The 920,663-nt window shown below is 64.4% G+C and carries 826 protein-coding genes, 10 tRNA genes, 1 other RNA gene, 16 pseudogenes and 1 riboswitch; of the genes and pseudogenes, 345 read left to right on the top strand and 508 right to left on the bottom strand.

What is annotated here, in order from left to right; translation table 11 throughout:
- The coding region (locus U5760_RS00005; RefSeq protein WP_322008701.1) for a class I SAM-dependent methyltransferase at positions 1–274 on the top strand (274 nt) is incomplete at its 5' end.
- Between the two features lie 311 nt (positions 275–585).
- Here the strand turns inward: U5760_RS00005 and U5760_RS00010 are convergent.
- The 5 genes from U5760_RS00010 to U5760_RS00030 are packed head-to-tail and all read right to left on the bottom strand — an operon-like array spanning position 586 to position 4,723.
- Positions 586–1,341, bottom strand: a complete 756-nt coding sequence (locus tag U5760_RS00010) for a cyclase family protein (RefSeq protein WP_322008702.1) — start codon at positions 1,339–1,341, stop codon at positions 586–588.
- A gap of 5 nt (positions 1,342–1,346) precedes the next feature.
- On the bottom strand, positions 1,347–1,724 hold the full coding sequence (locus tag U5760_RS00015; RefSeq protein ID WP_322008703.1) for a cupin domain-containing protein: 378 nt from the start codon (positions 1,722–1,724) through the stop codon (positions 1,347–1,349).
- Complete coding sequence (locus U5760_RS00020) at positions 1,721–2,398, bottom strand: 4-hydroxythreonine-4-phosphate dehydrogenase (protein WP_322008705.1); 678 nt, start codon at positions 2,396–2,398, stop codon at positions 1,721–1,723. Before U5760_RS00020 ends, U5760_RS00015 begins: the two co-directional genes overlap by 4 nt.
- A gap of 1 nt (position 2,399) precedes the next feature.
- The gene (pdxA, locus tag U5760_RS00025) at positions 2,400–3,425 is read right to left on the bottom strand and encodes a 4-hydroxythreonine-4-phosphate dehydrogenase PdxA (protein WP_322008706.1); all 1,026 of its coding nucleotides are present in this window, start codon (positions 3,423–3,425) and stop codon (positions 2,400–2,402) included.
- The gene (locus U5760_RS00030) at positions 3,422–4,723 is read right to left on the bottom strand and encodes a four-carbon acid sugar kinase family protein (protein WP_322008707.1); all 1,302 of its coding nucleotides are present in this window, start codon (positions 4,721–4,723) and stop codon (positions 3,422–3,424) included. Before U5760_RS00030 ends, pdxA begins: the two co-directional genes overlap by 4 nt.
- Here U5760_RS00030 and U5760_RS00035 point away from each other — a divergent pair.
- Positions 4,722–6,095, top strand: a complete 1,374-nt coding sequence (locus U5760_RS00035; RefSeq protein ID WP_322008709.1) for a PLP-dependent aminotransferase family protein — start codon at positions 4,722–4,724, stop codon at positions 6,093–6,095. The genes U5760_RS00030 and U5760_RS00035 overlap by 2 nt on opposite strands.
- Positions 6,096–6,113: 18 nt before the next feature.
- Here the strand turns inward: U5760_RS00035 and U5760_RS00040 are convergent, their stop codons facing one another.
- Positions 6,114–7,070, bottom strand: a complete 957-nt coding sequence (locus U5760_RS00040) for an AraC family transcriptional regulator (RefSeq protein WP_322008711.1) — start codon at positions 7,068–7,070, stop codon at positions 6,114–6,116.
- Between the two features lie 105 nt (positions 7,071–7,175).
- Here U5760_RS00040 and U5760_RS00045 point away from each other — a divergent pair, with 105 nt between their 5' ends.
- Positions 7,176–8,243: an aldo/keto reductase gene (locus U5760_RS00045; RefSeq protein ID WP_322008712.1), complete on the top strand. Its 1,068-nt coding sequence runs from the start codon at positions 7,176–7,178 to the stop codon at positions 8,241–8,243.
- Between the two features lie 219 nt (positions 8,244–8,462).
- On the opposite strand, the gene U5760_RS00050 is transcribed toward U5760_RS00045, so the two are convergent.
- Entirely contained in the window at positions 8,463–10,202 is a 1,740-nt protein-coding gene (locus U5760_RS00050) for a penicillin-binding protein 2 (RefSeq protein WP_322008713.1), read from the bottom strand.
- A 686-nt stretch (positions 10,203–10,888) separates the two neighbouring features.
- Between U5760_RS00050 and glcD the strand changes: the two genes are divergently transcribed.
- The 8 genes from glcD (at position 10,889) to U5760_RS00090 (ending at position 22,497) form a co-directional block, all read left to right on the top strand.
- Positions 10,889–12,388 (top strand): glycolate oxidase subunit GlcD, encoded by a 1,500-nt coding sequence (gene glcD / locus U5760_RS00055; RefSeq protein WP_322008715.1) that lies wholly within the window; start codon positions 10,889–10,891, stop codon positions 12,386–12,388.
- Between the two features lies 1 nt (position 12,389).
- Positions 12,390–13,457 (top strand): glycolate oxidase subunit GlcE, encoded by a 1,068-nt coding sequence (gene glcE / locus U5760_RS00060; protein WP_322008717.1) that lies wholly within the window; start codon positions 12,390–12,392, stop codon positions 13,455–13,457.
- 19 nt (positions 13,458–13,476) lie between these two features.
- Positions 13,477–14,712, top strand: a complete 1,236-nt coding sequence (gene glcF, locus U5760_RS00065) for a glycolate oxidase subunit GlcF (protein WP_322008718.1) — start codon at positions 13,477–13,479, stop codon at positions 14,710–14,712.
- Between the two features lie 220 nt (positions 14,713–14,932).
- Entirely contained in the window at positions 14,933–16,570 is a 1,638-nt protein-coding gene (locus tag U5760_RS00070; protein WP_322008719.1) for an L-lactate permease, read from the top strand.
- Between the two features lie 487 nt (positions 16,571–17,057).
- Positions 17,058–17,945: a 2-hydroxy-3-oxopropionate reductase gene (locus U5760_RS00075; protein WP_322008720.1), complete on the top strand. Its 888-nt coding sequence runs from the start codon at positions 17,058–17,060 to the stop codon at positions 17,943–17,945.
- A gap of 40 nt (positions 17,946–17,985) precedes the next feature.
- Positions 17,986–19,302 (top strand): glycerate kinase, encoded by a 1,317-nt coding sequence (locus tag U5760_RS00080; RefSeq protein ID WP_322008722.1) that lies wholly within the window; start codon positions 17,986–17,988, stop codon positions 19,300–19,302.
- Complete coding sequence (pyk, locus tag U5760_RS00085) at positions 19,299–20,762, top strand: pyruvate kinase (protein WP_322008723.1); 1,464 nt, start codon at positions 19,299–19,301, stop codon at positions 20,760–20,762. Before U5760_RS00080 ends, pyk begins: the two co-directional genes overlap by 4 nt.
- 919 nt (positions 20,763–21,681) lie before the next feature.
- On the top strand, positions 21,682–22,497 hold the full coding sequence (locus U5760_RS00090) for a hydroxyethylthiazole kinase (RefSeq protein WP_322008724.1): 816 nt from the start codon (positions 21,682–21,684) through the stop codon (positions 22,495–22,497).
- Between the two features lie 46 nt (positions 22,498–22,543).
- Here the strand turns inward: U5760_RS00090 and U5760_RS00095 are convergent, their stop codons facing one another.
- Entirely contained in the window at positions 22,544–23,473 is a 930-nt protein-coding gene (locus tag U5760_RS00095) for a LysR family transcriptional regulator (RefSeq protein ID WP_322008725.1), read from the bottom strand.
- Positions 23,474–23,544: 71 nt separating this feature from the next.
- Positions 23,545–24,489, bottom strand: a complete 945-nt coding sequence (locus U5760_RS00100; RefSeq protein WP_322008726.1) for an NAD(P)-dependent oxidoreductase — start codon at positions 24,487–24,489, stop codon at positions 23,545–23,547.
- A gap of 373 nt (positions 24,490–24,862) precedes the next feature.
- Between U5760_RS00100 and U5760_RS00105 the strand changes: the two genes are divergently transcribed.
- Positions 24,863–25,147, top strand: a complete 285-nt coding sequence (locus U5760_RS00105; RefSeq protein WP_322008727.1) for a LysR family transcriptional regulator — start codon at positions 24,863–24,865, stop codon at positions 25,145–25,147.
- A gap of 77 nt (positions 25,148–25,224) precedes the next feature.
- On the opposite strand, the gene ccsB is transcribed toward U5760_RS00105, so the two are convergent.
- The gene (gene ccsB, locus U5760_RS00110; RefSeq protein ID WP_415914010.1) at positions 25,225–26,445 is read right to left on the bottom strand and encodes a c-type cytochrome biogenesis protein CcsB; all 1,221 of its coding nucleotides are present in this window, start codon (positions 26,443–26,445) and stop codon (positions 25,225–25,227) included.
- 570 nt (positions 26,446–27,015) lie between these two features.
- On the opposite strand from ccsB, the gene U5760_RS00115 reads away from it, so the two are divergent.
- From U5760_RS00115 to U5760_RS00150, 8 genes are all read left to right on the top strand, one after another.
- Complete coding sequence (locus tag U5760_RS00115; protein WP_322008728.1) at positions 27,016–27,738, top strand: gluconate 2-dehydrogenase subunit 3 family protein; 723 nt, start codon at positions 27,016–27,018, stop codon at positions 27,736–27,738.
- Between the two features lie 10 nt (positions 27,739–27,748).
- Positions 27,749–29,527 (top strand): GMC family oxidoreductase, encoded by a 1,779-nt coding sequence (locus U5760_RS00120; protein ID WP_322008729.1) that lies wholly within the window; start codon positions 27,749–27,751, stop codon positions 29,525–29,527.
- 11 nt (positions 29,528–29,538) lie between these two features.
- Positions 29,539–30,948: a cytochrome c gene (locus U5760_RS00125; RefSeq protein ID WP_322008730.1), complete on the top strand. Its 1,410-nt coding sequence runs from the start codon at positions 29,539–29,541 to the stop codon at positions 30,946–30,948.
- A gap of 182 nt (positions 30,949–31,130) precedes the next feature.
- Positions 31,131–31,283: a hypothetical protein gene (locus U5760_RS00130; protein WP_322008731.1), complete on the top strand. Its 153-nt coding sequence runs from the start codon at positions 31,131–31,133 to the stop codon at positions 31,281–31,283.
- Positions 31,284–31,288: 5 nt separating this feature from the next.
- Positions 31,289–32,392, top strand: coding sequence for a cyclopropane fatty acyl phospholipid synthase (gene cfa / locus U5760_RS00135; RefSeq protein ID WP_322008732.1), 1,104 nt, complete (start codon positions 31,289–31,291; stop codon positions 32,390–32,392).
- A 288-nt stretch (positions 32,393–32,680) separates the two neighbouring features.
- On the top strand, positions 32,681–33,220 hold the full coding sequence (locus U5760_RS00140; protein ID WP_322008733.1) for a heme-binding protein: 540 nt from the start codon (positions 32,681–32,683) through the stop codon (positions 33,218–33,220).
- A 57-nt stretch (positions 33,221–33,277) separates the two neighbouring features.
- Entirely contained in the window at positions 33,278–33,682 is a 405-nt protein-coding gene (locus U5760_RS00145; RefSeq protein ID WP_322008734.1) for a CidA/LrgA family protein, read from the top strand.
- A complete protein-coding gene (locus U5760_RS00150; RefSeq protein ID WP_322008735.1) occupies positions 33,679–34,398 on the top strand; it encodes an LrgB family protein in 720 nt (239 codons plus the stop codon). The genes U5760_RS00145 and U5760_RS00150 overlap by 4 nt, the downstream gene beginning before the upstream one ends.
- 280 nt (positions 34,399–34,678) lie before the next feature.
- Here the strand turns inward: U5760_RS00150 and U5760_RS00155 are convergent, their stop codons facing one another.
- A complete protein-coding gene (locus U5760_RS00155) occupies positions 34,679–36,055 on the bottom strand; it encodes an FAD-binding oxidoreductase (protein ID WP_322008736.1) in 1,377 nt (458 codons plus the stop codon).
- Between the two features lie 197 nt (positions 36,056–36,252).
- Between U5760_RS00155 and U5760_RS00160 the strand changes: the two genes are divergently transcribed.
- On the top strand, positions 36,253–36,951 hold the full coding sequence (locus tag U5760_RS00160) for a TetR/AcrR family transcriptional regulator (RefSeq protein WP_322008737.1): 699 nt from the start codon (positions 36,253–36,255) through the stop codon (positions 36,949–36,951).
- A 177-nt stretch (positions 36,952–37,128) separates the two neighbouring features.
- Here U5760_RS00160 and U5760_RS00165 read toward each other — a convergent pair.
- Positions 37,129–37,263 (bottom strand): annotated as a pseudogene (locus U5760_RS00165) (IS110 family transposase); the annotation flags it as partial.
- Between the two features lie 4 nt (positions 37,264–37,267).
- Between U5760_RS00165 and U5760_RS00170 the strand changes: the two are divergent.
- Positions 37,268–37,402, top strand: coding sequence for an alpha-hydroxy-acid oxidizing protein (locus U5760_RS00170; RefSeq protein WP_415914011.1), 135 nt, complete (start codon positions 37,268–37,270; stop codon positions 37,400–37,402).
- Between the two features lie 134 nt (positions 37,403–37,536).
- On the opposite strand, the gene U5760_RS00175 is transcribed toward U5760_RS00170, so the two are convergent.
- Complete coding sequence (locus U5760_RS00175) at positions 37,537–38,502, bottom strand: AraC family transcriptional regulator (protein WP_322008738.1); 966 nt, start codon at positions 38,500–38,502, stop codon at positions 37,537–37,539.
- A gap of 93 nt (positions 38,503–38,595) precedes the next feature.
- Between U5760_RS00175 and U5760_RS00180 the strand changes: the two genes are divergently transcribed.
- On the top strand, positions 38,596–39,630 hold the full coding sequence (locus tag U5760_RS00180; RefSeq protein WP_322008739.1) for an SDR family NAD(P)-dependent oxidoreductase: 1,035 nt from the start codon (positions 38,596–38,598) through the stop codon (positions 39,628–39,630).
- Between the two features lie 91 nt (positions 39,631–39,721).
- Here the strand turns inward: U5760_RS00180 and U5760_RS00185 are convergent, their stop codons facing one another.
- From U5760_RS00185 to U5760_RS00205, 5 genes and pseudogenes are all read right to left on the bottom strand, one after another.
- The gene (locus U5760_RS00185) at positions 39,722–40,720 is read right to left on the bottom strand and encodes an aldo/keto reductase (RefSeq protein WP_322008740.1); all 999 of its coding nucleotides are present in this window, start codon (positions 40,718–40,720) and stop codon (positions 39,722–39,724) included.
- A gap of 97 nt (positions 40,721–40,817) precedes the next feature.
- Positions 40,818–40,934, bottom strand: a pseudogene (locus tag U5760_RS00190) (alkene reductase); the annotation flags it as partial.
- A 72-nt stretch (positions 40,935–41,006) separates the two neighbouring features.
- Complete coding sequence (gene dkgB / locus U5760_RS00195; RefSeq protein WP_322008741.1) at positions 41,007–41,813, bottom strand: 2,5-didehydrogluconate reductase DkgB; 807 nt, start codon at positions 41,811–41,813, stop codon at positions 41,007–41,009.
- A 113-nt stretch (positions 41,814–41,926) separates the two neighbouring features.
- The gene (locus tag U5760_RS00200; protein ID WP_322008743.1) at positions 41,927–43,183 is read right to left on the bottom strand and encodes an MFS transporter; all 1,257 of its coding nucleotides are present in this window, start codon (positions 43,181–43,183) and stop codon (positions 41,927–41,929) included.
- Complete coding sequence (locus tag U5760_RS00205) at positions 43,180–43,317, bottom strand: hypothetical protein (RefSeq protein ID WP_322008744.1); 138 nt, start codon at positions 43,315–43,317, stop codon at positions 43,180–43,182. Before U5760_RS00205 ends, U5760_RS00200 begins: the two co-directional genes overlap by 4 nt.
- 103 nt (positions 43,318–43,420) lie before the next feature.
- Between U5760_RS00205 and U5760_RS00210 the strand changes: the two genes are divergently transcribed.
- From U5760_RS00210 to U5760_RS00235, 6 genes and pseudogenes are all read left to right on the top strand, one after another.
- Positions 43,421–44,323 carry a LysR family transcriptional regulator gene (locus tag U5760_RS00210; RefSeq protein ID WP_322008745.1) on the top strand — a complete coding sequence of 301 codons (903 nt, stop codon included), beginning with the start codon at positions 43,421–43,423 and terminating at the stop codon, positions 44,321–44,323.
- An 84-nt stretch (positions 44,324–44,407) separates the two neighbouring features.
- Positions 44,408–44,524: pseudogene (locus U5760_RS00215) on the top strand (DUF2274 domain-containing protein); the annotation flags it as partial.
- A 53-nt stretch (positions 44,525–44,577) separates the two neighbouring features.
- A complete protein-coding gene (locus U5760_RS00220; protein ID WP_322008748.1) occupies positions 44,578–45,237 on the top strand; it encodes a TetR/AcrR family transcriptional regulator in 660 nt (219 codons plus the stop codon).
- A gap of 85 nt (positions 45,238–45,322) precedes the next feature.
- Positions 45,323–46,063 carry a 3-oxoacyl-ACP reductase family protein gene (locus U5760_RS00225; protein WP_322008749.1) on the top strand — a complete coding sequence of 247 codons (741 nt, stop codon included), beginning with the start codon at positions 45,323–45,325 and terminating at the stop codon, positions 46,061–46,063.
- Between the two features lie 150 nt (positions 46,064–46,213).
- Entirely contained in the window at positions 46,214–46,990 is a 777-nt protein-coding gene (locus U5760_RS00230; RefSeq protein WP_322008750.1) for an alpha/beta hydrolase, read from the top strand.
- A 16-nt stretch (positions 46,991–47,006) separates the two neighbouring features.
- Positions 47,007–47,804 (top strand): SDR family oxidoreductase, encoded by a 798-nt coding sequence (locus U5760_RS00235; protein WP_322008751.1) that lies wholly within the window; start codon positions 47,007–47,009, stop codon positions 47,802–47,804.
- 437 nt (positions 47,805–48,241) lie between these two features.
- Here the strand turns inward: U5760_RS00235 and U5760_RS00240 are convergent, their stop codons facing one another.
- The 4 genes from U5760_RS00240 to U5760_RS00255 form a co-directional block, all read right to left on the bottom strand.
- On the bottom strand, positions 48,242–49,375 hold the full coding sequence (locus tag U5760_RS00240) for an NADH oxidase (RefSeq protein WP_322008752.1): 1,134 nt from the start codon (positions 49,373–49,375) through the stop codon (positions 48,242–48,244).
- Between the two features lie 6 nt (positions 49,376–49,381).
- Complete coding sequence (locus U5760_RS00245) at positions 49,382–49,873, bottom strand: acyl-CoA thioesterase (RefSeq protein WP_415914012.1); 492 nt, start codon at positions 49,871–49,873, stop codon at positions 49,382–49,384.
- A 55-nt stretch (positions 49,874–49,928) separates the two neighbouring features.
- Complete coding sequence (locus tag U5760_RS00250) at positions 49,929–51,266, bottom strand: MFS transporter (RefSeq protein WP_322008754.1); 1,338 nt, start codon at positions 51,264–51,266, stop codon at positions 49,929–49,931.
- A gap of 203 nt (positions 51,267–51,469) precedes the next feature.
- Positions 51,470–52,384, bottom strand: coding sequence for a LysR family transcriptional regulator (locus U5760_RS00255; protein ID WP_322008756.1), 915 nt, complete (start codon positions 52,382–52,384; stop codon positions 51,470–51,472).
- Positions 52,385–52,605: 221 nt separating this feature from the next.
- On the opposite strand from U5760_RS00255, the gene U5760_RS00260 reads away from it, so the two are divergent.
- The 9 genes from U5760_RS00260 to U5760_RS00300 all read left to right on the top strand — a co-directional run bounded on the left by U5760_RS00260 (position 52,606) and on the right by U5760_RS00300 (position 64,054).
- Positions 52,606–53,538 (top strand): 3-keto-5-aminohexanoate cleavage protein, encoded by a 933-nt coding sequence (locus U5760_RS00260; RefSeq protein WP_322008757.1) that lies wholly within the window; start codon positions 52,606–52,608, stop codon positions 53,536–53,538.
- A gap of 81 nt (positions 53,539–53,619) precedes the next feature.
- Positions 53,620–55,827, top strand: a complete 2,208-nt coding sequence (locus tag U5760_RS00265) for a thiamine pyrophosphate-dependent enzyme (RefSeq protein ID WP_322008758.1) — start codon at positions 53,620–53,622, stop codon at positions 55,825–55,827.
- Positions 55,828–55,931: 104 nt separating this feature from the next.
- Positions 55,932–57,206: a pyruvate dehydrogenase complex dihydrolipoamide acetyltransferase gene (locus U5760_RS00270; RefSeq protein ID WP_322008759.1), complete on the top strand. Its 1,275-nt coding sequence runs from the start codon at positions 55,932–55,934 to the stop codon at positions 57,204–57,206.
- Between the two features lie 10 nt (positions 57,207–57,216).
- A complete protein-coding gene (lpdA, locus tag U5760_RS00275; protein WP_322008760.1) occupies positions 57,217–58,620 on the top strand; it encodes a dihydrolipoyl dehydrogenase in 1,404 nt (467 codons plus the stop codon).
- 32 nt (positions 58,621–58,652) lie between these two features.
- Positions 58,653–59,393 carry an SDR family NAD(P)-dependent oxidoreductase gene (locus tag U5760_RS00280; protein WP_322008761.1) on the top strand — a complete coding sequence of 247 codons (741 nt, stop codon included), beginning with the start codon at positions 58,653–58,655 and terminating at the stop codon, positions 59,391–59,393.
- Complete coding sequence (locus tag U5760_RS00285) at positions 59,321–60,256, top strand: shikimate dehydrogenase (protein ID WP_322008762.1); 936 nt, start codon at positions 59,321–59,323, stop codon at positions 60,254–60,256. The genes U5760_RS00280 and U5760_RS00285 overlap by 73 nt, the downstream gene beginning before the upstream one ends.
- 282 nt (positions 60,257–60,538) lie before the next feature.
- Positions 60,539–61,132 (top strand): 2'-5' RNA ligase family protein, encoded by a 594-nt coding sequence (locus U5760_RS00290; RefSeq protein ID WP_322008763.1) that lies wholly within the window; start codon positions 60,539–60,541, stop codon positions 61,130–61,132.
- A gap of 187 nt (positions 61,133–61,319) precedes the next feature.
- Positions 61,320–63,038: an NAD-dependent malic enzyme gene (locus U5760_RS00295; protein ID WP_322008764.1), complete on the top strand. Its 1,719-nt coding sequence runs from the start codon at positions 61,320–61,322 to the stop codon at positions 63,036–63,038.
- Positions 63,039–63,109: 71 nt separating this feature from the next.
- On the top strand, positions 63,110–64,054 hold the full coding sequence (locus U5760_RS00300; RefSeq protein WP_322008765.1) for an AEC family transporter: 945 nt from the start codon (positions 63,110–63,112) through the stop codon (positions 64,052–64,054).
- A 48-nt stretch (positions 64,055–64,102) separates the two neighbouring features.
- On the opposite strand, the gene U5760_RS00305 is transcribed toward U5760_RS00300, so the two are convergent.
- From U5760_RS00305 to U5760_RS00320, 4 genes are all read right to left on the bottom strand, one after another.
- Complete coding sequence (locus U5760_RS00305; protein ID WP_322008766.1) at positions 64,103–65,095, bottom strand: sugar-binding protein; 993 nt, start codon at positions 65,093–65,095, stop codon at positions 64,103–64,105.
- Between the two features lie 167 nt (positions 65,096–65,262).
- Entirely contained in the window at positions 65,263–66,288 is a 1,026-nt protein-coding gene (locus U5760_RS00310; protein ID WP_322008767.1) for an ABC transporter permease, read from the bottom strand.
- 38 nt (positions 66,289–66,326) lie between these two features.
- Positions 66,327–67,067 (bottom strand): ATP-binding cassette domain-containing protein, encoded by a 741-nt coding sequence (locus U5760_RS00315; protein WP_322008768.1) that lies wholly within the window; start codon positions 67,065–67,067, stop codon positions 66,327–66,329.
- Between the two features lie 359 nt (positions 67,068–67,426).
- A complete protein-coding gene (locus tag U5760_RS00320; protein ID WP_322008769.1) occupies positions 67,427–67,900 on the bottom strand; it encodes an Lrp/AsnC family transcriptional regulator in 474 nt (157 codons plus the stop codon).
- A gap of 242 nt (positions 67,901–68,142) precedes the next feature.
- On the opposite strand from U5760_RS00320, the gene U5760_RS00325 reads away from it, so the two are divergent.
- The 12 genes from U5760_RS00325 to U5760_RS00380 all read left to right on the top strand — a co-directional run bounded on the left by U5760_RS00325 (position 68,143) and on the right by U5760_RS00380 (position 80,188).
- The gene (locus U5760_RS00325) at positions 68,143–69,528 is read left to right on the top strand and encodes an amino acid permease (RefSeq protein ID WP_322008770.1); all 1,386 of its coding nucleotides are present in this window, start codon (positions 68,143–68,145) and stop codon (positions 69,526–69,528) included.
- Between the two features lie 70 nt (positions 69,529–69,598).
- On the top strand, positions 69,599–70,795 hold the full coding sequence (locus U5760_RS00330; RefSeq protein ID WP_322008772.1) for an amino acid aminotransferase: 1,197 nt from the start codon (positions 69,599–69,601) through the stop codon (positions 70,793–70,795).
- A gap of 239 nt (positions 70,796–71,034) precedes the next feature.
- Positions 71,035–71,436 carry a DnaJ family domain-containing protein gene (locus U5760_RS00335; protein WP_322008774.1) on the top strand — a complete coding sequence of 134 codons (402 nt, stop codon included), beginning with the start codon at positions 71,035–71,037 and terminating at the stop codon, positions 71,434–71,436.
- 80 nt (positions 71,437–71,516) lie between these two features.
- Positions 71,517–72,131, top strand: coding sequence for a tRNA adenosine(34) deaminase TadA (tadA, locus tag U5760_RS00340; RefSeq protein WP_322009972.1), 615 nt, complete (start codon positions 71,517–71,519; stop codon positions 72,129–72,131).
- A complete protein-coding gene (gene ldcA / locus U5760_RS00345) occupies positions 72,128–73,054 on the top strand; it encodes a muramoyltetrapeptide carboxypeptidase (protein WP_322008776.1) in 927 nt (308 codons plus the stop codon). The genes tadA and ldcA overlap by 4 nt, the downstream gene beginning before the upstream one ends.
- A gap of 305 nt (positions 73,055–73,359) precedes the next feature.
- Entirely contained in the window at positions 73,360–74,082 is a 723-nt protein-coding gene (locus tag U5760_RS00350) for a GntR family transcriptional regulator (RefSeq protein WP_322008777.1), read from the top strand.
- Positions 74,083–74,393: 311 nt separating this feature from the next.
- Positions 74,394–75,899 carry an NCS1 family nucleobase:cation symporter-1 gene (locus U5760_RS00355; RefSeq protein ID WP_322008779.1) on the top strand — a complete coding sequence of 502 codons (1,506 nt, stop codon included), beginning with the start codon at positions 74,394–74,396 and terminating at the stop codon, positions 75,897–75,899.
- A 34-nt stretch (positions 75,900–75,933) separates the two neighbouring features.
- Positions 75,934–76,785 carry an aspartate/glutamate racemase family protein gene (locus U5760_RS00360; RefSeq protein WP_322008781.1) on the top strand — a complete coding sequence of 284 codons (852 nt, stop codon included), beginning with the start codon at positions 75,934–75,936 and terminating at the stop codon, positions 76,783–76,785.
- 277 nt (positions 76,786–77,062) lie between these two features.
- Complete coding sequence (puuE, locus tag U5760_RS00365; protein ID WP_322008782.1) at positions 77,063–78,022, top strand: allantoinase PuuE; 960 nt, start codon at positions 77,063–77,065, stop codon at positions 78,020–78,022.
- Positions 78,019–78,540 carry a 2-oxo-4-hydroxy-4-carboxy-5-ureidoimidazoline decarboxylase gene (uraD, locus tag U5760_RS00370; RefSeq protein ID WP_322008784.1) on the top strand — a complete coding sequence of 174 codons (522 nt, stop codon included), beginning with the start codon at positions 78,019–78,021 and terminating at the stop codon, positions 78,538–78,540. The genes puuE and uraD overlap by 4 nt, the downstream gene beginning before the upstream one ends.
- A gap of 95 nt (positions 78,541–78,635) precedes the next feature.
- Entirely contained in the window at positions 78,636–79,646 is a 1,011-nt protein-coding gene (gene alc, locus U5760_RS00375; RefSeq protein WP_322008785.1) for an allantoicase, read from the top strand.
- 17 nt (positions 79,647–79,663) lie between these two features.
- The gene (locus U5760_RS00380; RefSeq protein WP_322008786.1) at positions 79,664–80,188 is read left to right on the top strand and encodes an ureidoglycolate lyase; all 525 of its coding nucleotides are present in this window, start codon (positions 79,664–79,666) and stop codon (positions 80,186–80,188) included.
- 318 nt (positions 80,189–80,506) lie between these two features.
- Here the strand turns inward: U5760_RS00380 and U5760_RS00385 are convergent, their stop codons facing one another.
- The 3 genes from U5760_RS00385 to uraH all read right to left on the bottom strand — a co-directional run bounded on the left by U5760_RS00385 (position 80,507) and on the right by uraH (position 82,614).
- A complete protein-coding gene (locus U5760_RS00385) occupies positions 80,507–80,686 on the bottom strand; it encodes a hypothetical protein (protein WP_322008789.1) in 180 nt (59 codons plus the stop codon).
- 212 nt (positions 80,687–80,898) lie between these two features.
- A complete protein-coding gene (locus tag U5760_RS00390; protein ID WP_322008791.1) occupies positions 80,899–82,092 on the bottom strand; it encodes a urate hydroxylase PuuD in 1,194 nt (397 codons plus the stop codon).
- Positions 82,093–82,260: 168 nt separating this feature from the next.
- Positions 82,261–82,614: a hydroxyisourate hydrolase gene (gene uraH, locus U5760_RS00395; RefSeq protein WP_322008792.1), complete on the bottom strand. Its 354-nt coding sequence runs from the start codon at positions 82,612–82,614 to the stop codon at positions 82,261–82,263.
- Positions 82,615–83,213: 599 nt separating this feature from the next.
- On the opposite strand from uraH, the gene U5760_RS00400 reads away from it, so the two are divergent.
- Positions 83,214–84,599, top strand: coding sequence for an 8-oxoguanine deaminase (locus U5760_RS00400; protein ID WP_322008793.1), 1,386 nt, complete (start codon positions 83,214–83,216; stop codon positions 84,597–84,599).
- Positions 84,600–84,668: 69 nt separating this feature from the next.
- Here the strand turns inward: U5760_RS00400 and U5760_RS00405 are convergent, their stop codons facing one another.
- Complete coding sequence (locus tag U5760_RS00405; RefSeq protein WP_322008794.1) at positions 84,669–85,601, bottom strand: LysR substrate-binding domain-containing protein; 933 nt, start codon at positions 85,599–85,601, stop codon at positions 84,669–84,671.
- A 273-nt stretch (positions 85,602–85,874) separates the two neighbouring features.
- On the opposite strand from U5760_RS00405, the gene U5760_RS00410 reads away from it, so the two are divergent.
- The 4 genes from U5760_RS00410 (at position 85,875) to U5760_RS00425 (ending at position 90,975) form a co-directional block, all read left to right on the top strand.
- Positions 85,875–87,509 carry an ABC transporter ATP-binding protein gene (locus U5760_RS00410; RefSeq protein WP_322008795.1) on the top strand — a complete coding sequence of 545 codons (1,635 nt, stop codon included), beginning with the start codon at positions 85,875–85,877 and terminating at the stop codon, positions 87,507–87,509.
- Positions 87,510–87,651: 142 nt separating this feature from the next.
- On the top strand, positions 87,652–88,758 hold the full coding sequence (locus tag U5760_RS00415; RefSeq protein WP_322008796.1) for an ABC transporter permease: 1,107 nt from the start codon (positions 87,652–87,654) through the stop codon (positions 88,756–88,758).
- A gap of 38 nt (positions 88,759–88,796) precedes the next feature.
- Positions 88,797–89,726: an ABC transporter permease gene (locus U5760_RS00420; RefSeq protein WP_322008797.1), complete on the top strand. Its 930-nt coding sequence runs from the start codon at positions 88,797–88,799 to the stop codon at positions 89,724–89,726.
- Positions 89,727–89,889: 163 nt separating this feature from the next.
- Positions 89,890–90,975: a BMP family ABC transporter substrate-binding protein gene (locus U5760_RS00425; RefSeq protein WP_322008798.1), complete on the top strand. Its 1,086-nt coding sequence runs from the start codon at positions 89,890–89,892 to the stop codon at positions 90,973–90,975.
- A gap of 151 nt (positions 90,976–91,126) precedes the next feature.
- On the opposite strand, the gene U5760_RS00430 is transcribed toward U5760_RS00425, so the two are convergent.
- Complete coding sequence (locus U5760_RS00430; protein ID WP_322008800.1) at positions 91,127–91,336, bottom strand: dodecin; 210 nt, start codon at positions 91,334–91,336, stop codon at positions 91,127–91,129.
- Between the two features lie 146 nt (positions 91,337–91,482).
- Here U5760_RS00430 and U5760_RS00435 point away from each other — a divergent pair, with 146 nt between their 5' ends.
- From U5760_RS00435 to U5760_RS00455, 5 genes are all read left to right on the top strand, one after another.
- Positions 91,483–92,400: an NAD(P)-dependent oxidoreductase gene (locus U5760_RS00435; protein WP_322008802.1), complete on the top strand. Its 918-nt coding sequence runs from the start codon at positions 91,483–91,485 to the stop codon at positions 92,398–92,400.
- Between the two features lie 169 nt (positions 92,401–92,569).
- Positions 92,570–94,162 (top strand): ABC-F family ATPase, encoded by a 1,593-nt coding sequence (locus tag U5760_RS00440; RefSeq protein ID WP_322008804.1) that lies wholly within the window; start codon positions 92,570–92,572, stop codon positions 94,160–94,162.
- 186 nt (positions 94,163–94,348) lie between these two features.
- Entirely contained in the window at positions 94,349–95,782 is a 1,434-nt protein-coding gene (locus tag U5760_RS00445) for an aldehyde dehydrogenase family protein (protein ID WP_322008806.1), read from the top strand.
- A 165-nt stretch (positions 95,783–95,947) separates the two neighbouring features.
- Complete coding sequence (locus tag U5760_RS00450) at positions 95,948–97,138, top strand: nitronate monooxygenase family protein (RefSeq protein WP_322008808.1); 1,191 nt, start codon at positions 95,948–95,950, stop codon at positions 97,136–97,138.
- An 84-nt stretch (positions 97,139–97,222) separates the two neighbouring features.
- The gene (locus U5760_RS00455; RefSeq protein WP_322008810.1) at positions 97,223–97,879 is read left to right on the top strand and encodes an OmpW/AlkL family protein; all 657 of its coding nucleotides are present in this window, start codon (positions 97,223–97,225) and stop codon (positions 97,877–97,879) included.
- Between the two features lie 86 nt (positions 97,880–97,965).
- Here U5760_RS00455 and U5760_RS00460 read toward each other — a convergent pair whose 3' ends face one another.
- Positions 97,966–98,169: a DUF1289 domain-containing protein gene (locus U5760_RS00460; protein ID WP_322008812.1), complete on the bottom strand. Its 204-nt coding sequence runs from the start codon at positions 98,167–98,169 to the stop codon at positions 97,966–97,968.
- Between the two features lie 542 nt (positions 98,170–98,711).
- Here U5760_RS00460 and U5760_RS00465 point away from each other — a divergent pair.
- The 4 genes from U5760_RS00465 (at position 98,712) to U5760_RS00480 (ending at position 102,819) form a co-directional block, all read left to right on the top strand.
- Positions 98,712–99,812, top strand: coding sequence for a polyamine ABC transporter substrate-binding protein (locus U5760_RS00465; RefSeq protein ID WP_322008813.1), 1,101 nt, complete (start codon positions 98,712–98,714; stop codon positions 99,810–99,812).
- 102 nt (positions 99,813–99,914) lie between these two features.
- Entirely contained in the window at positions 99,915–101,075 is a 1,161-nt protein-coding gene (locus U5760_RS00470) for an ABC transporter ATP-binding protein (protein ID WP_415914013.1), read from the top strand.
- Entirely contained in the window at positions 101,072–102,004 is a 933-nt protein-coding gene (locus tag U5760_RS00475) for an ABC transporter permease subunit (RefSeq protein ID WP_322008814.1), read from the top strand. The genes U5760_RS00470 and U5760_RS00475 overlap by 4 nt, the downstream gene beginning before the upstream one ends.
- A complete protein-coding gene (locus U5760_RS00480; protein ID WP_322008816.1) occupies positions 102,001–102,819 on the top strand; it encodes an ABC transporter permease subunit in 819 nt (272 codons plus the stop codon). Before U5760_RS00475 ends, U5760_RS00480 begins: the two co-directional genes overlap by 4 nt.
- A 78-nt stretch (positions 102,820–102,897) precedes the next feature.
- Here U5760_RS00480 and U5760_RS00485 read toward each other — a convergent pair whose 3' ends face one another.
- Positions 102,898–104,316 (bottom strand): methyl-accepting chemotaxis protein, encoded by a 1,419-nt coding sequence (locus tag U5760_RS00485; RefSeq protein WP_322008817.1) that lies wholly within the window; start codon positions 104,314–104,316, stop codon positions 102,898–102,900.
- Between the two features lie 200 nt (positions 104,317–104,516).
- On the opposite strand from U5760_RS00485, the gene U5760_RS00490 reads away from it, so the two are divergent.
- Positions 104,517–104,669, top strand: a complete 153-nt coding sequence (locus U5760_RS00490) for a hypothetical protein (RefSeq protein WP_322010049.1) — start codon at positions 104,517–104,519, stop codon at positions 104,667–104,669.
- A gap of 96 nt (positions 104,670–104,765) precedes the next feature.
- On the top strand, positions 104,766–105,533 hold the full coding sequence (locus U5760_RS00495; RefSeq protein ID WP_322008818.1) for a class I SAM-dependent methyltransferase: 768 nt from the start codon (positions 104,766–104,768) through the stop codon (positions 105,531–105,533).
- Here U5760_RS00495 and U5760_RS00500 read toward each other — a convergent pair.
- The 4 genes from U5760_RS00500 to U5760_RS00515 form a co-directional block, all read right to left on the bottom strand.
- Positions 105,530–107,011: an NAD(P)/FAD-dependent oxidoreductase gene (locus U5760_RS00500; RefSeq protein WP_322008819.1), complete on the bottom strand. Its 1,482-nt coding sequence runs from the start codon at positions 107,009–107,011 to the stop codon at positions 105,530–105,532. The genes U5760_RS00495 and U5760_RS00500 overlap by 4 nt on opposite strands.
- A 147-nt stretch (positions 107,012–107,158) precedes the next feature.
- Positions 107,159–108,352, bottom strand: a complete 1,194-nt coding sequence (locus tag U5760_RS00505) for a tetratricopeptide repeat protein (protein ID WP_322008820.1) — start codon at positions 108,350–108,352, stop codon at positions 107,159–107,161.
- A 125-nt stretch (positions 108,353–108,477) separates the two neighbouring features.
- A complete protein-coding gene (locus U5760_RS00510; RefSeq protein WP_322008821.1) occupies positions 108,478–109,158 on the bottom strand; it encodes a PspA/IM30 family protein in 681 nt (226 codons plus the stop codon).
- Positions 109,159–109,464: 306 nt separating this feature from the next.
- Positions 109,465–110,145 carry a hypothetical protein gene (locus U5760_RS00515; protein WP_322008822.1) on the bottom strand — a complete coding sequence of 227 codons (681 nt, stop codon included), beginning with the start codon at positions 110,143–110,145 and terminating at the stop codon, positions 109,465–109,467.
- A gap of 599 nt (positions 110,146–110,744) precedes the next feature.
- On the opposite strand from U5760_RS00515, the gene U5760_RS00520 reads away from it, so the two are divergent.
- Positions 110,745–113,261, top strand: coding sequence for a penicillin-binding protein 1A (locus U5760_RS00520; protein ID WP_322008824.1), 2,517 nt, complete (start codon positions 110,745–110,747; stop codon positions 113,259–113,261).
- A 143-nt stretch (positions 113,262–113,404) separates the two neighbouring features.
- Here the strand turns inward: U5760_RS00520 and U5760_RS00525 are convergent, their stop codons facing one another.
- The 4 genes from U5760_RS00525 to U5760_RS00540 form a co-directional block, all read right to left on the bottom strand.
- Positions 113,405–114,013: a 2-hydroxychromene-2-carboxylate isomerase gene (locus tag U5760_RS00525; RefSeq protein WP_322008825.1), complete on the bottom strand. Its 609-nt coding sequence runs from the start codon at positions 114,011–114,013 to the stop codon at positions 113,405–113,407.
- Positions 114,014–114,117: 104 nt separating this feature from the next.
- Positions 114,118–115,674 (bottom strand): efflux transporter outer membrane subunit, encoded by a 1,557-nt coding sequence (locus tag U5760_RS00530; RefSeq protein ID WP_322008827.1) that lies wholly within the window; start codon positions 115,672–115,674, stop codon positions 114,118–114,120.
- Positions 115,671–118,808 carry an efflux RND transporter permease subunit gene (locus tag U5760_RS00535; RefSeq protein ID WP_322008829.1) on the bottom strand — a complete coding sequence of 1,046 codons (3,138 nt, stop codon included), beginning with the start codon at positions 118,806–118,808 and terminating at the stop codon, positions 115,671–115,673. The genes U5760_RS00530 and U5760_RS00535 overlap by 4 nt, the downstream gene beginning before the upstream one ends.
- Positions 118,805–119,938 (bottom strand): efflux RND transporter periplasmic adaptor subunit, encoded by a 1,134-nt coding sequence (locus U5760_RS00540; protein WP_322009973.1) that lies wholly within the window; start codon positions 119,936–119,938, stop codon positions 118,805–118,807. Before U5760_RS00540 ends, U5760_RS00535 begins: the two co-directional genes overlap by 4 nt.
- A 234-nt stretch (positions 119,939–120,172) precedes the next feature.
- Here U5760_RS00540 and U5760_RS00545 point away from each other — a divergent pair, with 234 nt between their 5' ends.
- Positions 120,173–120,790 carry a TetR/AcrR family transcriptional regulator gene (locus U5760_RS00545; protein ID WP_322008831.1) on the top strand — a complete coding sequence of 206 codons (618 nt, stop codon included), beginning with the start codon at positions 120,173–120,175 and terminating at the stop codon, positions 120,788–120,790.
- A 19-nt stretch (positions 120,791–120,809) separates the two neighbouring features.
- On the opposite strand, the gene U5760_RS00550 is transcribed toward U5760_RS00545, so the two are convergent.
- The 5 genes from U5760_RS00550 to U5760_RS00570 form a co-directional block, all read right to left on the bottom strand.
- Positions 120,810–121,040, bottom strand: a complete 231-nt coding sequence (locus tag U5760_RS00550; protein WP_322008833.1) for a DUF2795 domain-containing protein — start codon at positions 121,038–121,040, stop codon at positions 120,810–120,812.
- A gap of 99 nt (positions 121,041–121,139) precedes the next feature.
- On the bottom strand, positions 121,140–121,400 hold the full coding sequence (locus tag U5760_RS00555) for a hypothetical protein (protein ID WP_322008835.1): 261 nt from the start codon (positions 121,398–121,400) through the stop codon (positions 121,140–121,142).
- A 341-nt stretch (positions 121,401–121,741) separates the two neighbouring features.
- Entirely contained in the window at positions 121,742–123,487 is a 1,746-nt protein-coding gene (locus tag U5760_RS00560; protein WP_322008836.1) for a ClcB-like voltage-gated chloride channel protein, read from the bottom strand.
- Between the two features lie 190 nt (positions 123,488–123,677).
- Positions 123,678–124,427 carry a glutathione S-transferase gene (locus U5760_RS00565; RefSeq protein WP_322008837.1) on the bottom strand — a complete coding sequence of 250 codons (750 nt, stop codon included), beginning with the start codon at positions 124,425–124,427 and terminating at the stop codon, positions 123,678–123,680.
- A gap of 231 nt (positions 124,428–124,658) precedes the next feature.
- A complete protein-coding gene (locus tag U5760_RS00570) occupies positions 124,659–125,759 on the bottom strand; it encodes a YeiH family protein (RefSeq protein ID WP_322008839.1) in 1,101 nt (366 codons plus the stop codon).
- A gap of 134 nt (positions 125,760–125,893) precedes the next feature.
- On the opposite strand from U5760_RS00570, the gene U5760_RS00575 reads away from it, so the two are divergent.
- The 8 genes from U5760_RS00575 to U5760_RS00610 all read left to right on the top strand — a co-directional run bounded on the left by U5760_RS00575 (position 125,894) and on the right by U5760_RS00610 (position 133,604).
- Complete coding sequence (locus tag U5760_RS00575) at positions 125,894–126,826, top strand: LysR family transcriptional regulator (RefSeq protein WP_322008840.1); 933 nt, start codon at positions 125,894–125,896, stop codon at positions 126,824–126,826.
- Between the two features lie 192 nt (positions 126,827–127,018).
- The gene (locus U5760_RS00580; RefSeq protein WP_322008842.1) at positions 127,019–127,792 is read left to right on the top strand and encodes a sugar phosphate isomerase/epimerase; all 774 of its coding nucleotides are present in this window, start codon (positions 127,019–127,021) and stop codon (positions 127,790–127,792) included.
- Positions 127,793–127,850: 58 nt separating this feature from the next.
- The gene (locus tag U5760_RS00585) at positions 127,851–128,834 is read left to right on the top strand and encodes a sugar kinase (RefSeq protein WP_322008844.1); all 984 of its coding nucleotides are present in this window, start codon (positions 127,851–127,853) and stop codon (positions 128,832–128,834) included.
- A 66-nt stretch (positions 128,835–128,900) separates the two neighbouring features.
- Positions 128,901–130,205, top strand: coding sequence for an MFS transporter (locus U5760_RS00590; RefSeq protein ID WP_322008845.1), 1,305 nt, complete (start codon positions 128,901–128,903; stop codon positions 130,203–130,205).
- On the top strand, positions 130,202–131,167 hold the full coding sequence (locus U5760_RS00595; protein ID WP_322008847.1) for a D-glycerate dehydrogenase: 966 nt from the start codon (positions 130,202–130,204) through the stop codon (positions 131,165–131,167). Before U5760_RS00590 ends, U5760_RS00595 begins: the two co-directional genes overlap by 4 nt.
- Positions 131,164–132,234: a LacI family DNA-binding transcriptional regulator gene (locus U5760_RS00600; protein ID WP_322008849.1), complete on the top strand. Its 1,071-nt coding sequence runs from the start codon at positions 131,164–131,166 to the stop codon at positions 132,232–132,234. Before U5760_RS00595 ends, U5760_RS00600 begins: the two co-directional genes overlap by 4 nt.
- Before the next feature lie 137 nt (positions 132,235–132,371).
- On the top strand, positions 132,372–133,184 hold the full coding sequence (locus tag U5760_RS00605) for a YhfC family intramembrane metalloprotease (RefSeq protein WP_322008851.1): 813 nt from the start codon (positions 132,372–132,374) through the stop codon (positions 133,182–133,184).
- A 54-nt stretch (positions 133,185–133,238) separates the two neighbouring features.
- Entirely contained in the window at positions 133,239–133,604 is a 366-nt protein-coding gene (locus U5760_RS00610) for a DUF3022 domain-containing protein (protein ID WP_322008852.1), read from the top strand.
- 56 nt (positions 133,605–133,660) lie between these two features.
- Here U5760_RS00610 and U5760_RS00615 read toward each other — a convergent pair whose 3' ends face one another.
- A complete protein-coding gene (locus U5760_RS00615) occupies positions 133,661–134,095 on the bottom strand; it encodes a PGDYG domain-containing protein (protein ID WP_322008853.1) in 435 nt (144 codons plus the stop codon).
- 187 nt (positions 134,096–134,282) lie between these two features.
- Positions 134,283–134,813 (bottom strand): Spy/CpxP family protein refolding chaperone, encoded by a 531-nt coding sequence (locus tag U5760_RS00620; protein ID WP_322008855.1) that lies wholly within the window; start codon positions 134,811–134,813, stop codon positions 134,283–134,285.
- Between the two features lie 230 nt (positions 134,814–135,043).
- Here U5760_RS00620 and U5760_RS00625 point away from each other — a divergent pair, with 230 nt between their 5' ends.
- Positions 135,044–135,520 (top strand): Lrp/AsnC family transcriptional regulator, encoded by a 477-nt coding sequence (locus U5760_RS00625; protein ID WP_322008858.1) that lies wholly within the window; start codon positions 135,044–135,046, stop codon positions 135,518–135,520.
- A gap of 177 nt (positions 135,521–135,697) precedes the next feature.
- Entirely contained in the window at positions 135,698–136,810 is a 1,113-nt protein-coding gene (locus tag U5760_RS00630) for a saccharopine dehydrogenase family protein (protein WP_322008860.1), read from the top strand.
- 35 nt (positions 136,811–136,845) lie between these two features.
- Here U5760_RS00630 and U5760_RS00635 read toward each other — a convergent pair whose 3' ends face one another.
- On the bottom strand, positions 136,846–137,439 hold the full coding sequence (locus U5760_RS00635; RefSeq protein ID WP_322008862.1) for an ATP-binding protein: 594 nt from the start codon (positions 137,437–137,439) through the stop codon (positions 136,846–136,848).
- Positions 137,440–137,445: 6 nt separating this feature from the next.
- Entirely contained in the window at positions 137,446–137,586 is a 141-nt protein-coding gene (cydX, locus tag U5760_RS00640) for a cytochrome bd-I oxidase subunit CydX (RefSeq protein ID WP_322009974.1), read from the bottom strand.
- A gap of 274 nt (positions 137,587–137,860) precedes the next feature.
- On the opposite strand from cydX, the gene U5760_RS00645 reads away from it, so the two are divergent.
- The 11 genes from U5760_RS00645 to U5760_RS00695 all read left to right on the top strand — a co-directional run bounded on the left by U5760_RS00645 (position 137,861) and on the right by U5760_RS00695 (position 154,572).
- A complete protein-coding gene (locus tag U5760_RS00645; protein ID WP_322008863.1) occupies positions 137,861–138,307 on the top strand; it encodes a hypothetical protein in 447 nt (148 codons plus the stop codon).
- A 154-nt stretch (positions 138,308–138,461) separates the two neighbouring features.
- Complete coding sequence (gene corA / locus U5760_RS00650) at positions 138,462–139,439, top strand: magnesium/cobalt transporter CorA (protein WP_322008865.1); 978 nt, start codon at positions 138,462–138,464, stop codon at positions 139,437–139,439.
- Positions 139,440–139,845: 406 nt separating this feature from the next.
- Positions 139,846–141,540, top strand: a complete 1,695-nt coding sequence (locus U5760_RS00655) for a sugar ABC transporter ATP-binding protein (RefSeq protein ID WP_322008867.1) — start codon at positions 139,846–139,848, stop codon at positions 141,538–141,540.
- Positions 141,537–142,589, top strand: a complete 1,053-nt coding sequence (locus tag U5760_RS00660; protein ID WP_322008869.1) for an ABC transporter permease — start codon at positions 141,537–141,539, stop codon at positions 142,587–142,589. Before U5760_RS00655 ends, U5760_RS00660 begins: the two co-directional genes overlap by 4 nt.
- A gap of 163 nt (positions 142,590–142,752) precedes the next feature.
- A complete protein-coding gene (locus U5760_RS00665) occupies positions 142,753–143,793 on the top strand; it encodes a LacI family DNA-binding transcriptional regulator (protein ID WP_322008871.1) in 1,041 nt (346 codons plus the stop codon).
- Between the two features lie 227 nt (positions 143,794–144,020).
- Positions 144,021–145,859 carry a methyl-accepting chemotaxis protein gene (locus U5760_RS00670; RefSeq protein WP_322008873.1) on the top strand — a complete coding sequence of 613 codons (1,839 nt, stop codon included), beginning with the start codon at positions 144,021–144,023 and terminating at the stop codon, positions 145,857–145,859.
- Between the two features lie 363 nt (positions 145,860–146,222).
- A complete protein-coding gene (locus tag U5760_RS00675) occupies positions 146,223–146,984 on the top strand; it encodes a hydratase (protein WP_322008875.1) in 762 nt (253 codons plus the stop codon).
- Positions 146,985–147,614: 630 nt separating this feature from the next.
- Positions 147,615–149,537 (top strand): PrkA family serine protein kinase, encoded by a 1,923-nt coding sequence (locus tag U5760_RS00680; RefSeq protein ID WP_322008877.1) that lies wholly within the window; start codon positions 147,615–147,617, stop codon positions 149,535–149,537.
- A 189-nt stretch (positions 149,538–149,726) separates the two neighbouring features.
- Positions 149,727–150,995 carry a YeaH/YhbH family protein gene (locus U5760_RS00685; protein ID WP_322008879.1) on the top strand — a complete coding sequence of 423 codons (1,269 nt, stop codon included), beginning with the start codon at positions 149,727–149,729 and terminating at the stop codon, positions 150,993–150,995.
- Positions 150,992–152,704: a SpoVR family protein gene (locus tag U5760_RS00690; RefSeq protein ID WP_322008881.1), complete on the top strand. Its 1,713-nt coding sequence runs from the start codon at positions 150,992–150,994 to the stop codon at positions 152,702–152,704. The genes U5760_RS00685 and U5760_RS00690 overlap by 4 nt, the downstream gene beginning before the upstream one ends.
- 191 nt (positions 152,705–152,895) lie before the next feature.
- The gene (locus U5760_RS00695) at positions 152,896–154,572 is read left to right on the top strand and encodes a SulP family inorganic anion transporter (RefSeq protein WP_322008883.1); all 1,677 of its coding nucleotides are present in this window, start codon (positions 152,896–152,898) and stop codon (positions 154,570–154,572) included.
- Positions 154,573–154,620: 48 nt separating this feature from the next.
- On the opposite strand, the gene U5760_RS00700 is transcribed toward U5760_RS00695, so the two are convergent.
- Positions 154,621–155,190: a nucleotidyltransferase family protein gene (locus U5760_RS00700; RefSeq protein WP_322008884.1), complete on the bottom strand. Its 570-nt coding sequence runs from the start codon at positions 155,188–155,190 to the stop codon at positions 154,621–154,623.
- Between the two features lie 228 nt (positions 155,191–155,418).
- Here U5760_RS00700 and U5760_RS00705 point away from each other — a divergent pair, with 228 nt between their 5' ends.
- The 7 genes from U5760_RS00705 to U5760_RS00735 all read left to right on the top strand — a co-directional run bounded on the left by U5760_RS00705 (position 155,419) and on the right by U5760_RS00735 (position 163,127).
- Positions 155,419–156,831, top strand: coding sequence for a GH1 family beta-glucosidase (locus U5760_RS00705; protein WP_322008885.1), 1,413 nt, complete (start codon positions 155,419–155,421; stop codon positions 156,829–156,831).
- A 107-nt stretch (positions 156,832–156,938) separates the two neighbouring features.
- On the top strand, positions 156,939–158,180 hold the full coding sequence (locus U5760_RS00710; RefSeq protein WP_322008887.1) for an ABC transporter substrate-binding protein: 1,242 nt from the start codon (positions 156,939–156,941) through the stop codon (positions 158,178–158,180).
- A gap of 8 nt (positions 158,181–158,188) precedes the next feature.
- A complete protein-coding gene (locus tag U5760_RS00715; protein ID WP_322008889.1) occupies positions 158,189–159,124 on the top strand; it encodes a sugar ABC transporter permease in 936 nt (311 codons plus the stop codon).
- The gene (locus U5760_RS00720) at positions 159,121–160,047 is read left to right on the top strand and encodes a carbohydrate ABC transporter permease (RefSeq protein WP_322008891.1); all 927 of its coding nucleotides are present in this window, start codon (positions 159,121–159,123) and stop codon (positions 160,045–160,047) included. The genes U5760_RS00715 and U5760_RS00720 overlap by 4 nt, the downstream gene beginning before the upstream one ends.
- Before the next feature lie 4 nt (positions 160,048–160,051).
- On the top strand, positions 160,052–161,167 hold the full coding sequence (locus U5760_RS00725) for an ABC transporter ATP-binding protein (RefSeq protein ID WP_322008894.1): 1,116 nt from the start codon (positions 160,052–160,054) through the stop codon (positions 161,165–161,167).
- Positions 161,168–161,244: 77 nt separating this feature from the next.
- Positions 161,245–162,261 (top strand): substrate-binding domain-containing protein, encoded by a 1,017-nt coding sequence (locus tag U5760_RS00730; protein ID WP_322008895.1) that lies wholly within the window; start codon positions 161,245–161,247, stop codon positions 162,259–162,261.
- Positions 162,262–162,377: 116 nt separating this feature from the next.
- Entirely contained in the window at positions 162,378–163,127 is a 750-nt protein-coding gene (locus tag U5760_RS00735) for an IclR family transcriptional regulator (protein WP_322008896.1), read from the top strand.
- 37 nt (positions 163,128–163,164) lie between these two features.
- On the opposite strand, the gene U5760_RS00740 is transcribed toward U5760_RS00735, so the two are convergent.
- From U5760_RS00740 to U5760_RS00750, 3 genes are read right to left on the bottom strand one after another with little or no spacing between them, the layout of a single operon-like run.
- Entirely contained in the window at positions 163,165–164,016 is an 852-nt protein-coding gene (locus tag U5760_RS00740) for a citryl-CoA lyase (RefSeq protein WP_322008897.1), read from the bottom strand.
- 2 nt (positions 164,017–164,018) lie between these two features.
- Entirely contained in the window at positions 164,019–165,215 is a 1,197-nt protein-coding gene (locus tag U5760_RS00745; protein WP_322008898.1) for a CoA transferase, read from the bottom strand.
- 29 nt (positions 165,216–165,244) lie between these two features.
- Positions 165,245–166,681 carry an MFS transporter gene (locus tag U5760_RS00750; RefSeq protein ID WP_322008899.1) on the bottom strand — a complete coding sequence of 479 codons (1,437 nt, stop codon included), beginning with the start codon at positions 166,679–166,681 and terminating at the stop codon, positions 165,245–165,247.
- Between the two features lie 388 nt (positions 166,682–167,069).
- On the opposite strand from U5760_RS00750, the gene U5760_RS00755 reads away from it, so the two are divergent.
- Positions 167,070–167,954, top strand: coding sequence for a DUF2092 domain-containing protein (locus tag U5760_RS00755; RefSeq protein WP_322008900.1), 885 nt, complete (start codon positions 167,070–167,072; stop codon positions 167,952–167,954).
- A 280-nt stretch (positions 167,955–168,234) separates the two neighbouring features.
- Here the strand turns inward: U5760_RS00755 and U5760_RS00760 are convergent, their stop codons facing one another.
- Positions 168,235–169,416, bottom strand: coding sequence for an ABC transporter substrate-binding protein (locus tag U5760_RS00760; RefSeq protein ID WP_415914034.1), 1,182 nt, complete (start codon positions 169,414–169,416; stop codon positions 168,235–168,237).
- A 411-nt stretch (positions 169,417–169,827) separates the two neighbouring features.
- On the opposite strand from U5760_RS00760, the gene U5760_RS00765 reads away from it, so the two are divergent.
- The 3 genes from U5760_RS00765 to U5760_RS00775 are packed head-to-tail and all read left to right on the top strand — an operon-like array spanning position 169,828 to position 173,323.
- On the top strand, positions 169,828–171,651 hold the full coding sequence (locus U5760_RS00765; protein ID WP_322008902.1) for an ABC transporter permease: 1,824 nt from the start codon (positions 169,828–169,830) through the stop codon (positions 171,649–171,651).
- A gap of 11 nt (positions 171,652–171,662) precedes the next feature.
- On the top strand, positions 171,663–172,529 hold the full coding sequence (locus tag U5760_RS00770) for an ABC transporter ATP-binding protein (protein WP_322008904.1): 867 nt from the start codon (positions 171,663–171,665) through the stop codon (positions 172,527–172,529).
- Entirely contained in the window at positions 172,526–173,323 is a 798-nt protein-coding gene (locus U5760_RS00775; protein ID WP_322008906.1) for an ABC transporter ATP-binding protein, read from the top strand. Before U5760_RS00770 ends, U5760_RS00775 begins: the two co-directional genes overlap by 4 nt.
- A 78-nt stretch (positions 173,324–173,401) precedes the next feature.
- Here the strand turns inward: U5760_RS00775 and U5760_RS00780 are convergent, their stop codons facing one another.
- Entirely contained in the window at positions 173,402–174,226 is an 825-nt protein-coding gene (locus U5760_RS00780) for a VOC family protein (RefSeq protein ID WP_322008908.1), read from the bottom strand.
- Positions 174,227–174,555: 329 nt separating this feature from the next.
- On the opposite strand from U5760_RS00780, the gene U5760_RS00785 reads away from it, so the two are divergent.
- The 6 genes from U5760_RS00785 (at position 174,556) to U5760_RS00810 (ending at position 180,831) form a co-directional block, all read left to right on the top strand.
- Positions 174,556–175,572, top strand: a complete 1,017-nt coding sequence (locus U5760_RS00785) for a sulfonate ABC transporter substrate-binding protein (RefSeq protein ID WP_322008910.1) — start codon at positions 174,556–174,558, stop codon at positions 175,570–175,572.
- Between the two features lie 415 nt (positions 175,573–175,987).
- Positions 175,988–176,455, top strand: a complete 468-nt coding sequence (locus tag U5760_RS00790) for a rhodanese-like domain-containing protein (RefSeq protein ID WP_322008912.1) — start codon at positions 175,988–175,990, stop codon at positions 176,453–176,455.
- Positions 176,456–176,512: 57 nt separating this feature from the next.
- Positions 176,513–177,466 carry a serine O-acetyltransferase EpsC gene (epsC, locus tag U5760_RS00795; protein WP_322008914.1) on the top strand — a complete coding sequence of 318 codons (954 nt, stop codon included), beginning with the start codon at positions 176,513–176,515 and terminating at the stop codon, positions 177,464–177,466.
- Positions 177,463–177,726, top strand: coding sequence for a helix-turn-helix transcriptional regulator (locus U5760_RS00800; RefSeq protein WP_322008916.1), 264 nt, complete (start codon positions 177,463–177,465; stop codon positions 177,724–177,726). The genes epsC and U5760_RS00800 overlap by 4 nt, the downstream gene beginning before the upstream one ends.
- A 158-nt stretch (positions 177,727–177,884) precedes the next feature.
- Positions 177,885–178,817, top strand: coding sequence for a family 2A encapsulin nanocompartment shell protein (locus U5760_RS00805; RefSeq protein WP_322008918.1), 933 nt, complete (start codon positions 177,885–177,887; stop codon positions 178,815–178,817).
- Positions 178,792–180,831, top strand: coding sequence for a family 2A encapsulin nanocompartment cargo protein cysteine desulfurase (locus U5760_RS00810; protein WP_322008919.1), 2,040 nt, complete (start codon positions 178,792–178,794; stop codon positions 180,829–180,831). Before U5760_RS00805 ends, U5760_RS00810 begins: the two co-directional genes overlap by 26 nt.
- Before the next feature lie 51 nt (positions 180,832–180,882).
- Here U5760_RS00810 and U5760_RS00815 read toward each other — a convergent pair whose 3' ends face one another.
- From U5760_RS00815 to U5760_RS00835, 5 genes are read right to left on the bottom strand one after another with little or no spacing between them, the layout of a single operon-like run.
- A complete protein-coding gene (locus U5760_RS00815) occupies positions 180,883–181,167 on the bottom strand; it encodes a DUF971 domain-containing protein (protein WP_322008920.1) in 285 nt (94 codons plus the stop codon).
- Positions 181,164–182,186, bottom strand: a complete 1,023-nt coding sequence (locus U5760_RS00820; protein WP_322008922.1) for a HEAT repeat domain-containing protein — start codon at positions 182,184–182,186, stop codon at positions 181,164–181,166. Before U5760_RS00820 ends, U5760_RS00815 begins: the two co-directional genes overlap by 4 nt.
- A gap of 17 nt (positions 182,187–182,203) precedes the next feature.
- Entirely contained in the window at positions 182,204–182,449 is a 246-nt protein-coding gene (locus U5760_RS00825; protein WP_028225101.1) for a ferredoxin family protein, read from the bottom strand.
- A 32-nt stretch (positions 182,450–182,481) separates the two neighbouring features.
- Positions 182,482–184,239, bottom strand: a complete 1,758-nt coding sequence (locus tag U5760_RS00830; protein WP_322008924.1) for a fumarate reductase/succinate dehydrogenase flavoprotein subunit — start codon at positions 184,237–184,239, stop codon at positions 182,482–182,484.
- Complete coding sequence (locus U5760_RS00835) at positions 184,236–185,018, bottom strand: GntR family transcriptional regulator (RefSeq protein WP_322008926.1); 783 nt, start codon at positions 185,016–185,018, stop codon at positions 184,236–184,238. Before U5760_RS00835 ends, U5760_RS00830 begins: the two co-directional genes overlap by 4 nt.
- A 254-nt stretch (positions 185,019–185,272) precedes the next feature.
- Between U5760_RS00835 and U5760_RS00840 the strand changes: the two genes are divergently transcribed.
- From U5760_RS00840 to U5760_RS00850, 3 genes are all read left to right on the top strand, one after another.
- Positions 185,273–185,563 carry a co-chaperone GroES gene (locus U5760_RS00840; RefSeq protein ID WP_322008927.1) on the top strand — a complete coding sequence of 97 codons (291 nt, stop codon included), beginning with the start codon at positions 185,273–185,275 and terminating at the stop codon, positions 185,561–185,563.
- A gap of 30 nt (positions 185,564–185,593) precedes the next feature.
- Positions 185,594–187,228, top strand: coding sequence for a chaperonin GroEL (gene groL, locus U5760_RS00845; protein WP_322008930.1), 1,635 nt, complete (start codon positions 185,594–185,596; stop codon positions 187,226–187,228).
- Between the two features lie 356 nt (positions 187,229–187,584).
- Positions 187,585–188,187 carry a hypothetical protein gene (locus tag U5760_RS00850; protein WP_322008932.1) on the top strand — a complete coding sequence of 201 codons (603 nt, stop codon included), beginning with the start codon at positions 187,585–187,587 and terminating at the stop codon, positions 188,185–188,187.
- Between the two features lie 47 nt (positions 188,188–188,234).
- Here U5760_RS00850 and U5760_RS00855 read toward each other — a convergent pair whose 3' ends face one another.
- From U5760_RS00855 to U5760_RS00865, 3 genes are all read right to left on the bottom strand, one after another.
- Complete coding sequence (locus U5760_RS00855; RefSeq protein WP_322008934.1) at positions 188,235–189,191, bottom strand: AraC family transcriptional regulator; 957 nt, start codon at positions 189,189–189,191, stop codon at positions 188,235–188,237.
- Between the two features lie 460 nt (positions 189,192–189,651).
- A complete protein-coding gene (locus U5760_RS00860; protein WP_322008935.1) occupies positions 189,652–189,981 on the bottom strand; it encodes a DUF2282 domain-containing protein in 330 nt (109 codons plus the stop codon).
- A gap of 223 nt (positions 189,982–190,204) precedes the next feature.
- Positions 190,205–190,819 carry a helix-turn-helix domain-containing protein gene (locus U5760_RS00865; RefSeq protein WP_322008938.1) on the bottom strand — a complete coding sequence of 205 codons (615 nt, stop codon included), beginning with the start codon at positions 190,817–190,819 and terminating at the stop codon, positions 190,205–190,207.
- Positions 190,820–190,938: 119 nt separating this feature from the next.
- Here U5760_RS00865 and U5760_RS00870 point away from each other — a divergent pair, with 119 nt between their 5' ends.
- A complete protein-coding gene (locus U5760_RS00870) occupies positions 190,939–191,427 on the top strand; it encodes a nuclear transport factor 2 family protein (protein WP_322008940.1) in 489 nt (162 codons plus the stop codon).
- 56 nt (positions 191,428–191,483) lie between these two features.
- On the opposite strand, the gene U5760_RS00875 is transcribed toward U5760_RS00870, so the two are convergent.
- Positions 191,484–192,137 carry a glutathione S-transferase family protein gene (locus U5760_RS00875; RefSeq protein WP_322008941.1) on the bottom strand — a complete coding sequence of 218 codons (654 nt, stop codon included), beginning with the start codon at positions 192,135–192,137 and terminating at the stop codon, positions 191,484–191,486.
- A gap of 78 nt (positions 192,138–192,215) precedes the next feature.
- Here U5760_RS00875 and U5760_RS00880 point away from each other — a divergent pair, with 78 nt between their 5' ends.
- Positions 192,216–193,151, top strand: coding sequence for a LysR substrate-binding domain-containing protein (locus U5760_RS00880; protein WP_322008943.1), 936 nt, complete (start codon positions 192,216–192,218; stop codon positions 193,149–193,151).
- 74 nt (positions 193,152–193,225) lie between these two features.
- On the opposite strand, the gene U5760_RS00885 is transcribed toward U5760_RS00880, so the two are convergent.
- From U5760_RS00885 to U5760_RS00910, 5 genes and pseudogenes are all read right to left on the bottom strand, one after another.
- Positions 193,226–194,530 carry an MFS transporter gene (locus tag U5760_RS00885; RefSeq protein ID WP_322008945.1) on the bottom strand — a complete coding sequence of 435 codons (1,305 nt, stop codon included), beginning with the start codon at positions 194,528–194,530 and terminating at the stop codon, positions 193,226–193,228.
- 46 nt (positions 194,531–194,576) lie between these two features.
- Positions 194,577–195,688: pseudogene (locus U5760_RS31605) on the bottom strand (CMD domain-containing protein).
- 80 nt (positions 195,689–195,768) lie between these two features.
- Positions 195,769–197,238 (bottom strand): NAD(P)/FAD-dependent oxidoreductase, encoded by a 1,470-nt coding sequence (locus U5760_RS00900; protein WP_322008951.1) that lies wholly within the window; start codon positions 197,236–197,238, stop codon positions 195,769–195,771.
- Positions 197,238–198,215, bottom strand: a complete 978-nt coding sequence (locus U5760_RS00905; protein WP_322008954.1) for a LysR family transcriptional regulator — start codon at positions 198,213–198,215, stop codon at positions 197,238–197,240. Before U5760_RS00905 ends, U5760_RS00900 begins: the two co-directional genes overlap by 1 nt.
- A gap of 611 nt (positions 198,216–198,826) precedes the next feature.
- Positions 198,827–200,074: a dipeptidyl aminopeptidase gene (locus tag U5760_RS00910; protein ID WP_322008956.1), complete on the bottom strand. Its 1,248-nt coding sequence runs from the start codon at positions 200,072–200,074 to the stop codon at positions 198,827–198,829.
- A 298-nt stretch (positions 200,075–200,372) separates the two neighbouring features.
- Here U5760_RS00910 and U5760_RS00915 point away from each other — a divergent pair, with 298 nt between their 5' ends.
- A complete protein-coding gene (locus tag U5760_RS00915; protein WP_322008958.1) occupies positions 200,373–200,921 on the top strand; it encodes a TetR/AcrR family transcriptional regulator in 549 nt (182 codons plus the stop codon).
- 97 nt (positions 200,922–201,018) lie between these two features.
- Here U5760_RS00915 and U5760_RS00920 read toward each other — a convergent pair whose 3' ends face one another.
- The 4 genes from U5760_RS00920 to U5760_RS00935 all read right to left on the bottom strand — a co-directional run bounded on the left by U5760_RS00920 (position 201,019) and on the right by U5760_RS00935 (position 204,749).
- A complete protein-coding gene (locus U5760_RS00920) occupies positions 201,019–201,342 on the bottom strand; it encodes a DUF4148 domain-containing protein (protein WP_322009975.1) in 324 nt (107 codons plus the stop codon).
- A gap of 76 nt (positions 201,343–201,418) precedes the next feature.
- On the bottom strand, positions 201,419–202,507 hold the full coding sequence (locus U5760_RS00925; RefSeq protein ID WP_322008960.1) for a porin: 1,089 nt from the start codon (positions 202,505–202,507) through the stop codon (positions 201,419–201,421).
- A 202-nt stretch (positions 202,508–202,709) separates the two neighbouring features.
- Positions 202,710–203,240: a DUF1097 domain-containing protein gene (locus tag U5760_RS00930; RefSeq protein ID WP_322008962.1), complete on the bottom strand. Its 531-nt coding sequence runs from the start codon at positions 203,238–203,240 to the stop codon at positions 202,710–202,712.
- A 177-nt stretch (positions 203,241–203,417) separates the two neighbouring features.
- The gene (locus U5760_RS00935) at positions 203,418–204,749 is read right to left on the bottom strand and encodes an alpha/beta hydrolase family protein (RefSeq protein WP_322008963.1); all 1,332 of its coding nucleotides are present in this window, start codon (positions 204,747–204,749) and stop codon (positions 203,418–203,420) included.
- 339 nt (positions 204,750–205,088) lie between these two features.
- Here U5760_RS00935 and U5760_RS00940 point away from each other — a divergent pair, with 339 nt between their 5' ends.
- The 3 genes from U5760_RS00940 (at position 205,089) to U5760_RS00950 (ending at position 209,168) form a co-directional block, all read left to right on the top strand.
- Positions 205,089–205,796, top strand: coding sequence for a TetR/AcrR family transcriptional regulator (locus tag U5760_RS00940; protein ID WP_322008965.1), 708 nt, complete (start codon positions 205,089–205,091; stop codon positions 205,794–205,796).
- Between the two features lie 159 nt (positions 205,797–205,955).
- Positions 205,956–207,140, top strand: a complete 1,185-nt coding sequence (locus U5760_RS00945) for a thiolase family protein (RefSeq protein ID WP_322008967.1) — start codon at positions 205,956–205,958, stop codon at positions 207,138–207,140.
- A gap of 147 nt (positions 207,141–207,287) precedes the next feature.
- Positions 207,288–209,168, top strand: a complete 1,881-nt coding sequence (locus U5760_RS00950) for an AMP-binding protein (RefSeq protein ID WP_322008969.1) — start codon at positions 207,288–207,290, stop codon at positions 209,166–209,168.
- 74 nt (positions 209,169–209,242) lie between these two features.
- Here U5760_RS00950 and U5760_RS00955 read toward each other — a convergent pair whose 3' ends face one another.
- Together U5760_RS00955 and U5760_RS00960 are read right to left on the bottom strand one after the other, a co-directional pair.
- A complete protein-coding gene (locus tag U5760_RS00955) occupies positions 209,243–210,118 on the bottom strand; it encodes an SDR family oxidoreductase (RefSeq protein ID WP_322008971.1) in 876 nt (291 codons plus the stop codon).
- A 403-nt stretch (positions 210,119–210,521) separates the two neighbouring features.
- Complete coding sequence (locus tag U5760_RS00960; RefSeq protein WP_322008972.1) at positions 210,522–211,736, bottom strand: CoA transferase; 1,215 nt, start codon at positions 211,734–211,736, stop codon at positions 210,522–210,524.
- A gap of 356 nt (positions 211,737–212,092) precedes the next feature.
- Here U5760_RS00960 and U5760_RS00965 point away from each other — a divergent pair, with 356 nt between their 5' ends.
- Positions 212,093–212,530 carry a thioesterase family protein gene (locus U5760_RS00965; protein WP_322009976.1) on the top strand — a complete coding sequence of 146 codons (438 nt, stop codon included), beginning with the start codon at positions 212,093–212,095 and terminating at the stop codon, positions 212,528–212,530.
- Between the two features lie 27 nt (positions 212,531–212,557).
- Here U5760_RS00965 and U5760_RS00970 read toward each other — a convergent pair whose 3' ends face one another.
- The 3 genes from U5760_RS00970 to U5760_RS00980 all read right to left on the bottom strand — a co-directional run bounded on the left by U5760_RS00970 (position 212,558) and on the right by U5760_RS00980 (position 215,158).
- Positions 212,558–212,875 (bottom strand): YnfA family protein, encoded by a 318-nt coding sequence (locus U5760_RS00970; protein WP_322009978.1) that lies wholly within the window; start codon positions 212,873–212,875, stop codon positions 212,558–212,560.
- A 206-nt stretch (positions 212,876–213,081) separates the two neighbouring features.
- Complete coding sequence (gene phnX / locus U5760_RS00975; protein ID WP_322008974.1) at positions 213,082–213,885, bottom strand: phosphonoacetaldehyde hydrolase; 804 nt, start codon at positions 213,883–213,885, stop codon at positions 213,082–213,084.
- A 112-nt stretch (positions 213,886–213,997) separates the two neighbouring features.
- Positions 213,998–215,158: a 2-aminoethylphosphonate--pyruvate transaminase gene (locus U5760_RS00980; protein WP_322008975.1), complete on the bottom strand. Its 1,161-nt coding sequence runs from the start codon at positions 215,156–215,158 to the stop codon at positions 213,998–214,000.
- Positions 215,159–215,276: 118 nt separating this feature from the next.
- Here U5760_RS00980 and U5760_RS00985 point away from each other — a divergent pair, with 118 nt between their 5' ends.
- Positions 215,277–216,134: a LysR substrate-binding domain-containing protein gene (locus tag U5760_RS00985; protein ID WP_322008976.1), complete on the top strand. Its 858-nt coding sequence runs from the start codon at positions 215,277–215,279 to the stop codon at positions 216,132–216,134.
- A 56-nt stretch (positions 216,135–216,190) separates the two neighbouring features.
- Here the strand turns inward: U5760_RS00985 and U5760_RS00990 are convergent, their stop codons facing one another.
- Positions 216,191–216,412, bottom strand: coding sequence for a hypothetical protein (locus U5760_RS00990; protein WP_322008978.1), 222 nt, complete (start codon positions 216,410–216,412; stop codon positions 216,191–216,193).
- A 249-nt stretch (positions 216,413–216,661) separates the two neighbouring features.
- On the opposite strand from U5760_RS00990, the gene U5760_RS00995 reads away from it, so the two are divergent.
- Positions 216,662–217,321: a phosphoribosyltransferase gene (locus U5760_RS00995; protein ID WP_322008980.1), complete on the top strand. Its 660-nt coding sequence runs from the start codon at positions 216,662–216,664 to the stop codon at positions 217,319–217,321.
- Positions 217,322–217,397: 76 nt separating this feature from the next.
- Here the strand turns inward: U5760_RS00995 and U5760_RS01000 are convergent, their stop codons facing one another.
- On the bottom strand, positions 217,398–217,694 hold the full coding sequence (locus U5760_RS01000) for a YciI-like protein (RefSeq protein WP_322008982.1): 297 nt from the start codon (positions 217,692–217,694) through the stop codon (positions 217,398–217,400).
- A 231-nt stretch (positions 217,695–217,925) separates the two neighbouring features.
- Here U5760_RS01000 and U5760_RS01005 point away from each other — a divergent pair, with 231 nt between their 5' ends.
- The 3 genes from U5760_RS01005 (at position 217,926) to U5760_RS01015 (ending at position 219,727) form a co-directional block, all read left to right on the top strand.
- Positions 217,926–218,240 (top strand): PsiF family protein, encoded by a 315-nt coding sequence (locus U5760_RS01005; protein WP_322008984.1) that lies wholly within the window; start codon positions 217,926–217,928, stop codon positions 218,238–218,240.
- A gap of 235 nt (positions 218,241–218,475) precedes the next feature.
- Positions 218,476–218,943 (top strand): hypothetical protein, encoded by a 468-nt coding sequence (locus U5760_RS01010; protein ID WP_322008985.1) that lies wholly within the window; start codon positions 218,476–218,478, stop codon positions 218,941–218,943.
- A gap of 196 nt (positions 218,944–219,139) precedes the next feature.
- Positions 219,140–219,727: a YSC84-related protein gene (locus tag U5760_RS01015; protein WP_322008986.1), complete on the top strand. Its 588-nt coding sequence runs from the start codon at positions 219,140–219,142 to the stop codon at positions 219,725–219,727.
- Positions 219,728–219,768: 41 nt separating this feature from the next.
- On the opposite strand, the gene U5760_RS01020 is transcribed toward U5760_RS01015, so the two are convergent.
- The 10 genes from U5760_RS01020 to mltG form a co-directional block, all read right to left on the bottom strand.
- On the bottom strand, positions 219,769–220,836 hold the full coding sequence (locus tag U5760_RS01020) for a glycosyltransferase family 4 protein (protein WP_322008987.1): 1,068 nt from the start codon (positions 220,834–220,836) through the stop codon (positions 219,769–219,771).
- 272 nt (positions 220,837–221,108) lie between these two features.
- Positions 221,109–222,275 carry an AAA family ATPase gene (locus U5760_RS01025; RefSeq protein WP_322008989.1) on the bottom strand — a complete coding sequence of 389 codons (1,167 nt, stop codon included), beginning with the start codon at positions 222,273–222,275 and terminating at the stop codon, positions 221,109–221,111.
- 118 nt (positions 222,276–222,393) lie between these two features.
- Positions 222,394–223,800, bottom strand: a complete 1,407-nt coding sequence (gene otsA / locus U5760_RS01030; protein WP_322008990.1) for an alpha,alpha-trehalose-phosphate synthase (UDP-forming) — start codon at positions 223,798–223,800, stop codon at positions 222,394–222,396.
- 173 nt (positions 223,801–223,973) lie between these two features.
- Positions 223,974–224,330, bottom strand: a complete 357-nt coding sequence (locus tag U5760_RS01035; protein WP_322008991.1) for a Rap1a/Tai family immunity protein — start codon at positions 224,328–224,330, stop codon at positions 223,974–223,976.
- A 123-nt stretch (positions 224,331–224,453) separates the two neighbouring features.
- Positions 224,454–225,206, bottom strand: coding sequence for an ankyrin repeat domain-containing protein (locus U5760_RS01040; RefSeq protein ID WP_415914014.1), 753 nt, complete (start codon positions 225,204–225,206; stop codon positions 224,454–224,456).
- 67 nt (positions 225,207–225,273) lie between these two features.
- Positions 225,274–226,059, bottom strand: coding sequence for a TatD family hydrolase (locus tag U5760_RS01045; RefSeq protein ID WP_322008993.1), 786 nt, complete (start codon positions 226,057–226,059; stop codon positions 225,274–225,276).
- 16 nt (positions 226,060–226,075) lie between these two features.
- Positions 226,076–226,591, bottom strand: a complete 516-nt coding sequence (locus U5760_RS01050) for an N-acetyltransferase family protein (RefSeq protein ID WP_322008994.1) — start codon at positions 226,589–226,591, stop codon at positions 226,076–226,078.
- A 124-nt stretch (positions 226,592–226,715) separates the two neighbouring features.
- Entirely contained in the window at positions 226,716–227,756 is a 1,041-nt protein-coding gene (locus U5760_RS01055) for a DNA polymerase III subunit delta' (protein WP_322008996.1), read from the bottom strand.
- Between the two features lie 86 nt (positions 227,757–227,842).
- Positions 227,843–228,463, bottom strand: a complete 621-nt coding sequence (gene tmk, locus U5760_RS01060; protein ID WP_322008997.1) for a dTMP kinase — start codon at positions 228,461–228,463, stop codon at positions 227,843–227,845.
- Positions 228,464–229,474: an endolytic transglycosylase MltG gene (gene mltG, locus U5760_RS01065; RefSeq protein ID WP_322008998.1), complete on the bottom strand. Its 1,011-nt coding sequence runs from the start codon at positions 229,472–229,474 to the stop codon at positions 228,464–228,466.
- Positions 229,475–229,551: 77 nt separating this feature from the next.
- On the opposite strand from mltG, the gene U5760_RS01070 reads away from it, so the two are divergent.
- Positions 229,552–230,571 (top strand): folate-binding protein, encoded by a 1,020-nt coding sequence (locus U5760_RS01070; protein ID WP_322009000.1) that lies wholly within the window; start codon positions 229,552–229,554, stop codon positions 230,569–230,571.
- A 66-nt stretch (positions 230,572–230,637) separates the two neighbouring features.
- A complete protein-coding gene (locus U5760_RS01075) occupies positions 230,638–231,468 on the top strand; it encodes an NRDE family protein (protein WP_322009001.1) in 831 nt (276 codons plus the stop codon).
- Positions 231,469–231,484: 16 nt separating this feature from the next.
- On the opposite strand, the gene U5760_RS01080 is transcribed toward U5760_RS01075, so the two are convergent.
- The 6 genes from U5760_RS01080 to U5760_RS01105 all read right to left on the bottom strand — a co-directional run bounded on the left by U5760_RS01080 (position 231,485) and on the right by U5760_RS01105 (position 236,945).
- Positions 231,485–232,450, bottom strand: a complete 966-nt coding sequence (locus U5760_RS01080) for an alpha/beta hydrolase (protein WP_322009002.1) — start codon at positions 232,448–232,450, stop codon at positions 231,485–231,487.
- 11 nt (positions 232,451–232,461) lie between these two features.
- Entirely contained in the window at positions 232,462–233,340 is an 879-nt protein-coding gene (locus tag U5760_RS01085; protein ID WP_322009003.1) for an SDR family oxidoreductase, read from the bottom strand.
- 77 nt (positions 233,341–233,417) lie between these two features.
- Entirely contained in the window at positions 233,418–234,416 is a 999-nt protein-coding gene (locus U5760_RS01090) for an NADP-dependent oxidoreductase (protein ID WP_322009980.1), read from the bottom strand.
- 83 nt (positions 234,417–234,499) lie between these two features.
- Positions 234,500–234,946 (bottom strand): PaaI family thioesterase, encoded by a 447-nt coding sequence (locus U5760_RS01095; protein WP_322009981.1) that lies wholly within the window; start codon positions 234,944–234,946, stop codon positions 234,500–234,502.
- Between the two features lie 120 nt (positions 234,947–235,066).
- Positions 235,067–235,369 carry a Dabb family protein gene (locus U5760_RS01100; RefSeq protein WP_322009982.1) on the bottom strand — a complete coding sequence of 101 codons (303 nt, stop codon included), beginning with the start codon at positions 235,367–235,369 and terminating at the stop codon, positions 235,067–235,069.
- A 64-nt stretch (positions 235,370–235,433) separates the two neighbouring features.
- A complete protein-coding gene (locus U5760_RS01105) occupies positions 235,434–236,945 on the bottom strand; it encodes a PLP-dependent aminotransferase family protein (RefSeq protein ID WP_322009004.1) in 1,512 nt (503 codons plus the stop codon).
- A gap of 316 nt (positions 236,946–237,261) precedes the next feature.
- Here U5760_RS01105 and U5760_RS01110 point away from each other — a divergent pair, with 316 nt between their 5' ends.
- Positions 237,262–237,558, top strand: a complete 297-nt coding sequence (locus U5760_RS01110) for a hypothetical protein (RefSeq protein WP_322009005.1) — start codon at positions 237,262–237,264, stop codon at positions 237,556–237,558.
- A gap of 43 nt (positions 237,559–237,601) precedes the next feature.
- Here the strand turns inward: U5760_RS01110 and U5760_RS01115 are convergent, their stop codons facing one another.
- The 4 genes from U5760_RS01115 to U5760_RS01130 form a co-directional block, all read right to left on the bottom strand.
- The gene (locus U5760_RS01115) at positions 237,602–238,780 is read right to left on the bottom strand and encodes an acetyl-CoA C-acyltransferase (RefSeq protein ID WP_322009006.1); all 1,179 of its coding nucleotides are present in this window, start codon (positions 238,778–238,780) and stop codon (positions 237,602–237,604) included.
- A gap of 108 nt (positions 238,781–238,888) precedes the next feature.
- Positions 238,889–239,524, bottom strand: coding sequence for a bifunctional nicotinamidase/pyrazinamidase (gene pncA / locus U5760_RS01120; protein ID WP_322009008.1), 636 nt, complete (start codon positions 239,522–239,524; stop codon positions 238,889–238,891).
- 49 nt (positions 239,525–239,573) lie between these two features.
- Positions 239,574–241,655 (bottom strand): 3-hydroxyacyl-CoA dehydrogenase NAD-binding domain-containing protein, encoded by a 2,082-nt coding sequence (locus U5760_RS01125; RefSeq protein WP_322009010.1) that lies wholly within the window; start codon positions 241,653–241,655, stop codon positions 239,574–239,576.
- A 256-nt stretch (positions 241,656–241,911) separates the two neighbouring features.
- On the bottom strand, positions 241,912–243,600 hold the full coding sequence (locus U5760_RS01130; RefSeq protein WP_322009011.1) for a 3-(methylthio)propionyl-CoA ligase: 1,689 nt from the start codon (positions 243,598–243,600) through the stop codon (positions 241,912–241,914).
- A gap of 153 nt (positions 243,601–243,753) precedes the next feature.
- On the opposite strand from U5760_RS01130, the gene U5760_RS01135 reads away from it, so the two are divergent.
- From U5760_RS01135 to U5760_RS01155, 5 genes are all read left to right on the top strand, one after another.
- Positions 243,754–245,364: a protein adenylyltransferase SelO gene (locus U5760_RS01135; RefSeq protein WP_322009013.1), complete on the top strand. Its 1,611-nt coding sequence runs from the start codon at positions 243,754–243,756 to the stop codon at positions 245,362–245,364.
- A 119-nt stretch (positions 245,365–245,483) separates the two neighbouring features.
- On the top strand, positions 245,484–245,903 hold the full coding sequence (gene msrB / locus U5760_RS01140; protein WP_322009015.1) for a peptide-methionine (R)-S-oxide reductase MsrB: 420 nt from the start codon (positions 245,484–245,486) through the stop codon (positions 245,901–245,903).
- A 112-nt stretch (positions 245,904–246,015) separates the two neighbouring features.
- Positions 246,016–246,549 carry a septation protein A gene (locus U5760_RS01145; protein ID WP_322009016.1) on the top strand — a complete coding sequence of 178 codons (534 nt, stop codon included), beginning with the start codon at positions 246,016–246,018 and terminating at the stop codon, positions 246,547–246,549.
- Positions 246,546–246,857 (top strand): BolA family protein, encoded by a 312-nt coding sequence (locus U5760_RS01150; protein WP_322009017.1) that lies wholly within the window; start codon positions 246,546–246,548, stop codon positions 246,855–246,857. The genes U5760_RS01145 and U5760_RS01150 overlap by 4 nt, the downstream gene beginning before the upstream one ends.
- A 62-nt stretch (positions 246,858–246,919) precedes the next feature.
- Positions 246,920–247,699 (top strand): peptidylprolyl isomerase, encoded by a 780-nt coding sequence (locus tag U5760_RS01155; protein WP_322009018.1) that lies wholly within the window; start codon positions 246,920–246,922, stop codon positions 247,697–247,699.
- An 89-nt stretch (positions 247,700–247,788) separates the two neighbouring features.
- On the opposite strand, the gene U5760_RS01160 is transcribed toward U5760_RS01155, so the two are convergent.
- Together U5760_RS01160 and purL are read right to left on the bottom strand one after the other, a co-directional pair.
- Positions 247,789–248,913 carry a Fic family protein gene (locus tag U5760_RS01160; RefSeq protein WP_322009019.1) on the bottom strand — a complete coding sequence of 375 codons (1,125 nt, stop codon included), beginning with the start codon at positions 248,911–248,913 and terminating at the stop codon, positions 247,789–247,791.
- Positions 248,914–249,080: 167 nt separating this feature from the next.
- Positions 249,081–253,157 carry a phosphoribosylformylglycinamidine synthase gene (gene purL, locus U5760_RS01165; protein WP_322009020.1) on the bottom strand — a complete coding sequence of 1,359 codons (4,077 nt, stop codon included), beginning with the start codon at positions 253,155–253,157 and terminating at the stop codon, positions 249,081–249,083.
- Between the two features lie 408 nt (positions 253,158–253,565).
- On the opposite strand from purL, the gene U5760_RS01170 reads away from it, so the two are divergent.
- The 3 genes from U5760_RS01170 to pgi all read left to right on the top strand — a co-directional run bounded on the left by U5760_RS01170 (position 253,566) and on the right by pgi (position 258,488).
- Complete coding sequence (locus U5760_RS01170) at positions 253,566–254,861, top strand: NAD(P)/FAD-dependent oxidoreductase (RefSeq protein WP_322009021.1); 1,296 nt, start codon at positions 253,566–253,568, stop codon at positions 254,859–254,861.
- 132 nt (positions 254,862–254,993) lie between these two features.
- Positions 254,994–256,616 (top strand): NAD(P)H-hydrate dehydratase, encoded by a 1,623-nt coding sequence (locus U5760_RS01175; RefSeq protein WP_322009022.1) that lies wholly within the window; start codon positions 254,994–254,996, stop codon positions 256,614–256,616.
- A gap of 252 nt (positions 256,617–256,868) precedes the next feature.
- Complete coding sequence (gene pgi / locus U5760_RS01180; RefSeq protein WP_322009024.1) at positions 256,869–258,488, top strand: glucose-6-phosphate isomerase; 1,620 nt, start codon at positions 256,869–256,871, stop codon at positions 258,486–258,488.
- Between the two features lie 47 nt (positions 258,489–258,535).
- On the opposite strand, the gene U5760_RS01185 is transcribed toward pgi, so the two are convergent.
- Positions 258,536–259,258 (bottom strand): ABC transporter ATP-binding protein, encoded by a 723-nt coding sequence (locus U5760_RS01185; RefSeq protein WP_415914015.1) that lies wholly within the window; start codon positions 259,256–259,258, stop codon positions 258,536–258,538.
- 6 nt (positions 259,259–259,264) lie between these two features.
- Here U5760_RS01185 and U5760_RS01190 point away from each other — a divergent pair, with 6 nt between their 5' ends.
- Together U5760_RS01190 and U5760_RS01195 are read left to right on the top strand one after the other, a co-directional pair.
- On the top strand, positions 259,265–259,978 hold the full coding sequence (locus U5760_RS01190; protein ID WP_322009027.1) for an arylesterase: 714 nt from the start codon (positions 259,265–259,267) through the stop codon (positions 259,976–259,978).
- 153 nt (positions 259,979–260,131) lie between these two features.
- Positions 260,132–260,479 carry a hypothetical protein gene (locus U5760_RS01195; RefSeq protein WP_322009028.1) on the top strand — a complete coding sequence of 116 codons (348 nt, stop codon included), beginning with the start codon at positions 260,132–260,134 and terminating at the stop codon, positions 260,477–260,479.
- A gap of 131 nt (positions 260,480–260,610) precedes the next feature.
- Here U5760_RS01195 and U5760_RS01200 read toward each other — a convergent pair whose 3' ends face one another.
- From U5760_RS01200 to tig, 8 genes are all read right to left on the bottom strand, one after another.
- A complete protein-coding gene (locus tag U5760_RS01200; protein ID WP_322009029.1) occupies positions 260,611–262,554 on the bottom strand; it encodes a SurA N-terminal domain-containing protein in 1,944 nt (647 codons plus the stop codon).
- 111 nt (positions 262,555–262,665) lie between these two features.
- Positions 262,666–262,742, bottom strand: a tRNA-Asp gene (locus U5760_RS01205).
- Positions 262,743–262,806: 64 nt separating this feature from the next.
- Positions 262,807–262,882: transfer RNA gene (locus tag U5760_RS01210), tRNA-Val, on the bottom strand.
- A 109-nt stretch (positions 262,883–262,991) separates the two neighbouring features.
- Positions 262,992–263,318: an HU family DNA-binding protein gene (locus U5760_RS01215; RefSeq protein ID WP_322009984.1), complete on the bottom strand. Its 327-nt coding sequence runs from the start codon at positions 263,316–263,318 to the stop codon at positions 262,992–262,994.
- Between the two features lie 233 nt (positions 263,319–263,551).
- The gene (gene lon / locus U5760_RS01220; RefSeq protein ID WP_322009030.1) at positions 263,552–265,981 is read right to left on the bottom strand and encodes an endopeptidase La; all 2,430 of its coding nucleotides are present in this window, start codon (positions 265,979–265,981) and stop codon (positions 263,552–263,554) included.
- 196 nt (positions 265,982–266,177) lie between these two features.
- Positions 266,178–267,449, bottom strand: coding sequence for an ATP-dependent Clp protease ATP-binding subunit ClpX (clpX, locus tag U5760_RS01225; RefSeq protein WP_322009032.1), 1,272 nt, complete (start codon positions 267,447–267,449; stop codon positions 266,178–266,180).
- A 272-nt stretch (positions 267,450–267,721) separates the two neighbouring features.
- A complete protein-coding gene (clpP, locus tag U5760_RS01230; RefSeq protein WP_322009034.1) occupies positions 267,722–268,375 on the bottom strand; it encodes an ATP-dependent Clp endopeptidase proteolytic subunit ClpP in 654 nt (217 codons plus the stop codon).
- A 161-nt stretch (positions 268,376–268,536) separates the two neighbouring features.
- Positions 268,537–269,883, bottom strand: coding sequence for a trigger factor (gene tig / locus U5760_RS01235; RefSeq protein ID WP_322009036.1), 1,347 nt, complete (start codon positions 269,881–269,883; stop codon positions 268,537–268,539).
- A gap of 664 nt (positions 269,884–270,547) precedes the next feature.
- Between tig and U5760_RS01240 the strand changes: the two genes are divergently transcribed.
- Both U5760_RS01240 and U5760_RS01245 read left to right on the top strand, forming a co-directional pair.
- Positions 270,548–271,696: a glycerate kinase gene (locus tag U5760_RS01240; protein WP_322009037.1), complete on the top strand. Its 1,149-nt coding sequence runs from the start codon at positions 270,548–270,550 to the stop codon at positions 271,694–271,696.
- A 168-nt stretch (positions 271,697–271,864) separates the two neighbouring features.
- Entirely contained in the window at positions 271,865–272,311 is a 447-nt protein-coding gene (locus U5760_RS01245) for a MarR family winged helix-turn-helix transcriptional regulator (RefSeq protein ID WP_322009039.1), read from the top strand.
- Between the two features lie 172 nt (positions 272,312–272,483).
- Here U5760_RS01245 and U5760_RS01250 read toward each other — a convergent pair.
- A tRNA-Leu gene (locus tag U5760_RS01250) sits at positions 272,484–272,570 on the bottom strand.
- A gap of 299 nt (positions 272,571–272,869) precedes the next feature.
- On the opposite strand from U5760_RS01250, the gene U5760_RS01255 reads away from it, so the two are divergent.
- A complete protein-coding gene (locus U5760_RS01255; protein ID WP_322009041.1) occupies positions 272,870–273,703 on the top strand; it encodes a squalene/phytoene synthase family protein in 834 nt (277 codons plus the stop codon).
- Positions 273,704–273,767: 64 nt separating this feature from the next.
- On the opposite strand, the gene U5760_RS01260 is transcribed toward U5760_RS01255, so the two are convergent.
- The 3 genes from U5760_RS01260 to U5760_RS01270 form a co-directional block, all read right to left on the bottom strand.
- The gene (locus U5760_RS01260; RefSeq protein ID WP_322009042.1) at positions 273,768–274,988 is read right to left on the bottom strand and encodes a DUF1501 domain-containing protein; all 1,221 of its coding nucleotides are present in this window, start codon (positions 274,986–274,988) and stop codon (positions 273,768–273,770) included.
- A 58-nt stretch (positions 274,989–275,046) separates the two neighbouring features.
- Complete coding sequence (locus U5760_RS01265; RefSeq protein WP_415914035.1) at positions 275,047–276,573, bottom strand: DUF1800 domain-containing protein; 1,527 nt, start codon at positions 276,571–276,573, stop codon at positions 275,047–275,049.
- A 234-nt stretch (positions 276,574–276,807) separates the two neighbouring features.
- The gene (locus U5760_RS01270; RefSeq protein ID WP_415914016.1) at positions 276,808–277,149 is read right to left on the bottom strand and encodes a hypothetical protein; all 342 of its coding nucleotides are present in this window, start codon (positions 277,147–277,149) and stop codon (positions 276,808–276,810) included.
- A gap of 236 nt (positions 277,150–277,385) precedes the next feature.
- Here U5760_RS01270 and ompR point away from each other — a divergent pair, with 236 nt between their 5' ends.
- The 3 genes from ompR to U5760_RS01285 all read left to right on the top strand — a co-directional run bounded on the left by ompR (position 277,386) and on the right by U5760_RS01285 (position 280,187).
- Entirely contained in the window at positions 277,386–278,120 is a 735-nt protein-coding gene (ompR, locus tag U5760_RS01275) for a two-component system response regulator OmpR (RefSeq protein WP_027814652.1), read from the top strand.
- Positions 278,121–278,162: 42 nt separating this feature from the next.
- The gene (locus tag U5760_RS01280) at positions 278,163–279,512 is read left to right on the top strand and encodes an ATP-binding protein (RefSeq protein ID WP_322009048.1); all 1,350 of its coding nucleotides are present in this window, start codon (positions 278,163–278,165) and stop codon (positions 279,510–279,512) included.
- Between the two features lie 126 nt (positions 279,513–279,638).
- On the top strand, positions 279,639–280,187 hold the full coding sequence (locus U5760_RS01285; protein WP_322009049.1) for a peroxiredoxin: 549 nt from the start codon (positions 279,639–279,641) through the stop codon (positions 280,185–280,187).
- Here the strand turns inward: U5760_RS01285 and U5760_RS01290 are convergent.
- From U5760_RS01290 to ispD, 3 genes are all read right to left on the bottom strand, one after another.
- On the bottom strand, positions 280,184–281,347 hold the full coding sequence (locus U5760_RS01290; protein ID WP_322009050.1) for an acyltransferase: 1,164 nt from the start codon (positions 281,345–281,347) through the stop codon (positions 280,184–280,186). The two genes, U5760_RS01285 and U5760_RS01290, sit on opposite strands and share 4 nt — an antisense overlap.
- Before the next feature lie 207 nt (positions 281,348–281,554).
- Positions 281,555–282,034 (bottom strand): 2-C-methyl-D-erythritol 2,4-cyclodiphosphate synthase, encoded by a 480-nt coding sequence (ispF, locus tag U5760_RS01295; RefSeq protein WP_322009051.1) that lies wholly within the window; start codon positions 282,032–282,034, stop codon positions 281,555–281,557.
- 51 nt (positions 282,035–282,085) lie between these two features.
- Positions 282,086–282,799, bottom strand: coding sequence for a 2-C-methyl-D-erythritol 4-phosphate cytidylyltransferase (ispD, locus tag U5760_RS01300; protein WP_322009053.1), 714 nt, complete (start codon positions 282,797–282,799; stop codon positions 282,086–282,088).
- Between the two features lie 296 nt (positions 282,800–283,095).
- Here ispD and mfd point away from each other — a divergent pair, with 296 nt between their 5' ends.
- From mfd to mscL, 4 genes are all read left to right on the top strand, one after another.
- Complete coding sequence (gene mfd, locus U5760_RS01305) at positions 283,096–286,569, top strand: transcription-repair coupling factor (protein WP_322009055.1); 3,474 nt, start codon at positions 283,096–283,098, stop codon at positions 286,567–286,569.
- A 242-nt stretch (positions 286,570–286,811) separates the two neighbouring features.
- Positions 286,812–288,044, top strand: coding sequence for an acetylornithine deacetylase (argE, locus tag U5760_RS01310; protein WP_322009057.1), 1,233 nt, complete (start codon positions 286,812–286,814; stop codon positions 288,042–288,044).
- 63 nt (positions 288,045–288,107) lie between these two features.
- Complete coding sequence (locus U5760_RS01315) at positions 288,108–289,118, top strand: threonine/serine dehydratase (protein ID WP_322009059.1); 1,011 nt, start codon at positions 288,108–288,110, stop codon at positions 289,116–289,118.
- 155 nt (positions 289,119–289,273) lie between these two features.
- Positions 289,274–289,720 (top strand): large conductance mechanosensitive channel protein MscL, encoded by a 447-nt coding sequence (gene mscL, locus U5760_RS01320; RefSeq protein WP_322009060.1) that lies wholly within the window; start codon positions 289,274–289,276, stop codon positions 289,718–289,720.
- A gap of 82 nt (positions 289,721–289,802) precedes the next feature.
- Here mscL and U5760_RS01325 read toward each other — a convergent pair whose 3' ends face one another.
- The 3 genes from U5760_RS01325 to U5760_RS01335 form a co-directional block, all read right to left on the bottom strand.
- Positions 289,803–291,782: a response regulator gene (locus U5760_RS01325; protein ID WP_322009062.1), complete on the bottom strand. Its 1,980-nt coding sequence runs from the start codon at positions 291,780–291,782 to the stop codon at positions 289,803–289,805.
- Positions 291,783–291,855: 73 nt separating this feature from the next.
- Entirely contained in the window at positions 291,856–292,329 is a 474-nt protein-coding gene (locus tag U5760_RS01330) for a response regulator (protein WP_322009064.1), read from the bottom strand.
- Between the two features lie 71 nt (positions 292,330–292,400).
- Positions 292,401–294,095 carry a sensor histidine kinase gene (locus U5760_RS01335; protein WP_322009066.1) on the bottom strand — a complete coding sequence of 565 codons (1,695 nt, stop codon included), beginning with the start codon at positions 294,093–294,095 and terminating at the stop codon, positions 292,401–292,403.
- 382 nt (positions 294,096–294,477) lie between these two features.
- Between U5760_RS01335 and U5760_RS01340 the strand changes: the two genes are divergently transcribed.
- Positions 294,478–294,975: a hypothetical protein gene (locus U5760_RS01340; RefSeq protein WP_322009068.1), complete on the top strand. Its 498-nt coding sequence runs from the start codon at positions 294,478–294,480 to the stop codon at positions 294,973–294,975.
- A 40-nt stretch (positions 294,976–295,015) separates the two neighbouring features.
- On the opposite strand, the gene U5760_RS01345 is transcribed toward U5760_RS01340, so the two are convergent.
- Positions 295,016–297,490 carry an AsmA family protein gene (locus U5760_RS01345; RefSeq protein ID WP_322009070.1) on the bottom strand — a complete coding sequence of 825 codons (2,475 nt, stop codon included), beginning with the start codon at positions 297,488–297,490 and terminating at the stop codon, positions 295,016–295,018.
- Between the two features lie 179 nt (positions 297,491–297,669).
- On the opposite strand from U5760_RS01345, the gene U5760_RS01350 reads away from it, so the two are divergent.
- A complete protein-coding gene (locus U5760_RS01350; protein WP_322009072.1) occupies positions 297,670–298,437 on the top strand; it encodes an ATP-binding cassette domain-containing protein in 768 nt (255 codons plus the stop codon).
- Complete coding sequence (locus tag U5760_RS01355; protein WP_322009073.1) at positions 298,434–299,264, top strand: ABC transporter permease; 831 nt, start codon at positions 298,434–298,436, stop codon at positions 299,262–299,264. The genes U5760_RS01350 and U5760_RS01355 overlap by 4 nt, the downstream gene beginning before the upstream one ends.
- Before the next feature lie 22 nt (positions 299,265–299,286).
- On the opposite strand, the gene U5760_RS01360 is transcribed toward U5760_RS01355, so the two are convergent.
- Together U5760_RS01360 and ligD are read right to left on the bottom strand one after the other, a co-directional pair.
- Positions 299,287–299,856, bottom strand: a complete 570-nt coding sequence (locus U5760_RS01360; protein WP_322009074.1) for a DUF6013 family protein — start codon at positions 299,854–299,856, stop codon at positions 299,287–299,289.
- A 214-nt stretch (positions 299,857–300,070) separates the two neighbouring features.
- Positions 300,071–301,045, bottom strand: a complete 975-nt coding sequence (gene ligD, locus U5760_RS01365) for a non-homologous end-joining DNA ligase (protein WP_415914017.1) — start codon at positions 301,043–301,045, stop codon at positions 300,071–300,073.
- Positions 301,046–301,450: 405 nt separating this feature from the next.
- On the opposite strand from ligD, the gene serB reads away from it, so the two are divergent.
- Positions 301,451–302,290 carry a phosphoserine phosphatase SerB gene (gene serB, locus U5760_RS01370; RefSeq protein ID WP_322009076.1) on the top strand — a complete coding sequence of 280 codons (840 nt, stop codon included), beginning with the start codon at positions 301,451–301,453 and terminating at the stop codon, positions 302,288–302,290.
- A 46-nt stretch (positions 302,291–302,336) separates the two neighbouring features.
- Here the strand turns inward: serB and U5760_RS01375 are convergent, their stop codons facing one another.
- The 4 genes from U5760_RS01375 to rimO form a co-directional block, all read right to left on the bottom strand.
- A complete protein-coding gene (locus U5760_RS01375) occupies positions 302,337–303,521 on the bottom strand; it encodes a cystathionine beta-lyase (protein ID WP_322009077.1) in 1,185 nt (394 codons plus the stop codon).
- Between the two features lie 8 nt (positions 303,522–303,529).
- On the bottom strand, positions 303,530–304,144 hold the full coding sequence (locus tag U5760_RS01380) for a hypothetical protein (protein WP_415914018.1): 615 nt from the start codon (positions 304,142–304,144) through the stop codon (positions 303,530–303,532).
- A gap of 68 nt (positions 304,145–304,212) precedes the next feature.
- The gene (locus tag U5760_RS01385; protein WP_322009079.1) at positions 304,213–305,139 is read right to left on the bottom strand and encodes a sugar kinase; all 927 of its coding nucleotides are present in this window, start codon (positions 305,137–305,139) and stop codon (positions 304,213–304,215) included.
- Positions 305,140–305,144: 5 nt separating this feature from the next.
- On the bottom strand, positions 305,145–306,482 hold the full coding sequence (gene rimO, locus U5760_RS01390; RefSeq protein WP_322009987.1) for a 30S ribosomal protein S12 methylthiotransferase RimO: 1,338 nt from the start codon (positions 306,480–306,482) through the stop codon (positions 305,145–305,147).
- A gap of 164 nt (positions 306,483–306,646) precedes the next feature.
- On the opposite strand from rimO, the gene U5760_RS01395 reads away from it, so the two are divergent.
- Positions 306,647–306,877, top strand: coding sequence for a transcriptional regulator (locus U5760_RS01395; RefSeq protein WP_322009082.1), 231 nt, complete (start codon positions 306,647–306,649; stop codon positions 306,875–306,877).
- A gap of 86 nt (positions 306,878–306,963) precedes the next feature.
- Here U5760_RS01395 and phaR read toward each other — a convergent pair whose 3' ends face one another.
- From phaR to U5760_RS01425, 6 genes are all read right to left on the bottom strand, one after another.
- The gene (gene phaR, locus U5760_RS01400; RefSeq protein WP_322009083.1) at positions 306,964–307,542 is read right to left on the bottom strand and encodes a polyhydroxyalkanoate synthesis repressor PhaR; all 579 of its coding nucleotides are present in this window, start codon (positions 307,540–307,542) and stop codon (positions 306,964–306,966) included.
- A 146-nt stretch (positions 307,543–307,688) separates the two neighbouring features.
- Entirely contained in the window at positions 307,689–308,429 is a 741-nt protein-coding gene (locus tag U5760_RS01405; RefSeq protein WP_322009084.1) for a 3-ketoacyl-ACP reductase, read from the bottom strand.
- A 202-nt stretch (positions 308,430–308,631) separates the two neighbouring features.
- The gene (locus tag U5760_RS01410) at positions 308,632–309,813 is read right to left on the bottom strand and encodes an acetyl-CoA C-acetyltransferase (protein ID WP_322009085.1); all 1,182 of its coding nucleotides are present in this window, start codon (positions 309,811–309,813) and stop codon (positions 308,632–308,634) included.
- Between the two features lie 80 nt (positions 309,814–309,893).
- Positions 309,894–311,804 carry a class I poly(R)-hydroxyalkanoic acid synthase gene (phaC, locus tag U5760_RS01415; RefSeq protein ID WP_322009087.1) on the bottom strand — a complete coding sequence of 637 codons (1,911 nt, stop codon included), beginning with the start codon at positions 311,802–311,804 and terminating at the stop codon, positions 309,894–309,896.
- 401 nt (positions 311,805–312,205) lie between these two features.
- Complete coding sequence (gene pgeF, locus U5760_RS01420) at positions 312,206–313,066, bottom strand: peptidoglycan editing factor PgeF (RefSeq protein ID WP_322009089.1); 861 nt, start codon at positions 313,064–313,066, stop codon at positions 312,206–312,208.
- A complete protein-coding gene (locus U5760_RS01425; protein WP_322009090.1) occupies positions 313,063–314,322 on the bottom strand; it encodes an RluA family pseudouridine synthase in 1,260 nt (419 codons plus the stop codon). The genes pgeF and U5760_RS01425 overlap by 4 nt, the downstream gene beginning before the upstream one ends.
- Positions 314,323–314,371: 49 nt before the next feature.
- Here U5760_RS01425 and U5760_RS01430 point away from each other — a divergent pair, with 49 nt between their 5' ends.
- Positions 314,372–315,289 (top strand): outer membrane protein assembly factor BamD, encoded by a 918-nt coding sequence (locus tag U5760_RS01430; RefSeq protein ID WP_415914019.1) that lies wholly within the window; start codon positions 314,372–314,374, stop codon positions 315,287–315,289.
- A 122-nt stretch (positions 315,290–315,411) separates the two neighbouring features.
- Here U5760_RS01430 and rlmD read toward each other — a convergent pair whose 3' ends face one another.
- The gene (gene rlmD, locus U5760_RS01435) at positions 315,412–316,716 is read right to left on the bottom strand and encodes a 23S rRNA (uracil(1939)-C(5))-methyltransferase RlmD (protein ID WP_415914036.1); all 1,305 of its coding nucleotides are present in this window, start codon (positions 316,714–316,716) and stop codon (positions 315,412–315,414) included.
- Between the two features lie 376 nt (positions 316,717–317,092).
- Here rlmD and U5760_RS01440 point away from each other — a divergent pair, with 376 nt between their 5' ends.
- From U5760_RS01440 to U5760_RS01450, 3 genes are all read left to right on the top strand, one after another.
- Positions 317,093–317,299, top strand: a complete 207-nt coding sequence (locus U5760_RS01440) for a hypothetical protein (protein ID WP_322009093.1) — start codon at positions 317,093–317,095, stop codon at positions 317,297–317,299.
- A 75-nt stretch (positions 317,300–317,374) separates the two neighbouring features.
- Entirely contained in the window at positions 317,375–317,665 is a 291-nt protein-coding gene (gene bamE, locus U5760_RS01445) for an outer membrane protein assembly factor BamE domain-containing protein (protein WP_322009095.1), read from the top strand.
- 96 nt (positions 317,666–317,761) lie between these two features.
- Positions 317,762–318,631: an endonuclease/exonuclease/phosphatase family protein gene (locus U5760_RS01450; RefSeq protein ID WP_322009096.1), complete on the top strand. Its 870-nt coding sequence runs from the start codon at positions 317,762–317,764 to the stop codon at positions 318,629–318,631.
- 18 nt (positions 318,632–318,649) lie between these two features.
- Here the strand turns inward: U5760_RS01450 and U5760_RS01455 are convergent, their stop codons facing one another.
- Genes U5760_RS01455 through surE form a run of 5 tightly spaced genes read right to left on the bottom strand, consistent with a single transcriptional unit; the run spans position 318,650 to position 323,364 of the window.
- Positions 318,650–319,426, bottom strand: a complete 777-nt coding sequence (locus U5760_RS01455) for a 3'-5' exonuclease (RefSeq protein WP_322009097.1) — start codon at positions 319,424–319,426, stop codon at positions 318,650–318,652.
- A gap of 27 nt (positions 319,427–319,453) precedes the next feature.
- Complete coding sequence (gene rpoS, locus U5760_RS01460) at positions 319,454–320,536, bottom strand: RNA polymerase sigma factor RpoS (RefSeq protein WP_322009099.1); 1,083 nt, start codon at positions 320,534–320,536, stop codon at positions 319,454–319,456.
- A gap of 13 nt (positions 320,537–320,549) precedes the next feature.
- Positions 320,550–321,455 (bottom strand): peptidoglycan DD-metalloendopeptidase family protein, encoded by a 906-nt coding sequence (locus U5760_RS01465; RefSeq protein ID WP_322009100.1) that lies wholly within the window; start codon positions 321,453–321,455, stop codon positions 320,550–320,552.
- 5 nt (positions 321,456–321,460) lie between these two features.
- Positions 321,461–322,606: a protein-L-isoaspartate(D-aspartate) O-methyltransferase gene (locus tag U5760_RS01470; RefSeq protein ID WP_322009990.1), complete on the bottom strand. Its 1,146-nt coding sequence runs from the start codon at positions 322,604–322,606 to the stop codon at positions 321,461–321,463.
- Positions 322,603–323,364, bottom strand: coding sequence for a 5'/3'-nucleotidase SurE (gene surE / locus U5760_RS01475; RefSeq protein WP_322009101.1), 762 nt, complete (start codon positions 323,362–323,364; stop codon positions 322,603–322,605). Before surE ends, U5760_RS01470 begins: the two co-directional genes overlap by 4 nt.
- A gap of 249 nt (positions 323,365–323,613) precedes the next feature.
- Here surE and U5760_RS01480 point away from each other — a divergent pair, with 249 nt between their 5' ends.
- Entirely contained in the window at positions 323,614–324,585 is a 972-nt protein-coding gene (locus tag U5760_RS01480; protein ID WP_322009102.1) for an NADPH:quinone oxidoreductase family protein, read from the top strand.
- Between the two features lie 52 nt (positions 324,586–324,637).
- Here U5760_RS01480 and U5760_RS01485 read toward each other — a convergent pair whose 3' ends face one another.
- The 8 genes from U5760_RS01485 to ffs all read right to left on the bottom strand — a co-directional run bounded on the left by U5760_RS01485 (position 324,638) and on the right by ffs (position 332,704).
- Positions 324,638–325,462, bottom strand: a complete 825-nt coding sequence (locus tag U5760_RS01485; RefSeq protein WP_322009104.1) for an ABC transporter permease — start codon at positions 325,460–325,462, stop codon at positions 324,638–324,640.
- Positions 325,463–325,506: 44 nt separating this feature from the next.
- A complete protein-coding gene (locus U5760_RS01490; protein WP_322009105.1) occupies positions 325,507–326,319 on the bottom strand; it encodes an ABC transporter ATP-binding protein in 813 nt (270 codons plus the stop codon).
- Positions 326,320–326,406: 87 nt separating this feature from the next.
- The gene (locus U5760_RS01495) at positions 326,407–327,447 is read right to left on the bottom strand and encodes an ABC transporter substrate-binding protein (protein WP_322009107.1); all 1,041 of its coding nucleotides are present in this window, start codon (positions 327,445–327,447) and stop codon (positions 326,407–326,409) included.
- 59 nt (positions 327,448–327,506) lie between these two features.
- Positions 327,507–328,745, bottom strand: a complete 1,239-nt coding sequence (locus tag U5760_RS01500) for a CaiB/BaiF CoA-transferase family protein (protein ID WP_322009108.1) — start codon at positions 328,743–328,745, stop codon at positions 327,507–327,509.
- 128 nt (positions 328,746–328,873) lie between these two features.
- Positions 328,874–329,470, bottom strand: a complete 597-nt coding sequence (gene recR / locus U5760_RS01505; protein ID WP_322009109.1) for a recombination mediator RecR — start codon at positions 329,468–329,470, stop codon at positions 328,874–328,876.
- Positions 329,471–329,585: 115 nt separating this feature from the next.
- Positions 329,586–329,912, bottom strand: coding sequence for a YbaB/EbfC family nucleoid-associated protein (locus U5760_RS01510; RefSeq protein WP_028224769.1), 327 nt, complete (start codon positions 329,910–329,912; stop codon positions 329,586–329,588).
- 78 nt (positions 329,913–329,990) lie between these two features.
- Positions 329,991–332,375 carry a DNA polymerase III subunit gamma/tau gene (gene dnaX, locus U5760_RS01515; protein WP_322009111.1) on the bottom strand — a complete coding sequence of 795 codons (2,385 nt, stop codon included), beginning with the start codon at positions 332,373–332,375 and terminating at the stop codon, positions 329,991–329,993.
- 230 nt (positions 332,376–332,605) lie between these two features.
- An RNA gene (gene ffs, locus U5760_RS01520) (signal recognition particle sRNA small type) lies at positions 332,606–332,704 on the bottom strand.
- A 398-nt stretch (positions 332,705–333,102) separates the two neighbouring features.
- Here ffs and trxA point away from each other — a divergent pair.
- The 8 genes from trxA to U5760_RS01560 all read left to right on the top strand — a co-directional run bounded on the left by trxA (position 333,103) and on the right by U5760_RS01560 (position 341,994).
- A complete protein-coding gene (trxA, locus tag U5760_RS01525) occupies positions 333,103–333,429 on the top strand; it encodes a thioredoxin TrxA (protein ID WP_027797264.1) in 327 nt (108 codons plus the stop codon).
- Between the two features lie 300 nt (positions 333,430–333,729).
- Complete coding sequence (gene rho / locus U5760_RS01530; RefSeq protein WP_233863391.1) at positions 333,730–334,992, top strand: transcription termination factor Rho; 1,263 nt, start codon at positions 333,730–333,732, stop codon at positions 334,990–334,992.
- A gap of 158 nt (positions 334,993–335,150) precedes the next feature.
- Entirely contained in the window at positions 335,151–335,681 is a 531-nt protein-coding gene (locus tag U5760_RS01535; protein WP_322009115.1) for a MerR family transcriptional regulator, read from the top strand.
- Complete coding sequence (locus U5760_RS01540) at positions 335,678–337,252, top strand: MFS transporter (RefSeq protein WP_322009117.1); 1,575 nt, start codon at positions 335,678–335,680, stop codon at positions 337,250–337,252. The genes U5760_RS01535 and U5760_RS01540 overlap by 4 nt, the downstream gene beginning before the upstream one ends.
- Before the next feature lie 32 nt (positions 337,253–337,284).
- Positions 337,285–338,136 carry a M90 family metallopeptidase gene (locus tag U5760_RS01545; RefSeq protein ID WP_322009120.1) on the top strand — a complete coding sequence of 284 codons (852 nt, stop codon included), beginning with the start codon at positions 337,285–337,287 and terminating at the stop codon, positions 338,134–338,136.
- A gap of 170 nt (positions 338,137–338,306) precedes the next feature.
- Complete coding sequence (locus tag U5760_RS01550; RefSeq protein ID WP_028224764.1) at positions 338,307–338,570, top strand: type B 50S ribosomal protein L31; 264 nt, start codon at positions 338,307–338,309, stop codon at positions 338,568–338,570.
- 288 nt (positions 338,571–338,858) lie between these two features.
- The gene (locus U5760_RS01555) at positions 338,859–340,613 is read left to right on the top strand and encodes a glycosyltransferase family 39 protein (protein WP_322009122.1); all 1,755 of its coding nucleotides are present in this window, start codon (positions 338,859–338,861) and stop codon (positions 340,611–340,613) included.
- A gap of 19 nt (positions 340,614–340,632) precedes the next feature.
- On the top strand, positions 340,633–341,994 hold the full coding sequence (locus tag U5760_RS01560) for an MATE family efflux transporter (protein ID WP_322009991.1): 1,362 nt from the start codon (positions 340,633–340,635) through the stop codon (positions 341,992–341,994).
- A gap of 21 nt (positions 341,995–342,015) precedes the next feature.
- On the opposite strand, the gene U5760_RS01565 is transcribed toward U5760_RS01560, so the two are convergent.
- The 5 genes from U5760_RS01565 to U5760_RS01585 form a co-directional block, all read right to left on the bottom strand.
- Entirely contained in the window at positions 342,016–342,207 is a 192-nt protein-coding gene (locus U5760_RS01565) for a hypothetical protein (RefSeq protein WP_415914020.1), read from the bottom strand.
- Between the two features lie 3 nt (positions 342,208–342,210).
- Positions 342,211–343,332 (bottom strand): acetoin dehydrogenase dihydrolipoyllysine-residue acetyltransferase subunit, encoded by a 1,122-nt coding sequence (locus tag U5760_RS01570; RefSeq protein WP_322009124.1) that lies wholly within the window; start codon positions 343,330–343,332, stop codon positions 342,211–342,213.
- Between the two features lie 4 nt (positions 343,333–343,336).
- Positions 343,337–344,341: an alpha-ketoacid dehydrogenase subunit beta gene (locus U5760_RS01575; RefSeq protein WP_322009126.1), complete on the bottom strand. Its 1,005-nt coding sequence runs from the start codon at positions 344,339–344,341 to the stop codon at positions 343,337–343,339.
- Positions 344,342–344,388: 47 nt separating this feature from the next.
- A complete protein-coding gene (locus U5760_RS01580) occupies positions 344,389–345,372 on the bottom strand; it encodes a thiamine pyrophosphate-dependent dehydrogenase E1 component subunit alpha (RefSeq protein ID WP_322009128.1) in 984 nt (327 codons plus the stop codon).
- A gap of 178 nt (positions 345,373–345,550) precedes the next feature.
- On the bottom strand, positions 345,551–346,609 hold the full coding sequence (locus U5760_RS01585; RefSeq protein WP_322009130.1) for an ATP-NAD kinase family protein: 1,059 nt from the start codon (positions 346,607–346,609) through the stop codon (positions 345,551–345,553).
- A 461-nt stretch (positions 346,610–347,070) separates the two neighbouring features.
- Here U5760_RS01585 and U5760_RS01590 point away from each other — a divergent pair, with 461 nt between their 5' ends.
- From U5760_RS01590 to U5760_RS01600, 3 genes are all read left to right on the top strand, one after another.
- Entirely contained in the window at positions 347,071–349,035 is a 1,965-nt protein-coding gene (locus U5760_RS01590) for a sigma-54-dependent Fis family transcriptional regulator (RefSeq protein WP_322009131.1), read from the top strand.
- 317 nt (positions 349,036–349,352) lie between these two features.
- Positions 349,353–349,937: a helix-hairpin-helix domain-containing protein gene (locus tag U5760_RS01595; RefSeq protein WP_322009133.1), complete on the top strand. Its 585-nt coding sequence runs from the start codon at positions 349,353–349,355 to the stop codon at positions 349,935–349,937.
- A 57-nt stretch (positions 349,938–349,994) separates the two neighbouring features.
- Entirely contained in the window at positions 349,995–350,429 is a 435-nt protein-coding gene (locus U5760_RS01600; protein WP_322009135.1) for a YidB family protein, read from the top strand.
- Between the two features lie 116 nt (positions 350,430–350,545).
- On the opposite strand, the gene clpB is transcribed toward U5760_RS01600, so the two are convergent.
- Together clpB and U5760_RS01610 are read right to left on the bottom strand one after the other, a co-directional pair.
- On the bottom strand, positions 350,546–353,143 hold the full coding sequence (clpB, locus tag U5760_RS01605) for an ATP-dependent chaperone ClpB (protein ID WP_322009136.1): 2,598 nt from the start codon (positions 353,141–353,143) through the stop codon (positions 350,546–350,548).
- A gap of 115 nt (positions 353,144–353,258) precedes the next feature.
- Positions 353,259–353,768 carry an Rrf2 family transcriptional regulator gene (locus U5760_RS01610; RefSeq protein ID WP_322009137.1) on the bottom strand — a complete coding sequence of 170 codons (510 nt, stop codon included), beginning with the start codon at positions 353,766–353,768 and terminating at the stop codon, positions 353,259–353,261.
- 141 nt (positions 353,769–353,909) lie between these two features.
- On the opposite strand from U5760_RS01610, the gene U5760_RS01615 reads away from it, so the two are divergent.
- The gene (locus tag U5760_RS01615; RefSeq protein WP_322009138.1) at positions 353,910–354,452 is read left to right on the top strand and encodes a group III truncated hemoglobin; all 543 of its coding nucleotides are present in this window, start codon (positions 353,910–353,912) and stop codon (positions 354,450–354,452) included.
- A gap of 118 nt (positions 354,453–354,570) precedes the next feature.
- On the opposite strand, the gene U5760_RS01620 is transcribed toward U5760_RS01615, so the two are convergent.
- The 8 genes from U5760_RS01620 to U5760_RS01655 all read right to left on the bottom strand — a co-directional run bounded on the left by U5760_RS01620 (position 354,571) and on the right by U5760_RS01655 (position 362,733).
- Positions 354,571–355,926, bottom strand: coding sequence for a HipA domain-containing protein (locus tag U5760_RS01620; RefSeq protein WP_322009140.1), 1,356 nt, complete (start codon positions 355,924–355,926; stop codon positions 354,571–354,573).
- Positions 355,926–356,225 carry a helix-turn-helix domain-containing protein gene (locus tag U5760_RS01625; protein ID WP_322009141.1) on the bottom strand — a complete coding sequence of 100 codons (300 nt, stop codon included), beginning with the start codon at positions 356,223–356,225 and terminating at the stop codon, positions 355,926–355,928. Before U5760_RS01625 ends, U5760_RS01620 begins: the two co-directional genes overlap by 1 nt.
- Before the next feature lie 203 nt (positions 356,226–356,428).
- A complete protein-coding gene (locus U5760_RS01630; protein ID WP_322009142.1) occupies positions 356,429–356,911 on the bottom strand; it encodes a molybdenum cofactor biosynthesis protein MoaE in 483 nt (160 codons plus the stop codon).
- Positions 356,912–356,931: 20 nt separating this feature from the next.
- Positions 356,932–357,189 carry a molybdopterin converting factor subunit 1 gene (gene moaD / locus U5760_RS01635; RefSeq protein ID WP_322009144.1) on the bottom strand — a complete coding sequence of 86 codons (258 nt, stop codon included), beginning with the start codon at positions 357,187–357,189 and terminating at the stop codon, positions 356,932–356,934.
- 10 nt (positions 357,190–357,199) lie between these two features.
- Positions 357,200–358,450 carry a gephyrin-like molybdotransferase Glp gene (gene glp, locus U5760_RS01640; protein ID WP_322009992.1) on the bottom strand — a complete coding sequence of 417 codons (1,251 nt, stop codon included), beginning with the start codon at positions 358,448–358,450 and terminating at the stop codon, positions 357,200–357,202.
- A gap of 189 nt (positions 358,451–358,639) precedes the next feature.
- Entirely contained in the window at positions 358,640–360,091 is a 1,452-nt protein-coding gene (gene thrC / locus U5760_RS01645; protein WP_322009146.1) for a threonine synthase, read from the bottom strand.
- A 21-nt stretch (positions 360,092–360,112) separates the two neighbouring features.
- Entirely contained in the window at positions 360,113–361,444 is a 1,332-nt protein-coding gene (locus tag U5760_RS01650) for a homoserine dehydrogenase (protein WP_322009148.1), read from the bottom strand.
- Between the two features lie 41 nt (positions 361,445–361,485).
- The gene (locus U5760_RS01655) at positions 361,486–362,733 is read right to left on the bottom strand and encodes a pyridoxal phosphate-dependent aminotransferase (RefSeq protein WP_322009995.1); all 1,248 of its coding nucleotides are present in this window, start codon (positions 362,731–362,733) and stop codon (positions 361,486–361,488) included.
- Positions 362,734–363,155: 422 nt separating this feature from the next.
- Between U5760_RS01655 and U5760_RS01660 the strand changes: the two genes are divergently transcribed.
- From U5760_RS01660 to U5760_RS01720, 13 genes are all read left to right on the top strand, one after another.
- The gene (locus tag U5760_RS01660; protein ID WP_322009150.1) at positions 363,156–363,530 is read left to right on the top strand and encodes an Mth938-like domain-containing protein; all 375 of its coding nucleotides are present in this window, start codon (positions 363,156–363,158) and stop codon (positions 363,528–363,530) included.
- A gap of 163 nt (positions 363,531–363,693) precedes the next feature.
- The gene (locus tag U5760_RS01665) at positions 363,694–365,388 is read left to right on the top strand and encodes a glycosyltransferase family 39 protein (protein WP_322009152.1); all 1,695 of its coding nucleotides are present in this window, start codon (positions 363,694–363,696) and stop codon (positions 365,386–365,388) included.
- Between the two features lie 154 nt (positions 365,389–365,542).
- Positions 365,543–365,914, top strand: coding sequence for an EamA family transporter (locus U5760_RS01670; RefSeq protein WP_322009154.1), 372 nt, complete (start codon positions 365,543–365,545; stop codon positions 365,912–365,914).
- Between the two features lie 120 nt (positions 365,915–366,034).
- Positions 366,035–367,189: a DegT/DnrJ/EryC1/StrS aminotransferase family protein gene (locus tag U5760_RS01675; protein WP_322009156.1), complete on the top strand. Its 1,155-nt coding sequence runs from the start codon at positions 366,035–366,037 to the stop codon at positions 367,187–367,189.
- 63 nt (positions 367,190–367,252) lie between these two features.
- A complete protein-coding gene (locus U5760_RS01680) occupies positions 367,253–368,311 on the top strand; it encodes a glycosyltransferase (protein WP_322009157.1) in 1,059 nt (352 codons plus the stop codon).
- Complete coding sequence (locus U5760_RS01685) at positions 368,308–369,273, top strand: formyltransferase (protein ID WP_322009159.1); 966 nt, start codon at positions 368,308–368,310, stop codon at positions 369,271–369,273. Before U5760_RS01680 ends, U5760_RS01685 begins: the two co-directional genes overlap by 4 nt.
- Positions 369,270–370,316 carry a bifunctional UDP-4-keto-pentose/UDP-xylose synthase gene (locus U5760_RS01690; protein ID WP_322009160.1) on the top strand — a complete coding sequence of 349 codons (1,047 nt, stop codon included), beginning with the start codon at positions 369,270–369,272 and terminating at the stop codon, positions 370,314–370,316. Before U5760_RS01685 ends, U5760_RS01690 begins: the two co-directional genes overlap by 4 nt.
- A 25-nt stretch (positions 370,317–370,341) precedes the next feature.
- Complete coding sequence (locus U5760_RS01695; RefSeq protein ID WP_322009161.1) at positions 370,342–371,238, top strand: polysaccharide deacetylase family protein; 897 nt, start codon at positions 370,342–370,344, stop codon at positions 371,236–371,238.
- A gap of 160 nt (positions 371,239–371,398) precedes the next feature.
- Positions 371,399–371,860 (top strand): peroxiredoxin, encoded by a 462-nt coding sequence (locus U5760_RS01700; protein WP_322009162.1) that lies wholly within the window; start codon positions 371,399–371,401, stop codon positions 371,858–371,860.
- A gap of 81 nt (positions 371,861–371,941) precedes the next feature.
- Positions 371,942–372,133: a hypothetical protein gene (locus tag U5760_RS01705; RefSeq protein ID WP_322009164.1), complete on the top strand. Its 192-nt coding sequence runs from the start codon at positions 371,942–371,944 to the stop codon at positions 372,131–372,133.
- A 105-nt stretch (positions 372,134–372,238) separates the two neighbouring features.
- Entirely contained in the window at positions 372,239–374,065 is a 1,827-nt protein-coding gene (locus U5760_RS01710; RefSeq protein WP_322009165.1) for a PhoH family protein, read from the top strand.
- A 220-nt stretch (positions 374,066–374,285) separates the two neighbouring features.
- On the top strand, positions 374,286–375,455 hold the full coding sequence (locus tag U5760_RS01715; RefSeq protein WP_322009167.1) for a C40 family peptidase: 1,170 nt from the start codon (positions 374,286–374,288) through the stop codon (positions 375,453–375,455).
- 125 nt (positions 375,456–375,580) lie between these two features.
- Entirely contained in the window at positions 375,581–376,384 is an 804-nt protein-coding gene (locus tag U5760_RS01720; protein WP_322009168.1) for an SDR family oxidoreductase, read from the top strand.
- Positions 376,385–376,441: 57 nt separating this feature from the next.
- Here the strand turns inward: U5760_RS01720 and U5760_RS01725 are convergent, their stop codons facing one another.
- The 10 genes from U5760_RS01725 to U5760_RS01770 all read right to left on the bottom strand — a co-directional run bounded on the left by U5760_RS01725 (position 376,442) and on the right by U5760_RS01770 (position 384,246).
- Complete coding sequence (locus U5760_RS01725) at positions 376,442–377,452, bottom strand: inorganic phosphate transporter (protein WP_322009169.1); 1,011 nt, start codon at positions 377,450–377,452, stop codon at positions 376,442–376,444.
- A gap of 10 nt (positions 377,453–377,462) precedes the next feature.
- Positions 377,463–378,089: a DUF47 domain-containing protein gene (locus U5760_RS01730; protein WP_322009170.1), complete on the bottom strand. Its 627-nt coding sequence runs from the start codon at positions 378,087–378,089 to the stop codon at positions 377,463–377,465.
- A 180-nt stretch (positions 378,090–378,269) separates the two neighbouring features.
- A complete protein-coding gene (locus U5760_RS01735) occupies positions 378,270–379,655 on the bottom strand; it encodes a replicative DNA helicase (RefSeq protein ID WP_322009171.1) in 1,386 nt (461 codons plus the stop codon).
- Positions 379,656–379,832: 177 nt separating this feature from the next.
- Positions 379,833–380,285, bottom strand: a complete 453-nt coding sequence (gene rplI / locus U5760_RS01740; RefSeq protein WP_322009172.1) for a 50S ribosomal protein L9 — start codon at positions 380,283–380,285, stop codon at positions 379,833–379,835.
- 27 nt (positions 380,286–380,312) lie between these two features.
- Positions 380,313–380,588 (bottom strand): 30S ribosomal protein S18, encoded by a 276-nt coding sequence (rpsR, locus tag U5760_RS01745; RefSeq protein WP_322009173.1) that lies wholly within the window; start codon positions 380,586–380,588, stop codon positions 380,313–380,315.
- A gap of 2 nt (positions 380,589–380,590) precedes the next feature.
- Positions 380,591–380,890: a primosomal replication protein N gene (gene priB, locus U5760_RS01750; protein WP_322009174.1), complete on the bottom strand. Its 300-nt coding sequence runs from the start codon at positions 380,888–380,890 to the stop codon at positions 380,591–380,593.
- A gap of 45 nt (positions 380,891–380,935) precedes the next feature.
- Positions 380,936–381,307 (bottom strand): 30S ribosomal protein S6, encoded by a 372-nt coding sequence (gene rpsF / locus U5760_RS01755; protein WP_028224726.1) that lies wholly within the window; start codon positions 381,305–381,307, stop codon positions 380,936–380,938.
- Between the two features lie 182 nt (positions 381,308–381,489).
- On the bottom strand, positions 381,490–382,413 hold the full coding sequence (locus U5760_RS01760; RefSeq protein ID WP_322009175.1) for an anti-sigma factor family protein: 924 nt from the start codon (positions 382,411–382,413) through the stop codon (positions 381,490–381,492).
- Complete coding sequence (locus U5760_RS01765; RefSeq protein ID WP_415914021.1) at positions 382,410–383,171, bottom strand: RNA polymerase sigma factor; 762 nt, start codon at positions 383,169–383,171, stop codon at positions 382,410–382,412. Before U5760_RS01765 ends, U5760_RS01760 begins: the two co-directional genes overlap by 4 nt.
- Positions 383,172–383,331: 160 nt before the next feature.
- Positions 383,332–384,246 carry a substrate binding domain-containing protein gene (locus U5760_RS01770; protein WP_322009176.1) on the bottom strand — a complete coding sequence of 305 codons (915 nt, stop codon included), beginning with the start codon at positions 384,244–384,246 and terminating at the stop codon, positions 383,332–383,334.
- A 205-nt stretch (positions 384,247–384,451) separates the two neighbouring features.
- Here U5760_RS01770 and gcl point away from each other — a divergent pair, with 205 nt between their 5' ends.
- The 4 genes from gcl (at position 384,452) to lysM (ending at position 389,185) form a co-directional block, all read left to right on the top strand.
- On the top strand, positions 384,452–386,236 hold the full coding sequence (gene gcl, locus U5760_RS01775; protein ID WP_322009177.1) for a glyoxylate carboligase: 1,785 nt from the start codon (positions 384,452–384,454) through the stop codon (positions 386,234–386,236).
- A 134-nt stretch (positions 386,237–386,370) separates the two neighbouring features.
- Positions 386,371–387,168, top strand: a complete 798-nt coding sequence (gene hyi / locus U5760_RS01780; RefSeq protein WP_322009179.1) for a hydroxypyruvate isomerase — start codon at positions 386,371–386,373, stop codon at positions 387,166–387,168.
- Between the two features lie 48 nt (positions 387,169–387,216).
- Positions 387,217–388,125 carry a 2-hydroxy-3-oxopropionate reductase gene (locus tag U5760_RS01785; RefSeq protein ID WP_322009180.1) on the top strand — a complete coding sequence of 303 codons (909 nt, stop codon included), beginning with the start codon at positions 387,217–387,219 and terminating at the stop codon, positions 388,123–388,125.
- A gap of 553 nt (positions 388,126–388,678) precedes the next feature.
- Positions 388,679–389,185 (top strand): peptidoglycan-binding protein LysM, encoded by a 507-nt coding sequence (lysM, locus tag U5760_RS01790; RefSeq protein WP_322009182.1) that lies wholly within the window; start codon positions 388,679–388,681, stop codon positions 389,183–389,185.
- Positions 389,186–389,293: 108 nt separating this feature from the next.
- Here the strand turns inward: lysM and U5760_RS01795 are convergent, their stop codons facing one another.
- From U5760_RS01795 to U5760_RS01820, 6 genes are all read right to left on the bottom strand, one after another.
- Positions 389,294–390,328: an asparaginase gene (locus U5760_RS01795; protein WP_322009183.1), complete on the bottom strand. Its 1,035-nt coding sequence runs from the start codon at positions 390,326–390,328 to the stop codon at positions 389,294–389,296.
- Positions 390,329–390,416: 88 nt separating this feature from the next.
- Positions 390,417–391,343 (bottom strand): CysB family HTH-type transcriptional regulator, encoded by a 927-nt coding sequence (locus U5760_RS01800; protein WP_322009184.1) that lies wholly within the window; start codon positions 391,341–391,343, stop codon positions 390,417–390,419.
- Positions 391,344–391,394: 51 nt separating this feature from the next.
- Positions 391,395–392,459, bottom strand: coding sequence for a sulfate ABC transporter ATP-binding protein (locus tag U5760_RS01805; protein ID WP_322009186.1), 1,065 nt, complete (start codon positions 392,457–392,459; stop codon positions 391,395–391,397).
- Positions 392,460–392,493: 34 nt separating this feature from the next.
- Positions 392,494–393,483, bottom strand: coding sequence for a sulfate ABC transporter permease subunit CysW (gene cysW / locus U5760_RS01810; RefSeq protein ID WP_322009187.1), 990 nt, complete (start codon positions 393,481–393,483; stop codon positions 392,494–392,496).
- Positions 393,480–394,391, bottom strand: coding sequence for a sulfate ABC transporter permease subunit CysT (gene cysT, locus U5760_RS01815; protein ID WP_322009189.1), 912 nt, complete (start codon positions 394,389–394,391; stop codon positions 393,480–393,482). The genes cysW and cysT overlap by 4 nt, the downstream gene beginning before the upstream one ends.
- 95 nt (positions 394,392–394,486) lie before the next feature.
- Positions 394,487–395,533 carry a sulfate ABC transporter substrate-binding protein gene (locus U5760_RS01820; protein ID WP_322009190.1) on the bottom strand — a complete coding sequence of 349 codons (1,047 nt, stop codon included), beginning with the start codon at positions 395,531–395,533 and terminating at the stop codon, positions 394,487–394,489.
- Positions 395,534–395,804: 271 nt separating this feature from the next.
- On the opposite strand from U5760_RS01820, the gene lexA reads away from it, so the two are divergent.
- From lexA to U5760_RS01835, 3 genes are all read left to right on the top strand, one after another.
- The gene (lexA, locus tag U5760_RS01825; RefSeq protein ID WP_322009191.1) at positions 395,805–396,455 is read left to right on the top strand and encodes a transcriptional repressor LexA; all 651 of its coding nucleotides are present in this window, start codon (positions 395,805–395,807) and stop codon (positions 396,453–396,455) included.
- A 33-nt stretch (positions 396,456–396,488) separates the two neighbouring features.
- Positions 396,489–396,869, top strand: coding sequence for a hypothetical protein (locus tag U5760_RS01830; protein WP_322009193.1), 381 nt, complete (start codon positions 396,489–396,491; stop codon positions 396,867–396,869).
- Between the two features lie 83 nt (positions 396,870–396,952).
- Positions 396,953–397,627, top strand: coding sequence for a DUF2939 domain-containing protein (locus tag U5760_RS01835; protein WP_322009194.1), 675 nt, complete (start codon positions 396,953–396,955; stop codon positions 397,625–397,627).
- A gap of 45 nt (positions 397,628–397,672) precedes the next feature.
- Here the strand turns inward: U5760_RS01835 and U5760_RS01840 are convergent, their stop codons facing one another.
- Positions 397,673–398,146, bottom strand: coding sequence for a universal stress protein (locus tag U5760_RS01840; RefSeq protein ID WP_322009195.1), 474 nt, complete (start codon positions 398,144–398,146; stop codon positions 397,673–397,675).
- Between the two features lie 288 nt (positions 398,147–398,434).
- Here U5760_RS01840 and nodI point away from each other — a divergent pair, with 288 nt between their 5' ends.
- Both nodI and U5760_RS01850 read left to right on the top strand, forming a co-directional pair.
- Positions 398,435–399,349 carry a nodulation factor ABC transporter ATP-binding protein NodI gene (gene nodI, locus U5760_RS01845; RefSeq protein WP_322009197.1) on the top strand — a complete coding sequence of 305 codons (915 nt, stop codon included), beginning with the start codon at positions 398,435–398,437 and terminating at the stop codon, positions 399,347–399,349.
- A 113-nt stretch (positions 399,350–399,462) separates the two neighbouring features.
- Entirely contained in the window at positions 399,463–400,299 is an 837-nt protein-coding gene (locus U5760_RS01850) for an ABC transporter permease (RefSeq protein ID WP_322009998.1), read from the top strand.
- A 33-nt stretch (positions 400,300–400,332) separates the two neighbouring features.
- On the opposite strand, the gene U5760_RS01855 is transcribed toward U5760_RS01850, so the two are convergent.
- From U5760_RS01855 to U5760_RS01865, 3 genes are all read right to left on the bottom strand, one after another.
- The gene (locus U5760_RS01855; protein ID WP_322009198.1) at positions 400,333–400,755 is read right to left on the bottom strand and encodes a hypothetical protein; all 423 of its coding nucleotides are present in this window, start codon (positions 400,753–400,755) and stop codon (positions 400,333–400,335) included.
- Between the two features lie 152 nt (positions 400,756–400,907).
- Positions 400,908–401,969 carry a permease gene (locus U5760_RS01860; protein WP_322009200.1) on the bottom strand — a complete coding sequence of 354 codons (1,062 nt, stop codon included), beginning with the start codon at positions 401,967–401,969 and terminating at the stop codon, positions 400,908–400,910.
- 288 nt (positions 401,970–402,257) lie between these two features.
- Positions 402,258–403,310 carry an NADP(H)-dependent aldo-keto reductase gene (locus U5760_RS01865; RefSeq protein WP_322009202.1) on the bottom strand — a complete coding sequence of 351 codons (1,053 nt, stop codon included), beginning with the start codon at positions 403,308–403,310 and terminating at the stop codon, positions 402,258–402,260.
- 343 nt (positions 403,311–403,653) lie between these two features.
- On the opposite strand from U5760_RS01865, the gene U5760_RS01870 reads away from it, so the two are divergent.
- Complete coding sequence (locus U5760_RS01870) at positions 403,654–403,866, top strand: hypothetical protein (RefSeq protein ID WP_322009203.1); 213 nt, start codon at positions 403,654–403,656, stop codon at positions 403,864–403,866.
- A 908-nt stretch (positions 403,867–404,774) separates the two neighbouring features.
- Here the strand turns inward: U5760_RS01870 and U5760_RS01875 are convergent.
- The 42 genes from U5760_RS01875 to U5760_RS02080 form a co-directional block, all read right to left on the bottom strand.
- Complete coding sequence (locus tag U5760_RS01875; RefSeq protein WP_322009204.1) at positions 404,775–405,302, bottom strand: hypothetical protein; 528 nt, start codon at positions 405,300–405,302, stop codon at positions 404,775–404,777.
- Positions 405,299–406,336, bottom strand: coding sequence for a hypothetical protein (locus U5760_RS01880; RefSeq protein ID WP_322009205.1), 1,038 nt, complete (start codon positions 406,334–406,336; stop codon positions 405,299–405,301). Before U5760_RS01880 ends, U5760_RS01875 begins: the two co-directional genes overlap by 4 nt.
- 422 nt (positions 406,337–406,758) lie before the next feature.
- Positions 406,759–407,184 (bottom strand): SOS response-associated peptidase family protein, encoded by a 426-nt coding sequence (locus tag U5760_RS01885; RefSeq protein WP_322009207.1) that lies wholly within the window; start codon positions 407,182–407,184, stop codon positions 406,759–406,761.
- 77 nt (positions 407,185–407,261) lie between these two features.
- Positions 407,262–408,314, bottom strand: coding sequence for a contractile injection system protein, VgrG/Pvc8 family (locus U5760_RS01890; RefSeq protein WP_322009209.1), 1,053 nt, complete (start codon positions 408,312–408,314; stop codon positions 407,262–407,264).
- Positions 408,311–408,532, bottom strand: coding sequence for a tail protein X (locus U5760_RS01895; protein WP_322009210.1), 222 nt, complete (start codon positions 408,530–408,532; stop codon positions 408,311–408,313). The genes U5760_RS01890 and U5760_RS01895 overlap by 4 nt, the downstream gene beginning before the upstream one ends.
- A complete protein-coding gene (locus U5760_RS01900) occupies positions 408,532–409,491 on the bottom strand; it encodes a phage tail protein (RefSeq protein ID WP_322009211.1) in 960 nt (319 codons plus the stop codon). The genes U5760_RS01895 and U5760_RS01900 overlap by 1 nt, the downstream gene beginning before the upstream one ends.
- Before the next feature lie 3 nt (positions 409,492–409,494).
- The gene (locus U5760_RS01905; protein ID WP_322009212.1) at positions 409,495–411,612 is read right to left on the bottom strand and encodes a hypothetical protein; all 2,118 of its coding nucleotides are present in this window, start codon (positions 411,610–411,612) and stop codon (positions 409,495–409,497) included.
- A 133-nt stretch (positions 411,613–411,745) separates the two neighbouring features.
- Complete coding sequence (locus U5760_RS01910) at positions 411,746–412,057, bottom strand: phage tail assembly protein (protein WP_322009213.1); 312 nt, start codon at positions 412,055–412,057, stop codon at positions 411,746–411,748.
- A gap of 58 nt (positions 412,058–412,115) precedes the next feature.
- Positions 412,116–412,622 (bottom strand): phage major tail tube protein, encoded by a 507-nt coding sequence (locus tag U5760_RS01915; RefSeq protein ID WP_322009214.1) that lies wholly within the window; start codon positions 412,620–412,622, stop codon positions 412,116–412,118.
- 5 nt (positions 412,623–412,627) lie between these two features.
- Positions 412,628–414,085, bottom strand: a complete 1,458-nt coding sequence (locus U5760_RS01920) for a phage tail sheath subtilisin-like domain-containing protein (protein WP_322009215.1) — start codon at positions 414,083–414,085, stop codon at positions 412,628–412,630.
- Positions 414,086–414,214: 129 nt separating this feature from the next.
- Positions 414,215–414,757 (bottom strand): hypothetical protein, encoded by a 543-nt coding sequence (locus U5760_RS01925; protein WP_322009217.1) that lies wholly within the window; start codon positions 414,755–414,757, stop codon positions 414,215–414,217.
- Positions 414,754–415,179 (bottom strand): hypothetical protein, encoded by a 426-nt coding sequence (locus U5760_RS01930; RefSeq protein ID WP_322009218.1) that lies wholly within the window; start codon positions 415,177–415,179, stop codon positions 414,754–414,756. The genes U5760_RS01925 and U5760_RS01930 overlap by 4 nt, the downstream gene beginning before the upstream one ends.
- Before the next feature lie 155 nt (positions 415,180–415,334).
- A complete protein-coding gene (locus U5760_RS01935) occupies positions 415,335–415,874 on the bottom strand; it encodes a gp53-like domain-containing protein (RefSeq protein WP_322009219.1) in 540 nt (179 codons plus the stop codon).
- Positions 415,875–415,886: 12 nt separating this feature from the next.
- A complete protein-coding gene (locus tag U5760_RS01940; protein WP_322009221.1) occupies positions 415,887–417,455 on the bottom strand; it encodes a gp53-like domain-containing protein in 1,569 nt (522 codons plus the stop codon).
- Positions 417,455–418,030 carry a phage tail protein I gene (locus U5760_RS01945; RefSeq protein WP_322009222.1) on the bottom strand — a complete coding sequence of 192 codons (576 nt, stop codon included), beginning with the start codon at positions 418,028–418,030 and terminating at the stop codon, positions 417,455–417,457. Before U5760_RS01945 ends, U5760_RS01940 begins: the two co-directional genes overlap by 1 nt.
- Complete coding sequence (locus tag U5760_RS01950; RefSeq protein ID WP_322009224.1) at positions 418,030–418,941, bottom strand: baseplate J/gp47 family protein; 912 nt, start codon at positions 418,939–418,941, stop codon at positions 418,030–418,032. The genes U5760_RS01945 and U5760_RS01950 overlap by 1 nt, the downstream gene beginning before the upstream one ends.
- Positions 418,941–419,279 (bottom strand): GPW/gp25 family protein, encoded by a 339-nt coding sequence (locus U5760_RS01955; protein ID WP_322009225.1) that lies wholly within the window; start codon positions 419,277–419,279, stop codon positions 418,941–418,943. The genes U5760_RS01950 and U5760_RS01955 overlap by 1 nt, the downstream gene beginning before the upstream one ends.
- Before the next feature lie 51 nt (positions 419,280–419,330).
- A complete protein-coding gene (locus U5760_RS01960; RefSeq protein WP_322009226.1) occupies positions 419,331–420,002 on the bottom strand; it encodes a phage baseplate assembly protein V in 672 nt (223 codons plus the stop codon).
- The gene (locus U5760_RS01965) at positions 420,002–420,583 is read right to left on the bottom strand and encodes a hypothetical protein (protein WP_322009227.1); all 582 of its coding nucleotides are present in this window, start codon (positions 420,581–420,583) and stop codon (positions 420,002–420,004) included. The genes U5760_RS01960 and U5760_RS01965 overlap by 1 nt, the downstream gene beginning before the upstream one ends.
- On the bottom strand, positions 420,565–421,128 hold the full coding sequence (locus tag U5760_RS01970; RefSeq protein ID WP_322009228.1) for a hypothetical protein: 564 nt from the start codon (positions 421,126–421,128) through the stop codon (positions 420,565–420,567). The genes U5760_RS01965 and U5760_RS01970 overlap by 19 nt, the downstream gene beginning before the upstream one ends.
- A complete protein-coding gene (locus U5760_RS01975; RefSeq protein WP_322009229.1) occupies positions 421,125–421,445 on the bottom strand; it encodes a hypothetical protein in 321 nt (106 codons plus the stop codon). Before U5760_RS01975 ends, U5760_RS01970 begins: the two co-directional genes overlap by 4 nt.
- Positions 421,445–421,630 carry a hypothetical protein gene (locus tag U5760_RS01980; RefSeq protein WP_322009231.1) on the bottom strand — a complete coding sequence of 62 codons (186 nt, stop codon included), beginning with the start codon at positions 421,628–421,630 and terminating at the stop codon, positions 421,445–421,447. Before U5760_RS01980 ends, U5760_RS01975 begins: the two co-directional genes overlap by 1 nt.
- Positions 421,631–421,697: 67 nt before the next feature.
- The gene (locus U5760_RS01985) at positions 421,698–423,617 is read right to left on the bottom strand and encodes a phage major capsid protein (RefSeq protein ID WP_322009232.1); all 1,920 of its coding nucleotides are present in this window, start codon (positions 423,615–423,617) and stop codon (positions 421,698–421,700) included.
- 5 nt (positions 423,618–423,622) lie between these two features.
- Positions 423,623–425,200 carry a phage portal protein gene (locus tag U5760_RS01990; protein ID WP_322009233.1) on the bottom strand — a complete coding sequence of 526 codons (1,578 nt, stop codon included), beginning with the start codon at positions 425,198–425,200 and terminating at the stop codon, positions 423,623–423,625.
- Positions 425,200–425,733, bottom strand: a complete 534-nt coding sequence (locus U5760_RS01995; RefSeq protein WP_322009234.1) for a hypothetical protein — start codon at positions 425,731–425,733, stop codon at positions 425,200–425,202. The genes U5760_RS01990 and U5760_RS01995 overlap by 1 nt, the downstream gene beginning before the upstream one ends.
- 3 nt (positions 425,734–425,736) lie before the next feature.
- On the bottom strand, positions 425,737–427,773 hold the full coding sequence (locus U5760_RS02000; protein WP_322009236.1) for a phage terminase large subunit family protein: 2,037 nt from the start codon (positions 427,771–427,773) through the stop codon (positions 425,737–425,739).
- Complete coding sequence (locus U5760_RS02005) at positions 427,773–427,985, bottom strand: hypothetical protein (protein ID WP_322009237.1); 213 nt, start codon at positions 427,983–427,985, stop codon at positions 427,773–427,775. The genes U5760_RS02000 and U5760_RS02005 overlap by 1 nt, the downstream gene beginning before the upstream one ends.
- On the bottom strand, positions 427,985–428,278 hold the full coding sequence (locus tag U5760_RS02010; RefSeq protein WP_322009239.1) for a hypothetical protein: 294 nt from the start codon (positions 428,276–428,278) through the stop codon (positions 427,985–427,987). The genes U5760_RS02005 and U5760_RS02010 overlap by 1 nt, the downstream gene beginning before the upstream one ends.
- On the bottom strand, positions 428,275–428,796 hold the full coding sequence (locus U5760_RS02015) for a terminase small subunit (RefSeq protein ID WP_322009240.1): 522 nt from the start codon (positions 428,794–428,796) through the stop codon (positions 428,275–428,277). The genes U5760_RS02010 and U5760_RS02015 overlap by 4 nt, the downstream gene beginning before the upstream one ends.
- Before the next feature lie 354 nt (positions 428,797–429,150).
- Positions 429,151–429,642, bottom strand: a complete 492-nt coding sequence (locus U5760_RS02020) for a hypothetical protein (protein ID WP_322009241.1) — start codon at positions 429,640–429,642, stop codon at positions 429,151–429,153.
- Positions 429,639–429,875: a hypothetical protein gene (locus tag U5760_RS02025; RefSeq protein ID WP_322009243.1), complete on the bottom strand. Its 237-nt coding sequence runs from the start codon at positions 429,873–429,875 to the stop codon at positions 429,639–429,641. Before U5760_RS02025 ends, U5760_RS02020 begins: the two co-directional genes overlap by 4 nt.
- 117 nt (positions 429,876–429,992) lie before the next feature.
- Positions 429,993–430,505, bottom strand: a complete 513-nt coding sequence (locus U5760_RS02030; protein ID WP_322009244.1) for a glycoside hydrolase family 104 protein — start codon at positions 430,503–430,505, stop codon at positions 429,993–429,995.
- A 253-nt stretch (positions 430,506–430,758) separates the two neighbouring features.
- Complete coding sequence (locus U5760_RS02035; RefSeq protein WP_322009245.1) at positions 430,759–431,082, bottom strand: hypothetical protein; 324 nt, start codon at positions 431,080–431,082, stop codon at positions 430,759–430,761.
- Complete coding sequence (locus U5760_RS02040) at positions 431,075–431,455, bottom strand: hypothetical protein (RefSeq protein ID WP_322009247.1); 381 nt, start codon at positions 431,453–431,455, stop codon at positions 431,075–431,077. Before U5760_RS02040 ends, U5760_RS02035 begins: the two co-directional genes overlap by 8 nt.
- A gap of 9 nt (positions 431,456–431,464) precedes the next feature.
- A complete protein-coding gene (locus U5760_RS02045; protein ID WP_322009248.1) occupies positions 431,465–431,776 on the bottom strand; it encodes a hypothetical protein in 312 nt (103 codons plus the stop codon).
- A complete protein-coding gene (locus tag U5760_RS02050; RefSeq protein ID WP_322009249.1) occupies positions 431,773–432,105 on the bottom strand; it encodes a hypothetical protein in 333 nt (110 codons plus the stop codon). The genes U5760_RS02045 and U5760_RS02050 overlap by 4 nt, the downstream gene beginning before the upstream one ends.
- Entirely contained in the window at positions 432,102–432,539 is a 438-nt protein-coding gene (locus tag U5760_RS02055; protein ID WP_322009999.1) for a nuclease domain-containing protein, read from the bottom strand. Before U5760_RS02055 ends, U5760_RS02050 begins: the two co-directional genes overlap by 4 nt.
- Before the next feature lie 14 nt (positions 432,540–432,553).
- The gene (locus U5760_RS02060) at positions 432,554–433,114 is read right to left on the bottom strand and encodes a hypothetical protein (RefSeq protein ID WP_322009250.1); all 561 of its coding nucleotides are present in this window, start codon (positions 433,112–433,114) and stop codon (positions 432,554–432,556) included.
- Positions 433,089–433,643, bottom strand: coding sequence for a hypothetical protein (locus U5760_RS02065; RefSeq protein WP_322009251.1), 555 nt, complete (start codon positions 433,641–433,643; stop codon positions 433,089–433,091). The genes U5760_RS02060 and U5760_RS02065 overlap by 26 nt, the downstream gene beginning before the upstream one ends.
- Before the next feature lie 169 nt (positions 433,644–433,812).
- Positions 433,813–434,898, bottom strand: coding sequence for a helix-turn-helix domain-containing protein (locus U5760_RS02070; protein ID WP_322009252.1), 1,086 nt, complete (start codon positions 434,896–434,898; stop codon positions 433,813–433,815).
- A gap of 13 nt (positions 434,899–434,911) precedes the next feature.
- Complete coding sequence (locus U5760_RS02075; protein ID WP_322009253.1) at positions 434,912–435,097, bottom strand: hypothetical protein; 186 nt, start codon at positions 435,095–435,097, stop codon at positions 434,912–434,914.
- A 182-nt stretch (positions 435,098–435,279) separates the two neighbouring features.
- The gene (locus U5760_RS02080) at positions 435,280–435,591 is read right to left on the bottom strand and encodes a hypothetical protein (protein ID WP_322009255.1); all 312 of its coding nucleotides are present in this window, start codon (positions 435,589–435,591) and stop codon (positions 435,280–435,282) included.
- An 88-nt stretch (positions 435,592–435,679) separates the two neighbouring features.
- Here U5760_RS02080 and U5760_RS02085 point away from each other — a divergent pair, with 88 nt between their 5' ends.
- Entirely contained in the window at positions 435,680–435,931 is a 252-nt protein-coding gene (locus tag U5760_RS02085) for a hypothetical protein (protein ID WP_322009257.1), read from the top strand.
- 10 nt (positions 435,932–435,941) lie between these two features.
- Here the strand turns inward: U5760_RS02085 and U5760_RS02090 are convergent, their stop codons facing one another.
- Positions 435,942–436,262 (bottom strand): MarR family transcriptional regulator, encoded by a 321-nt coding sequence (locus tag U5760_RS02090; RefSeq protein WP_322009258.1) that lies wholly within the window; start codon positions 436,260–436,262, stop codon positions 435,942–435,944.
- Between the two features lie 179 nt (positions 436,263–436,441).
- On the opposite strand from U5760_RS02090, the gene U5760_RS02095 reads away from it, so the two are divergent.
- From U5760_RS02095 to U5760_RS02120, 6 genes are all read left to right on the top strand, one after another.
- Complete coding sequence (locus U5760_RS02095; RefSeq protein WP_322009260.1) at positions 436,442–436,669, top strand: hypothetical protein; 228 nt, start codon at positions 436,442–436,444, stop codon at positions 436,667–436,669.
- Between the two features lie 260 nt (positions 436,670–436,929).
- Positions 436,930–437,085, top strand: a complete 156-nt coding sequence (locus U5760_RS02100; protein WP_322009261.1) for a hypothetical protein — start codon at positions 436,930–436,932, stop codon at positions 437,083–437,085.
- A gap of 259 nt (positions 437,086–437,344) precedes the next feature.
- Entirely contained in the window at positions 437,345–437,743 is a 399-nt protein-coding gene (locus U5760_RS02105) for a hypothetical protein (protein ID WP_322009263.1), read from the top strand.
- Positions 437,744–438,831: 1,088 nt separating this feature from the next.
- Positions 438,832–439,200, top strand: a complete 369-nt coding sequence (locus U5760_RS02110; protein WP_322009264.1) for a LysR family transcriptional regulator — start codon at positions 438,832–438,834, stop codon at positions 439,198–439,200.
- A gap of 387 nt (positions 439,201–439,587) precedes the next feature.
- Positions 439,588–439,755, top strand: coding sequence for a hypothetical protein (locus tag U5760_RS02115; protein ID WP_322009266.1), 168 nt, complete (start codon positions 439,588–439,590; stop codon positions 439,753–439,755).
- 131 nt (positions 439,756–439,886) lie between these two features.
- Complete coding sequence (locus U5760_RS02120) at positions 439,887–440,051, top strand: hypothetical protein (RefSeq protein WP_322009267.1); 165 nt, start codon at positions 439,887–439,889, stop codon at positions 440,049–440,051.
- A gap of 126 nt (positions 440,052–440,177) precedes the next feature.
- On the opposite strand, the gene U5760_RS02125 is transcribed toward U5760_RS02120, so the two are convergent.
- A complete protein-coding gene (locus U5760_RS02125; RefSeq protein WP_322009269.1) occupies positions 440,178–440,726 on the bottom strand; it encodes a hypothetical protein in 549 nt (182 codons plus the stop codon).
- Here U5760_RS02125 and U5760_RS02130 point away from each other — a divergent pair.
- Together U5760_RS02130 and U5760_RS02135 are read left to right on the top strand one after the other, a co-directional pair.
- Positions 440,725–441,045, top strand: a complete 321-nt coding sequence (locus U5760_RS02130) for a hypothetical protein (RefSeq protein ID WP_322010051.1) — start codon at positions 440,725–440,727, stop codon at positions 441,043–441,045. The genes U5760_RS02125 and U5760_RS02130 overlap by 2 nt on opposite strands.
- Before the next feature lie 263 nt (positions 441,046–441,308).
- Complete coding sequence (locus tag U5760_RS02135; RefSeq protein WP_322009270.1) at positions 441,309–442,001, top strand: hypothetical protein; 693 nt, start codon at positions 441,309–441,311, stop codon at positions 441,999–442,001.
- Between the two features lie 19 nt (positions 442,002–442,020).
- Here the strand turns inward: U5760_RS02135 and U5760_RS02140 are convergent, their stop codons facing one another.
- Together U5760_RS02140 and U5760_RS02145 are read right to left on the bottom strand one after the other, a co-directional pair.
- A complete protein-coding gene (locus U5760_RS02140; RefSeq protein ID WP_322009271.1) occupies positions 442,021–442,260 on the bottom strand; it encodes a hypothetical protein in 240 nt (79 codons plus the stop codon).
- Positions 442,261–442,446: 186 nt separating this feature from the next.
- Positions 442,447–442,764 (bottom strand): hypothetical protein, encoded by a 318-nt coding sequence (locus tag U5760_RS02145; RefSeq protein WP_322009273.1) that lies wholly within the window; start codon positions 442,762–442,764, stop codon positions 442,447–442,449.
- A 168-nt stretch (positions 442,765–442,932) separates the two neighbouring features.
- On the opposite strand from U5760_RS02145, the gene U5760_RS02150 reads away from it, so the two are divergent.
- Both U5760_RS02150 and U5760_RS02155 read left to right on the top strand, forming a co-directional pair.
- Positions 442,933–443,148: a DUF4224 domain-containing protein gene (locus tag U5760_RS02150; protein WP_322010001.1), complete on the top strand. Its 216-nt coding sequence runs from the start codon at positions 442,933–442,935 to the stop codon at positions 443,146–443,148.
- A complete protein-coding gene (locus tag U5760_RS02155; protein ID WP_322009275.1) occupies positions 443,120–444,316 on the top strand; it encodes a hypothetical protein in 1,197 nt (398 codons plus the stop codon). Before U5760_RS02150 ends, U5760_RS02155 begins: the two co-directional genes overlap by 29 nt.
- A gap of 235 nt (positions 444,317–444,551) precedes the next feature.
- On the opposite strand, the gene U5760_RS02160 is transcribed toward U5760_RS02155, so the two are convergent.
- From U5760_RS02160 to dusA, 3 genes are all read right to left on the bottom strand, one after another.
- A complete protein-coding gene (locus U5760_RS02160; RefSeq protein ID WP_322009276.1) occupies positions 444,552–445,259 on the bottom strand; it encodes a hypothetical protein in 708 nt (235 codons plus the stop codon).
- A gap of 147 nt (positions 445,260–445,406) precedes the next feature.
- A tRNA-His gene (locus U5760_RS02165) sits at positions 445,407–445,482 on the bottom strand.
- Between the two features lie 94 nt (positions 445,483–445,576).
- Entirely contained in the window at positions 445,577–446,635 is a 1,059-nt protein-coding gene (gene dusA, locus U5760_RS02170) for a tRNA dihydrouridine(20/20a) synthase DusA (protein WP_322009277.1), read from the bottom strand.
- 393 nt (positions 446,636–447,028) lie between these two features.
- Here dusA and U5760_RS02175 point away from each other — a divergent pair, with 393 nt between their 5' ends.
- On the top strand, positions 447,029–447,301 hold the full coding sequence (locus U5760_RS02175; protein ID WP_322009279.1) for a hypothetical protein: 273 nt from the start codon (positions 447,029–447,031) through the stop codon (positions 447,299–447,301).
- Positions 447,302–447,430: 129 nt separating this feature from the next.
- Here the strand turns inward: U5760_RS02175 and U5760_RS02180 are convergent, their stop codons facing one another.
- Positions 447,431–447,676 carry a hypothetical protein gene (locus U5760_RS02180; protein ID WP_322009280.1) on the bottom strand — a complete coding sequence of 82 codons (246 nt, stop codon included), beginning with the start codon at positions 447,674–447,676 and terminating at the stop codon, positions 447,431–447,433.
- 275 nt (positions 447,677–447,951) lie between these two features.
- Between U5760_RS02180 and U5760_RS02185 the strand changes: the two are divergent.
- A pseudogene (locus U5760_RS02185) lies at positions 447,952–448,143 on the top strand (RcnB family protein); the annotation flags it as partial.
- A 55-nt stretch (positions 448,144–448,198) separates the two neighbouring features.
- Here the strand turns inward: U5760_RS02185 and U5760_RS02190 are convergent.
- Positions 448,199–448,582, bottom strand: coding sequence for a hypothetical protein (locus U5760_RS02190; RefSeq protein ID WP_322009285.1), 384 nt, complete (start codon positions 448,580–448,582; stop codon positions 448,199–448,201).
- Positions 448,583–448,654: 72 nt separating this feature from the next.
- Between U5760_RS02190 and U5760_RS02195 the strand changes: the two genes are divergently transcribed.
- Positions 448,655–448,915, top strand: coding sequence for a hypothetical protein (locus tag U5760_RS02195; RefSeq protein ID WP_322009287.1), 261 nt, complete (start codon positions 448,655–448,657; stop codon positions 448,913–448,915).
- A 32-nt stretch (positions 448,916–448,947) separates the two neighbouring features.
- Here U5760_RS02195 and U5760_RS02200 read toward each other — a convergent pair whose 3' ends face one another.
- Genes U5760_RS02200 through ssuD form a run of 5 tightly spaced genes read right to left on the bottom strand, consistent with a single transcriptional unit; the run spans position 448,948 to position 452,482 of the window.
- The gene (locus U5760_RS02200; RefSeq protein ID WP_322009288.1) at positions 448,948–449,187 is read right to left on the bottom strand and encodes a hypothetical protein; all 240 of its coding nucleotides are present in this window, start codon (positions 449,185–449,187) and stop codon (positions 448,948–448,950) included.
- Between the two features lie 51 nt (positions 449,188–449,238).
- Positions 449,239–449,454 (bottom strand): TOBE domain-containing protein, encoded by a 216-nt coding sequence (locus tag U5760_RS02205; RefSeq protein WP_028229590.1) that lies wholly within the window; start codon positions 449,452–449,454, stop codon positions 449,239–449,241.
- Between the two features lie 45 nt (positions 449,455–449,499).
- The gene (locus U5760_RS02210) at positions 449,500–450,450 is read right to left on the bottom strand and encodes an ATP-binding cassette domain-containing protein (protein WP_322009289.1); all 951 of its coding nucleotides are present in this window, start codon (positions 450,448–450,450) and stop codon (positions 449,500–449,502) included.
- Positions 450,447–451,286: an aliphatic sulfonate ABC transporter permease SsuC gene (gene ssuC, locus U5760_RS02215; protein WP_322009290.1), complete on the bottom strand. Its 840-nt coding sequence runs from the start codon at positions 451,284–451,286 to the stop codon at positions 450,447–450,449. The genes U5760_RS02210 and ssuC overlap by 4 nt, the downstream gene beginning before the upstream one ends.
- Positions 451,287–451,324: 38 nt before the next feature.
- Positions 451,325–452,482: an FMNH2-dependent alkanesulfonate monooxygenase gene (ssuD, locus tag U5760_RS02220; protein ID WP_322009292.1), complete on the bottom strand. Its 1,158-nt coding sequence runs from the start codon at positions 452,480–452,482 to the stop codon at positions 451,325–451,327.
- A 346-nt stretch (positions 452,483–452,828) separates the two neighbouring features.
- Here ssuD and U5760_RS02225 point away from each other — a divergent pair, with 346 nt between their 5' ends.
- Positions 452,829–453,254 carry a hypothetical protein gene (locus U5760_RS02225; protein WP_322009293.1) on the top strand — a complete coding sequence of 142 codons (426 nt, stop codon included), beginning with the start codon at positions 452,829–452,831 and terminating at the stop codon, positions 453,252–453,254.
- Positions 453,255–453,306: 52 nt separating this feature from the next.
- Here U5760_RS02225 and U5760_RS02230 read toward each other — a convergent pair whose 3' ends face one another.
- From U5760_RS02230 to U5760_RS02240, 3 genes are all read right to left on the bottom strand, one after another.
- The gene (locus U5760_RS02230) at positions 453,307–454,464 is read right to left on the bottom strand and encodes an enoyl-CoA hydratase/isomerase family protein (protein ID WP_322009294.1); all 1,158 of its coding nucleotides are present in this window, start codon (positions 454,462–454,464) and stop codon (positions 453,307–453,309) included.
- 97 nt (positions 454,465–454,561) lie between these two features.
- Positions 454,562–455,236, bottom strand: a complete 675-nt coding sequence (locus U5760_RS02235) for a TetR/AcrR family transcriptional regulator (protein WP_322009295.1) — start codon at positions 455,234–455,236, stop codon at positions 454,562–454,564.
- A gap of 102 nt (positions 455,237–455,338) precedes the next feature.
- Complete coding sequence (locus U5760_RS02240; RefSeq protein WP_322009296.1) at positions 455,339–455,623, bottom strand: DUF1488 domain-containing protein; 285 nt, start codon at positions 455,621–455,623, stop codon at positions 455,339–455,341.
- 239 nt (positions 455,624–455,862) lie between these two features.
- Here U5760_RS02240 and U5760_RS02245 point away from each other — a divergent pair, with 239 nt between their 5' ends.
- Positions 455,863–456,078 carry a hypothetical protein gene (locus U5760_RS02245; RefSeq protein WP_322009298.1) on the top strand — a complete coding sequence of 72 codons (216 nt, stop codon included), beginning with the start codon at positions 455,863–455,865 and terminating at the stop codon, positions 456,076–456,078.
- Positions 456,079–456,110: 32 nt separating this feature from the next.
- Here the strand turns inward: U5760_RS02245 and U5760_RS02250 are convergent, their stop codons facing one another.
- Positions 456,111–456,443, bottom strand: coding sequence for a DMT family transporter (locus U5760_RS02250; RefSeq protein ID WP_415914037.1), 333 nt, complete (start codon positions 456,441–456,443; stop codon positions 456,111–456,113).
- A gap of 10 nt (positions 456,444–456,453) precedes the next feature.
- Positions 456,454–456,951 (bottom strand): heme-degrading domain-containing protein, encoded by a 498-nt coding sequence (locus U5760_RS02255; RefSeq protein WP_322009302.1) that lies wholly within the window; start codon positions 456,949–456,951, stop codon positions 456,454–456,456.
- A gap of 194 nt (positions 456,952–457,145) precedes the next feature.
- Here U5760_RS02255 and U5760_RS02260 point away from each other — a divergent pair.
- From U5760_RS02260 to U5760_RS02270, 3 genes are all read left to right on the top strand, one after another.
- Positions 457,146–457,222: transfer RNA gene (locus U5760_RS02260), tRNA-Met, on the top strand.
- A gap of 344 nt (positions 457,223–457,566) precedes the next feature.
- A complete protein-coding gene (locus tag U5760_RS02265; RefSeq protein ID WP_322009303.1) occupies positions 457,567–458,013 on the top strand; it encodes a hypothetical protein in 447 nt (148 codons plus the stop codon).
- 288 nt (positions 458,014–458,301) lie between these two features.
- Positions 458,302–458,865, top strand: coding sequence for a hypothetical protein (locus tag U5760_RS02270; RefSeq protein ID WP_322009304.1), 564 nt, complete (start codon positions 458,302–458,304; stop codon positions 458,863–458,865).
- Between the two features lie 209 nt (positions 458,866–459,074).
- On the opposite strand, the gene U5760_RS02275 is transcribed toward U5760_RS02270, so the two are convergent.
- Entirely contained in the window at positions 459,075–459,269 is a 195-nt protein-coding gene (locus tag U5760_RS02275; RefSeq protein WP_322009305.1) for a hypothetical protein, read from the bottom strand.
- Positions 459,270–459,841: 572 nt separating this feature from the next.
- On the opposite strand from U5760_RS02275, the gene U5760_RS02280 reads away from it, so the two are divergent.
- The 10 genes from U5760_RS02280 (at position 459,842) to U5760_RS02325 (ending at position 468,601) form a co-directional block, all read left to right on the top strand.
- A complete protein-coding gene (locus U5760_RS02280; RefSeq protein ID WP_322009306.1) occupies positions 459,842–460,399 on the top strand; it encodes a PAAR domain-containing protein in 558 nt (185 codons plus the stop codon).
- Positions 460,400–460,518: 119 nt separating this feature from the next.
- Positions 460,519–461,418 (top strand): glycine zipper family protein, encoded by a 900-nt coding sequence (locus U5760_RS02285; RefSeq protein ID WP_322009308.1) that lies wholly within the window; start codon positions 460,519–460,521, stop codon positions 461,416–461,418.
- A gap of 12 nt (positions 461,419–461,430) precedes the next feature.
- Positions 461,431–462,123: a hypothetical protein gene (locus U5760_RS02290; protein ID WP_322009309.1), complete on the top strand. Its 693-nt coding sequence runs from the start codon at positions 461,431–461,433 to the stop codon at positions 462,121–462,123.
- A gap of 75 nt (positions 462,124–462,198) precedes the next feature.
- Positions 462,199–462,948, top strand: coding sequence for a lysozyme inhibitor LprI family protein (locus tag U5760_RS02295; RefSeq protein ID WP_322010004.1), 750 nt, complete (start codon positions 462,199–462,201; stop codon positions 462,946–462,948).
- Between the two features lie 451 nt (positions 462,949–463,399).
- On the top strand, positions 463,400–463,945 hold the full coding sequence (locus U5760_RS02300) for an NUDIX hydrolase (protein ID WP_028229579.1): 546 nt from the start codon (positions 463,400–463,402) through the stop codon (positions 463,943–463,945).
- 14 nt (positions 463,946–463,959) lie between these two features.
- The gene (aat, locus tag U5760_RS02305; protein ID WP_322009310.1) at positions 463,960–464,712 is read left to right on the top strand and encodes a leucyl/phenylalanyl-tRNA--protein transferase; all 753 of its coding nucleotides are present in this window, start codon (positions 463,960–463,962) and stop codon (positions 464,710–464,712) included.
- Positions 464,713–464,898: 186 nt separating this feature from the next.
- Positions 464,899–465,687: an arginyltransferase gene (locus U5760_RS02310; RefSeq protein WP_322009312.1), complete on the top strand. Its 789-nt coding sequence runs from the start codon at positions 464,899–464,901 to the stop codon at positions 465,685–465,687.
- A 144-nt stretch (positions 465,688–465,831) separates the two neighbouring features.
- On the top strand, positions 465,832–466,866 hold the full coding sequence (locus tag U5760_RS02315; RefSeq protein ID WP_322009313.1) for a quinone-dependent dihydroorotate dehydrogenase: 1,035 nt from the start codon (positions 465,832–465,834) through the stop codon (positions 466,864–466,866).
- Positions 466,867–466,947: 81 nt separating this feature from the next.
- Positions 466,948–467,751 (top strand): cystine ABC transporter substrate-binding protein, encoded by an 804-nt coding sequence (locus U5760_RS02320; protein ID WP_322009315.1) that lies wholly within the window; start codon positions 466,948–466,950, stop codon positions 467,749–467,751.
- 190 nt (positions 467,752–467,941) lie between these two features.
- Positions 467,942–468,601, top strand: coding sequence for an amino acid ABC transporter permease (locus U5760_RS02325; RefSeq protein WP_322009317.1), 660 nt, complete (start codon positions 467,942–467,944; stop codon positions 468,599–468,601).
- A gap of 29 nt (positions 468,602–468,630) precedes the next feature.
- Here U5760_RS02325 and U5760_RS02330 read toward each other — a convergent pair whose 3' ends face one another.
- The 3 genes from U5760_RS02330 to U5760_RS02340 form a co-directional block, all read right to left on the bottom strand.
- Positions 468,631–469,608, bottom strand: coding sequence for a Gfo/Idh/MocA family oxidoreductase (locus tag U5760_RS02330; protein WP_322009319.1), 978 nt, complete (start codon positions 469,606–469,608; stop codon positions 468,631–468,633).
- Positions 469,609–469,724: 116 nt separating this feature from the next.
- Positions 469,725–470,447, bottom strand: coding sequence for a FadR/GntR family transcriptional regulator (locus tag U5760_RS02335; RefSeq protein WP_322009320.1), 723 nt, complete (start codon positions 470,445–470,447; stop codon positions 469,725–469,727).
- 384 nt (positions 470,448–470,831) lie between these two features.
- A complete protein-coding gene (locus U5760_RS02340) occupies positions 470,832–472,439 on the bottom strand; it encodes a mannose-1-phosphate guanylyltransferase/mannose-6-phosphate isomerase (protein ID WP_322009321.1) in 1,608 nt (535 codons plus the stop codon).
- Between the two features lie 759 nt (positions 472,440–473,198).
- Between U5760_RS02340 and U5760_RS02345 the strand changes: the two genes are divergently transcribed.
- Complete coding sequence (locus U5760_RS02345) at positions 473,199–473,933, top strand: Crp/Fnr family transcriptional regulator (RefSeq protein ID WP_322009322.1); 735 nt, start codon at positions 473,199–473,201, stop codon at positions 473,931–473,933.
- A 612-nt stretch (positions 473,934–474,545) separates the two neighbouring features.
- On the opposite strand, the gene rpiA is transcribed toward U5760_RS02345, so the two are convergent.
- The 4 genes from rpiA to rnr form a co-directional block, all read right to left on the bottom strand.
- Positions 474,546–475,241 carry a ribose-5-phosphate isomerase RpiA gene (gene rpiA, locus U5760_RS02350; RefSeq protein ID WP_322009324.1) on the bottom strand — a complete coding sequence of 232 codons (696 nt, stop codon included), beginning with the start codon at positions 475,239–475,241 and terminating at the stop codon, positions 474,546–474,548.
- A 97-nt stretch (positions 475,242–475,338) separates the two neighbouring features.
- A complete protein-coding gene (locus U5760_RS02355) occupies positions 475,339–476,211 on the bottom strand; it encodes an N-acetylmuramoyl-L-alanine amidase (protein ID WP_415914022.1) in 873 nt (290 codons plus the stop codon).
- A 41-nt stretch (positions 476,212–476,252) separates the two neighbouring features.
- On the bottom strand, positions 476,253–476,996 hold the full coding sequence (gene rlmB, locus U5760_RS02360) for a 23S rRNA (guanosine(2251)-2'-O)-methyltransferase RlmB (RefSeq protein WP_322009326.1): 744 nt from the start codon (positions 476,994–476,996) through the stop codon (positions 476,253–476,255).
- 173 nt (positions 476,997–477,169) lie between these two features.
- Positions 477,170–479,665, bottom strand: coding sequence for a ribonuclease R (rnr, locus tag U5760_RS02365; protein ID WP_415914038.1), 2,496 nt, complete (start codon positions 479,663–479,665; stop codon positions 477,170–477,172).
- Between the two features lie 386 nt (positions 479,666–480,051).
- Between rnr and U5760_RS02370 the strand changes: the two genes are divergently transcribed.
- Positions 480,052–480,138, top strand: a tRNA-Leu gene (locus U5760_RS02370).
- A 186-nt stretch (positions 480,139–480,324) separates the two neighbouring features.
- On the opposite strand, the gene U5760_RS02375 is transcribed toward U5760_RS02370, so the two are convergent.
- The 4 genes from U5760_RS02375 to U5760_RS02390 form a co-directional block, all read right to left on the bottom strand.
- A complete protein-coding gene (locus U5760_RS02375; RefSeq protein WP_322009329.1) occupies positions 480,325–481,461 on the bottom strand; it encodes a DUF2827 domain-containing protein in 1,137 nt (378 codons plus the stop codon).
- Positions 481,449–482,612 carry a DUF2827 domain-containing protein gene (locus U5760_RS02380; protein ID WP_322009331.1) on the bottom strand — a complete coding sequence of 388 codons (1,164 nt, stop codon included), beginning with the start codon at positions 482,610–482,612 and terminating at the stop codon, positions 481,449–481,451. The genes U5760_RS02375 and U5760_RS02380 overlap by 13 nt, the downstream gene beginning before the upstream one ends.
- Positions 482,602–483,744 carry a DUF2827 family protein gene (locus U5760_RS02385; protein WP_322009332.1) on the bottom strand — a complete coding sequence of 381 codons (1,143 nt, stop codon included), beginning with the start codon at positions 483,742–483,744 and terminating at the stop codon, positions 482,602–482,604. Before U5760_RS02385 ends, U5760_RS02380 begins: the two co-directional genes overlap by 11 nt.
- 79 nt (positions 483,745–483,823) lie before the next feature.
- Entirely contained in the window at positions 483,824–485,197 is a 1,374-nt protein-coding gene (locus tag U5760_RS02390; RefSeq protein ID WP_322010007.1) for a YadA family autotransporter adhesin, read from the bottom strand.
- A 67-nt stretch (positions 485,198–485,264) separates the two neighbouring features.
- On the opposite strand from U5760_RS02390, the gene U5760_RS02395 reads away from it, so the two are divergent.
- Positions 485,265–487,397 (top strand): hypothetical protein, encoded by a 2,133-nt coding sequence (locus U5760_RS02395; RefSeq protein WP_322009333.1) that lies wholly within the window; start codon positions 485,265–485,267, stop codon positions 487,395–487,397.
- Here the strand turns inward: U5760_RS02395 and U5760_RS02400 are convergent.
- Positions 487,391–487,642: pseudogene (locus U5760_RS02400) on the bottom strand (hypothetical protein); the annotation flags it as partial. The gene U5760_RS02395 and the pseudogene U5760_RS02400 overlap by 7 nt on opposite strands.
- Here U5760_RS02400 and U5760_RS02405 point away from each other — a divergent pair.
- Positions 487,539–487,796, top strand: coding sequence for a hypothetical protein (locus U5760_RS02405; RefSeq protein ID WP_322009335.1), 258 nt, complete (start codon positions 487,539–487,541; stop codon positions 487,794–487,796). The pseudogene U5760_RS02400 and the gene U5760_RS02405 sit on opposite strands and share 104 nt — an antisense overlap.
- 242 nt (positions 487,797–488,038) lie before the next feature.
- Here U5760_RS02405 and U5760_RS02415 read toward each other — a convergent pair.
- The 8 genes and pseudogenes from U5760_RS02415 to U5760_RS02450 form a co-directional block, all read right to left on the bottom strand.
- Positions 488,039–488,941: pseudogene (locus U5760_RS02415) on the bottom strand (ESPR-type extended signal peptide-containing protein); the annotation flags it as partial.
- A gap of 722 nt (positions 488,942–489,663) precedes the next feature.
- Positions 489,664–490,509, bottom strand: coding sequence for an EAL domain-containing protein (locus U5760_RS02420; protein WP_322009338.1), 846 nt, complete (start codon positions 490,507–490,509; stop codon positions 489,664–489,666).
- 457 nt (positions 490,510–490,966) lie between these two features.
- Positions 490,967–491,710: a Crp/Fnr family transcriptional regulator gene (locus U5760_RS02425; RefSeq protein WP_322009339.1), complete on the bottom strand. Its 744-nt coding sequence runs from the start codon at positions 491,708–491,710 to the stop codon at positions 490,967–490,969.
- 786 nt (positions 491,711–492,496) lie between these two features.
- Entirely contained in the window at positions 492,497–493,888 is a 1,392-nt protein-coding gene (locus tag U5760_RS02430; protein ID WP_322009340.1) for a DUF1254 domain-containing protein, read from the bottom strand.
- On the bottom strand, positions 493,885–494,922 hold the full coding sequence (locus tag U5760_RS02435; protein WP_322009342.1) for a DUF1254 domain-containing protein: 1,038 nt from the start codon (positions 494,920–494,922) through the stop codon (positions 493,885–493,887). The genes U5760_RS02430 and U5760_RS02435 overlap by 4 nt, the downstream gene beginning before the upstream one ends.
- Positions 494,923–495,081: 159 nt before the next feature.
- The gene (locus U5760_RS02440) at positions 495,082–496,107 is read right to left on the bottom strand and encodes a transporter (RefSeq protein ID WP_322009344.1); all 1,026 of its coding nucleotides are present in this window, start codon (positions 496,105–496,107) and stop codon (positions 495,082–495,084) included.
- Between the two features lie 70 nt (positions 496,108–496,177).
- Positions 496,178–497,179, bottom strand: a complete 1,002-nt coding sequence (locus U5760_RS02445; RefSeq protein ID WP_322009345.1) for a transporter substrate-binding domain-containing protein — start codon at positions 497,177–497,179, stop codon at positions 496,178–496,180.
- 94 nt (positions 497,180–497,273) lie between these two features.
- The gene (locus U5760_RS02450; RefSeq protein WP_322009347.1) at positions 497,274–498,701 is read right to left on the bottom strand and encodes a DUF2252 domain-containing protein; all 1,428 of its coding nucleotides are present in this window, start codon (positions 498,699–498,701) and stop codon (positions 497,274–497,276) included.
- A gap of 160 nt (positions 498,702–498,861) precedes the next feature.
- On the opposite strand from U5760_RS02450, the gene U5760_RS02455 reads away from it, so the two are divergent.
- Positions 498,862–499,551: a Crp/Fnr family transcriptional regulator gene (locus U5760_RS02455; RefSeq protein ID WP_322009348.1), complete on the top strand. Its 690-nt coding sequence runs from the start codon at positions 498,862–498,864 to the stop codon at positions 499,549–499,551.
- Positions 499,552–499,701: 150 nt separating this feature from the next.
- Here U5760_RS02455 and U5760_RS02460 read toward each other — a convergent pair whose 3' ends face one another.
- A complete protein-coding gene (locus U5760_RS02460; protein ID WP_322009350.1) occupies positions 499,702–500,397 on the bottom strand; it encodes a DUF4410 domain-containing protein in 696 nt (231 codons plus the stop codon).
- A gap of 230 nt (positions 500,398–500,627) precedes the next feature.
- On the opposite strand from U5760_RS02460, the gene U5760_RS02465 reads away from it, so the two are divergent.
- The 3 genes and pseudogenes from U5760_RS02465 to U5760_RS31610 all read left to right on the top strand — a co-directional run.
- Positions 500,628–501,269 carry a TetR/AcrR family transcriptional regulator gene (locus U5760_RS02465; protein WP_322009351.1) on the top strand — a complete coding sequence of 214 codons (642 nt, stop codon included), beginning with the start codon at positions 500,628–500,630 and terminating at the stop codon, positions 501,267–501,269.
- Between the two features lie 196 nt (positions 501,270–501,465).
- Positions 501,466–501,552: transfer RNA gene (locus U5760_RS02470), tRNA-Leu, on the top strand.
- Positions 501,553–501,627: 75 nt separating this feature from the next.
- A pseudogene (locus tag U5760_RS31610) lies at positions 501,628–501,720 on the top strand (S26 family signal peptidase); the annotation flags it as partial.
- Positions 501,721–501,765: 45 nt separating this feature from the next.
- Here U5760_RS31610 and U5760_RS02475 read toward each other — a convergent pair.
- The 5 genes from U5760_RS02475 to U5760_RS02495 all read right to left on the bottom strand — a co-directional run bounded on the left by U5760_RS02475 (position 501,766) and on the right by U5760_RS02495 (position 505,981).
- Complete coding sequence (locus tag U5760_RS02475; RefSeq protein ID WP_322009353.1) at positions 501,766–502,500, bottom strand: SDR family oxidoreductase; 735 nt, start codon at positions 502,498–502,500, stop codon at positions 501,766–501,768.
- Between the two features lie 46 nt (positions 502,501–502,546).
- Entirely contained in the window at positions 502,547–503,032 is a 486-nt protein-coding gene (locus U5760_RS02480) for a RidA family protein (protein WP_322009355.1), read from the bottom strand.
- Between the two features lie 100 nt (positions 503,033–503,132).
- On the bottom strand, positions 503,133–503,927 hold the full coding sequence (locus tag U5760_RS02485; protein ID WP_322009356.1) for a 2-keto-4-pentenoate hydratase: 795 nt from the start codon (positions 503,925–503,927) through the stop codon (positions 503,133–503,135).
- Between the two features lie 115 nt (positions 503,928–504,042).
- The gene (locus tag U5760_RS02490) at positions 504,043–504,822 is read right to left on the bottom strand and encodes a PhzF family phenazine biosynthesis protein (protein WP_322009358.1); all 780 of its coding nucleotides are present in this window, start codon (positions 504,820–504,822) and stop codon (positions 504,043–504,045) included.
- Positions 504,823–504,988: 166 nt separating this feature from the next.
- The gene (locus U5760_RS02495; protein ID WP_322009360.1) at positions 504,989–505,981 is read right to left on the bottom strand and encodes an aldo/keto reductase; all 993 of its coding nucleotides are present in this window, start codon (positions 505,979–505,981) and stop codon (positions 504,989–504,991) included.
- Between the two features lie 364 nt (positions 505,982–506,345).
- On the opposite strand from U5760_RS02495, the gene U5760_RS02500 reads away from it, so the two are divergent.
- Both U5760_RS02500 and U5760_RS02505 read left to right on the top strand, forming a co-directional pair.
- The gene (locus U5760_RS02500; RefSeq protein ID WP_322009362.1) at positions 506,346–507,485 is read left to right on the top strand and encodes a branched-chain amino acid ABC transporter substrate-binding protein; all 1,140 of its coding nucleotides are present in this window, start codon (positions 506,346–506,348) and stop codon (positions 507,483–507,485) included.
- Between the two features lie 15 nt (positions 507,486–507,500).
- Positions 507,501–507,866, top strand: coding sequence for a RidA family protein (locus U5760_RS02505; protein ID WP_322009364.1), 366 nt, complete (start codon positions 507,501–507,503; stop codon positions 507,864–507,866).
- A 21-nt stretch (positions 507,867–507,887) separates the two neighbouring features.
- On the opposite strand, the gene U5760_RS02510 is transcribed toward U5760_RS02505, so the two are convergent.
- On the bottom strand, positions 507,888–508,640 hold the full coding sequence (locus tag U5760_RS02510) for a transcriptional regulator (protein ID WP_322009365.1): 753 nt from the start codon (positions 508,638–508,640) through the stop codon (positions 507,888–507,890).
- Between the two features lie 106 nt (positions 508,641–508,746).
- Here U5760_RS02510 and U5760_RS02515 point away from each other — a divergent pair, with 106 nt between their 5' ends.
- Complete coding sequence (locus tag U5760_RS02515) at positions 508,747–509,214, top strand: Lrp/AsnC family transcriptional regulator (protein ID WP_322009366.1); 468 nt, start codon at positions 508,747–508,749, stop codon at positions 509,212–509,214.
- A gap of 22 nt (positions 509,215–509,236) precedes the next feature.
- Here the strand turns inward: U5760_RS02515 and U5760_RS02520 are convergent, their stop codons facing one another.
- The 6 genes from U5760_RS02520 to U5760_RS02545 all read right to left on the bottom strand — a co-directional run bounded on the left by U5760_RS02520 (position 509,237) and on the right by U5760_RS02545 (position 517,022).
- Complete coding sequence (locus U5760_RS02520; protein WP_322009368.1) at positions 509,237–509,992, bottom strand: SDR family NAD(P)-dependent oxidoreductase; 756 nt, start codon at positions 509,990–509,992, stop codon at positions 509,237–509,239.
- A gap of 28 nt (positions 509,993–510,020) precedes the next feature.
- Entirely contained in the window at positions 510,021–513,551 is a 3,531-nt protein-coding gene (locus tag U5760_RS02525) for an indolepyruvate ferredoxin oxidoreductase family protein (protein WP_322009370.1), read from the bottom strand.
- A gap of 262 nt (positions 513,552–513,813) precedes the next feature.
- Positions 513,814–514,452 (bottom strand): YitT family protein, encoded by a 639-nt coding sequence (locus U5760_RS02530; RefSeq protein WP_322009371.1) that lies wholly within the window; start codon positions 514,450–514,452, stop codon positions 513,814–513,816.
- A 100-nt stretch (positions 514,453–514,552) separates the two neighbouring features.
- Positions 514,553–515,260 (bottom strand): glutamine amidotransferase, encoded by a 708-nt coding sequence (locus tag U5760_RS02535; RefSeq protein WP_322010008.1) that lies wholly within the window; start codon positions 515,258–515,260, stop codon positions 514,553–514,555.
- 110 nt (positions 515,261–515,370) lie between these two features.
- Positions 515,371–515,988 (bottom strand): NAD(P)-dependent oxidoreductase, encoded by a 618-nt coding sequence (locus tag U5760_RS02540; RefSeq protein WP_322009372.1) that lies wholly within the window; start codon positions 515,986–515,988, stop codon positions 515,371–515,373.
- Between the two features lie 290 nt (positions 515,989–516,278).
- Positions 516,279–517,022 carry a helix-turn-helix transcriptional regulator gene (locus U5760_RS02545; RefSeq protein ID WP_322009374.1) on the bottom strand — a complete coding sequence of 248 codons (744 nt, stop codon included), beginning with the start codon at positions 517,020–517,022 and terminating at the stop codon, positions 516,279–516,281.
- 376 nt (positions 517,023–517,398) lie between these two features.
- Between U5760_RS02545 and U5760_RS02550 the strand changes: the two genes are divergently transcribed.
- Both U5760_RS02550 and iaaH read left to right on the top strand, forming a co-directional pair.
- Positions 517,399–518,430, top strand: a complete 1,032-nt coding sequence (locus U5760_RS02550; RefSeq protein WP_322009375.1) for a porin — start codon at positions 517,399–517,401, stop codon at positions 518,428–518,430.
- 67 nt (positions 518,431–518,497) lie between these two features.
- A complete protein-coding gene (gene iaaH, locus U5760_RS02555; RefSeq protein WP_322009377.1) occupies positions 518,498–519,880 on the top strand; it encodes an indoleacetamide hydrolase in 1,383 nt (460 codons plus the stop codon).
- A 58-nt stretch (positions 519,881–519,938) separates the two neighbouring features.
- Here the strand turns inward: iaaH and U5760_RS02560 are convergent, their stop codons facing one another.
- The 15 genes from U5760_RS02560 to U5760_RS02630 all read right to left on the bottom strand — a co-directional run bounded on the left by U5760_RS02560 (position 519,939) and on the right by U5760_RS02630 (position 535,632).
- Positions 519,939–520,550 (bottom strand): TetR/AcrR family transcriptional regulator, encoded by a 612-nt coding sequence (locus U5760_RS02560; RefSeq protein WP_322009378.1) that lies wholly within the window; start codon positions 520,548–520,550, stop codon positions 519,939–519,941.
- Positions 520,551–520,661: 111 nt separating this feature from the next.
- The gene (locus U5760_RS02565) at positions 520,662–522,119 is read right to left on the bottom strand and encodes an amidase family protein (RefSeq protein ID WP_322009380.1); all 1,458 of its coding nucleotides are present in this window, start codon (positions 522,117–522,119) and stop codon (positions 520,662–520,664) included.
- A gap of 61 nt (positions 522,120–522,180) precedes the next feature.
- A complete protein-coding gene (locus U5760_RS02570) occupies positions 522,181–522,843 on the bottom strand; it encodes an O-methyltransferase (RefSeq protein ID WP_322009382.1) in 663 nt (220 codons plus the stop codon).
- A gap of 172 nt (positions 522,844–523,015) precedes the next feature.
- Positions 523,016–523,834 (bottom strand): inositol monophosphatase family protein, encoded by an 819-nt coding sequence (locus tag U5760_RS02575; RefSeq protein WP_322009383.1) that lies wholly within the window; start codon positions 523,832–523,834, stop codon positions 523,016–523,018.
- 215 nt (positions 523,835–524,049) lie between these two features.
- A complete protein-coding gene (locus tag U5760_RS02580; RefSeq protein ID WP_322009385.1) occupies positions 524,050–524,943 on the bottom strand; it encodes a dihydrodipicolinate synthase family protein in 894 nt (297 codons plus the stop codon).
- 39 nt (positions 524,944–524,982) lie between these two features.
- Positions 524,983–525,765 carry an aldolase gene (locus tag U5760_RS02585; protein ID WP_322009386.1) on the bottom strand — a complete coding sequence of 261 codons (783 nt, stop codon included), beginning with the start codon at positions 525,763–525,765 and terminating at the stop codon, positions 524,983–524,985.
- A 37-nt stretch (positions 525,766–525,802) separates the two neighbouring features.
- The gene (locus U5760_RS02590) at positions 525,803–526,441 is read right to left on the bottom strand and encodes an NADPH-dependent F420 reductase (protein ID WP_322009387.1); all 639 of its coding nucleotides are present in this window, start codon (positions 526,439–526,441) and stop codon (positions 525,803–525,805) included.
- 470 nt (positions 526,442–526,911) lie between these two features.
- A complete protein-coding gene (locus U5760_RS02595) occupies positions 526,912–528,486 on the bottom strand; it encodes a TolC family protein (RefSeq protein WP_322009388.1) in 1,575 nt (524 codons plus the stop codon).
- A complete protein-coding gene (locus U5760_RS02600) occupies positions 528,473–530,530 on the bottom strand; it encodes an FUSC family protein (RefSeq protein ID WP_322009390.1) in 2,058 nt (685 codons plus the stop codon). Before U5760_RS02600 ends, U5760_RS02595 begins: the two co-directional genes overlap by 14 nt.
- Positions 530,511–531,563, bottom strand: a complete 1,053-nt coding sequence (gene mdtN, locus U5760_RS02605) for a multidrug transporter subunit MdtN (protein ID WP_322009392.1) — start codon at positions 531,561–531,563, stop codon at positions 530,511–530,513. The genes U5760_RS02600 and mdtN overlap by 20 nt, the downstream gene beginning before the upstream one ends.
- Before the next feature lies 1 nt (position 531,564).
- A complete protein-coding gene (locus U5760_RS02610) occupies positions 531,565–531,852 on the bottom strand; it encodes a hypothetical protein (RefSeq protein ID WP_322009394.1) in 288 nt (95 codons plus the stop codon).
- 561 nt (positions 531,853–532,413) lie between these two features.
- Positions 532,414–532,710, bottom strand: a complete 297-nt coding sequence (locus U5760_RS02615) for a hypothetical protein (RefSeq protein WP_322009396.1) — start codon at positions 532,708–532,710, stop codon at positions 532,414–532,416.
- A gap of 128 nt (positions 532,711–532,838) precedes the next feature.
- Positions 532,839–534,239, bottom strand: a complete 1,401-nt coding sequence (locus tag U5760_RS02620) for a caspase family protein (protein ID WP_322009398.1) — start codon at positions 534,237–534,239, stop codon at positions 532,839–532,841.
- Positions 534,236–534,976, bottom strand: coding sequence for a hypothetical protein (locus tag U5760_RS02625; protein ID WP_322009399.1), 741 nt, complete (start codon positions 534,974–534,976; stop codon positions 534,236–534,238). Before U5760_RS02625 ends, U5760_RS02620 begins: the two co-directional genes overlap by 4 nt.
- On the bottom strand, positions 534,973–535,632 hold the full coding sequence (locus U5760_RS02630) for a hypothetical protein (protein ID WP_322009401.1): 660 nt from the start codon (positions 535,630–535,632) through the stop codon (positions 534,973–534,975). Before U5760_RS02630 ends, U5760_RS02625 begins: the two co-directional genes overlap by 4 nt.
- 371 nt (positions 535,633–536,003) lie before the next feature.
- Here U5760_RS02630 and U5760_RS02635 point away from each other — a divergent pair, with 371 nt between their 5' ends.
- The 3 genes from U5760_RS02635 (at position 536,004) to U5760_RS02645 (ending at position 539,198) form a co-directional block, all read left to right on the top strand.
- Positions 536,004–537,311: a hypothetical protein gene (locus U5760_RS02635; protein ID WP_322009402.1), complete on the top strand. Its 1,308-nt coding sequence runs from the start codon at positions 536,004–536,006 to the stop codon at positions 537,309–537,311.
- Positions 537,312–537,407: 96 nt separating this feature from the next.
- The gene (locus U5760_RS02640; protein ID WP_322009403.1) at positions 537,408–538,361 is read left to right on the top strand and encodes a hypothetical protein; all 954 of its coding nucleotides are present in this window, start codon (positions 537,408–537,410) and stop codon (positions 538,359–538,361) included.
- Between the two features lie 72 nt (positions 538,362–538,433).
- The gene (locus U5760_RS02645; protein ID WP_322009404.1) at positions 538,434–539,198 is read left to right on the top strand and encodes a hypothetical protein; all 765 of its coding nucleotides are present in this window, start codon (positions 538,434–538,436) and stop codon (positions 539,196–539,198) included.
- Positions 539,199–539,216: 18 nt separating this feature from the next.
- On the opposite strand, the gene U5760_RS02650 is transcribed toward U5760_RS02645, so the two are convergent.
- The 11 genes from U5760_RS02650 to U5760_RS02700 all read right to left on the bottom strand — a co-directional run bounded on the left by U5760_RS02650 (position 539,217) and on the right by U5760_RS02700 (position 552,600).
- Positions 539,217–540,866: a SulP family inorganic anion transporter gene (locus tag U5760_RS02650; RefSeq protein ID WP_322009405.1), complete on the bottom strand. Its 1,650-nt coding sequence runs from the start codon at positions 540,864–540,866 to the stop codon at positions 539,217–539,219.
- Complete coding sequence (locus U5760_RS02655; RefSeq protein ID WP_322009407.1) at positions 540,863–541,291, bottom strand: hypothetical protein; 429 nt, start codon at positions 541,289–541,291, stop codon at positions 540,863–540,865. Before U5760_RS02655 ends, U5760_RS02650 begins: the two co-directional genes overlap by 4 nt.
- Positions 541,288–542,712 (bottom strand): caspase family protein, encoded by a 1,425-nt coding sequence (locus U5760_RS02660; RefSeq protein ID WP_322009408.1) that lies wholly within the window; start codon positions 542,710–542,712, stop codon positions 541,288–541,290. Before U5760_RS02660 ends, U5760_RS02655 begins: the two co-directional genes overlap by 4 nt.
- Before the next feature lie 8 nt (positions 542,713–542,720).
- Positions 542,721–543,548, bottom strand: coding sequence for a thioredoxin fold domain-containing protein (locus tag U5760_RS02665; protein WP_322009410.1), 828 nt, complete (start codon positions 543,546–543,548; stop codon positions 542,721–542,723).
- 345 nt (positions 543,549–543,893) lie between these two features.
- Positions 543,894–544,757, bottom strand: coding sequence for a hypothetical protein (locus tag U5760_RS02670; RefSeq protein ID WP_322009412.1), 864 nt, complete (start codon positions 544,755–544,757; stop codon positions 543,894–543,896).
- A 67-nt stretch (positions 544,758–544,824) separates the two neighbouring features.
- Entirely contained in the window at positions 544,825–546,549 is a 1,725-nt protein-coding gene (locus U5760_RS02675) for a hypothetical protein (protein WP_322009413.1), read from the bottom strand.
- A gap of 6 nt (positions 546,550–546,555) precedes the next feature.
- Complete coding sequence (locus U5760_RS02680) at positions 546,556–548,310, bottom strand: OmpA family protein (protein WP_322009414.1); 1,755 nt, start codon at positions 548,308–548,310, stop codon at positions 546,556–546,558.
- 660 nt (positions 548,311–548,970) lie between these two features.
- Positions 548,971–549,639 carry a hypothetical protein gene (locus tag U5760_RS02685; protein ID WP_322009415.1) on the bottom strand — a complete coding sequence of 223 codons (669 nt, stop codon included), beginning with the start codon at positions 549,637–549,639 and terminating at the stop codon, positions 548,971–548,973.
- Positions 549,640–549,661: 22 nt separating this feature from the next.
- Positions 549,662–550,723 carry a CAP domain-containing protein gene (locus U5760_RS02690; protein WP_322009416.1) on the bottom strand — a complete coding sequence of 354 codons (1,062 nt, stop codon included), beginning with the start codon at positions 550,721–550,723 and terminating at the stop codon, positions 549,662–549,664.
- 510 nt (positions 550,724–551,233) lie between these two features.
- Entirely contained in the window at positions 551,234–551,917 is a 684-nt protein-coding gene (locus U5760_RS02695) for a hypothetical protein (protein ID WP_322009417.1), read from the bottom strand.
- A gap of 65 nt (positions 551,918–551,982) precedes the next feature.
- Positions 551,983–552,600, bottom strand: coding sequence for a hypothetical protein (locus U5760_RS02700; RefSeq protein WP_322009418.1), 618 nt, complete (start codon positions 552,598–552,600; stop codon positions 551,983–551,985).
- A 176-nt stretch (positions 552,601–552,776) separates the two neighbouring features.
- On the opposite strand from U5760_RS02700, the gene U5760_RS02705 reads away from it, so the two are divergent.
- Positions 552,777–554,126: a caspase family protein gene (locus U5760_RS02705; RefSeq protein WP_322009419.1), complete on the top strand. Its 1,350-nt coding sequence runs from the start codon at positions 552,777–552,779 to the stop codon at positions 554,124–554,126.
- A 13-nt stretch (positions 554,127–554,139) separates the two neighbouring features.
- Here U5760_RS02705 and oxlT read toward each other — a convergent pair whose 3' ends face one another.
- From oxlT to U5760_RS02745, 8 genes are all read right to left on the bottom strand, one after another.
- Positions 554,140–555,480: an oxalate/formate MFS antiporter gene (gene oxlT, locus U5760_RS02710; protein ID WP_415914023.1), complete on the bottom strand. Its 1,341-nt coding sequence runs from the start codon at positions 555,478–555,480 to the stop codon at positions 554,140–554,142.
- Positions 555,481–555,507: 27 nt separating this feature from the next.
- Positions 555,508–556,899 carry an NAD(P)(+) transhydrogenase (Re/Si-specific) subunit beta gene (locus tag U5760_RS02715; RefSeq protein WP_322009421.1) on the bottom strand — a complete coding sequence of 464 codons (1,392 nt, stop codon included), beginning with the start codon at positions 556,897–556,899 and terminating at the stop codon, positions 555,508–555,510.
- A gap of 12 nt (positions 556,900–556,911) precedes the next feature.
- A complete protein-coding gene (locus tag U5760_RS02720; protein ID WP_322009423.1) occupies positions 556,912–558,489 on the bottom strand; it encodes a Re/Si-specific NAD(P)(+) transhydrogenase subunit alpha in 1,578 nt (525 codons plus the stop codon).
- Between the two features lie 214 nt (positions 558,490–558,703).
- Complete coding sequence (locus U5760_RS02725; protein ID WP_322009425.1) at positions 558,704–558,949, bottom strand: hypothetical protein; 246 nt, start codon at positions 558,947–558,949, stop codon at positions 558,704–558,706.
- Positions 558,950–558,968: 19 nt separating this feature from the next.
- Positions 558,969–559,403, bottom strand: a complete 435-nt coding sequence (locus tag U5760_RS02730) for a PAS domain-containing protein (protein ID WP_322009427.1) — start codon at positions 559,401–559,403, stop codon at positions 558,969–558,971.
- A 102-nt stretch (positions 559,404–559,505) separates the two neighbouring features.
- On the bottom strand, positions 559,506–560,756 hold the full coding sequence (frc, locus tag U5760_RS02735; RefSeq protein WP_322009429.1) for a formyl-CoA transferase: 1,251 nt from the start codon (positions 560,754–560,756) through the stop codon (positions 559,506–559,508).
- 67 nt (positions 560,757–560,823) lie between these two features.
- A complete protein-coding gene (oxc, locus tag U5760_RS02740) occupies positions 560,824–562,569 on the bottom strand; it encodes an oxalyl-CoA decarboxylase (RefSeq protein WP_322009431.1) in 1,746 nt (581 codons plus the stop codon).
- Between the two features lie 276 nt (positions 562,570–562,845).
- On the bottom strand, positions 562,846–563,571 hold the full coding sequence (locus U5760_RS02745; RefSeq protein ID WP_322009433.1) for a GntR family transcriptional regulator: 726 nt from the start codon (positions 563,569–563,571) through the stop codon (positions 562,846–562,848).
- 237 nt (positions 563,572–563,808) lie between these two features.
- Here U5760_RS02745 and U5760_RS02750 point away from each other — a divergent pair, with 237 nt between their 5' ends.
- On the top strand, positions 563,809–564,189 hold the full coding sequence (locus U5760_RS02750) for a hypothetical protein (RefSeq protein ID WP_322009434.1): 381 nt from the start codon (positions 563,809–563,811) through the stop codon (positions 564,187–564,189).
- A 113-nt stretch (positions 564,190–564,302) separates the two neighbouring features.
- Here the strand turns inward: U5760_RS02750 and U5760_RS02755 are convergent, their stop codons facing one another.
- Together U5760_RS02755 and U5760_RS02760 are read right to left on the bottom strand one after the other, a co-directional pair.
- The gene (locus U5760_RS02755) at positions 564,303–566,078 is read right to left on the bottom strand and encodes a long-chain fatty acid--CoA ligase (protein WP_322009435.1); all 1,776 of its coding nucleotides are present in this window, start codon (positions 566,076–566,078) and stop codon (positions 564,303–564,305) included.
- A 103-nt stretch (positions 566,079–566,181) separates the two neighbouring features.
- Entirely contained in the window at positions 566,182–566,955 is a 774-nt protein-coding gene (locus U5760_RS02760; protein ID WP_322009436.1) for an SDR family oxidoreductase, read from the bottom strand.
- A gap of 488 nt (positions 566,956–567,443) precedes the next feature.
- Between U5760_RS02760 and U5760_RS02765 the strand changes: the two genes are divergently transcribed.
- Together U5760_RS02765 and U5760_RS02770 are read left to right on the top strand one after the other, a co-directional pair.
- Positions 567,444–568,661, top strand: coding sequence for an MFS transporter (locus U5760_RS02765; RefSeq protein ID WP_322009437.1), 1,218 nt, complete (start codon positions 567,444–567,446; stop codon positions 568,659–568,661).
- Positions 568,662–568,877: 216 nt separating this feature from the next.
- Positions 568,878–570,662, top strand: coding sequence for an AMP-binding protein (locus tag U5760_RS02770; RefSeq protein ID WP_322009439.1), 1,785 nt, complete (start codon positions 568,878–568,880; stop codon positions 570,660–570,662).
- Here the strand turns inward: U5760_RS02770 and U5760_RS02775 are convergent.
- From U5760_RS02775 to U5760_RS02795, 5 genes are read right to left on the bottom strand one after another with little or no spacing between them, the layout of a single operon-like run.
- Positions 570,640–571,035 (bottom strand): hypothetical protein, encoded by a 396-nt coding sequence (locus U5760_RS02775; protein WP_322009441.1) that lies wholly within the window; start codon positions 571,033–571,035, stop codon positions 570,640–570,642. The genes U5760_RS02770 and U5760_RS02775 overlap by 23 nt on opposite strands.
- Before the next feature lie 20 nt (positions 571,036–571,055).
- Positions 571,056–572,684, bottom strand: a complete 1,629-nt coding sequence (locus U5760_RS02780; RefSeq protein ID WP_322009442.1) for an FAD-binding oxidoreductase — start codon at positions 572,682–572,684, stop codon at positions 571,056–571,058.
- Positions 572,678–573,589 carry an anti-sigma factor gene (locus U5760_RS02785; protein ID WP_322009444.1) on the bottom strand — a complete coding sequence of 304 codons (912 nt, stop codon included), beginning with the start codon at positions 573,587–573,589 and terminating at the stop codon, positions 572,678–572,680. Before U5760_RS02785 ends, U5760_RS02780 begins: the two co-directional genes overlap by 7 nt.
- A complete protein-coding gene (locus U5760_RS02790) occupies positions 573,586–574,128 on the bottom strand; it encodes a sigma-70 family RNA polymerase sigma factor (RefSeq protein WP_322009446.1) in 543 nt (180 codons plus the stop codon). The genes U5760_RS02785 and U5760_RS02790 overlap by 4 nt, the downstream gene beginning before the upstream one ends.
- 12 nt (positions 574,129–574,140) lie before the next feature.
- Positions 574,141–574,281 (bottom strand): hypothetical protein, encoded by a 141-nt coding sequence (locus U5760_RS02795; protein ID WP_322009448.1) that lies wholly within the window; start codon positions 574,279–574,281, stop codon positions 574,141–574,143.
- Between the two features lie 532 nt (positions 574,282–574,813).
- On the opposite strand from U5760_RS02795, the gene hfq reads away from it, so the two are divergent.
- The 3 genes from hfq to U5760_RS02810 all read left to right on the top strand — a co-directional run bounded on the left by hfq (position 574,814) and on the right by U5760_RS02810 (position 577,031).
- A complete protein-coding gene (gene hfq / locus U5760_RS02800; protein ID WP_322009449.1) occupies positions 574,814–575,299 on the top strand; it encodes an RNA chaperone Hfq in 486 nt (161 codons plus the stop codon).
- A 173-nt stretch (positions 575,300–575,472) separates the two neighbouring features.
- Positions 575,473–575,658, top strand: a complete 186-nt coding sequence (locus U5760_RS02805; protein WP_322009450.1) for a hypothetical protein — start codon at positions 575,473–575,475, stop codon at positions 575,656–575,658.
- Positions 575,659–575,837: 179 nt separating this feature from the next.
- Positions 575,838–577,031 carry a low temperature requirement protein A gene (locus tag U5760_RS02810; protein WP_322009452.1) on the top strand — a complete coding sequence of 398 codons (1,194 nt, stop codon included), beginning with the start codon at positions 575,838–575,840 and terminating at the stop codon, positions 577,029–577,031.
- Positions 577,032–577,272: 241 nt separating this feature from the next.
- On the opposite strand, the gene U5760_RS02815 is transcribed toward U5760_RS02810, so the two are convergent.
- The 14 genes from U5760_RS02815 to U5760_RS02880 form a co-directional block, all read right to left on the bottom strand.
- Entirely contained in the window at positions 577,273–578,010 is a 738-nt protein-coding gene (locus U5760_RS02815) for a DUF2968 domain-containing protein (RefSeq protein ID WP_322009453.1), read from the bottom strand.
- A gap of 48 nt (positions 578,011–578,058) precedes the next feature.
- On the bottom strand, positions 578,059–579,450 hold the full coding sequence (locus U5760_RS02820; protein ID WP_322009455.1) for a sigma-54 dependent transcriptional regulator: 1,392 nt from the start codon (positions 579,448–579,450) through the stop codon (positions 578,059–578,061).
- Positions 579,451–579,459: 9 nt separating this feature from the next.
- The gene (locus tag U5760_RS02825; protein ID WP_322009456.1) at positions 579,460–581,304 is read right to left on the bottom strand and encodes a TadG family pilus assembly protein; all 1,845 of its coding nucleotides are present in this window, start codon (positions 581,302–581,304) and stop codon (positions 579,460–579,462) included.
- A gap of 1 nt (position 581,305) precedes the next feature.
- Positions 581,306–581,698, bottom strand: coding sequence for a DUF3613 domain-containing protein (locus tag U5760_RS02830; RefSeq protein WP_322009458.1), 393 nt, complete (start codon positions 581,696–581,698; stop codon positions 581,306–581,308).
- 32 nt (positions 581,699–581,730) lie between these two features.
- The gene (locus tag U5760_RS02835) at positions 581,731–582,618 is read right to left on the bottom strand and encodes a pilus assembly protein (RefSeq protein ID WP_415914024.1); all 888 of its coding nucleotides are present in this window, start codon (positions 582,616–582,618) and stop codon (positions 581,731–581,733) included.
- A 32-nt stretch (positions 582,619–582,650) separates the two neighbouring features.
- Entirely contained in the window at positions 582,651–583,769 is a 1,119-nt protein-coding gene (locus U5760_RS02840; RefSeq protein WP_322009460.1) for a type II secretion system F family protein, read from the bottom strand.
- Entirely contained in the window at positions 583,766–584,845 is a 1,080-nt protein-coding gene (locus U5760_RS02845; RefSeq protein WP_322009461.1) for a type II secretion system F family protein, read from the bottom strand. Before U5760_RS02845 ends, U5760_RS02840 begins: the two co-directional genes overlap by 4 nt.
- Complete coding sequence (locus U5760_RS02850) at positions 584,838–586,172, bottom strand: CpaF family protein (RefSeq protein ID WP_322009463.1); 1,335 nt, start codon at positions 586,170–586,172, stop codon at positions 584,838–584,840. The genes U5760_RS02845 and U5760_RS02850 overlap by 8 nt, the downstream gene beginning before the upstream one ends.
- 3 nt (positions 586,173–586,175) lie before the next feature.
- Entirely contained in the window at positions 586,176–587,402 is a 1,227-nt protein-coding gene (locus U5760_RS02855) for a fimbrial protein (RefSeq protein WP_322009465.1), read from the bottom strand.
- A 45-nt stretch (positions 587,403–587,447) separates the two neighbouring features.
- On the bottom strand, positions 587,448–588,737 hold the full coding sequence (locus U5760_RS02860) for a type II and III secretion system protein family protein (RefSeq protein WP_322010010.1): 1,290 nt from the start codon (positions 588,735–588,737) through the stop codon (positions 587,448–587,450).
- Positions 588,738–588,881: 144 nt separating this feature from the next.
- Positions 588,882–589,817, bottom strand: a complete 936-nt coding sequence (cpaB, locus tag U5760_RS02865) for a Flp pilus assembly protein CpaB (protein ID WP_322009466.1) — start codon at positions 589,815–589,817, stop codon at positions 588,882–588,884.
- Between the two features lie 62 nt (positions 589,818–589,879).
- Positions 589,880–590,359 carry a TadE/TadG family type IV pilus assembly protein gene (locus U5760_RS02870; RefSeq protein ID WP_322009467.1) on the bottom strand — a complete coding sequence of 160 codons (480 nt, stop codon included), beginning with the start codon at positions 590,357–590,359 and terminating at the stop codon, positions 589,880–589,882.
- Positions 590,356–590,859, bottom strand: a complete 504-nt coding sequence (locus U5760_RS02875; RefSeq protein ID WP_322009468.1) for a prepilin peptidase — start codon at positions 590,857–590,859, stop codon at positions 590,356–590,358. Before U5760_RS02875 ends, U5760_RS02870 begins: the two co-directional genes overlap by 4 nt.
- Before the next feature lie 103 nt (positions 590,860–590,962).
- On the bottom strand, positions 590,963–591,142 hold the full coding sequence (locus U5760_RS02880; RefSeq protein ID WP_322009470.1) for a Flp family type IVb pilin: 180 nt from the start codon (positions 591,140–591,142) through the stop codon (positions 590,963–590,965).
- Between the two features lie 591 nt (positions 591,143–591,733).
- Between U5760_RS02880 and U5760_RS02885 the strand changes: the two genes are divergently transcribed.
- The 4 genes from U5760_RS02885 (at position 591,734) to U5760_RS02900 (ending at position 597,504) form a co-directional block, all read left to right on the top strand.
- Positions 591,734–593,371 carry a collagen-like triple helix repeat-containing protein gene (locus U5760_RS02885; RefSeq protein ID WP_322009471.1) on the top strand — a complete coding sequence of 546 codons (1,638 nt, stop codon included), beginning with the start codon at positions 591,734–591,736 and terminating at the stop codon, positions 593,369–593,371.
- A gap of 38 nt (positions 593,372–593,409) precedes the next feature.
- Positions 593,410–594,897 carry a collagen-like triple helix repeat-containing protein gene (locus U5760_RS02890; protein WP_322009472.1) on the top strand — a complete coding sequence of 496 codons (1,488 nt, stop codon included), beginning with the start codon at positions 593,410–593,412 and terminating at the stop codon, positions 594,895–594,897.
- 247 nt (positions 594,898–595,144) lie between these two features.
- On the top strand, positions 595,145–596,845 hold the full coding sequence (locus U5760_RS02895; protein WP_322009473.1) for a ShlB/FhaC/HecB family hemolysin secretion/activation protein: 1,701 nt from the start codon (positions 595,145–595,147) through the stop codon (positions 596,843–596,845).
- Between the two features lie 173 nt (positions 596,846–597,018).
- Positions 597,019–597,504, top strand: coding sequence for a DUF2147 domain-containing protein (locus U5760_RS02900; RefSeq protein WP_322009475.1), 486 nt, complete (start codon positions 597,019–597,021; stop codon positions 597,502–597,504).
- A gap of 164 nt (positions 597,505–597,668) precedes the next feature.
- On the opposite strand, the gene U5760_RS02905 is transcribed toward U5760_RS02900, so the two are convergent.
- From U5760_RS02905 to typA, 7 genes are all read right to left on the bottom strand, one after another.
- Entirely contained in the window at positions 597,669–598,148 is a 480-nt protein-coding gene (locus U5760_RS02905) for a transposase (protein WP_322009476.1), read from the bottom strand.
- Positions 598,149–598,293: 145 nt separating this feature from the next.
- A complete protein-coding gene (gene zapE, locus U5760_RS02910; RefSeq protein WP_322009477.1) occupies positions 598,294–599,391 on the bottom strand; it encodes a cell division protein ZapE in 1,098 nt (365 codons plus the stop codon).
- Positions 599,392–599,508: 117 nt separating this feature from the next.
- Positions 599,509–600,939: a dihydrolipoyl dehydrogenase gene (gene lpdA / locus U5760_RS02915; RefSeq protein WP_322009479.1), complete on the bottom strand. Its 1,431-nt coding sequence runs from the start codon at positions 600,937–600,939 to the stop codon at positions 599,509–599,511.
- Between the two features lie 113 nt (positions 600,940–601,052).
- The gene (gene odhB, locus U5760_RS02920; protein WP_322009481.1) at positions 601,053–602,330 is read right to left on the bottom strand and encodes a 2-oxoglutarate dehydrogenase complex dihydrolipoyllysine-residue succinyltransferase; all 1,278 of its coding nucleotides are present in this window, start codon (positions 602,328–602,330) and stop codon (positions 601,053–601,055) included.
- A 106-nt stretch (positions 602,331–602,436) separates the two neighbouring features.
- Positions 602,437–605,301, bottom strand: a complete 2,865-nt coding sequence (locus tag U5760_RS02925; protein ID WP_322009482.1) for a 2-oxoglutarate dehydrogenase E1 component — start codon at positions 605,299–605,301, stop codon at positions 602,437–602,439.
- Positions 605,302–605,490: 189 nt separating this feature from the next.
- Positions 605,491–605,616 carry a hypothetical protein gene (locus U5760_RS02930; RefSeq protein ID WP_322009483.1) on the bottom strand — a complete coding sequence of 42 codons (126 nt, stop codon included), beginning with the start codon at positions 605,614–605,616 and terminating at the stop codon, positions 605,491–605,493.
- 34 nt (positions 605,617–605,650) lie between these two features.
- A complete protein-coding gene (gene typA, locus U5760_RS02935) occupies positions 605,651–607,477 on the bottom strand; it encodes a translational GTPase TypA (RefSeq protein WP_322009484.1) in 1,827 nt (608 codons plus the stop codon).
- Between the two features lie 367 nt (positions 607,478–607,844).
- Here typA and U5760_RS02940 point away from each other — a divergent pair, with 367 nt between their 5' ends.
- The 4 genes from U5760_RS02940 (at position 607,845) to U5760_RS02955 (ending at position 612,939) form a co-directional block, all read left to right on the top strand.
- Entirely contained in the window at positions 607,845–608,339 is a 495-nt protein-coding gene (locus U5760_RS02940) for a MarR family winged helix-turn-helix transcriptional regulator (protein WP_322009485.1), read from the top strand.
- 86 nt (positions 608,340–608,425) lie between these two features.
- Positions 608,426–610,015: an efflux transporter outer membrane subunit gene (locus U5760_RS02945; RefSeq protein WP_322009487.1), complete on the top strand. Its 1,590-nt coding sequence runs from the start codon at positions 608,426–608,428 to the stop codon at positions 610,013–610,015.
- Between the two features lie 73 nt (positions 610,016–610,088).
- Entirely contained in the window at positions 610,089–611,342 is a 1,254-nt protein-coding gene (locus U5760_RS02950; protein WP_322009488.1) for an EmrA/EmrK family multidrug efflux transporter periplasmic adaptor subunit, read from the top strand.
- A 34-nt stretch (positions 611,343–611,376) separates the two neighbouring features.
- The gene (locus tag U5760_RS02955) at positions 611,377–612,939 is read left to right on the top strand and encodes a DHA2 family efflux MFS transporter permease subunit (RefSeq protein ID WP_322009490.1); all 1,563 of its coding nucleotides are present in this window, start codon (positions 611,377–611,379) and stop codon (positions 612,937–612,939) included.
- A 114-nt stretch (positions 612,940–613,053) separates the two neighbouring features.
- Here U5760_RS02955 and truB read toward each other — a convergent pair whose 3' ends face one another.
- From truB to U5760_RS03000, 9 genes are all read right to left on the bottom strand, one after another.
- Positions 613,054–614,034 (bottom strand): tRNA pseudouridine(55) synthase TruB, encoded by a 981-nt coding sequence (gene truB, locus U5760_RS02960; RefSeq protein ID WP_322009492.1) that lies wholly within the window; start codon positions 614,032–614,034, stop codon positions 613,054–613,056.
- Between the two features lie 105 nt (positions 614,035–614,139).
- The gene (gene rbfA / locus U5760_RS02965; RefSeq protein WP_028227181.1) at positions 614,140–614,514 is read right to left on the bottom strand and encodes a 30S ribosome-binding factor RbfA; all 375 of its coding nucleotides are present in this window, start codon (positions 614,512–614,514) and stop codon (positions 614,140–614,142) included.
- Positions 614,515–614,596: 82 nt separating this feature from the next.
- Positions 614,597–617,560, bottom strand: a complete 2,964-nt coding sequence (gene infB / locus U5760_RS02970) for a translation initiation factor IF-2 (RefSeq protein WP_322009494.1) — start codon at positions 617,558–617,560, stop codon at positions 614,597–614,599.
- Positions 617,561–617,714: 154 nt separating this feature from the next.
- Positions 617,715–619,190 (bottom strand): transcription termination factor NusA, encoded by a 1,476-nt coding sequence (gene nusA, locus U5760_RS02975; RefSeq protein WP_322009496.1) that lies wholly within the window; start codon positions 619,188–619,190, stop codon positions 617,715–617,717.
- Positions 619,187–619,645 carry a ribosome maturation factor RimP gene (rimP, locus tag U5760_RS02980; protein ID WP_028212162.1) on the bottom strand — a complete coding sequence of 153 codons (459 nt, stop codon included), beginning with the start codon at positions 619,643–619,645 and terminating at the stop codon, positions 619,187–619,189. The genes nusA and rimP overlap by 4 nt, the downstream gene beginning before the upstream one ends.
- A gap of 500 nt (positions 619,646–620,145) precedes the next feature.
- Positions 620,146–621,954, bottom strand: a complete 1,809-nt coding sequence (rluB, locus tag U5760_RS02985) for a 23S rRNA pseudouridine(2605) synthase RluB (protein WP_322009497.1) — start codon at positions 621,952–621,954, stop codon at positions 620,146–620,148.
- 144 nt (positions 621,955–622,098) lie between these two features.
- Positions 622,099–623,178: an SMC-Scp complex subunit ScpB gene (gene scpB, locus U5760_RS02990; RefSeq protein ID WP_322009498.1), complete on the bottom strand. Its 1,080-nt coding sequence runs from the start codon at positions 623,176–623,178 to the stop codon at positions 622,099–622,101.
- Positions 623,179–623,477: 299 nt separating this feature from the next.
- A complete protein-coding gene (locus U5760_RS02995) occupies positions 623,478–624,737 on the bottom strand; it encodes a pyridoxal phosphate-dependent aminotransferase (protein WP_322009499.1) in 1,260 nt (419 codons plus the stop codon).
- Between the two features lie 105 nt (positions 624,738–624,842).
- Complete coding sequence (locus U5760_RS03000; protein WP_322009500.1) at positions 624,843–625,745, bottom strand: LysR family transcriptional regulator; 903 nt, start codon at positions 625,743–625,745, stop codon at positions 624,843–624,845.
- A 432-nt stretch (positions 625,746–626,177) separates the two neighbouring features.
- Here U5760_RS03000 and U5760_RS03005 point away from each other — a divergent pair.
- Positions 626,178–626,573 (top strand): annotated as a pseudogene (locus tag U5760_RS03005) (transposase); the annotation flags it as partial.
- An 871-nt stretch (positions 626,574–627,444) separates the two neighbouring features.
- Here U5760_RS03005 and U5760_RS03010 read toward each other — a convergent pair.
- Entirely contained in the window at positions 627,445–627,759 is a 315-nt protein-coding gene (locus U5760_RS03010) for a hypothetical protein (RefSeq protein ID WP_322009501.1), read from the bottom strand.
- Positions 627,760–627,997: 238 nt separating this feature from the next.
- Here U5760_RS03010 and U5760_RS03015 point away from each other — a divergent pair, with 238 nt between their 5' ends.
- The 3 genes from U5760_RS03015 (at position 627,998) to U5760_RS03025 (ending at position 629,748) form a co-directional block, all read left to right on the top strand.
- Positions 627,998–628,801 (top strand): YdcF family protein, encoded by an 804-nt coding sequence (locus U5760_RS03015; protein WP_322009502.1) that lies wholly within the window; start codon positions 627,998–628,000, stop codon positions 628,799–628,801.
- A gap of 160 nt (positions 628,802–628,961) precedes the next feature.
- A complete protein-coding gene (locus U5760_RS03020) occupies positions 628,962–629,186 on the top strand; it encodes a hypothetical protein (RefSeq protein ID WP_322009503.1) in 225 nt (74 codons plus the stop codon).
- Positions 629,187–629,487: 301 nt separating this feature from the next.
- Positions 629,488–629,748 carry a DNA-binding protein gene (locus U5760_RS03025; RefSeq protein WP_322009504.1) on the top strand — a complete coding sequence of 87 codons (261 nt, stop codon included), beginning with the start codon at positions 629,488–629,490 and terminating at the stop codon, positions 629,746–629,748.
- A gap of 101 nt (positions 629,749–629,849) precedes the next feature.
- Here U5760_RS03025 and arfB read toward each other — a convergent pair whose 3' ends face one another.
- Entirely contained in the window at positions 629,850–630,254 is a 405-nt protein-coding gene (gene arfB / locus U5760_RS03030; RefSeq protein WP_322009505.1) for an alternative ribosome rescue aminoacyl-tRNA hydrolase ArfB, read from the bottom strand.
- Between the two features lie 173 nt (positions 630,255–630,427).
- Between arfB and U5760_RS03035 the strand changes: the two genes are divergently transcribed.
- Positions 630,428–631,069 carry a VC0807 family protein gene (locus U5760_RS03035; RefSeq protein WP_322009506.1) on the top strand — a complete coding sequence of 214 codons (642 nt, stop codon included), beginning with the start codon at positions 630,428–630,430 and terminating at the stop codon, positions 631,067–631,069.
- A 151-nt stretch (positions 631,070–631,220) separates the two neighbouring features.
- Positions 631,221–633,551 (top strand): FUSC family protein, encoded by a 2,331-nt coding sequence (locus tag U5760_RS03040; RefSeq protein ID WP_322009507.1) that lies wholly within the window; start codon positions 631,221–631,223, stop codon positions 633,549–633,551.
- A 28-nt stretch (positions 633,552–633,579) separates the two neighbouring features.
- On the opposite strand, the gene U5760_RS03045 is transcribed toward U5760_RS03040, so the two are convergent.
- A complete protein-coding gene (locus tag U5760_RS03045) occupies positions 633,580–633,774 on the bottom strand; it encodes a hypothetical protein (RefSeq protein ID WP_322009508.1) in 195 nt (64 codons plus the stop codon).
- A gap of 76 nt (positions 633,775–633,850) precedes the next feature.
- A complete protein-coding gene (locus U5760_RS03050; protein WP_322009509.1) occupies positions 633,851–634,318 on the bottom strand; it encodes an Lrp/AsnC family transcriptional regulator in 468 nt (155 codons plus the stop codon).
- Positions 634,319–634,444: 126 nt separating this feature from the next.
- Between U5760_RS03050 and U5760_RS03055 the strand changes: the two genes are divergently transcribed.
- Complete coding sequence (locus tag U5760_RS03055; protein WP_322009510.1) at positions 634,445–635,092, top strand: cysteine dioxygenase family protein; 648 nt, start codon at positions 634,445–634,447, stop codon at positions 635,090–635,092.
- On the opposite strand, the gene U5760_RS03060 is transcribed toward U5760_RS03055, so the two are convergent.
- The 5 genes from U5760_RS03060 to U5760_RS03080 all read right to left on the bottom strand — a co-directional run bounded on the left by U5760_RS03060 (position 635,089) and on the right by U5760_RS03080 (position 640,085).
- Complete coding sequence (locus U5760_RS03060; protein WP_415914025.1) at positions 635,089–637,623, bottom strand: mechanosensitive ion channel domain-containing protein; 2,535 nt, start codon at positions 637,621–637,623, stop codon at positions 635,089–635,091. The two genes, U5760_RS03055 and U5760_RS03060, sit on opposite strands and share 4 nt — an antisense overlap.
- Before the next feature lie 151 nt (positions 637,624–637,774).
- The gene (locus U5760_RS03065; protein ID WP_322009511.1) at positions 637,775–638,419 is read right to left on the bottom strand and encodes an NAD(P)-dependent oxidoreductase; all 645 of its coding nucleotides are present in this window, start codon (positions 638,417–638,419) and stop codon (positions 637,775–637,777) included.
- A 140-nt stretch (positions 638,420–638,559) separates the two neighbouring features.
- Entirely contained in the window at positions 638,560–639,018 is a 459-nt protein-coding gene (locus U5760_RS03070) for an Rrf2 family transcriptional regulator (protein WP_322009512.1), read from the bottom strand.
- A gap of 78 nt (positions 639,019–639,096) precedes the next feature.
- Positions 639,097–639,567, bottom strand: a complete 471-nt coding sequence (locus U5760_RS03075) for a hypothetical protein (protein ID WP_322009513.1) — start codon at positions 639,565–639,567, stop codon at positions 639,097–639,099.
- A gap of 2 nt (positions 639,568–639,569) precedes the next feature.
- Positions 639,570–640,085: a GNAT family N-acetyltransferase gene (locus U5760_RS03080; RefSeq protein WP_322009514.1), complete on the bottom strand. Its 516-nt coding sequence runs from the start codon at positions 640,083–640,085 to the stop codon at positions 639,570–639,572.
- 59 nt (positions 640,086–640,144) lie between these two features.
- On the opposite strand from U5760_RS03080, the gene U5760_RS03085 reads away from it, so the two are divergent.
- Complete coding sequence (locus tag U5760_RS03085; RefSeq protein ID WP_322009515.1) at positions 640,145–640,726, top strand: DJ-1/PfpI family protein; 582 nt, start codon at positions 640,145–640,147, stop codon at positions 640,724–640,726.
- Between the two features lie 137 nt (positions 640,727–640,863).
- Entirely contained in the window at positions 640,864–641,193 is a 330-nt protein-coding gene (locus U5760_RS03090; RefSeq protein WP_322009516.1) for a hypothetical protein, read from the top strand.
- A 30-nt stretch (positions 641,194–641,223) separates the two neighbouring features.
- Here U5760_RS03090 and U5760_RS03095 read toward each other — a convergent pair whose 3' ends face one another.
- Positions 641,224–642,963, bottom strand: a complete 1,740-nt coding sequence (locus U5760_RS03095; protein ID WP_322009517.1) for a sensor histidine kinase — start codon at positions 642,961–642,963, stop codon at positions 641,224–641,226.
- Positions 642,964–643,379: 416 nt separating this feature from the next.
- On the opposite strand from U5760_RS03095, the gene U5760_RS03100 reads away from it, so the two are divergent.
- Positions 643,380–644,582: an ammonium transporter gene (locus U5760_RS03100; RefSeq protein WP_322009518.1), complete on the top strand. Its 1,203-nt coding sequence runs from the start codon at positions 643,380–643,382 to the stop codon at positions 644,580–644,582.
- Between the two features lie 69 nt (positions 644,583–644,651).
- On the opposite strand, the gene U5760_RS03105 is transcribed toward U5760_RS03100, so the two are convergent.
- Positions 644,652–645,590, bottom strand: coding sequence for a LysR substrate-binding domain-containing protein (locus tag U5760_RS03105; RefSeq protein WP_322009519.1), 939 nt, complete (start codon positions 645,588–645,590; stop codon positions 644,652–644,654).
- A gap of 102 nt (positions 645,591–645,692) precedes the next feature.
- Here U5760_RS03105 and U5760_RS03110 point away from each other — a divergent pair, with 102 nt between their 5' ends.
- The gene (locus U5760_RS03110; RefSeq protein ID WP_322010012.1) at positions 645,693–646,634 is read left to right on the top strand and encodes an NAD(P)-dependent oxidoreductase; all 942 of its coding nucleotides are present in this window, start codon (positions 645,693–645,695) and stop codon (positions 646,632–646,634) included.
- 95 nt (positions 646,635–646,729) lie between these two features.
- Here U5760_RS03110 and tssJ read toward each other — a convergent pair whose 3' ends face one another.
- From tssJ to tssB, 13 genes are all read right to left on the bottom strand, one after another.
- Positions 646,730–647,260: a type VI secretion system lipoprotein TssJ gene (gene tssJ / locus U5760_RS03115; RefSeq protein ID WP_322009520.1), complete on the bottom strand. Its 531-nt coding sequence runs from the start codon at positions 647,258–647,260 to the stop codon at positions 646,730–646,732.
- Positions 647,260–648,390, bottom strand: a complete 1,131-nt coding sequence (tssG, locus tag U5760_RS03120; RefSeq protein WP_322009522.1) for a type VI secretion system baseplate subunit TssG — start codon at positions 648,388–648,390, stop codon at positions 647,260–647,262. Before tssG ends, tssJ begins: the two co-directional genes overlap by 1 nt.
- Entirely contained in the window at positions 648,387–650,201 is a 1,815-nt protein-coding gene (gene tssF, locus U5760_RS03125) for a type VI secretion system baseplate subunit TssF (RefSeq protein ID WP_322009523.1), read from the bottom strand. Before tssF ends, tssG begins: the two co-directional genes overlap by 4 nt.
- Before the next feature lie 9 nt (positions 650,202–650,210).
- On the bottom strand, positions 650,211–651,806 hold the full coding sequence (gene tssA, locus U5760_RS03130; RefSeq protein WP_322009525.1) for a type VI secretion system protein TssA: 1,596 nt from the start codon (positions 651,804–651,806) through the stop codon (positions 650,211–650,213).
- Positions 651,803–655,390, bottom strand: a complete 3,588-nt coding sequence (locus U5760_RS03135; protein WP_322009527.1) for an ImcF-related family protein — start codon at positions 655,388–655,390, stop codon at positions 651,803–651,805. The genes tssA and U5760_RS03135 overlap by 4 nt, the downstream gene beginning before the upstream one ends.
- Positions 655,387–656,625, bottom strand: a complete 1,239-nt coding sequence (locus U5760_RS03140; RefSeq protein WP_322009528.1) for a hypothetical protein — start codon at positions 656,623–656,625, stop codon at positions 655,387–655,389. The genes U5760_RS03135 and U5760_RS03140 overlap by 4 nt, the downstream gene beginning before the upstream one ends.
- On the bottom strand, positions 656,625–656,885 hold the full coding sequence (locus tag U5760_RS03145; RefSeq protein WP_322009529.1) for a PAAR domain-containing protein: 261 nt from the start codon (positions 656,883–656,885) through the stop codon (positions 656,625–656,627). Before U5760_RS03145 ends, U5760_RS03140 begins: the two co-directional genes overlap by 1 nt.
- A 50-nt stretch (positions 656,886–656,935) precedes the next feature.
- The gene (locus U5760_RS03150) at positions 656,936–657,733 is read right to left on the bottom strand and encodes a hypothetical protein (RefSeq protein WP_322009530.1); all 798 of its coding nucleotides are present in this window, start codon (positions 657,731–657,733) and stop codon (positions 656,936–656,938) included.
- Positions 657,734–657,838: 105 nt separating this feature from the next.
- Positions 657,839–658,729 carry a tetratricopeptide repeat protein gene (locus tag U5760_RS03155; protein WP_322009531.1) on the bottom strand — a complete coding sequence of 297 codons (891 nt, stop codon included), beginning with the start codon at positions 658,727–658,729 and terminating at the stop codon, positions 657,839–657,841.
- Positions 658,726–661,419, bottom strand: a complete 2,694-nt coding sequence (locus tag U5760_RS03160; protein WP_322009532.1) for a chitinase — start codon at positions 661,417–661,419, stop codon at positions 658,726–658,728. The genes U5760_RS03155 and U5760_RS03160 overlap by 4 nt, the downstream gene beginning before the upstream one ends.
- Before the next feature lie 8 nt (positions 661,420–661,427).
- Positions 661,428–663,767: a type VI secretion system tip protein VgrG gene (locus U5760_RS03165; protein ID WP_322009533.1), complete on the bottom strand. Its 2,340-nt coding sequence runs from the start codon at positions 663,765–663,767 to the stop codon at positions 661,428–661,430.
- 95 nt (positions 663,768–663,862) lie between these two features.
- Entirely contained in the window at positions 663,863–665,398 is a 1,536-nt protein-coding gene (gene tssC, locus U5760_RS03170; protein ID WP_322009534.1) for a type VI secretion system contractile sheath large subunit, read from the bottom strand.
- Positions 665,399–665,465: 67 nt separating this feature from the next.
- Positions 665,466–665,978, bottom strand: a complete 513-nt coding sequence (gene tssB, locus U5760_RS03175; protein WP_322009535.1) for a type VI secretion system contractile sheath small subunit — start codon at positions 665,976–665,978, stop codon at positions 665,466–665,468.
- 588 nt (positions 665,979–666,566) lie between these two features.
- Here tssB and tssK point away from each other — a divergent pair.
- From tssK to U5760_RS03225, 10 genes are all read left to right on the top strand, one after another.
- Complete coding sequence (gene tssK, locus U5760_RS03180) at positions 666,567–667,916, top strand: type VI secretion system baseplate subunit TssK (protein WP_322009536.1); 1,350 nt, start codon at positions 666,567–666,569, stop codon at positions 667,914–667,916.
- 5 nt (positions 667,917–667,921) lie between these two features.
- The gene (locus tag U5760_RS03185; protein ID WP_415914026.1) at positions 667,922–668,644 is read left to right on the top strand and encodes a DotU family type IV/VI secretion system protein; all 723 of its coding nucleotides are present in this window, start codon (positions 667,922–667,924) and stop codon (positions 668,642–668,644) included.
- Between the two features lie 140 nt (positions 668,645–668,784).
- The gene (locus U5760_RS03190) at positions 668,785–670,458 is read left to right on the top strand and encodes an OmpA family protein (protein WP_322010014.1); all 1,674 of its coding nucleotides are present in this window, start codon (positions 668,785–668,787) and stop codon (positions 670,456–670,458) included.
- A 94-nt stretch (positions 670,459–670,552) separates the two neighbouring features.
- Positions 670,553–671,038 carry an Hcp family type VI secretion system effector gene (locus U5760_RS03195; protein WP_322009537.1) on the top strand — a complete coding sequence of 162 codons (486 nt, stop codon included), beginning with the start codon at positions 670,553–670,555 and terminating at the stop codon, positions 671,036–671,038.
- A gap of 150 nt (positions 671,039–671,188) precedes the next feature.
- The gene (tssH, locus tag U5760_RS03200; RefSeq protein ID WP_322009539.1) at positions 671,189–673,951 is read left to right on the top strand and encodes a type VI secretion system ATPase TssH; all 2,763 of its coding nucleotides are present in this window, start codon (positions 671,189–671,191) and stop codon (positions 673,949–673,951) included.
- Between the two features lie 11 nt (positions 673,952–673,962).
- A complete protein-coding gene (tssE, locus tag U5760_RS03205; protein ID WP_322009540.1) occupies positions 673,963–674,394 on the top strand; it encodes a type VI secretion system baseplate subunit TssE in 432 nt (143 codons plus the stop codon).
- A 494-nt stretch (positions 674,395–674,888) separates the two neighbouring features.
- The gene (locus U5760_RS03210; protein ID WP_322009543.1) at positions 674,889–675,725 is read left to right on the top strand and encodes an IclR family transcriptional regulator; all 837 of its coding nucleotides are present in this window, start codon (positions 674,889–674,891) and stop codon (positions 675,723–675,725) included.
- A gap of 460 nt (positions 675,726–676,185) precedes the next feature.
- On the top strand, positions 676,186–677,544 hold the full coding sequence (locus U5760_RS03215; RefSeq protein WP_322009545.1) for an MdtA/MuxA family multidrug efflux RND transporter periplasmic adaptor subunit: 1,359 nt from the start codon (positions 676,186–676,188) through the stop codon (positions 677,542–677,544).
- 6 nt (positions 677,545–677,550) lie between these two features.
- Positions 677,551–680,676, top strand: a complete 3,126-nt coding sequence (locus tag U5760_RS03220; protein WP_322009547.1) for an MdtB/MuxB family multidrug efflux RND transporter permease subunit — start codon at positions 677,551–677,553, stop codon at positions 680,674–680,676.
- Between the two features lie 4 nt (positions 680,677–680,680).
- Positions 680,681–683,989, top strand: a complete 3,309-nt coding sequence (locus U5760_RS03225) for an efflux RND transporter permease subunit (protein ID WP_322009549.1) — start codon at positions 680,681–680,683, stop codon at positions 683,987–683,989.
- A gap of 19 nt (positions 683,990–684,008) precedes the next feature.
- On the opposite strand, the gene U5760_RS03230 is transcribed toward U5760_RS03225, so the two are convergent.
- The 3 genes from U5760_RS03230 to U5760_RS03240 form a co-directional block, all read right to left on the bottom strand.
- On the bottom strand, positions 684,009–684,476 hold the full coding sequence (locus U5760_RS03230) for a hypothetical protein (protein ID WP_322009551.1): 468 nt from the start codon (positions 684,474–684,476) through the stop codon (positions 684,009–684,011).
- A gap of 129 nt (positions 684,477–684,605) precedes the next feature.
- Positions 684,606–685,181, bottom strand: coding sequence for a peroxiredoxin (locus tag U5760_RS03235; RefSeq protein WP_322009553.1), 576 nt, complete (start codon positions 685,179–685,181; stop codon positions 684,606–684,608).
- A 137-nt stretch (positions 685,182–685,318) separates the two neighbouring features.
- Complete coding sequence (locus U5760_RS03240) at positions 685,319–686,638, bottom strand: EAL and HDOD domain-containing protein (protein ID WP_322009554.1); 1,320 nt, start codon at positions 686,636–686,638, stop codon at positions 685,319–685,321.
- A gap of 370 nt (positions 686,639–687,008) precedes the next feature.
- Here U5760_RS03240 and U5760_RS03245 point away from each other — a divergent pair, with 370 nt between their 5' ends.
- Both U5760_RS03245 and U5760_RS03250 read left to right on the top strand, forming a co-directional pair.
- Positions 687,009–688,982 carry a sensor domain-containing phosphodiesterase gene (locus tag U5760_RS03245; RefSeq protein ID WP_322009556.1) on the top strand — a complete coding sequence of 658 codons (1,974 nt, stop codon included), beginning with the start codon at positions 687,009–687,011 and terminating at the stop codon, positions 688,980–688,982.
- A gap of 48 nt (positions 688,983–689,030) precedes the next feature.
- Positions 689,031–690,476, top strand: a complete 1,446-nt coding sequence (locus tag U5760_RS03250) for an HDOD domain-containing protein (RefSeq protein ID WP_322010015.1) — start codon at positions 689,031–689,033, stop codon at positions 690,474–690,476.
- A gap of 114 nt (positions 690,477–690,590) precedes the next feature.
- Here the strand turns inward: U5760_RS03250 and U5760_RS03255 are convergent, their stop codons facing one another.
- The 14 genes from U5760_RS03255 to U5760_RS03320 all read right to left on the bottom strand — a co-directional run bounded on the left by U5760_RS03255 (position 690,591) and on the right by U5760_RS03320 (position 705,571).
- Positions 690,591–691,910 (bottom strand): EAL and HDOD domain-containing protein, encoded by a 1,320-nt coding sequence (locus U5760_RS03255; RefSeq protein ID WP_322009558.1) that lies wholly within the window; start codon positions 691,908–691,910, stop codon positions 690,591–690,593.
- A gap of 324 nt (positions 691,911–692,234) precedes the next feature.
- The gene (locus tag U5760_RS03260) at positions 692,235–693,029 is read right to left on the bottom strand and encodes an ABC transporter substrate-binding protein (RefSeq protein WP_322009560.1); all 795 of its coding nucleotides are present in this window, start codon (positions 693,027–693,029) and stop codon (positions 692,235–692,237) included.
- A gap of 295 nt (positions 693,030–693,324) precedes the next feature.
- Complete coding sequence (astE, locus tag U5760_RS03265) at positions 693,325–694,365, bottom strand: succinylglutamate desuccinylase (RefSeq protein WP_322009562.1); 1,041 nt, start codon at positions 694,363–694,365, stop codon at positions 693,325–693,327.
- Positions 694,349–695,689, bottom strand: a complete 1,341-nt coding sequence (gene astB / locus U5760_RS03270) for an N-succinylarginine dihydrolase (protein WP_322009563.1) — start codon at positions 695,687–695,689, stop codon at positions 694,349–694,351. Before astB ends, astE begins: the two co-directional genes overlap by 17 nt.
- A gap of 14 nt (positions 695,690–695,703) precedes the next feature.
- A complete protein-coding gene (gene astD, locus U5760_RS03275) occupies positions 695,704–697,167 on the bottom strand; it encodes a succinylglutamate-semialdehyde dehydrogenase (RefSeq protein WP_322009564.1) in 1,464 nt (487 codons plus the stop codon).
- A 14-nt stretch (positions 697,168–697,181) separates the two neighbouring features.
- Positions 697,182–698,219 carry an arginine N-succinyltransferase gene (gene astA / locus U5760_RS03280; protein WP_322009565.1) on the bottom strand — a complete coding sequence of 346 codons (1,038 nt, stop codon included), beginning with the start codon at positions 698,217–698,219 and terminating at the stop codon, positions 697,182–697,184.
- Positions 698,216–699,316 (bottom strand): arginine/ornithine succinyltransferase subunit alpha, encoded by a 1,101-nt coding sequence (gene aruF, locus U5760_RS03285; RefSeq protein ID WP_322009566.1) that lies wholly within the window; start codon positions 699,314–699,316, stop codon positions 698,216–698,218. Before aruF ends, astA begins: the two co-directional genes overlap by 4 nt.
- A gap of 36 nt (positions 699,317–699,352) precedes the next feature.
- Positions 699,353–700,567, bottom strand: a complete 1,215-nt coding sequence (locus U5760_RS03290; protein WP_322009567.1) for an aspartate aminotransferase family protein — start codon at positions 700,565–700,567, stop codon at positions 699,353–699,355.
- A 233-nt stretch (positions 700,568–700,800) separates the two neighbouring features.
- The gene (locus tag U5760_RS03295) at positions 700,801–701,772 is read right to left on the bottom strand and encodes a GlxA family transcriptional regulator (protein WP_322010016.1); all 972 of its coding nucleotides are present in this window, start codon (positions 701,770–701,772) and stop codon (positions 700,801–700,803) included.
- A 216-nt stretch (positions 701,773–701,988) separates the two neighbouring features.
- On the bottom strand, positions 701,989–702,792 hold the full coding sequence (locus U5760_RS03300; RefSeq protein WP_322009568.1) for an ABC transporter ATP-binding protein: 804 nt from the start codon (positions 702,790–702,792) through the stop codon (positions 701,989–701,991).
- Positions 702,793–702,845: 53 nt separating this feature from the next.
- Positions 702,846–703,559 carry an ABC transporter permease gene (locus tag U5760_RS03305; protein ID WP_322009569.1) on the bottom strand — a complete coding sequence of 238 codons (714 nt, stop codon included), beginning with the start codon at positions 703,557–703,559 and terminating at the stop codon, positions 702,846–702,848.
- A 19-nt stretch (positions 703,560–703,578) separates the two neighbouring features.
- The gene (locus U5760_RS03310) at positions 703,579–704,268 is read right to left on the bottom strand and encodes a histidine ABC transporter permease HisQ (RefSeq protein WP_322009570.1); all 690 of its coding nucleotides are present in this window, start codon (positions 704,266–704,268) and stop codon (positions 703,579–703,581) included.
- 319 nt (positions 704,269–704,587) lie between these two features.
- A complete protein-coding gene (locus U5760_RS03315) occupies positions 704,588–705,346 on the bottom strand; it encodes a CbtA family protein (protein WP_322009571.1) in 759 nt (252 codons plus the stop codon).
- A gap of 12 nt (positions 705,347–705,358) precedes the next feature.
- On the bottom strand, positions 705,359–705,571 hold the full coding sequence (locus U5760_RS03320; RefSeq protein WP_322009573.1) for a CbtB domain-containing protein: 213 nt from the start codon (positions 705,569–705,571) through the stop codon (positions 705,359–705,361).
- A 63-nt stretch (positions 705,572–705,634) separates the two neighbouring features.
- Positions 705,635–705,745: riboswitch (cobalamin riboswitch) on the bottom strand.
- A gap of 89 nt (positions 705,746–705,834) precedes the next feature.
- On the opposite strand from U5760_RS03320, the gene U5760_RS03325 reads away from it, so the two are divergent.
- From U5760_RS03325 to U5760_RS03335, 3 genes are all read left to right on the top strand, one after another.
- Positions 705,835–706,449, top strand: a complete 615-nt coding sequence (locus U5760_RS03325) for a histidine phosphatase family protein (protein ID WP_322009575.1) — start codon at positions 705,835–705,837, stop codon at positions 706,447–706,449.
- A gap of 111 nt (positions 706,450–706,560) precedes the next feature.
- Positions 706,561–706,848: an AbrB/MazE/SpoVT family DNA-binding domain-containing protein gene (locus U5760_RS03330; RefSeq protein ID WP_322009576.1), complete on the top strand. Its 288-nt coding sequence runs from the start codon at positions 706,561–706,563 to the stop codon at positions 706,846–706,848.
- Between the two features lie 6 nt (positions 706,849–706,854).
- The gene (locus U5760_RS03335) at positions 706,855–707,193 is read left to right on the top strand and encodes a type II toxin-antitoxin system PemK/MazF family toxin (protein ID WP_322009578.1); all 339 of its coding nucleotides are present in this window, start codon (positions 706,855–706,857) and stop codon (positions 707,191–707,193) included.
- Positions 707,194–707,203: 10 nt separating this feature from the next.
- On the opposite strand, the gene U5760_RS03340 is transcribed toward U5760_RS03335, so the two are convergent.
- The 6 genes from U5760_RS03340 to hpnI form a co-directional block, all read right to left on the bottom strand.
- Complete coding sequence (locus U5760_RS03340) at positions 707,204–708,238, bottom strand: patatin-like phospholipase family protein (protein WP_322009580.1); 1,035 nt, start codon at positions 708,236–708,238, stop codon at positions 707,204–707,206.
- A gap of 38 nt (positions 708,239–708,276) precedes the next feature.
- Positions 708,277–708,798, bottom strand: coding sequence for a hypothetical protein (locus tag U5760_RS03345; protein ID WP_415914039.1), 522 nt, complete (start codon positions 708,796–708,798; stop codon positions 708,277–708,279).
- Positions 708,799–708,942: 144 nt separating this feature from the next.
- Complete coding sequence (locus tag U5760_RS03350; protein WP_322009583.1) at positions 708,943–709,998, bottom strand: lysylphosphatidylglycerol synthase domain-containing protein; 1,056 nt, start codon at positions 709,996–709,998, stop codon at positions 708,943–708,945.
- Positions 709,995–710,918 carry a hopanoid biosynthesis-associated protein HpnK gene (hpnK, locus tag U5760_RS03355; RefSeq protein ID WP_322009585.1) on the bottom strand — a complete coding sequence of 308 codons (924 nt, stop codon included), beginning with the start codon at positions 710,916–710,918 and terminating at the stop codon, positions 709,995–709,997. Before hpnK ends, U5760_RS03350 begins: the two co-directional genes overlap by 4 nt.
- Positions 710,918–712,339 carry a hopanoid biosynthesis associated radical SAM protein HpnJ gene (hpnJ, locus tag U5760_RS03360; protein WP_322009586.1) on the bottom strand — a complete coding sequence of 474 codons (1,422 nt, stop codon included), beginning with the start codon at positions 712,337–712,339 and terminating at the stop codon, positions 710,918–710,920. The genes hpnK and hpnJ overlap by 1 nt, the downstream gene beginning before the upstream one ends.
- A 105-nt stretch (positions 712,340–712,444) precedes the next feature.
- Positions 712,445–713,764: a bacteriohopanetetrol glucosamine biosynthesis glycosyltransferase HpnI gene (hpnI, locus tag U5760_RS03365; RefSeq protein WP_322009587.1), complete on the bottom strand. Its 1,320-nt coding sequence runs from the start codon at positions 713,762–713,764 to the stop codon at positions 712,445–712,447.
- A gap of 695 nt (positions 713,765–714,459) precedes the next feature.
- Between hpnI and U5760_RS03370 the strand changes: the two genes are divergently transcribed.
- A complete protein-coding gene (locus tag U5760_RS03370; RefSeq protein ID WP_322009588.1) occupies positions 714,460–715,455 on the top strand; it encodes an LLM class flavin-dependent oxidoreductase in 996 nt (331 codons plus the stop codon).
- An 89-nt stretch (positions 715,456–715,544) separates the two neighbouring features.
- Here U5760_RS03370 and U5760_RS03375 read toward each other — a convergent pair whose 3' ends face one another.
- Entirely contained in the window at positions 715,545–716,573 is a 1,029-nt protein-coding gene (locus tag U5760_RS03375; RefSeq protein WP_322009589.1) for an alpha/beta hydrolase, read from the bottom strand.
- A 333-nt stretch (positions 716,574–716,906) separates the two neighbouring features.
- Between U5760_RS03375 and glgC the strand changes: the two genes are divergently transcribed.
- The 5 genes from glgC (at position 716,907) to U5760_RS03400 (ending at position 722,979) form a co-directional block, all read left to right on the top strand.
- A complete protein-coding gene (glgC, locus tag U5760_RS03380; protein WP_322009590.1) occupies positions 716,907–718,172 on the top strand; it encodes a glucose-1-phosphate adenylyltransferase in 1,266 nt (421 codons plus the stop codon).
- A gap of 132 nt (positions 718,173–718,304) precedes the next feature.
- Positions 718,305–719,777: a glycogen synthase GlgA gene (gene glgA / locus U5760_RS03385; RefSeq protein ID WP_322009592.1), complete on the top strand. Its 1,473-nt coding sequence runs from the start codon at positions 718,305–718,307 to the stop codon at positions 719,775–719,777.
- 246 nt (positions 719,778–720,023) lie between these two features.
- Positions 720,024–720,887, top strand: coding sequence for a pyridoxal kinase PdxY (gene pdxY, locus U5760_RS03390; protein WP_322009593.1), 864 nt, complete (start codon positions 720,024–720,026; stop codon positions 720,885–720,887).
- Between the two features lie 157 nt (positions 720,888–721,044).
- Complete coding sequence (locus tag U5760_RS03395; RefSeq protein ID WP_322009594.1) at positions 721,045–721,506, top strand: hypothetical protein; 462 nt, start codon at positions 721,045–721,047, stop codon at positions 721,504–721,506.
- Positions 721,507–721,794: 288 nt separating this feature from the next.
- On the top strand, positions 721,795–722,979 hold the full coding sequence (locus tag U5760_RS03400; protein ID WP_322010017.1) for a branched-chain amino acid ABC transporter substrate-binding protein: 1,185 nt from the start codon (positions 721,795–721,797) through the stop codon (positions 722,977–722,979).
- Here U5760_RS03400 and U5760_RS03405 read toward each other — a convergent pair.
- On the bottom strand, positions 722,976–724,952 hold the full coding sequence (locus U5760_RS03405) for a DUF3857 domain-containing transglutaminase family protein (protein WP_415914040.1): 1,977 nt from the start codon (positions 724,950–724,952) through the stop codon (positions 722,976–722,978). The genes U5760_RS03400 and U5760_RS03405 overlap by 4 nt on opposite strands.
- Before the next feature lie 108 nt (positions 724,953–725,060).
- Positions 725,061–726,308 (bottom strand): aminotransferase class I/II-fold pyridoxal phosphate-dependent enzyme, encoded by a 1,248-nt coding sequence (locus tag U5760_RS03410; RefSeq protein ID WP_322009596.1) that lies wholly within the window; start codon positions 726,306–726,308, stop codon positions 725,061–725,063.
- Positions 726,309–726,466: 158 nt separating this feature from the next.
- Between U5760_RS03410 and U5760_RS03415 the strand changes: the two genes are divergently transcribed.
- Complete coding sequence (locus U5760_RS03415; RefSeq protein ID WP_322009598.1) at positions 726,467–727,336, top strand: LysR substrate-binding domain-containing protein; 870 nt, start codon at positions 726,467–726,469, stop codon at positions 727,334–727,336.
- A 9-nt stretch (positions 727,337–727,345) separates the two neighbouring features.
- Here the strand turns inward: U5760_RS03415 and U5760_RS03420 are convergent, their stop codons facing one another.
- The 4 genes from U5760_RS03420 to U5760_RS03435 all read right to left on the bottom strand — a co-directional run bounded on the left by U5760_RS03420 (position 727,346) and on the right by U5760_RS03435 (position 731,558).
- The gene (locus U5760_RS03420; protein ID WP_322009599.1) at positions 727,346–728,002 is read right to left on the bottom strand and encodes a hypothetical protein; all 657 of its coding nucleotides are present in this window, start codon (positions 728,000–728,002) and stop codon (positions 727,346–727,348) included.
- A 252-nt stretch (positions 728,003–728,254) separates the two neighbouring features.
- On the bottom strand, positions 728,255–728,950 hold the full coding sequence (hutC, locus tag U5760_RS03425) for a histidine utilization repressor (RefSeq protein WP_322009600.1): 696 nt from the start codon (positions 728,948–728,950) through the stop codon (positions 728,255–728,257).
- Positions 728,951–728,975: 25 nt separating this feature from the next.
- Positions 728,976–730,520: a histidine ammonia-lyase gene (gene hutH / locus U5760_RS03430; RefSeq protein WP_322010020.1), complete on the bottom strand. Its 1,545-nt coding sequence runs from the start codon at positions 730,518–730,520 to the stop codon at positions 728,976–728,978.
- 120 nt (positions 730,521–730,640) lie between these two features.
- On the bottom strand, positions 730,641–731,558 hold the full coding sequence (locus U5760_RS03435) for a LysR substrate-binding domain-containing protein (RefSeq protein ID WP_322009602.1): 918 nt from the start codon (positions 731,556–731,558) through the stop codon (positions 730,641–730,643).
- Positions 731,559–731,658: 100 nt separating this feature from the next.
- On the opposite strand from U5760_RS03435, the gene U5760_RS03440 reads away from it, so the two are divergent.
- Both U5760_RS03440 and U5760_RS03445 read left to right on the top strand, forming a co-directional pair.
- On the top strand, positions 731,659–732,582 hold the full coding sequence (locus U5760_RS03440; protein WP_322009603.1) for an NAD-dependent epimerase/dehydratase family protein: 924 nt from the start codon (positions 731,659–731,661) through the stop codon (positions 732,580–732,582).
- A gap of 114 nt (positions 732,583–732,696) precedes the next feature.
- Positions 732,697–732,879 (top strand): hypothetical protein, encoded by a 183-nt coding sequence (locus U5760_RS03445; RefSeq protein ID WP_322009604.1) that lies wholly within the window; start codon positions 732,697–732,699, stop codon positions 732,877–732,879.
- A gap of 242 nt (positions 732,880–733,121) precedes the next feature.
- Here U5760_RS03445 and U5760_RS03450 read toward each other — a convergent pair whose 3' ends face one another.
- Complete coding sequence (locus U5760_RS03450) at positions 733,122–734,513, bottom strand: NCS2 family permease (protein WP_322009605.1); 1,392 nt, start codon at positions 734,511–734,513, stop codon at positions 733,122–733,124.
- Between the two features lie 424 nt (positions 734,514–734,937).
- Between U5760_RS03450 and U5760_RS03455 the strand changes: the two genes are divergently transcribed.
- Both U5760_RS03455 and U5760_RS03460 read left to right on the top strand, forming a co-directional pair.
- On the top strand, positions 734,938–735,957 hold the full coding sequence (locus U5760_RS03455) for a PRC-barrel domain-containing protein (protein ID WP_322009607.1): 1,020 nt from the start codon (positions 734,938–734,940) through the stop codon (positions 735,955–735,957).
- A gap of 20 nt (positions 735,958–735,977) precedes the next feature.
- Positions 735,978–737,213, top strand: coding sequence for an MFS transporter (locus U5760_RS03460; RefSeq protein WP_415914027.1), 1,236 nt, complete (start codon positions 735,978–735,980; stop codon positions 737,211–737,213).
- Positions 737,214–737,400: 187 nt separating this feature from the next.
- Here the strand turns inward: U5760_RS03460 and U5760_RS03465 are convergent, their stop codons facing one another.
- Entirely contained in the window at positions 737,401–737,874 is a 474-nt protein-coding gene (locus tag U5760_RS03465) for a DUF3331 domain-containing protein (protein ID WP_322009609.1), read from the bottom strand.
- A gap of 74 nt (positions 737,875–737,948) precedes the next feature.
- Between U5760_RS03465 and U5760_RS03470 the strand changes: the two genes are divergently transcribed.
- On the top strand, positions 737,949–738,110 hold the full coding sequence (locus U5760_RS03470; RefSeq protein WP_322009610.1) for a hypothetical protein: 162 nt from the start codon (positions 737,949–737,951) through the stop codon (positions 738,108–738,110).
- Positions 738,111–738,608: 498 nt separating this feature from the next.
- Here U5760_RS03470 and U5760_RS03475 read toward each other — a convergent pair whose 3' ends face one another.
- Complete coding sequence (locus U5760_RS03475; RefSeq protein WP_322009611.1) at positions 738,609–739,502, bottom strand: LysR family transcriptional regulator ArgP; 894 nt, start codon at positions 739,500–739,502, stop codon at positions 738,609–738,611.
- A 134-nt stretch (positions 739,503–739,636) separates the two neighbouring features.
- Here U5760_RS03475 and U5760_RS03480 point away from each other — a divergent pair, with 134 nt between their 5' ends.
- Entirely contained in the window at positions 739,637–740,254 is a 618-nt protein-coding gene (locus U5760_RS03480) for a LysE/ArgO family amino acid transporter (RefSeq protein ID WP_322009612.1), read from the top strand.
- Between the two features lie 48 nt (positions 740,255–740,302).
- Here the strand turns inward: U5760_RS03480 and U5760_RS03485 are convergent, their stop codons facing one another.
- The 5 genes from U5760_RS03485 to wecB all read right to left on the bottom strand — a co-directional run bounded on the left by U5760_RS03485 (position 740,303) and on the right by wecB (position 749,698).
- Positions 740,303–741,223 carry a hypothetical protein gene (locus tag U5760_RS03485; protein ID WP_322009613.1) on the bottom strand — a complete coding sequence of 307 codons (921 nt, stop codon included), beginning with the start codon at positions 741,221–741,223 and terminating at the stop codon, positions 740,303–740,305.
- Between the two features lie 24 nt (positions 741,224–741,247).
- Positions 741,248–743,800 carry an NfrA family protein gene (locus U5760_RS03490; protein WP_322009615.1) on the bottom strand — a complete coding sequence of 851 codons (2,553 nt, stop codon included), beginning with the start codon at positions 743,798–743,800 and terminating at the stop codon, positions 741,248–741,250.
- The gene (locus U5760_RS03495) at positions 743,797–745,974 is read right to left on the bottom strand and encodes a glycosyl transferase family protein (RefSeq protein ID WP_322009617.1); all 2,178 of its coding nucleotides are present in this window, start codon (positions 745,972–745,974) and stop codon (positions 743,797–743,799) included. Before U5760_RS03495 ends, U5760_RS03490 begins: the two co-directional genes overlap by 4 nt.
- A gap of 2 nt (positions 745,975–745,976) precedes the next feature.
- Positions 745,977–748,301: a cellulose biosynthesis cyclic di-GMP-binding regulatory protein BcsB gene (locus U5760_RS03500; RefSeq protein WP_322009618.1), complete on the bottom strand. Its 2,325-nt coding sequence runs from the start codon at positions 748,299–748,301 to the stop codon at positions 745,977–745,979.
- Between the two features lie 188 nt (positions 748,302–748,489).
- Entirely contained in the window at positions 748,490–749,698 is a 1,209-nt protein-coding gene (gene wecB / locus U5760_RS03505) for a non-hydrolyzing UDP-N-acetylglucosamine 2-epimerase (protein ID WP_322010022.1), read from the bottom strand.
- Between the two features lie 462 nt (positions 749,699–750,160).
- Between wecB and U5760_RS03510 the strand changes: the two are divergent.
- Together U5760_RS03510 and U5760_RS03515 are read left to right on the top strand one after the other, a co-directional pair.
- Positions 750,161–751,228 (top strand): annotated as a pseudogene (locus tag U5760_RS03510) (hypothetical protein).
- A 34-nt stretch (positions 751,229–751,262) separates the two neighbouring features.
- Positions 751,263–751,472, top strand: a pseudogene (locus U5760_RS03515) (hypothetical protein); the annotation flags it as partial.
- Between the two features lie 160 nt (positions 751,473–751,632).
- Here U5760_RS03515 and U5760_RS03520 read toward each other — a convergent pair.
- Complete coding sequence (locus U5760_RS03520; RefSeq protein ID WP_322009620.1) at positions 751,633–753,006, bottom strand: MFS transporter; 1,374 nt, start codon at positions 753,004–753,006, stop codon at positions 751,633–751,635.
- Positions 753,007–753,060: 54 nt separating this feature from the next.
- On the bottom strand, positions 753,061–755,400 hold the full coding sequence (locus U5760_RS03525; RefSeq protein WP_322009621.1) for a cytochrome P450/oxidoreductase: 2,340 nt from the start codon (positions 755,398–755,400) through the stop codon (positions 753,061–753,063).
- 126 nt (positions 755,401–755,526) lie between these two features.
- On the opposite strand from U5760_RS03525, the gene U5760_RS03530 reads away from it, so the two are divergent.
- Complete coding sequence (locus U5760_RS03530) at positions 755,527–756,489, top strand: IclR family transcriptional regulator (protein ID WP_322009622.1); 963 nt, start codon at positions 755,527–755,529, stop codon at positions 756,487–756,489.
- On the opposite strand, the gene U5760_RS03535 is transcribed toward U5760_RS03530, so the two are convergent.
- Both U5760_RS03535 and U5760_RS03540 read right to left on the bottom strand, forming a co-directional pair.
- Entirely contained in the window at positions 756,486–757,811 is a 1,326-nt protein-coding gene (locus U5760_RS03535) for a cytochrome-c peroxidase (RefSeq protein WP_322009624.1), read from the bottom strand. The two genes, U5760_RS03530 and U5760_RS03535, sit on opposite strands and share 4 nt — an antisense overlap.
- 2 nt (positions 757,812–757,813) lie before the next feature.
- Positions 757,814–759,094 carry an alkaline phosphatase family protein gene (locus tag U5760_RS03540; protein WP_322009625.1) on the bottom strand — a complete coding sequence of 427 codons (1,281 nt, stop codon included), beginning with the start codon at positions 759,092–759,094 and terminating at the stop codon, positions 757,814–757,816.
- A gap of 323 nt (positions 759,095–759,417) precedes the next feature.
- Between U5760_RS03540 and U5760_RS03545 the strand changes: the two genes are divergently transcribed.
- On the top strand, positions 759,418–760,851 hold the full coding sequence (locus U5760_RS03545; RefSeq protein WP_322010024.1) for an NYN domain-containing protein: 1,434 nt from the start codon (positions 759,418–759,420) through the stop codon (positions 760,849–760,851).
- Between the two features lie 327 nt (positions 760,852–761,178).
- On the opposite strand, the pseudogene U5760_RS03550 reads toward U5760_RS03545, so the two are convergent.
- The 7 genes and pseudogenes from U5760_RS03550 to U5760_RS03580 form a co-directional block, all read right to left on the bottom strand.
- Positions 761,179–761,436, bottom strand: a pseudogene (locus tag U5760_RS03550) (hypothetical protein); the annotation flags it as partial.
- Positions 761,437–761,491: 55 nt separating this feature from the next.
- On the bottom strand, positions 761,492–762,604 hold the full coding sequence (locus tag U5760_RS03555; RefSeq protein WP_322009627.1) for a porin: 1,113 nt from the start codon (positions 762,602–762,604) through the stop codon (positions 761,492–761,494).
- Positions 762,605–762,753: 149 nt separating this feature from the next.
- Positions 762,754–763,845, bottom strand: coding sequence for a hypothetical protein (locus tag U5760_RS03560; RefSeq protein WP_322009629.1), 1,092 nt, complete (start codon positions 763,843–763,845; stop codon positions 762,754–762,756).
- A gap of 53 nt (positions 763,846–763,898) precedes the next feature.
- Positions 763,899–765,158, bottom strand: a complete 1,260-nt coding sequence (locus U5760_RS03565) for an MFS transporter (protein WP_322009631.1) — start codon at positions 765,156–765,158, stop codon at positions 763,899–763,901.
- Positions 765,159–765,218: 60 nt separating this feature from the next.
- Entirely contained in the window at positions 765,219–766,379 is a 1,161-nt protein-coding gene (locus tag U5760_RS03570) for a DUF5624 domain-containing protein (protein WP_322009632.1), read from the bottom strand.
- 24 nt (positions 766,380–766,403) lie between these two features.
- On the bottom strand, positions 766,404–767,291 hold the full coding sequence (locus tag U5760_RS03575) for an amidohydrolase family protein (protein WP_322009633.1): 888 nt from the start codon (positions 767,289–767,291) through the stop codon (positions 766,404–766,406).
- Positions 767,292–767,317: 26 nt separating this feature from the next.
- Positions 767,318–768,097: an HpcH/HpaI aldolase family protein gene (locus U5760_RS03580; protein ID WP_322009635.1), complete on the bottom strand. Its 780-nt coding sequence runs from the start codon at positions 768,095–768,097 to the stop codon at positions 767,318–767,320.
- Between the two features lie 84 nt (positions 768,098–768,181).
- Here U5760_RS03580 and U5760_RS03585 point away from each other — a divergent pair, with 84 nt between their 5' ends.
- Positions 768,182–769,084, top strand: a complete 903-nt coding sequence (locus U5760_RS03585; RefSeq protein WP_322009636.1) for a LysR family transcriptional regulator — start codon at positions 768,182–768,184, stop codon at positions 769,082–769,084.
- A 33-nt stretch (positions 769,085–769,117) separates the two neighbouring features.
- Here U5760_RS03585 and U5760_RS03590 read toward each other — a convergent pair whose 3' ends face one another.
- From U5760_RS03590 to U5760_RS03605, 4 genes are all read right to left on the bottom strand, one after another.
- Positions 769,118–771,316: a cation:proton antiporter gene (locus U5760_RS03590; RefSeq protein ID WP_322009637.1), complete on the bottom strand. Its 2,199-nt coding sequence runs from the start codon at positions 771,314–771,316 to the stop codon at positions 769,118–769,120.
- Between the two features lie 136 nt (positions 771,317–771,452).
- Positions 771,453–772,040 (bottom strand): LutC/YkgG family protein, encoded by a 588-nt coding sequence (locus U5760_RS03595; protein WP_322009640.1) that lies wholly within the window; start codon positions 772,038–772,040, stop codon positions 771,453–771,455.
- Positions 772,027–773,421: a lactate utilization protein B gene (locus U5760_RS03600; RefSeq protein WP_322009642.1), complete on the bottom strand. Its 1,395-nt coding sequence runs from the start codon at positions 773,419–773,421 to the stop codon at positions 772,027–772,029. The genes U5760_RS03595 and U5760_RS03600 overlap by 14 nt, the downstream gene beginning before the upstream one ends.
- On the bottom strand, positions 773,418–774,161 hold the full coding sequence (locus tag U5760_RS03605; protein WP_322009644.1) for a (Fe-S)-binding protein: 744 nt from the start codon (positions 774,159–774,161) through the stop codon (positions 773,418–773,420). Before U5760_RS03605 ends, U5760_RS03600 begins: the two co-directional genes overlap by 4 nt.
- 83 nt (positions 774,162–774,244) lie before the next feature.
- Here U5760_RS03605 and U5760_RS03610 point away from each other — a divergent pair.
- Both U5760_RS03610 and crcB read left to right on the top strand, forming a co-directional pair.
- A pseudogene (locus U5760_RS03610) lies at positions 774,245–774,349 on the top strand (aldehyde dehydrogenase family protein); the annotation flags it as partial.
- Between the two features lie 104 nt (positions 774,350–774,453).
- Entirely contained in the window at positions 774,454–774,834 is a 381-nt protein-coding gene (gene crcB / locus U5760_RS03615) for a fluoride efflux transporter CrcB (protein WP_322009645.1), read from the top strand.
- Positions 774,835–774,904: 70 nt separating this feature from the next.
- Here crcB and cfa (U5760_RS03620) read toward each other — a convergent pair whose 3' ends face one another.
- A complete protein-coding gene (gene cfa, locus U5760_RS03620) occupies positions 774,905–776,074 on the bottom strand; it encodes a cyclopropane fatty acyl phospholipid synthase (RefSeq protein WP_322009647.1) in 1,170 nt (389 codons plus the stop codon).
- Positions 776,075–776,248: 174 nt separating this feature from the next.
- On the opposite strand from cfa (U5760_RS03620), the gene U5760_RS03625 reads away from it, so the two are divergent.
- Complete coding sequence (locus tag U5760_RS03625) at positions 776,249–776,665, top strand: HIT family protein (protein ID WP_322009648.1); 417 nt, start codon at positions 776,249–776,251, stop codon at positions 776,663–776,665.
- 52 nt (positions 776,666–776,717) lie between these two features.
- Here the strand turns inward: U5760_RS03625 and U5760_RS03630 are convergent, their stop codons facing one another.
- Positions 776,718–777,389, bottom strand: coding sequence for a nitroreductase family protein (locus U5760_RS03630; protein WP_322009650.1), 672 nt, complete (start codon positions 777,387–777,389; stop codon positions 776,718–776,720).
- Between the two features lie 100 nt (positions 777,390–777,489).
- Positions 777,490–778,659, bottom strand: a complete 1,170-nt coding sequence (locus U5760_RS03635; protein WP_322009652.1) for a porin — start codon at positions 778,657–778,659, stop codon at positions 777,490–777,492.
- A gap of 193 nt (positions 778,660–778,852) precedes the next feature.
- On the opposite strand from U5760_RS03635, the gene U5760_RS03640 reads away from it, so the two are divergent.
- Positions 778,853–778,943: transfer RNA gene (locus U5760_RS03640), tRNA-Ser, on the top strand.
- A gap of 6 nt (positions 778,944–778,949) precedes the next feature.
- On the opposite strand, the gene U5760_RS03645 is transcribed toward U5760_RS03640, so the two are convergent.
- The 4 genes from U5760_RS03645 to acs form a co-directional block, all read right to left on the bottom strand.
- A complete protein-coding gene (locus U5760_RS03645; RefSeq protein WP_322009653.1) occupies positions 778,950–779,381 on the bottom strand; it encodes a hypothetical protein in 432 nt (143 codons plus the stop codon).
- 81 nt (positions 779,382–779,462) lie between these two features.
- Positions 779,463–781,481 carry a sodium:solute symporter family protein gene (locus U5760_RS03650; protein ID WP_322009654.1) on the bottom strand — a complete coding sequence of 673 codons (2,019 nt, stop codon included), beginning with the start codon at positions 781,479–781,481 and terminating at the stop codon, positions 779,463–779,465.
- Positions 781,478–781,843, bottom strand: a complete 366-nt coding sequence (locus tag U5760_RS03655; RefSeq protein ID WP_322009656.1) for a DUF4212 domain-containing protein — start codon at positions 781,841–781,843, stop codon at positions 781,478–781,480. The genes U5760_RS03650 and U5760_RS03655 overlap by 4 nt, the downstream gene beginning before the upstream one ends.
- A 153-nt stretch (positions 781,844–781,996) precedes the next feature.
- Positions 781,997–783,979: an acetate--CoA ligase gene (gene acs, locus U5760_RS03660; RefSeq protein ID WP_322009658.1), complete on the bottom strand. Its 1,983-nt coding sequence runs from the start codon at positions 783,977–783,979 to the stop codon at positions 781,997–781,999.
- 427 nt (positions 783,980–784,406) lie between these two features.
- Between acs and U5760_RS03665 the strand changes: the two genes are divergently transcribed.
- The 9 genes from U5760_RS03665 to U5760_RS03705 all read left to right on the top strand — a co-directional run bounded on the left by U5760_RS03665 (position 784,407) and on the right by U5760_RS03705 (position 792,072).
- Complete coding sequence (locus U5760_RS03665) at positions 784,407–785,297, top strand: DMT family transporter (RefSeq protein WP_322009660.1); 891 nt, start codon at positions 784,407–784,409, stop codon at positions 785,295–785,297.
- A 274-nt stretch (positions 785,298–785,571) separates the two neighbouring features.
- Positions 785,572–786,162, top strand: a complete 591-nt coding sequence (locus U5760_RS03670) for a TIGR00645 family protein (protein WP_322009661.1) — start codon at positions 785,572–785,574, stop codon at positions 786,160–786,162.
- Between the two features lie 71 nt (positions 786,163–786,233).
- Positions 786,234–787,757 (top strand): fumarate hydratase, encoded by a 1,524-nt coding sequence (locus tag U5760_RS03675; protein ID WP_322009662.1) that lies wholly within the window; start codon positions 786,234–786,236, stop codon positions 787,755–787,757.
- Between the two features lie 213 nt (positions 787,758–787,970).
- Positions 787,971–788,450: a bacterioferritin gene (gene bfr / locus U5760_RS03680; RefSeq protein WP_028228813.1), complete on the top strand. Its 480-nt coding sequence runs from the start codon at positions 787,971–787,973 to the stop codon at positions 788,448–788,450.
- An 85-nt stretch (positions 788,451–788,535) separates the two neighbouring features.
- Positions 788,536–789,405, top strand: coding sequence for a glutamate racemase (gene murI / locus U5760_RS03685; RefSeq protein ID WP_322009665.1), 870 nt, complete (start codon positions 788,536–788,538; stop codon positions 789,403–789,405).
- A gap of 237 nt (positions 789,406–789,642) precedes the next feature.
- Complete coding sequence (locus U5760_RS03690) at positions 789,643–789,894, top strand: bacterioferritin-associated ferredoxin (protein ID WP_322009666.1); 252 nt, start codon at positions 789,643–789,645, stop codon at positions 789,892–789,894.
- A gap of 242 nt (positions 789,895–790,136) precedes the next feature.
- On the top strand, positions 790,137–790,868 hold the full coding sequence (locus U5760_RS03695; protein ID WP_322009668.1) for an energy transducer TonB: 732 nt from the start codon (positions 790,137–790,139) through the stop codon (positions 790,866–790,868).
- 50 nt (positions 790,869–790,918) lie between these two features.
- Entirely contained in the window at positions 790,919–791,638 is a 720-nt protein-coding gene (locus U5760_RS03700; RefSeq protein ID WP_322009669.1) for a MotA/TolQ/ExbB proton channel family protein, read from the top strand.
- A 14-nt stretch (positions 791,639–791,652) separates the two neighbouring features.
- A complete protein-coding gene (locus tag U5760_RS03705; RefSeq protein WP_322009671.1) occupies positions 791,653–792,072 on the top strand; it encodes a biopolymer transporter ExbD in 420 nt (139 codons plus the stop codon).
- Positions 792,073–792,435: 363 nt separating this feature from the next.
- On the opposite strand, the gene U5760_RS03710 is transcribed toward U5760_RS03705, so the two are convergent.
- Positions 792,436–793,479: a LysR family transcriptional regulator gene (locus U5760_RS03710; RefSeq protein WP_322009673.1), complete on the bottom strand. Its 1,044-nt coding sequence runs from the start codon at positions 793,477–793,479 to the stop codon at positions 792,436–792,438.
- A gap of 122 nt (positions 793,480–793,601) precedes the next feature.
- Here U5760_RS03710 and U5760_RS03715 point away from each other — a divergent pair, with 122 nt between their 5' ends.
- The 4 genes from U5760_RS03715 to hemP all read left to right on the top strand — a co-directional run bounded on the left by U5760_RS03715 (position 793,602) and on the right by hemP (position 796,006).
- Positions 793,602–794,483, top strand: a complete 882-nt coding sequence (locus U5760_RS03715; protein ID WP_322009674.1) for a pirin family protein — start codon at positions 793,602–793,604, stop codon at positions 794,481–794,483.
- A 162-nt stretch (positions 794,484–794,645) separates the two neighbouring features.
- Entirely contained in the window at positions 794,646–795,044 is a 399-nt protein-coding gene (locus tag U5760_RS03720; RefSeq protein WP_322009675.1) for an OsmC family protein, read from the top strand.
- A gap of 35 nt (positions 795,045–795,079) precedes the next feature.
- The gene (locus U5760_RS03725) at positions 795,080–795,562 is read left to right on the top strand and encodes an SRPBCC family protein (protein ID WP_322009676.1); all 483 of its coding nucleotides are present in this window, start codon (positions 795,080–795,082) and stop codon (positions 795,560–795,562) included.
- Between the two features lie 147 nt (positions 795,563–795,709).
- Complete coding sequence (gene hemP, locus U5760_RS03730) at positions 795,710–796,006, top strand: hemin uptake protein HemP (protein WP_322009677.1); 297 nt, start codon at positions 795,710–795,712, stop codon at positions 796,004–796,006.
- A gap of 338 nt (positions 796,007–796,344) precedes the next feature.
- Here hemP and U5760_RS03735 read toward each other — a convergent pair whose 3' ends face one another.
- The 6 genes from U5760_RS03735 to uvrB form a co-directional block, all read right to left on the bottom strand.
- Positions 796,345–796,758: a GlcG/HbpS family heme-binding protein gene (locus tag U5760_RS03735; RefSeq protein ID WP_322009678.1), complete on the bottom strand. Its 414-nt coding sequence runs from the start codon at positions 796,756–796,758 to the stop codon at positions 796,345–796,347.
- Positions 796,759–796,788: 30 nt separating this feature from the next.
- Complete coding sequence (locus tag U5760_RS03740; RefSeq protein ID WP_322009679.1) at positions 796,789–798,216, bottom strand: 4Fe-4S binding protein; 1,428 nt, start codon at positions 798,214–798,216, stop codon at positions 796,789–796,791.
- Entirely contained in the window at positions 798,213–799,058 is an 846-nt protein-coding gene (locus U5760_RS03745) for an FTR1 family protein (protein WP_322009681.1), read from the bottom strand. The genes U5760_RS03740 and U5760_RS03745 overlap by 4 nt, the downstream gene beginning before the upstream one ends.
- Positions 799,059–799,140: 82 nt before the next feature.
- Complete coding sequence (locus U5760_RS03750; RefSeq protein WP_415914041.1) at positions 799,141–799,470, bottom strand: cupredoxin domain-containing protein; 330 nt, start codon at positions 799,468–799,470, stop codon at positions 799,141–799,143.
- 91 nt (positions 799,471–799,561) lie between these two features.
- On the bottom strand, positions 799,562–800,110 hold the full coding sequence (locus U5760_RS03755; protein ID WP_322009684.1) for an iron transporter: 549 nt from the start codon (positions 800,108–800,110) through the stop codon (positions 799,562–799,564).
- A 330-nt stretch (positions 800,111–800,440) separates the two neighbouring features.
- Entirely contained in the window at positions 800,441–802,522 is a 2,082-nt protein-coding gene (uvrB, locus tag U5760_RS03760; protein ID WP_322009685.1) for an excinuclease ABC subunit UvrB, read from the bottom strand.
- A 342-nt stretch (positions 802,523–802,864) separates the two neighbouring features.
- On the opposite strand from uvrB, the gene U5760_RS03765 reads away from it, so the two are divergent.
- Positions 802,865–804,064, top strand: a complete 1,200-nt coding sequence (locus tag U5760_RS03765) for an amino acid aminotransferase (RefSeq protein ID WP_322009686.1) — start codon at positions 802,865–802,867, stop codon at positions 804,062–804,064.
- Positions 804,065–804,200: 136 nt separating this feature from the next.
- Here the strand turns inward: U5760_RS03765 and U5760_RS03770 are convergent, their stop codons facing one another.
- Both U5760_RS03770 and U5760_RS03775 read right to left on the bottom strand, forming a co-directional pair.
- Positions 804,201–805,472: a patatin-like phospholipase family protein gene (locus tag U5760_RS03770; RefSeq protein WP_322009687.1), complete on the bottom strand. Its 1,272-nt coding sequence runs from the start codon at positions 805,470–805,472 to the stop codon at positions 804,201–804,203.
- Between the two features lie 15 nt (positions 805,473–805,487).
- Positions 805,488–806,291 (bottom strand): 3-hydroxybutyrate dehydrogenase, encoded by an 804-nt coding sequence (locus U5760_RS03775; protein WP_322009689.1) that lies wholly within the window; start codon positions 806,289–806,291, stop codon positions 805,488–805,490.
- A gap of 205 nt (positions 806,292–806,496) precedes the next feature.
- Here U5760_RS03775 and U5760_RS03780 point away from each other — a divergent pair, with 205 nt between their 5' ends.
- Positions 806,497–807,468: an aldo/keto reductase gene (locus tag U5760_RS03780; protein ID WP_322009690.1), complete on the top strand. Its 972-nt coding sequence runs from the start codon at positions 806,497–806,499 to the stop codon at positions 807,466–807,468.
- 201 nt (positions 807,469–807,669) lie between these two features.
- Positions 807,670–808,515 (top strand): 23S rRNA (adenine(2030)-N(6))-methyltransferase RlmJ, encoded by an 846-nt coding sequence (locus tag U5760_RS03785; RefSeq protein WP_322009691.1) that lies wholly within the window; start codon positions 807,670–807,672, stop codon positions 808,513–808,515.
- Positions 808,516–808,551: 36 nt separating this feature from the next.
- On the opposite strand, the gene U5760_RS03790 is transcribed toward U5760_RS03785, so the two are convergent.
- The 3 genes from U5760_RS03790 to cueR all read right to left on the bottom strand — a co-directional run bounded on the left by U5760_RS03790 (position 808,552) and on the right by cueR (position 809,981).
- Positions 808,552–808,908 (bottom strand): hypothetical protein, encoded by a 357-nt coding sequence (locus tag U5760_RS03790; RefSeq protein WP_322009692.1) that lies wholly within the window; start codon positions 808,906–808,908, stop codon positions 808,552–808,554.
- Positions 808,909–809,119: 211 nt separating this feature from the next.
- Positions 809,120–809,266: a DUF3563 family protein gene (locus U5760_RS03795; RefSeq protein WP_322009693.1), complete on the bottom strand. Its 147-nt coding sequence runs from the start codon at positions 809,264–809,266 to the stop codon at positions 809,120–809,122.
- Positions 809,267–809,555: 289 nt separating this feature from the next.
- Entirely contained in the window at positions 809,556–809,981 is a 426-nt protein-coding gene (gene cueR / locus U5760_RS03800; RefSeq protein WP_322009695.1) for a Cu(I)-responsive transcriptional regulator, read from the bottom strand.
- A gap of 167 nt (positions 809,982–810,148) precedes the next feature.
- Here cueR and U5760_RS03805 point away from each other — a divergent pair, with 167 nt between their 5' ends.
- Both U5760_RS03805 and U5760_RS03810 read left to right on the top strand, forming a co-directional pair.
- Positions 810,149–810,376, top strand: coding sequence for a heavy-metal-associated domain-containing protein (locus tag U5760_RS03805; RefSeq protein ID WP_322009696.1), 228 nt, complete (start codon positions 810,149–810,151; stop codon positions 810,374–810,376).
- A gap of 11 nt (positions 810,377–810,387) precedes the next feature.
- On the top strand, positions 810,388–811,305 hold the full coding sequence (locus U5760_RS03810; RefSeq protein ID WP_322009697.1) for an SDR family oxidoreductase: 918 nt from the start codon (positions 810,388–810,390) through the stop codon (positions 811,303–811,305).
- A gap of 33 nt (positions 811,306–811,338) precedes the next feature.
- Here the strand turns inward: U5760_RS03810 and U5760_RS03815 are convergent, their stop codons facing one another.
- From U5760_RS03815 to imuA, 3 genes are read right to left on the bottom strand one after another with little or no spacing between them, the layout of a single operon-like run.
- Positions 811,339–814,863 (bottom strand): error-prone DNA polymerase, encoded by a 3,525-nt coding sequence (locus U5760_RS03815; protein ID WP_322009698.1) that lies wholly within the window; start codon positions 814,861–814,863, stop codon positions 811,339–811,341.
- 10 nt (positions 814,864–814,873) lie between these two features.
- Positions 814,874–816,517 (bottom strand): DNA polymerase Y family protein, encoded by a 1,644-nt coding sequence (locus U5760_RS03820; protein ID WP_322009699.1) that lies wholly within the window; start codon positions 816,515–816,517, stop codon positions 814,874–814,876.
- Complete coding sequence (imuA, locus tag U5760_RS03825; protein ID WP_322009700.1) at positions 816,426–817,259, bottom strand: translesion DNA synthesis-associated protein ImuA; 834 nt, start codon at positions 817,257–817,259, stop codon at positions 816,426–816,428. Before imuA ends, U5760_RS03820 begins: the two co-directional genes overlap by 92 nt.
- A 330-nt stretch (positions 817,260–817,589) precedes the next feature.
- Between imuA and U5760_RS03830 the strand changes: the two genes are divergently transcribed.
- Entirely contained in the window at positions 817,590–820,961 is a 3,372-nt protein-coding gene (locus U5760_RS03830; RefSeq protein ID WP_322009702.1) for an autotransporter outer membrane beta-barrel domain-containing protein, read from the top strand.
- Between the two features lie 147 nt (positions 820,962–821,108).
- Here the strand turns inward: U5760_RS03830 and U5760_RS03835 are convergent, their stop codons facing one another.
- A complete protein-coding gene (locus tag U5760_RS03835; RefSeq protein ID WP_322009704.1) occupies positions 821,109–821,762 on the bottom strand; it encodes an NUDIX hydrolase in 654 nt (217 codons plus the stop codon).
- Positions 821,763–822,171: 409 nt separating this feature from the next.
- On the opposite strand from U5760_RS03835, the gene nadC reads away from it, so the two are divergent.
- The 3 genes from nadC to U5760_RS03850 all read left to right on the top strand — a co-directional run bounded on the left by nadC (position 822,172) and on the right by U5760_RS03850 (position 826,296).
- On the top strand, positions 822,172–823,008 hold the full coding sequence (gene nadC / locus U5760_RS03840; RefSeq protein WP_322009705.1) for a carboxylating nicotinate-nucleotide diphosphorylase: 837 nt from the start codon (positions 822,172–822,174) through the stop codon (positions 823,006–823,008).
- A 5-nt stretch (positions 823,009–823,013) separates the two neighbouring features.
- Positions 823,014–824,819 carry a phosphonate metabolism protein/1,5-bisphosphokinase (PRPP-forming) PhnN gene (phnN, locus tag U5760_RS03845; protein ID WP_322009707.1) on the top strand — a complete coding sequence of 602 codons (1,806 nt, stop codon included), beginning with the start codon at positions 823,014–823,016 and terminating at the stop codon, positions 824,817–824,819.
- 112 nt (positions 824,820–824,931) lie between these two features.
- Positions 824,932–826,296, top strand: a complete 1,365-nt coding sequence (locus U5760_RS03850) for an MFS transporter (RefSeq protein WP_322009709.1) — start codon at positions 824,932–824,934, stop codon at positions 826,294–826,296.
- A 418-nt stretch (positions 826,297–826,714) separates the two neighbouring features.
- On the opposite strand, the gene U5760_RS03855 is transcribed toward U5760_RS03850, so the two are convergent.
- Together U5760_RS03855 and U5760_RS03860 are read right to left on the bottom strand one after the other, a co-directional pair.
- Positions 826,715–827,158 carry a DUF3761 domain-containing protein gene (locus U5760_RS03855; RefSeq protein ID WP_322010026.1) on the bottom strand — a complete coding sequence of 148 codons (444 nt, stop codon included), beginning with the start codon at positions 827,156–827,158 and terminating at the stop codon, positions 826,715–826,717.
- A 59-nt stretch (positions 827,159–827,217) separates the two neighbouring features.
- The gene (locus tag U5760_RS03860; RefSeq protein WP_322009710.1) at positions 827,218–827,355 is read right to left on the bottom strand and encodes an HHHH-motif protein; all 138 of its coding nucleotides are present in this window, start codon (positions 827,353–827,355) and stop codon (positions 827,218–827,220) included.
- Positions 827,356–828,100: 745 nt separating this feature from the next.
- Between U5760_RS03860 and U5760_RS03865 the strand changes: the two are divergent.
- Positions 828,101–828,833, top strand: a pseudogene (locus U5760_RS03865) (transposase); the annotation flags it as partial.
- A gap of 387 nt (positions 828,834–829,220) precedes the next feature.
- Positions 829,221–829,967 carry a response regulator transcription factor gene (locus U5760_RS03870; protein WP_322009712.1) on the top strand — a complete coding sequence of 249 codons (747 nt, stop codon included), beginning with the start codon at positions 829,221–829,223 and terminating at the stop codon, positions 829,965–829,967.
- 182 nt (positions 829,968–830,149) lie between these two features.
- Here the strand turns inward: U5760_RS03870 and U5760_RS03875 are convergent, their stop codons facing one another.
- The 8 genes and pseudogenes from U5760_RS03875 to U5760_RS03905 form a co-directional block, all read right to left on the bottom strand.
- Entirely contained in the window at positions 830,150–830,365 is a 216-nt protein-coding gene (locus tag U5760_RS03875) for a DUF2827 family protein (protein ID WP_322009713.1), read from the bottom strand.
- Positions 830,366–830,509: 144 nt separating this feature from the next.
- The gene (locus U5760_RS03880; RefSeq protein WP_322009714.1) at positions 830,510–832,327 is read right to left on the bottom strand and encodes a tetratricopeptide repeat protein; all 1,818 of its coding nucleotides are present in this window, start codon (positions 832,325–832,327) and stop codon (positions 830,510–830,512) included.
- 184 nt (positions 832,328–832,511) lie between these two features.
- Complete coding sequence (locus tag U5760_RS03885; protein ID WP_322010028.1) at positions 832,512–832,961, bottom strand: DUF4019 domain-containing protein; 450 nt, start codon at positions 832,959–832,961, stop codon at positions 832,512–832,514.
- A 281-nt stretch (positions 832,962–833,242) separates the two neighbouring features.
- Positions 833,243–833,836 carry a hypothetical protein gene (locus U5760_RS03890; RefSeq protein ID WP_322009715.1) on the bottom strand — a complete coding sequence of 198 codons (594 nt, stop codon included), beginning with the start codon at positions 833,834–833,836 and terminating at the stop codon, positions 833,243–833,245.
- A gap of 105 nt (positions 833,837–833,941) precedes the next feature.
- Complete coding sequence (locus U5760_RS03895; RefSeq protein WP_322009716.1) at positions 833,942–834,634, bottom strand: OmpA family protein; 693 nt, start codon at positions 834,632–834,634, stop codon at positions 833,942–833,944.
- A gap of 101 nt (positions 834,635–834,735) precedes the next feature.
- Positions 834,736–837,597: pseudogene (locus U5760_RS03900) on the bottom strand (YadA-like family protein); the annotation flags it as partial.
- Positions 837,598–837,717: 120 nt separating this feature from the next.
- Positions 837,718–838,137: pseudogene (locus U5760_RS31615) on the bottom strand (ESPR domain-containing protein); the annotation flags it as partial.
- Between the two features lie 230 nt (positions 838,138–838,367).
- A complete protein-coding gene (locus U5760_RS03905; protein ID WP_322009718.1) occupies positions 838,368–839,117 on the bottom strand; it encodes an EAL domain-containing protein in 750 nt (249 codons plus the stop codon).
- Between the two features lie 937 nt (positions 839,118–840,054).
- Between U5760_RS03905 and U5760_RS03910 the strand changes: the two genes are divergently transcribed.
- A complete protein-coding gene (locus tag U5760_RS03910) occupies positions 840,055–841,056 on the top strand; it encodes a MerR family transcriptional regulator (RefSeq protein ID WP_322009719.1) in 1,002 nt (333 codons plus the stop codon).
- A 231-nt stretch (positions 841,057–841,287) separates the two neighbouring features.
- Positions 841,288–842,253: a MerR family transcriptional regulator gene (locus U5760_RS03915; RefSeq protein WP_322009720.1), complete on the top strand. Its 966-nt coding sequence runs from the start codon at positions 841,288–841,290 to the stop codon at positions 842,251–842,253.
- 168 nt (positions 842,254–842,421) lie between these two features.
- Here U5760_RS03915 and U5760_RS03920 read toward each other — a convergent pair whose 3' ends face one another.
- The 3 genes from U5760_RS03920 to U5760_RS03930 form a co-directional block, all read right to left on the bottom strand.
- Positions 842,422–844,254 (bottom strand): ShlB/FhaC/HecB family hemolysin secretion/activation protein, encoded by a 1,833-nt coding sequence (locus U5760_RS03920; protein WP_322009721.1) that lies wholly within the window; start codon positions 844,252–844,254, stop codon positions 842,422–842,424.
- Positions 844,254–845,765 (bottom strand): hypothetical protein, encoded by a 1,512-nt coding sequence (locus tag U5760_RS03925; protein ID WP_322009722.1) that lies wholly within the window; start codon positions 845,763–845,765, stop codon positions 844,254–844,256. Before U5760_RS03925 ends, U5760_RS03920 begins: the two co-directional genes overlap by 1 nt.
- Positions 845,766–846,909: 1,144 nt before the next feature.
- Positions 846,910–847,554: a hypothetical protein gene (locus U5760_RS03930; protein WP_415914028.1), complete on the bottom strand. Its 645-nt coding sequence runs from the start codon at positions 847,552–847,554 to the stop codon at positions 846,910–846,912.
- A 402-nt stretch (positions 847,555–847,956) separates the two neighbouring features.
- Between U5760_RS03930 and U5760_RS03935 the strand changes: the two genes are divergently transcribed.
- The 3 genes from U5760_RS03935 (at position 847,957) to U5760_RS03945 (ending at position 848,887) form a co-directional block, all read left to right on the top strand.
- Positions 847,957–848,340, top strand: coding sequence for a glycoside hydrolase family 73 protein (locus U5760_RS03935; protein ID WP_322009723.1), 384 nt, complete (start codon positions 847,957–847,959; stop codon positions 848,338–848,340).
- Positions 848,337–848,510 carry a hypothetical protein gene (locus tag U5760_RS03940; protein ID WP_322009724.1) on the top strand — a complete coding sequence of 58 codons (174 nt, stop codon included), beginning with the start codon at positions 848,337–848,339 and terminating at the stop codon, positions 848,508–848,510. The genes U5760_RS03935 and U5760_RS03940 overlap by 4 nt, the downstream gene beginning before the upstream one ends.
- Before the next feature lie 149 nt (positions 848,511–848,659).
- Positions 848,660–848,887 carry a hypothetical protein gene (locus U5760_RS03945; protein WP_322009725.1) on the top strand — a complete coding sequence of 76 codons (228 nt, stop codon included), beginning with the start codon at positions 848,660–848,662 and terminating at the stop codon, positions 848,885–848,887.
- A 16-nt stretch (positions 848,888–848,903) separates the two neighbouring features.
- Here U5760_RS03945 and U5760_RS03950 read toward each other — a convergent pair whose 3' ends face one another.
- From U5760_RS03950 to U5760_RS03965, 4 genes are all read right to left on the bottom strand, one after another.
- Complete coding sequence (locus tag U5760_RS03950; RefSeq protein WP_322009726.1) at positions 848,904–849,947, bottom strand: class I SAM-dependent methyltransferase; 1,044 nt, start codon at positions 849,945–849,947, stop codon at positions 848,904–848,906.
- A 310-nt stretch (positions 849,948–850,257) separates the two neighbouring features.
- On the bottom strand, positions 850,258–851,130 hold the full coding sequence (locus U5760_RS03955; protein WP_322009727.1) for a hypothetical protein: 873 nt from the start codon (positions 851,128–851,130) through the stop codon (positions 850,258–850,260).
- Between the two features lie 54 nt (positions 851,131–851,184).
- The gene (locus tag U5760_RS03960; RefSeq protein ID WP_322009729.1) at positions 851,185–851,772 is read right to left on the bottom strand and encodes a recombinase family protein; all 588 of its coding nucleotides are present in this window, start codon (positions 851,770–851,772) and stop codon (positions 851,185–851,187) included.
- Between the two features lie 1,758 nt (positions 851,773–853,530).
- Positions 853,531–854,997, bottom strand: a complete 1,467-nt coding sequence (locus tag U5760_RS03965; RefSeq protein ID WP_322009730.1) for a DUF6538 domain-containing protein — start codon at positions 854,995–854,997, stop codon at positions 853,531–853,533.
- A gap of 280 nt (positions 854,998–855,277) precedes the next feature.
- On the opposite strand from U5760_RS03965, the gene U5760_RS03970 reads away from it, so the two are divergent.
- Together U5760_RS03970 and U5760_RS03975 are read left to right on the top strand one after the other, a co-directional pair.
- Positions 855,278–856,516, top strand: a complete 1,239-nt coding sequence (locus tag U5760_RS03970; RefSeq protein WP_322009731.1) for a tyrosine-type recombinase/integrase — start codon at positions 855,278–855,280, stop codon at positions 856,514–856,516.
- A 3-nt stretch (positions 856,517–856,519) separates the two neighbouring features.
- Positions 856,520–857,122, top strand: a complete 603-nt coding sequence (locus U5760_RS03975; RefSeq protein ID WP_322009732.1) for a hypothetical protein — start codon at positions 856,520–856,522, stop codon at positions 857,120–857,122.
- Positions 857,123–857,192: 70 nt separating this feature from the next.
- On the opposite strand, the gene U5760_RS03980 is transcribed toward U5760_RS03975, so the two are convergent.
- The 3 genes from U5760_RS03980 to U5760_RS03990 are packed head-to-tail and all read right to left on the bottom strand — an operon-like array spanning position 857,193 to position 858,968.
- A complete protein-coding gene (locus tag U5760_RS03980) occupies positions 857,193–857,771 on the bottom strand; it encodes a hypothetical protein (RefSeq protein ID WP_322009733.1) in 579 nt (192 codons plus the stop codon).
- A gap of 24 nt (positions 857,772–857,795) precedes the next feature.
- Positions 857,796–858,710, bottom strand: coding sequence for a hypothetical protein (locus tag U5760_RS03985; RefSeq protein WP_322009734.1), 915 nt, complete (start codon positions 858,708–858,710; stop codon positions 857,796–857,798).
- A 60-nt stretch (positions 858,711–858,770) separates the two neighbouring features.
- Positions 858,771–858,968 carry a hypothetical protein gene (locus U5760_RS03990; RefSeq protein WP_322009737.1) on the bottom strand — a complete coding sequence of 66 codons (198 nt, stop codon included), beginning with the start codon at positions 858,966–858,968 and terminating at the stop codon, positions 858,771–858,773.
- A 260-nt stretch (positions 858,969–859,228) separates the two neighbouring features.
- Between U5760_RS03990 and U5760_RS03995 the strand changes: the two genes are divergently transcribed.
- Complete coding sequence (locus U5760_RS03995; protein ID WP_322009738.1) at positions 859,229–859,798, top strand: recombinase family protein; 570 nt, start codon at positions 859,229–859,231, stop codon at positions 859,796–859,798.
- Positions 859,799–860,078: 280 nt separating this feature from the next.
- Positions 860,079–861,308: a phospholipase D family protein gene (locus U5760_RS04000; RefSeq protein ID WP_322009739.1), complete on the top strand. Its 1,230-nt coding sequence runs from the start codon at positions 860,079–860,081 to the stop codon at positions 861,306–861,308.
- A gap of 599 nt (positions 861,309–861,907) precedes the next feature.
- Here the strand turns inward: U5760_RS04000 and U5760_RS31620 are convergent.
- The 4 genes from U5760_RS31620 to U5760_RS31625 all read right to left on the bottom strand — a co-directional run bounded on the left by U5760_RS31620 (position 861,908) and on the right by U5760_RS31625 (position 866,037).
- Positions 861,908–863,038: a uracil-DNA glycosylase family protein gene (locus U5760_RS31620; RefSeq protein ID WP_415914029.1), complete on the bottom strand. Its 1,131-nt coding sequence runs from the start codon at positions 863,036–863,038 to the stop codon at positions 861,908–861,910.
- The gene (locus U5760_RS04015) at positions 863,035–863,742 is read right to left on the bottom strand and encodes a hypothetical protein (protein ID WP_322009740.1); all 708 of its coding nucleotides are present in this window, start codon (positions 863,740–863,742) and stop codon (positions 863,035–863,037) included. Before U5760_RS04015 ends, U5760_RS31620 begins: the two co-directional genes overlap by 4 nt.
- On the bottom strand, positions 863,739–864,632 hold the full coding sequence (locus U5760_RS04020) for a nucleoside triphosphate pyrophosphohydrolase family protein (RefSeq protein ID WP_322009742.1): 894 nt from the start codon (positions 864,630–864,632) through the stop codon (positions 863,739–863,741). The genes U5760_RS04015 and U5760_RS04020 overlap by 4 nt, the downstream gene beginning before the upstream one ends.
- Before the next feature lie 709 nt (positions 864,633–865,341).
- On the bottom strand, positions 865,342–866,037 hold the full coding sequence (locus U5760_RS31625) for a GNAT family N-acetyltransferase (RefSeq protein ID WP_415914042.1): 696 nt from the start codon (positions 866,035–866,037) through the stop codon (positions 865,342–865,344).
- A gap of 128 nt (positions 866,038–866,165) precedes the next feature.
- On the opposite strand from U5760_RS31625, the gene U5760_RS04025 reads away from it, so the two are divergent.
- A complete protein-coding gene (locus U5760_RS04025) occupies positions 866,166–867,143 on the top strand; it encodes a hypothetical protein (RefSeq protein ID WP_322009744.1) in 978 nt (325 codons plus the stop codon).
- 292 nt (positions 867,144–867,435) lie between these two features.
- Here the strand turns inward: U5760_RS04025 and U5760_RS04030 are convergent, their stop codons facing one another.
- The gene (locus U5760_RS04030; RefSeq protein ID WP_322009746.1) at positions 867,436–868,074 is read right to left on the bottom strand and encodes a hypothetical protein; all 639 of its coding nucleotides are present in this window, start codon (positions 868,072–868,074) and stop codon (positions 867,436–867,438) included.
- Positions 868,064–868,942, bottom strand: coding sequence for a hypothetical protein (locus tag U5760_RS04035; RefSeq protein ID WP_322009748.1), 879 nt, complete (start codon positions 868,940–868,942; stop codon positions 868,064–868,066). The genes U5760_RS04030 and U5760_RS04035 overlap by 11 nt, the downstream gene beginning before the upstream one ends.
- A 782-nt stretch (positions 868,943–869,724) precedes the next feature.
- Between U5760_RS04035 and U5760_RS04040 the strand changes: the two genes are divergently transcribed.
- Both U5760_RS04040 and U5760_RS04045 read left to right on the top strand, forming a co-directional pair.
- On the top strand, positions 869,725–870,018 hold the full coding sequence (locus U5760_RS04040; protein WP_322009749.1) for a hypothetical protein: 294 nt from the start codon (positions 869,725–869,727) through the stop codon (positions 870,016–870,018).
- Positions 870,019–870,020: 2 nt separating this feature from the next.
- Positions 870,021–870,686 (top strand): hypothetical protein, encoded by a 666-nt coding sequence (locus U5760_RS04045; protein WP_322009750.1) that lies wholly within the window; start codon positions 870,021–870,023, stop codon positions 870,684–870,686.
- A gap of 53 nt (positions 870,687–870,739) precedes the next feature.
- Here the strand turns inward: U5760_RS04045 and U5760_RS04050 are convergent, their stop codons facing one another.
- Positions 870,740–871,132, bottom strand: coding sequence for a helix-turn-helix transcriptional regulator (locus U5760_RS04050; protein ID WP_322009752.1), 393 nt, complete (start codon positions 871,130–871,132; stop codon positions 870,740–870,742).
- A 143-nt stretch (positions 871,133–871,275) separates the two neighbouring features.
- On the opposite strand from U5760_RS04050, the gene U5760_RS04055 reads away from it, so the two are divergent.
- Entirely contained in the window at positions 871,276–871,941 is a 666-nt protein-coding gene (locus tag U5760_RS04055; RefSeq protein WP_322009754.1) for a hypothetical protein, read from the top strand.
- 113 nt (positions 871,942–872,054) lie between these two features.
- Here the strand turns inward: U5760_RS04055 and U5760_RS04060 are convergent, their stop codons facing one another.
- The 5 genes from U5760_RS04060 to U5760_RS04080 form a co-directional block, all read right to left on the bottom strand.
- On the bottom strand, positions 872,055–873,119 hold the full coding sequence (locus U5760_RS04060; RefSeq protein ID WP_322009756.1) for a phage/plasmid replication protein, II/X family: 1,065 nt from the start codon (positions 873,117–873,119) through the stop codon (positions 872,055–872,057).
- Between the two features lie 263 nt (positions 873,120–873,382).
- On the bottom strand, positions 873,383–874,396 hold the full coding sequence (locus U5760_RS04065) for a helix-turn-helix domain-containing protein (protein ID WP_322009758.1): 1,014 nt from the start codon (positions 874,394–874,396) through the stop codon (positions 873,383–873,385).
- Positions 874,393–874,689 (bottom strand): helix-turn-helix domain-containing protein, encoded by a 297-nt coding sequence (locus U5760_RS04070; protein ID WP_322009759.1) that lies wholly within the window; start codon positions 874,687–874,689, stop codon positions 874,393–874,395. The genes U5760_RS04065 and U5760_RS04070 overlap by 4 nt, the downstream gene beginning before the upstream one ends.
- Before the next feature lie 195 nt (positions 874,690–874,884).
- Positions 874,885–876,036, bottom strand: a complete 1,152-nt coding sequence (locus U5760_RS04075) for a transcriptional regulator domain-containing protein (RefSeq protein WP_322009761.1) — start codon at positions 876,034–876,036, stop codon at positions 874,885–874,887.
- 110 nt (positions 876,037–876,146) lie between these two features.
- Positions 876,147–876,223: transfer RNA gene (locus U5760_RS04080), tRNA-Pro, on the bottom strand.
- Between the two features lie 139 nt (positions 876,224–876,362).
- Between U5760_RS04080 and sixA the strand changes: the two genes are divergently transcribed.
- Positions 876,363–876,827, top strand: coding sequence for a phosphohistidine phosphatase SixA (gene sixA / locus U5760_RS04085; RefSeq protein WP_322009762.1), 465 nt, complete (start codon positions 876,363–876,365; stop codon positions 876,825–876,827).
- Positions 876,828–877,066: 239 nt separating this feature from the next.
- The gene (locus U5760_RS04090; protein WP_322009764.1) at positions 877,067–877,885 is read left to right on the top strand and encodes a GNAT family N-acetyltransferase; all 819 of its coding nucleotides are present in this window, start codon (positions 877,067–877,069) and stop codon (positions 877,883–877,885) included.
- A 126-nt stretch (positions 877,886–878,011) separates the two neighbouring features.
- On the opposite strand, the gene ppx is transcribed toward U5760_RS04090, so the two are convergent.
- On the bottom strand, positions 878,012–879,592 hold the full coding sequence (gene ppx, locus U5760_RS04095; protein ID WP_322009765.1) for an exopolyphosphatase: 1,581 nt from the start codon (positions 879,590–879,592) through the stop codon (positions 878,012–878,014).
- A gap of 202 nt (positions 879,593–879,794) precedes the next feature.
- Here ppx and ppk1 point away from each other — a divergent pair, with 202 nt between their 5' ends.
- Positions 879,795–881,858, top strand: a complete 2,064-nt coding sequence (gene ppk1, locus U5760_RS04100; RefSeq protein WP_322009768.1) for a polyphosphate kinase 1 — start codon at positions 879,795–879,797, stop codon at positions 881,856–881,858.
- A gap of 137 nt (positions 881,859–881,995) precedes the next feature.
- Here ppk1 and phoR read toward each other — a convergent pair whose 3' ends face one another.
- The 11 genes from phoR to U5760_RS04155 all read right to left on the bottom strand — a co-directional run bounded on the left by phoR (position 881,996) and on the right by U5760_RS04155 (position 894,453).
- Positions 881,996–883,309 carry a phosphate regulon sensor histidine kinase PhoR gene (phoR, locus tag U5760_RS04105; RefSeq protein ID WP_322009771.1) on the bottom strand — a complete coding sequence of 438 codons (1,314 nt, stop codon included), beginning with the start codon at positions 883,307–883,309 and terminating at the stop codon, positions 881,996–881,998.
- Between the two features lie 146 nt (positions 883,310–883,455).
- Complete coding sequence (phoB, locus tag U5760_RS04110) at positions 883,456–884,157, bottom strand: phosphate regulon transcriptional regulator PhoB (RefSeq protein WP_027795211.1); 702 nt, start codon at positions 884,155–884,157, stop codon at positions 883,456–883,458.
- Between the two features lie 30 nt (positions 884,158–884,187).
- Entirely contained in the window at positions 884,188–884,892 is a 705-nt protein-coding gene (gene phoU / locus U5760_RS04115) for a phosphate signaling complex protein PhoU (RefSeq protein ID WP_322009773.1), read from the bottom strand.
- A 19-nt stretch (positions 884,893–884,911) separates the two neighbouring features.
- Positions 884,912–885,760, bottom strand: a complete 849-nt coding sequence (gene pstB / locus U5760_RS04120) for a phosphate ABC transporter ATP-binding protein PstB (protein ID WP_322009775.1) — start codon at positions 885,758–885,760, stop codon at positions 884,912–884,914.
- 15 nt (positions 885,761–885,775) lie between these two features.
- Positions 885,776–886,657: a phosphate ABC transporter permease PstA gene (gene pstA, locus U5760_RS04125; protein WP_415914043.1), complete on the bottom strand. Its 882-nt coding sequence runs from the start codon at positions 886,655–886,657 to the stop codon at positions 885,776–885,778.
- Between the two features lie 11 nt (positions 886,658–886,668).
- Positions 886,669–887,655, bottom strand: coding sequence for a phosphate ABC transporter permease PstC (gene pstC, locus U5760_RS04130; RefSeq protein WP_322009777.1), 987 nt, complete (start codon positions 887,653–887,655; stop codon positions 886,669–886,671).
- A gap of 188 nt (positions 887,656–887,843) precedes the next feature.
- Positions 887,844–888,875, bottom strand: a complete 1,032-nt coding sequence (gene pstS / locus U5760_RS04135) for a phosphate ABC transporter substrate-binding protein PstS (protein WP_322009779.1) — start codon at positions 888,873–888,875, stop codon at positions 887,844–887,846.
- A 359-nt stretch (positions 888,876–889,234) separates the two neighbouring features.
- Complete coding sequence (glmM, locus tag U5760_RS04140) at positions 889,235–890,584, bottom strand: phosphoglucosamine mutase (RefSeq protein ID WP_322009781.1); 1,350 nt, start codon at positions 890,582–890,584, stop codon at positions 889,235–889,237.
- Between the two features lie 40 nt (positions 890,585–890,624).
- Positions 890,625–891,446 (bottom strand): dihydropteroate synthase, encoded by an 822-nt coding sequence (folP, locus tag U5760_RS04145; RefSeq protein ID WP_322010033.1) that lies wholly within the window; start codon positions 891,444–891,446, stop codon positions 890,625–890,627.
- A 246-nt stretch (positions 891,447–891,692) separates the two neighbouring features.
- Positions 891,693–893,582 carry an ATP-dependent zinc metalloprotease FtsH gene (gene ftsH / locus U5760_RS04150; RefSeq protein ID WP_322009783.1) on the bottom strand — a complete coding sequence of 630 codons (1,890 nt, stop codon included), beginning with the start codon at positions 893,580–893,582 and terminating at the stop codon, positions 891,693–891,695.
- A 208-nt stretch (positions 893,583–893,790) separates the two neighbouring features.
- Entirely contained in the window at positions 893,791–894,453 is a 663-nt protein-coding gene (locus tag U5760_RS04155; RefSeq protein ID WP_322009785.1) for an RlmE family RNA methyltransferase, read from the bottom strand.
- Positions 894,454–894,695: 242 nt separating this feature from the next.
- Between U5760_RS04155 and U5760_RS04160 the strand changes: the two genes are divergently transcribed.
- Positions 894,696–895,241: a YhbY family RNA-binding protein gene (locus U5760_RS04160; RefSeq protein ID WP_322009786.1), complete on the top strand. Its 546-nt coding sequence runs from the start codon at positions 894,696–894,698 to the stop codon at positions 895,239–895,241.
- A gap of 124 nt (positions 895,242–895,365) precedes the next feature.
- Here the strand turns inward: U5760_RS04160 and U5760_RS04165 are convergent, their stop codons facing one another.
- The 6 genes from U5760_RS04165 to gloB form a co-directional block, all read right to left on the bottom strand.
- The gene (locus U5760_RS04165) at positions 895,366–895,818 is read right to left on the bottom strand and encodes a DUF4149 domain-containing protein (protein WP_322010035.1); all 453 of its coding nucleotides are present in this window, start codon (positions 895,816–895,818) and stop codon (positions 895,366–895,368) included.
- Positions 895,819–895,897: 79 nt separating this feature from the next.
- The gene (gene greA, locus U5760_RS04170) at positions 895,898–896,374 is read right to left on the bottom strand and encodes a transcription elongation factor GreA (RefSeq protein ID WP_322009787.1); all 477 of its coding nucleotides are present in this window, start codon (positions 896,372–896,374) and stop codon (positions 895,898–895,900) included.
- Positions 896,375–896,593: 219 nt separating this feature from the next.
- Positions 896,594–899,848 carry a carbamoyl-phosphate synthase large subunit gene (gene carB, locus U5760_RS04175; RefSeq protein ID WP_322009788.1) on the bottom strand — a complete coding sequence of 1,085 codons (3,255 nt, stop codon included), beginning with the start codon at positions 899,846–899,848 and terminating at the stop codon, positions 896,594–896,596.
- Between the two features lie 190 nt (positions 899,849–900,038).
- Entirely contained in the window at positions 900,039–901,199 is a 1,161-nt protein-coding gene (carA, locus tag U5760_RS04180) for a glutamine-hydrolyzing carbamoyl-phosphate synthase small subunit (protein WP_322009790.1), read from the bottom strand.
- A 505-nt stretch (positions 901,200–901,704) separates the two neighbouring features.
- Positions 901,705–903,360, bottom strand: coding sequence for a transglycosylase SLT domain-containing protein (locus tag U5760_RS04185; RefSeq protein ID WP_322009791.1), 1,656 nt, complete (start codon positions 903,358–903,360; stop codon positions 901,705–901,707).
- Between the two features lie 208 nt (positions 903,361–903,568).
- Positions 903,569–904,399: a hydroxyacylglutathione hydrolase gene (gloB, locus tag U5760_RS04190; protein WP_322009792.1), complete on the bottom strand. Its 831-nt coding sequence runs from the start codon at positions 904,397–904,399 to the stop codon at positions 903,569–903,571.
- 21 nt (positions 904,400–904,420) lie between these two features.
- On the opposite strand from gloB, the gene U5760_RS04195 reads away from it, so the two are divergent.
- The 5 genes from U5760_RS04195 to U5760_RS04215 all read left to right on the top strand — a co-directional run bounded on the left by U5760_RS04195 (position 904,421) and on the right by U5760_RS04215 (position 908,118).
- Positions 904,421–905,266, top strand: coding sequence for a class I SAM-dependent methyltransferase (locus tag U5760_RS04195; protein ID WP_322009793.1), 846 nt, complete (start codon positions 904,421–904,423; stop codon positions 905,264–905,266).
- Positions 905,263–905,712 (top strand): ribonuclease HI, encoded by a 450-nt coding sequence (gene rnhA, locus U5760_RS04200; RefSeq protein ID WP_322009794.1) that lies wholly within the window; start codon positions 905,263–905,265, stop codon positions 905,710–905,712. The genes U5760_RS04195 and rnhA overlap by 4 nt, the downstream gene beginning before the upstream one ends.
- Before the next feature lie 48 nt (positions 905,713–905,760).
- On the top strand, positions 905,761–906,507 hold the full coding sequence (gene dnaQ, locus U5760_RS04205; RefSeq protein ID WP_322009797.1) for a DNA polymerase III subunit epsilon: 747 nt from the start codon (positions 905,761–905,763) through the stop codon (positions 906,505–906,507).
- A gap of 48 nt (positions 906,508–906,555) precedes the next feature.
- Positions 906,556–906,630, top strand: a tRNA-Val gene (locus U5760_RS04210).
- Between the two features lie 483 nt (positions 906,631–907,113).
- Positions 907,114–908,118 (top strand): DUF4062 domain-containing protein, encoded by a 1,005-nt coding sequence (locus tag U5760_RS04215; RefSeq protein ID WP_322009798.1) that lies wholly within the window; start codon positions 907,114–907,116, stop codon positions 908,116–908,118.
- An 850-nt stretch (positions 908,119–908,968) separates the two neighbouring features.
- Here U5760_RS04215 and U5760_RS04220 read toward each other — a convergent pair.
- Positions 908,969–910,219: a hypothetical protein gene (locus U5760_RS04220; protein ID WP_322009799.1), complete on the bottom strand. Its 1,251-nt coding sequence runs from the start codon at positions 910,217–910,219 to the stop codon at positions 908,969–908,971.
- 323 nt (positions 910,220–910,542) lie between these two features.
- Between U5760_RS04220 and U5760_RS04225 the strand changes: the two genes are divergently transcribed.
- A complete protein-coding gene (locus U5760_RS04225; protein ID WP_322009800.1) occupies positions 910,543–911,424 on the top strand; it encodes a hypothetical protein in 882 nt (293 codons plus the stop codon).
- A 67-nt stretch (positions 911,425–911,491) separates the two neighbouring features.
- Here U5760_RS04225 and U5760_RS04230 read toward each other — a convergent pair whose 3' ends face one another.
- The 5 genes from U5760_RS04230 to U5760_RS04250 all read right to left on the bottom strand — a co-directional run bounded on the left by U5760_RS04230 (position 911,492) and on the right by U5760_RS04250 (position 915,459).
- Positions 911,492–912,070, bottom strand: a complete 579-nt coding sequence (locus U5760_RS04230; protein ID WP_322009801.1) for a site-specific integrase — start codon at positions 912,068–912,070, stop codon at positions 911,492–911,494.
- A 172-nt stretch (positions 912,071–912,242) separates the two neighbouring features.
- The gene (locus U5760_RS04235; protein ID WP_322009802.1) at positions 912,243–912,485 is read right to left on the bottom strand and encodes a hypothetical protein; all 243 of its coding nucleotides are present in this window, start codon (positions 912,483–912,485) and stop codon (positions 912,243–912,245) included.
- A gap of 211 nt (positions 912,486–912,696) precedes the next feature.
- Positions 912,697–913,158, bottom strand: coding sequence for a DUF2214 family protein (locus U5760_RS04240; RefSeq protein ID WP_322009804.1), 462 nt, complete (start codon positions 913,156–913,158; stop codon positions 912,697–912,699).
- A 104-nt stretch (positions 913,159–913,262) separates the two neighbouring features.
- Positions 913,263–914,162, bottom strand: a complete 900-nt coding sequence (locus U5760_RS04245) for a hypothetical protein (RefSeq protein ID WP_322009805.1) — start codon at positions 914,160–914,162, stop codon at positions 913,263–913,265.
- Positions 914,163–914,394: 232 nt separating this feature from the next.
- Positions 914,395–915,459, bottom strand: a complete 1,065-nt coding sequence (locus U5760_RS04250; RefSeq protein WP_322009806.1) for a glycosyltransferase family 4 protein — start codon at positions 915,457–915,459, stop codon at positions 914,395–914,397.
- A gap of 763 nt (positions 915,460–916,222) precedes the next feature.
- On the opposite strand from U5760_RS04250, the gene U5760_RS04255 reads away from it, so the two are divergent.
- On the top strand, positions 916,223–918,058 hold the full coding sequence (locus tag U5760_RS04255) for an ABC transporter ATP-binding protein (protein ID WP_322009808.1): 1,836 nt from the start codon (positions 916,223–916,225) through the stop codon (positions 918,056–918,058).
- A 102-nt stretch (positions 918,059–918,160) separates the two neighbouring features.
- Here U5760_RS04255 and otsA (U5760_RS04260) read toward each other — a convergent pair whose 3' ends face one another.
- Together otsA (U5760_RS04260) and otsB are read right to left on the bottom strand one after the other, a co-directional pair.
- On the bottom strand, positions 918,161–919,609 hold the full coding sequence (otsA, locus tag U5760_RS04260) for an alpha,alpha-trehalose-phosphate synthase (UDP-forming) (protein ID WP_322009810.1): 1,449 nt from the start codon (positions 919,607–919,609) through the stop codon (positions 918,161–918,163).
- Between the two features lie 97 nt (positions 919,610–919,706).
- A complete protein-coding gene (otsB, locus tag U5760_RS04265; RefSeq protein WP_322009812.1) occupies positions 919,707–920,456 on the bottom strand; it encodes a trehalose-phosphatase in 750 nt (249 codons plus the stop codon).
- Positions 920,457–920,663: the final 207 nt, after the last annotated feature.

A 920,663-nucleotide genomic window follows, 5' to 3' on the forward strand; every position in this document is an offset into this window, starting at 1 on the left:
GGCGGTTGACGTGGAGAGCCTGCGCCGTCACTATGCGCACACGCTCGACATCTGGGCCGAGAACTTCGAGGCGCGCGCCGAGGAAGCAAAAAAGCTCGTGGACGACGAGAAGTTCCGCATCTGGCGCGTGTATCTGGCGGGTTGCGCCTACGCGTTCGAGCACGACGACGTCTCGATCTACCAGATCGTCTGCCGCAAGGCCGGACGCAGTGCGACAACGCTGCCGTGGTCGCGCGGTTATATGTACAGAGAACGCCCGCAATCAGGCATGTGAAGTTTCGGGCAACGTCGGGACGAGCCAGTATCGGGGCCGTTTCGTTGTTGCCTGGAAGGGTACCGTGCTGCCGTGCTCTATGGTGTGGAGGTGCGCCTGGATACTGCGTCCGAGGCGCCGGAGATCGACCGATCTGGGCTCCTGTGTTGCCGGTTGCCTGTCCCGGCAACAGATCGGGGGCACTACCCCGCAGTTTTGGCTGGCCATACTCCGGCGCTGATCTCGATCGCAATGCGCACCTTATCGCTGCCCGCAGGGGCGCACGAAGCTTGATCCCCATCCCGTCGGCCGACACCTGACGGCAATTGCTGCTACGGCACGATCGCAAAGACACGGGCTGGAAATCCTGACCCCCGCTTCGGCTTGGGCCATGTCGCAATGATGAGCGCGCCGGCTTCGGGTAGCTCACCAAGATTTGCCATCATTTCGATCTGCCAGCGGTCCTGCGCGAGCACATAGCGCTCGAGTGAACCCTCGCCGCGACTGATTGCTACGCCGCCGTCGGTGTCCAGTGTTTCGTGTCCGCAGGCGATCGCACCACGTTCCTCGAAGATGAAACGGAGTGCGTCCAGCGTCCAGCCGGGAAAGTGGGCCACGCCTTGCGCATCACAGTTCATCATGCGTGCCTTGTCGGGCCAACGCGACGACCATCCGCTGCACTTCGCGACGAACGCACCGGCCGGTATGGTTCCGTGGCGCGCTTCCCAATCCCATACGTCCTCCATCGACAGGCAATAGTCGGGATTCCTCATCACCTGATCGCGAATGTCGACGACTGCGAGCGGTAGCACCATTTCGGTCACCGGGATCTCGTCGAGGTAACGCTTGCCGGCTATGAAATGAGCACCCGGATCGACGTGCGTGCCCCATTGACCGACGAAGCTGTAGCGGTGCGCGAGGAACCCCTGACCTGAGATCCCTTTGCGGGGCGCGTGGTCGTACAGCACCGTGCGGTGCTCGGGTTCGAAGAACGCCGAATGCGGGATCGATTCGTCGAACGCATGGGTCAGGTCGATGAAGCGGCACTCGCGCAGCGTGTTCGCGAGTGCCCAAAGATCCAGCGCCATTCCGTTCAGATCCTCTCGAGGTTCGTGCGCGTGCGCTCGTTGACGACGTTCCCCGTGTTGACGGTCGTCTTCGGTTCGAGCAGCAGACAGTGCACTTCGTCGGAGACGGCTTCCGGGCAGTGCTCGATGCCTTTGGGCATGATCAGGTACTCGCCTTCGTTGATCGTTACGTCGCCGCCATTTTCGGCGTGCATTTTCATCCGCAGCGTACCCTTTACCACGAGGAAGAGTTCGTCCTCGTTCTCGTGATGGTGCCAGTTGAACGTGCCGCTGAACTTCGCGAACTTGATCTGCGACTCGTTGATGTCACCGCCGATCTTCGGCGACCAGTATTCAGAAATGCCAGCGAACGCCGACGCAATATTAACTTTGTTGATGATCATGCCGTTACTCCTTCGATCTGGAAAATGGTGTTGACCTGGGCTGGCAAGAGCCGGTCAACGAACGCGCCCTGGAAAATCGCGCTGCCGACGGTAAACCCCCATACTTTTGCGTCAATCATAGCCTTTACCCGAGCTTCGCGATCGATGCTTCCGGCCGCGATGACCGGCACATTGACGGAGTCTGCAACCCGTCGCGCCAACTCCGCCGGATCGCCTTCGCCCGCGAAACGGTAGGCGAGGAGGTCGAGGCCATGCACGCCCGGTAACGACGCGATGCGGCGCGCGTCCTCGACGATTTCGTCCATCGTGCCTTGAAGCACGGTGGGGTGGCCGACGGTATGTCCCGCAAATGGGAAATACCGGACATCGGAGCCGCGCAGCAACGTCAGAGCATCCTCGACGTGGCGTCCCCCCAGCAGAAAATCGACGCCGATATCCAGCGCGGCCCGGATCGATTCCCGCTCTGTTTCCCGGCTTGTCGCAACGACCTCGAGCATGACCTTGCGTCCGTCCGCGCGGATGCGCTGCGCGAGCTGTTTGAGCGCGGCCACGGGCAGCCCGATGTCCTTGAACCCGACGTAATGGACGGGACTGTCGCGCAAGCTGTCGTACGCGGCAAGCGCGTCCGCGACAGTCGCGTCGTTTTCGGTCAACATGAAAATAAAATGGGACACGTCAGGCTCCGGTATGGAAGGGGTGATTCGCCCGCGAGCGGACGAACTGGTGGGCGGTCTGTAGTGCGACCTGAAGGCTGGCGGGATCCGCGATCCCCTTGCCGGCGATGTCGAATGCGGTGCCGTGGTCGGGGCTCGTACGGACGAAAGGCAGGCCGACCGTGATGTTCACGCCGTCCTCTACGCCGGCAAGCTTCACTGGTATGAGCCCCTGCTCGTGGTACTGCGCGACCACGATGTCAAAACGGCCGCGGCGCGCGTTCATGAATACGGTGTCGCCGGGCCACGGACCGCTTGCGTCGATTCCTTCCTGTTGCGCCAGCCGGATTGCCGGCGCAATGATGTCGAGATCCTCGCGGCCGAACAGGCCGCCTTCGCCCGCGTGAGGGTTCAGCCCGGCTACGGCCACGCGCGGCTGTGCGATGCCGAGTTCCGTCATCGCTCGATGCGCGAGCCGGATGATGCGCAGCTCACTCTCGATGGAGAGCCTGGCGATGGCGTCCAGCATCGAGCAGTGGACCGTGACGAGAATCGTGCGCAGTGTCGGGTTGACGAGCATCATCGCGTAATCGCACGTGCCGGACAGGTCGGCGAGCATTTCGGTGTGCCCAGGATAAGGCACGTGTGCAGCGGCAAGCGCTTCCTTGTGAATGGGAGCGGTGCAGATGCCGGCAATGTCCTGCTTGACCGCGAGCCTGATCGCAGTCTCGATCGCGCCGAACGCGGCTGCTCCAGCGCAGGCGCTGACAGTTCCGAGGGGAAGGTCTTCGGGCAAAGGGACAGCGTCCGGTATGCGCAATACGTCGAGCACGCCGGGCCGCGGTTCCACGTCCATGACAGATTCGACTTCGCGGACGTCGAGTGACAGGCCCAGTGCTGTCACGGTCCGCTGCAACACGCCGATGTCGCCGATCACGAACGACGGATAGTCTTTAATGAAACCCGTATTGGCGAATGTCTTGACGACGACTTCCGGGCCGATACCCGCAGCGTCGCCCATTGTGACTGCGACCAGCTTCTGTTTCATGACTTTGCTCCAGTCAAGGCGTCGATGCAGGTCAACAGCGCGTTATCGTCGCCGAACCCGCCTGCCTTGGTAATCATGGGAAAGGTGTCAACGGAGGTCTGGACCTCGACGAGCGGCACGCCGGGCAAGACTTCGCGGCAAACACGCAGCGACCTGACCGGCAGTGCGTCGACGATGCGGCGGGCGGTTTCGCCGCCCGTGGCTACGAGTCCATTGCAGGCGCCGCTGCGTATCAGATTTGCCGCCTGCATCACAAGATCGCGCAGCGCGGCCTGCGATATTGCGTGTTCGGGCAGGCGCGTATTGCTCGTCGCCAGTACGTTGATGCGGCGCTGTGTGCGGGCGACGTAGAGCTGAAGGCGCGAACGCGGATTCATGCTGCCGACGACCAGCCACGGGCGTGTAGCGGCAGGGGCTGCGTGGTCGTCCACGACCTTCGCAGCGGGCACCGGGAGCGAACGGGCAAGCGCCCTCAAGAGTCCGGTCGAGCCTGCCCACAACAGGTCGTCTCTTGTCGCGAAGCTGTCGACGAGCGCGTCGAGATCGGCTTCGATGCGTGCATCGACGACAACGGCATCGTGCGTGTCGAACAGTTCTCGGGCATGAGTTGCATCGCGCGCGACCTCGACCGAGATGCCGTATGCGTGGAACAAGGCCGGAATGCTGGACTCGCGTACCGGCAGCGTGGGATCCAGCCCAAACGCGGTCTCGTGGACCGGCACGTCGTCGACGTAGACGCACCCGCCTTCGGTGGTGCGGCCCGCAGAAGGAAAGGCCGGCACGACCAGCAGCTTGCGCCGGGCCGATGCAGCACGCGCTGTGAGACAGTCGCGTGCGACCCGGCCGCGCAGCGTCGAATCAAACTGGATCACGAGCAGATCGGCCTCTCGCCACATGGATGCTGCGGTCGCGACGAGGTCGCCTTCGGGCGCATCCGGCTTTTCTCGCGTATCGGTGTCGAGGCTCACGACTGCCGCGCTGGCCGTCACGTCGGGTTGCATCAGCACGGCGGTATTCCAGCCGCGCTCGGCAAAGCAGGCAGTGCCGTCGAGGGCGCTCGTGAAGTCGTCAGTGATGATGCGGATGCGCATATTTTGTCCTGTGCTATCTTTGGTTCTGCAATTTTGGCGTTTATGATGTTTTTTTGAAGAACCAAAACAGGGGCATTTGAGGGAATCTATGGTTGCGAACCCGTCGTTCAGGCAGCCAATCCCCGCGCTGGTCGATCTAGAACTCGACCGGCGCCGGGGCGGCCCGGTGTTCAGGCAGATCGCAGGGCAACTGCGCAGCAGGATCATGAGCGGCGCGCTGCCACGCGGCACGAGGCTGCCACCCACCCGTGATCTCGCGGCCCAGCTGGAGGTGGCGCGTAATTGTGTGGTCGATGCTTACGACGAACTGATTGCCGACGGACTTCTGGAGGGCCGGGGCCGTCACGGAACCTTCGTTACGTCAGGCGCTTTTGCTGTTCCAGCCCAGAAGCATCGACAGACAGGGATGCCCGCGGTGTTGCAACGCCTGCCAGGTGACAGGGATCATGTGCCCGTGCAGGACGGTGTGGAACTCGACTGGCGGCCCGGTCAGGCCAACGCGCGAACCCTGCCGCTGGAGGTATGGCGTAACGCGTGCCGGGAGGCAGGGAGGCATCTGCCGCCGCAGGGGTACGGCGACCCGCGCGGCGAGCCGAGTCTACGGCATGCCATCGTGGCATGGCTGCGCGAGCACCGCTCGGTGCGCGTCGATCCTGACCAGATTGTGGTGACGCACGGCACCGGTCATGCGCTTCATCTGGTCGCGCAGGCGCTGCTGAACAAGGGCGACCTGTGCGCGACGGAAGACCCCGGCTATGCCGGCGCGGCGCTGGCTTTCAACCGGGCGAATGCGTCGCTGCGGTATGTTCCGGTCGACGACGAGGGCATCTGCGTAAAGCGGATCGTCAATCCGGATCACTCACCACTTCTGCTGCACGTGACGCCGACGCATCAATATCCGATGGGCGGACGTCTGTCGGGGCCTCGCCGCAGGACGCTGATCGAACTGGCGCGCACGCACGGGATACTGATTCTCGAAAACGAGTATGACTGCGAGTTCCACTATGCCGGGACTAATCACCCGCCTATTTTCGCTAGCGCGCCGGAAAGCACGCTACTGCTGAGCACGTTCGGGAAAGCGGTGAGCCCATCGCTGCGGCTCGGATTTATTGCGGCACCTACGGCAGCCGCACGGGCGCTGGCCGGTCTGGTCGAAGGTGAGCGCGGGCATGTTTCATGGCCGGTCCAGAAGATCGTCGAGATGCTGCTTGTGTCAGGCGAACTCGACCGCCATTTACGACGTCTCCGACGACATTATGGTGCGATGCGCGATGCGATCCGGCAGCGACTGCGGCGCTACTCCGACGTGGTCATCCTGCGCGGAGACGAAGGCGGACTGCATGTTGTCATTGCAGGAAAGAGTCGTCCGTTCGACAGGGCATTGCGGCAGGCGTTGAGGTCACGAGGTATTCTGCTCGATGATGTCGGAGATTTTGCGACGCTGAAGCGGGACGCGTGCGGCTTCCTGTTTGGATATGGGCATATGGACCAGGAGACGCTGCAACGGTCGCTTGATGAGCTCGAAGGCTGTATCCAGTGGGTGGGGCGCAATCTCCCCCGGCACCAGGGCAACTCATGAATCACGCAATTGAATCAGCTAATTGTCTGCTCCCGTGGTGGACGTATCGCTCCCGCCAACTTTGTGTTCTGCACGGAAATGGCCCGGGCTTTGTCCCGTGGTTCGCTTGAACGCAAGACTGAATGCACTGCTTGAGCCATAGCCCACGCTTTCGGCAATCTGTGCAAGGCTCTTGTGTCCTTCCCTCAGTCTGGCGCTTGCCAGTGTCATCCGCCAGCGGAGCAGGTATTCAAGCGGCGGCAGACCGACCAGTGCCTTGAAGCGTTGCATGAAGGTGGTACGCGACATGGCCGTCGCGGCCGCAAGTTCTTCGATCCTCCAGGGTCGTGCCGGATCGCTATGCATCAGACATAGCGTTGCTCCAATCTGGGGATCGGTGAGCGCCCGGAGCCAGCTTGCTGGCTGGGACGACGCGGCTTCCAGGTGGGTACGAAGACTCTGTACAAGGACGAGGTTGGCAATACTTCCTGCGGTGATGGCGGTGCCTGGCTGAACGGCTTGCGTTTCCGCCGCGAGGAGTTCAAGGATGGCGCGCAACGATCTGCTGCGCTGTGAGGCAACGGGAAGATGAATCAATGGCGGCAGCTGCCTCAACAACATGTCGCTGGTCGTGTCGTCGAATTCGAATCGACCGCCTACCGCGATGAGCTGTTCGCCGCTATTGCCGAATCGCACCACACCGTCGGAATCCTTATGCGTATCAAAAATTCGCCGGCCATCCTGGCAGGGCTGGTCGGGGTCCGATGCCGAGCAATAAGACTGGCCGCTGGTCAGAAGGTAAAAGTCTCCTTCCTCAAGCTTTATGCGCTCCGACGCCCCCTCGACCCACAACCAGAATGAGCCCCTCAGCACGCCGCCAAACTTGACGTGCCGGTAAGGTGGAAAGCGCATTGCCCAACCGCCTCGCGCCTCCAGTCTTGCCGAGAGGGAGCTCTGTACGCGCAGAAGAGATAACACGTCGGAAAGTGGATCCATCGCGATTCCGTACTATGTATAGTAAATTCGGATCTTTCGATTATAGATAATCCGGATCAACGATGTCATCCTGAGTACCTTGCAAACGTTCTTCAGGGTGATCCAGTGAAATATGCACAACTTGGGCGCACCGGCGTTTTCGTCTCCCGGGTATGTCTGGGTGCGATGACTTTTGGTGGTGCGGACAACGTAGCCGGTAACGCAATCGGCCGGTTGTCGCAGCCGGAAACAGACGCAATCGTCGGGGCAGCACTCGATGCCGGCGTCAATTTCATCGACACCGCCGATGTCTATGGACTGGGTGGTTCCGAGACACTGCTGGGCAATTCCCTCAAAGGGCGGCGCGATCAGGTCGTTCTGGCGACGAAACTCCATGCCCGGGTGGGGCCGGGTGCCAATCAGGCCGGTCAGTCGCGCCTGCATCTCATCGATGCACTCGAAGGGAGTCTGAAACGGCTCCAGACAGATCACATTGACCTGTATCAGCTTCACAGCTTCGATCCGCTGACCCCGCTGGATGAAGTGTTGCGTGCTCTTGACGACGTCGTGCGTCAGGGCAAGGTACGTTATATCGGTTGCTCCAATTTTGCGGCCTGGCACCTCGCCAAAGCGCTTGGAATCTCGGATCGGGACCGGTTGTCCAGATTCGTCTCGGTGCAGGCCTATTATTCCCTTGCTGGCCGGGACATTGAGCACGAACTCATTCCGGCAGCCACGGATGGAAATATTGGCCTCCTCTGTTGGAGCCCGCTGGCAGGAGGACTCCTGTCCGGCAAGTTCCATCGTGATGGCGTCGCGGACAAGACATCCCGGCGGGCGCTCATTGACTTCCCGCCGGTCGATGTGCCAAAGGTTTTCGACATTGTCGATGTGTTGAAGGCGATTGCCGGCCGCCATGGGGTGAGCCCCGCGCAGGTGGCGCTTGCGTGGCTGCTTGCCAGGCCAGCCGTAACCAGCGTGATTGTCGGGATCAAGCGGCCCGAGCAGTTGACGGATAATCTCATGGCGCTTGACCTGTCACTGAGGGCCGAAGATCTGGCCGAACTCGACGAGGTGAGCCGACAACCGCCGATGTACCCGGGCTGGATGTTTACCTACAACGCAAAGAGCAGGCTCCCGCTCGGCTATCCGTCCAATGGCCCGGAATGGAAGTTGGGCGAGCGGCCGGTCTAGCGATGGTTATATTCATGCGTCGGACGTGACGGGTCTTTCAGGTATGACTGAGGGATGGGTGATCGCCGACGTGTACGAGCGAGACGCGGGTCCATAGAGTCGTCGCCAGCGTCTCCGATGACCTGGGCATTAACGAACCCTCGGCAAATGCCGCAGTGTGCCCGAGCTGGGCTGTGCTGTGGGTACCGCTGCGGCCCCAGTGCTTGAGTTAGGCCAATTTCACGAGTTCGGCTTGTCAGCCCACGCGCCGGGTTTGGCCTCGATACCTTCGTCTGGCTCGATGTTCAGTTCCTGCATGGCTTGTTGTGCAATGCGCGCGAAAGGCGGCCCGGAAACGTCACCCCCAAAGTGCCTCGCACCCTGCGGCCTGTTGATCGATACCGCGACGACTAACCGCGGATTGCGGATGGGTACGATACCCACGAACGAAGCACGATACTCGCTATGGTTATAGCCGTGTGGTGTGGCCGTGTAGGCCGTGCCGGTCTTTCCTCCCGCGCTGTATCCAGAAAGTTGAACCAGCGGGGCCGTGCCGCCCTTGCGGGTGACGGTCTCGAGCATCTGCCGGATAGCATCGGCTGTTTGGGGAGAAAACACGCATGCTTTGTCCACGGATGGGGTGCTGCCTTTCAACAGGGTCAACGGGAGCATGCAGCCATCGTCTGAGAAGACGGTATAGGCTTGCGCGAGCTGAAGAAGCGAAGCAGAAATGCCGTATCCATAAGACATGGTCGCCTGCTCGACGCGCCGCCAGCGTTGCCACGGCCTCAAGATGCCGGTGCCCGCACCCGGAAATACCAGCTTCGGCTGCTGCCCGAAACCGAGCGCGTGGAACATCTCCCACATCTGTCTGGGCTGCATGGTCAGTGCAATCTTGGTTGCACCGATGTTGCTCGACTTCTGTATGACGCCTGCCACTGTCAACGTACCGAAATTTGCGTCGTCGGTGATTCGCGCGCCATCCAGAACAAGCTGGCGATTCGTCTCCACCAGGGATGTTGGCGTTACACGATGCAGATCGAGGGCGAGCGCCACCGTGAAGGGTTTCATGATGGAACCCGGCTCGAACACGTCCGTGACGGCGACGTTGCGAATGCGCGACCCGGTCATGGTTGCCCGGTCGTTCGGATCGAAACTGGGGTAGTTGGCCAAAGCCAGAATCTCGCCCGTGCGACCGTCAACGACGATAGCCGAGCCGGATTCCGCATGCGTCTCGTCCACGGTCTGCCGAAGGGCGGAATACGCGCTGTACTGAATCTTGCTGTCGATCGTGATCTGCACCGTCGTTCCCCAACGCGGCACCTCCACATAGCCGAGATCCCGCACGAGATGTCCGAAGCGGTCCTGTATGACGAGCTTCGATCCGTCTACTGCGCCCAGAAGCTTCTCTTCCGAGAGTTCGAGGCCATCTTCGCCCGCGCCATCGATACCGGTAAATCCGATGAGAGGGGCCGCGATATCTCCCTCAGGATAATAGCGGCGGAACTCGGGCGACTCGTGGATCCCTTCAACGTGCAGTGCTTCGATGGCATCGGCAGTGGCGTCGGGAAGCTGATGCTTGAGATAGACGAAGCTCGAAGTTCTCGCCACACGGGATTCGATCTGACCTGGCGTGACCCCCAGTCGCTGCGCAAGCATTGCGAAGGCCTCCTGATTTTGGGGGGGTAGCCGCATTTCCTTCGGATCCGCCCACACTGCTTTTACCGGAACGCTTGTCGCGAGAATCAAACCTTGTCGGTCCACGATCTGTCCGCGCGCAGCATGCACGACGACGACATGCTCCGTGCGGACGTCTCCCTGTTTCACGTAGAAAGCGTTGTCGTAGACCTGTATCCAGAACGCTCTTGCAATGCAGGAAAAGAACGCGATGGAAATAAGGACCATGACGATGGTTGAGCGATCCATCGTGCGCCGTGCTTTGATGAGCGGGCTTCGGTTGAAGGTAATGAGGTTTCGCATCCGATATTCGACCGGATCGGGCTACTTATAAGGCGGATTTGGGGGTATCACACCTCTCGGCGAAAGACGCTGAGAAGCCGGGCAGCGGAGATTGCATCCGCTCTCCTGATGGAAGCAGTCTGGACTGGCGAAATGCTCGCTCCTTCTGTTTTGTGAATATAGGGTTCGCGCATCCGGCAGCAAAGTCCAATCGGGCAAAGGTCATTTGCGCGAAAGGACGTATCGATTGACTGCCGTCCGGTGTGTGCCTTCGGTTATCCACGTTGCCCATGCAAACACCTGTGCAACGCGAGTCGGATCCCGATGAGGCTGTCAATGACGATTGGAAATCGTCAATGGAAAGTCCGCGATCGTGCTAATCGCGAACCTTGTGGGCACGCTACTCCCCAACGTGCAAAACACATTTGCATTGAGGGGAGGGCTGGCTGGGAGGGCCGCCAGATTGGCCGTTGCGCCCTTCGAGTGGGCTGGTTGGGGTTTCCACTTGATTCTCCACTGAGATGACGATGCCTACTATCCCGGTCAAGTGGCCGACCAATAGGCCATTCGACCGAACCAGGCAGACAAGGCCGTCGAATCACGACGGCACTGCACGTCGTCCGGTATGGAGGAGACGCAATGACACGACACATCCCACTTTCGAGCGGCATACAGGCGCGGGCTCGCTGGACGGCGGAGCCCACGCGATGAGCTATCTCTACGACGAACGGATCGACGGACCGTTACCGCCTGTCGACAAGGCCGCGCTTGTGGCGGCGCTGCGCGCGATGATTCCCGACATGGAGCTGTTGCACGCCCAGGAGGACTTGCGGCCGTTCGAATGCGATGGTCTCTCGGCTTACCGCTGCACGCCGCAGGTCGTCGCGTTGCCCGAGCGCGTGGAGCAGATCGAGGCGCTGCTGAAGTACGCACACGAGCACGGCGTGCCCATCGTCGCGCGCGGTGCCGGGACGGGCCTCTCGGGTGGCGCGATGCCGCTCGAACGCGGCATCCTGCTCGTGATGGCGCGCTTCAACCGCATTCTCGACATCGACGTGAACGGGCTGACCGCACGCGTGCAGCCCGGCGTGCGCAATCTTGCCATTTCGCAGGCCGCCGCGCCGCACGGGCTGTATTACGCGCCCGACCCGTCGTCGCAGATCGCGTGCTCGATCGGCGGCAACGTGGCAGAGAATGCGGGCGGCGTCCACTGCCTGAAGTACGGGCTGACGGTCCACAACATCGTCAAGGTCGAGCTGCTGACGATCGACGGCGAGCGGTTGACGCTCGGCGGGGACGCGCTCGATGCACCGGGCTTCGACCTGCTCGCGTTGATTACGGGCTCGGAAGGCATGCTCGGCATCGTGACCGAAGTGACGGTCAAGCTGTTGCCGAAGGTCCAGGCAGCGAAGGTGCTGCTCGCGAGCTTCGGCGACGTCGGGCGCGCGGGTGCAGCGGTCGCGAAGATCATCGGAGAAGGGATCATTCCCGGCGGCCTGGAGATGATGGACAACCTCGCGATACGCGCCGCGGAGGATTTCGTGAAGGCTGGCTATCCGGTCGACGCTGACGCGATCCTGCTTTGCGAACTCGACGGTTCACAAAGCGATGTCGACGAGGACGTCGCCCGTGTCGACGCCATCCTGCGCGAGGCCGGAGCGACCGACGTGCGCGTTGCGCGTGACGAGGCGGAGCGCCAGAAGTTCTGGGCGGGACGCAAGAACGCCTTTCCGGCCGTGGGCCGCATCTCACCTGATTACTACTGCATGGACGGTACGATTCCGCGCCGTGAATTGCCGCGCGTGCTTCGGGGCATCGCGGATCTTGCAGCGGAGTACGGCCTGCGCGTGGCCAATGTCTTTCACGCGGGCGACGGCAACATGCATCCGCTCATCCTGTTCGACGCCAATGTGCCTGGCGAAATGGACCGGGCCGAAGCGCTCGGCGGACGCATCCTGGAGCTGTGCGTGGCGGTCGGCGGCAGCATCACGGGTGAACACGGCGTAGGCCGGGAAAAGATCAATCAGATGTGCGCGCAGTTCAATCGCGACGAGCTGCGCTTTTTCCATGCGGTCAAGGCGGCGTTCGACCCGGGCGGCCTGCTCAACCCCGGCAAGAACATCCCGACCCTGCACCGCTGCGCCGAATTCGGCGCAATGCACGTGCATCACGGCAGGCTGCCATTTCCCGAACTGGAGCGTTTCTGATATGCAACGCGAATTTCAGACCCAGGACCATAGCGCCGCGCTAATCGAGCAGGTGCGCGAGGCCGTTGCTACGAAAGCACCGCTCTTCATTCGCGGCGGCGCCAGCAAACCGTTTCCCGGCCGGCGAGTTGATGCGAATTCCATCGATACGCGCGCACATCGCGGCATCGTGAACTACGATCCGACCGAACTCGTCGTCACGGTGCGTGCGGGCACGCCGGTCGCCGAGCTCGACGAAGTGCTCGATGCGGCGGGCCAGATGTTGCCGTGTGAGCCGGCCGCGTTCGACGGTGCCGCGACAATCGGCGGGGTGGTCGCGACAGGGCTGGCTGGTCCGCGCAGGCCATGGGCCGGCTCGGTGCGCGACTTCGTGCTCGGCTGCCGTGTGATCACGGGGGAAGGAAGGCATCTGCGCTTCGGCGGCGAGGTAATGAAGAACGTCGCTGGCTATGATGTTTCGCGGCTAATGACGGGCAGCTACGGATGTCTCGGACTACTGACAGAAGTGTCGTTGAAAGTCCTGCCCAAAGCGCGCGCGATGTGCCACGTCGAGATAGATATGCCAGCCGCGGACGCGCTGGTCGTTCTGTCGACGTGGCGTCGCGAGGGTTTGCCGATCTCCGGCGCGTGTCACGACGGCGCGACGTTGCATCTGCGTTTCGAAGGTGGCGAGGACTCGGTGCGCACGGCGTACGCCCGCGTCGGCGGTACCCGGGTCGACGGGATGTTCTGGCGCGCATTGCGCGAGCAGCGTCTGCCGTTCTTCGATGATCCGCGCCCGCTGTGGCGCCTGTCCGTGCCGCCTGCCGCGCCACTGAGCACGCTGCCCGGTGCCTGCCTGCTCGACTGGGGCGGTGCCCAGCGCTGGCTCAAGAGCGACGCGCCAGCGCCGGTCGTGCGGGCGTTCGCGCAGCAGCTAGGGGGCCATGCGACAGCGCTTTCGGCCATCGCAGTGGACGAGCCGTTTCACCCGCTGCCGCCGGCGCTGCTGCGTTATCACCGTGCGCTCAAGCAGCAGCTTGATCCACACGCGATCTTCAACCCGGGCCGCCTTTACGCGGACTTCTGAACGTCGACGCCATTTCGCCATGCAAACCAATCTGAGTCCCGAAGCCAGGACGCTCGCGCGCGCCGACGAAGCAGAGGCGATCCTCCGCTCGTGTGTGCACTGCGGTTTCTGTAACGCAACTTGCCCTACGTACCAGCTGCTCGGCAACGAGCTCGACGGTCCGCGAGGACGGATTTATTTGATCAAGCAAGTGCTCGAAGGCGAGCCGGTCACCGCGAGCACGCAACTGCATCTGGACCGCTGCCTGAGCTGCCGCAACTGCGAAACGACGTGTCCGTCGGGCGTGAAGTACCACACGCTGCTCGACATCGGACGCGCGGAGGTCGAGCAGCGCATCGCGCGGCCCACGAAGGAGCGCCTGCTGCGCGATGGTCTGAGGCACGTGGTGCCGCGTCCGGCGGTGTTTGCCTCGGCACTGAAGGCGGGGCGCGTGCTCAAGCCGCTCCTGCCCGAAGCGGTTCGTCAGAAGATACCCGCGCCTCAGCCCAGGGCGAAAGCGCGTCCACTCGCTCGGCACGCCCGGCGCATCGTGCTGCTCGAAGGCTGCGTGCAGCCCTCGCTTTCCCCCAACACGAACGCTGCGGCGGCGCGTGTGCTCGACAGGCTCGGCATCAGCGCGACCGTCGTGAAGCAGGCCGGATGTTGCGGCGCGAACGACTATCACCTCGGCGCGCACGAAGCGGGGCTGAACCGGGCGCGTCGCAACATCGACGCGTGGTGGCCCGCGATCGAAGCGGGCGCCGAGGCGATCGTGATTCCGGCCAGCGGCTGCGGCGCATTCGTCAAGGAATATGGCGATCTGCTCAGGCACGATCCCGCCTACGGGCAGAAGGCGGAGCGCGTAAGCGCACTCGCACGCGATCTGGTCGAGGTGCTGGCCGCCGAGCCGCTCGACGTGCTGAGCGCGCGGGCAGAGCATACGCCGCGGCGCATCGCGTTTCATTGCCCGTGCACGCTCCAGCATGCGCAAAAGCTTGGGGGCGCGGTCGAGGCCGTGCTGCGCCGGCTCGGTTTCGACCTGACCGCCGTCGCTGACGCTCATCTGTGTTGCGGCTCAGCGGGTACGTATTCCATCACGCAGCCGGATCTCGCGCGCAGGTTGCGGGACAACAAGCTAGACGCACTGGAGGCAGGGCGGCCCGACGCCATTGTGACGGCGAATATCGGATGCCAGACCCATCTTAACGGTGGCGGACGCAAGCCGGTGCAGCACTGGATCGAACTCGTGGAAGCGGCGCTCGGCGATGCAGCCTGATCCGCGGCGGTTCGCGGCCGCCGCCTCGAAGCAGCCTGTAAAAAGATGCCTCTGCGTGGGTTTGCGGTGCGCGTCCGGAATTCGAGCGCAGCCCACACCGTAAGGGCGGCAACCCACATTCGCACGCGGGGCTTAACCGGCGGCCTCGTCCCGCGTTCCTGTTCGTCATGGCCGCCCAATTACCACGTATGGCGCCGCAGGCATGGGCCCAGGAGACAACATGAATCCGGCAGTAGCTATACCCGCGGGTGCGCTTTTCGCACAGCCGCTCACTCCCGTTGCGCACTCGCTACTCTGGTCGTTTCTGGTGGCCGCCGCGCCGGTAGCCGTTGCGCTCGTCATGCTCGGCGTGCTTCGGCGCCCAGCGTGGCAGGCTTCGCTCGCTGGCCTGATTAGCGGACTTGCGATCGCGATCGGCGTCTGGGGCATGCCCGCCGGACTTGCCTTGAACGCCGTCGCGGCCGGCATGGCGCTCGCGCTGCTGCCGGTCATGTGGATCGTCTTCACCGCGCTTTTGCTCTACAACATTGCAGTGAAGTCGGGACGCTTCGATCAGTTTCGCCAGTGGATGCTCGACCATCTGCCCGACGATCGCCGCCTCGTGCTGCTCGTGGTCGCATTCTCGTTCGGCTGCCTGCTCGAAGGGATCTCCGGCTTCGGTACGCCCGTCGCGATCACGAGCGCGCTGCTCGTCGGCCTCGGCTTTCCGGCGCTCGAGGCGCTCACCTTCACGTTGATCTTCAACACGGCCCCCGTGGCATTCGGTGCGCTTGGCGTGCCGATCACGGTGCTCGGTGCGGTGACGTCGCTGCCCGCCAGCACGCTCGCCGCAATGGTCGGGCGGCAACTGCCGTTCTTCGCGTTCCTGCTGCCGTTTTACGTGGTGTCGGTCTACAGCGGCGTGCGCTCGATTCCGAAGCTCTGGCCCGCACTCGTCGTCTCGGGCGGCAGCTTTGCGCTCACGCAGTTCGTCACCTCTAACTATCTCGGGTACCAGTTGACGGACGTGCTTTCGTCACTGACCTCGCTGATCGTGACCATTGCCTTCCTCAAGGTCTGGCGGCCCGAGCACGATCCCGCGTTTGCGATGTCGCGCCCCACGCCCGCGCACGGCGCCTCGCGCGTCGGTTATGGCGGCTGGATGCCGTGGATTGTCGTGTCGGTTGTTGTGATCGTGTGGGTCCACGCGCAGATCGCCTCGCTAGGCGACGTGAAGGTCCAGTGGCCGGGTCTGCACAACGCCGTGTTCGTCACGCTCTATCACAAGCCGTATGCGGCCGTGTGGGACTTCCAGCCGCTCGGCACCGGTACGGCAATCCTTGGCGCGGCCATTATCACGTCCCTCTGGACGCGCGTGGGCGTGACGGACTTCTTCGGCTGCGTCGCCAGGACCTGGCGGCAGACGCGTATCGCGATCGCGACCGTCATGATGATCGTCGGCCTCGCCTATCTGCTCAACTACTCGGGTATGAGCTACACGCTCGGCATGGGCGTCGCATCGACCGGCGCACTGTTCCCGCTCGTTTCCGCGTCCCTCGGCTGGGTGGCGGTGTTCCTCTCGGGCAGCGACACGTCGGGCAATGCGCTGTTCGGCAACCTCCAGGTGGTGGCTGCGCGCCAGCTCGGTCTGGATCCCGTCTTGATGGCGGCGACCAACTCGTCGGGTGGTGTGATGGGCAAGATGATTTCGCCGCAGAACATCGCGACCGGTGTGTCGACTACGGAACTGAAGGGCCAGGAAGGGGTGGTCTTCGCCCGGACCTTCTGGCACAGCGCTCTGCTTACGCTGCTGCTGGGCGTGCTGGTCATCCTCCAGCAGCACGTTCTGACGTGGATGATTCCGGCACTTCCGCACTGATTGGCCGCAGGACTGGAAATATGTCGTCGAGTGGAATCGCCAGTGATGAAGGGTCGTTATTAATTAAACAGGATTGCGAAATTAAAATTTACCTGGCGGCGATGCCCGTTTCATCTTATGGCGATTCGTGAAGTACGAGAACACCCAATAAAGGAAATCAGTATTGCGAAGGAGGGCGCGCACGACGCCGTGCCTTTGAGGATGGGGCGGAAGCGGGATTTAACCCGTGAAATCAGGGTTTTCCTGCGATGGTCTTGCTGGCCGACTTTTCTTACCTTTGCCGAAAAAATTTCACGTACGGCAAATGTGATCGGAGAGGTTCCAGCCAGTGCATTCTGTGACCGAACTCAACGAATTCGAGGAACTGGCAGAAAAGCCGGAGCACGCCCCGACGGCGATCAGCGCCCTGAGCGCGCTCGACTGAGCGCACGGCAGACGCCCCCCCGACACGGCAACGCACTGAAAAGACTTAACGGAGAAACGCAAGATGGCAAAGATTGGTTTTATCGGCCTCGGCATCATGGGCGCGCACATGGCGCGCAACCTTCTGAAGGGCGGCCACACGCTCACCGTGAACGGCAAGTACCCGGTGCCGGAGGACCTGCGCACGCAGACGACCGTGGTCGCCGATTCGACGGCCGTGGCGCAGGCCGCCGACATCATCATCCTGATGGTGCCGGACACGCCTGACGTCCAGAACGTGCTCTTCGCCGACGACGGCGTGGCCAAGGGCCTCTCGGCCGGCAAGCTCGTGATCGACATGAGTTCGATCTCGCCGCTGGAAACGCAGCAGTTCGCGAAGAAGATCAACGAACTCGGCTGCGACTACCTCGACGCGCCGGTCTCGGGCGGCGAAGTCGGCGCGCGCGAGGCGACGCTCTCGATCATGGTCGGCGGCCCGCAGAAGGCATTCGATCTCGCGAAGCCGCTGTTCGACCTGATGGGCAAGAACATCTCGCTCGTGGGCGAGAACGGCGCGGGCCAGACGACGAAGGTCGCGAACCAGATCATCGTCGCGCTGAACATCGAAGCCGTGGCTGAAGCGCTGCTGTTCGCGGCCCGTTCGGGTGCCGATCCGGATCGCGTGCGCAAGGCTTTGATGGGCGGCTTCGCTTCGTCGCGCATTCTCGAAGTGCACGGCGAGCGCATGACGAAGCGCACGTTCAACCCGGGCTTCCGTATCGAGCTGCACCAGAAGGATCTGAACCTGGCGCTCGACGGCGCGCGCAAGCTGGGCATCGCATTGCCGCATACGGCGAGCGCGCAGCAGCTCTTCAGCGTGTGCGCGGCGAACGGCGGCAAGGCGTGGGACCACTCGGCCCTGATCCGCGCGCTGGAAATCATGGCGAACTTCGAGATCGCGCAGAAGAATTAAGCCGGATCCCTCCTGGCAGAAAGGATTGAGTGTGAGTCTCATGGACGCATCAAAGCCCTGGAGTATCGAGCCGCGCGCATTCCTGCGCGCCATGTTCGACGCGGCTGTGGCCGCCGCGCAGCCGTCGTGCCACATCGGATCGTTCCTGCCGCCGAAGCCTGCCGGTAGCACCATCGTGATCGGCGCAGGCAAGGCATCGGCGTCGATGGCGCGCGCCTTCGAGCGCGCATGGAACGGCGAGCTGACCGGTCTCGTCGTGACGCGCTACGGCTATGCAGTGCCCTGCGAGCAGATCGCAATCGTCGAGGCGGCGCATCCCGTGCCGGACGAGGCCGGCAGGCGGGCGGCGGAAGACATCGTGCAACTCGTCTCCGGGCTTGAGGCCGACGATCTCGTGATCTGCCTGATGTCCGGCGGCGCGTCGTCGCTGCTCGCGCTTCCGCTCGATCCGCTCACGCTCGAAGACAAGCAGCGAATCAACCGGTCGCTGCTGGAATGCGGCGCGACGATCGGCGAGATGAACTGCGTCCGGCGGCATCTTTCGGCGGTCAAGGGGGGCCGGCTCGCCGCGCTATGCCATCCGGCGAAGGTCGTCACGTTCCTGATTTCCGACGTGCCCGGCGATGCGCCAGGCGATATCGGCTCGGGACCGACTATCGCAGACCCGACGACGTGCCACGACGCGCTGGACATCGTCCGCCGCTATCGGGTCGACTTGCCCGAGGCGGCGCGGCGGCTGCTCGAAAGCGGCGCCGGAGAAACGGTCAAGCCCGGCGATCCGCTGATTGCCGCCGCCACGCATCACATCGTCGCGGCGCCGCAGCTCGCGCTCGAGGCGGCGGCTGGCGTTGCCGGCGCGGCGGGCGTGCCTTGCCACATCCTGAGCGACCGGATCGAGGGCGAGGCGCGCGACGTCGGCAAGGTCATGGCGGGTCTCGCGCTGCAGGTCGCCCGTCGCGACGAGCCTTTTACCGCGCCCTGCGTGCTGCTGTCGGGCGGCGAGACGACCGTGTCCGTCAAGGGCAGCGGGCGCGGCGGACGCAACGTCGAGTTCCTGCTTTCACTCGGCATCGCGCTGAACGGCGAGTGCGGCGTCTACGCCATCGCGTGTGACACCGACGGCGTAGACGGCCAGGAGGACATCGCCGGCGCGCTGCTCGCGCCGGATACGCTCGCGCGGGCATGGGCGCTCGGGATCAACCCGCGGGCCAGCCTCGACGACAACGACGGCCACGGATTCTTCGGCGCGCTGGGCGACGCCGTCGTGTGCGGGCCGACATTGACGAATGTAAATGACTTCCGGGCGATTCTCGTGCTGCCGCGGGACGCTCATTGCAAACAGGAGAATGGGATATGAAGCGCGACCGCAACGCCAAGATCATCGCGACGCTCGGGCCGGCCAGCTCGGACCCGGCGATCATCCGCCGGATGTTCGAAACGGGCGTCGACGTGTTCAGGCTGAATTTCAGCCACGGCTCGCACGACGATCATCAACGGCGTCTGGAGGAGATTCGCCGCATGGAGGCGGAATATGGCCGACCGGTTGGCGTGCTGCTCGACCTGCAGGGACCGAAGCTTCGTCTCGGGACATTCGAAGGCGGCAGCGCGCAGCTCGCCACCGGCGCGCGGTTTCGTCTCGAGCTCGATGCGACGCCCGGCAACGTGCGGCGTGCGCCGCTTCCGCACCCCGAAATCTTCCGCGCGATCGGCAACGGTTCCGAGCTGCTGCTGGACGACGGCAAGCTTCGTCTGCGCGTCGAGGAGGCCGGCGAGGACTTCGCGGAAACCGTCGTGATGGTCGGCGGCCGCATTTCCGATCGCAAGGGTGTGAACGTACCGGGATCGAGATTGCCGATCTCGCCGCTCACGCTTAAGGATCGCGCGGACCTCGCGTTCGGGCTCGACCTCGGCGTGGACTGGGTCGCGCTGTCGTTCGTGCAGACCGCAGAGGACATCGACGAGGCGCGCGCACTCATCGGCGATCGCGCGTGGATCATGGCGAAGCTGGAAAAGCCGCTCGCGATCGACCACCTCGAGCAGATCGTCCAGCGCGCCGATGGGATCATGGTGGCGCGTGGCGACCTCGGCGTGGAATTGCCGGCGGAGCAGATTCCCGAGCTGCAGCGGCGCATCGTGCGTGAGTGCCGGCGCGTGGGCAAGGTGGTCGTGGTCGCGACGCAGATGCTGGAGTCGATGACAAATTCGCCGGTGCCCACGAGGGCCGAAACGTCCGACGTCGCATGCGCGATCTACGAAGGCGCCGACGCCGTGATGCTGTCCGCGGAATCGGCGAGCGGAAACTTTCCGGTCGAAGCGGTCGCCACGATGAACCGCATCGTCGAGCGTGTCGAGTGCGATCCTGCGTATCGCGAGCAGATCGACGCGTCGCACGCGCGCGCGGAGGCTACCGTTGCCGATGCGATCTGCTGCGCGTTGCGAAAGGCGGTCCAGCTGATCGAGCCTGCCGTCACCGTTACCTATACGAGTTCGGGATTCACGAGTCTGCGCGCCGCGCGCGAGCGCGTGGCGACGCGCATCGTTGCACTGACGCCGTCGCAAACGGTGGCGCGGCGGCTGGCGCTCGTTTGGGGCGTCCATGCGGTGCCGTTCATCGAGGCGTCCAACGTGGACGAGATGATCGGCGTGGCGTGCCGGACGGCCGGGCAGGAGGGGTTGGCCCGTGAAGGCGATCTCGTGGCCATCGCGGCCGGATTGCCCTTTGGGGAATCGGGCACGACGAATTTGCTGCAGATCGCGCGCATGGCCGGTCCCAGCGCTTCCGCCACGGGAACGAGCGACGACTGGGTGGCCTGGTGAGGGCTTGCGGTGGGGATCCGGATTGAGGCAGCCACTCCTTCCCGGTCTTCACGTGCTTCCCGCAGCATGGGGTGTCGTCATGCCTTTACGACCTGTGAGCATCCGCTCAGCAGGTTAGGTGATACGGGTTGTATGTGAAACGACGGTCCGGCAAAAGGAGTTTTACTGAAAGGGGATTGCGTGGGCGTCACGTTTGACATCGCGTCCTGAAACGAACCGAAAAGGCGACGGTAGCGGCTGGCGCGATCGGCCTCGCACAGCGACGAATCATAGCCAGGCTCTTTGCACCGTTGCGAGAAAATGGCTGCCCTTGATGGTCAGACGGAGCTTCGTCCCCTCGGCGCGAACGAATCCAGCCTTTTGCAATGCGATGACGTCGGGCGATGCCGAATCGGTTTCCACCTGGATCGACGACAAAAACAGGACGATGCCGAATCGGTTTCCACCTGGATCGACGACAAAAACAGGAGCGCGGCGATTTCATGAAGACTCAAGGTCGTATTGAAACGAGTGGGAGCTTGCTTCTCTAACTGCCTGGATGCGTTGTTCATAAAACACTACGGAGTGGGTCGAGCCGATTGACCAGAACCGCTTGAATGGATGAGGGGCCATACGGGCGTACTGTCTGGCGCGAGTTCAACAGGAATATCCTGCGAAGAAGGTACGGCAGCAATCAGAAAACAGGAAGGATCAGAGCGGGAAATGTGTCTTGCAAAAAAGGGGCATCCGACCAGAAGGGATGCGTGCAATTATCGAAAACGTTCAAGGGCCGTTGCACCTTGCTTAGCAGGGCCAACCGGTGCCGATGCAGGTTGATTTCACCGGCAAACCAGTCAGTCGTTCGTGAACCCGATGAGCGGCACTGCAAGCGCGCAGCGGCGAACTCAAGTGAAAGATTTCCGGTAACCCGATCGCGATCATGCAAACTATTTCGTGGAATGATGCATTTGTGCGAGAAGAATTCGCAGTGCTAAGACGCAGCCGGCCGTTTGTCTACGGCTTGACCAATTATGTGGCTGCCAGCTTGAGCGCCAACGTTTTGCTTGCGGTTGGCGCAGCACCGGCCATAGGCGCAGCGCTTGACTGGCCATCGTGTTTTGCTGCGGGAGCCGGCGCGGTATGGATCAACGGCGCCGCGCTGATCTGTTGCCGGCCGGAAACGTTGCGGTTAGCGGCTCGCTCGGCGCGGGATGCGCACCGACCCTGGGTGCTCGACCCGGTTGCATTCGGGGCGGGGAGCCCTGTCTACGACGAAGCGCTTCGCGCGTTGCTCGAATTTGGACCGGCGGTCATCCGGGGCAATGCAAGTGAACTGATTTCGCTGGCCGGTGGGCCCGGGGCCGGCAAGGGCGTCGACACGGCAGCGCGTTCGATTGACGCCGTGCCGTACATCAGGCAGCTGGCGCGGGACACGGGCGCTGTGGTCGCAGTCAGCGGCGACGTGGACTATGTCACGAACGGTGATGTCGTCAGCAGGATCGAAGGCGGCGACGTTCGCCTCACGCGCGTGACCGGAGCGGGGTGCAGTCTCGGTGCATTCATTGCCGCACTGCTTGCACAGTCGCATTCGGCGTTGAACGCCGCGTGTGCTGCTCACGCGATCTTCGCGCTTGCGGCACAGCAGGCCGCAAGCGTACGCGGCACAGGCAGTTTTGCGGTCGCTTTCGTGGACGCACTTTCGGAACTTGAGTCGGAATGGCCCGGTGCGGCAGCAGGAGAATCGCTCGATGCCTGAAAGGCGCGTCGCTGCTGTGCTGCTTTCTGCCAGAGAACGGCTGGTCTCAGGTCTGCCACTCGCTGTCGCGTTCGAACAGTTCGGCGTAAAAGTCGAGAAACGCTCTCACTTTCGACGATACCGTCTTCTTTCGGGGGTACACGCCCCAGATCGCGGGATCGGTTCGGGTGGCCTGGGCTTCCCAATCGGGTAGCAGTTGTACCAGCGATCCGGCGCGCAGCGCCGGGCCGATCGCCCACACCGGCAGCAGGGCGACGCCGCAGCCGGCGACGGCGAGATCGAGAATGGCCTCGGTGTCGTCGGCGCGCAGGCGTCCGTGCAGCCTGATTTCGATTTCCTTTTCCCGCTTGCCCGCTTGCGAGCGTTTGACGAGCAGCCACGATTCGTCACCGGCCAGCGCAAAGCGGATCGCAGGATGGGCTTCCAGTGCGGCGGGCGACGACGGCGTGCCGTGCCGCGCGACGTGATCCGGGCTCGCACAGACGACGCGCTTGTGGTTCGCCAGCCGGCGTGCCATCAACTGCGAATCCGGCAGCACGCCGATGCGAACGGCGACATCGATGCCGGTATCGACGAAGTTGAGGATTTCGTCCGTCACGACAGCGTCCACGTCAATGTGCGGATACTGCTCCATGAACGCGGGCAGATGCGCGACGATATGACGGCGTCCGAACGAGGTGGGCATGGTGACACGCAGCAGGCCCTGCGGCGAGGCGTTGAGCGACGACGTGGCGGTGCGCGCGTCGTCGAGCATCTGGATGGCGGCCGTGCCCTGCTCGCGAAACACGCGTCCTCCTTCGGTCAGGATGAGCCCGCGTGTCGAGCGGTTGAAGAGGGCGATACCGAGGTCGCGCTCGAGTTCGGCAATATGGCGCGAGACCGTCGAGGTCTTGACCTGCAACAGGTCGGCGGCCTTGTTGAAGCTGCCGAGGTCGGCGGCGTAAAGGAAGGCGCGCACAGCTGCGAAGTAGTCCATATAAAGAGGTCCGGGGTTGGCCGTTCTACTCGTGAGCGTCCGTCTGGCGGCATGGCGGATGCGTGTCCATTCTAGCGGCTGGCGTCGCCGGCCTCGAGTCCCGCGCTGAATTCGGCGAGCTTGCCGAGCGCCGACCAGTCGAGCCCGCTCCAGCCGAGCGCGGAGACGGTGACGAGACGATCGTGCACGATGCTCGTGACCGGCATGGGCGCGGCGACGTTTTCCGCTTCGGCGAGCGCGAGACGCAGGTCCTTGATCGCGAGCGGCACGGTCATGCCTGGCGGCGAATAGCGGCGCTCGACGATCTTGCCGCCGTATGTCTTGTGAACCTTGCCGTCGAATAGCGATTCGGTGAAGACCGAAAAGGCCAGCTTCGGATCGATCCCTGCCTTGCGCACGAACGTCAGCACCTCACCCATGCTTTGCAGCGTCGCGGCGGTCAGCGCGTTTCCCGCGAGCTTGAGCGTGCTGGCAAGACCGGGATCTTCGCCGATGTTGAAGACCTTCTGGCCCAGCCGCTCGAGGACGGGCAGGCAGCATTGCTGGTCTTCGCTGTCGCCGGACATGAGGACGAACACCTTGCGGGCAGCGGCGAGATCGGGGTTGCCGAGTATGGGGGCGGCCACATAACCTTGTCCGAGGGTGCCATGAAGATGAGCGGCTTCACGTGACGCATGCGGGCTGATGGTGCTCATCGACACGTGAACCGCACTCGTGCGCAGCACTTCGGAGAGCCGCTCCGCGACGTCCAGTGCTGCGGTGTCGTCGGGCAGTATGCTCAGCACCACACTGCAGTCGGCAAGCGCGCTCCATCCGCTGGCGATTTGCGCACCCGAAGCTCGCAGCGCGTCCATTCGGGCTGCGTCGCGGTCGTACACGACGGTCGGAAACCCGTCCTCGATGAGGTTACGTGCGAAGGCCGTGCCCATCCGGCCGAGTCCGATGACGCCAATCCGAACCGGCGTCGCGGTTGCGGGCGAAGGTGCCGCGACGGCGGCTGGAGAAGAGGTATTCACAGGCGTGCTCCGGAAGTGGCAGACAGCCCCGGCACATCATTCGGCATGGGTGGCGTGGCATCTGCGGCGTGGCGATAGTGAGCCCAAGGATAGACGCCTGCTACGCGTGACAGAATGCCCACATAAAGAATTGAGTTTTGCAGAATGGGCTATGCCATCGCGTGCCTGACGAGAGACCCCGCAGAGCAAATCAGAATTGCACAAAGGGGTTTGCGCGTTGGCGGTGCGCCTGGCAGCATCCCCGAAGGCCGCGCGACGCGACATGCCGGACTCCCGGATCGTCGTCCATTTTCTGATGTGCGGAGACGCGAGACGCCGAAAAGCGGGCATAAGCCGGCATTTGCCATGTGAGAGTAGGGAGAGGACGAGGGTAATGAACTATTACGCAGCAATTCGCGCATTTCTCGTCACTTCGGAAGTGGGAAGTTTCAACATTGCAGCGAAGAAACTGTCGATCAAGGCGTCCACGGTTTCGCGCTATATTTCAGGCCTCGAGAGGGACGTTGGCGGTACGCTCTTCGACCGGTCGACGCATGGCGTCGTTCTCACGGAACGAGGCGTCGCATTCAGGGGGGTTGTACAGATCGCTGTAAAGGAACTCGATGAGGCGCGCAATGCCGTTTCGGCCTTGCGCAAGCGCGAAGCGGTGTCGAGTTAACACCCTGGCTGCCATAGAAGGGCGATGACACTGCCGACGCCCCGGGCGGGAGGGCGGGCAGCGTCGCGATGCGCCCTTCAAAGCTTCCCGTAGCTGTGCAGTCCCGACAGGAACAGATTCACGCCGAGGAACGCGAACGTGGTCACCACGAGGCCCGTCAGCGCCCACCAGGCGGAGACGGTGCCGCGCAGGCCCTTCACAAGCCGCACGTGCAGCCAGGCCGCGTAATTGAGCCAGACGATCAGCGCCCAGGTCTCCTTCGGATCCCAGCTCCAGTAGCCACCCCAGGCTTCGGCGGCCCACAGCGCGCCGAGGATTGTCGCGATTGTGAAGAACGCGAAGCCGACTGCGATCGATTTGTACATGACGTCGTCGAGCACGTCGAATGCCGGCAGGCTGTCGGCGAGCAGGCCGTGCGATTTCAGCAGGTACGCGACGCCGACCATGGCCGACAACGCAAAGCTGCCGTAGCCGATGAAGTTGGCGGGCACATGCAGTTTCATCCACCAGCTTTGCAATGCGGGGACGAGGGGCTGGATCTGTTGCGCATCGCGTGCGACCGAGTACCACATCATGAAACCGACCGCAGCCGCTATCACCAGTAGTACGAATGCACCGAGTGAATAGGTTCGGTACAACCCTTCGTAATGCAGATAAAGCAGCGAGGTAATCAGGCAAAACAGCACGAACACTTCGTACAGGTTCGAGACCGGAATATGGCCGACGTCCGGGCCGATCAGATAGGACTCGTACCAGCGGACCATCAACCCGGTGAAGCCCATCAGCACCGCTGCCCAGGACAGCTTCCGGCCGATTGCACCGCCAGCCTCCGAACGGCTCAGCATACCGATCCAGTAGAACATCGTCGCGAGCACGAATAATGCACTCATCCAGAGAATGGCGGACTGGCTCGACAACAGATACTTCAGGAAGAACGTCGAGTCTGCGCGTCCCAGATCGCCGCGGTAGAGCCGGATCGCCAGCAGCGATAGCCCGGCGATGGCGGCCATCAAGGCTCTTGACGGCTTCCAGCGCCAGCCGAGCGTGACGAACACGGGTACGGCGCCGACCATCACCGCACGATCATAGCTGTTCATATGTGCCCAATAATGCGCGAGTGCAAAGCCGGCGCCCATGAGGAGTGCGAGTGCGAATAGCCAGTCGACGACGGTCAGACGCCGCAGGAAAGGGCGGTCGTCAGAGCGCCAGCCCGTTGCGGTGTCGTGCTGGCCGGCGTCGTAGGTGGCGGCAACGGAGCGGTGCGCGCCCGTGCCCATGGAGATTCGGGTTGAGTTCATCGGTTCACCGATCGGGTCGTTCAGGGAGTGGGAAGGGCGTGATCAGTTCGGGTGCGCTCATGTCGGCGTCGTGCACGCTGCGGGCAACGGGAAGATGGCATGGCGTCGGGCATTCAGGACTCCTTACGTCGCGGGTTGAGGCAGCGGGCGATGATGCGTGGCGAATCGCGGACGGCGAGGGGGATAGGCCGCCGCCATCCGTCGCGGCAAAAAGCCACGCTGCGCCGGCTCAATGTTTCGGTACGCTAGCCGGATCAATTGCCGCGCGGTATTTCGTTATATTGCTGGCGGTTCCAGTTTGGTACCCCCATTTCTGCAAATCTCATTTCGCCTGATCGGCATTCTTTCGCCGCTGCGCGCCCGCTACATTTCAGTCGCCGTCTCCCATTTGATGTAACCCATCCCGCCTGTCGGTCGAGAACGGCCAGGCGTCTGATGGCCCGCGGGCCGCACACCGAAAACGGACCGTGCGCCTGCAGGGCCGCCGGCACGCTGGCTGTTGACGGTTTCCATGCGTGACCCCGCGGCCGCTCTGTGCAACCCGAATCACGAAAATAGAAGGAATGCGCCATGAGTCAGGAACCCACACCCTCTTCACGCCGAGGTTTTATCAAGGGCTCACTCGGAGCCGCCGCCTCTGCGGTTGTGTTCATGAAGAACATACCCACGTCGCCGTTTCCGGAAGCCCATGCAGCCGAGGCGAAGGACGAGCCGGTCTACGAGCCGACCTATTTCACGGCCGCCGAATGGACGTTCATTCACGCTGCCGTCGACCGTCTGATTCCGTCCAACGAAGATGGCCCCGGCGCGATCGATCTGCACGTCCCTGAATTCATCGACCGTCAGATGGAAACCGACTACGGTCACGGCGCGCGCTGGTATCTCCAGGGACCGTTCCATCCTGACTCGGATTTCACGCTCGGCTACCAGATGAAGTATTCGCCGCGCGACATGTACCGCGTCGCCATCGCCGGGATCGATTCCTGGTGCCGCAGCCAGCACGGCAACGTGTTCGCCGCGCTGGCCGGCGGTACTCAGGACCGCGTGCTCGCGCAGCTTCAGAAGGCTGAGATCACGTTGCCGGACATGAAGACCAACGAATTCTTCATCCAGCTGCTCGCCAATACGAAGGAGGGTTACTTTGCCGATCCCATGTATGGCGGTAATCGCGGAATGGGGGCGTGGAAGATGATCGGCTTCCCCGGCGCGCGCGCCGATTTCATGGACTGGGTCAAACAGTACGGCAGGGTTTATCCGCTGCCGCCCGTCTCCATTCAGGGCGAAAAGGCATAAGGAGCAGGCGATGACCAAAACGATGAAACCCACTGATGTCGTCGTCATCGGGCTCGGCTGGACCGGCTCGATTCTCAGCATGGAACTCGCGAACGAAGGTCTGGAAGTGGTCGCGCTCGAACGCGGGCAGAATCGCGACACGTCCCCCGACTACACCTATCCGAAGGCTGTCGACGAACTGAAATACGGCATTCGTGGCGAGCTGTTCCGGCGCCTGTCGCTCGAAACCGTTACCGTGCGGCACCAGATGAGCGACACCGCCGTGCCGTACCGGCAATACAACGCCTTCCTGCTGCCCGACAACGTCGGCGGAGCGGGCGTGCACTGGAACGGCCAGCTCTATCGTCCTTCGCCTGAAGACGTCAAGTTCTACTCCCACAACGTCGAGCGCTACGGAAAATCGTTCCTCCCCGCCGACATGACGATTCAGGACTACGACGTCACCTACGACGAGCTGGAGCCGTATTTCGACCGCTTCGAGTATCTGAACGGTGCATCGGGCCAGGCGGGCAACCTGGAGGGCAAGCCGCTGCCGGGCGGCAATCCTTTCGAGGGTCGCCGCTCGCGCGCGTACCCGACGCCGCCCGTCGCCGACCAGTACGGCGCGAAGCTCTTTGCCGACGCCGCCCGCCAGCTTGGCTATCATCCATTCCCCCAACCCTGCGCCAACTGTTCGGAGCCCTACACGAACTTCTACGGTGTGCGCCTCGGGCCCTGCAACCTGTGCGGCTTCTGCGAACGGTTTGGCTGCTTCCTCTACTCGAAGGGTTCGCCGCAGACGACGATCCTCCCCGCGCTCTTCAAAAAACCGAACTTCGAGCTGCGTACGCAGAGCCATGTGGTGAAGATCAATACGGATTCGACAGGTAAGCGTGCAACTGGCGTTACCTATGTCGACGGTGCCGGCAACCAGGTGTTCCAGCCCGCCGAACTCGTCATTCTGTCTTCGTTCCAGCACAACAATGTGCGGATGATGCTGCTCTCCGGTATTGGCAAGCCGTACGATCCCGTTACCGGCAAGGGCGTGATCGGCAAGAACTTTGCCTATCAGATGATGAGCGCGACGTCGGTGTTCTATGACAAGGACGTGCCGATCAATCCGTTCATCGGCGCGGGCGCGGGCGGCTCGCAGATCGTCGACGAATTCAACTCCGACCACTTCGACCACGGCCCGCACGGCTTCGTCGGCGGCGCGTACATCATCGGCGGCCAGACGGGCGGGCGCCCGATCCAGCAGCTTGTGGTGCCGCACGGCACGCCGAGTTGGGGCGCGGGATGGAAACGCGCGGCGAAAGACCACTACCTGCACACGACGAGCGTTGTCACGCACGGCTCCGTGATGTCGTATCGCGACGCCTATCTCGATCTCGATCCGACCTATCGCGATTCGCTCGGCATGCCGCTGTTGCGTATGACCTTCGACTGGCACGACAACGAATACAAAATGTCGCGCTACGTGACCGACCGCGCGCTGGAGATCGTCGACAAGATGAATCCGAAGTCGCATTCGACGCTGATCCGCCAGCGCGGCGACCACTTCAACGTGCGCGAATACCAGACTACGCACACCACGGGCGGGGTGATCACGGGTGCAGATCCGCAGTCGAGTGCACTGAACCGCTACCTGCAGAGCTGGGACGTCCCCAACCTGTTCGTGATGGGCGCCTCGGCGTTTCCGCAGAACTTCGGCTACAACCCGACCGGCATGGTTGGCGCGCTTGCATTCTATGCGGCCGACGCGATCAAGAACCAATATCTGAAGCGCCCCGGCGCGCTCGTTCACGCTTGAGGGGACAAACGATGCAAACCACAGTGCGAATCCGCAACGTGATCGCGTGTCTGGTTGTGCTGGCGATCATTGTCGTTGCATGTGTGTGGGTCATCGCCGAAGTTTTCGGCAGCCGCGGCGGCGATCCCGCCTTCGAGCAAGATGGCGCCATCGGTGCGGCTGACACGGCTCTCATCAAACACGGCGCCTATCTCGCCACGCTCGGCGACTGCGCGGCCTGTCACACCGCGAAGAACGGCAAGCCGTTTGCGGGTGGCCTCGCCATCGCGACGCCGATCGGCAATGTTTATACGACCAACATCACGCCGGACCCGGCGACCGGCATCGGCAGCTATACGCTCAACGATTTCGAGCGTGCATTACGGAGCGGGATACGCCGGGACGGCGACCCGATGTACCCGGCGATGCCGTATCCGTCGTATGCGCATGTGAGCAACGATGACGTGCGCGCACTCTACGCCTATTTCATGCATGGGGTGGAGCCCGTGAACGCGCCGGACCGCGCGCCCGATATTCCGTGGCCGATGTCGATGCGCTGGCCGCTCACCTACTGGCGCTGGGTGTTTGCGCCGAAGGTACAGCCGCCTGTTGCCGCCATTGCAGGCACGGTGGACGTAGCGGACGCAACGCCCGCGGTGCCGGCCGGCGACGCGGCGATGCTCGAACGCGGGCGTTATCTGGTCGAAGGCCTCGCGCATTGCGGCAGCTGCCATACGCCGCGCGGCGTCGGCATGCAGGAGAAAGCGCTTGGCGATGCCGACGGCCCGGACTATCTGGCTGGCGGCCTGATCGACCATCACGTGGCGAACGATCTGCGCGGCGGCGACCTGACGGGCCTGGGACGCTGGAGCGAGGCCGACATTGTCGAGTTCCTGCGCACCGGCCGCAATGCCCAGACAGCTGCGTTCGGTGGAATGCGCGACGTGGTCGAACACAGCACGCAGCATATGAGCGACACCGATCTGCTCGCGATCGCAACCTATCTGAAGTCGCTGCCGGACAATCAGTCGGATGAGCATTACCGGTACGCGGCCGCCGCGGGAGACGCACTCGCGAAAGGCGATGTGAGTTCGCGCGGGGCGATCGACTACCTCAATAGTTGCGCGGCCTGCCATCTGTCGTCGGGCAAGGGCTATCGCGACACGTTTCCGGCGCTGGCCGGCAATCCGGTCGTGAACGCCAGGGATCCGACGTCGCTGATCAACATCGTGCTGAATGGAAGCGCCGAGGTGGGAACGAACCGCGTGCCGACCCAGTTCACGATGCCGCCTTTCGGCGACCGGCTGACTGATTCGGACGTGGCCGACGTGGTGACTTTCATCCGGTCGAGCTGGGGCAACCAGGCCGGGCCTGTCGACGCGAGCGAAGTGGCGAAAATCCGGTCCCAGACGAAAGCGGCCGCCGTCTCGCGTCCACAATAAACCGTGTGGGGCGGGCGCACCGCGCCGGCCCCGCGTCGAGGAGCCAGGGATGAAACAGCGATTGCTTTTCAATGTTGATGCGTTGCCGCGCAGTCTGCCGTTTCTGCCGCTCGACGTCGGTGTCAGGACCGGCAGTTCTATGCGATCACGTTCAGCTTTTTCGTCGTCTTACAGCGCGCCTGGTGAAAGCGGAATTCGCGCGGGGCGATCTGGTGCGCGCCGACGTCCCGGAGCAAGGTGGTGCCGGTGAAGCATTGAACACCCGCGTATCCGGCCATGAACGACGATGCCAGTCGGACATCGTTGCGGCGGGAATCAACCAGGAGATCACTTGAGAACCATGCATTCGAACGCGGCGGCAACGGAAAACAAGGCGGCCAGGTCGTCGGCCCATCGCTTCGTCGAGGAGTTGCTGGAAACCGCCGACGTGCGGCTTGACGGAACGCGCCCCTGGGACATAAGGCTTCGGCAGCCTGGCGTCCCCGAAACCGTTCTGGCGAGAGGAAATCTGGGGTTTGGCGAGGCGTACATGGACGGGCAATGGGAGTGCGAGCAACTCGACGGGTTCTTCGCGCGGGTGCTCGCTGCACGACTCGACGAGAAAGTGCCCGCGTCAAAGCTCGTCTGGCACGCGCTGCGTTCGCGCTGGACCAACCGGCAGACGACGCGGCGTGCCTGGCAGGTGGGGCAAGCTCACTATGACATCGGCAACGATTTCTACCGCGCGATGCTCGATGCCCGCATGACCTATACGTGCGGATACTGGGGCGACGGCGCCAGGACGCTCGACGAGGCGCAGGAGCACAAGCTCGACCTGATTTGCCGGAAGCTCGGCCTGCGGCCTGGAATGCGCCTTCTCGATATTGGCTGCGGCTGGGGAAGCCTGATGGGCTATGCGGCCGAGCACTACGGCGTGTCGTGCGTGGGCGTCACGATCTCGAAGGAGCAGGCCGAGCTCGGTGCCCAGCGCTACGCGGGACTGCCGGTCGAATTCCGGCTGATGGATTATCGCAGCCTGAACGAAACGTTCGACCGGATCGCCAGTGTCGGTATGTTCGAGCATGTCGGCGGGCACAACTACCGCGCCTACATGGACGTCGCGCAGCGCTGCCTGAGCGACGACGGTCTGTTCCTGCTGCACACCATCGGCAAGAACCGCCGCGGCACGCCGCCCGACCCGTGGATCGACCGTTACATTTTTCCGAACGGCGAGATTCCCGCGCTGACCGAGGTGACGGATGCCGTCGAAGGTGTATTTGTCGTCGAGGATCTGCACAACTTCGGCGCCGACTACGATCGAACGCTCATGGCCTGGTATCAGAACTTCGAAGCTGCGTGGCCTCAATTCGCCAGCTGCATGGGAGAGCGCTTTCGGCGCATGTGGCGTTATTACCTGCTGTCGTGTGCAGGCGGTTTCCGTGCGCGTGAGATCCAGCTTTGGTAATGGGTGCTGTCGAAGCGGGGCATGCAGGGCGGATACCGCCGTCCGTGACGGCATGCCCCCGTGGCTGCACGCTTGATATCCCGCTCCGCTCGCCGCACTCCCCAACCTGCAAAACTGAATTCTGGTCAGGGGAGTTCCGGCCGGATTGCTCCCTCGCCTATGCTGTGATTCACCGTTGCGCAACGAAGTGGGGCGGGGCACAGGTCAGGCAATGGAATGTAGCCCGCTGTTTCCCGCGTGCTGCTTTTCGCATCGATTCGCATCACGAATTCACATCAGGAAGCCGACATGAAACAGTCAGCACGAACCGTACGCGACACGTCGTCGCTGCGTGGCTTGATCGCCGCGCTTGCCCTATGCGCAGGGATCGGAGGCAGTGCCTTCTTGACCGCGTTGCCCGCGCGGGCGGACGAAGTCGCCACCCCCACAACGCTGACGCTCGCGACTGCGCAACGCGTGATTGCGGCCGCGCAGCGCAAGGCGGTGGAACTCGGTGCACCGTGCGCGATCGCGGTCGTCGATCCGGCGGGCTATCTGGTCGCGTTCACGCGGATGGATGCGTCGCCGATGCTGGCGTCGGTCGAGCTCGCACCGCGCAAGGCCCGTACGGCAGCGCTATTCGGCAAGCCGACGCAGCAGCTCGAACAGGCGATCCACGACGGGCGGACCGCCGCCGTAACCTCCGGTTTCGTGCAGATGTCGGGTGGCGTTCCACTCGTCGTCGACGGCCACGAAATCGGCGCGATTGGCGTCAGTTCCGCGCGTCCCGACTGGGATATCGACATTGCTACAAGCGCCGCAGCAGTTGCCGGCCCGGCATCGCACTAAGCGGTCGCTCCGGTTGCCTGTTCAAGACCCGTACATTCAGGATATCGAATCATGCCGTTGGCCCTGACCCTGCTCGTCGGCGCGCAGCTCGCCGGTGAGGTGCTTCGCAGAGTGCTGCATCTTCCGTTGCCTGGCCCCGTCATCGGCATGTTCGTGCTCGCGGTGGCGCTTGTCGCCGCATCACGACGGCGTGGCGCGGATTCTGTTGCGTCGCCGTCCACACTCGACAACACGGCGTCGACGCTGATTTCGAACATGGGGCTTCTTTTCGTTCCGGCTGGCGTCGGCATCATTTCCGAACTCAACCTGCTGCGCCAGGAATGGCTGCCGATCGTGGCGGGGCTCGTTGTGTCGACGGTGCTCGGCCTCGTCGTGACGGGTGTCGTCATGCACCGCGTCACGCGCCGTGCGGAACTGCGTCAGGCCGCAGCCCTCGCCAACGCTTCGACGGAGACACGATGATGCTGCGCACCATCTGGACCCCGCTCGCGCCGACTCCGCTGCTGTGGCTCGCGGTGACGCTCATTGCATTCGTGCTTGGCCAGGCGATTCAGCGCGCCTGCCGACGCTCGCCGCTTGCCAACCCGGTTCTGATCGCAATCGTGTTGATCGTGTTGACGTTGCGTGTGACCGGAACGCCGTACGAAGAGTATTTTGCCGGCGCGCAATTCATCAACTTCCTGCTCGGACCGGCAACCGTCGCGCTCGCCGTACCGCTTGCCTCCAATCTGGACAACATCCGCCGCAGCCTGAGGGGGCTGGGATTCGCACTGCTGGCGGGCTCGCTGACGTCCACGGTGAGCGGCGTGGCCGTCGTGTGGTTCATGGGTGGCGGCCGCGATGTCGCGCTGTCGATGGCGCCCAAGTCGGTGACGACGCCGATTGCGATCGCGATCTCCCAGGAAGTGGGCGGCGTGCCCGCGCTGACTGCCGCGCTTGCCATAGCTGGCGGCATCGTCGCAGCGGTCGTCGGGCAGACCGTGCTGCGATGGTTTCGCGTCGACGACTGGCGCTCCCACGGGCTTGCGGCGGGCGTGGCCGGCGCAGGCGTCGCGGCCGCGCAGGTTGCGCCGCTGAGTGGTCTCGCCGCCGCTTTCGCGGCAATCGGTATCGGGCTGAACGGTCTCGTAACGGCAATTGTTGTGCCGCTGCTCGCTGTATGGTGTCCGTTTAAATGATTCGGGCGGAGGCCGACAAGACTCTCACGTAATCGTACCCGATCGATCTGCTCATGTCGTGCCGCCGAGCGCGATCAACTGGATGTGCCGGTTCCTGAGCTTACGCATCAAGATGCCCGTGGGGGGAATGCGTTTGCATGCCGTTCTCCCGACGGGTCAGTTGGCCACGAAAAACAGCTTCGCGTTTGTGCCGAAGTATTTGACCGTGGCGCCCTTGATCAGTCGAATACTTCGCGTTGTTATGTCTCTTTGATTGAACGTGGCGTGTGGTGCGCCTGCGCTAGATTTCGTGTCGGCCCGAAGCCCGTTCGCGCATGAGCGTTAGATGCACGCCGATGTCGCGGATAGGCCGCGGTGGGATATAGCTGGCCGTACCCTGAACCAGAAAGTCGTCCGTCAATTCGCTGCGCTGACCGTTCGCGAGTTCCGCGATCAGCATCCCTGCGGCGGTGTGCCGGACAATGCCCGAGCCGTTGCAGCAGGCTGCGGCATAGACGTTGTCGCTGATCTGGCCGAAGGCGGGTGCGTGGTTGTGCGAAACGGCAAGCCAGCCCATCCAGAAGTGTTCGATGTCAAGCGTGCCGCCGAGGTGTGCGAAGCGACGCGCGAGCAGTTCGGTGTGCTTGACGCGGGCCGCATCGCGACGCGCCTCGTTGGTGGTGAGCGATGGCGAATAGTCGAAGCCCTGACGGATCAGCAACCGCTTGTCTGCGGTGAGACGAAGCGTTGAGCCGGCCACGCCATGCGCCGGCGTGATGCCCCAGCTTTCGTCTGCGCCAAGTCTTGCGTGCTGTTCGGATGTCAGCGGCTGCGTGAGGCTCGCGAAGAGCAGCACTGGGATCTGCCTGTCCCGAAAGACGCCAAAGGACGGCGCGAACGCATTGACGGCGAGGATGAGCTTGCCGAACCGGATCCGGCCGGCGGTGGTGCGCACAAACGGCGAAGGTCCGTCAAATTCGACCTCTATTACCGGCGAATTTTCGAACAGTTCGACCTCGGGCGGCAGACTATCCGCAAGACCACGCACGAGCGCCGCCGGATTCATCAGGCAGGTCCCCGGCGTGTAGATAGCCGAGTGGTAGTAGCGCGTGCCTAAACGGTTTTCGAGTTCGTCACGAGTGAGCGGTTCGAACGCTTCGCCCCACGCGCGCAGGTTCGCGGCATAGATGTCGAGCACCTTGCTTGCGATCTCACCCGTTACCGCAGCGTGATAGCGGCCGCGCCGCTCCCAGTCGCATGCGATCCGATGGTCCTGGATGAGTCGCTCGAGCTCGGCAAGCGCAAAGCGTCCGACGCGGATGGCGCGGCGGCCCTGCTCTACGGACGCCGCCGCATTTGAGGGTGTGTGCGGCAGGTCGATAGCGAATCCCGAGTTGCGCCCCGAGGCGTTTTCGCCCACCACGCCGCTCTCGACCACGGCGATCGACTCACCCGACCGAAGCGCAGCCAGCCTGCGCGCGGCTGCCAGTCCCGCATATCCAGCCCCGATGACCACCCAGTCGAACTCCTGTTCGCCAACGAGTGACGGCCGCGGCAAACGTCCCGGCAACAAGGCGCTCCAGCCATTGGTGTGGTCGTCGTTCGGGAGGCGGTCAATCAGGCGGCGCATGTCAGGTCCGGATGAGGTGTCAGGAGACCGCGATGTGGCGGCGGGCACCTGAACTATACACAAAAAATAAATTATTATTGTTTGTTTTGTGCCTGACTCGAAGGGAGGGCGGTGGCAGGCCGATTCGAGTGCAAAAGGGGGGGCACTACCGGGTGGCGAGGCATCGGTCTCTGTGCCCGCGGAGGTATTGCGAATAACGGAGAAGTATTTATTATTATTTTCGTGTGACTGAACAGGCGATAACCATGGAATCACCCGCGCAACCAGCGCGTACGCGAACTCCGCAGAGCGAACGCATTGAAGCGACGCAGCGCAAGATCATCGAATCGGCACAGAGGCTGCTACGTGAAGAAGGCTTCAAAAGCGCGACGCTGCAAAAAATCGCACGCGGGGCCAACGTCTCACTTGGCGCCTTGCAGCATCATTTCGAAAGTCGGGACGCGCTGATGGAGCATCTGGTCGACGAAGCCATGGCGCCCTTGAGTGACCACGGTGGCGTCTGGCCGGATCCTGCGCTTCCACTGCGCGAGCGAGCAGAAGCATTCGTGCTGCAGGCATGGAAACATATCTTCGGCTCACCCCGTTACCTCACGGCATGGAGTCTGTACTTCGGCTGCAAGTCCACGCCATCGATTTTCAGCGGGATTGATGCCAGGCGTGCGAGTGAAGACGGGAAGTTCTTTTCAATGTTTCTGGCGGCGTTTCCCGAACTCGAGAAACATCATCCGCATCCGAAAGGATTCACGGCGTCGGTGTTTTCCACGCTACGCGGTCTGGGGGTATTCGAGTTGTTCGATGTCTCTTCGACGGAAAAGCACGACGAGCTTCAGGCTCTCATAGAGACAATTGTTCGTGCCTGTTTGCCGAGTCCCGCTAACGTTCCTGCGGTGAAGTCGAAAGCGCGCCAACCGCGCCAGCCGCGTAAGGTCGTGACGCTGGACTAGCGTTCCGCGATGCTGGCCGCCCAGCCTGCCGTTCGCGATTGCTGTACGTGGTCAGTCGATTGGCGGCTACGCATTTGCAAACGGCCGTTGCCGGCAAGTCGCGCTAACGGCCGGAGTGGGTCGAGGTTGTGTGGAAACACAGAACGCAGATTTCATGTGCAAAAAATCTGTTTTGACGACTATAGACCCGCGTTGCGTTTTCGCAGTCAAGCCTCTAAGGCTGTTGATCTGCATCGTACGAAACTTCACCCGTTGCTGGCGCATGCAATGTGACGCCAGCATCGCCTGTTGCATTTCGGTCTTCACCGCCACTGGTATGTACGCAGCGGCAATTGCGGGGCAGCGGGGCGTTGAGCATGCAATCGCGCTGCTACGCGACGAAATCGATCGGAACATGGCAATGATTGGAGCAACCTCGATCGAGGAGATCGATTTTGACATCCGGGTCTAGCTCGTATGTGGAGCGGCACCGCGTATTCACCCAACAAACGTTCGCGGAGGGATCGTCGCGGTCAGACCCAAAGAGGATCCGTACCAATGTGGATCTCCAGCGAGCGCACACTATCGATCAAACTGGCCGACTCATCATGCGGGTATTTCATCCGGGGAGGGCGGATTCGCTGCCTTATCGGTGGTGGTCCTCGATGCGTTCCGGTAGCGTGCCGGCGAAATTCCGGTCACCCGCCTGAACGCGTTGCTGAAGGCACTCTCCGAGCTATATCCCAGATGATTGGCCAATACGGATACTCTCGTTCTTTCCGTGCGGAGCGCGCGTTGGGCTAACAGCATGCGCCACTGCGTCAGATATGTGAGTGGTCCAATGCCGGCCACTGACTTGAAATGCACTGCGAAGCTCGTGCGGGACATCGCCGCCGCTTTTGCCAGTTCGTCGAGGTTCCAGCATCGTCCAGGATCTTGATGCATCAATGACATTGCGGGAGCCAGCCGCCTGTCACTGATAGCTCGCAACCAGCCGCACGGCAGCGATTCAGAAGTTTGAAGGTGAGCGCGCAGAATCTGGACAAAGAGCAGTTGTGCAAGCTGGGCAGAGACCAGCGCTGCCCCAGGCTGTCTTTCCTTTCGCTCATGAACCAGTTGACCGAGGAGCCACGTCAGAACGGTCGCCTCTTTTGCCGCCGCACGGATGTGGATGACGGGAGGCAGCACGTTGGCGAGGCGTTCTCCGTAGGTTGGGTCTAGCCTGACATGACCTCCTATCTGGACGCAGTCATCTCCTTCGCCGAGAGAAGCGACTTTGTCAAACTTGCCTGCAAACAGACCGGCTGCATCCTGAGGCACGGCCGTCAGGTCCGCGGCCAACACAAATGGCTGTTTGATTGTGAGCAGAAAGACGTCACCTTCTTCCACGTGAAGAGGCACTGCATTCCCGTCGATGCGCAGCCAGCAATGGCCTTTCACCAACGCGAAGAATTTCAGGTAGTCGGGCCGGGGAAAGCGGATTGCCCACGGTCCGCCCGCAGAGAAACCACCTGAGACAACGGGTTGCGCGTCGGCCAGCCGCAGGAAATCCGATAGGGGATCGCCTTCCATCTTGAACGTTCGCGAAAGTTTTTCGAATTATAGAGCATGCAGAGTTCGCAGGAGATTCTCTAAACTGTTGTAACTCAATCAACGATAGACACGATGATGCCTGGCCCTCAACAACCAATCGGTTCCGGCTTCGGAGCTGCATCAACGACGCAGGATGTCATTGCCGGCATCGACCTGCATGGAAAGACTGCCATTGTTACCGGAGGCTACGCCGGTCTCGGATTAGAGACGACCCGGATATTGGCGGCGGCAGGCGCAGAGGTCATTGTTCCGGCGCGTGATCTGCGAAAAGCCGAAGACGCTTTAAGGGGCGTCACAGGGGTCCAGATTGACGAGGTGGACCTGATCCACCCTGAATCCATTGCGGGTTTTGCCGGGCGATTTCTGGCTTCCGGTCGCCCGTTGCACATGCTCATTAACAGCGCGGGCATCATGGCTTTGCCAACACTCACCCTTGATTCACGGGGCTTTGAGTACCATTTTGCGACTAATCATCTCGGGCACTTTCAGTTGACCACAGCGCTGTTGCCGGCGTTGCGAGCGGCGAACGGTGCCCGGGTCGTTTCTGTATCGGCCCGGGCGCATCAGGTGTCCGACGTTGTCTTTGACGATCCGTTTTTCCAGCATCGCGAGTACCGCCCGATGTTGGGGTATGGGCAGTCGAAAACGGCGAATATCCTGTTCGCGGTTGGACTGGATGGACGGGAAGCCAGCAACGGCGTGCGCGCTTTCTCGTTGCATCCCGGCAGCATTGTCAGTACCGGCCTCGGTCGTAATTTGACGAAGGAGCAGCGCATTGCCTTTGGCGTTATCGATGCTGCAGGCAACCCTGTCCTGGATCCACAACGGCAACTCAAGACCGTTGAACAGGGCGCCGCTACTCAGGTTTGGTGTGCGACGAGCCCACAGCTCGCGGGTATTGGCGGCGTCTATTGCGAGAACGTGGAGATTGCCCGCGTGATACCTCCCGAGAAAGGCGCTGCGCTGGGTGGCGACAACCCGGCAAGGGAGTCCGGCGTGATGCCTTATGCCGTCGATCCTGCATCAGCCGACCGCTTATGGACACTAAGCGAGCGACTACTTTTCGACGGCGGGGTAAAGACGAATTGGGGCTTCATGTTCCATTGACCCTGCCTCGTTTCGTACACGCTAACCATTGCTGCTCGTCGATCGTTCGACGGAGACGCTAACGCTTTCCACGTTCGCCTGTCCTCGGGATTCATTGCTGCGGCGTCGGCGCGTTCGGGCTGATGACGCCTGCCGATTTCAGTTCGGTCCACAGCGCGGCGGGTATGGGGCTACGGGCGAGCGCGAGATTTTCCGAAATACGCGCCGGGCGGCTCGCACCGGGAATGACGCCGGCCACTGCGGGATGCGCGAGGGAAAACGCCAGCGCGACCGCGCGAATATCCACCCCGAAGCGCGCGCAGATCGCCTTGATCCGCTCGACGCGCGCGAGCATTTCTGCCGGCGCCTTCTGGTACTCGTAATAGGAACCTCCGGCGAGCACGCCCGAATTGTAAGGACCTCCAACTACGATCCCGAGCCCGCGCCGGGCCGCCGCCGGCATCAACTTTTCGAGCGCACTCGCATGGTCGAGCAGGGTGTAACGGCCGGCGAGCAGGAAGCCGTCCGGATCGGCGCGATCGAGCGCGAGCTCGCACGGTTCGACGCGGTTCACGCCGAGTCCCCATCCCTTGATTACACCTTCTTCGCGCAGGCGCGTCAGTGCCTTGGCCGCGCCCGACATGGCCGTGTCGAATACGTCGCGCCAGGCTTCGCCGTGGAAGTCCACCGCCGGATCGTGAATCCAGACATAGTCGAGATAGTCCGTACGCAAGCGCTTGAGGCTGTCCTCGATCGAACGCAGTGTGCCGTCTTCGCTATAGTCGTAGACGATGCGGTTCGGCAACCCGTGTTCGAACAGGCCGCCTTTTTCGCCCAGATCGCGCGCCGTGGTGGATTCGACCTCGTCCAGAATGAGGCGGCCCACTTTGGTGCCAAGAACATACTCGTTGCGCGGATAGTGTGCGAGCGCCTCGCCGAGGCGCAATTCCGCGAGGCCAGCGCCATAGAGCGGCGCACCGTCGAAGTATCGGATGCCGCTATCCCAGGCGGCCTGAACGGTGGCAATGGCTTCTTGATCCGGGATGTTGCGATACATGTTGCCGAGCGGAGCGGTTCCAAAGCCGATCCGCGAGGGAATGGTGATACGCATGAGTGTTCCTTTCAATGTTGGACTGGAGAGGCGTCGCGTATCTGCGGCAGACGCAGAGGTGCCGCAGAGGTGCCGCAGCGGTGCATATGCACGCCGCTCAGGCGGCAGCCGCGGTGCCGTCGAGCACAGGGTAGTCGGTGAGGCCTTTCGCGCCGCCGCCGAACAGCGTTTCGCGCTGGTGTTGCGCGAGCGGCGCACCGGCGCGCAGACGCTGCTATTTCCTGTTCGGGTTCGCGGCGCCTATGCCGCGAACGTTCAAAATGGGCCTCCAGGTTTCAGTCGCGCTTCAATCCCATTGAGCGGCGAGACCCTCGGGGCTCACTTCGCGGCCATTGCGTTCGAGCGCAGCGATATCGGCCATGTCCTCGTCGGTCAGTTGCAGCGTCTGGGCGAGCAGGTTGCTCGCGAGGTTTTCGCGCTTCGTGGACGACGGAATCACCGAGTATCCGAGGCGCAGTGCCCAGGCGAGCGCCACCTGGGCCGGTGTCGCGTGGCGCCGTTCAGCGATCGCACGAATGACCGGGTCGCCGAGCACCTTGCCGTAGGCGAGGGTCATGTACGACGTGACGTGAATGCCTTCCTGCTGGAGGAAGCCCACGAGCTTGCGGCCTTGCAGATACGGGCTCAGTTCGATCTGGTTGGTCGCGATGTTCTCCCTGCCGACCACGGCGATCGCCTGCTTCGTCAGCTCGATGTTGAAGTTCGACACGCCGATCTGCTTCGTGAGGCCTTGCGACTTCGCTTCGGCGAGCGCGCTCATGAATTCCTCGAGCGAGACGCCGTTGTTGGGCGCGGGCCAGTGGATCAGCGTGAGATCGACTGCGTCGGTGCGCAGTTTCTTGAGGCTGTCCTTGAGGCTCGGGATCAGCTTGTCGCGCGAGTAGTTGTCGACCCAGATCTTCGTGGTCAGGAACAGGTCCTTGCGCGCGACGCCCGAAGCGGCGATCGCTTCGCCCACTTCGGCCTCGTTGCCGTAGATCTGTGCGGTGTCGATCGCACGGTAGCCGACTTCGAGGCCATTGCGCACCGAGTCGATGACGACCTGGCCTTGCAGGCGGAAGGTTCCGAGGCCGAATGCGGGAATGTTGCTCATGAGGTTCTCCGGGGCAGTGAGGGGCATGCGATGTCGATGAAGGCATTGTGCCCATTTCGATCCATGCCAAAAACAGGGATAAATGCGAAATACAATTGAATCTAAATCAAATATCAAACCTTGCCCGGCGGAAGATCGCGTGCCGGACTGTCGGGGCCACGTTCGGGCTGCTGGCGCTGCAGGGCCATTTGCACGAACACGAACGCGAGACCGGAAGCGGCGATCAGGGCGCCGACGATGGGCACCGCGGCATAGCCGAAGCCTGCTGAAATTGCCGCCCCGCCAGCAGCCGCACCCACGGCATTACCGAGATTGAAGGCGCCCACGTTGACGGAGGAGGCCAGCCCCGGCGCTTCGGAAGCCGCCCGCATGACGCGCATCTGCAAGGGCGGCACGACGGCGAAGGTGGCGATGCCCCAGACCACGACGGCAATCGCAGTGCCGAGGTGATGCTTCGCGAGCAGCGGGAACGCAAGCATGATGGCGACGAGCAGGATCAGGAAGACGATCAGGCTGCCGTTGAGCGAGCGGTCCGCGAGCCGGCCGCCCGCCACGTTGCCAATCGAAAAGCCCACGCCCACGAGCACGAGCATGGCCGTCACGAACGAGGGCGACGCGCCGGCGAGGTGCTCGAGTGTCGGCGCGATATAGGTGTAGAGCGTGAACATCGCGCCGGCGCCGAGCACAGTCGTGGCCATCGCCATCAGCACGACGGGGCGGGTGAGCACCTTCAACTCGCCACGCACGTGCGGCACCTTTCCGGCTTCGCCCTTCGGCAGCGCTACGCGCAGGATCAGCATCGTGACGACCCCGAGCGCCGCGGTCGCGGCGAACGACATGCGCCAGCCGATCGTCTGGCCGAGCCATGTCGCGGCGGGCACACCGCCGATGTTCGCGATCGTCAGCCCCATGAACATGGTGGCGACCGCGCTGGCCTGCTTGTGACGGGGCACGACGCTCGCCGCGACGAGCGAGCCGAGGCCGAAGAACGCGCCGTGATTGAGGCTCGTGACGAGGCGCGCGAGCAGGAGCGTCGTGTAGTTCGACGAGACTGCCGAAAGCAGGTTGCCGACGGTGAAGATGCTCATGAGCGCAATGAGCGCCGTTCTGCGCGACCAGCGCGAGAAGGCGAGCGTCATCAGCGGCGCGCCGACCATCACGCCAATCGCGTAGGTGGTGATCAGCATGCCGGCGGTCGGGATGGAGACGTGCACGCCTTCGGCGATGACGGGCAGCAACCCCATCGGCGAAAATTCCGTCGTGCCGATGCTGAACGCGCCGATGGCGAGCGCCAGCAATGAAAGCCATGCGCTACTGGATTGATCCTGCTGATCCTGCTGATCCGGCTTCGATAATTGAGCCTGGTTCATGCTGTTTGCTCCGTCATGTCTTGATGGAAATGGGGAAGGACTTCACTGGCGATTTCGCTGAACGTCTCGTTTACGAACTCCGTCGTACCGATGGCAAAAGCGCTGATGGTGAGCGCGAGGAGAGCGAGGGGCATGGTATCCGGTCCTGGCTTCGAAGAAGACGGGACGAAGTGTGCGCCCTTTACTTTTGATTAAAAACTAGCCTATAAACGAATATGTTTTGATTTGAAATCAAAAATGAAAATCACGTTAGATGAGCTGCAAGCCTTTGTGAGCGTGGTCGACAGCGGCTCCATCACGGCCGCTGCGCAACAACTCGGCCTCACGATTTCGGCTACGAGCCGGACCTTGGGAAGACTGGAGGAGAAGCTCAAGACCACGCTGCTGCGCCGCACGACACGCCGTCTGGAGTTGACCGAGGAGGGACGGGCATTTCTGAACGACGCGCGGGCGATCATCGCTTCGGTGGAGGGTGCGGAAGAGCAGATGGCCGCGCGCCGCGAGCGGCCATCGGGCCGGCTGCGCGTGGATGCGGCCACACCGTTCATGCTCCATGTGATCGTGCCTCTCGTGAAGGGTTACCGGGAGCGCTATCCTCAGGTCGAGCTGGAACTCAATAGCAATGAAGGGATCATCGATCTGCTGGAACGGCGCACGGATGTGGCCATCCGGATCGGCGCGCTGAAGGACTCCACGCTGCACAGCAAGCCCGTGGGCCGCAGCCGCGTGCGCATTCTCGCGAGCCCCGCGTATCTGGAAGCCCATGGGCACCCCAGGCGCGTTGAGGACCTCGCGAAACATGCATTGCTTGGGTTCAATCAGCCGGAGGCGCTCAATGTCTGGCCGATATCGGGGCCGGACAATGAGCCGTATCGCATCACACCAACCATCTGGTCGTCGAGCGGCGAGACGTTGCGCCAACTCGCTCTGGCGGGCGCCGGCATCGTGTGCCTTTCCGACTTCATGACGGCGCACGACCGGCGCGACGGGGCCCTCGTGCAGCTTTTCACGCGCCAGACCCAGGATGTCCAGCAGCCGATCAATGCGGTTTACTACCGCAATACCGCCATCTCGGCGCGCATTGCCTCGTTTGTCGATCATCTGATCGAGGCGGTGCGCGGGACAGAGTTCGAGCGCTAGCGGGCGACTTGCTGAAGGGGCGCAATCCGTATGTGATCTATTTGTCGCGCCAGGCGCTCGACATCTTCGTTACGCTGCACGCCTGCGGTGCTGATCCCGCATATGTTGGAGGCGTTCATGGCGGGTGATCGGGGATTCCGGAGGGACACGGGGGAGGGCGGGCGACATTCCCCTCGGGCGTCGGCACTGCAAGCGCGCTGAGGATCGCAGGAGAAATCTATACTCGGGCCGGCATCGAACCGACATACTTTGCCATGGGGATTGCAAGACAGGTTCTGGTCGCCATAATGATGGTTATTGACACATCAATCCATAACCATCATTATGACGCAATGGTCAGACCGCGTGAATTCGATCGTGAAACCGCCCTTGAGAAAGCTCGACTCGTTTTTTGGGCTAAGGGCTATGCTGCCACGTCCACCGATGACCTCGTAAAAGCCATGGGCATAGGACGCCAGAGCCTTTACAACACGTTTGGCGACAAGTGGACGTTATATGTAGAGGCCCTCGCCGATTACCAGCAAGGTTCTACATCGTCTCACGCGCGGCGTTTGCAGGCTCCCGCCTCTGCGCTGCAAGGCCTCCGGGACATGCTAGAAGGTCTTGCGGTCGATGACGACGCGTTGCGAACGCTAGGCTGCATGGGGGTGGGCTCTGTGTGCGAGTTTGGTTCGGCCGAACCTCAGTTGTCGGAATTACGTGCGAAAAGCGCGATTTACCTGCACTCGCGGCTGGTCAAGAGAATTCGCGAAGCACAGGCGACAGGCGAGATCGATTCAACCTTGAGCGCGAGTGAGGCGGCCAACTACATGATGATGAGCATGACGGGTATTCAGGTCGCTGCTCGCAGCGGAGCAAAGGTGGCTGAGCTGCGTCGGCTTGCCCGTTTCGCGGTGGATCGCCTGAAAGCGTAGCCGTTGTTTCCCCTGGATGGCGTCGTCACGCACGGCGCTTTTTTATTGCCAGTTATTGACTAATCATTCCATAACAAGGATTGCCATGGGTAGCGATGCCAGCGGTAACGGAAAAGTTGCACTCGTCTTCGGTGGCTCCCGAGGGATTGGTGCAGCGGCGGTACGCCGATTGGCGTGTGACGGTTTCGTCGTAGGCTTCACCTACGTATCGCGGCCCGACAGTGCGCAGGAGGTTGTCGATGCCGTGGCGGCTGCCCGCGGCCAGGCCTACGCTGTGCAAGCCGACAGTGCCGATGCTGCTGCCATCCAGATGGCCGTGGAGAAGGTGGTCGCGCAATTCGGGCGACTCGATGTCGTGGTGGTCAATGCGGGCATTCTGCGCGTGGGTACGATCGATACCTTCACGCTGGCCGATTTCGATCAAGTGCTGCAGGTGAATGTACGCGGTGTCTACGTGGCGATTCAGGCAGCCGTGGCACGGATGAGCGAAAACGGCCGCGTGATTACTATTGGTAGCAATACCGCCGTACGCCCCTTAACGCCGATCGGCACGGTCTACGGCACGAGCAAAGCCGCGGTGGCCGCCATGGTGAAAGGCCTCGCGTTGGAACTGGCTGCGCGCGGCATACGCGTCAACAACATCCAGCCCGGCCCTATCGAAACAGACATGACGGCCGAGCACATCGAGCACATCAAAGGCATGGTGCCGCTAGGCGAGGTGGGCCAACCTGACGACATCGCCGAACTGGTCTCCTATCTGGCCGGCCCGACTTCGCGTTACATGACCGGTTCGAGCCTCACCATCGATGGCGGCATGACGCTCTAGCCGGTTCAAGCAGTATCGTGGTGGGCGAATGAAAGCGTACGCAGCTCTGCAAATCACAGCGTCTTCTTAAGGACTACGTAGACTTACATGTGGGCAGCGCAACAGCGCCGTTGTTCATATGCTCTTTGTCGCGCTGTAGGAGCGTCCTATATGAATCTCGGTAAATTTCTGGCGGCAAGCATGATTGGCGGTGCGGTAATGGCGGGTGGTGGAGCTGCGGCGGATACGCAGACTCAGCCTGTTCACTTGCACAACATCGTTCTCGTCCATGGTGCGTGGGCGGATGGATCGAGCTGGGACAAGATCATCCCGCTGCTGGAAAAGAAGGGTTTTCATGTTACCGCGGTGCATCTCCCGTTCACGACGCTTGAGGCTGATGCGGCCGCCGTAAAGCGTGCTGTCGCCCTGGAGGACGGTCCGGTTCTCCTTGTCGGGCACTCTTACGGTGGAGCCGTCATCACCGAGGCCGGAAATGATCCGAAGGTGGCCGCACTGGTTTATGTCGCGGCGTTCGCGCCGGATGTCGGTCAGTCCGCGGGCGATCTCAACGGCAGCGTTCCTCCGACCCGGGGAGCGAAGGAGTTCCGCCCCGACGCCAATGGATATCTGAAGCTGACGGACAAAGGCATCGCGGAGGATTTCGCACAGGACCTTTCGACGCCTGAGAAGAAGATCCTTGCGGCCACGCAAGGTCAGACCAGCGGGCCGAACGAACTCGGTGCCAAGGTCTCTGCGGCTGCGTGGAAAGAGAAACCGACGTTCTATATCGTGGCCGATCAGGATCGGATGATTTCGCCGGATCTGGAAAAGATAATGGCAGCACAGATGCATGCGAAGACTATTCACATTGCCTCAAGCCATGTCCCCATGCTCTCTCATCCTGCGGAGGTAGCCGCGTTCATTTCCGAAGCCGCGGGCGGCAATTAAATTGGGAGTTTTCGAAGTGACCAAGATTGCTTTCATAACCGGGGCTTCTGGCGGTGTTGGACAAGCGGCAACCAGGCTCTTTCTCGATCGCGGTTGGACTGTGGTTGCAACTGCACGCGATATGGACTCGCTGGGGGCATTGGGAAAGTCTTCGCGACTGACCCCCCTGCGCCTTGACGTCACTGACCATCGCTCCGTTCAAGAGGCAGTTGGCGAAGCGATTGCGCGGCATGGCTGTGTTGATGTGCTGGTCAACAACGCCGGGTTTAGTGTCTCAGGTCCGCTTGAAGGCGTCAGCGACGAGGCCATGCGGCGCGTCTTCGATACCAACTTTTTCGGGGCCGCGGCGTTGATCCGTGAAGTTCTTCCCTACATGCGAGAGCGAAGAAGCGGGACGATTGTCAATGTGACCTCGCTTGCTGGACGTGTTGGGATTCCTTACCTTTCGGCATACTGTGCAACCAAATTTGCCATGGAAGGGCTCACCGAATCCCTGGCGCACGAATTGTCCCGCTTCGAGTTGCGGGTGAAGCTTGTCGAGCCTGGTGGAATCAGGACGAAGTTCCACAGCGAATGGTTCGAGCCTCCGGCGTACCAGCCGGAAGTGTCTCAGGTGAAGGCCATCATGGAAGCCGGCATCCGGAAGGCGGCCCCACCTGAAGGCGTCGCCGCTGCGATCTATCGAGCAGCGACTGACAACAGCGCGCGCATACGCTATGCCGCCAACGGCGCTGGTCCTCTTCTTTCTTTGCGTAAATTGCTTTCGGATGGCGCGATGCAGGTACTTCTGCGCCGAACGCTATTGAAGGGATGAATGGTTCGCGCGGCGATCTTTGCGTCGAGCACCACCATGAAAGTCAGTTTTCTCGAAGTTCTCGAAGCCAGGGGTGGGCTGAACAACTCGAGATCGCCGGGTGGCCGGTTCCACGCCCAGGCACGGGCCAGGTGCTCGTCAAGGTGGCGGCCTCTGGCGTGATTTAACATGGCGTAGGCATGCGCAACGGCATGTATTCGGTATGATTGAAGCGGATTGATGATAGGTCGGCGCTCCGCAAATTGTCCTGAATCGCGCGTCAACAAAGGGCGTGTTTTTTGACGGTAAAAGCGACGGCATAGGTCCATGCCGATCACTGCAAATTCCTTTAACCATGCGGGCTTGCGAGACCTGTTGATGATCAGTCTGCAAAAAACTCGCCGATATCGCCGTCCGACGATTATGCGCAACCCGATGCGGCACCGAAGTCTGCCGACTCAGGCATTGGGTTCCAGCAGATACTTGTCACCCGTTGCCCGTCTCGCGAATCGGCGAATGGTATCCGGTTCGATCAGTTGCGTAAGCGAGATCCGTTCACTGTAATGACTTGCGAACGTCGACGAGAGCTCGCTGACAACGCGCTCACGCATGCTTGCTGCAATGGCTGCGCCAAAGCTTTGAATCCGCCAGGTCATCAACCATCCCCCGACGCCCCATGCCATCCCGAACCGACGGTTGATCGTAGTGGGCCGGGCGTCGAGCGTTCCGTATAGATAGACCTGTTTGTGTGTCGACGATCCGTAGCGGTCGTAACGCGGCATGTTGCGAACAGTGACGGCATCCATGGCGATGAGCAGCTTTTCGGCCATGTCGCCACCGCCGATGGCGTCGAACGCGAGGGTCGCTCCCGTGGCGTCGATCGCATCGACCAATGCCTTGTCGAAGTCCGCAGCGCTGCTGTCGAGCACGTATTGGGCGCCGAGATCGCGCAGTGTCCGGACTTGTGATTCGTTGCGAACGATATTGACCAAAGGGATGTCGTCCGCAGCGCAAAGCTTGACCAGCATCTGCCCGAGGCTCGAGGCCGCAGCGGTATGAATAATGGCACGATGCCCTTCCGTGCGCATCGTTTGCAGCATCGCAAGCGCGGTCAGCGGATTGATGAACGCTGACGCGCCGGTTTCTGCTTTCATGCCGACAGGTAGAACCATCACTGACGAAGGATCGGCAAGCCTGTACTGCGCGTAAGTTCCCGTCGTGCTGCGCAACGCCACCGTCCGGCCCAGCAGGTGATGTGCGCCTACCCCGGTCGCAACCACCAGGCCCGCGCCTTCATTGCCGATGGGAAGCGAAAGGCCAAGGCGCGCTGTAACCGCCGGCAGTTTGTCGGCTGGAACCGTCGCGGTCGTCACAGCCCCTCTTGACGTGTGGCTCACTTCCAGCGTCGACAGATCGGCGGGGCCGAGGAGCGAGATGATGTCCGACGGATTGACCGGCGCAGCCTGGATTTGCACCACGATTTCTTCGGCCGACGGCACAGGGACCGCGACCTCTTCAAGCGAGAGCTGGAGTTGCCCTTCCGGGGTGATTAACGAGCGCAGTTCTTGCGCGCTTGCAGGTATTGTGTGCATATCGGTTCAATTCCGTGCGTCAGTGGCGTTGTCTTTTGCGAGGATTAAAGCTCGCAGTGAGTCCGGCAGCGGCACCCGGCTACCGCTGTCGTTTCTCATCCAGATGCAGATGGCGCTGCCGCGACCTACGATGCCGTGACTCCACACGGAAAACGCCATCCTGAAGCTTGTGCTGCGTATCCAGTCGACTTTTGCGGCAACCAGCACGCTATCTTCAAGGCCCAGAGGCCTGTCGTAGCTGAAGCTCACTTCGCGGATCACGGGACCGGGCCGATCGATACCAAATGGAAACTCCCCGAGCTCGCGAAAATAATGGTTGCGCGCTTCTTCGCACCATAATAAATGCGTACGGTGATTCACATGACCAAACGCATCGATGTCGTCCCAACGTACCTCGAATGGTTTGACGCACGACCACCCATCTTCGACACCATGTTGCCGGGCCAATGAATCGAGGTCGGTGTCGCTACCTTCGGCAGCGGCGATTGCTGGTTTCATGACTTCCTCGGAGACCTTGCTTGCGTCGTTTATCGTTGCGATGGATTGCCTGCCATCACGCCTGGCGCTGCCCGTTGACCACCAGCGAGGCTGGCGCCGCCGCCGCGCCGGTAGGGTCGGCGATCTGGTTCAACTCGATGCCGCGGGTTTCGCGGATCAACAATGCGCCTGCGCATGCCATCGCACCCAATGCCACCACGTAGGCCATGTAGACCCACGACAGGCCAATCGAGGTGAGCCAGGTGTTCAGATAGGGGGCCGTTCCGCCAAACACGGCTGCGGACAGCGAGGTGACGAAACCGACGCCTCTCGCCCGGGCGTGAGTCGGCACCTGTTCGGAGACCAGCGCCGCGTACACGGCGGAGCTGAATCCCCAGATACACAGGCCAATGGTTTGCGCGACGAAAAGGGTCCAGGGGGCGGAGCTGAGCAGCTTTGAAATCGGGAAAGTCGAGACCATGACGCCGATACCGAACAGCATCGTGATCGCTTTCCGTCCGATGCGATCCGATAGCCACCCGCAGAAGGGCAACCAGAACAGGCAGATGATCTGCGCCCCCAGGCTCGCCAGATAAGCCGACGATGCCTCCATTCCCTTGCTTGAAATAGCGAGCGTCGGGGCGAACGTGACCCATGTGTAGTAGAAGGCGTTGCCAGCGGCCGCGCACATCACGATGTTCCTGGCCACGATCAACGAACCGGCCATGGAAAGCTTCGTCGCTTGCCGGTTCGTGTGTCGCGTCGTCGAGGCTTCGAAAACTTCGGTCTCCACAGCATTTCTGCGGAGGACCAGCACGTATAGACCCAGAAAAGCACCGAAGGCAAAACCCATGCGCCAGCCATACGACTGCATGGCTGCATTGCCGAGCAGGCTTGACAGCGCGCCCGCGAGCGCCGTCGCGGCCATCACGCCCAGGGTTGCACTGACGAAAATGGCGCTCGACCACAGCCCACGTTTCGATGCGGGCGCAATTTCAGCAACGTACGTATATGAAACGCCCGATTCGCCGCCATGGGCGAGTCCCTGAACCAATCGGCAAATCAGCAGGATGAACGATGCCGCACTGCCAATCGACGAATAGGTGGGAATCAGCGCGATTGCAAGACCCGATGCGAACAGCAGACCCATCGTGATGAAGAGAGTCTGCCTGCGTCCGAGGCGGTCGCCGAAGGTCCCGAACAACCACCCGCCAACGGGGCGGGCCACGAAGCCGACGGCAAACACGGCAAGCGTCATCAGTAGCGCCGAAACCTTGTCCTTTGCCTGAAATAGATTGATCGAAAGGTAATAGGAAAAGGAGCCGTAGAGCGTCCAGTCGAACCATTCGAGTGCATTGCCGATGGCAGCCGCGCGTAAAGAGCGGGCCCGCGTGGCGCGGTTCATTGTCTCCATTCCGCTTTCCGTTTTTGTGAGGTTGGATATCACGCTCTGCCAGGCAGAGCAGCCATTCGCAGTCGGCTTTCACCGTTTCCGGTCATTTCGCCGGCCAGTAACGGGAGCTAGTGTCGTGCGCTCACAGAGGGAGAACAAGGCGCAGATTTTGACCGATCAATCTGATTTTCCGATTGATTGTCCTGAAGGGCTCGGGCCGCGCCTTAGTCTCGGGACACGGGAAAGGTGCTGTACAGCCGCGCGAGCTTGACCAGCAGCGTATTGAGCTGGGCAATGATGGGCCGGCTGTCGTCGCGCCGCCACACCAGCGCGGACGAGATCGGCGGCAGATTGATTTCGGCAAAGGTGATGCCTGGGGTAGCGTAATAGCTGGCGGCCCGCCGGGTCAGCATCATCAGGCCCTGTCGGGAAGAGACGGCTGTCATGGCCTCGCGCAGCGTGCGAACCACCGGGCCGTCGCCGATCGGCGCGCCCAAAGGCGTGTGACGCGGCAAATGGAAATCCTGCCATTCCTGATTGACCACACCGGGCACCATTCGCACGAGCCGCTCGCCTGCCAGCGCCTCTCCGTCGACAAATTCGTGGCCGGCGAGGGGGTGATCGTTTGGCAGGCACAGCATGCGGCGATCTTCCATGAGCACAGGACCGTGGGCCAGACCGGGGGCGCCCAGCGGCAGCCGGCAGACCGCCACATCGACCTCTCCGCGAACGAGCGCCTGGAAATGGTCAAGGAATGACAGCTCGACGAATTCGAGTTCGATACGCTGGAACGTGGCCGCAAATTCGGCAACCAGCGGTCGATGCAACTCGTAAAGGCCGCCCCCCAGGAAGCCAAACTTCAGCTTGCGTTGTTCGCCGGCCGCGAGGCGCTTGCAGTCGCGAACGGTGGTCTTGATCGACATGAACGCGGACTCCGCGCCGTCCCTTAGCGCCTCGCCCAGCGGCGTCAAGGACACGCGCCGGCTGGTGCGTTCGAACAACTGGCCGCCGATCGACTTTTCGAGGTTGCGTATCGCTTCCGATACGGATGATTGCCCTATGAAAAGGCGCTCTGCCGCCCGCCCGAAGTGCAATTCCTGAGCGAGTACGAAAAAGCATTCCAACTGGCGAAAGTCCATGGCGTCGCTCCCTCGGCGGATGGATCTGTCCAATGCGGTGCACGCAGAACGCGAAGGCGTTTGTCCAGATCGATCTTGAATTCCGATCGATTCTACGCGAACTGCCCGTTGTTTGACATGGGCTGAAAACGCACACTACGCCTCGTCAGGAAGCGCTGATCGCGCCAACCGGGATCGTTCCGCGCGTCGCGCAACACAGTACAAAGATTTCAGAGACAACCATGAAACCAACGCCCAACGTCATCATTTCGTGTGCGATCACCGGATCGATTCACACGCCCTCCATGTCGCCGTACCTCCCCGTGACCCCCGATGAAATCGCGCGCTCCGCAATCGAGGCTAGCAAGGCAGGCGCGGCGATTGTCCACCTGCATGTGCGTCGTCCTGAAGACGGTTACCCGGTTCAGGATGTCGGCCTGTTTCGCGAGGTCGTCACGCAGATTCGCGAGGGTTGCGACGCGATTATCAATCTGACGACGGGCGGTGCATCGTTCATGACGATCGACGAGCGTCTCGAACCGGCGGTGCAGATTCAACCCGAACTGGCCTCGCTCAACATGGGTTCGATCAGCATCAACCTGTCGCCGATGCTGCGGCGCGACCGCGAATTCCGTTTCGAGTGGGAACGACGCTATCTGGAAGATTCGGCAGGCATGGTGTTCAAGAATTCGTTCAAGGACATCGAGCACATCCTGCGCCGGTGCAGCGATCACGGCACGCGCTTCGAATTCGAGTGCTACGACATCGGGCATCTTTACAACCTGGCATATTTCGTTGAGCGCCAGATCATCAAGCCGCCGTTCTTTGTGCAGAGTGTGTTTGGCCTGTTGGGTGGAATAGGCGCGCACCCGGAAGACGTCGCCCACATGTACCGCACCGCACAGCGTCTCTTCGGCAGCGATCTGGTCTGGTCGGTGCTGGGTGCGGGCAAAGGGCAGATGCGCCTCGCTGCGTTCTCGGCACTGAACGGCGGCAACGTGCGCGTCGGCCTCGAGGACTCGCTGTGGGTGGGCCCCGGGCGTCTCGCCGAGTCGAACGCAGCCCAGGTCACGCAGGTCCGCGGTCTGCTGGATGGGCTTGCGCTGCCGATCGCATCGCCGCAGCAGGCGCGGGAGCGTCTCGCCCTCAAGGGTGCCGACACACTGGCAATTTAGGCGCGTGTCCGCGTCGGCGATGTCATTTTCCCGGCGCCGCTGCGCGCGCGGGCACCACGTTTTCCGAACAAAGGTATTCCCATGTCCGAACACATAGCCTTGCGGCCGGCGGCCGACTGGGTCGAGCTTCGCACGTCCGCTGAAGACTGGTCGAGCGCGGATCCCGCGTTGCTCGGCACGCTGCTGGCCCATCTGCATCTGATCCGCGGTTTTGAGGAAGCGGTCCTGGAACTGGCCGCAGAGGGACTCGTGCACGGTCCCGCGCACTCGAGCATCGGTCAGGAGGGCGGCGCGGCTGGCTCGATTGTGGCGCTCGGTGCGGCTGACCAGGTCAACGGTTCTCACCGCGGTCATCATCAGTTTCTCTCGAAGGCGCTGGTCTACCTGGCACCGGACGGCATCGATCCGCTGTCGCCTTTCCCGGCATCGATCGATGCGCTGCTGCAGCGAACGCTCGCCGAGATTCTCGGTTTGTACCAGGGCTTCTGCAAGGGACGCGGCGGCTCCATGCACCTGCAGTGGAGCGAGGCCGGCGCACTGGGCACCAACGCGATCGTTGGTGGAGGCGTGCCGCTCGCTGCCGGCTCGGCGTGGGCGAACCGGCACGCGGGAACCGATGCGGTCGCGGTCACCTATTTCGGCGATGGCGCGGTCAACATCGGTTCGGTACTGGAAACGATGAACCTTGCCGCTGCATGGAAACTGCCGCTCTGTTTCTTCATCGAGAACAACCGTTACGCGGTGTCCACCAGCGTCGAAGAATCGACCGGCGAACCGCGACTGTCTGCGCGCGGGCTGGGCTTCAACATTCCCAGCTGGAAGGTTGACGGTATGGATCCGCTGGCCGTCTATCTGGCCATGCAGGAGGCGGTGGCGCATATGCGCGCGGGCCACGGCCCGACCATCGTCGAGGCCGAGGTATATCGCTTCTTCCATCAGAACGGGCCGTTCCCCGGCAGCGCGTTTGGCTATCGCAGCAAGGAAGAAGAGCAGCAGTGGCGGCAGCGCGATCCAATCGATCTGACTGCGCGGCACATGATCGAGCGTGGGCTGATCACGAGCGAGCAGGTCGACGCGCTGCGCGAGCGCGTGCGGACGTCGACCCGTGCAGCCATCGCGGCGCTCACGGAAACCGATCCGGAGAGCGGGGGCAACAAGCGTAACAAGCTTAACAAGCGCCGCATCCGGCCCGATCTCTGGCCGTCGCCGGACTTTCGCGACGTTGGGCTGCGCGGCGACCTGAAAGAATTTGACGGACTGCGCTACGAAGAGGAAGCGAGCTACGCCGGCACCCTGGAGACGCGCAAGTTCGTCGATGTGGTTGCCGACGTCATGGGGCGCCGGATGGCGACGGACGATCGCATTGTCGTCATGGGCGAGGACGTGCACCGTCTGAAGGGCGGCACCAACGGCGCCACGAGAGGATTGCGCGACCGCTTTCCGGATCGGGTGCTGGGAACGCCGATCAGCGAGAACGCCTTCGTTGGCCTCGGCGGCGGTATGGCGCTCGATGGTCGTTTCCGTCCGGTCGTGGAATTCATGTATCCGGACTTCATGTGGGTCGCGGCCGACCAGGTCTTCAACCAGATCGGTAAGGCACGTCATATGTTCGGCGGCGAAAGCGACGTGCCGCTTGTGTTGCGTACCAAGGTCGCGATGGGAACCGGCTACGGTTCGCAGCATTCGATGGACCCCGCTGGCATCTTCGCCACGAGTCCGGGCTGGCGCATCGTGGCGCCTTCCACGCCGTTCGACTACGTCGGCCTGATGAACTCGGCGCTTGCGTGCCGCGATCCGGTGCTCGTGATCGAGCACGTCGATCTGTACAACTCGTCCGGCCCGGCTCCGACCGAAGATTTCGACTATCACCTGCCGGTCGGCAAGGCGGCAATCCGTCGTACGGGTTCGGCGGTGACCGTGATTACGTATCTATCGATGGTGGCGCACACCCTGGAAGCGGTGAGTGCGACGAGCATCGACGCGGAGGTGATCGATCTGCGTTGGCTCGACCGCGCGAGCCTGGACTGGGACACGATCGAAGCGAGTATCCGCAAGACCGGCAGTGTGCTGATTGTCGAGCAGGGCGCGCGTGGCACGTCCTACGGCGCATGGCTTGCCGACGAGATCCAGCGACGCTCGTTCGACTGGCTCGATCAACCGGTGCAGCGGGTGACGGGTGCTGAGGCCTCGCCGAGTATTTCGAAAGTGCTCGAACGGGCCGCTGCGGCGCGTACCGAGGAAGTCATCGAAGGTCTGCGGCATGCGTTGCAGCAGACGGGCACCGCGTGACGTCAACATTTTGGATTGCGAATCAAAAATTATTATGGACATCATCATGACGAGTACTCACGGCGCTGTGGCTTGCCGCAGTGTGCGAGCGAGGAGAGCCTGACATGGCAACGATTCTGCGCATGCCGGAAGTCGCGGCCAATGCGACGCACGCGACATTGGTCAACTGGCTCAAGCGCGAAGGCGATCCGGTGCGTGAGGGAGAAGGGCTCGCCGAAATCGAAACCGACAAGGCGATTGTCGAGCTCGAGGCCGAAGCCGCCGGCACGATGGGCGCACAGCTCGTTGCCGCAGGCTCGGAAGTCGAGGTAGGCGCGACGGTGGGCGTTCTGCTCGCGGTTGGCGAGAACGCGCAGGATGCCGAGACACTGCTCGCTGCGAGCGAACCCACTCATGCGGCAGCAGGCACACCCGCCGAGGCCGCTGCTTCAGGTGCGGCCACTACGCGGGTTAAATCCGCTCAGGCTACCGGCGAAAGGGTGTTTTCCAGTCCGCTCGCGCGACGTATCGCGGCGGAGCGTGGCATTGCGCTGGCGGGCTTGCGCGGCAGTGGGCCGAATGGACGTATTGTGCGACGCGATGTCGAGCAGGCGCAAAGCGACGTGCCGGTGTCCGCATCGGCTCTTGCAGCCTCTGCGGCATCGAACGTCACCCCCGCACCAATGGAGTCTGCTGCAACACAGGTTGCTGTCGCCGCGGCCGGTTACACGGAAGTCCCTCACAGTGGCATGCGCAAAACCATTGCGCGACGCCTGAGCGAAAGCAAGTCGACCATCCCGCATTTCTACCTGAACGCGGCGTGCCGTATGGATGCACTGCTCGCGCTACGCAGTCAGATCAATGGGTCGTCGTCGCGCCGGATTTCGATCAACGATTTCATCGTGCGCGCGGTGGCAGTCGCATTGCAGGACGTTCCTGAAGCCAACGTCGGCTGGACCGATACAGCCATGCGTCGCTATGCGCATGCAGACGTCGCTGTGGCAGTTGCCACCGGAACGGGTCTGATGACGCCCATCGTACGCGACGCCGCCCGCAAGACGCTGGCAACGATCAGCGCCGAAATCGAGGACCTCGCGGAACGTGCCCGGGCCGGTCGTCTTTTGCCGGCCGACTACCAGGGCGGGAGCTTCAGTATCAGCAATCTGGGCATGTATGGCGTCACGGAGTTCAGCGCCATCATCAACCCGCCCCAGGCGGCGATTCTTGCCGTTGGTGCGTGCGAGGAGCAAGCCGTCGTGCAGGACGGCGCCGTGGTCGTGGCCCAGGTCATGCGCTGCACGCTGTCAGTGGATCACCGCGCAATTGACGGCGCGCTGGCGGCGCAATGGCTTGCGGCGTTCCGCCGCCGGATTGAGAACCCGCTCACGTTGCTCGTCTGAGGTCACGTCCATGAATGAATCGAGTTTCGATCTGGTTATTGTCGGTGGCGGCCCGGGTGGATACGTGGCGGCGATCCGCGGCGCTCAGCTCGGCATGAGAACGGCGCTCGTCGAGAAGGCGGAACTGGGCGGCGTATGCCTGAACTGGGGGTGCATTCCGACCAAGGCACTGCTGCGTTCTGCCCAGGTGCTGCGGCTCGCGCGCGAAGCAGACCACTATGGCGTCACGCTATCGGACGTACGTGCGGATCTGCCAGCGATGGTGCGCCGCTCCCGTGAGGCTGCCTTGAAGCTTAATCGCGGCGTCGCGCATCTGATGAAGAAAAACGGCGTGACTGTGTTCGCAGGGCGCGGGCGACTGGAAGGGAAGGGCACGCTGGAAGTGGCCGCGCAGGATGGCAAGCGCCTCGTCCTTCGCGCCAACCATATCGTGCTGGCAACTGGCGCCCGTGCGAGGGCGTTGCCGGGCATCGTCCCCGACGGCCTTACCGTCTGGACCTATCGCGACGCGCTGCTGGCGCCGGTGGTGCCGAATCGCATGTTGATCGTCGGGGCCGGGGCGATTGGCGTGGAGTTCGCCAGTTTCTACCGCGCCGTTGGCGTCGAGGTCACGCTGGTGGAGATGGCTGGCCGGATCCTGCCGGCGGAGGACGAGGAAGTCTCGCAGGCGATGGAGCGCGCGCTGGCTCGCGAAAGCATGGCAATTCGTACCGGCGTATCGGTCGGCGGGATGTCGCGTGTTGGGAATTGCTGGCGAGTCCAGCTCAATCGTGCGTCGGATGGCACGAGCGAGCAGATCGAGGTCGATGTCGTGCTGGTTGCGGCCGGCATCGTCGGCAACGTCGAAGATCTTGGGCTCGAGAACACGGCCGTGAAAGTCGAGCGCACCCACATCGTGACGGACGGACTGGGGCGTACCGGCGAACCTGGCGTGTATGCCATCGGTGACGTCGCGGGTCCGCCGTGGCTCGCACACAAGGCGAGTCATGAAGGTGTCGCATGTATCGAGGCCATTGCCGGGCTTGACGCGCATGCACTCGACCCCGCGCGGATTCCTGCCTGCACCTATAGCCATCCGCAGGTTGCGAGCGTCGGGCTGACGGAAGCGCAGGCCCGCGCACAGGGGCACACGGTCAAGGTCGGCCGGTTTCCGTTCACGGGTAACGGCAAGGCGGTTGCCATGGGCGCGGCCGACGGGTTCGTCAAGGTCGTGTTCGATGACGCGACCGGCGAAATGCTCGGTGCCCACATGATCGGCGACGAGGTGACGGAGATGATCCAGGGTTACGCGATCGCGCGCACCCTGGAGACGACCGAAGCCGAGCTGCAGGCCTCCGTGTTTCCTCATCCCACCATGTCCGAAGCGATGCACGAGGCGGTGCTGGCCGCCTGGTCGCGGGCGATTCATATCTGACGCCGACTTACTTTCCATGCAGGAACCCAATCATGTACGACTTCCAGGGACGCACGCTGCTTTTGACGGGAGCAAACGGTGGCATCGGCCGCGCGATCGCCACGATTTTCCATCAATACGGCGCCAATATGGTGCTCGCCGATATGGACGAACCGGGCCTGCGTCATTTCGCTGACGCGCTCGATCCTGGCGGACAAGGCGTGGCGACGCTGCGTATGGACGCCGCTATCCCCGACGACTCCGGCCGCGCGGTCGACTTGGCCGTCGAGCGCTTTGGAGGCATCGATTTTCTCGTGCCGTCGGCGGGGCTCTACGAAGCCCGGCCGTTTCGCGAGATGCAGGACTCGCAGTGGCGCCGCACGCTGTCGATCAATCTCGATGGCGTGTTCTATCTATGCCAGCGCGCGCTGGGCGCATTGCGCCCGGACAGTGCGATCGTCAACCTGACCTCGGTTGCCGCGCATCGCGGCGCTTACTACAACGCACACTATTCGGCGTCGAAAGGCGGTCTCCTGTCGCTCACGCGCAGCCTCGCGCGCGAGCTCGGACCGACGACGCGCGTCAACGCGGTATCGCCAGGCATCATCGAAACGCCCATGACGGCAGACCTGATTCGCACGCGCGGCACCGACTCCATTGAACAGACGCCGCTCAAGCGACTCGGCCAACCCGAAGAGATCGCTTCGGTCGTCGCGTTTCTGTGCAGTTCCGCTGCCAGTTTTATGACCGGCGAAGTGCTGCACGTGAATGGCGGCCTCTACATGGCGGGCTGACGCTGCCGATCGACTTGACTCAAACTGTTAATCAGGAATTCTCCATGCCGATTACCGGCCTGACCCAGATCGTCGGCATCATTGCCGATCCGGTGGCGCACGTTCGCACGCCACAGATGTTCAACGCCGCGGCGCAGCACATGAGCCTGCCCGCCGTGTGCGTGCCGTTTCACGTACCGCCCCCGCAGCTGGGCGTGTGGCTCACGGCCTGCGCCGGTCTTCGTAACCTGTCCGGAATAGTCGTCACGATTCCGCACAAGGAAGCGGTCCTGCCGTTTTGCGATGTCGTCACGGACATTGCACGCATGGTGGGATCGGTCAATGTGGTGCGTCGCGAGCACGATACCCGTCGCTGGATCGGCGGCAACTTTGACGGACAGGGTTTCGTTGCCGGCGTGAAAGCACAGGGCCATACGCTTGCCGGCAAGCGCGTACTGCAGATCGGCGCAGGCGGTGCCGGAAAATCGATGGCCTACAGCATCCTGGCCGAAGGCGCTGCTGAACTCGTGATCGCCAACCGGGCGACAGAAAAGGCGGTCGCGTTGGCTGCGCAGTTGAAGAGGGCCATGCCGGAGGCGTCGGTTCGACCCGGCGAGGCCGACCCGCGCGGCTTCGATGTCGTGGTGAACGCAACCTCGGTCGGCTTGACGGACGACTCGAAGCCGCTCGACGCGAACAGGCTGGACGCGGGTACGCTGGTTTGCGAGGCCGTGGTCCGCGAAGGCGGCACGGCGCTGCTCAAGGCAGCGGCCGAACGCGGCTGCCTGGTACACCGGGGCGAATGGATGTTGCGCGGTCAGATCGTCGAAATCGGCCGTTTCCTGGGATTCGAACTGGACGCGTCGTTGATCGGCGATGTGTAGCGTGCGACGGGGGGCATCGGTTTTCTTCAGCGTGTCGTTAGAGTCGTGCGATTCGACTTGAACATGCCGGACATCGTGCGTGGTCCGATCGTGACGCCGTTTATCTGTGCGATTATCGTGCTATCGATGCACGGTAGTTATCGTGACATTGTCTATCGCGAACGCGCCTGCGGCTGAGCGGCTCATCGATCAGAGTCATCCTGGACTGCGTGGCGAACAAAACGTTATTGAACATTCGGCGGAACATCGAGCGTGCCTGCGCCGATTGACTGATACGCTGCCGTGACCCAACTTACGCTACCCGGCATTGAAGTAACTCAGCGGGCCTGGGCACGGGCTCTGGAGCATCACGTCTTTTTTGCCGTGATGCCCGATCCGGGCACGGCGGCTCGCATCGCCCGGACGGCCGGCGGCTTGCGCGCCGAACTGCAGATCGAGACCTCGATGCTGCCCGCCGGGCGTTGGCATATTTCGCTGCAAAGCCTGAACGATTTTGCGCGTATGCCCGAGGGTGCCGTCGAGCAGGCATGTGCTGCGGCAGCGACGATCGATTTGCCGCCGTTCGATGTGACGTTTGACCAGATCGTGAGCTTCAAGGGGAAACCGGGCAATTCTCCCTGGGTGTTGAAAGGCAGCGCGGCACTTGGGGATTTGATCGACTTGCGACAACGACTCCGGCATGCCCTCGCAAGGAAAGGTCTGCGTGTTTCGGGCGAGGCTTTTACGCCCCATCTCACGCTGCTCTACGACAGGCGCAGATTCGGTGTGCGCGAGATCGAACCGGTCATCTGGACCGTACGCGAGTTCGTGTTGATCGACAGCTGGGTCGGCAAGAAACGCTACGACATAAAAGGGCGCTGGCCGCTGAAGCGCTGACGCCTTTTTCACCATGGGCACCGACGAACGCCCCCAAACGGTTTTCCGCCTACACTGGTGACGGTCATTCATCCAGCGATTCAGGCGCCCCTTCGTCGCTCCCTCTCCGAGACCAGCCAGACGCGCAACCCGGCCTGCGGGGAGGGCGCGTGGAGAAGGGTCGCCGCCATTTTTGCGGAGATTCCCAATGTCCAGTCAATCGGCGACCGAGGCAGACGCAGCATTTCTCGAAGTCACGCAGTCGGGTTACGAATTGCTTGCTGATCCGCTCCTGAACAAAGGGACGGCGTTCAGCGAGATCGAGCGCGACGAGTTCGATCTGCACGGGCTCCTCCCGCCCAATATTGGCACCCTCGAAGAGCAGGTGTCGCGCCGTCTTCAGGTACTGCGCGGCCTCGCTTCCGATCTGGAGCGTTACGCGTTCCTGCGCGAATTGCAGGACACCAACGAGACGCTCTTCTTTGCCTTGCTGGTGCAGAACCTCGAAGAACTGCTGCCGATCGTCTATACGCCCACCGTGGGCGCCGGCTGCCAGCAGTTCAGCCGCCTGTATCGCAAGCCGAGGGGGCTGTTCCTGAGCTTGCCGCACAAGAAGCGGATCGCGTCGATTCTCGCCCATCCGCGCTTCGACAAGGTCGAAGCCATCGTGGTGACCGACGGCGAACGCATTCTCGGCCTCGGCGATCAGGGCGCGGGCGGCATGGGCATCCCCATCGGCAAGCTCGCGCTCTACACGGGCTGCGGCGGCCTGCATCCCGCCACCACGCTGCCCATCATGCTCGACGTCGGCACGGACAATCCGGACTGCCTGAGCGATCCGCTCTACATCGGCTGGCGTCATGAGCGGGTACGCGGCGACGAGTACGACGAATTCATCGAAGCGTTCGTGAGCGCCGTCGTGAAGCGCTGGCCGCACGTTTTGCTGCAGTGGGAGGACTTCGCCAAGAACAATGCGACGCGTCTGCTCGAACGCTATCGCGATCGTTTGTGTACGTTCAATGACGATGTGCAGGGCACCGCGGCGGTCGCCACCGGCACGCTGCTCTCGGCCATCAATGTGACGGGCGTGCCGCTTTCGCAGCAGCGGATTGCGGTGATGGGGGCGGGCTCGGCGGGCTGCGGGATTGCGAGCCTGATTCGCCAGGCCATGATCGAGGACGGGCTGCCCGAGAGCGAAGCGGCCACGCGCTTTTTCATGGTGGACCGGGACGGCTTGCTGGTCGAAGGAATGGACGGCATTGCGTCGTTCCAGCAACCCTTCCTGCAACAGAAAGCCGCTGTGGGCGGCTGGACGCTCGACCATCCGGACCGGATCGCGCTGCTGGATGTCGTGCGCAACGCGAAACCTACGGTGCTGATCGGCGTGTCGGGGCAGGCGGGGGCGTTCTCCGAGGCCGTGGTGCGCGCGATGGCCCAGCAGAACCCGCGCCCTGTGATCTTTCCGCTGTCGAATCCCACCTCGCGCGCCGAGGCCACGCCTACGGACCTCGAGGCCTGGAGCGAGGGCCGCGCCGTGATCGGCACGGGCAGTCCCTTTCCGGCGCTGGAGCGTCATGGCGCGCGCTTCAAGGTCGATCAGACCAATAACTCGTACATCTTCCCGGGCGTCGGACTGGGCGCCATCGCCGTCAAGGCGTCGCGCGTGACCGACTCGATGTTCATGGCGGCGGCGCGCGCGCTCGCGGCGGCTTCGCCGGCGCGGACCGATCCCGGCAAGAATCTGCTGCCGCCGGTCACGGCGCTGCGCGACGTTTCGGTGACGGTCGCGCTGGCGGTTGCGCTGCAGGCGCACAAGGAAGGGCTCACGAAGGGGGTGAGCACCGACCAGATCGAAAGCCGGATCCGCGGCCATGTCTGGGCGCCGCACTACGTGCCCTACAAACGGGAGAAGGGCCGCACTGCATAGGAGGCGGCGGCCGGCAGTGAGGAGCGGTTGCAGGCACAGTCAACAGGCAGTTAAAAACCGGGAGTGCTAACGTGCTCGACACCATCCTGAACGGGCTGTTGCCGGTCGCGTTCGTCATCGTGCTGGGCTGGCTTTCGGCGCGCATGGGCGTGCTCAAGCACGACGATGCCGGCGTGATGGCAACGCTCGTGATCCGCTTCGCGCTGCCGTTCGCGCTCTTCGAAGGCGCGGTCAAAACCTCGCCGGAGAAGCTCCACAACGTGGGCTTCGCGCTGTGTTTGACCTTTGGGTTGATGGGCGCCTATCTGATCGCGCTCGCGGTGGGCCGTTTCGTGTTCCGGCATGACCTGCGCACCGCCACCATGCAGGCGCTGGTGTGCGCGTTTCCGGATATGGCTTACTTCGGCGCGCCGGTTCTCGCCGCCGTGTTTGGGCCGGAGGGTTTCCTCGCCGTGCTGGTGGGCAACCTGATCACGAGCATCTTCATGCTGCCGTTGACCATCGTGCTGACCCAGATCGGCGGGACCGACGAAGCGGGCAGCGACAAACCCGACGTCTGGCGCGTCTTTGGCCAGAGCCTGTTGCGCGCGGTCCTCAATCCGATCGTCTGGCTGCCGGTCTCGGGCATGGTGCTGAGCTTTTGCCACGTTACCTTGCCGGGCCCGGTGCTGTTGTCGGTCGATCTGGTTGCCAAGGCTGCCGGCGGTACTTCGTTGTTCGCGCTCGGACTCATGCTGTACGGCGAGCGCTTCATGCTGAACGCCAACGTTCTCACCAATCTGGCCATCAAGAACGTTCTGCAGCCGGCCTTGATGGCGCTTGGCGTCGTGCTGTTCGGCCTGAAGGGCGCGCCGGCCCATCAGGTCGTGATTACCGGCGCGGTGCCCACTGCGACCGCCGCCGCGATGTTCGCGCTCAAGACCAAAACCTATACCGCCGACGCCACCGCAACGATCCTCATCAGCACGATTCTGGGTGTCGCCATCGAGGGGCTACTCATCGCGTATTTCTTCTGAGGCCCGTGGAGCGCCGGGCAGGGGAAGTCCCCGTCCCGGCGCCGTGCTTCAATGCTTGAGGCAGGTATCGGCGTTCTTCCACGTGCAGGTATCCAGCCCGGTATGGATTACCGGCGGAACCGACTTGCCTTCCGCCAGATCGCGCATGACCATTGCGGCCCGATAGCCCATTTCTTCCGGCCGTTGTCCGACGAGCACATTGACCTTGTGGTCCTTGAGCGCCTGTAACTCGGGCCCCAGCGTATCGGCCGAGACGATCACGAATTTGCCGCTCTGGATCTTGTCCATGATCGGCGCGACCACCTGCGAGTAGGCCTCGGGCGCGAACAGCGGCCAGCCGCCTTCCAGCACGAAGGCGTCGAGCCCGGTGGGGTTGGCCGTCAGCGTGTCCTGCATCATCTGGTTCGCCCTGGCGGCGTCGTCGTTCACGTAGAGCGGACAGGCGCCGAGTTCGTGCCAGCCGTTTTCGCCGTTGAGCTTCGCGATGCCTTTTTTGCCCGCGAGCACGTCGCGGGTGCCCTGGGCGCGCTGGTTGATGTTTTCGGCCGCGGGGTTGCCCATCACGAGGCAGATGTTGCCGCCCCTGGGCAGCAGCAGTTTCAGCTGCTCGCCCAGCTTCGCGCCCAGTTCGTAGTTGTCGGTGCCGACATAGGTCTTGCGCAGCGACGCGTCCTTGGGCAACAGATCGGCATCGGCGGTGATGACCGGGATCTTCGCGGCGCGGCGGCGCAGCACTTCGGCCACGGCCGGCGCGTTCGAGGGCGAGATCGCCATGGCGGCGACGCCCTTGGTCAGCAGGTCGTCGATGATCTGCACTTCGGCGCTTTCGTCGGCGGCCGTGGCGGGACCCGTGTAGTAGCAGGTGTAGCCCTCTTTGTTGAGCTCCTTGTTCGCCCGCTCGCAGCCCTGATGCATGAGGTCGAAGTAGGGGTTGTCCAGACCCTTCACGACGAGCGCCAGGGTCTTGTCGGCTGCGATAGCCGATGAGGCCAGCACGGCGAGCGTGCCGATCGCAGCAATGTACATCCACGTTTTCTTCATGGCTTTCTCCTGTCTTTCTGCTGTTGGTACCGGGTTGGCGGCACCGGTGTCTCCCCGCCTGATTTGTGTAGTTATCCATATGAACACTTCGCAAACACGCCGCGAATACCTCGGGCGCCTGTCTGCGGCGCTTTGCCCTGCCTGTCTTCGTGTTGCCCGAAGACTTCTCAGTCTCCCTGCCGCGCGCCGCCCAGCCGGTTGAACAGCACCGCGACGATGATGAACGTGCCCACGAGCGTGCCCTGCCAGAACGAATCGACGCCGAGCAAGATCAGGCTGTTGCGGATGACCTCGATGAGCGCCGCGCCCACCACGGTGCCGAACGTGCTGCCCACGCCGCCCACGAGGTTGGTGCCGCCGATCACGGTGGCGGCGATCACGCGCAGTTCGTCGCCGGTGCCGAGGCCCGTCGTGACGGCGCCGAGCCAGCCGACCTCGAGCATGGCCGCAACGCCCGCCATGAGGCCGCAGAGCACGTACACGGAGCAGATCACGCGCCGCACCGGCACGCCGGTGAGCCTCGCGGCGGTGCGGTTGCCGCCGACCGCGAACACATAGCGGCCCCAGCGCGTCCAGCGGAACGCAAACCAGAAGATCACGGCGAGGACGATCAGAAACCACACCGGATTGGCGAGGCCGAAGGTCGCGCCGCCGCCGAGCGCGAGGAGCTTGCTGCCGTCCGGGCCGAAGTCGAAGATCGTGCGGCTGCCGGAGATCACGAGCGCGAGGCTGCGGCCCACGCTCAGCATGCCGAGCGTCACGACGAAGGGCTGCATGTCCAGATACGCGATCAGGACGCCATTGACGAGCCCGACGAGTCCTGCGGCGAGCAGCCCCATGCCGATGCCGGCCCAGATCGGGTAACCCGCGTTCATGACCACCGACAGCACGATGCCGCTGATGCCGATGGTCGAGCCGACCGAAATGTCGATGCCGCCCGTGACGATCACGGCCATCATGCCGAGCGCGACGATGGCCACGAAGGCGAAGTTGCGCGTGACGTTGAAGAGATTCTGCGAGGTCGCGAAACTCGTGGTCACGATGGAGAGCAGGACGCAGGCGACGATGGTGGCGAGCACGACCCAGAACACCTGGCTCGCCGCGAGCTCCGTCCAGAAGGTGTGGGTCTTCAGGGTGGCGGTGTCGTCGAGCAGGGTCGAGAGGGGAGAAGGCCTTTCCGGCGGCTCGTTCAATTGGATGGCTCCCGTGCGGGGCTGGCTCAGGTTGCGGCTCAGGCAGCGGATATGGCTCCGGTAATGAGGCCCGTCACTTCCTCCGGCGAGGAGGCGCTGGTTTTCTTGTCCGCCACCTTGCGCCCGCGCCGCATGACGACCACGCGGTCGGCCACGTCGAAGACATCGGGCATGCGGTGGCTGATGAGAATCACCGCGACGCCGTGTTCGGACAGACGCTTGATGAGATCGAGTACCTGGGCCACCTGGCGCACGCTGATCGCGGCGGTCGGTTCGTCCATGATGACGAGCCGCGCTTCGGACAGCCGCGTGCGGGCGATCGCCACGGCCTGCCGCTGGCCCCCCGACATCTGCCGGACGAGGTCGCGCGGGCGCGTTTCGGATTTCAGTTCCTTGAAGAGTTCGCCCGCGCGCCGGTACATGGATGCGTGATCGAGAATACGGAAAGGCCCGAAGCCGATGCGGGGTTCGCGGCCGAGAAAGACGTTCGCGGCGGCCGTGAGGTTGTCGCAGAGCGCGAGATCTTGGTAGACGACTTCGATGCCTTGCGCGCGCGCATCGACCGGCTTGCCGAAGTGCACTGGCTTGCCGTCGATGAGGATGTCGCCGTGCGAAGGCGGGAAGTTGCCGGCGATGATTTTCGCGAGCGTCGATTTTCCGGCGCCGTTGTCGCCCATGAGGCCCACCACCTGGCCCGGTTCCAGACTCAGCGTCACGTCGGTCAGGGCGTGGATGGCACCGAAGTGCCGGGAAATGCCTCTGAGCTCCAGAAGACTCATGGTCCGACTCTGACGCGCGCAACAACGCGCAATAGACAGCCAAACAGACAACCAGGCAGATCGCCAGATAGACAGGCTAATTAGCTGATTTTTATAGCACAGCGGCGTCGTTTGGCAAGGCTTCCGGGGGGGCGGACTTCAGGGGGTACGTACATTACCTGGCTCGGACCGCTGATGCCGGGCGGGAGCCGGCGCCGCCGCGTGCCGGACGAGGACGCGGTAAAATAATCAAGCCGTTGTCTGAAAAAGAGATTTTCGTGCTGTTGAAGATTACGCGGGACAGGCGCCGTGCGCTAACGCCTGCGGCCGTCCCGGCCCCCCTCGCGCGCTGCGCTCCGTCTTTGTCGTCGTGCTGCCGTTCACGCTTCCAGCGGCATCGCACTCGTCCCCTTGAGTTCGTCGAGGCACACGATCGATTGCACGCTGTTCACGCCCGGCGCGCGCATCAGCGTATCGAGCAGGAATTCGGAGAGGGCCTTGAGGTCGCGCGCCACCACCTTGAGCACGTAGTCGATATCCCCGGTCACGGAGTAGCACTCCTGCACCTGCGGCAGCTTCGCCACGAGTTCCTTGAACTTCACGAGTTCGCGCATGTGGCCGCGCTCCATCGTCACCTGAATGAACGCCACCACGCCGAAACCGAGGCTGCCGGCGTCGAGCCGCGTCTCGTAGCGGCGGATCACGCCGAGTTCCTCGAGCCGCCGGTGCCGCCGCAAGGTCTGCGCAGGGGAGAGCTTGATGGTTTCGGCCAGTTCGAGGTTCGAGGCCCGGCCGTTTTCCTGCAGTGCGGCAAGCAGACGCAGATCGATGGGGTCGAGAGCGGAAATCTGCACTTTCGTTTCCTCGATGAGGGTAAATGCGAAACAGGATTGTACGAATCAGGGTTTGCCAGCGTACCAGATGAAATCATATTTTTCGACTCCGGCGATACACTGGGCGCACCCCGGAAGGCTGTCCGCCCCCGGGAGCGTGCCGTCCGGCCCACCGGTGCCGTTCGTTGCACGCGCAATTTTATTTCGCGGGACCGGCTGGTTGCATGAACCGGCCCCACGGTAAAGAGAAGACAGGAAGAGACATGGTTTCAAACGATAAAAGTGGTCAGCTCCGGCGCGGTCTAAAGAATCGCCACATCCAGCTGATCGCGCTTGGCGGCGCGATCGGCACGGGCCTTTTCCTCGGCATCGCCCAGACGATCCAGACGGCCGGGCCTGCCGTGCTGCTCGGCTACGGCATTGCGGGCATCATCGCGTTCTTCATCATGCGCCAGCTTGGCGAAATGGTCGTGGACGAGCCCGTGGCCGGTTCGTTCAGCCACTTCGCCGACAAATACTTCGGCCCCTTCGCCGGCTTTCTCTCGGGCTGGAACTACTGGGTGCTGTATATCCTCGTGAGCATGGCGGAGCTTTCCGCCGTCGGCATCTATATGCACTACTGGTGGCCGGGCCTGCCCACCTGGGTGTCGGCACTCGTGTTCTTCGTCATCATCAACGGCATCAATCTCGCGAGCGTCAAGTCGTATGGCGAGCTGGAGTTCTGGTTCGCGATCATCAAGGTGCTCGCGATCGTGGGCATGATCGTGTTCGGCGCCTGGCTGCTCGTTTCGGGCCATGCCGGCCCCGAGGCCAGCGTCGCCAACCTGTGGCAGCACGGCGGCTTCTTCCCGCACGGCGTTTCCGGTCTTGTGATGGCGATGGCGGTCGTGATGTTCTCGTTCGGCGGCCTGGAGCTCGTCGGCATCACCGCCGCGGAAGCCGACGATCCCGCGCACACCATCCCGCGCGCAACCAACCAGGTCATCTACCGCATCCTGATCTTCTACGTGGGCGCGCTCGGCGTGCTGCTCTCGCTCTATCCGTGGCAGAAGGTGGCGACCGGCGGCAGCCCGTTCGTGCTGATCTTCCACGCGATGAACAGCGACATCGTCGCCAATGTGCTGAACCTCGTCGTGCTCACGGCCGCGCTCTCCGTGTACAACAGCGGTGTGTACTGCAACAGCCGCATGCTCTACGGTCTCGCGCAGCAGGGCAATGCGCCGAAATCGCTGCTCAAGGTGAACCGCCGCGGCATTCCGCTCGTGGCGCTCGGCGTGTCGGCGTTCTCGACGCTCGTGTGCGTGGTGGTCAACTACTTCATGCCGGGCAAGGCGTTCGAGCTGCTGATGGGGCTCGTGGTGTCGGCGCTCATCATCAACTGGGCGATGATCAGCCTCATCCATCTGAAGTTCCGCCGCGACAAGGCGCTGGCCAACCAGCCGACGTTGTTCCGCAGCCTCGGCTATCCGCTCACGAATTATCTGTGTCTCGCGTTCCTTGCTGGCGTTCTCGTTGTAATGTATCTCACGCCGGACCTGCGCCTTTCCGTGTATCTGATCCCCGTGTGGCTCGGCGTGCTGGGTCTCGCTTACCGGATGTGGCGGCGCAACGCGGCGCCTGCGCTGCAACGCGGCATCCCGGTGCGCTGAGCGCTTCGGCCCGGCGGCTCGCCTCGCGGGCCGCCCGGATTCGTCCTGAACCGTCTATATCGCAAACATCATGTTCGAACACATCGACGCCTATCCCGGCGACCCGATCCTCTCGCTCAACGAGAACTTCCAGAAGGATCCGCGCCAGAACAAGGTCAATCTGAGCATCGGCATCTATTTCGACGACGACGGCCGCCTGCCGGTCATGCAGGCCGTGCACGCCGCCGAAGCCGCGCTTCTCGACGAACCGGGTGCGAAGCCGTATCTGCCGATGGCGGGCTTCGCGCAGTATCGGGACGCGGTGCAGGCGCTGGTGTTCGGCGCCGAATGCCCGTCGCGCGCGGCGGCCCGCATTGCGACCGTGCAGACGCTGGGCGGCTCGGGCGCGCTCAAGGTGGGCGCCGACTTCATCAAGCGCTATTTCCCGACGAGCCAGGTGTGGGTGAGCGATCCGACGTGGGAAAACCACCGCTTCATCTTCGAGCGCGCGGGCTTCACGGTGAACACCTACCCGTACTACGACGAGGCGACGGGCGGTCTGAAGTTCGAGGCCATGCTCTCGGCCATCGACGCGCTGCCGGCGAAGAGCGTGGTGCTGCTGCACGCGTGCTGCCATAACCCGACGGGCGTCGATCTGGACGAGGCCCAGTGGACCCAGCTGATCGACGTGCTGCAAAAGCGCGATCTGCTGCCGTTCGTCGACATGGCCTATCAGGGCTTCGGCGCGGGCCTCGACGCCGACGCGTTCGCCGTGCGCGAGATTGCCCGGCGCGGCGTGCCGGCGCTGGTGGCGAACTCGTTCTCGAAGAACTTCTCGCTCTATGGCGAGCGTTGCGGCGGTCTGCACGTGATCTGCGAAGACGCCGCGGCGGCCGACCGCGTGCTCGGCCAGCTCACGGGCGCGGTGCGCTCGAACTACAGCAATCCGCCGACGCACGGCGCGAAGATCGTCACGCGCGTGCTGAACACGCCGGCGCTGAAGGCTTCGTGGGAGGCCGAACTCGCGGCCATGTGCAAGCGCATCGCGCGTATGCGCGTCGCGATTCACGACGGCCTGCGCGCGCACGTGAGCGGCGAGGCGCTGGAGCGCTACGTGCGCCAGCGCGGCATGTTCACGTACACGGGGCTGTCCGTGGAGCAGGTCGAGGCGCTGCGCGAAACGCACGGCGTGTACATCCTGCGCTCGGGACGCATGTGCGTGGCGGGGCTCAACGAGAAGAACGTGGGGGCCGTGGTGGAGGCGATTGCCAAAGTGCTCGCGCATTAAGTCTCGTATCCCGCTTCGCATCCCGCTTCGTATCCCGCCTCGTTGCGGGCCGGGCAGGGGGCATTCCCTGGCGGCCCGCAACACGTCCAGCCGGGCGATTCCACGTTTGCGCAATGCATCCAGCATTCATTCGAGCGTCTGTCAAGCCGTTGGGAACCGATGACCCACACGACAGACGCGGACGGTCTTCCAGGTCTTGCCCTGATAGAATGCGTGGGCCGCAACGTAGTGGATTGCCGATGAAATTGCTTGATGCCCTCGTCGAACAACGGATTGCCGCCGCCGCCAAGCGGGGCGACTTTGCCGATCTGCCGGGCGCCGGAGTGCCCCAGGAACTCGACGACGACCTGCTCGTGCCCGAAGAAGTGCGGGTGGCGAACCGCATCCTGAAGAACGCCGGGTTCGTGCCGCCCGCGCTGGAACAACTGCGCGCGCTGGGCGACCTCGAAAAAGAGCTCGCCCAGGTGAGCGACAAGGCCGCCCAATGCCGCCTGCGCGCGCGTCTGCTCGCGCTCGACATGGCGCTCGAGTCGCTGCGGGGCGGTCCGATGGTGGTGCCGCACGAATACCGCCGCCGGATCGCCGAGCGGCTTTGCGAACGCGCGGCCGTCGAAGAGGCCGCCGGCGCGGGACCGCAGTGAGCGCGCCCGATACACCCGTCTCGTTCGCAACCTCTGCTGCTGCCGCCGAAGGCGAGCCGGTTCCGGCGCCGCCCGAAACTCTGCAAGAAAGCCAGCCGGTCCCGCCGCTTTCCAATCCCGATCCTGTTACCGAACGCGACCGCCATTTCATGCGCCTCGCGCAGGCCGCCGCCGAAGAAGCGCGCGCAGCCGGCGAGGTGCCGGTGGGCGCCGTGCTCGTGCGTGGCGACGAGGTGATCGCGACGGGCTTCAACCACCCGATCGGCGGGCACGATCCTTCCGCGCACGCGGAAATGGCGGCACTGCGCGCGGCCGCGCAGAGGTTGGGAAACTACCGCTTGCCCGGCTGCGAACTCTATGTGACCCTGGAACCGTGCCTGATGTGCGCCGGCGCGATCATGCATGCGCGGATCGCCCGCGTGGTGTACGGCGCGCACGACCCGAAAACGGGTGCGTGCGGCAGCGTGGTCGATGCGTTCGCGAACCCTCAGCTCAATCATCACACGAGTGTCGTGGGTGGCGTGCTCGAGACCGAATGCGGGGACGCGCTGCGTGCGTTCTTCTCGGAACGGCGCCGCGCGAGTCGCGCACGGCGCGCGCTGGCGCAAGAGCAGGCGCAGGCAGCATCAGGTGAGGCGCAGCCGGAGCAGGACACGGCGGGCGGCGAGGACGACATACCGGCACCATCGACATGAGCATGCATCGCACCATCGAACTGATTGCGCCGTCGGGTTATCCGCAAGATCCGGAGGCTGTCCATCGGGCGCTCGCGCGCCTGCACGCCGAAGGGCATCGCGTCGAAGGCATCCAGGCGACCGAGCGGCGCTACCAGCGTTTCGCGGGCACGGACGGCCAGCGCGCGGCCGAGCTCAACCGGCTCGCGGATCCGTCGCGCGATCTGCCCGATATCGTGCTGGCGGTGCGCGGCGGCTACGGCGCCGTGCGCATCCTCCACGGGCTCGACTACGACGGCTTGCAGCGCCGGCTGGCCGGCCAGCCGGTGGCCTTTTGCGGGCACAGCGATTTCACGGCGATCCAGCTCGCGCTCCTGGCGCGCGCGGGGCTGATCACCTTCGGCGGCCCAATGCTCGTGAGCGATTTCGGCGCCGAGGCGCTGAGCAGCTTCACGATGCATCACTTCTGGGACACGCTGTCGAAGCCCGAATTCACGCTCAAGGTGAACGCACCGCAGGTCCACGCCGTGGACGTGTCGGGCACGCTCTGGGGCGGCAATCTCGCCGTGCTGACCTCGCTGATCGGCACGCCGTACCTGCCGCCGGTGCAGGGGGGCATCCTGTTCGTCGAGGACGTCAACGAGCAACCCTTTCGCATCGAGCGGATGATTTACCAGCTGCATCTCTCGGGCATCCTCGCGCAGCAGCAGGCGCTCGTGCTGGGCGACTTCTCGGGTGGCAAGCCATACGAATCCGACAATGGTTACGACCTCAAGGAGATGGTGGAGCAGGTGCGCTCGGTGATCGGCATTCCGGTGATCACGGGTCTGCCGTTCGGACATATTCCGGATATGGCGACGCTGCCCGTGGGGGCGCCGGCGCAGCTGCACGCTACGGCGCATGGCTTCGAGCTGGCCGTGAGCGGCTACCCGCATCCTGGTTGAGCGGAAACACCGCAAGCGCCTTCGGGCGCTTTTTTTGCGGGTTAATATGCAACTAACGGCCTGTTTCGACTAGTGGCCACACATGCAAAGAGGGGAGCGCAGTCGATAAATTGTTGACAATATTTCGGTCCAATCCGGGGCATGCGTTCACCATGAATGTGCGTTGTTCCCCGTAATAAAGCGGGACTCACCGTATAGGAGCATGTTGAGGCAGGCGGAACCTGGGTAATTTCCCGAGGTTCGTCGATAAAATTGTTGACAATCTTTATGTCCAATCTAGGATACCGACCATAAAGGCAAGAGACATGCAGAAGATCGAAACCGAAGCCGGGACGACTGGCGCCAAGCCCGAGGCGATCGCCGCGCGCATACGCGCCGCGATTCTGGAACACCGCCTCCCGCCCGGCGCCAAGCTGACCGAAGCGCAGTTATGCGAAGTGTTCGGTGTGAAGCGAGGGCCGATACGCCAGGCACTGGCGCTTCTCGCGACCGACCACCTCGTCGACCTGGAGCCGAACCGTGGCGCATTCGTTGCAAGCCCATCGCTTCAGGAAGTGCACGAGGTGTTCGAAATGCGCCGGATCATCGAGCTGGCGGTCGTCGATCGCATCTGCACGGCGCAGCACGGCAACCGGCGGCTCAAGAGCATCGGCGAGTCGATCCGGCGCGAGCGCAAGGCGTTCGAAGGGCGCGATTTCCCGACGTGGATTCGCCTCTCCGGCGAGTTCCATACGGCGCTCGCCGCGCTCACCGGCAACACGGTGTTGTGCAATTGTCTGAACGGACTGGTGGCGCGTTCGACGCTCATTTCGGCGCTCTATGAGTCGCCAGGGCGCAGCCCCTGCTCGTTCGACGACCATGAGGCGATCCTCACGGCGCTCGAAAACGGGCAGGCGAGGGAAGCCGCGGAGCTGATGGTGCGGCACCTGCAGGGCGTCGAGCTGCGCATGCTCGACCGGCCGGCCGGCGCTTCGGTGGATCTGCAGGAGGTGTTCGGCCTGCGCGAAGCGGCGGCGCCGGCGCGCTAGCGCGGGCGGTCTGCGGGCCGTGCCGGGGCCGGCACGATGGGTGGGGCGGGACAGAATTGCAGTGACGCGCGGCGCGCGCCCGGTGGGCGCCGCCTCGCGGAATCAGGGATGAAGAGGGCCGCGCACGCGAGTGCGCAAGGGCTATGGCGGTACGGCGGAACAGGGCGCGCGCAAGCGGCGACCGGCGCCGGATCCGGAAGTCCTGGGCCATCCGGCAGGCTGCGCGGCAGCCGCACGTGGGTGTGCGGCTGCCGCGCCCAAGGGGTTCGAGTGTCTTTTCCCGTCGGCGTATTCATCCCAAGGAGCGGATCATGGCTCAGTTCAGCGCATCACCCGGCAGTCCCGCAGTACCCGGCTTCGAGTCCGCAGAGGGCGGCGAAGAGGAAAGCTTCCACCTGCCGTCCGGCTACAGCGACAGGCTTTACAACGCCGACCTCGCGCCGTTGCGCGAGCAGACCTGGGGCGCGTACAACATCTTCGCGTTCTGGATGTCCGACGTGCACAGCGTCGGCGGCTATGTGTTCGCAGGCAGTCTTTTTGCCCTCGGCCTCACGAGCTGGCAGGTGCTGATCGCGCTGCTGGTGGGCATCTCGATCGTCAACGTGCTCTGCAACCTCATTGCGCGCCCCAGCCAGCGTCACGGCGTGCCGTATCCGGTTGCCTGCCGCGCCACGTTCGGCGTGCTGGGCGCCAACATTCCCGCCGTGATCCGCGGCCTGATCGCGGTGGCGTGGTACGGCATCCAGACCTATCTCGCGTCGAGCGCGCTCGTGATCGTCGTGCTCAAGTTCTTCCCCGAGCTCATGCCCTACGCGGACGTGCACAGGCACGGCATGTTCGGCCTTTCCACCATCGGCTGGGCAGGCTTCATGACGCTCTGGGTGCTGCAGGCCTTCGTGTTCTGGAACGGCATGGAGACCATCAAGAAGTTCATCGACTTCGCGGGTCCGGCCGTGTATGTCGTGATGTTCGCGCTGGCGGGTTATATGGTGTATCGCGCGGGCTGGCAGAACATCGGCCTCAATCTCGGCGGCGTGAAGTATCACGGTGCGGAAGTGATCCCGGTCATGATTACGGCGATCTCGCTCGTGGTGTCGTACTTCTCGGGACCGATGCTCAATTTCGGCGACTTCTCGCGTTACGGCAAGTCGCTCAGGAGCGTGCATCGCGGTAACTTCTGGGGCCTGCCGGTCAACTTCCTCGCGTTCTCGCTGGTGACGGTCATCACGACCTCGGCCACGCTGCCTGTGTTCGGACAACTGATTACCGATCCGGTCGAAACGGTGGGCCGCATCGACCATCCGACCGCCGTGATCCTCGGGGCGCTCACGTTCACCATCGCCACCATCGGCATCAACATCGTCGCGAACTTCGTTTCTCCGGCATTCGACTTTTCGAACGTGGCGCCGCGCCTGATCAGCTGGCGCGCGGGCGGCATGCTCGCGGCGGTCGCCTCGATCTTCATCACGCCGTGGAACCTCTTCAACAACCCGGCCGTGATTCACTACACGCTCGACGTGCTCGGCGCCTTTATCGGGCCTTTGTACGGTGTCCTGACGGTTGACTTTTATCTCGTCAAGCGCGGCTGCCTCGCCGTGGACGATCTCTATACCGTGTCGCCCTCGGGCGCCTACTGGTATCGCGACGGCGTGAACCGCCGTGCCGTGATGGCGCTCCTGCCTGCCGCCGTCATCGCGATTCTCTGCGTGATGACGCCGGCGCTCTCGGGTGCCGCGAACTTCTCGTGGTTCATCGGCGCGGCGCTCGGCGCACTGTTTTACCGCGCGCTCACGCTCGGCCAACGCGCCCGCGCGTAAGACCGGGATGCACCCGAAACAAGCTGGAGGAGACATGCGTATCAAGCTGATCAACCCGAACACGACCCAGCGGATGACCGCCGCGATGGGCCAGTGCGCGCGCGCCGTGGTCGCCGCGGGGACGGAAGTGGTGGCGGTGAGCCCGACCATGGGGCCGCCGTCGATCGAGGGCTACTACGACGAGGCGCTGGCGACGCCTGGCCTGCTCGCCGAAGTGGAAGCGGGCGAGCGCGAGGGCTTCGACGGTTACGTGATTGCGTGCTTTGGCGACCCGGGCCTGTACGCCGCGCGCGAGCTTGCGCGGGGGCCCGTGATCGGCATCGCCGAGGCGGCCATGCATGCGGCGAGCGTGCTGGCGCCGGGCTTCTCGGTGGTGACGACGCTCTCGCGCACCCGCGCGATGGCGTGGCATCTGGCCGAGCGCTACGGCATGACGCGCTTTTGCCGCAACGTGCGGGCCATCGACGTGGCCGTGCTCGAACTCGACGAACCGGGCTCGGCCGCGCGCCGCGCGATCGTCGAGGAATGCCGTCGCGCGCTCGAAGAAGACGGGGCGGATGCGATCGTGCTCGGCTGCGCGGGTATGACGAGCCTGTGCGCGCAGGTGGAGGACGCACTGGCCGTGCCGGTGGTGGACGGCGTGACGGCGGCCGTGAAATGGGTGGAGGCGCTCGTGACGCTGCGCCTTGCCACCGCCAAGCGCGGCGACTTCGCGCGCCCGCTCGCGAAGCGCTACGACGGCGACTTCGCGCGATTTAGTCCGGGCGTCGCCACGCCGGGCGTCGCTACGCCGGGCGTCGCTACGCCGGGCGTCGATACACCGGGCGTCGATACACCGGGCATCACCGACTCCCCGCCGCCCGCGCGCCCGCTGCGCTACGGGTAAACACCCAACCTTGAGGAATCGCGTCAAGCGCGGTGCGGCGGTCCTCATACATCGCGCTTGACCCGCACTATCTGAGCGTGCATATGGGCGCGCCGAAGCGATTTCGCTACACTGATCCGGTCCTGAAAGCGGGCGGCCACGCCGTCCCGCCGCACCCGTGAACCGCGCTCGCGGCACGTCCGATGCCCCCGCTTTCCGTCGATTCACTGGTTTGTCGATTCGCCGGATTCCCGCTCGATTGACGCTTACCCACCACTTTTCGATTGATTCGTCCAGCATGGCACTCGATCCCCAATATCCTCGCGATCTGACTGGTTATGGCCGGCATCCGGTGCAGGCCAACTGGCCGGGCCAGGCCCGCGTCGCGGTGCAGTTCGTGCTCAACTACGAAGAGGGCGGCGAAAACTGCGTGCTGCACGGCGACCGTGCATCCGAGCAGTTCCTCTCCGAGATCGTCGGCGCCGCGGCCTACCCGGCGCGCCACATGAGCATGGAGTCGATTTACGAGTACGGCTCGCGCGTCGGCGTGTGGCGCATCCTGCGCGAGTTCGAGAAGCGCGGCCTGCCGCTCACGGTGTTCGGCGTCGGCATGGCGATCGAGCGCCATCCCGAAGCGGCCCGCGCATTCGTCGAGCTCGGCCACGAGATCGCATGCCACGGCTACCGCTGGATCCACTACCAGGACGCGACGCCCGAACTCGAAGCCGAGCATATGAAGCTCGGCATGGAAGCGATCGAGCGCGTCACGGGCGTGCGGCCGCTCGGCTGGTACACCGGCCGCGACAGCCCGAACACGCACCGCCTCGTCGCGGAGCACGGCGGCTTCCTCTACGACTCCGACTACTACGGCGACGACCTGCCGTTCTGGATGGACGTGGAAGTCACGGGCGGCAAGACCACGCCGCAACTGATCGTGCCGTACACGCTCGACACGAACGACATGCGCTTCGCCACGCCCCAGGGCTTCAACACGGCGGACCACTTCTTCACCTACCTGAGCGACGCATTCGACGTGCTCTACGAAGAAGGCGACGAAGCGCCGAAGATGCTCTCGATCGGCATGCACTGCCGCCTGCTCGGCCGCCCGGGGCGCTTTCGCGCGCTGCAGCGTTTCCTCGATCACATCGAACAACACGATCGCGTGTGGATCACCCGCCGCGTGGACATCGCGCGTCACTGGCGCGAGCATCATCCCTATCAACCGCAACAGAACGATCACCGCGGGGCCGCCGCATGAAGGCAATGCACTACACCCTCGAACAGCTGAACAACGCCTCGACCGAAGCCTTCGTGGCGGCGCTTTCGGGCATTTTCGAACACTCGCCCTGGGTGGCCGAGGCGGCCGCGGGCCAGCGTCCGTATGCGAGCATCGAGGTGCTGCATCGCACGATGTCGGGCGCGGTGGAGAGCGCAGGCGAAGCGAAGCAGCTCGCCCTCATCAACGCTCACCCGGAGCTCGCGGGCAAGGCGGCGGTGCGCGGCGAGCTGACCATCGAATCGACGCGCGAGCAAAGCGGCGCGGGTCTGAACCTCTGCACGCAGGAAGAGTTCGACAAACTGCAGTCGCTGAACCACGCCTATCGCGAGAAGTTCGGTTTTCCGTTCATCCTGGCCGTGCGCGGCTATGATCGACACGGCATCATCGCGAACTTCGAATCGCGCGTGAGCAACAGCCGCCCGGACGAACTGCGCGCGAGCCTCGACCAGATTTACCGCATTGCCCGTTTCAGGCTCGACGAACTGATCGACGCATGACACGGCGCCGGCCCGCGCAAGCGCATGCGGGCGCGGCGCTTTTCCGTATCACCGGCAGCACCGAACCGACACGACAGACACGAAGGAAGACAAAGATGGCACTCCCGACTCTCGACCCCAACGCACCTGAATTCACGCGCCGCTACGTGAACCTCGCGGACCCGCGGCTGGGCGCGCAGGCACTCGAGGCGAGCGACGACTTCTTCGCCCCGAAGGATCGCATGCTCAATCCGGAGCCGGCCGTCTTCATCCCGGGCAAGTACGACGATCACGGCAAGTGGATGGACGGCTGGGAGACGCGCCGCAAGCGCACGACGGGCTACGACTGGTGCGTCGTCAAGCTCGCGCGCCCGGGCGTCATCAAGGGCCTCGACCTCGACACGAGCCACTTCACGGGCAATTTCCCGCCGGCCGCCTCGGTGGAGGGCGCCTATGTGCCGGAAGGCGCGCCGGGCGCTTCGACGCAGTGGACCGAGATCGTTCCCTCGACCTCGCTGCAGGGCAACAGCCACCACTACGTCGAAGTGACGAGCACGCAGCCCTACACGCACCTGCGCGTGAACATCTATCCCGATGGCGGCATTGCGCGTCTGCGCGTCTATGGCCAGCCGCAGGTGGACTGGAAGGGCGCGAGCCGCACCGAACTCTTCGACCTCGCGGCGATGGAAAACGGCGCCTACCTCGTTGCGGCGAACAACCAGCACTTCGGTGTCGCTTCGAACATCCTGATGCCGGGCCGCGGCGTGAACATGGGCGACGGCTGGGAAACGCGCCGCCGCCGCGAGCCGGGCAACGACTGGGCGATCATCGCGCTGGCACAGCCGGGCGTCATCAAGAAGATCGAAGTCGATACGGCGCACTTCAAGGGCAACTATCCGGATCGCTGCTCGATCCAGGCCGCGCGCGTGACGGGCGGCACGGACAGCTCGCTCATCACCCAGGCGATGTTCTGGCCGGTGCTGCTCGGCGAACAGAAGCTGCAGATGGACAACCAGCACTACTTCGAAAGCGAGCTGGCCGCGCTGGGCCCGGTCACGCACGTGCGCCTGAACATCATCCCGGACGGCGGCGTGTCGCGCCTGCGTCTGTGGGGCACGCTCGCTTGAGCGTCGGCGAGGCCATCATGAGCGATACCCGAACCACGCTTTCCATCGAGCCGCTCACGCGCGAGGCGTTCGCGCCGTTCGGCGACGTGATCGAGCTCGAAGGGGCGAAGCAGATTCCGATCAACCTCGGCACGACGATCCGTTATCACGATCTCGCGAACGTGGACGTGACCGACGAGAGCGGGCGCACGCTCGTCAATCTGTTCCGCGGGCAGCCGCGCGTGCTGCCGTTCGAAGTGAAGATGCTCGAGCGCCATCCGCTCGGCAGCCAGGCGTTCGTGCCGCTGAACGACCGGCCGTATCTGGTGGTCGTGGCGCCGGCCGGCGATCTGGACGTCGCGAAGATCCGTGCCTTCGTCACGCGGGGCTGGCAGGGCGTGAACTACGCGAAGGGCGTCTGGCACCATCCGCTGATCGCGCTCGACGAGGTGAGCGACTTCATCGTCGTCGATCGCGGCGGCGAGGGGCTCAACCTCAACGAGCAGGATCTGCCGGAATCGCTTTGGCTGACCGAAGAGGCGATGCGCGCGGCGCAGGGCTGAAGCTTCACGCCCGGCATATCGGGCCTTTCTCTTATCGAGCCACGACCGAAGGTCGTGGCTTTTTTGCTTCTGGACGCCGGGTGCTTATTGCCAGAATTGGGCGAGTCGACTGGCGATCGCGACGCCTTGCGCCGAGCCTTGCCGGGCGACCGCGGGGCGGCGCGAAGTCCATCGTCTGCGAGCCGATCGCTTCGAGGCACGGCTCGTCGGGCGTTACGACGAGCACGCGGGTTCCGGCTGCCATGAGTGCGTCGGCCTGTGCGGTGACGCGAGCAGTCATGCGCTGTCCGGCCGGGCCGGGCGGGTGGAAGCTGACGATCAGCACGGCGTCGAACCGGCCGACAAGGTCTGGGTCGCGACGATCGCGCCCGCCGAGGTGCCGAGCAAGAAGTCCGCATCCCGCAACGAGACTCCCGACTGCGCGAGGCCGCTCATGAGTCCGCATTGCCAGGCCACGGCGAGCGGGCCGTCTCCGCTGAGTACGAATGCTTTCGACAACTGAACCTCCCAGAGAAAGGGTTTTCAACCGGTCTTCCGGACTCCCGATCTTTTCACTCTATCGCTTCGAGGGTGGCCGCAATCGCACGCCGTGCAGGGTTGCGAACCGCGTCGTGCAACAAAAAGGCCCGGAGCACATTGTGCTCCGGGCCTCCTGTTTGCAGCTCCGACTTCAAGCGGCATGCGACGAATCCGCTGCATGCCGTAAGCAGTTATTGCTTCGCACCGCCGTCGAACCAGGCCGCGATCTTCTGCCGCTCTTCGTCCGTCATGTGCGTGACGTTGCCAAGCGGCATCGCTTTCAGCTGCACGGCCTGCTGATAGATGCGCTGGGCGTTCTGCGAGATCTCGTCGGGCGTATCGAGCATCACGCCGGCCGGCGCCGCGCCCATGAGCGTCGGGTGTGCCGAGTGGCACGCCGCGCAGCGGGCCTGCAGGATCGGCTGGATGTCGCCGACCTTGATGGTCGGGGCGTTCGCGGCTTCGGCCTGCGGCACGACCGGGCGCGGCAGCGTCCAGACGAGCGCGACGAACATCAGCGCCACGCCGCCGAGCGGCAGGTACCACAGCACGTGGCCGCGGTGGCGCATCACGAAGAACTGGCGAATCAGCGCGCCGGCCAGCATGATCACGACAAGGATCGCCCAGTTGTACTCGTGGGCATAGGTCATCGCATAGTGGTTCGACAGCATCGCGAACACCACCGGCAGCGTGAAGTAGGTGTTGTGCACCGAACGCTGCTTGCCGCGCTTGCCGTAGATCGGGTTCGGCTCCTGGCCCTTGAGCATCGCGTCGACCATCTTGCGCTGGCCGGGGATGATGACGAAGAACACGTTGGCCGACATGATCGTCGCGAGCATGCCGCCCATGATCAGGTACGCGGCGCGGCCCGAGAAAATGTGGCAGGCGAGGTACGCGGCGACCACCACATAGAGGCCCACGCAGATGCCGAGCAGCTTGTCGTTCGTGCCGAGCAGACGGCACAGCGAGTCATAGACGATCCAGCCCGCGGCGAGGAAGCCGATGGCCGAGAACACCGCGACGACCGGGCCCATGTCGAGCACGCTCTTGTCGATCAGATAGGTGTTCGGTGCGAACAGGTAGAGCACCGTGAAGAGCGACGCGCCGGAGAGCCACGTGGTGTACGAGGGCCACTTCGACCAGTGCAGGTCTTCGGGCATTTCGGGCGGCGCGACGGTGTACTTCTGCATGTTGTAGAAGCCGCCGCCGTGCACGTGCCAGAGCTCCCCGAACACGCCGCGGCGGCGCTGGTTCGGGTCCGTCGGCGGTTTGAGGCTGTTGTCGAGCGCGACGAAATAGAACGATTCGCCGATCCAGGCGATGGCTGCGATGACGTGGAACCAGCGCAATGCGAGGTTCAGCCAGTCGGTGATAAAGCCTTCCATGAAACTCCTCCACTCCTGATTCGTTGCGCGCATGGCGCCTGTGGCGCTACGCGCGGACTGCGGGGGCCGGCGCCTCGTCGAAGAGAAGCGCCGCCGGGCCTGAAAGTCCGGGAATTATTGTTGGTTTGCGGGTGCTGCCGGGCCGGGTTGCCGGACGCCGTGACCCGATCAGCTGCCGCGGTACGTGCTGTACGACCACGGCGAGACCAGCAGCGGCACGTGGTAATGCGCAGCCGTGTCCGCAATGCCGAAGCGCAGCACCACGCGATCGACGAAGCGCGGTTCGGGCACTTTCGTGCCGAGCGCGGCGAAGTAATCGCCCGCGTGGAACACGAGTTCGTACTCGCCCGTGGCGAGCGCCGCGCCGTCGAGCAGGGGCTCGTCGCAGCGGCCGTCGTGGTTCGTCGTGACGGTTTTCAGCGCACGGCGCGTATCGCCCGAGAGCGCGAAGAGTTCGACCTTGATGCCGTTGCCGGGACGGCCGTTGGCGGTGTCGAGCACATGGGTGGTGAGCTTGCCCATTCGCAGTTTCCTTGTGTCTTGCTTGTGATAAAAGCGCGAAATTTCAGCGGTAGCCCGATCCCATGAAGCATGGCGGCGGATCGAGGCTCCACATCAGCAGTGGCTACATACCCGTCGGCGGATCGAAGCGAGCGCCGTGACCGCATTTTAAGAACGATCGGGGCACAAGCGGGCGACCGATAGGAAAGATAATGCCCGCAGCATGAGAGCCTTGCCGCAGCGCCGTTTCAAGGCGCTTTCCGCTACCGCCGGCCGCTTCCGGGGGCGGGTTCGCCCTGGTTCCCTCGCGCCGGAAAGCGGTTTTTCCCATCGTACCGGCGCCAAAATCAGACCTTTATATTGGCGTACTGAATCCGGGTATCGCAGGCGCATGAATTGCCAGCGTAATTTTGACCGCAGAAGGTAACGGACATGCGCAGCACGTGCTGCGCGTCCCGAAGACGGCGGTCATGCCGGGTAACCGGGCCAGCGGCGTCCATGCCATGGACGCGTCGGCACCGGGGCATCCCGACGGGCCGGCGTGTGCGGCACGGACGTCTGATTCACACGCCGCCGGCAGCCACCTTGCGCCGCGGCACGATTTTGGAGCGAACAGACACATGCAACGCACACTCGAGACTAGCCGCGGCAGGACGCTGCTGGTGAAGCATGCCGATGTGCTGGTGACGATGGACGGCGCGCGGCGCGAGATCCGCGGCGGTGGCCTCTATGTGGAGGGCAACCGCATTGTCGCCGTGGGCACGGCCGAGGAACTGCCCGCCACCGCCGACGAAGTGCTCGACATGAGCGGGCATCTGGTGATGCCGGGGCTCGTCAACACGCACCATCACATGTACCAGAGCCTCACGCGCGCCGTGCCGGCCGCGCAGGACGCTGAGCTCTTCGGCTGGCTCACGAATCTCTACAAGGTCTGGGCGAATCTCACGCCGGAGATGATCGAGGTCTCGACGCTCACGGCGATGGCGGAACTGCTGCTCTCGGGTTGCACGACTTCGAGCGACCACCTTTACATCTATCCGAACGGCAGCCGGCTCGACGACAGCATCCGCGCCGCGCAGCAGATCGGCATGCGCTTTCACGCGGCCCGGGGCAGCATGAGCGTGGGGCAGAAGGACGGCGGACTGCCGCCCGATTCGGTGGTCGAAAACGAAGACGCGATCCTCGCCGACACCCAGCGTCTCATCGAGACCTACCACGACGAGGGCCGTTACGCGATGCTGCGCGTCGTGGTGGCGCCGTGCTCGCCGTTCTCGGTGAGCCGCGACCTGATGCGCGAGTCGGCGACGCTCGCCCGGCACTACGGCGTGTCGATGCACACGCACCTGGCCGAGAACGTCAACGACATCGCCTACAGCCGCGAGAAGTTCGGCATGACGCCGGCCGAATACGCCGAAGACCTGGGCTGGGTGGGGCGCGACGTCTGGCATGCGCACTGCGTTCAGCTCGACGAGCACGGCATCGGTCTTTTCGGGCGCACCGGCACGGGCGTCGCGCATTGCCCGTGCTCGAACATGCGGCTCGCGTCCGGCATCGCGCCCGTCAAGAAGATGCGTCTGGCCGGCGTGCCGGTGGGTTTGGGCGTCGACGGCTCGGCGTCGAACGACGGCGCGCAGATGGTGGCCGAAGCGCGCCAGGCCATGCTGCTCGCGCGCGTGGGTTTCGGCCCCGATGCGATGACGGCGCGCGAGGCGCTGGAGATCGCGACGCTCGGCGGCGCGCAGGTGCTGGGCCGCGACGATATCGGCGCGCTCGCACCGGGCATGGCGGCGGACTTCGTCGCGTTCGATCTGCGCCAGCCTTCGTTCGCGGGCGGTCTGCACGACCCCGTGGCGGCGCTCGTGTTCTGCGCGCCGTCGCAGGTCGCGCTATCGGTGATCGACGGGCGGATCGTGGCGAAGGAGGGCGTGCTGCAGACGGTGGAGCTCGGCCCGGTCATCGAGCGGCACAACCGGCTCGCGGGGCAGCTTGTGCAGTCGGCGCGCTGAGTGAAAAGGGATAGCGCCTGAAAAAGCGACCGGGGGCCTTGCCGCCCGGTCGCCCGTGACGCAGGAAGATCAGGGTTTGTCGATCAGCGTCCTGGTCGCTTCGGCGACGAGGCCGCGCAACCAGCGTACTTCGTCCGAGTAATGACAACGTTCATGCCACAGCTGGTAGTACTGCATCGGCGGGAAATCGAGCGGCGCGGGCACGACCGTGAGCGGCAGAAAGCGCGCATAGTGGTCGGCGAAGAGGCGCGTGGTCGTGAACACGAGGTCCGACTTGATGAGCACGTAGGGCGCGAGATTGAAGTACGGCAGCGTGACGACCACATGGCGCTTGAGGCGCTCGCGCGCGAGATGCACGTCGATGGCGCCGCGCTGGCCGACCGAGTAGGGCGTGGGCGCGAGGTGCGGCGCGTTGAGATACTGGTCGAGCGTGAGCCCGCCGCGCTTGGCGAACGGGTGCGTGTTGCTCATCAGGCAGACGATCTGGTCGACGAACAGGTTCGAGAGGTGCAGTTGTTCGGGCGGCTCGGGCCAGTTGCCGATGACGATGTCGAGCTTGCCTTCTTCGAGCGCGAGCTCGTAGTCGAAAGCCGGGCCGAGCGAATGGAACTCGAGCGTGGCGTTGGGCGCGGCCTGGCGAAAGCGCTCGACCACGGTCGGCACGAACAGGACGTTCAGATAGTCGGGGCAGCCGATCCGGTAGCAGCGGATGGAGGTCGCGGGGTCGAAATTGTGCTGCTGGAAGCGAATCCGCTCGATCTCGCGCAGCGCGTTCTGCACCGGTTCGAGCAGGCGCAGGCCGTATTCGGTGGGCACCATGCCGGACTTGCCGCGCACGAGCAGCGGGTCGCCGGTGATATCGCGCAGGCGGCGCAGCGCCGCGCTGATGGCCGGTTGCGACTGGTTGAGCTTGACGGCGGCGCGCGTCACGCTGCGCTCCATCAAGAGGGTGTGCAAGACGCGCAATAAGTACGTGTCGATCGCCTCGCGTTGCTGACTCATGAACTCTCCGGATTATATGTTCTGGCTGATCGTTGGGCTTTGTGGGTATATGGTTTTTAATATGAATGAAAAAGTCCGTCAAGGGAGGCTTTCCCGAGAAGGCCGGTGGCGCGCCGTCTGCAGGGATTTTTGTCGGCTCGACTCCCACGCGGCTAACGGGTATTGTCACCCCCGCGCGGTGGCGCCCAGCGGTGGACCGAAGCCTGAAGCGGCTTCGCGGGCATAGAACACGTATCAGCGATAGCGTAATAACGTACTACGGGCGGAGCCTCCATGGGCGAATCTTCTACAGGGCAAACGGCGCGGCAGACGGCGGGCATGGGCGGCGCCGTACCGCGTCTTGCGCTCTCGGGCATCACGAAGCAGTATCCCGCCGTGCGCGCGAACGACGACGTCACGCTGACGGTCCTGCCCGGCGAGATCCATGCCTTGCTCGGCGAGAACGGCGCGGGCAAGAGCACCCTCATGAAGATCGTGTATGGCGCGGTGCGGCCCGACGCCGGCGAGATCCGCTGGGAGGGGCAGCGCGTGGAGATCGCGAGCCCGGCCGCCGCGCGCAAGCTCGGCATCGGCATGGTGTTCCAGCACTTCTCCCTCTTCGAAACGCTGACCGTGGGCGAGAACATCGCGCTCTCGCTCGACGAGCCGTTCGATCTCAAGACGCTCGCGAAGCGCATCCGCGAAGTGTCGTCGCAGTACGGGCTCGACGTCGATCCGCAGCGTCATGTGCATAGCCTCACGGTGGGCGAGCGCCAGCGCGTGGAGATCGTGCGCTGCCTCTTGCAGAACCCGCGCCTGCTCATCATGGACGAGCCCACTTCGGTGCTCACGCCGCAGGCCGTGCGCAAGCTTTTCGGCACGCTGCGCCGGCTGGCCGCCGAAGGCTGCAGCATTCTCTATATCAGCCACAAGCTCGACGAGATCCAGGAGCTCTGCGACACGGCGACCGTGCTGCGCGGCGGCAAGGTGACCGGCAACGTGATTCCGCGCGACGAGACGCACGCTTCGCTCGCGCGCCTGATGGTGGGCCACGAGCTGCCCGACTACACGCGCCGCACCCATACGCCGGGCGACGTGCTGCTCGAAGTGAAGCATCTCTCGATGCCGAGCGACGATCCGTTCGGCACCTCGCTCTCCGACGTCTCGTTCGGCGTGCACGCGGGCGAGATTCTCGGCATTGCGGGAGTCTCGGGCAACGGCCAGGCGGAACTGCTCGCGGCGCTGTCCGGCGAGGCACAGGTCGCGCGTCACGGCGTGGCGGCCGACGCCGTGACGATCTGCGGCAAGACCGCCGGGCGGCTTTCCGCCGGCGCGCGGCGCAAGCTGGGTTTCGCGTTCGTGCCCGAGGAGCGCCTCGGTCGCGGTGCGGTGCCGGCCATGTCGCTTTCGGAGAACGCGCTCCTGACCGCGTATCGCGATGGCATGGTGCGCTCGGGCTGGCTCAGGACCGGCGCGATGCGCGCCTTTGCCGAGCGCTGCATCGGTGCCTTCGACGTGCGCTGCGGCGGCCCCGATGCGCTGGCTCAAAGCCTCTCGGGCGGCAACCTGCAGAAGTTCATCGTCGGACGCGAGATCCTGCAGGCGCCCAGGGTGCTCGTGGTCGCGCAGCCCACCTGGGGCGTCGATGTCGGTGCGGCCGCATTTATCCGGCAGCAACTGCTCGATCTTTCGGCGCGCGGCGTGGCGATTCTCGTGATCTCCGAGGAGCTCGAAGAGCTCTTCGACATCTGTGACCGCATCGCGGTGCTCGCGGGCGGGCGGCTCTCGCCCGCGCGCCTCACCGGCGAGACCAACGCCGAGGAGATTGGCCGCTGGATGGCGGGCCTCTTCGGCGACCGCGGGGGCCAAGCCGGCGACGGCGCGCCTCCCGCGGAACCGGCGGCGCCCGGCCCCGCGGCCCACGTGTGACGCGCGGCGAACGCAACCGCCACGGGGTGCGCTAACAGGCATCATGCAGGCGCCGTTTAGTCAAGCATTCAGGCACTCAGGCGCGACAGGCCGCAACGAACCGGCAGCACCGAACAACGATACCCGCACCGACCTCATCACCATGATCTTTCCGTATCGACTCGAAGCCCGCACGGCGCCGTCCCGCACGGTGCGCATCGCCGTGCCGCTGATTGCCGCGCTGCTCACGCTCGCAATCGGCTTCCTGATCTTCGGCCTCGTCGGGCGCGATCCCGCGCAGGCCATGTACGCGTTCTTCGTCGAGCCGCTTTCGACCGTCAACGGCTGGTCGGAGCTGCTGCTCAAGGCGTCGCCGCTGTGCCTCATCGCGCTCGGCCTCGCGGCCGGCTATCGCGCGAACGTCTGGAACATCGGCGCGGAAGGGCAGATGGTGCTGGGCGGCATTGCGGCGAGCGGCGTGGCGATCTACTTCGACCAGTCCACGGGCGGGTGGATCCTGTTCCTGATGATGCTCGCGGGCGTGCTGGGCGGCATGGCCTGGGCCGCGATTCCGGCGTGGCTCAAGAGCCGCTTCAACACGAACGAAATCCTCACGAGCCTGATGCTCACCTACGTCGCCACGCAGTTGCTGATCTGGCTCGTGAGCGGCCCGTGGCGCGACCCGAACGGGATGAATTTTCCGCTCTCCGAAATGTTCGGCGGCGACGCGCTCTATCCGACCTTCGGCGGCGACTGGCGCATCCACTGGCTGCGCGGCACACGCCTGAACGCGTCGATTTTCCTTACCGTCGCGGCCGTGCCGCTCGTCTGGCTCTTCATGCGCCGCAGCTTCGCGGGCTACCGCATGAGCGTGGGCGGGCTCGCGCCGCTCGCTGCGCGCTACGCGGGCTTCTCGGAGAAGAAGACGATCTGGATCTCGCTGCTGCTCTCCGGCGGCCTCGCGGGTCTCGCGGGCATGGGCGAGATCGCCGGTCCGATCGGCCAGCTCCAGGCCACATGGTCGCCGGGCTACGGCTTCACGGCGATCATCGTCGTGTTCGTGGGGCGGCTGCATCCGTTCGGGATCGTGCTCGCAAGCCTCCTGATGGCGCTCCTGTACCTCGGCGGCGAAGCGGTGCAGACCTCGCTGCAACTGCCGCAGGCGCTCTCGGGCGTGTTCCAGGGCTTGCTGCTCTTCTGCCTGCTGGGCGCCGATCTCTTCGTGAATTACCGCGTGCGCCGCCGCCATCGCGTTGCGGCGGGCCACTGACTTCTGCTTCAGGCACAACACATTCAGGCATAACGGACATGGATATCCAGCAAGCCGGTTCGCTCGCCTCGAGCGCCGTCACCGCCGCCATCCCGCTCATGTTCGCGGGCGTGGGCGAACTCGTCACCGAGAAGTCGGGCGTGCTCAATCTCGGCGTGGAAGGGATGATGCTGATGGGCGCCGTCACCGGCTACGCGGCGACGACCATCACGGGCAATCCGTGGCTCGGCCTGCTCGCGGGGATCGCGGCCGGCATGGCGATGGCGCTGCTGTTCGGCTTCCTCACGCTCACGATGCTCGCCAACCAGGTCGCCACGGGCCTTTCGCTCACGATCTTCGGCGTGGGTCTCTCGGCTTACGTGGGCAAGCCGTATACGTCGGCCGCCACCTCGGCGACCATTGCGGCGTGGCCGGTTCCGGGGCTCTCGCAACTGCCCGTGCTCGGCCCGGCGCTCTTTAACAACACGCCTGTCGATTACCTCGCGTTCGTCATGTTCGCCGTGGTCGGCTGGTTTCTCTACCGCACGCGTGCCGGGCTCGTGCTGCGCTCGGTGGGCGAGTCGCCGCAGGTTGCGCACTCGGTGGGCTTTCCGGTGATCGGCGTGCGCTATGGCGCGACGCTGTTCGGCGGCGCGATGTCGGGGCTGGCCGGCGCGTACTACTCGATCGTGCAGCTGCACCTCTGGCAGGAGCAGATCACGGCCGGGCGCGGCTGGATCGCGCTGGCGCTCGTGGTGTTCGCGACGTGGCGCCCGGGGCGCCTGCTGATCGGCGCGCTCCTGTTCGGTGCGGTCACGGGCTTGCAGTTCTACGCGCAGGCCGTGGGCGTGCCGGTGCCGACGCAGTTCCTCGCCATGCTGCCGTATGTCGCCACCGTCGTCGTGCTCGTGCTGATCTCGCGCAACCCGAACACGATCCGCCTGAATGCGCCGGCCTCGCTCGGCAAACCGTTCTTTGGGGCCGCCTAGGTGGGGCCGCCTGGATGAGCCCCTTGGATGACCCCCTGTTTGGAGGAGCCGCCCATAAGCGGCCCTCCATGTGCACCTGACCGACCACGAGGCGGGCCCGCAGGGACCTGCCGAAACGCCGTTGAAGAATCGCACCATTCCCATTCACGACAGGAGATCCACGATGCAAAAAACCATCCTGACCGCCTTCGCCGTTGCCGCCGCGTGCGCTTCGGCCGCGCTCGTCGCGCCGGCGCAGGCCGCCGACGTGCCGGGTGTCGCGTTCGTCTATCTCGGCAATCCGGGCGATGCCGGCTGGACCTATGCGCACGATCAGGGCTCCAAGATGGCCGAGGCGAAGTTCGGCGACAAGATCAAGATCACGCGTATCGAGAACGTGCCCGAATCGGCCGACTCCGAACGCGTGTTCCGCGATCTGGCGAGCAAGGGCAACAAGATCATCTTCGGTTCGAGCTTCGGCTATCAGGACTTCGAACTGAAGGTCGCGAAGGACTTCCCGGATACGGTGTTCCTGCACGCGACCGGCTACAAGAAGGCGCCGAACTTCGGCACCTATGACGTGCGCATGTACCAGGGCGCGTACCTCGCGGGCGTCGCGGCGGGTTATGCGACGAAGACCAACACGCTCGGCTTCGTGGCCTCGGTGCCGATTCCCGAGGTGGTGCGCAACATCAACGCGTACACGCTCGGCGCGCGTTCGGTGAATCCGAAGGTCCACACCAAGGTCATCTGGATCAACAGCTGGTTCGATCCGGGCAAGGAAAAGCAGGCGGCCGAAACGCTGATCGGGCAGGGCGCCGACGTGCTGCTGCAGAACACCGACTCCAGCGCGACGCTCGCAACGGCCGAAGAAAAGCACGTGCACGCATTCGGCTGGGATTCGAACATGCAGAAGTTCGGCCCGCACGCGCATCTGGGCTCGGTCGAGGCGAACTGGGGCGTGTATTACGTCGCCGCGATCCAGCAGGTGCTGGACGGCAAGTGGAAGAACGATCCGGTGTGGTGGGGCATCCCGCAAAAGGCCGTCGATCTGGGCGACGTGAACACGTCCGAGCTGCCCGCCGACGCCGTGAAGGCCGTCTCCGCGAAGCGCGACGCGATCGCGAGCGGCAAGTGGGATGTCTTCACGGGCCCGATCAAGGATCAGACGGGCGCCGTGAAGGTGCCGGCCGGCAAGACGCTGACCGACCCGGAACTGCAACGCCTGAACTGGTACGTGGAAGGCGTGGACGGCTCGCTGCCGAAATAAGCACGCGAACGTTCCTGCGCGCGGCCGGCCGGGAAGGCGGCGCGGCGCGCAGCAAGCGGCCGCGCGGAAGCCTTCGGGCCCGCGCGGCCGTTTGCGTTTCCCGAGTTCCGATTATGGCGGTGCGGCGGCGATGACCCAAACCGCCGCGCACTCAATCGTCGATACGCAGGCCGACCTTGATCGTCACCTGCCAGCGCGTGATCTGGTCCTCCTCGATCAGGCCGCGTGTTTCCGTGACCTCGAACCAGTGCAGGTTCCGCAGCGTTTTCGACGCGCGCGCGATGGCGCAGCGAATGGCGTCGTCGCTCGATATCGTGGACGATCCGGTGAGTTCGATCTGCTTGTACACGTGGTCGCTCATGGCGCGGTCTCCTCTCGATCGGCAGGCGGGAATTCGGCTGATTAGCGGGGCCTTCAACTGTGCATCAGTCGAGTATAGGCAATCGCGGGCCGGTATCATGGCGCTCCCTGCCGCCCGTGCGGCGGTAAGCGTTATGGAGACGACGAATGACGGAGAGCCGGAAACTGGGATTTTGCGGGCCGGGGCTGATGGGCGGGCCGATGATCCGCCATCTGCTGCGCGCCGGCCACGCGGTGCGCGTGTGGAACCGCACGCGCGAGAAGGCCGAGGCGCTGGTCGCCGACGGCGCGCAGGTTGCGGCCACGCCGCGCGAGCTGGCGCAGAGCGCCGACATCGTGCTGCTGTGCGTCGCCGATGCGGCGGCGGTCGAGTCCGTGGTGTTCGGTGAAGAGGGATTGCTCGACGAGCGTGCCGCCGCGGCCCGGCCGCCGCGCGTGCGCTGCATCGTCGATCATTCGAGCATTCCTCCCGACGCTACGCGCGCGCTTGCCCAACGGGCGGCGGCGCTCGGTGTCGGCTGGGTCGATGCGCCGGTTTCGGGCGGCGTGGGCGGCGCGCAGGCGGGCACGCTCGCGATCATGGCGGGCGGCGCCGCTGCGGACGTCGCCGCCGTCGCGCCGATCCTCGCGGCGTACGCCGCGCGCGTCACGCACATGGGCGCCGTGGGCGCGGGGCAGACCACCAAGCTGTGCAATCAGGCGATCGTCACGGCGACGGTCGCCGCCATCGCCGAGGCGGTGAGCCTCGCGCGCCGCAGCGGCATCGACGCCGCGAAGCTGCCCGAGGCGCTCGCCGGCGGCTGGGCCGACTCGGTGTTGCTGCGTACCTTTGTGCCGCGCATGACGCAGGACGGACTCGCGCCCATCGGCGCGCTCAAGACCTTTCAGAAAGATGTCGATACGGTCGCGGCCGCCGCGCAGCAGACCGGCACGCCCATGCCGGTTTCGGGCACGGTCCAGCAGCTCTTGCGGCTGGGTGCGGCGATGGGATTCGCTCAGGCCGATCTTTCAGGGTTCATCGACGTGCTGCAGACTGCACGTAGCGGTCAACCGGACGGCGCGTAAGCCCGGAGAAATACCCCCTTGCTCGTTCAAGGCTGGTCTCGGCGGGCCCCACGATCCGTCCCCAACCGCACCTGCGGGCTGCCTCCGCCGTCGTCTGGCGCTCGCCCGCGAACTGACATAACCTGATAAAATTACAGGTTTTTCTCCGATCCATTTTCCGGGACGCGCTGTGCTCTCTACCGCCAACATCACCATGCAATTCGGGCCGAAGCCCTTGTTCGAGAACATCTCGGTCAAATTCGGCGAAGGCAACCGCTATGGCCTGATCGGCGCGAACGGTTGCGGCAAGTCCACGTTCATGAAGATCCTGGGCGGCGACCTCGAACAGTCGTCGGGCAACGTCATCCTCGAACCGAACGTGCGTCTGGGCAAGCTGCGCCAGGACCAGTTCGCCTATGAGGACGTGCGCGTGCTCGACGTCGTCATGATGGGCCACACGGAAATGTGGGCCGCGATGACCGAGCGCGACGCCATCTACGCGAACCCCGAGGCCACCGACGACGACTACATGAAAGCCGCCGACCTCGAAACGAAGTTCGCGGAATACGACGGCTACACGGCCGAAGCGCGCGCGGGCGAACTGCTGCTCGGCATCGGCATCGGCACCGAATTCCATCAGGGCCCGATGAACGCCGTGGCGCCGGGCTGGAAGCTGCGCGTGCTGCTCGCGCAGGCGCTGTTCTCGAAGCCGGACGTGCTGCTGCTCGACGAACCGACCAACAACCTCGACATCAACTCGATCCGCTGGCTGGAAGATATTCTTAACGAGTACAACTCGACGATGATTATCATCTCCCACGATCGACACTTCCTGAACCAGGTCTGCACGCACATGGCGGACATGGACTACGGCACGCTGAAGGTCTACCCGGGCAACTACGACGACTACATGCTCGCTTCGGCGCAGGCGCGCGAGCGCCAGGCCGCGGCCAACGCCAAGGCGAAGGAGCGCGTGGCCGACCTGCAGGACTTCGTGCGCCGCTTCTCGGCGAACAAGTCGAAGGCGCGCCAGGCGACCAGCCGCCTGAAGATGATCGACAAGATCAAGATCGAGGAATTCAAGCCTTCGTCGCGCCAGAACCCGTTCATCCGCTTCGAGTTCGAGAAGAAGCTGCACAACATCGTCGTGGTGGCCGAAGAGATCACGAAGACGTACGAGCGCAAGATTTTCAATAAATTCAGCATCAGCGTGCAGCCGGGCGAGCGCATCGCGATCATCGGCGAGAACGGCGCGGGCAAGACCACGCTGCTGCGTTCGCTGCTGGGCAATCTGGCGGTCGACAACGGTTCGGTGAAGTGGGCCGAGAACGCGAACATCGGCTACATGCCGCAGGACACTTACGAAGAATTTCCGGCCGACGTCACGCTGATGGACTGGATCGACCAGTACCGCCAGGAAGGCGACGACGAGCAGTCGGTGCGCGGCACGCTGGGCCGTCTGCTCTTCAATGCCGACGACATCCGCAAGTCGGTGAAGGTGCTCTCCGGCGGCGAGAAGGGCCGCATGATCTGGGGCAAGCTGATGCTGGGCCGCCACAACGTCCTGCTGATGGACGAGCCGACCAACCACATGGACATGGAGTCGATCGAGTCGCTGCAGATCGCGCTGGAGAAGTTCGATGGCACGCTGATTTTCGTCTCGCACGACCGGGAGTTCGTGAACGGCCTGGCGAACCGCATCATCGAAGTGAAGACCGATGGGACGATCAACGACTACAGCGGCAATTACGAGGACTTCCTCGCGAGCCAGGGGTTGCATTGAGCCTCGGTTGACCGGTAGCGGGTCATGAAGCGAAAGACGGGCGGCGCAGATGCGTCGCCCGTTTTGTTTTTGCACGCCCGGTTGTGCCTTACGCTTACGTCAACCACGCTAGAATGCAGGATCCCGACAGCGCCGGCGCGCTGAGGCACAGAACACGAAGCTTGGCACGAGACAGGAGGAACACGCATGAAACACTACGAGCAGCTTTACATCAACGGCCAGTGGGTCGCGCCTTCGGGCAAGGGCACGATCGACGTCTACGATTCGGGCACCGAGGCCGTCATGGGCCGCATCCCCGAAGGCAACGAAGCCGATGCCGAAGCGGCCATCGCCGCCGCGCGCGCCGCCTTCGACCGCTGGGCCGCCACGCCCGCGGCCGAACGCGGTGCGTATCTGCAAAAGATCACCGACAACCTCAAGGTCCGCACCGACGAACTCGCGCAACTGATCGCGGGCGAAGTGGGCATGCCGCTCAAGCTCGCCCGCGCCATCCAGGTGGGCGGCCCGGTGTACAACTGGGGCGCCTATGCGAAGCTCGCGAGCGAGTTCCAGTACGAGGAGCGCGTGGGCAATTCGCTCGTCGTGCGCGAGCCGGTGGGCGTGGTCGCCGCGATCACGCCGTGGAACTACCCCCTCAACCAGATCACGCTCAAGGTCGCCGCGGCACTCGCGGCCGGCTGCACCGTCGTGCTCAAGCCTTCCGAGATCGCGCCGCTCAACGCGTTCGTGCTGGCCGAAGCGATTCACGAAGCGGGGCTGCCCGCTGGCGTGTTCAATCTCGTGAGCGGCTACGGCCCGGTGGTGGGCGAACTCATGGCGCGTCATCCCGAGATCGATATGGTGTCGTTCACGGGCTCGACGCGCGCGGGCAAGCGCGTGTCCGAGGTGGCCGCCGCGACAGTCAAGCGCGTGGCGCTGGAGTTGGGCGGCAAGTCGGCCTCGGTGGTGCTCGACGACGCCGACTTCGCAGCTGCCGTGAAGGGCACCGTAGGCGCATGCTTTCTGAACTCGGGGCAGACCTGCTCGGCGCATACGCGCATGATCGTGCCGGAGTCGCGCTACGAGGAAGCGCGCGCACTCGCGAAGGAAGCCGCCGAAGCCTACACGGTGGGCGACCCGCGCGACGAGAAAACGAAGCTCGGCCCGCTTGCCTCGGCCGTGCAGCAGCAGCGCGTGCAGCACTATATCGAACGCGGCATTGCCGACGGCGCCGAACTCGTGACGGGCGGCACCGGCCTGCCCGAAGGCATCTCGAAGGGCTTCTTCGTGAAGCCGACCGTGTTCGGCCGCGTGCCGCGCGATGCAGCCATTGCGCAGGAGGAAATCTTCGGGCCGGTCCTCACGATCATCACGGCGAAGGACGAGGACGACGCGGTCGCCATCGCCAACGATTCGCTCTATGGGCTCGGCGGCGCCGTCTGGGCCGGCAGCGACGAGCGCGCGATGCGCGTGGCGCGCCGCATCCGCACGGGCCAGATCGACATCAACGGGGGCACGTGGAACATGGCCGCGCCGTTCGGCGGCTTCAAGCAGTCGGGCCACGGCCGCGAAAACGGCACGTACGGGCTCGAAGAGTACCTCGAGTACAAGTCGATGCAGTTCAAGCCGCCGAAGGCCTGAGTCACTATCGCGCACGGCGAAGCGAAGACCATCGCGCGCCGTGTTGATCGACATCATGAATGCGGATGCCTTTGCGGGCGTCCGCATTTTTTATTGATATAAGACAAGACCCTCCGCGGGAGCCGCGCGACCATTGTCGTTTTCTTATCGACAACGCGGCTCACCATGTTTCCTACCCATTCGTTCGCGCCACTTGTGATTCGAGGCCGCCGGCTCCTGCCCGTCGTACAGGGCGGCATGGGCGTCGGCATCTCGGCGCATCGCCTTGCGGGCAGCGTTGCCCGGGAAGGTGCGCTCGGCACCCTTGCCAGCATCGACCTGCGCCACCATCACACCGATCTGCTCGCCGAATGCCGCAGTCATCCCGGCCACGACACGCTGGAGCGCGTGAATCTCATCGCACTGGGCCGCGAGATCGCGGCGGCGCGCAAGCTGAGCGGCGGCAACGGCATGATCGCGGTCAACGTCATGAAGGCGGTCAGCGCGCACGCCGATTACGTGCGTGCGGCCTGCGAGCACGGCGCTGACGCGATCGTGATGGGCGCGGGCCTGCCGCTCGATTTGCCCGATCTCACGCAAGGCGTGGAGATCGCGCTGATCCCGATTCTCTCTGACGCACGCGGCGTGGCCCTCGTGCTCAAGAAGTGGATGAAGAAGGGGCGCCTGCCCGATGCCATCGTGATCGAGCATCCCGCCTACGCGGGCGGCCACCTGGGCGTGACCGACATCGCGGACATGGGCAACGCGCGCTTTTCGTTCGAGGCCGTGCTCGAAGAACTGAATGGCACCTATGCGTCGCTCGGCATTACCCGCGCCGACGTTCCGCTGATCGTGGCAGGCGGCATCAACAGTCACGCGGCCGTGCGTCGGTGGCTCGAAGCGGGTGCCGACGGCGTGCAGGCGGGCACGCCGTTCGCCGTGACGGAAGAGGGCGACGCGCATCCGAACTTCAAGCGTGTCCTCGCCGACGCGAAGCCGGAAGACATCGTCGAATTCGTGAGCGTGACGGGGCTGCCCGCACGCGCGGTCAGGACGCCTTGGCTCGAGCGCTATCTGCGCAACGAGTCGCGCGTGCGCGCGAAGATCGGCTCGCTCAAGCTGCCTTGCCCCACCGGGCTCGAATGCCTCTCGATGTGCGGCCTGCGCGACGGCATCGAGAAGTTCGGCCACTTCTGCATCGACACGCGTCTTGCGGCGGCGTTGCGCGGCGACGTGGTGAACGGGCTGTTCTTTCGCGGCCGCGAAGCGTTGCCGTTCGGCAACGCCATCCGCAGCGTGAGGGATCTTCTGGAGCTGCTTTTGACGGGTATTGCGCGACCCGCGGTCGCACACCGCGCGGCGTTTGCGCTGGCTTGATCGCCGTCAACGCTGCGAGCTATCCCCATCTCGATAATTGATCAGTCTTACTAACGAGACGCAACATAAAACGGGGATATCGCCATGCTACGCAAGATCAAGACTATCGCGGCGGCCGCCGCCCTCGTGCTGGGCGCGGCCTTCGCGGCGGCGCCGGCCAGCGCAGCCGGCGCACCATCGGTCACGCCCGACAGCGGCATTTACGCCGGCGACTGGCTCGTGCGGCTGCGCGCGATCAGCATCATGCCGCAGGTCGGTTCGAACGGCACGCTCAACGTGCTCAACGCCGGCGTCAACAACACCGTCGTGCCGGAGCTCGACTTCACCTATATGGCCACCGACAGCATCGGCGTCGAGCTGATACTCGGCACGTCGCGCAACCAGGTCACCTCGAGCATCGGGGCGCTGGGCGGTGTCGGCGTGCTGCCGCCCACGCTGCTGCTGCAATATCACTTCAACCACGCGGGCAAGGTGCGTCCGTATGTCGGCGCGGGCGTGAACTATACGCTCTTCTACAACAACGGCCTGCACGCGGGCGATGCACCCGTCTCGATCGACAACCACAGCTGGGGGCCGGCGCTGCAGGCCGGCATCGACGTGGACGTGGCGAAGAACGTGTTCGTCAACGCGGACATCAAGAAGATCTGGATGCGCACCGGCGCCTCGCTCAACGGCTCGTCGATCGGGACGCTTTACATCGATCCGCTGATCGTGGGCGTGGGCGTCGGCATGCGCTTCTGAGGCACGAACCGCGGAACGGTCGCCGGACGCAGACAAGCGCGGGTTCTTTGCGAACCGGCGCTTTTTTCATTGAGAGCGGGAGCGCGTCAGGCGCGGTCTTTCTGGAAGCGCATGGCCGTGCCTTCGCGCTCGATGCGCGCCCAGACCGCGCGCTTTTCCTCGTCGCTCAGGAAGACCCAGTTGGAGACTTCCATGGCCGTGCGGCCGCAGCCTTTGCAGACTTCGTCGAAGAGCGTCGAGCAGACGCCGATGCAGGGGCTGTCGGGGAGGTCGTGAAGGTTGGATGCCATCGAAAGTGCCTTGGGCGCGGCGGCGGGCAGGGTGCCCGGCCGGTTCGCGGATAGAAACCCCGCTATGGTAGCCGATTCCGTCGGCCGACCCTGGACATCCCCACTGGCGGTGCTGGAAGTCTGGCCGGCGCTCGCTCGCGCGTGCCATGCGTGGCGCATGAGCCCGGATGCGGCGGCAGTCACGGCGATTTGAAAGGGAGCGTGCGGCACTGGCGGCACGTCCTTGTCCGGCTTGCCGCAGACGGATGCCGTGGCGTGCGTAGGACCTGCGCCGGCGCGCGTGTCGCCCGAAAACGGCATGTCGGGTTTTTTTGGTGGACACGCGCGCAGAACCGGCTAAAATTGCGCGCGATTTATTGTCGCTATAGGACGGCTGGACGACGCCCGCGCCCCGCGGCTGTTCCGTTTGTGCTACAGGCCGGCGTTTTTTTTGTCGTCCGACATGTTTGATGGTAGGTTTCGTAAAGTTTGGGGGAGCCGCGCAGCGCGCGGCATATCGCAAGGCAGGCGGCCGGCAGGAACCGGCCCGGACGGAGAACGGAATGAAAAGACAGGTGGTGACACGACTGGCTGCGCTGGCGCTGTGCGCCGCGCCGTGGTTGACGGCGGTGGCGAAAGATACGCAACTGAACGTATACAACTGGTCCGACTACATCGCCACCGACACGATTCCGAACTTCCAGAAGCAAACCGGCATCAAGGTCAAGTACGACAACTACGACAGCGACGACACGCTGCAGGCCAAGCTCCTCGCGGGCAATTCGGGCTATGACATCGTCGTACCGACCAGCAACTACGCGGGCAAGCAGATCGCCGCCGGCATCTTCGCGCCGCTCGACAAATCGAAGCTTCCCAACCTCAAGTACCTCGATCCGCAACTGATGTCGCTGATCGCCGGCGCGGATCCGGGCAACAAGTTCGTGGTGCCCTGGGCCTACGGCACGACCGGTCTCGCCTATAACGTGACGAAGGCGCAGCAACTGCTGGGCAAGGACGTGCCGCTCGACAACTGGGACGTCCTCTTCAAGCCCGAGTACCTCTCGAAACTGAAGGCCTGCGGCGTTTCGGTGCTCGACGCGCCGGACCAGATGTTCGCCGCCGCGCTGCATTACATGGGCCGTGACCCGATGTCGACCAATCCGGACGACTATCGTGCCGCGCTCACGATGATGAAGAAGATCCGCCCGTACATCACGCAGTTCAACTCGTCGGGCTACATCAACGACCTCGCAGGCGGCGACATCTGCTTCGCCTACGGCTGGTCGGGCGACGTCGTGATCGCCAAGCATCGCGCGATCGACGCGAAGAAGCCTTACAAGATCGAGTACTACATCCCGAAGGGCGGGGCGCCGATCTGGTTCGACGTGATGGCGATTCCGAAGGATGCGCAGCACAAGGAAGCCGCGCTCGAGTGGATCAACTACATCGAGACGCCGCAGGTCCACGCCGCGATCACGAACGCCGTCTATTACCCGAGCGCCAACGCGGAAGCGCGCAAGTACGTGAACAAGGACATCGCGAACGACCCGGCCGTCTATCCGCCGCCCGAGGTCCTGAAGACGTTGTTCCTGCTCAAGCCGCTGCCGCCTGAGATCCAGCGCCTGCAGACGCGCCTGTGGACCGAATTCAAATCGGGCCGCTAAAGCGAAACGGTGCGCAACCCATGTGTTACCCGAGCCCCCGGCAGCTTGCCGGGGGCTTTGTTCGTCAACTCCGTCCAATGACCTGGCAGGGCAGAGAGAATCATGAGTGACCAGTCGAGCGCACCGGCGGCCGCCGGCGTGCTGCCTTCGGGCTTTACCGCTGCGGATCCCGCCGCGGACAACTTCGTGCAGGTCGTCGACGTCGTCAAGAAGTTCGGCGAAACGGCGGCCGTCAAGGGCGTCAACCTGTCGGTGAGGAAGGGCGAGCTGTTCGCGCTGCTCGGCAGCTCGGGCTGCGGCAAGTCCACGTTGCTGCGCATGCTGGCCGGCCTCGAGAGCATCACGTCGGGCAAGATCCTGATCGACGGCGAGGACCTCGCCACGTTGCCGCCGTATCGTCGGCCGGTCAACATGATGTTCCAGTCCTATGCGCTTTTCCCGCACATGACGGTCGAATCGAACGTCGGTTTCGGGCTGCGCCAGGAAGGCGTGAAGAAGGGCGAACTGCAGGAGCGCGTGGCCGCGGCGCTCGAACTCGTGCAGATGTCGCGTTACGCGAAGCGCAAGCCGCACCAGCTCTCGGGCGGCCAGCAGCAGCGCGTCGCGCTGGCCCGCTCGCTCGTCAAGCGGCCCAAGCTGCTGCTGCTCGACGAGCCGATGTCGGCACTCGACAAGCAGATTCGCCAGCGCACGCAGATCGAGCTCGTCAACATTCTCGACAAGGTCGGCGTCACCTGCATCATGGTCACGCACGACCAGGAAGAGGCGATGACGATGGCCGGGCGCCTCGCCGTAATGAGCGAAGGCGAGATCGTCCAGCTCGGCACCCCCAACGAGGTGTACGAGTACCCGAACAGCCGGTTTTCGGCGGAGTTCATCGGCTCGACCAATCTCTTCGATGGCGCCGTGGTCGAGGACGAGCCCGATCACGTCTACGTGGAGTCGCCGGACCTGTCCGTGCGCCTTTACGTGAGCCACGGCATCAGCGGCCCGCTCGGCATGCCGGTCACGATCTCGGTGCGCCCGGAGCGCATCGCGCTCACGCGCAAGCCGCCCGAGGGCGCCTTCAACTGGGGGCACGGCGTGGTCATGAACGTGGCCTACATGGGCGGTTACTCGCTTTATCACGTCAAGCTCGACTCGGGCAAGACCGTGGTCGCGAACGTTTCGAGCCTCGCGATTTCCGAAATCGATTCGCCGGCCTGGGGCGACGAAGTCTACGTGCGCTGGAGCGCCTCGGCCGGCGTGGTGCTGACGTCATGAGCGCGACGCTGAAGAAAATCGTCAACTGGCCGGTCGCGCGCTTCAACCTGACCGGCCGCACGGCCGTGGTGGCGGGGCCGTTCTTCTGGCTGGTGCTGTTCTTCCTCGTGCCCTTCATCCTCGTGGTGAAGATCAGCTTCGCGGACCAGCAGCTCGGCATTCCGCCGTACACGGAGCTCACCTCGCTCGCCGACGGCGTGCTGCACGTCTCGCTCGATCTCTCGCACTACGCGTTCCTGTTCCAGGACAGCCTGTACTTCGCCACCTATGTGAATTCGGTGGAAGTGGCGGCGATCTCGACGCTCCTGTGCCTCCTGATCGGCTATCCAATGGCGTATTACATCGCGCGCTCGAACCCGGCCACGCGCAACATCCTCATGATGGGGGTGATGCTGCCGTTCTGGACGTCGTTCCTGATTCGCGTGTATGCGTGGATCGGCATCCTCAAGAACAACGGACTGCTGAATAATTTCCTGATGTCGATCGGGGTGATACACACGCCCATCGAGCTTTATCACACGAACACGGCCGTCTATATCGGCATGGTCTATTCGTACCTGCCGTTTCTCGTGATGCCGCTCTACGCGCACCTCGTGAAGATGGACCTCACGCTGCTCGAAGCCGCCTACGACCTCGGCGCGAAGCCGTGGCGCGCGTTTCTCGAGATCACGCTGCCGCTGTCGAAGAACGGCATTATCGCGGGCTGCCTGCTGGTGTTCATTCCGGCGGTGGGCGAGTACGTGATCCCTGAACTGCTGGGCGGCGCGGATACGCTGATGATCGGCCGCGTCATGTGGAACGAGTTCTTCGACAACGCCGACTGGCCGATGGCGTCCGCCGTGACCTGCGCGATGGTGCTGCTGCTGCTCGTGCCGATGGCGCTGTTCCAGCACTTCCAGGCGAAGGAACTGGAGGGCCGCGGACGATGAAACCCAATCGCGTTCTGCAGTTCATCGCACTGGGCCTGGGCTTTGCGTTCCTCTATATCCCGATCGTCAGCCTGGTCGTGTATTCGTTCAACGAGTCGCAACTCGTGACGGTGTGGACGCGTTTTTCGACGAAGTGGTATCAGGCGCTCTCCACCGACGACGAACTCATCACGGCGGCGTGGCTCTCGCTGCGCATCGGGCTGATGACGGCGTTCGCCTCGGTGGTGATCGGCACGTGGGCGGGTTACGTGCTCGCGCGCATGGGGCGCTTTCGCGGCTTCGCGCTCTATACGGGCATGATCAACGCGCCGCTCGTGATCCCCGAAGTGATTCAGGGCATTTCGCTGCTGCTGCTCTTCGTGGAAATGGGTAAGCTGCTCGGCTGGCCCGCGGGGCGCGGCGTGTTTACGATCTGGATCGGCCACGTGATGCTCTGTATCTCGTACGTGGCGATCATCGTGCAGTCGCGCGTGCGCGACCTCAATCCGTCGCTCGAAGAGGCTGCGCTCGACCTCGGCGCCACCCCGCTCAAGGTGTTTTTCACGATCACGCTGCCGCTCATTTCGCAGGCGCTGGCTGCCGGCTGGCTGCTGTCGTTCACGCTCTCGATCGACGACCTCGTGCTCTCCGCGTTCCTCTCGGGCCCCGGCTCGACGACGCTGCCGCTCGTGGTGTTCTCGCGCGTGCGCCTCGGCCTGAATCCGGAGATGAACGCGCTCGCAACGCTCTTCATTCTCGTGGTGACGATAGGCGTGATCTTCGGCAACTACTTCATGCAGCGCGCCGAGCGCAGGCGCATGGCCATGGCGGTCTGAGCCTCGGCGCCCACAACCTCGCCATACGGCGCGCGGGCAGAGTCTGCCGCGCGCCGTTCGTTTTTTCGCGTGGGCTTGTCAGAGGCGATAACCCATGCGGAAACCGCCCCAATGCCGACCGTTGACGAAGATGGGCGCGGAGGCGTCCTTCATCATCGCAAAGTGGCCGCCGCCCATGTCGCGGCGGTAGGTTTGCAGCAGGAACGGCTTCGTATGCGAGCCGGCGCCCACGCCGGTGCGGTCGCCGAACAGGCGGCGGTTGCGGCAGTTCGCTGCATTCCAGACCGGGTCGTTGCCCTGCGGCTGCGAAAACTTGCGGTTGTGCGTGGGGATGTAGCCGCGCGGATCGATCGCCACGCAGAACGCCACGCGTTCGTCGAAAGCCAGCAGCGGCTCCAGGATCGCCGGCAGCACGCGGTCGGTGAACGCGGTGAAGCGTGTGACGTGCTGCTGCGGGTGTGTGTCCGGCACCGGCACATAGGTGCTGTCGAACAGATCCGCTTCGCTAAGATCGCCGCGCGCAAGCCCCGCTTCGAAGAGCTTGCCGACCTGGGCGGCGGCGCGCTGCACGGCTTCGATGAAACGCGTGTCCCCGGTTTCGACGCCCGTTGCGGCCGAAAGCTCGATCAGCGTTTCCGATACATCGAGTAGTCGTCCTAACTGATCCTTTGCCTGCGCGAAGTTGCGGCTCGAATCCTCGACGCCATCCGCCATTTCCTTTACCTGCGCTTCGAGCCCGTCGCACTTCGCCTCGATCTCGCCGGTGAGCTGGGCGATCTGCCCGGCGTGTTCGTCGAGTTGCGTGATGGCGGCGCCCGTGCTTTGCACGGCCTCGCCGATCGTATGCGTGCTGGCGCGCACGCGATGCGCGCGCTCGGTGTTCACCGCGCCCTCGACGATCAACTGCTCCGTCTGCTTCGTGAGTTGGGCGAGCGTCTGTTCGATCTGCCCGGTGGCCTGTGCCGTTTTCGCGGAGAGGTTCTTGACCTCGGCGGCCACGACCGCGAAGCTCTTGCCCGACTCGCCTGCGCGCGCGGCTTCGATGGCGGCGTTCAGGGCGAGCAGCTGGGTTTGACGCGCGATCTGCGAAATCTCCTCGGAGACTTTGGAGACGTGAGCCAGCGCGCTCTTGAGCGCGCCGATCTGGCTTTCGATGACCGTGACGCCTTCCACCAGGCCGTGAATGTCGGCAAGCGAGGCGTCGATAGTTTGCTGAGACGACTGCACGGTGGCCGCCGTGCCGGTGCTGACTTCGCGCATCGCGCGCGCCGCGGCGGCGATCTGGTGATTGCCGGCCAGCGTATGGGCGGCCGATTCGCGCAACGCGTGACAGACGGCGGCCTGGTGCTGGACGCGCGCGGCGACTTCGTCGACGTGGCCGGACACATCGCAGATTTCAATGCCCAGGCGGCCGGCCTGGGTGGCAATGTCGCCGACGATTCCAGCCGATCTGCCTGCACGGCGAGGGCCGCGCAGGCGCAAACGCAAACGTGACATCGGGTGTCTCCTACCATGGGACGCGATCGATCGTGCGCGCCGCGGCTCATTGCTGCACCGCGCGGCGGGCCGACCAAGGCCGGGCCCGGTCGTGCAAGCGAACGCCGGGCTCTCAGGGTTGTTAACGGCCTGTAATGTGCGGACTTGAGCGTGAACCGGCCTTGAGGGGCTATGATCGTGGCGCGGGCCGGACGAGGGTGATGAGGGCCCGCTATGGGAGCACGATGATCGAAGGCATGCTGGGCGAGAGCGCCGTAGCGGGGCTCTGGCAACAACTGGTGCTGCTCTGGGAGCTGATCGTGATGGTCTGCCGCTTTCTGTGGGCACTGCTGCGGTTGCTCGGAGGCGGCTAGCGATGTGTAGCGGGTTGCGGGGCGCCGCGCGCGCGTGCGCGTAGTCGAACAGGAACCTCATGCGCGAACGCAGGGGCTTCAGGCAAAGGGAAAACGATGACCGACGATTCCACCCGCCGCTTCACCGACCGGGTTGCAGACTACGTGAAGTACCGCCCGACTTATCCGCGCGAAGTGACGACCTTCGTGCATGCCGAGTGCGGCATCGGCCCGTCGGCGCGGGTGGCCGACATCGGCGCGGGCACCGGGTTGAGTGCGAAACTCTTTCTCGATGCGGGCCATCCCGTTGTGGCCGTCGAACCCAACGATGCGATGCGCGCCGCCGCCGACCAGTGGCTCGCGTCCTACCCGGGCTATCGCAGCGTGGCGGGCACGGCGGAAGCGACGACGCTCGATACCGCGAGCGTCGATCTCGTGACGGCGGCACAGGCGTTCCACTGGTTCGACAAGGCCGCCACGCGCCGCGAGTTCGCGCGTATCCTCAAGCCGCGCGGGCAGATCGTCCTGTTCTGGAACAGCCGGCTGCTGGAGGGGTCGCCCTTTCTCGCGGGCTATGAAGCGCTGCTGCAACGCTATTGCCCGGAATATGCGAGCGTCGCCGAGAGCTATCCGGACGACGCCGGCATGGCTGACTGGTTCGGCGAAGGCTACGAGCGCAAGAGCGTTTTTGCGAATGCGCAACTGCTGGATTATGCGGGCCTGGAAGGGCGGCTGATGTCCACGTCGTATGCGCCGAAGGCGGGCGACCCCCGTCACGCGCCGATGCTGGCCGCGCTGCGGGTGCTATTCGACGAAACGCAGGAGCAAGGTCGCGTGAACTTCGCCTACGAGACGCGTGTGTATGCGGGGCGGCCGGAACGCTAACCCCCAAACTCATAATCACTTTCCCGCACGCGGCGCGTTCTGCGCCGGAAATCGAAGGTGAATCCGGGCCACAGCGACGTATTCTTGCCGTGCCGCGTCTGATACCAGCTATGGCATCCCGACTGCCAGACGGTGCGTGCAAACCGCTCCTGCAGGGCCGCATTGAATGCACGCTGCACCTCGGCCCGCACGCGCATCGTGCGTGCGCCCCGGCGCTGCAATGCGCGGATGCAGTCGGCGATGTAGCGTATCTGCGACTCGATCATGTAGATCATCGAGTTGTGGCCGAGCCCCGTGTTCGGGCCGACGATCAGAAACAGGTTCGGAAAACCCGCGATGGTGGCGCCCAGATACGCCTCGGGGCCGTCGCGCCGCCAGGCTGTGCCCAGGTCCGCGCCGCCCACGCCGGTCACGCGAAAGGGCGTATCGACGTCGTTGACCTGGAAGCCGGTGCCGCAGATGAGCGCGTCGAACTTGCGATGCGCGCCGTCGGCCGTGACGATACCGTCGGCAACCACTTCGCGGATCGCGTCGGTGACGAGCTCGACGTTGGGCTGCGCCATCGCCGGATAGTAGTCGGACGAGAGCAGCACGCGCTTGCAGCCCAGCAGGTAGTCGGGCGTGAGCTTCGCACGCAGGACGGGGTCCGGCACCTTGCGCGCGAGATAACCACGCGCGAATTTCATGGGCTGCTTGAGAAGCCGCAGATCGACGGCAAAACCGAGCGCCCGCACTTCGTGCTGGCAATACACCGCCGTGCGCGCCATACGCTGGGCGAGCGGCACGCGCCGGTAAAGCGCGCGCTTGCGTGCGTCGATGGCGTGGTCGCGGCGCGGCATGATCCACGGCGCGGTGCGCTGGAATACCGCAAGCTGCGCAACAAGAGGCTGGATGTGCGGCACGAACTGGATCGAGCTCGCACCCGTGCCGATCACGCCGACACGCTTGCCCGCGAGGTCGTAGTCGTGGTCCCAGCGTGCCGAGTGGAAGAGCGTCCCTTCGAAGCGTTCGAGTCCCGGCAGATCGGGCAGGGACGGGCGCGAGAGCGCGCCGTTCGCCGCGATCAGCAGATCGGCGGCAATCGTGTGCGAGACGCCATCGCGCTCGATCTCGATGTGCCAGACGCTGTGCGGTTCATCGAAGCGCGCGGCAATCACGCGCGACCGATATTCGATGAAGCGCTCGACGTCGTACTTGCGCGCACAATGGCACAGGTAATCGAGGATCTCGCATTGGGGTGCGAAGGCACGTGTCCAGTTCGGGTTCGGCTCGAAAGAAAATGAGTAGAGGTGCGAAGGAATATCGCAGGCCGCGCCAGGATAGGCGTTATCGCGCCAGGTGCCGCCGAGATCCGCGGCGGCCTCGTAGATCGTGAACGAATCGAGACCCATGCGTCGCAGACGGATCGCCATGCCGATCCCGGCGAAGCCGCTGCCGACGATCGCGATGCGCGGCGAGGGGCCGGTAGGTAAAGCCATGTGAAATTCCTTGGGGCGCCGGTGTTCTTTGCATGGCCATGCGCCCGGACGAAAACGGGCTCCGCGAGGGAGCCCGTCGTGACGGTTATCCGTGGCTGCCGCCCGGCGGCGATTCGGTGTTATCCGCCACGACCGCGTGCCGCGCGCTTACGAATTGCTCCAGTCGTCGGAGCTGTCGTTGCTGCCCATATCGACGCCGCCACCGCCGGAACCGTCGTCCCAGTTGTTGGAGCCCTGGCCGAAGTCCACTCCGCCGTCGTTGTTGCCGTTGCCGCCGTCGCGCGGAACGCGGCGGCCATCGTCGTCCACATACACGTCGCGTTCGATCACGCGGTCGCGGCCCTGGTTCAGCGCTTCGCCCAGCAGCACGCCGGTCAGGAGGCCGCCCATGCCGCCCATCATGCCGCCGCCGCCTTGCTGCACGACGACCTGCGGCGGCTGTTGCGGCGGATACGGCATCTGCTGCTGACGGCCGAAAGCGGCATCGGCCTCGCGGGCGTAGGGCGAGTCGCTACCGTACGGCGACGCGGCCGGAGCCGGCTGCGCGTTCGGATCGGGACGGCCCTCGGCGCGCGCCTTGAGGCTTGCGAACTGGCGCTCCAGATCCTCGACCTGGTACGGTGCGACCGGGTTCGCACTGTTCGACAGCGTTTCCACGAGGCTGCGCAACTGCGTTTCGAGCCCTTCGACTTCTTTTTCGAGCGCTTCGTGGCCCGGCGCGGTCGAGAGCTTCACGTCGAGCTTGAGCGAGCGCACGCCGTTGAGCAGTTCGGTGGCGCGCTTGAGCTGGTCGCGGCGGTCGTCGCCGGCCTTTGCGTCTTCGGAGGACTTCGCGCGGCGCAGCGTCCAGCGCAGCACGAGCGCGATACCCACCAGCACGATCGCAATGGCGATCCATGCCCCCATGCCCGGACCGCGGTGCTCGGCCACCGGCGCCGGCGCGGCTTGCTGCCCTTGCTGTGCGAACGGATTGCCGGCGCTGCCGGTGGCGACGGCGCCTGTACCCGCACCCGTGCGCGTGGCGTCGGCGCGAATCTTCGCCTCAACGCGCGCGAAGTTCTGCGGCGTCGTGAAGTGGATTTGCGGATCGAGCGATTTCGCTTGCTCGACCTGGGTGAGCGCGTCGGCGTAGCGGCCTTCGCGGTTGAGCACCTGCGCATAGAGATAGTGCGCATGCGCGTTGTTCGGGTGCGCCTGCAGGACCTCGACGAGGCCGGCATCCGCGCGTTGCCAGTCGCCTTGCGACATGGCGGATTCGATCTGCTGGGCGCTCGGCACCGCGAAGGCGGCGCCGCTCACGAACGCGAGCGAAGCGAAGGCAGCGACGAGAAACTTTTTCATGTTGCAGCCGGGCGGTTTGACGCCCGTCTCCATGACGATCGGGATGAGGATACGGCGTCTCGCGTGGGCCGCGCACCGGCATGCGCGCGGCAAGGCGAGGCGCCGTCTCCGGACACCCCGGCGCGTTACTGCGCCGGCGTGTTCAACTGCTTTTTCAGGGCTTCGAGGCGGTCGTCCACCGAGGGGCCCTTGTTCAGCGCGGCGAGCTTGTCGTCGAGCGCCTTGCCGCTCGACGTGTCCGCCGAGTTCAGGCGCGCGTCCGAGCGTGCGTTCGACAGCGCGACCTTGTCTTCGAGCTTCTGGAAGTCGGCCGAGAGATTCTTGCCGCCGATGCCGCCGAGCGCGGTGGCCGCGACGTCCTTGGCCTGGGCGATCTGCTGCTTGGCCTGCAGGATGTTCGAGCGCGCGTTGAGGTCGTTGCGGCGCTGGCGCATGTCGTCGATCTGCTGCTTAAGCTGATCGACCGACGGTTCGAGCTTCGCGAGTTCGGTGGCCAGCGCGTCGCGTTCGGCTTCGGCCGTAGCCTGCGCGCCGAGCGCTTCGCGTGCGAGCGCTTCGTCGCCCGATTGCAGCGCGCGCTTCGCGCCGTCTTCGTACTTCTTCGCCTTGTCGGCGGCCACGTCGCGCTTGCTTTGCTGCGTCGCGACCTGTGCCTGGATTTCGACGAGCGAGTTCTCCGCTTTCGCGATGCTGTCGTCGAGCTCGCGCACGATCTGGCGGGCGTCGCGCGACGGATCCTGGACCGAATCGGCGGCATCGTTCAAGAGGCCCTTGAGCGTGCGCGAAACAGAGTCAAAAAGCGACATGAATTCCTCCGTGAATTGAGATCGGCCGTCATGGGCCGAGGTGCGCGCATGCGCGTCCCGTGTGGTGGGCGTCGTGCCCGTTGCGCTTATCGCATGGGCCGCGCATGCAGCGCGCAAATCGGGGCGCCAGGTAGCGTTTGCAAGTGGGCAATCGAAACTTTGCGGCGATTGCCTCATGCCGGTTGCCCCTGGCCCGCAAGCGCCGCGGGGCGCTATTGCTCGCGGATATTACACCACGGGGTCGCTTAAAAGGGACTTAAAGGTCCGCTGGCTCGCCCGCGCGCCTGCGGCACGTCGCGGCAGGTACTACGCGAACTTGCCGTCTTCGGGGGCACCCCCGTTGTGGCCGTCGTGGCGCGCATCGGCGTCGCCATGCGGATGCGTCGCGCGCGCGAACGACGCGCCGTTGCCGAGCGATTGCAGCGGCGTTTCGTCTTCGAGTTGGGCGGCGGGGGAAAGGGCGCCTGCGTCCGCCTCGTTCGTTTCAGCAGCAAGACGGGCAACGGCCTGGGCGATTTCGCGTGCGGCGTTGCCCAGATGCGGGTCGGCGGTATGCGTTGCGGGCAGCGCTTCGCCATTTGCGCGGGGCGCGTCTGTGTTCTGAAGCGCGGCGTCACGTTGAACATCGCTTGCGTCTGCGGTGGCGTCCTGGCCCTCCTGCGCGTCAAGCAAGGTGCCATCCTCTTGCTCGGCGGCTTCGGTGTCGGCGAGTGGCGCGGGAGCGGCGCGCAGCGCACTCGCGCGGCCGTTGCGCAGCGGTTTCGCCGCGCGGCGCAGGACCTGGGCGAGCGCATCGGGCTCGCGCGGGGCGTTCAGCCGGTCCACGATGCTCGCGGCCTTCACCTGGTCGCTCGTCGCGCTGAAGGCGATCACGGCGCGGCGCATCAGTTCGCTGACGCTGATGCCGAGTCCGTCGGCCGTAGCCGAGATCGCGCGCTTTTGCGCGGGCGTGACGAAAACGACGATGCGTTCGCTGGGCTTGTTCATGATCGGCTGGCCGTGGGGTCGGCAACGGGTGACCTCGGGTCCCGTCCCGGCGGCGGCTCGCTTGCCGCTCGCGCGGCCGTTGCGTGACAGCCGCGTGTCGCCCGGGCGGGGCGTACAGCAGTCTGTCCATCATACGGCGTCGGGTGGGATGCGCAACGGCTAGGTGTCCGCGCCGCACCATGCGGCGGCGCAAGAATATGCTGGCGATCCGGCCGTATCGTCCGCTTTCCGGCAAGCCTTGCGGCACGACGCCGATACCTTCTGCGAAGAACGCCGCAATTGACGCAAAGAGGCGCCTTTTGTGCGGTAAACGGCGTTCGCGCGCATCCGGAAAGCCTCCTGCAAGACCTCTTCGAGGAAATTTTTACAAAAAAACCTCATCCCGCAGCGCGTGGATTTATTTAGAATGCGCTGTTACATTGCGCGATGGTGCGCCGCACTGCGCGCCGCGCGGCCGGACGGGGGCGTTGCCGGCTGCGTTGCGACAGCCGGTGCGAGCCGCCTCGCCGCATTGGCGCCATGACGCCATGACCACGATCCTTGCGCGCGACGCGTCGCGTGCAGCCGGGCGCGCGCATAACGCGTCAATCATTCCAGTCATGCCTATCATCAAACGACCGCCTTCCCCGCATTACCCGAGCAACGATCGGGAGCCTTCCTTCAACAACGGATCCCCGCGCGGACCGGAACAGCCGGAGCGGCAGACCACGTCCCGTGGCGGCAACGGGCGTCGGCGCTCGATCTTCGGTTCCATCGCGCTGTGGTTCTTCGGCCTGATCGCGACGCTCATCGTCGTCGGCGCGCTGATCGTGGGTTACGCGCTCGTCGTGATGGGGCCGCAACTGCCTTCGCTCGACGCGCTCACCAACTATCAGCCGAAGGTGCCGCTGCGCATCTACACCGCCGATCACGTGCTGATCGGCGAGTTCGGCGAGGAACGCCGGCAGCTGGTGCGCTTCCAGGACATTCCGGACGTGCAGAAGAAGGCCGTGCTCGCCATCGAGGACTACCGCTTCTACGAACACGGCGGCGTGGACTTCGTGGGCATCCTGCGCGCGGGTTTTGCGGACCTGATGCACGGCGGCGCCTCGCAGGGCGCGAGCACGATCACGATGCAGGTGGCGCGCAACTTCTTCCTGTCGAGCGAGAAGACCTACACGCGCAAGATCTACGAAATGCTGCTCGCGTACAAGATCGAGCGCGCGCTCACGAAGGACCAGATCCTCGAGCTGTACATGAACCAGATCTATCTGGGCGAGCGGGCCTATGGCTTTTCGGCGGCGGCGCGCGTGTACTTCGGCAAGGATCTGAAGGACATCACGCTCGCGCAGGCCGCGATGCTCGCGGGGCTGCCGAAGGCGCCGTCCGCGTATAACCCCATCGTCAACCCGCATCGCGCGAAGATCCGCCAGGAGTACATCCTCAAGCGCATGCTGGATCTCGGCTACATCAACCAGGCGCAGTACGACGAGGCGATCAAGGAGCCGATCCAGACCCGGACGGCGGACAACCAGTACAGCGTGCACGCCGAGTACGTGGCCGAAATGGTGCGTCAGATGATGTACGCGCAGTACAAGGACGAAACCTACACGCGCGGCCTGACGGTCACGACCACGATCGATTCCGCCGATCAGGAAGCCGCGTATCTCGCGGTGCGCAAGGGCGTGATGGACTACGAGCGCCGCCACGGCTATCGCGGGCCGGAAGGCTTCGTGCAACTGCCCGCGGACGGCGACGACCGCGATCAGGCGATCGAGGACGCGCTCACCGACCATCCCGACAACGGCGAAATCGTCGCGGCCGTCGTCACCGATGCGAATCCGAAGGAAGTCAAGGCGCAACTGCTCGACGGCACGACGGTGTCGATCGCCGGCGACGGACTGCGCTTCGCGGCGGCCGGTCTTTCGCCGCGTGCGACCCAGGCGCTGCGCATTCGCGTGGGCTCGATCGTGCGTGTGTTCCCCGACGACAAGGGCACCTGGCAGATCACGCAGCTGCCGCAGGTGGAGGGCGCGCTCGTGTCGCTCACGCCGCAGGACGGCGCGATTCGCGCGCTGATCGGCGGCTTCGACTTCAACAAGAACAAGTTCAATCACGTCACCCAGGCCTGGCGCCAGCCGGGTTCGAGCTTCAAGCCGTTCATCTATTCGGCCTCGCTCGAAAAGGGCCTCGGACCGGCGACGATCATCAACGACGCGCCGCTGTACTTCCCGCCCAGCATGCCGGGCGGCGATGCGTGGGAGCCGAAGGACGACGATCAGCCCGAGGGCCCGATGCCGATGCGCACGGCGCTCATGAAGTCGAAGAACCTCGTTTCGATCCGCATCCTCTCGTACATCGGCACCAAGTACGCGCAGGACTACGTGACGCAGCGCTTCGGCTTCGACGCGGACAAGACGCCGCCGTATCTGCCGATGGCGCTGGGCGCGGGTCTCGTCACGCCGCTGCAGTCGGCGGGCGGTTACTCGGTATTTGCGAACGGCGGCTATCGCATCAATCCGTATCTGATCGCCGAAGTGGACGATGCGCGCGGCCAGCCGGTCCTGCGTGCGCAGCCGCTCGTCGCGGGCCAGAACGCGCCGCAGGCGATCTCGCCGCGCAACGCGTACATCATGAACAGCCTGCTGCATTCGGTGGCCACGGGCGGTACGGGCGCGGGCACCAACGTCCTGCATCGCGACGACCTGCAGGGCAAGACCGGTACGACCAACGACGCCAAGGACGGCTGGTTCGCCGGCTATCAGCGCTCGCTCGTCGCGGTGGCGTGGATGGGCTACGACCAGCCGAAGAGCCTCGGCAGCCGCGAATTCGGTGCGCAGCTCGCGCTGCCGATCTGGGTGGAGTACATGCAGCACGCGCTGCGCGGCGTGCCGCAGCAGGAGCCGGCCGTGCCCGACGGCATCACGACCATCGACGGCGAGCTGTACTACAGCGACATGACGCCGGGCAACGGCTTCGTCTCCAGCATCGGCCTCGATTCGGCGAGCCCGGCGGGCGGCGCCAGCGACGCAAGCGATGCGGTGGGCGGCGTGGGGCCGGGCGGGATGACGCCGCCCGACGTGACGTCGAGCGAGAAGCAGCAGATCATGAACCTGTTCGAGACGAACAAGCCCTGATATTGCGTAGCGGTTTCGCGGTTTAACGGCACGGCGCGTTCCAGTGGACGCGCCGTGTTTTTTTGTACGCTGGAAATTGGATCCCGGAATCGTTCGGAATCCGATGTATTTGGCGTAATGGCTGCGCAGAGTCCAGCGACGGTTCAGGTGGGGCCGTTTGCGCGCGCTGCTTCGAGCGCGTCCTCCAGGCGGTCATTGCCCCAGTACATGGCGTCGCCGACGAAGAAGGTTGGCGCGCCGAAAATTCCACGGGCCTGGGCTTCCCGCGTGGCTTCGCGCAGCCGCTGGCGATTGGGTTCGCCGAGAGCGGCATCGATAGTGTGCCGTGCCGGCAAGCCCAGGCGTTCGAGCACGTCGCTCACGGCTTCTTCGCTATCTATCTCGCGGTCCTCGCCGTAGTTGCGGACCATGATCGCGCGGCACCAGTCGTGCTGCCAGGGCTCGCCCTCGCCGAGCACGGCAATGCGCGTGGCCAGCACCGCGCGGCGCGGGAACACCGTGGGCCGGCGCCACGACAGGCCGTATTTGCGGCACTGGCGCTCCATGTCCTGCATCACATAGGCGCCTTTTTCCTTTTGCACGACGAAGGGCGGTCCTTCCCAACCCAGCGCTTCGAGAATCGGTCCGAGCAGGAAGGGGCGCCACGCAACGGCGACGCCCGCGCGTTGCGCGGCTGCCTCGATGCGCATGACGCTCAGGTAGCTGTAGTTGCTGGCGAGGTCGAACCAGAATTCGAGGGCAGGTGAGGACATGGTGCTCGCTCGGTCCCGTGCAAGGCGGTCGGCCCGGAATGGGCGCGGCGGCTTCGATCATACTGCGCGATTCGAAGCGCCGCTGCTTGGGGGCTACCTTGGGGTTAGTTCGAAGCCTGCGATGTCGACTGCACGCGAGGTGCCGCCGCGGCCGCATCGTCTGCGGTCGGCGGATTGCCCATCGCCTGGAACAGCGCTGCCGTATCGGAAAGCCGCTGCCCGCGATAGCGAATCTCGTCGAGCCGCGCGTTGCGCCATTGCTGCTCGCTCTGCCGCACCGCGTAGTACGGCACGGCGCCGAGCCGGTAGCGCGCGTTGGTGTCGTCGTACACGCCCTGGGCAGTGCGCGCGGAAAGGCTCGACGAATCGAGCGCCTGCGCGTCGTGTTCGAGCGAAGCCAGCTGGTCGGCTACGTTCTGGAACGCTGCGAGCACCGTCTGGCGATACGAGGCATTGGCCGCGTCGTATGACTGCAGCGCTGCGCGCCGCTGCGCGACGAGTTCCCCGCCGTGGAAGATCGGCTGGGTGAGCGACGCGCCGATGGCCCACAGCGCGCCCGCGCCCGAAGTCGCGACCGGCCACGAGAACCCGCCCTGGCCGAGCCCCGCCGAAAGCGTGATGCTCGGGAACATCTGCGCCGTCGCCGCGCCCACGGCCGCGGCGGCGGCCTTGAGCGTCGCGTCGGCGGCCTCGATGTCGGGGCGCGATTTCAGCAGGTCGGAAGGCACCACCACCGGCACCTGCGCGGGCAGTGTCAGGCTCGCGAGGTCGAGATCGGGCGGCGCGGCGTCGGGCGTGCGGCCCAGCAACACGGCAAGCGCGTGGCGCGTCGTGCTCAGTTGCTGGCGCAAGACCGGCAGGTTGGTGGCAATCGACGCCGCGCTTTGCTGCGCGTTCAGCAGGTCGGTGTGCGAGACGGCGCCGAGCGCGTAGCGCTTCGCCATCTCGTCGGCCTGCGCGTTGGCGAGCGCGACGAGTTGCTCCGTCGTATCGACTTGCGCGTGCAGCGTGGCCGCACCGATGGCGGCCGTCACGATGTTCGCCGCGAGCGCACGTTGCGCCGCCTCGAACTGGAAGGCCTGCACGTCCACGCGCGAGGCGGCCGCGGCATTGTTCAGGCGCGAGGCGCCGAACAGGTCGAACGAGTAGCGCACTTCGACGAGGCCTGCGAAAACGTCGTACTGGACCTTGTCGACGCCCAGCGACGGGATGCCGGGGCCGCGCTGGCGCTGCGCGGTGCCGAGCGCATCGACGGTGGGCAGCATCGAGCTGCCGATCTGGCCGCGCAACTGCTCGCGGGCGGCCTGCAGGCTGTGGTCGGCGGCGGCGAGGTTGGGGCTGTTGCGCAGGCCTTCCGCAACGAGCGCGTTCAGCGCGTCGGAGTGATACAGCGCCCACCACTGCGGTACCGGCTTCGCCCCCACGACGAACTGTTGCGCGACGCCTTGCGCCGCAACGGTCTGCGCCGGCTGAGCTGCGGCGCCGTAGTGGGCGGGTTGCGGCATCGCAGGCGCTTCGCCGCTCGGGCCCCACGCGCAGCCGCCAAGGCCCAGCGTGGCAAATGCGGCGACCCATGCGAAGGCAAGCGTGCGCGGCGCCGCTCGCACCGGGGCAAAGGCGTTTCGTTCGATCGGCCTCGCGGATCCGTTCGTCCTGCTCATGATGCATTCTCCGCATGGGAGCCGGCGTTGCCCGGTTCGTCGGTTTCGCTGCTGCGCACGCGGAACGCCATCGCGTAGAGCGCGGGCAGATAGAACAGCGTGAGCACGGTGGCGCTCGTGATGCCGCCCATGAGCGCCGTGGCCATCGGTCCGAAGAAGTTCGAGCGCAAGAGCGGAATCAGCGCGAGCACCGCGGCCGCGGCCGTGAGCGTGATGGGCCGGAAGCGCCGCACCGTTGCGCCTACGATCGCGTCGAAGCGCTTGTGCCCCTCGCGAATGTCGTGCTCGATCTGGTCCACGAGTATCACCGAGTTGCGCATGATGATGCCGAACATCGCAATCACGCCGAGCATCGCCACGAAACCGAACGGCTCGTGAAAGAGCAGCAGCGCGAGCACCACGCCGATCAGGCCAAGCGGCGCGGTCAGCACCACCATCATCGTGCGCGAGAGGCTTTGCAGCTGGATCATCAGGAGCGTGAGCACCGCGACCACGAGTATCGGCAGTTGCACGAAGATCGAAGCCTGCCCCTTCTCGCTTTCCTCGACCGAGCCGCCCACTTCGATGCGATAGCCCGTGGGTAGCGACGCGCGAATCGACTCCAGCTTTTTCTGCACGCCATGCGTCACGTCGATGCCCTGTGCGCCGGCCTTCACGTCCGACTGCACGGTGATGGTGGGCTGCCGGTCGCGCGACCAGATGACGCCGTATTCGAGGTCGTTCACGAGATGGCCGAGCGAGCCGAGCGGCACGGGTCCGTTGGGCGTGGGCATTGCCATCGTCAGCAGGTGCGCGGGATCGACGCGTTCCGCGGGCGGCGCGCGCAGATCGACGCTGATGAGCTTGTCGCGCTCGCGATACTGCGTGACGGTGTAGCCCGAGAGCGTCATCTGCAGGAAGTTGGCGACGTCCTCCGAAGAGACGTTCAGCGCGCGCGCCTTCTGCTGGTCGATCTCGAAGCGCAGCGAGCGCTCGGCGGGCTCGTCCCAGTCGAAGTTGACGTTCTCGGTGCGCGGGTCGTCGCGCATCGTCGCGGCCACGCGCTCGGCGATGCTGCGCACCGTGGCGATGTCGTCGCCGCTCACGCGGAACTGCACGGGATAACCCACGGGCGGCCCGTTCTCGAGACGCGAGAGGCGCGTGCGGATCGCCGGGAAATCGTTGCGCAGTTTCGTTTCGAGCCACGTAGCGAGCTTTTCGCGGTCCTTCACCGACTTCGCCGTGATGACGAACTGCGCGAAGTTGGGCTGCTGCAGTTGCTGATCGAGCGGCAGATAGAAGCGCGGCGCCCCGGTGCCCACGAAGTCGATCGAATGATCGATCTCGGGGCGCCCCTTGAGCGCGATTTCAAGCTGCTTCGCCTGGCGCAGCGTGGCATCGAACGAGGCGCCTTCGGGCAGGCGCACGTCGACCAGCAGTTCGGGCCGGTCGGAGCTCGGGAAGAACTGCTGGGGCACGAGCGTGAAGCCGAGCAGGGCGACCACGAACAACCCGATGGTGAGCGCGAGCACGATCAGATGGCGCTCGATGCACCAGCCGATCCAGCGGCGCAGGCGGTGATAGAAGCGGGTGTCGTAGATGTCGTGCTCGTGGCCGTCCGGCTCGTGTTCGGCGCGCTTGCGCTCGGGCAGCAGGCGGTAGCCGAGCAGCGGGATCAGCACCACGGCCGCGAACCACGAGGCGATCAGCGCAATCGCGGAGACCTGGAAGATCGAGCGCGTGTATTCGCCCGTGCTCGATTTCGCGAGCACAATGGGCAGGAAGCCCGCAACGGTCACGAGCGTGCCCGTGAGCATGGGGAACGCCGTGCTGGTGTACGCAAAGGCCGCGGCGCGCGTGCGATCCCAGCCCTGGGCGAGCTTCACGGCCATCATTTCGACGGAGATGATGGCGTCGTCCACGAGCAGGCCGAGCGCGAGCACGAGCGTACCGAGCGAGACCTTGTGCAGCCCGATGTCGAAGAGATACATCACGAGCGAGGTGACGGCCAGCACGATCGGGATCGTGATGACCACCACCATGCCGGTGCGCACGCCGAGCGAGACGAGACTCACGAGCAGCACGATGCCCACCGCTTCGGCCACGGCTTCGACGAAGTCGTCCACCGAATGCGAGACCGCGTTCGGCATGCTCGACACCTCGACGAGCTTCAGGCCCGCGGGCAGGCCGGCGCGCAACTGCGCCACGCGCGCATCGAGCGCCTTGCCGAGGCGAATCACGTCGCCGCCGGGTTGCATGGTGATGCCGATGCCGAGCGCTGCCTTGCCGTCGTAGCGCATCTGCGTGGCGGGCGGGTCGTCGTAGCCGCGCCGGATCGTGGCGATATCGCCGAGGCGAAAGGTGCGGTCGTTCACGCGGATCAGCGTATCGGCCAGCGCCTGAACATCCTTGAACTGGCCGCTCGGGCGCACGAATACGCGGTCGTCGGATGTGGTCAGCGTGCCGGCGGGCGAGACGCTGTTCTGCGCGCCGATCACCTGGCCGAGCTGCGTGGGCGAGATGCCGAGGCGCGTGAGCTGCGTGTTCGGGATCTCGATGTAGATGTGCTGGTTCGGGTCGCCGAAATAATCGACCTTGCCGACATCGGGCACGCGCAGCAGTTCTTCGCGCAGGTTGTCGGCGTAGTCGTGCAGCTGGGCGGGCGAAAAGCCGTCGCCTTCGAGTGTGTAGATGTTGGTGTAGACGTCGCCGAACTCGTCGTTGAAGAACGGCCCTTGCACGCCGGGCGGCAGCGTGGCGGCGATGTCGCCCACCTTCTTGCGCACCTGGTACCACGTGGGCTGCACTTCGCTCACGGGCGCCGAGTCCTTCATCGTGAAGAACACGAGCGACTCGCCGGGCCGCGAATAGCTGCGCAGGAAATCGATATAGGGCGTTTCCTGGAGCTTGCGGCCGATGCGCGTGGTCACCTCGTCCTCGACCTGGCGCGCGCTCGCGCCGGGCCAGAAGGTCTGGATCACCATCACCCGGAAGGTGAAGGGAGGATCTTCGGACTGCGAAAGACGTGTATAGGAGAGGGCGCCGAAGATCGTCGCGAGCGCGATCAGGAAGATCACCAGCGCCTGATGCCGCAACGCCCACGCCGACAGGTTGAAGCGCCCCTCTTCGTGATCGGAGCCTGGGACGTGGCTCATGACGCGAAGTCCTCGGGATGGAGCGGGGGCACCGGATGCACCTTCTCGCCGGCGGTGACGGTATGCACGCCCTGCACGACGATGCGCTCGTTGTCGGCAAGGCCGCCCGTCACGGTGATCGTGCGCGCGTCGTAGCGCGAGACCGAAACGCGGCGCAGCTGCAGCACGTTGTCCGGCTGGTGAACGATCCAGAGCGCGGGCGCGTTGCCGTCGTGGAAGAGCGCCGTGGCCGGAATCGTGAATGCGCCGCCCTCGGCGGGATGGTTCGCCGCGATCGAGACGTTGGCGGTCATGCCGAGGCGCACGCTGGCGTCCGGATCGGCGAGCGTGAGCTTCACGCGCCAGGTGCGGCTTTGCGGATCGGCGGCGGCCGCGAGTTCGCGCACCTGCGCCGTGTAGGTCTTGCCGGGCTGGGCGGGCAGGCTCACCTGGGCGTTCTGGCCGATGGCCAGGCCTGCGATGGCCGCTTCGGGCAGATCGCACACCACATCGACGGCACCCGACCACGCGAGCTGATAGACAGGCTGGCCGGACTGCACGTTCTGGCCGGTATCGGCGTTTTCGGCGGTGATGACGCCCGCGTGATCGGCCACGAGCTGGGTATAGCGGCGCTGGTCCTGCGCGAGAGCGAGTTGCTGCTGGGCCTGATCGCGCTGCGAAAGCGCGGAAGCGTACGCGTTTTGCGTCTGCTCGAATTGCGCGCGGGCGATCAGGTTGGCGGCGGCCTGAGCCGTATCGCGGTCGAGCTGCTGTTTCGCGAACGTGTAGTTGTGCTGGGCCGCTTCGAGCTGCGCGGCGGCGCTGGCCGCGTTCTTGTCGAAATCGGACGGATCGAGCTTCGCGACCACCTGGCCGGGTTTGACGGTGTCGCCCAGGCGCACGTCGCGCTCGACGATCTTGCCGGCCACGCGGAACGAGAGCGGGGTGGAGTAACGCGCTTCGATATCGCCGGGGTAGACGGCGCGCGCGCCGTCGCCATCGGGGTGCACGATCAGGGAGACGACCGGACGCGGCGCTTCGGGCGGCGCGGCCTCCTTGCCGCAGGCGGCGAGGACAGCGATGCTGCACAGGGAAACGAGACCGGCGAGGCGGCGCCAGCGCCCCGATGACCCACTGGACTGCCGACGCATCTTGCCCGACGCGCCACGACCGCAACGATTCACATGGACCTCGACTTGCCAGGCATGCACGCCAGGTGCTGGAAGTGACGCGCGGCATGCCGGCCTGACGCGGCGCCGCAAGGCCCGGCTCGCGCTGACCCGCCTGGGCATCGATTGCTGCAGATGATGTCGTGAATTCTAATACAGTACTGTATCTGGATGCAAAATTGAATTCGAGGAATGTTTCAGTGCTAGACTCCCGCCATGAACCGTATCCGACTGACCCGCGAGCAGAGCCGTGACCAGACGCGCGAGCGTCTGCTGGACGCCGCGCACGCCATGTTCATGAAAAAGGGCTTCGTGGGCGCGAGCGTGGAGGACATCGCGCTCGCGGCGGGTTATACGCGCGGGGCGTTCTATTCGAACTTCGGCAGCAAGGCGGAACTGCTCGTCGAGCTGCTGCGGCGCGACCACGAGGCGATGCAGGCGGACCTGCGGGCGATCTTCGAGGCCGAGATTTCGCGCGAGGAGATGGAAGCGCGCGTGACGGGCTACTACAGCCGCATGGCGCTCGACAACAAGACGTTTCTGCTGTGGGTGGAGGCGAAGCTGCTGGCCGCCCGCGACGCGCGTTTTCGCACGCGCTTCAATGCCTTCATGAAGGAAAAACGCGACCAGCTGGCCGCGTATATCGAGGAATATTCTGCGCGTACCGGCACGCCCATGCCGCTCGAACCGGACCAGCTTGTGATCGGCCTGATCGGATTGTGCGACGGTGTGCAGTTTCTCGCCACAGCCGATCCGCAGCACATCACGCCCACCGTCGTGGAGGCGGTGCTGGGCCGCTTCTTTGCGCGGGTGGTGTTCGGGCGCGACAGTTGAACCGCTCGCGCGGCGTTCGTCAGGCGCCAAGCCCGGGACCGTAGTTGCTGCCGATCAGCTTCGTGACCGAGGCGACATCGTGATAGTCCTGCTCCGGCATGCCGTCGAGTATCGCCAGCACCTCGTTGCTCGCGCCGGCGCTGCGCGCGGCGTCCACGAGATCGTCCTTGTTGGCGGGCCAGCGCACTTCGCGCAGGACGTCGGCGAATTGCAGGTCGATGGGTTCGTCGGGAATACGGGAAGCGGGCATGCAGAGTGTCCTTTGCGCAGCGAACGGCGCCGCCATGGCGTCGCGACACCAGCATAGCCAATCCCGGCAATCCGCCGCGGCTGTGTGTCCGCGCGCGGCTCAGGTCTGCAGGTGCAGCTCCGGCGTCATCGTCTTGTCGAGCTGCCGGGACTTGGGCAGCGTGAGGTATTCCCAATGCTGCGCGCCGCTTGCGGCGGAGACGGGCACGTCGGGGGCAGGCGGAGCGACGGGGGCGTCGTTGAGGTGTTGCTGCAATGCAATATTCGCGGCAACGACCGGGGTTTCCTGCGCCGTGTGCACGGGCGCGGCGAAGCACGACGCCGAGAGCAGCACGGTGGTCATCACTGTCGAGGTTTTCATCGCTCGACCTCCTCTCTCATGCGGCCCGTGGACCGCAGCAAGCGCCGTGCCGTGCCCGGGCGGGCGCTGCGCGGCGGCCGCGCCGTCCGCGTCCGGACCGCGCGCCGCATCGTGTCGTTCGGGTGCAGGCGACCGAAAGCTGCCGGTGCGTGCGAAAGACGAATGCGAGGATTCCATAATGGCAGCAAATGCCGGAACGCGTACAGAACGCGCGAAAATTTTTGTTTCGGCGTGTTTCTAGTGGTTCTGACGGGCGGCGATCGGGTTTCCGGTTCTGACGGCGCCGGCGTCAGGCGCCCGGCAGCACAGCACAGCACAGCACAGCGCCTCGCGCCGCCGCGCTAGCGGTCGGGCGTCATGCGCTGATAGGCGTCGAGCAGCGAGGTCTTGTACACCACGCCCGCGAGCGTCGGCTGCTGCGCGCTCTCGATCACGGGCAGACGCTCGCCGCGAAACGCCATGAAGTGCTGCAGGCCCGCCGCGAGCGACATATCGGGCGTGAGCGTATGGAACGGCATCTGCACGTAGTCGGCGGCGCGCTTGTTCGTGGTGTCGCGCTTTTGCAGCAGGTCCGAGGTGATGTCCGCGAGCGAGACGGCGCCGAGGAAGTGCCCCGCATCGTCGGTGACGTACAGGTACTTCACCGGGTATTCGAGGAAGACGCGCGTCATCTCGGGCACCGTGGCGTCGGCGCGCACGACGGTGTCGGCGGGGCGGATCAAGGCGCGCATCTGCGTCGCGCGCAGCCGCATGCGCTCCTCTTCTTCGCGATTGCGCTGCAAGGTGATTTCGTACATCGAGGCCTTGCCCGTCGCGCGCGCCACGAAGTACGCGACCACGCACGAAAGCATGAGCGGCAGCACGACCGGATAGCTGAGCGTCATCTCGAAGATCATGAGGATCGCCATCAGCGGCGCCTGGGTCGCGCCCGCGAGGAAGGCGCCCATGCCCACCATCGCGTAGGCGAAGGGTGCCGAGGTGCCGTGCGGCCACAGCGCATGCACGCCCTGGCCGAACAGGCAGCCGAGCACGGCGCCCATGAAGAGCGTCGGCGTGAACACGCCACCCACGGCCCCGGAGCCCACCGTTGCCGCGGTGGCGAGGAGCTTGAAGACGAGCACGGTGGCGAGCGCGGTCCAGGTCCACGGCGAATGGAGGATCGAGTTGACGACGCTATAGCCGTTGCCCCACACCTCGGGCGTCCAGACCGAGAGGACGCCGCACACGAGGCCGCCCGCCGCGAGCTTGACCGGCAGCGGCAGTTTCACGCGCGCGAAGCCCGATTTCGTGATGTCGAGAAGGCCCAGGAACTGCGGCGCGAGCAGCCCGCACAGGAGGCCGAGCGCAACGAAGAGCAGAACCTCCGGGCCCGCGACCGGCGGAAACACGGGCATTTCGTAGGGCGGCCGGTAGCCCGCGAACTCGCGCATGGTGATGTTGGCGACCACGGACGACACGACGATCGGCCCAAAGCTCTCCATCACGATCGAGCCGAGCACGATTTCGGTGACGAAAAAGGCCCCCGCAATCGGCGCGTTGTAGGCCGAGGTGATACCGGCCGCCGCGCCGCACGCGACGAGCAGGCGCAGGCGCTGCGGATCGAAGTGGCCCCAGCGGCCGATCAGCGAAGCGGCCAGCGCGGCGAGTTGCACCATCGGGCCTTCGCGGCCGATCGAGCCGCCGCTCGCGATCGTGAAGAGCGAGGAGACGCTGCGCCAGAGGCTCTTGCCGACCGGCATCACGCCGTCGCCGATCGCGACGGCCTCGACATAGTCGGTGTGGATCGGGCGGTTGCCGTCGCCCGGTGCCTTGCGTTTGGCGAACAGCAGCAGGCATCCCGCGACGAAGCCGCCCGCCGCCGGCAGCCAGATGCGCGTGTGCCACGGCAGGCTGCGCGCCATCTCCACGAAGCTGCCCTCGTAGCCGACGAAGAGGATCTGCAGCAGCGCGATGCCTTTGCGGAACAGCACGGTCGCAAACGCGCCCGCCACGCCGACGATGACCGACCACACGAGCATCGTGTGCGCGTCTGAGAGACGAAAGAGGTCGCGGGCGCGAGTGCGCAGTTTCAGCAGGAATGACAGCACGGCGGGCAGTCTGTGAGTGGGAATGAGCGGCGCCGTGCGCAAGCATAGCATTGCGCGCGGCGAGGAAAAGACACGGCGAAGGGGGACCGCTCGGCGCGCCGGTTCGCGACGCTCGCCGGGACGGCCGCCGTGCGGACCGGAAGCCGAGGCGGAACCAGAAGCGGAACCGGGGTTGGGCCGTATGCGCGGCTCAGCGCGCGGTTTTGTCGAGTTCCGGGTAGTGCCGGAAGATGCCGGTTTCGTTGAACGGCAGGCGGCGCGGCGAGGCGAGATACGCGGCGATGTGTGGGCGCACGGCCACGGCATCGTGCAGCGCCACGATATTGGGGTAGCGCTCCGCGAGCGGCTTCGTCGCCTTGGGGAACGCATAGCGCAGCCCTTCGACGATCTGGAAGATCGACAGGTCGACGCAGGTGAGCGCGTTGCCGACCATATGCTTCGGGCCTGCCGGATTCTGTGCGAGCACGCGCTCGAAGTAGCCGAGGAACTTCGGCATGCGGTGCGCGAGGAAGTCGGCGGCGCGCGCTTTCGCTTCGGCCTTCTGGTCTTCGTAGTAGAGGCCGCTCGCGATCGGGTGATGCGTGTCGTGGACCTCGGTCACGAGATCGGCGATCGTCAGTTGCAGGCCGTTCGCCACGTACCTCAAGCCCTCGTCGCGCGGCGCGAGCCCGAGCTTCGGCGCGAGGTAGAACAGGATGTTGGCCGTCTGCGGCACGATCAGATCGCCGTCCTTGAGAAACGGCGGCGCAAAGGGCGGCACGGACTGCGGATGCGGCGTGCTGCGGCTCTCGAGCAGCGCCATCATCGCGCCGATGCCCTGTCCATCGGCCTTCGCCCCGCGCGCCACGTCGACATAGGGAGCCTGCGCTTCCTCCAGCGCCAGCCGCACGAATTCGCCCCGGCCCTGCAGGCCGTCCCAGTAATACAGTTCGTATGCCATCGGTTGCCCCTTTGCCATGACGGACGCGGCCCGCGGACCGGGCCGCACGCAACAGTATCGCGCGCATCCCGCGCGCCTGTTGAAGACGTGCCAGGCCGCGCGGGCCAGCGAAAACGCAAAAAGCCCCGCGCGCGGCGGGGCGAGGCGCCGGCATGGCCGGCGCTCCAGGGCGGGATCGAGGCGGGGCGGGCATGCGCGCCGTGGGTCCGATGGGAATGCCGCGAAGCGAAGTCAGGCGAAGAGACGTTCGACGGCCCAGGTGATCGCCAGCCCGCCGCCGATCAGCCACACATAGAGGATGAACCCCGTGGTGAGCGCGCGCGGCCCGGCCTGGCGGATCTGCGAGATGCGGGTTTCGATGCCCAGCGCCGTCATGGCCATCGTGAGCGCGAAGGTGTCGAGCAGATTGACCGTCTGCGTGACCGGAGCCGGCAGCATATGCAGCGAATTCACCACCACGAGCGCGAGGAAGCCGAGCGCGAACCAGGGCACCGCGATCTTGCGTGCGCCTCCGTGGCCGATGTGGCCACTGTTGCTGGCGTGGCCATGCTGAGCGCTCGCGCTGCGCGCCGGGCGGTGGAGCCACACGCCGAGCACGAGCAGCACCGGCACGAGCAGCATCACGCGCGTCATCTTGACGATGGTGGCGATATGCGTGGCTTCCGGGCTCACGTTGCTTGCCGCGCCGACGACCTGCGCGACTTCGTGGATCGTGCCGCCGAAGAAGAGGCCGGCGCCGAGCGTATCGAGATGGAGCCAGCCCGCGCGATAGAGCACCGGGTAGAGGAACATCGAGAGCGTGCCGAACAGCACGACGCTGCCCACGGCCATGGCGCTCTTGTGCGGCTTCGACTGCAGCGTCGATTCGAAGGCGAGCACGGCGGCCGCGCCGCAGATCGCGCTGCCGGCAGCCGTGAGCAGGGCCGTGTCGCGGTCGAGCTTCATGATCTTCATGCCGGCCCAGGTGCCGATGGCAAGCGTGCTCACCACGATCACGACCGATTCGACGAGCCCCGGCACGCCCACCTGGGCGATTTCCTGAAGGCTCACGCGCAGGCCGAAGAAGGCCACGGCGATGCGCAGGAGCTTGCGCGCGGAGAAGTTGACGCCCGCCGCCCAGCTTTCGGGCATGCCGTCGCGCAGCGCATTGCCGTAGACCGCCCCGGCGACGATGCCGACGATGAGCGGGCTCAGGCCCAGGTTGGCAATGGCGGGCACGGCCGCGAGCCGCGTGACGGCGGCGGCGAACAGTGCGACGAACAGGATGCCGTTGAGCTGGCCGATTGTGGAAGGCGGTTGATGCGCAAGGGTCGTTGACGATGAGCTGGACATGATCGCCTTTTTGAGTCGCGTGAATCTGCGGGAATCGGGTAACGAACGAATGTGCTAATCCTAATTTACATATATCGATATGAAAAATCGCGATTTGTGACGTAATATATAAGTTGAGCCGATAATTGACAGTCATGACCCCGGAACAACTGATAACATTCGCCGCCGTCGCCGATCACCGCAACATCAGCCGGGCGGCCGAATCCCTGCACCTCTCGCAACCCGCGGTGTCGGGCCAGTTGCGCCTCTTGCAGGAGGAATTCGGCGAGGCGCTCTACCAGCGCGACGGCCGCGGCGTGCGCCTCACGCCCACCGGGGAGCAACTGGCCGCCTACGCCGCGCGGCTGCGCGACAGCTGGCGCGACGCCTATGCGTTTCGTGACGCGCTGCGCGGTCTCGAGCACGGCACGCTGCGCATCGGCGCGAGCACGACGCCGGCGAGCTATCGGCTGCCGTATCTCGTGGCCGCGTTTCATCGGCGCTATCCGGACGTGAAGCTCGAAACCACGAGCGGCAATACGTCGGATGTCGTCGGCATGCTCGGGGTGCTCGATATCGCGCTGGTCGAAGGGCCGGTGGGCGAGCAGTTGCCGCCCGACACCGTGGTCCGGCCTTGGCACGAGGACGAAATCGTGGCGATCATGCCGCGCGCGCATCCGCTCGCTGTCCGGCTTGCTGGCCAGCGTGGCGTCGAGGGCGGGGTGGCGGGAGAACGCGTGACGCTCGCGGCGCTCGGCGAATATCCGCTCGTGCTGCGCGAGGACGGCTCGGGCGTGCGTCAGCTGGTCGAGCGTGCGTTCGCGCGCGCGGGGGCGCCCATGCGCGTGGCGCTTGAGATCGCGGGCGTGGAGGGCGTGAAGGAGGCCGTGCGGGCGGGCATGGGCATCGGTTTCGTTTCGGCCATGTCGATGCGCCATGAAGACGGAGCGCTGTGCCAGGTCGGTATCGGGCCTGAGCCGCTTGCGCGGCGTTTCTCGATTCTCGTGCCGCATGCGGGCGCAGCCTCGCGTGTCGCGCAACGTTTTTTCGAGTTGTGTCTGGCCGAACCTGACGCGGGCGGCCATTAAGGGCAATCGCGTAGGGACCGACCCAGGGCTTACCACGATAGCGTGGCCAGACCGAACAGCGCACTATCCGCGCATTGATCGGGCGCCCAGGCGCTTTTTTTCGGGCCGGAAATGGAACCGGTTCCAAAAGGCGGCGATGCCCGGCAGTAATGGGACAAAGCAGGACAAAGCGGACAAAGCAGGACGAAGACAATGGCAGAAGTAGCAATCGTGGCGAGTGCGTTTGGCGTAGAGGCGATCCGGCGCGACGGTCACGCGGCATGGATCGTCGCGGCGGCCCAGTCGGGCGCGGCGGCATTCGAAGTGCGGCGCGAGTTGATGGACGACGCGTCGCCCGCCACGCTGCATGCGCTCGGCGCGGCCATCGCGGGGGCGGGGCTGTGGCCTGTGTGGTCCACGCCGGACACGCTTTACGACGCCCGGGGCACGCTCGACGAAGCCGCTCTGCGCGATGCCGTCGACTGCGGCCGCCTGCTGGGTGCGCGCTTCGTGAAACTGCAACTGGGCGGCTTTTCGGGCGATCCGCAGGTCGAGCGCCTGAACGCGGTGCTGGCCGAAACCGGCGAGGCGGAAAGCCCGTTGCGTGTGGTCGTCGAGAACGGCCAGCTCGAAGCGGGCGGCTCGCTCGCGCAGTTCGTCGCGCTTTTCGGTGTGTTGCGCGAAACGGCGGGATCCCGCACCCCGATCGGCATGACGTTCGACATCGGCAACTGGCAGTGGCCGGGCGAGCCGCCGCTGCTCGCTGCGGCGGCACTGGCGCCGTACGTCGAGTACATCCACTGCAAGGCAGTGGCGGGCGAAGGCGCGCGCCGCTACGCGATCGCCCCGGTCGCCGACGATCCGCTGTGCCGCGCCGCCCTCGCGTTGCTGCCGCCCCATGTGCCGCGCGGCATCGAGTTTCCCTTCGATCCCGCGTGCGCCGGCGCCGATGCCGCGCACTATGTCGCCTGGCTCGCCGGCGCCTGAGGCTGAGCGCGCAACCGTCCATGACCTATCCTCAAGACCCGAATCAGGAATGCCTCCCATGACCGAATCTCTCGACGTCGTAACCTACGGCGAAGCGATGGCGATGTTCGTCGCCACCGAGACCGGCCCGCTCGCGCAGGTCGCGCACTTTACGAAGCGCGCGGCCGGCGCGGAACTGAACGTCGCGACGGGCCTCGCGCGCCTCGGCTTCAAGGTGGGCTGGATGAGCCGCGTGGGCGCCGATTCGTTCGGCCAGTTCGTGCGCGACGTGCTCGCACAGGAGGGCATCGACGCGCGCTGCGTGAGCACCGACGAGCGTTTTCCCACGGGCTTTCAGCTCAAGTCGAAAAACGACGACGGCAGCGACCCCGCCATCGAGTACTTCCGGCGCGGCTCGGCGGCAAGCCGGCTCTCGCCGTACGATTTCGAGCGCGACTACGTGACCGGTGCACGGCATTTGCACCTGAGCGGGGTGGCTCCTGCGATCTCGTCCACCTCGCGCGAGCTCGCGTTCAAGCTCGCACGGGAAATGCGCGCGGCAGGGCGCACGATCACCTTCGATCCGAACCTGCGCCCCACGCTGTGGAACTCGCGCGAGGAAATGGTGACGACGCTCAACGAACTCGCCACTTACGCCGACTGGGTGCTGCCGGGCGTGAGCGAGGGCCTCGTGCTGACCGGTTCCGACGACCCCGCGAGCATCGCGAGCTTCTACCTCGCACGCGGGGCGCGCGGCGTGGTCGTGAAGCTCGGTGCGCAGGGTGCCTACTACGCTACGAGCGAGGGCGGGCAGGGCGTCGTGAAAGCGCAGCCGGTGGCGCGCGTGGTGGATACGGTGGGCGCGGGCGACGGCTTTGCCGTGGGCGTGATCTCCGCGTTGCTCGAAGGCCGCACGCTTGCGCGGGCTGTCGAGCGCGGCAACCGCATCGGCGCGCTGGCCGTGCAGGTGATCGGCGACTCCGAAGGGCTGCCGAAGCGCGCGCAACTCGATGCCCTCGAAGCGCAGGACGTACGCACAAACGTAGACGCAGACGCGGCCTGAGCCGCGCGGGTAACTCACCCATCAGGACGGCGGCGCGACCACGCCGCCTCTCGAAAGGAGACAACGATGACCTCAACCTCGCTCGCTCCCCGCCGCTGGTGGGCGATCATGCCGATCGTGTTCATCACGTACAGCCTCGCGTATCTGGACCGCGCGAATTACGGCTTTGCGTCGGCGGCCGGCATCAACCGCGATCTCGGCATCAGCCCGGGGCTCTCGTCGCTGATCGGCGCGCTGTTCTTCCTCGGCTACTTCTTCTTCCAGATTCCGGGCGCGGTCTATGCCGAGCGCCGCAGCGTGCGCAAGCTCGTGTTCATGAGCCTGCTCCTCTGGGGCGGCTGCGCGGCGCTCACGGGTGTCGTCACCAACGTCCCTTCGCTCATGGCGATCCGCTTCGTGCTGGGCGTGGTCGAGGCTGCCGTCATGCCGGCCATGCTCATCTTCATCAGTCACTGGTTCACGAAGCGCGAGCGCTCGCGCGCGAACACGTTCCTCATTCTCGGCAATCCGGTGACGGTGCTGTGGATGTCGGTGGTCTCGGGCTATCTCGTGCACGCGTATGGCTGGCGCCCTATGTTCATCGCCGAAGGCGTGCCGGCCGTGGTGTGGGCCGTCTGCTGGTGGTGCCTCGTGCGCGACCGGCCCGCCGACGTGAGCTGGCTCTCCGAACAGGAGAAGCGCGATCTCGACGTCGCCATGCGAGCCGAGCAGGCCGGCATCAAGCCCATGCGCAACTACGCCGAGGCGTTTCGCACGCCGGCCGTGATGCTGCTCGCGGCGCAGTACTTCTGCTGGAGCATCGGCGTGTACGGCTTCGTGCTGTGGCTGCCTTCGATCGTGAAGAACGGTTCGTCGCTCGGCATGGTCGAAACGGGCTGGCTCTCGGCGCTGCCGTATCTCGCGGCGACCCTGGCGATGCTCGGCGTCTCCTGGGCCGCGGACAAATTCGACGCGCGCCGCGCGTTCGTGTGGCCTTCGCTGCTGATCGGCGCGCTTGCATTCGCGTGTTCCTATGCGCTGGGGTCCACGCACTTCTGGATCTCGTACGCGCTGCTGGTCGTGGCGGGCGCCGCCATGTATGCGCCGTATGGCCCGTTCTTCGCGATCGTGCCGGAACTGCTGCCGAAGAACGTCTCGGGCGGCGCGATGGCGCTCATCAACGCGATGGGCGCGCTCGGCTCGTTCGTGGGCTCGTACGTGGTCGGTTATCTCAATGGCGCGACGGGCTCGCCTGCGGCATCCTATGCGTTCATGAGCGCAGCGCTGCTGGTCGCGGTCGGGCTCACGTTTGCGGTGAAGCCGCGGCGCGGGAATGCAGAGAGCTCGGGCGACTTCACGGCGACGCCGCTGCACGGAAAATCACGGACATGACACACAGAATCGTTGCTTACAAGACTTTGCCCGCCGACGTGGCGCACTATCTGCGCGAACACGCCGAGCTCGTTTTCGTCGATTCCGACACGCCGGGCGCGCTCGCCGCGGCGCTCGCCGATGCCGACGGCGCCATCGGCGCGAGCGTGAAGATCACGCCCGCGATGCTCGAAGGCTCGCGCGTGAAGGCGCTCTCGACGATCTCGGTGGGCTACGACCAGTTCGACGTGGCCGACCTCACGCGGCGCGGCATCGTGCTCGCGCATACGCCCGACGTGCTCACCGAATCGACGGCCGACACGGTGTTCGCGCTCATTCTCGCGAGCGCCCGCCGCGTGGTCGAACTGGCCGACTGGGTCAAGGCAGGCCGCTGGAAGGCGAGCATCGGCCCGGCGCAATACGGCGTGGACGTGCAGGGCAAGACGCTCGGCATCGTCGGGCTCGGGCGCATCGGCGGTGCGGTCGCGCGGCGCGCGGCGCTCGGCTTCGGCATGAAGGTGCTCTACACGAACCGCAGTCCGAACCCGGACGCGGAGCGCGACTACGGCGCCCGCCGCGTGGAACTGGACGCACTGCTTGCCGCCTCGGACTTCGTGTGCCTGCAGGTGCCGCTCACGCCGCAAACGCGCCATCTGATCGGCGCGCAGCAGCTCGCGCAGATGAAGAAGAGCGCGATCCTCATCAATGCCTCGCGCGGCGCGACCGTCGACGAACCGGCACTGATCGCGGCGCTCGAAGCGGGCACGATCCGCGGCGCGGGTCTCGACGTGTTCGAGCGCGAGCCCGTCGACGTGGACTCGCCGCTCCTGCGCATGCCCAACGTCGTGGCGCTGCCGCATATCGGCTCGGCCACTGAGGAGACGCGCCACGCCATGGCGCGCTGCGCCGCCGAAAACCTCGTGGCCGCGCTTGACGGGACGCTCGATCGCAACATCGTCAACCGCGAGGTGCTCGCGCGATGAGCGCCGGTACAGATACGGGCCCAGGCATCGGCGCGCGCCGCGCGACCATCAGCGACGTCGCGCGCGAGGCGGGCACGGGCAAGACCAGCATTTCGCGTTATCTGAACGGCGAACTGTCGGTGCTCTCGCCGGATTTGCGCGCGCGCATCGAAGCCGCCATCAAACGGCTCGACTACCGGCCCAACCAGATGGCGCGCGGCCTGAAACGCGGCCGCAACCGCCTGATCGGCCTGCTGATCGCCGACCTCGCGAATCCGTATTCGGTCGAGGTCCTGCAGGGCGTGGAAGCGGCTTGCCATGCGCTCGGCTACATGCCGCTCATCTGCCACGCGGCGAACGAAGTCGATATGGAGCGGCGCTATCTGCAACTGCTCACGACTTATCGCGTGGAAGGAGTGATCGTCAACGCGCTCGGCGTGCGCGAGGCGATGCTCAAGCCCGTGGGCAGCGGCGGCATTCCGGCCGTGCTGATCGACCGTAGCGTGGATGGGCTCGATGCCGACGTCGTCGGGCTCGACAACGGTGCGGCCGCGCGTCTGGCGGTCGCGCATCTGCTCGCGCGGGGCTACGACGATATTGCGTTCGTCGTGCAGCCGTTCGAACAGGTGAGCTCGCGGCGCGAACGCGAGGCGGCGTTTCGCGAGGCGCTGGGCGCGGCGCCTGACGTGCGCAGCACGACGCGCGTGCTCGACCTCCACGACGACGAAGCAACCGAGGCGGCGCTCGCCGCGCTCGACACGCATCTGCAAGACGCCGCGCGGCGCGGCGCACGCAGCGCGCTCTTCGCGGCGAACGCGCCGGTGGCGCTGCGCCTCTCGCTGCATCTGAAGGCGCGCTTCGGCGCGCAGTGGCAGCAGCGCGTGGCGCTCATCGCCATCGACGACCCCGAGTGGGCCGAGCTTGCGGGCATTACGACGATCCGCCAGCCCACGCGTGAAATCGGCTACCGCGCCGTGGAGTTCCTGCACGAGCGGATCGAAGGCGCGGCCGTGGCGGCGCGCTCGGCGGCGTTCGAAGGCGAACTCGTGGCGCGCGAATCCACGCGCGGCACGGCGGGCGCCGACTGAGACTCCGAGACGCCACCCGCCGGGGACCACGGGCCGCATCCGTCGGCTGAGCCCCGGGGCTGCGCGCCGGCCCCGATATCTGCGATGATTCGGGCTGCGGCGCGCGGTGGTGCGCGCCGGATGGCATAAGGACCCCCATGACCGTAGCCCCGATCACGCTGCTTTGCCTCTCGCTCGCGACGCTCTTCGTCGCCGCCTTGCCCGTGCTGGTGTACCGGCGGCTGCGCCGGCCCTATGCGCTCGACTGGCGCGACACGGTCTCGGGCATCGCGGTGTTCGCGCTATTCGCGACGGTGATCGAGCGCGCGCTCAACGGCTATATCCTGCACGACAACCCCGATACGGCCGGCGCGCTGCTGGCCAATCCGCTCGCATTCGTGGCCTACGGGGCGCTCGCGGCCGGCGTATGCGAGGAAGTGGGGCGCTACATCGCGATGCGGATGATCGCCCGCCGCACCAACCGCGCCACCACGGCGCCGGCGGACAGCGCGGGGCTCGGCTACGGCATCGGCCACGGCGGCGCGGAGGCGTGGCTCGTGGGCGTGCTCGTGCAACTGCAATGGATCGTGTTCGCCGTGCTCGCCAATCGCGGCGAACTGGACGAACATCTCTCGAATCTCTCGATGGAAGGGGTGTTGCGCGTTCATCTGATTCTCGCCAACATCTCGCCGCTGCTGGCCGGCGTGTTCGCGATCGAGCGCACCGCGGCGTTCGTGTTCCAGATCGGCTTTTCCGTGCTGATGTGGCGCGGCGTGCGGGCCGGATGGAGGGGTATCCTGCCGCTTGCGGTGGTGCTGCACGCGCTGAGCGACGTGCCCGCCGCCCTGTTCCAGGCGGGCCTGCTGCCCCTCTTGGCCGTGGACGGCACCTATGCCGTGGGCGCGGTCGTGCTCGCTGTCGTGCTTTGGCGCGTGTGCCGGCCGAAGCGCGTCGCGGCGCCGGCCGCGTGATCCGACGTTTGCGGATACCGGCCCGCGCCTTTTCTCACTCTTTCACTGGCATCGATGGAAGCCTACTTGTTTGAATGCGCGAGCCCCGATTTCGGGGAGCTCGCCCGCGTGATCGCCGATCTGTTCCCCGAGCAGACGCGCTTTGCCCAGCAGGCCGACGAAAACGGCGCGCCGCTGCTGGTCGTGCATTGGGTGGCGATGCGCTTCGCCTCGGTCGCGCGCCGCATGACCTTGACGATTGCGATTGCGCCTGCCGCGCTCGCCCGTTATCGCGCGTTGCCTGCGCGGCATCGCGCTCGCAGTTTCGCCGTGCTGCGCGCGTATGTGGAAGCCACCCTTGGTTCGCTCGAAGAGCAGCACGCCAAGGGCGAAAGCGTGGAGCGGGACGTGACGCTGGCGCTGGACGAAGAATTCGCCTGAATCCGTCGCCCGTCTGCCGTCCGTCTGCCGCCTGAATCGGCTGAGTCGCCGGAAGGTCAGTCGGCGAGCCGGTAGACCTTCGCGAACCGCTCGGCCTTCGTGATGCCATAGTCGCCGGGCGCGTACTGCATGACCCAGTCTCCCGCCGCGCCCGTGAGGCGGTCCCCGCCGGCCGATCGCACGATCGTGAACGGCGCGTCCATGTGCCTTGCCAGCACCACGCTGGGACGGTTGCGGTAGGCGCCGGACTCGCCGTGCGCGAGCGCGGCATCGGCGGGAAAGTACTTCGCATCGAAACGTTCGCGCGAGACCACCCAGCGCTCGCCGGTGGCGCCCGTGATGATCGCGTCGCCCTGCGCGTAGCGGTTCGGGCCTTCGAGGCTCATCAGCTCGCCGGGCGCGGCGGCAAAGACCACGCTCACGGTTTCGTCCTTGACGAAGCGTTGAGCGGCCGGGTCGGTACGCAGGTCGAGTTGGGTCAGTTCGATCATGATGGCGGCAGCGGACCTGCTGCAAAAACGTGTTCCAGAAAGAGCGACGGCCGGGCAATCGTGCCCGGCCGTCGCGCGGTCCGCAAGGGTACCTTGATTCAGGCCGCATTGCACGCCTGGCGGCGCGCTTCGCGGAGGCGAGGCCGACGCGGTTGCCCGCGCGCCTCTGGATTGTACTGCAGCGCCTTTACTGCGCAGCCGGGGCGCTAGCCGCTGCGGCGTCGCTGGCCGGTGCGGCCTTCGGCTTCATCTTGTGCTTCGGATGCGCAGCGCCCTTGCCGGCCGGCGGCTGGCCGTGGCGGAAGGTCTTGTCGGCCTGTGCCTTCTGGTCGGCCGAGAAGCTGTTGTAGAGCGGCTCGAACGCCGTCACGAGCTTCTGCATGTCGTCCGCGTGAGCCTGCGAGAGCTGTGCGTACTGCTTCATGTCGTCGAGCGCGTTACGCGTGCTTTCGCCTTCGGCGCGCTGCTTGTACAGGTCGGCCATGGTCTGGCCGTTGCTGCGCATCTGGTCGGCGAAGGTCTTCCACAGCGACTCCTGGTCGGCCGTGATCTTCAGCGCCGAGTGCAGGTAGTTGATGCGTTCCTCGACGCGCTGCTCGTGCTGGGCGGCGCGTGCCTCGACGGCTGCCGACGACGGCTGGGCCGAGGAAGCGGCAGTTTGCGCGAAGGCGCCGCTCATCGACAGTGCGGCGGCAAGGACGACGAAAGCTTTCTTCATTGTTGCTCCTTGGATCGTTTCGTAGCGGTAGGGCGCAATGCCGTATCGATTGCAGCCGATATTAGTACCACGATACCGGGCCATTGCGGCCGTTGTGCGACAACTGCTTACAAGTGAAACGCCCGGAAACCGTTGGAAATGGACCGCAATGAAGACGGATGGGGCGCCCCCAGGGTCGCGCCGCGGGGCGATAATGGCGCCATTTTCACGCACCGTGAGACGTTCCATCGATGAGACCTCCGCGCCTCGACCAGCTCGACGACCTCGACCGCAGCCTCGTTGCGCTGCTCCAGGAGAACGCGCGCGAAAGCGTCGCGAACCTCGCCCGGCGCCTCGGCGTCGCACGCACCACGGTGCTCGCGCGCATTGCGCGGCTCGAGCGTTCGCAGGTGATCGCCGGATATGGCGTGCGTCTGGGGCAGGACGTGCTCGATGCGAGCCTGCAGGCATGGGTCGGGCTCATCATCGCGCCCAGGCACGGGCCCGACGTGCAAAAGCGGCTCGGCAAGCTGCCCGAGGTGCAACTGCTCTGCGCCGTGAGCGGCGAGTACGACTATGTCGCCTGGGTGCGCGCGGAAACGCCCGACCGCCTGAACGACCTGCTCGACCAGATTGGCGGCATGCCGGGTGTCGAGCGCACCACGACCTCCATCGTGCTTGCCCGCAAGATCGATCGCGGCTCGGTCATGGGCCAGGGCGTCGCGTGATGGGTTCCGGGTCGCCTGTCGAACCGGATGCGACATTTCGACGAACTGCATCGTCAAAACGTCGAATTCTGTGGTCGGAACGCAGCATTTTGTGCCTATGAACCGTATTGGCACCTCCCTAGACTTGGGGTCAGCGGGCGCCGCACGCCCAGGACCCCAGAACACAGGAGATGCAAAATGAAAGTCGCGATTGCCGGCGCCGGCCTCATCGGCCACACCATTGCACACATGCTGCGCGAAACCGGGGACTACGAAGTCGCCGCCTTCGACCGCGATCCGAAGGCGCTCGACAAGATCGCCGCGGACGGCATTCGCGTCGAGCGCGTCGATTCGGCCGATGCCGCGGCCCTGCGCGGCGCGCTTTCGGGCTACGACGCCCTCGTCAACGCACTGCCGTATTACCTCGCCGTGAACGTTGCGTCCGCAGCGAAGGGCGCGGGCGTGCATTACTTCGACCTTACCGAAGACGTGCGCGCCACGCACGCGATCCGCACGCTCGCCGAGGGCGCCGAGCACGTTTTCATGCCGCAATGCGGCCTCGCGCCCGGTTTCATCGGCATCGCGGCGCACGCGCTGGCGAGCCGCTTCACCGAGATTCGCGACGTCAAGATGCGCGTGGGCGCGCTGCCGCAGTTTCCCACCAACGCACTCAAGTACAACCTCACGTGGAGTGTGGACGGCCTCATCAACGAGTACTGCCAGCCGTGCGAGGCGATCCGCGACGGCCGCACGCAGTGGGTGCAGCCGCTCGAAGGCCTCGAGCACTTCTCGCTCGACGGCGTGGAGTACGAGGCGTTCAATACCTCGGGCGGCCTCGGCACGCTGTGCGAGACGCTGGCCGGTCAGGTGGAGTCGCTCGACTACAAGTCGGTGCGCTATCCGGGCCATCGCGACCTGATGCAGTTCCTGCTCGAAGACCTGCGCCTCGCCACCGACCGCGACACGCTCAAGTCGATCATGCGCCGTTCGGTGCCGGCCACCGAGCAGGACGTCGTGCTCATTTTCATGACCGTGACCGGCATGCGCGACGGCCAGCTCGTGCAGGAAGTGTTCACGCGCAAGATTTTCGCGAAGACCGTGTGCGGCGTGCCGATGAGCGCGATTCAGATCACCACGGCGGGCGCGATGTGCGCGGTGCTGGACATGTTCCGCGAGAAGCAGCTGCCGCAGAAGGGTTTCGTGCGCCAGGAGCAGGTGTCGCTCGATCAGTTCCTCGCGAACCGTTTCGGTCAGGTCTACGAAGGCGCGACGCTCGATGCGCGTGCTTTCGCTCAGGCTGCCGCGGTCTGAGTGTTGCAGGGCCGGGGGAAGGGCTGCGCCGCCGCTCAGGCCGGCGGCTTTTCCCCCGCGAGGCGCGCCAATAGCGCGTCGAAGTCAGCCTCGGCGGGCGCCGTGTTGTCGAACACGACGACGCCCTCGAGTGCCTCGGCCGTGGGCGTGAAGCGGCGCTGCCGGTAGTCGTCCCAATGCGCGAGCTTGTACGCGTCGCCCGGATGGGCGCGCGCGACGATACGGCTTTTCGCAGCCTCCTCCGAAGTCGCTACCCAGACCACCGTCAATGCCACGTCGGGCGAGATGGCGAGCCACGCGCGGTCGAAGAGCCGCCGCTCGCGGATCTCGCGCGAGAGCGGCGCGACCGCGATGACGCTCACGCCCAGTTCGAGGTTTTCGCGCGCGGTGTCGATGAGCCCGAGGTATTCGGGGTCGCGCAGGTGCTGAAGGAAGAGGGGGCTGTCGCGATCGTTGGGGTCCTGCGTGAGCGCGGCCATGGCGGCGGCGCCGGTGCGCCCGTACAGGGTGTCCTTGTCGAGCAGGCAGAAGGGTTCGCCGGTGGCGCGGCTCAGGGGGCCGAGCAGGCGCTTCGCGACCGTGGTCTTGCCGGTGCCGGCATGGCCGCACAAAAAGACGAGCCGCTTCACGTCGCGTTATGCGCGGCGTCCGGGCTGTGCGCCGGCCTGGTCACTCTGGCCGTTCGCGACCTTGCCGTTCGCATCGAGCCACATGGCGTTGATGATGCCGAAGCCGAGCGCCACGCCGATGCCTAGAATCCACGAGAAGTACCACATTGCCTTCGTCTCCCGGTTCGGTCCCATGCGGAATTGCCGATAGCGGCATCCAGGCGGCACAGCAGGGCAAGCCGCCGCCGCATCTCCCGTGAAGCATATACCATCGGCAGTGGCCGCGGCGAACCGGCGGCGAGCGCCGGGCACCATGCGTATGATGAGCGCACGGTGCCCGGGCAACGAGCGGACCGCAAACGGACCGCTAACGGACCACAAACGGACCGCAGACCGACCCTGGACTGACCAACAGAGACCGATACCCACAGGGGAAGCGCCCATGCCATCGCGCGTGTTCCATGCCTCGCTCAAGATGCTCGCCTTCGCGGCATGCGCTGTGCTCGCCTTCGCGCTGGCCGGTTGCGCGCAGGAGCCGCCCACGCCTGTGCCGTTCAAGCCGGTTCCGCCCGAGCGCATCCTGATGCCTCTGTACACGCAGCCGGCCCCGGGCCTCGTGGCCGTCGATGTGCGGCGCGAGCGCGGCGCGGATGTGATCGTGCGGTTTCGCGACGCGCCGGTTTATATCGATGGCCAGCATGTGACCGATCTGATGAACGGCGAGCACGTGGTGTTCTATCTGAGCCCGGGGGTGCACCGGATCGGCGTCACGACGCAGTTCGATCCCGTGGTGGAACTGCGGTTCATGGTCGATCCGCGCTATACGAACCGTGCGAGCGTCGCGTTCGACAAGGACCATCGCATCCAGATTCGCCGGGTGGCGCAGTGACGGTTGCGCGCCTCGCGGATACTGCGGCTTGTCGGGCGACGGAACCTGCGCCGTTCCACGCGGTCAATTCCGCGCACGAACCGGGGCCCTGCATCGGCGGGCCTGAACCATTGCAAGGCAGGCGGGCCGCGCCCGCCGCCAGGACGAAATCACCATGCTGATCAATTGCGCCGCGTATCAGGGCGGCAGGAAACTGGGCGACGTCGCGGTCGAGGACATCAGCGACTATCTGGCCAAACCCGAGTGCTTCGTGTGGGTCGCGCTCAAGGACCCCGACGCGGCCGAAATGGCCGCGATGCAGGAAGAGTTCGACCTGCATGCGCTCGCGATCGAAGACGTCATGAACGGCGACCAGCGGCCGAAGATCGAGGAGTACGGCGATACCCTCTTTGCCGTGCTCCACACCATCGAGACCGGCGACGACGGCGAGCTGGTGATGGGCCAGGTCAACGTGTTCGCGGGGCGCAACTTCGTGCTCTCGGTGCGTCATCGTACGCAGCAGGGCTTCCAGGAGGTGCGCGCGCGCTGCGAACGCGAGCCGGAGCTGCTCAAGGAGGGCGCGGGTTTCGTGCTCTATGCGCTCATCGACAGCGTGGTGGACCGCTACATGCCCGTGCTCGACGTGCTCGCGGGCGAGATCGAGGAGCTCGAAGACCGCATCTTCGAGAAGCACGGCGCCGCAGCCTCGCGCGCGATCATCGAGGATCTCTATTCGCTCAAGCGCCGGCTCGTGATTCTCCAGCATCACGTCTCGCCGCTCGTGGAGGCCGTGGGCAAGCTCGTGGGCGGGCGCATCCCGCAGATCTGCCTCGGCATGCAGGCGTATTTCCGCGACGTCTACGATCACCTCGTGCGCGTGTCCAACGTGATCGAGGCGCGCCGCGAAATGATCGTCACGGCGATCCAGGTGAACCTCGGCATGATCTCGCTCGCCGAGAGCGAGGTGACCAAGCGCCTCGGTTCGTTTGCCGCGCTCTTCGCGGTCCCCACCATGATCGCGGGCATCTACGGGATGAACTTTCAGGAGATTCCGGAGCTGCATTACCGCTACGGCTATCCGGTCTGTCTCGGCGTGATGGCGGTCATCGACGTGGTCCTGTTCTTCCTGTTCCGCCGCGCGGGCTGGCTCTGAGCGAGGCGGCGCCCGGCGCGCGATGCGCTGTGCATTGCAGCAGCGGGTTGCGTTGACAGTGCGGCGGCGCTCCCACCAGAATGGGTTATCGCAAACGTTTGCACGACGGCCGGACAGCGGGCCACCCGCAATGCCGCGCCCGGGAGTGCTGCGGAGACCGCGCGGGAAGCCGGCCTGGGGGCCCATTTGGCCCGCCCAATGAAGTAGCCGCTCAAGAAATGCGTCGCGTGGCCGTTATTCGTATGGTGAAGGTGAGAAGAGCGCCGCAGCCGGTGGATCGGGACCTCCGCAGCGCCGCAGACCTCGCTGCCAAGCCGTAAAGGCCGGCGCCGCGGACCCGGCTGGCACGTGCGTTGCGTGAGCCGGCTGGCACCCGCCGCGCACGGCCAGGCCCAACAGGATCGTGATGGATGCAATTGCCCCCGACGTAACGTCCGCTGCCCACGAGGTGCTTGCGGTCGCGGGCGTCGGCAAAACCTACGAGCAGCCGGTGCTCGCCGACGTCAGCCTCGCCCTCCATGCTGGCGAGGTGCTGGCGCTCACGGGCGAAAACGGCGCGGGCAAGAGCACGCTCTCGAAGATCATCGGGGGGCTCGCCGATCCCAGCGCCGGCACCATGACGCTGATGGGTCGTCCCTATGCGCCGGCCAGCCGGCGCGAGGCCGAGGCGCTTGGCGTACGCATGGTGATGCAGGAGCTGAACCTGCTGCCGACGCTCTCGGTGGCGGAAAACCTGTTTCTCAATCATTTGCCGCGGGCAGGCGGGTGGCGTCCGGGCTGGATCGACCGCCGGCGCCTGCGCGAAGACGCGCGCGCGGCCATGGCGCAGGTGGGGCTGGAGGCGATCGATCCCGATACGCCGGTGGGCGAGCTCGGCATCGGTCATCAGCAACTCGTCGAAATCGCGCGCAACCTGATCGGCGAAACCCGCGTGCTGATTCTCGACGAACCCACGGCCATGCTGACGGGCCGCGAAGTCGAGCTGCTGTTCGAGCAGATCGCGCGCTTGCAGGCGCGCGGCGTGGCGCTCGTGTACATCTCGCACCGGCTCGAAGAGCTGGAGCGCATCGCGCAGCGCGTGGCGGTGCTGCGCGACGGGCGCCTCGTGCGCGTGGACGCGATGGCGAACCTCACGCCCGAGCGCATCGTCGCCCTGATGGTGGGCCGGGAGCTCGGCGAGCAGATCGATCTGGGCGAGCGCCGCATCGGCGCGCCGCTCCTGAAGGTGGACGGACTCGGCCGGGCGAGCGCCGTGCGCGACGTTTCGTTCGAGGTGCGCGCGGGCGAGATCTTCGGCATCTCGGGGCTGATCGGCGCCGGGCGCACCGAGCTGATGCGGCTCATCTACGGCGCCGACCCGAAGGATCGCGGCAGCGTCGCACTCGCGCCGCAGCCGGGCGCGGCCCCGGTGCCCGTGAAGATCGATGCGCCGACCGACGCCGTGCGCCTCGGCATCGCGCTCATCACCGAAGACCGCAAGGGCGAAGGGCTGCTGCTGCCGCAGCCGGTCGCCGCGAACGTCACGCTCGGCAATGTCGGCGCCGTGTCGCGCTACGGCGTGATCGACGCGGGCCGCGAGAACGCGCTCGCGCGCGAGCAGATCGAGACGCTGCGCATCCGCACGGCGGGTCCTGGCCAGGCCGTGGGCGAGCTGTCGGGCGGCAACCAGCAAAAGGTCGTGATCGGCCGCTGGCTCGCGCGCGGCGTGAGCCGCGAGGTGCGCGTGCTGCTCTTCGACGAGCCCACGCGCGGCATCGACGTCGGCGCGCGCTTCGAAATTTATGCGCTCATGGGGGCGCTCGCGCGCGAAGGCCGTGCGCTCGTCGTGGTGTCGAGCGATCTGCGCGAACTGATGCTGATCTGCGACCGCATCGGCGTGATGTCGGCGGGGCGCATGACGGCGATCTTCGAGCGCGGCGCGTGGACGCAGGATGCGCTGCTGGGCGCCGCCTTCGCAGGCTACCGCGCCGAGGACGCGCTGCTCGCCGACGCGGCGGATCTGCCCGACGACGACGGCGTGCCGGGTGGCGTGGCGGCGCACACGGTTCACGCTGCGCAACCGCGCCAGCCGGACGACCCACGAGGGAGCGCGAGGCCATGACGAACCAACCGTTGCGCGGGCAACCGGCCGGACCGGACTCGTCGGAGGCAAGAAGCGGCGATCCTGCAGGCGCGGCGTCGGCGTCGGCCGGCCGACCGGCGGGCACGCGCTTCGGCTTCTCGAACTATCTGGGCCTCGCACTCGCGCTCGTGGCGATGATCGTGCTGTTCTCGATCCTGAGTTCGCACTTTCTCACCTACGACACGTTCAGCACGATCGCCAACCAGATTCCCGATCTCGTCGTGATGGCCGTGGGCATGACCTTCGTGCTGATCATCGCGGGCATCGATCTGTCGGTCGGCTCGGTGCTGGCGCTGGGCGCCTCGGTGGTGAGCGTGGCTTCGCTCAAGTGGGGCTGGGGCGCACTGCCGGCCGCGCTCGTCGGGCTCGTGGCGGCGGCCGCGACCGGCACGCTCACGGGCGCCGTGACGGTCGGCTGGCGCATTCCGTCGTTCATCGTCTCGCTGGGCGTGCTCGAAGCTGCGCGCGGGCTCGCCTACCAGATGACGAACTCGCGCACGGCCTATATCGGCGACGCGTTCGACTTTCTCTCGAACCCGATCGCCTTCGGCATTTCGCCCGCGTTCCTGATCGCGGTGGCCGTGATGGTGATCGCGCAGCTCGTGCTCACGCGCACGGTGTTCGGCCGGTATCTGATCGGCATCGGCACGAACGAGGAAGCGGTGCGGCTCGCGGGCGTCGATCCGCGGCCGTACAAGGTGATCGTGTTCGCGCTCATGGGCGCGCTCTCGGGCCTCGCGGCGCTCTTTCAGATCTCGCGGCTCGAAGCGGCGGATCCGAACGCGGGCGACGGGCTCGAGCTTCAGGTGATCGCGGCCGTGGTGATCGGCGGCACGAGCCTGATGGGCGGCAGGGGTTCGGTGATCAGCACGTTCTTCGGCGTGTTGATCATTTCGGTGCTCGCGGCGGGGCTCGCGCAGATCGGCGCGAACGAGCCCACCAAGCGCATCATCACCGGCGCCGTGATCGTGGTGGCGGTCGTGCTGGACACGTACCGCAGCCGCAGGGGTGGCCGGCGCAGGACATAAAACAATCGATTGAGGGCGCGGACCGCCACGGGGGCGGGACGTCGAGGGCTTTGGCCGCGTCGCGGCATCCGCCGTGACCTGGCGGGTGCGGGTGGGTGCCGGGCGGGTACGACCAGGCGGTGTGGCTGGAACAAGCAGTGAACCAGGCAGGAGCAACAGAAAAATGGCGACGATCAAGGATGTGGCAGCCGTGGCGGGGGTGTCGTTCACGACGGTGTCGCATGTGGTCAACAACTCGCGGCCCGTTTCGGCCGACGTGCGGGCGAAGGTCGAGCGCGCGATCCGCGAACTGAACTACGTGCCTTCGGCCGTGGCGCGTTCGCTCAAGGCGCGTGCGACGGCGACCGTCGGGCTGCTCATGCCCAACGGCACGAATCCGTACTTCGCGGAACTGGCGCGCGGGGTGGAAGACGGCTGCGCGAAGAAGGGCTATTGCGTGTTCTTCTGCAACTCCGACGACGACCCCATCAAGCAGCGCAGCTACCTGCGGGTGCTGCAGGAAAAGCGCATCGACGGGCTGATCGTGGCGTCGGCGGGCGAGGACGCGGTATTGGCCGAGACGCTTGCCGACGCGCGCGAGCCGCTCGTGGTGGTGGACCGCAACATCGAGGGGCTGACCGCCGACCTCGTGCAGATCGACCACGAGCGCGGCGCGTGGCTCGCCACGCGGCACCTGATCGAGCTCGGGCATTCGCGCATCGGCTGCATCACGGGTCCGGTCTCGACGGCGGTGAGCGCGATGCGCGTGCATGGCTTCCTGCGCGCGATGGCCGAGCGCGGCATCGAGATCGCGCCGGGCGCGATCGTGGAGAGCGACTTCTCGGGCACGGGCGGCTATCGCGCCGCCGCGCAACTGCTCGACGGCGTGCGGCCGACGGCGATCTTCGCGTGCAACGACATGATGGGGATCGGCGCGCTGCGTGCGGCCGCCGAACGGGGCCTTTCGGTGCCGGGCGACTTCTCGGTGATCGGCTTCGACGACATCGAGTTCGGCCATTTCACGTGGCCGACGCTTTCGACCGTGGGGCAGTCGGTGCGCGCACTGGGCGAGATGGCGGCGCTCACCCTGATCGAGCGGATTTCCGGCGCGCTGCCGGCCACCCCGGGCCCGGGGCGCCGTCGCGTGATGGCGCCGCGGCTCATCGCGCGCGAGTCCACGGCGGTGCTTGCCGACGCGGCCGGCATGCGTTCGCTCGCGGCCTGACGAGGCCCTTCTTCCTGACCGGCAAGCGGGCGCCTGCGCGGGCGCAGGCTTGCCGGATTCCAATCAAGGCGTCGGCGTTTTGTAATTATTGCCGCCGCGATCTGCCCTTATCCTCAGACAGTTTACTTTTTTCAAGTCTCTCAAAACGTTTGCCGTAAACAATATTTAGAGCTTCGGCTCGAATACGGGCGGTTGGGCTACCGCCATAACGGCACGACGGGAGGGGCATGAACAAAGGCATCAGCATCAAGGCGCGCATCGGAATCACGATGGCATTTCTGGCGGCGCTCGTCGCAATCATCAGTGCTCTGGGGCTGCTCGGCCTCAAGCGAGCCAACGAAGCGTACCTCGACACCTACGCCAACCAGATGCCCAGCGCGCGGGACATCAACATGGCCGAACTCTTCGCCGCCCGCGAGCGCCTCGCGCTCGATCGCGCGGGCTACGAGATCGGCACGCCCGATGCCGCACCGACCCTCGAGCGCGCGCGGGCGATGCGGGCCATTTCCGACAGTTGGTGGAAGAAGTATCTCGACCTGCCGCGCGGTACGGATGAAGACCGGCTCGCCCAGGACGTCGCGGCGCGACGCGACGCGCTGCATCAGGCCGCCGACGCGTTCGCGGCCACCGTGGCGGCCGGCGACCAGACGAAGCTGATCGACGGCGCAAAGGCCATGCAGGTCAATTACGACACGCTCGCCAAGGCCGACGAGGCGCTCGACACGTTGCAGAGCGAGCAGGCCCGACAGGGCTACGAAGCTGCGCAGGCGGCCCACGACGAGCTGCGCATCGCCAGCGTCGTGGCGCTCCTCGTGGGCATCGGCGCGGCGGTGTTTTCGTTTTTCACGCTGCGCCGCGCCATTGCCGAGCCGCTCGGCGAAGCGCTCGGGCATTTCGACGCGATTGCGGCCGGCGACCTGCGCCGTTCGGTGAACGTGAACCGCCGCGACGAAATGGGCGATCTGCTCAATGGCGTCGCGAAGATGCAGCGCAGCCTGATCGACACGGTGCGGGCGGTACGCGAAGGCACCGAGTCGATCGCCACGGCCACGCGCCAGATCGCGGCGGGCAACATCGATCTTTCGTCGCGCACGGAAGAGCAGGCTTCGGCGCTGCAGGAAACGGCGTCGAGCATGGAGCAGCTGACCGGCACCGTGAAGCAGAACGCCGACAACGCCCGCCAGGCGAGCGCGCTCGCGGCAAACGCTTCGGAGATCGCCAACAAGGGCAACACCGTCGTGAGCCAGGTGGTGGGCACGATGGGCGACATCAACCAGAGCTCGGCGAAGATTGCCGAAATCATCACGATCATCGAAGGCATTGCGTTCCAGACCAACATCCTCGCGCTCAACGCGGCCGTGGAAGCGGCGCGGGCGGGCGAGGAGGGGCGCGGCTTCGCCGTGGTGGCGGGCGAGGTGCGCAGCCTCGCGCAGCGCTCCTCGGCGGCGGCCAAGGAGATCAAGGCGCTCATCGACACCTCGGTCGAGCGCGTGCAGACGGGCTCGGCGCTCGTGGACGAAGCCGGCCGCACGATGGGCGAGATCATCGCGGCGGTGCAGCGCGTGACCGACATCATGGGCGAGATCGCGGCTGCCTCGCAGGAGCAGTCGGGCGGCATCGACCAGGTGGCGCGCGCCGTCACGCAGATGGACGAAGTGACGCAGCAGAACGCGGCGCTGGTGGAAGAGGCCGCCGCCGCGGCGCAGTCGCTCGAAGACCAGGCGAGCCGGCTGCGTACCGCCGTCGCGGTGTTCAGTATCGACGACGTCGGCTCGGGGGCTTTCGCAGCGGGCTTCGGCGCGCCGGCCAAACCGGCGGCGGGGGCGCCGCGGAGCGCGCCTGCGGCTCGCGCGGCCATACCGGCCGCTGCAGTCTCCTCAGCGGCCGCACCGGCGGCTGCGAAGCCGGCGGCATCCGCCGCACCGACCGCTGCGGCGGCGACAAAACCGGCTTCGCGCCCGGCCGTCCGGTCGGCCACGCGTGCCACGGCGACCGCCCCGGTTGCGGCAGCGCCTGTAGCGGCGTCAGCCGCGGCCGGCGGCAACGACGACTGGGAAACGTTCTAGGCCATTGCCCGGACTATCCAGGCCGGCTGCCTTGCGGCTGGCTGACATCAGGCCGGGCTGCCTCCTCGCAACGCCGCTGCATCGCAGCGGCGTTTTTCATTGGCCGCGTGGTAGCGCGCACGCCAGGGCATCGCGGTTACGGTACATTGGCGGGTGGTGTCACGAGCGCCGCCATTGTGCCAAGGTACACTGCGCGCTCTAGCGTCCGCCGCCAGGGCCGTCCTGCCCGCCATGCACCGGGACGGGGCTGCCGGCGGGAAGACGTCCAGATCCGGAATACGGCCGATAACCACCGATATAGCGACCGCTCGCCGCGCCTCGAACCAGCCCGGGCCGCGCGGGACAGCACAAGAGGACCCAGACATGACGCATGACGATCTCGCGCAACGCCTCGTGAATGCGCGCCGCCGGCATCAGCTGATCGAGACGGTGGCGCCCGAGCGCCTGCCGCCCGACGCCGCCACGGCCTACGCCATCCAGCAGGCCGTGATCGCGGGCCTCGGCACCACCACGGGCGGCTGGAAGGTGGGCGCCAAGGCGCCGGGCGGCCCGACCTCGGGCGCGCCGATTCCCGCGCCGGTGATTCATGCGTCGCCCGCGCGACTCGAGCGCCATGCTTTCTTTCGCGTGCTGGTCGAACTGGAGATCGCGTTCCGTTTCGCCGAGCCGATCCCGCCGCGCGCCGATGCCTACGCCCGCGACGAAGTGCTCGCGCGAGTGGGGCAGATCCTGCCGACCATCGAGATCGTCGATAGCCGCTTTGCCGAATGGCCCAACGTCGCGCCGCTCGCGCAGCTTGCCGACGCGCAGAACAACGGCGCACTGGTGACGGGCCACGCGCTGCCCTACAGCGCGCTGGCGCGCTCGCTGGACTTCGTGGCGCCCGAGCTCGAATTGACCTTCGACGGCGTGTCGCTCGTGCCTGAAGCGCCGGGCAATCCGGCAGGCGATCCGCGCGAACTGCTGGTGTGGTTCGTCAACCATTGCGCGGCCATGGGTATCACCATCGAACCCGGCTGGACCGTGACGACAGGCACCTACGTGGGCGCGCACCGGATCGACAAGCCGGGTGTTTTGCGCGGGCATATCGACGGGCTGGGCGAGGTGGAGATCGAGTTCGTCTGAAGCGTGCGGCGCGCGGGACGCGCCGCAATCGGGACGTGAGACCGGAAGCCGTCGGCGCTGTGCGCGACGGCTTTTTTCATGGCTCGCCGGCGCGCGCTCGATACCTGTTCGAACTGTCGTGCGCGAAGGTTTCGCCCAGCGGGAAAACCACTATGCCATCAGGGGCGACGCGCACGCGCAAATGCGCGGCAACTCACCGACATCGGTACATTCGACGCGTAACAATGGCAAAAAATAGAGAGTGACGCGCGAAGACAACAACGCGGTGCAACGAGGCGTTATGGGGTGGCGTGTGCGCGGCGGGAGCCGGTATCGAGCGCTTGTTCGATGTGCTCGTTCGATGAAGAGGCGGCCTGCCTGCCCGAGCGTCGGCAAGCGGTGCAAACCTGGCCGAACCGGATGCCTGCGCGGGCACTTGAGAACGCGTGGCCGGTCTGAATCTTGCGCATGCCGGGAAGATCATTGTAAGGCGTAAATCGGTGCCCCTCCAAGCCCGAATTTTCCTCACGCATCCGGCGCGATTTCTCTGTGAAAAAAAATTCAAAAGGGTTTAGGATGAATTCGAGCGATGTCGTTTTCCGATGAGCGCGCCGCGCACGACATCGGTCGCAGATCTAGCGAGGAGGTAGCATGGATATCTACAGCAGCTTCGCGAACCGCTTCGAAAAAACGCGAGAGGAAGAATTCTCGCTTGAGGAGTATCTCGCGCTCTGCAAAGAAGATCCCAGTGCGTACGCCACGGCTGGCGAACGCATGCTGACGGCAATCGGCGAACCCGAACAGATCGATACCCGTAACGATCCCCGCCTGTCGCGCATCTTTGCGAACAAGGTCATCAAGGTGTATCCGGCGTTCCGCGAGTTCTACGGGATGGAAGAAGTGATCGAGCAGGTGGTCGCGTATTTCCGCCACGCGGCACAGGGCCTCGAAGAAAAGAAGCAGATCCTCTATCTCCTCGGTCCGGTGGGCGGCGGCAAGTCCTCCATCGCCGAGCGTCTGAAGCAACTCATGGAGCGCGTGCCGTTCTATGCGATCAAGGGATCGCCCGTGAACGAGTCGCCGCTCGGCCTCTTCGATTATGACGAAGACGGCCCCATCCTCGAAGAACAATACGGCATACCGCGCCGCTATCTGAGGAGCATTCTGAGCCCGTGGGCCGTCAAGCGCCTGCACGAATACAACGGTGACATCCGCAAGTTCCGCGTGGTGCGCCGCTATCCGTCGATCCTGCGCCAGATCGGCATCGCGAAGACGGAGCCTGGCGACGAGAACAATCAGGACATCTCGTCGCTCGTCGGCAAGGTCGATATCCGCAAGCTCGAGCAATACGCCCAGGACGACGCCGACGCGTACAGCTACTCCGGCGGCCTGTGTCTCGCGAATCAGGGCCTGCTCGAATTCGTCGAAATGTTCAAGGCGCCGATCAAGGTGCTGCACCCGTTGCTCACGGCCACCCAGGAAGGTAACTTCAAGGGCACCGAAGGATTCGGTGCGATTCCGTTCAACGGCATCATCCTCGCGCACTCGAACGAGTCGGAGTGGAAGGCATTCCGCAATAACCGCAACAATGAGGCGCTGCTCGACCGTATTTTTGTGGTGAAGGTGCCGTATTGCCTGCGCTACTCGGAAGAGATGAAGATCTACGAGAAGCTCCTGCGCAACTCGTCGCTGGCCGACGCCGTGTGCGCACCGGGCACGCTCAAGATGATGGCGCAGATGTCGGTGCTGACGCGTCTGCAGGAGCCGGAGAATTCCAGTCTCTTTTCGAAGATGCAGGTGTACGACGGCGAAAACCTCAAGGACACCGATCCGAAAGCCAAGTCGTACCAGGAGTACCGCGACTTCGCCGGCGTCGACGAAGGCATGAACGGGGTCTCCACGCGCTTCGCGTTCAAGATCCTCTCGCGCGTGTTCAACTTCGACTCCACCGAAGTGGCCGCGAATCCGGTGCATCTCATGTACGTGCTCGAACAACAGATCGAGCGCGAGCAGTTCCCGCCGGAAACCGAGCAGAAGTACCTCTCGTTCGTGAAGGACGTGCTTGCGTCGCGTTATGCCGAGTTCATCGGCAAGGAGATCCAGACCGCCTACCTCGAGTCGTATTCGGAATACGGGCAGAACATTTTCGACCGCTACGTGACCTACGCCGACTTCTGGATTCAGGACCAGGAGTTCCGCGACCACGACACGGGCGAAAGCTTCGACCGCGCGGCGCTCAACGCCGAGCTGGAGAAGATCGAGAAGCCCGCGGGCATCAGCAACCCCAAGGACTTCCGCAACGAGATCGTCAACTTCGTGCTGCGCGCGCGCGCGGCCAACGCGGGCAAGAACCCCGCGTGGATCAGTTACGAGAAGCTGCGCGTGGTGATCGAAAAGAAGATGTTCTCGAATACGGAAGAACTTTTGCCGGTCATCTCGTTCAATGCGAAAGGATCGGCGGAAGAGCAGCGCAAGCATGAAGACTTCGTTAACCGCATGGTGGCGAAGGGGTATACGCCCAAGCAGGTCCGGTTGCTGTGCGACTGGTATCTGCGTGTGCGCAAGTCGTCGTAAGTGGCCGTGTGACGTCATGAACGACGAGGCTTTACCGTCCGCTCGCACCGCCGCCCCGACAGCACGGCGGCGCGGGCTGACTTCCGGCGGGGCGCGAACCGCATGGCCGTAAGCGCGAAGAAGACGGCCGGCGCGAGCGCGTAGTCACGAGGCGCCTCGCCCATTCGAAACTGGAGCGGGAGACTGGATGTGCTTCATCAAATCATCGACCGCAGGCTGGCCGGCAAGAACAAGAGCATTGCAAATCGCGAGCGCTTCCTGCGCCGCGTAAAGAACTATATTCGTCACGCCGTCTCGGAGGCGGTGCGTGACCGCAGCATCAAGGACATACAGAACAACCAGAGCATCACGATCCCCCGCAAGGACATTGCCGAGCCGTCGTTTCGCCACGGCCAGGGCGGCCGGCGCGAGATGGTCCACCCGGGCAACGAGGACTACATCCGCGGCGACCGCATTGCGCGTCCGCAAGGCGGCGGAGGCGGGGGCGGCAGCCAGGCGAGCAACGAGGGCGAAGGTCAGGACGACTTCGTGTTCGAGCTCTCCCGCGAAGAATTCATGCAGTACTTCTTCGACGACCTCGAACTGCCCCGTCTCGTGAAAACCCATCTGATGGCCGTGCCGACGTGGAAAAGCATCCGCGCGGGCTGGGCCGCGGAGGGCACACCCAACAACATCGACGTCGTGCGCTCGCTGAGAAGCGCGCTCGGGCGCCGTATCGCGCTCGGTGCGCCGCTCGTCAACGAGCTGCACGATCTCGAGGAGCAACTGGAGGTGCTCAAGGCCGACCCGGCTGACCGGCGCCAGGAAATCCAGTTGCTCGAAGAGCAGATCCATCACCTGAAGGGCCGCATCTGGCGCATCCCCTTTATCGACCCGTTCGACCTGCGTTACGTGAACCGCGTGAAGCAGCCGCAGCCGTCGAGCCAGGCCGTGATGTTCTGCCTGATGGACGTTTCGGGTTCGATGGACGAGCAGCGCAAGGACCTCTCCAAGCGCTTCTTCATCCTGCTCTACCTGTTCCTCAAGCGCAATTACGAGCGCATCGAGGTGGTGTTCATCCGCCACCACACGCGCGCCGAGGAAGTGGACGAAGACACCTTCTTCCATTCCACGGAGAGCGGCGGCACGGTCGTTTCCAGCGCGCTGGAACTGATGAAACAGGTGATCGAGGACCGTTATTCGCCGACCGACTGGAATATCTACGGCGCCCAGGCCTCGGACGGCGACAACTGGACCGACGACTCGCCGAAATGCCGCAAAATCCTCGCGGATGACATACTGACGAAGGTGCGCTATTTTGCGTATATCCAGGTGACGCCGGAGGAGCAAAACCTCTGGCTCGAATATGCGCAACTGGCGCTCACCGAACCGCATCTGGCGATGAAGAAAGTCGACACCGCGGCGGACATCTACCCGGTTTTCCGGGAGCTTTTCGAAAAGCAGGTGGAACGATCATGACGACACGCCACCTGCACAACGAGGCGCGCGGCTACCAGCCGGAGCGCCGGAAGACCGGCGGTCGCGAAAAAGGGCACCATGGCGTGAAGGAGGACGCCGTCCAGCCCGCCGCCGGAGAACGGGGTCATGTTGCCGAGCCCGGCCGGGAGACAGAGCCTGGGTTTCGCAAGCCTTGGGAAGCTCATATGAACGTAGCCGACAGACGACCGCTGCCGTGCCCATCCGACTGGACCTTCGAGCTGATCGAGGAGTACGACACGCACATTTCCCATGTTGCAGAGCAATATGAACTGGACGTCTATCCGATCCAGCTTGAGCTGATCAGCGCCGAGCAGATGATGGACGCCTACGCATCGGTGGGCATGCCGGTGAACTATCGCCACTGGTCGTTCGGCAAGCACTTCCTCTCGACCGAGAAGAGCTATCGCCGGGGCCAGATGGGGCTCGCGTACGAGATCGTCATCAATTCGAATCCCTGTATCGCGTACCTCATGGAAGAGAACACGATGACGATGCAGGCGCTCGTCATCGCGCACGCGGCCTATGGGCACAACTCGTTCTTCAAGGGCAACTACCTGTTCCGCCTCTGGACGGACGCCCACGCGATCATCGACTACCTCGTTTATGCGAAGAACTACATCGCCGAGTGCGAGGAGCGTTACGGGCTCGACCGCGTGGAGGAATTGCTCGACTCGTGCCATGCGCTGATGAACTACGGCGTGGACCGCTACAAGCGGCCGCAGAAGCTGTCGCTGGAGCGCGAGGCCGCAATGCGCCGCGAGCGCGAGGCCTATCTGCAGTCGCAGGTCAACGAGCTCTGGCGCACGCTGCCCGCGCGGCACCAGCCGCTCGCGGAAGAGGTGGAAGAGCGTTTCCCGCCCGAGCCGCAGGAAAATCTGCTGTATTTCGCCGAGAAGAACGCGCCGCTCCTGCAGCCGTGGGAGCGTGAAGTCATCCGCATCGTGCGCAAGATTGGTCAGTACTTCTATCCGCAACGGCAGACCCAGGTGATGAACGAGGGCTGGGCCACCTTCTGGCATTACACGCTGCTCAATACGCTCTATGCGCAGGGCAAGCTGGAAGACGGCTTCATGATGGAGTTCCTGCACTCGCACAGCAACGTGGTCTATCAGCCGCCGGTGACGAAGCACTACTACAGCGGCATCAACCCGTATGCGCTGGGCTTTTCGATGATGAGCGACATTCGCCGCATCTGCGAGAACCCCACCGACGAAGACCGCAAGTGGTTCCCGGAACTCGCCGGCAGTCCGTGGCTGAAGGCGCTGCACTATGCGATGCGCAACTTCAAGGACGAGAGCTTCGTGGCGCAGTATCTGTCGCCGCATCTGATCCGCGAAATGCGGCTCTTTTCGGTGCTCGACGACGACATGCGCGACGCGCTGGAAGTCTCGGCGATCCACGACGAGAGCGGCTATCAGTACGTGCGCCAGGCGCTTTCGCGGCAATACGACATGCACCACCGCGAGCCGAATATCCAGGTGTGGTCGGTCAACACGCGCGGCGACCGCAGCCTCACGCTGCGTCATTTCATGAGCGACAACCGGCATCTCTCGGGCGACACGGACGAAGTGCTGCGCCACATGGCGCGGCTGTGGCAGTTCGACGTGTATCTGGAGAGCGTCGATGAGAACGGCACCGTGCGCAAGCGCTACGAGTGCCGGTATATGCCGCCGCCCGTGAGAGTGTAGCGATACGCGCCGCTGTTTGGAGGCCAGCCTGCGGGCTGGCCTTTTTCATTGCATGCGCAGATATCCGAGGTCGATATCCGGTGCGGATATGGGGCCGCGGAGTTCGCGAGCGCGCAACCCGCGCTACCATACGCGCTTATCGAAACCCGGGCAGGAGCACAAGCGGATGCAGGCATTGAAAGGAAGGCGTTATGGCATTTGAACCGTTCAAGGGAGTCCGTCCGCTCACGCGGGCCTCGGCGCTGCGCGATTCACTGGCGGGCGTGATGCTCGCCTCGATGAACGTGCCGCAATTGCTGGGTTATGCGCGCATTGCGGGCATGCCCGCCGTCACCGGCCTCTATGCCGGCTTTCTGCCACTGGTTGCGTTCGCATTCTTCGGCGCTTCGCGGCATCTCGTCGTGGCCGCCGATTCGGCCACGGCCACCATCTTCGCGAGCCGTCTTTCGACGATGGCCGCGCCCGGCAGCGCGCAATACGTCGCCCTCGCGGGCATGACCGCGCTCCTGACCGCATTGATCCTGCTGATAGCGCGAGTGTTCCGTCTGGGCTTTCTCGCCGACTTCCTCTCGCGCACGGTGCTGGTGGGGTTTCTCACGGGCGTGGGCGTGCAGGTGGGCATTGCGATGCTCGGCGACATGCTGGGTGTCACGGTGTCTTCGCGCAGGACCGTCGTGCAGCTGGGGCAGATCGTGAAGCAGGTGCCGCACATCCAGTGGCCCACGTTTGCGATCGCCGCGGCGGTGGTCGCGGTCATTCTCGTCTTCAAGCACTACCGGCCGCGTTGGCCCGTGCCGCTCGTGACCGTGGTCGCGGGCATCGCGTTCAGCGCCTCGCTGAATTTCGCTGCGCACGGCATATCGATCATGGGGCCGGTGGAGGGGGGCCTGCCGCCGTTCAGTTTCCCTGCTGTGGGCTGGTTCCAGGTGGTGGATCTGCTTCAGGTGGCGGCGTCGTGCTTCGTCATCATCGTCGCCCAGAGCGCCGCAACGAGCCGCGCGTTTGCGCAGCAGTATCGCGAGCGCACCGACGACGATGCGAACCTGCTGGGCCTCGCGGCGGCCAACGTCGCCGCGGGCCTGAGCGGCGCTTTCGTCGTGAACGGCAGTCCCACCCAGACGGCGATGGCCGATTCGGCGGGCGCACGCAGCCAGTTCGCACAACTCGTATTCGCAGGCGTGGTGCTGCTCGTGCTGCTGTTCGCGAGCCGCTGGCTTCAGTATCTGCCGCACTGCGTGCTGGCCGCCATCGTCTTCACGATTGCGGTGGGGCTCGTGCATATCGGGCAACTGATCGACATCCGCAAGGAAAGCCGCGGCGAATTTCGCCTCGCCGTGACGACGGCCGTCGCCGTGGTGGTGATCGGCGTGGAGAACGGCATTCTGATTGCGATCGGGCTCTCGCTGCTGCGTCACGTGCGTCACAGCTACCGGCCGCACACCATGGTGCTCGTGCCCAATGCACAAGGGCGCTGGCTGCCGGAGACCTCGCAGCCGGGCATGCAGACGGCGCCGGGTTTGATCGTCTATCGCTTCGGCGCCGATCTCTTCTATGCGAACGATCACTTGTTCGTCGACGAAGTGAAACTGCTGATCGACAGTGCGCCTACGCCGGTGCGATGCCTGGTCGTGGATGCGACGGCGATTACCGATCTCGACTATTCGGCCGGGCGTTCAGTGAACGATCTGTGCGAGACGCTGGAGCAGCGGGGAATCAAGGTGGTGTTCGGGCGCGTGAATCGCTATCTGCATGCCGATATGGACCGGCATGGGATTACGCCCGTAGTGGGGGCGGGGAATATTTATCCGACCTTGCATGAGGCGCTGGCTGCGGCGCGGCCGGATCTGAACATTCACGCGGAGACTTGAGGGGGAGGGGCCGGGCAGGCGGGCTTCGCGTGACGCTTCGCCTCGTCCCTACCAGGATTCCCGCACAAGATGGGGCCATTCCCGTTGCCAGCGACCGGTTTTCTCCAGGTACACGTGCGGGATGGGTAGCCGCCTGTTGGGTCTCAGACGCCCGTCGAACAGATCCTGCAAGCCGAAGGGCGCATAGACTTCAACGCTTGCGTCTCGGCGCCGTACACCGACGGCAACGGTTGCACACGGAAACCGGTCGATTCCATCCGTGGCGCGGGTCACTGCGCCGAACGGAATGCCAAACTTCTCCTGATACCAGAGCGGAACGCGGGCCTGGTTGCGAACCTGAACTTCGACGGGCAGATCGGCAAAGAGCCTTCTGGCTTTGTCGATCACGGCGTCTTCCGCTTCCCAGGAAGTATCCGGGGCGTGGTAGAAAAAGTCGTAGTCCTGAATACCTGCATGGATATCGCGCCCTGCAACATGGTTCCATACCGACTGTGCCACGCAACCCGCGGTGAGCCACCAGTCTTCACAGCCGAGTGCCGCTGCCCGATCGAGAATCAGCGTGTTCCAGCGATTCTTTTGGACGATCTGCACGAGGTCGTGTTCCAGCGTGTGGCTCATTCGGTCGCAGGCGCCAGGGGATGAATTGAGGGAGCAGGGACTATAGCAGGCAGCCCGCGGTCTCACGTCCCATTCAATCGCCTTTCACCCGATACCCCCAGACAAACCCTGATTGTCCAGCCGATTTCACGACTGCTATCGTGCGCCAGAAGCCAGTGGAAGCGCTTCCACTCATCCGGGACCGGCACCCCGCATGTGCCCCGGATCCTTATTCGCGCAGGAGCTCCCGTGACTTACGACACCGCAGCCTCGCCGCAATCCGCCGCCCCCGCCACGCTCGACGACGACCCGTTCACGCCGCCCGAGGATTCATCGCTCTGGCGTCGCGACTTCCTGCTCGGCGCGGCCACCGCCTCTTACCAGATCGAAGGCGCCGTTCACGAAGACGGCCGGCTGTCTTCGATCTGGGACACCTTCAGCGCAACGCCCGGCAAGGTGCTCGCGGGCGACACGGGCGCCGTGGCCTGCGACCACTATCACCGCTGGGCGAGCGATCTCGACCTGCTGGAGAGCCTGAATTTCGAGGCCTATCGTTTTTCGATCGCATGGCCGCGTGTGATGGACGCGTCGGGCCGCCCGAACGCCAGAGGCATCGCGTTCTACCGCACCCTGTTGGAGCGCCTGAAGGAGAAAGGCATCCGCACCTTCGCCACGCTCTACCACTGGGATCTGCCGCAGCACCTGGAAGATCGCGGCGGCTGGCTCAACCGCGACACGGCCTACCGCTTCGCCGACTACGCCGACCTCATGAGCCGCGAGCTCAAAGGTCTCGTCGACGGCTGGATGACGCTCAACGAACCGTGGTGTTCCGCGTATCTCGGCTACGGCAACGGCCATCACGCGCCGGGCCTCGCGAACCCGCGCTACGCCACCCAGGCGATGCATCATCTGCTGCTCGCGCACGGCCTCGCGATTCCCGTGCTGCGCGCGAACGATCCCGGCTCGGCCAAGGGCATTGTCGCGAACGTGGGCCGCGGCACGCCGAATTCGTCTTCGGACGCCGACGTGCGCGCGGCTCATCTGTTCGAGGTGCAGCACAACGCCTGGATTCTCGATCCGCTCCTCAAGGGCGCGTATCCGCAGGACCTGTTCGAACTCTGGCCGGGCACCGAGCCGCTCGTGCTCGAGGGCGATCTGCGCACGATCGCCGCACCGCTCGATTTCCTCGGCATCAACTACTATTTCCGTACCAACGTGAAGAGCGACGGCGGGCACGGTTTCGTCGAGGTGCCGCTCGAAGGCGTCGAGCGCACGCAGATGGGCTGGGAGGTCCACCCCGACGGTCTGCGCGATCTGCTGATCGGTTTTCATCGCGAGTACGCGGGCCTGCCGCCCATCTACATCACCGAAAACGGCATGGCGTCGAACGACCGCGTGATCGACGGCGAGGTGGACGACAGCCAGCGCATCGCGTTCCTGAAGCGCCATCTGGCCGCCGTGGATGCGGCGATCAAGGCGGGCGTGGACGTGCGCGGCTATTTCGTCTGGTCGCTGCTCGACAATTTCGAATGGGCGTTCGGCTATGAGCGGCGCTTCGGCGTCGTGCACGTCGATTACGACACGCAACAGCGCACGCCCAAGCGCAGCGCCGAACTGCTCGCGCGTTTCATCGCGAGCCGGCGCGAACGCGGCGCGGCATAACCCCCGCGCGCCGCGCGCCCTTCCGTCGAGGCGTGCAATGCGCCTCGCAGCGGCAACGTAGTGTGTTCGCTCATGCAGAACAACCCGGAACGACCGGAGGAGACGCAATGAAGCACAACGTACCTGTCCTGCGCGGTGTCGTCGCCGCGCTGACGCTGGCCGGCGCAGTGGCGGCCCACGCCGATGCCCCGTTGAAGGCCAACGTGATTCACTGGTGGACCTCGGGCGGTGAATCGGCCGCCATCAAGCAGTTCGCGCTCGCCTACGACCAGGCGGGCGGCCAGTGGGTCGACAATGCCATTGCGGGGGCCGACCAGGCGCGCTCCACGGCGCTCAACCGCATCGTCGGCGGCGATCCGCCCACCGCCGCGCAGTTCAATACGTCCAAGCAGTTTCACGATCTCATCGACCAGGGACTCCTGAACAATGTCGATGCGGTCGCGGCAAAGGAGAACTGGAACGGCATTTTCCCCGAGTCGATTCTCACGTCGATCAAGGTGAACGGGCACTTCTATGCGGCGCCCGTCGATATCCACATGCAGGACTGGTTCTTCTACTCGAAGCCGGCTTTCGCGAAGGCCGGCATCAAGGGTGAACCGCAGAATTTCGACGAACTCTTCGCGGACCTCGACAAGCTCAAGGCGGCCGGACTGATTCCGCTCGCGCTGGGCGGCCAGCCGTGGCAGGAGAAGATCACGTTCGACGCGATCTTCGCCGACATGGACCGCGACCTGTACATGAAGGTCTATCGCGACCGCGACGTGAACGCCGTCAATTCGCCGGCGTTCCGCAACGTGCTGGTCACCTTCAAGCGGCTGCACAATTATGTCGATCCCGGCTCGCCCGGGCGCAACTGGAACGACGCCACGGCACTCGTGATCACGGGCAAGGCCGGCATGCAGATCATGGGCGACTGGGCCAAGGGCGAGTTCTCGGCGGCGAAGCAGGTCGCTGGCAAGGACTTCGGCTGCTTCCCGGGCTTCGGTCCGAAGTCGCCCTACATGGTGGCGGGCGATGTGTTCGTCTTTCCGAAGACCGACAATCCGGAGCAGATCAAGGCGCAGCAGTTGCTGGCGACCGTGATGACCTCGCCGCCGGCGCAGGCGGCCTTCAACCAGCGCAAGGGTGCGATTCCGATTCGTCCGGACGTCGACCCCTCGGGCTTCGATATCTGCGCGAAGGAGGGCATGACGATCATGAAGGACAAGTCGCGGCAACTGCCTAACCCGGAAATGCTGATCTCGCCTGACGTGCAGGGCGCGCTGCAGGACGTCATCACGAACTTCTGGAACAAGAACCAGTCGGTCGAAGACGCGCAGAAGGCCTTTGCCACGGCGATCAAGAGCTAGGCGGAATCATGTACGCGCTCAAGCTGCATTCCGCGCGGCGCCAGGCGAAGACGCTTTCGCCTGCGCGGCGCCGTCTTTCGCTCGCCGCGTGGATTGCGCTTCTGCCCATGGCCGCGACAGTCGTGTTCGCGTACCTGGGCACGATACTCTGGACCGCGCGCGTTTCGATGAGCTTTTCGCGCTCGCTGCCGTCCAATACCTACGCCGGCGTGACGCAATATGTGCGTCTCTTCGAGAACGACCGCTGGATCGTTTCGCTGCAAAATCTCGCGATCTACGGCGTCTGCTTCATCGTCGCCTGTCTTGCGATCGGGCTGCTGCTCGCGATCTTCATCGATCAGCGCGTCGCGGCCGAGGGGGCGCTGCGCACGGTGTTCCTGTATCCGTATGCCATGTCGTTCGTGGCCACGGGGCTCGTGTGGCAGTGGATCCTCAACCCCGAACTGGGCGTGCAGGCCGTGCTGCAGCATCTCGGCTTCGCGAACGCGCGCTTCGACTGGATCGTCTCGCAGCGCTTCGCGATCTATACGCTCGTGATCGCGACGGTCTGGCAAGCGTCAGGCCTCGTGATGGCGCTGATGCTCGCGGGGCTGCGCAGCATCGACGACGAAATCTGGAAAGCAGCCCGGCTCGACGGCATTCCGCGCTGGCGCGTCTATGCGAGCATTGTGGTGCCGATGCTCAGGACGTCGGTGTCCACGGCGTTCGTGCTGCTCTTCGTGATGGTGGTGAAGCTCTACGACGCCGTGGTCGCGATGACCCAGGGCGGCCCCGGCACGGCGAGCGAAGTGCCCGCAAAGTTCATCATGGACTACCTCTTCAATCGCGCCAATATCGGGCTGGCTTCCGCGGCGTCGATCGTGCTGCTGGCCACGGTGCTCGCGATTCTCGCGCCGTTTTTCTACGCACGCAGCCGTGCGGCCCTGAAGGAGGCCCGCCGATGAGCACGCCTTCCGATACGCTGAACGCGCCGCCGCCGGCGCGGCGCAGCCACGCGCAGCGCCCGAAGCGGCGCGCGCGCTTCACGCCTGCGCGCCTCGGCGTGTATGCGTTTCTCTTCACGGCGGCGCTGTTTTTCCTCTTGCCGCTTTACGTGATGCTCGTGACTTCGGTGAAGCCGATGGCCGAGATCCGCCTCGGCAACCTGCTCGCGTTGCCCGTGCATTTCACGTTCGCGCCGTGGCGCGACGCCTGGGCTTCCGCCTGCACGGGGCTGGATTGCGAGGGCATCCGCGTGGGCTTCTGGAACTCGGTGCGCATCGTCGTGCCCAGCACGTTCCTCTCGATTGCCGTGGGTGCCGTGAACGGCTACGCGCTGTCGTTCTGGCGGCCGCGCGGCGCGGGGCTGCTCTTCGCGATCCTGCTTGCCGGCGCATTCATTCCCGTGCAGGTGATGGTCTATCCGCTCGTGCGCGTGCTGGCCTTCGTGCATCTCTTCAGCTCGCTGCCCGGCATCGTCGTGATCCACACGATCTTCGGCATGCCCGTCATGACGCTCCTGTTCCGCAACTACTATGCGTCGCTGCCGCAGGAGTTGTTCAAGGCCGCCCGCATCGACGGAGGCGGCTTCTGGCGCATCTTCCTTCAGCTGATGCTGCCGATGTCGGTGCCCATCGTCGTGGTCGCGATCATCATGCAGGTCACGGGTATCTGGAACGACTTCATACTCGGCCTCGTGTTCGCCGGTGCGAAGAACCTGCCGATGACGGTGCAACTGAACAACATCATCAACACGACCACGGGCGAGCGGCTTTACAACGTGAATATGGCGGCCACCATCCTCACGTCGCTCGTGCCGCTCGCCATCTACTTCGTTTCGGGACGCTGGTTCGTGCGCGGTATCGCGTCCGGTGCGGTCAAGGGATAGGGCTATGTCGAATCTAGCGAACGTGGCGGTGCGCAACCTGCGCATCGAACTGGGTGCCAATACCGTGATCGAGGACCTCGATCTCGACGTGCGCGCCGGCGAATTCGTGGTGCTGCTCGGCCCCTCGGGCTGCGGGAAATCGACCCTCCTGCACAGCATCGCGGGACTCATCGACGTGGCCGACGGCAGCATCGAGATCGGCGGCGAAGACATGACCTGGGCCGACCCCAAGGACCGCGGCATCGCGCTCGTGTTTCAGTCCTATGCGCTCTATCCGACCATGAATGTCGAGCGCAATCTGTCTTTCGCGTTGCGCATCAACGGCACGCCGAAGGCCGAGATCGAGCGCCGCGTGAAGCGCGCGGCCGACATGCTGCAACTCGGTCCGCTGCTCGCGCGCAAGCCGGCCCAGCTCTCCGGCGGCCAGCGCCAGCGTGTGGCGATCGGGCGGGCGCTGGTGCGCGAGGCGGACGTGTTTCTCTTCGACGAACCGCTTTCGAATCTCGACGCCAAGTTGCGCACCGAACTGCGCCGCGAGCTCAAGCAACTGCATCAGCGTCTGGGCGCGACGATGATCTACGTGACGCACGACCAGGTGGAAGCCATGACGCTCGCCACGCGCATGGCGGTCATGAAGGGCGGGGTGATCCAGCAGTTCGGCACGCCTGCCGAAGTCTATGCGCGGCCCGACAACCTGTTTGTCGCGACCTTCCTCGGCACGCCGCCGATGAACCTGCTGCGCGGCACGCTCGCGGCCGACGAGGGCAAGCTGTGGTTTCGCACGCCGCATCTCGCCGTGGACGTGACGCAGTATGCGTTTCGCGGGGCGCCGGATCTCGCCCGGCCGTGCGTGCTGGGCGTGCGGCCCGAGGACGTGCGCGCCGCCCAGAACGGCACAGCGCGCGATGGCAGCCACGGCGGCGATGGGTCCTGGCAGGCGCGTCTCACCCTGATCGAGCCGATGGGTAATCACCGTGTTTTATGGCTCGATTATCATGGCACGCAAATCGCATCGATCGATCAGGACAAGACGCCGCTCGTGAGCGGCGCCCCCGTGCCGTTCAGCTTCGCGGACGCGCACGTTTCGCTCTTCGACGAGGAGACCGGCACGCGGCTTTAAGCGTGCCGAAGCCACCCATCACGCGCAGACATGAAGCGCGAACCTGAGCCACGGGTGCAAACGGAGAGGGATACAACTTGGCGACCCTGAAAGACGTGGCAGCACTGGCCGGTGTGGGCCTTTCGACCGCTTCGCGCGCGATCTCGGGCAAGGGGCCGGTATCGGCCGAGGCGGCGGCGCGCGTGCAGGCCGCGATCGAGCAGCTCGGCTTCAGGCCGTCGTCGATTGGCCGCGCGATGGCTACGCAGTCGCTCGGCATCATCGGCATTTTCGTGCCGACCTTTTTTGGTTCGTACTACGGAACGATCCTCAAGGAAACCGATACGGAACTGCGCGCCGTGCGCCGCCATGTGGTGGTGGCGACGGGCTGCGGCGAGGCTTCGCCGCGCGAGCAGGCGATCGAGGCCGTGCGCTTTCTGATCGGCCGCGATTGCGACGGGGTGGTGGTGATCAGCCACGATCTGCACGACGAAGACCTCGCGATGCTGCATGGCTTGCATCCGCGCATGGCGTTCCTGAACCGCGCCTTCGGCCAGTTGCCCGAAGCCTCGTTTTGCGCCGATCACGTCAATGGCGGTGCGCTGGCTGCCCGCACGCTCGTCGAGCACGGGCATCGCGAGATCGCGGTGATAGGCGGCCCGGCTTCGTCTTCGGACAACGTGGCGCGTCTCGAAGGCTTCTTTGCCGAGCTTGCGCGCCACGGCATCGCGCGAAACAAGGTGACGCACATCGAATCGGACTTTTCGCCCGAGGGCGGCTATGCGGCCACGCAAACGCTGCTCGATACGAAACGGCGCTTCACGGGCCTTTTCTGCGCGAACGACACGATGGCCATGAGCGCGCTCGCGCGGCTGCAGCAGGCCGGCATTGCGGTGCCGCGCGACGTTTCGGTGGTCGGCTACGACGACGACTATTCGGCCGCCTACATGGCGCCTTCGCTCACCTCGGTCCATATTCCCACGGCCGAGCTTACGCGCAACGCGGTGCGCTGGCTCATCAATCAGTGCTACGGCACGAACTGGTCGATCGAACGGGTCTTCCCGGTGAGTGTCACGATGCGCGCGTCGGTGGCGCAGGCGCGGGCAAGCCAATAGCCTTCGATACCAGATAAAGCGCATTCGACGGGACGCACACGGCGTCATCGAAGCTGGGACCCGCGCAGGACATCGCGTAAAATCCAGGCTTGATCTCCTGCTTCCGAATGTTCGACATGTCCGCGGAAAATCCGGTCCGTAAAGAAGAAGGCGTTGCTGTCATCGATCGCGCGTGTGCGATCCTGTTCGCCTTTCGTCCCGAAGACGGCGCGCTTACGCTCGCCGAGCTTGCGGCGCGCACAGGCCTCTACAAGAGCACGCTCTTGCGGCTCGCGGGCGCATTGATTCAGCACCGGCTGCTGCTGCGCCTCGACGACGGCCGCTATCAACTCGGTCCCGCGACTTTCATGCTGGGCGCGCTCTATCAGCGCAGCCTCAATCTGGGCGATATCCTCCTGCCCATCATGCGCGAGCTCGTGCAGGCGAGCGGCGAGAGCGTCTCGTTCTACGTGCGCGAGAACGCGGTTCGCGTGTGCCTGCATCGTGTGGATTCGAGTCACGTGGTGCGCCATCACGTGCGCGAGGGCGACGTGCTGCCGCTGGAAACGGGATCGGGCGGCCGGGCGCTGCTGGCATTCAGTGGGGAGCCCGGCGAGGCGTTCGAGCGGATCCGGCGCGACTACTACTGCATGTCGATCGGCGAGCGCGACCGCGAGACTGCGGGCGTTTCCGTGCCGGTGTTCGGTGTTCGCGACACATTGCGCGGTGTGCTGACGCTCGCAGGCCCGAGTTCGCGCATCGATCAGGCATTCGTCGAACAGCATCTGAACACTTTGTTCGACTGCGCCGCGCGCGCTACCGATGCGCTAGGCGGCGACTCGCGCGCGCTGCGCGACGCGAAGCGGCAGCACGAAGCGCGGGCGTAAAGAGAGAGCCCGATGGGGTGGGGTGAAGCGCGACGTGTCAGTCGTGCTCCAGATGCCGTTCGGGCGAGCCCGTGTAGGCATAGGGAATCTGGCGCGGCATCGGCCCCTTGTTGCGCTCGTGGCGGCCACGCTGCTCCCACGCATGCGCCAGGATGCCCACGGCGCGCGAGAGGCAGAATACCCCGCGCGCGAGCTCCGGCGCGAAGCCCAGTTCCGCGTAAATCACGGCCGTCACGCCGTCGATATTCATCGGTACCGGCTTGTCCTTGCGCTGCTTGAGAAGCGCTTCCACGCCGCGTGCGATGCGCGCGTATTGTCCTTCGATCACACCGGCCGCGACCTGGTCGTCGACGAGCGCGAGAAGCCGTCCCGCACGCGGATCGACGGGGTGAAAGCGATGGCCGAAGCCGGGCAGGTATTTGCCGTGGTGCGCGACGAACGTGTCGACGCCGGCTTCGACGGCCGCTTCGAGCGTCTCGCCCGTCTCGATGCGCGCGGCAATCGAAGCGTAGAGTTCGACGGCCTGCTGGCCCGCGCCGCCATGCACGTCGTCGAGCGCGTTGAGTGCCGAAGCCATCGCGCCGTTGAGCGGCAAACCACAACTCGTGGCGATGCGCGAGATCGCAATCGAAGGCGCATGCGGACCGTGATCCACCGAGGCGACGAGCGCGGCTTCGAGCAGCGACGCTTGCCCATCGTTGGGCAACTCGCCGCGCAGCATCAGCCAGATCATCTGCGGGAAGCTCACGCGGCCGATCAGTTCCTGGATCGGATAGCCCCGGACCTTGATCGAGCCCGGGTGAATATCGATGATCGAGGTGCTCCAGTAGTCGGCGCAGAGCGCGGCGAGGTTCGCGGAGTTCGCGGGATTCGTGTTATTGGCGGGCATGGTCAGATGACTCCCTCTTCATGGAGCGCATCGATCTGCGCCTGGTTGTAGCCGAGCTGGGCCAGCGTTTCACGCGTGTGCGCGCCGAGCGTGGGAGCCGGGGTGGCGGGGGCGGCATCGGCATCCGAGATGCGCAGTCCCGCGCGCGTCACGCGCTGCGGCGCTTCGCCGGCATTGCCGTCGAATGTGCGCACGAAGCGGCGCGAGGCCAGATGCGGATGCGCCAGCACCTGCGGCACCGAGAGCACACGGCCCACGGGCACGCCGCGTTCCAGCAGGCGGGTTTCCCAGTGCTGCGCGCTATCGGAGGCGAGTGCGGCCTCGATCTCGGCCTTCAGCGCCGCGCGATGCTGCTTGCGGCTATGACGTGCCGCATAGCGCTCGTCTTTGGGCAAGTCGGGGCGGCCGATCACGTCGCACAGACTCTCGAACTGTCGCGTTTCGTTCGCCGCGATGTTCAGGAGACCGTCACCGGTGCGGAACGTGCCCGAAGGCGCGGCCGTGAAGTTTTCGTTGCCCATGGGCGTGGGCTCTACGCCGGCGTTCAGATAGTTCGACACGACCCAGCCCATGGTGGCGAGCGTCGCTTCGAGCATCGAGACATCGAGCTTGCGGCCGCGTCCGTTCGCGCGGGCGTCCACCAGCGCCGCGCAAATGCCGAGTGCCGCGGTCAGGCCGCCGACCGTATCGGAAACGGGATAGCCCACGCGCAACGGTGCGCTTTCGGCGTCGCCCGTCACGCTCATCACGCCGGCCATGCCCTGGATGATCTGGTCGTAGGCCGGGCGGCGAGACAATTCGCCATCCTCACCAAATCCCGAGATGGCGCAATAGACAAGCCGGGGATTGACTGCGGATAGCGAGTCGTAACCCAGCCCCAGACGATCCATCACGCCGGGGCGGAAGTTCTCCACCAGCACGTCGGCGTCTTTCACGAGATCGAGCAGGATCGCCTTGCCGCGAGGGTCCTTGAGGTTCAGCGTGATCGAGCGCTTGCCTGCGTTCACGGCAACGAAGGAGGCGCCCATGTTGCGCGCGGCGGCGTCCTTGTCGGCGCCCAGGCGCCGCGCGAGATCGCCGCCTTCGGGGTGCTCGACCTTGGTGACCTCGGCGCCGAAGAGCGCGAGTTGATAGGCGCAGAACGGGCCTGCGAGCACATTGGACAGATCCAGCACGCGAACGCCTTCGAGGGGCAGCATCGTGACTCCAGCCATACGGTAACCATCAATCAGTGAGAAATTTCGTCGAGCGGCCGGTTATTGGTGCGCGGGCCGAAGAAGCCGATTGCACCCATCACCATGACCATCGCGCCGCTGATGAGCGCGAACACGCCGGGCACGCCGAAATGGCGCAGCGCGAACGCGATCATGAAACCCGAGAACATTGCGGAAAGCCGCGACATCGAATAGACGAAGCCGACTGCGGTGGCACGTATGCGCGTCGGGAACAGCTCGACCTGGTAGGCGTGGTAGCCGACCGAAAGCAGCGTGCCGCCGATCGTGATCAGCACGCCTAATATCATCAGCATGGCGGGCGAGGTTTGCATGGCGAAGAGCGAGCCGAATACGGCAATGCCGAGCGCCGAGAGCACGATGAGCGTCTTGCGCTCGATGCGGTCGGCAATGGCCATGCCGAAGAGCGGCCCGAACGGATTGGAAGCCGCGATCACGAACGAATAGAGCAGGCTGTGCGTGATCGTCACGCCCTTGGAGACGAGGAGCGTGGGCACCCACGAGGCAAAGCCGTAGAAACCGATGGACTGGAACAGGTTGAACACGAGCAGCGTGATCGTGCGGCTGCGATAGGCAGGCTGCCAGATCTCAGCAAAGCGCGCTTTTTCGGCCCGCTGCGGCGCGGTGCTCACGACGGCGGGCGGCAGCGGCCGGCCCGACTGCTTTTCGACCTTCGCTTCGAGTTTCGCGAGTACGCGCGTGGCGCGTTCGAGCTCGCCGCGCTGCGCGAGCCAGCGCACGCTTTCCGGCACCTGGCGGCGGATCGCCCAGGCGATCAGCGCGCCCGCCGCGCCGAACATCACGACCCAGCGCCAGCCGTCGAAGCCGAGCGGCGCGCGCGGCACGAACCACCACGCCAGCAGCGCGACCACCGGCACGGCCGAATACTGCACGAGATGCACGAACGCGAAAGCGCGGCCGCGCATGTGCTTGGGCACGATCTCGCTCACATAGGTGTCGATGGTCACGAGCTCGATCCCCACGCCGATGCCGGCAATCAGGCGCCACAAATTGATGCCGCCCGCACTGGTCTGCAACGCCATGATGAAGGTGGCGGCGGAGTACCAGAGAAGAGACGCTGTGAACATCGTGCGGCGGCCGTAACGGTCGGCGAGGCGCGTGAGAAAGAACGTGCCGATGAAGAGCCCCGCGAACGACGCCGCGACAAAGGCGCCGAGCCCGGAGAAGCCGAAAAACGAGGCGGTGGTGGTGGAGTAGAGACCGCTCTTGACGAGCCCCGGACCGACGTACGCCGTGAAGAACAGATCGTAGAACTCGAACCAGCCGCCCGTGGCGAGCAGCAGTACGAGCATCCAGACCGTACGCGTGGCGGGCAACCGGTCGATGCGGGCGTTGATCAACGCGGCGGTCGTCGCCGCGGCGGCATCGTCTCGGGGCGGTTCGTGTGGCGCATCGACCGGCAGGCTGGACATGTCTCCTCCTGAACTGCGTGGTGGTAGGTCTATCAGGTCTTTTGAGCGTTCTATCCAATAGAACGACGTTCTATAAATCTGAGTCGATGATAACGTAGAGCGGTACGGAGCACGCCAGGGGTTTGTACCGAGCGAGGGTCGTTCAGCCTGCTGCGGCTCACCATCCGCGCTATTGAATCTCAGCTGGCAACGCATTGCCGATATGGCGCGCATTTAGGAGACAGGGCGAGAAACGGGCTGGTAATCTCATCGGTACACGGTGCGCTGTGGCTTCATCGGGCGCTGCGTCACCCCGGTTGCTCCCGGGCGGGTGAGAAGCACGTGCCCGCGGCCTCGCGCCGGCAATGCCCGGTTTGCGCTGCCTGAGGGCCTCTTCCAAGGAGAAGATGTGAATAAAAGAATCTTCCCTGTTGCGCTCGCCGCCGCTGTATCCGCGGCGATCGTGCTTGCGGGCTGCGCGCACCCCGAAGGGGCCGGACACGAGCAGGCGCAGTCGAACGTGCCGTCACCGCTCGCCGATCTGGAAGGCGCGGCCAGCGACACGGCGGCGGCCAGTGCGCCGTCCGCCGCATCGGAGGCTCCTGCGCCCGCCGTCGATCCCCAGGCGAGCGCGGCGCTCGACGCCATGGCGTCCTATCTGCGGACGTTGCGCAGCTTCGAAGTGGATGCGGATACGTCCACCGACGTCGTGCTCGACAACGGCCAGAACGCCGCGCTGGTACGGCACACGCTACTCGAGGTAAGACGTCCCGACCGCCTGCGCGGCGAGATCGCGGGCAACGGCAACGTGCGCGGCATCGTGTACGACGGCCATTACTTCACGGTTTTCAACCAGAAGAAAGGCTATTACTCGCGCAACGACGCGCCACCTACGCTGGACGACCTCACCCGCGAACTGGCCAATACCTGGCACATCGAATTGCCGCTCGCCGATTTGTTCTACTGGGGCTACGGCAAGGAGGACAACCTCGCGCTCACGTCCGCGCGGGTGCTGGGGGTGGAGAAGATAGGCGCGCGCTGGTGCACGCATTATGCGTATCAACAGCCGGGCCTCGACTGGGAGCTCTGGATCGAGCAGGGCGACAGGCCGTTGCCGTGCCGCACGATCATGACCGATACGACCCAGACTACGCGTCCGCGTCACGATGTGACTTATCACTGGAAGCTGGGGGTGGTGTTTCCCGCTTCGACCTTCGCGTTCCATCCAGAGGCAGGCGAGAAAGCCATCGAGATGAAGCCGGCCGAGAAGCCACCGTCCGAGGAGACGGATTAGACGAGGCGTTTGGCATGGTCGGATGCCCACCGTGCGAGATTGACACGTTTTGCCTGAGCGAGCCGCAACCGGGCGCACTTGCACACCACTGCCACAGGCTCGTGTGCATGACGGAGAAGGAGAGCGGCGCCGCGCGGTCAGGCTACGGCCGCTATGAATGGCGCAGCGCCGATGGGCTGATTTCGGCGCTCACGATCACGATCGAGGAAATGCGTGTGCTCGACCGTGCGATCGCGGCGCCGATGCTGGCGTGTGTGCGCCGCCGGCTAAGCGAAGTACCTTATTGCTTCGACGCCACGGCCTGTGTGCTGTCGAGCAGCGCCCACTGTCCATTGCGCACGACCAGGTTGATGCTCTTCACCCCGTCGATGCGGCGCGTACGCGGATCGAACGACGCTTTGCCGAACACCACGGTCGGAATGTCGTGCAGCCTCGGCAGCGCATCGTGCACGCCCTGGCGCGTCGCGCCGCCCGTGCGCAGTGCGTCGGCGGCGATGATCACGGCATCGTAAGCATAGGCGTTGAAGGCGTCCGGGTCGCGATGATATTTCGCCCGGAAGCCCTGCACGAAGCGTTGCACTTCGGGGCGCGGCTCGCCGGGGAAGAAGCTGGTGTTCGTCGTGACGCCGTTGACCGAGTCGCCGCCTAGTTCGAGGAACTTGGGCGAGTACACGGAACTGGCCGCGACCACGGGCAGGTTCAGACCGCTTTCGTGCGCCTGCCGCACGATCTGCGCGCCGTCGGCGTAGTAGGAGATGAGAACCAGCGCGTCCGGGTGCGCATCGCGCACGCGCACGAGGGTGGCGCGGAAGTCCTTGTCGGTGGGTTGATAGCCTTCGGCGGCTACCACCTGCACTCCACGCTCGCTCGCCGCCCTGGCGAAGACGTCCTTGCTCGCGCGGCCCCAATCGGTGTTCTGATACAGCACGGCCACGTGCCGCAAGCCCTGCTTGACCGCGAGGTCGGCGAGCAGCGGCTGCGCGTCGGCCTGGCTGACCGAGGGACTCCAGATATAGTCGCCGCCTTTGGTGAAGTCGGGGTGCGAGTTCGTGAAGCCCAACTGCACGAGACCGGCGCGCTGATAGATCGGCGAGGCCGCCATCGAAGCGGGACTGGAAAAGTCGCCGAGCTCGATCAGCACGCGCGGATCGGCCACGAACTTCTGAGCAATCGTTACGGCCTGGCGCGGATCGCTCTGGCTGTCTTCGAAGATATACCGCAGCGGGTGGCCGTTGATGCCGCCGTCCGCGTTGATCTGGTCGAGCGCCAGATCGAAGCCGGCCTGCCATTGCGCGCCATATTGCGCATTCGGGCCGGTGAGCGGACCGCTCACGCCGAAGTAAACCGGATCGCCGGTTGCAGGGGCGGCGTTGGCTGCGCCGCTGAAGGCCAGCAGCGCGGCTGCGCCGAACGACAGCGCGAAGGTAGCGAGACGCCCGAGCGCGCGGCGGCGATGTGCCATGGAAAGTGAGTGTTTCATCGCGGTGTGTCCCTTGGGGAGCCTGAGTACGGAATTGGCGAAGAGTCTCCCCGGCATGCCTCACCGGCACAACGAATCGATTCAGATATCGATATGCGCGCCTCGCCACGCCCATGAACTCGATACATCGGGCGATCTCTCCAGACAGGGTATGCCGAGGGCATTGCCGAAAACGGAATAAGCAATCCACGCTTGAGAGCAAAAGCTTTGACGCGTTTCTTGGTTGGTCCGCTTCTTTGCCACGTGATTAGATCGCAGCACTTCAATCCCACTTCAATCCATTACGCGGAATCAGGCATGTCGAATTCGTTGGAAACGGCGGGGCGGAGCAGGCGCTCCCGCGCTCCGCGTGCAGTGATCGCCGCGCTTGCTTACTGGAGCTGACACCACGCCATGAGTGCCTGGCTCGACTACACCATCAACGGCCTGATCGTCGGCAACATCTATGCGTTGCTGGCCGTCGGTCTCGCGCTGATCTTCGGCGTTTCGCACCTCATCAACTTCGCGCACGGCTCCGTGTACATGGTCGGCGCATTCCTCGGCTGGCTGTGTCTCACGCGGCTCGGGCTGCCGTTTCCGCTCGCGCTCGTCGTGACCGTGGCGGGTTGCGCGTTGCTCGGCGTCGTCATCGAGCGCGTCGGCCTGCGACCGCTGCAGGGTGCCGCACGCATTGCGCCGCTGCTCGCCACCATCGGCATCAGCTTCGTGCTGGACCAGCTTGCGCAGCTCGTCTTCGGCCCCGATCCGCGTCCGGTGCCTTCGCCGCTGCCCGACTGGACCTTCGCCCTCGGCGGCGCGACCATCGGTTCGCTCGACGTGTTGATTGCCGCCATTGGCGTGGGCGCCGCGGCCGTGCTGTACGCGTTCCTGCGCTTTAGCCGCCTCGGCTGGGCCGTGCGGGCGACGGCGCAGGACCGCGACGCCGCCCAGCAGATGGGCGTGGACGTGAACGCCGTGAACCGCGTGGTATTCGCCATCGCCTGCGGCCTGGGCGGACTGAGCGGGCTCCTCGTCGGCATGTACTACAACAGCATCGATCCGGCGATGGGCTTCCAGGCCACGCTCAAGGGTGTGGTGGCGCTTCTCATCGGCGGCCTTGGCAATGTGCCCGGCGCGATTGCGGGCAGCCTGCTGCTCGGGCTCGTGGAAAGCTACGGCGTGGCGATCTTCGGCACCAGCTATCGCGATCTCTTCGCCTTCGTGCTGCTGCTCGCCTTTCTCGTCTGGCGGCCCAATGGGCTTTTCAGCGCCAATCGCCGCCTGCCGCCGGAGCCGCTCACGGGTACCTTCGTGTCCAACCGCAAGGCGCTGGCAATACCGCGCCCCGTCGTTGTCGCGCTGGGCGGTATCGCAGTTCTGCTGCCGTTCGTCATCACTTCGGACTACGTATTGCAGACGCTCACCAACGCGTGGATCTTTGGTCTGCTGGCCTTGAGCCTCACGCTCGTAGCGGGCACGGTGGGCCAGATCTCGCTCGGCCACGCCGCGCTGCTCCTGATCGGGGCTTATGGGTCGGCGTTGCTTTCCACGCATTTTGGCTGGTCGCCCGCACTCACCATCGTGCTGGCCGGCTTCATCACGGCCGCGCTCGGCACGCTGCTCGTCTATCCGTCGTTCCGGCTGCGCGGTCACTATGTCTCGATCGCGACGCTCGGCATCGGCGAGATCGTCGGCCTCGTGGTGCTCAACTGGGATAGCCTCACGCGCGGACCGGTGGGCATTTCGGGCATCGCACCGCTATCGCTCTTCGGCTGGACGCTCGGCAGCGCGCGTTCGGTGTACGGGTTCACACTCGCTGTCCTGATCGTTATGGCGCTCCTGCAGGTGAGGCTCCTGCGCTCGCACCTGGGCCGCACGTGGCGCGCCGTGCGCGAGGACGACGTGGCGGCGCGCGCCTATGGGGTGCGGCCCAACCGTTACAAGGCGCTCGCCTTCGCGTGCGGCGGCTTTGCCGCGGGCATCGGCGGGGGCATCGCCGCGCATCTTTACAGCTATATCAACTACCAGACCTTCGATTCGCAGGTGTCGATCCTCGGTCTCACGATGGTGATCCTGGGCGGCCTCGGCAACGTGGCCGGTGCGATCGTCGGCGCGACGGCGCTCGTCAGCCTGCCCGAGCTGTTCCGTTTCGCGGCCGAATACCGCATGCTCGTCTACGGCGTCGTGCTGTTGCTGCTCGTGCGGTTCCGCCCGCAAGGTCTGTTCGGTTCCGTTTGAGGTCTGCCGCCATGTCTACGATAGCTTCTCTTGCGCCCGAAGTGCTCTTCGATGTGCGTAACGTGACGCGCCGCTTCGACGGACTGACCGCCGTCGACGGCGTGAGTTTTTCGATTTTGCGCGGCGAATGCGTGAGCGTGATCGGTCCGAACGGCGCCGGCAAATCGACGCTCTTCAATCTGCTTGCGGGCGCCGACATGCCCGATGAGGGCGTGGTCCGCTTCGACGGCGAGGACGTTACGGGTTTCGCGCCCGAGACCCTCGCCGCACGCGGCATCGCGCGCACGTTCCAGCACGGCCGCGTGTTCGGCAATCTGAGCGTGCTCGACAACGTGCTGATGGGTGCCCATGCCCGTCTGCGCGTCGCGCGCAAAGGCTGGCCCGTGATCGGCGCGGTGGCCGAGGTGATGCGCGCGCTCGTTCAGCCGCCTTCGGTGCGCCACGAAGAAGCCGCGCTGCGCGAGCGGGCGCTCGCCACGATCGTGCGCTTCGGCGAGCGGCTCACCCCGCGTATCGACGCCGCCGCGCACAGCCTTTCGTATGCCAACCGGCGCCGCGTGGAAATCGCACGCGCGCTCATGCTGGAGCCGCGCATCCTGCTGCTCGACGAACCGACGGCCGGCATGAACGAATCGGAGACGGCCGAGATGCTGGCGTTGCTCGTCGAGCTCAAGCGCGATGGGCTCACCTTGCTGCTCATCGAGCACAAGCTCGACCTCGTGATGGCGCTTTCGGACCGCGTGCTGGTTCTCGACGAAGGGCGCGTGATCGCCTCGGGCCTGCCTGGCGAAGTACGGCGCGATCCGGCCGTGATCGAAGCCTATCTCGGCCATCGCGAAGTGGGCACCGACGATCTCGCCCGGGCGGTGAGCGTATGAGCCGCGCCCAGGTCATTCCGCTTTTCGACCCTGCCGCCCGCGAGGACCGCACCATGACATCGCCGCTGCTCGGTCTCGAGGGCATCGACACGTACTATGGCCAGAGCCAGGTTCATTTCGGCGTGACGCTCGACGTGCCGCGCGGCGAGATCGTCTGCCTGCTGGGCGGCAACGCCAGTGGCAAATCGACGGCCATGAAGGTGATCCTTGGATTGCACAAGCCGCGCGCGGGCAGCGTGAGCTTCGACGGCGCGCGGATCGACGGCCTCGCCACGGCGCAGATCGTGCGGCGCGGCGTGGCGTCCGTGCCGGAAGCGCGCCGCCTCTTCGGCGACATGAGTGTGCGCGAGAACCTGCTGATGGGTGCGTTCACGCGGCGCGACCGCGAAGGCATTGATGAGGATTACGAACGCATGCTCGCACTCTTTCCGCGCGTGAAGGAACGCTTGCATCAGCGCGCGGGCACGCTCTCGGGCGGCGAACAGCAGATGCTGGCGATGGCGCGAGCCTTGATGAGCCGCCCGAAGCTCGTGTGCATGGACGAACCCACCATGGGGTTGTCGCCGCTTTACGTGGACAAGGTGCTCGAACTGATCCGCACGATCAACGGGCAGGGCGTGACGTTCTTCATGGTGGAGCAGAACGCGAGCCTCGCGCTGCAGATCGCGCATCGCGGCTACGTGCTGCAGACGGGGCGTGTGGTGCTATCGGGCGAGGCGGGCGCCTTGCTTGCCGACGAGCGGATTCGCGACGCGTATCTGGGCGGCCCGCTTGCGGGGCAAACGGCTTCGTAATGGGCGTGGGCCGCGGGCCGCGTGCCGCTCGCAGGCACGCATCGCTCGCGAAGCGTGCCGTGTTCCTGCGAGCCGTGCCTACTGCCGCACGAGTTCGAGCGCAGCCTGGTGCGTGAGCCCGAGCGGCAGAGACCGGGCATTGGCCGCATGAGCGGTGACGAGCGAAACGCCGACCACGCCTTCGCCGCGTGCGCGCAGTGCGGCACGCAGACCGGCTGCGAGCGAGCCGGCGGCCTCGTGCTCCTGCGATTCGGCCCCTGCGCGCGGCGAGAGCAGGACGATCGTCGCGCTGCCGAGCGTAAAAGTCGCAAGGCTCACATCCTTTCCCGCCAGCGACGCAACATGCACGTCGAACGCGGTGCCGAAGAGGGCACGATAGCGGCGCACGCTCGCGTCCAGATCGTTCACGGCAAGCGTCACGGTGGCGATGCCTTTGGCGCCGTTCGCGTGATGCCGCACGTCTCCCTCGGCCACGCGCAGAAAGCGCGGCGTGAGATCCCCGCACAGAAACGGCAGATCCTTCGAGGGCGGCAGGCCAAGCTGCCATTCGATGCGTGTGCCGTCGGGACGCGTGCGCCCGCCGGGGATCGGCCCTTCGTAGCTGAGTCCGCGCGCCACGGCGGTTTCGACGATCTTGCCGACCGACGAGGGCAGCAGCGCGAAATCCACGAAGCCGTCGCCCACGCGATGGTCCTGGTCCCACCATTTATGCTCGCGGGCGTCGCGCAGAAAGGCGATGAGTTCGAAGTAGCTGCCGTCTTCGAAGCCGATCAGCGCGTTATGGGTCGCGCCGTCGGCGTGCGTGCCGCCGCGCTGGACCGTGAAGCCCAGTTCGCTGAAGTTCGCGATGGCTTCGTCGAGTTGCCGCACGCGGATGACGACGTGATCGATGGACAGGGACATGCAGACACTCCTCCGTTGAAGGCGACCGGACTCTCGGGATATCGGGGACCGTGGGAATCATTCTAGGGACAGGCCACGCGGCCGCGAACCAAGTGTTTCGCATATTGTTATAGGCGCATCGGCACGCGTGTGCGAGGGCGCTGCCGGTGTGCCAGCGCGCATGCGGCATGCCCATATGCACGCTGCCGCGATCGATAGCAGAAACGATTCTTTGACGGGGCCTGAGCCATTGCGCATGATGCGCACTCACTCAGGCGTCGAAGCGGGCGTTATAGCAGTCACGCTTGCGCAGGCGCAGCGCTTTCGCAACTTGTCAGGACATCTGCCCTATGTCTCACTCCGAATCGAAGCCCAGTGGCGCGCGTGAGAGCCGCCGCTCACTCCTCAAGATCGCCGCGGGCCTTGGCGCCGGCACTGCCTTGCGCAGCTTCGGCGCCCTCGGCGTAGCGCTCGGCGCGAGCCGCGCCGCGCAGGCGGAAACCGGCAAGGTGCTGCGCATCGGGTACCAGAAATACGGCAATTTCATCGTTCTCAAGGCGCGCGGAACACTCGAAAAGCGTCTCGCCCCGCTGGGTTTTTCGGTGCAATGGCTCGAGTTTCCGGCAGGCCCGCAACTGCTCGAAGGCGTGAACGCGGGCGCAGTGGATATCGGCGTGGTGGGCGAAACGCCGCCGGTATTCGCGCAGGCGGGCGGCGTGGACTTCGTCTATATCGCCGCGGAGCCGGACGCGCCGCGCGGCGAGGCGCTCATCGTGCCCAAGGACTCGCCGGTGCGCTCGATTGCCGATCTGCGCGGCAAGAAGGTGGCCGTCACCCGGGGCTCGAACGCGAACTATCTGCTCGTCAAGGCGCTGGAGCACGGCAAGGTCGCCTACAACGAGATCCAGCCCGCGTACCTGGTGCCGGCCGATGCGCGTGCCGCGTTTGCCAACGGCAGCGTCGACGCCTGGTCGATCTGGGATCCGTACCTCGCTGCCGCTGAGCGTCAGCTCGGTGCGCGCGTGCTCACGAACGGTGAAGGCATCGTGCGCAATGTCGAATATTATGTGGCGCGCCGTTCGTTCGCGGCCGACCATGCCGATGTGGTGCATGCCGTGCTCGGCGAACTGCAGCAGCTCGACGGTTGGGCCGAGCACAACGTGCCGGCCGTGGCCGCACAGCTCGCGCCGCTCACCGGGCTCGACACGGGCACGCTCGAACTCGCGCTGGGGCGCATGGGCTACGGCGTGCTGCCCGTGGACGCAGAACGCTTTGCCTATCAGCAGCAGATTGCCGACACGCTTTACGACATCAAGCTGATTCCGAAGAAGCTCGTCGTGACCGATGCGCGCTGGCAAACCGCGTGAGTCAAGGGCGGCCCCATGCGCCGCCCGGTTCGGGCGAGAGCCAAAAAAATGCCCCGACGCATGCCTGCGCCGGGGCTAACCCAATTCAGAGTGTCTCAAGAGAAGACCGATCGATCGTATCGGCCCGGGCCGCGAACGACAAACAATCGATTCGTATAACGTAATAAATAGCGCGCTTCGATTCTCCCGATCACCCCGCCATTCAATCCTCAGATCATTTCGCTGCTTTACCGCGTTTTCTTCGCAGTTCTCCGCTCATTTGCATAGCAGTTTTTATTGGTTGGTCTGCCGGCGTCTCAATCGCATAGTGGACTCCTGCCGTCTATAGACACCACCGGACACGACCGGACATCCTCAGACGGCAATGGGCGGCAACGCACAAGGAGGCGTCCGTCCCGCACACAAGGAGGCGCTTATGGCAGTCGAAACACTGGAAAAGCCGCTTCACGCGGATCTCGAAGCGGCCCACGAAGCCGCGCAGACAGCGGGCTTGCCCTACGCGGGCAGCGTGACGCCGCAGCAGGCGTGGGCGCTTCATCGCGCCGGCGATGCCGTGCTGGTCGATGTGCGCACGGCGGAGGAGCGCCGCTTCGTGGGGCACGTGCCCGACACGCTGCACGTAGCCTGGGCGACCGGGACGAGCTTCACGCGCAACCCGCGCTTCGTGCGCGAGCTGGAAGCGAAAACCGGCAAGGACGCCGTGCTGGTGCTGCTGTGCCGCAGCGGCAACCGCTCGGCCCAGGCCGCCGAGGCCGCGACGAAGGCGGGCTTCACGCATGTCTTCAACGTGAGCGAGGGCTTTGAAGGCGAACTCAACGAAGCCGGTCAGCGCGGTGCGCAGAACGGCTGGCGCTTTCATGGTCTGCCCTGGATCCAGGATTAGACGCCGCACGAAACAGCGCGGCCCGGCCGCGCGCAACAACACAAGGAGTGCCTTGGCGTGACGGTATTTCAGGTAACGGAAATCGTCGATGCGTTGCAGACGGTGCGCCAGCAGTGGCGCGAGGTGCAGCGTCGCTCGCTCGAACCGGGCGGTCGCGATCTGCCGGCGCGCGAAGCGCTGGCGTCGATCGTCGAAACGCTCAAAGGGGTGCTCTTTCCCATGCGGCTCGGGCCGCCGGATCTGCGTCAGGAAAGCGAAAACTTCTACGTCGGCCACGCGCTCGATGCCGCGTTGCATGCCTTGCTCACGCAAGCGCGACTGGAGTTGCGCTACAAGGCGCGCCGCGCGGAGCCGGATCCGCTCGAGATCGACGAGCGGGCCGCCGCGGCGGTGCACGAGTTCGCCCGGCGCCTGCCGGCCATCCGGTCGCTCCTCGATAGCGACGTGCTCGCCGCATTCGACGGCGATCCGGCTGCGGGCAGCGTGGACGAAGTCCTGCTGTGCTATCCCGGCGTGCTCGCAATGATCCACCATCGGCTGGGTCACGAACTCTACCGGCTGGGGCTGCCGCTGCTCGCACGGATCATCTCGGAGCTCGCCCATGCGGCTACCGGCATCGATATTCATCCGGGCGCGCAGATTGGCGGTGCGTTTTTCATCGACCACGGCACCGGTGTCGTGATCGGCGAAACCGCTGTGATCGGCGAGCGCGTGCGCGTCTATCAGGCCGTGACGCTCGGCGCGAAGCGCTTTCCGCGCGATGCGGCCGGCAAGCTCGAAAAGGGACTGCCACGCCATCCGATCGTCGAGGACGACGTAGTGATCTACGCGGGCGCCACCATACTCGGGCGCGTGACGCTCGGGCGCGGCGCCGTGATCGGCGGCAACGTCTGGCTCACCGGGAGCGTGCCGCCCGGCGCGCATGTCACCCAGGCGATCTCGCGCCACGACACGCGTACGCCGCAACCGGCCCGGCCGCTCGCCAGCGCCGCTGCGAGCGTGCCGCCATGAGCGCGATCGTGCGGGAGTTCGGCGCGAACGTGCGCCGGCTGCGGGAGTCGCACGGCTGGTCGCAGGAGCGGCTCGCGGAGCACGCGGGCCTGAACCGTACCTACGTGGGCGAGATCGAGCGAGGCACCGTCATTGCCTCCATCGTCACGGTCGAGAAGCTGGCGCGCGCGCTCGGCGTCAGCCTGCCCGACCTGCTGGCCGGGGCCATCACGCTGCCGGCCGGCACGCTCGCGTACCACCCGGCGCCGGCGCATTCCTGATCTTTCCGTTTTGCTTGTCCAGCCCACGCCCGCAAGGGTCGGCGGCGAGATGCGCCTTGATGCCTATAGCCGGTTGAGGCAAGCAAGACGGATTCCGATAATCACTTCTCGTCATAAGCAATGCTGTTTTTGTTCTAAGCCACCGGAGCCCTTCATCCATGTCCACGAATTCGGGCAGCCAGACGGCGCTCGGCGATAACGCCGCGCGTCAGTTGGCGAACGCCACCAAGACCGTCCCGCAGCTTTCCACGATCACGCCGCGCTGGCTCACGCATCTGTTGCAGTGGGTGCCTGTCGAAGCGGGCATTTACCGGCTCAATCGCGTGAAGGACCCCGAAGCCGTGCGCGCGACCTGCACGGCGCGCGAAGACGAAGGGACCTTGCCTACCACCTTCGTGCCTTACGAGGAGCAGCCGCGCGAGTATTTCCTGAACGCGGTCAGCACGGTGCTCGACGTGCACACGCGTATTTCGGACCTGTACAGCAGCCCGCACGATCAGATCAAGGAACAGCTGCGCCTCACGATCGAGACGATCAAGGAGCTGCAGGAAAGCCAGCTCATCAACAATCCCGACTACGGCCTGCTCGCCAACGTCGAGGAAGAACAGCGCATTTTCCCGCTCACGGGTGCGCCCACGCCCGACGATCTCGACGAACTGCTTACCAAGGTCTGGAAGGAGCCGGCGTTTTTCCTCTCGCATCCGCTCGGCATCGCCGCGTTCGCGCGCGAATGCACGCGCCGGGGCGTGCCGCCGCCCACGGTCAGCCTGTTCGGCTCGCAATTCATCACGTGGCGCGGCATTCCGCTGATTCCCTCGGACAAGGTGCCCGTGGCGGACGGCAAGACCAAGTTCCTGCTCCTGCGCGTGGGCGACAAGCGCCAGGGCGTAGTGGGCCTCTACCAGCCGGGCGTGGCGGGCGAGCAGGGTCCGGGGCTGTCGGTGCGCTTCATGGGTATCAACAATCAGGCGATCGCGTCGTATCTGATCTCGCTGTATTGCTCGCTTGCCGTCCATTCGCCGGACGCGCTCGCGGTCCTCGATGACGTGGAAATCGGCAAGTACCATGACTATGCAGACACCTACCGGTAATCTTCCGGGCGCGGCCGCCGCGCCTCCGTTGCCCTCCTTACCGGCCGGTCTGCCCGATCCCGCACAGCTCGCGCGGCTGGCCAACGAGTTCTTCGGCGCGCCGCCCGGCGGGGCCGGAGCGCCTGGACTTTCGGCGGGCAGCGGCGCGGTGGGAGGCGTGGCCTCGGCGTTGCCGGCTGCCGCGCCGGTTCTCGCCTCGGCGAGCAATCCGGCGCCGGCGGGCTCGCCGCTGGCAGGGCCGGGCGGCACGGGCACCGGCGTGCCGGGTCTTTCGCTGCCGCAGGGTTACGTGCCCGGCGCCAACCTGCTGCCGGGCGCACCTACGCACGTGCTTTCGCTCGGCAACCGCGCGCCCGCGCTGGCGCCGCATGCGGCTGCGCAGAATGGCTTGCCCGATCAGGCCGTATCCGTGCTGCCGGCGCTCGAGCCGCGCGTGGGCGGCGCAGCCCTTGGCGTGCCGCAGGCGAACGATCTGGGAGCGGCCACGGCGCGACCGGCGGGCTCCGCCGGCCAGTTCTATTTTCTCGACGAGGCGCAGCGCAGCGCCTCGCCGGCTCTCGCGCATGCGGGCTCCCCCTATGTTGCGCCCGCAACGGTCGTCGATCCGCGCGCGTTTGGCCTGCCTGCCGAAGACGACCTGCGCGACCTGCTGCCGCTACAGCGTCCGGGGCGTCCGGGCATGGGCGAGGACGGCCAGCGCAGCGCGGCCGCTTCGCACTACGTGCTGGACGAGGCACGCGCCGCCGCGCACCCGCGGGAGCACACGCGTGAAGCACCGTTCGCCGCGGTGCAGGCGCCCTTCGACGTGAACGCCGTGCGGCGCGACTTTCCGATCCTCTCGGAACGCGTCAATGGCAAGCCGCTCGTCTGGCTCGACAACGCGGCGACGACGCACAAGCCGCGTGCGGTGATCGAGCGTCTCGCATACTTCTACGAACACGAGAACTCGAATATCCATCGCGCGGCGCACACGCTCGCGGGTCGGGCGACGGATGCCTACGAGCATGCGCGCGAGACCGTGCAGCGCTTCATCGGCGCGGCCTCGCCCGAGGAAATCGTGTTCGTGCGCGGCACGACGGAAGCGATCAACCTGATCGCGAAGTCGTGGGGCGAGGAGAACGTGGGCGAGGGCGACGAGATCGTCGTCTCGCATCTGGAGCACCACGCCAACATCGTGCCGTGGCAGCAGCTCGCGGCGCGCAAGGGCGCGACGCTGCGCGTGATTCCCGTCGACGAGTCCGGGCAGGTTCGCCTCGACGAATGCCGCAAGCTCTTTAATGCGCGCACGAAGATCGCGGCGGTCACGCAGGTGTCGAATGCGCTCGGCACGGTGGTGCCGGTTGCGCAGATCGTGCAGATGGCGCATGCCGTGGGCGCGAAGGCACTCGTGGACGGCGCGCAGTCGATCTCGCACATGCGTGTGGACGTGCAGGCGCTCGACGCCGACTTCTTCGTCTTCTCGGGTCACAAGATTTATGGGCCGACGGGCATCGGCGTCGTGTACGGCAAGCGCGCCGTGCTGGAGACGATGCCGCCCTGGCAGGGCGGCGGCAACATGATTGCCGACGTCACGTTCGAGCGCACGCTGTTCCAGCCGCCGCCTGCGCGCTTCGAGGCAGGCACGGGCAATATCGCCGACGCGGTGGGGCTTGGCGCCGCGCTCGACTACGTGAACCGCATCGGAATCGAGAACATCGCGCGCTACGAGCACGATCTGCTCGCCTACGCGACGAGCGTGCTCGCGCCGGTGCCGGGTGTGCGTATAATCGGGACTGCTGACGATAAGGCGAGTGTGCTGTCGTTCGTGCTGCGCGGTTATCAGACCGAGGAAGTCGGCCGGGCGCTCAGCGAAGAGGGGATTGCCGTGCGTTCGGGCCATCACTGCGCACAACCTATCCTGCGCCGTTTCGGGCTGGAGGCAACGGTACGCCCGTCGCTGGCGTTCTACAACACCTGCGACGAAGTGGATGCGCTGGTGGCCATCGTTCGGCGACTCGCGGCACGGCGCGGTTGAACGGGTCGGGTGAAAGCGACCGGCGGCTGCAAGGCCTAGCCGGTCGCTTTTTTATGCCTGAGGCGCAGTGAAGGCTGCGAACCATGCCCAGGGGAAGATGCCGCGGTCGTGTCCGTCGCTGAAGACCAACTGCACGCCGTAGCCCATCGACGCCACCGCGTTGACTTCGACATCCGCCGGCACCTCCACCGGCGCGTCGGTCAGGCGCAAGCGTCGGCAACCGGCGCACGGGCAGGCGCGCCGCAGATCGGCATGAGCAAGCCGCTGAATCGTGCCATCGGGCCACACGAGCGTCAGCCGGCCCGGCGCGTTCTGGATCTCGACGGGAACGTTCACGCTGTATTGTGTCCCAACTGTTGCAGTGCGATGCGCACGGCCTTGCGCACTTCGGGGTCGCGATCTTCGAGTGCGGCCTGCAACGGCGCGATCGCATCGGCCGATCCTAGTTCGCCCAGCGCGAGTGCCGCCTCCTTGCGCAGATTGCTGATCGCGTGCGTGAGAAGCACGATCAGCGCGCCGGTTGCCGCCCGATTGCCGATACGTCCAAGCGCGCGGGCAGCGCGCAGCCGTACCTGCCAGTAGTCGTCCGCGAGCGCGGCGACGAGCGCCTCGCTCGCTTGCGGCACGCGCAGTTTGCCGAGCGTCGTGGCCGCTTCTTCGCGCACCTGCCAGTCGGCGTCGCGCAGTGCATGCAGCAGCGCTGTGACCACTTGCGTATCGTCAGACGAGGCGAAGCCCAGCGCGCCTGTCGCCGCGCGGCGTACGTCCGCGTGCGGGTCTTCCGCGGCCAGCGCGGCGAGCGGGGCGAGCGCGCGGGCCTCCTTGAGCCAGCCGAGCACGGCAACGGCTTCGAGCCGCACCTCGGCGTCGGGGTCGGCTAGCGCCAGCAGCGCCGGCTCGAGCGCGGTCGCGTCGCGCAATTCGCGCAGCCCGCGCAGTACCGCGCGGCGCACGAACGGTTCGGGGCGCGTCGCCCATCGCCGCAGCACCGGCGCGCACGCACCTTCCTTGAGTTGAGAAAGGGCGTCGGCCGCGGCTTCGCGCACCGATGGGTCGTCATCTAGCAGTGCAGAACAAAGTGCTTCTACGACGTCGTCCTGTTCCCAAGCGGCAAGCACGACAGCCGCTTCGCGGCGCACCTCGGCAGAAGGATCGTGGCGAAGTGCTGCAATCAGCACGGGTAACAGCGCCGGGTCTTCGAGGTCGCCCAGGTCGATCACCGCAATACGGCGCACGGTGGCGTCGTCGGAGGCGAGGCGAGCTAGCGCGGCTTGCGCCTCAACGGGTAAATCCGTGGCCCAGTCGCGGGATGCGTCGGCAACGGCACGAGGTAACGAAACGGAGATATCGGTCATGACAGGCTGGCCCGGCTCTAGCGTAGCAGGTAGGGAATCTCGACCTTGACCGCGCCCGTGGGGCAGTCGCGTTCGCAGGGCATGCAGTACCAGCATTCGTCGAACTGCATATAGGCCTTGCCCTTCGACGTGTCGATGGCCAGCAGGTCGAGCGGACAGACATCCACGCAGACCGTGCAGCCTTTATCCGCAATGCAGCGCTCTTCGTCGATGGTGACCGGCGCGCTGCTGCGCTGGAAAATTTCGTGGGGGGTGAAGGACATGATGTTTTTCTCCGGGTTGCCTCAGTGCGGTCTCAGTGCGCCGCCTCATGCACGGGCGCGCGCTCGTCGGCGCTCTCGCGGCGTATGCGCATGCGGGCGTAGGCGCCCATTTCGTCGCCCGAAACCGGCACGACATACGGCTCGACGGGACGCTTTTCGCTCGTCATGCGGCCCTGCGCGTCCTTGCGCAGATGTGTATGGCAGAACCACTGGTTATCGTCGCGCTCGGGGTAGTCCACGCGATGGTGATACAGGCCCCAGCGGCTTTCGGTGCGAAAAAGCGAGGCCCGCGCGGCCATTTCCGCGCAATCGCGGATGTGGCGCACTTCCGCCGCGCGCATGAGTTCGTGCGGGTTGCTGGCCTTGATGTTGCCGATGTCTTCCGCAATCGCTTCGAACCGTTCGAGGCCGATCTCCATCTTGCGCGTGACCTTGGGCGGCTGAAGATAATCGTTCACCATACGGCGCAGCTTGTATTCGACCTGGGCGGGCGCGAGGCCATGCTCGCGTTCGAGCGGCGCGTAAATGCGCGCGCGCTCCGCCTGGATCTGTGCCGGGTCGAGCGGCGCATGCTCGCGGCCCGCGACATAGTCGGCTGCGTTCTGGCCTGCGAACCAGCCGTAGGTGAACGCGCCGAGCATGTAGTTGTGCGGCACGGCGGCCATGTCGCCCGCGGCGTACAGCCCCGGGACCGTGGTCTGCGCGCGGGCATCCACATACACGCCCGAGGCGCTATGGCCGCTGCAAAAACCGATTTCGGAAATATGCATCTCGACCATGCGCGTGCGGTAGTCGGTGCCGCGTCCCGCATGAAAGCGGCCGCGGCTGGGGCGCTCGTTCGTGTGCAGGATCTCTTCGATGGTCTGGATCGTTTCCTCGGCGAGATGATCGAGCTTGAGAAAGACGGGACCGTTGCCGCTTTGCAGCTCGCGGTAGAACTCCCACATCATCTGCCCGCTCCAGTAGTCGCATTCGATGAAGCGCTCGCCCTTGCCGTTGGCCGTATAGCCGCCGAGCGGTCCCGTGACGTACGCGCACGCGGGCCCGTTGTAGTCCTTGATGAGCGGATTGATCTGGAAGCACTCCAGGTTGGCGAGGGCCGCACCCGCGTGATACGCCATTGCGTAACCGTCTCCGGCGTTCGTCGGGTTCTCGTAGGTGCCCATCAGGTAGCCCGAGGCGGGCAGGCCCAGCCGTCCGGCCGCGCCGCAGCACAGAATCACTGCCTTGGCGCGCACCACCACGAACTGCGCCGTGCGGCAATCGAAGCCGAGCACGCCGCACACGGCACCCTGAGCGTCGGTGAGCAGACGCGTGGTGACCACGCGATTAGTGATGCCGATGCGCGCGCGTTTGAGCTGCCGGTAGAGGATCTTCTTGATGTCGTGGCCTTCGGGCATGGGCAGCACGTAAGCGCCCATGTGATGGACTTTCTTCACGGCATAGTCGCCGTTGCCGTCCTTTTCGAACTTCACGCCCCAGCGGTCGAGCTGCTCGATGGTCGTGTAGCTGTGGCTGGCATACGCGTAGATCGCCTCCTGATCGACGATGCCGTCGTTGGCCACCGTAATCTCGCGCGTGTACTGCTCGGGCGTGGCGTGGCCCGGGATCACGGCGTTGTTCAGTCCGTCCATGCCCATGGAGATCGCGCCGCTGCGCTTGACGTTGGCTTTCTCCAGCAGCAGGACATTCAGCGCGGGATTGCGTTCTTTGGCCTTGATCGCGGCCATCGGGCCGGCCGTGCCGCCGCCCACCACTACGATGTCGTAGTCGAGTACTTCGATATTCATCGGGCGCTCCCCGGTTGAGTGCGCGCGCGAGCGCGCGACTTCGCGCGGTCCACGCGCAGGCGGTACTGGAACGCGTCGCCGCGAAAGTACAGGTATTCGTAGTCGACCGGTGCGCCGTGCGCATCGTGTGTCGTACGCTCGATGCGCAGCACCGGGCTGCCTTCTTCCACGCGCAGGGCATCGACTATGTCGTCGTCGGCCAGGATCGCGTCGATCGAGACGTCGGCGTGGCCGAGCGGCACGCCGCAGTCGTTTTCGAGTATCAGGAAGATGTCGCGCGTGGCCAGATCCGCATTGGCGAGACGCTTGCCCAGCACCTCGGGTACCCAGGTGATTTCGAGCGAGACCGGCTCGCGATTGAGCAGGCGCACGCGATGGATTTCGGCCACGCTCGCGCCTTCGGGCACGTCGAGCTTGCTGGCGATATGCCGGTTGGCCTTGACCATGCGGAAGTGCCGCAACTGGTTGGCGATTTCGTAGCCCATCGACGACATCGCCTCCGCGAACCCCTGCAGCGACGTTACGTTCTGGAACGCTTTCGGCTTCGAAACGAAGGTCCCCTTGCCGTGCAGCTTGAACAGGAGTCCTTCCTTCTGTAAATCTCCCAGCGCCTGACGCACGGTGATGCGGCTCACGTCGAACATCGCGCACAGTTCGTGTTCGGAAGGCATCTGGCTGTGCGGCGCATAGGTGCCGTCGAGAATGCGCGTGCGCAGCGTTTCCTTGATCTGCACGTAGAGCGGCTGGGGAGAGAGTGCGACGAGACTGGAGGCCGGCATGATCGACTTGTTATGACAAGATGGGCTCAGTCTAGACACACGGGCGCGGGCGGCCAACGAAGGAATTCTGCTAACGATCTTCCGCGAACGGGACTGCCTCGCAGGCGCGGCATGCTTTCCCTGCAATCGTTCATAACCTTGTGCGTATCCGTTATTGGAACGGCGTGCGGGGGATTTTTATACTGGACTTCGATCAGCACTCGTTCCCGGCGAGTGCCAACGTTCCCGTTCATTCTTTGCAGAGGAAAACGTACATGAGTCTTCGTCCCTTGCACGATCGCGTGATCGTCAAACGGCTCGACCAGGAAACCCAGACCGCTTCGGGCATCGTGCTGCCCGGCAGCGCCGCGGAAAAACCGGACCAGGGCGAGGTGCTCGCCGTCGGCCCGGGCCGGCGCGACAACGAGGGCCGGCGCATCGCGCTGGACCTCGCCGTGGGCGACCGTGTGCTGTTCGGCAAGTACGCCGGCCAGACCGTGAAGGTCGACAACACCGAACTGCTCGTGCTGCGCGAAGAAGACATCGTCGCAGTCGTCAACGTTTAAAGGCTTGAAGGCCTAAAGGAGCATTCCGATATGGCAGCGAAGGACATCGTATTCGGCGAAGTAAATCGCGCGAAACTGATCGAAGGCGTGAACGTACTGGCCGACGCGGTCAAGGTCACGCTCGGGCCCAAGGGCCGCAATGTCGTGATCGAGCGCAGCTTCGGCGCGCCCGTGGTGACCAAGGACGGCGTCTCGGTTGCCAAGGAGATCGAACTGGCCGACAAGCTGCAGAACATCGGCGCGCAGCTCGTGAAGGAAGTCGCCTCGAAGACGAGCGACACGGCCGGCGACGGCACGACCACCGCCACGGTGCTGGCCCAGGCGATCGTGCGGGAAGGGCAGAAGTACGTGGCGGCCGGATTGAACCCGCTCGACCTCAAGCGCGGCATCGACCGGGCGGTGCTCGCCGCCGTGGAGGAGCTCAAGAAGATCAGCAAGCCGACCACCACGAGCAAGGAAATCGCGCAGGTCGCGACGATTTCGGCGAACGGCGAGGAATCGATTGGCCAGCGCATTGCCGAGGCGATCGATCGCGTGGGCAAGGAAGGCGTGATCACGGTGGAAGACGGCAAGTCGCTTGCCGACGAACTCGACGTGGTGGAGGGCCTGCAGTTCGATCGCGGCTATCTTTCGCCGTACTTCGTGAACAACGCGGATCGCCAGGTGGCGGTGCTCGACAACCCGTACATCCTGCTGCACGACAAGAAGGTGTCGAACATTCGCGACCTGCTGCCGGTGCTCGAGCAGGTGGCCAAGGCCGGGCGCCCGCTGCTCATCATCGCCGAGGATGTCGAAGGCGAAGCGCTCGCTACGCTCGTCGTCAACAACATTCGCGGCATCCTCAAGACCGTCGCCGTGAAAGCGCCGGGCTTCGGCGACCGCCGCAAGGCGCTGCTCGAAGACATCGCCATCCTCACGGGTGGCCAGGTCATTGCCGAGGAAACCGGCCTGACGCTGGAGAAGGCCACGCTGAGCGAACTGGGTCAAGCCAAGCGCGTCGAGGTGGGCAAGGAAAACACCACCGTGATCGACGGCGCCGGCAACAAGGCGAGCATCGAGGCTCGCGTGAAGCAGATTCGCGTGCAGATCGAGGACGCGACGTCCGACTACGACCGCGAGAAGCTCCAGGAGCGGGTGGCGAAGCTGGCCGGCGGCGTGGCCGTGATCAAGGTGGGCGGCGCAACCGAGATCGAAGTGAAAGAGAAGAAGGACCGCGTGGACGACGCGCTCCACGCCACGCGCGCGGCCGTGGAAGAGGGCATCGTAGCGGGCGGCGGCGTGGCGCTCATCCGCGTGAAGCAGGCGATTCGCGACGTGAAGGGCAAAAACGCCGATCAGGACGCCGGCATCAAGATCGTGCTGCGCGCGCTGGAAGAGCCGCTGCGCCAGATCGTCGCGAACGCGGGCGAAGAAGCGAGCGTGGTGGTGGCGAAGGTGGCGGAGGGCTCGGGCAACTTCGGCTATAACGCGGCGACCGGCGAATACGGCGATCTGGTCGAATCGGGTGTGCTCGACCCAACCAAGGTCACGCGCACGGCGCTGCAGAACGCGGCTTCGGTTGCCGGGCTTCTGCTGACGACCGACGCGACCGTGCACGAATCGCCGAAGGCCGCCGCGCCCGCGGTGCCGGCCGGTGGCCCGGGCGGAGCGGAGTTGGGGTTCTGAGGCGGGGCTGAAGCGCCGCTCTTCGATCCGCTTCGATCCTGAAACTGAAACGGTCCCTCGGGCCATGGGTGCCCGCCGCGCCTCGGAAGAGGTGCGGCGGGCATTTTGGTTACGGCACGTTACGACGCCGCTTCGCCGTCTCTGGCCGTGTGCGCGGCCTTACCGCCTTGATTTCCGTCGTACCGATCCGGTTTTTCGCGGTTTTCCGCGACGCGGCCAGCCGGTGAAATCCGTTCCATGAACTAGAATTTGCTTCAAGGGCCGGAGGTACGTCTCCAGCTTTCGCTGCACGGGCTCGAAGTGGCGTCGGCAACGATCTTGTGGACGGCGGCGGATGAGCTATCGAGGTGAGCATTGTGAGAACGCATAAGTTGTGCCGGTTAGCGCTCGTCGTGATGGCGTTGTGCGCCAGCACGGCCGCTACCGCGGGCCGAGGCGGCTGGTTTCATGGCGGTGGTGGCTATGGCGGCGGTTACGGCGGCGGCTATGCCGGTGTGAATCACAGCAGCGGCTGGAGCAGCGGCAACTGGAACGGCGGCTACCATGGCGGCGGCTGGTACCACGGTGGGTACTATCACGGCGGCTATTACCACGGCGGTTATTACGGCTGGTATCGCGGCGGCTACTATCGTGGCTGGTATGGCGGGTACGGCTCCGTGGGCATTGGTTTCTACTTTGGCCCGGGATTCATCTACGGCTATCCGTTCTACCCCTACTACCTGCCGTCTTATTACGCCAGCGTGTACTACCCGTATGTGTCCGCCGATCTGTCGCAGCCTGCCCAGTACATCGAGCAAGGACAGGTCGACGCCGGCGCAAACACCGATATGTACGACCCGGGTAACGCTCCGCAAATGGCCTACTGGTATTACTGCAACACGCCGCAGGGCTACTACCCCTATGTGCGTAGCTGCCCCGGTGGATGGCAGAAGGTGCCCGCGCGGCCACCGGATAGTTGAGTGACGTCGGGGCTGCCGCGCGGTGTGCTATCGCAGTCTGAACCGAGCTAATCCGAAGTCCTGCTTCCGGCCATTGCCGCCCCTCTGCGCCGCCCCTGCTCACGTGCGAACACCGCCGGCGTGCATCCCACATGACGGTGAAACCGCCTCGTGAAGTGACTCTGGTCGGCAAACCCCGTTATCAACGCGATTTCGGCGAGCGGCAGGTCGGTGTCGGCGATCAGCGTCTGCGCTCGCCGGATACGGCACTCCTCCACGAAGCTGATGGCCGTCACGCCCATCGTGCGCTTGAACAGGCGGCTAAAGTGAAACCGGCTCACGTTCACGACGGCGGCCAGATCCTCCAGACAGATAGGCCGATCGAGATTCTCTTCGATGAACTCCGTCAAGCGCGCCACTTCGCGTTTGCCAAGGGGACAATCGAGCGCGGACCCGGCCGCCCCGAAGCCGTTATAGCTTCGAAGCAGGTGAGCCGCGAGCGCGGTCGATATCGAATCGACGATCAGCATTTGTGCGGCATGCACGTTCTGGTCCATCTCGGTGAGGAGCGCCTGCGCCAGGTGCTCGATCACGGGGTCACGCACGAGAAAGACATTGCGGATCTCCACCGGGACACGATGCTCCCCAAGCTGTTCCGCCGCCTCGTTCACGAGTGAAGGCGGGATGCGCAGCCGCACGGAGTGTCCCGAATTGCCTTCCCAGATCGAATCGTGGCCCGCGGGCATGATGTACGACGTGCCGGCCACCACAACACCGTTGTGAACGGCCCCGGCCCGCTTTTGAACGAGCCTGGCGTGGCCCGAGGGGCAGTAGCAGACAAGGTGATGGTCGAGTCCCGGGTAACGCTCGGCGCAGTCGAAATAGGGACGATGGACGTCCACGGTCACGCCATTCCAGCCGCGGCCGCGACTCGTGGCGATGGGTTGTTGTGGCCGCGCATGCAGGATCTCCTCGATGGAAATCCATTGTGCCCGCTGGCGCGGCGCCAGATCGCTCTCAGCCATTGCGACGTCCCCGCGCGGCCGCGCAGGATGGCGAGCGCCAAGCCTTGACGGGTGATGCCAGATAGGGGTTCATCGATGCCTCCGTTCGGCGCGAGGCAAGCTCGCCCGGCGACGTTCGTGTTGCGACGTCGCCTAGTGTGGCACAACTGTTTGAGCGCGGTTGGCCGGACGGCCGGGGAGGGATCCCGGGCCTTCGGTGGGGTCCAGAGGACGGGACGGGTGACTTAAGGGAAACGTCGACGGAGCTCAATGAGGCCCGTCATGACCAGCAGTGCAAGTGCCATGAAGTGTGCTGCGAAGGTGGTGCAAGGCCGGGAACCCGCAGCATGGCTGAAGCGGGCGCCGAATCCGGCCGTCGCCTCCTTTTAAAGACCAGCCACGGATGCGCGGCACGCCACCAGTCTGGCCCCCGGCGAGTGCCGCCAGGGTCCGGACGCGAACCGGCGATGAAGCGTTGGCGTCAAGCCTTGGGCGTCAGACTGCCGGGGCCTTTCGGCGTGGAAATGGTCGTGCAGGTTCCCTTGGGCACGAGCTTGAACGAGTTGCCCTGGTAATCCACGGTGCTGGTGCCGGCGCAGGTGGTGCCCGCACCCGCGTAGCAATCGTTTTGCCCTTTCAGTGCCGTGCCGAAGCACGGCTCGACCTTGCCGGCCTTGACGAGTGCGGTGTGCTCCGCCTGAATCTTCTTCTGGGCTTCCGTGAATTCCTGCGCACTCGCCGTCGTGGCAGCGAGGGTGAGCGCGGTGGCGAATGCGCCTGCCACGAGGGTGGCCAGGGTTTGATCGGACATGCGGGTTCTCCGGTTCAAGAGCGAGCAGCGATCTTCGAGGGGATCGCGATTAGGGCACTACGCCTTCACTACGCAGTCAGGATACGGAACCGGACCCCGCGCAAGCTTGCACGGACTTGCTCGATTTGGTCAGAGATTGCGCCGTTCGTGCCGGGCAGGCGTATCGCGCTCACGCCCGCCATTTCGCCGGAAACGGTGCAATTCAGCTTGAACCGGCCTTTCGTCACGCTTTCGGCCGAGTCCCCGCCGTCACGGCGTCCCAGGTGCGCTTGACGAGGCGCTGCACGTCGGCCTTGAAAGCCTTTTCGTCTTCCGCGCTATCGATGAGCAGCGCCGACTCGCACACCATACGGCCGATCATGCGCGCCGCCAGCGGCACGTTCTTCGCCGCCGCGCTGCCGCGTTCGGCCTGCGCCTGCAGCGCCGCGGTCAGCAGGCCAAACGTGCTCGCTTCCTCGATGTCGCGCGAGCGCTCCGCGCCCAGCACGGCCACGGCCGTTTCCAGCACGAGGTGCCGATAGGCCGGTTCAGAACAGACGTCGAGAAACGCCGCAATGCCCGCGCCCACCCGCTGCGATGGCGACGCGGCCGCCGAAGCGGCGCGTACGCGTGCAGTGGCCTCGGCCTGCAGCGCGACGACCAGCGCATCGAGCAACTCCGGCTTGCCGGAAAAATGATGGTAGAAGGCCCCGCGCGTCACGCGCGCCTTTTGCGCGATCGCCTCGAGACTGACCTGCTGATAGCCCTGCGCAGTGAACAGTTCCCGCGCGGCGTCCAGCAGCGCTTCGCGAGTGGCATCGGCATATTCGGCACGACGGGTCTTGAAGGCTTCAGTCATGAGAATAGAAGAGGTTGACTTTTCACAGACGCATCGTAGTATACATACACAATGTATGTGAAAGTCATTGTGTATGTCGTCGTGTTCGTGGTTTCAACCAACCCTGATGAGGTCATTCCATGACGGATTCCAGCCGCCCCGAATCGAAGTACATTCCTCCCACTGACGAGCAGCTACACGCCGCGCAGGACGTCGTGCGCCGCTTCGCACAGCGATGGCATCGCCCGGTTGCAGACGAGTTGCGCGATCTGATGCATCCCGATACGCAGAACCTGATTCCGCCCATGACCGTACCGGCCAATCGCGAAGGCGTCGTCGAGCATTTTCGGCAGATCTTGCAGCAGTTGCCGGATCTCAGGCTCGAGGTGATCCGCTGGGCGCCGACCGACGACGCGGTGCTGGTCGAATGGCGCGCGCACGCGAGCGTTGCGGGCGAGCCGCTCGAGTGGCAAGGCGTCGATCGCCTCAACATCCGAGGTAATCGCACGTACCAGGCGCAGGTGTATTGGGACACGCGCCGGCTGGCAGAGGATATTGCCGGCGCCATGCGGCGCGCGCAGGAACGGGCCGCTGCGCAGGGTTCGGAGCCGGTTGCGGGAGGGCACTGAACGGCGGGTTGGCGCCGGCTGCGGCATGTTCGGGATCGGGCCGCAGCCGGCCCGCGTCAGCACGCGAACGTTATCCCCTCGCGACCGAGCGCCCGCTGGACAGCCGGCCGCGCAAGAACGCGCCGCGCCGAAGCAGTCCAGCCCTCGTACGCCTCATCCATCGGCAAGCCGATGAGCTTTCCCCAACGATAAAGCACGAAGAGAAACGGGTCGACGATGCTATATCCGTACGGCAACGCATAGGGCCGCTCGTCTGCGAACATACGCCCGATCTGCGCAAACGCTGCCTCGATGGTGCGTTTTCCTTGCGCAGAGACGGCGGGATGCAACGACTCGTCGGCCGCGTAGCGGCCAGGGCGCCACAAGGCACCGAAGCCTGCGCCATGCACCCACCCCGCAAGCCAGGCAATCCATTCGTTGCAGCGGGCCTCGTCGAGCGGATCGGGCGGCAACATGTTCAGCGTTCGGCTCGGGTGTCGCGCAATCAACGTCATGATCGCCGGCAACTCGGTCAAGACACGGGCCTCGCCGGGAATCGCCAGCGCCGGCACGCGACCTTTCGGGTTGATCTCGAGATACTCGGGCCGGAGATGAGCGCCTTCGGGTATCGGCACCGCCACGAGTTCAAAGGGCACGCCCGTTTCTTCAAGCGCGATATGCACGGCCAGCGAACAGGCGCCGGGGGAAAAGTAGAGACGATAAGTGTTCATGCCGCCAGTCTAGAGAGACGTCCGGCACCGCTCAAACGATATATTGTGATCGCGCTGCATTAGTGATACTAATGCCTGATGGCTACTTCACGACTTCCTCCGCTTCAGACGCTGCGCGTATTCGAGGCAGCCGTACGGCTACGCAGCTTTACACGTGCCGCCGACGAACTCGCGCTCACGCAGGGTGCGGTGAGTCAGCACGTGCGTGCGCTCGAAGCCCAGCTCGAGATCGCACTCTTTTCCCGGGGCCGAACAGGCGTCGAGCCGACTGCGCAGGCGCTGGCACTCGCGTTGCAGGTTCGTCAGGGCCTCAGGGTTCTGGAGCGCGCATTCGGATTGCCTTCCGTCCGGGAGGTGCGGGCCACCCGGTTGCAAAACGAGACTATCACGCTCGTCGTCAGTACCTTGCCGGCGGTTGCTCTACGCTGGCTCGCGCCGCGGCTGCCGCGCTTTCATGCCCGGCACCCGGAGATCAGGATCGACTTGCGTATGAGCGTGCAGCTTGCGCGACTGGACAGTCGCGATCGTGTCGATGTCGCATTGCGCTATGGCCCGGGCCACTGGCCTGGGCTGAGCAGCGAAAAGCTCATGGATGAAGAGGTTTTTCCCGTTGCCAGCCCCGCCTATCGCGATGGGCGGCTTCCGCGGCGGCTTGCCGACCTTGCGCGATGCACGTTGCTCGTGCAGACGGCCCAGCCCTGGGAGCCGTGGTTTCAGGCCGCAGCGCTGGCGCTGGAAGTGCCCGACGATGCCCCGGTGTTCGACGACATGAACCGCATGCTCGATGCGGCTGCGGACGGCGCCGGCATTGCGCTTGCGCGGCGCTCTCTGGTCGAAGCGGAACTGGCGGACGGACGCTTGATCCGGCTCTGGCGACGCAGCATTGTCGACGTGCATGCCTATTACCTCGTGTGGCGCGCCGAGAGCAAAAAGAGGGCCGCCATCGAGACGTTTCGCGCATGGTTGCGGCGCGAAGCGGCCGCCTCGGTGCGGGGCGGCATGCCGAGCTATTGATGCGGCAAGGAACCTGGGCGCGGGTCGCCAAATAGCCAAGCGCCCCGCATGTTTCGAACGCGTGGCGCCTGCCTTCACCCCGCGCTTTGCGCAGGGTTCGCACTACGCTGCCGGAAGTGACCCGGCTTCAGCGCCATGACGGCCACGAGGCTGAGCGCGATCCCGATCATCACATAGAGCACCGGTGCGAGCGGCGAGCCCGTGAGCGCGATGAGCCAGGTTACGAAGGTCTGCGCAAAGCCGCCAAAGATCAGGACAACGACATTGTTGACTACGGCCAGCGACGTCGCACGCGAGCGCCTGGGAAACATTTCGGCAAGCGTCGTGCAATAGACGCCGAGGAACGTCGCGCTCAGCACGCCGATCACGATCTGCGTCACCAGCAGCCGGGGAACGGAGGGCGCCGCGACGACCCACGCATAGAGCGGATAGATCGCAACCAGGTAGGCGCCCAGCGAGGCGACCAGCAGCGTCTTGCGATCATGGCGGTCCGATAGCGCGCCGGCGATCGGCGTGACGATCAGCATGACGCCGGCCGCGATCATCTGCACCATGAAGCTTTCCGAAACGGGCAGCTTGAGAACCTGCTTCGCGTAAGTGACGGTATAGCCGAACGTGACGTAGAACGACACGGTGCTCGCCACCACCATGCCCATACCGATCAGATAGTCGGACAGTCCGCGCTTGACGGTACCTGCATCCGCCGCGAGGGTTCGCGGCGCCGCGTGGATGCGCGCATAGGTTTCGCGCGCGTGGCGGCGCAGATAAACGGTCAGCGGCGCGATGAGCAGGCCCACCGCGAACGGAATGCGCCATGCCCCCGCGAGTTGCTGCTCGGGCGTGAACGCCTGCGTGACCAGCATGCCTAGCGCGGCGCCGAGCATCGTCGACATCAGTTGGCCGCTCATCTGCCACGATCCGTAGAAGCCCGAACGATTGGGCGGCGCCAGTTCGATCAGGAAGGCCGTCGAAGTGCCGAATTCGCCGCCGATCGAGAAACCTTGCAGCAGTCGGGCAACGAGCATCAGAAGCGGTGCGGCGAGACCGGCCGTGGCGTAGGTCGGCGCGAACGTCATGATCGCGGCGGCCAGCGCCATGATGCCCATACCGAGCGTCATGGCCGCCTTGCGGCCGTAGGTGTCGCCGTAGAGGCCGAGCAGCACGCCGCCCACAGGGCGCATGAAGAAACCCGCGCCGAACAGGGCCGTGGTGAGCAGGATCGCGTTCAGATCCGCGCCCGCGGCGCCGTGCGTCGTCGGGAAGAACAGCTTACTGATGATCGGCGTCATCGCTGCGAAGATGGTGAAATCGAACCACTCCATCGCGTTGGCCAGCACGGCAGCCGCGATGACGGGCTTGACGCCAGGTTGAGTGCCCATGGGCTATCCCCGGGTATGGGTTGAAAGACGGTCCGTCATGGCTCGGTCAGGTGGCGGACGTGGGCTCGGGAAATACGGGTTCGCCGAGATTGAGCATCAGCCGGTTCGCCCACGCGAAAATCGCAATCGAGTGGATCAGGTCGAGTATTTCGGCATCGGTCAGGCCGGCCTCGCGCAGCGCAAGCAGATGGTCTGCCTGGATGTCGTTAGGCGACTCGGTCAACGCAACCGAGAACTGTGCAATCGCCTGCTCGCGTTGTGTCGTGCCCGCATTGCGCGGATCGGCGAACACCTGCCGGATGACGTCGTTACGTTTGGCAAGCTGCTCGAAGCGCTGGGCGTGCACCGATGCGCAATACACGCAGCCGTTGAGCCGCGACACGACCGTGGTCGAGAGTTCGCGCTCCGAGCGCGGCAGGCCGCCGGGTGCGTACATGATCGCGTTGAATGCGGCAGAGCGCTGCTGCAGGATTTCGGGCTGGTGAACGAGAAACAGATAGTAGTCCGAGACTTTCGCCTTGGGGTGACTCTCTTCGAGGACGGCGATCTGCGCGGCCGTGGCCTGGTCGAGTTCGACCACGTCGAGCCACGCGTCCCATTCCAGCGATTCGTTCGTGAAGCCATGCGAGCGGATGATGTCGGTCACGATGCACGCTCCAGTTGCTTGAGGGCTTGCAGACCCGCGACGAGGCGCGTCTGGTACGACAGAAAAGCAATCAGCTGGGCGAGCGCGACGACGGCGGGCGTCGACAGACCGGCCGCGGGTAGCGTCTGCAATGCGGCCTTGTCGCCGGCAACCGGATTCTCGATCAGCGTGCGCGTGAACATGAGAATCGCGCGCAGGCGCGGTGTAGAGAGGTCGTCGGGCGTGCCGGTTTCCACGGTGGCGAGCGTTGGTGCATCGACTTCGTGCGCGGCCAGTTCGGCGCGGTAGTGGGCGGCGAGCGTCGGGGAGGGCGTGAGGCGGCTCGCGTAGAGCGCGACGAGCAGCCTTTCCACCAGTGTGAGGTCGTCGCTGGTGGCGTCGAACAGCGCGTCGTAGCTGCCCTGGGTTGCTTCCGCGACCTTGGCGCGCTGGTGCCGCAAGGCATGCGTGGCCGAGCCGGGCGCGAGGCTGGCGACGCGATCAATGATGTCGTGGTCGGTGTCGTATGTCATGGTCGATTCCGGAAAACTCCAGATGGCCGGGGCGGCATGCCGCTGCCCCGGCGCGTTTTCGTGCAGAACGCGTTACGCAGTCATTGCGCCTGGCGCTCGGCGAGTGCCGGGGGCGGAGGAGCGGGCGTCCATTCGTTCCCTTCGACTTCAGGTTCGGCGAAGGCCGCCATGTTGGCGTAATGCAATTCGATGTCCTCACGATAGAACGTCGCGGCAAGCCCCTGTGCCAGCCGCTTCGCGCCGTCGCTGACGGCCGGGATGTCGCCCGAGAGCGCGCCGTGCGAGAGCGTGGCCGGCGCACAAAAGCAATGGATGCGTTCGAGCCCCGGACATGCACCGGGCGTCTTCTCCTGGAACTCGAAGACGGGGCCGAGGTCGGGCGAATCGGCAAGTTCGAGGTCTTCGTCGCCTGCGGGCGGCGCGTAGCGGTCTTTCCAGACGCGGATGTGAGGGGCGAACGGCGCGAATTCGGGGCGGCTGGCGAGATCGATCCGGAAGCCCGTGGCGAACACGAGGAAGTCCAGCACGAAGACACCTTTCGGTGTGCTGACGTGCAGTTCGTCGTCCACGGGTTCGATCCCGGTAATGGGCGCACCGAGGTTGAAGCGGGCGTTGGGGTGGCGCGACACGCGCAGCGTGCTGCCGCGCGGCGGCGGTACCTGCTGCACGTTGATGTAATGGCGGATCTGCCACTTCCAGTCGTCGGAGAGCGCGACGTGGCCGTGCGTGAGGCCCGGATTGCCCGCCCCCTTGCCTTTGTTGATGCGGGGAATATCCGTGCGGCGGATCAGCAGATCGACCGAGGCGGCACCGGCTTCGAGCGCAGTCGCCGCACTGTCCATCGCCGAAGCCCCCGCACCGACCACGCCCACGCGCTTGCCGCGCAGCGTGCCGTAGTCCATCGCATCGGACGAGTGTGCGTAGAAGCGGCGCGGCAAGTCGCGCACGAATGCGGGTAGGGAAGGGCCGCCCAGGCCGTCGCGGCCCGTCGCAAGGATCACGTGGCGGGCATGGACGGTCTCGTCGCCGCTGGCGCTCGTGACCGAGAGCGCGACGCTGCCGTCCGCACGCGGCGTGATCGCGGTAATCCGGTGTTCGTTGCGCACGTCGATAGCCAGCACGTCGCGATACCAGCGCAGATAGTCCATCCATTGCAGGCGTGGAATCTTGTCGAGCGCGTCCCACGCCTCCTTGCCGAACTGCGCTTCGAACCACGCGCGGAACGTGAGCGCGGGCAGGCCGAGTGCCGGGCCGGTCAGCTGCTTCGGAGAACGTAGTGTTTCCATGCGTGCCGTGGTGGCCCACGGCCCCTCGAAACCGCGCGGCGACTGATCGTAGATCACGGCGTCGATGCCCAGGTGGCCGAGCGCGGCGGCCACCGCCAGTCCAGCCATGCCGCCGCCTACGATCGCCACGCTCACGACGGGGCGGCCTTCGAGCGTGCGTTCGGGTATCCAGCGTTTCGCCGGCAGTTCGAGCCACGCGAGATCCTCGCGCAGGCGGGCTTCGAGCGCGGCGAGACCCGCGAAAGAGGGCGTGGTGGCGTTCATCAGGGCAGAGATTCCTTGGCGGCGGGCAGATCGCCATACAACGATTGCAGGACCTGGGCGTGCTCGGCGCTCGCGCGCAGCGCGAAATCGGGAAGCATGGCACGGGCTGCGTCGGCGAGTGCGTCGATGAGCGTCGCGGCTACGGGGGGCAGCGCGACGGCGTCGCGCGAGATCACGCCGAAGAAATACGGAATGTCGGCGTCGATCGGGCGGATCGCGACGTCGCTGAGCGGCAGACCGTAAGCCGTGACCGGTTCGAGCACCGAAATGCCGAGGCCGGCGCGAACCAGGGTGAGCGCATTCATCGACGAATTCGTTTCGATCAGGCCGGCAGGCGTGACCTCTGCCAGTGCGAGCGCGTGGTCGAGCCGGCGGCGCAGGCGGTAGGGGTTTTGCATCGTGACGATGCGCCGGCCGTCGCAGGCCGACAGCGGCAGCCGGTCATGGCGCGCGAGCGGATCGTCCGCGCGCAGCGCCGCCACACACGCCGATTGCCCGATCCAGTGCACGACCACGCCGCGGTGTTCGAGCGGCAGGCTCGCCACGCCGATGTCGGCCGCGCCGCTGAGCACGGCATGTACCACCTGTTCCGGCGGCACGCTGCGCAGCTGGATCGTCTGCGTGGCCGCGGCGAGACGCGTGTGGGCAAGCGCGGCGGGCACGAGCCCGGCGGCGAGCGCAGAGGTCGCGACAATGCGCAGCGGCCGGCTTTGGCCGCGCCCGATTTCGCCGGCGCGCTTGCGGATCTGGTGCAGACCGGCCAGCATCGGCTCGACGTCCTCGTAGAGCAGGATGCCCTGCTCGGTGGGCGTGACGCGTGGGCCGTTGCGCGCGAAGAGCGGATACCCGACCTCGGTTTCGAGCTCCTGGATCAGCCGCGTGATCGCGGGCTGCGAGCGTTCCAGCAGGCGGCCGGCGGCCGTGACGCTGCCGGTCGTGATCACTGCGGCAAAGGCTTCGAGTTGGCGGAGTTCCATCTTTCGGGCTGCGGTCGGGTGATCTCAGAATGCGGAAATCACATTCTCATTGATTAAGAATGTGATTTAAAAATAATGAATGTATATATCGATATTCCAGGGCGCCGAAAGGAGGGGTTTGCCCTGGTCGTAATGACGATTGCCCAGGCGCGCCGACCGGCTTGCGCCAGAGGCGCCGATGAGCGGGTTTGCGTCGCACGAATCGACTGCTCTGCCGGGCCTCATGGTTCGGCCGCGGCATCCCCATAATGGCGTTCGTCATTTTTCATATTTCCGCCAGGCAAGGAGGAGCCCGCATGACCGAGCAGCGCTTTGGACGTTCCCGACGGGATTTCATGTGGGTCGCGGTGACCGCGGCGAGCACCGCTTCGCTGCCGTGGCTCGGGGCCGGCGAAGCGCATGCGCGGGGCGCAACGTCCGCGGCGAGTTGTCGGATAGGCTCGAGTAGCGAGCGTTCCGGTTTAGGGAGCGGGACGGACTTCACCTCAGGCTGTGATCCACGGCATCAACGGTGCGATGTTGAGCGCATTATCAAGTGCCTGGTGATGCGATTGCGTCCATGAAAGACCGGCAAGTTCGCAAACCCACGTCCTCTCCGGTGCGCCCGCTCGTCACATTCCCAACGTGTCATCCAGCCAGTCGAACATACGCGCATTGGCGAGGCGGCCGGCCCCGACCTCGCAATGAGCACCCGCGCCCTCCTCATTGGTGAAGGTCATCAGCGTCTTCTGGCACGTGAGGTGGTCGTAAAGCTGCTGAGGCTGCCCCTTGAAGAACAGGTCGTCCTCGGCATCGCAGACGAGGGTCGGGCAGCGGATTTGTTCGGCGATTCCGCCTGCCAACGTATAGTCGAGCGTCTTGCCGATGTATTCACTGGGCGTTGCGGCGCCAAAGCACCACATGCCATGCGTAATCGCCCAGCGCGATACCGGTGACGCCGCCATGGCCGCTTCCATCGCCCGGTCTACCTGCGGCACAGGGCCGGCCCTCAATGCGCTCAACAGCGCGTCCCGCCCAGCCTCGGGCATGCGGCTCACGTGGGGCGCGCCGTAATCGTAAAGGCCGTCGTTGGCGATGACGGCGGCAATGCGATGTTCGAAGGCAGCCGCGCGGGGTGCGAGATAGCCACCGAGGCTTTCGCCGCGAAGCGCGATGCGAGACGGATCGACACCGGGCAGTGTCAGCGCGAAATCGACCACCGGCGTGACGACGTTCTCCCAATCATGCCGGAAGACCCGCCCCTCCCTGTGCAGGGGGCCGCACTGGCCAGGACCATCGAAGCACAGCACGTGATATCCGCGCTCCACCGCTGCCCGTGCTCCGCTCCAGTGCAGTTCTTCGGCGGAGCCGTCGAAGCCGCTATGCATGATCAGCAGCGGCCGCACGCCGTCGCCGGCGTAGTGAAAATAGCCGGGCAACGTGGTGCCTTCATAGGGGATGTCCACCGGCTTGATCGCGGGATCGTGCAGTGCCGCTGCCGACCGGTAGCAGGCGACCGAACGTTCCCAGGCACGGTTGACACGGGGATCCTGCGGATTGGCATGCAGGAAGAATTCCGAGGAGCGGTAATAGTTGCAGGCGCGCAAGTAGCTGTCGCGAGCGCTGATCCGACGGCCCCTGGCGAACTGGCGATCGCCCTCTGCGGCGATGCGATCCGCCATGGCGTTCCAGGCGTCATACCAGCTATCGTAGTCGCCCGCCGTGATACGGGCGCTGACCGCCATGACTTCCCCAAACGAGCCGCCGCCGTACTCGTCGGCGCCGAACATGCGCACGGTCTCGAACCAGAACTGTTCATCGCCGGGGAACAGGAAGGCGGAAGCTTTCGCGGGCGGGTTCAAGACTGCTTGAGTGGTCACGACGATTTCCTTAAAAAATTTACGGGCTAATCGGGAGGGCAAATTCCGTCCATTCGCTCATTTGCGCGCAAGGCCAATGCGGAGCCTCTGGTGCAGCCGGGGCGGCAGCAGCCCCGGCGACGAACCGGCCTGCCTGCAATAACCGAAATTCGAACGCCCGAGCTAAAGCAACTAAATGCACTTTTGCACACCTCTAGACAAAAAGCAACTTGATTTGCTTTAATGGCGCATGACTGAGACTTCACAAAAGCGGCCCAGAGGGCGCAGCACACGGGTCAAGAATGCGGTGTTTGACGCAGTGGAAGCACTGTTGATCGAACGGCATGGCGAGATTCCGTCGATGCTTGAGATTGCGGAACGGGCTGAGGTCAACAAGACCAGCTTGTACAGACGCTGGGGAGATATCCGGAACCTGATGGCCGATGTCGCCGTCGATCGCTTGATCCGCGAAGAGCCGATTCCGACCGGCGGATCGGTGCGTGAGAATCTGGTGACCTGGGCCATGTCGATCGCGCACTCATTGAGCAATCAGCATTCGCTGTCGTTGCTGCGTGTCATGGCGATGACACCGCAGGTTTCGGCGCAAGAACGGGACATCATGAGGACTCCCATTGGACGGCGCCTGGAAGAACTGGATCAAATGCTCGATGTAGGGCGACAGTTGGGCGAGGTCGTGCCCAGTTCCGATCTGATTGTTGAAATCGTGCTGGCACCGCTCTATATGCAAGCCCTGTTTACCGGCTCAATACAGACGATGGAAAGTACGACCCGACGCGTGGATCGAGCATTCCTGCTAGCCAGTATTGATGCTGCGCCGGATTGCCCGCGCAATGGGTCGATTGATTGAGCGAATCGGTTGCGCGGGCAGGCGAACATCTCTACCGGGTCGGGCAGGGCGGCACGAATGCCAATCGGATGTGCGCCGATAACCCAATCGATAAGGACTACCTGGTGCCGGATGTTTTCGCGGCGTTTTGCAGATTTTGCGGGTAATTGGGATCGTTGAGGGCAGGTTGATATCCCGAGTCTTCGAGCCGCTTGAGTTCGGCATTCTTTTTGGCACGAGCTTGCTTTCGTTCGGCCTTGCGCTGTGCCTTCAACTCGGCCTTCGTGGGGCTGCTTGCGGAAGATGCCGCGGACGCCGGCGCGATTCCGGCCGGCAAGGTCGATGTTGACTGTGTTTGCGCAGCGGCAAAGTCGGAAATGAATGGTGCGAGCGCGAAAGTGAGTACGGCACAAACAGCACATCCAAAGCGGGGTGTGAGCATGGTAGCGTAGAGGAAAGTAATGGATCTTGAGGCAGCACGGGATGTCATCGGCGATGACAACACCGTTTCGGCGGCCCTAGAACAAGTGTCGAATGCCAACGCTGGCGCCAAAGGTTTTGCCGGCAGGATCGTTCAACGCGTTATTGATGGACAGGCCGATATCCATGCCGCCGTGGTTGTTCACGAGACCGAGCTGACCGTACAGCGTGGTGGTTTTGGACAACAGGTATTGAATGCTGGATGACGTCAGGAACGTGTGATTGTCCGGATTCCTTTCGTCGCGAACCTCGTAGACGGCCGCATCCACGATCAATGAAGGCATGAAAGCGTAGATGAGCCCCGCTCCGTAGACGTAAGCATCGAATGAATTTTGTACGTTGTACGAATTGAAAATGGCTTTAAGGGTGAGTTTGCCGAACTTGTAGCTCACGCCGAGCTCGCGTCCAACGAACGAAATGGTACTGGGCGGGATTGCACTGGCTTCCGGGCCGCCAGGGTTGCCGTTGTAGTAGGCCGCCGTCACCAGGAGCGATTTGTAGTGGTATTTGATGCTGCCCGAGTACTGCCTGCCGGCCTGAAAATCGCCGGCTTCTCCGCCCGGTGCGAACATGACACTTGCCTGCCAGCCCGCGATTTCCGGGCTCATATACGTAATGGCATTCGAATTGTATTGACCCGTGATACCCACAAGGGCGGCGGAAATATTCACACCTCCGCCAAAGTTCGCATTTGAGCGTGGATCGGTATAAAACTGCGCGATGGCGAACGGTGAGTATTGAAGGCCGGCTTTGATCGTTCCATACCCGGTGGACAAGCCGACGTTGGCCAGTCGCCCGAAGGCATTGCCGTTCGAATTGCGGAACGTGCCGTTGGCCAGACTGATGCCGCTGTCGAGAACAAAGGTGGCTGCCATGCCGCCGCCCAGATCTTCAGACCCGCTCATGCCAAACTGCGTGGACTGTTGCCCGGAGTCGTTGAACGACGTCTCGCTTCCGCCATTTCGGCCCGTGGACGTATTCAGTGACTTGTTGGTATAAAGGATGGAAGCGTCGAGGATGCCGAAGAGGCTGACGCTGCTTTGGGCATAGGCGTTTTGCCCTGCGGCCAGCGTGCATATTCCGGTAATGGCGAACACTATGAGTCGCCTTTGACCCGTTTTCAACATCAGGTTTGTCTCCTTTCAGGTAGTGAATCACTTATCCATACGCAGCGTTCGTTCGCTGGTGGCCCGTGATCCGCAGCCGGGCTCCAGTTCGGAGGAAGTCGAATGAATAAATTTATTATTAGTATTCCGATGTAACAGGCTCGAAATGGCTTCTGCAACGAAATTGTTGCCCTGGTTATTGGCTGCGACTGAATCGGATCGATTACTCCTTGGCTGAACCCAATCGCACGCGTTGCGTCAGATGCGCAATCCATCCCGCAAGAACGCCGACAGTAGTGGCGACGACGAGCGAGGAAAGCGACAGGTAGGTCGGGCCTACGTGGCTGGCGAGAAAAGCAATCAGTCCGAGGAATGTTGCAAGAACGTTGTTGAGGGGCCGTGCCGCGCGCACCGAGACGATGATGACGGTCGAGAGGAAGACGGCGAGCGGCAACGCGAGCAGGTGGATCTTGGGAATCAACCATTCCACGCCGAGGGTCGCTGCCATTCCAAGCGCGGTACCCAATACAAAATTGATCCAGCTCGCGATGACTTTACGCCAGCTCATCTCGCTTGTATGAAGGACAACCCATCCAAGAAGCATTGTCCAAACCGGCAACTTTGCCTTGTAGCAAACAACTGAAGCGATTGCCGCGATGACTCCGGACACCAGTGCGTGAAGCAGCAAGCCGGAGTGGGAATGGGTGGTGCGTGAAGGACTCTCGTTCTGCACCAACGTGCGTTGCATGTTCATTTTCGCCTCCTGTTTGTTTAGAAATGCTAATGATTATGGCGTTGGTTTTTGATGCGAAAATGTGCCTTCCTGAGCGCAACTGAAGCAGCCCGCGCCGCTTCAGTCGTCAGGCGGCTATCAACAAAGCGTCAATTCATTTTTCGAAACGAACGATTATGCTATCGATGCCGCGGCGGTTCATCCCAATGTCTCGTCAAGCCAGTCAAACATGCGTGCGTACGCCAGCCGGCTTGCGCCTTCCTCGCAATGGGCGCCTGCACCCTCGGTCGCGGTGAAGCGGATCAGCGTTTTCGGGCATGTCAGATGCTCGTAGAGCATTTGCGGCTGACCCTTGAAGAAGATATCGCTCTCTGCGTCGCAGATCAGGGTGGGGCAGCTGATCTTCTCGGCGATGCCGCCCCGAAGGTTGTAGTCGAGGGACTTGGCGACAAATTCGCGCGGCGTTTTTGCGCCCAGGGACCACATGCCCTGGGCGTAAGCCCACCGCGCCTCCGGGGACTTCTCCGCCGTGGCGGCCAGTATTGCGTCGATTTCCGGCGCTTGCTGTGCCCTCAACTGCTTCTCGAAGTCTGGCCACTTTTGCGCCGGTACGCGTGCCCGGGTCGGTCCCGCAAAATCGTAAAGACCATCATTGGCGATCAGCGCGGCCAGACGTTTTTCGAAAGCAGCCGCCCGTGGGGCCAGCAGGCCGCCGAGACTTTCGCCCATCAGGGCAATCCGCTTCGGATCGACGCCGGGCAGTTTGAGCGTGAAGTCGACGACCGGGGTCACGACCTTGTCCCAGTCGGGACGGAACACGAGGCCTTCGCGATGGATCGGACCGTATTGTCCGGGGCCATCGAACGTCAAGACGTTGTAGCCGCGCTCCACGGCGGCGCGCGCGCCGTCCATATGCATCTCTTCGGCGGAGCCGTCAAAACCCGAATGCAGGATCAAGGTCGGGCGCAGACCCGGTGCAGCGGTCCGATGGAAATAGCCCGGTAGCGTCGTATGCTCATAGGGGATTTCCACGGGTTCGATTGGCAACTCGTATAGCCTGGCGGCCTGCTTGTAGGAGTCGACCGATAAACGATATGCGCGCATGATTCGCGGATCGTCGCCGGATGGACCGTGCAGAAAAAATTCGGAAGTCCGGTAGTAGGTCGAGGCGCGTAGATAGCTGTCGCGGGCGCTGACCTTGTGGCCGCGAGCGAGTTGTGCCGCCGCCTCTTTGCTGACGCGATCCGCTACCGTGTTCCACTCGACGTACCAGCTGTCATAGTCGCCCGGCGTGATACGCGATGCGGTGCTCAACACCTCGCCGAACAGGGCACCGCCATACTCGGCAGCGCCGAAAACGCGTTGCGTCTCGAACCAGAATTGCGAATCGTCCGGAAACAGCAGGCGAGGCGAGTGGGCCGTTTCTGGACGAGCCAGGTCCGGGGCACGCGCGCCAGGTTCTGCGGCGAGCAAGCCGTTGACATAAGTTAGTCCAAGTGATCCAAAGGCGAGGAATAGGCGGCGCTTCATGTGCAAAGATTCTCCGGGCTGTTGCCAGCCTTGTATGTCGTGAGCCCTATGGTCTATCGCGGACTCACCAACAATTTATTCAATGAAAAGATGACAGCGTCAATATAAGATCGTCAGATGGTGCGTGGCAAGGCGTATTCGACTCGGTGTTTTCCCCTGTCTTGCCGACCGTCGGCGACCTTGTCCTATCCATTCGCCCTAGGGGCGGAGGTATCGATTGCCTTCGCGGGTGGGCAAACTGCGGGGTAAAATATCCGCGCGGCCACGTTTAAATTCTCGGCGCCCGCATTCCCCGGGCGCCAGATCGAAAATCAGCGACAAGTTTTTTACGGTGACAACATGTCTTCACTTCCAGCCGAATTGACACCCACCAAGAAGAGCTCGTGGCATCACGGCAATCTTCGGGAGGAAATGGTTCGGCGTGGCCTCGAGCTGCTCGAGCTACGAGGCGCGACCGACCTGTCTTTGCGCGAGGTAGCCCGTCTTGCCGGTGTGTCGCAGACGGCGCCCACCCACCATTTTGGGGACAAGGAGGGGTTGCTCGCGGCGATCGCGTCAGAAGGCTTCCGGAAATTGATGGCCGAACGGCTTGGCGCCCTGAAGGATGGCTTGACGAAGGAAGAGCGGCTGCGCGTGGTGATGCGGGCCTATGTCAGCTTTGCGCTTCGGCACCCTGAGCTTTTCCACTTGATGTTCGGGCCGCGGATTGCGGACAAAAGAAAGCATGCCGAGCTGATGGACGCCAGCGTCGCTTCGTTCCAGTTCCTGAGTCATACGATCGCCGAGTTCCTGGCCGATCAGGTGGACCAGGAGCGACCACCCAGGTTTTCGGCTATCGCGGTCTGGTCGGGTATGCACGGCCTCGCGACTTTGCTGACGGACCGGGAAAGTGGCTTTTGCCAGGTGCCGGACGAGTTGGTAGAGGACGTCTGCCAGACGGTCTCCAGCGTGTTATTGGGGGGATTGCTCGCACCGCACGCCAGCGCGGCCGGGAAGGCGGTGCCGAAGAAAGCACGCCGGCGTACTGCGAAGCAAGACAAGATCTGAGCCGGGCAAACCCGCTCTCGTACGGCAACAAATCCATCGAAGCAGCCCGCCAGAGTGCGGGCTTTTTTTGTAATCGGCGCACGTGCGTATTCTGTTGACGCTATAACTTGACGTTGTCATAATCAACTCTCCCCACGGGGCTTGAGGCGCAGCCATCGAATGCCCGCAGCGGCACGAGCCGCAATTTCCCGCCGTCAGGAGACAAGAATGACCGACGTAGTAGTCGCGGGCTTCGCCCGCTCGCCGTTTCACTTTGCTCGCAAGGGCGCGCTTGCCGATGTTCGGCCGGACGACCTTGGTGCGAGCGTTGTTTCGGCATTGCTTCAGCGAACCGGAATCGCACCGGCGTCGATCGAGGACCTCGTCATGGGGTGCTCGTATCCGGAAGCCCAGCAAGGGCACAACGTCGCCCGAATCATCGGCTTTCTGGCGGGGTTCGGCACGGCTGTCCCGGGCGTCACGATCAACCGGTTTTGCGGCTCGTCCATGTCGGCGGTTCATTATGCGGCGGGCCAGATCGCGCTCGGCCTCGGCGAAGCGTTTATCTGCGGCGGTGTCGAATCGATGAGCAGTGTCCCGCAAGGCGGCTTCAATCGCTCGCCGAATCCGAAGCTTCAAGGCGACTTTCCGGCTGCCTACTTCCCGATGGGCATTACGGCCGAGAACGTGGCGCGCGAATTCGGTGTGAGCCGGCAGGATCAGGAGGAACTGGCCGTTCTCTCGCACGCCAGGGCCTCGCAAGCGCGGTCGACAGGTCGCTTTGTCGACGAAATCGTTCCCATCGAGACCGCTAACGGACTCGTATCGGAAGATGGTTGCATCCGCCCCGGCACGAACGCGGAAGCGCTTGCCGGTCTGAAGCCGGCATTCATGGAAGAGGGGAGTGTGACGGCCGGCACGTCGTCGCCCTTGACCGACGGCGCATCGGCAACCCTGATTTGCAGCGCCAGGTTCGCGGCCGGTCATGGACTGGTGCCGCTCGCCAAGATCCGGAGTGCAGCCGTTGCGTCGTGTGATCCTGCGTTGATGGGCATCGGTCCGATTCCCGCCACCCGAAAGGCGCTGGCACGCGCCGGTCTTGCGGCGAGGGATCTCGACATCGTCGAGATCAACGAGGCGTTTGCGAGCCAGGCGCTGGCATCCATTCGCGAGCTCGACCTCGATCTGGATACCGTCAATATCGATGGCGGGGGGCTCGCGATCGGTCACCCGCTCGGCGCGACGGGTGCGCGGATCGTCGGAAAGGCCGCGTCGTTACTCCAGCGTCATGGCGGACGCTTCGCGCTCGCTACGCAGTGCATCGGGGGTGGCCAGGGTATCGCCACCCTCCTTGAGGCAGTGTGACCGGAAAGCGCGGTTTCTCCGTCGCGGGTTGGAGCCAGTCGAAGCCGGCGAGCAACAAGTTGATCGTCGGGCAGCAACGCGTGTATGCGCGTCTGGCGACCGGGGCGGGGCCGAATAATCAACATCGGAGACACATCAGGAACGTCTATGTCTTCTGAGCACACTCATTTTGCCGACCTTCCGTTCCGGGACGCCGGCTTTCGCGAACCCTCCGTCATCGTCGAAAGGCGCGAGCCTGGCGTCCTGCTGTTGCGCTCGGGTCATACTTTAACCGGGCGTCCCGCCTGTACCGTCGACTGGCTTGCGCACTGGATCGAAAAGCGTCCGCATGCACCGATGCTCGTCGAACGTGACGGGTCCGGTGCGTGGCAGACCATGACTTGCATGCAGGTATGGGAAGCCGTTCAGTCGATCGCCACGTCATTGCTTTGGGCGGGCGCGTCGCGGGAACGCCCGGTTGCGATCCTGTCTGAAAACTCGACAGAACAGGCTTTGTTGACGTGGGGCGCGCTTTACGCGGGCGTGCCCGTGGCGCCCATCTCGCCGAATTTCGCGCTGATGGGCGGCGACTACGGCCGTTTGCGCAACGCAGTGAGTCTTGTCAAACCCTACATCGTTTTTGTGCAGGATGCCGAACGGTTATTCGGCGCTCTGGCGGCTCTTGACGTGCCGCCTGAACGAACGGTGGCCGTCAGGAAGGCCCGGCCCGGCATGGTCCAGTTCGCCGACTGGGCGAAACAGACACCGGATCCGGATCTCGCCGCGAAGCATGCTGCGCTCACCCCCGATATGCCGGCGAAGTATATGTTTACGTCGGGATCTACGGGTATTCCGAAAGCCGTTGTGATCACGCGAGGCATGATGGTCGCCGCCCAGGAAATGACGGCTCATGTCTTCGAGCAGCCTTCGCAGACGCAGCCGGCCTATCTGGAATGGCTGCCGTGGCATCACGTCATGGGCGGCAACATCGTATTGAGCCGCGTGCTACGGTATGGCGCAACCCTCTATATCGACGAAGGGCGCCCGCTACCGGGCCGGTTCGACGCGACACGTGCGAACCTGCTCGATGTGGCGCCATCCAGTTACTTCAATGTGCCGGCCGGACTCGCGATGCTCATTGCCGAGCTGGAGCGCGATGAAGCGTTTGCCCGACACTTCTTTTCGCGGCTGGCGTATGTCTACTACGGCGGCGCGGTGCTGTCGCGAGAACTCTACGATCGCTTTCAGAAAATCGCAGTCACGATCACGGGCGCGCGCGTCATTCTCACATCCGCATTCGGTGCGACCGAGACGGCAGGCCCCGCGGTGACGCAGTACTGGGGGGTGGACGACGTCGGCTGCATTGGCCTGCCGCTGCCGGGCGTCGAATTGAAACTGGTCGAGGACAAGAACACGCCCGGCCGGTATGAGATGCGTATTCGCGGCGATAACATCCTTCGGGAATATCTGGACGCGCCTGAGCAGACGAAGCAGGCATTTGACGAAGAGGGGTTTTATCTCCTGGGCGATGCCGTTCGCTTTGTGGACCCGGAGCGGCCTGCGGCGGGTTTGCGATTCGCCGGTCGATTCGCAGAGGACTTCAAGTTGGCGAATGGTACCTGGGTACGAACCGCGGCACTGCGTGCGCGTGTTCTCGATGCGTGCGGTCCGCTGCTCAAGGAAGCGGTTATCGCGCACGACGGCGAGAACACCATCGGTGCAATGGCGTGGCTTGACCTCGCTGGATGCCGCAAGTTTCTGGGTTCGTCGGCCGATGTCGAGATGGAAGCCTTGTGCCGGAATGCAACGGTGCTCGCTGAGCTCGCACGTCGACTGGAAGCCGTCAATGCCGGTCAGACCGGTGCGTCGATGCGGGTTGAACAGTTAGGGTTACTGACCGATCCCCCTTCGATGCAGGCCGGCGAGGTGACGGACAAGGGCAATCTGAACCAGCGTGCCGTGATTGAACGCCGGGCGAGGGACGTCGAGCAACTGTTCAGTAGCCGGGATGGTTTGCGCGTGATCCCGCTCGGAAAGGTCGCGCAGTAAGGGGAAGGGCGCTGCTCTGCGCCTTGCCGTTCCGCCAGGTTGGGGAACGGCAAGGCGGCACAGATGACCGAAGATCAGGCCGTGCGTGCGGCGCGGTCGCGATCGTTGAGTTCGCGGATCGAATCGCGTGCCTGGGCCCAGTCTTCGTCGGTCCAGTCTTTGAAGTGATAGAAGTTGCCGCCGGTGGCGAGACTGTTTGCGCCGTCGATCGTCAACGTCTGCCCCGTCAGCCATTCGCAGCCGTCCGCCATCAGGAACGTCGCGAGATTCTGGAGTTCGTGCATTTCACCGGCACGACCCATCGGGCTGCTGCCTTCGGTACGGCCAGCGTCGGGGCGGCCCGGGTAAAGGCGCTTGCTCATGCCGTCGGTCGGGAAAACGCCCGGAGCGATGGCGTTCAGGCGAATGCCATAACGTCCCCATTCGACGGCAAGCGACCGGGTCATCACATTGACGCCGGCCTTGGACATCGAGGACGGCACGACGAACGGTCCACCGTTGAAGACCCACGTCACGAGAATGGACACGACACTGCCGCGATGACCACCGCTGATCCAGCGCTTGCCGACCGACTGGGTCACGTAGAACGTGCCGTGCAGGACGATGTTCGCAATGGCATCGAATCCTCGCGACGAGAGATCCTCGGTCCGGCTGACGAAGTTCCCGGCGGCGTTGTTGACGAGACCGGTCAGCGGGCCGTCTTGCCAGATGGCTTCCACCATATCGTCCACGGCTTGCGCACTGCGAATGTCGATGTCGTGATACTTGACGGTCCCGCCGTATTGACTCATCAGCTCATTGGCGGTCTCGGCCAGGACCGATTCGCGTCGTCCGCAGATGTAGACATCTGCGCCGAGCTGCAGGTATTTGGCGCTGATTTTCTTGCCCAACCCCGAGCCGCCACCGGTCACGAGGATCCGCTTTCCCTTCAACAAATCGCTTTGAAACATCTGCTATCTCCTTCGCCCTAAACGGGCCATGTCTTCGGTGCTTGTGCGCCGCTATTCGTATGTATCCACTTCGCTGCGATGCCAATGTAGGCATCGTAGCGAACCTCAACCGTCAAACTTTACATCGTCATGTTACTTGGGGATACTGGTTCACGCAACAGGTAAGCCGCGCCAGATAACGCCGAAGCGGTGAAACCCCCGCAGCAGCTTCGGGCGTCATGCTGAAGCCGGTACAGGCCGTGGCGCTATAAGTGAAGGAAACGCGAAGGAGGGTGCGCGGTGGGGTCGAACTTGGTGAGTGCGAAGGTCGTGAGGGGGAATTTCACTAACCCATCAAGCAGGTCATCGCCCAAGCCCCAAAGCCGGCATCCAGCTTTGGGAGCTTTTCTCTGGCATGACGCAATCAGGGTTGTCGAGCAATACGTGTAACGCCGAGTCGATCGAGATCCTCGATGTCTGCATCGCTGTATCCCGCCTCGCGCAGCACCTCCGCACTGTGTTCGCCGAGTCGCGGCGCGGGAGCGGTTTTGCCCGGAGGCGTACCCGACCAGGTCGTGGGCATACCGAGTGAGAGCATCCGGCCTTCGGTCGGGTGCTCTTCCTCACTGATGAAGCCGGTGGCGCGCAGATGAGGATCCACCAGGAGATCATCGAGCGAACGAACGGTTTGATGGGGGATGCCGGCTTCGTCGAGCAACGCCTGCCACTCGGTGGTGGTTCGCGTAGGCATGATGCCGGCAATCCATCCGTACACCTCACGGATGTTGCGCGAACGGGCTTGCTGACTCGAGAAGCGCGGATCCTGCTCGAATTGCTCAGGATGGCCGACCAGGCGGAAGAATTCGCGCCAATGCCTGTCGTTGTAAATGAGAACGCACAAATAGCCGTCCGACGTTCGGAAAGGGCGCCGATAGAGGAGGCGGTCGTATCCTACCGGCCCCTGCTCAGGCTCGAACGTACGTCCTGCCATGTGATCGGCGAGGATGAAGTGCGCCGCACTTTCGAACATCGACACTTCGACTTGTTGCCCGAGCCCGGTTTTCTCACGAGCGAACAGTGCCCCGTTGACCGCGTAGACGACGTGATAGGCCGTGAGGCGATCGACCAGCGTAATGGGCGTATAGCTTGGCTCGGTCGCACCATACTGCTGCATCAACCAGGGAATGCCCGTTGCGCCCTGAATCAGTTCGTCGTAGGCGGGCAGGTCCGCATAGGGACCACGGCTATCGTAGCCCGAGGCACTGACGTAGATGATCCGCTTGTTGACCTCGGCGAGTGCGGCATAGTCGAGCGAAAGGCGTTTCATGGCCGCAGCCCGCACATTGGTAATCAGGACATCGGCATTGGCCGCGAGACGTAGCAGCGCGTCGCGCCCCTGGGGATGCTTGAGGTCCAGCACCACGCTTTTCTTGCCACGATTGTTGTGCAGGAAAACGTGTCCCATGCCCGCGTGCTTCGTGACGCCAGCGTTGCGGGCATTGTCGCCCTCGGGGGCCTCGATCTTGATGACGTCGGCACCGAGCTCCGCTAGCGTCAATGTCGCTAGTGGACCCAGCACGACCGAAGTCAGGTCGAGTATTCGTACGCCCGCCAAGGGGCCTTGATTCGATTGGGTCATGTAGTGGTTCCTGCAGACAGTGTCAACATTCAGGCGTGTTTTACTACCGCGCCGGAGTTATTGCGAACTAAACTTGACGATGTCATCTTACTCAAGCCAATTCGGGCCTGCAAGCCTCGATGTGAGGACAAGATGGACGTACAGGCGATGCCTCCAGGTCGAAGACGGCAGAGTGCCGTCCGTGCCCGGTCGCGCTACATCCGGGCCGAGCGGTCCTGTTGCGCGATATGGTCCGATGGTGCGTTACATCAAGACAGGCAATGTACGAACTACTTTGATACGGCAGATACGAGAGGCGGAGTGTGCCTGACGATTAACCATTCACAGCTAAGGTTGCTTGTGTTCCTTTATTTTACATAATACAAATTAGCAAAGTTTTTGACCAGTATTACTACTCCACGCATCTCACGGTGCGCGTCACCGACATCAACGGGGCCAATCACCTCGCCAACGATTCGATGATCTCGATGATTTCGGAGGCGCGTGCGCGCTTTCTGTTCGACGCCGGCGTCGAGGACATGAAAGAGGCCCATACGAGCATCATCGTCACGGACCTCGCCACGACTTACCGCGCCGAGGCCTATGCGCGCGACCAGCTTACCTTCGAAGTCGGCATCATGGACTTCAACAAATACGGCGGCGACATCATTTTCCGCATCACGCGCCCCGCCGACGGCGCCCTGATCGCCATGGCCAAATCCGGCTTCGTGTTCTTCGACTACGAGTCCAAAAAAGTCGTGCCGATGCCCGCAGCGTTCTGCGCGAAATTCCCCAACGTCAATACGGCGGCTTGAGCGGCACCTCGATCGCTGCCTTTGCGGCTAACGCGGCTGGAAGGCGATCAGCGCCATGCCGGCCAGCGTGAAAGCCATCCCGGCCCAGTCCCATGCGCTGGGCCGCACCGCCTCCACGGCCCAGAGCCAGAGTAGCGCCACGCACACATAAACGCCGCCGTAGGCCGCGTAGGTGCGCCCTGCCGCGCTCGGATGCAGCGTGAGCAGCCATGCGAACACTGCGAGCGAACAGGCTGCGGGAACGAGCCACCACACGCTCGCGCCTTCGCGCAGCCAGCGGTACGGCAAATAACAGCCGACGATTTCGGCCAGCGCCGTGGCCACGAACAGCAGGAACGTCTTCATCATGCGGTGAGGTCGCGAGGTGGCGATCGGGCCGCTCATGGTACCTCAGCGCACCGCACGCAACACGCCGATGCGCATGCACCGGCATTCGGGCTGCACTTCGGGCTGCCACTCCGGGCCGCACAAAAAGAGAAAGCGCGCCTCGCGTGAACCGCGAAGGCGCGCCGTCAAGCTACGACTCCATTGCGCGTATAACGCCGCCCTGCTTACGGACGCTCGCCGCGCGCGAGCCGGTTTTCGATCTCGCTCACCACGGGCAACAGATCGGCCACGCTGTCGATCACGTAGTGAGCGCCCGCGGCACGCAGGCGCTCCACGGCCGCTTCGCGGCGGCGCGTATATTCGTCCAGCGTCAGCGCATGCACTTCTTCTTCCGTCATGCCGAACGCGTTGCCGCTCACGGCCACGCCCACGGCCCACGTGCCGCCGTTCAGGCCTTCTTCGATGCCGACTTCGGTGTCGTCGACCTTGATCGCATCACGCGCGCGCCACACGCCGAGCTGCGGCAGCGTGCGATAGATCATGTACGGCGACGGCCGGCCTTCGGGCGTGTCGCCGGTGCACACGATGCTGTCCGCCTCGAAGCCCTGGGCCGCGGCGCCCGGCACGATCTGCTCGATGATCTCGCGCGTGTAGCCCGTGGTCGAGCCGATGCGCACGCCGTCGGCGCGCAGCGCGGCGGTCACGGCGGCCACGCCCGGAATCACGTCGCTGTACTGCGCGGCGACCGCGACGTTCTTCGGCACGAAGACGTCGTACACGGCGTCGATGTCGGCGTCGCCCGGCACGTGGCCGTAGCGCGCTTCCCATGCCTTCGCGACGCGCGGCAGCGCCATCAGCGCCGCGATGTGCGGGCGCTTGGCCATGCCCATCGGGCCGCGCGCCTCGTCGATCGAGATCGGCACGCCGAACTCGTCGAAGGTCTCGACAAAGGCGCCCATCGGCGCACGCGAACCGTAGTCCACCACGGTTCCGGCCCAGTCGAAGATCACTGCCTTAACGTGTTTCATTGCCGTATGTCCTGCGAAAGTTCTGCGTAGAGAGGTTCTTGCCTGAGATTCGCGCTTTTGCCGCGCTTTTGCCGCGCTGTCGTCGTGCTTTTTGCCGCGCCGTTGTCGTGCTTCAAGCCGCGAGCGCTTCGCGCGCGTCGAGCGAGGTCGCTTCGGGCGCGCCGCTCGCCACGCCCAGGGTGCGCAGCGCCGTGCCGCACGCTTGCACCACGCGCTGCATCACCGTTTCGTCGAGGGCCCCGATGCAGCCGATGCGGAAGCTCTCGACCGTGGTCAGTTTGCCCGGGTAGATGATGAAGCCCTGAGATTTCATGAGTTCGTAAAAGCGCTCGAAACTGAAGGCCGGGTCGGCCGGCGAGAAGAACGTCACGATGATGGGAGAGCGCCAAACCTCGGTGAGCAGCGGCTCGAAACCGAGCGAGCGCATGCCGGCCACCAGCACGTCGCGATTGCGGGCATAGCGCGCGAGCCGCCCCGGCTGGCCGCCTTCGAGCGTATGCAGGCGCAGCGCTTCGATGAACGCGGCCACCGTGTGCGTGGGCGGCGTGAAGCGCCACTGGCCCGTGCGGTTCATCACGTCCCATTGATCGTGCACGTCGAGCGAGAGCGAATGGCTGTTGCCCTTCGCCGCGCGCAGCACCTCTTTTTTCGCGATCACGAAGCCGAAGCCCGGCACGCCTTCGATGCACTTGTTGGCCGACGAAACGAACGCGTCGCACGGCAGCTTGCGCACGTCGAGCGGCACGGCGCCGAATGCGCTCATCGAGTCGATCAGAAGGCGTCGGCCGAGACGCGCCGTCACGGCCGCGATCTCTTCGATCGGATTCAGAATGCCGGAACTGGTCTCGCAGTGGACCACCACGACGTGCGTGATGTCGGCGTGGGCGGCCAGGATGCGCTCGATGTCGGCGGCGCGCGGCGGCAGATAGTCGCCGGTGTCGTGCACGGTGTGGCGGCGGCCCAGGTAGCGCAGCGTCGTGGCGATGCGCTTGCCGTAGGCGCCGTTGGCCAGCACCAGAACGTGGCCGTCGCGCGGCACGAAGCTGCCGAGCATCGCTTCCACGCAGTAGCTGCCGCTGCCTTGCAGCGGCACGCAGTCGTAGTTGCCCTCGGTGTCGCCGGCGATCGCCAGCAGGCCGCGGCGCAGCTGCGCGGTCATGGCGCGGAAATCGCCGTCCCACGAACCCCAGTCGCGCAGCATCGCTTCCTTGGTGGAGGCGGCCGTGGTGAGCGGTCCGGGGGTCAGCAGGTACGGTTCGGCGGGGGTGGTCATGCGGCGACTCCAGTCGGCGTTCAGCATCGAATGCCGACACGGTACCCCACGGCGGTGCATCGGTAAAATCGATATAATCGATGTCGATATAAGTTCAACTTATCGGAGCCGGATCGCCATGCAGTACGCCCAGTTACGCGCTTTTCACGCCGTCGCCGAGCACGGCGGTTTCTCGCGCGCCGCCCAGGCGCTCTCGCTCACGCAGCCCGCCGTCTCGGATCACGTGAAGCGCCTCGAGCAGGATTTCGGGGTCAAGCTCTTCGAGCGCGCGCCGCGCGGGGTGGAGCTGACCGAGCTCGGGCGGCGGCTCTTTGCCGTCACGCGGCAGATGGTGAGCTGCGAGCGCGACGCCCGGCGGCTACTGGAAGCAGCGGGCGCGCTGGAATCGGGCGAGCTTTCGCTGATCGCCGACGCGCCCGACCTCGCCATCAAGCTGGTCGGCATGTTCCGGCGCCGCTATCCTGGGGTGGTGGTGAAGCTCTCGATCGCGAACGCGACCGAGTGCATGCGCCGCGTGCTGTCGAGCGAGGTGGACGCGGCGATCACGGCGGCGCGTCAGGTGCATAGCCGACTGCAGACGCGCGTGCTGCGCGAGGAGCCGCTCGTCGCGGTGGTGCCCGCCGACAGCCCCGCCGCGAAAAAGCGCCGGATGACCTACGAGGAGCTGGTGCGCGAGCCGATGGTGTTCCGCGAAGCGCAGTCGGTCACGCAGCAACTGCTGGAAGCGGAGCTCGTGAGAAAAGGCCTGCAGGTGCAGCCCGTGCTCTACGTGGACGGCCGCGAGGCGCTGCAGACGGCCATCGCGCAGGGCGTGGGCGTCGGTGTGATCGCGTATGCCGAATTCGGCGAGTCGCGCCGCATCCGCATGATCCCGCTCGCGGATTGTCAGGTACGCATGGTGGAATCGCTCACGCGGCTCGCGGACACGTCGTCGTCGAACCTGCTCGACGCCCTCTTCGCCACCGAACTCGATTGAACCAGGACCGGCCGGTCAGCGCCCGCGGACCATCGCGCGGTCCCGGAGCTCAGACCTCAGGTCACGACGATATCCGTGCCCACGGCATGCAGCAGGTCGCGCAGCGCTTCGGCCTCTTCCATGCGCGCGCCGCGGCGCAGGTGAATGCGCACCGCCTGACCGGCAATGCCGTCCACCGGCCTCGACAGCCATAACTCGATCGCGAGCCCCAATCCATCGGGACGGTCGATGGCGACCGGTTCGACGACGCGCGGCTTGAAACAGGCGGATTCGGACATGGCTGGACCTCGTCGGCAGGCAGTGGCAAATTGTCGGCGGCTGTCGGCAGTGTCGGCAGTGACCTCTGCGATCAGCCCTGCCATCGTAACCACGCGAGGCCGCGGCACCAAACGACGAATACGCGTTAGCAAATAACGGCGCACGCGAGCGCGTCGCCGCAAGAATCGTTGGCATCCCTCTTTTTTTTCGCACGCGAGGCCCCGTGCCGCGTGGCACACTGACTGGATCGTTCCGTCTGGGAGCCGGTTGTGGAGCGCCCCTTCACCGATCGCCGCGAAGCAGGCCGCATGCTGGCCGGGCGTCTCGCCGCCTACGCCGGGCGGCGCGACGTGGTCGTGCTCGCGCTGCCGCGCGGGGGCGTGCCGGTTGCGTTCGAGGTGGCGACGGCGCTCGACGTGCCGCTCGACGTACTGCCGGTGTGCAAGCTCGGCACGCCGTGGCAGCCTGAACTCGCCATGGGCGCGCTGTCCTCGAACGGCGCGCAGTTCGTGGACGAAGCGCTGATACGCGAAGCGGGCGTGAGCGCCGGGCAGCTGCAAAGTGCGATTGCCACGGCGCGCATCGAACTGGGGCGCCGCGAAATACGGTATCGCGGCGAGCGGGCTCCGGTCCCGGTAGCGGGCCGCGTCACGCTGGTAATCGACGACGGCATGGCGACGGGGGCGTCGCTGAAGGCCGCGGCGCGTGCACTCGCCACGCTCGGCCCTGCGCGCATCGTCGCGGCATTGCCGGTGGCGCCCGTCGACGCGCGCGCCCGGCTGGGCAGCGCCGTGGACGAGGTCGTCTGCGTGCTCGCCCCCCAGCATTTCTACAGCGTTGGCCAGTTCTACTTCGACTTCGAGCAGGTGAGCGACGAGACAGTGCGCGCGTTGCTCGACAAGGCGGCCGATCATCCCGGCGCCGGCTGAGACCCGCTTCGCTGCACTGTCACGCCGCCGCCGCACGCCGATACCCCACGCCGGTGCCATAAATCGGCGCCGCAAATCATCGCACCGGGTTCGCCGCGCCCTCTCCCACCACCGTCTGCCAGGACCGCACGCGCCAGCTGCGCACGAGCCCCGCCGTAACGTAGGGATTCGCGCGGGCAAACGCCTCGGCGGCGGCGGGCGTGTCGCCCTGGAACAGCAGCAGCGCGCTATCGACGGGATCGGCCACAGCGCCCGCGAGCAGCAGTTCGCCCCGCTCCACCGCCGCCCACGCGAGCGCGAGATGCGCGCCGCGGTGCCCGGCGCGGCGTTCGAGGTAGTCCTCGGCGAGTTCGTACATCAAGAGCCAATGCATCGCGTTCTCCTGAACATTGCCGCCTGGACCCGGACGGCCCGGGCCACGCAGCGATTTAACACATTCTGCAACACGCGCGGTCAACCGCGGCCACTGCTGCCCCGTTTTCAGGGAGGCTTTGCCATAATGGTCGCGGCTGCGGCCACGACAGGCAGCCGGGGCGAAATGCCCGGACAGGGGCGGCCCGCTCGCACGACCACCAACAACGTCGATATCCCATGGGAGTCACCGATGAAGATGCAATCCGTTATTGCTGCAATCGTGCTGGGCGGCGTGCTGGCCGCACCGGCGTTTGCCCAGACCGCCGCGCCGGCTGCGGCGCCGAACAGCCAGCAGCAGAAGATGAAGGCGTGCAACGCGCAGGCCGCCGACAAGAAAGGCGATGACCGCAAGGCCTTCATGAAGCAGTGTCTTTCGGCGTCGGGCGCTCCGGCACCGGCCATGACGCAGCAGGAACGGATGAAGGCGTGCAACGCGCAGGCCGCTGACAAGAAGGGCGACGACCGCAAGGCCTTCATGAAGCAGTGTCTTTCGACGAAGAGCTAAACACCGGTTCTCCCTCGCAAGGCGCGCGGCGGCTCAGCCTGCCGCGCGCTTTTTTCATGCCCGCGGGGTTCTACCGGGCTGCGCGTTTTCCCCTGCCTTCACGGTCCGCACCCTTCAGGCCCGGCGTTTTTCTCCTATGATGGCTGCAACGGCAGCCCCGCCCAAGACGACATAACGCATACGCCATCGGGTTGCCGGTTGACGTTGATGCCAATGGCATCGAACGGAGGCGCAGATGGCATGGAGACACAAGAACCGCTGGTTTCGCCGCTGGCTGCTGGTGATCGTGTTCTGGCTGGTGCCGGTGATGATCGTCGCCGTGCGCGAGATCCAGGAGGAGATGGCCTATAACCGCGCAGACCTCCAGCGGGCGCTGACCACGTGGACCTTCACCGACGCCGAACGCGACGCCGGCGCGCCATTGCGCTGCCAGGGCACGCCCGAAGCGGCCCGCGCGGCGGGCTGCCCGGCCGACGTACTGGGCCAGAATGCCGCACGCTGGCAGGCGGCGCGCGACGAATACGCCATGCGCCGCAGCACTCTCTTCGGCTATCTCTGGCACGCGTTCGTGGGTTACTGGGTCGTCCCGGCGCTGACGCTTCTTGCCATCGGCATCGTGCTCGGCGGCGTGAAACGCGCGCTGCGGCGCCCGCCCGCGCAATCCGCGCCCAAGCCGGCGCCGAAACCCGTGCCGGAACGTTGATACCGCAACGCAACATTCCGGTCTACTGAAGACGACACCTGTGCCGGGAGACCCGCGCGGGCACCGCCTGCCCGGGCGCCGGGCGCTGCGCGCGTTCGACCAACCGTCTGATTTAACTATGCTATAACCGCCTCAGCCCGCATCGCCGGAACCCCGGCATTCGCGGCGCGTTTCCGGTCACCACACGGAGAAGAAGATGCAAAAATACGGCTTCATTCTGAAGGCCACCGTCGCCATTGCTCTCGCCAGCGCCGCACTCGCGGGTTGTACCACCACCGGCAATCAGCTACCCACCGCCGCCACCAACGACTCGCGCCGCCAGTCGATCGACGCGGGCGTGGACGGCACGCTCTCGCGCCTGTTCCAGACGGTTCCAGGCTCGCGTGAGCTGGTCGGCAAGGCGCGCGGCATACTCGTGTTCCCGTCGGTCGTGCAGGCGGGTATCGTGGTCGGCGGCGAGCACGGCGACGGCTCGCTGCGCGTAGGCGGCAGCACGGTCGGCTACTACAGCACCACCTCGGCTTCGGTGGGCGCCACGCTCGGCGTGCAGTCCAAGTCGGTCGTGTATCTCTTCATGACCCAGGACGCGCTCGACACATTCCGCAATTCGAATGGCTGGTCGGCGGGCGGCGACGCTTCGGTCGCGCTCGTGAAGGTCGGCGCGAACGGCAGCATCGATACGACCACGGCCACCAAGCCCGTGGAAGTGTTCGTGCTCACCAACAGCGGCCTGATCGGCGATCTCTCGCTCGGCGGCACCAAGATCACGCGCCTCGACCTGTAAGCGGGCCCCGCCCTGAGGCGGCACGTTTGCGAGCGCTCAGCTCAGCTCGTGGACGTGTCGATCACCTTGAAGCGCGAGCGCTTGTTCGCGCGGATGACGCTCTGATACGCCTCCACGTATTGCTGCGCCATGCGGCGCGACGTGAAGCGCTCCTCGAAGCGGCGCCGCACACCGGCGCGCGGCACGCGCGCGAGGCGGTTCACCGCGGCCACGGCACCGATTTCGTCCTCGACGATAAAGCCCGTCACCCCCTCGTCCACCACTTCCGGCACCGCACCGCGATTGAACGCGATCACCGGCGTGCCGCACGCCATCGCCTCGATCATGACGAGGCCGAAGGGCTCCGGCCAGTCGATCGGAAACAGCAGCGCATGTGCGCCCGAGAGAAATTCGGCCTTCTGGGCATCCGAAATTTCGCCGACGAATTCGACGCCGGGCAGCGCGAAGAGCGGCTTGATCTCGCGCTCGAAATACTCGCGGTCGGCCTCGTCCACCTTGGCCGCAATGCGAATGGGCAAGCTGCAACGCTGGGCGATGCGAATCGCCGTATCCACGCGTTTTTCCGGCGAAATGCGGCCGAGGAATGCAAGATAGCGCGGCTCGACGGGCTGCGGCGTATACAGCGCTTCGGGCAAGCCGTGATAGACCGTGCTGAGCCATCTGGCCTGCGGCATGGGCTGGCGCTGCGCATTCGAAATGGAGATGACGGGCGCCGTGTTGAAGGTATCGAAGACCGGCTGCTGCTCGGGCAGATCGAGACGGCCGTGCAGGGTCGTGACGAACGGCGTGTCCTGGCGCTTGAACACCGAGAACGAGTAGTAGTCCATATGGAAATGCAGCACGTCGAACTGGTCGGCCTGGCGGCGCACCATCTCCATGAGCAGCATGTGCGGCGCGATGCGGTCGCGAATGGCGGGGTCGAGCCGCAACGCCCTCGGCCACACCGGTTCGAGCTTTGCCCGCGTGACCGAGTCGCCGCTCGCGAACAGCGTGACCTCGTGGCCGAGATCCACCAGCGCTTCCGTGATGTACGACACCGCGCGTTCCGTGCCGCCGTAGAGCTTGGGCGGTACCGACTCGGTCAGCGGGGCGATCTGCGCAATTCTCATGGGAGTCTCCGGGAAGCTGGGCGGGTGCGCTTCGGGGGCTGCGCCCGCCTTGACGTCCGATCTATGTCAGCCTTGATTGTAAGGCAATGCGAAGACGGGTCGCACGGCCCTCATGTCCTGTCATGACGGCCCGTCTGCACAAGCTTGCACAGTCTTGGGTTTGCAATTCGCATGCCCGCGCCGTCGCGCCGGGCCATTCGAGACGCTTCGGAACGACCTATATCTGGAACGACCTGTAGTCAGCATACGGCCAGCACGTGGTCAGCACACGTTCAGCGCGCGGGCCACTTCCACGGCGGCACGTCCAGCGCGTCGGCGTCGGCGAGCGCGGTGGCGCCCAGCTTGCGCTCGAGCACGATCGACTGGCTTTTCGCCTCGCGCTCCAGCGCCGCGACGAGACGCGTCGCATGCGAGACCACGAGCACCTGCGAATGCTGCGACGCCCGCGCGATGAGCCGCGCGAGCGACGGCAGCAGATCGGGATGCAAACTCGTTTCCGGTTCGTCGAGCACGAGCAGCGCGGGCGGGCGTGGGCTCAGGAGCGCCGCCGCGAGCAGCAGATAGCGCAGCGTGCCGTCCGAAAGCTCCGCGCCGCGCAGCGGCCGCAGCAGCCCTTCCTGGCGCAAGGCCACCTCGAAGCGCCCTTCGTGATTGACGATCTCCACGCGCGCGCCCGGAAAGGCGTCGGCGACGGCCGTATCGAGCGCGGCGCCGTCGCCGATCTCGCGGATGGTCTGCAGCGCCGCGGCGAGGTTCGCGCCGTCGTCGGCGAGCACCGGCGTATGCGTGCCGATCTGCACCTGGCGCGCGGGAGCAAGCTCGTCGGTGCGGAAATGGTCGTAGAAGCGCCACGAACGGATCTGCTCGCGCACGGCGATCATCTCCGGCGCGCTGCGCGGGTCGGCGAACTCGGTCATCATGCTGTCGAAACTCGCCACGGGCTGCGCAAGCGTCGTCCAATCGGCGCCGTCGCCGCGGATGCGGATCATCGGCCCCTGCCGGTCGACGAGCAGCGCCGAAGGCCGCAACAGCGGCCCGCTCCAGATGCATTCGCGCTTGATCACCGGGTCGAGCGAAAACTGCGAGGTCGAAGACGGCAGCGGCAGCCCGAGGTCGATCGCGTAGCCGAACGCGTCGCCGGCGAAGCCGAGGCGCAGACTCACGGCATCCTTGCGCACCGTTCCCTGCACCGGCATCGCACCCTCGAGCACCGCGCGCGAGAAGCGCTCGGGGCCCGCCCAGAGCGTCGACTGCAGGCCGCCTTCGCGCGCGAGCGACGTGATCACGCCACCGCGCGCGGTAAGCGCAAGCAGGCGCAGCGCGCGATAGAGGTTCGATTTGCCGCTGCCGTTGGGCCCGGTGATGACGTTGAGCGGCCCGAGCGGCACGATCAGTTCGCGCAGCGAGCGGTAGTTGGCAATGGCGAGCGTGGTGAGCATGAAGCGACGAGGCAAGCAATTTCTGGCGGCGCGATCGCTGGATCATAGCAATCGCGCGCCGCCCTGCGCGTTTCGCTGCGCGACATGGGGCCCTCCCGCCCCCTCGCTTCAGCTCCGCTCAGTGCGCTCGCGGCACGTTGCCCAGGTCGCGCAGGAAGGTATCGCGCCAGACGCCGAGATCGTTGCGCCGCAGCGCCTCCATGTTGGTCTCGTAGCGGGCCTGGCGTTCGGGGAGCGGCATCGAGAGCGCCTGCTGGAGCGCTTCCGACATGCCCGCCGCGTCGTGCGGGTTCACGAGCACGGCGCCTGAGAGTTCGGCGGCTGCGCCCGCGAAGATCGAGAGCACGAGCACGCCCGGGTCGGCGGGATTCTGTGCCGCCACATATTCCTTCGCGACGAGATTCATGCCGTCGTGCAGCGGCGTGACGTAACCCACCTGCGACTCGCGAAAGAGCGACATCAGCTTCCAGCGGTCGTACTGCTGGCTCAGGTAGCGAATGGGCGTGTAGTCGAGGCCCGAGTAGCGCCCGTTGATGCGGCCGGCCTCGCGCTCCAGTTCCTCGCGGATCTGCTTGTAGCTCGCCACGTCCGAGCGCGTGGGCGGCGCGATCTGCACGAGCGTGACCTTGCCGCGCCACTCGGGCGAATGCTCGAGCAATTGCTCGAACGCATGGAAGCGCTCGACGAGCCCCTTCGAATAATCGAGCCGGTCCACGCTCATGATGAGCTTGCGCCCTTCCAGGCTCTGCTTGAGGTCGAGCACGTGCTGGCGGCTCTCGTAGCGCGCGGCCTGCTCGGCGATCTCGTCCGGAAACACGCCGATCCGGTACACGCCCGTGCGCAGCTTGCGGCCATAGGCTTCGATCCCGGTGTTTCCCGTGTCGCCCACGGGGCCGGTGATCTTGCCGCGCGCTTCGCGCACCACGTAGTCGTGAAAGGCCTGCTCGTCGTTGCGCGTCTGGAAACCCAGCAGGTCGTAGCAGCACAGCGACTTCACGAGTTCCTCGTGCGGCGGAATGGTCTGCAGCACTTGCGGCGAGGGAAACGGAATGTGCAGAAAGAAGCCGATGCGGTTCGTCACGCCTTCGGAGCGCAAGGCTTCGGCGAACGGAATCAGGTGATAGTCGTGGACCCAGATGTTGTCGTCGGGCTCGATCAGCTTGACGAGCTTGTGCGCGAGCCACGCGTTCACGCGGCGATAGCCTGCGTACTCGTCGCGCTCGTAGCGCGCGAGATCGTTGCGATAGTGGAAAACCGGCCAGAGCGTGGCGTTCGAAAAGCCTCGGTAATACTGGTCGTAGTCCTTGCGTGTGAGGCCGACGGTCGCGAACGTGACCGGGCCGTCTTCGACGAGCGAAGGCCCCGCGTTCGCCACCGTTTCGCTCACGACGTCGCCGCTCCAGCCGAACCAGACGCCGCCCGCATCCCTGAGCGCGCCGAACACACCCACAGCGAGCCCGCCTGCGGAGCCCTTCGTTTCCGTGGGCGTGGCCACGCGGTTCGACACGACGATCAATCTGCCCATCCGGGCCCCCTCGCACGTGATGCCCCCGCGCTTTGCGGGCGCCATTCCGGGCACAAGTCTGTGATGCCCTCTCCACAGACCCTAGCACGGAGCGTGCCGCAAGACCGACGGGCACCGCCGCGGACACCCGAGGCCGGCTTGCCGGCCGCGCCGGCGGGCCGCCCCGAAGGCGATCAGCTACCCGACTTGCAGGGGAATGCCTTGCCGAGGCCGAGCGAAATGGCCGTGCTGGCGTTGTAGCCCGCGACGTTCGGGTTATCGGCGATGTACTTGCGCACCGCGTCGGTCAGTTGCGCCGAGCGCGCGTCCGGCGGCAGGCAGAAGTACTGGCCCACGCGCGGCCCGGTCGTGCCGCCGATCGCATCGATCGTGTTGAACACCCCGTCGGCGGCACCTTCGATATAGGCCGCGCAAGCACTGCGCGACGCCACGTCGGTCTTCGTGCACAGCCGGTTCAGATCGCTCGCCGAGAAGGCAAATGCCGATAGCGGCAGGACGAGCGCACCGGCGCAAATCAGAGCCCGCAGCATGGTTCTCCTTGATTCGTTACGTGTGGGGCGGCGCCGGATCGCACTCGTTGTTCAGCTGGCAAACCACCGGGTTGCACGCTTGCGGCGCCGCAGCCGCCAGTCGGTCCGCTGGCGGCAATCCCGTTATTTTGCACCGTTTTGCGGAGCGGCCGTATTGTCGGACTGGCCGGACTGGCTGCCCGACTGCGCCATGCGCGCCGAGAGGCCCTTGATCGCATCGGGCGCCTTGTACTGTTTGGCGAAAGCGAGTGCGTTCATGCCGATCTGGTTCTTCGCGTTGATGTCGGCGCCGTTGTCGAGCAGGAGCTTGAGCGTCGAGATGTGGTCGCCGCGCGCGGCCATCATGAGCGGCGTCGTGCCGTTGGGCGACTGCGCATCCACATACGCCGAGTAGCCGAGCAGCAGCTTCGCGACATCGTCGTTGCCGTTGGCGGCCGCGTAGTGCAGCGGCGTCCAGCCCTTCTTGTTCACTTCCGCGCCCTTCGTGATGAGCAGCTTCACGAGATCCATGTCGCCGTTGAGCGAGGCCAGCATCAGCGCGTTTTCGCCGGCGCTGTCTTCGGCGCCGATCTTCGTCTTCGGGTTGTCGAGCAGCACTGCCGCCACCTTGTCGGACTTCTCGCGCGCGGCCAGCACGAGGAGCGGCATGCCCTTGTCGTCGGTGGCGTTCGGGTCCATGCCGTCGGCGATATCTTTGGCGACGGCCTTGTCGTCGTCGAACTTGACGGACTTCACGAGCGAATCGATCGACGCAGCGTGCACCGGCGCCGTGGTCAGCCATGCCGCGCTCAGGCCGAACGCGAGGGCGGCGGTCATGCGCCGCACGGACGCGGCACGGACGGTGGAGACGGTGGGCGTAAGCGTTTTGAAGTTCATGTCAAGCCTTAGAATTTCTCAGTATCTTGTTGATAATAAACAACATCGGCAGCACCGCGCCACCCATTCAGACTGCTGCGGGGATCTTGAAGAGCCGGAAGAAGTTCTGCGTGGTGGCCTCGCCGAGTTCGGCGTCGGCGAGCCCGCGCTGCTGCGCAATGTATCTTCCGACATGGCTCACATACGCAGGTTCATTGGGTTTGCCCCGAAAAGGCACCGGCGCCAGGTACGGCGAGTCCGTTTCGATCAACAAACGCTCGATGGGCACGCGGCGCGCGACGTCCTGTACCTCGGTCGCGCTCTTGAAGGTGACGATGCCCGAGAGCGAGATGTAGAAGTTCTGCGCCAGCGCGCGCTCGGCGATCGGCCAGGGTTCCGTGAAGCAGTGCATCACGCCGCCGGGCACGCCCGCGCGCTCCTCTTCCATGAGGCGCAGCGTGTCGTCGGACGCCGCGCGCGTGTGGACGATCAGCGGTTTCATCGTGGCGTGCGCCGCGCGGATATGGGTGCGAAAGCGCTCGCGCTGCCACTCCATGTCGGCAATCGTGCGCTCGCCCAGCCGGTAATAATCGAGCCCCGTTTCGCCGATCGCCACCACCTTGGGATGCGCGGCCAGCTCCACCAGTTCGGCGAGACCCGGCTCTTTCACGTCCTCGTGGTCGGGGTGCACGCCGACCGAGGCATACACGTTCTCGAAGCGGTTCGCGATGTCGAGCACCGAAGGCAGCGTCTCCAGATCCACCGAGACGCACAGCGCGTGCGTGACGGCGTTCGAGCGCATGTTTTCCAGCACCTGCGGCAGACGGTCGGCGAGACCTTCGAAATTGATGTGGCAATGCGAATCGACGAACATGGGCGGCCCTGCGGGTTCAGACGGCGGCAAGCGCGGTGTCGAGCCGCTTGCCGAGGATGATGAGATCGCGCTCGACGCCGTCGAGCACGGCCACGCGCGGGAGCGTTCCCCACGCCGTGAAGCCGAAGCGCTGGAAGAGCCGCATGCTCGGCGCGTTGTGGCCGAACACGAAGCCTAGCACCGTATGGATGTCGAGCCCCGGCGCGGCTTCGAGGGCGGCGGCGAGCAACTGGGCGCCGAGTCCCTTGCCGCGCGCGGCCTCGTCGAGATAGATGCTGACTTCCGAGGTATGGCGGTAGGCCGGGCGCCCGTAGAAGTCGGAGAAGCTTAGCCAGGCGATCACGCGCCCCGCCTCTTCGACCACCCACAGCGGCCGCGTGGCGGGCCCGTGCGCCTGGAACCACGCGAGGCGGCTTTCCACGCTGATGGGGTCGAGATCGGCCGTGACCTGGCGCGAAGCCACGGTCGAGTTGTAGATGGCGACGATGGCGGCCAGATCGTCGAGGGTGGCGTCGCGGAAAGCAAGACTCATGGTGCGGGATATCGGCTGGGGCTCGCCGTGGCGCGGCGAGCCGGGTCGGTCATCGATGGATCGGTCAGACGGGATCCATCAGTCAGTCGGTGGGCGCCCAGTCGGGTGGCGCCCAGGTGAACAATCAGGCGAACAATTCACGATAGCCCAGAAACAGTTCCTCGAATACGAGGCGGGCATTGAGCGGATGGTTCTCCACGGCGCGCTGGCGCGTCACGGTCTTCATATAGCGCGCGAGCGCCGGCGCATCGAGCTTCGCCGCGCAGCGGGCGAGCCCGGCGGCCGCCTGCGGGAAATAGCGCGGCCGGCCGGCGGTGCGCTCGGCGAGCAGGTCGTACACCCAGCGCTGCAGCCAGCCGAGCACGAGCGGCACCGGCAGCTTCTGCAGCGTCTCGCCGCAGGCGAAGGCGTCGCAGCCGGCGCCCGCCGCGAGCTGGGCGAGCGTCCAGTCGCGCAGGGTGCGGTTTTCGTCGTGGGCGAGCGCGAGCGCCGCGAGCGGCGCGCCACCGGCTTCCGCGAGCAGGCTCTGCGCGTCGGCCACGCCTTGCGAGCCGAGCCAGGCCTGCGCGGCTTGCGGGGCGGGCGTCGCCATCGGCCACTGGCGGCAGCGGCTGATGATGGTGGGCAGCAGCCGGTCGATGCGCGCCGAGACCAGCACGAACACGACGCTGGCGGGCGGCTCTTCGAGCGTCTTCAGGAGCGCGTTGGCGGCGGCCACGTTGAGCGCTTCGGCCGGATACAGCACGACCACGCGCAAGCCGCCGCGGTGCGAACCCACGCCCGCAAAGTCCAGCAGCGCGCGCACCTGTTCGATGCGGATCTCCTTGCTGGGCGTGCGGGTCTTTTTGCCTTCGTCGCCCTCGCCCTTTTCTGCGGCCTTGTCGCCCTCGTCGGGCGCAACCGGGCCGACTTCGGCGGCCAGCGCCTCCGGCACGACGATGCGGTAGTCGGGGTGATTGCCCTGGGCGAACCAGTGGCAGGCGGGGCACGTGCCGCAGGGCTCGCCGTTAGCCTTGGGCGACTCGCACAGCAACCCCTGGGCCAGATGCTGGGCGAAGCGCAGCTTGCCGATCCCGGCCTGGCCGTGCAGCAGCAGCGCGTGCGGCCAGTGGCCGCGCAATTGCTGAAGGCGCTCCCAGTCGCCGGTCTGCCACGGATAGATCATTTTTAAATCAACCAGTTAGCCGAGATTTTTTGAACAGGACGCGAGCTTCGCCCGACATCATAAGAGCAGCAAATAAATGTTGAAAATCAGAGCGCTACGATCACATTTTCAAGTCGTTTGCGAATTTCGTCGATGCTCTGCGTCGAATCGACGATGGCAAAGCGATACGGCGCCTCTTCCGCCCGACGCAGGTATTCGGTGCGCGTGCGCGTGAAAAACGCGTCGGTTTCGCTCTCGAAGCGATCCGGCTCGCGCGCCGCGCCGCGCCGCTCGCTCGCCGTATCGGGCGCAATGTCGAACAGCACCGTCAGGTCGGGCTGGAAGCCGCCCTGCACCCAGCGCTCGAGCGTTTCGAGCTTGTCGCGCGGCAGGCCCCGGCCGCCGCCCTGGTAGGCGAAGGTCGCGTCGGTGAAGCGGTCGGAGAGCACCCAGTCGCCGCGCGCGAGCGCCGGTTCGATCACCTGGGCCAGATGCTCGCGGCGCGCCGCGAACATCAGGAGCGCCTCGGTTTCGAGGTCCATGGGCTGGTGCAGCAGGACCTCGCGCAGCGACTCGCCAAGCGGCGTGCCGCCCGGCTCCCGCGTCATGACGACCGAGCGCCCGGTGGCGGCCAGTTTGTCCGCGAGCCGGTCGCGAAACCAGGCGAGATGCGTGGTCTTGCCCGCACCGTCTATGCCCTCGAACGTGATGAATCGGCCCCGCGCCATTTACTGCCCCCGAATGTATTTGTCGACGGCCTTGTTATGGTCGACGAGATTGTCCGAAAAAACGCTGCTGCCATCGCCGCGCGCCACGAAGTACAGCGCGCCGGTCGACGCCGGATTCAGCGCCGCCTGCAGCGAGGCGGCGCCCGGCAGCGCGATGGGCGTCGGCGGCAGGCCGAGGCGCAGGTAGGTATTGTAAAGAGTGTCGGTCTGCAGATCGCGCTTGTGCAGGCGCCCCTCGTAGCCGTCGCCGAGACCGTAGATCACGGCGGGATCGGTCTGCAGCGGCATGCCCACGCGCAGCCGGTTGGCGAACACCGCCGCTACGAGCGGCCGGTCGCCCGCCTTGCCGGTCTCTTTCTCGACGAGCGAGGCGAGCGTAAGCGCCTCGTACGGCGACTTGAGCGGCAGGCCCGGCGTGCGCGCGGCCCAGGCCTCGGCGAGGCGCACCTGCATCAGGCGGTAGGCGCGGCGGTACACGTCCAGGTCGCTCGTGTCCTTGTCGAACAGATAGGTGTCGGGGAAGAACAGGCCTTCGGCATTGTCCATGGGCGCGGGCGGCGCGCCGATGGCGGCGAGCAGCTGGGCGTCGGTCATGCCGGCGCTGTCGTGGCGCAGGGCCGCGTTGGCGTCGAGCTCGGCGCGCATGTGCCTGAAGGTCCAGCCTTCGATGATGGTCGCGACGTATTCGTTGACGTCGCCCAGCGCCATCTTCTGCAGCACCTCGTAAGGCGTGATGCCCTGCTTGAACTCGTAGTTGCCCGATTTCAGCTGGCTTTGCAGGCCGAGCACGCGCGTCATCAACACGAACAACTCGCTCTGTACCGGCACGCCGCCGCGGCGCAGCTGCGTGGTGACGCTGCGCACCGAGCTGTGCGGCTTGATGGTGACGTCGAGCTGCGCCGACGCGAGCTGGACAGGCGTAGCGGCCCAATGCCAGATGCCGCCCACGGCGGCTGCGCCAAGCACGGCGAGCGCGGCGCCGGCAACAAGGCATTTCTTCAGGAGGGACATGAAAACACGGCTGAGGTTGACCTCATATAATAACTGCTTGCCCTCGCTAAAGTCAGGATTGACTGTTCCCCGAATCCATGAACTCCCCCCTCGATTCCGCCGCCGCCGTTGCCGAGCGCCCCGCCGCTGAAGATTTCGAAGCCGTGCTCAAGGGCGGCGCCTACGCGATCCTGCCGCAGTTCGGCGTGATCGACGCCACGGGCGACGATGCTGCAAGTTTCCTGCACAGCCAGCTCACCAACGACATCCAGCATCTGGACGTGACCGGCGCGCGCCTGGCGGGCTACTGCTCCGCGAAGGGGCGCCTGCTGGCGTCGTTCCTCGCGTGGAAGACCGGCGAGACGATCCGCCTGCTGATCTCGAAGGACGTGCAGGCGAGCGTGCAGAAGCGGCTCTCGATGTTCGTGCTGCGCGCGAAAGCGAAGCTCGTGGACGACAGCGAGAAGCTGCTCGTGGTGGGCCTCGCCGGCGACGTGCGCGGCGCGCTGGCCGCCGGATTCGATGCGCTGCCCGACGGCGTGCACGTGAAAGTGGACGATCCCGCCGGCACGCTGATCCGCCTGCCCGATGCGGCCGGGCGCCTGCGCTATCTGTGGGTGGGTCCGAAGGAAGCCGTCGAAGCGCGCCTCACTGCGCTCGCGGGCAAGCTCACGCGTGTTTCGCCCGCGGTGTGGGACTGGCTCGACATCCGCGCGGGCGAGCCGCGCATCACCCAGCCGGTTTCGGAGCAGTTCGTGCCGCAGATGGTGAACTACGACGTGCTGGGCGGTGTGAACTTCAAGAAAGGCTGCTATCCGGGGCAGGAGATTGTCGCGCGCAGCCAGTATCGCGGCACGATCAAGCGCCGCACGGCGCTGGCGAGCGTGTCGACCGGGCTCGACGCCGCGCACGCGGGCGCCGAGCTCTTTCACTCCGACGATCCCGGCCAGCCCTGCGGCATGATCGTCAACGCGGCGGCCGCGCCCGACGGCGGCGCCGATCTGCTCGCCGAAATCAAGCTGGCCGCCCTGGAATCGGGCAGCGTGCATCTGGGCAACGCTGAGGGCCCCGCCCTGCGCTTCCTGCCGCTGCCCTACGCGCTGCCCGCCGAGGTCTGACGCGTTGGCCAGTTATGTCCCGCACGCCCGCGTCACGCGGCGCGCCTTGTTCGGGCGGTCTGCGCCATGTGCCTGATCGTCTTCGACTGGCGCCCGCAGGCCACGAACGGTGCGCTCTTCACGCTCGCCGCGAATCGCGACGAGTTCCTGCGCCGCACCGCCGAGCCGCTGCACTGGTGGCAGTCGGCGCCGGACGTGCTCGCCGGGCGCGATCTCGTCGGCGGGGGCACCTGGCTCGGCCTCACGCGCGGCGGCCGTTTCGCGGCGCTCACGAACTATCGCGCGCCCCACGAAATGCGTCCCGATGCGCCCACGCGCGGCACGCTCGTGTCGGCCTGGCTCACGGGCGGCGACGGCATTGCCGATACGCCCCTGCGTTATCTCGCGCAGGTTGCCCGCCACGGCAGCCTCTATAACGGTTTCAATCTGGTGGTGGGCGACTGGACCCGGCGCGAACTGGCCTGGTACTGCAATCGCGGCGATCTCGCGCCGGCGCTGCTGCCCGAAGGCACGCACGGCATCTCGAATGCCGTACTCGACACGCCCTGGCCGAAGCTCGTGCGCAAGCGCGCGGAGCTGGCCGAACTGGCCGGCCACGCGGCCCCCCTCGACCGGCTCGTGACGATGATGCGCGACCCGCAGATCGCCCGCGACGACGAACTCCCCGCCACCGGCATTTCGCTCGAGCGCGAACGCGCCTTGTCGGCGGCGTTCATCGAAACGCCCGACTACGGCACGCGCGGGACCACGGCGCTGCGCGCGAGCGTGCGCGGCGAAGCCATCGAGGTGGAAGCGGTCGAGCGCAGCGACGACAACGGATCGCACCGCATCGTGCGACCCGGCGACTTCGAGCGCCGCGAGACTTTCCTGGTCCGTCCCCAGGCTGCGCCGGGCTGAGCGGCCTGCCCTCGCCTCAAGCGTCGTCGATGCCGAACGCTTCGCGCAGTGCCTGCGCCGCGTCGGCCTGCGCGCGCCGCGCGTCTTCGACGAATCCGCCCATCTTGAAGAACTCGTGAATCATGCCCGCGTAGCGCACCAGCGTCACCGCGTTGCCCGCGTCGCGCAACTTGCGCGCGTAGGCCTCGCCCTCGTCCACGAGCGGATCGTATTCGGCCACGCCGATCCACGCCGGCGCGAGTCCGGCGAAGTCCGGCGCATCGCGCTTGCCGTCGAGCGGCGCGAAACGCCAGTCGTCGCGATCGCTCGCGTCGCGCACATAGAGGTTGAAGAACCACTGGATCGTCTTCGCCGTCAGCAGATACCCTTCGGCGAGCCTTGCATGCGAAGGCGTGTCCTGATGGCCGCAGGTGCCCGGGTAGATCAGCAGTTGCAGCACCGGCGCGATGCCGGCCTCGCGCGCCAGCACGGCGCACACGGCGGCGAGCGTGCCACCCGCGCTGTCGCCGCCCACCGCGAGGCGTGCCGGGTCGATCGCGTAGTCGGATGCGTGCGCGTGCAACCAGGTATACGCATCGAACGCGTCGTGCACGGCGGTCGGGAAGCGGTGCTCGGGGGCGAGCCGATAGTCCACCGAAAGCACGGCGCAGCGCGCGTCGCGCGCGAACATGCGGCATAGCGCGTCGTGCGTATCGACGCTGCCCAGCGTGAAGCCGCCGCCGTGGAAATACACGAGTGCCGGCAGCGGTTCGGCCCAGTGCGGTTCCGCCGGGCAATAAAGGCGCGCGCGGATGGCGGAGCCGTCGCGCACGGGCACCGCGATATCCTCCACCGAGAACATCGGCGCCGAGGCAATCTCCAGCACCGAGGCACTCTTCTCGTACGAGGCGCGCGCTTCCTGCGGCGTGAGCGCGTAATACGGCGGCCGGTCCGCGCGGGCCACCATATCGAGCACCAGCGCAATCTTTGCGTTGAGCGTCATGGCGGCGCGCGTCAGCTGGCCGGTTTCACTTCGGGCTTCAGCGAAAGCGGATCGGTGGGGTTGCGCAATGTTTCGATGTCCTCATGACGCAGCTTCACCGATGCGAGAATCTGCGGGTGCGTGAGGATATAGAAGCGGCCTTCGCGGATGGCATCGAAGGTCTGTTCGGCCACGTCCTCGGGCGTGAGGCGGCCCGAGCGCACCGCACGCTGTATCTGCAGGTCGGCGGCCTGTTGCGAGCGCGTGGGCGGCGCGTCGTTGCGCAGATCGTCGGGACGGCTGCGCTCCGCGTTGGCGATGCCTGTGGGCACGAACGCCGGACACAGCACCGAGCAGCCCACGCTCGCACCCACGCTCTTGAGGTCGTGATAAAGCGTTTCGGTGAGCGACACCACGGCATGTTTCGACGCGTTATAGACGGCCATCGCCGGCGGCGAAAGCAGTCCCGCCACGGAAGCCGTGTTGACGATATGCGCGGGCTCGCCCTGCGCCAGCATGGCGGGCGTAAAGGCACGCACGCCATTGGCGACGCCCATCACGTTGACGCTGAACACCCACTCCCAGTCCTTCGCGCTGCTTTCCCACACGAAGCCGCCCGTGCCCACGCCCGCGTTGTTGAAGAGCAGATGCACTTTGCCCCAGGTGTCGAGCGCAGCCTTCGCGAGCGCGTCTACCTGCGTGGCGTCGCGCACGTCGGTCGGCACGCCGATCGCTTCGGCGCCGGCCGCGCGCAGCGCGGCGACGGTTTCGTCGAGAAGGTTTTTATCGACATCGGCGAGCACGAGCTTCATGCCGAGCGTTGCGGCCTTGTGGGCGAACGCGCGGCCAAAGCCGCTCGCCGCACCCGTGATGACGGCCACGCGGCCGTCGAACTGGAACGGATCGGGCATTGCGTATCCTGCGAAGGGAGTGTTGAAGAAAACGGGCCGGCGCGATGTGTGTGCGGGCACCGGCCCGGAGTACGGACTCAGATCAGCTTGACGAGCTGCTTGCCGAAATTCTGCCCCTTGAGCATGCCGAGGAATGCAGCCGGCGCGCTTTCGAGGCCCTCGGCCACGGTCTCGCGATACACGAGCTGCTTTTGCGCGACGAGCGTGCCGAGTTCCGCGAGCGCCTGCGGCCACACCTCCATGTGCTCGCTGACGATGAAGCCTTGCACGAGCAGGCGCTGCGTGAGCATCAAGCCCGGGTAGCGGAGCGGCTGGGGCTTGCCGTCGTAACTCGCGATCATGCCGCACAACGCAATGCGGCCGAAGGCGTTCATGCGCGCGAGCGTCGCGTCGAGCACCTCGCCGCCCACGTTTTCGAAGTAGCCATCCACGCCGTCGGGCGTCGCGGCCTTGAGGTCCTGATAGAGATTGCCGGCCTTGTAGTCGACGCAGGCATCGAAGCCGAGCGTTTCGACGACGTAGCGGCACTTCTCCTCACCGCCCGCAATGCCCACCGCCCGGCAGCCCGCACGCTTCGCGAGCTGGCCGACCACGCTGCCGACCGCCCCGCTCGCGGCGCTCACGACCACCGTTTCGCCGGCCTTCGGCGCGATGATGCGGTTCAGGCCGTACCAGGCTGTCACGCCTGGCATGCCCACGGGGCCGAGGTAGGCGGAAAGCGGCACATGCGTGGTATCGACGACATGCAGGCCGGTGCCGTCCGAGGTGCCGAAGTCCTGCCACCCGAACATGCCCACCACCTTGTCGCCCACCTTGAACTTCGGGTTGAGCGACTCGACCACCTCGCCCACTGTGCCGCCGATCATCACCTCGTCGAGCGGCTGCGGCACCGCATACGACTTGCTCTCGTTCATGCGGCCGCGCATGTACGGATCGAGCGAGAGGAAATGATTGCGCACGCGCAATTGCCCTTGCGCAAGCGGCGCGAGCGGCGTCTCGACGAGACGGAAGTTATCGACGCTCGCGGCCCCTTCCGGGCGGGATACGAGCAGGATCTGACGATTGGTCTGGGCCATCGGGGTTTGGGTCATGGCGTTCGCTCTGCGGCACCAGGGCCGCCGTGGTGGTAACGGACGAGGCAGGAACGGCGCGCCGGGCTTTAGCCGTCGCTCGGTCCCGGCTTCGCGGTGGGATCGCTGCGCAGCCGCTGGTGCGCCACGTCGCGCCCCACGGCCAGCCGCTTCATGTATTTGAACGTGCCGAGTGCCTTCGCGACGAAGTGGCCTTCGCTGTCGCGGACCTCGCCTTCGCAGTAGGCCATCGTGGTCGAGCGGGTCAGCACGCGTCCGTACGCGCGCAACTCGCCGCGGCCCGGCTGCATGAAATTCACTTTCATCTCTACGGTGACGACGCCCATGCCGTCGCCGGCCACGCTGCGCGCGGCCATGGCGAGGGCGATGTCGGAGAGCGTCATGGTCACGCCGCCGTGCGCGATGCCCCACGTGTTCAGGTGGCGCGCCTCGAGCGGCAACGCCACTTCGCTCGCGCCGTCGCGCGCGCGCACGAGTTGCGCGCCGAGATGGTCGGTAAACGGGCTTTCGACGATGTCGAGCGGCAAATCGCCGGGCGCCTTGCCGGGCTTGTCACCAGGCTCGTCACCGGGCTTGTCCGTATCGGCGCCGGCCGGGGGGAGCGCGTCCGTCTTCTGGTCAGCCATGTCGCCCGCTCAGATCACGTAGTCGACGCACTGGCGCCCTTCCGTCACGGCCTTCGCGAACTGCTTCACGACGAGGTGATCGGGATGGTCCTGATAGGCGTCGAGTGCGGCCTTGTCGGCAAAGTCGGAGACGAGCGCGATGTCGAACGTCGAAGCAAGACCCGGTTCGGCGAGGCCCACTTCGAGGTGCAGCGTGCCGGGCACGAGATCGCGGCAACCTTCGAGCAGCGCCTTGAATTTCACGAGGTTTTCTTCGCGGGTCGCACCCTCGGCCGATTCCTTGAGCTTCCACATCACGATATGACGAATCAACGTATTCACCTTTTCAGTCTGCATGAACGAAGTGCGGCGCGGCAGTCGGGCGCGCCGGCCATCGTCATGATACCCGCGTGGCCTGTTGCGCGAGAGGCGCCCCCGCCTCGCCCGCCCGTGCCAGATCGCATGCGAGCGCGCCGATGCGCAGCACGGCTTCGTCGGCCGTATGCGGCTCCGGGCCCGGACAGCTCACGCGAATGAAATGATCGAAGCGCCCGGCATTCGAAAACACCGTGCCGGGCATGATGCGGATGCCTTCGGCGAGCGCCGCGTCGAAGAGCGCCAGCGAGCCAACGTGCCGCGGCAGCTCGATCCAGAACGCGAGACCGCCCTGCGGCGGCGTGAAGCGCGTGCCTGCGGGAAACGCCGCGGCAATGACCTGCGCCATGCGCTCGCGCTGGGCGCGCAGCTTCTCGCGCAGACGCCGCAGATGGCGCTCGTGCGCCTGGGTCTGCAGATACTCGGCCAGCACGGCCTGGGAGAGCGGCTCGTTAAGGCGCGTCTGTGCGAATTTGAGCATCGCGATGCGCGCGTGCCAGCGACCGCCGCTCATCCAGCCCACGCGCATGCCGGGGGCGAGCGTCTTGTTGAACGAGGTGCAGTGAATCACGGTGCCGTCGGTGTCCCAGGCCTTGATGGCCTGCGGCGGCGCTTCGCCTTCCACGAGTTCGCGGTACGGATCGTCCTCGATCAGGGCGACGCCCGCCTGCGCGCAGAGCTCGACGATGCGCGCTTTGTGCGCGTCGGGCATGACACAGCCCAGCGGATTCTGCAGATGCGGGACGACCACGACGGCCTTTAGCTGCGGATGCTGGCGCAGGGCGAATTCGAGCGCCTCGACCGAAAGGCCGGTGCTCGGGCTGGCCGGAATTTCGAGCGCACGCAGGCCGAGGCTTTCGAGCACCTGCAGCAGGCCATAAAAACAGGGAGATTCCACGGCGATCGTATCGCCCGGCTGCGCAACCGCGCGCAGGGCGAGGTTCACGGCTTCGGTGCCGCCGTGCGTCATGGCGATGTCGTCGGCCGAAAGCGACATACCCGCGGCAAGCGCCCGGCGCACGATCACCGAGCGCAAGGCCGGATCGCCTCGCTCGTGCCCGGGAGCCGTGAGCAGGCCGGGCTGGCGGCGCAGCACGCGCAGCGCAATCTTCTGCAGTTCGGAGCCGGGAAACAAGGCTTCCGACGCGGTCACGCCGGCAAGATTGAGGGCGCCGGGCACCTGCTGCCAGCGCGCGACGATGGCCGAGATGGCCGTATGGATGCCGACGAAACGGGCGTCGGGCGGCGTGCTCTGCCAATCGGGTTCCGCCACGGGCGGCAGCGCGGGTGCGAGGCGCACGCGCGGCGCAATCGGCGCGCAGACGAAATAGCCTGCGCGCGGCCGCGCGACGATCAGGGCTTCCCGTTCAAGCACGCGATAGGTTTCGATGGCGGTCGCGAGGCTCACCTCGTGCTGTCGCATGAACGCACGCATGGACGGCATGCGATCGCCGGGCCGCAATGCGCCCTTTTCGATGGAGAGCCGGTAATGCGCGGCCAGGCGCCGGTAGAGGGACTGTTGGGGAGCGGTCATCGCCCGATCATGCCGCATGCGGCCGGCGCCGCGACAGATACACTTGCCGCGCAGAAGCACCGGTACAGCCGCCACAAATGCGCTGCTGTTGCGGTACGCCTCGCGCGCGGCTGGGTCTGCCGGGCGGTGGCCTGCGTCAATAAGCTTGGGGCACGACGACATCCATTCGACTCCAGGTCCCGATATGCTCGACACGCTTCGCTCCAGGTCCCGCTTGACACCCAGCTTGACGCCTCACCCGCCGGCACCGCCTGCCTGCGGCCACGGCACGCTTGCACCAGGTCAAAGCTGCCCGGTCATCGTGCGACGGGGCACGATGATCGTCGCACTCGAAGGCGATGTGCTCGTCACCTACCGCGAGGACGCGCTCGCCTGGCTGGCCGATTCGACGCCCGAACGCGCCTTCGTGATTGCCGAGGCGGAAATGCGGGCGATCGAGCATCGCGGCGTACTGTTCGTCAGTGCTGCGTGTGGGTCGCGCGTGCGCTACGCGGTGCTGCCGCCCGCGCCCGGAGGCATCGCGCTCGCAGCCGCAGCGTTGCTGCCCCGCTGGCTGGCACGGTTGATCCCCGGCGCGCGGCGCCCGGCAGACGATCGCACCGAGGCACGATAGCGCCCGCGCCGCGCCGTGCGGCATCGCAAGGCCCAGCCCGCGCTCAGACGATCTCGAACAGGCCCGCTGCGCCCTGGCCGCCGCCGATGCACATCGTCACCACGACGAGCTTCGCGCCGCGCCGCTTGCCTTCGATGAGCGCATGGCCCGTGAGGCGCGCGCCCGACACGCCATAGGGATGGCCCACGGCGATCGCGCCGCCGCTCACGTTCAGGCGGTCGGCCGGGATGCCCAGCTTGTCGCGGCAATACAGGACCTGCACCGCGAACGCTTCGTTCAGCTCCCACAGGTCGATGTCCTCGACCTTCAGGCCCGCCTGCTTGAGCAGCTTCGGCACGGCGAATACCGGGCCGATGCCCATTTCGTCGGGCTCGCAGCCGGCCACCGCAAAGCCGCGGAAAATCCCCAGCGGCGTGAGGCCTTCGCGCTCGGCGACTTTCGCGTTCATCACCACGCACGCGCTCGCGCCATCCGAGAACTGGCTCGCATTGCCCGCCGTAATCACGCCGCCCGGCAGCGCCGTGCGGATCTTCGAAACGCCTTCGAGCGTCGTGTCGGCACGGATGCCTTCGTCGGCGGCAATCGTGACTTCCTTCGTCACCAGCTGGCCGCTCGCCTTGTCGGCGACGCCCGCGAGCACCGTCATCGGCACGATTTCGGCGTTGAAAAGCCCCGCCGCCTGCGCCGCGGCCGCGCGCAGTTGCGATTGCACGCCGTACTCGTCCTGACGCTCCTTCGAAATCTCGTAGCGCTTCGCCACGTTTTCGGCCGTCTGCAGCATGCTCCAGTAGATCTCTGGCTTGTTCTGCTTGAGCCAGCCTTCGTACACCATGTGGCGATTCATCTCGTTCTGCACGCACGAGATCGACTCCACGCCGCCCGCGACAAACACGTCGCCCTCGCCCGCGATCACGCGTTGCGCGGCGAGCGCAATCGTCTGGAGTCCGGACGAACAGAAGCGGTTCACCGTCATGCCCGGCACCGAAACCGGCAGGCCCGCGCGCAGCGCGATCTGGCGGGCGATGTTGCCGCCCGTCGCGCCTTCGGGGTTGGCGCAGCCCATGACCACGTCTTCGACGCGAGCCGGGTCGATGCCGGCGCGCTCGACGGCGGCCTTCGTAACATGGCCGCCGAGCGTCGCGCCATGGGTCATGTTGAAGGCGCCCTTCCAGGACTTCGCGAGGCCCGTGCGGGCGGTCGATACGATTACGGCGTCGGTCATGCTTATCTCCTGTCGGTCTGACTCAGCGCGTGTGCGCCTTGTCCGATCCCATACGAATGTGTTGATCTTGCGGGATAGTCTGAAATGGACGGACTCTACGAAAGACGCTCATGCGGTGCCGCGCAGCACCTCGGCCGACTGCGCGCGCTTCACGCCCGCGGCGTGCAGCTGTTCCCAGGCGGCGGCGAGCGAGCCGTTCAGGTCGATGGCGCGCGAAGCGTCCTCGATCAGCACCGCCTCGAACCCGGCCGCGCGTGCGTCGAGCGCGGACCACGCCACGCAGTAGTCGGTCGCAAGGCCACAGCAGTACACGCGCTTCGTGCCGGTATCGCGGAGATAGCCGGCGAGCCCGGTCGGCGTCGTGCGGTCGGCTTCGAGAAACGCCGAGTAGCTGTCTACGTCCACGTGATGGCCCTTGCGAATGATGGCGCGCGCCTGCGGCACGTGCAGATCGCGATGCAGTTCGGCGCCTGCCGTGCCCTGCACGCAATGCGTGGGCCACAGCACCTGCTCGCCGTACGGCAGCGCAATCGTCTCGAACGGCTGGCGGCCCGCATGATTCGCCGCAAACGAAACGTGCTGCGCCGGGTGCCAGTCCTGCGTGAGCACCGCATGGCTGAAGTCCTGCGCGAGCCGGTTGGCCACCGGCACGACCTCGTCGCCGTGCGCGACGGCCAGCGCCCCGCCCGGCATGAAGTCGTACTGCAGGTCGATCAGCAACAGCACGTCGTCTGCGCTTCTCATGATGTCCGTTCCTTGCTTGAGCGATGCTGATGCGCCTCGCGTCAGCGACTCAGTTGAAGGTGCCGCCCGTTTCCGCGCGCTCCGTGAGCGACGGCGCAATTGCCCAGGCGTCGCCGTTGGGTTGCGCCGCGTAGCCGCGCATCGCGCGCGCCACGTTGTAGAGGCCCACCGTGTCCGCGTAGAGCATCGGGCCGCCGCGCCACAGCGGGAAGCCGTAGCCGGTCAGATAAACCATGTCGATGTCCGACGCCTTCGAGGCAATGCCCTCTTCGAGGATCTTCGCGCCTTCGTTCACGAGCGCGTACACGAGGCGCTCGACGATCTCCTGGTCGCTGATCTTGCGGCGCGCAATGCCCGCTTCCTTCGAGTACGCGACGATCATCTCGTCCACGAGCGCCGAAGGCAGTGCACTGCGCTCGCCCGCCTTGTAGTCGTACCAGCCCGCGCCGGTTTTCTGGCCGTAGCGGCCGGACTCGCACAGGCGGTCGGCGATCTTCGAGTACTTCATGTCCGGCTTTTCCTGATAGCGGCGCTTGCGGATCGCCCAGCCGATATCGTTGCCCGCGAGGTCGCTCATGCGGAACGGGCCCATGGCGAAGCCGAACTTCTCGATCGCGCGGTCCACCTGCGCGGGCAGCGCGCCTTCTTCGAGCATATAGAGCGCCTGGCGCACGTACTGCTCGATCATGCGGTTGCCGATGAAGCCGTCGCACACGCCCGACACCACGGCCGTCTTGCGGATTTTCTTCGCGACCTGCATGACGGTGGCGAGCACGTCCTTGGCCGTGTCCTTGCCGCGCACGACTTCGAGCAGCTTCATGACGTTGGCAGGACTAAAGAAGTGCATGCCCACCACGTCCTGCGGACGCTTCGTGAAGGCGGCGATCTTGTCCACGTCGAGTGTCGAGGTGTTCGAGGCGAGGATCGCACCGGGTTTCGCGACCTCGTCGAGGCGCTTGAACACCTGCTCCTTCACGCCCAGCTCTTCGAACACGGCTTCGATGATGAGGTCGGCCTGCTTGAGGTCGTCATAGGAGAGCGTCGGGCGGATCAGCGCCATGCGCGCTTCGAGCTTCTCGGCCGTGAGCTTGCCCTTCTTGACCTGGGCTTCGTAGTTCTTGCGGATCGTCGCGAGGCCGCGGTCGAGCGCGTCCTGCTTCGTTTCGAGCAGCGTGACCGGCAGGCCTGCGTTGAGGAAGTTCATCGTGATGCCGCCGCCCATCGTGCCCGCGCCGATCACGGCCACTTGCTGGATGTCGCGCGTGGGCGTGCTCGAAGGCACATCGGGGATCTTGCTCGCGGCGCGCTCGCCGAAGAACGCATGGCGCAGCGCATGGCTTTCCGGCGTCTGCACGAGTTCGACGAAACATTCGCGCTCGTATGCGAGACCTTTATCGAAACCTTCCTTCACACCGGCCGCCACGGCATCGACGCACTTCAGCGGCGCCGGATAGTTCTTCGACATCGCGCCCACGGTGTTGCGCGCGAACTGCAGGTAGCCTTCGGCATTCGGATGCTCGATCTTGCGATTGCGCACGAGCGGATGCGGGCCCGGCTTGTCGGCAGCCTTGCGTGCGAAGGCAATGGCTTCCTCGAGCAGATCGCCTTGTGCGATGGCATCGAAAAGACCCGTGCCGGCCAGCTTCTCCGAGAGCACCGGCGCGCCGGTCACGATCATGTTGAGCGCGGGCTCGAGGCCGAGCGCGCGCGGCAGGCGCTGCGTGCCGCCGGCGCCGGGCAGGATGCCGAGCTTCACTTCGGGCAGCGCGATCTGCGCCCCCGGTGCGGCGACGCGGTAGTGGGCGCCGAGCGCGAGCTCGAGGCCGCCGCCCATCGCGACGCTGTGAATGGCCGCGACCACGGGCTTGGCGCTCTTCTCGACTTCGCTGATGACGGTGTGGAGCGTGGGCTCCTGGGTCGCCTTCGGCGTGTTGAATTCGGTGATGTCGGCGCCGCCGGAGAAGGCCTTGCCGGCGCCCGTGATGACGACGGCCGTGACGGCCGGATCCTGCGCGGCGCGGGCGATGCCTTCGACGATCCCGGTCCGGGTGGCATGCCCCAGGCCGTTGACGGGCGGATTGTTGAGCGTGATGACGGCGACGCCGTCGCGAGTCGTGTAGTCCACTGCCATTTGCCTGCCTCCATACTTTCGGGCCGCGTTGTGCGTCGCCGGCTTCATTGTCCGACAATCCCGGTCAGCAGGCAGAATACACAAAAAAGAACGTTCGTTCCATTTTTTTCGACGATTTCCCCGGATCGGCGGGCCTGGGGTTTTCACGGTCGCGCGGCAACGCGTATCGGAGTGGCAAGGAAAAACGCAGCCCAAACGCTGCGTTCATGTGATGCGCCGCCCGTGCGTGCCTGCTGTGTGTGCGTGTAGTGCGCGCTCAGGCCGGGTCGTGTCCCGCCGGCGCGTTCATGGGGCAGGATGCCTCGGCGGCGAGCGCCGTCGGCAGGACGTAATCGTGGAACTGCTCGCGCAGCTTGAGCTTTTGCAGCTTGCCTGTCGCCGTGTGCGGCAGCGATTCGACGAACACGACGTCGTCGGGTTGCCACCACTTCGCGACCTTGCCCACGTAGAAAGCCAGCAGTGCCTCGCGCGTGACTTCGGCGCCCGGTTTTTTCACCGCGACGATGAGCGGCCGCTCGGTCCAGCGCGGGTGCGCGCAGGCGATGCACGCCGCCTCCGCAATCGCCGGGTGCGCCACCGCGACGTTCTCCAGATCGATGGAGCTGATCCACTCACCGCCCGACTTGATCACGTCCTTGCTGCGGTCGGTGATGTGCAGGAAGCCGTCGGGATCGATGGTGGCCACGTCGCCGGTCGGGAACCAGCCATCCACGAGCGGCGTGCCGCTCTCCTGCCGGAAATAGTGCTCGATGACCCACGGCCCGCGCACGTGCAGATCGCCGAACGCGACTCCATCCCAGGGCAATGCCTGCCCATCGGGCCCGACGATCTTCATATCGACGCCGAAAATCACGCGTCCCTGCTTTTCCAGCAGCGCGCGCCGGGCGTCGGGCGGCCGCTGCGACTGCTCCCAGTTCAGCTTCGCGAGCGTGCCGAGCGGCGACATTTCCGTCATGCCCCACGCGTGGATCACGTGCACGCCGTAGTCGTCCTCGAAGGCGCGCAGCATGGCGGGCGGACACGCCGATCCGCCGATCACCGTCCGCTCGAGCGTGGAAAAACGCACGCCGGCCTCGCGCAGATGAGCGAGCAGACCGAGCCACACGGTGGGCACGCCGGCCGAGCAGGTCACGCCCTCGTTTTCCATCAACTCGTAGAGCGACTTGCCGTCGAGATCCTTGCCCGGCAGCACGAGCTTCGTGCCGTTAAGCGGCGCCGCATGCGGCAGGCCCCAGGCATTCACATGAAACATGGGCACGACAGGCAGGATCGCATCGCGCGATGAGAGTCCCATCGCGTCGGGCAGCGACGCGCCGTAGGCGTGCAGCACCGAAGAGCGGTGCGTGTAGAGCGCGCCCTTCGGATTGCCGGTCGTGCCGGAGGTGTAGCAGAGATTCGAGGCGCTGCGCTCGTCGAGCACCGGCCAGGCGTACTGGCCGTTCTGCGCGTCGAGCAGCGTCTCGTAGCAGAGCACCGGCGTGCGCATGTCGGGCCGGTGCGATTCGGCGGCAAGCGCGATCCAGCCGCGCACGTTCGGGCACTGCGGCGCAAGCACATCGACGAGCGGCGCGAACGTGAGGTCGAAGAGGACGTACTGGTCGTCGGCGTGATTGATGATCCAGGCGATCTGTTCGGGAAAGAGCCGCGGATTGATCGTGTGGCACACGGCGCCGAAACCGGTCACGCCGTAGTACGCCTCCAGATGCCGGTAGCCGTTCCAGGCCAGCGTGCCGATGCGCTCGCCTGGCGCAACACCCAGCGCGATCAGCGCCTGGGCCAGTTGCTTCGAGCGGGTTTCGCACTCGCGGTAGGTATAACGATGAAGGTCGCCTTCGATGCGGCGCGACACGATCTGCGTGTCGCCGTGATAACGCGCCGCATGCGCGATCAGCGACGACACGTTGAGCGGCACGTCCATCATCTGTCCCAGCAGCGGCGCAGTCATCGTGGGGGGTCTCCTCGCGCGGAATGTCTGTTCTAATGCCTGTTTTCGATCGATCCGGCGACCGCTCCGGCCCGCCCGGCCAAAGCCCCGGCGGGTGTCCAGCACGCCGGCTGGCGCGGATTTACAATATCGGCTATTCAACAGGCGCTCAATATGTCGTTTTCACCAGGCCTAACCGACCCCACGGCGGACTCCGCCGCCTTGCACGAGGCCGCCGGCGGCCCGCTCGCCAATCTCGAACGCGCGCTCACCGCCGCGCGCGAAGACGCGTTCTCCTCGCTCGGCACTACGTTTCTCACGCGCCTGCCGGCGGCGCCGCTGCCCGATCCTTACCTCGTCGGCTTGTCTGCCGACACGGCCGCGCTGCTCGGCATCGATCCCGCGCTGGCCGCCGATCCCGCGTTCTCTGCCGCGTTTGCCGCGTTCTTCGCGGGCAACGCCACGCGTGAACGCTCGCCCGCCGTCATGTCGTATGCCTCGGTCTATTCGGGCCACCAGTTCGGCGTGTGGGCCGGCCAGCTGGGCGACGGCCGCGCGCTCGGTCTCGGCGAGCTGGAACACGCGGGACGACGCAACGAGCTTCAGCTCAAGGGCGCGGGGCGCACGCCCTACTCGCGCATGGGCGATGGCCGCGCGGTGCTGCGCTCGTCGATCCGCGAGTTCCTGTGTTCGGAGGCCATGCACCACCTCGGCATTCCGACCACGCGCGCGCTTGCGGTAGTCGGCTCGGATCAGCCGGTGCGGCGTGAAGAGATCGAGACGGCCGCGGTCGTCTCGCGCGTTTCGCCCAGCTTCGTGCGCTTCGGCCACTTCGAGCATTTCTACGCGAACGACAACGTCGCCGCGCTGCAGGCGCTCGCCGATCACGTGATCGGCCGCTTCTACCCGCATCTGCGCGAAGCCGACGATCCGTATCTGGCGCTGCTCGACGAAGCGGTGCGCAGCACGGCGGCGCTCATGGTCGAATGGCAGGCCGTGGGCTTCTGCCACGGCGTGATGAACACGGACAACATGTCGATCCTCGGCCTCACGATCGACTATGGCCCGTTCGGCTTCATCGACGGCTTCGACGCCAATCACATCTGCAACCATTCGGATACGCAGGGCCGCTACGCGTACCGCATGCAGCCGCAGATCGCGTACTGGAATCTGTTCTGTCTCGCGCAGGCGCTGCTGCCGCTCTTCGGCCTGCAGCGCGAGGAAGCGGACGAGAAGACCCGCGGCGAGCGCGCGGTGGCCGACGCGCAAGCCGTGCTCGAACGCTTCAAGGGGCATTTCGCCCCGGCGCTCGAAGCGCGCATGCGCGCGAAGCTGGGTCTCGAAACAGCGCGCGAAGGCGACGATGCCCTGTCGAACCGCCTCTTCGAAGTCATGCACGCGAACCGCGCCGATTTCACGCTGACGTTCCGCCATCTTGCCGGCCTCTCGAAACACGACGCCCGGCACGATGCGCCGGTGCGCGACCTGTTCCTCGACCGCGCCGCCTTCGACGCCTGGGCGAACGACTATCGTGCTCGCCTTCAGCAAGAGCCGCGCGACGATGCAGCGCGCGCCGCGGCGATGAATCGCGTGAATCCGAAATTCGTGCTGCGCAACCACCTCGCGCAAACGGCGATCGAGCGCGCCGCGCAGAAAGATTTCAGCGAAGTGGAGCGTCTCGCGCGCGTGCTTGCGCGCCCGTTCGACGAACAGCCCGAGCATGCGGCCTATGCGGCGCTGCCGCCCGACTGGGCGAGCTCGCTGGAAGTGAGCTGCTCCTCGTGACGCTCCGTGGCCGCCCGATCGTTGTGTTGTCCCGCATCGGCGCGGCCCTCTTCCCCACTCGCGCCTCCGAAGCGACCGACTTCGGAGGACACCCCCGGGACCACTACAGGAACCCCACCATGAGCCAGGACGATCACAACTCCCCCGACTACCCCGGTCACAAGGACGATGCCGAGTGGCGCAAGCAGCTCTCGGAAGGCGAATACCAGGTGACGCGCCATGCGGCCACCGAGCGCGCCTTCACGGGCCGCTACTGGGACCACTGGGACCGCGGCGTGTACGACTGCGTATGCTGCGGCGCGCCGCTCTTCGAATCGGACACGAAATTCGACGCCGGCTGCGGCTGGCCGAGCTACTTTCGCCCGATCAACGGCGAAGTGATCGAGGAGCGCACCGACCGCACGCACGGCATGCTGCGCATCGAAGTGCGCTGCAAGAATTGCGGCGCGCATCTCGGCCACGTGTTCGAGGACGGCCCGGCGCCGACCGGACTTCGGTATTGCATCAATTCGGCTGCGCTACAATTCGAGCCCAAGTGAGTGCGGGACGTCGCGGGCGCGGCGCTCCGTTTTGGGGCCGCTCCCGGCGTCGCCTCTGCGATCACCGCGGTGACCGCCGCGGCAGCTCTTTTTGCAAATATTCAGGCCGATAATGAAATTCCTGTTTGATCTGTTTCCGATCATCCTGTTCTTCGTTGCCTTCAAGCTGTGGGGCATCTATACGGCCACGGCCGTGGCGATCGTCGCCACGCTCGTGCAGATCGCGTGGGTGGCGTTCCGCCATCGCAAGGTCGATCCCATGCTGTGGCTGTCGCTTGGCATCGTCGTCGTGTTCGGCGGCGCCACGCTCGTGCTGCACGACGAAACCTTCATCAAGTGGAAACCCACCGTGCTCTACTGGGCCTTCGCGGTGGCGCTGCTCGGCGCGCAGCTCGGCTTCAACAAGAACCTCATCGAAGCGATGATGGGCAAGCAGATCACGCTGCCGCACCGCATCTGGACGCAGCTGAACCTCATCTGGGCGATCTTCTTCGTGCTGCTCGGCCTCGTGAACCTGTTCGTCGCGTTCCACTTCTCCACCGACGCATGGGTCGATTTCAAGCTGTTCGGCGCAACGGGCATCCTCGTGGTGTTCATCGTCGGGCAGAGCCTGTGGCTTTCGCGTTACATCAAGGAAGAGGAATGAGCGACGCCTTCCTGAACGCAAGCCCCGCCGGGCGCATGGCGCTGATCGAATCGCGCCTGAATGCAGCGCTCGCGCCGGTGGCCTCGATCTCGGTACGCGACGACAGCGCCCAGCACGCAGGCCATGCCGGCGCGGCTGCGGGCGGTCATTACAGCGTAACGATCGTGGCCGCGGCGTTCGCGGGGAAAGCCCGCGTGGCAAGGCATCGCATGGTGTATGATGCGCTGGCCGAAGCGATGCAGCGCGGCATTCACGCACTTGCGATCACGGCGCTCACGCCCGAAGAAGCCGCAGCGCTGCCCCGGTAGCCCACTTTCCAGTTAGCCCTTTTTAGTTGCCCTTTGGGTTTGCTCCCTGTTAGGACTTTCCGATGACCTTGAAGAAGACCCGTCTCTGGGTGTTGCTGGCTGCGTGCGCGGCGGCTCCCGCATTCGCGCAGAACATCGCCGTCGTGAACGGCACGCCGATTCCCAAAGCACGCGCCGACGCGCTGATCGACCAGCTCGTCCGTCAAGGCCAGCAGGACTCGCCGCAGCTCCAGCAAGCGGTGCGCGAAGAGCTCGTGAACCGCGAAATCCTCATGCAGGAAGCGATTCGCGAAGGCATTCCGAACCAGCCTGACGTGAAGGCGCAGATCGCCGTGGCCCAGCAGACGGTCGTGCTGCGCGCGCTGATCGACAACTTCGTGAAGAACAACCAGCCGACCGACGCCGAAGTCAAGGCGCGCTACGACCAGTTGACGAAGGACGCAGGCGGCAACGAGTACCACCTGCACCACATCCTCGTGGACAACGAGCAGGAAGCGAAGGACCTGATCGCCAAGATCAAGGCCGGTGCGAGCTTCGAGGACATCGCGAAGCAGTACTCGAAGGACCCGGGTTCGGCGAAGAACGGCGGCGACCTCGACTGGTCGGATCCGAAGGCTTACGTGCCGGAATTCGCCGATGCGGCCACGCATCTGCAGAAAGGCCAGATGACCGATACGCCGGTGCACACGCAGTTCGGCTGGCACATCATCCGCGTGGACGACATCCGCCCGGTCACGCCGCCGCCGCTCGAGCAGGTGCGTCAGCAGATCGTCCAGCAGATCCAGCAGGAAAAGCTGCAGGCGTTCGAAGAGAATCTGCGCAAGCAGGCGAAGATCCAGTAACGCGCGTTGCGTGTGGCCGGGATGAAAGACCCCGCGCTCTTGAAAGGCGCGGGGTTTTTTCATGGTGCGGCCGGTTTCACGAGAGGCCGCTACTTCGGCAGATCGTTCAGCTCGTAGCTGGTACTTCGCCCTCCACCTTCCGTTTTTCGCAGCACACCGCGCACAAGCAAATCGTTGATGTCGCGCAACGCGGTATCAGGCGAACATTTGGCAATGGCGGCCCATTTGCTGCTGGTGAGTTTGCCGTCAAAACCATCGAGCATCCTGTTGAGCAGCTTCACCTGCCGTTCGTTGAACGACATCGTGGCCCAGTGATTCCAGAAGCGCGCTTTGGTCAGCACTGCATCGAGCGTGAGCTGCGCGTGATCGACCGCGCGATGCAGCACATCGAGGAACCAGAGCAGCCATTCGGTGACATCCAGCGCCCCCCTCTGCGTTCGTTCCAGGATGTCGTAGTAGGCTTTGCGCTCCCGCTGGATTTGCGCCGACAGGCTATAGAAACGCTGCTGGCTGCCGTCCGCGCGTGCGAGCAGCAAATCGCCGATCGCTCGGGCAATCCGGCCGTTGCCATCGTCGAACGGATGCAGCGTGACGAACCACAGATGGCCAAGGCCGGCCCTGATCAACGGCGGTTCTTCAGGCGGACCATTGACCCAGTCGAGAAAGCGGCTGGTTTCCCCTTCTAGCCAGGTCGCGGGCGGCGCCTCGAAATGGACGCGCTGGCGCCCGAAGGGCCCCGACACGACCTGCATGGGCCCGCGCGCATCGTTGCGCCAGGCGCCCACGTCGATACGCGACAGACCCGAGTAGCCTGTCGGGAACAACGCAGCGTGCCAGCCGAACAGGCGCTCCCGCGTGACCGGCAACGGGCTGTTGAACGTGGCATCGAGCACCATCTCGACGACGCCTTCAACGTGGCGATCGACCGGCGCCAATGCGCCGATATCCACGCCGAGGCGCCTAGCAATCGACGAGCGGACCGACTGGATATTGAGGTGTTCCCCTTCGATCTCGCTGGTTTTGACGACGTCGTCCGTCAGGGCTGCGAAACTGGCCTGATCGCGAAGCGCCATGCCGACATCGGCCAGCCGCCCCATCAACATCCCCTGGGCACGACTGGCTTCGGCCATCGGTTCAGCCAGACTGGCCAGATCGAAGCGCCAGGCCGGCCAATCGCTGGCCTGCCAGATGTAGGTGTAATCTCCGCTATTCATGCGGAGATTATGACCCGCATTCTCCGCATGGACAAGTTATTCTCCGCATATTTTGCGGAGAATAGTGGCGCTATTCCCCGCATGACCTTCCTGTACCGGAGCTTGGACAACAAAAAGCCGACCCGCAGGTCGGCTTCTTCTACCTCGCGCTCATAGCGAGCCGGGCCTTACCCCACCCACTTGCGCGCATTGCGGAACGCCTGCATCCACGGACTCGCCTCGCCCCACGCCTCGGGGTGCCAGCTCATCGTCACCGTGCGCTGCACGCGCTCCGTGTGCGGCATCAGCACTGTGAAGCGGCCGTCCGGCGTCGTGACCGACGTGATGCCTTGCGGCGAGCCGTTCGGGTTGAACGGGTAGGCTTCGGTCGCCTGACCGCGGTGATCGACGAAACGCATCGCCACGGCTACCTTCGAGGCGTCGCCCTGCTGCGAGAAGTCCGCAAAGCCTTCGCCGTGCGCGACCGCCACCGGAATGCGCGAACCTTCCATGCCGGCGAAGAAGATCGACGGCGAGCTCTGCACTTCCACGAGCGAGAAACGCGCTTCGAACTGCTCGGACTTGTTGCGCGTGAACTTCGGCCAGGCGTCGGCGCCCGGGATCATCGAGGCGAGGCTCGACATCATCTGGCAGCCGTTGCAGATACCGAGCGCGAAAGTGTCCTGGCGCGCGAAGAAGGCCGCGAACATGTCCGCAAGCTTCGCGTTGAAGCGGATCGTCTTGGCCCAGCCTTCGCCCGCGCCCAGCACGTCACCGTACGAGAAGCCGCCGCAGGCCACCGCGCCCGCGAAGTCGGCCAGCGTGGCGCGGCCTTCCAGCAGGTCGCTCATGTGCACGTCGTGCGCGTCGAAACCGGCGCGGTCGAACGCATACGCCGTCTCCAGATGCGAGTTCACGCCCTGCTCGCGCAGGATCGCCACGCGCGGACGCTTGCCGGTCGAGACGAACGGCGCGGCGATGTCGTCGGCCGGGTCGAACGTGAGGTGCGGCTGCATGCCGGGGTCGGCGGCGTCGAGCAGCGCGTCGTATTCGGCATCGGCGCACGCCGGGTTGTCGCGCAGGCGCGCGATGCGCCAGCTCACTTCGCTCCACACGCGTTGCAGTTCGCTGCGCGGCGCTTCATAGATGCGTTTGGCGTCGCGATAGATTTCGATCGCGTCGCGGTTGTTCAACTGGCCGATCACGTGCGAGCACGCCGACAGGCCATGCTCGCGCAGCACGGCGAACACGGCGTCGCGCTGTTGCGCCGGCACCTGGATCACGGCGCCGAGCTCTTCGGAGAAGAGCCCGCGCAGCGTGCGGTCTTCGCGGCGGCCGCTCGTCTGCTTTGCCCAGTCCTTCGCGTCGCCGTAATCGGACTCGTGGTCGGCGTCGAGCGTGAGCATGTCCACGTTCAGCGAGACGCCCGTGTGGCCCGCAAACGCCATTTCGCACACCGTCGCCCACAGGCCGCCGTCCGAGCGGTCGTGGTAGGCGAGCAGTTGCTCGTTCGCGTTCAGTTGCTGGATCGCCGTGAAGAACTGCTTGAGGTCCTCGGCGCTGTCGACGTCGGGCACTGCATCGCCCACCTGCTGCGTGACCTGCGCGAAGATGCTGCCGCCGAGGCGGTTCTTGCCGCGGCCCAGGTCGATCGCGATCAGCACCGTTTCACCCGCTTCGTCCGGGCGGCGCAGTTGCGGCGTGAGATGGCGGCGCACGTCTTCGACCGGCGCAAACGCCGAGATGATGAGCGACACCGGCGCGACCACTTCCTTCGCCACACCCGCGTCGTTCCACTTCGTGCGCATCGAGAGCGAATCCTTGCCCACCGGAATGCCGATGCCAAGCGCCGGGCACAGCTCCATGCCGATCGCCTTCACGGTGTCGTACAGCGCGGCGTCCTCGCCGGGCGCGCCGCACGCGGCCATCCAGTTCGCCGAGAGCTTGAGCTTGTCGAGCGAGAGAATCGGCGCCGATGCGATGTTCGTGATCGCCTCGCCCACGGCCATGCGGCCCGATGCGGGCGCATCGATCACGGCGAGCGGCGTGCGCTCGGCCATCGTCATCGCTTCGCCCTTGTAGCCGGCGTAGTCGAGCGTGGTGATCGCGCAGTCCGCCACCGGCACCTGCCACGGGCCCACCATCTGGTCGCGCACGCTCGTGCCGCCCACCGAACGGTCGCCGATCGTGATGAGGAAGGACTTGCTGCCGACAGTCGGATTGCGCAGCACGCGCTTCGCGACTTCGTCGAAAGCGACGCCGGTCACGTCCACGGGTACGAGCGGCGTGCTGGTGTGCGTGACGTCGCGGTGCATGCGCGGCGGCTTGCCGAGCAGGATGTCCATCGGCATGTCGACGGGCTGATGGCCGCCGTTCGCGGCGAGCGCCTTTTCGTCGGTGTCGACGAGCTTCAGTTCGCGCTCGGCCGTCGCGACGCCGACCACGGCGAACGGGCAGCGCTCGCGCGCGCAGATCGCTTCGAACATCGGCAGATCGGCCGGCGCGATCGCGAGAACATAGCGCTCCTGCGATTCGTTCGACCAGATCTCGCGCGGCGAAAGCCCCGACTCTTCGAGCTGGACCTTGCGCAGTTCGAAGCGCGCGCCCTTGTTTGCGCCGTCGACGAGTTCGGGGAACGCGTTCGAGAGGCCGCCCGCGCCCACGTCGTGAATGCTCAGGATCGGGTTGCCTTCGCCCAGCTGCCAGCACGCGTTGATGACTTCCTGCGCGCGGCGCTCGATTTCGGGGTTGCCGCGCTGTACCGAGTCGAAGTCGAGCTCGGCCGTATTGGTGCCGGTGGCCATCGAGCTCGCCGCCCCGCCGCCCATGCCGATGCGCATGCCCGGGCCGCCGATCTGGATCAGCAGCGAGCCTTCGGGCAGGTCGTTCTTGTGCGTATGCTGCGCGCTGATATTGCCGATGCCGCCCGCGATCATGATCGGCTTGTGGTAGCCGCGCACGGTACCGGCCACGTTCTGCTCGTAGGTGCGAAAATAGCCGCCGAGGTTCGGGCGGCCGAATTCGTTATTGAACGCGGCGCCGCCCAGCGGGCCGTCGATCATGATCTGCAGCGGCGAGGCGATGCGGTCGGGGCGGCCGTAGGCGTCGCCCGTCTGCGCCGGATTGCGGTGCGCGAGCGGCGTGGCGGCGTCGCGGGCGTTTTCCCAGCTTTCGCGCGCATCGGGCAGTTCGAGATTGGAGACCGTGAAGCCCGTGAGACCAGCTTTCGGACGCGCGCCGCGGCCCGTTGCGCCTTCGTCGCGGATTTCGCCGCCCGAGCCCGTCGCGGCGCCGGCGAACGGCGAGATCGCGGTCGGGTGGTTGTGCGTCTCCACCTTCATCAGCGTGTGCGTGAGTTCGGTGTGGCGGCCGTATTGCTCAGCGGGCGCATCGGCCGCGCCGGACTTGCGCGGAAACCAGCGCTCGGCGACCGCGCCTTCCATGATCGCGGAATTGTCCGAGTACGCGACGATCGTGCCCTGCGGGTTCAGCTTTTCGGTGTTGCGGATCATCGCGAAGAGCGAGAGATCCTGCTCCTTGCCGTCGATGGTCCACGTCGCGTTGAAGATCTTGTGGCGGCAGTGCTCGCTGTTGGCCTGGGCGAACATCATCAGCTCGACGTCCGTCGGGTTGCGCTCGAGCTTCGTGAAAGCGTTCACGAGGTAGTCGATTTCGTCGTCGGCGAGTGCGAGGCCGAGTTCGCCATTGGCCGTCTCCAGCGCCGCGCGGCCGTGGCCGAGCACGTCCACCGTCTGCATGGGCCGCGCCGGCAGTTCGTCGAAGAGATGCAGCGCGGTGTCGCGCGAGGCCGCCACGCTTTCGGTCATGCGGTCGTGCAGCGCCGCCGCGACGGCCGCATGCGCTTCGTCGGAGAGCGTCTTCTTGCCGCCCAGCAGCCCCGACTTCAGCACGACCGTGTATTCGACGCCGCGCTCGATGCGGCGCACGTGTTCGAGGCCGCAGTGACGGGCGATGTCGGTCGCCTTGCTCGCCCACGGCGACACCGTGCCAAAGCGCGGCACGACGAGGAACGTCGCCGCGCTGCCGCGCTCCTGCGGGGCCGCGAACGGCGCGCCGTAGTGCATGAGCGCTTCGATCTTCGCGCTGTCCTCAGCGGTGAGCGGCGTGGCCGAATTGACGAAATGCAGATACTGCCCATGGACGCCGACGATGTTGGCGTCGATACGCTGAAGCGTTTCGAGGAGGCGGGTCTGACGGAAGTCGGAGAGGGCCGAAGCACCGGGGAAACACGAGAAGTGGGCCATGGACTGGGGCGTTGCGTCGAAGTTGCGCGAAGTTGCGTCGCGAAGTTACGTCGCCGGGTTGCGTCGGGCAAAGCGCCTCGCGCGGCGGCAATCGCGAACGAGGCGATGCGTCGCGCGCGGGAGCGACGTCAGGCGTAAGGGAGACCGCGATTATAACCCGGAAGGGCCGCTGCGGCCGACCCTGAGGGCCGCTTTCCGGCCCTGGGCAACGGCTTGCCCGCCGCGCGAGCGGCCGTTTTAGCCGCCGCGCGCATGGCGAGGCGCCCCTTTTGGCTGCTATCATTGCGCGTTTCACCCGATCGGCGCGCGGCTCCAGAAAACGGAACCGGAAAGGCGCGCCGCACGCCCCACCCCGGCACGGCGCCTTTTCCTGCATTGGCGCGCCGCCTGCCTGCAGATCGTATCGTCATGGATGTCATCGTCATTGGCGGCGGAATCGCCGGCGTCGCCACCGCCTACCAGCTGCGCGCGGCGGGCCATCGTGTCTGCGTCGTCGAGCGCCACGCCACGGTCGCGCAAGGCGCCACCTACGGCCATAGCGGCATCGCGCTGCCTACCCCACTCGACGTCTGGTTCGGCCCCACCTTCCTGCGCGACGGCCGCCAGTCCTCGGGCGGCGTGATCTGCAAGACGGGTTTTGGCGGTCAGGCGCGCGCGTTCGTCAAGCGCCTCGGCGCCCTGCACGGCGCCGAGGCCTTCGAAGCCCGCTACGCCCTGCTGCGCCCGCTGATCGAGTCGGCGGAAAATCTGCTCGTCGACGCCGAAGGCCGCTTCCAGCTCGAATACGAGCAGCGCGAGGGCCTGCTGTACCTCGTGCGCGGCAACGACGAATGGGCGCTCACGCAGCCGGCGCTCGAACTGCTGCGCCGCTTCGAGGTGCCGCATCACGCGATGAGCGCCGCCGAGTGCAGCGCGGTCGAACCGAATCTGCCGGCCGATCCGCCGTTCGCGGGCGGCGTGCGCTTTACGGCCGGGCGCGTGGCGAACTGCCCGCTGTTCGTCAAGCAGCTCAAGCAGGTACTCGATGCGCAGGGCGGCGTGCAGTTCCAGACCGGCCGGGAAGTGAGCGCGATCCGTCTGGAAAGCGGCCGCGCGGCCGTCGAGCTCGCGCGGCGTCTGCCCGAAGAGGCGCGCTCGCGCGACGTGGAGGTGATTTCCGGCGACGCCGTGGTGGTCGCCGCGGGCGCGCAAACGCCGAGCCTTCTCGCCTCGCACGGCATCAAGCTGCCGCTCTATCCGTTGCGCCTGCATACGCTGAACGCACCCGTCGCGCACGAGGAGTGCGTGCCGCACCACACGATCGTCGATGCGGCGAAGCGCATCGCGATCACACGCATGAACCACCGGCTACGCATTTCGGGCGGCGCGGTGCTGCTGCGCGCGCGCCAGGTGGACGAGCCGCTGCCCGAGGCGCTCACCGAAGACGCGCTCGCGCTCCTCGGCGAAGCCTCGCGCGACTGGGCGCCGGGCGCGGCGCGCATTTCGGCCGCGCTCGCCTGGGAAGGCATGAAGCTGCTCTCGGCCGATGGTCTGCCCACGGTCGGCAACGCCGGGCATCCGCGGCTTTTCGTCAACGCGGGCCATGGGCCGGCGGGCTGGGCGCTCGCGCTCGGCACCGGGCGGCTCGTCGCGCAGCAGGTCTCGGGCGAGATGCCCGATCTCCCGGCCGAAACCGTCGAGGCGCTGCGGCCCGATCGCGGCTAGTCGCGGGCGCGGGCGGTCCGCGGTTCTGCCGGCGGGTCTCGTCCTTTGCCTGGCTGCGGGCGCGCGAGCCGCACCCCTGCGCGTGACGGCTCGGGTATCGTTGCACTATCGATACCCTGCTTCGCTGTCGCCATGCCCGATACGCCGCTTCCCGTTTCCTCCGGCCTGCCCGTTCTCTTCACGCCCCACGACCGGGCCGTGCCGCTCCTGACGGTCGCAGAACTGCGCACCGCCGAAACCGCCGCGCAAGCCGTCCTGCCGCCCCATACGCTGATGGCGCGCGCAGGCGCCGCCGCCGCGCGCTTCCTGCTCGAACAGATCGCCCATGCGCCCTCGCCGGCTTGTGCACGCCCCGTCTGGCTCGTGGCCGGTCCGGGCAACAACGGCGGCGACGCGCTTGTCATCGCCACCGAACTGCATCGGGCCGGCGTGCCCGTCGAAGTCTGCATGCCGGTCGAGGTCAAGGCCGCCGATGCGCGCTGGGCGCTGGAGCAAGCCCGCGCGGCAGGCGTACCGGTCGGCGTTGCTCCGCCGGGCACATTCGACGGCTACGGCTGGCTCGTGGACGGCATGTTCGGCATCGGCCTCGCCCGAGGGCTCGAAGGCGTATTCGCCGATCTCGCGCTGCGCCTCTCGGCGCGTGCCCAGCGCGACGGCCACGTGCTGGCGCTCGACGTGCCGAGCGGCCTCGACAGCGATACCGGCAACGTCGTAGGTACGGGCCCCGCCGTGCGGGCGACGCACACGGTCGCGTTCATCGCGGCCAAGCCCGGCCTGTACACGGGAGCAGGTCGCGATTACGCAGGGACGGTGAGCGTCGCGCCTATCGACCTCGGAGCGGGCCTGGAAGCGGACCCCGAAGCGGATCTTGAAGCCGGCATCGACGCCGCTACCGATTCCCAGCCCGTCCGGCTCAACGCACCCGCACTCTTCGCCGCGTCGCTGCCCGCGCGGGCCTTCGCAACGCACAAAGGCACCTACGGCACGCTGGCCGTGATCGGCGGCGACATGGGCATGTGCGGCGCGCCGATCCTCGCGGCGCGCGCCGCGCTGCTGACGGGCGCGGGCAAGGTCCACGTGGGATTCCTCGGCAGCGACGCGCCGCCCTACGATCCGCCGCATCCGGAACTGATGCTGCATGCTGCGGGCAGGCTCGCGCTCGACGCGCTCGATGCCGTGGCGGCGGGCTGCGGAATGGGCGGCAGTGCCTCGGCGCGCAATCTCGTCGACCAGATCCTGCAACTGGAAACGCCCGTCCTGCTCGACGCCGATGCGCTCAATCTCGTCGCCCGCGACGAGGCGCTCGCAGCACGCGTATCCGCGCGCCGCACGCCCTGTGTGATCACTCCGCATCCGCTGGAAGCTGCGCGTCTCCTCGGCACCGACACGGCCACGGTGCAGCACGACCGCCTTGCCGCCGCACGCGCGCTCGCGGCGCGCTTCGCGGCGGTAGCGGTGCTCAAAGGCAGTGGCACGGTCATTGCGGCGCCGGACGGCCGCGTCGTAGTCAACCCGACCGGCAACGCGGGCCTCGCCACCGGCGGCACCGGCGACGTGCTCGGGGGCATGATCGGCGCCCTGCTCGCGCAGCGCCTGCCGCCGTTCGAGGCGGCACTGGCGGGCGTCTGGCTGCACGGCCTTGCCGCCGACACGCTGTGCGCCGAAGGCACTGGTCCCGCGGGCCTCACGGCGGGAGAACTGGCACCCACTGTCCGGCGGCTGATGAACCGCTTGTTCTATCCGCCGCATGCCTGACGATACCGCACGGCCGTGCGCTGGAGCCGTGCGCGGGATACGGCAGCCGATTAATTGCAGCCGATAAAGCGCGCGATCGGGCGCCGCGCATCGGCACAACGGCTCGCGCAGGTCCGCACGAGACCGCTATACTGATTCACCGCGCGGCCCGTAATGCAACGGACGCGGGTGCGCCTCCCTGCGGCACGTGCCGGCCTTCGAAGGCCTCGGCACGTCCGCTGTCTTTCATGCGTTCTTCCCCGCCAGACGAACATGACGAATCCCCTCCCTGCATGGTCCGCCCTAGAGGCGCATTACGAACAGATCCGCAACGAACGCCTGCGTGACTGGTTCGCGCCCGCCAACGACCCGGCACCCACTCGCGCCGAACGCTACACGTTCGCGGGCGGCGGCCTCGCGGCCGACTTCTCGAAGAACCGCATCAACGACGCCACGCTGAAGCTGCTCGTGCAGCTCGCGCGCGAAGCGGGTGTCGAGGCGCGCCGCGACGCGATGTTCGCAGGCGAGATCGTCAATCCGACCGAAGGCCGCGCGGCGCTGCACACGGCGCTGCGCGCGAGCGAACCGGACGCGCCCTTCCATGCGCAGATCGTCGCCGAAAAAGCGAAGATGGCGAAATTCGCCGACGCCGTGCGCAGCGGCGCCTGGACCGGCTATACGGGCAAGCGCATCCGGCACGTGGTGAACATCGGCATCGGCGGCTCGGATCTGGGACCGAAGATGGTCGTGCACGCGCTCGATCATCTCGCGACGCCTGAGATCACGTCGCACTTCGTTTCCAACGTCGATGGCGCGGATCTGTGGCGCGTCATCAAGGACATCGACCCGGAGGAGACGCTCGCGATCATCGTCTCCAAGACCTTCACGACGCTCGAAACCATGACGAACGCACGCTCCATGCGCGACTGGTTCGTCAAGCACGGCTGCCCCGAAGCGGCGCTCGCGAAGCACTTCGTGGGTGTGTCGGCGAATCCCGCCGAGGTCGTGAAGTTCGGCATCGCCAAGGACAACGTGTTCGAGATGTGGGACTGGGTGGGCGGCCGCTATTCGCTGTGGTCGGCCGTGGGCCTCTCGATCATGATCGCGATCGGACCGCAGCAGTTCGACGAACTGCTCGCCGGTGCGCACGACATGGACAAGCACTTCCGCGAGGCGCCGCTCGAAAAGAATCTGCCGGTGCTGCTCGGCATGATCGGCATCTGGTATCGCAACTTCTTCGGCTCGCAGAGCTATCTGGTCGCGCCGTATTCGGAAGCGCTCCACTATCTGCCCTCGTACCTGCAGCAGCTCGAAATGGAGAGCAACGGCAAGTCGGCGCGGCTCGACGGCCAGTTCGTCGATTACCCCACTGCCGCCGTCACCTGGGGCGAGCCGGGCACCAACGGCCAGCACGCGTTCTTCCAGATGCTGCACCAGGGCCCGACGATCGTGCCGATCGACTTTATCGCCGTGCTCACGCCCGAGCATCCGCTCGGCGACCATCAGTCCAAGCTGCTCGCGAACTGCTTCGCGCAAAGCGAGGCGCTGATGCTCGGCCGCACCGAGGAAGAGGCGCGCAAGGTGGCGGGTCCGGACAAGCCCGAGCTCGTTGCGCACCTGGTGTTCCCCGGCAACCGCCCGACCACGACGCTACTCGTCGACGCGCTCACGGCGCGTTCGCTCGGCGCGCTGATCGCGCTCTACGAGCACAAGGTGCTGGTGCAGGCTTCGGTGTGGGACATCAATCCGTTCGATCAGTGGGGCGTCGAGCTCGGCAAGATACTCGGCAAGGTGGTCGAAGCCGATCTCACGGCCACGCCGGGCGACGTCAAGCAGCACGATTCGTCGACGGCCGCGCTGATCGCGCGGGCGCGTGCCGTGCTCAAGCGCTGAGGTAAGGGGGCATGACGGCGTGCGCCCGATGCGCACGCCTTGTCGGCCTAGCGCCCCGCTTCCACCTGACCGGGCACGGCGTCGCCGTGCATGACGCGGCGCCCCGCCTCGATCGTCACGACGGTGTCGCAACGGCGCGCGAGGTCGATGTCGTGCGTGACCAGCACGAGGGTCGCGCCGGTCGCGCGATTCATCTCGAACATCAGGTCGATGACCGCGCGGCCCGTGGCCGCGTCGAGACTGCCGGTGGGTTCGTCGGCGAAGAGGATCGAGGGCCGCGTGACGAACGCGCGGGCGAGCGCCACGCGCTGCTGCTCGCCGCCGGAGAGCAGCTTCGGATAGTGGCTCGTGCGCTGGCCCAGCCCCACGCGTTCGAGCAGCGCGCGCGAACGCGTGAACGCCTCGCGCGCGGACATGCCGCCCTGCAATTCGAGCGGCAGCGCGACGTTTTCGAGTGCAGTCAGATGCGGCATCAACTGAAACGACTGGAACACGAAGCCCACCGCGCCGTTGCGTAATGCCGCGCGCTGATCCTCGGCCATCCCGGTCAGCTCCTGGCCCAGTAGCCGAACCGAGCCCGCGCTTGCGCTGTCCAACCCCGCGAGCAGCCCGAGCAGCGTGGATTTACCCGAGCCCGAGGCGCCGATGATCGCGACACTGCTGCCGGCCGTGACGGTGAGGTCGATACCGTCGAGAATGGTGAGTTCGCCGGTGGCGTCGGTGACGCGCTTGCTCAACCCCCGTACTTCGATGACTGGATCGCTATTCATTCGCACATGATCAAGCACAGGTTAACCGTCAAGGCGCTTCGCGGCGCACCGTCCGCCGCACGCATGCTGCTTGCCGCGTCATTCGTGGCGGGACTCGCGCTCCTGTCCGCCGCGGGTCGCGCCGCCAACCCACCCGCCAATGCTCCCGACGCCGCGAAACCGCTGATCGTGGTGCTGGGCGACAGCCTTTCCGCCGAATACGGCCTGCCGCGCGACACAGGCTGGGTCGCGCTGATGCGCCAAAGGCTCGCGAGTGAGCGAATCGATTATAGCGTCGCGAACGCGAGCATCAGCGGTGACACCACGAGCGGCGGCCTCGCGCGCCTGCCGCTCGTGATGCAGCGCCTGAAGCCTTCGATCGTGATCGTCGAGCTGGGCGCCAACGACGCGCTGCGCGGCGTGCCGCTCGCCACCACCGACAGCAATCTGCGCGCCATCGTCGCCGCCATCCGCAAGGGCAATGCGCGGCCAATGCTGGTGGGCATGTACGTGCCGCCCAATTACGGCCCCGACTACACGCAGAAGTTCCACGGTCTCTACGGCCAGCTTTCGAAGGAGCTGGACGTGCCGTTGGTGCCGTTCCTGCTCGCCGGCCTCGCCGACAAACCCGAGCTTTTCCAGTCCGACCAGATGCATCCCACCGAGCAGGCACAGTCTTTGCTGCTCGATAACGTATGGCCGACGCTCAAGCCGCTGCTTGCCAGCGGCGCCAGGCACTGACCGGTATCGGCGCAGTCTGGCACCCACCCGCCCACGCTGACGGTTGCGCGAAAACGCCCCGGCAGCCGGGGCGCGAGCGGCCGGCCATCGATTGCTCGCTGGACAAGCGGCATTCGTCCTGTTCCGACCGACCCTGACTGGAGGGAGAAAAGCGTGAAATATTTACCTCTTATTCTCGTAACGGCAGCACTGGGCGCCTGCGCCAACCAGCCGATACCGAACGGCGCGCAGTCCGTCGGCACGAGCCAGCAACCGCCGGCGGCCGTTGCGCAGTGCATTTCGCAGAAGTGGGCCGATCGCTCGCAGCAACAGGTCGTATCGCAAACGATGCTTGCGAACGATCAGGCGATGGACGTCTATGTGCCGGGCCAGCAGCCGCCTAACGGTGCTGCGGCGGTCATCCGGCCGGCCTGGTCCGCCAACAGCAAGACCTGGGTGGGTTTCCGCTCCGGAGGCGGTGCAGGCGGCGACGCCACGAGCGATATCAGCGCCTGCCTCTAGAACCCTGCTGGTTTGCCGGGCGCAGTTCCGCGCCTTTTGTGCGTCTTGCGTTTCTCACTCAACGCGCCATCAAGCAAAAAAGCCCCGCGAAATTTCGCGGGGCTTTTTTGCTGCTGCGTCAGAACCGGGGGTTATTGCCCGTCCGGATCGCCGGACTGTCCGGCCGGACCGAGCGAGCCGTAATACTTCACCTTCGAGCGATCGCGCAGCGCATCGAGATACGCCTGCAACTGCGACTGCCCGCCCACCTGTGCGAGCTGCTGCTGCGCGGCGGCGAGGCGCGTGCCATCGACAGCGAGGCCGTTCGTGACCGAATTCACGCGATAGATCGCGTAGCCGTCGTTGCCCAGATCCACGCCGACGTACGCCGGCAGCTTCTGCGCATCGGCCTTGAAGACGGCCGAGAGCGCGGCGGGCGGCAGCCCCTGGGCATCGTTGCGCGAGACCTTGAGCGCCGACGAGAAACCGTCCGTCGCCTTCGACTTCTGCAGCTCGGCCAGCTTCGCCTCGCCTTCCTTCTTCGCGAGATCGGCGGCCTGCTGCGCCACCACCTTCTGACGCACGGCGTCCTTGACTGCGGCAAACGCCGGCGTCGCCGCGGGCTGGTAGCTGGTGACGTGCGCCGAGATCAACGTGCTGTTGCCGACATCGATTGCCTGGGTGTTGTTGTGCTGGTTCACCGAGTCGTTCGCGAACACGGCGTCGAGGAACTTCTGGTTGTTCAGCGGGCTGTCAGGCGGCAACGTGGCATTCGGCTTCGGCGTGACGGTGGCCGTCTGGATCGTCAGCTTGTACTTGTCGGCGGCGGGCTGCAGGCTCTTCGACTGCTCATAGACGAGCGAGGAAAAACCGTCGGCGTCGTCGGCGAGCAGCTTCGCGGCCTGCTGCGTCTTCACGTCGTTCAGGATCGAAGCCTTCACGTCGTCGAAGGGTTTCGTCACCGCCGGCTTGATGTCCGTGAGCTCGACGATGTGATAGCCGAAGTCCGACTGGATCACGTCGCTGATTTCGTCCTTCTTGAGCTTGAACACGGCGTCGTCGAACGCCGAGCCGCCCGCGATCATGCCGCGGCCGAAGTAGCCGAGGTCGCCGCCCTTCGCTGCCGAACCCGGATCCTGCGATTCCTTCTGCGCGATCTGTGCGAACTGATCCGGATGCGCCTTCACTTCGGCGAGGATCGACGCGGCCTTCTGCTTCGCCGCATCGCGGTCGGCCGCGCTGGCGTCCTTCGGCACAGCGATCAGGATGTGGCTCGCGCGCACTTCTTCGTCGGTGCGGTACTTCGCGATGTTGTCGTTGTAGTACTGCTTGAGATCGGCATCGCCCGGCTGCACGCCGGCCGCGACCGTGGCCGCCGACAGCACCAGATACTGGATCTGCGCCGTGGCAGGCGTCGCGAAGTCGCTCTTGTGCGCGTCGTAATAAGCCTGCAGTTGCGCGTCGGTCGGCTGGACCTTCGCCGCATAGTCGGTCGTGCGGAATGCGAGACCCTGCACTTCGCGCTGCTGCTCGGAGAGCGACATGAGTTGCTGCGCGAGCGACTTCGGCGTGAACGCGCTGCCGATCACGGCGCTCGGCAACTGCTGCATCGCGAGGCTGTAGCGCACGCGCTCGTCGTACTGCTCGGGCGTCATGCCCTGCATCGCGAGCAGCTGCTTGTAGCGGTCGAGGTCCATCGTGCCGTCGGGCTTGCGCAGCGACGAGATCACGGGATCGGCCAGCAGCGTGCGGCGCACGGCGTCGTCCGATGCCGTGAGATGCAGACGCTGCGTTTCGTCGACGAGCACGCGCTGCTGGATCAGGCCGTCGAGGATGTCCTTGCGGTGCTGCGGGGTATCGAAGAGACTGGCGTCGAAGTTCGCCCCCATGATCTGGCGGGCCTGGTCGAGCTGCTGACGCGCTGCGCCGTCGTACTCGACGCGGGTGATCTTGTGGCCGTTGACGCTGGCGACGTTCGCACTTTCGTCGAAAAAGCCGCGGAAACCTTGTATGCCGACGAAGCCGAGCCCTGGCAGCACCACCAGGAGCAGCATGAACATCATCAGGCGTTTGTGATTGCGGAAAAAGTCGAGCATGCTTGAAAGAGCAAGAAGAGCGCCTAAAAACGGAACGCCCGATATTACCTCAGCAGACAATAAAAAAGGCGAACCGCAGTTTGCCTTCGGTTCGCCTTCCTGAACGGATCCTGGCGGAGCGGACGGGGCTCGAACCCGCGACCCCCGGCGTGACAGGCCGGTATTCTAACCAACTGAACTACCGCTCCGTGCGGTGACTTGCTGCGTGCGCTGCCGGTGCTTGTCGCAACCTGCGAACGCCGAACCGGAAACTGGTGGGTGCTGAGAGGCTCGAACTCCCGACCTACGCCTTGTAAGGGCGCCGCTCTACCAACTGAGCTAAGCACCCAGCTTCACGATTCCTGTACTGCTCCTGCTGTACTACCTGCTTTTCAGCATTCCCGCCGGCCCGCGCATCCCGGTTTTTCTACCCGGGCGCTGCTCAACCAGCGAGCCCGCTAGTTTAGCGCATCTTTGAGCGCTTTACCAGGCCTGAATTTCGGGACCTTGGCTGCCTTGATCTTGATCGCATCTCCCGTGCGCGGATTGCGGCCCGTGCGTGCCGTGCGCTTGCCGACGGCGAACGTGCCGAAGCCGACCAGCGTGACCGATCCTCCCTTCTTGAGCGTGCCCTTGACGCCGCCGATCACGGCATCGAGTGCGCGCCCCGCGGCCGCTTTCGAGATGTCGGCCTGCTGCGCGATGTGGTCGATCAATTCCGTTTTATTCATTCCAGCCCCCGAGAATGTGTTTGGGCAATCGTTATGGCGCTGCTTGCGCCGGATAGTGGAACAGACAGAAACAAACAGGAACAGACAGCCCGGCAGGACGCCGGGCCCCGCTCATTTAACGAGGCCGAAACCACGGTGTCAAGCGGGATTCAGCCTGATTGGGCGGGGCTTTCGAGGGAAGCTTCAGTACCGTCACGCAAGGTCGGCACGCAGCGGCAAGGCATAAAAAAACCCGCGGGCAAAGCCGCGGGTTTTCGGGGTGTCCGGCTGATCCGGAGACAGCAACTTCAGTGCTTGACCACTTCGGTCGTCGCGCCGGCGTCCTTCGACTCGGCCACGGGCGCCTTGGCGTCCTCGGCCTTCACTTCTTCTTCCGGCAGGGCCTGCGGCACCCGTTCGAGCGCGAGTTCGAGCACCTTGTCGATCCAGCGGACCGGCACGATTTCGATCGCGTTCTTCACGTTGTCGGGAATCTCGGCGAGATCCTTGACGTTCTCTTCAGGAATCAGCACGAGCTTGATGCCGCCGCGATGCGCCGCGAGCAGCTTCTCCTTCAGGCCGCCGATCGGCAGCACTTCGCCGCGCAGCGTGATCTCGCCCGTCATCGCGACATCGGCGCGCACCGGAATGCCCGTGAGCACGGACACCAGCGCCGTCGTCATCGCGATACCGGCGGACGGACCGTCCTTCGGCGTCGCGCCTTCGGGCACGTGAATGTGGATGTCCTGCTTCTCGAACGCCTCGTCCTTGACACCGAGGCGACGCGAACGCGAGCGCACCACCGAACGTGCCGCTTCGACCGACTCCTTCATCACGTCGCCGAGCGAACCCGTGCGGATCACATTGCCCTTGCCGGGCATGACCGCCGCTTCGATCGTGAGCAGATCGCCGCCCACTTCCGTCCACGCGAGACCCGTGACCTGGCCGATCTGGTTTTCCTTCGCGGCCAGACCGAAGTCGAACTTGCGCACGCCGAGGAAGGTGTCGAGGTTGCCGCTGTCCACCGTGACGGCCTTGTCGGCCTTCTTCAGCAGCAGCATCTTCACGACCTTGCGGCAGATCTTCGACACTTCGCGCTCGAGCGAACGCACGCCCGCTTCACGCGTGTAGTAGCGAATGATGTCGCGGATCGCGCCTTCGGTCACCTCGATCTCGCCTTGCTTCAGACCGTTGTTCTTCTTCTGCTTGGGCAGAAGATAACGCTGCGCAATGCTGACCTTCTCGTCTTCCGTATAGCCCGAGAGGCGGATCACTTCCATCCGGTCGAGCAGCGGCGGCGGAATGTTCAGCGAGTTCGACGTGGCGACGAACATCACATCGGAGAGGTCGAAATCGACTTCGATGTAGTGGTCGGCGAACGTGTGGTTCTGTTCCGGATCGAGCACTTCGAGCAGCGCCGACGACGGATCGCCGCGGAAATCCATGCCCATCTTGTCGACTTCGTCGAGCAGGAAGAGCGGATTGCGCACGCCGACCTTCGTGAGGCTCTGCAGGATCTTGCCCGGCATCGAACCGATATACGTGCGACGGTGGCCACGAATCTCGGCCTCGTCACGCACGCCGCCCAGCGCCATACGCACGAACTTGCGGTTCGTTGCGCGCGCAATCGACTGCCCGAGCGAGGTCTTGCCGACGCCGGGGGGCCCGACGAGGCACAGGATCGGCGCCTTCACCTTGTCCACGCGCTGTTGCACCGCGAGATACTCGAGAATGCGTTCCTTCACCTTCTCGAGACCATAGTGGTCCTCGTCGAGCACGGCTTCGGCGTTCGAGAGGTCGTTGTTGACCTTGCTCTTCTTGCGCCACGGCAGGCCAATCAGCGTGTCGATGTAGTTGCGCACGACAGTGGCTTCGGCCGACATCGGCGACATCAGCTTGAGCTTCTTGAGCTCGGCGTCGGCCTTCTTCTTGGCTTCCTTGGGCATGCGCGCGGCGGTGATGCGCTTCTCGAGCTCTTCGAGATCGGCACCCTCTTCGCCTTCGCCCAGTTCCTTCTGGATGGCCTTGACCTGCTCGTTCAGGTAGTACTCGCGCTGGCTCTTTTCCATCTGGCGCTTCACGCGGCCGCGAATGCGCTTCTCCACCTGGAGAATATCGATTTCGGCTTCGAGTTGGGCGAGCAGATGCTCCAGACGCTCCACGACCGGGAACATCTCGAGGATGTGCTGCTTCTGGTCGAGCTTGAGCGGCAGGTGCGCGGCGATGGTATCGGCAAGACGACCGGCCTCGTCGATGCCCGACAGCGAGGTCAGGATCTCCGGCGGGATCTTCTTGTTCAGCTTCACGTACTGATCGAACTGCGAGACGATCGCGCGGCGCAGCGCTTCGGTTTCGGCGCCGTCGGCGTGATCGGGTTCGAGCGGCAGCACTTCGCACGAAAACTGCGTTTCCTGCTCTTCGATCGAGAGGGTTTTCGCGCGCTGGAGGCCCTCGACGAGCACCTTTACCGTGCCGTCGGGCAGCTTGAGCATTTGCAGGATGTTTGCAACGCATCCCACTTCGTACATATCTTTATCGGTCGGCTCATCCTTGGCGGCAGTCTTTTGCGCGACGAGCATGATGTGCTTGCCGCCTTCCATTGCCGCTTCGAGGGCCTTGATCGATTTCGGTCGGCCCACGAAAAGGGGAATCACCATATGCGGGAAGACTACGACGTCTCGCAGCGGCAGCAGCGGGAGCGTGGTGCGTTCCGGCGGAAGGAGTTGGGTTCCTGACATTTCATTTCCCCATGAGTGGAATCAGTTCGTTCGGTAAGTGAGGCCTGAAAAAGCGATTACAAGCCTCTCGCGTGTGGGAAAAGTTCAGTGACTCCAAAATAGTGCGCCATCGACCACAAGATAAACGAAACGAAAAAGCCGTTCATCCCATTGTATGAACGGCTTTTTCCTGGAACTCTTTAGCCGATCACCACCATCAGTTCGACCCTGCAACCTTGGGAGCGTCTTCGTAGATCAGGAGCGGCTTGCCGTCTCCATCGATCACGTTGTCGTCGATGATTACCTTGCTAACGCCTTTCATTGTCGGCAGTTCGTACATCACGTCGAGCAGCGCCTGCTCCAGGATCGAGCGCAGACCTCGTGCCCCGGTCTTGCGGCGGATCGCCTTGCGGGCGATGGCCTGCAGCGCGGCCGGGCGGATCTCCAGTTCCACGCGCTCCATGTTGAAGAGCTTGTGGTACTGCTTGATGAGCGCATTCTTCGGCTCGACCAGAATCTTCATGAGCGCGACCTCGTCGAGCTTGCCGAGCGTCGCGACCACCGGCAGACGGCCGATCAGTTCCGGAATCAGGCCGAACTTGATCAGGTCTTCCGGCTCCGTCTCGCGCAGCACTTCGCCCGCGTCGCGCTCCTGCTTGCTCTTCACGCTCGCGCCGAAGCCGATACCGGTCTTTTCGGTACGGTCGGTAATGACCTTTTCAAGGCCGTCGAAGGCGCCGCCGCAGATGAACAGGATGTTGGTCGTATCGACCTGGATGAAGTCCTGGTTCGGGTGCTTGCGGCCGCCCTGGGGCGGGACCGAGGCCATCGTGCCCTCGATCAGCTTCAGGAGCGCCTGCTGCACGCCCTCGCCGGACACGTCGCGCGTGATCGACGGGTTGTCCGACTTGCGGCTGATCTTGTCGATTTCGTCGATATAAACGATGCCGCGCTGCGCCTTGTCGACTTCGTAGTTGCAGTTCTGGAGCAGCTTCTGGATGATGTTCTCGACGTCTTCGCCCACGTAGCCGGCTTCGGTCAGCGTGGTGGCGTCGGCGATCACGAACGGCACGTTCAGCAGGCGTGCGAGCGTCTGCGCGAGCAGGGTCTTGCCCGAGCCGGTGGGCCCGATCAGCAGGATGTTGCTCTTGGAGAGCTCGATGTCGTCCTTCTTGTCGAGATGCTTGAGGCGCTTGTAGTGGTTGTACACCGCCACGGCGAGGATCTTCTTCGCGCGCTCCTGGCCGATCACGTATTGATCGAGGATGTCGCGAATCTCCTGCGGGCTCGGCAGGTCCGAGCGCGACAGCGCCGCATCGACGCCGGCGCCCGCGGCCTCGTCGCGAATGATCTCGTTGCACAGGTCGATGCATTCATCGCAGATGAACACCGACGGCCCCGCAATCAGTTTCTTCACTTCATGCTGGCTTTTGCCGCAAAACGAGCAATACAACAGCTTTTCGCTGTTAGAACCTTTCTTGTCCGCCATGGATAGATGAGCCTCCGGACACTCTGTTACATGATACGCCGTTTCCCCCGGCCACGCCGGGCGGGGGGCGCATGAACCGCTTGCTGTGACGGCGTGTGGGCCGCAGGCTGCGAGCGCGTATGCCGATTATTCCACACGGTCCGCGCGGCGGCGCCAATCCCTTTTTGTACGGGGGCGAAAACCTGCCCCGTTATTGCGGGCGGCGCCGGGTAACGCTGCAAAAGCCGCTAAAAAAGCAGCTACAACAGCGCTACAACGCTACGCGGGCCGGATCAGGGACGCTTGTGCAGCACCTGGTCCACGAGACCGTACGCCTGGGCGTCATCGCTGGACATGAAGTTGTCGCGGTCGGTGTCCCGCGCAATGCGCTCGACCGGCTGGCCCGTGTGGTGCGCGAGCAGCTGGTTCAGGCGCTCCTTCAGATACAGGATTTCGCGAGCCTGGATTTCGATGTCCGACGCCTGGCCACGTGCGCCGCCGAGCGGCTGGTGGATCATGACACGCGAGTTCGGCAGCGCGAAACGCTTGTCCTTCGCGCCCGACGCCAGCAGGAAGGCGCCCATGCTGGCCGCGAGGCCCATGCAAAGGGTCGAAACATCTGGCTTGATGAACTGCATCGTGTCGTAAATCGCCATGCCGGCCGACACCGAGCCGCCCGGGCTGTTGATGTACAGGCTGATGTCCTTGTCCGGATTTTCGCTTTCGAGGAACAGCAACTGGGCAACGACGAGGTTCGCGGTCTGGTCGTTCACTTCGCCGACCAGGAACACCACGCGCTCTTTCAGGAGGCGCGAGTAGATGTCATACGAGCGCTCGCCGCGACCGCTCGTCTCCACGACGATCGGCACGAGCCCGAGCGCCTGCGGGTCGAAGTCCCGCGAAGCCTGGGAAGTCAACGTATCCAGCGATTGAGCGCGAATGGTCATGCGGTGCATCCTTGTCTGGAAAAGTTATTCTGTTCAACCGGTATGGCGACGGACCGTGCGCAAATCAACCACACGGCGAGCATGGCTAAATTGCGTAGATACAAAAACGGCGTGCTTGCCGCCGGTCGCCCCGACAGCCTGCACGCCGAAGCACAGCAGCCTTAAGCCTGAGCCGTTGCGCTTGCCAGTTCCTCGAAGCTCACCAGCTTGTCCGTCACCTTGGCCTTGCCGAGCACGAAGTCGACGACGTTCGATTCGACGACGAAGGCTTCCATTTCAGCGAGGCGTTGCTGGTTCGAATAATACCAGCGCACGACTTCCTTCGGGTCTTCGTAGCTTTTCGCGAATTCGTCCACTTCGGCGCGGATCTGCTCGGGCTTCGCTTCGAGGCCGTTCGACTTCACGAGCTCGGCCAGCACGAGGCCCAGCTTCACGCGGCGCTCGGCTTGCTCCTTGAACATTTCGGCCGGGATCGGCGCGTCCTTGGCGTTCGGCACGCCGCGCTGCGCGAGGTCCGCACGCGCCATTTCGACGAGGCGCTGCTGGTCCTGTTCGACGAGTGCGTTGGGCACGTCGAGTTCGGCGATTTTCAGGAGCGCGTCCATGACCTGGTTCTTGACGATGGCCTGGGTGCGGCGCTTGGCTTCGCGCTCGAGGTTTTCCTTGATCTCGGCGCGCATCTTGTCGAGGTCGCCGTCGGCGATGCCGAGCGACTTCGCGAATTCCGCGTCGATTTCCGGCAGGTGCGGCCACTCGATCTTCTGCATCGTGATCGTGAACTTCGCGGTCTTGCCGGCGACGTCCTTGCCGTGATAGTCCTCGGGGAACTGAAGGTCGAACTCGCGCGACTCGCCCTGCTTCAGGCCCGTTGCCGCGGTTTCGAATTCCGGCAGCATGCGGCCTTCGCCCAGCACGAACGCGAAACCTTCGGCGCTGCCGCCCGGGAATGCCACGTCGTCGATCTTGCCGACGAAGTCGACCGTCACGCGATCACCGCTCTTCGCTGCCGTGTCGGCGCCGCCGTCACCGTGCTCGCCCGCTTCGCCGCGTGCGTGGAAGTGCACGCGCTGCTTGCGCAGGATGTCGAGCGTACGGTCGATTTCGGCTTCCGTGATGCTCGTGGTCGTGCGCTCGATTTCGGCCGTCGCCACGTCGCCGAGCGTCACTTCCGGATAGACCTCGAAGGTCGCGTCGAATGCGTAGTCGCCTTCCGCGGCGTCGGCCTTCGGCGCGAAGCTCGGCTGGCCGGCCACGCGCAGGTTCTCGGCGCGGCTGATGTCGAAGAATTCCTTGCCGACCTTGTCGCTCAGCACTTCGGCTTCCACCTGGCCCGAGTACTGCTGCGTGACCATCTTGAGCGGCACCTTGCCCGGGCGGAAACCCGGCATGCGCACGTTCTTCGCGAGTTGACGGATGCGCGAATCCACTTCTTTCTGCACGGCATCCTTCGGCAGGGAAATCGTCACGCGGCGTTCGAGCTTGCCGAGGTTTTCAACAACGTTAGCCATGGCTTCAATCGTCCTAAAATTTGTTCGAGCGAATCAGTAATCTTTGCTGTGCCGCGGCCCGCCACCCACTGGGGATGGCGGCTTGGGCGCCCTGCTTTTGTCCCGGCGGCACCTGCGCACGTGCATCTCTCGCGGCGCCGCTTGCAGGCGCTCACAGGTGCACAGGCTATGTGCGCCCTTCGCCGGCAACGCCCGCGCCGCCTGTCTGGCGCCGCCCCGGCAAGCTCGCGCCCGCCGGTGATGCGCTCCGGAACCTGGCTGCCCGACCCGATTCCCGTGTAACTCACGGAGAGCGTTCGGACGGTTTGCGACGCGGTTCTGTCAAAAGAGCCGGGTATTTTAGCAAACTATTTCCGCCACCAACGGGATTTGCCATGCGGGTTCGCCCGAAATGGCCCAAATCCGTCCGGAAGCCGCGCCAAAACTGCGATTTTGCGGCGCAATATGCAGACCTGCTGCATGGCTGCACCGGGCAGCCAGCTCGCCGTGCGCCCCCGCTCCCGCAGGGCTCCGTGCGGCGCCGCCATGCGCCCGTCCGATCCGGGCTATCGCAGGCCGGGTATCCAGCCAGCCCCGCGGGACTGTTAAGCTTACGGGCGAGCCGGACGCCCCGCCGGCCTCAGCCGACGCCCGAGACACGTCAACCCTTGCCAGCAGAGACACCATGCCTAACCCGTCATCCGACGCACCTGTCGTCGTCATTGCTCCCGATTCTTTCAAAGGCTCGCTCAGTGCGGATGGGGTCGCCGCCGCGATAGCCGAAGGCATCCGCCGCGCCCGCCCGGACGCACAGATCCGCACCTGCCCGATGGCCGACGGCGGCGAAGGCACGCTCGACGCCATGCTTTCCGTGGGCGGCGAGCGCCGCGTCATGACCGTGCGCGGCGCCGCGGGACCGACGCGCGAAGCGGCGCTCGGCGTCCTGCACGACGGCAGCGCCATCGTCGAAACGGCCGAGATCGTCGGCATCACCGACCCGGTGGGCATGGGCGTGCCGGTGGCCGAGCGCAGTACCCTCGGCATGGGCGAGGCGATCCGCGCCCTGCTCGACGAAGGCGTGCGGCGCTTTTACGTCGCGCTCGGCGGCAGCAGCACCAACGACGCCGGCGCGGGCCTGCTGGTGGGTCTTGGCATGCGGCTCTTCGATGCCGACGGTCAGGCGATCGCCCCGACCCCCGAGGCACTCGCACGCGTGGCGCGCGTAGACGTGTCGGGGCTCGACGCGCGTCTCGCGCAAGCTTCGTTCGTCGGCATGTCCGACGTCGATAACCCGCTCACCGGCGAGCATGGCGCGACGGCCGTGTTCGGCCCGCAAAAAGGCGTGACGCCGGAACAGGTCGCGCCCATCGACGCCGCGCTCGCGCGCTTTGCCGATCTCATCGAAGCCGCACTGGAGCGGCGCGTGCGCGACGAAGCCGGATCGGGCGCCGCGGGCGGACTCGGTTTCGCGCTGCGCATGCTGGGCGCGAGCTTCGAGCCGGGCGCGGAAGTAGTGGCGCGCCAGATCGGCCTCGACGAAGCACTCGCCGAGGCGAACTGGCTCATCACCGGCGAAGGCCGCTCGGATGTGCAGACGCTGCACGGCAAGGCACCCTTCATCGCCTGCCGTCACGCCCAGGCGGCCGGGGTGCCGGCCACGCTGCTCTCGGGCGCCGTCGATCCGGCTGCGCTGCCGCGTCTGTCGGAGCATTTCAGCGGATGCTTCTCGCCTGCACCCGGCCCGATCACGCTCGACACGGCGATCCGCGATGCCGCGAAGCTACTCGCCAACGAAGCCGAACAGCTCACGCGGCTGCGCTTCGGTTCGCGCTAACGCAGCCCAACGGCAAGCACTTCGCCTTCCTACTTAAGCGATTAAAAGATGTGCGCGCCACGTTCACGCGTGGCGCGCTATGCGCTATGCGTTGACCCGCGCGCCGGTTGCGGCAACAATCACATCACGCGCGATACCTCGCGCCATCTTCACGCGACCAGGACGACCATGAAGGCAAGCAAAGCCGGACTCGAGCAGTTTCTGACCTATCGGCTCCATGTCCTGAACAAGCTCTCCGAACGGGGCAGCACGGAACGCTACCAGGCGAAGCTCGGCATTACGCTGCCCGAGGCGCGCCTCATTGCGGCGGTGGGCGCGTTCGGCCCGTTCTCGGTGATGGAGCTCGCCCGCCACGCGAATCTCGACAAGAGCCAGGCCAGCCGCGCGGCCGAGGCGCTGATGCGCCGCGGTCTCATGCAGCGCAACGCGAGCGAGGACGATGGACGCCTCGTACTCGTTTCGCTCACACCGGAAGGGCGTGCGCTCTACCGCAAGGTGATGCCCGTGGCCCGCAAATGGAACACGGACTTCTTCTCCTGCCTCGACGACAAGGAGCGCGAAACGTTGCGTCGCGCGCTCGACAAGGTCATCGAGGCGGCGCAAGAGGACATGTAAGCGAGTGCGCGCACCGTGCGTCTTCGACGCGCGGATGCGCGCACAGGTCGGAGGAAACCGATCGCGCCTGCGTGCATATGCACGAGTCGGGCGGGGAGTACTGCGCGCGAACCGATCCAACGCAAAAAGGGCCACGTACCTGACGGCACGTGGCCCTTCGTTTTTTTGCTAGTGGTGCGTGAGGCCGGACTCGAACCGGCACACCCTTGCGGGCGTCAGGACCTAAACCTGGTGCGTCTACCAATTTCGCCACTCACGCGAATCTTTCGCCTGGCCGGCAGGACCGCTGCGATGTCGCGTGCGAGTCAACCTGCTGCAAACCTGCGGCGCCCGCCGTCATTTTCCCTCACCGTACCTCGCCGGCAACGCCAGCAGGCAAGCCCGGAAGCGCCAAGCGCGAGATTCTAACCGATTGCCCGGCGCTTGTCTGCATGTGCGCGTGCGGCATTTCCATGCACGATGCTAGAATCGCGCGTCTGCCGCCGCGGCGCTCGCCACCACCCTTTTCAGGCAATGGCGCAAGACCGCGCGGACGCACCTCCCCACCCTCCGAACGCCGTGAACTTCGACGATTACTGCCTGCAAAAGGCGGCCCCGCCCGGATCCAGTACTTACTACGCGCTGCGCCAGGCAAGCGCGAAACAGCAGCCGCTTCTGGCCGCGCTCTTCGCCCTGCGCCGCGAGCTCGAAGAAACCGCGAAGGAAACGAGCGACCCCACGGTGGGCCGCACGAAGCTCGCCTGGTGGCAGAAGGAACTGGCCGCACTCGCCGAGGGAAAAGCGGCCCACCCCGTCACCCAGGCGCTCGCGCATCATCTGGACGACGTGAAAGCCGCATACCCGGCGCTCCAGGCCTTGCTCGCCGGCTACGAGATGGATTTCGAGCAGGCACGCTACCTCGACTATCCGAATCTGCGGCGCTATATCGAAGGCGTGGGCGGCACGTTCGCCACGCTGGTGGCGCGCGTGAGCGCGCGCGATCCGCAAACCGCCGCCGCGTGGGCCGCGCCGCTCGGCAATGCCCTCGTCCTCGCGCAGTTCGTGCCGGAGATCGGCAACGATGCACGCCATGGCCGCATCTATATTCCGATCGACGAACTGCAGCGCTACAACGTCACGGCCGCCGACCTGATCAACCGCCGCTATAGCGACGCTTTCACAGAACTGATGCAGTTCCAGACGGCGCGCGCCCGCGAAGCCGTGGAGGCGGCGCTGGCCGCCATCCCCGCCGGGGAGCGTCGCGGCCAGGGCCCGTTGCGCGCGCTGGCCGCGCTATCGCTCGCGCTTCTTGCCGAAGTCGAACGCGAGCAGTTCCAGGTCCTGCACCAGCAGATCGTACTCACGCCGATCCGCAAGCTCTGGATTGCCTGGCGCGCCGCGCGGCGCAGCTAAATCGCCTCGGACTTGCGCAGGCGCGCCGGGCGACACACGTGCCGCCAACGTCGCGTAGCGCGGATCACGCCCGCAGGATCGGCAACGGCTGGAAGCGGCCCTGCAGCACCGTTTGCGCGTCGAGTCCCCACCACGGTCCCAGCACCGTCGCGTAGATCTCCCGGAAGTCGACGCCCACCGGCAGATTGCCGTTGCCGTCCAGACGCGCGAGTTGCGGTGCCTGGCCATAGAGCCCACCCGCCACGCGTCCGCCCGCCACGAAGTGAACCGACGCCGTGCCGTGGTCGGTGCCCTGGCTCTGGTTTTCGCGCACGCGGCGGCCGAACTCGGCATAGGTGACGATCATCGTGCGGTCCCAGCGACCGAGCTCGCCAAGCGCGTCGCGCAGCGCGACCATGCCGGCCGAAAACTGGCGCAGCAGATCCGCGTGGCGGCCGGGCTGGTTCTGGTGCGTATCGAAGCCGTTGAGCGTGAGACGAATCACCGCCACGCCCCTGCCCGGCACCGGCTTGCCTTGCGCCGTGTCGTTCGAGGCGAGCGCCTGCATCGCCGTCTTGATCGACGAGCCGAACGCACCCGGCGGAAACGCCGTCTTCAGCGCGTACTGGCCGGGACGCGGACGCAGATCGTCGGCCGCGTGCACGATGTCGTTTTCGACGTCGAGAATGTGCGCGAGCGCGGGGTTGCGCTCCTTGAGCGAGACCGGCGTGACGAGCCGCGAGGCACGCGCGAACTGCGCCGGATTGACGAGCGCGATCGCGCGCGCGCCATTTGCCATCGGCCCCATCTCGGCGCTGCCGAGCACCAGACCGTCTGCGGCGAAGCCTCTCGGCACCGGCACACTCGCGAAAGCGCGCGTCAGCCATCCTTCGCGCAAGTATTGATCAGAGCGCGAAGCCGTATCCCAGATCTCGATCGAGCGGAAGTGCGAGAGGTTGGGCTGCGGGTACGTGACACCCTGCACGATCGCGAGCTGCTGCGCGCGCCACATCGGCAGGAGTGGCGCGAGCGACGGATGCAGCGCGGTGCGTTCGTCGAGCTGGATCGCCTGGTCGCGACGCACGCCGATGTTCGCGCGATAGCTGGAGTAAAGCGGATCCGCGAACGGCACGACGGTATTCAGGCCGTCGTTGCCCCCCTTCAGTTCGATGAGGATCAGCAGATTGTCGTAGCCCGTGGCCCCCGCGCCATGCGCTGCCGGCTCGCTCTCGGCGCGCACGGCGCCCGGCAGCCAGAGCGACGTGCCCGCCACTGCCGCCGCCGCCAGAAACTCGCGTCGTTTCATGCTCTGCCTCGCTCCTCGTCGCGGCGGCACGCGCCGCCCGGTTCTTCGAATCGCATTTTCATTTGAGCTGGTACACCGGATCCATAAGCAGTGCTTCGAGATAGGCGCTGGCGTTGCTGCCCGCCGCGATCGCATCGACCGGCGCGAGCGGCAGCACCGCGTGCTGCATCTGCAACTGAGCTGAAAGGCCCGGCGTTGCGTCGGCGCTCACGCCGAAGCGAGACAGCCAGCCGTCGAGATCGAAATGCATGCCGCCTTGCGCCATGGGCGGATTTCTGGGCGGCGGCATCGCAGCAGCTGCCTTCGTCATGGCGCCGCGCTTCGGCGGCCGCGCCGCTTCGGTCGCGCGAAAGAGCTGCTCGACGAACTGCTTGCGCGCGAGCAAGGTCGAGCTGTTGATCCATGCCGTGCCGCCGGGCCAACCCTTCACGTTCGGCGGATAGAAGAGGTTCTCGCCAAGCGATGCGGCCGTCCGTGCGAAGGGCATCGTATCGCCATAAGAGACATTGAAGCGCCGCACCGTGCCCACGACGAATTCGACCGGCGAGCTCACCAGCACGCCGCGATTGTCTTCGTCCCAGAAGGCGGGCGTGAGCAGCAGCGCGCGCATGCCTGCGCGGATGTCGTAACCGCTCGCGCGGAACTGTTCGGCGACGGGTTCGATCTGCGCCTCGTCGGGCGTCGGCGAAACGAACTCGCGCCAGAGCCTGGCGCTCACGAAGCGGGCGGTCTGCGGCGCCTGCAGCAGGATGTCGAGCACTTCGTCGCCGTCGAAAGTCCCGCTCTTGCCGAGCACCGTTTTTTCGCCGCCGTCGTGCTGCTCGGAGCGCCACACGTAGTGCTGCGTATCCGGATCGACGCCCCAGCCCGTGTACGCGCGCGCGGCTTCGGTGACGTCGCGCTGCGTGTACTGCCCTTCGCCCATCGTGAAGAGCTCCATCACCTCGCGCGCGAAGTTCTCGTTGGGCTTGCCCTTGCGATTGCTCGCGCCGTCGAGATAGAGCAGCATCGCCGGATCTTTGGCGAGCGCATGCAGCATCGCACCGAAATTGCCGAGCGCTTCGCTTCTGAGCAGCGCGTTCTGGTTGGCCATCAGCTGCGGCTCGGACACCTTGTCCTGCCCCGACGTGAAGTGGTTGTGCCAGAAGAGCGTCATGCGCTCCGTGAGCGGCGACGGCGTGACCAGCATTTCGCGCAGCCACCAGGCGCGCAGCTCGTCGTAGTGCTGGCCGCGCAGGCGGTCCGCGTCACGGCGCTGATCCGGCGTCAATGCGGCACGCTCGGCGCGGGTGGGCAGCGCTTCGGCGGTCCATGCCGGGAGCGGCGTGAGCGCGACGCCGCGCTTCGTGTCGAGCACCCGGTCGACGGCCTCGCCGCGCGTGAGGCCCACGTAGGGCATGACGTCCGACGCGGCCGGGGCGAAGCCGGTGCGCAAAAGCAGATGACGGGCGTCGTCGGGATCGAGCAGTTCGTCTTCGCCCGGCGCAGCGGGCTTGCCGTGATGCGCGGGCTGGGGTTCGCCGGCGCTCGCACGCAACGGCAACGCGCTCGCGACCAACGCACTCACCGCCGCCCGACTCGCCATCGACCCGGGCGGACTTCCGGGCTGCCCCCTGAGCGGATTCATATCGCCTCGAACTGGAGTGAGGACGCAAGTCGCCAGGCGGCTTGCGCAGTTTGAATGTATCGGCTTAACGGCCGATCCGGAACGATTGTTGACGACGCAATTGCTACGGATTTTTTCAGTTGAGACGAAGTGTTTCGCGCACCGTGTTACGCGCACCGCAAGTGCAGACGCGGCACGCGCCGTGCGCGGCGATCAACGCTTGTACAGTTCGCGTACGGCGTCTTCGATGTGCTGGCGCAAAAGGCGCCGCTCTTCGGGCGTCATGTGGCCGTCGCGGCGGCGCTGGTCGAGATCCGGCGGCACGGCGGACGTGCGCATGCTGAGATCGGAGGCGGTGGTGTCGGGGGGATCGCTGCGGAAGCGGTGTGCGGGCGGCTTGTAGCCCGGGGGATGCGAAGGCGGTCGGGGGTTGTCGAGGCGGTCCGGCGAGGGCTGGGCCCGGGCAGCAGGCACGTTCAATGCCGCCACGACGCCACTGGCCAGCGCCAGTGCAATCATGGTGTGGCGCATTGTCGGCCTGACCCCTCCCTTCATTTTGTTCCCTTCGTGACGCGGCAAACGGCTACCTCGAAAACAGATACGGACCCGCCCCGGACGCGGGTGGCGATTTAACGATTTAAAAGTCGGTTGAAGTATCTACCGAACGGCCGCATTCAGTAAAGCAGTCTATCTGCCGGGACTTGCGGCCGTGCCACGGCACCGGTAAATTTTGTAACTGACTGTAACCTGATAATTGGTGCAAACTCGCACCCCTATCCAATCGCGATAAGATGCCAGGCATGGAAACCAAAAACCCCTCGAAAATCCTCGTAGTCGACGACGATCCGCGCCTGCGCGACCTGCTGCGGCGCTATCTCGGCGAGCAAGGTTTCAACGTGTACGTTGCGGAAAACGCTCCTGCCATGAACAAGCTGTGGGTGCGGGAACGTTTCGACCTGCTCGTGCTCGACCTGATGCTGCCCGGCGAGGACGGCCTCTCCATCTGCCGCCGTCTGCGCGGCAGCAACGACCGCACGCCGATCATCATGCTCACGGCGAAGGGCGAGGACGTGGACCGCATCGTGGGCCTCGAGATGGGTGCCGACGACTATCTGCCCAAGCCGTTCAATCCGCGCGAGCTCGTCGCGCGCATCCACGCGGTGCTGCGCCGCCAGGCACCTTCGGAGCTGCCCGGCGCGCCGTCCGAAACCACCGAGGTGTTCGAGTTCGGCGAATTCGCGCTGAACCTCGCCACGCGCACGCTCACCAAGGCCGGCCAGGAAATTCCGCTCACTACGGGCGAGTTCTCGGTGCTCAAGGTGTTCGCGCGCCATCCGCGCCAGCCGCTCTCGCGCGAAAAACTCATGGAGCTCGCGCGCGGCCGCGAGTATGAAGTGTTCGACCGCAGTCTCGACGTGCAGATTTCGCGTCTGCGCAAGCTGATCGAGCCGGATCCGGGCAGCCCGCGTTTCATCCAGACGGTCTGGGGCCTCGGCTACGTGTTCATCCCGGACGGCGCAGCCTGATCCGGCGGGATGTCTGCCATACCTCAGTCGACAGGAAGGGTTATGCGGATTGACCGGCGTGTGCTGACGCTTGCGTTCGGCGACCTGTTCTGGCGCACCTTCCTGCTGATCGCGCTCCTGATCGCGGTCAGCCTTGCGGCCTGGTTCCAGAGCTTTCGCGTGATTGAGCGCGAACCGCGCGCGCAGCGCGTGGCGCTTCAGCTCGTGGCCGTCGTCAAACTCACGCGCACCGCCCTGCTCTATTCCGATCCCGACCTGCGCCGCGCGCTGCTCCAGGATCTCGAGAGCAACGAAGGCGTGCGCGTGTATCCGCGCGAAACCACCGACAAGTACAAGCTCCAGCCCGACGAATCGCTCAATCGTCTGATCGAGCACGACATCCGCGGGCGCCTCGGCGACGACACCGTGATCGCGCAGTCGGTCAACGATATTCCGGGCGTGTGGATCAGCTTCAAGATCGACGACGACGATTACTGGGTCGCACTCGACCGCGACCAGCTCGACAACGTCACGGGCCTGCAATGGGTCGGATGGGGCATTTCCGCGCTCGCGCTATCGCTCTTCGGCGCGGCGTTCATCACGAGCCTCGTGAACCGGCCGTTCGCGCGGCTTGCCATGTCGGCGCGCATGGTCGGCTCCGGCCAGTCGCCCGCGAAGCTGCCCGAAAGCGGCATGGGCGTGGCCGCCGAAACCAACCGCAGCTTCAACCAGATGGTGCGCGACCTGGAGCAGTTGGAAGCCGACCGCGCGCTGATGCTGGCCGGCATTTCCCACGATCTGCGCACGCCGCTCGCGCGCCTGCGGCTGGAGACGGAGATGAGCCCGTCCGACCAGGCAACGAAGGACGCGATGATCGACGACATCGAGCAGATGGACATGATCATCGGCCGCTTCCTCGATTACGCGCGGCCCGTCCAGCGCAGCCCTGAGCGCGTCGACCTTTCCGTGATCGCGGGCGAAATGGCCGCGCGCATGGCGAGCGAAGACGGCGTGCGGCTCATCACGCGGCTCGCGCCGACGGCCGTGATCGAGGCCGACGACACCGACATGCGCCGCGTGGTGGGCAACCTGATCGAGAACGCGCGCAAGTATGGCGCGAGCGCCTCGGACGGCATTCCGCACATCATGCTGGAGACGCGCGTTTCGCACTCGCGCGTGGAGCTTTCGGTGGTGGACGAAGGCCCCGGCATTCCCGAGGACCAGCTCGCGCTCGTCACGCGGCCGTTCTATCGCGTGGACAGCGCGCGCACCCAGGCGAACGGCACCGGCCTCGGCATGGCCATCGTGCAGCGGCTCGTGGGCCGCTATCGGGGCGCCCTGCGCCTGCGCAACCGCCTGCCCGGCCCGGGGCTCGAAGTGACGATCGAGTTTCCGCTCGCCAAGGGCGCCTGACTTCCTTCGACTTTTGCTCGCTTGCCGCAGGCGCATGCTCGCAGCGCGCGGGCGTCGCGCCTGTCACAATCGGCTTCATCGGAGCCACCCGCACGCCACCCGCACTCAAGGTCAAGGAGCTGCCGCATGAAAACCGTGGGCGACCAACTCGAAGCCTTCACCGTCAACGCGGCGAAGCCCGGCTTCAACGACCCCGAGGAAAACGGCGAATCGGCCTTCCTCGAAATCACCGAGCAGACCTTCTCCACGAAGTGGAAGGTCATCTACTTCTATCCGATGGACTTCACGACCGTGTGCCCGACCGAAATCGTCGGCTTCGCGCGGCTGCAGAAGGAATTCGAGGACCGCGACACCGTGCTGATGGGCGGCAGTTGCGACAACGAATACGTGAAGCTCGCCTGGCGGCGCGAGAACCGGGAGCTTTCACGGCTGAACCACTACTCGTTCGGCGACGTGAAGGGCGAACTGATCGACCAGCTCGGCGTGCGCGACAAGGAGGCCGGCGTCGCGCTGCGCGCTACCTTCGTCGTCGATCCGGACAATACGATTCAGCACGTTTCGGTGGATAACCTCAACGTCGGGCGCAGCCCAGACGAAATCCTGCGCGTGCTCGATGCGCTGCAAACCGGCGCGATGTGCCCGAGCGGGCGCACGATCGGCGGTGTGACGCTCTAGCGCTCGGCGACGGCCGGAAGAGGCTCGGCGCCGGCAGCCGCCCGCAGCGGCATGCGCTGGCGGATCGCCGCTTCCAGCGGGCGCTTCCACTCCAGCACGCGTTTTTCGAGCAGCTGCCACGACAGATGAGCGAGCAGCAACGCGAGCGCGAACTGCAGGACCAGCGGCAACACGGCATCGGCCAGCGGCGGCAAGCCGAGGCGCGCATAGAGCGCGGGATCCACGCCGAGCTTCGCCGGCACGAGGTTGTGAAACAGATAAAAGCCGTAGCTGATCGTGCCCAGCCCGACCAGCGGACGCACCTCGAGCAGTGCCACGAGACCCGATTGCGGGTGGCGCACGATCCACAGCAATGCAGCGCCGAGCGCAAGCGAAAGCGCGATGTCGAGCACGCCCGGCAAGATCGAGGCCTCCTCCTCCACGCACGCCGCGCAATGCGAGCGCGCCAGCGCGCAGGCGGCCAGCACGCCAACGCTCGCCACGATCCAGAGCGTGCTCCCCGTGGCGCGCATCAACGGCACCCGCGCTCCCGCGATCGCCATTGCACCGCCCAGCGCAATCAATGCGAAATTCCACGGCGAGAACGCATAGACGAGCGGCTCGCTCGCCTCGTGCAGATAGAGCCCGCAGTGCACGAGCGCCGCGGTGACGATAACCGCCGCGCAGAGCGCGAGATGCCGCGAAGCGCGCGTGAACAGCAGCGCGAAAGGGGCCACCAGATAGAACTGCTGCTCGACGGCGAGACTCCAGAAATGCGAGACCGTGCCCGGCCATCGATCGTGCACGACACCGATCCAGTAATTGGAGAGGAATGCGAAGTGCCACACAAGACCAAGATCGACTTCGCGTTGATAAAACAGGGTGTGCGCAATGGTCAGCGCGATCAGCAGAAGATAGTAGACCGGCAGGATACGCAGCGCGCGCTTGACGAAGAACACGCAGAGCGCGGCATCCCTGCGCGCCGCGCCCGCCTCCAGCCGCAAACGACTGCGATGCAGTTCGCCGACGATCAGATAGCCGCTGATCAGAAAGAACAACCACACGCCCAACTGGCCCACGTCCACGGCATCGACGTGAGCCTTGTGCGACAGGAACACCAGCAGCACTGCCAGCGCCCGGAGCCCATCGAGGCCTTTCACCCGCCTTTCGCTCGCCGTCATGACCCTTCCCGCGTTACTCCACCAGGCCAGTATGGGCAAAAAAAAGCGGAAATAAATCGGCAAGAAAAAAATGGCCGCCGATTGTCGATACTTGTCGATGCAATCGCCGACCATCCGGGTTGCGGGCATGCGCCCTGCCCCCGCTTAGCTTCTATATGCCAATGCACGCCAACCCGCACCAACGCGCATGCGTAAATTACGGGTGGATTACGCGCGCAGCAGCAAAACGGCGGCCTGCGCCTCGATCCCTTCGCCGCGGCCCAGGTAGCCGAGCTTCTCGTTGGTTTTCGCCTTTACGTTCACGCGCTCGAGCGGCAGGCCCAGATCTTCCGCGATCGTCGCGCGCATCGCCTCGATGTGCGGCGCGAGCTTCGGCGCCTGGGCGATCACGGTGCTGTCGACGTTGACGAGCGAAAACCCCGCCTCCTTCACGCGGCGCAGGCACTCGCGCAGCAACACGCGACTGTTGGCGCCGTAGAACTGCTTGTCGGTGTCCGGGAAATGGCGGCCGATGTCGCCCAGCGCCGCAGCGCCGAAGAGCGCATCGGTGATGGCATGCAGCAGCACGTCGGCATCCGAGTGCCCGAGCAGCCCGCGCTCGTACGGCACGGTCACGCCGCCGATCACGAGCGGGCGTCCCGGCACCAGTGCGTGCACGTCGTAGCCTTGTCCGATTCTGATATCCATGAGTGGGTCTTCCGTATTGAAAGGGGGCGCGCCTCAAAGGGCGCGCGATAGTCAGCTCGCCGCGTAGCTGCCGAGGATCGCCTCGGCGAGCGCGAAGTCTTCGGGATACGTCACCTTGAAGTTGCGCAGGCTGCCCTGCACGAGACGCGGCGCGTGGCCGAGCCATTCGATCGCGCTCGCTTCGTCGGTGAGGTCGTGGCCGTCCTGTTGCGCGCGCTCGATGGCGGTGCGCAGCATGCCGACGCGGAACATCTGCGGCGTCTGGGCCTGCCACAAGCCATCGCGCGCCTCGGTGCGGGCGATGTGTGCGGGGCCGTCGCCGGGCGCCATGCGCTTGAGCGTGTCTGCCACGGGCAGCGCCATGATGCCGCCCACGGGGTCGTCCTTGAGCGATTCCACGAGCGTGCGGATCAGCGCGGGCGTGATGCCGGGGCGCGCGGCGTCGTGCACGAGCACCCAGTCTTCGTCGCGCGCGCCGAACTCGGCCAGCGCGGCGAGGCCGTTGTACACCGACGCCTGGCGCGAGGCGCCGCCGCAGCGGCGCACGGCAAAGCGCAGACCGCTGAAGCGGCGCGCGTCGAAATGGCCGTCGTCGGGGGCGATCACCACGAGCGTCTGCGTGAATTCGCTGCAGGCGTCGAAGGCGGCCAGCGTATAGTGCAGGAGGTCGCGGCCCGCGACGGTTCGATATTGTTTCGGCATGGCCGAGCCCGAACGGCTGCCGGTTCCGGCGCACGGAATCAGGGCGAAGAGGCGTGGAGTCACGGTGGTGCTTGCCGCAGAAGTCAAAGTAAAGGACGGATTTTATAATAGGTCCTTTGTCCGCACGGCAGACCGCCGCAGCGGCGCCCGGCACCGAGCCGCTCTCGCCCGCCCGCAAGGGGCGTCCAGAGCCCGCCCGGAGCCGGTGCGCCGTGCCGGCTGAGCCGCCGCGCGGTTGCCGATGTTTTGTCCGGTGCGCCTGTGCGCGCCGGGCGGACCCGCCGGATTCGCGCCTGGAATCCGGCACGCTCGGGAGTCCGGGCCGCACGCCAGGTCCAAATCAGGCCAACCTGTAGCCTATGTCCGATATCGCCGCATCCCAGCAGTCACCGTCTCCGTCTCCCGTCGCCGTCGTCAAGCCGGGGCAGCGCTTCGCGTTCGACGGCACGCACGGTTCGTCCGACGCGCTCCTGATCGCCCGCTACCGCGAGGCGTCGCGCGAGCGCGCGCCGCTTCTGGCCGTGATCTGCGCGAGCGCCGTCGATGCGCAGCGTCTCGCGCAGGAGATCCCGTTCTTCGCGCCCGAGGCGCGCGTGCGCCTCCTGCCGGACTGGGAGACGCTGCCGTACGACACCTTCTCGCCGCACCAGGATCTCGTCTCCGAACGGCTCGCCACATTGCACGATCTCGGCGAAGGCCGCTGCGACATCCTGCTGGTGCCGGCCACGACGGCGCTCTACCGCATGCCGCCGGCCTCGTTTCTCGCGGCCTACACGTTCTCGTTTTCGCAAGGCGAGCGCCTCGACGAAGCGAAGCTCAAGGCGCAGCTAACGCTGGCCGGCTACGAGCACGTGAGCCAGGTCGTGCGGCCCGGCGAATACTGCGTGCGCGGCTCGCTGATCGACCTGTTCCCGATGGGCTCGCCGCTGCCCTACCGGCTCGACCTGTTCGACGACCAGGTCGATTCGATCCGCGCGTTCGATCCGGACAGCCAGCGCAGCCTCTACCCCGTGAAGGACATCCGTCTGCTGCCGGGCCGCGAATTCCCGTTCGACGAAGCGTCGCGCACGGCCTTTCGCAGCCGCTGGCGCGAGGTGTTCGAGGGCGACCCGAGCCGCGCGACGATCTACAAGGACATCGGCAGCGGCGTGCCGTCGGCCGGTATCGAGTATTACCTGCCGCTTTTTTTCGAAGAGACCGCCACGCTCTTCCACTACCTGCCGGAGAACGCGCAGCTGGTGTTTTCGGGCGACCTCGACGCCGCGATCCGCCGCTTCTCGGCCGATACGAAGCAGCGCTACAACTTCCTCTCGCACGACCGCGAGCGCCCGATCCTCGAGCCGCAGCGCCTGTTCCTGAGCGAAGACGACTTCTTCACGCTCGCCAAGCCCTTCGCGCGCCTCGTGCTGCCCACGACCGGCGCGGGCGGCTGGGCCACGGCGCTGCCGAATCTCGCGATCGACCGCCACGCCGACGAGCCGCTCGCGGCGCTGCGCGACTATCTGGCCACCACGAAAAACCGCGTGCTGTTCGCGGTCGAATCGGCGGGCCGCCGCGAGACCATCGCACAACTGCTCGCCGATAACGGCTTGCGGCCGACCTCATCGGACAGCTACGAAGACTGGCTCACCTCCGACGAGCGCTTCGCGCTGGGCGTCGCCCCGCTTTCCACGGGCTTCTCGCTGCCGGCCGAGGCACTGGCCGTCATCACCGAGACGGAGCTGTACGGCCCGCTCGCGCGCCGCGCCGGACGCCGCCGCCAGGAACAGGCGAGCAACGTCGATTCGATGGTGCGCGATCTCTCGGAGCTCAAGGTCGGGGACCCGGTCGTGCACACGCAGCACGGCATCGGCCGCTATCACGGCCTCGTCACGATGGATCTGGGCGAAGGCGACACCGAGTTCCTGCACCTCGAATACGCGAGCGGCAGCAAGCTCTACGTGCCGGTCTCGCAACTGCACGTGATCTCGCGCTACAGCGGCGCCGACCCGGACAGCGCGCCGCTGCACGCGCTCGGCTCGGGCCAGTGGGAAAAGGCGCGCCGCAAGGCCGCGCAGCAGATCCGCGACACCGCAGCCGAACTGCTCAACCTCTACGCGCGCCGCGCCGCGCGCGAAGGCCACGCGTTCAAGCTCGATCCGCGCGACTACGTGAAGTTCGCCGAGAGCTTCGGCTTCGAGGAAACGCCCGACCAGGCCGCCGCCATCGCCGCCGTGATCGGCGACATGACGAGCGGCAAGCCGATGGACCGCCTCGTCTGCGGCGACGTGGGCTTCGGCAAGACCGAGGTGGCCTTGCGCGCGGCCTTCATCGCCGTGATGGGCGGCAAGCAGGTGGCGATCCTCTCGCCCACCACGCTGCTCGCCGAACAGCACACGCAAACCTTCACCGACCGCTTCGCCGACTGGCCCGTGCGCATTGCAGAGCTGTCGCGCTTCAAGTCGGCGAAGGAAGTGAGTGCGGCGATCCAGCAGATCAACGACGGCAGCGTCGATATCGTGATCGGCACGCACAAGCTGCTGTCCTCGGACGTGCAGTTCAAGCGGCTCGGGCTCGTCATCATCGACGAGGAACACCGCTTTGGCGTGCGTCAGAAGGAGGCGTTGAAGGCGCTGCGCGCGGAAGTCGACGTGCTCACGCTCACGGCCACGCCGATTCCCCGCACGCTCGGCATGGCGCTGGAAGGTCTGCGCGATTTTTCGGTGATCGCCACCGCGCCGCAGAAGCGGCTCGCGATCAAGACCTTCGTGCGCCGCGAGGAAGACAGCGTGATCCGCGAGGCGATGCTGCGCGAACTCAAGCGCGGCGGCCAGGTGTACTTCCTGCACAACGAAGTGGAGACGATCGAGAATCGCCGCGCGATGCTCGAAGCGCTCGTGCCCGAGGCGCGCATTGCGGTCGCGCACGGCCAGATGCACGAGCGCGAGCTCGAGGCCGTGATGCGCGATTTCGTGGCGCAGCGCGCGAACGTGCTGCTCTGTACCACGATCATCGAAACCGGCATCGACGTGCCGACCGCGAACACGATCCTCATCCACCGCGCCGACAAGTTCGGGCTCGCGCAGTTGCACCAGTTGCGCGGGCGGGTGGGCCGCTCGCACCACCAGGCCTATGCCTATCTGCTCGTGCACGATCCGCAGGGACTCACGAAGCAGGCGCAGCGGCGGCTCGAAGCGATCCAGCAGATGGAAGAGCTGGGCTCGGGCTTCTATCTCGCGATGCACGACCTCGAAATCCGCGGCACGGGCGAAGTGCTCGGCGACAAGCAGTCGGGCGAAATCCAGGAAATCGGCTTCCAGCTTTACACCGACATGCTGGCCGACGCGGTGAAGGCACTCAAGGAAGGCCGCGAACCCGATCTGAACGCGCCGCTCGCGGCGACCACCGAGATCAATCTGCACGCGCCCGCGATCCTGCCCGCCGACTACTGCGGCGACGTGCAGGAACGCCTGTCGCTCTACAAGCGCCTCGCGAACTGCGAGCACGACGATTCGATCGACGGTATTCAGGAAGAGCTGATCGACCGCTTCGGCAAGATGCCGCCGCAGGCGCACGCGCTGATCGAGACGCACCGTCTGCGCCTCGCCGCGAAACCGCTCGGGATCACGAAGATCGACGCCGGCGAAGCGGTGATCGGGCTGCAGTTCGTGCCGAATCCGCCCATCGACGCCATGCGCATCATCGAGATGGTGCAGAAGCACAAGCACATCAAGCTCGCGGGCCAGGACAAGCTGCGCATCGAAACGCGCAGCCCGGACCTCGCGGTGCGCGTGGCGACGGTCAAGGAAACGCTGCGGGCGCTCGGCGCACCGGCGCGCACCGCTGCACGATGAGGGTGAGCTGGCCGGCAATCCGCGAGGAGCGCCGGCCAGCGGCGCACTGAATCCCCCCGGCCGCGAGCTCGACCACGTATTCACGCCATGGCGCCGCTCGCGCGCGCCATGGCGGCAACCCCGCCGCCCGTGCAGATGCCGCAGCGCACAATCGTGCCGCGAATAGGGGCACTTGCGGGTACTTTTAGCCGGATTCATTCTTTTTGGGTACTATTGGGACTCTGGCACGCTGGAGTCCTCAAATGTCTGTCGCCGCTGAAACAGCGCAAACCACGCAGTCGTCTTCGTCTTCCTCCGCCTCCCCCATTTCGCTTCCCTGGGTCACCCGCCTCGTGTCGATGGACACGGTCAGCCGTCATCCGAATCTCGGCCTCATCGAGACCGTGCGTGACGAGTTGCGCGCGCGCGGCGTCGAATCGACGCTGACCTACGGCCACGACGGCAAGTGGGCCAACCTGTTCGCCACCCTGCCCGCGCACGACGGCGAAACGAACGGCGGCATCGTGCTCTCGGGCCACACCGACGTCGTGCCGGTCGACGGCCAGAAGTGGGACAGCGATCCGTTCAAGCCCGAAGTGCGCGACGGCCTGCTGTATGGCCGCGGCACCTGCGACATGAAGGGTTTTATCGGCGCCGCGCTCGCGCTCGTGCCCGAGATGCAGCGCACGAAGCTCGCGAAGCCGATCCATTTCGCGCTCTCGTTCGACGAAGAAGTGGGATGCGCGGGTGCGCCGCTCATGATCGAAGAGCTCGTGAAACGCGGCGTGAGGCCGGAAGGCTGCATCGTGGGCGAGCCCACGAGCATGCGCCCCATCGTGGCCCACAAGGGCATCAACGCTTACCAGTGTTGCGTGCGCGGGCACGCGGCGCATTCGTCGCTCACGCCGCGCGGCCTGAACGCGATCGAATACGCAGCGCGGCTCATCTGCTACATCCGCGACATGGCCGACGAGTTCCGCGCACAAGGCCCGTTCGACGAACTCTATGACGTGCCGTTCACGACCGCGCAAGCCAGCACGATCGAAGGCGGCAACGCGATCAACACGGTGCCCGCGGAATGCCGCTTCATCTTCGAGTTCCGCAATCTGCCGTCGCTCGATCCCGAGACCATCTTCGCGCGCATCGAGCGTTATGCACGCGACACGCTCTTGCCGAAGATGCAGCGCGAGCACGCCGCCGCCGCGATCGAGTTCACGAAGATCGCCGCGGCGCCGGGCCTCGATGCCGCCGAACAGGCCGCGATCACCCAGCTCGTGCGCACGCTCACGGCCGATCAGGCGCAGCGCAAGGTGGCCTACGGCACCGAGGCGGGACTCTTCGCGCGCGCCGGCATTCCTAGCGTGGTGTGCGGCCCCGGCGACATCGAGCAGGCGCACAAGGCGAACGAATTCGTCTCGCTCGCGCAGCTCGCTGCCTGCGAAGGCTTCCTGCACAAGCTGATACACGGCATGTCGGTCGAAGCGCTCGCACGCTAGTCGCGCCACGTCGCCTCGCGAATTCGTCACGCAGATTCGTACACCACCGCGCCCGCGCACCCCATGTCCACCGGCACACCGCTTCCCACCGACCACACGATCGATGGCGAAGCCATCCCCACGCTCGACGACATCGCTACGCAGCACTTCGCGCTCACGCCGTGGGTGCTGCGCACGCCTGTGTTCGAGCGCAACGATCTGCCCTCGCTGGAGGGCACGCTCGTCAACTTCAAGTTCGAACTGTTGCAGGCAAGCGGCAGCTTCAAGGTGCGCGGGGCGTTCACGCATCTGCTCGCACTCGACGCCGCGCAGCGTAGTGCGGGCGTGACCTGCGTCTCGGGCGGCAACCACGCCATTGCGGTCTCGTATGCGGCAATGCGCCTTGGCATCAGCGCGAAGGTCGTGCTGTTTCGCACGGCGAGCGCGGCGCGCGTGGCGCAATGCCGGCGCTTCGGCGCGGAAATCGTCGCGGCCGGCAACAGCAGCGAGGCGTTCGACATCGTGCGGCGCATCGAGGCCGAGGAAGGCCGCTATTTCGTGCATCCGTTCAACGGCTATCGCACGGTGCTCGGCACGGCCACGCTCGGCTACGAGTGGGCCACTCAGGCGCCCGACCTCGACGCGGTGATCCTGCCGATCGGCGGCGGCGGCCTCGCCGCGGGCGTTTCGACCGCGCTGCGTCTCGCCAATCCGCGCGTGCGCGTGTACGGCGTCGAGCCCGAAGGCGCCGATGCGATGAGCCGCAGCTTTGCCGCCAACCATACGGTGCGCATCAGCCACATGCATTCGATCGCCGACTCGCTGATGGCGCCGCACACGGAGCAATACAGCTACGAACTGTGCCGGCGTCATATCGACCGGATCGTCACCGTATCGGACGACGACCTGCGCGGTGCCATGCGCATGCTCTTCGATCAGTTGAAGCTGGCCGTGGAGCCCGCCTGCGCGACGGCCACGGCGGGCCTGCTGGGGCCGCTGCGCGACACGTTGCAGGGCCGGCGCGTGGGCGTCCTGTTGTGCGGGACGAACACCGATCCCGCAAGCCTCGCCGGGCAACTCCTGCACGCGCCCTGAAGCGCGCCGGCGTCCCGGCGCAGCCCTGACGCACGGCGCCTCGCACCGCGCACAGAGTCAGGAAATGTCAAATTCCTACCGCATCGCGAAAGCGTTCGCTATCATTGCGCCATTGATTCACTGTATCCCACCCGCCACTCTCGGAGAGCCCGCCCATGAGCATGATCAAGGAGTTCAAGGAATTCGCCGTCAAAGGCAATGTGATGGACCTCGCCGTCGGTGTGATCATCGGCGGGGCGTTTTCCAACATCGTCAACTCGGTGGTGAAAGACCTGATCATGCCGGTCATCGGCGTCATCACGGGTGGGCTCGACTTCTCGAACAAGTTCATCCGCCTCGGTGACATTCCGCCGAGCTTCAAGGGCAACCCCGATTCGTACAAGGACCTGCAGACGGCCGGCGTGGCCGCGTTCGGCTACGGCTCGTTCATCACGGTGGCGATCAACTTCGTCATCCTCGCGTTCATCATCTTTCTGATGGTGAAGTTCATCAACAAGCTGCGCCAGCCGGCCGAAGCCGCTCCGGCGGAACCGGCGCCCACGCCGGAAGACGTGATCCTGCTGCGCGAAATCCGCGATTCGCTCAAGAACAATCCGCGCTGAACGTCCGCTCGCGACGGCACGCGCGAAAGCCCGCGCAGGCATGACGCCTGCGCGGGCTTTTTTCATTCCGGGAGGTGACGCCTCAAAACGCGGGACGCTCCGCCGCGCGCGTGACCGTGGCGTCGTCGATCAGCCGCTCGAGGTGCTCGAAGTTGATGGGCTTCGTGAGGTGCGCCGTGAAGCCCGCTTCGAGGCACCGGCGCACGTCGTCGTCGGTGCCGAAACCCGTAAGGGCGATGGCCGGCGCCGCCGAGTGCTTGCGAAATGCATGAATGAAGTCGATGCCGGTGCCGTCCGGCAGGCCGATGTCGCTCACCACGAGATCGAAGCGAATTTGCGCGGCGAGCGCGAGCGCATCGGCCACACTCGTTGCCACCGCAACTTCGTGCCCGAGCCCGCGTATGAGCTGCGACATGACCTCGGCCGTGTCCTCGTGATCCTCGATCAGCAAAATGCCGAGCGCGCCGGCCAGGTGCGGGCTGTCCTGATCGGCGGGCACGTGGGCGCCCGGTGCCGGCGTGGCCGTGGGCAGCACGATCGAGAACGTCGCGCCGCAATGCGTGCCGGGGCTCTTCGCCGTCACAGTGCCGCCGTGCACTTCGGTGAGCGCCTTGGTCACCGCGAGGCCGAGGCCGAGGCCGCCGAACTGCCGCGTCATGTTGTGGCTGCCCTGCTCGAAAGCGTTGAAGAGCTTGCCGATCTGCTCGGGCGCGATGCCGATGCCGGTGTCTTCCACTTCGATCAGCACGTGCATGCGCTCGTCGCGCGTGCGCACATAGATGTGGCCGCCGTCCGGCGTGAACTTCGCGGCGTTGCGCACGAGATTCCAGAACATCTGCTGCAGGCGGGCGCGATCACCGCGCACGTAGTGATGCTGAGCGCGCAGCTCGACATGCACGTCCTGCTGCTTCACCTGAATTTCGCTGTGAAAGAGCTCGAGCACGGCGTCGATGACCTCGTGCACGTCCACCGTATCGAGCGCGAGGCTCAGCTTGCCGTTCGCCACGCGCGTGAGATCGAGCAGATCGTCGATCAGGCGTGCTTCGAGCTCGATGTTGCGGCGGATCATCAGCACGCCCGCGCGCGCGGCTTCGGGCAGATCGGGAATCTGCTCGAGGAGCCGCGTGCCGGCCAGCACCGGTGTGAGCGGCGTGCGCAGTTCGTGCGAGAGCATCGCGAGGAAGCGGTCCTTCGCACGGTTGGCTTCTTCCGCGGTCTGACGCGCGGCCTGCTCGGAAGCCAGCAGACGTTCGCGCTCTTCGGTCGATTCGCGCTGCGCGTGAATGTCGGTGCAACTGCCGAACCACTTGTTCACGCCGCCGCGCGGATTGCGCATCGCAACGATACGGACATCGAACCAACGATACGCGCCGTCGTGGCGGCGAATGCGCAGTTCGTGACGGTAGTCGGTGGCGCCGCTCCCCACGGCCTTCAGCCAGCTGCGGCGGATGTCCTCGCGGTCGTCGGGATGCACGGCGTCGAGCCACGCGAGACCGTGCGAGTAGCGCGAATCGAGTCCCGTGTATTCGAGCCACTGCTTCGAGAGGAAGTCGCAGTTGCCGTCCGCACCGCAAGTGAGCACGAGGTGCGGCAGCGCCTCGGAAAGCGTGCGGTAGTGCTCCTCGCGATCGCGCAGCAGGAGCGATTCGTCGGAGGCGCGCTGCAGCGCGACCTGGCCGAGCACGCGCGCGACGGCTTCGGGCAGGTAGTCGAGATAATCGCCGGATTTCGGCACCACGTCGGAGACGCCTGCGCGCAGCGCGGCGATCACGCGCGATTCGTCGGTGAAACCCGTCACGAGTATCGCCGGCACGCGCACGTCCTGCGAGCGCAGGCGGCGGAAAAAATCGAGACCTGTTTCCGCCCCGTCGAGCTGATAGTCGAGCACGAGCACGTCCGGCGTCTGCAGCGCGAGCAGTGCGCCCGCCTCGCCTACGCTCGTGCAGGTGTCCACGCGCGCGCCGGCGCGGGTCAGCGATTTGCGCGCGAGCCGCAGGATGCCGTCGTCGTCGTCGACGACCAGCACGTGCGCGCCCTCCAGCAGGGTGACTTCGTCGTTCATGCGCGGGGCAGTCCTCCGGGCGTCGAGACGCGCGGTATGGGTCGTTTCGATGGTTTCATCGGTTTGCGGGGCGTTACGAGCCGGTGTAGCGGTGCCCCGGCGGCAGTTTGACCACCTGCAGGAAAAAGCCGAGCCGCCGCACAGCCTCGATGAACGCATCGTACTCGACGGGCTTCGTGATATAGACGTTGCAGCCCAGTTCGTAGCAGCGTTCGATCTCGCGCGGATCGTCGGTGGTGGTGAGCACGATCACCGGCACCGACGCCGTGGCCGGATCGGCCTTCAGGCGGCGCAGCACCTCGAACCCGTCCACGCGCGGCATGCGCAGGTCCAGCAGCACGACGAAATTCGCGAGATCCTCGCGCGCGGGAACATCCGGCATCGCGGCGCCCGGCGGCCCGAAAAAATAATCGAGCGCCTGCTGCCCGTCCGAAAACCGTACGAAACCGTTCGAAATGCCCGAACGCCGCAAATTGCGCTCGACCAGCGTGGCATGTCCATCATCGTCTTCGATCAGCACAATGCTGACCCGTTCCCCGTTTGTCATTTCACCTCTCCAAGGGGTGTCGGCTTCTCTCCGGCTTCTCTCCGACTTATCACTGGCGTGCACGGCCGCGTTCATGCTGCCCGCAAGGGTTGTTCAGGCAGCGCGACGAAGAACGTCGAGCCGCTCCCTTCGACCGATTCCACCCACACCCGCCCGCCGTGCCGTTCCGCGATGCGCCGGGCCAGCACGAGGCCGATGCCCTCGCCGCCTTCGCGGCCCGGGTTGCCCTCGCGGGCCGCCTTGGCACCCGTGCTGGCGTCGTGCAGGCGCTGAAACGCATGGAACAGCTTCGGCAGATAGGCCGCGGGTATGCCAACGCCATTGTCGCGCACATAGTAGGTCCGCGTACGGGGCTCCGCCGCCCCGCCCGCGCGGACGGCGGGCGTCGCCAGCAGGCCCTCGTCGCCCGTGTTGCAGTCCCCCTCTGCTGCCTCGAGCGCGCCGATCTCGACGTGCCCCGGGCGCGACGGATCGAGATGCTGCAGGGCGTTATCGACCAGATTGCCGAAAATCTGCTCGATGGCGGCCGGATCGCCCCAGGCGGGCGGCAGCTCGCCCACGTCGATGCGCGCCGCATTCAGCGCGCGGCCCGATTCGAGGCCGGTGAGCACCCGCTCGACGATGCGCCCCATATTCACGCGCTGCCAGCGATATTCGAGCCGCCCGACGCGCGAGATGCGCAGCAGCGCGTCGATGATGGCCGCCGCGCGCCCGACCGCCTGGCGCAGGAATTGCAGCGATTCGTTGACGTCGCCGTCGAGCAGCTCGGTCATGCGGCGATGCTCGTCGGCGGGCAGGCCCGCGGAGTCGATCTGCGCGCGAAGATCATCGCACGAGACCTGGAGCTCTTTCGAAAAGCCCTGCAAATTCACGAGCGGCGAGCGCAGGTCGTGCGAGACGCTGTAGATGAACATCTCGTTGTCCTGAGTCTCCTGGCGCAGATGCTCGTTGGCGCCGGAAAGGTCGGCCGCGCGCGCCTGCAACTGGCGTTTGAGCGCGGCCTGCTCGCGTTCCGCGTCGCGCAGGCGCGTGCTCGTCTGATACAGGACAGCGTCGAGCGCGGCGATTTCGTCGTCGCCCGAGAGCGGCGGCGCAAGCTTCACGCCTTCGCCGAGCCGACGCGCATTGTCGCCGAGCGCCGCGAGCCGGCCTCCCACGTTGCGCGCAAAGACGGTGGCGGCCGCGCCCCACACCAGCATCGAACCGACCACCGCGGCGATCAGCGCGTCCTGCTGGCGCTCGCGCGTGAAGCTCGACGACGCCGTGCGCCGCGCATCGAGCCGCGTTTCCTCTTCGATGAATTCGGCCAGCTCGCTGCGCACGGTCTCGATCTCGGGCGGCAGCACGGCGGCGCCGGCGCGCGCCCAGGCGATGCTGCGGCCGGCGCGCAGCGCGTCGGCGACATCGCCCGCCTGGGCCCGCCAGGCGTAGGCGGCCGCGCGCATATGATCGACGCGCGCGAGCTGCGCCGGGTTATCGGCCACCATGCGCGACAGCAGCGCGATGCGGTCCGCAAACTCGGTCCAGACCGCATGGCGATCGATGAAGGACGGGTCTTCGAGCGCAATGCCGGTGCGCACCCGCGCGGATTCGCGCAGGAGCGGATCGACGAGGCTCGAAGCCTGCCAGAGGATCTGCTTGCTGCTTTCGGCGCTGCGCGCCGCACGCGAGGCGGCCTCCTGCGTATCGAACACGACGCCTAGCAGCACGAGTTCGATGACGCTGGGAATCGCAATCAGCAGCAACCCCTTGGTGAACAGTTTCATGACGGGTCTGGCGGTGGGCGGGTCGGGCCGGCGCGGGTAGCCCGCGCGACGCAGGGCGGCCGCAGGCACCAGAGCCCGAATATTATCGACGCGAAATTCCGGGATGACAACGGATGTGGCGCCACTCACAGATGGGCGAGAAAAGCCCGTTTTTTTATGAACGATGCCCCCACCGTGCGAGCCGTCGGGTCTATTATTGATACGGAGACAAAGAACAGGAAGAAAGAGCGCCGGGATACCTACATGAGAGCGCGGCGAGCGGTCCAGCACAGTGAACGCAGGATCCGGTGAGGGTGAAGGCCAGGTTCGAATCCTCGTGAATCCTGCAAGACCCTATGCTATAAAGGATCGACGTGCGGCGCGCAAAACCGGGAGTGGTCGCATGGGACAGCTGCGTTTTTTGCAATCCTTTTTCAGGCGAGTTTTTATGTCCTTCCCGAAAAAGCGTAAACGTTCCAGGGCGGACGCGGACGAGTCTTTCCTCGCCGTGCTCAGCCACTTCAAGCCATTCGGTCAGCTCGACACCAAGATTGCGCGCGCTCGCGCGCAGGACGAGCCGGTGCTCTACGCCCATGTCCTGCCGGGACTCGACGTCCTCCTGTGCAGCGTGCGCGGCGCACAGCCGCCCTATCCTGCTACGAGCGAGTTGCGGCGGCGTTGCATCGAATCCATTGCGCATGCGCTCGAACAGCCTATCGAAGGTCTGGAGAACGGCGGCTACTGGTACGAGGCGGACGGCTTCGGTTTTCTCGTGTTCGCCAGCCGGGCGCGCGGGCGCATCCTGCCCGAATTCGGCGCGGTCCGGTCCACCCTCTCCTCGCGCCGCGTGACGCGTCGCCAGGATGCCGCGGGGGACACCGCCCCGCGTTCGCTGCGCTAGTTCACAACGCTAATTCGCGGCATTAGCGCGGGCGAGCGCCTCAGCTTCCCTTGTAAAGCGTCGAAAGGTCCGTCTGCGCCGCAGGCGGGCGGACCGTTTTGCTCCCCGTTCCGGTTCCGGTACTGCCCGTCTTGTCCGTCCTGGTCGCCGCCGGTTTTGCCGCTTCGGGGCTCGCGCGCATCTTCTGACCGGGCGGCGGCGCCACCGGATGCTCGCGCATCTGCGCCATGAGCTCGGCACACGGCAGCGGCTTGTTGTTGCTCGGCGCGATGAGCGGAATCAGGGCCGCAAACGGATTGATGAGACCGAGCCCCACCATCGCCCCGCCGCGCAGCGCGAGCGCCGTCGCATCCACGCCCACGTGCGGATTCTTGAAGGTGCCCTTCGCGTAGAGCGGCGAGCGCAGCGAAAACACCCGGAAGCCCTTGGTGTGCGGGTGGATCTTCAGATCCAGCGACTCGTCGCGCAGGTCGATCGGTCCGTCGATGTCGATCACGGCATCGTTGGTATCGAGCGCGAAGACGCGCGGATCGAGCACGCCGTTGGTCGCGACGAAATCGGCGGCGGCGCAGTTGATCTCCACGTCGCGGCTGCCGAACAGCTTTTCGTACACCACGTTCGCCACGTTCAGCCCCGCCGCCTCCATCAGCAGACGGCTGATCGTGCCCTGCGTGACGAGCGCTTTCACCTCGCCGTTCGAGGTGGCCGCGAGCGCGGCCGGCGAATTGCCGGTCGCCGAGAGCGACGCGTCGCCATTGACCTCGCCGAGCGCCGACTGCATCGTCTGGAAGTTCGGGAACAGCTGCTTGAGCTTCAGATGACGCGCCTCGACCGTGCCGCGGGCCTTGAGCGGCACGCCGCTGCCGTCGAGCGTGAGACGCGTGGCGAGCGTGCCGCCCGCCACGCCGAAGCGCAGCGGATCGAGTGCCAGCACGCCATCGGTCATCACCACGTGCGTGTAGAGATCCGAGATCGGCAGGCTGCCCTGCTTGACGATGTGCCGGCCCGTGAACGTCACGTCGGCGTCGATGGCGCTCCAGCGGTCGGTGCGAAACGGCTCGACTGGAATCACGCGGTCGGCCGGCTGCTTCACCGTGTCGCCGCGCTTCGCCTTGCTCGACGAACTGTCCGCGCCGACGATCGGCGCGAGATCGGAAAATTGCAGCAGGTTCGAAACCAGATCGCCCTTGAGCAGCGGACGCGGCGCGCGCTGCACATAGGCGAGCGTGCCGTTCAGGTCCGAACCGCCGACGCGGCCCGTGAAATTCTCATAGCGAAACTCGCTAGCGCCGGGATGGAATGCGCCCACGAAGCGGCCTTCCGTCGCATACGGAGGGGTCTCGGGCAAGGTCACGCCGGTCAGGTTGTAGAGGTGGGCCATGCTTGCGCCCTGCAGCCACAGGCGCAGATCGACGGCGGCCAGATGGGCGGGGTCCGTGAGCGTGCCGACCAGGGCGATATGCATGTCGCCCGCGCGCACGTCGGCCTGAACCGGGAACGGGCGCCGCGGGTCCTGCAGCGCGAGGACGCCGCCCAGCTTGCCGGTGCCCGATACGGGCGTTTTGTTGTACGTGCCCTTCAGCGTCCAGCCGATGGCGTAGAAAGGCTCGCCCGGTGAGCCTGCCGGCTGCGCTCCGCTGGCCGCGGTGGCAGTGACAGCAGTGGCCGTCGTCGCCGTGGAGGACCCCGTCGCGGCGCTGCCCGCCTCGCTCGCTGCGCCGGTTTGGCTGGCCGCATCGCCTGTGCTGGATCCACTGGCCCCACTAGCCGCACTGGCAGCGCTCACGGCTGCCGCTTCCGAAGCCTGTTGCGCCTGTGCCTGCTGGGCGAGTCGCCGCGCGCCGGCCGCGCCGATCACCTGCGCCGAGCCGCTGCGCGACGCCGCCTCCTGCTGCTGCATCACCGCGCCAATCGGAATGCCGTGCCCGAGCAGATCGACGGCAATCTGCACGTCGGTCTTCGTCTGCTGATCGCTCACGGCGAGATTGCCCTTCGCGAAGGTGATGTCGTGCAGATCGAGTTTCCACGTGGACGGCCCGCTCGACGCAGGCAGCTTGAAGGTCCAGTTGTTGCGCCCGTCCGCGAGCCGCTCGACGTCCACAGACGGATTCACGAGATTGATGGCCGGAATGACGATGTCGCGGGCGATGAGCGGCAAGACCATGACTTCGAAGTCGATCTCGTCGAGCGTGGCGAAATGCGGCGCCTTCGCCCAGTCCGGATTGGCCACCTCGATCTGCGTGGCGGAGAAGCGCGGCCAGGGCACCCACGCGCGCCAGCCGGTCTCGCCCGCCGGCGCACGCCAGCCGACCTTCAGGTCGCCTTCGATGGCGAACGGCCGGCCGATGGCCTCGCTGACTTTCTCGTTGACCCAGGGCTTCGCGCGATTCCAGTCGAAGGTGAGGATGAAAACCGCGAGCGCCGCAGCCAGGACAACCACAAGCAGCGCGAGCCATGCGAAGATCCTGGCGAGCGTGCGGCCCGTGCTGCGAGCCTTGGGTTGCGGTGACGTCATACGCTCTCCCTGTTTCTGCGTTGTTCTTGTCAGACCTGACGGCAGCAGCCAGCGTGCCCGCTCCCGTTTTATTGCAGCCGCTATCATGCCGCAACGCAGCATGCGGGTGGGTGCTTTGTTTGCCAACCGCTTGCCACCCGTTTAACGCCCGTTTGCGCCCCTTCGTTTGCCATTCTTCGATGACCCCATCCACTGATTCGAGCCAGCAGGACAAACACAGCGCAACCAGCCGCACGCCGCTCGTCGAAGCCCGCCAGATTCAGCGCCGTGACGTCGAGCGCGGCCAGTATCTGCTCCATCCCGCCGACTTCGCGCTTTATACGGGCGAGCGCGCCGTGCTGACCGGGCCGTCCGGCTCGGGCAAGAGCGTGTTCCTGCGCGCGCTCGCCCTGCTCGATCCGCTCGATGGCGGCGAAGTGCTGTGGCGCGGCAACGCGGTCGCGCGCCAGAGCATTCCGCGCTTTCGTCGTCATATCGCTTACCTGCGGCAGCGGCCCGCGCTCATCGACGGCAGCGTGGAAGACAATCTGCGCTATCCGTATTCGCTCGCGGTCTATCGCGACGCGGCTTTCGATGCGACGCGCGCCGTCGCGCTCCTCGAAGCCGCGGGCAGGCCGGCAAACTTCCTCGAACGTCAAGCCTCGGAGCTGTCCGGCGGCGAAGCGCAGATCGTCGCACTCGTGCGCGTGCTTCAACTCGACCCCGACGCCCTGCTGCTCGACGAGCCCACCGCCTCGCTCGACCCCGACTCCGCCCGCGCCGTCGAAGCCCTGGTTAGCGGCTGGTTCGGGCACGCCCGCACGGCACGCGCCACGGTCTGGGTTTCGCACGATCCCGCCCAGGCGGCGCGCGTGGGCAACCGGCATCTCACGATGAAAGCCGGCGTGCTCGACGCCGGCGCCGAGACCTTGTCAATTTCGCCCCCCGCTACCGGAGCGTTTCGATGAATGCCGCCCTCCAGAACCTGGGCCTCGGCGACGTGGCGATCGCGGCGCTGCTCGTCTTCGTGAACGGCGCCGTCTCCGTGCTGCTCAAGCTCGATCTCGAACGCAAGCTCGCGTGGGCCGCGGTGCGCACCGTGGTCCAGTTGCTCGCAATCGGCTATGTGCTCGGCTGGGTATTCGCGTTCGACCGCTGGTACGTCGTCCTGGCGCTCATGGCGCTGATGACGCTGATCGCCGGCATCGCCGGTTCGGACCGCGGCGAGCGCACCTATACGGGACAGCGCATCGACAGCATCGTCTCGATCTGGGTAAGCGCGTGGCTCGTGGCTGCCGTGGGGCTCTTCGCCGTGATCCGCATTCGCCCGTGGTACGAGCCGCAGTATGCGATCCCGATCCTCGGCATGATTCTCGGCAATACGCTGACCGGCGTTTCGCTTGGCGTCGAGCGGATGATGCAGGAGCTCACGGCGCGGCGCGATCGCGTGGACAGCGCGCTGGCGCTCGGCGCGACGCGCTGGGAAGCGGCCCAGGCGCCCGCGCGCGAGGCCGTGCGCGCCGGCATGATTCCGACGCTCAACCAGATGGCCGTGGTGGGGGTGGTGAGCCTGCCCGGCATGATGACGGGCCAGGTGCTCGCGGGCCAGTCGCCGTTGCAGGCCGTGCGCTATCAGATCGTGATCATGTTCCTGATCGCCGCTTCGTCGGCGCTCGGCACCGTGGGCGCGGTTTTGCTCGCGTACCGGCGCGTGTTCTCGGCCGAGCATCGCTTCCTCGCCGCGCGCCTCATCGAGCGAAGCGCGGGAGCGAAGAAACGCACGGCGTGGCGCTAGCCGCTCAAAGGCGAGTGGCCGGCTAACGCTGCGCGGAGATCGAGAGCTGGGTGCCGTCGCCCAGCGTGACCAGCTTGGCCGTGCCGTTGGTCGGCATCGAGAAGCGCACGACCTGGCTGTACGAGACCGCGTCGGGACAGGTAAGCGTTGCGCCGCCGCTCGCCACGCTGCGCTTGCCGCGCGGCGCCTGGGCGCGGAAGCTCAACTGGACGTTGGCCGTGCCGTGCTCGTCGACGATGGGGGCGAGGCGTAGCTGCGTTTCCCGCACCATCGCGCCATTCGCGTCGAGCGGCAGCGAGGCGTTGTCCGGGCAACCGTCGGGCGCCGGCACGGCGCCGCCGGGCGGCGTGGTGCGCCAGGTGAAGTCGTCGGTGTCGCCCGAGCGCAGCGTGCGCGTTTCCGTGGCATTGCCGTACTGTTTCGACGTGACCCGCACGGTGTAGCGGATCGGCCCGTCGGTGGCCGCTTGCGATGTCACCTTGATCGGCGTGGTCGCCAGCGCGGGGAGTGCAAGCGCACACGAGGCGGCGAGAGCGGCACTGATGAGCGCCGCGTGAACGCGGCGCGCGTGGCGTAAGCGGCGGCAATGCATGCGTCACCTCCTGACGGGAGCCGCCGGGCGCTGCGAAGCGTGGCGCGAGGCGATGGGTCTGTAGCTAGTCTAGCTCGCCGGGCGGCGCCGTGCGCCGAAGGTTCGCACCCCGCCGACCAGGTTTTATCCCGCTTGCCACGACACCGCTTTTGCAGGCGCAGCAGCGCGGCGGGCCGCGCCTCGGGGCCACGCTTCGGGACCACACCTCGCGCCGCTATCTGCCCCGCTCCTCCAGCCCGATCGTCAACCCGGCCGTCACGCGCTGCTTCGACTCCGCGTAACCGGCCCAGGGATCGAAGCTCGCGAGGGCCGCAAAGCGCTCGTCGATGTTGTGCAGCGTCCACTGCGCGCCACCCGTGGTGGCGCCGAGTTCATCCCAGGCGATCGGCACCGACACGCCCATCCCCGCTCGCGCGCGCACCCCATAAGCGACTGCCGTGCTGGCGCCGCGCGCATTGCGCAGGTAATCGACGAAGATGCGCTTCTTGCGATGCTCGGGTCCCATGTGCGCCGTGATCTGGGTGGGCACGCTCGCGGCCAGATGCTGCGCCACGGCGCGCGCGAACGCTTTCGCGTCCTCCCAGCCGGCGTCGGGCACGAGCGGCACGACGACATGCAACCCCTTGCCGCCGCTCGTCTTGCAAAACGATGCGAGCCCGAGCTCGCGCAGCAAGTCGCGCGTCATCTCGGCGGCCTCGATCATGCGGTCCCAGCCGAGCGCCGGGTCGGGGTCGAGATCGAACACGACGCGGTCGGGCTGTTCGATGTCCGCCACCTGCGCATTCCATGTATGGAGTTCGACGACGTCCCGCTGCGCGGCGCCGATCAACGCCTCGAGCGTATCGATCGTGATGAGCGGAGGGTGGCCCGGATCGAGGCCCTCGTGCTGGGTCACACCCGGAATCGGCGCGCGGCCGTTGTGGCGCTGGAAGAACATCTCGCCGGCAATGCCTCGCGGCGCACGCACGAGCGAAACCGGCCGCCCGTGCAGATGCGGCAGCAGCCAGCGCGCCGCGCGCTCGTAATAGCGCACGACATCGAGCTTGTGGATGCCGCTGGCGGGATCGATGACCCGCCGGGGACTCGTGATCGAAATGCCGGCGATTTCGGCATCGACGCCGGGGTCGGCGACCTGCCGGGTCGAGCGCGGCTTGCGCGCTGTGGCCGCCCCGCGTGGCGAGGGCGCCACCGATGCCGCCCGGGGCGCAGCGGCCGGATCCCCTGCCGTTTGCCGCGCGCGGCGCGGCACTCTTACGGAGCTCGAGTGTTGGGGTTTGGGAGCGTCCTCCATACCGGTTCCCCTCGCGCGATGAGGCGCACGTGACGCGCCGCGCGACGCGAGTCGCGGCGCGTGCGGTTGACGGCATGCGGCAGCCGCCCCCCGTCGGACTGCCGCGCGAGCTTTCATTGTGCAACGAACGCAAGCTTTCGTCGCGTCAAGGTGCGCAGAGGGGCGGATCGCAGCGTCCCGCCAAGGCACAACAGGAAGCCGGATGCCCCGGGCGCCCGGCCGGAGACGCGCTGCGAGCAGTTACAATGTCCGGATTTGCCGCGCATCCGGGCGCGGCGCCTACGCCCGCTGTCCAGCCACGACATGAACCTCGTCATCCAGAGCCCCGCCCCGCTGCCTGCCGTCCACCACAAGCCGCTGCTCGCGCTCGCGCGCGGCAGCCGCCTCACGCCGCTCGACGATTACGCCCTGCGCATCGACGACGCCGCACCGGGCCAGCGCGCCGACCTCGACGTGTATTGCGGCACGCACCGGCTGGACTATGCGTTCGTCGAAGCGGGCCGCACGCTCGCCGACTTCGGCCTCGTTGCGATGGACATGGATTCGACGCTCATCACGATCGAATGCATCGACGAAATCGCCGACTTCTGCGGCCTCAAGGCCGAGGTCGCGGCGATCACCGAAGCGTCGATGCGCGGCGAGATCAAGGACTTCAACGAGAGCCTCACGCGCCGCGTGGCGCTGCTCAAGGGACTCGACGCGAGCGCGCTCGAACGCGTGTATGAAGAGCGCCTGCAACTCTCGCCGGGCGCCGGGCAGATGCTGGCGGGGGCGAAGGCGGCGGGCCTGAAGACGCTGCTCGTCTCCGGCGGCTTCACGTTCTTCACCGAGCGCCTCAAGGCGCGCCTCGGGCTCGACTACACCCACGCGAATACGCTCGAAATCGTCGACGGCAAGCTCACGGGACGCGTGAGCGGCGAGATCGTCAATGCCGACGTCAAGGCGCGCACGCTCGTACAAACGTGCGCGCAGCTCGGTATCGAGCCGCGCCGCGCGATTGCAATGGGCGACGGCTCGAACGATCTGAAGATGATGGCCGAAGCCGGCCTTTCGGTGGCCTTCCGGGCGAAGCCGGTGGTGCGCGAAGCCGCGAGCGTGGCGTTCAATTTCGTCGGGCTCGACGGCTTGCTGCGGCTGTTCTGACCGGCTGGCGCGCCGGGTCGGGCCTCCCGCCCCGGTGCCCGGAGTATCAGGCGAGCGTCGCGAGCGCCTGCTCGATGTCGGCGCGCAGGTCGGCCTCGTCTTCGAGACCCACGTAGAAGCGCACCAGCGTGCCGCGATGCGTCCAGCGCGACGCCGTGCGCATCGAGTCGACGTGGTAAGGCATCACGAGGCTGTTTGCCCCGCCCCAGCTCCAGCCGAGCGCGAAAAGCTCGAGCGATTCGCAGAACGTATCGATCTGCTCCGGGCTGTAGCGCTCGTGGAACACCACCGAAAAAAGGCCGCCCGCGCCCGTGAAATCGCGCTGGAATTCGGCGTGACCTGGGCAATCCTCGAATGCCGGGTGCAGCATAGCCGCGATCTCGCCGCGCGTCTTGAGCCAGCTCGCGAGCGCAAACGCGCTGCGGTCGTGCGCTTCGAAGCGCGCCTTCATGCTCGGCAGTGCGCGCAGCACGAGCGAGCAGTCGTCCGCCGAGACGCCGATACCGAGACGCATGCGCGCCTGCTTGAGCTTCAGATACACCTCGCGGTCGCGCGTGATGGTCGCGCCCATCAGCACGTCGCTGCCGCCGGACTGATATTTCGTGAGCGCCTGCACCGAGATATCGACGCCATGTTCGAACGGCTTGAACGCGATACCGGCCGAATACGTGTTGTCGATCGCCGTCACCACGTTGCGCGCACGCGCCGCCGCCGTGATCGCCCCCACGTCGGGCACTTCCATCGTGACGGAGCCCGGCGCTTCGATCCAGATCAGCCGGGTGTTGGGCTGGATCAGCGAGGCAATGCCGGCGCCGATCAGCGGATCGTAGTAGCGTGCCGTCACGCCGAAGTCGCGCGCGAGCCAGTCGCCGTGATCGCGGTTCGGCGAATAGGCGTTGTCGGGAATCAGCACATCGTCGCCCGCTTTCACGAGGCCGAAATACACGTTCGAAATCGCCGAGAGCCCCGAGGGCTGCAGCAGCACATGCTCGCCGCCTTCTATCGCCGCGAGCCGCTGGGCCAGCATTGCGGAGGTCGGCGTCGCGTGCAGGCCGTAGCGCCATTGCGCGTCGTTGCGCCAGTCGAGCGCGCGCAGTGTCGCCAGATCGGGAAAGACCACGGTCGAGGCACGCGTGACGGGCGCGGCAAAGGACTCGAAACCCGGCGTGATCTCGCCTTCCGGATGGAGAATGCGCGTCTGCAACGCGCGGCTGGAGTCGGTTTTCTTCATTTGGGAGGCTATTGACCGGTAGTGAGGTTGCTGACGCCGCCCACGGGCTGGGCGCCCGCGGGAGCCGAAGAAGCCGCGCCCGAATCGGCAGGCGCAGCAGCGGCAGCGGTCGGGGCAGGCACCGGCTGCCCGGCCGCAAGCGGCTTCAGTTCGAAATCGACCGGGTTCGAGTCGTCCACTTCCATGCGCTCGCCCGAAACCGTGCCGTCGGGGGAGAACGTCCCCACCCAGTTGCCGGTGATGTGCGTGCCGTCGTTCGACTCCTCGCCTTCGAGTGTCGTGCCCTCGCGGTCGCCCGCGATCAGGATGACCTCGCCCGTGTCAGTGAACTGATACTCGCCGTGGACGCCGGTCGGGTCGTCGGTCTTCGGTCCGAGTCGCATCACGATCTGCCGCTTGCCGAGCATGCCCACGTAGCGCGGAAACTGCGCGAATTCGGGGTTCGGCTTGAGCGGCAATTGTATCGACGGCGGCGCGGCCAGTTCCTTCACGGGATCGACCGCGTTCTGCGCGCGCGCCGACAAAGGCAACGTCAACGCGAACGCCGCCACGGCAAGCGCGCCGGCCATCTTGCGCGGGCCGCGCGAAGCGGCAATCCATTGCTTCAAGATCGAGTTTTTCATCGGTTTCCTGACTTCACCTTCGAATGAGCCGTGCGCCGGACGGCAAGCTGCTGGGTGGCCCCTTACCCTTACGTAGCCAGCAGGGCTTCGACCGCCTCGCGACGCGGAATCGGTGCGACGGCGCCAAAGCCCAGCGTCGAGAGCGCCGCCGCCGCATTCGCGTAACGCGCCGCAGCGAACGGATCGTCGCCCGACACGAGGCGGGCAATGAACGCGCCGCCGAAGCAATCGCCCGCGCCGGTTGCATCGACCGCCGCGACCACGCGGCCCGGCACGAGGCGCCGCTCGTCCGCAGTCGCCACGTACGCGCCCTCCTTGCCGAGCTTCAACGCCACCACGCGCGGCCCGTGCGCAAGCAGCCAGTCGACGATCGCATCGCGATCGTCCAGCCCCGTCAGCACCGTCACGTCGTCCCAGCTGGGCAGACAGATGTCGGTGGCACGCAGCACTTCGCTCATCACGGCTCGCGCGCGCGGCAACGGCCAGAGCTTGAGCCGCAGGTTGGTATCGAAGCTGACCTGGCCGCCGCCCGCATGCACGAGGTCGATCGCGGCGAACGCCGCATCGCAGGCCGTGTTGCTGATCGCGACGCTGATGCCGGACAGATGCAGCACGCGCGCCGCCGCAAGCGCTTCGCGCGGCAAATCGCGCGGTGTGTAGCGGCTTGCCGCCGAGCCGGCGCGCAAATAGTCGAATACGTGGCCGTTCGGGCCATGCGAGACGAAATAGACGCCGGTGGGCGCCGCTGCGTCGAGCCGCACAGTGGACGTATCGACGCCCTCGCGCGCCCACAGATCGAGCAGGAGGTGCCCGAACGGGTCGTCGCCGACAGCGGAGACGAAACCCGTGCGCACGCCCTGGCGCGCGGCGGCAAGGCAGAAGTTCGACGTATCGCCGCCGAAGCCTTGCAGGTACTCGGGTTTATCTCGGGATGCCTGATTGAATTCGACCATCGCCTCGCCGAACGCGAGAACCTGCGGTGCGGCTTCGCTCATGCCGCTCAGACCTCGCCCCAGAGATCGTGCCCGTCTGCGCCGGTGATCTTCACCGAGACGAAGTCGCCGACCTTGTAGCGCTTCGACGCCCTGGTCGCCGGCGCGACATAGACGACACCGTCGATTTCGGGCGCATCGGCGGCGGTGCGGCCGATACCGCCGTCGACGTTGATTTCGTCGATCAGCACCTTGAGCGTCTTGCCGACCTTGCGCTGGATGCGCTTCGCCGACACGGCTTCGGCCACCTCCATGAAGCGCGCGCGGCGCTCCTCGCGCACTTCGTCGGGCAACGCGCCATCGAGTTCGTTGGCGCTCGCGCCTTCCACGGGCGAATAGGCGAAGCAGCCCACGCGGTCGAGTTCGGCCTCGCGGATGAAATCGAGCAGCGTTTCGAACTGCTCTTCCGTTTCGCCCGGAAAGCCTGCGATGAAGGTGCTGCGGATCGTGAGATCCGGGCACATCGCGCGCCAGGCCTGCACGCGCTCGAGCACCTTCTCCGCATTCGCGGGGCGCTTCATGCGCTTGAGCACTTCGGGATGCGCGTGCTGGAACGGCACGTCGAGATACGGCAGCACGTGGCCCTTGAACGGGCCTTCGGCCATCAGCGGAATGACTTCATCGACGCTCGGATACGGATACACGTAATGCAGACGCACCCAGGCGCCGTACTGCGCAGCCAGTTCGCCCAGCGCGCCGACGAGATCGGTCATGCGCGTCTTGAGCGGGCGGCCGTTCCAGAAGCCGGTGCGGTACTTCACGTCCACGCCGTAGGCGCTCGTGTCCTGCGAGATCACGAGCAGTTCTTTGACGCCCGACTTGAAGAGGTTTTCGGCCTCGAGCATCACCTCGGCGACGGGGCGCGAAACGAGATCGCCACGCATCGACGGGATAATGCAGAACGTGCAGCGGTGGTTGCAGCCTTCGGAAATCTTCAGGTACGCGTAGTGGCGCGGCGTGAGTTTCACGCCCGCGGGCGGTACGAGATCGACGAACGGATCGTGCGGCTTGGGCAGATGGGTGTGGACCACCTGCATGACTTCGCCGACCGCATGCGGACCGGTCACGGCCAGCACCTTGGGATGAACTTCCTCGATGAGGTTCGAGCCGCTCGCGCTCTGCTTCGCCCCCAGACAACCCGTGACGATCACCTTGCCGTTCTCGCTCAGGGCTTCGCCGATGGCGTCGAGACTTTCCTGCACCGCTTCGTCGATGAAACCGCAGGTGTTGACCACGACCAGATCGGCGCCGTCATAGGTGCCGGAGATTTCGTAACCCTCCGCGCGCAGTTGCGTAATGATCTGCTCGGAGTCGACGAGCGCCTTCGGGCAGCCGAGGGAAACCATCCCCACACGCGGAGCAGGATTGCGGGAGGTCGTTGATTCAACAGGGTTTTTCACGTGTACGTCCGGATGTGGGGCGCAAGGCGGTCGATGCGCCGCGCGAGGATCAAGCCAATCCTCTATTTTACCCGGATGTCATATGGAACGGCGCTGCTTAGGTGCGCAGCATGGAAAAGTCGGGCCGAATCAAGGATTTGCAGACGGCGATCCTTGATCGAGATCATTTCAAGATCGGACTCGTGCAAAGCGCCTTTGCAGCGCTACCGGGCTTTTGGACGCTCCATGTGCACGCTGCAAGACTGGGACAGGACCAGCGCCAGCCGACGGGCGCCGCACAAACCCTGTTGCGCGTAGCGGTACGCTATCCGAAAGCGTTGCGCGACCTCAAGATGGCCTGAGCGCTCTACCCGGACGCGTTGGCGCGAGGCGCGCGCACGGCAAATGCACTGCCGGCGTGGCCGCTATTCCACCGCGTCCGCCCCGCTCACTTCTTCTCGTCTTCGCTCTCGGGCGTGCCCTGCGCGGGCGGTTTGAACGGGAAGCTGCTGAACATCGACTTCGCCTGGTTCTGCATCTGCTCCTGCATCTGCACGAACATGTTCTTCGACTGCTCGATGTAGCTCGTCATCATGCCCTGCATCATGGGCGCCTGCATGTTCATGAACTGCGACCAGACCTCGGGGTTCATCGCGTTGCCTTCATAGAGGCTCTTCGACTGATCCGCGAGCTTGTTCTGGATGTCGATGAATGCCTGGATGTTCTTTTCCAGGTAAGCCCCCATCATCCCCTGCATCGCATGACCATAGAAGCGAATGATCTGCGACAGCATCGACGAAGAGAACATCGGCAGCCCGCCGCTTTCTTCTTCCAGGATGATCTGCAACAGGATGCTGCGCGTCAGATCCTCGTTGGTCTTCGCGTCGATGACCTTGAATTCCTCCTGATCGAGCACGAGCTGCTTCACATCGGTCAACGTGATGTAGGTGCTCGTCTCCGTGTCGTACAGCCGACGGTTCGGATATTTCTTGATCAGTCGTTCGGCGGTTTTCTTTGTAGTCGTCATGTGTCGCCCTTGTTCGCCCGGCTACGCCTCGCGTGCCGGTCTAGCCCGGATGCGGCGCCTGCCCCGGTGTGCAGCGAGGCGCCTGGTCCGTATGGATCCCTGCGGTGCCGCGCGCTCCCGAAACCCCGGGCGCGCGGCGCGCCGGATCAGCCCATGTGCAACCCGCCGTTCAGCGAGAAGTCCGCACCGGTTGCAAAGCCCGATTCGTCGGAGGCGAGCCATGCGACGATCGAGGCGATTTCCTCGGGCGCGCCGAGGCGCCGCACCGGAATGGTCGCCACGATCTTCTCCAGTACGTCCGGGCGGATCGACTTCACCATGTCCGTGCCGATGTAGCCCGGCGAAACGGTATTGACCGTCACGCCCTTGGTGGCCACTTCCTGCGCGAGCGCCATCGTGAAGCCGTGGATGCCTGCCTTGGCCGTCGAGTAGTTGGTCTGCCCGAACTGGCCTTTCTGTCCGTTCACCGACGAGATGTTGATGATGCGGCCCCAGCCGCGCTCGACCATGCCGTCGATCACCTGTTTCGTCACGTTGAAGAGGCTCGTGAGGTTCGTGTCGATCACGGCCGTCCAGTCCTCGCGCGTCATCTTGCGAAACACCACGTCGCGCGTGATGCCCGCGTTGTTGACGAGCACCTCGACCTCGCCCACCTCGGCCTTGACCTTGTCGAAGGCCTGACGCGTCGAATCCCAGTCGCCGACGTTGCCTTCCGAGGCCACGAAGTCGAAACCGAGCGCCTTCTGATCTTCCAGCCACTTCGCACGGCGCGGCGAGTTCGGGCCGCAGCCGGCTACCACGATGAAGCCCTGCTTCGCGAGGCGCTGGCAAATCCCGGTGCCGATGCCCCCCATGCCGCCCGTTACATACGCAATACGCTGTGACATAAACCCAACTCCATTATCGTTTTCCGGGGCGCCCAACGACGGCCCCGGCCTCGCCCTTCCTCTGTCCCGCTCATCGATCGCGCTCAAGCATGCTCAAGCACAATCAAGCACGGGACCGGTGCCGCCCACGCCTGTCATGCGGTGCGCGGCACCGAAGCCGGCCGCCTTGAAACCACCCAGGCGGCCGGCTCCGTTCGCTACCTCAGGCGCGCTCGACTGCGAGCGCCACGCCCATGCCGCCGCCGATACACAGCGAGGCCAGGCCCTTCTTCGCATCGCGCTTCTGCATCTCGTACAGCAGCGTGACGAGCACGCGGCAACCCGACGCGCCGATCGGGTGACCGATGGCGATCGCGCCGCCGTTCACGTTGATCTTCGACGTGTCCCAGCCCATCTGCTTGTTCACGGCGAGCGCCTGCGCGGCAAAGGCCTCGTTGATCTCCATGAGATCGAGGTCCTGCGGCGTCCAGCCTGCGCGCTCGAGGCAGCGCTTCGATGCCGGCACCGGGCCCATGCCCATGATCTTCGGATCGAGACCCGCGTTCGAGTACGCCTTGATGCGCGCGAGCGGCTTCAGGCCCAGCTCCTCGGCCTTCTTCGCCGACATGACCACCACCGCAGCCGCGCCGTCGTTCAGGCCCGAGGCGTTCGCCGCCGTCACCGTGCCTTCCTTGTTGAACGCCGGCTTCAGGCCCGCGAGCGATTCCGCCGTCACACCGTGGCGCACGAACTCGTCGGTCTTGAACTGGAGCGGCTCACCCTTCTTCTGCGGAATCGCAACCGGCACGATTTCGTCGTCGAAGCGGCCTGCCTTTTGCGCGGCTTCCGCCTTGTTCTGCGAGAGTGCCGCGAACGCGTCCTGCTCTTCGCGCGTGATGCCGAATTCCTTCGCGACGTTTTCCGCCGTCACGCCCATGTGGTACTGGTTGTAGACGTCCCACAGGCCGTCCACGATCATGGTGTCGACGAGCTTCGCGTCGCCCATGCGGAAGCCGTCGCGCGAGCCCGGCAGCACGTGCGGCGATGCGCTCATGTTCTCCTGGCCGCCCGCCACGACGATCTCGGCGTCGCCCGCGATGATCGCGTTGGCGGCGAGCATCACGGCCTTCAGGCCCGAGCCGCACACCTTGTTGATCGTCATCGCCGGAACCGAAGCGGGCAAGCCCGCCTTGATGGCCGCCTGGCGCGCCACGTTCTGGCCCGAGCCGGCCGTCAGCACCTGACCCATGATCACTTCGCTCACCTGCTCGGGCTTGATGCCCGCGCGCGCGAGCGCTTCCTTGATCACTACCGCGCCCAGTTCGGGAGCCGGAATCTTCGCGAGCGAGCCGCCGAATTTGCCCACTGCCGTGCGTGCGGCCGATACGATCACAATGTCAGTCATTTCCAGTTCCTCCGGCCAGCAGAACGTCGCGAGAGACGCCGGCCCGTCAAGTTAAAAACCATTCCCGCAGCGGTGCGCTTTTAATCGCGCTGCTGCACGTAACGTCCCGGCGCCGGTTCGATCTCCGGAAACTCCGCCGATCCGGCCTGCGCACGCGGCTTGACCTTCTTGCCGCCATACTGATCGAGCCATTCGGCCCACGTCGGCCACCAGCTGCCGGGTTTCTCCTGCGCCTGCCCAAACCATTGTTGCGCATCGGCCGGCAGGTGCTTCGCGTCGGTTTCGATGCTCCAGAAACTGCGCTTGTTCTTCGAAGCCGGATTGATCACGCCCGCGATATGCCCCGACGCGCCCAGCACGAAGCGCAGCGGCCCCGAGAGCAGCGGCACCGAGGCGTACGCCGTGCGCCACGGCACGATGTGATCGTCGCGCGAACCGTAGATGAAAGTCGGCACGTCGATGCGCGAGAGATCCACCTCCTCGCCGCACACGGTGAGCGCACCAGGCTCGCGCAGCTTGTTCTCGAGGTAGGTATTGCGCAGATACCACGTGTAGGCCGGGCCGGGGAAGCTCGTCGAATCGCTGTTCCAGAACAGCAGGTCGAACGGCGCCGGCGTGCGGCCCTTGAGATAGTTATCGACGACGTAATTCCAGACCAGATCGTTGGGGCGCAGGAACGAGAACGTGTTGGCGAACTCCACGCCGTGCATGAGGCCCGGCTTCGTGCCGTTCTTGCCGCCGATGGTCTGCTCGCGCATCTGCACGTGCGCCTCGTCGACGAACACGTCGAGCACGCCCGTATCCGCGAAGTCGAGCATCGCGGTGAGCAGCGTCATCGACGACGCCGGATGCTCGCCGCGCGCTGCCGCGACCGCAAGCGCCGTGGCCAGCATCGTGCCGCCGATGCAAAAGCCGAGCGTGTTGATCTGCTCGCGGCCGCTGATGCTGCGCACGACCTCGATGGCCTTGAGCACGCCGTCTTCGATGTAGTCGTCCCACGTCTTGTCGACGATCGATGCGTCGCCGTTGTGCCAGGAGACGAGAAACACCTGCTGCCCCTGCTCGAGCGCGTAGGCGACGAGCGAATTCTCGGGTTGCAGGTCGAGGATGTAGAACTTGTTGATGCAGGGCGGCACGATCAGGAGCGGCCGCTCGCGCACGCTCGTCGTGCGCGGCTTGTACTGGATCAACTGGAACAGTTCGTTCTCGAACACGACCGAGCCTTCGGTCGTCGCAAGATTGCGGCCCACCACGAAGCGCGATTCGTCGGTCTGCGAGATCTTGCCGCGCGTGAGGTCGCCCAGCAGATTCATCACGCCCTGGCGCAGGCTTTCGCCGTGCGTTTCGAGCAAGGTGTTCTGGGCGTCCGGATTGAGCGCGAGGAAATTGCTGGGCGAGGCCGCGGCCGTCCACTGCTGCACGGCGAAGCGAATGCGCTCGCGGGTTTTCGGATCGGCGTTGATCGAGTCGGCAAGTTCGTGCAGGTAACGCGCGTTGAGCAGATACCATGCGGCCGTGAATGCGTAGGCCGGCGTGGCCTTCCATGCGTCCGAGCTGAAACGGCGGTCCTTCAGTTCAGGCGCCTGCGGCGTGGTGTCCGACGCCTGGCGCAACAAATCGAGCGCCTCGCGCGAATAGTCGGCCTGAAGTTGCTGCAGACGCGAGGGTTCGATCGAAGCCGCCGGCAGGCGAAACGCCTCGAACGGCGACGCCACACCGGCAGGCGCGCCGAAAGCGCCATGCAGACCACCACCGGGACCACCGGCGCCGTTAGCAGCGACGCCCGCTTGCGGCCACCAGCCGTTCTGAAACGGCGCCTGCCGGGCCGCAGCCTGCTGGGCTTGCTGCGCAGCATTCATGGCATTGCGCCAGGCCTGGGTCCACGCTTCGAGTATCTGCTGCATTCCGGCGGCATCCGGAGTGAATTGCTGCGCACCGCTAGTTGAAGCGCCCGTGCCCGGGGAATTCGTGGAACGTTCAGATGCCGTCATGCCTGCTTTTGACCGATATGCCCCGAAGGACTGGTTGAGAGGCAGGTGGTACGCAGACATGGCGCGCGTCGCGCCTCGTCACGTCCTGTCCCGTAGGTGAAGGACATTCTTGCTCCCCACTGCGAAGCATGTCAATGCTTGTGCCCGATTTTGCCGCACTGCGATAATTTTTTTATTATCGTTTTCCCGATGTGGGTTATCGCCCGACTTCCGCGTAAAAAGCGAGGCGCCGCACGATGGGTTAAAAAGCATCGTGCGGCCAAGCGGTTGCAATGCAATGCGGCGAGCCAGCACGCAATCGGCATTCGTTCGCGTACTGCGTTTCCCGGCGCTTGATGCGTTGCAGCAAAACGGCCGGGAAACTGTCGGAGGCGCAGCAAAAATGCGCTGATTGAAACGCGTCAGGGTTCGAGCCAGATGAGTGCCGCCATGCGGCCCGTCACATGATCGCGCCGGTACGAATAGAACTGCTCGCGCTGCGTGTAGGTGCACTGATCGCCGCCGCTGATGCGCGTGACGCCGAGCGCCGCAAGCCGCAAACGGGCGAGCGCGCCCAGATCGGCGAAGTACTTGCCGGGCGCCTCCGGGCGCGCGACGAACGCAGCGGCCGTCGCCTCGCGTTGTGCCCCTTCGACATGGGCCGCGTGATTCATGAAGGCGTCACGCACGTCTGCCCCCACTTCGAAGGCCGTCGGCCCGATCGCCGGACCGAGGTACGCGTGCAGATCCTGCGGCGCGCATACGGCCAGCGCGGCCACGCGTTCGGTCGTGCGCTCGATGACACCGGCGGCCAGCCCGCGCCAGCCCGCATGGGCCGCGCCCACTGCGCGGCCGGCGTCGTCGCACAGCAGCACGGGCATGCAGTCGGCCACCATCACCGTGCAGGCAATGCCGGGGCGATCCGTCACGCTCGCGTCGGCGGCAAGCGGCTCGCCCGCGCGGGCGGCGGCGAGCGCCGCCCCGGCCTCGACCACACCGGCGCCGTGGACCTGCTTGAGCCAGGCCGCCGGCACGCCGGCATAGGCGAGAAGCCGTGCCCGGTTCGCCTCGACATCGTCGAGTTCGTCGCCCGAAAGCCGGCCGAGATTGAGGCCGCCCGGCAGATCGTGCCCCTCCCCGCCTTCAACTTCGGCCTGCCAGCGGCCAAAAGGCGGAGCGCTCACGCCGCCGTTGCGCGTCGTGACGATGGCCCGGACCCTGGCCGGTGCCTGCCAGTCGGGATGCAGCAGATCCGAAGAAGTCAGTTCAACGGTGGTGCTCATGCGCGGCGGTCCTCGCTGTCGCTATCGTCGTCGTCCTCTTCGTCATCTTCGTCGCTGCCGATCACGAAACCTTCGTCCGTGTAGGCGCTGTCGAAGACCTCGTCGTCGAAGCCGTGTTCGTCCTCGTCTTCCGGGCCGAAGCCGAGCGCTGCGATCAGCGCATCCATGTCGTCGGGCACCTCGGCGCGCCACTGCATCGCGCGGCCCGTCACCGGGTGGATGAGGCCGAGCCGCCAGGCGTGCAGCGCCTGCCGCGCGAAGCCGTCCGGCAGCGCGGCAACCGAACGCCTTCCGCGCGCGTGGCCATACACCGGGTCGCCGAGCAGCGGATGACCGACGGCCGCACAATGCACGCGAATCTGGTGCGTGCGCCCCGTCTCCAGATCGCAATGGATCGCGCTGATGGGCTGGTTGTGCCAGAGCGTCTTGTCGATGCGACGGAAGTGCGTGCGCGCGGGCTTGCCTGCCGCGCCCTTCACTACCGCCATGCGCGTGCGCTCGCGCGGATCGCGGCCGATCGGCGCGTCGATGGTGCCCTTGTCGGGCGTGTTGCCCCACACGAGCGCCAGATAGCGGCGCTTGACGGTGCGAGCCTGCAACTGGCGCACGAGATCGGTCTGCGCTTCGAGCGTGCGCGCGACGACCATCAGCCCCGAAGTCTCCTTGTCGAGCCGGTGCACGATACCCGCGCGCGGCAGGCCCGCGGCCGCCTCGCCGTAGCGGTGCAACAGGCCGTTGAGGATCGTCCCGCTCCAGTTGCCCGCGGCCGGATGCACGACGAGCCCGGCAGGCTTGTTGATGACGAGAATCGCCTCGTCCTCGTAAATGACGTCGAGCGGCACCGGCTCGGGCGTGAACGCCAGCTGCTCGGGCAGCAGATCGGGCACGAGCTCGATCGTGGCGCCGAGCGGCACCGGCTGGCGCACCTTGGCGCTCGCACCATCCACGCGCACGCGCTGCGCCTCGATCCAGCCCTGCAGGCGGCTGCGTGAGAATTCGGGAAAGACCTTGGCGAGCACCTTGTCGAGCCGCTCGCCGGCGAGCTCGTCGGGCACCTGGACGCGGCGCGGCGCTTCGGCGCCCCGCTCGCGGCCGGCGCTCGCGCTGCCGGCGGGGGCCGCGAGCGCGTCCGCGCCGAGGTCGTCGTCGAGCGCCTCGCCGGACGCTGCGTCATCGGGCACTTCGCCCAGGCTATAATGGTCGATGCTGTTTTGGGCGCCGGGGGCGCCGCCTCCCGGAAGAACTGAACGGGTCATTGAGTCTGGGTCGAACTGGGACCTGAAGCTGAACTGGAAAATGCGAGCCTTGAACACGATTACGAAACTGGCCCAACACGCGATGGCCCGGCACACGGAAGCGCGATCGCCCGAACTGGCCGAATCGGCCGATTCGGCCGCATCGGCAATACTCAGCAAGATCGGCAACGTGATCCGCATCGCCGCCTGCGGCGCCGCGCTCGCCGTAGTGGCGGCCTGCCACGGCCTGCCGGAAAAAACCGACGAAACGGCAACGTGGAACAACAACAAATTATATACGGAGGCTCAGGACGCGCTCTCCGCCGGTGACTGGAGCAAGTGCGCGAAGTACTTCGAATCGCTCGAGGGCCGCGACCCGTTCGGTCACTTCGCGCAGCAGGCGCAGATCAACGTGGCCTACTGCGACTGGAAGGACAGCGAGAACGACGCCGCCGACCAGGCCATCGACCGCTTCATCCAGCTGCACCCGGATCACCCGGACATTTCCTATGCCTATTACCTCAAGGGCATGATCCACTTCAACGACGACCTGGGCCTCTTCGGCCGCTTCTCGGGTCAGGACATGAGCGAGCGCGATCCGAAGTCGCTGCGCGAGTCCTATGACGCGTTCAAGGTCGTGGTGGACAAGTATCCGCAGAGCAAGTACGCGCCGGACGCCGCGCAGCGCATGCGCTACATCGTGAACGCGCTGGCTTCGCACGAAGTTCACGCCGCCGACTACTACTACCGCCGCGGCGCCTACGTGGCCGCGATCAATCGCGCGCAGCTCGCGATCACCGAGTACAAGAGCGCGCCGGCGATCGAAGACGCGCTGCACATCATGATCCTGTCGTACCAGAAGCTCGATCAGCCGCAGCTCGCCGACGACACGCGCCGCGTGCTCGCCGCGACCTTCCCGGACAGCCCGTACATTACGGGCCGTGCACGCGCGGGCAAGGACAACAAATCGTGGTGGCAGCTCTGGTAAGCCCTCGGCGCCGAGCTGGCCCAGGCGCAGAAAAGACAAAGCCCCGCATCCTGCGGGGCTTTTTTTCGCCTGAACCCGGCACCCGGCACCCGGCGCACGCACGCGCGCCGGTCGCGATGGACTCAGTCGCGCTCGAACAGCGCAATCGACTCCACGTGGGACGTGTGCGGGAACATGTTCACGACGCCCGCTCCCTTCAGCCGATAGCCGGCCTCGTGCACGAGCAGGCCCGCATCGCGCGCAAGCGTCGAGGGATTGCACGACACGTACACGATGCGCCTCGGCAACGGGCCTTCGCCGCTTTGCGCGATATCCGCGAGCGCTTTCGACACGGCGAGCGCCCCTTCACGCGGCGGATCGACGAGAAACTTGTCGAAAGCGCCGAGCGCGCGCATATCGTCGGCGCTCACTTCGAACAGGTTGCGGCAGGCGAAGGATGTATGGCCATCCACCCCGTTCGCGCGGGCATTCTCGAGCGCGCGCGCCGTCAACGTTTCGCTGCCTTCGATGCCCACCACCTCGCGTGCGAGACGCGCGAGCGGCAGCGTGAAGTTGCCGATGCCGCAAAAGAGGTCGAGCACGCGATCGCCCGGCTCCGGCGCGAGCAGGCGCAGCGCACGGCCCACCAGCACGCGATTGATCTGATGATTGACCTGGGTAAAGTCCGTCGGCTTGAACGGCATCCGGATATCGAACTCCGGCAGCGTGTAGTCCAACTGCGCATCGAGCGGGTAAAACGGAAACACCGTGTCCGGGCCTTTCGGCTGGAGCCAGAACTGCACGTTGTGCGCATCGGCGAAGGTGCGCAGCAGCGCTTCGTCGGCGGCGGTGAGCGGTTCCAGGATGCGCAGCACGAGCGCGGTCACGCTCGCGCCTACGGCGAGCTCGATCTGCGGCATGCGATCGCGGATCGACAGGCCTTCGACCAGCTCGCGCAGCGGCACGAGCATCGCCGAGACGTGCGGCGGCAGCACTTCGCAACTCGTCATGTCGGCGACGTAGCTGCTCTTGCGCTCGTGAAAGCCGACCAGCACCCCGCCCTTTTTCGGCACGTTGCGCACGGTCAGGCGCGCGCGGTAGCGATAGCCCCAGGACGGGCCGTGAATGGGCCGGAACAGCGTTTCGGCGCGCACCTTCGCAAGATGCGCGAGATTGTCTTCGAGCACGCGCTGCTTGACGGCGATCTGCGCGCGCACGTCCAGATGCTGCATCGAGCAGCCGCCGCAGGTGCCGAAAAACTTGCACTGCGGTTTCGTGCGGATCACGCTCTCGCGCAACACGTCCACCACCTGGGCCTGCTCGAAGCTCGGCTTTCGGCGGTAGCTCGAATAAGTGACACGCTCGCCGGGCAGCGCGCCCTCGACGAAGATCACCTTGCCCGGCTCGCCCGTTTCGGTGACGGTGCGGCCGACGCCGCGCGCCTCCATATCGAGCGACTCGATCTCCAGAATCGGGGCATGAAGCACCGACGCGTCGGCGGCGGCGCGCCGCTCGGCCCGGCGCTCGCGCTTGCTGCGCTTCGCGGGGACGGCCGCGGCGGGCGCGGCTTCTACGGGTTCGGCTTGAGGGTCGGGGGCGGCTTGAGACACCAGCGGATTCCTGACAGACGGTGAGTGAAAATTGGGCGAAGGCGAGATTGTAGACGAAGTCGGCGCCCGCGCCCGGCACGAGAGGGCCGCCGCCATGCCGCGAGCTGCCGGCCCAGAATTACTTTAGTACCAGTCCGATCCTCTTCGCCTACCTCGGTCACTACGATAGGACATGTCTGGCCGCACGCCTGAACCGAACCGAGGATCGCAGATCATGACCAGTATTATTTCGCTTCAACTCCTTCCGATCGTGCTGATCCTGTTTGGCGGCGTCGTCGCACTGATGGCACCGGCAATCGAATCGCTCGCGTCGCCGTGCGTCGCTCACCGGCACAAGATCATGCTGGTGTTCGGCGGTCTTGCCGCTCCGCTTGCGGTCATGGGTTTGCTGCTGCTCGCTGTTCACGTACTACTCGATTGACCCAATACTCGATTAACCCAATGGATTTGGCGTGCCTGATGTAGAGACAATCTGTCTTTCACCATCAGGAATCGAATGAGCAAGCCAACTCTCTGCGCCATCGCCGCGGCCGCGCTTTTAGGCCTCGCCGCCTGCGCTTCGTCCGTCAAGCCCGAAAGTATCATTAGCCAGGTCTCGCGCGGCATGACGCAGCAAGAGGTCGTGCGACGCATCGGGCCGCCGGACGGCGAATACACCTACGCAGGCAACAACTGCTTCCAGTATGCGTTGGGGGACAACAACGGTACGCGTTTTGCCGTGTTTTTCGATGCCGATCAGCGCGTCACTTCCGCGGCGCGCGGGTCCTGCCCCGGCATGCCGCGCTGATGCCTTTCAGGCCTTGCAGCCGTCAGGGCACGAGCGACGGGTAGATCCGCTTTCGGCTACATTGCAACCCTGTCGGCTGTGCTTCGGGAGTCGCCCGTGAAATTGCTGAGCTGGAACGTGCAATGGGGCCGCAGCGCTGCGGGAGCGGTCGATCTGGCGCGCACTGTGCGCGAAGCGCGGCACCTTGCCGACTTCGACGTGCTCTGTCTGCAGGAAATCACGCGGGGCTTCGCGGAGCTGCCGGGCGCCCCCGGCGACGATCAGTTCGCCGAACTGGCGGCGCTTCTGCCTGGCTATACCGTGATCGAAGCCATCGGCGCCGATCTTCCGGCAGCGCCCGGCGCACCCGTCGCACCCGGCGCGCGGCGGCGCCAGTTCGGCAACGCCATCGCAACGCGTCTTCCCGTCGCCCAGGTATTCCGGCACACGCTGCCCTGGCCCGCCGATCCCGCCGCGCCTTCCATGCAGCGGGTCGCCCTGGAAGCCGTGATCGGCGCGTCAAGCAACGCGCTACGCGTGCTGGTCACGCATCTGGAATTCTATTCGGTGAAGCAGCGGCTCGCCCAGGTCGACGACCTGCGGCGGCTCCAGCAGGAGGCGGCAGCCCACGCAGCATCGCCTGCTCCGGGAGAACGAGGCAACGGTCCGTTTGCGCCGACGGGGCGCCCGGCAAGCGCAATTCTGTGTGGGGACTTCAACAGCGCGTGGGGTAGCGAGGCCTACGAGCGCATGCTCGAACCCATCGACGGCAGCCCGGCATTCGTCGATGCGTGGACGGCGTTGCACCCGGGCGCAACGCCGCCGCCGACGGCCGGTGTCTACGACACGGAACAATGGTCGTCCGGACCGATCACGTGCGATTTCGTGTTCGTCACCGAGGATCTGCGCGGACGTCTCAAACGCTGCGAGATCGACGGCGCAACCGAGGCGTCCGACCATCAGCCCATCGTGCTGGAACTGGACTGATCCACCCCGAGCGATCGCTCACGCACCGAAGGCGGCGAGATACTCGGCCCAATGCGGCGCCGGCTCCATTGCAAGCGCGTTCTTCACGTGCGCGATTTCGTCTTCGTATTCGCGCTCGGAAAAACCGCCGCGCATCATCTGAAACCGGCAATACAGCAGGTAGGTGTTGACCACGTCGGTTTCGCAGTAGTTGCGGATTTCCTCGATCCGCCCTTCCTGGAAAGCGCTCCACACCTGGCCGCCGTCCATCCCGAGCTTGCCCGGAAAACCGCACAGCTTCGCGAGCGCGTCGAGCGGCGCGTTCGCGCGCGCCTGATACATCGCCAGCACGTCCATCAGGTCGGTGTGACGCGAGTGATAGCGGCTGATGTAGTTGTTCCACTTGAAGTCGCGGTCGTCTTCGCCGAGGTCCCAGTAGCGCGACGCGCGGATGCCGTGCACGAGCGCGCGGTAGTGCAGCACCGGCAGGTCGAAGCCGCCGCCGTTCCAGGAAACCAGTTGCGGCGTGTACTTTTCGATCGTGCGGTAGAACGACTGGATCAGCGCGGCCTCGCCGTCCTCGGGCGTGCCGAGCGAGCGCACGCGAAAGCCTTGGCCGTCGCGAAACACGCACGAAATGGCAGCGACGCGCTGCAAATGGTGCGGCAGGAAATCGCTGCCGGTTTTCTCGCGGCGCGCGGCGAACGCGTGTTCGGCCACTTCGGCGTCGGTCAGCGAAGCGGGAAGCGTGTCGAGACGGCGAATGCCGTCGACATCGGGAATCGTCTCGATGTCGAATACGAGGACAGGTGTCATTCAGGCTGCAAGTCGGAACTGCGGAATTTAGAGGACGGCGTCCTTACGCACGCCGTTGGAAGCGAAGAAGCGCTTGAGCCGCACGAGAGCTTCCTGCTGGATCTGGCGCACGCGCTCGCGGGTCAGGCCCATTTCGTCGGCCAGTTCTTCGAGCGTCGCCGGCTCGATATGGTTCAGCCCGAAGCGGCGCTCGATCACGTGGCGATGCTTGTCCGAGAGACGCCCGAGCCACGCGCGCGTGAGCGTCTCGAGCTCGCGGTGCTGCACTTCGGCGTCCGGCGACTGGCTCTGCTCGTCCGAGAGCAGATCGAGCAGGCTGCTCGCGGGATCGAGGTCGAGCGGCGCGTCGAGCGACGCCGTATGTTCGTTGAGCGCGAGGATGTCGGTGACTTCCTCGGTGGTCTTGCCGGTGAGATAGGCGATATCGTCGATGCTCGCGTCGCGCCGCTCGGAAGCCGAATCGGCATTCAGCGAGTTCTTTTCGAGATGACGCTTCGCGCGCAGCACCTGGTTCAGCTCGCGGATCACGTGTACCGGCAGGCGCACCGTGCGTGCCTGGTTCATGATCGCGCGCTCGATGCTCTGACGGATCCACCAGGTGGCATAGGTCGAGAAACGGAAGCCGCGCCCCGGATCGAACTTCTCGATCGCGTGCATGAGGCCGAGATTGCCCTCTTCGATCAGGTCGAGCAGCGGCACGCCGCGATTCAGGTAGCCCTTCGCGATGCTGACCACGAGCCGCAGATTGCGCTCGATCATGACCTGGCGCGCCTCGAACTCGCCCGCCTTCGCAAGACGCGAGTAACGCTGCTCTTCTTCGACCGTGAGCAGCGGCTTCACGCTGATCCGGTTCAGATAATGCTGGATAGTGTCGGCCGTGAGCTCGGCCTGCAGGATCGCGCGGAAGTCGTCGGCGTCCGGAGCCGGTTCGGCGGCCTCGCGCGTGCCGCCCTCTTCGTCCGAGGCGGCTTCCCGTTCGTCGAAATCGCGGCCGTTCTCGTTCTCGGACTGCGCCTCGTCGTCGGCCGACGCAGCGCCGTCCTCGACCGAAACCGGGGCGGCTTGGCTGTCAGACTCGGTTTGCTGCAGACGGCGCTTCGATTTCGGCATGGTCGGCTCGCTATTATTGCGGCGGCAAGTACTTCAGTGGGTCGACGGGCTTGCCCTGACGGCGAACTTCGAAATGCAGCATCACACGGTCCGAATCACTATTTCCCATTTCGGCGATCTTCTGACCTTTGGTGACCGCATCCCCTTCTTTTACCATCAAAGCTCGGTTGTGTGCATACGCTGTCAAAAACGTGGCGTCATGTTTGATGATAATGAGATTGCCGTATCCGCGCAGCCCATTTCCGGCATAAACCACGCGCCCGTCTCCTGCCGCCTTGACAGGATCGCCCGCCGCGCCGCCGATATCGATGCCCTTGCTCTTCGTATCGTCGAAACCGGCGAGCACCGGGCCGCGCACCGGCCACGCCAGCGCGATGCTGCCCGCGGGCGCCGCGCTGTCGCTCGCGCCTGCCTGCGGTTGCGGCGGCGGTGGCACAACTGCGGCGGCGCCTGCGCCCGAACCGATCATCGACGGCATAGCCGCAGCCGTGCCCGGCGGCACGCTCGTCACATTGCCGCCCGGCACCGGCGCGGTCACGACACCCGGCGTGGAGCCGGCGACGTTCGCACCCGGGGGCGCCACGCGCAGCAACTGATCCACCTCAATCTGATTCGGATTGGTGAGATTGTTCCACGTCGCGATGTCGCGATAGTTCTGGCCGTTTTCGAGCGCAATTCTGTACAACGTGTCGCCCGGTTTCACCCGGTAGTATCCCGGAGGCGGCGGTCCGAGCGGCACGGCGGGCTGCGCGGCGGCGGTAGTGCCGGCCGGCGGCGCGGTGCGGTCGACGACAGGCGCCTGATCGAGCCGCGTCGCGCAGGCCGTCAACAGACAAAGCGCGATGACAGAGGCGCTGCGCTGGGCTACGGTCAGGTCGGCTTTCGGGCGGTTTCTTTGCATCGCGCGCAACATACTCATCGTTTTCAGATCACTCCGGATTTTAAAGGGACAAAGAAAACGCGATCAAGCCGCGACTCCCGCCACTGCGCCGGGCCCGTGCGCTCGACGAGCGTGAGCACCTGGACCGTATCGCTGCCGGCCGACGCGACCGGCGCCACGAGCCGCCCGCCGATGGCGAGCTGTTCGAGCAGCGCCTGCGGCACGTCGAAGCCCGCGGCCGCGATCACGATCGCGTCGAATGGCGCCGCCGACGGCAATCCGAGCCGTCCGTCGCCATAGTGCAGGCGAATATTCGGGATGCGCAGCGGGCGCAGATTCGTCTTCGCCCGCTCGTACAGCGGCTTGATGCGTTCAATCGAATACACATCGCGCGCAATGCGGCTCAGCACCGCGGCCTGATAGCCGCAACCCGTGCCGATCTCGAGCACGCGATCCAGCGTGCGGCCCGCGCCTGCGAGCTCGAGCATGCGGGCCACCACCGAGGGTTTCGAGATGGTCTGCTGATGACCGATCGGCAGCGCCGCATCTTCGTAGGCCTGGGTTGCGAGACCCGGATCGACGAACATGTGGCGCGGCACGCCCGCGAGTGCCTGGAGCACGCGCGGATCGGCAATGCCGTTTGCACGCACGCGTTCGACCATGCGTTCGCGAACCCGTTCCGAAGTCAGCGCAAGTGCGCTGTTCAACGGCACGGCGGGGGCGCCGGTTGCCGGTGCCGCGCCGGGACGCGTCAAGACGGCCGGGCGCGCGGCGCCAGCGCGATTCGTGGGAAGGGGAAGCGGCGAGGCGGATCGGGGAGCGGTGTCGCTGCGGCGCACGCTGCCCGCGCGCGCGGGCGATGCCGCGGCGCTCTTCATCGGCCCCTTCATCGGCTCCTTCGCGGGTCCCTTCGCTGGCCCCGCTGCGGGTCCTTTCGTCGAGCCCTTGGCAACGCCCTTCGCCTCGGCAGCCTGCACTGCCTGGCTCACACGCGTCGGCATCGGCTTCGCCGCGGCGCCCCCCGCGGCGCCACTTTTAGCGCTCGCGGGGGGCATCGTCGGCGCGGCCACGCTTTTCACCGCCGCAGGTTTGGACGCGCCCGCGCCCGATGGCCGCGCGTCGCGACGGCGCGGCTCGCGAACGAGATCCGCGAGTCCAAGCGGAAAACGCCGGGTGCGCTCGCCCGTCATGAAGCGCTGCCGCCCTGACGCACCCATTCGTGCGTCTTCGGCAACATCTGCGTATGGGTCAGATCGAGTTGCAGCGGCGTGATCGACACGTGGCCGTGCGATACCGCGTGAAAATCCGTGCCCTCGCTCGCGTCGCGCGCGCTGCCCGAGGGGCCGATCCAGTAGATCGGCTCGCCGCGCGGGTCAGTCTGCCGGATCACCGGCTGCGAGGGATGGCGCTTGCCGAGGCGCGTCACGCGCCACTCGCCGAGTTCGTCGTACGGCAAGTTCGGAATGTTGACGTTCAGCAACGGATGCCCCGGCAACGGATGCGCGAGGTAATGCGCGACGATGTCGGCCGCAACGCGCGCGGCGGAATCGAGGTGCGCCCAGTCCTTGTCCACGAGCGAGAACGCGATGGCCGGGACGCCGAACATGATGCCTTCCGTAGCGGCCGCCACGGTGCCCGAGTAGAGCGTGTCCTCGCCCATGTTCTGGCCGTTGTTGATGCCGGAAACCACGAGGTCGGGCCGGTGTTCCAGCATGCCGGTGAGCGCAATGTGCACCGAGTCGGTGGGCGTGCCGTTCACGTAGTGAAACCCGGTGGTCTTCGAGCGCTGCACCGACAGCGGCCGCCACAGCGTGAGCGAGTTCGATGCGCCGCTGCAGTTCTGCTCCGGCGCCATCACCGTGACCTCGCCGAGCGGCTGGAGCGCTTCGTAGAGGGCTGCGAGCCCTGGGGCGAGATAACCGTCGTCGTTGCTGAGTAGTATTCGCATCGGTCGATTGTAACCGAGGAAAGAAGGCAGGCGAACGACAGGCCGGCGCGCCCTGCACGAGCGTCCCGCACCGCGTCGCCGACCTTGCTGCGCGGGCGTTTGCGCCACTCACGCCGGCTCTCGAAAGCCCGCTTCGATACCCATTTTGGCCCTTGCGAATAAACGCACGGTCGTTCGCATTCGGGCGATTTGCCGTACACTGTCAGCTGCTCCCGATTCCATGAACGACGCGAAAGACAAGGAGACACGATGCGCGCCATTCGCTGCAACCAGTACGGTCCACCCGATTCGCTCACGCTCGAAGATCTGCCCGATCTCGTGCCCGGTCCCGGCCAGGTCGTGATCGACGTGAAAGCCGCCGCCGTCAATTTCCCCGACGTGCTGATCATCGAGAACAAGTACCAGGTGAAGCCGCCGCTGCCTTTCACGCCGGGCGCCGAAGTCGCGGGTGTCGTGCGGGCGGCCGGCGATGGCGTGAAGCTCGCGCCGGGCACGCGTGTCGTCGCGTACGTCGGTCAGGGTGGCTTCGCCGAGCAGGCGATCGCCGGTGCCGACGCGTGCGTGCCGCTGCCCGAAGGCGCGGATTTCGCCACGGCCGCCGCCTTCACGCTCGCCTACGGCACCTCGCATCACGCGGTCGTGGACCGTGCCGCGCTGAAAGCGGGCGAAACCATGCTCGTACTGGGCGCGGCGGGCGGCGTGGGCCTCGCGGCCGTGGAGATCGGCAAGGTGCTCGGCGCGCGCGTGATCGCGGCCGCGTCGAGCGAAGAAAAGCTCGAGGTGTGCCGTCGCTTCGGCGCGGACGCCACGATCAACTACAGCACCGAAGACCTGCGCGAGCGCATCAAGGCGCTCACCGACGGCCGTGGCCCCGACGTGATCTACGACCCCGTGGGCGGCGACTACGCCGAGCCCGCGTTTCGCAGCATCGGCTGGCGCGGCCGTTATCTCGTGGTGGGTTTCGCCAACGGCGAGATCCCGAAGCTGCCGCTCAATCTCGCGCTGCTCAAGGGCGCGAGTCTCGTCGGCGTATTCTGGGGAGATTTCGCGCGCCGCGAGCCGAAGCACAATGCCGCGGCGTTCGCGCAGATGATTGGGTGGATCGGCGAGGGCAAGCTCAAGCCCTACGTGTCGAAGCGCTATACGCTTGCCGATACCGCCCAGGCGCTCAAGGACATGGCCTCGCGCAAGGTGACGGGCAAGATCGTGATCGAGCCCTGAGCTTTAATTTTATCGGCATGTCTCTACATGCGGCGCGCGCCATGCGCGCCGCCTAGAGTTTTTCGGTGTCGCCCGCATGCGGCTGCCACTTCATGAGGCGCCGCTCCGCAAACCCGACGAGTGCATCGAGAATCAGCGCGAAGGCTGTGAGCACGAGTATTCCCGCGAACACGGTGTTGATATCGAAGGTGCCTTCGGCCTGCAGGATCAGATAGCCGACGCCGCTCGCCGAACCCAGATACTCGCCCACCACCGACCCCACGAACGCGAGCCCCACCGACGTGTGCAGGCTCGAAAACACCCAGCTCGTCGCACTAGGCAGATAAACGTGGCGCAGCAGCTGCTTGCGGTTCGCGCCCAGCATGCGCGCGTTCGCGAGCACGACCGGACTCACTTCCTTCACGCCCTGATAGACGTTGAAGAAGACGATGAAGAACACGAGCGTGACGCCGAGCGCCACCTTCGACCAGATGCCAAGACCGAACCACACGCCAAAGATCGGCGCGAGGATCACGCGCGGCATCGAGTTGGCGGCCTTGATGTAAGGGTCGAAGAGCGCGCTCGCCGTGGGAGCGAGCGCGAGCCACAGGCCGACCGCAAGCCCGCTCACCGTGCCGATCGCAAACGCCAGCACGGTTTCGGTCAGCGTGACCCAGAGGTGCAGCCAGATCTCGCCGCCCGCGAACCACTCCCAGATGCGCAGCAACACCTTCTGCGGCTCGCCGAAGAAAAAGGCGGCCTTGTTGGGATCGTCGAAATAGAACGGCGGCAGGAGCGTCGGGCTCGTCAGCACGTACCAGAACCCGAAGCACGCGACGAGCAGCAGCCACTGCCACACGATGAGGTTGCCCCGATGCGGGCGCAGCCGTTTCCACATGATGTTCTCTCTCCCCTCTCGAAACGCGCTCAGCGCTCGCCGCCTCAGCCGCCCGCGAGCTGCTGCTGGTAACCCTTGAGCACCTCGTCGCGCAGCACGCCCCAGATCCGCGCATGCAGTTCGACGAAGCGCGGGTGCGAGCGCACTTCGGCCACGTCGCGCGGCCGCGGCAGATCGATCGCGAATTCGCCGATCGGATGCGTGCCCGGACCCGCCGACAGCACCACCACGCGGTCCGACATGGCGATGGCCTCGTCGAGATCGTGGGTGATGAAAAGCACCGCCTTGCGGCGCGCGGCCCACAGGTCGAGCAGTTCGTTCTCCATCAACTGGCGCGTCTGGATATCGAGCGCCGAGAACGGCTCGTCCATCAGCACGATGTCGGGGTCGAGTATCAGCGTCTGCGCCATCGCCACGCGCTTGCGCATGCCGCCCGACAGTTGGTGCGGATAGCGGTCGCCGAAACCGCCGAGCCCCACGCGCTTGAGCCACTCTTCGGACTGCGCGCGTGCCTCGGTCGCCGCGACGCCGCGAAACGTCAGCCCCGCCATCACGTTGTCGAGCGCGCTTTTCCACGGCATCAACGCGTCGGCCTGGAACATGTAACCCGCCCGGCGATTCAGACCCGCGAGCGGCTCGCCGAACACGCTCACCGTGCCGGCACTCGGCGCAAGGAGCCCGGCGCCGATGTTGAGCAACGTGGACTTGCCGCAGCCGGTGGGCCCGACCACCGAAACGAACTCGCCGGGCGCAATGCGCAGCGTCGCGTTCGCGACGGCGGTATAGCGCTGCGAGCGGTCCTCACGCGACGCAAAGGTGCAGGTGATGTTCTCGAGCGCGAGTGCGGGTACGGTCATCGTCTTCCGGAACCAGGCGAAAAACTGTGTGAGGAATTGCGCGAAAAAACCGCGCAAGGGACCACTGATTGCCGCCGGTTGCGGGTATCAGCTCTTGACTGTGGCGAGCGCCTTCTTCACGAAGTCGTTGGTCCACGTCTTCGAGAGGTCGATCGGCTTGCCCTGTACGTTCGGATCGAACGTCTGCAGCGTCTTGAGCGAGGTGGCGGGGCCGTCGGCCGGCATCAGGCCGTCCGGCGACATCGCCTCCTTCACGTGCTCCCACGCGGCCAGATACAGCGCACGGTCGCCGAGCAGATAGCTCTCGGGCACGGTGTCGATGAGTTGCGCGCCGGTAGCCGACTGCAGCCACTTGAGCGCGCGCACCATCGCATTGGTGAGCGCCTGGGTGGTATTCGGGTTCTTCGTGATGAAGGTCTGCGAAGCGTAGAGGCAACCCGCCGGCATGTCGCCGCCGAAGACGGTGTGCGTGTCGGCGAGCGTGCGTGTATCGGAAACGACGCGAATGTCGCCCGAGCGTTCGAGCCGGGTCATCACCGGATCGAGATTCGCGAGCGCGTCGATCTGGCCGGATTGCAGCGCGGCAATCGCGCCTGCGCCCGCGCCTACGCCGATGAACGAAACGTCGTTCGCGGTGAGCCCCGCCTTCGCCAGCACGAAGCTCGCCATGATCGCGGTGGAGGAACCGGGCGCCGTCACGCCGATCTTCTTGCCCTTCAAGTCGGCGATCGACCGGTAGTTGGGCATCGTCTTCTTCGAGACGGCCAGCACGATCTGCGGCGCGCGGCCCTGCAGCACGAATTCGCGGAACATCTGGTGCTGCGCCTGCAGCAGGATGGTGTGCTCGAACGCACCCGAGACGACGTCCGCGCTGCCGCCCACGGCCGCCTTCAACGCCTGCGAGCCGCCCGCGAAGTCGGCGATCTCGACTTCGAGACCTTCGTCCTTGAAGAAGCCGCGCCGCTCGGCGATCGTGAGCGGCAGGTAGTAGAAGAGATTCTTGCCGCCCACGGCAATCGAGACTTTCTTCGTCTCGAGTGGCAGCGGCTGCGCGAGCACGAGCGAGGGCACGGTGAGCACCGCGCCTGCGAGCGCTGCCGTGCCGGCGAGAAAGGATCTGCGTTGCATGTGCGAGTCTCCAGGGCTTGTTGTACTTATGTGAATCGCTTGCAGCCGTCTTTTCCGGCTCAGACAACCTGTTGCGCGTGCAACCGCGCTATGTGTTCTGCATCATAACCCAGCGTCCTGAGGACTTCATCGGTATGTTCACCCAGTTCCGGGCCGAGCCAGCGGGTGTCGCCAGGCGTGGCCGAAAGCTTGGGCGTGACCGCGGGCAGCGCCACGTCCACCTTCCCCTGCCAGCGGAACTGCTGGATCATCTGGCGCGCCATGAACTGCGGATCGGTGAACATGTCGGCGACGCTGTAGATGCGCCCGACCGGCACGTCGGCTGCGTTGAGCACTTCGAGGGCTTCGTCGATGGTGCGCGTCGAAAGCCATGCGGCAATCGCGCCGTCGATCTCGGCCGTGCGCGGCACCCGGCCGTCGTTGTGCGCGAGGCCGGGATCGTTGGCGAGATCCTCGCGATCGATGGCGGTCATGAGGCGCCTGAAAATGGGATCGCTGTTGCCGCCGATCACGATGCTGCCGTCACGGCACGGATACGTGTTGGACGGCACGATGCCCGGCAGCGAGGCGCCGGTACGCTCGCGCACCATGCCATACACGCCGTACTCGGGCACCACGCTCTCCATCATGTTGAAGACGGCCTCGTAGAGCGCCACGTCGACGATCTGGCCGCTGCCGCCATTCACGTTGCGATGATGGAGCGCCATCAGGGCGCCGATCACGCCGTGGAGCGCCGCAATCGAGTCGCCGATCGAAATGCCGATGCGCGGCGGCGGCAGATCGGGATAGCCGGTGATGTGGCGCAAGCCGCCCATCGATTCGGCGATCGCGCCGAAGCCGGGACGGTCGCGATACGGTCCGGTCTGTCCGTAGCCCGAAAGCCGCACCATGACGAGGCCGGGATTCTCCTTCGAGAGCACGTCGTAGCCGAGTCCGAGCTTTTCGAGCAGACCCGGCCGGAAGTTCTCGACGACGATATCGGCCTCCTTCGCGAGGCGCCGGACGATTTCCTTGCCCTCCTCGGCCTTCAGGTTGATCGTCACCGACTTCTTGTTGCGTGCCTGAACGGCCCACCAGAGCGACGTGCCGCCGGCCTCCGGATAGAGCTTGCGCCATTTGCGCAGCGGATCGCCGCCTTTCGGGTCTTCGATCTTGATGACTTCGGCGCCGAATTCGCCGAGAAAGCGGGCCGCGAACGGGCCGGCGATCAGGGTGCCGAGTTCGAGCACCTTCACGCCGGCGAGCGGCCCGCGCGGACCTTCGCCGGACGCGGATTCGGGGGAAGTGGCTGCGCTCATGAGTCTCCTTGGGTTCTTCGATGGGCATCCGGCCGCGCCGCCGGACTCGATTACACCCGTTGACGACAAGCGCAGCCGGCGCGCGCCCGAGTGGGCGCTCAATAGGCGCTCAGCAAGCGCTCAGCGCGCTACATCGAACGGCGGTCGATCATCGCGCGGGCGATCGTGCCGGCGTCGACGTATTCGAGTTCGCCGCCCACCGGCACGCCGCGGGCAAGACGCGTGACCGCGAGGCCGCGCGCCTTCAGCGCCTGGCCGAGGTAATGCGCGGTGGCCTCGCCTTCGTTCGTGAAGTTGGTCGCGAGTACAACTTCCTTCACGACGCCGTCCGAGGCGCGCTTCACGAGCCGGTCGAAATGGATTTCCTTGGGGCCGATGCCGTCGAGCGGACTCAGATGCCCCATCAGCACGAAATACAGGCCGCGCCAGGTCATGGTCTGTTCGAGCATGATCTGGTCGGCGGGAGTTTCGACGACACAGAGCAGCGTGGGATCGCGCTCCTCGTCGAGACACGTTTCGCAGACCTGAGCTTCCGTGAAGGTATTGCACTTCTCGCAATGCTTCAGATTCTCGGTGGCGAAAAGCAGCGCGTTGCCGAGCTTTTCTGCGCCGTCGCGATCGTGCTGCATCAGGTGATAGGCCATGCGCTGCGCCGACTTCGGCCCGACGCCGGGCAACGTGCGCAGCGCCTCGACGAGCGCGGCCAGGGCGGAAGGTTGTTTCATGCGGGTTCAGCGTGGCAGATCGAGGTGTTTTGCGCGGCTTGCGATAGTGCCGCATGTTCCGCGCAACGCGGGCCGCGGCATCGCGGCCCGCAGGTGCAACGTCAAAGGCGCAGCCTCAGAACGGCAGCTTGAAGCCCGGCGGCAGCGGCAGGCCGGCGGTCATGCCGCCCATCTTTTCCTGCGACGTCGCCTCGGCCTTGCGCACCGCGTCGTTGAACGCTGCGGCGACGAGGTCTTCCAGCATGTCCTTGTCGTCGGCAAGCAGGCTCGGATCGATCGAGACGCGGCGCACGTCGTTGCGGCAGGTCATCGTCACCTTCACGAGACCGGCGCCCGCCTGACCCTCGACCTCGATCTGGGCAAGCTGCTCCTGCATCTTCTTCATGTTTTCCTGCATCTGCTGGGCTTGCTTCATCAGCCCGGCGAGTTGGCCCTTCATCATGATCGTGACTCCTTCAGGATCGTCTGTATTCGAAAAAGCGCGCGGCGCCGTTTGACTGCGCGGCACCGCGCACCGCAATCAATGGGCGGCCTGGCTGCCGCCCTGCGCGGCTTCCGGTGCGATCGGCCGGATCGAGCCCGGCACGATGCTCGCGCCGAAGTCGCGAATCAGTTGCTGCACGAACGGATCGGCGCCGATCTCGCGCTCGGCGTCGCGCTGACGCTGCGCGCGGGCGGCGGCGTCGAGCGCAGCCGCCGTGCGGCGCGCCGGTCCGACTTCCACCGCGAGATCCACCGTCTTGCCAAGCGTCTCGGCCAGCGCCGCCTTCAGCTTCGCGACCTGCGACGCTTCCGCGTATTGCGGCACCGGCACGCTCAGCTTGAGCAGCGTGCCTTCGAGTGCCGTCAGTTCGCTGTTGAAGGCCAGTTGGTACGAAATGCCCTTGAGCGGCAGCGTGGCCGCGAGCGCGGGCCAGTCGCCGACAAAGCCGATCGCGTCGAGTGCGATACCGGGCGGCAGCTTGCTCACATCGACGATGGCCGCGGCGGGCACGGCGGCAGGCGCGGCGCTGCGCGGTGCGGCGGACTCGCTGTCGAAGGCCGGCACGAAGCCGTCGTCGGGCGGTGCGAAATACGCGTCGTCGGCGCCGAGCGGCACGTAGTCGTCAGGCGGAATGTCGTCCCACGGCGGCGCGCCCGAGGCATCCTGCGCCGGCTGGCTGCGCGACGGCCGGCGCGTTTCGGCCTCCTGTGCCGCAGCGGCGCGGCGGGCGGGATCGGGCGTCGGCACTTTCACTTCAGCGCGCGGCGCGGCGGCCTTCGGCGCGACAGCAGGCGCTGCCGTCGCCGCACCGCCACCGGCACGTGCGCCACGCTCGCCCGAGACACGCATGCCCTTGCTGCGGAGCACGTCGAGTGCCGCACTCGCGCCACCACGCGCACCGGAGGCGGCTATCGCGAACGGATCGGCAGACTCTGCCGCAGCGGTGTCGCGCGGCGCTTGCGGTTCGGGCTCGGCAGGCGCGGCCTGCGGACGGGGTTCGGCTTCTGCGGCCGGTGCGGCTTCGGAAGGTGCAACCGGAGCCTCGTCGTCCGACTCCCACGGCGGCACGACGCGCGTAGGCGCCGGTACAACGGCCGATGCTTCGACGCGGCTTTCGGCTACGGCATTCGCCGTGTCGTCGGATTTCGCGACCTTCTTCGCTGCGTCGGGCACTGCAACCGCAGCCGGTTTCGGTACGGCGACGGGCGGCAGTGCCTCGCTGCTGCCGCTCTTGCTGCTCACAGCGGCCGACGCCATCGCCGGTGCCCCGGCGCGCGCGCCGGCACCCGCTGCCGGCTTCGAAGCCGGCGCGCTGCCCACGTTGCCCGCGCCCGACGTCGCCGGCTCGAATGCGAGCATGCGCAGCAGCGTCATCGTGAAGCCCGCGTATTCGTCCGGCGCGAGGCCTAGTTCGCTGCGTCCGAGCGTGGCAATCTGATAGAACAGTTGAACCTGTTCCGGCGTGAGTTCGGCGGCAAAGCGGCGCAGGTCGGCCGCTTCGGGCCACTCTTCCAGCACCGAGCCCGGCGCGAACTGCGCCCAGGCGATGCGGTGGAAGAGACCAGCCAGATCCTGCAGCGCCGTCGAGAAAGAAAGGCTCCGCAGCGCCATTTCATCGGCGATGGCCAGCACACCGGCGCCGTCGGCAGCGACGAGCGCGTCGATCAGGCGGATCAGATAACTCTGGTCCAGCGCGCCGAGCATGCCGCGCACGGCCTCCTCGGTCACCTGGTTGGCCGAATAGGCGATAGCCTGGTCGGTGAGCGAGAGCGCGTCGCGCATCGAGCCATCGGCGGCACGCGCGAGCAGACGCAGCGCCTGCGACTCGAACTCGACCTTCTCCTCGCCGAGAATGTGCGTGAGATGCTCGACGATGTTCGCGGCCGGCATCTGCTTGAGGTTGAACTGCAGGCAGCGCGAGAGCACCGTCACCGGAATTTTTTGCGGATCGGTGGTCGCGAGGATGAACTTGACGTGCGGCGGCGGTTCTTCCAGCGTCTTCAGCATCGCGTTGAAGGCGTGGTTCGTGAGCATGTGCACTTCGTCGATCATATAGACCTTGAAGCGCGCATCCACCGGCGCATACACGGCGCGCTCGAGCAGCGCCGCCATTTCATCGACGCCGCGGTTGCTCGCCGCGTCCATTTCGACGTAATCGACGAACCGACCTTCATCGATCTCGCGGCACGCGCGGCAGACACCGCACGGCTTCGACGTCACGCCGGTCTCGCAGTTCAGTGCCTTGGCGAAGATGCGCGACAGCGTCGTCTTGCCCACGCCGCGCGTTCCCGTGAAGAGATAAGCGTGGTGCAGGCGGCCGCCGTCGAGTGCATGCGTGAGCGCGCGCACCACGTGCTCCTGTCCGACGAGCGAAGCAAAGTCCTTCGGTCGCCACTTGCGTGCGAGAACTTGATAGGTCATCTGGAAATTGTATCAGCATCGCCCGGCGGTACCGATGAATCGCAGAGGCGCGAAATGCGCGATCCGCAGCGCTCTGGCGAGGCGTGCCGCAAGGGTTTCGCGATGCCCGGATGGCGCGCGGCAGATACGGTCCGGCTGATCGCGAACGAGACGATCCGGCTCGGCCTGGCGAACAAAACCAGGGGGAGTGACTGCGAGGAAATCGTGGAGAAAAACAGGAAGAAAGTTGAGGTGACGAGCCTGACCCTCGGCACTGGCGGAAAACGGCTGTGGCTGCTTCGTTCCCGACCTGACCAGGTTGACCGCCCCTCCATGCGAGGAGGCCCGTCACGTTGCATTCTAACATTGGTTGCGCTGCAATGCGAACCCGTCACACGAAAAGTCGCGCAGCGGTCGCACGGCGCCTGTCCAGCGCCCCCGGTCTTGCAATGGCGCGCAGCGCCTCAACATGGAGAGCATGACGCCGGGGAGCGGGCAAAACACACTCCGAATGTCGGCCAACCGACTGAAACCCTGATGGCGGCATGAGTACTATCACCGTCGGCAACGCATAGGGATTTAGGCTACACTGGCGTCGGCATTGGGCACAGGCCCGCGCGGGCGATCCGGTACGCGGCCTGGCGCTTGTCAGCGAGGCGCCCTGGCGGGCCCGACCAGGTTTTCAGTTTTGGTGTATCGTGGCGAGCAACTATTCAGTCAGCCTCGATTCGAAAGAGGTATTCATAAAATGAGCGAACAAATCAAGCATATCAGCGACGCATCGTTCGAACAGGACGTCGTGAAATCCGACAAGCCGGTCCTGCTGGACTTCTGGGCCGAATGGTGCGGCCCGTGCAAGATGATCGCGCCGATTCTCGATGAAGTCGCGAAGGACTACGGCGACCGTCTGCAGATCGCGAAGATCAATGTGGACGAGCATCAGTCCACGCCGGTGAAGTTCGGCGTGCGCGGCATCCCCACGCTGATCCTCTTCAAGAACGGCGCCGTCGCTGCGCAGAAGGTCGGCGCACTCTCCAAGTCGCAGCTCACCGCGTTCCTGGATAGCCACCTGTAATACCCGGGCGCGGCCGCCCTGTCCGGCCGGCGCCTCGTCACGCTAACGCGTGTCCGGGCGACCCGGCCCGCAGCGGTGCATGTTGTCCACCGACAACATGCACCGTAAAAACATGCCGATCTCCCGCACTGGCGGTTTCTGGCGTGTGCTATGCTAGAATTCATAAAGCGTTTGTCCAGCGCCCTATAAAAGTTTCAAGCAAGTTTCAAGCATAAAGTTCCAGGCAAGTCCTAGAGCGATTCCGCTCGCTTCTTTCCCCCAGACTCCTTTCGTCGCACTCCTCCCCGACGGGTTCTCCGTATGCATCTTTCCGAGCTTAAGTCTCTGCATGTCTCCGAATTGATCGAGATGGCCAATGGCCTCGAGATCGAAAGTGCGAACCGCCTGCGCAAGCAGGAACTGATGTTCGCCATTCTTAAAAAGCGCGCCAAGACGGGCGAAACGATCTTCGGTGACGGCACGCTCGAAGTGCTCCCGGACGGCTTCGGTTTCCTGCGCTCGCCCGAAACCTCGTATCTCGCGAGCACGGACGATATCTATATCAGCCCGTCGCAGATCCGCCGCTTCAACCTGCACACCGGCGACACGATCGAAGGCGAAGTGCGCACGCCGAAGGACGGCGAACGCTATTTCGCGCTGGTGAAGGTGGACAAGGTCAACGGCCAGCCGCCCGAGGCCTCGAAGCACAAGATCATGTTCGAGAACCTCACGCCGCTGCACCCGAACAAGGTGCTGCTGCTCGAGCGCGAAATGCGCGGCGAGGAGAACGTGACGGGCCGCATCATCGACATGATCGCGCCCATCGGCAAGGGCCAGCGCGGCCTGCTGGTTGCCTCGCCCAAGTCCGGCAAGACCGTGATGCTCCAGCACATCGCGCACGCCATCAAGCAGAATCACCCCGACGTGATCCTGTTCGTGCTGCTGATCGACGAGCGTCCGGAAGAAGTGACCGAAATGCAGCGCTCGGTGGCAGGCGAAGTGATCGCCTCGACCTTCGACGAACCGGCTGCCCGCCACGTGCAAGTGGCCGAAATGGTGATCGAGAAGGCCAAGCGCCTCGTCGAAATGAAGCACGACGTGGTGATCCTGCTCGACTCGATCACGCGTCTCGCACGTGCGTACAACACCGTGGTGCCCGCATCGGGCAAGGTGCTGACAGGCGGCGTGGACGCCAACGCGCTGCAACGCCCGAAGCGCTTCTTCGGCGCGGCGCGCAACATCGAGGAAGGTGGCTCGCTCACCATCATCGGCACGGCGCTGATCGAAACCGGCAGCCGCATGGACGACGTGATCTACGAAGAGTTCAAGGGCACCGGCAACATGGAAGTGCACCTCGAGCGCCGTCTTGCGGAAAAGCGCGTCTATCCGTCGATCAACCTGAACAAGTCGGGCACGCGCCGCGAAGAGCTGCTGATCAAGCCGGACATCCTCCAGAAGATCTGGGTGCTGCGCAAGTTCATCCACGACATGGACGAAGTCGAGGCGATGGAATTCCTGCTCGACAAGATCCGCCAGACGAAGAGCAATTCCGAGTTCTTCGAGATGATGCGTCGCGGCGGCTAAGCGCCCCTCCTGCATCGCCCTGAACGCCCGCGCAAGCGGGCGTTTGTCATTCCGGCCGGCCTTTTCCGTTCATTGCCGGATGACTCCACAACCTGTACGTGAACGTTCACGTTTGGTTATAATGGCGACCTGGTTCCACTGCCGCCTCCCCGCCGCCCATGTCCAGGGACGCCCCCGCATTGCTCACGGTGCGCGACGCCGCACTGCGCCTGAACGTCACGCCGCGCACGCTCAAGTACTACGAGGAGCGCGGCCTCGTCACGCCCACGCGCAGCGAGGGCCGCTACCGCCTCTACAACGAAGACGATCTTGAACAGTTCTCGCGCATCCTGCGGCTGCGCTCGCTGGGTTTTTCGCTGCACGGCATCGCCGAAATGCTCAAGCGCCCGCTCGAATCCGCGGACGACGGACGCAGGCGCTATTCGCAGGACTCGCTGCAGCAGATTGCCGACGCGCTGACCCAGCAGATCGAAACGCTCGACGCGCGCATCGCCGCCGTGCGGCGCGAGCTGAAGGAAGCGCAGACGGTGCGCGCCGAACTCGCCGACGATCTGGACTACCTGAGACAGCGTCTCGCCGGCGTGCCCTCCGAAACACTGATCGACGAACGGCTGGCTGCAAGGAAAAAGCACTACAAGACACCGGCGACACCCGCCCCCGAGGACAGCGACGGAGACGGCCAGGCATGAGCACCGCGCCGGCCTCGCCGCCCCCGTCGAGTCCCCAGCCGCTCTTCAGCGCCGAGCGCCTGCGCGGCGACTTTTTCCCCTGGGTGCTCGCGGTCGCCACGGGCCTCGACTACTTCGACAATGCGATCTTCTCGTTCTTCACGAGCTATATCGCGGGCGGCATCAACGCTTCGCCGGACGAACTGGTCTGGTCCTCGAGCGCCTATGCAGTAGCCGCCGTGCTCGGCATCCTGCAGCAGCAATGGTGGGTCGAGCGGCTCGGCTACCGGCGCTACGTGGGCGGTTGCCTGCTGCTTTACGCCGCGGGGTCGGTGGCGGCCGCACTGTGCGAATCGTCGATCGAACTGGCTTTCGCACGCGGTTTCCAGGGCTATTTCATCGGCCCGATGATGGGCACCTGCCGCATCCTCATCCAGAGCTGTTTCACGCCCGGGCAACGCCCCGTGGCGACGCGCGCGTTCCTGATCCTGATCGTGCTTTCCAGCGCGCTCGCGCCGCTCGCGGGCGGTGTGCTGGTCGCAGAGTTCGACTGGCGCGCCCTCTTCCTTTGCACGGCGCCCGCCGGCGTACTGTTCGCCGTGCTGGCGCTGCTCGCCCTGCCCGACTCGGGCCACGTGCTGCCCGAAGAACGCGGCGGCACGCATTTCTGGCCCTACATCATCTTCGCGCTCGCTCAGGGCGCGCTGCAGATCGCCATGCAGCAGGTGCGCTTCGAGCTGTTCAGCACGTCGCCCGGCCTGATCCTGCTCACCCTGGGCGGCATCGTCGCGCTGGCCTGGTTCGGCTGGCAGCAGTGGCATCATCCGCGGCCGCTCATGCGCCTGCACGCGCTACGCGAAAAGACCTTCCGGGCCGGCATCCTGCTCTACGTCGTCTATTACTATCAGAGCACCGCGCTCAGCTATCTCGTCGCGCGCTTCCTTGAAGGCGGGCTCAACTATCCGGTCGAGAACGCCGGCCGGCTCACCGGCATCACCTCGCTGATCTCCGCTTCCGCGCTCTTTCTGTATTTCCGCTACGCGAAGTTCGTCACGCGCAAAAAGTGGATCATCGTGCCGGGTTTCGTGCTCGCCGCGTTCGTGCCTCTGTGGATGACGCAGATGCCGCCCGACATCAGCGAGTCGTGGCTCATCGCGCCCCTCCTGCTGCGCGGCCTCCTGCTGCTCTTCATCGTGCTGCCAGTCGCGAACGTGACGTTCAGCATCTTCGCGATCGAGGAGTTCACGCACGGTTACCGGCTCAAGAACATCGTGCGGCAGATCACCCTGTCGTTCGCGACCTCCAGTGTCATCATCATCGAGCAGCATCGGCAGGCGCTCCATCAATCGCGCCTCGCCGAATTCGTCAATCCGCTCAACCCGGTCTACCAGAACACGCTCGCGACGCTCACGCAGGCCTTCGAATCGCTCGGCCGCACGCGGGGCGAAGCGCACGGGCTCGCCATCGTGCAGATGAGCCGCATGGTCGCGCAACAGGCGAGCTTCCTGAGTTCGCTCGACGGCTTCTATTTCCTCATCGGCGTGGCGGTCTGCGGTGGTATCTTTGCGGCCTGGCAAAAGCAGATCGACTGACGACGCACTTCACCTCACGAAGCCCTCCGGCGATGCTATCGAAACTCTCCCAATGGTTCGGCGCGCGCCGCCGCGACAAGGCCCTGCGCACCCACGCCATCGACGACGCGCTCTGGCAGGCCACGCTCGACGGCCTGCCTTTCCTCACCCATCTCGACGCGGCCGACCTCGCGCGCCTACGCGAACTCACGAGCCTCTTCATCGCACAAAAAGAGTTCTCGACCGCCCACGAACTCGAACTGACCGATGCGATGGTCGTGGCGATCGCCGTCCAGGCGTCGCTGCCGGTGCTCAATCTCTCGCTCGACCTGTACCGCGGCTGGGTGGGCGTGATCGTCTATCCGGGCGAATTCGTGATCCGCAAGACCGTGGAGGACGAGGACGGCGTGGTGCACGAGGTCGAACACGACGCGAGCGGCGAGGCGTGGGACGGCGGCCCCGTGATCCTCTCGTGGGAGGACGCGCAGATGACCGACGGCAGCGACGCCTACAACGTCGTGATTCACGAGTTCGCCCACAAGATCGACATGCTCAACGGCGAGACCGACGGTCATCCGCCCCTCTATCGCCGCTGGCATGCCCCGCTCGACGGCCAGACGTGGGCCGACGTGTTCGACAACGCCTACGACCAGTTCTGCGCGAAGGTCGATGCGGTGCCGGAGCGGCGCTGGGCGCGCTTCGAGCGCGAATCGCTGATCGATCCCTATGCGTCCGATCATCCGTCCGAATTCTTCGCCGTGTGCAGCGAGGCGCTGTTCGTGAAACCGCACGAATTCGAAACCGAATATCCCGAGCTTTACCGGCTGCTCGCGCGCTATTACCGGCAGGACCCGGCCAAAACCGGCGCGCTGGCCGGTTTTGGCGGCGCAGCGGGCGGCGCGTAAATTCGTGAAACTCCCTCGCCGAAATTCGCCAACCGGCTGATTTTCTGGCATAATCGCCGTTTTTCGACCTTGGGCAAGTGGCTCGCGCCTGATTTCAGGCAAAAGCGCTTCGTGCTGCAATCCCGCAGCCGGGCACGCGAGTTGGCTACCGCCAGATTTAAGGAAAAACCATGAAAGAAGGCATTCACCCGGATTACCGCGAAGTCCTGTTCATCGACGTTTCGAACGATTTCCGCTTCGTGACCCGCTCGACCATCCAGACGCGCGAAACCGCCGAATTCAACGGCAAGACCTACCCGCTCGCCAAGATCGAAGTGTCGTCGGAATCGCATCCGTTCTACACGGGCACGCAAAAGATCATGGACACGGCCGGCCGTGTCGAGAAGTTCAACAAGAAGTTCGGCGCACGCGCCACCGGCAAGGCAACGAAGTAAGCTTCGCGAGACGCCTGAACCGGCCTTGGCGCCGGTCCCGGACCGAAAAAAGGGCAGCGTTCGCTGCCCTTTTTTATTGCCTGCTGCGCGGTTTGACCTGGGCCCGCACCCGGATTCGTCGCGAACGCCGATGGATCACGACCCTGTTTCAGTCGTTTCCATGCATTTCGGCGCGGCTCCCGCCGTGACGCGTGCACGCCGGCCCAGCTAGAATGCCGGATTCGGGCCGGCGGGGGCAACCACGCAGCGCCTGCGAGCCGTTCCGCTTACCCGCTCACCTCGTACTGAATGAAGCCAGCCATTCGACTGACCGCCTCCGCCACCAGCGCCCTGCCGCGCTGGCTGCTGCTGACCATCTGTATCGTCTTCGCGTCGTTCGGCCTGTTCGGCCGGGACCCATGGAAGAACGAGGACGCAGCCGGCTTCGGCGTGATGTGGACCATGGCGGGCGGCACCTCGCACGACTGGCTGCTGCCCAACCTCGTCGGCAAGTACATCACCGAAAACGGGCCGCTCGGCTACTGGCTGGGCGCACTGTGCATCCGCGTGCTCACGCCGTGGGTGGACGCCAGCAACGCCTCGCGCGTCGCCACCGGCGTGCTGTTCTGCCTTGCCTGCGCCTTTGTCTGGTACAGCGCCTATCTGCTCGGGCGGCGCCCCGAGGTTCAGCCGTTCAAGTACGCATTCGGCGGCGAGCCGGAGCCGCGCGACTATGGCCGCACCCTCGCCGACGGCGCGCTCCTCATTCTGCTCGCCTGTTTTGGCCTCGCCGCGCGCGGCCACGAAACGACGCCGCAACTCATGCAGTTCGTCGGCATCGCGATATTGCTCTACGGCGTCGTGCGCGCCATCGACAAGCCGATCCAGGGCGCGCTCTGGTGGGGCCTCGCGCTCGGTATCGTGATGCTCTCGAGCGGGCCGGTGCTGGTGGGCGCACTGCTCGTGGGCACGCTGGCCATGCTCGCCGTCGCCCCCGAAACGCGCTCGCGCTGGCTCCTCGTCGCGGGGCTGCCCGTTGCGCTCGTCGTCTCGGCCTCCTGGCCGCTCGCGGCGCTGCACCTCTATCCCGACGACGCGGTCTGGTTCCTCAACCAGTGGACCCACTCGAGCGTGAACGCCTTCGCCGGGCCGCCGGGGGCGGTGCTGCTCTATGCGGTGCGCAACCTGCCGCTCTTCACGTGGCCCGCGTGGCCGCTCGCGCTGTGGGCCTGGTTCAGCTGGGCCGGCCTGCGCCGCGCGCCGCACATTGCGATTCCGCTTTCGGTGATCGTGCCGCTCCTGATCCTCGTAGTCGTGCAGAGCCAGGAAACCAATCGCCTTTTCATGCTCGTGCTGCCGGCGCTTTCGGTGCTCGCGGCGTTCGCGCTGCCCACGCTCAAGCGCGGTGCGATCAACGCGATCGACTGGTTCGCCGTCCTGAGCTTCACGATTCTCGGCACCTTCGTGTGGCTAGTGTGGCTCGCGGGCGTCTCCGGCTTCCCGGCACCGCTCGCACGCAATCTTGCGCGCCTCGCTCCGGGCTTCACGCCGCAGTTCAAGATTCTCTCGTTTGCCTGCGCCGTGGCCGTGACCGCGTGCTGGATGGTGCTCGTGCAATGGCGTGTTGCGCGCCATCCCAAGGTGCTCTGGCGCAGCGTCGTGCTCTCGAGCGGCGGCACCACGCTCATGTGGGTGTTGCTGATGACGCTCTGGCTGCCCGTCGTCAACTATAGCCGGACCTATCGCGACGTCGCGCAGCAGATCGCCGCGCACCTGCCCGCCGACTACTCCTGCATCTCGCCCGTGCGGCTCGGCGACGCGCAGATCGCCACCTTCGCCTACTTCGGCAAGATGCACTTCTCGTTCGACGAGGACTGCGACGTGATCCTGCGCCAGGACACCCAGGACTACGGCGAGCCCAGTTCGATGTCGAACTTCGTCTGGAAGCTGGTCTGGGAAGGTCGCCGCGCGGCCGACCGCGACGAGCGCTTCCGCCTGTACGTGCGCATCGACCGACCGCAGCCGCCTGTGAAACGCCGCGTCTGGCGCCCGCGCCCGGACTGAGCCCGCCGTGACCGGTACGGTGCTCAGCGACGTCCGCCGCATTGCGGCACTGGCCTGGCCGGTGCTGGTCGGACAGCTCGCGATCATCGCCTTCGGCGTGATCGACACGGCCATGGTCGGCCGCTATTCGGCGCTCGATCTCGCGGCGCTGGGGCTCGGCTCGTCGATCTACGTCTCCGTCTATATCAGCCTCACCGGCATCCTGACCGCGTTGCAGCCCGTCGCGGCGCAGCTCTACGGCGCGCAGCGCGACAGCGAGATCGGCGAAGAAGTGCGTCAGGCGCTCTGGCTCGCCCTCGTGCTGATGGTGATCGGCGGCGCGATCCTTTATTTCCCCGGTCCGCTGCTCGATCTCGCCCGCGCGCCCGAGGCCCTGCGCGAGCGCACCGTCGATTACCTGCGGCTGCTTTCGTTCGGCCTGCCCGCCGGGCTCCTGTTTCGCATCTACAGCTCGCTCGCCAATGCCGTGAGCCGGCCGCGGCTCGTGATGTTCCTCCAGGTGGGCGCGCTCGTGCTCAAGGTGATCCTCAACCGCTGGCTCATCTTCGGCGGCCTGGGCGTGCCGGCGCTCGGCGGCCCCGGCTGCGCGCTCGCGAGTACCGCGATCAACTGGGCGCTGGCTGCCCTCGCCGTGCTCGCGCTCACGAAAATCGACGTGTTCGAGCCGTTCGGCATCTTCCGCCACTTCTGCTGGCCGCACTGGAAGCGCCAGGCCGAATTGCTCAAGCTCGGCATCCCCATGGGGCTGTCGTATCTGATCGAAGTGACCTCATACACGTTCATGGCGATCTTCATCGCGCGCCTCGGCACCACCACGCTCGCGGGGCATCAGATCGCCGGCAACATCGGTGCCGTGCTGTACATGACGCCGCTCGCCATCGGCGTGGCGACCTCGACGCTCGCCGCCCAGGCGCTGGGCGGCAATCGTCCCGCCGAGGCGCGCACGCTCGCGCGGCACGGCATCCTGACCGCCGTGACGATCGCGTGCGGCTTCGCGCTCGCCGTGTTCGTGCTGCGGCCGCTCATCATCGGCGGCTATACGCCCGACCCGGCTGTTGCCGTGGCCGCCATGCCGCTCGTGGCCATCGTCGCGCTCTATCACATCTTCGACGCGCTGCAGGTCACCACGGCCTTCGCGCTGCGCGCGTACAAGGTTGCCGTCGTGCCGACCGTGATCTATGCCGTCGCGCTCTGGGGCGTCGGGCTGGGCGGCGGCTACGCGCTCGGCTTCGACGTTACCGGCACGCTGCCCGCGTGGGCCACGGGGGCGCGCGGATTCTGGCTCGCCAACATGGCGAGCCTCATGATCGCGGGCGTGGGGCTGACCACCTATCTCTCGCGCGTGAGCACGCGGTATCTGCGCGGAAGTTCGCAGCCCTGACCGCCCGCGTGGCCGGCCCCTTTAACTGGCCGCCGCCTCCGCGACGCGCACGCTCATCATCGGACGTGCACGCAGCCACGACGGCTTCGGCAACACCGCCTCCTCTTGCACGACCTTCACGGGCATGCGCGCGAGCTTCTCGCGGCTGCGCAGGCCGCGCTGGCCGAGCGCAGTCGCGCCCGCGTGCGGCGTGTCGAACGGGGCGGCGTCCACGGCTCAGGCCTCTTCGTCGAAAAAGGCCTTGAGCAGGCGGTTGACCTCGGCGGCAGCCTCCATCTGCACCATATGACCCTGCCCTTGAATCACCGCCACGCGCACGCTCTGCGGCAGTCCCCCGGCGTGACGGGCGGGGATGATCTGGTCGGCGTCGCCCCAGATCACGAGCACACGCGGCGCAAGCGTCGCGAGCCGCTCGCGCAGGACATGGCGCTGGGCCCCTCCCTCGAACGCCTGAGCGGCGATCTTCCTGAGCGCATCCTGTACGCCCTCGAGCCGCTTGTACTTCACGAGATCTTCGACGAGTTGCCGCGTCACGAGTGCCGGATCGGCAAAGAGCTTCGTGACCGGTGCCTTCAGCGCGTTGCGGTTGGTCCCCGCGACGAAGGCTTCGATATACGCGCCGTCGATCTCATTGCCGAGTCCCGCGCTGCCGATCAGCGCAAGCGAAGCGACGCGCGCAGGCACGCGTTGCGCGATCGTCATCGCAACCGCCCCGCCGAGCGAATGGCCCACCAGATGCGCGCGCTCGATCTTCTGCGCGTCGAGGAAATCGATCACGCTCTGCGCGAGTTCGTCGAGACTGCCCGACTCGACCGTCTTGCCGGACTCGCCGTGCCCCGGCAAGTCGAGCGCCCAGACCGCGCGTCCCGCCGCGAGATCGGCATGATTGAAGAGCCAGTTGTTCAGATCGCCGCCAAAGCCGTGGATCAGCACGACCGGCACGCCGGCACCGTCGCCGAGCTTCAGATAGCGGATCGTGCGCCCGCCGATCTGCGCCTTCTCGGGCTGCGGCCCCGCATCGTCCTGCGCGGCCGCGGACGGGACGAAGTCGCGCTGGAATGACGCCACCGCCGCGTCGATATCGGCATCGGAGGCCTCGGCATCGGCCACCACGCCGAGTAGCGCGCCCACCGGCAGCGTTTCGCCCTCCTGAGCGATCTGCCGCCGCAGCACGCCATCGAAGGCGCACTCGACGCCCGAGGCGATCTTGTCCGTCTCGACGTCGAGCAGTTCCTCGCCCTTGCCTACCTTGTCGCCCACCGACTTCAGCCAGCCGTTCACCTGGCCCTGCTCCATCGAAAGGCCCCATTTGGGCATTGTGATCATATGGATCGGCATGACTTCAGCTCCTTGCTGCGCGTGCGGCTTCGGCGATCTTGTCCGCCGACGGGATATAGAGGTCTTCGAGCACGCCCGCGAACGGAACCGGCGTATGGGGCGCCGTGACCATGCCGACCGGCGCCTTGAGGTCGTGAAACGCACGCTGCGCAACGAGCGCCGCGATATCGGTGGCGATCGAGCAGCGTGGATTCGCCTCGTCCACCACCACCACGCGGCCCGTGCGGCGCGCGCTTTCGAGGATCGTTTCCTCGTCAAGCGGCGAGGTCGTGCGCAGGTCGATCACGTCGGCTTCGATGCCTTCCTTTGCGAGTTTTTGCGCGGCATCCACCGCGTAGTGGACCATCCGCCCATAGGTCACGATCGTGACGTCGTCGCCGTCGCGCACGATGTTCGCCTCGCCGAAGGGGATCGAATACGACTCCTCCGGCACGTCGCCCTCCATGCCGTAGAGCAGCTTGTGCTCGCAGAAGATGACCGGGTCGTTGTCGCGTATCGCCTCGATCAAGAGGCCCTTCGCGTCATAGGGCGTGGCCGGGCAGACGACCTTGAGCCCCGGAATGTGCGTGAACAGAGAGGTGAGCATCTGCGAGTGCTGGGCCGCCGCGCGCAACCCGGCGCCGCACATCGTGCGGATCACGACGGGCGTGACGGCCTTGCCGCCGAACATATAGCGGAATTTCGCGGCCTGGTTGAAGATCTGGTCGAAACACACGCCCATGAAATCGATGAACATCAACTCGGCCACCGGGCGCAGACCGCACGCCGCCGCCCCCACCGCGGTGCCGATAAAGCCACCTTCCGAGAGCGGCGTGTCGAGCACGCGCCCCGGAAACTTGCCGTAAAGCCCTTTGGTCACGCCGAGCACGCCGCCCCATGCGTCCTGCTCGCCGGGCGAACCCGCGCCGCCCGCGTTGTCTTCGCCCATCACGATCACGCTTTCGTCGCGTGCCATTTCCTGCGCCAGTGCCTCGTTGATCGCCTGCGAATAAGTGATTTTCCGTGCCATTTTCGTCTCCTTGATATGGAATCCTGATGACTTCGAACGCCGTTCGATTACGGGTATGACACGTAGACGTCGGTGAGCAGCGCCTCGTCGGTCGGCAGCGGCGCGGCTTTCGCCTTCGTCACGGCGTCGTCGACGAGCTGCCTGACTTCCGCGTCCACCTTGCGCAGATCGTCCGTGCTCACGAGTTCGGCGCGCACCGCGCGCTCCTCGAAGCGCTTGAGGCAGTCCTTCTCTTCGCGCAGCTTCTGTACTTCGCCTGGCGCGCGATAGGTCTGCGCGTCGCCCTCGAAGTGGCCGAAGTAGCGCGAAAGCTTCATTTCGACGAGCGTCGGGCCACCGCCGTTGCGTGCCCGCGCGATCGCTTCGCCCATCGCCTCGTGCACGGCAAAGAAGTCGAAGCCGTCCACGATCACGCCTGGCATGCCGAAGCCATTGGCGCGATCGGCGATGTTGTCAGCGGCGACGGACCACGTCGACGAGGTTGCCTCGGCATAGCCGTTGTTCTCGGCGACGAAGATCACCGGCAGGCGCCAGACCGAAGCGAGATTCATCGATTCGAAAATCACGCCCTGATTCGAGGCGCCATCACCGAAGAAGCACACGCCCACGCCGCCCGTCTTTTTCTGCTTCGCGGCAAGCGCCGCGCCGCACGTCAGCGGTCCGCCCGCGCCCACGATGCCGTTCGCGCCCAGCATGCCCCTGGACAGATCGGCAATGTGCATCGAGCCGCCCTTGCCGCGGCACGATCCGGTGGCGCGGCCGTAGATCTCGGCCATCATCTCGTGCACATCCACCCCCTTGGCGATGCAGTGGCCGTGGCCGCGATGGGTGGTCGCCACGTAATCGGTGTCGTTCAGGTGCGTCATCGTGCCGACCGCCGATGCCTCTTCGCCGGCATACAAATGAACGAAGCCCGGAATTTCGCCGGTCGCGAATTCGACGTGCAGACGCTCCTCGAACTCGCGGATCGTGCGCATCGAGCGATAGGCCTTCAGCAACTGCTCCCTGTTCAACTGGGTCGTAACAGACATGATTGTCTCCTTCCTGCTGGTGGAATCTCGGTGGAATCTGGTTTGCCTGCCGCATGCGAAGCCCGGCTTCGATGCAACGCGAAGCCGCGTCCGGTGGGGAGCGCGGTGCCCGTGGGCGAGCGTATGGGCGATGGGGTCATCCGGTGTCTCCTTGGTCTATTGAAGGGATGAGAATGCGTCAGGCGAAATGGACCGCCGCCGCGCGCAGCAACTGATGCGAGGCGGCATAACGCAAGGTGCGGGCAACATCGACCGTGAGCGGGCCGCCCCAATCGAGCGATACCTCGTAGCGGTCGCCGCGCGCGGGCTCGATCTCGCGCTCGCCGTCGAAGGCGAGCGTGCCGTGCCCGGCGTCGAGCGGCAGCGTCACGCCGGCCTCGATGCGTTGGCAGGTGCGCAGGTTGAGCCGTTCGATGCGGCCCGGCGCAATGGGGGCGACGAGCGGCACGCCGCCCGCCTCGCCCGGGCGCGCGAACGTCATGTGCAGGCCGTGCGATGCGTCGCGCCCGACCGGCGCGAAGGCACCGCCGATCGACGAAAGACCGATGCCGTCCGGTTGCGCGAACGCCAGGAAAATCGCTTCGATATCCGAACTTTCAGAGATCGCCCGCGCACCGATGAACGGCTGTCGTGCCACGCAAATGTCGACGAGCGCGATCTCCTCGTGTCCACGGTTCGGGCCTTCCACGCAGCGCGCGACGAGCCGCTTGTTGCGCGCGAGCGCGACGTCCGCGGGCACCGTGCCGGTCGCGACGAGCGCGCCGGCAAGGCCGGCAACGGTCGCTTCGCGCAATTCGGGGAACGCATTGTTGGTGCCGGTGGACAGCGCGAGCAAAGGGATATCGCCGCAATACGCAGCAACCGCGCGATGCGTGCCGTCGCCACCCAGCACCGCGATGAGCGACACCGCTTCGCGAACCATGTGAGCGACGCCCGCGTGCGTATCGGCCACGCTGTCGGCAATCGGCAGATCGACGAATTCGACCGTAGGCCAGGGCTCGTGCGCGGCAAGCGCCGCATGCGTTTCGATGGCGCGCAGCAGCAGCGCCGCAACGCCGGTGCGGTCTCGCAACGTCAGCACGCGCGCGACACCCAGCGCACCGAGGCCGGCGAGAAGGCGCACGACCATATTGGCCTTCTCGGCTGTGGGGAAGACGGAGGCATGCGTGGTCAGGCGGCGAATGTCGCGCCCCGATGCGGGGTTCACGATCACGCCAGCGGTCACGGGCTTCGGCACGAGCGTTGTCTCCTGTTTGCGGGTCGCATCGGGATGGTGCGAACCGCTTTATCGGAGGCGGTGCAGTCGCGTGCCGCCTCTCGCGACCGACTCTGCAAGCGTTGTGCCAATGGCGCACGAATTGCGGGCATCGTCCGCAAAGCCGCCTGTGACGGGGCCTGGGACATTCGCCTCACGCCTGCCGCCCGTGCGAAGCGCGCAGGGCAGCGTCTCAGATTCGCCCCCAACGGCCAGTGCGATGAGACGAGATCCAGTACGCGCGCCGCCTCGCCCTGCTCTGCATCCGCGCGCCACATGGCCTGGCCCGCGGCGCACCCGCCGCCCGCCCGGATTGCGACGGCGTGAGACGAACGTCTCACGCGTCTCGCATGCTGCAATGCGGTGTGATTGCCGGGCGCGGATGTGCTACAAAAAGGTCCTCCGCATGCCCTGCATGCACGACGCCAGAGTCCGGAACCGCCATGCCCTACGCCGTTGGGCCCAGCCGGCACGCCGAACGCGTGCGCGGCGCCGTCGAAGGCCGCTTGCCCGCGCCGGCCGATTCGGCACGGCTCGTCTCTTCGTGGCAACGCTCGTTCGAGCGCTACCAGCTCGACCCCGGCTCGGTAATCGGTCCGCGCGTGCTGAGCGCGGGCGAGCTGCGCGAGATCCGCGATCGCGAGGAAGCCTTTCTGCGTGCTTCGGGGCAATGCCTCACGCGTCTGCACGAAACCGTGCGCGACGCCGATTACTGCGTCATGCTGACCGATGCGCACGGCGTCACCATCGACTACCGCATCGACCGCGAGCGCCGCAACGACTTCAAGCATGCGGGGCTCTACATCGGCTCGTGCTGGTCCGAGAGCGAGGAAGGCACCTGCGGAATCGCGAGCGTGCTGACCGATCTAGCACCTATCACGGTCCACAAAACCGATCACTTTCGCGCGGCGTTCACGACGCTCACCTGCAGCGCGGCGCCCATCTTCTCGCCGGGCGGCGAGCTGATCGGCGTGCTCGACGCCTCGGCCGTGCACTCGCCCGACAACCGCGACAGCCAGCGCATCGTCAATCAGCTCGTGCGCCAGAGCGCGACGCTCATCGAAGACGGCTATTTCCTGCACCGCACGTCGTCCTGCTGGATCCTCTTCGGCCATCAAAGCCGCAACTACGTCGAGGCGCAGCCGGAACTGCTGATCGCCTTCGACGAAAACGGCAACGTGGTGGCCGCGAACCGGCGCGCGCGCGAATGCATCGCGGGACTCGACGCGCCGCGTCACATCGACGAGATCTTCGATTCCTCGCACGTGCAGCTGCGCGATGTCGGGCGCCTCGAAGCGATCGCCGCGCTGCGGATGCGCGCAAACGGCGCGATGCTCTACGCGCGCATCCGCGCGCCGCTCGGGCGCGCTCACGCGGCAACGGCCGCCGCCGTGCACGGCGCCGTCCCCCTGCACGAAGAGCGCGCGGATACGCGGCACGACAGCAGCGCGCTCGGCCCGTTTCTGCGCAGCACCGATCCGCGCGTGGCGGAAAACGCCCGCATTGCCCAGCGCATCGCGGGCAAGCGGCTGCCTGTTCTGCTGCTCGGCGAAACCGGAGCCGGCAAGGAGGTGTTCGCACGCGCGCTACACGACGCGGGGCCGCGCCGCAATCGCGCCTTCGTCGCGGTGAACTGCGGAGCGCTGCCCGAATCGCTGATCGAGAGCGAGCTTTTCGGCTATGCACCGGGCGCCTTCACGGGCGCACGCCGCCACGGTGCGCGCGGAAAAATCGCCATGGCCGACGGCGGCACGCTCTTTCTGGACGAGATCGGCGACATGCCGCTCGCGCTCCAGACGCGCCTCCTGCGCGTACTGGCCGAAGGCGAGGTCGTGCCGCTCGGCGGCGAAGCGCCGGTGCGCGTCGATCTCGAAGTGATCTGCGCGACGCACCGCGATCTCGGGGGCATGGCGGCGCAGGGCGAATTCCGTGAGGACCTCTACTACCGGCTTTGCGGCGCGGTGCTCACGCTGCCGCCGCTGCGGGAACGACGCGATATCGGCGCCCTGATCGACACCGTGTTCGCCGAGGAAGCCCAGGCCGCCGGGCGCCCGCTCGTGCTCGACGGCGCGCTCGCCGCGCGGCTCGCGGCCGGCCCGTGGCCCGGCAACCTGCGCCAGCTGCGCAACGCGCTGCGCTACGCATGCGCGATTTGCGATACGGTCCGCGTGGAGGCGCGTCACCTTCCGGGCGATCTCACAGCCCAATTGCCTCGCGCCGCGCGCGGGATGGACGGCGCAGCCGCGACGCAGGCCGACGACCCGGCCGTCGAACGCGAACGCATCGTCGCCGCGCTGCGCGCCCATCGCTGGCGCCCCAACGCCGCAGCAGCAGCCCTCGGCATGTCGCGCGCCACGCTGTACCGGCGCATCGCGAAGCTCGGCATCGTCCCGCCTCATCGGGCCTGAACCGGCGCGAGACGGCGCGCCGAAGCACGGCAACCGGGCTCCTCGCCCGCTACTTCTCATCGTCGTCTCGCGTGACGTCTGCACCGCAAAGGCGCACGCACTTTCGTTGCACACGCCCCCAATCCTCCGCACGCCCCCAACCACAGAAGTATTAAAAATTGTGCGGCACGATTTACTTGCCACAAATCGATCGGTATAAATCGACCGCTTCCCGTCCACGGAAACGCCAACTGTCCTATCCTTGTAGCGCAGCACTAACGACTGGATGCGTCGTCCGTTCCCGGCTAACTGGATTTGCCCTCAATGGAGTGATTGCCATGCTGAAAAAGCTGCTGATGCTGTTCGTTGCGCTCGGCTTGTCCCTGTCTGCGCTGATGGCCGCCGCCGTCGAGGTGAACACCGCCGACGAAACCGCGCTCGAGTCCGTGAAGGGCATCGGCCCGGTCCACGCCAAGGCGATCATCGACGAGCGCACGAAGAACGGCCCGTTCAAGGACGCCGACGACCTCGTGAGCCGCGTCAAGGGTATCGGCCCGAAGTCGGTGCAGAACCTCGAAGCCGCGGGCCTGACCGTCAACGGTTCGTCGGCGCCGCCGGCCGGTAACGGCAAGGCGTCGGCCTCGAAGAGCAGCAAGACGGCAGCGGCCACCACCGCCGCCACCACCACTACGACGACGGCACCGGCAACAACGGCCACGACGGGCGCCAACGCCGCTTCGGACGCTACGGCGACGAAATCGAAGCGCAAGAGCAAGAAGGACAAGGCCGCTTCGGCAGCCAGCGCGGCCGAAGCCGGTTCCGCTGCCGCCGCGCCGGCAGCCGCGTCCGACACCAAGGCGAAGAAGAGCAAGAAGTCGAAGAAGGGCCAGGCGGCATCGGCCGCGGCCGCATCGGGCGCCTGATCCCATGATTTTCCCGGCCGCGCACCCCGTGCCGGCCAACCTACCAGAGAGATCGATATGAGCCTGCTAGACACCCTCGGATCCCTGCTCGGCGGTTCGTCGCAAGAAGGCGGCGGCCATCAGCAAGTCATCGCTGCGGCGATGGAATTCGTCAACAACCAGCCCGGCGGCCTGAACGGGCTGGTCCAGAAGTTCCAGCAAGGCGGACTCGGCGACGTGGTGCAGTCGTGGGTCGGCAACGGCGAGAACCAGGCGATTTCGGGCGACCAGCTGCAAAGCGTGCTGGGCTCGGACGTGGTCTCGGGCCTCGCCCAGAAGGTCGGCCTGCAACCCGATCAGGTGAGCGGCGTGCTCGCCCAGGTGCTGCCGCACGTGGTGAACGCCGGCACGCCGAACGGCGAAGTGCCGGCCGGCGGCCAGATCAACACCGAAAGCGTGCTGGGCACGCTGGGCGGCCTCGCCTCGCTCTTCGGCGGCAACAAGCAGGCTTGAGCGGCGCTTGACGCGGGGAAACGCCCGCGCGCATGCAAAAAGGGCAACGGATCGCTCCGTTGCCCTTTTTCGTTGATGCCGCCCGCCCCTGGCAGCCCAGGGGCACACGCCACCGCTCAGTGCACGACGCGTTCGAACACGAACTTGCCGTCCTGGACGTCGACGGGAATCACGTCCTTCGGCCCGAACTTGCCCGCGAGGATCAGCTTGGCGACCGGATTCTCGATCTCCTGCTGGATCGCGCGCTTGAGCGGCCGCGCACCGAAGAGCGGGTCGTAGCCTACCTTGGCGATCCGCTCCAGCGCCTCGTCCGACACCACGAGCTCCATGTCGAGCTTCTCCAGACGCTCGCGCAGGCGCTGCAACTGGATCTTCGCGATCGACTCGATGTTCTCGCGGCCGAGCGCATGGAACACCACGACTTCGTCGATCCGGTTCAGGAACTCGGGACGGAACTGCTGCTTCACTTCGTTCCAGACCGCGTCCTTCACCACTTCCTGCGGCTCGCCCGCCATCGACTGGATCAGGTGCGAACCGAGGTTCGACGTCATCACGATCACCGTGTTCTTGAAGTCCACCGTGCGGCCCTGGCCATCGGTCATGCGGCCGTCGTCGAGCACCTGCAGCAGCACGTTGAACACGTCCGGGTGGGCCTTCTCGACTTCGTCGAGCAGAATCACGCTGTACGGCTTGCGGCGCACGGCTTCGGTCAGATAACCGCCCTCCTCGTAACCCACGTAGCCCGGCGGCGCGCCGATGAGTCGCGCGACGCTGTGCTTCTCCATGAACTCGCTCATGTCGATGCGGATGAGATGGTCCTCCGAATCGAACAGGAAGCCCGCGAGCGCCTTGCAGAGCTCGGTCTTGCCCACGCCGGTCGGCCCGAGGAACAGGAACGAGCCGTAGGGCTTGTTCGGGTCCGCGAGACCGGCGCGCGAACGGCGGATCGCGTCGGCCACGGCGCTGATCGCCTCGTCCTGGCCCACCACGCGTTCGTGCAGCTTGTCTTCGATCAGCAGCAGCTTCTCGCGCTCGCCCTGCATCATGCGCGACACGGGAATGCCGGTCGAACGCGACACCACCTCCGCGATCTCTTCCGCGCCCACCTGGGTGCGCAGCAGACGATGACGCGTCGGGTTGTTCTGCTCGTCGGCCTCGGCCTGGGCGACCTGCTTCAGTTGCGCTTCGAGCTGCGGCAGCTTGCCGTATTGCAGCTCGGCCACTTTTTCGAGCTTGCCTTCGCGCTGGAACTTCGTGATCTCGGCGCGCACGCGGTCGATCTCTTCCTTGATCTGTGCGCTGCCCTGCACCGCGGCCTTCTCCGCGGTCCAGATCTCTTCGAGATCCTTATATTCGAGGCTCAGGCGATCGATTTCCTCTTCGATCAGCTGCAGGCGCTTTTGCGACGCTTCGTCCTTTTCCTTCTTGACGGCTTCGCGTTCGATCTTCAGCTGGATGAGACGGCGGTCGAGCTTGTCCATCTCTTCGGGCTTCGAATCGATTTCCATCTTGATCTTCGAAGCGGCTTCGTCGATCAGGTCGATGGCCTTGTCCGGCAGGAAGCGGTCGGTGATGTAGCGATGCGAGAGCTCCGCGGCCGCGACGATCGCCGGGTCGGTGATTTCCACGCCGTGGTGCAGTTCGTACTTCTCCTGCAGGCCGCGCAGGATCGCGATGGTCGCCTCGACCGACGGTTCGTCCACGAGCACCTTCTGGAAGCGGCGCTCGAGCGCGGCATCCTTTTCGATGTACTTGCGGTATTCGTCGAGCGTGGTCGCGCCGATGCAGTGCAGCTCGCCGCGCGAGAGCGCAGGTTTGAGCATGTTGCCCGCATCCATCGCGCCTTCGGCCTTGCCGGCACCGACCATCGTATGGATCTCGTCGATGAAGACGATGGTCTGGCCTTCGTCCTTCGCGATGTCGTTGAGCACGGACTTCAGGCGCTCTTCGAACTCGCCGCGGTACTTCGCGCCGGCCAGCAGGGCGGCCATGTCGAGCGACAGCACGCGCTTGCCCTTGAGCGTTTCCGGCACTTCGCCGTTGACGATGCGCTGCGCGAGCCCTTCGACGATCGCCGTCTTGCCCACGCCCGGCTCGCCGATCAGCACCGGATTGTTCTTGGTGCGGCGTTGCAGGATCTGGATCGAGCGGCGGATTTCGTCGTCGCGGCCGATCACGGGATCGAGCTTGCCGGCGCGCGCGCGCTCGGTCAGATCGACGGTGTACTTCTTGAGCGCTTCGCGCTGGCTTTCGGCGTCCTGGCTATGCACCTGCGCGCCGCCGCGCACGGCGACGATCGCCGCTTCGAGCGCCTTGCGCGACAGACCGTGCTTGCGGGCGATCTGGCCCGCGTCGCCCTTGTCGTCGGCGACGGCGAGCAGGAACATTTCGCTCGCGATATAGCTGTCGTTGAGCTTCTGCGCTTCCTTGTCGGCCTGATTGAGCAGCCCCGCGAGCTCGCGGCCGATCTGCACGTTGCCGTCGGTGCCCTGCACCTGCGGCAGACGGTTGATGGCGTCGTTGAGCGCGTTCTGCAAGGCCTGGACCTGCACGCCCGCACGCGACATCAGCGAACGCGCGGAACCATCCTGCTGCGCGACCAGCGCGGCCAGCAGGTGGACGGGTTCGATGTACTGGTTGTCGTGACCGACGGCAAGGCTCTGCGCGTCGGAAATGGCTTCCTGGAATTTGGTGGTGAGCTTGTCGATTCTCATTTAGAACGAGACCTCCAGATTTTTAACTGTCACCAAATTTGAGGGGCATTACGCCGGTTTCAAGCGCTGTTTACGTCATTTTTTCCGATTTTCTGCATCGGGCCCGGGTGACGGGTCAGTGCTCGCCCGATACCACGCGGGAGGCCGGCTTTTTTGCCCGCGAAGGCGACACGAAAGTGAGCGGTGCCAGGCCAAGCAGGCCCGAGAGCTCCGCCTGCGGTTGCGCAAGCTCACCTATGGTATGGCGATCGAGCTCGGCGAGGAACGCTTCGCGCGCCGCCGCCAGCGCGTGCTTGAGACGGCAATGGGGCTCGATGACACAGGCGCGGCGCTCGCCATGTTCGTCGGGAAAGCAGCCGACCAGCGCAAAATCGTTCTCGGTCTGCCGCACCACTTCGCCCACGGAAAGCCCGAGCGAGGCATCCGCCAGCCGCAACCCGCCGTTGCGCCCGCGGATCGTGTCCACCCAGCGCAGTTCGCCCAGGCGCTGAACGACCTTCATCAGATGGTTCTTCGAGATTCCGTACGCCCCGGAAATCTCCTGGATGGTCGCGAGACCGTCGCGGCGCAGCGCGAGATAGAGCATCACGCGCAGCGAATAGTCGGTGTAGTCGGTCAGCTTCATGAGCGTCGGGAAAGGCCAACATCGGAAAACCACACCATAACATGCATCAATCATGCACGTTTTAGCGGGGTTCTGTATCATTGCACACGCACTCTCGCATGACCGGTTCCCCGATTCCCCGATTCGCAAGGCTGTACAACGATGACTCCCACCGACGCGGTCGCCGCCGACACGCGGCACGCCGAACCCACCGAAGACAATATCCGCGAACTCGTCTACGCGTTCTACGACCGCGTACGCGACGACGCGCTGCTGGGCCCGGTTTTCGACGGCGTGCTGGCGGCCCGCTGGGACGATCATCTGCCGAAAATGTGCCGTTTCTGGACCAGCCTCGTGCTGGGCGCGAAGACTTACCGGGGCAACGTCCAGCAGGTGCATCAGCCGCTGCCCGGCATCGAGCCGCGCCATTTCAGCCGCTGGCTTTATCTGTTTCTCGATACCGTCGAGTCGCGCTATCGGCCTGCCGCCGCCGTGCAGTTCATGGAGCCTGCGCTGCGGATCGCCCAAAGCCTGCAACTGAGCCGCTTCGGCTGGGATTACACGATTCCGGCCGAACAGCAGGCGCTGCTGGAACGTGTCGCGCCGCGGCGTCACGCCGCTTCCGTCGGTCACGGGCATGATCTGCCCGCTCGCCCGGCTGGAGAGCCCTTTCCGGCGAAGATCATCGGCCATACGATGGAGTGAAACGAAGGATCGACGCGGCGCCCGGCGGTGCGCCGCGCTTGCTGGTTTGAGATTTGATTGGCTGTTAGTTGCGTTTATGAAACCAGCGAGGCACCGGTTCTTCCCGACGCCCTCTGCGTCAAAGCAGCGCGCGATCGACCTTGGGAATTTCAGGCGCGAGCTTCAGCAGGCGCTCCGCCTGTGCGGCAATGAATCCTGCGATCGAATCGACCACGCCGCGCTCGTCCCCCACGTAGACCTCGGACTGCGCCAATTCGCGCGCAAGCGGCACGGCCTGGCGTGCCATGCGCGTCATTTCGCGTTCGAGAAAACGCGGCTGCGTGCCGGTGCGCAACGCGAAATCCGCCAGCGAGAACGGCGTGATGTCCGCGAGCAGGAAGGCGTCGCCGTAGGCCATCGCCAGTTCCTGCTCGATGTGCTCGCCGTAGACGTTCACGGAGACGAGGTCGTAGAGCGGCGCCGGTTCGAGAGTCGAGGCCAGCATGAAGAACGAAAGGTTCTTGCCGTGCGCGTCGCTGTTGCCGATCAGCAGTTGCAGCACCGCCCAGCGGACGAGAAACGTCCGCGCGGCCAGCGGATTGTCGAGATACGGTGCGAGCGAAAAGAGCTTCTGGAAGCTCACCCCTTCGCGGATCGCGCGCACGTCGGCCGAATTGCCGAAATTGCGCTCGTATTTAAACGACACCGGCAGATCGAGCGCCTGGCAGCCGTCGATCGCATGGCGCCGGCGCACCGCCAGCGCGGTTTCGCCGTCGGCCGGGTCGCGCGTCACCTCGCGATCGAAGCGCTCGACGAGCAGGATCGGCTCGGGGATGCGGCGAATCTCGACGGGTGCCGCCCGCAAGCCGAGACGCGCCGCCAGCGTCATGCAGAAATGCTCGTTCGCCACCATGAACGGCGTGGCGGCATGGCGCGACTCGGGCTTCAGAATGTGGGTGGAACTGAGCGAGCCGTCCGCCAGCGCGATCCGGTTACCCTCCACCAGCACCTGCAGCTTGTCCTGATAACCCGCCACCGAAAGACGCACCTTGCCGTCCCAGACGGGAAAAGGCATCTGGTCGCGCTCGCGGATGCGCTGGCTCAGTTCCTCGCTGCCGATGTGCCGCCGTACCGGCAATTCCGGCGCCGTGGCCGTGGCCGTGGCATCGCCCGGGACCGTGAAGCTAAGCGCCCCCACCGGCTCCTTGCCGAGGATGCGCACGAGCCCGAAGATATTGTCCTTCGAGATCTGGTTGACGATCGACGCCACGTCGAGCGCATGGCCCTCGGGCAGCAGGTTCTGAAGAAACCGTTGCACGGCGCCGGCGGGGGGCGTCTCGCCCGAAAGCGGAATGTGCGGCGACAGGGGGAAAGCGTCGTCGCGGCGGCGCCAGTCGGCATCGTAGGTGAAGTCGTAGCGCCCCTCCACCGAGTCGAACGCGAGCGTGCCGACTGCCGCCGCACCGGCCTTGACCAGCAGGGTGTGGGAAGCCATCAGCGCGGCTCCCCTGCGCCCGGACCGAACTTCTTGCGCACGATCGCGGCGTCGCGCCGGGGAAACACCAGCAGGTTCAGCCCGAGGCCATCGAGGATCGCGAACACCTTGTCGAGCCCCACCGGACGCCCGTTCTCCAGCCGCGACAGCACGTCCTTCGACACGCCCAGCATCTGGGCGGCATCGTCGATGCGCATTTCGCTTTGTGCGCGCCGGTTACGCACAAGACGGCCGAGCTCGGCCATGTTCTCGGCGAGCGGATCCGGGTCGTCGACAGGACGAGGTAGTGTACGGGGCATAATTCGCGGATTCCAGGAATAAAAGGCTGGGCGGCCTTTCCTTATCGATAATTCCGGCAATATGCGAATTATAGAGCAAAACGATGTCCGTATGCGATAATTCCGATAAATGAGGAATAATGGCGATATCGGGCTTTGATCAGGCAATAATTCCTGAATTATAAGAACAATCTTTTGCCGATGAAGCGGCCCTATTAGCGGCCCTATTCTTTGGCGCCCGAGGCATTCCCGGAAGCGATGCCCCAGCGCGCCAACGCCGCATCGTCCGTCGCGCGGGCATCGACCCAGCGCGCGCCGTGTTCGGTCTCTTCCTTCTTCCAGAACGGCGCTTCGCTCTTGAGGTAGTCCATGACGAATTCGCAGGACGCGAACGCGTCGCCGCGATGCATGGAGGTCGTGGCCACCAGCACGATCTGGTCGAGCGGCGCAAGCTTGCCCACCCGGTGAACGATCAGCACCTCGATGCCGGGCCAGCGCCGTTGCGCCTCGGTCACGATATTCTCCAGCGCCTTCTCGGTCATGCCCGGATAGTGCTCGAGCTCCATCGTCGCGACGGTGCTGCCGTCGTTGAGGTCGCGCACCGTGCCGACGAAGCACGCCACGGCGCCGATCGCCGGATTGCGCGCGCGCAGCTGCGCGACTTCCGTCGTCAGGTCGAAATCTTCGGTTTGTACGCGCACGGGCACGGTCGCTCTCCTCTACGGCCTCAGCCGCCCGTCACCGGCGGAAAAAAGGCCACCTCGCAGCCTTCGGTGATGCGCGTGCCCGGCTCCGTCATGACGTGATTGCAGGCCATGCGCAGCGCGCGGCCTTCCGTCAGCGTCTCGGCCCAGACGCCGCCGCGCGCGCGCAGCCAGCCGCGCACGTCGCCGACCGTCGCGATGCCGTCCGGCACGTTCACCGTTTCCTCGGCCACGCCCAGCGCTTCGCGCACGCTCGCAAAAAATCTCAACTGAATCTTCATGACGTCCGGCTCAATACAGCAATTCTGTGAAGGGAATGAAGCGCACCGTCTCGCCCGCGCTGATCGCGTGATTCGGCGGATTGTCGATCAGGCCGTCGCCCCAGACTGTGGAGGTGAGCACGGCCGAGCTCTGGTTCGAAAAGAGTTCCAGCCCGCCCGCCGCATTCACACGCGCGCGCAGGAATTCGTTGCGGCGGTCGCCCTTGGCCTGGGTGAAGTCGGCTCTCAGCGAGAGCGCGCGCGGGCTTACGTGCGTGGCACCGGCCAGACGCAGCAGGAACGGCCGCACGAACAGCAGGAACGTGACGAAGCTCGACACCGGATTGCCCGGCAAGCCGATGAAGAACGCCTCCCCATCCGGTGCGTCTGTCCCCTCGGCGCCGCGCCGCACGGCGCCGAACGCGAGCGGCTTGCCCGGCTTCATCGCGATCTGCCACATGGCGAGCCGCCCTTCGGCTTCCACGGCCGGCTTCACGTGATCCTCCTCGCCCACCGAAACGCCGCCGCACGTGAGAATCAGATCGTGGCCGGCCGCGGCCTCGCGCAGCGTCGCACAGGTCGCGTCGAGCCGGTCGGGCACGATGCCGTAGTCCGTCACGTCGCAGCCCAGGTTGCGCAGCAGGCCGTTCAGCGTAAAGCGGTTCGAGTTGTAGATCGCTCCGGGCTGTAGCGGCTCGCCCGGCATCGTCAGTTCGTCGCCGGTGAAGAACACGGCCACTTTCACGCGGCGCACGACGGCCAGCGTCGCACAGCCCACCGACGCCGCAAGGCCGAGCGCCTGCGGCGTGAGCCGCGTGCCCGCAGGCAGGATCACCGAGCCCTTGCGGATGTCCGCGCCCTGCGCCGTGATCCATTCGCCGGCCTTGGGCGTGTGGAGGAAGGTCACATCGCCCTCGGCGAGCTCCGTCTGCTCCTGCATGACCACTGCGTCCGCGCCGGGCGGCACCGTCGCGCCCGTGAAGATGCGCGCAGCCGTACCCGCCGCGAGCGGCTGCGGCGCGTGGCCCGCGGGAATGCGCTGCGATACCGGCAACCGGCGGCTGCCCTGCACGAGATCGGCCACGCGCACCGCGTAGCCGTCCATGGCGCTCGTGTGCATCGGCGGGACGTCGAGCGGCGACACCACGTCGGCGGCCAGCACGCGATTGAGCGCGTCGAGCGTCGGGAGGGTTTCGACGGCGGCCGGCGTTTCCTGCGGCAGACCAGTCACGGGACGGGCGGCGCCGAGCAGCGTTGCGAGGGCGTCGGCCGTAGAAAGCATCGGTGCGCGCGGCGCCGGTGCAGAAGAGGGGGAAGTGGACATCGGAGCGGCTGTCGGTTCGGCCGGCGGCCCGCAGGGTGCCGGCAACAGTGGGTCTCCCGGTATTGTAGCGGCGAGAGACGCGGCGTTGCGCCGCGTCCTCCGTATGCCGCAGATTCGGACAAACCGGGGTAGGCCCCGCGCGCCCGATCAGCCGGCCGTGTGCGCCGCGATGTAGTCCTTCACGCGCTGCGCCTCAGCGGGCACGACTTCGAAGCGCTGCGGCAGCGACTCCAGCCCCGCGAACGCGGCCGGACGCTCCGCCTCGCGATCGAGCGCTTCCCGGATCGTCTCGCCGAACTTGATCGGCTGCGCCGTCTCCAGCACCACCATCGGCACGCCCGGCTGCAGATGCTCGCGCGCCACCTTCACGCCGTCGGCGGTGTGGGTGTCGATCATCGTGTCGTAGCGTGAGTAGACGTCGCGGATCGTGGCAATACGGTCCGCGTGGCTGCTGCGGCCCGAAACGAAGCCGAACTGCTGCACGCGCACGAAGTCGCCGCTCGCCGCGAGGTCGAAGCCGCCCTTCTCCTCCACGTCGCGGAACAGCTGCGTGACGCGCGCCGGATCGCGGCCGAGCAGGTCATAAACGAAGCGCTCGAAGTTCGAGGCCTTCGAGATGTCCATGCTCGGGCTGCTGGTGTGCCACGTTTCGGCCGAGCCGCGCACGCGATAGATACCGGTGCGGAAGAATTCGTCGAGCACGTCGTTCTCGTTGGTCGCGACGACGAGCTTTTCGATGGGCAGGCCCATCATGCGCGCGATGTGGCCCGCGCAGACGTTGCCGAAATTGCCCGAGGGCACCGTAAACGACACGCGCTCGTCGTTGCTCTTCGTCGCCGCGAAGTAACCCGCGAAGTAATAGACCACCTGCGCCACCACGCGCGCCCAGTTGATCGAGTTGACCGTGCCGATCTTGTGCTGCGCCTTGAACGCGTGATCGTTCGAGACGGCCTTGACGATGTCCTGGCAGTCGTCGAACACGCCTTCCACCGCGAGGTTGAAGATGTTCGGGTCCTGCAGGCTGAACATCTGCGCGGTCTGGAACGCGCTCATCTTCTTGTGCGGCGAGAGCATGAACACGCGCACGCCCTGCTTGCCGCGCATCGCGTACTCGGCGGCGCTGCCGGTGTCGCCCGAGGTCGCGCCGAGAATGTTCAGTTGCTGACCCGCCTTCGCGAGCGCGTACTCGAACAGGTTGCCGAGCAGCTGCATCGCCATGTCCTTGAACGCGAGCGTCGGGCCGTTCGAGAGTTCGAGGAGCGACAGCTTCGCGCCGTTTTCCTCGCCGAGCGTGGTGAGCGGCGTGATCTTGCTCGCGTCCTCGCCGTGGCGCACGTTGCAGTAGGTCGCGGCCGTGTAGGTCCGGCGCGTGATGTCGCGCAGGTCGGCGGCGGGAATGTCGCCGGCGAACTTCGAGAGGATCTCGAACGCGAGGTCCGCATACGAGAGGCCGCGCCAGCGCGCAAGCTCTTCCTGCGTGATGCGCGGATAGTCGGCCGGCAGATACAGGCCGCCGTCACGGGCGAGACCGCCCAGCAGGATGTCCGAGAACGAGTGGTGCTCGCCGGCGCCCGCGCCGCGCGTAGATACGTAATTCATTGCCTTAGCCTCAAATGCGCCTTAGTTCAGTCCTTCCATGCGCAGCTTCGTCACCGCCGACTTCACCGTCGCCAGCTTCTCGATCTGCGCGATCGCCGCGTTCACGTTCTTTTCGAGCGTGCTGTGCGTGATCAGGATGATGTCGGTTTCCGCCTTGCCCTGCGCATCCACCTGCTCCGATTCCTTCTGCAGCAGCGCGTCGATCGAGATGCCGCTGTCGGCGAGGATGCGCGTGATGGCGGCCATCACGCCGGTCTGGTCGGCCACGCGCAGGCGCAGGTAGTAGCCGCTCGTGACTTCCTCGATCGGCAGGATCGGCGTGTTCGAGAGGCTGTCCGGCTGGAACGCGAGGTGCGGTACGCGGTGCTCGGGGTCGGCCGTGTGCAGGCGCGTCACGTCGACGAGATCGGCCACCACGGCCGAGGCCGTCGGCTCCGCGCCCGCGCCCTTGCCGTAGTAGAGCGTCGTGCCCACGGCGTCGCCGTGCACCACCACCGCGTTCATCGCGCCTTCGACGTTCGCGAGCAGGCGCTTGGCGGGGATCAGCGTCGGGTGCGTGCGCAGCTCGATGCCCTTGTCCGTGCGGCGCGCGATACCAAGCAGCTTGATGCGGTAGCCCAGTTCTTCCGCGTACTTGATGTCGATGGCGTCGAGCTGGCTGATGCCTTCCACGTAGGCCTTGTCGAACTGCACCGGCACGCCGAACGCGATCGCACTCATGATCGTGGCCTTGTGCGCGGCGTCCACGCCTTCGATGTCGAAGGTCGGATCGGCTTCGGCGTAGCCCAGCTCCTGCGCGCCCTTCAGGGCAGTCGCGAAATCGAGGCCGCGCTCGCGCATTTCCGACAGGATGTAGTTCGTCGTGCCGTTGATGATGCCCGCGATGTACTGGATGCGATTGGCCGTGAGCCCTTCGCGCAGCGCCTTGATGATGGGGATGCCGCCCGCTACCGCCGCCTCGAACGCCACCATCACGCCCTTCGCGCGCGCCGCCTGGAAAATCTCGGTGCCGTGGACCGCCAGCAGCGCCTTGTTCGCGGTGACGACGTGCTTGCCGTTCGCGATGGCGCGCAGCACGAGATCCTTCGCGAGCGTCGTGCCGCCGATCATTTCGGCAATGATCGAAATCGACGGATCGTCGACGACCGCGTTGAAGTCGGTCGTCAGCTCGACCGTGCCGGCCTCGGTGCCGAGCGCCGCCGCCGCCTTGGCCGGATTGCGCACGGCAATGCGCGCGATCTCGATGCCGCGGCCTGCGCGGCGTTTGATTTCTTCCTGGTTGCGGCGCAGTACCGTGAAGGTGCCGCTGCCCACCGTGCCGAAGCCCAAGAGACCTACTTTGATCGGTTCCATGCAGCGTGTGTTCGTCTAAAAGTTTGAAGGGAAAGCAAAAATCAGTTGCCGTGCTGTTTGCGGTAGCCGTCGAGGAAGCGCGCGATGCGGTTGATCGAATCGGTCAGGTCGTCCACGTTCGGCAGGAACACCACGCGGAAGTGGTCGGGCTGCTTCCAGTTGAAACCCGTGCCCTGCACGAGCAGCACGCGCTCCTGCAGCAGCAGGTCGAGAATGAACTGCTGGTCGTTCTCGATCGGATAAAGCTTCGGGTCGAGGCGCGGGAACATGTAGAGCGCCGCCTCGGGCTTCACGCAGGTCACGCCGGGAATCGCCGTGAGCATGTTGTAGGCGAGCTCGCGCTGGCGATAGAGGCGGCCGCCCGGCTGGATCAGCTCGTTGATGCTCTGGTAGCCGCCCAGCGCCGTCTGGATCGCGTACTGGCCCGGCACGTTCGCGCACAGGCGCATCGAGGCGAGAATGCCGAGTCCTTCCGTGTAGTCCTTCGCGCGGCGGCGGTTCTCGCCCGTCATGCCCGAGAGGAACATCCAGCCCGCGCGGTAGCCGCACGCGCGGTAGCTCTTCGAAAGGCTGTTGAACGTCACGGTGATCACGTCTTCGGAGAGCGAGCCGAGCGCCGTGTGCGTCTTGCCGTCGTAGACGATCTTGTCGTAGACCTCGTCGGCGAGGAGGATGAGGCCGTGCTCGCGCGCGATCGCAATCAGGCCGCGCAGGAGTTCGTCCGAATAGAGCGCGCCGGTCGGGTTGTTCGGGTTGATGACGACGAGCGCGCGCGTGTTCGGCGTGATCTTCGCGCGGATGTCGTCGAGGTCGGGCATCCACGCGTTCGATTCGTCGCAGACGTAGTGAACGGGCGTGCCGCCCGACAGGCTCACCGCAGCCGTCCAGAGCGGGTAGTCGGGCGCCGGCAGCAGCACTTCGTCGCCGTCGTTCAGGAGCGCCTGCATCGCCATCACGATCAGCTCGGACGCGCCGTTGCCGATGTAGATGTCGTCGAGCTCGACGCCCTTGATGCCCTTTTGCTGCGCGTAATGCATGATCGCCTTGCGCGCGGCGAACACGCCCTTCGAATCCGAGTAACCCGAGGAGCCCGGCAGGTTCAGGATCATGTCCTGAATGACCTCGTCCGGCGCGTCGAAGCCGAACGGCGCGAGGTTGCCGATGTTCAGCTTGATGATGCGATGGCCTTCTTCTTCGAGGCGCTTCGCGTGTTCGAGCACCGGTCCGCGAATGTCGTAGCAGACATTTTGCAGCTTGTTGGATTTCAGGATCGGTTTCAAAGCGGGCAACATCCGGTTAGTAAATTGGGCTAGATCGGGCCATATCGGGCCGCGGCGGTGATAGTGGGCACATCGGACCGATGCTGCAGCGCAACAAGGCCGATCGGGCGGGCAGGCGGTGCGCTGTGTGCCTGCCGGACCACCGGCCGGCTGTATCGGGTTGCGCCTGAGCGGCCGGCGAGACCGGGACATCGGGGGACGAGATCGTGCCTCGGGGATGCCGCAAGGCAGGCCGGACGGCACCTGGCTGCGTCCGGTCGCCGCCGTTTGCTTGTGGCTGACGGATGGCAAACGGACGGAACAAACGGGCGGCAAACAGCGCGCCGGGTGAGGAGCGCCGCAGCAGCGGCTAAAAAGTTATAATTTAGCGGATTTTGGCCGATTTCCGCAATGCGCAAGACGCCACGGCCGCGACAACCCGGAACCCCGTTTTGAAACTACACCAGGACTCGAGCGGCGCCCTCAACACCGTTACCGGCTACGGCGCCGATTACGTCGAAATCAACCTCGAACGCCACGAAAACAGCCTCATCGTCTTGCCCGACCTGCCCGTCATCCCCTGGCCGGTCAACGCGTTCGACGCCTTGACCCCCGAGCTTTTCGAGATGCTGCTCGCCCCCGCGCCCGAAGTCGTGGTGTTCGGCAGCGGCGCCCGGTTGCGTTTCCCGCACCCGCGATTGACCGCGGCACTTGCCGCGAAGCGCATCGGCGTGGAGGCGATGGATTTCAAGGCGGCCTGCCGCACCTACAACATCCTGATGTCCGAAGGCCGCCGGGTGGCTGCCGCGCTCCTGATCGAGCGCTGATCCGGCGGAACCGCGCTCGCGCCCGCTCGTGCCGGCTCGTGCCTTAACCCGCCTTAAGCCTGGCGGCCGCGCGATGACGTACACTTGCGCGCCGCCGGCGCCTCACCAGCCGCCGTACCGCCGTGCCCCGAAGAACCCCGAATGCCATAACCGCCTGGAACCCATGAACGATACGCTTTCGAGGCCCCCGCTCAACCGCGCCGCCATCCTGCTCCTGATCCTGGCGCTCGCCGTGATCTGGTTCATGCCGCTCGGCTGGCGCCACCTGCTGCCGAGCGACGAAGGCCGCTACGCCGAAATGGCGCGCGAAATGCTCGCGACCGGCGACTGGATCACGCCGCGCTACAACGGCTACAAGTACTTCGAGAAGCCGCCGCTGCAGACCTGGGCCAATGCGCTCACTTTCATGGGGTTCGGTCTCGGCGAATGGCAAGCGCGCCTCTATACCGCGCTCACGGGCTTCGCGGGCGTGCTGCTGGTCGGCTTCACGGGCACGCGCGTGTTCAACGCGGCAACCGGCTTCTTCGCAGCGCTCGTGCTCGCCACCGCGCCTTACTGGAACCTGATGGGCCACTTCAACACGCTCGACATGGCCCTGTCGTTCTGGATGGAGCTCACGCTCTGCGCCCTCCTCCTCGCCCAGCGCCCCGGTCTCGCGAAGGGCGAAGCGCGGCTGTGGATGTGGGCGTGCTGGGCCTCGATGGCGCTCGCGGTGCTCTCCAAGGGGCTGATCGGCCTGATCCTGCCCGGCGCCGTGCTCGTGCTCTACACCGTCCTCGCGCGCGACTGGGCGCTCTGGAAGCGCCTGTATCTCGTGAGCGGCCTGATCGTGTTCTTCGCGATCGTGTCGCCGTGGTTCGTCCTCGTACAGGAACGCAATCCCGAGTTCTTCAACTTCTTCTTCATCGTTCAGCAGTTCCGCCGCTATCTCACGCCCGAGCAGAACCGCCCGGGCCCGCTCTGGTACTTCGTGCCGGTGCTGCTGGTGGGCTTCCTGCCGTGGCTTTCCGTCACCGTGCAGAGCCTGCGTCATGCGCTCGCCACCCCGCGCCAGCCCAACGGCTTCGCCCCCGTCACGCTGCTGCTGGTGTGGAGCGCGTTCATCTTCGTGTTCTTCAGCACGTCGCACTCGAAGCTGATCTCGTACGTGCTGCCGGTCGCCCCGGCGCTCGCCCTCGTGATCGGCCTCTACCTGCCGCTCATGAAGCGCGAGCAGTGGCGCCGTCATCTGGGCGGCTACCTGCTGCTGTGCCTCGCGCTGGCGTTCGGCTCGTTTTATCTCACGCGTCTTGGCGACGCGCGCAACCCGAACGCGCTGTACCGCGAGTTCCAGGTGTGGGTGTTCGCAGCGGCCGCGACCGGCTTTGTGGCGACGGCCATCGGCCTGTGGCTGAACCGCGCAAAACGCACGCCGGCCACGGGCGCAGCGTCGCCCGCCGTCGCCCAGGGCGCCGCGTGGCTGCTGCTCGCGACCATCGCCGGCACGGGCCACGACGTCTTCGGCACGCTCAGTTCGGGCGCGCCGCTCGCGCCAGCCGTGCGCGCCGCCATCGCCAAGCTGCCGCCCGATACGCCCTTCTACTCGGTCGGCGTGCTCGACCATACGCTGCCGTTCTATGTGCGCCACACGATGACGATGGTCGCGGTCACGGACGAGCTGAAATTCGGCATCGACGAGGAGCCGCAGAAGTGGGTGCCGACCATCGAGGACTGGGAGCAGCGCTGGAAGGCCGAACGCTACGCGCTGGCGCTTCTCCCCGCACAACGCTACGAGGAACTCGCCGCGCAAGGTCTGCCGATGCAGGTGGTCGCGCGCGATTCCCGCCGCGTGGTGGTGGAAAAGCCCACGCAACCCTGAGCCGACCAGCCCGACGACCGGCGGCCGCCGCGCTTGAGCGATAATCGCGCCCAGGCGCCCTGCCGCCGGAGGCGATCCGGGCGGCAAAAGCAACCCGGGCGCAACCCGGGCCGCCCCAAAATCAGACCCCATAATTAGCCCAATTCGTCCGACGATGAACCCGATTTCCCTCTTTTGCATCCTCGCCGGCGTCGGCCTGAATGCCTGCGCGCAACTGTTGCTGAAAGCCGGTGTCAATGCCGTTGGACACTTCGAATTCACCCGTGCGAACATCCTGCCCATCGGCCTGAAGCTCGCCACGCAATTGCCGATCATCGGCGGGCTCGGCTGCTATGTCGTGAGCGTGGTCGTCTGGGTGGTCGGGCTCTCGCGCGTGGACGTCTCGATTGCCTATCCGATGCTCTCGCTCGGCTACGTGGTGAACGCTTTCGCGGCGTGGTATCTGTTCGGCGAGGTACTGTCCGTCCAGCGTCTTGTCGGTATCGGCATCATCCTGATCGGCGTGGTCGTGCTCGCACGCAGCTGACCCGGGCGTCTCGCGCACGCGAGACCCCTTGTAGCGGGTGGTTTCGCGCCCCACATTACAGATTCGCAAGGTGGCAATCCCGCCTTGCGCTTCGCCTCAATTTTCACGAGCCCAACACTCATGACCCAATCCAGCGTTGCGTTCCTGCCGTTCGTCAGGCCCGAGATCGACGAAGAAACCATTCAGGGCGTCGCCGACGTGCTGCGTTCCGGCTGGATCACGACCGGCCCGCAGAACCAGGCGTTCGAGGCCGCCCTCTCCGAATTCTGCGGCGGCCGCCCGGTGCGCACGTTCAATTCGGGCACGGCGACGCTCGAGATCGGCCTGCGCATTGCGGGCGTGGGCCCCGGCGACGAAGTCATCACCACGCCGGCCTCGTGGGTCGCGACGAGCAACGTGATTTACGAAGTGGGCGCGACGCCGGTGTTCGCCGACATCGATCCCGTCACGCGCAACCTCGACCTCGACAAGCTCGAGGCCGCCATCACGCCGCGCACGAAGGCGATCATCCCGGTGTATCTGGCGGGCCTGCCCGTCGATATGGACCGCCTCTACGCGATCGCCCGCCAGCACAAGCTGCGCGTGATCGAAGACGCCGCGCAAGCGTTCGGCTCGACCTGGAAAGGCAAGCGCATCGGGGCGATCGGCGACATCGTGTCGTTCAGCTTCCACCCCAACAAGAACCTCACGTCGATCGAAGGCGGCGCGCTCGTGCTGAACGACGAAGCCGAAGCCGTGCTCGCCCAGAAGTACCGCCTCCAGGGCATCACGCGCACCGGCTTCGACGGCATGGACTGCGACGTGCTCGGCGGCAAGTACAATCTCACCGACGTCGCGGCACGCGTCGGCCTCGGCCAACTCAAGCACATCGAGCGTTTCACCGAACAGCGGCGCAAGCTCGCGCGCGCCTATTTCACGCACTTCGAGGGCGGCGCCGCGGTGAAGCTGGGCGTGGGCCTGCCGGTGGCGGACTTCACGAACGGCAACTGGCACATGTTCCAGATCACGCTGCCGCTCGAAAAGCTCACCCTGAGCCGCGGCGAATTCATGGGACAACTGAAGGAGCGCGGCATCGGCTCGGGCGTGCATTACCCGGCCATCCACCTCTTCACGCTCTATCGCGAGCGCGGCTTTACGGCCGGGATGTTCCCGCACGCCGAGCGGTTCGGCGCGACCACGGTCACGCTGCCGCTCTTCACGCAGATGACCGAAGACGACGTGGCACGCGTGTGCCGCGCCGTGAATGAAATCTGCGAGCAGTACAGCCTGGGCTGACACCCCCGGCGCCCCACTGCGCCCTCTACGCACCCGCACTACGAATACGGAAAAGACGCACTCATGAGTCAAACGGAACAACGCACCTTGACCCCGGAAGCGCCGGAAGTCTCGGTCATCATTCCGGTCTATAACGAGGAAGCCGGGCTCGCGGCGCTGTTCGCGCGCCTGTATCCGGCGCTCGACCAGCTCGGCACGCCGTATGAAGTGATCTTCATCAACGACGGCAGCCGCGACCGCTCGGCCGCGATGCTCGCCGAGCAGTTCCGCGCACGCCCCGACACCACGCGCGCGATCCTGCTGAACGGCAACTACGGCCAGCACATGGCGATTCTCGCGGGCTTCGAGCAGGCGCGCGGCCAGATCATCATCACGCTCGACGCCGACCTGCAAAACCCGCCCGAGGAAATCGGCAAGCTGGTCGAGAAGATGCGCGAAGGCTACGACTACGTCGGCACGATTCGCAAGCAGCGCCAGGACAGCCTGTGGCGCCGCAAGGCTTCGCAGATGATGAATCGCCTGCGCGAGCGCATCACGCGCATCAAGATGACCGACCAGGGCTGCATGCTGCGCGCCTATAGCCGGCATATCATCGACACGATCAACCGCTGCGGCGAAATCAACACGTTCATCCCGGCGCTCGCCTACACGTTCGCGCAGAACCCCGTGGAAGTCGAGGTCGCGCACGAGGAGCGCTTCGCGGGCGAATCGAAGTACTCGCTCTACAGCCTCATCCGCCTGAACTTCGACCTCGTCACCGGCTTCTCCGTCGTGCCGCTGCAGTGGCTGTCGTTCATCGGCGTGATCCTCTCGCTCGGCTCGGCCGGCCTGTTCGTCCTGCTGCTGATCCGCCGCTTCATCATCGGCGCGGAAGTGCAGGGTGTGTTCACGCTGTTCGCCATCACGTTCTTCCTGCTCGGCGTGATCATCTTCGCGCTCGGGTTGCTCGGCGAATACATCGGCCGCATCTATCAGCAGGTGCGCGCGCGGCCGCGCTATCTGGTGCAGACCATCCTCGAAGAGCGCAACGGCGAGGCCATCGCGGCGGCGCCGCGCCAGGAGGTGGTGCAAGCCGTGCAGGCGGTACCCGCCAGCCCGGTGAGCCAGGGAGCGCAAAAGTGAAGCCGCGCGCCGTCGTATTCGCCTATCACAACGTCGGGGTGCGCTGCCTGCAGGTGCTGCTCGCAGGCGGCGTGGACGTCGCGCTCGTGGTCACCCACGAGGACAGCCCGACCGAGAACATCTGGTTCGGCAGCGTGAAGTCGGTGGCCGAGGAGCACGGCATCGACGTCATCACGCCCGCCGATCCGAAGGGCGCGGAGCTGCGCGCGGCCGTGAGCGCGGCGCGCCCCGATTTCATCTTCTCGTTCTACTACCGGCACATGCTGCCGACCGACCTGCTCGCGCTCGCCGCGCGCGGCGCGTACAACATGCACGGCTCGCTCCTGCCGAAGTACCGCGGCCGCGTGCCGACCAACTGGGCGGTGCTGCGCGGCGAGACCGAAACCGGCGCGACGCTGCACGAAATGGCCGCGAGACCCGACGCGGGCGCCATCGTCGCCCAGACGCCGGTGCCGATCCTGCCCGACGACACCGCCGCGCAGGTCTTCGACAAGGTCACGGTGGCCGCCGAGCAGACGCTCTGGCGCGTGCTGCCCGCCTTGATCGCGGGCGAAGCGCCGCACCTGCCGAACGATCTTTCGCAAGGCAGCTACTTCGGCGGGCGCAAGCCCGAAGACGGCCGCATCGACTTCGGCCAGAGCGCCCAGCAGGTCTACAACCTGATCCGGGCCGTCGCACCGCCCTACCCCGGCGCGTTCGCCGACATCGGCGGCGAGCGCTTCGTGATCGCCCGCGCGCGGCTGGTGCGCCCGGGCGCGACGCCCGCCGCGCTGGTCAAACCGGCCGGATTGCCCGTCGGCATCCACGTAAGCGATAATGCGCTATTCGCCCTCTGCGGCGACGGCCGCGCCATCGCGATCCACGAACTGCGGCACGTGTCGGGACACCCCGGAGACGGGAGAGAAACCGTCGTCACGCCCGCAGCCTTCGCCGAACTCACTTCATCCGCTTCCCGTCAATGAAAAAAGTCCTGATCCTGGGTGTGAACGGCTTCATCGGCCACCACCTCTCCAAGCGCATCCTCGAAACCACGAACTGGGAAGTGTTCGGGATGGACATGCAGACCGACCGCCTCGGCGACCTCGTCAAGCATGAGCGGATGCACTTCTTCGAAGGCGACATCACGATCAACAAGGAGTGGGTGGAATATCACGTCAAGAAGTGCGACGTGATCCTGCCGCTCGTCGCAATCGCCACGCCCGCCACCTACGTGCAGCAGCCGCTGCGCGTGTTCGAACTCGACTTCGAGGCGAACCTGCCGATCGTGCGTTCGGCCGTGAAGTACCGCAAGCACCTCGTGTTCCCCTCGACTTCCGAGGTGTACGGCATGTGCGCGGACGAGCAGTTCGACCCGGACGCGTCCGCCCTCACCTACGGCCCGATCAACAAGCCGCGCTGGATCTACGCGTGCTCGAAGCAGTTGATGGACCGCGTGATCTGGGGCTACGGCATGGAAGGCCTGAACTTCACGCTGTTCCGTCCGTTCAACTGGATCGGCCCGGGCCTCGACTCGATCTACACGCCGAAGGAAGGTTCGTCCCGTGTGGTGACGCAGTTCCTCGGCCACATCGTGCGCGGCGAGAACATCAGCCTCGTCGACGGCGGTGCGCAAAAGCGCGCGTTCACCGACATCGACGACGGCATCGAAGCGCTGATGAAGATCATCGAGAACAAGGACGGCGTCGCCACCGGCAAGATCTACAACATCGGCAACCCGACCAACAACTTCTCGGTACGCGAACTGGCGCACAAGATGCTCGCGCTCGCCGCCGAATTCCCCGAGTACGCGGAGTCGGCCAAGCAGGTGCAACTCGTCGAAACGTCGTCGGGGGCCTACTACGGCGCCGGCTACCAGGACGTGCAGAATCGCGTGCCGAAGATCGACAACACGATGCAGGAACTCGGCTGGGCGCCGAAGTCGAGCTTCGACGAAGCGCTGCGCAAGATCTTCGAAGCGTACCGGGGCCACGTGGCCGAGGCCCGCGCGCTCGTCGAGCAGCAATAACGCCGCGCGCGAAGGACCCTGCCACTTGGCCCGCATCGTCCTCAAGATCGACGTCGATACGCTGCGCGGCACGCGCGAAGGCGTGCCGAATCTCGCGCGCATTTTCGACCGCTACAAGGCGCGCGCCACGTTTCTTTTCAGCCTCGGCCCGGACCACACGGGCTGGGCGCTGCGTCGGGTGTTCCGCCCGGGCTTCCTGAAGAAAGTGTCGCGCACCTCGGTAGTCGAGCATTACGGCGTGAAACAGCTCATGTACGGCGTGCTGCTGCCCGGCCCCGACATCGGCGTGCGCGCCGCGGCCGACATGCGTGCGATCCACGAAGCCGGCTTCGAATGCGGCATCCACACGTGGGACCACGTCTACTGGCAGGACAACGTGCGCAGCCGCGAGCAAGACTGGACGGCGCGCGAGATGGGCAAGAGCTACGAGCGCTTCACGCAGATCTTCGGTGCGCCGCCCGCAACCCACGGCGCGGCCGGCTGGCAGATGAACGACGCCGCATTCGAGCAGATCGATGCGTGGGGCATGCGCTACGCCTCGGACGGGCGCGGCCATTCGCCCTATCTCCCGGTGGTGGAAGGCCGCACGCTGAACCACGTGCAGATGCCCACCACACTGCCCACGCTCGACGAAGTGCTGGGCGTGGACGGCATCGACACGGACACCGTTGCCGCGTGGATGCTCAAGCTCACGGAAAACAATCCGCACGACCAGGTCTTCACGCTGCACGCGGAGCTCGAAGGCCAGAAGCTCGCGCCCATCTTCGAGCAGCTGCTCGCGGGCTGGCGCGCGCAAGGCCACACGTTTGCCACGATGGGCGACTACCATGCGGCGCTGGACCGCGACACGCTCCCATCGTACCCTGTCACCTGGGGCGAGATCGCCGGCCGTTCGGGCCAGCTGATCGTCCAGCCCGACTAAAATCCGCCGTCCGGGCGATCAGATCGGGCCTAGGGCCCCGGGCCGCGCGAAGGCCCCGCACGCCGCGCCCACCGCGCGGCTGCCGCCTGTCATCACGGCAATCGCGCCGCTCAACCCGCCAACCCATCGCATCGTCTGACAATAACAACCGGAGAAACCCGTGCCCATCGCAGTCGATCAAGCCGTCCCTGACTTCACCGCGCCCGCCACCGGCGGCGATTTCACGCTGTCGAGCCTCGCGGGCAGCAAGGTGGTCCTGTACTTCTATCCGAAAGACAACACGCCGGGCTGCACGACCGAAGGTCTGCAGTTCCGCGACCTCTACCCGAAGTTCAAGAAGGCGGGCGCGCAGATCGTCGGTGTCTCGCGCGACAGCGTGCGCTCGCACGAGAACTTCAAGGCCAAGCTCGAACTGCCGTTTACCTTGGTATCGGATGCCGACGAAGCGCTCTGCACGCTCTTTAACGTCATCAAAATGAAGAAAATGTATGGCAAAGAAGTACGTGGAATCGAACGCTCCACTTTCCTCATCGACGCCGCCGGCGTGCTGCGACGCGAATGGCGCGGCATCAAGGTTCCGGGCCACGTCGAAGAGGTTCTGGAGGCTGTACAAGCGCTGTGAGGCGCGTTATATTGGGCTGCAATGAGTGCCTGTCCACCCCATTTTTTGTCGCGTTGCGCCGCTCGCGCAGCCGGTCTTCCGATGGCCGGCAGCGCAGATCCGGAGCACCGCAACACCGCAGTCGAGCCGCTTGCCTCGTTAGCCGGGGCGGCGGCTTTTTTGTTGGCTTTTTCGTTTGCAGTCCGTCCCGCGCCGCGCCGGAAAACCTTCCGGTCAGGCGTCTTTGTCAAGGAGCCGATCGAAAACCAGGCGAACCGGCATTTTCAGACCTGAGCGCGCACCGAGTGCGACAGCTTCGGGCGCCTACCCGGCTCCCGAGTGCACCGCCCGAAAGCGCACCCTACTCGACCACTCGACCCGATTTTTTCGAGGGACACCATGCCTTTGCCTACCCCCCCCAGCAAGCTCGGCAATCTGCTGCCGCCTGAAGAGTACAAGGCGCGCGCGCGCAACACGCGCAGCACGCGCAAGGCCGCGAGCGACAACGACGCGCTCGATGTCGCCGAATACGGGCCGGCCAGCGTCGCCGAGCCGATGACCGAAGCCGCCAACGCAGCGACCACGCTGCGCACCGTGCCGCTGCCCGTCGGCAGCGCCGAGCTGGCGGCGCTCGAGCCGGTGGCGCCCGCACCCGCCCGCAAGCGCAAGCAGGCCGCCGCCCTGTTGCAACCGCTCGAAGCCCGCGCCGAGCCCGAGGCGCCGGTCGGCCGCAGCGGCGGCAAACCCGCATCCGCCAAAGCGGGCGGCACGGGCACGGCCCCCAGCACGCGCGGCACGGCGAAAAAGCGCCTGCATCCGGAAGAAGGCACCGAAGTGCAGAAGCTCTTCGTGCTGGATACGAACGTGCTGATGCACGACCCGACCTGCCTCTTCCGTTTCGAGGAACACGACGTCTATCTGCCCATGATGACGTTGGAGGAACTCGACAACCACAAGAAGGGCATGTCGGAAGTGGCGCGCAACGCGCGTCAGGTAAGCCGCACGCTCGACCAGCTGGTCGCCAACGCGGGCCCGATCTCCGAAGGCATTTCGCTCGCCCGTCTGGGCAGCCGCGAGGCGCTCGGGCGTCTGTACTTCCAGACCACGCTCACCCATATCGATCCGGTCGACGGCCTGCCCGAAGGCAAAGCCGACAACCAGATCCTCGGCGTCGTGCGCGCGCTCCAGCGCGACCGGCCGGACCGCCTCGTGGTGCTGGTGTCGAAAGACATCAACATGCGCATCAAGGCCCACGCACTGGGCCTGCCCGCGGAAGACTACTTCAACGACCAGGTTCTCGAAGACAAGGATCTGCTCTATTCGGGCATCCGCGCGCTGCCGCAGGACTTCTGGACCCGCCACGCGAAGGGGATGGAATCGTGGCAGGACACCAAGTCCGGCACGACCTACTACCGCGTGACGGGCCCCGAGTGCGCCTCGATGCTCGTGAACGAGTTCGTCTTTCTCGAACCGCAGAACGGCGAACCTGCCTTCCACGCGATCGTGCGCGAGCTCAACGGCAAGACGGCGCTCCTGCAGACGCTGCGCGACTACGGCCACCACAAGAACAACGTGTGGGGCATCACGGCGCGCAACCGCGAGCAGAACTTCGCGCTCAACCTGCTGATGAACCCGGACATCGACTTCGTGACGCTGCTGGGCCAGGCCGGTACGGGCAAGACGCTGGTGGCGCTCGCAGCGGGCCTCGCCCAGGTGCTCGACGAGAAGCGCTACAACGAGATCATCGTGACGCGCGCGACGGTGCCCGTCGGCGAAGACATCGGCTTCCTGCCCGGCACGGAAGAGGAAAAGATGCAGCCGTGGATGGGCGCCTTCGACGACAACCTCGAAGTGCTCCAGAAGACCGACGACGCAGCCGGCGAATGGGGCCGCGCCGCGACGCAGGAGCTGATCCGCTCGCGCCTGAAGGTGAAGAGCATGAACTTCATGCGCGGGCGTACCTTCGTCGACAAGTACCTGATCATCGACGAAGCGCAGAACCTCACGCCGAAACAGATGAAGACGCTCGTCACGCGTGCGGGCCCCGGCACGAAGATCGTGTGCCTTGGCAACATCGCGCAGATCGACACGCCTTATCTGACCGAAGGGAGCTCGGGCCTCACGTATGTCGTCGATCGCTTCAAGGGCTGGGCGCACAGCGGCCATGTGACGCTGGCACGCGGTGAACGCTCGCGTCTCGCCGATTACGCGTCGGACATTCTGTAAGCACCCCGGCCTCGTTGCCGTATCCAGAAGGCCAAAAAGGACCGTTCCGGCACGCCGGATACGGTCCTTTTTTCATGGGAAGACGTCCCGGCGAAGCAACACTTGGCGCACAAACTTCATGTAATTTATCAAGAATTCTTGCGAGTGCCCCGCCGGACGGGCTACCATCGGTGCATTACCGGCTACCCCGGGCGGTCGTCGTCGCCCGTCCGAGCGTTTCATGCGCCGACTCTGGCTTTCGTTATTCGTCGTGGTTCTGCTTGCCGCGTGCTCCAGCGCCCCGGAACGGGTCTCTCGCAACACGGGCGGCACGGGCAGCACCACGACCGCCAACGCCTGGCGCACCCGCCCGCCGGGCTTTCCCAATTTCGTCGATCACAGCATCGGACGCGAGGAAATCTCGATCCAGGCGATGGGACTCGTCGGCATTCCCTACCGCTGGGGTGGGAATACGCCCGACAGTGGCTTCGATTGCAGCGGTCTCGTGAAGTATGTGATGGCCCGCGCGGCTGCGGTGGACCTGCCGCGCACCACGGCCGAAATGAGCGAGCGCGGCCGGTCCGTCGATCCCGACGAAATCGCCGCCGGCGACCTCGTTTTCTTCAATACGACCGGGCGAGCGCATTCGCACGTCGGCATCTACGTGGGCAACCTGCGCTTCGTCAATGCGCCTTCGACCGGCGGGACGGTGCGACTCGACTATCTGACCAATCCTTACTGGGCGAAGCACTTCGACGGCATCCGCCGGATGGCACCGCCGAAGCAGACGCCGACGCCGTTCGATACGCCGACCTGGGAGGCGTCGACGCCGGCTCCGCGCGAGGGTGCGGCGGCTGTAGCCGTTGCTGCGCCCGCGCCGGTCGCGACCGCGGTCGTGGCCGCTACGCCGTACGCGCCGCCTGCCGGTGCCGACCAGCGTCGTCTGACGGCTGCGGCAGGCGCCGCGCCTGTTGCCGCGGCGCCTGCGTATGTCCCGCCGCCCGCCGCTCCCGCACAAGCCGACGCCTTCGAACCGCCGCCCGCTGCCCTGAGCGCCGCGCAAATACAGGCGCGTAACGCCGGCGCCGTCGCACCGGTGGCCGCCCCAGCTGTTTCGAGCCCCTATGCCGGCAGCAACGCCGCACCGGTGGCTTCCGTCCCCGCCACCGCCAGCCCGGCCGCGCCGCCCGATGCCATCGACGCCGCGGCGGATGCGTTCGAACCGCCGCCGCCCGTCGCCGCTGCCGCCGAACGCCAGGCCGCCCAGGCCGGATCGGTTTCGGTTGCCCCCTCGCCGCCCAGCGCCGCGCCCGTGCAGATCATGCGCGCCTCGACCGCCGGCACCTCGCAGCGCGCGCCGACGCAATCGAGCGACGACCCCATCGCCCGCTTCGCCAACGGCACTTTCTAAACCGCCCGGTTCCGCCGGTCTTCCGGACCGCCCGCCCCTGGCCGGATGGCCAGCGCGGCTTGCGCGGCCCGCTGCGTCTGCTATCGTCTTGGTACTCCTTTTCGTAGCGAGGCAGTGAGGCGGCAATGGATCTCGGACTCAACAACAAGGTAGTTCTGGTCACGGGCGGCAGCAAGGGCATCGGCCTTGCCTGCGCCCGGGCGTTTGCGAAAGAAGGCGCGAAAGTGGCGATCGTGTCGCGCGACCCGGCCAATCTGGCGCGGGCGCGCGAGCAACTGGCGAGCGAGGGGCTGCATGTCCACCTCACGCGCGCCGACCTGCACGAGCCGCACAGCGCGGCAGACGTGGTCGAGGACGTCTCCACCACCGTCGGCCCGATCGACGTGCTCATCAACAGCTCGGGCGCAGCCCGGCGCTACGATCCCGAATCGCTCGACGCCGAAGCCTTCAGGGCAACCATGGAGGCGAAGTACTTCCCGTACATCTATCCGCAGCAGGAAGTGCTGCGCCGCATGGTCGAACGTGTGAAAGCCGGCGCCGCCGAACCCGGCACGATCGTCAACATCATCGGCATGGGCGGCAAATACGCGAGCGACATCCATATCGCAGGCGGCGCGGCCAACGCCGCGCTGATGCTGGCCACGGTGGGCCTCGCGCACTACCACGCGCGCTACGGCATTCGCATCAACGCGATCAATCCGGGCGCGACGCTCACGGAACGTCTGCAGGAGGCGCTCCAGCTGGAAGCAGGAAGAGAGGGAATCGACAAGGAGACGGCGCTGGCGCGCGGCGAAGCGAGAGTGCCGCTCGGGCGCTACGCGAAGCCGGAGGAAATCGCGGACGTCGCGCTCTTTCTGGCGAGCCGCCGCGCGAGCTATGTGACCGGGGCGCTGATTCCCATGGACGGCGCCTCGACACCGATCATCTGAACCCGGCAGGAGATTGGCCCGGCGCCGCCGCATGCGGGGACGCCGGGCGCCGCCGCATTACATCAGGTGCCGGCCGGCCCACCAGCCCGCGGCAGCCAGCGCGGCCGAAGCCGGGATCGTGAGGATCCACGCCCAGACGATATTGCCGGCCACGCCCCAGCGCACGGCCGAGAGCTTCCGCGTGGCGCCCACGCCGACAATCGCACCGGTGATCGTGTGCGTGGTCGAAACGGGAATACCGAGCCAGGAGGCGGTGAAGAGCGTAAGCGCCCCGCCCGTCTCCGCGCAGAAGCCGCCGACAGGCTTGAGCTTGGTGATCTTCTGCCCCATCGTCCGCACGATCCGCCAGCCGCCGAACAGCGTGCCGATGCCCATCGAAAGATAGCAGCCGCCGATCACCCAGATGGGCGGCGCAGCGGCCGTGGCTGAGGCATAACCGGTGGCGATCAGCAGCATCCAGATGATGCCGATGGTCTTTTGCGCGTCGTTACCGCCGTGCCCGAGGCTATAGAGGCTCGCGGAGATCAGCTGCAGGCGGCGAAAACGCCGGTCCACCTTGCTGGGCGGCGTGCGGAAATACAGCCACGACACGAGCAGCATGAAGAACGAACCGAGGATGAAGCCGAGCAGCGGCGAGATGAAGATGAACGCGACGGTCTTCATGAGGCCGTCGAAGTTGAGCGAATGCCAGCCCGACTTGGCGAGCGCCGCGCCCACGAGCCCGCCGATCAGCGCGTGCGACGAGCTCGACGGAATACCGTAGTACCAGGTCAGCACGTTCCAGCCGATCGCGCCCACCAGCGCGCCGAACACGACGTAGTGATCGACGATATCGGGGTCGATGGTGCCCTTGCCCACCGTTTGCGCCACCTTCAGGTGGAACACGAAATAGGCGATGACGTTGAACATGGCCGCGAACGCTACCGCCTGCTGCGGCTTGAGCACGCCTGTGGACACGACGGTGGCGATGGAGTTCGCCGCGTCGTGAAAGCCGTTCATGAAGTCGAAGATCAGCGAGATGGCGACGAGCGACGCGACCACCCAGATGGCGAGTTGTATCGATTGCATCGCGGCGGACTCAGGCGTTTTCCAGCACGATGCCTTCGATGATGTTCGCGACATCCTCGCACTTGTCGGTGATCGCCTCGAGCAGCTCGTAGATCGCCTTCAGCTTGATCAGCGTCTTGACGTTGTCTTCCTCGCGGAAGAGCTTCGAGATCGCCGAGCGCAGCAGCCGGTCGGCATCCGACTCCAGGCGGTCGATGTCCTCGCACGCCTGCAGGATCTCGCGCGCCTGCTTCATGTCCGAGAGCAGCGCCACGGCCGCCTGGACGCGCTTCGCGCTCGCGGTGCAAATGTGGGCGAGCTGGCTCGCTTCGGCCGTCACGGCCTGCACGTCGTAAAGCGAGATCGCCGTGGCCACGTCTTCCATCAGGTCGAGCGCATCGTCCATCGTCGAGATCAGCTTGTGAATCTCGTCGCGGTCCAGCGGGGTGATGAAGGTCTTGTGCAGCAGGTCGATTGCTTCGTGGGTCAGCTTGTCGGCGGCCTTTTCGGCTATCTGGACGTTCTGCTTGTGGACTTCTGCATCGGCCAGGTTGTCGATCAGGAGTTCCAGCTCCTCGCTCGCCGAAACGATGCACTGGGCATGCGCGTTGAAAATTTCGAAGAATTTGCCCTCGGTGGGCATGAATCGACCGAACATTGGGATCCTGGAAATGGGTCTCGGATTGCCGTCACAAAACAGCAAAATCACCGTCATAAAACGGCAATATTGTAGCGTTACGGGCAATGGCCCGCACTTGTCGACCGACAGGGAAGCAGCATTTGCGCCACGATTGCGCAACATGCCGCCCCTTGCGACTTGACAGTCGGGAAGACGGCGCTATTCGCTGCCGTAGAAGGATTGTGCCCCGGCAAAATTATCGAACTTCGTGTATTGGCCGTGGAACGTGAGGCGAACGGGACCGATCGGGCCGTTACGCTGCTTGCCGATGATGACCTCGGCGGTGCCCTTGTCGGGGCTGTCGGGGTTGTACACTTCGTCTCGGTAGATGAACAGGATCACGTCCGCGTCCTGTTCGATAGCGCCCGATTCGCGCAGATCCGACATCACCGGCCGCTTGTTCGGCCGCTGTTCGAGACCGCGGTTCAGCTGCGAGAGCGCGATCACCGGCACGTCGAGCTCCTTCGCGAGGCTCTTGAGCGAACGCGAGATTTCGGAGATTTCGGTCGCCCGGTTCTCACCCGTGGACGAGCCGCTCATGAGCTGCAGGTAGTCGATGATGATGAGGCCGAGCTTGCCGCACTGGCGCGAGAGGCGCCGCGCCCGCGAACGCAGTTCCATCGGGTTCAGGCCGCCGGTCTCGTCGATGAAGATCTGCGCCTCGCTCATTTTCTGCACGGCGTGCGTGAGCTTCGGCCAGTCTTCGTCGGTGAGACGCCCCGTACGCATGCGGTGCTGGTCGAGTCGGCCCACCGAGCCGAGCATACGCATGATGAGCTGCGTGCCCGGCATTTCCATCGAGAACACCGCCACCGGCAGGCCGTACTCCACGGCCACATATTCGCCGATGTTCATCGAGAGCGCCGTCTTACCCATCGACGGACGCCCCGCCACGATGATCAGCTCGCCCCCGTGCATGCCCGACGTCATGCGGTCGAGGTCCACGAAGCCCGTGGGCGTGCCGGTCACATCGCTCGGATTGGCCGTGTGATAGAGCGTATCGATGCGCTCCACGACCTGGGTGAGCAGCGGCCCGATCTCGAGGAAGCCCTGGGTGCCGCGCGCGCCGTCTTCGGCGATCGAGAATACCTTCGCCTCGGCCTCGTCGAGCAGCTGGCGCACTTCCTTGCCCTGCGGATTGAACGCGTCGGCCGAGATTTCGTCCGCGACCGAAACGAGGCGCCGCAGCACCGCACGATCGCGCACGATTTCCGCATAGCGGCGGATGTTCGCCGCGCTCGGCGTGTTCTGCGCGAGCGCGTTCAGATACGCGAGGCCGCCCACGTCGTCGGCCTTGCCCGAGGTGCCGAGCGCTTCGTACACGGTCACGACATCCGCCGGGCGCGTCGACGCGATCAGCCGGCCGATATGCTCGAAGATGATGCGGTGATCGTAGCGGTAGAAGTCGCTTTGCGAGAGAAAGTCGGCAATCCGGTCCCAGGCGCTGTTGTCCAGCAGCAAGCCGCCGAGCACCGACTGCTCGGCCTCGATCGAGTGTGGCGGGACTTTCAGCGATTCGAGTTGGGGATCTTTCGGGGCGTTCATGGAGGGCAATTATCGGGCAAAAGGCGGCTGCCTGGAACACGCCGGGAAGACGTGGAAGTGCGGAGCAACGCCACCCAGCGTTCGGGCAACAAAAAAGGCAGAAGCCATGGGCTCCTGCCTTTTCCGATTTGCCAGCGCTCAAGCGGTTCGAGGTCGCCCCCGGGACCGCCCGGATGCTTAGGCGTGCTCGCCTAGCACCGACACCGTGACGTCCACGAGAACGTCGGTGTGCAGCGAAACCTGGACCGGGTGGTCGCCCACCATCTTCAGCGGGCCTTCCGGCAGACGCACTTGCGACTTTTCCACTGCGAAGCCTTGCTTGCCGAGGGCTTCGGCGATGTCGGCGTTCGTGACCGAGCCGAACAGACGGCCGTCCACGCCAGCCTTCTGGCCGATCTGAACGGTCAGACCGTTCAGCTTTTCGCCTTCTGCCTGAGCCGCAGCCAGCTTTTCAGCGGCGGCCTTTTCGAGTTCGGCGCGGCGAACTTCGAATTCGGCGATGGCGTCCTTCGTGGCACGGCGTGCCTTCTTGTTCGGGATCAGGAAGTTACGTGCGTAACCGTCCTTCACCTTGACGATGTCGCCGAGGTTGCCCAGGTTGACGACTTTTTCCAGAAGAATGATCTGCATTCTATTGCTCCTTATCGCGTCGTCTTGTTAGGCCTTGTGCTGGTCGGTGTACGGCATCAGCGCGAGGAAACGCGCGCGCTTGATAGCCGTGTCCAGCTGACGCTGATAGTGGGCCTTCGTACCCGTCAGACGAGCCGGCGTGATCTTGCCGTTTTCGCCGATGAAGTCCTTCAGCGTTTCGATGTCCTTGTAGTCGATCTGCTCGACGTTTGCAGCCGTGAAGCGGCAGAACTTCTTGCGCTTGAAGAGCGGGTTTTGCTGTTGACGACGCTTGTCGAATTTCTTACCAGTCGGGCGGGGCATGATTAGTCCTTTCCTGTGCCTTGCATTTCGGTGATGTGAAACACCAGGGTTCGCGCGTTGCGGTGCTTTTTGGCGAGAAAGCCGGTGAAGAGCGTTTCGACGCCCATCTCGCAGCCTTCCAGCTTGCCGCAAGCCTCGCCGGCCGCCACCGCATCCATCGTCAACTCCACGAGGCGGACAATACCGGCCTCGACGACTTCGGTGCGGTGATGCAACGTGCAGCTTGCGATCGGAACGCCGGCGGGGGTGTACCGCACCGGTTCTCGCTCGACGACGCTCGCCGTGAGTTGCAGCCTGTTCACGTGGCTAGTTCACCTGACGCGTTTGAATCCTGATGGCTTATGTAGTTAAGCCTGCGCTTCGGTCGGCTGGGCAGCCGCCTTCTTGGCTTCTTCGCGCTGCACTTCCTTCATCATCGGCGACGGGCCGGTTTCGGCCTTCTTCATCTTGACGATGAGGTGACGCAGAACGGCGTCGTTGAACTTGAACGCGTGTTCGAGTTCGTCGAGCGTAGCCTGGTCGCATTCGATGTTCATGCAGACGTAGTGAGCCTTCGCGAGTTTCTCGATCATGTAGGCCAGTTGACGACGGCCCCAGTCTTCGATGCGGTGGATCTGGCCACCGTGCGACGTGATCGTGCCCTTGTAGCGCTCGATCATCGCGGGCACCTGCTCGCTTTGATCCGGGTGCACGATAAAGACGATTTCGTAATGACGCATGTATCACTCCTTGTGCTTACTTGTGGATATAAGCCACCCGGGCGTCGGAACCGGTGCGGCAAGTGAGAAGCCGAAGATTGTAGCGCGAGTGGGCGGCGCCTGCAAGCCAAATCATCATTTGAGAAGCCGATTCGGGCGTGTTTTCAATGACTTGCGGCGCCGGGAGGGGGCTGCAAGCACCCTCAACCCTCGGAGCTGCCGCCCGCCAGCCGCTGATCCAGCGCGGCCCGCAGGCCGGCGAGCGCGTCTGGCTCGGCATCGCTGACGGCCCACCAGGTCATGCCGGCCGCCTGCCAGCGCGCCACCGCATAGCCGTCGCTCGTGCGCGGCGGCGCCTGGGTATCCGCACCGGATTGCCCATCGCCGGCGGGAAAGACATAGAGGTCGATGACGTGCTTGCGGTAGCGGTACACGAGCACGGCCACCCGTTCGCGCCCCACATAGTCGAGCCGCCCGCCCACGAGCGCATAGCCCGCCGATGCGAGATCCTCCACCGGCGGCGCATAGTCGATCTTGCCGTTGAACCAGGGCTTGACGGTGTGCCGGTCGGTCGAGATCACGTCGATGTCGCGGCCCGAGATCTGGGCGCGCACGTGGCTCGCCACGATCTCGTCGACGAAGGTGCCGCCTTCGGCGGGGCGATGCAGATTCAGCGCCGCGACGAAGCCGAGCGCGCAAAGCACCAGCACCACGCCGGCCAGCCAGCCGAAGCCCATGGACGTGCCACCAGAGCCCGTGCCGCCGATCCCACCCATTCCACCCTTGCCTGACCCCGCCCCGCCGAAGCCCGGGAAGCGCAGCCACTGCGAGCGGCCGGCGCCGCTCTTGCGCGGATGCGCACGTTCAGCGTCCATGCTTTCATGATGGGCTTCGGTCGCGTCGGGCACCGTCGGCGGCAACGCCGCCGCGATACGCGCGCCCAGTCCAGCCGGCGCGCGCGAGTACGGCACCGACCGCACTGCCATCGCGATCGCCCGTACGGCCTCGACCTCGCACTGGCACAGCGCGCACTCGGCCAGATGCCGCTGCAAGCGCCATTCGTCCCCAGCGGACAGTTCGCGATCGACACTCGCGTCGATCAGTGGGCGCGCTTCGTCGCAGTTCATCGTGCGCCTCCCTCGTCGATTCGCCGGTTTGCTCCGCCGTCCCGGTTTGCTCCGCCGTCGATAACCGGCTCGTTATGGAGCCGGCCGCCGGTTCCGCTACCGGGGGGACTCACTGCTTCGGCACGCCTCCCGGTGTCGGCGCCTTCGTCCACCCCCTGCCCGCGGCCATGCCGGGCCGCAAGCAGCGTCGCGAGACGACGGCGCCCGCGCGCGAGCCGCGACATCACGGTGCCGACCGGCACGTCCGCAATCGTGGCGATCTCGCGGTAGCTCAACTCCTCCATCTCGCGCAGGATCAGCACCTCGCGGTACTCCACGGGCAGCCGCTGGAGCGCCTCGTGGACGTCGCGGGCGTTCTCGGCGCGTATCGCAAGAGTCTCCGGGTCGAGGCTCGCGGTGTCCCAGCCGTCCGGCGGCGTGTCGTCGCGCAGTTCGTCGAACGGCGTCACCTCCTCCGCGCCCGCCCGGCGGCGCCACTCGTCGTACCACACGCGCCGCACGATCGAGAGCAGCCACGGCCGCGCGAGTTCGCCGCGAAACGTGTCGAAGAAGCGGAACGCCCGCAAGAAAGCCTCCTGGACGATATCCTCCGCGTCCCCGGGATGACGCGAGAGCCAGCGCGCGAGGTTGTACGCCGCATCCAGATGCGGCAGCGCGAGCGCCTGGAAACGGCGGCTGCGCGCGGCCTCGCCTGCGCTATCAGTCGCGCGCGGCCCGGCTCCCTCGTTTGCGCTCGCGCCCACGTTCGCCTCGTCCACCCTCTCCGCCCTCTGTGCTGGTTGTCATGCCGCCGGTCCCGTTCGGCATGGCGTCTGCCTTGTCCACCTGCCTTGTCCACATTACCGGCGCTGCGGCCAGTTTATTCCCGGCTTTTGCCCCCTGCGCGCGAAAAACCGGCTCGTGACAGGGTCGCGCAAATCAGGGCACGTCGCCGCTCCAGTATCCCGGCCGCGCGTAGACGTCCTTCAGGTAGTCGATGAAATAGCGCACCTTCGCCGGCACGTAACGCTGCTGCGGATACACGGCGAGGATGTCGTAGTCGGGCAGCGCGTACTCGTCGAGCACGGTCTCCAGTTCCCCGCGCGCGAGCTGCGCATCGATCTCCCACGTGGAGCGCCAGCCGAGTCCAAGGCTCTCCGTGACCCAACGGTGCAGCAATTCGCCGTCGTTGCAGTCGAGCGTGCCGCCCACGCGCACCGTCACGAGCTTGCCGTTGCGCCGGAAGTACCAGCCGCGGTTCTGGCCGCCCTGCAGGTTGAACGCAAGACAGTTGTGATTCGGCAGGTCTTCGAGCGTTTTCGGCTTGCCATGCTTGCGGAAATATTCGGGCGTGCCGCACACTACGCGCCGGTTCGACGCCAGCTTCACCGCGACGAAATTCGGATCGACGGCGCCGCCGATGCGGATCGACAGGTCGTAGCCTTCGCGCACGAGATCGACCACGCGGTCGGTGAGGTTGAACGAGAGCTGCAGATCGGGCTTGTCGGCGAGAAACACGGGCGCGAGCGGCGCGACGTGCTTGCGTCCGAACGCGGCCGGCGCCGAGACGATCAGGTGCCCGTTCACCACGCGCCGCCCGGCGGAAAGCTCGTTCTCGGCCTGCTTCCACTCGGCCAGCAGCCCCCGGCAGCGCTCCAGAAAGGCGCCGCCTTCCTCGCTCACGACGAGACGCCGCGTGGAGCGGTACATCAGCTTCACGCCGAGGCGTTTTTCCAGCGCGTCGATACGCCGCCCAAGGATCACGGGCGAGACGCCCTCCTCCAGCGCCGCGGCCGCGAGGCTCCCCGCCTCGGCCACGCGCACGAAAGTTTCGATCTGCTTGAAGCGGTCCATGACGTGTCTCCGGAATACCGCGAAAAGGCCCAAAACGGGACGGGCAGCGGCGCGAAATGCCGCCGCGAGGCCGCTCCGGCGGCATTCGATACTTTTAGTTTCGAAATAAGCGACCCGGACTCATCTTATCAAACCTTTCATTGCCCCCTAAAGTCGCCTCAACCACCTGGTTACTTGTGCAATTCGCGACATTCAGGAGACATTCATGGCCAAGATGAGAGCCGTCGACGCCGCCGTGCTGGTGCTCGAGAAAGAAGGGATCGACACCGCGTTCGGCGTGCCGGGCGCCGCCATCAACCCGTTCTATTCGGCGCTCAGGAAGGCCGGCGGCATCACCCACGTGCTGGCGCGCCACGTCGAGGGCGCCTCGCACATGGCCGAGGGCTACACGCGCGCCGCGCCCGGCAACATCGGCGTGTGCATCGGCACCTCGGGCCCGGCCGGCACCGACATGATCACGGGTCTCTACTCGGCCCAGGCCGACTCGATTCCGATCCTCGCGATCACCGGCCAGGCGCCGCGCGCCCGCCTCTACAAGGAAGACTTCCAGGCCGTCGACATCGAGTCGATCGCCAAGCCCGTCACCAAGTGGGCGGTGACCGTGCGCGAGCCGGCGCTCGTGCCGCGCGTGTTCCAGCAGGCCTTCCACCTGATGCGCTCGGGCCGTCCGGGTCCGGTGCTGGTCGACATGCCGATCGACGTGCAGCTCGCCGAAATCGAATTCGACATCGACACCTACGAGCCGCTGCCGGTCTACAAGCCGAAGGCGACCCGCAGGCAGATCGAGGCCGCGCTCGAACTGCTCAACGCCAGCGAAAAGCCGCTGATCGTCTCGGGCGGCGGCGTGCTCAACGCGGCAGCCGAAGACCTGCTCGTGAAGTTCGCCGAAACGGTGGGCGTGCCGGTCATCCCGACCCTGATGTCGTGGGGCGCGATTGCCGACGACCATCCGCTCATGGCCGGCATGGTCGGCCTGCAAACCTCGCACCGCTACGGCAACGCGACGATGCTCGCCTCGGACTTCGTGCTCGGCATCGGCAACCGCTGGGCGAACCGCCACACGGGCAGCGTCGAGGTCTATACGAAGGGTCGCAAGTTCGTGCACGTCGATATCGAGCCGACACAGATCGGCCGCGTGTTCGGCCCCGATCTCGGCATCGTTTCGGATGCCAGGGCAGCGCTCGAACTCTTCGTCGAAGTCGCGCAGGAGTGGAAGGCCGCCGGCAAGCTGAAGGACCGCAGCGCCTGGGTGGCCGACTGCCAGGCGCGCAAGCGCACCCTGCTGCGCAAGACCCACTTCGACAACGTGCCGATCAAGCCGCAGCGCGTGTATGAAGAGATGAACAGGGTGTTCGGCCGCGACACGTGCTACGTGAGCACGATCGGCCTCTCGCAGATCGCGGGCGCCCAGTTCCTGCACGTGTACAAGGCACGCAACTGGATCAACTGCGGCCAGGCGGGCCCGCTCGGCTGGACGATTCCGGCGGCGCTCGGCGTGCGTGCGGCCGATCCGCAGCGCTCGATCGTCGCGCTCTCGGGCGACTACGACTTCCAGTTCATGATCGAGGAACTGGCCGTGGGCGCGCAGTTCAAGCTGCCGTACGTCCACGTGGTCGTGAACAACTCGTATCTGGGCCTGATCCGCCAGGCCCAGCGCGCGTTCGACATGGACTTCTGCGTGCAGCTCGCCTTCGAGAACATCAACGCCCCCGAGGTGAACGGCTACGGCGTCGATCACGTGACGGTGGCCGAAGGCCTCGGCTGCAAGGCGCTGCGCGTGTTCAAGCCCGAAGAGATCGAGCCGGCGCTCAGGCAGGCCCAGGCGCTCGCCGCCGAGCACAGCGTGCCGGTGGTGGTCGAAGTGATTCTCGAGCGCGTGACCAACATCTCGATGGGCACCGAAATCGACGCGATCAACGAGTTCGAGGAACTGGCAGAAAAGCCGGAGCACGCCCCGACGGCGATCAGCGCCCTGAGCGCGCTCGACTGAGCGCATTCAACCGGGCCTCACCGCCCGGGCAGGCATCACGCGGCAGCGCGCGCAGCATCGGCGCGCCGCCGCGCGCCGGCTTCGCGCCGCTTCCCATCGTTTCTTTTACCGACCGACCAGCGAGACCCAGCATCATGCCGAAATTCGCCGCAAACCTGACCATGCTGTTCAACGAAGTCCCCTTCCCCGAGCGCTTCGCCGCGGCTGCGGGCGCGGGCTTCGACGCCGTGGAATTCCTCTTCCCCTATCCGTACCCGGCCGCCGAACTGGCCGAACGCCTCGAAGCGAACCGGCTCAGGCTCGTGCTGCACAACCTGCCCGCGGGCAACTGGGAAGCGGGCGAGCGCGGCATTGCCTGCCTGCCCGGGCGCCAGGGCGAGTTCCAGGAAGGCGTGGGCCGCGCGATCGAATACGCGAAGGCGCTGAAGGTGCCGCAGCTGAACTGTCTCGTCGGCATTCCGGGCGCGGGCATTTCGCGCGACACGGCGCTCGCGACGATCGTCGACAACCTCACGTTCGCCGCTGCCGCGCTCGAGCGCGAAGGCATTCGCCTGCTCGTCGAGCCGTGCAATTCGTACGACATCCCCGGCTTCGCGCTGAACCGTTCGGCCGAGGCGCTCGACGTGATCGCGAAGACCGGTTCGGACAACGTGTTCCTGCAGTACGACATCTATCACATGCAGCGCATGGAGGGCGAGCTCGCCGCGACGATCAGGAAGCACTTCGCGAAGATCGCCCACATCCAGCTGGCTGACAACCCGGGCCGCAACGAACCGGGCACGGGCGAAATCCACTACCCGTTCCTGTTCGACCTGCTCGACACGCTCGGCTACGAAGGCTACATCGGCTGCGAGTACAAGCCGCGCACGACGACCGTGGAAGGCCTCGGCTGGCTGCGCAGCGCGCAGCAGCGCTCCGCCGCGCTCGCCTGAGCGCACGGCCCGGCAACGCACTGAAAAGACTTAACGGAGAAACGCAAGATGGCAAAGATTGGTTTTATCGGCCTCGGCATCATGGGCGCGCACATGGCGCGCAACCTTCTGAAGGGTGGCCACACGCTGACCGTGAACGGCAAGTACCCGGTGCCGGAGGACCTGCGCACGCAGACGACCGTGGTCGCCGATTCGACGGCCGTGGCGCAGGCCGCCGACATCGTCATTTTGATGGTGCCGGACACGCCTGATGTTGCGAACGTGCTCTTCGCCGACGACGGTGTCGCCAAGGGCCTCACGGCCGGCAAGCTCGTGATCGACATGAGCTCGATCTCGCCGCTGGAGACGCAACAGTTCGCGAAGCAGATCAACGCGCTCGGCTGCGACTACCTCGACGCACCGGTTTCGGGGGGCGAGGTGGGCGCCCGCGAAGCGACGCTCTCGATCATGGTCGGCGGCCCGCAGAAGGCATTCGATCTCGCGAAGCCGCTGTTCGACCTGATGGGCAAGAACATCTCGCTCGTGGGCGACAACGGCGCGGGCCAGACGACGAAGGTGGCGAACCAGATCATCGTCGCGCTGAACATCGAAGCCGTGGCTGAAGCGCTGCTGTTCGCGGCCCGTTCGGGTGCCGATCCGGAGCGCGTGCGCAAGGCTTTGATGGGCGGCTTCGCTTCGTCGCGCATTCTCGAAGTGCACGGCGAGCGCATGACGAAGCGCACGTTCAACCCGGGCTTCCGTATCGAGCTGCACCAGAAGGATCTGAACCTGGCGCTCGACGGCGCGCGCAAGCTGGGCATCGCACTGCCCCACACGGCGAGCGCGCAGCAGCTCTTCAGCGTGTGCGCGGCGAACGGCGGCAAGGCATGGGACCACTCGGCCCTGATCCGCGCGCTGGAAATCATGGCGAACTTCGAGATCGCCGAAGGCGAGCAAGCGAAGGCGAAGGCTGCCTGAAGCGCGTAATCAGCGCGCCATCGGCATGCAGGCAGCAAGCAGAAAGTGACGCAGTAAACCGGGCGGCACAGCGCCGCCCGGCGAGCCACACACCGTGACAGTGCCGCAAAGCAGGCGGTCGCGGCAGATAGACGAATTCAGGCCGGCGCGTCATTCGCGACGGCCAATGGTGGGGCGCTCCGCGGCGGCGGCAACCGTCGCGGGGCAAATCGGGGCCGCTCTGGGCTGAGGGCGGCCAGTGGGGTCCGCAGCGGCGCCCGGTGACGACGGGGAAGCCTTGGTCGGTCAGACGTCGTCATCGGGTGTCCGCTTGTCGGATTGCTGCTTGTCGGATTGCTCTTCGTCGCTGCACACAGCCACTCTCATGCGCAAGCAGATCCTCCGCGCGACCTCTTCGTTTCACACTCCTTAACCCTTCCCTGCTGGACGCTGTCGGCAATCGCCCCCTAAGATCGCAGCTTTCATCCGCCTGTCATTCAGGCGGCGCAAGGTGGTCGCGACACGCGGTCAACCGTCAATCCAGCACGTATTCAGCACGTAAGGAGTGTGATCGATGGGTATCATCAACTTCATCAAGGAAGCAGGCGAAAAACTCTTTGGCGCCGCCACGCCGGCCGCAGCTGCATCAGCAGCACAGCCGGAAGCGGCACCCGCGGCGGACCTCGCGACGCTGAATCAAAAGGCCGGCGACGCCATTGCCGCCTACATCCACTCGCAGGGCCTTTCCGCCGACAACCTCGGCGTGACCTACGACGGCGTGACGCACGCCGTCACGGTCACGGGCAACGCCGCCGATCAGGCAACGAAAGAAAAGATTCTCGTGGCCGCCGGTAACGTGCAGAACGTGGACAAGGTGGACGACCAGATGACGGTGACGAACCCCGCGCCCGAAGCGCAGCATCACACGGTGGTGGCGGGCGACAACCTCTGGAAGATCGCCGAGCAGTATTACGGCAGCGGCGCGAAGAACGACGTGATCTTCCAGGCGAATACGCCGATGCTCAAGAGCCCGGACAAGATCTACCCGGGCCAGGTGCTGGTGATTCCGCCGCTGCAGTAACGCATCGGTACGACACAGTAGACGCGGCATCGTGAATGGCCGCGCTTCGATCGAACGCCCGCGCCACGCTCCCCGCGTGGCGCGTCGCATTTCTGCCCTGCCGCGCAATCAGTAGGTATCGAACAGACCTTGCAAGGCCACCCGCACGGCGGTGCCTTGCGCGAGCGCCAGGGCGAGCAGCACGCGCGCCTTGTACGGATTGAGCGTGCCCGCCGAGACGAAGCCGAGCCCATCGTCATTGGCGGCGCCATTGTGCATCACATGGCCCGAGCCCACGCGCGACGCGCGCACGACGGCCACGCCCTTCGCCGCAGCCTCCACCAGCGCCTGCTGGAGCGTGGCGTGGATCGAACCGTTGCCGGTCCCCGCCACCACGATCCCGCGCACGCCCGCCGCCACGAGCGCATCGACGGCCGTGCGCGAGACGCCCGCGTAGCTCGTCACGATTTCCACCTGCGGCCACGACTCGACGGCTGCGAACGGCGTGGCGACCGTATGCGGACGCAGCGCGCGCCGCTGAAACTCCACGCGCCCATCCTGCACCCACCCCAGTGCGCCGATTTCGGGCGACTGGAACGCGTCCACGGCATAGGTGCTCACCTTCACGACGTCGCGCGCGCAATGAATGCGGTTGTTGAACGCGACGAGCACGCCCTGCCCGGCCGCCGCGGGGCTGCCCGCCACCGTGACCGCGTTGAGCAGATTGAGCGGGCCGTCGGCCGAAAGCGCCGAAGCCGGCCGCATCGCCGCCGTCATGACCACGGGTTTCGCGCTCTTCACGGCCAGATGCAGCAGGTAGGCGGTTTCTTCGAGCGTGTCGGTGCCGTGCGTGATCACCACGCCGTCGATGTCGCCCTGCGCGAGCAGCGCGTTCACGCGTTGCGCGAGCGTGGTCCACAGCGCGAGCGCCATGTCCTTGCTGTCGATGCTTGCGACCTGTTCGGCCTGGATATCGGCGATGGCGCCCAGACCCGGCACGGCCGCCAGCAGTTGCGCGACGCCGATCACTCCGGCCTGGTAGCCGGCGGTGTTGGCCGCGTCGGGCGCGGCGCCCGCGATGGTGCCGCCGGTCGCCAGCACGGCAATGCGCGGCAGCGGCCGGGCCGCCGCCGGGGAAGAGGAAGTCGGAACGGGAGTATTCATGGCGGCGATTTTAAGCGATCCGCCGACCCGCGCCACCTGGCCGGAAGGCCAGGTGTAAAAGCGCGCGAGCAAAAAAGACCAAACGCCGTCAGGCCACTTCGCGCAGCTGGCTCGCGATCTGCTGCTCGGTGAGGTGCGGCGCGAACATCTCGATCAGCCGGTACGCGTACTGACGCAGGAACGCACCCTTGCGCAAGCCCACGCGCGTCGTGCTCGCCTCGAACAGGTTCTCGGTGTCGAGCGCGACGAGTTCCGTATCGCGCTTCGGATCGTAGGCCATCGCCGCCACCACGCCGACCCCCATGCCGAGCTCCACATACGTCTTGATCACGTCCGCGTCGATGGCGGTCAGCACGACGTCCGGCACTGCCCCCACCTTCGCGAACGCCTGGTCGATATGCGAGCGGCCCGTGAAGTCCTGGTCATAGGTGATGATCGGATACTCGGCGATCTCTTCGAGCGTGAGGTTCTCGCGCCCGACGAGCGGATGGTTCTTCGGCACCACCACCACGTGATGCCACGAATAGCACGGGAACGTCACGATATCCGGGTAGCGGTCGAGCGCCTCGGTCGAGATGCCGATATCGGCCTCGCCGTTGATGATCGACTGCGCGATCTGCTGCGGATTGCCCTGGCGCAGCGCGAGGTGCACCTTGGGAAACACTTCACGAAACTGGTGCACGACCTTCGGCAGCGCGTAGCGCGCCTGGGTGTGCGTGGTCGCCACGACGAGGTGGCCGCTGTCCTGGTCGGCGAACTGGCGCGCGACGCGGCGCAGGTTCTCGGCGTCGAGCAGCATGCGCTCGATCAGCTGGTGCACGGCCTTGCCCGGCTCGGTCAGGCCCGTGAGGCGCTTGCCGCGGCGGATGAAGATATCGACGCCGAGTTCGTCCTCGAGGTCCTTGATCTGCTTCGACACACCCGACTGCGACGTATAGAGCACGTTCGCCACTTCGGTCAGGTTCATGTTCTGGCGCACGGCTTCGCGCACGAAACGCAATTGCTGGAAGTTCATCTCTCTTGTCTCCGGAAAGGCCGAAGGAATCAGGTTGGTTTTATGAATGTCTCAGGCGTGCTGCGCGGGAAACACGCGCAGTCCGCGCGGCACCGCCGTCACGTTGTCGCCGACCGAAAGGCTCAGCGCGCGCCATGCCTCGCGGTCGAGCTGGGCTTCGAGCGAGCCGCCCGTGCGGCTTTCGAGCTCGACGCGCACCGAACCGCCCAGCGTGATCACGCGGCGCACATCGACGACGATGCCGTCGCGATGATCGGTCTGCTGAGGATAGAGCACGAGATCGTGCGGGCGCACATAGGCGAGCGCGCGGCCTTCGAAGCCCGCCTGCACCGAGATCGGCTGCGCGGCGCCGTCGGCAACGAAACCGCGTGCGTCCACGTGGCCGGACAGCCGGTTCGCCGCGCCGAGAAACTCGTACACGAAGGCCGTCTGCGGATGATCGTAGACGTCCTGCGGGCTGCCCACCTGCTCCACATGCCCGCGATTGAGCACGACGATGCGGTCGGCCACTTCGAGCGCCTCCTCCTGGTCGTGCGTGACGAAGATCGTCGAGATGTGCAGGTCGTCGTGCAGGCGGCGCAGCCAGCTGCGCAGCTCCTTGCGCACCTTGGCGTCGAGCGCGCCGAACGGCTCGTCGAGCAGCAGCACCTTCGGCTCGACGGCGAGCGCCCGCGCAAGCGCGATACGCTGACGCTGGCCGCCCGACAGCTCGGATGGATAGCGCTGCGCGAGCCAGTCGAGCTGCACGAGCTTGAGCAGTTCGTGCACCTTCTCGCGGATCGTGGCCTCGCTGGGCCGTTCGCTGCGCGGCTTCACGCGCAGCCCGAACGCCACGTTCTCGAACACCGTCATATGGCGAAAGAGCGCGTAGTGCTGGAACACGAAACCTACCTGGCGCTCGCGCGCGCCCACCTCGCCCACGTCCTGGCCCTGCAGCAGAACCTCGCCCGAATCGGCGTACTCAAGGCCCGCGATCACGCGCAAGAGCGTGGTCTTGCCACAGCCGGACGGCCCGAGGAGCGCCACGAGCTCGCCCGGCGGAAAATCGAGCGAGACATTGTCGAGCGCGGTGAAGTCGCCAAAACGCTTTTGCAGATTGCGAACGATGATGCCCATGATGACCAGCTCTCCCTGTCGATCCGGAGTGTGATTACGGTTCGAGCGCCTGCCGGGCGAGGCCCGACTGCGCGCTGTATTGCGTTTGTGCGGCGCCCGCCTGAGCACCGGCGAGCGCGGCCTGCGGCCCGGCGTGCGCCGGCGCGTCGCCGGTGTCGCGAAGCTCCGCGGAAAGATGACGCTCGGCGAGCAGCTTCAGGCCCAGCGTCACGAGCGCCAGCAGCGCGAGCAGCGACGCCACGGCGAACGCGGCCGCGAAGTTGTATTCGTTGTAGAGGATTTCGACGTGCAGCGGCATCGTGTCGGTCTGACCGCGGATGTGGCCCGAGACCACCGACACCGCGCCGAACTCGCCCATCGCCCGCGCATTGCACAGAATCACGCCATACAGCAGACCCCAGCGGATGTTCGGCAGCGTCACGCGGCGGAACATCTGCCAGCCGGAGGCACCCAGCACGTGCGCCGCCTCCTCCTCGTCGTTGCCCTGCGCCTGCATGAGCGGAATCAACTCGCGCGCGACGAACGGGAACGTCACGAAAATAGTGGCGAGCACGATGCCCGGCACCGCAAAAATGATCTGCACGTCATGGTCTTCGAGCCACGGACCGAGCCAGCCCTGCGCGCCGAACATCAGCACGTAGATGAGACCCGAGATCACGGGCGAGACCGAGAACGGCAGATCGATCAGCGTGGTGAGCAGCGCCTTGCCGCGAAACTCGAACTTCGCGATCGCCCACGAGGCCGCGAGGCCGAATGCGAGATTCAGCGGCACGGCGATCGCGGCGGTGATGAGCGTGAGCTTGATCGCGGAGATGGCATCCGGATCGGCGAGCGATTCGAAGTAGAAACCGATGCCCTTCGAGAGCGCCTGCCAGAACACGGCCACGAGCGGCACCACCAGAAAGAGCGCAAGAAATACGAGCGCGATGCCGGTGAGGAGCCAGCGCACCCACGGCGCTTCGGTCACGGGATCGGGACGGCGCGGCACGCGCGCGCGTTGTGTGCGTTGTGCCTGACCGCTCATTGGGCACCTCCCGCGAGGGCGACGCGCGTGGCGTCGTCGGTGCCGGGACCCGCGGCGGGGCCAGCCGAAGCGCCGCGACTCGTGCGCCGTTGCAGATACCACTGCAGCGTATTGATGAACAGCAGCATCAGGAACGAGACGCACAGCATCACGACGGCAAGCGCCGTGGCGCCCGCATAGTCGTATTGTTCGAGCTTGGTGATGATGAGCAGCGAGGTGATCTCGGACTTCATCGGCACGTTGCCGGCGATGAAGATGACGGAGCCGTATTCGCCGAGCGCACGCGCGAACGCGAGCGCGAAGCCCGTGAGCAGCGCGGGCAGCGCGGCGGGCAGCACGACGCGGCGGAACGTGAGCCAGCGCGATGCGCCGAGGCAGGCTGCCGCCTCTTCCTGCTCGCGCTCGAACTCTTCGAGCACGGGCTGCACCGTGCGCACGACGAACGGCAGGCCGATGAAAGTCAGCGCCACCAGCACGCCGAGCGGCGTGAACGCGACCTTCAGGCCGAGCGGCTCCAGAAATTGCCCGATCCAGCCGTTGCCCGCATAGACGGCCGCGAGCGAAATGCCCGCGACGGAGGTAGGCAGCGCGAACGGCAGATCGACGAGCGCATCGACGATGCGCTTGAACGGGAACGTGTAGCGCACGAGCACCCACGCGAGCAGGAAGCCGAACACGGCGTTGATGAGCGCCCCGCCGAGCGCGGAGAAGAACGTGAGCCGGTACGACGCGAGCACGCGCGGCGACGCCACGGCACGCACGAACTGGCTCCAGTCGAGCGTCGCGGTCTTGAGGAAGGTGGACGCAAGCGGAATCAGCACCACGAGGCTCAGGTAAGCCACCGTGATGCCGAGCGTCAGGCCGAAACCCGGCAGTGCGCTGGGCTTGCGTAATCGAAACGTCGTCATGCTCGTCGCTCTTTCAGAGTGCTGCGGCGCCGTGCGCCAAAAAGCGCGCCCTCGCGGGCGCGCTCGTGGGAGGCCGTTTCAGGCCGCCTGTCGTGTCATTGCGGCTGGTAGATCGAATCGAACACCCCGCCATCCGCGAAATGGATCTTCTGCGCATTGGCCCAGCCGCCGAACGTATCGTCCACCGTGTACAGCTTGAGCTTCGGGAACTTCGCCGTGAGCGCCGCCGGCACCTTGTCCGAACGCGGACGATAGAAGTTCTTCGCGGCGATCTCCTGGCCCTGTTCCGAATACAGGAACTGCAGGTAAGCCTCCGAGACCTTGCGCGTGCCGCGCTTGTCCACCACCTTGTCCACCACCGCCACCGGCGGCTCGGCCAGAATGCTCACCGAAGGCACCACGATCTCGAACTTGTCCGGACCGAACTCCTTGAGCGAGAGAAACGCTTCGTTCTCCCATGCGATCAGCACGTCGCCGATGCCGCGCTGCACGAAGCTCGTCGTCGCGCCGCGCGCGCCCGAATCGAGCACGCCGGCATTCTTGTAGAGCTTCGTGACGAATTCCTTCGCCTTCTCGTCATTGCCGCCCGGCTGATGCTCGGCGTAGGCCCAGGCCGCGAGGTAGTTCCAGCGCGCGCCGCCCGAGGTCTTCGGATTCGGCGTGACGATCGAAACGCCCGGCTTCACGAGGTCGTCCCAGTCCTTGATGTGCTTCGGATTGCCCTTGCGCACGAGGAACACGATGGTCGAGGTGTACGGCGAGGCGTTGTCGGGCAGGCGCTTTTGCCAGTCGGCGGCCACGAGGCCCTTCTTCGCCAGCGCGTCGATGTCGTAAGCGAGCGCGAGCGTGACGACGTCGGCCTGCAGCCCGTCGAGCACCGAGCGCGCCTGCGCGCCCGAGCCGCCGTGCGACTGCTTGATCGTGAGCGTCTCGCCGGTCTTCGCCTTCCAGTCCTTGATGAAAGCGTCGTTGATGTCCTGATAGAACTCGCGGGTCGGGTCGTAAGACACGTTCAGCAGCGACGTATCCGCATGGGCGGCCGGCGCCAGCGCAGCCATGCCGGCGAGCGGCGCGAGGCCGATGACCAGTTTCGCGGCCAGCGTCTTCAGCCAGCCTGCTTTCCCCGTATTCCTGTGACCCATCCACTTTCTCCGTGTTGTCGTATGTGGTTGCCGCTAACGATGAGGGGAAGTCTAACGATTGGCTTAAATCATTAAAAATAATGTTTGCTCATTTTTTAATACGTAAAAGTGGTAAGGGCGGACGGCGCGTCCGCGCAGACGCGTTTTCGTCCGTCTGGACGCCGGAGTGCGGCGTGTTAGCGTCGGCCAAATGGAGAAGTTCAAGTAACACTTGAAAAGCGCCGAATACTGTATAAAAATACAGTCACCTGTCTATCCATACAGTGGCGCCATGACCAAACTCACCGCACGACAGCAGCAGGTTTTCGATCTGATCCGGCGCGCCATCGAGCGCACCGGCTTCCCGCCCACCCGCGCCGAGATCGCGGCCGAGCTCGGCTTCAGCTCCGCAAACTCCGCCGAGGAACATTTGCGCGCGCTGGCACGCAAGGGCGTGATCGAACTGGCCGCAGGCGCGTCGCGCGGCATCCGTCTCATGCCCGGGCCGGACGACCTCCCGCACCAGTTCACGCTGCCGCACGCCAGCATCATGCAGCTCTCGCTGCCGCTCGTCGGCCGCGTGGCGGCGGGCAGCCCAATCCTCGCGCAAGAGCACATCTCGCAGCACTACGCCTGCGACCCGGCGCTCTTCTCGAGCAAGCCCGACTACCTGTTGAAGGTGCGCGGCCTCTCGATGCGCGACGCCGGCATCCTGGACGGCGACCTGCTCGCGGTGCAGAAGAAAAGCGAGGCGAAAGACGGCCAGATCATCATCGCGCGCCTTGGCGACGACGTGACCGTCAAGCGCCTGAAGCGCCGCCCGAACGGCCTCGAGCTGATTGCCGAAAACCCGGACTACGACAACATCTTCGTCGAAGCCGGCAGCGCGGAATTCGCGCTGGAAGGCATTGCGGTCGGCCTGATCCGCCCCACCGAATTCTGATAACCGAACGCTAAACGCTGTCTGGAGGGAGTTATGGAACGTCTTGCCCGTCTGCTGCCCTTTCGCCAATTTGGCCGCCTGCGCCATCTGCGCGGCCTCGCCGACTGCGCGGCACGCAATGCGCGCGCAACGGCCGCCGCGTTGTCCGGCTCGCTCTTCGAGGCCGCCGATCACGAATCCGCGGCACCTTCGGGCCCGGTCGATCTGCCGCCGCTGCCTTCCGCCCAACCGGCGTTCGCGCGTGTCTCGCTCAACAGCGCACTCAATCATGCGGATCCCGAGCGCCGGGCGCCGGTACGCGTCTATCACGGGCAATCGCGCCTGATCATGGTGGGTACCGTGGATGCGGTGTGCCGCATGATCGACCGCTGCATCGCGGAACAGCAAGCCGATCCGTCGGCACTCGCCCGCTAAGTGGAAGAATTCGGGATCGTTTCGGCGCAGGCACGGTCAACACGACGTGTCCTATTGCATCGGGCTGATACCCGAATTGAACGATGACTGAATCCGTTTCGAAGAAAAACTGGACCCGGCCCGTCGCTATCGTGCTGATAGCGCTGGCGATCGTGGCGGCACTGGGCTACGGCTATGCCTCGCCATATGTGGCGCTGAATCGCCTGAAAACGGCCGCCGACGCGCGCGATGCGGCCACTCTGAACGAATATGTCGATTACCCCGCGTTGCGGGCAAGCCTGAAACAACAGGTAGGCGAGCTGTTGCAGCGGCGCATCGAGGCGCAGCACAGCAGCAATCCGCTGTTGCTGTTCGGTGCGGTGATCGGCGCGGCACTCATCGGCCCGCTCGTGGACGCGTACGCGACGCCCGACGGCGTAGCGGCGCTGCTCAACGGCATGCCGCCCTCGGGCAAGCCCGGCGAAGCGCCGCCGCCGGCAGGGACCACGGACGCTAGCGCCACGCCGCCAGCACCCGCCCCCGTCAATACGCCGGACAATTCCGGCACGCCTGCTGCTTCGGCCACGACGGCCGCGCCGCCGGAAAGCGAACAACCGGCATCCCGGCCGCAAACCACGGCGGGTTATCGCAGCCTCAACGAGTTCGTCGTGACGTGGCAGCGCAGCGCGAACGGCGAACGTTATGCCGCCGTCCTGCAGCGCCATGGACTGTTTTCGTGGAAGCTCGCGGCCGTCGAACTGAACGATTCCGGTCAATGATGCCGAAAGTGCATTAGTCGCACGCGGCAAAGTCCGAGGTCGAACTCAGGCCGCCGCTTGCGCCTGCTGCTTCTGCTCCGCTGCCGAGGAACACGCCACGAGAATGCTGCACGACACCCGGTCGAGCAGCAGCGTGTTGCCCGCGCCCATCCACCAGCGCGAGAGCCCGGTGCGGCAGCGGTGACCCACTACCACCAGATCGGCATTCAACTCGTTGGCCAGATTCGCGATCTCGTCGATCGGATGGCCAAACGCGAAATGACCCTGCGCGTGCACGCCGCGCTCGGTCAGCCAGTCCACCCCTTCCTGCAGGATCTCCCGGGCTGTCTCTTCGAAGCGGCCGCAGGCCACGTCCGTGAGAAGCCCCGCGCTCTGTGCGATCGTCGCACGCATGTCGACCACCGAGAGCAAATGCGTTTCCGCTTGCAGATCGAGTGCGAGATCCGCCCCGCAGCGCAGTGCCTTGCGGCCTTCGCGCGAGCCGTCGTAACAAAGCAGAATTTTCTTGTAGCTCGCCATGATGTTTCTCCCCCGCCCGCTCGGAAGCGCGGGCCGTGCGACTTTATGATGGTGCGCCGCAATTCCACATGCAAGGGCTGGAAAACGCCAGGTCCGGCCCCCGTTGCGCAGACCGCACAGTGCCTCGCCATGTCCGGTGTCATTGCTGAGGCAAAGCTTGTCGCGGCAGGTTTCGCGGACAGCCCGCCGCCAGCCACCGAGGCAGGATTGCTCTAGAATAGGCCCCCTCATGGTGCATCGCGTGCACCGCTTGATCGACGGATCTTCCTTCACTGCCCATTACGGCCCATGCCCGCACCCGCCATCGAATTCGAGCAGGTCATCAAACACTATGGAGACAGGAAGGTCGTCAACGGCCTGTCGTTCGAAGTCATGCCCGGCGAGTGCTTCGGGTTGCTCGGGCCCAACGGCGCGGGCAAAACCACGACGCTGCGCATGCTGCTGGGCATCGTCGCGCCCGACGCGGGCCGCATCAGCCTGTGCGGCGAACCGGTGCCCGCGCGAGCACGCGAAGCGCGCACGCGGGTAGGCGTCGTGCCGCAGTTCGACAACCTCGATCCGGACTTCACCGTTCGCGAGAACCTGCTGGTGTTCGGCCGCTACTTCGGCCTCTCCGCACGCGAGGCACGCGACCTCGTTGCGCCGCTGCTCGAATTCGCGCGCCTCGAAAGCAAGGCCGATGCGCGCGTGGGCGAACTCTCGGGCGGCATGCGTCGGCGGCTCACGCTCGCGCGCGCCCTCGTCAACGATCCCGACGTGCTCGTGCTCGACGAACCCACCACCGGCCTCGACCCGCAGGCGCGCCACCTCATCTGGGAGCGGCTGCGCTCGCTGCTCGCGCGCGGCAAGACGATTCTGCTCACGACGCATTTCATGGAGGAGGCCGAACGACTTTGCAAGCGGGTGTGCGTGATCGAGGAAGGCCGCAAGATTGCCGAGGGCGCACCGAACGCGCTGATCGAATCGGAGATCGGCTGCGACGTGATCGAGGTCTATGGACCGGACCCCGCCTCCTTGCGCGACGAGCTCGCACCCTTGGCCGTGCGCACGGAAATCAGCGGCGAGACGCTCTTTTGCTACGTTGAAGATCCGCAGCCCGTGCACCAGCGCCTGCGCCATCGCGCGGACCTGCGCTACCTGCACCGGCCGGCGAATCTCGAAGACGTTTTCCTGCGGCTCACGGGCCGCGAGATGCAAGATTAGCAGCGACAGGACTAGAAGCAGCACGACCCAGCGCAGCAGAACGAAAAGCAGCCGAACCGGAAACGCGTATGTCCCGGCACGACGAAACCCGCGAGGACGCCTCCCTCCCCACCATGCAAGCACGCACCGAAGACCGCGCGGCCGCGCGCCCCGCCAGTTCCCCGCAACGCGAGCCGCGCGCGGCGCTGCCCTCGAACGCCACGCACTGGATCGCCGTCTGGCGCCGCAACTATCTCGTGTGGCGCAAGCTCGCGATCGCCTCGATGTTCGGCAATCTCGCCGATCCCATGATCTATCTGTTCGGTCTCGGCTTCGGGCTCGGGCTCATGGTCGGCCATGTGGACGGCGTCTCGTATATCGCCTTTCTCGCCGCGGGCACGGTGTCGTCGTCGGTGATGATGTCGGCGAGCTTCGAGTCGATGTACTCGGGCTTCTCGCGCATGCACGTGCAACGCACATGGGAAGCGATCATGCATACGCCACTTTCGCTCGGCGACATCGTGCTGGGCGAGATCGTGTGGGCCGCCAGCAAGTCGATGCTCTCGGGCGCGGCGATCATGATCGTGGCGGGAGTGCTGGGCTACGCGAGCTTTCCGTCGATGCTGATCGCACTGCCCGTGATCGCCCTCGCCGGGCTCGCGTTCGCGAGCTGCGCGATGATCGTCACCGCACTCGCGCCTTCGTACGACTTCTTCATGTTCTACCAGACGCTCGTGCTCACGCCCATGCTGCTGCTCTCAGGCGTGTTCTTCCCGATCACGCAGTTGCCGTCGGCCGCGCAGCACATCACGCTGATGCTGCCGCTCGCCCACGCCGTGGAGTTGATCCGTCCGGCGATGCTCGGCCGCCCGCTCGAAAACGCGGGCACGCATCTGCTCGTGCTCGCGCTGTACGTGGCGGTGCCGTTCACGATTGCGACCGTACTGTTCCGCCGGCGCATGATGCGCTGAAGCGCGGGCGCACACGGCGCGCGTGCGCGCCGGTCAATCTTCGTCGTCGCCCCAGGGAATATCGACGTCCGAAATAAAGGCGACCGTCGCGAACGGACCGCCCTCCTGGCGGCCGAGCTTGCCGTCGGCGCGATGCCATTCCACGCGGAACATCGTGGCCGCCGTTTCGGCGAGCAGACGCACCGTGCGGATCTCCTCAGGATCGGAGTCTTCCACCGGACCGTCGAGCGACACCAGCAACTGCTGCGGCCACAGGCCTTCGGAGGGATCGTAGATGCGGTCGCCGTCGGGGATGGAGGTGTGCGCCTCGACGCCGATCGTCGCCGACGCCTCCACGATCATCTTGCCGAGTGCGCGCAGCACCGCGGTGGCGCGGGCCGAATTGGCCTGGCGTATGGCGAGATCGCCGCGCGTGAGCGCCTGCTCGAGTTTCGGATTCGTCTTTTGCTGTGCCATGCTGATTACCGGGCCGAAGCCCCTCTCCTATGCGTACGGGCCGACGTGCTTCGCGTCGTCCGTCGTTGATGCGTGAATCCGTTGTGCTGCCGCCTGGCGTTGCCGACGCGCCGCGCCGCCGTCCCCGCCAGACCCACTGTACTTCAATACCGCTAAAACCCCAGCGCGACCGCGGCCAGCCCGGAGACGATGCCGAACAGCACCACCACCGCCGCCACCAGCGCCAGGATACGCGTGCGGAACGACCCCGCCAGCATCGCCAGCGAAGGCACGCTCACGGGCGGCAAGGTCATCAGCAACGCACCCGCCGGACCGACACCCATGCCGAGCGAGAGCATCGCCTGAATGATCGGCACTTCGCCCGCGGTCGGAATCACGAACAGCATGCCGGCCACGGCGAATGCGACGATCCAGCCGAGGCTGCTCGTCACCTCGGGACCGATGTGCGGGAAGAGCCACGCGCGCGCCGCGCCGAGCAGCAGCACGAGCACGATGTATTCGGGAATGAGACGCACCGCCATACGCGCGAAAATCTGCAGCCAGCGGACGAACATATTGCCGCCGCTCGCCTGCTGCTGCGCGAGCTCGGCAAGACGAGCGTCGGCGGCCTGCGCCTCCTCGCGCGTGACGAAACGGTTCGCGAGCCAGCCGAGACCGAAGACCATCAGCACACCCAGCACGAGGCGCAGCGCGCTCCACTGCCAGCCGAGCACGAAACCCATGAACACGAGCGTGGCGGGATTGAGCACCGAATTGCCGAGCCAGAACGCGATCGCGCCGCCCGCCGACGCATTGCGCGCGCGCAGGCCGGCCACCACGGGTGCGGCGCAGCAGGTGCACATCATGCCGGGCACAGCGAGCAATCCGCCCGCCGCCACGCTGCCGAAACCCTGGCGTCCGAGCACGCGCGCGACCCACTGCACCGGCAGGAGCGCCTGCACCGCCGATCCGAGTAGAAGACCCAGCACCATCGCCTGCCAGATCGCCTTGCCGTAGGCCCATGCGTAATCGAGCGCAGCGGTGAAGGACGGCACCGGCGGGCTGGCATCGGCGCCCATCAGGATGGACTTGCCGATCGAATGCGTCGCCTCCGCCGTGAAAGCGCGGTGGTAGTACGGGAACCACTTCACGTAGAAAAGCCCGGCCACCGCCAGCAGCAGAAAGATGGGCCAGCCGTACGAGGGCGTTGGTTGCGCGTCGCGTGCGCTCGTCATCGTGAAGGTTCTCCGGGAAGGAAATGGATAGGGCTGCCGGGGGTCGCCTCCGTGATGCGGCCCCGACAGTGCAAGCTGGATCGTAGTGTATGCGGCGAGAATCGCCAAACGGCTTGTGGGCGACCGGGGTGGCTCGGGGCTGCTCCGCGCCCGTCGAGTAAGGTGAAGCGGGGCCCCGCTTGCCGGCGCCTGCGGAGAAAACCGCACCGCCATTGCAGCGGTGCGGCCGGGGGATCAGGCGGTATGGCCCGCCATTACGAGACGAGGCGCCTCATGACGCCCGGACACTCAGGGTGCCGGATTGGGCTGGAGCTCGTGAAGCGCGTCGATCTGTTCCAGCACCTCGGGCGAGAGTTTCACGTCTACGCTGGCGATGTTTTCCTTGAGCTGCGCCATCGAGGTTGCGCCAATCAGGTTGCTGGTGACGAACGGCCGGCTGTTGACGAAGGCGAGCGCGAACTGCGCGGGCGTCAAACCGTGCTCCTTCGCGAGCGCCACATAGCGCGAGGTGGCCGCAACGGCCTGTGGCTTGCTGTAGCGCTGGAAGCGTTCGAACTTCGTGATGCGCGCGCCTTCGGGACGCGCTCCGCCCTCGTACTTGCCCGAGAGCCAGCCGAACGCCATCGGCGAATACGCGAGCAGCCCCACGCCCTCGCGATGGGTGAACTCCGAAAGACCGCCCTCGAATGTGCGGTTCACGAGACTGTACGGATTCTGGATGCTGACGATGCGCGGCAGGCCCAGCTTTTCGGCAGCGCGCAGGAACTGCGCGACACCCCAGGGCGTCTCGTTCGACACGCCGATGTGGCGCACCTTGCCGGCCTTCACGAAATCGGCGAGCACGGTGAGCGTTTCCTCGATCGGCACCGTATAGGCGTCGTCGATCCACGGATAGGCGTTGCGGCCGAACGTCATGGTGCTGCGGTCGGGCCAGTGCAGCTGATAGAGATCGACGTAGTCGGTTTGCAGGCGCTTGAGGCTGCCGTCGAGCGCTTCGGTGAGATTCTTGCGGTCGAACTGGTTGGCATCGCCGCGAATATGGCGCGGATTGTGCGGCTGGCGCGCCGGCCCCGTGATCTTGGTGGCGAGTACGAAACGATCGCGCGCGCTGCGATGCTGTGCGATCCACGTGCCGATGTAGCGCTCGGTCGAGCCCTGCGTCTCGGGCCGCGGCGGCACGGGATACATTTCCGCGGCGTCGATCAGCGTGACGCCCTGATCGAGTGCGTAGTCGATCTGTTCGTGCGCTTCGCGCTCGGTATTCTGCTCGCCCCAGGTCATCGTGCCGAGACCGATCAGGCTCACCTTCACGTCCGTGTCGCCGAGTGTGCGGTATTCCATCGAAGCGTATTCCATCGTCAGTTAGTCAGACGATGAAACTAACACGGCGGGACGGATTTTTCAGGGAATCGGCCATGTGGCGGGCATGGTTTCCACGGAAAACGGAGTTGGTCGTGAAAACCATGTCGGCGGCTCGCATCGGCGAGATACGCAGGGCGGTGATAATCGCGCCAATCAAGCCGCCACGGTGTGATTGGATACTGCGACTTCCCGCGCCGCACAATCTGCTCCGCTTCCCAACAGACGCGGCGAGCCGTACATTTAAAACAGCACGTCGAGACAAACGCGCAGGCAGAAGAAATAGACAGCAGCCAGATATTCCACGAGATGGAGGGGACGGGTCATGGCGCGAAGCGGCAAACTTCTTTACGTCTATGAGTGCGCCGGATGCGGCTATCGCGGCGAGGAGCGATTCGACGTCGAGTCGCACGACGGCGAGATATCGACTTGCCATGCCTGCGGCGCGGCGGTCATGCTCGAATGGGATGCTGGCGTGACGATGGAAGCGGCGGCAAAAAAGCTCGCGGCCGAGACAATAGCCCGCGCGCGAAAGTGATGAGGCGTTGGTCTGGCCGCAGGTTCCACGTCGCGCATCAACTACCCGGATTCCGGGTAGTTGCCGCCAGTCCGGCAACCTCTTCGACGTTAGAGAAGAGCCGTGCAGGCGGCGTGCCCTCTCCGACCTTTACAGCGCGGCATGCAGTGACGCCGCGAGCTGCGATTGACGAAATCCGGTTATATGACACCTACACGGACTCCAGAAAGCAAAAAGCCCAGTCGTAAAGACCGGGCCAAGTGCTTGATTCTGTTGGGGTGGCTGATGGGACTCGAACCCACGACGACAGGAATCACAATCGAGGCGTCAAACTCTCAATAAGTGTACTAAAACAATGACTTAGCTTTCCAATTTCGGAACACACTTCACTTTATCGCACCAGCACTGTTGCAGGTTTGCTGCGACACGTTCTGAAGTTTGCGCCCATTTTAGGCCAGCGACGTCCTGTACTGGACTGTATGTTTACATTGCCCATTGCATGGTCCTCCTTCAGTACACCCGATGCTCCCTGTGCAAGCTCATCCGGTCCATCCGCCTCTCCAATTGTTGCATCCCGCTCCCGCACGCCGTAAAGCGATCCTTGACTTGGCGTAACCGGAATTACGGCGGTACGGCTACAGTAAGGACTTCCATGTGAGCCGCTGGAGACTGAAGGAAGTTTCGATTTGCAGCCTGGTCGCGAACCACACGAGCGTTATACGATCGACGAGGGGACGAATGTTCCCGCCGCCGGCATGTGGCAACGTGCCGAACGCTACGTTAATGAAGTGCTGACGCGTGCGCGTCGGCGACTGTAAGGCCAATAAGTCTATCACTGGGGGGTGCGCAGCCACTCCGAAAGAGGGGCGCAACACGTAACCTATCGTAGTCGCCATAAGTTCTGAGGACTATCCATTCTTCACCTCAGATTATTTTTTATTTTTTTCGCTGCGGTTCATGTCTTCAATAAATTGAATCTTATCACTCGATGATTTTGCGAACATATCAACAACTGCAACCGGAATAAGCATCCACAAAATCGCAAACATTTGAAGTAGACATAACGCCGAAAGAAGGGAGAACGCAGCAATCCGGCATATTCCCTTGTGCGCAACAAAAAAAGGTATTTGTTTTGCAACGAGCGCAGCCCACGGAACAATAACTTCCAAGGCGACTATCAATGCCGCCAAAGAAAGAGGGTAAATCACCGATCGAAACCGACTGAGCTGGCCCGCATCAAACTGAATGGCAGATCCCGAGAACAATTTCGGCAAAACCTCGGGGAATATCACAGCAAGCCAAATACCAAGCACCGCCATTACCACAGCAGACGAATCACGCAGCCCCTCAAGCAAATGTGACTGCTGCTCAAAAGGAATCCCTTCGCCAAGCTGCCATCCGAGGACGGCAGATATGGCTACAATCAAAAGAAAAATGATCTTGATTGATATTGTCACGATTTTAGAAGAACTTTGCGATGTAGTTGAAGCAATCCCAGAAGATGTTCAGTATCAATGACATTATTTTTAACGACAAGTTCAACGTCGATCTTCTTTCTCGCAACAGTACCACTCAACCACATTGGCGACGCTCTTCCACTCATCAGAAAACCAATGTCATCCCATTGGGACGCCCCGAATTCTTCATATCTCTCCACCATCCTGTCAAATTCCGGCACATCGGGGCTGTACTTAACCTTATAGCTAACACGGTATTCGCTATCCACAGCTTTCGCCTTATTGACACCGAAGAAACCCAGCACGCCGTCCAGATGCGTCCTCCCGGCTGCGGTCGTCGCTTTAATGGTTTCCTTCCGAATGATAGTGTGAACACTATCCAATTCCCTTCTTATCTTCTCGACCACGCCAGAATTTCTAACCATCACGGAGTCGAATATTGGACTTGCATCTTTAATTTCATAATACTCCTCCGCATCTGGATTTTCTCGATATCCATCGATACATTTATGCGTTTCTGCGTGGAGATCCGCATTCTGCTTTGCAACAACATGCTGCGGATTGAATTTTTCCAGAAATGCGGTCGTGTACGCGATCAAATTCTGGCGGCCGTTTAGCGACCCCGGAAGCTGAACCGTAGAAAATTGATTTTCCTTCGGTCTGAACCAAAAATAACTTGGATAACCAGCAATATTACCCGGAGGAAGAATCGCAGAAGCTGCCGCAGCGGCGCCTACCTTGGCGCCCCCGGGAACTGAGAGGACATTTCCGCTCGCGTCGGTCGTTCGATTCCACGTACAAACCAAATACTCACCGTTTGACGATTTAACGTCCAACAGATAAGTCGGCAACATTTCGTCTGAGAAACCATAGGTTTGTGTGGTTACGAGAGAGCGTCCCGACGACCACGAAGCCAAGTCCTTTAGCATCGACTCCACAGATCCGAAAAGATGCGAATCCTTTCTAGCAAACGGTACGTAATAACCGCATTTTGTAATATCGAAATGCGTAACGGTGATTTCTTGTTCGGCCATTTTATTCGTCAGGTCTCAGGTCTCTCGGAGCAGCGCGTCAGCACGAAGCCGACACCCAACTATACGTCGGCAGGGGCCACGCTAGCAATCCTCTCTTATTGAGGTAACTGACGGGGCTTGCAGATGAATGTCACAGATAGGGACGAATTCTGACGTTCTGGGTGTGAATAGATGATTCAATTCGCATACACATCAAAATAAGACCGCTAGCAGGGTCAATCTACAGAGGCGGGCGGTGGCGGACTAGACCAATTCACAGACCTGACCACGGACGAAGCACTCGCCATCCCGCTGTACGGTGCTTACCGATGCGAGCGACAACAATGCTGCGTGCGAATGTCTTAACTCGGCTATCCGGTCACCGTCCGAATCGCGAAAATCCTCTTCGATCGTGCGCATGACCCCATTTTGGGTGATCGCCCTCAGGATGCCACAGCCTTCACCGCGCGCGGCGGCGCCGGGAATGGGCCGGCGTGCATCTTGTCCGCAGGGAACAAGTTCAGGAACGACCGCGCCTCGCCGGTTGTTCGGCTCGCGAGCCAACTCCCATATTCGGCCGGCGGCACGATCACAACCGAGCGCTTCTCGTCTCCCGGCTTGTGGAAGCGGTTCATGAGCGGATGCTCGGCTGCATTGACGTTCAGCATGGTAAATGAAAGCACCAGGCCCTCCGGCTCGCTCCACTCCCGCCACAACCCAGCTATCGCAAACGGTGATCCGTCAGCCATTCCGATGCGCCAGCGCACTGCCTTCCCGCTCTCGTAGTTCGGCTCATAGAACGCCTCCGCCGGGATTAGGCAGAGCTGCTGCTTTTTCCAGGCGCCGCTGAAGCTGCGCTTCCCACCCACGGTTAGGCCGTGCAGCGCTCCGCCTTAAACGGCAGACAGCAACGCCTCGGCCTCACTCGTTCGATACGAACTCCGAGTCAGTAAGTTTCATCCGATACGGCACCGTCCATTGTGTCCCGCACCTCTTCATTGCTGTTCGGTAGTTCGCAATCAACGATGCATCGGTATGCCGCCTTGCTCATTTCGTGCTGGACGCGCTTGACCAGCCACTCGCCGTTTATTTCGTCGCGAAAGCCCGTCACGTCCAGAGTGCTTTCGGCAGTCAGTGCGGGCACACCGGGTATATTCACACCGAGCGTATACGCTCCGCGCGCACGCCGTGCCAGTTCCGCTTTCGCGGCGGCCAGCGCCATATCCTCGCTCGGGAAATATTGCTTCAGGCGCTTTACCGGCTCCCCTTCCCCCACGCTGATTTCGACGCGCTTCGCGGCGCGCTTCGCGTGCCAATACGTCACTACGGTGCCGGCGGATTCGCGCGTGCTGGTGTTCCATTCATAGGCGCCACAATCTCCCTTATCCACGGACATGCGAGGTAGCGGCACACCGGAAACGGTGGTGGAGTCGCCACGCTTCGCAAAGATCAGCCTGCCTCCGGCGGGCTTCGCGATGGAGTCATACTTCTTTGCGATGCGCAGCAACAGGTTCATGTCCGATTCTTCGGATTGGTCGAAGTGCGGCAGCGGGACAGATGCAAGCGACGGCGCCACCAGCGCGGCCATGCCGTGTTCCTGGGCAATCTTCGCAACCATGGCGCCGATTGTCGTGCCGGCGGCCCACGAACGCGTCTTGTGTGATTGAAAGTCAGTTTTTCCCTTTGGCGTTTCATCCCACGGCGCAGCATGCGCGTGCAGCGTCATTTGCTCAGGGAAGCCCCCCACGCTCACGCCGTCGCACACGAACATGCCTTTGGGAACCAGAATGCCGTCATACCCTAGCGACAGCTTTAGCTCGGCACCACGCGGCGGTACCTTGATAGGGTGCGTGTCATCGTGGTCGGCCAACACGATTTCGAGTTTGTCCGAGTTGCTGCCGGTTTCGTCGGTAAGGGACAGCGACACGAAGCGATCGGCAATGATCGCCGTTATGTCGTTATCGTTCGCGGCGAGTAAGTAGGACGGCGCCATATTCATGACCACAGCGACACTTCGTTTTTCGTGGCCGTCTCGGTGGCCACGTCGATCACAGGAAGGCTTACGGCGGTGCCGACCGGCAGCAGCGGCCCAAGATCAGACAGGCCGGGATTCACGGCCAGCACCGCGTTAAGGATCTCGGGCGACACGTCGCCGTATTGCGCCCAGGCGACATAATCCAGCGTGTCGCCGTCGCGTGCGATATAAACCTGGTCCATTAGGTGTACGTGCTAATGAAAGATGAAATATCGGATTGCGCGCTGTTCAGCATGGCCGTGGCGCCGACAGTGGCCGCGTTCGCGGTCTGCAGCGCGGATTGCGCGGCCTGTGGAATGCCGCCGACGGCAGACGACACGTTGCCGATTACAGCGGTGGCGGACGTGGCCTGTATCCCCAGCGCTGATACCTTGCCCAGCAGCGTTTTCGCGCCGCTCAAAGCGCCCGCGACGTTGCCGGCGGCCTTAACCTGCTGCTCGATGTTCGTCGTGGCGCTCTTTACGTCGTTCACCATGGCAATGCTGCGATTCACGGCGCCCACGACGCTGGCCGCCTCATTTAGCACGGGCGCCACCGCGGTCTGCACTTGCTGCACCGCGCTTTTCAGCGTGCCCAGCGTGGCGGCCGCGGTGGATTGAATGCTGCTAACCATACTGGAAAATCCAGACACCGCGCTGGCATTCGCGCCCGTAGCCGCGCTGGCCGCGCTAGAGACTTGCGACAGGATCGCGCTGCCGTCGTCGGTGTCGTCGCCTTCGTCGTACAGCTTCAGCGACAGCGTGAATTCGACTTTCTTCGGCGTGCCGTCCACGTCGTGGAACTTCTGCGTTTCGTCCAGGCCTTCGATGATCCAGCGGCCTTGCGTATAGCCCATACTGTCGACGAGCTGATACGGCTGGCCAGCGTCGCCCATGGAACGCAGCGTGTCCAGGCTGTTGATATCGCCCTTCCAGCGCGGATACAGGACGCCAGGCAGGTCCAGCGTGTCGTTCTCGGGGCCAAGGAACTGCAGGGCATCGAACTGCCCCATGCGCTGCAGCGCGCCCCACTTCCACTTATTCTTTCGCGCCCACTCTTGGAACACGATAGTGTTAATGGAGAACTGGAAGCTGCCCAGCACCATCAGCGTGGGCATGTTGCCGCCGGCAGCCATGCCCGTCAGGTTGTCGAGTGTGCCCATGCTTTAAAACCCCGCGTCATACAGGCCGGAACCAAGGGCGCCACTGCTCGGCGCTCCCAGCTTCCGCGTTACGTCGTTCGCCAGCGATTCGCTGGACTGCCCAGGCTGCTGGTGAATGGTCACGTTGTACTGCCGATTGTCCTGCATCGGGGCCGGCGTCTTAGCCTGCGTCGCAGCCTTCGGCGTAGGAAGCGTTAGCGTGGCCGCTGCGGGGCTGTTGGCAGGCGGCTGGGGGGTGTACTGCGGCGAGCTACCGAAGCCGAAGAAAGCCCTGGTTTTCGCCCACGCCCGCCCTACCCACTGGAACTTTGATTCGAACCAATCCAGCGTTTCCTGGAAATCGTCCCTGATGCCCTTCCACAGCTTCCCGAACAGCGGCCCCAACGTGTCCCAGTTCTTCCAGATGAGGAACGCGGCGCCGGCAATCAGGCCGACGATGGCCAGCACAGGATTCGTCATCATCAGGCGCCCCATAGCCATTGCAGCACCGCCGACCATGCGGAACGTGGCGCCCAGCAGCTTGAACACGCCAATGCTCTTGCCCGTGGCCGCTTCCAGCTTGGCAACCAGCAGTGCATAGCCCGCATACGCGCCCAGCGACGCGCCCACGGTGCCAAGGATCGGCGCGATGACGGCCAGCGACGCGCCGATGCCCGCGACGCCGACCACCACGGCTTTCGTCAAGCGCGGATTGCGCTCCATGAATCCGTTCAGGCGTTCAAGCGCGTTGGCGCCCTTCTCCATCGCCGTGGCAAACATCGGCAGCAGCACGGCGCCCGCGCGCGACTGCGCATCGTCCAGCCGCGCGCGAGCGTTGTCCATCTTGCCGGCGGTCGACGCCTGGTTTGCCTTGTCGGACGCATCTACACCGTTTGCGATATCGACGTTATGCTGGTCCTTCGCGATGCTTTTGGAGAACCGCATACGCTGCGTAACGATGTTCGCCGCATTCGTGTTCGATGCGATGCTGTTCGCAAATTTCGCAATCTGCGCCGGGTCGTTCATATCAACGCCTTGGCGCTCCGCGAGGGGGATAAGGTACTTGTCCACCCACGCCTGCGGATCCTTCAAGAAAAGCTGGTTATCCACCAGGGCATTCGATGAAACCTTTTTGATCTTCCCGGTTTTGTCGAACTGCACATTGCCGTTCTTCGCGTCGAGAAGGCCCAGCTTGGCCATTTCATCGAACGCGCCATGGGTCTGGTGGCCGCCGATCCATGCGTTTACGAGCGTGCTGGACGCGGTGCCATAGCCGTTCGCGCCCATGGCTTGCATCAGGAACGTATCGCCAAAAAACGCGCGGTCGCTCATTGCTGAAACGGCACTTTTGCCGCGCCGTACTGCGGTCAAAAGATCGTCTGCGCTGATTACGCCATTGGAGCCCGTGAGCGCCTTGAACGCCCAATCCTGCTTCTCTCGCAGGGCTTCCGGCGAGGTAGCGCCCCCACGTTCCTCCGCGATCTTCGCGAGGCTGTACGCGGCATCCTCGCCAATCTGCGCCTTGTGGCTGCGGTTGTAGAGCTGCAGGCCCGACAGCGCCTTTAATGTCGTCGGCAACGCTTCGATGGCGTGGTGCGTATCACCCAGCGCCGTGCGCAGCTCAGAAACGGTTTCCGTCGCCTTCGTGACGCTAACGCCGAACTGCTTCGAACCGGCAGCGGCGCCGATCATAGAATCCGCTTCTTCCTTCGATACGCCAGAATTGCGGATAACATTTACAACGTTTTCCCGTTCGACGGCCTTGTGGATGCCAGCGTATGCCACAACGCCGATGGTCGCCGCAGCGGCGCCGGCCTTCATCGCTGCACCACCAAAGCCGTCAGCAGCCGCGCGCAGCGTTTTGTACCGCTCCTGCGCCTTGTTCAGCCGCTCTTGCGCGCGGCGCAGCCGATCCACGGTCTGCACCGTCTTGGCGTATTCGTCACGCAGGCCAGAAACGTCCTTGCCCATGCGCCCGAACGTCTGAATAGACTTGCCCAGCAGCACCTGGCGCTTATTCACCGCCTGGATTTCGCTGCCCATCTTCTTAAGACTATCGGCGGCGGACCCCATGGCGCTTTTCAGTGCGCCAGTGATCGTGCCGCCGATTACGATTGTTGCGTTTAGCCGCTTGTTAGCCATGCTTCGCTAGTCCGTCACTCCAGCCCTTCCATCCACCAAATGAACCGCGATACACGCATGGATAGAATTTCCGATTCGCCCCAGCCAGTATGACTGGCCAGGGAAAGCACACCGCTTCGGATATACTCGGGTGCTAGTCGAGAAAACCCATGTAAGCAGCCGACACGCGCCGATAGTCACGCAGGGGAAGCCTATGGATTTGCTCGGGCGACATTTCCAGCAGGTTGCAGAACACAGTCACTTCCTTTTCGGCATCGGTGCCGCGCGCCTTGTCGAAGGCCAGGTTGTCGCGCAACTCCGGTTCGCGCATGCGGACCGCCGAAACGAACGTGTCGCCGATCTTCAACGGACGCGACAACGTGATATCTGCGTAGCCTTCGCCGTACTGCACGAAATCTTCGGGACTCTGTTTCTTGTCGTCCGGTTTCGCTTCGGTGCGTGCCATGGTGCTGCTTCCTTATATGAAAATGATTTTCAGGCCGGCAACCGCCGGCCCGTGATGCTTAGATGCCCAGCAGGCTGCGAGCGTTGGCCAACAGGTCCGTGCCGTTTTGCTTGAAGATCATGTTGGCCACGTCGATTTCCCACACCGTGGTGCCGCCATGGTCCAGCCGGTAGTACACCAGCGACATGGTGGTTTTCAGCTTCGCGGCCTCGCCCGTCTTGACGGTGCCCTGGTCGATTTCCTTCACCTTGCCGCGCAGCGTGTGGACGACGCCCGTTTGCGTGCCGTCGTCGTCCTCCAGCACTTCACGCAGCGATGCAGTGAGGGGCGTACCCTCCACCACGCCGAACGTCGAAAGCACGTTTTTGTCGTATGCCTTCAGAGTGAAATCGGTCTCGAGCTTTTCCAGCCCCATGGTGATTTCGGCGGGCGCGAACATGCCGCCGCCCAGGTAATCTTCGAACTTGGCGGTGAGCTTCGGCGGGTTGAATTCCTCGCACTTGCCCGCCATGCCATAGCCGTTGTAGAACACGTTGAAATACTTGCGAATGTCCTGGATCGACATGGCGATTAGCTCCCTGCGCTGTTGCTGAAGATGCTGGCGATGTAGTCGTTCACCAGGTGGCTGCGGAACGTCACGCGTTCAGCCGGGTATGCCGGCGTGAAGTCGAAATCGAACGCGATCTGGCCTTCCGCGATCTGCGCCGCCGAATTCACGTCGGGGTCCGCCCAGCAGTCGCCGCCCAGAATCGCGCCCTTGGATTGCAGGCTCGAAAGGAACGCCTTCACGCCGTCCACCACGTCGTTAACGTAGTTCTTCGTGATGCCCCGGTCTACTGCCCACAGGTGCGCCGCTTGCAGGCTGTCCGCGATGATGTCAGCGGTACGCACCACGCACAGGAACGTCCATTTCGGATCGCTGGACAGCGTGCGATTGCCCCACAGACGGAAGCCGTTCTGGCGGATCACAGTGGCCACGTTCATGCTGTTCAGCAGATTGGCGCGGCAGGTGGTATCGCCCAGCACAAAATCGATGGGGCGCGACGTGCCGGTGATGCCGCTAATGGTCTGGTTCGACGGCGACCACCAGAAGCCCAGGTTGTTGTCCACTTGGGCAATCAGGCCGGCGACGCACGACGAGACGTAGGACACCACGTTATTGCCGTTCGAATCGGTTTTCGTGATCGGCGGATCAACCAGGTAGATGCGCTTGCTGCCGAAGTCGCCCGCATAGGCGATTGCGTCCGCATCGGTCGTGCCGGGACCGTCCGCCACCACGATGCCGCGCAGCGAATTCAGGATGGTCCCCTGCAGGACGCTCACCACGGCATTTGCCACGGTGCCAACCGTCGATTCGAACGTTGCCGGCGTCGTCGGCGTGCCGGCGGATGCGGGCATAGCGAACGTGGGCGGTGCGGTGAATTGATAGCCATTCTGAACGATTTCCGTGGACTGCACGACACCGCCCAACACGGTGGCGGTAGCCACAACGCCCGTACCACCACCGCCGCCCGTCGAAGTCAGCGTGTAGGTACCGTCCGTATAGCCAGCGCCCGCATTGTCGATGGACAGCGTGGAAACGCCGTCGGCGACACGCTGGTGCGTAAAGCCCGGCGCGATGATGATTCGCGGCTTGAATCCGAGAATATGCTCGGCTGCCACGAACGCCTGCAGGCCGGTATAGTTGCCGTTCACGTCGGTGCCGCCGATCACCAAAGCGCGCTGCGCGTTCGGGTCCGTGGCCACGTCCACGCGGATCACGACGATAACGGCTTTCGCTTGGTTCAGAATGCTGTCGATAGCGTCCGGCAGCGTGCCGTTGTCCTGCGACGTGGTGAGCGCCGTCAGCGGCGCCGCGTCGGTGCGCGAGCCTGCAATAAGGACGGGCGTATTGAGGGGAAAGGCGGTCGGGTCAGCGTTCGGCGCAGTGCCGATAATGCCGATCACCGAACTGGACGCGATGCTGATACTACGCGAGCCGTCGTCAATGTCGAGTACCTCGACACCATGCAGAAAGTCTGTGGACATAGGGCCTTTTTATGGCGGTCTGGTTTCAGATTGGCGCCATAATCGCTTCGCAGGCCCGCGCGTTCCACGTGGGGGTTTCAACGAAAAAAGAGCGCCCGAAGGCGCCCAATGGCCGCAGCAACAGCGGTTCTATTTCCGCTTGAAAGGCGTATAAGTGAAGCATATCGGCACGCGCCACGATGGCCCCCATGGGGTCGTGCGCCACGCGCTCGCGTTCCAGTAGTTCCACGCCTTCCAGCCCAGCTTCAGTTCCCCGAATCGCCCTGCGTATTCGATATTGAACGCGGGGCCGATGGCGAAGAAAAACGATAGCGTGTCCGTCTGGACATTTCGCAGCACGCGCCATTTCGATGGATCGAACGGGAGCCCCAGCACGAAGTAATCGAGCGCGTAACACGGGTTACGGTAGAGCCAGTAGACGCGCGCGAGGTAGCGGCGCCAGCCTGGTGTGCCCCACGTCGCTGCGATATAGCCATCCTGCCAGCCCGCGTCTAGCGTAGCGTCGAAGGTCTGCGCCCAATACAGCCAGCGCGGCAGGTTGCCCCCGCTGTCCGCGAACAGCGGCGCCCACCAGTTCACAAGTACCATGGCACCAAGGGTGATGGCCAGCGACGCCACCACGCCGAACGGATAGGCAACCACGCTGGCCAGCAACAGGAAAGCGGCCATCATGCCGACACCGCCGCGACGGCATCCGCCGTGGTCGCTGCGTTGACCTGGGCGACGGCTGCCGCATACTTCGACTGCGCCGCCGTGCGGAACGCCACCCAATCCACGTTCACCTGCGCCACCTGCGCAGTCGTGTGCGCCGTGTAGGTCCACGCGCCCGATTGATCCTCACACCACAGCGGCGTCGCCCACGTGTCGCCCTGCGCGGACGCCGACGCGACCACCGCGCTCTGCAGGTTGTCTTGATCGTTCTTCTTCGACGGGTACGTGTGCGCGGCGCCAAGCGCCGACGACACGAATCCTGTGACCAGCGCAGTAGCGCACGCGTCCTGCAGCACCGAAATTTTCGCAGCCTTGGCGTTCGCGAGAACCACCGCCGGATCGATAGGCGGCGCGGCGACGATGGCAATGGCCCCGGTGTCCACGACGTATGCGCTGGGATTCGATAGGCACGATTGCCACTGGTCGTTTGTGATTGCCAGTTTCAGCGTGCCGGCCGACGGCATGCTAATGCCATCGTCGTAAAATCCGGTGATTGCGCCAGTATCGGCGGCATAAGATGCGTATTTTTGACCCATGATTAGTATCCGAAAGCCACAAAAATGCCGGTGCCACTACCCACCTGCGTAGCGCCCTGCTTAACGACTACTTGGAACGCCGTCTTGGCGCCAACCCATGCGGTTGGTCCGTATGAGTATCCGGCCACGCCTGAATCCGACATGACCATGGCGAAACAGCCATTCGGAAATGCGACAGGGTACGTGGCCACTACCGTTGCCGTTGCGCTGGATGCAGGGCTGACGCCCCACTGGATAATCAAACCGCCCATCCACGTGGGGAACGCGATATAACCAGCCTGCCCTAGCGAGATCGAAAATCCCGCTCGCAGCTTCTTCGGCGTAACGATTGTGGTGTCATCCGTGCCCGCGTTGGCGATTGCCTGCGTGGCGACTTTGGCGGTGCCCTGCACCGTTTCTGCCGCCTGCTCGGCTTTCATCCACGCCGTGGTGGCCAGTGCGGTGCTGTTGTCGCCCAAAGCAGGCGTGGTACCGTTGACGATACCGGTTGCTGCTGCCGTCAGCAGCCGCCCAAGGGCGGCAAGATTCGATGCGAGAGACATGCGTTGCTTTCCTCAATATCCAAATGCCAACCAATAAATAGTCGTGCTTGCCTGGGTACCAAGGGCAAGCGTGCAACCACTGGCGGACACCAGCGTGGCTTGTGGCGGGTATGAGTAGTTGCTACTCGTCGCCAGAACGGACCGCGTCGCGGTCGGGAACGTAACCGGAAACGTGACGCCGCCGCCGGCGGTCGTGGTAGTGAAGCTCCCCCACTGAAAGATGACACCCCCCAGCCACGTAGGGAAAGCCGCGTAGCCCCCTACTCCCAGCGAAATTGAAAACCCTGCGCGCAGCTTCTTTGGCGTTACCGCCGTGGTGTCGTCGGCGCCCGCATTCGTCAAAGCCTGCGTGGCCACCTTCAGCGTACCCACGTTCGTTTCCGTCGCCGCCTCGGCCTTAAACCAGCCCGTGCTGGGCACGTTTTGGCTGTTGTCGCCCGCTGCCGGCGCCGACACCGTAGATCCGGCATACAGGGCTAGGGGGCCGCCCATCGTGTCACCCGACTTCTGGACGGCGTTGGACACGCTGAACGTCGAGAAAAGATAGATAGTCAGCGTGTCCGCTGCCACCAGCGCCGTGGTGAAATTAATGGTTTTTCCGTCCGTCGCCGTGAAGTCGGGGGATGCTGCCGTGCCGGGTTCAAGAATTGCCCCGTTCTTCTCGATCAGCAGCGCACCAGGCGTGTAGCCGCCCGTGATCGTGATGGACGTACCCGCCACACCGCTAACCGGCACCGCGCGGAAACCCGCCTGGCCGCCCGCGCTCGCGAACTTGATATTCGTGCCGTCCGACTGGATGATGACAGGCTGCCCAACCGGCAGCACGACGCCAACACCCACGCCGCCAGTTACGGCTGCCGTGATGTTGTAATTGCCCGTGGTGTCGTTTTCGATGATCCACTGGCCCGTCTGCGCCGGGAAAAGCAGGTTTTTCGAAGCCTGCAGCGCACCCGACAGCTTGAGCATACCCACGCCGTACTGCGACGCCTTCAGCGCGGTATCGGACGCTGCCGACACGTCCACGGTTTGCAAGCCGTTGAACGCCTGGAACAGCGCGGCCATGTTGGCCACCTTAGTGGACATGTCACCCACGGGCGCGGTCGGCACGCGGCCATAGCCGCCCGTGATAGCCATGATGACCCATGCGCCGCCGTTCGCGACGTTCAGCGCGGCGTTCAGGCGCGCACGCACTTCGGCGCCCGCCGGTAGCTCGCCGCCCGACAGCGCCGCGTGGTCGCCACCGTACAGGGGCAACGTGGGCAGCGCGGCGCCGCCCGCGTTCGTGAGCGCGACATTGACCGCGTTGTCGTTCGTCACGGCCACGCGGAAATTGATTTCCATGCCGTCCCGAAGCGCGGGGACAGGCTGCGGAAAGACCAGCGTGATAACATTTTTCGCACCGCTGTCGCCCACGAAATTCAGGAAACCGTCCAGCAGCCGGTTCAGCAGGTAGCGCGTGCGATTCGCAAACGACTTACCCGGCGTGTTCATCACGCCGTTTACGCCGCCCAACGCCTGGTCCGTGGTTTCCCACTGATAGACGCCAGCATCAAATTGATCGACTTCGGGCAGGATCGCCATTATTCAACAGTGCCAAGGTTATATGAGCCGTCCAGATTCACGGCCCCGTTCAGGATGAAAGCCGCTTCCGTAAAGTCCAGCGATTCGAGATAGCAGCGCGCGGGCGCCGTGTTAGCGAGAATCCGTTTCACCTGCGCCACCTGGCTATTCGCGATGGGGTTCGCCAGCTTCACGCGATACCACGCCCATTTCGTGCCGTCCGTGTCGCCCAGAAAGCTGGTGCCGTCCAGATTGCGCGAGCCGTCCAGGCTCCACGCGCCTGCGCCCTCCACTATTTCCGCGTTCGGATAGCCCGCAGCGGCCAAGGCCATCTTGATAGACGCTGGGGTGCCCTTGATGCGGTGGACGGCGACGCTCGCCGCGATCACCGCGCGTTTCGTCGCCTCGGGCCAGTTGCTATCCCATTCGCCAACGGAATACGTCCATGCGAGCCACGGCAGAAAATCGACGGGGCACGTCTGCACGTTGTAGAGTGTGCGAAACGGCACCGGCACGTCAGACAGGCGGGCGACGCTGTTCGCAATCGCGCGCTCCTGATTCGTCGCACTCGGCGGCAACAGGCTGGGGTCCGCCACTAGACGGCCTCCCCTGCAATCGTGATGCCGGTGCAGTAAGACGCCTCGGTTTTGTCGGCCACCATGTCGGCCTGAATGCCGCCCGCGTTCAGCACCACGTTCTGCACGCCAGTGGCCCACAGCGCCGCATAGACGCCCGCAAGCGTTGGCGCACCGCCGCACTTATGCACGCTGTCGGCATACGCCTGCATGTTCGACTGCGACATGGCCAGCACAGCGTCCTGGTCCACGCTCGCGTCGATTTCCAGCGTGGCGTTGACGGAATACGGCAGGATCGTGGCGAACGCCACCACCACCGTATCGCACAGCGGGCGCACGTTTTCCGCACTGAGCGCCGCCGTGACAGCGTTCAGCAGCGTGCCGTTCGGATCGTTGTCCGCGCCACCATCGCCATTCGCGTGCAGAAGCGTCACTTGGACGGTTCCAGGCGTCGGGCTTGTCACGCTCACGTCCAGCACGAGACCGGACGATGACAGCGCGAAGAATTGATACGCGCCCACCGGGCCCGCGCTGGTGAAGCCCTCGAAAGACTGCTGCACGCGAGCGCGCAGCGCGTCGTCCAATTCCATCACGGCGGGCGTGGGCGGTACGGTCGTATTGTCTGCCGGCGTGATCGTGAGGCGTTCCACGTCGAAGCCTGCAGCGATCTGGTCCAGGTCGCCATCTTCGGCATACGCGAGCAACAGCGCCTGCGCGGCCTCATTCACTCGCTGCCGCAGCAGCACTTCGCGATAGGCGGCCACCTGCAGAATCTTGTATGCCGGGTCGGACTCCACCAGCGCGGTAAACGTGCTGTCCAGTGAAATCAGTTGCGCCAGCATGTCCGCGAAAATCGTATCGAAGTCCAGCGGGTCAACGATCTGCGGCGCGGGCAGCGCCGAAAGGTCAACGGCGATATAGGCGCTCGACATTACGACACCTGGATACCGTCGATTTTCACGGGCTGGCCATCCGGCTTATAGATACCGTACAGGTCCAGCACGATCTGGCCAGGCTGGGCGCTGGTGGCCACAACCTGCTGGACCTGAAACCGCGGCTCCCACAGGCGAATTGCGTCGGCGGTGGCTGCGTAGATACGCGAGAGCGTGGACAGGTTCATGGGCGCGTCCACAAGCTTGGGCAAGTCGCTGCCGTAGTCGCGTCGCATGACGCGGCTACCTTTCGGAGTATTGAGGATATCGGTAATGGACTGCTTCAGGTGTTCAACACCTGAAAGCGGCTTTCCCGTGGTCGCGTCTGTGCCATTCATGGACCGGATTCTGGCTTTCACCAGTCTCCGGTTCCACGTGGGGGTTTGCTGTTACGCCTGCGCGTCGCTGGTGCTCGGGCCGTCGTGTTCGATATGGTGGTGCGACTTCACACCGATGCCGTCCACCACCACGTCGCCGTCCGTCACCTTGACGCCGCCGACGATGGCGTTAGCGCCGCCACCGCTCCCGGCGTTGCCGGCAACACCAGCCATCCAGGTAAGCAGCTTGGTGACGGTCGCGGCGCCCTTGAACGTGGCCGCGCTGCCGTCGTGTTCGACTTGATCCACATTAAATGTCAGCTTCCCATCCGTGAGCGTCATGGACGAATCGCCCACCTGCACCGTGAAGCTGCCGCCGCTGGGGATCTGCAGCAGGTATGCGTGGGCGCTCTTGTCGTACTGCTCCACCGCGCCGTCGCTGTACGTCCGGCGCCTCACGTTCGGATTCGTGGACGGCGCCGTGTAGGCGTCCTGATACAGCGACAGCACGATGATGGCCTGCGCCATGTCGCCATACGGCGCGAACACCAGCACCTGTTCACCAAGCGACGGCGCCCACCACTCCGCATCATCGCCAGCGCGCTGGACAGCCCACTGCATCGGATCGGACTGCACGCCGCCGATTTCAACGATTGCCGTGTCGGTGCCGCCCACGATCTGCACCACGGTGCCAATGCGCAGCATCTGCGATATCTGCCGCTGCAGCTCGCCAATGTCTTGCATCATGGGGCGGGCACTCCCGGCGGCATCACGGGTTGATAGGCGCCCTCGTTGCCCTTGCCGATATCGGGCGCGAAACTGTACGTGGGATTGCTCGGCATGGTGCCGTCGAACTCGCACGCCCATATATCCTGCCCAAGCTGCAGAACCTGTGTCCACTCGACGCGCCAAACCACATAGCGGTCACAGCCTGGCGCAAAGTCGTCACGATAGGCGCCGATCACCTGCGCCGGCTCGGTCCACACGTTGGCGCCCGTGAAGCGTCTCAGGCGAAGCCACGCGGCGAGCGCGCCGGCTGCCGTGCGGGCGGCGGTTTTCGCCCGCGTGGTGCGATAGCCGACGATGACGCGGGCCTCGAGCCTGCCGCGCATGGAAAGCTGGCCCGTACCGCGATCCTCCACGCCCTCGTTCTCGAATTCAGACAGGTCCAGCAGGATCGCCGGCAGGTCCGCCCCTTCCAGCTCGTCACGGTCGGTTTCCTCGCGGTCGAATGCCACCGTCACGAAGTCGGGGAACGTGGCCTGTATCTGCGCCACCACGGCGTCCTGATAGGCCGCAATGTCTACTACCGTTTCTGTCGCCATTCCAGTTCGTGTTCGAATATCTTGTAAAACTGAGTCCCGAAGTCGGAGCCACCCAGCAGGTGATCTTCGATGTAGGTTTGCGCCGGGTCGCCCAGCTCCACCGTAACTTTCTTGATCGGCAGGCGCGCTTTGCCCTTGCGGATGAAAACCTGCTTATTGCTCGATGTCGGCCCGTTGGCGCCCGCGCGCCCGTTCGCGATAAAGGCGCTTTTCACGAAGCGATCACCGTAGGCCGATACGCCCTGCTTCGTCTGCCTGGCGTTCAGATGGACCATCCCCATGGGATCCAGCCCGTACCACACACGCACGCCCTTGCCGCCTGCCGTGCGCGTAAGCCTGAATGTCCGAAGCCGGCGCCGCACTTCCTTCTGCGGCAGCATCAGGTGTTTCGCCAGCCCGCGAACGGATCGCGTCGTAAGCCAGCGCGCCATCTTTACGCAGGTGGTCGCCAGCGCCGCGTCCACCTGCTTGGGCGTAGCGGCTAGATACGCCTCGATGCCCTCGATGCCCTCGATGCCATCTTCGTGAATGGCTATCTCGATCACAGAGACGGCTCCAGATACACCACGGCCATGCCGTCGCCGGTACGCATCGGCGTTTTGTGCGCCTCGTAATTGCCACCCTCGACCACCAGCGAGTCGCCGCGCCGCATGCGCGTCACGTCGGACCATTTGCAGGTGAATGTGGGGCGCGTCGTGTCCTGTTCGAACGTCCCCAGCGTGGCGAACATGCCGGGTTCCTCAAAAACGCCCGCTACGCTCTCCAGCACGGTGCCATTGGCCAGCGTGATGGTGGCGAGGCTGGCGAATTCGTCAGGGTCCAGGAACGCGTCCAAATCGTCCCACGACGGCTGCGCCGGCATCAGGCGCCCTTACCCTTAGCCGCGCCGCGCGCGCCCTTCTCGGCGGGTTCGCGCGCGATCCTCCGTGCCTTCAGGTCGCGCGCCTCGCGCTCGGGCAGTTCCACAAGGTCGCCTTTCGCCATCAATTCCCCACCCACCCATACAGGGCGCAGGAATTCCACCACTTCGCCACGCTCGAAAGCCATTTTCCGTTCCTCTGTTACGAAACAGGCCGCATAAGCGGCCTGTCAGGTCTAGCACTACTGCTGGGGGTTAGCCCGCTGCCGGCTTGCGGCCAAGGCAGAACGATTCGACGCGGCGCAGGGCGAAATCAACGTCCTGGTGGACCACGACACGCACACCGCCCGACTTCGAAAGGCTGTACGGGTCAACCATCAGGTCCAAGCCGCCCCACATCGCAATGATGAGGTCCGCGAAGTTGCCGAAGAACACGTCGCCAGCGGCAAGCTGGTTCGTGACTTCCGTGCGGTAGCCGTTCATCGTGTCGCCCGGTTCCCACAGCGTGGCGCCGGTCGGAGTGCCGGGGAACTTCTGCGTGGTTTTCGCGCTGCCCTTCGTCTGCGCGTCCACGATGTAGCTCATGTTGCCCACAGCCGCGTTCTTCGCGGCGATGGCTGTTTCCATCGCCACCACTTCGGCGTATGCCGGGAATTCGTTGCCGAACGCCACGGCGCCGATGCCCGTGTAATTCGCGATGCCCAGCGGCTGGAAGTTGCTGCCTGTGCCGTAGTAGCCGGCATAGTCGATCGCCAGGCCGAGGGCTTCCGCGAGGTCGGCGCGCACGAGTGCTTCCACGTCCAGGCTGGATTGCACCATCAGCTTGCGCGAAATGTCGGTGTATGCGGCCACGGTCTTGGGCGACAAAGAAATCTGGCCCAGGTCCGGCTCTTGGGCCTCGGCGTCCTGTTCTTCGCCAACCCAGAAGCCCTGCGAGCGCGCCGTTTTCTTCGGGATGTCGATGTTGCCGACGAGTCCTCCCAGCGTGCGGCCCAGCCTCATGATCGTCGTGGCGTTGATGAGCATGTCAATGAACGCGCTGGCCATCAGGGTCGTGGCCACCGCGTTGCCGCCGGTATTACCCGGCGCCGGCTGCGCATTGGAACCCATGTTGAACGAACGCGACGCCAGGACTTCCGGCGGCACCATGATGCCCTGGGCTTCCTTGCCCAGCTTGTCTGCGGCAGCGCGCGAGGCATTGAATTCGAATGCAGCGTCGTTGCGCAGCTTCGAATCGTTCGGGTTCGCCAGCGCGCGCAGTGCCCGCACGAAGCTAAATTTGCGCACTTCGTCGTCGGTCAGACCAATGGACGCATCGCGCGTCTGATCGGTGACGGGGCGCGACTGGCGACGCTCGACGTGTTCCAGCAGGGCGCGCTGGAATTCGGCGACGGTCTTGCCGTCTTTGACGAACGAGCGCGCGAGGTCGTGCGCGCCGTAGGTTTCGCCCATCGTCAGGATTTCGCTTGCGCGCGTGCGCTCGGCGTCACCGCCTTCACGGCGCACCGCGCTGGTGTCGATCGTTTGCGGCGCGGTCGGCGCCGGGTTCTGCGTGGTCGGATCCATTTGGCGGGTGCCTTCCGTTGAAATATGTTCGGATTGTTGCGGATTCTGCGACGTTGCCGGCGTGGGTTCCACGTGGGGGTTTCCTGGTGCCAGCGAGCGCCCGACGCCAACGGTGGTATCAGCGGGAACGGCCACCCAGCTAATTTCGAATGGCATCCAGGACGTGACGGTGTACACGTCGGGGCCATCTTCGCTTTGCTCGGTCAGTACAACTTCCAGCACGCGATAGCCCACCGAAACGTGCTTGCGAATTCCGTCGATAACGTCCTGAAATATTTCCTGCGCGCGCACACTGCGGCTGAACCGGATCACCGCGCGCCCCACGCCATCTGAGTCGATGGTGGCCGATTCGATAACGCCCACCTGGTCCGTCCAGTCGTGATCCATGAGGTTCGCGCCGGCATCATTCAGGCGCGACATATCCACGGCGCCGTCGGCGTGCGAAAGCACCTCCATGCCATACCACTGCCGCACGGGCGTTTCCGACGAAAACGCCACCTGCACGGTGCGCACCTCGGCGTCGATTGCCCCCACTTCCATCTGGCGCACGAAGTCGCCGCGCCCATTGATTTCGCGGACTGACAGAGCCTGTTTGATCGTTTGTGCCATCGTCGTTAGCTGTTCGGTTTTGCGCCTTCGCTCGCGGTCGGATTCGCAAGCTGCTGGCCAAGGGTTGCCATGATGAAATCTTCAGGAATGCCGGCGCCTTTCATGGCCGCAATGTCGGCTGCAAACTCGGCCCATACCTCCACCGGATCACCGCCCCATTCGCGGATGATTTCGCCGGGGCTTTTCAGCAGCGCGTTTTTCGAATTCACCGCTGCGTCCACGTCGGCGGTCGGGTCGATCCACTGCCAGCGGCGCGGCTGCCATCCGCAACCCTTCTGCAGCTTCGAATACAGCGCGGCAGACAAGGGAGTACCGTTTGCCGAGACAATGCGGCCCTTCAGCAGACTGTATTTCAGCCACGCTTCGAACACCGGCTGTATCAGGTCTTCAATCAACCACTCCTGCAGTTCCTTCCAATGCTCGCGTTCGTCAAGCGTGCCCTGCCGGATGCTGGAGAAGTTGACACCCTCCAAGTCGTTCGCCAGATTGTTGTACGCCACGCCCATGCCGGCGGTCGCGCCGCGCAGCAGCGTTTTGTACGTCGGAAGAAACTCACCCGTGGGGTACTGAGGCAAGAATTCCTTCAGCTCCGCACCATCCGGAAGCACTGGGAAAGTCCCCGGCTCGGCGTCGATCTGCAGCGCACTTTCGCTTTCTTCGTCGTCCCAATCGGGGCCACGCCCTTCTGCCCACTGGACGAAACCCATTTTCGAAGCGCCCACGCGAGCATTGATGATCGCGGCATCTTCGAAGCCCTGCATATGACGCATGCGGAACAGCGCCGTAGCCATCCACGGCAGGCCTCGCTTTTGGCCCACCAAATCTTCCAGATAGCCGTGGATCATTTCATCAGCGGGAATGCGGATATAGCCCACACCGCCATACTGATATTCGGCCTCGCCGTCATCCACCGTCGTCAAGTGATATGCGACGGGACGCCCGTACTGCGTGAACTCGATACCGTGGCGAATGAAATTCTTCGCGTTGTATTTGTCCACGTTGTAGTCGATGGGAATGCGCAGCGGGTCGATCACCTGCAGTGCGAAGCCCCACGGGCCAGCGTCTGCGCCCATGACGATACGCACGAAGAATTCGCCGTCCTGCGCCGCGCTCTGCACACATTGGCGCTGGATAGCCTTCCACGAGCGCTTCCCCGTCACGCTCGCGTTTTTCTTGTGACCCCAATCCTCCCACGCGTCCTTCAGCGCCCGATTCGTTTCCTCGTCCATGCCGCCACGCGGCTTGCGCACTGCCGTTTTCAGCACGACACCGTTAGGCCCGACGACGTTCTGGCGGCACAGCCGCAAAAACGCCTTGGCGTAATCGTTGTTCATGCATTGTTCGCGCGAGCGTGCGACCAGCGGGCGCAGGTTGCGCGTGATGATCCAGTCTGCAGGGATCGCCAGCGCCGTCCAGTTGCCGTTCAGGCGCCCCGTGTCGGCGGCCTGGAACGCATAGGCAGAACGGACGGCACGCCCCAGCGCGCGCAGGCCTCGCGCTGGGCGGGTTTCCGGCATGGGCGGCGGTGCATTCTTCACGGGGGGCAGGAAACCGCGCGAGCGGATGAAATCGAAAAGCGCCATCAGAAAGTCACCTTCACTTGACGCCCGAACAGCGTGCCGCGTTGCACAGCCTTGAGGCGGCGCAGTTCGGCTTTGTAGTAGTCGCGCAGCTTCAGAAGGTCGCCTATCGGCGTGCGGTGAAGCTCGCGACTGTTGATCGTGTAACGCTCCTGGTCCTGCGTGGCGCGTTTCTCGATCACGGCTTGAATTGCATCCAGGACGCGCTGGGCGTGAATGCGTGCGTCCGTGCCATCTGCGATGGTGGACAGGTCCGCTTCCATCGTGACGATGCCGCTTTCGACTTCAACCACGGTGCCGCTCGACACGGCGCGAATAGAGAACAGATACTGGCCCGGCACCCATGCCGCCGTCGTGGTGGCGTCCACCAGTAGCTGGTGATAGCCGTTATCCAGCGGGTTGCTGGTGAAGTCGATACCATGCGCCCCACGCAACAGAACCTGCAGCGCCCACGCGGGCGCCGGGTATCGGTCCAGCTTAACGGTCAAATCGAACGTGACGCCCGCTCGAATGGTGCCGGGGAAATGGCCGCTCATGTCTTACCAGTTTGTGGCGAACCCCCCACGGCGACGGCCTGCGGTAAGCGTTTTCGCCCGCTTAATGGCCTTAGTTTCGCTTTGCGGCTTCTTTGGTTCCACGTGGGGGTTTTGTTCGATGCGGTTCGCATGCTCTCTCGCGCGCTCGCCCTCACGCACCAATGAAACTGACTCTTTTCCGGCAGTTTCCGATGTTCTCTGCGTTTCAGGTGCCGAAATCATTGTTTCGGATTCCAAAATTAACCTTTTCGCCAGCATTTTCATGCTGGGGTTCATGATGCGCAGCGCCGCGAACGCGTATACGCGGCAGTCCAACGCCTCGTTACGCGCCTTGTCGGGCTTCTGCCACGTGCGAACGGGGAAGCCGCGCACGAAGTTTGTCACCAGCTTTTCGGCGGTTAGCTGCTTGAAGTAGTCGCTTTCGTGGTCCTCATCCACGGGGAAGTGGCAGAAGCCGGGGCCATCCTTCTGCAGCGCGAGGCGCCGCATTACAACCAGCTTCGCTTCGTCCACGCCCACGTTGAATAGGTCCACTTTCCGGCTGCGCTTGCCCGACTGCTTGCGCTGCGGCTTCTCGACCACGGCGCGGCCCCAGCCGCCGATACCCTTCACCGCGAAGATGCGGCGTCCCTTGCGGGCGCGAATGTAGTCGTATGCCGCTTGGGTGTAGCCAGTTGTGCCGCCCGTGTCCACACACGTGGCCTGCACCGTCAGCGCCACGCCGCTTTCGTGCAGCCATTCTTCGGCCAGCAAGTCGTCCAGGTCGTCCCACACGTCGTTCGCGAGCGGATCACCCCACAGCACGCGATACGCGACCGACCACGAACGTTCAAACAGCCCCCACGCCACGATTTCGACTTCCAAGCGGTCGGTTTGCATGTCCACGCCAGCAGTCAGGTAAAGGGCGTGCATCGGTATGGGCGCGGTGTACACCTCGCGACGGTTATAAAGCGCGTCCGCGTCCGCTTTCTCGGCGGTTTCTTCGAACGTTTCGCCCAGCGACACGTTGATGAACGACTGCAAGTCGCCTGCGGCCAGCTTGTTCAGGTAGGACTGCACGATATCGCGCAGCCTGCGGAACGTCGAAAGCATTTCGGGAGCGTGGAATGAGGCATGACCTTTGAACGGCTTCGACGCCTTCCAGCCGCCGCCCTTCTGCTCTGCCGTGCGGATCGATGCGACGCGCTGGCTATCGTCCCACAGGCTGCCGCAATGCTCGCACGTGTAGCGCGCGGTTTCCGGTTCCTGCTCGCCTTCCAGATTGTCGCGACCGTTCCAAATCACCTGCGGCCACTTCAGGTATTGGTGTTCGCCGCAGTCGGGGCACGGCACGTAGTAGCGCCGCTGGTCGCCCGCGAGGTATGACGTTTCGATGCGCGATGCACCTTTGATGGTCGGCGTGCTGCTTTCGGTGCGAAGCTGCAAATCCCCGAACGTGGCCGCGCGTTGCGCCAGCAGTTCCAGTGGATCACCTTCGCCTGTGTCGGCCTGCATGCCGTCCACTTCGTCCGCCTGGGTGACTGGCGCGGAACGTCCACGGAGTGTGCGCGGTGAACCGGCCCAGCCGAACATAAGCCAGCCTCCGATATACGAAATGATGCGGCTATTGTTCGCGCCCTCGCGCCCTCGCGCCTTGGCCATGCGGGAGGTAATCTTCGGATTCGCGTCCAGCATCGGGCGCAGCTTCGTTTCCTGGAACGTCTGCACGTCCCCCTGCGTCGGCTGGATGAAAATCTGCGAGCGCGGATCGTGTTCGATGAAAAAGCCGGTAATCGCCTGCTGGACAGTCGTTTTCCCAAGCTGCGCGCCCGTCTGATACGACACGCGCTGTATACCCGGCTCTGCGATCACGTCCAGCATGCCGCGCTGGTAAGGGGCATTGTCGAAGCGGATCAACCCCGGCACGGCGTTACCGGCAGGGATTTTCAGGTTAGCTTCGGCCCACTGCGACGGCAGCATGTCCGCCGCCGGCACAAGGTTGCGCACAGCGCGGCGCAACGCGCGCGTGATTGCACCGACGTTGCTAAACAGGTGCTGCATCAGTCACGCAACCACGCTGGGCACTCGGCGCCCGGTTCCAGATAGCCGTACAGCCCACTGCGCAGGTTGCGCGCGAGCGGTGTCAGCAGCCATTTCGTACAAGTCAACACGCCACCGGCCCGCTGCAGGTGGTCGGGTTCGACGCCCAGCTTGTCCAGTTCGGCCTGCAGTTCGTCAGCAAGGCGGGCGGCCCTCTCAGCGTCGAAAGCCATCACTCGTCCTCGCTCCAATCAACGCAGCTACCACGCGACATTTCGCGCAGGTACGCCGCGCGCCGCTTGGCGTAGCGGCGGTCAGACTCACACGCGCACGCGGCCACGAGGAAAACCGAAACGGGAAATGTGAGCGTGACGAACAGGCAGAACAGAATGCACAAGATGCTGCCCAGCAGTGCGCGCACTTCGTCCAGCATGTCGCGCCAGCCTTCCCACATGAACAGACACACGGGTAGCGTCCGCGCCGCTTTCTTCAGATAGTGCCGATACGCTTTCAGCCAAGTTTTCATTCTTCGTTATCCTGTTCTTCTTCGTCATTGTCGAGCATCACTTCCACGTCCGCCGACGTTTCCAGCGCCAGCGCGATTTCGTCGCGCAACACCTTTTTGAAGGCGGTTTCGTTTTTCTCGCCCAACAGCCGCAGGACTGCGCGCTGGGGAATGTTGAGCATGTTTGTGCGGATAGCGGCCATCAGGCGACCGGTGGCCTTTTCGAACTCAGCTACAGGCGCCACCTCATCGCGGGCCTTGGCCAGTTCCAGTTCCGCGCGCAGCGTGTCGGCGGTGGCGCGGCGAATGTCAAGTTCCTCGCGCGTGGTCGGCGCAGCAGCGGTGGCCTGGCGTGCGCGCTCATCTTCACGCCAGCGGGCAACTTCGGCGGTATTGAACGACCACTCGACGCCACGCGCTCCGCGCTGAAGAACAGGACAATTTCCCCTCACCCAAGTGTCGATAGTCGTCAGCGCGACGCCGTGAATTTCGGCAAGCTCGCCGCGGTTTACAACCTTCCCGCGCCCCTTCGTTGACATACGTTTACTATTTCTCGAAAATGACTTTCGCGTTAACGATCAGACGTTTACGCCGAGGGATATAGTCGTAGTCCGCGCTGGAAAAACCCTCTCAGATTTTTATAGACGCGGTGCTTTGTACCCCGCACCCATCCCCGCCCCGGAAGGACCCACAGTTATGTACGGGCTAACTTATTCACAGTCCAATCATCTTCATCCATTGATAAGTCTGTAGTGCAGATCATTATTCACTGCACGATGTCAATACCGTGTTGCGTTTTGATTGCCTCGATCAAATCTGCTTGATGCTTGACGCACGACTGGTATTGCACTGCGCTGTCCACATGGTTCTGCAGCAACGTGATGGCCTTGGCGTCACTTGCTGATGGCAACGTCGGCGGACACTCCACTAGCACCGATTGCCGCACTTGCGGATGCGCTGCTGGCACTGCCACCAATGCCGGCGTTTGCGTCGTTCCAGATGCGCAACCCGTCGTCAGACAGGACAGCAACATCAGCAGCATTGACGTTTTGCCCACACTGGGCAGTTGCAAGAGGACGATTCGCATAGGCTTGAACTCGCTTGGTCAGTTGGTCATGCACCGCTGCCACGTCGGCCTGGTGCTGTTGAGCGGCTGTAGATACCACCCCCGCCGCAAGGGAATTCTCCATGGCGTCGCTTGCCGCCTTCGCAATCGCGTCCGTCGTCTGCTGGCTCACCTGAGCGATTTGCCGGTCCCACTTGTCCTGCACTTCTGCAGCGCCTCGCGTATAGCCGGCGCGATACTCATACCAGCCGAAAGCCGCTATCACGATGACGGCGACTGCAGCCGCTCCGATCTTTGCGGATTCGCTAATAGGCGTCATGACAGATACCCCACTTCAACGATTGCCTTGACAAGCTGAGCCACTGTCATGCCGATGAACGAAGAATTAAGCAGTTTTGCCCTCTCCAATTCATATGCAGTTGCCCGCTCCAGCGCACTGTTTGCGAGACTGGTAAGCCGCTCCGCTTCGGCTTGGAGATTTTTCGCTTCCGCCCGCGCCGAACTTTCGGCACCCGCCAAGTCCAGAAGCTCACGCACCTTGTCTTTTGTCATGCCCGATACACCCTTACGGAATGCCCACACTCGGGAGTTGTGAATGCTGTCGCGTCCACAGAAAGCCTGCGAACACGGCAGCCACGGCGATGAATGTCAGCAATGCTGTGGCGCGCGTCATACTGCGACCAAGCCACCCGCTTGCTGGTACGCCGTCGTCAGCACGCCAAGGTCGTTTTGGCGCTGGCCGTAGCTATTGCCCGGCAACGATGCCCAGCGGCTCGAACACGCAAAAACGGCGCTCGCGAACTGACCTGCATCGATCAACGGCAGCGCTTTGCATTCGCGGATCAGTTGCAGCGCCCACAAGTCCTGCGAGATCGGCCCGAAGTCGGGCAGGTTCAGTTGCGCTTGGTACGCCGACCAATAGCGCGAGAGAAATTGATAGCGCCCTGCTGCCGTCGAATTCATCGCAGCGTTGAACACGTTCGGATGCGTCGCATAGCTCGCGAACGTCAGCAGCGCAGCCGAAACGCCACGTGAAGGAAGCGGACCGTGTGCGCCGACCAGTACGTTATAGCCATCGTCGCTGTTGCTTCGCGTCCATGCGTCGATTTCGCTCGCGGCAATCATGTCGAGAAACGCCACGCGATTTGCACCGCCCGCTTGTTGAATGCTAATACGTGCCACTATTTCGATATCCTTTTGAAAATGTATTTACGTAGACAGCGAAGGTAGTAGTGCCGAACACCTAGCGCTGCGAAGCACACCACCAACGCCTGATACGTCCATAGAGTCGCACTGTTGACCACGACGGCCAGCGATAACAGCGCGATAGCCGCATAGATAGGCTTACCCACGATGCCGTCATTCACGCTTCGCGACAAACCACACCAGCACGCCCATACGATCAGGACGACGGCGGCCATCACGTTGATTGCGCTCATTGAGCCCCACCCCCGAAACGGGCACGAATAAGCGCCCAAAGATCCGCTGTTCGAATCGCTCGCAGCACTGCCGAAATCATCGAACCGCCGAAAGCACCCATCAGGAATCCCACGCCACCAGCTGAATCAGGATTGAGGTGGAAATAACGCATGATCGGAACCGTAAGGAAGTAGCCGCACACTACGCCTGTAAATACAAACATTGCGAATCCGCGTTTGGTTTTCAGTTCGTCATGAAACGGGAGAGCGACGACAGCACCGAACATTGCGGCTATCGCCCACTCCGCGGCTGGGAAATGCTTATTGATGAACTCAAGCACAGGAGGCCCCGTGCGCAGTCGTTTGCATGGTCAAAACCCCGTCGTGGATCACGTCTGGATTCTGTGCTTCGGAGTCCATCGTTTCCACCCGGGGGTTTTTCTTCGGACGCCCGCCCTTGTTTCCGGAACACCCAGCCGGCTGGAGACATTCACCACCGAAGTAATGGACCATCTTCGCAGCATCCTGGAAGCCCAAGAGGTGGACCAGCAGATGATCGTGGGTGATTCGCTTCGGAACATACAGCAGTGGACGGTGGTACTTCTTACCCGGCTTACCGGAATAGTATGTGGGCAGGTTTCGGACCAGATTTAGCGCTTTCTCTGCGCCGATCACGTCCGCTATTTCCTGAACACTCGCTGGCAGTTTCTCCATAGTCACTCCCTATTTCCATTCATCCTCACCGCTAGCGAAGAACGGCGCCAACGACTTCTTGTTGTCCGCGAGATCCGCGACACACCAGGCGTATTCGCCGTCAATCAATCGCCCCCTCACGCGCAGATGCGGCCGGAACACATCGGGTACGAACGCCAGCGCGCGCACGCTGGATTCCATGAACACGCCCTTGTGCCCACGCCGGCGCAGCGCGATTACCATCGTCTCGGCAAGTTTCTCGACCTCGCCAACGGCGGAGCGCCCCTTGATGCTGAAAACACCAATGGCCGGCATTCGAACCTGCAGGCGGATCGGTGTCACGCCGTCACCTCGACACGCCATTCGTTGTCTCCACTCGCCAGAAACGGCGCGAAGACCAAGGCGTTGGCGCTCAACGCCAACAGCGCCTCGACCCATGCCAGCTTCTCGGTGGCCCATTGGTCGCGACGCACGAAGCACCGGTATCCACTGGGGATGTCAGCCAACACGTGGACGATGTATTCTTTGTTCGCCCGATCTCTCAGGCGGCAGCGCCGGAACCCATACGCCATCACGCGCACCTGCTGCTTCACGCGCTCGCTGATATATCGGCCATTCGACCAGCGCTTGTGCGTCGCCGCCGGCATCGGCAAATTGATCTCCACTTTCACAGGCTGCACTCGACTTCCTCCGTAATACCCATCTTTCGTGCACGGACCGGCGCCCAGCGCTCGTACGCGCGATCCCATGTATCGAACTTCAACTGCTTAGGCGTACCCGCCCTGTTCTGGTCGATCCAGTCATGGCACCAGAAACAGCCAGGCACCGTTGCGCGGTTATCTGCTTTCAGTCCGCCGGCCTTGCCATCGCGCCCCTGATTTGAGTGACAAGGCACGACGGTTTCATCGCAAGGATTCAGGCGGCACACACCGGGTACGCGCAGATAGCAGGGCTCGTCGCGACACGCCGCCAGATACTTCGAGCCATCCGCCACCGTTGGTTTGCGCGACCAGTTGCGCTTCTTTGCGCGGCGCTCGGCGGTCGCCCGGTTCGCGAAGCTGCTGAACGGTGAGTCCGGCTTGCGCGCGAAGCCTGTACGCTTCATCGGCACCGAACGCTTCAAACCCCTACCCTCCCCACGCTCACCATGTTCCGCATCGCCTGTATGACGGTCTGGTCGGCCACCGGCCACCATGTGCTGGGCAACTGCTCCCGCCGCTGACGCAATGCCGAACGTGTGCGTGTGCGCGTGCGCTTCTCCCCCCTACGGCAGACAGCCTTTCGTGCGCGCCGCCGCGCCATGCCAGGTGCTCGCGCGTCCTTGCCGGCGCCGCATCGATAGAGGCGTTCGCCGTATGGCTCACGATAGCCCGCGATATGTACCGCGCCGTCGTCGTGCATCTTCGTCAGCTCCGCGCGAACGGTTTTCACGGGCCGCCAAATGACCGAAGCCACGTCAGCGACGGAGCGGGCTACGCCATCAGCCATGAGTCGATCAACTTCGCACCGGCATCGCTCCTTGCCGTTCGAGCGCACCCGCAACCCAATGCTCTCCGCGAACTTGAAAACCGCGAGTGGCGACCGCCCAGGCAATCTGTGGATTTCCTCGGCAAGCGTCGAGTCCGATTCAAAGATCTCGACGACAATCTCCACCTCATCGTCCGCCCATTGCACTGCCATCACGCCCCCTCGCTTCAAGCGCAGCACCCGCCGCGACCTCACACGCCGCCGCCGCCCATACTTCGACACCAGCCTCCACCGTCCACCCGTATCCGCGGGCAGCCGGCACCCCGTCGAGCGACATCGGCCACACGGCCCGCCACTCGTCGCGGTCGCGACGGTAGAACAACACCGGCACCTTTCCCTCTGCCGTAGCTTGCGCATTTGCCTGATCCCACCATGCGCGTATGTCGCTGCGTGTCGCAACAGCGTGGCGCTTCACTTCGACCGAAAAGGCCGGCACACCTTCGAGGTCGCTTTCGCCATCAAGCTGGCGCACCCTGCGGCGCACTTCCCAGCCGGTCAGGTCGCGCACTATCGCCGCTATCTCGCGCTCGCCATCCTTCCCCTTGTTTCGCGACTTCATCCCCATCTGTTCACACCCTCCGGTCTTTGCTCGATCAATCTGCGCCTGGCGCATCGTCCGGCATTTGCCCAATGCCGCCACAACCGCGTCCCACTCGCCCGGCGTTGCGTCATCGATACTCATGCTGGTTTCTCGCTATCCACGTAGTTGCGCAGTTCGCGCCGTTGCCTCTCTGCCGCCGCGTCTCCGTGCTTCTCGCGCACCGCGGCAATTAGCCTGTTGCCTGGCGCGTAGCTGCCAGATCGCGCGGCCCGCACCGCCTCTCGAAAACGTGTGAGGCATTCGTGCGCCGTCATGCCGCCGTCCCCTGCGTGACCCTCTCACGAGGAACATCGTTGAAGTAGCCGTACAGGGCTTCGTATTGCTCATCGCCAAAGCGTGCTGCGTCGCGGAGCATGTCCTCCATCCATTCACCGGGACCTGCCGCCTTTACCACGCGAGCTTTGAAGCGCATGAAAACCTCATCGGGCTTCTGCGTCACGGCAAGCTGCTTGCCGCGCTCCGTGACACCGGCAGTCGTCTTGTGCCAATCGAGTGGCACCGTCGAACCATCGGCTGCCTGGGCTGGCTCGCCCTTCACCGGAAAAAGGCCAGTCCATCCGCGCAGCACGGCCTCATCGACGCACGCTACTGGGTCGTGGCCAAGCTCGCGCAGCTTTGCGAGGCGCCGCAGAGACACCTTGGCCGCCGGGCGCGTCCATGGCGCCGACTTCTCCGCAGCTTTCGCCTCACGGTGTTCGCACCAATCGGCCCATGCGTCAGACGGCAGCCACTCGGGCAGTTCCATCGAGCGCAGTTCGCCATGCAACGCAACTCGCGACGCACGTCGCGCAGGTTGGTCGTTGCTTTTCTGTTCCTTTGGTAGTTCCTTGGTAGTTCCGTGTCCCAAATTTGGGACTGTTTCGACGGAAATTTGGGACTGTTTAGAGGGAAAAACGGTACTGTTTCCATCCAAATTCGGAACTGTTCCGTTTCTGGAACTGTTCCGTTTTTGGGACTGCTTAACTACCCCGTTTTCGGAACTGTTCCGATTTTGGGAGTGTTTGGACAGGGGCGGTCCGATCTCCATCACCTTGCCGTCGCGGTTCGTCATTTCAACTTTCGCCGCGTCCGCCGGCCGTGTCATCTGGTACACGACGACCTGCCCGGTACGCCCGGTGCGTTCGCCCGTGTCTTCAAGGTATCCGAGGTCCTTGAGGCGCTTAATGTTCGCGAGGATGGTCTTGCGGTCCTGCTCGATAAATTGCTCGATCGCCTCCATACTCGCCCACACGCGAAAATCTTCACCTGCGAAATCCGCGAGTGCGATCAGCACGGCCTTGGGCGAACCCTTCCCTACGCGCTGCGCGCGGACCCAGAAGGTAGCTGTGACACTCATTTGCGACGGCCTCTCAGTTCGTCGCCGGCAAGCCAAGCGTCTCGTTAAAAAAACCGGTATCCGCGCACTTCGGTTCGTTGCGCACAGCGAGCTTCAGGAACGGGATATGGAGCATGTCGGGGATCATTTGCTTTTGCGTGCGGCGCATGCCGCCGTCGAGCACATCGTAGGCCGCACGCTGCGTATGTGTGGTTTGCATAGGAATGGTTCTTTTCTTCAGGACTGCAAACGTGTAGTCGGATAACAGGAGGCGGGAAACAAAATGGTGAGGTCGTTGCTGACGGCTACCGCCGGTACTACTTCGGGCGGAAGCGCGGGGTTTGGCTTCGCCTCTCGTTCACCCGCTCCGCGTGGTGAAGCCGGGTGAACTCTATTACCGCCTCAAACCACCGCAGCAAGCTCATCGGTTGCCTCGCTACTGTTGCTCGCGATGCTCGCTGCCATGTTCGCCAGTCGCTTCAAATGCTCGTCGCGCGCATAGAGCCCCGCGACGCCCTTGCGGGTGACGCAGCGGCGATGCAGAACACTGGTGGCCGGAGCGTGCTGGAACTCGCGGCTCGACAGGGTTTCGGTCCCGCCAATCTCGATGTGGAAAGCGCTGGGGCGCTCACGACGAATCTGCTCGATCGCCAAATCGACGCCGCCACATTTCGCCGCGTTGCGCAGCATCTGTTGGTGTTGCGGAAGGTGCATATATGCTCCGTGGTTAATAGGATGAGGGCCCAGACCTTCGTCTGTAGAATTGAGAGCCCTTACGCAACTCTTTCTACGAAAGCCCCTCATGAACAGCGATAACGAAAAACTCTTAGTCGAACTGGAAAGCTTCCGATTCGGGATGCTCGCGGCGCTTACATCACTCAAGGCCGCCATCCAGGAATCGCCCAACTTCAACCAGACGGTGTTGGAAGACTGCGTCACCTACTTCCTTGCGTATCCGCCCGCTCAAGGTGATCGGGAGTCGTTCGAAGGGCCGCTGAGGGCGCTGTTCAACGACCAGATGCCGTTTCTTGTGGAAACGTTGCATCGGGCGTAGTTCCGATAGCTCACTCGCGCCCATTTCGGATGCGCTCCTGGCGCCGCGCCTCAAGATACTCGAGTGCCATATCCTCAAGCGCAGCCAGTTTGTGCTGACTGACCACAATCGAATCAGTGGGTGCGACCCGCAGCCCGACCGACGCTAGCAACTGCGCCCAGCGAGGCAGATCTTCAAGGGCACGACTGACGGTGCTAGGGGACACACCCATGCAAGCGGCTGCATGGGCCTGCGTAACGTGTGCAACGGCACGCAATATCTCAGTTTCATTGCGTGCACTCAGCATGCGTGTGTTTTCAATCTCTTCGGGCGAAACTTCTTCCGTACTCATTTTCGAACCATCGCTTAATAAATAGGAATCCTATATGGTTAGCCAAGAAGCGAATTATTAGCCTCCAAACAAAAATGCTTAATGAATCTATTTTTTGATATCAATGTGGCAATGTAAGGTCTAGCCGAGTATTCAACCAAAACACTAGCCGCCCACCACCCAACCAAGGACAAGACGCCATGCCGACAATGCCTTACACGATGCGCGTTTGGGAGTTCAAACAACGAATTGCTGACCAACTCAAAGATCTACCTCCCAATGCGGAAGTCTGTTTCGGGCAAGGAGATCTTGCGTTCTACCGTATAAAGAACCTTCGATACGTCGGCGATACCGACACGCCGCTACTAGTCCAGATCGAATTCACACAGACCTACCAGGTTACGTTCGATCCCGAGCAAGCTGATTGATCTATGCGCCGTTATTTCGTGTGATCGCCAGTACAGTCGGTTGCTCTCACGAACGCCTCCTTCACTTTATCGATTGAGCGAAGAAGCTATCCGGCGGACCATTCAGCGCGTCATGACACGCCAGCAAGCGACCATCTGGAGCGAAGTACAAATTGATCTGTCGCTCCGGGTTATCCGGGCTTCCGTTGCCTCGCATCGCCGTTAGGTAAATGACCTGAATCAGCTCAGCCCTGTCGGGCGGCAAATGACAAGGAACACTCATGAAGACCTCCGAAGAACTTCGCAAAATTGCCGGCGAAATCGAGCAGACTATGAAGGACAACCCGGACGCAGGCCCGAATCCCGATTCGTCACGCTACCTCCTGTTGTTGTGCGAGCTCGGGCCAGACCTTGACAATGACTGCGACTGGGAATAAATCCAGTCTTGTCACCTCGCGATTGGTCTCCCGCTCAATCGGGAAGCCAAACGGAATCGGAACCGGCCGCTCCCCGCTTGCCCAACGACTGACATCCGACGCGTGGGCGCCGATCTTGCGGCTCAGTGAGGCAAGGCGGCCACGCCTGGCCGAAATATAAGTCTTCAAGTCCATCCCTAGACTTTAGCGAAGTGCGAAATAATTGTCTATAGCACTTTGCGCATGTACGGGCTTAGCAACTTGCTATTGAATCTCGCCTATGAAGGAAATCGACGAAATCAGACGCGACAACCTGCGCCTCATCGAGGTTGGTTGCGGTAGTGCGACAGCGACCGCAAAGTTGCTGGATATGAGCCTTGCCCAATACATCAACCTCCGAGACGGAGCGCCCGATTCAAAATCAGGCAAAAGACGGGGGATGCACAAGAACACGGCGCGACGCATCGAAATTGCCGCCGGGAAGCCCTCTGGGTGGCTCGACGCTGACCATGCTAGCGGCGAGAGCCTTGCGGCCTCGACATCCGATCCGATGCCGACTGGTTGGGAAAAACTGGATGCGCTTGGCCGCGCCCAGGTGGCCGCCTTTATTCAGGGGCTGCTGGCGCAGCCGAATGATGCGAAGAATCAGGAAGATGAAGATCGGCCCTTAGGTGATTGACTGCCAACCGAAGCAGCACATGAAAATTGCCTATTGGCTCAAGTGATTCGTCCCGAAAGCTAAATTCCCGCGTTACTACCGTCCGGCCACTAATCGAAGCGGTCCCGCTAGCCGCACGATCAAGGAGAACATCCCAGCGACCATCGCTCCGCAGTCGCTGAACTAAGGCCATAGCCCCGCGCAATTCTGGTTTGGTTGACCAGGCCACGCTGACCACGTCCCCAGGCTTACACAACCGCCTTCCCGCATTCCTTACTTTAAGCAACACCGCCTCCCGCCAATCCCATAAATACTGTATGGATATACAGTTAAAAGTGTAGCGCTCCCCGATAGAACCCCAAATACATTTGAGCGAATCGCTAATCAGCCCCTCTCGCTATCGTCAATATTTCGCGTTTCGCTATATACATGGAGTTAGCGTTTTGCTAATCTTTCGCTTGTGCAGCACTCCTGCACCGCCCCGTGAAGTACAGCGGGCGCCTCTACCGAGGATGTTCTTTAGACGGATCGGCGCTGCGGCGCCGGCATCGTGCAGACAATCGAAGACCCTGGGCCTCCCTGACCGGACTCGCCCCGGCGGCCATAGCCTGGCCGTAACGTAGGTCGCACTCGCACTGCGAACCTACGATGGACCCGCGAGGCTCGGCATGCGCACACATCGCGCGCTGCCAAACTTCCGCCTGATTTCGTGCGTTGATCGCCCCCCTCAGTGTTCGATGACTTGGGGCGCGTCCCCACCTCGATAATTCTGTAGTACTCATTATTCGTAACTCCTCCATGACAGCGGCTGCGTCGCCGAGGCAGCGAATCGCACGACTGTGCGGCGTAATTTCGCCCGAAATGCCGAGGTTGTAAATAGCCTCTTAGCTAATGAAATTTGTTATTTAAATCAACAGCTTGCAACCAGAAAGGTTCTTTAACAAATCTGCTGTCAACTACAGGTTGAATAATTAGCCGCAGTGTCAACCTGTAGTTGACACGGTTTTATGCGTAGTGGGTGTATATTCCGTGATGCAATGAAACCCTTATCTTTATTTTTAAAAAATATAAGGGACGCACCAGCGGACTGACGCGGGGGCTTTTCGCGCATGGATACGCCATCGGAATCCGAACATGTAGATTGGCAGAAAGTTCACGACTTCTTCTTGGTCGTTCTGCATGCCAGCGTGACCGACGCAGCGCGTGCGAGGGGCGTTTCACGCACGGCAATCTACAAAAGTCTGCGTGAACTGGAGCGGCAGTTGGACACACCGCTCTTTCAGCTGCCCACGGGATCTCAAATCCCAACTGAGGAAGGCCAATTGGTCTTTACCGCGGCAAAGGCGCTTCAGGATGCCATCGCAGCCGTGCAGGCTGCGCGCCGCCGCCCGAACGCCGCAGCACTATCCACGCAGGTGGAGATACTGGCGGCCCAGCTTCTGGTCGTTTCGAAGCGACTGAAGCGCAAAAAACTGTAGCACCCAATCGGGAACCCGCCGGCTCTAATGCATGGTTTGCGCTTCCCGATGCGACTAGCGTCGCACGCTCACCATTAATTAAATCAGTATTGCTAATTTAATAACAGAGGCTGACATGGAACTGAACGAGAGGTACCGAATCGCCCGCTACGGCGCAGGTTGGTTGGACGCGATGCGCGGATTGCGCGCGGCGTCACTTTCACTTGACTATCGCCTCGGGTATCGCGATGCCAGAGGGTTTGCGCAATGACTGATTTTCGTATCTGGGCTGGCGCGCTCGTCGCAGTAGCGGTCTGGTTGTTTGCCTGCTCTTACTTGGACTCCCGCGAGGCAATGTTCGCTACCTGTGCCACAGTTCGCTGCGCCTGATCCTGAAAAGGTTCATCAATGAACATAGTTGAAGCAATTTGTGTAGTAGTCCCAATCAGCATCCTGGTTGGCGTAGCGGCGACCGTTGGCGTTTTGAAGCTGCCGAAGCGCGAGCGCAAGGCACCGCCGCCCGCCACCGCGATCATCGTCTACGACGCGGAGCCCTACCCGCGCGCGTGGGAGTGAGTGCGATGCGTTGTCACGTTCGATGCCGCCACTGTGCGACGCGCCGCTGCCTGAGGCAAAAGCTGTCCGAGTACCTACGCGTGCCCGCGTGCGAGGTCTGCGGCCAACGCAACTACCGCGTCGATCGCTGGATGAACCGCCGCAACACCACGCCCGTGACCTGCTCGTGCGCGGGCTACTGGTTTCCGCATCGGCAGGGTTCGCTATTCTGCTGGAGCCGCGCCGACGGCACCCCACGCTATCCCGGAGATCCGGATTTCGCGGATCGCAACCACGACGGCTTCGAGGCTGCGTAGCCAGTTATCGACGGCGGCAGTTCGCGCTGCGGCCGTGTCTCTTGGCCGGCGCCAGTATGGGTCGGTCCGTTTTCTCTAATGCACTGACGAACACGAATGCCGACAGCAACCTCCCGCCCGACTATCTCAAACGAGCCGCGAAAGAGCTTTCGTGGCCTCCTTGAGCGTTGCGACCTCCCCTGCAAAAAGGCGTCCAATCGTGATCCGCTGAGATTGGTGACCAGCGTCAACAACTTCCTCAGAGCCGAGTTTCAATCGAATTCGGCGCATTGCATCGGTTGCACGGGTGGTTTGCCGAACAACCTCCACCGAGTCAATCTCGTGAAGCGGAATCTTTGCAAGCGCTTCGTGTGCGTACTCAACTTCCGAAAAATCGAGACTCGCGAAGTGATGGAACGCGTCCGTAAAGTCTTCGGGTATTTCGAGTTTCTTTGTGACTGCTTCAACGGAGATTTCAACCAGCGCACATATGGCACGGATACGGTTCTTGCGCTGCAGATCGGCCTGATAGCGCAGGAGCAACGCGCTGGCAAAGATTGCCCCGATAGATCCAACCGCCTGCACCCACGAGGCGGAAGTATTGGCATCAACCGGCGGATGCAGCCAGCCCAACGTTGCCGCCCAACCGATGACGCAACCGGCACAGAACAAGCCAGCGCTGGTGAGGTATCTCATGCGTGAACGCCCAATTTTGTTTTCTGCCCCGATGGTACGAGCGATCCTCGACGACAGCAAGACGCAGACGCGCCGCCTCGTGAAGACGTCGCACGCCGGCTATCGTTGCCCGTTCGGCGGACCTGGCGACCATCTGTGCGTACGCGAATCGTTCCTCTTCACCAGCGATTTCGACGAAGATAGCCCGGCGCGCGTCGGCGAACGATGCCTCGATGCAGGTTACAGGACGGCACGGGCTCCGATCCAATGCGGCGCCGACGTTGCGAAGCGTGACTGGGTCTGGGTCGTCGAGTTTCAGCCCGTCAACGGAGTAACCTGACCATGCCTATGTGCGCTCTCCCGGCACTACTCGCAGTCGCGGCTACCGTGACGGCAGCGTGCCTCTCTGTAATGGCTGGATGGCAGCGTGGCGGCCTCCTGGCTGAACGCGTCCTGTGGATTGCAGTGGGCGTGGTGCTGGTCGTGGCCGCTCACCTGCTCCCCGCCCTCTGCCGCCCACATGGGCGGCGCCTGCGTGCCGTAGGCACCCTACTCTGGCTTGCGTGCATCGCCGCCACCTGCTGCGGTCACGCTGTCTTTTTCATGACCGCGGCCCGTCACGCAGGCGAACTGCGCGCCGACGAAGTTCCGGTCGCAAGCGTGACTGGTCGTGACCTCGTTGCGATTGCACGAGACCGCGCCGACGTAGTAACGCGCCTCGCCCGCATCACGGCGCGCCGCTGCGTCGAGCCGTGCACCGGTCAGCGAGTCGAGCGAGCCGCCGCCGCGGCGAAAGTGGATGCGCTCGATGTCGAGAGGAAGGAAGCGCTCCGCGTCGAGGCCGCACAGGACCGAGCCACCGCGGCCCGCGTCGCTGCCCGTGTTGACCCGGTGGCCGGCGCCTTAACCGCGTTCGGGCTGCCGACCGCGAGCGCCGACCTGATTGCAGGGCTTGCGTTCGCTGGCGTATTGGAAGCTGTCGCCTGCTTCGCTTGGCTACTCGCGCTGCGCCCGGTTGCCGTGACTACTCCCGTGGCCGAAACGGCGGGAACACCCGCACAGCAAGGGAGTCACGTAAAAGTAACGGCTCCAGTCACGACCGAGAGTCACGTTACGGCGCCAGTCGCGCTGCCAGTCGTAGTCGTGCAGACCGACGACCTGACCCGAGTCCGCGAAGCAGTCACCGCCGGCACGCTGCGCGCGACCGTGACCGAGATCCGTAAGTTTCTGTGCTGCTCGCAGTCACGCGCCGCAGCGGTCCGCAAGCAGCTTGAACCCGCAATCAACGCGACCTGAATCGGTCATGACCAATCGCCTATCCCTCGTTGTCGATCTCAGTTGCTGCCGTGGCGAATCCGAAGTCGAAGGCCTCACGCTCCGTATCGGAGAGGAAGCGGCCCTCGACCTTATGGCGCGAGCCATCGCGAGTGATGTAGATGTGCACTGGCCATTTATCCGACATCGCGTCGTATCCGGTAGCCACTTCGATAGTTCGCCCCTTGTATTCTTCGGTTTGTGCGTTGCGATGCCCAGTCTCAATCTGAATGCGCGCCATGTCGCCCCCCCGGCTTGATAGATGTTGAACAGCACAAGAATTCGGGGCAGAACTCACCCGCACCTCTGGCGCATGGGCGCCGCGCTACACCGCACCCGGCGCTCCTGCGGCGGTAGCGCCGGAACAGGTCGGCAAGCAGAGTAGCCCGACAAGCCTACAGCGTGGACCTTTGCGGATTAGTAGCGCCTAAGCATTGAGGGGAGGCAAATCCGAGAAGTTATAGCCCGGAACTGCAGAAATAGACGGCACAACGCGCTTTTCGCCATCGTCACCGTCCACGACAGTCAAAAGCTGCCCCTGAACATACTTGCCGTCATTGGTCGGAAAGCCGATCTCGACGCGGTAGTCATGCTCGATCGCCTCAATGACTTCCGACACATCAACGTCCTCCGCATCGGACAGTCGATCTCTCGTCTCGAAGTCGTACTTGATCCAACGGACTTTTGTCAAATGGGGATAGCTCGGATGAAAACGACCTGCGATGACCAAGAAAGCAATATTCAAGGTTGAACTCCTTTAGGGCGCTTAACTTCTATTTCCGATTGATGGCAATGCACGTGCACTATTTTAAGGCTAACTCATGCAAACCATTGAGACAGATAACCGATTTTCCAATAAGGGGAATCGGAACACGTCAACAGGGTAACAAAAGGAGGACTTCTGAGCGACTACCTGACCACCTCCGAACTCGCGGACCTCATCGGCTGCAAGCCGAACCAGCGAGCCAGCATGATCGACTGGCTCTCGACTAACCGCTGGAAGTTCGTCGTGGATCGCAACGGCATTCCCAAGGTCGCACGCGCGTTCCGCGACTTGAAGCTTGGCCTTAGCACCGACACCAAAGCAACGAAATATGACAATGGGCCGAACCTCCAGGCATTCGCATAAACCCAAGGGCACGAACGAGCCGACCGGCATCGACCGGCTGTACAAGCGCACCGGAGTCCGCAAGGTCTCATTCTGGTACAAGTTCCCTGATGGCCGGAGCGAAACGTTTGCCACCGCGCCACGCGGAGATCGTGCCGCAATCCACGACGCGGAGCGGCTTGCGAAGCGGCGCGCCGTCGATATACAGGAAGGACAGATCGTCGCCGGGTCGGTCGCCGATGCAATCGACCGTTTTAAGACGGATACCGACCCGATCCACTTCCGCGACCAGTCGCGCGACGGAAAGTATGTGCGCGACTCGTACTACGAGAAGCTGACCCGCTTCTTCGGCAAGATGGCGCCAGCTCGCCTTGAGACAATTCACGGCTACCAGTACCTCGACGCCCGCGCCAAGGCCGGCGCGCCTGCGGGCGCCAACAAGGAGATGGCACTCATGCAGACGATGGGCAACTACTGGATTCGCTGGGGCCTTATCAAGACGAACCCGTTCGTCGGCATGATGCTGAACCAGACGGACCCCGACGTCCGCACCGTGACCAAGAGCCAGATTGTTCCGTTCTATCTGTGGGCCGTGCGCCAGCAGCAGGCATACCGGACAATGGGCGTGGCCGCGATGTTCACCTATCTGACCGGCTTCCGTGCCGCCGAGGTGCGACCGTTCCACATGTCGGGCCTGGGAGACGACGGTGTGATCGTCGTTTCGGCCAAACGCAAGAAGGGAGACGCCAAGATCGTCAAGCTGCGCGAGTGGTCGCCGCGCCTGCGCGTAGTCGTCGAGCGCGCGAAGCGCGACCGTAAGGTCGCCAGCATCTACCTATTCCCGAACCGGCGCGGGGAGGCGTATTCGAAGAGCGGCTGGACTTCGGTCTGGCAGGACGCCATGTATGCGTACATTGGCGAATTCGATCCTATGATGGCGCGCGAATTCGAAGCGAAGTGCAAACGTGAGGCCGCGCAGCGCCGTGGGGAGAAAGCGGACGATGTAGAACTCAAGCTAGTACAGCACCCGGCGTATTTCGCCCTCTCGGACGTGCGTCCGGCCGCCATCACCGCGAAGCTAGAGAATCGCGATGCCGACGCCTACGACTTCGCCGCTCACGCGAACCCGAACACGACACACAAGCACTACGACCGGCGCAAGGTGAAGCGGGCAGCCGCCACCGAATAGCGCAAGGTGGCGCGCCCGCGCGTGTATCGGTCGCACACGGAGGTCTCCAGCGGATTGCCGACCCCATGATGCCGTCTTTCGCGCGCAGTTGTCACGGCCTCGATCCCAAAACGAATCACCCAATTCGCTTTGAATGACCCAAATGAAAGAGGCTCCCACGCTGGAAGCCTTTTAAATCCGGTTGCGGAGAGAGGGAAATTCGACCCCCCGATAGGCTATTAACCTATACCCGCATTCAGTCCTCCGACGATGTATCGTCCGATTGATCTTCAAGCTGCGGAATGGGGGCGTCGCTCGGAAGCTCTTCGGATCGCGCTTGAGTGCGCCACGTAATTGTTGTGATTTCCCTAACTCGATCGATGATCGGTTTTGCATCTTTGCCCAGCTTACCAAGCGCAACTCCAGCGTCGCCAACCAGCCCCCATAGATGGTCGAGATCCGACATCCGCTTGTGCAGCTCCGTTTGCAGCTTCTCCAAGCGCATCAGTAGGCGGCGCTGATGCTTCTCTTCAAAATTGTCCGATGCACTGATCAGCTCGCGCAGCTCGTTTACGAGGTGCTGAACGCGATCTAAATCGCCCTGCGAAAACTCATAGGCAAATCCCGCGCCGATCGTCGCGATCATCGAGCGTTGAAGTCGCGCGAGTCTCGCCTTGATTTCAAGTCGGCGACATAGTTCAGCGACATGGCCATAAAAGCCGAAAATGTTCGAGCAGTCCATCGCTATATCGCCGGTTACGACCGGCTCCGCAGGCAAGTCGAGATCCGGGAGCAGCGATTCCTGCAACATTCCAGACAGCAGTGCGTAGGCCTCGATCATAAATTTGTGATCGTCGGCGCTCCAGTCTCCACGTCCCCGTGCGTCCATATCGTCGTAGATCTCGATGATGGCTTCGACCGGTGCGTCCTTCACCTTGGCCAAAAACGCTGCGTCGATTTTCATTATTTCCCCCTATGTGAGTGGGAAGTTTTGAACGCAAAAAAGCCCACGTCAGTGCGTGGGCTCGATTCCGAAATTCTGACTTTCGTTCCGAATTTTGCTACGTGAAAAGCTGGATCACTCGTAAGTGCTTGATACCACTGAATTCTCTGGGGTGGCTGATGGGACTCGAACCCACGACGACAGGAATCACAATCCTGGACTCTACCAACTGAGCTACAGCCACCACTGCACAACTTTGCTCGACTAACGCTGCTTTGAAAGCGGCTTCAATCAAGAAGCAAGATTATATACACACCCTATTGCGCTTGCCTAGACCTTCATTGAAATATTTCAGCAGGCGCTTGCGGTGAAACCACGCCCGGCGAGGCATCGCCCGGCACGACATCACGCGCCGCCGCACGCAGATATTCGCGTGCCTCTTCGAAAATAGCGAGATCGGCTTTCGCGAGCTTGCGGTTATCCGAGAGCACCCGGCGCCAGCCGCGCGCACCGGCTTCGCCACGGTAGAGTCCCAGTGCATGGCGCGTCATGGCACCGAGATACGTGCCGCGCGCGATTTCGTGCGCGCAGTACTCGATGAACTTCGCTTCGACCGCTTCGCGCGTGAGCGCGCTCTCCGTTGCGCCGTAGAACCGCGCGTCCACATCGGCCAGCACATACGGATTGTGATAAGCCTCGCGGCCGAGCATCACGCCATCCACATGCTGCAGATGGGTCTCGACTTCATCGAGCGTCGTGATGCCGCCGTTAATGATGATTTCCAGATGCGGGAAATCGCGCTTCAGCTGATACGCGTAGTCGTACTTGAGCGGCGGAATCTCGCGATTCTCCTTGGGGCTCAAGCCTTTGAGAATCGCATTGCGCGCGTGGACGACGAACACCTCGCAGCCCGCTTGCGCAACGGTGCCCACGAAGTCGCGCACGAAACCGTATTCCTCCACCGCATCCACGCCGATCCGGTGCTTGACCGTCACCGGCACCGAAACCGCGTCGCGCATGGCCTTTACGCAGTCGGCCACGAGTTGCGGCTCGTTCATGAGGCAGGCGCCGAACGCCCCGCGCTGCACACGCTCCGAAGGGCATCCGCAGTTCAGGTTGATCTCGTCGTAGCCCCACTGCTCGCCGAGTTTCGCCGAACGGGCGAGATCGTCCGGTTCGCTGCCGCCCAGTTGCAACGCCACCGGCGCTTCGGCCGGCGTGAAGGCCAGGTGCCGAGGCACGTCGCCGTGGAGCAGCGCGCCCGTCGTCACCATCTCCGTATACAGCCACGTGTGCCGGGAAATGATGCGATGCAGCGAGCGGCAGTGACGATCGGTCCAGTCCATCATCGGCGCGACGGAAACGCGGCGGGGGCTGGTGACAGGATTTGCGGACATGGCGAAAGAGCGCGAAAAAAACGGCGTGCGTGGATCAACCTTCTATTTTAACTCATGCGTCTGACGGTGTTGCGCGCTGCGCAAATGCCGCAGGAAGCGTTTCCAGCAAGGTTTTCCCGCCTAAAGACCCTGCCCGGAGTATGTAATCCGGCGCCAGGATTTGTGCACCGCAAGAAAATTTTTGGGACACCTATTAGGGTCTGTTCGTCGCTCAGCCAAGCCTGGATTGGCTCACAGGATTGTTTCTGGATCCGGAATGGTAAATTCGGATTATCGCGATTATTTTCCGATAGTAGGTGTATACACTAGGTTCCGTTGACGCAGCTCATGGGCACATGACCTCCCAGATGCGGCGCCTCCGATCCGCAATTGAACCTGATATTGGAGTCCACCATGAAGACCAAACTGATCGCAGCGCTGCTGGTCGCAGCTTCCGCTTCTGTTGCCGCTCCGGCGTTCGCCAGCGGCTACGGCCCGGCACCGTTCTATCATCCGGCCGTCGGTGCGCCGGCTTCGCAGCAAGGCGTGAGCGCCCAGACCGTCGCCGCCGAGCGCGCCGAACAAGCCGGTGTCGATTCGTCGTACGGCGGCGTCGCCAACACGGTCTCGCAGTCGGGCGGCCACGCAAAGGCTAACGGCCCGCAGTCGGTGTTCTTCGGCCAGTAAGCCTCGCCGCAAGCGCAAAGCCGCCTCGCTTTATCGCCGCACAAGCGGCTTTGCCGGGCAAAACGCCGGGTGTCCACAAGACATCCGGCGTTTTGCTTTGGTGCATCGGCTTCCGATAACACGCAACGGTCAAGGGTTCGCGGCCACGCGCTGGTCGATGGCCGCGCGGATGCGGTCGAACGAGGCGTCGAAAGCGTTGTCCTGGGTCGAAAAGCGTCCCGCGGCGACGCCGTCGACGGGTACGTTTGCCGTCAGGTCTGCATCGGTCAGGCTGCGGATCGTCTGGGATGAGACGAAGAAGCCCTGTTCGTGATCGCCGTTCACGCCGGCGATCATGTCGAAGCCCATGTACTCGTATTTGCGCTGGTTTTCCATCCATCCTCTCCTCGGTGGCCTGCCCGATTCTGGCACGTCTTCGCCGTCGACCTTCGCACGCCGGGCAAACATCTGCGCGGACACGCTCGGGCCGGTCGGCATGCGGCCTGTACTAACATGGGCTGCACCGCACGTGCGCGTATCGCGCCGCGCGGTCTTTCACCGATGTTCGAGGCCGTTCCAGGCAACAAACCAGGAGGTGAACAATGAAGAAACGTTTCGTGCTTCTCGCCGCGCTCGCGCTTCCCGCTGTGTTCACGTCGGTTTCGGCATTGGCGCAACAACCGCCGGAGTGGCACAAGGGCGACAGGGTCGCGCCCGAATACCGCGACCGCCAGTACGTGATCGACGACTGGCGCGAGTATCACCTGAAGGCGCCGCCGCGCGGCTTCCACTGGGTCGGCGTGGGCGGCCAGTATTATCTGGTGCGCAATTCGAACTGGGCGGTGGAGCGCGTCGGGCCCTGACCGCCTCTTTCAGGTGTCGCGCGGAGCAAAACGACTTGCAGGCACTTGCGCAGCGTCACGCTCCGCCGGCATGCGTCCGGCTGCGCCAAAGCAGCAACAGCCACGCCAGAAATATCCCGAGCGCCGCCCCTATGAATTCGCATAGCGCCCGCGTACCGATACTGTCCGGATCATGCACTTCGGCCAGCGCGACGCCCAGCAGAAACGGCGACTGCAGGTTGGCATAGTTGAAATAGAGCAGATTCCAGAGATCGCCGCTGGCGCTGGGCAGCAGGGAAAGCACGTACGACACGCCGAGCTGGGTCCCGAGGCTCCAGGGATTTTTGCGGGTCAGCCAGTGCACCAGCAGCAGCATGAAAAACGCGAACACCGCCGCAATGGCTCCCGCCTGGACGCCGCCGACGATGCCGTAACCCATCCACGATTGGTCGAATGGCATGGCAACGCCTCCTGATCATCTATACCGCCCTATTATGCCCAAATGCATGCGCTCCGGGCAGATTCGCAGGCCGTGCCGTTCATCGACTACGTGAGAAAGAAAGAAGAGATGCGTCCCGATCCAGGCCGCGCCGCGCCCGCCGACCGTCATGCGATCGAGGTGATCGTTCGCGACGCCTGCTCGCCGTACATCGCGCGTATTGGGCTGCAGCCGGGACCGATGCTGGGAGATTATGAAACCCTGATTGGCGAGGGCCAGGCCTGGTATCGCGAGACGCGCCAAGCCGAGGAAAAAGGCCTAAAGCGGGTATTCGTGGTCAGGCGCCTCGCCTGACCATCAACTACGTCTGCCGGCGTTCGATGTAGCTAGGCCGCTTGCCCATCCACCCACACCCGGGCCGCCGCGAACCCCGCCTCTGCCGCCGCATGTTCGGTAGACCAAAGGCGGTCGATATGTACGAGCTGCCAGTCCTTAACCACAGCGTTGCCGCGCAGCACGCGAAAGTGCGCCTTCACGCCCGTGAGCACCTGCTCGACCGCCACCTCGATATCGAAGTCCTTGTAGCGCTCCTGGTAGTCGCCCATGTCGAGGCCCTTCGGCTCCATGATCCGTCCTCCGTCGTGGCTGGCCGGATCATCGTAGCACTTCCGGGCGCCTTACAGCCTCGCGATCGATACCTCGGTCGACTTCACGAGCGCCACGACCTCGGAGCCCACCTTGAGGTCGAGTTCGTCGATCGAGCGCGTCGTGATCACCGACGTGACCACGCCGAACGGCGTATCCACGTCGACCTCGGAAACCACCGGTCCGCGGATGATCTCCTTGACCTTGCCACGAAACTGATTGCGCACGTTGATGGCGGAAATGCTCATAAAAGTCGGCTCCAAAGATTCGAAGGGAACTGCCAGAGAAAAATTTCAGAACGCCCAGCGGACGTCGGCGGCAAGCCGCAAAGTCGGGACATCGGGTTCGCGCCCCAGCACGCGATCGAGCACGCGCGCTTCCAGTTCGGCGAAGCGCGCGTCGGCGCGCTCGCGCGGCCGGCCGAGCGGCACCGCTTCGTCGAGTGCGATCTGCCCTGCTTCCACCAGCAGGATCCGGTCGCCCAGCGCCACGGCTTCGTGCACGTCGTGCGTGACGAGGAGCGCGGTAAAGCGATGCTCGCGCCACAAGCGTTCGATCAACGCGTGCATTTCGATACGCGTGAGCGCATCGAGCGCGCCCAGCGGTTCGTCCAGCAGCAGCAGGCTCGGCCGGTGCACCAGCGCACGCGCGAGCGCCACACGCTGACGCTGGCCGCCGGAGAGGCGCGCCGGCCATTCGTCGGCACGGGCGAGCAGGCCCACTTCGTTCAGCACGGCGCGCGCATCCTCGCGAGCGCCGCGGCCAAGGCCCAGCATCACGTTCTGCAACACGGTCTTCCAGGGCAGGAGACGTGCATCCTGGAACATGATGCGCGTATCGAGCGGCGCGCCCGCCTCGCCGTTGCGGATCAGCTCGCCCGCGTCCGGCGTTTCGAGCCCGGCCACGAGACGCAGCAGCGTGGACTTGCCGCAGCCGCTGCGGCCGACGATCGACACGAAGCTGCCGCGCTCGATCGACAGATCGAAGCCGTCGAGCACGACGCGCTCGCCGTAGCGCTTGCCCACGCCGCGCAACTCGACCGCCGGATCGACGGCGCGCGGGCCGCTGCGCAATAGCGTCACGGACGCCGCATCGCGCGGTTCCGGCGCGCTGCGATAGCGCTCGCGCCGTCCATCCTCCTCGCCATGTTCGCCGCGCTCGCGCTGCCGCTGCGCCTCGATTTCGGCCTGCAGGTCGCGGCCCGCAATGCCGCCATAGTTCGGTGCAAGGGTCGTCGCGCTCATGCGTCGCTCCCGGTTTGATAAGCGGGGTGCCAGCGCAGCGCGGCACGCTCGAGTCCCTTGGCGAGCACATCCGCCAGCTTGCCGAGCAGCGCGTACAGCAGGATGCCGACCACCACCACATCGGTTTGCAGGAATTCGCGCGCATTCATCGTCATGTAGCCGATACCCGATTGCGCGCTGATCGTCTCGGCGACGATCAGCGTCACCCACATGAGCCCGAGCGCAAAGCGCACGCCCACGAGAATCGACGGCAGCGCGCCCGGCAGGATCACGTCGCGATATAGGGCGAAGCCCCTGAGCCCATAGCTGCGCGCCATCTCGACGAGATTGGCGTCGACCGAGCGGATGCCGTGGAAGGTATTCACGTACATCGGGAAGAACACGCCCAGCGCGACGAGGAAAAGCTTGGCCTCTTCTTCGATGCCGAACCAGAGGATCACGAGCGGAATCATCGCGAGCGCGGGGATGTTGCGGATCATCTGCACGGTCGAATCGAGCGCAGTCTCGACCGGCTTGAAGAGTCCGGTCGCGAGCCCGAGGATCAGGCCGCAGCCCCCGCCGATGGCGAAGCCCGCCAGCGCGCGCCAGGTGCTCACGCGCACGTCCTGCCACATCTCGCCCGACTGGATGAGACCCCAGGCGGCCTTGAAAACCGCGAGCGGCTCGGGCAGCACGCGCGACGACAGTGTGCCGGTGCGCGCGGCCAGCTCCCACGCCGCGAGGATCGCGAGCGGCACGATCCAGGGTGCCAGCTTCGCGAACACGGCACGCAGCAGCGGGCCGAACGTACGCCTCTCACGCGGCACGGCGACCGCGGCAACAGCGGATTGACTCATCACATCCTCTCCCCGACCGGTTCAGAGCGCGCAGGCGCTCAGCTCGCGCTCGCTCTCGGCAGATACTGGTTGCCCACCACCTCGCCGAACGGTCCCGAAAGCGGGCCGTTCGAGCTTTTCGCCTGGCGTCCCGGCAGCAGCGGGAATACGAGCTCGGCAAACCGGTAGGATTCCTCAAGGTGTGGATATCCGGAGAGAATGAACGTCTCGATGCCGAGGTCCGCGTATTCCTTCATGCGCGCCGCCACCTGCTCCGGATTGCCGACGAGCGCCGTGCCCGCACCGCCGCGCACGAGACCCACGCCGGCCCAGAGGTTCGGATACACCTCGAGATCCTTGCGCGTGCCGCGCTTGCCGCCGTGCAGCGCGGCCATGCGGCGCTGGCCTTCGGAATCCATCTTGTTGAACGCACTCTGCGCGCGCGCAATGGTCTCGTCGTCGAGCCGGCTGATGAGGCGCTCGGCATCGGCCCACGCTTCCTCTTCGGTCTCGCGCACGATCACGTGCAGACGGATGCCGAAGCGAATCGTGCGGCCACGGTCGGCCGCGCGCTTGCGAATGTCGGCGATCTTCTTCGCCACGGCTTCGGGCGGTTCGCCCCAGGTGAGATAGGTGTCGATATGCTCGCCCGCCATGTCGTGCGCGGCGGGCGACGAGCCCCCGAACCACAGCGGCGGATGCGGATGCTGCACCGGCGGATAGAGCGCCTTGCCGCCCTTCGAACTCAGATGCTTGCCGTCGAAGTCGATCGCTTCGTTCGTATGCGAAGCGGCCAGCAGCTTGCGCCAGATATGCAGGAATTCGTCGGTGATTTCATAACGCGTGTCGTGATCGACGAAGAGGCCATCGCCTTCGAGTTCGGCCGAATCGCCACCGGTCACGACGTTGATGAGAAGACGCCCGTTCGACAGCCGGTCGAAGGTGGCGGCCATGCGTGCCGAAAACCCCGGCGACGAGAGGCCCGGACGGATCGCCACCAGAAACTTCAGGCGCCGCGTGGCGGCGATCAGGCTCGATGCGACAACCCACGCGTCTTCGCACGAACGGCCCGTCGGCAGCAGCACGCCTTCGTAGCCCAGCGTATCGGCGGCGACGGCGACTTGCTGGAAGTACGCGAGGTCAGCGGCGCGCGCGCCCTCGGACGTACCCAGATAACGGCTGTCGCCATGGGTCGGGATGAACCAGAACACATTCATGCATAGCTCCTGCGTGTGCGAGACGAGAACGGGCTGAACGGGGGCGCGCCAATGGCAAAGCGCGGTCGCCCGCCGACGGCGGGGGCCGTCTTTCTTCATGGGGAATCAGTCTAGGGAGGGGGGCTACGCTTTTGAACGATTTTTTAAAGCTTAGGTTTTCCACTTTCGTGATTAGCCCGACGCTTTAACATACGAGAGCGCAACCGCGCGGGCGCGGCGCCGATATAATGGCGCACACCGACAAAAAGCCCGGCAGGCCGCGCGGGGAGCCGAAACTGGTCTCACGTTCCACGCTCTTTTGCGCGCCCCATGCCAAGGCCCACGCACTCTCGCCTTTCAAAGTTAAATGCAAAAACTGATCCTGCCGTTTCTGTCCGGCTTTCTCGCTTCGCTCTTCTTTCGCGAGGCAACGCTGGCGCTCCTGCATGCCGCCCAGGTCATCGACGCAACGGGTTTTTCGACCGAGCCCTTCCTGCCCTTCGGCCTGCCCGAGTTTCTCGTGAACGCGATCTGGAGCGCCCTGTGGGCGGTGCCGATGGCGTGGCTCCTGCGCGTGTCGCCCGCGCGGCCCGCACCGTGGGTGCAGGCCTTCGTGTTCGGCGGCCTCGTGCTCACGGCCGCGATGGTGTTCGTGGTCGATCCGCTGCGCGGGATCTGGCCGAGCGGCAACATGCTGCCGCGGCTCGCGCAGGGCTTCGCTTCGAATGCGGTATGGGGCTGGGGCGCACTCGTCTTCATGCGCGCCTTCATGAGCGAAACGATCGACGACTGATCCCGGCGTCAGTCCTTCAAGGTCAGTCCTTCAAGGTCAGCCCTTCAACGGGTCAACCCGTCAAATCGCGCAGCGGATGGCTCGTGGCCGGCCACGGGCTCTCGAACATCCGCTCCACCTCCTCGCGCGGCACCGCCTCGATGCAATCGAAGCGCCAGTGCGGGCGATTGTCCTTGTCGATGATGCGCGCGCGTATGCCTTCCATCACGTCGCCGCGCGCGAAGCTCGAACGCGTGAGATCCAGATCGCGCCTCAGCACGTCCGCCATCGTCCCTTCCGCACGCGAGACCACATCGAGCGACACCGCCATCGAAAGCGGCGAACGCTCGCGCAACACGCCCGCGGTCTGCTCGGCCCATTCGGACTCGGGCCCCTGCGCTTCGCGCTGCACCGCCTCGAGCGAGGCGAGGATGGCGGGCACGTCCGGCAGCGAAAAATGGCGGTCGATCCAGGTGCGCGCCTCGGCCAGCACTGAAGCGTCGGCGGGCGGCTGCGTCTCCTCTTTCGCCGTCGCGTCGCGCCGGATGCGGGCGACCACGCCCTCGCCCGTCGCGAACGATTCGGTCTCCAGCGCATCGATCAGCGCGGGCCACGCGCTCTCGTCGAGATACGCGTCGGCGAGTCCCGCATAGAGCGCGGAGGCGGCGTCGATCGTCTCACCCGTCACGGCCATATAGCGCCCGAGCGCGCCCGGCGTGCGGGCGAGAAACCAGCCCATACCCACGTCGGGAAAGAGGCCAATGCGCGTTTCGGGCATGGCGAGGCGCGTGGACGCCCCCACCACGCGCAGGCCGCCCGTGCGGTGCGCGCCCTGCGAGATCCCCATGCCGCCGCCCATCACCACGCCGTTCATGAACGCGATATAGGGCTTCGGATAGGTGAAGATCGTGTGATTGAGGCGGTATTCCCCGGTGAAGAAGGTGTCGAGCGCGGCCTGATCGCCTGCTCGATACGACTGGTAAAGAAAGCGGATGTCACCGCCCGCACAGAACGCGCGCGCGTGGCGCGAGCGAACGACCACGGCGAGCACGTCGGCATCGTCGCGCCAGCAGTCGAGTGCCGCGAGCATCGCACGGACCATGGCGGTCGAGAGTGCGTTGAGCGCCTCGGGACGCTCGAGCTCGATGAAGCCGATGCGATTCGCTACGCGAGTGACGACCTGCTGGCCGACCTCGACGGCGGCTGAACGGGCGGAAGCTTCCTGTGGCATGGCAATCGAAATGATGGAAAACGGACGTGTAAGCACACTGAAAAGACGCCACTTCGCGCGCGCTGCCAGAACGAAAATGGCTGCCGTGCCGAGCCTATCACGTCGACGCTGCCCGGGTCGGCTTCCCGGCGCGCTTGCGCCCGGCCGCCGCCGTACCGAGCCATGCCGCGAGCGCCGCCTCGACTACCCGTTCGAGCGATGGACCGGCAAAACCGGGACGCGTGAGCGCCAGCATCACGATGCCGTGCAGCGTCGCCCATAGCGCGGCGGCATGGGGCGCATCGGTCGTGGGCCCGAGCGCGGCGAGCGCTTCGGCGAATACGCGAACCACGGGTTCGGCGTCCGGGCCCGGCATGCCCTCTTCTGGCTGCACCGTCGGCACGTCGACGAAAACGAGGCGGTAAGTCTCCGGATGCGCCTCGCCAAACGCGACATAGGCCTGCGCGAGCGCGCGCAGCCGGCCCGCCGGATCGACGACCTGAATCTGAGCATCGAGCGCCTCGCGCAACTGCGCGTAGCCTTCGGCGCCCAGCGCTCGCGCGATCTCGTCGCGGTTTTCGAAGTAGAGATAGAGGGAAGCCGGCGAATAACCGATCGCATCGGCAATCTTGCGCATGGAGAGCGCCGCGAAACCGTCGCGCACCACGATGCGCCGCGCGGCATCGAGAATGCGTCCGCGCTGTGCCTGCCGCAATGCCGGCCGCTCGGCCTCGCCTGCCCGGCCGCCGTGTGCGCGGCCCGGTGTCTGTTCCATCTGTACGGTGCGTCCCATTCCGGCGATTGTCGCGGCCGGGCGCTCAAAAGTCGAGATAGACGCACGCCCGAGGCACGCTTCGCCCGCCAGGCGCGATGTGAAACCGTGTCCTCTCGCGCGCTACGAGGCGAGCCGCCCCGGCGGAAAATGCCCGCTCTTGAGTAAAACGGGCGTGCCGTTGCTGAGTTCCAGATGGGTACGGGCCACCTGTTCGATGCGGGTGCGGCCTGCATCGAAAGCCTCCATCGAGGCATCGCGGTTCGAAGCCCGCGCGCCGAAATGGTCCTCGAGCGCTTCCACGGAAATCGCACACGGCACCCGGGCACCATCGACAAGCGCCGCGAACACGATGGTCAGATTCGAATCCCGATAGACCGGTGTGTCGGAAAGAAAGCGGATGTCCATCTCCAGCCTCATTGGACAATTGGTCGGAAGAACCGCGCCGGCGGACGGCGGGACAGCCCATCAATGTTACGCCTCGCGAGCGCACGACGTCGCGAACGCGCGTGCTTGCGGGGGGCGGCACATGGCGTGCGAGGACGGTGGACGAATGCCCCCGGACCCTGCAACACTTGCGCTTGCCCATGCCCGGGCGCAACCGGGGGCCCATCTTCCGTTTCAATACACAGGTTTTCACGCACACCATGGACGCACAACTCACCGGCCGCTATTTCATCGACGAGAAGGAAACGCCCGAGCCGCAAGCGGCAAAGCGCTGGTTCCGCTATGCAGAGGAACACGGCATCGACGTCGCGCGGGCGATCAGCCTGTGGGAAGACGCCGCGACGCCCGAAGGCGAGAAGAGCCGCGGCACCGTGGCCGCAGCGGGCATCCGCATCGTGCCGCCTACGTCACGATAAAGGCGATCGTCACGGCAGCAGGCGCAACGCTTTCAGTGCGCTTGCATCTTCGAGAACAGGTTGAGCACGACCACGCCGGCCACGATCAGACCCAGACCGAGCACGGCCGGCAGATCGGGTATCTGGCGATAAAGCGCCATGGCGACCAGCGTGATGAGCACGATGCCCACGCCCGACCACACTGCATAGACGATCCCGACGGGAATGCTGCGCAGCGTGAGCGAGAGCCCGTAGAACGCGAGCCCGTATCCCAGCACGACGATGGTGGAAGGCACGAGCCGCGTGAAGCCGTTCGAGGCGCGCAATGCGGAAGTGGCGATCACCTCCGCGATGATGGCGATGACGAGCCAGGTCCAGGGAGTCAGCCGCATCGTCTCACGCCCTCGCGAGCGTGAGCTGGCCAAAGTCCGCGCCGAGCTGCGCGCACAGCGCCTCGACGACGAGTTCGTGATCCGCGCGCTGCGGCAGCCCCGACACGGTGACGGAACCGATCACGCCCGCCCCGGCAACGGCGAGCGGAAACGCGCCGCCGTGCGGCGCGAAGTCGGCAACGGGCAGCCCGTGCTTTTCGGCGAGCGTCGTGCCCGCCTGCTGCATGCGCAGGCCGATGGCATACGAGCTGCGGCGGAAATGCTCGACGACGCGCGACTTGCGGCGCACCCAGTCCACGTTGTCGGGCGTCGTGCCGTCGAGCGCGCTGAAAAAGAGCGGCTGGCCGAACGTGCGCACGTCGATGGCGATGGCGAGCGCGCGCTCGCGGGCAAGTTCGTGCAGGCAAGAACCCAGTTCCCAGGCGCGGGCGGCGTCGAAACGGGGGAAGACCAGAGCCGCTTCCTGCGCGGCGATCGATTGCAGATCCTGTGCGATATCCATGGGGCAAGAACGGTAAAAAACGGTAGAAAGTGAAGGTGGCAGCGGACTGCAAGCGAGTCCGCTGCTGGGGCCATGTCAGGTCCCCGATTCTAGCCCGAGGCCGCCGGCAAGCGTCCTGCAAACGGTTCGAAGGCGATTCGTCATTCTCTGTTGCAATGCGAAAGCCAACGCGCTATAATCTTTTCTTCGACGGACGCGGGGTGGAGCAGTCTGGCAGCTCGTCGGGCTCATAACCCGAAGGTCGTAGGTTCAAATCCTACCCCCGCAACCAAAGCCCAGTAAGGGCTTTGCTCGATTTACCCGGTTATCTGAGCAGATAGTTTTTTTGCTTTAGGACAATCTGAGAACGAGTCGGGCACGAATCAGGCAAATCCGTCACGACATCAAACCCGCTTAGGCGGGTTTTTTTGTTTTCCGGAGCTGTGACAGCTTCGCAACCCTTCCCCTCCCCGACGACGTACCAGCCTGAGCGAGCGGCACGGCGTGTCGGAATTCAAGCGCGCGGCCCCGCTATCATGACGCACCACCACCGGGACCGCGCATGAAAAGAGCAACCGAGATTGCCGAACTTGCCCTGAAGGTGCTTTCGTGCATTGCCATCGTTGTCGCGGGTACATGGGCGCTTTGGACCTTCTGGCCTGGTGGCGCGACGGACTCGCCATAGAAGCGCAAATCCTCCCCTACAGCGACGATATGCGCTTGCTCGTCGTGCATGTACGTTCAAAAAATCCCCGTAACACGACCTTCGAGCTTTTCAGCAAGGAACACGACTCGTTCGTGCGTCGCGTGCGCAAGCTTGCGCCGGACGCAAAGGCGGAAACGGTGTTTCCCGAAGACCAAGGCGACCTTCTGGCGACTGTCGATATTCTGGCCCGCGCGGGCGGCGACTATGAGTCCGTGCCGGGCGCGGAAATGGACGATATGCAAGCCATCGTCGTGCCAGGCGGCGCCACCGTTTCCCTGACCGCCGACATGGAAATGCACACGGGAACGCTGAACGAACACGGCAAACCCGATACGGAGACGAATGGCGCATCGGCTATCGTCCATGTTGGCCCGTAGAGCCGTCAGCGGACAAAAAAACGCCCGCACAGGCGGGCGGAGGTGAGGAGACCAAGGGCGCATCGGGGCGACCCTCGCGATGACTTTAGCGCGCGCCCGGTCGCCGTGCACCTATCCGAACGGACAGGTCGCATGATGCGTCGGCGCAATAAGTCACCGTATAAGTGGGGTACGATATGAACAAAACGGGCCTCCCTTTCCCGTGCCGCTCGAAGCTTTAAGCAGCGTATTCCGCGCTGGCCAAGCTATCCGGATTCCGACAAATGTTCACTGCCGAGCAAACAACGGATGAATTTGGCTCGCTTTTTGAGACCAGCATGGAGCTTTGTTCAAAAAAAACCGTATATGGGGTTGGGCCCCACTGCTTTTTCTGACAGGAATCGTTGCGCTACCAACGAAGCTTGCAATAATTTCGGGGCCTTGTTTGGCGCCGGTGCCTCCCTCTTGGGAGCGTGGATAAACGAACTAAACACGCGGCGTTCCAAGGCCGAAGAAAAGGCGCGAAACGAAGCGGATGCGCGTCGATACTTTGCCGCAGAACTAAACCGCACCATCGAGCGGGTTTTATACATAAATAGTCGTGCCTGCCCGAACTATATGACAGCAGTGGCGAAATATATTTCTGGGCCGGACGAGAACAGGGCTAAACCGAATGACCTTCAGGTTGACTTCCTTCCTGAAATGCCCGTGCTGTATTCGAGCGCGCCACAATTCCGCGAATTGTCCGGCGACGACGGGACGGCTCTTATCTCCTTTTATGATTCACTCCATGCGCTGGATAGCTTCGTGACGAACTGGTGGGAGAGAGAGGCAATTACCAGTGAGCCTCTTCAAACAGATGCTCCACCTTAGCAAAAGGAGTTTTACTCTTGCGCTAGTGTGTATCCAGCGGTTCGACTTGGAGACGTTGTGTCCGCCGCGCATGAATCATAGGGAACGCCGACATCCCGCATCGAGCGCTCCCTGTCTTTCGCAGAAGAAATGCTGAAGAAGCACATCGTCAAAATCAACCCCCATCATGAAAAGGTTAACGCGCCGGTCGCGGCAGGAAAGCCGGTGGGTCAGCAACCCGAACGCGCGATCTGAAGTGCGGCCATGCGCACGAACGCGCTCACGGTCAGGTCCATCCGCGCAGCGGCGGCGGCGATGGCTTCGAGGTGCGCGGCGTTCACGCGAATCGCGATGCGTTCGCGCATGTCGAGTGTGAAGCGCTTGCGCGTGGCGGTCTTCTTCGTGGCGCGTTTCGTGCGGGGCATCGTGCGCTCTCAATTGAAAACATCCACGGTAGCGTTGTGCGGCTCGCCGCGCAACGGGCGGCCCTACCTGCTCGCACCCGATGCGATGGAGTGAGAAAAGCACGGGAAAACACCTGGCGTTCGGGCGAGAACCTGCGGCGAATCCCCTTGCTGAATGCGCCCGGTTACGGTGCCACGCCGCGCGCCCCGTGGCTTACTCCATTCGTGCGCGGGCTTCGGCTTAGCTGGCGTACAGGTCGAGCGTGGTAAGCCTTCACGGGGATGGTGCGGTTTAGAAACGCAAAAGTCCGCATTGCGCGGGCTTGTCGATTATTCGGGGTGATTTTGACCATCTAAATTAGTCGCGATGTTAGACGGAAATTGTCGAATGTCAAATTTTAAAAATTCTATGCGCGCCACATCGTTCCGTAACTAAATTTCAGATTTATCAGCTTCGCACCCGAAAAAATACGGGGAACGATAGGGGTTATCGGGCGAATTGCGCTCAACTGTCGCCACACCGGTCGTTTTCACCCACTCAGTAGAGGTATCGGGATGCTTGAAAAGCAACAACGTCACGCGGGGGGCTTTGTATGAAGCGAGCCATTCTCCTACTGGGGGACAAGTCCACAAACGGCGGTATAGTCACTGAAGGCATGGATTGCTGTACGCACTACGGAACACCAATGACCTTCATTGGCGCAAAGATCTGGTGCAACGGGTGTAAATCCGAAGGCGTGATCGGCTGGCAGGGGCCGCACCGCAACGCAACCATGATGGGCAAGCAACAGGCACTAGACGGTGATATCTGCCTCTGTAAATGCACGCCGTCTCCCGTTATGCTCGCTTCTCAGGACAGCGCCTCGCACAGCTTCGAGGCGGACCAACTGCACGCGATGGGCTTTGATGCTTTCGGACGGTCGATGACGAACGAACATCGCGGCGCATTCGATGAACGTGTGCGCGTGCTCGATGACAAGGGTCAACCGATATCGGGTGTGCCGTACCACATAAGCAGCGCCAATGGCGCGGTCTATAAGGGGACAACGGACGTTTCCGGCTTTTGCCCTCGCGTATATAGCGACGGCGTTTCGCGACTCGACATCGCTATCGGTATCCGCGCGCTCGAACGTTGGAGTTCCCCACTCTGAGGGCGCTTGTAGCGAAAGCTGATATCACCACTACGTCCGGCGACGTGTTGAGCGGATCGTCAAGTACGTGTGAAAAAACGTGTCGTAGTCGTCGTTAAAGCACTGGGGTGCCGGAAATAATGGGCAACTACGTTTATCAGATCACCACAAACCAGACACCGGATTCGAAATATGACGTACTTGGGCATCTTATGCCCGCGAAGGTTTTCGTATTTGTTGTCGTTGATGAGCCGGGCCGCGATGGGTTTCTCGTTCGCAAGTGCTATACCGATGTAGATAACCCATACTTGCAAACGCTAGAGCTTGGCGAGTTAGGCAACTTGCGTGAGGTCTACCCTGAGCAATACGGGCTTTGGAGTAGAAATCCCGACTCGAGTGCGAGCGTCGCCGAGCACGTCATGGGTTCAGACAGAGCAACTAGCTATCAGTCTGTAAGCACCAACTTTCCCGACGGAGCAACGCGCTTCGACGGAAAAACAATTTATATCGACATCGCAAAGGCGAAGCGATCAGGCGCGCGCCTTGTAGCGGGAGCGGAAATCCGGCAGGCACTTGACGAGTACGAGAGGCAGAATCCGCACCTAAAGAAGCGGATTGTGCAGATACGCAACTATTCTGAGGCGCTTGATAAGGAAATCTTGGTTCAACCACTGCCGAGCGTTCCGCCATCGGGCATCTTTACGCAGCGTGGACTAGCTGTCTCAATGGGCATCGTAAAGTACGCGCGTGTTGTACAGGTGTTCGGCATAGCCTTCACCGCCTATGACCTCTCGATCGCCACCGAGAGATCTTACAAGGCGAGGTCAGTGCGACCAATAGAGAAAGAAGTCGTGCGGCAAATGGGCGGCTGGGGAGGCGCGGCGGCGGGCCTAAGGGTTGGCGTAGTCCTCGGCGCAATGGTCGGCATTGAAACCGGGCCGGGTACCGTTATCACGGGGTTGGTTGGCGGGATAATCTTTGGGACAATGGGCTACTTAGGGGGGAGTTTCGCTGCTGCCCGGATACCCGATACGCCATGACAGGGAGTACGTGTGTTCTCGATACAAAAAATGCTCGATGACATTGGCCGCAAGCGGCAGGAACAGCGCTTTGTGTCGCAGTCGAAAGACAGATTAAAAGAGGCGCTAGAGCAGGTTTACGGTGCGAAAATCGAGAGGCTAAGGACGATCTTTCCTGCTCATCGCGCGGATACGGTACCGGGAGAACTACCGCGATATATAGAGGTGCACAACCTGAAAGACATTGGCGTTAACGCCTTGCTGGTGTGCCAAACGATCGAGGTTGCCCAGGTTCCACGCTACATCATGACGATCCGCGAAGGCCGCGACGAAACAAGCTGGCAGCACTATGAGAAGGGAGCATTACATACGTTACTCAAGCACGATCAAGAGCTCTCAGGAATGAATATGCGGCTTTTGACGAATGATGTTGAGCTAGTGTTCCATCTCGCTAACGCCGGCTTCAATCCGCCTTGCCCGTGGGTTGCCTTCTATGAGCTTGGACCGTTCGTCGGCTCGATGCAGGGAAATGCCGAGTATTGGTATCGCCACATATGGGATCGCTTCTGGGAAAGTCTAAGCCTCGCGGACCAGATTGAATTTCTCGAACGGCAACGATACGAAAACGAAGCGTATATGTCGGCAGACGAATGGCAGGATTGGGTCGACGGGGTGCGGTTCCGCGATGCAAGAACCCGAAATTCTGTTTCATCGGGTGAAGCATGAAGATAAAAATGTAGTACATTGCGCACATTTCTCTTTGGCTCATCGTACAAAAACGATTTACGAATATTGCTCATCGTGGTCGATGATCTCGCTTTCACGCTTCACTCGGTGACGTCGCGGGCCGGTAATTTTCCGTTATTTCCGTTTGAGTACGATGCACTAACCTGTTTCAAATATAACTTGCAGCATCATGGCGATTGTCTTCTCGATTTTGTGAACACGAGAGATTACGAAAAAGTTGGTGACAGGATGAGATCGTATGCGACATCAAAGGAACATCCTGTTAAAGGTTTTCAGAAGAGTCACCATCGTGAAGCAGAAATATTTGAGTCGGGATTTATGATTCGTCGCACTAGAATTTTCTGCGTGCTTGCGCTCTTCCCCGTCCTTGCAAATGCAAAGACTATATATTCAGGGGAGTTCGATTACCACTATTTCAAATCACCTGCAGCGTACTTTTCGGGGGGATCCGCCGCCGAGGTGTCGCGTATGTGCGACACAGGCGAACACGCGAGTAACGAAGATTTGGCGCAATGTTCGCATTTGAAGTTCAACAAGGCGAGTACCCAACTCAACAAGAAGCTTGACGCGGTACGCTTGATGAACGAAAAAGGCGACAAGTCGCTTAAAAATGAAGGTAACCCGTTAATATCGCCTTACTTTGAAAAGGCTCAAAGCGCCTGGTCAACGTATCGTGACAACGAATGTTATAGTGAGACCTACGCAATGGGTGAAGCGGCCGAGCGCGAAATATACTTTTGGGAGTGTATGGCAGATATTACAGATAGCCGTGTGAAGGAGTTAGGCGAACTACTAAAGAATTGATTGATGCTGTGTGAGCAGGGTCACGCATCGGCGGGGCTTTTCGTTCGGATGTCAACTGTGCTTGTTTGCTCGCGTCGTTTGCATAGCTGAATAGCATCACGCCAAATGCTGCCACCACCAGTTGGCGCCGCTAGCACTTGGCACATCGGGTTACCGGACGAGAGCGGAGAACGGCGAACATTTGATGGCCTACGGCGCGGGGCAAGAAATTCTTTCGATTTCAAAAGATTTTTGTCAACTATTGCTCTGGTGCGACCCTTTTTGAGCATCGCCGTGTGAGTCGATTCGACTCGCGCTTTTCCACTTCGTCGAATCAATCAAGGGTTACAGCGCATCAGCGTGAAACCCTTTTTTGTTTTCCGCGTGTACCCGCCCCACCGCCGCTTTTCACCCCTCCCGGCACGACACCACGCGGTGATACACTCGCATGACTCTTCCCCCAATCGTGCCCATGAAATTCTGCTCGATCTGCGGGCAGGCCGTCAGCCTGCTCGTGCCGCCCGGCGACAATCGCGAACGCTATGTCTGCTCGGCCTGCGGCACCGTGCACTACCAGAATCCGCGCAATGTGGTGGGCACCGTCCCTGTGTGGGAAGACAAGGTGCTGCTCTGCCGCCGCGCCATCGAGCCACGCTACGGCTACTGGACGCTGCCCGCCGGTTTCATGGAAATGGGCGAGACGACCGCCGAAGCCGCCTCGCGCGAAACGCTCGAAGAGGCTGGTGCGCGCGTCGAGGTGCAGAACCTCTTTTCGCTGCTGAACGTGCCGCGCGTGCATCAGGTCCATCTGTTCTACCTCGCGCGCCTGCTCGACCTCGACATCGCCGCGGGCGAAGAAAGCCTCGAAGTGCGGCTCTTCGAAGAGCACGAGATTCCGTGGGACGAGATTGCCTTCCCCACGGTCGGGCAGACCCTGCGCTTTTTCTTCGCCGACCGTCAGTCGGGCAGCTACGGCCTGCATACCGGCGACGTGCTGCGCTCGCTGCGCGACGGCTGATCCGCTCAGCGCCGATGGTTCCCTGGCTCGGGCCCGAAGACCCGTTTCCCAGCGTGGAGCGCGCGCTCGGCGCGTCGAGCGGCGCGCCCGGGCTGCTCGCCGCCAGCGCCGACCTGCTGCCCTCGCGCCTGATCGACGCCTATCGGCACGGCATTTTCCCGTGGTATTCGGACGGTCAGCCCGTGCTCTGGTGGAGCCCCGACCCCCGCATGATCCTGCGGCCCGACGAGTTCAAGGTCTCGCCGTCGCTCAGGAAAACGCTCAAGCACGTGCTGCGCGACGAGGCGTGGGAAATCCGCGTCGATCACGACTTCGCCGGCGTGATGCGCGCCTGCGCGAACGCCCCGCGCCACGGCCAGCGCGGCACCTGGATCACGGGCGACGTAATCGACGCGTATTCGTCCCTGCACCGCATCGGCGACGCCCACAGCATCGAGACCTGGCGCAACGGCGAGCGTGTGGGCGGCCTGTACGGCGTTTCGCTCGGCAAGATGTTCTTCGGCGAATCGATGTTCGCCTCGGTCACGGATGCCTCCAAGATCGCGCTGGCGGCGCTTGTCGCCCATCTGCGGCGCCACGGCGTCGCGCTGATCGACTGCCAGCAGAACACCGCGCACCTCGCCTCGCTCGGCGGCCACGAGATCGCGCGCAAGGCCTTCATCGCCCACCTGCGCACGAGTGTCGACGGCGCGCGCATTCCCTGGCGCTTCGACAAAGAGGTTCTCGCCGACCTGGTGAGCCGCCCGGGTGCGGCGCCCGCGGACTGAACGCTCGTGCCCACGCCCCTCAGCCGCGCCCGGCGGGCGTTGCACCCGTGTTGCGGCACCGTTCAAACCGATAGATTCCGGTTCGGGCTCGATGTTAGACTGAATGCAGAACACGTCGCCTGAGCGGCTGGGCGCAACGCCCGGCGCACGACGGCGACGATCCGAACTGCTACGAGAGCTGCCAACGTGACGCATCCGAACGAGCTGCCGCTTTCACCGCTTTCCGCGCTGCAATTCTATGCAACGGCGCCCTACCCCTGCAGCTATCTGGAGGGGCGCATCGCGCGCTCGCAGGTGGCCACGCCCAGCCATCTGATCAACTCCGACGTGTACACCGATCTGGTGAAGGCGGGCTTCCGGCGCTCGGGTGTTTTCACTTACCGTCCCTATTGCGACGGCTGCCGCGCCTGCGTGCCGGTGCGCGTGCCGGTGGCGAGCTTCGCGCCCAACCGCACGCAGCGCCGGGTCTGGAAGCAGCACGGCGAGCTCATCGCCACGGTCGCCCCGCTCCATTACGACGAGACGCACTACGCGCTCTACATGCGCTACCAGTCGGCGCGCCACGCGGGCGGCGGCATGGACCGCGACAGCCGCGACCAGTACGAGCAGTTCCTCCTGCAAAGCCGCATCAACTCGCGCCTCGTCGAATTCCGCGAGCACGACCCGAAGGACCCCGAAGGCAGCGGCACGCTGCGCATGGTGAGCATGATCGACATCCTCGGCGACGGGCTCTCTTCGGTCTACACCTTCTTCGAGCCCGACGCCCCCCACACGAGCTACGGCACCTACAACATCCTGTGGCAGATCGAGCAGGCGCGCAGCCTGCAATTGCCTTACGTCTATCTGGGCTACTGGATTCGCGAAAGCCCCAAAATGGCTTATAAGGAGCGTTTCCGGCCGCTGGAAGGCCTTTTCGACGGCGTCTGGAAAAAACTGGATCCCGCGCTCGCGAATCAAGGCCCGAGCCGCGCCTGAGCGAGGATTCGCCCTGAGGCGAGACCCAGTGCGGCGCAAAACGGCAGCCCGCGCCGGCCGCCATGCTGGGACGCGCAGCCGCCGGGGCGCACAAAGCCGGTAAAATACCGGGTTCCCATTTCCCGGCCGCCGCGCCCTCTTCCCGTGTTCAGTTCCCTCTACCCGATTCTGCGCGACCAGCTCTTTCGCCTCGACGCGGAAGACGTCCACCACATGACGCTGCGCGCCATCGGCGCCGCCGGCCGTACCGGCATGGCAGGCCTCCTCGCCTCGCGCGTGCCCGATTCGCCGCGCACGGTGATGGGCCTCACGTTCAGCAACCCCGTGGGCCTCGCGGCAGGACTCGACAAGGAAGGCGCGGCGATCGACGGCTTTGCCGCGCTCGGCTTCGGTTTCATCGAGGTGGGCACCGTCACGCCGCGCCCGCAGCCGGGCAATCCGCGCCCGCGCATCTTCCGGCTGCCGCAGGCGGGCGGCATCATCAACCGCATGGGCTTCAATAACCAGGGCGTCGAGCAGTTCGTGAAGAACGTGCAGGCCGCGCGCTATCGCGGCATCCTCGGCCTGAACATCGGCAAGAACGCCGATACGCCCATCGAGCGCGCCGCCGACGACTATCTCTTCTGTCTCGAACGCGTCTATCCGTTCGCGAGCTACGTGACGATCAACATCTCGTCGCCGAACACGAAGAATCTGCGCCAGCTGCAAGGCGCGGGCGAGCTCGACGCGCTGCTCGCGGCGCTCAAGGACAAGCAGCAGCGCCTCGCCGACCTGCACGGCAAGCTCGTGCCGCTCGCGCTGAAGATCGCCCCGGATCTCGACGACGAGCAGATCAAGGAGATCGCCGATACGGTGCTGCGCCACCGGTTCGAAGGCGTGATCGCCACCAACACCACGCTCTCGCGCGCCGCCGTGCAAGGCATGCCGAACGCCGACGAAACCGGCGGACTCTCGGGGCGCCCCGTGTTCGAGGCGTCGAACGCGGTGATCCGCAAGCTGCGCGCCGAACTGGGCAACGACGTGCCCATCATCGGCGTGGGCGGCATCTTCTCGGGCGAGGACGCGCGCGCGAAGATCGACGCCGGCGCCTCGCTCGTGCAGCTCTACACGGGCTTCATCTACCGCGGCCCCGCGCTCGTGGGCGAATGTGCGCGCGCACTGGCCGCGAGCCGCGCCTGAAGCTATAGTTTCACGCTAGTCACGGGCCGCTGCCCGTAGAACGACAGGAAGCACTACCGGAAGCACCACAAGAGGAAAACGATGAAACTCGCCCTGCTGAAACAACTCCTTGCGGCCGCGCTGATCGGCACCGCCTTCGTCTCGGCCAGCGCCCACGCCGACGATCTGCTCGACCAGGTCAAGGCCCGCGGCACGCTGCGCATCGGTCTCGAAGGCACCTTCCCGCCGTTCAACTCGAAGGCGCCCGACGGCCAGCTCGTCGGCTACGACGTGGATATCGCCAAGGCCGTCGCCGCGAAGCTCGGCGTGAAGCCCGAATTCATCACGACCGAATGGAGCGGTATCATCGCGGGCCTGCAGGCCGGCAAGTTCGACGTGATCGTCAACCAGGTGGGCGTCACCGACCAGCGCAAGGCGGTGCTCGACTTCTCGCCGGCGTACACGTACTCGGCCGCGCAGCTGATCCAGCGCAAGGACGACACGCGCCAGTTCAAGTCGCTCGAGGACCTCAAGGGCAAGAAGCTGGGCGTGGGCCTCGGCACCAACTACATGGACATGGCGAAGTCGGTGCCGGGCATCGACGTGAAGACCTACCCGGGCGCGCCCGAGTATCTGCGCGATCTCGCCGCCGGCCGCCTGGACGCCGCGCTCAACGACCGCCTGATGCTCGCCTACCTGCTCAAGAATTCGCAGCTGCCGCTGCGCACGGGCGCGATCGTCGGCAGCGGCAATCCGTCGGCGATTCCGTTCAAGAAGGGCAATCCGCAGTTCGCGAAGGCCATCGACGACGCCATGACGCAGCTCGAAGCCGACGGCACGTTCACGAAGATTTCCGACAAGTGGTTCGGCATCGACGTGAGCAAGCCGGTTGCGCCGGCGCAGTGACCCCGCGGCAAGCCGTTCTGTGAACCATCGCCCCGGAGGCCCCGGCCGGCCCTGACACACGGGGCGGCATCGCACGATGCCGCCCCTTGTCTTTGGGTCGCGTCTTTGGGTCGAGCCTCCGGGTTGCCGCCCTCCTTACTGGATCGCCCGCAGCGTGCGCGGGCTCCCTTGAACCTCCTTCCCCACGCCCATGCCCATCACAACGCTCCTCCTCCAGTCGCTGCCGGTGCTCGCGCAGGGCGCGGTGCTGACGGTCAAGTTCGCCGTGCTCTCGATGATCTTCGGCCTGGCCGGCGGCGTCGTGCTCGCGCTCATGGGTATCAGCACGAGCCCCGTGCTGCCGAAAATCGCACGGGTCTATGTGAGCCTCATGCGCGGCACGCCCCTGCTCGTGCAGATCTTCGTCGTGTACTACGGACTCCCGAGCATCGGCATCTCACTCGACCCGACGCCGGCCGGCGTGATCGCGCTCTCGGCCAACGTGGCCGCGTATCTATCCGAAAGCATGCGCGGTGCGATACTCGGCATTCATCGCGGCCAGTGGCTCGCCGCTTACAGTCTCGGCCTCTCGCGGCGGCAGACGCTGCGCTACGTGATCGCGCCGCAGGCGCTGCGCATTGCCGTGCCGAGCCTCTCGAACAGCCTCATCAGCCTCATCAAGGACACCTCGCTCGTCTCGGTCATCACCGTGACGGAGCTCCTGCGCAGCGCACAGGAAATCATCGCCTCGACCTATCAGCCGCTGCCGCTCTATCTCGCCGCCGCGGCCGTGTACTGGGTGCTGTGCCAGGTGCTGGAATGGGCGCAGCACTGGTTCGAAAAGCGCCTCGCACTGCCCTCACGGCACTAAACACCGGGCACCGGGCCTCGCAAGAACGCTCACTCGCAGGCAAAGCGCAGGCCGAGCGCGGCGCGCGCCGCATCGGCCATTGCCATCATGCGGCGCGAGTGCGCATGCGTCATCACCGGGCTTTCCAGCGCGCCTGCGCGCAGCAGTTCGCAGAAGTGCGCGGTCTCGTAGTTGAGGCCGCCGCCTTCGAAGGGTTCGTCGAGCTCCACCGTGCGACCGTCGGCATAACGAATCGTCGCGCGCACCGGATTCCACCAGTTCTCGTGGATCGTCGCGTGGCCTAGCGGGCCGGCAAGCAGCGCGTCGCCGCGGCCATGCAGGTCGAGCCCGCAGAACAGCTGCGCAATGCCGCGTTCGTGCTGGCTATTGAGGCTGGCAAACGTATCCACGCCCGTGGTGCCGAGGCGGCCCAGGGTCTGCACGTCGAGCGGCGCGCCCAGCCAGTCCACCGCCAGAAACATCTCGTACACGCCGATATCGAGCAACGCGCCGCCCGCATGCTCGAACGAGAACGCCGGATGATCGGCGCCCACGTTGGCCACCGAGCACCCCGCCCGCACAAGCCCGATCCCGCCGATGGGATCGGCCGCAAGATGCGCGCGCAGCGCGCGGTAGAGGGGATAGAAAGGCGGCTTCATCGCCTCCATGAAGAGGCGCTGCGCCCCGCGCGCGGCGTCGAGCACGCGCTCGAGCTGCGCCGCGTTCACGGTGGCGGGTTTTTCGCACAGCACGGGCAAGCCGGCTTCGAGTGCGGCGCACGCGTAGTCGGCATGACTGTCCTGAAGCGTGGCGATATAGACGGCATCGATGCCGCTGGCAAGCAGCGCTTCGAAGCTCGGGCAGGTAGCGGCCGAGCATTCCTGCGCGAGCGCCGCCGCGGTTTCCGGGCGGCGCGACCAGACTGCGCCGATGCGTGCGCCCTCCACGTGCGCCACGCCCTGCGCGAAGCGCCGCGCAATGCGGCCCGCGCCCACGATGCCCCAACGAATCGTTTCAGTCCCGCTCATGCGCTGCGTGCTCCGTCTGCGTAAAGACAGGCACGATACCCGCTCGCACGCGATGCCGCAACGCCGCCGCACAGCGTGTGGCGGCGTCGACTTCAACCGCGCGCCGACAGCGCGCGCTAGCGTTGCGCGAGCGCTTCGGGCGCGGCGAGCGCGCGCTGCAGTTCCTCGGCGGTGAACTCGATCATCGCGGCGGCGGCGGCTTCCGCCTCCTTCGCCTCGCGCCGCTCGATCGCATCGACGATGCGGCCATGCGCACGCACGATGTTCTCCCAACCATCCGAGCGCTCGTTGAGAATCGGATTCACGAGCGACAGCGCGCCACGGATGATGGCCGCCATCTGCTGATAGAACTGATTGCCGCTCGCGGCCAGAATGCGCGTGTGCAGAAGCGCGTCGGCGGCCTGGCAACCGGTGTCGCCCGGGCTCGTCTGGCCGAGCGCTTCAAACGCGTCGCGTATGCCGGCGATGTCGGCGGCACTCGCGCGCGTGGCCGCGAGCCCGCAGGCGGCAGGCTCGATCAGCGCGCGAAACTCGATCACGTCGCGCAGGAAAATCTTGTCGGGCCTCGCGCGAAAGCGCCAGTTCACGACGTCTTCGTCGATCATGCGCCAGTCGTGCATCGGCCGTATGCGCGTGCCGATCTTCGGGCGCACGTCGAGCATGTGCCGCGCGAGCAGCATGGAGAGCGCTTCGCGCATCACCGTGCGGCTCACGTCGAATTCCTTCGAGAGCACATCCTGAGGCGGTAGCACCGCCCCATAACGGTCTTCCACAATGCCGGCGATCAGGCCATCCATCACCTTGCTCACCAGCGATCGTTCCTTGTTCCCCAGTTCCATGACATTCCCCCCCGATCCGGCGTTGTCGCCCCACATTGCCTGTTACTGCGGGCCCTCGTGCGTCGTCGAAATTTATGTTGTACGTTGCATGCTCATTGCATATCCCGCCACCCAGGATATCTCCTGACGTGAACTGCGCGTGCCGACGTGCAATCGGGACTACCTGGTGTTTCCGGATCCTTTCCGGGTCGTTTCCGGGTCCCTTCGGATTCCCCAGGGTCTGCCGCCCGCCCAGTTCTTTACGTCTGGCTTTCTGGCGCTTCGCCCACCCGCTACGGAATGCCGGGCTACCGTTCACCGCTTCGCGTTCTTCGCTGCTTCTTTCACCCCTTCCCGCTCCCGCCAGCCGTGCATATGCATGGCTCCATGCCCTGCAAATGTCTCTTAACGTGGCGCCTGCACGCGGCCATACTGATCGTCGAAACGCACGATGTCGTCCTCGCCCAGATAGCCGCCCGACTGCACCTCGATGATCTCGAGCGGCGTGATGCCGGGGTTCTCCAGGCGGTGCTTCACGCCTAAGGGGATATACGTGGACTCGTTTTCCGCCAGCAGGAACACATCGTCGCCGCGCGTGACGCGTGCCGTTCCGCGCACAACGATCCAGTGTTCCGCGCGGTGGTGATGCATCTGCAACGAAAGCCGTCCACCCGGTTTCACCACGATGCGCTTCACCTGGAAACGCTCGCCTCGATCGACCGAGTCGTAGCAGCCCCACGGCCGCTCCACGCGGCGATGATTGCGGGCCTCGTCGCCGCTTTGTTCTTTCAATTTGCCGACTATCGCTTTCACATCCTGTACGCGATCCTTGGCGGCCACCAGCACCGCGTCCGCGGTCTCGACCACCACCACGCCGCGCACGCCCACGCACGCCACGAGACGCCCGTCCGAGTGAGCGAAGGTATCGCTCACGTCCTCGAACAGCACGCGCCCGCGCGCAACGTTGCCGCTCGCGTCCTTATTCGAGACTTGCCACACCGCATCCCAGGCGCCGACATCGGACCAGCCCGCAACGAACGGCACGACGACGCCGGCAAGACGCGCATCGGCGCCGATCGATTCCATCACCGCATAGTCGATCGAATCGGAAGGACAGGCGGCAAGCGCCGCTGCCTCCAGATGGACGTTGCCCTCGGCATCGAGCCGCGCGCGCTCGAACGCCTCGGCACAACGCAAGGCGATTTCGGGGCTCGCGTGAGCGATCGCGGCGAGCCACACGGAAGCCCGAACCACGAAGATGCCGCTGTTCCACAGGAAATCGCCGGAGGCAACGTAATGCGCCGCCAGTTCGGCATTGGGTTTTTCGACGAAGCGCTCGATCATGCGCGCGCCGTCGGCATCGAGCACGCGGCCCGCGCCGATATAACCAAAACCGGTCTCCGCACGCTGGGGCGGCACGCCGAGCGTGACGATCGCGCCGCGCGCCGCGTGCATCACGGCCCGCTCCAGCGCGCTCGCAAACGCACCGCGGTCGGCAATCAGGTGATCGGCCGGCATGGCGATGAGCACGGGATCGTCGTCGATCGCCGCCATGCCGCACGGCACCTGCCCCTGCCCCTGCATCTGCCCCTGCACCTGGGCGGCGGCAGCCTGCGCCGCAAGCGCCGCCACCGTCAGCGCGGGCGCCGTATTGCGCGCAACCGGCTCGAGCACCACGCGCGCGGCCAGACCGCCGCGCACAAGGCGATCGACGGTCATGAAATGGAGCTCCTCGCTGCTCACCACGAGCGGCGCCACCTTGAACACCGGATGCCCATTGGCGGCGTCGCCGGCATCCGCGTCGGCAAACACGCCGTCGAGACGGCGCACCGTCGCTTCGAGCAACGATTCGCCGTCGAGCAATTCGATCAGCTGCTTCGGGCAGTGCTCGCGCGACAGCGGCCACAGGCGCGTTCCGGATCCCCCTGCCAGGATCACCGGTTGCACGACGAGCGCCGATTCGATTTCGTTTGCCGCGGCAATCAGGTCCGCAGGCGGCACTACCTGGTTCATGCGCGCTACTCCCGAGAAAGAGTCCGGTTACGCATGCCGCACTGCGTCGTTCAGGACGTGGCCGCACCCGCTTTGGCCATCATTGGAGCAAACCTCGAAGGACGACTCTGTGCGCATGCACACACTGATCGTGCGCTGTTTCACGACCGGCCCGGCAGCCCGCCCCGGCTGGCCTGTCAAGGGGAGATGCGCGGCCGCATGGTTCATCGGCGTAACGTGACGCGACGTTACACGACGATGTTTCACGAGCCGAACGTTTCCGGACACAGCAGGTGCGATGCGTCAGTTCTGTATCGTTTCCGGGAGGCCCTTTCTATGGAGCCGTGCTGCGGCGCGAAATGCGCCCCGGGCATGTTTCAGTCTGGAGTCAACTTCGTACACGGCCGTTCAGGCATGAAATAACACATAAAAATCAATGCGTTAGACCCACTAAAATTCATCGGACATGATCCTGGAAGGCAAAAACCATCGTGCAGAAGTGAAACAAAAACGCTGGGTTTTGACGGGCCGTCACCCCGATTCGACCCGCAACGATACGTCTGGCAGTGTTTTGCCCCTGGCTGGCACACACCCTGCTAAAGAGGTCACGCCACACTAGCGAAAACGCCTGGACCGAAACGAAACGGCGAACGCGCACGGGACTATGGGGCTGGCAAGACGAACGGACAGCCGTACGGGAAACGGCACATAACTACGGATTCGCCTGCTGGGATGAAAGAACAACGAGGCTGCGTTAGCGACCTCGCACGAGGACCAATCATGTTGACCCTTCAATCCGATCTGCACGGCAACCATTTGCTGGGAGCGTTGCCGTCGCACGAATGGCAGGCGCTGGCACCGCATCTCGAACTCGTCCATCTGCGCACCGAACAATTGCTCTGCGATTCCGGCCAGCGCATTCATCACGTGTACTTTCCGACCACGGCCATCATCTCGATGCTCTCGACGATGGAAGACGGCAGTTCGGTCGAAATCGCCGCTGTGGGGCGCGAAGGCATGACCGGCGTGCCGGTGCTCACGGGCGGCGAAACCATGCCCAACCGTGTCCAGGTCCAATGCGCGGGCTTCGCGTATCGCATGAGCGCGCAAAGCCTCAAGCAGCAGTTCGCCCGCTCGGACTTCCTGCGCCGGCTCATGCTGCTCTACATGCACGCCCTGCTCACCCAGGTGGCGCAGACCGCCGCGTGCAACCGCCATCATTCGCTCAGCAAGCAGCTGTGCCGCTGGCTCCTGATCGAGGTGGACCGCGTGGCGTCGAACGACCTCACGGTCACGCAGCAACTGATCGCCGACATGCTCGGCGTGCGCCGCGAAGGCATTACCGAAGCGGCGGGCAAGCTGCACGACGAAGGGCTGATCCACCACAGCCGCGGCCATATCCGCGTGCTGGACCGCGAGGGCCTCGAAGCCCGCGCCTGCGAATGCTACGGCCTCGTGCGGCGCGAGTTCGACCGGCTGCTGCCGCGCCTGCGTCAGGCCGAAACGGTGGAGTGAGCCGTGCACGTGGGGTAAGGCAGCGCCGAAGGTTGCGCGCGGGACGAGTCCCGCGCGCGAACGTTTTTTGGCCGGTTACCAGCCGGGCTTCGCCGTGCGAACCCGCGCCAGATCCCCTGTTTTTTCGTGTCTTTTCGCATGGCGGCACGCTCCGCATCGTTCAATGCGGAGCGTCCTCCAGAACAGGGTTTGAAATCCGGACCCTGAAAAGAGACGGTCCCGTGGCGTTGCGCATTGCTACGCACTCCGATGCATTCTTGTCGGGCGCATTCTCGTTGAAACGATATCGGTTCATTGTTATCTCCTCCCCTTGTCCGGCTCGCTTCGAACCTCCCCTCAGGTCCGCCGGCCGGTTATTCGCGCACGCGCGAGGCACCGCTCCCTGTCCGCCTTGCCTGGCCAGTCGGCTTTGTGTCGTCGGACAATGAATTTATAGCTCAGATGATCTGCAGAATGCTACGGCAACCGCACGTGTTGTGTGCGGTCTTCAACGTAGCCCTGAGAGGAGGAAAACGAGCGGGCAGAACGCGCTGCGCGCCTGCCCGAAGCGAGCGGCGGCGGCGCGCGTTCATGCCGGCGTGGCATGCGCGCGGGCCGCGCCGGGTGGAGGTATCAGCGCTTCGGGTAGGCGACGCGCTCGACGCCCGTTGCCGCGCCGAGGAGGCACAGGTCGGCGCCGCGCTCCGCGAAAAGACCCACGGTCACGACGCCCGGCCACGCGTTGACCTGCGCCTCGAATGCGCGCGGCTCGCTGATACGCAGGCCTTTCACGTCGAGGATCTCGTTGCCGTTGTCGGTGATGTAGGGCGAGCCGTCCTTCTGCACACGCAGAACGGGCACGCCGCCCAGCGCGCTCACGCGCCGGCCGATTGCCGTGCGCGCCATCGGCACGACTTCGATGGGCAGCGGGAACTGGCCGAGCACGTCGACGCGCTTGCTCGCATCGGCAATGCAGACGAACACGTCGGACACCGACGCCACGATCTTCTCGCGCGTGAGCGCCCCGCCGCCGCCCTTGATCATCGCGCCCTGCGCGTCGATCTCGTCGGCGCCGTCCACGTAGACGGGCAGCGATTCGATGTCGTTGAGGTCGAAAATGCGAAAGCCGTGCGACTGCAGGCGCGCCGTGGTCGCCACGGAGCTCGACACGGCGCCGCGGTAACGGCCCTTGCTGGCGGCGAGCGCGTCGATGAAACAGTTCGCGGTCGAGCCGGTGCCGACGCCGATCACGGCGCCTTCCGGCACGTTCGCGTTCACATAGTCGGCGGCGGCCTGGCCGACCAGTTGCTTGAGTTCGTCTTGGGTCATGAGGGAACAGCCTGAGGAGAGAAAAAGCGGGAAAACGCCTAGTTTACCGGAGTCGGCCGCGCTGCCCTCGCGGGCGCCGCCGGCACGGCCCCGGCATTCAGCGCGTGAGGTCCGGTTCGCCCGGCTGGGCGGGCAGGTACTTGTCGAGGAGCGCCTGCGCGATTGCATCCGTTTCGGCGTCGGGCGTGCCCGAATAATCGCGCGCGCGAAAGTGCATCTGGAAGGCGGCGATCACGCGGCGCGTGGGCCCGTCGAGCACGCCATCGGTCGCGACGTCGTAGCCATAACGCGCGAGCTTCAGTTGCAGGCCGCGCACGTCCACCGGCGAGTCCGGCGCGCGGCCGGCCAGATCGGCCTTGACCGTAGCGTCGTCGGGCCATGCGCCCACGCCTGCGTCGTAGAGATGTTTCCAGGGGAACAGCGGCCCCGGGTCGGTCTTGCGCTGGGGAGCGATGTCGCTATGGCCCACCACGCGCGTGGGCGGAATGCCGTAGCGCGTCACGATGTCCTTCGCCAGGCGGATGATCGCATCGACCTGCGCGGGCGGCCACGGCGCCCATACGCGGCCCTGCGGCGTATCGCGCGGGCCGGCGTTGACGTTCTCGATGCCGATCGAGGCCGCGTTCAGCTCCGTCGTGCCCTGCCACTCGCTCACGCCCGCATGCCAGGCGCGCTGCGATTCCGGCACCAGTTGCCAGACCACCGGCTTGCCGTTCTGCAGCGGCGGATCGGCGGGCACGAGATAGTGCGCGCTGACCGCTTCGGTCGTGAGCACCTTGAGCGATTCGGCTTCGTCGATCTCCGTGTAGTGCATCACGAGAAAGCGGATGCGCGAATCGGCGCTCTGCGCGTGGTAGTGCGTATCGGCGACATACGCGCCGCGATCGACCATCGTGCTGCTGGCGCAGGCGGCCAGCGCGAGCGTCAATGCGACGGCGGCCGCGCGCGGCGCAAGGCGGAGCGGAATCATGCGGGCTCGCGGCGCGTCGTCGGGGTCGTCCGGGTCGTCCTTCAGCGCGCGACGGCCCGCTGACGCACGGCTTCGAACAGGCACACGCCGGAGGCAACGGAAACGTTCAGGCTTTCCACCGTGCCCGCCATCGGAATGTGCATGACCTCGTCGCAGGTCTCGCGCGTAAGACGGCGCATGCCCTCGCCTTCGGCGCCCATCACGAGCGCAACCGGGCCTTCGAGCTTCGTCTGGTAGAGGTTCGCGCTGGCGTCGCCGGCCGTGCCGACCACCCACACGCCTGCATCCTTCAGTTCGCGCAACGCGCGTGCGAGATTCGTCACGGTGATATAGGGCACCGTATCGGCCGCGCCGCTCGCCACCTTCGCGGCCGTCGCGTTCAGGCCCACTGCGCGGTCGCGCGGCGCGATCACGGCGTGGGCGCCGGCGGCGTCGGCCACGCGCAGACACGCGCCGAGGTTATGCGGGTCGGTCACGCCGTCGAGCACGAGCAGCAGCGGCGCACCGGAAATGCCGTCGAGCAGCTCGGCCAGATTCTGCGCGAGCGGCAGGTCGTGCACGCGCGCGACGACCCCCTGGTGGCGCTCCGTGTGGGCGAGCCCCCACAGGCGCGTTTCGTCGGCGGCGATCAGGCGCACGCCGGCGTCCTTTGCGGCGTGCAGGAAATCCTGCATGCGGCGGTCGCGCCGCGTCTGATCGTAATAGACATCCTCGACCGTGGACGCGTCGTGCCGCAGGCGTGCGGTCACCGCATGAAATCCGTAAAGAACCTTGAGACGTGACATGACTTCGAACAACCCCTGATGAACGGTCTGCAAAGTGTCGCGAGGCAAGGGCTGCCTCGCGACACTTCGCAAACGACTGAAACTTCCCCGGCCGCGGGCGCGGACCGGGCATCGCGGCGCACGTCCCGGACACTGCGGGGAACGCGCGCCGCGCCTTGGCGGCCCTTATGCCCTTAGCGCTTCTTGCGCGGAGCCGGCTTTTTCGCCGCCGACTTGGAGGCAGCGCGCTTCTTCGCGGTCTTCGCCGCGCCGCGCGCCGCGCGCGCTTCCTTCACCGCTGCGCCCGGCGCGGGGGCGGCCTTCTTGCGGCGCGGCGCCTCCACGGCCGGCAGCGCGCGCACGCGCGGGCCGCCTTCGACCGAACCCTTGTCCATGGACGCCGGACGGTTGCCGGACGGCTTGACCGGCGTATCGCGCACGAGACGGAAATCGATCTTGCGCGCGTCGAGATCGACACGGCTCACCTGCACGCGCACGCGGTCCGAGAGGCGGTAGCGGATGCCGGTGCGCTCGCCGCGCAGCTCGTTCTTGATCTCGTCGTACTGGAAGTAGTCGGAACCCAGTTCCGTCACGTGCACGAGACCTTCGATGAAGAGCGAATCGAGCTGCACGAAAATGCCGAACGACGTCACGCCGCTCACCATGCCGCCATACTCCTCGCCGAGCTTGTCGCGCATGAAGTAGCACTTGAGCCAGGCCTCGACGTCGCGCGAGGCTTCGTCCGCACGGCGTTCGTTGGCCGAGCAGTGCAGCCCCAGCTCCTCCCAGATCGCCGTATTGCCGCCGCGCGCGCGCTTGCCGCGCTTTTCCTCGTCCTCGGCCTGCAGCGCGCGGGCGCGCGGCGAGAGCGCCGTATTGAGCTCGACGCCGTGGGGCGCGACCGGCTGGTACTTCTTGCCCTGCAGTATCGCGTAGATCGCGCGGTGCGTCAGCAGGTCGGGATAGCGGCGAATCGGGCTCGTGAAGTGCGCGTAGGCCTCGTAGGCGAGACCGAAGTGACCGATATTGTCCGGGCTGTAGACGGCCTGCTGCATCGAGCGCAGCAGCATGGTCTGCAGCATCTGCGCGTCGGGCCGGTCGCGGATATGGGCCATGAGCGCCGCATAGTCGCTCGCGTGAGGCGTGTCGCCGCCGCCGAGCGTCAGGCCCATGCCGCGCAGGAAGGTGCGCAGGTTTTCGAGCTTTTCGGCGCTCGGGCCCGCGTGCACGCGATAGAGGCCCGGATGCTTGTTGCGCTTCATGAAGTCCGCGGCGCACACGTTGGCCGCGAGCATGCATTCTTCGATCAGCTTGTGCGCGTCGTTGCGCTGGCGCGGCACGATCTGCTCGATCTTGCCCTGCGCGTTGCAGACGATATACGTTTCGGTCGTGTCGAAGTCGATCGCACCGCGCTTCTGGCGCGCGGCAAAGAGCGCCTTGTACACGCCGTAGAGGTTCTGCAGCTGCGGCAGCAGCGCCGCACGCCGCGTGGCCTCGGGCCCCTTGGTGTTCTTGAGCACCGCGGCGACCTCGGTATAGGTGAGCCGCGCCGCCGAGTGCATCACGCCCGGATAAAACTGATACGCCTTGATCTCGCCGCGCGCGGTGATGACCATGTCGCACACCAGCACGCAGCGGTCCACGTGCGGGTTGAGCGAACAGAGGCCGTTCGAGAGCTTCTCCGGCAGCATCGGAATCACGCGGCGCGGGAAATACACCGAGGTGCTGCGCTCGATCGCGTCGACGTCGAGGCCGCTGCCCGGCAGCACGTAGTGCGAGACGTCCGCGATCGCCACGATCAGGCGGAAGCCCTCGCCGCGGCCCACCTGCATCGGCTCGCAAAAGACCGCGTCGTCGAAATCGCGCGCATCTTCGCCGTCGATCGTCACGAGCGGCACGTCGCGCAGATCCACGCGGTAGCGGATGTCCGTGGGACGCACGGCGTCGGGGAGCTTCGCGGCCTCGTCGAGCGCGGCCTTGCTGAACTCGTGCGGCACGCCGTACTTGCGCACGGCGATCTCGATCTCCATGCCGGGGTCGTCGATATCGCCCAGCACCTCGGCCACGCGGCCGAGCGGCTGCGAGTGGCGACTCGGGAAATCGGTGAGCTCGACCACCACCACCTGCCCGACCTTGGCCTTCTTCGGGTTCTGCGTAACGAGGATGTCGTGGCCGATGCGCTTGTCTTCCGGCGCCACGATGAGCGCACCGTTCTCATTGAGCAGACGCCCGATCACGCGCGTGTTGGCGCGGTCGGTGACCTCGACGATATGCCCTTCGGGCCGGCCGCGCCGGTCGTAGCCGACGATGCGCGCAAGCACGCGGTCGTTGTGCATGACCTTCTGCATTTCGCCCTGTGGCAGGAACAAGTCGTCCTGGCCGTCGTCGCGCACGAGGAAGCCATAGCCATCGCGGTGGCCCTGCACGCGGCCCGCGACGAAACTCGACGGATGCGCCAGCTGGTAGTGGCCGCGCGAATCGAGCCGGATCTGCCCGTCGCGCTCCATCGCGGCGAGCCGCCTGAAGAACCCTTCGCGCTCCTGACGCTTGATGGCGAGCGCCTCGGCGATATCGTTCGCGGTGCAGGGCGTTTCGCTGGTCCGCAGCACGCCGAGGATCTCTTCGCGGCTGGGAATCGGGTACGGATATTTGCTCAAGGGCTTGTCGATGGTTGTTCTCGTTGCGTCGATATCGGATTTGCCGCGTCGCCCGAAACATGCAGGACGGCGCCCCGGTCTTCGAGTGCTGCTTACAGCTTGCCAGGCGACGCCTGGCGAAGGGACATACTGCGAGGCATTCTAACACCCGTGTCGCACCCCGCTAACGCGGATCGGGCCCCGCGTTTGCCTTGCGGGCGGCCTGCGCAGCACGGTTGATGACGCTGTTGTGACGATCCGCTATCGGGGCGATGGCGCTGGGGTGCCGATGCCGGGGCAAGTTTGCCGCGTCATTTCGGCGCGAACGCCGGCGGGACGTCGCCGTTCGCGCTTTTTTCAAGAAATGCTTGACAGCCAAAACTGGCAGGCTATAATCTTCTTCTTCGCTGCACGACACACCGCGCAACGAGCGACACCTTGCCCAGGTGGCGGAATTGGTAGACGCACCAGGTTCAGGTCCTGGCGGTGGCAACACTGTGGAGGTTCGAGTCCTCTCTTGGGCACCATCAAGCTGTTTATGGTCGTATGAAGCAGTTCAGCAAGACCCCGCAAAGCCTTGTCGCAGCGGGGTTTTTTGCTTTTGTGCTCTAACGCATGCGTCATGCGTAATAGCCCTCTGCGATGAGGGGTGAGCAATGACAGCGGGAGAGGCCCCATCAGCCGACCGCGGGGGCGCCGATCAGTGCGAGCGCTCATCCCGACGACTTGCGCACCGGCCGGCTCATCAGCTGGCAAATATACGCCTCGTATTTCCGCACCACCTCCTCCGAATCGGGCGCATAACGGCCAATCAGGCGACGCTGGCGCAATCGATAGGCGTCGGAAACGTCGTGATGGTCCATAGCTTCGCACACCCGCGCAGCTCCTCTTTGCGCATCGTTCCCCTCGTAGTAGTAGCCAAGGTCCGCGCACAGCGTGGCGTTGTGGATCAACGGGTAGCCTTGCCAGCACACCTCGAGATAGAAATAGTTCAGCGGGTTTTCCAGCTGGTGCGAAATCACAATGTCCGTATTCTGCGCCAGAAACGTCGGCGTTTCGTGACGCCCCGTAAAGACGGCCTTATGTCTGCGCACGATGTCGAGATGATTCATCAGCGCGATAAAGTCGGGGTGCATCTGGGCCATCGACAACGCATTGGTCACCTGGAGCAATTCGATATCGTCCGGGCGCGCGCGGTATGCGAGTTCGGCGATCAGAATCGGATACAGACAAAACTTCACGATGTTGATGTTGGGCTCCATCACCGTGAGCCTGCGCGGCAGATTGCGCGGCTGGTAAATGCCGCCATGCGGAAAACCGCGACTGCGCGCTTCGACGAACTCCGGGCTCCAGACAAACGGCACGACGCGCCCCGTCTGCCGCCTCATGACCTCAAGGTAACTCTGCGTGTTTCCCGCGACCTGCGGGATGAACCAGAGATCGTCGTAGCGGTCGTTGACGAAGAGATTTCCCCCCCACAACGACTTGCCGAACATCATGGCTTCTACAGCGAGGATGTACTCGGAGCCGCAGCAATAAGAAACCAGTCTTGCGCCGCGGGACTTGAGGTAGTCGGTGCGTGCGCCGTCGATCTGACCGCCGAGTTCGATCAGGATATCGAGCCGGTCCTTCACGTCGTCGAAGGACCATGTCGGCCATCGTGCGGCGTCCCACGGCAGTGCGAACGTTACCGGCACCGACGTCGTATTGACGAGCACCACACTTTCGACACTCGGGCAGCGACGCAAGGCATCGGAGAGAAAAACGGCGTTCTGCTTGATGCCGTTGTTCCATAGCGTTTCGTCGGGCTCGCGCAGTCCGATGGTTATGCCGACTCTCAAGCCGCGCATGAGCGGCCCCCGGCAAGGAACAGCGCATCGATCGCCGCGCTGTACGCCTCGACGTTTGGCGCATGATCGGGCGCCAGCGTGCGCAAGAAAACGCGCGCCGCATCGCGGTAGCCAGCCAGATTCGCATCGTGCGCCACGAATGCGCGCAACAGCACGAGACCGCCCTCCTCGCAGTCGAAGTCGCGATAACGATAACCACATCCGCCCACCAGATGCGAGTTGTGCAGCAGCGGATAGCCGCCGTAGAGCGCCTCGTAGTAAAGATAGTTCTGCGCGTTCTCCCACTGGTGCGCCACCACCACGTCCACGCAGCGAGCCATCATCTGGTGGAACGGGAATCGCCCTTCAAACGTCGCAATGCCGTGCTTCACGATATCGAGACTCGCCGAGAAGTTCGCGAAGCCCGCGTGCTCCTTTTGTTTGAGCGTGCTGTAAACCCATACATGCTCAAGCACTTCCGGATTCAGTCGATGCGCGCTCTCGCAGCACAGCATGGGAATCGGGCTCGTCTTCACCATGCAGATGTTCGGTTCGAAGATACCCGCCCGCCAGCGGCGCCGTCCGGGCAGATAGCCGAACGACGCTTGAGTTTGCGCGTCGCGCCCTATCGCGCGATCGAGTACGAGCGGGCTCCATATATGCGGCACGATACGCACCGGCACGCGCATGGCGCTGCTGTAATACGGTGCACAGCTATGCTCGTACTGCGGCAAAGTCCAGACTTCATGATAGGGCGCCCCGCTGATCAGCAGCGCATTGGGCAGGTCGAAGGTCATCCGCTCGACATCGATTACATAGTCGTTTCCCACGCGCATCGAAACGATTTTTCCGCCGCGCGCCCGGAAATCGACCACCCACTCGCGGTCGAGCTGCGCACTCATTTCGATCATCAGATCGAGCCGCTTCGCAGCGTCCTGCAAGGTCAGGACCGGCACCGCCACGTCGGCCACGACGCGCCGCGCGTCTTCCTCGCTGCCATCCCCTCCCATGACGATGAAGACCTGCTCTACCGAAGGCACGAGCCGCAGGAGCATCACGAGAAAGAGACAGTTCTGGAAGATTCCGTTCTCCCACAGCGACTGGCCACCCTTGCGCACGTATAACGACACGCCGACCTTCAGCCGGCGCGGCGCGGCTCGCTTAATGTGCATCGCACCCCTCCTCCTGCGCGACTTTTCCGGCCAGCGCAAGCAGCCGCCGGGCATACGCATCGAGATTGCGCGACGCAAAAGGATCGACGGCGTCGAATATCGCATGCGAGCGCCGCCGATATTCGCCGAGTGTCGCATCATGCTCGCGCAAGGCGCGCAGCAGTTGACGCCCGCCCTCCACCATGTCGAAACCCGGATAGTAGTAGCCGGCTTTCGCGAGCCACGGCGAGTTGTGCACGAGCGGGTAGTCGCCGTACAGCGCGTCGAGATAAGCGTAGTTTTGTTCGTTTTGCCATTGATGCGCGACCACCGCATCCGCATACTGCCCCATGAAGCCGACGATGTCGTGACGTCCATGAAAGCGGGCTCGATGCCGGTGAACGAGATCGAGAGAGTTGGCCAGATGCAGCATCGTTGCGTGGTCCTTCATGTGCAGCGTGTTGAGTACGTGCATCTCCTGAACGCTTTCCGGCGACTCGCGCGAGGCCTCGTCGCATACGAGCATCGGCACGCTGCACGATTTCACCACCGAAACGTTGGGCTCGAAGATCGCGACACGCAATCCTGCTCCTGACTGCCGGTTGTTCAGGTAGCCGAACTGCACGCCATGTTCACGTGCCTGCTCCATGCGTAACTGTACGAATCCTGCGTGCCAGATGAAGGGCACTTCATGCACCGGACAGCGATGCAGCGTGCGCATCATCGGGATCATTGACCGGTCCTTCCCGAACAGCCAGACCTCGTCGCAGCGATCCGGACGCGATGCGCATCCGGGACGCCCGAATATTGCCGGCTCGACCAACGCCGCATACGGCTGACCGCAGCAATAGAACACGACTTTGCACCCGCGTCGGCGCATGAGATCGAGCCACTTGTTGTCGAGGTTGCCCGCCGCTTCGACGACGACATCGACGAGATCGGTCGCTTCGCTCTGGTTCACGACACGCAAGCCGTTGGCCACGGCATCGACCTCCGGCGGCATGGCGCCCTCGCTGCCCACATCGATCAGTACAACGGATTGGACGAACGGCAGCCGCTGAAACAGCTGGGCGAGAAATACTACGTTCTGGCCGAGGCCGTTCTGCCAGATGCTGTGTCCCGCACGACTCAGCACCGAGATCCCGATACGCATGACTCATTGCTCCGCAAGCGGCGAAGCGGGAATTCGCGCGCGAATGCCCGCCTCGCCGACACGACTCAGGACGCGCCCGTCACCATTGGTACGAAGCGCCCACGCCCGCCGCCGTTCCGGCACTGCTCATACCGACCCCGACGCGCATCTTGAGGTTCTGGGTAATGCGAGCAGTACCGCCGATCGCCATGGCCTGATAGCCGTTGTACGTCGCCGCACCGACACCAAGGGACAGCGTCTTGCCGGGATCGACGTCGGGGATCATCGTCAATGCGGTCGCGGCCGCGACGCCCGAGTACGCGTTGCGCGCGACCTCGTTGACCTGGTTGTTGACCGCGCCGATGGCATTGCCCAATTGCCCCATGTTGACCGCATCGGTCGGGGCCACGCCCGCCGCTACGTTGGTGAGGCGCCGCTCGTTGCCTTGGGAGCCCACCGAAACCGTGTTGTCTTCGTTCGCGACGGACCCCGCTCCCAGCGCGACGGCGTTGTTGCTGGTCGCTTGTGCGCCGGCTCCGAGCGCGACGGAATTGTTGCCGGTCGCCGCCGAGTTTGCACCCACCGCCACCGTGGGGTCCCCCGTGGCCTGGGCGTTATAGCCGATCGCCACGGCCCCCGCGTTGCCGGCGCTCGCGCGGAAGCCGACCACGGTGGTGTTCGCTGCCTTTGCCTGCGCGTTCGAACCGAACGCCGTCGCGCCGTTGCCGTGGGCCTGAGCGCACACGCCGGAAGCCGTCGCGTCTACGCCCGAGGCGGAAGAGCACGCCGCGGCATCGACGCTGTGGACAGCCTGGCCGGTGGCGCCTTGCGTCTGCATGGAGCCGTCGGCGTTCCGGCCGCCCGCCATCGTGCCGGTGAATGCAGCGCCCTGCGCGTTGACGGCTTGCACCATCTTTGCAAGCGGCATAACCGACGACACGGTTGTCGAAAGCGAACCCAGGCCGGTAGAGAGCGACGCATAGCCCGCCGACATCGAACTGTAGCCGCCGGTCACGTTGTTGACGGTGGTGGATAGACTGGTGAGAGCCGTGTTGGTCGTCGAGAGCCCTGTCGACAGGGACTGCATGCCTTGCGAGGTGGACGTCGAAAGGCTCGTGAGCTTGCTGCTGGTCGTGTCGATCGTCGTGGAAAGCGCGTTCAGGCTCGACGAGGTCGAAGACGACAGCGTTGCGAGACTGTTGTTGGTCGCGTTGATGCTCGTCGACAGCGATGCAGCACTCGAAGACGTCGAAGCTGACAGGCTCGCGACCGTGCTGTTGGTCGTGTTCAGACTCGTCGAAAGCGAAGCGTTCGATGTCGAGAGGCTCGCCACATTGCTATTACTCGTGCTGAGGCCCGTGGAGAGCGATGCGAGGCCGGTCGAAACGGTCGTCGAAAGCGTGACTACGTTCGTCGAAAGCGAGACGAAGCCCGTGGATAGTTGACTGAGCCCGGCCGAGGTCGACAAAGACAAGCTGCTGAGATTGCTGTTGACGGTGTCGATACCGGTTGAAAGTGAAACAAGACCTGTTGATGTCGAGGTGGACAGCGTAGTAAGCCCGGTCAACAGTGAAGCTTCGCTCGTGGAGGTCGATGACGAGAGGCTCGCGACCGTGCTGTTGGTCGTGTTCAATCCGGTCGACAGCGAAGCCATTCCCGTTGATGTCGAGGTCGACAGCGTCGTCAGGCCGCTCGACAGTGAGGCTTCGCTCGTCGATGTTGACGATGAGAGGTTCGCGACGCTGCTGTTCGTCGTGTCCAACCCGGTTGACAGCGATACAAGACCCGTTGACGTCGAGGTCGACAACGTTGTCAGCCCACTCGACAGCGAGGCTTCGCTCGTCGATGTCGACGACGAGAGGTTCGCGACGGTGCTGTTCGTCGTGTCCAACCCGGTCGACAGCGAAGCAAGACCCGTTGATGTTGAGGTCGACAACGTCGTCAGCCCGCTCGACAGCGAGGCTTCACTCGTCGACGTCGACGACGAGAGGTTCGCAACCGTGGTGTTCGTCGTGTCCAACCCGGTCGACAGCGAAGCAAGACCCGTTGACGTCGAGGTCGACAGCGTCGTCAGCCCGCTCGACAGCGAGGCTTCACTCGTCGACGTCGACGACGAGAGGCTCGCAACCGTACTGTTCGTCGTGTCCAATCCGGTCGACAGCGAAGCAAGACCCGTTGATGTTGAGGTCGACAACGTCGTCAGCCCACTCGACAGCGAGGCCTCACTCGTCGATGTCGACGACGAGAGGTTCGCAACCGTACTATTCGTCGTGTCCAACCCGGTCGACAGCGAAGCAAGACCCGTTGATGTCGAGGTCGACAACGTCGTCAGGCCGCTCGACAGTGAGGCTTCACTCGTCGACGTCGACGACGAGAGACTTGCAACCGTACTGTTGGTGGTATCCAATCCGGTCGACAGCGAAGCCAGCCCCGTTGACGTCGAGGTCGACAGCGTCGTCAGCCCACTCGACAGCGAGGCCTCACTCGTTGATGTCGACGACGAGAGGTTCGCAATCGTACTATTCGTCGTGTCCAACCCGGTCGACAGCGAAGCAAGACCCGTTGACGTCGAGGTCGACAGCGTCGTCAGCCCACTCGACAGCGAGGCTTCACTCGTCGAGGTCGACGACGAGAGGTTCGCGACCGTGCTGTTCGTCGTGTCCAAACCGGTCGACAGCGAAGCCAGACCCGTTGACGTCGAGGTCGACAACGTCGTCAGCCCGCTCGACAGTGACGCTGCACTCGTCGATGTCGATGACGATAGATTCGCAACCGTGCTGTTTGTCGTGTTCAATCCGGTCGACAGCGAAGCCAGACCCGTTGACGTCGAGGTCGACAGCGTCGTCAGCCCGCTCGACAGCGAGGCTTCACTCGTCGACGTCGACGACGAGAGGTTCGCAACCGTACTGTTCGTCGTGTCCAACCCGGTCGACAACGAAGCCAGCCCCGTTGACGTCGAGGTCGACAACGTCGTCAGCCCGCTCGACAGCGAGGCTTCGCTCGTCGACGTCGACGACGAGAGGTTCGCGACGGTGCTGTTGGTCGTGTCCAGCCCGGTCGACAGCGAAGCAAGACCCGTTGACGTCGAGCTCGACAGCGTCGTCAGCCCACTCGACAGTGAGGCTTCGCTCGTCGAGGTCGACGACGAGAGGTTCGCGACCGTGCTGTTCGTCGTGTCCAACCCGGTCGACAGCGAAGCAAGACCCGTTGACGTCGAGCTCGACAGCGTCGTCAGCCCGCTCGACAGTGACGCTGCACTCGTCGACGTCGAAGACGAGAGGCTCGCAACCGTACTGTTCGTCGTGTCCAACCCGGTCGATAGCGAAGCAAGACCCGTTGACGTCGAGGTCGACAGCGTCGTCAGCCCGCTCGACAGCGAGGCTTCACTCGTCGACGTCGACGACGAGAGGTTCGCAACCGTGGTGTTCGTCGTGTCCAACCCGGTCGACAGCGAAGCAAGGCCCGTTGACGTCGAGGTCGACAACGTTGTCAGCCCGCTCGACAGCGAGGCCTCACTCGTCGACGTCGACGACGAGAGGCTCGCAACCGTGCTGTTCGTCGCGTTCAATCCAGTCGAAAGCGAAGCAAGTCCGGTGGACGCCGAGGTCGACAGCGAAGCGACGCTGCTGTTCGCAGTACTCAAACCCGTCGTGATCGCCTGGTTCGTCGCATAGAGTTCCGAACCATTCACCGCATCGGTGGACGTCGCGCTCACCCCGCCTGCGGCCACGTTCGTCAGCGTGCGTTCGCTCCCCACGGCGCCTACGCTCACCGTACTCTTCGGGGCCGCTCCGGCAACCGCATAGCTCGTCCCGTTGACGGTCACGCTGGACGTCGCGATGGTTGCGCCCGTCGCCGAACCCGCGCCAAGCGCAACATCGTTGGCATTCTTCGCAGTCGCGCCCGAGCCGAGGGCCACGCCGCCCGACGCGGAAGCCGTGGCTGTGGCGCCCATCGCGACGGCCTGCGGGCCGGCGGCGGTCGCCAAATTTCCCATCGCCACCGCGCCGGCCGAACTGGCCGCGGCGCCCGCACCCTGTGCGATCGAATTGCCGCCGGTCGCTGCCGCCTGATTGCCCAACGCGAGATTGCCGCCCGTTCCGGTGCCCGTGCCGGCCGTCGCGCCGACACCCATCGCCACGTCGCTGGCATCCTTTGCGACGGCCTGGCCGCCGACCGCCACCGTGTTGGCCCCCTGGGCGACCGCGCCTGCCGCGGCATTCGAGCCGATCGCGGTGGCGCCGGCGCCGGTCGCCTGAGCGCCGAGATTGGCGCCGTTCGAATTGCCCCCGATCGCCGTTGCATTGGCGCCAGAAGCTTGCGTATTCGCGCCGATCGCCACGCCGCTCACCGAACTCGCGTTCGCCAGCGTACCGAGCGAAATCGTATCCGTTGCGCTCGCCGACGCACTCGTACCGAGTGCCAGCGATCCCTGACCACTCGCCGTGCTATAGAGCCCCATCGCAACACCGCCGACGCCGCTCGCCGCCGTTCCCCAGCCGATCGCGGTCGAGCTCAAACCGGTGGCGTGCGCACCGCAACCGACCGCAAAGGAGTTCATGCCGAAAGCCTGCGTAAAATTGGCACTCTGCGTGCCATTACCCGCATAGACGACATTGCCGAAAGTCTGGGCGGCGCTTTGATAAGCAAAGATGCCGGAGTTAGCACCCGCATTGCTTGCGGTGCCGTAGCCTATACCTGTCGTCTGCGCACCAAAGCCGAAAAGGCCGTTCAGATAATTGCCAGCGCTCCCTTTGCCGTATATGCCTGCATACGAGCCGGGTCCCGACGTCAACATCGAGCAGTCGCCATCGCCAACGAAAGCGACTCCGGAGTCGCTTGCCGTCGCACCGCCGCCACCGCTCGAACCTGCGATCGAGTAGGCACTTCCACCGCTGTAGTCGGTACCCTTGTCGGACCCGACCAGGGTCGCCTGCGCACATAGAGAAAATGTCAGCAGAACGGCCGCTGTCAATCCGGAAACCGCCGTGCCGGACATCCAGGAGGTGGACGCACACAAGCTCGCCGAAAGCCCCAGCTTATCGGACGCGCCATCGCTCACCGTAGCCTCACCCGAGCGGGAATGACCGGACGCCAGTTCCGAAGCTACCACCCACTGCCCGCGCAATTTATTCCATACGGTACGATAAATCTTGTTCACAATATCCTCTTGGTTATCCTTTGACGGCGCCGATAAATGTTCGCCAGACAGCGTCATGACGCCTCTCGTGCCGACAATCCCATCTCATTCGGCAGACGCAAAAATCTGGTGTAGCTGCACCGGCGACACACTCCGGTAATTTCGATTTCAGCCTGGGAATTCAATTCGCCGATTAGCTGTTTTTCTTTAAACGCTTCTTTATATCGAGCGCAATAGTCGCCAATCGAACCACGTCCTCGAATCAATACTCGCCATGCTGGCGCGCCATACCGGTGACATGCGCCCGGCCGCTTCTTTCCAGCGAGGCGATAACTGCCAGCCCTATCGAATCGTCGCTGGGTACGATTAACGAACGGCATGACAAACGATGTCACTGCAAATCAAGCGAATTGCCGGTCTGGCAATCACTATCGCCTCGTGCCAGCGCTATCTGAGCTCTTTGAATTGAAGAGCCCCCAAATCGGCTCGACAACTAAACCTGGTATACCCGGGAAAAATCGCCACCATTCGCCACTTCGATAGTGGGCATGGCCGATCTTATATTTCGGAAAAATTCTACATCTCGACAATAAATACAGGCTTTCCGTTCGCGCTAGAGTCTCACCCGCAACACGACCCTCCGGCACTACGAATTGCATTTGCTTACAAACGCAACTGGCTTACCACCGGTTCGGAATTAGCTTATTCGTTTTTCAAAATCGAATACGTGCGGAGTACCTTGCATCCAATTCAAAACCGATAGCTCACACAAGCGACTCGACAACCTTGTGGCCGCTTCTTCAAGCTTGCATCGGGAAGTCATACGTCGGCTTGCCTACGTAATAGCCCTGCAGACGGATTCCGGGGTACTGCGACAGCCAAACTCGCTGTTCCCGCGTTTCCACACCTTCCACGATCGTCTTCAATCCGAGTTCGTCGAGCAACGTGATGATGTTTTTCACCAGACGCATAGTGCGGTCTGATCGCTGTAACATGGCGGGGCCGAGGAATTCGCGTGCCAATTTGACCGAATCTATAGAAGCGCGCGCGAGAACTGCCAGCGAAGAATATCCCGTACCGAAATCATCCAGCGCCAAACCCACCCCGATATCACGCAAAGGTTCGGTAAACTGTCTCAGCATCAACAACTGCAATGCCTCCTCGTTTTCCACTATCTCCAGATTCAACAATGACGGTTCAATGCCATATCGGCCCGTTGCTGCAACGATCTGATTGACAAGCTGATCCCCCAGCAACTGCGACGGCTGAATATTGATTGCAACAGACGGCAGCGGACACCCTGCCTGCTTCAATTCGCCGAGCTGACGACACACCGTATCGAGAACCGAGCGAGTGACTTCGTGCGCGACGACCGGATCGTCGAAAGCATCCTTGAACGTATCCGGCAGTAGCAACCCATAACGGGGATGCTGCCATCGCAACAGACATTCAACACTGTCGAGCATCTGTGTCTGCGCATGAATGATTGGCTGGAACGCAATCCGAAACTCACCAGCACACAGCCCCACCCGGACGGATTCAGACAGCCTGACACGGTCGCCGCACGACGCCGCTTTCACATTGGCCGCCGCACAGCTCACCCGAACCTCGACGCGACTGTTCGCAAGTGGACGGAGAGCCGCCATTTTTCACCCACGGGCCCGCGCTTACCCAATCCGCACCAGACACGGAGAAAAGTAAAAATCGTCGAGCAGGAAATTTGCACACGTGTATAGCCATATCCCCCCGGAATACTGGCTTTAACTGGAAACAAAACCCCATGCAGTCTAATTTTCATCATTCAATTATCTTATATTCAAGTAGCAATGATTGCGCCAACGGCGCCAGCCAGATATTTTATTTCCTTTCTTCACCCTGACCAGCACGGGTGAATTTCAAGATAAGAAAATCATTTCAAGATGGTAACGGTCTTTCAAATCCATGTTTGTCCAGATTGGGACAAAGAATATTGAATTCACAATACTTAACAATCTCACTTCAATAGTGAAATTTCCCCTGGGTAACGTATTTCCTTATGCGGGATGTTAAGAAACAAATTACCCCAAGCCCGTTGAAGATCAACTCGCGCATACAAGAATAAAATTACGGAGCATCAGGTTCAATCGAGAAATTTTGAAGACTGACGGCGTCAAGCACCTTGATGGCCCGGTAGCTATTCGTTATCCAGCCCGCCGCGCTGAAGTATTGCAGCGCCGCGTTGACCTGTTTGCGCGATGCATTGGCCATCAGGCCCAGTTCCGTCTGCGATAACGGGACATTGTCCTCGCCGCTCCAGTTCGCCCGGTCGAGTACCGCCGCAATCCGCCGGGTCGTGTCCCGTATCTGCAGGTCGTGTATTACGTGGATCATGACGTCGACCGTCATCATCAGAATAAGCGACACATATCGGACGACCTCCGGATCGTGTGCCGCCATTTCGTCCATCACACTTAAAGGCACATGCAGCATCAATGTGTCGGTCACCGCACACAGTTCGATGCGACGCGGCTGACGCGCCAGAAATCCTCCCTCGCCGGTCCATGTGCCGGGGACACCCAGATGAACCAGTCGAGGCGCCTTGCTCGACGGAGCCATATTGACGGTGACTGTGCCGCTGACCAGACCATAGATGCCTCCGGGAGGATCGCCGAAGCGATAGATCGTTTCCCGCGGCGAGAAACGATACACAATCGCACGAGCGAGCACTTCCCGCTGAAACTCAACGGGCAATCGCGCCAGCCAGCCATTGCGCGTCATGATCTCCGCGACGTCGAGCTTGTCCAGTCGAGAATTCAAGCCCAACCAGGCGCCGAGAAACCTGAAAATCGTCGAGCGGGAAACTTGCATACGCGTACAACCCACTTCCCCGGAATAGTGACTTCGACTGGAAGCCAAATCCCACAAAACCCCATTTCCATAATTGAATTTTCTTATATTAAAGTGCCAATGACTGCATCAATCTTTCCGGCAAATAGTTTATTAATTTTCGCACTCTTTCCGGTATGCAATAATTTAAAAGCAAGAATTTATTTCAATATGGTAACAATCTTTCAAATCCATGTTTGTCCGGAACGGAACAAAGAATCGCGAACTCATCATATTTAACAATTCAGTCACATCACCGAAATTTCCGCAGGATCACGCAGCCCTCTCTACATGATGTAAAGAAACGAATTACGCCGCGCCGGTTGGAAATCAACTCGCACGCACACGAATAAAATTACGGAGCATGGGGCTCAGTCTCAGTTCGCCCGGGCGAGTACCGCGGCAATCCACCAGGTCGCACCCCGTATCTGCGGGTCGTGTATTAGGTGGATGATGACGTCGATGGCCATCATCAGGATGAGCGACGCTTAGCGGAAGACTGCGGATTTCAGTTCGCGATGTGGGGCATTCGCCGGCGCAGTTTCGCGTTGCCACGATCGTTCCAGCCTACGGCCGCAACCTGACCCGGCCGATGCGCGGATGCAACCGCCCGGACCGCTGGTGCTTCGGTCCGGGCAGGTTCGATGTAGTGCTCGGCCATGTGGAGTGGGCTCCGATCGGCCGTGGTGTCTAATTTTCAAACCCGCCATGCGAGGAAAGCATTCGGGTCTCCAGGGAACACATGCCCCGGACGCGATGCACGCTCAATCAGCTACGAACCTGCACCCCGGGATTGGACCACTTCCCGGCCAATACTTCCGGCTTCGGAAGATAAAGCCGCATCACGAGATTGATGGGCCCGGCTGCGCCAGGAAGCCAGTTGGACTCAAGCTGGGCGCCAGGCGAATCTTTCTGGATGTAGATCACGATGTCGCCGTTCGGCTCCCTCGCGAGCTGCTTTTCCATCGACGAATTTATCAGGTAGCGCTGAATCGGATTGCGCGCCAGCAGCTTCGTGACCCCGTCGTACAAGGTCAGTGACCAGAACGCATTGACCGGCGGCAGTACGCCCCCGGCAAAACGCATCACATAATCATGCTTCGACGTATCGAGACGCTGTCCGTGGTTATCGACCGTAATGATTGGATAATACGTTTCATCAAGATCGTTTCCATAGAGCCCCCCCTTTGCTGCCAGCGCGCGCTCCCAGTACTTCCCCTTCATTTGATTCGGCGTGCCAAACAGTCCCTTCGACGACGTCAGTCGCGCAACCCCTGCATCGATCTCCTTGCGCGTCTGATCGCCAGTCGAGCGAATGACGTCTGCCTGTTCAGCCGGAAAATCCCCGGGTGGCCATTCGTGACCAGCAATCAGACCCAATTCCCCGAATCGGGCGCGAGTCTCGGACTCCCACGGAAGCGGCGGAGCGAACTGCAGCAAAAAAGCGGCGTACGACCAGAAGTCGGTCTCCGAGGTCCTGCGGTCGATTGCCGGCCATGCGATAGGCGCCGCAGGTGCGGGGGCGCTCACGCCGAGGAACGCGCTCAACGGCTCGACCTTGTATCGCTTCTGTATCGCTACGACGTTGGGCAGATCCTCCGGATCGAACAGCTGCGTTCGTATCAACGTGAATCCGATCGAGGTCGTGAAGCGTACTACCCTTCGAATGCCGGCCGGCGCGTCACCATTCCAGTCAGGCCCGGCGAGCAGGAATTTTCCACCACCGTTGCCGTCGACCCGGGTGCCGAGATAGCCAATATTGTGCGTATAGAGATCGACGAGTTGCATCGAATAGTATCGATTGGCTTCGATCTCCGGCAGCGTGACAACCAGCGGCTCGGCCCGCAGGTCTACCATCATGAACGAATAGGGAGTGTCCGAGTTCGGCGTGACCACGGCCGTGTCGTCAGGGGTAAAAACATGCGCGACATTGCCGATATGATTGAACAGTGCCTTGAACTGACTGCTTTTCTCATCGATCGCGTAGTTGTAGATGCTGTAATAGTTCTCCACCATCGGCAGTGCATAGATATACGCATCCCGTGCGAGCGTCGCGACGCGTTCGTCGGCGGGACGTGCCATAGCCAACGCCTGCGCCGCGCTCCACGAACCCAATGCGGCCGCAGCCATTCCGGCCTTCAAGGTCTCTCTACGATTCATTGCCTGTTTTCCTGTTCCGATGCGCCCGGTTGTTCGGTTGCCTTACCGGACGTGACAAGTTGCGCTTGCGGGAATGTCCAGCTTTTATCAAGAATTGCCTGTCGAGGTCGATAGAGCCTAACCGTGTAGTTCCATCCGGGAGGGGTGGGAATACAATTGACCGTCTGGTTGTCGCATCCGCCAAATTGCACGTTGACGCTGCCATCCGCCTCTTTTCTGGCCACGACGCTATTGAGGGTGTACGCATTCAGTGCGTTCGGCTCGTAATACCCATTGGCATTGTAGACACTGATCGACCAGAAACCGTCGACAGGAACCTGCCCCACGTGCAGCCGATAGACCGCGCGGCCATCGTTGGATTTCGGCACCACGTTCAGATAGGTCGCCTCCTTTTCCGGGTTGCCGCCCCAGCCGAACGCCGTCCCCAGCAGATGATGGATCGGTGTGACTTCCTCCTTCGAACCAAACATGTCGTTCGTGTCTGGCAACATCGTCGCAAGCGCGACCAGATGACCACGGACCTTGTCGCGCGACACGCTGTCCCAGTCGGGGATATCGAACACGCCGGAATGGGCCTGATGGACCTCCAGCCGATCCTGCAGTGCATGAACCGCATCGATATCGCGCGGGTCGTTCGCGTTCACCAGCATGCGTACGGCAAACAGCACATAGCGGGTGCCGACTTCCTTGCGGGAAAACCGGTATGTCCCGCCCTCGTGAATCAGGCCAACTGTGTAGTGATCTTCGTTGATCACCTGCATCGAGAGAAACCGTTCGCCAGCGGCCGGCACAGTAACGGTCGCCGGCCCCGCGTCGAGATCGACCACGGCTGCTGAATACAATGTATCGCGATTGAGACGGATAATCAGCTGATTGTGAACATCGGGCAGATTGCGCGCATGATGAAAATGTCCGAAGCCGTCGTCTTTGACAATGCGGCTGAAATAGAAGTCGCTTTCAGCGCGGACAAAGTTATCCGGTGTGACCGTAATCGCCGCCGATGTTGCCCCGGCGGCCAACGCCAATGATGTCATGACACATGACATCACGACGTTAGCGAGGTGCCTGCCCATTCGCATGATTTCTCCCCGAGAGTGACAGGAAAAAACGGTATCGCACCGGTTTCCCAACATAAAATACCGCGGCCGCTAGCCGTATCGTTCGCGTGTACATGCGTCGCCCTTCCCGACATGTCAGTTATTGGTGGTAGAAGAAAGCGGAATCGTCATGGTGACAAATGCGCCGTTACCGCTGGCGCGGTTCTGCACGGCGAAGTCGTGGAATACCTTTATGCGCGCAGTAATCGGAATGCGTCCGGGTTTGAACACGTATGCCGCCGTCAGCCCGACTGCCGCGACGCGTCCCTCGAAGTCGCCCGCCACGGCACCCGAGCCGCTGTCGGGCGTGAGCTGCTTGTAGTAGAAACCCACCAGGCCCGCCGAAAACCGACGCGTGAAGTACTGCGATGCCGACCATTCGAAGTGCAACTCCGTGCCGGTCCGATAATCGGTGTCGGGGTTCTCGCTATTGAAAGTCGCACCAATCGTGCCGGAAAGATCGAAACCCGTTTGAGGATCGAACCACGTGCCCGAACTCGTCAGATCCAGTCCCCAGTGGTGAAAGGCCAGATTCGCGAGCGCGCCGCTGTGGTAGTCGCCCACCGGAACATTCAGCGACGCACCGCTTTGCCAATAAAGATTGCCAGCGTTCCAGCCTAGCGTCGCTCCGACGGTAGGATCGCCTACCGTGAATACATCGTCCGAAACCGAATGACCGGGCCCCACTCCAATGCGCGGCCCGGCGAGTTGCACGCCCGCGTCCACTGTCTTGTTGCCGATCGGTAACGTGGTATTAAGACTTAGCCGACCACCCGCCAGAGTCCATGGCGTCGACCATAGGAACGTGGAGAGATTGACGACCGCGTCGGCATCGACATTTGCAACGACCTTTCCACCGGTTGGCAAACCTCGACCGCCATCCAGACTACCCGAGTAAAAATAAAGATCGTTCTGGTAATAGAAGCCTTCCGGCGGCGTAATCGCCGCGCCCGGGTTCTTCATACCGAGCAGATAAACGCCGGTCCCGCCCTCCGCAGCAAACGCATTCACACACACCAGCGTCGGCGCAATCGACAGTAAAGCGGCAGCCCATCTCACCGCTTCTTTTTCCATTGTTCCGGCACGGCGCTTCACTGCGCTATCACACGTATTCTTCAGCACCACTTAATTCCTTTTGAATGTCTACGAGCGGGTCAACATGCCTGGCCCTCACCAACGGCGAATTCTCTTGTTAGCGGGTGCCGAACCATTTGTCGTAAATCCGCTGATACGAACCGTCTTCACGCATTGCCAGCAATACGCCGTTTACCTGCTTGCGCAACGGACTGTCGACCGGAAAAACGAAACCCACGTCGTTTGACTGGAACTCGGGGCCGACCATCATGACGCGATCCTGGCCGTCGTGCGCCGCGTAGTAGTCAAGCCCCGCCGAACCCTGCACGACGGCGTCGACCTCGCCGCCCAGCAGTGCCTGAAAAACATCGCGGTTCTGCGCATACTGGCGTACCTCGGCACCGTGTCGTTCGAGATACGCGACCGCAGAGCCTCCCGTAAGCGTCGCCACGCGCTTGCCCGGCAAATCGTCGGGACCGTTGATCGACCCGCGAATGTGCTGGACGGTCAACGCGGTCGTCAGTTGTGCGGTGTAAGACGCAATGAAAATAATGCCGATGAACATCCACATCACGGCCAGCAACCGTGCGAACCATTGCCGGGGCGGTTGATCCCCCTGGGACATCAGCGTGGTCGCCGCCCAGTACATCGTGCGAAACACGCCTGGGTAATAGGGTTCGCGCTGGGCGGCATCGACCACCTGCTTACGCTCGATCAACCACACCAGATGCCCGATGATCACGACCAGCAGCAAGGCGACGCCGAGCCATATGGCGCTCGTGCGCGAAAACAGCGACGCGATCACCCCGTCCAAAGGGTTGGCGGAAGTGGTCTGTCCACTATCGCGCACCATCACGCGAAGTCCCGCTTCCATGATCGGATACGAGAAGTCGAACTCCCGATCGCGCTCCGCGCTATAGAAAAGGCCCGACACCGCCACATCGGCGCGCCCCGTGCGCAACGCCTGGAAGGTCGCGTTCACATCGGGCGTTATCCGATAGTCGCTTTGCACATGGATACGGGCAGCAATCTCCCTCCAAAGCTCGACGCTGAAACCGTTCAATCTACCGTCCTGCTCGATGACGAACGGTTCGAGGACGAAGGTGCTGACATGGATCACCGGGAGACTCGGCTGCGCCCATGCAACCGGGCAGATGAACACGATCGCCAGTACGAATGACCGCAGGATGGACCGCCCGAGTGGATGCAAGATATCAAACGCGAAAATCAGCCGCCATGTCCTCGTCGCTTCTCGCTTCGAGCTTGCCGGAGCGGCACGCGCGCCTGAATTCCTCATAGTCTTTTTCGTTCTGGTCGGCATAGGCAAAGGCGTAGGCAATCAGCGCCTCGGTGAATTGATGACCGCGACCCAGATAGGCCGCGATCTCGACAGCCTTTGCGCCGGCTTTGGCATGCGCGCGGGCCAAAGCCCAGCCGCAGGCGCGTGCGTAGCCGTTTAACCTCGTGTTGTCCAGTCGCTCCACGTCGACCGACACCTTCATGTCACGCAGTTGTCGAAAATAAAAATGCCGGCCGGCTGGCCCCGTGGCCCAACCGAGAAACGGATCGCTCGCCGCCTGCAGCAGACGTTGCCCGCTAACCACGCGCTCACCTTCGTGATCGCATGCGTGGGCACCGAAAAACTGTGTAACCACCGACCGGTTCGCTTCCTTGATCTGCAAAAAGAGGGGCTTGTCGTGACTGTCGACCGCAAGCAACACAAGGCAAACGGTGCCTACACTGCCCACACCCACCACCTTGAACGCCACATCCTGAAGCTGGAATTGCCCAAGCAGCGCACGTCGCTCCGGCGCCAATGTACGGAGATACCTCTCGAACGTTCGGGCGAGCCTGCGGGTCCATGCGTCGGAATTGGACCAGTCGCTGCGCTCGCCCAACAGCGAATTTGGTCCTGCGGGATGGAAGAGCGCAGGCGGTGCGTCGCGCATCGACCAGCGCCCGTCGACTCTGTACGCCATCTTGCTCAGCACGCTTTCGTGGGTCCGACGAGCGGCTTTGCTTTTTCCTCTCGTCAACAGACTGCGCCCTTTGGCGGTCGCCGCCGCCTCAATCATCCGGTCTAGCGTCACCAGTTCGTGCCAGACTTCGAGGGTGCTCTGCTGCGCGTACTCGCTCATCCTGTCGCGGTACTCCATGATCGCCGTCGCAACGAATCCGGCGATCGCGTTGCGGCTCGCGTTCAAATGTCCACCGGCCACGGCCAGGCTCGCGGCAAGACGCTTGACGTCCCATTCCCAGGGACCCGGAGCCACTTCGTCGAAATCGTTCAAATCGAAGACGAGTTGCCGCTCCGGTGTCGCGAAGCCTCCAAAATTCAGCAGATGAGCGTCGCCGCAAATCGGAAACGCAATGCCAGTGTTTGGCGTGTCCCGCAGATCGTGAGCTTGCAGAATCGCGCTGCCACGGAAGAACGTGAATGGCGAGACCGCCATACGACCGTAGCGCAGCGGGACGAGCGCCTCCACACGCCCCACGCTGCTCGCCCTCAGGAGTTCGATCGGGTCGCGCTTCACACGGCCGATCACATGGTGTGCCGAGCGTTTTGCGCGCTCGCGCAATCTCCGGCCCACCTCCTTACGCGCCTCGACGCTTTGGATGCCGGAGACGATTGTGCGCTTCATCTAATCTAATCAGCTATTTTGATGTAATCCGATTTCACGATCGTAAGCAGATCGTCACTTTTACTACATATTTATCCAGCCCATTCCGTCTATCGGCTCACGCTATACTAAAGGCCGCCTCAAATTAAGTTTGCTCCCAATCGGACAATCGGGTTCATTTATGATTGAGCTGGATAGACTCGACGCGGCGCAAATCATGACGCGCAATGGCTGGCTGGCACGATTGCCCGTTGAGTTTCAGCGGGAAGTGCTCGCTCGCGCGATCCTGTATCGTTTTTCGCCGCGGGAGACGATCTATCGCTTCGGCGATCCTCCCGGAGGCATCTATGGTCTGGTCAGCGGCACAGTCACCGTCAATACGGCTCCGCCGACCAAGGCGCCCCGACTGGTTCATCTGGGTGTCCCCGGCACATGGACCGGCGAGGGAGGATTTTTGACACGCCAGCCGCGCCGCATTGAACTATGTGCGGCAACTGACGCGCTATTACTGCACGTGCCGTTGAGTGTGATGGACGAAATGGCGGCACACGATCCGGAGGTCGTCCGATATGTGTCGCTCATCCTGATGATGACGGTCGACGTCATGATCCACGTAATACACGACCTGCAGATACGGGACACGACCCGACGGATTGCCGCGGTACTCGCCCGGGCGAACTGGAGCGGCAAGGGCAATGTCCCGCTATCGCAGACGGAACTGGGCCTGATGGCCAATGCATCGCGCAAACAGGTCAACGCAGCGCTGCAATACTTCAGTGGGGCGGGCTGGATCACGAACAGCTATCGGGCCATTACGGTTCTCGACACCGATAGTCTCCGGGATTTTTCAGTCGACCCCGACGTTTCGTAATTTCATTCTTGCGCACGTGGAGCTACCACTGGCCCGGAAAGCCGCTCCGTCCAAAACTGAAGCATTCCGGTTCGCCTAAATAGGATCAAAAAAAACAAGCACAAGCACGGCAAATATCCTTCGGAGCCCAGCGCCGCTTTCGTGCCACATTCAGTGAATTTCCTGACGACCCGTCAAAAGATGGTGCGCAATCTCGTCCGACAATTTTGAAGCGACATGCTTGACGTCGCTATCGCTGTCTGCACCTGCGGCTACGAAACCTCCCGCAGCCAGAAACGGATTAAATCCCAGCGCCGCTCCCGGTACCTTGCCACTTCTCGCATCCATCGTGATGTCGAGCATCGGCTGTGCCGCGGGGCTGTCAGCCAGATTGCTGACGTACATCCTCACCTTGAGATTGGTATGGCCCGCGCCGAAGCCTATCAATGCGCGCTTCATGCGATCGCCTTCATCGACAGACAGAAATTGGCCGCGCACCAACCAACCCGTCGATGGCCTGGGGGCTCCCGGAGCGAGACGCTCGACGTGCAATCCGTCCTTCTTCAGGTCGTCCGCAATCGAACTCCCCATTAACGATGCCAGATGATCGGCCCTGTCCTGCCGTGTCACATGAATCATGAACGGAGAGTCGGGAAACACACGCGCCAGCAGCGCCCGGCGATCGATATCGGAGTCCGGCCCTTCCGACTGGATGGCATCGCCTTCGAGCTCGAAATCGGCGACATACACCTTCTCGGGCCTGGCATTATTCTGCACACCAGAAGATAGCGTACTTGATGTAACCGCAACGCTTCCGCATGCCGATAGCCAAAGAACGAGCGCGACGATAAAAACCCTTCTTTTCATGTTCCCTCCCCATACCGATGAAGCGCCACGCATCCCGGAACCCGTCTTGACGACGACTGCCGACCCGCCGGCAGAAGGACATCCTTGCGCTGAACATAACGATAGCTTAAACTATCGTTATGTCAATGACAAGGTCAGGTTTCCCACATGCCGGACACGGTATGCTCTGCCTAACTCAAGGAGGCTAGATGGCCAGCTCAGGCAAAACACACCGAACGGCAAGGAGAAGGATGCCGGCGCTCGACACGAAAGCCGAGCCGACACAGTCCCGCAGCCAGGACACCTACGAACACATTCTCGAAACGGCAGGGAGGCTGCTGGAGCATGTCGGCTTCGAGGAGCTGTCAACCAACCTGATCTGCCAAAAGGCGGGCATGACGCCACCCGCGCTATACCGGTACTTTCCCAACAAATATGCAGTCCTCAAGATACTGGGTGAGCGTCTGATGGCAGCGCAGGATGCCCTGGTGGATCAATGGCTCATCGCCGGCACAACGGAACCCGCTGGGGCAGATGGACCGGTCAACAGAATCGCATCGTTACTTCGCAGCCTGATTACCGTTACGAAAGAATTTCCCGGCGGCATTGCCATTAGCCGCGCCATCCACGCCGTGCCGCTGCTGCGGCAACTTCATATCGAATCGCGAGAAGCCGTCGTTACCCAGATCTGCGGCATCCTGCAGCCGCAAATCCCCACGGTTCCTCCCGCCAGATTGCGTATGGCGTCGCGAATGGTTTCGCAACTGACTTCGGGTGTTGTCGAGATGGTGATTGAAGAGCCCGGGCCAGACACCGACAGCCTGATTTATGAGGCTGCGTTTCTCTTCGCTTCTTACTTCCGTGCGATGCAGGAATCGACAGTGACCTCTTGATCCAGACTGGCAATCGGCACACGGCACGTGCCGAAGAGCCGGGCCGGGGGTGTCTGTCACAGGCACGGTGCAATGAGGGAACGGCGGCCTGGAACGGATGCCCCGTGCACCCCGCGTCGGCTTATGTGCAATCTTTTAAAACATCTGTTGACAGCTTCCGTCGGACCGCTATAATTGCGGCCTAGCTTGAAGATGTGCCCAGGTGGCGGAATTGGTAGACGCACCAGGTTCAGGTCCTGGCGGTGGCAACACTGTGGAGGTTCGAGTCCTCTCCTGGGCACCAGAAAGCTGTTCAAAGTAGTACGACGCAGTTCAAGCAAAACCCCGCAAAGCCTTCCGCAGCGGGGTTTTTTGCTTTTCTGCGACCCATCTTCAGCTTCTCGCCAAGCGGATCATCGGCATTCCCGCAGATCGCATCGCACTGCGTAACAATGTCCTCTACGTCAACGCGTGGACATTGTGCCGTTTCGCGCCTCCTGCACGCGCAAATGCGCACTCACATCGACCGCAGCAGCCCCCCGTCGCATGCAATCGCCTGACCCGTGATGTAAGCAGCCTGCTCCGAGGCCAAAAAAGCCGCGAGGGCTGCAAACTCCTCGGGACGCCCCAGACGTCCTGCCGGTACCTGGCTCGCGACCTGGGCGTCGCCCACACCGATTTCCTGAAGTCGCTCGGTGGCAGTAAAACCCGGTAGCAGGGCATTGACCGTGATTCCATCGGCCGCTACCTCCCGGCTCAAGGCATTGATCAGACCATGCAGGGCCGGACGAATGGCATTGGAAAGGATCAAGCCCGGGTGGGGCTCGCGTGCTGCGACGGACGTGACGATCATGATGCGGCCCCAGCGGCGCGCCCGCATGCCCGGCAGGCAACCCCGTATGAGACCGACGGCGCTCAGCAACAGACCATCTATGGCCCTTTCCCACGCAGCGTCGTCAACCGACTCGAACGTGCCGACCGGCGGCCCGCCCGTATTGACCACCAACACGTCGATACCGCCCAATACGCCGATTACGTCATCTGCAAGGCGGGCCGCACTTCCCTTGTGCGCGAGATCCGCTGCAAACGCCTCTGCGCCAATTTCGGCGGCGACCTTCGCAAGCCGGTCCTCATCCCGTGCGCACACGGCCACACGGGCGCCTTCGTTCCTCAACGCGCCCGCGATGGCACGCCCAAGACCACGCGAGGCACCCGTCACGAGCGAGCGCTTCGATTCAAGTCCAAGCTGCATTTCTCTACTCCCGATGATCTAACGAAAGCGGCAAGTCAACGTCGCATCAAGGTGCCACCACGCCAGGCACGATCTCGAAGACAGCCTCGACAACAATGACGCCATTGAACGGTAGCGAAGAAACGCCCACGCAGGTCCGCACATGACGTCCCCGTTCACCGAAGATCTCGACCATCAGATTCGAGCAACCGTCCATCGCGGCAGGCTGCTCCGTGCAATCCGGCATCGAGTTCACATAACCGGTCATGCGCAAGCAATGCGTCACGCGGTTCAGCGTCCCCCCGCACGCATTGCGGACATGGGCCAGTATGTTGAGCCCACAAAGGCGCGCGGCTTCCCTCGCGTCCTCGAGCGTTGCACCGTCACCCAGCCGGCCGCGATGACGCAGCGCTCCGTCCTCGAAGCTGAGCTGCCCGGCGACATGAACGTGATTGCCCGACACGAGTGCCGGGACGTAGTTGTAGAGGGGCTTCGGCGGAGACGGCAGGAGCACGCCGAGTCGCGCAAGACGTTCATCGAAATCATGGGTCATCTGGTTTCTCCACTGGCACCGGCCGGCATCCCTGTCACCCGCAGCAAGTCGTTGCGGGCCCCACTACCGAGGCCGCACTACCGAGGCCCCACTACCGGGGTCACGCTTCGAAGCGGCAAGTCATGCATCCGAATGCACCGTAATCGACCGTCACTTCATCGCCGGGTTCGACACCGAGCGGCGTCATGCACGTCCCAGTCGTTACGAACTGATCGGGCATCAAGGTAATCCGCAAGCTCGACAATTCGTTCACGAGCCATGTCAGTGCAACATACGGATCACCCAGTACATTGGCACCCTCGCCCTCCCGCTCATATGCCCTCGCGCTGCCCGTAACCATCGCGCGAACGCGATGTGCTGCAAGATCGATCCCTTTCCACGACCCCAACACCTCTGGACCCAACACGAACTCGTGCGCACAGGCGTTATCGGCAATCAGTTGAGCCTCGCCGACCGTCACGAAATCGAGGTAGCGGGAATCCGGGAACTCGATGCCAAGGTTGAAACCATCAACCACCTTGACGACCTCATCGCGCCCGTATGGCTTGTCGCGGGGGGGCAGCGGACGCCCCACGCGAAATACGAACTCGGGCTCCGCGACCCTCATGCGGTTGCCTCGCATCGAGAGGCAGGCACCGTCGGAGTGGACGCGCCCGGCCAGAATGCGCCCGGCCAGCGGACCGTCGACATTGATATGACGCTGGCCAGCACCGCTCGTAGCCGCAATTTTCCAGCCGGCCGGCGACGCAGCAGACCGATCCGCAAAGCTGGCCTGCACGGCGTAACCTTCGCTGCGGGAGCGAGGGCGCAGTTCGTCCGGCAACGCGTCAATCACGCGTCCATCGTGCCACGCATTCCACAAAAGACCGGAAGCTGCCTGAATATCAATTTCCATGCACGTTTTCCTCCACCACAAAGGAATCCACCGCACACATTCTCGTCCTAACATCAATCAATAAGTTATACGAAACAAATTGATTAAACCTTTACGTTCCTCCGCGAAATGCGGGTTACACGTGAATCTCCCCGGCCATATAGGTGGCGGCGTAACCGCTGATGAGGACACGATTTCCCGTCACCTCGCAGCCGACTTGTCCCTTGCGGGTGCTGCCCTGCTGTGCGGTCAGGACAGTTTTGCCGAGGCGCCCCGCCCAATACGGGGCTAACCACGCATGTGCCGCCCCCGTGACAATGTCCTCGTCGACACCGATCCTGGGCCCGAACCAGCGCGAAACGAAATCGAATGCCTCGCCACGTGCCGTAACGCTCACGCCGAATTTCGTGCACTCGCGCAGCGCCGCAAAGTCGGGGACGAGCCGCGCAACCTCCTCCTCCGAATCGACGACAACGACATAATCACGCGCTTCGAGCACCTCGGCACGTTCGATGCCGAGCGCCGGCAGTAGCGCAGCAGGCGGAGTGCAAAGCCGAGGCATCGTGCCAGGAAAGTCCATCGCCAGCAGCGCGCCACTACGGCGTACGCTCAGTTCGCCGCCGCGGGTACTGAATCGCAGCCTATCCTCCGGCACGGAAAGCTCATTGAACAGCACCCACGATGTAGCCAACGTTGCGTGACCGCACAGGTCGACTTCCACCTGCGGCGTAAACCAGCGCAGTTGATAGCGACCGCCATGACCGACGAAGAAAGCGGTTTCCGCCAGATTGTTTTCCGCCGCAATTGCCTTGAGCATTTCGTCGGGCAACCAGTCGTCGAGCGGACACACTGCAGCGGGATTCCCCTCCAGCGTCCGTGAGGAAAATGCGTCGACCTGAAAGATCTTGAGCTTCATTCCTGTTTCCTTATGAACGGGCGCGCCAAGGGCGATTGCAATCGCGCTCCATGCCGAATCACGGATTTCGAATAAATTCTACAAATTGTAGAAATACAAGTCAATTTGTATAATTCGATGCATGCCCGAGGTATACCCTTAGCGTCGCCGCACCGGAGCGCGGCCTTCAGCGATCGAGCAACGCCAGATTTTCGGGGTTGTAGCGCAGGCCCGCCGTACGCCCGGGTGGCATCGCCGCGTCGAGCACCGCCATCTCTTCCGGACTCAACGCGAGCTGCACGGCGCCGAGATTTTCCTCGAGCCGCGCGATCTGCCTCGTGCCGGGAATCGGAACGATGTCGTCTGCACGATGCAGGAGCCAGGCAAGCGCGATCTGCCCGGATTTCACGCCCTTCGCCGCGGCAAGCGCATGCACGGTCTCTGCCGCGCGCATGTTCGCGTCAAAGTTCTGGCCTTGCAGGCGCGGGTCATTGGTACGGCGGAAGTCGCCCTCGGGCCACGCCTCGGCCCGCTTCGCGGTACCGGTCAGGAAACCCCGCCCAAGCGGGCTGAAGGGCACGAGTCCGACGCCCAGTTCGCGCAAGGTCGGCATGACCTCGGCTTCGATGCCGCGCTCCCAGAGCGAATATTCGCTCTGCAGAACCGATACGGGATGCACCGCATGGGCTCGTCTCAACGTCGCCGGACCAGCTTCCGAGAGCCCGAAATACCTGACCTTGCCTTCGCGTACGAGCGCCGCGACCGTATCGGCTACGTCTTCGACAAGCACAGCCGGGTCCACGCGATGCTGATACAGCACGTCGATGTAGTCGGTCTGCAGACGGGCAAGCGACTCGTCCACAACCGCGCGAATGTGCGACGGACGGCTGTCGGTAGCCCCGCGCTCGGGGTTTTCGATCGCAAAACCGAACTTGGTCGCAATCTGGACCGCGTCGCGTCTGCCCTTCAGGGCCCGGCCCAGCAATGCCTCATTGGCATAGGGTCCATAGACCTCTGCGGTGTCGAAGAACGTACATCCTAGTTCGATGGCGCGGTGTATGACCTTGATTGACGCGGCCTCGTCCGAGGTCCCGTATTCGCACGACATACCCATGCAACCGAGCCCGATGGCCGAAACCTCGAGTCCCTGTTGCCCCAGCCTGCGGCGTGGAATCGCCATGTTGCGTCTCCAGGAATGTTGGCCGGCGAGAACGAAGCATGTGTCCCCGCGCAGAGCCGTTGGTGAGTCGAAATGCAAAGACACAGTCTAGTTCGTGCGAAAAAGGGATATTGACCAAAATGACGAGTCAATCCGGCTTCCCTTAGTGCATTTGAACCACGACGTTCTCGCGATCCCCCGTTTGTGCACCGCCAGGCGCATTGCGCCAACCCATCCGGCTCCTACGAAGCACCTGTCCTGGGGTTAATCCTGTATTTCTACAAATTGACTAACATTTCGACGATTTATAGAATTTGGTGAAATGAGGCCGACATCGGCCCCGACGTCAACGGTTTTTGCCAACGCTCGTAAGTGGAGATCCGAAATGAAGACACACGCACGCCTGCAGTTCGTCGCCGGAACGTCCCTGCTCGGACTCTGGCTTGGAACCGTGCAGGCGCAGGAAGTCGTGACCATCGGCGCGGCAAATCCGCTGACCGGCAGTCTTGCGGCCATGGGCAAGGACGCCGAAAACGGCGCGCGCCTCGCCGTCGAGGAAGTCAATGCTTCCGGCCTCACGATCGGCGGCCAGACAGTGACGCTGAAACTCGACGGCAGAGACGATGCGGCCGACCCGCGAACCGCGACCACGGTCGCGCAATCCCTTGTGGACGACAACGTGGTCGCCATCATCGGGCACCTGAACTCGGGCGCCTCCATTCCAGCCTCGCGCATCTATAGCGACGCAGGCATCGTGCAGATTTCGACGGCCACGAACCCTGCCTACACGCAGCAGGGATTCAAGACCACGTTTCGCGCGATGGCGACCGACGCCCAGCAGGGTCCCGCGCTGGCTGCCTACGCTGCGGATACGCTGAACGCGAAGCGCGTCGCCGTGGTTGACGACGCAACCACCTACGGACAAGGTCTCGCCGATCAGTTCAGCCAGGCCATCAAGGCGAAAGGCGTGGAAGTGGTATCGCGCGACGCGACGAACGACCATACCGTCGACTACCGGGCCATTCTCACGCGCATCAAGGGGGAAAAACCGGACGTCATCATGTTTGGCGGAGCGGACGCCGGCGCAGGTCCCTTCGTCAAGCAGGCGCAGCAGTTGGGGATAGCGGCGAAGATCGTCGGCGGCGATGGAATCTGCACCGAAAAGCTCGCGGACCTGGCGGGCGCCGCGTCGAGTAACGTCGTGTGTTCCGAGGCCGGTTCCGCACTCGACAAGATGCCGGGCGGCACAGCCTTCAAGGCGCGCTACGAAAAACGCTACGGCCAGCCCATCCAGGCCTACGCACCGTACAACTACGACGCCGTATACGTGGTTGTCGATGCGATGAAGCGGGCCAACTCCACCGACAAGGCCAAAATACTCGCGGCCATGCCGTCGACCGATTACAAGGGCGTGACCGGGAACATCTCGTACAAGCCCAACGGCGATCTCAGGCACGGGGTGATCTCGATCTTCACCTATGAAGACGGCAAGCAAAAGCTTCTCACCGAACTCCAGCCGCAGTAATTCATGGAAAACGACATGAGTATCGAACGTTATCCGCACGCACTGCCTCTTCCGCTTTCGGAGGCGGTGCGCGCGGGCGGCTTCCTGTTTCTTTCGGGTGTCGTTGCGCTCGATGCCGAAGGGAAAGTGGCAGACGGAGACATCCGGGCGCAAACGCGCATCGTTCTCGCGACTATCGATCAGACGTTGCAGGCGCAAGGACTGACTCGGGAAGATGTTGTGAAAACAACCGTCTGGCTCGCCAATATCAGTGAAGCAGCAGCGTTCAACGACGAATACGCGAAAGCCTTCGGCAACGCGCCGCCGGCTCGCTCTGCTGTGGAAGCACGGCTCCATGGCGGAGCGCGAGTGGAAGTCGAGGTGCTGGCGTGGGCGGGATGAGCGGGTGCTTGCGCGACTGGCCTAACTCGCCGGGTCGCCGCGACGGCGCAGTTCTTCGAGGTAGTTGTAGATCGTGTGCCGCGACACGCTCAAGGCGACAGCCGCACGCTCGACCCCACCCTTGACGATGAAGAGGCCACGGCGCGTCATCACCTGGACCGCGTAGATCTTCTCTTCCTTGTTCATCATGGAAATCGGCTTGCCGAGCTTGTGGACCGCATCGTCGATGATCTCTTTCATCAGGACGTCGAGCTGCGGCTCGGACGTCGAGACGGGCTCCTCGGCAGGCTTGCGATTGAGGATTCGTTCGAGCCAGCCATGCGCCATCTCGAACATCGTCATGTCGGCATTCAGGCAGAGCGCGGCGAACGGATAACCCTCCGCGTCGCGAAAGACGACCGTCGACGAACGCAAGGGCTGGCCCGAGGCATTCTCGGTCGGATAGTCGCCGATGATCGCATGCCCCGGCTCGCCACGTGCGGACCGCGCATCCATGACGGCAGCGTACGATACGTCGCCCTTGGGCCCACGCAATGCCGAGCTTCCGATGGAGCGGCCCGTGACGTGCCCGTTCACGATACCGATCACCGAATCCTCGGGATGGGTGAGATCGTGCAGCGCCACCTCGACGTTCGAGCCGAGCACGCTGCCGAGCAACTGGACGACCGGGCGCAATGCGTTCATCACGGCCGAGCGCTCGGCCTGAATCTCGGGCGAAATTGCGCGGCGGCGCCGGCTTGCGGACGTGGAAGAAGAAGCGGGTCTCGTGGGCATCGCTGACGTATCGGAAAGGACCTGTCGGTGCGAGCTATTGTAACGCCGACGCACGAACATCCGGTGGCGGGACGCGTCGCCGGCCATCGCATTCGGGAGACGCCACGTGCACGACGATGAGCTGGACCGCATCGACCGCCGCATCCTGCGCGAGCTGAGCCTTGACGGAAGGATGAGCTGGCGGGATCTCGCGGAGAAAATTCACCTTTCCCTCACGCCTACGCTGCGCCGCGTGCGTAACCTTGAGGAGCGGGGCTACATTCATGGCTATGTGGCCCAGCTCGACGAGGCCCGGCTTGTCGGCAAGATGACCGTGTTCGTTTCCGTCACTCTCGACAATCAGTCCGAAGCCACGATCGCGCGCTTCGAGGAACAAGTCGGCCTTGCCCCGGAAATTATGGACTGCTTCCTTGTCACGGGCGACGCCGACTACACGCTGCGCGTCGTAGTCCGGGACCTGGATGCCTACCACGCCTTCCTCACGCGCTCCCTCACCCGCATTCCCGGAGTCGCACACATCAAGTCGAGCTTCGCGCTCAAGACGATACTCATGCGCAGCACTCCGCTGATCTGAGCGGACAACATCGAGCCGTCGGCTAGCGCGGCGCCATGCGCAGCGCCCCGTCAAGCCGGATCACCTCGCCATTGAGATACGTGTTCTCGACAATATGCGCGACAAGCGAAGCGAACTCGGACGGCTGTCCGAGCCGCTCGGGAAACGGCACGCCGTCGCCGAGCGAGCGGCGTACCTCGTCGGGCATGGCGAGCAGCATCGGCGTTTCGAAAAGTCCGGGCGCGACTGTCACGACACGGATAGCCCGACTGGCCAGCTCGCGCGCTGCGGGCAGCGTGAGCGAAACGACACCGCCCTTCGAAGCCGCGTAGGCGGCCTGTCCGATCTGTCCATCGAAAGCGGCAATCGAAGCCGTATTGACGATCACACCCCGCTCGCCGCTCGCAGACGGCGGGTTATTCGTCATCGCCGCGGCGGCTAACCGCATCACGTTGAACGTGCCAATCAAATTGACCGAGACGACCTTTGCAAACAGATCGAGCGGGTGCGCCCCGTCCCGGCCGACGATGCGTCGAGCCGGCGCAATGCCTGCACAATTGATGGCCCCATGCAGCGCGCCGAAACGGCTGACGGCAAGACCGATCGCAGCGTCGACGCTCGCCGGGTCGCCAACATCGGTGCGCACGGCCAGCGCGCGCTCCAGGTCGCCGTTCGGCTCGCGCTCGTTGATATCGGCGAACACGACATTCGCGCCACGCGCAAGCAAATAGGCGCCGACAGCGGAACCCAACCCCGATCCGCCACCGGCTACAAAGAACGTACAGCCGTCGATCAACATATCCGCTTCCTCCAAAGTTCGAGCGCGCTCAAAGCGCACCTTTGGTCAGACGATCGCGATAGCGTTCCCGCACCGCCCGCGCGGCTTCATGGCTGCGCGCCTTGACCACGCCGAAACCGCGTATCGAAGCAGGCACGTTGAGCAGGGCAATCGCGTCGTCGAGCGTACCCGGCACCAGACGGTCAATCACCAAACGAACGTCGTCTTCGAACTCGCGGATCAGCGCGCGTTCCAGCCTCCGGTCTTCCTGACGGCCGAATGGGTCGAACGGCGTGCCGCGCAGCACCTTTCCGTAGCTCAGCAGACGCAGCAGCGGCGTGATCCAGAGACCCCGGAGCGCGATCTTGTTGCGGCGGCCCGTACGCGCATCGCGGCGCGTAAGCCATGGCGGAGCCATATGGAAGGCGCGGCGCCCACCAACTTCGAAAATCTCCGCGAGATACGCATTGAAATTACCGTCGGTATGAAGCCGGGCCACTTCGTATTCGTCCTTGTAGGCGAGCACTTTGAAGTAATGGCGAGCCACCGCTTCGGTCAGTGGGGCGCCCTTGCCGCCCATCCCCCTCCCGGCCTCCTGCACGCGTGCGACCAGCGCCGTGTAGCGTCTTGCACAGGCTGCGTTCTGATAGCGCTCGAGGTCGCTGCGGCGCGCGGCGACGAAACGCTCGAGATCAAATACGTCGTCTGGGTCCGCCACCTTCGCGCTAACTCGCCGCAGCGCATCGGGATCGTGTGCAATCAGGCGTCCCCACAGAAACGCGCGCTCGTTCATTTTCACCGCCGCGCCGTTCAGTTCGACGGCACGCATGATCGATGCCTCCGACAACGGCAAGAGTCCTTTCTGGAACGCGTAGCCGACCATCAACAGGTTCGAAGCAATCTCATCACCAAAGAGAGCCTGCGCAGCCGCCGTACAGTCCCAGAACGATGCACGCTCCGCTCCCGTCGTGCTTTCGATCGCGGCGCGATAAACCGATCCGTTCATCGGCAAATCGACGTCATGGACGAATTCCGCGGTCGGCGTCAGGTGTTCGTTCACGACTGCATGAGCGGCACCCGCTGCAACGCGCGACAACGTTCCGGCCGATGCGGCAACCACCGCATCGCAACCGAGCAACACGTTCGCCGAGCGTGCGGCAATACGCGAGGTCAAGATCAGCTCGCGTCTTTGTGCAATCTGCACGTGGCTCACCACTGCACCGTTTTTCTGGGCAAGACCCGTGAAATCGAGTGTCGACGCGCCGAGTCCTTCGAGATGCGCCGCGATAGCGAGTACGGCGCCAATCGTGACCACCCCGGTTCCGCCAATACCGGTCACGACAATACGCGCGTGTTGCCTTAACGCATCCGGTACGGGCTCGGGCGGCGCAAGCTTCGCCCGTAGCTCCGCTTCGACCTGCTCGATACGAGCCGCTTCCGGGCGCCTCGGTACGGCGCCCGCCACGCTGACAAAGCTCGGGCAAAAGCCCTTGATACACGACATATCCTTGTTGCAGCTCGACTGATTGACGACACGCTTGCGGCCCAGCGGCGTCTCCAGCGGCTCGACGGCAATGCAGTTCGATTGGACCGAACAATCTCCGCACCCCTCGCAAACAGCAGGATTGATGACGACACGCGTCGGACGATCGACCAGCTTGCCGCGCTTGCGACGCCGGCGCTTTTCCGCAGCACAGGTCTGGTCGAACACGATCACCGATACGCCCTTGTACTCGCGAAAGCGCCTCTGCAACGCATCGAACTCGTCGCGATGCACCCGTTCCACCCCCTTCGCAAGCGCGTGGGCGCCGTCGTATTTCTGCGGTTCGTCGCTCACCACCGCAATTTTTCCGACACCTTCCGCGAGCATCTGGGAGACGATGCGATGCACGGTCAGACCGCCCTCCGCCGGCTGGCCACCCGTCATCGCCACCGCGTCGTTGAAGAGGATCTTGTAGGTGATATTCGCCTTCGCGGCCACGGCCTGACGAATCGCGAGACTGCCGGAATGCTGGTAGGTGCCGTCACCGAGATTCACGAACAGGTGAGGCAGTTCCGTGAACGTCGACAGGCCCACCCATTGCGCCCCCTCACCGCCCATCTGGCAAAACGTGGACGTGTTTTCGACCTCGCCGAGCGCCATGATGTGGCAGCCGATACCGGCCGCCGCGAAGGAGCCGTCCGGCAGGCGCGTGGACGTATTGTGCGGACAGCCTGCGCAAAAAAACGGCTTGCGCGTGAGCATTTGCGCCGTTGCGGAGGCCGCCACGGACACGATGCGGCGCGACCCAGGACCGCTTTCGCGATCCACCGATGGCAGATCGACGCCCGCCTGGCGAAGAAACCGCTCGAACGCCACCGCAAGTTGCTCCGGCGCGAACTCCAGCGCCGCCCCAAGCAACGGCCCGGCCTCCCCGAGCATCTTGCCGGATACGACCGGGCGCCCGGCCGCAGGCAGGTTGAACAGCGCTTCCTTGATCTGCCGCTCGACGAACGCACGCTTCTCCTCGACGACGAGCAGCGAGTTCATGCCCCGTGCAAATGCCTTCACCCCTTCCGTCTCCAGAGGCCAGATCATGCCGACCTTGTAGATCGCGATACCGAGACTCTCGAGCTGTTCGTTCGTGAGTCCGAGCAGCGCAAGCGCCGCGAGCGCGTCATGGTGCGCTTTGCCCACGGTGACAATGCCCACGCGTGCATGGGGTGGCCGCACAACCACCTTGTCGAACGGATTGGCACGCGCAAATGCGAGCGCGGCGGGTAGCCGCTCGTCGAACATGCGGCGCTCGAGTTCCGCCCGCTCCGCCGGCCAGCGCAGCCGTGCATCGTAGTTAAAGCCGCGCTGCACGGGCAACGCGATATCATCAGGTATGCGAATCGGTTCTCCACGTTTGGCGACCACTCTTCCGACCGGCACGGAGCGGCCGCTTTCGACTGTCTCCGTTATGGCTTTGAAACCGACCCAAAGGCCGCTAAAGCGCGACAACGCATAACCGGCCAGACCGAATTCGACATATTCCTCAACCGACGCCGGAAACAGAATCGGCATCATCGCGCCTTCGAATATGTGATCGGTCTGGTGCGGAAACATCGAGGACTGCGCCGCGTGATCGTCGCCGGCGACCGCAAGCACGCCGCCGTGCCGCGAGGTTCCAAGGATATTGGCATTGCGGAAGACGTCCCCGGTGCGATCCACGCCGGGCCCCTTGCCGTACCACATGCCGAACACACCCTCGACCCGCTTGCCAGGAAATGCGTCGATCTGTTGCGTGCCCCAAACCATGGTCGCGCCGAGGTCTTCATTGAGGCCCGGCTCGAAACGTATGTCGAACCCCGTCAGCAAAGACTTCTGCCGCCACAGCTCCTGGTCGAGACTGCCCAGTGGAGAACCGCGGTAACCCGACACGAAACCCCCTGTCCGCAGGCCGGCCAGCCGGTCGGAACGCGCCTGCTCGATCAGGATACGGATGAGGGCCTGTGTACCGGTCAGAAAGACAGTGCCTTCTTCACGCAGATAGCGGTCTTCGAGACGATACTCCGTGTCGACAGGGTGCGTGCTCCCCACCTCTCGCATGTTCATTCTGGTCTCCGCCTGTATGGAATCTCAATACAAACGGATTCTAGGTAGTCACTGCGAGTGATATGTACCAAACTGAACCACGGCCCAACGGAAATTTGGCAATATCCGCAAGAAAATAGCTTCGCTTTGGCGCAAAGGCTTTCAGTTGGTGCCCATCCAGAATACCGGGCTCCGAAATGCGCCGCCGATCCTCGTTTTCTCAGCAACCGGCAGATACGGTGCAGTAGTACGAATACCCCACGAACAAGGTAGCCGATCGATCTCACATCCCAACATATCTTCCTGGTTTGTGGTTGAGGGCAACGACCAGATTCAGCGTGATCGCGCCGAGCACAGAGGCGCAAAGCAAGAGCGGCGAAACGACGAACATGGATGCGAGAACGACTGCAACATCGACTGCCATCTGGACCTTCCCCGCGCGCACGTTATGGCGTTCCTGCAGGAACAAGGCGACTGCATTGACGCCGCCCAGACTGGCACGATGCCGAAACAACACCACAAAGCCCGTTCCCATTAGCACGCCGCCCAGCACTGCCGCATAGAACAGGTTGAGGTGATCGTAGTGAATGAATCGCGAGTGCAATCCAGAAAACGCCGAGACCAAAACAACGGCGCAAACCGTCCTCACTCGAAACTGGATGGGCATGTGCCGGATGGCAAATAAACAGAACGGAAGATTGATCAAGAAGTACGCCCCGCCGAACGAAATGCCGCAGGCGTAGTGAGCCAAAAAGGCCAGCCCTGCCGTTCCCCCCGTCAACAGTCCTGCCCGGCTATACATCGATGCGCCTAACGAAACTAGCAGCGTTCCTACGGTTAGCGCGAGAATATCCTCGGAAAGCCGATGCCTGAGCTGCGTTGCCGGATCGCGCAGCGTCTTGGGAAAGTCATATCGGAACATGTTTCGACCTGTTCCGGAGCGCGGTCACTCCGCCTACCCATTGGGAAGCTCGATTAAACGACAAGATTGGCTGCCCGTCGGAGCGTCCCATAACGTCACTTCAAACAAGCGCGTCCAGCCACTCGTTGAACATTGCCGTAGCCGCCAACTCGAGACCGCCACAATAGCGGATCGCATCCGCTCGAAGCCCATTGATCGAAATCGAGGGGATTCCAGAAAGCTCGCCGGCATGGCCAATCAGCCAGCGCTCAAAGTCAGGCTGCTGAACTTCAACGTGACACTGCAAACCCAGGAGGTTGGGACCTCGACTGAACGCCTGATTCCGGTATGCCTCGGTCGATCCGAGCAACGTTGCGCCAGGTGGCAAATCGAACGTTTCTCCATGCCAATGCAGAACCGGAGCGTTTCGCGCCGAGAAGTGGCGCATCGGAGATCGCAGGCCGGCCTCGGTCAGGGTGACAGGCGACCAGCCGATCTCCTTACTCTGGCCGACACGAACCGCAGCGCCGAGTACGCGCGCCAGAAGCTGGGCACCAAGACATATTCCCAGCGTTGGTCGATTGACCGCAACACGCTGCTCGAGAATCCGCAGCATAGGCGTTAGCCACGGATACCGATGCTCGTCGTTTGCACTCAATGGACCGCCCATCACAACCAGCAAATCGGGAGGGTCGTCCCCGATCGAGGTAAGGTCGTCGATGCCCGCATTAAGGTACCGAATGGCACTGGATCGAGCGGACAGAACCGCTTGAAGACTCCCGAGGTCTTCAAAATGAACGTGCCGGATTACATCGACTCTTCGAATCATCACGCTGCTGCCTGTGGGATGTTTACGTCTAAATAAAACAGGTTCGCCAGATTGCGGGCCAACCGAAGCCTGCTTACCTGGCCACAGTCTTTTCATCGGCATCCCGGCACTCAGGTTGAGACGGTGAAGACCTTGTGAACGGCAGATTCCGATATGGCGTGGCGAAGAATGAAGTCGGCGACGTCGGCGCGTGAGATTCGCGAGAGCCAGCCGAGCTGCAATTCCGGACCAAAGCGATAGTTTTCGGTACGTTTCCCGTTGGTCAATGCGGGCGGTCTAACGATTGTCCAGTCGACCCCGCTGTTGCGAATCGCCGCTTCCATAGCGTCTTTGTCGCGCATCTTTTCAGCAATGACGCTCCTCACGAAGCGGATAAAGAGCGAAGCATCGTGAGATTCAGCCGCTCCATGCGCGCTAAGCGCGACGATCCGGCGAACGCCCGTGGACTCCATTGCCCTGAGGATACTCGTGGCACCGTCCGTGCAGACGGTCGCAGGACCACCCTTTCTTACTCCCAGCACGCTAACCACGGCGTCCTGTCCTGTGACAGTCTGCGCTACAGCACTGTGATCGTCGAATGATCCAACGACGAATCTGGCGCGGGGATGTCCAAATCCAGGAAATGACGGATTCCTTACCATGGCTGTAACTTCATGACCCGCAGCAAGCGCGAGGTCAACAAGATGACGGCCCGTCGTACCGGTGGCGCCGAAAATACCCAGTTTCATCTACGTCTCTCAGGTTCGGATTTGAACGCTCAGCGTCCGCTTGTGTGGGGTCGCAAACCGACTCGAAGTTAGACCGGCACAGCAGCCGCTGGACTGCACGAGGAAATACAGTCCCGAATGATAGAGGTCGAGCGTCAGTTTTTGTACTCGCAAACCGTCTTCGCGCCCGGGGTAAAGAACGATAGGTGCCAGCTACCTTCAAGCCGTCATAAGTCGCGGCATTCGGTGAAACACGGAGCACAAGCTCACATTTTTCGGCGAATCGCCGGTCCTCCAGGCGTCCGCCCTCGTTACCCGATGACTCGTATGAGCTGGGTTCTGTTGTTGACGCCAAGCTTGTGAAAGACATGCTTGATGTGGGTGCGGACGGTGGAAAACGATATTCCCAGGCGCGTGGCGATCTGCTTGTCGCTCAAACCCAGGGTGACCATGTGAGCGATTTCCCCCTCCTTCGGCGTGAGGCCGAGCCTGAGTGCATTGTTGGCATCGGCGATAACCGGCATCGACGGGGAAGCGCAATCCCTGCACCGGCTTAGAGCCGCGCTAAACGCCGGGGCGACGATCGAGAGGAGTGCCAGGTCGGTCTGATCGAAATTGCCTCGTCGCCGGGTTCTCCAAAGCCGGATGTCGCCCGTCGTCTCTCCGCCGACGTGAACATGCACGTTGACGCCCCAATAGAGCGCGTCGCGGGCAAGGAAGTCGTTAAAGAACTCTGTCTTGACGAGTGCGGCCTGCGCCATGATCTCCGTAACCAGAGTCGCCCTTCCACGAGCGCGCAACGGGTGGGTGATGGGATCGTGGAATTGATAGTACGACTCGTATTGGCGGAGATTGTCATCGGACATATCGATTGCCACTCGTTCGCCAAAGCACTGCTGTCCGGGATCCCATACATAGGAAACAAACTGGTCCGCTTGCAAAAGGCGCATCAACAACTCGCCGAGCCTCAACCTCAACGTCGCTTCGGGCTGCGGCTCGGCGAGCACGCGAATGACCTGAGGCAGCACGACCGCCTGTTGAGTGGTAAGAAACATGGCAGACCTCCTTTGTCCGACGTGTCCGGCCTTTGTGTCCGGCAGTGAAACCGTCCCCGGACGAGCACTCGTCTTTGCTTCGACGATTGCCCATGAATGCGCGCTCAACACCGCAATTAGAGCCGCGACATGTGATCGTCCGCTACACCCGAGCCCCGCTACAAGACACCGACATCACCAATCCTGGGGATCCCCGCGAATTATGTCGTGCGTACTCTGGCTCCCGGTAGTCAGGTTGCGGCCGAAACATTAGTCGCAACGCGCGCCTTCCATTGACTTCTTTCGAAGCAAACGGATTCCACGGCTACATGACGAAAACCGTCGAATTCAATGGAAGGTTAGTAGGCCAAATATTCAATGACAAGGAGACTCCCTCATGAAAGTTCGTCCCCTCGCGGCCGCAGTGGCAATCGCCGCTGCCGGTACACCACTCACGGCGCTCGCTCAATCGTCGGTCACCTTGTATGGAGAGATCGACACCGGAATCCAGTACCTGACCCATGCCGGCACAAATGGCGGTAGCCAGCTGGGGATGAGCACGGGGAGTCGGCAGCCGACCTTTTTCGGAATTCGCGCGACGGAGGATCTTGGTGGCAATACGAACGCGGTGGTCAACTTGTCTTCCGTATTCAATTCGAACGACGGCAGCCAGTTCATCCCGGGGGTGGAGTTTTCGAACGAGGCATATGTCGGCCTGTCGAACCCCACATACGGTACGCTCACCGCCGGTCGGCACTTCAGCGTATTGTTCGACAACACGATCATCTACGACGCGTCGTACTTTGCAAAATATTCCGTCTTTTCCGACAACTTCATCCCGGCGGAAAACTTCTGGGTCGACAACTCGATCAAGTACAAGTCGCCGGAAATTGCCGGCGTAAGCGGCGAACTTCTCTACAAGTTCGGAGGTGTCGCGGGAGACAACAAGGCCGGCCGGGTGATCGAAGCTTCGCTCAAGTATGCGTCCGGCGGCTTTATGGCAAGCGCGACTTATTCCGGCTCGAATGGCGGTGCCGGAATGTCGTCCGGGAGGGATACGCGGGCCGCCATCGGCGCCAAATACAGCTTTTCCGGATTCACGATCTCGGGCGGCTACGAGAACATCTCGGGATCGCTTCAGCTCAGTCCCGCTGGCTGTACCTACTTTGGCGGCGTCGGATATCAGGTGTCCTCTGCATTGAACCTGAATGCCGAGGTCTACCGATACGACTATCGGGGTAGCAACGCGTCGGCAACGGGCTACGTTGGATCGGCCAGCTACTACCTGTCGAAACGCACGTCGCTTTACCTCCTGGCGGGCTACGTGGACAACCGTGGAGCAGCCAACTTCGGGCTGAACCCCTACACCACGACGGGTGTGGGCCAAGGTCAGCTGGGGGTCACGGCCGGCATTCTGCACCTCTTCTAAATCCAAGAACCACCACGTCGATCGGGCAACCCAAAGCGGGGAGCCCCACCCACACATCAAGGACAACATGGATCTCATCGACCTCTCCATCTCGGCCGCCCGCGACGGGCTCCGATCCCGCCAGTTCTCGTGCCATGAATACGTGAGCGCGCTCCTCGACCAGGCAGCGCAACGCTCCAACCTGAACTGCTTTGTCGGCCTCGATCCCGACAAGGTTCTCAAGTCCGCCAGACTCTACGATGCGCGCCCCGACGACCGCATGCTCGGCGGTGTCCCCATCGCATTCAAGGACAACATCGACGTTCGAGGCACAGCAACCACGGCCGGCTCAAAAGCCTTGCGGTTCAACTTTGCAAATGCCGACGCAGCGGTTGCCGCAAGCCTTTTCGGTGCTGGCGCACTCTTCTTTGGCAAGCTCAACATGCATGAACTTGCCATGGGGATCACAAACAACAACGGCTGGCTCGGGCCGTGCCATCATCCGTTCGACGCGCGCTACTCCCCCGGCGGAAGCAGTGGCGGCTCTGCGGCCGCTGTTGCCGCCCGGCTGGTTCCCGGCGCCATCGGCACGGATACGGGCGGCTCCGTGCGCCTGCCGGCTGCGCTCTGCGGAATCGTCGGTTTGCGGCCTTCCGCTGGCCGATATCCCCAAGCCGGGATCGCTCCGATCTCGCACACGCGCGATACGGCAGGCCCGATGGCACGCACGGTTCGCGATGTTTCGTTGCTCGACAGCGCGATTACGGACCACCGCGAGGAGGTCCCCGTTGATATTCGTGATCTCCGGCTCGGCGTCGCTCCACGCGAAATGTGGAGCGATCTCGAACCTGAAGTCGAGCGCGTCTGCACCGAGGCACTCGACTTCATGAAGCAAGCAGGCGCGACCCTGGTCGAAGTAACGTTCAATGGCTTGAAGGAACTCAACGATTCGGCCGGGTTCCCCGTTGTCCTGTACGAGTTGATACGCGACCTGCCCTCCTACCTGAAAGCGTGTGCAACACCGCTTTCGATGGCAGAAATCGCGGCCGAGATCTGTAGCCCGGACGTCGCGCATCTCGTTCGCCTCGCGCTCGATCAACCTGTACCGGACAGTCTCTATGCAGCGGCGCTCGCTTCGCGGCAAAACCTTCAGGCGGAGTACCGTCGCGTCTTCGATTCGAACCGGATCGACGCCCTTGTCTTTCCGACAACACCGCTCACCGCAAGGCCGATCGGCGAAGACGAGACGGTGGAGTTCGAGGGAAAACGCGTGCCCACCTTCGCAACCTTCATCCGTCACACCGACTACGGCAGCAACGCCGGGCTCCCGGCTATCAGCATACCTGCCGGTATGACGCGCAACGGGATGCCGGTCGGAATCGAGCTCGACGGCCGCGAAGGCGACGACCGGCGTCTCCTCGCGATTGCTGCGGCTATCGAACGGGTCTTGCCGTCAACGCTGCAACAGTAGCGGTATGTCGATGCCGTACCGTTGCCTGATCGAGGTGGCGGTACGGTCCAACCGATCATCAACCGCCATCGAGATATCCGAATGCCGCGCGCGAGATGCGTCTCCGGAGCGCGTCGATATTCGTGTCGCCACGTTCGCTCGCGGCATCGCTGAGTGTTCGCGTCAACGCCATCAGGTCGGATGCAACCGCTGCAGGGTGATCCGCGTTTCTCGCGCTACCCGTCGATACGATACGTGTGATGAGTCCGTGCACCTCCCGCGCGATATGACCGTCCCGACCGGCGATCGAGAGGCGTCCCTCCTCGTAGTCCAGGAGCCTCGCGAGTTGCGGCCGGGCAAGCTGGTGCTCTGCGGCGACATCGATTACATGTCCGAGTGCGCTTCGCCAGTCCGGGCCGAAATCCCGCTCTCGAATAGCCTGAAGAATGCGGCGGTGGCCACGCTCGATGAGCGCGGCAGTGATCGCATCCTTACCCGGAAAGTACTGATACAGCGACCCGATACTGACACCCGCCCGGTCGGCGATGATGTTGGTGTTGTAACCATCGAGTCCCTGCAGGTCGAGCACATCCGCTGCGGCATCGAGGATCACGTCGACGGTACGCGCGGCGCGGGTCTGTCCAGGAAGCTTGCGAGGCTTTAATGGATCGGAAAGCTGATCGGTTGCCATCTGGATCCTCACTTATCTCTGCCGGCATCTTGATTGCCCGGGAAGTTCAGCATCCCGCTTACTCTTTGCGGACCGACGCTGGGTGTGTGTAGCGCTTCATGTGCGTCCGCTTCAAGGAGTTCGAACACCAGTCGTCCCAGGGGGTCTCTGGATGGGACCCAATTGCGCTTCTACGGCGTGGCCCAACGACAGCAACCGGCGGTCCTCGCCCCAAAGCGAGACGAACTCGATGCCGACAGGAAGGCCGGACCCGGCGGCGCAACCGCCAGGCAGCACCAGGCCGGGAATGCCCGTTGCGGGACTCAATGCGGTGTTACGGCCCAAAGCCTCGAAGAAGGACACCATCTGTCCGTTAATCTCGAGCTCGCCTTCCTGCCCGATAAGCGGCGCCACCGCGGCAACTGCCGGGAACGCAAGGGCCTCGATTGAATGCCGTTCGAAATACTGTCGCACTGCGGCCTTGAGATCGGCCCGCTGCTTTAGCCTCTCCACGTAGATCTCGCCCGATGGCCGATTCGGCGGAAGCATGACGTGGCGAATCAGATCCTTGATCCCTGCCCCACACTGCTCGAAGAGCTCGACGAACGACAAGGGAACATGGTTGCCGATCAGAAATCGCTCGATCCCGTCAACGGCCTCGTACAGCATGATGGTAGCCGCGATGTCGAACGCCTTTGTCATTTCAGCCGGGATATCCGCGCGCACCAGAATGACACCCGCCTCTTCCAGACGATTTAAGGCCTCAAAATAGACTTTCCCGACTTCCGAATCCAGACCGTCTTCATAAAAGGCTGCTACGCCAATGCGTTTTCCAATCAGGGAACCCTCGAGGGAACCACATCGGACGTTCGACGCACTACCCGTGTATACGGTGTCGAAAAGCGCCAGATCTTCGACGTGTCGGGCCATCGCGCCGACCTGGTCCAGCTTCCCGGACGTTAGCGAGAATGCTCCGTGATTCGGGTAACGTCCGAACGTAGGGCGTAGCCCTGCAATGCCACAAAAGCTCGCTGGCACCTGGATCGAACCCAGCGTATCCGCACCCACTGCGAGAGGCGCAATACCGCCCGCCACTGCAGCCGCAGCCCCACCGCTACTGCCACCGGGGATGCGGGCAAGATCGTAAGGATTGCAAACAGGCCCGAATGTCGCGTTATTGCTTGTCCATCCAAGAGACAATTCCGTGAGATTTGTCTTCCCCATCACAATCGCGCCGTGCTGGACCAGCGCCTTGACGAGCGCAGCATCCTCGCCCGGGTGGAACTCCCGAAGGGCATGCGTGCCGTTACTGGTCGCGTAGTCCACGGTGTTCACGCTGTCTTTCAGCGGGATCGGCAACCCGTGAAGTATCCCGAGCGGGCCGCCGGCTGCGCGCTTCAGATCGGCAGCACGCGCAGCATCGAGCACCCTGTCCGGTTGCAGCGAAATAAATGCGTTCAACGCGCGCTGGCTATCGGCACGATCCAGAAGAGCCGATGCATACTGCTCTGCCGAGATGTCGCCTCGAGTCATCGCATCGATCGCGGCCGTGGCACTCAAGTCGCAAAGCGATTCAATCGCTTCTTGCATGTGGCGTCTCCCTACGTTTTGTCGGCACGTTAGCCTCGGTGTTTCGCGACCAAAGTCGGGACTACGATTCCAGCTTGATCGACAACTCGACATCCCGGCCGACTCTGGCGGAATGGTAGCGGCCATCGCGGCGAAGGACCTCGAGATACTCCGGGCTTCCATCCGCATTGTCCGCAACGACAATGGCGCCGACTCGCAGGTGAGGCTCAATCATCCGGAAAATCGTTGCGTAGAGCGGTTTTGCCCCATCGAGGAACAGAAAGTCGACGACTGCAGGCAAGTTCGCCGGTAGCGTAGTGACGGCGTCGCCCTCGAGGATCTGGCAAAACGAAGCGAGCCCCGCGGAAGCGAGGTTCGCCCGTGCCTCGCGTGCCTTCGATGGCTCGGACTCCGTACCGTAAACCATGCCGCCACCGCCGTCCTTGACCGCCGCCGCAAGATAGATGGTCGACACGCCGAACGATGTGCCGAATTCGACGATCGTGCGCGCATTAGCCAGGCGCGCGAGCAAATACAAAATCTCTCCCGTTGCAGGGGAGATCGCCAGATGCGCCGTGCGAGCGTAGCTGTACAGTTCTTGATGACTGGCGTCGTCGAATAACCGTTGCCGCTCCGCACCATGCAATGCCGCAAGTTGGCGGGACAATTCGGTCTTGGTAATCTCCGAAGCACGAAAGAGCTCGCCGAGGAGGCCCGTGACCTGAGGGGTATCAAGGGTATTCACGTCAATGTACCTGTTCAATGCCTCGTAAGCAGCACCGTCATTGCTGCGTAGTTGATGACGTCCGCCGACTCACCAGCAGCACGCCCCCGGGGCATGGACTCGTCGCGGCATACGAGAGGTGACTGGCGGGATGGGCTCCCTGCTCCACCTCGTGGTAAGGAGTTTCCGAAAGCTATTGAATCGTCGAAAGAACCGAAACCGAGGCACTATGAAGGGCCGGCGCGGAGGCGAGAAAATTCGGACTGCAAAGCTGCCACGGACGTCCGTTCACGTCCGTTACCGCGCCTCCGGCCTCTTGAACCAGGAGCGCCCCCGCGACCAGGCCGGAGCGAACGGCACTAAACTGCCAGAAGACATCCATGCGGCCGGCGGCGACGTGGATCAGTTGCAGCGTCGCGGGAACCGAGACCCGAACGACGAGTGCGGCATTGAGCATGGCCGTTACCGATTCGCCGATGCGGCGGAAGGTCTCCGTGCTTTCGCCAGGTCTCGCCTGGCCGGTCCCGACGAGTGCAGCGTCGAGTTCCGGTTTCGCCGAAGGCACGATTCGCTCGCCATCGAGGAAGGCTCCACCGCCGCGCGTCGCAGTGTAGGTGTTCCCGGTGAGCGGAAGATAGACGACCGTGAGTTCCGGCACATTGTCCTTGACCAACGTGGCCGTCACGCACCACTCGGTCATTCCATGGATATGGTTGATGTTGCCTTCAACGGGGTCCGTCACCCACCACTCTCCAGCCGGGAGCTCGCCGCTCTCCAGCTCGTCTTCCGCCCAGCCTGCCGACGGCCGGGCCTCGAGCAACGCCGCACGCATCACGCCGAGAGACTCGGCATCGTTAGCGTGAATCGCCTTCACGAGTTCCTTCAGATTCCCTTGCCGCCGATCGGGGGTAAAGAGGTGTTTCATGTGATCGCCGGCAGCGCGAACCGCGGCAAGTGTGGCACGCATCAGGGTGCCATCTTCTGCAATCGGAATTTCGATCGGGGTACTCAATTTTTTCTCCAGCTTTGAAGAGGGTTGAATGGATGGTAAGCGTGACGATAAGCGCCGGCAACTCGCTTTCCAGGCGCCACCGGCACATCGGTCGTGACCGCTCGAGCCAGTCCTGGCAAGGGTTTCACGCCAGCGGCCGTATTTGCGTTGAGCTGTTGCTCACATTTCGGCGTAGTGGCGACACGCCGGCCGTCAGTCACTTCATATTCATCTGACTATTGGTTGCGCACCTGATCGAGCAAACGGCCCAGCTCGACAATCGCTTCGCCGGTTAGCTCCTGAAGCGGCTTGCGCGGCGCACCAACGTCGAAACCTTGCAGCCTCAAACCCGCTTTGATCGTTGCCGGCAGCCCAAGACTCAGGATGAATTTGAGCATCGGAAGTTGCCGGTAGAACACTTCGCGAGCGATGTCCATCTGGCCCGCGGCAACGGCGTGATAAAGATGCAGGTTCAGCTCGGGAATGAGATTCGGGGCGGCCGTACACCAACCGGAGGCTCCGGCTGCGAGCGCTTCAAGAGCAATCGGGTTGCAGCCGTTATAGAAGGGAATTGCGCCGTCGGACAACTGGCGCAACTCATGCATCCTTTGGACGTCGCCAGAGCTTTCCTTGACCATGGTGACATTGTCGATATCACGAACAAGGTCGGCGATGAAGCGCGGGCTCATATCGATACCGCTGGTCGCAGGGTTGTTGTAGACCATGATCGGGATGTTGATCGCTTTCGCTATCGCCGCGTAGTGGCCTCTAATTTCCGCTTCAGTGAGCTTCCAATAGGAAACCGGCAACACCATAACCGCATCGGCACCGGCTCGCTCGGCGAAGACAGCGCGCCGGATCGCGTTATGCGTCGTCAGGTCGGAGATTCCAACGACAACGGGAACCCTGCCGCTCACCGTTTTCGTGGCGCATTCCGCAACTTCGTCCCATTCATCGTCAGTGAGGTAGGCGCACTCCCCTGTGCTGCCGAGCGGGGCGATGGCGTGAACGCCATCTGCGATCAGTCGTTCGATAGAGCGCCGCAGCGATGAGACATCGACGCCACCGGTTTCCCGGGAAAACGGAGTAATTGGATATGCGATGATTCCCTTAAATTTCGTAGTGCTCATAAATTATCCCGAGATTTTTGAATTTCCAGACATAGCGAATCAGGACAAGCAGTCTATGTGGGTGCGAAGTGCACGCCTTGCGAAATAAGCGAACGTCACCGAGCTACGCTTTGGCGTCAGGATCCAGTCGTGAGCCTCGCGTCCTAATGCGGCCGGGATCTCTTTCACAGTGCCAGCCGCCATGGCCAGGAGTTGCATTCTGGCTGCCCGCTCCATCAGAAGCGCAACCACACAGGCCTCTTCAACTGTCGTCCCGGCCACGAGCATCCCGTGATGGGAAAGAAGAATGGCGCGTTTCTTCCCGAGCGCCCTGGATATGATTTCCCCTTCCTCATTGCCGACCGGGACACCCGGCCAGTCCGCAAGGAACGCGCAGTCATCGTAAAGAGGACACGTATCCATATGGGAAATTGTCAGCGGAACCTCGAGCATCGAGAGCGCGGAGACGTGAGAAGGATGGGTGTGGATAATGCAATTCACGTCCGGTCTGGCGTCATAGATCCAGGTATGGAACCTGTTGGCAGGGTTAGGCATGCCAGATCCGTCCACCGTGCGAAGATCGTGATCGACTACAAGCAGGTTTTCCTCAGTAATTTCGTCGAACCCCGTTCCGAACGGTTGCGTCAGGAATTGATCCTGGTTGTTCATCCGCGCAGTGATCTGCCCAGCCAATCCGGAATCATGGCCACCGTCGAAAAGCACCCGACAGGTCAGAGCCAGTTTTTGTCGAAGAGTGAGGGGCTCGGCGTGAAGTTCACGCTCCATTTGCGACAGGGACCGCGTAACCAGTTCGGACTTCGAAAGCGATCGTGTGGTATTCATTTGTCGATAGTTCCGTCAGTATTGGTCGGTATCGACACTACCGCGAGATCGTGAGTGCGAACGGACGGAAACCAAACTGGCGCAGCACAAACGGCACGACCGAGAACATCGCCTCGGCGCCGCGAGCCGATGTCATGTCACCGAGATCCTCGATCCATTCGCTCGGCCACCCGAGATCCTCGAGTACCGACGCTACAGTGGACTTCGCTTCTTCGTCGTTGCCGGACAGGAAGGCCGTGGGACGCGTCGCGAGGCATTTCGGGTCCACCATGACGGTAAACATCATGGTGTTCAGCGTCTTGACGACTGACGTTTCGGGAAGCGCTGCCTGAAGAAGTTCCCCGAGGCTTTCATCAGGATACAGAAGCGACATGCTTGCGCCCGTCGCATCGCGTCGAGTTGCGTTCGACACATCGATCAAGACTTTCCCGCGAAGTTCGGACTTCAAAAGACTCAGTCGCTCGAGACTGGTATCGCCGGGTGTCGCATTGATGACAATCGGATTCTGGCGTACAGCACTCGCATGATCGGCGAATGTGACTTCGGGTCCCGTCCAGCCGGGCAGCGGATTTTCAACCGATCGAATTCCAACCGTCACCCTGTATCCGGCCTGTACAAGCCCGGCGGCGAGTGCCGAGCCGACACGGCCAGCACCGAGAATGGCGATTTGCTTCATGTGATGCTCCCAATAATAAATAAGGCCCGCGCGGCGGCGGAGAGCGGCAACACGTGCGCCAGCGCCGCACGCTGTGAAGCGCCCGAGTCGAGCCACGCGGAGTCTCAATGTTCAGTGCAGGTCGGTGATTTTCGGCGACATGTCCGATGTGTCACGTCGTGGAAATCTTATTTGCGACGCTACTCGGTGGCAACTCGCATCCTAAGGACGCTTCCGGTGCATACGTCCCCGTCGTCGGGCCCCGCCGTGCCGGCAATTCATCCATAGCTGGAGCTTGCGACGCCGCTCATTGCGAGCGGCGGCTCACATTCTTGCTTCGCAACATCCTTGCGATGTCGCGGTGCGGGACGCGCAGAATAGTGAATTGAGCTGAATTTCCCGGTACGCGACCGATGACCGAAGAGAGCGGAACGGTTTATACGACGAGGCTTACCTCTGGGCAAGCCACTTCATGGCAACGACTGGCCGCACTACCACGCCGGCTCGCCATCGGGCGTCGTCGCACCAATCTCCCCTGTCGCCAGCGCAAGCGAAGCCGCCGCCGAAAGCGCGGCGCTATAGCTATCGGCATACGCGTTCTGCGCAGCGATCAACTGGTTCTGCGCCAGCAGCGCATCGGTGATGGAACCGACGCCATGCCGGTATGCCGCAAACGCCGCGTCGTAGGTCGTGCGCGCAGCGTCCACGAGCGCCTTGGCGGCGTCGTTCGAAGCCAGACTCGTGGAAAGCGCGTTCTGCGCCGCCACGACTTGCCGCACCGCTTCGTCCTTCGTATGCGTCAACTGGGCGGAAGCGCTGTCCGCATCGTTGCGCGCCTGCATGAGCACGGCAGAGCGCAACCCACCGTCGTACAGCGGAATCGTCACGCCGAGGAACACGGCTCCGCTGCGGCGGCTGCCACTCAGGTTCACGGTGGCCGCCTGATCGCCTACCGACGGAATCGCGGTGATCGCCGTGGAGCCGGTGCCGTACGCGGCCGTCGCCGAAAGGAACACCTTTGGCATGAACGACGCCTGTGCGGCGCGAATCTTCGCCTGGTTCGCCTCTTCAAGGGCATATGCACCCTGCACGTCCGGGCGTCGCGCAATCGCATCGGCCACGATCTCGTCGACCGACTGGTGCAGCGCCGGCGACAGCGTGCGCGGCGGCAACGGGGCGATCGTCGGCTTCGACAAGGGCGAAATACCGAGCGCCGAAACGAGACTTAGATAGCTGTCGCTCAAGGCACCATCGGCCTGCACCTTCACGAGATTCGCCTGGGCCTGGTTCTGCGTGGCCTGCGCGACTTCGACCACTGTGCCCACACCGCGCGCGAACCGTGCGCGTGCAGCGGCGCGAATGCCGTTCGCGTTATCGAGCGCCTGCTGGGCCGTTTGCTGCCGCTCGCGCGCGGCCTCATAGCCGTAGTACGCCACGCTCACGTCGTGAATCACGTGCTGGTGAACCGCTGTGAACGCGACGTTCGCCGCCACCGAAAGCTGCGAGGCGGCCTCGACGCGCGCACGCCGGCCGCCGAAGTCGAACAGCAGCCATTGCAGCGCGAGCACGGACACCGTGCCGTGTATGTCCGAATTGGTCACCACGTTGCCAAGCAGCGTGGACGACGAACCGCTCGACGCCTGATAGGCGCCCATTGCCGTCGCGGTAAGTTGCGGCAAATACGCCGCCTTCGCGATACCCGTGGCAAGCGCCGCATTACGTGCGTCGTTCCACGCAATCCGCGTGAGCGGGTTCGACGATTCGGCGAGATCGATCAGTTCGGGCAGCGTGTAGGGATGGTTCGCGTCGAGGGTTGCCGCGGGTTCGATGGACGCCAGCGCCGCGCTGCGCGGCAAGGTATAGCCTGCGTTCGCCGCACCGGTCGCGTTGCCCGGCGGCCCCGGCACGATGTTCCCTGCCGCGTCCGTCTGGGGCTGCCACGGACGGTCGGGCTCAGGCGGCGCGAGATCGAGAGAAGACGTCGCGCAGCCTGCCAGCCCGGCAGCGCCGGTAATGGCCAGCGCGACCACGGCGATCAGCCAGCACGTCGGTTCAAGGGCGCGCATCGATCGTCGTCTCCTGGGGTTGGGCTGCACGGGCAGCGGTAGCGATCTCGCCGAATCGCGCATCGATCACGCTTGCGAGCGCGCTCACTTTGGAGTCCATATCTCTCCCAGACTCCCCTTCGCGAGCGGGCGCAACGCGACCTGCATGAAAAAGTTTCGCGTGCGGCGCCGAGTCCCCATCTGCATGCGGATCCTCGCTCTGCTCCATGCGCCGCTTGACCTCGTTCAACCGCGCATCGGCCACCGCGCTCGCCCGCCCGGCCGAAAGGAAAAGCGGCCCCTCCAGCGCGCCGAGCTCGGCCAGCACGCGCCGCCGGCTCGCGACCCACGCGGGTTCAGGACGCACCCACGAAGGTTCGTAGTGGATCATGCCCAGATCCTGCCGCAAGCCCCCGTACTGCGCGAGCGCCGCCGCCGCGAGCGTGCGCCGCACACCGTCGTCGGCCGCGCGCGCAATCTTCGACCACTGCCCGACGAGCGCTTCGAGTGCCGTATCGATACGTTTCGCAATACTGACCGGCCACACGCGCGTGAATACGATGTAGGCCACCGTATTGCCGATCAGGATGCCGATGGCTCGATCGCGTGCGATCGTCAGGTCGAATGCGGGCGCCGCGCCTTGAATCACGCAGAGAAAAAACGCGAAGGAGATCTGAAAACCCACATACGAAATGCGCGGCGATCCGACCGCGACCCATCCGGAGAGCCACGCGCCCACGAACACCAATGCCATCAATTCGCCGATGGTGGTCAGCGCGGGTGTCACGAACACGATCGCCGCCGTGCCGAGCGCCGCGCCAATGAGGCAGCCCGCAATGCGCAGCGTGAGCTTTTCGACCGACTCCGCCGTCGTGCCGAGCGATACCAGATAACAGGTGAGAAAACACGTGTGGATGCTCTGCCAGTCGAGTTGCTGGTACAGCAGATAGCAGAACATCGCGGCCACCGTGGTCTTCAACGCATAGCGAACGTGGTCGGGATTGGTGAACGCGTCCGCGTTGAAGAAGCCGCCTCGCGCGGGGGCACGATCTGCGGGCGGCGGCGGTGCCGTCTGCGCAGGCGGCACTGCAAAGCCTTCCAGCGCCGCGCGCAGGTCGGCCAATACGAGCGCCGCCAGCGGTGGCAGCGCGGACGTCTCCGGCAGGTCTCGCACATCGACCACCACATCCAGCGGGTAGCCGCCGGCGTCGAGCATCGCGGCCATCTCCTCCATCGTCGCGGCGAGCCGCGTCGCACAGGCGGCGGGAAGCCGGGCCCCGGGTTCGCTGCCGGCCAGGTCCGCTGCGAGCAGGATGGCCGTGGACGACGCCGTCGCCTGGCGCAGCGCCGCTAAATCGGCACCGGTCGCCGTGCCTTCGAGCTTCGAAAACTTGAGCCACGCGAACATCTGGTCGTCGCCCTCGCGCACGCATGCGTCGAATTCGGCACGCCCGGCATCGGTTTCGGTACCCGTCAAGCGCTGCGCGGCGAGCCTCAGTCGCTTCGCGAGTTGCGCGCAGGCGAGCCGGCGCGGGGACGGCGCGAGCACGAGATTCACGACGATCGCCACGCCAATCGGAATCGCGACCAGGAGCCAGGCATACAGGAGCCCGCGCGTGGCCGCCTCGCCGATCGGTGCGAGGCCCAGTTCGTCGAGACCATAACCCACGATCATCGCCACGATCGCGCCGACGGGCCGCAGCTTGCTGGCCGATGTGACGAATAGCAGTCCGAACGACAGTACCGCCATGCACCCCACGCGCAGCGCCGATACGTCGATGCAGAAGATCGCGAAGACCATGACGATGCCGATGATCACGGTCACGAGCAGCAACAACACGACCGAGGTCACGATGCTCGTCACGCGGTCGGGCTTGTTGAAGAAAAACACGAGATAGGCCGAAAGCGCGGCCTCGGGGGTGCCGTATGCGCTCGTGATGAGCGTCGTCAGCGCGCACATCAGTGCGATGCGGGTGACGAACGCCGCGCGCCCCGGAAACGGCGCGAGAAGTTGTGCGATCTCCCGCAGGCCGGGCGCGCTGACGTCACCGGCAAGACTGGCCATGCCGGACCTCGACGATCGCGCTTGCCCCCACCCGCACCAGCTTCACGGCCGGCGCGTCGATCCGCACCCGCACCGGGAAACGCTGCGAAACCCGCACCCAGTTCACCGACTGCTGCACAAAGGGCAAACCGTGCGGCACGTTGATGCGATCGGTGTCCGCTATGCCAGCGCCGATGCCGATCACCTTGCCCTGCATCGGATGGGTGCGGTCGATCATCGAGTACACGGTCGCGCAATCGCCCACGTCGATGGCGCCGAGCGCCGTCTCGCGGAAATTCGCCACGGCGAACCATTCGTCCGCGTGGATCAGCGTGAAGATGGACTGGTTCGGCGCCACCGTCTCCCCTGCGAGAATCGAGAGGCCCGTCACATAACCGTCGAACGGCGCGCGCACGACGGTATCGTCGAGCAGATGCTGCGCGATGGCCAGCGCGGCTTCGCGTGCATGCAACGTGGCGATGGCGTCGGTGTCGTCGCCGATCGTCTGCGCCGACGAGTGCTGCAGTTCCTGCGCCTGGGCGAGCGATACGTTCGCGTCGCGCTGCGCGACGACCGCCTGGTCGAACTGCTGCGCCGAGACATAACCCTGCGCCGCGAGCGGGCGCAGCCGCTCGACGCTGCGTGTCGCGAGGTCGTAGTTGTGGGTGGCGCGGCGGGTCTGGTCGGCGGCGACCGTCGCGTTCGAGGTTTCGCCGATCACCGTGCGGCGGCGCGTGGCCAGCGCCGCGCGGGCCAGCTCGACGTCGGCCTGCGCCTGCGCCACCGCGAGCCGGTACGACGTGGGATCGATTTCGAACAGCACGTCGCCCTTCGCGACGCGCTGGTTCTCCTCCACGGCTACCCGCACGATCCGGCCGCCGACGGGCGACGCGACGTGAACCACATCCGCGTCGATGCTCGCATCGTCCGTGGATGGAAAACGCGTGGAGCGATCGTAGGCGTACCACAACGCCGCGACACCGAGCAGCACGATCACCGCTGCGATGGCACGGCCTTTCCAGGCAGGTTTGGCGTTCACGCCGGCTAGTTTCATCTCAGAGCTGCCCCGTTCCTGACAACCATACGAGCACCCCGACGACGACACCAATCGCGGTGCAGACAGAAAGCTGGTAAGGCACCGCCCTGACCCAGCCGGTCGCGACGAACACGCGATGGGCGACGATGGCGCCCACGACGCCGGTCACGGAACTCAGAAGCCAGAACGGAAAGTACGCGCCGAACAGCGCAAAGGAAGGGGCGCCGCGGGTAACGCAACCCGTGAGCGGCACGAATGCCAGAGGTGAACATGTGGCGGCGAATCTGGACCATGTGCGTTGTTTCATCGCTTTCGTGACTGGAACAAAGACTGGTATCCCACTGGTAAGAACAACCCGTGCGTACGCCGATGGGTTGCCCTTCCACCTTTTACTTTTGCCGTCCGTTGGCCGCTGCCTGCCTTTTGCACAGCCGCGCAAGCCGCCCACGCAGCACAGCTTACAGACTGCCTGGCGCCGCGCTCCTCCGGCAACCGCCTCGGCGCGAGCCGCGTATCCTCGCGCCCCTGCAAGGCACACCATCATAGCGCGGATTGCGGCAGGCCCGACAGCGTACTGTCCGGCACCCGGGGGCAATGGGTTTCCCGACCTGCCGCAGGCAGGATCAGGTTTGCGACTTCCGGGGATGCGAGATCAACGAAACAGGGTTCGTCGGGACCCCTATCATATGAGCGGTCCGCAGCATGGCTAGAACCTGCCGTTGCGGTCCGGGACGGTATAACTGGCAGAAACCGGCAGAAGCGCCGCCCCGGCCAGCGGCGCTTCAAGAATTTTAGGTCAGCCGGTCAATATCGTCCGGCTCTCACGAGGACCGGCCGAAAAGAAAGGGAATAGCGGCTCGATAGCACTTTAATCGACGATCGCCCACTTGCCCTGGTCCTTGACCATGCGGATGCTCTTCACGGCGCCACTGCCATCGCCGATATCGCATTGATACCCGCCGGCATCCGCCGTCTTGCAGCCGACGATATGCACGTTCTCCACCGCCTTCTGCGCGATGTCCGCCATGGGAGCGGTGAGGGCATTGGCGCGCAGCTGATCGATTTGCGTCTTCATCGCGTCCTTCAGGTCCGAATCGCCCGGTGCGCCGCTACAGGCGGCGAGAATAAAAGGAATACACAGGACGGCAATGGTCTTTATTTTCATAATCATCTCTCTTTGAATGGTCCACTCACGCGGCTTTAAAACGCGGCAATAACGGCTTCACCGTATCCCCTCGCTTCAGCGGCAAATCATACCTGAATCGCTATTTGCGCGAATCGGAATCAATGACATCAATGAGATTGTCCGGACGCGCTGACCGCGGCCGTCGCGTGCGAGAGACGCTCGATCACAAGCTTCATCGCCGATTGCATTTCGTCCTGGCTGTCGCCCTGCCCGCGCTGCGCGCGCAGTTGCATGAGGTCGAGCCGCGCGCGCGTCAAACCCGCAGAGGCAGCCCGCGCAAGCAGCGGCTCGGCCTTGTCGAAATCGCGCGGCACCAGCTTGCCTTCCATATAGGCTTCGCCGAGCAGTGCCTCGCCAACCGGGAAATGCTTCGCCGCCGCCTGGCGGTAATACGCGATTGCCATACGTTTGTCGGCGTTGCTTTGGCCGCTGGACTCGTAAATCAGCCCTAGCGTCGTCGCAGCGCCTGCATCGCCGCTGCGCGCGCGCGAGCGCAACTTCGCAATCGATGCGGCATCGGCACCGCGTGCATCGGAGTCGATGCGTGCGTCAAGATCGTCCCACGCGTCGGCACGCACATCGTCGTCGGCTGCGCCGCCCGCAAGTTGGGCGGTCTGTCCGTCGTTTCCGGGCAGCGGCCGGATCCCGCGTGCAGCACCCACCCGCCCGGGACTCATGGCAAACGTGGCGCCACGCTCGGGCGCCGGATCGGCCAGCGCAAGATCCCCGTCCAGCCCGCTCACGATCCACGGCTGCTGGTCGCCCGCGCTCAATTCCGCCACCTGCTGCTGCGTATGGTCAAGCGCCTGTTTGAGCGTCAAACCCCGGGCCTTGAGGTTCATCGCGAGGAACCATGCGAACGGACTGTCGTCGACAGGCTGGCCGAACGTGCGCATCGAGTCGTAGGCGATCTTGTTGTTACCCGTAGAGTAGGCAATCAGTTCGCCATGCGCGGCCTGCTCGTGCTTGAGTGCCGTCATCGGCACGCTGCCGCGTGACGGCGTGCGGCAGGTGTCGAGAAACGATATCGTCACCGGCGGCTCGCCGTGCCGGATCATCGCGCGAATGGCCGAGAGCTTGATCCCGCGCTTGTCGAGCATGCCATGGGTCAGCGCACCGATCGGCGCGCCCACGTTGACCGGCACGAGGAAATTCTCGCCGCCCGATTCGAAGCCATGGCCCGCGAAGTAGAAAACCACAACGCCGGCCGTTGCGCTCTCCCGTTCCAGCCATTCCGTCTCGGCCTTGAATTCGTCGAGCGTGAGATTGGTGGCCACGTGCGTTTCGAAGCCGTCGCTGCGCAGCGCTTCGCCGACGAGCCTCGCATCGTTCACGGGCGTTTGCAGGCGGTCGGCACCCTCGTAGGAGGCATTGCCGATCACGAGCGCCACTTTGGCGGGCGCCGCCTGAACTGCCGCGGCATCGGCGAGCGCCGCGAGCACGAAGACCGTACGCAGCAGCGCGCGGGCAATACGCCGCGGCGCGTACGGCAATGCTGTGCTGCTCACTTGCGCGCGCAGCCTTGCGGCGCATCGATGTGCGAAGCAAGGCGCGCGGCCTCGTCGCTGTGGAGCCATGCGTCGCGCGAATCCGCGTCGTGCGTGCTGATGCGATAGCGGCCAGATTCGTCCGGACCTGCCGTGATATTCGCACCGTAGAGCGTCAGCCAGTTGCGCAACTGCTGCTCCGTCACGCCGTCACGGAAGGTCACCCAGACGTCGTCGCACGAGAGCGCCGCGCCGCGCGTCACAATGGCCACGCTCTCGCTCTCGCGCGACGAGGCACTACCGACGTAATGGGCAATCACCCCAGACTGTACGAGCACGAGTGCAATCAGTGCGGGCTGCAGCACATTGCCGTGCGCCGTCCACCACTCACGCAGGCGCACACTCCACGGCGCCCGGGCACCCCGCACCGCAGCGGCAGGATGCGGCCGCTCCATACCGCCTTCCGGCGCGGCGGCGTCCGGCGCGGTTGCGTCCGGCGTGGCTGCGTCCGGCGTGGCTGCGTCCAGCCCCAGCGCCGCCGCGAGCCGCGCGAAGGACGCATCTGCCGTGGCATCCGCGCGCGCCTCCTGAGCGATCTGCGCCGCCGCTTCCAGCGTTTCGAGCTCGCTGCGCAACGCGGTATCGTGCACGAGACGCTCCGCCAGCACGCGGTGCTGTGCGGGATTCAGCTCGCCGCGCATATAGGCCAGCACCAGGTCTTCCGGCTCGTCCGGATAGGGATTTCGCTCCTGGGTCATGGCCGGTCCCCCGTTTTCCTTTCCACGCACTCGATCACGCGCGACTTCGCTTCGGAAATCCGTCGCCGTACCGAAACGGCCGAACCCGCGTTGGTGTCCTTCTGGATGACGACATCTTTCGCACCGGCAAGCGCCATCATGAAGGTCTTGCGCGCCGTTTCCGTAAGCCGCGCAATGCACTGCTCGACAGCGTGCCGCCGGCGCGCCAGCTGCATTTGCGCTTCGGGTCCGGGCTCGATCTCGCCGAGTTCGAAGAGCAGCTTGTCGAAGAGCGCCTCGTCCTCGCGCAGCACGTCGAGCGAGGTCATTCTGAGCGAGTCTTTGCCCGCCGCGCGCAGGCGCGTAAGCGCCTGCTTGTACGCCGCCCCCAGCAGATAGGCGCCCAGCCGCGCCTCGAAGCGGGCCGCGTCGGCGGCATCGTCCGGCGCCATCGCAATGCGTCCGGGTGCCTCGAGCACCGCCAGAAGACCGGACTGCCAGGCGTCCCACAAATCGGCATCGTCGACCCAGGGAAAGCGGTAGCGCACGCGGCACGCGAACTTGCGCCGCAGCGCACTCACGAACGGCTTGAACCGGCTCGAGTGCGTAAAACGCCGGATCGCCTCGGCAAGCGGCGTTCCGTTCTGGTCGGGTTGAGCGGCGTCGCGCGCGGTCATTGCCTTGCTGCTCCCCGGAGAGCGGCCTTGGTGTTCGCGCGCGTGCGCGTGTTCGCGAGGACGTGAATGAAGTCAGGCATCGGTGCGCATTCAACCATGCGTGGTTCGTTTGAGGGGCGCGTGCCCAGGCGTTGCACGCGCTGCCGGTATGGGCACCGTGCTATGCCGAGCAGCATTATAAGCGGCGCCTTGCCCAAGCCGCACGCGAAAAACCACTTGAAAAAAAGAAGCGAACAAACGGTGGGGCACGGCAAATACAAGAACAAGACGAGCGTCACGACCCGGGCTGCGCAGCCCGGGCAACCCGGGACGTCGTCCTGCCGGCCGCGCGAAACGTCCGGCACCGATCCCGTCCATAAGGAAAATGCGTCATGAATAAGAACGTCTTGAACAAGATCGCGACGGCCATGCTGGCCGCGGGGCTCGCGGTGGCACTGGCGGCCTGCGGAGGCGGCAGCGGCAACACGTCTTCCAATGCCGGTCCGCCCGCGGCATCGGGCTCGGGCAACGCCGCGCCGCTTTCCGCCGCCCAGAGTTACGTGGGGACCGTGAGCTTTGGCGACACCGTGCGCATCGACATCGACCAGCCCTCCGCCGGCCAGCTCACGCTCACGTTCCTCGACTCGCAGTTCGGCCTCGCGGGCACCCTCGTCGGCCCCTACAAGGCAAGCGGCAACACCTATGCCGCCGGAACGCTGAGCGCCGGCACCGGCGCGCCCGCGGCACTTTCCACGGCGGCAGCGGGCATTCAGCTCACGCTCCAGATCGCCACCGATGCGAGTCATCACGGCATCATGACGGGCACGCTGCAGAACGTGCCGAATCTCAAGGCGAATGACGGTTCGCACCTGCAAGGCCAGGTGCAGGCCTCCAACAACGGCGTCACGACCGTAGCCGCACTGGCCGGCACCTACAGCTTCGTCAAGCTCTCGGGCAACTACACGGCGGGCGGCGTCCCCCAAGGTTCCCAGGACGCCGAGGCCGGACAGATCAAGATCAATGCGGACGGTACGATGCGTTTCTGCTCCGGGCAGCCCTGGTCGGACAGCTGCACGAACTACGATCAGGACACGGGCACGAGCAGCCCCACCACCGGCACGATCGCCGTCGATCCGAACCAGACGCTTTATCCCGGCGCATTCGACATCGTGCTGAACGGGAGCCCGCTCGGTCGCGCCTTCGTGAGCACGAGCAACGGCCGCACTTCGCTCTTCGTCGATCAGGCGGGCACGAACAGCGACGGCACCTTCCGCACCGGCAGCTGGGTGCTGACCACGAGCACGGCGCTGGCCGCGGGCGCCGCGGACGGCACGTGGACCTGTTCGGAGCCCGGCGTCGCCGACAACAGCAACCAGCTCACCGGCACGACCCAAGTGAGCACGGAACGCTTTGCCGGCACGCAGCTCACGCCGCTCAACGCGAACGGTTCGATCGACGGCACGCAGCAGCCCGTGCCGCTCTTCTACAACCAGACCTTCGATCCGAAGGCCTCGCAGTCGCAGCTCACGCTCGCCTCCTCGCCGGTGAACGGTCTGATCGCAGGCGAGTGGATCGGTAGCTTCCAGAACCAGACCGTGACGGGCGCGCTCATGTTCCTGCCGATCAGCGCCACGCAGATCGCCTACCTCGACGAGGTGAACGCGAACGGCTTTTTCGTCATGGGTAGTTGCACGCAGTAAGCGCAACTCCGACACACCTCCCAAGCCCTGAAAAAACCCGGGGAATGCGAAGGCGCGCCGCGTCGCGCTTTCGCCCCCCTTCTTCCGGAGATCGACATGTCGAATTCCTGCCTCCAGTGCGGCGCTCTCTTTGTCGCCGACGCATCGTCGTGCCCCGCCTGCGGTTCGCCCCGCAACGCGGCACAGCCCGCCCACACGAGCCGCGTGCCGGCCGCGGCCATCGCCACCGCGGCGCCCGTCACGCTGCGCGCCCGCGTGCTGCGCGACGCCGCGACGGGCACGGGCCTCATTTCCGCGCAAGGCCGCCAGTACGCCTTCACGCTCGAAGACCACTGGCGCAGCGATGTGGCACCCGCGGCCAACATGGTCGTCGACGCACGCTTCACCCCCGCAGGCACGCTCCTCGACGTGCAAGCCGTCCCGGATGCCACGCAGAATCAGGAGAAAGTGAAAGCCGCCGTGGACGACGCACGCGAAATCGCTACACAAACGCTCCATCGCATCAAGACCTCGGGAACCCCGCTGGTCGCCGCCGTCGTAGCGAAGATGGGCTACGCCAATCTCGCGGCACTCGGCCTGCTCGTGATCGGCTGGTTTTTCCTCAACACGGTCTCGATCCAGGTGACGGCGGGCATGAATACCGGCCTGAGCTTCTACGACATCCTGCGCGCACTCCATTCTCTCGACAGTGTCTACGCGCTCGGCAGCATCCAGCAGGCAAGCGCCGGCCTTTACGGGTTCCTCTGCTACGCGACGCTCGCCCTGTGCATCGCGCCGTTCTTCGTTGCGTCGAGGCCGCTGTGGCTCGGCCTCGCGAGCCCGCTCGCCTTGTTCCTCGCCGTGTTCGCCGGCCTCTACTGGAAGATCTCGTCGGCCGTGGGCGCACTCGCGGGCAGCGGCGACGAAGCCTCGCAGATGGCCGGCAGCATGGTCCGCGAAATGGCCGGCGAAATGCTCAAGGCGCTGTCGCCCGGCCTCGGCTTCTATCTCTCGCTTGCGGCAGCCCTCTTTCTCGCGTTCCGCGGCGTGACGCGCTACCTCGCACGCTGAGCGTCGCTGCACAAGCCGGTTCACGACCAACCCATTCGCTTCGCACTCCGATTCATACTCGATAGACCCATCATGAAAAAATCGCTCACTGCCGTTACGATCCTCGCCGCCATCGCTGCCCTTGCCACCCTCGGCGCCTGCAGCAAGTCGAACGACACCGCCACGCCGGCCGCGGCAAATGCCACCCATGCCGCGCCGCCCGCAGCCAACCTCGCCGACATGGCCTCGCCCGCCGCACAAAAGCAGCTGGCCGAGAAGGCCCTGCCCAAGGGCGACCCTGCGTACCCGCTCGCCAGCTATCGCGGCGTGGATAGCGGCAACGACCTCATGTTCCTCTTCTACGGGCTGTCCAATCTGCCCGTCGATTACGACAAGATCGCCCAGTCGTACTCGCGCGACTACCAGAGCACGTCGGACAGCTTCAAGAAGCAGGACCTGCTCTCGGCGCTCAAGCCACGCATCGACAATGCGATCGCCTCGGCGAAAGACAGTCGCTACATCGTGCTGACCACGCCCAACGCGATGCTCGACGCCTACGACTTCAACAAGAAGGGTTTCCAGCTCACGAACGTCGCCCAGCCGGGCTCGTACCAATACTTCTTCGACAACTCGAACTACACGATCGAGTACACGAACGGTCCGGACTACACCTTCCTGAAGATCGGCGACGAAGCCACGGCACGCTCCATCGAGGACATGCGCAGCCACTTCCATCCGCTCACGATCCGCCTCTACGCCTACGCGCAGGACGCCGACCCGGCTACCAACCGCGTGAAGCTGCAGATCGTCCACGAGCAATTGCTCGACAGCGCGGGCCGCGTACTGGTGCAATCCTGAGCGCGCGGCCGGCGCCGGTCACACGACACTGACGATGTCCGCGGCCCCTGCTACGGAAAACGCCAGCAGCGCCGCGCGCAACTCCTCTTGCGCGGCGCTCACCGTGAAGTGCAGCGCGATGCCCTGCGACGCGAGCTGCGCGCCGAGCTGCCGCAGCGACCGGCACGCCGAAGCGTCGAGTTGCGACGCGCCGCGCAAGTCGAGCTCGATGGCGCGGCAGCCCTCGTCCGCCGGGCGCGCGAGCAGCGGCGCAACCAGCTTGCGGTCGACGAAGAAGCAGTTCAGCGCGCCGCGCACCTGCACGCGCAGCCGCGCCCCGGCCGCATCGAACGCGACCCGGAGATTGCGCGGGCGGCGCCACAACCCGAAAAGGCCAAGGACAAACCCGACGCCAAATCCTTCACCCGGCTGCCCCGTCGCCACCGTGGCGAGCACCACGGCGAAGAACAGCCACGCCGCGCTCGCGACGATGCGCCGGGGCACACCGTCCGCGAGACTCAGGCGCGCAAGCTGGCGAGACCATTCGTCGATCATGTCGAGCGCCATCGCGATCATCACGGCGGCCGCGGCGAGCTTGGGCAGCAGACCGAGAAGGCGCGTGCCGGCAACCACCAGCAGCAAGAGCATCGCCGCATGAAAGACCGAGACCCAGCGTGTGCGCGCGCCGGCATTCCAGGCGAGCTTCGAGCGCGTGAGCGAGCCCACCACGGGCAGCAGGCCCGCAAATCCCGCCAGCACGTTAGCGACGCCATGCACGCCCAGATCGCGGTTTGGCAGTGCGCGCCGGTTGCTGTCCGATTCGACGCTGCCGGCCGCGATGAGCGTATCGAGCGAAGCGATGAGCCCCACCACCATGCCGAATCCCGCCAGGGTCGCGAGCGTCATCGCATCGAGATGTGCGAATACGCGCGGCCATTGCAGGGCGCCGATGCGGCTTAGCATGGAAAGATCGAGACCGACCGTGCCGAAGGTCCGGCAGGAGGCAACAGCGTGCGCGTGGGCATCGACGGCATAGAACGCCACTGTCGAACCCGCAAGCGCGGCAAAAAGCGAGAGCCCGCGCGGCAGCGCAAAGCGGCGCGCGCACGCCAGCCACGCGAAGTGCATTCCTACCCCGACGCCGACGACGGCAAGCGCAGGCGGCCACGCCAGCGTGCAGTGCGTCACGGCTTGCGCCTGGCTCGCCACGGCGAGGATGGCCGAACCGAACAACAAACCCGAGAGCACCGAGGCCGGCACCATGCGCACGATCGAACCGCCGCGCACGGCGGCGAGCACAAGCTGCGTGAGCCCCGCGCACACCACCGTCACGGACGCGCAGGACAGCACGCCGAAGAGGCCCAGGGCGCCGATGGCAGGTACGGCGAGGAGCCGGCCCACCAGTTGCGACATCAGCACCGTGGCCGCGATGCGCGGCCCGGACACGAGCGGCTGCGTGCCGCCGCCGAAGGCCACGATCACGAGGCCGAGCACGGCTGTCATGAGCCCCACGAGCGCGCCGATGGCCGCCGCCTGGGCACCGTGCGCGGACGCCAGCGCCTGCACGCCAAGGCCGATATACTCGGCCGCCGAGGAAGCGCTCAGAAGAAAGGCCGGCACGAGATCGGAGCGCAGCGCGCCCAATGTGCGCCGCCCGCTCGGGCGGGAGGACGAGATCGGGATGCTCATCGGCAGATCCGCTCGACGCGCAGATCGGCGACCACGGGAGCATCATGCAGGGCCTGCAGGGCGGCCGGCCTCAGATCCGCTTGCCCGACGCGCACGAGGTAAGCCCCGTTCTCGTCCGGACCATAGACGATCGACGCGCCGTATTGCGTAAGCAACAGGCTGATGTCGCGTTCGGTGGCCGTGCGCTGGAATACGACGGCCGCATCGGCGCAACTTGCCGCTCCCGCCCCGCGCGTGAGCGCACCGCTCCCCGCGCCGGCCTCGTGCAGGTCGCGCGCGGCCTGCGCGAAGCCCAGCACGAGGCCGCCTTCGAGCAGCAGCAGCATGAGAACGAACGCGCTGCGGTCGCAAAGAAATGCTGCAAGGAGTCCGAACCCTCTCGCGAGCGGCGAGCGCACCGGTGCGCCTTGTTCAGGTTGGTTCATCGTTTGATCGCCGTATAGTCGAAGTCGTGGCCATAAATGCGCCGGTATTTGGCGAGATACATCCCGAGATTGCCGTCGCCCCTCGCCGTGAGAATGGCGATCAGATGCGGCAGGCTTTCCGCGTAACCGTGATCCACCGCTTCGCGGAAGTAATACGTGGCCTGATCGACGTCCTCGGGCAGCTTCGCGTGCGCGAAGATCCAGCCGCCGCGCGCCGCCTCGGCCATCGGGTAGTGTCGGTCCGACGCCCCGTTCAGATAGAGCGTGCCCTCTGCAATGCGTGCCTGCGCTTCGTCCTCGGGCGTGCCGTCCGGTACCGCGAAAAGCGAGAGCGCAAGCGTCGTCATGGAGAACAGATCGCCCTGCCGCGCGTTCTTGCGAACCTGGTCCGCGACCTGCGGATTGACCACCATCTGAATGAAAAGCGCCTGCATGCGCAGCGATTCGGCGCTCCAGTGACGCGCGAGGGCCTGTTCGTCGGCGGTCTGCGCGTCGTCGCCGGGTAGTGCCGGCAGCGCCGTCTGCGGCGCGGCCGGCTGCGGCTGGGCGCCGCGCGCGCCCTGCGCGCTCAAGGCGGGCTGGCGTACATTGGCGTCCGCGCTGGGCGCGGTGCTGTCCGCAAGGCGCAGGTTGCCGATCAGTCCGTTGTTGAACCAGGGCCGCTGCGCGTCGCCGGTCGCCACGGACACGTCCACCTGGGTCTTGCCGAGCGCGGCCACGATATCGCCGCCGCCGGCGATCTGCTGACTCAGATACCACGCAAAGGGGCTGTGCTGATGGAGGATCGATCCGACCGAAAAGCTGTCGAGCGCAGCGCCGCCCGGCTGCGTCGCGAAAGCGATCAGCGTGCCGTGCGCGGCCTGCACCGGCGCCATCGAAGGCGTGGCGCCACCGCGCACGGCGCCGCTGCGGCAGGCGTCCAGCAGCATGAGCAACGCGCGCGGCTCGCCCCGGCTCGCGGTGCCCAGGATGTAGCGCAGCGGCAACGCATAGCGCATCAGGTCCGCCTGGGCAATCTGGCCGACGGGCACCGGCATATCCACGGGTATCAGGTAATTCTCGCCGCCCATCTCGAAGCCGTGCCCCGCGTAGTAGAGGAGCGCGATGGACGCATGGGCGGCCGTACGGCTGAAGGTATCGAGATCGCCCAGCATCTGGGCCCGCGTGCGGTTTTCTTCGAGGTCCACCGAAAAGCCGATGCCGCGCAGGCTCTGCGCGATCAGTTCGGCGTCGAGAGCCGGCGAGACAAGCCGGTCCGTGCCGCGATAGTCCGCGTTGCCGATGACGAGTGCCACGCGCGGCGCGCCGCCGGCATGGGCCGAAGCACTGCCCAGCAATACGCAGGCGGCGAGCAACGCGCAGGCCCACCGCCACGCGATCGGCGCGCGCGGAGCACAGGCATGCGTAACACCGCAGCGCATGGCGAACCTCAATGGAAGACCATGCCGCGCGCCTTCATGTCCGCAGCCTTGCGCATCGCGGCGTTGACGTCGCCCTGAATCACCGTGCCGTCGGCGAACAGGAACGACGGCGTGAGCGCATTCGGGAAAAACAACTGACGGATATCCCACCAGGTCTTGACGTCGAAGCGATCACAAGGCTGCGAGCCCCCCTGGCCCGAGCGCATGAGGCGATTCCAGCTCGCGAGCGGATCGTCCTCGCACGCGAGATGCGCAACGAACGGCATCGAGGCGGGATTGAGCGTGACCGGCATGATGGCGAAGCTGAACGAGCTCTTCTCCATCGCCGCCTGATCCTTCTTGCAATAGGGGCAATCGGGTGCGGCATAGTAGACGAAGACCGGCGCCCCGGAGCCCTGGTGCATCAACTTGTCCACCGGAAAGGTGCGCAGCATCTGCTGGCTGATGGGATCCTGCAGCGACACCTTTTGCCAGCCCGTCCAGTGGGTCGTGTCGCCCACGAGCCAGTGGTCGGCGAAGTTGCGCGAGTTGGTCTGGTTGGGCGGCGTGAAAATGAGAATCCACTTCGCGTCGCTGTCGAACAGCATTTCCGGCATGCCGACGAGCGGAGCCGGTGCGCCGCCGCGGCCCGTGAGCCGAAGTTCATACACGCCGGGAAACGCCGACGTATCGTAGTCCTGATCAGGTGCCGCCTTCATCGCGTCGGGATGGGCGAAGCGGTTGGCGACGGCCTCGTAGCGGGCCTGCACGTCCGGCGGGATTTCGGCATCTGCGCTGCAAGCCGCGATCAAGGCAAGTGCGCCGCACAGTGCGCCGGCGAAAAAACGAAGCAGCATCGGGATCCCCTGAGGTTGTGTCGGTGGAAACAGCCTGGGCTGTCCACCTTGTATTCGCCGCTCGCCGCGATTTGTTCGCCTGTTTTTCCGGGATGAAGCGGACCGCGTGTCCCGCAACCGGACTACGCGGCTCGACGCAGACAGGCATGATCAGGTCGACAAGCGTCCAGATGCCCACGCCGCCGAGCGTGAGCAGCATCAGAATGCCGGTGCCGATCTGCCGACGAAAAAACCATAAAAACCCGGGCTGCCGAGGAACAGGCAGAGCAGGAACGCGGGCAGAAGCAGTTTGTCGGGCTTCATGGCATGCGCTCCTGTCGTTGTGAATCGCAGTTGATTCGAAAATTACCAGGAAACCGCGGTCACGAGCGCAGGCGCGCCGAATTCGACGAGGTGTGCATGAGAGGACTCGAAGTAGCCCTGCCAGAAAGCCTGGAGGTCGTGGATGGTCTTGATGTCGCGATATCCGTCGCGCTCCGCACGCGAGCCCTGGGTGGCGGGCGGCATCATGGCGCCGCCGAGCACGAAGACTTTCGCGCCGGCAAGGTCGGCGAACATCTGGTTCGACTTCACTTTGCCGAGCTCTGCCGACGGGTTGATGTCGCGCACCGAATTATGCGCGTAGAACGACGTAACGCGCGAGTTCTCGAGACCGTCGCTCACGAGGAAAAGCACCTTGTTCGTGGCCTGATCGGAGCGAAGCGCGAGCCCGACCTCGTCGATCGCGCCCATGATTTCCGAGGCGTTGAGCGACGACGTGGAGGCCTGCATGACCTGCTTCGCCGTGGTTTCGGCCATCTTGCGGGCGAAAGCCAGTTGCTGGCCGAAGCAGGACCTGATCTGCGGCGCCTTCGTGATGGGAATCGAAGCGTAGGCGTCCTCGGGCAGCGGCTGTTCGACCACGCCCGTATGGAGCACGTCGAGATAGTGCCCCTGGCTGAACGCCGAAAACTCGGCAATGACGAACTTGGAGCCGGGCTGGATCATGCGATCGAGGTTGTCGATCACCGACTGCTGCAGGTTCGGATCGAGCAGCACGGTCTGGTCGATCAGCACATACACAAGGTGATCGGGCGGCTGCGGCGCCGCCTTCAGGTGATAAGCCCCGTAGCAGCTCGGCACGTCGTTCACGAGACCGGCGTGCGCAACCGGGGCGACCTGCAGCAAGGCGAGCGCCAGTAATCTGGCAAGATTCTTGATAATCTTCATGGTAGAACGAAATTGTTTGCGCTTCACGCAGCGGGCGCATCGGCTTGTCGCCATGCGCCCGCGCCACTCAGTCGCCGAGCAGGTCGGCGTATTTTTCCGCCGATTTGGCAAGTTTCTTGCGGCGCTTGACTTCTTCGCGTAGCGCATTGAAGTCGTCGTCCGGGAGTTTTTCTGCCTGCATTTCGAGGAATGCGCTGCGGGCGGCATCGTCCTTGAGTGCGAGGAATTGCTGGGCAAGCGCGCCGATATCGATCTCCGCCGCCTGCCATTGCGGCACTTTCACCTGCTCGGCGAGCGGCGAGGCCACCGGCGTTTCGGCAGGCTTCGCAGCCGGAGGACTGGTCATGGCTTCGTGAATTCCGCCCCGGATCTTGATGTTCTCGCGGACCCGATTCGCGAGCGCAAGCTGCTCGCTGGACGTGAAGCTGTAGTTCTTCACGGCCAGTTCCCATTGCAGGTTGCGCTCCTCCTCCGACTTCGTGTGCGCGATGCTGGAAGCCGCCTTGTCGAGCAGCGTGTCGCGGGCGCTTTCTTCGCGCTTTTCCCCTTCGGCCAGGAAGTCCACGAACGACCCGGAACCCGTCCGGTGGTTGCGCTTCTTGCGCGCCTGACGCAACTGGTCGAGCAAGCCCTCGACCCTGCGGATACGCGGTTCGAGATACTTGCGGCGGAACGTATCGAAGGACTGCTCGCTGCGCGTGAACGCAAAGGCCGCCTCGCCCTGGCCGCTGAAACTGGACTTGAACGCAACGAGAAATGCCGTCAGCTGCGTGACGAGATAAATCAGCGCCAGCATCGAAGAGGCGGCGAGACCCTGCATCTTGTAGTTGCCGCCCAGACTCTCGGCAACGGTATTGCGGCTTTCCTGCTGCGCAGTCGCCACGCTCGGCGGCACGGCGGACGTACCCGCACTTTCGAACGGGCTCGCGCCGCCCTGATCCGACACGCCATTCGCTTCCATCGAAACGATCTGCTTCGTCGTTTCGCTTTCGACACCGCCGAGGCGCACGAGGAAAATCAGCACCATGAGGCCGACGATCACGGCCACCGCGGCGCCGAACTGCACCGGCCCGCGAACGCCCGGATCCTCGATGCGATTGAAGTAGCGGCGTGCGATCGGATTCGGGCGCACCGTTTGCGTGCCCGGATCGACGTAGAACGCGTCCTGGTCCTGGTCGTCGCCGAGGCCGACGGGGTCTCCCGCCCCTTCGGTGCCGGAGTGCTTGCGAAAGTGCGAAAACTTCGCCATTTCGGAACCCACGTGATGGGTCAGCAGCGCGAGGATGATCGCGACCGACAACGCGAGAACGCCCGCGGCGAGATTCGCCTGCGCCGGCGTGATCTCGGTGGACATCCACGGTGCGAGCACGTAGCCGGTACCCACCGACTCGGCGAGAATCAGCACGAAAAGACCGATATGCGCGAGCTTCGAAGGCGGCCGGATCGTGGACTGCTTGGTGAGTTTCAGATACGTCTGCGCACGCTCGAACTGGGTCTTCGTCACTTCCGCATTGGGTGCACCGGCAATGGCGGCCTGGAAAGTCGTGCAAAGCGTTTGCTCGGCGTGGACGAGCTTGTTGGCCCCCATCGGCGTATCGTTGCTTTCCTTCGAAAGACGCTGGAACTGGCCTGCGTGATCGTTAAGGAATACCCAGGGCCGCTTGTAGGCGAAGACCGTGAAGCGGAACGTGTCCGCCTTCAGCCAGAACCCGAAGGCCGTCAGGATCGCGGCCATGACCATGCAGATCAGAAACGGCCACGAAGAAATGATGGAAATAATGGTGTGTTGCACGGTGACTTATCCCTTCGATGAAAAATTGACGAGCGCCTTGTATTCCTCGTCGTTCCACGGATAAACGACCAGACCGTTCGCATTGGCCGACCGTACAGGCACGCGCAAATCCACACATTGCGCGCCGTTGTTGAGAAAGACCCGGTAGAGCGTGGCATGGGTGCCGCGATAGACATTCACCGGGGCATCCTTGTAGCGGGCGAGCGGCTTGCTGTCGAAAGCGCCATTGCCGTTCGTGCGGTAAATCTCCGCCGTCACGGGAGGAATCGGCGCGGCGCCGTCGCTCGGCACATAAACGTGCAGGAGTGCGATACCCGCATCGCCCTGGCTGCCGAGCCAGGGCTGGCCGTACAGGCCGGGCAGCGCATCCTCCAGCTTGAGCGGCTGATTGTTGGCAAGCGAGCGGATCGGGCTACTGACGTGCGGATGATCCTGCAGGCACGAGCCAATGATGACGGGCGTGTCCGCGTGGGCCGCCGTGATGAAGCTGAGCATCGACGACTTTTCGGTCGATGCGCCCAGATTGACCTGATAGCCGTTCGCGCCGATGGGCTCGCCGTTGAAACCGGACATGGCCTTAGCCTGGGCAGAACTGGAGCTCGCACGCGAGACCGGCGAGACCGGCGAGACCATTTTGGCCGGCAAGGCAGCCTGATCGCCGCCCGACGAACCTCGGGCGACCTTCGTCTTCTCGGCAGGCGAGGCCGTCGCCGCTTTCACCCCGGGCTTGGCCGCTGCGCTTGTCTCAGGGGCTGGAGCGGGCGCGAGCGACGCCCCATTCGCGCCGGCTGTTTGCGCAGCCGACGCAGCAGCAGCGGGCACCGTCGTACCGGAACCCGCGGCCACGAGCGCGTCCTGCCCTGCATCGCCTGCCGGCACCGCGCGCGCAACGGAGAAGTTCGCCGGATTCGCCGTGCGGGTGCTCGCATAGGCCTTCAGCGCATTCACGGTGGGAACGTCCACGACTTCCACGCGGTTATTGTCGCTGCGCCCTTGCTGCGTACCGTTGGATGCGATGGGTAATGCGTCGCCCGCGCCTTGATAGGAAATATTCGCGGCCGGCACCCCGTGCTGCCGGAACACCTCGGCCACGGCTCTCGCACGCGCTTCGGAAAGGCGCGCGAGGTCGACGCCAGAAACGCCGTCGCGCTCGTCGGTATGGCCCACTACCAGCAGTTGCCGCGTTTCGACTCCGCTCTGGCCCGCCGGAACCTGGCTGCCGAGTTGCGCCTGCATGGCTTTGGGGTTGTACTGGTCCGCGATCTTGCCGAGGTATTCCAGGGCCTTCGGCGTGAGGATCGCCGTGCCGGGAACGAACTCGTCGTCGGGGTTGCCCATCTGAACATCGAGACCGACCGGCTGGTCCGCCTTGCCGCCCTCCGGTGCCGGAACATCGAGGCTCGCTGCCGTGATGGGCGCGCTCACGAGTTTCATCTGATACTGCTGGGCGATGCGGTACAGGTTGCAGCGGCGCTGATCCATGGCGTGGCCGATCAGCATGCCCGCCAGTCCGCCTGCCCCGGCACCGAGGATGGTCGTTGCCGTGCTCTTGCCGAGGTAATGGCCGAGCAGTGCGCCCGCCCCCACGCCCAGTACCGTGCCAATGTTGCGATCGTTGTTGGAGCAAGGATCGGAGCTATCGAAGACGCTCTTGAACTCCGCTTTGGCAGCGGGCGAAAAATCGGGTTGTCCGGTTTGAGGATTGATCGCGCATCCCGCGATCAGAGTCGTGGAAATGCCCACCACCAGGCTTCGCTTCATCGGTAAATCCAGTTCTTGATCTATTGACACAGCGCGTGCAGCGTTTTCGCCTGCCTTACAGACGGATTGCGCCACCAGAATGGCATATCGGCGTAACACGCCACTTCTTTAGTACTGTTTTCAATTGAAAATCAAATGGCCCGGCAGGCAGCAGGCCACGATGCATTTTCTCGAGGCGAACAGGATCAGCACGCTTTCGCGCGCAAACCGTCCTGCCGCGATATATGCGGCATGAATCGCCAATAGCTCATGTAAAACGTTTGGCAAACGCCTTTTTCGTCATGCTCCGCATGGAATCTCCGTTTTAAACCGGATAACCCTGCGATCGCGACAGGACGTTTGCGCTGCCGCCATGCGTTTAAACCGGATTGCCCCGCCGATTCATTGCATGACAGCTGGCACGCTCAATGCGGTGCTGTGCTCATTTTTTACCCCGGTTCATTTATTCGTTCTGGTTGACAGGTTCAAACTGTATCAGGAAAGAATCATTTAAAGCATCCCCTTCCACCGATTTTTCGCCCGTCCACCCCGTTGTGCGCGCAACATGACCCGCCTCCCTCTATTCGTAGACAGCGCAGATTTGTTCGCTTCTTTTTTAGCCCGTGCCGACCACCACTCCCGCCCGAACCAGGCGGGAGTGGTGGTCGTCTGTGACGACACTTACTGCGGGCACGAGAACCGCACCAGCTCGACGTGAGTCGTCGTCGGTGCGGCATGCGTTGCCTGATCGACGAAGTCGGCCTTGACAATGCGCCCCACGGCGGGTGCGTACCAGTCCGTCTCCCGCGTGCTCCCCTCGCCGCGGCCGCCGCCTCCGGCGCGCCATGCGACAACCTGCTCGATCTTGTAGGCATCGAAGTGACCCGCCGCCGTATCGACGCCCTCGAAACCGACGACGCTCGTCTGGCGCTGACCGATCGACTCCCAGGAACCGGTGTGATACGTGTATGAAGAGGTCCACTTGTCGCCGACCCGCATCGGGAAGCGGAGCTTGCCGTCGCTGGGCTCGTACGACGCGTCCCCGATCTTCACGAGATTGCCGTTTGCGTCGAGGACGGATGCCCCTCTGTTGAGCTCGGCGCGATCGCCGTCGATGCGCGAAACAGTTTGCGTGTAAGTGGCGTTTTTCGCGGGTTCCAGAGCGTTTTCATAGTGGAACGTCCATTGCTCGCCCACGATGTAGGTGGCTGCGCTGGCCACGCGTTCCACCGCGGGCTGAACCGCGGAAGCCGGCACGGTGGGCACCGTTTGCGCATACGCGCCGCCGCAGAGCAAAAGCACTGCGGCGGGCGCGAGCGCGGCGAGGTCGTGCGCAATGCGTTGTTTCATGTCTTATCCCGGTTCGTCAGGCTCAGTTCAGGAGGATCTGGCGGGGCTGCACCTGCCTGAACGCACGCGTCGCGCTCGTGGTGGGCGCGCCGATCGGCGTATTGGCAGCCGCGGCCGTCGTGAACGACCAGCTCACGGAGAACGGCGTCGCGCCGAGCGACGTGTTGGAGAGCGATCCGGTCACGTTCACCTTGTAGGTCATGCTGGTCTTCAGCGGGCTGAACGGCACGCACATTGCCTCGCGCGTGGCCTCCGCGTTGTTCGAGCTGTCCGTCTCCTGGCAGGCGACGGGAGCGCCCGTGGCGTCCGTGATCGCGAACTTGACGTTCGAAAACGCTGCGTTGTCGCCGCCCGAAAGGGTCACCGGATAACCGACCACCGTGTCTTCGTACGCAGGCGAGGCGGCCATGGGGTTGGGGCTTTCGTTGGCGAACCACGACGTGTCCACCCCGGTCATGCTGTTGTAGGGCCACGCAACCAGTTGCGGATCGGCGATAAACGGCTTGTAGCTCGCAAAATCGACGGTCAGGGTGGAAAGCTGCGACGTGGTCGCCGCATTCGCCACACCGACGCCCGCATAGACCGAGTCGAACAGCATGACGGTGCGATGGAAAGGCGCGTCGAAGAGGGCCTCGATCGCCTCGGTGGAACTTGCGAAGGGCCCGGAAAAGCCGGCCGTGACTTCGCCTACCGAGTCGGTCGAGTCGTACAGATTGACGCGATCCAGCGGCGAATAACCCGTATAGCCGGGCTGGCCCGAGGTTTCATAGTGGCCGACCGTATTGTTGTCCTGCTCCCAGAGCGAATGATTCGTGGCCGCCTGAGCAACGCCTGGCTGCGACGCGAGTGGCGGCAGGCCCACCTGCGCGCGCATGTTGTTGATGTACGCGAGCGTGTCGGTGACGGTGTCGCCGGTCGGCACGAAGGTGCCGGCGCCGACCACGCCCGGCGCCGCGATCAGGGCAACGGCGGGCGCCTGGCTCGCGCTGCTGCCCGGCCCCGTCGTCGTCGATGACGAACCGCCGCCCCCGCCGCAGCCCGCCAAAACCCCTGCGGCCACTGCCGCGATGATTGTTTTTTTCATGTTGTTCTCTTTATTAATCGTTATACCGGTGACCCAAGGACAATGCCCTGACACCCCGCCCCAAAGATGAATTCAGGGGGCGAGAATAATAACTGCCTATTTCTCGATGCGGGCCGGTGGAATCGGAAAAGCGATACAAGCCGTCGCTTTTTTGCAGCAACAACGACATAACGGTGAAACGAATGAGTGAATCGCGCTGAATCCCGGCTTTCGCAGGGATCGATAGGGGTTTCATACCCGCTCTCCTCTCTCGGAAACAATTCGACGAATGAGATCGGCCAGCGCAAACACGCCTCACGCTCGCCGACTTGCCTTCCTATTCCTTTGCGGAAGAGATTTGTTCGGTGTCGACGAGAATTTTTTTAACGCGAACGTACGATTAGAGTCCCGGTTCGGTTTTATTTTTCTTACGAAATGCCTTCACGAAAACAGGAAGTCCGATTTTAAATGTCGGATTCGATGTCGATGCATGAAGAAAGAGGAGAAACGGCCGCTCGTTCTGGTGGTATTTCAGCGGCCGGATTCGCAGGCTGCCGATATGGACTGGCGCGCGGTCACGAGGTGCTTTGCGGCAGGATCGGCCAGTAGTGTGCGCAATGCGGCGGGATCCGAAGCGATGAGCGTGAAGTGTCCATTCGCGTCTGGCCCCTGCAGGGTCGCGTCGTTCATGCCTAGCCACGCGATTAGATCGTCCACGCTCGCACCAGGCGCGAGCGAGACGACCGCCCGCTCGCAAGGGTTTGCGCCACCACGCCAGACCGGCGCCGCCCCGGCAAGCGTCGAATCGCGATCATGCAGCAGCACGCCGATCACACCGGCCTGCACGAGCGTCAGCGCGACGAGCACGGGCCGCAGCCCCGCGGTCCCGCCCGCGAGCCACGCACGCCAGGCCGACTTCGCGCGGTCGCGCCATCCCATGCGCGCGCTTACCGGGGCCGCACGCGGCGCCGCCGTGCCCGAGGCTGCCTGCGGACCGCTTTCACCGGTTGTTGGGTAGGCACGCGCCGCCGCGAGACGCAACTCGAAAGCCGCGAAGGCATCCGCGCGCGTGGCCTCGACGTGCTCGTCCACAGCAAGCGTTGCGAGCGACCGCCAGTCGGCGAGACGTTGGGCGATTGCGGGATCTTTACCGGCATCGGCCAGCAGCACGTCCAGTTCGGCGCCCGTCATTTCTCCCCGGAACAACGCAAGCATGGGTTCATCCTCGCCACCCGGGCGGCCCGCTCCGGGACCCGTGGACGGGGTGTCTCGCTCGCTCATCAACGGTCCCCCAGCGCGGCTTCGGCGCATTCGGTAACGCGAGATTTCGCGTCGAAGATCCGGCGGCGGACCGAAACGGCCGATGCCCCGCCGAGCCGCACGACGATCTCCTGATCGGTGTACCCGCGCAGCGCGAGCGACAGTGTCTGGCGGGCCAGTGCCGTGAGCTTTTGCAGGCATGCCTCCATAATGCTCGCGCGCTGCCGCGCATGCGCCTGCTGTTCTGGCGTAGCGGGCCGCTCGCGCTCACGCATGACATGCCCGTCGATGCTCTCGCCCAGCGCTTCGAGGCGCTCCACGGAATCGAACAGCCGGGTTTCCGTCCCCCTGCGCGCGAGCAGGCTCATGAGATTGTTGCGGGCGGCCGCAAGCACATAGGCGGCCAGCGCCTCTTCGAAAGCGCTCTTGCCGGCATCGAAGGCAAACCGGCCACGCCGCTCCAGAACGATCTCGATCAGCGTGTCGGTCAACGTGCTCTCGATCTCGTCTTCTCCGGCCCACGGCACCGCAACCCGGCAGCCTCGGTGAAAGCGCCGGCGCAGGCCGTGATAGAACGCTTCGAAACGCGCGGTGTCGTTGCGCAGCGTTGCCAGATCGTCGAGGACGTCGAGGGTCATGAAATGGCGAATGAAAACGAGATAACGTATTCTACCGAACAAGGCTCTTCACCATAAAGCCTTCACGAGAATAACGCCCAGGGGAATGTTCGTTGCGTCGTCCATCGAATTCGTCTAACGCCTCCGTGCCACGCTGGGTGCGCCGGATTGCCAGCCTGTTTGCGACAACGCTCGCCGTGAGTACCCAGATCGCGCCGCCTGCCCGTGCAGAAACACCGGACGCGCCGCAGCGGGTCGCACTCGTGATAGCCAATCAGGACTACCCAGGAGTCGATCGCCTGCAGACGCCCGTTTCCGACGCCCGCCTCATTGGCGCGGAACTGGCCACTATGGGCTATAGCGTCGACCTCGAAACGAACCGCACGCGCGCGCAGATGGCCGACGACCTCGCCCGCTTCTCCCGCATGGCCGCTGGTGCGCGCGTGGCCGTGCTTTACTATGCCGGACACGGCTTCGAGGTGGGCGGCGAGAACTATCTGATTCCCGTCGACGTTGCTTCGGTGCGCAATCTCGACCAGGACGAGGCGCGTGCACGAGGCATTCCGCTGCGCTATGCGCTGCTGCGCGCCGGCGAAGGCAACCCGCAAACTCTCGTGGCCTTGCTCGATGCATGCAGGACGCCCCCGGCGCGCGGCGCCGGCCCTGCACGCGGCTTTGCGGCCGAACGGGCCGCAACCGGCCGCTTCGTCGCTTTCTCGTCGAGCTCGGGCGGCGAAGCGCTCGACTCCATGCGCGCGCTCGGCCAGCCGATTGACCATAGTCCGTTCGCGTGGTATCTGGCCCAGCACATCACGGACCCGCGGGTTTCGATCGTCGACGTGATGCAGCAGGTTCAGGTTGATGTTGCCGACGCAACGGATGGGGTGCAGCGGCCGTGGTTCACGAGCGGGCTTGCAGGCTGGCTCAGTCTCGCGGCGGTACCGCAGAAATACGACGCAAGCGCTCGACCGCACTGGACGGGACTCGTGCGCGGCACCGCCGCGGACGCCGGCGCAGTTGCAAGCCCGTCAGCCCGCCCGGTCGCACTCGCGGGTTTCGGCACTCGCCTGCCGGCGATCGGCACGAACACCCCGAAGCGCTGGCTCGATGAAGAAGTGCTGGTGGATCATGCGGCACTCACGCTCGACGCCGCCAGCGCGGCCGTCCTGCGTCTCTGGTCCCAGTCCGGCGACACGCGCGCGACAACGGCACTCGCGCTTGCCTACGAGCGGGGCGCGCCCGGCGCCGCGATGACACGCGACGCCGCGCAAGCCGCAACGCTCTACGCACAGGCAGCACAGGCCGGCGATGCGCTCGCCGCGCTGTGGCTGGGCCAGATGCTTGCCCGCGGCGACGGCGTGCCCCAAAACGCCGATCGCGCCAAAGACCTGTTGCGCGAGGCCGCCGATGCCGACGTGATCGGCGCCGCCGCGGCGCTTGACCTGCTCGAGCACCAGGGCACCCTCGCACCGCGCTACACGGATAGCGCGCGCGACGCGAATCTGGGTATTGCGGCCGAACTGCGCCCCGATCAGCTGGGTGACTGAACCGCCACTGTGCCTATTCGTGCGACCCCAAAGGCGACGGCGTGAACACCCCCTCCGGCACCGCAGCCGGCTCGGCCGACTGGAAAATCCAGCGCCGCCGCATCGGCTGCAAGACCAGCTTCGCGCTCACGCCGGCGATCATGGCCACACAGGCCGCGAAATCGAACACGGTGTTCCACCCGCCATGCACCGAAAGCAGCGTGGCAACCGGAACGAGCATGGCCGCCGTGCCCTTCGCGGTATAGAGCGTGCCTGCATTGCCGGCCGCATAGCGTGCGCCGAAGGTATCGGCACAGGTCGCCGGAAAGTTCGAGAAGATGTCGCCGTAAAACAGGAACACGAGAGCCGAGAACAGCATGAAGAGCCATGGATCGTGACCGAAGGTGCGCAGACCGAGCAGCGCGAGCCCCTCGCCGAGAAACGTGATGAACATGGTGTTCTCGCGGCCGATGCGATCCGAAATGAACCCGCATAGCGGCCGCGTGAAGCCGTTACAGAGGTTGTTGATCGAGAGCGTCATCGTGAGCAGGGGCAGCGTAACGCTCATCAGCGTGACCGGCATCGAGGAGAACCCGTAGGACTTCGCAATCGGCCCGATCTGTGCCGTGGCGATGATGCCGCCCGAGGCCACGCACACGAACATCGCGTACATCACCCAGAAGATCGGCGCGCGTACCATTTGCCGCGTGGTGTAGTCGGTCTTCGTGGCCACCACGCGCCGGATGCCGGCCGCGTGCGCGGGCGGCTTCGGCCGCACCATCAGCGTGGCCAGCGCCATGATGAATATCCCCTGCAGGAGTCCGAAGAACACGAACGCGCGTTCGTAGCCGGCGTGCTGGATCATGTTCGAGATCGGGATCACGGTCAGGGCGGCGCCCGCGCCGAAACCCGCGGCGGTCATGCCGGCCGCGAGGCCGCGCTTGTCCGGAAACCACTTGAGCGCGGTGCCCACGCAGGTGCCATAAACGCAGCCCGCGCCAATCCCGGAGATCACGGCCGCCACGTAAAGCACCGGCAGCACGGGCGCCCATGCGTCGAGCACCCAGCCCAGCGCGACGCAGCACGCGCCGCCCATCACCACCGGGCGCGGCCCGAAGCGGTCCACGAGCCAGCCTTCCACGGGCACGAGCCACGTTTCGGTGACGATGAATATCGAAAACGCCAGTTGGATAGCCGCCTGGCCCCAGTGGTGACGGGCGTCCATCGGGACGACGAACAGCGTCCACGCGTACTGCAGGTTCGCGACCAGCCCCATGCAGACAATGCCCGCCACGAGCTGTACCCAGCGGTTGTGCCGCCGCGCCGTATACACGGCGTCGATGCGATCGGTGTGTGCCACGTTGCCTCTCTCCATTCGTTAAATACCTGCGCCTGCGCGAAGCTAGGCAGCTTCGATATGCCTGAGCAACGCATCCACGCTGCCCTTGGCGTCGCCGAACAACATGCGCGTGTTGTCCTTGTAGAACAGCGGGTTGTCCACGCCGGCGTAACCGGTTGCCATGCTGCGCTTCGATACGACCACCGTGCGCGCTTTCCATACCTCCAGAACCGGCATGCCCGCTATCGGACTCGATGCGTCCTCCTGGGCACCCGGATTCACGATGTCGTTCGCGCCGATCACGAGCACGACGTCCGTATTCGTGAAGTCCTCGTTGATCTCGTCCATTTCCAGCACGATGTCGTAAGGCACCTTGGCTTCCGCGAGCAGCACGTTCATGTGGCCCGGCAGACGTCCCGCCACGGGGTGAATGCCGAAACGCACGCGCACGCCGAGCGAGCGCAGCCGACGCGTGATTTCGCTGATCGTCCCCTGTGCCTGTGCGACGGCCATGCCGTAACCCGGCACGATCACCACCTCCGCAGCGTCGCGCAGCAGTGCGCCCACTTCGTCCACGGTGGTCGCGACCACTTCGCCCTCGGGTGCGGTGCCGGATGCGGCCGTTACGGCACCGAAGCCGCCGAGAATGACGGAGACGAAGCTGCGATTCATCGCACGGCACATGATGTAGCTGAGAATCGCGCCGCTCGACCCAACGAGCGCCCCCGTGGTCACGAGCAGGTCGTTGTCGAGCATGAAGCCCGTGGCCGCGGCCGCCCAGCCCGAATAGCTGTTGAGCATGGAGACGACCACGGGCATGTCGGCGCCGCCGATCGCCATGACGAGGTGTACGCCCAGCGCCGCCGCCAGCACGCACATGACGAGCAGTGCATAAAGACCATCGCCGGCGCCTGGGCTGCTCACGAAGCGATAACCCAGTACGACGCATGCGACCATCACCACGGCATTGAGCAGATGCCGTGCGGGCAGTACGAGCGGCTTGCCGCTCAGCGTGCCTTGCAGCTTCAGGAAGGCGATGATCGAACCGCTGAAAGTCACCGTGCCGATGAAAGCGCCGACGTAGATCTCCGTATCGTGAATCGCCTGTTCGACCGGGTTCGCCGTTATCGATCCGGATAGATAATTCGCAATACTGATCAATGTTGCGGCGAGACCGACAAAACTATGCAGCACCGCAACCAGTTGCGGCATCTGCGTCATCTCCACGCGTTTTGCCAGCGTCGCGCCGATCCCGCCGCCCGCCACCGCGGCGATCAGCGCGATCTGCAGACCCGCGCCGGCCGTCACGAGCAAGGTGGCCAGCACGGCGATGCCCATGCCGAGGACACCGTAGAGATTGCCGCGCCTCGCGCTCGCGGGGTGACTGAGGCCTCGCAGGCTCAGGATGAAGAGCGTGGCCGCACCGAGCCACGCCATGTTTCCGATTCCGTTCATCGTGCTGTCTCCTCAGGTGCGCTGGAACATCTTCAGCATGCGCTGGGTCACGAGAAAACCACCCGTGATGTTGATCGTCGCGACCACGAGGGCAATGCCGGACAGCACGCTCACGATCGTCCCCGGACTGCCCGGATGCAGCAGCGCACCCACGACGATGATTCCGCTGATCGCATTGGTCACGCTCATGAGCGGCGTATGGAGCGCGGGCGTGACGTTCCAGACCACCTGGTAGCCGACGAACACCGCCAGCACGAACACCGTGAAGTGCGCGACGAATGCAGGCGGCGCGACCGCGCCCAGCGCCAGCAGCAACAACGCAGCAGCCACGAGGGCGGCCAAAGGCCAGAGGCTCCTGCGACGCACGGCGTCCGCGCTACCTGCCGTACCTTCCCCGCCATGGCCGTTTGCCGCTACGGCCTTGTGCGGTATCGCAGCGGCCGCGGCAGAAGGCGAAGGTGTCACGGGCGGGGGCGGCCAGCACACGCTGCCGCGCTGCATGACCGTGGTGCCGCGTTGCACGACGTCCTCCATATCGATCTGCAACTCGCCGTCCTTTGCAGGCGTGAGGTCGGTTAGCAGATGGCGCAGATTCGTGGCATAGAGCTGGCTGGACTGGTTCGCCATGCGGCTTGGCAGATCGGTGTAACCAATCACCGTTATGCCGTTCGCATCGATCACCTCCCCCGGACGTGTCAGTTCGCAGTTGCCGCCCTGCTCCGCGGCCATGTCCACGATCACGCTGCCGGCGCGCATGCAGGCCGCCGTCTGCGCGCTGATGAGGCGCGGTGCGGGTTTGCCGGGAATCAGCGCCGTGGTGATGATGATGTCCACCTCGCGCGCCTGGGCTTCGAAGAGCGCCATTTCGGCCTCGATGAACTTCGCGCTCATCTCTTTCGCGTAGCCGCCCGAACCGCCCCCCTCTTCCTCGATGTCGACGCTCAGGAATTCGGCGCCCATGCTTTCGACCTGCTGCCCCACTTCGGGCCGCGTATCGAAGGCGCGCACGATCGCCCCCAGGCCGCGGGCCGCGCCGATAGCGGCAAGTCCCGCCACGCCGGCGCCGATCACGAGCACCTTCGCCGGCGGCATCTTGCCCGCCGCCGTGATCTGGCCGGTGAAGACGCGGCCGAAGTGCTGCGCCGCCTCGATCACCGCGCGATAGCCGGCCATGTTGGCCATCGAGCTCAGTGCATCGAGTTTTTGCGCGCGCGAGATGCGCGGTACGCAATCCATGGCGAGCACGGTGGCGCTGCGCGTGGCGAGCACATCGAGCAGCGCCGCGTTCTGGGCGGGCCAGATAAAGCCCGCAAGCGTCGCGCCGGGTTTGAGCCAGTTCGCTTCTTCGAGGGTCGGCGGGCGCACCTTGATCACGAGATCGGCCGTGCTCCAGAGGGTCAGCGGATCGTCCACGATCTGTGCGCCAGCCGAGCGATAAGCTGCGTCGCCGAACGATGCGCGTACGCCAGCACCCGCTTCTACGTTGACCGCATAGCCGAGTTTGATAAGTTGTGCGACGCTTTCTGGCGTCGCCGCCACGCGGCGCTCGCCCGCATGCGTTTCGCGCGGAACGGCAAGGATCATCGCCATGACGCACCCCGGACGAACGAGGCGATGACGAGGGAACAGCCAATTGGCGGCGCGCCAAGGAACCCGGCGCGCCGAATGCGTAGCCACAACTTCATGAAACGTCTCCTGTGTCGGCCGGATTGGGCGCTTTGGCGCCTGACTCGGGCCCCATGGGGAATCGGTGTGCCGCGGTCTCTTGCCGGGCATCGTGTTGCTACGCGTGGAGGGCAACCACTCAGCGCTGCGGATTGCCCGACTTGAGAAACGCGAGCGCCACCGCACGCGCGCCCGCCAGCGCGGCGGCCTCGCTCGCGTAGACGGTTTCGTCGCCCAGCTGCTGCCATACAAACCCGGCCAGTTCGCCGCCGCGCGTATCCTCGGCAAGCTCGTGAACGGCGGCGAACGCAGCCCAGCCGCCGTTATGTATCAATTGACGGGCCGAGAGTTCGACCTCGTAGTGCCCGAGCGTTTCGGTATGCATGATCGGCTCCTCCTGAGTGTCAGGATTGCTGGACCTGCGCTTCCAGTTCCGCAAGACGCTTGCGCAGTCCGCGCTCTTCCTGAAAGCGCGCCGTCTCGTCGCGAATCACCGCCACGATGCCCGTCACGGTACCATCGGGCGAACGCAGCAACGCCACGGTAAAGGCGATCGACAGCGCGCGCCCGGCCTTGTCCACCGCCGGCACACGCAGTACGTCATTGCCGTAGCGCGTTTCGCCGCTGGCCATGGTCTTGTGATAGCCCTCCCAGTGACGTCCGCGCAGGCGCTCCGGAATGATGAGGTCGAGCGTATTGCCCATCGCCTCGTGCTCCGTATAGCCGAACATGCGGGTCGCAGCGGGATTCCAGAACGTGATGTCGCCGGCGGCATCGGAAATGACGATGGCGTCGCCTATCACGTCCGCAAGTTGCGCAAAATCGATGGCGGATGGCATGGGAAGGGTTCTATCGTTGAACGGACATTGGGCGGCGAGCCACGGCGTACCCAGGCGACGCCGCCCTCGCACGGAGGGCGGCGCATGCCGTGACGATTGTCGTCAGACCGCGCGGACTTCGTGCAGCGCGGCGATCTGCTGCGCCGAGTAGCCAAGATCCGCCAGCACTTCGTCGGTATGCTCGCCCAGCAGCGGCGAACCCTTGACCTCCGGCTTGAGCTCCGAGAATTTGATCGGACTGCCAACGGTCAGATAGCTGCCGCGCTCCTTGTGCGGCACTTCGACGATGGTGCCGCTCGCGCGCAGCGACGGATCGCCCGCGATCTCCTTCATGCTCAGCACCGGCGCACACGGAATGTCGAACTTGCGCAGGATGTCGATCGCCTCGAACTTCGTCTTGTCGGCGAGCCACGCTTCGATCGTGTTGAAGATCTCGAAGATATGCGGCTGGCGCGCCTGGGCCGTCTTGTAGTCGGGATCGTCGATCCACTCCGGCTTGCCGAGTGCATGGCAGATCGGCTCCCATGCGTGGCCCTGGATCGTGAAGTAGATATAAGCGTTAGGATCGGTTTCCCAGCCCTTGCACTTGAGCACCCAGCCCGGCTGTCCGCCGCCGCCCGCATTGCCGCCGCGCGGCACGACGTCGCTGAAGCTGCCGTGCGGATACTGCGGATACTCTTCCAGATAACCCACGCGGTCGAGACGCTGCTGGTCGCGCAGCTTCACGCGGCACAGGTTGAGCACGCTGTCCTGCATCGAAACAGCCACCTTCTGCCCCTTGCCCGTCTTGTCGCGGCCGATCAGCGCCGTGAGAATGCCGATGGCGAGATGCATGCCGGTGTTGCTGTCGCCGAGCGCGGCCGCACTCACGGTCGGGGGGCCGTCCCAGAAGCCCGTGGTCGAAGCGGCGCCGCCCGCGCATTGCGCCACGTTTTCGTAGACCTTGAGGTCGTCGTAATGATGGCCTTCGCTGAAGCCCTTCACCGAAGCGACGATCATCTTCGGATTGAGCTCCTTGATGCGCTCCCACGTGAAGCCCATGCGATCGAGCGCGCCGGGACCGAAATTTTCCACCAGCACGTCCGACTCGCGAATCAGCTTCTCCAGCACTTCCTTGCCTTCCGGCTTCTTGGTGTCGAGCGTGAGCGAACGCTTGTTGCTGTTGAGCATGGTGAAGTACAAAGCATCGACATCGGGAATGTCGCGCAGCTGCGAGCGCGTGACGTCGCCCGCGCCCGGACGCTCCACCTTGATCACGTCCGCACCGAACCACGCGAGCAACTGCGTGCAGGCAGGGCCGGCCTGTACATGCGTGAAGTCGATGATCTTGATGCCGTCGAGGGGTTTGCTCATTGCCGTATCTCCTGATTTCCGATAACTGGACTTATGTGTCCTTCTCGCCTGAATGACTGGATCGAACTTATTTCTTCATGGCCGCGCTTTGCGGATTCAGATTCGTGAGACGCCCGCTCTCGGTGCCGGCGGCTTCGTCGATGATGGCATTGATGAGCGTGGGTTTGCCCGACGCAATCGCCTCGAGCAGCGCGGCCGTGAGTTCCTCGGGGGTGGTGGCGTGATGGCCGATACCGCCGAACGCTTCCATCATCCGGTCATAGCGCGCGTTCTTGACGAACACGGTGGGCGCGACATCTACCCCACCCGTGGGGTTGACGTCCGTGCCGCGATAAACACCGTTGTTGTTGAAAACGATCGTGCAGACGGGCAGGTTGTAGCGGCAGATCGTTTCGAGTTCCATGCCGCTGAAGCCGAATGCGCTGTCGCCTTCGATGGCGACCACCTGCGTGCCGCTCGTCACGGCCGCGCCGATGGCGAAACCCATGCCGATGCCCATGATCCCCCACGTACCCGAGTCGAAACGCTTGCGAGGCTGATACATGTCGATGATGCTGCGCGCGTAGTCGAGCGTATTGGCGCCTTCATTGACGACGTTGATGTCGGGCCGCGTCTTCAAGACGTCGCGAATCGCGCGCAGCGCGCTATGGAAGTTCATCGGCGTCGGGCTCTTATCGAGCGTCGCCGCCATCTTTTCCAGATTCTTGCTCTTGCGTTGCGCAACCGCATCGAGCCATTCGGCGGGCGGCTGCGGGAAATCGTCGCCGATACCTTCGAGCAGCGCGTCTACGCATGATCCGATATCGCCGATCAGCGGCGCTTCGATCGCCACGTTGCTGTCGATCTCGGTGGGTGCGATATCGATCTGCACGAACTGCTTAGCCGCCGGCGCGCCCCAGGTCTTGCCCTTACCGTGCGAGAGCAACCAGTTCAGGCGGGCGCCCACCAGCAGTACGGCGTCCGACTCGGCCAGCACGAACGAGCGCGCAGCCGAAGCCGATTGCGCATGCGTATCGGGCAGGAGACCCTTGGCCATCGACATCGGCAGATACGGGATACCCGTCTTCTCGACGAGCGCCCGAATGGACGCATCGGCCTGGGCATACGCAGCGCCCTTGCCGAGCAGGATCAATGGTCTTTTTGCATTCCTCAATACATCGAGCGCGCGCTTGACGGAATCGGGCGCGGGAATCTGGCGCGGTGCGGCATCCACCACTTTCACGAGCGACTGCTGGGCCTTGACCGCGTCGATCGTCTGCGCGAGAAGCCTGGCCGGCAGATCGAGATACACGCCGCCGGGACGGCCCGACACGGCGGCACGAATCGCCCGCGCCACGCCAATGCCGATGTCCTCGGCGTGCAGCACGCGATACGCGGCCTTCGCGTACGGCTTCGCTGCGTTGAGCTGATCCATTTCCTCGTAGTCGCCCTGCTGCAGATCGACGATCTCGCGTTCGCTCGAACCGCTGATGAGGATCATCGGAAAGCAATTGGTCGTGGCGTTGGCGAGCGCCGTGAGGCCGTTGAGAAAGCCCGGCGCGGAAACGGTCAGGCAGATGCCGGGCTTCTTCGTCATATAGCCCGCCACGGCCGCGGCGTTGCCCGCGTTCTGCTCATGGCGAAAGCCGATGAAACGCATGCCCTCGGCCTGCGCGAGACGGGCGAGATCGGTGATGGGGATACCGACCAGCCCGAAGATCGTGTCGATATCGTTAAGTTTCAGCGCGTCGATGACGAGATGAAACCCGTCTGTCGTTTGCTGTGCCTCGGGCGCCGGGCTGTTTTGCGCCTCGTTGATGCCTGCTTCTGCCATGACGTCTCCTCGTTGGCGGGGCGTTACGTGAGTCGTGATATACAATATTCCACACACAATATTAGTCAAGACGTTTTTGACGGCCGAGATGTGCTTCGTTATGCGAAGTGCCTCTGCCCTTGCCGGTCGGCGTTCCGGCGCATCATGACCACCACATATTTCTCAATTCTTACGCAGTCCATACAAATTATCCGGTTACCGATAATTTCAACTCAGACCGAAAAATTATGGATACCTACCTTTAATACCCGTGCGGCACAACCTTCACTCACATCATCAGTCGAGAAAGTCGCAGTTCGCTTCCACGAACAGCGCGAGATCGATCGAATGCTGGCGCACGAGCTGCTCGACGCGCTCCGTGTCGCGTTGCTCCAGCGCTTCGATAATGCGCATGTGATCGACGATGGAGCGCGAAGCACGATCGCTCTGCGCGATCGTCATGCGCCGGATCGCGCGCACGTGCATGAAAATGTTCTTGATGGTGTCCACGATGATCGGCGACTTCGAAAGCTCCACCAGCGACTGATGGAACATGATGTTCGCCTCCGAGTACTCCTCGATATGGTCCGAGGGCGTGGTGTCGCCGAAGTCCGAGAACATGCGACGCAGTCGGGCGATGTCGTCGTCGGTGGCGCGCTGGGTCGCGAGCCGGGCAGCGATGCTTTCGAGCGCGGCCCACATATAGATCATCTCGACGATCTCCTTGCGCGTCTTGCGCAGGATATACACGCCGCGGCGCGGCACCGTGCGCAGAAAGCCCTCCTGCTCGAGCAGCGTCATGGCCTCGCGCACCGGCGTGCGGCTCACGCCCAGCTTCTCGGTCAGCTCCTTCTCGTCCAGACGGATCTCGTTGCGCGAGCGGTAGATATCGGTCTCGGCAATCGCCTGCTTGAGCCTTGCGTACGCCTGGTCGCGCAGGGACGCGGCGGCGTTGATCGGTTCGAGCGCGAGGGTGAGCGGGAGCGCTTCAGCTTCAGCTTCGGCTTGTCTATCGGCGGACATCGGTCGTTTGTCTCCAACGTTCGTTTGACCGGCTCTTTAAACATTCCACATGTCACATACAATATATCAGCGAAAGCGACGTAGCTATGGAGGGTTTACGCGCAGCCCGGCAGCAGGTTCGCTCTTCCGATTCAATCGATAAACAATACCGAATACAAATCAGAAAAAACTTTAACTATCGTTTATTCATGGGTGCTCCTACGCTTGGTTCACGCCATCGCCATTCAGGAGACTGCCATGAGCCAACCGTCCACCCACCGGTACGCTGCCGAACACGATCGCCACCTCGAGGCGCACCTGGGCGCATTCAACGCGGCATTCGCGGAGCTGGGCTTGAGGTTTCGCTGGGACAAGCAAACGCTCTACTCGCTCGCCGGGATCGAGGGCGAGCATGCACGGATCTCCGCCTATATCGATGCGCACCATCCGCATCTGCTCAAGGCCTACAGCATCGAGTTCCTGTGCGAGGCGATTCTCGCGCTCAAGCATGCGCGGGTGCCCGGCGACTGGCTCGCGGGGCGCATGGCATCACAGAGAGAGGTGCCGGCCATGCAGACCGGCTGGGAAAGCGGCTGGCACGATACGGGAGCGGGACTGCCCGCACTCTCGGGCGCGTGAAAAAAAGCACCGCGCTTTTTCGAAATCGATCAGGATGACGATGTATTGGCCGACCCTTCGCCGTCAAACGCAAGGCCGGCCTGCATCGTGACGAAACGCTGCAACGCCAGCCTTCAGCCGCGCGGCGCGTTCGCCTCGTCTTCCTGTAACTTGCGCCACAGGATCTTGCCGCTGCCCGACTTGGGCAGCGTCTCGACGAACTGCACGACGCGCGGCGCCTTGTACGCCGCCATGTTGTCGTGCGCCCACGCGATGATGTCGTCCTCGCTCACGGTGCCCGCCTGCTTCGGGTCGAGCACCACGCAGGCCTTCACCGTTTCGCCGCGACGCGCGTCCTGCGTGCCGATCACGCACACCTCCTTGATCGCAGGATGGCGGTACATCAGCGCCTCGACTTCGGCCGGCCAGACCTTGTAGCCCGACGCATTGATCATGCGCTTGAGGCGGTCGGTGATGAAGTAGTAACCCTCCGCGTCGCGCCGCACGAGGTCGCCGGTGCGCAGGAACCGCTTGCCGTCGCGCTCGATGAAGGCCTCGCGCGTGGCTTGCGGATTGCGCCAGTACCCCTGCATCACTTGCGGCGCATGCATGATCAGCTCGCCCGACTCGCCGTCGGGCACTTCCTCCAGCGTGATCGGGTCGATGACGCGCGAGTCCACGTCGAACACCGGGATGCCCAGGCACTGCGGTTTCGGCCGATGCGGAGGATTGATGTGCGTGCCGGCCATGGTCTCGGACATGCCATAGCCTTCGACGAACTCGAGGCCCGTCAAATCGCGCAGCTTCTTGACGACGGCATCGGGCATCGTTGCGCCGCCCCCGCGCATCCAAGCGAGACTCGACAGGTCATATTCGCCGATGCGCGGATTCGAAATGAAGTCGACCACCATGGTCGAGATGGCCTGCCAGCCGTTGATGCGGTAATGCTCGATGGCGCGCGCGGCGGCGTCGCGGTCCCAGCGCGGCAGCACCACGATGGTCGAGCCGTTATAGAGCGGGCTGTTCATGCCGCCCTGCATGCCGGTCACATGAAAGAACGGCAGCACGGAAAGCTGCACGGCATCCTGATTGCTGCCGAACCAGTTGCAGCCGCCCACCGCCGTGCTCATCACGCTTCGGTGCGTGTGCATGCAGCCTTTGGGTTTGCCGGTCGTGCCCGAGGTATAGGGCATCACGCAAAGATCGTCGGGGCCTGCCGTGAGCGGTCCTGGCGTCGCGCGCAGCGCGAGCGCATCGGCCCAGTGCACGACGCCCGGCCCCTCCACGTGGCGCGGCGCGCTGACGAATTCGGGCACAGGCGACGACGGCTCGCCCTTCACGTAATCGCTATACGTCGCGACGATCAGCCGCTGCAGCCCCGGCTCCGTCTCGGTCCCCTGCCCTTTGCTCACATGCGGCGCGATGCGCGGATACAGCTCCTGCGCGACGAACGCGGTGCTCGCCCCGCTGTCCTCCACGTAATGCGCGAGCTCCTCGGTCATGTTCATCGGATTGACCGGCACCACCACGGCGTTCGCGCGCAGGATGGCGTAGTACGCAAGGATCCATTGCGGGCTGTTCTGCATGTAGAGCAGCACGCGGTCGCCGGCCTTCACGCCGCAGTGCTGCTGGAGATAGCCGGCCATGCGCTCGGCCTCGTCCTTGAACTGCGCGAACGTGACGGGCGTGTCGTAGAAGACGATGTAGGGTTTGTCGGGGAAACGGGCCGCCGAAACCTCGGCGTTGTAGAACAGGTTCGTGGCCGGAACCGTGAGGTGCGGCGAGAGATGCGCGGGCCAGTGCGGCGAAGGCAGGTGGGGCCTCGCAATGGGCGAGCCGGCCTCGGCAGACGGTTGGGAACCAGAGTTGGCAGGATGAGAAGCCGGTTGCGACGGGACTGACGTGGGCATGGCAGGTTCTGTCTCGTTGAAGGTGCGCCGCTCATCGCGTGCACGTGGACAATCGGCGCGCACGCCGCGAGGCCTGCGGCGCGCGCGGAACACGCAACAGGCGTCAGACGACGCTCGCGCCGCCGTCGACGGCCAGATACTGGCCCGTGATGTGGCGGCCCGCCGCGCTCGCGAGAAGCACGACGGCGCCCTTGAGGTCGTCGTCGTCGCCGAGGCGCTTGAGCGGCGTGTGGTCGATGACCGTCTGCCCCAGCTTGTCGAGCAATCCGGCCGACATCTTCGAGGGGAAGAAGCCCGGGCAGATCGCATTCACGTTGATGCCGTACTTGCCCCATTCCGCGGCGAGCGCGCGCGTGAAGTTGATGGCGGCGGCTTTCGAGGTGTTGTACGCGATGGTCTGCATGGGGCCGAGCGTCCCCTTGAGGCCCGCGATCGAGGCCACGTTGATGATCTTGCCACTCTGACGCGGGATCATGCTGCGCTTGCCGACTTCGCGCGCGAGGAAGAACGGCGCGTTGACGTTCAGGTTCATGACCTTGTGCCACGCCTCGTCGGGATAGTTTTCCGCCGGTGCCCCCCACGTGGCGCCCGCGTTGTTCACGAGGATATCGATCTTGCCGCAGGCCGCGAGCGTTTCATCGACGAGCGGCGCGATACTTTCGGCGCGCTGCAGGTCGGTCACGACCGTCGTCGCCTCGATCCCGAGCCCCTGGAGATGGCGCTGCGCCTGCGCCAGTTCGTCCGCCTTGCGCGCCGTGATGACCACGCGGCACCCCATCTCGCCCAGCGCCTCGGCCATCTGCAACCCTAGCCCGCGCGAACCGCCGGTGATGAGCGCCACCTGCCCGCCCAGTTCGAACATGTCCCTGACCTGCATGCTTGAAGTCTCCTGTTCCTGTGTCTCACGGCGGCCGGCGCGAAGCGCGGCCATGGGGTCTGGAGATGCCGGGCTCGCCGGCTCTCCGACATTGGCGATCGATTCTAGCGACGCGTTCTCGCCAGGTAAATAAGGAAAAGCACGGTCGTTCACTCTCCTGCGTCAATCCCGGATGACCGAATGGCGTCCCGTTATCGCCGGCGCACTCGACTGGCTCTCCCGGTAACAGTCAGGCAGCAAGTCCGCCGCGACGGCCTCCGCACCATGATCGACGCGAATCCATTCATTTAATTTACTTTTAAATTACATTTAAATTTCATTCAAAACGAATCAGCCAGGGATTAGCCCGAGGTTGATGTCAGCATTCATGCAATTGTTTAATCCCGGGCGTACACTTCGGCGCAGGTCCGTTGCGCGGGGCGCCGCGGGCTGCACGAGACATCGCCGCCCTAGACGGCACCGTAAAGCCATACCAGGAGAACAATCACATGAGCTGGACGCGGGAACAGAGAAACGTCACGATCGCCGCCTATCTGGGTTGGACGCTCGACGCGTTCGACTTCTTTCTGACGGTTTTCGTCCTGAAAGACATTGCCCACGAATTCAACACCAAGATTCCCGATGTCGCGTTCGCCATCACGCTCACGCTGGCCATGCGCCCGCTCGGCGCGCTGATCTTCGGCCGCCTCGCCGACAAGTTCGGCCGCCGGCCCACGCTGATGATCAACATCGCGTGCTACTCGCTGTTCGAGCTGCTCACCGGCTTCTCGCCCAACCTCATGACTTTCCTCGTGCTGCGCTCGCTCTTCGGCATCGCGATGGGCGGCGAATGGGGCGTGGGCTCCGCGCTCACGATGGAAACCATTCCGCCCAAGGCGCGCGGCGCGGTTTCGGGGCTGCTGCAGGCCGGCTACCCGAGCGGCTTCCTGCTCGCGTCGGTCGTGTTCGGCGTGCTTTACGAGCATGTGGGCTGGCGCGGCATGTTCTTTGTCGGCGTGCTGCCGGCGCTGCTCGTGCTATACGTGCGGGCTCACGTGCCGGAATCGCCTGCGTTCAAGGAAATGGAAAAGCGCGCGCGCCCAAGCCTGCTCGCCACGCTCAAGCACAATTTCGCGCTGTCGATCTATGCGATCGTGCTGATGACGTGCTTCAACTTCTTCTCGCACGGCACCCAGGATCTGTATCCGACCTTCCTGCGCGAACAACACCACTTCGATCCGCATACGGTCTCGCTCATCACCATCGTGCTCAATCTCGGCGCGATCGTGGGCGGGCTTTTCTTCGGCTCGGTGTCGGAGAAGATCGGCCGCCGCAGGGCCATCTTCATCGCCGCGCTGCTCGCGCTTCCGGTGTTGCCGCTGTGGGCATTCTCCAGCGGCCCGATCCTGCTCGCGCTCGGTGCGTTCCTCATGCAGATTTCCGTGCAGGGCGCCTGGGGCGTGATCCCCGTGCATCTGAACGAGATCTCGCCCGACGAAATCCGCGCGACCTTCCCGGGTCTTGTTTATCAGCTCGGCAATCTGTTCGCTTCGGTCAACGCCACGCTGCAGTCTTCGTTCGCCGTCACGCACGACAACAACTATGCGCTGGCGATGGCCGTCGTCGCCGGCACCGTGGCCGTGCTGATCGCCATCCTGATCCTCTTCAGCCGCGAGCGCCGCGGCATCGACATGACGCAGTCGGCCAAACAGGTGTCGAGCGTCTGAAACGCGCAGGCGGCATCGTCCTGCCGCCGTGCAGCACCACACGAAGCCGCGCCGGGTCATGCCCGGCGCGGTTTTTCTTTTGCGCTCCTTTATGCGCTCATTTATGCGCTTTTGAGCGGCCCGCCCGGATTTCCCCTGCCCGCCTACCGGCAAGCTTCCTTGCCGCGCCACGCCGTGGCACGATTCAAGCTATAACGAAAAGCCCGGAGAGACCTCATGACCGACACGCCCCGTTCGCCCGCAAACGCCCACGCCGACGCCGCCGCACTCACGCCCGCCCGCGAAGCCACCGCGCCCGACACCGACGGCGTCTGGTACGCGTCGTATCCCGCCGATGTGCCGCGCGAAGTCGACATCCACTCTTACGCCTCGCTCGCGCAGTTCTTCGACCAATGCACGGCCCGCTTCGGCGAGCGCGTGGCCTACGTGAGCGCGGGCTCGCCCATGACCTACGCGGTGCTCGCGCGCAAGGCCAGCGCGTTCGCCGCGTGGCTGCAGGACGTGGGCGTGAAGCCCGGCGAGCGCGTGGCGATCATGCTGCCCAATACGTTGCAGTACCCGGTGGCGCTTTTCGGCGCGCTCAAGGCGGGCGCTGTCGTGGTCAACGTGAACCCGCTCTACACGGTGCGCGAGCTCGCGCATCAGTTGAAGGACAGCGGCGCCGAAACGATCGTCGTGTTCGAGAACTTCGCGAAGACTCTCGAAGACGCGTTGCCCGGCACACGCGTGAAGCACGTTGTGGTGACGGGGCTCGGCGACCTGCTGGGCGAAGGGCTCAACCTCAAGGGCCGCTTCATCAACTTCATGCTGCGGCACGTGAAGAAACTCGTGCCCGCTTACCGCCTTCCGCAAGCCGTGACGATGCTGGCCGCGCTCGAAGCGGGCGCGCGCCGTCCGTTCGCGCCCGTGGACGTCAAGTTCGACGACCTCGCCTTCCTGCAATACACGGGCGGCACCACGGGCGTCGCCAAAGGCGCGATGCTCACGCACGGCAACATGCTCGCGAACCTGCTTCAGGCGAAGGCCTGGACGGGCGGCCAGCTCGACGCCGACCAGGAAACCGTCCTCACGCCGCTGCCGCTCTATCACATCTATTCGCTCACCGTGAACGCGATGATCTTCATGGCGCTCGGCGGGCGCAATATCCTCATCGCGAATCCGCGCGACGTGAAGCGCGTGATGAAAACGATCCGCCACGAGCGCTTTAGTTGCATGTCGGCGGTGAACACGCTCTACAACGCGTTTCTTGACAACGAAGCCTTCCGCCAGCGCGACTTCTCGGGCCTCAAGCTCGCGATGGCGGGCGGCATGGCCACGCAGAAGGCCGTGGCCGAGCGCTTCAAGGCAGTGACCGGCAAGCCCATCGTCGAAGGCTACGGCCTCACCGAATGCTCGCCGATCGTCACGATGAATCCCGTCGATCTCGATCATCTTCAGGACTTCGAAGGACTTGTCGGCTTGCCCGCGCCCTCCACGCTCGTGCGCTTTCGCAAGGACGACGGCACGTGGGCCAACCTCGGCGAGGCGGGCGAGCTGTGCGTGAAAGGACCGCAGGTCATGCGGGGCTACTGGATGCGTCCCGACGAAACCGCGAAGGTGCTCGACGCAGACGGCTGGCTCGCGACAGGCGACATCGGCGTGATGGATCCGCAGGGTTATATACGGCTCATCGACCGCAAGAAGGACATGATTCTCGTCTCCGGTTTCAACGTGTACCCGAACGAGATCGAAGACGTGCTCGCCGCCCATCCGGGCGTGCGCGAAGTGGCGGCGATCGGCGTGCCCGATCCGGTGCAGGGCGAACGCGTGAAGGTGTTCGTGGTGAAGCGCGATCCTGCGCTCACCGAAGAAGCGCTGATCCAGTTCTGCCGCCAGCAGTTGACGGGCTACAAGGTGCCGCGTCTGGTCGAGTTTCGCGACACGCTTCCGCAATCGAATATCGGCAAGATCCTGCGCCGCGAGTTGCGCGACGAAGAGATCAGGAAGCAGGCCGCAAGCTGAGTTCGCCGGCAGCCGTTGCTGCGTGACCGAAAGATGCGGGCAGAAGCACGCGCACGCCGCGCGATCCGGCGAGACGCGTGAGCACGAACGCATCCGCGGGCCGCAGCGCGGCGATCAATCGCGCGCGAGGATCGAGGCGCTGCGCGAGTTGCGTGTGCCAGAGCATGCCGATGTCGTCGGCAAGAGACCACGCTTCGATGCCCGCCCGCGCGGCATGGCGCGCGAACGCCTGACCTGCGGCAAGCGTGGGGTCGAACACCACGCCGGCCAGCGCCACACTGCGCGTCTGGCGTAACATCCGCCACCCGCCGCACCCCACTCCCGCGCCGAGCAACGCGCCGCCCGTCTCGCACAGAAAAGTCCTGCGGTCCATCGCGCGTGCCTCCTCGCTGCCTATGTATAGCCGCGCTCGCCGCGCAACCGCCCGGGCCAGATACCCTGCTTGCCGGGCGAGAGCACGCCTTGCGGATCGAGCGCGTCCTTGAGCGTTTGCGCAAGGCGCAGCAACGCACCGTCGTTGAAGCTGTATTGCGCGGCGGCGTAGTCCATGTATAGCAGATGCGAACGGTACACGCCGTAGCCCGCCGCGCGCGCGTCGCTCATCAACGCGCGCAGCAGGTCGCCGGCCCGCGCAGCGTCGTCGCGCCGCTCGCGCGCGAAGATCGCCGCGAAGACGTGATGCAGATGCCGCCCCGCCGCCGTGAAGCCGCCGTAGTAGTCGAAACCGTACTCCGCCGCGCGGCTCTTCACGAGCATGTACTGACGCATCGCGTCGCGGCCATCGGCAGGACACAGCGGAGAAAAGTCCACATGCGCGCCCTCGCCGCCGCGCCAGTCGAGCATGCGAAACGCGCTCATCGCGGGGATACCGGCCAGATTGCGGTCGCCACCGCCCTGCGGCTCGTCGCCTGCCGCATAGCGCTGCGTCGAAATGCGTGCGCCCGGCAACGCATGGAATGCGCGCTCGACTACGCGCTGCTGCGCTTCGATCACCTCGGGCACGCCATAAAGCGCGAAGTGCAGATTCCAGCGGCCGATACCGAGATCGCGCTGCATCGCCTCGACCGCCGCCTCGGGCATCGGCCCCGCGCCGTCGAACCAGCGCGAGCGCGGCGCAATGCCCGCCGCGCGCCGGATCGCCCCTTCGATCGCCGCGTGATTGCGGATCGTGCCGTCGAGCTGCAACGGCCGCAAGGTATCGACGAGCGCGGCGAGGTCCTGCTCGCCCGGCATCTGCACCTCGCCCAGCACGAACGCGGGCGGCGCGGGCATCAGCCAGAGCCCCATCTTCGTGACGATGCCGTAGTTGGACTGCGTGAAGAGCGCATCGAACGCCGGCCCGTAGCCGGACCGGTAGAGCTGCCACGCGGTGCCCGTCTCGATCCCGCCCATGCCGGTGCGCACGACATCGCCGTTCGCGAGCACGATCTCCATGCCGCACAGCGTCGCGGCGTGGTCGCCGTAGGCCGTGGTGCCGAAGCCGCGTTCGAGCGTATTGCCCATCACGCTGCCCCATCCCGCCGCGGGGGGATCGATCCACAGCCGGTAGCCGCCGTCGCGCAGATGGGTGTAGAGATCGAAATAACTCACACCGGGTTCGACGAGGGCGTACGCGAGCCGCTCGTCCACGGCGAGGACGCGGTTCATCCGCTGCAGGTCGAGCACGACCGAGCCAGCCAGGCGCGGCGCCGCGCCACCGTATGCGAAGTTGCGCCCGGTGGAGACCGTCCAGAGCGGCACGCGCGCTTCGTTCGCCACGCGCAGCACGGCGCGGATCTCCTCAGCGCTCGCGGGCAATAGCGCCGCCGAAGGCGCAAACGCGTGCGGATCGGCGGCCGGCATGAAGGGATCGAAATACGGTTCGAGCGATGCGCCGCCACGGCAGACATTGGGGGCGCCGACGATCGCCTCGAAGGCGTCGAGCACGCGTTCGAAGGCGGCCTCGCTCATGCCCGGCGGCAGAACGCGCGGACCGTCACTGCCTTCTGCGCCCACCGCGGGCGTCACCACGGCGCTCACCATTGCGCCGGCGTGCCGCCGAGCGCGCCGCACACGGTGTAGGCGATGGTGCGCAGCTTGCCTTCGGTCGGCGGCCCGGAGAGCGCATAACCCATGTGGGCGGTGGTCCAGTAGAAGGTGTGGCGATTGCCGTCGCGCAAGAGGCGCACGGCGCCCGTCTCCTTACCCGAATTGCTCACGTAGAGCGTGAGCCGCTCGCCCGCGTCGTTCTCGTACATGAACTGCGCCGCCGGCCCGACGGTGCCGGGCAACAGGCGTCCGCCCACTAGCGTATAACCGTACGCCTGGAGCGACGGCACCGACAGCGGCTTGCCAAGCCGCTTCGAGAGCCACGCGACAAGATGGCCCTCGTCGTTCGCCCCCACCTCCACGGGATGCCGCTGCTCCGGCGTATAGACCGCGTAAGCGATGTCGGCGCGGCGCGCGAAGGCGTCCGTTGTGTCGAAGGCGAACCAGCTGCCGCCCCCGCCCTCTGCCCACTCGCCGCCCGACATCGCGCGCGGCAGGAGCGCCGTGGCGGCAAGCGCCACGCCCGCGCCCACGACGCACCAGGCGGCGGCCATGCCGAAGCGCCGCCACCACGGCTCGCGCGGACGCAGCACGATACATGACACGGAGGACGCAGGGCCGGGATCGGCGCCGCAAAGCGCCCGCAACGCCGACTTCTGCGCGCGATACGCCGCCACGCGGCTCGCCGCGAGTGGATCGTCCGCGAGACGCGTGTCGACGGCAGCCTGCTCGCTCGCGGGCAGCTCGCCGTCGACGAACGCGGAAAGCGCCGCGAGCAGCGCCTCGTCGCCATCGTGTGGATCGTGTGCGTCGTGCGGCTCGCCGCCCGCGCCCGTCGCACCTTGCGGCGGCGCATTCTGGCCGCGCGGCGGATCCGGTTCGAGGTCGTCATGGCTCATCGCGTTGTCCCCACCACTCTGAGCGGCGTCGTACTGCGTCGCGCCGGGTCCTGACCGAGCAGCCCGCGCAAATGCTCGCGCGCGCGCGACAGGCGCGACATCACAGTGCCCGCCGGCACGCCCAGCACGGCCGAGGCCTCCTCATAGCTCAACTCCTCCACACAGACGAGGAGCAGCACTTCGCGCTGCGTGGTGCTCAGCTGATACAGCGCGCGCTGCAGATCGCGCAGTTCGAGTCCGTCGACTTCGCCGCGCGGGGCCTCCAGCGTGCGCCACGGGGCGCTTTCGTCGTCCACGGCGATTTCTCGGCGGCCGCGCAGCTGGTCGATGTAGAGGTGGCGCAGAATCGTCAGCAGCCACGCGCGCAGGTTGCTCTCGGGCTTGAACGAGGTCCAGCGCGACAGCGCACGCTCGGCGGCGTCCTGCACGAGATCGTCGGCCCACGCGGTGTCGCCGGTGAGCGAGCGGGCATAGCGGCGCAGTGGCGCAAGCTGCGCCACGACCTGAGACTCGAATTCCGGCGACGGGTGACGCGCCACGCGGCCGGCCCGTCAGTAGGCGCCGCTCGAGCTGCTGCCCGAACTTCCCGACGAGGAGTTACCGCCCGAATCCATGTCGCTGCACGCGGCGAGTCCCGCGCCGGACAGCGCGGCCAGGGTCAGACATGCAAGAATCATGCGAAAACGCTTCATCGTCACCTCCTCCATTCCCCGCGCGACGCGGCGTGCCGGTTTGCCTGGGACACCTTGTGATGTCGAGGCGCGCGCCGCGGGCAGGGATTAATGGTTAAACGCTTCAGGGCATCGACTTATTCCCGCGATGTGACTCAGCGCACGGAAATAATGAGGTAGGCAACGCCACAATGGCCTCTGACCCGGCGCTTGGGCGCGATCGTGCGTGAATGGGCGAGAATCGGGCGCACGCACACGGCCGCTTTGCACTACTCTGTGAAGTCAAGGCGCTCGAATGCGGCGCGCTGTCACAGTGCGGGCTCGCGCGTCGTGTATCGTAGTCCACACCACACGTTACGCCGCGCCGGGTTCACCGGTCCGGGATCACGATGATGAACAGCCGCTTGCAATCTGCCAACGAAGCGCCGAGCCGGTATAGTGCTGCTGTAGCGCGTGCTCGCGCACGCGTGCCTCGCCGACACAGGGTAGAATCCCGTCGAGCAAACGTTTCCAACTGAATGCGGCATCGAGCCGCCAGGTCAAAACTTAGTCCATGCCTTCCGCAGAATCGCATCCGCAAAACGACTTCATGAACGCCGCGCGCAAGGAACGCAAGCGCGTCGAAATCTATCTGGTCAACGGCATCCGCCTGACCGGGTGCATCGAGTCGTTCGATCAGTATCTGGTGATGCTGCGCACGCCCGTGGGCTTGCAGGGCATCTACAAGCGGGCCATCTCCACGATCCAGCTCGACACCGGCACGCGCCCGGGTCCGCGCCCGGCGCGTCCCGCGCACGGCGGCGAACACACGAGCCGCGGGCCGCACGGCAGCCACGGCGGCCATGGCCCCCGCGAGCCGAGAGAACCGCGCGAGCCGCGTGAACCGAGAGAGCCGCGCGAATCCTGGTCCGCGCCCGCGCCTTCGGGCGAGCGGCCGTCGTCGCAGGACGGCCCGGTGGTCGTCACGCGCCGCCGCCGGCTCTACGGCGCGGTCAATAACGGCGGCAACAACGGCGGCGAGGGTTCGGGCAACGCCTGAGCCGGTTCGATCCACGTTTTTTCTTCGCATTCCGTCGCGCGCGGGGCCGTCCACGGCCGGCGCGCGACGTGTCTTGTGCGCCGACCTCGCGCGCCCGCCACGACCCAGATACGTTCATGAATTGGCCCGTTGCGATATGCTGACACGCATGATCCCCGCCACGGAGCCTTGCCATGAGCGCATCCCAACCCAAAACCCCCACGCCGCCGCAACAAGATCCGCTCGACGAAGCGCTCGAGGAAACCTTCCCGGCTAGCGACCCGATTGCCATCGAACCCGAGCCCAGCAAGCACAAGCATGGCGACGACGACGGCAAGAAGAAGCATCACGACAGCGGCCATCACGGCGGCAAGCACTGATTGATGGAAGTCCATCGCCGGAGACAACATCCGGCACGAGGCGCCGCCTGCCCGGAGCGTACGGCCAACGGCCGGGACGCCCGTGCGCGGCGAATCACGCACCCGGCTCTGAGCCACCACCCGGCGCAGGCCTCACGGCCGCGCCTTTCCCACCCTGCTGACTGCTGACATCGGCCCGCATGAGCGCGACCCGCAACGCCCATTTCCTGCGCGAGCGTGACGGCACGCACGCCGCCGTGACCTACGTCGAGCTGTTCTTCGACCTCATCTACGCGTTCGCCGTCACGCAGCTCTCGCACCGGCTCGTCCACGACCTCTCGCTCGCCGGCGCCATCGAGACGCTGATTCTGTGGTTCGCGGTCTGGCTCGGCTGGCAGTACACCTGCTGGGTCACGAACTGGTTCGACCCTGAGCGCATCCCCGTCCGGCTGCTGTTGTTCGCAGTCATGCTGGTGGGGATGGTGATGGCGGCGAGCCTGCCGCTCGCGTTCGACACGCGCGGCCTCATGTTCGCCGCGAGCTATGGGGTGCTGCAACTCGGGCGCAGTCTCGTGGTGCTCGTTTTCCTCGGACCGCGCCATGCGCTCACCGCGAATTTCCGCCGCATCGCGGGCTGGCTCGCGATCTCGGGGTGCCTCTGGATCGCCGGCGGCTTCGCCACCGGCGGTACCCGGCTCGCCTGGTGGAGCGCCGCGGTGCTCTGCGAATACCTCTCGCCGATGTTCGGCTTCCCGCTGCCGGGACTCGGCCGCTCGACGGGCGCCGACTGGCGCAGCGCGGAGGGCGGCCATATCGCCGAGCGCTGCCAGGCGTTCGTCATCCTCGCGCTGGGCGAATCGGTGGTGATGACAGGCGGCAACTTCTCCGATCTCGGCACATGGAGCCTGCCCACGGCGATTGCGTTCGCCGTCTGCTTCGCGGGCAGCATCGCCATGTGGTGGGTCTATTTCGACACGAGCAGCCGCGCGGGCAGCCGGGCGATCGAGGAATCGGCGGAACCGGGGCTGATGGCCGCGGCATTCCATTACGTTCATGTCGTGCTGATTGCCGGCATGATCGCGGCCGCCGCCGGCGACGACCTCGTCATCCTGCACCCTGCGGCGCGGGTCGGGGTCGCCGAGGCGTGGTTGCTGGTCGGCGGCCCCGCGCTCTACGTGGTGGGCAACGGGCTCTACAAGCGCGTGGTCTACGGCGGGTTCCCGCTCTCGCACTGGATCGGCCTTGCGCTCTTCGCGCTGATGGTGCCTCTCGCCCTGCACACCGACCTCCTCATGACCGGCACGCTGACGACGGTCGCAATGGTCGTGGTGGCGGTCTGGGAGAGCGTGTCGCGCCGCAGTGCACGGCAAGCCGAGCCGTTGAGCGTGCACTGAAGAGGGGCATTCGGGCAATAGCCCATAGCCGGCGGGAAAGCGCCACAGCCGAAACGACAACGGCGCCCCTGGAGGAGCGCCGTATTGGACAAGACCCAGGTACGAACCCGGGAAAGCATCGGGCAAAAGACAACAGGGCGGCGCGCCTGAGGCGCCCGCCCTCTCCTTTGGCCCAACCTGCTGCCTCAAGCCCCCCAAGCCGCCGCATACCGCTGCGGCCTGAGACCGGGGACGCTTATGCTTATTGCGTCGGCAAGCCGCCTTCCACCTGGCGCTGCAACTCGCGCACCTGACGCTGCACTTCGCGCAGCTGGTCCTGAGCGGCCGTCTTCTGGGCCTGCAGTGCATTCGCCTGGTCGCGCGTCTGCTTCTGCTGGTCGGACACGAGCGCCTGCTGCTGGCGTGCCACCGCAAGGTCCGCCTGCAGACGGTTCGCATGATCCTGAGTCAGGGAGATCATGCGGTCGGTGAAGGCCTTCTGGGCCTCCAGCCGGATCCGGCGGATCTCGACTTCGGAAAGCTGCTGCGTCTTCAGCGCGAAATCCCGGTAGATGGCCTCGGCGCGCGTCTCGTCGGTGGTCTTGATGACGCGCCAGAACGTCTTGTTCTGGAACAGCGCGACGTAATAAGTCATCTCCTTGCCGTAGAACAGCAGACTCGCGCCATACGTGCCGTTGTAGGTCGTGCGCAGCTCGTTCAGATCCGAACCGCGGATCATCTGCTGCAGCTCGGCCACATTGCCCGCCGCGTTTTGCTGAGCCTCATCGGGCGTCAGCGCAATCGTTTGGCCGGCAGCCGCGGCTTGAGCCGGCTGCGCTGCGGTCGGCAGCGCCTCGGATGCGGCCGGCGCCGCCTGCACCGCCGGCTGGGCGGCCGTGCCGGCGTCCTGCGGCAGCGGCTGGGCGCAGCCTGCCTCGATACCCCCGAACAGCACCATGACTGCCAGTGCTGCCTGTCGAACTCTCCACTTGTAGTCCATGTAGTTCCTGCTTTGAACAGTTCTAGTTTTGGCAAAACCGTCTAATTATTACTCACTTTCCCGGGTTTCGGGTTCCTCGTCGAAAATTTGGTACTTGCGTATCTTTTCCCACAACACCTTGCGGCTGATGCCGAGAAATTGCGCCGTATCCTTGCGCCGCCAGCCGTTCTGGTCAAGCGCCGCCAGCAGGCGGCTGCGCTCCGCCATGTCCCACTTGCTGCGATCGACCACGGGCTGCGCCACCGACTCGGTGGGTGCCGGCTGGGCGCCGCCCGAGCCCGCGAGCAGCCGGCGCAGGCGCGGCGCGTCCCAGCTGCCGGTCTGGCGCACGGTCACGCCGATACGCTCGGCCAGGTTGCGCAGCTCGCGCACGTTGCCCGGAAAGCGCATGGCCGCCACCGAATCGGCCAGCCAGTAAGGCAGCTCGGGGAGCCCCCCGAGCCGCTCCTCGCCCACCACCAGCGAAACGAAGGCCTTGAAGAGCGCGATCTTGTCCACCGGGCCGCGGTCTTCGAGCGACGGCACGGTGAGCTCGATCACGGCGAGCCGGTAGTAGAGGTCGGCGCGGAATGTGCCCTCCTTCACGAGGTTCGGCAGGTTCCGGTTGGTGGCCGCGACGAGCCGGAACTCGACCTTCACCGGCGTGGCCGAGCCGATGCGCGTCACCGTGCCGTCTTCCAGCACGCGCAGCAGCTTGACCTGCTGGTAGAGCGGCAAGTCGCCGATTTCGTCGAGAAAAAGCGTGCCGCCGTCGGCCTGCTCGAAGTAGCCCTTGTGGGCGACCGCCGCACCGGTGAACGAGCCCTTGGCGTGGCCGAAAAAGAGCGACTCGAAGAGGCCATCGGGAATCGCACCGCAGTTCACGGCGACGAACGGCCCCTCGCTGCAGCGGCTGTGCTTGCGGTGCAGCAGCTCGGCCACGCGCTCCTTGCCGGTGCCGGTTTCGCCGTGCACGAGCACGCTCGTGTCGCAGTCGGCGAAGGTCTCGATCTCCTTGAGCAGCGCGTGCATCGATTCCGATTCGGCGACCAGCACGTCGGCCCCCGCCGCCTGCGCCGAATGCGCGCGCAGCTGGATCACGAGCTTCGAGACGAGGCCGCGCAGTTCGGCGCAGGTGAAATCGAGCGGCAGGACGTGCGAGTACTCCGAGGGGTACATGGCCGGGTCGTTGTCGCGCGGGGCGGCCCCCACCCAGATCACGGGCATGCCGTGCGTGGCCTGCCAGTCGCGCAGGACGAGCGCGCCCGTGTCGATCACGCTCACGCTGACGACGGCGATAGAGGCGCGCGCGGCGAGGCGCTGCGCCGAGAGGGTGACATCGTCGGCGCGGATCACGTCCACGTCGAGACTCGCCATGCAGCGCGCAACACGCTCGACGATGTCGGCTTTGCCTTCCCAGACGTAGAGGTCGAGTTCCTCGATGGGGGTGGTAGTTCGCATCGTGTGGCTCTATTTGACGATTTGGGCAACGCCGCAGCTCAGGGGGAAATCGGTAACCGTGGCGACGCCGAGCTGGACGCCGAGCAGCTGGAGCAATGGACCGAGGAGGAGGGTGTCGACGGCGGAGACGACGGGCGCAAGTACGCCGGAAACGAGTCCCCCTAACAAGCGGAGATCGACCTGCGCGCTGCCTACGCTCAGCGACAAGCCGGTGCCGTTCGACAACTGCGTGCCGAGACTGGTCAGCGCTCCGCCGAGCGCATCGCCCGTCGAGGTGCTCACGCTCGATCCCGACGAACCCGTCTGCGTATTGCTGAGAAGATTGCCATTGCCGTCGAAAGTGAGCGTGTAGGCCTGCGTGTTGGCAAGCGGTAGCGAAAGATTGGCATTCACACCCGCCGTCAAGCCTCCGCCGAGTAGCGACAGCAGTGTGACGCTGGCAAGCGAGGCCTCGGTTCCTCCGCACTGCCCAGCCGCAATCTGTCCCGCCGACGTCGGCGGCGACCCGAGACATAGATTCGCAATACCGGTCTGCACATCAATCGTCGAACTGCTCTGCGCCGCCGTTGGCCCGCAGTAGGTGGACGCGAGGCCAGCCGTCGCTTGGGCCGCCTCTACGTAGAGCGGAAGATTCACGGTAGCGCTCAACACCCCGCTGATGCCGACCGAACCAAGTCCGACATTGAGCAGCACCGTCACCTGCGCGTTGTGCGCATAAGTTAGCCACTGCGGCGGCGGATTCGGATTCGTTCCCGCCTCGCCAACCGCGATCGACGGTGGCGAGAGCACGTTCACCGATAGCGTAAGACCAAGCGGAATCAACGCCCCCAAACCCGGGACACTCGACAGATCCACACTCGCGGCTACGGGCGATTTCCCGCTCTGCGCAATTTCCGCCGCCACGGTCAACGCCTGCAACGCATTGAGCGACACATTCGCGGCCGATTCCGCGTCGGCCAATCCCACCGACAATAGCCCCGCCGACGACCCCGTCGCCCCGATCGGAATCTGCACGTTACTGAGCGCACTCGCCGAAACGATCGCCTGCAAACCCGCGATGCTCGCCGCAACGTCGGTCGATACCACGCTGCCACCGCTTTGCAGCGCATTGATCATGAGTTGCGCGAGCCCGCTCACGCTCACGTTCGTATTGAGCAGCCCTTTGACCGTGCCTGCGCTCGTCGCCACGGCTGCGAGCTGCCCTAACGTGACATTGGCGTTCGCAATGCCATTCCACGACACGAGACTCAGATTGACGCTCGTTCCCAGCAGCGAGCTGAGCAGCCCGTTGAGCAGATTGACCTGGGCAAGCGTCGTCGCGAGCGAGAACGAGCCGACTACCGTGGCCTTGGCCGTGGAAGTCGCCTGCACGATACGCGCCGGGCCCACGAAAAAATACGGCACGCGTTTCGACACGGTGACGATCACACCATTGAGCGGCGTCTCGCCATTCGGCACGAACGTCATGCCCCCCGCGCTGCCGCTCGAACCCCAGCGCCCGCAGGTCACGGTAAGCGTGGTCGTCGACGACACCGTGAATCCATTGCTCGCCGCGTTGGCCGTCGCCGTGGCGAGCGGCTGCTGGCACTGGTCGTCCATCTGCTGAACGGCGGCAAGCGCGGCAAGATCCGCCACGTTTTGCATCGAGCGCCGCACGAGATAGATATTGGCGAGATCGAGCACGCCAAGTGCGGACACGGCCACGATCAGTGCGATCACCGCCATGGATGCAATCGAGCCGCGCTCGCGACGCCCCGGAATGCGCGCGAGTGTGCGCGAGCGCGCGAACCGCCGCCGCAACGGGCGGTTTTCTCGCGCACCAGGGTTCACCGGCCGGGACTCGCGCGGTTTCATGTCAGTAGGAGCTCGTCGAAGTCGCCGGGCCGAACCCGCCGCCCTGGCCCTGCCCACTGCCGCTCGAATCGACCGACGATCCGAACGACGCGGGAATGGTCGAATCGAACGACTTCAGATAACGGCGCCAGGCGTAACCGGCCTCCGCACCCAGCATGGGCAACGCCGGGGCCGCCTGGGCGTTGCTGCGCTGAAGCTCGATCCACGCCCGCGCCGAATGGCTGACCTCGCTGTCAGGCACCGCGTCGCTGGCCTGGGCGCGTGCGTGCGGCGCGAACGAAGCGCACAGCGCGAGGCACAGGCTCGCCTGCATGACGAATCGCGCAGCACGGCTCTGATATTGATAAGCATGACTATGGATATAGCCATTGAAATAGTCGTTTGTCTTTTTCATCTCCGTCCCCGTGTTCTGCGTGATCCGTCGTTTCACTGCGCGAAGCGTTCGACGAGCCGCGGCTGCGCCTCGCCGCCCGGCCACCCCGCCTGCGCATTCGCCACGGCGGCCGACGGCGCCGGCACGGCCGCGCTCGCCAGCGCCGCGCGCGTGCGATCGATGGCGCGCGCATGCTGTGCCGCCTCCACGTTCTGCGCATCATGTTCGACAGCCGCGCGCGCTTCGGGCGAAAGCCCCTGCTCCGTCATCAGGGCCTGCGCGCTCGTCTTGTCGCCGCTCGCGACGAGATACAGCGCAACATTGGCGGCGATCTTCGGATTGTGCGCATCGAGCTCGACGGCCTTGAGAAGCGGCACGCGCGCCGCCGTCACGTCGCCCTCGCGCAGCAGCGCGTAGCCGAGATCCGAGAGCATCGCCGCGTCCGTGGGTTCGAGCCGCGAGGCCTCGCCGAGCTCCGCGGCGGCCTTGTGAAAGTCGCCCGACGCGCCCGCGAGCAAACCCAGCCCGCGATGCCCGCGCGCCGCGAGCGGCGTATTGAGCAACTGCGCATAGGCACTGGCGGCGGCAGCCGACTGTCCCGTCGCACGCAGCGCGTCGGCACGCAGCACGATCGAATCCGGACTCGCGCCGTACTGATGTTCGTAGGCGTCGATATGGGCAAGCGAGGCGTAATAGAGTCCCTCGGCCTGCATGCGCTGGATCAGGCCCAGGTACATGCCGGGTGTGTCGGGCGCCGGGTCGCGCGTGGCGTCGCGCATCTGCATTTCGGCTTCGGCCTGAGGTCCCACGCCGTAGCCCAGTTCTTTCGATGCGCAGCCCGCGAGGCCCAGCGATCCCACGAGCGTCATCAGGGCTACGAGCGACGTGGCAGTCAATGCCTGGCGCACGGCGGGTGTCGAACGATAAACGATGTCATTCATGATGTCCTCATATGCGCAAGGCCGGCCGGCGCTCAACGCAGTCCCGTGAGTGCGTGGATCACCGCGATCATGCCGGGCCCTGCCGTCACGATCAGCAGTGCGGGCAGGAGCGTGAGCACCATCACGCCGGTCATCTTGACCGTGAGCCGGCCGATCCGCTCGCGCAGCGCGGCACGGCGCACTTCGCGCAAGCGCTCGCCGAACTGCTTGAGCGGCTCCTGGACCGCGCCGCCATGACGGTCCACCTGCACGATCAGGCGAACCACGGCACGCAGATCCTCGTTTTCGTAGATCGACGCCATGCGCTGCAGCGACTGCTCGCGCGTGCGTCCCGCCACGAACTGGCGCTGCGCGATTTCCATCTCGCCTGCGAGCACGGGCAGCACGCGACGAAATTCGTTGACCATGACCTGCAGACTCTGATCGAGCGACAGCCCGACGCCCTGCAGCAAACGGAGCAAATCGACGAACATCGGCAACTCGTTGGCGACGGACTCGCGCCTCGCACTCGCGCGCCGCGCGAGCCAGAACTTGGGCAGCATGAGGCCCACGATCGCAGCCACCCCCGTATAAGCGAGCAGATAGCTGCCCGGCGCGCGCACGGCGGCATACCACCCTGCCACCACGGCGAGCACCACCGCGCAGACGATGCGCGCAACGAGGAAGAGTCCACGCGAGCGCGCATCGACATAGCCGCACCGGTCCAGAATGCGGCGATCTTCTTCGGCGACGAGAATCCGCCCCACCGGCGTGTCGAGCCAACGCGCGCCCGCCTCGGCAAACCGTTCGACGAAACCCTGGAACCCCGTTGCCTGCACCGGCGGCGCCATGCCCGACGCGCGGCCCGGGGCATCGGCGGACGGACCCGCCATGCCTGCGGTGCCCACCTTGCCCGACGGCGCATGACTGCCCACGCCCGCGCCCATGCTTTGAGCCGCGGCGGCCGGCGCCACGCCCGGTGTGGCCCGGGCCGAGGCGGGGGCACGCGCATCGCCTGCCCCCGCCTCGGCGCCATAACTCGCGAAGCGCTGTTCGAGCGTGCGCGCGCTACGCCGCGCGGCGGCGATGCGCGAAAGCGCCTGCCCTCCGAGCAGCGCGAAACCGAGCGCAGCCAGCAGCAGCGCGAGCGCCCCAAGGCTTGCGGCACTCATAGCGTCCCCTTGAGCCGCGTGAGCCGGTACAGCAGGTACGCGCCCACCACCTGCAGCGCGAGCGCGCCATAGACGAGATGGCGGCCGCCGTCGTCGTTCCACATCGAGGCGAAGTAGCGCGGGTTGATCACAATGAGAAAGCCGCCGATGCCTATCGGCAGCAGTGCGAGCACCCAGGCGGAGAAACGCGTTTCCGCCGACATCGCCACGAGCTCGCGCTGCGCCTGGTCGAGGTCGCGCATGAAGGTCGCCATGCGTTCAAGCATCACGTCCGCGCGGCCGCCGTAGCGCACCGAGAGGCGCAGCACCGCGCCCACGAGATCGAGTTCGTTCGCGTGATAGACCTGCGCCACCTGATGCAGCGCGCGGTCGATCTCCACGCCCGTGCGCAGCATCCGCGAAACGCGTTCGAGACATTCGCGCAGCGGCGCCTCGGTGGTCAGCAGCGCGGCCTGGAATGCCGCCGGCACGCTGTTGCCGAGCACCACGAGACGCACGATGCCATCGAGGAACGACGGCAGTTGCGCGACGAGTTTCGCGCGGCGGCGCTGCATGCGCCACGACAGCATGAAGGCGAGAAAGGCGCCCACCATCACCAGCGTGACCAGCGCGGCCAGGGCGCCGCCGACGATGCCGGCCCACAGGCACAACGTGAGCGTGACGAAGCCGATCAGCATGGCGGGCTTGCGCGCGTCGACGATCCCCGCACGGCTCATTGCATGCTCGTAGGCGGTAGCGATGCGCGCCTGCCAGGTGTTCGGATCAACCGCCGCGCGGCTCGCCGCCTGCGGGTTCGGCGCGCGCGCCGCGCTCGCGGCATCCGCGCCACGGGCAGGGTCCGCCGGGCGGGCGCCGGGCGCCGCCGCGCCCCTCGCACCGCTGCCCGCCGTATCGGCCGTCGCCACATCGAACCGCTGCGGCACGACCGGGCCATAACCCGCAGCCGCCACGCGCCGTTCGACGAACAGCGTCACGCGCTCGCGCGCGGCGCGCGTCTGTGCGCGGTGCCAGAGCATGAGCCCCGCGGCCGCGAACAGCAGCGCGAGCGCCGCGACGATCGCGAACGCGCTAGACATTGAAGCCCCCGTCGCGCCCGCTCATCCCGAAGGACGATGCGCTGATCGCCTGGCGAAAACGCGCCAGCTTGGGCGAATGCGGATGGATGCCGAGCGAATCCCAGCGATCGATCTCCTCGCCCTCGGGCGTCGTGACCGGCTCGTAACGGTACAGCTCCTGGGTGGCGATGATGTTGTCGGCGAGCCCCGTTACTTCGGTTACCGAAAGAATGCGACGGCGGCCGTTCGAGAGACGCCCGATCTGCACGATGAAATCGATGGCGTTTGCGATCTGCCGGCGCAGACTCGACTCCGAGCCCTGAAAACCCGCAAAACCTGCAAGCATTTCCAGCCGGTACAGGCATTCGCGCGGCGAGCTGGCGTGCACGGTCGCCATCGATCCGTCGTGGCCCGTATTCATCGCCTGCAGCATTTCCAGCACCTCGCCGCCGCGCACTTCGCCCACGATAATGCGGTCCGGACGCATGCGCAGCGTATTGCGCAGGAGGTCGCGAATGGTCACGACGCCCGCGCCGTCGAAACCGCCGGGCCGGCTTTCGAGCCGCACGACGTGCGGGTGGTTCAGCGAGAGCTCGGCGGTGTCTTCGATCGTCACCACACGCTCCACGTCGGGGATGTAAAACGCCAGGGCGTTCAGCAGCGAGGTCTTGCCCGAGCTCGTGCCGCCCGAGACAAGAATATTGCAGCGGGCCTGCACGGCCGCTTCGAAGAGCGCCCCGATCTCCACACCGAAGGTGCCGTTGTGGAGCAGGTCGGCGGGACGCAGCGGGTCCTTGCGAAACTTGCGGATCGAGACGATCGGGCCCGCGAGCGAGAGCGGCTCGATCACGACGTTGATGCGGCCGCCGTCGGGCAGGCGTGCATCGACCATAGGGTTCGATTCGTCGAGGCGCCGGCCGATCGGCGCGAGAATGCGGCGCACGATGCGCAGCAGGTGCGCGTTGTCCGAAAAGCGCACCGGAATCTTCGCGAGAATGCCGTGGCGCGAGACGTACACGTCGCTGTAGCCGTTGATGAGGATGTCCTCGACCGCAGGATCGGCGAGCAGGTCCTCGATCGGCCCGAAGCCCGCGAGCTCCTTCGTCAGCGCCTCGGCAATACTGCGCACCTCGCTCTCGTTGATCGGGATATGGCGCAGCCGCACGAAGCTGTCCATCTCCAGATCGACGAACTGGTTGATCGCGTGACGCGACCAGCGCCCGAACTCGGCCCCCAGCTCTTCGATACGCGTGAGCAGGTGCTCGTGGGCCGCGTTCTTGATGTCCTGGAACTGCTGGCTCTGTGCGAACAGGGGGGCGTCGTCGGCAAACTCGATGTTATCCGCCATGATCTACGACCGCTTCGTTGAGTGTGGGAGAAAGCGCCGGAGCGACTCGAGCTTCTTCTGTGCGCGCGGGCGCTGGCCGTCGAGCTGCGCAGCCAGCACCTCGAGCGCACGAACATAGGGGTCGCGCGGCGCGGCATCGACGAGCAGCTTGCCGCGGTTCGCCGCCTGGCACAGCGCCACCCGGCGTGCCGGCAAAATCCCTGCAAGTTCGATGCCAAGGCGCGTCGCGATCTGCGCGGCCGAAATATCCAGTTCTGCTTCGTACTGATTGAGCACGAGCCGCACATGGGCGAGATCCACGCCGCCGTCACGCAACGCGTCGAGCTGGCGTGCCGCCGAGACGATCGAACCCACGCTCTGGTCGCACACGAGCCAGGTTTCGTCGGCGGCCTGTACGACGTGGGCGATGAACTCCGCATTCGTGAAGCCGCCCAGATCGACGAGCTGTTGATCGAAGAAGCCGCGCAGCCGCGTGAGCAGCGCAGCCGCGGCCTGATAGGAGACCTCGCGCAGCGCGCCGAGGTCGGGCGGCAGCGTGGTCAGCGCAAGGCCGCTTTCGTGGCGCGCGAGCGCCGTGTGCACGAAGGTCTGGTCGAAGCGGCGCAGATTGCGCACGGCGTCGACAAAGGAAAAGCCGTTGCCGGCGTTGAGCAGCAACGCGCCGTCGCCCGCCGGCAGGCCGAGATCGAGCAGCGCCGTGTGACGGTTGAGCGCGCTGCCCTTTTGCGCGAGCAGCGCGCCGAGGCTCGCGGCCAGCGTCGTCACGCCCATGCCCACGCGTGCGCCCAGCAGCACCGTGAGTCGGCCGTGACGGCTCACCGGCTCCACGCGATTGTCGAGCACCTGGCGCACGATGCGCAGGGCGTCGTCGGCCTCCCCGGCCACGTCGACGAAGTCGCGCACGCCGGCGCGCAAGGCCGCCAGCGCACTTTCGGGTTCGGCGAGCGTGCCGACCGCGATCACCTGCAGGCCCGGAAACGCGGCATGTGCGGCCGCTGCCACGGCGCTCGCCGCCGCGCCGCGCCCTTGCGAAAAGTCCACCAGCAGCAGCGACGGCATGTGCAGCGAAATCCGCTGCGTGACCCGGGCCGGATCGAGCGTCACGGCATCCACCTTGCCGGCCGCACCGAGCGCGCGGGCGATCCAGCGTGCGTGCACCTCGCTCGACGAGGCGAACACGAAGGAATCCGCGGTCTTCTGCTCAGTCTGCAAGTGCGCTCTCGCGTTCATGACAGCTCTCCTTGTACTTCTGCTCCGTGTACGCCTCGCGCGCGTTCACGGCGAAAATCCGGGCACGGGATCGCGCGAAGCGGCACCGCCCAGCAGCGTGCGCCACACCGGCGCATCGCGTTGCTCGGACTGCTCGCCGGGCGTGGCGGGCAGCGTTGCGTTCTTCGCCAGCGGCGACACCAGATGCGGCGTCACGATGATCACGAGCTCCTTGTCGTTCTGCTGATACGACAGCTGCTTGAAGAACGCACCGATCACCGGCAGATCGCCCAGCACCGGCACCTTGTTCACGTTCGACGCGGTCTCCCGGTCGATCAGTCCGCCGATCACGAAGCTCTCGCCGTCGCCCAGCTCGACGGTGGTTTCCGCACGGCGCGTGGTGATCGCGGGCACCGACACGCCGCTGATCGTCACGGCATTCGTGTAGTCGAGCTGGCTCGCCTCGGGCGCGACCTTCAGCGCGATGCGCTGCGGCGACAGCACCGTGGGCGTGAGCGAAAGCCCAATGCCGTAGGGCTTGTATTCGATCGACGTCGAGCCGAGCGCCTGCGGCACCGGCACCGGAATCTCGCCGCCCGCGAGGAAACTCGCGTTCTGGCCGGAGAGCGCCACGAGCGTCGGTTCGGCCAGCACGCGTGCGAGGTTGTTCGTCTCCATCAGGCTCAGATCGGCAAAGAGGCCGCGCGACGCGGACGAGAACACGAGGTTGAACGCCGACGAAATCGGCGTGATGCCCGTGAGCGCGTTGGACGCCGTCGTGTTGTTCGTGCCGGACGCAAGCGACGTGGGCCCGAACGAACCGAACGAGAAGCCGTTGTTCTGGCGGAAGAAGTTAAAGCCGATCTGCTTCATCACCGACCGGCTGAACTCGACCACCCGCACGTCCACCTGCACCACCGCCCGCACGTCGACGCTCGACGTATCGAGCACGCTGCTCTCCTTCGCATCCTTGCCGAGCGAGCTTTCGGCCGCCACCACGGCGCGCTGGTGCGACTCCATCGTCGCCGCTTCGCCGGTGATCACCGCCGTGCCGCCCGCCACGCTCACCCGCGGCGTGCCGGCCCCGAGCAAGGTACGCGCCGCCGTCGACACCACGTTGACCGTGATCGTGCGCGATACGTCGCTGCCGTCCCACATCATCACGTTCGTCGTCCCCGCGGCCTTGCCGACCAGCAGCACGCCGCCGCGCCGGTCGCCGCGCACGATCAGCACGTCCGCGATCGACGGGTCGCCCACGGCGATGCGCTTGAGCGCGCCCGTCACCGGCAACGTGCGCTGTTCGCCCACGGCAAGATCGATGGTCTGCGGCAGCGGCACCGCCGACCCTTCGCTCATGGGCGGCGCGGCACGCGCGGGCACCGTGGCGAGCGCGAGCGTGAGAAGCCCGGCGCACGCGGTTGCCGCGAGGGCCGCTACGACTATCCTCGTTTTCGTCATGTTGTTTTGCTTGTGTCGAACCGGCCGCGCGAGCGCGGCACGTTACCAGGCGACCGTTTCCGCTCGCCCCCCCCGTATGACTTCAAGACCACTGCTGTGTGCTGCCGGCGCGCTGCGATGCGGCGCTGCGGCCGCGGTTTCGTGCGGTGTGCTGCCGCCCGCCAGCTGGTCGAGTGCGACGCCTTCGGCGGCGCGCGTCGAAGCTTGCGGGGCATCGTGCGAGACGACCTTGATCACGCCCGGCAAGGGCCCGAACGCCGACGGGTCGACGGTGTCGTCGTCGGTCGGGTTGCGCAGCGCCAAAATCAGTTGTCCCTGGCTTTGGGCCAGGGTCAGCGTATCCACATCCGTCACCGGCACTGCCAGCACCGCGGTGCGCGGCACCATGTTCTGCGCGCCAAGACCGCTCGTACGCTGCGGATTCGCACCGGGTATCGACGTATCGGCAGGATTACCGAACACCAGCACACGCGCTTTCGAAACCAGCAAGCGTGCCTGAGTGCGGCCCACTTCGCCGCCGGTGCTGCCCGCGCCGTCGCGACGCAACGTGAAGAACACGTCGACATAGTTGCCGGACCGCAACTGGTAGCCCACGGCATTGGTCTCGTCGACACGCACCGCGACTGCCCGCTCGCCGGGCTGGATGCTGGCCGCGAGGCTCGATGAAAGCTGCGAATCGAGGACCGGCGAATCGGCTTCGATATCGGCAAGCGGTACTCGGCCCGCGATCAGCGCCGTGTCGCTCATCGAACCTGCGGGATGAATGGGCAGCGGCTTCACACGCAGCGCGTCGGCCGGAATCGGCTGGCCGGCCGGCAGCGTGCGCGTCGCCACGACCACCGGCGTGAGCGTCTGCACGACGTTGACCGGCTGCGGCTGCACGACCGGCGTGTGACGCGACAGCATCCACGCGAACGCGCCGAGCACGAGCGCCGCGACGATCAACAGGCCTGCGACGATTTTGGTCAGATTCGCCATGTACGGTCACCGTGACGCCGCACGAGCGGCGCATTTGCGGAAAGAGAAAGTGTGTGTGCACATCACAGCAGGTTCTCCGGGTCGATCTGCACGGTAGCCTGGCCGGTGAGCGATTGCGGCACGACGAGATTCAGGAGCGGCAGCAGCGGCACGAGCGGATTCGTTCCATACGCATAGGTGAGCGTGACCTGGATGCAATCCATGTTCGGGTTGTTGTTGCAGCCCGAGGGTGCCGCGCTCACGGCATTGGTACAGGTCGCGGCGACCGGCAGCCAGCTCACCACGCTGGCCGCGCGCGTGCAGGCCTGACCGGCACGCGCCGTGAGCGCCGCACCGGAATTCGCCGCACTCTGCCAGACGAGGGCCGCACGTGCGCCCTCTTCGGCCGCAGCCGTGAGACTTTGCTGGGTGAGAAACACCATGCTGTACGTAACGATCGCGTACAGCACGAAAAAGAACACGGGGAACACGATGGCGAATTCGATCGCGGCGCTGCCGCGCCGAGCCGCCCGACGTGCGGTTCCTTTTGTGCGCTGTCTCATCGCAGGCCCCCTGCCGCGCACTGCCAGACCAGCCACGCCAGAGCGGGCAAGGTCAGACAGGCGGCATACGGCGTGCCGCGGCGCTCGCCCACGGAAAAGATCTGCACACCTTGATAACGTGCGGCGCTGCTGCGCCAGCGCGATGCAATCAGCATGCTCACGGCGTGCACGCCTGCGGCGAGACTCGCGACGATCCAGAGATCGAGCAGCACGTGCAAACCGCACCACGCGCCGAGCACGGCAAACACCTTGACGTCGCCCGCCCCCATCACGCCGAGCACGAAGAACGGCATGAGCGCGGCGAAGCCGATCGCGGCCGCGCCGAGCGCCTGCGCAACGCCGATGCGCGCCGGACCGGCGTGCACGAGCGCCGCGGCAAGCGCGGCAGCGAGGCCAATCGCGACGAGCACGTTGGGCACGCGGCGCGAGCGGCAATCGCCGATCGTAACCGCCACCGCCCAGGCGCCGAACACGAGTCCGCTGAGTATGGAAGTAGTCATAGCCGGAATTCACGCGCGCAGCAGTCCACGCGCGCTAAAACCAGCGCGCGGGCCAACCAGAATATCCGTTGTTACGGACTGCTGAGGATGAAAACGGTTCGGTCTAGTTCGCGGCTGCACTCGCCACGGCAGTGGCGATCTTGCTGAACGTAGTCTGCAGGCTCGTCCCAATGTTCGTGAGCCCCGCTACGATCATCAGCGCCACGAGGCCTGCAATCAGGCCATATTCCAGCGCGGTAACCCCGTCTTCCGACTTGATGAAATGCTTGATCAACTTGTTCATTTCGGCCCTCTCTCTTTATATCGCTATCACGTTGTTCTGCGCCGGCTTTCACAAAGCCTTGCCCGTCTCGTGAATAGTCGCCTGCGCATCCGGTCCTTCTGCGCACGGGCTTTATTACAGCCCGCCGACTTTGGCCCAGATCGCATACATGCCCCTCGTCACACATGCGTCTGGTGCTCGTTGTGCGGCTTTTATAACGTAACAACCAACGTTACGCAATCGCTGCTTCGTAATTTTATTATCGACATAAGCGTTCTGTTGTTTAGCCCGTACAAACCATGACGGGACTACTAAGGACTAGAAAACCATTTCGCATCGCCGCGTTACGCAGTGCCTCGTAACGTCGCCGGAACAGCGTTACGTGACGTTACGCTACGTGCCGCACATGTTCCCCCCTCACCGCAAACGATTCATTCGACAAAAGCGGCAAGCAAATGCTTGTTACGCCTTGATTTGAATTGTTCCTCTATTTGTCTCGCGCCTCGCGATTCACACCTCGTTTCAGCCTGGCACACGTGTTGCAGATAAGAGCGCGTAGTCCGGATGCAAAACACAACCACATCAGAAAACACCACACGAGACGAGGGCATCATGAAACAACTCCCGATCAACAGCGCCGCCCGCTTGACGTTCGTCGCAGCCACCGTCGTCGCGATGCTGTCGCTTGGCGCCTGCGGCGGCTCAGGCACGCTCAGCAGCGGCACGGGCGCCGGCACCGGCGGCGGCACGCTTTCGACGAGCGGCACGTCCGGCAGCGGCGGTGGCGGCACCACGACTGGCGATAACGGCAGCGGCACAGGAAACGGCAACGGCAACACGACCACCGGAGACAACGGCGGCGGCAACGGAACGGGTTCGGGTAACGGAGGGGGGAGCGGTGGCGGCACCACGACCGGCAGCAACGGCGGGGGCAATGGCAACGGCAATGGCTCGGGAGGCGGAAGCGGCAACGGCAATGGCAGCGGCGGCGGTTCGAGCGTCGCGGCCAACGCCGTAGGCCAGGTGGCGAATGCCGCCGGCAACGTGGTGAACGCAGCCGGTTCGACGGCAACGGGCCTCGGCACGCTGATCGGCTCGCAATCGCTGCCGGGCGTGAGCTCGTCCACCACGAAGGCGGCAGGCGGTGTCGTGCAGAACGTCGGCGCGGCCGTCTCGGCACTCGGCACCGGCGTCTCACAAGGCCTCGGCCAGCTTGGCGCCAGCAGCAACCCGGTCGGCACCACGCTCGCCAGCACGGGCGGCGCCGTGAGCGACGTCGGCAAGGCTGTCACGAGCGCCGGGCAGCTCGTCACGAGCCTCGGCAGCGGCCCGCTCGCACCGCTTGCCGCGCTCACCACGCCGCTCGGCGGCGTGGTCGGCACGCTCGGCTCGGCACTCACGACCGGCGGCGGCACCCTCACGACGGCCCTTTCGCAAGGCCCCGTCCAGCAAGTCACCCAACAGCTCAGCTCGGCCATCACGCCGATCACGTCGGTGGTCGCTTCGACCACGCAGACGATCGGCAATGCAACGGGCATAGGCGCCCCCGTCAACGGCCTCCTGCAGACGCTCGGCGGCGGCCTCGAGAAAGGCGGCGCGCTCGTCGCGCAAGCGGGCGGCGGCAAGAACCCGGTTACGACCGGTGTCGGCACGCTCGTCGCGGATACGGGCAAGACGGTCGCCTCGGCCGGCGGCTTGCTCACGGGCGGCAGCACCGGCAGCAATCCGTTGGCTCCGATCACCGGGCTGCTGGGCGGCTTGACGGGTTCGAACGGCTCGGGCAGCAGCAGCCCTCTGGCACCCGTTACCGGTCTGCTGGGCGGCCTCACCGGCGGCTCGGGCTCGGGCAGCAGCAATCCGCTTGCGCCTGTCACCGGCCTTCTGGGTGGACTGACCGGCGGTTCGAGCAGCGCCGGCGGCAGCAACCCGCTTGCGCCCGTCACGAGCCTCCTGGGTGGACTTACCGGCGGTTCGAGCGGCGCCACCAGCAGCAACCCGCTCGCCCCCGTCACGAGCCTCGTTTCCACCGTGGTGAGCACCGTCAGCGGTGCGGCGGGCGGCGTCGGCGTGGGTGTCGGGGTCGGCGCAGCGGCCGGCGGCACCACCGGCTCGCACAGCGCCAGCACCGGCTCGACTACGCCCGGCCTCACGCTCGTTTCCTCGAGCGGCGGCTCCAGCAGCGGCGCCCAGTCGGGCCCGCTCGGCGGCCTGACCTCGCTCGTCGGCGGCCTGCTCGGCGGCAAGAAGTGAGCGCGTTCGAACAACCTACCCGACGAGGAGACATCGTCATGTCCAGCAGCGCAACTGCGGTTTTCAACGAACGGGCCCAGACGCTCGCGCGCGGCCTGCGCCTCACGGCACTCGCCTGCGCCGTGGCCTGCACGCTCGCCGCCTGCGGCGGCAGCAGCTACACGCCGCCCAACGCCTCGACGAGCGGCGCGACGGGCGCCGGCGGCACCGGGGACACGGGCGGCGGCACCACCACAGGCAGCACCGGCGGCTCGGGCGGCAGCACCACGGGCGGCGGCGGCACCACCACCGGCTCGACCGGCACGAGCGGTGTGCTGACCACGGTGGCCAACACGGCCAGCGATCTCGGCAACACCATCAGCTCCGCCCCCATCCCCGGCGCGAGCGGCGTCACTTCGGGCCTCGGCAGTACGGTCTCGAGCACGGGCGGCGTGGTCAACGCGCTCGCCAACGACCTTGCTGGCGGCATCGGCCAGACCGGGACGAGCACGAACCCCGTCGGCGCCACGGTCGCCGGCCTCGGCAGCGTGGTGAGCTCGACGAGCGGTGTCGTCAACGGCCTTTCGCAAACCGTGAGCGGCCTCGGCAGCGGCCCGCTCTCGCCGCTCGCTCCGGTGACGGGCCCGCTCGCCGGCGTGCTCTCCACGACCGCGAACACGGTCAACGCGGGCGGCGCGATCCTCGGCAACGTGCTGTCGTCGGCGCCGGTGCAGCAGATCACGCAGCCCATCAGCACGGCCATCACGCCCATCGTGCTGACCGCCGGCCTCGTGACCCAGCAGGTGGGAACGACGACGGGTCTGGGCGTCCCGCTCTCGGGCGTGCTCGCCAAGCTGGGTGGCGCGGTCGCGACGGCCGGCACGACCTTCGGCACGGCCGTCACCGGCGCGACGAACAATCCGCTCGGCGCCGATGTCGGCACGCTCGTGGCCGCACTCGGCAACACCGTGACGAACGCGGGCGGCCTCGTGAATCCGAACGGTCCGAATGGCGCCGCGCCGATTCCCGGCCTGATCGTGAGCCTCGTCGGCAGCGGCAACTACACGGTGCTGAGCGGCCCGCCGACCGGCATCGCCGCGGGCGGCCCGCTCGGTCCGCTCAAGGCCTCGCTCTCGAGTCTCGGCCTCGGCAGCTCACCGCTCAGCAACCTGCCCATCGGCTCGCTCACGGGTGTGCTCTCGGGCACGCCGCTCGGCGGAGTCCTGACGAGCACCCCGCTCGGCAGCGTCCTCTCGAGCACGCCGCTCGGCAGCACGCTCTCGGGCGTGCCCGTGGTCGGCGCACTGCTTGCGGGCACCACCACCGGCAGCTCCGGCGGCTCGTCCACCGGACCGCTTGCCTCGCTCACGTCGCTTACCTCGGGCACGGGTGGCAGCTCGGGCGGCGCCGCGCTGCTGCAGCCGGTCACCGCACTCGTGGGCACCGTGACCGGCGCACTCGGTTCGGCCGCGGGCGGCACGTCGAGCAGTTCGGGCAGTTCCAGTTCGGGCGGCCTCCTCGGAGGACTGCTCAAGAAACTACCGTAGGAAACTACCGTAGCCGCGAGTCGAATCATCGGGCAACATACGCAACGCGACGTCGTGACTTTCGAATCCGAAGGTTGCGCGCGCACAGCCTGGCAGGATCGTAGTCGCAGTACGAAGGACTAGCAGGAATAAAAACACAGGCATCAGGGAGCCACAGACCGCCCACGAAGGCGGCACAAAGAGGCGGCACGCGCCGGACACCAAAAAACAACGACGCGTGCCGCCCGATAAGTCCGAGGGCAGTGAAATGAGAGGCGCAGTTGCAGGATGGGCCGTGCTCGCCGCAGTGGGGGTGGCGGCGGGCGGCTTGACGGGGGTTGCAGTCGCGCAGAACCGGCCGGCGTCGAGCGGGAATCCGCTCGACGCCTTGCCGCAAATCAACGCGCCGCAAAAGACACCAAACGTGACCGTGCAGGTGCAGCAGCAGACGCCGCAATTGCAGCAGCTGCTCGCCACGCATCTCACGCCGACGACATTTCGCGTCGAGGGCGTGAAATCGATTCCATTCGAGGAGGTCGCACAACGTTTCGCAGCCCTTGCGAATCACGACATTACCATCGGCCAGCTCATCGAAACGGCCGATGGCGTAACTAAGCTGTACCAGTCGCGCGGCTACGCGCTTTCGTTCGCGTTCGTGCCGGCCCAGGACTTCGCGAACGGTGTGGTGCGCATCGTGGTCGTCGAAGGTTATGTGGCCGACGTGAAGATCACGGGCAAGCCCGGTGCGCTCGAGGACAAGATCCGCGCAATCGCGGCGCATATCGTCGACGACAGGCCGCTGCGCACGGCCACGTTCCAGCGCTATATCAACGTGCTCGGACTGCTGCCCGGCCTCAAGGTTTCCGCGAACGTACCGCCGCCGACGAACACCGACGGCGCAACGACGCTCGAACTCGACGCGCAGCACAAGCCCGTGGATCTGAGCACCGGTATCGACTTCAACCATCCGGGCGTGCAGGGCCTCATCACCGCCACGGAAAACGGCCTCACGCCGTTCGGCGAGCAGTTGAGCATCTCCGCACTGCTGCCCAAGGGCCGCGACAATGCGACGTACATCGCAGCGCACGCCGCCGTGCCCATCGCGAGCGACGGCCTGATGGCGAAGGTGGACGCCTCGCACTACCGCGGCAACCCGGTCGACAACCCGGGCCTGCCCTCCTACATCGAGCGCACCGTGATCAGCGACAAGCTCACTGGTTCGCTCTCCTACCCGATGCTGCTGAGCAATACGCGCAGCCTGATCGGCACGGCGAGCGTCTACGCGGCCCACGACGAGGACTCGTACCACAACACGATCAACGGCGCGCAATACGGCGAACGCTCGCAGGTGCGCGTGCTGCAATTGCAGGCCGATTACACCGACGTGCAGCCGGGCCAGGTGCGCAAGGCGAGCTTCACCGTGGCGAAAGCCTTCAACGTGCTGGGCGCATCGAAATCGACGGATACGAATATTCCGGGGCTCGTGGTGCAGAACCCCGTCTCGCTGAATTTCGTGCGCACCGACGCTTCCGTCTCGCAAACCAACGACTGGCCGCTCGGCTTCGGCACGGCCGTCGCGGCGACGGGCCAGTTCAGCCCCGTGACGCTGCCGACTTCCGAACAGATCTCGTTCGGCGCGGGCCGCTTCGCGCAAGGCTACGAGCCCGGCGAAGCGTCGGGCGATTCGGGCTGGGGCTTCTCGCTCGAAGTGAACCACCCGTTCAAGCTCGGCCACGTGTGGCTGCAGACGCTCACGCCTTACGTGTCGTTCGACATGGCGCGCGTCTATCTGCATGCGGGTACGCCCTCGCCTGCGCGGCTCTCGTCGGCATCGATCGGCTTCCGGGTCTCGGACGGCAAGTACTACAGCCTCGATCTATCGGTAGCGAAGGCGCTTGCAGACGCGCCGGTCGAAAGCCCCTCGCGCAGCCCGCGCGTGAACGCGACATTCTCGTACCAGATGAACTGACGCGCCGGTCCTCCGCTGCGCCGCCCACGGGCACGCGCGGCGGGAAGCGACTAGAGCCCCTCCTCTCCGACGGACGCGGCGCTTTCGCGTATCCTGCCCTTCACCGCGGTGCGCGTGCGAGCGTGACATGCGCGGTCGATACGATCACGACAAACATCAGTGGAGGACGACACATGAACCGAATCACCGGACGCACCGTCGCATTCGCCGCACGCGCGGCAACCCAGCTCGCGCTCGCGGGTGCGCTCCTTGGCGGCGCGATTGCCGCCCACGCCCAGGGCGACACACCGGTAGGCGTGTGGCAAACCATCGACGACCATACGGGTCAACCCAAGGCGCTCGTGCAAATCGCCGACGACGGCAGCGGCGAACTGAGCGGCAAGGTCATCAAGGGCCTCGGTCCGAACGACAACCCCCAACGCCGCTGCACCGAGTGCTCGGACGCGCGCAAGGACCAGCTCATTCTCGGCATGACGATCATCGACGGCATGAAGAAAACCGACGACGGCTGGGACGGCGGCCACATCCTCGACCCGGAAAACGGCAAGGTGTACCGCTGCAAGATGCATGTGGAAGACGGCGGCCAGAAGCTCGTGGTGCGCGGCTACCTGGGCATTTCGCTGCTGGGCCGTTCGCAGACCTGGATGCGCCAGCAGTAAATGTGAAATGCGTGCCCGATGCGAAAACGCAGGCACGCATGGCAATCGAACACCATCGGGCCGCTGCGCGGCAGGTTCACGGGAGAAAGTCCTGACCTGCCTGCAGCGGCCCGGTTCGTTTGGCCAACCGGAATTTGACCGGCGACGTCGGCGCAAGCCCGCACTCAGGCCGACTCGCGATATACCGAACGGTTATACGGAAACGGCTGCGCCGCATTGGGGGCGACGGGGGCGACAGGCGCAACAGGCACGACAGGGTCGAACGGCGAAACCGTCGGCAACGAAGCGACTGCCTGTGCGCTGCGCGCGAGCTTCTCGGCGCGGCTCATGTGACGGCGCATACGCGCTTCGATCGTGTTGCACAGTTCGATGCCGTCAGCGCCGAACAATTCCGCCATCACGCGCTTGAGCACGCCTTCGTCGTGCCAGGCCTTGAAACGCCGGTGGCAGGTTTGATACGAGGGGTAACGGCGCGGCATGGCCGACCAGGTAGCGCCGCTGTAGAGCACCCATAACACGCCGTTGAGCACCGCCCGCGTGTTGGTCAAGGGCCGCCCGCGCAGCTCGGTGCGCGGACGCAATTCCGGCAGCAGCGGCAGGATGCGCTGCCATTCTTCCTCGGTAATATCGCGATGGGGGGTCATGGGCCACTCCTTTGTCGGAACGATTCCCGACAAACGATAAAGACCCGCCCCGGCGGCGACTATCAGATGAGTCCGAATCTTGAAAAAGACGCCGGCGGCATTTTTTGCGATAGCGTCGTCGCACAAAAAAACCGCTGCGGACGACTCAGGTGAGGCTCGTATCGACGATACGGCGCGGCGCTTCGAGATACTCCTTCGACTGCATTTCCACGATACGCGAAACCGTGCGCGTAAATTCGTTCGCCATCGGCCCTTCCACATACAGCTCTTCGGGCGGCACCGCCGCCGACATCAGCAGCTTCACCTTGTGGTCGTAAAACACGTCGATGAGCCAGGTAAAACGGCGCGCCTCGGACTGCATGCGCGGCGTCATCTGCGGCACGCCGGAGAGAATCACGGCGTGGAAGCGGCTTGCCAGCTCCAGATAGTCGTTCTGCGAGCGCGGGCCGCCGCACAGCGTCGCGAAGTCGAACCACACCACGCCGTCCGCCTTGCGCAGAGCCTTCAGCTCGCGCTTCTCGATGCGCAGGATCGGACTCTCGTCGGGCACCGCGGCCAGTTGCGCGAACGAGTGGCGCAGCGCGCGGTCGGAAGCGGCACCGAGCGGCGTGTGATAGACCTCGACCTGCGCGAGCGTGCGCTGCCGGTAGTCGATGCCCGCATCGACGTTGATCACGTCGAGTTTCTCTTTGATCAGTTCGATCGCGGGCAGCATGCGGTCGCGATGCAGCCCGTCGGGATAGAGGGTGTCCGGGTCGTAGTTGGACGTCATGACGAACTGCACGCCGTTCTTGAAGAGACCGTCGAGCAGCCGGTAGAGGATCATCGCGTCCGCGATGTCCGAGACGTGGAATTCGTCGAAGCAGATCAGGCGATAGCGCTTCGCAATGCGGCGCGCGAGTTCGTCGAGCGGATCGGCCTGCCCCTTCAGTTCCTCGAGCTCGCGGTGCACTTCGCGCATGAACTCGTGAAAATGCAGGCGCGTCTTGCGCTGCAGCGGCACGACCGCATAGAAGCTGTCCATCAGAAAGCTCTTGCCGCGGCCCACGCCGCCCCACATGTAGACGCCGCGCGGCAGATCGGGGTGGATGATGAGCTTCTTGAACGCGTTCGAGCGGCGCGCCTTGTACGCAGCCCACTCGTCGTAGCACCGCTGCAGCCGCTCGATCGCGGCGCGCTGCGCCGTATCGGACTGATAGCCCCGCGACTGCAGTTCTTTTTCGTAGTATTCGGTGACGTTCATTGCGTGGACCACAAATGAGGAAAGGCGGGGGGATCGAACCCACCCGCCTCTTTGCCTTGAAGCAAACTAACGCGGCAAGGTGCGGGCCGCGAAGGCCCCGCCCTGCCGGCGCGCGCCTTACATATTGAGCGCGCGCTTGTCGGTGGCGAGCGCTGCCTCGCGCATGACTTCGGAAAGCGACGGGTGCGGATGGCAGATACGGCCGATGTCTTCGGCGGCCGCCTTGAACTCCATCGCCACCACGGCTTCCGCGATCAGGTCCGATGCGTTGGCCGAGATGATGTGCACGCCGAGCAGTTCGTCGGTCTTCGCGTCGGCGATCATCTTCACAAAGCCGTCGGCCTTGTTGATGCCGAGCGCGCGGCCGTTCGCCATGAACGGGAACTGGCCCGTCTTGATGTCGCGGCCTTCGGCCTTCAACTGCTGCTCCGTCTTGCCGACCCACGCGATTTCCGGTTCGGTGTAGATCACCCACGGAATGCAGTTGTAGTCGATGTGCGGCTTCTGGCCGTCGATGATCTCGGCCACCAGCACGCCTTCGTCTTCGGCCTTGTGCGCGAGCATCGGGCCGCGCACCACGTCGCCGATCGCATAGACGTTCGGCAGCGCCGTGCGGCAGTGGTCGTCGACGTCGATGAAGCCGCGCTCATTGGCCTTCAGGCCGATCGCTTCGAGACCGAGGTTGTCGGTGTTCGGCACGCGGCCCACCGAGACGATCAGGCGATCGGCTTCGAGCACCTGCGCGTTGCCGTCCTTGTCGGTGTAGTTGAGGATGACGTTCTTGTCCGTCGCCTTCACTTCACCGACCTTCACGCCCACGTGAATGTCGAGGCCCTGCTTCTTGAAGAGCTTGGCGGCTTCCTTCGCGAGCGACTGGTCGGCGGCGCCGAGGAATTCCGGCAGCGCTTCGAGGATCGTCACGTCGGCGCCCAGACGGCGCCACACCGAGCCGAGCTCGAGACCGATCACGCCTGCGCCGATCACGGCCAGCTTCTTCGGCACCGTGTCGAACGTCAGTGCGCCTTCGTTGTCGGCCACGATCTTGTTGTCGACCGGAATGCCCGGCAGATGGCGCGCCTTCGAGCCCGTCGCGATGATGACGTTCTTCGCCGTGACGGTTTCCGTTTCGCCTTCGCCGCTCACTTCGATCTGCACGCCGGCGTCGTTCTTGCCGGTGAACTTGCCGTGACCCTTGAGCCACGTGATCTTGTTTTTGCGGAACAGGAACTCGATACCCTTCGTCATCTTCTCGACGATGCCGTCCTTGCGGGCGAGCATCTTCGCAACGTCGATCTTCACGTCGCCCACGCTGATACCGTGGTCGACGAGGTGATGCGCCGCGTTCTCGAACTCTTCCGACGAAGCGAGCAGCGCCTTCGACGGAATGCAGCCGACGTTCAGGCACGTGCCGCCGAGCTTCAGCGTGCCGGCCGGGTTCTTCCACTTTTCGATACACGCAACCGACTTGCCGAGCTGCGCGGCGCGGATCGCCGCAATATAGCCGCCGGGGCCGGCGCCGATCACGACGACGTCAAATTCTTTGGACATGGTCATCCTTTCGATACGTGAGCGCGGCGCGCGGACTCCGCCTTGCGGAACCCGCGCGCGCAACGCTCAGTGTGAGACTGGATGCGCGAGCGAGGCTCGCGCCACAACGCGAATTACAAGTCGAGCAGCAGACGCGCCGGATCTTCCAGCGCATCCTTCATCGCGACGAGCGACAGCACGGCTTCGCGGCCGTCGATGATGCGGTGGTCGTACGACATCGCGAGGTAGTTCATCGGACGGATCACGATCTGGCCGTTCTCGACCACCGCGCGCTCCTTGGTCGCGTGCACGCCGAGGATCGCCGACTGCGGCGGGTTGATGATCGGGGTCGAGAGCATCGAGCCGAACACGCCGCCGTTCGAGATCGAGAACGTACCGCCCGTCATTTCCTCGATCGAGAGCTTGCCGTCCTTGGCCTTCTGGCCGAATTCGGCGATCTTCTTCTCGATGTCGGCGAGGCTCATCTGGTCTGCGTTGCGCAAGATGGGCACCACCAGACCGCGCGGCGAACCGACCGCGATACCGATGTCGAAGTAGCCGTGGTAGACGATGTCGTTGCCGTCGATCGACGCGTTCACGAGCGGGAACTTCTTGAGCGCATGGACCGCCGCCTTCACGAAGAACGACATGAAGCCGAGCTTCACGCCGTGTTCCTTCTCGAACTTGTCCTTGTACTTGTTGCGCAGGTCCATGACCGGCGCCATGTTCACTTCGTTGAACGTCGTGAGGATGGCGTTGGTTTGCTGCGACTCGAGCAGACGCTCGGCGATACGCGCACGCAGACGCGACATCGGCACGCGCTGTTCCGGGCGGTCGTTGAGCCAGTTCGCAGCCGATGCCGGTGCGTTGACCTGCGGCAGCGACGGCTTGGCCGAGGCGGCCTTGGCAGCCGGTGCCGGCGCGGCGGCCGGTGCGGCCTTCGGCGCGCCTGCGCCCAGCACGTCCTGCTTCGTGATGCGGCCGTCGCGGCCCGTGCCGGCGACGTCCGAGCCTGCGAGGCCCTTCTCGGCCATCAGCTTCGAAGCGGCGGGCGAGGCGACCGTGCTGCTCGACGACGCGGCGGCGACCGCCGGTGCGGCGGCTGCGGCAACCGGCGCTGCGGCGGCCGGTGCTGCTGCAGCAGCAGGCGCCGCTGCGGCACCTGCCTTGGCTTCCGTGTCGATCTTCGCGATCAGCTGTTCGCTCGTGACGGTTGCGCCGTCGCCGACCACGATCTCGGTCAGCACGCCGGCGGACGGCGCCGGCACTTCGAGCACGACCTTATCGGTTTCGATCTCGATGACGACTTCGTCCTGGGCGACAGCTTCGCCCGGCTTCTTCTTCCACTGCAGCATCGTGCCTTCCGACACCGACTCCGAAAACTGCGGGACCTTGACTTCTACGATAGCCATGTGATTTTCCTGAATACGTATCTGGGTACGAACCGGGTCGCGCACGTGAGCGCGGGAAAGCGCGCATCGTTGCACGCGCCTTCCCGGTTCGATTTGCTCTGTGTGCTTACTTCGCGACCTGCGCGCCCTTCAGGCGGCCGAACGCACCTTCGATCAGCGACTTCTGCTGTTCGTAATGCTTCGCGTAGTAGCCGACGGCCGGCGAGGCGGAAGCAGGACGGCCGCTGTACGCGAGCTTCATGCCTTCCTTCATGCCTTCCTTCAGGTGGTGCTCGATGTAGAACCACGGGCCCTGATTCTGCGGCTCGTCCTGCACCCAGACCACTTCCGTCGCGTTGTCGTACTTCTTCAGCTCCGTTTCGAACTGCTTGTGCGCGAACGGATAGAGCTGCTCGATACGGAAGATCGCGACGTCGTTCGCCTTCGCTTCGCGGCGATGCGCGACGAGGTCGTAATACACGCGGCCCGAGCAGACCAGCACGCGCTTGACCTTCTTCGCGTCGATGCTATCGTCCACTTCGCCGAGGACCGGCTGGAACGAACCCTTCGCGAGTTCAGACAGATCCGAGACGGCTTCCTTGTGACGCAGCAGCGACTTCGGCGTGAAGACGACGAGCGGCTTGCGGAACAGGCGGATCATCTGGCGGCGCAGCAGGTGGAAGATCTGCGCGGGCGTGGTCGGCTGAACGACCTGCATGTTGTGCTCGGCGCACAGTTGCAGGAAACGCTCGATACGCGCCGACGAGTGCTCCGGACCCTGACCTTCGTAGCCGTGCGGCAGCAGCATCGTGAGACCCGAAACGCGGCCCCACTTCACTTCGCCCGACGAGATGAACTGGTCGATCACGACCTGCGCGCCGTTCACGAAGTCGCCGAACTGGCCTTCCCAGGCGACGAGCGTGTTCGGTTCGGCGGTCGAGTAGCCGTATTCGAAGCCCAGCACCGCTTCTTCGGAGAGCACCGAGTCGATCACCGTGAACTTCGCCTGACCGTCGGCGATGTTCTGCAGCGGAATGTACGTGCCGTCGTTCCAGCGCTCGCGGTTCTGGTCGTGCAGCACCGCGTGACGGTGCGTGAACGTGCCGCGGCCCGAGTCCTGGCCCGTGAGACGCACGGCGTAACCCGAAGCGACGAGCGACGCGAACGCGAGATGCTCACCCATGCCCCAGTCGAGCTTCGCTTCGCCCTTGCCCATGGCGCGCCGGTCATTGATGACACGCTCGACGAGCGGGTGAACCTTGAAGTTCTCGGGGATCGTGGTGATGCGCTCGGCGAGACGCTTGAGTTCCGCGAGCGGCACGGCCGTATCGGCGGCGTCGGTCCACTTGCGGTTCAGGAACGGCACCCAGTCCACCGCGTACTTGCTCTTGTAGTTCGAGAGCACGGGGTCGATCGTGTGGTTGCCTTCGTCCATCGCGGCGCGGTAAGCCTTGACGTAGCTGTCGGCGTCTTCGGCCGTGATCACGCCCTGCTGCACGAGCTTCTCGGCGTACAGCGCACGGGTGCCCGGGTGCTGCGCGATCTTCTTGTACATGAGCGGCTGCGTGACCGCCGGGGTGTCCTGCTCGTTGTGGCCCAGCTTGCGGAAGCAGACGATATCGACCACGACGTCCTTGTGGAACTGCATGCGGAAGTCGATGGCGAGCTGCGTGGCGAGCACGACGGCTTCGGGATCGTCGCCGTTCACGTGCAGCACCGGCGCTTCGATCATCTTGACCACGTCGGTACAGTAGAGCGTCGAGCGCGCATCGCGCGGGTCCGACGTCGTGAAGCCGATCTGGTTGTTGATGACGATGTGCAGCGTGCCGTGCGTGCCGTAGCCGCGCGTTTGCGCGAGGTTCAGCGTTTCCATCACGACGCCCTGGCCTGCGAAGGCCGCGTCGCCGTGGATCTGCACCGGCAGCACCTGCAGGCCGTCTTCGTCGCCGCGGCGGTCCATACGGGCCTTGGCCGAACCTTCCACGACCGGGTTGACGATTTCGAGGTGCGACGGATTGAACGCGAGCGAGAGGTGGACCGGGCCGCCTTCGGTGGCCATGTCCGACGAGAAGCCCTTGTGGTACTTCACGTCGCCGGCCGGCAGGTCGTCCACGTGCTTGCCTTCGAATTCGGCGAAGAGGTCCGACGGCATCTTGCCGAGCGTATTGACCAGCACGTTCAGGCGGCCGCGGTGGGCCATGCCGATGATGATTTCCTGCACGCCCTTGGCGCCCGCGTGGCGAACGACTTCGTCCATCGAGGCGATGAAGGACTCGCCGCCTTCGAGCGAGAAGCGCTTCTGGCCGACGTACTTGGTGTGCAGGAAACGCTCGAGGCCTTCGGCGGCCGTCAGGCGCTGCAGGATGTGCTTCTTCTTGTCAGCGGAGAAGTTCGGCGTCGAGCGGATCGACTCGAGCTTTTCCTTCCACCAGCGCTTTTGCTCCGGATCGCTGAGGTACATGTATTCGGCACCGATCGTGCCGCAGTACGTGTCGCGCAGCGCCTTGACGATCTCGCGCAGCGACGCGCGCTCGAAACCGAAGTACAGGTTCGTCGCGCTGAACGTCTGGTCCATGTCGGCTTCGGTGAAGTCGTAGAACGCAGGCTCGAGTTCGGGAATGGCGGGACGCTCGCGGCGCTTCAGCGGATCCAGGTTGGCCCATTGCGAGCCGAGGAAGCGGTAGGCACCAATCAGGGACTGAACGTACACCTGCTTGCGGGCCGTAGCGAGGTCTTCTGCGCCACCGCGCGGAATGAACGCGTTGGCTTTGGCGCGTTGGGCGAACGACTCGACGATCGGACCGTGAGCGACGTCGCTGTCAGCCGTGCCCGTCGACGACGGAACGTTTTGCAGTGCGTCAAAATATTCGCGCCACGTATCCGGAACGGATGCGGGGTTGTCAAGATATGCTTCGTATAGCTCTTCGACATACGGAGCATTGCCGCCGAACAGATACGAGTTCAGCTGGAACTGCTTCATTGTTTCTGACATTTACGCTCACCTTTCTTCGAGTTTCTCGAGAAATAGCGGGTTACTCAACCTTCCGCGCCACGGCCTGACCGTTTAGCGGATTGCGAATCAAGTCTGCTTGGAAGGACCTAAAACAGCATCCGCGGAGGATATCACATAACTGATACTCTCCATAGATTGCAATGCGGCGGAACAGCACGCGCAAACCCTTTACAGGTGGGCCTTTGCGGCGTTTGCAACACTCTCTTCCGGCACCGCTTGCCAATCCCCCCGGCGCATGAAAGCCGCCTGCAAAAAAGCCGCCCTGACAGCGGCGGCTTTCTTGTGGTCGTTCATGCTTTGCAGTGCGCGAAAAGTCTTCGACTGCAACTTAGTCGGCGCCTGCCTCACGGCTCGCGCGACGGCGCTCGTGCTCCTTCAGGTGGCGCTTGCGCAGACGGATCGACTGCGGCGTCACTTCCACGAGTTCGTCGTCATCGATGAATTCCACCGCGTATTCGAGCGACATCTGGATCGGCGGCACGAGGCGCACGGCTTCGTCGGTGCCCGAGGCGCGCACGTTGGTGAGCTGCTTGCCCTTGATCGGGTTCACGACGAGGTCGTTGTCGCGGCTGTGGATGCCGATGATCATGCCTTCATAGAGCGCGTCGCCCGGCTTCACGAACATGCGGCCGCGGTCCTGCAGCTTCCACAGGGCGTAGGCGACAGCCGCGCCGTCGTCCTGCGAGATCAGCACGCCGTTGCGGCGCTCGCCGAGCGAGCCTTCGCGGATCGGACCGTATTCGTCGAACACGTGGCTCATGAGGCCCGTGCCGCGCGTGAGCGTCATGAATTCGCCCTGGAAGCCGATCAGGCCGCGCGCCGGAATCTTGTATTCGAGGCGCGTGCGGCCGCGGCTGTCCGAGGCCATGTCGAGCATTTCGCCCTTGCGGCGGCCGAGCTCTTCCATCACGCCGCCCTGGTGGGCATCTTCGACGTCCACGGTCAGCAGCTCGTACGGCTCCATCTTCACGCCATCGACTTCGTGCAGCACCACGCGCGGACGCGACACGGCCAGCTCGTAGCCTTCGCGGCGCATGTTTTCGATCAGGATCGTGAGGTGCAGTTCGCCGCGGCCCGACACTTCGAACGTCGTTTCGTCGCCGGTGTCCTTCACGCGCAGCGCGACGTTGTGGTTCAGCTCCTTCGTGAGACGGTCGCGGATCTGGCGGCTCGTCACGAACTTGCCTTCGCGGCCGGCGAGCGGCGACGAGTTCACGAGGAAGTTCATCGTGAGCGTCGGCTCGTCCACCGTGATCATCGGCAGCGCTTCGGGGGTGTCGATCGCGCAGATGGTGGCGCCGATGCCGATGTCTTCAATACCGTTGATCAGCACGATGTCGCCCGCTTCGGCCGATTCGACCTGCACGCGCTCGAGGCCGCTGAACGACAGCACCTGGTTGATCTTGCGGTTCATCACCTCGCCATCCGGACCGAAGCGCAGCGCCACCGGCTGACCCGGCTTGATGCGGCCGCGCTTGATACGGCCCACGCCGATACGGCCGACGTAGGTCGAGTAGTCGAGCGACGTGATCTGCAGCTGGAGCGGACCTTCCGGATCGGCGTCGCGCACCGGCACGTGTTCGAGGATCGCCTCGAAGAGCGGGCGCATGTCGCCTTCGCGCGCATCGGCGGAGAGCGACGCGTAGCCGTTCAGGCCCGACGCGTAGACCACCGGGAAGTCGAGCTGTTCTTCGGTCGCGCCGAGCTTGTCGAAGAGGTCGAAGGTCTGGTTGATCACCCAGTCGATACGCGCGCCCGGACGGTCGATCTTGTTGACGACGACGATCGGCTTCAGGCCCAGCGCGAGCGCCTTCTTGGTCACGAAGCGCGTTTGCGGCATCGGGCCTTCCACGGCGTCGACGAGCAGCAGCACCGAGTCGACCATCGAGAGCACGCGCTCCACTTCGCCGCCGAAGTCGGCGTGGCCCGGGGTGTCGACGATGTTGATGTGGGTGCCTTCGTACTCGACCGCGCAGTTCTTCGCGAGAATCGTGATCCCGCGCTCTTTTTCGATGTCGTTCGAGTCCATGACGCGCTCGGCGACCTGCTGGTTGTCGCGGAAGGTGCCGGACTGACGCAGCAGTTGATCGACGAGCGTGGTCTTGCCGTGGTCGACGTGGGCAATGATGGCGATGTTGCGAAGGGCGCGGGACATAGGAACCTGGGTACAGTTGAGTGCGCCAGCCCACGCGACCAGGCCACGCGACGAAAGCGCACTTTTGGGAACCTGAAATTATAGCACGCGGGAATGACATTCCCCAGCGTTATCCCCAGGCCGCGCTCACTGCACCTTCGCGCCCAGGTCGCCGCCCTTCCCCAGCCTGCCAGTCGCCCCTCACTGCGGCCGCCACCAAACCCTTTCAGGGCATGGCCCGGACCCGAATTTTTCCCGTACTGTCCGCAAGGGATTAAGACCTTATCCAGCAAAGGTTATTCAGCAAACAGAGAATAGTCTCTTGCCGCGGCAAGTACCTGCACTTTATAATCCCTGCCTGGTCAACCATTGCAGTCGCAGCTGAATCATGACGGACCCGACTCCCACGCCTACGCCCGCAGTGCTCAATTACGACTTCGGCGAAAGCGTTGGCTACCTGATCGCGCGAGTGAGATCGACCATGCTGAACATGGTCAACCAGCGCACCGTCGCCGAGCTCGGCGTGACGAGCCAGCAGGCGAGCGTGCTGTTCATGGTGGCGAGCGGCAAGTGCGTGCTGGCCGCCGAGCTCGCGCGCGAGTACGGCATCGACGCGAGCGCCGTCACGCGGCTCGTGGACCGGCTGGAAAAGCGCGGCCTGCTGCAGCGCGTGCGCAGCTCGGAAGACCGGCGCGCGGTGCGGCTCGCCCTCACGCCGGAGGGCCTGGCTATCGCTGTGCGCATGCCGGCGATCTTCACTAGTATCACGGACAAGCTCATGACCGGGCTCTCTCCGGAGGAAGCGGGATTCTTGAAGAGCATGCTGCGGCGGGTGCTCGCCAATAGCGGCGATGCCACCCAGAATCCGCCGGCGAATTCATGACGGGGCAATCAAATTTGAAAGCGTCGCAAAGAAAAATAGCTGCATCGTCCAGTATCACTGTCACTTCTCACGCATCGAGACGAGCCATGAACTCCCATTCCCTGTCCAGCGGGCCCCGGCTCCGGGCGCAGCTCAACCGGGCCGCCTCGGCCACGGCGGCGGCGGTCGCAGCGCTGGCCCTCGCGGGGTGCGCGAACTATTTCGGCATCAAGAGCGACAAGGCGATCGAAGCGCCGCAGCAGTTCGAGACCTCGCAGAGCATCCCCGCGCAGGGCGGCCAGTGGCCGACGCTCGACTGGGCGAACCAGTTCGGCGACCCGCAACTGCCGAAGCTGATCGACGAAGCGCTCGATGGCAACCCGAGCATCGCGCAGGCGCAGGCGCGCATCGCGAAAGCTTCGTCGTATATCGACACCTCGAAGTCGGCGCTCTTCCCCAAGGTCAACGCGAGCTACTCGTGGAACCGCGAGCTCTATTCGGCGAATTCGCTCTATCCCCCGCCCTATGGCGGCACCTGGTATAGCGAAAACAACGTGCTCGCGAGCGCCTCGTGGGAGCTCGACCTGTGGGGCAAGAACCGTCAGCGTCTCGCGCAGGCGGTCTCGCAGCAAAAGGCGGCCGAGGCCGACATGCAGCAGGCGCGCATCACGCTCGCCGCTTCGGTCGCGCGCACCTACAACCAGCTCGCGCAGCTCTATGCGCTGCGCGACATCGCGGCGCGCGAGATCGGCAACCGCAAGACCATCGGCACGATCACCAATGGCCGCGTGGTCGCGGGCCTCGACACCAATGTCGAGCGCGAGACCGCCAACGGCAACATCGCCACGAGCCAGGCGAACCTCTCGCAGATCGACGGCCAGATCGAGACCGTGCGCTATCAGCTGGGCGCGCTGCTCGGCAAGGGTCCGGACCGCGGCCTGCAGATCGCGCAGCCGGTGCTCAATCCGCTTGCCCAGGTCGCGCTACCCGACAACCTGCCGGCCGACCTCGTCGCGCGCCGCCCGGACATCGTCGCGGCGCGCTGGCAGGTGGAAGCCGCCATGCACGACGTGAAGGAAGCAAAGGCCGAGTTCTATCCCGACGTGAACCTGGCGGCGGGCTTCGGCTTCGACGCGTTCGGCTGGGGCAAATTCCTCAACTTCACGAGCCGTCAGGCCCAGATCGGCCCGGCCGTGCACCTGCCGATCTTCGACGCGGGCGCCCTGCGCGCGCAGTTGAAGGGCCGCTATGCCGACTTCGACCTCGACGTGGCGAACTACAACCAGACGCTGATCGGCGCGTTCCAGGACGTGGCGACCCAGGTTTCGTCGATCCGCTCGGCCGACAAGCAGCTCATCGACGCGCAGCACGCCCTCGACGCATCGACAAAGGCGTACCAGCTCGCCGTGATCCGCTACCGCGCAGGCCTTTCGGAGCAGCTGCAGGTGCTCAACGCCGACCAGAACCGCCTCGCCGCGGAACAGACGGTGACGGACCTCAAGGCGCAGCGCCGCGACGAGCAGATGGCGCTCATCAAGGCACTGGGCGGCGGCTTCGACGCAGCCGACGCGGGGCTCACGCCGCCGGCCGAGGTCGGCAGCGAGGCGAAGGGCCCGAACGGCGCGCCGTGGAGCGGCACGACCGTGCCGGTGCAGCCGGCATCGGCTGCGGCACCAGCGACAGCCGCGGCGAACTGAGCGGCGAACTGAGCCCACACGCGAACCACACAGCATCGAACGAACAGCAAGAGAGAACCTGGAGATCACTCCCATGAGCACCCCCCAGCAACCGGCAGCCAATCCGCAGCCGACCTCGAGCAACGGCAAGCGCAAACGCATGATGACGCTGCTCGTCCTCGTGATCGTGATTGCAGCCATTGCCTACGGCCTCTATTACTTCCTCGTCGCGCGCTTCTCGGAAAGCACCGACGACGCCTACGTGAACGGCAACGTCGTGCAGATCACGCCCCAGGTCACCGGCACGGTGATCGCGGTGAATGCCGACGACACGCAAACCGTCAAGTCCGGCGACCCGCTCGTGCTGCTCGACCCCGCCGACTCGCGCATCGCGCTCCAGCAGGCCGAGGCGGATCTCGCGCAGACGGTGCGCCAGGTGCGCGGCCTCTTCGCCGACGACAGCCAGTACGAAGCGCAGGTCGCGGTTCGCCAGGCCGACCTGTCGCGCGCGCAGGACGATCTGCGCCGCCGCATGGAAGTCGCGACCACGGGCGCCGTCTCGCAGGAAGAAATCTCGCACGCCCGCGACACCGTGAAGAGCTCCGAGGCCGCACTCGCCGCCGCGCAGCAGCAGCTCGCCGCGAACCGCGCGCTCACCGCGAACACCACCATCGCCACGCATCCGAACGTGATGGCCGCCGCCGCGAAGGTCCGCGACGCCTACCTCGCGAACGCCCGCAACACGCTGCCGGCGCCGGTCACGGGTTATGTGGCCAAGCGCTCGGTGCAGGTCGGCCAGCGCGTCTCGCCGGGCACGCCGCTCATGTCGGTGGTGCCGCTGAACGCCGTGTGGGTCGATGCGAACTTCAAGGAAGTGCAGCTCAAGCACATGCGCATCGGCCAGCCGGTCGAAATGACGGCCGACGTGTACGGCTCGTCGGTCGTCTATCACGGCAAGGTGGTGGGCTTCTCGGCGGGTACGGGCTCGGCCTTCTCGCTCTTGCCCGCGCAGAACGCCACGGGTAACTGGATCAAGGTCGTGCAGCGCCTGCCGGTGCGCGTCTCGCTCGATCCGGCCGAACTCGAAAAGCATCCCCTGCGCATCGGCCTCTCGATGCAGGTGGACGTGAGCATCAAGGACGATTCGGGCAGCCAGCTCGGCACCGCGCTGAACACGGTCTATCAGACGAACGTGTTCGACAAGTACGGCGACGAAGCCGATGCCGAGATCGCCCGCATCATTTCGGAAAACGCAGGCCGCGGCGCCGACAGCGCATCGGGCGACACCGGCAAGACCAAGGTGTCCTCGACCAGCGCGACCGCCGGCGTCAAAGCTGCACGCGGCTAAGCTCGCGCGCGCATAGCCAACAAGAAGCGAATTAATGGCAGAGCAACAAGTCGTCCATGCGCCGCTGCAAGGCGCGCAGCTCGTGATCGGCACCGTCGCCGTGTCGCTCGCGGTGTTCATGAACGTGCTGGACACCTCGATCGCCAACGTGTCGATTCCGTCGATCTCGGGCGACCTCGGGGTGTCGTCCGACCAGGGCACGTGGGTCATTACGTCCTTCGCCGTGGCCAACGCGATCTCGGTGCCGCTCACGGGCTGGCTTTCCGACCGCATCGGCCAGGTGCGCCTCTTCATGGCGTCGATCGTGCTGTTCGTGATCTCGTCGTGGATGTGCGGCCTCGCGCCCACGCTGCCTTTCCTGCTCGCCTCGCGCGTGCTGCAAGGCGCCGTGGCCGGCCCGATGATCCCCCTCTCGCAGACGCTGCTGCTCGCGAGCTATCCGCGCGCCAAGGCGCCCATCGCGCTCTCGATGTGGTCGATGACCACGCTGATCGCGCCGGTGGCCGGGCCGATTCTCGGCGGCTGGATCTCGGACAACATCTCGTGGCCGTGGATCTTCTACGTGAACATCCCGGTGGGGATCGTCGCCGCATTCGCCACGTGGGCGATTTTCCGCAACCGCGATTCGGTCGTGAAGAAGGCGCCGATCGACGGCGTGGGCCTCGCACTCCTCATCATCTGGGTGGGCTCGCTCCAGGTGATGCTCGACAAGGGCAAGGACCTCGACTGGTTCTCCTCGACCACGATCGTCGTGCTCGCGCTCACCGCGGTCATCTCGTTTGCGTTCTTCGTGGTGTGGGAGCTGACCGAAAAGCATCCGGTGGTCGATCTCTCGCTCTTCGCGCGGCGCAACTTCACGGGTGGCACGATCGCGCTCTCCGTGGGCTACGGCCTCTACTTCGGCAATCTCGTGCTGCTGCCGCTGTGGCTGCAGACCGACATCGGCTACACGGCGACCGACGCGGGGCTCGTGATGGCGCCGGTGGGCTTCTTCGCGATCCTGCTTTCGCCGCTCACGGGCCGCATCCTGCCGCGCACCGACCCGCGCTACATCGCGACGGCGGCTTTCGTGGTGTTCGCGCTGTGCTTCTGGATGCGCTCGCGCTATACGACCGGCGTGGACACGTGGGCCCTCACGCTGCCGACGCTGATCCAGGGCATCGGCATGGCGGGGCTCTTCATCCCGCTCGTCTCGATCACCTTGTCGGGCCTTCCGGGCAACCGGATTCCGGCGGCATCGGGTCTTTCGAATTTCGTGCGGATCATGTGCGGCGGCATCGGCACCTCGATCTTCGAGACCGCCTGGGACCACCGCACGACGTATCACCACGCGCGTCTCACGGAAGTCGCCACGCCGACCAACCCGATCTTCAACCAGTCGATCCAGCAGATGCAGAACACGGCCGGCCTCGATACGTCGCAGGCGCATGGGCTCTTCGACCGCATGCTGTCGCAGCAGGCCGCGCAGCTCGGCGTAAACGACCTGTTCTTCATTTCGTCGGTGATCTTCATCGTGCTGATCGCGCTGATCTGGATCACGCGGCCCGAGCGCACGAGCAGCGCCGACGCGGGTGCGGCGGCATCGGCGGCACACTGAGGTGTCCAACGCGGCGACAGGTGTAAGCGCCGCGCGCTGACTACAAAAAAGGCACGGCCGGTTTGAACGACAAACCGGCCGTGCCTTTTTTGCGCGTCTTCCAGCGTGCGACGCTTACGATGCCGCGCCGCTCACCACGAGCCGCTCGGGCGCCAGCACGCCGTTCGCGGCCTTCGCGACGCCCAGCAGGCGTGCGTCGTCGCCATACACCCGCACGCGCTCCGCGCTTTCCCATTGGGCACGATCACCTGCCAGTTCGTGCAGCGGCAGCCGCTGGCCGTGCGTGAAGCGTCGCGCAGCCTCGGCGTCCAGCGTCACGGCCGGGAAGGTCGACAGCAGCGCATCGACCGGTTGCAGCCAGGCATCGCGCGCGGCCTCGTCGGCGGCCGTGAGTGCATCGAGCGTCACGGCATGGTTAAGCGTGAGCGCGCCCACGCCGGTTCGCCGCAGCATCACGAGATGGGCCCCGCAGCCGAGCGCCTCGCCGATATCCTCGGCCAGCGTGCGCACATAGGTGCCTTTGCTGCACGTCACGCGGAACGTCACGTCGGGCAACGCGCAGGCGATCATCTCGAGCACGAGGATCGTGACCCGGCGCCCTTCCCGCTCGACCACCTGGCCCGCACGCGCGTATTCGTAGAGCGGCTTGCCGTCGCGCTTGAGCGCCGAGTACATCGGCGGCACCTGCACGATCTCGCCGACGAACTTCGTCATCGCCTCGCGCACGGCCGCTTCGTCGCAGCGAACCTCGCGCGTTTCGATCGCTTCGCCTTCGGCATCGCCCGTTGCCGTGCGGATGCCGAGGCGCATCGTCGCCTCGTAGGTCTTGTCGGCGTCGAGCAGATCCTGGGAGAACTTGGTGGCCTCGCCGAAACACAACGGCAGCAGTCCCGAGGCGAGCGGATCCAGCGTGCCGGTGTGGCCTGCCTTCTTCGCACGAAGAAGACGTTTCGCGCGGATCAGCGCGTCGTTGCTGGAGAGGCCAACCGGTTTGTCGAGCAACAGCACGCCGTCGATCAGTCGCCGTGGGATCTTGGGTGGGGCCGCCTTAGGTCGTGCCGCGGCCGGTGGAGCAGAGGAGGAAGAGGCAGTCATGTCGAACAGGAAAAACCAGCGGGGCGCGGCGAACTCATCCGCCGCCTGGCGGCGGATGACATGCGCTCACCCGAAAAGCGGGCCGCCGCGCGGCATTAAGCGGCATTAAGCGTCGTCGTCCTTCGCGCGAGTCGAATTGGCCTCGTCGATGAGGCGCGACATCTCGACGGCACGCTCGACCGTCTTGTCGTAGTGGAAATGCAGCGTCGGCACGGTGTGGATGTGCAGGCGCTTGAAGAGCAGGTTGTGCAGATGGCCCGCCGCGTGGTTGAGCGCGTCCTGGGTTGCCTGCGGGTCGCCCGTGAGCGTCGTGAAATACACCTTGGCGTGCGCGTAGTCCGGCGTCAGCTCGACGCTCTGGATCGTCACGAGGCCGATGCGCGGGTCCTTCACTTCGCGCGACACGAGTTCGGACAGATCGCGCTGGATCTGGTCCGCGATCTGTACGTTGCGATTCGGAGAGGAACGCTTTTTGGTCATGATTTATCCACCCTCTTGCAAAAAAACAAACGGGCGGAGCCGGCCAGCGCCCGCCCCGCCCGCATTGCGTAGCGCCTGAGAATTACAGGGTACGCGCGACTTCGGTGATCTCGAACACCTCGAACTGATCGCCTTCGACGATGTCGTTGAAGTTCTTGATCGACATACCGCACTCGAAGCCCTGCTTGACTTCCTTGACGTCGTCCTTGAAGCGCTTGAGCGAGTCGAGTTCGCCGGTATGGATGACCACGTTGTTGCGCAGCACGCGCACCGACGACGAACGCTTGACGATACCGTCCGTGACCATACAGCCCGCCACGGCGCCGACCTTCGGCACCTTGAAGACCGCACGCACTTCGACCATACCGGTCACGACTTCGCGCTTCTCCGGCGCCAGCATGCCCGACATCGCCGCCTTCACCTCATCCACTGCGTCGTAGATGATGTTGTAGTAGCGGATGTCCACGCCGTTCGCCTCGGCCAGCTTGCGGGCCTGAGCATCGGCGCGCGTGTTGAAGCCGATGATGACCGCCTTCGAAGCCGTGGCCAGGTTGACGTCGTTTTCGCTGATGCCGCCCACCGCGCCGTGCACGATCTGCACGCGCACTTCGCTCGTCGAGAGCTTGAGGAGCGCGTGAACCAGCGCTTCCTGCGAACCCTGCACGTCGGCCTTGACGATGAGCGGCAGGTTCTGCACTTCGCCTTCGCCCATCTGCTCGAGCATGTTCTCGAGCTTCGCGGCCTGCTGCTTCGCGAGCTTGACGTCGCGGAACTTGCCTTGACGGAACAGCGCGATTTCGCGCGCCTTGCGCTCGTCCGGCAGGACGATGACTTCCTCGCCCGCCGCCGGCACTTCCGACAGACCCTGGATTTCGACCGGAATCGACGGACCGGCTTCCTTCGTCGGCTTGCCCGTCTCGTCGAGCATCGCGCGCACGCGGCCGTAGGCGCTGCCTGCGAGCACGACGTCGCCGCGGTTCAGCGTACCCGACTGCACGAGCACGGTGGCGACCGGACCCTTGCCCTTGTCGAGCTTCGCTTCGATCACGATGCCCTTGGCCGGCGCTTCGACCGGTGCCGTCAACTCCAGCACTTCGGCTTGCAGCAGCACGTTTTCGAGCAGATCGTCGATGCCCGCGCCGGTCTTCGCCGACACCGGCACGAACGGCGAATCGCCGCCGTACTCTTCCGGCACGACGCCTTCGGCGACGAGCTCCTGCTTCACGCGGTCCAGATTCGCATCCGGCTTGTCGATCTTGTTGATCGCCACGACGAGCGGCACGCCGCCCGCCTTCGCGTGCGCGATCGCTTCCTTCGTCTGCGGCATCACGCCGTCGTCGGCCGCGACCACCAGAATGACGATGTCGGTTGCCTTCGCACCGCGCGCACGCATGGCCGTGAAGGCCTCGTGACCCGGCGTGTCGAGGAAGGTGATGACGCCACGCGGCGTTTCGACGTGATACGCGCCGATGTGCTGCGTAATGCCGCCGGCTTCGCCCGCTGCGACCTTCGCGCGGCGGATGTAGTCGAGCAGCGAGGTCTTGCCGTGGTCGACGTGACCCATGACGGTAACGACCGGCGGACGCGGCAGTTGCTCTGCGTCCACAGCCGTTGCCTGGCCTTCGACCAGCAGCGCTTCCGGATCGTCCAGCTTCGCGGCAACGGCGCTGTGGCCCAGTTCCTCGACGATGATCATCGCCGTTTCCTGGTCCAGCATCTGGTTGATGGTGACCATCTGGCCCATCTTCATCATCACCTTGATGACTTCCGACGCCTTCACGGACATCTTGTGCGCGAGGTCGGCCACGGTGATGGTTTCCGGCACGTGCACTTCACGCACGATCGGCTCGGTCGGCGCCTGGAACGACGAAGCGCTGTCCTGGTGCTTGCCGCGGCCCTTCGGGCCGCCGCGCCAGCCGCGGTCCACGCCGCCCGACGAATCGCCGCGCGTCTTGATGCCGCGACGCTTCGCGGCGTCGTCCTGCCAGCCGCCCTTGCCGGCACCCGGCTTCTTGTTGCGGTCGCCCGCGCCGGCACCCGGTGCCGACGGCGCGGTCGCCGACGGAGCCGCTGCCGTTGCGGGACGCTTCGCCGCGGCGCCTGCACCGGCTGCCGGGCGCGCCGCGCCTTCGGGACGCGCCGGCTTGTGCAGCGTGCCCTTCGCTTCCGCGGGCTTCGGTGCCTCGACCGGCTTGGGCGGCTCGGGCGCCTTCACCTGCGCCTTGCGCGGCGTGTTCATCATTTCGCGGATCGCGCGCGCTTCGGCTTCGGCAGCCGCGCGGCGGCGTGCGATCTCGTCCTGTTCCTTCTGCGCCTTTTCAGCGGCTTCGCGTGCAGCAGCCTCGGCCTTCTGGGCCGCTTCGCGCTGCGCCGCGCGCTCGGCGGCGGCGCGCTGCTCTTCCTGCTGGTCCTGCTGCTCCTGCTTTGCCTGTGCCTCGGCGGCGTTGCGCTCGGCCTCGACCGCCTGGGCGGCCAGCTCGCGCGCAGCCGTTTCAGCCACGCTCTTCTTCTTCGCGGCTTCTTCCTCGGCGCGGCGGCGCTCGGCTTCGGCAGCCTCTTCGCGTGCGCGGCGCTCGGCCTCTTCAAGCGCGAGACGCTCCTGGCGCTCCTTCAACTCCTGAGCCTGGCGCTCGAGCAGTTCGGCCTCGCGGCGCGCTTCTTCCTCGCGGCGCTGCAGCTCCGCCTCTTCGGCGGCAGCGGCTGCGTCGGCGGCATGATTCGATGCCTCCGCCTCACCGGCGGACTCGTCGCGGCGGACGAAAGTGCGCTTCTTGCGCACCTCGACCTGAATGGTGCGAGCCTTACCCGTCGAATCGGACTGCTTGATTTCCGACGTATGCCGTTTCGTCAGCGTGATCTTGCGCTTGTCTGCATCAGTCGAGCCGTGAGACTTGCGCAAGTGGTCGAGCAGACGCGCCTTGTCCGTTTCGGACAAGGAGTCGGCTTCGCTCGCTTTCGTGACGCCTGCTGCCTGCAGCTGCTCCAGCAGCACGCCTGCAGGCATTTTCAGTTCCGCGGCAAATTGGGCTACGTTGTTACTCGCCATTCATTCCTCTTAATGCAAGGAGCGATTCCTTGCGGTTGACATCGGTTCATGCGGCCCCGGCACCCGCTCATGGGCGGCGTGCCGGCCGCGATTGGTTCAGTGGGTCATGGTCGCTTCCTGCTCGTTCGCCACCGGCTTCAGGCCTGTTGCCAGGTCATTGAAACCAGTGTTCACGTGCCTTCATGATCAACGCTTTCGCGTTGTCCTCTTCCATCCCCGTCATTTCGGTGAGCTCGTCCACGGCCAGCTCGGCGAGCTCGTCGCGGGTGTGAATCTCGTGCTGCGCCAGCTTCGCCAGCAGATCGGCGTCGATACCGTCGAGGCTCTTCAGGTCGAGCGCGGCGCTTTCCACCTTCTCTTCGTTGGCGATAGCCTGCGTGAGCAGCGCGTCGCGCGCGCGGTTGCGCAACTCATGCACGGTGTCCTCGTCGAACGCCTCGATCTCGAGCATCTCGTTCAGCGGCACGTAGGCGATCTCTTCGAGGCTCGTGAAGCCTTCGTCGATCAGGATGTCGGCGACTTCTTCGTCAACGTCGAGGCGCGCCATGAACAGGTCGCGCAGCACCGTGCGCTCCTGGTTCTGTTTCTGCGCGCTTTCGTCCGGCGTCATGATATTGATCTGCCAGCCGGTGAGTTCGCTGGCAAGACGCACGTTCTGGCCGCTGCGGCCAATGGCGACCGCAAGCTCGCTCTCGTCCACGACGACATCCATGGCGTGCTTTTCCTCGTCGACGACGATGGATTGCACGGCTGCAGGCGCGAGCGCGCCGATGACGAACTGGGCGGGATCTTCCGACCATAGCACGATGTCCACGTTTTCGCCACCGAGCTCGTTGCGCACGGCCTGCACGCGCGAACCGCGGATGCCGACGCAAGTGCCGATCGGGTCGATACGCTTGTCGTAGGCCACCACGCCGATCTTGGCGCGCACGCCCGGATCGCGGGCGGCTGCCTTGATCTCGAGAAGCCCCTGCTCGATTTCCGGCACTTCCATTTCGAAGAGCTTCATCAGGAACTCGGGCGCCGTGCGCGAGAGTTCGATCTGCGGGCCGCGCGCCGTGCGATCGACCTTGCCGATCCAGGCGCGCACGCGGTCGCCCACGCGCAGGTTTTCCTTCGGAATGAGCTGGTCGCGACGCAGGAGCGCTTCGACACGGCCCGATTCGACGATGAAGTTGCCCTTGTCCATGCGCTTGACCGTGCCGGTCATGATGCTTTCGCCGCGCTCGAGGAAGTCGTTCAGGATCTGCTCGCGCTCGGCGTCGCGCACCTTCTGCAGGATCACCTGCTTGGCGGCCTGCGCGCCGATGCGGCCGAACTCGACCGAGGGCACCGGCTGCTCGATGAAATCGTCGATCTGGGCGTCGGGCTTCTGCTCGCGCGCCTCGAACAGCAGGATCTCCTGATCCGGCTCCTGCAGGCCCGCTTCGTCCGGCACGACGCGCCAGCGGCGGAACGTCTCGTGCTCGCCGCTTTCGCGGTCGATCTGCACGCGGATGTCCGCATCTTCGTCGAAGAGTTTCTTGGAGGCGGACGCCAGCGCCGCTTCAAGGGCGGCAAACACCACGTCCTTGTCGACATTCTTCTCGCGTGCCAGCGCGTCCACCAGCATCAACACTTCGCGACTCATTGTTTGCGGCTCCTAAAGTCAACTTTGGGGACAAGGCGTGCTTTGTCGATGTCCGCGAGCGTGAAATCCAGCATCGCGGGACCTGCCTTCCCTTCGAATTCCAGACCGATGGTTTCGCCTTCGGGCGCATGCACGATGCCCCGGTACGATTTCCGTCCGTCCAATGGCTTTTTCAACGTGATGACCGCTTCGCAGCCTGCGAAGCGTTCGAAGTCCGCGAGCTTCTTCAGCGGACGGTCGAGACCGGGCGACGATACTTCGAGCCGCTCGTAGTCGATGTTTTCGACGGTCAGAACGTGCTGCAGCTGACGCGTGACCTTCTCGCAATCCTCGATCGCGATGCCGGCCGGCTGATCAATGTAGATCGTCAGCATGCCGCGCCCGGTGCGCTCGAGATCGACCAGCTCGTAACCGAGCCCGGTGACCGTGGTTTCAATCAGTTCCGTCAGTTGCACTATGCCTGCTCCAGATATTCGCGCGAGAGGCCAGCAACTGACTGAGGTTCCTCAGTTTCCACTCCGGTTCCAGCCAGGTTCCGGATTTGCAGGCCGCGCGCCAGATGAGCGCGCGCTCCTGCACTTTGCCCAACCCCATGGATGACGCACCTCGCATAAGCCGGCGCTGCTGCCGTTGCCCGCTATTTGCCGTTGTCCGCTATTGCCAATCCGCTGCTGCCAGACTCAATCGGCCGGACCAAAAAAAAATGGGCGAAACGCCCATCTTCTTTTATTGCCAAGGTGGTCGCACCTGGGGCGCAAATCAAAGCCGCACGCCCAGCGACTTCGTGATTCTAGCCTTTTTTTGACGCCAACGCAAACCAGACGGCGCTAAATGCCTGTCTGGAAAGGGTTGACGGGCAGATTGACGACCGCAGCGCGCTGCTCTAATCAAGGTACCGGCGGCCGTCTTTGCGGGTGCCCTGCCGCTCGCGACAAAGCCTCCCCAGGCAGACGCTTTAATGGCCGCGCGTGCGGTTGCGCGGCGTGCCGCGCTGGCCGCCCCGGTTGTTACCCGGTCCCCGGTTGCCGTTCGCATTGCCGCTGCTGCTGTTACCGTTGCCATTGCCATTGGCATTGCCCCCCGGAGCGCCGCGGCGGTTGCCGTTGGCAAAGCCTCCGCTCGCGCGCTTGCCGCTGGCCGGCGCACGATTGCCATCGACCTCACGGCCGGGGCGATTGCCGTTGCGGCCACCACCAGGCCCGCCGCCCATGCCCGCGCCGAAACCACCCGCACCCGACCCGAAACCGCCGCCGGCCGCACCGCGGCGACCCTGACGCGGCTGCGCCATGGCGCCGTGCGAACTCAGCACCGGTTCACGGTTGATGAAGCCCATCGAGGTCTGCATCGGATCCGGCTGACGGCGCTCCTGCGCATTGCCGCCACGGCCGCCCTTCTCTTCGGCCGGCGCCTTCAGACCCACCGCCGCCATCAGGCTGCGCACCTGGTTGTCCTCGAGCTCTTCCCAGCGGCCGCGCTTGAGGCCTTTCGGCAGCGCGATCGGGCCGTGGCGCGTGCGGATCAGGCGGCTTACCATCAGGCCGACCGCTTCGAACATTCGGCGCACTTCGCGGTTGCGGCCCTCGGCCAGCGCCACGTGGTACCAATGATTCGTGCCTTCGCCGCCGCCGTCGCGGATGCGCAGGAAGTTCGCCGGGCCGTCGTCGAGCTCGATGCCCTTGAGCAGCTTCTGGCGGTTCCCCTCGGAAAGCTCGCCGACCACGCGCACCGCGTACTCACGCTCCACGCTATAGCGCGGATGCATGAAGCGGTTGGCCAGATCGCCCGAGGTCGTCAGCATCAGCAGACCTTCGGTGTTGAAGTCCAGACGGCCGACGGCCAGCCACTTCGCGGTCTTCATCGACGGCAGGCGGTCGAACACCGACGGACGGCCTTCCGGATCGGCATGGCTCACGATTTCGCCGGTCGGCTTGTGGTAGAGCAGCACGCGCGGCGGCTTGTTCGCCAGCTTGCGCTTGATCGGCTTGCCATTCACGCGGACCTGGTCGGTCGGCAGGATGCGCTGGCCGATGTGCGCCGGTTCGCCGTTCACGGAAACGCGGCCCGCTACGATCAGCTCTTCCATGTCGCGGCGCGAGCCCATGCCCGCGTCGGCAAGCACCTTGTGCAGCTTCGGCGCGTCGTCGTCCGCGCTCAGCACGCGCTTGGGCTGCTGCGCGTGGCCGCGGCGCAGCATCGGCGCACGCACGCCGGAACCCGCGGAATTGTCGGCGTCGAAGGCCGGCGACGTGACGTACAGGAACAGATCGTCCTGCGCGCCCTCGCCCGATGCGGCCTGAGCCTGACCTCGATTCTGCCCTGCGCGCCCTTTGCCCTCGCCCTGGCGCCCCTTGCCTTCGCCCTGACGGCCCTTCGGGCCCTTGCCCGCGGGCTTCGCAGCCTGCGGCTGTGCGGGCTCGGCGCCCGGCGCCGCTTCCTTGCGGCGGCCCGGTTTCTTCGCGCCGCCTTCCTTGCGCGGCGCACGCGCCGGCGCGGCCGCCTCGCCCTCCGGCGGCGTTTCGACGGCAACGTTCTCGCCTTCGCCCGGCGCCGCATCGGCAGCCTTGGTCTTCGCCCCCGCGCGGCGGCGCGCGATCAGGCTGCGCGGCCCGCGGCGCAAACCGCGGCGCGGACGGTCCTCGCCTTCGCCACCCTCGGCGGCAACGCCTGCCGCTTCGCGCTCACGCGGTTCGTCGGCATGCGCGGAGGCCGCGCGGCGCGATGATTCGGACGCGTCGGTCGAATCGGTGTCGTGGATATCAGTCAAAACAACCTCAAAATGTCAGGTTGCGCGCCCCCTTGCGGGGCGCGTCAAGTGCTTGTTACGTCAGACGCCGCGATGAGCGGCTTCGTTGCCCGTCGTCGAAACGGGGTCGTTCTGCGCCGCGTCGCAGCGGCGTTCGTGTTCGTTTCAGCTATCGCTTTCGGGCGTGGCGACCGGGTACGGCCAATACGCCTTCTGCGCGGCGAGCTCGTTCTGCCCGGCGCGAGGGGCCGCCTCGCGTGCTTCGGGTTGCGGCTTCGCGCCTGCAATGCTTGCGGCGCGCGCCTCGTCCTGGTTGACTGCGCTTTCGCCGCGCCTCTCGCCACTTTCGCCGGCCCCGTGTTCGTCGGCTGCGATACTGTCGTGCTGCACAGCATGAGCCTCAGTCGTGACTTCGGGCTGCGCGGTTTCGAGAGCGTCTGCCGAGTCCGTCACGCCGGCTTCGGCGGGCTCATCGACTTCATGAGCCACCTGATCCGACTGAGCCTCTTGCACCGCTTCGATCTGAGACGGTGCAGCCGACTCCCCGGCATCTGGATCAGATGCCGCTTCGGCAGCCTCGGGCACCTGCGCTTCATCTGCCTCGGCAACATCGTCCGCAACCGGGTCTGCAGACGGCGCTTCGCCGCCCAGACCCGCCGCGAACAATTGCGCCGCTTCGCTCTCCGGAAACTCGATGGCGTGCTGTGCGAGCAACTGCTCGCCGATCTGCGCCGACGGGTCGTCGAGCGGCGGCAGCTCGTCGAGCGCCTTCAGTCCGAGATCATCGAGAAAATGCCGCGTCGTCGCATACAGCGCCGGGCGGCCCGGCACGTCGCGATGACCGATCACTTCGATCCAGTTGCGATCCTCGAGCTGCTTGACGACCTGCGTGTTGACCGTGACGCCGCGAATTTCCTCGATATCGCCCCGCGTGACCGGCTGCCGGTACGCGATGATCGCAAGCGTTTCGAGCACCGCGCGCGAATAACGCGGCGGCTTTTCGGGGTGCAGGCGGTCCAGATAGGTCCGCATCGCGGGTTTGCTCTGGAAGCGCCAGCCGGACGCGAGGCCCACCAGTTCCACGCCGCGCCCGGACCATTCTTCCTTCAGGTCTTCGAGCAGGTGGCGGACCGTGTCGGCCGAAATGTCGTCGGCGAACAGTTTGCGCAGCTCGCCGATTTTCAGCGGCTCCTGCGTGCAGATCAATGCAGTCTCGAGGACGATCTTCGCCTCTTGGGTATTCATGCAGCCAGGTCAGACCTTAAGTCGGGTTCAAGGAACCGGATCAGACAGAGACGATATGGAACTGGAGACGCGCTCGCCCGATTCTGATCGGTCATATTGATGGGAGCACGCACCGGGGGGCCGCAATACAGGCAAACAGGCAATCGAGCCAGACCCAGCCGGACGGAGCAGCGAAATTCCCGCAGGGAATCGCGTGACTGAGCGCCATATTACGCAAAAACCACGGGTGCGTAAAGACGCCCGCCCGGCGCACGCCGAACGCCACCGCCCGACTCATGCGGCGAGCATGGCGCGTGCGTTCAGCGGCCCGCGCGTGCCTCCAGATAGCCCGCCAGGCGTTCCACGCCGGCGTCGAGCCGTGCGGGGTCGCACGCGTAACACCAGCGCACGAAACCCTCGCCCTCGGGGCCGAAAGCGCTGCCGGGTGCGAGCCCGAGGCCCGCGTCGCGCACGAGCGCCTTGCAGAGTTCGAGGCTGTTCTGTGCGCCGGGAAGCCGGAAAAACAGGTACATCGCGCCATGCGGCACTTTGACGTCGACGCCCGGCAGGCGCGCGAGCGCCGCCGCCAGATGGTCGCGCGAAGCCCGCAGATCCGCGACGAGCGCGCGCGTGAACGGCTCGCCGTGCTCGACGGCAGCGATCCCGGCCTGCTGCACGAACGACGGCGCACACGAGGTGTTGTACTCCACCAGCTTGCCGAGATCGTCCATCAGCGCGCGCGGCGCAACCATCCAGCCCAGCCGCCAGCCCGTCATCAGCCAGGCTTTCGAGAAAGAATTGACGCAAATCAGGCGCTCGTCGCGTGAGGCGAGATCGAGGAAGGACGGCGCCGTCCGGCCGCCCGCTTCACGCCCACTTACGCCCTCGCCGGCGCAATCGTCTGCGTAATAAAGACGTTCGTACACCTCGTCTGCCACGATCCAGATGCCGTGGCGCCGGCAGTGATCGAGCACCGCGCGCTGCTCCTCGCGCGTCATGACCCAGCCGGTCGGATTGTTCGGCGAATTGATCATGAGGAGCTTCGTGCCCGGCTTCAGCGCGGCGAGCAGGCGTTCGAGGTCGAGCGCCCAGCCCCGTTCGCCGTAAACGAGCGGCACGGTCTCGACCGTGGCGCCGAGAATCTTCGGAATCTCGACGAGATTCGGCCACAGCGGCGTCACCGCCACGGCGCGGTCGCCCGCGCCCGTCACCAGTTGCGCGGCGAGCATCAGCGCGTTCACGCCGGCGCTCGTCACCGCCACGTTGTCCGCCGGCGTCGCTCCGTGCAAGTCGCTCACGTAGCGCGCAAGCGCCTCGCGCAACGGCGCGATGCCGAGATTGTGCGTGTAGAAGGTGTCGCCGCGCCCGAGCGCCTCGGCGGCCGCCTCGCGGATGAAAGGCGGCGTCACGCGATCCGACTCGCCGAACCAGAACGGCAGCACATCCGGCACGCCGAAACCCGCATTCGCGACCTCGCGTATCTGCGACGAACGCAGCGCGCGCACGGCCTCGCGCGCGTTCGGCAAGTCGGGCACGGGCGGCATGGGCATGCCGGGCGAGAGTGGGTCGGCGTGAGTCATCGTGAATCGGGCAAGGGTGAAAAACCGCAGTGTAGCGCGCGCACCACACAGACGAAGCCGAAGCTCACAACCGAAGCTAAAACCGCAGCCAACCGAAGCCCCGCTCTAGCCGAGTTCCTCGGGATGGCTGCCGACCTGCCGGATCAACGCCCAGACGGCCTCCGCGGCGGGCGATAGCGAGCGATCGCGGCGCCGCACCAGCTCGACGGTGCGTTTCGCGCGCGGCAACAGCGCGCGCGCCACGAGCGACGACCCCGCCGGCACCGGCAGCGCGAGCCAGGGCAGCACGCTGATCCCCACGCCCGCCTCCACGAGCCCGAACACCGTGGCCGAATGGCCGAGCTCTTGCACCACGGGCGCCCGCACGCCGTGCTCGCTCATCACCGCGTCGATCAGCGGCCGGCTGCCCGACGCGTAATCGAGCATGACGAGCCGCTCGCCGTCGAGCTCGCGCCAGCCCACCTGCTCGCGCCGCGCCAGTGCGTGATCGCGGCGCACCACCACGCAGAACGAGTCGGTCGTGAGCGCCTCGGTTTCGAGGTCGTCCGCCGCAAAGGGCCCGATGATCACGCCGAAATCGACCTCGCCGGAGCGCACCTTGTGCACGACGTCGCTCTGCACGTCGTCGCGCAGTCCGAGCGTGACGTAGGGAAATTGCCGGCCGCAGTCGGCCACCACTTGGGGCATCAGGCGGCAGGCGACGGTCGGGCTCGCCGCCACCACCACACGCCCGCGCCGCTGCTCGCCGATCTCGCGTATCTCGCGCAGGGCATCGTCGAGATCGCTGATCAGGCGCGAAATACTCGCGATCAGATTGGCGCCGACGTCCGTCAGCTGCACCTCGCGCGTCGTCCGGTCGACGAGGCGCACGCCGATCTCCGCCTCCAGCTCGCGCACGCAGCGGCTCACCGCCGACTGGGTGAGCCCGATCTGGTCGCCCGCGCGGCTGAAGCTCGCGAGGCGCGCCACCTCGATAAACACCCGCAACTGCCGCAGCGTCACATTCATCGCTCGAACTCATCAATCAGGATTTTTCATGCGATTTTATGCCAGTTATCGCTCAAATCGTTGCGCGGCAGTGAACCGTGGCGCCGATTATTCGCCGCAGTGCAGCAATACGGCGCAAACGCACGCCTGGCGGGCCTGATTGCACAAGATTGGTGATTCTCCCGATTTCCGGGACATGCGTTTTCGAGTCGAATACGCCCCTGGCAAGCACCCGCGCGGGCTTGATGCCACGCGGCTCCGAGACGAAAGCGTACGAGTTGGCACGCTTCTCGCATAAGGGCATGCACAGGATCGGCGGACGGTCCGGAAACGATACACAACCGGCCCGCCTCGAGATCCCGCCTGGTACCCCGCCCTCCGGACGGGAGTCCATGAAGAGTGCGCAGCGCGGGGCAGCGCACCGGAGATAGCTTCGCTGAGGTGAATGACATGATGCTGTTCGACGATTTGAGAGACAACGAATGGGCGCTGGTCGAGGCGTTGTTCTGTGCGGAACCCGCACGGAGCGAGCGGCGCGGACGGCCTCGCGTCGAAGCGCGTGCTGTGGTCAACGCCGTGCTGTGGGTCCTGTCGACGGGAGAAGGCTGGTCCAAGCTGCCGGGCCGCTATCCCTCGCCGCCGACCTGCCGCCGCCGCTTCGACGAGTGGCAGGCTGACGGCACCCTCGCCGAAATCGTGAAGCGCCTTGGCACGAGCGGCCGCGAGATTTCGCTGCGCGGCCGGATCGGTGCAACAGCGACCAAGCCGCCGGCACCGCCGAGCCGGGACCGCCTGCGCGGTGCGTTCTGGACCAACCCGGAGTCGTGGCGCGCCCCGGTCAAGATGGCCTGAGCACCGGCCTTCGAGCTGTCTCCGGCCGGGCGCCACGCGTGCCCGGCCACGCCTGACTTCTCTCGCGGCGCCGATGCAACCCGTGCCTTTGCGGGCAGAGCCGCCCTCTTCTGGTGCTGCTGGACTCCTCTGAGAGTCGTGCACTCCGCCGCCGCCTTCCCCGGTCGAGAGGCAGGCGAAACATCTATTTACCAATATTTACAGCTTCCTTTCGCTGCCGGCGTTACGGTAGACCCATGTCTACAAACGCCGAGAACCCGGTTTGACGGGAGACCGTCATGCAATCCGTGAGACCGCTCATCCGGGGCAGCATGGCTTCACTGTCCACCCTCGCCCTCTCCTGTGCCGTTGTCGCCGCGCTGGCCGCGGCGCTCGTGCCGGCCAATGCCGCAGCCCAGCCTCAACGCCCTGACGGCGGAGGCTGGAACGCTCCGCGTGCCGGCGGCTGGCCGCCCACGGGCGCCCATCTGCGAGGCGGCCCCAGTCCCGCGGTGCCACGCGGCGATCTGCGCGCCGACATCGCCGACAATGCGCGCCAGCGCCCACCCCCACCGCGACCGGAACCGCCAGCGCCGCCGCGCCACTAAATTCGCCAACCAGGCTTGCCCCAGCCATGCCCGGGCGCGGGTGAACCCCTCGACGTCGATGTAAACCCTCATCGTTTCGCGGGCACTTCGCGGGAACCCCGGCCCCTTGGCCGAGGTCTACTCAAAGCCATTAAGCACAGCGTGGCAGCAGTAATTCCGGTAAGCCCGTATCGTCCGATACGGGCTTTTTTTTGGCGCACGCGGATCGAAGCACGGCCAAAGACCGCGCCGGCGCGGCGCATGCGATGCGCCGCGTCACAGCCGCAACGGTCTATTAGCGTCTACTGGCGGGCGGCAACGCCGGCTTGCGGCACACCCCGCGCCGAATAGCCGGCGACGCGGTGTGCAGGCCATTGGAGCGAGCGCTCGTCGCGCGCAAGACGCGCAAATTCGGCGCGGCCGAGATCGGTGAGCACAGCGATATCGACAGGGGCGTGGAAACCGGGCGCAGGTGCCACGGTGCGCTGCCGCACCGTCTCCATCAGGCCAAGATCGCGAAGATATTGAAAGACTTCGGGACGCCGCGCCCACGGGACCTGCCGATACTGCACCCGCCGCAACGCTTCGAGCACTGCTTCGTTGGAATACGTGGTCATCTCACTTCTTTCTTAAAATGCAGCCATCCAGCGATGCGTGCGCCCCAAACGGAAAGGGCGGCCTGCCGCTGCCGACCGTCGATGCGCGCGCCCCGCCAGAGCAAACAGACGGGACCGCGAGGTTGTCCGGGTCCCCGAGAAAGCGTCAAGGACGCTTCCGGCACGACTGCGCGGCGCCACGCTCGCGACGCATGGGCGCAGGTGCTTTTCCCGGAAATGATACGTTACCTCATTCAAATTGATTTTATTCGTTTTCCTCGCCGCTTTTCTGCTCCTCTTCGCCGTGTGGCGGCGGGGGCGTGCATTCGTCGCCGTCGCGGGCATCGTGCTCTTCTGGCTACTGGCGTCCGGCTGGCTCACCGGTCCGCTGCTCGATTTCGCCCAGCCTCCGATGTATCGCACTCCCTATGACCCGGCGAAGCCGCTACCCGTCAGGTACTTCGGCACGCACACGACCATCGTGGTGTTGGGAGGCGGCACGCACGTGAACGACGCAGGCGTGCTGGTGCCGCGGCGCGACGTGTATGCGCGGCTCGCGACGGCCGCTTCGCTTTACCACCGTTGCCGGGAAGCCAAGGTAAAAGCAGAAGCACGCGCGGACGGCGTTTGCCGCGTGATCGTGAGCGGCGGCAACCCCGAGCATCACGCCGCCACCGAAGCCGATACCTACGCACCGTATCTTCTGCGTGCCGGCGTCGCACCGGCCGACCTCGTGCTGGAAAACACGAGCCTGACCACGTGGCAAAACGCCCGCAACGTGACCCGGCTCCTTGCGCCCGGCCTGGCCGGCACGGGCGACACGAGCGGCGCCGGCAGCACCGGCGACACCCTCCTGCTCGTGACCTCGGCCTATCACATGCCGCGCGCGCTGCTCGACTTCCGGCGCTTCGGCGCCGACCCGGTGCCGGTCGTTGCCGGCATGCGCCGTGCGGTCACCGGCTGGGCGCCGCGTCTCGTCAATCTCGAGAGCGCGCAAACGGCGCTGCACGAGCTTATTGGTATCGCGCAGTTTCATGTCTATCGCATGATCGGCTGGTTCTGACGTCGTCGTTTTGCGACATCGAGGCGTAACAAGATGTAACGGTGCGCATCCAGAATTACGCGATGTCATCTGGAGCGTATATTTGCTCATTAGAATGGCATGGCCATTCCGCCTCGCCAGGCACCGGCTGGGTCCATAAACCGCTTCCACGGAGATAGTGATGAAAAAAGTGTCCCTCGCAGTCCTGATTTCGCTTTCTGCCCTGACGGGAGCCGCCTATGCACAGGACGAAAACGGCATCACGATGAGCACCGATCCGCAAAAGGCCGCAGATATCGAACAACGCGCACAAGACCTTCAGGCACGGCAAGAGGCCGCCCCGGCCCCCATGCACATGATGAAGGAACACGGCAAGCCGCATCACCACAAGAAGCCGGTTCAGTAAGGCGGCGCGCTTAACGTTCACTTTGCGGCCACTTGGCAGCTCAATTCGCGGCTCAATTCGCGGTGCGCGCTGGCAGCACGCTTTAGCAGCGCGCCTTTGCAGCGCTCAGGCCGCGAAGACGATCAAGCCGATGCCCGGACAACCGGCATCGGCTTTTTTATTGCCAGATGGCCGGTGCACGCTGAACGAGGTTCTGTACGGCAGGTCGGGAACGGCCCGCGCGCGGTATGCTAAAGTCGCGCACCTCGAATTGACCCAGCCATTGACCCAGTAACGGTGCGCCCCTCGCGCGGAGAACAGAATGAGCAACATTCAGCTCGATATCGAATGGACGGAAGCGGCATCCCGCAAGATCGAAAAATTGATGCCGCGCGGCGGCAAGCAGGACGCCTTCCTTGCCCTGCCCCCCGTCGAATGCCTGCCCATGGAGGGTGACGTGCTGTTCCTCGGACCCGAGGGCAAGCAGCAACCGTTCATCGTCGCGGAGCGCCAGTACCACCACGAAGGCGATGCCGACTGGACCATCATCCTGATTCTCGACGTGCCCGATACGACGCACTGAGTGACGCACTGAGCCACGCACCGGGCGGCACATTGTGGCCGCCCTCGCGCGGCGCGGGAGACAAGGCGCGCTGCCGGCGCGCCGGCTCCCTCACAGCCTCCTCACTCCGCCACCCGCCGGCGCCCCGCCTTCACCTCGCCATGACGCGCCTTGCCGTCGAGACGCCGCAACTTCGAAGCACGCGTCGGCCGGGTCGGCACACGCGCCTTGCGCGTCACGCTCACGCTCGCAATCAGTTCGTCGAGCCGCGCCAGCGCCGCAACCCGGTTCTGCTCCTGCGTCCGGTACTCCTGTGACTTGATCACGACCACGCCCTCGCTCGTAATCCGCCGGTCGGACAACGCGAGCAGGCGCATCTTGAGCACCTCGGGCAACGAGGAGGCGCGGATATCGAAGCGCAAATGGATCGCACTCGACACCTTGTTGACGTTCTGGCCACCGGCGCCTTGCGAGCGTACGGCGACCAGTTCGACTTCATGCGGGGCGACGGCGTAGCGGAGTGTCATGGCAACGGGGGGGACATGGGGCGGATCACCCGCGAGTGTCGCACAGCCGCACGCAGCCGGGCACGCGCGTTGCTGGATCCATGGCTCGATACATTCCCCGCCGCGGGAACACGGTTTGCCGATCCGTCACCGTTCGGCCATACTTCGACCATCACGACGCTCATCCTCTTGCCATGAAGCTGCGCCCGGCATTCGTCGCCGAACTGGCGGTCAACCTGCTCCTGCCCTGGGTCGCATACCGCCTCGCCCTTCCACATTACGGCGAAGTGGGCGGCCTGATCGCATCGGCGATTCCGCCGGTTGCCTGGAGCATCGTCGAGCTCGTGCGCTTTCGGCGCATCGATGCGCTCGCCGCCATCGTGCTGCTCGGCATCGTCCTCTCGCTGCTTGCCATGGCGTTCGGCGGCGGCCCGCGCGTGCTGCTGATGCGCGAATGCCTCGCCTCGGGCGCGATCGGCGTCACCTTCCTCGCCTCGCTGCTCGCGCGCCGCCCGCTCGTGTTCTACCTCGCGCGCGCGACCGTCGCGCGCGAAACACCCGAAGGCGTCGCGCGCTTCGAGATGCTCTGGGCCGAGCGCCGCGAGTTCGCCTCCGCCATGCGCATGCTCACCGCCGTCTGGGGATTCGGCCTGACCGCCGACGCGGCGCTGCGCACCTGGCTCGCCGCCACCTGGCCGATCGAGCGCTTCCTCGTCGTCTCGCCGATCCTCGGCTACGGCTTATTCGGCGGCCTCCTCGCCTGGACCTTCTGGTATCGCACGCGCATGCGGCGCATCCGCGGCACCCACGGGCTGCTGGGCGACCCGACGGCCTGAGATTCGCGCGCGCCGCCCCTTCACCCCCATTCGACCGGCGCACACCGGCACCCGCAAGGCAGACACAGGCGCTCAGAACGCCGGCGAAATCAGTTAGACTCACCGCCATTCCGCGGCGCACCGTCCGCTTTCGCAACCCCACCGGCAGTCGATGCGCTATTCGGTAGAAATCCGCAAATTCCTCTATAGCCAGTACTTTTACGGCGGACTGCGCATCGCGGTCGGCATTTCGCTTCCCGCCGTACTGTGCCTGTTCGTCTTCGACAAGAGCGATCTCGGCTTCACCATCTCCACCGGTGCGCTCGGCGCCTGCGTGGTCGATATGCCCGGCCCGCTGAAGTACAAGCGCAACGAGATGCTTGCGTGCAGCGTGATCGGCTTTCTCGCCGCCTACGCCACCGGCCTCGCGACCGTGAATCCCGTCGCGCTTTGGGCCACCGTCGTGCCGCTCACCTTCGTGCTCTCGCTGATCGTGGTGTACGGCAACCGCTGGCCGCAGATCAGCTTCGCCACGCTCTTCATGATGGTGATGACGCTGGAGGACCACTTCACGCCGCACCAGGCGCTCATCAACGCCCTGTGGATCCTGCTGGGCGGGCTCTGGTACACCGGCTGGTCCACGCTCGTGAGCCAGCTCATGCTGGACCGCATCGAGCAGCAGGCCATCGCGGAGAGCGTGTTCGCCTGCGCCGACTACCTGCTTGCGCGCGCCCAGTTCTACGACCTCGACAACGATCTCGACGAGTGCTATCGCAACCTCGTCGCCAGGCAGATTGCCGCGGTGGAGCGCCAGGACGCCGCGCGCGACATCGTGCTGCGCAACCTGCCGAAGTTCAGGCGCGGCAAGCTCGATCCCAAACGCGCGACGCACTTCAACCTGTTCATCAACACGGTCGATCTGCACGAACTCTTCGTGGGAGCGCACACGGACTACCCGCTCGTGCGCAATACGTTCGGCGGCTCCGATCTGCTGATCTTCTACCGCGACCTGATCCGCAAGGCCGCCGCCGATCTCGAAGACATCGGCCTCGCCGTGCTGCAGAACGAGCCGCCGCGCACGAGCGTGAACGTCAAGGCCGAGCTGCGCGCGATCGAGTACGAACTCGAACTGCTCAAGAAGCGCGACCTCGCCCGCACCGACCCCGAGGCCTATGCGGCCATCTCGGCATCATTCAGGCGCATCTGGAGCGCCACGCGCCTGATCGACCGCATGCGCCGCAGCCTCACGAGCGAGGTGCCGCCTACCGAAACCGAGCTGCGCCTCGACGAAGCCCTGCAGCGCTTCGTCACGAACCGCCGCGTGCCGTATCTGCAGATCTTCTCGAACCTCACGATGGCCTCGCCGAGCTTTCGCCACGCGCTGCGCGTGACGATCGCGGTGGCCGTGGGCTTCTGGCTCGGGCGCCTCTTGCCGCTCACCAACGCCTACTGGATCGTGATGACGAGCATCATCATCCTGAAGCCCGGCTATTCGCTCACGCGCCAGCGCAACGCGCAGCGTATCGTCGGCACGCTGATCGGCTGCGCGGCGAGCGTCGCGCTGATCCTCATCGTGAAGCAGCCGCTCGTACTGCTCGTTTCGATGTTCGCGGCGATGGTGATGAGCTACAGCCTGCTGCTCTTCAACTACACGGCGAGCGTGGTGTTCACCTCGGCGTATGTGCTTCTGATGTTCCACCTGCTCGCACCGGGCGGCATGCGCATCATCGGCGAGCGCGCCATCGACACCGTGGTGGGCTGCATGATCGCCATCGGCGCGAGCCATCTGTTCCCGTACTGGGAATACCGGCTGATGGGCAAGCTCGTGAACGACATGATCGCCGCGACGCGCAAATATCTCGAAGCGAGCTGGGGATTCGCGGCCCGCGCCGCGCAGCCGCAGCCCGCGTTCGCGGGCGCGCCGGCGACCGAACCCGCCACGCCCGGCCTTGCACCGGGCCAGCCCGTTGCCGCGGTGGGCGCGAAAACAGGCGCACAAGGCAGCGCAGCACCGCCCACCGACTTCCGCTATCGCCTCGCGCGCAAGGACGTGCACGTGGCCTTCGCGAACCTGGGCCAGGCCTTCCAGCGCATGATGCTGGAGCCGAAGTCGGCACAGAAGTTCGTCGCAGAGCTCAACGATCTGCTGGTCCGCAGCCACGAGCTCGCTTCGCAGATCACGGCGGCGGCCCCGCTCCTGCGCGCGGCCGCCCGGCCCGGCCAGACCGTCGCGCTGGACGCGCTCGAACGGGCCATGACCTGCGTGCACGACAACCTCATCGCCGCGGAAGCCGGCACGCCCGCACCCGCCGATCAGATCGAGATGACGAAGCGCCTCACGCGCGATCTGGACACGATGGTCGTAGAAGCCGAACGTGCGCTCGGGCCGTCCGCCGAGTTCGCGCAGGAACTGAAGCTGCTTGCGCACCAGTGCAAGCAGATGGTCGCGGCGTCCTGGCTCATCCGCAAGGACGCCGGCGTGATCCGGCTGCCGCAGGCTTGAGCCTGCGGGCCGTGTCGAAAGAGGCGCGTTACTGGCCCGAACCCGCCGGGGGCGAGGCCGCTGAACTCGCCGCCGCACTGGCCGGCGGAGCCGGATTGGCCTCGTCGTACTCGCGCTTGCTGCGGATCGCGTTGAAGAGCAAGGTGAAGATCACGAAGAGCACCACCACCACGATGAACACGCCAAGGCCAAAGGTGGGATTCTTCTTGCGCGGATCGTTCATGGCTCGCCGGTTTGAGAGGAAGTAAGCGGACATTTTACGCCCCGGGGCCTTGCAGGCAGCTTGCACGGCGGCGGCATCACTCGGCGCGCACGGCCCGCACCGGCAGCGCCGTCGAATACTTGAGCTGCTCCATCGCAAAGCTCGAACTCACGTCGAAGAGCGGCACCGCGCGTATCAGTTGCTTGTACACCCGGTCGTAGTCGTCGATATCGGAGACGACCACGCGCAGCAGATAGTCGGTTTCGCCGCTCATGCGATAGGCCTCCACGATCTCGGGGATGTCCTGGATCGCGCGCGTGAAGCTCTGCGCCCAGGCCTCGGTGTGCTGGTTCGTGCGCACCGCGACGAACACGGTCGTCCCCACCCCCAGCTTCTTCGGGTCGCACAGCGCCACCTGCGCGCGAATCACGCCGGTTTCCTTGAGCCGCTGCACGCGCTTCCAGCATGGCGTTTGCGAGAGATTCACACGCTGCGCCAGTTCGGCAACCGGCATCGTGACGTCCTGCTGCAACAGCTCGACGAGCTTTCTGTCGATGATATCCATTTCCGCTCTTCCCCACATGTAGAAATTTATTCTATCCAGAGCCTGCAAGGGAAAATTATATGGAAACTCTTTCTCGACGCAAGCCGGTATAAATGAGTTCATCCGAATCCCCGAATCCGACCCGCGATGAACTTCCCCGCCGAGCCCGCTTTCTTTCGCGCCGACCCGACCGCGCACGCCGCCGGAGGCCATGAGGCGGCCGTGGCGCGCCTGCGCGCGGCGCTCGACGCTGCCTTCGCTGCCTGCACCACGCCGGCCGACCCGTCGCGCTGCACACGCTTCGCCCAAGCGCTGCGCGCCTCGCTAGGTAAGGCGCTGGCCGATTGCGCCCTCGTGACGGCGGCCGAGCGCGAAGGCTGCGAGACGACGTATCGCCGCCATCTGATCCTCGACGATCCCGAGGCGCGCTATGCGGTCGCGGCGCTCGTCTGGCAACCGGGCCAGGCCAGCCCGGTGCACGCGCACCACACCTGGTGTGGCTACGCGGTGCTCGAAGGAACGTTGACGGAGACGATCTATACGTGGGACGAGGCGCGCGCAGGCGCGGTCGCGCTACGCGCCCATCCGCGCGCCCCGGGTGCCGTCTCGTTCGGCGGACGCGGGCGGCACGGCATCCACCGGCTCGCGAACGAGAGCGGCGCGGCGGCCGTTTCGCTGCATATCTACGGCGTGAGCGCCGCGCGGATGGCCACTGACGTAAACGACGTGCTGCCGCTCTTGCCCATAGCGGCGCACGCCGGAGGGCACGCCATGCCCCTCGCAGCGCGCCCTTAGCCGCGGCTACCGGCCCCGCCGGCCGTGGGAATTTGCGGCGGCGCGCCGTCCGGACTGCCCGTAGGCGGCGGCGCCGGACGCGGCTCGTGCGACGCGTCGCGCGTCGCGCCGGGTTGCACGGCCGCGTGCGGCGCCGCATGAGGCCCGGAATGCTCCTCCGGCGGCACCGCATCCTCCCCACGCGGCGACATGTGCACCTGCATCTGCGGCACCGGCATTTCGATGCCCGCTTCGTCCATGCGATGCTTCAGCCGCGCATTGAACGCGCGCGCCACGCTCCACTGCTGAAGCGGCCGCGTCTTGATCTGGCCTTTGACCACCATCCAGTTCGGCTCGAAGCGGTCGAGTCCCCACACTTCCACGGGTCCGAGAATCTCGCGGCGGTAGCGGAAATCGGCCACCAGTTCCGCGCCCACTTCGCGTATCAGCCGCGTGACCGTATCGAGCTCGACCGAGAACGGCACGCGCACTTCGAACACCGCGTAGGCAAAATCGCGCGAGAGGTTCTTCACGATCTTGATCTGCGAGAAGGGAATCGCGTGGATGGCGCCCTGCCCGTCGCGCAGGCGCACGGTGCGAATCGACAGATGTTCGACCGTGCCCGCGTGGCCGTTGTCGAGATCGATCCAGTCGCCCACCGAGATGGTTTCTTCGATGATGATGAAGAGCCCCGTGATGAGATCGCTCACGAGCGATTGCGCGCCAAAGCCGATCGCGAGACCGATCACGCCCGCGCCCGCGAGCAGCGGCGTCACGTTGATGCCGAGGTTCGCCGCCGTGACGATCCCCGCGATCGTGAGGATCGTCACGAGGACCGCGTTGCGCACGAGCGGCAGCATGGTGCGCGCGCGCGTGCTGGGCGCGCGGCCCTTGGTGCGCGGGCCGCTGGGATTGAGCGCTTCGAGTATCGCCGTATCGAGCACGATCCACACGAGCCACGCGAGGAACACCGTCACGCCGATCGCGAAAATCGCGTGCGCGATGCCGCGCGCGGCCACGCTCGCCTCGATGATGCGCGCGAGCGAAATGTCCCATAGCCGCGCGCACGATTCGAAGTAGGCCAGCCAGATGAAGACGATGACGAGCGTGCCCGCGAAGCGCAGGAGCCGGCGCAGATAGGGCGAGCGGCGGCGCACGCGCGTCATGTCCGGGCGCGTGACGCGCCGCACGATCGCGGAAAGGAAAAAGGCCAGCACGAGCAACAGCGCCGTGACGATCGAGATCTGCAGCACGTTCTCGCTGCTGCCGATGCCGCCCACGGTCGCGACAATGGACGCGACGGCGAGCAGCAGCATCGGCAGATGCCATAGCGAGGCGAGAACGTCGAAGATTTCGGTGAGCGCCTTGTGATCGTGGCGCAGCTGATAGCTGCGATTGCGGATCAGATGGGCGACGGGCCGCCTGAACGTCATGGCGACCATGGCGGTGAGCACGGCGGCGGTCATGTTGGCGAACGTCGAAACGAGCGCGGCCAGATTGGCGCCGATCTGATGCGCGACCTCGTAGTTGGTGGCCGCGTCGCCGAGCGCGCTGAAGACGCCGATCAGGAAGAGCGGCCGGCGCCCGCGCGCAATCAGCACGCGCACGGCGGCGCGCCGGTGCCCCGAGCCGAACAGCGAAAACATGATGAGACAGATCGCCGAGAACACCGCGCCCGCCACCACCGCATAGGCAATCACGAGCCCGATGGTGCGGCCGACCGCCTCCGGCAGCGCCCGCACCACGACGAGCACCGCCGCGAAGGCGAGGATGAACGGCCCCACCCGCTGAAGCGCGAACACGACGAGTTCGATGGTGGTGGGGTTAGGCTGCAGGCCCGTATCGACGGAGAAGCGCCGCAGCACGCGACGCACGAGCCAGCGCAGCCCGATCGCGCAGGCGCCCCAGCCCACGAGGGTCGCCAGCATGTCGAGGACGAGATGCCCCGGGCTCTCGTCGTCCTCGCCTATTGCGAGCAGATAGAGCTCGTTGCCGGCGGCGGTGAAGCGCCCGGCCCAGTAATGCAGCGGGCTGGGGCCGCGACGCGCGTCGGCCTCGACCGAGGAGAGGCCCGACGCGATCGCGCCGAGCAGCCCCGAGGTGGCCGCCGCGCCCGATGCCGGTGCGGCCGCCACGTTCTGCGAAGCGTCGCGCAGCTTCTTCAACTGGGAAAGGAGGGCGTTGCGCTGCCGGTCGTTATCGAGCGTCGAGATCACGCTGTCGAGCGAGCGCGCGAACTCGGCCTGACTCGCCGGGCTCGGCGCGGAAGCGGCGTCGGCCGCCGAAGCCGCGGCCGGCTGGCCGGTAATGAGGCTCTTCAATGCGGGGAGAACGGGGGCCGCTGCGACTTGAGCGGCAGCGGGCGGCACGCTCGCGCACCAGAGCGCGAGCCATGCGAACAGCATGAGCACAATGCGCCGCAGCAAGGACCCCGCATCGAGCCCCGTGCGTGCGCTGCGCCGTGCCGCGGCGCTGGAGATAATACCGGACGCACCACGTCCGGCGGACGGTGGCCGGACGAGCGTCGCGTCCCGTCCAGAGCATGAATTCATGTCGAAAGGGGCGAAATCGGAGCGCTCCAGTTTAGCCGCACTGGAGCGGCCTGCGCGGCGTGGCTGCGTAACAGAATGTCAGCAGCAGAATGTCAGCAGCGCGAATGTCGCCCGTGCGCCGGTATCGCGGCGCTCCCGCCCCTTCCTGCCCTCAATAAGCCGCGGTCGCGATTTCGCGAATGAAGCGGCCTTGCTCGAGTTCATCGACGAACGCCACCGCATAGTCCTCCGCGGAAATGCGGCTTTCGCCCTTCGCATCGGCGATCAGCGCGGTCGTGCCGGTGCGGAACTGCCCCGTGCGCTCGCCCGGGGCGATCATCGCGGCGGGCGCGAAGAACGTCCAGTCGAGATCGGTCACGGTGCGATAGAAGTTGAACGCATCGCGATGCGCGAGCGCGATGCCCTTCCACGCGGCGGGAAAGCTCTCCGAATCGACCAGTTGCTTGCCGGGCGCGACTTCGAGCGAGCCTGCGCCGCCCACCACCACAAGACGCTTGAGCCCCGCCTCGCGCACACCCTCGACGAGCGCACGGCTTGCGCTCTGGAGGTCCGCCAGGTGGTCGTGCGGCGGCGCATAGGCGCTTGCGACCACGTCATGACCGCGCACCGCCGCGGCAACGCTGGCCGCGTCGAGCAGATCCGCCTTCGCGGCGACGATGTTCGGGCCGGCGACGACGCGCTCGGGCTGGCGCGCCAGCGCGCTCACGCGGTGGCCGCGCCGTGCGGCTTCGGCAGCGATGCGCGAACCGATCGTGCCGGTTGCGCCAAAGAGGGCGATATGCAGCGACTTGTTCATGTTCCGACTCCTGTTCAAATTTATGTAACCAATATAGTTACATATTGGCGGCAAAAAAACGGGGCATAGCCCCGATGGGTGATTCGATACAGCACGCCAGCCCGCAGTGGCGGCTCATGCCGCCCTGCCACTCATGCCACTCATGCCCGGCGTGGCGAGCGTGCACGTTCCAGCTTGCGCTCGCTGCGCTCCACGTCTTCGACGACATCGACCAGCGTGCGCCCCGCCAGCGACGCCTCCATTGCACGCTGCGCATCGTCAATCACACCGCGCAACGTGTGCTGGATATGCCGCCCGACCATGCAGGCCGGATTCGGCTCCTCGCGATGCATGGCGAAGAGCTGGGCGTCGTCCACGGCGCGATAGACATCGAGCAGCGTGACGGACCGGGGCTCGCGTGCCAGCAGCGCCCCGCCGCCCGCACCGAGCTGCGACGTGGTAAGGCCCGCATTCGCCAGCATCGTGAGCAGACGCCGGATCAGCGCGGGATTCGTGTTCACGCTGCCCGCGATCATCTCCGACGAAAGCGGCACGCCCTCCTGCTGCGCGAGCAGCGCCAGCACGTGGACGGCAAACGCGAAGCGGCTACTCGTGTTCACGGCGAACCTGCATCGAAAAGTGTAACCATCATAATTACATTAATTGAGCGCGTCAAGTCGGGCACCGCGACTGCGGCCTCACTGGCTCGCGGCGGCAGCCGACGATGCCGCCGAAGCGGAAGCCGCCGCGGCACTGCTTGCCCATTGCTGGAGCGAACGCCCGGCGAGCTGGAGCCCCGTACCGGTTGCCGCTGCGGCGTGACCGAGCAGCGTCTGCGCGGCGCTTGCCGCGTCGCGCAACTGCCCCTGCGCCGAGGATGCGAGTTCGCCAGTCGAGGCGCTCGCTTCCGTGCTCTGGGAAGCCGCGTTGCCGAGCTGCCGCTGCGCGGCGTCGACCTGCTGGTTCACATAGCTCGCGGCCTGATCGAGCTGCTGCTTCGCCTGATCGGCCATTTTCTGGGCGGCCTGCTGCGCCGCCTGTTGCACCGCATCGGCCGATTTGCCGGCGAGATCGGGCGGCGGCGGATTCTGCTTTTCGCAACCTGCCGCAAGTACGGCCATGGCCAGAACGGGCACGACGGCCCCGCGTATCGATACCTTGAAATACATGGTCATCCTGAAAAATCGGCCGCACGAAGCGGCTTGGCCATCTGAAAACGCGGCAATGATACGCCGCCGCGCCACACTACTTCCATCGCGACCAGCGAAAAGCCGGCCCGCTCGAACACCGGGCGGGCAAGCGCGCTGGCCTCCGTGCGCAATACGCTCGCCCTCTCCCCGCGCGCCATCGCCTCGAGCCGCGCCGAGGCGAGCCCGCGCCGCCCCCAGTCCGGCGCGACGTACAGCATCTCGACATGATCGGCCGGAAAAAGCTGCCCGAAGGCCACGCTCGCGCCCGCGTATTCGGCAACCAGCGTGGTGCAGCGCGACAGACGGGCATCGAATGCCCCGAGGTCGTCGGCCGCCGAGGCCCATGCCGCGCGCTGCGCCGCGTCGTAGTGCGGTGCGGCCAGCGTGGTCACCGCAGCGCGAAAGAGCGCGGCGAGCGGCGCGGCATCGCGGCCCGGCGCGTAGCGACGCCAGGCGATGCCGGAAAGCGGAGAACCGGTAACGGAAGCTTCAATCATGCTGGAGTAGACTGCCCGAGGGTTTGCCGTGTTCCACCATTCAACACAGGAGGCATGCAATGGCAGTCAGAAAGATTCTGTTCCTCACGGGCGACTTTGCCGAGGACTATGAAACGATGGTGCCGTTTCAGGCGCTACAGGCCGTTGGGCACCGCGTGGACGCCGTGTGTCCGGGCAAGAAGGCCGGCGAGCGGATCAAGACCGCCATCCACGACTTCGAGGGCGACCAGACTTACACGGAGAAGCCCGGCCACCAGTTCGCGCTCAACGCCAGCTTCGACGAGATCGATCCCTCGGCCTACGATGCGCTCGCCATCGCCGGCGGCCGCGCGCCCGAATATCTGCGGCTCAATCCGAAGGTCATCGAAATCGTGCGTCATTTCGTCAACGCGAACAAGCCGGTGGCGGCCATTTGCCACGCCGCGCAGCTGCTCGCGGCCGCCGAGGTGATCCGCGGCAAGCGCATTTCGGCCTATCCGGCCTGCGCGCCCGAGGTGCGCCTCGCGGGCGGCGAATATGCCGACATTCCCATCGACAGCGCCGTCACCGATGCCCCCTTCGTCACCGCTCCGGCGTGGCCGGCGCATCCCGAATGGCTGCGGCAGTTTCTCGTGCTGCTCGGCACGCGTATCGAGCCTTGATCCGAGCCTTGAAGCAGGACGGCGGCGGCCAAGAGAGCAAGCAAACGGCTCGCACGCGCATGACCTTTTAAGACACATCCTATATCCCGTGACGACACGGCCTCCTAGAGTGATCGCCTGCTTTAGGGATAGCTGTGATGAATTTGACGGACTGGATTGTGATACTCGCGATCGCCCTGCTGGCGATCGCTTTTTTTTGCCCGCGTCCCAAACGACACGCAACGCTCGTCGACCGCGCGCGCCTGCGTCTCGGCACGCGGCTCGTCGTGCAGGCCGCACTCGCGCTTTGGGGCGCCCTGTTCACGCTCGAACGCTGCCTCGCGTTCCCGCACGCCCTGCCGTTCGGGCTGAGTTCCCCGCCGGGCGTGATGCTCGGCGTCGCGCTCGGGCTGGCTCTCGCGGGCGGCTTCTGGTCGATCCGCGGCGCCCGGCTGCTGCGCTCGCGCCGTCTCTTCGGCGCCTGCTAGCAGCGGGCGAACCGTCGTCGTCGATCCTCATCAGCCGCGGTCGATCGCCCCGCCGGCGCGGCGCAACGCCTCGGCCAGCGGGCTCGCCGGCACGAAGCTTTCCTCGGCCGTGCTGTCGTCCTCCCCTTGCGCATCGTCGTCGACCGTGAGCGCTTCATCGGATCCGCCGGGCGCCGGCGGCACCACGGCCAGCGCGTCGGGCAACGACAGATAGAACGTCGACCCCTCGCCCTCGCGCGACTCCACCCACACCCGCCCGCCATGGCGCTCGACCACGCGCCGCACCAGCGCGAGCCCGATGCCCTCGCCCGGCGCGACATTGCCGTGCATACGCTGGAACGCCTGAAAGAGCCGCGGCAACGCCACTTCGGGTATCCCCAGGCCGTTGTCGCGCACATAAAAGATCAGTAGCGACTCCACGCCCGGCGGCGCGGGCGCCGTGCCGACCTCGACCTTGCCGTCGCGCGCGGGATCGAGATAGTTGAGCGCGTTGCCCACGAGGTTCGCGAAGACCTGCTCCAGCGCGGTCGGGTCGCCCCAGACGGCCGGCAGCGGACGCACGCTCACCGCTGCGTTGCGGGCCCGGATCGAGCCATGCATCGCATCCACCACACGCTGCACCAATTCCTGCACGTTCACGCGCTGGCTCCGGTACTCCACGCGCCCCACCCGGGCGAGCCGCAGCAGCGCGTCGATGATGTGGGCGGCGCGCAGCACGGCGGTCTGCAGATAGCGCAGCGCCACGCCGATGTCGTCGTTGACGACCCGGTCCACGTGCTCGCGCGCCGCAGGTGAGAGCGACGAACGCGCGACAAGCTCGCGCAGGTCATCGCAGGCATGGTTCAGCTCGCGCGAAAAGCCCTGCAGGTTCACGAGCGGCGCGCGCAGATCGTGCGACACGCTGTGGATGAACATCTCGTTTTCCTGGGTCTGCTGGCGCAGGTTCTCGTTGATCTGCGCGAGCTGGTCCGCGCGGCGCGCGAGGTCCGCCTGGAAGCCCACGCGCAGACGCTCCGCCTCGATCAGCCGCTGGCTGATCTGATGCAGCGTGAGATCGAGCCGCGCAATCTCGTCGTTGCCCGAGGTGAGCGGCGCGAGCGGCTCGTTGCCCGCAAGCCGGCTGGCGTTGTCCGAGAGCGTGTCGAGTCGCCCGCGCACGCCGCGCGTGAAGACCCATACCGCCAGCGCCACGAGCACGATCGAGCCGACCACGGCCGCCATCACGAGGGTCTGCTGCTGGGCGCGCGCGGTCTCGGCCGCGGTAACGCGCAATACGTCGAGCCGGCGCTCCTCTGTCTGGAACGCCGTGATCTGGGCACGCACGCGGTCGAGCACGTCGGAGCCGGTCAACAGACGAAAGCGATCGGTGAGCTCGCCGTTGCGCCCCGAATGCAGCAGGTCCTGAATACGGTCGGACCACTGCCGGTAGTTCTGCACTGCCTGGCGGATCTGCACGGCGCGCTCGACCTGAGCGGGATTGTCGGCGACGAGTTCGGCGAGGCGGTCGATGCGCTGGTCGATGTCCACCCACGTCGATACCGGCGTCGAGAAGCGGGTGTCGCCGGCCGCCACGGCGCCGCGCAGTTGCACCGATTCGATCAGCACCGGCTCCAGCACGCGCCCGGCCTGCTCGAGCACCTCCTGGCTGTGCTGGCCCCAGCGTTCGGCGGCCTCGGCGTCGGCCTCGGCCTTGACGATGCCCGAGAGCAGCGTGAGTTCGAACACGGCGGGAATCGCGATCAGCAACAGCCCTTTTGTCGTTAGTCGCATGCAGTGGCGAGTTCGGGGATTCCGGACGTTATGAATCGATCCAGCCATTATGTCGGCGTTTGTGCACGAGGGGCAGCCTGTGTGGCTTCCGTATGTCTTCTGTGCTTAACCTGCAAGTCTGCGTGAGCACCCTTCGCCATTGGCCAAAACAGAAAGGAAAATCGAATAAATAGCCCTGATTTGGCGCTTGATATCCCCAGGTTCGGGCGTACGCACTGAAAATGTGCCTTCATGCCGCGCAGTCGGGCATAACTCACACCCCCGTCCCGAATGCCCGACAACCCGCGCCTGCCCGATACAGTGCACGCACGCACCGCTTCGACGCCTCGAAACCACCTGATTCACCGCTTTGGCGCGGCATTGGCCCGCATCTTGCTCCTGCCTGCGCTCTTTTTGGGCAACCACGACACGACAAGATGGACACTCTCAAGACCGGCACCGACACGCTCTTCCTGCTGCTCGGCGCGGCCATGGTGCTCGCGATGCACGCGGGCTTCGCCTTTCTCGAGCTCGGCACGGTGCGCAAGAAGAATCAGGTCAATGCACTCGTGAAGATCCTCGTGGACTTCTCGGTCTCGACGATCGCCTACTTCTTCATCGGCTATACGATCGCCTACGGCGTGCAGTTCTTCGATCCCGCCGACGTGCTCGCCCGGCACAACGGCTACGCGCTCGTGCGCTTCTTCTTTCTGCTCACGTTCGCGGCGGCCATTCCCGCCATCGTCTCGGGGGGCATTGCCGAGCGCTCGAAGTTCAATCCGCAGCTCTTCGCGACCTTCGTGATCGTGGGCTTCATCTATCCGTTCTTCGAAGGCATCGTCTGGAACGGCCGGTTCGGCCTCCAGGACGCGCTCGCGCACGTCTTCGGCGCGCCGTTTCACGACTTCGCAGGATCGGTAGTCGTGCATGCGTTCGGCGGCTGGATCGCACTGCCGGCCGTGATGCTGCTGGGCGCGCGCCACGGCCGCTACACGCGCGACGGCCGCGTCGCCGCGCATCCGCCGTCGAACATCCCGTTCCTCGCGCTCGGTGCCTGGGTACTGGCGGTGGGCTGGTTCGGCTTCAACGTCATGAGCGCGCAGAGTATCGACAAGATCAGCGGGCTCGTGGCCGTCAATTCGCTCATGGCGATGGTGGGCGGCACGCTCTCGGCGTGGCTCGCGGGCCGCAACGACCCGGGCTTCACCTATAACGGGCCGCTCGCGGGCCTCGTGGCCGTGTGCGCGGGCTCGGATCTCATGCATCCGCTCGGCGCGCTCGTGACGGGCGCCGTGGCGGGCGTGCTGTTCGTCACCATGTTCACCTGCGTGCAGAACCGCTGGCGTATCGACGACGTGCTCGGCGTCTGGCCGCTGCACGGCCTGTGCGGCGCGTGGGGCGGCATCGCTGCCGGCATTTTCGGCATGCGCTGGGCGGGCGGCATGGGCGGCGTGTCGTTCTGGGCCCAGGTGGTGGGCACGCTGGGCGGCATTGCGCTGGCCACGCTCGGCGGCACCCTTGTCTACGGCGCGCTGCGGATGACCGTGGGCCTGCGCATCGACCGGGAAGAGGAATACAACGGCGCCGATCTCTCGATCCACAAGATCACGGCGACGCCGGAGCGGGAGACGGTGGCCTGAGCGCCGCCGTCCTCTGACCACGGCTTCGCGAGGCGGGGATCAGAAGTCGATCGGATAGATTGCGCCGCCCTACCCTTGCGGCGCGCGGCGGGACGATGGTGCCTTCCGTCCCGAGGCCGAAGCCGAAGCCGAAGCCGCTCGCGTAGACAGCCTCCTCGCCGCAACGGCCGCAAGCACGTCCACGAAATCGGTTGCCGCAGGCGAGAGATCGCTGCCCGTCAACATGCGCAACTCCAGCGCCGGCAAGCGCGGCAAGCCGCGCTCGATCCTGCATATGCCTTCGGGAACCGCGTGACGGGTCCGCACAGTAAGACCCAGGCCGAAGCGGAGCGCCGCCCAGACCCCGGCGAGACTGGGCGTGGTGAGCGACAGGCGCCAGCGCATACCGGCCGTGTCGAGCGTCTGGATCGCTGCCTGCCTGAACAGGCATGGATGGTTGAACAGCACGAGCGGCAAACCGTCGCGAGACGTCCGGATGAGTGCCGCGGCGTCTTCACGACCAAACCAGAACATCGGCATGGCGGCGATCCGCTTGCCGCTTCGCGCCCGCTCTGCCGGCGCAAAAGCAAGCGCGACATCGAGCCGCCCCGCATTCACTTCCTCTTCCAGCGCATAGTTGCGCCCGGCACGAACCTCCACATGCACGTTGGGCCGCAGTTGCGCGAAACGGGCAATGGCATCGGGCATGATGTCTTCGAAGAAGTCTTGCGGCAAACCCAGCCGGATAGCCGGCGAAGCCGCCGTGGCGCCCAGCGCCGCGCCGGCTTCGTCGTGCATCGTCACGATCCGGCGGGCGTAGGCCAGCAGCGTTTCACCGGCCTCGGTCGGAACGAGCCCGCGGCCGCTGCGCTGAAAGAGGGCGTAGCCGGCCTGCTCTTCGAGCCGCTTCAATTGCATGCTGACCGCGGACTGCGAACGCCCGAGGTGGGCCGCAGCCCGCGCGAAACTGCCGAGTTCGGTGCCGACCACCATCGTGCGTAACGCTTCGATATCGAAGTACGGGCGCATCTATCTGAATCCTTGAAGTATCACTTCATCGATATTCGTTTGACGAAAGAATAGCCGGCGCTCAGGATCAGGACAACCCAAAAAGGAGACAGCGGCATGACGATTTCGACGCGCATCGGCTTTATCGGCCTCGGCACCATGGGCGAACCGATGGCGCGCAATCTCTTGCGCGCCGGCGTCGAGCTGGTTGTCTGGAACCGGACGGTCGAGCGCAGCGAACGGCTGACAAGCGAGAAAGAGCGTGCGGCGGCGAGCGTCGCGCGCGACGCCGCAGACGTGTTCGCACGATGCGAGACAATCATCCTGATGCTGGCCGACGGGGCCGCCATCGACACAGTGCTCGCCCGCGGCACGCCCGAATTTGCCCGGCGCGTCGCGGGGCGCAGACTCGTTTCGATGGGAACGTTCTCGCCCGGCTACTCGGAGGCACTGGCCGCCGAGATCCGCGCGGCAGGCGGCCGCTACGTGGAGGCGCCGGTCTCGGGCTCGCGCAAGCCCGCCGAAGCCGGACAACTCATCGCCATGCTCGCGGGAGATGCCGAAGACCTTGCTGCCGTGCGGCCGCTCCTCGCGGCGATGTGCCGCGAATGCTTCGACTGCGGGCCGGTTCCCGCCGCGCTGCGCATGAAGCTCGCGGTGAATGTCTTCCTGATCACCATGGTCACCGGCCTTGCCGAAGCCGCGCATTTCGCCGGGCGCCATGGTCTCGACATGCACAACTTCATGGCGATCCTCAACGCGGGACCGATGGCGAGCGACGTGTCGCGCGTCAAGATCGCCAAGCTCGTGCAGCGCGATTTTGCGCGCCAGGCCGGCATCACCGACGTGCTCAAAAATAGCCGCCTCGTGATCGAGGCCGCCCGCGAGGCCGAGATCGCCTCGCCGCTCATGGATGCGTGCTTCGCACTCTATGGCGAGACCGAAGGCATGGGGCTCGGCGAGGAGGATATGGCCGCGGTAGTGCGGGCGATAGAAAAGCGCACGACGCAGGCTTCGGGGCAATCGCTCCCGTTCGGGACCAGGCAAACCTTGCCGCCGTGCTGAGGACTTGGCAGTCCCGCAGGCTGGGCCGTTGAATCCTGCGGCCCAACGCATTGCCCCCGGCTAGCAGGTCCGGCAACGACTTATTCACCTGGACGTTATGGGGCGGATCTCGCAGATGCGCCGTCACCTGCGAGCAGAAGCTGGTCGACCAGTTCGAGCTTCAAGGGCTTGTCCGCGTCGAGCTTCTTCTGCTCGATCACAGACTTCCATCCACCGCCATTGTCAGGATTCCTGTAGAACGCGACGATCGCAACGTACTTCGTGTCGGCCTTCATCGGCTGAGACAGGCTGGCGGACGCACCCGGGTTCAGCACGGTCGCCATGCTGTCCTGCAGATCCTGCGCGAGCACCGTGCGATCGCTCTTCAGAAGATCGTCGTACGACGCCCCATCGAAAAGCTTGCGGTCCTTGAGCTGGTAGACGCGCACGGCGACCGAGGTCGCACGTCCGGCATCGTCGGGATTCAGCGCCGCGCGCGCAGACAGATCGACATTGAGCACCAAAACCCGCTTATAGAAAACGGCGTGGTAGGCACTGGACGAGGCGTCCGAGACGCTCTGCCAGGCGCCGCAGGCCGACAGCAGCAAGGCAGAGGCGACAGTAGTCATGGCCAGACGGATCGACATCAAAGGTTCCTTGGTAATGCGCGTTGCGCTCTCAGGTAAGGATTGGGCGGCGGTACAGGAAAGGCTTCGCGCACACCGAGTGCGATGGTGATCATGCGTTCCTCGTCGGCGGGCAGCACGGTCGTCCATCCGAGTCGCGGAGCAGGACCTTCGGGGGCGGTCCCGATCCTCGGAAGCGGTGCCAGGCGCGACGAAACCTCCATGCGAAGGTGGACGTCGGCCTTGACGCCGACGTACAACTGGACGAACGCCATCAGCTCGCGATGCAACTCCGCGCCAGGCAACAAGCCATGCGCATGCAGCGCATTGTCGGGACGCAGCGTGACCCGCACGGCCCGGCTGCGATAGGCGAGCCGCCGGCCCAGCACATAGCCGCCGCCCAACCCGCGCTGGGCGCCCTCGCCCGGCTGCGATGCTTCGGCGCGGGAACTCAGCGGCCGGGGCTGCCCGGCGCTGGCGACAACCGGAAAGAATTCGTCAACGCGCACATCGACGCCCGGCACGGCCAGCGCGATCACACCCGCCAGACCTTCCGGCGTCCGGGTCTTCAGGTTCAGCAGGCCCAACAGCGCGAGCATCCGGGAATCCGGCAGCCCCGCACGCTCAGGCTTCCTGCCCCAGCCAAACCCGACGAGGCACAACAGGTTGCGCGAATGAGCGTCGCTGCCGCCCGGGCGGAAGCTTTCCGGGTAGCGGTATTTCTTCCAGGCGCGGTAGAGCAACGTGACGAAGCGATGGTGGAAGCGGTCGAGAAAAGCTTCGACCACCTCGTGCCCTTCTTCGCGCAGGACGATGTCGTCGATCATGTGCGGTGGCATCGCTGCATCGACGCCGTACAGGCCCATGAACGTCGTGCGAACGGTCGGCAGCGCATGCGGCCTGTCGTCGTCCGACGCATCGCCTAAGTCGATGGTGGCGACGGCGGCAACTTCACCGGCCGGAAATCCGACGCGCGGCCACGATCCGAAACGCACAGGCTCATGCTCGGGCGTGTCGCGCGTGCCCAGTCCCGGACGCTCGGGCGCGCGCACTTCGAGCAACCGGCACAGCTGCATAAAGCTCATACGGGGCGCGCGGGCAAGCAGGGACGCGACGAGTGGCTCGATGTTGGGGAGATCGTGCAGTTTCATAGCGGCGCGCGTTGTGCCTTGCTGCGCGGCCAGACCGTGCGGGTCTGCGACGGCAGGCTCACGATCGAGAGCTTCGTGAACAGGTTGATTTCCGCGTACGCCGCAAAAAACCGGTGCAGCAGCTCGCCGAACAGCATCAGGTCGCCCTCGCCCGCGAACGCCTGCGAATCGAGCGTCACCTCAATGAGCACACCCCGCTCGACCGAGCCGCCCGATACCTCCTCGAGCAGTTCCTGCGACACCCAGAGAATGCCGGCCAGACGCCGCGCGTTCAGCTCGTCGCCAGTCCAGTCGTAGAGCGCGAGCGCGCCGCGCAGCACTTCCGCGTCCATCAACGAGAGGAAGTTCGGCGCAAGGTGCGACAGCACGCGCCACTGGAAGCGGTCGCCCGTTGGCGGATAAAGCGGCAGCGTGGGCGCCACGAGGTTGCGCACGCCAGCGACGTTCGGCGTGCTCGCCGCCAGTTCGCTGAGGCTCGCCTCGCGCAGCCCCTTGCGCGGCAGCATGCCGTTGGTGCCGGTCACGCGCAGCGAAAGGCTTTCTTCCGGCAACGTTTCCAGGGTCTCCCAGGCATGACCGCCCAGAATCACCCAGGTCTCGTGCAGCCCCGCCATGCCGGGACGCACGCGCGCATGGAAATAGCGCTCCGGCGCCTCGTGACGCAGCATGCCGCCGCGATGGCGAAACGTGGCAAACGGCACGTACTCGTAACGCCCGGCCGTGTCGTGATCGAAGGTCTCGATCGCGTCGACCGAATAGGTTTCGACATGCTCGCCCTGATGGCCTGCCGGCACGACGCGATACTCCGTTTCGTGATGGTTGATCTCGACAGGCTCCGCGTCGAGTTCGAACAGGTTGATCACCGGTGAGCAGAACAACCTCACATTCTCCCGGCTGAAATGCTGGTCCGACGGGTACGCGTTCTTCAGGACCAGCTCGAGCTCGAAACGGGTCGCTCCCGCAGGGAGCCTCGCGACGTCGAGTCCGCACAGGTCGACGAAGAGAAACTTCTCGCGAAACGAAAAATACTCGAGCAGAAGCTGATAGCCCGAGAATGCGGCATCGGCCTTAGGCCACAGCCGCTCTTCGGTCGAAAAGCCCGCGGGCTCGATCGTGATGCCGGCCAGCGGTACGGCCTCGCCGTCGCGCACCTCCGGAATGCGCCACAGGACCGAATCCACCTGGCGCGTAAGCGCCAGATGCATGGCAAACGCGACCGGCAGATCCGCATTCAGGTTCAGGCGCAGGCGCGACAGATCGGTTTCCTCGCGCCGCGCCGAATGATGCAGCGCGAACCCCAGACGAATCACCGAACGGCCGTCGTTGCGCACGGTCGGTCCCGCGTGCGTGATGGACAGCGGCTGGAGCTGGACGGCCTGCGTGGTGCGGTACAGGCACTGCACGGTTTTAGGCGTCGCGCCTTCGGCACCCGACGGCGACGGAACGCCGATCGGCGCCGAGCGGACCGGCACGCCCGCGGGCACCACCTCGGTTCGCTGGAGTTTCTCCCCAAGGGGGAGCAGTTCGGCGACCGAGAGCGAGGGAATCATGCGCAGATAGTGCGGCCACAGCAGGCTCACGAGCCCCTCGGTGAGCTCCGGCAGTTCGTCGTCGAGTTTCTGCTGGAGGCGCCCCGTGAGAAACGCAAAGCCCTCATGGAGTCGCTCGACATACGGATCGCGGTCACCCACGCGATCGAGATTGAGCAGGCGCGCGCGGTCGGGATGCGCCTTTGCGAACTCCTTGCCGGACTCGCGCAGATAGCGCATCTCGGCTTCGTAGTAGCGCAGGATCGGATCGTCTTTTTCCATTCGGGTCGGTTATGAGAGAGTCAAGGCACGTGCCGGATCGAGCACCGTCAGTTCCGCCTGCAGCTCGCCGATGCGGCGTGCCAGTGCCGGTTTGTCCGCGTCCTTGCGGTTGCTCATCGCTTTGAATGTGCGGACCAGCTGTTGCTTGACCTCGAAGATCAGTGCCGGCTCCCAGCGGGTAAGCGGCAGGGAACGTGCGGCCGTATCGAGTTCGGTGAGCAGTGCGAGTGCGGTGTCGGGACGGCCGGCATGGTCGGCGAGGCGCGCCATCACGAGCCGCTGCAGATAGCGATGGCGATCCGTCTTCATGCCGGGCAGCGCCTCCAGCCACGCGAAGGCAGGCTCGATACCGTCGCGGCCCGCCAGATCCCTCGCCTGTGCCTCGATCTCGGGCCAGTCGCCGGCGCTCCCGTCGTCGCTGTCAGCCGAAACCGGCAGCGGCGCCACGCTCTCCCCCGCCTCCAGATCGCGCACGACCGCGTGCCGGGCAATCCACTCGAGCGTCGCGTCGTCGGAGAACGGCGTGCCATCGCTGAACGCCAGACGTTCGATCCCGGGCAGCCGCTCGAGAAACAGCGCGAAATCCGCGCGCAGCAGCTCGCGCCAGGCGCCGTATGGCGCGCCGATGTGATCGAGTGCAACGTGCTGGAAGTGCTGCAGATCGAACCAGAGGTGATTGACACCCTCCATGAACGCACCCTCCACGTGCTCCAGCAGTTCATGCCACTGCTTCTGCAGCACGAGCCGTTTCATCTGCGCGCGCAACTCGGCACGCGGCGCCGCGAGCCGCGTATGCGACGCGGCGTCCGACGGAGGCACCTCGTGCAACGTGTCCCAGCGCACGGTCCGCACGAGTCGCACCGACGACAGATAGCCGTTCTCCTGATCGCGCAACCATGTGGCCATCGTACGGGCCTGATCGAGCAGATCGCGCGTCGAGGCGATCGACCCGGACGACCCGGACACCCCGCTCGCCGTGACCGGCAACGCGAACTCGCCGGAATCCGCTGCGCCGCCAACCGCTATGCCGCCCCGATGCTCGAACCTCGACACCAGCGGTTGCAGATTCGGACGCGCGGCTTCGGACCATCCACCGGTCAGCGTGATCAGGACATCGAGCGCTGCAAGCGCACGTTCGAGGTCCGCCGGCGCGAATTCGCCGCGGCTCTCGAGCAGCTCAAGCACGCGCGTGGTCGCCAGCATCTCGAGCGCGCCTTTCCTCGCTTCGACGCGCGCCGGCAGCACGGCCTCGCCGAACCGGTCGACAAGCGCAGCGGATAACTCCAGTCCGTCGGCGAAACCGGCTGGCCCATCCTGCCGAAGCCGGGCAAACGCGTAATAGCCCGCAAGACGCAGATCCTTGCCGGTCTCCTTGAGCAACTGCTCACACGAATGGACGATCAAGCCGTCGTCGATGCCGGAGAGCTTGCCCGCCTCGTCCTTGAGTTCGAAGAACGTGTCTTCGTAGCCGGGATCGCGGCCGACGCCTCCCTCGCCGGGAAGCGGCAGCAGCCACGATGCCCACGCATCAAGGCGCGCCCGTGCGAGTTCGCCTGCGTCTTCGCGTGCAGGAAAGAGATTTCTGAAGAGTTCTCCCAGCTTCATTCGACCTCCGGCACCGCACCGTTCGGCAAGGGCATGGCTGCGTGCTTTGCGGCAGCGACCGCGGCCGGCGGCAACGGCGGCGGACTGCTCGTGGAAAGCCTGGGGCGGGCCTTCGCACCGCCGGTCACGAAGATGCGCGTGGGCAGTATGAAATGCCGGAGCTGCAGCACATCGAGCGGTCCCGCATCGGCGTCACTACGCAGCTGGACCTTGAGCGCAAGACCCTGGCTCGTATCGGGCGCCCACGTCAGCAGATAACGCGCGTTGTCCTGCTGCGAGACCTTCGCGCGCTCCAGCAGCCGGATGAGCCCGAAACGTCCTTGCGCATCGAGCGCAGAGCGCAAACCACCCTGCCCGGTCTGCCATTCGATGTGCGACAGGTTCTCCAGCGACTGTCCTGGCCACTCGAACGGCACCCAGTCCTCCTTCTGGTTGAAATAGTCGAACTCGCGGCCGGACAGCACGATCTTCATGCCGGTCACGCCCGGCGTTGCAACGCCCCGCAGATCGAACCGGACATGCGCGTCGCCCGCCGGGAAGAGCACCGTAGAAACACGCGAGAGCCGGTTCAGTCCGTCGAGAAAACCCGGGTCGAGCGTGAGCGATCCATGGTCGGCGCCTTGCGCGGCGACCCACCGATCTCCCTGCCGCTCGACGACGCCGGCCAGCTGCGTCGCGACGAACTGGGCAATCACGCCGTTATCCGGCCGCATGAAGCGCGCCATTTCGGGTAACGAAGCATCGTTGTCCGAATCGGCAAACGGATAACGTCCGCCGAAAGTACGGTTCCAGTCGGCGAGAATCGATGTGCGCCAGATGTCGTTCAGGCTCGACGCCGCCGGCTGCACCACGGCCTGCCAGGTCTGATCGAGCGGCGCCTGCAACAGCTGGCCCAAACCCGCCCATTGCTCCCCGAGGCTCGCGGCCACCCGGCTCGCGTAGTCGCGGCTGTCCGCGATATCCGATGTCTTGCCCTGCAGCACCGACTGCGCCGCCACACGCGACATCGCATCCGTGTCGGCGCTGTTCACCATCTGCTCGACCTTCAGGCGCATCGCGGTCACGCGTTCGAGATAACGGGCAAGACTCAGGTCGCCGGTACTCGCGAGTTGCGCAGCGGCGTTCCCCGTTTTGCCGGGTGCGGCTGAAATCAGGTCGCTGCCGGTCAGCCTCAGGATCGGGCCGAACGCCGACGCAAGCGGTGCGAACTGGGACTGCGACTGTTTCGTCGGGTCTTTCTCGTCGGTGCCCACGAGTTGCTGCGCCTTGCTGATGAGCGTGTCCGAGAGCGACTGCATACTTGCGCCGGTGCCTGCCTGGTACACGATTGCGTTCATCAGCGCGACGAGCGGCGAGCGTTGCGGGTCTGCCAGCAGGTTGAGCTGGTCGGCGGTGGCCGACAGCGTCGGTGCGGGCTGCCAGCGCAGGCTGTTGAGGAAGAGCCCCCACGCACGCGCATAGTCATCGAAGTAACGTCGGCGCAGTTCGGTCTTCAGCGTCGACGGCGCCTGGCTTGTGGTTTTCGCGTCGGACAGCACCCAGTCGCCCGTGACTTCGCCCTGCTCGCTGGCATCGTCGATTGCTTTCGAAATGCGCTCTTCCCACGCTGCACGCGTGAAGACACCCGGGATGGTCTGAGTCGTGTTGAACAGGCCCTGCCCTGTCGTGTCGCCGAGCAGCGTGGCCAGCGTGACGGGCGGATATTTCGGCTTCGCGTCGTCGAGGATCTGCTGGTAGACCGCATCGGTCGAATTCTGGAGCCCTCGCACGCTGATAACGGTCTGGCGGGTGGAGGCGACCAGGGCACCGTCCGGTACGATCGCAAGCGACGAGCCGCTTGCTGGGGTTCGACGTCCGAGGTGGTCGGCAAAAAAAGCGATCGTGTGTTGGCGCTGGTCCTCCCATGTGCCAGACGAAAGCGGTGAATTGAGTGGGCGCGCGGGAACTGCGGTCGCAACCAGTTGCGGCGTGAGGAAGGATGCGACGACGCGCTGCGGCTGCGCGAGCATCAGGTAAGCCTTGAGCGTATCGTACGCAGCCTGTGCCTGCGCCGTGCCACCGCTTGCAATCTCTTCGTCGGACATCGAGGCAAGTTGGCGCAGGCGGTCCTCAAGCTTCCGGCGGATCGGGCCGACAAGGATGCCGCTCGCGGCGTTCGCATAGCCTGGCCAGATTGCGTCGAGCAGAGCGCCGTCGCGGTTCAGGCCGAAACGGGTGATCCAGGGGGCGCTGTCACGCTGGCGTGTCTCGAGGGTGTCGATCTGTTTGTCGAGATTGTCGAGTGTCTGCATCGCGTGCGGATAATCCTGCGTGCCCGCGAGCTTCGCGAGCGTATCCCGAGCCGTACTGATCGTCGCCCGGTTCGTAAAACCCGACACCATCGTACCGATGATCCAGAGGCTAATCGCTGCTGTAGCAACCCATGCCGCCGTCGTCGAAAGCGAAAAGCCGACGCGGCGACCGTAGACCGTACGACTGTGATCCGCAATCGTTTGCCAAACGGTATGACGTTGGAGGGCTCCGGAATCGGCTTCCGTTTGATCATTTGCCCGGGCCTCGCCCTTTTGCATAATACCAGGCGGTGAAAGCTCACGCTCCTTGAAAAGCGGGGCGAACAGAAGTCCGTGCACTGCGTGGCGCCAGTAACGCGAATTCGCGGTCTGCACTACGATCCCCGTCAATGCGCTGGCCAGCCTCTCGATGTGCTGTGACAGCTCGGCCGGATAACGGTCGGTTTTGTTGTGTGCGATGCGCACAACCCCTGCATTGGCGAGGTCGCAGGCAAGCTGGTTCAACGACCTGCCGATTTCGCCGGCGTTCGTGCGAACGTTTGACCAGGTGAAACCGATGGCCTCATCCGGGCCATCAAGTTCGGTGCCAAAATCCGTCACGTTCAGCAGATACGTCGGTGCGGCCCACCGCAGGGCGCGAGCATGACGTGCAAGACGCTGGGCGAGCTCGTCGGCGTCAAATGGCGAATTGCCTGAACTACGATTGCGCGTTACCGCGACGATTGCATCGACCGGACGGCGACGGCGCAGGCGGCGGATCTGCTCGAGCCACTGCGTGTCGAGCTTATTGCCGGCTTGCCTTGCATAGAGCAATACCGCGTTGCCGGTCATCGCGTAGCCTTTTTCGGTGAGGCCTGGTGCGAGACGTTTGACGAGCGGCTCATCGCCGGCGAGGAGCACCCAGCGTTCACGGTATTGCCAAAACATACCGTGACGTTCACGAAGCATTTGCTGCAAGTTGCCCACTGGGTCAACCTGGCCGGACTCGTCATCCGTTTGCGTCCCTTGCAAGGTTGATCGCGCACTATGGTTAGCGTCGTATTGTGCAAGCCATCGTGCACCGCGCAGGGACGCGATTTGCAGCAGGACAAGCTCAAAGAACTTGGTGAAAATGAGCAGTATCAGCAGGACGATGACAAGCCCAAGTTCAGTGATGATCCTGGCGGACAACGATAGCCCGTATCCGGGCCCTTCAACCCATAACGCGACACTCGCCCCGATAAAAAGAATCGCAAACGCGAGACCAATATAGAGTGATGCAGCGGAGTCGCTATTATTTTCGTTATTGGTCATGCCTTCGTTCTGCATACAAGGGTAGTGAAGCCGTCGCCTTCACCTGCGATGACTAGTTGCTCTTTTCCGCTTCTGTGGGCGCACTCCGCAGCGAATGCGAGCGCGAGCCATGAGCCCGCGCCCGAGCAATTCCCAACCGAGTGTTCAAGTGCAAAAATCCGCAATCGATCAGTAGCCTCGCGCTGTGATCGAAGCGCTTCCATCTGCTCATCCGCCACGCCGTGTGACCACGCAGGACTGGCTCGAGCGAGTGTTGTTCGTCCCCAACGGGCCGCGAGATCGAGTCCCAAACTCACATTGTCGAACGAACCCTGCGCCGGCCGGTGCAATCTCACCGTCGACTGGACCGCCCCCTCCGCAAACTGCATAGGGCTCACAAGTAACGCCACACCAGCCTCGGCAAGACCGTCCGAAATGAGTTCACTGATCGCATTGCGAAGCTGCACTGCGATAAATAGACAGACGCCCCTCCTTTGCCGATTATCCACCCACGCATCCGTGACAAAAAGCCCGGGTACGGCGTCACTGGTTGAGATTTCCAGCTTCAAGAAAGGAACCGTCTTTGTCAGTTGTTCACGCAGCAACGCCTCTAATACATCGATCTTCAGCCTTGTCTGTCCGTGCATCTGTACTTTCAGACGTGTGCCTGTCCGCAAAGCCTTGAGCTGAGGTTCAAGCTTGCCGATAAGTTCGTTGAGAACCCAGCCGAGCACCGTCCGATGTCGCGCCGATTCCGCCAAGGCGTTACCAGGGAAAAATGGCAATGCCTGCAATTCGATCCAGCGCGCACGCACGGCTTTATCGGGAGAATGTGCGCTGTTTCTGGCAGCTAGCTTCAACGTATTTCCCAGCACACCCTCGACCGCATTGTCCTCGGCAATCGAAGAGAAGCACCATGCCTGACCCAGAATGGCGAGAGGCACACTAGCCATTCTGTGGCACGCCGCCTCAGCCTCGTCGCTAACACGGTTTGTCGCAAGCGCCTGACTCCTGCGCGCATGGCCATAAAGCAGCCGTAAAACCAAGAAGAACGCCCAGCCCAACACCGGATACCCGGCAACACACGCTACAAATCCGAGCGCGCTTACAGGAGTGCCCTTTGGCCAAAGCAAGATCGACAGTGCAAAACTCGCCGCGAGTATGACCGCTAGCAGGAGGCCCCAGATCAATATCGCTGGTTTTGGTGCCGGTGGCACCGTCACGCGAGGCGGGACACGGTTGAAATCGATGGGCATCAGCCACCAACTCGCGCGCCATTACTCGACGAAATCAGCGTTGCGCCACAACGGGTATGATCGCCATCACGCGAAAGCATGGTGGAACCGTCCTTCATTCGCTTGCTTCCTTCAACGATTTCATTATCTCCATGCAAAGGGCAGGAGACCCGGTCGCCCACGCGCGCGACGCGTCGGCCCTTCACCCTGATCCGACCAGATCCAGGCAGTACCTTTCCACCGTGACTGGTGGCATCTCCTTCGCACACGAGCTTCTTCACTTGCCGACCTCTCTCAGAAAAAATGGGTGCATTAAAGGAACAGCGCGCAACTACTGATCTATCTTCTTTGCTTGCACACCGGCATCAAGCTCATTACACATTAACCACATATCGAGTGGTTTTGTGCCGCCGGCGTGGTTAATTTGACACCATCCCGCTGTAACTTTGTCAACAGTCGCTCGATCTCCTTTGATTAGATACTTCCGCGTCTTCTCTTTAACATTAGGCCCATCGAACAGATAGCTCTTACCTTTCACTCTGACCTGGATGGATTCGTCCGCCCTCATCAGCAGCGCGAAAGGCGAATTTATGGCTCGTTGAACATCTTCTCTTGACTGATACGGAAATTTATAAATCACTCTCATCCCATCTGATATCCAGCTGTAATCGGCTCCAAACCAATCGGAACTACGATCATCGCGATGCAGAGTACCCCCTGCAGAATCAAAGACAGAAACTGAGTAGAATATGCCAGACGAATTTTTTTCCACGAGTGATTCTCGAACCTCCATCGAATGAATCACGAAAATTTTCTCTCGATGATCGACACCAACGTCGGCTGAAAATGCATCAATAATTTTTCCGGGCGTGTCATCATAAAGAAGACCTCGTCCTTCTACTTTCACGGGCGCATTACCACCCGAAATATAATATAAAAAAATCACATCGACGCCGATCAACACCCTATTTTTATAATCCACCACTGGTTTCTGAACAAAGCAGACCGTTCCGTTTCTTATGCTTAATGGCGAAAAGCTTTGTTGGCCACCAATATTAGAACATGTATTCTGCGCCAATGCAGAACTGCATATGGCGACAACTCCCATAAAAGGCCAATACTTAATCATCAATACCTCAATACGAATTCTTGATTAAATATGGGATAAATTTCCATGAAATCAACTCCAATCCAGGAGACATTTAATCAGGAAATTTATCGATTATGCGCCATCTTAGTCTCCTCGCACTTTAGCTCTCATCGGCACTTTCGAATCCAGTCCACGATTTCTCATCTCAACAATATACTGGGCATATGCTTTTTTAGCCTCCCTCTTGTAGCCATTTTCCCAATATGCGTCCGCCAGATTTAATTTGGCAACAACTCGGGTCGGATATTCTTCGGTAATTTTTAACAAAACCGGGAGTGCGTCGAACGCGCGACCTGCTTCCGAAAGATAAAATACGAGATCGTTGATATCCGAAACATTCTCAATGGTAATGTAATGTGCTAAATCCCTTGCGTCGAAGGGTGAAATCGAATCGAGAAATTTTCCGAGTGTCTCTTTCCGTAGTCGCGCAATTTTGAATCTCTCGAGCTCAGCCGTGACATCCCTGGATACTTCGTCCGGTGGTTCGTACGTATAAGGCCCACTTTCGCCGAGAAGCGGACAATTTACAACTCTTGCAATTTGCTCGGAAGGCAATATTTTCCCAGCCGGCAAATCGGGCCGCTCGCCGGTTATTTCTCTGACAAGACACCAATTTCCTTTTGACTTATTCCACTGATAAACATTTTGGAAAATTTGCCCTCCTACGCTCGAGCAGCTCCCATCGATAACGATTTGCGGAAGATGCGGGACAACGTACAATGACATGGAACTGCATTCGTCGAAGTTAGCAATTGAATAGCTAAAGTCTTTATTTAGAGATGGTGAGTGGTAATTTACCACCAATCCGTCATCGGTCTGATGATATAAAAATCGGCCAGGAATTTCATTACCCTCAAATGTCCCGACGATGGACAATTCAGTCTCGGCCGCAATAAGTTGAGAACAAAGCAGCAGTATGAATGCAAATAACCCTGCCAATTGAAAGCCACGAAGATGGCGATTCCTGGATATCATGTTCCGGAACCTAATGCAGTTAACCGAGTTTGAGCATACGTTCGAACCTTTGTATGTTGGCCAATGCGATACCATCCCTCATCAAGAGGCTGACCATGGGCATCAACTGGCCGTCCCGCAGCATCATCCAGTTCAATATACCTACCATATCCTTTGCTAGCTTCTACATTGCTTTTGTACACGATACCTTCCTTCTGCAAAAGAGGGTCGTTCCAAAGCCCCCATGCAAATGAAGCCCTTTTTTCATTATAGCCTGCACTCTCTTCAAATTTATAAATTCCATTTCTATTCAGCTTTAAACATTCCGCCACCCCCATAGCCTCTACCGCCCTATTTAAATAATTCAATCTTCTTGAATAACCATTAAATCCACCATTTATTATTCTTGTAATAAAAATGAAATCATCATTTTTACTCGCAGCCAAAAGATCATGCAAAATCGTAAAATACCAGGCCGCCGATAGTACTGCATCAGGAGATCTCTCCAGCTTCTCCATCGCACCCGGGCCGGAAGTGACATCGACTCCGGAGTATGTTTGATAGGCAGAATAATTTTCTTCGTGCGTAATCTGAATAAGGCCTCGGCCGCGCCACGGATCGTAAGGCAAATGTTCACCTTGCTCCCTTGTAAAAACAAATTCACCGCTCTCAGTTATTATCTGCGCTAAAAAATGTGCCCTCGAAATGCAAGAATCAAATTTGTAATCCACAAACGCTTTGTTTACACCATCAATATAGCGCCTTATTGTTGCAACTGGCGCAACAGTCGCAATCCTGCTGACAGTCTCTGCGGAAATTTCTTTGTTTGCACACGCGCAATTGTCGGTAAGAAAATTTGCCACCAACCCAATAGGATGTAGATGGTAAACATCGGATCCCGGAAATCCTTGAACGCCTGCAACCACATCCGTCCACCAGACGAGCTTTTCGATACGCTCCCGTTCTTTCTCGTACTGGGTCTGTGATTCTGACTTTTGTATGAGTGCAGCAATCAGTTCCTCCCACTTATCCGGGTTTGCCCACTCACTCTCGTGTTTGACGATAAGGCGGGACATGGCCTGCATCACCCACGGGTATTGTCCGGAGTCCGGCTTCGACATCGTGCATAAGTCGTCTGCGGCGTGGCTGCCGCCCCCCTTTGAGAAAAGCGCGCCGTGAACCTTGGTCATGAGTTCACTGAGTTTCGAGCGATCACCGGTTCCAGCAGTGTCGCTGCTGCTCTGATAAGCCACCCACTCGTCGGTCGTGGAAAATATGCTGTGGGCCTTGTCGGATTCGCCATCGAAGGGCTGAAAGTCTATCCAGCTCTGTGCAAATTCACGGGTAACCGCGCCTCCCGGAAAATTGCACTCTCGTACCCAACCTCCAATTGCGTTTCGTAGATTATCTGCACTAGCGACCTGCCACCAGTTGACCTTCCGCTGTTCGCTTGGGTCCACCTGTTCTTCGATGAACTGTTTACCTTGCTGCTTTGCCAGTTCGGCAAGCGAATAGATCTGCACCACGTCAGTCACCGGCGCATCCCCTTCTTCACCTTGTGGGTGGCCGCTCTTCGGGTGGTCACGGTAAAGCTTGGTTTGCGGAGGCACGCGCAGGATCGTCGGTCTGACCGGGAGTCCAAGCTTCGCCCACGCCGTTGGGTCGGCGCAGTGTTGATTCACCCACCTGCGGCTTTGCTCCATGAACGGGACAATGCTGTCGTCGCTAAAGACTTCAATGTGCACCAGCCTTGTTCCCGCTGGCCCATCTTTGAGTGAATCGAAGCGGCCAAGGTGTCCGATCAGTTCACCAGCCTTGATTGGGAACCCGGTGTCACCAGCGGGCGCTCCCTCTGGCGCAGGCGGACAGACAACCCGGTCTAGCACGGAATCTGGAATGACCACTTTCACGAGCGGACCAGCGTCCCCATTCCCTAGCGATACCCACCCACCGATCAACGCGAACGTTGCGACGCTCCCACCCACCGTGGTCGCGTAGGGATCGGGGCCCTCGAGCTTCATAACTTGTCCCCATCCCTTCTCTACCTTGCCCACCGTAATGCATGTACCTTGCGCCAGGATCCCTAACGGCTGGCCGTGGGGGTGACTCTTTCGAACGCGTAGACCGTGCTGAGGGTTGGCCCCGCCGGTCTGCTTGTCTTGGGCGTACTCAGTGACTTGATATTGCCTGGACCAGTAGGCGGGCTTGTCGCGATTCGGGAAGTTCGCGTCATAGTCCGCCACGGCCATCAGGTGCACATACAGGCTATAAAACGTTAGCTTGTTGTCCTTCGGGAATTCCATCGCGTGCTGCACCAACGCGAACCCCGTGCTGTAGGGAATGGAGACGGTCGGATGGTTATCTGCCGCAGGCATCTCGCTTGTCGGATAGTCGCGGTTCACCCGGTAGGCGATCACCCGACCGTCCGCGATGCAACGAATGCCGGCTTCGAGGTCAAGCGACTGCCCCGCACCAGCCTCCGTAACGTGAATTCCACCATGCCACATTCCCTTCGGACTGACGATGTAGAACCCTGCGGGCTCCTTCTCCGCAAGCATTTGATAGATGGCGTGCTCGTCGGTAAACGACACGCCCTTTCCCCCCGCGGCCTGCGCTTTCTGGAGAAACGGAAACGCAAAGGTCAATTGGGCGACATGCGTGTTGGCCGGTGCCGGAGTTTGCGGCGGAGTCGGGGTTGGTTGTTGCGTCATGATTCCCTTTACTCAGAAAAACCAAAATTCAACAAGTCCTTCACATCCTTCACGGGTACTGAGGTCCATGATGGGAAATTAAAGTTGCCGCCATCAGCATCGTTGACTGTCAGGTCGCCCTTGATCTCGATTTCACCGGCCGGACTTCCCAAGGTAATCTTCCCTCCAGCGAGCTTGATGTATGCGCCAGCCCCATCACCGATCGTGACGCCCTTGCTACCGGTAATGATCGCCTGTCCGCCCGACGAACTCACATTCAAGTCCTGCACGGACAAAAGCTCCATTCCGTCGCCTTGGGACTGAATCTGGATCTTCCCCTTTGCGCTGAATATGCGGATCCCGAGTTTCGCGGAGAAAATCGAGATCGCTTCACCGGCCGCGACGGCGATGCGCTTCATGACTCCAATATCCAAGCCCTCACCTGCAGTGGCGAACAGCTGCCGGCGTGCGGAAATCTGGAGATGTGCGCCGCTGGCAAGACCAAGACCATCTGGTGCGGTCGCAACAACAACGGACTTCTGGATTCGCGATATATTCTGCTGAACTAAGGTATGCTGCATTTCAACCTCCGCGAGGATGGCCTTCGCAGCATTTGCGCTTTCATTGAGCGATCTCAAAATATCTTCGGATTGCTTGAAAGTCGCCTCAGCGTCCTGCATTGCAAGCTGCTGACCCGCCGCTGCCGGCTGAGCTTCCGCAGATACGAGTACACCCCTCGCCCCCCGAACGGCAACGCGTTCATCTGTGCGCAGCTCCGCTCCCAGCCCCCGTTCCTTGCGATCCCCGTCGACCATATGCCCCAGATTGAGCTCACTAGTCTGGAAAGGCGTTGTGAGATGAATATGCTCAACCCCCTCCTTGTCCTCAATCCGCAACTCATTCTGCGCAGCAGTCCGAATGATATTCCGCGTATTGTTGAGGTTGTTGACCAGGTCCGGGTGCAGGCTGTCATGCATCGCGCCGATCATGATCGGGCGATTCGGATCCCCTGCGGTGAACTGGAGCGCCACTTCCGCCGAATCAATCAGCGGGAAGTGATGACCATAGTTATCACCGCTGTACGGCTTGGCAAACCGCACCGGCCGGCTCGTCCCGCCCGGACTCCACTCGTCGAGATCGAACGGCAGCTTGATGACATACCAGCCTTCTTCGGTCAGGTAGGCATATTTGTAATTCCCGGGCGACGTAATCCGCGCCGGCAGGATTCCGGCAATAGCGGGCCGCTCGATTGTGTCCATCGAGGTCCGCCACACCCGGTCGGAAGGAATACCCTCGAACGTCACCCGGTATGACTGATTGCGCGCACCATACGAGCGCACCGATGTGATGAAAATCCCGTACTTCGCATCGACCTGTACCGGGTCGACCTGCATGACCTCGCCGGCCTCCAGCCAGAACGGATTGCCGGTGCCGATAAAGCTGATCTGGCCGGCCAGATGCGCCTCATGCCGCAGCCGCGCGATATTGCTGCCCTCTTCCGGCGTTTCGTAATGCTCGCCCCAGTGGTAGTCGACCGCGTTGGTGGTCGTGTCGCCCTTTGCCGCGTTCTCCTCGACGAGCAGCGATACGTCGGCCTGCCTGTGGTTGTAGTCATGCAATCTCACTGACCCAGCCACACGTCTAGTGCGCCGCCGCAGCGTCCTGATCGAGTCGGCGCCCACACTCTCGAGCCCGGAGTCCCGACGATACGGCACAGTGCGCGGCTTGCGCGCGTACGCATCCAGGTCGTCGCCGAAAACGACCACCGCGTAGTCCTTCTTCTGCTCCCAGCGGAACCAGATGCCCTCTTCCGCGCAAATACGCTGGATGAACGCGAACGTGGTTTCGTGGTACTGGGTGATGTACTCGTGGCGCTTGTATTTGCCCCGCAGCGTGAAGACAAAGTCGACCCCGGCCCGGTAGCCGTAGTGGCGCAACGTCGCAGTAACGATCTCTTCAACGGATTGCTTCTGGAACAGCCGGCTCGTCACGCCCCGGTTCAGATCGGCCAGCTTCGGCTCCAGGATCACCCGGTAACGGGTTTCATCGGCGGACGTCCCGCACTCGTCGAACTTCGTGACAATGCCGTGGATGGTGTGTGCAAGCGGCTTTTTGCTGAACTGCTCCGCGTTTTCGCCAAACATCCTGCGCAGATTGGCCATGTTCGGGTCGATCGGGTCGACGACGAACCTCGCAGGGCACCCGAGCACCTGGTCCATCGAAATCCCTGCCATGGGGCTTGTGAATTCGATCTCGTACCGGTACAACTGGCTGATCCTGTCCACACCGACAAATTTCAGGATCGAGAACGGCGCCGGGTGCGGCGCCAGCTTCAATTCATAAGCCTGCAGTGGCATGACCATCGACATCGAAAAAACTCCTCAAAACGCAAAAACAACGACATCGCCGGGGCACCGACTGGTGCCCCGGTTGGGTCATGCACGAAACGTCAGATCCGCCGGGATCAGCTCTTGGCTTTCGGCATCTGCGACACCAGCGACAGCCCGATGTCCATGCCCTCGACCTGGAAGTGCGGAATGATGAAGAGCTTGATGCGGAAGAAGCCCGGGTTGTCCTCGATGTCCTCGACCGTCACCTTTGCGTCGCGCAGCGGGTGCGAGGCCTGCAGCTCGTCGCCCGGATCCTTCATCTCGGTCACGAGACCCTTGATCCAGTTATTGAGCTCGAGCTCGAGCAGACGCCGGTCCTTGGTCGTGCCGATGTTCTCGCGCTGGATCAGCTTCAGGTAATGCGCAATGCGCGAGAGCAGGAAGATGTACGGCAGGCGCGCATTGATGCGGCTGTTCGCCGTGGCTTCCTTCGTCTCGTACAGCGCGGGCTTCTGCGTCGAGTTGGCCGAGAAGAAGCACGCGAAATCGTGGTTCTTGTAGAACGAGAGCGGAATGAAGCCCAGGTTCGCGAACTCGAACTCGCGCGTTTCCGGGATCAACACTTCGGTCGGGATCTTCGGCTGAATGCCGGTGCCCAGATCGTAGAGGTGGAGCGGCAGGTCCTCGATCTTGCCCCCCGCCTGCGGTCCACGGATCTGCACGCACCAGCCGTTGTTCACGAAGCTGCGCGTCATGTTCGCGGCAAACGCGAACGAGGCATTGACCCACAGGTAACGGTTGTGGTCCGGGCCCTTCACTGCTTCTTCATAATTGAAGGCGCGCACCGGGACCGTATCCTTGCCGTAGGGCAGGCGGCCCAGCACGCGCGGCATCGTGAGGCCGACGTAGCGCGCGTCGTCCGTATCGCGAAAGCTCTTCCACTTGATGTACTCGGCGCGATCGAAGTAGTTGCCGATGTCCTGGATGGCCGCCACTTCTTCCATCGACTTCTTGCCGAAGAATGCTGCGCCCACCGAGCCGATGAACGGCATGTGAGCGGCTGCCGCCACCTTCGAGATGTTGCGCAGCAGCGCGATGTCCATCGGCGAGTTTGAGAATTCGAAGTCGCTGATCATGGCGCTGATCGGCTGGCCACCCGGCGTGTCGTATTCCTCGATGTACGTGAGGCGATACAGGCCGCTCTGGATGAGTTCCGGCGTGTCTTCGAAGTCGCGCTGCAGCGCCTCCTTCGACACGTCCAGCACTTCGATGCGCGCGTTGCGGCGGAAGTCCGTGCGCGAGACGAGCATCTTGAGGCCGCGCCAGCGGCCTTCGAGCGCCTGGAACTCCGGCGTGTGCATCACCGCGTCGAGCTGGCGGCCGATCTGGCGATCCAGCTGGCCAATATGGAAGTCGAGCAGCGATTTGTCGAGACGGTCGACCGGCTGGCTCGACTGCGAGACGAGCTCGAGAAATGCGCCCATGCCGCGTGCAATGCGCTCGTCGGCCGACGCTTCGGAAAGCATGTCGCTGTCGCGAAACGCCTCGAGCGGTCGCGCCTGCGCAACAGGCTTCAGGTTGATCTTGTCGCACAGCGAGGCATAAACGCTCTCGGGGGCGTCGAGCACGACGGTCTGCGTCGCACCCTGTGGGGATTCGTTCTCTTTCATGTCAATTCCGGTTCGAAGCGCAACCTGGTTGCGGAAGGCACTGAAGGCCGTTTTGGGCCGTCGCCGCTCAGGCATGCCCTTCAGGCTGCGTTGCCGCCGTCGCGACCTGCGCCAGTTCGCTGCGCAGTTTGTCGGACAGGCGTTTGTCCTTCAAAATCTTCTCGAACTCGCGGCGGAACATCCCGTTGTCGAGCAGGTTGGATTTCAGGTCCCGCAGCAGGTTTCGCATCGCGAGCAGCGCCTGAAGCTCCGGAATCTGGCGCGCGACCCGCTCCGGCTCGAAGTCCTTCATCGAACGAAACGACAGGTTCACCGACAGTTCCGTGCCGTCGCCCGCCAGCGTATTCTCCGCGGCGATCTTCAGGTCCGGCGCATAGTCGGCCAGCACGGCATCGAAGTTGTTCTTGTCGATATTGACTTTCTTGCGCTCGGCCAGCGGCGCCTGCTCACGGCCCGCGCTGAAGTCGCCGGCAACGAGCAGTTTGAGCGGCAGCTCCACCTTCTTCTGCGCCCCGCCCGTATGCAGATCCAGTGTGATGGAAACGCGACTTTTCGGAATTTCGCGCTGGAAACTATCCATAGTAATCCTCAGAAAATGAGGTTCAATAACCCCGCAGAACTGGCCCGCTGCGATGGGGTGCCCCGGACCGCGTCACCTGTCAATGACGCACACGAACGATGCGCACAACCGCGACCGGAAAATCAGACTGACGTCACCCAACATCACCCAACTGCGTGCTCTCCAATCATGCGACCTGTTTGCCACGCATTATTAAAACGGATTATTTTCATGTCGTCAAAGATTATTCCTCACTGCACGACGACAGATAAATGTGAACCAATGTTAATACTCGAATAATTCAAATAAATTCGCATTGCTTCAGCCAGACCTCACCCACCTCTTGCGCTAACAAAAAGCGGCGACAGCACACCAGAACGACCACGCAGAGCATCTTTCAGGATATCGCATTTAACATTTATCAATAATTTATCCATTTTTTTCATTCTCGTCTTTCTGCAATACTCAAAACGCATATTCAAAAAATATCAATTTTTGTGACATTTAACCTGATTGCACAGAAAATCCATTTATCTGGGGTATACATCCACCAGATAGCACGCTTAAAATCCGGCGACCTGAAACGCAAGCGCTATAGAGACCTAATCGATGCGAATCGACAAACCGCTCTGGCAGGATGGCCTCATCCTCACGCCACAGCATTTCCAGCAGCAGGACCGATGGACCGGTTTCGCCCTGCAGCAGCTCGCAGGTGCGTCGATCGCGGAACCGTGGGGAATGCTGGGCGTCGCGGTTGACGAAGAGGCACTCGCAACCGGACGAATCAGGCTCGAACAGTTGAAGGGACGTTTTCCCGACGGCACGCCTTTCGATACGACGGTGGCCGATGCACTGCCGCCCGCCCGGGATCTGGGCGAGGTGAGCGCCGGGCGCCAGAGCGTCGTCGTGCTCGCCGCGCTCGCGCTGCCCGATGCGAACGGCAGTAACTGCCGCCTTGACGAGACCTCGATCGCACGTCCGCGGCGTTCCTACCGGGAATTTGCGAAGGTCACCGACCTGAACGGCACGAACGCGGTCGAAATTGCGGCGGAGCGTCACGCGATCCGGCTGCTCTTCGATTTCGAGCCGCACGCCGACGACACGGTCTGCGCGATCGCGCGGCTCACGCGCGCAACCAATGGGCAGTTTCAGGTCGATCGCCGGTTCGTGCCGCCGTGCCTCACGCTCGCCGCTCACCCGCTCCATATCGAGCGGATCAACCGCCTCGCCGACATCCTGCAGGCGAAGAGTCTGGCGCTTGGCGCGCGTCGCAGCGAGCGCATCGAGAAGGTCGCCGAGTACGGTGTCGCCGATGTCCAGCTCTTCTGGCTGCTGCACTGCATTCACTCGGCGTGGCCACAACTGCGGCTTTACGCCTCGCATCCGGGCCGTCCGCCCGAGCACCTGTACACCACGCTTGCGCAACTCGCCAGTGCACTGATGACGTTCTCCACCGGCGCCCAGCTTCCCGATATCCCGGGCTACGACCATGCGCGGGCCGATGAGGTCTTTGCGAAGCTCGAAGCGACGATCCGCGAGTTGCTGGATGCGATCATTCCTTCGCGGGTAGTGTCGATCGGTCTCACGCGCAAGGGTCCGACGACCTGGACGGGTCAATTCCTCGACGAACGCATCGTCGAAAGCGCTGCGGACTGGTATCTCTCGGTCAATGCGCCGATGCCGGCATTCGAACTCGTCGACCAGTTCCCGCGGCTGTGCAAGATCGGCGCGCCCGACGACGTCGAGTACATCGTTAATTCTGCACTGCCAGGTATTCCGCTCAAGGCCGTGCAACGGGTGCCCGCCGCCATTCCGGTGCGGCTGGACAACCAGTACTTCGCGCTCGAGTCCACGAGCACCGCGCACGCGAAGATGCTCGCTGCGCGAGCCTGCCAGATCTACCTGCCGGCGTCGCTGCCGGACGCTACGCTCGAACTTTACGCGGTGCTGCGATCATGACAATCATGACTACCGGCCGCAACGAGCCGCACTTGATGGAAGCATCAGCGGGTGTCGAGCGACCCGGCGACGCCGGCATGCGCGACCTGCTGCGCGACACGGCATTGCTGGTCACCTCGCTGGCGCCTGGCGGAACGGTCAAAGACGCAGCGGCGTTTCGCGACCGGTGCCGGCAGCTCATCGGAAACTTGTCGGAAGCGCTCGCGCGCCGGGGTTATTCCGCCGACATCCGGCAGGAAGCGATGATCGCCCAGTGCGGGCTGTTCGACGAAACGGCGCTGCGCCAACTCGGTGAGGAAGCCCGTTCGGGATGGGGGCTGACGCCGTTGCAGGTGGAACAGTTCGGGCTGCACGATGCGGGCGAGCGCGTCATCAACTGCATCGAGGCGCGGCTGTCCGAGCCGTCGCCCAACGCCGATCTGCTCGAATACTATTCGGCAATCCTGGGCATCGGTTTCACGGGCCGCTTCGCGCGCGATGGGGACGCAAAGCGTTCCGAACTGGTGGCTTCGCTCAATGCCCGTCTGCAAAAGCTTCGCCCCGCTGTCGGACACCCGTTCGTCGCAGATCGCCCAGGACACCGACTCTCCGACTGGTTTTACCGGCTTTCGCCGTGGGCCATCGCGGGGCTCGCCTGCCTCGCAGCCCTGGCCGTGTGGGGGGTGTGGAGCGTGACCCTCGACGCGCAGCTTGCACAACTCACGTCCGCGAAGGTCAGCCGGCCGTGAAATCCGATCTGCCGAATCTGACCAAACCACTGGCCAAACCGCTAGCCAACCCGCCGACCACGGCGCAGACCGCAGCGTCACCCACGGCGCCGGACTCCGGCCGATTGTCGGAACCCGGGCGGGGCTATCCGTTTCGTCTGATGGTCGTGCTCGCGGGTACGCTGGCCCTCGCAGTGATCTGGCTCGTGGCGCAGCCGGGACCGGCTCTGGGCTGGATGCTCACGGGTGTAATCGTGATCGCAGCCCTCCTGCTCGTCTACGTTCGCACCCGCATGCTCCGGCATGCGCGAGACCAGGGTGCTCACGTACTGGCCGCACTCGGCGGAGCCACCGCCGACATTCCCTTCAGATTGCGCACGCGCATGCCACTCGTGCTGGTCACCGGCGACGATCTGGCCGCGCTCTTTAACCGGCACGACGGCGAATGCGTGGCGCACGTCGGGGACGGCGCGATCTGGCTGCGGGTCGACCGCCCGCAGGATCTGCCTCGCCTGGCGATTGCCGTCAGGCAGTGGCGCGACGGCCGCGCCCCGGACGGGGTCCTGCTATCGGTCGTGCCGGCCCGCTACACGGACGCCGACGACCTCACGCAGTCGCTGCGCGTCATGCGTCAGGCCGTCGCGGACGCCGCGCGCATGCTCGGCTCGCGCCCCCTGCCGGGGTACGTCGCGGTCTACCAGAACCTGACGTCAGCACCGGCCACTCTCGCGACGCCACAGTGGTACGGCGTTTCATCGGCCACGCGCATGACCGGCGCGCAGCGCTTGGAGGCCGTGATCGGCGCGGCCGAAAGCGAGGTCCAGCAGACGACCCATGGCCGCGAGGCGGCCGCGCGCGCCGCCGCCCTTGCGTCGATCATTGGCTGGACCCAGCGGGTCGTGATCCACACTCTCACAGACCGGCGGCAGCCCGCCGCGCCGTGGGCCCTGTTTGGCGCCGGCTGGATCGACTGCGGACCCGCCAGTAGCCCGGACAATCCGTGGACGCGCGACGTGGAAATGCAGACCCGCGTCCTGCGCGCCGCGTCCCCTGCAACACCTGCGCCGTGGCCCCTGCCCCAACCGCTGATCGCAGCCATGCCGCAACGCCGCTGGATGACGCCGCGGCTGGCCGCCCTCGCTCATACGCTCGCGTTGCTGGCCTGCGCGGCGGCGTTCGCGTCCTTCTTCGCGGCCCGCAACAACCAGGCGCTGCTCACGCGTATCGGGGCGGACCTCGGCCGCTATTCGATGATCCCGGCCGCACACGACACGGCACGACGTGACGCCCTGCAGGCGCTGGTGACGGACCGGGATGAACTTGACGGCTACGGGCGGATCGGTGTTCCGCTGCCTCTCTCGTTCGGCATGTACCGGGGCGTGCAGGCGACCCCCGCACTCGACGACGCGATCGCTTCCTATGTGCCGCCGCCCCCGCTACCCGCGGTCGTGACGCTCGACAGCATGTCGCTCTTCGACAGCGGCAAGGCGCAACTCAAGCCCGGGTCCACGCGCGCGATGGTCGGCGCGCTGGAAATGATCAAGGCGCATCCGGACAAGCGCATTCTCGTGGCCGGCTACACCGACAACGAGGGCCGCCCGCCAGGCAACCTGGCGCTGTCGACCGCGCGGGCGCAAGCCGTGCGCGACTGGCTGATCGAGGCCTCCGGCATGGCAGCGACGCAGTTTGCGATCCAGGGCTACGGCGATACGCGCCCCATCGCGAGCAACGATACGCCGTCCGGTCGTGCGCGGAACCGGCGCGTGGAAATCACGCTCGTGCCCGACACGGGAGACGGGGCCGCGGCTTCGACGGCCACACCGCGCAATCCGTAACCGACTTTTTGGCCCCCGAAGCAGCGCTTCGGGATTTCGAGGCTCGGGGGCTGGCTCCGGGCAACTGTCGCGGTAAGAAGAAGGGAGTGAAGTAATGGCAATTCCGTCATACATGTGGCTCAAGGACGATGGTGGCGCCGACATCAAGGGTTCGGTCACCGTCCAGGGCCGCGAAGGCAGCGTCGAGATCGTCGCGTTCGATCATGGCGTGCATATCCCGACCGACGGCAACACGGGCAAGCTCACGGGCACCCGCGTGCACAAGTCGATCACGCTGACCAAGGAAACCGATTCGTCGACGCCGTACCTGTACAAGGCCGTGACGAGCGGCCAGACGCTGAAGTCGGCCGAGATCAAGTGGTACAAGATCGACGACGCCGGCAAGGAAAAGGAATACTTCAACACGAAGCTCGACAACGTCAAGATCGTCGCGGTGCGCCCGATGATGCTCGACATCAAGAACCCCGACTACGAGAAGCACAACCATCTCGAAGAAGTCGAGATCCGCTACGAGACGATCACCTGGTCGTACAAGGACGGCAACATCATCCACAAGGACACCTGGAACGAACGTTCCTGATCGACCGTTGGTCTGGCGGCCGGTCCGCGTTACCGGCGGCCCCAGCATTGCCGGTTTTCCTTTGCCAGTCCGCCCGCGCGGGCTGGTTTTTTGCCCTTGCGCACAGCCGGGTGCCGCATCGCCCCGCCATCTTCCGAGAACGGCAACGCCATGACCCAGTACAACGCCCGCAACCGGTCCCCGTGGGACACCGCCCACCTGCTCCAGCGACTCAACCCCCACTGCGCGAATGCCCTGGAGGCCGCCGCGAGTCTGTGCCAGGCACGGCTCGCGGACGAGGTGACGATCGAGCACTGGCTGCTGAAGCTGATCGAAGCGGGAGACGGGGACATTCCGGCGATCCTGAATCACTACGATCTCGACGTGGACGCCGTGTGGGATGCGCTGCTCGCGTCCATCGAACATCTGCCGCGCAACTTGCGCGGGCGCCCCAGCCTCTCCCCGCAACTGGCCGTCGTGCTGCAGGATGCGTGGTTCCATGCCTCTTCCCGGCACATCGAAGCGGCTGCCCCATCGATCCGCTCCGCCAACCTGCTTCAGGCGATTGTCGAGGCGCCGCACGTGCTGCGCGCGCCCAACAGCTGGCCGCTGCTGTCGGTGAGCAGCGGCCAGATCGAGCGCCTGCTGCCGCGACTTGGGCCACGGACGTGCGAAAACCTGCCTGAAAAAACGGAAGAAAAATCCGCCGAGCCGGCGAGCGCGACGACGGGCGCTCCGGGTGCACTCGCATCGGCACCCGGCGAAGCGAAGAGGCCCGAGCGCCGGGCCGACGGCGACGCACTCGCCCGCTTCGCGATCGACATGACCGCGAAAGCGCGCGAAGGAAAGATCGATCCGGTGTTCGGGCGCGAGCGCGAAATCCAGCAGATGGTCGACGTGCTGGCGCGCCGGCGCAAGAACAACCCGATTCTCGTCGGCGAACCCGGTGTCGGCAAGACGGCACTCGTCGAAGGCCTGGCGCTGCGCGTGGCCGAAGGCGCCGTGCCGAACGTGATCCGCGACGTGCGCCTCCTCACGCTCGATCTGGGGCTACTGCAGGCCGGCGCCGGCGTAAAGGGGGAGTTCGAGCAGCGCCTGAAAAACGTGATCGACGAAGTGCAGGCCTCGCCCGTGCCGATCCTGCTCTTCATCGACGAGGCGCACACGCTCATCGGCGCGGGCAACGCCGCAGGCGGCGCCGATGCGGCAAACCTGCTAAAGCCCGCGCTCGCACGCGGCGAGCTGCGCACGATTGCCGCGACCACCTGGTCGGAATATAAGGAGTACTTCGAACGGGATGCCGCGCTCGAACGGCGCTTCCAGATGATCAAGGTCGACGAGCCCGATGACGAGGCGGCATGCCTGATGCTGCGCGGGCTCAAGGACCGCTATGCGGACTATCACCACGTTCACGTCCGCGACGAGGCACTGGTCGCGGCAGTGAAACTCTCGCGCCGATACATTCCCGCGCGCCAGCTTCCGGACAAGGCCGTCGACCTGATCGACACGGCCGCCGCACGCGTGCGCATGGGAATCGAATCGCCCCCAGCAGAGTTGCAGCACGCACGGGCCGGCGTCGCGGCGCTGGAACTGGAACGTGCCACGCTCGAAAGCGACGTACGGGCCGGTATCGACGACGTGCAGGCGCGGCGCGCTGCACTCGACACGGCGCTCGCGGATGCCACGACCCGGATGCAGGCCCTGCAGCAGCGCTACGAACAGGAACTCACCCTCGTGCAAGCGGTGCTCGAGCAGCGTAGTGCCACGACAGCCGGTAAGGACGCCTCACTGGCGAAAACCCGCGAAGCGCTCGCGCAGGCGCAGGGCAAAACACCGCTGATCTTCGCGGACGTGGACGCCCAGGCGATCGCCCGCGTGGTGGCCGAATGGACCGGCGTGCCGGTCGGCAACCTGCTTGAAGACGAACTGCACGGTCTGCTCACGCTCGAAACGCAACTCGCGAAACGCGTTGTCGCGCAGGACGAGGCGCTCGCCGCACTCGCGCAAAGCCTGCGCACGGCGAAGGCGGGCCTGAAGAACGAACATGCGCCACTTGGCGTATTCCTGCTTGCCGGCCCTTCGGGCGTCGGCAAAACGGAGACTGCGCTGGCGCTCGCCGACCTGCTCTTTGGCGGCGAAGCGGCGCTCACGACGATCAACATGTCGGAGTACCAGGAAGCGCACACGGTTTCGCAGCTCAAGGGTTCTCCGCCGGGTTACGTGGGTTACGGTCGCGGCGGCATCCTGACCGAGGCGGTGCGCCAGCGCCCGTACAGCGTCATCCTGCTCGACGAGATCGAGAAAGCGCATCGCGACGTGCTGGACATCTTCTACCAGGTGTTCGACCGTGGCACCATGCGCGACGGCGAGGGTCGCGAGATCGACTTCAGCAACTGCGTGATTCTGATGACGTCCAATCTCGGCAGCGCGCAGATCGACGAGGCGACGACGGACCACCCGGCGATCGCCCAGTCGGCACTCCTCGAAGCGATCCATCCGCAGCTCGTGGCGCATTTCCAGCCTGCACTTCTCGCGCGCTTCCAGACGCTCGTCTACCGGCCGCTCGATGCAGCCGCACTGGCATCCATCGTGCGCCTGAAAATCGCGAAGGTCGCAGAACGCCTGAAGCGGCAGCACGAGGTCGAACTGACCTGCGACGAAACCCTGATCGACACGATTGCCGAACTCTGCCTCGCACGCGAATCCGGTGCGCGCAATGTCGATGCGTTCCTCAACCAGCGCATCCTGCCCACCGTCTCGCGCGAGCTGCTGGCGCGCATGGCAAACGGCGCGGCGCCGGCAAAGATCGCGTTGTCCAGTTCGTCGGACGGCCAGCTCACGATCGACTTTGTGGATCGGGTCGACGTGCGGCGTAACGCCGCCGCGGCATATCGTGGGCATACGCCGGCGCCCTTTATCGACACAGTCGCCTGAGGTGCGTCGCGATGCCCGCCGGCCCTTCCCTTTATGACATGCTGCTCGGCCATATCGATGGCGAACCGCTCGACGATCACGACGACAGAACGCTCGAAATCCTGAGCGTCCAGGCAAACATCCGGCGCATCCTCAACACGCGCGCCGGTGCGCTCAAGCATGTCCCCGACTACGGGTTGCCCGACCTCGCCGAGGTGTACCGGAACCTGCCCGCCTCGGTTCACGATCTGCGCAACCAGATGGAAAGCACCCTGCTGAAATTCGAACCGCGCCTGCGTGCCGTCGAGATCGAAATCGAGGATAGGCCGGATCCGGGTCTGCTGGTGAGTTTCACCATGGTCTGTCACCTCAGGAAAGCAGGACTGGTCCGTTTCGGAACGTATTTCGAACCGCCGGGCCGCATGCACGTGAGGCGCCTGGTCAACCCGGATCCACGCCGCTAGCGGGCACATGCGGCGTGACCGAAACCGCTATTTGAGGAGCCGCGGCGATCGAATGGCAACGTGTATTAGCAAAGTATTCGCAAAAAAAAAGCGTCACGTGTGAACGTGACGCCTTAAAAGTTCTAGCCATTCCGAGGGCCGTGCTAGAACCTGAGAGGGGGTATTCCGACTGGCGTTCGCATCGTAGATGCCGCCACGGTGCTGGGTCGAATTATGCGTATTGCATAAACTCCGGCACATTAAAACCCCGCATGCCGCGGGGTCAATCGAAATCTCGTTCCATTTTTTACTGACCCGCTGACTAAGTCAAGCAAAATCTCTCCAGAAGCTGCGAATCGCCAAACTGGCGCATCCGCGGCTATCAGCCGATTATTTTGCCCATAACTTCATGGCCGTAGTGCACCGCTCTGGTGCGCGGCGACGCATCCGGGCGTTCCCTGATGCGGTAATATGTGCTGAAATATTGTTTCAAAAAAACGCAAAAATCCCCTGAGATGACTTCTGCTACCGATCCGCGAGCGCGTACCGAGACGCCTCGCGACAAAGACGGTGCAGCCGACGAAGTGAGCGCGCTTGCGCGCGGTCTCGCCGTGTTGCGCTGTATTGCCACCGCCGATGCGCCGTTGAGCAATCGCGAGTTGACCGACCTGACGGGCATTCCCAAACCCACGGTGTCGCGCCTCACCGGCACGCTCGTGAGCACCGGCTTTCTCGCCCGGCTGCCCGACAGCGAGCGCTTCGTGCTCACGTCGGCCGTGCTCGACCTTTCCAACGGGTTCCTGCGCAACTCCGACATCCGCAGCCGCGCCCGGCCCTTCCTCACCCGGCTCGCCGAACGCACGGCGCTTTCGGTGCACCTCACGGTGCGCGACCGCCTGGAGATGGTCGTGATCGATGCGATCCGGCCGCGCTCGGCCGTGCTCGTCTCGCGCCTGGAAGTGGGCTCGCGCATCGACATGAGCCGCACGGCCGTCGGCCGCGCGTACCTGGCCTCGCTCGCGCCCACCGAGCGCGACACGCTGACCGCTTCGCTCCAGGCCGCGGCGGGCAACGACTGGGGCTTCGTCGGCAGCCGCCTGGACGCAGCGCTCGCGGAAACCGCCGCACAGGGCTACGGCATGGCGATCGGCGAATGGTACGACGGCCTGAACGCGATCGCGGGCGCCTTCGCGGGCCCGGACGGCGAGCGTTATGCCATCAATTGCGGCGGCGCCGCCCAGCAATGCCCGCGCGAGTGGCTCGTCACTCACGCCGTGCCGATGCTGCACGAATGTATCGCCAGGATCGTCGCCGAAATCGGCGGTACCGTGTGCTTGCCCCCCGCCGCCTGAGCGCACCGCTTTGGGCGCTCCCCCTGCCCTCGGTCCCCCTGACAGGGCGGCTACAACGCCTGTAACGCACGTAACGTGTTGAAAGAAAGGCGACTGGACGCTACCCCTGGCGCCGACTAGCATCATGCTTTTTGGCTGTCCCGCCCTCGCCAGCCGGCGCCCTTGCGCACCGCCAGCCAAGGCCGGCCACCGCCTGCCCCGGCCGATGCAGCCCGACACGCGCCGCGCCGGCCGCGCGCATGTCCACCGTCTGCCGGGTTGCCGGGCAACCGCGGCACCTGACATCAACCTTTCGCCCGCTTCGCGTAGCATCGGCAAATTGCGCGACGCGCGCGGTCGATAGCGCTCCGGCGGCCACCCTTTCCAGGCGACCACCGGGCGGCTCTATCCGGGCGGCCCTGTCCGACCGCGCGCCGGCCTACGCCCACCGCTCAACCTGACTGCAGTTACGACCTGAACGATGGATCAACAAGAAAAGAATCTGGAATCGCCCCGTCGAGAAACGCCGTCCCCGTCCAGCCCATCCGCACCGCCGCGCCGCCACCGCGGCAAGCTGATCGCGCTCGCGGCCGTGCTGGTGGTCGCCGGCATCGTGCTGCTGCACTGGCATCCGTGGAACAAGGCGCCGGAAAACGGCGCGGGCGGCCCGCCGGCCGGAGCCCGCATGCGCCACGGCGGCCCGGGTGCGATGGCGAACCTGCCGCAACCCGTCACCGTGGCCACCGCCGCGAACGGCGACATGCCGATCGTCATCACGGCACTCGGCACCGTCACGCCGCTCGCCGACGTCACGGTGCGCACACAGCTTGCCGGCACGCTGCAGAGCGTGCACTTCGAGGAAGGCCAGATCGTCAAGTCGGGCGACGTGCTCGCCCAGATCGATCCGCGTCCGTACCAGATCTCGCTCGCCAATGCCGAGGGCCAGCTCGCGCGCGACCAGGCCCTGCTCGCCACGGCCCGGGTCGATCTGAAGCGTTACCAGACCCTGCTCGCACAGGACTCGATCGCGAGCCAGCAGGTGGACACCCAGGCCTCGCTCGTGCAGCAGTACGAAGGCACGGTCAAGTCGGACCAGGCGAACATCGACACCTACAAGCTCGATCTCACCTACGCGCGCATCACGGCGCCGGCTTCGGGCCGCGTGGGCTTGCGCCAGGTCGACCCGGGCAACTACGTGACGCCAGGCGACACCAACGGCATTGTCGTGCTCACGCAGCTGCAGCCCATCAGCGTGATCTTCACGGTCTCCGAGGACAACCTGCCCGCCATCCTCAAGCAGATGCGCGCGGGCACGAAGATGCCCGTGGCCGCCTACGACCGCAGCAACACCACGCTGCTCGAAAACGGCGCCCTGCAGACCATCGACAACCAGATCGACACGACCACCGGCACGGTGAAGCTGCGCGCGAACTTCGCGAACCCGGACCAGATGCTGTTCCCGAACCAGTTCGTCAACGCGCGCCTGCTCGTCAATACGATCCACAACGCCGTGATCGTGCCGACCGCCGCGGTCCTGAACGGCTCGCAAGGCCAGTACGTGTATGTCGTGAAGCCCGACAACACCGTGACCGTGCGCGTGGTGAAAGTCGGCCCCGTGGACGGCGAGCGCACGAGCATCGCCTCCGGGCTCGACGCGGGCGAGCGCGTGGTGACCGACGGCTCCGACCGCCTGCGCGAGGGCGCGAAGATCACCATCCCGGCCGAACATCCGAAGCACGCCCGGGGTGCATCCGGTGCGTCCAGTGCTTCGGCTCCGTGGGCCGCCTCGGGCGCGCACCACGGCCACCATCGCCACGCTTCGCAGCCGCAAGGCCAGTAACCCGGCATGAATCCGTCCCGCCTCTTTATCCTGCGCCCGGTCGGCACCGCGCTTTTCATGGCGGCGATCATGCTGGTCGGCCTCGTGGCGCTGCGCTTCCTGCCGCTTTCCGCCCTGCCTGAAGTCGACTATCCGACCATTCAGGTGCAGACCTTCTATCCGGGCGCGAGCCCGGACGTGATGACGTCCTCGGTCACCGCGCCGCTCGAGCGGCAGTTCGGCCAGATGCCGTCGCTCAACCAGATGTCGTCGCAAAGCTCGGCGGGCTCGTCGGTCATCACGCTGCAGTTCAGTCTCGACCTGCCGCTCGACGTGGCCGAACAGGAAGTGCAGGCCGCCATCAACGCGGCCGGCAACCTGCTGCCCTCCGACCTGCCGGCGCCGCCGATCTACGCGAAAGTGAATCCCGCCGACGCGCCGATCCTCACGCTCGCGATCACCTCGAAAACGCTGCCGCTCACCGATATCCAGGACCTCGCCGACACGCGTCTCGCGCAAAAGATCTCGCAGGTAGCGGGCGTGGGGCTCGTGAGCATCACGGGCGGGCAGCGGCCGGCCATCCGCATCCAGGCGAACCCGCGCGCGCTCGCGGCCTATGGCCTGAATCTGGACGATCTGCGCACGACCATCTCGAACCTGAACGTCAACACGCCGAAGGGCAACTTCGACGGCCCGACGCGCGCCTACACGATCAACGCGAACGACCAGCTGACCGACGCCGACGCCTACAAGAGCGCCGTGGTGGCCTACCGCGGCGGCCGCCCCGTGATGCTCACCGACGTCGCCACCATCGTGCAGGGCGCCGAGAACACCAAGCTCGGCGCCTGGGTGAACGGCGTGCCCGCCATCATCCTGAACGTGCAGCGCCAGCCGGGCGCGAACGTGATCCAGGTGGTGGACAGCATCAAGGCCATCCTGCCGCAGTTGCAGGAATCGCTGCCGGCCGCGCTCGACGTGCAGATCGTCACCGACCGCACGACCACCATCCGCGCCTCGGTGCGCGACGTGCAGTTCGAGCTGCTGATGTCGGTGGTGCTCGTCGTGCTCGTGATGTATCTCTTCCTCGGCAACCTCTACGCCACGGTGATTCCGAGCCTCTCGGTGCCGCTCTCGCTGATCGGCACGCTCGCCGTGATGTATCTGTGCGGTTTTTCGCTCGACAATCTCTCGCTGATGGCGCTCACCATCGCCACCGGTTTCGTGGTGGACGACGCGATCGTGATGATCGAGAACATCGCGCGTTACGTGGAGGAAGGCGAGGCCCCGCTCGCCGCGGCGCTCAAGGGTTCGAAGCAGATCGGCTTCACCATCATCTCGCTCACGGTGTCGCTGATCGCCGTGCTGATCCCGCTCCTCTTCATGGGCGACGTGGTGGGACGTCTCTTCCACGAGTTCGCCATCACGCTCGCGGTGACCATCGTGATTTCGGCGGTGGTCTCGCTCACGCTCGTGCCCATGATGTGCGCGCACATGCTGCGCCACACGCCGCCGGCCGACAGCCGCCGTTTCGAAGCGCGCGTGCACGCGTTCTTCGACTACGTGATCGGCCGCTACGGCGTGGCGCTCGAATGGGTGCTCGCGCGCCAGCGCCTCACGCTGCTCGTTTTCGCCCTCACCTTCGTGTTGACCGGCGTGCTCTACGTGGCCGTGCCCAAGGGCTTCTTCCCCGTGCAGGACACGGGCGTGATCCAGGCCATCACGCAGGCGCCGCAGTCGGTCTCGTACGCGTCGATGGCCGAGCGCCAGCAGGCGCTCGCCGCCGGGATCCTCAAGAACGACAACGTGGACAGCCTCACCTCGTTCATCGGCGTGGACGGCACCAACATCACGCTCAACAGCGGCCGCATGCTGATCAACCTGAAGCCGCGCGACGACCGCAGCGAGACGGCGAGCGAGATCATCCGCGACCTGCAAAAGAGCGTGGCGCACATTCCGGGCGCAACGCTCTACATGCAGCCCGTGCAGGATCTCACGATCGATTCGACGGTGAGCCCCACGCAGTACCAGTTCCTGCTCACCACGCCCAACATCGGGGACTTCACGACCTGGGTGCCGAAGCTCATGAGCCGGCTCGAACAGTTGCCCGAGCTCGCCGACGTGGCCACCGACCTGCAGGACCAGGGCCAGTCGGTGTACGTCGAGATCGACCGCGCGAGCGCCTCGCGCTACGGCATCACGCCCGCGACCGTCGATAACGCGCTCTACGACGCCTTCGGCCAGCGCATCATCTCCACGATCTTCACGCAGTCGAACCAGTACCGCGTGATTCTCGAAGCCGATCCGCAACTCCAGCGCTACACCGATGCGCTCAATGCGATCTTCCTGCCCTCCTCGACCTCGACGACGGGCCAGGTGCCGCTCTCGGCCATCGCGAAGTTTCACGAGCGTCCGGCGCCGCTGCTCGTCACGCATCTCTCGCAGTTCCCGGCCACGACGATCTCGTTCAATCTCGCCCCGGGCGCCTCGCTCGGCGCGGCCGTGAATGCCATCCAGAAAGCCGAGCAGGACATCGGCCTGCCGGGCTCGTTCCAGACGCGCTTCCAGGGCGCGGCGCTCGCCTTCCAGGCCTCGCTTTCGAACGAGCTGTTCCTGATCCTCGCGGCCATCGTGACGATGTACATCGTGCTGGGCGTGCTCTACGAGAGCTTCGTGCATCCGATCACGATCCTCTCCACGCTGCCTTCCGCCGGCATCGGCGCGCTGCTTGCGCTCATCATGACGGGCCACGATCTCGACATCATCGGGATCATCGGCATCGTGCTGCTCATCGGCATCGTCAAGAAGAACGCGATCATGATGATCGACTTCGCGCTCGACGCCGAACGCCACGAAGGCAAGGCGCCGCGCGAGGCGATCTATCAGGCGTGCCTGCTGCGCTTTCGGCCGATCATGATGACCACCATGGCGGCACTGCTCGGCGCGGTGCCGCTCATTCTCGGCAGCGGTGCGGGCAGCGAACTGCGCCGGCCGCTCGGCATCGCGATTGCGGGCGGCCTCATCGTGAGCCAGGCGCTGACGCTCTTCACCACGCCCGTGATCTATCTGGCGTTCGATTCGATCGCGCAGCGCCTGAGAAAGCGCTTTGGCGGCGGCAAGCCTTCGGCGGCCCCGGCCTCCTCGACGGAGCCGTGACGCGATGAACCTGTCCCGTCCGTTCATCGCCCGCCCCGTCGCGACCACGCTGCTCGCGCTCGGCATCGCGCTCGCCGGCGTCTTCGCGTTCACGAAGCTGCCGGTGGCGCCGCTGCCGCAGGTGGACTTCCCCACCATCTCCGTGCAGGCCACGCTGCCAGGCGCGAGCCCCGAGACCGTGGCCACCAGCGTGGCCAGCCCGCTCGAGCGGCACCTCGGCAGCATTGCCGACGTCACCGAGATGACCTCGCAAAGCTCGGTGGGCAGCACGCGCATCACGCTGCAGTTCGGCCTGAACCGCGACATCGACGGCGCCGCGCGCGACGTGCAGGCCGCCATCAACGCGGCGCGCGCCGACCTGCCCGCGAGCCTGCGCTCGAACCCGACCTATCACAAGGTCAATCCCGCCGACGCGCCGATCCTGATCCTCGCGCTCACCTCGCCCACGCGCTCACCGGGCCAGCTCTACGATTCGGCGGCCACCGTGCTCCAGCAGTCGCTCTCGCAGGTGGACGGCGTGGGCGAAGTGGACGTGAGCGGCTCGGCGAATCCGGCCGTGCGCGTCGAGCTGATTCCGCATGCGCTCTTTCACTACGGCATCGGCCTCGAAGACGTGCGCGCCGCACTCGCCTCGGCCAATGCGAACAGCCCGAAGGGCGACATCGAGTTCGGCCCGCAGCGCTACCAGCTCTACACCAACGACCAGGCGAGCAAGGCGAGCCAGTACCGGGATCTCATCGTCGCCTACCGCAACGGCGCGGGCGTGAAGCTCTCCGATCTCGGCGAGGTGGTCGATTCGGTGGAGGACCTGCGCAACATCGGGCTCGCGAACGGCAAGCATTCGGTGCTCGTGATCCTGTACCGCCAGCCGGGCGCCAACATCATCGAGACCGTGGACCGCGTGATCGCGATGCTGCCGCAACTGAAGGCGTCGCTGCCCGCCGACGTGGAGGTGATCCCCACCTCCGACCGCTCGGTGACGATCCGCGCCTCCCTCAAGGACACGGAGCACACGCTCATGATCGCCGTGGCGCTCGTCGTCATGGTGGTGTTCCTGTTCCTGCGCAACTGGCGCGCCACGCTGATCCCGAGCGTGGCCGTGCCGATCTCGATCATCGGCACGTTCGCCGCGATGTACCTGATGGGCTTCTCGCTCGACAACCTCTCGCTGATGGCGCTCACCATCGCAACGGGTTTCGTGGTCGACGACGCCATCGTCGTGCTCGAGAACATCTCGCGCCACATCGAGAACGGCGTGCCGCGCCTGCAGGCGGCGCTGCTCGGCGCGCGCGAGGTGGGCTTCACGGTGCTGTCGATCAGCGTCTCGCTGGTCGCCGTGTTCCTGCCCATTTTGCTGATGGGCGGCATCGTCGGCCGGCTCTTTCGCGAATTCGCGCTCACGCTCTCGCTCGCCATCGCGGTGTCGCTCGTGGTCTCGCTCACGCTCACGCCGATGATGTGCTCGCGCCTGCTCGAAGAACCGCACGAAAAAGCCGCCGAGGGGCGCTTCGCGCAATGGCTCGAACGCGGCTTCATGCGCATGCAGCGCGGCTACGAGCACACGCTCGACTGGGCGCTCGCGCACCCGCGCCTCATTCTCCTCACGCTGCTCGCCACCATCGCGCTGAATATCGCGCTCTATGTGGTCGTGCCCAAGGGCTTCTTCCCGCAGCAGGATACCGGGCGTCTGGTGGGCGGAATCGTGGCCGACCAGGCCACCTCGTTCCAGGCGATGAAGGTCAAGTTCGCGGAAATGATGCGCATCGTCCAGTCCAATCCGGCCGTCGATTCGGTGGCGGGCTTCTCGGGCGGGCGCGCCACCAACTCGGGCTTCATGTTCGTCTCGCTCAAGCCCAAGAGCGAGCGCAAGCTCTCCGCCGACGAAGTGATCGCGCAGCTGCGCGGCCCGCTCTCGGACGTCGCGGGCGCGCGCACCTTCCTGCAGGCGGTGCAGGACATCCGCGTGGGCGGCCGGCAGTCGAATGCGCAATACCAGTTCACGCTGCTCGCCGACAACACGGCCGACCTCTACAAGTGGGGGCCGAAACTGACGGAGGCGCTGCAGGCGCGCCCCGAACTCGCGGACGTCAACTCGGACCAGCAACAGGGCGGCCTCGAATCGATGGTGACGATCGACCGCGCGAGCGCCGCGCGGCTGAACATCACGCCCTCGCAGATCGACAACACGCTCTACGACGCCTTCGGCCAGCGCCAGGTCTCGACCATCTACAACCCGCTGAACCAGTACCACGTGGTGATGGAAGTCGCGCCCCGGTACTGGCAGAGCCCGGACATGCTCAACCAGATCTGGGTGAGCACCTCGGGCGGCACGGCGAGCGGCGCACAGAGCACCAACGCGACGGCAGGCACCGTGAGCGGCCCGGCCACGAGCACCACGAGTTCGTCCGCCGGCGGCACGGCCGCCACCACGGCGACGAGCGCCGCCGCCATCGCCGCCGACTCGGCCCGCAACCTCGCGATCAACTCGATTGCGGCGAGCGGCAAGTCGAGCGCGTCATCGGGCGCGGCAGTGTCCACGGCCCAGGAGACGATGATTCCGCTCTCCGCCATCGCCTCGTTCGGGCCGGGCACGACGCCGCTGTCGGTCAATCACCAGAGCCAGTTCGTCGCTTCGACGATCTCGTTCAACCTGCCGCCGGGCAAGTCGCTCTCGGACGCCACCGCCGCGATCTACGACACGATGGCCGAGATCGGCGTGCCCGCCACCATCCACGGCAGCTTCCAGGGCACGGCGCAGGCGTTCCAGCAATCGCTCGACAACCAGCCGATCCTGATTCTGGCCGCGCTCGCGGCGGTGTACATCGTGCTCGGCATTCTCTACGAGAGCTATATCCATCCGCTCACGATCCTCTCCACGCTGCCCTCGGCGGGCGTGGGGGCGCTGCTCGCGCTGCTGCTGTTCCAGACGGAGTTCAGCATCATCGCGCTGATCGGCGTGATACTGCTGATCGGCATCGTGAAGAAGAACGCGATCATGATGGTGGACTTCGCCATCGAGGCGTCGCGCGAGGGACTCAACTCGCGCGACGCGATCCGTCAGGCGTGCCTGCTGCGCTTCCGGCCGATCATGATGACGACCTGCGCCGCGCTGCTTGGGGCGCTGCCGCTGGCGTTCGGCACGGGCGAAGGCGCAGAGTTGCACGCGCCGCTGGGCATCTCGATCGTGGGTGGACTGATCGTCAGCCAGATGCTGACGCTCTATACGACGCCGGTGGTCTATCTGTATATGGACCGGCTGCGGGTGCGGTGGGAAAACCGGCGCGGGGGCACGGCGCGCGCAGCGGTGGAGTGAGCCGGGGCCCCCGGCGCGCTCAAAGCCGCTGCGCCATCGCCAGCGTAAAAATCCTGGCCCAGCGCTTTGCCTCGCGCTCGCCCGGCATGGGCAATTTCCAGACGGGGCGCTTCGGATCGACGACATCGAGCGCCGCATACCAGCGCCCCGCTTCCTGCACCGGTTGCGCCCCGCGCAGATCGGCAAAGATATAGGCGCCTTGCACGCCATCGAGTGTGAACTCGCACAGGCGCTTGCCTGCCGCGAGCCGCGCCCGGCCCCAGTCGCCCGAAACGCCGTGCGTCCAGTCGCCCTCGTTGCGCAGATTCGGCGCGACGTCGCGGCGGCGCTGCCACCACCGCGCGGCGAGCGCAACGAGCGCAGCGGCCACCAGCACCGCTACCGTCACCGCCACGCCGAGACCGAAGCGCGCACTCAGCGCATGAAACGACACCACCGCGCCATACACGAGCGCGATGAACACGAACAGCAGGACGAGGATGGGCATGCGATCGATCGGGGGATACGTGAGCGCGGCGCACCCCGCCGGGGCACGCCGCGTTGAAGCTGCCTTCAGGTTGCGCTGAAGCCGTGTTTGAGCAGCGTTTGAGCCGCGCTTGAACCGCTTTTGAACCGCTTACTGCTGCGGATGCTGCGCCGCCCATTCCTTGAGCGCACGCAACGTATTCTCGACGTGCTGGTCGGGCGCGAGACTCGTGTACTCGTAAATGATCTTGCCATCCGGCGCGATCACATAGGAGACGCGGTTGGCCATCGACTCGTGCATCGGCATGGCCGCGTCATACGCCTTGATGATCTTCGAATCCTCGTCGGCGGCAACCGGGAACTTGCTGCGGCACTCGCTCACCGAGAACTTCGTGAGCGTGTCGATATTGTCGTGCGACACGCCGATCACCGTCGCGCCGTACTTCTTGTACTCGTCCACGGCCTCGGCAAACTCGTGCGCCTCGATCGTGCAACCCGTCGTGAACGCTGCCGGATAGAAGTAGAGCACCACCGGCCCTTTCTTGAGCTGGTCCGCGAGCGAGTAGGTGTAAGTCTTGCCGCCCAGCGAGGCCTGGGTCGTGAAGTCCGGCGCCGGGTCGCCGGGTTTGAGCGTGGCCTCGGCGGTCAGGGCATAGAACGAGAGTCCGGCGCACAGGAGCGCCGCGGCGCCCGTCGCGATGAATCGGGCGATGAATCGTGATTGCATGTCGATGGTCCTCTCCAGGGCTCGCCGCACACCCCGTACGGGATCGAGGCGCGGCGCTGGCGTCATTGGACCATACAATCGCGGCGCACGCAGAGACGCCCCCAGTGGGCGCCCCGAACAGCGGGAAGCGGCCGTGCTCAGCCCTCGGCGTAGGCGGTAAACCAGGCCCCGGCCCACAGATTCAGTTCGGCCAGCAATGGCGGCGTGAGCGAGACAAAGGTCCCGCCCGCTTCGGCGGCGATGACCTGCGCGCTCTCGTGGTCGCCGCGCTCGGCGCTCATGGCGATGCGCAGCAGCGCGCCCAGCTCGCCGTGATGGCCATCCACGGCGCGGCTGATCGCCGAGGAAAGGCCAAGGCGCTCCAGCGTATGCGCAGGGGTCGAGCCCACCAGCACGTGGACGAGCGAAAAGATCCCGGTCATGAACGCGGCATCGGCGAAATCCGGATCGTTCGGGTGGAGACTGCGCGCGGCCAGCTCCATGAAATGCGAGCGCGTGCCGGCAAGCTGCACGAGCGGGTCCGAACCCCACGGCAGATCGCGGCCGCTCGCGTAGAGCAACAACTGCGCCCAGCGCGCGATCTGGCGCGTGCCCGCCGCCAGCACGGCCTCGCGCAGCGAGGCGATGGGACGCGCAGGCGCATAGGCGCTCGAGTTCACGAGCCGCAGCAACTGCACGACCACGCCCGGGTGGTTGCGCAGCTCGCGTTCGAGCTCGGCCGTGCCCACGTCGCTCGCCACCAGCGCGAGCAGGCGCACCAGTGCCACGCGCGAACTGCGCACGCTCGGCGCGCGCAGCACCTGCGGGCGCGCGAAGAAGTACCCCTGGAACAGCTCGAAGCCGAGCGAGCGTGCGAACTCGAAGTCCTCGCTCGTCTCCACTTTCTCGGCAATCAAGGTCTTGCCGGCGGCGCGGATCGTCGCGGCGATCTCCGGCAACGCGCTGCGCTCGGTCTGTATCAGGTCGACCTTGATGATGTCCGCGCAAGGCAGGCCCTTGAGCAGGTTCTCGGAGATCGCGCTCACGTCGTCCAGCGCGATGCGGTAGCCCGCGCGCCGCAGCAAGGCGAGTCGCTCGATCAGCGCGTCGTCGAAGCGCACGTGCTCGAGCACTTCCAGCACGAAGCGGCCGGGCGGCAGCAGATGGATGATGTCGTCGAAGAGCATCTCGCGGCCGACGTTCACGTAACCATAGTGGCGCCCGAGCACGGCGGGCACGCCAAGCTGACCCATCGTGCGCGTCATCACCTGGGCGGTGGCGAGCGCATCGTCCTCCACATCGGCGCGGTTCTGCGCACCGCCGCGAAAAAGCAGCTCGTAGGCCGTGAGCGCGCCGCCGCAATCGAGAATCGGTTGCCGGCCCAGATAAACGAACGGCTGGGCGGCCCGAGCCTCCGGGCGGCCCTCGCCCCGCGCAGCGGTTGCCGGCCTGCCGGCCGCTGACGATGAATCGGACATGGCGTATGTGACTCGTACAGATGAAAAAACCGGCGACACGATGTCCCTTCCGGCCGCTGCGGCACCCGACCGGTGTCGCGCCCGACCGGTACACCGGCCGCACGCCAGACCGCGCCGGCGCCCCCGGCATGCATCGCGCATGGCGCCAGCGTCCCGAACGGCGCCACTTTAACCGAATCCGCGGCCGTTGGCAGCGCCCTGGCGATTGCATAACCTGCAACGGCGTTTTTTCGTCACGCGCGCTAAAGATTTTCGCGGCGGGGTCGATAACTTGCTCTGATGGGCCCCTTCAGCCGGATCCCGCACGGTGCCCAGTGAAGCATACACACGCCATATAAAGCCGCACGGAACAGGGTTGTCAGCGATAGACATGGAAGCGAACAGGATCACGGCGCCCCGCCCGGGCTGGATGCGCACGGTCATCGACCGGGTTCGCGCGCTCGCCCGGCGCCCCGACGGGCACGCCCACGCCCCGCTCGCGCCCGTGGCCAGCCCGCCGCCCCGTCACCCGCTGCCGGAGCCGCACGACGCCGCGCATACAGCTCATACAGCTCATGCGGCTGATACGGCTCATGCGGCTCACGGTGCAGCCGGCCACGAGCGTTCGGACTCGGTTTCGCGCTCGTTCGAAGAAACCGCAAGCGCGGTGGACTTCCTCGCCCACGTGGACCGCGGCCTGCGCTTCCTGTACGTCTCGGACGCGAGCCTGCGCTTTGCCGGCTATCACCGCGAGTTCCTGCTCGGCGCGACGCTGCACGACATCGTGGCGCCCGATCACCTACCGCGCCTCGACGCCCTCTTCGATCGCGCCGCCGCCTCGGGCGCGGTCGAGAAAGACACCGTCGATCTCGTGAAGGCCCTCACCTACCCGCTCGCCGTGGAGCTGCGCGTGCAGCGCGCCGATTACGCGGGCAAGGACGGCTTCGCGGTGGCCGGCTTCGACGTATCGGCGTGGCAAAGCGCGGAGCAGCGCCTCATGCACGCGCTCCATCACGACCCGCTCACGGGTCTGCCCAATCAGACCGCGCTCACGCCGGCGCTCGAACGCGTGCAGGCCGAAGCCGACCTCTATGGCGTGCCGGTCGCCCTGCTGCTGCTCGACCTCGACGACTACCAGCGGGTGAACCGCGCACTCGGCTACGACGCAGGCGACGAACTGCTGCGCGAAACCGCGCGCCGCCTCACCCACCTCGCGCTGCAAGGCGAGCTGATCGCGCGCACCGGCAGCGACGAGTTCGCCATCGTCATCACGCCGCAGCCGCACGGCGATCCGGGCGAAGTGCGCATCGCCGCCGAAGCGCTCGCGCGGCGCCTGCTCGCCGCGGTCCTGCAGCCCTATACGTTCCGCAACCAGCCGGTCCATCTTTCGGCGAGCATCGGCATTGCCTTCCATCCGGACCATCGCGACCCGCGCACAGGCGCTGCCGAGAGCGCGGCCCATGCCGACCCCACGCCGCTCAGCCGCCGCGCCGACCAGGCGCTGCAGCGGGCCAAGGCGACGGGCGGCAACACGCTCATGCTGCACGTGCCCGACAACGATCCCACGGACGCACTGCGCCTGAAGCTCGAGTCGGATCTCTACGACGGCGTGCGCAACGGCGAGTTCTCGCTGCACTTCCAGCCCATCACGAGCAGCGCGACGCGCGGCGTGGTCGGCGTGGAAGCGCTGATCCGCTGGCACCACCCCGTGCACGGACTCGTGCCGCCTTCGACATTTATTCCGCTTGCGGAATCGGTTGGCCTGATTAATTATCTCGGCAACTGGGTGTTGAAGGCCGCCTGTATGCAATTGACCCAATGGGACGAACAAGGCATTTCGTTGCAGTACATCGCGGTCAACGTGTCGCCGCAGCAGTTCCGCAATCCGCGTTTCAAGGACAGTGTTCAGGAGGCGATCGAGCTCACCGGAGTGGATTCGCGCCGCCTCGTGTTCGAAATCACCGAAAGCCTGCTGATGCACGACCCGCAGCATGCCAAGACGCTGCTCGAGGAGCTGACGGCGCTCGGCATCCGCTTTGCCGTGGACGACTTCGGCACGGGCTACTCCAGTCTTGCCTATCTGCAGCGTTTCCCGCTCTCGAAGCTGAAGATCGACCGCAGCTTCGTCGAAAACCTGCTAACCTCGCGCAACGATCAAGCCATCGTGAATGCCGTGGTAGGTCTCGCGCGCACGCTCGATCTCGAGCTCGTGGCCGAGGGCGTGGAAACCGAGGCACAGCGCGAACTGCTCACGAAGATGGGCTGCGATCATATCCAGGGATGGCTCGTGTGCAAGGCACTCCCCTCAGAGGAACTGGCGCAGCGCTTCGCATCGCGCTCGCTCAGTGTTCACGAGGTGCAGTGATGCGGACATCCCATCAGGCAGGGCTTTGGCGATATTGACATGGTTCAGATGGTAAAGGCAGTACTGCTAGACCGGCTATGGGCGCGCATGAACGAGCGCGGCGATTTCCCCATGCTGTCGCAGTCGCTGCGCACCACGGTCGCCGCGATGACCAACGACGACTACGACTTCAACGCCCTCGTCCAGGTCGTGCTCTCCGACTTCGCCCTGACGCAGAAGGTGCTGCGCCTCGCCAATTCGGCGATGTACATGGCGTTCGGCGGCAATATCACCACGGTCACGCGCGCGCTGATGGTGCTCGGCATGGACGCCGTGGGCCACCTCGTGGTGGGCCTGAAGATCGTCGATCACTTTCATCACAGCGCGCCGCGCCGCATCGACGCGAAACTCGAACTGAACCGCACCATTCTCTCCGGCTGCGTCGCGCGCAAGCTGACCGAGCGCGGCGACCTGCGCGCCGGCGAAGAAGCCGTGGTGTGCACGCTGATGCGCCAGGTGGGCAAGCTGCTCGTGGTGTTCTACCTCGAAGCCGAGTGGGACCAGATACGCCGCGAATGCGACGAAGGCGCGGGCGAAGACGAAGCCTGCATCGCCGTGCTCGGCGTGACCTTCGACGAGATCGGCCACGAGGCCGCCACGCGCTGGCGCCTGCCGGAAACGATCCGCGAAGGCATGGGCCAGTTCGACCCGCAGGGTACCGAGCCGCGCCAGGTGCAGTGGCTGCGCGCGATCACGAACTACTCCACCGAGGTGGCGCGCGTGCTCACCACCCCGGACCTCACCGACGATATGCGCGAGGCGCATATCGCCGAACTCGCCTGCTACTACGGCCGCGCGCTCAACACCGATCCGGAAATACTCGTGCAGATGAGCCTCGCGCTCGCGACCGAGGAAGCCGACGACGGCGTAATGCGCGAGATCGTCGAATTGCGCGCGAATGCCGATGCGATCGCGCGCGAGGCGCTCGACCCCGAGGCGCGCATTGCAGCCGGCGTGGAAGACCTGCGCGCCCTGCCGCCCGACAGCCCGTTCAGCACGGCCCTCACGCTCGCGAACGAAACCGTGCTCGCGGGCCTCGGCTTCGCGCGCACGGTGGTGTTCGTGCGCGAAGGCGCGAACATGTTCGCGGCGCAACGCGGCTTCGGCCCCGGCGTGGAAGGCGTGCTGCCGAACCTCTATTTCAACGCGGCATTCCAGCCGGACGTGTTCCATCTGGCGATCGCGAACTCGGTGGGCATCTTCATCGAGAATGCGCGCGACCCGAAGATGATCTCGCGCCTGCCTGCCTGGTATCGCTCGAGCTTCGACGATGCCCGCGCCTTCGTTCTGCTGCCGGTGGCGGTGGAAGGCGACCAGCCGGTGGCGCTGCTCTACGGCGACTGGCTGCTCACGCAGGAAACGCGGCGCATCTCGCAGAAAGAGATGAGCGCGCTCAACGACCTCGCACGCGAGCTCGCGCGTTTTTTTTCGATCAGTTCCGCTAACGTTAGCTAGGGCACGATCGCCGCCGATCGCGTATAAAAGAAAGAGGCGGCGCATCCCGGATGCGCCGCCTCTTTGCATTTGCATTTGCATGGACCGCGAAGCACGCGGCCCACACGCATTCGGTCAGTCGTCGATTCGCTCCAGCCCCGTCGCTTCCGCATTGCGGTCGGCCATGCCGGCCCACTCGCCCGCGGTGAGACTGAGCGCGGCCACCGCACTCGCGTCGAGCGGTTCGAGCTGCGCGCAGATCATGTCGACCGCGCTCCAGTCGCCGTGTTCGAGCGCCTCGGTCACATCCAGCAGCCGGCCCAGCACGCCCTCGCGCCCGACGATCGCGGCGCGAATGGGGCGCGCGAGCGTGAGCATGTCGATGGTCGTTTCGAGCGGGCCGCCGAACACGGCGTCGACGAACGAGAACACGCCCGCGAGAAACGCGGCGTCCTGCTCGTCGCGCCCGGCGGCCGGCAACTGGCTCACGGCGAGTTCCATGAAACGCGCGCGCGTGGCCGCGAGTTGCAGCAACGGATCGTCTTCGAGCGAGACCTTGCGGCCGTCCGCATAGAGCAGCAACTGGGTCCAGCGGGCGATACGGTTGGTGCCCGTGGCGTTGATCGCCTCGCGCAGTGTGGAGACCTTGCGCCCGATGCCGAAGGTCGGCGAATTCGCGAGGCGCATCAGATGCATCACCAGCACCGGGTTCAGTTTGAGCTCGGCTTCGAGCTGCGCGACGGTGGGGTCCGAAGCCAGCAGTTGCAGCAGATTCAACAGCGCCTGGCGCGGCGCGCTCGCACGGCGCCCGCCACCCTGAGGCCTGGCGAAGAAGTAGCCCTGGTAACGGTCGAAACCCAGCGCATGCGCGCGCTCGAAGTCGGCCTGAGTTTCGACGCCCATCGCCACGAGGATCTTGCCCGCGGCTTTCAGCACGCTCGCGAACTTCGCCAGCAGCGCAGGTGCGATGCGGCGCAGATCGATCTTGACCGCCTCGACATAAGGCAGCAGCTTCGCGAAGGATTCGTCGGCCTCGGTCACATGGTCGAGCGCGAAACGATAGCGGCGGCCGTGCAGTTGCACGAGCCGCGCCACGAGTTCCGGGTCCGCGCCGATATCGAGCGGCAGCTCGAACATCACGCGCTGGGCGGGCAGGCGCAGGATGGCGTCGTCGAACAGCGCGTCGCGCGTGACGTCGAGCCAGCCCGGGTGCCCCGACAAGGCACCGCGCGCCGCCGGTGACGCGAAAGCCGCGATCAGTGCGGAACCGGCGCCCGAATGCGCTTGCGGTTCGTCGCCGCGGTCGATTACGCGCGGCTGCATTTCGAAACCACACAACATACCGTCCCGATCCAGCAAGGGCTGGCGGGCGAAATACACGTCGTAGCGGCTCACTGCTGGATCGTCCCCCGCGGCTCCGGGCATGGGCGGCCGATCTGCGGCGTTCAAGCTCATGAAATCCCTCGCGTGGCGCCTTCCTTCGTGCGGCGCCTGGTCTTGATATGGTCTGGACGGTGCGCCGCGTGATGTCGCGCAGATGCGATCTTTCGCGCGCAGCGTGCCCCGTCGATTTGTTACCGATTCTATCCTGGCCGGTACGGCCGGCATATGTAGCCGGGCCTCAAATCCGAAATATTTTCGCATCCGGAGCCTGACGCCCAAGGCAGCGTGATTAGGGCCGAATGATGCGACTTAATTCGTAATCCGAAAGGATACGTTCAAAAGAAAAGCCGGCCGGATGAACTCCGGCCGGCTTCCCGTTCGAAGCCTACGCCTTCCTTACTTCAGCACGACCTTCACGTCGAAGTATTTGGCTGCGAGGCGATCGATCGTGCCGTCCGCCTTCAGTTCCTTGAGCGCCTCGTTGAGCGCCGTCTTCAGTTGCGTGTCGCCCTTGCGCACGCCGTAGCCCACACCCGCGCCAAGCAGCTTTTCGTCGATGACGGCCGGGCCGGCGAATGCAAAACCCGCGCCCTGCGGCTTGTTCAGGAAGCCCTTCGAGGCGGCTTCGCCGTCCTGGAAGGCCGCATCCAGACGCCCCGAAGCGAGGTCGGCGTAGATCTGGTCCTGGGTCTGGTAAGGCACGACGTCAACGCCGGCCGGCGCCCACTTCGCCTTCGCATAGGCTTCCTGGATCGTGCCCTGCAGCACGCCCACGTGCTTGCCCTTGAGCGACCCGGCAGTCGGCAGGAGCGGGCTGCCCTTCTTCGCGATCATCATGTTCGGGATCGTGTAGATCGGGTCGGTGAAGTCGATGACCTGGCGGCGCTGGTCGGTAATCGTCATGTCCGAATTGATCGCGTTGAACTTACGCGCCTGCAGGGCCGGAATCAGCCCGTCGAACGAGTTCTCCACCCACACGCACTTCGCCTTGAGCTTCGCGCAGACGGCGTTGCCCACGTCGATGTCGAAACCCTGCAGTTCGCCCGAGGGCGACTTCGATTCGAACGGCGCGTACGACGCCTCCACGCCGAAGTGGATTTCCTTGATGTCGGCTGCGTGCGCGGCGCCTGCCGCGAGGGTGGCGGCCGTGCAGAATGCGAGAGCGGCCAGCTTGTTCCAGTTCATTTTCATGTGTCTCTTTCCAGTCAGATATGACGCGCAACGGCGCGCCGGCACAGGATCGCTGCGCCAATATCGCGGCTCAAACAGGCGCCTCCTTTGTGGTGCACCGCAACAACCGCGAGGGCGCGATTGTACCGCGAGCGCGCAAGGGGTCCGCCAACGCGCCCTTTTGGGAGAGACGCCGAACTTGCAATTGCGTGTCGTGGATGCGCAAGCGCGTCCGGGCACGAAGCGTGGGGCGGAGGTCGCGGGAAGACGACAGGAAGGTGACGGGAACGTGGCGCAACCAGGCGCCACATCTGCGTCAGACCAGAGTCCCGAGTGTCCGGGCGGTCGTTTCGACGACGAGCAACCCGGCGCGCAAACCGGGTTTGACGGCGGGATTGGGAAACACGATGCGCTCTTCCTCGTGCTCGACGACATAGCGATAGTCGCCGTCGTTGGCGAGTACCGTGCCGCGCGCGAACGGCGTGAAATTCGGCACGTCGGCGGCGACGTGAAGCTCGAACGCGTCGCTTTGCTTCGTGATCTGGCCGATCACGGTGAACACGCGCGGCAACGGCGCCTCCAGGTCGGGCAGCGCGCCCGCCACGAGCCGGCGCACCGCCGCGTCCGCATTCGCGAAGCGTGCCAGGTCGTTCTGGCCGAACGGCTGCACCTTGCCGAGTTCGAGCGTGCAAGCCGTGGCGCCGCAGATATCGGCCGTAAACGACGAGTACGTCGCGCCCTTCTCCGTATGGATGAGCACGCAACCAATGCGGGCGTCCGCCAGCCACGCGAACATCGTGTGCGAAGGCGCCGCACCCGTGTAGGGCAGCAGCGCGAACTGCTCGAATGCGGAGGGGCGGATGGCCGTATGCAGGTCGAGGTGCCAGCGCGCATGCGGCGCCTCGGACGCCGCTGCGAAAAAGCCCTGGGCATGCGCTTCGAGCGCGGCGGCGCGCGGCGCCTCGGCGCTCGATCCCACCTTCGCGTGACGGCCGCCGAACAGCCGGTTCAGATCGTCGTCGAGATAACGGCGGGCTTCACGCATCGCACTCACGTTGCCCAGCACCACGAGCAGGCGGCACGCCAGCGCACTACGGCCCGCCGCGATATCGGCCACATGTTGCGAAAGCAGTTCGATCGGCGCCGTCTCGTCGCCGTGGATGCCGGCCGAGAGCAGCACGCTCTTCGTCGCCGTATCCGCGTGTGCGGGCTCGAGTTGCAGCACGCCGTCGTCGAGCCATTGCCAGCGCGCGCCGTTTTCGAGCGTGCCGCGTGCCGCCGCGTCGCTCGCGGGCCGCGACCCCGCGAGCGTGTAGCGCAGGAAGTCGGCGAACAACGGTTCAGCGCTGGAAGTCATAGAGCGAGCCGAGGTCGAGGATCTGCGTGAGTTCATCGAGCGCCGTGCGCGACTCGACGAGCAGCATCGGGTCGGTCAGGTCCTGCGGCGCGAGACGGTCGCGATAATGCTTTTCGATCCACGCATCGAGGCGCGCGAACAGCTTCTCGTCGATCCAGACGCCCGGCGCCACGGCCGCGCGTTCGGCATCCGAGAGCACCACGCGCAAACGCAGGCAGGCCGGGCCGCCGCCGTTCTTCATGCTCTCGCGCAGATCGAACACGAGCACTTCGTCGATCGGCCCGCGCTTCGCCGCCAGTTCGTCGAGATAGTTCGCCACGCGCGGATTCTCGCGGCATTCCTGCGGCACGACGAGCACCTGCGAACCGTCCGCGCGGCTCAGCAACTGGCTGTTGAACAGATACGACGACACCGCATCGGCCACGCTCACCTGCGCATCGGGCACCTCGATCACGTGGAACGGGGCATCGTGCGCCGCGAGCTTCGTGCGCAGTTCGTCATACACGGCCTGCTGCTCCACGAACGCGCGCTCGTGGCAAAACAGCGTGCTGCGGTTGCCCACGGCGATCACGTCGTTATGGAACACGCCGGCGTCGATCACATCGGGGCTTTGCTGCGCGAACACGGTCGAATCGACGGCGAGACCATGACGCTGTGCCACGGCGCGGCTCGCCTCGAACGTCTGCCGCGCCGGGAAGCGCTTCGGCTCCGCGCCGCGGCGGTATTCGCTGCGTCCGTAGACGAAGAACTCCACGCCGCGCTCGCCATACTGCGAGCAAAAGCGCGTATGGTTCGCCGCACCTTCGTCGCCCAGCGCGGGCGTGCCGGGCAGTGCCTCGTGCACCACGAAATGATCGGGATTGCCGAAGATCGCGCCGAGCGTGCGCTGCGTGGCCTCGTGCTCGATCGCGCGGTGCAGCTTGCTGCACAGGTTCGCCGGGGTGAAATGCACGCGACGGTCCGGCGTGTCGGCCGACGGGCTCACGGTCGCCGCATTCGCGGTCCACATGGCCGAAGCGGAACTCGCCGCGGCCAGCAATTCCGGCGCTTCCTTCGCGGCCTTGGCGATGGCCTCGGCATCCTTGCCGGTGAAGCCGAGCTCGCGCAACAGGCGCATGGAAGGCCGCTCCTGCGGCGGCAATACGCCCTGGGCAAAACCCAGATCGGCGAGCCGCTTCATCTTGCGCAGCCCCTGGCGTGCGGCGGCCTTCGGGTTGGCGACGGACTTCTCGTTGTTCTGCGACGCCACGTTGCCGAACGACAGGCCGGCATAGTTGTGGGTCGGGCCGACGAGTCCGTCGAAGTTGGCTTCAAGGGTTTGCATCGTCGTCCTCATCATCAGAAAGCGAGGCCCGGCGAAACGCTCGCGGGCATCTGCAGTTGGGCGCTCTCGACCGAGGCCATCGGCCAGGCGCAGTAGTCGGCCGCGTAATACGCGCTCGGACGGTGATTGCCGGAGCGGCCGGGGCCGCCGAACGGCGCACCGCTCGACGCGCCGTTGGTGGGCCGGTTCCAGTTCACGATGCCGGCGCGGATTTCGCGCGAGAAGCGATGCCAGAGCGCTTCGTCGTCGGCGAGGAGCCCCGCCGAAAGACCGAAGGCCGTATCGTTGGCCTGAGCGATAGCGTCGTCGAAACCCGCGTAGCGGATCACCTGGGCGAGCGGCCCGAAGTGCTCTTCGTCGGGCAGATCGGCCACGCCGGTCACGTCGAGAATCCCGGGCGTCACGAAACCGAGCGCGGGGTCGCGCTGCGTCATCGTCAACAAGGCGCGGGCGCCGCGTTCGAGCAGCATCGTCTGTGCGCCGACGAGCTTCGCCGCCGCACGCGCCGAAATCACGGCGCCCATGAACGGCTGCGGATCGGCATCGTATTCGCCCACCGCAATGCGCTCGCTCACTTCGACGAAGCGCGCGAGGAAACGGTCGCCGAATTCGCCCGTGGGGACGAGAATGCGGCGTGCGCAGGTGCAGCGCTGTCCCGCCGAGAGAAACGCGGACTGGATGGTGTGGTGCACGGCCGCGTCGAGGTCCTCCACCGGCGCGATGACGAGCGGATTGTTGCCGCCCATCTCCAGCGCGAGCACGATCTCGGGCCGGCCGCCGAACTGGCGATGCAGCAGCGTGCCGGTATCCGAGCTGCCCGTGAAAAAGAGCCCGTCGATCTGGCGATGATTCGCGAGGGCAACGCCCGTATCGCGCTCGCCCTGCACGAGATTCATCACGCCAGCAGGCAGGCCCGCCTCGCGCCACAACTCGACCGTCACGCGCGCCACCTCGGGTGCAAGCTCCGAAGGCTTGAACACCACCGTATTGCCGGCGATCAGCGCGGGCACGATGTGGCCGTTGGGCAGGTGGCCCGGAAAGTTGTACGGCCCGAACACGGCCACGACGCCATGCGGGCGATGGCGCAGCACGGCCACGCCGTCGGCCATCGGCGAGCGTTTCTCGCCGGTGCGCTCGCCGTAGGCCGTGATCGAGATGGCGACCTTTGCGGCCATCGAGGCGGCTTCGGTGCGCGCCTCCCACAGCGGTTTGCCGGTCTCGCGGCCAATCGCCTGCGCGAGCCGCTCTTTGTGTTCGGTGACGAGCGCCGCAAAACGGCGCGCGATGTCGCAGCGCGCTTCGAAGGGCGTTTGCGACCAGTCGCCAAAAGCGCGGCGCGCGGCGTTCACGGCACGGTCCACGTCTTCGGCGGTGGCGGACTGGCCGCTCCACACCGTCTCGCCGGTACCCGGGTTGCGCGAGGCGAAGGCGGGGCCCGAAGCCGCGCTCCATTGCCCGTCGATGAAAAGCTCGTTCATGATCATTCTCGCCGTCATTGCTGTGGATGCTTCTGTGCGGGGCCGAGCACGCGCACGGCGTCGCCCGCCGCGACGTTCAGCGCCGCCGCTTCTTCCGCACTCAGTCTGAATACGCCGTCCTGCACGATGCCGGGAGCAAAGCCCACGCGGAAATCGCCCGGCGAGGTGTTCGAGACGAGCGAGCGCACACCTGCCACGTCGGCACCCGGTGCGCCGATTTCGACCGGCACCACCACGCTCTCGCGCACGGTGCGCAGGTCGGCGATGTGGCATTCGAGTACCGGGCCCGCGTCGAAGATATCGACGTGATTCTCGTAGCGCAGCCCCTCGGCTTCGAGCATGCGGCGCGCGGGAATGGTGTCGGCGTGGGTGCGCCCCACGGCGGCCTGCGCTTGCTCGGGCAGCAGCTCGACGTACACGGGATGGCGCGGCATCAGTTCGGCGAGGAACGACTTGCGGCCATGCGCGCTGAGATAATCGGCGGCATTGAAATCGATTTGATAGAAGTGCGAACCGACTGCGCGCCAGAATGGCGAAGTGCCATCGGCATCGAAATGGCCGCGCAGCTCGGCGCAGATGCGCTCCGGAAAGCGCTCGCGGAACTGCGCGAGAAACATGAAGCGCGAGCGCGACAGCAAACCGCCCACGCCCGCTGCGCGATAGCGCGGCGAGAGGAACAGCGAACACACCTCCGCATAGCCCGTGAGGTCGTGCGAGATGTTGAGCGCCCGCATGCGCGTCCAGATATCCAGATCCTGGCTTGCGTGCACCACCGTGCTCACGCGATAGTTGTAGAAAGGCTGCTGGAGCCCCACCGCCGTTTCGATGCCGCACACGCCGGCCACGTCGCCCGTGGCCGTGTCTTCCATCACGAAGAAGTAGCCGGCTTCGGCAAGCGATACCTCGCCCGCGAGCGTGCGCCGCGTGCGCGCGATGCGCGCCATCAGCGCGTCGCGATCCGGCTTGAACGTGGTGAGGCCGGGGCCGGTTTCCTGGGCGAGCGAGACGAGCGCATCCACATCGCCCGTCTGCACGACGCGAACCACGATCATTGCGTCTCTCCCATCGATTGATCGTCCGTTTCAGAAGTTTCGCGCCACAGCGGCGCGCAGCGCACAACGTCGCCGTCCTGCACGCCGAGCGCCGCACGCGCCGCGGCGTCGAGCGGCGCCTCCCCGCGCAGCGCATGGCGCGGCGCGCGAGCTGCGCCTTCCTGCAGCGCAGGCAGGTTGGCGAGCACGCAGCGGAACTCGCCCGCGCGCTGACTGGCAACCATGTACGACGCCCCTTGCCCTGCCGCCGCCGATGCTTCGCGCACCGCGCGGCTTTCGTTGTCGGCGACCGAGGCCGTGCGATCCACCTGCGCGGTCAGCACCGGACCCGCGTCGAAAATATCGACGTAGCGGTCGGGCTCGAAGCCCTCCTCCAGATGCATTTCATACGCGAGCAGCGCGCTCGGGTCCGGCTCGCCCAGCACGCGCTGCGCGGCTTCGGGCAGGAGCGGCACGTAGATCGGATAGGCCGGCATCACCTCCGCGATGAAGGTGCGGCTGCGACCGCCCGAGGCCATTTCGATGTCCTTGAAATCGCGCCCGAAGAACTTGCGCCCCACCGCTTCCCAGAACGGCGACACGCCTGCTTCGTCGGTTACACCGAGCAGGAGCGAGAACACTTCGGGCGTGAAGCGGCGGCGATTCATCGCCACGTACATCATGCGCGCGCGCGACATCAGGTGCGCGGCGGCGTCGCCGCGCAGCGACGGGTCGATATAGAAGCCCGCCAGGCGGCTCTTGCCCGTGAGCTCGTGCGACATCTGCAGCGCGTGGATCTTGCGGTTCACGTGCAGCTCGCGCGAGGCGTGGATCAGCGCGTCGTTGCGAAACGCGTAGAACGGCTCCGAATAGCCGGCCGCCGCCACAAGGCTCGAGGTGCCGACGAGCTTGCCCGTGGCCGAATCTTCGAGCACGAAGAGATAGAACTCCTCGCCCGGAAAATCGACTTCGGCGCGAAACGAATCCTCGGAGAGCGCGATGCGCGCCTCCAGCGCCGCGCGGTCGTGCGGCAGCGAGTGCAGCACCGGCTGCGCGGTGCGCGCCATGTGCGCGATCGCGTCCAGATCGGAGAGTCTGGCGGGGCGAACGAAGAGCATCGTCGGTCCTGTGTCAGTGAAAATAGCGCGGGCCGCTCAGCGGCCCACCACGTCCTCGAAAGCCTGTTCGAGGCGCACGAACCCCTCGGCCAGATCCGCTTCCGGGATGATGAGCGACGGGGCGAAGCGCAGCACGTCCGGGCCCGCGATCAGCATCATCACGCCATGATTCGCCGCCGCCGAGAGGAAGTCCTTGGCGCGGCCCTGGTAACGCGCGGTCAGCTCGGCGCCGATCAGCAGACCCTTGCCGCGAATGTCGCCGAACACGTCGAAACGCTCGTGCAGCGCCGCGAGCTTCGCGCGGATCGTTTCGCCGCGCGCACGCACGCCGGCAAGCAGCGCCGGGTCGCTCACCAGATCGACCACCTTGCCCGCGATCGCCGCGCCGAGCGGATTGCCGCCGTAGGTCGTGCCGTGCACGCCCACCTTGAAGTGCGCAGCGAGCGCTTCGGTAGTCAGCATGGCGCCGATCGGGAAGCCGTTGCCGAGCGCCTTGGCTGTGGTCAGGATATCGGGCGTCACGCCCGTGTCCTCGTACGCGTAGAAGCGGCCCGTGCGGCCCACGCCGGTCTGCACTTCGTCGAAAATCAGCAGCGCGCCGTGCGCATCGCAGGCTTCGCGCAGCGCGTGCAGGAAGGCCGGATCGGCCGGAATCACGCCGCCCTCGCCCTGCACCGGCTCGACGATCACGGCGCAGGTTTGCGCGCCGATCGCCGCACGCGCGGCTTCGATGTCGTTATACGGCAGATGGCGGATGCCGCCCGGCACGGGGCCGAAACCTTCGGAGTACTTGGGTTGCCCGCCCACGCTCACCGTGAAGAAGGTGCGGCCGTGGAACGATTGCGTGAACGAGACGATTTCAAACTTCTCTTCGCCAAAGCGCTCGAATGCTACACGGCGCGCGAGCTTGAGCGCGGCCTCGTTGGCCTCGGCGCCGGAGTTCGCGAAGAACGCGCGGTCCGCGAAGGTCAGCGCTTCGAGCTTCTGCGCGAGACGCAGCACCGGCTCGTTCGTGTAGCCGTTGCCGATATGCCAGAGCTTGCCGCCCTGGTCGTTCAGCACGCGCAGCAGATCGGGGTTGGCATGGCCGAGGGCCGTCACGGCGATCCCGCCCGCGAAGTCGACGTAATCGCGCCCTTCGGTGTCCCACACGCGCGAGCCGAGGCCGCGATCGGGCACGAACGGCGCCGGGGAGAAACACGGCACCATCACTTCGTCGAAGGTCTTGCGGGTCACAGTCTGGTCGTTCATGGCAAATCCTCTCAGGCTCAGGGCAAATTCAAGGCAAATTCAGGGCAATCTCAGGGCGAACTCGGGGCCAACCCAAGGCAGGCTCGGGGTTCTGGCGGCGCTCGCCGCGTGCGGGGCACAGGCGGCGGGCGCATCGATAACAGGTGCAGTGTAGGCAAGCGCGCTGCAAACGTCTTGCGTGTGCGCGACATATTCTTTCGCGGCCGGTGCGCGCAGGCGCCGCGCCGGCCGTTTCACTCCTGTTCGGGCGGCTCGACCAGTGCGCCCGCGCGCGGCTCGGCGGCCAGACCGCCATGCTGGCGCTCGATCCAGTTGCGGCGATCCTCGCGCGGCGTCACGCCGAAGCGCTCGCGATACGCGTTCGAAAAATGCGCCGCCGACGAAAAGCCGCACGCAAGGCTGATCTGCACGACCGACTTGCTGGTGCGCTGCAATTGCGAGCGCGCCTTCGCAAGACGCAGGCCCAGATAGTATTTCGAAGGCATCGCCCCCAGATACTGGCGAAAGAGCCGCTCGAGCTGGCGCCGCGAAACGCCCACGAGCCCGGCGATTTCGTCGGTCGTGAGCGGGTCTTCGATGTTCGCTTCCATCAGCAGCAGCGCATCGTTCAGGCGCGGATGGCGCTCACCCGGCGCCGTCACGAACGGAATGCGCTGGCGTTCGTCGCCGCTTCGCAGCGTGCTCGCGCCGAGCGCGTCGGCAATGCGCTCGGCGAGCTCCGGGCCGTGGTCGCGGCCGATCATCGCGAGCATGAAGTCGAGCGTGGCCTGGCCGCCCGCGCAGGTCGCGCGATCGCGGTCGATCTCGTAGAGGTGCTGCGTGACGATGGTGCGCTCGAATTGCTCGGCGAACTGCTGGTAGGTCTCCCAGTTCACGGCCACGCGGTAGCCCTGCAACTGGCCCGCCATCGCGAGCCACCAGATGCCGTGATGGATGCCCGTGACAAGCGGCGTGCGCTGCCCCACGCGCGCGAGGCTCGCGAGAAAAAGGCGGTAGTCGGCGAACTGCTGGTAGCGCTCGGTCACGACGATCAGCCAGTCGCACGCGAGCGCGTCGCCGAAGGTGCCGTCGGCGGGCCACTGCGCGCCGCCCGAAAGCGGCACGGGGCGCCCATTCCACGAGAGCATCTGCCAGCGGTAGAGCGCGCGGCCGTCGATCTCGTTGGCGAGGTTGAGCGCATCGACGATCGGCCCCACACCCGACATCGACACCGGCGGCAGCGCCACGATCGCGACCTGGGTAGTGCGGCCCGCGCGAGCGGTCGCCGCGCCCGAAAGAGGCGCCGGCGCGCCGCCGGGCGTGGCGGAGAAAGCCGCAGAAGCGGCGGGAGCGCTGAAACTGGTACGGATCATCGTCGGCTTGCGAGCCTCGTTGCGGCGAGGCGGGCGCGGTACGGGGCGCGGCGGTGCACGGTTACGCGCTTACTTCAGGCTGCCCGAGAGGAACTGGCGCAGCCGTTCGCTCTTCGGATTGCCGAGCACGTCGGCGGGCGAGCCCTCTTCCTCGGTGCGGCCCTGATGCAGGAACATCACATGATTCGAGACGTTGCGCGCGAAGCCCATTTCATGCGTCACGACAATCATCGTGCGGCCCTCTTCCGCGAGCTTTTGCATGACCTTCAGCACTTCGCCCACCAGTTCGGGGTCGAGCGCGGAAGTCGGTTCGTCGAAGAGCATCACGTCCGGGTGCATGGCGAGCGCGCGCGCAATCGCCACGCGCTGCTGCTGGCCGCCCGAAAGATGCGACGGATACTGCTTCTCCACGCGCGGCGCGAGCCCGACTTTTTCGAGGTATTCGCGCGCCCGTTCCTCGGCCTCCTTGCGCGGCACGCCCAGCACGTGCAAGGGCGCTTCCATCACGTTCTCGATCACGTTCATGTGCGACCAGAGATTGAAGTGCTGGAACACCATGGCGAGCTTCGTGCGGATGCGCTGAAGCTGCTTGTGATCGGCCACGTCGAGGTCGCCGTTGCGGCCCGCCTTGGTGCGCACGGTTTCTCCATCGACCACGATTTCGCCGGCATTGGGCTTTTCGAGGAAGTTGATGCAGCGCAGGAAGGTGCTCTTGCCCGAGCCGCTCGCGCCGATGATGCTGATCACGTCGCCCTTCTTCGCGTCGAGCGAGACGCCCTTGAGGACCTCGTTGTCGCCGTAGCGCTTGTGGATGTCGCGCGCGACCAGTTTGCTCGCGCTAGATTGCGTGGCGGGTTGCGTCGTCTGAGGCAAGATGGGTCTCCAGGATTGCGGTAAGGCGCGTTGCGGCGGATGAGTCTCGCGCGTCAGCGCGTGCGCACGGCGAGATAGCCGAGCCAGCGGCGCTCCGCGCGGCGGAACGCGGCCACCAGCACGAACGATACCGCACAGTAGATCAGCGCCGCGAGGCCGAACGACTCGAACGAGCGGTAGGTGGCCGAATTCGCGTCGCGCGCGACCTTCAGGATATCGGGCACCGTCGCCGTGAAGGCCACCGTCGTGGCGTGCAGCATCAGGATCACTTCGTTACTGTACAGCGGCAGCGCGCGGCGCAGCGCCGAGGGCAGCACGATGCGCCAGTACAGCGTGAACGGGCTCATGCCGTAGGCGCGCGCGGCTTCCACTTCGCCGTGCGAGGTCGCGCGGATCGCGCCCGCGAAAATCTCGGTCGTGTAGGCGCAGGTGTTGAGCGCGAACGCGAGGATCGCGCAGTTCAGGCCGCTGCGAAAGAACGCGTCCAGCAGCGGTTCGGCGCGCACGAAGGCGAGACTGTACACGCCCGTGTAGATGAGCAGCAACTGCACGTAGAGCGGCGTGCCGCGGAACACGTAGGTGTAAAAGCGCACCGGCAGCGAGAGCCAGCGCCGCCTGGAAACGCGCGCGACCGCGAGCGGCACCGAAAACACGAAGCCGAAGCCGACGGAGACGACGAGCAGCCACAGCGTCATGGCGAGGCCCGAAACGTGTTCGCCATCCCAGTAGAGGAACGCCTGGCCGAATTGCTGAATGATCTCGTTCATGATGCGTAGGCCCTTGCACTCAAAGCTGCGCGTGGCGCACGCCCGCCGAGTAGCGGCGTTCGAGCCAGATCAGCACGAAGTTCGAGACGGTGGTGATCGCGAGGTAAATCGCGGCGGCAACCACGAGGAAGAAAAACAGGTTGAAGGTGCTGCGGCCCGCGTCCTGGGCGGCCTTCACGACGTCGGCGAGACCGATGATCGAGACGAGCGCTGTGGCCTTCACGAGCACCTGCCAGTTGTTGCCGATGCCGGGCAGCGCGAAGCGCATCATCTGCGGAAACAGGATGCGCGCGAACACGCGCGCGCCGCTCATGCCGTAGGCATGGCCCGCTTCGAGCTGGCCGCGCGGCACGGCGAGAAAGGCGCCGCGGAAGGTTTCGGTGAAGTACGCGCCGTAGATGAAGCCGAGCGTGAGCACGCCGGCCACGAACGGGTCGATGTCGATCTGCGCCATGCCGAGGGCGTCGGTCGCCTCGTTCACGCCGATCTGGATGCTATAGAAGAGCAGCAGCATCAGCACGAGGTCGGGCACCGAGCGGATCAGCGTCGTATAGGCGGTCGCCGCGGCCGCGAGCGGCCGGTTGAACGAGAGCTTCGCCGCCGCGCCGGCGAGGCCGAGCAGCACGGCCACGCCGAGCGAGAGCAGCGAGAGCTCGATGGTCTGGATCGTGCCGGCGAGGAGGATCGGGCCAAAGCCGTAGAGGAACACGCGCGTCTCCGGGAATCGTTGTCGGCCTCCCGCGAGCGTGCCGCGCCATCGAGGCCGCAGCGGGAGTGTGCGCGGATCGTCTCAAGGCAAAACGGATCGCTCAATCGGCCTCGCCCGTCATATTGCGGTGCAGCATCCGGGTGCGAAATCGCAGCACGGCCGCACCGGCCCGCACACGGGCGGGCGCGACGAAATGGCAAGCCGTAAAAGCAACGCCCCGGCAAGCGGGGCGTTTTCGCAAGTTTGGGGGCGCTTTTCGATAGACCGCCGATAGCCTGCCGATAAACTGCCGATAGCCTGCCGCGCGCTCCAATGACGCTCAGGCCGCTCGCGCGCGGCCATTGCCCCCGGCGGCCGGGCGTGCGTCGGCACCGTCGCCGAGAAGCCGCTCGGCGAATGCGCCGAACAGCAAGCCGACGGTGGCCCAGAGGATCGCCTGCATGCCGAGCGCGACGGTGCGGAACTTCCACAGCAGCACGGCCGGGAACGCGGACGGCACTTCGTTGATGGTGGGCAGCGCCGCCTGCACCGCCGCGATCACGACGACGAACAGCACGAGCGCCACGATCGACGCGTTCCAGGCACCGAGCTTCGCGGCCAGCGCGCCACGCACCTTCAACGAGAACACGGTGACGACGATCGAGATCGCGACCATCAGGAAGAAGAGCCCGGTGCGAAAGCCGATGGTCTCCGGATCGCCGACCGAAGGCGGATTCGCCGGATACTTGATGTTCGGCACGAGCGCGAGCGCGACGAACGCCGCGAGCGCCAGCAGCGCCGAAAGCGAGCGCGCGGAAAGGCGCCCGGAGCGGCCGTATGCGTAAGCGAACACGAGCGAAAACAGCCCGCCGATCGCCGCGCTATAGGTCATGACGCCCGTGAAGAGGCCGAACCCGGCCTGGGTTTCGCGGCTCACGATTTCGGGTTCGGGGGCCTCCCCTTTCGCGGCGTCGAGTTTCTCCTCGAACGAAATGGCCTGATCGACCTGCGGCTCGCCCGCGAACTTCGCGAAACCGAACGTGAGGAGTCCTGCGGCGATGCCGGCCAGCATCCCGCGCGCCAAGAGCTTGCCTACCATGTCGGCCTCCGGTCAGTGGCAGGGAAAGCCGAGCAGATGGCGGCCATCGTGCACGAACTCGTGCACATACATGCCGGGGACGATCGAGGTCGCACCTTCTTCGGCGCCCACGAAATACAGCGCGAGCAGCAGCATGAGGCCGGCGAAGATCGCCCAGGGCAGGATCTCGCGCAAGGGGATGGGCACGGGCGTGGCGGCCGGCGCGTGGAATACGGCTTCGGACATGGTGACTTCTCCTCGGGGAAGACGCGCCCCGTTAGTCGATTCGAGGGTGGACACGACACGCGGGTCTGGCTTCCGTTGGCCTCGCCGCCTGTGTCGAATGGCGTCGAAAACGCATCGAACAGCGCGGGCAAACGGTTACAGTGGCGCGACCGCGCCGGAGTTGCACCGGCTTCCAGAGGTCGTGGAGACGGTATTCTACGCGCACCGGCAGCGCATGGAAGGCAAGATGTAAAACACATTCAAGGAAACAGCAAGGGAGCAGGATGCCGAACACGGTCTGGCTGGTCAGTCATGCAGCGAATGCCGCGATGCGGACGGGGACGTTTCCGCCAACGCCCGACCCGCACGGCGACGCAGTCGAAGCGCTCGATGCGCGCGCCGTTCAGGCGCTCGGCGCCTGGCGCGAGCGCTGGCAGACGCGGCTTGCCGATGCCGCCGCCGTGCTGACCAGTCCCGCGCCGATTGCACGCGCAACGGCGCTCGCGGCAGGCTTCGATAGCGCAAGGTGCGTCATGCACGCCGCGCTCGCCGACGCCGACTACGGCGCCTGGGGCGGCCGGCGCCTCACCGATCTGGCCCGCAGCGAGCCGGATGCGCTCGCCGCCTGGACGCGCGATCCGGCCTTCCGGCCACCGGGAGGCGAATCGTTCGAAGACGTTCGCACGCGCGTCGGCGCATGGCTCGATGCCCTGCCCGCGAATCCGCCCGACAGCGGCGACCTCGTCGCCTTCACCCCTGCCCAGGTGATACGTGCCGCCATCCTGCACGCGCTGGGCGCGCCCTCCACCTCGTTTCGACACCTCGAAATCGCGCCGCTCGCGGTCACGGCACTGCGCCGGACAGCGCACGGCTTGAGCTGGCTCGCAGTCTCATCCTGATGACGTATCAACGCGTTGACACAGGGAAATGAGAGGAATAGGATGGCCTCATGTATCAACACGTTTATCCGCCGTTTGGCCGAGTTGGCGGGCAACCCGAGGAGTGCGCAAATGACCGTTCAAACGCTGAAGCGCTGGGGCAATAGCCTCGCCGTGCGCATCCCGGCAAGCATGGCCGCGAAGCTCGGGCTCGCGGAAGGACAGGAGATCGAAATGGAAGTCGAAGACAGCGTACTCATGGTGCGCCCCCGCACGGCCATCCGGCGCTTTTCGCGCGAACGGTATCTTCAACAGTTGCGCGCGAACCGGCTCGCACGGCATCCGCTCATCGACTTTGGCGACCCGCAAGGCGCCGAAATCGGCGGACCCGACGACCCGGCGCGTTTTGACCGCTGGTAAAAACGCATGAAGAACAGAACGCCGGACGCAGGCGATATCGTGTGGATCAACGTCGGCCCGGGGGCGGGTAACGAGCAGAATGGCTATCGCCCCGCCCTCGTTCTCACCGACGCCGAATTCAACGAACTCACGAGCCGTTTCATCGGGTTGCCCATCACGAGCACGATCCACGGGTGGGAGTCGGAAATCCCCATCGGCGGCCTGGGCAAGCCTTGCGTGGCCATGGCCGACCAGATCACCACGCTGTCGCTAACGGGACGCGTCTGGCGCCACAAAGGCGAAGCCGCGACAGAAGAAGAACTGGAGGCCGCCAGATTTGCCGTCGCCGGCCTTCTGAACTTCTAGCTCGCGGCAGTCAATCCAGCCCAAGTTGCGCCCGTATGGCCGGCAGCATGTACTGCACGGCCGCACGGCCTTCCGCGATGGCGGGCGCGGCGCGATGGAAGTCGAAGATCCCCATGCCGCCGAGGCGCGGCTGGATCAGCACGTCGGCGGGCTCGCCCGCAAGGCGGCTGCGCGTGATGCGCACCTGCATGATGTCGATGCTCTGGGCAATCGAGCTCAGCATCGAGGGCACGCGCGCACTGGGTGGCGGCGCCACGCGCACGTCCTCGCTGCTGGAGGCCGCCGAAGGCTGCAGCCAGCGCGGGAAAGGCTTGCCGTTGCGGCGCAGGAGCGCCGGCGGCTCGGTGCCGTCCAATGACGATGGCACGGCACCGGCACCCTGCACATCGGGAGCCGCTGAAGCAGCGGGAGGCGCGGGCTGCACCTCCACCGGCGCTTCGCGCGGCACGGTGTCGATGGCGCCGCCCAGATCGCGGCCGTTCAGTATGTCGTGATTCAGATCGACGGCGATCACGCAGTCCGCACGCATCGCCCGCGCCGCGGAAACCGGCACGGGATTGCTGAGCCCGCCGTCCACGAGCCACACGCCGTCATGCCAGATCGGCGTGAAGAGGCCGGGTATGGCAATCGAGGCACGCACCGCATCCACGACCCCGCCATCGCGCAGCCAGACCTCGCGGCCCGTGTCGAGTTCGGTTGCGACGGCCGTGAAAGGCATGCCGAGGTCATCGATGGCGCAGCCATTGAACTGATGCGCGAACAGATCGATCACCTTGCGTCCGCCGAGCAACCCGCCCGAGAAACGCAGATCGAGTAGCCGCACCACGGTTTGCCACGTGAGCTTGCCCACCCATTCCTCGAGCCAGTCGAGGTCGCCGTTCGCATAAACGGCGCCCACGAGCGCGCCGATCGACGTGCCGCATACCACGTCGGGCTTGATGCCGGCTTCCTCCAGCGCGCGGATCGCACCGATGTGCGCCCAGCCGCGCGCCGCGCCGCCGCCCAGCACCAGACCAATCCGACGAGTACGTTGCCTGTGCATCATTCCGGCCTCCCGCCGCTTGCTATCCTCGATCCGCGCGCTCAGTGCCCACGGATCACGTCCGAGCGCGAGGTCGTGACGACCCGGCCGTCCGGTCCGAAATGCACGTTGAAGAACGCCTCCTGGGTGACCCCGCCTTCAAGCCACTTCCAGCTCCATACGGTCTCCTTCTTGAGGCGGAACGCCGCGATCTGCCCCGGCTTGCCGAGCCATTGCCGCACCTCGTCCTCGCTCATGCCGATGCGGATCTTCGCGAAATTCTCCGCCGTGAGCACCTGCGTGATCGCAACGAGCCGACCGTTCGGCCCGATATCGACCATGTAGGTGTTGAGCCCCTGGGGACCGCGCGGGTATTCGAGGCGCCGCGAGCCGTCGTCGAAGACGCGCTCGGTCTCGGGTTTGCCCATTTGCCCGCGCACGTCGTCGAGCGTCGAAACACCGGGTGTCAAGCCCTTGAGGAGCAACACGTCGGGCTTGACCGAATCGAAAAAGGTCTTGAGTGTCTGCCACATGGAATCGATCTGGCGGTCGTCGCAGCCCGAGAGCACCAGCACTGCCACCATGGCGAGCGCCGCGCCGCCGGACCGCCCGCCCTGCAAATTGAGCTTCATGGTCCTGCGCATCCGATCCGTACTTCAACCGCACGGCCGCTTGTGGAAACAGACACCGGGGTCATCGATCCCTTCAATGTACCCCTCCATGTACTTTTAATGAACTTCTTCGTGAGGTTGGGACCGGGATCCGTTGCGCGTTGGCTGCGGGGATTCCGCGAACGCCTCGGCACGGCGCAGGTAGCCGCGCGTGCGCACGAGTTCGGCGCCCTGCCAGGACAGCAGCGCGAAGCAGCCGAACACGACTTCGCGCATGCGCTTGACGAGCGCGAGCGAGAAGGCCACGTCCGGTCCCACGCCGAACAGTTGCGCGAGCAACACCACAGCCGCTTCCTGGATGCCGAGCCCCGCGGGCACCATGAAGGCGGCATGGCGCGCGGCCTGGGTCAGCGCCTCGATGGCGAGCGCCCCTTCGACCGACACCGGAAAGCCGAGCAGCCGCAGCGCCCACCAGGTCTCGAAGGCCCCCAGCACGTAGCCGGCCAGTTGCCAGCAGAAGGCGCGAAACATGAGGCCGGTGCGCGACATCAGCGCGTCCAGATCGCGGTCGAGCTGATCGCCGTCGATGCCGAGCACGAGCGGATGCCCCGCGCCGAACATGCGGCCGGCCCAGCGTTCGATGGCACGGAACACGCCGCCGCGCCGCAACAACACCACAGCGGCCACGGGAAACGGCAAGGTGAACAGGAGCGCGAGACCGATCGTGACGATCGTATGGAGCGACCCGCCATTGCCGATGGCGGCCACGATCAGCACGAGCCCGAGCGCCGAGAACGCGTACTGCACGGCGATGGTGATCAGCACCTCGACGATCACCGAGGCCGTGACGAGACTGCCGTCGCGCATGCGCCAGCGCGCGAGCCGGATGCCGACGATCTCGCCCCCCACGCCCAGGACGGGCAAAAGACGCGTGACGGCCTCGCGCACGGTGGCGACCCACCAGAGGAAACCGAGCGGCAGACGCTTGTCGAGCAGCAGGCGCCAGGCCTGTGCGTCGAGCAGCAGCGGCAGCGCATGGAACGGCACGAGCCACAGCAGCACGGGTCCCGCCGTGCCGATGATGTGCATGACGTCATGCGCACCGTCGTGAACGGCGAGCCCGATCAGGATCGCGATCCCGACGGGCACGCCCAGCCACTGGAGCCACTTCATGACGGCTGCGCCTCGCGCGCCGCCCGTGCGCTCCGTGCTTCTTGCGTCTGCCGCTGCGGGCCGCCGAAGAACACATCGGCGAAACCGCCGCGCCGCACTCCCGCGAGGGCCAGCGCCTTCGCGACCCGCGGCGAAACGAGCGCCGCCAGTTCGTCGGCGTGACGATAGGTCTGCATGGAAGGCGTGATGGCGCCCTCGCCCGCTTCGGCGGGATGGCAGTAGATCTCGCCCACGCCCTCGGCGGGCAGGTTCGCGATGGCGTCGAGCAGCACGGCCTCGTCCATCGCGCCGCTCCTGGCGATGCCCACAACGAAGTCGTTGTGGGCGATACCCGCGCGCGCGAGACGCGAACGCACGAGCGCGAGCCAGGGCCTGAGCGCGAGCGGCGCGCCAGCCTCCAGCGGCAGGCGCATCGCCTTGAGGCCGAACTCGCGGCCGATCGAGAGGATCAGCGAGAGCACGGTGGGATGCAGATGGAAATGCTTGTGGGTATTCACGTGATCGAGCGCAAGCCCGGTCGCCGCAAATGCTTCGAACTGCGCACGAATCTCCCTGGCGAGCTGCGCGCGCACGTGCGGCAGGAAGAAGAAACGCACGCCGTCCAGCGCCATGTTCTGGCCGAAGCGTCCTTGCGCGTCGACGAGCGCGGGAATCTGCGCGCGCGGCAGCATCGCCGCGCCGTCCGCGAGCACGAGGTGCAGACCCACGCGCAGGCGCGGCAGGCGCCGGGCGCGCGCCACGGCATCGGCGGCCGCCGGAGCGGCCACCATCAGGCTGGCCGCATCGAGCGCCCCCTCGCGATGCGCGCGCTCCACCCCGGCGTTGACCCGCTCGTGCAGGCCGAAGTCGTCGGCGGTGAAAATGAGCGCACGCCGGTCCTGCCCGCCGCCGGAGTGCGCGCAGGCAGGCGGCTGGTCCATCATGCCTCGTGCGCGCGCAGGAAGCGGAAAAACTCCACGCCTTCGCGCAGGCGGCGCTTCATCATGTCCCAGCTCGTGAGCATCTCGCGCACGATCTCCCAGATCTTCGAGGGACGGAAGTAGAACTGGCGGTAGAACTGCTCGAGATGGTGATAGATCTCGTCGCGCGACAGATGCGCATAACCGATCGCCGCGAGCTGCACGCCTTCCTTCGAAACGAGGTTGATGGTCTTGTTCTCTTCCATCCAGCCGTTTTCCACGGCCTGCTTGTAGAGCGTGGTGCCGGGGTACGGCGCCGCGAGCGAGACCTGGATCGTGTGCGGATTGATTTCCTTCGCGTACTCGATGGTCTTCTTGATCGTCTCCTGCGTCTCGCCCGGCAAGCCCAGAATGAAGGTGCCGTGGATCTTGATGCCGAGCTTCTTGCAGTCCGCGCTGAAGCGGCGCGCGAAGTCCGTGCGCACGCCCTTCTTGATGTTCACGAGGATCTGGTCGTCGCCGGATTCGAAGCCCACGAGCAAGAGACGCAGGCCGTTTTCCTTCATCACCTTGAGCGTCTTGTACGGCACGTTCGCCTTGGCGTTGCACGACCACGTGATGCCGAGCTTGCCGAGGCCGAGCGCGATCGCTTCGGCGCGCGGCAGGTCGTCGGTGAACGTGTCGTCGTCGAACATAAGCTCCTTGACTTCCGGCATGTTGTCGCGAATCCACTTCGCTTCTTCGAGCACGTTCTCGACCGAGCGCGTGCGGTAGCGGTGGCCGCTCACCGTTTGCGGCCACAGGCAGAACGTACAGCGCGACTTGCAGCCGCGACCCGTGTAGATCGACACGTACGGGTAGTTCAGATAGCCGATGAAGTAGTTGTCGATCTTCAGGTCGCGCTTGTAGATGGGCGCGACGAACGGCAGCTCGTCCATGTTCTCGAGGATCGGGCGCGCTTCGTTGTGCTCGATCGAGCCGTCTTTGGCGCGCCACGAGAGACCCTTGATCTGGGCAAACGGCTTGCCTTCGGCGAGCTCCTTGCAGGTGAAGTCGAATTCTTCGCGGCAGACGAAGTCGATGGCTTCGGTCGCCGTGAGCGAGTTGTGCGGATCGACCATCACCTTCGCGCCCACCATGCCGACGAGGAGCGACGGCTTGCGCTTTTTCAGATCCTCGGCGAAAAGCGCGTCGGTCGGAAACGACGGCGTGCTCGTGTGGATGATCACGAGGTCGTAGTCGTCGGCGATCTTGAGCGTCTCTTCGACCGAGATGCCGTCGGCGGGCGCGTCGAGCACACGGCTTTCGGGCACGAGCGCCGCGGGCTGCGCGAGCCAGGTCGGATACCAGAACGAGCGGATCTCGCGCTTTGCCTGGTAACGTGAACCGGCACCACCGTCGAAGCCGTCATAGGACGGGGCCTGAAGAAACAGCGTTTTCATGAGATGAATGCTCCGGCAACCCGGGTTGTATCGGGCAAGTTTTGAAATGACAGGAACGAATCGTGGCGCGCGACGCCCCCGCGGCGCGCGTACTGCACTGCGAAATCAACGGCCATCGGATACCTCGACGGCCGCACGCCGTGTGGGCGCGCCCCGCGGGGAGACGCCCCGCGCGGGCACGCTGCGCGTCGCCCCGTCGACGCGGGTTTCGCCCGCCTCGGGGTTGGCCACCGGCACGCGCACGCCGCGCCAGACCACATGCGAGCCGAACACCGCCGCGAGCCATTGCAGCGCGAGCAGCGTATCGCGCAGCGGCACGAGCGGCAAATCGCGCCAGAACATGCGCCAGCTGATGCTGCTGCGCGCGTGCAGCAACCCACGCGCGATGATACTGCCAGCCGTGCTCGCGCCAAGCGCGGCAAGCGCCGCTGTGGTCGAGCCGCCACTGCCGGCGAGCGCGGCCGCCAGCGGCGCGCTGCCCGCGGCGAGCAGCGCCGCCAGCACGCCGCCCAGCATGAGCCACGGCGACGTGAAGGTAATGAAGAGCGAAGCGAAGCCAGCGGGATTCACCGAGCGGATCGTGCGCAGCCAGCGGGTCTCGCGCAGCCAGAGCGTGCCGAAGGTGGGCTCGATGACATCCGTCGCCACCACCACCGGGGCGAGTACGGTCGCCAGTCCGTGGTCGCGCGCGTAGCGGGCGAGCAGATAGTCGTCGGCGAGGCAGTCCTTGAGCGCGGCGAAGCCGCCGATGCGCTCGAGCGTCGCGCGCGACAGCGCGAGCGTCGCGCCGAAGCCGAACGCACGCGAACCAGTGCTGTGCGCGACGCGCACCGAAGGCGCGAACCACTCGTTGATGAAGAGCGCACCCACGCGCGGCCAGAAGCCGCCGATGCTGCGCGCCTGATAGAGACAGGTCACGACGCCCACCGAGGGATCGGCGAGCGGCGCCGTGACGATATCGAGGTAGTCGGGTTCGACAGCAATGTCGCTGTCGGCGACGATCAAGGCGTCGTAGCGGGCCCGCGCCGCCAGGTTCATCAGATTGCTGACCTTGAGATTGCTGCCATAGACGCGCGGATCGACCACGAGCTCGATGTCGTGCTGCGGATAGGCGGCCTGCAGCCGGTGCACGACGGCGATGGCCGGATCGGCCGTCGAGGAAACCCCGAACAGCAGTTGAAAGGACGGGTGGTGCTGCTCGCAGAAGGTGGCAAGATTCTCGTAGAGGCGCGGTTCGGCGCCGCACAGCGGCTTGAGCACACTCACGGCAACCGGCGCGCGCGAACGCGCGCGGCGTGCGGCTGCGCGCACCTCGGCCATCGAGCCAAGACGCGGCATGGTGAGCGCGGCGCACACGGCATACACCGCGGCCGCGCAGCACAGCGCGACCAGCAGCCACCAGGCCGAAGGCAACGGCAGCGTCATGCCCTGACCTCCCGCGAGGCGAGACACATCGCGCAAGGCCGATCGCTATCGGCATCGCTTAGCGTGGCGGCCCGTTCAGCCGAATCGCCTCGTACCATTTGCACTACCCTGAAGTTCGGAAGAAAAACAACAGTGCATCCTGACTGCAATGCCTATTCCCCGGCAGAGATTAAACCCCGAATACGACGCAGTATGACGCGGCGCAATTCGACTGAATCGTTTTCGGCAATAAACAAACTCGGTAGACGCCTATTGCTCGCGCCCCGATTAGATGACAGAAAATTGTATCAGTAACATCCGGAAACCGCTTCAGGCCAGACAGCAACACATCTTTACGCGTTCTGGGCCACCTTCCGGCTGGCGCCATTATTTCAGCGAAAGCGTGATCCGCCCCGCGCTTTTACTTTTCGAAAAAACCGGTAAGGAAAATGCAAACGATCATTAACAGAATTGAATTAAGGGATCGTGTCAACATACTGTTATCTTAAGATTGACTTAAGAATAAAAACGATTCCCGTTTCATATTCCTATAAACCGCATAACGTAGCCCCACTCCGATTATGGGTTCCGGTTCACCGTCAGCAGGAACCGGCGCACCCGGGCACAATGGCCGGACCTTGCATACGGCTTGCACTCGCATCACACGCCGCGCACCACGCGGCGTGCGCCGACGCTCCATCCACGAGAACACACCCATGATCCCCTTCTCGGTCCTCGACCTTTCGCCCGTTCCCGCCGGCTCCGACGCCGGTGTCGCACTGCGCAACACGCTCGATCTCGCCCAGCACGCCGAACGGTGGGGCTACCGCCGCTACTGGCTCGCCGAGCACCACAACATGACGGGCATCGCCAGTGCGGCCACGTCGGTCGTGATCGGTTACGTGGCGGGCGGCACGCGCACGATCCGGGTGGGCTCGGGCGGCATCATGTTGCCCAATCATTCGCCGCTCGTGATCGCCGAGCAGTTCGGCACGCTCGAATCGCTCTATCCTGGCCGGATCGACCTCGGGCTCGGCCGCGCGCCCGGCACCGACCAGACGACGGCGCGCGCGCTGCGGCGCGACCTGCAGTCGAGCGCCGACGCATTCCCCGACGACGTCGCCGAGCTGCAGCGCTACTTCGCCGCGCCGGTCGAGGGCCAGCGTGTCCGGGCGGTACCTGGCGCCGGCCTGAACGTGCCGCTCTACATCCTCGGCTCGAGCCTTTTCGGCGCGCAGATGGCGGCGGCGATGGGCTTGCCGTTCGCGTTCGCCTCGCATTTCGCGCCCGATCAACTGCTTACGGCCCTCAGGCTCTATCGTGCGCAGTTCCGTGCGTCGGCCACGCTGGCGAAACCGCATGCGATCGTGGGCGTGAACGTTTTCGCCGCCGATACCGACGACGAGGCCCGCCTGCTCTTCACCTCGCTCCAGCAGCAGTTCATCAACCTGCGGCGCGGCACCCCGGGACAACTGCCTGCGCCCACGACGGCGATCAATGCGAACGAGTTCGAGCTTGCGGGTGTCGCGCATTCGCTCGCGTGTTCGGTGGTGGGTTCGCGCGAGACCGTGCGGGCCGGCCTTACCTCCGTAATCGAGCAGACGGGCGCCGACGAGCTGATCGTGACCGCGCAGATCTACGACCATGCCGCGCGGCTGAAGTCGTTCGAAATGACGGCCGAAGTGCGGGAGGAACTGGCAGCGGCGCGCTGAGCGCCGTCGCCATCGGCCTGAGGGGCCTCAGGGGCCTCAGGGGCCTCAGGGGCCTCAGGGGCCTCAGGGGCCTCAGGATCTTAGAGGCTTCAGGGCTGCGCGGGCAACGCCGCCAGCCCCTTGAGCAGCGCCGCGTGGAAGGCCCCCGGATCCTGCATCTGCGGCGCATGTCCGAGATCCGGAAACTCGACGAGGGCGGCGTGCGGGATGGCCTGCTGAGCCGCGCGCGCGAGCTCCGGATAGTGGCCGAGCCGCGCGCGCACCTCGGGCGGCGCGAGATCCTTGCCGATCGCCGTGGTGTCCTTGTCGCCGATCAGCAGCAGCGTGGGCATCTGCAACTGGCCGAATTCGTACACCACCGGCTGCGTATAGATCATGTCGTACAGCAGTGCGGAATCCCAGGCCACCTGCGCCTTGCCCGGTCCGCGATACATGCCCGCCAGCATCTGCACCCACGGCTCGAACGCCGGACGCCACTGTCCCGCGTAATACGTGGCCTGTTCGTAGCGGCGGATGCTCTCAGCCGTCGTCTTCAGCTCGCGCGCGTACCAGTCGTCCACCGAGATCGACGGCACGCCCTTCGCCTTCCAGTCCTCGAGCCCGATCGGATTCACGAGCACGAGCTGCTCCGTCTCCTGCGGATACATGAGCGCATAGCGCACCGCCAGCATGCCGCCCGTGGAATGGCCGATCAGCGTCGCCCGGCCGATGCCGAGCGATGCGAGCAGGGCATGCGTATTGCGCGCGAGCTGCTGGAAGCTGAACTGGTACGCGGCCGGCTTGCTCGACTTGCAAAAGCCGATCTGGTCGGGCGCGATCACGCGGTAGCCGGCCGCGGCCAGCTCGCCGATCGTGGTATCCCACGTCGCCGCGCAGAAGTTCTTGCCATGCAGCAGCACGGCCGTGCGGCCATTCGGTTTCGCGGGCTGCACGTCCATATAAGCCATGTGCAGCGACTGCCCCTGGGAGGCAAAAGCGAAGTCGCGCACCGTGTACGGATAGCCGAAGCCCTGCAGTTCGGGACCATAGGCGGGACCCTCGTCGGCGCGGGCGGCATGGCAAAGCGCGGCGGCGCAGCACGCGGCGGCGAGAGCGAAAAGCTTGCGGGTCAGGGTCATGAGCAAAAATGCGGTCGGTCGGGAAAAAACGGATGAGGGAGTCAGTCGATGGGCCTTTGCATATCGGCTCGCGGCAGGCAGAGGCGCCGCCAGCGATTCTAGCCGTCGTGCGCTGTCCGCGCCGCCCTCCTGCTCCGGTGCGCCCCTCACTGCCGTCGCGGCCGTCATCGCCGTTCCAATTCGCACTGTGGACGATTCGGTGCTAGAACAGTCTATGCAGGCGAGACAACAAACACCGGCGGCGCTGCGTTGCACGAAAAACAAGACGAAAGTGCCGGGCCGGCCTGGCCGGGGGGCGAAACGAAGAAGAAGCTGTGTCGAAAGGAGACGGTCATGGAAACCCCGGCAAGCCTCAACGATCTGCAGCGCACCACGCTCGCCATCGTGCTCGCGGGCGGACGCGGCACCCGCCTCGGCCCGCTCACGAACAAGCGCGTGAAACCGGCCGTGCACTTCGGCGGCAAGTACCGCATCATCGACTTCGCCCTCTCGAACTGCCTCAATTCGGGCATCCGCCGCATCGCGGTCGTGACGCAGTACAAAGCGCATTCGCTGTTGCGCCACCTGCAACGCGGCTGGGGCTTCCTGCGCGGCGAATTCAACGAGTTCGTCGATCTATGGCCCGCGCAGCAGCGCGTGGAAGGCGCGCACTGGTACCGGGGCACCGCCGACGCCGTGTACCAGAACCTCGACATCATCCGCTCGATCGCGCCGAAATACGTGGTGGTGCTGGCCGGCGACCACATCTACAAGATGGACTACACGCGCATGGTGGCCGACCACGCGGCAAGCGGCGCGGAATGCACGGTGGGCTGCATCGAGGTGCCGCGCCTCGACGCCCGCGCGTTCGGCGTGATGGCCGTGGACGAGTCGCGCCGCGTGACCGGCTTCGTGGAAAAGCCCGACGACCCGCCCGCCATGCCCGGGCACCCCGATATCGCGCTCGCGAGCATGGGTATCTACGTGTTCGACACGGAATACCTGATCAGGCTGCTCGAAGACAACATCTCGATGTCCGCCACCGATCACGATTTCGGCAAGGACATCATCCCGCGCGTGGTGACCGAGGGGCTCGCCATCGCGCATCCGTTCAGCCTCTCGTGCGTCACCTCGGACCCGGGCGCGCCGCCGTACTGGCGCGATGTCGGCACGATCGACGCCTATTGGGCCGCCAATCTCGACCTCGCCTCCACGATTCCCGCACTCGACCTCTACGACCGCCACTGGCCGATCTGGACCTATCAGGAGCAGTTGCCGCCCGCCAAGTTCGTGCGCGACCTGAACGGCCTGCAGGGCTCGGGCACGAACCTGATCGTCTGCGGCGGCAGCGTCATCTCGGGCTCGCAGCTTTCGCGCTCGGTGCTGTCCTCGAATGTGGTCGTGAAGTCTTTCTGCAACATTGCCGAGGCAGTCTTGTTGCCACAGGTGACGGTGGGGGCGAGCTGCCGGCTGCGCAAGGTGGTGGTGGACCGCGGCTGCGAGATCCCCGACGGCACCGTGATCGGCGAAGACCCGGTGCGCGACGCCGAACGGTTCTACCGGACCGAGAACGGGATCGTGCTCGTCACGCGCGAGGCGCTCGCGAAGACGGCATGCTGAGCGCCGCGAAGGCGGTGGTCGTCGTGGTCGCCGTAACGATTGCGCTGACGGCGGTGGTCGCCGTTGCCGTGGCGGTGGAGGCGGCGCTCGTCGCCGTCTTTTGACGCCCCGCACCGAGAGGATACTCACCCGATGACGATCCGCGTCCTGCACGTAGCCAGCGAACTCTACCCGCTCCTGAAGACCGGCGGCCTCGCCGACGTGACCGCCGCCCTGCCCGCGGCCCTGATCGAACAGGGCGCCGACGCCCGCCTGCTGTTGCCGGGCTTCGCACCGGTCGCGGCGGGACTGGCCGACCTGCGGCCCGTCGCGCGCCTCTCGCGCACCTTCGGCGCGCCCGAAGCGACGCTCGAACTGGGACGGCTGCCCGAGAACGGCCTGCCCGTCTACATGATCCGCGCCGACGCCTTCTACGCGCGGCCCGGCAACCCGTATCTGGACGCCGAGCATGTGCCGTACGGCGACAACGCCCAGCGCTTCGCCCTGCTCGGCTGGACCGCGGCCCAGCTCGCCCGGCACCTCGATCCCGAGTGGGCGCCGCGCATCGTGCAGGCCCACGACTGGCACGCGGGCCTCGCGCCCGCCTACCTGCGCGCCGACGCGCACGAGCGCGGCCTCGGCCCCGGAGCGGCCCCGGCGCGCTCGGTCTTCACGATCCACAACCTCGCCTACCAGGGCGTCTTTCCCGCGCAGCAGTTCGCGAGCCTCGCACTGCCCGCGGACTACTTCGACATGCACGGCATCGAGTTCTACGGCCAGCTCTCGTTCCTCAAGGCGGGCCTCTACTTTGCCGACAAGATCACGACGGTCAGCCCCACCTACGCGCGCGAGATCCAGACGGTGGCCCAGGGCGGCGGCCTCGAGGCGCTGCTGCGCGGCCGCGCGCACGACCTCGTCGGCATCCTCAACGGCGTGGACTACACGGTGTGGAACCCCGCCACCGACGAAACCATCGCGACGCGCTACTCGGCCACGCGCATGAGCGGCAAGCTGCGCTGCAAGGCGGTGCTGCAGGCGCGCCTTGCACTCGCGCCCCGGCACGACGCGCCGCTCTTCGGCGTGGTGAGCCGCCTGACCGAGCAGAAGGGCCTCGACCTCCTGCTCGCCGCCCTGCCCGAGATCCTTGCGCGCGGCGGCCAGGTGGCGGTGCTCGGCACCGGCGACCCGAGCCTCGAACAAGGCTTTGCCCGCGCGGCGCGCCAACATCCGGACGCGGTCGCCGTCGAACTCGGCTTCGACGAATCGCTCGCACATGCGATCGTCGCGGGCGCGGACGTGATCGCCGTGCCCTCGCGCTTCGAGCCCTGCGGGCTCACGCAGCTCTACGCGCTCGCCTACGGCGCGCTGCCGCTCGTACACCGGGTGGGCGGCCTCGCCGACACCGTGGTGGATGCGTCGCTCGAGAATCTTGCCGACGGCGTCGCCACCGGCTTCGTGTTCGAGCGCTTCGAGCCCGATGCGCTCACGGCCGCCATCCGCCGCGCCTTCGCCCTCTACGCAAGGACCCGCGACTGGCGCGACACCCGCCGGCACGCGATGGAGCAGGACTTCGGCTGGTCGGCTTCGGCGCAGCGCTACATGGCGCTGTACCGCGAACTCGACTGAACGGCCGGCCTGCTGCATGCTGCTGCACGCCGCGGCCCGCCGTTCGCTCCCGCTGTCCACCCCGCCTGGCGATTTCGCGCAACATCGGCGCCCGCGACCATCGACCGCACGTGCCGAATTCGGTTATCGTTGCTGCACCCCCGCACGGCGCGGCCCGGCACCTGCGCTATGCGGCGCCGCGCGTCCGGGCCGGGCCCCGAGCCCGGGACAGCCGTCACCCTCAGCGAGAACGAACCGGATCGACCCATGAAAAACGTCCTGAGCATTCAGTCCCACGTCGTGTTCGGCCATGCGGGCAACAGCGCCGCGGTGTTCCCGATGTGCCGGCTCGGCGTGAATGTCTGGCCGCTCAACACGGTGCAGTTCTCGAACCACACCCAGTATGGCCACTGGACCGGCAGCGCGATCGACGCCGAACAGATGGTCGAGCTCGTGGAAGGCATCGGGGCGATCGGCGTGCTGCCGCGCTGCGACGCCGTGCTCTCGGGCTACCTCGGCGCCCCCGACCAGGCGCAGGCCGTGATCGACATCGTGCGCGCCGTGAAGGCCGCCAATCCGCACGCGCGCTACTTCTGCGACCCGGTGATGGGCACCACCGGCGGCTGCCGCGTCGAGCCGGGCATCCAGGAATTTCTCGTCGAGAACATGCCCGAGGTCGCCGACGCGTTGATGCCCAACCACAGCGAGCTCCAACGGCTCGTCGGGCGCGAGCTCGAAACCGTGGAAGAAGCCGTGACCGCCTGCCGCGAAGTGCTGCGGCGCGGTCCGAAGATGATCCTCGTGAAGCATCTGCTCGACCGCAACAGCCCCGCCGACCGCTTCAACATGCTGCTCGTGACCGCACACGAAGCGTGGGTCGGGCAGCGGCCGCTCTACCCCTTCGCGCGCCAGCCGGTGGGCGTGGGCGACGTGACGAGCGCCGTGTTCGTCGCGCGCCTGATGCTGGGCGACCCGCTGCGCCGCGCCTTCGAGCACACGCTCGCGGCCGTGAACGCCGTGGTCAAGACCACGTGGGATGCGAACCGCTACGAGCTGGAGATCGTCGCCGCGCAGGACCAGATTGCCCGGCCGCGCGAATGGTTCGACGCGTGGGCCGCCGACACGGCCTGAGCGCTCGGGACGTTTGGGACGCTCGGGAGGTTCGGGGCCTGCGCCGCCGCGGGAGTAAATTAGAGGCCTGCCGCCAGTGCCCGAATCTGCAACGCCACGCGCGCAGCCTATAATGCGGCCCGCGCATGTCGCGCACCCCGATTGAAGAGAATGGCCGATGTCCCACCCGATCCGCAGCGAACAGGAAGAGTATTTCGAGCAGCTTTGCCTTGCCGTCGACGCAGGCGAGACGCATGAGCAGGAAGCGATCGAATACTTCGAAGCGCAAAGTCACGAAAGCGAATTCGATGCCGCACAATGGCTCGACATCGCGCTCTATCACGCGCCCGAAGTCGCGCGCGGCATCATCGACTTCGTCGACGAAGAAGACCGCGCGCGCAGCGATATCGCGCAGACGATTGCCGACAATCTCGACATTGCTTACGGCGACGACGATTGCGAACGCTTCGGCGAAACGCTGCGCTTCGCGCTCGCCAACGGCGTGGCCGTCGATCTCGACGTGGTGCTCGACGGCTGCAACCGCGCGCTCGACGATCTCGAAGAGTGGGCCGACGAAGACACGAAAGCACCGCTCAAGAGGCTGCGCGAATTGCTGATGGAGATGCAGAGCGGCCATTAAGCCGCTCGCCCCCCGGCCACGCGGGCACGCCCCGCCGGGGGGCACCGCACGGTTTCCGTCTGGCTGTCGTGTTCTGCCGCACAGTCTTGCTGCGCCGTTTTATGCAAACCTGGCTGCTGTCCCGTCTGTCGCACCTTTCGTACTTGCCGCACCTGCCGCACGCCGTACCCGCTCCACCGTCGCCGTCCCATGCCTCGAGCGCGCGCGCATCGCGCGGCGTTTGCCCTGCCCGAGCAGCACACCGCGCCTTGAGCGGCGCAAGGAGTCACGATGAGACTGCTGGACCCGCTGAGAATCGCCGCCGCCCTCGTCATGGCAGCGGCCGTCGGCATGGCGCCGGCCGCCGCGGGCGCCGCACAGGCCAGCTCGGGCACCTCGGCGAACCCGGCCAATCCATCGGCAGCCACGCCGCTCACCGTGCGCATCGGCTTCGTCGCCCCGCTCACAGGCGATAACGCGAACTACGGCCGCGACCTGCAGAACGGCGTGCAACTCGCCCTCGACGAAGCGAATGCGCAGAACCTCAAGATCGGCGAGCAGACCGCGCACTTCGAACTCGTGCCCATCGACGACCAGGGCGACCCGCGCCTCGGCGTGCAGGCCGCCGCGCAATTCGCCAACGAGGGCGTATCCGCCGTGGTCGGCCACTTCAACTCGGGCACGGCGATCCCCGCATCGCGGATCTACGAAACGGCCGGCATTCCGATGATCGACCCCGCCGCCACCAATCCCGCACTCACCGCACAGGGCTTTGCCAACATCTTCATGGTGATCTCGAACGACGCCCAGAATGCGGGCATTGCGGGAGCCTGGGCCGTCGACGTGCTGAAGGCGAAGCGCATCGCCATCGTCGACGACCGCAGCGCGTTCGGCCAGGGCGAGGCCGACGTGTTCGAGCGCACCGTGCGTGCGCACGGCGGCAACGTGATCGCGCGCGAATTCGCCACCAGCAACACCGACACCTTCGCCACCCAGCTCACGAAGATCCGCGGGGCCCGCGCCGACCTCGTCTATTTCGGCGGGCTTGCCCACCAGGCCGCCACGATCGTCAAGGAGATGAAAACGCTCGGCATGGCGCCGCAGTTCGTGGGCGGCGGCGGCGTGGTCAACTCCGATTTCATCCAGTTCGCCGGCCCCGCAGCCGAAGGCGCGATGGCCTGGGAGTACGGGCGGCCCCTCGCCCAGTTACCCGATGGCCCGCGCTTTGCGCAGAAGTACCGCAGCCGCTACGGCGCGGACGTGCTCGCCTACGCGCCCTTCGGCTACGACGCCGCCTGGACCGCGATCCACGCGATGGTCGCAGCGAAGTCGTCGCGGCCCGACATCTACCGCAGCGCGCTGAAAATGCTGAGCTTCGAAGGCGTGACCGGGCATGTCGCGTTCGAGCACGACGGCGCGTTGAAGAACGGGGCGTCGACGCTCTATCAGGTCAGAAAAGGCACCTGGGTGCCCATGACGACCCAGGGCGGCTAGGCAGGCGGCGGCCGTCCACCCGCGCCGGCCTCTTCGCTGCGCGCACGCACGACGATCTGCGCGTGCGTATCGCGCTCGATGCGCAAGAGCGTCCCGCGCATCTGCGCGAATTCTTCCGGCGAGCACATCTGATGGCCGAAATGCGCCGACAGGTGACGCTCGATCTGCACCGTGCGCGAGGCCGGATCCACCACATAGCGCGCCGTGTAAGCCAGTGCGCCGCTCTGCACGCTCACGTCGCCCGGCACGTCGCCGGGAATGTCGCTGATGCGCACGCCCGCGGGCAATATGATCTGCGCGGTCTCGTCGAAATCGCCGCCCACGCAGGCCCACGGCTGCGTGCGGCGCGGCTGCGCGAGCCAGTAGTCCACCTGAGTGGCGATCCCGCCGGAGAGGCTCGAAAGCGCGGGCAGCGCCGTCGTGCCGCTCGTCCAGACGAGATGGTCGACGACACCGGTGGTGGTGGTCGAGAACGGCCCCGAGGTCGCATCGAGCGGGCCGGTCGAGATGTGCGCCGTGCCGGTGAGTCCCGTCTGCCGCAGGCGCTGCAGAGCTACCTGCTGGCGCGTTTCGCGCGCGGCCCGGCGGAACGTGTTGCGCTCCGGTTCCGCGCTCGCGCCCGCATCTTCCACGTAGTAGCTGTACGCGGCGTCGCCGTCGCGGCCCACCTGGATCGCCAGCCTCGCGCTGCGCGCGTGCAACTGGGTGGCAGGCGTGCGCACGAGCACGCCTTCGTTCACGAGCAGCGCGGGGCGATCCATCACCGCCGCCGGCAGATAACCGAACGCGATGCCGCCCGAGGACGTATCGGCGAAAAGGCCCAGGTCGGGCAGCCAGGTAATCACGTGATTGATCGCGCTCTCGCCGTAGCCCGGCACATCGGGCAGCGTGTAGACGGGGCCGAGATTCACCATCGCCGTTTCGGCACGGATGCCCACTGCCGCGAGCAGCGCCGTGAACAATGCGACGTGATCCTTGCAGTCGCCATAGCGGTTGCGCAGGATGTCCACGGCGCGGTGCGGCACCGCCTCGGTCTCGCCCAGAAACAACGCCACGTAGCGAATGTTGAAACGCATCCAGTCGTAGAGGCGCTGCGCCTTTTCATGCGGATCGCTGGCGCCGGCGGTCAGCGCCTGCGCCAACGCCACGATGGACGGGTCGGCGGTGCTCGGGTCGACGGCCGCCTCCCGGTAGCGCGCGGCGAAGGCGGCGAAGTCGGGCACCGTCGACACCATCAGCCGGTCGCCCCAGTTCACGTAGGCGACTGCGCCCGGTTCGAGCGGCGCATAAGGTCCATGCCGGTATTCGAACGCATAGCGGGTGCGCCCGTTCGCGGTAACAGGCGGCAGCGCCACGTAGCCGCGTGCGTCGGCATGCAGCGGCATGTCGGCAGGCAGATCGAACACGAGGCGCTGGTACTCCACGGGCTCGCCCGTCGGCTCGACGAAATACGAGAAGGTGCCTGCCTGCAACGGCCGCGTGCGCCGCTTGCCGAACACCAGATGCACGCGCGAACCCGGTTGCACGCCGGGAAAGATCACCGTGCGCAACACGCCGTCCTCGAAGGTGGGCGCACCGGCCGAGCGCGGCTCCTGCACGTCGCGGATGCCCTCGGGGCCGACCTTGTGGACCGAGCCGTCCGCGTCGATCGTTTCGGCAGCCAGCCCGGTCACTGTTTCGATATCCTTATTGAACCAGACATAGCGCTCGGCCACCTGATCCACACCGGCCGTGGTGTTCGCCCGCATCGTCGAATCGTCGTGCTCCACCACCGAGCCGTCTTTTTGCACGATGAAAAGGTGGATATCGCTTTCGAGTGTGGCGGGGGCGAGGTCGGCAGCCGGTTCGGTCGAGGCGTTGACGGAGCCGCCGGCCGGCTGGGCATGAGCACCCCACCCCGCCAGCAGCAGACAGAGGGCGACCAGGTGACGACGCCCGCGTCCTGCTCCCGCGCGGGGTTGATGAGCGGCTATCCGGTGCAAGGCGACCTCGCGCGACGATGGCTATGGCTGCCGTTTTATCACATCGCCGCGCGGGTCGCGCTCATCGCCCCCTCATCTCCTCACCGCCTCTTCGCGACATCACGCCGCCTTCTGCCGCTCCTCCATGGCACGCAGCAGCGAGAGCGCGATGCCCTCGGCGGCGAGCCGCACCTCGGCCAGCGCCGGAAACGACGGTGCGATACGCAGATGGCTGTCCTCGGGGTCCAGGCCGTAGGGAAACGCGGCACCCGCCGGCGTGAGGATCAGCCCGGCCTCCCGGGCCAGTTCGACGGTTCGCCTTGCGCAACCGGGCGGCGCATAAAGGCTGATGAAATAGCCGCCCTGCGGCACATTCCAGCGCACCTGCGGCACGTTCGCGAACCGCGCCCGGAACACTTCGTTCACGGCATCGAACTTGGGCTTCAGCAACGCGCGGTGCTGTTGCATGAGCGTAGCCAGCGTTTGAGCGTCGCGCAGAAAGCGCACCTGGCGCAACTGGCTCAGCTTGTCGGGGCCGATCGTGCGCACCGCCGTGTGCCGCTGCCACCAGGCCACGTTGCGCGGCGACGCGGCGAACCATGCCAGCGCGCCGCCCGCGAACGTCACCTTCGAAAGCGAGGCGAACATCAGCACGCGCTCGGCGTGGCCGGCGGCGGCGCATGCCTCGACGACATCGAGCGTCGAAAGGCGCGCTTCGCCCAGGTGATGGAAGCGATATGCGTCGTCCCAGAAGAGGCGGAAGTCGGGCGCCACCGCGGGCATCGCCGCGAGCCGGCGCACGACGTCGTCCGAATAAACGGCGCCGGTCGGGTTGCCATAGAGCGGCACGCACCAGATGCCCTTGATCGAGGGATCGTCGCGCACGAGGGTCTCTACGGCGTCCATGTCGGGGCCGTCCTCGCGCATCGGCACGGCGATCATGCGCACACCCAGCGCCTCGCAGATCGCGAAGTGCCGGTCGTAACCCGGCGCCGGGCACAGGAAAGCGATCTCGCCCTGCGCGCGCCACGGTGCGCTGCTCCCCTCGCCGGCCGGCACGCCGTGCAGCAGTGCGAACGCCATCGCGTCGTGCATCAGCGCCAGGCTCGAATTGCCCGCCGCGATCACCTGCGCAGCGGGCACACCCAGCAGTTGCGCGCCCAGTTCGCGCGCTTCGGGCAGCCCCGAAGGCAGCCCGTAGTTGCGGCAGTCGAAACCGTCGCGCGCCAGATAGCCGGCCTCGGGCGCCGTGTCGATCAGCGCCTGGGCAAGATCGAGCTGCTCGGGCGCGGGCTTGCCGCGGGACATGTCGAGCTTGAGCTGGAGCTGCTGGAATCGTTCGTAGGTCAAAGTATCGGGCAAGGTCATCTGCATGATGGTTGAGTGCGCAACGCAGTGCGAAGTGGAGCGGATCGAGACGAATGAGCCCAGTATGCTGCCCGGCACACCTTCAGGCAAACGAGTTATATTGAAGTTTTCGATCAGCTTTTCTTATACCTCGCCTCTACGTCACGTCACGTCAGCCCATGAAAACCCTCGACCTCGATGTGCTCGCCATGGTGGTCGCCGTGGCCGACGCCGGCAGCTTCGTGCGCGGCGCCGCGCTCGTGCATCGCTCGCAGGCGGCCTTGAGCATGCAGATTCGCGCGCTCGAAACCTCGCTCGGCAAACCGCTCTTCATCCGCGGGCCGCGCAACGTCACGCCCACCCAGGACGGCCACACGCTCATCGCCTACGCGCGGCGCATGCTCGCGCTGCGCGACGAGGCGTGGGCCTCGCTCGCGCATCCGGAGGTCAAGGGCCGCGTGTCGATCGGCGTGCCGGACGACTACGCTTCGTCGCTGCTGCCGCCCGTGCTGCGCAAGTTCTCGGCGAGCTGGCCGAAAGTCGAGATTCAGGTGATCGGACTGCCGAGCAGCGCGCTCGCGCCGCTCCTGAAAGACAACAAGATCGATCTCGCGTGCGTGACGCGCATGCGCGGGCTCTCCGGCGAATTCGTCCGCCTCGAACCGATGGTGTGGGCGGCGCCGCCCGCCTCGGCCACGGCGGCGAGCGGCCGCGAAATCTGGCGCGAGCGGCCGCTGCCCATCGCGCTTTTCGGCGCGGGCAGCGTGGCGCGCGCGAATGCGATCCACGCGCTCGAGCGCGCGAAGATCGCGTATCGCACCTCCTATGAAAGCCCGAGCCTGATGGGTCTGTGCAGCATGGTCGCCGCGGGTCTCGCCATCGCGCCGCTCGCGCGCTGCGCGGTGCCCGAGACCTTCACGACGATCGGTCGCGCGCAGGGCCTGCCGAAGCTGCCCGAGCTCGAAGTGGTGCTCGCGCGCAGCGCCCGCTCGAACCGGCCGCCGTGCGACTTTCTCGCCGAGCAGATTCTCGCCGAACTGCGCGTGTAGGCCCCGGGGTCAATCGTCGCCGAGGCGCGCGAGCAGCGCGTGGAGTTTGGTCACGTGGCGCAGCAGCAGTTCGCGATGCTTTTCGATCTGTTCGAGCCGGCCGGCCAGATCGGCGCGCACGCGCTCGTCGGGCTCGGCCGCGGCGATCACGTCCTCGATGCGCGCGCGCAACGCCGCCGCTTCCACCGGCGGCACGGCCAGGTAGCGCTCGAGCTTGCGCACGTCCTGCACAGCCAGATCGCGGATCTTGCGCATGCCCGCCATGCGCGCATGCGCGGGCGCCGCCGGCGCGCGCTCGTCGTGCCTGGGCGCCGTGCTTTGTCCGAAGATAGGCTCGGCGCGCAGCACCGGCGGCTTGCGCACCGGGTGCGCGGTGCCGCGAAAGCGACCGCGCGGCCTTTCGTTGTCGATGGCATCGCGCGCGGTGTCGGGCAGCTCGTCCGCGCCGTGGGGCTCGTCCATCCAGCCCTCGGGCAAGCCCGTCACGGATTCGACCCCGCGCACGAATTCGCCGCTGAAATCGCGCTGACCGGAGAGGATCAGCTTCAGATAGCTCGCGGAAAACGTCATCATCCGCGCAAGCCGGGTGACGGCGCCCACTTCGCGGGTCAGAAGCGCGAGATTCGCACGCCAGATGGGCATGAGCGTAGCGCCGGTGTCTTCCATCTCGGAACCTCCCTGATTCGTACGCAGGGTGGGCATCGCAGCGGCGTCGCGCGCGCCGTGCCGCCATGCTTCGCCTGCCGGGCCGGTGACTGAAGGGTAGCTGCTCCAGACGGCTGTGCGCAACCCGCGTGCCGCGGGGCGGAACGCCGGATTACGGACGAATTCGGACGAAAAAGAGGGAACGAGAGAGAACGGACGCCCGCGCGATGAAAAACCACCGCAGGCGCCGCAAAGCCAGACGCTGAAACGGCGCTAGAAGTGCCCCGTGAACCGGTAGCGGCTGCCCGGATGCCAGAGATTCGCCACCGAAGCCACGAGGCCGCGCGACCAGGTGCGGCGATGCAGCACGAGACAAGGCTCGGCGGCGCCCATCGCGAGGCGCGCGCGGGTGTCGCCCTCGGGCGCGAGCGCCTCGATGCGATACTCCACGCGCTGCAGCGGCGCGACGCGCACGAGATACTGGTTCGGCGTGATGTGCGTGAAGTCCTGCAGCGCGTATTCCGGTGCGACCGCCGGGTTGACCCAGCGCTCCTCCAGCTGCACCGGCTTGTCGTTTTCGAGGTGCAGCACGCGCGAGTGGAATACGCTCTCGTGCGTGGCCACGCCGATTTCGACGCCGAGCGCCTCGTCGGCCGGCAGCGCGCCGATCTCCAGCACCTCGGCGCGATAGCGGTGGCCGCGCGCGACGATTTCGTCGGAGATACTGCGGATCGCCACCAGCGTCGATTCGTACTTCGGGGGCGCGACGAACGTGCCCGCACCCTGCACGCGCGTGAGCACCTGCTCCGCGGTCAGTTCGCGCAGCGCGCGGTTCACGGTCATGCGCGCGACCTTGAAGTCGCGCGCCAGCTCGTTCTCCGAAGGCACCTGGTCGCCCTCGCCCCACTCGCCCGAGTCGATGCGCGCGAGGATGAAGTCCTTGATGCCCTGATACGCCGGTGCGTTCATCGCGCGGGCCCGCCCACTCGAAGCGTCACTGCGCCGGCGCTTCGGATTCGAACGCGAACGGGCTGTGAGCCGCGATCGTGCCGTTTTGCACGAGTCGCGTCACCGCGGCGATGTCCGGCGCGAAGTAGCGGTCCAGATCGTAGTGCGGCACTTCGCTGCGCACCGTTTTCATCACGCGCGCGAGCGACGGGCTCGTGGGGTGCGGCGCGCGCAGGTCCACACCCTGGGCTGCTGCGAGCAGTTCGATCGAGAGGATGTTGGCCGTGTTGTCGGCGATATCGGCGAGCTTGCGCGCCGCGAACGTCGCCATCGAAACGTGATCCTCCTGGTTGGCCGAGGTGGGCAGCGAATCGACCGAGGCCGGATGCGCGAGCGTCTTGTTTTCCGAAGCCAGCGCCGCGGCCGTCACGTGCGCGATCATGAAGCCCGAGTTCACGCCGCCATCTTTCACGAGGAACGGCGGCAGGCCCGAGAGCGTGGCATCAATCAGGAGTGCGATGCGACGTTCGGCGAGCGCGCCGATTTCGGCGGCGGCGAGCGCGAGATTATCCGCCGCGAACGCCACCGGCTCCGCGTGGAAGTTGCCGCCCGAGAGCACTTCGCCGGTGTCCGGGAAGATCAGCGGGTTGTCGGAGACGGCGTTCGCCTCGATGAGCAGGACTTGCGCCGCATGGCGCATCTGGTCGAGACACGCACCCATCACCTGCGGCTGGCAGCGCAGCGAGTACGGGTCCTGCACCTTGTCGCAGTCGTGGTGCGAAAGATTGATCGCCGAGCCGTCGAGCAGCGCGCGATAGGCAGCCGCCGCTTCGATCTGGCCGCGATGGCCGCGCAGTTCGTGGATGCGTGCGTCGAAGGGCTTGACCGAGCCGGCCGCCGCGTCCACGCAGAGAGCCCCCGAAACGAGCGCGGTGCGGTACAGGTCTTCGATTGCAAAGAGGTTGTAGAGCGCGAGCGCGGTGGAAGCCTGCGTGCCGTTGAGCAGTGCGAGGCCTTCCTTCGCCTGCAGCGTGAGCGGCCTGAGGCCCGCGGCGGCGAGACCCGCTTCGGCGCTCGCGCGCTCGCCGCGGATGAACACTTCGCCGATACCGAGCAGCACCGCCGACATATGCGCGAGCGGCGCGAGGTCGCCTGAGGCGCCCACCGAACCCTTCACCGGAATCACGGGCAGCACGTCGGCATTGAACAGCGTAATCAGCGCGTTCATCACCTCGCGGCGGATGCCCGAGTGGCCGCGGCCCATGCTCGAAAGCTTCAGCGCCATCAGGAGGCGCACGACCGGACGCGCCATCGGCTCGCCCACGCCCACGGCATGCGAGAGCACCAGGTTGCGCTGCAGGAGTTCGAGCTGGTCGGCCGGAATGTGCGTGCTGGCAAGGCGGCCGAAACCCGTGTTGATGCCGTAGGCGGGCTCGCCCTTCGCGGCGATCGCGGCAACGGCCTGCGCGCAGGCGTCGATGGCGGCGAAGCTCGCGGGATCGAGTTCGAGCTTCACCGGATGTTGATCCGTCTGGCGCGCGATCTGGCGCAATTGGGGCAGGGTCAGGTGGCCGGGCGTGAGTCGCATTATCGAATCCTGTCTATACAAGTAAGCTGAACGTGGCCGCAGTCTAGCCTGGCGAGCTTGTATAGACAACAGATTCCGTGCGTCCGCCGCCCTGGGGCTATCCACGAGACAGACGCCCGGCTCCTATAGCTCCAGCCTGCCCCCAATAAAGGAAAGGAAGCATTGCACCCGCGCCGCCAGCGCCTCGCTGCGGTAATAGACGGCGTGGACCGGCTGACGCTCGTCGGCGAGCGCCGTGTCGAGCACCGTCACGAGGCGCCCGTCGCGGCGATCCCCGGCCGTCATGAAATCGGCGAGGCACGCGATGCCCGCGCCGCCCAGCGCCAGTTGGCGGATCGTCTCGCCGCTCGACGCCGCCAGCGACGGCTCGACCGTCAAACCCGGCGGCTGGGCCTGCGCATCGTCATGACCTTCGCCTGAGCGCGTCTGCAAGGGCCAGCGGTTCAGATGCGCGGGTGCCGTGAAGCCGATCAGGCGGTGCGCAGCCAGTTCGTCGACAGTATGCGGCGTGCCGTGCGCCGCGAGATACGCGGGGCTCGCCACGAGCCGCAAGCGGCTGGAACCGAACGCGCGCGCATGCAGCGTCGAGTCCTGCAGCGCGCCGATGCGAATCGCGATATCCACGCGCTGCTCCAGCAGATCGACGATGCGCTCGTTGTGAGTCAGCTCGAGCTGGATCGCCGGATACTGCGCGGCGAATGCCGCCATGTGCGGCACGATGCAGTGGAGCATGAACGGCGTGGCCGCATCCACGCGCAACCGTCCCGAAGGCGCTTCGCGATGGCGCGCCACGGCCTCCTCCGCATCCTCCATGGCCGCGAGTATCGCGCGGGCGCGTTCGAGGAACAGTTCCCCTTCGCCGGTCAGTTGCAGGCGCCGCGTGGTGCGCAGGATCAGCGCGACGCCCAGCTGTTTTTCGAGCCGCGTAAGCGCGCGGCTCACCCCCGAGACGGTCTGCTGGAGCTTTTCGGCGGCGGCCGTGATCGAGCCCGCGTCGATCACGGTGACGAACACGAGCAGTTCGTCGGTGGATGTCTTCATTGTTGATCCGCAGTCAAGATTCATTTGAGGCTAACACGGTTTGTCCGCCTGCCGAAGCGGCGGATACTCGCCGTCATCGACAAAGCAACCGGAGTCATCCATGAAGATTTTCGTAACGGGCGCAGGCGGTTTCATCGGCGGATCGATTGCAGCGCATCTGGTGCGCGCGGGCCACACGGTGCGCGGCCTCGTGCGCCGGCCCGAACAGTTCGCCGACCTCGAAAAGCTCGGCATCGTGCCGGTCGCGGGCGATCTCGACGACCGCGATCTGCTGATGGCCGAAGCGCGCGCCGCCGATGCCGTGATCAATGCGGCGAGCAGCGATCATCGCGGCGCCGTCGAGGCGCTGCTCGACGCACTCGAAGGCTCGGGCAAGGTGTTCCTGCACACGAGCGGATCGAGCATCGTGGGCGACGCTTCGGGCGGCGAGCCGAGCGATCGCGTCTACCGCGAAGATGCCCTGCCCGAGCCGACCGCCGACAAGGCGCCGCGCGTGGCGATCGACAATCTGGTGCTCGCGGGCGCGGCGCGCGGCATTCGCAGCGCGGTGCTCTGCAACACGCTGATCTACGGCGAGGGCGCGGTGCCGGGCGCAGCGAGCGTGCAGTTGCCGCGGCTCGTGCGCCAGGCGCAAAAGAGCGGCGTCATGCGTCACGTGGGACGCGGCGCGAATATCTGGTCGAACGTGCACATCGACGACGTGGCCGAACTCTACCGGCTCGCGCTCGAGAAAACGCCTGCGGGCACCTTCTATTTCGTCGAGAGCGGCGAAGCGGCGTTCAACGAGATGAGCGCGGCGCTTGCCGCGGCGATGAAGCTGCCCGCGCCGCAGGACTGGCCGCTCGACGATGCGATCGGGGAATGGGGCTACGAGATGGCCTCGTATGGACTCGGCTCGAACAGCCGCGTGCGCGGCGAGCGTGCGCGCACGTTGCTGGGCTGGCAGCCGCAGCGGACTTCGGTTACGAAGTGGATTCGCGACGGAATGCACGCGGCGCACACAGCACACGCGGCGCAGAAATAAACGCAGGACACCGCATAACTGTTGCGTATCCGTAAGGTCGATTCGCTAGAATCCCGGCCATTCGTACGACTCGTCCAGACGCGCCCGCCCCGGTCCGCGTCGCGGATACGCCCGATGGTCCTCGCGCTGAACTTCGACTGGCTCACCAATCTGCTCGCCATCCTGTTCGTGATCGCGTGTCTCTACGACGCGCGCTACGACGAATATGGCACGCTGACGCTCGCCGCCGCGGCGATGGGCCTCATCGTCATGGCGATCGAGGTTCTGCTGCGGCCGGCCTTCGAAATGTCGCTCTAGGACGCGCGCCGACGCTTCACGCCCGGCAGCCCGCCGCCCACGCGCCCCTATTCCGTATAGTTGTCGAGCGACTTGTGCGCCGTCAACCATTCGTTCTGCGAAACGATCTCGTACGCCTTAAACGCCGCCCAAAGCCGCACGGCCCGCGCCGCCGTGAAGCGACGCGGGCCGTGCAGCCGGCCGGGCGGGCCGCCGGGTCCGCCTGGCCGAATGACCGGGCCATCAACGTGTCGGTGCACGCATCAGATGGCCCAGCCGCCCAGGTAGAACGCGACCAGCGCCACGGCGATCACCACGGTGCCCACGTTGAGCTTGCGGTACTCGCCGCTCACGATGCGGCCGATCACGAGCGTGGAAAAGCCCAGCATGATGCCCGTCACGATGTTTGCGGTCAGCACGATGAACACGGCGCACACGAGGCCCGACATCGCATCGACCATGTCGCTCATGTCGAGGCGCGAGACACCCGCGAGCATCATGATGCCCACGTACATGAGCGCCGGGGCCGTGGCGTACGACGGCACGAGACCGGCGAGCGGCGCGAAGAACATCACCACGAGGAACAACACGCCCACCACGGCAGCCGTGAGCCCCGTCTTGGCGCCGGCCGAAACGCCCACCGCCGATTCGATGTAGGCCGCCGCCGGCGCGCCGCCGAAGAAACCCGAGAAGATCGAGGAGAGCGAGTCGGCCGTCAGCGCGCGGCCGCCGTTGACGATGCGGCCGTTCTCGTCGAGCTGGCCGGCCTGGCCCGCCACGGCGCGAATCGTGCCGGTGGCGTCGAACACGGCCGTCATCACGAGCGCGAGGACGCTCGGCAGCACGGCGAGCGAGAGCGCGCCCTTGATATCCATCGCACCGATCAGCGAGGCATGGCCCGGCGTGGACAGCGACGGCCAGGCGAACACGCCGTGGAAGCTCACCTCGGGATCGATTGCGAGACCGAGCGCCGAAATCGCGACGATCACGACCAGGATCGAGCCCGGCACGCGGCGGCGCACGAGGCCGAAGATCGCGGCGAGGCCCGCCACCGAGAGGATCGCCGGCAGCGACGTGATGTGGCCGAGCGAAACCGGCAGACCGGCGCCCGGATTCTTCACGACGAGGCCGACATCGTTCGCGGCGATCAGCAACAGGAAGAGGCCGATGCCGATGCCCGTGCCGTGCGCGATGCCGTGCGGCAGATTGCGCAGGATCCAGGAACGCACACCCGTCACCGAGATGCCGGTGAAGACGAGGCCCATGAGAAACACGGCGCCGAGCGCGACTTCGGGCTTGAGGCCCTTGCCGAGCACGAGGCCGAACGCGGTGAACGCCGTGAGCGAGATCGCGCAGCCGATGGCGATGGGCAGCTTCGCCCACAGGCCCATCAGGAGCGAACCGAACGCCGTGGTGAGACACACGGCGACAAACACCGCGCTCGTGTCGAAGCCCGCCTTGCCGAGCATGCCCGGCACGACGAACACCGAATAGACCATCGCGAGGAAGGTGGTAACGCCAGCGATGCCCTCCTGGCGCAGCGAGCTGCCGCGTGCGGAGATATCGAAGTAGCGGTCGAGAAAGCCGGTCGAGCCAAGCGGCTCGACCTCCGTGCCGGCCGTCTCGGTGAGCGGCGTGGCGTGGGGTTCCATCATGGTGAGTGCCTCCTTTATCAGCATGCTGAAACGCACCCCTGGCGGGGGCCGTCATCAGGTTCGTCTCGATTGGAATCGTCGTGCCGGCGCGATGCGAGGGCCGCCGGCACGCTTGAAGCAAAAATGCCGTTACGGCGTTGTCTCTGAACCGTTCTGCCGGATAACCCGGATTCGCGATCCACATCGTTTTGACATCTTTTTTTGCTGGTCCGAAGGTTAGGCCAACACAATCGGAGCTCCCATCGCGGGAGTCGCATTCAGGTCATGCCACGATCCTTATAGTTACGCCGTCAGGCCTTGGCGGACGGCCCGCCCCCGCGTTTACACCTGGCCCCAGGACCGCCCGGGTTACACTCTCACGCACCCGACCCGGTTTTCCCCGCCGCGCGCCCACTGCGCCGGCCGCTTCAAGGAGTTCCCGTTGATGAGAGGCGGTTTCGCACGTCCCGTTGCAACCCTCCCGTATGCCCTGCCCCTGCTGCTTCTGCTCATGCTGTCGGGCTGCAGCCTGTTCCGTACCGCCGCGCCCCCGCCCGAGCCGGAGGCGCCGATCGCCGCGAGCGAGCCCGAGGCCCCGGCGAGCGAGCCCGAAGCCGCCTCCGCGCCCGAAATGGCGAGCGCGCCCGACGAAGCGGCCGAGGCCAAACCCTCGCCGAAAAAGCCGCGCCCCGCGCCGATCCGCCGTCGCCGCCCGGCCCCGCCGCCGCCCGTGACCGCCTCCGCGCCCCCCGCGCCCGCGCCGGCGCCGCTCGTGACGACGCGCACGTTCGAGCGCGGCACCTATCGCACGCTGCTCGACGCCGAAGTGCAGAAGACCGACGGCAAGGTGGTGGGCCGCGCCGTGGATCTCGTGGCCGGCCCGGGCGGCAAGCCCGCGGAGGTGGTGGTGAACCTGCAGGGTTTCATGGGCGTGGGCGACCGCAAGGCCACCTTCCCGTGGAATGTCGTGCGCGTGAACCCGCAGCCGAAAACGCCCGCCATCACGCTCGCGCTGGCCGCGGGCCAGCAGCCCCTGCCCGACCGGGCGAAGTCCGGCAGCAACAGCGCGCAGCCCGGCCCGGGGGAGCCGAGCCCGACGCGCCTGCCGATGCTCGACGCGACCGTGGAGCGCACCAACGGCGCCAAGGTAGGCCGCGTGGTGGACGTGCTGCTCGACGCCGGCGCGGACCCGCTCGCCGTCGTGCTCGACGTGAGCGGTACGCTGGAAAAACGCCATATGATCGCCGCCGACTGGTCGGCGCTGCATTTCGTCGCGAAGAACAACGAACTGACGGCCCAGCTCGACATGAGCGACCAGCAGGTGGACGCCTCGCCCGAGTACGAGAACGACCAGCCGGTGCGCGCGGTCGCGCCGGCGGCGCCCAGGCCCCCCGCCCCGCCGGCCGTGGCTTCCACGACCTCGGCTGCCCCCGCTCCTGCAGCTTCCGCGCGCGGTGACAAATGACAGGAGCCACACTGCGTACGATGGCCAGCACGCGAAGTTTGCGCGCGCTCGACTGGCTGAACTTCTTCGTCGCGAACGTGCAGACGGGCTTCGGTCCGTTCATCGCGTCGTATCTCGCTTCGCATAAATGGACCCAGGGCGAGATCGGCCTGGCCCTCTCGGTCGGCACGATCAGCGCGATGGTGAGCCAGGTGCCGGGCGGCGCCGCCGTGGATGCCCTGCGCAACAAGAAAGCCGCCGCCGCGTGGGCGATCATCGCGATCATCCTCTCGGCGGTGCTGCTCGCGAGCAGCCCGACCGTCGTTCCGGTGATGGCGGCCGAGGTGTTCCACGGCTTCGCGAGCTGCATGCTCACGCCGGCCATGGCCGCGCTCGCCCTCATGCTGGTGGGCCGCCAGAACCTGGGCGACCGGCTGGGGCGCAACGCGCGCTGGGCGTCGATCGGCAGCGCGGTCGCGGCCGGCCTCATGGGCCTGTGCGGCGAATACGTCTCGCCGCGCGCCGTGTTCTGGCTGACCGCCGCGCTCGCGCTGCCCGCGCTCGTCGCACTCGCGATGATCGAGTACGACCGCCGCAGCGCCGGCGCGTCGATTCCGGGCACGCCCAAGCCCGCCACCCCGGCCGCCGGCGAGCCGCGCGAGACGATCTTCGATCTGCTGCGCGACAAGCGCATGCTGACGTTCGCCGGCTGCGTGATGCTGTTCCACCTCTCGAACGCCGCGATGCTCAATCTCGCGGCCGGCGAAGTGACGGCCGGGATGGGCGACAACGTCCAGCTCGTGATCGCGGCGTGCATCATCGTGCCGCAGGCGATCGTCGCGCTCATGTCGCCCTGGGTCGGCCGCACGGCCCAGCATTGGGGGCGCCGCCCGGTGCTGATCCTCGGGTTTTCGGCCCTGCCGGTGCGCGCGCTGCTCTTTGCGGCAGTGCACAATCCGTACTTCCTCGTGCCGGTGCAGATGCTCGACGGGCTTTCGGCCGCCGTGTTCGGCGTGATGCTGCCGCTCATTGCGGCCGACGTGGCCGGCGGCAAGGGACGCTACAACCTGTGCATCGGGCTCTTCGGGCTTTCGGCGGGGATCGGGGCGACGCTCTCGACGGCCGTGGCCGGCTTCATCGCCGATCATTTCGGCAATACGGTGAGTTTCATGGGCCTCGCCGCCGCCGGCGCGGCCGCCGTGCTGATGGTCTGGCTCGCGATGCCGGAAACGCGCGATGCGCTGGAAGAGGAGGAAACCCGCGACGTGGCCGCCTGAGACGGGCGGCGGGCTCCGGCCCGCTGCCTGACATTGCCCCGCGCCCTCGGCGACCGGGCAGGCGCAGACAAGCACAAACGGGCGCTACGGTCCGAACCTTGAAAGTTCGGACCGTAGCGCCCATTTCATCTGGAGAAACCCTTCGGCACAGCCCGCAAGGCGCGCCGGCACGTCACACGTGCAACGCTCAGGCCGCCAATGCCTCGTCGAGACGAGCGGCGATCACGCTGTTGGGCAAATTGTCGATCTTGCTGGCGAGGATCATCGCGTCGGCATTGGCCGGGCGGTGACGGCGGTTGGGACTCGGGCGGAACACGGCGTCGCCGCGGCGGATCTTCTCGCCGGTGAGCGCGCACACCGAACTGCGTCGGGCCGTGCAGACCCGCCAGAGCTGGTCGGAATAACGCCCGTAAGTGGCGTCGCTCCAGCAGACCGTGATGCTGTCCGGATCATGACGCCGGATCAAGGTAATGCCTTGTGCGTCCCACGAGCGCACGGTGGCGCGGCGCCGGTTGGCCGCCTCCGAAGCGCTGCGTGTGATAGGTACCGGTTTGCAGCTCCTGCCGCCCACGGGTTCGGCCACCAGGGTGAGGGGCTCGGACGCTGCGGACAGAAGGTCAATGGTTTGTTGCCAGACGCTGCCGGTATCTAATTTCGTCATAATGCACCTCGTGCACGCGGAAACGATTCGAATATGCCGGTCGAATAAGCACTTTGCCACGAACGGATTATAGCGTGTCCATCTCGCAACCCACAGGGAAAACTCAATTTTCACACGATAAATCAAAACGCCAAAATGGTGAAACGGCCAGCCTTTCAGCTCCGACTGATGAGAAACATCAAGAGTTTCTTTACCTTGCGAACATTTTTTTCCGATTTGTCGATCTTTGTCATTGACAGACCGGAAAAATTAACCGAAATCCACCTGGAAGCCTGTTACGGCGGCATAGACGGATCAGCCGAACTGGTCCCGCTCCCGCCGCGGTTCATTGCCGCGGGAACGCCCGGGACAAGCATCGGCGGCCATCGGCGGGCGCTTGCCGGTCGTTGCGGCCCACCTGCATGTTCTCGCCCAATCATGACCAATCAATGAAACGCAATGCGCGGCAAGGGCGCCGCTCCCACGCGTTTTGCATACAAAACATCAGGAGAAACTACGCGAAATTGCCGCACGACAAGGGCTGCAGCCTTACGGCAGTCAATACCGAGACTACGCTCTATATCAAACCCAATTAATCCAGAATGAATCGCGCTTTAGTCATTTTGTCATGTGCCATTGCGTGGAGATTGTGTGGAGATTGCACCGAAATGGACAATCGGGCTTCTCCAAATAGTTCGACAATTTCGCAGGATGTAAAGAAAAATCCGCTTTCAGGATAAGTCCCGCAGCCCGCTTCAGTCGAGAAATTCAGTGCACCGTCGCCTGAGCATGGCGCCGAATTCGTCGAGCCAGCCGATCGAGAGCCGCCAGCTTTGCCAGTACAGATCGACATCGAACGCGCGGCCCGGCGTCAGTTCGACCAGTTCGCCGCGGGCAAGATGTTGCGCGATCATGCGTTCGGGACACATGCCCCAGCCGAGTCCGTTCAGGCAGCAACACAGAAAGCCGGCCACGTGCGGAATCCAGTGCAGCGGCGCGTCCACCTGCGCGCGCGTGATGCGCCTCACGAAGCGCTTTTGCAGCTGGTCCTTCGGATTGAATTCGATGCACGGCGCGCGCCGCAGCGACTCGCGCGTGACGCCCTGCGCGAAATAGCGCTCGAAAAAGTCCGGCGAGCACACGGCGAGGTAGCGCATGCGGCCAAGGCGCGTCGAGCGGCAACCCTGCACCGGCTCCGCCTGCGTGGTCACGGCGCCCTGCACGCTGCCGTCGCGAATGCGCTCGGCCGTGTGGTCCTGGTCGTCGATCACGAGGTCGAGCAGGATGCCGCGCTCCACGCAGAAGGCGGCCACCGCGTCGATGAACCACGTGCCCACGCTGTCGTCGTTGACGGCGATGCGCAGCGTGGGCCGTGTGCCGTCCGACGCGCCGGTGAAGGTGGGCATCGCGCCGCCCAGTTCCGCTTCGAGCAGCTGCACGCGTTCGGTGTGGCGGCACAGGAGCGCGCCCGCGGCCGTCGCCACGCACGGTTGGCCGCGTTTCACGAGCACCGTGCCCACCCGCTCCTCCAGCAGCTTCACGCGCTGCGAGACCGCCGAGGGCGTGACATTGAGCGCGCCGGCCGCGCGGTCGAACGAGCCGTGCCGCACGACGGCGGCGAGCGCGTCGAGCAACGCATAGTCGAGCATTAGCGTTCCTTAATCGGGTTTAAGAAAATCAGCTTCTCTTAGGTCGCCGATGGCCGCAGACTAGCGCCATTCCCCCCGCCGTGCAACGTGAACGGCAACCGGCAGCGAAGATTGCCGCACCTCGGCTCCCGACTATGAACTGGCTTGCTTTTTCTCACGGCGCGGCGCTCTGCGCTTCGCTGATCGTCACCATCGGCGCGCAAAACGCCTTCGTGCTGCGCCAGGGCATTCTGCGCTCGCACGTCGCCAAGATCGTCGTGCTGTGCGCGCTGTCCGACTTCATCCTCATCGGCGCGGGCGTGGGCGGCGCTTCGGCGCTCGTCGAGCGTTATCCCACCTTCGTGCATCTCGTGCTCTACGTGGGTCTCGCGTGGCTCGTGTGGTTCGGCATCGGCGCGCTACGGCGCGCGGTGCGCCCCGGCCACGCGGTGCTCGACGCGGCGGCGCAACGCGAGGCGCCAGTGCAGCGCGCATGGCCCATCGTGCTCATGACGCTGGCCTTCACGTGGCTCAACCCGCACGTGTATCTGGACACCTTCCTGCTAATCGGCACCGCGGGCGCGCGCGAACCCGAAAGCGGCCGGCTCGCGTTCGCGCTCGGCGCGATGAGCGTGAGTGCGGTGTGGTTCGTGGCGCTGGGCTATGGCGCGCGGGCGCTCGCCCCGCTCTTTCGCCGTGCCGGCGCCTGGCGCGTGCTCGATGGCGCCATCGGTGGCATGGTGCTGCTGATCGCCTTCACGCAGTTGCGCTAAAGCGGATTGCGCTTCCGGCCGGAAGCGCTCGAAGCGCTGAAGGCCCTTTCATCTGGCCGGTGCCTGAGCAGCGCCCTGCCCAGACTTCAATTGCTGCAGGAGTCCGTCGACGAGCGCGGGCGACATGTAGTGCGGCCCGTCGAAGAGATAGACGCGGTAGCCGTGATACGCCTCCAGTTGAGGCGCAAGTTCCTCGGGCGTGGCGGCGCGAAAGCCGCCGCCCTCCTTCGGCCGGAACGCTTCCGCGATGATGCGCACGCGCTTGCTGCCCAGGTGCGCCGCCAGCGCATCGGCATATTCGCGCGCCGCAGCCGGACCGCGCGCATACACGCCGCAACCGTCCTGCAACAGCACGCCCACGTCGTTCGGCAGCCAGCTGTCCAGCCACTTCGCAAACGCCTCGCCGCCGATATTGCTCGTGTCGTACACGCTGATCCACAGCGGATGCGGCAGACGTTCGAGCAAAGGCGCCATGCTCGCCGCGTCCTTCCAGGTGGGATCGGCTTCCACCGGGAAATACCAGCCCGTGATGTGCACGGGCGGGCGCACCTTCGCGAGCGCGAGCGAGCGCTCGACCAGCTCTTCCATGTTCGCGCGCGCCTTCTGCTCGTTCGAGTAGCCTGCGAGGCCCACGATCACGCCGCGCGCCCACGGCTCGTTGGCAATGCGCACCCAGTCGGGCACGCGCGGCGCCGGCAAGCCCGCACCCGCCATGTACGCGACGTCGTCCACGGCGATCCACTGCACGAGCAACTCGTTCACGCCGAGCTTCTCCCAGTCGCCGTGCAGGTCGAGGTGCTCGTTGTCGGGCTGCCAGACAATGCCCTGCGCGAGCGAATCGGCATGCGCGGGCACCTGGAGCGTGCAGCCCGCGGCCGCGAGGGCACACATCGCAGCGGCAAGCACACGGGCCGCCATCTGCACGACAGCGGCACGCGCGATGCGACGGCTCGCGAAACGCTCAGGCATGGTCGACACTCCCTCCCCAGTCACTCAGTAAGACAGCACCGTGCCGAAGAACACGCCGCCCGCGCGGTTGTCCCCGGTGAGCCGCCAGCGGTATTGCACCGAAACGTCCACATACGATTTCGGCGAATCGTAGAAGCCGTCGCGGAACCAGTAGCGCGACGAAATGCCCACGCCCATCCCCACCGGAATGCTGTGGTTGATGCTCGAATCGTAGTCCATGCCGACCACGGCATACGGAAACACCGTGAGCTTCGGGCTGATGGGGTCGAGCCGCCAGGTGCGGCCCGCTTCGATATAGCCCGTGCCGTAGTTCCAGCCGTTGCTCACGTAGTGGCCCACTTCGCCATAGTCCTGCACGGTCCACCACGACGGCACGTCGAGCCGCAGCTCGGTGCCGAAGCCGCCCGAATACGCAAGGCGCAGCAGCCAGTCGGCCGGCGCGCGCGAGCCGATGGGAATGAGCCGCTCGAACGCGATGATCGCATTGACCGACTCGAAGGGCTTCGCGCGTGCGCCCACGGCCGCGAGCGCCGTGGAAACGCCGCTGGGCGCGTCGCCCTGGGCGCCGAAGTCTTCGTAGGCGCGCGCATAGACTTCGAACATGCGGTCGCCGAGCGAGCCGAACGGCCGCCAGTAGCCTTCGAGCCCGGTCTGCCAGTTGTTGTAGGTGCCCGGGGCCGAACCCGTCGAGACGCCCGGCTGCAGGCCCGCGCCGCGATAGTTGAGCGAGGCGATGAAGCCCCAGTCGCGTGTGACGTCGGCGTGGGCGTTGCGCAAGTCCTGGAGCTGCGGGAGCGTAGCGGGCGCGGCGCCGTCGGGCGGGGCGGTGCCGTAGTCGATCGCGCGCTCGAAATAGCGCGCGGCCAACGCGTCGAAATGCGCGCGGTACGCGCTGTAGCCCGCGTCGCCCGCGGCCTGCGGCGGCAACTGGCCGGCCTCGTCGGCATGCGCGAAATAGACGTACGCGCGGCGGTCGTCGCCGGCGCGCTGCGCGATGTAGGCGGCTTGCAGCGGCGGCATCGCGTCCAGCAGTCCGGCGTCAAGCGTGGCGCGTGCCTCGCGCTTCGCCCCCGCCGTGTCGCCCGCGTCGACGAGCGCGTTGATGAGCTCCACCCGGTGCTGCGGGTTGCGCGGATCGGCATCCACCGCCTGGCGCGCGTAGTCGAGCGCCGCGGCCTTGTCGCCGTGCTGGGCGGCCACGATTGAAGCGCGCCGCGCGGCAAAGCCCGGATCGGCCGCATAAACGTCGCAGGCCGGTCCGTAGCGGTCCACCGTGCAGTCGAACACCGGGCGCGCCGCCTGTGCCACGCGTTCGGCTGCCGCGCCGGCGACCGGTTTCGCGAGCGCCATGCGCGCGTAGTAACGGCGCGCCTCGATCTGCGCGTCGGTCGCATCGCCCACCGGCTTGAGCGGCGCGAGCAGATCGAGCGCGCGCTGCGGCTGCCCTTCCTCGGTCCACACATCCGCCACGATCACGCGCGCCACGCGCTGATCGCGCTGCGTGGCGTCGCTCGACTGCAGGGCGTGATCGAAGTCCTGATCGGCATCGGCGAAACGGCCTTGCGAGGCGCGTGCGTAGCCGCGCATCACGTAGGCCATCAGCGCGGGCTTCATCCCTGCATCGACGGCGTCGGTTGCCGCCTGTTCGAGGCCGGCCTGATCGTTCTGCGCGGCAAGCGCGTCGAAGAGTTGAAGACGGTAGCCCGGACGATCCGGCGCGTAGGTTATCGCCTCGCGCAAAAGCGCTATGGCCTGCGCCGTGTCGCCGCGCTCGCGCGCTGCCTCGGCCTCGGTCGCAAGCGGCGGTGCGAGCCGCGCACCGATATCGAGGCGCCGGGTACGCAAGTCGGCGCTGCTGCCGAAACGCTGCGTCGCGTCCTGTGCCGCCTGCCATGCGTCGCGGTCGTGGCCTGCGGCGCTCGCGGCGTCGATGGCGAGCAGACGCAGGCGCAATACATCGGGCCGCAGGACGATGGCCGCGTTGACGTCGCGCCATGCGTCGTCGTAGCGGCGAGCGTCATACGCTTTATAGGCCTGTTGTGCGAGTTCATAGGCGCGCCCCGTGAGGTTGTCGGGCGACCCCGTGCCCGGCACCGCCTGCCGCCCGCCGCGCGGCGCGCCAGACCGCGCCGAGGCCGCCACCTGCGCATCGAACGCGCGCCGCCGCGCGACGAGCGCCGGATCGGGGCCGATCTGACGCTCGGCTTCGGCAAGTGTGCGGCTCGCTTCGCCAAGCTTGCCCTGGGCCGCCTGCGCGTTCGCGAGCAAGAGGCGCAGCGAGGCCACGTCGGGCCGTTGACGAATCGCCTTGCGGGCATAGGCCTCGGCCGCCGCATAGTCGCCGCGCGCATAGGCATCGTAGCCCTGCTGCGCCACGCGTTGCGCCGGCCCGCTCAACGGCAGCGGCAGCGTGCCCGAAGGCACCGCCTGTGCCTGCGCGGCGGCTGGCACGAAGAGCCCGGCACACGCCGTGGCACAAAGCGCGGCACACGCCGCGGCGAGCGCGCGCCGCGTGCCGTGCCGCGACGAGCGCGAGCCTGGCGCACGCTCGACCAACAGTTTCGGAATCCTCTTCATGGGGAAGCGGCCTCGTCTCGCTGACGCCGTTGCTCCTCGATCGCACCCGCCAGCGCCTCGGCCGTGATGACGCCCTGCGCCACCATATAGTCGCCGATGCGGCCGTGATCCTGCGGCCGGTAGCGCTGCAAGGCGGCGTCGAACTCGGCGCGCCGCACCGCGCCGCGCTCGATCAGCAGGTCGCCGAGGAGCGGTACGCTCGCTGCGTGGCGGCCGAGTGCCTCCTGCCGCGCGATCGCTTCATGCTGCTCGTGCACCTCGGGCACGGGAATGCCGCGCAAAAGCCGCAGTCCATCGGCGATTTCGCCTTCGCGCACGATGCGCTGCGCGAGCGGCAGCGCGAGCTGCGCCTGAAGCGCGCCGACCGCGTCCTTCGCAAGCGGGCTCGCGCAAAGCAGCACCGCATGGCCTTTGCCGTCGTCGCCCTGGGGCAGCACGCGGTAGCGCACTGCGAGCTCGAGCGGCACCTGTTGCGCGTTCGCTTCGAGCTTCGCGCGGTCGAGACGTCCGCGCAGCAGGTTCGCCTGGAAAGCAATGGCTTCGGCCAGCGTCTCCTCGTCGAGCCAGCCGTGCGCCATGAGCACGCGGCCAAGCGGCGCCTCCTGCGCGTACTCCTCTTCCAGCGCCTTCGCGAGTTCCGTCTCGTCGATGGCCTGCCACGAGAGCAGCAATTCGCCCAGACGCTGGCGCCGGTCGGTAAAGCCATCCGACGAAGGGAAGTCGTGCATGGTCTTGTCCCACACGAGGCGCTTGCCGGTGACGAGATAACCCAGATACATCTTCCATGCGCGCGCAACCGCCATGAAGTTGACGAAATTGCCGATCACCATGCGCGGCACGGACAGCACCCCATGCTCCCAGCCGTAGAGCCGCGACACGAAGAACACGCGCTGCCCCACGCGCATGAGCAGCGCGATGCCGTTCGCCCACAGCACGAAGGTCAGAAAGCGCGAATCGGCGAACGGCGAAGCAATCAGGCTGGGGCGGATGCCGAGCAGATCCGCGAAGGTGAACAGCAGGAACTGCACGAGCAGCACATAGGCGAGAATCCCCACGAAGGCCGTGACGATGCCCTTGCGGTCGCGCGCGAGCAGATAGCGGTTGGCGAGCGACCCCACCCAACCCGTCTGCTCCCAGCCTTGCAGGCCGATGCCGAGCGTCCAGCGCGCGCGCTGCCGGTAGGCCGTGCGGAACGTGTCGGGGAAAAACTCGCGCACGCACAGCGGCATGGTGAGCGTGACCTCGCGCTCGGGCCCGAGGCCGAACCACGACTTGCGGCGCGTGGCGAACTGCACCGGAAAGCGCGCGAAGATCGAGTGCATGCCCATGCGGCCCAGCCGCTCGCCGACGTCGTAGTCCTCAGTCAGGGTTTCCGTGTTGAAGGGCTGGTTCTGGGTCTGCTCCGCGAGCCCCGCCAGCGCCCGGCGCGAGAAGCAGGTCCCCACTCCGGCGGAAGGCACCGTGCCCGCGAGACTCTCGCGCACGACGAGATCCTTCGCGTGCCATTCGGCGAACTCGTCCATGTAGGTGCCCGCCACGAGTTCGTACCAGTTGCGCTCGAGCGAGGCCACCGGCAACTGGATCATGTCCTTGCGCGGCAGCAGATAGTTGAAGAAGCGCAATTCGAGCGGATGCAGCACGTCTTCGCTGTCGTGCAGGATCACGCCCGCGAACTGGATGCCCGTCTCGCGCTCCATGCGAAAAATCGCCTGCACGATCCAGTTCAGGCAGTCGGCCTTGCAGGTGGGGCCGTCGTGCGGCACTTCCACGCGGTGAAGCTGCTTGTAGCGCCGCCGCATGCGCTCGACTTCGGCAATCGTCGCCGCGTCGTTCTGATAGGTGCCGACGAACACCACATAGTTGCTGTAGTCGAGCACGCGCACGAGGTCCGACACCATCGAAGCGATCACGTCCTCTTCGCGCCAGGCGGGCACCATGATCGCGAGCGGCTGTTGCTCGCGCGTATAGAGCTGCTCCGCCCGCAGCGGCGCATAGCGACGCTCGACCGTGAAATGGCGGAACGTCTGGCGCACCCAGAACCAGGCGTCGATGAAAAGATCGTCGAGGCTCGAGATCAGGATGATGACCGCCACCACCGCGGCAAGGTACTCCATGCCCTGGTAGTAGCGGCTCGCCAGATAGCCGAGCCACCATTCGAACGCGGCGAGGCTCACGGTCAGCCCTGCGGGTTGGCCGGGCCGTGCGGATCGCCGCTTTCCTGCGCCTCGACCTTCGCTGCGGCCGCGGCAGCCGCGGCGGCGGCACTCCGCGCGCGGGCGCGGTTGCGCGCCATGGCGGCCGCGAGCAGCAGCAACAGCAGCACGACGATCGCGATGGTCGGGATGCCCCAGCCCGCCCAATGCCGCGTGAGCCAGGCGCGCTGATCGTCCACCGGCGGCACGCCGCCCGCGTATTGCGTGTCGAACTGCTTGAGCACGCCCGTGTCGTCCACGATCGCGACGTCGCCGCTCAGCAGTTGCAGGCTCGCCGGCAGCACCGGGGGCGTTGCGCCCACGCTGCGCCAGACGATGCCCGGCGTGCTGCCCGAGCGCACCACTTCGATGAGTCCGATCTTCGAGAGGCCCGTCATGTCGACGAGCGTGGCGCCGCCGCGGCCCTTGAGCGTGAGACGCTGATCGCTGAAGCTCGCGTGGCCGTCTTCCTTGTCGAGCACCACGTCGAGCGCGAGGAACGGGCCGGCGGGTTGCGCCGCCTGGCCATGGCTTACGACCTGCGTCGCGGCACGCGTGGGCGCAATACCCGCCGCGTTTGCGAGGCGCGCGACACGCGGCAGCGTTGCGAGTGGATCGGCAAGATAGGCGTCGGGCACGAGCACGTTCGCCTCGCGCGAGTAGCGCGCCACCATGCCGGCAAAGTCCTCGGGTAGCGGCCCCTCTCCCAGCACGAGATAACTGGTGGGCAGCACCGCAGCCGGATAGCCTTCTTCGCGCGGCCGGCAGCCGCCGGCAGGCTGGCGCTGGAACAGCACGCGCAGCGTATTGACCGAGGCAAGCGCGTAGGCCGGAATATCGGCGCTCACGCGCTGCGCGCGGCCGTCCGTATCGAGCAGATGCGCACCGATCAGCACGCCGTTGAAGAAGATCGACGCAGTCTGGCCATTGCGATCCGCCGAGGGCGCGGCCGCAAGATCGAGCACCACGCGGCGCGGAATCTTGCCGTTGCCCGAAACGGCCGCGAGATCGAAGTTGGCCTCCCACGCGGCGCTCGTCAGTACGTTGAGCGTGCGCGGCGTGCCGCCGATCAGCGAGAGCGCGACCTGGTCGCTGTCGCCGCCCGCGCTCAGATTGGGCGAGGCCGCGACTTCGTGCACGATGAAGCGGTTCGCCACGTCGATGGGCGTCCAAGTGCGCGAGAGCGCGCTCACGCCAAGGCTGTCGCCCACCACCACGGCGGGCAGGCCGCCCAGGCGTGCAAGCTGCACCTCGCCCTTCGTGAGCGGCGCCGCAAGCAGCCCCGCCGCGCGGGCGCGCCAGGCGTCGAATGCGCCGGCGGCGTCGGCCGATACGGCGGTGACCTGGGCACGCAAGGCGTCGAGCGCTTCGTTTGCATGTGCGCGCAACGTTTCATCGGCCACCACCACGTTGGGCGCGAACGCGCCCGGGGGCGCCAGCGCGATCAGCGCGCCCAGTTCGGCCGGACTGGCGATCTTGTGCTGTCCGCCCGCCGCGAGCGCCCCGAACGCCGGCACCGCCTGCAGCGCGCCCGGCACGCTCAGGCTGCCGAGATCGACGGTGTCGCCCACCGCCGGCATCACCTGCGTCACGGGTGTCGCCCCGCCGCGCATCAGCAACGCTTCGAGGCGCCATGCCACGTCGTAGGCATTCGCGTCGAGCTTCGCACTACTTATTATGATTACAGGCTTCGCGGGCAATGCACTCCAGGCCGTGCGCACGTCGTGGATGGCCGACGTATCGAACTGGTAGGTCAGCCGCGTGGTGGGCGCGACGCGCCAGAGATTGCCGATGGCCGTCTGGTCCGTACAGTACGTGTCGTTGAGTACCGACGACCACTGCAGCCCCACGCGCACGAAGCCCGAGGGGCGCGGCGCATCGTCCACGCCGAGATTCACGGAGCCGTCGCCCTGCGCGTCGGTGAGGTTGCGCGCCTGCACCGGCGAGCCGTCGAGCGAGAGCACGAAGGTGGTGCGTCCGCCGTTGCCGCGCAGATAGTTCGCATCGAGCTGCAACGCGGCGTTGGCGATCGGCAGGCCCACGGGCACCGGAAAATAGAGTTCCTGCACCGCATCGGGGGCGCGCAGCACGAGCGGGTCGTGCACGCCGAGATCGGCGAGCGAAACGCTGCGCGATTCGACGCGCCCCGCCCCGAGTTGCGCAAACGCGCTGGCAAGGTCGCCGGGCGCCGCGTGCGCGACGTCGCAGAGCGCGGCAAGTGCAATCGCAGCCGCAAACCCTGTGCGGCAAAGCGTGCGCAAGCGCTCGTGCGCGGTGTCGTCGCAATGCGAAGTCAGCTGAAATCTCACGTGTTACTCCCCATGGGGTCGGCGCGATGCGGGCCTCGCGCAAATCGGGCAACGTCACGGCAACAGCAAGGAAACTTCAAGGAAACTTCGAAGAAACTTGAGACGGACCGCTCAACAACATCAGGAGAACCAGGCGGCCGCGCTGCACGATCGCAAGCGTGCGGTTGCATCGGGACGCGAGGCCTGCATCAATCCTGCGGTTCCGGCGTCTCGCCGCGTTCCGCCAGCACGGGATGCCGATAACCCGGCAGCGCGCGGCTCGAAAACTCGGTGAACGGCTTGCCGGTCAGCGCGGCAACGATGCGCTCCGACGCATGCCCGTCGCCATACGGATTCACGCGGCGTGCATAGGCCCGGCGCTCCTCTTCGTTGTCGACGAGTTCGAGCACCGCGCGCTCGATGGCCGCGCGGTCGGTGCCGATCAGCTTGACCGTGCCGGCCGCCAGCGCTTCGGGGCGCTCGGTCACGTCGCGCATCACGAGCACCGGCTTGCCGAGCGCGGGCGCCTCCTCCTGCACGCCGCCCGAATCGGTGAGCACGATGGCCGCGCGCTGCATGAGGCGCACGAACTCGGGATAGTCGAGCGGATCGGTGAGATAAACATTGGGCGCATTGCCGAGCTTGGCGAGCACCGGCCCGCGCACATTGGGATTCAGATGCACGGGATAAACGATCTGCATCTTGCCGCTATGCGCGAGCGCGGCGAGCGCCGCGCAGATATGCTCGAAGCCCTCGCCGAAACTCTCGCGCCGGTGGCCCGTGACGAGCAGCAGCGGCCGCCCGCCCTCCTGCGGTTCGAGAAAAGGGAACTGCGCGTCGATCCCTTCGCGCAGTGCGGTGTCGCTATCGAGCCGGGCACACATGAGGCGCAGCGTGTCGATCACGGTGTTGCCCGTGATGATGACGCGGCCCGTGAGCGCTTCGGCCTGGAGATTGGCCTTCGAACTGGCCGTGGGCGCAAACAGCAGATCGCTCACCACGTCCACCACGCGCCGGTTCATCTCCTCCGGCCACGGTTCGTACAGGTTGCCGGTCCGCAACCCCGCTTCCACGTGCCCCACCGGAATGCGCCGGTGAAAGGCGGCGAGCGAGCCCGCCATGCTCGTGGTGGTATCGCCGTGCACGAGCACGCGGTCGGGGCCGACCTCGGCCAGCACGTCGTCGAGGCCGGCGAAGAGGCGCGCCGCGAGGCCATTGAGCGTCTGGTTCGCGGTCATGGCCTGGAGGTTGTGCGCGGGCACGATGCCGAACAGGTCGAGCACCTGTTGCAGCATGCTCTGGTGCTGGCCCGTGACGCAGACGATGGACTCGACGCCGGGCTCGGCTTCGAGGCGCTTGACGAGCGGCGCCATCTTGATGGCTTCGGGCCGCGTACCGAATATCGACAGAATGCGCACGTTCAGGCTTCCTTCATTCATCCGGTAACCGGTGCAGGCGCGGCATCACTGCACGAACCGGCGATCCGCCGGCCCCTGCTCCGCGTCTCCCTTTTCCTTATGCACTGCTTACCGGCTGCTTTCGTGTCGGCTGTGTCTGCTTACACAGCTTGCAGGGCCGGTCCGGGCTACTCTACACGGTTCGCTTACATGAGGCCGCCCACGTGCCCGAAAGCATTCTAGTGTGCGATAGACGGCATGCACGCCAGATTGCACCGCGGCGCGCGGCATTGTTCAACGTTTCGATGTCGATCGGCCGCATTGTTGCCGGAGTTGCCGGATCGGCCCGTCAGTCGCCTGTCCCTGCGCGTCGCCCTCGGACCCATCATGCCACTCGCCGCGCGCCTCGGCCACCGTTCTGCCCCTTTCTATGCGTTTCGCGTTACGCTCTGCGCCATATGCCCATCCTCCGGAAGGCCCTCCATGACCACCAGCCAGGCTTATTCGCGCCCCGCGCGTCTGCTCCAGATCGCTTCGTGGATCATCGCGGTGCTGTTCGCCGTGTTCCTCAACATGCTCGGCGCGCTCGTGATACGCGACCTCATGTTCGCCCCGCGCGGTGGCCCGCCCGAGCCGCAGCAGTATGTCGACCAGACCGCGACCGCACCGCTCGAGGCGAAACTGCGCGACCTTCAACGCGAACACGAGGCACTCGACGACAAGCTGCAGACCGTGCGTGCCGCCCATGAGCGCGCGAGCGCCGACTACCGCAACGCCAGGGAGAGTTTCCGCAACTGGATTGCCACGCGCGAGGCCACGGGCGACAGCCGCAACGATCCCGAACTGCTCGCGCGTACGCACCAGCTCGACGCCTAGCAGGCCACGGCCATGGACTGGCAGCGCCAGCTCGATGCGCTCGCCGACCAGCAACGCGCGCTCGATACGCAAACGGCGCAACTGCGCACGCAACAGGACGCCGCCCAGCAGGTGGCCGACGCACGCTTTGCCGCCGCGGAACGCCACTACGAACTCGTTGTCTTCGCATGGCGCCTCGCGCTCACGCTGCCGGTGCTGCTCGTCGCCGTCTGGCTCGTCGTGCGCCACCGCAAGAGCCGCTACTGGCCCTTCGTCTATGGCTTCGGACTCTTCGCGCTGAGCGCGTTCTTCATCGAGCTCGTACCTTACCTGCCCGACTTCGGCGGCTACGTGCGCGTGCTCGTGGGCATCGCGCTCACCGTGTTCGCGGGCGTGTACATGCTGCGTGCCTTTCAGCGCTACGTGGAAAGAAAACGTCTGGAAATGCAGCAGAGCCAGAGCGAACGGGCCCGCGCCATTGCGGACGAAAAAGCCATCGGCGCGTACCAGAAGAAGCTCTGCCCGTCCTGCGACAAGGCCTGGAACCTCGGCGGCGAAGAGGTCTCGTTTTGTAGCCAGTGCGGGCTCGGGCTCTTTACGGTTTGCCCATGCGGCGCGCGCAATTTCGCGTTCTTTCCGTTTTGCAGCCAATGCGGCGAGCCGGTGCAGCGCCCGCGCGAAAGGGCGCAGCCCTGAGCCGCAGGCGCACTCGATAGCCGCGGGCGCATTCGATAGCCGCGTGCCGGAGTTGATGCACCTCGGTCTCGCTGAAAACGACCGGCGCTTCTCGGGCTACGACACGCGCCTGCTGCGCCCCGAGACCATGCCGAAGCGCGTGCGCTTTGGCCGAGCCTCGCGCTACGCTTCATGCACGACAAGAAGCCGTGAACACAAACGACCGCGCCGCGAAGGCCGTTCGAAGCCAGTTCTAGCGCGGTGAAACGAGCCGCCAGCGCGCCGTCGGCGCACTCGGGCGCGCGCACAGGCTCAACGCGGAACGCCCGGTCATTGCCGCCGTCATGTCGCCGCCCTCACCGCGCCGATGTCCATGCTGACGCCGCGCGCCGCAAAGCGCTGCCGCGCGCTTGCGCGAGCGCCAGTCACTCCACCTGCGCCGCCGCACGGCCGCCTCCCGGTTGCGCTTGCGGCGCGTGGCGATGCGCGTGATGGATCGCGACGATCCCGAGCAGCGAAACGCATGCGGGCACGGCCGCGGCCATGAAGAGCGACGCCGACGACCAGTGCAGATGCATCAACGCTCCGCCCAGCACCGGCCCGACCACGGAGCCGATACGACCGACCCCGAGGCTCCAGCCAATGCCCGTCGAGCGCAACGAGGTGGGATAGTAGGTGGCCGCCAGCGCATTGAGCGCAGGCTGGCCGCCGATGATCGAAAAGCCGGTGAGAAAGATCGCCACGAACATGGCGACGACCGAGACCATCACGGCCGGATTGCCGATCGCCGCCGTGGCGACGATGGCGATCACGAACGTCGTGGCAAGCACGCGCGTAAAACCCGCGAGGTCGATGATGCGGCCCAGCAGCAGCGTGCCGATCACGCCGCCGCCCCAGAGCGCGGTGCCGGCCAGCACGGCGGTCTGCGTGGAGTAGCCTGCGTCGCGGATCACGGTGGGCAGCCAGTTCGACAGAAAGTACATGTCCAGCAGATTCGCGAAGTTCACGACCCACAGGAGCAGCGTCACGCGCGCGCGGCCTTCCTTGAAGAGCTCGACGAACGGTACGCCGCGGGCGCGCGTTTCGGCAGTCGTGAACGTCGTGTCCGCGGTCAGCGCCAGCGTGGGCGCCACGCGGGCGAGGTTGCGGCGCACGCGCGCCTCGGCATCGCGGCCCTTGCGAAAGAGCAGGAACTGGATCGATTCGGGCAGCGCGATCCCCATCAGCACACCCATGACGAGCGGAATCGCGCCGCCCACGAAGAACACGGCGCGCCAGCCGAAGGCCGGAATCAGCGCGGCGGTGATGAGTCCGCCCACCACGCCGCCCACCGTGAAGCCGCACGAGACGATCATCATGAGGGTCACGCGCACGCGGCGCGGGCTATACTCGCCCGCGAGCGCCATGGCGTTGGGCATGATGCAGCCGAGCCCGAGCCCCGCCACGAAGCGCCAGGCAATGAGTTGTTCGATCGACTGCGCGAAACCCGTGGCCAGCATGCAGACCGAGAAGAACAGCGTGGCGCCGATCAGCACGGGGCGACGGCCGATCTTGTCGGCGAGCGCGCTGAACGTGAGCGAGCCCACCAGCATGCCGAAGAGGCCCGCGCCGAACACGGGCGCGAGCGTTTCCTTGGGAATGCCCCATTCGCGGATCACCACCGGCGCGACATAACCCATGGCCTGGACGTCGAAGCCGTCCATGACGAGACACATCGCGCACAGCACCACCACCAGCAGTTGATACGGCCCGAACCGGCTTTCGTCGATGACGCCGGTCACCTCCACGGTCTTGCTCATGAAAAAGTCTCCATTCCACCTATGTCGTTCTAATGTCGATCCCGGCGCGTACGCCTAGAGTTCGAGTATCACGCGCCGGCCCTTCGCGCGCGAGCAGCAGGTCATCATGCGCGTGTGGGTCTCGCGTTCGGCGCGCGTGAGCACCACGTCGCGATGATCGATCTCGCCCGCGAGCACGCGCACTTCGCACGATCCGCACAGGCCCTCCTCGCAGTCGCTCTGAACGTCGATGTTCGCGCGCCGCAGCGCATCGAGCACGCTCTGGCCCGCCGCGACATTCAGCACGAGCCCCGAGTCCTTGAGTTCGACTTCGAACGCATGCTCGTTCGCAGGATCGAGCTGGCTGGCGCTCGCCGCAAAATGCTCGACGCGCAACGCGTCGTCGGGCCACGCCTCGCTGCATGCCGTAAGCGCATCGAGCAGGCGCGCCGGACCGCAGGCATAGACGCGCGTGTGCGCATCCACGACGAGCGTGCCGAAATCGTGCCGCGTACCCTCGTCGGAAACATGCAGGTGCAGCCTTTCGCCGTGCAACTGCGCGAGTTCGTCGATAAAGGCCATTGTCGCGCGCGAACGGCCGCTGTAATGCAATGCGTAGTCGATGCCGAGTTCCTTCGCGCGACGCGCCATCGCGCTCACCGGCGTGATGCCGATACCGCCCGCGACGAAGATCGCGCGGCGCCCTTCCTCGTCCAGACGAAAGTGGTTGCGCGGCCCACGAATTCTGAGCCGCATGCCCTCGCGCACAGCGTCATGTATCCATTCGGAGCCACCCCGGCTCTCTGTTTCGCGCAGCACCGCAATCTCGAACGCCAGCGTATCGGCCGGATCGCCGCACAGCGAGTACTGGCGCGAGAGGCCGGTGTCGCCGCATTCCACGTCGATGTGCGCGCCCGGCGCCCAGCGCGGCAGCGACGCGCCCTCGGGCGCGACGAGCCGCAACCGCACGATGCCGTTAGCCGCCGTGCTCACGCGCTCCACGATTACCGGACGGGCCAGCGCATGCGTGGACGGTTCGCCGATGCGCACGGCGCCCTGCCGCTCGGGCAGCGTGGCTTGCCTGCGCTCCGGATTCTGCGCCGGGTCCCACTCCACCCAAAGATGCTCCGGCCCGCGAAACGAAGTGTTCGGTACGTAGCTGAACGACTGCTCGGCAAGCCGCATGTGCGGCAGACGGCGCGTAAAGGCTTCGAGAAAGATCTGCATCTCCATGCGCGCGAGGTTCTTGCCCATGCATTGGTGCGAGCCATAACCGAACGTGACATGGTCGCTCGAATTCTCGCGGCGGATGTCGAAGCAATCCGCGTCGGCAAAATGACGCTCATCGTGATTGGCCGACGACGTGACGATCAAAAGCTTCGCGCCCGCCGGAATATCGATGCCGCCCACCTGGGTGTCCTTCGTCGCGAGGCGCCGCCACGCCGCCACCGAGCCGTTGTGACGCAGGCATTCCTCCACGGCGTTCGGGATCAGGCTCGGGTCTTCGCAGAGCTCGCGCCAGGCGTGCGGATGCTGCAGAAGCAGCTTCATGGCATTGGCGGTGGCGTTCGCCGTGGTCTCGTGCGCGGCCACGATGCCCGCCATCATCATGGAATGCAGATAGGAGTCCGTGACGATTTCCGGATATTCCTTCTGCTTGCGGATGCCGTACTGCATCCAGCCGGGACCGTCGGGGTTCTGGCGCATCTTCTCGAGCACCTTGCCCGCGAACTGCCAGAAGTTGCCCACCGCGTGCGCTACCGCCACCTGCTCCTCGGGGCGCGGCCGGCCCCACGTATTGACGGTGTGCGCGATCGAGTACTGGCGCATCAGGTCCATGTCTTCCTCGGGCACGCCGAGGAAATGAAGCGCCACCGTGAGCGGCACTTCCCAGAGCATCTGGTCGACGAGATCGGCGCGGCCGGTGTCGATGAAACGGTCCACGTATTCGCGCGTCAGGCGCCGCACCATCGGTTCGTGGTGCTTCAGATGCTCGGGCGTGAACGGCTCCATCAGCACGCGGCGGCGCGGCATGTGCGCGGGTTCGTCCTCGTTCACAAGCGTGCGGTTCATCGCGTAGCCGTACGAGGCCAGCACGGCGTTCGCTTCCGGCCCCGTGGGCGTGATCTTTTCGAGCGCGATGGAGGGGCTGAAGGTGAGGTTGTCGCGGAAGATCGCCTTGATGTCGTCGTAGCGCGTCACCACCCAGTAGCCCAGTTGCGGGCTGTAGAACACCGGCTCCTGCTCGCGCGCCCAGCGCACGTATTCGGGCGGGTCCTGCTGGTAGCCGTCGCTGAACGGGTCGAACGCCGCGGCGTTCGCGCTGACCGGGCAGCCGCCTGCGGCCGCTGCCGCGCCATGGGGAAAGGGGCAGCCTCCCGCCCGGGCCGCGGTGGTCTCGGTGGCTTCACTCATGGACTTCCTCCTGCCTGCGCAATGCATTTTGCGTAACTCTAGTACGCATTGCGTAATTCAGAGATAGGGGTTAACCTGAAATCGCGCTGGTGCTGCGCGACTTCTTCCGCCACTTAGAATCGCTGCATGAAAACCGTCCCCGCTTCTTTCCCTTCTTCCGACCCCGCTTCGTCGCCCACGTCCGCTGCGGCTGCGGCTGCCAAGACTGGCCGCGCTGCGAAAACCTCGACGACAACGACAGCGGCGACGTCGACGGCTGCGACGGCCACCCGCGAGCGCCGCCAGCGCGTGCAGTCGGCGCAAACCGGCATGGCCGTGCTCAAGGGCCTCGCGCGGCTTGGCGGCCGGGCGAGTCTCACCGGTCTGGCCGCCTACGTAGGCGAGAGCCCCGCGAAAGTGCACCGCTATCTGGTAAGCCTGATCGAGGAAGGACTCGTGACGCAGGACGCGCTCACGCAGCAATACCGGCTCGGGCCGGAGGCGATGATGATCGGCGCGGCCGCGATGCGTCAGGCCGATCCGGTGCGGATTGCGGAACCCGCACTCGTGAGGCTGCGCGAGCAGCTCGAAGTGACGGCGTTCGTCGCGGTGATGGGCAACAAGGGACCGACGATCATCCGCTTCGAGGAACCGGGGCTGCCCGTGACCGTGAATGCGCGAGTGGGATCGGTGATGCCGCTGCTGTGGTCGTCCACGGGGCGCGTGTTTCTGGGCCTGCTTGAAGATAAACGCGTGCTCGCGCTCGCCGAAGAAGAGCTCGCGCACGCGGACGCGTCGCTGCGCGCGCAGCTTGACGCCGCCGATCCGATCGGCGAGCTGCGCCGCTGCGTGCAGGCCATGCGCTGCGCGTCGGTCAAGGATACGAATCTCAAGGGGATCAGCGCGGTCTCCGCGCCGCTCTTCGATCACGCCGGCAAGGTGTGCGCCGTGCTCACCGCGCTCGGCGCCACGGGCGGCTTCGACGCCTCGCCCGACGGCCCCATCGGCGAGGCGCTGCGCCGTGAAGCCGCCGCGGCGAGCGCCCTGCTCGGCTATCTCGATGCCGCGACGGCGCACACGCCGCCCGCGACCGTCGCCGGCAAGCGCTAACGCGCTGCTTGTGCGAGCGGCGGTTTGCCCGCCTGCGGCTTGAGCGCGTAACCGTCGTTGAGCGTCTTCAGGAATGCGATCACGTCGTCGATGTCGTGCTCGCTCCAGACCGGCTTGTCGCCCTTCTTGTAGGTGAGCGGCGCGTCGATGGTGTCCACGTTGCCGCGCTCGGCGGCCGGCAGGTCGTCGAACTTCACGACATGGCCCGTGCGGTCGTGCGAATACCACTTCTCCGGATTCGTATCGCGCTGCACGTAAAAGCGCAGCGCCTCGCGCAGCGTGTGGAAGCGGCCGTTGTGGAAAAACACCTCGCGCGTGGCGGTATTGCGCAGCGTCGGTGTCTTGAAGAGGCCGCACATCGTCTTGTCCTTCGCGAGATCGGTGCGCAGCGGTCCGCACAGACCTTCGTCGTAGTACGAAGGATCGCGATTCGCTTTCAGCTCCGGATTGCGCGGCACGCCGAGCGCCTCGAACTGGAAGTCCGTGAAGAGCGGATGGGCGCCGTTCACGCCAGATTGGTCGATGTGGCAGGACGCGCAGTTGCCGCTGTTCGGGTCGTCGAAGAGCTTCTTGCCGTGCAGTTCCGCCGCCGTGAGCTGGGCCCGGCCGTCGAGGTAGTCGTCGAACTTGCTCGTGTAGGGGTGAAAGTCCGGCTCCTCGAGCTCGTAGCGCTCGACGGCCATCATCGCATCCTTCAGCGCCGCGTCCGGCGCGTCGAATACGGTCTCGCCGAACACCTGTTTGAAGCGCGCCGCGTACGGCCCATGCGCGAGCTTCGCGACCACCGAAGCGGCATCATGGTTCGCCATTTCGTCGGCGTTGAAAAGCGGGAACGTGGCCTGATCGTGCAGGTGATCGAAGCGGCCGTCCCAACCGAAGCCGCCCGAAGGCGAGCTGTCGTCTTCGAAACGCTCGCCGAGGCTTGCCGCCTGCACGTGTGTCCAGACCGGCGTGCGGTTGAGCACGTAGCGCAAGGTGGGCACGGCGCGCGTGCCCTGCGAGTGCAGGTCCGGGCCGCCTAACTGGGCCGCAAGGCCGTTGGGCGGACCATAGGCATGCGCCGGGCTATGGCAGCTCGCGCACGACATGCGCCCCGAGGCCGAAAGCGATTGATCGTAGAACAGCATCTTGCCGAGCGCTGCCGTGTCGCTCAGGACGGCCGGCGTAACCGCATGCTGGGCGGGCTGCGCCTGCGGAGAAGGAGACTGCGCGAGCGCAGGGGCCGCGCCCGCCACGCAAAACGCCGCCACCGCGGCAGCGGTGGCGGCAAGCGCAGCCTTGACGGCGCACTGCGCCGTCGTGGTTGCAAAAAACGCGGACATGATTACAGGTTCGTGAAGATGTCGTTGCCGAAGCCCACAAGCCCGGTTTGCCCGGCGTAGCCCAGGTGGCCGAGGCCGAAAATGTCCTCGATGCTCTTGAGCATCGAATAGTGGTTGTACTGCGCCGTCGAAACGGTGCCCGGCTTGATGAACTTCGAGATCATCACCGCGCCGGTCTGGTCGCCGCCGTAGTTCGCCTTGGTCATGACGAGCGAGATCGTGCCGAGCGAGGACGGCAGGCCCGGAATCGAGCTGGCCGGCAGCGTGCCGTAGGCCGAGGACTGCGGGAACGCCGCGAGGTTCGGGCCCGGCTGCTCGCTGCAGCAGGTGCTGCCCGAATAGGTGAGCGTGAGCGTGGGCGGCTTCGAGCTCGTGTTCAGCGATTCGCTCGCGTAGCTGCTTTCGTCGAAGTTGATGATCAGCAGACCGTCCTGCTTGAACGCCGCCGACGACGTGATAATCGGCACCCACTTCTGCAGGAAGGTGTTCGCGCTAGTCAGGCCGCCCGGCTGGCCGTTCACGCACGGCGAATCGTGGCCGTCGTCGCAGAGATTCGGCGTGATGAAGTTGAAGTTAGCCGTCGTCGCGACCGACTGCAGGTCGTTCTGCAGGTTGTTCAGGCCCACCACGTTCGTCTGGCAGTCCGACGAATCGATGATCGAGTGGAAGTACATGAACGGGTCGTGACGCGTGGCGTACTGGTCGCCCAGCGGCACGGCCGCGCTCGGCGCTTCGGCTTCCTGCGTGAGGTCTGTCGTGTTCAGCGTGGGGTGGCCGCAGGTTGCCGCTTCGCGCGACGGGTCGTTGCCCATGTCCTCTTCGTAGCCCTTCCACGTGAAGCCGGCAGCCTTCAACTGGTCGGGCAGCGTCTTGACGCTCGCCGGAAACACGCAGCCCGTGCCGATCGCCTGACCGTCCGACGTCGTGCCGGACATGTTGTAGTCTTCATAGGTCGTGCAGTCGTTGTCGGTCTGCGGCGTCGGCGCCTGGCCGCTCAGCATCGAGATGTAGTTGTCGAGGCTCACGTGGCCGGTGCCGTAGTAGTTCTGCACGAGCGCACCCTGGGCTGCGAGCGTTTGCGCCAGATACGGCGCCTTCGTGCTGGAGCCGAAGGTGGTCGCGTAGTTCTCGTTTTCGAGCGTGATGACGAACACGTGGCGAATCTGCTGCTGGCCCGTGAGCGCCGTGGACGAACCGCACGCGCTCACGAAAAGCGCAGCGCAAAGCGCGGCAAAGAGGGTCGCGAAAAGCGCCCAGACCTTGCCTGAAAAACGTACAGCCATGGAAGTCCTCTGGATTGTCGAATCGTTATGGGGATTGTCGTGGTTGCCCGCCCCATGCGCGGTGGATAGGGCCGCGCAAGCTTAGGGACGGGATATGACGGCGACGTGAAAAATCGGCCCCAAATACCCGAAATATCGGGTCAACGCGAAATATCAGCATGCTTGCGCACGCAACATGTTTGGTTGTCCATGGGCGAAACAATATGGACCTCATGCGGCGTTCTTGATGAGCGCGAAACGCCTCCCTGCACGCGTTTTCTCCCTCACCCTTCGCGGGGGGATATCATGTGCATTCGAATCCATCTATGAAACAAGCGAATCACATGGCCTCTCCCCAGGAAAACGTCAGCATGGCGGTGTTCTGCGACTTCGAAAACGTCGCGCTCGGCGTGCGCGACGCAAAGATCGACCGCTTCGATATCAAGCCCGTGCTCGAGCGTCTGCTGCTCAAGGGCAGCATCGTCGTGAAGAAGGCCTATTGCGACTGGGAACGCTACAAGGGCTTCAAGGCCTCCATGCACGAAGCGAGCTTCGAACTGATCGAAATTCCGCACGTGCGCCAGTCGGGCAAGAACTCCGCCGATATCCGTCTCGTGGTGGACGCGCTCGACCTCTGCTATACGAAGTCGCACGTCGATACCTTCGTGATCGTGAGCGGCGACTCGGACTTTTCGCCGCTCGTCTCGAAGCTGCGCGAAAACGCGAAGAAGGTGATCGGCGTGGGCGTGAAGCACTCCACCTCCGACCTGCTCGTGGCCAACTGCGACGAATTCATCTTCTACGACGACCTCGTGCGCGAAGCCGCACGCGACGCGAGCCGGCGCGAGGGCGCGACGGGTGCGAAGCGCCAGGGCGGCGAGGAACGCCCGGCCAAGGCCGAGAACGACGAGCGCGACGAACGTGACGAGCGCAAGGCCGAAGAGCGCAAGTCGAAGGCCATTGCGCTCGCGGTGGAAACGCTCGACGCCCTCGTGCTGGAACGCGGCGACAGCGGGAAGATCTGGGCGTCGGTGCTCAAGAGCGCCATCAAGCGGCGCCGGCCGGATTTCAACGAAACGCGCTATGGATTTCGCGCGTTCGGCAACCTGCTCGACGAAGCCCAGGCGCGCGGGCTGCTGGAAGTGGGCCGCGACGAGAAGTCGGGTACCTATGTCTCGCGTACGAGCCCGCCTGCGGCGGGCGATGCAGCCGAGACGACGGCTCCTGCGGTAGCGGAAGAAGCCGCGCCCACGCGCAGCGACGAATCGCGCGGGCGCGGCAAGGGTCGCGGCAAAGGCCGGCGCGACGAACGCAATGCCGCGGGCGGCGCAAAGCACGGCGGCAAGGGTCGCGAAGCCTTGGGCGAAGCGCAGGCGAACGAAGCGTCGCAGGTCGAGGGCGCCGTCGCTACGCACGGAGGCCACGCTGCTGCGCAGGCGAAGCAGCCGCCTCTGCCGCTTTTCAGCGAAGCGCCGCCGGCGCCCGCGGTGGAGGAGACCGTCTCCTTCGAACAAGCCGAAGTCGCCGTGCAGCAGGACGCCCCAGCCGAGGAAGACCGCCCGGCTACGCGTCGCGCCCGCAAGACGGCTTCGCGCAAGACCACGGCACGCAAGACTGCGGCTGCCGCGCCAGCAAGCGAAAACGTTGCCCCCGCTGCACCGGACGCTACGGCCGACGCCACCGATACCGCAAAGAAACCTGCACCTGCGAAGAAGGCCGCATCACGCGCGCGCCGCCCGCGCGCCAAAGCCGCCACTGCGGCCGCAGACGAAAGCTGATTGCAAGATCGACCCGCACCGCTGCTCGCCAGATCCGCAGGGAAATCGGCGAGCGACGGTGCGAGCAAAAAATCAGGCGTCGCCGAACGGATTCCCGGAACGCTTTGGTGCAGGCGCAGCCGGCGCCTCGCCTCCAGACGGATCGCTCGGTCCAGCAGCTTTGGCCTCACCGAAGGGATTCGACGCCTTCGTCCGCGCAGCCGACTCACCAGGCTCACCAAACGGATTGGCCTTGCCCTTCGGCCCTGCGGTTTCGCCGAACGGATCGGCCTTCGCCGCAGTTCCCGCCGCGCTGCCGAACGGGTCCGTCTTGCCGGCGGGAAGCGTGTCGCCCGACGCGTCGTCATCCACCGAGAGGTTGTATTCGGCCTGAACGCGGGCCACCACGTCGGCAATCACGGCCTCGAAGCCCGCCGCGTTGCCGAAGTGCTTCATCGTCCAGTTGCAGCCGCTGCGGTCGGCCGGCTGAAGCTGCGGACGCGGCACGACGAACTTCACGCCGTCTTCGATCGCTTCCTGAAGCTTGTGCAGGCGCCGGCTCACCTCCTCCTGCAGCCGCGAGGCATTGAGTGTCTTACGCAGCATCGGGACCTCCTCGTTCCATTGCCCATGGGGAATCGAAGAGTCTAGCGCAACGGCATCAGAAGAGCGTGCGCAGCCCCACCCGCACCGCCACCGACGAGGGCCCCGTACCCACATAAAGGCCGTTCACGAACACCGGCGCCGCGCCGCCGCCGAGGAACACGGGCGCGGCCCCGCCCGTTGCATGCAGCCAGGTCGTGCTCGCGTAGACGTCCACGGTCTTGGAGAGCGCATAGTCGCAGATGGCCGTGGCGTTCACCCATTTCTGCGATCCGAGCTTGCTGTACCAGGCGCCCGCCATGAGTGTCGTCGCGGGGGTCGCGAAGTACACCTCGTTTGCCTCCCAGGTGAGCATCGAGCCGCTGTCGTCTTCGATGCGCAGGCGCGTATCGGTCAACAGCAGGCGCGTGAGGCTCGACCCGTAGCGGTAGCTGCCGCCCGCCCCCAGCGACTGCACGTTGCTCGCGAGCACAGGGCCGGCCGGCAGATCGGGAAAGAACGTCGTGCCGGCCTGGGTCGGTCCGTTCAGGCCGAGATCGTGGGTGTTGGTGTAGGCGAGGCCGAGGTTCAGCGGCCCGTTGACGTAGCGGGCGCCCAACGCGAACACGCGACCGGTGCCCGCACTCACCGATTGCGAAGGAAAGGCGTAAAGGCCGCCAAACGTTAGTCCTGCGAACGATGGCGACACGTACTTCACCGCGTTGTTGATATGCAGCGTGCCCGCGAGGTGATCGAAGTCGCCGGGGTGCCACGAATACTGGCCCGCCACCTGCCCCATGGCGAACTGCGTGAGGTTGTCCCAGAAGAAGTCGTATTGCTTGCCGAGCGTGAGCTGTCCCAGCGTCGTATTCGAAAGACCCATCCATGCCTGGCGGCTGAACAGCACGCCCGACTGCACCATGGTGCCCGAATAGAGATTGAAACCGTTTTCCAGCACGAAGACGGCGCGCGTGCCGCCGCCCAGATCCTCCACTCCGCGAAGACCCCAGCGATTGGACTGGATCGAGCCGTCGTTGGCCACGAACGTGCTGTGGCCATTGAGGTTGCTGAACCACGTCACACCCGCGTCGATGATGCCGTAGAGCGTCACGCTGCTCTGCGCATGCGCGGCGCTCATCGCCCCTGCACTCAATAACGCGGCGCACGCCGTCTGGATCGCGATCTTTTTCATTCTGTGTCTCCTGTTTTTTTAGGCAAAACGAGTCCCTCCCGTGCCTTCGGGATGTTTGCGCTCGGGAAAGTCCGGCCGGAGCCGAACGGTGAGGCGGCGTGTGGAGGCCTGTAGCGTCCTGTAGCGGCCTCTAGCCGCCAGGTGCGTCTCTAGCCGTCGAAGCGGTAGAGCATGGAATCCACGCCGAAACGCAGATCCGCACTGAGGCTGTTGGTCACTGCGAGATAACGCGTGCCCGCTTCGACGAAGGTTTCCGCCGAAGTCGCGCCACTGGTGGAAAAGGTTTCCGCGAGTTCGAACGTGCCGCCCGTCCAGCGAAACACTTGCGATTCACGCTCCACCACCGGCGCCTGCGGTATGCCGGTGATGAAGCACACGCGTACGAGATAGCGGCCACGCGCCCCCTCGATCACGCAAAGCTCGCGCCCCCCGGCGCCACCCAGACGCTGAACCTCGACGCAACGCGCGCCGTCGAAGCGGTAGAGCGTGGTATGCGCGAGCAGGTTGGCATGCACCATCCAGAGCGTGCCGCGGTCTTCGAAGAAGCGGAACGTGCGGCCTCCCTTCTCATCGAACGTTTGCTGAGACACGAAGCGCACGCCGTCCCAGCGCAACAGTTGCGAGCCGTCCACGTGGTCCGCATAGGTGAGATAGTGAGCTCCGTCGTGGCTCGTGAAATTCCAGTCGTAACCCCAGCGGCCCTCCACGGTCTGGAACAACACGAAGCGCTCGCCGTCCCACTCGTAGATGCAGGATTGCCGTGGATGCAACGCGTCGATTCCCTCCACCGTCACGCCTTGCGCAAGCGCGAGGAAGTACCGCTCGCCGATCGAGAACGCACGCCACTGCTTGGCCGCGAACACCGCGAACCGCTGTAGCACGGTCCATGCGCCGTCGCGCCATTCGTAGACCACGGCCTGGGTGTTGTAGTCGTAGGGGCCCCGGCCCGTGCGTATGCCCGCTGTCGCCAGGAACTGACGTGCCCCAATGCGGAAATACTCGACATCCTCGCCGCCCGCGAGCGGCAACGCCCCGCATTCGACGAACCGGCCGTCCTCCATGCGAAAGAGCGGCGCCTCGATATCGCTGTCACCGCCATTCATGTGCGCCGGCGTGCCCGGAATATCGCGCGCCATTTGGGCCACCGCGAGATATCGCGTGCCGTCGGCCTGCCAGCTCGCCAGCGCCCGCGCGCCGGTTGTCGGCAGCGACTGCAGTGGCGTCAGGATGCGTTCGTTCATTACTTCGTTCTCCTGTTTCTGTTTGCGCGGCTCGCGCCAGTGAAGCCTCGGCCTCAATGCCCGCCTTCGGCCAGCGCCAAGGTGCCGTTTTCGCCCGGCTCGGTATCTGCTGCCGTGGTTGCGCGGTGCCGCCAGCGGCCCGAGAGTGCGAGCGCCAACGCCGCAGCCAGCGCCAGCGCGGCGATCGAGGCAAAGAGCGGCTCGAACGCCATATGCCGGGCGAGCAGAACGCCGCCGACTACCGGCCCGATGATCGAACCCAGACGCCCGATCGCCATCGTCCAGCCCACGCCGGAGGCGCGCACAGCAGCCGGAAAGAGCCGGCTCGCGATGGCCGGAAAAGTCAGCTGGCCGCCGACGAGGCACGCGCCCGCAGCAAACAACATCGCGAAGACACCGCCGCCCGCCCCGATAAAGAACCCAAGCGCGCAAACGAGCACGCCCCCCGCGGCCAGCGCAAGCGCAACCGGTGTGAAAGGCTCGCGCCGCCGCACGCCCCACGAGAGCGCCAGGGCACCCGCAATCGCACCGAGGTTCAGTACCACGGCTCCAAGTGCGGCGCGCGCGGGCGGCACGCCGTCGAGATTGAGCATCGTGGGGATGAAATTCACGAGGAAACCCGAGACGATCATGCTCGCGAGCACCCCGCCCCACAGCGCGAACGCCGGGGCAGCCCGGCCCTCGGCGAGGACCGTGGCAAAGCGTGCGTGTCCCGCCCTCGCCTCGTGCGACACCCCGACCACCCGTTGCGACGGAATCAGCGCGACCACCGGGACCAGCATGGCCAGCGCGAACGTCCCGCCCATCAGGAACACGAACGGCCAGCCGTAGCGCATCATCAACACCGCCGAGATCGCGCCGCCTACCACCGCGCCCAGCGGGAATCCAATGAACATCAGGATAACGAAGGATGCGCGACGACGCGCGGGCACACATTCGGCCGTGATGGCCGCAACAGGCGGAATCGCGCCGCCCATGCCCAGTCCGCCGAGAAAGCGCAGCGCCGCGAGTTGCTCCGCCGACTGGGCAAACGCGCAGGCAAGCGTGAGCGTGCCCGTCACGAGGAGCGCCACGATCAGCACGGGCCGCCGCCCGAACCGGTCGGCGGCCGGCCCGGCGGCGATCGAACCGATCACGGTGCCGATGAACCCCGCGCCAAAGACGCGCCCGAGCATGGCGTGATCGAGGTGGAGCGTATGCGAAAGCAGTGGCGCAACGAACGAGAGCATCAACGTATCGAAGCCGTCGATCATCGAAACCGCGAAGCAGACCAGCGTGACGAGCACCGCGCGTGACGCGTTACCGTGATTCATGACCGTGTCTCCTTTCTGGCGGCGTCGTTGCGCCACCGTGTTATCAGCCTTTTTGCGGGGCTATGCGTGCCTCGCCCGCGGGTAATCGACATCGGTAAAGCCCGGAATCGGCACGCGCGCGGGGTCGTTGCCGTTGGCATGCAGCTGGTCGGTGATGTAGTCGGCCACGCAGTTCGACAGCAGCTGTGCAGGGTCTTCCATGATGCGGCGCAGGCGCGCGGTGGTGGCGCGGCGATCGCGGATATCGACGATGGGCGGCATGCCGTCCGCCGCGGCAGGTTCGAGGCAATAGCCCGGGTCATGCGGAAAGAGCTGGCGCGCCACGTCGATGCTTGCACGCGTATTGAGCCAGAGCGACCGATAGCCGCGTTCCAGTTCCGCGAGTCCCGCCGCATCGGGCAGTTGCGTCACGGAAAACGACGGCGCGTGCGGCGCGACCAGAATGCGCTCGGCCGCCATCGCCCGCTCCGACGCACGCCAAAGCAGGTAGCAGATGTTGTTCGACGCCCACGTCACGCCGGCCGTCGGGCGCCCGGAGCGGCCGCTCACCAGCGCCATGGCGCGCGTCCAGTCGATGCGTTGCGCGCGCAACCAGTTTCCGATGCGAAAAACGATATCCAGGTACGCGAGGCCGAACGTAGCGAACATGACGTCGTTCATCGGAATCGGCACGCCCGCGCCTTCCGCCGGCGCGAAATAGCGCGCGTTGAGCGTGTCGAACGTCAGCAGATCCGGCTCGCGCAAGACGTCCTCCAGCATCGCGGACGACACGGCGCAAGTGTAGTCCACGAGATCGACGATCTTCTGCTCGTGGCCCGCAAAACTCGCCACGTTCACGTAGTCGCGCCAGAGCGCGAGCGTGTTCGCGCGGCGAGTCTGCTGCGCATGTTCGAGCAGCCTCTGTGCCAACGCGCGCCACGCCGAATCGCCGCTTGCTGCGCCATCCAGTTCGCGCATGCGTGCAAGATAAGCCAGCGCGAGCGGCAGATGCGACACGGCCGTGAGCTCGATGAAACCGCGCGTGGACTTGCGAAAGCTCTCGAAGAGCGGCGCAGCGCCGCTACCCGGAAAAAGCGCGATATCCGAACCCGTGGACACGATGAGCGGATCGTGCGCCGCGAGACTCGCCATCTGCGCGGTCAGTTGCGCGCCGATACTCGCCGGGTCCGAGGTGAACGCTGCAAAAAGGCCCGCGAACGCGGGATCAGGCTGATAGTTCATGGTCTCCTCCTGCCGGCGCGCCCATCAGAAGTCGAAGAGGCGCGCGGGGTTGTCTGCGAGTATCGCCTGCCGCACCGACGCATCGTTCGTCCATGTGCCCAGCAGATTGAGCAGCACACCGGTATCGCGCGAACCGTCGGGAATGTGCGGCCAGTCCGAGCCCCAGATGACCTTGTGCGGCGCCGCCTCGATGATCCCTTTCGCCATGGGCGCGACCGCCTCGTAGCCTCGGTGCTTCGCAATGCGGTACGGCGCGCTGAGCTTGAGCCAACAGTTGCCGTCGCGCAGGAGGCCGAGCAGGCGTGCGAAGTCGGTTTCCGTGAGACCGTCTTCTTCGAGCATATACCCCATGTGGTCGATCACGAATTCGGTCTGCACGTCGCCGAGGAACGGGATCAGGTTGCGTACCACCCAGCCCGGCGCGTAAAACTGCAGATGCCAGCCGAGCGATGCGCAACGCTTCGCCATGCGCGCGATGTACTGCTGGATCTCGGCGGTCGGCAGCGACGAGCGCGCAAAGAGGTCGAGGCGCACCGCGCGCACGCCCGCCGCATGGAAAGCGTCGAGCGTCGCCGCATCGGTGTCCTCTTCGATCATGACCACGCCGCGTGCGATCGGGCCCGCAGCGCGCAGCGCATCGATCATGCAGCGGTTGTCGGTGCCGTAGAAGCTCGGCTGCACGATCACGAAGCGCTCCAGTTGCAGCACGTTCATGAGCCGCAGGTAGGAGGCCAGCTTGCCATCCGGCAACGTGTAGTGCGGACGGGCCACACACGGATAGTCTTCCAGCGGGCCGAAAACGTGCATGTGCGCATCGCAGGCGTGCGGGGGCATGTCGAACGCGGGCAGTTCGAGCGTCGCGCTGTCGCGCATCGGCGTGGAAATCAACGGGGTTTCGGTGCTGTTGGCCATAGTGGATTTTGGCGAGAGGTTTTCGGTTAATCGGCTGTGCGTGCCTGCGCAACCCGTTGCCGCAGTGCGGCGAGAAAGAGATCGGTGTCGATACCGGCGAATATGAACGGCGCCGCGCCCTCGGCGCGCAGCGAGGCCAGCGCCTCGCCCTCGGGCATACCACCCACCAACGCCACCTTGCCGTGGCGCCGCGCCGCTGCGATCACGCGCCGGCAGGCATCAAGTACCTCGGGATGCGTGGGCTCGCCGGTATGGCCCAGGTCGGCGCAAAGGTCGTTGCAGCCCAGCGCGACGACATCGACCCCTTCGACAGCGGCAATCGACTCCGCGGCTTCCACGCCGGCACGACTTTCGATGAGCACCTTGAGCGCGGTGGCCGCGTTCACGCGCGCATTCATTTCCGGCACAGGCAGCGCGGCGTAGCCCACATGCGGCAGCGTCGCGATCTGCGAGCGCTGTCCCAAGGGCGCGAAGCGCGTGGCGGTCACCGCCGTCTGCGCCTCGTGCGCGCTTTCCACGCGCGCCACGATGATGCCCAGCGCGCCGCCGTCCAGCACGCGGTTGATGGTCCCGTAGTCGCGCTCCGGCACGCGCACCCAGGGCATCAGGCCCAGGTCGAGCGCACACGCACACATTTGCGCCACGCTATCGACCGGCAGCGCGCTGTGCTCCATGTCGATCCAGATCGTGTCGTAGCCCGCGGCCCTGGCCCAGCGCACCACGTCGGGCGTGCGCGAGCCGCGAATACCGAGCGCGAGCACCTTGTGACCGCCCCGCAAACGCGCGAGCAGTTCCGCTGCGTCCATGTCGTCTCCATTCATTCGTCTCGTTGGAGGAAAGTATGGCCGACGCGAACGATTTCATTTATTCTCTAAAACCAAGTTATTGATTTGTCTTTCATATCAATGAACCTGCGCCACCTCGAGTATTTCGTCGTGCTCGCCGAGGAACTGCACTTTCGCCGCAGCGCGGAACGGCTCGGCATCACCCAGGCACCGCTCAGCCTCGCGATCCAGGCGCTCGAAGCCGATCTCGGCGCGCGCCTCTTTCATCGCACGCGCCGCGAAGTCGCGCTCACCGAAGCGGGGCTCGCCTTGCTCGAAGACGCGCGCGCGATCCTCGCCCGTGTCGAGCATGCGAGGGAATCGGTCTGGGAAACGGTGAGCGGCGACGTGGGGCGCCTGCGCGTAGGGTTCACGAACGCCTCCTCGCTCTCGCCGATGTTTCCGCGGCTCATCCACGCGTACCGCACGCGCCGGCCGAAGGTGAACATTTCGCTCATCGAACTTTCTTCGGCGCGGCAACTGGAAGCGATCGGCGAACGCGAACTCGACGTGGGTCTGCTGCGCGCCCCGCAGGCCGGCGTACCCTCCGGGCTCGTGCTCACGCCGCTCTACACCGAGCCGCTGCTGCTGGCCGTGCAGTCGCGCCACCGGCTCGCCAAGGCCAAACGCATCTGCCTTGCCGATCTACGCGACGAGCCTTTCATCGCCTATCCCCGTTCGGCAGGCGTGGCCGTACATGAGCAAACGCTCGCGCTGTGCGCGAAGCGCGGCTTCGAGCCGAACGTGCTGCAGGAAGCGCAGCAGGCCTCCACGTTGATCGGCCTCACGGCCACGGGACTCGGCGTGGCGCTCGTGCCCGCCTCGCTGCGCGCGATCACGGTGCCGGGCGTGGTGTTCCGCACGCTCGAGGACGAGGACACCTGCACCACGCTTTACGTCGCCCACCGCTATGGCGATGCCAACGCACGCGTCGCGCAGTTTGTCGAGCTCGCACACTCGCTGCAATGAAGTGCTGCTTCAGGATCGCGGACTAGCCCTCGGTCATGGTCGCGGGGTTCCGTCCGGGGGTTGTGCGGAGGGATCGGGTGTCGCTTCGCGCTCCAGCACCGCCTCCTCGCCGCCCCTGGCCTCTTCCGCGGCCCGCGCTTCCTTCACGCGTGCGACGATGGCGGGATGAGCACGCCGGATCGCCAGCTTCCACGCGTCGCCCAGCTCGCGCGAAATCGCATCGTAGACTTCCTTAGAAATCGAACGCTCCTCGTACATGGCCACGATGCGCTCGCGGCCCTCGCGCAACGCATAGAGCAGCAGCATGCGCTGTTCGAGCACGTCCGCAGCATGTCCGAAACAGAGCCGCACTTCGTCCAGCGCCTTCTCGACGAGCGCAATGCGCGACTTGAGAATCGTCGTGAGCAACGCGGAAAGACGCTCGCCCAGCAGCGGCTTCAGGCTCTCGTCGTTGAATGCGATCAGTTGATGGAGCACCACGCGCCGGCACATGAGCAGCTCGAAGCGGTCGGCGAGCGCATCGGCATAAGGCTGCTGGATATGCAGCCAGCGGTGCGCGAGTTGGGCGAGCTTCATACCCGGCGAATACGCGAGTATCAGGCGCGCCGCACGCTGGTAGCCTACGCGGCCATTCAGGCGCGATTCCTCGATCATCGCCTCGGTGTTTTGCATCATCGCGTCGAGATTGTGGATCGTGATGATCCCGCTGCCGTACTGCGGGATCAGGTCGCGCTCTTTCGCCGCCAGCGTGACGAGGCCGATGGCGAGCCGCTCGCGCTCGGTCAGCGCGGCTTCGATATCGAATGCCGTCGTGCTCAGGTCGATGCTGCGGCGGTAGGTCTCGCAGGCCGCGTCGGCTTCATCCGTCGCGATGCGGAACGTGCGTGCCGCCGCGTGAACCTGCGCCGACACGGCGATCGCCGAAAGCCGCACCGCCTGCTGCTGCAATGCCTGCTCCTGCGGCGAAAGCAGGTCCAGCTTCAAGCGCCGGATCAGCAGTTTGAGCGAGGTGCCGTTGACGACGAGGCTCACCAGCACGAAGCCCGTCGCGAGGATTGCCACGAAGCGGCGCGTGCTCTCGGGCAGTGCCGTGTTCTGCGCAAGGCCGAGCGCGAGCACGAGGGTGACCGCACCGCGCAGCCCGCCCCAGGCGATAACGAGCTTGTAGGCAGCGCTCACGGGCTCGGTCAGGCGCAAGCGGGAAAGCAGCGGCAGCATGCCGAACACCACCACGAGCCGCGCGATGAACGCCGTCGCCACGACCACGGCGAGCGCAACGAGGTCGAGCCAGTGGGCCTCGCGCAGCGTGCGCGGAATCTGCATGGCGGCGAGCAGAAAGATGGCGGCGCCCGCCATGGCTGCAATCTGCTCCCAGATCAGTTGCAGATGCAACCAGTTCGAGGGAGAGAGGCGCGTGCGCCCGAGGCCGCTGATCACGAGCCCCGCCGCCACTACGGCGACCACGCCGGACACGTGCAGGGTCTGGTCGGCGAAGAGGTAGAGCGGATACGGCAGCGCGAAGCTCAGCGAGACCTCGGCTTTGCCCTCGCCGCCCAGCAGCGGCAGGAGCCACGCGAAACAACGCCCGGCGAGCGCACCCGCCAGCAGGCCGCCGCACAGGCCGATGCCGAGCGTGCGCAATGCCGCGCTACCCGTCGCTGCGGCCGCATCGCCGGTGAGGGCCGCGATCAGCACGCTCGCGATGGCGATGGCCGCGGCATCGTTGAGCAGGCTCTCGCCTTCCACGAGGCGCACGAGCCGCGCGGGCGCTCCCACTTCGCGAAACACGGCGAGCACGGCCGAAGGGTCCGTGGTGGCGATCATGGCGCCCAGCAGCAGGCCGTCGGTGAGCGGGCCAAGACCGGTCAGGCGGATCCCTTCGCCCACCATGCCCGTCGTGACGAATACGGCCACCACGGCGAGCAGCAGAATGGGCGCTGCGTCGCCCATCATTTCGCGCACGTTCACGCTGAGCGCCGCCTGAAAAAGCAGCGGCGGCAGAAAGATCCAGAGGTACGCTTCGGGCGCGAGCTGCGGCGAAAGCGCGGGCGTGACGATGCCGGAGACGAGATCCGGCCACGCCTCGCCGCCCAGGAGGTAGGCGCCGCCCAGTGCGAAGCCCCATGCGGCCAGCAGCACCGATTCGGAGATCGCCCAGCGCACGCTCACCGCTTGCACGAGGGCGATGCTTGCGAGCAGAAAACCGCTCAGGAGAAGGATCTGAATGACCATCGTCGGCGCGCCGATGTGTCCATGGCATCCGTTAGATTCGAACGCCGGCGGCAAGCCAGGCCGGCACGTCGTTACAGCGCAAGTCCCGGGCAATACGCCGGCTGCGGCGAGCGAGAGGCCAAGACCGGAATCGCGGTCACGCCGCCGGCAGCCAGACCACGGTCAACGACTTCACGCCCTGCGCGCCCTGTATCAGCACGCCTTCGATATCGGCCGTTGCCGATGGTCCCGTCACCAGCGCCGCGTAGCGCGCGCTGCGAAAATCGTCGCAACGGTACGCGTCCTGCAGGCCCGCCACGATCTGCGCGGGGTCGAGCAGCACGACCAGATGCTGCACGATATAGCCGAGCGCGTTCACGACATATTCGCGCTCGCTCAGCCAGACCGAACCCGTCTCCGCAACGGCGAAGCGTGCCCGCACCACCCCCACATCGACGTTCTCGAGCGACGCGGGCGGCATCTTCGGATCGAGTGCGAAGGTGCCGGCCACTTCGGGCACCGCCGAGGCGATTTGCGCCTGCGCGCCGAAACGCTCGTGGATCAGCGGCAAAACTGCATCGGCGGACGCGACCTGCGCCTCGCGTCCGCCCATCAACGCGAGCGAGGCGACGAAACGCTCGCGCAGATCGCCCGGCGGCGTATCGAAACACGGCACCTCGGGCAGATCGAGCGCGGCGGGCTGGGCGGCGCGCACACGCGCAATGAACGCCTCACGATTGGCCACGGCTGCCTCCCTGGCGATTCTTCTTGTACCACGCGTGGAACGTCGTGGCCGGCGCCTGCGGCAGATCGCGCTGGCGCCCCCAGATATTGAGCGGGTTATAGAGCATGAAGTTGGGCAGGCGGCGCAACGCGCCTTCGAGCGACGCCACTGCGCCGCGATAGAGCGTGGGGCTGCCCAGCAGGCGCCCCGCCATCTTGAGCACCTCCTGCTTGACGAAGGGCACTTCGTGCTGCGCGGCGATCACCTGGCGCCACTGGTAGATCTGCTCGTGAATGTTGATTTTCACGGGACACACGCTGGTACAGCTCCCGTTGAGCGTGGAGGCGAACGGCAGCGCACTGAAGCGCTTGAGGTCGAAAGTCGGATTGATGATCGCGCCGATCGGTCCTGCGTAGGTGCTGCCGTACGAAAGGCCGCCACTGCGCCGGTACACGGGGCACGTATTCATGCACGCGCCACAGCGGATGCATTTGAGCGATTGCCAGAAGTCGGGCATGGCAAGCCGCTCCGAGCGGCCATGATCGACAAGGATGAAGTGCAGCTCCGCGCCCTCGCGCGGCGCGCGGAAATGCGACGTGTACTGCGTGATGGGCGAGCCGAGCGCACTGCGCGACAACATGCGGATGAACACACCCAGGTCCGAGATGCGTGGAATCAGCTTCTCGATGCCGAGCGAGACGATATGCAACGGCGGCATGTTCGCCGAAAGATCGGCGTTGCCCTCGTTAGTGCAGACGACCACCGTACCCGTTTCCGCCACGGCGAAGTTGCAGCCCGTCATGCCCGCGGTCTTCTCGCGCACGAACCACGGCCGCGTGTTCATGCGCTGGCTCTGCGCGAGGTAGTGAATGTCTTCGTTGTGCGGGTCCGTGCCGATCGTGCGGCTGAAGACCTCGGCCACGTCGCCGCGCAGCTTGTGCACGGCCGGCACGACGATATGACTGGGCGGCTGGCCGTCGAGCTGCTGGATGCGCTCGCCGAGATCCGTTTCCATCACCGCGATGCCGCGCGACTCCAGATACGGGCGCATCTCGCACTCGTCGGTGAGCATCGACTTGCTTTTCACGAGCCCCGTCATGCCGCGCTCGCTCAATAGCCGGTACACCGTTTCGTTGTGCTCTTCGGCCGTATCGGCAAAGTGCACCTGCACACCGTTCGCCTCGGCCTGGCTCACGAACTGCTCGATGTAATCGCCGAGCTTCGAAAGCGTATGGGCCTTGATGGCCGAGGCGAGCGAGCGCAGCGTCTCCCATTCGGGAATCGCGTGTGCCTGCGCGTCGCGCTTCGAGCGCAGATCCCAGAGCCGTTTGTCGTGAAAGGCCACGTGCTCGGGGTGCGAGAGAAAGCCGCTCGCGAGCTTCGCATGTTCGACGCGCTTCATTCGCGGGCTCCGTTGAGCACCTGGGCAATATGGATGAAGCGCACGTCGGCGCTCATGCGCTCGGCGCAGCCCTGCTGGTGCATGAGGCACGACATGTCGCCCGAAACGATGTACTGCGCGCCCGCGCCGACATGATCGACCACCTTGTCCTGCCCCATGCGCACCGAAACGGCCTCCTCCGTCACGGCGAACGTGCCGCCGAAGCCGCAGCACTCGTCGGGACGTTTGGGCTGCACGAATTCGATGCCCTTCACGCCGTCCAGCAGCGTGCGCGGCTTCGAAAACGCGGGACCGGCGATTTCCGATATCGAAGCTTCGTGCAGGTGGCGCAGCGCGCTGCAGCTGTTGTGCAGACCCACGCGCCAGGGAAATTCCGCCCAGGGAAAGTCGCGGGCGCCGAGCACGTCGTGGAGGAATTCGACGAGCTCCCAGGTCGACGCCCGGACCTTGCGCACCTCGTCGGTCTGCTCGATGGCGGTGAGATGGTCCCGCACATGGTTCACGCAGCTCGCCGAAGGCCCGACGATATAGTCGTAGCCCGCGAACGCGCGCACGAACACGCGCTCCGCGCCGGCGGCTTCGGCCTGCGCGCCGCTGTTGGCCATGGGCTGGCCGCAGCAGGTTTGCTCCGGCGGATAATCGACTTCACAGCCGAACCGCTCCAGAAGCTCGAGCGTCGCGATGCCCACTTCGGGGTAGAACGCATCGATGAAGCATGGAATGAAAAGGGCGACTTTCATGCAGTGGCTCGTACCGGACGAAGGACGCGCTCATTCTACTGCCGATCGCCGCGTTTACGACCCCAGGCTGCACACGCGCCACGGCGCCGCCCTTCGGCGGCTTCAAGGCTTCCGGCATCGGCCGCGAGCACGGCCGCGCGATTATCGATGCCTATAAGGAAACGAAGGCCATCTGCATCGCGTATTGAGCGGGCCCCGGCGTGGGCAGGCGGGCGCTCGGTGCTAAACTCCGTGCTCGATACGGGGGCTTGCACCGGGCAGGCCTTCATTGCGCCTTCAACCTGTTCACACCATGTATCTGTCCATACTCGCCGTCGGCATCGGCGGCGCACTCGGCTCGCTGTTCCGCTGGGTGCTCGGCCTGCGCCTGAATGCACTCTTCCCTTCGCTTCCGCTCGGCACGCTCGCGGCAAACGTGATCGCGGGCTACGTCATCGGCGTGGCCGTGGCGTTCTTCGCGCGCATGCCCGAGGTGCCTGCGGAATGGCGCCTCTTCGTCATTACGGGGTTGATGGGCGGTCTCTCCACGTTCTCGACCTTCTCCGCCGAAGTCGTTTCGCACCTGCAGCAAGGCCGCATCGGCTGGGCGCTCGGCGAAATCGCGATACACGTGTGCGCTTCCGTGCTCATGACGATCCTCGGCATCGCGACTGTCACGGTCGTGATGCGCTGAACGCGCTGAACAAGCGGATCGTCGCGATGAAGAACGGGCGGCGCGAGCGCGCCGCCCGGGCGGCTCGGGCTCAGCCCAGCGCCGGACGCCGGTAGCCACCAGGCAGCCCCTGCTTCGTGAACACCCACTGCCAGAGCTGGATGTCCCGCGCACGGAACGCGCCGGCGCACGACAGCAGGTAGTAGCGCCACATGCGGTAGAAACGCTCTCCCATCTCCGCTTCGAAGCGCGGCCATGCCGCTTCGAAATTCGCATGCCAGGCCATCAGCGTGCGATCGTAGTCGGCACCGAAATTGTGCAGATCCTCAGTGACGAAGAGGCCGCCCGAAGCGTCCGCGATCTGGCCGATGGTCGGCAATTCGCCATTCGGGAAGATGTATTTGTCGATCCACGCATCGGGCGTGGTTTCGCGGCGGTTCTTGCCGATCGTGTGCAGCAGGAAAATGCCGTCGTCCACGAGGCAGCGCTGCGCCACCTCCATGTACGTGCGGTAATTCTTCGGGCCCACGTGCTCGAACATGCCCACGCTCGCGATACGGTCGAACTTCTCGTCGAGCAAGCGATAGTCCTCCAGCCGGAATTCGACCGGCAGGCCCTTGCAACGCTCGGCGCCGAGCGCCGCCTGCTCCTTCGAAATCGTCACGCCCACGCACGAGACGCCGTAGCGCTCCGCGGCGAACTGCATGAGACTGCCCCAGCCGCAGCCGATGTCGAGCAGGCGCATGCCGGGCTCGAGCCCGAGCTTGCGGCAAATCATGTCGAGCTTGGCTTCCTGCGCCTCATCCAGCGTCTTCGCGCCGCCCGACCAGTAGCCGCAGGTATAGGTCATGCGGCGGTCGAGCATGGCCTCGTAGAAGGCGTTGCCGATGTCGTAGTGCTTTTGCCCCACCTTCCACGCGCGGCGCGCGGTCTGGCGGTTCATGAGGCGCGCTTTCAGCGCGTGGAAGACGAGACGCGCGGGATCGATCCGCTCGTCCAGATGCGCCCGCAACACGTGCGCGAAGAATTCGTCGAGCCGGTCGCAGTCCCACTGGCCGTCCATATAGGCTTCGCCGAGACCCAGGTTGCCTAGCGCGAGCACCCTCTCCGGCACGTGCGGATCGTGGATGCGCATGTCCCACTCGCGCGTGCCGTTGAGCTTCACGTCGGCATGCGCCAGCAAATCTGCGGCGAAACGCCAGGCCGCCGAACCGGTGGCCTCGCGGGCGGAATGAACTGCTTCGAGATCGGGCGTTGCCATACGTGCTCCGTATCAACTGAACGAACCCTGCCATGAACCGTGCTGCAAACCCTTATGATGCACCTGGTCAAAAAATCCTGCAGGAAACCCGTCAGGCCCCTTCGGCGTGGGCCATAATCGTTGGTTGACCGATCCGCGCTGCGCGCGCGGGCGCCCCCTCACCCGGGAGAACTCATGGCTTACGACCCGAACAATATTTTTGCGCGCATCCTGCGCGGCGAACTTCCCTGCATCAAGGTCTGCGAGAACGAGACCACGCTCGCGATCATGGACGTCATGCCCCAGGCGGACGGCCACGTGCTGGTGCTGCCGAAAGCGCCGGCCGAAGAGATCTACGAACTGCCGGTGGAAGCCGGCGCGGCGGCAATAGAGATGGTGCAGAAGGTGGCCGTGGCGGTGCGCACGGCGCTCGCACCCGAAGGCCTGCTGATCGCGCAGTTCAATGGCGCGGCGGCGGGACAGACCGTGCCGCACGTCCATTTCCACCTCATTCCGCGCCGCGAAGGGGAAACGTTGCGTCCGCACGCACGTGAAATGGCGGACATGGCGAAGCTCGAAGCCATCGCCCAGCGCATCCGCGCGGCGCTCTGAAGCGTCGCGGCCGAGGCGGCTGCCTGCCCCGCGCGGGCAGGCAGCGGGACACTCAGACACCGTCGAACTGGGCGAAATCCTCGAGCGGCACGCGCGCTGCACGCCACTGGTTGATGGGGGCGGCACTGTCCTCGTAGCCGATAGCCATGCCGCAGAACAGCATGCGCTGCGGCGGCAGCGCGAGAAATTCGCCCACCGTCTGCGGATAGCGCGCCCAGCATTCCTGCGTGCAACTGTGCAGACCGGCCTCTCGCAACAGCAGCATCACCGTCTGCAGGAACATGCCGAGATCGGCCCATTGCGGCGCCCCCATCTGCCGGTCGACGCTGCAAAAGAGCGCGAGCGGCGCGTCGAAGAACGCGTAGTTGCGCGCGAACTGACGCAGCCTGCCGGGACGATCGTCGCGCGTCACGCCGATGCTGCGATACAGATCCTCGCCCACCTGATAGCGTCGATCGCGATACGGCGAGGAAAGCTCGCGCGGATAAACATCGTATTCGGCCTGCTCGCCCGCGGGCGCCTCGACCACGCGGGCGGCCATGATGGCCTTGAATCTCGCGAGCGACTCGCCGCCTAGCACATGCACGCGCCACGGCTGGAGGTTGCCGCCCGAAGGCGCACGCGCCGCGCGCGAGAGCACAGCGCGGATCACGGCCGGATCCACGGGATCGGACAAGAACTGCCGCACGGACTTGCGGCTTTCGACTGCTTCGCTGACCTTCAAGCGCACCTCCCCGTTCCAGACATGAAAAACGCCGGGCGAACCCGGCGTTTTTCATTATGAAGGACAGTCGCTGCGGTTGCAGGCGCTCAGCCCACGCGCATCAGAACTTGTGGCGGATGCCGACGGCCACGAGTTCCTGCGTATCGGTGCCCGAACTCACACCGAAGTCGCCGATCGACGCCTGCGCCGCCACCGCCTTGCCGTTGGTGCCGAGCGTATGGCCGCTGGCCTTCTGGTAACCGGCGAGCGCGTAGAGCTCGGTGCGCTTCGAGAGCGCGAAGTCGCCGCCCAGGTTCACCTGGTTGTAGTGCGCCGAAGCCGGCCCCGTGAGCGACGTGTAGTTGTAGCCCACGCCCGCGCGCAACGCCGGGGTGAACTGGTAGTTCACGAAGGCCGAACCGTTGTTGAACTTCGCCGTCTCGTGGAAGGCCGAGAACGCGTCGCTGCCGTACTGCGTATTCGAATACGCGAGACCGAACGTAACCGCGCCGATCGCATACTCGCCGCCTGCGCGCACGATCTGGATGGAGTTCGCGCTGGCGAAGCCCTGGTTGATGACCGTGTTAAACAGGCTGTCCGAACTGCTGGTCCAGGTGCGCACGCCCGACGTGAGCGTGTTGCCGCCATTGGCGAAGAAGTAGCCGGCGGCGAGCGAGAGCGGACCGTTCGCGTAGCCTGCGCCGAAGCTGTACGTCTGACCGTTGCCGGTCGCGCCCGCGACGCCGCCGAGGGCGTACAGCGCTTCGAACTGCAGGCCGGCGATCAGCGGGCTCGTGTACTTGAGCGAATTGCTCACGCGCAGGCTGTTGTCGTAGTTGTCGAGGTCGCCGGGCGTGCCGAACACGCCGCCGAACGGACCGTCTTCGGTGAGCGGCTGCACGAGATCGACGAGCGGATCGTACTGGCGGCCGAGCGTGAGCGTGCCGAACGTGTTGCTGGCGAGGCCCACGATGGCCTTGCGGCCGAACTCGCGCGAGCCCTGGCCGAGCGCGCCGGTGCCGACGTTGAAGCCGTTTTCGAGCTGGAAGATCGCCGAGAGACCGCCGCCGAGATCTTCGGTGCCCTTGAGGCCCCAGCGGCTGCCCGAGAGGTTGCCGCTGCTGAACTTCACGAGCGTGGACTGGTTCACGCCGCCCGTGCCTTGCGCGTTGTGCACGTAGGCGATGCCGGCATCGACGATGCCGTACAGGGTGACGCTGCTTTGCGCGTGGGCGCCGGCTGCGGCAAGAGCCAGGGTGGTGGGGATAGCGAGACGTGAGAGCGCTTTCATGCGGGTTCCCGTAGTGTTTGTGTTGTTGAGCCAGTCAGGCGGCAACGATACGGGAAGGCCGCGGGGGGACGGAACAAAGGAATTCTGCGTTGCTTATATGGGGGAGGTTTTTTTTGCTTCGGCGTGGGTGGCGGGGTACTGCTGGCGCTGGTTTCCCCTCGCGCCTGGACTCTGCTATAATCTGCCTCCCGCCGGAGAGATGGATGAGCGGTTTAAGTCGCACGCCTGGAAAGCGTGTATAGGTTAATAACCTATCGGGGGTTCGAATCCCCCTCTCTCCGCCAAAAAAACTAAGCAGACCGTTGGGCCGCCGGCACGTCGTCGATGCCGAGCACGTCCAGCGAGGCCGCACGGCATTCGGCATTCGCGCAAAACAGCGCCAGGACGTCGCCGGAAGCCGCGGCTCCGACAATCGCGCGAAGAATAACACCCGCCTCGGACGGCTCATCAATCGCCGCAGCGTGGATGCGCCCGCCGGTATGCAGGTCGCTCAGGTCGACATCGTCGCGATAAAGCGTGTAATCGCGAAGCACGACGACCAGCTCTTTCCCTTCGATAGTGCACGTAAAGCGATCCGGGTTCGGTCCCGGAATCTGATCGCATTCGGATTCCATGTTGGCCTCGGGCTCGGGGACGGTGTCGCCACGGAAGATCCGCGTGGCGCCTGCTGCCGCGAGAACGAAGATAGCACGACACAATTCCTCCGCGGCAATCGCCTGCACGATAACACCTCATTTTGCACAGCCGCGCTCAAACACAGCCCGCGGAAAAGCACACTGCTCAACCCACGAAACAGAGTATCCCTAAGGATGCCGAATATAATCCACCAGCGCCATCGTATAAGCATCCGGCCGCCGATCCATAAGACTCACCCCAATAGCCACAAGAAAACCCGCCGGCACCCCAAACACGCCTGAACTGATCGGCTCGATCCCAAACCACCTGCCCCCTTCAAATCCGGTCAACTGCGTAAAGAACGGATAAGTCGCGACAATGTAATAAACGCACACCGCCAGCCCTGCAACCATACCCGCCACGGCCCCAAGCCGCGTAGTCCGCTTCCAGAACACCCCCAGCACGAGCACCGGAAACAGACTCGAAGCCGCCAGCGAAAACGCCGCGCCCACGAGAAATAGGATATTCCCGGTATTGAGCGAAGCGACCCACGAAGCAAACAGCGCCACCCCCAGCAGCAGAATCTTCGACATCGTCACGCGCCGCTGGCTCGAAGCCTCCGGATCGACCATGTGGTAATACACGTCGTGCGAGAGCACGTTCGAGATCGTGAGCAGCAACCCGTCGGCGGTGGAGAGCGCAGCCGCAAGCGCCCCGGAAGCAATCAGCCCGGACATCACATACGGCAACCCCGCAATCTCGGGGGCCGCCAGCACGACCATATCGGGCTGCATCTGGATATCGCCCCAGCGCACCACGCCGTCGCCATTCACGTCGGCAATGGTGATGAGATATGACTCGATGCGCCGCCATTGCATGATCCAATGCGGCAGATCGTCGATGCGCTGCCCCACCAGATGCGAAAGAATCTCGTACTTGATGAGCACCGCCAGCACCGGCACGGTCAGATAGAAGATCGCGACGAAGAAAAGCGTCCACCCCACCGAACGCCGCGCGGAAGCCACTGAAGTCGTCGTGTTGTAGCGCGTGAGAATATGCGGCAGGCTCGCAGTGCCGAGCGAGAGGCACAGCAGCAGCGAAAGGAAATTGCGCTGGTGAATGCGCCGCGCTTCTTCGTTCTCGGCGGGAAACGGCTCGTGCATGGGCACCGGTGTCGCTGCGCGCGCGAGCAGGTCGTCGCGCTTTTGCGTCCACACCACGCGCGCCGCCTCCGGGTCGTGCGGGAACGCTGCCAGTTCGCGCTCGCGCGAATCGATCTCGCGCAGCGAACCGTTGTGGCGGCGCAGGTTCGCGAGTGTCTCCGTAAGGCGGTTGCGCTCTTCCGTATACGACTGCGGCAGCGCATCGAGCCGCGACTGCCAGAGCGCCGCGTCCTGCCGGTATTCGTCGCGCACGCTCTGCTCGGCACCGGAGTCGCGTACGTTGCCCTCCAGCGTTTCCACCCGCTCCATCAGGTGACCATAGTCGAACTGCGGCAGCCAGCTCAGTCCATCTCGATGCGCGATCAACGAAACGGGAATCAGGATCGCCGCAATCAGGATGATGTACTGCGCAACCTGCGTCCACGTCACCGCGCGCATGCCGCCCAAAAACGAACACACGAGTATGCCCGCGAGCCCGCAGAAAATGCCGATGGCGAAATCCACGCCGATGAAGCGCATCGCAATCAGTCCCACGCCCTGGATCTGCGCGACGAGATAGACGAACGAGCAAAGGATGGTCGCGAGTACGGCGAGCGCACGCACGAGGTTGCTGGAGAAGCGCGTGCCGAGAAAATCGGCGATCGTGTAGCGCGCGAGTTTGCGCACGTAGGGCGCGAGCAGGAACGCGACGAGGCAGTAGCCACCCGTCCAGCCCATCATGTAGGCGAGTCCGTCGTAGCCGCTCGCGTAGAGCGAGCCCGCGAGGCCGATGAACGAAGCCGCCGAAAGCCAGTCGGCCGCCGTCGCCATGCCGTTGAAGAGCGACGGCACGCGGCGCCCCGCTACGTAGTACTCCACGAGATCCGAGGTGCGCGACAGCAGGCCAATCACGGCATACACGGCGATCGGCACGAACAGGAACACATAGCCGATCCACATGCCGGGGCCGGTGACGAGTTCGATGCGCCACATCACGTACACGAAGGCGAGAAAGCCGAGCGTGTAGAGCGCATACGAGCGGATCAACCGATGCGCCAGCCTCATCGTTGCTGCGCCTTGCTGGCTTCGCGGATCGCGAGGTCGGCTTCGAGCGCAGCCTGCAGTTCGCGGTCGGCGCGCTGCATCAGCAGGATATAGACGGCAACCAGCAGCACGTACACCAGAATCGCACCCTGCGCGCCGACGTAGAACGGCAGCGAGAAGCCCGCGAAGCGCACGTTCGCGAGTGGGCGCGCAAAGAGCGGCACGACGAACGAAACCATGAAGCCGATCGTCATGAGCACCGCGATCAGCGCCATGTTGAAGCGCCAATAGCGCCGATGCGCGAGCGCCATCGCCTCGCTGACCGGCGGCGGCTCAGGCAAGGGATTGACGTTGTGCTGGGGTGTAGGGTGTGGCGCGGCCATGCGCCTATGTAGCAAAAACACGCAGGGCCGGCAATTGGGAAGAACCGCGGGGAAGAGCTAGCAGGTAGTTGGAGCACTTCCATGACGCGGCGCCACGAAGGCCACCGCGTCATGCGTCCTGACTCGAAAACCGGCCGCTGCCGGGTCTGGACATTACAGCGACTCGCCTAGCTGATCGAGAATCGCCGGGTTTTCGAGCGTGGAGACGTCCTGGGTGATCGCCTCGCCCTTGGCGAGCGAGCGCAGCAAACGCCGCATGATCTTGCCCGAGCGCGTCTTCGGCAGGTTCTCGCCGAAGCGGATGTCGCGCGGCTTGGCAATCGGCCCGATCTCCTTGCCCACCCACGCGCGCAGTTCGTTGGCGAGCTTCACGGCATCTTCGCCTTGCGGGCGCGTGCTCTTGAGCACGACGAACGCGACCACGGCTTCGCCCGTCGTGTCGTCGGGGCGGCCCACCACGGCCGCTTCCGCGACGAGCGGGTTCGCCACGAGCGCCGACTCGATCTCCATCGTGCCGAGGCGGTGGCCCGAGACGTTCAGCACGTCGTCGATACGGCCCATGATCGTGAAGTAACCCGTCTCCTTGTCGCGCACGCTGCCGTCGCCGGCCAGATACAGCTTGCCGCCCAGTTCCTCGGGGAAGTAGCCCGACTTGTAGCGCTCGGGCTGGCCCCAGACGTTGCGGATCATCGAGGGCCACGGGCGCTTCACCACCAGAATGCCGCCCTGCCCGTTCGGCACGTCCTGGCCGGTTTCATCCACGATCGCGGCCATGATGCCCGGCAGCGGCAGCGTGCACGAACCCGGCACGAGCGGCGTCGCGCCCGGCAGCGGCGTGATCATGTGGCCGCCGGTTTCGGTCTGCCACCAGGTATCGACGATCGGGCAGCGCGAGCCGCCCACGTTCTCGTAGTACCAGACCCAGGCTTCGGGGTTGATCGGCTCGCCCACCGTGCCGAGTATGCGCAGCGAAGACAGGTCGTAGCTCTTCGGATGCACCTTCGCATCGGCTTCCGAGACCTTGATGAGCGAGCGGATGGCCGTGGGCGCCGTGTAGAACAGCGTGACCTTGTGCTTGGCGATCATGTCCCAGAAGCGGCCCGCGTTCGGGTAGGTCGGCACGCCCTCGAACACCACCTGGGTCGCGCCGATCGAGAGCGGGCCATAGGCGATATAGCTGTGGCCCGTGATCCAGCCGATATCCGCCGTGCACCAGAACACGTCGGCGGGCTTGTAGTCGAAGGTCCACTTCATGGTCTGCGCGGCCCACAGCAGGTAGCCGCCGGTGCTGTGCTGCACGCCCTTCGGCTTGCCCGTGGAGCCGGACGTGTAGAGGATGAAGAGCGGATGCTCGGCGCCCACCGGCACCGGCGGGCAGGTCTCGCTCTCGGCGTCGGCCAGTTCGTGCATCCAGTAGTCGCGGCCTTCGTGCCACGCGACCTTGCCGCCGGTGCGCCGGTAGACGATCACGCTCTTCACGGCTTCGCAGCCGCCCATCGCGATCGCTTCGTCGGCGATGTTCTTGAGCGGCAGCGCCTTGCCGCCGCGCATCTGCTCGTCGGCCGTGATGAGCGCAACAGCGCCCACGTCCACCATGCGTTCGTTGAGCGACTTCGACGAGAACCCGCCGAACACCACCGAGTGCGTCGCGCCGATACGCGCGCAGGCCTGCATGGCGACGATGCCTTCGACCGACATGGGCATATAGATCACCACGCGGTCGCCCTTCTTCACGCCGCGCTTCGTGAGCGCGTTGGCGAATCGCGAGACGCGTGCGAGCAGGTCCTTATAGGTGACGTTGGAGACGGTGCCGTCGTCGGCTTCGAAGATCACGGCCACGCGCTCGCCGTTGCCGGCTTCGACGTGACGGTCGAGGCTGTTGTACGAGGCGTTGAGTTCGCCGTCTTCGAACCATGTGTAGAACGGCGCCTTCGATTCGTCCAGCACCTTCGTGAACGGCTTGTGCCACGTCAGGGTTTCGCGCGCGAGGCGCGCCCAGAAGCCTTCGTAATCGCGCTCGGCCTCGGCGACGAGCGCCTTGTAGGCATCCATGCCGGACACGGTGGCGTTCGCCACGGCTTGTGCGGAAGGCGCGAAAACGCGGCGCTCCTGAAGAACCGATTCAATCGCAGACATCGACAACCCCTTGGTGAAGATGAAACGTAAAACGTGTGGGCGCGCGCCGCGCTTCAGTCGCGGACCGCGCACCGTCTCCATGCCGCGTCGCCCGGCCGCGTGCCCATATGGGCCCGGCAGGGCGGCGGCGCTGTTGTTCCTGCTGCCCGCACCGGCTTGCGCGCGACGATGCGGCAACGCAGCATACACGGACAGGCGACGTGACCGCTCCGTCCATTGCGCCTAGATTAAGCGTAGCAACTTACCGGCCACTTACGTACATAACTTCGGTACATAACTTCGGTACATAACTTCGGTACATAACTTCGGTACATAACTTCGGTACCTCACTTCGGCACATAAACCGGCACCCTCGCCCGATAAGTCTGTGACGCCAAAGTAAGCAGGCATTTAGAATGCTAACTGAACTGTGTGCCCGGATTCCAGCTTGAACCGCTATTCTCTCTTCCTCGTCGCCGCGATGCTGCTCGTCGGCAGCAATGTCGGCATCGGCAAGTCGATTGTCGCTTTCGTTCCCGTTCCGCTCTTCGCCCTGCTGCGTTTCGTGATCGCCCTCGCGGTGCTCGGCCCGCTGTTGCGCGTGGCGAAGATGCGGCGCGTGAAGCGCGGCGAGTGGATCAATCTGTTTTTGCAGGCCTTGTTCGGCACCTTCGGGTTTACGCTGCTCATGCTCGGCGGCGTGCATCGCACGAGCGCCGTCGCGGCCGGCGTCATCACCAGTACGATCCCGGCCGTGGTCGCGCTCTTCTCGTGGCTCTTCCTGCGCGAGCGCCCCGACGGCCGCTCGCTCGCCTCGATCGTGCTCGCCATTGCGGGCATCGCCGTCGTCAATCTGGCACACGCCGACGAAGGCGGCTCGCCGCAGTCGCTTGCCGGCAATCTGATGGTGCTGGGCGCCGTGTGCTGCGAATCGCTCTACGTAATCCTCTCGCGCCGCCTCACGCAAACGCTCGAACCCCTCGACATCTGTGCGTACACGCATCTGTTCGGCCTGCTGCTGATGCTGCCCGTTGGCCTGCCTTACGCACTGTCGTTCGATTATTCGGCCGTACCCGCCGGCATCTGGGGGCTCTCGCTCTGGTACGGGCTTTCCGCCAGCATTTTTTCGTTCTGGCTCTGGATGAAGGGCATCCGGCACGTGCCGGGCAGCGTCGCAGGCGTGTTCACGGCTGTCCTGCCGGTGGCCGCCGCCCTCTACGGGATCGCCTTTCTCGGCGAGCGGCCCACGCCCGCGCACGGCGTCGCGCTCGCCTGCGTGATCACCGGCATCGCACTCGCGAGCGTCAAGACGAAGCGCCTGCCGCCCGTCGCCTCCTGAGGTTCCGGCCCCGGCAACCGCGCCGCCCGGCACCGGCTTCGAGGCCGCAGCCGGGTTCGCAGCCGGATCCCCTCCCGCCCCGGGGCCTGCGCCGCACGCGCGGTCCGCGCTGCCGGCGCTACCCGTCTGGCGGCGAGCCGCCATGCCGACGCTGTACAATAGCGCGCGCCCGGCCCCATGCGGCGCGCATCCGCCGGTGGCGTCGCAAGGCGCCGCCGCAGGCGGACAGCGCAGTCCGGCGGCCCGGCCCGATCAATCCCCACGCGAAACGCCCATGACCGCTGCACGTCCCTCGCCGCTCCCGCGCCGCACGCGCCTGCTGCCGCGCGTCATCTTCATGAGCCGCTGGCTCCAGGTGCCACTCTACCTCGGCCTGATCGTCGCGCAGACGGTCTACTGCGTGCTGTTCCTGAAGGAAGTCTGGCACCTCGTCACGCACGCGATGTCGCTCGACGAGACCAGCATCATGCTCGCCGTGCTCGGCCTGATCGACGTGGTGATGATCTCGAACCTGCTCATCATGGTGATCGTGGGCGGCTACGAGACCTTCGTCTCGCGCATGGGTCTCGAAGGCCACCCGGACGAGCCCGAATGGCTCGATCACGTGAACGCCGGCGTGCTGAAGGTGAAGCTCGCCATGGCGCTCATCAGCATTTCGTCGATTCATCTGCTGAAGACCTTCATCAATCCCGATGCGGTCTCCGAGCACACCGTGATGTGGCAGGTGATCATTCACGCGGCGTTCCTCGTTTCCGCGCTCATCATGGCGTGGATCGACCGCCTCACCACGCACACGCACCCCGAGCACTACCAGGATCTCGCCGCGCGCCATCCGGTGCGAGCGGATGCCATCGCGCCGGAATGACGCCCAATCGACCGCGCCGGCACGACACCCGATACCGATTCAAAACACCCAGTCCCCACTGAAGCCTAGCCATGACCGTCATCAAACAGGAAGACCTGATCCAGAGCATTGCGGATTCGCTGCAGCACATCAGCTACTACCATCCGCAGGATTACATCGAAGCGCTCGGCCGCGCGTACGAGCTCGAAGAGAGCCCGGCCGCGAAGGACGCGATCGCGCAGATCCTCACGAACAGCCGCATGTGCGCCGAGGGCCGCCGTCCCATCTGCCAGGACACGGGCATCGTCACGATCTTCGTGAAGGTCGGCATGGACGTGCGCTGGGACGGCGCGACGATGGGCGTCACCGACATGATCAACGAAGGCGTGCGACGCGGTTATCTGAACCCGGACAACGTGCTGCGCGCCTCGATCGTGAGCCCGCCCGAAGGCGGCCGCAAGAACACGAAGGACAACACGCCGGCCGTGATCCACTACGAGATCGTGCCGGGCGACAAGGTGGACGTTCAGGTCGCGGCCAAGGGCGGCGGCTCGGAAAACAAGTCGAAGTTCGTGATGCTCAACCCGTCCGACTCGATCGTGGACTGGGTGCTCAAGACCGTGCCGACGATGGGCGCGGGCTGGTGCCCGCCGGGCATGCTCGGCATCGGCATCGGCGGCACCGCTGAAAAGGCGATGCTGATGGCCAAGGAATCGCTGATGGAATCCATCGACATCCAGGACATCATCCAGCGCGGCCCGAAGGACTGGGTCGAAGAGCTGCGCGTCGAGCTGCACGAGAAGGTCAACGCGCTCGGCATCGGCGCGCAGGGTCTGGGCGGTCTCGCCACCGTGCTCGACGTGAAGATCATGGCCGCCCCCACGCACGCGGCTTCGAAGCCCGTCGCGATGATCCCCAACTGCGCCGCCACGCGCCACGCGCACTTCGTGCTGGACGGCTCGGGGCCGGCACGGCTCGAGGCGCCCTCGCTCGACGCCTGGCCCAAGGTCAACTGGGAACCGAATACGGAAACCAGCAAGCGCGTGGATCTGAACACGCTCACGCCGGAAGAAGTCGCTTCGTGGAAGCCGGGCCAGACACTCCTGCTCTCGGGCAAGATGCTCACGGGCCGCGACGCCGCGCACAAGCGCATCGCCGACATGCTCGCGAAGGGCGAGACGCTGCCCGTGGACTTCAAGAACCGCGTGATCTATTACGTCGGCCCGGTCGATCCGGTGCGCGACGAAGTGGTCGGCCCGGCCGGCCCCACCACCGCCACGCGCATGGACAAGTTCACGGAAACGATGCTCGCGCAAACCGGCCTCATCTCGATGGTCGGCAAGGCCGAGCGCGGCCCCGTCGCCATCGAGTCGATCAAGAAGCACAAGGCCGCTTACCTCATGGCCGTGGGCGGCGCCGCCTACCTCGTTTCGAAGGCGATCCGCGGCTCGAAGGTGCTCGCCTTCGAAGACCTCGGCATGGAAGCCATCTACGAGTTCGACGTGCAGGACATGCCGGTGACGGTGGCCGTCGATTCGTCGGGCACCTCGGTCCACAAGACCGGTCCCGCCGAATGGCAGGCGAAGATCGGCAAGATCCCGGTCGCAACGGCGTGATACCAGGCAATCGGTTCGCACCGATGCACAAAACCGGGGCCTCGGCCCCGGTTTTTTTTGCCGTTTAACCGATTAACGCGAAAGAGACTGAGATTAATTCTTAGCCCGCTGCAAAGGTCTGAATAGAATCGGGATTCGGTCTTGGCAATTGCGGGCACAGCGTTTATTGTTCAGTACCAGAACCCAAAACGCCCCACCAGGTAAGGAAAAATTATGCAAGGCGACAAGAAGGTCATCGAATATCTGAATGCGCAGCTCAAAAACGAGCTCACCGCGATTAATCAATATTTTCTCCATGCGCGCATGTACAGGCACTGGGGACTCGAAAAGCTCGGCAAGCACGAATACGACGAATCGATCGGCGAAATGAAGCATGCCGACTGGCTCATCGAACGCATCTTCATGCTCGACGGCCTGCCCAACCTTCAAGACCTGCACAAGCTCCTGATCGGCGAAGAGACCAAGGAAATCCTCGAATGCGACCTGAAGCTCGAGCAGATTTCCCAGTCCACCTGCAAGGAAGCCATTGCCTACTGCGAGTCGGTGCGCGACTTCATTTCGCGCGAAATCTTCACGAAGATTCTCGACGACACCGAAGAGCACATCGACTGGCTCGAAACGCAGATCGACCTCATCGACAAGGTCGGCATCCAGAACTACCAGCAGTCGGCGATGGGTTCGGTAGAATCCTGATCGCCGTCCGGCTCCGTGCGGCGCATTCGTCCCGGCGGCGAATGCGCTTTTTTCATGCTGCCCCAGATCCCCTGAACGACTCGTCGTGAACGACACGCCCAACGCCTGCTCCGCGCCCGTCGGCATCTTCGACTCCGGCCTTGGCGGCCTCTCGGTGCTGCGCGCCGTGCGCGCGCTGCTGCCCGCCGAGCCGATAGTCTATGTCGCCGACTCGCGCTATGCGCCTTATGGCCAGCGCGACGACGATTTCATCGCCGACCGCACGCTGGCAATCGGCGAATGGCTCGTGCGCCAGGGGGCCAAGGCGCTGGTCGTGGCCTGCAATACGGCCACGGCGCAGTCCATCGAGCTCGTGCGCGGGCAGTTGCCGATTCCGCTCGTGGGCGTGGAGCCGGGCGTGAAACCTGCCGCACTGCAATCGGTTTCGCGCGTGGCGGGCGTGCTCGCCACCCAGGTCACGCTGCGCAGCGCACGCTTCCAGGCCCTGGTGGAGCGCCATGCAGGCGACCTGCGCGTGCTCAGCCAGCCCGGCCACGGGCTCGTGGAGGCGGTGGAGCGCTGCGACGTGGGCTCGCCCGAGCTGCTCGCGCTGCTGCGCGGCTATCTGCAACCCATGCTCGACGCCGGCGCCGATACGCTCGTGCTCGGCTGCACGCACTACCCGTTTCTCGATACGGCGATCCGCTCGATCGTCGGCGAACGCATGACGCTGATCGACACCAGCGTCGCCATCGCGCGCCAGCTCGAACGCGTGCTGGCCCAGCACGGCCTGCTCGCCCAGGCGGCGGAAGGCGCCGCCGAGCCGGCCCCCACCCGCCTCTGCTCGACGAGCGACGGCGCCCACCTGCGCCTGCTCGCCGCGGCGCTGCTCGGCATCGATGCCGAGGTCGAAACCGTGCAAATCCCCTCGCGCCGCACGCTCGAACTGGACAAGCCGGAAAAGTCGGCCGCCTGAACGTCGCCCCCTCGTTTCTACCCTTTTAGCTGTCCCAGGCCACCCGCCTTGCCCCGCGGGCTTTCGGCCATTCCGCCCCCGATTTCCCCCTCCGCGCCCTTTCAGGCGCCGTTCTGACCCAGAGCAAAATCCCTGCTAAGGGTCCGGTTTTGTTACAAATTTTCCGTCAAGACGCTTGCCAAACGCATCAAACATAATGATAATAATTCGCATTAACTCTTTCTATCGCGCTTCATCATGATTGTCTGCGTGTGCAAGTCCGTTTCCGACCGGACGATCCGTGCCTCGATCGCGGAAGGCATGGACTCCTTCGACGAACTCCAGTTCGAACTCGGCGTCGCCACCTGCTGCGGCAAGTGCGAAGAGTCCGTGCGCGATGTCATGGCGCAAAGCGGCGTCTGCGCGACCCGCTGCGGCGTGACGCACGCGCACCCGGTCGCGGTGCCTGCTGTGCAACCTCTCATGTTCTACGAGCGCAAGGCCGCCTGAACCCCGCGGCGCGCAGCCGGCCACGCCGCCGGCATCGCGCGCCACGTTCGCGCCGACAGCAAGCCAGTTTCACGACCAGCCAGCTACCGCTCGTTCCCCTCTCTCAGGAGGCCGGAATGGAATTGCTGATCGGATTCGTGACTACGCTGTGCATTTCGCTGTTGATATTTCGCAAATGAATTTGTCCGACACGGTGCGCCGGCTTGCCGGCGCACCGTCTTTTGTCCGGCTCCCACGCTAACATGCAGGCTATCCATACCACAGCCGGCACGTTGCCGGGTTCCCCCTTTCGCGCGAACCGCCGTATCCTCACCGCGACGGCCCTCGTGCTGGCCGCGCATGCGGCACTCATCGCCTACGTCCTTGCGAACCGCGACGCGGCCACGCCCGTCGCCCTCCAGTCGCGCACGATCACGGCCGAGCTGATCCAGCCCGATCCGGTCGCCGCGCCTGCCGCACTCCAGTCCACGCCCACGCCGCCTCCGCCCAAACCGGTGCCGCACGTGACGCGCGAAAAACCCAAGGTCCAGCCCAAGCCGAGGCCCACGCCGCTGCCCGTCGCCGAGGCCCCCTCGCAGCACGCGGTAGAAGCGCCCGCTCCCGCTGACCCGGCGCCCGCGCCCGCCGCACCGGCCCCGGCGCCCGCAGCGGCGGCCGCCCCCGCGCCGGGCAAGCCGACCATGGCCATCGACGCGCCGAAGAACGTCTCGCACCTCGACTGCAACATCGTGAGCCCCGATTACCCGACGCTCTCGAAGCGCCGCGGCGAGACCGGCGTGGCCTACGTGCGCTTCGTGGTGGGCCTCACGGGCAAGATCGAAAACGTCGAACTGAAGAAGAGCAGCGGCTACAGCCGCCTCGACGACGCCGCGCTCGCCGCCATGCGTGACAGCGCGTGCAAGCCGTACACGGAAAACGGCCAGCCCGTGCGCGCGGCCTATACGCAGCCATTCGACTTCAGCCTGCACGACTAGCGCGGCCGAAGCCACACCGCTTTCATGAATTGAATAACGAGGAATCGAGAATGCAGAACTACGGTATCGCCCACGTCTGGGCGCAAGGGGATTTCGTGACGCGCGGCATCGCGCTCGCGTTGCTGGTCATGTCGGTGCTGTCGTGGTGCGTGATCATCGTGAAGGGCTGGAACGTCGTGCGCCTGAAGCGTCTCACGAAAAATGCCGAACAGTCGTTCTGGCATTCGGACGATTTCGACGAAGGCGTGAAGAAGCTCGGCAGCGGCACCCGCGACGACAACCCGTTCCTCGCACTCGCCCTCTCGGGCCAGGAAGCGGCGGAGCACCATCACCAGACGCAGCCGCACCTGCACGACCGCATGGACGTCTCGGACTGGGTCACGCGCTGCCTCAAGGACGCGATGGACGAATCGATCGCGAAGATGCAAAGCGGCCTCGCCATCCTCGCGTCGATCGGCAGCACGGCGCCGTTCGTGGGGCTCTTCGGCACCGTGTGGGGCATCTATCACGCACTGCTCACGATCGGCGCAACGGGACAGACGTCGATCGACGCCGTTGCGGGCCCGGTGGGCGAAGCGCTCATCATGACCGCGTTCGGCCTCTTCGTCGCGATTCCGGCCGTGCTCGCCTATAACGCGCTCACGCGCGCCAACAAGGCGGTCGTCACGAAGCTCAACCGCTTCGCACACGGTCTGCACGCGTTCTTTGTCACGGGCGCGCGCCTTTCGTCCACCAAAGGCAATCTGCGCGTCGCCACGCGCACGCACTGAGACGGAGACGCACCATGGCGATGAGCCCTTTTGTCAGTGACGAAGACGATGGCCTGATGAACGAAATCAACATGACGCCGCTCGTCGACGTCATGTTGGTTCTCCTGATCGTTTTCATGGTGACGATTCCAGTGATCCGTCACGCCGTGAAGATCGATCTGCCGCACGCGAGCAGCCAGAAGGAAGACACGAAACCCGCGCAGATCAATGTTTCCATCGAAGCGGACGGCACGGTGCTGTGGGACGGCACCGCCGTGGACGACAAGACGCTGCAGGCGAAGATCGCGGCCGCCGCGCAAACCGAGCCGCAACCGGAGTTGCACCTGAACGCGGACCGCAAGGTCGCCTACGAGAAAGTGGCGCAGGTGATGTCTGCTGCGCAAAGCGGCGGCCTCACGAAGCTCGGCTTCGTCACGGATCCCGCGCATCGTTGATGCGGGGGCGCTGCCTGCGCCTTTCCTGCTCGGCAAAGTAAAAGGCCTTCATCGTCAGATGAAGGCCTTTTTTCGTGCGCACGCGGCGCATTCGGGCGGTATCGACACTCACCGTCGGCCAGTGCGTGCCGGCACATGCGACATGCCGTGGGCAACACGGACAGCGCTTTCAGCCCTGAAGGCCCACTATGATAGCGGCCATCAATTCCCGCTCAAGACCGGTCTTGGCGAGAGGGATTTCAATATATTCCTCTCGCCTTGCGCATTCAAGACTTCGCCCATTGAAAGTAACGATTGCCGACGACGCTTAAATGCGAAAAGACATAGGCATGTCGCTGCTTACATCACCAGGGCTCGATGGTCTCATGCCGTTTCGATGTTGCGGCCCGGCCTGGGGCGCACTGCCGTGTGCACAGGGGCCGCTTCGCTCTGCGCTTCGCGATGGCGCTCCAGCAGCGGTGCGATGTCGCTGCGCAGCGGACACTCCTGTTGCAGATGTTTGTCCGCATCGAGCACTTCGACGAGGTAGTCGACGAACGCCCGCACCGCGGGCACCATCCCCTGGCGCGACAGAAACACCGCATAGAGCTGCGGCACCGGCAGCGTCCAGCCCGGCATCACGGGCGAGAGCTTGCCCGTGCGCAGCGCGGCGCCGTACATCATCTCCGGCATCGCCGCGATGCCGAGGCCCGCAAGCGCGGCCTCGCGGATCGTCGTGAGGTCCGCCGTAATGAGGCGCGGTTCGTGCTCGTGCGAATGGCGCGTGCCGTCCGGCGCGATCAGATGGAACACGTGGCGGCCATCGCTCGTGGGCGTGTCGAGTGTTTCGAAACGTTCGAGGTCGTCGGGCGTGAGCGGCGGCGCATTCTGCGCGAGCAGGCTGGGCGCGCCCACCAGCATCTGCTCGGTGCGCCAGAGCGGGCGCACCACGATGTTCGCGTTCTGCGGCGGCTCGGAGCGCACGCGCAACGCGATATCGACGGAATCTTCGAACAGATCGATCACGCGGTTCGTCACGCGCATCACCACGCGCACTTCCGGATAGCGATGCATGAACTCCGGCATGATCTGCGAAAAGATGGTCTGCGAGAGCGTGACCGGCACGCTCACGCGTACCGTGCCGCGCGGCGACGAGCGCAGCGACTGCACGACGTTGACCGCCGCCTGCGCTTCGGAGAGCATGGCGCGGCAATGCTGGTAGAAGAGCTCGCCCGCTTCGGTGAGCGCGAGCTTGCGCGTGGAGCGCTGCAAAAGACGCACGCCGAGCGACGCCTCGAGCTCGCTCACCCGGCGCGACAGACGCGACTTCGAAATACCCAGCACGCGTTCGGCCGCGGAAAAGCCGCCGTGCTCGACCACCTGCGAGAAGTACATCAGGTCGTTCAGGTTATGCGAGTCGATCTTCATGTCGTCGTTCCAGCGATGGGACAATCCATTGCGTCAAGGCCCTAAAACAGGCCCAATTGGCTACCTATAATAGCGTTTTGTTTCACATATCGCGTAATTCCCATTTTTTCGAGGTGATATCCATGACGACCACCCGCACGATCGAACGCGTCTTCCCCGCGGTTCGCACCACCGAGGGCGCTGGATTCATCGTCCATCGACCGTTCCCCACCCGGCAACTGATGGACTTCGATCCGTTCCTCCTGCTCGACGAAATGGGGCCCGTCGACTATGCGCCGGGCACGGCCAAGGGCGCGCCCGACCATCCGCATCGCGGCTTCGAAACGGTCACGTATGCGCTCGAGGGCCGCTTTGGCCATAAGGATTCGGCGGGCCATTCGGGCACGCTCGGTCCCGGCGACGTGCAATGGATGACCGCCGGCGCGGGCGTCGTCCACAGCGAAATGCCCGACCCCGAATTCGTGCGCAGCGGCGGCCGCGTGCATGGCCTGCAGTTGTGGGTGAACCTGCCCGCGCGCGACAAGATGATCGCGCCGCGCTATCAGGAGATCTCCCGCGCGCGCATTCCGGTGGGCCGTTCGGCGGACGGCAAGGTGTCGGTGAAGGTGATCGCGGGCGAGGCGCTGGGCGTGAAGGCCGCGATCGAGACGCGCACCCCGATCCTCTATCAGCACTTCACGATTGCGCCCGGCGGCCGTGTCGAACAACCCGTGCCGCGCGAATGGAACGTGTTCGCCTACGGCCTCGCCGGCACCGGCAGCTACGGGCCCGGCGGCGAGCGTATTGCGGCGCAGCAGATGGTGGCCTTTGCCGGCAACGGCGATTCGGTGGTGCTCGCCGCGCCCGACGATGCGACCGAACCGCTCGAGGTGCTGCTGATCGGCGGCGTGCCGCTCAAGGAACCGGTGGTGCGCTACGGCCCGTTCGTGATGAACACCGAGGCCGAGATCCGCGAGGCGGTGCTCGACTACCAGGCCGGACGCATGGGCCGCATCACGCACTGAATGCATCGAACGCACGACGGAGAACCGGAAAACCCGCGGAAAACGCAGGCCTCAGGCAACTTTCCGCAGCTTCGTCCGCTTTCGGTCACAATAGGATTTCGAGGGGCGCGCCGCGCGCGTCCCGTCCTTATCCCCCTTGTCCGCACCGTCCGCGAGGAGCGCATGGCCGAAACCATCGTCACTGCCCACATCGGCTCGACCAACTATCAGGTTCAATTCGACGACGGCACCCACACGTGGATCGCCGACGAACCCGCCTCGCTCGGCGGCGGCGACCGCGGCCCGTCGCCGTTTTCGCTGCTGCTGTCGAGCCTCGGCGCCTGCACGTCGATCACGCTGAAGATGTATGCGCAGCGCAAGGAATGGCCGCTCGACGGCGTGCGCGTGAAGCTCTCGCTGGAAACGGGCAGCGAAGGCACGACCATCGACCGCCAGATCGCGCTGGAAGGCGCGCTGAGCGACGAGCAGCGCGAGCGGCTGTTGCAGATCGCGAATGCGTGCCCGGTTCACAAGGTGCTCACGAACACGATCACGATACGCTCGGGTCTCGTGGCCGTGTGAGCGGCGGCGGACATAGCTACAGGAAGCCATCGACCTTGAATTTCGAACACCTCATCCAGATCAACGACCCGTCGAATCCGCTCGTCCAGCCGCTAACGCGCGACCAGCTCTGGGAAGGCCTCGTGCTGCGCGCCGAGCAGCCGCAGCTCTTCGTGCTCGGCCTCGACAGCTGCACGATTCTCGCGCGCGAGGGCAATACGCTCGAACGCGAGCTGCACTATGGGCAAGCCACGGTGCGCGACCGTGTCACGCTCACGTTGCGGGAAAGCGTGCGCTACGACATCCTCGCGACCGAAACCTACGTGGGCGGCTCGCTCACCATGAGCATCGAAGAGCCCGAAGAGGAGCAGCTGTTCCTGCGCTTCGACTACCGCACCACGCTCCCCACCGCCGAGACCGAAGACGATCGCCAGACCTCGGAGATCGTGAAGTCGGCCTATCGCGAGTCGGACATCGACACCGTGCGGCTGATCCGCCAGTACGTGCTCGGCCTCGGCGACCCCGAGGCGCGGCACTGATCTGCTGCGTATGCAGCGCTCGATGAGCGCTGCATACGCCCCTTCCCTCAGACTATCGCCGCACGAATCCGATGAATTTATCGCAGTTGAAAATAGGAACGATTATCATTTAGAATCATTCCATCGTATCGAGAAAGACGTCACGCAATGACCGACTTCAACCGCTCATCTACACTCAGCCTGCGCCGCTCCGGCGGCCCGGCGCTAACCGCTCCGCGCGCGGCATCGACGCACGCGGCCAAGCCAGCCGCGCCGGCTCAACCGCGCAAGGGTGCGCCAGCTCAGGACGGGGCCAATGCCGGAGCCGGCGGCGCGCCCGCCAACGAGCGCACGCTCGACAGCACCGCGCTGCTGCAAGGCCGCAGCCACGTGAGCATCATGCATAACGGCGAGACGTATCAGTTGCGGGCCACGCGGCTCGGCAAGCTGATCCTCACCAAGTAGTTCGTACCGGGTATTGTGGGGACCGCCTCCTATCGAGAGGCGTTGGGCACTAGCCAGTCACGACGGCTTGCACGCGAGATCTAGACCCCTTCGTGCAGACATTCTTCACGCCAGCCGTCGCAGCCAGCCACGCCATTTTTTTGTTCTCACCATGAAAACGGACGGCATGCCCTCAAGCGAGGGTGCCGTCCATGGCAAGAGGCCGCGGCAAGTCCGCGGCCTTTGTCTTTGCGATGGTTTTTGCGATGGTCTTTGCGACGCTGCTGCGTTCGCGCTTACCTCTCGCTGTTATGTCTGCTACGTCTGTTATGCCCGTCCCGTCAGGACGCAGCGCCGTCTCAACCCTGCTCGACGCCAAGTGCCGCAATGCCCGCGCGCGCGATGGCGGCGTCCTGATCGGATTTCACGCCCGATACGCCAATCGCGCCGATCACGTCGCCGTTCACGATGACGGGCACCCCGCCCTCCAGCATGGCGGGCAGCGGCGCGCTCAGGAACGCGGTGCGCCCCTGGCGGATCACTTCTTCGTACACCTTGCTCTCGCGGCGCCCGAGCGCCGCCGTGCGCGCCTTGGCAGCCGCGATTTCGGCCGACACGGGCGCCGCGCCGTCGAGGCGGCGCAGCCACAGCAGATGAGCGCCCTCGTCGACGATCGCAATCGTCACGTTCCATTCGTTGGCACGCGCGTGCGCGATGGCCGCGTCGCCCATTTTCACGATGTCTTCGTCAGTCAGTGCCGCCCTGGTGCGCATGGTTCGCTCTCCGATCGGTTGAACGGCCGGTCAGTGCGCCCAGCCCCAGAACATGAGCCACCACGCGCTGTCGACCACGGCAAGCGCGGCGGCGAATGCCGTCGTCGCCAGAACGCGTTGCCCGAGCGACTGACTGTAGCGGCCGGTTACCCGCCACGCAAGCCAGCCACTCCACATATTGAATATGCCGAGAATCGCAAGTCGCACGTCCGATGCCCAGTCGATCGGCATGTGCTCCGCGCGCAGCAGGGAGAGCGTGGTGGCGGAAAGTCCGAGGAATACGCCCGCGCCCGCGAGCGGGATCAGCGCCTGCGCGAAGTGATGCAGGCGGCGCAGATCGAAGCGGCCGAACACCGCGCTTGCGCCGGCGAGCAGCGCAAACAGCGCCGTGCCATACACTAGCCCGGTCGTGACGATATAACCGACGATCATCGTGCCGTCGAGCCACGAAAACACATCGTTCTGCTCAGGATAATGCGTGAGCAGGAACCAGGGTGCGTTCGTCTCCAGCGGCCAGGTGATGTCACGGTCGATGAGCCAGCCCGCGACGAATTGCTTGAGATCGATGAACCACGGCGAGGCGGTCCAGTGGAACGCGCCGATGGCGATACCGAGCAGGCCGTAAAGAATCAGTGCCGTGTCCCAGCCGCTCGCCTGGCGCTCGCCCAGGTCGACCACCTCTTCGGCGGGAGAACGCCAGGTGAGGTCGATGGCGTCGCGGTGGCCCGCGCAGCGTCCGCACATATGGCACGCGGCCGCACCCTTCATGTTGCGCAGCGGCACGAGCGGCGCGCAGTTGACCGGAATGACGCGGTGCCCGCCATGCTCGCCTGCCGTGTAGGAGCGGCGCCAGGCCTCTTCGTCGACCTTGTAGCGAAACGGCGCGAGACGCGCCAGTAGCGAAAAAACCCCGTTGACGGGGCACAGATAACGGCACCAGACGCGCTTCTCGCGTCCGTAGAGAAAACCGATCACCATCGCGCCGAGCGTCGATCCGCCCAGCACCAGCAGCACCGCCTTCGGATACTGATAGACGCTCACCATCTGGCCGTAAATGGTGGTGAGCCCGAACGCGACGAAGGGCCAACCGCCCCAACGCATCCAGCGCGGAATCGCGCCGCCGCGCCCGAAGCGGCTTGCGAACTCGGTCAGCGTGCCCTCGGGACACAGCACGCCGCACCACACGCGGCCCAGCATGACCATAGAAAGGAGTACGAACGGCCACCAGATGCCCCAGAACACGAACTGCGCGGCGAGCGTGAGGTTGTTCCAGAGATGCGCAGTGTCGTCGGGCAGCGGCGTGGCCGCGGGCACGAGAATCAGGAACGCGTAGACCGCGACGACAACCCACTGCACGGCGCGGATCGCTGCGCCGTGACGCTGCATCCACTGCCCGGCCTGCGCGAGCCAGCCGCGGCGCATGGACAAAGTACCCGGTTCGGGCGCCCCACAACTCATGCCGCCTTCCTTTTGCCGACGGCCGACGCGCGGGCGCCGGCGCGGCGCACGAGGAATCCCGCCACGAGCCAGTACGCCGCGTACGCGATCAGGTTCATGAGCGCCGGATGCGCGCGATAACCGGTAAGCGTCGCGACGAGCGAACCGAAGGTGCTCGAATCGTCGAGCAGCGCCGACGAGTTCCAGACCTGATCGACGAACGTGGGCAGAATTTCCTTGTCGATCAGCTTGTCCACGCCGCTCTGGAAGAGGCCAGCGCCGAGAAACAGCAGCATGATTTCGGTGACGCGGAAGAACTGGCGCCACGAGAACACCTTGCCGCCCAGTTGCAGCACGTAGAACGTGACGAACGCGAGCGCGAGACCGATCAGCACGGCGAAATACTGGCTCGCGTCCACGTGGCCCGACTGGCCGAAACCGAGGCCATAGAGAAAGATCACCGTCTCGCTGCCCTCGCGCGCAATGGCGAGCGCGACGAGCACCGTGATGCCCCACCAGTTGGCGTCGCGCGCGGTCTGTTCGAGCGAGCTTTCCATTTCGCGCTTGAGCGTACGTCCATGCTGCTTCATCCACAGCACCATCTGCACGATCAGCACGCAGGCGACGAGCACCATCGCCGTCTGGAAGTAGTCCTGTGCATCGCCGGACAGCACTTCGGTGAACCCCACCAGCGCCGCGCCGAGGCCCACCGCCGCGAGGATGCCAAGCGCCACGCCGCCCCACAGGTACGGCAGCCCGCGCCGCGCGTCGGCGTCGCCGTTCTTCAGCCACGCATAGAGAATGCCGACGACGAGCAGCGCCTCGACGCTCTCCCGCCACACGATGAACATCACCTGACCCATTCAATCCTCCTGCAACCGGCCGCCGTGCCGGCTGCCTTTGCTGCCTGCGTTACGACTGCGCGTGCCGCCCGCTTCGCGCAGATCACTTCGCGACAATCACGCCCTGCGCCTGCTGATGGAAGTCGTCGAAGAACTTGTACTCGCCCGGATCGAGCGGCGCGATCACGACGAACGACTCCGCCCCCGGCGCCAGCACCTTCTCCTTGCGCAGCTGGACGCTTTCGAACTCCACCGCGCCCTTGCCCGTGTTGCGCACCTCGATCTTGATGCGCTTGCCCGCCGGCACCTCGATGCGTGCGGGGTTGAGCTTGCCGTCGGCCATTTCCAGCTTGAACGTCGGCAGATCTTCGGCGTGCGCCGCGCCGGCGACAAGCGGCAGGCCAAGCGTTGCGGCCAGCACGAGCGCCGCCATCTTCCTGATTCCAGTCATCCGTTGTTCCTGCCCGAATTTCACCCGAAAACGCGCAGGCGGCACGCTGCCCGCCTGCGCGCAACCTGCCACGTCAGTAACCGCCCTTCTTGCCGATGCCCGCGAACGGGAAGTCGTATTCGAGCGTGAACGGCTTGAACCACGGACCCACGCCGGTTTCCTTGTCGACGTGGCGGCCGAACGCCATGTGGCCGGTCTGCATCGGCGGTTCCACGATCAGCTTCAGGTGATACTTGCCCGGACCCGCCAGCTTGACGTTGTCGCCGTAGTGCGGACCGTCGTTGGCGACCATGCCCATCAGGTCGCCCTTCTGCACGTAGCTCGAGCCCGGCTTGGTGAGTTCGTAGTGAACCTGCAGGTAGGGCATCCAGTCGCCTTCGGCGAAGCCCGTCGGGTTGTTCTTGACCGCGTGGATGTCCGCTTCGAGGTGAATGTCGGAATCCGACGCCTTGCGCATCATGCCTTCGGGTTCCATGGTGATCGGCTGCAGATAGACCGCGCCGATTTCCATGCCGCCCTGGATCTGCTGCTTGCCGATCGGATATTCGGCAGCGCTGGCGGCGCAGCTAGCCGCTGCGGCGGCGACGAGCGCCGCACCGCGCAAGAGAGAGTGAATCCGCATCGAAACTCCTGGTTTTTATTTGAGAGACACAAGAACCTCGCACCAACAGCCGAAACGTTAATGCGAACAATTCTCAATATGCCGGGAGTGTAGCACCGATAGGGAAACGTAACAATTGAAAGTGCGCGACAAACCCGACGCGATCAGGGTCTTGCACAACAAGGCTGAAACGTCGGGCGACGTCTTACACGATGTAGGAAGTGTAAAGAGGGGCGGAATTCGGGGGCGAACAGGCCGACCTGACGGGCCGCCAAAACATCCGGAGCAAAACGGGCGGCCCTCGATCCCCGAGGCCACCCGCCGCTCCATGCCCTGCGCCCGGCGCTGCAATCAGGCCGGATGGTCGCCGACGTTCGCCCCGAACACGCGCTGGCGCAGCGTCGCCAGTTGATCGCGCGTCTGCGCGGCCTTCTCGAATTCGAGGTTCTTCGCGTAGTCCATCATCTGTTTCTCGAGGCGCTTGATCTCCTTCGCGATCTGCTTTTCGGACATGTCCTCGAACTTCGCGCGCTCCTGCTCCTCGCGCAGCTCGGCGCGCGCCTCGTCCACGTTGTACACGCCGTCGATGATGTCCTTGATGCGCTTGACCACGCCGCGCGGCACGATGCCGTGCTCCTCGTTGAAGGCCATCTGCCTCGCGCGGCGCCGCTCGGTTTCGTCGATGGCGCGACGCATCGAGTCGGTAATGCGGTCGCCGTACAGGATCGCCTTGCCGTTCACGTTGCGCGCCGCACGGCCGATGGTCTGGATCAGCGAGCGTTCCGCGCGCAGGAAACCTTCCTTGTCGGCGTCGAGGATCGCCACGAGCGAGACCTCGGGAATGTCGAGGCCCTCGCGCAGCAGGTTGATCCCCACGAGCACGTCGAAGGTGCCGAGGCGCAGGTCGCGGATGATCTCCACGCGCTCCACCGTGTCGATGTCGCTGTGCAGATAGCGCACCTTCACGCCGTGATCGGAGAGGAACTCGGTCAACTGTTCCGCCATGCGCTTGGTGAGCGTGGTGACGAGCACGCGCTCGCCGGCCGCCACGCGTTCGTTGATCTCACCGAGCACGTCGTCCACCTGCGTGGAAGCAGGCCGCACCTCGATCACCGGATCGACGAGCCCCGTGGGCCGCACCACCTGCTCGGCGATCTGGCCCGTCACCTTCTTCTCGTAGTCGGCAGGCGTGGCCGAAACGAACACCACCTGGCGCATCTTGCGCTCGAACTCGTTGAACTTGAGCGGACGGTTGTCGAGCGCCGAAGGCAGCCGGAAGCCGTAATCGACGAGATTTTCCTTGCGCGCGCGGTCGCCGTTGTACATGCCGTTCAATTGCCCGATCAGCACGTGCGATTCGTCGAGGAACATCATGGCGTCCGCCGGCAGGTAATCGACGAGCGTGGGCGGCGGCTCGCCGGGCAGCGCGCCCGAGAAGTGCCGCGAGTAGTTCTCGATGCCCTTGCAAAAGCCGAGCTCCTGCAGCATCTCGAGATCGAAGCGCGTACGCTGCTCGAGCCGCTGCGCTTCGACGAGCTTGCCTTCGGCGTAGAAAAACTCGAGGCGCTCGCGCAGCTCGGCCTTGATGGTTTCGACGGCGCGCAGCACGGTGTCGCGCGGCGTGACGTAGTGCGAGGACGGATAGACGGTAAAGCGCGGAATCTTCTGCCGCACGCGGCCCGTGAGCGGATCGAAGAGCTGCAGCGTCTCCACTTCGTCGTCGAAGAGCTCGACGCGCACGGCCATCTCCGCGTGCTCGGCCGGGAAGATGTCGATGGTGTCGCCGCGCACGCGGAACGTGCCGCGCTGGAAGTCCTGCTCGTTGCGCGTGTACTGCATCGCGATCAGCCGCGCGATGATGTCGCGCTGGCCGAGGCGGTCGCCCTGGCGCAGCGTGAGAATCATCTGGTGATACTCGGACGGATTGCCGATACCGTAGATCGCCGAGACGGTGGCCACGATCACCACGTCGCGCCGCTCCATCAGGCTCTTGGTCGCCGAAAGCCGCATCTGCTCGATGTGCTCGTTGATCGACGAATCCTTCTCGATGAAGAGATCGCGCTGCGGGACGTAGGCTTCCGGCTGGTAATAGTCGTAGTACGAGACGAAGTACTCGACCGCGTTGCGCGGAAAGAACTCGCGGAACTCGGCGTAGAGCTGCGCGGCGAGCGTCTTGTTCGGCGCGAACACGATGGCCGGGCGGCCCAGGCGCGCGATGGTGTTCGCCATCGTGTAAGTCTTGCCGGAGCCCGTCACGCCCAGCAGGGTCTGGAACGCGAGGCCGTCGCCGACGCCCTCCACAAGCGTTTCGATGGCCGTGGGCTGGTCGCCGGCGGGCAGGTACGGCTGGTAGAGCTGGAACGGCGAGCCCTCGTACTGGACGAACTTCGACTCGTCGAGCACGGGCGCGTCGGCAACGGTATGGTCGGACATGGGGGCGACATCCTGAGCCGTGAGCAAACGACTATTCTAGCGTCTTGCCGGAGGGCGGGCCGAGGGGGGTCCAGGGCGCGAGCCAAAGCGGCGACGCGCGGCTTCCGGGGGAAACCGGGACCGCAAAACACGGGCGAAGTCCCTGCGGCGGATGGCCGAAGTCCGCGCAACCTTCGCGCAGCGGGCGAAAACGCCGCATAGATTCGTTACAATAGCGCGTTGCGTGGCCGGCCGGCTGCGCCGCCCTGCCCCCGCCCCTGGGCGTTGCGGGCCACGCGGCGGCGCCAGAGCCAGCGCAAGCGGCCAACCAGGTTGTCCATCCTTGACTATTGCCGAACCATCATGTCCCTCTTTTCCGCTGTCGAACTCGCCCCTCGCGACCCCATCCTGGGTCTGAACGAAGCCTATAACGCCGATGCGCGCACCTCGAAGGTGAACCTGGGCGTGGGCGTCTACACCAACGAGGAAGGCAAGATCCCGCTGCTGCGCGCGGTGCGCGAGGCGGAAAGGGCCCGCGTCGAAGCCGGCCTGCCGCGCGGCTACCTGCCGATCGAAGGCCTCGCCGCCTACGACGCCGCCGTGCAGAAGCTGCTGCTCGGCGACGACTCGCCGCTGATCGCGGCGGGCCGCGTGGTGACCGCGCAAGCTCTGGGCGGCACGGGCGCGCTGAAGATCGGCGCCGACTTCCTCAAGCGACTGAATCCCAACGCAAAGGTCGCGATCAGCGACCCGAGCTGGGAAAACCACCGCGCCCTCTTCGAGAGCGCCGGTTTTGAGGTGGTGGCCTATCCGTATTACGACGCGCAAACCAACGGCGTGAACTTCGAAGGCATGCTGGCCGCGCTGAACAGCTATGCGGCAGGCACGGTCGTCGTGCTGCACGCGTGCTGCCACAACCCGACCGGCGTGGACCTGAGCGTCGATCAATGGAAGCAGGTGGTGGAAGTCGTGAAGGCGCGCAATCTCGTGCCGTTCCTCGACATCGCCTACCAGGGCTTCGGCGACGACATCGAGGCCGACGGCGCAGCCGTGCGCCTTTTCGCCGCTTCGGACCTGAACGTGTTCGTTTCGTCATCGTTCTCGAAGTCATTCTCGCTGTACGGCGAGCGCGTGGGCGCGCTGTCGATCATCACGAGCAGCAAGGAAGAATCGGCACGCGTGCTTTCGCAGCTCAAGCGCGTGATCCGCACGAACTACTCGAACCCGCCCACGCACGGCGGCTCGGTGGTCGCGGCCGTGCTCGGCTCGCCGGAACTGCGCGCGATGTGGGAGACCGAACTGGGCGAAATGCGCGATCGCATCCGCGCCATGCGCACGGGCCTCGTCGAACGCCTGACGGCCGCGGGCGTGGACCGCGACTTCAACTTCATCAACGTGCAGCGCGGCATGTTCTCGTATTCGGGCCTCACCGCGGCGCAAGTGGATCGCCTGCGCGAAGAGTTCGGCATCTATGCCGTGAGCACGGGCCGCATCTGCGTGGCGGCGCTCAACACGCGCAACCTCGACGTGGTCGCGCAAGCGGTCGCGCAAGTGCTGAAGTAAGCAACATCGCGCGCGTGCTGCCGCTTTGCGGCGGCGCGCCCGGTCTGCTTCGGGCAGATAGAAGAAAACGGCGTCCGTTCTTTCGAACGGACGCCGTTTGTGTTTTGACGCAAGCCTCTGTCAGTTCATACGCCGCTCACACGCTGCCTTCGCCCGGTGTGCGGTGAGCGCCGCGTGCGTCGCGATGGATGTCGTGCGTGACGAAGCCGGCGTCGTTGTCGGGCTTGTCGAGCCAGCCCGGCTGCGAGAGCGTGGCGCGAATGTCCTGCAGGCCGCTCGCCCAGTGCTCGCGCATGGTCGAGACGCCGAACTGGAAGTCCTTGAAGTGCCCTTCGTACTCCTTCTGCCGGTAGATCAGATGGATCACGTTGTACTTCCTGGAGCACGACAATTCATTCGCCAGTTCGACCCACGTATCGTGCTGATGCTCGGGCGCAACGCGATCGAGCACCTCGCGCAACACATGACGAAAACGCTGCGAGCGCTGCAGCATGTCGGTCACGAGACGCGTGCGGCTCGAATACTGGATGTCCTTCACACGGCCCTGAACGTCGGTGATGTTGTCGGGCACGGGCCCGCGCGCGCTCCACAGGTCGACCTGGAACGCGAGCGTGTCGCGCCGCGGCGTGGTCTGGATCACCTCGTAGAGCGGCGTGTTCGACATCAGGCCGCCGTCCCAGTAATACTCGCCGTCGATCTCGACCGCCGCGAAACCCGGCGGCAGCGCGCCCGAAGCGATGAAATGCTCGGGCCGCAGCTTGCTCGTGGTGTTGTCGAAATAAACGAAGTTGCCGGTGCCGACGTTCACGGCGCCCACGGAAACGCGAATTTCCTTCGAGTTGATGCGATCGAAATCGCACAGGCGCTCGAGCGTTTCCTTGAGCGGCCGCGTGTCGTAATAACTGGCCTTTTCGGGATGCCCCGACCCATGCGGCAGCGGCGGCGGAAAACGCGGCACGAAGAAGCCCTTCTGCCCTTCCACCACGGCGCCCGCCGCCTGCATGGCAGTGAACGTCTTGCGGATCGCATCGCCCGAATTGAAGAGCGCATGCTCGACGAACGTGGGCAGCGGCACGCTGTAGGCCGGCTTGCAGATGGTTTCCCAGAACTCGTGCAGCCTCGCAACCCGATGCTCGGGCGGATTGCCCGCAATGATCGCGGTATTGAGCGCGCCGATGGAAATTCCGGCGATCCAGTTGGGCGCGATGCCGGCCTCGGCGAGGCCCTCATAAACGCCGGCCTGATAGGCACCGAGTGCGCCGCCGCCTTGCAGCGTCAGCGCGACGGTTTCCCACTGGGCGGATTCGCCGCCGCACGCGGGATGCGGCCGCGGCGCGGCGCCGGTATGCACAGCGGTCTCTTCGCCGACCGCACTGGACTGCACCTGCCCCTTCTTGCGTTGCGCCATGGCCGCACCTCCTGCTTATTGCATGAACCAGCCGTGGCTGACGATGAACGACTGGCCCGTGAACGCGGCCGTCGGGAACGCGGAGAGGAACAGCACCGTCTGCGCGACGTCTTCCACGGTCGTGAAAATACCATCCACCGTGCCGCCCAGCATCACGCGCTTGACCACTTCTTCTTCGGAAATGCCGAGTTCCTTCGCCTGCTCGGGAATCTGCTTGTCGACGAGCGGCGTGCGCACGAAACCCGGGCAGACCACGTGCGAACGCACATTGTGCTTCGCGCCCTCTTTCGCCAGCACGCGCGCGAGGCCGAGCAGACCGTGCTTGGCCGTGACATAGGCCGACTTGAGCGGCGACGCTTCGTGCGAGTGGACCGAACCCATGTAGATCACGACGCCGCCGCGATCGTCCTTGTACATGTGCTTGAGGGCCGCCTTGGTGGTGAGGAACGCGCCGTCCACGTGAATGGCCTGCATTTTCTTCCAATCGGAAAACGCGTAGTTTTCAATCGGATTCACGATCTGGATGCCGGCATTCGAAATGAGGATGTCCACCGAGCCCAGTTCGGCCGCCACGCGGTCGATGCCCTGGTTCACAGCCTCTTCGTTCGTGACGTCCATGGCCACGCCGATGGCCTTGCCGCCCGCCGCCTTGATCTCCTCGGCCACCGCGTCGGCACCGCTCTGGTTCAGGTCGGCGATGGCGACCGCGGCACCCGCCTGGGCGAAGGTGAGCGCGATCTGCTTGCCGATACCGCTGGCTGCGCCGGTGACGACGGCAACCTTACCGTCCAGTTTGGTGTTGAGAGAGAGAGACGACATCGAGCACCTCCGGTTAGTGAACGAGATGAAACCTCGACTCGCGCATGCCGACAACCTGGCCAGACGATCTATGCCGTCCGGCAGAATGCTGCACCGCGGCCAACCGCGCTATTGTGCATGAACCCGGCGACAGCGCGCATCGAGCGCGGCACGCGTTGCGCGCACTGGCGGTAATATCGTGCTTCTTCCCTTTCTGGAGGTGTTCATGAACTATCGGCGACTCGGCCGCTCCGGCCTGCAGGTCAGCGAACTATCCATTGGCTCGTGGGTCACGTACGGCAATCAGGTCGACCGCAACCTCGCGCGCGAATCGCTCGCCGCGGCGCGCGACGCCGGCGTCAACTTTTTCGACAACGCGGAAGCCTACGCGGGCGGCAAGTCGGAAGAGATCATGGGCACGGCGCTCAAGGAACTCGGCTGGTCGCGCGTGAGCTATGTGGTTTCGACCAAATTCTTCTGGGGCTTGAACGAAGCGCCGAACCAGTACCACACGCTCAACCGCAAGTATCTGCTGAACGCCATCGACGGCTCGCTCAAGCGCCTGCAACTCGATTACGTCGATCTCGCGTTCTGCCACCGGCCCGACCCGAATACGCCGATCGAGGAAACGGTTTGGGCCATGAGCGATATGGTCACGCGCGGCAAGGCGCTGTACTGGGGCACCTCGGAATGGAGCGCCGACGAGATCCGCACGGCGTGGGAGATCGCCGAACGCCATCACCTGCACAAGCCGGTCATGGAGCAGCCGCAGTACAACCTGTTCCACCGGCGCCGCGTGGAGGACGAATACCGGCGGCTCTACGAAGACATCGGCCTCGGGCTCACCACGTGGAGCCCGCTCGCCTCGGGTCTGCTCACGGGCAAATACCGCGGCGGCGTGCCGGCCGACAGCCGCGCGCAACTGCAGGGCTACGACTGGCTGCGCCAGTCGCTCACCAATGCAGACAAGAACGCCATCGTCGCAAAGCTCGCCGATCTGGCAGCGCAGTTGGGCTGCACGGTTGGGCAGCTGGCCATCGCGTGGATCCTGAAGAATCCGCAGGTGAGCACCGTGATCACCGGCGCTTCGCGGGTCGAGCAGATCGGCGAAAACATGAAGGCCCGGGAAGTGGCGGAAAAAATCACGCCGGAAATCAAGACACAGATCGAAGCGATCGTCGGCGACGCCTACGACTGACAACGCAAACATACGCAAGAACGTCACAGGGCGCGGCCGCGCGGACACCTCGCGTACCCTCGCGTACTCTCGCGTACAATACGCGGCCTCGCCGTCGCGCCCGCCCTCCCGGGCGGCGCGACGCGTCTCGCGAAAGCGTGTCGTCTGGTTCATGGCGCGCTTCATCGCCTGTTTTTGTCCGACCTTCCGTTACCGCCCATCATGCTGAGCTACCGCCACGCCTTCCACGCAGGCAATCATGCCGACGTTCTGAAACACGCCGTTGTCGTGCAGCTACTGCGCTATCTGGGCAAAAAGGACAAGGCGTACTGGTATATCGACACCCACGCGGGCGCCGGCGCCTACGCGCTGCGCGAAGGTTATGCCACCAAAACGGCCGAGTTCGAAACGGGCATCGGCAAGCTCTGGGGCCGCACCGATCTGCCGGCCGCACTGGCCGAGTATGTGGACGAAGTGGCGGCGCTCAACCCGGACGGCGAACTTCAGTTCTATCCCGGCTCGCCCTACCTGGCATGGCGGCTCATGCGCGAACAGGACCGCATGCGGCTCTTCGAATTGCACAGCACCGAAATCGACGTGCTGCGCCACCGGTTCCGCGATGCGGGCCGCCGCGTGATGCTCTACGACGGCGACGGCTTCGAAGGCATCAAGGCGCTCCTGCCCCCGCCACCGCGCCGCGCGCTGGTGCTGATCGATCCGTCGTTCGAAGACAAGCGCGACTACGCCCGCACGCTCGCCTGCGCGGAGGAAAGCCTCAAGCGCTTCGCCTCCGGCACCTATGCAATCTGGTATCCGCAGGTCACGCGTCCGGAATCGCAGCGGTTTGCGGAGCAGCTCAAGCGCCTGCAGGAAAAGAACTGGCTGCACGTCACGCTCACGGTCAGCCAGCCGCCTTCGGACGGCTTCGGTCTCTACGGCAGCGGCATGTTCATTCTGAATCCGCCCTACACGCTGGAGGCGACCATGAAGGAGTCGCTGCCCTGGCTCGTGAAGACGCTGGGGCAGGATCAGGCGGCACAATTCAAGATCGAGTCGCGCGGAGATTGATCCCGGGCCGATCCCGGCCGGACCGGCTGACCCGCTCTAATACGCGGGGGCCGTCTGCGGCACCGGACGCGGCCGCGGCGGATTGGGCCTCGACCCACCCCCGCCCCCGCCCGGCACCTCGATATACGGCGCGACGATATACGGCGGCGACGGATCTGTCGCCAGGCCCGCAGGCGCAGCCGGCTGCTTCGCTGCGACCATCGGCTCGTGCGAGAGCGGCGCGTTCTGCAGCACGAGCCCCTTCTGGCCGTCGCTGATCCCTTTCTGCGTATCGAGTATCAAAGGCGGGCCGTCCGCCCACGCGCAGGCATGCGCGAGCGCGAGCACGCACGCCGTTGCCGCGGCGGGCAGCCACGCAGTCAAAGGCTTGTGAAAGATACGGTCTGACGCCATGAGCGGTCCCCGGAAGCGTGGCTTGTCCTGTACGGCAATATCGGCCAATCTCAAAAAGGACTTTACCTTACCGCAATGGCAAGGTTCAGACTGTGTGCATCGACTGGCTGAGCGGGCAAGCACCCGTCCCCGAGCAAGCCACGAAGATGCGGCGCCAGAAATGACAAAGCCCCGCAATGCGGGGCTTGAGACAGCTGGCGTGGCGCCTGGCTTAGTGCGAGTAGCCGTTCGTTTCGAGCGAGCGGATGCGCTGTTCGAGCTGGACGATGTCCGACGACTCCGCGAGGTACGCTTCGCGGCGGGTGCGTTCTGCGACTTCAAACCAGTTGCTCATTGCTTCGAGGATATATGCAAACATGATGTTGTTCTCCAAGGATCGATGTATCCCCGGTGGATTTGCATCAGGGATTACCCTAAAAGGGATAACCCGAATTATAACCGCCTTCTGGAACTTTGCCAGTGAATTGCACGAATGACGTGCATTCCAATCTGGAATGCACCTGATTGGAACATCGGCAAATTCATGATTTATCGGCGCATTTTTTTGACGCGTTAACCGACGATCCAGGCAGAGCCCCAGAATGCACCATATTGACGCACACCTTGAAACAAGTTGCGACAATTTGCCTGGCGCGGTTGCACCCGCATCAGTGGTTGCAGGCTCCCGCTCTGCGCTCCAGGGATTGCGGATCGGCGAGTTGTTCGAGGATCGGGCAGTCCGGCCTGTCGTCGCCGTGACAGTGGGCCGCCAGATGGCCGAGCGTGTCGCGCATCTGCGTGAGTTCGGCGATGCGGTGGTTCAGTTCGGTCACGTGCGCGAGCGCAATGGACTTGACCTCCGCGCTCGCACGGGAACGGTCGTGCCAGAGCGCGAGCAGCCGGCGGATATCGTCCACGAGAAAGCCCAGCCGCCGGGCCTGGCGAATGAAGCGCAGGGCGTGCACCTCCTCCACGCCGTACACGCGATAGCCGGACTCCGTGCGCCCCTTGGGCGCGAGCAGTCCGACGCTTTCGTAGTAGCGAATCATTTTTGCCGTGACGCCCGATTCGCGCGCCGCCTCGCCGATATTCATGGATACCCCCGCTTCGATCAATGTATCGATCCTACACCTTGCCATCATGGGAAGGTCCAGCGGCCATCGCAGGAGCCGGCGTCCTGACGGCTGGCATAATCCCGCGGCGGCCTCATATCAATCTGTAGCAGCCCGTTGAGTACACCTCTTTTGAAAAGGAAGACACCATGATCCAGTTCAACGTCGAAGGTATGAGTTGCCAGCACTGCGTGGGCGCCGTCACCCGCGCGATCCACGAACACGACGCCGCCGCGAAGGTCCAGATCGATCTGCCCGCGGGTCGCGTGACGGTCGAATCGAACCAGAGCGCCGACGTGCTGAAGGCCGCTATCGACGACGCCGGTTATACGGTCGTGGCGGTCAACGGCACCGCCGCCGGCCCGGCCAACGCGTGACGCGCACCGCCATGTTCAAGGTCGCCGTGATCGGCGCGTCCGGCTTGCTCGGGCGCGCCATCGTGCGGGAGCTGGCGGCCGAGACGGACTGGCAGGTCGTGCAGACCGGCTTGCGCCATGTCGGGCCGCAACAGGTTGCGCTCGACGTACGCGACGACGCGGCCGTCGCGGCCTTCGTCGCTCGCGAAGCGCCCGATGCGATCGTCGTCGCCGCGGCGGAGCGCCGCCCGGACGTTTGCGAAAACGATCCGGCCGCCGCCCGGGCGTTGAACGTGGATGCCGTGCGCAGCATCGCGCAGGCGGCGCGGCAACGCGACGCGTGGGTGCTGTCGATCTCGACCGATTACGTGTTCGACGGCACGCAGCCGCCCTACCGCTACGACGACACGCCGAATCCGCTCAACGCTTATGGCCGCAGCAAGCTCGAAGGCGAGCGGACGCTGCTCGCGGCAACCGATCACGCTTTGGTGCTGCGCCTGCCGCTGCTCTACGGTCCGGTCGTGGACTGGCAGGAGTCGGCCGTAACGAGCCTCGTGCCGGCCGTGCTCGCGTCGGCCCAGCCGGATGCGCAGCCCGCTGCGATGGATGCCTGGGCCACGCGCTACCCCACATTCGCGCCCGATGTCGCATTCGCGATCCGCGAGTTGTTGATTCGCAGTGCAGACGGTCGTGCGGTCTGCGGCATCGCCCAGTGGTCGGGCGACGAGCCGATGACGAAATATCAGATCGCGCAGCGCCTCGCCCAGGCGCTCGGCGTGAGCGCGCGACTCCTGGCGCAGACCCAGCCCGCCGATGCGACACCGCGCCCGCGCGACTGTCACCTCGATTCGGGCCGTCTCGAAGAACTCGGCATCGGTCGCCGTACGCCGTTCGATGCGGCGATTGGCGCGGTGCTCGGCGGATTCGAGGCACGCGGCGGCACGGCATAGACGCCGGTGAACCACGGAGCCTGAGTCGCCCGCTCAATGAAAATTCCGGCTCTCGGTCGCAAGCCGCCCGAGCAGCCGGCTGTGATCTTCCAGGCGGCGCGCGACGAGGTGCACCACTTCGCCCTCGCGCTGCACCACGCCCTCCACCGCCATCAGCGAGGACCCGAGCAACGCCTTGCGCTGCGCCTCCACGAGCGCTTCATGCACGATCACGTTGATCGAACCGGTCTCGTCTTCCAGCGAAACGAAGATCGTCCCTTTGGCCGTCCCCGGCCGCTGCCGCCCCGTGACGATGCCGCATACGCGCACGAACCGGCCGTGCCGGCAATGCGCCAGTTGCACGGCGGTACGAAAGCGCTGCTTCGCGAGCCCTGGTCTCAGCAGTTCGAGCGGATGGCGATTCAGCGTGAGCCGCAGGCTGGCGTAATCGGCGACGATCTCCGCGCCCTCGGAAGCGCGCGGCAGCGCGAGCGGCGCCTCGGCGAGCGGCGCATCGCGCAGCAGCGCCGGCACTGCATGCTGCGCGGTCACGGCCCACCAGGCTTCGCGCCGGTGCCCGGCAATGCCTGAAAGCGCGTTCGACGCAGCGAGCGCCTCCAGTTCGCGCCGCGTGAGCGCAGCACGGCGCGCGAGATCGTCGACGTCGGTAAAAGGTCCATGCGCACGCGCCGCCATCACGCGGTGCGCGGCTTCCTCCGAAAAGCCCTTGATGAGGCTGAAGCCGAGCCGCACGGCCGGGCCGCCGCAACCGTAACGGCTGGACGGCAACCTGACGCGGACGCGCCGCTTGCGTGCAAGATGACGTATGAAAGGGCTTACGAACCGGGGCCGGCTGTGCGGCCACACGGCACGTAAGCGGCGCTGTTGCTGCATCACCTCGAGCCGCAGCATCCCGGTCTTGCCGGCACCGATCCGGATGCCTGGCTGATCACGCTCTTCCAGTACGGACTCCCAGTCGCTCAACGCGATATCGGGCGGCAGCACCTTCACGCCGTGGCGTTTCGCGTCCTGCACGAGTTGCGAAGGCGAATAAAACCCCAATGGCTGACTGTTCAGCAGTCCTGCCAGAAAAGCAGCCGGCTCGTAGCGCTTGAGCCACGAACTCGTATAAACGAGCAGCGCAAAACTTGCGGCATGGCTCTCCGGGAAACCGTAATCGCCGAAGCCCTCGATCTGCTTGCAGATGCGGTCTGCGAAGTCCGCCGTATAGTCGTTCTCCATCATCCGGCGCTTGAGGTCGGCCTGATACGGCCGCAGGTCGCCATCGCGCCGCCACGCGGCCATCGCACGGCGCAGCTTGTCGGCCTCTTCGCCGGTGTAATGCGCTGCCACCATCGCGAGGTGCATCACCTGCTCCTGGAAGATCGGCACACCGAACGTACGTTCGAGCACCGGCTTTAAATCCTCCTTCGCATATTCGACCTTTTCCTCCCTCGCCCTGCGCTTCAGATACGGATGCACCATATCGCCCTGAATCGGTCCGGGCCGCACGATCGCCACCTGGATCACGAGGTCGTAGTATTCGCGTGGCCTGAGGCGCGGCAGCATGCTCTGCTGCGCGCGCGACTCGATCTGGAACACCCCCACCGTGTCGGCATGGCAGCACATCTCATACACAGCAGGATCTTCGCGCGGAATGTCCTGCACGCCGAACTTAGGCAGCCCGTGCCGCAGCGCGACGAACTCCAGCGAACGCCGGATTGCCGACAGCATGCCGAGCGCCAGCACGTCCACTTTCAGAAGCCGCAGTGTGTCGATATCGTCCTTGTCCCACTCGATGACATAGCGGTCCTTCATCGAGGCATTCTCGATCGGCACGAGGCGCGAGAGCTTGTCCTTCGCGATCACGAAACCGCCCACGTGCTGCGAGAGATGACGCGGAAAGCCGCGCAGCTCGCGCGTGAGCCGGATGAGTTGTTGCGTGACGTGCGAGTCCGCGGCAAAGCCCGCTTCCTCCAGATGATGTGCGATCGAATCGGGACCGTCCCACCACTGCTGCGCGCCCGAGATCTTTTCGACGAGCGCGGTATCGAGCCCGAGCGCCTTGCCGACATCGCGCAGCGCGCTGCGCGAGCGGTACGTGATGAGCGTAGCCGCAAGTGCAGCGCGGCGCGTGCCGTACTTTCGATAGACATACTGAATGACTTCTTCGCGCCGCTGGTGCTCGAAATCGACGTCGATATCAGGCGGCTCGTTGCGCGCACGGGACAGAAAGCGCGCAACGAGCATCTTCATCTGCACCGGATCGATCTCGGTGATTCGCAAGCAGTAACACACCACCGAATTCGCCGCCGAGCCGCGCCCCTGACACAGGATGTTTTGCGAGCGCGCGTAACGAACGATGTCGTGAACGGTCAGGAAATACTTTTCGTATTTCAGCTCGGTGATCAGCTCCAATTCTTCCTCTATCTGATCCGAGCGCTTCTTGTTCAAACCATCGGGCCAGCGCTCGCGCACCCCCTCCATCACGAGATGGCGCAGCCAGGTCGTGGGCGTTTGGCCGGCCGGCACCAGCTCCTCGGGATATTCGTAGGCCAGTTCGGCAAGCGAAAACGTGCAGCGGCGCGCGACATCGAGCGTCGCATCGAGCGCGTCGCGCGGATACAGCGTGCCGAGGCGCAGGCGCGAGCGCAGATGCCGCTCGGCGCTCGGCTCCAGCGCGCGGCCGCACGCGACGAGCGGCCGGCCTATGCGGATCGCGCTCAGCGTGTCCTGCAACGGCTTGCGCGAACGCGCGTGCATCAGCACGCCGCCCGCTGCGACAAGCGGCAAACCGGTTTCCTGCGAGACGTAGCGCAAGGCTTCGATCTGCGTCTCGTCGCCGCCGGTCTGCCAGAGTTCGAGCGCAAGCCACGCACGTTCCGCCGCGAAACCCGCCAGCCAGTGCGCGGCACGCAGCGTCTGCGAGAGCGTCGCCGTGCGTTGCGGCACCAGCAGCAGGACGCAGTCGCGCAAATGCTTCAGATGTTCGAATGCGGGCTCCGGGTCGGTGAAATCGTCCGGATACACCCGGTAGTCGCCCTTTTCCGCCCGCGAACGCGCCAGCGTAATCAGCTCGCACAGGTTGCCGTAACCCTCCCGATTCATTGCGAGCGCAACGAGTGTGCAGAACGGCGCGTCCTGCGCCTTGGCCACCTCGCTCATCGCGACGAGATTCAACTCGCTGCCGATCAGCAGATGCAGCGACGGCACGAAGGCGCCGAGCTTCTCCGCTGCCGCCGGGCCATCGCTCGCCCGTACCTTGCGCACGGCTTCTTCGTGGGCCTGCTTGAGCGGTTCGTCATGCTCGTTCAATGCGCTGAACGCGCGCACCACACCGGCGAACGAGCATTCGTCGGTGATGGCGAGCGCCTTGTAGCCGTGCTGGATCGCCCGCTCGACCAGCTCCTTCGGGCGCGAAGCGCCGCGCAGGAACGTGAAGTTGGTGAGGCAGTGCAGCTCCGCATAGTCAGGCAGATGCGCCGACGCAGCCGGCACGGCAGCCTGACCGCCCGGCTGCGCGGAAGAAGAGAAAGAGGAAGCGCGCGGCGCCTCGTCCGCAGGACCCGACATCGACATGATCGCCGCTCTAGCCGAAAAGCCCTTGCAGATACCACTGCCCGCCCATGCGTTCGCGATAGAGCCAGAACATGCGGCCCTGATCGTCGGCGGCCACGTAGTAGTCGCGCTCGACGGTGTCTCCGTCCCACCAGCCGGCCTCGATGCGCTCGGCGCGCGTGAGCGTTTTCAAGGGCCGCCGGTACACCGGGTGGTCGCCGCGCATGGCGAGCTTCAGCGGCTTTTCGAGCAGCCATGCCGGACGCGGCTGCGACGGCAGCGGCACCTCGGGCAGATCGAGCAAGGACTGCGGAGACGGCCCGGCATCCTGCGCCGGATTGCGCGGCCTGGCGGCCTTGCCCGCTTTGCCATCCGCTTTGTCATCCGATTTTCCGCCCGCCGATCGCCGCGTGCCCGCGCGAGACGCTCGAGACGGGCGATAAGGGCGCGCCGCCATCGCGTGCTCAGGGCGGTGATCGTCCTCGACAAAAAGCTGCAACACGTTCTGCTCGCCCACGCGCGCGCCAATGCGCTCGAACAGCTGCGTGAGCGACGCTTCCGACGCTTCGGGCATCGGGAACAGCGTGTCGTTGGGCGCAGCGTATTCGCTCACCTCGGTGGCGACGAGCGCGAGGTCGATCACCGGCGCGGCCAGCTCGGTCTGGTTCAGCTTCTCGCGCAACAGCCACAGTAGATGCCCGGCGTCGCGCGAGGGCGCCGCCCACGCGAGCGTGAGACTCGACGTGCGCGGTGCGTGGCGCGAAGCCAGCTCGTGATCGAGCCGCAGCTCGAATGCGGTGAGCGCCACGTGCTGCGCGGCGAGCCAGCCCGCCAGCTGCATCACGAGACGGCGCGCGGCAAAGAGCAGCGCCTCGGCGCTTTCCACACGCGCCTGCAATTCGAGCGCGGCGCGAAACGTGGGCGGCGCGCTGAACGCCACGCGCGGATCGGGCGCCTCGCTGCGCGCCTGGGCAAGCCACGTGAGCACGCCGTCGCCGAAGCGGCGCACGACGCCGTCACGCGGCAGGCGACGCAGATCGGCGAAAGTCGCGCAGCCGATCTGCGTGAGCGCGTGCTCGTGCTGGGCGGCGAACGGCGCGAGCGTGACCGGCAACGCATCGAGCACGCGCGCGAGCGTCGCTTCCTTGAGCACATGCCAGCGGCGCGAAGTCTTCGTGGCGCGCGCCTGCGCGAGCGTCCACGCACCCCAGGCCGTAGGCGCGCAGGCAATGCGTGCAGCGTGACCGCAGCCGGCCACCGTGGCGGCCACTTTCGCGAGCAGCGCGCGCACGCCGCCGAACAGGCGCAACCCGGAGCCGACCTCCAGCAACAGCGTATGCGACGGCGCGAACGACACCTTCGGCGTATAGGCGAGCAACGCGAGCGCGAGCGCTTCGAACGCGCGGGTCTCGCGCACCGGATCGGGTTCGAGCAGCACGAGGCCCGGTGCGAGCGCGAGCGCATGGGCGCGCGTGCCGTCGGTGCGCACGCCGAGATGAAAGGCGTCGAGATCCGGAATCAGCACGCGCGCGTGATCGGCCAGCGCATAGCAGCGGGCGTGCGGGCCGTCCTGCGGCTGCGCCTCAGAGGGAGGCAGAAACGCCCGGTCCGAGAGGCACGGCGGCCTCACGGCCTCCAGCGGCAAGAGCGGCAAGGTGACGGCGATCCACAACATGATTGACCCCGGGCCGCGGCGCAGCAGATGACGGCCCCGCGGGGGGCAGCACGGCATCCTGCAGCGGCAGCGTAACGACGAGTGGCTGGGCGGGCGGCGGCCCGCGGCGTTTGAAAATATCGACGGACATGGCGGCGAGCTGCATCCACTGGCGCCGGTTGAGGCTCGTATCCGCGGGCGGCGGCACCGGCGTGCAGACCATGCGCAGCGGCGCCGGCGACGACTGGTTGCGCGCAGCGGGCGGGCGGACCAGAAACGCGAGCGCCTGCGAATCCTGGGCGGCGACCTGGAGACGGCGCACCGCGTCCGGACGCGCCTTCGCCTGCCAGAGCAGCACGGCGCCGATCCCCTCCTGGCGCAGCGCCTGCTCGGCGACCCAGGGCGCCTCGGCCTCGCCCGCGCGCACCCAGATCACGCGCTCGAGCGCGAGCCCCCAGGCCTTGAGCGCGCACGCATACGGCTGCCAGGGCGGCCCGACGAGCAGCACGTGCCGGCCGGCCGATGCCGTCAGCGTGCGCAGCGCCGGCGCGACGAGCCGCATCTCGCCGATGCCGCCCTGCTCCACCAGCAGTTCGGTCAGGCTGCCCGCGGGCCAGCCCGCGCCGGGCAGGAGCGCGTCGAGCGTGGCGTGGCCGCTCGACACCGTGCGTTCGAGCGCGCGCGCTAGCTGATCGCCTTGCCAGATCCGGCTTTGCAGCCGGGGCGGCAGATGCGTCGCCGCAAGCTGGAGTGCTGCTGCCATGGGTGCGCTCGTTCAAAGGATTCAGTCAAAAAGGCTCAGTCAAAAGGGAATAGCTCCCCCTGCCCGGCCTGAAAAAGGGGGCATGACGGAAGGGGCGCCCGGCGAAGGGGCGCCCGGCGCGAAAACCGCACCGGAACCTGTATATTTATACAGTATTTTTTGGGATTTGGGAAAGAGGTCCGCAGGATGAGTCCGGCGGGATCCTCCCGACCCAATCGTCGCAACGAAGCCGCTCGCCACCGTCCCACGCAGTTTTAGAAATAAGTGCTATAACGCGCGAATCACACGCCCGTTTGCGAACAGAGTGCTTGACCAGCCTGGGAGAGCAATATGAAAAACAAAACGTGGAAGTGGCGAAAGTGGCAGAAGCTGCGGACGTTGCGTGCAGGAGGTTTCGCAATCCTGACGGGTGCAGCGCCTGCCGTCGGCCATGCGACCTGCAGCGCTACCGCGCCGGCCAGCAATACGACCGTGAACTGCACGGGCACGAGCATTCCTTCGGTGGTCGCCGTGAGCGGCAGCACGGGCGTTACCGTCAACATCGCGACAGGCGCGACAGGCAGCTATACGCTTGCGAGCACCCCCACACCGTTCTCCGTCGATACTTCGAGCGCCATCACGAACAACGGCACGCTCTCGCTGTCCGGCAACGGCACAGGTGTGGCGAATCGCGGCGCGATGCTGATCGGCATGAACAACGGCAACACGATCACCAATGCCGCGAACGGCATGATCACCACGACGGGCGCCTATAACGACGGCATCGCGGCAAACGGCAACAACAACACGCTGATCAACAACGGCACGATCACGACCTCGGGCAGCAACTCGTATGGCATGACGGCGGCGTGGGGGCAAAGCAATACCGGCGCCACGGGCAACCAGCTCGTCAACACGGGCACGGTCACGACCTCGGGCAGCAACGCGCGCTCGGCCTCGCTGCTGGGCGGCAGCGGCACCATCACCAACAGCGGCACGCTCACGGCAGCAGGCCGGGACGGCACGGCCGTCTATATGCAGGGCAACAACGACACGCTCGTCAACAGCGGCACGATCCAGACCACCGGCACCGCATCGAGCAGCGGCAACGTGGATGCCGTCGTGTCGAACACGGTGGGCAGCTCGTTCACGGCAACGATCACGAACCTCGCGGGCGGACAGATCATCAGCAACAACGGGATCGGCGTGCGCTCGACCAACGGCAACACCACGATCACGAACGCCGGCCTCATTCAGGGGGGCGGCGGCACCGCGATCCAGAACGGCAACGGCAACGACACCCTGATCCTGCAAACCGGCTCGCAGATCATCGGCACGGCCAACGGCGGCGGCGGCACCAATGCGGTGTACCTGCAAGGCACGGGCACCGCATCGAACGCATTCATCAACTACCAGAGCCTGACGATGCAGGGCACCGACTGGACCTGGTCGGGCACGGGCACCTTCTCCACCGCGCTCGTGCAAAGCGGCACGCTGAACCTGACCGGCACGCTCGGCACGACCACGGCCACGGTGGTCGCCACCGTCAATAGCGGCGCCACGCTGCAGGCCAACGCATCGAACCTGCCGCTCTCCGTGACCGATAACGGGCTCGTACGCTTCCAGCAGGACGGCGCCGGCACCTATACCGGCCTGATCGGCGGCACGGGCGCGGTGGAAAAAACCGGCGCGGGCACGTTGACGCTCGCGCCTGCGACCTCCGGCGGCAACACCTGGTCCGGCGGCACGACGATCACCGAAGGTACGCTCTCCGTTGCCGCCGACAATGCGCTCGGCGCTTCATCCGGACCACTAACCTTCAATGGCGGCACGCTCCAGTTCGGCAGCGCCTTCGACCTCGCAGCGAGCCGCGCGATATCGATCACTTCGAATAACGGCACTATCGACACGCAGAGCTTCGATTCCACGATTGCGCAGAACATCGCCGGAGCGGGTTCGCTTACCAAGATCGGCTCCGGCACGCTCACGCTGAACGGCGTGAACAGCTATGCGGGCGGCACGAACGTGAATGCGGGCACTGTGATCGTCGGCGACGGCACGAGTGCAGCGGCGGCGCTTTCGGGCGGCGGCCCCGTTGCGGTGGCATCGGGCGCGACGCTCGGCGGCTATGGCAGCGTGACCGGCAACGTCACGAACAGCGGCACGATCGCGGCGGCGAACGCACTGGCCAGCCTCGCGAGCGGCGCGACCGGCAACTTTCAGATCAACGGCAATCTGACGAATGCGGGACTCGTGCAACTGGGCGGCAGCGGAGTGGGCAATACGCTGACCGTGGCCGGCAACTACGTCGGCCAGAACGCGACGATCGCGCTCAACACCTATCTGGCCGGCGACGGCGCCGCCTCGGACCGGCTGGTCGTGAGCGGTGGCACGGCGAGCGGCACGAGCACGCTCAAGGTAACGAACGTGAATGGCCCCGGCGCGCAGACGGTCAGCGACGGCATCGAAGTCGTGCAGGCCACCAACGGCGCGACGACGAACGCCGGTGCGTTCGCGCTGTCTGGCGGGACGATCGAAGCCGGCGCCTACGCGTATTACCTCGCGAAGGGTGGCGTGACGGACGGCAGCGGCAACAACTGGTACCTGCGCAATACGGTGCCGCCGGCGGAACCCTCGCCCACCACGCCCCCCTCGACATCGTCTACGACGCCTCCCACCACCGAATCGCCAGTCACCCCGGCAGAAAACACGCCCGCGCCAATCACCGAGGCCGTCGACAATGCCGGTTCCAACACGGCTCCCGTCCCGGTCTATCGCCCGGAAGTGCCGCTCTATACGGAAGCGCCGAGCGTTGCGCGTCAATTGGGACTCCTGCAAATCGACACCTTCCACGATCGCCAGGGTGAACAGGGGCTGCTGACCGGAGACGGGTCTACACCGGCCGCGTGGGCACGCGTCTGGGGCGGCTACAGCAACCTTCACCAGGGCGGCAGCGTCGCCCCGGCCTTCGACGGCACGGTGTGGGGCATGCAGGTCGGCCAGGACCTCTATGCGGACAGCACGCCGGGCGGACAGCACAATCACTATGGCTTCTTCATGGGTTTCGCGCGTGCCGTGGGGGACGTGAACGGCCTCGCGCTCGGGCAGCCCGGTCTTGGCGTGGGTTCGCTCCAGGTCAACACGTATAACCTTGCCGGCTACTGGACGCATATCGGCGCCGGCGGCTGGTATATGGATGCCGTCGCGATGGGCAGCACGCTCACGGTACGCACGAATTCGATCGATAGCGTAAGCGGCTCGACCGACGGCAACGCCTTCACGGGTTCGGTCGAAGCGGGGCTGCCCATCGCGCTCGGCGGCGGCTTCACGGTGGAACCTCAGGCGCAACTGGTATGGCAATGGCTGTCGCTCGACAAGTTCGACGACGGCATTTCCAATGTCACGTGGAATAACGGTAATACGTTCCTCGGCCGTATCGGCGCACGCTTGCAGTGGGCGACCGAGACGAACGGCATCGACTGGAAGCCGTGGCTGCGCGTGAACGTGCTGCGCTCGTTCGGCTCCGACGACAAGACGACGTTCAGCGGCACAACGACGATAGGCACGCCGGTGGGACAGACGATGGGACAGATCGGTGTGGGGATCGTCGCGCAGTTGACGAAGCGCGGCAGTGTGTATGCGACGGGAGGGTATCTGACGAACCTCGGTGGCGAACACCAGCGTACGGTTACGGGCAATGCGGGGGCGCGGTGGGTGTGGTGAGTGTGCCGCGGCACCTGGAGTGCCGGGATCGGGCGGTGCGGAAATGCCGCGACGCTGGGGTGCCGCCGACTCGATCCTGTTCGCTTGCGATCCCGACCCTTTCGCTTTTCGCTGCACGACAACCGGCGAAGTGTCGTGCGGGCAGGTTCAGCCCGCCGCTTTCAAACGATTCTGCAGCCAGAAAACTCCAACTATCGTCTTGGCGTCGATGATCTGGCCGGAGCGGACCTGCTCCAGCGCTTCGTCTATCGTCAAGGCAACGGTTTCGATGTCTTCCGCTTCGCTGGCCAGTCCGCCCCCCGAACCCACCTTGCTCCGCGCCGTAACTTCCGCGTAGTAAAGAACGATTCGCTCCGACGTTCCGCCGGGCGACACGTAAAACGTCGAGACAGGTTCCAGTTTGACCAGGTCGAAGCCGGACTCTTCGAGGACTTCTCTTCGAGCCGCTGCCTCTGGACTTTCGTCCTTGTCAATGGCACCCGCGACAACTTCGATCATCCAGCCTGGACCTTTCTCAAGCGTGGGATATCGAAACTGGTTCGTCAGGAACAGTGTTCGCGTCTCCGGATTGAAGATGAGCACAGCCACCGAGTCGCCGCGCTCGAGACTCAGGCGACGAACCGACGAACTCATCTGGCCGTCGAATTTCTCGAACCGCAAGTGCGCTTCGTCGACTTTGAAGAAGTCGTTCAAGATTCTTGTCTTCTTCTCAACCACGACCTTTTTCAATCGGACCCCCTGTCTTCGTAGTGGATGGAGGTGCGCTTCGCCAGTTGCCGGTCCAGCGGGCACCGCCTTCACGAATAAGGATACCGGGTATTGCGGTTGGAGCGGAGCAACCGGTCAATTGATCCATTAATAGCGTACACACTTAAAAATCAAGACGCAAGACCGCGCTTAAAAATTGTCTTCTGGGAACCATCAGACAAAACTCACTGGCCGGCACGAACAGCCTCCAGCAGTCATTTCCCCATTATTCCCGGCAGTAATCAACGAAAAATCCCTCCTGCTTTCGCAAAATGCGGACCTGCCGTGCGTCATTCTCCATGTTGTGTCAAAGCGCCAGGGAAACCCCTCAACCCTTGAATCGAGAAAAACATTGAACAGGATTTTTTGAGTGTGTACGCTTTGTTTAGCAACTCAAGCGACGCCGTCGCATGGATAGCGTCGAACCTGATGCAGTTACCGCACTCTTTCTGATGAGGCCGCCATGTACGACCGTTTTGCTGTTGACCGCCTGATTGACCTTTGGCTGATCGAGGACATTGGCTACTGCGACCTGACGGCGCAGACGATGATCGACGAAGACGCCACTGGCGCATTCGTGATGAACGCGCGCGAAGACGTCATCGTCGCGGGTATCGACGTGGCCATGCGCGTGTTCCAGCGCTACGACCCGTCGCTCACGGTTCAAAAGCATGTCAGTGACGGCGCCCGTGCTCAAAAGGGCGCCATCCTGCTGTCCGTGAGCGGCAACGCTCGTAGCCTGCTGACGGCTGAACGCACGGCGCTGAACATCGTGCAACGCATGTCGGGTATCGCCAACGAGACGGCTCGCTACGTCAAAGCCATCGAAGGCACAAAAGCCCGCCTGCTCGACAGCCGCAAAACGACCCCCGGTCTGCGCATGCTCGAAAAACACGCCGTCGCCTGCGGCGGTGGCCTGAATCACCGCCTGGGCCTCGATAACGGCGTGATGATCAAGGACAACCACATCGCCGTCGCCGGCAGCATCGAGGCGGCTGTGGCTCGCGTGCGCAAAACGCTGCCGGCGCTGACCAAGATCGAAGTGGAATGCGATCGTCTGGACCAGGTTGCCGAAGCGCTGAAGACCGATGTCGACGTCATCATGCTCGACAACATGGCTCTCGAAGACATGCGCGAGGCCGTTCAGATGGTCCGGGGCCGCGCGAAGGTCGAAGCCTCGGGTGGCATCCGCCTCGAAACGATTCGCCCCATCGCCGAGACCGGGGTGGACTACATCTCCACGAGCAAAATCATGCAGTCGGCGCCGGCCGTGGACATTGGCCTCGACGAAGCCGAGTAACGGCCATGGCAAAGCCCGGCGTCTTCTTCTTTGTCGTTGGCCCAAGCGGTGCCGGCAAAGATACACTGATCGATGCAGCGCGCCATGCGTTGCCGCCTGCCGACTTCGTGTACGCAGCGCGATACATCACGCGCCCGAGCGGGGCTCCGGGCGAACATCACATTGGCGTCACCGAAGAGGAGTTTGCGACGCTCGCGGATGAGGGAAAATTTCTCATCACATGGCACGCCCATGATCTGTATTACGGACTACCCATCGAACTCAAGCACGCAATCGAGGCAGGAAAAAACGTGATTGCGAATGGCTCCCGCGCGATCATTCCGTCACTGGTCGGCCGGGTACCCAATCTTGTGGTCATCGAGGTCACGGCTCCCGTCGGCGTGCTTGCCAGGCGAATCGCAGGCCGCGGCAGGGAAACCGAAGAGCAAATCGTGGCCCGCCTCGCCCGCACGGTATCGGCCGTACCTGACGGCGTTCGGTCGATCCGGGTGATGAACGATGCAGCGCCTGAGGTCGGTGCCCGTCGATTTATATCGACGGTTGAAGCGATTGCGCGGGAGACGCCCCGTGCTGCCAGTTGCCCCGGCTGGGACGATTTCCTCGAAAAACACGCCGGAGTATGCCTGGACGAGGCCGCCTACGCCCGCATCATGGGCAGCCTCGCGGGTGAACGGTTTTCTGAGGACGAGTGCGCAGATATTCTGCGGGTCCTGATCTCGGAGCTTCAAGACGAGGAAGTCGGCGCCCTTGCGCGAGTGCGCACGACACGGATGCCCCGCATCGACTGGGGCGAATCGATTGTGGTCGACAAGCATTCGATGGGCGGAGTGCCCGGCAGTCGAATCACCCTCATTGTCGTGCCCATCGTGGCGGCATTCGGACTACTCATGCCCAAGACCTCGTCCCGGGCCATTACTTCCGCCTCGGGGACCGCCGATGCGATGGAAACGATTGCCCGGGTCGAACTGGACGCCGACGAATTGCGAAGCGTGTCCCTCAAGGCGCGGGGCTGCATCGCATGGAACGGACGACTGAACCATTCGCATGTCGACGACGTCACGAACGCGATGGTGCGGCCGCTGAAGCTGGACACTCGCCGCTGGTCCGTTGCCTCCATTCTGTCGAAAAAGTACTCCGCCGGTGCGACCCACGTTGTCGTGGACTTGCCCTTTGGGCCGCAGACCAAACTCCGAAACGAACACGAGGCGCTCGAGCTGGGTACGCTCTTCGAAAAAGTCGGCGCCGAACTGGGCATCATCGTTAAGGCCTTCGCAACCGACGGCACGGCGCCAATCGGCCGAGGCATCGGTCCCGCGCTTGAAATGCGGGATGTTCTGTCCGTTCTCAACAACGACGGCGATGCGCCAACGGATCTCAGGGATAAAGCATTGCGTTTCGCTGGTGCAATCCTCGCTTGTTCCCCGGACGTAGGGACTGTCAAAAAGGGGCGAGAGGAAGCGGAACGTTTGCTCAACGATGGCTCTGCCAAAGCCGCCTTCAACCGGATCGTCGACGCTCAAGGGCGCAGGGATCTGGTAGTGCCGGCTTCACTGACTCGTACCATCAACGCCGAAGAATCGGGCCGCGTTCTGCACATCGACGGATGGGCGATTGGCGGTATTGCGAGAGAAGCAGGTGCGCCGCACGACAAGGGGGCCGGAGTCGATCTTTTGTGCCGTATCGGCCAGCAGGTCAAAGCGGGCCACGCACTGATGCGAATTCATGCATCCACTGGGACGGACCTTGAAAAGGCCGTAAATGCTGCGCTCGCCAACCCGGCGATTTCTATCGAAGCCTCGGTCGTCTCGTGAACGAATAGTTGCCCTCGCATCCAATCTGGATGCGATATCAATCATCGACGCCGGGCGATACCGGAATGTTCCGATCGTCGAAAGTGCGCGGTCTCGCGCCCACGGAGAAGAGATGTCACACGGTACTGGAAACCTTCGCTGGAAGATTGTCGCGTTTCTCATTGCGCCGATTACCTTTGTCATGACGCTAGACCGGGCGGCGATGACGGTCGCGGCACCGACCATCCAGAAAGAGCTCGGCCTTTCGATTGTCGAAATGTCGATGATCCTGACAGTCTATTTCTGGACCTACGCTATTGGCCAGGTTCCAGCGGGTCGAATGGCCGAGCGCATCGGTTCGCGCAAAGTGCTTGCGAGCACCAGCGCGGTCTGGTCGGTCATGATGATGGCGACACCGCTTGGCCCCACGTTCGCATGGTTGTTTGGCTGCCGCCTCGTTCTTGGTGGCGCTCAGTCCGCGGACTGGTCAAGCGGCGTCGTTGCCATCAAGCGCTGGTTTCCGCGTACCGAACGCGCCAAGGGCAATTCAATACTGCTGGCAGGGCTGTATCTGGGGCCGATTGTCTCCGCGCCTTTGACGGCCTGGACCATCATCCGGTTTGGATGGCCAGCGGTGTTCTATGGTTTCGGCGTACTCGGCCTGCTCCTGGGTGCTATCTGGTGGATCGGCTATCGCGACAAACCATCCGAACACCCGTTGATTACGCCCGAAGAAGCGAAGTTCATCGCCGACGGACAACCCATCGAAGCCCCTCAGGCAAAAGGCGCTTTTCTCCGCTGCTTTAAACAGCCGCGCTTCTGGATCTTCGGCATCCAATACTTTCTGCTAGTGCTGATTCAAAGCTTCTACACGACGTGGCTACCGACGTACCTGACTCGCGCAAGAGGGCTGTCTCTGAAGGACATGGGAATCTATGCTTCGCTCCCGTGGGTCGCCGTCTTCATTGCTGTGTTCGTCGCCGGCATCATCTGCGATCGCATCTTGAAGAAGACCAATTCGGTCTATTGGGCCCGTACTCCGGTTGCGATGACGGGGTTTGTGGTGAGTGCCGGCGCTCTGATTGCAGCGTCTCGTGCAGTGGAAATGTCGGCTGTGATCAGCCTGCTCTGCCTCTCGTTCGCCGCGGTCGGGTTTGTTCAGGTCGTCGTCTGGTCGGCGGCGCAAGACCTGGGCCGCGCCTATACGGGCGTCATGTCCGGCTGGACCAACCTTTGGGGCGCGCTCTCCAACGTCGCGGGCCCCGTAACCGTGGCTTACACGGTAAAGATAACCGGCAACTGGGAAAGCGGCTTGTTCCTGATTGGTGCAGCCGCTGTCTTCGGTGCAATTCTCTGGATTTTCCTGCATCCGGAGCGGCCGCTTCAGAGCACTGCCGACATCGACGCCGAACCGCAAGTCAAGCCGCCGGCCGAAGCGATGGCAAGCGAAGCGGACATTGTTATAGCCACAACGCGCCTGTCAAATCAGGAATCCTGATTCTTTGCATCACGGTCAGAAGCAGGCGGGACACGGGAATCGATGCGTTTGCGGGATACTCGATGAAGACTTGTGGTGCCAGGCATTATCGACAAGTCGCTCAAGGACATTCTCGATGGTTACGATGCGGAGGAGGAATTGCTGCACAAGATTGTCATTCCGGCAACCATGCGGGTCGAAGCGATGAAATGGCTCTACCGGATGAACCTCACAAACGCGTCGCTGTTCCCTGGGCTGGATGGGCTCGCGCGGTCGATCGCCCTCGAACGGGAGATTGTCTGGTCAATGTCCGCGCCGTTCGTTTACCCGTTTAGCCGCGGCGATATCAATCGAAGACCATCTACCAGCAATCGCTGGGCGGCGGGACGAAACTACCCTCCCGCCCCACCACAACGCCAAACCAGATCAACGAGATCGCTTACGAGCAGGCCTTGCCGCGTGCCGGATGATCGCCGGCAGCCTTGGCCGCGGCTTCCGACATATACTGGCCTTGCTTCGTCTTACCGTAGAACTCGTCACCCTGGCAGTGATAGACGCTGGATTTGGTGTTGACCCACACCTGGCCAGGGCCGCCGGCCGGCGCCGCGGCGGCGCTAGCCACGGACGCCGCTGTAGCCTGCTTTACCGGGGCTGCGGCGACCGGAGCGCTAGCCGTGGCGGCGCTGCTCGCGGCAGCCCCGTACCACGTCTTTACTCCCTTGTGCCCCTTACACGCGCCCTTCTTGCTTGCGCTGTTGCTAAACGAGCCGTCCTTGCACAGACCGGTGGTGCCTGCCGGCGCGCTGGCCGGAACCTGGGCAAAGCTGCTCAACGAAACACACAGGCCGACGGCGAGTGCCGTAAAGAAAACTGATTTTTTCATGATGGATGCACTCATTGGGAATTGGGACGGATCATTTGCCGAATGCGTACCAGGCAAGCTCACTTGACCCAGTGACACACACGATGGTGGTGATGGTCGAAGTGACACACGCGGTGGGGGTTAGCGTTGGCGATCGCCGGTGTGAGAACGGTGAGCGTAACGGCCGTCGCGGCCAGAATCCTTGCGATGCGAATCATGTCGATCTCCTGAATGGTCGAGCAACCCTCCTTCGAGCTGCTGCAGGCTTAACGGAAATGAAGCGCAATGCGTGCACGTCGCGACAAGCGACATGACTATTGTTAACATTCTGAGCGCACCCATCGCGGCTTGATATGCGGCTATATGAAGCGATCATCGTCTGCGACGAAAGACAGCTAAAGGCGACCTGGCCTGCGGAGTCATTGCCTTGCGGCGCGGGTAATCCCTACATGCTCCCTTTTCATGTCTACAAGCATGAGCCCAAAAATATCCGGTTCGTGGCGTGGCCATACGTGGTCATCCGCGAGGAGCAACGTGCGAACACTGGCGCTCTGATTTGACGAAACGCGGCAAGAGTCCTGGTGTGACTTGCCGATTCGCGAGCCTTACGGTCCGTCAACTCCTGACACGCTCGCCAATAACGCCGCTGGAAATGCCGTAACGCAACCTGTCGAACAGAAATCCGCTGTGATCCTCGCGGACGAAACCATGCGCTCATCACATAAAAAGCGGCCCGTTCCAGAGAGAAAGGAACGGGCCTAAGGGGTTGGTACAGACATGACACCAGTAACGGGTACTGGCGAAGAAAACGATAAGTCAAACGTCTTGCACCGTTTATCAACTTTCGTGAACTACTATGCTGGCTGAATTATTTTCGTTGCTCCAGCAACATAGTCTGTCGAGTCGGTGAAGAATCAGGCACTACCGGAACCTCATGACATGCCACACGAAGACGCGCTGTAGCGCCGATATGAACTGGACGAAATGTTCAATGTACTTCCGTGGATGGCGCGAGCCGGTGCGTCGTAGCGCATGCTGCTGACTAACTTCCCGCCGTGAGGGGTGGTCTAAGAACAAAAACCAGGTTGGCTCAACGCGGGTTGTTTTGAGGCGATCGTCAACGATTCGCGTTCGGCACTGCGTGTAGCACAGGAACGCTAGGGGCACAGTCCAATGCGGTGATTCTGGATGGACGCACGTTGCAAGCAACATGCGCGAGCGGGCTACGACCGTCACAAGCGCAAGCAAAGTTCATATGACCTTCGACACGCTGGGCCTGCTGCTCTCGGTACACATTACCCCCGCCAACGAGCAGTGGCGCGCACAGGTGGGCGAGCCTACGCGTCAGGTTCAGCACGTCACTAGTCAGACGGTGAAACCCGCCTTTGCTGACCAAGACCATCCCGGCGACACGGCTGCGCAAGCCGCACGCGACGAAGGCATGGAGTTACAGGTCATCAAACTGCGCGAGGCGAAAAAGGCTGCGTACCGCTGCCGCGCCGCTGGATGATCGAACACAACTTCGGGTGGCTGAGTCGCCTCAGGTGATTGGCACGCGACTATGGGCGCCCTCCTGAAACACTGGCAGGCCGGCACTTCGTCGTCTTCGCCAACGTTCATGCTTGTTCATACCGCATCCATTCTCACCGCCTTCATCCACTCGACTCACTACAAAAGCTTCATCAAATTTATTTAAAACCTCCACTCAAAGTCAATAATTTTTATTCGAAAAATCTCAAAATATGACGATATATTACATTAAATTTCCACCCTCAATCACACTCCATTTTTTCTGTTTCGACCCGATTCGCCTCAACCTTTCCCAGCTCTTCCAACCATTCCGTCAAGCCTTTTTTGATATGGAATTTAATTCTGAAAATAATTGTCAATTTTTGCAAACTTTAATCAATTTCCCATGCAAATGCTTTAATGTTAAACATAACCACAAAGTTCATCCCCAAGCTCGATATTTTGCATTCAATCAATTCATCTGATTAAAACCGGTGGCGTCCATCATATTTAATTCAGCATGTAAAAAACAAGTCGCTTCAGCTTAGAGCTACAACTTTGAAGTGACTATGTAATGGACGAGGAACACGATTTGGCGAAAATTCTTTTGCTCGAAGAGAGTCGTAGTGAAGCAGAATTTCTGCAGCTGACACTACGGGACGACGGGCACGAAGTTCGGTCTTTTCAGCGGGGAACGCAAGCGATTCGCTATCTGGAAAATTCCGTAGTCGACCTGCTATTGCTCGACTGGCATGTCTCCGACATCTCCGGCCTCGACGTTCTGGGTTGGGTCAGGCACAGAATTGGACGTGAACTGCCTGTGCTATTCATCACCCAGCGAACGCATGAGGATGAATTGGTGCTCGCGCTGAACGCTGGTGCAGACGACTATATGATCAAACCGATCCGGACACGGGAGCTAACGGCGCGCGTGAAATCACTGCTGCGTAGAGCATATCCCGACGCCGAGCAAGATGAAAAGCCTCTGGAGTTAGGTCGATACCGCATCGATCCAGGCAGGCGGATCATCCTTCTGGACAATGAATTTCTCGACTTAACCCCTAAGGAGTTTGACCTTGCTGTCCTCTTATTTCGCAACATGGAACGCGTAATTCCGCGCGATACGCTCATTGCCAGGATATGGGGCCGCGAACCGAGCTGGGTGTCGCGTAGTCTCGACACGCATATTCACCGCTTGCGTACGAAGCTTCGCCTTGGTCCGGAAAATGGTTTGCGTCTACGTGCTGTTTATACGCACGGATACCGCATGGAGTTAGCAAGTGAACCCGTTCAAAACCTGCTGCCTCCAGATCCGCCTTGACTCCGAACCGCAAGCAATTCTGCATTCTGTAGACTGGGAGTCCACCGCCGGATCGATCAAACAGATTGGTGTGCCTATAAAGTAAGGGGCACATTCCTGGCAAATCAGACACCACTATCGGAAAGCCTATTTGACTACCAGTTTTTATGGAGTGACGCACACAGCATCACTTCGTCGACATGTCACAGGAATATATTGGCATCAGCGCGATATACGGCCAGATTCTGGTCGTGCCCGGCGAAGGTCTGATTCATTAATATCGCGCCTTTCTCGCAATCAAATTCGTGATAGCGGTAGCCGCAGTTTTCAATCAAATGCGAATTACGGACCAGCGGGTATCCACCATAGAGCGCTTCATAGCAGACATAGTTCTGTGCATTTTCCCACTGGTGACTCACCCACCGGCCATCTCGATGACTACGTTCACCTCATCCATCACGTCTCTGCTCGACATACGGCGCAGACTCAAACCAACTCCGCGACATCACCCCCGGCGGCATGCCACACCGGTCCCCGCAGTCGATGAGTAGCACCGCCTTCACTTATCGCGCAACGAGGTCGGCAAGGTCGCGGCGAAGCCGCCGAAGTACTGTGGACCAGTCTTGGTAGTGCTCCTGCCGGTACAGTGTCACCGACGGATACCACGGACTATCAGGTCGTTCAAGCATCCAGACCCAATGTGGGTTAACGTCCAGAAGCAGCCAGGTACGTACACCCAACGCGCCGGATAGATGCGCAACCGATGTGCATACAGTAATGACCAAATCGAGATTGCAAATCAAAGCCGCCGTTTCGTCGAACGAATCGAGCGATGCCGTATGGTCGATCAGTTCGACACCCCCGTCGGCAATCGCTTTTGTGTCCTCCGCACCGTCGATCTGCAGGCTGTAAAACAGGGTACCGGGAATCCCACCCAATGCTTGCGCGTACAACGATGGCGATATCGAACGCAGTGGATTACGCTGGTGCGAGCGACTGCCACTCCAGACGAGCCCAACCTTGAACGCCGTGTCGCCCGACAGCTTCGAGCCCCATCGCCTTACGCGGATGGGGTCCGCTTCGAGGTAACGTGATGGTGCCGGGAGCGTGTCCAGCGTCACGCCGAGTCGCAGTGGCAGGCTGCCAATCGGAAGATCGAAATCGAATGCCGGAATTTCGGTTGCATCATGCGGTACAAAAGTAATTTCATGTGCGGCAAAACTGCGTTCGAAGAGCGGCATGAGTTTTCGAAAGCAGCAGTAAATCAACGTGCCACCAACTGCCCGCATATGTTCCGCAATGACGCTAACGAAGCGCACGAATTGGATCGCGTCACCCAAGCCTTGTTCGCCCCATATGAGCAGCACCTTGCCATGCAGATCCTCGCCTTGCCAACGCGTCTGCGGAGTCAGGAAGGAGATATGCTCCAGCTCCGGCGAACCGGCCCAGCGCGCCTCGTGATTAACAAAACCATTGGCGTAGTCGCCTCTTCGAAGCTGCAGCATCGCCCCGGCCCACAAGGCTTTGGGGTTCCTCGGCGCCGCCTGCGCAGCCCGTGCGACGGCGGCCTGCGCCTCATCCCAGCGTTGCAGCTCCTTGAGGGCGCTGCTCAGCGCAAGCAGCGCGACGAAGTAGCCCGGAGCCAGGGCACAGGCTCGTTCGGCCGTAAGCAGTGCACTCTCTGGATCGCGCAGACGCAGCCATGCATTGCTCGCATTGGTCCAGGCCAGAGCATTGTCGGGGTCGAGCCGCAACGCCTGCTGGGCGAAACGCAGCGAAGCGCGATCATCCTGCATCTGATAGTGGAGTGCCGACAGATTGCTGTGCAGCATGGCGTTGCCGGCGTCGATTGCCAACGCCCTTTGATATGCTGCGAGCGCGGCTTGTAGCGACGAATTCTTATGGTGTGCCAGCCCCAGCAGAAACCACGCCCGAGCCAAATCCTGCCGAGCTTCGCACCATCCGGTAGCGACCTCCACGGCACGCGCATGAAGGCCGAGTTGCAGCAGAAGCTCGATCCATGTATCAAGCCACTCGGAAGATTTAGATGAGTAAGCGGTCTGCGGCGAATTTTGGAAGGCGCGTTCATAGCATGCATTCGCGCGTTCGAATTCACCTTCTCGCGCCGCGAGGCGCGCCAGTTCGATGTGCGTCGGAGCAAATTCAGTGGTGACTGATAGCGAGCGCTCAAGCGTCGTTAAAGCCTCGCTGTAGCGACCGCGCAGCCTCAGCAGGTGAGCTTTTGCCGTCAAGGCACCGGCGTCCTTGGGCTGCAGTGCTTGCCATGCCTCGATCTCCTTGGCAGCGCTCACGGACTCCCCATTTGTGAGACTCTGCTGAATTCTTTCGAATCGAGTCTGGGGAGAGAATTGCAAGGTCATCGGTCGAAATCCTTCCGAACATAAAACGAGTACTAAGCTGGAACTCAGATCCGCTGGCGAACAGCCCGCGCTGGCAAGTCGTCGAATAGAGCCGCATAGGCGTCGTGATTCTCAATGGCTTCGATGACCTTTAGCGTTTCGGCCTCGTGACGCAGGCCGACCGTTATGCCAACGCACAGTCCGCTCACGGTGTCGCAATCCGCCCCTCGGACTCACCCGGATTCTGCGTTTGGCGCGTGACGTAGCCGGTCAGGTGCCACCGGCTATCGTCTCCCAGGCGGAAGCTCAGCATTTCGAACACCTTACGACCGTTCGCCAGGGTAGAGAAGTCGACATTCGCGTAAAGACCATCGGGAATTCCTTTCGCGCCGCTGTACTGGATCCGTGTAATCGAAGCCCAGCCACGCCGGGTCACGGCACCCACAGACTGCCGCGTTTGCTGCATCTCGCGCGCGAAGCGCTCCTGTGGCACGCTCGCCTTGACGAACGGCGCGGCATCTTGCCAGAGCGCCGCATAGTGGTTGGCGTCGAGCTGTTGCAAGACCTGGTTGGCATCGTTTAGCAGTTCGTCGGCCGACGTGCCCTGTTGCGCGAGTGTGTGCGTCGACCCGCAAGCCATCGCGCCAGCGACCATCCATGTTGCGGCAACGCGAGCAGCAATCGATAGGCGGGTCCGCCTGGCGATTCGTTCAAGCGAAAAATTGAGCTTCACAATGTGAACCTAAATCTATACGTTAAACAGGCACGGAGAGGGAGCAGCCAGGAAAGCGCGGCACGGCTATAGCCGGTGTGGCTCGACACCATCGCCTCCGTGACGCCGGCAATCAAGCGCAAACCCGCGGGTCTCCCATTGGCCGCACCCCCGCGTCCATATCTTGAACGACTGCCTTTCGCTGTTTCCACCGCGCGCTTCCTTTATTGCCCTTCGCCCCACCGAAACTGAACCTGCCGACGGATGATGAGACAGGCCGGCGGAGTATCGACGAGCGTGACCGTTTCACGAGGCCGACCAGGTGCTGTGTAGACGGAAATGGCCTTCACAAGCACGGTTCCCTGATAACCTCTTAGCTCCGAGCGGGCAACTTCTTTGCAGGATATTGGCTCACTCGATATACGCTCCGCCAGAATTGTGCAGCCGCCGGTAGACCCCGGAACCGTGGTAAGCGATACGACAGCTGAGGTATTCCCGTACTCCAGTCCAGACAAAGAGAAAAACGGTTCGCGATCCGGGTTGCCACGGTCCCAGTCGAGCACGACATCCGCGCGCTGCGCGTGTTCAAATAGCCGACTTGAAACCTGATCGACCGCCCGGTAACACCTCTGGATCCCAACCACACCAGCTGCCTTGGCCAATACAGTGGGGGCAGGTTGCGCCGTGGAATCCGGCAACAGTGAGTTCGACTGTCCTGGCGCCAACTGGACGTAGAACCCAAAAAGCGCAGCGACAACGATGCTGCGATTGCAGCGCATCACCTTGACCGGCCACTTCTTCATTTCCAATCGAGTCATGGTATGGATTCCTACTTTCTGGAGTTCGTGTCAGCAAGGACCACAATCAACCGACCTCCATACGTAATCACCTACCTCTCACAATCGGCACCATCGGGGAATTTTTTAGCTCTTGTCGAGATCAAGAAACACCTCGACCCGGCGATTCCGCGCACGCCCCTCGGGAGTCGCATTGGTGTCGATCGGATGCTCTTTCCCATACCCGACGTGAGCGAATTTTTTTGCCATCAGCCCATGGTCATTCAGGTAAGTTGCAACCGCCGCCGCCCGCCGCTCGGACAGAGCCTGGTTATAGTCAGCAGAACCCACCGAATCGGTGTAACCGTAGACTGCAACAGAATTGATCGACACACCTTTAGCCTCTTCAATCAAACGGTCGAGTTCGACTCGCGCGAGAGGCGTGAGAGTGGCTTGCGCGGTGTCGAAGTACGCGTCCCCGCTAAGAACAATCACAGTGGGCGGAAGTGTTACTGCGGGAACCGACGTGGGCACAGACGCGGGCTGCGGAGTGCGGTCGCCGCACTCAAACAGAATGTTCCGGTCATCCGGCCGACCGCCAGAGGTGCTACCTGACAATGCCTCACCCTGCAACAACCTGACCGGTTGATCCTTGCAGATTGATTCGGCTTCTTTGACGCAGGTATTGGAATTCTCGAGTAGGCCGTAACACGTTACCCGATGGGCCGACCCGCCATCCGGCAATGTCACTGCGTAGTTGGTATGAGTGGGGCCCGATGCAGCCGTGCAGCCGGCAAGTGCCGCTACCGCCAGCGGAATGCCTAATCTCGCGTTGAACATGATTTACCTCTTTTTTATTCACTTCGCTCCGGTCGGACCGGAAATGAGTCTAAAGTCGCGGCCGCCGGACCCGACTGAATCCGGCGGCGGTCAGCAATGACTTACCATTGATAGCCCATGCCAACCCCGTAGGTATATCCGGCAGCCCCTCCGCTCACCCCACCTCGTAGCTTTATGTTGTCCGTCAGCCGCGCAGTGAAGCCGAGCGCCACTGCGCTGTAGCCCTGGTATGAGCCGCCACCGATGCCCACTGCAATCGTCTTTCCGGCATCGACCTCAGGAATCATCGACAATGCGGTGGCCGCTGCGATGCCCGAGTAAGCCGTACGCGCCACACCATTCACGCTCGTCTGCACGGCGCTCAATTGCGACATATTGACCGCGTCGGTCGGATTGACACCAGGCGCGACATTACTGATAGTGCGCTCGCTGCCCGGTGCGCCGACTGACACAGTATTCGGGGCGGCGGCTACCGAACCGGCACCCAACGCAACCGAATTCGCCCCGCTGGCCGAAGCGCCCGGTCCGATCGCGACACCGTTGGCTCCGGACACCAACGCATTGGCACCAACCACTGTAGCGCCCTGTGCGGAAGCTATGGCACCACTGCCCAACGCTGTGCTGTTGTTGCCGGTCGCCGCCGCACCGCTGCCACCTGCAAGCGAATTCTGACCGCTTGCGCCAGGCGACGAATAATTGGACGCATTGCCGGTTATCCAGTTGTTCGACGTTGCGACAACGTTTGAGTTACCGACAACTCCGCTCAAACTCAGGTTGGCGGCCAGTTTGTCGATTGCCTCATCCGTTGCAAACAGTTGCGAGCCATTGACCGCATCCGTACTGGTCGCGGTCACTCGACCGGCCGCGACGTTCGTGATCTGACGTTCCGAGCCGGATGCGCCCACGCTAACCACGCTGGTCGGCGTCGTTCCAGCGTAGTTGTACGTCACGCCCCCGATCGTCCCCGTTGACGTTGGATTAGGTGCGGCAGTGACTGCCCCGGATCCCAGCGCCACGTCGTTTGTGTTGTTCGCCACGGCGCTCGAACCAATGGCGATCGCCCCTGCTGCTGCGGCTGTCGATGCGTTGCCAAACGCCACGGCACCTTGACCCGTTGCAGAGTTAGCGTTTCCGAGTGCGACCGCCCCGGCGCCGATCGCGGAGTTAGCGTTACCCATTGCTACGGCGCCGGTACCTGTCGCCACGTTCGGATCCCCGATCGCCACAGCACCATTGCCGCTTGCCGTATTGCCGGCGCCGACAGAAACCGCTTGTCCCCCCGTCGCCATTGCATTCTGGCCGACCGCCACCGCACCATCCGAATTGGCGTTAGCACCGTTGCCTACCGCCACGCTACTTGCACCCGCCGCAGTCGCGTTGGTGCCCGCAGCTATCGCATTGATCCCTGTCGCGCCATTATTGGCGTAGTTCCCTTGCTGGGTGCCGTTGTCGTTGACGCTGTAGTAATGCGTCGTAGCAGCACTAATCGCAGTGGAGGTCGAAGTCGACAGCGAAGCGACACTGCTATTGGTCGTGCTCAGGCCGGTGGACAGTGAAGCCACGTTGCTGCTGGTCGTGCTAAGGCCGGTGGACAGCGAACTGATCCCCGTCGACGCCGACGTCGACAGCGAAACCACATTGCTGTTCGTCGTGCTCAGACCGGTGGACAACGAACTGATTCCCGTCGACGCCGACGTCGACAGCGAAACCACATTGCTGTTCGTCGTGCTCAGGCCGGTGGACAACGAACTGATCCCCGTCGACGCCGACGTCGACAGCGAAGTCACGTTGCTGTTCGTCGTGCTCAAGCCGGTGGACAACGAACTGATTCCCGTCGACGCCGACGTCGACAGCGAAGCCACGTTGCTGTTCGTCGTGCTCAAGCCGGTGGACAGCGAACTGATCCCGGTCGACGCCGATGTCGACAGCGAAGCCACATTGCTGTTCGTCGTGCTCAGGCCGGTGGACAACGAACTAATCCCCGTCGACGCCGACGTCGACAGCGAAGCCACGTTGCTGTTCGTCGTGCTAAGGCCGGTAGACAACGAACTAATCCCCGTCGACGCCGACGTCGACAGCGAAGTCACATTGCTGTTCGTCGTGCTCAGGCCGGTGGACAACGAACTGATTCCTGTCGACGCCGATGTCGACAGCGAAGCCACATTGCTGTTCGTCGTGCTCAGACCGGTGGACAGCGAGCTGATTCCCGTCGACGCCGACGTCGACAGCGAAGTCACATTGCTGTTGGTCGTGCTCAAACCGGTGGACAGCGAACTGATCCCCGTCGACGCCGACGTCGACAGCGAAGCAATGTTCGCATTGGTGGTACTGGCGACCGCGTAGAGCTCCGAACCGTTGATGGCGTCGGTGCTGGTCGCCGTGATCTGCCCCGCAGCCACATTGGTAATCGTCCTTTCCTTGCCCGGCGTACCCACGCTCACGGTGGAGGTCGGCGTCGCTCCGGCGAAGCCGCCATAAGTCACGCCGCCAACCGTGGCCGAACTCGTACCCACTGCCGTCGTCGTAACCGAACCGTAGCCCAGCGCCACGTCGAGGGCATTCGATGCAGTGGCAGTCGGACCAAGCGCCACGGACCCAGTCCCGGCAGCCGTGGCCTGGTGACCCAGGGCAACCCCGCTGACTGAAACGGTATTAGGGCCAAGCGCCACGGATCCGGTTCCGGTCGACGAAGCGTTATCGCCCAAAGCAATCGCGTTGTCCGAGTTGGACGTCGCGTTTGTTCCAAAGGCGATCGAGTTCGTTCCAGATGCACTTGCAGCATAACCCTCTGCCGTTGCAAAGGAACCCAACGCCGTCGCGCTTGCACCCAATGCTATGCCACCGTCCGTCAGATTCGACACACCGTCAACCAGCGCGCCGCTTCCGATCGCAATGCCTTGAATCGACGCGTTGGTCGTGTGAGCATTGCTGCCGATGGCAATACCACTATTGCTCTGCGTACTGGTGGTCTGATCGGCGATGGCGCCCACACCCAGCGCAACACCCTGTCCATATGCCTGTGCGTTCGTGCCAATCGCAATGGAATTGATATCCCCTGCAGTTCCGGTAGCGCCGGCGCCATCGCCGATCGCTATCGACCCATTGGTTGTAACGGACGCACCTGTACCCAATGCTATTGCATTAGTCGTGTTTGGGCCAATCGATGCGCCCGTCCCAATTGCAGTCGACGACACAGACCCGGCACCGACGCTAGATCCTGATCCGATCGCAATCGAAGTATCGCCTGATGCAGTCGCTGTCGAAGCCGTTGCCGTTCCCGCATTACCTGCAATCGCGATGGAATTCAGGCCGGTGGCAGAACCGCCGCCGGCGTCATACTGCGCATAGGCCAAATTTGCTCCTACGCCACCCATCAATCCGACGACCGCGATATGAACGACCACCGCCGCTTTGTTGCGCTTACCACGCGCAGAACTGATTTCCGAAGCCGCCACCCATGATCCCAGAGCTTCATTCCAGATCGTTTTGTATGATTTATTCATTTTTCAACTCACCCATCTTTTCCGTACTTTTACTCGATCAACCCTCATCAAAATTTCCGATCAATAGACAAGGACATCAATCAAATTAAAAACGTGCAGATCCACCAATTTATCGCAAGATATTAGTAATACTTATTATTTTAGTTTTAATAAATCTTGCCCCGTCAACTCTTACGGATACGTCAATTCTTCATCCAGACCCGCACGAGGTTCCTCAACAAATGCCCTCCTCACCAAAAGCGCTGACCTTCCGCAAAGAAAAATCCCTGAACCCACCTCGCGCCAGCCTCCTTGGCCAACTCGAGATCCGATTCATTCTCTACGCCCTCCACTACCACGTAGCTGGAGATTTCTGAGGCAAGTGAAACCATCTCGGCCAGTCGCCGAACCTCGAAAACGCCAGTTCGTATTCCTGCAAGGAAAGAGGCATCTATCTTTACGATGTCGGGGTCGCCCACTTCAATTGCCGTTTCGATCCCAAACCCGACTCCGTAGTCGTCGACGGCTAAACGGCAACCCGCTTTTCTGAGCGCGTCGCCAAATTGTCGCCCCCCACCGCGCTCCAGCGCCTCCGTCTCGGTGATCTCGACGATTAGTCGACTCGCCGCGTCTGGCGTAGTCGCAAGGTCAACAAACATTGCTTCCCACACCACGTCCAACACTGCACTCGCACCGGAGACATTTACACCCAGACACAGGCATGGGTTCGCGCGCAATAGCGCAATTGCACGTCTCACCACGTACCTGTCTAGTTGGCGGATTAGCCCAATGGCCTCCAGAGCAGGTACGAATTCGCTCGCCCGAAGAATACGTCCGCATTTATCGGACACTCGTGCCAGGCACTCCCAGTACAACAACCCCGCCCCCGTGCCCTCAACGCTGCAGACCGGTTCCGTCGCGAACTTGACGCGCCCTTCGTACATCGCATCGACTACCGCTTCAGCGATCTTCAGCGAAGGCAGGTCTTCCAGCGTTCCCATGTAGCACCTTTGGCAGAAAGCCTGTCCAGCACCCGCGTACACCTCTAAATTCTCATTCGAAGGATAAGTTCGTCTTTTGCAGCACGAAGGGGAGGAAAAAACTTCTCAAATCTAGATCCAACACGCACCATCGTGTTGGCCCTTTTCGCAACATTTTTTCTAAAAAAGAAAACCCGAATAAATATGCATCATTCATTTCAATTTGACCAGTCCGATAAAATGATTTTAGCAATCCTTGACATTTATAATGTCAACACTTAAATACACCAACTTGAATTAGAGTTCACATCTCGTCAAATTCAAATGAGTTTGAAAGAAATTGAGTTTGCATTGACTCATATCCATGTAACATTTGATGATTCGAAAATATCAAATTCGAAAGAAATTGAGTCATCATTGAACACAGTTTCCATAACATTTATCGTAAGACAAGAAGAATGCCTTCGAAGACAGTGAGTTAGGAGTGACTCCATATTCAGTAACATTTGCGATCCTAACTATCGTTCATTTGAAAAATAGTTTCCCTTATAAGTTTGTCAACTTATTTGAGACAGCTTGAGCACCATCCCGGATTGGCAGAAAATCAACCATACGTGACTTTTAGCTGATGATTGGGTCGCGAACTCCATGTCAGGACTGAGTAGGGGAATGGCGGCCCGCGGATCGAACAAGTATTCCTCAAACCGATTGAAGTACTCCGCCGGCAAGAAGGCAGCGCCTTGACTGCTCTAGCGTTTCATCGATGCCTCTCTTGCTATAGGTTCCTCAGCGTTACCAGTGATTTTTTTGTCCGGCTTTGGATCGATTGCTCAACCGACAGGCTAGAAGACCCGCTGGCCGCCCGTGTGCGCCCCGCTGCCTTTGGCTGATTCACTAATACTCCAAGGCAGACTATGATTGAATTACAGATTGGAAAGGAGGCTGCAGTCCATTGACTATGGATGACAAGAATCAGAGGCGTTTCCGGAGCAGCGTAGCGGCGCGGTTGGCAAAGATCCCCGTCGCCACACTACGTATTTGGGAGCGCCGCTATGGTGTCGTGGCTCCCCCGAAAAGTGACTCGGGGCAACGTCTGTATTCGGAGGATGACGTTTGCAGGCTATCGCTGCTCAAGCGGCTCGTGCAGCGCGGTCATCCGATCGGCACGATTGCGAAGCTTGACCAGTCGGAACTCGAACACCTCGCACTCGGGCGTTCTGAGAAGGAACTCGCAGAATTGGCCTCCGGTTCGACGCCGCTGCCTTTGGGCATCACGCTCTGGGTTATCGGCGAAGCGCTCGTACAGCGTCTCGAAGCGGACGATGTTGACCTCCCGGGCGCCGGAGTGGTCAATGTTAAGCGCTTTGCGAATCTGGAAGAGGTCACCTCTCACCGCTCCATTGAGCCAGTGGATGTCGTACTGATCGCAGCTACGTCGCTGTACGAAGACGTAGCTTCACAAATTCTGAGTCTGGGTCAAGCGTGTCAGGCAAGAGAAATCGCGGTGACCTACGGTTTTGGCGCCGACCAGGCCCTCCGGATGCTACGACTATCCGGGGTGCGACTCTACCGTGAGCCCGACAGCCACATCGAATTGCAGTATGTACTCAAAGAGTTAGCCAACGTAGCGCAGTCCTGGCGCCCCGCCTCTCAGGAGGGTCTTTGGTTACGTGCGTCGCGCCGCTTTGAAGACTGGACGCTTTTCGAGCTGGCCGGAAGATCATCGATTGTTTCGTGCGAGTGCCCTCGTCACTTAGTTGAACTCATCATGAAACTCTACGCATTCGAGAAGTACAGCGACGAGTGCGAATCGCGCTCAGTCGAGCACGCATTGCTACACCGCAATCTTGGTGACGTAGCAAACCGCGCACTCGCGCTGTTCGAATCCGCGCTCGCGCGTATCACAGACGAAGAGGGGCCGCTGCCGAAGCAACGCGACCACTCCCCTTCGCGTGATTGACTTGTGTAAGAACAATGGCCGCAAGCAAACCGACCGGCAACGGGAATTTCACCCTCGATCGGAGCGGGATCGCGACACGGGATCGGGGAGAAGAGGCTATCGATAGTTGCCAGAAACACCCACCTGCTAGCGCTGAAGTTGCTGACGGACGACTGAGCATCGGTTAAACGCCGTTGTCCCGGGCGTGTCTCTGCAGGCAAAGTTCATATTTAAATCGAGGGGAAAGCTGCGGTGAACAAACAGACCCCAGCAAGTCGAAGGTATCGCAGCGGTGAGGCAGCAAAGCTCGCACGCATGCCGGCTGCAACCCTGCGAATCTGGGAGCAACGCTACAGCGTGATCTCCCCGCCGACCAGCGCGTCCGGCCAGCGCCTCTACTCCGACGAAGATGTGCATCGCCTGCGGCTGCTCAAGGCGCTGGTGGGCCGCGGGCATGCGATCGGATCGATCGCGCGCCTCGAGGAACCGGCGCTCGAAGCCTTGCTCGAGAGTCCAGTGAGAGACACGGGCGCGGTGGCACCCGAACCCGGCGACGCCGAGACCTCGATCGTCGCGGTGGGGCTAGGCTCTGTGACGCTCAAAGGCCATGTGACGAAGCGGTTCGACTCGGTGGACGCCCTGCTGGAAAAGGGCGAGCCCGTCCGCGCGCACGGGTTGATTGTGCGCGTGGCGTCGCTGCACGCGGAAACGGTCGAGCGGATTGCCGAAGCAGCCGCGCATATCGACGCCAGCGCCGTCATGGTGGTATTTCCCTTCGGAACACGGCAGGCAGTGGAGTTGGCCGCCCTTCAGGGCATGACATTGAAGAAGCGCCCGGATGCCCTGCTGCACACCGACGAACTGCTCGCCGAATTCTCCGCCTCGCTACAGCAGCGCAATCCAGACGGTTCGCTGCATCGCGGCCTCTGGCTGCGTTCGCAGCGGCGTTTTGACGACGCCACGCTTGCGCGAATCGTGCACCTGTCCACTACGATTGCCTGCGAATGCCCCAGGCATCTCTCGGAACTGGTGATGCAGTTGTCGGCCTTCGAGCGCTACAGCGACGAATGCCTGTCCTGTTCACCCGCCGATGCGCTGCTTCACCGGTACCTGGGTGATACTGCCAACCGGGCGGTCCGGATGTTCGAGGACGCCCTTGCGGAAGTCGCGAGGCAAGAGGGCTGGGACGTGACGGAGCCGCCTACGTTACCCTCCTGAGCGGCCGCCCCGTCGACCCTGGGTTTAAATCGCCCGTGGACCCAAGCCTCGACGTAGCGGAACGTCGGCAAGCTGCCCACCAGCTCGTCGTTACGTTGCAACAGCCACTCGATCGTCGGCTTCTGTCAATCTGAAACATGAACACCCCTTGATGGAAGAAGCAAAAAACTAGAATGCCCAGTTGAAAGTGCCGAGCACAAGCGTCGCGCGCGGACCAATCTCCGCCGGCCGGCACAGTTGCCGCCCGACGAGCGCCTCGCCCGAGAACTGCTGGCTGTGCCATTGCCATTGCGCGCGCAGGCCCGTGCCCACGCCCACGAGCGCGGGAAATCCCGGTGTCGCCACGAGGCTCGCCTTGCCGGCGTCGAGGAACAGGTAAGGCTCGATCCGCGCGTCGTGCCACACCGGCACGTTGACCCACGCCAGTTCGTTGCGCGAGTAGATGCCCCGGTCGCCCGCCAGATCGCCCGAACGGAAGCCCCGGATGGTGTCCATGCCGCCCAGGTACAACTGCTCCGTCCCGTACAGCGCCACGTTCGTGAACTGGCCGCCGACCGCACCGCGATACATGAGCGCCGCGGCGCCCAGCTTTGGCAGCGGTACGGTGAACGTGGTCGTTGCGTCCACCTTCGTGAACTGGCTGTGCGCGTCGTCGCTCGGGATACCTGCTGCGTCGTGATCGGCTCCCAGCCAGGGCAGACCCTCCGAAATCCCCGCGTCAAGTGTGACGCTGCCCTGGGCATCGTTGAGCACGAAGCGGTGCAGCCAGTTGCCGCCGACGCGCAGCACCGCGAGGCGTTGCGGGTCGAGGTCGATGTCGTTGACCGAGCGGTCGGTACGCATCCACGACAGCGTCGCATCAAGCGCGGTGAGGTCCGACGCCGTGCGCCCGAGCTGGTAGTTCCACCCGAAGATATGGCTGAGCGTGCGGCCGTATTCGAGCGCCGTCGTACCGATCAGTTGCTGGTATTCCGAGTCCGACAGCGTGTAGCTGAACGTATTGCGCCCCCAGGGAACTGCAAACGAACCGACGAGCGCGTTGCTCTCCAGGCTATCGATATAGTTCAGGCTGAGCACTTCCTGCAGGCCGATCAGGTTATCGGTCTCAAGGCCTGCCCGGTAACGCGTCACGCCGGTCGACTGTGCACCGTAGCTATCCACGCCGAGCGTGCCGTAGACACGGTCGCCGGGCGTATTGCTGATGGCCACCACCGAGTCGCCCACTGTCTGACCCGGCAGGATCTGGACACTCGCCTGGTTGCGCCGCATGCGGTTGATCTGCGCGACGCCCTGGTCGATGTCCGACAGGCGCAGCGGGTCGCCCGGATCCGGGGGGAACGCGTTTTCGTAGCCGGCGTCGGTCAACCACCCGCCGCCCGCCGAGCGCTCGTTCGTCGCCAGGCGATGGACCGGTTTGCCGTTGACGGTAAAGGCTTCGATGCGCCCTACCTCGATTGTGACCGTCAGGGTGCCGGAGGCGAGGTTCTGCGGACCCAGCAGCGCGCGCGTGGTGACGTACCCCGCCGAAACGTACGCGTCGGTGATCCGTCTGAGCAGCACATTCACCCGGCGCGAGCCCAGCTCGTGACCGTCAAACGCCGCGACGATTGCATCGAGCCTCGCTTTCGGCACGGCGGTCTTCGTGACCGGCTCGCCCTTCGGACCGGCGAGCACGATGTGCTCCACGCGAAAGGTCGGCCCCGTTTCGGCAATCTGGTCAACCGGCGTATCCAGCGGGATGTCGAGCGTGTTCTGATTGCCCTGCGGGGCGACGCTGACCTGCGCGGGCGGCTGGACCAGTTGCTGCTGCCGGGCGGCGGCCCGCTGCTGGTCGATCAACTGCAGGCCGGGATCCTGGACGGGGCGCCCCGCAGCAGGGGGCGCAACCGGCGGCGGCGTCTGCGCGAAAGCACTGCACGTGAGTGCGAATCCGGCCAGCAAGACCAGAATGAGCAGCGCAAACGGCAAGGCGTAGGCAACCAGGGAAACGATCCTGCGCATCAGAACCACCACCACGTCGTCAGCCCCAGGTGCTGGCCGATCTGTACCGGCGTAGTCGACGGTGCGCTCACCGTCGTGATGCCGCCCGTCGCGTTCGTCCCCTTCCCGCCCGAAATGTAGCCGCCGTTGATGATCGCGTCGCCGGTGAGCGTCACGAGGCCGTCGGCGGTAAAGCCGCCTCCGATGTCGGTCGCGATGATCTGCGCCCACGTGCTGCCGAAAAACGCCTTGAAGCCGCGGTCCTGGTTGATCGCCGAATAGCCGGGGACGCCGGTGGCGTACGTGACCGGTGCATTCACGCTGAGGTCGCCCAGTGCGTAGACGTTGCCACCGGCATTGGTCGCGCTCGTGCCCGCCGTGATCGAGACGTTCTGCCCCGACTGGATCGTGCCGCCGTAGGGTGTTACGTCGCTCGACGCGCTGCCGTGGCAGAAGATGAAGCAGCTCTCGGAATAGCTCGCCTGGCCGGCAAACACCGCGGCATTGTTGAAGGCCTGCTGTGCGTTGATCGTGACGTCGCCGTCATCGGACTGGATGATGCCGCCCGAATCCGTGACGTTGCGCCCGGAGATCGAGACATCACCCGCCGTCGAGGCGATATACGCGAGCTGGTCCGGTTCGGTGATCGTGTCGTAGTCGATGTTGAAGCCGCTCGTCGTATGCTGGAAAAACAGGAACCGCCCGCCTTCGTAGGAGTACGCGACCGGCGCGCCGCCATCGACGCCGCCCGTGTGATCGATGACGTTGTTCACGTCGCCCTGGGCGGCGAGCGTCACCGCGCCGTTGGCCAGGATGCGCGCGTTGTCGTTGGTGATGTCGCCCTCGGCGGTCAGCGTCGCCGCGCCGTTCGCAGCGAAGAGAATGCCGAGGTTCGTTGCGTCCGAGCGGTTCGTGATGCTGCCGCCGGCATTCAGCGTCAGGTTGCCGCCGCTTGCCGTGCCGCTGGACGAGATCAGCCCGGCCTGCAGCTCACTGCCGGAATTGCTGATGTCGCCCGTCGCGGTCAGCGAGAGCGCGTTATTGGCGGTGATCTGCGACGGACCGGTGGCGTCGTCGGTGATCGCAATGCTGGCCGCAGAAAGTGTTGTGTTGTTCGTCGCCCCAACCTGCATGCCCTGCGCCGAGAGCGCGCCGGTGGCCGTCAGGCTCACATCGTCACCGGCGAAGACCTGGCCATCGGCGAGCGACATTGCGCCGCCGGTCGTCATCGAGACGTTGTCGTTGGCCTGGACCTTCGTATTCACCATGCTGAGCGCGCCGGCCGCCGTCAGCGACACGTCATTCGCCGCGGTGATGGAACCGCTGGACGTCGTGATGTCGCCGTTGGCCTGCACGATCGCATCGCCTGCCGTGGCGTAGAGCGTCCCAGCGTTGTGCACGCCCGCGCCCTGATCGGTGACGATCAGCTGCACACGGCCGGCCGTGAGGCCGCCGGCTGCCGTGATGTCCACCGCAATGCCCGACGAGGTCGCACCAGGATTCGTAGTGCTAACAAGCTTCGTTGTACTCATCTTCTAATTTTCGTAAATTCTACGATCCTTCAATACACTCCCACTGCACGTCGTCATAGCTGCACCGTTTTTGGCAATACCTCGTATTGGCAGAGTTCAGTAACGTTAGCCATGTCATGGCGCCCCACTACTAGCGGTCGCCTAAAAAAGACTTAGAGTGTTGTTTGTGGATCCCACCGGTCCGCTGTTCCAATTCCGAGTTCGCTGACTCCGGGAGTGAGCGTTAAATGTAGTTATTGATCAGGTAAGCTTTCTCGCCTGATTGTCCGTATATCCTTAACCAATTGATACGTAATCCCTACAAATAACAGAAAGAACAATGGCAATGGAATTAAAAGTGGCTTCCAACCCGCCCCTTTCGCCAGGGATATAACAGCAAAAAAGCAGATCATCGCCAGCAACGACAGGTATGCCTTTACGTAGCGGACAGTAACTCTCCGCGAATCCACTTTCATCATGCACCTCAATGGCCCGAAGCCTTCTGAACAGCACTTTGGAACGGGCCAGCGATACTTTGGATAGCTTGGTTGACCATGTTGCCTACGGTGAAGGTAAAACAGCCTTGGCCCATCCCCCTAATCCAGCCGCCCCCCTTCTACCGCACCTGACAAATTCGGACTACTTTGATTCGTAATGTCAGATTCGCATTGCCACCCGTGATTGCGCTCGCCACATACGGCGTCAGCGCCGCACTCGTGGCCGCACCAATGGCCGATGCCCCACACCCCGTTCCCAGTGCCGCGCCCGCCGCACAGCCGGGCAACGCTTGTCACTCCGCCGTATGCCTCTTACAAGCAGAAATACTTGCAGCATCGAAGGTCATTCCGACCGCGACTCGCTGGCTATCTCCGGAAATGAGCACTGATGCTAAGCCCCTCGCTTACAAAACCCAAAGTGCCTATCCGTGCCGTTGATGAGCACCCATCCCTCAGACAACAAAGCATCCTTGAATTTTCTTGAAAGTTCTTGTGGTTGACTCTCTGCATCGACAGTAAGAAGCAAATACACTCTTGCAAACGTCGTTTTGCTGTTGTTGTCGTAGCTGATGACTCGGCCTCCTGAGCGCATGACCTGATCCATGTCCGCACGCAATACCGACAACGTATCGAATAACTGGCCTTGCGTGGGATCCGCGTTGCAGGACCTAACGAAACTCGCTACAACAAAGATGAAGGTCGCGATAACGACAAACTGAATCCATGTCCGGAGGTTCATTGGCTCCCTCCGAGCGGCAACGGTTTAGATACGGACACCCCTGTAGACACGCCAGGCGTCCCAATACCAAGAGCGGCCCGGCGATCACGGAGACGTACTGGCTGCCCGTGGAGGTGACCTCGGCAAGAATCGTCGACGCCGTGCGTCCCGACAGGTTCGGGTTGGCGCCAACTGCCCCACCGGTGAGGGACGTGCCGGCCACGAGGCTGTTGTTGAAGATCAGCCCCTCGGATCCCGCTGAAAGGCTCTGGAACTGCGAGACGGACAGGCCCTGCGCATTGGGCGCCGGAATATTGATGACCGGTACGCCCCCGCCGCTCTGCGTGAGGGTCGGCTGGAAGGTGATCGGGGCATGCGGATCGACGATGGGCGCGGCGTGTGCCGTCTGATCGGCAAGCAGCACAGCCGGGGCGAAATACATCACCACGCTCATGAGACGAGCGGTCAAGCGACGCCACAGCGGATGCCGTGCTTCGCATACGCCAGCCTGAGCAAAACGTACGCCGTACGATGCCGCTTCGCGCTGAATGGCGCGGTCCGTAATCTCATTTGCCCCGTTGCGCATGTTACGCACGACCCCGTTCTTCCCTGATGCTTCTTATGGACGGAGCAACGTTACTGGAAACGGGAACGCAATATTGTGAACAAGTGACAAACGCAGCCGTTTTGCGACAAACGTCTTCCGAAAAAAATTGCAGTCCCTATTAAATCCCAACACAAGGTGCCTTATGCACCCTCATTTTATAAGGAATACATATTTTTAAATTTTCAGATTAAGGACGACAGCAGTGGCAATCAGGCCGATTCACCATATTCGCCGGTCCCATTAGCCACAATGCCAGGTTTCCGAATCTTCCCGCACGCGACCACGCGATAAACATCAACAATTGTCACAGCGGCTACTCCGAGCGTGTGCGTCTTCGCGTCAGTGCCACTTGAGGCTGCACCGCTTTCGGAAGCCTTCAAGCCAGTGGAAATGTCGGATGCGTTCGCACTGCTCGCGCCAGCGTTTCCCGCTTCTGCTACACGCCCCGGCCACAATCTCTTCGGCGTCAAGGCAGATTCGAGCTGGACGGGGCCGACAACGATGCAGATGACGCACGAGGTACTGGACGGCAAAACGGAGACCATCTTCGCGAAGTTTCGCGCGTATCCGGATTGGCTTTCCTCGATCGAGGACCACGCGCGGCTCCTGATCGACAACCCGCGCTACAAGCCCGCGTTCGCGACGACGGACGGCGAGAAGTTCGCCGCTGCGGCGGCGCGCGCAGGCTACGCGACCGACCCGCAATACGCCGCGAAGATCTGCTCGATCATCGAGGCGCACCACCTATCGACCCTCGACATGGAGGCAGCATGATCGCCGCAATCCTCTCCCTGCTTTCCCCGCTCGTTCCCTATCTGATCGGTGCGGCCGGCGTTGCTGGTGGCGTCCTGTGGGGCATCGTCACCCACAAGGGCGCCGCCGCGAAAGTGGTCGAGGCGCAGGCCAGCGTCGCGCAAGCCCAACAGCAGGTTTCCCAGATGTAGGCTGCCAACGCCCAGGCGGATGCCAAGACGGCAGCGCAGACGACGCAGGCGGTCGAGAACGCGGCGGCCCAGCAGGCGGCAGCCGGCATGACCGGTGATCAGGTCAATGCCGACCTGTCGGTGATGGACGAACTTCGGAAGGACTAACCATGCGCGCAAGTCTCATTCTTCTGGGCGTCGCGTTGCTCGGCGGCGGCGCATCGATGTGCCCAACGCCTACGCCTCCCGCTCCGGTCGTGAAGGTCATCAACGACTCGTGCGCGTGGGTCAAACCGTTATCGGCCTCGGCGAGCGATACGCGGGAGACGCGTCAGGAGATCGATGCGCACGACCGGGCATATGTGGCGAACTGCCCGAAGGCGGCACTGACGCGGTAACTCGGGGCTTAGTGCATCAGCGATACATGAACCCGTAGACCACCGCTTCCGTCGCGCGGCTCGACGGGTTCTTTCCGCACGGCTGGATTGTCAGCGTGCGGTCCCTCTCCCGCGGCGCAGTGAGCAGATGCCGCGCGGGCTGTACGGTGGGGAACCACGAGAACAGATCGTGGTGCGATATCTGGCCGCCCCCTGTTATCTGCACGATCCCCGACCAGCCGTGGTTGCGGAAGATCGGCAGCACTTCGACCGCGCCCGGTAAATTCACGCGAATGGCCCAATCGCTACCGCGCAGGTGCGAACCGTCCTTTGCTGTTGTCAGTGAATAGTCGCCCTGGTAGCGCACGACCGAATCGTCGTGTGCCACGAACCGGAACGACTCCTTCTGGTAAGCCGCCGGTTCAATACGCCAGTTTGAGAGCGGCGCGCCCACCTTCCGGGCGGCGATGAAGAAGTCGTGGCCGGTCTCAGGGTACTCGCGACCAACCTGCGCCACGCGGATTTCGAAACCAGCGTCCTCAACAAGCGCTATCCAATGGTTCGGCCCGAAGAAGTAAGGGTGCTCGGGGTTTTCCTCCCAGCCGAACGGCACGGCCATCAGCAGATTTCCGCCCGGCTTGAGGATGCGGTTCAGTTCGCGAAAGGTGCTGGACAGATCGAAGCTATGTTCGATGCAATGCGACGAGAAAATCGCGTCGAAGATGGAATCGGGGAATGAGAAGCAGTCGTTGAAGCCGGACGCGAACCGGTCGGCAGGGAAGCCGTGTGTGACGGCAAGCGCGCGAGAACCCTCGACTGCGGACTGATCGACATCCAGATAGTGATAGTCGAAGCGGCGCCCCTTCAAATACTCGATGAGCGCTGAATAGAGATTGCCGCCGCCGACATCGAGCACCGTTGCGCCGTCCTGTATGAAACGGCCAGCTTCGCGCCAGCGATCAAGGTACGCATCCTGCCGCCTGGCGATGTAGGCATCTACGTCGCCCTCACGACGCTTTACCCCTTCGTACCAGTTCGATGTCATGTCGGCCTGGCGCTGCGCGAATGTAGCTCGGTCCACTGCATTCTCTCCTTTATATTTTTCCCGCCGACGTGCAACGTCACCGAGGATACGCAAAAAGGAAATGACCGTCTATCTGGCGCCGGCGCCCCCTGAAACTGGGTCTTCGTCGTGCGACCAGCAAAGAAAAAGGGGTTACGTGAAACTCACGTAACCCCTTGATTCCATTGGTCGGAGCGATAGGATTCGAAACAACCAAAAATCCCCGACAAATCAAATATTTAGCGTTCCGCAGCACCCGCCAGTTACGGCGAAGTGTACCTAGACGTCTAGTCGGATTCTAGCAGAGGCAGCGCTGCTGCCCCTCAGTCTACGGGGCCTCCACTTGAACGCCAGTCGGGCTATGCACGGAGAGTGTCATCTTGACTTGCACGTTGCTCTCGCCCGACTCGTCATCAAGTCCGTAAACGTCAGGGGTATCGAAATCGATGAAGTCGTCGCTACCGAAGCGGCCAACAAGATACGCACGGGTTTTGTTCTTGGCATCGGTTAGCAATCGAAAGGTACGTTGCAGCGAAAGAATGCAACTGTCGGTCACGTTAACCAGCGCTCCATAGACATGTGTACCAAGCGCATGCTCGATCTGCTTTTCGGTGACATCGGCCCCGCTAACGAACCCCGACGCAGCGAGTGCCGGTTGCGCTTTTTCGAGATGCAACGTTGAACGCGCGTTCCAGTGAGTCAGTGTTTCGATGTAGTTCTCCTGCGCCATATAGAAACAGTGCAGAATACTTCGCCCCGCCTTGTCGTCTAGCAAGAACGAAAGGTCAGACGACTGAAGAGTGTTCCTTCCGAGATCAAATGGTGCCGATGCGGGAATGGATAGGAAGCGCCCACGATTCTTGAGTTCGGGGAAGACATAATCCCTCTGAATCAAGATGATCGTATTTGTTTGTTGCAACAGCGCGAACATCAGACGATGTGCTGCAACGTTGGCATTTTTTCGCTCGACGTTGCTTTGGAATCGACGTTGAAGCACATAGGCAAGCATTGCCCCCAAAAGCGCACCAATCAAAGTCGCAAAGCCGTTTGCAAAAGCGTCTGGCGTGAACGGTTTGAGTATTGCTGATAGATCCGTGGCTGACGCAACTGGTACAAAGGCTGATGTCACAACGGCGGCGGAGCTTGCTACATGGCTGACCGGGGGCGTGGCAGTGGCAGCCGCTGCTAGTGGAATCACCATAGTATGTGGTCTCGGTTTGGGTTTGAGTTCGGCATCGCAGCCGTTTGCGAAGCACTATTCAGCGCAAGCCCGTTTGACAGTCGCGCTGCTTACGTCGAAGTGCTCTGCCGTCTGCGCAATGGTCGCGCCGTTCTCGGCCCGCCAGCCTTTGATTTCCGCGTAGTCGGCGGCGCGCCGACGGCCTGTGTATTTCCCATCGGCCTTGGCAATCGCCACACCACGGCGCTGCATTTCGGCGCGGTTCTTGTAATCCGCTTCGCCCTGTGCTGCCATGAACGCCAACACAGCATCGCGGGTCGCCTTCTCAATCGGGTCCGTGGCTCCGCCGTCAAACGTCATACCGTTGAGCGTGCATTCGACGCGTACACCCATATCCATCAGGCGGCGCATGGTCCGGTGCAGTTCATCGTATCGCCGGCTGATCCGGTCCAGCCAGCGCACGATCAGCAGCCCACCGTGGCGCAAATCATGCTCGACGCGCTGCCACTGCTGCCGTTGGTCCGGCGCGACGTGATAGCCGCTCACACCTTCGTCAACGAACACGTCTTTCTCGCTCACGCCGTGCGCCTTAGCGTCAGCGTACTGGCTGGCGGCTGACTGGCCGTCCGTAGTGGAAATGCGACCGTAGTAGAGTTTCCGCATGGTTCGCTAGCTCACTTGATTCAACGGCTCAATACTAGCCGCTAGCTCACGAACAATCAATGCTATTGAGCCACCACTTTTTCGACTGACGGGCGGCTCAATCAGGTATACCCTATTGACCCCAATCCGGGGTCGGTGTCTGCGCCACGCCCCGCCTTACCGTCTATACGATTCACGGCGAATTATTTTCGACGTGATGCGGGGCTTCCAGCCAATTTCATCGACTCGCATTCGCCCAACTTTCCGCAAATTTTTCACGTCACTTTTCTTGGCCTTCCGGGTCGCTTCGGCGGGTCCACTTGCCGGGGCATCATCCAGTCCGGCACGCCCCCCGTCGCCAGCGTCATCACCCGTACCGCCATCTCTTGGTCGGGGCGTGTCGGTAGCCCCTCAAACACCTGCCGCAATCGCCTGTTACGACCTTGCGGGTGCTTACTGTCGCGCGGCTCATCGACCCTCGGCAACTCGCGCGGCTTACCCTTCTTCCCGCCTGTCTGCGGCTGCATCCAAACCGGCCAAGCTGCTATGCCCGGTCGGGTATCCCTCCAGCACGCGTAGACGATACTTCGCCACACGGACGCCTCCCGCCAACGATTCTCCTGCACGCGCCACCCAGCCCGAATATCCTCGCGCTGCGCCCATGGGTGAGTATCGACCCCGATAGCAGCCTCCCGCGCCCATGCTCGGACCTGCCGCGCGGCGGCTTGCACCGCCATCTCCGCCAGCCATATATGCGCGTTCGTGCGCAACTCCATCCATTTCCAGTACGTGTGATTTCGCGCGCTCGCTCCCTTCGGCCACTCGGCCTTTTCCGGCGGGGATTTCCGGGCAAGGTGCTCACGCCATGCTTTCCGTTCAGCTATGCGCTTCTGTACGGACCACTGCTGCTCTAGGCTGGCTGCCGCAATCAGCACTCCTGGCAAACCCGCGAATGGTCGCTCCAGCCATTGCTATACGGCGATCTTCGTCAATCGGTTAGCCGCCCCTGTTTTGACGGCGGCTGGCGGATCGACCGGCATCTCCGCGCCTCCCCAATCCTCTCGATGCCATTGCAACCATTCCTCAGCCCGCTGTCTTTTTTGGTCCCTCCGCGCCATACTCCCTAACCTCGTTGCGCCAACAATCAATAACAGGCCCTACAAGCCACTCGCTTATCTTCTGGCCTACCGCCACGCAGCATTCGCCACCTCAACATGAAGCAATGCGCAAGCCGCAGAAATGCCTCGGAAAGCGCACCACCTACCGGGGGGGATTTCAATTTCGCGGACTAAACTTCGGGACTCCATCAGGTCTAAGTTGAAATATCCCTAAGTCCAAAAAAACCTCCGAATCGCGCCGGCAAGTCTAGGCGCGTTGTGCGCGCGTGCGCGTAACGCGTAGCCCAATATATGTACAGCTACCGGCACACCCACGGCACGATGAATTTGGCGCACAGCAAAACCACGACGAAGAACGCTGCTGCGTGAACAAACGGGTTCCATAGAAGGTACGGGACAATACCGCCCTCCCTCATTGCTATCTGTTCCGCATGAGGCTCCGGTTCAGTTCGCGGATTTCGGCATAAATTTCATCATGTCGCACGTTGGCCTCGTAGACGTGTACGGTAATTGAAGGATACCGCCTCTCAGGCGGCCCATATTTGAGATAGCGCCCTTACACACACAACTGCCTCCACGTTCGCCCGCAGCCTTTGCGGCCTACCCAAACAAACGCTGGTATTGCCGCGCGCGTGAACAATCAATCGTGTAGTGGCATGAACTAGACGCCGGACACCCTCGGATACGTCAAGCGATTCAACGCCGCCAGCATGGTAGGCAGAGAAACAGACGTGTAGCTAACGCGGCCCGATGAACCTTGCGCGGCATGACCTGTAATCGCGTCCGCCGTCTCGATCCCTACGTCCTTGGCAGCAAGCGCGGAGCGTATCCAGTGTCGGAATTTATGCGTGCCATTCAAGCGGCCAGCAGGCAATCCCACTGTCTCCCGAAACGCCTTGAACCACTTACTAGCCGCATCTGACGCACCACGCTTGCGCCCTGCCGTGGACGCCAATGCGGCATCCTCCGGGCGCGTCCCATCCATGACCTTCGCCAACCACGAACCAAACCATGGGTCAGCTAGAAGGTGATCTGCAAGCGGCACAACCCTCTCTGACTCCTTCGTCTTGACCGTTCCGGCCTCGGCAGTGATGCGAATGGCGGTAACGCCTTCCCGGACCACGAAATCTCTCCGCCGTAGCTGTGCAATCTCGCCAATGCGCGCCCCGGTATGCAGCAGCATCAGCAACAAAGCGCGGGCGTCCACGGGTTTGATACCGTTCCACTCAGGCACGGCGTCTATGGCATTGGAGAACAACACATGCCCGAAGATGATCTTAAGATCTCCCTCCGTCCAAGGCTCCCGTGTCTCCGCGCCTCGGGACTTGTCGAAACTGAGGTCTAGCGGGTTCCGCTCTATCACGTCGTCCTTGACCGCGACGTTAAGGATGGCCGTGATAAGGGCCGCATAGTTCCCCGCCGTCTTGGCTTTGAACTTGTGCGCGCCGGGTTCAAGTAGGAATGCGACGAACTTTGCGCCGTGCGCTTTCGTTAGCTCCCGGAGCCGGACAACCCCACACGCTTGCTCAAACAGGTCTATAGCCCGGTTGGCATGCCCTACAGATGCCGGTTTAGGAGAGTTGCGCCGAATCCATGACGGCACGGCATGACGAAGATTCCATGCCTCGGGAGACGCGTCGAGCCGCGTGACTTGCCGCCGGAGTGGCACGGATTTGTCCGCCTTGGGTGGCGTAGCAGCGCTCCCCGCGCTGGATTCAGCGACCACCCGTGCCAGAGCTAGTTGTTCAGTGTTTGGGAGCCCAGACGCCGCTAGAAGTTTGTCCGTTGTCTTGCGGGCCTCGCGGAGCGCGCGATCCACTGCCTTGTGATGGTCCCGGTTAGTCGCGTATTCCCGCTGCCATCCCTCCGCGTTCTCAAGCTCCTCGCGGGACAGGTAGAAGTTCTCCGGCGGCTTCCATCCGTCAGACTTGACGCCGCGTAGCTCGGCAAACTCACGGTTCGTCTTGGCTGTCATCTCGGCAGCACGCGTCTTGGCCGTCTCATAGTCGGACGTACCAAGGGACACTAACATCACCTTGCGGGGATAGCGCGAGATCAGGTCTACGGGGATTTTGCGGCGGAAGAAATACGTGTTGCCGCGCTTTTGGGTATTGGGGGGCAATGACATGGCTCCGGACTATAGCACCAGGTACACTTGTCAGGTACACCAGCACTACAGTCCGCAAGCCCTTGATTTACGGGGAAATCCTTGTAAATCAAGCATATTGATGGTCGGAGCGATAGGATTCGAACCTACGACCCTCTGATCCCAAAGCACGTCACCCTGCCATTTTCTACGATCACAGCAATCGAAGAAAATTTTAATTCTTTGATTTCATGTAGAATTTTCAAAATCCAGATTTCTTGCATCGGCCAAAAACGACACACATGGTAGCAAAGGGGTAGCAATGGCGGACGAACAAACAGCGCGGGCGGGACGGAATTCCCTGAACTTCACGAAAGCAGCAATAGAGGCGCTTCCGCGGCCGGAGAAGGGCTGGAAGTACTACTACGATACGAAGGTGAGTGGTCTGGCAATCGGTGTCGGTTCGTCCGGCATCAAGACGTTTGTCCTATACCGGAAAGTCAACCGTAAGCCAGAGCGGATCAAGATCGGGCGATATCCTGACCTGACCGTCGATAAGGCTCGTGCGGCAGCGACGAACCTCAACGCCGATATCGCGAACGGCACGAACCCGGCAGAACTCAAGCGTGTGCGCCGCGCCGAGATGACCTTTGGAGACCTGTTCGACCAGTATTACAAAAACCATGCCCTACCACACAAAAAGACGGCTGCCGAAGATAAGCAGAAATTTGACAAATACCTTTCGAACAACGTCGACGGCATGAATCTCGCCTCGCGTCAGCTCTCGGAGATCACGAAAGCTACCGTTGCTCAATTGTTTGCCAAGATCAGCAAAGAACATAAAGTCATGGCAAACCGCGTGCTCGCGCTGGTTAGCAGCGTTTTCGGCAAGGCTATCGAATGGGGAATCTGGAGCCAGATCAACCCCTGCCACGGCATTCGCAAGCATAGTGAGGTGAGCCGCGACCGCTTCCTCCAACCGGATGAACTGCCGAAATTCTTTGAGCACCTGATGGATTACCCGAACACGACGATGCGCGATTACATACTGATGAGCCTTCTGACCGGTGCGCGACGCAGCAATGTATTGGCGATGCGCTGGGATCAGGTGAATCTGGAGCGGGCGGAATGGCGCATCCCTGATACGAAAAATGGTACGCCGCAGTCGGTTCCTCTTGTGCCAGACGCGGTTGCGGTGCTGGAGGCTCGAAAGAAGTCGGCCGCATACGCGGAGTCGCCGTTTGTGTTTCCCGGCTCCGGCGAAACGGGGCATCTGGTCGCGCCGAAGAAAGCGTGGAAGACCATTCTAGACAAGGCGGGTATTGCCGATTTACGGCTGCATGATCTCCGCCGTACGATGGGATCGTGGCAGGCGGGCACAGGAGCGAACCTGTCGGTGATCGGCCGGTCGCTGAATCACAAGTCGACGCAGACGACGGCAATCTATGCACGGCTTTGGATGGAGCCGGTTCGCAATGCGATGGAGACGGCTACTGCTGCGATGATGCAGGCTGCAGGACTGGCTGCGAATGACGAATCGGAATCTGAGGCCGAGAGGTAGTGAATGTCAAGTTCGAAAGAAAAATACTGGGAGCAGCAGTTTGAATTTTTGCGAGCGGAGCCTGTGGTTTGGGCTCTTGACGCGGATTCCTTGATGCGCTCGTTCGACATCGTTGCGCAGGTTGCGGAAAGCGATCTGGCCGATATGGTGCGCGGAATGACGGCGAATCCGCCGCCGCCCGTTACCTACATTCCTCGGGTCGGCCATAACGCACTCATGCTCGGCGCGCTCGCGGTCGAAGTTTTGCTGAAAGGTATCGCACTTACCGATCAAACCGTGTCGGCGTCAGTCAAGGCGAAGGATCGGGCGATCACGAAGCGCCTTATGAGCCATAACCTTCGCGATATCGCGCAACTGGCGGGCGTCCAACTCAGCCCATCAGAGGCAGCATTATGCGAGCGACTGGAAACATTTCTCCTTTGGGCTGGAAGATATTCCACGCCCAAGTATCACACCGAGATGATGCCGCGGCCGTTGGCGACAGGTGGTATTGCTCCTCCGAACATCTATTCAAGTACGGACTATCAAGCGGTCCGAAATCTCACCGCCAGGTTGCGCTCGTTGTTGCCGACGATCAGAAGTGATTCTGATAGTGCACTTCCGTAATGGTTGCAACGACTGCGCTCCATCTTCCCCAATCGCATGCCGTCTAGCCGTTACAGACAATTAACATAGATCAGGGGGCGATGCGTGTTTTGTTTGCTTGCATTGCCGCCCATAAGCGATCTAGAACATCGGGAACTGGCTTAGCCTTGGCGACTGCCCCGACACTGGTGAAGGCATGCAGACGCAATTTTTCCAGCCGATGCCGACTCGACAAGATTTCGTTAAAGAATCCATCTTGTTCGACTAGCTTAAACCAGCCGGCATTCCGACCCGCCTCGATAAAGAAAGTGACACTTTGTCCGTGCTGTAAAGTCGCCGGTAAGCGCGGATTCTGCGCATACTGCGCCGGAGAATCCACATTTTGATAGCCAGCAACCTTTGCGCGGCGCGATGGCTTCCACGAGAAGCCTTCCACGGTCGCGGGCGTGTTGCCCAGATTGACCACAGTAATGCATAGAAATTCTGGCCACGGCGGCCCGGGCAATCCTCCGCCGAGCAGAATTTTTAGCTCGACTGTCAGCCGAAGTTCAGGCTTGGGCTTTCGATTGGCAAGCCAAAGCGAAACGATGACTGCACCGCACGTCCCGATGGCGGACGCAATCTGCGCGCAGTCAACGACGTATTTCCACCACGTTGGTTGGTCTGCCATGTTCGTGGTCTTCGCTAATCATACCTAGGTTCGATCAACGACGGTCCCGTCCGCAGATCGAGCCACCCACTCGCCGTTCTCGACGGCAAATTGAAGGCTTCCCCCCGGCTCAACAGTCCAGTGACCGGGTCGCCCAGCCCAATTGATCTTGCCATCTTCAAAGTTCGCGCTGAAGTCCGTTTCACGAACGGTCCGCGATTCTCCCTCTCTGCCAACCACCTCAACCTCACGGACATTGGTCAGTTGCAAGCACTGATCTACTACCGATGGGCGGATTGCAACGTTGTCTGACCGCGGCGTATGCGCCACAGATCGGTATGCCACCGCGCCAAGAACTCTACCATTGATGGAGGCAGCGTCACCGATGAGATTGCCCGTTGAAAACTTCTCGGTTATCGCCGCGGTCAGTTTGTACTGCTCCGAATACGTTTCGTGAATCGGCTGGGCGAACCGCGTTTCGAAGAAGGTTTCGATCTTAGAGAATGCCGCATCGTCCTTTATCGCATCCGATGTGTCCGGAGGGATGCGGAAGAAAAAGAACTCTTTATTGATAATCCACTTCGACAGGTAGACTTTGTCACCTGGTTGCGCATCAAGCTCGGCGAACACGGCCGCGCTATCAACACTGCAATAGAACATCGGGCTCCCCGGACCATTGCATCGTTGATAGTTTTTTACAAGATGAGCCGGTGGGTAACTCAGGTAGCTAACGTTGCCCGGTTTTTCTTTGTAGATGACCCCGCGATACAGCGTTGTTCCCGGTCGGACGCTAGCCGCCCGCATTGGAATGCCCTTGATTAGCTCGCCGACGCGGGCAACAAGATACGCGTAGTCGGCCGTCCTCAAATCTGCGCGATTAAGCGCGGTCACTATTTCACGAACAGTGTGAGTGCTGCTTCGTTGAGTGGCGGTCTTTTCTGCAGCGTTGTTTGTTGTCACCTGCGGACTCCAGTGCCTTGGCGAGCAATACATTCGAACGGTCAAAAGTACGAGCGTTGGTCATTTTTTGGGCTTGACCGCGTCGCGAATATCCTTCTCGCTCGTCTTCCCGGTTTCACGCCGCATCTGTTCAAGCGTTGCGTTGGGCGGGAAACCGGGAATGGGCCTCGGAAGATTCTTGTTTTCCGTGTCGCTGCGCTTCTGTCGAATGCGACCGTCTTCGTTGCGATGACGTCCATCGAGTCCAGGTTCTTTCATTTGTTTCCATCCTTATGAAGTCGCTGGCGAACGGCCAGCACGCTTAAGGCTGACAATGAATGCGACTTGGGGGCGGACGGACAAATTTCAAGCGCGACCATTTAGGGGGAGCGGGATAGCCCAGGGCCGCCAACGGAATGGAAAAGAATCGACCGTATTATTACTGTCCTGAAAGCTGGTGCGCCAGCGGTAAAAAATATCTTGTAAACCAATTGATTACCTGGCATCCTGGCTACCACCATTAATTACCGGGGTTGCCGATGTCTCGCACGTTCCTGTACGCCCGCGTCTCCACGGCGGAGCAAACTACCGAAAATCAGTTGCTGGAAGCCCGTACGGCCGGGTTTATAGTTCTGCCACGCCATACCGTCGAGGAAACCATCTCGGGCAGCGTCCCGGCTGCCGAACGCCCCGGCTTCTCCAAACTGCTAGACCGGCTCGATGAGGGAGACATCCTCGTCGTAACCAAACTGGATCGGTTGGGCCGGAACACGATGGACGTGCTCGCGACAGTCGAGCGGCTGGCCGAGATGGGGGTTCACGTCCATTGTCTCGCGCTGAAGGGCGTTGACTTGACCAGTGCGTCCGGCAAACTACATATGACCGTGCTCGCCGCTGTATCGCAGTTTGAGCGCGACCTGCTTATCGAGCGCACGAATGCCGGGCTTGCCCGCGCGAGGGCCGAGGGCAAGAAGTTCGGGCGGCGCGCAGCGTTGAGTGACAAACAGAAGGACGAAATTCGACGGAAACTGGCTGCGGGAGCAACGGCTCGCGGGCTGGCGAAGGACTACGGCGTTTCGCACCCTACCATTCTGAAGGTCGTGCAATAAAAGGATACCGCTGCAGTCGCATTGCCTGAGAGTTATCCGCGGCGGTCGATCGACTGGAACTAACCAACCTCAATCCGATGCAGTTGGCCGAAACCGACCCAACTCGGCCCTTGGATGCGGCGCTAGTTTAACAGCAGCTTCCAAGGTACAACGGTCGCTGATCAATGCGGGCAACACGGCAAGTCTAGCAAGGTCAGGTTCACACAATGTCCGTTCCGAACTAATATCACGTGCGATGCGATTTTCGATCGCGGCGGGTGAACTCCCTCGAAAATTCTCTATGAAAGAACGACTGATGACAGGACATAGTGTACGCCTGCTGTTCAACTCGGAAAGTGGTCACGGCGACGAACTGGCAGAGCTTTTTTCGCGCGCCACTCGGTTTGATTGCATGGTGGCTTTCGCGAATTCATCTGGTCTCGCGCACATCATCGGCGGACTGGAGGCGGCCCTGTCCAATGGGCTCGAGGCGCGATTCGCAGTCGGTCTGGATTTCTACCAAACTTCCCCTGATTTGCTTTACAAGTTGCTCTCGCTTGAAAAGACAAAACGGTTACAGCTTTTTATCAGCGTGTCCCGCTATACCTTTCACCCCAAGGTATATGCTTTTGCTTTCGACTCGGGGTGCGCAGTGGTCACCGGCTCTGCTAATCTCACGTCGGGCGGCTTTGCAGGCAACTACGAGGCATCAACGGTCGTGGACGATCCCAGTGGCCAGTTGATGAACACATTGAGCCAGTACTTCGATGGGCTGATCGAAGAACGTGAACTGGTCCCTGCAAGCAAACCACTGATCGACGATTATGCGCAGAGGCATACCTTGTATCACGCGCATCACTTCGTCGCGGACAAGCGCTTTAATCGCGCGATCAATGACGCAGGCACCCAGATACTCACGCTGAGGGAAATTCTTGCCGAAATGAAAGCTGACGTGTCCGAGTCCGGCTTTGCTTCTCAGATTCAAGTCCGGCGAGCGTGTCGGGAAAGAGCCCGTGAAATAATTCAGGATCTCGCGACGAGTCGGCGCCTTGAGCCGGAAGATTTTGTGGTTCGATATGAGGATCTGATCAGTTGCTTCCATTCCGGCGGACTGCACCGAGGCAAGAACGTCATCGCGAAGAGCGCCGGTTCATTTCTGCTGGGATTAGCCAGCATCTCCAAAAGCATTCCGGGTGAGTCGTCGAAGGCCTATCGTTTGTTGCACGAGCACTTCCTAGATGTCGACCGTGCGGGGGTGAATGTAATCACAGAAATCCTTCACGCGATCGATAACGATAAATTCGCCGTGATGAACCAAAACGCGGTGTCCGGATTGAGGAAGGCGAACATCACCGACTTCCCACTGAAACCAACGAAAAGAACCGTCGGCCCAGACATCTATGCTTCGTTCTGCGAGAAGGCCGCACAGGTGCGGGACGAACTAGGCCTCCACGATTTCACTGAACTGGACGCGCTGTTTAATTACGCTTACTGGCGCAAAAGCGAGGAGTTGGACGAGGCCGAAGAATAATGTGGTCTCAAACGCGACCTCGATCTGCGCTAGAGCCTATAGGTAAATTGAGCTAACTGAAGCCAACTATCGAACGATTGACTAAAGAGCATTCGTACCGACAGGTGATCCGACCGGCATAATCGATGCGCAACTGACCGGTAACTGATATGGAGCCAACATCCAAACGTCGGGCCTACGATCGCGGCGAAAGTCGCTTGTTGGCCGACTCCGACCGACGATACCGTCTCGGCACTCGGCGCCGCAGGAAGGTCGCAGCCCGACCCGGAACTGCCTTTCGACGCAACGCGAGGGCTGTGACCGGTTGCGAACGGGAACGCCATTTGTGCGGCGTATCCATCGGCAGGTCGTCGGCCATTGCGGACGTTAAGATGCCGCCGTTCGTAAGGCAGCTTCAGATCGCTCTTCTGCCATCCTCACCCGCACGACCACGAATGTCAGTTTTCACCGCGTTCGGATGCGTACTCTCGACCCATTAGGCCATCCAGACTTGAGTGATTCAACGGCGACTTCTGATTTACAGAAGCCGATCGAACACCGTATGCGTCCCACCCAGTCTCATACTTTGCTCATAGCTACTAGGACTTAACGGGTGTGGACTAACGCGAATCTTTCATCACAAACGGCAGCACGGCGGCGTTATAAAAATTTGCGCCGTTCGATTTCTCCTTTCGGAGTAGAGCGCGCATGTATTTGCTCAGGTAGACGACCCTCTTAAGTTCTTCGTCACGCATGTAACCATACTTCGCTACGACCGCCTTTACCGCTGCTTCATCATGGGCAGACAGGGTCTGAGTGGGCTCCTTCGAAAGAAAATCAACCTGACTAGCAAGCCCAAGCATGACCTTGCTGCCGACGGGCCGAACCATGACTCCCGGAACCAATTGCGGCAGCTTTGCCAAGTGCAAGTCTACAAAATATGGACCGTCCTTTTGCCGGACAACGTACGCATTCGTAAGACGTTCCCCGGTTGCCTCAAGTGATGCCAGTTCCGCCAGGAAACACAACTTATGAAGCGCAAAGTAACTAAGCCCTTCTGGCTTACTCTGCAATATCCGGCGAGCAACGTGTCCGAGCTTTGCGGCATCAGCCCGTGGCTTACTGCCGACCGATTTCTTACGCTGCCTCTTTCGCCTCCTCAGAGTCTCTGCGACGAACTGGTAGTCACTTAGCTGATTTGCGAAACTGCGGTGAACCATGGCTCTTTGCCCCGGGTGATACACAGGTATCAGGGACCGGCGCAACCACGCGTTGTTCGTTCTAACGTGCTCGCGGAGCGACAGTGCGTGCGCTTGGAGTAGGCCGCACGCCTTGAGCGCCACAGCACCAAGCGTAACTACAAGTGAAGGATCGACTAACTCGATCGTTTCCCTCAGAAAGGGTGCGCAGTTTGCGATCTCGACAGGCGTAGGCGTAGCATTGTTGCCACGTCCATCTTTGGGGTTGCACAACACTGCATTAGTCACGAACACTTCGTATCGGCTGATTCCTACCTGTTCGATGAGGCTCTCAAAGTTGTGCCCGGATTTGTCCCCGTGAAAGGGCAAGTGCGACCCATCGGCCCCAAGTCGCCCGGGCGCCTCACCAACAAACATAAGCGGCGCGTCAAGAGGACCGCATCCGGGTCCGAGAACGCGCGCGCTCCCCGTCATCCGCGGGCATTTCTGGCACGCGGTTACACGGTTGACCAAGTCGAGGAACTTGGTCGCCTTATCATCGGCGGACGTCATTGAATCAGTGAACGAAGCTGCTGCTGAGAGCAGTCATAGTAAGCATGAACCGAATGGCAGACAAGCTTTCCCGGCTGCTTGTTCGAGGCCGCGCATATGAAGCGAAGTAGCCTGCCCAATCCGATGAAATTACCCAGCACTTTGTTGAAGAAGTCATGGTTCCGGTATACCACGACAAGGTCCAAAGAATCGTCGGCGTTCCAAAGAATTTCTCCAAACTGCCAGCAAGGCCCCCCTCTCGTGCGGGGGGCATCTACCGCTGGAGACGAAAGGTGAAATACTAAACCGGTGGTGTTCCGCTGCGGCCATGTGCTCAGCTTGTCGATTGCCCGCTCTAGCTGGTTGACGCCGTCCGGCGGAAACCGCACGAGACGCTCGAAGTACGTGCCCCATGCGTGGCGCCCACGTTGCCATCTACGGGCGCGGTCATGGACTTGCAGGTAGCGGGTATAGAACTCCGATCGCGTCGCTGCTCGGTCGCAGGTCCGCTGCGGAAACAACGTATTGGCGACGTCGCAGGCGTCATCAGCGCCCGCTTTTATACGAGCAGGCGAATGTTGCTTCAACCAATCGCCATCTCCTTCGCACGGCTGATCCACAATAGTAATTAGATTGCTGACTTCGCCCCGTGCGTCAAGTAGGAGACAACAACCCGCGCGCCAAGCTTCGAGTGCCGTAAGACCATCAACGACGGGAATTGTCATGCTCGTCGCCCCTTTGTGATCGAAGATATCCCTTTTGCAGGAGATGACGCACGATATGTAATGCGTTGCTTATCCAAGTCAACAGTCACATCGCCACCGCCGTTTTTCTTTAGTTCCCGGAACACTGCGTAACCTTGGCAAATCGCTTGCTGCCACTGCTTTGCTGTACACGAGCGCACTTCCAGGCCAGTTACCATCCTGCGAATGGTCTTGAGCAGTCCGATGTCAATAGAACTCCGGTCTACATACCATCCTCGCTCTTCCGCCTGATTGAAAACAAGAATTGAGACAGCCTCCTCAATTACAGCGGCGCGCGCTCCATCTTCCACTTCGTCAATCTTGGCGTTCGACTTGCGTTTGCACTTGAGTAACGATCGGCAGACGGGAGACCACCCGAGTACGGCCGCATACGCGAGATGAAATACATCGTGATAGCGATAGCCATCGTCCTCGTGTGAATTGTCGGTTAGTGCATCACCGATGACGACGTCATTGACGGAAACCTTGACGTATAGGCTTCGCTCCAGAGGTTTCTCGTAGAAGTTGACAACGAAGCGCCGAGGCAGCCTCTCATCTGGCGCAAATCCGCTATCGAAAACGTTGACAGTTCCTTCCGAATACAGCGACTCAGCCTTCTCGGCATTTGCTTTGGCGATCTCCTCCAACGGGATTTCATACAGAGAAGCAAGGCTTGTCAGATACCAGAGCAAATCGCCGAACTCTTCTCGCAGCTCTGTTCGAAACAGGGGATTGTCCTTTTGCAGGAGGAGTTTCTTCATCATGCTGTGAAGATCACCGACTTCACCGACGAGCCCCATTAGTGAGACTGCGCGGGAGGGGCGTTCGTTGGTGCGCTCGACCATCGCTTGGTATTCGCTAAACGTTGTCATCGTCGCGCTACCGCCACTTGTCGAACTTTCCTCGGTTTTCTCAACTGGCGCGCTTCGCGGCATACGCCCTCCCCGAACATGAATTTAAAGCGTGCTCCAAAAAATTCGTGAACCGCGTGTTTCGGCGCAGCATAATCGCTATGCCACTACTGTTTCCCCCACTTTCCAGTCCGACATAAAGGTCGGCTTTCCGAAAATCCTCCAAGTTGCCGATGACGTTGGCGGTAAGAATGACAGCGATCTACCAGCGCGCAAAGTAAAAATCAGGTCTTGCCCGACTTTTATGCCAAATGCATCAAATCGGGTCGAGTGATTTTTGCGCAGGCACAGCGATATTCCTGCGAAGTCTGCGTCACGCCGTGCCATGCGGGAGAATGCAGGCTCGATTGTGTTGCATCGACTGGTTGAATCCGCACCCAAGAGCGATCGTAGCCGCCGCAGCAACCCAGACGATGGCTGTATGTTGCGAGCACTCATTCACTCGCATGGGCACCTGACATCCGAGGCTACGACGGCGCGAACGGCGGCAAAGGGCCTCTCATTTGCCTGACAGCGGCCGACACTTCAACGTCCGCTACAGCCGACGACGGAGTATTCGTCACCGACAATCGGAAGGCCGGTTGCGGGCCACAGCCGACGCCCGAACGTTTGATCGACGACGCATTTGAACGGCGGGTTGTGGCCGACTCTCGCCCAACCGAGCGGGAATTCATGCTAGTTTTGAATAGATTCGCGTGTTTCGCAAACTACCATCTGGAGCGCGTCGTTCCTGCCGTAACACGCCCTCCAGTTGCATCCCGATGCGTTCACAAACTCGGATGCTCCCTGCGTTCAAATCGTCGCAGATTGCCTCAACCCGCTTCGCGTCGAAGTTGCAAAACGCATAGTTTGTCAAGGCATCGGCCGCTTCGCTGAACAAACCCCGCCCGACAAGCGACGACCTTCCCCAGAAGCCGAGTTCAAAAGCTGGAACGGCCCATCTTGGCCGGTGAAGACCGCCGCAGCCCACAACGATGCGCGACGTCTTATCGATAAACAAGAACGGGAAATCGTTTCTTGCTTGAAAGTTTGTGAAACCCGCAACGCAAAACGACTCAGACGTCTCGATCGATGGCGTTTCGAGCGCCCAAGGCAAGGACGCGGGGAACCGCCTCAGGTCCGCCAATGCGTCGACAGTGGCATCGAACACACTACGACCGTCACCAGGTTGAGGGCACCTGATGATCAAACGGTCCGTCTCAACCGCCGTAGGTAGATTTGGGAAGGTCAATGTCGTCGAGAACGTCGGCAAATAGGTAGATGCGCCAGATTGTCGGCGATTCAGCCTACATTGTCGAACGTCAGTTCCTGGCCGACCGGCGCCCCACAACCGAGTGCGGTGATCGCCTCGGGCGCGACCTCTCACGCAAAGAGCATAATCTGACCCGGAGCGGTCCTTCAGATTCCCGCTAAGCGGCCGTTTACCGAAGAGCGTGCTTCCAGGCGTCAACTTGAGACATAATCCCGACCGTAACCAATTCGCCAAGAAAGATAATGCCAACAAACTCTAAAAGCACTAATCGCGCCAGCCGACGGGATAAGTTCAAGTTCCCATTCGAGCTATCCGAAGAGCAAATTGCTATCAAACTGGGTTTTTACTTCGGCCTTCTCGAGGCCGGGCTTGGACGAGAATTTGAACTTGAGCCATCTGACGAGGCGATGACGGGTGCCGATCACGAATATGAAGGCATCATGGCTCGATACTATCTACAGGCGAAAGCGCCCATTGGTTTGCTTAGCACGGAGAAAGTGGCCATTGCCAAGGGAAAAGAGGATGAAGGCCTTAACGTCATCCGCAAGTTTCGCAAGGAAAATCATCTGCGCGAGGAACCGTACTCGCTGTGCTTTCCGCTGCGGCGCCCCGCGAAACATGCCAAAGTACCGGAACAACTTCAGCATAATTTGCTTTATGCCATGCACGACGAAGCAAACAGAAGCTACGCGATGTATGTAGCGCCCACCACGTATGAGAAATCAGAGTACTTGCGGCTGCTTCGGGACAAGTCACATTGGGAGTTTCTGAAGGACGGTCCATTTTGGAGATTTAGCGAAAGACGTCTCGTGTTCCATTCGCAACTTGTCACAGATGTGCTCATGAACATGCCTTTTTTGCAAGGCCACATCTGCATCGTGCCTCATGACAAAGTGGAATCGCACGAACATTACTATTCCTATTCCAGTCATGCGAACGACGTTGCCTTTCACTCACCGACCATCCTTGACGGCTCTTCGATCAATCTCTCAGATTTCCTCGCGACGCAGATTCGAAGAAACAGTCTCACTTCCGCTGGAGAAATTCAGTCAATCGACGCCGTAGCCGACAATCTAAAACGCACGCTTCCTGAATCGGTTCTGGTAGAAATAAACGCTAATCAGCAGGAATCCAGAATCGGATGGATAAAGAAAGTGGGGGCGATTTTGAAAAAGGAATATGGAATTCACCAATATTTACTGGTCAAGAAGCGGAGATAGTCAAGCTCACCCGACCAGCATTGCACGCTTCTTAGGAACGTACTTTCTCGCCGGGTACCCGATGCGGTCGGCCGAGTCCGACCCATTGCTGTGATCAGGCCGCCGGGAAGATAATGTCCGTTTTCAACGGCCTCACTGCCTTTCATCCACGTCGGGCCACCTGTCGCTTGTCTAAGAACCGGCCGGTCGCAGCGCGCGTTCTGATCTCCTACGCGCTGCGGGAGCTAGAGCTACCCAGCGGTGCCAGTCGAGTGCGCCATCATGGGGTTCGGCGCCACTCGGGAGTACATCCTCATAGCGAGAGCCATTCAGCGAAGTCGAGCGCACGGTACTCGGCTCGTGTGAAGGCGACGGTGTCCGGATATCCATCCAGCCCCACGACTGTCACTGCACCCGATGAGCGTCCATGCATACAGACCAACGTTGATGTGGCGTCTCGATCTGAAACCACCGCTTCGTGATAGGCATAGCGTTCGACGTGGTACGTGTCACCGCACGTCAGCGTACACTGCCGCTGAATGGTGGCTTGGACGCGAGCGGCGGTCTTCTGGAGGATGTTCGAAGTCGCTGCGGCGTATCGATCGCCACCGTAGTTAACTTCATAGAGCGGTCGGCCGCCAGTCGGGGCCGCAGCCACGTTATATAAGACATTGGTGATCTGCCCTTTGAGGATTCGGCTTTCGACGTGGCAATTGTGCGTGTGGATGAAGGCTGGCATCCCAGTCACTACCCGTGGTCCATGGGGCCAGAAATGCAGGCGCCACTCCTCCGTCTCGGTGCGTCCGAGAAGCGCGACGAAGAAACCATGGGGGTGAATCAGACAAGCAGGATTCTCCCGCACCAGCCACGTCTTCACGGCGGCTCGAAGCGTCGGCAGCGGCTCGGATCGAACGCGGTTCCATTCGAGAGGGAAGCCGATGTCAGCGAGCATAGGGGGATGCGGATTTCATAGCTTGCACAGCTTGCGCTTCCAAGCTTGCGATAAGGGCATTCTCGCCAAACATTGCGAGAAGCGTTGCCGGTAATCCGCCATCACCCTCTGGGGTAACGCGGTATGCTTCATCGCGTACCCAGGCAAACTCGTTGACGAAAGCGGCAAAATCGCGGTGACTACGCAGATAGCGGGAAGCGGTGTCCTTCGGGTCCTCGCGTGTGACTAACATTTCGTCGGATGAGCCCTCGATGCGGAAAGTTGACAAGCGTTGGCTGAGGAATAAATAGATGTCAACCAATCCGCGATTTTCTCGCGAGACCTCGATGAGTTTGAGGATGGTCGCTAGCACCTCTTGTTGCACATAGCGGGTGTCCCAAGACTTCCGGTCAAACGATGATGCTTTGCGGTAGGTTGCGTATTTGTCGCAGACAATTTCGCTGCGAAAGTCGAGCAGGACGACTTCCACTCGGATTGGGAGTCGGTTCTGGCGAGCTTGCTTCTCTAGAATCGGAAGAATTTCTGCCCGGAAATGCCTGCCCGTCCGCACGAAGATTTTATAATCGGTCGCCTTCTTCGCGATGTCCTCCAACGCTTGACCGATGTCTTTCGGCAGCAAAACAGTGGTCGCTGCGAGGTCGTTCGGATCGACAAAGAAATAGAGAAGGTATAGGCCCGAGGCGAGCGCAAAGACACCGCCTGCAACGACCGAAATAAATAGACTGTTCACGGCGGTCCAGACGGCCGTGCCTGGCGCCCAAAGGGCTATCAAGAGGATGCCGAGGACGCCGCCTACGAGCAGTAAGCAGGATAAGAGCAGAAAGCTTCGTCGCTGGGACGGCGAGCTCAGGACACCGGAGAGGGACATGGCTACTCGGAGATCGTATGGATGAGATTGGCGCTATGGGTGAACGCGGAATGATGAGGCGGCTGATGGTGTAAGGCAAGGTTCAACACAATACTCGATTGTCAGATGGTCCAAGCAGCAGAACTGATCTCTGACTGCCGTGCTAAAGGTTTTGGACCAAGTTTAGGATTGCGAAGGGCCTGATCTGCCTGTTTTGCACGAAAAAATGCGCAATTTATGCATTTTGGGAGTGAGAAAGTGGCCAGACCGAGATTTGTGCGACGCACAAATATTACAGAATCATTTCTATTTCGCCAATCGTGGCACAGCGCCGCCGCCACTCCGAACCCATGCCAGCCCCTTGGCGGGATTCTGGCGACCCGCTGACGGGGCCGTATTCGGGTCGGAGGGGGATTTTTGTGCCCGGCAGTCCCCGGAAAATCCCGCGCGCCGTCCGGAGCCAGCAGGATCGTGGGGCTGGGTGTGATTTGATATCTCCCTTTTATTAACTTGGCCGTTTGTGTTACATTTTGGTCGCGGAGAGGTAGATTTTTGGCGATTTCTTGCCATTTTCGGAGAAAAAAGCCCATTTTAAGGTGCATGCCTGACCCGGGCAGGTAATTTTCCCCGCAGCCTCGACTTCCGGCGTCTTCACGCCCGCTAACTGCCCCGGCAAGACCTCTGCTGTCACGAAACGCACTGGCAGCAACCTCGCGTTTCGACTCTTTCACCCAACTTGAGCCTTCGATACCGGATTACCGCCGGGGATGATGCTCGCCTCATTTGATAAGGACGCCTGAATTATGAGCGATAAGAACTGGAAGCCTCGATTTCCGCTTGGCCGTACCGTCGCAACACCTGGCGCGCGCGAGCTGATGCACCGCACCGGCACTCACCCCTTCGAACTTTTGCTGCGGCATCAAGGCGGCGACTGGGGTGTTCTTGATGCCGATGATTGTGCCGCCAATGAGCGCGCTGTGATGCGTGGCGGGCGAATCCTGAGTGCCTACGAACTGGGCGAGAATCGGGAGAAAGTCTGGATTGTCACTGAGGGAGATCGTTCAAGCACTGCAGCCATACTCCCGAGCGAGTATTGACGATGGGCTTTGTCGTGCAGCGGCTTCACCCATTCATCCGCCCGGGAGTGATTCTTGGCGCAGCCCGGACGAAGAATGCGGTCCACAGCCAGCAGTCGCGCTGGGACTCAGCATGCGCGATTCACTGTCTTGTCATGCTGTTGAGCATCTGCGGCCTTGTCGCCGACCCGTCGCAAATCGCCACTCGACGACGCCGGCTCGAAGCGACACTCTGGCACAAGACGGCAGAAATCTTCCAGAAGGGCATGACATTTTCCAAACTCGCGGCGTTCATCGACGAACTCGGTTGTGGTTTGCGCACGAAGTTGCTCGAACGCGGTTCTCATCGGGAAATCGTCGGCTTCATCGAGGAGGAACTTGCACGCGGACTACTAGTTATCGGGAGCATACGTCCAGTCGGCGATACGCAGAGCCATGCGGTAGTTGTGATCGGCGTGGAGGGGTTTCAGGCATCGCGGCAGTTCGAAGCCCATACGCTGTTGATCCTCGATCCGGCCGAAGGGCCACCGGCAGCGATGGCGACATGCAATGCGAGGCTCCACTACCGCGATGGAAAATCCCGCAGATTGCCTCGATACGCGGCGTATTCGACGATCAGCACCGCCTTTCCGGTCGTACTCAATGGCGCGGTTGCGGTAGGAGTGGGCAGGCCGGAAAAGTCACCGTAGCGGTGGCGGCTTGGCGCAAAGTTCTGTCTCGATTCGACCCCGGCAGCGGGTCGCTATGCCCCTCTCTTCCCGAGCCTTGTCGCGGGGCGTTGGGCGCGGCGTCCTTGAGGTGTCTCAAGCAGTGCGAGGGCGTCGTCGACCAAACGCTCAACAATTTCCTGTTGGGTTGGCGTCAGAGACGAAAGCTTTTCGTGAACTCGCGATGCTCGATCGTGTGAACTGACACCTGCAGTGCCAAGCAAGTCTGCAAGGCGGCACTGAAGACGCTCCGCGATACCGGCAAGGCGTTCCAAACTCGGTATCAGTGTCCCGCGCTCGATCCGGGAAAGGGATGACTGCTCTATCTGGATCAACTCGGACAACTTTTCTTGGGTCATGTCGAGTGCCTTCCGGCGAGCCGCGATGGCCGCACCGATCGACCGCGCGAGCTGATCTATGTTGCTCAAGCCTGAAGCCCTCCTCGTTTTGACGAGGAAGTGTCAGTTCCCACCGCATCTCCGGTGAAGGGCGTGATAATGCATAATATTCTCTATAGAGAATATATTTGTCGTAGATACCAGCCTTTAACCACGAACGGGGTACCACAATCATGAAGTTAGGACGCTTTTTCATTGCTGCTGCGGCTCTCATCGCTCCGACTGCGCACGCACAATTCGGTCAGATTCTTGGCGTGATCCATTCCGCCCAAACCGCCGTGACTCAGGCGGCGCAGGGCCAGCCCCAACAGTCTGGGCAGGATTCCATGCAGGACGACCAGCGGCTCGCATCACAGGCGCAAGCCCAACAAGCTGCGATGCAGCAGCAAGCACAACAGCAAGAACAGGACGAGAACGCGGCGTATCGCGCGCAGATGGAGCAGAAAGCCGCCGCAGCACGGCAGCAGGCGCAGCAGATGGTCGCCGATCAGGACGCAAAAGACATCGCGAAGTACAAAGCATCGCAGCAGCGCGACCAGCAGGAGGCGCAGCAGCAGTTCGAGGAAGCAAAGAAGTCGGCTGGGGCATGCCGGACGTTGCTGGACCAGAAATTACCCATTGCCGAGCGGTTCATTCGCTGCCGCAATCAGGGGATGACCGAGCAGCAGGAAATGGCGTTTGTCGGCGCGATGCCTGTCCTCGCTCAAGCCTATATGGGCTCTATGGTCCAGGACGTGTTCGAGGACGGCGTAACCGATCCGGCGAGAGGAAAGCAGATTACCGACTACTACGATGCGTGCTACCGGCGCGGTACGCCGTGTGTCCGGCCGAAGTGGTAAGTGTTCGAATGCTTCCGTTGCGGGGGCACTGGAAGCTATCAGCGCCCCGTCGATCTGCAACATTCTGAAACACGAACGGGACGGAGGAAAATCCCGTTCGCGTGTCGCACAGGTTACCGCTGGGCGTTAAGGCCGAACGCACACGCCGGAAACCGATGCGCCCATTGCGGAAACTCGGGGCGGAGATTTTCGCGAGACAGGATACTGGCAACAGGCAACGCAGTTTTCATTGGCACGTCGGTCACGATATCAATCCCCGTAGCTTGCCGTACCTTCGACCGACAGCGCGCCAAGGTTGACGCCGGATAGATTGTGCGAAGTTCTCGGCCAGTGGTCCATAGTTCGAGTGCGTGCCGTAAAGGCCGGTCGACGACCCGATTGATAGCCGGTCTCAACGTATTCAGCGGCACGTGAGACTCGAATCGCAGCTTCGCCATCTCTTCCCAATACACATCATCGACGGTGCTCCGTGTCCACGCCGAACCGCGCGTGAGGCAGTTGCGCGCCAGGTATTCTTTTGGCACCTTCAATTCCGCACGGATGCTTGTGCTGCCGGTTATCGTCAGCCCCTTCCACACTTTGGCCGCGTCAACTTCGCCAACCACTGCTCGCAGGTGACGGAAAGCACGGGTACGGCGACTGGTCAATTCCTGAGCCTTGTCGTACATCACCATCGCAGGCCCGTTCTGATGCTTCGCCAGACGGATGCCGGTTCCCTGCTGCAGACACCCGGGCCGAAACTCCCACGCGGTATTTCGCAGGATGTGCCTATAAAACTGCTTCTGCTCCATGCCATCAGGCAAGCCGAAACGCAGGGTGATATGAACTTCCGCGAGATCGAACTCACCGGCAAACCACGCCGCACGCTGCTCTTCGGTATACGGAATGTTGAGGGCATCGAGCACTGCGCCGATCAGCGTTCCAGCCAGCAGGCAGACATCGTTCGATCCGAATACGTTGTGGCCCTGCAGCGGCTTGAGGGGACAACCGCGGATGCCAATCGCCGCTCCGGCATCCAGCGACATTGCATCGACAGGAGCACCACCGGGCCGCAGGAAGACCTTCTTGCTGTACCGATCGAAGACGGGGGCAGCATCGGAATTCTCGTACCGTTTGCCCCGTTCGTTGCCGAACTGCTCATGCAGATGAGCTATTTTCACATCCAATAAATCAATCATTCGTTAACCTAAATAAATATGTGGATTCGTATCTACCGCAGATTTCACTATTTACAGGATTGGGATTCTCAATATGGGAGGGTATTAACTAGTATCCCCCTGCGACGCACCCGATCGCCCGGCTCGTTAGAAAGCGAAGGTGGCGTAACACATGCACGGCTTAGTACATAGGCCGTGCATGTGCGCTGCTTCAAGAAAACATCGAACTTGAATGTATTGCGCGTTGCGCCGGTTGCACGAATCGCACCCGGCGCATGCGACGCTTAGTCGATGTCGTCCTTGTCCTGACCGGGTATCATGATGTCGTCGTCGCCCATTTCTGCCGCATTGATAGCCTCCAGGTAGCGTTCGATCAGATTATCGGTAATCGGCTTGCTGCGAGTCGGCGGAAGCTTCAGCAGCCAGCGCATGATGGTCGTCTTGTTGACGCCGAATCGCTGGGCGGCCTGCTCATAGCTTTGGCCAGAACTTACCAGCAGCCATGCGAGGCGGTACCGGAGCGACACCGAAATGAACGGCTCGTATTGCCGCATGTAGCCGTCGTTCCCCCAGTTGACGCTGACCAGCACCTTGCCGATCCCGTAGCGATAGAGATGCGCAAGACGCGTTGCCGCGATGGAGAAACTGATGCGCGCATCGGGATTCGCCTCGCAGATATCGGCTTCGAAGCAGTCGTCCGCGAAGTGTTGCAGCGATGCATCCGGCGCGCTCTCCGACTGGTCGACGAACAGCATCACGTAAGCTTGAGCTTTCTGCGCAGCCATATCGATGCGCAGGAGCCGTTCGCCGAGGCGCGGATCGTTCGGGTGGAGCACGGCTTTTGCCGTGATGGCGCATTCGCCATTCTGCTCGACGAAAGTCCGCAGCACGTGCGAGCCTTCTTCACCAGCGAAGTCGAAAGGCACGCGCGAGCCGAACGTGTGGAACGTCTTCGGGGCTACGCTTCCGGGCAACGTCTCCATCGAGGCGAGCGTCTTGGCCCGCTGCATGTCGCGCGAACCAGAATACAGCGCGTGCAGGTGCTTGACCTTCGGCATTGGCACGCCGGTCTTGCGGTCCGCCGTCATCAACTGCGCGTGCATGGCTGCGATGTAGTCGTCCTCGATGATCTTGTCGCGGTACCCGGCGAGCATGAGACCCGGCGACGGACCTTCGATCCGTTCGCGCGCCGTTTTGAATACGTTGGGGGCGGGCGGCGTCTTGACGGGACTGGCTTCCTTGTCGGTTTGCGCATCGGCCGAATCCGGCAACGATTTTTGCTGCGGCGTCATCGTCATGCGACCTCCGTCATGGCGATACCGCCCACGCGCATTTTTTCGATGAATGCCTCGACGTCTTCGCGGCGATAGCGCACGCAGCGCCCGAACTTGTAGAACGGCAGTTCGTCGCTGAACTTGCCGAGGTGACGCCACTGGGCCGGCGTTTTGGCGGAAATGTTCAATTTCTCCGCGAGCGCGCGGTCGTCAAGAAAGTCCTTGAACAGCGCACGCTGAAGGGGCGAGATAGCGTGAGAGCGGTCGCCATTGATCTGGCTTTCCGGCGCATGGGTTTGCTTGATACGAGCGGACATCTATTGATCCTCCGAGGAACCTGTGATTCATGTTGAACGGCAGGAGTGAGAATAGATGTCGTAACCTTGGTGGTCTCCCAGACAGGGGTATTGCTGGCGGCACGCCTAAAAGATCGATAACGACGGAAATCCGGTGTACGACTTGAACGGTGAGGGGGCATACCCGGCAGCCGCCAACTCGACGCCCGTGTCGGGCTATCGGTGCTTATCCTCGTTCCGCAGTGAACGCAGATTACTCGACGCAATCTGAACGTAGCCCTGTTCGAGCACGTGATATTGGGCGAGCCGCATCCACTTGAGCACTTCCTTCGGCGTGATCTTGCCGGTATCGATGTCGCTGTCGAGCATGCCTGTCGTCAGGTCATGCCGGAATTGCCCGGCGATGGTTTGAGCAAGCGGGACGGCCCACTGCTGTCCGCTTTCGCCGAATGGAAATTCGAAGGCCGACTGGCGTTCCGATGCAAAGTATTCATCCGCCTGGCGACGCGTACCCAGATTGCCTTCGCCGGACGATTCGCTTTCGGGCGGCTTGGGCGATGCTTCGGTCAGCGGGACATGCAGGTGGTCCAGTTCGCTGCGGGAGATGCGACGCGCAGACGCAATCGCGTCGAGCGTGCGAAGGACGAAGTGAAGGGGCGCGGCGGTAATACGGAACGGGAGGCGACGGTATGCAACGTGCGCCAGCTCGTCAACGGGGTCGCCCTGAACGTCACGGAAATTGCCTTCTTTGACACGGACATAGCGCAAAGACGCATCGTGGTCATGCAGGGAGGCCGGACGGAGAATCGGAATACGGTTTCCCTGTGCATCCAGCGTGGGCACGTCGACTTCGATGCGCTTCTGTAGGTCGCGAATAATCTGCGTAACCCGTTTGCCCTGATCGACCGCGTCACCGTTGACCGACACCCGAACCAGCATCTGTGTTTGCAGTGCCAAGGCCGATACGTCGGTCGGCGTTCCGGCTTCCCTGTCGAGATCACCGATCGATCCGAGTACCGGCAAAATGGCTTGCGGCGGTGTAGGCCCGATCAGGCGAATCCGGCTCGCTGGCGATAGATCGTCCCAGCGCGTTCGCGGATCGACAGGCTCGGAGATTTGCCACATAAGGCAGAAGTATTCGCGTGCCCGGTCGGCTTCCCTGCGTTCCCAGCTATCGGCGGCCGCATCGTGTAGGTGACCCAGTGCCTCATATCCGCTGACGTATCGGGCGTTCCGGCGAAGGAACTCCCACGCAAGCCGCTGCGGTTCGATGTCATCGCCCGCCGGATAGTCGGCCGCGTGTTTCCAGTCGATACCTTCCGGAACGACAAAAACATGGCTGGGGGCTGGAAAAAGAGAGCGTGCCATCGATCATAGTTCCCTATGGAAGTCGATACAGATGGTAGCAATGGAGTAGCAATGACGTTTCGGCGTAGCAAAGAAAAAGGGCTTAGCCGAAGCTAAGCCCTTGATTTTCTTGGTCGGAGCGATAGGATTCGAACCTACGACCCTCTGATCCCAAATCAGATGCGCTACCAGGCTGCGCTACGCTCCGACGAATCGAAGATTGTAGCGGCTCACGCCCTCCTCCGTCAAATCCCGGAGCCACGCCTTGCTGCGATCATCCCGGGCGTGCAAGATGCGGGGACCGAGCAACCGCCCCCCACGGGCTCCCCGCGATTCAGGAGAAGCCGATGAACCTCATCCTCTGGCGCCATGCCGAGGCCGAAGACGTGGCCGCCAGCGACCTCGCGCGCCAGCTCACCACACGCGGGCGCAAGCAGGCGCAGAGCGTCGCGAAGTGGCTGCGCGCACGCCTGCCCGACGACGCCCTCATTCTGGCAAGCCCTGCCACCCGCACGATCCAGACCGTCGAGGCATTGACCGATCAGTACCGCGTCGTGCGCGAACTCGCACCCAATGCGAGCGTAAGCGACATCCTGACCACGGCAGGCTGGCCCGAGGGCATCGCGCCCACCGTCGTCATCGTCGGCCATCAACCCACGCTCGGCGAGGTCGCCGCGAGCCTCCTCTCCAGCGGACAGGATCCGCGCAGCTGGGCGCTCAAGAAAGGCGCCCTGGTCTGGATCGCAAGCCGCGAGCGCAACGGCGACGAGCAAGCCATCCTGCACGCCGCCATCACCCCCGACCTGATCTAAAGAACGCCCCACCCGCCGTTACCGGCGCGCAACACCCCTCTCCTCCCGCTTCCCGCCATGCCCACCCGTGCATCGGCGGGAACCCGCTACACCGGCGGCTGTCCCGCACCGGCACTCACGCTTCGCCTACGCCGGCCTTTCAGGTCGTCACCGAATCGTCATTGCAATGCCATGTAACCGTAACCGCGCGTTACTACATTTGCCGGAAAAGTTCCATTACCTTCCGACCAGGACGCCCCATGCGAGATCTGCCGACGCCCATCCTGCCGCTCGCCTCGACGCTGTTCGAGTCGAACCGGCGCCTGCCGCGCGCCGAAGAAACGGTCACCCCGCAGCATCGGCTGCAGGTGGCCTGGGCTCGCAGCGACGAAGAGCTGCGCGAAGCGCAGCGCCTGCGCTACCGCGTATTCGCCGAGGAAATGGGCGCGCGCCTCGCCGGCCCCGCGGGCCTCGACGTCGATGCGTTCGACCACTACTGCGACCACCTGCTCGTGCGCGACCTCGATACGCTCAAGGTCGTCGGCACCTACCGCGTGCTGCCGCCGCACGAGGCGCTGCGCATCGGCCGTCTCTATGCCGAAAGCGAATTCGATGTGTCGCGTCTTGCGCACCTGCGCCCGAAGATGGTCGAAGTGGGCCGTTCCTGCGTGCACCCCGACTACCGCAGCGGCTCGGTGATCATGTCGCTGTGGGGCGGTCTGGGCGCCTACATGACGCACAACGGCTACGAGACGATGCTCGGCTGCGCGAGCGTTTCGATGGCCGACGGCGGCCACTACGCGGCCAATCTCTACGCGGCGCTCGGCGAACATGCGCTGACCGATCCGGAATATCGCGCCTTCCCGCACACGCCGCTGCCGGTCGAGGAACTGCGCACCGGTGCACCGGCCGTGCCGCCGCCGCTCATCAAGGGTTATCTGCGCCTCGGCGCGAAGATCTGCGGCGCGCCCGCCTGGGACCCCGACTTCAACTGCGCCGATTTCCTCACGCTGTTCCGTCTTTCGGAAATCAACGACCGCTACGCCCGCCACTTCCTCGGCGAAGCGGCTCCGCACTAAGTCATAGCGACGCCGCGCGAGCGGCAGCCGTCGGGCAAACAGCAAAACGCCCGGCTTGCAGTTCGATCTGCAAGCCGGGCGTTTTGCTTTCTTGCGCCCTGACCCTGACAAAGGCCGCGGCGAAAATCAGTCCTCCGTATAAACCACGCGATACGGGATGCCGACCTTGCCCCACTCCGCAGCTTCCTGAACGAGGTTGTAGTCGGTGAGCGGATTGTTCTGAACCCATGCGCTCGGCAGGCGCACTTCATAACCGCTGCCTTCCTGCGCGACGGTTATGTGGGGCAACCCCACGTCGGCGCGGCGGCGGCACAGCAACGCGGCAAGCCGCAGGCAGAACAGCAGCGGCCACTCCACGTCGCGCGTTTGCGAAAGCTTGCCGAGCTTGCCGACATGCCCCAGCACGAGCGCGGCCAGCCGCGCCTGGTCGGTACGCGAGAAGCCCGGCATGTCGGCGTTGCTGGCGATATAGGCCGAATGCTTGTGATACGCGCTGTGCGAGATCGACAGCCCGATTTCGTGCAGCGAAGCCGCCCAGCCGAGGAACATGCGGCTTTCCTCGCGGCGCTCCTTGTCGGCTTCGCCCAGCTGGTCGTAGAAGTTCATGGCCAGCTCGCCGATACGGCCCGCCTGCGCGCGATCGACGCCATAACGGCGCATGAAGCCTTCGACCGTCACCGTGCGCATGTCCTCGTGCTGCGAACGCCCCAGCAGGTCGTACAGCACGCCAAGACGCAGCGCGGCGTCGGTGGTGTCGGCATAGTCGATGCCGAGTTCGTCGAACACGGCGATCATGATCGAAAGGCCGCCCGCCAGCACTGGAATGCGGTCCGGCTTGAGCGCGACGAGCTTCAGGCGGTTCACGTTCTCCGCCTTGATAAGCGCGCGCTTGAGACGCTCGAGACCGCCGCGCGTAATGCCGTGCGTCACGCCCGGATCGTTGAAGCCGTTCGCTTCCACGAGTTCGGCCAGCGCGCGCGCCGTGCCTGACGAGCCGATCGCCTGCTCCCAGCCGGTCTGGCGGTAGTCGGCGGAAATGATCTGGATCTCGCGCGTGGCCGCGAGTTCGGCCTGGCGCATGGTGTACTCGTCCACGTTGCCGGCCGGGAAGAACTGCCGGCTGTGGCTCACGCAGCCGATATAGAGGCTTTCCATGCGGATCGGCGTGTAGTGCGCACCGATGATGAACTCGGTCGAGCCGCCGCCGATATCGACGACAAGCCGCTTGCCCGCGCTCGCCGGCACCGAATGCGCGGCGCCTGCGTAAATGAGGCGGGCTTCTTCGCGCCCCGCGATCACTTCGATGGGAAAGCCGAGCGCGTTTTCGGCCTCGCCAAGGAACTCGCGCGAGTTCTTGGCGACGCGCAGCGTATTGGTCGCCACGGCGCGGACGTGGTCGGGATGGAAATCGCGCAGCCGTTCGCCGAAGCGCTTGAGGGCATCCCAGCCGCGCACCTGCGAAGCGCGGTCGAGCATCTTGTCCTTCGAGAGGCCGGCGGCAAGGCGGACCGGCTCGCGCAGCGCGTCGACGGGATAGATCTGGCTGCCGGCCTCGGTTTCTTCGATCCGGCCGACGATCAGACGAAAGCTGTTCGAACCGAGATCAACGGCGGCAAGCAGTTGCGGATTGGTGACCATCGAGGGGGCGGGCTCCATGCGTGCGAGTGCGGCCATTCGGGCAGCGGCCGCACTGTTCAAATGTGTCATTTTAAGCGTACCCGCCTTCACGATGTCGCTCCTCATGCTGGTGAGCATGAACCACTGTGCATGATTGCGAGGCGACTTGTCGTTTTCGTGAAAATGCAGCGTAAAATTTATGACACACCGAATGTCACAACAACGTAATCATACTGTGCGAATTTCCGAGCGTCCGTTCGAATTAAATCCTGACATTCCGTTTTCACTGCCGATGTCCATCCGCTACCCCCTACTGAATCGCGAGCTGGGCATTCTGGGATTCAACGAGCGCGTGCTCGCGCAGGCGGCCGACCCCGCGGTCCCGCTGCTCGAGCGCCTGCGCTTCATCTGTATCACCAGCAGCAATCTCGACGAATTCTTCGAAGTCCGCATGGCCGGGCTTCAGGAACAGATGCGCGACAACCCGGGCGCCCTTTCGCCCGATGGTATGTCCCTCCAGCACGTGTACGACCTCGTGGTCGAACGCGCGCAGCGCCTCGTGCACCGTCAATACCGCATGCTGCACGACACCGTGCTGCCGGCGCTCGAGCAGGAGGGCATTTACTTCCACGGCACCGATGCCTGGAACGAGGCGCAGACCGAGTGGGCGCGCCGCATTTTCCTCGACGAGCTGCTGCCTGTTCTTACCCCAATCGGTCTCGATCCCGCGCACCCGTTCCCGCGCGTGCTCAACAAGAGCCTGAACTTCGTCGTCGAGCTCGAAGGCAAGGACGCCTTCGGGCGCCAGGCCGTCATGGGCATCGTGCAGGCGCCGCGCGCGCTGCCGCGCCTCGTGCGCATGCCGCAGGAACTCTCGGGCTTCCAGCACGGTTTCGTGTTGCTCGGCTCGCTCCTGCAGCGCTTCGTGGGCGAATTGTTCCCGGGCCTCGTCGTGCGCAGCTGCAATCAGTTCCGCATCACGCGCAACAGCGAACTCTTCGTCGACGAAGACGAAATCACCAATCTGCGCGTCGCGCTGCAGGGCGAATTGCCCGCGCGCCACCTCGGCAATGCGGTGCGGCTCGAAGTGTCGGCGGAAACGCCGGTGCATCTCGCCAAACGCCTGCTCGACGAAAGCGGCCTGAACGAAAAGGACTGCTACTACGTCGACGGCCCCGTGAATCTCGTGCGCCTCATGCAGTTGCCCGAGATGGTGGACCGCCCCGACCTCAAGTTCGTGCCGCACGTGCCCGCCATTCCGAAGCGCATCGCCGCGAGCGGCAACATGTTCGACGTGATCGATCAGGGCGACTTGCTGCTGCATCACCCGTACGAGAGCTTCCAGCCCGTGCTGGAGCTGCTCCTGCAGGCCGCGAACGATCCGAACGTCGTGGCGATCAAGCAGACCATCTACCGCACCGGCACCGATTCGCCGCTCATGGACGCGCTCATGCAGGCCGCGCGCAACGGCAAGGAAGTAACGGTGGTGGTGGAACTGCTCGCGCGCTTCGACGAAGAAACCAACATCAACTGGGCCTCGCAGCTCGAAGCCGTGGGCGCGCATGTGGTCTATGGCGTGGTGGGCCACAAGTGCCACGCGAAGATGATGCTGATCGTGCGCCGCGTGCCGCACAACGGCCGCATGGTGCTGCGCCGCTACGTGCACCTCGGCACCGGCAACTACCATCCGCGCACCGCGCGCCTCTATACCGACTTCGGCCTGATGACGTCCCAGCCGAAGATCTGCGAGGACGTGCACTACGTGTTCCAGGAGCTCACCGGCATCGGCGGCGAGCTGCCGATGCACGAGCTGTGGCAGTCGCCGTTCACGCTGCATCCGCGCCTGATCGAAGCCATTCGCGCCGAAGCCAACGCCGCGCGCGCCGGCAAGAAGGCGCGCATCGTCGCGAAGATGAATGCGCTGCTCGAACCCACGGTGATCGACGAGCTTTACGAGGCCTCGCAGGCCGGCGTGAAGATCGACCTGATCGTGCGCGGCGTCTGCTCGCTGCAGCCCGGCGTGCCAGGGCTTTCCGAGAACATCACGGTGCGCTCGATTGTCGGGCGCTTCCTCGAGCATCACCGCATCTACTACTTCTATGCGGGCGGCGCGGAAAACGTCTATCTGTCGAGCGCCGACTGGATGGACCGCAATCTGTTCCGGCGCGTGGAAGTGGCCTTCCCGATCGACGACCGCCGTCTCAAGCGCCGCGTGATCGCCGAAGGACTCTCGACCTTCCTCGGCGACAACCAGTCCGCGTGGCTCATGCAAAGCGACGGCCACTACCGGCGCCGCCGGGCGGGCAAATCGGTGCGCAACGCACAGTTGAGCCTGCTCGCGAAGTTCTGTCCCTGAGTTCTGCCCCTGAGTTCCGTCCTTAAGTTCTGCCCTTGAGCGCAGGGTGCCGCTTCATGCGGCATCCGCCAGAAGAACGAAGGCCGCGCAATCTGCATTGCGCGGCCTTTTTTATCGTCCTGCCGAAAAGCCGGATTTCAAGCCGGAGTCGGATGTCGCCGCGTCGTGCGCGCCACCGGGAAGCGCACTGTGAACGTGCTGCCGCGCCCTTCCTCGCTCTTCACTTCGAGCGCCGCGTCATGGCGTTGCAGCACGTGCTTGACGATCGCGAGGCCAAGGCCCGTGCCGCCCGTGTCGCGCGAACGGCTGCGGTCCACACGATAAAAGCGCTCGGTGAGCCGCGGAATATCGGCGGACGGAATGCCCAGGCCGCTGTCCGTCACCGAGAACACGGCGCTGCCGCCCTCGGCGCGCCACGACAGATGCACCGTTCCGCCTTCCGGCGTATAGCGCACCGCGTTCGTCGCCAGATTGCCGAGCGCGCTCAACATTTCGGTCTCCGAACCGGTCACGCTCAGACTGTCGTCGAAATCGACCGTGATGTGATGATGACCGCCCGAAAGATTCTCCGCATCTTCGCGTACGTGGCGAAGTACCGCGCGCATATCGACCATCTGGTCGCCCGGCTGCCGCCCTTCCCCTTCGAGCTGGGCGAGCACGAGCAGGTCCGTCACGATGTGGCGCATGCGCGCGGCCTGCTGCTCCATGAGATCGAGGTAACGCGCACGCTCGCTCTCCGAAAGCGGCAGTTCGCGCATCGTCTCCAGAAAGCCGGAGAGCACCGTGAGCGGCGTCTTCAGTTCGTGCGAGACGTTCGCGACGAAGTCGCGCCGCATGGCGTCGGTACGCTCGAGCTCCGTGATGTCCTGCGAGAGCACGAGCTTGCGGTTGTCGCCGTACGGGAACACCTGCACCGAAATCACGTTCTGCCGTTTCGCGCCCATGCCGCGCATGATCAGCATGGCTTCGTAATGATTCGAATTCAGGTAGCGCACGAAATCGGGCTGCCGCACGAGGTGCGTGATGTGCTGGCGCAGGTCGCGCTTCGCGTCGAGCCCGAAGTGCAGTTCGGAGATCGCGTTGCACCACTCGATCTGGTCGTGGTCGTCGAGCATCGCCACGCCGTTGGGCGAAGCCTGGATCGCCTGGATAAAGCGCGAATGCTGCTGCTCGACCTGACGCACCTGGGCGTGCCAGCGCTTGGCGAGCTTGTGGAGGCGGTAGTAGATTTCGCCCCACACGCCTGGAGCGCTCGGGACTTCGCCGTAGACCGGCGCGTCGAGAAGGCGCCAGAGGCGCTGCTTGTGAAACGTGCCGAAGAAGAGTTGCGCGAGCAGCGCGGCGACCGCTACCGCCAGCGCGACTTTCACGCCGAACAGCGCGCCGACGCCCGTGCAGAGGAGCGCGAGCAGAACAACCGAAACAAGGGAGCGCGCCCAGATAATATTCATGTTCCTGCGATCCAGGAAAGACGGTAAGAACAGGGACGCCGAATCCGGGGCGCGGTGCGTTGAGTTGTCAACGAAGCGTCGTCAATGAAGCGAAATCGACGCAAAACCGCGCCGCGGCATGCGGCGCGGCTCGAGTGGATCGTGCGTCAGGCGCTCTTCGCGAGACGGTAGCCGCTGCCCCGTACCGTTTCGATCATAGCATCGCACCCTGCCGGCTTGAGCGCGGCGCGCAGGCGCTTGATATGCACGTCGACGGTACGCTCTTCCACGAACACGTGATCGCCCCATACCTGATCGAGCAATTGCGTGCGGCTGTGCACGCGCTCCGGGTGCGTCATGAAGAAGTGCAGCAGCCGGAACTCGGTCGGACCGAGGTCGAGCTTGATCTCGCTGCCTTCCGCATGCGCGGCGACGCGGTGCGTAGCCGGATCGAGCTTCAGGCCGTTGATCGCGACCACATCCTCGGTGAGCTGCGGCGCACGGCGGCGCAACACCGCCTTGATGCGCGCCATCAGCTCCTTGGGCGAGAACGGCTTCGTGACATAGTCGTCCGCGCCGATTTCGAGGCCGAGCACCTTGTCCTGCTCGTCGCCGCGGGCGGTCAACATGATGATCGGGATATGTTTCGTGCGCTCGTTGTTGCGCAGGTCGCGCGCGAACGAAACACCCGATTTGCCCGGCAACATCCAGTCGAGCAGGATGAGATCGGGCAGCACGTCGCTGATCAGGTTCTGCGCCTGTTCCGCGTTGTATGCACGAATCGGGCAATGGCCCGCGTGCTGCAGGTTCACGGAAATCAGCTCGGAAATGGCGGGCTCATCTTCGATGACGAGAATGCTGCTAGGCATCGGCACCTCTTGACCTTGTAACCAGTGAAATTAGCTCAGCGCTTCGCGTTCGAGGGCGTCGCGCGACTTGTGCCGCACGTCGGTGCCCTTGACGATGTAGATGATGAATTCGGCGATGTTCTTGGCGTGGTCGCCGATCCGCTCGATCGCCTTGGCGATGAACAGATAGTCGAGCCCCACCGAGATCGTGCGCGGGTCTTCCATCATGTAACTCACGAGCTTGCGCACGAACGCACGGAATTCCTCGTCGATCGCCTTGTCGTCACGCACGATCTGCGCGGCGGCCACGGTGTCGAGGCGCGCGAACGCGTCGAGCGCGCGGCGCAGGATCGAGACGGCCATCTCGCCCGAGACCTTGATCTCGGCGATATTGACGCTGCGCGAAGCGCCGTCTTCCATCAGGCGCCTGGTGCGCTTGGCGATCTTCTCGGCTTCGTCGCCGGCGCGCTCGAGGTTCGTGATGGTCTTCGAGATCGCGAGCACGAGGCGCAGGTCGCGCGCGGCCGGCTGGCGGCGCGCGATGATGTTGCTGCACTCCTCGTCGATCTCGACCTCCATCGTGTTCAGGGTATCTTCAGCCGCGATCACGCGATCGGCGGCATCGCCGTCGAACTCGTTGAGCGCCTGCATCGCCGTGATGATCTGCGATTCCACGAGGCCGCCCATTTCGAGGACCTTCGAGGAAACGAGATTGAGGTCGGCGTCGAACTGGCTGGACAGATGCTTGTCGGACATAGCGTGCTCCCTCTCCGGTTCAGCCGAAGCGGCCGGTAATGTAGTCTTCCGTTTCCTTGCGGACCGGCTTGATGAAAATCTTCTCGGTGTCGCCGAATTCGATCAGCTCGCCCAGGTACATATACGCAGTGTAGTCCGAACAACGTGCGGCCTGCTGCATGTTATGGGTGACGATCACCACCGTGTAGTCGCTCTTGAGCTCCGCTATCAGCTCTTCGATGCGGCCCGTCGAGATCGGGTCGAGCGCCGAGCACGGCTCGTCGAGCAGCAGCACTTCGGGGCGAATCGCAATGCCGCGCGCGATGCACAGGCGCTGCTGCTGGCCGCCCGAGAGACCGTAGCCGCTCTGGCCGAGCTTGTCCTTCACTTCGTTCCAGAGCGCGGCCTTGGTGAGCGCCCACTCCACGCGGTCGTCCATTTCGGGGCGCGAGAGCGTCTCGAACATCTTCACGCCGAACGCGATGTTGTCGTAGATCGACATCGGGAACGGCGTCGGCTTCTGGAACACCATGCCGATGCGCGCACGCAGCAGCGAAATATCGCGCTTCGTGGCCAGCAGGTTCTCGCCGTCCATGAGAATTTCGCCTTCCGCGCGCTGCTCCGGATAGAGCGCGAACATCTTGTTGAAGGTGCGCAGCAGCGTGGACTTGCCGCAGCCCGACGGGCCGATGAACGCCGTCACCTTGCCATCGGGAATCTGCAGGTTGATGTTCTTCAGGGCGTGGTACTTGCCGTAGAAGAAGTTGAGGTCCTTCACTTCGATCTTCGGCGTGCCGAGCGACTGGGGCAGCGCGCCCTGGGCGGGATCGAAGCCGGCAGGCGACGTAGCGTGGCCTGCGGTATTGATGTGAGTTTCTGCCATGTTCATCGGATGACTCCGCCCTTACTTTCTCGAGAAGACCGTGCGCGCGAGGATGTTCAGCCCCAGCACGCCCAGCGTGATCAGGAAAACACCGGCCCACGCCAGCGATTGCCACTGTGCGAACGGGCTCATCGCGAACTTGTAGATCGTGACCGGCAGATTCGCCATCGGTTGATTCATATCTGCGCTGAAGAACTGGTTCGACAGCGCCGTGAAGAGCAGCGGCGCGGTTTCGCCGGCAATCCGCGCGATGGCGAGCAGCACGCCCGTCACGATGCCCGCGATCGACGCCTTCAGCGTGATCGAGAGGATCATCTTCCACTTCGGCGTGCCGAGTGCGAAAGCCGCTTCGCGCAGCGCGTTCGGCACGAGCTTCAGCATGTTCTCGGTCGTGCGGATCACAATGGGGATTTCGAGGAGCGCCAGCGCGATCGCGCCGGCCCAGCCGCTGAAGTGCCCCATCTTCGCGACGACGAGCGCATACACGAACAGACCCACCACGATCGAAGGCGCCGAAAGCAGGATGTCGTTGATGAAGCGCGTCACGCCGGCGAGCCAGCCCTTCTGGCCATACTCGGCCAGATACACGCCCGCGAGAATGCCGATCGGCGTGCCGACGAAAGTGGCGATCACCACCAGCATCAGGCTGCCGACGATCGCGTTGGCGAGGCCCCCGCCATCGGTGTTCGGCGGCGGCGTGGACTGCGTGAACAACTCGATCGAAAGACCGCCCACGCCGAGCGAGAGCGTCGTATAGAGAATCCACACGAGCCAGATGAGGCCGAACGCCATGGCGGCGAGCGACAGCGTCAGGGCGATCGCGTTGGTCACGCGGCGGCGGCTTTGCAGCTTGCCGCGCATCTTTTCCAGTTCGGGGCCGTAGATGGCGCCCGGAATCTTCATCAGCGGCTCGCTCATCGTGCGCCCTCCGATTTTTCGAGGCGCAGGAGCAGGAGCTTCGAGATCGAGAGCACGATGAACGTGATCACGAACAGGATCAGGCCCAGTTCCATCAGCGCCGAGGTATGCAGGCCCGGACTCGCTTCGGCGAACTCGTTGGCGAGCGCCGAGGTGATGCTGTTGCCGGGCGAGAAGAGCGACACGTTGTCGAGCAGGTTGGTGTTGCCGATCACGAACGTGACAGCCATGGTCTCGCCGAGCGCGCGGCCAAGGCCCAGCATCACGCCGCCGATCACGCCGGTCTTGGTGAACGGCAGGACGATCTTCCACATCACTTCCCACGTCGTGCAGCCGATGCCGTAGGCCGACTCCTTGAGCAGCACGGGCGTGACTTCGAACACGTCGCGCATCACCGAAGCGATGTACGGAATGATCATGATCGCGAGAATCACGCCGGCGCACAGGATGCCGATGCCGATCGGCGGCCCCTGGAACAGCGCGCCGATGATCGGCATGCCGCCCAGCAGCGTGCCGAGCGGCTTCTCGAACCACTGCGCGAAGATCGGCGCGAACACGAGCAGGCCCCACATGCCGTACACGATCGACGGGATCGCGGCCAGCAGTTCGATGGCGATGCCGAGCGGGCGGCGCAGCCAGGCGGGCGAGAGCTCGGTGAGAAAGAGCGCAATGCCGAAGCTCACGGGCACGGCGATGATGAGCGCGATGATGGAAGTCGCGATCGTGCCGTAGATGGGCACGAGCGCGCCGAACTGCTCGCTGGGTGGATCCCAGTCGGCAGTCCAGAGGAATGCGAAGCCGAACTTTTCGATCGTCGGCAGCGAAGCGACGATCAGCGACACGATGATGCCGCCGAGCAGCAACAAGGTGACAATGGCGGCAAGGCGCGCGAGGCCGCCGAAAATGATGTCGCCGGCCGGGCTGGGCGCTTTCTGCTGCGCAGCGCTGCCGGGCGGGTTCGACACGAGCGGGACGTCGGACATGGTGACCTGTATCCAGATGCCGCGAAGTTGGACCCGGGTGGGGTCTTCGCAGCGGTCATGCAGCCAGGGACTGCAGCCCGTTCATCGGCCGGCCTTACAACCGGATAACGAACGGCGTCTCTCAAACGGACGAACGGGGCTCGCGCGTGATGCGCGACGGCCCCGTTCAGCTTGGCAAGAAGCCGGCCTTATTCGGCGATCGGCTTGCCGCTAGCGTCCTTCACCTTCTCTTTCCACTGCGACTGGATCTCGTTCACGACCGATTGCGGCAGCGAGATGTAGTCGAGGTCGCTGGCAGCACCGCCGCCGTTCTTGAACGCCCAGTCGAAGAACTTAAGCGTTTCCTTGCCCTGATCCGGCTTGTCCTGTGCCGTGTGCAGCAGCACGAAGGTCGCGCCCACGACCGGCCATGCGTCCTTGCCCGGCTCGTTCGTGAGGATCTGGTAGAACGACTTCTTCCAGTCGGCGCCGGCAGCAGCGGCCTTGAACGTATCGGTGGTCGGCTCGACGACCGCGCCCGATTCATTCTTCATGGCAGTGTAGACCATGTGGTTTTGCTTCGCGTACGCCCACTCGACGTAGCCGATTGCGCCCGGCAGACGCTGCACGAAAGCTGCGACGCCGTCGTTGCCCTTGCCGCCCGTACCCGTCGGCCAGCTCACGGTCGTGCCTTCGCCGACCTTGCTCTTCCACTCGGGGTTGACCTTCGAGAGGTAGTTCGTCCAGATGAAGCTGGTGCCCGAACCGTCGGCGCGGCGGACCACGGCGATGTCGAGGTCAGGCAGCTTGGCCTTCGGGTTCAGCGCGACAATGGCCGGATCGTTCCACTTCTTGATCTTGCCGAGGTAGATGTCGCCGAGCACTTCGCCCGACAGCACGATTTCGCCGGCCTTCACGCCCGGCACGTTGATCGCCGGCACGACGCCGCCGACCACCGTCGGGAACTGGAACAGGCCTTCCTTGGCCAGATCGTCGTCCTTCAGCGGGGCATCCGAGCCTGCGAAGTCAACGGTCTTGGCGATGATCTGCTTGATACCGCCCGACGAGCCGATGCCCTGGTAGTTCACCTTGCCGCCGCCCGACTTTTGATAGGCATCCGCCCATTTCGTGTAGATCGGTGCTGCGAAGGTGCTACCCGCGCCGGTGATATCGGCTGCCTGCGCTGCGATCGCGAAGAGCGCGCCAGCAACGCCAGCGAGCGCGGTTTGCATCAATTTCATGAGACCTCCAGTGTGTGAGCGGATGAACGACACCGCGAAGCTTAGGGTCTCTTTGTGACAGTACCATGACGATTCATGAAGTGACCGTGACAGTCTGATTACCGGATGAAAGGCGGGGCTGGCTTGCGGGAGGCGCTTACATAAAGGCCGCGCCGGGACCGTGCAGGTCCGCGCCACAAGCGTTTGAGAACATCGCGCAAAGGTTTGCAGCGCGCGGCGGCGGGGCTTTCGCGGGCGGGCTCGGAGAGGCTCGCACACCGCCGAAAGCGTGTTGAAAACCACTCGAAGGTGGATTCGAGCGGCCCGTCACGAAAGCGGATGCGCCGCCCTCGTGCCGGCTTATTGATCTAGATCAAGATTCAGGCGATCGAGCGCTTCACCGTGTCGGCTATCGCTTCGGCATAGTGATTGGCGTCGCGCTCTTCCTGTGCCTCGACCATCACGCGCAGCACAGGCTCCGTGCCCGAAGCGCGGATCAGCACGCGGCCGCTGCCCTTGAGTTCGGCCTCGGCGTCCGCCACCGACTTCTTGATGGCCGCGTTACCCTTCCAGTCGGCGCCCTGAGCGATACGCACGTTGATCAGGCGCTGCGGGAACAGCGTCACGCCGTCGAGCAATTCGGAGAGAGTCTTGCCGCTGCGCTTCATCGCCGCCAGCACGAGCAGCGCCGACACGATGCCGTCGCCCGTGGTATGGCGGTCGAGCGACAGGATGTGGCCCGAACCCTCGGCGCCCAGTTGCCAGCCATGCTCGCGCAGTTGCTCCAGCACGTAGCGGTCGCCCACCGCGGCGCGCACGAACTGCACGCCGAGGCGCTCCACGGCCTGCTCGACCGCGAGGTTCGTCATGAGCGTGCCCACGGCCCCTTCCACCTTGCCGTCCGTCGCGATGCGGTCCTTCACCAGCACGTAGAGCAGTTCGTCGCCGTTGTAGAGGCGCCCGTGCGAATCGACGATCTGCAGGCGGTCCGCGTCGCCGTCGAGCGCGATGCCCAGATCGGCGTGATTCGCGCGCACCGCGCGCACTAGCGCGTCGGGTGCCGTCGCGCCCACGCCGTCGTTGATGTTGAAACCGTTCGGCGAAACGCCGATGGGGATCACGTCCGCACCCAGCTCGTGGAACACGTGCGGCGCGATGTCGTAGCCCGCGCCGTTCGCGCAGTCCACCACGAGCTTCAGCCCGCGCAGGTTATACGCCTGCGGGAACGTGCTCTTGCAGAACTCAATGTAGCGGCCGCCCGCATCGTGCAGGCGCCGCGCGCGGCCAAGCTGCTCCGAGGGCGCGCAGTCGAGCGGCAGTTCCAGCTGCTCCTCGATCTGCGTTTCGACTTCGTCGGGCAGCTTGTTGCCGTCCGCGGAGAAGAACTTGATGCCGTTGTCGTAGTAGGGATTGTGCGAGGCGCTGATCACGACGCCCGCCGCCAGCCGCAGCGCGCGCGTGAGATAGGCGATGCCGGGCGTGGTCATCGGACCGGCCAGCATCACGTCGATGCCCGCCGCCGAAAGTCCCGCTTCCAGCGACGCCTCCAGCATGTAGCCCGAGATGCGCGTGTCCTTGCCGATCAGCACCGCCGGACGCGATCCCGAAGCGGCCGCACCCGCGAGCACCTTGCCTGCCGCATAACCCAGCCGCAGCACGAAATCCGGCGTGATCGGCGCGACGCCCACCTTGCCACGCACCCCATCCGTTCCGAAATATCGACGTCCCATCCTTCAATCCCTCTCTTTCTCTCTATCCTGCTATTTAGTTCTACGCATGGGGAACGGGCCGGCGCGCGGCCTCGCGCACGGCTCCCCACACCTTCAGGGCGTCCACGGTCTGCGCAACGTCGTGGACGCGAATGATAGCGGCTCCCCGCTCGGCCGCACATACCGCGGCGGCGACGCTCGCGGCAATGCGCTCGGGCGCGGGACGGTTCACGAGCGCCCCCAGCATCGACTTGCGCGACATGCCGGCAAGTACCGGGTACGGCGCGACACCGCTGGGCACACGCGGCGCCGTGTCCGGCAGATGCGCGAGCAACGCGTAGTTGTGCTCGATCACCGCCTTGCCGAAACCAAAACCCGGATCGACGCTGATACGCGCCTTCGCCACGCCCGCCGCTTCCAGGTCGGCGGCGCGCGCCGCCAGGAATTCGCGCACTTCTCCCACCACGTCGGCATAAGCCGGCTCGCCCAGCTGCATCGTTTGCGGCTCGCCGAGCATGTGCATCACGCACAAGCCGCAATGGCTCGCGCGCACGGCATCGATCGCCCCAAGCATGCGAAAGCCCCAGATATCGTTGATCAGATCAGCGCCGGCAGCCAGCGCATGGCGCATCACCTCCGGCTTGTACGTATCGACCGAAAGCGGCACGTTCGCGGCACGCAGCTGCTCGACGAGCGGAATCACGCGTTCGAGTTCCTCGTCGAGCGGCACCGGCGGCGCCCCCGGACGCGTCGATTCGCCGCCGATATCGATGAGATCCGCGCCGTCCAGCAACATCTGCTCGGCGCGCCGCAGCGCCTCGCCGTGCTCGACATAACGGCCGCCGTCCGAAAACGAATCGGGCGTGGTGTTCAGGATGCCCATCACGAGCGGACGCTCGAAAGTCAGCGTGAAGCGGCCGCACTGCAGCGGCTCGGGCGTGAGCTCGTTTTGCGGCTTATTGGCCAGCGCATCGGCCAGTGTATTTGCCAGATTACCCTGCGAAACCATATTGGGCACGTCAATGAACATCAGATGCGTAACAACTCGTGCTCATCGCAACGAGCACCGAGAAATGCAAAACGGGCCGATGTGATGCTCACACCGGCCCGCAACTTTACTCGATCTGGCTTACGCCGGGGCGGTCGCGCTGCCCGGCTTCACCTCGGTGCCCGCGCTGCCGCCCGACGACGATGCGTCGCCTGCGCTCGGCGTGCTCTTCGGCGAGCGCGGCGGACGGCCCGCCATGATGTCGTTGATCTGATCGGCGTCGATCGTTTCCCACTCCATCAGCGCCGCGGTCATGGCTTCGACCTTGTCGCGATTCTCGTCCAGCAGGCGCTTCGCAAGGCTGTATTGCTCGTCGAGCACGCGGCGGATTTCCGCGTCCACCTTCTGCTGCGTGGCTTCCGAAATCGTACGCGTGAAGCCCTTGCCGAACGGGCCACTGTCGTTCTCGTCGTCCACGTAGACCATCGGCCCGAGCGCATCGGTCATGCCGAAACGCGCCACCATCGCGCGGGCCGTCTGGGTCGCCTTGTTGAAGTCGTCCGACGCGCCCGTGCTGAGCAGGTTCAGGAACAGCTCTTCCGCCACGCGGCCGCCGAACAGGATGGCCAGACGATCGAGCAGATAGTCCTTCGAATAGGTTTCGTTGTCGTGCTCCGGCAATTGCCAGGTCACGCCCAGCGCGCGGCCGCGCGGGATGATCGTCACCTTGTGCACCGGATCGGCCTTCGGCAGCAGCTTCGCGATCACGGCGTGGCCCGACTCGTGGTACGCCGTCGCACGCTTCGCTTCTTCGCGGATCACGGCCGACTTGCGCTCCGGGCCCATGAAGATCTTGTCCTTGGCGTCTTCAAAATCCTGCATTTCGACGATGCGCTTGCCGCGGCGCGCCGCGAAGAGCGCCGCTTCGTTCACGAGATTCGCGAGATCCGCACCCGAGAAGCCCGGCGTGCCGCGCGCAATGACCGCTGCGTCCACGTCGTTGGCGATCGGCACCTTGCGCAGATGCACCTTCATGATTTGCTCGCGGCCACGGATATCCGGCAGGCCCACGTACACCTGGCGGTCGAAGCGGCCCGGACGCAGCAGCGCCTTGTCGAGCACGTCGGAACGGTTCGTCGCCGCGATCACGATGACGCCCGAGTTCGCCTCGAAGCCGTCCATCTCGACCAGCATCTGGTTCAGGGTCTGTTCGCGCTCGTCGTTGCCGCCGCCCATGCCGGCGCCACGATGGCGGCCGACCGCGTCGATTTCGTCGATGAACACGATGCAGGGCGCATGCTTCTTGGCCTGCTCGAACATGTCGCGCACGCGGGCCGCGCCCACGCCGACGAACATTTCCACGAAGTCCGAACCCGAGATGCTGAAGAACGGCACTTTCGCTTCGCCGGCGATGGCACGCGCGAGCAGCGTCTTACCGGTACCCGGAGGCCCAACGAGCAGCACGCCGCGCGGAATGCGCCCGCCCAGCTTCTGGAACTTCTGCGGATCGCGCAGGAAGTCGACGAGCTCGGACACTTCTTCCTTGGCTTCGTCGCAGCCCGCGACGTCGGAGAAGTTCACCGCGTTGTTGTTCTCGTCGATGAGCCTTGCACGGGATTTGCCGAAGGAGAACGCCCCGCCTTTGCCGCCCCCCTGCATCTGCCTCATCATGTAGAACCAGAACACGATGATGAGTATCGTCGGCCCGAGGTAGTACAGCGCGGAAACGAGCGCGTTCGGCTCTTCGTCAGCCTTGCCGCTCACCTGCACGCCGTATTTCATCAGGTCGCCGACCATCCAGATGTCGCCGGGCGACACGATCTGGTATTTCTGGCCATCAGCCGGAGTGACCGTGAGGTTCCGCCCCTGCACCACGACGTTCTTGACCTTGCCGTTCTTCGCGTCGTCCATGAACTGCGAATAGGAAACGCCTTCCTGGACACGGGGCTTGTCGAACTGCTTGAACACCGTAAACAGCACCAGTGCGATTACCAGCCACACTGCTGCCTTGGAAAACATGTTGTTGTTCAAAGCACCACTCCTTCACTCATTGACGGGCGCCTACATTTGCCTTGCGGCACCACCAAAGCATTCTAATCCAGTACGTCAGGCCCTGCCATAACGATTCGCTAAGGCAGGAATAGCCTCAGAGCCTTGTCCGGCGAGCCTTCCGGCGGCCTTTCGGGCCCATGGGAGGCCAATGACTGCGACGTTTTCTGCACTGGAAACCGATCCCCGCCTAGCGGGGCCGCTTCAGCTGTTTACCCAATATAAACGTTTCGGCCGATTTGTCCCGCGAAGCCTTGGGCTTGCGGGCGGCCACGATCTTGAACTGATGCTTGAATTTCTCGACGATCTGGCTGTAGCCGCTGCCGTGAAAACATTTTACTAAAAGGGCTCCATCCGGTTTCAGATGATTCTGTGAAAACTCGAGCGCGAGATCGCACACGTGTTCGATGCGCGCGGAATCCGCCGAAGCGACCCCCGACAGATTGGGCGCCATATCCGAAATTACAAGATCGACCGGACGGCCGCCCACGCGTTCTTCGAGTTGCGCGAGCACGTCGTCTTCGCGGAAGTCGCCCTGGATGAAATCCACGTCGGCGATCGGCTCCATCGGCAAGAGGTCAAGCGCGATGATCGTGCCGTCGATGCCGCCTGAGCGTTGCTCGTCGCGCTTCGTGCCCTGGGCGAGCTTGTTGCGCGCGTATTGGCTCCAGCTGCCGGGCGCCGCGCCCAGGTCCACGATCACCATGCCTGGGCGAATCAGCTTGTCCTGCTCGTCGATTTCCTTGAGCTTGTACGCAGCACGGGCACGATAGCCCTCCCGCTGCGCCATTTTTACGTAGGGATCGTTGATATGGTCGTGCAGCCACGACTGGTTAAAACGGTTCTTTGCCATTAAAGATGAACTCTTGCTGCGTGATTGCGCGCTTTTAGCGGATAATACGCGTTTTATTCGTGCGGCCGTCGCGGCCGGTCCGGCGCATCCACGCCGGCCTCCCGCCTGCGTCGTGCCGATTCCACGGTTTTTTGTCCGTTGTTCCGATGCGCAGTCCGCGAGGCGAGCCGCTCATGCCAACCGCATGCGGCACCTTACCGCCCGCCGGACGCCCGTCATTTTAGTCGAGTCTGCCACATCCCATGCCCGCCCTTACTCTTACTGCCGAACAGCGCGCCGATCTGCGCTCCCAGGCGCATGCGCTCAAACCGGTTGTGCTTATCGGCGCGGAAGGGTTGACCGACGCCGTCCTCAAGGAAATCAAGGTGCACCTCGCCGCGCACCAGCTCATCAAGATCCGCGTGTTCGGCGACGAGCGCGAAGAGCGTATCGCGATCTATGAAGAGATCTGCGACCGGCTGAACGCCGCGCCGGTCCAGCATATCGGCAAGCTGCTCGTGATCTGGAAGCCCGAGGAAGCGGCGCCCACGACCACCACAGCCCGCGCCGGCGCGCGCGGCACCGTCAGGCGCCCTGCCGGCGACGTGCCGAGCGCAGGCGAAGCAAGCAAGCGCGGCGCCGCGCCGCGCGTCGTGAAGGTCGTCAAGCCTTCCGACAACCCGATGCGCAAGCCGAAGTCGCAAAAAGTGACCGTCAAGGGCAACGAACGCGTGACGCAAGGCGGCAACATCAAGCGCGCCAAGAAGCGCCAGACCGGCAGCAAGCGCGTCCATCAAGGCTCGAAGTAAGCTGCGCCCGGAGCAAGCTGCTCTAACCGCGAAGCACGCAGAAACGCCGCCCGCACTCGCCGGCGGCGTTTTTTTCGTGCTTTTCCGGTTCAGCGGGGAATGTCCTGTGCCTTCGCGATGCGCCTCAGCGTGAAGCCGTTTGCGCCACGACGCCGCGCGTAGAAGGCAGCAGCCAGACGAGCGCGACGCCCAGCAGGCTCTCGACCAGATAAAAGAGGCTCGACACGCCGTGCAGCATGCCGAAGCGGCTCGCATAAGGCGAATTTGCAATGTCCATGCCGGCGTTCATGGCCTCCACGCGCATCGCGTTCATGAACGGCTGCAGCGCGAAATAGCCCACCAGCACGCACACCAGCATCCCGGCCAGCAGCCAGCGCAGGCGGCGGTACTGCACGGCGCCGCGCCGCGCGAGCCCGTTCGACAGGACGAGCATCGCCACGCCGCACACCACGCCGAGCCAGCCTTCGATACGAAAGAGCTGCGCGGCAACGGAACCCGCCACCATGCGATCGAGCGAGGCGAACAGCACGGGCGCCACCGCATAGCCGATGGTGAGCTGGCTGCCCACCCACAGCATGGCGAGCAGGCCGAACAGGCGCTGCGGAACAGGCGACACGGAAGGGGCGGAAAAAGCGGACGTCACGGAAAGTCGCTCGTCAGACGTAGCGAACCTCGATCACTTCGTACTCGCGCACGCCGCTCGGGGCCTGCACGGCGGCGACGTCGCCTTCCGACTTGCCGATCAGCGCACGCGCGATGGGCGAGCTCACCGAAATGAGGCCGTGCTCGAGGTCGGCTTCGTCGTCGCCGACGATCTGGTAGGTGACCGACTTGCCCGATTCGAGGTCTTCGAGATCGACCGTCGAGCCGAACACCACGCGGCCGTCGGCTTCCAGCGTGGCCGGATCGATGACCTGCGCCGCCGCGAGCTTCGACTCGATTTCGGCGATACGGCCTTCGATGAAGCCCTGCTTTTCCTTCGCTGCGTCGTATTCGGCGTTTTCCGACAGATCGCCCTGGGCGCGCGCTTCGGCAATGGAATTGATGACCGCCGGACGCTCGACGGATTTCAGGCGCTGCAGTTCTTCGCGAAGTTGGTCGGCGCCGCGCTTGGTCAAGGGAATCGTGCTCATAAACAACTCGTATGGCCGCTAAAGGCCGCAATGAGGCCGCGCCACGCGCGCCTCTCGCGCACGTTGCGGCCATAAAAAAACTCCGCGGTTAAGTGCATCCCGCGAGGGCGGCGGCGCGCGCTGGCGCAGCCTGAAAACCCTGTTGGAACGCCGCTTAACCGCGGCACATATTCAGCCAGTTCGTCCGCCCCGTTGCATATTGGACAGACAATCGAAGCCTTAGTTTAGGCGAGCGTGGAGGCCTTGTAAATCATAGACTTCCAGGTTCTTCAGGTAGCGCAGGCCCTCGACGGCGGCGCGCGCGCCCGACATGGTCGTGTAGTACGTGACCTTGTTGGCCTGGGCGCTCATGCGGATCGAGCGCGAATCGGCGATGGCCGCGCGCGTTTCGTCCACCGTCGTGAACACGAGCGCGATCTCGCCGTTCTTGATCATGTCGACGATGTGCGGACGGCCGTCCTTCACCTTGTTGACGACCTTCACCGGCACGCCGGCCGCTTCGATCGCCGCCGCCGTGCCGCGCGTGGCGACAAGTCCGTAACCAAGTTCATGCAACATGCGCGCGACTTCGACGGCCTTCGGCTTGTCCGAATCCATCACCGTGATGAACACGGTGCCCGATTCCGGCAGGCGCGAACCGGCCGCGAGCTGCGACTTGAAGAGCGCCTCGCCGAAGGTCTTGCCCACGCCCATCACTTCGCCGGTCGAACGCATTTCGGGTCCGAGCACCGGATCGACGGTCGGGAACTTGATGAACGGGAACACCGCTTCCTTCACGCTGAAGTACGGCGGCTCGATTTCCTTCGTCACGCCCTGCTCCGCGAGTTTCTGGCCGACCATCGCGCGCGCCGCGATCTTCGCGAGCGGCAGGCTGGTCGCCTTCGAGACGTACGGCACCGTGCGCGACGCGCGCGGGTTCACTTCCAGCACGTAGATGATGTCCTTCTTCGAGCCATCGTCCTGCGCAACCTGCTGGATCGCGAACTGCACGTTCATCAGGCCGACCACGTTCAGCGCCCGGGCCATCGCGCCGGTCTGGCGCTTGAGCTCGGCCACGGTCTCCTTCGAGAGCGAGTACGGCGGCAGCGAGCACGCCGAGTCGCCCGAGTGCACGCCTGCCTGCTCGATGTGCTCCATCACGCCGCCGATGAACACGGCCTCGCCGTCGGAGATGCAGTCCACGTCGCATTCGATCGCGTCGTTCAGGAAGCGGTCGAGCAGCACCGGCGAATCGTTGCTCACCTTCACGGCCTCGCGCATATAGCGTTCGAGGTCGCGCGGCTCGTGGACGATTTCCATGGCGCGGCCGCCCAGCACGTACGAAGGACGCACGACGAGCGGATAGCCGATTTCGTCGGCCAGTTTGAGCGCTTCGTCTTCGGCGCGCGCCGTGCGGTTCGGCGGCTGGCGCAAGCCGAGATCCTGCAGCAGCTTCTGGAAACGCTCGCGGTCTTCGGCCGCGTCGATCATGTCCGGCGACGTGCCGACGATGGGCACGCCGTTCGCCTCGAGGTCGAGCGCGAGCTTCAGCGGCGTCTGGCCGCCGTACTGCACGATCACGCCCGCCGGTTTTTCCAGGTCGACGATTTCGAGTACGTCTTCGAGCGTCACCGGCTCGAAGTACAGACGGTCGGACGTGTCGTAGTCGGTCGAAACGGTCTCGGGGTTGCAGTTGACCATGATCGTTTCGTAGCCGTCTTCGCGCATGGCGAGCGCAGCGTGCACGCAGCAGTAGTCGAACTCGATACCCTGGCCGATCCGGTTCGGGCCGCCGCCCAGCACCATGATCTTTTTGTTGTTCGTCGGGTTCGCCTCGCACTCGTCTTCATAGGTCGAGTACATGTAGGCGGTTTTCGTCGCGAATTCGGCCGCGCACGTGTCCACGCGCTTGTAGACCGGGCGCACGTTCAGCGCGATACGGCGCTGGCGCACGTCGGCGGCGTTCGCGCCGAGCAGCTTCGCGAGGCGGCGATCCGAGAAGCCGCTTTGCTTCAGGTAGCGCAGTTCGTCCTTCGTGAGGCTTTCGAGCGTGCGGCCCTTCACGGCCGCTTCCTTCCTGATGATCTCTTCGATTTGCGCGAGGAACCACGGGTCGATCGCGGTTTCTTCGAAGATCTCTTCGCGCGTCATGCCCACGCGGAACGCGTCGCCCACGTACCAGATGCGGTCCGGACCGGCTTCGCCGATCTCGCGGATGATCTCGTCGCGGCTCGTGGTCTTTTCATCGAGACCGTCGACGCCGACTTCGAGACCGCGCAGCGCCTTCTGGAACGATTCCTGGAAGGTGCGGCCGATGGCCATCACTTCGCCCACCGACTTCATCTGCGTGGTGAGGCGCGGGTCGGCTTCGCGGAACTTCTCGAACGCGAAGCGCGGAATCTTCGTGACCACGTAGTCGATGGTCGGCTCGAACGAAGCCGGGGTCTGGCCGCCGGTGATTTCGTTCTTGAGTTCGTCGAGCGTGTAGCCGACGGCGAGCTTCGCCGCGACCTTGGCGATCGGAAAGCCGGTGGCCTTCGAAGCCAGCGCCGACGAACGCGACACGCGCGGATTCATCTCGATCACGACCATGCGGCCGTCGAGCGGGTTGATCGAGAACTGCACGTTCGAGCCGCCCGTATCCACGCCGATCTCGCGCAGCACCGCGAGCGACGCGTCGCGCAGGATCTGGTATTCCTTGTCGGTGAGCGTTTGCGCCGGCGCGACCGTGATCGAGTCGCCGGTGTGGATGCCCATCGGGTCGAGGTTTTCGATCGAGCACACGATGATGCAGTTGTCCGCCTTGTCGCGGACCACTTCCATCTCGTACTCTTTCCAGCCGAGCAGCGACTCTTCGATCAGCAGTTCGCGCGTGGGCGAGAGGTCGAGACCGCGCTTGCAGATCTCTTCGAATTCCTCACGGTTGTACGCGATGCCGCCGCCCGAACCGCCCAGCGTGAACGACGGGCGGATCACGACCGGATAGCCGCCCGTGCCGGTGAACTCGGCGATTTCGGCGTGCACCTTCAGCGCCTCTTCCATCGAGTGCGCCGTGCCCGACTTCGCCGACCCGAGACCGATCTTGGTCATCGCGTCCTTGAACTTCTGGCGGTCTTCGGCCTTGTCGATCGCTTCCGGCGAGGCGCCGATCAGCTCGACGTCGTACTTCTCCAGCACGCCGTGGTGGTGCAGGTCGAGCGCGCAGTTCAGCGCGGTCTGGCCGCCCATCGTCGGCAGGATCGCGTCGGGGCGCTCCTTCTCGATGATGCGCTCCACCACTTCCCACGTGATCGGCTCGATGTAGGTGACGTCGGCCGTGTTCGGGTCGGTCATGATCGTCGCCGGATTGCTGTTGACGAGGATGACCTTGTAGCCCTCTTCACGCAGCGCCTTGCATGCCTGCGCGCCCGAATAGTCGAACTCGCACGCCTGGCCGATGATGATCGGACCCGCGCCGATGATGAGAATGCTCTTGATGTCTGTCCGCTTGGGCATAACGCTCTCGCTAAATATTCCTGTGTCTTTCCTGTGTCTTGACTGCCGGCGCGCGGCGCGTGATGTCGTTGCCTGTCACGCGTTGCCGCTTGCCGTCGGGCGTATGCGGTGGCCGCTGCTACTGTCTGCGTTCGCGGCTCGCTGTGCGCCCTGCTCTGCTCGTGTTCCTGCCGTGCGCCGCCTTGTGCGACTACGAAGCGGCTGCCGTGTGCTTGCCGCCTTTCGCGGTGTCCATCAGCGCCGTGAAGCGGTCGAACAGATAGCCGATGTCGTGCGGGCCCGGCGACGCTTCCGGGTGGCCCTGGAAGCAGAACGCGGGCTTGTCGGTCAGCTCGAACCCTTGCAGCGTGCCGTCGAAGAGCGAGACGTGCGTGACGCGCGCGTTCGCCGGCAGCGTGGCGGCGTCCACCGCGAAACCGTGGTTCTGCGAGGTGATGACGACGCGGCCGTCGCCCAGATCCTTCACCGGATGGTTCGCGCCGTGGTGGCCGGTCTTCATCTTCATGGTCTTCGCGCCGACGGCGAGGCCCATGATCTGGTGGCCGAGGCAAATGCCGAAGGTCGGGATGCCGCGCGCGATGAATTCCTGTGCGGCCTTGATGGCGTAGTCGCACGGCTCGGGGTCGCCGGGGCCGTTCGAGAGGAATACGCCGTCCGGGTTCAGCGCGAGGGCATCGGCGGCGCTCGCCTGCGCCGGCAGCACCGTCACCTCGCAGCCGCGCTCGGCCAGCATGCGCAGGATGTTCTGCTTCACGCCGTAGTCGAACGCCACGACCTTGTACTTCGGCGCCGACTGCGTGCGATAGCCTTCGCCCAGACGCCACTCGGTGGTGTTCCACGGGTAAGGCTTGTCCGTCGAAACAACCTTCGCGAGGTCCATGCCGGCGAGGCCCGGGAACGAGCGGGCGAGCTCGATTGCCTTCGCCTCGTCATCGGAGCCGGCGAGAATGGCGCCGTTCTGCGCGCCCTTGTCGCGCAGGATACGCGTGAGCTTGCGCGTGTCGAGGCCGGCGATCGCCACCACGCCTTCGTCGCGCAGGTAGTCGCCGAGCGTGCGCTCCATGCGGAAATTCGAGGCGAGCACCGGCAGGTCGCGGATGATCAGGCCGGCGGCATGGACTTTCGTCGCTTCGACGTCTTCGGCGTTGACGCCGACGTTGCCGATGTGCGGATACGTCAGGGTGACGATCTGGCGAGCGTAGCTGGGGTCGGTCAGGATTTCCTGATAACCGGTGATGGCCGTGTTGAACACGACTTCACCGATGGTATGACCCGGCGCGCCGATCGAATAACCACGAAAGACCGTGCCGTCGGCGAGCGCGAGCAGAGCGGGAGAGAAAGACGGCAACACGGGAGACTCCTTGGGGGAACACCCTGTGCCGACCTGTTTATCCGACCGGTAACCGTGCTGCGGCTGCGGCGTCGGCATCGCTTGTGGGGATGCGCGCGCGGCTCGCTGGCGTTTCGTCGCATTCTGTGGCGGCTTTCGTCTGCGGCTGGCTGCCCTCCGGTTTCGCGCGGACTTCGTGAGCCGGCGGGGACGGGGTTCGGGCGGCGCCTGACCAGCAAAAGCGCAATGCGCGGGCGGCGGATGAACGGATGGGAAGAGGTAGGCGCTAGGGTGCGGGTTGATAAGCTCAAACCTTTGAATTATAGCGCGAAAGTACCCTTACCTTCAAATGTCGGGATAACGCCGGGCGGACGGGACGCTCCAGGGAGGCAGCGTCGGAAGCGGAGGCGGGCCAAACGAAAACGCCGTCACCCGCAGGCGACGGCGCATGAAAGAAAACGATGAGTGATCGGAGCGAACTACCATGCGCTGCCCCCGCAACGCATGTGAGCACCCTTCGCGGCCGCTATTGTGACTTCTGCTTTTGCGTTTGGGTGCCGGCCTTCTGGCGGCTTGCCGTACCCTTCGACGCCTTGCTGGGCGCGGCGCTCGACGATTTAGCCTTGACCGGGTCGGAAACCTTCACGACCTCGGTGCGCTCACGACCGTGTTTCTTATCGTAGCGCGACTTTGTCCCCGTGTCTGTAACCTTGGTCCCAATACGCTGCACGGCGCCACCGGACACATTGGTCGCGAGACGTTCCGGCCCCGGTTCGCTCGGCATCACCTTGCCCACCGGCACGTGCAGCACCAGCACCTGGCCGGCCGTGACATAGTCGCGGCGCGTCTTGTTCCAGCCCTTCAACTGGCCGACGGAAACGCCATAGCGGCTCGCGACCACATCCATCGACTGCTTGCGGCGCACGCGGATCAGCATCTTGCGCGTGTCCGGCACGTCCGGCTCCATGGCGAGCACCGCGCTTTCGGCCACGTCGGCGCTGATGTCCTCGTCGTCGTCATTGTCGGTACGCGGCACCACGAGCGTCGAGCCCGCCTTCAGGCGCATGCCCGCCGGAATCTTGTTCACCGACATCAGCGTATCGGCATCCACGCCGATCTTCTGCGCCAGCGCAGCCGGCGTCGTGCGCGCGTCGGTCGTATAGACGGTCCACGACGAAAGCTGGCCCGTGTAGGCCTTCAGGTTCTGCTCGAAGGCGCTCGCGTTGTCGAACGGCAGCAGGATCTGCGGCTGGGTGGCGCCGAGAATGACCGGCTTCTTGAACGACGGATTGAGCGAGCGGAATTCGTCGGTGCTCATGTTCGCGAGCTTCGCGGCGACGTCCACGTCGATGTCGTGCGAGGTCGTGACCGTGACGAAATACGGGTGGTTCGGGATCGGCGGCAGCGTCAGGCCATACTGCTGCGGGTTCATTACGATGTTCTTGACGGCCTGCAGCTTGGGCACGTAGTTACGCGTTTCGTTGGGCAGCCGCAGGCTCTGGTAGTCGGTCGGCAGGCCCGCCGCCTGGTTGCGGGCGATCGCGCGCTGCACGTTGCCCTCGCCCCAGTTGTACGCGGCGAGCGCCAGATACCAGTCGCCGAACATGTCGTGCAGGCGCGAGAGGTAGTCGAGCGCGGCGCTCGTCGAGGCGAGCACGTCGCGGCGCTCGTCCTGCCACATGTTCTGCTTGAGATTGTAGGTGCGGCCCGTGTCCGGCACGAACTGCCACATGCCCGCGGCCTTCGCGACGGAAAGCGCCTGCGGGTTGTACGCGGATTCGATGAAGGGCAGGAGCGCGAGCTCGGTCGGCATGTTGCGCGCTTCGAGCTCTTCGACGATGTGATACAGGTACTTCTGCGAGCGCTCGGTCATGCGCGCGACGTAGTCGGGACGCTCGGCGTACCACTGCGCGTTCATGTCGACGAGGTCGCTTTGCAGATCGGGCATCTGGAAGCCGCGGCGGATGCGGCCCCAGAGGTCGGCGTCCTGGCTCGTCAGCGAGCTGACCGAGCCGTTATCGACGTCGATGGTTTCTTTCGCGGCGGAGGTCTTGCGGAGCTGGTCGGCGGCGGCCTGGGGATCGGCGGAGGCTGGATTGTTGGCGGAATGACTCGCAGATGGTCCCCCGCTCGCGCAGGCGGCGAGCATCAGGACCAGCAGCGCACTGAAAATAAATCGCATGAACGTCTACTTGCAAGGCTGGAATTTGCAGCCGATGGTACGGAACGTACACGTTCCAGTCAATCTAAAAAATTGAAAAAAACCATGAAAATCCGCAGCTTGGGTGCGGTTCCACACTTTCGGGATGAGCTTGACCCTTGACAGATATGGGGCAACTTCCGCTTGCCGGCGGGTTATCCGCGCATCGGCGCACACCGGCCGCGCCTCATTAACGGAAGCGGTTTTTCCACTCGCGCATCAGCGTGAATGCGGCCAGCCGATCGGGCACCGTTTCGTGAAGCTGATCGGCCAGCGTTGCCTGGATGGCGGGATCGTCCGGGCGCAGAAACGGATTCACCGCGCGTTCGTGCGCAATCGTGGTGGGCAGGGTCGGCACGCCGCGCTCGCGCAGCGCAGCGGCGTCGCGGCTCCAGGCATGCAGCGCTGCGTTGCCGGGATCGCAGGCGAGCGCGAAACGGATGTTCGACAGCGTGTACTCGTGTGCGCAGTGAACCTGGGTCGCGCCCGGCAGCGCGGCGAGCGCATCGAGCGACGCGAGCATCTGCGCGGGCGTTCCTTCGAACAGCCGGCCGCAGCCGCACGCAAACAGCGTGTCGCCACAGAAGAGATGCGGCGTGCCCGCCGGATCGGCCGCCTGGAAGTATGCGATGTGCCCGCGCGTGTGGCCCGGCACGTCGAGCACGGTAAAGTCGAGCGCGGGCGCGTCCAGGTGCACGCGATCGCCGCCCCGCACGCGCGTGACGAACGGATCGAGCGCGCCGAGCGCCTCGCCAGCCGGGCCATAGACGGGCACGGCCTGGCCGTTCAGCAGATCGGCCACTCCGCCGACGTGGTCGGCATGATGATGGGTGAGTAAAATAGCGACGAGCCGCCAGCCACGTTTCGCGAGATACGCGCGAACCGGCGCGGCGTCGCCCGGATCGACGGCGATTGCATGGCGGCCGTCCGACACGACCCAGATGTAGTTGTCATCAAAAGCCGGAACCGGTACGTACTCGTAGTTTTCGTAACCGTGCGCGTACTCAAGCGGACTATTCATTAGGGCGGCGTATTCTTGGACATGTCTGACCGAACGATTATAGACTGGCCCGCCTGGACTGCTTCGCCCGCCGGAAAGTACGTCCTCGACTGGGAGCAGGAGCAGCTCGACCGCGTGGTGTCGAATATTTTCGGCTACCACGCGCTGCAGCTCGGCATGCCGCATCTCGACGCCTTGCGCGAGAACCGCATGCCGTGCCGCGGGCTCGTGCTCGACGCGGCAAGCGCCGCCAGCGCGCCCTACACCGTGCCGCACGCGGTATCGAGCGCGGCGTCACCCGCCGTATCGTCCGCGATGGCGGCACGCCACGCGCCCGAGGGTCGCAGCACGGTGTGGTGCGACCTGCTCGACCTGCCCTTCGAGGCGCAGAGCGTCGACCTGATCGTGATGCCGCACACGCTCGAGTTCACGAGCGACCCGCACCGCCTGCTGCGCGAAGCCGAACGCGTGCTGATGCCCGAAGGCCAGCTGCTGATCGTGGGCTTCAACTCGCTCTCGCTGTGGGGTGCGCGGCAGTCGGTCGGCAAGCTGACCGGCAAGCCGTTCCTGCCGGCGCGCCAGGACCTGATCGCGTTCACGCGCCTGAAGGACTGGATCAAGCTGCTAGGCTTCGAACTCGAGCGCGGCCGCTTCGGCTGTTATCGTCCGCCGCTCGCCACCGACCAGTGGCTCGGCCGCTATGCCTTCATGGAGGCCGCCGGCGATCGCTGGTGGCCGATCTTCGGCGCGGTCTATATGGTTACGGCCATCAAGCGCGTGCGCGGCATGCGTCTCGTCGGCCCGCTGAAGGTCAAGAAACCGGTGCTGGCGCCAAGCCTGAAGGCCGCCGCCACGACACCCTCCCCTACCCGCAACAAGGACACATGAGCACTACCGACTTCGTCGAAATCTTCACGGACGGCGCCTGCAAGGGCAACCCGGGCCCCGGCGGCTGGGGTGCGCTCCTGCGCTTCGGCGCACAGGAAAAAGAACTGTTCGGCGGCGAGGCCGTCACCACCAACAACCGCATGGAACTGATGGGGGTGATAGCCGCGCTCGAAGCGCTCAAGCGGCCGTGCCGCGTGATCGTCCATACCGACTCGCAATATGTGCAGAAAGGCATCAGCGAGTGGATCCACGGCTGGAAGAAGAAGAACTGGATGACGGCCGCAAAAACGCCCGTCAAGAACGACGATCTGTGGAAGCGTCTCGACGCAATCGTCGCGCAGCATCAGGTGGAATGGCGCTGGGTGAAGGGCCACGCCGGCCACCCGGAGAACGAGCGCGCCGACGCGCTCGCGAACCGCGGCGTCGCCTCGCTCGCCGAACTCTGAGCCTCCGGGCGAATCCGTCTTTATTTGTAGCGACACGACTTGTCCAACATGCGCCAGATCATTCTCGATACCGAAACCACCGGCCTCAATGCCCGCACGGGCGACCGCATCATCGAAATCGGCTGCGTCGAGCTGGTGAACCGCAGGCTCACCGGCAACAACCTGCACTTCTACGTCAACCCCGAGCGCGACAGCGACCCGGGCGCTCTCGCGGTGCACGGCCTGACGACCGAGTTCCTCTCCGACAAGCCCAGGTTCGCCGAAGTCGCCAACGAAATCCTCGACTTCATCCAGGGCGCGGACATCATCATCCACAACGCGCCGTTCGACATCGGCTTCCTCGACGCCGAACTCGCGCTGCTCGGCAAATCGTCGTTCAAGGAACACTGCGGCGAAGTGATCGACACGCTGGTGCAGGCCAAGCAGATCTTCCCGGGCAAGCGCAATTCGCTCGACGCGCTGTGCGACCGCTTCGGCATCAGCAACGCGCACCGCACGCTGCACGGCGCACTGCTCGACTCGGAGCTGCTAGCAGAGGTGTATCTCGCGATGACGCGCGGCCAGGAGAGCCTCGTCATCGACATGCTGGGCGAGCAGGCCACGACCGGCGACGTCGCGACGCCGCGCGTGCAGATCGACACGCTCGCGCTGCCCGTGATTGCGGCAACCGCCGAAGAACTGGCGGAGCACGAAGCCGTGCTCGACGGACTGGACAAGGCACTCAAGGGAACGAGCGTGTGGCGCGCGCAACCCGCTCCCGCGGAAGAAAAGCCCGCGGATGCGCAAATTGCTTAAAAAGGGCTTTACAAGAATCGCGAAGCCCGTCATAATTCAAAGCTCTTCGGGTGGTTAGCTCAGCGGTAGAGCACTGCCTTCACACGGCAGGGGTCACTGGTTCGATCCCAGTACTACCCACCAGATTTATGGGTAGATTTTCCCGAAGATTCAAGGGCTTACGGCTAAACACCGTAGGCCCTTGTTCTTTTCTGCGAGCCCAAATATCGACGCGTCGAGTCCTATGCGAGTCCTACGGACCGAGGATGAGTTACCCGAGCCGGACGGCCCGGTGACGCTATTTTATGCCGTAGGACGCACGAGGCAGTCTCCGGGAAAATCGAGGTTGCGGCTTAGACCGAGCGCGTCCGCTCCAAGTCGTCACGCCTAGCCACGCGCCCCGCCCAGAATCTCACCGTCTTTAGTCCCTTATCCCGCCCACGGCGAACACCGCTCCTGAGTCGCTCGCGAGCAATCAACCACGCGACATCGCCCTTCTCTTCACTTGACCGGAATCAACTGCTGTGGGCGGGCACGTACACAGTAGCGCCGTGTTTTACGTGCGCTCGGAGTTCGTCTTGGGCGGTGCTAGACTTTTTCGCACCGAGTAACGGAAACCAATGCAACATGGATAAGAAGTATCAAGTTTTCATCTCGTCCACTTACAAGGACATGAAGGCGGAACGCCAAGCAGCGGTTGAGGCAATCTTGGATGCAGGTCACATTCCCGCCGGGATGGAGCTGTTCGCTGCGTCAGACAAAGCACAGCTCGAAGTCATCAAAAGCTGGATCGACAAAAGCGATATTTTTATGCTGATCCTCGGAGGTCGGTACGGTGCCATCGAGCCGGAATCTGGAAAGAGCTACACTCATTTGGAATATGAGCACGCCATTTCGACAGGCAAACCGTTCTTTGCTCTATATATGACGGACGAGGCACTCAACAATAAGGTCATGTCTGCTGGGAAGGACGTACTGGAGCAGAACGACACGAAAGCATTTAACGAATTTCGCGAAACGGTGACGAGTAAGAACTGTAGAGAAATTGAGGATGTAAAGGACATCAAGATACAGGTGCCGAAGTCCATCGGACACCTCGCCGAGACGCGGGCATTGGAAGGATGGGTGCGGGCTTCAGAAGCACCAGACGTCTCGCCGCTCTTGGTTCAGTTACAAGCGCTACAAGAAGAGAACGCCGCGCTGAAGGTCGCCGTGGACAGCGCTAAGCATGAAGATAGTGATGTTATACGAATGCCCCACGGCAACTTCTCGGAGGAAAGTCTCAATGCCAATATGGAGCTGGTCTTCACGGCACGCCGCTCTGGCGCATTGACGACCGAACGACGTACATGGCACGGCACGTATCTGCAGATGTTTATTTTGTTGGCCGGAAAGCTGATCGAAGATCCGTCAGAAACCGTAATGCACGAATACGTGAACAGGGTAATGGGTGACCATAATCAATCGGCAGATCTGTATCGCGTGGTTGTGTCGGAAAACGATTATCAAAACATGAAGATGAAATTTGCGGCCCTCGGATTGATCGCCCTGAAAAAAGTAGACGGTGACGTGCGCTGGATGCTCAGTGACGAAGGTAAAGCCCTTATGATGCGGCACCACGCCGGAAAGTAGTGTGCGTTTCGCGATATTACCGGTGCAGCAACGCCTGCGGCTGGATGCTCCCCTGCCCGCTCTCGGCAGGCGGGAGCGTTTCTATATAGGAGGAGAGGCGCTGAGGACGCCAGGAGGACGGGCGACGGGCACTAGGGGCGGGCGGCGGTTGGCCGCGAGGTGACGTTACTTCGCGTGCGTTCCAGCCTCGCACTCATCGCGCACCTTGGTTGCGATGTCTCAAGGCGCAGCTACGCGATTCTCGCTGCACACGGCCGTAATCACCGATGACACGAGCCGTTTTGACGTCTCAGGGATACCCGGCACGTACACGGCGATGCTCAAGGCGTCCTCTTTCGAGCCGCCGTCAACTCGGAAATCTGCGACAGACCGGGCGAACGCGCCAATTGCCGAACACTCATCAGCCATCGCGTTCGGGACGGATACACAATCCGCCGCTACGAAGGCGGCTTTCTGAGTTACCTCGAAACGCCGGATGGCCTATGTACGACATTTGGCTACAAGGGAACCGTGGTCAGTGTCGCGCGGCGGATGCCGGACGGATCGCTGAAGCATGTACGCGGCGCGGTGAAACCACCCGCCGAAGCGGAAGCGCTCGCGGCCTCGCTGGATGACGAGGATTAACCCTCGCTCTGGTCACTGAACGCAGATAGAGTCAGACCTGCTCTACTCCTATTCTGCTGCTTTCCCAGCAGTTCACGCCGCTGTCCGGTTCGCGCTGGGGCGGCTTTCTTTTCCGCGCTCGCGTCCCTCTCCCGTCCGCCGTACGCCCTTCGCCACGCCGAGCCGACACCGGACTGCCCCGCGTAGGCAAGCCCTATACCGGCACAGTAGTCGCGGCCTGTTCACCTCATAGCGCCCGGATAGCACCAATCACCTGCGCCCCCAATTGCCGAGTGTTTAGCTCATTGCCGTTCCCATTTAGCAGCGAAACGTTCAACTCTTGAGCAAGGTGGCGCAATATCGGCATAGCAGGCTGAACGGGTGACCCTTGGTGCTCGACTTCAATAGCTCCGTTCTCGCGCTGACGAATAACGTATCCGCTACGCGTCACTTCGTCAGCGACCGCAGTTGTCGGTGGATAGCTTATAGTGTCAGCGTTCGGTATTAGGTTGATTATGTTGGATATCGCGTCGAGAGTCTGGGCGCCCCATTGTTTGGCGAAAGCGTACGTCCTTCCGCCTATTTGAAATAGGTCGTTGTCCGCAGTGTAATAGCGCGGCATCTCCCCTCCGAGCGCGACCTCAAACTCTTGTTCATTAAGGTCGCCATCAGCGGAGATGAAAATTTTGCCGCGCCAGGGAACCGCATCCGCGATACTGTTGACGGAAACACCGCGTCGAATTGCTTCGGCGACGATCTCATAGATCAATCGGCGCTTAGGCAGATTTGTAAGCGTAGCATCGCCGATGGACAGATCGTAGCGCGTCATATCTCGCTCTTGTGCGCGCGCAGCAGCGGCCTGCTCCATTGTCTTCTCGCGAACCGCCACTTGGTACTGCTCAGCCGCTGGAAGCGGAATGACTTGCTGAATATCAACCAATACGCGTCCGTCAATCTCGTGCGGTCGCATCTGGACGCATCTGAGGTCGAGCCCTTGTTTGTTTAGCCAAAGAACTGTTGTTGTTAGTTCTTGGGGAAAATCGGAGGCGGCGAGCACGATTCGCACTGTTTCTGACAGGGCTACGGGACCTTCCTCTTGCTCAAGAAATTCACGGATCGCCTGTTCGGCGTCTACCGTTGAGCCAATGGACAGCAAATACTTGCGATGTGCCTCAACAGCTTGATCGAAGCGCATGGTTGAAATCATCGCGGCATACCGCAGAGCTTGCAGTTCCATGTGCGCGGCATCCTCGCGCTTAAGTTCCACGACAACAAGCTGCGCTTTTTCATCAAGGCAAAGCAGATCAATTCGCCTATTCGCGCCAACCCAGTCGCCGAACTCTTCGGCCAGCACCATCGTTTTGACGCCCGGCGTGATGGCGGCAATATGCGTGCGGACAGCCCGCTGAATGTTCGCCCGCTCCAACAATCCCAATTCTGTGAATGTCTTTTGAGCGACTGGTTTAAGGCTCTCCCCTGCGATCTCATACAGCGCCATGTACTTCCCCGTAAATTATGTTGAATGCATGGTAGCAGCGAATGCGCCCGTAGCGAGAGGCGAGATCACGTCGCTGCAGTGCAGATCTTTCAATTTACTGTCAACGGATGCCCTAGCGAGCGGATACGGGACTTCAAATAAATGCAACTCCTCATCCGATTTATGCTTTTCGCATAAGCGATCCGCGCTTACCGTATCACAATAGTGCCACCTCATAGGAGTTCTCGCGCCCGAACGGTAGTATGCTACGGTCGAACTTCTATTTATTGGGTTTAGAAGAACCCGGTACCGAACAGCAGAATCCTTAAGCGGGGACTAGGGGAATGTCGAACTACGTTAGCACCATTATCACCGTGGTGGTCACATTCATCGTGACCTTTGTCCTCAACGTTATATCTGGATATTTTTCCGGATATAATGGAGAACTGAACATTAGCAATGTTCTCTCTGATGGAGAGAATTCATCCGTTATCGTCTCGATTACCAATTACTCGTCAAAATTCATCGATGGCGTGACCCTCGAAATTCCCGCTGGAATTTCAGTCAAAAATTTTCGCTCCGATTCCGCAGTCCGGATTATCGATTCAACACCTAGTGCGAATCTCGGCGTAGGCTCGGTAAAAATTAGTCAAATCACCCCCAAACACGTCACGACCATTCTCGTTTCCGGCCTCGGCAACGACTCAGTAAATTCGATTCGCTTGCTTAACGCCTCGGAAGCAAGGTTGAGAGTTAAATCGGTCAACGAAGTAAACTCGCCACTCACTGAGGCGGCTATTCCCGCACTCTTCGTTGCGGCAATCCAAGCAATTTTCCTAACAATTTTTTCTTATTTTTCGGATAAGCGATTCAAAGAGGCAGAGTCGAGAATCGAAGAATTAAGAAAGGACTTGAAGACTGCAGCAAAAGAGCGGGAAGACTTGGGGAAGCGCATCCAGAAGACAACCACATATGCAACAAAGCTCAAAATCTTGCTTCTAGGGCGTATTTCAGATTACTCAAAGGAGTTGGAATTTTGGAGAAATCTTATTAAGGAATCACTTCTGTCGAGCGGATTCAAAGAGCTTGATCACGATAATTTAATAAAATTAGTTACGGACACTTTGAAGACCCACGGGACGATAACGTCTCTGCCGGAGCTAGACGCAATCAAAATTGCGGCAGGATGGCTCAGAGACGAGGAAAAGAAATTAGATAAACACTGATGGCACAAGAAAAAGGAGAGCCGCCTTAACGCAGGCGGCTTAAAGGGAAGTCTCGCTGCCCGGTCTATCAGCCCATTACGCCCACCAACTCTTCCGCCTTTAAGTGCGTGTAGTGCTGGAGCATCCGGATATCCTTGTGACCGGAGATGACCGATAGCTGGATCGGGTTAAGCCCCAACCGGGCGTAACGTGTGATGGCCGTGTGCCGAAGGTCGTGGAACCGCATGTCGCTGATCTTCAACTTGCGCACGAGCCGCCCGAAGGCGCGCTTGATCGCCTCGGCGAACATCTCGAACACCAGCCCCTCCCCTCGCTCCAAGCGCCCCAGCGCGGTAATCGCGAGGGACGAGAGCGGAACGTCTCGCGGTAGGCCGTTCTTGCTCGTGTGGAGGCGTGCGATCTTGCGGGACCAGTCGATATCGCCCCAGTTCAGCACGGCGATCTCACCTTGCCGCATCGCGGTCGCCAGCGCGGACTCGATCACGGGCCGGAGCCGCCCCGAGTTCGCCAGCAAGGCCTTTTCCTCCGCAGGCTTTAGCACCCGCTCGCGGTGCGGCGGGCTCTTGGGCCGCTGGACACGGAGCGGCGGAATGTCGCACCCCCACTCCGCCCGAGCGAGGTTTATCGCGCTCATCAGGAGGTTCATTTGTCTCGCGACGGACGAACCAGCCCGCCCGTCTAGCTGCGAGTCACGTCACTCGGCCACCTTCGCGGCATCCAACTGCGCCACCGGAGTCGTCACGAACTCGCGGCACTCGCGGAGCCAGCGATTGATCCCCAATATTTCTATCTCGCCGCCGCTATGGCCCGGGGAAACCTTATCCCGATACCGGCGCAGAACGTCCGCGAGAGTGTTTAATCCGCCCGCGTGCGGCTTCGGGGCCTTCGATCGGGTCCGAGACCTCGCCGCGATCCAGCGCGGCCTCCGCCGCCCGTATCCACTTCTCGCAGTCCTTCTTCTCCACGAAGGTCTTACTTTGGGTCGGGAAGCCCTTCCGGCGAACCTCTCCTTGGTATGTTACGTCCCCATTTTTAGCGACGTGCTTGCTGATCGTACCCATGTTCGCGTCCTATACGAGTCCGACGGACCGTAGGAACGCCCGCAAAGGTGCGCCGCTATTGGGTTTTCCACCAGCCTTCACACGGCAGGGGTCACTGGTTCGATCCCAGTACTACCCACCAGAATTTCTGGTGTTGGTAAAGACAAGCACCGAAGAATAAAAGCCTCCAGACGCAAGTCTGGGGGCTTTTTTCATTTCGACGGGCACTCGATCACGCCGCGGTATCGAGCCCGACACCGCGCGCCATCCCCGAAGCCGCAAACACCATCACCACCAGCAGCACGGTCTGCCATGCACCGATGCGCGCATACTTCGGCGCGCCCGTCAGGTCCGGCACGTCGCCGCGTCGCACGGCAAGACGCCAGCGCAGCAGCGCCATCATCGGCGCGATCTCGAGCAGAATAATCAGCACGAGCGCACCCATCTTCACGTGAAAAAGCGGCTCGTGAAAATAATACGAAGCGCCCTTCTCGAAGCCGCCGAACGCACGCATTGCGCCGGTCACGATCAAGACGACTGCGGACAGGCCCCAGCCGTTGTCCGCGCTGAAGATACCAGTCAAATCCTCAGTCGAAGTGCAGCGGCGCAGGCCGCGCGAGCGCCGCAGGATCGAGGCAAGCGCAAAACCGAAAGCGAGCACGTGAACGGCGGCAAGCAACCAGCTTGAGATCATCGCAACTCCTCCGGTTTGACGGCGGCACGGCGAGTGAAGTACGGCCAGGCGCTCCGGCACTTCGGCCGGACGATGCTGAAAACTTCAGACCGATCAGATCTGCCTTAGATCTGCTTCAGCGCGGCATCGAGCGCGTGCGCGGCCACCCGATCGCCTTCGGTAGCGAGCCTCACACGAAACACGGTCTGGCAATTGTGGCCTGCCGCTGCGGGCGAGTCCCAGAGCAATTCGACGGTCGGCCGACGAGGTGCGGTACCAGGCACGGCAGCAGCGCCAGCAGCCGGAGCAGAAGGCATCGGTGACGATGGCGCATCGGCGACCAGCGGCGTGCTCGCCAGCACGACGGCGCCGGGTTCATCCTGAGAGCCCGGAGATGCCGAAGCAACCGGCTGGGCCGTCGAAGCAACCGGCTCCGCTCCCCGCGACCAGCGCACCGAGAGTTCGCGCGCATCGTACTGACCGAGCTTGCGGCTTTCCAGCCAGACGATCGTGGTGCGCGTGGCCGTATCTATCGAGATCGCGTAGCGGCCGATTGCAAAACGGCGCGCGGCGATATTGGTCCGCCAGAGCGCGCGCGGACGGCAGATCCACACCACGGCGGCAAAGAGCGCGGGAGCGGCCACGAGCCAGCCGTTGGTGGCCGCGACCGTATGCACGGCGCGCCGCCAGCCGGCGGTCCAGACGAAGGCGCCGATCGACCACAAAGCGAACAGACAGCCGATCAGACCGAAGAAGCGCAGCGCCTGACGCAGCCATTGAGGCAGCGGATGAAACGGCCGCTCGACGCGCGCCTTCGCGCCGGGCAGCGCGATCAGAAGAAAGAGGAAGACGAGGTTGATGCACGCCCAAGGCGACGAAGCCATGCCTTCGAGCGCCGCGACGAAGTTCATCTGCGACATCGAGAACAGCCATCGCGCAAGGATCACGAGGCCGATCGCCCGCAAGGCGAACATCGTCCCGGCGCCGGGTACGGCGACCGTGGGCGTCGGTCGGGATCTCGCCAAAGGTTTTCTCCTGTCGATCGCCGTTCCGGGCGTGAGCCCATACTGCGATCCGATGCAAAACATGCGTTCGTCGTGGTCGCTGCGGGTCTTGCAGCACGGCCATTATAGGGACATTGCCGCCCGTCCTCACGCCGTGCGCACATAAGACAACGCCCCGGTGCACAGGCACCGGGGCGTTGCAAAAAAACCGGCCGAAGCGGCACACTCCGCCTCGACGCAAGACCGCGAGATCTTAGCCGGCGGCGACTTCGCGCAGCACGGTGCGGCGCTTCTGGCGCAGCAGTTCTTCGTACACGGCGACGTAGTTGCGCGCCATCACCTTCGACGAGAAACGTGCCTCGAACGCCGCACGCACCTTCTCGCGCGGCAGCGTCGACAGGCGCTTGACCGCCGCGACTGCGCCGATTTCGTCTTCGACGACAAAGCCCGACACGCCATTGTCGATGACTTCCGGCACCGAGCCGCGCTTGAACGCGATGACCGGCGTGCCGCAGGCCATGGCTTCGATCATCACGAGACCGAAGGGCTCCGGCCAGTCGATCGGGAACACCAGGGCATGAGCGTTGCCGAGGAACTCGCGCTTTTCGTGCTCGCCGATTTCGCCGATGTACTCGACGTGCGGCAGTGCCATCAGCGGCTTGATGACCTCTTCGTAGTAGGCACGGTCGGCCTTGTCGATCTTGGCGGCGACCTTGAGCTTCATGCCGGCCTGGCCAGCGATGCGGATCGCCTTGTCAAGACCCTTCTCCGGCGAGACGCGGCCGAGGAAAGCGAGGTAGCCGGGCTCGACGTTCGGGATCGGCTTGAGCACGTCTTCCGGCAGGCCGTGATAGACGGTTTGCTGCCAGCAGGCTTGCTGCAGCGGGATGCGCTGGTTGTCCGAGATCGAGACGACCGGCACGTCGCTGAACGCGTTGAAGATCGGCTGCAGTTCCGGCAGGTCGAGGCGGCCGTGCATCGTCGTGACGAACGGCACTTCCTGACGCTGGAACAGCGAGAACGGGTAATAGTCGATGTGGAAATGCAGCACGTCGAACTCGTGCGCGCGGCGACACACTTCTTCGAGCAGTAGCATGTGGGGAGCCATCACATCGCGAATCGTGGGGTCGAGGCGCAGTGCCTGCGGCCAGAACGCTTCGAGCTTTGCCGAGGTGACCGAATCGCCGCTTGCGAACAGTGTGACGTCGTGACCCTGTTCGACGAGCGCTTCGGTCAGGTAGGAGACCACCCGTTCCGTGCCGCCGTAGAGCTTGGGAGGAACCGCCTCGTGCAACGGAGCGATTTGAGCGATTCGCATAGTGGTGAACTCCTTCCTCGTAATAAATCGGGCAAAGTACTGCAAGTTTGACAATCGACCTTTGTCGGCGCCGGCACCCTTGCCGCACACCACCCAAGGCGTTCCATACCGCTCACCGCGCCGGCTTCGCCGGCACACTGGCCGCCGCGTGAATCGAACGGACGGAACGGCTCAGGCGGTAAACGCGCAGGGTTCGCGGTCGTTGACATACAAGCTGTCAGATTCCCTACGCTATCCGAGTCGGCATTATCCCGGTTCGGGACCCCTGCCGGCTAGAACATTTCAAATACTTTACGTTGTTACAAACCGGAAACACTCCGCAACCCCCTGTTTTAAAACGTAGTTCTAGATTAGGGGTTCGTATCCGGAGGGGTTGGCCCCCATTGGGGCACGACAATTGCGAGGGCAGCCTTGCGGTTTGTTGCATCGCAGCGCATCCTGAGGCGCTATCATCGGGCCCCATCGGATCGTTTCAGGCGGGCAGCGCCGGGAGGATCTCTCTACCCGTCGTGAATGCAATCCGTAATTGTATCTCTAAAACGGACCTGGAAGCCCCTTGAGCCTCTCCTGCAACACCCGTTGCCCGGGGCATATCGTGGCCCATGCTGTCGCGATATGATTCGCGTCCCGCAGACATGGGCGATGCGCCATGCGCGAGGGATGTTTACAATGCGGGAAAGTCCGTCGTGGGCTACCGCTAGCGCGCGCCCCTCTCCTTTTCACCTTGCACGGACGAAGCTCCGTCAGACCGACCACCGATCAATTGGAACATCTGACCATCGCCCAGCGTAACGCCCACAACGCAAAGCTCGCGAGCTATGCGCGGCGGCCGCTCGCGTTCCTGTTTCGTTACATCCGCCGCCATCCGTTCGCGCATGCCGTCGTGCTCGCGAGCGTGTTCGCGGCCGTGGGCTGCGCCCTCGCCTCGCAGTACGCGATCAAGCACCTGATCGACGTGCTCGGCGCCGGCCGCCACCATCCGGGGCCGCTGTGGACCGCGTTCGCGATCCTCGTGGGCCTGATTGCCGCCGACAACCTGCTCTGGCGCGTGGGGGGCTGGTTCGCCGCCCATACCTTCGTCACCGTCACGGGCGACCTGCGGCGCGATCTCTTCCAGTACCTGAGCGGCCACTCGCCCACCTATTACGCGGAGAAACAGCCCGGCACGCTGGCGAGCCGGATCACCGCGACCTCGAACGCGATCTACACCGCCGAGAACACCACGGCGTGGAACGTACTGCCGCCCTGCATCGCCGTGGCGGGCGCGATCGTGATGATCATCTCGGTCAATCCGCTGATGGCGGGCGTGCTGCTGCTGTGCTCGGCCATCCTTTCGGTGATCCTCTTCAAGCTCGCCGGGCGCGGCTCCTCGCGTCATCACACGTTCGCCACCCGGGCGGCGGCCGTCGACGGCGAACTCGTGGACGTGATCAGCAACATGGCGCTCGTGCGCGCCTTCGGCATGACCTTTCGCGAGCAGGTGCGCTTTCGCAGCACCGTGAAGGCGGAACTGGACGCGCGCCGCACGAGCCTGCTCTACCTCGAAAAGCTGCGCCTGCTGCATGCGGTGATCACGGCCATGCTCTCGGCCGGCCTGCTCGGCTGGGCGCTCTGGCTCTGGAACCAGGGCCGCGCCACCTCGGGCGACATCGTGCTCGTGAGCTCGCTCGGCTTCACGATCCTGCACGGCACGCGCGACCTGGCCGTCGCGCTCGTGGATGTGACGCAGCACGTCGCGCGCCTCGCCGAAGCCGTCCAGACGCTGCTGGAGCCGCACGGCATGCCCGACCGCGACGACGCCACCGAGCTCGTCGCCCAGGGCGGGTGCGTGGACTTCGAGAACGTGACCTTCGCCTATCCGCACCGCAAGCCCATCCTCGACCATTTCGACCTGCACATCACGGCCGGCCAGCGCGTGGGCCTGATCGGCAAGTCGGGCGCGGGCAAGACCACGGTGCTCGCGCTCCTGCAGCGCTTCTACGAGCTCCATGGCGGCGCGATCAAGATCGACGGCCAGGATATCGCCGCCGTCACGCAGGACAGCCTGCGCCACACCATCGCGCTCGTGCCGCAGGACATCTCGCTCCTGCACCGCACGATCTACGAAAACATCGCTTACGGGCGACCCGAGGCGAGCCGCGACGAGGTGCTCGCGGCGGCGCGCGAGGCGCGCTGCGCCGATTTCATCGAGGCCATGCCGGAAGGCTACGACACGATCGTCGGCGACCGCGGCGTGAAGCTCTCGGGCGGCCAGCGCCAGCGCATCGCGATTGCGCGTGCGATCCTCAAGAACGCGCCGATCCTGCTGCTCGACGAAGCAACCTCGGCGCTCGACAGCGCCTCCGAAGAGGCGATCCAGCAGGCGCTCGACCGCCTGATGGTGGGCCGCACCGTGATCGCCATCGCGCACCGGCTCTCCACGCTGCAGAACTTCGACCGCATCATCGTGATGAGCACGGGCAAGGTGATCGACGACGGCACGCCCGAGGAACTGCGCAACCGTCCGGGCCTCTATCGCGACCTGCTCGCCAAGCAATACGGCAAGCATTCCACACTGCACCTCGGCAGCAAGAAGGCGGACGAGAAACACGTCGCCTGAGCCGCTCGACCGGCCCGCCAGAAACGAAAAAGCCGCTTCCATCCGGAAGCGGCTTTTTCTTGTGCGGCGCCGTCGAAGCAACCCTGCGGGCCCGCCGCGCCCTCAAAGCTGCCCTTGCGCCTCGCCGCGCGCCGCCTCGGCCACCGGCAGCGCCACGCCGCGACGCTCGCCGATCTGCGTGAGGTCGCGCATGAAGCGGTCGCGCCAGACCGAAACATTGTTCTCGCGCAACTGCGCCATCATGTCCCGATGGCGCGCCGTCCGCTCCTCGAGCGGCATCGCCAGCGCGGCGGCAAGCGCATCGGCCATGCCGTCGATGTCGAGCGGATTGACGATCAGCGCCCCGGTCAGCTCCTCGGCCGCACCGGCGAAACGCGAGAGCACCAGCACGCCAGGATTCTCGGGGTCCTGCGCCGACACGTATTCCTTGGCGACGAGATTCATGCCATCGCGCAGCGGCGTCACATAACCCACGTGCGAAGCCCGGAAAAGCGCCGCGAGCACCGCGCGCTCGTACTGGCGATGGATGTACCAGATCGGCGTCCAGTCGAGCTCCGCAAAGCGGCCGTTGATACGGCCCGACTCGGCTTCGAGCTTGAGCCGGATGTCCTGGTACGCATGCAGATCGGCGCGCGTGGGCGGCGCGATCTGCACGAACGAGACCTTGTTGCGCTCGGCCGGGTGCTGGTCGAGCAGGCGCTCGAAGGCGCGAAAACGCTCCACGAGCCCCTTCGAGTAATCGAGCCGGTCCACGCTCATGATCACCTTGCGACCGTGCAGCGTGGCCTTGAGCGTGCGCACCGGCTTGCCGCGCTCGCCGGCCTTCGCGAGTTCCGCGACTTCGTCGGGATAAACGCCGATCGGGTAGTCGTTCGCAAGGAGCCGCTTGCCGAACGCCTCGATGCGCGTGAGGCCGTCCGGCTGCCGCTCGACTGCCCCGCCCGCCTCGTTGACCACGTAATCGCAGAAGGCGCGCAAGTCGGGCTTCGTCTGGAAACCGAGCAGATCGAACGAGCAGAGCGCCTCGACGAGGTCGCGATGCGGCGGCACCGCGAGCAGCACCTGCGAAGCCGGAAACGGAATGTGCAGGAAGAAGCCGATGCGGTTCTTCACGCCCGCCGCGCGCAGCGCCTGCGCGAACGGGATCAGGTGATAGTCGTGGACCCAGATGACGTCGTCTTCGCGCAGGAGCGGCACGAGCTGCTGGGCGAGCCACGCGTTCACGCGGCAGTAGCCCGCGTATTCGTGGCGGTCGTACTGGACGAGATCGGCGCGGTAGTGGAAGGCGGGCCACAGCGTCGCGTTCGAAAAGCCGCGGTAGTACTGGTCGTAGTCGCGACGCAGCAGGCCGATGGTGGCGAAAGTCACCGGACCACGCTCCTCCAGGTGAATCTGCGGCTGGCCCGAGGCGAGCACGTCGCCGCTCCAGCCGAACCACATGCCGCCGGTTTCCTTGAGCGCGTCGTAGACGCCCACCGCAAGGCCGCCTGCAGCCGGGCCGCCCTCGGAAATGGGTGCGACCCGGTTCGACACGATGATCAGTCGGCTCATGAGGTGCGGGTTCCGTCGAGGGGTGGGTAAAGGTGTGTTGCGTGCCGCGGACGGGCTGCGCGAAGGCTGGGCACCAGGCCGGGCACTGAGGTGGGCACTAAGCCGCGCGCATCGCCGCGACGAGCGCCGTGAGCCAGGCGAGCAGCGCGTCCACGGATTCGACGCGCGTCTGCGCGATCGTGTCGCCGCCGCCCACCTTGATCGAGACGCCGTGCTGCGCGTTGACGACGGCAAAACCCTTCTCGTCGGTGAGATCGTCGCCGGCGAACACCGGGCGGCGCCCCGCGAACGGCGGCTCGTCGAGGAAGGCGCGCAGCGCGCGGCCCTTGTCCACGTCCTTGGGCTTGATCTCGTAGACCATCTTGCCGGGCTGCAGCACATAGGCTTGCGCGAATTCGCCGGCAAGGCGGGTGGTCACTTCGCGCGCGACGGGTTCGTGCTCGGGCGCGTTGCGGTAATGCAGCGCCAGCGCCGCGCCTTTGATCTCGAGCAGCATGCCCGGATGCGTGCGCACCACTTCCGCGAGCACCCGCTCCATGTGCAGGAGCCGCTCGTCGTTGAAACCCACGCGCTGGGTGTCGCCATTGGCGTCGCGCCGCTCGGCGCCGTGCAGGCCCGCCACCGGCAGGTCCGGCATGCCGAGGAATGCGTCGATGCTGTCGATGCCGCGCCCCGACACGATCGCCACCGCGCCGTGCGTCACCTGGCGCAGCTCGCGCAGGAGCGCAAGCATGTCCGGACGCACGAGCACGCCGTCGGGCGTGGGCGCGAGTTCGACGAGCGTGCCGTCGAAATCGAAGAAGAAGGCCGTCTGATCAGGCGGCAATACAGCCGGTAGTGCTTGCATTACGTGTTTTTCGTCCCTCGGCGCCCCGTCTGGCGAGCGCACGGCCGTCGGAGAAAGTGTGCGCATCTTACCTCGGCTGCCGGCGATTTTCGAGAAAGTAAGGTTAGACGCTACGGCAGTGCGTCTCCAATTTTGCTACAGTCCTGGCAATATCCTGAACAAAGTATCGTGGAAAGCCGCCGGCGGCGAACCACGATTCGAATACCG

This window comes from Paraburkholderia sp. J12, assembly GCF_905220215.1.
In the GTDB taxonomy this organism is placed as follows: domain Bacteria; phylum Pseudomonadota; class Gammaproteobacteria; order Burkholderiales; family Burkholderiaceae; genus Paraburkholderia.

Excerpts from the sequence above, each read along its gene's own strand:
- U5760_RS00010 (WP_322008702.1), bottom strand. The coding sequence starts at position 1,341 with ATGGCGCTGGATCTTTGGGCACTCGCGAACACGCTGCGCGAGTGCCGC.
- U5760_RS00015 (WP_322008703.1), bottom strand. The coding sequence starts at position 1,724 with ATGATCATCAACAAAGTTAATATTGCGTCGGCGTTCGCTGGCATTTCT.
- pdxA (WP_322008706.1), bottom strand. The coding sequence starts at position 3,425 with ATGAAACAGAAGCTGGTCGCAGTCACAATGGGCGACGCTGCGGGTATC.
- U5760_RS00035 (WP_322008709.1), top strand. The coding sequence starts at position 4,722 with ATGAGCGGCGCGCTGCCACGCGGCACGAGGCTGCCACCCACCCGTGAT.
- U5760_RS00030 (WP_322008707.1), bottom strand. The coding sequence starts at position 4,723 with ATGATCCTGCTGCGCAGTTGCCCTGCGATCTGCCTGAACACCGGGCCG.
- U5760_RS00040 (WP_322008711.1), bottom strand. The coding sequence starts at position 7,070 with ATGGATCCACTTTCCGACGTGTTATCTCTTCTGCGCGTACAGAGCTCC.
- U5760_RS00050 (WP_322008713.1), bottom strand. The coding sequence starts at position 10,202 with ATGCGAAACCTCATTACCTTCAACCGAAGCCCGCTCATCAAAGCACGG.
- glcD (WP_322008715.1), top strand. The coding sequence starts at position 10,889 with ATGAGCTATCTCTACGACGAACGGATCGACGGACCGTTACCGCCTGTC.
- glcE (WP_322008717.1), top strand. The coding sequence starts at position 12,390 with ATGCAACGCGAATTTCAGACCCAGGACCATAGCGCCGCGCTAATCGAG.
- glcF (WP_322008718.1), top strand. The coding sequence starts at position 13,477 with ATGCAAACCAATCTGAGTCCCGAAGCCAGGACGCTCGCGCGCGCCGAC.
- U5760_RS00070 (WP_322008719.1), top strand. The coding sequence starts at position 14,933 with ATGAATCCGGCAGTAGCTATACCCGCGGGTGCGCTTTTCGCACAGCCG.
- U5760_RS00075 (WP_322008720.1), top strand. The coding sequence starts at position 17,058 with ATGGCAAAGATTGGTTTTATCGGCCTCGGCATCATGGGCGCGCACATG.
- U5760_RS00080 (WP_322008722.1), top strand. The coding sequence starts at position 17,986 with ATGGACGCATCAAAGCCCTGGAGTATCGAGCCGCGCGCATTCCTGCGC.
- pyk (WP_322008723.1), top strand. The coding sequence starts at position 19,299 with ATGAAGCGCGACCGCAACGCCAAGATCATCGCGACGCTCGGGCCGGCC.
- U5760_RS00090 (WP_322008724.1), top strand. The coding sequence starts at position 21,682 with ATGCAAACTATTTCGTGGAATGATGCATTTGTGCGAGAAGAATTCGCA.
- U5760_RS00095 (WP_322008725.1), bottom strand. The coding sequence starts at position 23,473 with ATGGACTACTTCGCAGCTGTGCGCGCCTTCCTTTACGCCGCCGACCTC.
- U5760_RS00105 (WP_322008727.1), top strand. The coding sequence starts at position 24,863 with ATGAACTATTACGCAGCAATTCGCGCATTTCTCGTCACTTCGGAAGTG.
- ccsB (WP_415914010.1), bottom strand. The coding sequence starts at position 26,445 with ATGAACTCAACCCGAATCTCCATGGGCACGGGCGCGCACCGCTCCGTT.
- U5760_RS00115 (WP_322008728.1), top strand. The coding sequence starts at position 27,016 with ATGAGTCAGGAACCCACACCCTCTTCACGCCGAGGTTTTATCAAGGGC.
- U5760_RS00120 (WP_322008729.1), top strand. The coding sequence starts at position 27,749 with ATGACCAAAACGATGAAACCCACTGATGTCGTCGTCATCGGGCTCGGC.
- U5760_RS00125 (WP_322008730.1), top strand. The coding sequence starts at position 29,539 with ATGCAAACCACAGTGCGAATCCGCAACGTGATCGCGTGTCTGGTTGTG.
- cfa (WP_322008732.1), top strand. The coding sequence starts at position 31,289 with ATGCATTCGAACGCGGCGGCAACGGAAAACAAGGCGGCCAGGTCGTCG.
- U5760_RS00140 (WP_322008733.1), top strand. The coding sequence starts at position 32,681 with ATGAAACAGTCAGCACGAACCGTACGCGACACGTCGTCGCTGCGTGGC.
- U5760_RS00150 (WP_322008735.1), top strand. The coding sequence starts at position 33,679 with ATGATGCTGCGCACCATCTGGACCCCGCTCGCGCCGACTCCGCTGCTG.
- U5760_RS00160 (WP_322008737.1), top strand. The coding sequence starts at position 36,253 with ATGGAATCACCCGCGCAACCAGCGCGTACGCGAACTCCGCAGAGCGAA.
- U5760_RS00170 (WP_415914011.1), top strand. The coding sequence starts at position 37,268 with ATGTACGCAGCGGCAATTGCGGGGCAGCGGGGCGTTGAGCATGCAATC.
- U5760_RS00175 (WP_322008738.1), bottom strand. The coding sequence starts at position 38,502 with ATGGAAGGCGATCCCCTATCGGATTTCCTGCGGCTGGCCGACGCGCAA.
- U5760_RS00180 (WP_322008739.1), top strand. The coding sequence starts at position 38,596 with ATGATGCCTGGCCCTCAACAACCAATCGGTTCCGGCTTCGGAGCTGCA.
- U5760_RS00185 (WP_322008740.1), bottom strand. The coding sequence starts at position 40,720 with ATGCGTATCACCATTCCCTCGCGGATCGGCTTTGGAACCGCTCCGCTC.
- dkgB (WP_322008741.1), bottom strand. The coding sequence starts at position 41,813 with ATGAGCAACATTCCCGCATTCGGCCTCGGAACCTTCCGCCTGCAAGGC.
- U5760_RS00200 (WP_322008743.1), bottom strand. The coding sequence starts at position 43,183 with ATGAACCAGGCTCAATTATCGAAGCCGGATCAGCAGGATCAGCAGGAT.
- U5760_RS00205 (WP_322008744.1), bottom strand. The coding sequence starts at position 43,317 with ATGCCCCTCGCTCTCCTCGCGCTCACCATCAGCGCTTTTGCCATCGGT.
- U5760_RS00210 (WP_322008745.1), top strand. The coding sequence starts at position 43,421 with ATGAAAATCACGTTAGATGAGCTGCAAGCCTTTGTGAGCGTGGTCGAC.
- U5760_RS00220 (WP_322008748.1), top strand. The coding sequence starts at position 44,578 with ATGGGGATTGCAAGACAGGTTCTGGTCGCCATAATGATGGTTATTGAC.
- U5760_RS00225 (WP_322008749.1), top strand. The coding sequence starts at position 45,323 with ATGGGTAGCGATGCCAGCGGTAACGGAAAAGTTGCACTCGTCTTCGGT.
- U5760_RS00230 (WP_322008750.1), top strand. The coding sequence starts at position 46,214 with ATGAATCTCGGTAAATTTCTGGCGGCAAGCATGATTGGCGGTGCGGTA.
- U5760_RS00240 (WP_322008752.1), bottom strand. The coding sequence starts at position 49,375 with ATGCACACAATACCTGCAAGCGCGCAAGAACTGCGCTCGTTAATCACC.
- U5760_RS00245 (WP_415914012.1), bottom strand. The coding sequence starts at position 49,873 with ATGAAACCAGCAATCGCCGCTGCCGAAGGTAGCGACACCGACCTCGAT.
- U5760_RS00250 (WP_322008754.1), bottom strand. The coding sequence starts at position 51,266 with ATGGAGACAATGAACCGCGCCACGCGGGCCCGCTCTTTACGCGCGGCT.
- U5760_RS00255 (WP_322008756.1), bottom strand. The coding sequence starts at position 52,384 with ATGGACTTTCGCCAGTTGGAATGCTTTTTCGTACTCGCTCAGGAATTG.
- U5760_RS00260 (WP_322008757.1), top strand. The coding sequence starts at position 52,606 with ATGAAACCAACGCCCAACGTCATCATTTCGTGTGCGATCACCGGATCG.
- U5760_RS00265 (WP_322008758.1), top strand. The coding sequence starts at position 53,620 with ATGTCCGAACACATAGCCTTGCGGCCGGCGGCCGACTGGGTCGAGCTT.
- U5760_RS00270 (WP_322008759.1), top strand. The coding sequence starts at position 55,932 with ATGGCAACGATTCTGCGCATGCCGGAAGTCGCGGCCAATGCGACGCAC.
- lpdA (WP_322008760.1), top strand. The coding sequence starts at position 57,217 with ATGAATGAATCGAGTTTCGATCTGGTTATTGTCGGTGGCGGCCCGGGT.
- U5760_RS00280 (WP_322008761.1), top strand. The coding sequence starts at position 58,653 with ATGTACGACTTCCAGGGACGCACGCTGCTTTTGACGGGAGCAAACGGT.
- U5760_RS00295 (WP_322008764.1), top strand. The coding sequence starts at position 61,320 with ATGTCCAGTCAATCGGCGACCGAGGCAGACGCAGCATTTCTCGAAGTC.
- U5760_RS00305 (WP_322008766.1), bottom strand. The coding sequence starts at position 65,095 with ATGAAGAAAACGTGGATGTACATTGCTGCGATCGGCACGCTCGCCGTG.
- U5760_RS00315 (WP_322008768.1), bottom strand. The coding sequence starts at position 67,067 with ATGAGTCTTCTGGAGCTCAGAGGCATTTCCCGGCACTTCGGTGCCATC.
- U5760_RS00325 (WP_322008770.1), top strand. The coding sequence starts at position 68,143 with ATGGTTTCAAACGATAAAAGTGGTCAGCTCCGGCGCGGTCTAAAGAAT.
- U5760_RS00330 (WP_322008772.1), top strand. The coding sequence starts at position 69,599 with ATGTTCGAACACATCGACGCCTATCCCGGCGACCCGATCCTCTCGCTC.
- U5760_RS00335 (WP_322008774.1), top strand. The coding sequence starts at position 71,035 with ATGAAATTGCTTGATGCCCTCGTCGAACAACGGATTGCCGCCGCCGCC.
- ldcA (WP_322008776.1), top strand. The coding sequence starts at position 72,128 with ATGAGCATGCATCGCACCATCGAACTGATTGCGCCGTCGGGTTATCCG.
- U5760_RS00350 (WP_322008777.1), top strand. The coding sequence starts at position 73,360 with ATGCAGAAGATCGAAACCGAAGCCGGGACGACTGGCGCCAAGCCCGAG.
- U5760_RS00355 (WP_322008779.1), top strand. The coding sequence starts at position 74,394 with ATGGCTCAGTTCAGCGCATCACCCGGCAGTCCCGCAGTACCCGGCTTC.
- U5760_RS00360 (WP_322008781.1), top strand. The coding sequence starts at position 75,934 with ATGCGTATCAAGCTGATCAACCCGAACACGACCCAGCGGATGACCGCC.
- puuE (WP_322008782.1), top strand. The coding sequence starts at position 77,063 with ATGGCACTCGATCCCCAATATCCTCGCGATCTGACTGGTTATGGCCGG.
- uraD (WP_322008784.1), top strand. The coding sequence starts at position 78,019 with ATGAAGGCAATGCACTACACCCTCGAACAGCTGAACAACGCCTCGACC.
- alc (WP_322008785.1), top strand. The coding sequence starts at position 78,636 with ATGGCACTCCCGACTCTCGACCCCAACGCACCTGAATTCACGCGCCGC.
- U5760_RS00380 (WP_322008786.1), top strand. The coding sequence starts at position 79,664 with ATGAGCGATACCCGAACCACGCTTTCCATCGAGCCGCTCACGCGCGAG.
- U5760_RS00390 (WP_322008791.1), bottom strand. The coding sequence starts at position 82,092 with ATGGAAGGCTTTATCACCGACTGGCTGAACCTCGCATTGCGCTGGTTC.
- uraH (WP_322008792.1), bottom strand. The coding sequence starts at position 82,614 with ATGGGCAAGCTCACCACCCATGTGCTCGACACCGCCAACGGCCGTCCC.
- U5760_RS00400 (WP_322008793.1), top strand. The coding sequence starts at position 83,214 with ATGCAACGCACACTCGAGACTAGCCGCGGCAGGACGCTGCTGGTGAAG.
- U5760_RS00405 (WP_322008794.1), bottom strand. The coding sequence starts at position 85,601 with ATGAGTCAGCAACGCGAGGCGATCGACACGTACTTATTGCGCGTCTTG.
- U5760_RS00410 (WP_322008795.1), top strand. The coding sequence starts at position 85,875 with ATGGGCGAATCTTCTACAGGGCAAACGGCGCGGCAGACGGCGGGCATG.
- U5760_RS00415 (WP_322008796.1), top strand. The coding sequence starts at position 87,652 with ATGATCTTTCCGTATCGACTCGAAGCCCGCACGGCGCCGTCCCGCACG.
- U5760_RS00420 (WP_322008797.1), top strand. The coding sequence starts at position 88,797 with ATGGATATCCAGCAAGCCGGTTCGCTCGCCTCGAGCGCCGTCACCGCC.
- U5760_RS00425 (WP_322008798.1), top strand. The coding sequence starts at position 89,890 with ATGCAAAAAACCATCCTGACCGCCTTCGCCGTTGCCGCCGCGTGCGCT.
- U5760_RS00430 (WP_322008800.1), bottom strand. The coding sequence starts at position 91,336 with ATGAGCGACCACGTGTACAAGCAGATCGAACTCACCGGATCGTCCACG.
- U5760_RS00435 (WP_322008802.1), top strand. The coding sequence starts at position 91,483 with ATGACGGAGAGCCGGAAACTGGGATTTTGCGGGCCGGGGCTGATGGGC.
- U5760_RS00445 (WP_322008806.1), top strand. The coding sequence starts at position 94,349 with ATGAAACACTACGAGCAGCTTTACATCAACGGCCAGTGGGTCGCGCCT.
- U5760_RS00450 (WP_322008808.1), top strand. The coding sequence starts at position 95,948 with ATGTTTCCTACCCATTCGTTCGCGCCACTTGTGATTCGAGGCCGCCGG.
- U5760_RS00455 (WP_322008810.1), top strand. The coding sequence starts at position 97,223 with ATGCTACGCAAGATCAAGACTATCGCGGCGGCCGCCGCCCTCGTGCTG.
- U5760_RS00460 (WP_322008812.1), bottom strand. The coding sequence starts at position 98,169 with ATGGCATCCAACCTTCACGACCTCCCCGACAGCCCCTGCATCGGCGTC.
- U5760_RS00465 (WP_322008813.1), top strand. The coding sequence starts at position 98,712 with ATGAAAAGACAGGTGGTGACACGACTGGCTGCGCTGGCGCTGTGCGCC.
- U5760_RS00470 (WP_415914013.1), top strand. The coding sequence starts at position 99,915 with ATGAGTGACCAGTCGAGCGCACCGGCGGCCGCCGGCGTGCTGCCTTCG.
- U5760_RS00475 (WP_322008814.1), top strand. The coding sequence starts at position 101,072 with ATGAGCGCGACGCTGAAGAAAATCGTCAACTGGCCGGTCGCGCGCTTC.
- U5760_RS00480 (WP_322008816.1), top strand. The coding sequence starts at position 102,001 with ATGAAACCCAATCGCGTTCTGCAGTTCATCGCACTGGGCCTGGGCTTT.
- U5760_RS00485 (WP_322008817.1), bottom strand. The coding sequence starts at position 104,316 with ATGTCACGTTTGCGTTTGCGCCTGCGCGGCCCTCGCCGTGCAGGCAGA.
- U5760_RS00490 (WP_322010049.1), top strand. The coding sequence starts at position 104,517 with ATGAGGGCCCGCTATGGGAGCACGATGATCGAAGGCATGCTGGGCGAG.
- U5760_RS00495 (WP_322008818.1), top strand. The coding sequence starts at position 104,766 with ATGACCGACGATTCCACCCGCCGCTTCACCGACCGGGTTGCAGACTAC.
- U5760_RS00500 (WP_322008819.1), bottom strand. The coding sequence starts at position 107,011 with ATGGCTTTACCTACCGGCCCCTCGCCGCGCATCGCGATCGTCGGCAGC.
- U5760_RS00505 (WP_322008820.1), bottom strand. The coding sequence starts at position 108,352 with ATGAAAAAGTTTCTCGTCGCTGCCTTCGCTTCGCTCGCGTTCGTGAGC.
- U5760_RS00510 (WP_322008821.1), bottom strand. The coding sequence starts at position 109,158 with ATGTCGCTTTTTGACTCTGTTTCGCGCACGCTCAAGGGCCTCTTGAAC.
- U5760_RS00515 (WP_322008822.1), bottom strand. The coding sequence starts at position 110,145 with ATGAACAAGCCCAGCGAACGCATCGTCGTTTTCGTCACGCCCGCGCAA.
- U5760_RS00520 (WP_322008824.1), top strand. The coding sequence starts at position 110,745 with ATGCCTATCATCAAACGACCGCCTTCCCCGCATTACCCGAGCAACGAT.
- U5760_RS00525 (WP_322008825.1), bottom strand. The coding sequence starts at position 114,013 with ATGTCCTCACCTGCCCTCGAATTCTGGTTCGACCTCGCCAGCAACTAC.
- U5760_RS00530 (WP_322008827.1), bottom strand. The coding sequence starts at position 115,674 with ATGAGCAGGACGAACGGATCCGCGAGGCCGATCGAACGAAACGCCTTT.
- U5760_RS00535 (WP_322008829.1), bottom strand. The coding sequence starts at position 118,808 with ATGAGCCACGTCCCAGGCTCCGATCACGAAGAGGGGCGCTTCAACCTG.
- U5760_RS00540 (WP_322009973.1), bottom strand. The coding sequence starts at position 119,938 with ATGCGTCGGCAGTCCAGTGGGTCATCGGGGCGCTGGCGCCGCCTCGCC.
- U5760_RS00545 (WP_322008831.1), top strand. The coding sequence starts at position 120,173 with ATGAACCGTATCCGACTGACCCGCGAGCAGAGCCGTGACCAGACGCGC.
- U5760_RS00550 (WP_322008833.1), bottom strand. The coding sequence starts at position 121,040 with ATGCCCGCTTCCCGTATTCCCGACGAACCCATCGACCTGCAATTCGCC.
- U5760_RS00555 (WP_322008835.1), bottom strand. The coding sequence starts at position 121,400 with ATGAAAACCTCGACAGTGATGACCACCGTGCTGCTCTCGGCGTCGTGC.
- U5760_RS00565 (WP_322008837.1), bottom strand. The coding sequence starts at position 124,427 with ATGGCATACGAACTGTATTACTGGGACGGCCTGCAGGGCCGGGGCGAA.
- U5760_RS00570 (WP_322008839.1), bottom strand. The coding sequence starts at position 125,759 with ATGTCCAGCTCATCGTCAACGACCCTTGCGCATCAACCGCCTTCCACA.
- U5760_RS00575 (WP_322008840.1), top strand. The coding sequence starts at position 125,894 with ATGACCCCGGAACAACTGATAACATTCGCCGCCGTCGCCGATCACCGC.
- U5760_RS00580 (WP_322008842.1), top strand. The coding sequence starts at position 127,019 with ATGGCAGAAGTAGCAATCGTGGCGAGTGCGTTTGGCGTAGAGGCGATC.
- U5760_RS00585 (WP_322008844.1), top strand. The coding sequence starts at position 127,851 with ATGACCGAATCTCTCGACGTCGTAACCTACGGCGAAGCGATGGCGATG.
- U5760_RS00590 (WP_322008845.1), top strand. The coding sequence starts at position 128,901 with ATGACCTCAACCTCGCTCGCTCCCCGCCGCTGGTGGGCGATCATGCCG.
- U5760_RS00595 (WP_322008847.1), top strand. The coding sequence starts at position 130,202 with ATGACACACAGAATCGTTGCTTACAAGACTTTGCCCGCCGACGTGGCG.
- U5760_RS00600 (WP_322008849.1), top strand. The coding sequence starts at position 131,164 with ATGAGCGCCGGTACAGATACGGGCCCAGGCATCGGCGCGCGCCGCGCG.
- U5760_RS00605 (WP_322008851.1), top strand. The coding sequence starts at position 132,372 with ATGACCGTAGCCCCGATCACGCTGCTTTGCCTCTCGCTCGCGACGCTC.
- U5760_RS00610 (WP_322008852.1), top strand. The coding sequence starts at position 133,239 with ATGGAAGCCTACTTGTTTGAATGCGCGAGCCCCGATTTCGGGGAGCTC.
- U5760_RS00615 (WP_322008853.1), bottom strand. The coding sequence starts at position 134,095 with ATGATCGAACTGACCCAACTCGACCTGCGTACCGACCCGGCCGCTCAA.
- U5760_RS00620 (WP_322008855.1), bottom strand. The coding sequence starts at position 134,813 with ATGAAGAAAGCTTTCGTCGTCCTTGCCGCCGCACTGTCGATGAGCGGC.
- U5760_RS00625 (WP_322008858.1), top strand. The coding sequence starts at position 135,044 with ATGAGACCTCCGCGCCTCGACCAGCTCGACGACCTCGACCGCAGCCTC.
- U5760_RS00630 (WP_322008860.1), top strand. The coding sequence starts at position 135,698 with ATGAAAGTCGCGATTGCCGGCGCCGGCCTCATCGGCCACACCATTGCA.
- cydX (WP_322009974.1), bottom strand. The coding sequence starts at position 137,586 with ATGTGGTACTTCTCGTGGATTCTAGGCATCGGCGTGGCGCTCGGCTTC.
- U5760_RS00645 (WP_322008863.1), top strand. The coding sequence starts at position 137,861 with ATGCCATCGCGCGTGTTCCATGCCTCGCTCAAGATGCTCGCCTTCGCG.
- corA (WP_322008865.1), top strand. The coding sequence starts at position 138,462 with ATGCTGATCAATTGCGCCGCGTATCAGGGCGGCAGGAAACTGGGCGAC.
- U5760_RS00655 (WP_322008867.1), top strand. The coding sequence starts at position 139,846 with ATGGATGCAATTGCCCCCGACGTAACGTCCGCTGCCCACGAGGTGCTT.
- U5760_RS00660 (WP_322008869.1), top strand. The coding sequence starts at position 141,537 with ATGACGAACCAACCGTTGCGCGGGCAACCGGCCGGACCGGACTCGTCG.
- U5760_RS00665 (WP_322008871.1), top strand. The coding sequence starts at position 142,753 with ATGGCGACGATCAAGGATGTGGCAGCCGTGGCGGGGGTGTCGTTCACG.
- U5760_RS00670 (WP_322008873.1), top strand. The coding sequence starts at position 144,021 with ATGAACAAAGGCATCAGCATCAAGGCGCGCATCGGAATCACGATGGCA.
- U5760_RS00675 (WP_322008875.1), top strand. The coding sequence starts at position 146,223 with ATGACGCATGACGATCTCGCGCAACGCCTCGTGAATGCGCGCCGCCGG.
- U5760_RS00680 (WP_322008877.1), top strand. The coding sequence starts at position 147,615 with ATGGATATCTACAGCAGCTTCGCGAACCGCTTCGAAAAAACGCGAGAG.
- U5760_RS00690 (WP_322008881.1), top strand. The coding sequence starts at position 150,992 with ATGACGACACGCCACCTGCACAACGAGGCGCGCGGCTACCAGCCGGAG.
- U5760_RS00695 (WP_322008883.1), top strand. The coding sequence starts at position 152,896 with ATGGCATTTGAACCGTTCAAGGGAGTCCGTCCGCTCACGCGGGCCTCG.
- U5760_RS00700 (WP_322008884.1), bottom strand. The coding sequence starts at position 155,190 with ATGAGCCACACGCTGGAACACGACCTCGTGCAGATCGTCCAAAAGAAT.
- U5760_RS00710 (WP_322008887.1), top strand. The coding sequence starts at position 156,939 with ATGAAGCACAACGTACCTGTCCTGCGCGGTGTCGTCGCCGCGCTGACG.
- U5760_RS00715 (WP_322008889.1), top strand. The coding sequence starts at position 158,189 with ATGTACGCGCTCAAGCTGCATTCCGCGCGGCGCCAGGCGAAGACGCTT.
- U5760_RS00720 (WP_322008891.1), top strand. The coding sequence starts at position 159,121 with ATGAGCACGCCTTCCGATACGCTGAACGCGCCGCCGCCGGCGCGGCGC.
- U5760_RS00725 (WP_322008894.1), top strand. The coding sequence starts at position 160,052 with ATGTCGAATCTAGCGAACGTGGCGGTGCGCAACCTGCGCATCGAACTG.
- U5760_RS00735 (WP_322008896.1), top strand. The coding sequence starts at position 162,378 with ATGTCCGCGGAAAATCCGGTCCGTAAAGAAGAAGGCGTTGCTGTCATC.
- U5760_RS00740 (WP_322008897.1), bottom strand. The coding sequence starts at position 164,016 with ATGCCCGCCAATAACACGAATCCCGCGAACTCCGCGAACCTCGCCGCG.
- U5760_RS00745 (WP_322008898.1), bottom strand. The coding sequence starts at position 165,215 with ATGCTGCCCCTCGAAGGCGTTCGCGTGCTGGATCTGTCCAATGTGCTC.
- U5760_RS00750 (WP_322008899.1), bottom strand. The coding sequence starts at position 166,681 with ATGTCCAGCCTGCCGGTCGATGCGCCACACGAACCGCCCCGAGACGAT.
- U5760_RS00760 (WP_415914034.1), bottom strand. The coding sequence starts at position 169,416 with ATGGCACATCGCCGCCGCGCGCTCGGGCGTCTCGCTACCTTCGCGCTG.
- U5760_RS00765 (WP_322008902.1), top strand. The coding sequence starts at position 169,828 with ATGAGTGCCTGGCTCGACTACACCATCAACGGCCTGATCGTCGGCAAC.
- U5760_RS00770 (WP_322008904.1), top strand. The coding sequence starts at position 171,663 with ATGTCTACGATAGCTTCTCTTGCGCCCGAAGTGCTCTTCGATGTGCGT.
- U5760_RS00775 (WP_322008906.1), top strand. The coding sequence starts at position 172,526 with ATGAGCCGCGCCCAGGTCATTCCGCTTTTCGACCCTGCCGCCCGCGAG.
- U5760_RS00780 (WP_322008908.1), bottom strand. The coding sequence starts at position 174,226 with ATGTCCCTGTCCATCGATCACGTCGTCATCCGCGTGCGGCAACTCGAC.
- U5760_RS00785 (WP_322008910.1), top strand. The coding sequence starts at position 174,556 with ATGTCTCACTCCGAATCGAAGCCCAGTGGCGCGCGTGAGAGCCGCCGC.
- U5760_RS00790 (WP_322008912.1), top strand. The coding sequence starts at position 175,988 with ATGGCAGTCGAAACACTGGAAAAGCCGCTTCACGCGGATCTCGAAGCG.
- U5760_RS00800 (WP_322008916.1), top strand. The coding sequence starts at position 177,463 with ATGAGCGCGATCGTGCGGGAGTTCGGCGCGAACGTGCGCCGGCTGCGG.
- U5760_RS00805 (WP_322008918.1), top strand. The coding sequence starts at position 177,885 with ATGTCCACGAATTCGGGCAGCCAGACGGCGCTCGGCGATAACGCCGCG.
- U5760_RS00810 (WP_322008919.1), top strand. The coding sequence starts at position 178,792 with ATGACTATGCAGACACCTACCGGTAATCTTCCGGGCGCGGCCGCCGCG.
- U5760_RS00820 (WP_322008922.1), bottom strand. The coding sequence starts at position 182,186 with ATGACCGATATCTCCGTTTCGTTACCTCGTGCCGTTGCCGACGCATCC.
- U5760_RS00825 (WP_028225101.1), bottom strand. The coding sequence starts at position 182,449 with ATGTCCTTCACCCCCCACGAAATTTTCCAGCGCAGCAGCGCGCCGGTC.
- U5760_RS00830 (WP_322008924.1), bottom strand. The coding sequence starts at position 184,239 with ATGAATATCGAAGTACTCGACTACGACATCGTAGTGGTGGGCGGCGGC.
- U5760_RS00835 (WP_322008926.1), bottom strand. The coding sequence starts at position 185,018 with ATGCCGGCCTCCAGTCTCGTCGCACTCTCTCCCCAGCCGCTCTACGTG.
- U5760_RS00840 (WP_322008927.1), top strand. The coding sequence starts at position 185,273 with ATGAGTCTTCGTCCCTTGCACGATCGCGTGATCGTCAAACGGCTCGAC.
- groL (WP_322008930.1), top strand. The coding sequence starts at position 185,594 with ATGGCAGCGAAGGACATCGTATTCGGCGAAGTAAATCGCGCGAAACTG.
- U5760_RS00855 (WP_322008934.1), bottom strand. The coding sequence starts at position 189,191 with ATGGCTGAGAGCGATCTGGCGCCGCGCCAGCGGGCACAATGGATTTCC.
- U5760_RS00860 (WP_322008935.1), bottom strand. The coding sequence starts at position 189,981 with ATGTCCGATCAAACCCTGGCCACCCTCGTGGCAGGCGCATTCGCCACC.
- U5760_RS00865 (WP_322008938.1), bottom strand. The coding sequence starts at position 190,819 with ATGACTGAAGCCTTCAAGACCCGTCGTGCCGAATATGCCGATGCCACT.
- U5760_RS00870 (WP_322008940.1), top strand. The coding sequence starts at position 190,939 with ATGACGGATTCCAGCCGCCCCGAATCGAAGTACATTCCTCCCACTGAC.
- U5760_RS00875 (WP_322008941.1), bottom strand. The coding sequence starts at position 192,137 with ATGAACACTTATCGTCTCTACTTTTCCCCCGGCGCCTGTTCGCTGGCC.
- U5760_RS00880 (WP_322008943.1), top strand. The coding sequence starts at position 192,216 with ATGGCTACTTCACGACTTCCTCCGCTTCAGACGCTGCGCGTATTCGAG.
- U5760_RS00885 (WP_322008945.1), bottom strand. The coding sequence starts at position 194,530 with ATGGGCACTCAACCTGGCGTCAAGCCCGTCATCGCGGCTGCCGTGCTG.
- U5760_RS00900 (WP_322008951.1), bottom strand. The coding sequence starts at position 197,238 with ATGAACGCCACCACGCCCTCTTTCGCGGGTCTCGCCGCGCTCGAAGCC.
- U5760_RS00905 (WP_322008954.1), bottom strand. The coding sequence starts at position 198,215 with ATGGAACTCCGCCAACTCGAAGCCTTTGCCGCAGTGATCACGACCGGC.
- U5760_RS00920 (WP_322009975.1), bottom strand. The coding sequence starts at position 201,342 with ATGCTCACACCCCGCTTTGGATGTGCTGTTTGTGCCGTACTCACTTTC.
- U5760_RS00925 (WP_322008960.1), bottom strand. The coding sequence starts at position 202,507 with ATGTTGAAAACGGGTCAAAGGCGACTCATAGTGTTCGCCATTACCGGA.
- U5760_RS00930 (WP_322008962.1), bottom strand. The coding sequence starts at position 203,240 with ATGAACATGCAACGCACGTTGGTGCAGAACGAGAGTCCTTCACGCACC.
- U5760_RS00935 (WP_322008963.1), bottom strand. The coding sequence starts at position 204,749 with ATGAAGCGCCGCCTATTCCTCGCCTTTGGATCACTTGGACTAACTTAT.
- U5760_RS00940 (WP_322008965.1), top strand. The coding sequence starts at position 205,089 with ATGTCTTCACTTCCAGCCGAATTGACACCCACCAAGAAGAGCTCGTGG.
- U5760_RS00945 (WP_322008967.1), top strand. The coding sequence starts at position 205,956 with ATGCCCGCAGCGGCACGAGCCGCAATTTCCCGCCGTCAGGAGACAAGA.
- U5760_RS00950 (WP_322008969.1), top strand. The coding sequence starts at position 207,288 with ATGTCTTCTGAGCACACTCATTTTGCCGACCTTCCGTTCCGGGACGCC.
- U5760_RS00955 (WP_322008971.1), bottom strand. The coding sequence starts at position 210,118 with ATGTTTCAAAGCGATTTGTTGAAGGGAAAGCGGATCCTCGTGACCGGT.
- U5760_RS00960 (WP_322008972.1), bottom strand. The coding sequence starts at position 211,736 with ATGACCCAATCGAATCAAGGCCCCTTGGCGGGCGTACGAATACTCGAC.
- U5760_RS00970 (WP_322009978.1), bottom strand. The coding sequence starts at position 212,875 with ATGAAGACGTTCCTGCTGTTCGTGGCCACGGCGCTGGCCGAAATCGTC.
- phnX (WP_322008974.1), bottom strand. The coding sequence starts at position 213,885 with ATGAAACACGTTAAGGCAGTGATCTTCGACTGGGCCGGAACCGTGGTG.
- U5760_RS00980 (WP_322008975.1), bottom strand. The coding sequence starts at position 215,158 with ATGACCACCCCCGCCGAACCGTACCTGCTGACCCCCGGACCGCTCACC.
- U5760_RS00985 (WP_322008976.1), top strand. The coding sequence starts at position 215,277 with ATGCAGTACGCCCAGTTACGCGCTTTTCACGCCGTCGCCGAGCACGGC.
- U5760_RS00990 (WP_322008978.1), bottom strand. The coding sequence starts at position 216,412 with ATGTCCGAATCCGCCTGTTTCAAGCCGCGCGTCGTCGAACCGGTCGCC.
- U5760_RS01000 (WP_322008982.1), bottom strand. The coding sequence starts at position 217,694 with ATGCATTGGCTCTTGATGTACGAACTCGCCGAGGACTACCTCGAACGC.
- U5760_RS01005 (WP_322008984.1), top strand. The coding sequence starts at position 217,926 with ATGAAGATGCAATCCGTTATTGCTGCAATCGTGCTGGGCGGCGTGCTG.
- U5760_RS01010 (WP_322008985.1), top strand. The coding sequence starts at position 218,476 with ATGGCATGGAGACACAAGAACCGCTGGTTTCGCCGCTGGCTGCTGGTG.
- U5760_RS01015 (WP_322008986.1), top strand. The coding sequence starts at position 219,140 with ATGCAAAAATACGGCTTCATTCTGAAGGCCACCGTCGCCATTGCTCTC.
- U5760_RS01020 (WP_322008987.1), bottom strand. The coding sequence starts at position 220,836 with ATGAGAATTGCGCAGATCGCCCCGCTGACCGAGTCGGTACCGCCCAAG.
- U5760_RS01025 (WP_322008989.1), bottom strand. The coding sequence starts at position 222,275 with ATGCTCACCACGCTCGCCATTGCCAACTACCGCTCGCTGCGCGAACTG.
- otsA (WP_322008990.1), bottom strand. The coding sequence starts at position 223,800 with ATGGGCAGATTGATCGTCGTGTCGAACCGCGTGGCCACGCCCACGGAA.
- U5760_RS01035 (WP_322008991.1), bottom strand. The coding sequence starts at position 224,330 with ATGCTGCGGGCTCTGATTTGCGCCGGTGCGCTCGTCCTGCCGCTATCG.
- U5760_RS01040 (WP_415914014.1), bottom strand. The coding sequence starts at position 225,206 with ATGAACTTCAAAACGCTTACGCCCACCGTCTCCACCGTCCGTGCCGCG.
- U5760_RS01045 (WP_322008993.1), bottom strand. The coding sequence starts at position 226,059 with ATGTTCGTCGATTCGCATTGCCACATCAATTTCGAAGGTCTCGCCGAC.
- U5760_RS01050 (WP_322008994.1), bottom strand. The coding sequence starts at position 226,591 with ATGAGTCTTGCTTTCCGCGACGCCACCCTCGACGATCTGGCCGCCATC.
- U5760_RS01055 (WP_322008996.1), bottom strand. The coding sequence starts at position 227,756 with ATGATCTATCCGTGGCAGACCGGCGACTGGGAGCGCCTTCAGCAATTG.
- tmk (WP_322008997.1), bottom strand. The coding sequence starts at position 228,463 with ATGGCGCGGGGCCGATTCATCACGTTCGAGGGCATAGACGGTGCGGGC.
- mltG (WP_322008998.1), bottom strand. The coding sequence starts at position 229,474 with ATGTCCCTCCTGAAGAAATGCCTTGTTGCCGGCGCCGCGCTCGCCGTG.
- U5760_RS01070 (WP_322009000.1), top strand. The coding sequence starts at position 229,552 with ATGAACTCCCCCCTCGATTCCGCCGCCGCCGTTGCCGAGCGCCCCGCC.
- U5760_RS01075 (WP_322009001.1), top strand. The coding sequence starts at position 230,638 with ATGTGCCTGATCGTCTTCGACTGGCGCCCGCAGGCCACGAACGGTGCG.
- U5760_RS01080 (WP_322009002.1), bottom strand. The coding sequence starts at position 232,450 with ATGACGCTCAACGCAAAGATTGCGCTGGTGCTCGATATGGTGGCCCGC.
- U5760_RS01085 (WP_322009003.1), bottom strand. The coding sequence starts at position 233,340 with ATGCCCGATCCGTTCCAGTTCGACGGCCGCGTGGCCGTCATCACGGGT.
- U5760_RS01090 (WP_322009980.1), bottom strand. The coding sequence starts at position 234,416 with ATGGCCCAGACCAATCGTCAGATCCTGCTCGTATCCCGCCCGGAAGGG.
- U5760_RS01105 (WP_322009004.1), bottom strand. The coding sequence starts at position 236,945 with ATGACCGCTCCCCAACAGTCCCTCTACCGGCGCCTGGCCGCGCATTAC.
- U5760_RS01110 (WP_322009005.1), top strand. The coding sequence starts at position 237,262 with ATGATCGTCGCACTCGAAGGCGATGTGCTCGTCACCTACCGCGAGGAC.
- U5760_RS01115 (WP_322009006.1), bottom strand. The coding sequence starts at position 238,780 with ATGACCGACGCCGTAATCGTATCGACCGCCCGCACGGGCCTCGCGAAG.
- pncA (WP_322009008.1), bottom strand. The coding sequence starts at position 239,524 with ATGAGAAGCGCAGACGACGTGCTGTTGCTGATCGACCTGCAGTACGAC.
- U5760_RS01125 (WP_322009010.1), bottom strand. The coding sequence starts at position 241,655 with ATGGCAGTGGACTACACGACTCGCGACGGCGTCGCCGTCATCACGCTC.
- U5760_RS01130 (WP_322009011.1), bottom strand. The coding sequence starts at position 243,600 with ATGACTGCGCCGCTGCTGGGACAGATGATGGACGTGCCGCTCAACGTG.
- U5760_RS01135 (WP_322009013.1), top strand. The coding sequence starts at position 243,754 with ATGTCGTTTTCACCAGGCCTAACCGACCCCACGGCGGACTCCGCCGCC.
- msrB (WP_322009015.1), top strand. The coding sequence starts at position 245,484 with ATGAGCCAGGACGATCACAACTCCCCCGACTACCCCGGTCACAAGGAC.
- U5760_RS01145 (WP_322009016.1), top strand. The coding sequence starts at position 246,016 with ATGAAATTCCTGTTTGATCTGTTTCCGATCATCCTGTTCTTCGTTGCC.
- U5760_RS01150 (WP_322009017.1), top strand. The coding sequence starts at position 246,546 with ATGAGCGACGCCTTCCTGAACGCAAGCCCCGCCGGGCGCATGGCGCTG.
- U5760_RS01155 (WP_322009018.1), top strand. The coding sequence starts at position 246,920 with ATGACCTTGAAGAAGACCCGTCTCTGGGTGTTGCTGGCTGCGTGCGCG.
- U5760_RS01160 (WP_322009019.1), bottom strand. The coding sequence starts at position 248,913 with ATGAATAGCGGAGATTACACCTACATCTGGCAGGCCAGCGATTGGCCG.
- purL (WP_322009020.1), bottom strand. The coding sequence starts at position 253,157 with ATGGCCCACTTCTCGTGTTTCCCCGGTGCTTCGGCCCTCTCCGACTTC.
- U5760_RS01170 (WP_322009021.1), top strand. The coding sequence starts at position 253,566 with ATGGATGTCATCGTCATTGGCGGCGGAATCGCCGGCGTCGCCACCGCC.
- U5760_RS01175 (WP_322009022.1), top strand. The coding sequence starts at position 254,994 with ATGCCCGATACGCCGCTTCCCGTTTCCTCCGGCCTGCCCGTTCTCTTC.
- pgi (WP_322009024.1), top strand. The coding sequence starts at position 256,869 with ATGACGAATCCCCTCCCTGCATGGTCCGCCCTAGAGGCGCATTACGAA.
- U5760_RS01185 (WP_415914015.1), bottom strand. The coding sequence starts at position 259,258 with ATGAATAGCGATCCAGTCATCGAAGTACGGGGGTTGAGCAAGCGCGTC.
- U5760_RS01190 (WP_322009027.1), top strand. The coding sequence starts at position 259,265 with ATGATCAAGCACAGGTTAACCGTCAAGGCGCTTCGCGGCGCACCGTCC.
- U5760_RS01200 (WP_322009029.1), bottom strand. The coding sequence starts at position 262,554 with ATGCTCGACTTTTTCCGCAATCACAAACGCCTGATGATGTTCATGCTG.
- lon (WP_322009030.1), bottom strand. The coding sequence starts at position 265,981 with ATGTCAGGAACCCAACTCCTTCCGCCGGAACGCACCACGCTCCCGCTG.
- clpX (WP_322009032.1), bottom strand. The coding sequence starts at position 267,449 with ATGGCGGACAAGAAAGGTTCTAACAGCGAAAAGCTGTTGTATTGCTCG.
- clpP (WP_322009034.1), bottom strand. The coding sequence starts at position 268,375 with ATGACCATTCGCGCTCAATCGCTGGATACGTTGACTTCCCAGGCTTCG.
- tig (WP_322009036.1), bottom strand. The coding sequence starts at position 269,883 with ATGGCTAACGTTGTTGAAAACCTCGGCAAGCTCGAACGCCGCGTGACG.
- U5760_RS01240 (WP_322009037.1), top strand. The coding sequence starts at position 270,548 with ATGCCTAACCCGTCATCCGACGCACCTGTCGTCGTCATTGCTCCCGAT.
- U5760_RS01245 (WP_322009039.1), top strand. The coding sequence starts at position 271,865 with ATGAAGGCAAGCAAAGCCGGACTCGAGCAGTTTCTGACCTATCGGCTC.
- U5760_RS01260 (WP_322009042.1), bottom strand. The coding sequence starts at position 274,988 with ATGAAACGACGCGAGTTTCTGGCGGCGGCGGCAGTGGCGGGCACGTCG.
- U5760_RS01265 (WP_415914035.1), bottom strand. The coding sequence starts at position 276,573 with ATGGCGAGTCGGGCGGCGGTGAGTGCGTTGGTCGCGAGCGCGTTGCCG.
- U5760_RS01270 (WP_415914016.1), bottom strand. The coding sequence starts at position 277,149 with ATGAAGGGAGGGGTCAGGCCGACAATGCGCCACACCATGATTGCACTG.
- ompR (WP_027814652.1), top strand. The coding sequence starts at position 277,386 with ATGCCAGGCATGGAAACCAAAAACCCCTCGAAAATCCTCGTAGTCGAC.
- U5760_RS01280 (WP_322009048.1), top strand. The coding sequence starts at position 278,163 with ATGCGGATTGACCGGCGTGTGCTGACGCTTGCGTTCGGCGACCTGTTC.
- U5760_RS01285 (WP_322009049.1), top strand. The coding sequence starts at position 279,639 with ATGAAAACCGTGGGCGACCAACTCGAAGCCTTCACCGTCAACGCGGCG.
- U5760_RS01290 (WP_322009050.1), bottom strand. The coding sequence starts at position 281,347 with ATGACGGCGAGCGAAAGGCGGGTGAAAGGCCTCGATGGGCTCCGGGCG.
- ispF (WP_322009051.1), bottom strand. The coding sequence starts at position 282,034 with ATGGATATCAGAATCGGACAAGGCTACGACGTGCACGCACTGGTGCCG.
- mfd (WP_322009055.1), top strand. The coding sequence starts at position 283,096 with ATGTCCGATATCGCCGCATCCCAGCAGTCACCGTCTCCGTCTCCCGTC.
- argE (WP_322009057.1), top strand. The coding sequence starts at position 286,812 with ATGTCTGTCGCCGCTGAAACAGCGCAAACCACGCAGTCGTCTTCGTCT.
- U5760_RS01315 (WP_322009059.1), top strand. The coding sequence starts at position 288,108 with ATGTCCACCGGCACACCGCTTCCCACCGACCACACGATCGATGGCGAA.
- mscL (WP_322009060.1), top strand. The coding sequence starts at position 289,274 with ATGAGCATGATCAAGGAGTTCAAGGAATTCGCCGTCAAAGGCAATGTG.
- U5760_RS01325 (WP_322009062.1), bottom strand. The coding sequence starts at position 291,782 with ATGAACGACGAAGTCACCCTGCTGGAGGGCGCGCACGTGCTGGTCGTC.
- U5760_RS01330 (WP_322009064.1), bottom strand. The coding sequence starts at position 292,329 with ATGACAAACGGGGAACGGGTCAGCATTGTGCTGATCGAAGACGATGAT.
- U5760_RS01335 (WP_322009066.1), bottom strand. The coding sequence starts at position 294,095 with ATGAAACTGTTCACCAAGGGGTTGCTGCTGATTGCGATTCCCAGCGTC.
- U5760_RS01340 (WP_322009068.1), top strand. The coding sequence starts at position 294,478 with ATGGGACAGCTGCGTTTTTTGCAATCCTTTTTCAGGCGAGTTTTTATG.
- U5760_RS01345 (WP_322009070.1), bottom strand. The coding sequence starts at position 297,490 with ATGACGTCACCGCAACCCAAGGCTCGCAGCACGGGCCGCACGCTCGCC.
- U5760_RS01350 (WP_322009072.1), top strand. The coding sequence starts at position 297,670 with ATGACCCCATCCACTGATTCGAGCCAGCAGGACAAACACAGCGCAACC.
- U5760_RS01355 (WP_322009073.1), top strand. The coding sequence starts at position 298,434 with ATGAATGCCGCCCTCCAGAACCTGGGCCTCGGCGACGTGGCGATCGCG.
- U5760_RS01360 (WP_322009074.1), bottom strand. The coding sequence starts at position 299,856 with ATGCATTGCCGCCGCTTACGCCACGCGCGCCGCGTTCACGCGGCGCTC.
- serB (WP_322009076.1), top strand. The coding sequence starts at position 301,451 with ATGAACCTCGTCATCCAGAGCCCCGCCCCGCTGCCTGCCGTCCACCAC.
- U5760_RS01375 (WP_322009077.1), bottom strand. The coding sequence starts at position 303,521 with ATGAAGAAAACCGACTCCAGCCGCGCGTTGCAGACGCGCATTCTCCAT.
- U5760_RS01380 (WP_415914018.1), bottom strand. The coding sequence starts at position 304,144 with ATGAAAAACTCGATCTTGAAGCAATGGATTGCCGCTTCGCGCGGCCCG.
- U5760_RS01385 (WP_322009079.1), bottom strand. The coding sequence starts at position 305,139 with ATGAGCGAAGCCGCACCGCAGGTTCTCGCGTTCGGCGAGGCGATGGTC.
- rimO (WP_322009987.1), bottom strand. The coding sequence starts at position 306,482 with ATGGTTTCCCTCGGCTGCCCGAAGGCGCTCGTCGACTCCGAGCAGATC.
- U5760_RS01395 (WP_322009082.1), top strand. The coding sequence starts at position 306,647 with ATGGAAAAGTCGGGCCGAATCAAGGATTTGCAGACGGCGATCCTTGAT.
- phaR (WP_322009083.1), bottom strand. The coding sequence starts at position 307,542 with ATGACGACTACAAAGAAAACCGCCGAACGACTGATCAAGAAATATCCG.
- U5760_RS01405 (WP_322009084.1), bottom strand. The coding sequence starts at position 308,429 with ATGTCACAGCGTATTGCGTATGTAACGGGCGGCATGGGGGGCATCGGC.
- U5760_RS01410 (WP_322009085.1), bottom strand. The coding sequence starts at position 309,813 with ATGACTGACATTGTGATCGTATCGGCCGCACGCACGGCAGTGGGCAAA.
- phaC (WP_322009087.1), bottom strand. The coding sequence starts at position 311,804 with ATGACGGCATCTGAACGTTCCACGAATTCCCCGGGCACGGGCGCTTCA.
- pgeF (WP_322009089.1), bottom strand. The coding sequence starts at position 313,066 with ATGAGCACCACCGTTGAACTGACTTCTTCGGATCTGCTGCATCCCGAC.
- U5760_RS01425 (WP_322009090.1), bottom strand. The coding sequence starts at position 314,322 with ATGACCCGTTCAGTTCTTCCGGGAGGCGGCGCCCCCGGCGCCCAAAAC.
- rlmD (WP_415914036.1), bottom strand. The coding sequence starts at position 316,716 with ATGGAGGCGCGCGGCGTCGGCCGCACCGTCACCGAAACGGGCGAGCCG.
- U5760_RS01440 (WP_322009093.1), top strand. The coding sequence starts at position 317,093 with ATGACCAGTATTATTTCGCTTCAACTCCTTCCGATCGTGCTGATCCTG.
- bamE (WP_322009095.1), top strand. The coding sequence starts at position 317,375 with ATGAGCAAGCCAACTCTCTGCGCCATCGCCGCGGCCGCGCTTTTAGGC.
- U5760_RS01455 (WP_322009097.1), bottom strand. The coding sequence starts at position 319,426 with ATGACACCTGTCCTCGTATTCGACATCGAGACGATTCCCGATGTCGAC.
- rpoS (WP_322009099.1), bottom strand. The coding sequence starts at position 320,536 with ATGCCGAAATCGAAGCGCCGTCTGCAGCAAACCGAGTCTGACAGCCAA.
- U5760_RS01465 (WP_322009100.1), bottom strand. The coding sequence starts at position 321,455 with ATGAGTATGTTGCGCGCGATGCAAAGAAACCGCCCGAAAGCCGACCTG.
- U5760_RS01470 (WP_322009990.1), bottom strand. The coding sequence starts at position 322,606 with ATGACGGGCGAGCGCACCCGGCGTTTTCCGCTTGGACTCGCGGATCTC.
- surE (WP_322009101.1), bottom strand. The coding sequence starts at position 323,364 with ATGCGAATACTACTCAGCAACGACGACGGTTATCTCGCCCCAGGGCTC.
- U5760_RS01480 (WP_322009102.1), top strand. The coding sequence starts at position 323,614 with ATGCGCGCCATTCGCTGCAACCAGTACGGTCCACCCGATTCGCTCACG.
- U5760_RS01485 (WP_322009104.1), bottom strand. The coding sequence starts at position 325,462 with ATGTGGAAACGGCTGCGCCCGCATCGGGGCAACCTCATCGTGTGGCAG.
- U5760_RS01490 (WP_322009105.1), bottom strand. The coding sequence starts at position 326,319 with ATGACCGTACCCGCACTCGCGCTCGAGAACATCACCTGCACCTTTGCG.
- U5760_RS01495 (WP_322009107.1), bottom strand. The coding sequence starts at position 327,447 with ATGCAACGCAGATCCTTTCTCGCCGGCACGGCAGCGCTCGCAGGCGCG.
- U5760_RS01500 (WP_322009108.1), bottom strand. The coding sequence starts at position 328,745 with ATGAGCGCAGCCACTTCCCCCGAATCCGCGTCCGGCGAAGGTCCGCGC.
- recR (WP_322009109.1), bottom strand. The coding sequence starts at position 329,470 with ATGAAACAACCTTCCGCCCTGGCCGCGCTCGTCGAGGCGCTGCGCACG.
- U5760_RS01510 (WP_028224769.1), bottom strand. The coding sequence starts at position 329,912 with ATGATGAAGGGCCAACTCGCCGGGCTGATGAAGCAAGCCCAGCAGATG.
- dnaX (WP_322009111.1), bottom strand. The coding sequence starts at position 332,375 with ATGACCTATCAAGTTCTCGCACGCAAGTGGCGACCGAAGGACTTTGCT.
- trxA (WP_027797264.1), top strand. The coding sequence starts at position 333,103 with ATGAGCGAACAAATCAAGCATATCAGCGACGCATCGTTCGAACAGGAC.
- rho (WP_233863391.1), top strand. The coding sequence starts at position 333,730 with ATGCATCTTTCCGAGCTTAAGTCTCTGCATGTCTCCGAATTGATCGAG.
- U5760_RS01535 (WP_322009115.1), top strand. The coding sequence starts at position 335,151 with ATGTCCAGGGACGCCCCCGCATTGCTCACGGTGCGCGACGCCGCACTG.
- U5760_RS01540 (WP_322009117.1), top strand. The coding sequence starts at position 335,678 with ATGAGCACCGCGCCGGCCTCGCCGCCCCCGTCGAGTCCCCAGCCGCTC.
- U5760_RS01545 (WP_322009120.1), top strand. The coding sequence starts at position 337,285 with ATGCTATCGAAACTCTCCCAATGGTTCGGCGCGCGCCGCCGCGACAAG.
- U5760_RS01550 (WP_028224764.1), top strand. The coding sequence starts at position 338,307 with ATGAAAGAAGGCATTCACCCGGATTACCGCGAAGTCCTGTTCATCGAC.
- U5760_RS01555 (WP_322009122.1), top strand. The coding sequence starts at position 338,859 with ATGAAGCCAGCCATTCGACTGACCGCCTCCGCCACCAGCGCCCTGCCG.
- U5760_RS01570 (WP_322009124.1), bottom strand. The coding sequence starts at position 343,332 with ATGCCGATCCATATGATCACAATGCCCAAATGGGGCCTTTCGATGGAG.
- U5760_RS01575 (WP_322009126.1), bottom strand. The coding sequence starts at position 344,341 with ATGGCACGGAAAATCACTTATTCGCAGGCGATCAACGAGGCACTGGCG.
- U5760_RS01580 (WP_322009128.1), bottom strand. The coding sequence starts at position 345,372 with ATGTCTGTTACGACCCAGTTGAACAGGGAGCAGTTGCTGAAGGCCTAT.
- U5760_RS01590 (WP_322009131.1), top strand. The coding sequence starts at position 347,071 with ATGCCCTACGCCGTTGGGCCCAGCCGGCACGCCGAACGCGTGCGCGGC.
- U5760_RS01595 (WP_322009133.1), top strand. The coding sequence starts at position 349,353 with ATGCTGAAAAAGCTGCTGATGCTGTTCGTTGCGCTCGGCTTGTCCCTG.
- U5760_RS01600 (WP_322009135.1), top strand. The coding sequence starts at position 349,995 with ATGAGCCTGCTAGACACCCTCGGATCCCTGCTCGGCGGTTCGTCGCAA.
- clpB (WP_322009136.1), bottom strand. The coding sequence starts at position 353,143 with ATGAGAATCGACAAGCTCACCACCAAATTCCAGGAAGCCATTTCCGAC.
- U5760_RS01610 (WP_322009137.1), bottom strand. The coding sequence starts at position 353,768 with ATGAAGCTGACCGACTACACCGACTATTCGCTGCGCGTGATGCTCTAT.
- U5760_RS01615 (WP_322009138.1), top strand. The coding sequence starts at position 353,910 with ATGACTCCCACCGACGCGGTCGCCGCCGACACGCGGCACGCCGAACCC.
- U5760_RS01620 (WP_322009140.1), bottom strand. The coding sequence starts at position 355,926 with ATGGCTTCCCACACCCTGCTGGTCAAGGCCGGTGCGGCGGCAGTCGGC.
- U5760_RS01625 (WP_322009141.1), bottom strand. The coding sequence starts at position 356,225 with ATGCCCCGTACACTACCTCGTCCTGTCGACGACCCGGATCCGCTCGCC.
- moaD (WP_322009144.1), bottom strand. The coding sequence starts at position 357,189 with ATGAAGATTCAGTTGAGATTTTTTGCGAGCGTGCGCGAAGCGCTGGGC.
- glp (WP_322009992.1), bottom strand. The coding sequence starts at position 358,450 with ATGCTTTCTACGGCCGACGCCCTCGCAACGCTGCTCGGCGCCGCCCGT.
- thrC (WP_322009146.1), bottom strand. The coding sequence starts at position 360,091 with ATGAATTACGTATCTACGCGCGGCGCGGGCGCCGGCGAGCACCACTCG.
- U5760_RS01650 (WP_322009148.1), bottom strand. The coding sequence starts at position 361,444 with ATGGAACCGATCAAAGTAGGTCTCTTGGGCTTCGGCACGGTGGGCAGC.
- U5760_RS01665 (WP_322009152.1), top strand. The coding sequence starts at position 363,694 with ATGAACGATACGCTTTCGAGGCCCCCGCTCAACCGCGCCGCCATCCTG.
- U5760_RS01670 (WP_322009154.1), top strand. The coding sequence starts at position 365,543 with ATGAACCCGATTTCCCTCTTTTGCATCCTCGCCGGCGTCGGCCTGAAT.
- U5760_RS01675 (WP_322009156.1), top strand. The coding sequence starts at position 366,035 with ATGACCCAATCCAGCGTTGCGTTCCTGCCGTTCGTCAGGCCCGAGATC.
- U5760_RS01680 (WP_322009157.1), top strand. The coding sequence starts at position 367,253 with ATGAGTCAAACGGAACAACGCACCTTGACCCCGGAAGCGCCGGAAGTC.
- U5760_RS01690 (WP_322009160.1), top strand. The coding sequence starts at position 369,270 with ATGAAAAAAGTCCTGATCCTGGGTGTGAACGGCTTCATCGGCCACCAC.
- U5760_RS01705 (WP_322009164.1), top strand. The coding sequence starts at position 371,942 with ATGGCCGGCAGCGCAGATCCGGAGCACCGCAACACCGCAGTCGAGCCG.
- U5760_RS01710 (WP_322009165.1), top strand. The coding sequence starts at position 372,239 with ATGCCTTTGCCTACCCCCCCCAGCAAGCTCGGCAATCTGCTGCCGCCT.
- U5760_RS01715 (WP_322009167.1), top strand. The coding sequence starts at position 374,286 with ATGCGCCGACTCTGGCTTTCGTTATTCGTCGTGGTTCTGCTTGCCGCG.
- U5760_RS01720 (WP_322009168.1), top strand. The coding sequence starts at position 375,581 with ATGGATCTCGGACTCAACAACAAGGTAGTTCTGGTCACGGGCGGCAGC.
- U5760_RS01725 (WP_322009169.1), bottom strand. The coding sequence starts at position 377,452 with ATGCAATCGATACAACTCGCCATCTGGGTGGTCGCGTCGCTCGTCGCC.
- U5760_RS01730 (WP_322009170.1), bottom strand. The coding sequence starts at position 378,089 with ATGTTCGGTCGATTCATGCCCACCGAGGGCAAATTCTTCGAAATTTTC.
- U5760_RS01735 (WP_322009171.1), bottom strand. The coding sequence starts at position 379,655 with ATGAACGCCCCGAAAGATCCCCAACTCGAATCGCTGAAAGTCCCGCCA.
- rplI (WP_322009172.1), bottom strand. The coding sequence starts at position 380,285 with ATGCAGATCATTCTTCTGGAAAAAGTCGTCAACCTGGGCAACCTCGGC.
- rpsR (WP_322009173.1), bottom strand. The coding sequence starts at position 380,588 with ATGCCCCGCCCGACTGGTAAGAAATTCGACAAGCGTCGTCAACAGCAA.
- rpsF (WP_028224726.1), bottom strand. The coding sequence starts at position 381,307 with ATGCGTCATTACGAAATCGTCTTTATCGTGCACCCGGATCAAAGCGAG.
- U5760_RS01760 (WP_322009175.1), bottom strand. The coding sequence starts at position 382,413 with ATGAACTGCGACGAAGCGCGCCCACTGATCGACGCGAGTGTCGATCGC.
- U5760_RS01770 (WP_322009176.1), bottom strand. The coding sequence starts at position 384,246 with ATGGACCGCTTCAAGCAGATCGAAACTTTCGTGCGCGTGGCCGAGGCG.
- gcl (WP_322009177.1), top strand. The coding sequence starts at position 384,452 with ATGGCCAAGATGAGAGCCGTCGACGCCGCCGTGCTGGTGCTCGAGAAA.
- hyi (WP_322009179.1), top strand. The coding sequence starts at position 386,371 with ATGCCGAAATTCGCCGCAAACCTGACCATGCTGTTCAACGAAGTCCCC.
- U5760_RS01785 (WP_322009180.1), top strand. The coding sequence starts at position 387,217 with ATGGCAAAGATTGGTTTTATCGGCCTCGGCATCATGGGCGCGCACATG.
- lysM (WP_322009182.1), top strand. The coding sequence starts at position 388,679 with ATGGGTATCATCAACTTCATCAAGGAAGCAGGCGAAAAACTCTTTGGC.
- U5760_RS01795 (WP_322009183.1), bottom strand. The coding sequence starts at position 390,328 with ATGAATACTCCCGTTCCGACTTCCTCTTCCCCGGCGGCGGCCCGGCCG.
- U5760_RS01800 (WP_322009184.1), bottom strand. The coding sequence starts at position 391,343 with ATGAACTTCCAGCAATTGCGTTTCGTGCGCGAAGCCGTGCGCCAGAAC.
- U5760_RS01805 (WP_322009186.1), bottom strand. The coding sequence starts at position 392,459 with ATGGGCATCATCGTTCGCAATCTGCAAAAGCGTTTTGGCGACTTCACC.
- cysW (WP_322009187.1), bottom strand. The coding sequence starts at position 393,483 with ATGAGCGGTCAGGCACAACGCACACAACGCGCGCGCGTGCCGCGCCGT.
- cysT (WP_322009189.1), bottom strand. The coding sequence starts at position 394,391 with ATGACGACGTTTCGATTACGCAAGCCCAGCGCACTGCCGGGTTTCGGC.
- U5760_RS01820 (WP_322009190.1), bottom strand. The coding sequence starts at position 395,533 with ATGGGTCACAGGAATACGGGGAAAGCAGGCTGGCTGAAGACGCTGGCC.
- lexA (WP_322009191.1), top strand. The coding sequence starts at position 395,805 with ATGACCAAACTCACCGCACGACAGCAGCAGGTTTTCGATCTGATCCGG.
- U5760_RS01830 (WP_322009193.1), top strand. The coding sequence starts at position 396,489 with ATGGAACGTCTTGCCCGTCTGCTGCCCTTTCGCCAATTTGGCCGCCTG.
- U5760_RS01835 (WP_322009194.1), top strand. The coding sequence starts at position 396,953 with ATGACTGAATCCGTTTCGAAGAAAAACTGGACCCGGCCCGTCGCTATC.
- U5760_RS01840 (WP_322009195.1), bottom strand. The coding sequence starts at position 398,146 with ATGGCGAGCTACAAGAAAATTCTGCTTTGTTACGACGGCTCGCGCGAA.
- nodI (WP_322009197.1), top strand. The coding sequence starts at position 398,435 with ATGCCCGCACCCGCCATCGAATTCGAGCAGGTCATCAAACACTATGGA.
- U5760_RS01850 (WP_322009998.1), top strand. The coding sequence starts at position 399,463 with ATGCAAGCACGCACCGAAGACCGCGCGGCCGCGCGCCCCGCCAGTTCC.
- U5760_RS01855 (WP_322009198.1), bottom strand. The coding sequence starts at position 400,755 with ATGGCACAGCAAAAGACGAATCCGAAACTCGAGCAGGCGCTCACGCGC.
- U5760_RS01860 (WP_322009200.1), bottom strand. The coding sequence starts at position 401,969 with ATGACGAGCGCACGCGACGCGCAACCAACGCCCTCGTACGGCTGGCCC.
- U5760_RS01865 (WP_322009202.1), bottom strand. The coding sequence starts at position 403,310 with ATGGAATACCGCACACTCGGCGACACGGACGTGAAGGTGAGCCTGATC.
- U5760_RS01870 (WP_322009203.1), top strand. The coding sequence starts at position 403,654 with ATGGCGCGAAGCGGCAAACTTCTTTACGTCTATGAGTGCGCCGGATGC.
- U5760_RS01880 (WP_322009205.1), bottom strand. The coding sequence starts at position 406,336 with ATGGCCGAACAAGAAATCACCGTTACGCATTTCGATATTACAAAATGC.
- U5760_RS01890 (WP_322009209.1), bottom strand. The coding sequence starts at position 408,314 with ATGAATATGGCGCCGTCCTACTTACTCGCCGCGAACGATAACGACATA.
- U5760_RS01895 (WP_322009210.1), bottom strand. The coding sequence starts at position 408,532 with ATGGACCAGGTTTATATCGCACGCGACGGCGACACGCTGGATTATGTC.
- U5760_RS01900 (WP_322009211.1), bottom strand. The coding sequence starts at position 409,491 with ATGGGCACACTCGACAACCTGACGGGCATGGCTGCCGGCGGCAACATG.
- U5760_RS01905 (WP_322009212.1), bottom strand. The coding sequence starts at position 411,612 with ATGGCTAACAAGCGGCTAAACGCAACAATCGTAATCGGCGGCACGATC.
- U5760_RS01910 (WP_322009213.1), bottom strand. The coding sequence starts at position 412,057 with ATGGCACGCACCGAAGCGAAACCGGACGACAAGAAACAGAGTCCCGAA.
- U5760_RS01915 (WP_322009214.1), bottom strand. The coding sequence starts at position 412,622 with ATGTCGATCCAGGACATTCGCAAGTATTTCAACGTGTTCTACAACGGC.
- U5760_RS01920 (WP_322009215.1), bottom strand. The coding sequence starts at position 414,085 with ATGTCCACAGACTTTCTGCATGGTGTCGAGGTACTCGACATTGACGAC.
- U5760_RS01925 (WP_322009217.1), bottom strand. The coding sequence starts at position 414,757 with ATGATGGCCGCTTTCCTGTTGCTGGCCAGCGTGGTTGCCTATCCGTTC.
- U5760_RS01935 (WP_322009219.1), bottom strand. The coding sequence starts at position 415,874 with ATGTCTCTCGCATCGAATCTTGCCGCCCTTGGGCGGCTGCTGACGGCA.
- U5760_RS01940 (WP_322009221.1), bottom strand. The coding sequence starts at position 417,455 with ATGGCGATCCTGCCCGAAGTCGATCAATTTGATGCTGGCGTCTATCAG.
- U5760_RS01950 (WP_322009224.1), bottom strand. The coding sequence starts at position 418,941 with ATGTCGAGCGCCTATATCGCCGTTGACCTTTCGGCGCTGCCCGCGCCG.
- U5760_RS01955 (WP_322009225.1), bottom strand. The coding sequence starts at position 419,279 with ATGAATGGCACAGACGCGACCACGGGAAAGCCGCTTTCAGGTGTTGAA.
- U5760_RS01960 (WP_322009226.1), bottom strand. The coding sequence starts at position 420,002 with ATGCAAGACATTGGCGAGCTGCAGCGGCAGATATCGCAGATGCTGCGC.
- U5760_RS01965 (WP_322009227.1), bottom strand. The coding sequence starts at position 420,583 with ATGGCGACAGAAACGGTAGTAGACATTGCGGCCTATCAGGACGCCGTG.
- U5760_RS01975 (WP_322009229.1), bottom strand. The coding sequence starts at position 421,445 with ATGCCGGCGCAGCCGTCGTGGGACGATTTGGACGCGTTCCTGGACCCT.
- U5760_RS01980 (WP_322009231.1), bottom strand. The coding sequence starts at position 421,630 with ATGGCTTTCGAGCGTGGCGAAGTGGTGGAATTCCTGCGCCCTGTATGG.
- U5760_RS01985 (WP_322009232.1), bottom strand. The coding sequence starts at position 423,617 with ATGGCACAAACGATCAAACAGGCTCTGTCAGTCCGCGAAATCAATGGG.
- U5760_RS01990 (WP_322009233.1), bottom strand. The coding sequence starts at position 425,200 with ATGGCGCTTTTCGATTTCATCCGCTCGCGCGGTTTCCTGCCCCCCGTG.
- U5760_RS01995 (WP_322009234.1), bottom strand. The coding sequence starts at position 425,733 with ATGAGCGGCCATTTCCCCGGCACCATTCGAGCGGGCGTCACGTTCGAT.
- U5760_RS02000 (WP_322009236.1), bottom strand. The coding sequence starts at position 427,773 with ATGCAGCACCTGTTTAGCAACGTCGGTGCAATCACGCGCGCGTTGCGC.
- U5760_RS02005 (WP_322009237.1), bottom strand. The coding sequence starts at position 427,985 with ATGGCTTTCGACGCTGAGAGGGCCGCCCGCCTTGCTGACGAACTGCAG.
- U5760_RS02010 (WP_322009239.1), bottom strand. The coding sequence starts at position 428,278 with ATGAAAACTTGGCTGAAAGCGTATCGGCACTATCTGAAGAAAGCGGCG.
- U5760_RS02015 (WP_322009240.1), bottom strand. The coding sequence starts at position 428,796 with ATGTCAACGAAGGGGCGCGGGAAGGTTGTAAACCGCGGCGAGCTTGCC.
- U5760_RS02020 (WP_322009241.1), bottom strand. The coding sequence starts at position 429,642 with ATGACGCCTATTAGCGAATCCGCAAAGATCGGAGCGGCTGCAGTCGCC.
- U5760_RS02025 (WP_322009243.1), bottom strand. The coding sequence starts at position 429,875 with ATGACAAAAGACAAGGTGCGTGAGCTTCTGGACTTGGCGGGTGCCGAA.
- U5760_RS02040 (WP_322009247.1), bottom strand. The coding sequence starts at position 431,455 with ATGGAGAAACTGCCAGCGAGTGTTCAGGAAATAGCGGACGTGATCGGC.
- U5760_RS02055 (WP_322009999.1), bottom strand. The coding sequence starts at position 432,539 with ATGAAGCGTACAGGCTTCGCGCGCAAGCCGGACTCACCGTTCAGCAGC.
- U5760_RS02060 (WP_322009250.1), bottom strand. The coding sequence starts at position 433,114 with ATGGCAGTGCAATGGGCGGACGATGAGGTGGAGATTGTCGTCGAGATC.
- U5760_RS02065 (WP_322009251.1), bottom strand. The coding sequence starts at position 433,643 with ATGAGTATCGATGACGCAACGCCGGGCGAGTGGGACGCGGTTGTGGCG.
- U5760_RS02070 (WP_322009252.1), bottom strand. The coding sequence starts at position 434,898 with ATGAGTGTCACAGCTACCTTCTGGGTCCGCGCGCAGCGCGTAGGGAAG.
- U5760_RS02075 (WP_322009253.1), bottom strand. The coding sequence starts at position 435,097 with ATGCAAACCACACATACGCAGCGTGCGGCCTACGATGTGCTCGACGGC.
- U5760_RS02080 (WP_322009255.1), bottom strand. The coding sequence starts at position 435,591 with ATGCACCTTCCGCAACACCAACAGATGCTGCGCAACGCGGCGAAATGT.
- U5760_RS02085 (WP_322009257.1), top strand. The coding sequence starts at position 435,680 with ATGAACAGCGATAACGAAAAACTCTTAGTCGAACTGGAAAGCTTCCGA.
- U5760_RS02090 (WP_322009258.1), bottom strand. The coding sequence starts at position 436,262 with ATGAGTACGGAAGAAGTTTCGCCCGAAGAGATTGAAAACACACGCATG.
- U5760_RS02095 (WP_322009260.1), top strand. The coding sequence starts at position 436,442 with ATGCCGACAATGCCTTACACGATGCGCGTTTGGGAGTTCAAACAACGA.
- U5760_RS02100 (WP_322009261.1), top strand. The coding sequence starts at position 436,930 with ATGAAGACCTCCGAAGAACTTCGCAAAATTGCCGGCGAAATCGAGCAG.
- U5760_RS02105 (WP_322009263.1), top strand. The coding sequence starts at position 437,345 with ATGAAGGAAATCGACGAAATCAGACGCGACAACCTGCGCCTCATCGAG.
- U5760_RS02110 (WP_322009264.1), top strand. The coding sequence starts at position 438,832 with ATGGATACGCCATCGGAATCCGAACATGTAGATTGGCAGAAAGTTCAC.
- U5760_RS02115 (WP_322009266.1), top strand. The coding sequence starts at position 439,588 with ATGAACATAGTTGAAGCAATTTGTGTAGTAGTCCCAATCAGCATCCTG.
- U5760_RS02120 (WP_322009267.1), top strand. The coding sequence starts at position 439,887 with ATGAACCGCCGCAACACCACGCCCGTGACCTGCTCGTGCGCGGGCTAC.
- U5760_RS02130 (WP_322010051.1), top strand. The coding sequence starts at position 440,725 with ATGCGTGAACGCCCAATTTTGTTTTCTGCCCCGATGGTACGAGCGATC.
- U5760_RS02125 (WP_322009269.1), bottom strand. The coding sequence starts at position 440,726 with ATGAGATACCTCACCAGCGCTGGCTTGTTCTGTGCCGGTTGCGTCATC.
- U5760_RS02135 (WP_322009270.1), top strand. The coding sequence starts at position 441,309 with ATGACCGCGGCCCGTCACGCAGGCGAACTGCGCGCCGACGAAGTTCCG.
- U5760_RS02140 (WP_322009271.1), bottom strand. The coding sequence starts at position 442,260 with ATGGCGCGCATTCAGATTGAGACTGGGCATCGCAACGCACAAACCGAA.
- U5760_RS02155 (WP_322009275.1), top strand. The coding sequence starts at position 443,120 with ATGGGCCGAACCTCCAGGCATTCGCATAAACCCAAGGGCACGAACGAG.
- U5760_RS02160 (WP_322009276.1), bottom strand. The coding sequence starts at position 445,259 with ATGAAAATCGACGCAGCGTTTTTGGCCAAGGTGAAGGACGCACCGGTC.
- dusA (WP_322009277.1), bottom strand. The coding sequence starts at position 446,635 with ATGTCCGCAAATCCTGTCACCAGCCCCCGCCGCGTTTCCGTCGCGCCG.
- U5760_RS02175 (WP_322009279.1), top strand. The coding sequence starts at position 447,029 with ATGAAGACCAAACTGATCGCAGCGCTGCTGGTCGCAGCTTCCGCTTCT.
- U5760_RS02180 (WP_322009280.1), bottom strand. The coding sequence starts at position 447,676 with ATGGAAAACCAGCGCAAATACGAGTACATGGGCTTCGACATGATCGCC.
- U5760_RS02190 (WP_322009285.1), bottom strand. The coding sequence starts at position 448,582 with ATGCCATTCGACCAATCGTGGATGGGTTACGGCATCGTCGGCGGCGTC.
- U5760_RS02200 (WP_322009288.1), bottom strand. The coding sequence starts at position 449,187 with ATGGAGCCGAAGGGCCTCGACATGGGCGACTACCAGGAGCGCTACAAG.
- U5760_RS02205 (WP_028229590.1), bottom strand. The coding sequence starts at position 449,454 with ATGAGCATTTCCGCCATCAACGTGCGCAATCAGTTTCGTGGCAAGGTC.
- U5760_RS02210 (WP_322009289.1), bottom strand. The coding sequence starts at position 450,450 with ATGAGCGCGACGACCCTTGCACCGAACTATGGCGGCATTGCGGGCCGC.
- ssuC (WP_322009290.1), bottom strand. The coding sequence starts at position 451,286 with ATGAGTCAATCCGCTGTTGCCGCGGTCGCCGTGCCGCGTGAGAGGCGT.
- ssuD (WP_322009292.1), bottom strand. The coding sequence starts at position 452,482 with ATGAATGTGTTCTGGTTCATCCCGACCCATGGCGACAGCCGTTATCTG.
- U5760_RS02225 (WP_322009293.1), top strand. The coding sequence starts at position 452,829 with ATGCAAAAACTGATCCTGCCGTTTCTGTCCGGCTTTCTCGCTTCGCTC.
- U5760_RS02230 (WP_322009294.1), bottom strand. The coding sequence starts at position 454,464 with ATGCCACAGGAAGCTTCCGCCCGTTCAGCCGCCGTCGAGGTCGGCCAG.
- U5760_RS02235 (WP_322009295.1), bottom strand. The coding sequence starts at position 455,236 with ATGGGACGCACCGTACAGATGGAACAGACACCGGGCCGCGCACACGGC.
- U5760_RS02240 (WP_322009296.1), bottom strand. The coding sequence starts at position 455,623 with ATGGACATCCGCTTTCTTTCCGACACACCGGTCTATCGGGATTCGAAT.
- U5760_RS02245 (WP_322009298.1), top strand. The coding sequence starts at position 455,863 with ATGGACGCACAACTCACCGGCCGCTATTTCATCGACGAGAAGGAAACG.
- U5760_RS02255 (WP_322009302.1), bottom strand. The coding sequence starts at position 456,951 with ATGGATATCGCACAGGATCTGCAATCGATCGCCGCGCAGGAAGCGGCT.
- U5760_RS02265 (WP_322009303.1), top strand. The coding sequence starts at position 457,567 with ATGGGCGCTTTGGACCTTCTGGCCTGGTGGCGCGACGGACTCGCCATA.
- U5760_RS02270 (WP_322009304.1), top strand. The coding sequence starts at position 458,302 with ATGAATTTGGCTCGCTTTTTGAGACCAGCATGGAGCTTTGTTCAAAAA.
- U5760_RS02275 (WP_322009305.1), bottom strand. The coding sequence starts at position 459,269 with ATGCCCCGCACGAAACGCGCCACGAAGAAGACCGCCACGCGCAAGCGC.
- U5760_RS02280 (WP_322009306.1), top strand. The coding sequence starts at position 459,842 with ATGAAGCGAGCCATTCTCCTACTGGGGGACAAGTCCACAAACGGCGGT.
- U5760_RS02285 (WP_322009308.1), top strand. The coding sequence starts at position 460,519 with ATGGGCAACTACGTTTATCAGATCACCACAAACCAGACACCGGATTCG.
- U5760_RS02300 (WP_028229579.1), top strand. The coding sequence starts at position 463,400 with ATGAAATTCTGCTCGATCTGCGGGCAGGCCGTCAGCCTGCTCGTGCCG.
- aat (WP_322009310.1), top strand. The coding sequence starts at position 463,960 with ATGGTTCCCTGGCTCGGGCCCGAAGACCCGTTTCCCAGCGTGGAGCGC.
- U5760_RS02320 (WP_322009315.1), top strand. The coding sequence starts at position 466,948 with ATGAAACTCGCCCTGCTGAAACAACTCCTTGCGGCCGCGCTGATCGGC.
- U5760_RS02325 (WP_322009317.1), top strand. The coding sequence starts at position 467,942 with ATGCCCATCACAACGCTCCTCCTCCAGTCGCTGCCGGTGCTCGCGCAG.
- U5760_RS02330 (WP_322009319.1), bottom strand. The coding sequence starts at position 469,608 with ATGAGCGGGACTGAAACGATTCGTTGGGGCATCGTGGGCGCGGGCCGC.
- U5760_RS02335 (WP_322009320.1), bottom strand. The coding sequence starts at position 470,447 with ATGGAACTGGGGAACAAGGAACGATCGCTGGTGAGCAAGGTGATGGAT.
- U5760_RS02340 (WP_322009321.1), bottom strand. The coding sequence starts at position 472,439 with ATGAACCAGGTAGTGCCGCCTGCGGACCTGATTGCCGCGGCAAACGAA.
- U5760_RS02345 (WP_322009322.1), top strand. The coding sequence starts at position 473,199 with ATGTTGACCCTTCAATCCGATCTGCACGGCAACCATTTGCTGGGAGCG.
- rpiA (WP_322009324.1), bottom strand. The coding sequence starts at position 475,241 with ATGACCCAAGACGAACTCAAGCAACTGGTCGGCCAGGCCGCCGCCGAC.
- U5760_RS02355 (WP_415914022.1), bottom strand. The coding sequence starts at position 476,211 with ATGATTCCGCTCCGCCTTGCGCCGCGCGCGGCCGCCGTCGCATTGACG.
- rlmB (WP_322009326.1), bottom strand. The coding sequence starts at position 476,996 with ATGTCACGTCTCAAGGTTCTTTACGGATTTCATGCGGTGACCGCACGC.
- U5760_RS02375 (WP_322009329.1), bottom strand. The coding sequence starts at position 481,461 with ATGCGCGGCTTGAGAGTCGGCATAACCATCGGACTGCGCGAGCCCGAC.
- U5760_RS02380 (WP_322009331.1), bottom strand. The coding sequence starts at position 482,612 with ATGCACATTAAGCGAGCCGCGCCGCGCCGGCTGAAGGTCGGCGTGTCG.
- U5760_RS02385 (WP_322009332.1), bottom strand. The coding sequence starts at position 483,744 with ATGCGTATCGGGATCTCGGTGCTGAGTCGTGCGGGACACAGCATCTGG.
- U5760_RS02420 (WP_322009338.1), bottom strand. The coding sequence starts at position 490,509 with ATGGCGGCTCTCCGTCCACTTGCGAACAGTCGCGTCGAGGTTCGGGTG.
- U5760_RS02425 (WP_322009339.1), bottom strand. The coding sequence starts at position 491,710 with ATGCAAGTTTCCCGCTCGACGATTTTCAGGTTTCTCGGCGCCTGGTTG.
- U5760_RS02430 (WP_322009340.1), bottom strand. The coding sequence starts at position 493,888 with ATGAATCGTAGAGAGACCTTGAAGGCCGGAATGGCTGCGGCCGCATTG.
- U5760_RS02435 (WP_322009342.1), bottom strand. The coding sequence starts at position 494,922 with ATGACATCATTGGCGTTGGCCGCCGGGGCAACATCGGCGGCGATTACG.
- U5760_RS02450 (WP_322009347.1), bottom strand. The coding sequence starts at position 498,701 with ATGAAGCGCACAATCGTCTCCGGCATCCAAAGCGTCGAGGCGCGTAAG.
- U5760_RS02455 (WP_322009348.1), top strand. The coding sequence starts at position 498,862 with ATGATTGAGCTGGATAGACTCGACGCGGCGCAAATCATGACGCGCAAT.
- U5760_RS02460 (WP_322009350.1), bottom strand. The coding sequence starts at position 500,397 with ATGAAAAGAAGGGTTTTTATCGTCGCGCTCGTTCTTTGGCTATCGGCA.
- U5760_RS02465 (WP_322009351.1), top strand. The coding sequence starts at position 500,628 with ATGCCGGCGCTCGACACGAAAGCCGAGCCGACACAGTCCCGCAGCCAG.
- U5760_RS02475 (WP_322009353.1), bottom strand. The coding sequence starts at position 502,500 with ATGCAGCTTGGACTTGAATCGAAGCGCTCGCTCGTGACGGGTGCCTCG.
- U5760_RS02480 (WP_322009355.1), bottom strand. The coding sequence starts at position 503,032 with ATGACCCATGATTTCGATGAACGTCTTGCGCGACTCGGCGTGCTCCTG.
- U5760_RS02485 (WP_322009356.1), bottom strand. The coding sequence starts at position 503,927 with ATGGAAATTGATATTCAGGCAGCTTCCGGTCTTTTGTGGAATGCGTGG.
- U5760_RS02490 (WP_322009358.1), bottom strand. The coding sequence starts at position 504,822 with ATGAAGCTCAAGATCTTTCAGGTCGACGCATTTTCCTCACGGACGCTG.
- U5760_RS02495 (WP_322009360.1), bottom strand. The coding sequence starts at position 505,981 with ATGGCGATTCCACGCCGCAGGCTGGGGCAACAGGGACTCGAGGTTTCG.
- U5760_RS02500 (WP_322009362.1), top strand. The coding sequence starts at position 506,346 with ATGAAGACACACGCACGCCTGCAGTTCGTCGCCGGAACGTCCCTGCTC.
- U5760_RS02505 (WP_322009364.1), top strand. The coding sequence starts at position 507,501 with ATGAGTATCGAACGTTATCCGCACGCACTGCCTCTTCCGCTTTCGGAG.
- U5760_RS02510 (WP_322009365.1), bottom strand. The coding sequence starts at position 508,640 with ATGCCCACGAGACCCGCTTCTTCTTCCACGTCCGCAAGCCGGCGCCGC.
- U5760_RS02520 (WP_322009368.1), bottom strand. The coding sequence starts at position 509,992 with ATGTTGATCGACGGCTGTACGTTCTTTGTAGCCGGTGGCGGATCGGGG.
- U5760_RS02525 (WP_322009370.1), bottom strand. The coding sequence starts at position 513,551 with ATGAACATGCGAGAGGTGGGGAGCACGCACCCTGTCGACACGGAGTAT.
- U5760_RS02530 (WP_322009371.1), bottom strand. The coding sequence starts at position 514,452 with ATGTTCCGATATGACTTTCCCAAGACGCTGCGCGATCCGGCAACGCAG.
- U5760_RS02535 (WP_322010008.1), bottom strand. The coding sequence starts at position 515,260 with ATGATTCGAAGAGTCGATGTAATCCGGCACGTTCATTTTGAAGACCTC.
- U5760_RS02540 (WP_322009372.1), bottom strand. The coding sequence starts at position 515,988 with ATGAAACTGGGTATTTTCGGCGCCACCGGTACGACGGGCCGTCATCTT.
- U5760_RS02545 (WP_322009374.1), bottom strand. The coding sequence starts at position 517,022 with ATGTTTCTTACCACTCAACAGGCGGTCGTGCTGCCTCAGGTCATTCGC.
- U5760_RS02550 (WP_322009375.1), top strand. The coding sequence starts at position 517,399 with ATGAAAGTTCGTCCCCTCGCGGCCGCAGTGGCAATCGCCGCTGCCGGT.
- iaaH (WP_322009377.1), top strand. The coding sequence starts at position 518,498 with ATGGATCTCATCGACCTCTCCATCTCGGCCGCCCGCGACGGGCTCCGA.
- U5760_RS02560 (WP_322009378.1), bottom strand. The coding sequence starts at position 520,550 with ATGGCAACCGATCAGCTTTCCGATCCATTAAAGCCTCGCAAGCTTCCT.
- U5760_RS02565 (WP_322009380.1), bottom strand. The coding sequence starts at position 522,119 with ATGCAAGAAGCGATTGAATCGCTTTGCGACTTGAGTGCCACGGCCGCG.
- U5760_RS02580 (WP_322009385.1), bottom strand. The coding sequence starts at position 524,943 with ATGAGCACTACGAAATTTAAGGGAATCATCGCATATCCAATTACTCCG.
- U5760_RS02585 (WP_322009386.1), bottom strand. The coding sequence starts at position 525,765 with ATGAATACCACACGATCGCTTTCGAAGTCCGAACTGGTTACGCGGTCC.
- U5760_RS02590 (WP_322009387.1), bottom strand. The coding sequence starts at position 526,441 with ATGAAGCAAATCGCCATTCTCGGTGCTGGCCGTGTCGGCTCGGCACTC.
- U5760_RS02595 (WP_322009388.1), bottom strand. The coding sequence starts at position 528,486 with ATGCGCGCCCTTGAACCGACGTGCTGGCTGATCGCCGTGGTCGCGCTG.
- U5760_RS02600 (WP_322009390.1), bottom strand. The coding sequence starts at position 530,530 with ATGGCCAGTCTTGCCGGTGACGTCAGCGCGCCCGGCCTGCGGGAGATC.
- mdtN (WP_322009392.1), bottom strand. The coding sequence starts at position 531,563 with ATGAAACTAGCCGGCGTGAACGCCAAACCTGCCTGGAAAGGCCGTGCC.
- U5760_RS02610 (WP_322009394.1), bottom strand. The coding sequence starts at position 531,852 with ATGAAACAACGCACATGGTCCAGATTCGCCGCCACATGTTCACCTCTG.
- U5760_RS02615 (WP_322009396.1), bottom strand. The coding sequence starts at position 532,710 with ATGAAAATAAAGACCATTGCCGTCCTGTGTATTCCTTTTATTCTCGCC.
- U5760_RS02625 (WP_322009399.1), bottom strand. The coding sequence starts at position 534,976 with ATGACCCAGGAGCGAAATCCCTATCCGGACGAGCCGGAAGACCTGGTG.
- U5760_RS02630 (WP_322009401.1), bottom strand. The coding sequence starts at position 535,632 with ATGACCGCGCGCGACGCCGCTCAACCCGACCAGAACGGAACGCCGCTT.
- U5760_RS02635 (WP_322009402.1), top strand. The coding sequence starts at position 536,004 with ATGAATAAGAACGTCTTGAACAAGATCGCGACGGCCATGCTGGCCGCG.
- U5760_RS02640 (WP_322009403.1), top strand. The coding sequence starts at position 537,408 with ATGTCGAATTCCTGCCTCCAGTGCGGCGCTCTCTTTGTCGCCGACGCA.
- U5760_RS02645 (WP_322009404.1), top strand. The coding sequence starts at position 538,434 with ATGAAAAAATCGCTCACTGCCGTTACGATCCTCGCCGCCATCGCTGCC.
- U5760_RS02650 (WP_322009405.1), bottom strand. The coding sequence starts at position 540,866 with ATGAGCATCCCGATCTCGTCCTCCCGCCCGAGCGGGCGGCGCACATTG.
- U5760_RS02655 (WP_322009407.1), bottom strand. The coding sequence starts at position 541,291 with ATGAACCAACCTGAACAAGGCGCACCGGTGCGCTCGCCGCTCGCGAGA.
- U5760_RS02660 (WP_322009408.1), bottom strand. The coding sequence starts at position 542,712 with ATGCGCTGCGGTGTTACGCATGCCTGTGCTCCGCGCGCGCCGATCGCG.
- U5760_RS02665 (WP_322009410.1), bottom strand. The coding sequence starts at position 543,548 with ATGCTGCTTCGTTTTTTCGCCGGCGCACTGTGCGGCGCACTTGCCTTG.
- U5760_RS02670 (WP_322009412.1), bottom strand. The coding sequence starts at position 544,757 with ATGAAGATTATCAAGAATCTTGCCAGATTACTGGCGCTCGCCTTGCTG.
- U5760_RS02680 (WP_322009414.1), bottom strand. The coding sequence starts at position 548,310 with ATGAAGCGAAGCCTGGTGGTGGGCATTTCCACGACTCTGATCGCGGGA.
- U5760_RS02685 (WP_322009415.1), bottom strand. The coding sequence starts at position 549,639 with ATGAAACAACGCATTGCGCACGACCTCGCCGCGCTCGCGCCCGCCGCA.
- U5760_RS02690 (WP_322009416.1), bottom strand. The coding sequence starts at position 550,723 with ATGAAAAAAACAATCATCGCGGCAGTGGCCGCAGGGGTTTTGGCGGGC.
- U5760_RS02695 (WP_322009417.1), bottom strand. The coding sequence starts at position 551,917 with ATGCTTGCGTTGTTCCGGGGAGAAATGACGGGCGCCGAACTGGACGTG.
- U5760_RS02700 (WP_322009418.1), bottom strand. The coding sequence starts at position 552,600 with ATGACCCTCGACGTCCTCGACGATCTGGCAACGCTGCGCAACGACACC.
- oxlT (WP_415914023.1), bottom strand. The coding sequence starts at position 555,480 with ATGGAGAGAGGCAACGTGGCACACACCGATCGCATCGACGCCGTGTAT.
- U5760_RS02715 (WP_322009421.1), bottom strand. The coding sequence starts at position 556,899 with ATGAACGGAATCGGAAACATGGCGTGGCTCGGTGCGGCCACGCTCTTC.
- U5760_RS02720 (WP_322009423.1), bottom strand. The coding sequence starts at position 558,489 with ATGGCGATGATCCTTGCCGTTCCGCGCGAAACGCATGCGGGCGAGCGC.
- U5760_RS02725 (WP_322009425.1), bottom strand. The coding sequence starts at position 558,949 with ATGCATACCGAAACGCTCGGGCACTACGAGGTCGAACTCTCGGCCCGT.
- U5760_RS02730 (WP_322009427.1), bottom strand. The coding sequence starts at position 559,403 with ATGCCATCCGCCATCGATTTTGCGCAACTTGCGGACGTGATAGGCGAC.
- frc (WP_322009429.1), bottom strand. The coding sequence starts at position 560,756 with ATGAGCAAACCCCTCGACGGCATCAAGATCATCGACTTCACGCATGTA.
- oxc (WP_322009431.1), bottom strand. The coding sequence starts at position 562,569 with ATGGCAGAAGCAGGCATCAACGAGGCGCAAAACAGCCCGGCGCCCGAG.
- U5760_RS02745 (WP_322009433.1), bottom strand. The coding sequence starts at position 563,571 with ATGTCCGCCGATAGACAAGCCGAAGCTGAAGCTGAAGCGCTCCCGCTC.
- U5760_RS02750 (WP_322009434.1), top strand. The coding sequence starts at position 563,809 with ATGAGCCAACCGTCCACCCACCGGTACGCTGCCGAACACGATCGCCAC.
- U5760_RS02755 (WP_322009435.1), bottom strand. The coding sequence starts at position 566,078 with ATGCCCACGTCAGTCCCGTCGCAACCGGCTTCTCATCCTGCCAACTCT.
- U5760_RS02760 (WP_322009436.1), bottom strand. The coding sequence starts at position 566,955 with ATGCAGGTCAGGGACATGTTCGAACTGGGCGGGCAGGTGGCGCTCATC.
- U5760_RS02765 (WP_322009437.1), top strand. The coding sequence starts at position 567,444 with ATGAGCTGGACGCGGGAACAGAGAAACGTCACGATCGCCGCCTATCTG.
- U5760_RS02770 (WP_322009439.1), top strand. The coding sequence starts at position 568,878 with ATGACCGACACGCCCCGTTCGCCCGCAAACGCCCACGCCGACGCCGCC.
- U5760_RS02775 (WP_322009441.1), bottom strand. The coding sequence starts at position 571,035 with ATGGACCGCAGGACTTTTCTGTGCGAGACGGGCGGCGCGTTGCTCGGC.
- U5760_RS02780 (WP_322009442.1), bottom strand. The coding sequence starts at position 572,684 with ATGGTGAGCGCCGTGGTGACGCCCGCGGTGGGCGCAGAAGGCAGTGAC.
- U5760_RS02785 (WP_322009444.1), bottom strand. The coding sequence starts at position 573,589 with ATGAGCCATGACGACCTCGAACCGGATCCGCCGCGCGGCCAGAATGCG.
- U5760_RS02795 (WP_322009448.1), bottom strand. The coding sequence starts at position 574,281 with ATGAAGCGTTTTCGCATGATTCTTGCATGTCTGACCCTGGCCGCGCTG.
- hfq (WP_322009449.1), top strand. The coding sequence starts at position 574,814 with ATGCCTTCCGCAGAATCGCATCCGCAAAACGACTTCATGAACGCCGCG.
- U5760_RS02805 (WP_322009450.1), top strand. The coding sequence starts at position 575,473 with ATGAGCGCATCCCAACCCAAAACCCCCACGCCGCCGCAACAAGATCCG.
- U5760_RS02810 (WP_322009452.1), top strand. The coding sequence starts at position 575,838 with ATGAGCGCGACCCGCAACGCCCATTTCCTGCGCGAGCGTGACGGCACG.
- U5760_RS02815 (WP_322009453.1), bottom strand. The coding sequence starts at position 578,010 with ATGGACTACAAGTGGAGAGTTCGACAGGCAGCACTGGCAGTCATGGTG.
- U5760_RS02820 (WP_322009455.1), bottom strand. The coding sequence starts at position 579,450 with ATGCGAACTACCACCCCCATCGAGGAACTCGACCTCTACGTCTGGGAA.
- U5760_RS02825 (WP_322009456.1), bottom strand. The coding sequence starts at position 581,304 with ATGAAACCGCGCGAGTCCCGGCCGGTGAACCCTGGTGCGCGAGAAAAC.
- U5760_RS02830 (WP_322009458.1), bottom strand. The coding sequence starts at position 581,698 with ATGAAAAAGACAAACGACTATTTCAATGGCTATATCCATAGTCATGCT.
- U5760_RS02835 (WP_415914024.1), bottom strand. The coding sequence starts at position 582,618 with ATGAATGACATCGTTTATCGTTCGACACCCGCCGTGCGCCAGGCATTG.
- U5760_RS02840 (WP_322009460.1), bottom strand. The coding sequence starts at position 583,769 with ATGAGTGCCGCAAGCCTTGGGGCGCTCGCGCTGCTGCTGGCTGCGCTC.
- U5760_RS02845 (WP_322009461.1), bottom strand. The coding sequence starts at position 584,845 with ATGTCTAGCGCGTTCGCGATCGTCGCGGCGCTCGCGCTGCTGTTCGCG.
- U5760_RS02850 (WP_322009463.1), bottom strand. The coding sequence starts at position 586,172 with ATGGCGGATAACATCGAGTTTGCCGACGACGCCCCCCTGTTCGCACAG.
- U5760_RS02855 (WP_322009465.1), bottom strand. The coding sequence starts at position 587,402 with ATGAACGCGAGAGCGCACTTGCAGACTGAGCAGAAGACCGCGGATTCC.
- U5760_RS02860 (WP_322010010.1), bottom strand. The coding sequence starts at position 588,737 with ATGAGCGAAGGGTCGGCGGTGCCGCTGCCGCAGACCATCGATCTTGCC.
- cpaB (WP_322009466.1), bottom strand. The coding sequence starts at position 589,817 with ATGGCGAATCTGACCAAAATCGTCGCAGGCCTGTTGATCGTCGCGGCG.
- U5760_RS02870 (WP_322009467.1), bottom strand. The coding sequence starts at position 590,359 with ATGAGACAGCGCACAAAAGGAACCGCACGTCGGGCGGCTCGGCGCGGC.
- U5760_RS02875 (WP_322009468.1), bottom strand. The coding sequence starts at position 590,859 with ATGACTACTTCCATACTCAGCGGACTCGTGTTCGGCGCCTGGGCGGTG.
- U5760_RS02880 (WP_322009470.1), bottom strand. The coding sequence starts at position 591,142 with ATGAACAAGTTGATCAAGCATTTCATCAAGTCGGAAGACGGGGTTACC.
- U5760_RS02885 (WP_322009471.1), top strand. The coding sequence starts at position 591,734 with ATGAAACAACTCCCGATCAACAGCGCCGCCCGCTTGACGTTCGTCGCA.
- U5760_RS02890 (WP_322009472.1), top strand. The coding sequence starts at position 593,410 with ATGTCCAGCAGCGCAACTGCGGTTTTCAACGAACGGGCCCAGACGCTC.
- U5760_RS02895 (WP_322009473.1), top strand. The coding sequence starts at position 595,145 with ATGAGAGGCGCAGTTGCAGGATGGGCCGTGCTCGCCGCAGTGGGGGTG.
- U5760_RS02900 (WP_322009475.1), top strand. The coding sequence starts at position 597,019 with ATGAACCGAATCACCGGACGCACCGTCGCATTCGCCGCACGCGCGGCA.
- U5760_RS02905 (WP_322009476.1), bottom strand. The coding sequence starts at position 598,148 with ATGACCCCCCATCGCGATATTACCGAGGAAGAATGGCAGCGCATCCTG.
- zapE (WP_322009477.1), bottom strand. The coding sequence starts at position 599,391 with ATGAACGTCACCGAATACTACGAAAAAGAACTGCAGTCGCGGGGCTAT.
- lpdA (WP_322009479.1), bottom strand. The coding sequence starts at position 600,939 with ATGTCCAAAGAATTTGACGTCGTCGTGATCGGCGCCGGCCCCGGCGGC.
- odhB (WP_322009481.1), bottom strand. The coding sequence starts at position 602,330 with ATGGCTATCGTAGAAGTCAAGGTCCCGCAGTTTTCGGAGTCGGTGTCG.
- U5760_RS02925 (WP_322009482.1), bottom strand. The coding sequence starts at position 605,301 with ATGTCAGAAACAATGAAGCAGTTCCAGCTGAACTCGTATCTGTTCGGC.
- U5760_RS02930 (WP_322009483.1), bottom strand. The coding sequence starts at position 605,616 with ATGAACGACCACAAGAAAGCCGCCGCTGTCAGGGCGGCTTTTTTGCAG.
- typA (WP_322009484.1), bottom strand. The coding sequence starts at position 607,477 with ATGTCCCGCGCCCTTCGCAACATCGCCATCATTGCCCACGTCGACCAC.
- U5760_RS02940 (WP_322009485.1), top strand. The coding sequence starts at position 607,845 with ATGACGGACCCGACTCCCACGCCTACGCCCGCAGTGCTCAATTACGAC.
- U5760_RS02945 (WP_322009487.1), top strand. The coding sequence starts at position 608,426 with ATGAACTCCCATTCCCTGTCCAGCGGGCCCCGGCTCCGGGCGCAGCTC.
- U5760_RS02950 (WP_322009488.1), top strand. The coding sequence starts at position 610,089 with ATGAGCACCCCCCAGCAACCGGCAGCCAATCCGCAGCCGACCTCGAGC.
- U5760_RS02955 (WP_322009490.1), top strand. The coding sequence starts at position 611,377 with ATGGCAGAGCAACAAGTCGTCCATGCGCCGCTGCAAGGCGCGCAGCTC.
- truB (WP_322009492.1), bottom strand. The coding sequence starts at position 614,034 with ATGACTGCCTCTTCCTCCTCTGCTCCACCGGCCGCGGCACGACCTAAG.
- rbfA (WP_028227181.1), bottom strand. The coding sequence starts at position 614,514 with ATGACCAAAAAGCGTTCCTCTCCGAATCGCAACGTACAGATCGCGGAC.
- infB (WP_322009494.1), bottom strand. The coding sequence starts at position 617,560 with ATGGCGAGTAACAACGTAGCCCAATTTGCCGCGGAACTGAAAATGCCT.
- nusA (WP_322009496.1), bottom strand. The coding sequence starts at position 619,190 with ATGAGTCGCGAAGTGTTGATGCTGGTGGACGCGCTGGCACGCGAGAAG.
- scpB (WP_322009498.1), bottom strand. The coding sequence starts at position 623,178 with ATGAATACCCAAGAGGCGAAGATCGTCCTCGAGACTGCATTGATCTGC.
- U5760_RS02995 (WP_322009499.1), bottom strand. The coding sequence starts at position 624,737 with ATGACTCACGCCGACCCACTCTCGCCCGGCATGCCCATGCCGCCCGTG.
- U5760_RS03000 (WP_322009500.1), bottom strand. The coding sequence starts at position 625,745 with ATGAATGTGACGCTGCGGCAGTTGCGGGTGTTTATCGAGGTGGCGCGC.
- U5760_RS03010 (WP_322009501.1), bottom strand. The coding sequence starts at position 627,759 with ATGACCACGTATTCCAACGAAGCAGTGCTCGAAGCGTTGCGGCGGGTG.
- U5760_RS03020 (WP_322009503.1), top strand. The coding sequence starts at position 628,962 with ATGAAAAAAGTGTCCCTCGCAGTCCTGATTTCGCTTTCTGCCCTGACG.
- U5760_RS03025 (WP_322009504.1), top strand. The coding sequence starts at position 629,488 with ATGAGCAACATTCAGCTCGATATCGAATGGACGGAAGCGGCATCCCGC.
- arfB (WP_322009505.1), bottom strand. The coding sequence starts at position 630,254 with ATGACACTCCGCTACGCCGTCGCCCCGCATGAAGTCGAACTGGTCGCC.
- U5760_RS03035 (WP_322009506.1), top strand. The coding sequence starts at position 630,428 with ATGAAGCTGCGCCCGGCATTCGTCGCCGAACTGGCGGTCAACCTGCTC.
- U5760_RS03040 (WP_322009507.1), top strand. The coding sequence starts at position 631,221 with ATGCGCTATTCGGTAGAAATCCGCAAATTCCTCTATAGCCAGTACTTT.
- U5760_RS03045 (WP_322009508.1), bottom strand. The coding sequence starts at position 633,774 with ATGAACGATCCGCGCAAGAAGAATCCCACCTTTGGCCTTGGCGTGTTC.
- U5760_RS03050 (WP_322009509.1), bottom strand. The coding sequence starts at position 634,318 with ATGGATATCATCGACAGAAAGCTCGTCGAGCTGTTGCAGCAGGACGTC.
- U5760_RS03055 (WP_322009510.1), top strand. The coding sequence starts at position 634,445 with ATGAACTTCCCCGCCGAGCCCGCTTTCTTTCGCGCCGACCCGACCGCG.
- U5760_RS03060 (WP_415914025.1), bottom strand. The coding sequence starts at position 637,623 with ATGAATTCATGCTCTGGACGGGACGCGACGCTCGTCCGGCCACCGTCC.
- U5760_RS03065 (WP_322009511.1), bottom strand. The coding sequence starts at position 638,419 with ATGAACAAGTCGCTGCATATCGCCCTCTTTGGCGCAACCGGCACGATC.
- U5760_RS03075 (WP_322009513.1), bottom strand. The coding sequence starts at position 639,567 with ATGTATTTCAAGGTATCGATACGCGGGGCCGTCGTGCCCGTTCTGGCC.
- U5760_RS03080 (WP_322009514.1), bottom strand. The coding sequence starts at position 640,085 with ATGATTGAAGCTTCCGTTACCGGTTCTCCGCTTTCCGGCATCGCCTGG.
- U5760_RS03085 (WP_322009515.1), top strand. The coding sequence starts at position 640,145 with ATGGCAGTCAGAAAGATTCTGTTCCTCACGGGCGACTTTGCCGAGGAC.
- U5760_RS03090 (WP_322009516.1), top strand. The coding sequence starts at position 640,864 with ATGAATTTGACGGACTGGATTGTGATACTCGCGATCGCCCTGCTGGCG.
- U5760_RS03095 (WP_322009517.1), bottom strand. The coding sequence starts at position 642,963 with ATGCGACTAACGACAAAAGGGCTGTTGCTGATCGCGATTCCCGCCGTG.
- U5760_RS03100 (WP_322009518.1), top strand. The coding sequence starts at position 643,380 with ATGGACACTCTCAAGACCGGCACCGACACGCTCTTCCTGCTGCTCGGC.
- U5760_RS03105 (WP_322009519.1), bottom strand. The coding sequence starts at position 645,590 with ATGCGCCCGTACTTCGATATCGAAGCGTTACGCACGATGGTGGTCGGC.
- tssJ (WP_322009520.1), bottom strand. The coding sequence starts at position 647,260 with ATGTCGATCCGTCTGGCCATGACTACTGTCGCCTCTGCCTTGCTGCTG.
- tssG (WP_322009522.1), bottom strand. The coding sequence starts at position 648,390 with ATGAAACTGCACGATCTCCCCAACATCGAGCCACTCGTCGCGTCCCTG.
- tssF (WP_322009523.1), bottom strand. The coding sequence starts at position 650,201 with ATGGAAAAAGACGATCCGATCCTGCGCTACTACGAAGCCGAGATGCGC.
- tssA (WP_322009525.1), bottom strand. The coding sequence starts at position 651,806 with ATGAAGCTGGGAGAACTCTTCAGAAATCTCTTTCCTGCACGCGAAGAC.
- U5760_RS03135 (WP_322009527.1), bottom strand. The coding sequence starts at position 655,390 with ATGACCAATAACGAAAATAATAGCGACTCCGCTGCATCACTCTATATT.
- U5760_RS03140 (WP_322009528.1), bottom strand. The coding sequence starts at position 656,625 with ATGCCCATCGATTTCAACCGTGTCCCGCCTCGCGTGACGGTGCCACCG.
- U5760_RS03150 (WP_322009530.1), bottom strand. The coding sequence starts at position 657,733 with ATGATTAAGTATTGGCCTTTTATGGGAGTTGTCGCCATATGCAGTTCT.
- U5760_RS03155 (WP_322009531.1), bottom strand. The coding sequence starts at position 658,729 with ATGATATCCAGGAATCGCCATCTTCGTGGCTTTCAATTGGCAGGGTTA.
- U5760_RS03160 (WP_322009532.1), bottom strand. The coding sequence starts at position 661,419 with ATGACGCAACAACCAACCCCGACTCCGCCGCAAACTCCGGCACCGGCC.
- U5760_RS03165 (WP_322009533.1), bottom strand. The coding sequence starts at position 663,767 with ATGTCGATGGTCATGCCACTGCAGGCTTATGAATTGAAGCTGGCGCCG.
- tssC (WP_322009534.1), bottom strand. The coding sequence starts at position 665,398 with ATGAAAGAGAACGAATCCCCACAGGGTGCGACGCAGACCGTCGTGCTC.
- tssB (WP_322009535.1), bottom strand. The coding sequence starts at position 665,978 with ATGGATAGTTTCCAGCGCGAAATTCCGAAAAGTCGCGTTTCCATCACA.
- tssK (WP_322009536.1), top strand. The coding sequence starts at position 666,567 with ATGCGAATCGACAAACCGCTCTGGCAGGATGGCCTCATCCTCACGCCA.
- U5760_RS03185 (WP_415914026.1), top strand. The coding sequence starts at position 667,922 with ATGACTACCGGCCGCAACGAGCCGCACTTGATGGAAGCATCAGCGGGT.
- U5760_RS03190 (WP_322010014.1), top strand. The coding sequence starts at position 668,785 with ATGGTCGTGCTCGCGGGTACGCTGGCCCTCGCAGTGATCTGGCTCGTG.
- U5760_RS03195 (WP_322009537.1), top strand. The coding sequence starts at position 670,553 with ATGGCAATTCCGTCATACATGTGGCTCAAGGACGATGGTGGCGCCGAC.
- tssH (WP_322009539.1), top strand. The coding sequence starts at position 671,189 with ATGACCCAGTACAACGCCCGCAACCGGTCCCCGTGGGACACCGCCCAC.
- tssE (WP_322009540.1), top strand. The coding sequence starts at position 673,963 with ATGCCCGCCGGCCCTTCCCTTTATGACATGCTGCTCGGCCATATCGAT.
- U5760_RS03210 (WP_322009543.1), top strand. The coding sequence starts at position 674,889 with ATGACTTCTGCTACCGATCCGCGAGCGCGTACCGAGACGCCTCGCGAC.
- U5760_RS03215 (WP_322009545.1), top strand. The coding sequence starts at position 676,186 with ATGGATCAACAAGAAAAGAATCTGGAATCGCCCCGTCGAGAAACGCCG.
- U5760_RS03220 (WP_322009547.1), top strand. The coding sequence starts at position 677,551 with ATGAATCCGTCCCGCCTCTTTATCCTGCGCCCGGTCGGCACCGCGCTT.
- U5760_RS03225 (WP_322009549.1), top strand. The coding sequence starts at position 680,681 with ATGAACCTGTCCCGTCCGTTCATCGCCCGCCCCGTCGCGACCACGCTG.
- U5760_RS03230 (WP_322009551.1), bottom strand. The coding sequence starts at position 684,476 with ATGCCCATCCTCGTCCTGCTGTTCGTGTTCATCGCGCTCGTGTATGGC.
- U5760_RS03235 (WP_322009553.1), bottom strand. The coding sequence starts at position 685,181 with ATGCAATCACGATTCATCGCCCGATTCATCGCGACGGGCGCCGCGGCG.
- U5760_RS03240 (WP_322009554.1), bottom strand. The coding sequence starts at position 686,638 with ATGTCCGATTCATCGTCAGCGGCCGGCAGGCCGGCAACCGCTGCGCGG.
- U5760_RS03245 (WP_322009556.1), top strand. The coding sequence starts at position 687,009 with ATGGAAGCGAACAGGATCACGGCGCCCCGCCCGGGCTGGATGCGCACG.
- U5760_RS03250 (WP_322010015.1), top strand. The coding sequence starts at position 689,031 with ATGGTAAAGGCAGTACTGCTAGACCGGCTATGGGCGCGCATGAACGAG.
- U5760_RS03255 (WP_322009558.1), bottom strand. The coding sequence starts at position 691,910 with ATGAGCTTGAACGCCGCAGATCGGCCGCCCATGCCCGGAGCCGCGGGG.
- U5760_RS03260 (WP_322009560.1), bottom strand. The coding sequence starts at position 693,029 with ATGAAAATGAACTGGAACAAGCTGGCCGCTCTCGCATTCTGCACGGCC.
- astE (WP_322009562.1), bottom strand. The coding sequence starts at position 694,365 with ATGACTTCCAGCGCTGAACCGTTGTTCGCCGACTTCCTGCGCTACACG.
- astB (WP_322009563.1), bottom strand. The coding sequence starts at position 695,689 with ATGCAAACCCTTGAAGCCAACTTCGACGGACTCGTCGGCCCGACCCAC.
- astD (WP_322009564.1), bottom strand. The coding sequence starts at position 697,167 with ATGAACGAGCTTTTCATCGACGGGCAATGGAGCGCGGCTTCGGGCCCC.
- astA (WP_322009565.1), bottom strand. The coding sequence starts at position 698,219 with ATGATCGTGGTTCGCGTCGTGCAGACGGGCGATGTGGATGCGCTCGTC.
- aruF (WP_322009566.1), bottom strand. The coding sequence starts at position 699,316 with ATGCTCTTCGTTCGCCCCGCCAGACTCTCCGATCTGGACGCGATCGCG.
- U5760_RS03290 (WP_322009567.1), bottom strand. The coding sequence starts at position 700,567 with ATGAACGACCAGACTGTGACCCGCAAGACCTTCGACGAAGTGATGGTG.
- U5760_RS03295 (WP_322010016.1), bottom strand. The coding sequence starts at position 701,772 with ATGTCGGGTGTGGGGCCGATCGTCGATGCGCTCAACCTCGCCAACGAG.
- U5760_RS03305 (WP_322009569.1), bottom strand. The coding sequence starts at position 703,559 with ATGAACGAGATCATTCAGCAATTCGGCCAGGCGTTCCTCTACTGGGAT.
- U5760_RS03315 (WP_322009571.1), bottom strand. The coding sequence starts at position 705,346 with ATGGTAGGCAAGCTCTTGGCGCGCGGGATGCTGGCCGGCATCGCCGCA.
- U5760_RS03320 (WP_322009573.1), bottom strand. The coding sequence starts at position 705,571 with ATGTCCGAAGCCGTATTCCACGCGCCGGCCGCCACGCCCGTGCCCATC.
- U5760_RS03325 (WP_322009575.1), top strand. The coding sequence starts at position 705,835 with ATGCCGAACACGGTCTGGCTGGTCAGTCATGCAGCGAATGCCGCGATG.
- U5760_RS03330 (WP_322009576.1), top strand. The coding sequence starts at position 706,561 with ATGACCGTTCAAACGCTGAAGCGCTGGGGCAATAGCCTCGCCGTGCGC.
- U5760_RS03335 (WP_322009578.1), top strand. The coding sequence starts at position 706,855 with ATGAAGAACAGAACGCCGGACGCAGGCGATATCGTGTGGATCAACGTC.
- U5760_RS03340 (WP_322009580.1), bottom strand. The coding sequence starts at position 708,238 with ATGATGCACAGGCAACGTACTCGTCGGATTGGTCTGGTGCTGGGCGGC.
- U5760_RS03345 (WP_415914039.1), bottom strand. The coding sequence starts at position 708,798 with ATGGTGGCAGTGCTGGTGCTCTCGGGCTGCGACGACCGCCAGATCGAT.
- U5760_RS03350 (WP_322009583.1), bottom strand. The coding sequence starts at position 709,998 with ATGAAGTGGCTCCAGTGGCTGGGCGTGCCCGTCGGGATCGCGATCCTG.
- hpnK (WP_322009585.1), bottom strand. The coding sequence starts at position 710,918 with ATGGACCAGCCGCCTGCCTGCGCGCACTCCGGCGGCGGGCAGGACCGG.
- hpnJ (WP_322009586.1), bottom strand. The coding sequence starts at position 712,339 with ATGAAAACGCTGTTTCTTCAGGCCCCGTCCTATGACGGCTTCGACGGT.
- hpnI (WP_322009587.1), bottom strand. The coding sequence starts at position 713,764 with ATGACGCTGCCGTTGCCTTCGGCCTGGTGGCTGCTGGTCGCGCTGTGC.
- U5760_RS03370 (WP_322009588.1), top strand. The coding sequence starts at position 714,460 with ATGATCCCCTTCTCGGTCCTCGACCTTTCGCCCGTTCCCGCCGGCTCC.
- U5760_RS03375 (WP_322009589.1), bottom strand. The coding sequence starts at position 716,573 with ATGACCCTGACCCGCAAGCTTTTCGCTCTCGCCGCCGCGTGCTGCGCC.
- glgC (WP_322009590.1), top strand. The coding sequence starts at position 716,907 with ATGGAAACCCCGGCAAGCCTCAACGATCTGCAGCGCACCACGCTCGCC.
- glgA (WP_322009592.1), top strand. The coding sequence starts at position 718,305 with ATGACGATCCGCGTCCTGCACGTAGCCAGCGAACTCTACCCGCTCCTG.
- pdxY (WP_322009593.1), top strand. The coding sequence starts at position 720,024 with ATGAAAAACGTCCTGAGCATTCAGTCCCACGTCGTGTTCGGCCATGCG.
- U5760_RS03395 (WP_322009594.1), top strand. The coding sequence starts at position 721,045 with ATGTCCCACCCGATCCGCAGCGAACAGGAAGAGTATTTCGAGCAGCTT.
- U5760_RS03410 (WP_322009596.1), bottom strand. The coding sequence starts at position 726,308 with ATGACCTTGCCCGATACTTTGACCTACGAACGATTCCAGCAGCTCCAG.
- U5760_RS03415 (WP_322009598.1), top strand. The coding sequence starts at position 726,467 with ATGAAAACCCTCGACCTCGATGTGCTCGCCATGGTGGTCGCCGTGGCC.
- U5760_RS03420 (WP_322009599.1), bottom strand. The coding sequence starts at position 728,002 with ATGGAAGACACCGGCGCTACGCTCATGCCCATCTGGCGTGCGAATCTC.
- hutC (WP_322009600.1), bottom strand. The coding sequence starts at position 728,950 with ATGAACGCACCGGCGTATCAGGGCATCAAGGACTTCATCCTCGCGCGC.
- U5760_RS03435 (WP_322009602.1), bottom strand. The coding sequence starts at position 731,558 with ATGAAGACATCCACCGACGAACTGCTCGTGTTCGTCACCGTGATCGAC.
- U5760_RS03440 (WP_322009603.1), top strand. The coding sequence starts at position 731,659 with ATGAAGATTTTCGTAACGGGCGCAGGCGGTTTCATCGGCGGATCGATT.
- U5760_RS03445 (WP_322009604.1), top strand. The coding sequence starts at position 732,697 with ATGGTCCTCGCGCTGAACTTCGACTGGCTCACCAATCTGCTCGCCATC.
- U5760_RS03450 (WP_322009605.1), bottom strand. The coding sequence starts at position 734,513 with ATGATGGAACCCCACGCCACGCCGCTCACCGAGACGGCCGGCACGGAG.
- U5760_RS03455 (WP_322009607.1), top strand. The coding sequence starts at position 734,938 with ATGAGAGGCGGTTTCGCACGTCCCGTTGCAACCCTCCCGTATGCCCTG.
- U5760_RS03460 (WP_415914027.1), top strand. The coding sequence starts at position 735,978 with ATGGCCAGCACGCGAAGTTTGCGCGCGCTCGACTGGCTGAACTTCTTC.
- U5760_RS03465 (WP_322009609.1), bottom strand. The coding sequence starts at position 737,874 with ATGACGAAATTAGATACCGGCAGCGTCTGGCAACAAACCATTGACCTT.
- U5760_RS03475 (WP_322009611.1), bottom strand. The coding sequence starts at position 739,502 with ATGCTCGACTATGCGTTGCTCGACGCGCTCGCCGCCGTCGTGCGGCAC.
- U5760_RS03480 (WP_322009612.1), top strand. The coding sequence starts at position 739,637 with ATGAACTGGCTTGCTTTTTCTCACGGCGCGGCGCTCTGCGCTTCGCTG.
- U5760_RS03485 (WP_322009613.1), bottom strand. The coding sequence starts at position 741,223 with ATGCCTGAGCGTTTCGCGAGCCGTCGCATCGCGCGTGCCGCTGTCGTG.
- U5760_RS03490 (WP_322009615.1), bottom strand. The coding sequence starts at position 743,800 with ATGAAGAGGATTCCGAAACTGTTGGTCGAGCGTGCGCCAGGCTCGCGC.
- U5760_RS03520 (WP_322009620.1), bottom strand. The coding sequence starts at position 753,006 with ATGAGCAAGACCGTGGAGGTGACCGGCGTCATCGACGAAAGCCGGTTC.
- U5760_RS03525 (WP_322009621.1), bottom strand. The coding sequence starts at position 755,400 with ATGAGTGAAGCCACCGAGACCACCGCGGCCCGGGCGGGAGGCTGCCCC.
- U5760_RS03530 (WP_322009622.1), top strand. The coding sequence starts at position 755,527 with ATGAAAACCGTCCCCGCTTCTTTCCCTTCTTCCGACCCCGCTTCGTCG.
- U5760_RS03535 (WP_322009624.1), bottom strand. The coding sequence starts at position 757,811 with ATGTCCGCGTTTTTTGCAACCACGACGGCGCAGTGCGCCGTCAAGGCT.
- U5760_RS03540 (WP_322009625.1), bottom strand. The coding sequence starts at position 759,094 with ATGGCTGTACGTTTTTCAGGCAAGGTCTGGGCGCTTTTCGCGACCCTC.
- U5760_RS03545 (WP_322010024.1), top strand. The coding sequence starts at position 759,418 with ATGGCCTCTCCCCAGGAAAACGTCAGCATGGCGGTGTTCTGCGACTTC.
- U5760_RS03555 (WP_322009627.1), bottom strand. The coding sequence starts at position 762,604 with ATGAAAAAGATCGCGATCCAGACGGCGTGCGCCGCGTTATTGAGTGCA.
- U5760_RS03560 (WP_322009629.1), bottom strand. The coding sequence starts at position 763,845 with ATGAACGAACGCATCCTGACGCCACTGCAGTCGCTGCCGACAACCGGC.
- U5760_RS03565 (WP_322009631.1), bottom strand. The coding sequence starts at position 765,158 with ATGAATCACGGTAACGCGTCACGCGCGGTGCTCGTCACGCTGGTCTGC.
- U5760_RS03570 (WP_322009632.1), bottom strand. The coding sequence starts at position 766,379 with ATGAACTATCAGCCTGATCCCGCGTTCGCGGGCCTTTTTGCAGCGTTC.
- U5760_RS03575 (WP_322009633.1), bottom strand. The coding sequence starts at position 767,291 with ATGGCCAACAGCACCGAAACCCCGTTGATTTCCACGCCGATGCGCGAC.
- U5760_RS03580 (WP_322009635.1), bottom strand. The coding sequence starts at position 768,097 with ATGGACGCAGCGGAACTGCTCGCGCGTTTGCGGGGCGGTCACAAGGTG.
- U5760_RS03590 (WP_322009637.1), bottom strand. The coding sequence starts at position 771,316 with ATGGTCATTCAGATCCTTCTCCTGAGCGGTTTTCTGCTCGCAAGCATC.
- U5760_RS03600 (WP_322009642.1), bottom strand. The coding sequence starts at position 773,421 with ATGAAGCGCGTCGAACATGCGAAGCTCGCGAGCGGCTTTCTCTCGCAC.
- U5760_RS03605 (WP_322009644.1), bottom strand. The coding sequence starts at position 774,161 with ATGAAAGTCGCCCTTTTCATTCCATGCTTCATCGATGCGTTCTACCCC.
- crcB (WP_322009645.1), top strand. The coding sequence starts at position 774,454 with ATGTATCTGTCCATACTCGCCGTCGGCATCGGCGGCGCACTCGGCTCG.
- cfa (WP_322009647.1), bottom strand. The coding sequence starts at position 776,074 with ATGGCAACGCCCGATCTCGAAGCAGTTCATTCCGCCCGCGAGGCCACC.
- U5760_RS03625 (WP_322009648.1), top strand. The coding sequence starts at position 776,249 with ATGGCTTACGACCCGAACAATATTTTTGCGCGCATCCTGCGCGGCGAA.
- U5760_RS03635 (WP_322009652.1), bottom strand. The coding sequence starts at position 778,659 with ATGAAAGCGCTCTCACGTCTCGCTATCCCCACCACCCTGGCTCTTGCC.
- U5760_RS03650 (WP_322009654.1), bottom strand. The coding sequence starts at position 781,481 with ATGAGGCTGGCGCATCGGTTGATCCGCTCGTATGCGCTCTACACGCTC.
- U5760_RS03655 (WP_322009656.1), bottom strand. The coding sequence starts at position 781,843 with ATGGCCGCGCCACACCCTACACCCCAGCACAACGTCAATCCCTTGCCT.
- acs (WP_322009658.1), bottom strand. The coding sequence starts at position 783,979 with ATGTCTGCGATTGAATCGGTTCTTCAGGAGCGCCGCGTTTTCGCGCCT.
- U5760_RS03670 (WP_322009661.1), top strand. The coding sequence starts at position 785,572 with ATGACCGCTGCACGTCCCTCGCCGCTCCCGCGCCGCACGCGCCTGCTG.
- U5760_RS03675 (WP_322009662.1), top strand. The coding sequence starts at position 786,234 with ATGACCGTCATCAAACAGGAAGACCTGATCCAGAGCATTGCGGATTCG.
- bfr (WP_028228813.1), top strand. The coding sequence starts at position 787,971 with ATGCAAGGCGACAAGAAGGTCATCGAATATCTGAATGCGCAGCTCAAA.
- U5760_RS03690 (WP_322009666.1), top strand. The coding sequence starts at position 789,643 with ATGATTGTCTGCGTGTGCAAGTCCGTTTCCGACCGGACGATCCGTGCC.
- U5760_RS03695 (WP_322009668.1), top strand. The coding sequence starts at position 790,137 with ATGCAGGCTATCCATACCACAGCCGGCACGTTGCCGGGTTCCCCCTTT.
- U5760_RS03700 (WP_322009669.1), top strand. The coding sequence starts at position 790,919 with ATGCAGAACTACGGTATCGCCCACGTCTGGGCGCAAGGGGATTTCGTG.
- U5760_RS03705 (WP_322009671.1), top strand. The coding sequence starts at position 791,653 with ATGGCGATGAGCCCTTTTGTCAGTGACGAAGACGATGGCCTGATGAAC.
- U5760_RS03710 (WP_322009673.1), bottom strand. The coding sequence starts at position 793,479 with ATGAAGATCGACTCGCATAACCTGAACGACCTGATGTACTTCTCGCAG.
- U5760_RS03715 (WP_322009674.1), top strand. The coding sequence starts at position 793,602 with ATGACGACCACCCGCACGATCGAACGCGTCTTCCCCGCGGTTCGCACC.
- U5760_RS03720 (WP_322009675.1), top strand. The coding sequence starts at position 794,646 with ATGGCCGAAACCATCGTCACTGCCCACATCGGCTCGACCAACTATCAG.
- hemP (WP_322009677.1), top strand. The coding sequence starts at position 795,710 with ATGACCGACTTCAACCGCTCATCTACACTCAGCCTGCGCCGCTCCGGC.
- U5760_RS03735 (WP_322009678.1), bottom strand. The coding sequence starts at position 796,758 with ATGCGCACCAGGGCGGCACTGACTGACGAAGACATCGTGAAAATGGGC.
- U5760_RS03740 (WP_322009679.1), bottom strand. The coding sequence starts at position 798,216 with ATGAGTTGTGGGGCGCCCGAACCGGGTACTTTGTCCATGCGCCGCGGC.
- U5760_RS03745 (WP_322009681.1), bottom strand. The coding sequence starts at position 799,058 with ATGGGTCAGGTGATGTTCATCGTGTGGCGGGAGAGCGTCGAGGCGCTG.
- U5760_RS03750 (WP_415914041.1), bottom strand. The coding sequence starts at position 799,470 with ATGGCGGCGCTCGTGCTGGCCGCAACGCTTGGCCTGCCGCTTGTCGCC.
- U5760_RS03755 (WP_322009684.1), bottom strand. The coding sequence starts at position 800,110 with ATGCGGATTCACTCTCTCTTGCGCGGTGCGGCGCTCGTCGCCGCCGCA.
- uvrB (WP_322009685.1), bottom strand. The coding sequence starts at position 802,522 with ATGTCCGACCATACCGTTGCCGACGCGCCCGTGCTCGACGAGTCGAAG.
- U5760_RS03765 (WP_322009686.1), top strand. The coding sequence starts at position 802,865 with ATGTCCCTCTTTTCCGCTGTCGAACTCGCCCCTCGCGACCCCATCCTG.
- U5760_RS03770 (WP_322009687.1), bottom strand. The coding sequence starts at position 805,472 with ATGGCGCAACGCAAGAAGGGGCAGGTGCAGTCCAGTGCGGTCGGCGAA.
- U5760_RS03775 (WP_322009689.1), bottom strand. The coding sequence starts at position 806,291 with ATGTCGTCTCTCTCTCTCAACACCAAACTGGACGGTAAGGTTGCCGTC.
- U5760_RS03780 (WP_322009690.1), top strand. The coding sequence starts at position 806,497 with ATGAACTATCGGCGACTCGGCCGCTCCGGCCTGCAGGTCAGCGAACTA.
- U5760_RS03785 (WP_322009691.1), top strand. The coding sequence starts at position 807,670 with ATGCTGAGCTACCGCCACGCCTTCCACGCAGGCAATCATGCCGACGTT.
- U5760_RS03790 (WP_322009692.1), bottom strand. The coding sequence starts at position 808,908 with ATGGCGTCAGACCGTATCTTTCACAAGCCTTTGACTGCGTGGCTGCCC.
- U5760_RS03795 (WP_322009693.1), bottom strand. The coding sequence starts at position 809,266 with ATGTTTGCATATATCCTCGAAGCAATGAGCAACTGGTTTGAAGTCGCA.
- cueR (WP_322009695.1), bottom strand. The coding sequence starts at position 809,981 with ATGAATATCGGCGAGGCGGCGCGCGAATCGGGCGTCACGGCAAAAATG.
- U5760_RS03805 (WP_322009696.1), top strand. The coding sequence starts at position 810,149 with ATGATCCAGTTCAACGTCGAAGGTATGAGTTGCCAGCACTGCGTGGGC.
- U5760_RS03810 (WP_322009697.1), top strand. The coding sequence starts at position 810,388 with ATGTTCAAGGTCGCCGTGATCGGCGCGTCCGGCTTGCTCGGGCGCGCC.
- U5760_RS03815 (WP_322009698.1), bottom strand. The coding sequence starts at position 814,863 with ATGTCGATGTCGGGTCCTGCGGACGAGGCGCCGCGCGCTTCCTCTTTC.
- U5760_RS03820 (WP_322009699.1), bottom strand. The coding sequence starts at position 816,517 with ATGTTGTGGATCGCCGTCACCTTGCCGCTCTTGCCGCTGGAGGCCGTG.
- imuA (WP_322009700.1), bottom strand. The coding sequence starts at position 817,259 with ATGGCAGCAGCACTCCAGCTTGCGGCGACGCATCTGCCGCCCCGGCTG.
- U5760_RS03830 (WP_322009702.1), top strand. The coding sequence starts at position 817,590 with ATGAAAAACAAAACGTGGAAGTGGCGAAAGTGGCAGAAGCTGCGGACG.
- nadC (WP_322009705.1), top strand. The coding sequence starts at position 822,172 with ATGTACGACCGTTTTGCTGTTGACCGCCTGATTGACCTTTGGCTGATC.
- phnN (WP_322009707.1), top strand. The coding sequence starts at position 823,014 with ATGGCAAAGCCCGGCGTCTTCTTCTTTGTCGTTGGCCCAAGCGGTGCC.
- U5760_RS03850 (WP_322009709.1), top strand. The coding sequence starts at position 824,932 with ATGTCACACGGTACTGGAAACCTTCGCTGGAAGATTGTCGCGTTTCTC.
- U5760_RS03855 (WP_322010026.1), bottom strand. The coding sequence starts at position 827,158 with ATGAAAAAATCAGTTTTCTTTACGGCACTCGCCGTCGGCCTGTGTGTT.
- U5760_RS03860 (WP_322009710.1), bottom strand. The coding sequence starts at position 827,355 with ATGATTCGCATCGCAAGGATTCTGGCCGCGACGGCCGTTACGCTCACC.
- U5760_RS03870 (WP_322009712.1), top strand. The coding sequence starts at position 829,221 with ATGGACGAGGAACACGATTTGGCGAAAATTCTTTTGCTCGAAGAGAGT.
- U5760_RS03880 (WP_322009714.1), bottom strand. The coding sequence starts at position 832,327 with ATGACCTTGCAATTCTCTCCCCAGACTCGATTCGAAAGAATTCAGCAG.
- U5760_RS03885 (WP_322010028.1), bottom strand. The coding sequence starts at position 832,961 with ATGGTCGCTGGCGCGATGGCTTGCGGGTCGACGCACACACTCGCGCAA.
- U5760_RS03890 (WP_322009715.1), bottom strand. The coding sequence starts at position 833,836 with ATGACTCGATTGGAAATGAAGAAGTGGCCGGTCAAGGTGATGCGCTGC.
- U5760_RS03895 (WP_322009716.1), bottom strand. The coding sequence starts at position 834,634 with ATGTTCAACGCGAGATTAGGCATTCCGCTGGCGGTAGCGGCACTTGCC.
- U5760_RS03905 (WP_322009718.1), bottom strand. The coding sequence starts at position 839,117 with ATGGGAACGCTGGAAGACCTGCCTTCGCTGAAGATCGCTGAAGCGGTA.
- U5760_RS03910 (WP_322009719.1), top strand. The coding sequence starts at position 840,055 with ATGGATGACAAGAATCAGAGGCGTTTCCGGAGCAGCGTAGCGGCGCGG.
- U5760_RS03920 (WP_322009721.1), bottom strand. The coding sequence starts at position 844,254 with ATGCGCAGGATCGTTTCCCTGGTTGCCTACGCCTTGCCGTTTGCGCTG.
- U5760_RS03925 (WP_322009722.1), bottom strand. The coding sequence starts at position 845,765 with ATGAGTACAACGAAGCTTGTTAGCACTACGAATCCTGGTGCGACCTCG.
- U5760_RS03935 (WP_322009723.1), top strand. The coding sequence starts at position 847,957 with ATGTCGGATGCGTTCGCACTGCTCGCGCCAGCGTTTCCCGCTTCTGCT.
- U5760_RS03940 (WP_322009724.1), top strand. The coding sequence starts at position 848,337 with ATGATCGCCGCAATCCTCTCCCTGCTTTCCCCGCTCGTTCCCTATCTG.
- U5760_RS03945 (WP_322009725.1), top strand. The coding sequence starts at position 848,660 with ATGCGCGCAAGTCTCATTCTTCTGGGCGTCGCGTTGCTCGGCGGCGGC.
- U5760_RS03955 (WP_322009727.1), bottom strand. The coding sequence starts at position 851,130 with ATGGTGATTCCACTAGCAGCGGCTGCCACTGCCACGCCCCCGGTCAGC.
- U5760_RS03960 (WP_322009729.1), bottom strand. The coding sequence starts at position 851,772 with ATGCGGAAACTCTACTACGGTCGCATTTCCACTACGGACGGCCAGTCA.
- U5760_RS03965 (WP_322009730.1), bottom strand. The coding sequence starts at position 854,997 with ATGTCATTGCCCCCCAATACCCAAAAGCGCGGCAACACGTATTTCTTC.
- U5760_RS03970 (WP_322009731.1), top strand. The coding sequence starts at position 855,278 with ATGGCGGACGAACAAACAGCGCGGGCGGGACGGAATTCCCTGAACTTC.
- U5760_RS03975 (WP_322009732.1), top strand. The coding sequence starts at position 856,520 with ATGTCAAGTTCGAAAGAAAAATACTGGGAGCAGCAGTTTGAATTTTTG.
- U5760_RS03980 (WP_322009733.1), bottom strand. The coding sequence starts at position 857,771 with ATGGCAGACCAACCAACGTGGTGGAAATACGTCGTTGACTGCGCGCAG.
- U5760_RS03990 (WP_322009737.1), bottom strand. The coding sequence starts at position 858,968 with ATGAAAGAACCTGGACTCGATGGACGTCATCGCAACGAAGACGGTCGC.
- U5760_RS03995 (WP_322009738.1), top strand. The coding sequence starts at position 859,229 with ATGTCTCGCACGTTCCTGTACGCCCGCGTCTCCACGGCGGAGCAAACT.
- U5760_RS04000 (WP_322009739.1), top strand. The coding sequence starts at position 860,079 with ATGAAAGAACGACTGATGACAGGACATAGTGTACGCCTGCTGTTCAAC.
- U5760_RS31620 (WP_415914029.1), bottom strand. The coding sequence starts at position 863,038 with ATGACGTCCGCCGATGATAAGGCGACCAAGTTCCTCGACTTGGTCAAC.
- U5760_RS04015 (WP_322009740.1), bottom strand. The coding sequence starts at position 863,742 with ATGACAATTCCCGTCGTTGATGGTCTTACGGCACTCGAAGCTTGGCGC.
- U5760_RS04020 (WP_322009742.1), bottom strand. The coding sequence starts at position 864,632 with ATGACAACGTTTAGCGAATACCAAGCGATGGTCGAGCGCACCAACGAA.
- U5760_RS04025 (WP_322009744.1), top strand. The coding sequence starts at position 866,166 with ATGCCAACAAACTCTAAAAGCACTAATCGCGCCAGCCGACGGGATAAG.
- U5760_RS04030 (WP_322009746.1), bottom strand. The coding sequence starts at position 868,074 with ATGCTCGCTGACATCGGCTTCCCTCTCGAATGGAACCGCGTTCGATCC.
- U5760_RS04035 (WP_322009748.1), bottom strand. The coding sequence starts at position 868,942 with ATGTCCCTCTCCGGTGTCCTGAGCTCGCCGTCCCAGCGACGAAGCTTT.
- U5760_RS04040 (WP_322009749.1), top strand. The coding sequence starts at position 869,725 with ATGAGCGATAAGAACTGGAAGCCTCGATTTCCGCTTGGCCGTACCGTC.
- U5760_RS04045 (WP_322009750.1), top strand. The coding sequence starts at position 870,021 with ATGGGCTTTGTCGTGCAGCGGCTTCACCCATTCATCCGCCCGGGAGTG.
- U5760_RS04055 (WP_322009754.1), top strand. The coding sequence starts at position 871,276 with ATGAAGTTAGGACGCTTTTTCATTGCTGCTGCGGCTCTCATCGCTCCG.
- U5760_RS04060 (WP_322009756.1), bottom strand. The coding sequence starts at position 873,119 with ATGATTGATTTATTGGATGTGAAAATAGCTCATCTGCATGAGCAGTTC.
- U5760_RS04065 (WP_322009758.1), bottom strand. The coding sequence starts at position 874,396 with ATGACGATGACGCCGCAGCAAAAATCGTTGCCGGATTCGGCCGATGCG.
- U5760_RS04070 (WP_322009759.1), bottom strand. The coding sequence starts at position 874,689 with ATGTCCGCTCGTATCAAGCAAACCCATGCGCCGGAAAGCCAGATCAAT.
- U5760_RS04075 (WP_322009761.1), bottom strand. The coding sequence starts at position 876,036 with ATGGCACGCTCTCTTTTTCCAGCCCCCAGCCATGTTTTTGTCGTTCCG.
- sixA (WP_322009762.1), top strand. The coding sequence starts at position 876,363 with ATGAACCTCATCCTCTGGCGCCATGCCGAGGCCGAAGACGTGGCCGCC.
- U5760_RS04090 (WP_322009764.1), top strand. The coding sequence starts at position 877,067 with ATGCGAGATCTGCCGACGCCCATCCTGCCGCTCGCCTCGACGCTGTTC.
- ppx (WP_322009765.1), bottom strand. The coding sequence starts at position 879,592 with ATGACACATTTGAACAGTGCGGCCGCTGCCCGAATGGCCGCACTCGCA.
- ppk1 (WP_322009768.1), top strand. The coding sequence starts at position 879,795 with ATGTCCATCCGCTACCCCCTACTGAATCGCGAGCTGGGCATTCTGGGA.
- phoR (WP_322009771.1), bottom strand. The coding sequence starts at position 883,309 with ATGAATATTATCTGGGCGCGCTCCCTTGTTTCGGTTGTTCTGCTCGCG.
- phoB (WP_027795211.1), bottom strand. The coding sequence starts at position 884,157 with ATGCCTAGCAGCATTCTCGTCATCGAAGATGAGCCCGCCATTTCCGAG.
- phoU (WP_322009773.1), bottom strand. The coding sequence starts at position 884,892 with ATGTCCGACAAGCATCTGTCCAGCCAGTTCGACGCCGACCTCAATCTC.
- pstB (WP_322009775.1), bottom strand. The coding sequence starts at position 885,760 with ATGAACATGGCAGAAACTCACATCAATACCGCAGGCCACGCTACGTCG.
- pstA (WP_415914043.1), bottom strand. The coding sequence starts at position 886,657 with ATGAAGATTCCGGGCGCCATCTACGGCCCCGAACTGGAAAAGATGCGC.
- pstC (WP_322009777.1), bottom strand. The coding sequence starts at position 887,655 with ATGTCCGACGTCCCGCTCGTGTCGAACCCGCCCGGCAGCGCTGCGCAG.
- pstS (WP_322009779.1), bottom strand. The coding sequence starts at position 888,875 with ATGAAATTGATGCAAACCGCGCTCGCTGGCGTTGCTGGCGCGCTCTTC.
- glmM (WP_322009781.1), bottom strand. The coding sequence starts at position 890,584 with ATGGGACGTCGATATTTCGGAACGGATGGGGTGCGTGGCAAGGTGGGC.
- folP (WP_322010033.1), bottom strand. The coding sequence starts at position 891,446 with ATGGGCATCCTGAACACCACGCCCGATTCGTTTTCGGACGGCGGCCGT.
- U5760_RS04155 (WP_322009785.1), bottom strand. The coding sequence starts at position 894,453 with ATGGCAAAGAACCGTTTTAACCAGTCGTGGCTGCACGACCATATCAAC.
- U5760_RS04160 (WP_322009786.1), top strand. The coding sequence starts at position 894,696 with ATGCCCGCCCTTACTCTTACTGCCGAACAGCGCGCCGATCTGCGCTCC.
- U5760_RS04165 (WP_322010035.1), bottom strand. The coding sequence starts at position 895,818 with ATGCTGTGGGTGGGCAGCCAGCTCACCATCGGCTATGCGGTGGCGCCC.
- greA (WP_322009787.1), bottom strand. The coding sequence starts at position 896,374 with ATGAGCACGATTCCCTTGACCAAGCGCGGCGCCGACCAACTTCGCGAA.
- carB (WP_322009788.1), bottom strand. The coding sequence starts at position 899,848 with ATGCCCAAGCGGACAGACATCAAGAGCATTCTCATCATCGGCGCGGGT.
- U5760_RS04185 (WP_322009791.1), bottom strand. The coding sequence starts at position 903,360 with ATGCGATTTATTTTCAGTGCGCTGCTGGTCCTGATGCTCGCCGCCTGC.
- gloB (WP_322009792.1), bottom strand. The coding sequence starts at position 904,399 with ATGAATAGTCCGCTTGAGTACGCGCACGGTTACGAAAACTACGAGTAC.
- U5760_RS04195 (WP_322009793.1), top strand. The coding sequence starts at position 904,421 with ATGTCTGACCGAACGATTATAGACTGGCCCGCCTGGACTGCTTCGCCC.
- rnhA (WP_322009794.1), top strand. The coding sequence starts at position 905,263 with ATGAGCACTACCGACTTCGTCGAAATCTTCACGGACGGCGCCTGCAAG.
- dnaQ (WP_322009797.1), top strand. The coding sequence starts at position 905,761 with ATGCGCCAGATCATTCTCGATACCGAAACCACCGGCCTCAATGCCCGC.
- U5760_RS04215 (WP_322009798.1), top strand. The coding sequence starts at position 907,114 with ATGGATAAGAAGTATCAAGTTTTCATCTCGTCCACTTACAAGGACATG.
- U5760_RS04220 (WP_322009799.1), bottom strand. The coding sequence starts at position 910,219 with ATGGCGCTGTATGAGATCGCAGGGGAGAGCCTTAAACCAGTCGCTCAA.
- U5760_RS04225 (WP_322009800.1), top strand. The coding sequence starts at position 910,543 with ATGTCGAACTACGTTAGCACCATTATCACCGTGGTGGTCACATTCATC.
- U5760_RS04230 (WP_322009801.1), bottom strand. The coding sequence starts at position 912,070 with ATGAACCTCCTGATGAGCGCGATAAACCTCGCTCGGGCGGAGTGGGGG.
- U5760_RS04235 (WP_322009802.1), bottom strand. The coding sequence starts at position 912,485 with ATGGGTACGATCAGCAAGCACGTCGCTAAAAATGGGGACGTAACATAC.
- U5760_RS04240 (WP_322009804.1), bottom strand. The coding sequence starts at position 913,158 with ATGATCTCAAGCTGGTTGCTTGCCGCCGTTCACGTGCTCGCTTTCGGT.
- U5760_RS04250 (WP_322009806.1), bottom strand. The coding sequence starts at position 915,459 with ATGCGAATCGCTCAAATCGCTCCGTTGCACGAGGCGGTTCCTCCCAAG.
- otsA (WP_322009810.1), bottom strand. The coding sequence starts at position 919,609 with ATGAGCCGACTGATCATCGTGTCGAACCGGGTCGCACCCATTTCCGAG.
- otsB (WP_322009812.1), bottom strand. The coding sequence starts at position 920,456 with ATGCAAGCACTACCGGCTGTATTGCCGCCTGATCAGACGGCCTTCTTC.